Origin of the sequence: Rhizobium sp. ARZ01, from assembly GCF_014851675.1 — a bacterium.
GTDB lineage: Bacteria > Pseudomonadota > Alphaproteobacteria > Rhizobiales > Rhizobiaceae > Mycoplana.
The window spans coordinates 1197579-2117242 of record NZ_JACVAE010000001.1 but is presented as its reverse complement, the minus strand read 5'-3'; the positions used below and the strand labels follow the sequence as shown (position 1 = coordinate 2117242).

855 protein-coding genes, 11 tRNA genes, 2 other RNA genes, 20 pseudogenes and 4 riboswitches (2 of these 892 cut by a window edge) are annotated in these 919664 nt (G+C 61.2%); of the genes and pseudogenes, 490 read left to right on the top strand and 398 right to left on the bottom strand.

The window, feature by feature from the left end:
• Both IB238_RS10205 and IB238_RS10200 read left to right on the top strand, forming a co-directional pair.
• Nucleotides 1-107, top strand: partial view of an alpha/beta hydrolase gene (locus IB238_RS10205; protein WP_192245854.1) — the 3' end only. 838 nt of this gene lie to the left of the window's left edge; only the last 107 of its 945 coding nucleotides appear in the window; its start codon lies beyond the left edge, outside the window; its stop codon occupies nt 105-107.
• Nucleotides 104-517, top strand: coding sequence for an ACT domain-containing protein (locus IB238_RS10200; protein ID WP_192245853.1), 414 nt, complete (start codon nt 104-106; stop codon nt 515-517). The genes IB238_RS10205 and IB238_RS10200 overlap by 4 nt, the downstream gene beginning before the upstream one ends.
• On the opposite strand, the gene IB238_RS10195 is transcribed toward IB238_RS10200, so the two are convergent.
• From IB238_RS10195 to IB238_RS10180, 4 genes are all read right to left on the bottom strand, one after another.
• Nucleotides 508-924, bottom strand: coding sequence for a GFA family protein (locus IB238_RS10195; RefSeq protein WP_192245852.1), 417 nt, complete (start codon nt 922-924; stop codon nt 508-510). The genes IB238_RS10200 and IB238_RS10195 overlap by 10 nt on opposite strands.
• Before the next feature lie 31 nt (nt 925-955).
• Nucleotides 956-1426, bottom strand: coding sequence for an SRPBCC domain-containing protein (locus tag IB238_RS10190; protein WP_246723522.1), 471 nt, complete (start codon nt 1424-1426; stop codon nt 956-958).
• Between the two features lie 361 nt (nt 1427-1787).
• Complete coding sequence (locus IB238_RS10185; RefSeq protein ID WP_192245851.1) at nt 1788-3788, bottom strand: CocE/NonD family hydrolase; 2001 nt, start codon at nt 3786-3788, stop codon at nt 1788-1790.
• 26 nt (nt 3789-3814) lie between these two features.
• A complete protein-coding gene (locus IB238_RS10180) occupies nt 3815-5404 on the bottom strand; it encodes an ABC transporter substrate-binding protein (RefSeq protein WP_192245850.1) in 1590 nt (529 codons plus the stop codon).
• A gap of 122 nt (nt 5405-5526) precedes the next feature.
• Between IB238_RS10180 and IB238_RS10175 the strand changes: the two genes are divergently transcribed.
• The gene (locus IB238_RS10175) at nt 5527-6321 is read left to right on the top strand and encodes a helix-turn-helix transcriptional regulator (RefSeq protein WP_192245849.1); all 795 of its coding nucleotides are present in this window, start codon (nt 5527-5529) and stop codon (nt 6319-6321) included.
• Between the two features lie 13 nt (nt 6322-6334).
• Here the strand turns inward: IB238_RS10175 and IB238_RS10170 are convergent, their stop codons facing one another.
• The 12 genes from IB238_RS10170 to IB238_RS10115 form a co-directional block, all read right to left on the bottom strand.
• Nucleotides 6335-6733, bottom strand: a complete 399-nt coding sequence (locus IB238_RS10170) for a cupin domain-containing protein (RefSeq protein WP_192245848.1) — start codon at nt 6731-6733, stop codon at nt 6335-6337.
• 35 nt (nt 6734-6768) lie between these two features.
• Nucleotides 6769-7155 (bottom strand): lipocalin-like domain-containing protein, encoded by a 387-nt coding sequence (locus tag IB238_RS10165; RefSeq protein WP_246723521.1) that lies wholly within the window; start codon nt 7153-7155, stop codon nt 6769-6771.
• A gap of 120 nt (nt 7156-7275) precedes the next feature.
• Entirely contained in the window at nt 7276-8268 is a 993-nt protein-coding gene (locus tag IB238_RS10160; RefSeq protein ID WP_192245846.1) for a threo-3-hydroxy-L-aspartate ammonia-lyase, read from the bottom strand.
• Nucleotides 8269-8355: 87 nt separating this feature from the next.
• The gene (locus tag IB238_RS10155; protein ID WP_192245845.1) at nt 8356-9987 is read right to left on the bottom strand and encodes an ABC transporter ATP-binding protein; all 1632 of its coding nucleotides are present in this window, start codon (nt 9985-9987) and stop codon (nt 8356-8358) included.
• The gene (locus IB238_RS10150) at nt 9980-10807 is read right to left on the bottom strand and encodes an ABC transporter permease (RefSeq protein WP_192245844.1); all 828 of its coding nucleotides are present in this window, start codon (nt 10805-10807) and stop codon (nt 9980-9982) included. Before IB238_RS10150 ends, IB238_RS10155 begins: the two co-directional genes overlap by 8 nt.
• On the bottom strand, nt 10804-11913 hold the full coding sequence (locus IB238_RS10145) for an ABC transporter permease (protein ID WP_192245843.1): 1110 nt from the start codon (nt 11911-11913) through the stop codon (nt 10804-10806). The genes IB238_RS10150 and IB238_RS10145 overlap by 4 nt, the downstream gene beginning before the upstream one ends.
• On the bottom strand, nt 11913-13502 hold the full coding sequence (locus IB238_RS10140) for an ABC transporter substrate-binding protein (protein ID WP_192245842.1): 1590 nt from the start codon (nt 13500-13502) through the stop codon (nt 11913-11915). The genes IB238_RS10145 and IB238_RS10140 overlap by 1 nt, the downstream gene beginning before the upstream one ends.
• 281 nt (nt 13503-13783) lie before the next feature.
• Nucleotides 13784-14566, bottom strand: a complete 783-nt coding sequence (locus IB238_RS10135; protein WP_192245841.1) for a carnitinyl-CoA dehydratase — start codon at nt 14564-14566, stop codon at nt 13784-13786.
• Between the two features lie 5 nt (nt 14567-14571).
• Nucleotides 14572-16626 carry an acetate--CoA ligase family protein gene (locus IB238_RS10130; protein ID WP_192245840.1) on the bottom strand — a complete coding sequence of 685 codons (2055 nt, stop codon included), beginning with the start codon at nt 16624-16626 and terminating at the stop codon, nt 14572-14574.
• 8 nt (nt 16627-16634) lie between these two features.
• Nucleotides 16635-17795 (bottom strand): acyl-CoA dehydrogenase family protein, encoded by a 1161-nt coding sequence (locus IB238_RS10125; RefSeq protein WP_192245839.1) that lies wholly within the window; start codon nt 17793-17795, stop codon nt 16635-16637.
• Between the two features lie 210 nt (nt 17796-18005).
• The gene (locus IB238_RS10120; protein ID WP_192245838.1) at nt 18006-19496 is read right to left on the bottom strand and encodes a carnitine 3-dehydrogenase; all 1491 of its coding nucleotides are present in this window, start codon (nt 19494-19496) and stop codon (nt 18006-18008) included.
• Nucleotides 19497-19599: 103 nt separating this feature from the next.
• Entirely contained in the window at nt 19600-20502 is a 903-nt protein-coding gene (locus tag IB238_RS10115) for a 3-keto-5-aminohexanoate cleavage protein (protein WP_192245836.1), read from the bottom strand.
• A 112-nt stretch (nt 20503-20614) separates the two neighbouring features.
• On the opposite strand from IB238_RS10115, the gene IB238_RS10110 reads away from it, so the two are divergent.
• Nucleotides 20615-21589 carry a GlxA family transcriptional regulator gene (locus tag IB238_RS10110; protein WP_246723520.1) on the top strand — a complete coding sequence of 325 codons (975 nt, stop codon included), beginning with the start codon at nt 20615-20617 and terminating at the stop codon, nt 21587-21589.
• A 164-nt stretch (nt 21590-21753) separates the two neighbouring features.
• Here IB238_RS10110 and IB238_RS10105 read toward each other — a convergent pair whose 3' ends face one another.
• Nucleotides 21754-22359 (bottom strand): YdeI/OmpD-associated family protein, encoded by a 606-nt coding sequence (locus IB238_RS10105; protein ID WP_192245832.1) that lies wholly within the window; start codon nt 22357-22359, stop codon nt 21754-21756.
• A 206-nt stretch (nt 22360-22565) separates the two neighbouring features.
• Here IB238_RS10105 and IB238_RS10100 point away from each other — a divergent pair, with 206 nt between their 5' ends.
• From IB238_RS10100 to IB238_RS10085, 4 genes are all read left to right on the top strand, one after another.
• Nucleotides 22566-23087: a DUF4142 domain-containing protein gene (locus tag IB238_RS10100; RefSeq protein ID WP_192245830.1), complete on the top strand. Its 522-nt coding sequence runs from the start codon at nt 22566-22568 to the stop codon at nt 23085-23087.
• A gap of 47 nt (nt 23088-23134) precedes the next feature.
• Nucleotides 23135-23422, top strand: a complete 288-nt coding sequence (locus tag IB238_RS10095; protein WP_246723631.1) for a cupredoxin family copper-binding protein — start codon at nt 23135-23137, stop codon at nt 23420-23422.
• Nucleotides 23423-23459: 37 nt separating this feature from the next.
• Nucleotides 23460-24179, top strand: a complete 720-nt coding sequence (locus IB238_RS10090; protein WP_192245826.1) for an RNA polymerase sigma factor — start codon at nt 23460-23462, stop codon at nt 24177-24179.
• Between the two features lie 179 nt (nt 24180-24358).
• Nucleotides 24359-25072 (top strand): LssY C-terminal domain-containing protein, encoded by a 714-nt coding sequence (locus IB238_RS10085; RefSeq protein WP_192245824.1) that lies wholly within the window; start codon nt 24359-24361, stop codon nt 25070-25072.
• Here IB238_RS10085 and IB238_RS10080 read toward each other — a convergent pair.
• From IB238_RS10080 to IB238_RS10055, 6 genes are all read right to left on the bottom strand, one after another.
• Nucleotides 25020-25730 carry a DUF1194 domain-containing protein gene (locus IB238_RS10080; protein ID WP_348648224.1) on the bottom strand — a complete coding sequence of 237 codons (711 nt, stop codon included), beginning with the start codon at nt 25728-25730 and terminating at the stop codon, nt 25020-25022. The two genes, IB238_RS10085 and IB238_RS10080, sit on opposite strands and share 53 nt — an antisense overlap.
• 184 nt (nt 25731-25914) lie before the next feature.
• Nucleotides 25915-26676: an SDR family oxidoreductase gene (locus IB238_RS10075; protein WP_192247612.1), complete on the bottom strand. Its 762-nt coding sequence runs from the start codon at nt 26674-26676 to the stop codon at nt 25915-25917.
• Between the two features lie 5 nt (nt 26677-26681).
• Nucleotides 26682-27506: an ABC transporter permease gene (locus IB238_RS10070; RefSeq protein WP_192245822.1), complete on the bottom strand. Its 825-nt coding sequence runs from the start codon at nt 27504-27506 to the stop codon at nt 26682-26684.
• Nucleotides 27506-28372, bottom strand: coding sequence for an ABC transporter permease (locus tag IB238_RS10065; protein ID WP_192245820.1), 867 nt, complete (start codon nt 28370-28372; stop codon nt 27506-27508). Before IB238_RS10065 ends, IB238_RS10070 begins: the two co-directional genes overlap by 1 nt.
• Nucleotides 28373-28627: 255 nt before the next feature.
• On the bottom strand, nt 28628-29788 hold the full coding sequence (locus IB238_RS10060; RefSeq protein WP_192245818.1) for a spermidine/putrescine ABC transporter substrate-binding protein: 1161 nt from the start codon (nt 29786-29788) through the stop codon (nt 28628-28630).
• 41 nt (nt 29789-29829) lie between these two features.
• Entirely contained in the window at nt 29830-30918 is a 1089-nt protein-coding gene (locus IB238_RS10055) for an ABC transporter ATP-binding protein (RefSeq protein WP_192245816.1), read from the bottom strand.
• Between the two features lie 274 nt (nt 30919-31192).
• Between IB238_RS10055 and IB238_RS10050 the strand changes: the two genes are divergently transcribed.
• The gene (locus IB238_RS10050; RefSeq protein ID WP_246723519.1) at nt 31193-31912 is read left to right on the top strand and encodes a LuxR C-terminal-related transcriptional regulator; all 720 of its coding nucleotides are present in this window, start codon (nt 31193-31195) and stop codon (nt 31910-31912) included.
• 44 nt (nt 31913-31956) lie between these two features.
• Here IB238_RS10050 and IB238_RS10045 read toward each other — a convergent pair whose 3' ends face one another.
• The 5 genes from IB238_RS10045 to IB238_RS10025 all read right to left on the bottom strand — a co-directional run bounded on the left by IB238_RS10045 (nt 31957) and on the right by IB238_RS10025 (nt 36919).
• Nucleotides 31957-33018, bottom strand: coding sequence for an ABC transporter ATP-binding protein (locus tag IB238_RS10045; RefSeq protein ID WP_192245812.1), 1062 nt, complete (start codon nt 33016-33018; stop codon nt 31957-31959).
• Between the two features lie 13 nt (nt 33019-33031).
• Nucleotides 33032-33823 (bottom strand): ABC transporter permease, encoded by a 792-nt coding sequence (locus tag IB238_RS10040; RefSeq protein ID WP_192245810.1) that lies wholly within the window; start codon nt 33821-33823, stop codon nt 33032-33034.
• Complete coding sequence (locus IB238_RS10035) at nt 33820-34695, bottom strand: ABC transporter permease subunit (protein ID WP_192245808.1); 876 nt, start codon at nt 34693-34695, stop codon at nt 33820-33822. Before IB238_RS10035 ends, IB238_RS10040 begins: the two co-directional genes overlap by 4 nt.
• A gap of 118 nt (nt 34696-34813) precedes the next feature.
• Entirely contained in the window at nt 34814-35920 is a 1107-nt protein-coding gene (locus IB238_RS10030) for an ABC transporter substrate-binding protein (protein WP_192245806.1), read from the bottom strand.
• Nucleotides 35921-36046: 126 nt separating this feature from the next.
• On the bottom strand, nt 36047-36919 hold the full coding sequence (locus tag IB238_RS10025) for a MurR/RpiR family transcriptional regulator (RefSeq protein ID WP_246723630.1): 873 nt from the start codon (nt 36917-36919) through the stop codon (nt 36047-36049).
• Between the two features lie 178 nt (nt 36920-37097).
• Between IB238_RS10025 and IB238_RS10020 the strand changes: the two genes are divergently transcribed.
• The 7 genes from IB238_RS10020 (at nt 37098) to IB238_RS09990 (ending at nt 46574) form a co-directional block, all read left to right on the top strand.
• Nucleotides 37098-37865 (top strand): N-formylglutamate amidohydrolase, encoded by a 768-nt coding sequence (locus tag IB238_RS10020; RefSeq protein ID WP_192245804.1) that lies wholly within the window; start codon nt 37098-37100, stop codon nt 37863-37865.
• 115 nt (nt 37866-37980) lie between these two features.
• The gene (locus IB238_RS10015) at nt 37981-39564 is read left to right on the top strand and encodes an amino acid permease (protein WP_192245802.1); all 1584 of its coding nucleotides are present in this window, start codon (nt 37981-37983) and stop codon (nt 39562-39564) included.
• A 93-nt stretch (nt 39565-39657) separates the two neighbouring features.
• Nucleotides 39658-41028 (top strand): glutamine synthetase family protein, encoded by a 1371-nt coding sequence (locus tag IB238_RS10010; protein WP_192245800.1) that lies wholly within the window; start codon nt 39658-39660, stop codon nt 41026-41028.
• A 133-nt stretch (nt 41029-41161) separates the two neighbouring features.
• Nucleotides 41162-42547, top strand: coding sequence for an aldehyde dehydrogenase family protein (locus tag IB238_RS10005; protein ID WP_192245798.1), 1386 nt, complete (start codon nt 41162-41164; stop codon nt 42545-42547).
• On the top strand, nt 42544-43689 hold the full coding sequence (locus tag IB238_RS10000) for an iron-containing alcohol dehydrogenase (RefSeq protein WP_192245796.1): 1146 nt from the start codon (nt 42544-42546) through the stop codon (nt 43687-43689). The genes IB238_RS10005 and IB238_RS10000 overlap by 4 nt, the downstream gene beginning before the upstream one ends.
• 304 nt (nt 43690-43993) lie before the next feature.
• Nucleotides 43994-44707, top strand: a complete 714-nt coding sequence (locus IB238_RS09995; RefSeq protein ID WP_192245794.1) for a ParA family protein — start codon at nt 43994-43996, stop codon at nt 44705-44707.
• Between the two features lie 343 nt (nt 44708-45050).
• Entirely contained in the window at nt 45051-46574 is a 1524-nt protein-coding gene (locus IB238_RS09990) for a globin-coupled sensor protein (protein ID WP_192245792.1), read from the top strand.
• Between the two features lie 140 nt (nt 46575-46714).
• Here the strand turns inward: IB238_RS09990 and IB238_RS09985 are convergent, their stop codons facing one another.
• From IB238_RS09985 to IB238_RS09950, 8 genes are all read right to left on the bottom strand, one after another.
• Nucleotides 46715-48034 carry a L,D-transpeptidase gene (locus IB238_RS09985; protein ID WP_192245790.1) on the bottom strand — a complete coding sequence of 440 codons (1320 nt, stop codon included), beginning with the start codon at nt 48032-48034 and terminating at the stop codon, nt 46715-46717.
• 308 nt (nt 48035-48342) lie between these two features.
• On the bottom strand, nt 48343-49383 hold the full coding sequence (locus IB238_RS09980) for a C45 family peptidase (protein ID WP_192245788.1): 1041 nt from the start codon (nt 49381-49383) through the stop codon (nt 48343-48345).
• A gap of 90 nt (nt 49384-49473) precedes the next feature.
• On the bottom strand, nt 49474-50436 hold the full coding sequence (locus IB238_RS09975; protein ID WP_192245786.1) for an oligopeptide/dipeptide ABC transporter ATP-binding protein: 963 nt from the start codon (nt 50434-50436) through the stop codon (nt 49474-49476).
• Complete coding sequence (locus IB238_RS09970) at nt 50429-51409, bottom strand: ABC transporter ATP-binding protein (protein WP_192245784.1); 981 nt, start codon at nt 51407-51409, stop codon at nt 50429-50431. The genes IB238_RS09975 and IB238_RS09970 overlap by 8 nt, the downstream gene beginning before the upstream one ends.
• Nucleotides 51406-52227 (bottom strand): ABC transporter permease, encoded by an 822-nt coding sequence (locus IB238_RS09965; protein WP_192245782.1) that lies wholly within the window; start codon nt 52225-52227, stop codon nt 51406-51408. Before IB238_RS09965 ends, IB238_RS09970 begins: the two co-directional genes overlap by 4 nt.
• A gap of 4 nt (nt 52228-52231) precedes the next feature.
• Entirely contained in the window at nt 52232-53167 is a 936-nt protein-coding gene (locus IB238_RS09960; protein ID WP_192245780.1) for an ABC transporter permease, read from the bottom strand.
• A gap of 86 nt (nt 53168-53253) precedes the next feature.
• The gene (locus tag IB238_RS09955) at nt 53254-54852 is read right to left on the bottom strand and encodes an ABC transporter substrate-binding protein (RefSeq protein WP_192245778.1); all 1599 of its coding nucleotides are present in this window, start codon (nt 54850-54852) and stop codon (nt 53254-53256) included.
• A gap of 45 nt (nt 54853-54897) precedes the next feature.
• On the bottom strand, nt 54898-56532 hold the full coding sequence (locus IB238_RS09950; RefSeq protein WP_348648223.1) for an amidohydrolase: 1635 nt from the start codon (nt 56530-56532) through the stop codon (nt 54898-54900).
• A gap of 208 nt (nt 56533-56740) precedes the next feature.
• Between IB238_RS09950 and IB238_RS09945 the strand changes: the two genes are divergently transcribed.
• From IB238_RS09945 to IB238_RS09935, 3 genes are all read left to right on the top strand, one after another.
• Nucleotides 56741-57595, top strand: coding sequence for a DUF4432 family protein (locus IB238_RS09945; protein WP_192245776.1), 855 nt, complete (start codon nt 56741-56743; stop codon nt 57593-57595).
• A 92-nt stretch (nt 57596-57687) separates the two neighbouring features.
• Nucleotides 57688-58026 (top strand): TIGR01244 family sulfur transferase, encoded by a 339-nt coding sequence (locus IB238_RS09940; protein WP_192245774.1) that lies wholly within the window; start codon nt 57688-57690, stop codon nt 58024-58026.
• Nucleotides 58027-58126: 100 nt separating this feature from the next.
• The gene (locus IB238_RS09935; RefSeq protein WP_192245772.1) at nt 58127-58336 is read left to right on the top strand and encodes a hypothetical protein; all 210 of its coding nucleotides are present in this window, start codon (nt 58127-58129) and stop codon (nt 58334-58336) included.
• On the opposite strand, the gene IB238_RS09930 is transcribed toward IB238_RS09935, so the two are convergent.
• The 4 genes from IB238_RS09930 to IB238_RS09915 form a co-directional block, all read right to left on the bottom strand.
• Nucleotides 58320-59969, bottom strand: coding sequence for a thiamine pyrophosphate-binding protein (locus IB238_RS09930; RefSeq protein WP_192247603.1), 1650 nt, complete (start codon nt 59967-59969; stop codon nt 58320-58322). The two genes, IB238_RS09935 and IB238_RS09930, sit on opposite strands and share 17 nt — an antisense overlap.
• 32 nt (nt 59970-60001) lie before the next feature.
• Nucleotides 60002-61198 carry a CaiB/BaiF CoA-transferase family protein gene (locus tag IB238_RS09925; RefSeq protein ID WP_192245770.1) on the bottom strand — a complete coding sequence of 399 codons (1197 nt, stop codon included), beginning with the start codon at nt 61196-61198 and terminating at the stop codon, nt 60002-60004.
• Nucleotides 61199-61348: 150 nt separating this feature from the next.
• A complete protein-coding gene (locus tag IB238_RS09920; protein ID WP_192245768.1) occupies nt 61349-62302 on the bottom strand; it encodes a DMT family transporter in 954 nt (317 codons plus the stop codon).
• A gap of 26 nt (nt 62303-62328) precedes the next feature.
• Nucleotides 62329-63258: an alpha/beta hydrolase gene (locus IB238_RS09915; protein ID WP_192245766.1), complete on the bottom strand. Its 930-nt coding sequence runs from the start codon at nt 63256-63258 to the stop codon at nt 62329-62331.
• Nucleotides 63259-63480: 222 nt separating this feature from the next.
• Here IB238_RS09915 and IB238_RS09910 point away from each other — a divergent pair, with 222 nt between their 5' ends.
• From IB238_RS09910 to metF, 4 genes are all read left to right on the top strand, one after another.
• The gene (locus IB238_RS09910) at nt 63481-64203 is read left to right on the top strand and encodes a ribonuclease (RefSeq protein WP_246723518.1); all 723 of its coding nucleotides are present in this window, start codon (nt 63481-63483) and stop codon (nt 64201-64203) included.
• Nucleotides 64204-64397: 194 nt separating this feature from the next.
• Complete coding sequence (ettA, locus tag IB238_RS09905; protein ID WP_192245762.1) at nt 64398-66047, top strand: energy-dependent translational throttle protein EttA; 1650 nt, start codon at nt 64398-64400, stop codon at nt 66045-66047.
• 381 nt (nt 66048-66428) lie between these two features.
• Entirely contained in the window at nt 66429-67442 is a 1014-nt protein-coding gene (locus IB238_RS09900; protein WP_192245760.1) for a metalloregulator ArsR/SmtB family transcription factor, read from the top strand.
• Nucleotide 67443: 1 nt separating this feature from the next.
• Nucleotides 67444-68361: a methylenetetrahydrofolate reductase [NAD(P)H] gene (metF, locus tag IB238_RS09895; protein WP_192245758.1), complete on the top strand. Its 918-nt coding sequence runs from the start codon at nt 67444-67446 to the stop codon at nt 68359-68361.
• A 494-nt stretch (nt 68362-68855) separates the two neighbouring features.
• Here metF and IB238_RS09890 read toward each other — a convergent pair whose 3' ends face one another.
• The 6 genes from IB238_RS09890 to IB238_RS09865 all read right to left on the bottom strand — a co-directional run bounded on the left by IB238_RS09890 (nt 68856) and on the right by IB238_RS09865 (nt 75098).
• The gene (locus IB238_RS09890) at nt 68856-69809 is read right to left on the bottom strand and encodes a DMT family transporter (RefSeq protein WP_246723517.1); all 954 of its coding nucleotides are present in this window, start codon (nt 69807-69809) and stop codon (nt 68856-68858) included.
• Between the two features lie 276 nt (nt 69810-70085).
• Complete coding sequence (locus tag IB238_RS09885; protein WP_192245756.1) at nt 70086-71300, bottom strand: lytic murein transglycosylase; 1215 nt, start codon at nt 71298-71300, stop codon at nt 70086-70088.
• A gap of 135 nt (nt 71301-71435) precedes the next feature.
• Complete coding sequence (locus IB238_RS09880) at nt 71436-72212, bottom strand: GH25 family lysozyme (protein WP_192245755.1); 777 nt, start codon at nt 72210-72212, stop codon at nt 71436-71438.
• A gap of 165 nt (nt 72213-72377) precedes the next feature.
• Nucleotides 72378-73034: an outer membrane protein gene (locus IB238_RS09875; RefSeq protein ID WP_192245753.1), complete on the bottom strand. Its 657-nt coding sequence runs from the start codon at nt 73032-73034 to the stop codon at nt 72378-72380.
• 145 nt (nt 73035-73179) lie between these two features.
• A complete protein-coding gene (locus IB238_RS09870) occupies nt 73180-73851 on the bottom strand; it encodes a class I SAM-dependent methyltransferase (RefSeq protein WP_192245751.1) in 672 nt (223 codons plus the stop codon).
• Entirely contained in the window at nt 73851-75098 is a 1248-nt protein-coding gene (locus tag IB238_RS09865; RefSeq protein WP_192245749.1) for a DUF3419 family protein, read from the bottom strand. The genes IB238_RS09870 and IB238_RS09865 overlap by 1 nt, the downstream gene beginning before the upstream one ends.
• A 154-nt stretch (nt 75099-75252) precedes the next feature.
• Between IB238_RS09865 and IB238_RS09860 the strand changes: the two genes are divergently transcribed.
• A complete protein-coding gene (locus tag IB238_RS09860) occupies nt 75253-76635 on the top strand; it encodes a serine hydrolase (RefSeq protein WP_192245747.1) in 1383 nt (460 codons plus the stop codon).
• A 6-nt stretch (nt 76636-76641) separates the two neighbouring features.
• Here the strand turns inward: IB238_RS09860 and IB238_RS09855 are convergent, their stop codons facing one another.
• The 4 genes from IB238_RS09855 to IB238_RS09840 form a co-directional block, all read right to left on the bottom strand.
• Nucleotides 76642-77553, bottom strand: coding sequence for a lytic transglycosylase domain-containing protein (locus IB238_RS09855; protein ID WP_192245745.1), 912 nt, complete (start codon nt 77551-77553; stop codon nt 76642-76644).
• A 135-nt stretch (nt 77554-77688) separates the two neighbouring features.
• Nucleotides 77689-78324, bottom strand: coding sequence for a LysE family translocator (locus IB238_RS09850; RefSeq protein WP_192245743.1), 636 nt, complete (start codon nt 78322-78324; stop codon nt 77689-77691).
• Nucleotides 78325-78418: 94 nt separating this feature from the next.
• Nucleotides 78419-79633 carry a pyrophosphate--fructose-6-phosphate 1-phosphotransferase gene (locus IB238_RS09845; RefSeq protein ID WP_192245741.1) on the bottom strand — a complete coding sequence of 405 codons (1215 nt, stop codon included), beginning with the start codon at nt 79631-79633 and terminating at the stop codon, nt 78419-78421.
• A 114-nt stretch (nt 79634-79747) separates the two neighbouring features.
• Nucleotides 79748-80659: a DMT family transporter gene (locus IB238_RS09840; RefSeq protein ID WP_348648222.1), complete on the bottom strand. Its 912-nt coding sequence runs from the start codon at nt 80657-80659 to the stop codon at nt 79748-79750.
• 226 nt (nt 80660-80885) lie between these two features.
• Between IB238_RS09840 and IB238_RS09835 the strand changes: the two genes are divergently transcribed.
• The 3 genes from IB238_RS09835 (at nt 80886) to IB238_RS09825 (ending at nt 83204) form a co-directional block, all read left to right on the top strand.
• Complete coding sequence (locus IB238_RS09835) at nt 80886-81599, top strand: DnaJ family molecular chaperone (protein ID WP_348648221.1); 714 nt, start codon at nt 80886-80888, stop codon at nt 81597-81599.
• Complete coding sequence (locus IB238_RS09830) at nt 81596-82369, top strand: N-acetylmuramoyl-L-alanine amidase (RefSeq protein WP_192245739.1); 774 nt, start codon at nt 81596-81598, stop codon at nt 82367-82369. Before IB238_RS09835 ends, IB238_RS09830 begins: the two co-directional genes overlap by 4 nt.
• A 310-nt stretch (nt 82370-82679) precedes the next feature.
• Nucleotides 82680-83204, top strand: a complete 525-nt coding sequence (locus IB238_RS09825; protein WP_192245738.1) for a lytic transglycosylase domain-containing protein — start codon at nt 82680-82682, stop codon at nt 83202-83204.
• A gap of 71 nt (nt 83205-83275) precedes the next feature.
• Here the strand turns inward: IB238_RS09825 and IB238_RS09820 are convergent, their stop codons facing one another.
• Nucleotides 83276-83623, bottom strand: coding sequence for a hypothetical protein (locus IB238_RS09820; RefSeq protein WP_192245736.1), 348 nt, complete (start codon nt 83621-83623; stop codon nt 83276-83278).
• Between the two features lie 37 nt (nt 83624-83660).
• Nucleotides 83661-86123 (bottom strand): arylsulfatase, encoded by a 2463-nt coding sequence (locus tag IB238_RS09815; RefSeq protein ID WP_192245734.1) that lies wholly within the window; start codon nt 86121-86123, stop codon nt 83661-83663.
• A gap of 247 nt (nt 86124-86370) precedes the next feature.
• On the opposite strand from IB238_RS09815, the gene rnpB reads away from it, so the two are divergent.
• The 13 genes from rnpB to murB all read left to right on the top strand — a co-directional run bounded on the left by rnpB (nt 86371) and on the right by murB (nt 101169).
• Nucleotides 86371-86766: RNase P RNA component class A (gene rnpB, locus IB238_RS09810), an RNA gene on the top strand.
• A 426-nt stretch (nt 86767-87192) separates the two neighbouring features.
• Nucleotides 87193-87633 (top strand): division/cell wall cluster transcriptional repressor MraZ, encoded by a 441-nt coding sequence (gene mraZ, locus IB238_RS09805; RefSeq protein WP_192245732.1) that lies wholly within the window; start codon nt 87193-87195, stop codon nt 87631-87633.
• Between the two features lie 14 nt (nt 87634-87647).
• Complete coding sequence (gene rsmH / locus IB238_RS09800; protein WP_192245730.1) at nt 87648-88673, top strand: 16S rRNA (cytosine(1402)-N(4))-methyltransferase RsmH; 1026 nt, start codon at nt 87648-87650, stop codon at nt 88671-88673.
• A gap of 3 nt (nt 88674-88676) precedes the next feature.
• Nucleotides 88677-89072 carry a hypothetical protein gene (locus IB238_RS09795; RefSeq protein ID WP_192245728.1) on the top strand — a complete coding sequence of 132 codons (396 nt, stop codon included), beginning with the start codon at nt 88677-88679 and terminating at the stop codon, nt 89070-89072.
• Nucleotides 89072-90823: a penicillin-binding protein 2 gene (locus IB238_RS09790; protein ID WP_192245726.1), complete on the top strand. Its 1752-nt coding sequence runs from the start codon at nt 89072-89074 to the stop codon at nt 90821-90823. The genes IB238_RS09795 and IB238_RS09790 overlap by 1 nt, the downstream gene beginning before the upstream one ends.
• A 69-nt stretch (nt 90824-90892) precedes the next feature.
• The gene (locus tag IB238_RS09785) at nt 90893-92344 is read left to right on the top strand and encodes a UDP-N-acetylmuramoyl-L-alanyl-D-glutamate--2,6-diaminopimelate ligase (RefSeq protein WP_192245724.1); all 1452 of its coding nucleotides are present in this window, start codon (nt 90893-90895) and stop codon (nt 92342-92344) included.
• Nucleotides 92341-93774 (top strand): UDP-N-acetylmuramoylalanyl-D-glutamyl-2,6-diaminopimelate--D-alanyl-D-alanine ligase, encoded by a 1434-nt coding sequence (locus IB238_RS09780; RefSeq protein ID WP_192245722.1) that lies wholly within the window; start codon nt 92341-92343, stop codon nt 93772-93774. Before IB238_RS09785 ends, IB238_RS09780 begins: the two co-directional genes overlap by 4 nt.
• A 207-nt stretch (nt 93775-93981) precedes the next feature.
• Nucleotides 93982-95082, top strand: a complete 1101-nt coding sequence (mraY, locus tag IB238_RS09775) for a phospho-N-acetylmuramoyl-pentapeptide-transferase (protein WP_192245720.1) — start codon at nt 93982-93984, stop codon at nt 95080-95082.
• Nucleotides 95083-95086: 4 nt separating this feature from the next.
• A complete protein-coding gene (murD, locus tag IB238_RS09770) occupies nt 95087-96490 on the top strand; it encodes a UDP-N-acetylmuramoyl-L-alanine--D-glutamate ligase (protein ID WP_192245719.1) in 1404 nt (467 codons plus the stop codon).
• Nucleotides 96491-96500: 10 nt separating this feature from the next.
• The gene (ftsW, locus tag IB238_RS09765) at nt 96501-97655 is read left to right on the top strand and encodes a putative lipid II flippase FtsW (RefSeq protein ID WP_192245717.1); all 1155 of its coding nucleotides are present in this window, start codon (nt 96501-96503) and stop codon (nt 97653-97655) included.
• A gap of 6 nt (nt 97656-97661) precedes the next feature.
• Nucleotides 97662-98786: an undecaprenyldiphospho-muramoylpentapeptide beta-N-acetylglucosaminyltransferase gene (murG, locus tag IB238_RS09760; RefSeq protein WP_192245715.1), complete on the top strand. Its 1125-nt coding sequence runs from the start codon at nt 97662-97664 to the stop codon at nt 98784-98786.
• Entirely contained in the window at nt 98783-100198 is a 1416-nt protein-coding gene (gene murC / locus IB238_RS09755) for a UDP-N-acetylmuramate--L-alanine ligase (RefSeq protein ID WP_192245713.1), read from the top strand. The genes murG and murC overlap by 4 nt, the downstream gene beginning before the upstream one ends.
• Nucleotides 100195-101169, top strand: a complete 975-nt coding sequence (murB, locus tag IB238_RS09750; RefSeq protein ID WP_192245711.1) for a UDP-N-acetylmuramate dehydrogenase — start codon at nt 100195-100197, stop codon at nt 101167-101169. Before murC ends, murB begins: the two co-directional genes overlap by 4 nt.
• Nucleotides 101170-101362: 193 nt before the next feature.
• Here the strand turns inward: murB and IB238_RS09745 are convergent, their stop codons facing one another.
• On the bottom strand, nt 101363-102172 hold the full coding sequence (locus IB238_RS09745; protein WP_192245709.1) for a hypothetical protein: 810 nt from the start codon (nt 102170-102172) through the stop codon (nt 101363-101365).
• A gap of 202 nt (nt 102173-102374) precedes the next feature.
• Between IB238_RS09745 and IB238_RS09740 the strand changes: the two genes are divergently transcribed.
• The 9 genes from IB238_RS09740 to ligA all read left to right on the top strand — a co-directional run bounded on the left by IB238_RS09740 (nt 102375) and on the right by ligA (nt 114975).
• The gene (locus tag IB238_RS09740) at nt 102375-103235 is read left to right on the top strand and encodes a GGDEF domain-containing protein (protein WP_192245707.1); all 861 of its coding nucleotides are present in this window, start codon (nt 102375-102377) and stop codon (nt 103233-103235) included.
• Between the two features lie 436 nt (nt 103236-103671).
• Nucleotides 103672-104595, top strand: coding sequence for a D-alanine--D-alanine ligase (locus IB238_RS09735; protein ID WP_192245705.1), 924 nt, complete (start codon nt 103672-103674; stop codon nt 104593-104595).
• Complete coding sequence (locus IB238_RS09730) at nt 104583-105515, top strand: cell division protein FtsQ/DivIB (protein ID WP_192245703.1); 933 nt, start codon at nt 104583-104585, stop codon at nt 105513-105515. The genes IB238_RS09735 and IB238_RS09730 overlap by 13 nt, the downstream gene beginning before the upstream one ends.
• The gene (gene ftsA / locus IB238_RS09725) at nt 105512-106843 is read left to right on the top strand and encodes a cell division protein FtsA (RefSeq protein ID WP_192245701.1); all 1332 of its coding nucleotides are present in this window, start codon (nt 105512-105514) and stop codon (nt 106841-106843) included. Before IB238_RS09730 ends, ftsA begins: the two co-directional genes overlap by 4 nt.
• 106 nt (nt 106844-106949) lie before the next feature.
• Nucleotides 106950-108689, top strand: a complete 1740-nt coding sequence (gene ftsZ / locus IB238_RS09720; protein ID WP_192245699.1) for a cell division protein FtsZ — start codon at nt 106950-106952, stop codon at nt 108687-108689.
• 317 nt (nt 108690-109006) lie between these two features.
• The gene (gene lpxC, locus IB238_RS09715) at nt 109007-109960 is read left to right on the top strand and encodes a UDP-3-O-acyl-N-acetylglucosamine deacetylase (protein WP_192245697.1); all 954 of its coding nucleotides are present in this window, start codon (nt 109007-109009) and stop codon (nt 109958-109960) included.
• A gap of 161 nt (nt 109961-110121) precedes the next feature.
• Nucleotides 110122-110985, top strand: coding sequence for an outer membrane protein assembly factor BamD (locus IB238_RS09710; RefSeq protein ID WP_192245696.1), 864 nt, complete (start codon nt 110122-110124; stop codon nt 110983-110985).
• Nucleotides 110986-111005: 20 nt separating this feature from the next.
• The gene (recN, locus tag IB238_RS09705) at nt 111006-112676 is read left to right on the top strand and encodes a DNA repair protein RecN (RefSeq protein ID WP_192245694.1); all 1671 of its coding nucleotides are present in this window, start codon (nt 111006-111008) and stop codon (nt 112674-112676) included.
• Between the two features lie 145 nt (nt 112677-112821).
• A complete protein-coding gene (gene ligA, locus IB238_RS09700; protein ID WP_192245692.1) occupies nt 112822-114975 on the top strand; it encodes an NAD-dependent DNA ligase LigA in 2154 nt (717 codons plus the stop codon).
• 22 nt (nt 114976-114997) lie between these two features.
• On the opposite strand, the gene IB238_RS09695 is transcribed toward ligA, so the two are convergent.
• Together IB238_RS09695 and IB238_RS09690 are read right to left on the bottom strand one after the other, a co-directional pair.
• Nucleotides 114998-115738, bottom strand: coding sequence for a PAS domain-containing protein (locus IB238_RS09695; RefSeq protein ID WP_192245691.1), 741 nt, complete (start codon nt 115736-115738; stop codon nt 114998-115000).
• 221 nt (nt 115739-115959) lie between these two features.
• Nucleotides 115960-117987, bottom strand: a complete 2028-nt coding sequence (locus tag IB238_RS09690; protein WP_192245689.1) for a DEAD/DEAH box helicase — start codon at nt 117985-117987, stop codon at nt 115960-115962.
• A 294-nt stretch (nt 117988-118281) separates the two neighbouring features.
• Between IB238_RS09690 and panC the strand changes: the two genes are divergently transcribed.
• Both panC and panB read left to right on the top strand, forming a co-directional pair.
• The gene (gene panC, locus IB238_RS09685) at nt 118282-119145 is read left to right on the top strand and encodes a pantoate--beta-alanine ligase (protein WP_192245687.1); all 864 of its coding nucleotides are present in this window, start codon (nt 118282-118284) and stop codon (nt 119143-119145) included.
• A 13-nt stretch (nt 119146-119158) separates the two neighbouring features.
• Nucleotides 119159-119989 carry a 3-methyl-2-oxobutanoate hydroxymethyltransferase gene (panB, locus tag IB238_RS09680; RefSeq protein ID WP_192245685.1) on the top strand — a complete coding sequence of 277 codons (831 nt, stop codon included), beginning with the start codon at nt 119159-119161 and terminating at the stop codon, nt 119987-119989.
• A gap of 7 nt (nt 119990-119996) precedes the next feature.
• On the opposite strand, the gene IB238_RS09675 is transcribed toward panB, so the two are convergent.
• Nucleotides 119997-120251, bottom strand: coding sequence for a DUF2164 domain-containing protein (locus IB238_RS09675; RefSeq protein ID WP_192245683.1), 255 nt, complete (start codon nt 120249-120251; stop codon nt 119997-119999).
• Nucleotides 120252-120393: 142 nt separating this feature from the next.
• Here IB238_RS09675 and IB238_RS09670 point away from each other — a divergent pair, with 142 nt between their 5' ends.
• From IB238_RS09670 to IB238_RS09660, 3 genes are all read left to right on the top strand, one after another.
• A complete protein-coding gene (locus IB238_RS09670; RefSeq protein WP_192245681.1) occupies nt 120394-121104 on the top strand; it encodes an AzlC family ABC transporter permease in 711 nt (236 codons plus the stop codon).
• Nucleotide 121105: 1 nt separating this feature from the next.
• Complete coding sequence (locus IB238_RS09665) at nt 121106-121420, top strand: AzlD family protein (protein ID WP_192245679.1); 315 nt, start codon at nt 121106-121108, stop codon at nt 121418-121420.
• Nucleotides 121421-121558: 138 nt separating this feature from the next.
• Nucleotides 121559-121951: a GFA family protein gene (locus IB238_RS09660; protein ID WP_192245677.1), complete on the top strand. Its 393-nt coding sequence runs from the start codon at nt 121559-121561 to the stop codon at nt 121949-121951.
• A gap of 35 nt (nt 121952-121986) precedes the next feature.
• Here IB238_RS09660 and IB238_RS09655 read toward each other — a convergent pair whose 3' ends face one another.
• The 5 genes from IB238_RS09655 to IB238_RS09635 all read right to left on the bottom strand — a co-directional run bounded on the left by IB238_RS09655 (nt 121987) and on the right by IB238_RS09635 (nt 127422).
• Nucleotides 121987-123828 (bottom strand): aminopeptidase P family protein, encoded by a 1842-nt coding sequence (locus IB238_RS09655; RefSeq protein ID WP_192245675.1) that lies wholly within the window; start codon nt 123826-123828, stop codon nt 121987-121989.
• A gap of 588 nt (nt 123829-124416) precedes the next feature.
• Complete coding sequence (locus IB238_RS09650) at nt 124417-125295, bottom strand: 50S ribosomal protein L11 methyltransferase (RefSeq protein ID WP_192245673.1); 879 nt, start codon at nt 125293-125295, stop codon at nt 124417-124419.
• A 98-nt stretch (nt 125296-125393) separates the two neighbouring features.
• Nucleotides 125394-126518, bottom strand: coding sequence for an NAD(P)/FAD-dependent oxidoreductase (locus tag IB238_RS09645; protein WP_192245671.1), 1125 nt, complete (start codon nt 126516-126518; stop codon nt 125394-125396).
• A gap of 12 nt (nt 126519-126530) precedes the next feature.
• Entirely contained in the window at nt 126531-127130 is a 600-nt protein-coding gene (locus IB238_RS09640; RefSeq protein WP_192245669.1) for an SCO family protein, read from the bottom strand.
• A 133-nt stretch (nt 127131-127263) separates the two neighbouring features.
• Nucleotides 127264-127422, bottom strand: a complete 159-nt coding sequence (locus IB238_RS09635; RefSeq protein WP_192245667.1) for a hypothetical protein — start codon at nt 127420-127422, stop codon at nt 127264-127266.
• A 286-nt stretch (nt 127423-127708) separates the two neighbouring features.
• Between IB238_RS09635 and IB238_RS09630 the strand changes: the two genes are divergently transcribed.
• The 3 genes from IB238_RS09630 (at nt 127709) to IB238_RS09620 (ending at nt 129573) form a co-directional block, all read left to right on the top strand.
• The gene (locus IB238_RS09630) at nt 127709-128173 is read left to right on the top strand and encodes a chemotaxis protein CheW (protein ID WP_018326507.1); all 465 of its coding nucleotides are present in this window, start codon (nt 127709-127711) and stop codon (nt 128171-128173) included.
• Between the two features lie 211 nt (nt 128174-128384).
• Nucleotides 128385-129023 carry a bifunctional nicotinamidase/pyrazinamidase gene (pncA, locus tag IB238_RS09625; protein ID WP_192245665.1) on the top strand — a complete coding sequence of 213 codons (639 nt, stop codon included), beginning with the start codon at nt 128385-128387 and terminating at the stop codon, nt 129021-129023.
• 64 nt (nt 129024-129087) lie between these two features.
• Nucleotides 129088-129573, top strand: coding sequence for a hypothetical protein (locus IB238_RS09620; protein ID WP_192245663.1), 486 nt, complete (start codon nt 129088-129090; stop codon nt 129571-129573).
• Between the two features lie 51 nt (nt 129574-129624).
• Here the strand turns inward: IB238_RS09620 and IB238_RS09615 are convergent, their stop codons facing one another.
• Both IB238_RS09615 and IB238_RS09610 read right to left on the bottom strand, forming a co-directional pair.
• Nucleotides 129625-130116: a CreA family protein gene (locus IB238_RS09615; RefSeq protein ID WP_192245661.1), complete on the bottom strand. Its 492-nt coding sequence runs from the start codon at nt 130114-130116 to the stop codon at nt 129625-129627.
• A 65-nt stretch (nt 130117-130181) separates the two neighbouring features.
• Nucleotides 130182-130931, bottom strand: coding sequence for a copper homeostasis protein CutC (locus tag IB238_RS09610; RefSeq protein ID WP_192245659.1), 750 nt, complete (start codon nt 130929-130931; stop codon nt 130182-130184).
• Nucleotides 130932-131098: 167 nt separating this feature from the next.
• Between IB238_RS09610 and IB238_RS09605 the strand changes: the two genes are divergently transcribed.
• The 3 genes from IB238_RS09605 to IB238_RS09595 all read left to right on the top strand — a co-directional run bounded on the left by IB238_RS09605 (nt 131099) and on the right by IB238_RS09595 (nt 134488).
• Entirely contained in the window at nt 131099-132520 is a 1422-nt protein-coding gene (locus IB238_RS09605) for an amidase (RefSeq protein WP_348648220.1), read from the top strand.
• A 140-nt stretch (nt 132521-132660) separates the two neighbouring features.
• Entirely contained in the window at nt 132661-132864 is a 204-nt protein-coding gene (locus IB238_RS09600) for a DUF1059 domain-containing protein (protein WP_192245655.1), read from the top strand.
• Between the two features lie 607 nt (nt 132865-133471).
• Complete coding sequence (locus IB238_RS09595; protein WP_246723516.1) at nt 133472-134488, top strand: DUF2778 domain-containing protein; 1017 nt, start codon at nt 133472-133474, stop codon at nt 134486-134488.
• Between the two features lie 251 nt (nt 134489-134739).
• On the opposite strand, the gene IB238_RS09590 is transcribed toward IB238_RS09595, so the two are convergent.
• The 5 genes from IB238_RS09590 to IB238_RS09570 form a co-directional block, all read right to left on the bottom strand.
• Entirely contained in the window at nt 134740-135174 is a 435-nt protein-coding gene (locus IB238_RS09590; protein ID WP_192245651.1) for a hypothetical protein, read from the bottom strand.
• 195 nt (nt 135175-135369) lie between these two features.
• Nucleotides 135370-137985, bottom strand: a complete 2616-nt coding sequence (locus IB238_RS09585) for a UvrD-helicase domain-containing protein (protein WP_192245649.1) — start codon at nt 137983-137985, stop codon at nt 135370-135372.
• 163 nt (nt 137986-138148) lie between these two features.
• Nucleotides 138149-138847: a L,D-transpeptidase gene (locus IB238_RS09580; protein WP_192245647.1), complete on the bottom strand. Its 699-nt coding sequence runs from the start codon at nt 138845-138847 to the stop codon at nt 138149-138151.
• Nucleotides 138848-139065: 218 nt separating this feature from the next.
• Complete coding sequence (locus IB238_RS09575) at nt 139066-139473, bottom strand: carboxymuconolactone decarboxylase family protein (RefSeq protein ID WP_192245645.1); 408 nt, start codon at nt 139471-139473, stop codon at nt 139066-139068.
• A gap of 61 nt (nt 139474-139534) precedes the next feature.
• Nucleotides 139535-140353, bottom strand: a complete 819-nt coding sequence (locus IB238_RS09570) for a cyclase family protein (protein ID WP_192245643.1) — start codon at nt 140351-140353, stop codon at nt 139535-139537.
• A 265-nt stretch (nt 140354-140618) separates the two neighbouring features.
• Between IB238_RS09570 and IB238_RS09565 the strand changes: the two genes are divergently transcribed.
• Nucleotides 140619-141806: an efflux RND transporter periplasmic adaptor subunit gene (locus IB238_RS09565; protein ID WP_192245641.1), complete on the top strand. Its 1188-nt coding sequence runs from the start codon at nt 140619-140621 to the stop codon at nt 141804-141806.
• A complete protein-coding gene (locus IB238_RS09560; protein ID WP_192245639.1) occupies nt 141806-144988 on the top strand; it encodes an efflux RND transporter permease subunit in 3183 nt (1060 codons plus the stop codon). The genes IB238_RS09565 and IB238_RS09560 overlap by 1 nt, the downstream gene beginning before the upstream one ends.
• A 159-nt stretch (nt 144989-145147) precedes the next feature.
• On the opposite strand, the gene IB238_RS24550 is transcribed toward IB238_RS09560, so the two are convergent.
• Complete coding sequence (locus IB238_RS24550) at nt 145148-145384, bottom strand: hypothetical protein (protein ID WP_246723515.1); 237 nt, start codon at nt 145382-145384, stop codon at nt 145148-145150.
• Between the two features lie 167 nt (nt 145385-145551).
• Here IB238_RS24550 and IB238_RS09550 point away from each other — a divergent pair, with 167 nt between their 5' ends.
• Both IB238_RS09550 and IB238_RS09545 read left to right on the top strand, forming a co-directional pair.
• On the top strand, nt 145552-146964 hold the full coding sequence (locus tag IB238_RS09550) for an FAD-linked oxidase C-terminal domain-containing protein (RefSeq protein ID WP_192245637.1): 1413 nt from the start codon (nt 145552-145554) through the stop codon (nt 146962-146964).
• A 130-nt stretch (nt 146965-147094) separates the two neighbouring features.
• On the top strand, nt 147095-150817 hold the full coding sequence (locus IB238_RS09545) for an AsmA family protein (RefSeq protein ID WP_348648219.1): 3723 nt from the start codon (nt 147095-147097) through the stop codon (nt 150815-150817).
• Nucleotides 150818-150865: 48 nt separating this feature from the next.
• Here IB238_RS09545 and IB238_RS09540 read toward each other — a convergent pair whose 3' ends face one another.
• From IB238_RS09540 to ssrA, 4 genes are all read right to left on the bottom strand, one after another.
• Nucleotides 150866-151099: a ribbon-helix-helix domain-containing protein gene (locus IB238_RS09540; protein WP_192245635.1), complete on the bottom strand. Its 234-nt coding sequence runs from the start codon at nt 151097-151099 to the stop codon at nt 150866-150868.
• Between the two features lie 114 nt (nt 151100-151213).
• Nucleotides 151214-151411: a DUF4169 family protein gene (locus IB238_RS09535; RefSeq protein ID WP_192245633.1), complete on the bottom strand. Its 198-nt coding sequence runs from the start codon at nt 151409-151411 to the stop codon at nt 151214-151216.
• A gap of 15 nt (nt 151412-151426) precedes the next feature.
• Entirely contained in the window at nt 151427-151945 is a 519-nt protein-coding gene (locus IB238_RS09530; protein ID WP_192245631.1) for an SspB family protein, read from the bottom strand.
• A gap of 170 nt (nt 151946-152115) precedes the next feature.
• Nucleotides 152116-152472, bottom strand: a transfer-messenger RNA (tmRNA) gene (gene ssrA, locus IB238_RS09525).
• 146 nt (nt 152473-152618) lie between these two features.
• On the opposite strand from ssrA, the gene IB238_RS09520 reads away from it, so the two are divergent.
• From IB238_RS09520 to IB238_RS09485, 8 genes are all read left to right on the top strand, one after another.
• Nucleotides 152619-152930 carry a DUF2853 family protein gene (locus tag IB238_RS09520; RefSeq protein WP_192245629.1) on the top strand — a complete coding sequence of 104 codons (312 nt, stop codon included), beginning with the start codon at nt 152619-152621 and terminating at the stop codon, nt 152928-152930.
• 97 nt (nt 152931-153027) lie between these two features.
• On the top strand, nt 153028-153822 hold the full coding sequence (locus IB238_RS09515) for a thymidylate synthase (RefSeq protein WP_192245627.1): 795 nt from the start codon (nt 153028-153030) through the stop codon (nt 153820-153822).
• Between the two features lie 29 nt (nt 153823-153851).
• Nucleotides 153852-154448, top strand: coding sequence for a glutathione S-transferase (locus IB238_RS09510; protein ID WP_192245625.1), 597 nt, complete (start codon nt 153852-153854; stop codon nt 154446-154448).
• Entirely contained in the window at nt 154449-154970 is a 522-nt protein-coding gene (locus tag IB238_RS09505) for a dihydrofolate reductase (protein ID WP_192245623.1), read from the top strand.
• A gap of 172 nt (nt 154971-155142) precedes the next feature.
• Complete coding sequence (hflK, locus tag IB238_RS09500; RefSeq protein WP_192245621.1) at nt 155143-156243, top strand: FtsH protease activity modulator HflK; 1101 nt, start codon at nt 155143-155145, stop codon at nt 156241-156243.
• Nucleotides 156243-157157, top strand: a complete 915-nt coding sequence (locus IB238_RS09495) for a protease modulator HflC (protein ID WP_192245619.1) — start codon at nt 156243-156245, stop codon at nt 157155-157157. Before hflK ends, IB238_RS09495 begins: the two co-directional genes overlap by 1 nt.
• 10 nt (nt 157158-157167) lie before the next feature.
• Complete coding sequence (locus tag IB238_RS09490) at nt 157168-157353, top strand: DUF2065 domain-containing protein (protein WP_192245617.1); 186 nt, start codon at nt 157168-157170, stop codon at nt 157351-157353.
• Nucleotides 157354-157650: 297 nt separating this feature from the next.
• Nucleotides 157651-159057, top strand: coding sequence for a DegQ family serine endoprotease (locus tag IB238_RS09485; protein ID WP_246723629.1), 1407 nt, complete (start codon nt 157651-157653; stop codon nt 159055-159057).
• Nucleotides 159058-159128: 71 nt separating this feature from the next.
• Here the strand turns inward: IB238_RS09485 and IB238_RS09480 are convergent, their stop codons facing one another.
• Together IB238_RS09480 and serB are read right to left on the bottom strand one after the other, a co-directional pair.
• Nucleotides 159129-159713: a GNAT family N-acetyltransferase gene (locus tag IB238_RS09480; RefSeq protein ID WP_348648218.1), complete on the bottom strand. Its 585-nt coding sequence runs from the start codon at nt 159711-159713 to the stop codon at nt 159129-159131.
• Nucleotides 159710-160612, bottom strand: a complete 903-nt coding sequence (gene serB / locus IB238_RS09475; RefSeq protein ID WP_192245613.1) for a phosphoserine phosphatase SerB — start codon at nt 160610-160612, stop codon at nt 159710-159712. The genes IB238_RS09480 and serB overlap by 4 nt, the downstream gene beginning before the upstream one ends.
• On the opposite strand from serB, the gene miaA reads away from it, so the two are divergent.
• Nucleotides 160611-161525 carry a tRNA (adenosine(37)-N6)-dimethylallyltransferase MiaA gene (miaA, locus tag IB238_RS09470; protein ID WP_192245612.1) on the top strand — a complete coding sequence of 305 codons (915 nt, stop codon included), beginning with the start codon at nt 160611-160613 and terminating at the stop codon, nt 161523-161525. The two genes, serB and miaA, sit on opposite strands and share 2 nt — an antisense overlap.
• A 70-nt stretch (nt 161526-161595) precedes the next feature.
• On the opposite strand, the gene IB238_RS09465 is transcribed toward miaA, so the two are convergent.
• Entirely contained in the window at nt 161596-163632 is a 2037-nt protein-coding gene (locus IB238_RS09465) for an ATP-binding protein (protein WP_192247582.1), read from the bottom strand.
• A 367-nt stretch (nt 163633-163999) separates the two neighbouring features.
• On the opposite strand from IB238_RS09465, the gene IB238_RS09460 reads away from it, so the two are divergent.
• Nucleotides 164000-165778: an acetolactate synthase 3 large subunit gene (locus tag IB238_RS09460; protein ID WP_192245610.1), complete on the top strand. Its 1779-nt coding sequence runs from the start codon at nt 164000-164002 to the stop codon at nt 165776-165778.
• A gap of 22 nt (nt 165779-165800) precedes the next feature.
• Complete coding sequence (gene ilvN / locus IB238_RS09455; protein ID WP_192245608.1) at nt 165801-166373, top strand: acetolactate synthase small subunit; 573 nt, start codon at nt 165801-165803, stop codon at nt 166371-166373.
• 6 nt (nt 166374-166379) lie between these two features.
• Here the strand turns inward: ilvN and IB238_RS09450 are convergent, their stop codons facing one another.
• From IB238_RS09450 to IB238_RS09440, 3 genes are all read right to left on the bottom strand, one after another.
• Nucleotides 166380-166862: a DUF2269 domain-containing protein gene (locus IB238_RS09450; RefSeq protein ID WP_192247579.1), complete on the bottom strand. Its 483-nt coding sequence runs from the start codon at nt 166860-166862 to the stop codon at nt 166380-166382.
• On the bottom strand, nt 166859-168133 hold the full coding sequence (locus IB238_RS09445; protein WP_192245606.1) for an SDR family oxidoreductase: 1275 nt from the start codon (nt 168131-168133) through the stop codon (nt 166859-166861). Before IB238_RS09445 ends, IB238_RS09450 begins: the two co-directional genes overlap by 4 nt.
• An 80-nt stretch (nt 168134-168213) precedes the next feature.
• Nucleotides 168214-169059: an aldo/keto reductase gene (locus IB238_RS09440; RefSeq protein WP_192245604.1), complete on the bottom strand. Its 846-nt coding sequence runs from the start codon at nt 169057-169059 to the stop codon at nt 168214-168216.
• 129 nt (nt 169060-169188) lie between these two features.
• Here IB238_RS09440 and IB238_RS09435 point away from each other — a divergent pair, with 129 nt between their 5' ends.
• A complete protein-coding gene (locus IB238_RS09435) occupies nt 169189-169782 on the top strand; it encodes a LysE family translocator (protein ID WP_192245602.1) in 594 nt (197 codons plus the stop codon).
• 16 nt (nt 169783-169798) lie between these two features.
• On the opposite strand, the gene IB238_RS09430 is transcribed toward IB238_RS09435, so the two are convergent.
• The 4 genes from IB238_RS09430 to IB238_RS09415 all read right to left on the bottom strand — a co-directional run bounded on the left by IB238_RS09430 (nt 169799) and on the right by IB238_RS09415 (nt 172730).
• On the bottom strand, nt 169799-170581 hold the full coding sequence (locus tag IB238_RS09430) for an anti-sigma factor (RefSeq protein ID WP_192245600.1): 783 nt from the start codon (nt 170579-170581) through the stop codon (nt 169799-169801).
• On the bottom strand, nt 170578-171135 hold the full coding sequence (locus tag IB238_RS09425; protein ID WP_192247575.1) for an RNA polymerase sigma factor: 558 nt from the start codon (nt 171133-171135) through the stop codon (nt 170578-170580). The genes IB238_RS09430 and IB238_RS09425 overlap by 4 nt, the downstream gene beginning before the upstream one ends.
• 7 nt (nt 171136-171142) lie before the next feature.
• A complete protein-coding gene (locus IB238_RS09420; protein WP_192245598.1) occupies nt 171143-171517 on the bottom strand; it encodes a hypothetical protein in 375 nt (124 codons plus the stop codon).
• 127 nt (nt 171518-171644) lie between these two features.
• Nucleotides 171645-172730: an AbrB family transcriptional regulator gene (locus tag IB238_RS09415; RefSeq protein ID WP_192245596.1), complete on the bottom strand. Its 1086-nt coding sequence runs from the start codon at nt 172728-172730 to the stop codon at nt 171645-171647.
• A gap of 197 nt (nt 172731-172927) precedes the next feature.
• On the opposite strand from IB238_RS09415, the gene IB238_RS09410 reads away from it, so the two are divergent.
• A complete protein-coding gene (locus IB238_RS09410) occupies nt 172928-174055 on the top strand; it encodes an ATP-dependent RecD-like DNA helicase (protein WP_192245594.1) in 1128 nt (375 codons plus the stop codon).
• Between the two features lie 77 nt (nt 174056-174132).
• On the opposite strand, the gene IB238_RS09405 is transcribed toward IB238_RS09410, so the two are convergent.
• A complete protein-coding gene (locus IB238_RS09405; protein ID WP_192247572.1) occupies nt 174133-174807 on the bottom strand; it encodes a MerR family transcriptional regulator in 675 nt (224 codons plus the stop codon).
• A gap of 237 nt (nt 174808-175044) precedes the next feature.
• Nucleotides 175045-176145 carry a hypothetical protein gene (locus IB238_RS09400; RefSeq protein ID WP_192245592.1) on the bottom strand — a complete coding sequence of 367 codons (1101 nt, stop codon included), beginning with the start codon at nt 176143-176145 and terminating at the stop codon, nt 175045-175047.
• A gap of 290 nt (nt 176146-176435) precedes the next feature.
• Here IB238_RS09400 and IB238_RS09395 point away from each other — a divergent pair, with 290 nt between their 5' ends.
• The gene (locus tag IB238_RS09395; RefSeq protein WP_192245590.1) at nt 176436-177188 is read left to right on the top strand and encodes a pyridoxine 5'-phosphate synthase; all 753 of its coding nucleotides are present in this window, start codon (nt 176436-176438) and stop codon (nt 177186-177188) included.
• Between the two features lie 135 nt (nt 177189-177323).
• On the opposite strand, the gene IB238_RS09390 is transcribed toward IB238_RS09395, so the two are convergent.
• A complete protein-coding gene (locus IB238_RS09390) occupies nt 177324-178046 on the bottom strand; it encodes an aspartate/glutamate racemase family protein (RefSeq protein WP_192245588.1) in 723 nt (240 codons plus the stop codon).
• A gap of 173 nt (nt 178047-178219) precedes the next feature.
• On the opposite strand from IB238_RS09390, the gene IB238_RS09385 reads away from it, so the two are divergent.
• Nucleotides 178220-178687 carry an Lrp/AsnC family transcriptional regulator gene (locus IB238_RS09385; RefSeq protein ID WP_192245586.1) on the top strand — a complete coding sequence of 156 codons (468 nt, stop codon included), beginning with the start codon at nt 178220-178222 and terminating at the stop codon, nt 178685-178687.
• A gap of 120 nt (nt 178688-178807) precedes the next feature.
• On the opposite strand, the gene IB238_RS09380 is transcribed toward IB238_RS09385, so the two are convergent.
• The 3 genes and pseudogenes from IB238_RS09380 to IB238_RS24545 all read right to left on the bottom strand — a co-directional run.
• Nucleotides 178808-179017, bottom strand: coding sequence for a cold-shock protein (locus IB238_RS09380; RefSeq protein WP_192245584.1), 210 nt, complete (start codon nt 179015-179017; stop codon nt 178808-178810).
• Between the two features lie 290 nt (nt 179018-179307).
• The gene (locus IB238_RS09375) at nt 179308-179691 is read right to left on the bottom strand and encodes a hypothetical protein (protein ID WP_192245582.1); all 384 of its coding nucleotides are present in this window, start codon (nt 179689-179691) and stop codon (nt 179308-179310) included.
• 287 nt (nt 179692-179978) lie between these two features.
• Nucleotides 179979-180099, bottom strand: a pseudogene (locus IB238_RS24545) (protease); the annotation flags it as partial.
• A gap of 233 nt (nt 180100-180332) precedes the next feature.
• On the opposite strand from IB238_RS24545, the gene IB238_RS09365 reads away from it, so the two are divergent.
• The 5 genes from IB238_RS09365 (at nt 180333) to IB238_RS09345 (ending at nt 184442) form a co-directional block, all read left to right on the top strand.
• The gene (locus tag IB238_RS09365) at nt 180333-181019 is read left to right on the top strand and encodes a TetR/AcrR family transcriptional regulator (RefSeq protein WP_192245581.1); all 687 of its coding nucleotides are present in this window, start codon (nt 180333-180335) and stop codon (nt 181017-181019) included.
• Nucleotides 181020-181064: 45 nt separating this feature from the next.
• Nucleotides 181065-182084, top strand: coding sequence for a ketol-acid reductoisomerase (ilvC, locus tag IB238_RS09360; protein WP_192245579.1), 1020 nt, complete (start codon nt 181065-181067; stop codon nt 182082-182084).
• A gap of 357 nt (nt 182085-182441) precedes the next feature.
• A complete protein-coding gene (locus IB238_RS09355; protein WP_348648250.1) occupies nt 182442-183374 on the top strand; it encodes a glycine betaine ABC transporter substrate-binding protein in 933 nt (310 codons plus the stop codon).
• Nucleotides 183375-183430: 56 nt separating this feature from the next.
• Nucleotides 183431-184063 carry a L,D-transpeptidase gene (locus IB238_RS09350; protein WP_246723627.1) on the top strand — a complete coding sequence of 211 codons (633 nt, stop codon included), beginning with the start codon at nt 183431-183433 and terminating at the stop codon, nt 184061-184063.
• Nucleotides 184064-184217: 154 nt separating this feature from the next.
• Nucleotides 184218-184442 carry a hypothetical protein gene (locus IB238_RS09345; RefSeq protein WP_192245575.1) on the top strand — a complete coding sequence of 75 codons (225 nt, stop codon included), beginning with the start codon at nt 184218-184220 and terminating at the stop codon, nt 184440-184442.
• A 312-nt stretch (nt 184443-184754) separates the two neighbouring features.
• On the opposite strand, the gene IB238_RS09340 is transcribed toward IB238_RS09345, so the two are convergent.
• Nucleotides 184755-185546: a DUF2189 domain-containing protein gene (locus IB238_RS09340; RefSeq protein ID WP_192245573.1), complete on the bottom strand. Its 792-nt coding sequence runs from the start codon at nt 185544-185546 to the stop codon at nt 184755-184757.
• 153 nt (nt 185547-185699) lie between these two features.
• On the opposite strand from IB238_RS09340, the gene IB238_RS09335 reads away from it, so the two are divergent.
• The 7 genes from IB238_RS09335 (at nt 185700) to IB238_RS09305 (ending at nt 193690) form a co-directional block, all read left to right on the top strand.
• Nucleotides 185700-186254: an alpha/beta hydrolase gene (locus IB238_RS09335; protein ID WP_192245572.1), complete on the top strand. Its 555-nt coding sequence runs from the start codon at nt 185700-185702 to the stop codon at nt 186252-186254.
• A 106-nt stretch (nt 186255-186360) separates the two neighbouring features.
• Entirely contained in the window at nt 186361-188937 is a 2577-nt protein-coding gene (locus IB238_RS09330; protein ID WP_192245570.1) for an EAL domain-containing protein, read from the top strand.
• A 163-nt stretch (nt 188938-189100) separates the two neighbouring features.
• Complete coding sequence (locus IB238_RS09325; RefSeq protein ID WP_192245568.1) at nt 189101-190321, top strand: PLP-dependent aminotransferase family protein; 1221 nt, start codon at nt 189101-189103, stop codon at nt 190319-190321.
• A 213-nt stretch (nt 190322-190534) separates the two neighbouring features.
• A complete protein-coding gene (locus IB238_RS09320; RefSeq protein WP_192245566.1) occupies nt 190535-191638 on the top strand; it encodes an endonuclease/exonuclease/phosphatase family protein in 1104 nt (367 codons plus the stop codon).
• Entirely contained in the window at nt 191638-192384 is a 747-nt protein-coding gene (locus tag IB238_RS09315; RefSeq protein WP_192245564.1) for an NUDIX hydrolase, read from the top strand. The genes IB238_RS09320 and IB238_RS09315 overlap by 1 nt, the downstream gene beginning before the upstream one ends.
• A gap of 69 nt (nt 192385-192453) precedes the next feature.
• Nucleotides 192454-193371: a PhzF family phenazine biosynthesis protein gene (locus tag IB238_RS09310; RefSeq protein WP_192245562.1), complete on the top strand. Its 918-nt coding sequence runs from the start codon at nt 192454-192456 to the stop codon at nt 193369-193371.
• Nucleotides 193372-193614: 243 nt separating this feature from the next.
• A tRNA-Lys gene (locus IB238_RS09305) sits at nt 193615-193690 on the top strand.
• Between the two features lie 63 nt (nt 193691-193753).
• Here the strand turns inward: IB238_RS09305 and IB238_RS09300 are convergent.
• The 20 genes from IB238_RS09300 to IB238_RS09210 form a co-directional block, all read right to left on the bottom strand.
• Nucleotides 193754-194791 carry an integrase gene (locus IB238_RS09300; RefSeq protein ID WP_192245560.1) on the bottom strand — a complete coding sequence of 346 codons (1038 nt, stop codon included), beginning with the start codon at nt 194789-194791 and terminating at the stop codon, nt 193754-193756.
• Complete coding sequence (locus IB238_RS09295; protein WP_192245558.1) at nt 194763-194969, bottom strand: hypothetical protein; 207 nt, start codon at nt 194967-194969, stop codon at nt 194763-194765. Before IB238_RS09295 ends, IB238_RS09300 begins: the two co-directional genes overlap by 29 nt.
• Entirely contained in the window at nt 194966-195424 is a 459-nt protein-coding gene (locus tag IB238_RS24960) for a DUF5131 family protein (RefSeq protein WP_281414439.1), read from the bottom strand. Before IB238_RS24960 ends, IB238_RS09295 begins: the two co-directional genes overlap by 4 nt.
• Nucleotides 195417-195875, bottom strand: coding sequence for a hypothetical protein (locus IB238_RS09285; RefSeq protein ID WP_192245556.1), 459 nt, complete (start codon nt 195873-195875; stop codon nt 195417-195419). Before IB238_RS09285 ends, IB238_RS24960 begins: the two co-directional genes overlap by 8 nt.
• Nucleotides 195872-196234: a hypothetical protein gene (locus IB238_RS09280; RefSeq protein WP_192245554.1), complete on the bottom strand. Its 363-nt coding sequence runs from the start codon at nt 196232-196234 to the stop codon at nt 195872-195874. The genes IB238_RS09285 and IB238_RS09280 overlap by 4 nt, the downstream gene beginning before the upstream one ends.
• The gene (locus tag IB238_RS09275) at nt 196231-196515 is read right to left on the bottom strand and encodes a hypothetical protein (protein ID WP_192245552.1); all 285 of its coding nucleotides are present in this window, start codon (nt 196513-196515) and stop codon (nt 196231-196233) included. The genes IB238_RS09280 and IB238_RS09275 overlap by 4 nt, the downstream gene beginning before the upstream one ends.
• An 11-nt stretch (nt 196516-196526) precedes the next feature.
• Complete coding sequence (locus tag IB238_RS09270; RefSeq protein ID WP_192245550.1) at nt 196527-196907, bottom strand: HNH endonuclease; 381 nt, start codon at nt 196905-196907, stop codon at nt 196527-196529.
• A gap of 70 nt (nt 196908-196977) precedes the next feature.
• A complete protein-coding gene (locus IB238_RS09265; protein ID WP_192245548.1) occupies nt 196978-197766 on the bottom strand; it encodes a recombination protein NinB in 789 nt (262 codons plus the stop codon).
• Nucleotides 197767-198378, bottom strand: coding sequence for a lambda exonuclease family protein (locus tag IB238_RS09260; RefSeq protein WP_192245546.1), 612 nt, complete (start codon nt 198376-198378; stop codon nt 197767-197769).
• On the bottom strand, nt 198375-199217 hold the full coding sequence (locus IB238_RS09255; RefSeq protein WP_192245544.1) for an ERF family protein: 843 nt from the start codon (nt 199215-199217) through the stop codon (nt 198375-198377). The genes IB238_RS09260 and IB238_RS09255 overlap by 4 nt, the downstream gene beginning before the upstream one ends.
• A gap of 6 nt (nt 199218-199223) precedes the next feature.
• The gene (locus IB238_RS09250) at nt 199224-199541 is read right to left on the bottom strand and encodes a hypothetical protein (protein WP_192245542.1); all 318 of its coding nucleotides are present in this window, start codon (nt 199539-199541) and stop codon (nt 199224-199226) included.
• Nucleotides 199538-199876 carry a hypothetical protein gene (locus IB238_RS09245; protein ID WP_192245540.1) on the bottom strand — a complete coding sequence of 113 codons (339 nt, stop codon included), beginning with the start codon at nt 199874-199876 and terminating at the stop codon, nt 199538-199540. The genes IB238_RS09250 and IB238_RS09245 overlap by 4 nt, the downstream gene beginning before the upstream one ends.
• Nucleotides 199877-199881: 5 nt before the next feature.
• The gene (locus IB238_RS09240) at nt 199882-200097 is read right to left on the bottom strand and encodes a hypothetical protein (RefSeq protein ID WP_192245538.1); all 216 of its coding nucleotides are present in this window, start codon (nt 200095-200097) and stop codon (nt 199882-199884) included.
• Complete coding sequence (locus tag IB238_RS09235; protein WP_192245536.1) at nt 200094-200324, bottom strand: hypothetical protein; 231 nt, start codon at nt 200322-200324, stop codon at nt 200094-200096. The genes IB238_RS09240 and IB238_RS09235 overlap by 4 nt, the downstream gene beginning before the upstream one ends.
• 433 nt (nt 200325-200757) lie before the next feature.
• On the bottom strand, nt 200758-201840 hold the full coding sequence (locus tag IB238_RS09230) for a hypothetical protein (RefSeq protein WP_192245534.1): 1083 nt from the start codon (nt 201838-201840) through the stop codon (nt 200758-200760).
• A 251-nt stretch (nt 201841-202091) separates the two neighbouring features.
• Entirely contained in the window at nt 202092-202961 is an 870-nt protein-coding gene (locus tag IB238_RS09225) for a DUF3800 domain-containing protein (protein ID WP_192245532.1), read from the bottom strand.
• Nucleotides 202958-203215 (bottom strand): hypothetical protein, encoded by a 258-nt coding sequence (locus tag IB238_RS09220; RefSeq protein WP_192247566.1) that lies wholly within the window; start codon nt 203213-203215, stop codon nt 202958-202960. The genes IB238_RS09225 and IB238_RS09220 overlap by 4 nt, the downstream gene beginning before the upstream one ends.
• 53 nt (nt 203216-203268) lie before the next feature.
• Nucleotides 203269-203400, bottom strand: a complete 132-nt coding sequence (locus IB238_RS24955; RefSeq protein WP_281414438.1) for a hypothetical protein — start codon at nt 203398-203400, stop codon at nt 203269-203271.
• 18 nt (nt 203401-203418) lie between these two features.
• Nucleotides 203419-203598: a hypothetical protein gene (locus IB238_RS09215; protein WP_192245530.1), complete on the bottom strand. Its 180-nt coding sequence runs from the start codon at nt 203596-203598 to the stop codon at nt 203419-203421.
• Complete coding sequence (locus tag IB238_RS09210; RefSeq protein WP_192245528.1) at nt 203595-204386, bottom strand: S24 family peptidase; 792 nt, start codon at nt 204384-204386, stop codon at nt 203595-203597. Before IB238_RS09210 ends, IB238_RS09215 begins: the two co-directional genes overlap by 4 nt.
• On the opposite strand from IB238_RS09210, the gene IB238_RS24540 reads away from it, so the two are divergent.
• The 7 genes from IB238_RS24540 (at nt 204366) to IB238_RS24945 (ending at nt 207150) form a co-directional block, all read left to right on the top strand.
• Nucleotides 204366-204656, top strand: a complete 291-nt coding sequence (locus tag IB238_RS24540; RefSeq protein WP_246723514.1) for a hypothetical protein — start codon at nt 204366-204368, stop codon at nt 204654-204656. The genes IB238_RS09210 and IB238_RS24540 overlap by 21 nt on opposite strands.
• Nucleotides 204653-204787, top strand: coding sequence for a hypothetical protein (locus IB238_RS24950; RefSeq protein ID WP_281414437.1), 135 nt, complete (start codon nt 204653-204655; stop codon nt 204785-204787). Before IB238_RS24540 ends, IB238_RS24950 begins: the two co-directional genes overlap by 4 nt.
• 257 nt (nt 204788-205044) lie before the next feature.
• On the top strand, nt 205045-205413 hold the full coding sequence (locus IB238_RS09200) for a hypothetical protein (protein ID WP_192245526.1): 369 nt from the start codon (nt 205045-205047) through the stop codon (nt 205411-205413).
• On the top strand, nt 205410-205943 hold the full coding sequence (locus tag IB238_RS09195; protein WP_192245524.1) for a hypothetical protein: 534 nt from the start codon (nt 205410-205412) through the stop codon (nt 205941-205943). The genes IB238_RS09200 and IB238_RS09195 overlap by 4 nt, the downstream gene beginning before the upstream one ends.
• A gap of 50 nt (nt 205944-205993) precedes the next feature.
• Nucleotides 205994-206383: a helix-turn-helix domain-containing protein gene (locus IB238_RS09190; protein WP_192245523.1), complete on the top strand. Its 390-nt coding sequence runs from the start codon at nt 205994-205996 to the stop codon at nt 206381-206383.
• A complete protein-coding gene (locus IB238_RS09185; RefSeq protein ID WP_192245521.1) occupies nt 206380-207003 on the top strand; it encodes a hypothetical protein in 624 nt (207 codons plus the stop codon). The genes IB238_RS09190 and IB238_RS09185 overlap by 4 nt, the downstream gene beginning before the upstream one ends.
• A 24-nt stretch (nt 207004-207027) precedes the next feature.
• On the top strand, nt 207028-207150 hold the full coding sequence (locus IB238_RS24945; RefSeq protein WP_281414436.1) for a hypothetical protein: 123 nt from the start codon (nt 207028-207030) through the stop codon (nt 207148-207150).
• 8 nt (nt 207151-207158) lie between these two features.
• On the opposite strand, the gene IB238_RS09180 is transcribed toward IB238_RS24945, so the two are convergent.
• Nucleotides 207159-207782, bottom strand: a complete 624-nt coding sequence (locus IB238_RS09180; protein ID WP_192245519.1) for a hypothetical protein — start codon at nt 207780-207782, stop codon at nt 207159-207161.
• Between the two features lie 80 nt (nt 207783-207862).
• On the opposite strand from IB238_RS09180, the gene IB238_RS09175 reads away from it, so the two are divergent.
• On the top strand, nt 207863-209332 hold the full coding sequence (locus IB238_RS09175; RefSeq protein WP_192245517.1) for a DnaB-like helicase C-terminal domain-containing protein: 1470 nt from the start codon (nt 207863-207865) through the stop codon (nt 209330-209332).
• Between the two features lie 32 nt (nt 209333-209364).
• Here the strand turns inward: IB238_RS09175 and IB238_RS09170 are convergent, their stop codons facing one another.
• Entirely contained in the window at nt 209365-210159 is a 795-nt protein-coding gene (locus IB238_RS09170) for an HNH endonuclease (RefSeq protein WP_192245515.1), read from the bottom strand.
• 74 nt (nt 210160-210233) lie between these two features.
• Between IB238_RS09170 and IB238_RS09165 the strand changes: the two genes are divergently transcribed.
• A complete protein-coding gene (locus tag IB238_RS09165) occupies nt 210234-210533 on the top strand; it encodes a hypothetical protein (RefSeq protein ID WP_192245513.1) in 300 nt (99 codons plus the stop codon).
• Nucleotides 210534-210543: 10 nt separating this feature from the next.
• Here the strand turns inward: IB238_RS09165 and IB238_RS09160 are convergent, their stop codons facing one another.
• Nucleotides 210544-211287, bottom strand: a complete 744-nt coding sequence (locus tag IB238_RS09160) for a hypothetical protein (protein ID WP_192245511.1) — start codon at nt 211285-211287, stop codon at nt 210544-210546.
• A 73-nt stretch (nt 211288-211360) separates the two neighbouring features.
• Here IB238_RS09160 and IB238_RS09155 point away from each other — a divergent pair, with 73 nt between their 5' ends.
• From IB238_RS09155 to IB238_RS09145, 3 genes are read left to right on the top strand one after another with little or no spacing between them, the layout of a single operon-like run.
• Nucleotides 211361-211795: a hypothetical protein gene (locus IB238_RS09155; protein WP_192245509.1), complete on the top strand. Its 435-nt coding sequence runs from the start codon at nt 211361-211363 to the stop codon at nt 211793-211795.
• A complete protein-coding gene (locus IB238_RS09150) occupies nt 211792-212097 on the top strand; it encodes a hypothetical protein (RefSeq protein ID WP_192245507.1) in 306 nt (101 codons plus the stop codon). The genes IB238_RS09155 and IB238_RS09150 overlap by 4 nt, the downstream gene beginning before the upstream one ends.
• Entirely contained in the window at nt 212094-212858 is a 765-nt protein-coding gene (locus tag IB238_RS09145; protein ID WP_192245505.1) for a hypothetical protein, read from the top strand. Before IB238_RS09150 ends, IB238_RS09145 begins: the two co-directional genes overlap by 4 nt.
• A gap of 615 nt (nt 212859-213473) precedes the next feature.
• Here the strand turns inward: IB238_RS09145 and IB238_RS09140 are convergent.
• From IB238_RS09140 to IB238_RS09125, 4 genes are all read right to left on the bottom strand, one after another.
• Entirely contained in the window at nt 213474-213779 is a 306-nt protein-coding gene (locus IB238_RS09140; protein ID WP_192245503.1) for a hypothetical protein, read from the bottom strand.
• Nucleotides 213780-214147: 368 nt separating this feature from the next.
• Nucleotides 214148-214471 (bottom strand): hypothetical protein, encoded by a 324-nt coding sequence (locus IB238_RS09135; protein WP_192245501.1) that lies wholly within the window; start codon nt 214469-214471, stop codon nt 214148-214150.
• A 330-nt stretch (nt 214472-214801) separates the two neighbouring features.
• Entirely contained in the window at nt 214802-214984 is a 183-nt protein-coding gene (locus tag IB238_RS09130) for a hypothetical protein (RefSeq protein ID WP_192245500.1), read from the bottom strand.
• Nucleotides 214985-215039: 55 nt separating this feature from the next.
• Entirely contained in the window at nt 215040-215684 is a 645-nt protein-coding gene (locus IB238_RS09125) for a DUF4145 domain-containing protein (protein ID WP_192245498.1), read from the bottom strand.
• A 41-nt stretch (nt 215685-215725) separates the two neighbouring features.
• Here IB238_RS09125 and IB238_RS09120 point away from each other — a divergent pair, with 41 nt between their 5' ends.
• From IB238_RS09120 to IB238_RS09090, 7 genes and pseudogenes are all read left to right on the top strand, one after another.
• Nucleotides 215726-216103 carry a hypothetical protein gene (locus IB238_RS09120; RefSeq protein ID WP_192245496.1) on the top strand — a complete coding sequence of 126 codons (378 nt, stop codon included), beginning with the start codon at nt 215726-215728 and terminating at the stop codon, nt 216101-216103.
• Entirely contained in the window at nt 216063-217541 is a 1479-nt protein-coding gene (gene terL, locus IB238_RS09115; protein ID WP_348648217.1) for a phage terminase large subunit, read from the top strand. Before IB238_RS09120 ends, terL begins: the two co-directional genes overlap by 41 nt.
• Nucleotides 217542-217549: 8 nt before the next feature.
• Nucleotides 217550-218155: pseudogene (locus tag IB238_RS09110) on the top strand (phage portal protein); the annotation flags it as partial.
• A gap of 104 nt (nt 218156-218259) precedes the next feature.
• A pseudogene (locus IB238_RS09105) lies at nt 218260-218598 on the top strand (DUF2213 domain-containing protein); the annotation flags it as partial.
• 20 nt (nt 218599-218618) lie between these two features.
• Nucleotides 218619-219056, top strand: a complete 438-nt coding sequence (locus IB238_RS09100) for a DUF2190 family protein (RefSeq protein ID WP_192245494.1) — start codon at nt 218619-218621, stop codon at nt 219054-219056.
• Between the two features lie 15 nt (nt 219057-219071).
• Nucleotides 219072-220025 carry a major capsid family protein gene (locus tag IB238_RS09095; protein ID WP_192245492.1) on the top strand — a complete coding sequence of 318 codons (954 nt, stop codon included), beginning with the start codon at nt 219072-219074 and terminating at the stop codon, nt 220023-220025.
• Between the two features lie 79 nt (nt 220026-220104).
• Nucleotides 220105-220305 (top strand): annotated as a pseudogene (locus IB238_RS09090) (hypothetical protein); the annotation flags it as partial.
• On the opposite strand, the gene IB238_RS09085 reads toward IB238_RS09090, so the two are convergent.
• Nucleotides 220306-220689, bottom strand: coding sequence for a hypothetical protein (locus IB238_RS09085; RefSeq protein WP_192245488.1), 384 nt, complete (start codon nt 220687-220689; stop codon nt 220306-220308).
• 90 nt (nt 220690-220779) lie between these two features.
• On the opposite strand from IB238_RS09085, the gene IB238_RS09080 reads away from it, so the two are divergent.
• The 7 genes from IB238_RS09080 to IB238_RS09050 all read left to right on the top strand — a co-directional run bounded on the left by IB238_RS09080 (nt 220780) and on the right by IB238_RS09050 (nt 225748).
• The gene (locus IB238_RS09080) at nt 220780-220932 is read left to right on the top strand and encodes a hypothetical protein (protein ID WP_192245487.1); all 153 of its coding nucleotides are present in this window, start codon (nt 220780-220782) and stop codon (nt 220930-220932) included.
• The gene (locus IB238_RS09075; protein WP_192245485.1) at nt 220932-221939 is read left to right on the top strand and encodes a head morphogenesis protein; all 1008 of its coding nucleotides are present in this window, start codon (nt 220932-220934) and stop codon (nt 221937-221939) included. Before IB238_RS09080 ends, IB238_RS09075 begins: the two co-directional genes overlap by 1 nt.
• Before the next feature lie 52 nt (nt 221940-221991).
• Nucleotides 221992-222804 (top strand): right-handed parallel beta-helix repeat-containing protein, encoded by an 813-nt coding sequence (locus tag IB238_RS09070; RefSeq protein ID WP_192245483.1) that lies wholly within the window; start codon nt 221992-221994, stop codon nt 222802-222804.
• 112 nt (nt 222805-222916) lie between these two features.
• Nucleotides 222917-223984, top strand: a complete 1068-nt coding sequence (locus IB238_RS09065; RefSeq protein ID WP_192245481.1) for an SGNH/GDSL hydrolase family protein — start codon at nt 222917-222919, stop codon at nt 223982-223984.
• Nucleotides 223985-224211: 227 nt separating this feature from the next.
• A complete protein-coding gene (locus tag IB238_RS09060) occupies nt 224212-225015 on the top strand; it encodes a hypothetical protein (protein ID WP_192245479.1) in 804 nt (267 codons plus the stop codon).
• Nucleotides 225015-225275: a hypothetical protein gene (locus IB238_RS09055; protein WP_192245477.1), complete on the top strand. Its 261-nt coding sequence runs from the start codon at nt 225015-225017 to the stop codon at nt 225273-225275. The genes IB238_RS09060 and IB238_RS09055 overlap by 1 nt, the downstream gene beginning before the upstream one ends.
• 152 nt (nt 225276-225427) lie before the next feature.
• A complete protein-coding gene (locus IB238_RS09050) occupies nt 225428-225748 on the top strand; it encodes a phage holin family protein (protein ID WP_192245475.1) in 321 nt (106 codons plus the stop codon).
• A gap of 121 nt (nt 225749-225869) precedes the next feature.
• On the opposite strand, the gene IB238_RS09045 is transcribed toward IB238_RS09050, so the two are convergent.
• The 6 genes from IB238_RS09045 to IB238_RS09020 form a co-directional block, all read right to left on the bottom strand.
• Nucleotides 225870-226121, bottom strand: coding sequence for a hypothetical protein (locus tag IB238_RS09045; protein ID WP_192245473.1), 252 nt, complete (start codon nt 226119-226121; stop codon nt 225870-225872).
• A gap of 114 nt (nt 226122-226235) precedes the next feature.
• Nucleotides 226236-226412 (bottom strand): hypothetical protein, encoded by a 177-nt coding sequence (locus tag IB238_RS09040; protein WP_192245471.1) that lies wholly within the window; start codon nt 226410-226412, stop codon nt 226236-226238.
• A 433-nt stretch (nt 226413-226845) separates the two neighbouring features.
• The gene (locus IB238_RS09035; RefSeq protein WP_192245469.1) at nt 226846-227004 is read right to left on the bottom strand and encodes a hypothetical protein; all 159 of its coding nucleotides are present in this window, start codon (nt 227002-227004) and stop codon (nt 226846-226848) included.
• Nucleotides 227001-227345: a hypothetical protein gene (locus tag IB238_RS09030; RefSeq protein WP_192245467.1), complete on the bottom strand. Its 345-nt coding sequence runs from the start codon at nt 227343-227345 to the stop codon at nt 227001-227003. The genes IB238_RS09035 and IB238_RS09030 overlap by 4 nt, the downstream gene beginning before the upstream one ends.
• A 239-nt stretch (nt 227346-227584) precedes the next feature.
• Entirely contained in the window at nt 227585-227779 is a 195-nt protein-coding gene (locus IB238_RS09025) for a hypothetical protein (protein WP_192245465.1), read from the bottom strand.
• A gap of 143 nt (nt 227780-227922) precedes the next feature.
• Nucleotides 227923-228192 (bottom strand): hypothetical protein, encoded by a 270-nt coding sequence (locus tag IB238_RS09020; RefSeq protein WP_192245464.1) that lies wholly within the window; start codon nt 228190-228192, stop codon nt 227923-227925.
• A gap of 843 nt (nt 228193-229035) precedes the next feature.
• Here IB238_RS09020 and IB238_RS09015 point away from each other — a divergent pair.
• From IB238_RS09015 to IB238_RS08985, 7 genes are all read left to right on the top strand, one after another.
• Nucleotides 229036-230205, top strand: coding sequence for a PAS domain-containing protein (locus IB238_RS09015; RefSeq protein ID WP_192245462.1), 1170 nt, complete (start codon nt 229036-229038; stop codon nt 230203-230205).
• On the top strand, nt 230202-231605 hold the full coding sequence (locus IB238_RS09010; RefSeq protein ID WP_192245460.1) for a sigma 54-interacting transcriptional regulator: 1404 nt from the start codon (nt 230202-230204) through the stop codon (nt 231603-231605). The genes IB238_RS09015 and IB238_RS09010 overlap by 4 nt, the downstream gene beginning before the upstream one ends.
• 29 nt (nt 231606-231634) lie before the next feature.
• Nucleotides 231635-232693, top strand: a complete 1059-nt coding sequence (locus tag IB238_RS09005) for an ABC transporter substrate-binding protein (RefSeq protein WP_246723513.1) — start codon at nt 231635-231637, stop codon at nt 232691-232693.
• Nucleotides 232694-232780: 87 nt separating this feature from the next.
• On the top strand, nt 232781-233893 hold the full coding sequence (locus IB238_RS09000) for an ABC transporter ATP-binding protein (protein ID WP_192245458.1): 1113 nt from the start codon (nt 232781-232783) through the stop codon (nt 233891-233893).
• The gene (locus IB238_RS08995; RefSeq protein ID WP_192245456.1) at nt 233890-234762 is read left to right on the top strand and encodes an ABC transporter permease; all 873 of its coding nucleotides are present in this window, start codon (nt 233890-233892) and stop codon (nt 234760-234762) included. The genes IB238_RS09000 and IB238_RS08995 overlap by 4 nt, the downstream gene beginning before the upstream one ends.
• 10 nt (nt 234763-234772) lie before the next feature.
• The gene (locus IB238_RS08990; RefSeq protein ID WP_192245454.1) at nt 234773-235558 is read left to right on the top strand and encodes an ABC transporter permease; all 786 of its coding nucleotides are present in this window, start codon (nt 234773-234775) and stop codon (nt 235556-235558) included.
• Nucleotides 235559-235580: 22 nt separating this feature from the next.
• Nucleotides 235581-237086 carry an aldehyde dehydrogenase gene (locus IB238_RS08985; protein WP_192245452.1) on the top strand — a complete coding sequence of 502 codons (1506 nt, stop codon included), beginning with the start codon at nt 235581-235583 and terminating at the stop codon, nt 237084-237086.
• Between the two features lie 252 nt (nt 237087-237338).
• Here IB238_RS08985 and IB238_RS08980 read toward each other — a convergent pair whose 3' ends face one another.
• On the bottom strand, nt 237339-238289 hold the full coding sequence (locus tag IB238_RS08980; protein WP_246723512.1) for a LysR family transcriptional regulator: 951 nt from the start codon (nt 238287-238289) through the stop codon (nt 237339-237341).
• Between the two features lie 76 nt (nt 238290-238365).
• Between IB238_RS08980 and speB the strand changes: the two genes are divergently transcribed.
• The 7 genes from speB (at nt 238366) to betA (ending at nt 245188) form a co-directional block, all read left to right on the top strand.
• Entirely contained in the window at nt 238366-239337 is a 972-nt protein-coding gene (speB, locus tag IB238_RS08975; RefSeq protein ID WP_192245450.1) for an agmatinase, read from the top strand.
• Nucleotides 239338-239340: 3 nt separating this feature from the next.
• Nucleotides 239341-240123, top strand: a complete 783-nt coding sequence (locus IB238_RS08970) for an SDR family oxidoreductase (protein ID WP_192245448.1) — start codon at nt 239341-239343, stop codon at nt 240121-240123.
• Nucleotides 240120-240857: an SDR family oxidoreductase gene (locus tag IB238_RS08965; RefSeq protein WP_192245446.1), complete on the top strand. Its 738-nt coding sequence runs from the start codon at nt 240120-240122 to the stop codon at nt 240855-240857. The genes IB238_RS08970 and IB238_RS08965 overlap by 4 nt, the downstream gene beginning before the upstream one ends.
• Nucleotides 240854-241744, top strand: a complete 891-nt coding sequence (locus tag IB238_RS08960) for a polysaccharide deacetylase (protein ID WP_192245444.1) — start codon at nt 240854-240856, stop codon at nt 241742-241744. The genes IB238_RS08965 and IB238_RS08960 overlap by 4 nt, the downstream gene beginning before the upstream one ends.
• A 104-nt stretch (nt 241745-241848) precedes the next feature.
• Entirely contained in the window at nt 241849-242019 is a 171-nt protein-coding gene (locus tag IB238_RS08955; RefSeq protein ID WP_192245442.1) for a hypothetical protein, read from the top strand.
• A gap of 1 nt (nt 242020) precedes the next feature.
• On the top strand, nt 242021-243484 hold the full coding sequence (locus IB238_RS08950; RefSeq protein WP_192245440.1) for a cytosine permease: 1464 nt from the start codon (nt 242021-242023) through the stop codon (nt 243482-243484).
• Nucleotides 243485-243502: 18 nt separating this feature from the next.
• Nucleotides 243503-245188 (top strand): choline dehydrogenase, encoded by a 1686-nt coding sequence (gene betA, locus IB238_RS08945; protein WP_192245438.1) that lies wholly within the window; start codon nt 243503-243505, stop codon nt 245186-245188.
• Nucleotides 245189-245359: 171 nt separating this feature from the next.
• On the opposite strand, the gene IB238_RS08940 is transcribed toward betA, so the two are convergent.
• A complete protein-coding gene (locus tag IB238_RS08940) occupies nt 245360-246841 on the bottom strand; it encodes a PLP-dependent aminotransferase family protein (RefSeq protein WP_192245436.1) in 1482 nt (493 codons plus the stop codon).
• Nucleotides 246842-247064: 223 nt separating this feature from the next.
• Here IB238_RS08940 and IB238_RS08935 point away from each other — a divergent pair, with 223 nt between their 5' ends.
• The 6 genes from IB238_RS08935 to IB238_RS08910 all read left to right on the top strand — a co-directional run bounded on the left by IB238_RS08935 (nt 247065) and on the right by IB238_RS08910 (nt 252858).
• Nucleotides 247065-248171 carry an ABC transporter substrate-binding protein gene (locus tag IB238_RS08935; protein ID WP_192245434.1) on the top strand — a complete coding sequence of 369 codons (1107 nt, stop codon included), beginning with the start codon at nt 247065-247067 and terminating at the stop codon, nt 248169-248171.
• Between the two features lie 88 nt (nt 248172-248259).
• Nucleotides 248260-249144 carry an ABC transporter permease subunit gene (locus IB238_RS08930; protein WP_192245432.1) on the top strand — a complete coding sequence of 295 codons (885 nt, stop codon included), beginning with the start codon at nt 248260-248262 and terminating at the stop codon, nt 249142-249144.
• Nucleotides 249141-249929: an ABC transporter permease subunit gene (locus tag IB238_RS08925; protein ID WP_192245430.1), complete on the top strand. Its 789-nt coding sequence runs from the start codon at nt 249141-249143 to the stop codon at nt 249927-249929. Before IB238_RS08930 ends, IB238_RS08925 begins: the two co-directional genes overlap by 4 nt.
• Nucleotides 249930-249932: 3 nt before the next feature.
• On the top strand, nt 249933-250991 hold the full coding sequence (locus IB238_RS08920) for an ABC transporter ATP-binding protein (RefSeq protein WP_192245428.1): 1059 nt from the start codon (nt 249933-249935) through the stop codon (nt 250989-250991).
• 56 nt (nt 250992-251047) lie between these two features.
• Nucleotides 251048-252070 carry a TIM barrel protein gene (locus IB238_RS08915; protein WP_192247554.1) on the top strand — a complete coding sequence of 341 codons (1023 nt, stop codon included), beginning with the start codon at nt 251048-251050 and terminating at the stop codon, nt 252068-252070.
• Nucleotides 252067-252858, top strand: coding sequence for an inositol monophosphatase family protein (locus IB238_RS08910; protein WP_192245426.1), 792 nt, complete (start codon nt 252067-252069; stop codon nt 252856-252858). The genes IB238_RS08915 and IB238_RS08910 overlap by 4 nt, the downstream gene beginning before the upstream one ends.
• Nucleotides 252859-253150: 292 nt before the next feature.
• Here the strand turns inward: IB238_RS08910 and IB238_RS08905 are convergent.
• Nucleotides 253151-253321: pseudogene (locus IB238_RS08905) on the bottom strand (IS3 family transposase); the annotation flags it as partial.
• 554 nt (nt 253322-253875) lie between these two features.
• Between IB238_RS08905 and IB238_RS08900 the strand changes: the two are divergent.
• The 3 genes from IB238_RS08900 to IB238_RS08890 are packed head-to-tail and all read left to right on the top strand — an operon-like array spanning nt 253876 to nt 256104.
• Nucleotides 253876-254595, top strand: coding sequence for an ABC transporter permease subunit (locus IB238_RS08900; protein ID WP_192247552.1), 720 nt, complete (start codon nt 253876-253878; stop codon nt 254593-254595).
• Entirely contained in the window at nt 254595-255320 is a 726-nt protein-coding gene (locus IB238_RS08895) for an ABC transporter permease (RefSeq protein WP_192245424.1), read from the top strand. Before IB238_RS08900 ends, IB238_RS08895 begins: the two co-directional genes overlap by 1 nt.
• Entirely contained in the window at nt 255313-256104 is a 792-nt protein-coding gene (locus IB238_RS08890) for an ATP-binding cassette domain-containing protein (RefSeq protein ID WP_192245422.1), read from the top strand. Before IB238_RS08895 ends, IB238_RS08890 begins: the two co-directional genes overlap by 8 nt.
• A gap of 55 nt (nt 256105-256159) precedes the next feature.
• Here IB238_RS08890 and IB238_RS08885 read toward each other — a convergent pair whose 3' ends face one another.
• Nucleotides 256160-257068, bottom strand: a complete 909-nt coding sequence (locus IB238_RS08885; protein WP_348648216.1) for a MurR/RpiR family transcriptional regulator — start codon at nt 257066-257068, stop codon at nt 256160-256162.
• 146 nt (nt 257069-257214) lie between these two features.
• On the opposite strand from IB238_RS08885, the gene IB238_RS08880 reads away from it, so the two are divergent.
• From IB238_RS08880 to IB238_RS08865, 4 genes are all read left to right on the top strand, one after another.
• Nucleotides 257215-258474: an FAD-dependent oxidoreductase gene (locus IB238_RS08880; protein ID WP_210333471.1), complete on the top strand. Its 1260-nt coding sequence runs from the start codon at nt 257215-257217 to the stop codon at nt 258472-258474.
• 25 nt (nt 258475-258499) lie between these two features.
• Nucleotides 258500-259708 (top strand): amidohydrolase family protein, encoded by a 1209-nt coding sequence (locus tag IB238_RS08875; protein ID WP_192245420.1) that lies wholly within the window; start codon nt 258500-258502, stop codon nt 259706-259708.
• Between the two features lie 35 nt (nt 259709-259743).
• Nucleotides 259744-260583, top strand: a complete 840-nt coding sequence (locus IB238_RS08870; protein ID WP_192245418.1) for a transporter substrate-binding domain-containing protein — start codon at nt 259744-259746, stop codon at nt 260581-260583.
• Between the two features lie 87 nt (nt 260584-260670).
• Nucleotides 260671-262170, top strand: a complete 1500-nt coding sequence (locus tag IB238_RS08865) for an amidohydrolase family protein (protein WP_192245416.1) — start codon at nt 260671-260673, stop codon at nt 262168-262170.
• Between the two features lie 273 nt (nt 262171-262443).
• On the opposite strand, the gene IB238_RS08860 is transcribed toward IB238_RS08865, so the two are convergent.
• From IB238_RS08860 to IB238_RS08830, 7 genes and pseudogenes are all read right to left on the bottom strand, one after another.
• The gene (locus tag IB238_RS08860; RefSeq protein WP_192245414.1) at nt 262444-263673 is read right to left on the bottom strand and encodes a cyanate transporter; all 1230 of its coding nucleotides are present in this window, start codon (nt 263671-263673) and stop codon (nt 262444-262446) included.
• A 67-nt stretch (nt 263674-263740) separates the two neighbouring features.
• Nucleotides 263741-264328 (bottom strand): ankyrin repeat domain-containing protein, encoded by a 588-nt coding sequence (locus tag IB238_RS08855; protein WP_210333550.1) that lies wholly within the window; start codon nt 264326-264328, stop codon nt 263741-263743.
• Nucleotides 264329-264482: 154 nt separating this feature from the next.
• Nucleotides 264483-265739 (bottom strand): annotated as a pseudogene (locus IB238_RS08850) (amidohydrolase family protein); the annotation flags it as partial.
• 175 nt (nt 265740-265914) lie between these two features.
• A pseudogene (locus tag IB238_RS08845) lies at nt 265915-267632 on the bottom strand (ABC transporter ATP-binding protein).
• Between the two features lies 1 nt (nt 267633).
• Nucleotides 267634-268530, bottom strand: a complete 897-nt coding sequence (locus tag IB238_RS08840; RefSeq protein ID WP_192245408.1) for an ABC transporter permease — start codon at nt 268528-268530, stop codon at nt 267634-267636.
• Complete coding sequence (locus IB238_RS08835) at nt 268530-269495, bottom strand: ABC transporter permease (protein WP_192245406.1); 966 nt, start codon at nt 269493-269495, stop codon at nt 268530-268532. The genes IB238_RS08840 and IB238_RS08835 overlap by 1 nt, the downstream gene beginning before the upstream one ends.
• 158 nt (nt 269496-269653) lie before the next feature.
• Nucleotides 269654-271228 (bottom strand): ABC transporter substrate-binding protein, encoded by a 1575-nt coding sequence (locus IB238_RS08830; RefSeq protein WP_192245404.1) that lies wholly within the window; start codon nt 271226-271228, stop codon nt 269654-269656.
• A gap of 161 nt (nt 271229-271389) precedes the next feature.
• Here IB238_RS08830 and IB238_RS08825 point away from each other — a divergent pair, with 161 nt between their 5' ends.
• The 10 genes from IB238_RS08825 to IB238_RS08780 all read left to right on the top strand — a co-directional run bounded on the left by IB238_RS08825 (nt 271390) and on the right by IB238_RS08780 (nt 281764).
• Entirely contained in the window at nt 271390-272757 is a 1368-nt protein-coding gene (locus IB238_RS08825; RefSeq protein WP_192245403.1) for an amidohydrolase family protein, read from the top strand.
• Nucleotides 272758-272796: 39 nt separating this feature from the next.
• Complete coding sequence (locus tag IB238_RS08820) at nt 272797-273993, top strand: amidohydrolase (RefSeq protein ID WP_192247543.1); 1197 nt, start codon at nt 272797-272799, stop codon at nt 273991-273993.
• 196 nt (nt 273994-274189) lie between these two features.
• The gene (locus tag IB238_RS08815; RefSeq protein ID WP_192245402.1) at nt 274190-274906 is read left to right on the top strand and encodes a GntR family transcriptional regulator; all 717 of its coding nucleotides are present in this window, start codon (nt 274190-274192) and stop codon (nt 274904-274906) included.
• 440 nt (nt 274907-275346) lie between these two features.
• The gene (locus IB238_RS08810) at nt 275347-276414 is read left to right on the top strand and encodes an ABC transporter ATP-binding protein (RefSeq protein WP_192245400.1); all 1068 of its coding nucleotides are present in this window, start codon (nt 275347-275349) and stop codon (nt 276412-276414) included.
• A complete protein-coding gene (locus IB238_RS08805; protein WP_192245398.1) occupies nt 276411-277292 on the top strand; it encodes an ABC transporter permease in 882 nt (293 codons plus the stop codon). Before IB238_RS08810 ends, IB238_RS08805 begins: the two co-directional genes overlap by 4 nt.
• A complete protein-coding gene (locus IB238_RS08800; protein WP_192245396.1) occupies nt 277289-278062 on the top strand; it encodes an ABC transporter permease in 774 nt (257 codons plus the stop codon). Before IB238_RS08805 ends, IB238_RS08800 begins: the two co-directional genes overlap by 4 nt.
• 17 nt (nt 278063-278079) lie before the next feature.
• Nucleotides 278080-279129 (top strand): extracellular solute-binding protein, encoded by a 1050-nt coding sequence (locus IB238_RS08795; protein ID WP_192245394.1) that lies wholly within the window; start codon nt 278080-278082, stop codon nt 279127-279129.
• Between the two features lie 64 nt (nt 279130-279193).
• On the top strand, nt 279194-280351 hold the full coding sequence (locus IB238_RS08790; RefSeq protein WP_192245392.1) for an amidohydrolase: 1158 nt from the start codon (nt 279194-279196) through the stop codon (nt 280349-280351).
• Between the two features lie 25 nt (nt 280352-280376).
• Nucleotides 280377-281033, top strand: coding sequence for a flavin reductase family protein (locus IB238_RS08785; protein ID WP_192245390.1), 657 nt, complete (start codon nt 280377-280379; stop codon nt 281031-281033).
• The gene (locus tag IB238_RS08780; protein WP_192247539.1) at nt 281033-281764 is read left to right on the top strand and encodes an aspartate/glutamate racemase family protein; all 732 of its coding nucleotides are present in this window, start codon (nt 281033-281035) and stop codon (nt 281762-281764) included. The genes IB238_RS08785 and IB238_RS08780 overlap by 1 nt, the downstream gene beginning before the upstream one ends.
• Here IB238_RS08780 and IB238_RS08775 read toward each other — a convergent pair.
• The 3 genes from IB238_RS08775 to IB238_RS08765 all read right to left on the bottom strand — a co-directional run bounded on the left by IB238_RS08775 (nt 281747) and on the right by IB238_RS08765 (nt 283095).
• Nucleotides 281747-281893, bottom strand: coding sequence for a hypothetical protein (locus IB238_RS08775; RefSeq protein ID WP_246723510.1), 147 nt, complete (start codon nt 281891-281893; stop codon nt 281747-281749). The genes IB238_RS08780 and IB238_RS08775 overlap by 18 nt on opposite strands.
• Before the next feature lie 44 nt (nt 281894-281937).
• Nucleotides 281938-282013, bottom strand: a tRNA-Ala gene (locus IB238_RS08770).
• A 713-nt stretch (nt 282014-282726) separates the two neighbouring features.
• Nucleotides 282727-283095, bottom strand: coding sequence for an EF-hand domain-containing protein (locus tag IB238_RS08765; RefSeq protein ID WP_192245388.1), 369 nt, complete (start codon nt 283093-283095; stop codon nt 282727-282729).
• Between the two features lie 239 nt (nt 283096-283334).
• Between IB238_RS08765 and IB238_RS08760 the strand changes: the two genes are divergently transcribed.
• Nucleotides 283335-283904 (top strand): BA14K family protein, encoded by a 570-nt coding sequence (locus IB238_RS08760; RefSeq protein WP_348648215.1) that lies wholly within the window; start codon nt 283335-283337, stop codon nt 283902-283904.
• 259 nt (nt 283905-284163) lie between these two features.
• Here IB238_RS08760 and IB238_RS08755 read toward each other — a convergent pair whose 3' ends face one another.
• The 4 genes from IB238_RS08755 to IB238_RS08740 all read right to left on the bottom strand — a co-directional run bounded on the left by IB238_RS08755 (nt 284164) and on the right by IB238_RS08740 (nt 288631).
• A complete protein-coding gene (locus tag IB238_RS08755; RefSeq protein WP_192245386.1) occupies nt 284164-285369 on the bottom strand; it encodes an HPP family protein in 1206 nt (401 codons plus the stop codon).
• Nucleotides 285370-285613: 244 nt separating this feature from the next.
• Complete coding sequence (locus tag IB238_RS08750; protein WP_192245384.1) at nt 285614-286510, bottom strand: NAD(P)-dependent oxidoreductase; 897 nt, start codon at nt 286508-286510, stop codon at nt 285614-285616.
• A 100-nt stretch (nt 286511-286610) separates the two neighbouring features.
• Nucleotides 286611-287603, bottom strand: coding sequence for a substrate-binding domain-containing protein (locus IB238_RS08745; RefSeq protein WP_192245382.1), 993 nt, complete (start codon nt 287601-287603; stop codon nt 286611-286613).
• A 47-nt stretch (nt 287604-287650) separates the two neighbouring features.
• The gene (locus IB238_RS08740) at nt 287651-288631 is read right to left on the bottom strand and encodes an NAD(P)-dependent oxidoreductase (RefSeq protein ID WP_192245381.1); all 981 of its coding nucleotides are present in this window, start codon (nt 288629-288631) and stop codon (nt 287651-287653) included.
• Nucleotides 288632-288865: 234 nt separating this feature from the next.
• Here IB238_RS08740 and IB238_RS08735 point away from each other — a divergent pair, with 234 nt between their 5' ends.
• Nucleotides 288866-289606: an ATP-binding cassette domain-containing protein gene (locus IB238_RS08735; RefSeq protein ID WP_348648214.1), complete on the top strand. Its 741-nt coding sequence runs from the start codon at nt 288866-288868 to the stop codon at nt 289604-289606.
• 39 nt (nt 289607-289645) lie between these two features.
• Nucleotides 289646-290644: an ABC transporter permease gene (locus IB238_RS08730; protein WP_192245377.1), complete on the top strand. Its 999-nt coding sequence runs from the start codon at nt 289646-289648 to the stop codon at nt 290642-290644.
• Nucleotides 290645-290661: 17 nt separating this feature from the next.
• Here the strand turns inward: IB238_RS08730 and IB238_RS08725 are convergent, their stop codons facing one another.
• From IB238_RS08725 to IB238_RS08715, 3 genes are all read right to left on the bottom strand, one after another.
• The gene (locus tag IB238_RS08725; protein ID WP_192245375.1) at nt 290662-291234 is read right to left on the bottom strand and encodes a DedA family protein; all 573 of its coding nucleotides are present in this window, start codon (nt 291232-291234) and stop codon (nt 290662-290664) included.
• A gap of 46 nt (nt 291235-291280) precedes the next feature.
• Entirely contained in the window at nt 291281-292405 is a 1125-nt protein-coding gene (locus IB238_RS08720) for a calcium:proton antiporter (RefSeq protein WP_246723509.1), read from the bottom strand.
• 461 nt (nt 292406-292866) lie between these two features.
• Complete coding sequence (locus tag IB238_RS08715; RefSeq protein ID WP_192247533.1) at nt 292867-293223, bottom strand: YbaN family protein; 357 nt, start codon at nt 293221-293223, stop codon at nt 292867-292869.
• 214 nt (nt 293224-293437) lie between these two features.
• Here IB238_RS08715 and IB238_RS08710 point away from each other — a divergent pair, with 214 nt between their 5' ends.
• Both IB238_RS08710 and IB238_RS08705 read left to right on the top strand, forming a co-directional pair.
• Nucleotides 293438-294538 carry an efflux RND transporter periplasmic adaptor subunit gene (locus tag IB238_RS08710; protein WP_192245371.1) on the top strand — a complete coding sequence of 367 codons (1101 nt, stop codon included), beginning with the start codon at nt 293438-293440 and terminating at the stop codon, nt 294536-294538.
• Nucleotides 294539-294541: 3 nt separating this feature from the next.
• Entirely contained in the window at nt 294542-297733 is a 3192-nt protein-coding gene (locus tag IB238_RS08705) for a multidrug efflux RND transporter permease subunit (RefSeq protein ID WP_192245369.1), read from the top strand.
• An 87-nt stretch (nt 297734-297820) separates the two neighbouring features.
• Here IB238_RS08705 and IB238_RS08700 read toward each other — a convergent pair whose 3' ends face one another.
• Together IB238_RS08700 and alr are read right to left on the bottom strand one after the other, a co-directional pair.
• Complete coding sequence (locus IB238_RS08700) at nt 297821-299071, bottom strand: D-amino acid dehydrogenase (protein ID WP_192245367.1); 1251 nt, start codon at nt 299069-299071, stop codon at nt 297821-297823.
• Between the two features lie 39 nt (nt 299072-299110).
• Nucleotides 299111-300229 (bottom strand): alanine racemase, encoded by a 1119-nt coding sequence (gene alr / locus IB238_RS08695; RefSeq protein ID WP_348648213.1) that lies wholly within the window; start codon nt 300227-300229, stop codon nt 299111-299113.
• A 123-nt stretch (nt 300230-300352) separates the two neighbouring features.
• Between alr and IB238_RS08690 the strand changes: the two genes are divergently transcribed.
• Complete coding sequence (locus IB238_RS08690) at nt 300353-300814, top strand: Lrp/AsnC family transcriptional regulator (RefSeq protein ID WP_192245363.1); 462 nt, start codon at nt 300353-300355, stop codon at nt 300812-300814.
• Nucleotides 300815-300872: 58 nt separating this feature from the next.
• Here IB238_RS08690 and IB238_RS08685 read toward each other — a convergent pair whose 3' ends face one another.
• Complete coding sequence (locus tag IB238_RS08685; RefSeq protein WP_192245360.1) at nt 300873-302672, bottom strand: ABC transporter ATP-binding protein/permease; 1800 nt, start codon at nt 302670-302672, stop codon at nt 300873-300875.
• 298 nt (nt 302673-302970) lie between these two features.
• Here IB238_RS08685 and IB238_RS08680 point away from each other — a divergent pair, with 298 nt between their 5' ends.
• The 4 genes from IB238_RS08680 (at nt 302971) to IB238_RS08665 (ending at nt 307335) form a co-directional block, all read left to right on the top strand.
• The gene (locus IB238_RS08680) at nt 302971-304416 is read left to right on the top strand and encodes an NAD-dependent succinate-semialdehyde dehydrogenase (protein WP_192245358.1); all 1446 of its coding nucleotides are present in this window, start codon (nt 302971-302973) and stop codon (nt 304414-304416) included.
• 258 nt (nt 304417-304674) lie between these two features.
• A complete protein-coding gene (locus IB238_RS08675; protein WP_192245356.1) occupies nt 304675-305523 on the top strand; it encodes a MetQ/NlpA family lipoprotein in 849 nt (282 codons plus the stop codon).
• Nucleotides 305524-305618: 95 nt separating this feature from the next.
• Nucleotides 305619-306698: a methionine ABC transporter ATP-binding protein gene (locus IB238_RS08670; protein ID WP_192245354.1), complete on the top strand. Its 1080-nt coding sequence runs from the start codon at nt 305619-305621 to the stop codon at nt 306696-306698.
• Nucleotides 306679-307335, top strand: coding sequence for a methionine ABC transporter permease (locus tag IB238_RS08665; protein WP_192245352.1), 657 nt, complete (start codon nt 306679-306681; stop codon nt 307333-307335). The genes IB238_RS08670 and IB238_RS08665 overlap by 20 nt, the downstream gene beginning before the upstream one ends.
• Nucleotides 307336-307377: 42 nt before the next feature.
• Here IB238_RS08665 and ccoS (IB238_RS08660) read toward each other — a convergent pair whose 3' ends face one another.
• The 7 genes from ccoS (IB238_RS08660) to ccoN (IB238_RS08630) form a co-directional block, all read right to left on the bottom strand.
• On the bottom strand, nt 307378-307596 hold the full coding sequence (ccoS, locus tag IB238_RS08660) for a cbb3-type cytochrome oxidase assembly protein CcoS (RefSeq protein WP_192245350.1): 219 nt from the start codon (nt 307594-307596) through the stop codon (nt 307378-307380).
• A gap of 77 nt (nt 307597-307673) precedes the next feature.
• On the bottom strand, nt 307674-308462 hold the full coding sequence (locus IB238_RS08655) for a DUF2189 domain-containing protein (protein WP_192245348.1): 789 nt from the start codon (nt 308460-308462) through the stop codon (nt 307674-307676).
• Nucleotides 308463-308502: 40 nt separating this feature from the next.
• Nucleotides 308503-308688: a hypothetical protein gene (locus tag IB238_RS08650; RefSeq protein WP_192245346.1), complete on the bottom strand. Its 186-nt coding sequence runs from the start codon at nt 308686-308688 to the stop codon at nt 308503-308505.
• Nucleotides 308685-309587 carry a cytochrome-c oxidase, cbb3-type subunit III gene (gene ccoP, locus IB238_RS08645; protein ID WP_192245344.1) on the bottom strand — a complete coding sequence of 301 codons (903 nt, stop codon included), beginning with the start codon at nt 309585-309587 and terminating at the stop codon, nt 308685-308687. Before ccoP (IB238_RS08645) ends, IB238_RS08650 begins: the two co-directional genes overlap by 4 nt.
• Nucleotides 309578-309751: a cbb3-type cytochrome c oxidase subunit 3 gene (locus IB238_RS08640; RefSeq protein WP_192245342.1), complete on the bottom strand. Its 174-nt coding sequence runs from the start codon at nt 309749-309751 to the stop codon at nt 309578-309580. Before IB238_RS08640 ends, ccoP (IB238_RS08645) begins: the two co-directional genes overlap by 10 nt.
• 4 nt (nt 309752-309755) lie before the next feature.
• Nucleotides 309756-310487, bottom strand: a complete 732-nt coding sequence (ccoO, locus tag IB238_RS08635; RefSeq protein WP_192245340.1) for a cytochrome-c oxidase, cbb3-type subunit II — start codon at nt 310485-310487, stop codon at nt 309756-309758.
• Nucleotides 310488-310490: 3 nt separating this feature from the next.
• On the bottom strand, nt 310491-312149 hold the full coding sequence (gene ccoN / locus IB238_RS08630; protein ID WP_192245338.1) for a cytochrome-c oxidase, cbb3-type subunit I: 1659 nt from the start codon (nt 312147-312149) through the stop codon (nt 310491-310493).
• Between the two features lie 279 nt (nt 312150-312428).
• Between ccoN (IB238_RS08630) and IB238_RS08625 the strand changes: the two genes are divergently transcribed.
• The gene (locus tag IB238_RS08625) at nt 312429-312956 is read left to right on the top strand and encodes a hypothetical protein (RefSeq protein ID WP_192245336.1); all 528 of its coding nucleotides are present in this window, start codon (nt 312429-312431) and stop codon (nt 312954-312956) included.
• Here the strand turns inward: IB238_RS08625 and IB238_RS08620 are convergent.
• Complete coding sequence (locus IB238_RS08620; RefSeq protein ID WP_192245334.1) at nt 312953-313381, bottom strand: OsmC family protein; 429 nt, start codon at nt 313379-313381, stop codon at nt 312953-312955. The genes IB238_RS08625 and IB238_RS08620 overlap by 4 nt on opposite strands.
• Nucleotides 313382-313623: 242 nt before the next feature.
• Between IB238_RS08620 and IB238_RS08615 the strand changes: the two genes are divergently transcribed.
• Nucleotides 313624-315114, top strand: a complete 1491-nt coding sequence (locus IB238_RS08615; protein ID WP_246723508.1) for a lytic transglycosylase F — start codon at nt 313624-313626, stop codon at nt 315112-315114.
• A gap of 23 nt (nt 315115-315137) precedes the next feature.
• Here the strand turns inward: IB238_RS08615 and IB238_RS08610 are convergent, their stop codons facing one another.
• Entirely contained in the window at nt 315138-315623 is a 486-nt protein-coding gene (locus IB238_RS08610; protein ID WP_192247527.1) for a hypothetical protein, read from the bottom strand.
• A 168-nt stretch (nt 315624-315791) separates the two neighbouring features.
• On the opposite strand from IB238_RS08610, the gene IB238_RS08605 reads away from it, so the two are divergent.
• The 4 genes from IB238_RS08605 (at nt 315792) to IB238_RS08590 (ending at nt 320556) form a co-directional block, all read left to right on the top strand.
• A complete protein-coding gene (locus IB238_RS08605; RefSeq protein WP_192245332.1) occupies nt 315792-316352 on the top strand; it encodes a DUF924 family protein in 561 nt (186 codons plus the stop codon).
• Nucleotides 316353-316511: 159 nt separating this feature from the next.
• Nucleotides 316512-319019: a mechanosensitive ion channel family protein gene (locus IB238_RS08600; RefSeq protein WP_348648212.1), complete on the top strand. Its 2508-nt coding sequence runs from the start codon at nt 316512-316514 to the stop codon at nt 319017-319019.
• A gap of 122 nt (nt 319020-319141) precedes the next feature.
• Nucleotides 319142-319405, top strand: a complete 264-nt coding sequence (locus IB238_RS08595; RefSeq protein ID WP_192245330.1) for a hypothetical protein — start codon at nt 319142-319144, stop codon at nt 319403-319405.
• 323 nt (nt 319406-319728) lie between these two features.
• The gene (locus IB238_RS08590; RefSeq protein WP_192245328.1) at nt 319729-320556 is read left to right on the top strand and encodes a response regulator; all 828 of its coding nucleotides are present in this window, start codon (nt 319729-319731) and stop codon (nt 320554-320556) included.
• Between the two features lie 146 nt (nt 320557-320702).
• Here the strand turns inward: IB238_RS08590 and IB238_RS08585 are convergent, their stop codons facing one another.
• A complete protein-coding gene (locus IB238_RS08585) occupies nt 320703-321716 on the bottom strand; it encodes a GlxA family transcriptional regulator (RefSeq protein ID WP_192245326.1) in 1014 nt (337 codons plus the stop codon).
• A 299-nt stretch (nt 321717-322015) separates the two neighbouring features.
• On the opposite strand from IB238_RS08585, the gene IB238_RS08580 reads away from it, so the two are divergent.
• The gene (locus IB238_RS08580) at nt 322016-322612 is read left to right on the top strand and encodes a GNAT family N-acetyltransferase (protein WP_192245324.1); all 597 of its coding nucleotides are present in this window, start codon (nt 322016-322018) and stop codon (nt 322610-322612) included.
• 135 nt (nt 322613-322747) lie between these two features.
• Here the strand turns inward: IB238_RS08580 and IB238_RS08575 are convergent, their stop codons facing one another.
• Both IB238_RS08575 and IB238_RS08570 read right to left on the bottom strand, forming a co-directional pair.
• Nucleotides 322748-322975, bottom strand: a complete 228-nt coding sequence (locus IB238_RS08575) for a hypothetical protein (RefSeq protein ID WP_246723507.1) — start codon at nt 322973-322975, stop codon at nt 322748-322750.
• 106 nt (nt 322976-323081) lie between these two features.
• A complete protein-coding gene (locus IB238_RS08570) occupies nt 323082-323288 on the bottom strand; it encodes a hypothetical protein (protein ID WP_192245322.1) in 207 nt (68 codons plus the stop codon).
• Nucleotides 323289-323405: 117 nt separating this feature from the next.
• Between IB238_RS08570 and IB238_RS08565 the strand changes: the two genes are divergently transcribed.
• Nucleotides 323406-324323: a LysR family transcriptional regulator gene (locus tag IB238_RS08565; RefSeq protein WP_192245320.1), complete on the top strand. Its 918-nt coding sequence runs from the start codon at nt 323406-323408 to the stop codon at nt 324321-324323.
• A 22-nt stretch (nt 324324-324345) separates the two neighbouring features.
• Here the strand turns inward: IB238_RS08565 and IB238_RS08560 are convergent, their stop codons facing one another.
• The 3 genes from IB238_RS08560 to IB238_RS08550 form a co-directional block, all read right to left on the bottom strand.
• Entirely contained in the window at nt 324346-327081 is a 2736-nt protein-coding gene (locus IB238_RS08560; protein WP_192245318.1) for a cation-transporting P-type ATPase, read from the bottom strand.
• 193 nt (nt 327082-327274) lie between these two features.
• On the bottom strand, nt 327275-329353 hold the full coding sequence (locus tag IB238_RS08555) for an ASKHA domain-containing protein (protein WP_192245316.1): 2079 nt from the start codon (nt 329351-329353) through the stop codon (nt 327275-327277).
• A gap of 163 nt (nt 329354-329516) precedes the next feature.
• The gene (locus tag IB238_RS08550) at nt 329517-329864 is read right to left on the bottom strand and encodes a hypothetical protein (RefSeq protein ID WP_192245314.1); all 348 of its coding nucleotides are present in this window, start codon (nt 329862-329864) and stop codon (nt 329517-329519) included.
• Nucleotides 329865-330157: 293 nt separating this feature from the next.
• Here IB238_RS08550 and IB238_RS08545 point away from each other — a divergent pair, with 293 nt between their 5' ends.
• The gene (locus tag IB238_RS08545; RefSeq protein WP_192245312.1) at nt 330158-331213 is read left to right on the top strand and encodes a hypothetical protein; all 1056 of its coding nucleotides are present in this window, start codon (nt 330158-330160) and stop codon (nt 331211-331213) included.
• An 83-nt stretch (nt 331214-331296) separates the two neighbouring features.
• Here IB238_RS08545 and IB238_RS08540 read toward each other — a convergent pair whose 3' ends face one another.
• The 6 genes from IB238_RS08540 to IB238_RS08515 form a co-directional block, all read right to left on the bottom strand.
• The gene (locus IB238_RS08540) at nt 331297-332262 is read right to left on the bottom strand and encodes a methyltetrahydrofolate cobalamin methyltransferase (protein ID WP_192245310.1); all 966 of its coding nucleotides are present in this window, start codon (nt 332260-332262) and stop codon (nt 331297-331299) included.
• Between the two features lie 78 nt (nt 332263-332340).
• A complete protein-coding gene (locus IB238_RS08535; RefSeq protein ID WP_192245308.1) occupies nt 332341-333435 on the bottom strand; it encodes a methylenetetrahydrofolate reductase in 1095 nt (364 codons plus the stop codon).
• Nucleotides 333436-333438: 3 nt separating this feature from the next.
• Nucleotides 333439-334020: a methylenetetrahydrofolate reductase C-terminal domain-containing protein gene (locus tag IB238_RS08530; RefSeq protein WP_192245306.1), complete on the bottom strand. Its 582-nt coding sequence runs from the start codon at nt 334018-334020 to the stop codon at nt 333439-333441.
• Complete coding sequence (locus tag IB238_RS08525; protein ID WP_192245304.1) at nt 334013-334315, bottom strand: virulence factor; 303 nt, start codon at nt 334313-334315, stop codon at nt 334013-334015. Before IB238_RS08525 ends, IB238_RS08530 begins: the two co-directional genes overlap by 8 nt.
• 110 nt (nt 334316-334425) lie before the next feature.
• Nucleotides 334426-335241, bottom strand: a complete 816-nt coding sequence (locus tag IB238_RS08520; RefSeq protein ID WP_246723506.1) for a formyl transferase — start codon at nt 335239-335241, stop codon at nt 334426-334428.
• A gap of 93 nt (nt 335242-335334) precedes the next feature.
• Nucleotides 335335-335973, bottom strand: a complete 639-nt coding sequence (locus tag IB238_RS08515) for a DUF1638 domain-containing protein (RefSeq protein WP_192245302.1) — start codon at nt 335971-335973, stop codon at nt 335335-335337.
• A 17-nt stretch (nt 335974-335990) separates the two neighbouring features.
• Between IB238_RS08515 and IB238_RS08510 the strand changes: the two genes are divergently transcribed.
• The gene (locus IB238_RS08510) at nt 335991-336149 is read left to right on the top strand and encodes an entericidin (RefSeq protein ID WP_192245300.1); all 159 of its coding nucleotides are present in this window, start codon (nt 335991-335993) and stop codon (nt 336147-336149) included.
• Nucleotides 336150-336198: 49 nt separating this feature from the next.
• Here IB238_RS08510 and IB238_RS08505 read toward each other — a convergent pair whose 3' ends face one another.
• A complete protein-coding gene (locus tag IB238_RS08505) occupies nt 336199-336897 on the bottom strand; it encodes a B12-binding domain-containing protein (RefSeq protein ID WP_192245298.1) in 699 nt (232 codons plus the stop codon).
• 305 nt (nt 336898-337202) lie between these two features.
• On the opposite strand from IB238_RS08505, the gene IB238_RS08500 reads away from it, so the two are divergent.
• The 3 genes from IB238_RS08500 to IB238_RS08490 all read left to right on the top strand — a co-directional run bounded on the left by IB238_RS08500 (nt 337203) and on the right by IB238_RS08490 (nt 340370).
• Entirely contained in the window at nt 337203-338777 is a 1575-nt protein-coding gene (locus tag IB238_RS08500; RefSeq protein ID WP_192245296.1) for a trimethylamine methyltransferase family protein, read from the top strand.
• 107 nt (nt 338778-338884) lie between these two features.
• Nucleotides 338885-339577 (top strand): 4Fe-4S dicluster domain-containing protein, encoded by a 693-nt coding sequence (locus tag IB238_RS08495; RefSeq protein ID WP_192245294.1) that lies wholly within the window; start codon nt 338885-338887, stop codon nt 339575-339577.
• A gap of 49 nt (nt 339578-339626) precedes the next feature.
• Nucleotides 339627-340370, top strand: a complete 744-nt coding sequence (locus tag IB238_RS08490; RefSeq protein ID WP_192245292.1) for a phosphodiester glycosidase family protein — start codon at nt 339627-339629, stop codon at nt 340368-340370.
• Between the two features lie 32 nt (nt 340371-340402).
• Here the strand turns inward: IB238_RS08490 and IB238_RS08485 are convergent, their stop codons facing one another.
• Entirely contained in the window at nt 340403-340750 is a 348-nt protein-coding gene (locus tag IB238_RS08485; protein WP_192245290.1) for a hypothetical protein, read from the bottom strand.
• 164 nt (nt 340751-340914) lie between these two features.
• Between IB238_RS08485 and IB238_RS08480 the strand changes: the two genes are divergently transcribed.
• Together IB238_RS08480 and IB238_RS08475 are read left to right on the top strand one after the other, a co-directional pair.
• Nucleotides 340915-341556, top strand: coding sequence for a PAS domain-containing protein (locus tag IB238_RS08480; RefSeq protein WP_192245288.1), 642 nt, complete (start codon nt 340915-340917; stop codon nt 341554-341556).
• 1 nt (nt 341557) lies between these two features.
• On the top strand, nt 341558-342697 hold the full coding sequence (locus IB238_RS08475; protein ID WP_192245286.1) for a pyridoxal phosphate-dependent aminotransferase: 1140 nt from the start codon (nt 341558-341560) through the stop codon (nt 342695-342697).
• A 127-nt stretch (nt 342698-342824) separates the two neighbouring features.
• Here IB238_RS08475 and bmt read toward each other — a convergent pair whose 3' ends face one another.
• The 5 genes from bmt to IB238_RS08450 all read right to left on the bottom strand — a co-directional run bounded on the left by bmt (nt 342825) and on the right by IB238_RS08450 (nt 347941).
• Nucleotides 342825-343844 (bottom strand): betaine--homocysteine S-methyltransferase, encoded by a 1020-nt coding sequence (gene bmt, locus IB238_RS08470; protein WP_192245284.1) that lies wholly within the window; start codon nt 343842-343844, stop codon nt 342825-342827.
• 172 nt (nt 343845-344016) lie between these two features.
• Entirely contained in the window at nt 344017-345069 is a 1053-nt protein-coding gene (locus tag IB238_RS08465; RefSeq protein ID WP_192245282.1) for a glycine betaine/L-proline ABC transporter ATP-binding protein, read from the bottom strand.
• Complete coding sequence (locus tag IB238_RS08460) at nt 345062-345970, bottom strand: proline/glycine betaine ABC transporter permease (RefSeq protein WP_192245280.1); 909 nt, start codon at nt 345968-345970, stop codon at nt 345062-345064. The genes IB238_RS08465 and IB238_RS08460 overlap by 8 nt, the downstream gene beginning before the upstream one ends.
• Nucleotides 345971-346203: 233 nt before the next feature.
• On the bottom strand, nt 346204-347202 hold the full coding sequence (locus IB238_RS08455; protein WP_192245278.1) for an ABC transporter substrate-binding protein: 999 nt from the start codon (nt 347200-347202) through the stop codon (nt 346204-346206).
• Nucleotides 347203-347797: 595 nt separating this feature from the next.
• Nucleotides 347798-347941: a hypothetical protein gene (locus IB238_RS08450; RefSeq protein ID WP_192245276.1), complete on the bottom strand. Its 144-nt coding sequence runs from the start codon at nt 347939-347941 to the stop codon at nt 347798-347800.
• Between the two features lie 232 nt (nt 347942-348173).
• Here IB238_RS08450 and IB238_RS08445 point away from each other — a divergent pair, with 232 nt between their 5' ends.
• The 9 genes from IB238_RS08445 to cobO all read left to right on the top strand — a co-directional run bounded on the left by IB238_RS08445 (nt 348174) and on the right by cobO (nt 359444).
• Nucleotides 348174-349634, top strand: coding sequence for a cobyric acid synthase (locus IB238_RS08445; RefSeq protein ID WP_192245274.1), 1461 nt, complete (start codon nt 348174-348176; stop codon nt 349632-349634).
• A gap of 174 nt (nt 349635-349808) precedes the next feature.
• On the top strand, nt 349809-351587 hold the full coding sequence (locus IB238_RS08440) for a peptidoglycan-binding protein (RefSeq protein WP_192245272.1): 1779 nt from the start codon (nt 349809-349811) through the stop codon (nt 351585-351587).
• Between the two features lie 86 nt (nt 351588-351673).
• Nucleotides 351674-351983, top strand: a riboswitch (cobalamin riboswitch).
• Nucleotides 351984-352026: 43 nt separating this feature from the next.
• Nucleotides 352027-352200, top strand: a complete 174-nt coding sequence (locus tag IB238_RS08435) for a CbtB-domain containing protein (RefSeq protein ID WP_192245270.1) — start codon at nt 352027-352029, stop codon at nt 352198-352200.
• Between the two features lie 10 nt (nt 352201-352210).
• Complete coding sequence (locus IB238_RS08430; protein WP_192245268.1) at nt 352211-353005, top strand: CbtA family protein; 795 nt, start codon at nt 352211-352213, stop codon at nt 353003-353005.
• A complete protein-coding gene (gene cobU / locus IB238_RS08425; protein ID WP_192245266.1) occupies nt 353005-353532 on the top strand; it encodes a bifunctional adenosylcobinamide kinase/adenosylcobinamide-phosphate guanylyltransferase in 528 nt (175 codons plus the stop codon). Before IB238_RS08430 ends, cobU begins: the two co-directional genes overlap by 1 nt.
• Nucleotides 353533-353536: 4 nt before the next feature.
• Nucleotides 353537-354595, top strand: coding sequence for a cobalamin biosynthesis protein CobW (gene cobW, locus IB238_RS08420; protein ID WP_192245264.1), 1059 nt, complete (start codon nt 353537-353539; stop codon nt 354593-354595).
• A 43-nt stretch (nt 354596-354638) separates the two neighbouring features.
• Nucleotides 354639-358412 (top strand): cobaltochelatase subunit CobN, encoded by a 3774-nt coding sequence (gene cobN / locus IB238_RS08415; RefSeq protein WP_192245262.1) that lies wholly within the window; start codon nt 354639-354641, stop codon nt 358410-358412.
• Nucleotides 358409-358795, top strand: coding sequence for a GFA family protein (locus tag IB238_RS08410; protein WP_192245260.1), 387 nt, complete (start codon nt 358409-358411; stop codon nt 358793-358795). Before cobN ends, IB238_RS08410 begins: the two co-directional genes overlap by 4 nt.
• A 10-nt stretch (nt 358796-358805) precedes the next feature.
• Nucleotides 358806-359444, top strand: coding sequence for a cob(I)yrinic acid a,c-diamide adenosyltransferase (cobO, locus tag IB238_RS08405; protein WP_192245258.1), 639 nt, complete (start codon nt 358806-358808; stop codon nt 359442-359444).
• Nucleotides 359445-359471: 27 nt separating this feature from the next.
• Here cobO and IB238_RS08400 read toward each other — a convergent pair whose 3' ends face one another.
• The 3 genes from IB238_RS08400 to IB238_RS08390 all read right to left on the bottom strand — a co-directional run bounded on the left by IB238_RS08400 (nt 359472) and on the right by IB238_RS08390 (nt 362834).
• Nucleotides 359472-360257 (bottom strand): TSUP family transporter, encoded by a 786-nt coding sequence (locus tag IB238_RS08400; protein WP_192245256.1) that lies wholly within the window; start codon nt 360255-360257, stop codon nt 359472-359474.
• 80 nt (nt 360258-360337) lie between these two features.
• On the bottom strand, nt 360338-361792 hold the full coding sequence (locus tag IB238_RS08395) for a GntP family permease (protein ID WP_192245254.1): 1455 nt from the start codon (nt 361790-361792) through the stop codon (nt 360338-360340).
• A gap of 1 nt (nt 361793) precedes the next feature.
• Nucleotides 361794-362834 (bottom strand): patatin-like phospholipase family protein, encoded by a 1041-nt coding sequence (locus IB238_RS08390; RefSeq protein ID WP_246723504.1) that lies wholly within the window; start codon nt 362832-362834, stop codon nt 361794-361796.
• Between the two features lie 294 nt (nt 362835-363128).
• Here IB238_RS08390 and IB238_RS08385 point away from each other — a divergent pair, with 294 nt between their 5' ends.
• From IB238_RS08385 to cbiB, 5 genes are read left to right on the top strand one after another with little or no spacing between them, the layout of a single operon-like run.
• Nucleotides 363129-363623, top strand: coding sequence for a cobalamin biosynthesis protein (locus IB238_RS08385; protein ID WP_192245252.1), 495 nt, complete (start codon nt 363129-363131; stop codon nt 363621-363623).
• The gene (gene cobA, locus IB238_RS08380) at nt 363623-364465 is read left to right on the top strand and encodes a uroporphyrinogen-III C-methyltransferase (RefSeq protein ID WP_192245250.1); all 843 of its coding nucleotides are present in this window, start codon (nt 363623-363625) and stop codon (nt 364463-364465) included. The genes IB238_RS08385 and cobA overlap by 1 nt, the downstream gene beginning before the upstream one ends.
• Complete coding sequence (locus IB238_RS08375) at nt 364462-365763, top strand: cobyrinate a,c-diamide synthase (protein ID WP_192245248.1); 1302 nt, start codon at nt 364462-364464, stop codon at nt 365761-365763. Before cobA ends, IB238_RS08375 begins: the two co-directional genes overlap by 4 nt.
• Nucleotides 365760-366764, top strand: coding sequence for a threonine-phosphate decarboxylase CobD (gene cobD / locus IB238_RS08370; protein ID WP_192245246.1), 1005 nt, complete (start codon nt 365760-365762; stop codon nt 366762-366764). Before IB238_RS08375 ends, cobD begins: the two co-directional genes overlap by 4 nt.
• A 3-nt stretch (nt 366765-366767) precedes the next feature.
• The gene (cbiB, locus tag IB238_RS08365; protein ID WP_192245244.1) at nt 366768-367739 is read left to right on the top strand and encodes an adenosylcobinamide-phosphate synthase CbiB; all 972 of its coding nucleotides are present in this window, start codon (nt 366768-366770) and stop codon (nt 367737-367739) included.
• Between the two features lie 21 nt (nt 367740-367760).
• On the opposite strand, the gene IB238_RS08360 is transcribed toward cbiB, so the two are convergent.
• Nucleotides 367761-368486, bottom strand: coding sequence for a Crp/Fnr family transcriptional regulator (locus IB238_RS08360; RefSeq protein WP_192245242.1), 726 nt, complete (start codon nt 368484-368486; stop codon nt 367761-367763).
• 383 nt (nt 368487-368869) lie between these two features.
• On the opposite strand from IB238_RS08360, the gene IB238_RS08355 reads away from it, so the two are divergent.
• From IB238_RS08355 to IB238_RS08330, 6 genes are all read left to right on the top strand, one after another.
• The gene (locus tag IB238_RS08355) at nt 368870-369148 is read left to right on the top strand and encodes an acyl carrier protein (protein WP_192245240.1); all 279 of its coding nucleotides are present in this window, start codon (nt 368870-368872) and stop codon (nt 369146-369148) included.
• A gap of 119 nt (nt 369149-369267) precedes the next feature.
• A complete protein-coding gene (locus tag IB238_RS08350) occupies nt 369268-369750 on the top strand; it encodes a 3-hydroxyacyl-ACP dehydratase FabZ family protein (RefSeq protein WP_192245234.1) in 483 nt (160 codons plus the stop codon).
• Nucleotides 369751-369753: 3 nt separating this feature from the next.
• Nucleotides 369754-370953, top strand: coding sequence for a beta-ketoacyl-ACP synthase (locus IB238_RS08345; RefSeq protein WP_192245232.1), 1200 nt, complete (start codon nt 369754-369756; stop codon nt 370951-370953).
• A 10-nt stretch (nt 370954-370963) separates the two neighbouring features.
• On the top strand, nt 370964-372250 hold the full coding sequence (locus IB238_RS08340; RefSeq protein ID WP_192245230.1) for a beta-ketoacyl-ACP synthase: 1287 nt from the start codon (nt 370964-370966) through the stop codon (nt 372248-372250).
• A 241-nt stretch (nt 372251-372491) separates the two neighbouring features.
• A complete protein-coding gene (locus IB238_RS08335) occupies nt 372492-373520 on the top strand; it encodes a zinc-binding dehydrogenase (RefSeq protein WP_192245228.1) in 1029 nt (342 codons plus the stop codon).
• Nucleotides 373521-373524: 4 nt separating this feature from the next.
• Complete coding sequence (locus IB238_RS08330) at nt 373525-374463, top strand: lipid A biosynthesis lauroyl acyltransferase (protein WP_348648211.1); 939 nt, start codon at nt 373525-373527, stop codon at nt 374461-374463.
• Nucleotides 374464-374493: 30 nt separating this feature from the next.
• On the opposite strand, the gene IB238_RS08325 is transcribed toward IB238_RS08330, so the two are convergent.
• Entirely contained in the window at nt 374494-374985 is a 492-nt protein-coding gene (locus IB238_RS08325; protein WP_192245224.1) for a hemerythrin domain-containing protein, read from the bottom strand.
• A gap of 177 nt (nt 374986-375162) precedes the next feature.
• On the opposite strand from IB238_RS08325, the gene ccoN (IB238_RS08320) reads away from it, so the two are divergent.
• The 4 genes from ccoN (IB238_RS08320) to ccoP (IB238_RS08305) are packed head-to-tail and all read left to right on the top strand — an operon-like array spanning nt 375163 to nt 378583.
• Nucleotides 375163-376803 carry a cytochrome-c oxidase, cbb3-type subunit I gene (gene ccoN, locus IB238_RS08320; RefSeq protein WP_192245222.1) on the top strand — a complete coding sequence of 547 codons (1641 nt, stop codon included), beginning with the start codon at nt 375163-375165 and terminating at the stop codon, nt 376801-376803.
• Nucleotides 376804-376817: 14 nt separating this feature from the next.
• Complete coding sequence (gene ccoO, locus IB238_RS08315; RefSeq protein WP_192245220.1) at nt 376818-377549, top strand: cytochrome-c oxidase, cbb3-type subunit II; 732 nt, start codon at nt 376818-376820, stop codon at nt 377547-377549.
• 14 nt (nt 377550-377563) lie between these two features.
• The gene (locus IB238_RS08310) at nt 377564-377716 is read left to right on the top strand and encodes a cbb3-type cytochrome c oxidase subunit 3 (protein WP_192245218.1); all 153 of its coding nucleotides are present in this window, start codon (nt 377564-377566) and stop codon (nt 377714-377716) included.
• A gap of 3 nt (nt 377717-377719) precedes the next feature.
• Nucleotides 377720-378583, top strand: coding sequence for a cytochrome-c oxidase, cbb3-type subunit III (gene ccoP / locus IB238_RS08305; protein ID WP_192245216.1), 864 nt, complete (start codon nt 377720-377722; stop codon nt 378581-378583).
• A gap of 67 nt (nt 378584-378650) precedes the next feature.
• On the opposite strand, the gene IB238_RS08300 is transcribed toward ccoP (IB238_RS08305), so the two are convergent.
• Nucleotides 378651-379007 (bottom strand): VOC family protein, encoded by a 357-nt coding sequence (locus IB238_RS08300; RefSeq protein WP_192245214.1) that lies wholly within the window; start codon nt 379005-379007, stop codon nt 378651-378653.
• The gene (locus tag IB238_RS08295) at nt 379007-379420 is read right to left on the bottom strand and encodes an SRPBCC family protein (protein ID WP_192245212.1); all 414 of its coding nucleotides are present in this window, start codon (nt 379418-379420) and stop codon (nt 379007-379009) included. Before IB238_RS08295 ends, IB238_RS08300 begins: the two co-directional genes overlap by 1 nt.
• Before the next feature lie 435 nt (nt 379421-379855).
• On the opposite strand from IB238_RS08295, the gene ccoG reads away from it, so the two are divergent.
• The 5 genes from ccoG (at nt 379856) to gndA (ending at nt 386023) form a co-directional block, all read left to right on the top strand.
• Nucleotides 379856-381436, top strand: coding sequence for a cytochrome c oxidase accessory protein CcoG (ccoG, locus tag IB238_RS08290; RefSeq protein ID WP_192245210.1), 1581 nt, complete (start codon nt 379856-379858; stop codon nt 381434-381436).
• Entirely contained in the window at nt 381433-381936 is a 504-nt protein-coding gene (locus tag IB238_RS08285) for a FixH family protein (protein ID WP_192245208.1), read from the top strand. The genes ccoG and IB238_RS08285 overlap by 4 nt, the downstream gene beginning before the upstream one ends.
• The gene (locus IB238_RS08280) at nt 381933-384233 is read left to right on the top strand and encodes a cation-translocating P-type ATPase (RefSeq protein WP_192245206.1); all 2301 of its coding nucleotides are present in this window, start codon (nt 381933-381935) and stop codon (nt 384231-384233) included. Before IB238_RS08285 ends, IB238_RS08280 begins: the two co-directional genes overlap by 4 nt.
• Nucleotides 384230-384412: a cbb3-type cytochrome oxidase assembly protein CcoS gene (ccoS, locus tag IB238_RS08275; protein ID WP_192245204.1), complete on the top strand. Its 183-nt coding sequence runs from the start codon at nt 384230-384232 to the stop codon at nt 384410-384412. Before IB238_RS08280 ends, ccoS (IB238_RS08275) begins: the two co-directional genes overlap by 4 nt.
• Nucleotides 384413-384592: 180 nt before the next feature.
• Complete coding sequence (gene gndA, locus IB238_RS08270; RefSeq protein ID WP_192245202.1) at nt 384593-386023, top strand: NADP-dependent phosphogluconate dehydrogenase; 1431 nt, start codon at nt 384593-384595, stop codon at nt 386021-386023.
• Nucleotides 386024-386100: 77 nt separating this feature from the next.
• Here the strand turns inward: gndA and IB238_RS08265 are convergent, their stop codons facing one another.
• Both IB238_RS08265 and IB238_RS08260 read right to left on the bottom strand, forming a co-directional pair.
• A complete protein-coding gene (locus IB238_RS08265) occupies nt 386101-387354 on the bottom strand; it encodes an MFS transporter (protein WP_192245200.1) in 1254 nt (417 codons plus the stop codon).
• Between the two features lie 275 nt (nt 387355-387629).
• Nucleotides 387630-388664 carry a LacI family transcriptional regulator gene (locus IB238_RS08260; RefSeq protein WP_192245198.1) on the bottom strand — a complete coding sequence of 345 codons (1035 nt, stop codon included), beginning with the start codon at nt 388662-388664 and terminating at the stop codon, nt 387630-387632.
• A 380-nt stretch (nt 388665-389044) separates the two neighbouring features.
• Between IB238_RS08260 and IB238_RS08255 the strand changes: the two genes are divergently transcribed.
• From IB238_RS08255 to mgrA, 8 genes and pseudogenes are all read left to right on the top strand, one after another.
• Nucleotides 389045-390280: an ABC transporter substrate-binding protein gene (locus tag IB238_RS08255; RefSeq protein WP_192245197.1), complete on the top strand. Its 1236-nt coding sequence runs from the start codon at nt 389045-389047 to the stop codon at nt 390278-390280.
• 117 nt (nt 390281-390397) lie between these two features.
• Nucleotides 390398-391303 (top strand): sugar ABC transporter permease, encoded by a 906-nt coding sequence (locus IB238_RS08250; RefSeq protein ID WP_192245195.1) that lies wholly within the window; start codon nt 390398-390400, stop codon nt 391301-391303.
• A gap of 19 nt (nt 391304-391322) precedes the next feature.
• Complete coding sequence (locus IB238_RS08245) at nt 391323-392240, top strand: carbohydrate ABC transporter permease (protein WP_192247513.1); 918 nt, start codon at nt 391323-391325, stop codon at nt 392238-392240.
• 4 nt (nt 392241-392244) lie between these two features.
• Nucleotides 392245-393333: an ABC transporter ATP-binding protein gene (locus IB238_RS08240; RefSeq protein ID WP_192245193.1), complete on the top strand. Its 1089-nt coding sequence runs from the start codon at nt 392245-392247 to the stop codon at nt 393331-393333.
• A 201-nt stretch (nt 393334-393534) separates the two neighbouring features.
• Entirely contained in the window at nt 393535-396003 is a 2469-nt protein-coding gene (locus IB238_RS08235; protein ID WP_192245191.1) for a glycoside hydrolase family 2 protein, read from the top strand.
• A 44-nt stretch (nt 396004-396047) separates the two neighbouring features.
• Nucleotides 396048-396809: a sugar phosphate isomerase/epimerase gene (locus IB238_RS08230; RefSeq protein WP_192245189.1), complete on the top strand. Its 762-nt coding sequence runs from the start codon at nt 396048-396050 to the stop codon at nt 396807-396809.
• Between the two features lie 40 nt (nt 396810-396849).
• Nucleotides 396850-397980, top strand: a pseudogene (locus tag IB238_RS08225) (Gfo/Idh/MocA family oxidoreductase); the annotation flags it as partial.
• A 196-nt stretch (nt 397981-398176) separates the two neighbouring features.
• The gene (gene mgrA / locus IB238_RS08220; protein ID WP_192245185.1) at nt 398177-399208 is read left to right on the top strand and encodes an L-glyceraldehyde 3-phosphate reductase; all 1032 of its coding nucleotides are present in this window, start codon (nt 398177-398179) and stop codon (nt 399206-399208) included.
• An 81-nt stretch (nt 399209-399289) separates the two neighbouring features.
• On the opposite strand, the gene IB238_RS08215 is transcribed toward mgrA, so the two are convergent.
• Nucleotides 399290-401197, bottom strand: a complete 1908-nt coding sequence (locus IB238_RS08215) for an LTA synthase family protein (RefSeq protein WP_348648249.1) — start codon at nt 401195-401197, stop codon at nt 399290-399292.
• 281 nt (nt 401198-401478) lie between these two features.
• Between IB238_RS08215 and IB238_RS08210 the strand changes: the two genes are divergently transcribed.
• From IB238_RS08210 to bluB (IB238_RS08195), 4 genes are all read left to right on the top strand, one after another.
• On the top strand, nt 401479-403152 hold the full coding sequence (locus IB238_RS08210) for an NAD+ synthase (protein ID WP_192245183.1): 1674 nt from the start codon (nt 401479-401481) through the stop codon (nt 403150-403152).
• 20 nt (nt 403153-403172) lie between these two features.
• Complete coding sequence (locus IB238_RS08205) at nt 403173-403997, top strand: PD40 domain-containing protein (protein ID WP_192245182.1); 825 nt, start codon at nt 403173-403175, stop codon at nt 403995-403997.
• Nucleotides 403998-404173: 176 nt separating this feature from the next.
• Nucleotides 404174-405676, top strand: coding sequence for a diguanylate cyclase (locus IB238_RS08200; protein WP_192245180.1), 1503 nt, complete (start codon nt 404174-404176; stop codon nt 405674-405676).
• A 72-nt stretch (nt 405677-405748) separates the two neighbouring features.
• A riboswitch (cobalamin riboswitch) is annotated at nt 405749-405982 on the top strand.
• A gap of 44 nt (nt 405983-406026) precedes the next feature.
• Nucleotides 406027-406713, top strand: a complete 687-nt coding sequence (gene bluB, locus IB238_RS08195) for a 5,6-dimethylbenzimidazole synthase (RefSeq protein WP_192245172.1) — start codon at nt 406027-406029, stop codon at nt 406711-406713.
• 21 nt (nt 406714-406734) lie between these two features.
• Here the strand turns inward: bluB (IB238_RS08195) and IB238_RS08190 are convergent, their stop codons facing one another.
• Nucleotides 406735-407787, bottom strand: a complete 1053-nt coding sequence (locus IB238_RS08190; protein ID WP_192245170.1) for a DUF2865 domain-containing protein — start codon at nt 407785-407787, stop codon at nt 406735-406737.
• A 283-nt stretch (nt 407788-408070) separates the two neighbouring features.
• Between IB238_RS08190 and IB238_RS08185 the strand changes: the two genes are divergently transcribed.
• Complete coding sequence (locus IB238_RS08185) at nt 408071-409129, top strand: phytanoyl-CoA dioxygenase family protein (protein ID WP_192245168.1); 1059 nt, start codon at nt 408071-408073, stop codon at nt 409127-409129.
• A 71-nt stretch (nt 409130-409200) separates the two neighbouring features.
• Here IB238_RS08185 and IB238_RS08180 read toward each other — a convergent pair whose 3' ends face one another.
• The 4 genes from IB238_RS08180 to IB238_RS08165 form a co-directional block, all read right to left on the bottom strand.
• The gene (locus tag IB238_RS08180) at nt 409201-410550 is read right to left on the bottom strand and encodes an ATP-binding protein (RefSeq protein ID WP_192245166.1); all 1350 of its coding nucleotides are present in this window, start codon (nt 410548-410550) and stop codon (nt 409201-409203) included.
• Nucleotides 410547-411212 carry a response regulator gene (locus IB238_RS08175; RefSeq protein WP_192245164.1) on the bottom strand — a complete coding sequence of 222 codons (666 nt, stop codon included), beginning with the start codon at nt 411210-411212 and terminating at the stop codon, nt 410547-410549. The genes IB238_RS08180 and IB238_RS08175 overlap by 4 nt, the downstream gene beginning before the upstream one ends.
• 120 nt (nt 411213-411332) lie before the next feature.
• Nucleotides 411333-411806: a hypothetical protein gene (locus IB238_RS08170; RefSeq protein ID WP_192245163.1), complete on the bottom strand. Its 474-nt coding sequence runs from the start codon at nt 411804-411806 to the stop codon at nt 411333-411335.
• A gap of 320 nt (nt 411807-412126) precedes the next feature.
• Nucleotides 412127-414439 (bottom strand): NADP-dependent malic enzyme, encoded by a 2313-nt coding sequence (locus IB238_RS08165; RefSeq protein ID WP_192245161.1) that lies wholly within the window; start codon nt 414437-414439, stop codon nt 412127-412129.
• A 235-nt stretch (nt 414440-414674) separates the two neighbouring features.
• Between IB238_RS08165 and IB238_RS08160 the strand changes: the two genes are divergently transcribed.
• The 3 genes from IB238_RS08160 to IB238_RS08150 all read left to right on the top strand — a co-directional run bounded on the left by IB238_RS08160 (nt 414675) and on the right by IB238_RS08150 (nt 417388).
• A complete protein-coding gene (locus IB238_RS08160) occupies nt 414675-415079 on the top strand; it encodes a nuclear transport factor 2 family protein (RefSeq protein WP_192245159.1) in 405 nt (134 codons plus the stop codon).
• 137 nt (nt 415080-415216) lie between these two features.
• Nucleotides 415217-416059 carry a UDP-2,3-diacylglucosamine diphosphatase gene (locus IB238_RS08155; protein ID WP_192245157.1) on the top strand — a complete coding sequence of 281 codons (843 nt, stop codon included), beginning with the start codon at nt 415217-415219 and terminating at the stop codon, nt 416057-416059.
• Nucleotides 416060-416167: 108 nt separating this feature from the next.
• The gene (locus IB238_RS08150) at nt 416168-417388 is read left to right on the top strand and encodes an MFS transporter (protein ID WP_192245155.1); all 1221 of its coding nucleotides are present in this window, start codon (nt 416168-416170) and stop codon (nt 417386-417388) included.
• Here the strand turns inward: IB238_RS08150 and dgcA are convergent.
• Nucleotides 417340-418323 (bottom strand): N-acetyl-D-Glu racemase DgcA, encoded by a 984-nt coding sequence (gene dgcA / locus IB238_RS08145; protein WP_192245153.1) that lies wholly within the window; start codon nt 418321-418323, stop codon nt 417340-417342. The two genes, IB238_RS08150 and dgcA, sit on opposite strands and share 49 nt — an antisense overlap.
• 86 nt (nt 418324-418409) lie before the next feature.
• Between dgcA and IB238_RS08140 the strand changes: the two genes are divergently transcribed.
• The 5 genes and pseudogenes from IB238_RS08140 to IB238_RS08120 form a co-directional block, all read left to right on the top strand.
• Nucleotides 418410-419621 (top strand): MlaE family lipid ABC transporter permease subunit, encoded by a 1212-nt coding sequence (locus IB238_RS08140; protein ID WP_192245151.1) that lies wholly within the window; start codon nt 418410-418412, stop codon nt 419619-419621.
• A gap of 14 nt (nt 419622-419635) precedes the next feature.
• Nucleotides 419636-420418: an ABC transporter ATP-binding protein gene (locus IB238_RS08135; RefSeq protein WP_348648210.1), complete on the top strand. Its 783-nt coding sequence runs from the start codon at nt 419636-419638 to the stop codon at nt 420416-420418.
• Nucleotides 420419-420537: 119 nt separating this feature from the next.
• Nucleotides 420538-421908 carry an MlaD family protein gene (locus IB238_RS08130; RefSeq protein WP_192245145.1) on the top strand — a complete coding sequence of 457 codons (1371 nt, stop codon included), beginning with the start codon at nt 420538-420540 and terminating at the stop codon, nt 421906-421908.
• Between the two features lie 144 nt (nt 421909-422052).
• Nucleotides 422053-422652, top strand: a complete 600-nt coding sequence (locus IB238_RS08125) for an ABC-type transport auxiliary lipoprotein family protein (RefSeq protein WP_246723502.1) — start codon at nt 422053-422055, stop codon at nt 422650-422652.
• 231 nt (nt 422653-422883) lie between these two features.
• Nucleotides 422884-423474: pseudogene (locus IB238_RS08120) on the top strand (dienelactone hydrolase family protein); the annotation flags it as partial.
• 261 nt (nt 423475-423735) lie between these two features.
• On the opposite strand, the gene IB238_RS08115 reads toward IB238_RS08120, so the two are convergent.
• Nucleotides 423736-429324, bottom strand: coding sequence for a kinesin (locus tag IB238_RS08115; RefSeq protein WP_192245139.1), 5589 nt, complete (start codon nt 429322-429324; stop codon nt 423736-423738).
• Nucleotides 429325-429850: 526 nt separating this feature from the next.
• Between IB238_RS08115 and IB238_RS08110 the strand changes: the two genes are divergently transcribed.
• The 3 genes from IB238_RS08110 to IB238_RS08100 all read left to right on the top strand — a co-directional run bounded on the left by IB238_RS08110 (nt 429851) and on the right by IB238_RS08100 (nt 431525).
• The gene (locus tag IB238_RS08110) at nt 429851-430261 is read left to right on the top strand and encodes an Hpt domain-containing protein (RefSeq protein WP_192245137.1); all 411 of its coding nucleotides are present in this window, start codon (nt 429851-429853) and stop codon (nt 430259-430261) included.
• A gap of 236 nt (nt 430262-430497) precedes the next feature.
• A complete protein-coding gene (locus tag IB238_RS08105; protein ID WP_192245135.1) occupies nt 430498-430818 on the top strand; it encodes a 2Fe-2S iron-sulfur cluster-binding protein in 321 nt (106 codons plus the stop codon).
• 26 nt (nt 430819-430844) lie between these two features.
• On the top strand, nt 430845-431525 hold the full coding sequence (locus IB238_RS08100) for an NAD(P)/FAD-dependent oxidoreductase (protein ID WP_192247507.1): 681 nt from the start codon (nt 430845-430847) through the stop codon (nt 431523-431525).
• A 343-nt stretch (nt 431526-431868) separates the two neighbouring features.
• On the opposite strand, the gene IB238_RS08095 is transcribed toward IB238_RS08100, so the two are convergent.
• Nucleotides 431869-432438 (bottom strand): DUF922 domain-containing protein, encoded by a 570-nt coding sequence (locus IB238_RS08095; protein ID WP_246723616.1) that lies wholly within the window; start codon nt 432436-432438, stop codon nt 431869-431871.
• A gap of 255 nt (nt 432439-432693) precedes the next feature.
• Between IB238_RS08095 and folP the strand changes: the two genes are divergently transcribed.
• Genes folP through folK form a run of 3 tightly spaced genes read left to right on the top strand, consistent with a single transcriptional unit; the run spans nt 432694 to nt 434469 of the window.
• On the top strand, nt 432694-433581 hold the full coding sequence (folP, locus tag IB238_RS08090; RefSeq protein WP_192245131.1) for a dihydropteroate synthase: 888 nt from the start codon (nt 432694-432696) through the stop codon (nt 433579-433581).
• A complete protein-coding gene (gene folB / locus IB238_RS08085; RefSeq protein WP_192245129.1) occupies nt 433578-433946 on the top strand; it encodes a dihydroneopterin aldolase in 369 nt (122 codons plus the stop codon). Before folP ends, folB begins: the two co-directional genes overlap by 4 nt.
• Complete coding sequence (gene folK, locus IB238_RS08080) at nt 433936-434469, top strand: 2-amino-4-hydroxy-6-hydroxymethyldihydropteridine diphosphokinase (RefSeq protein ID WP_192245127.1); 534 nt, start codon at nt 433936-433938, stop codon at nt 434467-434469. Before folB ends, folK begins: the two co-directional genes overlap by 11 nt.
• Here the strand turns inward: folK and IB238_RS08075 are convergent.
• The 4 genes from IB238_RS08075 to IB238_RS08060 all read right to left on the bottom strand — a co-directional run bounded on the left by IB238_RS08075 (nt 434462) and on the right by IB238_RS08060 (nt 438330).
• Nucleotides 434462-435010: a hypothetical protein gene (locus tag IB238_RS08075; RefSeq protein WP_192245125.1), complete on the bottom strand. Its 549-nt coding sequence runs from the start codon at nt 435008-435010 to the stop codon at nt 434462-434464. The two genes, folK and IB238_RS08075, sit on opposite strands and share 8 nt — an antisense overlap.
• A 138-nt stretch (nt 435011-435148) precedes the next feature.
• Nucleotides 435149-436243, bottom strand: a complete 1095-nt coding sequence (locus tag IB238_RS08070) for a TIGR01620 family protein (RefSeq protein WP_192245123.1) — start codon at nt 436241-436243, stop codon at nt 435149-435151.
• Entirely contained in the window at nt 436240-437712 is a 1473-nt protein-coding gene (locus IB238_RS08065) for a YcjX family protein (RefSeq protein ID WP_192245121.1), read from the bottom strand. The genes IB238_RS08070 and IB238_RS08065 overlap by 4 nt, the downstream gene beginning before the upstream one ends.
• Nucleotides 437713-437790: 78 nt before the next feature.
• Nucleotides 437791-438330: a histidine phosphatase family protein gene (locus IB238_RS08060; RefSeq protein ID WP_192245119.1), complete on the bottom strand. Its 540-nt coding sequence runs from the start codon at nt 438328-438330 to the stop codon at nt 437791-437793.
• Nucleotides 438331-438698: 368 nt separating this feature from the next.
• Here IB238_RS08060 and dksA point away from each other — a divergent pair, with 368 nt between their 5' ends.
• Nucleotides 438699-439118: an RNA polymerase-binding protein DksA gene (dksA, locus tag IB238_RS08055; protein WP_097140969.1), complete on the top strand. Its 420-nt coding sequence runs from the start codon at nt 438699-438701 to the stop codon at nt 439116-439118.
• A 188-nt stretch (nt 439119-439306) separates the two neighbouring features.
• Here the strand turns inward: dksA and IB238_RS08050 are convergent, their stop codons facing one another.
• The gene (locus tag IB238_RS08050; RefSeq protein ID WP_192245117.1) at nt 439307-440320 is read right to left on the bottom strand and encodes a flagellar biosynthetic protein FliO; all 1014 of its coding nucleotides are present in this window, start codon (nt 440318-440320) and stop codon (nt 439307-439309) included.
• Between the two features lie 272 nt (nt 440321-440592).
• Between IB238_RS08050 and IB238_RS08045 the strand changes: the two genes are divergently transcribed.
• Entirely contained in the window at nt 440593-443202 is a 2610-nt protein-coding gene (locus tag IB238_RS08045; RefSeq protein WP_192245115.1) for a PAS domain-containing sensor histidine kinase, read from the top strand.
• Nucleotides 443203-443362: 160 nt separating this feature from the next.
• On the opposite strand, the gene IB238_RS08040 is transcribed toward IB238_RS08045, so the two are convergent.
• Nucleotides 443363-444289: a pseudouridine-5'-phosphate glycosidase gene (locus IB238_RS08040; RefSeq protein ID WP_192245113.1), complete on the bottom strand. Its 927-nt coding sequence runs from the start codon at nt 444287-444289 to the stop codon at nt 443363-443365.
• Between the two features lie 61 nt (nt 444290-444350).
• On the bottom strand, nt 444351-445298 hold the full coding sequence (locus tag IB238_RS08035) for a carbohydrate kinase family protein (RefSeq protein ID WP_192245111.1): 948 nt from the start codon (nt 445296-445298) through the stop codon (nt 444351-444353).
• A 231-nt stretch (nt 445299-445529) separates the two neighbouring features.
• On the opposite strand from IB238_RS08035, the gene recA reads away from it, so the two are divergent.
• Entirely contained in the window at nt 445530-446615 is a 1086-nt protein-coding gene (gene recA, locus IB238_RS08030; protein ID WP_192245109.1) for a recombinase RecA, read from the top strand.
• 206 nt (nt 446616-446821) lie between these two features.
• On the opposite strand, the gene IB238_RS08025 is transcribed toward recA, so the two are convergent.
• The gene (locus IB238_RS08025; RefSeq protein WP_192245107.1) at nt 446822-448036 is read right to left on the bottom strand and encodes an NADP-dependent isocitrate dehydrogenase; all 1215 of its coding nucleotides are present in this window, start codon (nt 448034-448036) and stop codon (nt 446822-446824) included.
• A 273-nt stretch (nt 448037-448309) separates the two neighbouring features.
• Here IB238_RS08025 and IB238_RS08020 point away from each other — a divergent pair, with 273 nt between their 5' ends.
• The 7 genes from IB238_RS08020 (at nt 448310) to IB238_RS07990 (ending at nt 455400) form a co-directional block, all read left to right on the top strand.
• Nucleotides 448310-448879, top strand: a complete 570-nt coding sequence (locus tag IB238_RS08020) for a hypothetical protein (protein ID WP_192245105.1) — start codon at nt 448310-448312, stop codon at nt 448877-448879.
• A gap of 114 nt (nt 448880-448993) precedes the next feature.
• A complete protein-coding gene (locus IB238_RS08015) occupies nt 448994-449839 on the top strand; it encodes an RNA methyltransferase (RefSeq protein WP_192245103.1) in 846 nt (281 codons plus the stop codon).
• 16 nt (nt 449840-449855) lie between these two features.
• Nucleotides 449856-450614, top strand: a complete 759-nt coding sequence (gene murI, locus IB238_RS08010) for a glutamate racemase (protein ID WP_192247504.1) — start codon at nt 449856-449858, stop codon at nt 450612-450614.
• Nucleotides 450615-451155: 541 nt separating this feature from the next.
• Nucleotides 451156-452670, top strand: a complete 1515-nt coding sequence (locus IB238_RS08005; protein ID WP_192245101.1) for an ATP-binding protein — start codon at nt 451156-451158, stop codon at nt 452668-452670.
• Between the two features lie 226 nt (nt 452671-452896).
• The gene (gene rpsD, locus IB238_RS08000; RefSeq protein ID WP_192245099.1) at nt 452897-453514 is read left to right on the top strand and encodes a 30S ribosomal protein S4; all 618 of its coding nucleotides are present in this window, start codon (nt 452897-452899) and stop codon (nt 453512-453514) included.
• Nucleotides 453515-453701: 187 nt separating this feature from the next.
• Nucleotides 453702-454592: a tRNA 2-thiocytidine(32) synthetase TtcA gene (ttcA, locus tag IB238_RS07995; RefSeq protein ID WP_192245097.1), complete on the top strand. Its 891-nt coding sequence runs from the start codon at nt 453702-453704 to the stop codon at nt 454590-454592.
• The gene (locus IB238_RS07990; protein WP_192245095.1) at nt 454576-455400 is read left to right on the top strand and encodes an inositol monophosphatase family protein; all 825 of its coding nucleotides are present in this window, start codon (nt 454576-454578) and stop codon (nt 455398-455400) included. Before ttcA ends, IB238_RS07990 begins: the two co-directional genes overlap by 17 nt.
• 65 nt (nt 455401-455465) lie before the next feature.
• Here the strand turns inward: IB238_RS07990 and IB238_RS07985 are convergent, their stop codons facing one another.
• The 11 genes from IB238_RS07985 to purC all read right to left on the bottom strand — a co-directional run bounded on the left by IB238_RS07985 (nt 455466) and on the right by purC (nt 463023).
• Complete coding sequence (locus IB238_RS07985) at nt 455466-456671, bottom strand: multidrug effflux MFS transporter (RefSeq protein WP_192247501.1); 1206 nt, start codon at nt 456669-456671, stop codon at nt 455466-455468.
• Nucleotides 456672-456794: 123 nt separating this feature from the next.
• On the bottom strand, nt 456795-457130 hold the full coding sequence (gene grxD, locus IB238_RS07980; RefSeq protein WP_192245093.1) for a Grx4 family monothiol glutaredoxin: 336 nt from the start codon (nt 457128-457130) through the stop codon (nt 456795-456797).
• A 132-nt stretch (nt 457131-457262) separates the two neighbouring features.
• Nucleotides 457263-457505 (bottom strand): hypothetical protein, encoded by a 243-nt coding sequence (locus IB238_RS07975; RefSeq protein WP_192245091.1) that lies wholly within the window; start codon nt 457503-457505, stop codon nt 457263-457265.
• 10 nt (nt 457506-457515) lie between these two features.
• Complete coding sequence (locus tag IB238_RS07970; protein WP_112599856.1) at nt 457516-457749, bottom strand: BolA family transcriptional regulator; 234 nt, start codon at nt 457747-457749, stop codon at nt 457516-457518.
• A gap of 18 nt (nt 457750-457767) precedes the next feature.
• Nucleotides 457768-460005, bottom strand: coding sequence for a phosphoribosylformylglycinamidine synthase subunit PurL (gene purL / locus IB238_RS07965; protein ID WP_192245089.1), 2238 nt, complete (start codon nt 460003-460005; stop codon nt 457768-457770).
• 104 nt (nt 460006-460109) lie between these two features.
• Nucleotides 460110-460457 (bottom strand): arsenate reductase (glutaredoxin), encoded by a 348-nt coding sequence (gene arsC, locus IB238_RS07960; protein WP_192245087.1) that lies wholly within the window; start codon nt 460455-460457, stop codon nt 460110-460112.
• Nucleotides 460458-460556: 99 nt separating this feature from the next.
• The gene (locus tag IB238_RS07955) at nt 460557-460958 is read right to left on the bottom strand and encodes a hypothetical protein (RefSeq protein ID WP_192245085.1); all 402 of its coding nucleotides are present in this window, start codon (nt 460956-460958) and stop codon (nt 460557-460559) included.
• Nucleotides 460959-461004: 46 nt separating this feature from the next.
• Nucleotides 461005-461679: a phosphoribosylformylglycinamidine synthase subunit PurQ gene (gene purQ / locus IB238_RS07950; protein ID WP_192245083.1), complete on the bottom strand. Its 675-nt coding sequence runs from the start codon at nt 461677-461679 to the stop codon at nt 461005-461007.
• Entirely contained in the window at nt 461676-461933 is a 258-nt protein-coding gene (locus IB238_RS07945; RefSeq protein ID WP_192245081.1) for a hypothetical protein, read from the bottom strand. Before IB238_RS07945 ends, purQ begins: the two co-directional genes overlap by 4 nt.
• 16 nt (nt 461934-461949) lie before the next feature.
• Nucleotides 461950-462192, bottom strand: coding sequence for a phosphoribosylformylglycinamidine synthase subunit PurS (purS, locus tag IB238_RS07940; RefSeq protein WP_192245079.1), 243 nt, complete (start codon nt 462190-462192; stop codon nt 461950-461952).
• 66 nt (nt 462193-462258) lie between these two features.
• Nucleotides 462259-463023 (bottom strand): phosphoribosylaminoimidazolesuccinocarboxamide synthase, encoded by a 765-nt coding sequence (gene purC / locus IB238_RS07935; RefSeq protein ID WP_192245077.1) that lies wholly within the window; start codon nt 463021-463023, stop codon nt 462259-462261.
• 232 nt (nt 463024-463255) lie between these two features.
• On the opposite strand from purC, the gene IB238_RS07930 reads away from it, so the two are divergent.
• Nucleotides 463256-463570, top strand: a complete 315-nt coding sequence (locus tag IB238_RS07930; protein WP_192245075.1) for a DUF1476 domain-containing protein — start codon at nt 463256-463258, stop codon at nt 463568-463570.
• Nucleotides 463571-463655: 85 nt separating this feature from the next.
• Here IB238_RS07930 and purB read toward each other — a convergent pair whose 3' ends face one another.
• The 6 genes from purB to IB238_RS07900 all read right to left on the bottom strand — a co-directional run bounded on the left by purB (nt 463656) and on the right by IB238_RS07900 (nt 469198).
• Nucleotides 463656-464960, bottom strand: a complete 1305-nt coding sequence (gene purB / locus IB238_RS07925) for an adenylosuccinate lyase (RefSeq protein WP_192245073.1) — start codon at nt 464958-464960, stop codon at nt 463656-463658.
• Between the two features lie 61 nt (nt 464961-465021).
• Nucleotides 465022-465366, bottom strand: a complete 345-nt coding sequence (locus IB238_RS07920; RefSeq protein WP_246723501.1) for a hypothetical protein — start codon at nt 465364-465366, stop codon at nt 465022-465024.
• A 185-nt stretch (nt 465367-465551) separates the two neighbouring features.
• Nucleotides 465552-466280 (bottom strand): DUF2259 domain-containing protein, encoded by a 729-nt coding sequence (locus tag IB238_RS07915; protein WP_192245071.1) that lies wholly within the window; start codon nt 466278-466280, stop codon nt 465552-465554.
• On the bottom strand, nt 466277-466954 hold the full coding sequence (gene rpe / locus IB238_RS07910; RefSeq protein ID WP_192245069.1) for a ribulose-phosphate 3-epimerase: 678 nt from the start codon (nt 466952-466954) through the stop codon (nt 466277-466279). Before rpe ends, IB238_RS07915 begins: the two co-directional genes overlap by 4 nt.
• Before the next feature lie 150 nt (nt 466955-467104).
• Nucleotides 467105-468109, bottom strand: coding sequence for a P1 family peptidase (locus tag IB238_RS07905; RefSeq protein ID WP_192245067.1), 1005 nt, complete (start codon nt 468107-468109; stop codon nt 467105-467107).
• A gap of 3 nt (nt 468110-468112) precedes the next feature.
• Nucleotides 468113-469198, bottom strand: coding sequence for a branched-chain amino acid ABC transporter substrate-binding protein (locus tag IB238_RS07900; RefSeq protein ID WP_192245066.1), 1086 nt, complete (start codon nt 469196-469198; stop codon nt 468113-468115).
• A gap of 194 nt (nt 469199-469392) precedes the next feature.
• On the opposite strand from IB238_RS07900, the gene IB238_RS07895 reads away from it, so the two are divergent.
• From IB238_RS07895 to IB238_RS07865, 7 genes are read left to right on the top strand one after another with little or no spacing between them, the layout of a single operon-like run.
• Nucleotides 469393-469887, top strand: coding sequence for a flavin reductase family protein (locus IB238_RS07895; RefSeq protein WP_348648209.1), 495 nt, complete (start codon nt 469393-469395; stop codon nt 469885-469887).
• Between the two features lie 24 nt (nt 469888-469911).
• Nucleotides 469912-470841 (top strand): MoxR family ATPase, encoded by a 930-nt coding sequence (locus IB238_RS07890; RefSeq protein ID WP_192245065.1) that lies wholly within the window; start codon nt 469912-469914, stop codon nt 470839-470841.
• 2 nt (nt 470842-470843) lie between these two features.
• Nucleotides 470844-472094 carry a VWA domain-containing protein gene (locus IB238_RS07885; protein WP_192245063.1) on the top strand — a complete coding sequence of 417 codons (1251 nt, stop codon included), beginning with the start codon at nt 470844-470846 and terminating at the stop codon, nt 472092-472094.
• Nucleotides 472095-472106: 12 nt separating this feature from the next.
• Nucleotides 472107-472436: an XdhC family protein gene (locus IB238_RS07880; RefSeq protein WP_192245061.1), complete on the top strand. Its 330-nt coding sequence runs from the start codon at nt 472107-472109 to the stop codon at nt 472434-472436.
• On the top strand, nt 472436-473137 hold the full coding sequence (locus tag IB238_RS07875; RefSeq protein ID WP_192245059.1) for an XdhC family protein: 702 nt from the start codon (nt 472436-472438) through the stop codon (nt 473135-473137). Before IB238_RS07880 ends, IB238_RS07875 begins: the two co-directional genes overlap by 1 nt.
• On the top strand, nt 473134-474765 hold the full coding sequence (locus tag IB238_RS07870; protein ID WP_192245058.1) for a molybdopterin-binding/glycosyltransferase family 2 protein: 1632 nt from the start codon (nt 473134-473136) through the stop codon (nt 474763-474765). Before IB238_RS07875 ends, IB238_RS07870 begins: the two co-directional genes overlap by 4 nt.
• A 2-nt stretch (nt 474766-474767) precedes the next feature.
• Nucleotides 474768-475100 carry a TfoX/Sxy family protein gene (locus IB238_RS07865; protein ID WP_192245056.1) on the top strand — a complete coding sequence of 111 codons (333 nt, stop codon included), beginning with the start codon at nt 474768-474770 and terminating at the stop codon, nt 475098-475100.
• Here IB238_RS07865 and IB238_RS07860 read toward each other — a convergent pair.
• The 5 genes from IB238_RS07860 to IB238_RS07840 form a co-directional block, all read right to left on the bottom strand.
• Nucleotides 475090-475518 (bottom strand): NUDIX domain-containing protein, encoded by a 429-nt coding sequence (locus tag IB238_RS07860; RefSeq protein ID WP_192245055.1) that lies wholly within the window; start codon nt 475516-475518, stop codon nt 475090-475092. The genes IB238_RS07865 and IB238_RS07860 overlap by 11 nt on opposite strands.
• A gap of 10 nt (nt 475519-475528) precedes the next feature.
• Nucleotides 475529-477001, bottom strand: a complete 1473-nt coding sequence (locus tag IB238_RS07855) for a DEAD/DEAH box helicase (RefSeq protein ID WP_192245053.1) — start codon at nt 476999-477001, stop codon at nt 475529-475531.
• Nucleotides 477002-477178: 177 nt separating this feature from the next.
• Complete coding sequence (locus tag IB238_RS07850) at nt 477179-478483, bottom strand: M23 family metallopeptidase (protein WP_348648208.1); 1305 nt, start codon at nt 478481-478483, stop codon at nt 477179-477181.
• Between the two features lie 89 nt (nt 478484-478572).
• Nucleotides 478573-479418 (bottom strand): ferritin-like domain-containing protein, encoded by an 846-nt coding sequence (locus tag IB238_RS07845; protein WP_192245051.1) that lies wholly within the window; start codon nt 479416-479418, stop codon nt 478573-478575.
• Between the two features lie 4 nt (nt 479419-479422).
• Nucleotides 479423-479890 (bottom strand): peroxiredoxin, encoded by a 468-nt coding sequence (locus IB238_RS07840; RefSeq protein ID WP_192245049.1) that lies wholly within the window; start codon nt 479888-479890, stop codon nt 479423-479425.
• A 154-nt stretch (nt 479891-480044) separates the two neighbouring features.
• Between IB238_RS07840 and IB238_RS07835 the strand changes: the two genes are divergently transcribed.
• The gene (locus IB238_RS07835; protein WP_192245047.1) at nt 480045-483434 is read left to right on the top strand and encodes a DUF3971 domain-containing protein; all 3390 of its coding nucleotides are present in this window, start codon (nt 480045-480047) and stop codon (nt 483432-483434) included.
• 160 nt (nt 483435-483594) lie between these two features.
• Here the strand turns inward: IB238_RS07835 and tyrS are convergent, their stop codons facing one another.
• On the bottom strand, nt 483595-484848 hold the full coding sequence (gene tyrS / locus IB238_RS07830; protein WP_192245045.1) for a tyrosine--tRNA ligase: 1254 nt from the start codon (nt 484846-484848) through the stop codon (nt 483595-483597).
• A 99-nt stretch (nt 484849-484947) separates the two neighbouring features.
• Between tyrS and IB238_RS07825 the strand changes: the two genes are divergently transcribed.
• Nucleotides 484948-486075 (top strand): anhydro-N-acetylmuramic acid kinase, encoded by a 1128-nt coding sequence (locus IB238_RS07825; protein WP_192245043.1) that lies wholly within the window; start codon nt 484948-484950, stop codon nt 486073-486075.
• Nucleotides 486076-486155: 80 nt separating this feature from the next.
• Here the strand turns inward: IB238_RS07825 and IB238_RS07820 are convergent, their stop codons facing one another.
• Complete coding sequence (locus IB238_RS07820) at nt 486156-486833, bottom strand: alpha/beta hydrolase (protein ID WP_192245041.1); 678 nt, start codon at nt 486831-486833, stop codon at nt 486156-486158.
• 216 nt (nt 486834-487049) lie between these two features.
• Here IB238_RS07820 and IB238_RS07815 point away from each other — a divergent pair, with 216 nt between their 5' ends.
• The 8 genes from IB238_RS07815 (at nt 487050) to IB238_RS07780 (ending at nt 496180) form a co-directional block, all read left to right on the top strand.
• Nucleotides 487050-488219 (top strand): cysteine desulfurase family protein, encoded by a 1170-nt coding sequence (locus IB238_RS07815; RefSeq protein WP_192245039.1) that lies wholly within the window; start codon nt 487050-487052, stop codon nt 488217-488219.
• Nucleotides 488220-488355: 136 nt separating this feature from the next.
• Entirely contained in the window at nt 488356-489825 is a 1470-nt protein-coding gene (sufB, locus tag IB238_RS07810) for a Fe-S cluster assembly protein SufB (RefSeq protein ID WP_192245037.1), read from the top strand.
• 70 nt (nt 489826-489895) lie between these two features.
• Complete coding sequence (gene sufC / locus IB238_RS07805) at nt 489896-490651, top strand: Fe-S cluster assembly ATPase SufC (RefSeq protein WP_192245035.1); 756 nt, start codon at nt 489896-489898, stop codon at nt 490649-490651.
• 19 nt (nt 490652-490670) lie between these two features.
• Nucleotides 490671-491945, top strand: coding sequence for a Fe-S cluster assembly protein SufD (gene sufD / locus IB238_RS07800; protein WP_192245033.1), 1275 nt, complete (start codon nt 490671-490673; stop codon nt 491943-491945).
• 22 nt (nt 491946-491967) lie between these two features.
• Nucleotides 491968-493209 carry a cysteine desulfurase gene (locus IB238_RS07795; protein WP_192245032.1) on the top strand — a complete coding sequence of 414 codons (1242 nt, stop codon included), beginning with the start codon at nt 491968-491970 and terminating at the stop codon, nt 493207-493209.
• A gap of 11 nt (nt 493210-493220) precedes the next feature.
• Complete coding sequence (locus tag IB238_RS07790) at nt 493221-493601, top strand: SUF system Fe-S cluster assembly protein (protein ID WP_192245030.1); 381 nt, start codon at nt 493221-493223, stop codon at nt 493599-493601.
• Nucleotides 493602-493723: 122 nt separating this feature from the next.
• Entirely contained in the window at nt 493724-494116 is a 393-nt protein-coding gene (sufA, locus tag IB238_RS07785; protein ID WP_192245028.1) for a Fe-S cluster assembly scaffold SufA, read from the top strand.
• Between the two features lie 225 nt (nt 494117-494341).
• A complete protein-coding gene (locus tag IB238_RS07780) occupies nt 494342-496180 on the top strand; it encodes an ATP-binding protein (protein WP_246723614.1) in 1839 nt (612 codons plus the stop codon).
• A gap of 4 nt (nt 496181-496184) precedes the next feature.
• On the opposite strand, the gene IB238_RS07775 is transcribed toward IB238_RS07780, so the two are convergent.
• From IB238_RS07775 to IB238_RS07755, 5 genes are all read right to left on the bottom strand, one after another.
• Nucleotides 496185-496586, bottom strand: coding sequence for a VOC family protein (locus IB238_RS07775; RefSeq protein WP_192245024.1), 402 nt, complete (start codon nt 496584-496586; stop codon nt 496185-496187).
• A 103-nt stretch (nt 496587-496689) separates the two neighbouring features.
• Nucleotides 496690-499551, bottom strand: a complete 2862-nt coding sequence (gcvP, locus tag IB238_RS07770; RefSeq protein WP_192245022.1) for an aminomethyl-transferring glycine dehydrogenase — start codon at nt 499549-499551, stop codon at nt 496690-496692.
• On the bottom strand, nt 499551-499913 hold the full coding sequence (gene gcvH / locus IB238_RS07765) for a glycine cleavage system protein GcvH (protein WP_192245020.1): 363 nt from the start codon (nt 499911-499913) through the stop codon (nt 499551-499553). Before gcvH ends, gcvP begins: the two co-directional genes overlap by 1 nt.
• Nucleotides 499914-499929: 16 nt before the next feature.
• Nucleotides 499930-501069 carry a glycine cleavage system aminomethyltransferase GcvT gene (gene gcvT, locus IB238_RS07760; protein WP_192247488.1) on the bottom strand — a complete coding sequence of 380 codons (1140 nt, stop codon included), beginning with the start codon at nt 501067-501069 and terminating at the stop codon, nt 499930-499932.
• A gap of 147 nt (nt 501070-501216) precedes the next feature.
• A riboswitch (glycine riboswitch) is annotated at nt 501217-501317 on the bottom strand.
• Nucleotides 501318-501485: 168 nt separating this feature from the next.
• On the bottom strand, nt 501486-501797 hold the full coding sequence (locus IB238_RS07755) for a hypothetical protein (RefSeq protein WP_192245018.1): 312 nt from the start codon (nt 501795-501797) through the stop codon (nt 501486-501488).
• Between the two features lie 250 nt (nt 501798-502047).
• Between IB238_RS07755 and IB238_RS07750 the strand changes: the two genes are divergently transcribed.
• The 6 genes from IB238_RS07750 to IB238_RS07725 all read left to right on the top strand — a co-directional run bounded on the left by IB238_RS07750 (nt 502048) and on the right by IB238_RS07725 (nt 506216).
• Nucleotides 502048-502284 (top strand): Lrp/AsnC ligand binding domain-containing protein, encoded by a 237-nt coding sequence (locus IB238_RS07750; RefSeq protein ID WP_192245016.1) that lies wholly within the window; start codon nt 502048-502050, stop codon nt 502282-502284.
• Between the two features lie 73 nt (nt 502285-502357).
• On the top strand, nt 502358-503350 hold the full coding sequence (locus IB238_RS07745) for an RluA family pseudouridine synthase (RefSeq protein WP_192245014.1): 993 nt from the start codon (nt 502358-502360) through the stop codon (nt 503348-503350).
• Complete coding sequence (locus tag IB238_RS07740) at nt 503350-504015, top strand: HAD-IA family hydrolase (protein WP_192245012.1); 666 nt, start codon at nt 503350-503352, stop codon at nt 504013-504015. Before IB238_RS07745 ends, IB238_RS07740 begins: the two co-directional genes overlap by 1 nt.
• The gene (locus IB238_RS07735; protein ID WP_192245010.1) at nt 504008-504796 is read left to right on the top strand and encodes an ATP12 family chaperone protein; all 789 of its coding nucleotides are present in this window, start codon (nt 504008-504010) and stop codon (nt 504794-504796) included. The genes IB238_RS07740 and IB238_RS07735 overlap by 8 nt, the downstream gene beginning before the upstream one ends.
• Before the next feature lie 202 nt (nt 504797-504998).
• A complete protein-coding gene (locus IB238_RS07730) occupies nt 504999-505667 on the top strand; it encodes a hypothetical protein (protein WP_192245008.1) in 669 nt (222 codons plus the stop codon).
• Nucleotides 505668-505823: 156 nt separating this feature from the next.
• Entirely contained in the window at nt 505824-506216 is a 393-nt protein-coding gene (locus IB238_RS07725) for a DoxX family protein (RefSeq protein ID WP_192245006.1), read from the top strand.
• Between the two features lie 7 nt (nt 506217-506223).
• Here the strand turns inward: IB238_RS07725 and sugE are convergent, their stop codons facing one another.
• The 7 genes from sugE to IB238_RS07690 all read right to left on the bottom strand — a co-directional run bounded on the left by sugE (nt 506224) and on the right by IB238_RS07690 (nt 510826).
• On the bottom strand, nt 506224-506538 hold the full coding sequence (sugE, locus tag IB238_RS07720; protein ID WP_192245004.1) for a quaternary ammonium compound efflux SMR transporter SugE: 315 nt from the start codon (nt 506536-506538) through the stop codon (nt 506224-506226).
• Between the two features lie 181 nt (nt 506539-506719).
• Entirely contained in the window at nt 506720-507553 is an 834-nt protein-coding gene (gene fghA, locus IB238_RS07715; protein ID WP_192245002.1) for an S-formylglutathione hydrolase, read from the bottom strand.
• 27 nt (nt 507554-507580) lie between these two features.
• A complete protein-coding gene (locus IB238_RS07710; protein ID WP_192245001.1) occupies nt 507581-508243 on the bottom strand; it encodes a DUF1345 domain-containing protein in 663 nt (220 codons plus the stop codon).
• Complete coding sequence (locus IB238_RS07705; RefSeq protein WP_192244999.1) at nt 508240-508701, bottom strand: YaiI/YqxD family protein; 462 nt, start codon at nt 508699-508701, stop codon at nt 508240-508242. The genes IB238_RS07710 and IB238_RS07705 overlap by 4 nt, the downstream gene beginning before the upstream one ends.
• Nucleotides 508702-508730: 29 nt before the next feature.
• Nucleotides 508731-509204, bottom strand: a complete 474-nt coding sequence (locus tag IB238_RS07700; protein WP_192244997.1) for a GNAT family N-acetyltransferase — start codon at nt 509202-509204, stop codon at nt 508731-508733.
• The gene (locus tag IB238_RS07695) at nt 509204-510331 is read right to left on the bottom strand and encodes an S-(hydroxymethyl)glutathione dehydrogenase/class III alcohol dehydrogenase (protein ID WP_192244995.1); all 1128 of its coding nucleotides are present in this window, start codon (nt 510329-510331) and stop codon (nt 509204-509206) included. The genes IB238_RS07700 and IB238_RS07695 overlap by 1 nt, the downstream gene beginning before the upstream one ends.
• Before the next feature lie 81 nt (nt 510332-510412).
• Nucleotides 510413-510826: a helix-turn-helix domain-containing protein gene (locus IB238_RS07690; protein WP_192244993.1), complete on the bottom strand. Its 414-nt coding sequence runs from the start codon at nt 510824-510826 to the stop codon at nt 510413-510415.
• 239 nt (nt 510827-511065) lie between these two features.
• Between IB238_RS07690 and IB238_RS07685 the strand changes: the two genes are divergently transcribed.
• Nucleotides 511066-512010: a DMT family transporter gene (locus IB238_RS07685; RefSeq protein ID WP_281414435.1), complete on the top strand. Its 945-nt coding sequence runs from the start codon at nt 511066-511068 to the stop codon at nt 512008-512010.
• A gap of 56 nt (nt 512011-512066) precedes the next feature.
• On the opposite strand, the gene lipB is transcribed toward IB238_RS07685, so the two are convergent.
• Entirely contained in the window at nt 512067-512783 is a 717-nt protein-coding gene (gene lipB / locus IB238_RS07680; protein WP_192244991.1) for a lipoyl(octanoyl) transferase LipB, read from the bottom strand.
• Nucleotides 512784-512976: 193 nt separating this feature from the next.
• Between lipB and IB238_RS07675 the strand changes: the two genes are divergently transcribed.
• Nucleotides 512977-513061: transfer RNA gene (locus IB238_RS07675), tRNA-Leu, on the top strand.
• Nucleotides 513062-513305: 244 nt separating this feature from the next.
• On the opposite strand, the gene IB238_RS07670 is transcribed toward IB238_RS07675, so the two are convergent.
• Nucleotides 513306-513809: a peptide deformylase gene (locus IB238_RS07670; RefSeq protein ID WP_192244990.1), complete on the bottom strand. Its 504-nt coding sequence runs from the start codon at nt 513807-513809 to the stop codon at nt 513306-513308.
• Between the two features lie 355 nt (nt 513810-514164).
• On the opposite strand from IB238_RS07670, the gene mgtE reads away from it, so the two are divergent.
• Nucleotides 514165-515595, top strand: a complete 1431-nt coding sequence (gene mgtE / locus IB238_RS07665; protein WP_192244988.1) for a magnesium transporter — start codon at nt 514165-514167, stop codon at nt 515593-515595.
• Nucleotides 515596-515662: 67 nt separating this feature from the next.
• Nucleotides 515663-516049, top strand: coding sequence for a MerR family DNA-binding transcriptional regulator (locus tag IB238_RS07660; protein WP_192244986.1), 387 nt, complete (start codon nt 515663-515665; stop codon nt 516047-516049).
• Between the two features lie 48 nt (nt 516050-516097).
• Here IB238_RS07660 and IB238_RS07655 read toward each other — a convergent pair whose 3' ends face one another.
• The 3 genes from IB238_RS07655 to IB238_RS07645 form a co-directional block, all read right to left on the bottom strand.
• Complete coding sequence (locus IB238_RS07655; RefSeq protein ID WP_192244984.1) at nt 516098-516571, bottom strand: isoprenylcysteine carboxylmethyltransferase family protein; 474 nt, start codon at nt 516569-516571, stop codon at nt 516098-516100.
• A 4-nt stretch (nt 516572-516575) separates the two neighbouring features.
• Nucleotides 516576-517499: a DUF1624 domain-containing protein gene (locus IB238_RS07650; RefSeq protein WP_246723612.1), complete on the bottom strand. Its 924-nt coding sequence runs from the start codon at nt 517497-517499 to the stop codon at nt 516576-516578.
• A gap of 177 nt (nt 517500-517676) precedes the next feature.
• Nucleotides 517677-518366 carry a DUF599 family protein gene (locus IB238_RS07645; protein ID WP_192244980.1) on the bottom strand — a complete coding sequence of 230 codons (690 nt, stop codon included), beginning with the start codon at nt 518364-518366 and terminating at the stop codon, nt 517677-517679.
• A gap of 637 nt (nt 518367-519003) precedes the next feature.
• On the opposite strand from IB238_RS07645, the gene IB238_RS07640 reads away from it, so the two are divergent.
• Together IB238_RS07640 and IB238_RS07635 are read left to right on the top strand one after the other, a co-directional pair.
• Nucleotides 519004-520404: an L-serine ammonia-lyase gene (locus IB238_RS07640; protein WP_192244978.1), complete on the top strand. Its 1401-nt coding sequence runs from the start codon at nt 519004-519006 to the stop codon at nt 520402-520404.
• Nucleotides 520405-520497: 93 nt separating this feature from the next.
• The gene (locus IB238_RS07635; RefSeq protein WP_192244976.1) at nt 520498-520935 is read left to right on the top strand and encodes a DUF1489 family protein; all 438 of its coding nucleotides are present in this window, start codon (nt 520498-520500) and stop codon (nt 520933-520935) included.
• 83 nt (nt 520936-521018) lie between these two features.
• Here IB238_RS07635 and IB238_RS07630 read toward each other — a convergent pair whose 3' ends face one another.
• Nucleotides 521019-521774 carry an SDR family NAD(P)-dependent oxidoreductase gene (locus tag IB238_RS07630; RefSeq protein WP_192244974.1) on the bottom strand — a complete coding sequence of 252 codons (756 nt, stop codon included), beginning with the start codon at nt 521772-521774 and terminating at the stop codon, nt 521019-521021.
• A 176-nt stretch (nt 521775-521950) separates the two neighbouring features.
• Between IB238_RS07630 and IB238_RS07625 the strand changes: the two genes are divergently transcribed.
• From IB238_RS07625 to IB238_RS07600, 6 genes are all read left to right on the top strand, one after another.
• Nucleotides 521951-522532 carry a L,D-transpeptidase gene (locus tag IB238_RS07625; RefSeq protein WP_192244972.1) on the top strand — a complete coding sequence of 194 codons (582 nt, stop codon included), beginning with the start codon at nt 521951-521953 and terminating at the stop codon, nt 522530-522532.
• Nucleotides 522533-522921: 389 nt separating this feature from the next.
• Complete coding sequence (locus IB238_RS07620; protein WP_192244971.1) at nt 522922-523050, top strand: ABC transporter; 129 nt, start codon at nt 522922-522924, stop codon at nt 523048-523050.
• A gap of 147 nt (nt 523051-523197) precedes the next feature.
• Entirely contained in the window at nt 523198-523782 is a 585-nt protein-coding gene (locus tag IB238_RS07615; protein ID WP_192244969.1) for a hypothetical protein, read from the top strand.
• Nucleotides 523783-523921: 139 nt separating this feature from the next.
• Nucleotides 523922-524515, top strand: coding sequence for a protein-S-isoprenylcysteine O-methyltransferase (locus IB238_RS07610; RefSeq protein WP_192244967.1), 594 nt, complete (start codon nt 523922-523924; stop codon nt 524513-524515).
• Nucleotides 524516-524525: 10 nt separating this feature from the next.
• On the top strand, nt 524526-525305 hold the full coding sequence (locus IB238_RS07605) for a hypothetical protein (protein WP_192244965.1): 780 nt from the start codon (nt 524526-524528) through the stop codon (nt 525303-525305).
• Nucleotides 525302-526180 carry an SDR family oxidoreductase gene (locus IB238_RS07600; protein WP_192244963.1) on the top strand — a complete coding sequence of 293 codons (879 nt, stop codon included), beginning with the start codon at nt 525302-525304 and terminating at the stop codon, nt 526178-526180. Before IB238_RS07605 ends, IB238_RS07600 begins: the two co-directional genes overlap by 4 nt.
• Before the next feature lie 30 nt (nt 526181-526210).
• Here IB238_RS07600 and IB238_RS07595 read toward each other — a convergent pair whose 3' ends face one another.
• The 6 genes from IB238_RS07595 to IB238_RS07570 all read right to left on the bottom strand — a co-directional run bounded on the left by IB238_RS07595 (nt 526211) and on the right by IB238_RS07570 (nt 531674).
• Nucleotides 526211-526477: a hypothetical protein gene (locus IB238_RS07595; protein WP_192244960.1), complete on the bottom strand. Its 267-nt coding sequence runs from the start codon at nt 526475-526477 to the stop codon at nt 526211-526213.
• A gap of 165 nt (nt 526478-526642) precedes the next feature.
• Nucleotides 526643-528079, bottom strand: coding sequence for a serine hydrolase (locus tag IB238_RS07590; protein ID WP_348648248.1), 1437 nt, complete (start codon nt 528077-528079; stop codon nt 526643-526645).
• A gap of 157 nt (nt 528080-528236) precedes the next feature.
• Nucleotides 528237-529001 (bottom strand): hypothetical protein, encoded by a 765-nt coding sequence (locus IB238_RS07585; RefSeq protein WP_192244957.1) that lies wholly within the window; start codon nt 528999-529001, stop codon nt 528237-528239.
• Nucleotides 529002-529271: 270 nt separating this feature from the next.
• Nucleotides 529272-529874 (bottom strand): transglutaminase-like cysteine peptidase, encoded by a 603-nt coding sequence (locus tag IB238_RS07580; RefSeq protein ID WP_192244955.1) that lies wholly within the window; start codon nt 529872-529874, stop codon nt 529272-529274.
• Between the two features lie 458 nt (nt 529875-530332).
• Nucleotides 530333-530944, bottom strand: a complete 612-nt coding sequence (locus IB238_RS07575) for a PilZ domain-containing protein (protein ID WP_192244953.1) — start codon at nt 530942-530944, stop codon at nt 530333-530335.
• 109 nt (nt 530945-531053) lie between these two features.
• A complete protein-coding gene (locus IB238_RS07570; RefSeq protein WP_192244951.1) occupies nt 531054-531674 on the bottom strand; it encodes a PAS domain-containing protein in 621 nt (206 codons plus the stop codon).
• Nucleotides 531675-531968: 294 nt separating this feature from the next.
• Here IB238_RS07570 and IB238_RS07565 point away from each other — a divergent pair, with 294 nt between their 5' ends.
• Entirely contained in the window at nt 531969-532730 is a 762-nt protein-coding gene (locus IB238_RS07565) for a rhomboid family intramembrane serine protease (RefSeq protein WP_192244949.1), read from the top strand.
• Between the two features lie 171 nt (nt 532731-532901).
• Nucleotides 532902-533330, top strand: coding sequence for a CBS domain-containing protein (locus IB238_RS07560; protein ID WP_192244947.1), 429 nt, complete (start codon nt 532902-532904; stop codon nt 533328-533330).
• Between the two features lie 122 nt (nt 533331-533452).
• On the opposite strand, the gene IB238_RS07555 is transcribed toward IB238_RS07560, so the two are convergent.
• The 3 genes from IB238_RS07555 to folE form a co-directional block, all read right to left on the bottom strand.
• Complete coding sequence (locus IB238_RS07555) at nt 533453-534409, bottom strand: patatin-like phospholipase family protein (RefSeq protein ID WP_192244945.1); 957 nt, start codon at nt 534407-534409, stop codon at nt 533453-533455.
• Between the two features lie 423 nt (nt 534410-534832).
• Nucleotides 534833-535285, bottom strand: a complete 453-nt coding sequence (hisI, locus tag IB238_RS07550; RefSeq protein ID WP_192244944.1) for a phosphoribosyl-AMP cyclohydrolase — start codon at nt 535283-535285, stop codon at nt 534833-534835.
• A 29-nt stretch (nt 535286-535314) separates the two neighbouring features.
• Entirely contained in the window at nt 535315-535932 is a 618-nt protein-coding gene (gene folE, locus IB238_RS07545) for a GTP cyclohydrolase I FolE (RefSeq protein WP_192244943.1), read from the bottom strand.
• 338 nt (nt 535933-536270) lie between these two features.
• Here folE and IB238_RS07540 point away from each other — a divergent pair, with 338 nt between their 5' ends.
• From IB238_RS07540 to thrS, 3 genes are all read left to right on the top strand, one after another.
• On the top strand, nt 536271-536720 hold the full coding sequence (locus tag IB238_RS07540) for an iron-sulfur cluster assembly scaffold protein (RefSeq protein WP_192244942.1): 450 nt from the start codon (nt 536271-536273) through the stop codon (nt 536718-536720).
• A gap of 83 nt (nt 536721-536803) precedes the next feature.
• Nucleotides 536804-537172 (top strand): membrane protein insertion efficiency factor YidD, encoded by a 369-nt coding sequence (gene yidD, locus IB238_RS07535; RefSeq protein ID WP_246723499.1) that lies wholly within the window; start codon nt 536804-536806, stop codon nt 537170-537172.
• A gap of 682 nt (nt 537173-537854) precedes the next feature.
• The gene (gene thrS / locus IB238_RS07530) at nt 537855-539834 is read left to right on the top strand and encodes a threonine--tRNA ligase (protein WP_192244940.1); all 1980 of its coding nucleotides are present in this window, start codon (nt 537855-537857) and stop codon (nt 539832-539834) included.
• Nucleotides 539835-540080: 246 nt separating this feature from the next.
• Here the strand turns inward: thrS and IB238_RS07525 are convergent, their stop codons facing one another.
• Complete coding sequence (locus tag IB238_RS07525) at nt 540081-541070, bottom strand: hypothetical protein (protein WP_246723498.1); 990 nt, start codon at nt 541068-541070, stop codon at nt 540081-540083.
• Nucleotides 541071-541171: 101 nt separating this feature from the next.
• Between IB238_RS07525 and IB238_RS07520 the strand changes: the two genes are divergently transcribed.
• Both IB238_RS07520 and IB238_RS07515 read left to right on the top strand, forming a co-directional pair.
• A complete protein-coding gene (locus IB238_RS07520; protein WP_192244939.1) occupies nt 541172-541756 on the top strand; it encodes a nitroreductase in 585 nt (194 codons plus the stop codon).
• A 7-nt stretch (nt 541757-541763) separates the two neighbouring features.
• Nucleotides 541764-542369 carry a flavin reductase family protein gene (locus IB238_RS07515; protein WP_192244938.1) on the top strand — a complete coding sequence of 202 codons (606 nt, stop codon included), beginning with the start codon at nt 541764-541766 and terminating at the stop codon, nt 542367-542369.
• A gap of 27 nt (nt 542370-542396) precedes the next feature.
• Here IB238_RS07515 and IB238_RS07510 read toward each other — a convergent pair whose 3' ends face one another.
• A complete protein-coding gene (locus tag IB238_RS07510) occupies nt 542397-543068 on the bottom strand; it encodes a hypothetical protein (RefSeq protein ID WP_192244937.1) in 672 nt (223 codons plus the stop codon).
• 202 nt (nt 543069-543270) lie between these two features.
• Here IB238_RS07510 and IB238_RS07505 point away from each other — a divergent pair, with 202 nt between their 5' ends.
• Entirely contained in the window at nt 543271-544983 is a 1713-nt protein-coding gene (locus IB238_RS07505) for a diguanylate cyclase (RefSeq protein ID WP_192244936.1), read from the top strand.
• Between the two features lie 177 nt (nt 544984-545160).
• Nucleotides 545161-546285, top strand: a complete 1125-nt coding sequence (locus IB238_RS07500; protein WP_192244935.1) for a DUF2336 domain-containing protein — start codon at nt 545161-545163, stop codon at nt 546283-546285.
• A 55-nt stretch (nt 546286-546340) separates the two neighbouring features.
• Here the strand turns inward: IB238_RS07500 and parE are convergent, their stop codons facing one another.
• A complete protein-coding gene (gene parE, locus IB238_RS07495) occupies nt 546341-548416 on the bottom strand; it encodes a DNA topoisomerase IV subunit B (RefSeq protein ID WP_192244934.1) in 2076 nt (691 codons plus the stop codon).
• A gap of 227 nt (nt 548417-548643) precedes the next feature.
• Here parE and IB238_RS07490 point away from each other — a divergent pair, with 227 nt between their 5' ends.
• The 4 genes from IB238_RS07490 to IB238_RS07475 all read left to right on the top strand — a co-directional run bounded on the left by IB238_RS07490 (nt 548644) and on the right by IB238_RS07475 (nt 552725).
• Nucleotides 548644-549528 (top strand): alpha/beta hydrolase, encoded by an 885-nt coding sequence (locus IB238_RS07490; protein ID WP_192244933.1) that lies wholly within the window; start codon nt 548644-548646, stop codon nt 549526-549528.
• A gap of 115 nt (nt 549529-549643) precedes the next feature.
• A complete protein-coding gene (gene tpiA, locus IB238_RS07485; protein ID WP_192244932.1) occupies nt 549644-550414 on the top strand; it encodes a triose-phosphate isomerase in 771 nt (256 codons plus the stop codon).
• A 95-nt stretch (nt 550415-550509) separates the two neighbouring features.
• Nucleotides 550510-550950: a preprotein translocase subunit SecG gene (gene secG, locus IB238_RS07480; RefSeq protein ID WP_192244931.1), complete on the top strand. Its 441-nt coding sequence runs from the start codon at nt 550510-550512 to the stop codon at nt 550948-550950.
• 146 nt (nt 550951-551096) lie between these two features.
• On the top strand, nt 551097-552725 hold the full coding sequence (locus IB238_RS07475; RefSeq protein WP_192244930.1) for a CTP synthase: 1629 nt from the start codon (nt 551097-551099) through the stop codon (nt 552723-552725).
• A 96-nt stretch (nt 552726-552821) separates the two neighbouring features.
• On the opposite strand, the gene IB238_RS07470 is transcribed toward IB238_RS07475, so the two are convergent.
• From IB238_RS07470 to IB238_RS07435, 8 genes are all read right to left on the bottom strand, one after another.
• On the bottom strand, nt 552822-556448 hold the full coding sequence (locus tag IB238_RS07470) for a FecR domain-containing protein (RefSeq protein ID WP_192244929.1): 3627 nt from the start codon (nt 556446-556448) through the stop codon (nt 552822-552824).
• A 173-nt stretch (nt 556449-556621) separates the two neighbouring features.
• Nucleotides 556622-557260, bottom strand: coding sequence for a CDP-alcohol phosphatidyltransferase family protein (locus IB238_RS07465; protein WP_192244928.1), 639 nt, complete (start codon nt 557258-557260; stop codon nt 556622-556624).
• The gene (locus IB238_RS07460) at nt 557257-557649 is read right to left on the bottom strand and encodes a hypothetical protein (RefSeq protein WP_192244927.1); all 393 of its coding nucleotides are present in this window, start codon (nt 557647-557649) and stop codon (nt 557257-557259) included. The genes IB238_RS07465 and IB238_RS07460 overlap by 4 nt, the downstream gene beginning before the upstream one ends.
• Complete coding sequence (locus IB238_RS07455) at nt 557646-558596, bottom strand: phosphatidate cytidylyltransferase (RefSeq protein ID WP_192244925.1); 951 nt, start codon at nt 558594-558596, stop codon at nt 557646-557648. Before IB238_RS07455 ends, IB238_RS07460 begins: the two co-directional genes overlap by 4 nt.
• Nucleotides 558593-559348 carry a lysophospholipid acyltransferase family protein gene (locus tag IB238_RS07450; RefSeq protein ID WP_192244923.1) on the bottom strand — a complete coding sequence of 252 codons (756 nt, stop codon included), beginning with the start codon at nt 559346-559348 and terminating at the stop codon, nt 558593-558595. The genes IB238_RS07455 and IB238_RS07450 overlap by 4 nt, the downstream gene beginning before the upstream one ends.
• Before the next feature lie 20 nt (nt 559349-559368).
• Nucleotides 559369-560799: a bifunctional serine/threonine-protein kinase/universal stress protein gene (locus tag IB238_RS07445; RefSeq protein WP_348648207.1), complete on the bottom strand. Its 1431-nt coding sequence runs from the start codon at nt 560797-560799 to the stop codon at nt 559369-559371.
• A 37-nt stretch (nt 560800-560836) separates the two neighbouring features.
• Complete coding sequence (locus IB238_RS07440) at nt 560837-561577, bottom strand: metallophosphoesterase family protein (protein ID WP_192247481.1); 741 nt, start codon at nt 561575-561577, stop codon at nt 560837-560839.
• Nucleotides 561578-561722: 145 nt separating this feature from the next.
• Nucleotides 561723-563276, bottom strand: coding sequence for a hypothetical protein (locus IB238_RS07435; protein WP_348648206.1), 1554 nt, complete (start codon nt 563274-563276; stop codon nt 561723-561725).
• A 365-nt stretch (nt 563277-563641) separates the two neighbouring features.
• Here IB238_RS07435 and IB238_RS07430 point away from each other — a divergent pair, with 365 nt between their 5' ends.
• From IB238_RS07430 to IB238_RS07365, 14 genes and pseudogenes are all read left to right on the top strand, one after another.
• Nucleotides 563642-564532, top strand: a complete 891-nt coding sequence (locus tag IB238_RS07430) for a VOC family protein (RefSeq protein WP_192244917.1) — start codon at nt 563642-563644, stop codon at nt 564530-564532.
• Between the two features lies 1 nt (nt 564533).
• On the top strand, nt 564534-565376 hold the full coding sequence (kdsA, locus tag IB238_RS07425; protein ID WP_192244915.1) for a 3-deoxy-8-phosphooctulonate synthase: 843 nt from the start codon (nt 564534-564536) through the stop codon (nt 565374-565376).
• 203 nt (nt 565377-565579) lie between these two features.
• Complete coding sequence (eno, locus tag IB238_RS07420; RefSeq protein WP_192244913.1) at nt 565580-566854, top strand: phosphopyruvate hydratase; 1275 nt, start codon at nt 565580-565582, stop codon at nt 566852-566854.
• A gap of 199 nt (nt 566855-567053) precedes the next feature.
• Entirely contained in the window at nt 567054-567362 is a 309-nt protein-coding gene (locus IB238_RS07415; RefSeq protein WP_192244911.1) for a septum formation initiator family protein, read from the top strand.
• Between the two features lie 149 nt (nt 567363-567511).
• The gene (pdhA, locus tag IB238_RS07410) at nt 567512-568558 is read left to right on the top strand and encodes a pyruvate dehydrogenase (acetyl-transferring) E1 component subunit alpha (protein ID WP_192244909.1); all 1047 of its coding nucleotides are present in this window, start codon (nt 567512-567514) and stop codon (nt 568556-568558) included.
• Nucleotides 568559-568577: 19 nt separating this feature from the next.
• Entirely contained in the window at nt 568578-569969 is a 1392-nt protein-coding gene (locus tag IB238_RS07405) for a pyruvate dehydrogenase complex E1 component subunit beta (protein WP_192244907.1), read from the top strand.
• 15 nt (nt 569970-569984) lie between these two features.
• Entirely contained in the window at nt 569985-571325 is a 1341-nt protein-coding gene (locus tag IB238_RS07400) for a pyruvate dehydrogenase complex dihydrolipoamide acetyltransferase (RefSeq protein ID WP_192244905.1), read from the top strand.
• 212 nt (nt 571326-571537) lie between these two features.
• The gene (locus IB238_RS07395) at nt 571538-572179 is read left to right on the top strand and encodes an SGNH/GDSL hydrolase family protein (RefSeq protein WP_192244903.1); all 642 of its coding nucleotides are present in this window, start codon (nt 571538-571540) and stop codon (nt 572177-572179) included.
• A gap of 80 nt (nt 572180-572259) precedes the next feature.
• A complete protein-coding gene (locus tag IB238_RS07390) occupies nt 572260-572520 on the top strand; it encodes a DUF465 domain-containing protein (RefSeq protein WP_192244901.1) in 261 nt (86 codons plus the stop codon).
• 93 nt (nt 572521-572613) lie between these two features.
• The gene (gene lpdA, locus IB238_RS07385; protein WP_192244899.1) at nt 572614-574059 is read left to right on the top strand and encodes a dihydrolipoyl dehydrogenase; all 1446 of its coding nucleotides are present in this window, start codon (nt 572614-572616) and stop codon (nt 574057-574059) included.
• Between the two features lie 333 nt (nt 574060-574392).
• Entirely contained in the window at nt 574393-574638 is a 246-nt protein-coding gene (locus IB238_RS07380) for a GlsB/YeaQ/YmgE family stress response membrane protein (RefSeq protein WP_192244897.1), read from the top strand.
• A 40-nt stretch (nt 574639-574678) separates the two neighbouring features.
• Nucleotides 574679-575650, top strand: coding sequence for a lipoyl synthase (lipA, locus tag IB238_RS07375; protein ID WP_192244895.1), 972 nt, complete (start codon nt 574679-574681; stop codon nt 575648-575650).
• Nucleotides 575651-575805: 155 nt separating this feature from the next.
• Nucleotides 575806-577205 (top strand): annotated as a pseudogene (locus IB238_RS07370) (aminotransferase class V-fold PLP-dependent enzyme).
• Between the two features lie 70 nt (nt 577206-577275).
• Entirely contained in the window at nt 577276-577725 is a 450-nt protein-coding gene (locus tag IB238_RS07365) for a type II toxin-antitoxin system RatA family toxin (RefSeq protein WP_192244893.1), read from the top strand.
• Between the two features lie 92 nt (nt 577726-577817).
• Here IB238_RS07365 and IB238_RS07360 read toward each other — a convergent pair whose 3' ends face one another.
• Nucleotides 577818-578315: a CinA family protein gene (locus IB238_RS07360; protein ID WP_192247479.1), complete on the bottom strand. Its 498-nt coding sequence runs from the start codon at nt 578313-578315 to the stop codon at nt 577818-577820.
• A gap of 5 nt (nt 578316-578320) precedes the next feature.
• Nucleotides 578321-579532: a bifunctional 2-C-methyl-D-erythritol 4-phosphate cytidylyltransferase/2-C-methyl-D-erythritol 2,4-cyclodiphosphate synthase gene (locus IB238_RS07355; protein WP_192244891.1), complete on the bottom strand. Its 1212-nt coding sequence runs from the start codon at nt 579530-579532 to the stop codon at nt 578321-578323.
• A gap of 153 nt (nt 579533-579685) precedes the next feature.
• Here IB238_RS07355 and dusB point away from each other — a divergent pair, with 153 nt between their 5' ends.
• From dusB to hflX, 9 genes are all read left to right on the top strand, one after another.
• Complete coding sequence (dusB, locus tag IB238_RS07350) at nt 579686-580708, top strand: tRNA dihydrouridine synthase DusB (protein WP_192244889.1); 1023 nt, start codon at nt 579686-579688, stop codon at nt 580706-580708.
• Nucleotides 580705-581835: a nitrogen regulation protein NR(II) gene (locus tag IB238_RS07345; RefSeq protein ID WP_192244887.1), complete on the top strand. Its 1131-nt coding sequence runs from the start codon at nt 580705-580707 to the stop codon at nt 581833-581835. Before dusB ends, IB238_RS07345 begins: the two co-directional genes overlap by 4 nt.
• 14 nt (nt 581836-581849) lie before the next feature.
• Nucleotides 581850-583304 (top strand): nitrogen regulation protein NR(I), encoded by a 1455-nt coding sequence (gene ntrC / locus IB238_RS07340; RefSeq protein WP_192244885.1) that lies wholly within the window; start codon nt 581850-581852, stop codon nt 583302-583304.
• Between the two features lie 181 nt (nt 583305-583485).
• Nucleotides 583486-585759, top strand: coding sequence for a PAS domain-containing sensor histidine kinase (locus IB238_RS07335; RefSeq protein WP_192244883.1), 2274 nt, complete (start codon nt 583486-583488; stop codon nt 585757-585759).
• Nucleotides 585749-587113, top strand: a complete 1365-nt coding sequence (locus IB238_RS07330) for a sigma-54 dependent transcriptional regulator (RefSeq protein ID WP_192244881.1) — start codon at nt 585749-585751, stop codon at nt 587111-587113. Before IB238_RS07335 ends, IB238_RS07330 begins: the two co-directional genes overlap by 11 nt.
• 27 nt (nt 587114-587140) lie before the next feature.
• Nucleotides 587141-588517 carry a Trk system potassium transporter TrkA gene (gene trkA, locus IB238_RS07325; RefSeq protein WP_192244880.1) on the top strand — a complete coding sequence of 459 codons (1377 nt, stop codon included), beginning with the start codon at nt 587141-587143 and terminating at the stop codon, nt 588515-588517.
• Between the two features lie 16 nt (nt 588518-588533).
• On the top strand, nt 588534-589397 hold the full coding sequence (locus IB238_RS07320) for a D-amino-acid transaminase (RefSeq protein ID WP_192244878.1): 864 nt from the start codon (nt 588534-588536) through the stop codon (nt 589395-589397).
• A gap of 105 nt (nt 589398-589502) precedes the next feature.
• Nucleotides 589503-589745, top strand: coding sequence for an RNA chaperone Hfq (gene hfq, locus IB238_RS07315; RefSeq protein WP_192244876.1), 243 nt, complete (start codon nt 589503-589505; stop codon nt 589743-589745).
• A 44-nt stretch (nt 589746-589789) separates the two neighbouring features.
• On the top strand, nt 589790-591145 hold the full coding sequence (gene hflX / locus IB238_RS07310) for a GTPase HflX (protein ID WP_348648247.1): 1356 nt from the start codon (nt 589790-589792) through the stop codon (nt 591143-591145).
• Between the two features lie 20 nt (nt 591146-591165).
• Here hflX and mazG read toward each other — a convergent pair whose 3' ends face one another.
• From mazG to IB238_RS07295, 3 genes are all read right to left on the bottom strand, one after another.
• Nucleotides 591166-591999: a nucleoside triphosphate pyrophosphohydrolase gene (gene mazG / locus IB238_RS07305; protein ID WP_192244874.1), complete on the bottom strand. Its 834-nt coding sequence runs from the start codon at nt 591997-591999 to the stop codon at nt 591166-591168.
• Between the two features lie 21 nt (nt 592000-592020).
• The gene (locus tag IB238_RS07300) at nt 592021-592608 is read right to left on the bottom strand and encodes a nucleoside deaminase (protein ID WP_246723497.1); all 588 of its coding nucleotides are present in this window, start codon (nt 592606-592608) and stop codon (nt 592021-592023) included.
• A 103-nt stretch (nt 592609-592711) separates the two neighbouring features.
• Nucleotides 592712-594076, bottom strand: a complete 1365-nt coding sequence (locus IB238_RS07295; protein ID WP_192244870.1) for a GGDEF domain-containing protein — start codon at nt 594074-594076, stop codon at nt 592712-592714.
• Nucleotides 594077-594322: 246 nt separating this feature from the next.
• Between IB238_RS07295 and cysG the strand changes: the two genes are divergently transcribed.
• The 5 genes from cysG to IB238_RS07270 all read left to right on the top strand — a co-directional run bounded on the left by cysG (nt 594323) and on the right by IB238_RS07270 (nt 599300).
• The gene (gene cysG / locus IB238_RS07290; protein WP_192244868.1) at nt 594323-595759 is read left to right on the top strand and encodes a siroheme synthase CysG; all 1437 of its coding nucleotides are present in this window, start codon (nt 594323-594325) and stop codon (nt 595757-595759) included.
• A gap of 1 nt (nt 595760) precedes the next feature.
• Nucleotides 595761-596078: a DUF2849 domain-containing protein gene (locus IB238_RS07285; RefSeq protein WP_192244866.1), complete on the top strand. Its 318-nt coding sequence runs from the start codon at nt 595761-595763 to the stop codon at nt 596076-596078.
• A gap of 10 nt (nt 596079-596088) precedes the next feature.
• Nucleotides 596089-597759 carry a nitrite/sulfite reductase gene (locus IB238_RS07280; RefSeq protein ID WP_192244864.1) on the top strand — a complete coding sequence of 557 codons (1671 nt, stop codon included), beginning with the start codon at nt 596089-596091 and terminating at the stop codon, nt 597757-597759.
• 11 nt (nt 597760-597770) lie between these two features.
• Nucleotides 597771-598271, top strand: coding sequence for a DUF934 domain-containing protein (locus IB238_RS07275; protein WP_192244862.1), 501 nt, complete (start codon nt 597771-597773; stop codon nt 598269-598271).
• Nucleotides 598272-598487: 216 nt separating this feature from the next.
• Nucleotides 598488-599300, top strand: a complete 813-nt coding sequence (locus IB238_RS07270) for a ferredoxin--NADP reductase (RefSeq protein ID WP_192244860.1) — start codon at nt 598488-598490, stop codon at nt 599298-599300.
• Between the two features lie 623 nt (nt 599301-599923).
• Here the strand turns inward: IB238_RS07270 and IB238_RS07265 are convergent.
• Nucleotides 599924-600000 (bottom strand) — tRNA-Arg (locus IB238_RS07265).
• 13 nt (nt 600001-600013) lie between these two features.
• Nucleotides 600014-600319, bottom strand: a complete 306-nt coding sequence (locus IB238_RS07260) for an ETC complex I subunit (RefSeq protein WP_192244858.1) — start codon at nt 600317-600319, stop codon at nt 600014-600016.
• 340 nt (nt 600320-600659) lie between these two features.
• Between IB238_RS07260 and IB238_RS07255 the strand changes: the two genes are divergently transcribed.
• A complete protein-coding gene (locus tag IB238_RS07255; RefSeq protein WP_192244856.1) occupies nt 600660-600932 on the top strand; it encodes a hypothetical protein in 273 nt (90 codons plus the stop codon).
• 110 nt (nt 600933-601042) lie between these two features.
• Nucleotides 601043-601119, top strand: a tRNA-Pro gene (locus IB238_RS07250).
• Nucleotides 601120-601423: 304 nt separating this feature from the next.
• Here the strand turns inward: IB238_RS07250 and IB238_RS07245 are convergent.
• From IB238_RS07245 to IB238_RS07230, 4 genes are all read right to left on the bottom strand, one after another.
• On the bottom strand, nt 601424-602200 hold the full coding sequence (locus IB238_RS07245; protein ID WP_192244854.1) for an amino acid ABC transporter ATP-binding protein: 777 nt from the start codon (nt 602198-602200) through the stop codon (nt 601424-601426).
• A gap of 15 nt (nt 602201-602215) precedes the next feature.
• Nucleotides 602216-603370, bottom strand: a complete 1155-nt coding sequence (locus IB238_RS07240; RefSeq protein ID WP_192244852.1) for an amino acid ABC transporter permease — start codon at nt 603368-603370, stop codon at nt 602216-602218.
• A 1-nt stretch (nt 603371) separates the two neighbouring features.
• Entirely contained in the window at nt 603372-604580 is a 1209-nt protein-coding gene (locus IB238_RS07235; protein WP_192244850.1) for an amino acid ABC transporter permease, read from the bottom strand.
• A 99-nt stretch (nt 604581-604679) separates the two neighbouring features.
• A complete protein-coding gene (locus IB238_RS07230; protein ID WP_192244848.1) occupies nt 604680-605708 on the bottom strand; it encodes an amino acid ABC transporter substrate-binding protein in 1029 nt (342 codons plus the stop codon).
• Between the two features lie 361 nt (nt 605709-606069).
• On the opposite strand from IB238_RS07230, the gene IB238_RS07225 reads away from it, so the two are divergent.
• On the top strand, nt 606070-607263 hold the full coding sequence (locus tag IB238_RS07225; RefSeq protein ID WP_192244846.1) for a cystathionine beta-lyase: 1194 nt from the start codon (nt 606070-606072) through the stop codon (nt 607261-607263).
• Between the two features lie 64 nt (nt 607264-607327).
• Here IB238_RS07225 and IB238_RS07220 read toward each other — a convergent pair whose 3' ends face one another.
• A complete protein-coding gene (locus IB238_RS07220) occupies nt 607328-608488 on the bottom strand; it encodes an FAD-dependent monooxygenase (RefSeq protein ID WP_192244844.1) in 1161 nt (386 codons plus the stop codon).
• A gap of 26 nt (nt 608489-608514) precedes the next feature.
• A complete protein-coding gene (locus IB238_RS07215; RefSeq protein ID WP_192244842.1) occupies nt 608515-608760 on the bottom strand; it encodes a zinc-finger domain-containing protein in 246 nt (81 codons plus the stop codon).
• A gap of 174 nt (nt 608761-608934) precedes the next feature.
• Between IB238_RS07215 and IB238_RS07210 the strand changes: the two genes are divergently transcribed.
• From IB238_RS07210 to IB238_RS07175, 8 genes are all read left to right on the top strand, one after another.
• The gene (locus tag IB238_RS07210; RefSeq protein WP_192244840.1) at nt 608935-609720 is read left to right on the top strand and encodes an alpha/beta hydrolase; all 786 of its coding nucleotides are present in this window, start codon (nt 608935-608937) and stop codon (nt 609718-609720) included.
• An 80-nt stretch (nt 609721-609800) separates the two neighbouring features.
• Nucleotides 609801-610634, top strand: coding sequence for a serine O-acetyltransferase (cysE, locus tag IB238_RS07205; protein WP_192244838.1), 834 nt, complete (start codon nt 609801-609803; stop codon nt 610632-610634).
• 94 nt (nt 610635-610728) lie between these two features.
• Nucleotides 610729-610932: a DUF3126 family protein gene (locus tag IB238_RS07200; protein WP_192244836.1), complete on the top strand. Its 204-nt coding sequence runs from the start codon at nt 610729-610731 to the stop codon at nt 610930-610932.
• Between the two features lie 187 nt (nt 610933-611119).
• Nucleotides 611120-611473, top strand: coding sequence for a phasin family protein (locus IB238_RS07195; RefSeq protein ID WP_192244834.1), 354 nt, complete (start codon nt 611120-611122; stop codon nt 611471-611473).
• Nucleotides 611474-611720: 247 nt separating this feature from the next.
• A complete protein-coding gene (gene clpS, locus IB238_RS07190) occupies nt 611721-612071 on the top strand; it encodes an ATP-dependent Clp protease adapter ClpS (RefSeq protein WP_192244832.1) in 351 nt (116 codons plus the stop codon).
• Nucleotides 612072-612080: 9 nt separating this feature from the next.
• Nucleotides 612081-614567, top strand: a complete 2487-nt coding sequence (clpA, locus tag IB238_RS07185; RefSeq protein ID WP_192244830.1) for an ATP-dependent Clp protease ATP-binding subunit ClpA — start codon at nt 612081-612083, stop codon at nt 614565-614567.
• A 73-nt stretch (nt 614568-614640) separates the two neighbouring features.
• Complete coding sequence (locus IB238_RS07180; protein ID WP_192244828.1) at nt 614641-615387, top strand: AzlC family ABC transporter permease; 747 nt, start codon at nt 614641-614643, stop codon at nt 615385-615387.
• Nucleotides 615354-615725, top strand: coding sequence for an AzlD domain-containing protein (locus tag IB238_RS07175; RefSeq protein ID WP_192244826.1), 372 nt, complete (start codon nt 615354-615356; stop codon nt 615723-615725). The genes IB238_RS07180 and IB238_RS07175 overlap by 34 nt, the downstream gene beginning before the upstream one ends.
• Nucleotides 615726-615755: 30 nt before the next feature.
• Here IB238_RS07175 and IB238_RS07170 read toward each other — a convergent pair whose 3' ends face one another.
• The 4 genes from IB238_RS07170 to IB238_RS07155 are packed head-to-tail and all read right to left on the bottom strand — an operon-like array spanning nt 615756 to nt 618609.
• The gene (locus IB238_RS07170; RefSeq protein WP_192244824.1) at nt 615756-616181 is read right to left on the bottom strand and encodes an HIT family protein; all 426 of its coding nucleotides are present in this window, start codon (nt 616179-616181) and stop codon (nt 615756-615758) included.
• Between the two features lie 33 nt (nt 616182-616214).
• Complete coding sequence (locus tag IB238_RS07165; RefSeq protein WP_192244821.1) at nt 616215-617411, bottom strand: GNAT family N-acetyltransferase; 1197 nt, start codon at nt 617409-617411, stop codon at nt 616215-616217.
• Nucleotides 617412-617413: 2 nt separating this feature from the next.
• Nucleotides 617414-618145 (bottom strand): glycerophosphodiester phosphodiesterase, encoded by a 732-nt coding sequence (locus IB238_RS07160; RefSeq protein WP_192244819.1) that lies wholly within the window; start codon nt 618143-618145, stop codon nt 617414-617416.
• A complete protein-coding gene (locus IB238_RS07155) occupies nt 618145-618609 on the bottom strand; it encodes a RidA family protein (RefSeq protein ID WP_192244817.1) in 465 nt (154 codons plus the stop codon). The genes IB238_RS07160 and IB238_RS07155 overlap by 1 nt, the downstream gene beginning before the upstream one ends.
• A 211-nt stretch (nt 618610-618820) precedes the next feature.
• Between IB238_RS07155 and IB238_RS07150 the strand changes: the two genes are divergently transcribed.
• The 14 genes from IB238_RS07150 to lpxB all read left to right on the top strand — a co-directional run bounded on the left by IB238_RS07150 (nt 618821) and on the right by lpxB (nt 633163).
• Nucleotides 618821-619648 carry a cell envelope integrity EipB family protein gene (locus IB238_RS07150; protein WP_192244815.1) on the top strand — a complete coding sequence of 276 codons (828 nt, stop codon included), beginning with the start codon at nt 618821-618823 and terminating at the stop codon, nt 619646-619648.
• 193 nt (nt 619649-619841) lie between these two features.
• Nucleotides 619842-620606: a 30S ribosomal protein S2 gene (rpsB, locus tag IB238_RS07145; RefSeq protein WP_192244813.1), complete on the top strand. Its 765-nt coding sequence runs from the start codon at nt 619842-619844 to the stop codon at nt 620604-620606.
• A 304-nt stretch (nt 620607-620910) separates the two neighbouring features.
• A complete protein-coding gene (tsf, locus tag IB238_RS07140) occupies nt 620911-621834 on the top strand; it encodes a translation elongation factor Ts (RefSeq protein WP_192244811.1) in 924 nt (307 codons plus the stop codon).
• A 172-nt stretch (nt 621835-622006) separates the two neighbouring features.
• The gene (gene pyrH / locus IB238_RS07135) at nt 622007-622729 is read left to right on the top strand and encodes a UMP kinase (protein ID WP_192244809.1); all 723 of its coding nucleotides are present in this window, start codon (nt 622007-622009) and stop codon (nt 622727-622729) included.
• 54 nt (nt 622730-622783) lie between these two features.
• Nucleotides 622784-623344 carry a ribosome recycling factor gene (gene frr, locus IB238_RS07130; protein WP_192244807.1) on the top strand — a complete coding sequence of 187 codons (561 nt, stop codon included), beginning with the start codon at nt 622784-622786 and terminating at the stop codon, nt 623342-623344.
• A gap of 49 nt (nt 623345-623393) precedes the next feature.
• On the top strand, nt 623394-624137 hold the full coding sequence (locus IB238_RS07125; RefSeq protein ID WP_192244805.1) for an isoprenyl transferase: 744 nt from the start codon (nt 623394-623396) through the stop codon (nt 624135-624137).
• Complete coding sequence (locus tag IB238_RS07120) at nt 624137-624967, top strand: phosphatidate cytidylyltransferase (RefSeq protein ID WP_192244803.1); 831 nt, start codon at nt 624137-624139, stop codon at nt 624965-624967. Before IB238_RS07125 ends, IB238_RS07120 begins: the two co-directional genes overlap by 1 nt.
• Before the next feature lie 24 nt (nt 624968-624991).
• Nucleotides 624992-626125, top strand: coding sequence for an RIP metalloprotease RseP (gene rseP, locus IB238_RS07115; protein WP_192244801.1), 1134 nt, complete (start codon nt 624992-624994; stop codon nt 626123-626125).
• Nucleotides 626126-626351: 226 nt separating this feature from the next.
• Nucleotides 626352-628712 (top strand): outer membrane protein assembly factor BamA, encoded by a 2361-nt coding sequence (gene bamA / locus IB238_RS07110; protein ID WP_192244800.1) that lies wholly within the window; start codon nt 626352-626354, stop codon nt 628710-628712.
• A gap of 50 nt (nt 628713-628762) precedes the next feature.
• A complete protein-coding gene (gene lpxD, locus IB238_RS07105) occupies nt 628763-629827 on the top strand; it encodes a UDP-3-O-(3-hydroxymyristoyl)glucosamine N-acyltransferase (RefSeq protein ID WP_192244798.1) in 1065 nt (354 codons plus the stop codon).
• Entirely contained in the window at nt 629824-630291 is a 468-nt protein-coding gene (gene fabZ / locus IB238_RS07100; protein ID WP_192244796.1) for a 3-hydroxyacyl-ACP dehydratase FabZ, read from the top strand. The genes lpxD and fabZ overlap by 4 nt, the downstream gene beginning before the upstream one ends.
• Entirely contained in the window at nt 630288-631103 is an 816-nt protein-coding gene (lpxA, locus tag IB238_RS07095; protein ID WP_192247472.1) for an acyl-ACP--UDP-N-acetylglucosamine O-acyltransferase, read from the top strand. Before fabZ ends, lpxA begins: the two co-directional genes overlap by 4 nt.
• A complete protein-coding gene (gene lpxI / locus IB238_RS07090) occupies nt 631103-631975 on the top strand; it encodes a UDP-2,3-diacylglucosamine diphosphatase LpxI (protein ID WP_192247469.1) in 873 nt (290 codons plus the stop codon). The genes lpxA and lpxI overlap by 1 nt, the downstream gene beginning before the upstream one ends.
• Nucleotides 631976-631978: 3 nt before the next feature.
• A complete protein-coding gene (gene lpxB / locus IB238_RS07085) occupies nt 631979-633163 on the top strand; it encodes a lipid-A-disaccharide synthase (RefSeq protein WP_192244794.1) in 1185 nt (394 codons plus the stop codon).
• A 28-nt stretch (nt 633164-633191) separates the two neighbouring features.
• Here the strand turns inward: lpxB and gltA are convergent, their stop codons facing one another.
• On the bottom strand, nt 633192-634481 hold the full coding sequence (gene gltA / locus IB238_RS07080) for a citrate synthase (RefSeq protein ID WP_192244792.1): 1290 nt from the start codon (nt 634479-634481) through the stop codon (nt 633192-633194).
• Between gltA and IB238_RS25035 the strand changes: the two are divergent.
• Together IB238_RS25035 and IB238_RS24935 are read left to right on the top strand one after the other, a co-directional pair.
• Nucleotides 634390-636096, top strand: a pseudogene (locus tag IB238_RS25035) (ComEC/Rec2 family competence protein); the annotation flags it as partial. The gene gltA and the pseudogene IB238_RS25035 overlap by 92 nt on opposite strands.
• 106 nt (nt 636097-636202) lie before the next feature.
• Nucleotides 636203-637351, top strand: a complete 1149-nt coding sequence (locus IB238_RS24935; RefSeq protein WP_348648205.1) for a ComEC/Rec2 family competence protein — start codon at nt 636203-636205, stop codon at nt 637349-637351.
• Here IB238_RS24935 and lexA read toward each other — a convergent pair.
• The 4 genes and pseudogenes from lexA to IB238_RS24925 form a co-directional block, all read right to left on the bottom strand.
• The gene (gene lexA, locus IB238_RS07070) at nt 637332-638048 is read right to left on the bottom strand and encodes a transcriptional repressor LexA (RefSeq protein WP_192244788.1); all 717 of its coding nucleotides are present in this window, start codon (nt 638046-638048) and stop codon (nt 637332-637334) included. The two genes, IB238_RS24935 and lexA, sit on opposite strands and share 20 nt — an antisense overlap.
• A 179-nt stretch (nt 638049-638227) precedes the next feature.
• Entirely contained in the window at nt 638228-638482 is a 255-nt protein-coding gene (locus IB238_RS07065) for a YMGG-like glycine zipper-containing protein (RefSeq protein WP_192247466.1), read from the bottom strand.
• Between the two features lie 252 nt (nt 638483-638734).
• Nucleotides 638735-639031, bottom strand: coding sequence for a proton-conducting transporter membrane subunit (locus tag IB238_RS24930; protein WP_281414455.1), 297 nt, complete (start codon nt 639029-639031; stop codon nt 638735-638737).
• A 73-nt stretch (nt 639032-639104) separates the two neighbouring features.
• Nucleotides 639105-639377, bottom strand: a pseudogene (locus IB238_RS24925) (proton-conducting transporter membrane subunit); the annotation flags it as partial.
• Between the two features lie 705 nt (nt 639378-640082).
• Here IB238_RS24925 and IB238_RS07055 point away from each other — a divergent pair.
• From IB238_RS07055 to IB238_RS07030, 6 genes are all read left to right on the top strand, one after another.
• On the top strand, nt 640083-641513 hold the full coding sequence (locus tag IB238_RS07055) for a basic amino acid/polyamine antiporter (protein ID WP_192244786.1): 1431 nt from the start codon (nt 640083-640085) through the stop codon (nt 641511-641513).
• A gap of 244 nt (nt 641514-641757) precedes the next feature.
• A complete protein-coding gene (locus IB238_RS07050; RefSeq protein ID WP_192244785.1) occupies nt 641758-643194 on the top strand; it encodes a basic amino acid/polyamine antiporter in 1437 nt (478 codons plus the stop codon).
• Nucleotides 643195-643208: 14 nt separating this feature from the next.
• Complete coding sequence (locus IB238_RS07045; protein WP_192244783.1) at nt 643209-644462, top strand: arginine deiminase; 1254 nt, start codon at nt 643209-643211, stop codon at nt 644460-644462.
• Between the two features lie 288 nt (nt 644463-644750).
• Nucleotides 644751-645176, top strand: a complete 426-nt coding sequence (locus tag IB238_RS07040) for a biotin/lipoyl-binding protein (RefSeq protein ID WP_348648204.1) — start codon at nt 644751-644753, stop codon at nt 645174-645176.
• 110 nt (nt 645177-645286) lie between these two features.
• Nucleotides 645287-645448, top strand: coding sequence for an efflux RND transporter permease subunit (locus IB238_RS24530; RefSeq protein ID WP_246723495.1), 162 nt, complete (start codon nt 645287-645289; stop codon nt 645446-645448).
• A gap of 8 nt (nt 645449-645456) precedes the next feature.
• A complete protein-coding gene (locus IB238_RS07030) occupies nt 645457-646119 on the top strand; it encodes a hypothetical protein (protein ID WP_246723494.1) in 663 nt (220 codons plus the stop codon).
• A gap of 65 nt (nt 646120-646184) precedes the next feature.
• On the opposite strand, the gene IB238_RS07025 is transcribed toward IB238_RS07030, so the two are convergent.
• The 5 genes from IB238_RS07025 to IB238_RS07005 form a co-directional block, all read right to left on the bottom strand.
• Nucleotides 646185-647378, bottom strand: a complete 1194-nt coding sequence (locus IB238_RS07025) for a helix-turn-helix domain-containing protein (RefSeq protein ID WP_246723493.1) — start codon at nt 647376-647378, stop codon at nt 646185-646187.
• Entirely contained in the window at nt 647375-647701 is a 327-nt protein-coding gene (locus IB238_RS07020) for a hypothetical protein (RefSeq protein WP_192244781.1), read from the bottom strand. The genes IB238_RS07025 and IB238_RS07020 overlap by 4 nt, the downstream gene beginning before the upstream one ends.
• A 349-nt stretch (nt 647702-648050) precedes the next feature.
• Entirely contained in the window at nt 648051-649652 is a 1602-nt protein-coding gene (locus tag IB238_RS07015; RefSeq protein WP_192244779.1) for an FAD-dependent oxidoreductase, read from the bottom strand.
• 35 nt (nt 649653-649687) lie between these two features.
• Complete coding sequence (locus IB238_RS07010) at nt 649688-651349, bottom strand: acetolactate synthase large subunit (protein WP_192244777.1); 1662 nt, start codon at nt 651347-651349, stop codon at nt 649688-649690.
• Nucleotides 651350-651860: 511 nt separating this feature from the next.
• Complete coding sequence (locus IB238_RS07005; protein ID WP_192244775.1) at nt 651861-652901, bottom strand: AI-2E family transporter; 1041 nt, start codon at nt 652899-652901, stop codon at nt 651861-651863.
• Between the two features lie 427 nt (nt 652902-653328).
• On the opposite strand from IB238_RS07005, the gene IB238_RS07000 reads away from it, so the two are divergent.
• The 3 genes from IB238_RS07000 (at nt 653329) to IB238_RS06990 (ending at nt 657428) form a co-directional block, all read left to right on the top strand.
• Nucleotides 653329-655122: a heme peroxidase family protein gene (locus IB238_RS07000; RefSeq protein WP_192244773.1), complete on the top strand. Its 1794-nt coding sequence runs from the start codon at nt 653329-653331 to the stop codon at nt 655120-655122.
• A gap of 91 nt (nt 655123-655213) precedes the next feature.
• Complete coding sequence (locus IB238_RS06995; RefSeq protein WP_192244771.1) at nt 655214-657211, top strand: C1 family peptidase; 1998 nt, start codon at nt 655214-655216, stop codon at nt 657209-657211.
• Nucleotides 657212-657281: 70 nt separating this feature from the next.
• The gene (locus IB238_RS06990) at nt 657282-657428 is read left to right on the top strand and encodes a hypothetical protein (RefSeq protein WP_192244769.1); all 147 of its coding nucleotides are present in this window, start codon (nt 657282-657284) and stop codon (nt 657426-657428) included.
• A gap of 105 nt (nt 657429-657533) precedes the next feature.
• Here IB238_RS06990 and IB238_RS24920 read toward each other — a convergent pair whose 3' ends face one another.
• The 4 genes from IB238_RS24920 to IB238_RS06970 all read right to left on the bottom strand — a co-directional run bounded on the left by IB238_RS24920 (nt 657534) and on the right by IB238_RS06970 (nt 661989).
• A complete protein-coding gene (locus IB238_RS24920) occupies nt 657534-658058 on the bottom strand; it encodes a serine hydrolase domain-containing protein (protein ID WP_348648246.1) in 525 nt (174 codons plus the stop codon).
• 119 nt (nt 658059-658177) lie between these two features.
• The gene (ilvD, locus tag IB238_RS06980) at nt 658178-659851 is read right to left on the bottom strand and encodes a dihydroxy-acid dehydratase (protein ID WP_192244766.1); all 1674 of its coding nucleotides are present in this window, start codon (nt 659849-659851) and stop codon (nt 658178-658180) included.
• A gap of 249 nt (nt 659852-660100) precedes the next feature.
• Nucleotides 660101-661579 carry a DUF1254 domain-containing protein gene (locus IB238_RS06975; RefSeq protein ID WP_192244764.1) on the bottom strand — a complete coding sequence of 493 codons (1479 nt, stop codon included), beginning with the start codon at nt 661577-661579 and terminating at the stop codon, nt 660101-660103.
• A 167-nt stretch (nt 661580-661746) separates the two neighbouring features.
• Nucleotides 661747-661989 (bottom strand): hypothetical protein, encoded by a 243-nt coding sequence (locus IB238_RS06970; protein ID WP_192244762.1) that lies wholly within the window; start codon nt 661987-661989, stop codon nt 661747-661749.
• A gap of 226 nt (nt 661990-662215) precedes the next feature.
• Between IB238_RS06970 and IB238_RS06965 the strand changes: the two are divergent.
• The 14 genes and pseudogenes from IB238_RS06965 to IB238_RS06900 form a co-directional block, all read left to right on the top strand.
• Nucleotides 662216-662460: pseudogene (locus tag IB238_RS06965) on the top strand (DUF2277 family protein); the annotation flags it as partial.
• A 399-nt stretch (nt 662461-662859) separates the two neighbouring features.
• On the top strand, nt 662860-665868 hold the full coding sequence (locus IB238_RS06960) for a GAF domain-containing protein (RefSeq protein ID WP_192244760.1): 3009 nt from the start codon (nt 662860-662862) through the stop codon (nt 665866-665868).
• Nucleotides 665869-665890: 22 nt separating this feature from the next.
• The gene (locus tag IB238_RS06955; RefSeq protein WP_192244758.1) at nt 665891-666280 is read left to right on the top strand and encodes a response regulator; all 390 of its coding nucleotides are present in this window, start codon (nt 665891-665893) and stop codon (nt 666278-666280) included.
• Nucleotides 666277-667536 (top strand): adenylate/guanylate cyclase domain-containing protein, encoded by a 1260-nt coding sequence (locus IB238_RS06950; protein ID WP_192244756.1) that lies wholly within the window; start codon nt 666277-666279, stop codon nt 667534-667536. Before IB238_RS06955 ends, IB238_RS06950 begins: the two co-directional genes overlap by 4 nt.
• Before the next feature lie 139 nt (nt 667537-667675).
• On the top strand, nt 667676-668116 hold the full coding sequence (locus IB238_RS06945; protein WP_210333465.1) for a DJ-1/PfpI family protein: 441 nt from the start codon (nt 667676-667678) through the stop codon (nt 668114-668116).
• Nucleotides 668117-668641: 525 nt separating this feature from the next.
• Nucleotides 668642-670015 (top strand): FAD-binding oxidoreductase, encoded by a 1374-nt coding sequence (locus tag IB238_RS06940; protein ID WP_192244754.1) that lies wholly within the window; start codon nt 668642-668644, stop codon nt 670013-670015.
• Between the two features lie 275 nt (nt 670016-670290).
• Nucleotides 670291-670995 (top strand): hypothetical protein, encoded by a 705-nt coding sequence (locus IB238_RS06935; RefSeq protein ID WP_192244752.1) that lies wholly within the window; start codon nt 670291-670293, stop codon nt 670993-670995.
• A gap of 344 nt (nt 670996-671339) precedes the next feature.
• Complete coding sequence (locus IB238_RS24525) at nt 671340-671687, top strand: Lrp/AsnC ligand binding domain-containing protein (RefSeq protein ID WP_192244750.1); 348 nt, start codon at nt 671340-671342, stop codon at nt 671685-671687.
• Between the two features lie 156 nt (nt 671688-671843).
• Entirely contained in the window at nt 671844-673037 is a 1194-nt protein-coding gene (locus tag IB238_RS06925) for an acyltransferase (RefSeq protein ID WP_192244748.1), read from the top strand.
• A gap of 16 nt (nt 673038-673053) precedes the next feature.
• Entirely contained in the window at nt 673054-674157 is a 1104-nt protein-coding gene (locus IB238_RS06920) for a glycosyltransferase family 2 protein (protein ID WP_192244746.1), read from the top strand.
• Nucleotide 674158: 1 nt separating this feature from the next.
• A complete protein-coding gene (locus tag IB238_RS06915) occupies nt 674159-675184 on the top strand; it encodes a glycosyltransferase (RefSeq protein WP_192244744.1) in 1026 nt (341 codons plus the stop codon).
• Nucleotides 675185-675192: 8 nt separating this feature from the next.
• Nucleotides 675193-676992 carry an ABC transporter ATP-binding protein gene (locus IB238_RS06910; RefSeq protein WP_192244742.1) on the top strand — a complete coding sequence of 600 codons (1800 nt, stop codon included), beginning with the start codon at nt 675193-675195 and terminating at the stop codon, nt 676990-676992.
• 69 nt (nt 676993-677061) lie between these two features.
• Nucleotides 677062-677391, top strand: a complete 330-nt coding sequence (locus tag IB238_RS06905; RefSeq protein ID WP_192244740.1) for a GYD domain-containing protein — start codon at nt 677062-677064, stop codon at nt 677389-677391.
• A gap of 11 nt (nt 677392-677402) precedes the next feature.
• Nucleotides 677403-677728 (top strand): annotated as a pseudogene (locus IB238_RS06900) (GNAT family N-acetyltransferase); the annotation flags it as partial.
• Nucleotides 677729-678293: 565 nt separating this feature from the next.
• On the opposite strand, the gene IB238_RS06895 reads toward IB238_RS06900, so the two are convergent.
• Nucleotides 678294-678833, bottom strand: coding sequence for a DUF4157 domain-containing protein (locus IB238_RS06895; RefSeq protein WP_192244738.1), 540 nt, complete (start codon nt 678831-678833; stop codon nt 678294-678296).
• 869 nt (nt 678834-679702) lie between these two features.
• Here IB238_RS06895 and IB238_RS06890 point away from each other — a divergent pair.
• The 7 genes from IB238_RS06890 to IB238_RS06860 all read left to right on the top strand — a co-directional run bounded on the left by IB238_RS06890 (nt 679703) and on the right by IB238_RS06860 (nt 685896).
• The gene (locus tag IB238_RS06890; RefSeq protein ID WP_192244736.1) at nt 679703-680227 is read left to right on the top strand and encodes an Lrp/AsnC family transcriptional regulator; all 525 of its coding nucleotides are present in this window, start codon (nt 679703-679705) and stop codon (nt 680225-680227) included.
• A gap of 67 nt (nt 680228-680294) precedes the next feature.
• Nucleotides 680295-681104 (top strand): ABC transporter substrate-binding protein, encoded by an 810-nt coding sequence (locus IB238_RS06885; protein WP_192244734.1) that lies wholly within the window; start codon nt 680295-680297, stop codon nt 681102-681104.
• Between the two features lie 69 nt (nt 681105-681173).
• Nucleotides 681174-681842 carry an amino acid ABC transporter permease gene (locus IB238_RS06880; RefSeq protein WP_192244732.1) on the top strand — a complete coding sequence of 223 codons (669 nt, stop codon included), beginning with the start codon at nt 681174-681176 and terminating at the stop codon, nt 681840-681842.
• Between the two features lie 9 nt (nt 681843-681851).
• Nucleotides 681852-682514 carry an amino acid ABC transporter permease gene (locus tag IB238_RS06875; protein ID WP_192244730.1) on the top strand — a complete coding sequence of 221 codons (663 nt, stop codon included), beginning with the start codon at nt 681852-681854 and terminating at the stop codon, nt 682512-682514.
• A 12-nt stretch (nt 682515-682526) separates the two neighbouring features.
• Complete coding sequence (locus tag IB238_RS06870) at nt 682527-683258, top strand: amino acid ABC transporter ATP-binding protein (RefSeq protein WP_192244728.1); 732 nt, start codon at nt 682527-682529, stop codon at nt 683256-683258.
• Nucleotides 683259-683298: 40 nt separating this feature from the next.
• Nucleotides 683299-684570, top strand: a complete 1272-nt coding sequence (locus tag IB238_RS06865) for an FAD-binding oxidoreductase (RefSeq protein ID WP_192244727.1) — start codon at nt 683299-683301, stop codon at nt 684568-684570.
• Nucleotides 684571-684576: 6 nt separating this feature from the next.
• Nucleotides 684577-685896 carry an FAD-binding oxidoreductase gene (locus tag IB238_RS06860; RefSeq protein WP_192244725.1) on the top strand — a complete coding sequence of 440 codons (1320 nt, stop codon included), beginning with the start codon at nt 684577-684579 and terminating at the stop codon, nt 685894-685896.
• Between the two features lie 575 nt (nt 685897-686471).
• On the opposite strand, the gene IB238_RS06855 is transcribed toward IB238_RS06860, so the two are convergent.
• Entirely contained in the window at nt 686472-687368 is an 897-nt protein-coding gene (locus tag IB238_RS06855; RefSeq protein WP_348648203.1) for an SMP-30/gluconolactonase/LRE family protein, read from the bottom strand.
• 111 nt (nt 687369-687479) lie between these two features.
• Here IB238_RS06855 and IB238_RS06850 point away from each other — a divergent pair, with 111 nt between their 5' ends.
• From IB238_RS06850 to IB238_RS06815, 8 genes are read left to right on the top strand one after another with little or no spacing between them, the layout of a single operon-like run.
• Nucleotides 687480-688187, top strand: coding sequence for a FadR/GntR family transcriptional regulator (locus IB238_RS06850; protein WP_192244723.1), 708 nt, complete (start codon nt 687480-687482; stop codon nt 688185-688187).
• Between the two features lie 11 nt (nt 688188-688198).
• The gene (locus tag IB238_RS06845; protein WP_192244721.1) at nt 688199-689407 is read left to right on the top strand and encodes a mandelate racemase/muconate lactonizing enzyme family protein; all 1209 of its coding nucleotides are present in this window, start codon (nt 688199-688201) and stop codon (nt 689405-689407) included.
• Nucleotides 689408-689448: 41 nt separating this feature from the next.
• Entirely contained in the window at nt 689449-690429 is a 981-nt protein-coding gene (locus IB238_RS06840; protein WP_192244719.1) for a sugar ABC transporter substrate-binding protein, read from the top strand.
• Between the two features lie 55 nt (nt 690430-690484).
• Nucleotides 690485-691462 (top strand): ABC transporter permease, encoded by a 978-nt coding sequence (locus IB238_RS06835; RefSeq protein ID WP_192244717.1) that lies wholly within the window; start codon nt 690485-690487, stop codon nt 691460-691462.
• Nucleotides 691463-691465: 3 nt separating this feature from the next.
• The gene (locus IB238_RS06830) at nt 691466-692197 is read left to right on the top strand and encodes an ATP-binding cassette domain-containing protein (protein WP_192244715.1); all 732 of its coding nucleotides are present in this window, start codon (nt 691466-691468) and stop codon (nt 692195-692197) included.
• A 10-nt stretch (nt 692198-692207) separates the two neighbouring features.
• Nucleotides 692208-692951: an SDR family oxidoreductase gene (locus IB238_RS06825; protein WP_192244713.1), complete on the top strand. Its 744-nt coding sequence runs from the start codon at nt 692208-692210 to the stop codon at nt 692949-692951.
• Nucleotides 692952-693848: an aldose 1-epimerase gene (locus IB238_RS06820; RefSeq protein ID WP_192244711.1), complete on the top strand. Its 897-nt coding sequence runs from the start codon at nt 692952-692954 to the stop codon at nt 693846-693848.
• Nucleotides 693839-694987 (top strand): fumarylacetoacetate hydrolase family protein, encoded by a 1149-nt coding sequence (locus IB238_RS06815; RefSeq protein WP_192244710.1) that lies wholly within the window; start codon nt 693839-693841, stop codon nt 694985-694987. The genes IB238_RS06820 and IB238_RS06815 overlap by 10 nt, the downstream gene beginning before the upstream one ends.
• A 239-nt stretch (nt 694988-695226) precedes the next feature.
• Here the strand turns inward: IB238_RS06815 and IB238_RS06810 are convergent, their stop codons facing one another.
• A complete protein-coding gene (locus IB238_RS06810) occupies nt 695227-695481 on the bottom strand; it encodes a hypothetical protein (protein ID WP_348648245.1) in 255 nt (84 codons plus the stop codon).
• 67 nt (nt 695482-695548) lie between these two features.
• Between IB238_RS06810 and IB238_RS06805 the strand changes: the two are divergent.
• The 13 genes and pseudogenes from IB238_RS06805 to IB238_RS06755 form a co-directional block, all read left to right on the top strand.
• Nucleotides 695549-695959: pseudogene (locus tag IB238_RS06805) on the top strand (ABC transporter permease); the annotation flags it as partial.
• 70 nt (nt 695960-696029) lie between these two features.
• A pseudogene (locus IB238_RS24520) lies at nt 696030-696178 on the top strand (GlxA family transcriptional regulator); the annotation flags it as partial.
• Nucleotides 696179-696288: 110 nt separating this feature from the next.
• A pseudogene (locus IB238_RS24355) lies at nt 696289-696396 on the top strand (alpha/beta hydrolase); the annotation flags it as partial.
• Between the two features lie 165 nt (nt 696397-696561).
• Nucleotides 696562-697590, top strand: a complete 1029-nt coding sequence (locus tag IB238_RS06800; RefSeq protein WP_192244708.1) for a substrate-binding domain-containing protein — start codon at nt 696562-696564, stop codon at nt 697588-697590.
• A 66-nt stretch (nt 697591-697656) separates the two neighbouring features.
• A complete protein-coding gene (locus IB238_RS06795; protein WP_192244706.1) occupies nt 697657-699201 on the top strand; it encodes a sugar ABC transporter ATP-binding protein in 1545 nt (514 codons plus the stop codon).
• 22 nt (nt 699202-699223) lie between these two features.
• Nucleotides 699224-700216 carry an ABC transporter permease gene (locus IB238_RS06790; RefSeq protein WP_192244704.1) on the top strand — a complete coding sequence of 331 codons (993 nt, stop codon included), beginning with the start codon at nt 699224-699226 and terminating at the stop codon, nt 700214-700216.
• Between the two features lies 1 nt (nt 700217).
• Complete coding sequence (locus IB238_RS06785; protein WP_192244702.1) at nt 700218-701222, top strand: sugar-binding transcriptional regulator; 1005 nt, start codon at nt 700218-700220, stop codon at nt 701220-701222.
• A complete protein-coding gene (locus tag IB238_RS06780; RefSeq protein ID WP_192244700.1) occupies nt 701219-702214 on the top strand; it encodes an aldo/keto reductase in 996 nt (331 codons plus the stop codon). Before IB238_RS06785 ends, IB238_RS06780 begins: the two co-directional genes overlap by 4 nt.
• An 11-nt stretch (nt 702215-702225) precedes the next feature.
• On the top strand, nt 702226-703965 hold the full coding sequence (locus IB238_RS06775; protein WP_192244698.1) for a glycerol-3-phosphate dehydrogenase/oxidase: 1740 nt from the start codon (nt 702226-702228) through the stop codon (nt 703963-703965).
• 70 nt (nt 703966-704035) lie between these two features.
• Nucleotides 704036-704878, top strand: coding sequence for a class I fructose-bisphosphate aldolase (locus IB238_RS06770; protein WP_192244696.1), 843 nt, complete (start codon nt 704036-704038; stop codon nt 704876-704878).
• 32 nt (nt 704879-704910) lie between these two features.
• Nucleotides 704911-706440 carry an FGGY-family carbohydrate kinase gene (locus tag IB238_RS06765; protein ID WP_192244694.1) on the top strand — a complete coding sequence of 510 codons (1530 nt, stop codon included), beginning with the start codon at nt 704911-704913 and terminating at the stop codon, nt 706438-706440.
• Complete coding sequence (locus IB238_RS06760) at nt 706437-708062, top strand: GMC family oxidoreductase (RefSeq protein ID WP_192244692.1); 1626 nt, start codon at nt 706437-706439, stop codon at nt 708060-708062. Before IB238_RS06765 ends, IB238_RS06760 begins: the two co-directional genes overlap by 4 nt.
• Nucleotides 708063-708668: 606 nt before the next feature.
• Nucleotides 708669-709537, top strand: a pseudogene (locus IB238_RS06755) (transposase).
• Here IB238_RS06755 and IB238_RS06750 read toward each other — a convergent pair.
• Both IB238_RS06750 and IB238_RS06745 read right to left on the bottom strand, forming a co-directional pair.
• A complete protein-coding gene (locus IB238_RS06750) occupies nt 709494-709658 on the bottom strand; it encodes a hypothetical protein (protein ID WP_192247847.1) in 165 nt (54 codons plus the stop codon). The pseudogene IB238_RS06755 and the gene IB238_RS06750 sit on opposite strands and share 44 nt — an antisense overlap.
• 400 nt (nt 709659-710058) lie before the next feature.
• Nucleotides 710059-710982, bottom strand: a complete 924-nt coding sequence (locus IB238_RS06745) for a LysR substrate-binding domain-containing protein (protein WP_192244690.1) — start codon at nt 710980-710982, stop codon at nt 710059-710061.
• Nucleotides 710983-711129: 147 nt separating this feature from the next.
• Here IB238_RS06745 and lysA point away from each other — a divergent pair, with 147 nt between their 5' ends.
• From lysA to IB238_RS06705, 8 genes and pseudogenes are all read left to right on the top strand, one after another.
• Nucleotides 711130-712422 carry a diaminopimelate decarboxylase gene (lysA, locus tag IB238_RS06740; RefSeq protein WP_192244689.1) on the top strand — a complete coding sequence of 431 codons (1293 nt, stop codon included), beginning with the start codon at nt 711130-711132 and terminating at the stop codon, nt 712420-712422.
• On the top strand, nt 712412-713281 hold the full coding sequence (gene dapF, locus IB238_RS06735; protein ID WP_246723491.1) for a diaminopimelate epimerase: 870 nt from the start codon (nt 712412-712414) through the stop codon (nt 713279-713281). The genes lysA and dapF overlap by 11 nt, the downstream gene beginning before the upstream one ends.
• Before the next feature lie 2 nt (nt 713282-713283).
• Nucleotides 713284-714039, top strand: coding sequence for an amino acid ABC transporter ATP-binding protein (locus IB238_RS06730; protein ID WP_192244687.1), 756 nt, complete (start codon nt 713284-713286; stop codon nt 714037-714039).
• A 38-nt stretch (nt 714040-714077) separates the two neighbouring features.
• A complete protein-coding gene (locus IB238_RS06725; protein WP_192244685.1) occupies nt 714078-714875 on the top strand; it encodes an ABC transporter substrate-binding protein in 798 nt (265 codons plus the stop codon).
• Between the two features lie 136 nt (nt 714876-715011).
• Nucleotides 715012-715710: an amino acid ABC transporter permease gene (locus IB238_RS06720; RefSeq protein WP_192244683.1), complete on the top strand. Its 699-nt coding sequence runs from the start codon at nt 715012-715014 to the stop codon at nt 715708-715710.
• A 2-nt stretch (nt 715711-715712) separates the two neighbouring features.
• Nucleotides 715713-716399: an amino acid ABC transporter permease gene (locus IB238_RS06715; RefSeq protein ID WP_192244681.1), complete on the top strand. Its 687-nt coding sequence runs from the start codon at nt 715713-715715 to the stop codon at nt 716397-716399.
• 385 nt (nt 716400-716784) lie between these two features.
• Nucleotides 716785-717585, top strand: a complete 801-nt coding sequence (locus IB238_RS06710; protein ID WP_192244679.1) for a M55 family metallopeptidase — start codon at nt 716785-716787, stop codon at nt 717583-717585.
• Nucleotides 717586-717676: 91 nt separating this feature from the next.
• Nucleotides 717677-717865 (top strand): annotated as a pseudogene (locus IB238_RS06705) (IS6 family transposase); the annotation flags it as partial.
• A gap of 210 nt (nt 717866-718075) precedes the next feature.
• Here IB238_RS06705 and IB238_RS06700 read toward each other — a convergent pair.
• Nucleotides 718076-718294, bottom strand: a complete 219-nt coding sequence (locus IB238_RS06700) for a hypothetical protein (protein ID WP_192244677.1) — start codon at nt 718292-718294, stop codon at nt 718076-718078.
• A gap of 149 nt (nt 718295-718443) precedes the next feature.
• Here IB238_RS06700 and IB238_RS06695 point away from each other — a divergent pair, with 149 nt between their 5' ends.
• Nucleotides 718444-718797, top strand: a complete 354-nt coding sequence (locus IB238_RS06695) for an AbrB family transcriptional regulator (protein ID WP_192244675.1) — start codon at nt 718444-718446, stop codon at nt 718795-718797.
• A 419-nt stretch (nt 718798-719216) separates the two neighbouring features.
• On the opposite strand, the gene IB238_RS06690 is transcribed toward IB238_RS06695, so the two are convergent.
• The 4 genes from IB238_RS06690 to IB238_RS06675 form a co-directional block, all read right to left on the bottom strand.
• Nucleotides 719217-719660, bottom strand: coding sequence for a hypothetical protein (locus IB238_RS06690; RefSeq protein WP_192244673.1), 444 nt, complete (start codon nt 719658-719660; stop codon nt 719217-719219).
• Nucleotides 719661-720466: 806 nt separating this feature from the next.
• A tRNA-Ser gene (locus IB238_RS06685) sits at nt 720467-720556 on the bottom strand.
• 697 nt (nt 720557-721253) lie between these two features.
• A complete protein-coding gene (locus IB238_RS06680) occupies nt 721254-721493 on the bottom strand; it encodes a DUF982 domain-containing protein (protein WP_246723606.1) in 240 nt (79 codons plus the stop codon).
• Nucleotides 721494-721773: 280 nt separating this feature from the next.
• Entirely contained in the window at nt 721774-722058 is a 285-nt protein-coding gene (locus IB238_RS06675) for a DUF982 domain-containing protein (protein ID WP_192244671.1), read from the bottom strand.
• Between the two features lie 1048 nt (nt 722059-723106).
• Between IB238_RS06675 and IB238_RS06670 the strand changes: the two genes are divergently transcribed.
• The 4 genes from IB238_RS06670 to IB238_RS06655 all read left to right on the top strand — a co-directional run bounded on the left by IB238_RS06670 (nt 723107) and on the right by IB238_RS06655 (nt 727215).
• Nucleotides 723107-724084: a septal ring lytic transglycosylase RlpA family protein gene (locus tag IB238_RS06670; protein ID WP_246723490.1), complete on the top strand. Its 978-nt coding sequence runs from the start codon at nt 723107-723109 to the stop codon at nt 724082-724084.
• Nucleotides 724085-724208: 124 nt separating this feature from the next.
• Nucleotides 724209-725315: a D-alanyl-D-alanine carboxypeptidase family protein gene (locus IB238_RS06665; protein ID WP_246723604.1), complete on the top strand. Its 1107-nt coding sequence runs from the start codon at nt 724209-724211 to the stop codon at nt 725313-725315.
• Between the two features lie 173 nt (nt 725316-725488).
• Complete coding sequence (tmk, locus tag IB238_RS06660) at nt 725489-726181, top strand: dTMP kinase (protein ID WP_192247445.1); 693 nt, start codon at nt 725489-725491, stop codon at nt 726179-726181.
• Nucleotides 726178-727215: a DNA polymerase III subunit delta' gene (locus IB238_RS06655; RefSeq protein ID WP_192244665.1), complete on the top strand. Its 1038-nt coding sequence runs from the start codon at nt 726178-726180 to the stop codon at nt 727213-727215. The genes tmk and IB238_RS06655 overlap by 4 nt, the downstream gene beginning before the upstream one ends.
• 11 nt (nt 727216-727226) lie before the next feature.
• On the opposite strand, the gene IB238_RS06650 is transcribed toward IB238_RS06655, so the two are convergent.
• Nucleotides 727227-728027 (bottom strand): sulfite exporter TauE/SafE family protein, encoded by an 801-nt coding sequence (locus tag IB238_RS06650; protein WP_192244663.1) that lies wholly within the window; start codon nt 728025-728027, stop codon nt 727227-727229.
• 220 nt (nt 728028-728247) lie between these two features.
• Between IB238_RS06650 and metG the strand changes: the two genes are divergently transcribed.
• From metG to IB238_RS06635, 3 genes are read left to right on the top strand one after another with little or no spacing between them, the layout of a single operon-like run.
• The gene (gene metG / locus IB238_RS06645) at nt 728248-729798 is read left to right on the top strand and encodes a methionine--tRNA ligase (RefSeq protein WP_192244661.1); all 1551 of its coding nucleotides are present in this window, start codon (nt 728248-728250) and stop codon (nt 729796-729798) included.
• A gap of 19 nt (nt 729799-729817) precedes the next feature.
• Nucleotides 729818-730597: a TatD family hydrolase gene (locus tag IB238_RS06640; protein ID WP_192244659.1), complete on the top strand. Its 780-nt coding sequence runs from the start codon at nt 729818-729820 to the stop codon at nt 730595-730597.
• Between the two features lie 4 nt (nt 730598-730601).
• Nucleotides 730602-731453, top strand: a complete 852-nt coding sequence (locus tag IB238_RS06635; RefSeq protein ID WP_192244657.1) for an MBL fold metallo-hydrolase — start codon at nt 730602-730604, stop codon at nt 731451-731453.
• Between the two features lie 47 nt (nt 731454-731500).
• Here the strand turns inward: IB238_RS06635 and IB238_RS06630 are convergent, their stop codons facing one another.
• Nucleotides 731501-732448 (bottom strand): phosphoribosylaminoimidazolesuccinocarboxamide synthase, encoded by a 948-nt coding sequence (locus tag IB238_RS06630; RefSeq protein ID WP_192247442.1) that lies wholly within the window; start codon nt 732446-732448, stop codon nt 731501-731503.
• A gap of 242 nt (nt 732449-732690) precedes the next feature.
• A riboswitch (cobalamin riboswitch) is annotated at nt 732691-732881 on the top strand.
• 44 nt (nt 732882-732925) lie between these two features.
• On the opposite strand from IB238_RS06630, the gene bluB (IB238_RS06625) reads away from it, so the two are divergent.
• From bluB (IB238_RS06625) to IB238_RS06590, 8 genes and pseudogenes are all read left to right on the top strand, one after another.
• Nucleotides 732926-733684, top strand: coding sequence for a 5,6-dimethylbenzimidazole synthase (gene bluB, locus IB238_RS06625; protein ID WP_192244655.1), 759 nt, complete (start codon nt 732926-732928; stop codon nt 733682-733684).
• Between the two features lie 542 nt (nt 733685-734226).
• A pseudogene (locus IB238_RS06620) lies at nt 734227-735196 on the top strand (IS30 family transposase).
• Nucleotides 735197-735454: 258 nt separating this feature from the next.
• The gene (locus tag IB238_RS06615; protein WP_192244653.1) at nt 735455-736537 is read left to right on the top strand and encodes an ABC transporter ATP-binding protein; all 1083 of its coding nucleotides are present in this window, start codon (nt 735455-735457) and stop codon (nt 736535-736537) included.
• A 2-nt stretch (nt 736538-736539) separates the two neighbouring features.
• Complete coding sequence (locus tag IB238_RS06610; RefSeq protein ID WP_192244651.1) at nt 736540-737466, top strand: ABC transporter permease; 927 nt, start codon at nt 736540-736542, stop codon at nt 737464-737466.
• Nucleotides 737459-738256 (top strand): ABC transporter permease, encoded by a 798-nt coding sequence (locus IB238_RS06605; protein ID WP_192244649.1) that lies wholly within the window; start codon nt 737459-737461, stop codon nt 738254-738256. The genes IB238_RS06610 and IB238_RS06605 overlap by 8 nt, the downstream gene beginning before the upstream one ends.
• Nucleotides 738257-738285: 29 nt before the next feature.
• Nucleotides 738286-739320 (top strand): extracellular solute-binding protein, encoded by a 1035-nt coding sequence (locus IB238_RS06600; protein WP_246723489.1) that lies wholly within the window; start codon nt 738286-738288, stop codon nt 739318-739320.
• Between the two features lie 99 nt (nt 739321-739419).
• Complete coding sequence (locus IB238_RS06595) at nt 739420-740847, top strand: amidase (RefSeq protein WP_192244647.1); 1428 nt, start codon at nt 739420-739422, stop codon at nt 740845-740847.
• Between the two features lie 105 nt (nt 740848-740952).
• Nucleotides 740953-741657 carry a TetR/AcrR family transcriptional regulator gene (locus IB238_RS06590; RefSeq protein WP_246723488.1) on the top strand — a complete coding sequence of 235 codons (705 nt, stop codon included), beginning with the start codon at nt 740953-740955 and terminating at the stop codon, nt 741655-741657.
• 142 nt (nt 741658-741799) lie between these two features.
• Here IB238_RS06590 and minE read toward each other — a convergent pair whose 3' ends face one another.
• From minE to minC, 3 genes are read right to left on the bottom strand one after another with little or no spacing between them, the layout of a single operon-like run.
• Nucleotides 741800-742063 carry a cell division topological specificity factor MinE gene (gene minE, locus IB238_RS06585; protein ID WP_192244645.1) on the bottom strand — a complete coding sequence of 88 codons (264 nt, stop codon included), beginning with the start codon at nt 742061-742063 and terminating at the stop codon, nt 741800-741802.
• Nucleotides 742060-742875, bottom strand: a complete 816-nt coding sequence (gene minD / locus IB238_RS06580; protein ID WP_192244643.1) for a septum site-determining protein MinD — start codon at nt 742873-742875, stop codon at nt 742060-742062. The genes minE and minD overlap by 4 nt, the downstream gene beginning before the upstream one ends.
• A gap of 31 nt (nt 742876-742906) precedes the next feature.
• Complete coding sequence (gene minC / locus IB238_RS06575; RefSeq protein WP_192247432.1) at nt 742907-743638, bottom strand: septum site-determining protein MinC; 732 nt, start codon at nt 743636-743638, stop codon at nt 742907-742909.
• Nucleotides 743639-743985: 347 nt separating this feature from the next.
• On the opposite strand from minC, the gene IB238_RS06570 reads away from it, so the two are divergent.
• Nucleotides 743986-745938: an elongation factor G gene (locus IB238_RS06570; RefSeq protein ID WP_192244641.1), complete on the top strand. Its 1953-nt coding sequence runs from the start codon at nt 743986-743988 to the stop codon at nt 745936-745938.
• A 247-nt stretch (nt 745939-746185) separates the two neighbouring features.
• Nucleotides 746186-746608, top strand: coding sequence for a DUF4864 domain-containing protein (locus IB238_RS06565; protein ID WP_192244639.1), 423 nt, complete (start codon nt 746186-746188; stop codon nt 746606-746608).
• Nucleotides 746609-746685: 77 nt separating this feature from the next.
• Here the strand turns inward: IB238_RS06565 and tgt are convergent, their stop codons facing one another.
• The 7 genes from tgt to gyrA form a co-directional block, all read right to left on the bottom strand.
• A complete protein-coding gene (tgt, locus tag IB238_RS06560) occupies nt 746686-747825 on the bottom strand; it encodes a tRNA guanosine(34) transglycosylase Tgt (protein WP_192244637.1) in 1140 nt (379 codons plus the stop codon).
• The gene (gene queA, locus IB238_RS06555) at nt 747822-748907 is read right to left on the bottom strand and encodes a tRNA preQ1(34) S-adenosylmethionine ribosyltransferase-isomerase QueA (protein WP_192244635.1); all 1086 of its coding nucleotides are present in this window, start codon (nt 748905-748907) and stop codon (nt 747822-747824) included. The genes tgt and queA overlap by 4 nt, the downstream gene beginning before the upstream one ends.
• Nucleotides 748908-749017: 110 nt before the next feature.
• On the bottom strand, nt 749018-749527 hold the full coding sequence (locus IB238_RS06550; RefSeq protein ID WP_192244633.1) for a peptidylprolyl isomerase: 510 nt from the start codon (nt 749525-749527) through the stop codon (nt 749018-749020).
• Between the two features lie 125 nt (nt 749528-749652).
• Nucleotides 749653-750222, bottom strand: a complete 570-nt coding sequence (locus IB238_RS06545; protein WP_192244631.1) for a peptidylprolyl isomerase — start codon at nt 750220-750222, stop codon at nt 749653-749655.
• A 21-nt stretch (nt 750223-750243) separates the two neighbouring features.
• A complete protein-coding gene (coaD, locus tag IB238_RS06540; RefSeq protein ID WP_192244629.1) occupies nt 750244-750741 on the bottom strand; it encodes a pantetheine-phosphate adenylyltransferase in 498 nt (165 codons plus the stop codon).
• A gap of 4 nt (nt 750742-750745) precedes the next feature.
• Entirely contained in the window at nt 750746-751078 is a 333-nt protein-coding gene (locus tag IB238_RS06535) for a hypothetical protein (RefSeq protein WP_192244628.1), read from the bottom strand.
• A 177-nt stretch (nt 751079-751255) separates the two neighbouring features.
• Nucleotides 751256-754054: a DNA gyrase subunit A gene (gyrA, locus tag IB238_RS06530; protein WP_192244626.1), complete on the bottom strand. Its 2799-nt coding sequence runs from the start codon at nt 754052-754054 to the stop codon at nt 751256-751258.
• A 239-nt stretch (nt 754055-754293) separates the two neighbouring features.
• On the opposite strand from gyrA, the gene IB238_RS06525 reads away from it, so the two are divergent.
• Complete coding sequence (locus tag IB238_RS06525) at nt 754294-754923, top strand: MarC family protein (protein WP_192244624.1); 630 nt, start codon at nt 754294-754296, stop codon at nt 754921-754923.
• Nucleotides 754924-755110: 187 nt separating this feature from the next.
• On the opposite strand, the gene IB238_RS06520 is transcribed toward IB238_RS06525, so the two are convergent.
• Nucleotides 755111-755635 carry a single-stranded DNA-binding protein gene (locus IB238_RS06520; RefSeq protein WP_192244623.1) on the bottom strand — a complete coding sequence of 175 codons (525 nt, stop codon included), beginning with the start codon at nt 755633-755635 and terminating at the stop codon, nt 755111-755113.
• Nucleotides 755636-755929: 294 nt separating this feature from the next.
• Here IB238_RS06520 and uvrA point away from each other — a divergent pair, with 294 nt between their 5' ends.
• The 3 genes from uvrA to IB238_RS06505 are packed head-to-tail and all read left to right on the top strand — an operon-like array spanning nt 755930 to nt 760323.
• On the top strand, nt 755930-758848 hold the full coding sequence (gene uvrA / locus IB238_RS06515; protein ID WP_192244621.1) for an excinuclease ABC subunit UvrA: 2919 nt from the start codon (nt 755930-755932) through the stop codon (nt 758846-758848).
• Nucleotides 758849-758851: 3 nt separating this feature from the next.
• The gene (locus IB238_RS06510) at nt 758852-759475 is read left to right on the top strand and encodes a glutathione S-transferase family protein (protein ID WP_192244619.1); all 624 of its coding nucleotides are present in this window, start codon (nt 758852-758854) and stop codon (nt 759473-759475) included.
• 35 nt (nt 759476-759510) lie between these two features.
• Nucleotides 759511-760323, top strand: a complete 813-nt coding sequence (locus tag IB238_RS06505) for a DUF72 domain-containing protein (protein ID WP_192244617.1) — start codon at nt 759511-759513, stop codon at nt 760321-760323.
• Between the two features lie 53 nt (nt 760324-760376).
• Here IB238_RS06505 and IB238_RS06500 read toward each other — a convergent pair whose 3' ends face one another.
• Nucleotides 760377-761267 (bottom strand): EamA family transporter, encoded by an 891-nt coding sequence (locus tag IB238_RS06500; protein ID WP_192244615.1) that lies wholly within the window; start codon nt 761265-761267, stop codon nt 760377-760379.
• A 62-nt stretch (nt 761268-761329) separates the two neighbouring features.
• A complete protein-coding gene (locus IB238_RS06495) occupies nt 761330-762811 on the bottom strand; it encodes an NAD(P)H-hydrate dehydratase (protein ID WP_192244613.1) in 1482 nt (493 codons plus the stop codon).
• Between the two features lie 353 nt (nt 762812-763164).
• On the opposite strand from IB238_RS06495, the gene IB238_RS06490 reads away from it, so the two are divergent.
• The 3 genes from IB238_RS06490 (at nt 763165) to hspQ (ending at nt 765569) form a co-directional block, all read left to right on the top strand.
• Nucleotides 763165-763503 (top strand): P-II family nitrogen regulator, encoded by a 339-nt coding sequence (locus tag IB238_RS06490; RefSeq protein WP_192244611.1) that lies wholly within the window; start codon nt 763165-763167, stop codon nt 763501-763503.
• Between the two features lie 69 nt (nt 763504-763572).
• Complete coding sequence (glnA, locus tag IB238_RS06485; protein ID WP_192244609.1) at nt 763573-764982, top strand: type I glutamate--ammonia ligase; 1410 nt, start codon at nt 763573-763575, stop codon at nt 764980-764982.
• 251 nt (nt 764983-765233) lie between these two features.
• The gene (gene hspQ, locus IB238_RS06480) at nt 765234-765569 is read left to right on the top strand and encodes a heat shock protein HspQ (protein ID WP_192244607.1); all 336 of its coding nucleotides are present in this window, start codon (nt 765234-765236) and stop codon (nt 765567-765569) included.
• Nucleotides 765570-765761: 192 nt separating this feature from the next.
• On the opposite strand, the gene IB238_RS06475 is transcribed toward hspQ, so the two are convergent.
• On the bottom strand, nt 765762-766385 hold the full coding sequence (locus IB238_RS06475; RefSeq protein WP_192244605.1) for an invasion associated locus B family protein: 624 nt from the start codon (nt 766383-766385) through the stop codon (nt 765762-765764).
• Between the two features lie 281 nt (nt 766386-766666).
• On the opposite strand from IB238_RS06475, the gene IB238_RS06470 reads away from it, so the two are divergent.
• Both IB238_RS06470 and IB238_RS06465 read left to right on the top strand, forming a co-directional pair.
• Nucleotides 766667-768466: an extracellular solute-binding protein gene (locus IB238_RS06470; protein WP_246723599.1), complete on the top strand. Its 1800-nt coding sequence runs from the start codon at nt 766667-766669 to the stop codon at nt 768464-768466.
• Between the two features lie 116 nt (nt 768467-768582).
• Nucleotides 768583-769254 carry a DsbA family oxidoreductase gene (locus tag IB238_RS06465; protein WP_192244603.1) on the top strand — a complete coding sequence of 224 codons (672 nt, stop codon included), beginning with the start codon at nt 768583-768585 and terminating at the stop codon, nt 769252-769254.
• A gap of 73 nt (nt 769255-769327) precedes the next feature.
• On the opposite strand, the gene mfd is transcribed toward IB238_RS06465, so the two are convergent.
• Entirely contained in the window at nt 769328-772834 is a 3507-nt protein-coding gene (gene mfd, locus IB238_RS06460; protein WP_192244601.1) for a transcription-repair coupling factor, read from the bottom strand.
• Entirely contained in the window at nt 772831-773148 is a 318-nt protein-coding gene (locus IB238_RS06455; RefSeq protein WP_192244599.1) for a succinate dehydrogenase assembly factor 2, read from the bottom strand. The genes mfd and IB238_RS06455 overlap by 4 nt, the downstream gene beginning before the upstream one ends.
• Before the next feature lie 171 nt (nt 773149-773319).
• On the opposite strand from IB238_RS06455, the gene recG reads away from it, so the two are divergent.
• Nucleotides 773320-775425, top strand: coding sequence for an ATP-dependent DNA helicase RecG (recG, locus tag IB238_RS06450; protein ID WP_192244597.1), 2106 nt, complete (start codon nt 773320-773322; stop codon nt 775423-775425).
• A gap of 10 nt (nt 775426-775435) precedes the next feature.
• Here the strand turns inward: recG and IB238_RS06445 are convergent, their stop codons facing one another.
• From IB238_RS06445 to IB238_RS06425, 5 genes are all read right to left on the bottom strand, one after another.
• On the bottom strand, nt 775436-776134 hold the full coding sequence (locus IB238_RS06445; RefSeq protein WP_192244595.1) for a DUF502 domain-containing protein: 699 nt from the start codon (nt 776132-776134) through the stop codon (nt 775436-775438).
• A 22-nt stretch (nt 776135-776156) separates the two neighbouring features.
• Complete coding sequence (locus IB238_RS06440; RefSeq protein ID WP_192244593.1) at nt 776157-776651, bottom strand: N-acetyltransferase; 495 nt, start codon at nt 776649-776651, stop codon at nt 776157-776159.
• Entirely contained in the window at nt 776648-778474 is a 1827-nt protein-coding gene (gene glmS, locus IB238_RS06435; RefSeq protein WP_192244591.1) for a glutamine--fructose-6-phosphate transaminase (isomerizing), read from the bottom strand. Before glmS ends, IB238_RS06440 begins: the two co-directional genes overlap by 4 nt.
• Nucleotides 778475-778687: 213 nt before the next feature.
• Entirely contained in the window at nt 778688-780067 is a 1380-nt protein-coding gene (glmU, locus tag IB238_RS06430) for a bifunctional UDP-N-acetylglucosamine diphosphorylase/glucosamine-1-phosphate N-acetyltransferase GlmU (RefSeq protein WP_192244589.1), read from the bottom strand.
• A 74-nt stretch (nt 780068-780141) separates the two neighbouring features.
• Nucleotides 780142-781785 carry a Na/Pi cotransporter family protein gene (locus IB238_RS06425; RefSeq protein ID WP_192244587.1) on the bottom strand — a complete coding sequence of 548 codons (1644 nt, stop codon included), beginning with the start codon at nt 781783-781785 and terminating at the stop codon, nt 780142-780144.
• Between the two features lie 323 nt (nt 781786-782108).
• On the opposite strand from IB238_RS06425, the gene IB238_RS06420 reads away from it, so the two are divergent.
• The 5 genes from IB238_RS06420 to glp are packed head-to-tail and all read left to right on the top strand — an operon-like array spanning nt 782109 to nt 787598.
• Nucleotides 782109-783992: a peptidylprolyl isomerase gene (locus IB238_RS06420; RefSeq protein ID WP_192244585.1), complete on the top strand. Its 1884-nt coding sequence runs from the start codon at nt 782109-782111 to the stop codon at nt 783990-783992.
• A 22-nt stretch (nt 783993-784014) separates the two neighbouring features.
• The gene (gene trpD, locus IB238_RS06415; RefSeq protein WP_192244583.1) at nt 784015-785031 is read left to right on the top strand and encodes an anthranilate phosphoribosyltransferase; all 1017 of its coding nucleotides are present in this window, start codon (nt 784015-784017) and stop codon (nt 785029-785031) included.
• Nucleotides 785032-785047: 16 nt separating this feature from the next.
• Nucleotides 785048-785863, top strand: a complete 816-nt coding sequence (trpC, locus tag IB238_RS06410; RefSeq protein ID WP_192244581.1) for an indole-3-glycerol phosphate synthase TrpC — start codon at nt 785048-785050, stop codon at nt 785861-785863.
• Entirely contained in the window at nt 785860-786360 is a 501-nt protein-coding gene (gene moaC / locus IB238_RS06405) for a cyclic pyranopterin monophosphate synthase MoaC (RefSeq protein WP_192244579.1), read from the top strand. The genes trpC and moaC overlap by 4 nt, the downstream gene beginning before the upstream one ends.
• Nucleotides 786361-786362: 2 nt before the next feature.
• Nucleotides 786363-787598: a gephyrin-like molybdotransferase Glp gene (glp, locus tag IB238_RS06400; RefSeq protein WP_192244577.1), complete on the top strand. Its 1236-nt coding sequence runs from the start codon at nt 786363-786365 to the stop codon at nt 787596-787598.
• 83 nt (nt 787599-787681) lie between these two features.
• On the opposite strand, the gene IB238_RS06395 is transcribed toward glp, so the two are convergent.
• Nucleotides 787682-787846 (bottom strand): hypothetical protein, encoded by a 165-nt coding sequence (locus tag IB238_RS06395; RefSeq protein ID WP_192244575.1) that lies wholly within the window; start codon nt 787844-787846, stop codon nt 787682-787684.
• A gap of 236 nt (nt 787847-788082) precedes the next feature.
• Here IB238_RS06395 and IB238_RS06390 point away from each other — a divergent pair, with 236 nt between their 5' ends.
• Nucleotides 788083-789699: a M10 family metallopeptidase C-terminal domain-containing protein gene (locus IB238_RS06390; protein ID WP_192244573.1), complete on the top strand. Its 1617-nt coding sequence runs from the start codon at nt 788083-788085 to the stop codon at nt 789697-789699.
• 195 nt (nt 789700-789894) lie between these two features.
• The gene (locus tag IB238_RS06385; RefSeq protein ID WP_192247426.1) at nt 789895-790509 is read left to right on the top strand and encodes a GntR family transcriptional regulator; all 615 of its coding nucleotides are present in this window, start codon (nt 789895-789897) and stop codon (nt 790507-790509) included.
• Nucleotides 790510-790910: 401 nt separating this feature from the next.
• On the opposite strand, the gene IB238_RS06380 is transcribed toward IB238_RS06385, so the two are convergent.
• Together IB238_RS06380 and IB238_RS06375 are read right to left on the bottom strand one after the other, a co-directional pair.
• Nucleotides 790911-791411: a DUF192 domain-containing protein gene (locus tag IB238_RS06380; RefSeq protein WP_192244571.1), complete on the bottom strand. Its 501-nt coding sequence runs from the start codon at nt 791409-791411 to the stop codon at nt 790911-790913.
• Nucleotides 791411-791989 carry a cold-shock protein gene (locus IB238_RS06375; RefSeq protein ID WP_192244569.1) on the bottom strand — a complete coding sequence of 193 codons (579 nt, stop codon included), beginning with the start codon at nt 791987-791989 and terminating at the stop codon, nt 791411-791413. The genes IB238_RS06380 and IB238_RS06375 overlap by 1 nt, the downstream gene beginning before the upstream one ends.
• Before the next feature lie 201 nt (nt 791990-792190).
• Here IB238_RS06375 and IB238_RS06370 point away from each other — a divergent pair, with 201 nt between their 5' ends.
• The 7 genes from IB238_RS06370 (at nt 792191) to IB238_RS06340 (ending at nt 797602) form a co-directional block, all read left to right on the top strand.
• Nucleotides 792191-792631, top strand: a complete 441-nt coding sequence (locus IB238_RS06370; RefSeq protein ID WP_192244567.1) for a VOC family protein — start codon at nt 792191-792193, stop codon at nt 792629-792631.
• A 372-nt stretch (nt 792632-793003) separates the two neighbouring features.
• A complete protein-coding gene (locus IB238_RS06365; RefSeq protein WP_192244565.1) occupies nt 793004-794260 on the top strand; it encodes a YcbK family protein in 1257 nt (418 codons plus the stop codon).
• A gap of 227 nt (nt 794261-794487) precedes the next feature.
• A tRNA-Glu gene (locus tag IB238_RS06360) sits at nt 794488-794562 on the top strand.
• Between the two features lie 449 nt (nt 794563-795011).
• Complete coding sequence (locus IB238_RS06355) at nt 795012-796454, top strand: FAD-binding oxidoreductase (protein WP_192244563.1); 1443 nt, start codon at nt 795012-795014, stop codon at nt 796452-796454.
• Between the two features lie 175 nt (nt 796455-796629).
• Nucleotides 796630-796971, top strand: coding sequence for a YciI family protein (locus tag IB238_RS06350; RefSeq protein ID WP_192244561.1), 342 nt, complete (start codon nt 796630-796632; stop codon nt 796969-796971).
• 328 nt (nt 796972-797299) lie between these two features.
• Nucleotides 797300-797374, top strand: a tRNA-Glu gene (locus IB238_RS06345).
• 153 nt (nt 797375-797527) lie between these two features.
• A tRNA-Glu gene (locus IB238_RS06340) sits at nt 797528-797602 on the top strand.
• 187 nt (nt 797603-797789) lie between these two features.
• Here the strand turns inward: IB238_RS06340 and IB238_RS06335 are convergent.
• Complete coding sequence (locus IB238_RS06335; RefSeq protein WP_192244559.1) at nt 797790-798284, bottom strand: L-2-amino-thiazoline-4-carboxylic acid hydrolase; 495 nt, start codon at nt 798282-798284, stop codon at nt 797790-797792.
• A 193-nt stretch (nt 798285-798477) separates the two neighbouring features.
• On the opposite strand from IB238_RS06335, the gene IB238_RS06330 reads away from it, so the two are divergent.
• Nucleotides 798478-798552 (top strand) — tRNA-Glu (locus IB238_RS06330).
• Nucleotides 798553-798559: 7 nt separating this feature from the next.
• Here the strand turns inward: IB238_RS06330 and recJ are convergent.
• From recJ to IB238_RS06310, 4 genes are all read right to left on the bottom strand, one after another.
• On the bottom strand, nt 798560-800359 hold the full coding sequence (recJ, locus tag IB238_RS06325) for a single-stranded-DNA-specific exonuclease RecJ (RefSeq protein ID WP_192244557.1): 1800 nt from the start codon (nt 800357-800359) through the stop codon (nt 798560-798562).
• Nucleotides 800360-800432: 73 nt separating this feature from the next.
• Nucleotides 800433-801755 (bottom strand): homoserine dehydrogenase, encoded by a 1323-nt coding sequence (locus IB238_RS06320; RefSeq protein ID WP_192244555.1) that lies wholly within the window; start codon nt 801753-801755, stop codon nt 800433-800435.
• 60 nt (nt 801756-801815) lie between these two features.
• Nucleotides 801816-803033, bottom strand: a complete 1218-nt coding sequence (locus IB238_RS06315) for an LL-diaminopimelate aminotransferase (protein ID WP_192244553.1) — start codon at nt 803031-803033, stop codon at nt 801816-801818.
• 177 nt (nt 803034-803210) lie between these two features.
• Nucleotides 803211-803546, bottom strand: coding sequence for an SHOCT domain-containing protein (locus IB238_RS06310; RefSeq protein WP_192244551.1), 336 nt, complete (start codon nt 803544-803546; stop codon nt 803211-803213).
• A 165-nt stretch (nt 803547-803711) separates the two neighbouring features.
• Between IB238_RS06310 and phaC the strand changes: the two genes are divergently transcribed.
• From phaC to radC, 4 genes are all read left to right on the top strand, one after another.
• Nucleotides 803712-805556 carry a poly(3-hydroxyalkanoate) polymerase subunit PhaC gene (gene phaC, locus IB238_RS06305; RefSeq protein ID WP_246723487.1) on the top strand — a complete coding sequence of 615 codons (1845 nt, stop codon included), beginning with the start codon at nt 803712-803714 and terminating at the stop codon, nt 805554-805556.
• 119 nt (nt 805557-805675) lie between these two features.
• The gene (sfsA, locus tag IB238_RS06300; protein ID WP_192244549.1) at nt 805676-806392 is read left to right on the top strand and encodes a DNA/RNA nuclease SfsA; all 717 of its coding nucleotides are present in this window, start codon (nt 805676-805678) and stop codon (nt 806390-806392) included.
• A 29-nt stretch (nt 806393-806421) separates the two neighbouring features.
• Complete coding sequence (gene map / locus IB238_RS06295) at nt 806422-807249, top strand: type I methionyl aminopeptidase (RefSeq protein WP_192244547.1); 828 nt, start codon at nt 806422-806424, stop codon at nt 807247-807249.
• Between the two features lie 6 nt (nt 807250-807255).
• Nucleotides 807256-808098 (top strand): DNA repair protein RadC, encoded by an 843-nt coding sequence (gene radC, locus IB238_RS06290; RefSeq protein WP_192244545.1) that lies wholly within the window; start codon nt 807256-807258, stop codon nt 808096-808098.
• A 61-nt stretch (nt 808099-808159) separates the two neighbouring features.
• Here the strand turns inward: radC and IB238_RS06285 are convergent, their stop codons facing one another.
• Entirely contained in the window at nt 808160-809248 is a 1089-nt protein-coding gene (locus IB238_RS06285; RefSeq protein WP_192244543.1) for a magnesium and cobalt transport protein CorA, read from the bottom strand.
• 139 nt (nt 809249-809387) lie between these two features.
• On the opposite strand from IB238_RS06285, the gene sthA reads away from it, so the two are divergent.
• Entirely contained in the window at nt 809388-810794 is a 1407-nt protein-coding gene (gene sthA, locus IB238_RS06280; protein WP_192244542.1) for a Si-specific NAD(P)(+) transhydrogenase, read from the top strand.
• 127 nt (nt 810795-810921) lie between these two features.
• On the opposite strand, the gene IB238_RS06275 is transcribed toward sthA, so the two are convergent.
• The 6 genes from IB238_RS06275 to rpiA form a co-directional block, all read right to left on the bottom strand.
• The gene (locus IB238_RS06275; protein ID WP_192244540.1) at nt 810922-811320 is read right to left on the bottom strand and encodes a GFA family protein; all 399 of its coding nucleotides are present in this window, start codon (nt 811318-811320) and stop codon (nt 810922-810924) included.
• 206 nt (nt 811321-811526) lie between these two features.
• Nucleotides 811527-811940: a GFA family protein gene (locus tag IB238_RS06270; RefSeq protein ID WP_192244538.1), complete on the bottom strand. Its 414-nt coding sequence runs from the start codon at nt 811938-811940 to the stop codon at nt 811527-811529.
• Between the two features lie 199 nt (nt 811941-812139).
• Nucleotides 812140-813513, bottom strand: coding sequence for a 3-deoxy-7-phosphoheptulonate synthase class II (locus IB238_RS06265; protein WP_192244536.1), 1374 nt, complete (start codon nt 813511-813513; stop codon nt 812140-812142).
• 131 nt (nt 813514-813644) lie between these two features.
• A complete protein-coding gene (gene gor / locus IB238_RS06260) occupies nt 813645-815033 on the bottom strand; it encodes a glutathione-disulfide reductase (protein WP_192244534.1) in 1389 nt (462 codons plus the stop codon).
• Nucleotides 815034-815179: 146 nt separating this feature from the next.
• Nucleotides 815180-815716 carry a DUF2059 domain-containing protein gene (locus IB238_RS06255; RefSeq protein ID WP_192244532.1) on the bottom strand — a complete coding sequence of 179 codons (537 nt, stop codon included), beginning with the start codon at nt 815714-815716 and terminating at the stop codon, nt 815180-815182.
• Between the two features lie 17 nt (nt 815717-815733).
• Nucleotides 815734-816432, bottom strand: a complete 699-nt coding sequence (rpiA, locus tag IB238_RS06250; RefSeq protein ID WP_192244530.1) for a ribose-5-phosphate isomerase RpiA — start codon at nt 816430-816432, stop codon at nt 815734-815736.
• Nucleotides 816433-816644: 212 nt separating this feature from the next.
• Between rpiA and IB238_RS06245 the strand changes: the two genes are divergently transcribed.
• Nucleotides 816645-817331 (top strand): HAD family hydrolase, encoded by a 687-nt coding sequence (locus tag IB238_RS06245; RefSeq protein ID WP_192244528.1) that lies wholly within the window; start codon nt 816645-816647, stop codon nt 817329-817331.
• A gap of 107 nt (nt 817332-817438) precedes the next feature.
• Here the strand turns inward: IB238_RS06245 and IB238_RS06240 are convergent, their stop codons facing one another.
• Entirely contained in the window at nt 817439-819331 is a 1893-nt protein-coding gene (locus tag IB238_RS06240) for a murein L,D-transpeptidase (protein ID WP_192244526.1), read from the bottom strand.
• Between the two features lie 484 nt (nt 819332-819815).
• Between IB238_RS06240 and fumC the strand changes: the two genes are divergently transcribed.
• The 4 genes from fumC to IB238_RS06220 all read left to right on the top strand — a co-directional run bounded on the left by fumC (nt 819816) and on the right by IB238_RS06220 (nt 826931).
• Entirely contained in the window at nt 819816-821261 is a 1446-nt protein-coding gene (gene fumC / locus IB238_RS06235; RefSeq protein WP_246723598.1) for a class II fumarate hydratase, read from the top strand.
• Between the two features lie 169 nt (nt 821262-821430).
• Nucleotides 821431-822501 carry a GGDEF domain-containing protein gene (locus IB238_RS06230; protein ID WP_192244522.1) on the top strand — a complete coding sequence of 357 codons (1071 nt, stop codon included), beginning with the start codon at nt 821431-821433 and terminating at the stop codon, nt 822499-822501.
• A gap of 410 nt (nt 822502-822911) precedes the next feature.
• Complete coding sequence (gene alaS / locus IB238_RS06225; protein WP_192244520.1) at nt 822912-825575, top strand: alanine--tRNA ligase; 2664 nt, start codon at nt 822912-822914, stop codon at nt 825573-825575.
• A 117-nt stretch (nt 825576-825692) separates the two neighbouring features.
• A complete protein-coding gene (locus tag IB238_RS06220) occupies nt 825693-826931 on the top strand; it encodes a GGDEF domain-containing protein (RefSeq protein ID WP_192244518.1) in 1239 nt (412 codons plus the stop codon).
• Between the two features lie 21 nt (nt 826932-826952).
• Here the strand turns inward: IB238_RS06220 and IB238_RS06215 are convergent, their stop codons facing one another.
• Nucleotides 826953-827561, bottom strand: a complete 609-nt coding sequence (locus IB238_RS06215; protein ID WP_192244516.1) for a pyridoxamine 5'-phosphate oxidase family protein — start codon at nt 827559-827561, stop codon at nt 826953-826955.
• A gap of 70 nt (nt 827562-827631) precedes the next feature.
• Complete coding sequence (locus IB238_RS06210; RefSeq protein WP_192244514.1) at nt 827632-828540, bottom strand: alpha/beta fold hydrolase; 909 nt, start codon at nt 828538-828540, stop codon at nt 827632-827634.
• Between the two features lie 47 nt (nt 828541-828587).
• On the opposite strand from IB238_RS06210, the gene IB238_RS06205 reads away from it, so the two are divergent.
• Entirely contained in the window at nt 828588-829055 is a 468-nt protein-coding gene (locus IB238_RS06205) for a MarR family transcriptional regulator (protein WP_192244512.1), read from the top strand.
• 5 nt (nt 829056-829060) lie between these two features.
• Here IB238_RS06205 and IB238_RS06200 read toward each other — a convergent pair whose 3' ends face one another.
• Nucleotides 829061-829435 (bottom strand): DUF971 domain-containing protein, encoded by a 375-nt coding sequence (locus tag IB238_RS06200; RefSeq protein ID WP_192244510.1) that lies wholly within the window; start codon nt 829433-829435, stop codon nt 829061-829063.
• 198 nt (nt 829436-829633) lie between these two features.
• Here IB238_RS06200 and moaA point away from each other — a divergent pair, with 198 nt between their 5' ends.
• The gene (gene moaA / locus IB238_RS06195) at nt 829634-830623 is read left to right on the top strand and encodes a GTP 3',8-cyclase MoaA (RefSeq protein WP_246723597.1); all 990 of its coding nucleotides are present in this window, start codon (nt 829634-829636) and stop codon (nt 830621-830623) included.
• Between the two features lie 81 nt (nt 830624-830704).
• On the opposite strand, the gene IB238_RS06190 is transcribed toward moaA, so the two are convergent.
• Complete coding sequence (locus tag IB238_RS06190) at nt 830705-831136, bottom strand: OsmC family protein (protein ID WP_192244506.1); 432 nt, start codon at nt 831134-831136, stop codon at nt 830705-830707.
• A 205-nt stretch (nt 831137-831341) separates the two neighbouring features.
• Here IB238_RS06190 and IB238_RS06185 point away from each other — a divergent pair, with 205 nt between their 5' ends.
• Nucleotides 831342-833114 (top strand): adenylate/guanylate cyclase domain-containing protein, encoded by a 1773-nt coding sequence (locus IB238_RS06185; protein WP_192244504.1) that lies wholly within the window; start codon nt 831342-831344, stop codon nt 833112-833114.
• A gap of 57 nt (nt 833115-833171) precedes the next feature.
• On the opposite strand, the gene IB238_RS06180 is transcribed toward IB238_RS06185, so the two are convergent.
• Entirely contained in the window at nt 833172-835709 is a 2538-nt protein-coding gene (locus IB238_RS06180) for a methyl-accepting chemotaxis protein (RefSeq protein ID WP_192244502.1), read from the bottom strand.
• A gap of 493 nt (nt 835710-836202) precedes the next feature.
• On the opposite strand from IB238_RS06180, the gene mobA reads away from it, so the two are divergent.
• Together mobA and mobB are read left to right on the top strand one after the other, a co-directional pair.
• Entirely contained in the window at nt 836203-836856 is a 654-nt protein-coding gene (mobA, locus tag IB238_RS06175) for a molybdenum cofactor guanylyltransferase MobA (protein WP_192244500.1), read from the top strand.
• Complete coding sequence (gene mobB, locus IB238_RS06170) at nt 836853-837371, top strand: molybdopterin-guanine dinucleotide biosynthesis protein B (protein ID WP_192244498.1); 519 nt, start codon at nt 836853-836855, stop codon at nt 837369-837371. The genes mobA and mobB overlap by 4 nt, the downstream gene beginning before the upstream one ends.
• Before the next feature lie 419 nt (nt 837372-837790).
• On the opposite strand, the gene IB238_RS06165 is transcribed toward mobB, so the two are convergent.
• Entirely contained in the window at nt 837791-839854 is a 2064-nt protein-coding gene (locus tag IB238_RS06165) for an OmpA family protein (RefSeq protein WP_192244496.1), read from the bottom strand.
• Nucleotides 839855-840215: 361 nt separating this feature from the next.
• Between IB238_RS06165 and IB238_RS06160 the strand changes: the two genes are divergently transcribed.
• From IB238_RS06160 to IB238_RS06145, 4 genes are all read left to right on the top strand, one after another.
• The gene (locus IB238_RS06160) at nt 840216-841001 is read left to right on the top strand and encodes an ABC transporter substrate-binding protein (RefSeq protein WP_192244495.1); all 786 of its coding nucleotides are present in this window, start codon (nt 840216-840218) and stop codon (nt 840999-841001) included.
• Between the two features lie 162 nt (nt 841002-841163).
• Nucleotides 841164-841967 carry an ABC transporter permease gene (locus IB238_RS06155; protein WP_192244493.1) on the top strand — a complete coding sequence of 268 codons (804 nt, stop codon included), beginning with the start codon at nt 841164-841166 and terminating at the stop codon, nt 841965-841967.
• Nucleotides 841964-842794 carry an ABC transporter permease gene (locus IB238_RS06150; protein WP_192244491.1) on the top strand — a complete coding sequence of 277 codons (831 nt, stop codon included), beginning with the start codon at nt 841964-841966 and terminating at the stop codon, nt 842792-842794. Before IB238_RS06155 ends, IB238_RS06150 begins: the two co-directional genes overlap by 4 nt.
• 156 nt (nt 842795-842950) lie before the next feature.
• Complete coding sequence (locus IB238_RS06145; RefSeq protein ID WP_192244490.1) at nt 842951-843217, top strand: aspartate-semialdehyde dehydrogenase; 267 nt, start codon at nt 842951-842953, stop codon at nt 843215-843217.
• Between the two features lie 59 nt (nt 843218-843276).
• On the opposite strand, the gene IB238_RS06140 is transcribed toward IB238_RS06145, so the two are convergent.
• Entirely contained in the window at nt 843277-843999 is a 723-nt protein-coding gene (locus IB238_RS06140; protein ID WP_192244488.1) for a DUF2270 domain-containing protein, read from the bottom strand.
• Nucleotides 844000-844130: 131 nt separating this feature from the next.
• Here IB238_RS06140 and IB238_RS06135 point away from each other — a divergent pair, with 131 nt between their 5' ends.
• The gene (locus IB238_RS06135) at nt 844131-844964 is read left to right on the top strand and encodes a methyltransferase (protein WP_192244486.1); all 834 of its coding nucleotides are present in this window, start codon (nt 844131-844133) and stop codon (nt 844962-844964) included.
• Nucleotides 844965-845260: 296 nt separating this feature from the next.
• Complete coding sequence (locus IB238_RS06130) at nt 845261-846133, top strand: NAD(P)-dependent oxidoreductase (RefSeq protein WP_192244484.1); 873 nt, start codon at nt 845261-845263, stop codon at nt 846131-846133.
• Between the two features lie 42 nt (nt 846134-846175).
• Here IB238_RS06130 and IB238_RS06125 read toward each other — a convergent pair whose 3' ends face one another.
• The 4 genes from IB238_RS06125 to IB238_RS06110 all read right to left on the bottom strand — a co-directional run bounded on the left by IB238_RS06125 (nt 846176) and on the right by IB238_RS06110 (nt 848990).
• Nucleotides 846176-847102, bottom strand: coding sequence for a cation transporter (locus IB238_RS06125; RefSeq protein ID WP_192244482.1), 927 nt, complete (start codon nt 847100-847102; stop codon nt 846176-846178).
• An 82-nt stretch (nt 847103-847184) separates the two neighbouring features.
• Nucleotides 847185-847670: an Lrp/AsnC family transcriptional regulator gene (locus IB238_RS06120; RefSeq protein ID WP_192244481.1), complete on the bottom strand. Its 486-nt coding sequence runs from the start codon at nt 847668-847670 to the stop codon at nt 847185-847187.
• A 67-nt stretch (nt 847671-847737) separates the two neighbouring features.
• Nucleotides 847738-848388, bottom strand: coding sequence for a uracil-DNA glycosylase family protein (locus IB238_RS06115; protein WP_192244479.1), 651 nt, complete (start codon nt 848386-848388; stop codon nt 847738-847740).
• 14 nt (nt 848389-848402) lie between these two features.
• Nucleotides 848403-848990, bottom strand: a complete 588-nt coding sequence (locus tag IB238_RS06110; RefSeq protein ID WP_192244477.1) for a thermonuclease family protein — start codon at nt 848988-848990, stop codon at nt 848403-848405.
• Between the two features lie 190 nt (nt 848991-849180).
• Between IB238_RS06110 and IB238_RS06105 the strand changes: the two genes are divergently transcribed.
• Nucleotides 849181-850716: a HAMP domain-containing sensor histidine kinase gene (locus tag IB238_RS06105; RefSeq protein ID WP_192244476.1), complete on the top strand. Its 1536-nt coding sequence runs from the start codon at nt 849181-849183 to the stop codon at nt 850714-850716.
• Between the two features lie 78 nt (nt 850717-850794).
• Here IB238_RS06105 and IB238_RS06100 read toward each other — a convergent pair whose 3' ends face one another.
• The gene (locus IB238_RS06100) at nt 850795-851193 is read right to left on the bottom strand and encodes a diacylglycerol kinase (protein ID WP_192244474.1); all 399 of its coding nucleotides are present in this window, start codon (nt 851191-851193) and stop codon (nt 850795-850797) included.
• Between the two features lie 226 nt (nt 851194-851419).
• A complete protein-coding gene (gene cobT, locus IB238_RS06095; RefSeq protein ID WP_192244472.1) occupies nt 851420-852436 on the bottom strand; it encodes a nicotinate-nucleotide--dimethylbenzimidazole phosphoribosyltransferase in 1017 nt (338 codons plus the stop codon).
• A gap of 182 nt (nt 852437-852618) precedes the next feature.
• Between cobT and IB238_RS06090 the strand changes: the two genes are divergently transcribed.
• From IB238_RS06090 to IB238_RS06080, 3 genes are read left to right on the top strand one after another with little or no spacing between them, the layout of a single operon-like run.
• Entirely contained in the window at nt 852619-853446 is an 828-nt protein-coding gene (locus tag IB238_RS06090) for an adenosylcobinamide-GDP ribazoletransferase (protein ID WP_192247419.1), read from the top strand.
• Nucleotides 853447-853482: 36 nt separating this feature from the next.
• The gene (locus IB238_RS06085) at nt 853483-853704 is read left to right on the top strand and encodes a DUF1289 domain-containing protein (RefSeq protein ID WP_192244470.1); all 222 of its coding nucleotides are present in this window, start codon (nt 853483-853485) and stop codon (nt 853702-853704) included.
• Nucleotides 853701-854399, top strand: a complete 699-nt coding sequence (locus IB238_RS06080) for a TIGR02281 family clan AA aspartic protease (RefSeq protein WP_192244468.1) — start codon at nt 853701-853703, stop codon at nt 854397-854399. Before IB238_RS06085 ends, IB238_RS06080 begins: the two co-directional genes overlap by 4 nt.
• Nucleotides 854400-854426: 27 nt before the next feature.
• On the opposite strand, the gene IB238_RS06075 is transcribed toward IB238_RS06080, so the two are convergent.
• The 6 genes from IB238_RS06075 to IB238_RS06050 form a co-directional block, all read right to left on the bottom strand.
• Nucleotides 854427-856121 (bottom strand): PAS domain-containing methyl-accepting chemotaxis protein, encoded by a 1695-nt coding sequence (locus tag IB238_RS06075; RefSeq protein ID WP_192244466.1) that lies wholly within the window; start codon nt 856119-856121, stop codon nt 854427-854429.
• 147 nt (nt 856122-856268) lie between these two features.
• Nucleotides 856269-857030: an ABC transporter permease gene (locus IB238_RS06070; protein ID WP_192244464.1), complete on the bottom strand. Its 762-nt coding sequence runs from the start codon at nt 857028-857030 to the stop codon at nt 856269-856271.
• The gene (locus IB238_RS06065) at nt 857027-857953 is read right to left on the bottom strand and encodes an ABC transporter ATP-binding protein (protein WP_192244462.1); all 927 of its coding nucleotides are present in this window, start codon (nt 857951-857953) and stop codon (nt 857027-857029) included. Before IB238_RS06065 ends, IB238_RS06070 begins: the two co-directional genes overlap by 4 nt.
• A 94-nt stretch (nt 857954-858047) precedes the next feature.
• Complete coding sequence (locus IB238_RS06060; RefSeq protein WP_192244460.1) at nt 858048-858869, bottom strand: sulfite exporter TauE/SafE family protein; 822 nt, start codon at nt 858867-858869, stop codon at nt 858048-858050.
• A 142-nt stretch (nt 858870-859011) separates the two neighbouring features.
• Nucleotides 859012-860256, bottom strand: a complete 1245-nt coding sequence (locus tag IB238_RS06055) for an extensin family protein (RefSeq protein WP_192244458.1) — start codon at nt 860254-860256, stop codon at nt 859012-859014.
• 239 nt (nt 860257-860495) lie between these two features.
• Nucleotides 860496-862307, bottom strand: coding sequence for a methyl-accepting chemotaxis protein (locus tag IB238_RS06050; protein ID WP_192244456.1), 1812 nt, complete (start codon nt 862305-862307; stop codon nt 860496-860498).
• 550 nt (nt 862308-862857) lie between these two features.
• On the opposite strand from IB238_RS06050, the gene IB238_RS06045 reads away from it, so the two are divergent.
• Nucleotides 862858-863244: an acyl-CoA thioesterase gene (locus IB238_RS06045; protein WP_192244454.1), complete on the top strand. Its 387-nt coding sequence runs from the start codon at nt 862858-862860 to the stop codon at nt 863242-863244.
• A 22-nt stretch (nt 863245-863266) separates the two neighbouring features.
• Here IB238_RS06045 and IB238_RS06040 read toward each other — a convergent pair whose 3' ends face one another.
• The 3 genes from IB238_RS06040 to IB238_RS06030 form a co-directional block, all read right to left on the bottom strand.
• Nucleotides 863267-864436, bottom strand: a complete 1170-nt coding sequence (locus tag IB238_RS06040) for a DUF1501 domain-containing protein (protein WP_192244452.1) — start codon at nt 864434-864436, stop codon at nt 863267-863269.
• Between the two features lie 94 nt (nt 864437-864530).
• Nucleotides 864531-866084 carry a DUF1800 domain-containing protein gene (locus tag IB238_RS06035; protein ID WP_192244450.1) on the bottom strand — a complete coding sequence of 518 codons (1554 nt, stop codon included), beginning with the start codon at nt 866082-866084 and terminating at the stop codon, nt 864531-864533.
• Between the two features lie 62 nt (nt 866085-866146).
• Nucleotides 866147-866500, bottom strand: a complete 354-nt coding sequence (locus IB238_RS06030; RefSeq protein ID WP_192244448.1) for a DMT family protein — start codon at nt 866498-866500, stop codon at nt 866147-866149.
• Between the two features lie 311 nt (nt 866501-866811).
• Here IB238_RS06030 and uvrB point away from each other — a divergent pair, with 311 nt between their 5' ends.
• Both uvrB and IB238_RS06020 read left to right on the top strand, forming a co-directional pair.
• A complete protein-coding gene (gene uvrB / locus IB238_RS06025; protein ID WP_192244446.1) occupies nt 866812-869904 on the top strand; it encodes an excinuclease ABC subunit UvrB in 3093 nt (1030 codons plus the stop codon).
• 256 nt (nt 869905-870160) lie between these two features.
• Nucleotides 870161-870451 carry a GIY-YIG nuclease family protein gene (locus IB238_RS06020; protein ID WP_192244444.1) on the top strand — a complete coding sequence of 97 codons (291 nt, stop codon included), beginning with the start codon at nt 870161-870163 and terminating at the stop codon, nt 870449-870451.
• Nucleotides 870452-871040: 589 nt separating this feature from the next.
• On the opposite strand, the gene IB238_RS06015 is transcribed toward IB238_RS06020, so the two are convergent.
• Complete coding sequence (locus IB238_RS06015; protein ID WP_192244443.1) at nt 871041-872996, bottom strand: ATP-binding protein; 1956 nt, start codon at nt 872994-872996, stop codon at nt 871041-871043.
• A 954-nt stretch (nt 872997-873950) separates the two neighbouring features.
• Between IB238_RS06015 and IB238_RS06010 the strand changes: the two genes are divergently transcribed.
• Nucleotides 873951-874748 carry a hypothetical protein gene (locus IB238_RS06010; protein WP_192244441.1) on the top strand — a complete coding sequence of 266 codons (798 nt, stop codon included), beginning with the start codon at nt 873951-873953 and terminating at the stop codon, nt 874746-874748.
• On the opposite strand, the gene dusA is transcribed toward IB238_RS06010, so the two are convergent.
• A complete protein-coding gene (gene dusA / locus IB238_RS06005; RefSeq protein ID WP_192244439.1) occupies nt 874640-875809 on the bottom strand; it encodes a tRNA dihydrouridine(20/20a) synthase DusA in 1170 nt (389 codons plus the stop codon). The two genes, IB238_RS06010 and dusA, sit on opposite strands and share 109 nt — an antisense overlap.
• 143 nt (nt 875810-875952) lie before the next feature.
• Here dusA and IB238_RS06000 point away from each other — a divergent pair, with 143 nt between their 5' ends.
• Nucleotides 875953-876639, top strand: coding sequence for a fumarylacetoacetate hydrolase family protein (locus IB238_RS06000; protein ID WP_192244437.1), 687 nt, complete (start codon nt 875953-875955; stop codon nt 876637-876639).
• A gap of 11 nt (nt 876640-876650) precedes the next feature.
• A complete protein-coding gene (locus IB238_RS05995) occupies nt 876651-877181 on the top strand; it encodes a gamma carbonic anhydrase family protein (RefSeq protein WP_192244435.1) in 531 nt (176 codons plus the stop codon).
• A gap of 73 nt (nt 877182-877254) precedes the next feature.
• On the opposite strand, the gene IB238_RS05990 is transcribed toward IB238_RS05995, so the two are convergent.
• From IB238_RS05990 to IB238_RS05980, 3 genes are read right to left on the bottom strand one after another with little or no spacing between them, the layout of a single operon-like run.
• The gene (locus tag IB238_RS05990) at nt 877255-877650 is read right to left on the bottom strand and encodes a Fur family transcriptional regulator (RefSeq protein WP_192244433.1); all 396 of its coding nucleotides are present in this window, start codon (nt 877648-877650) and stop codon (nt 877255-877257) included.
• Nucleotides 877647-878480: an iron chelate uptake ABC transporter family permease subunit gene (locus tag IB238_RS05985; RefSeq protein WP_192244431.1), complete on the bottom strand. Its 834-nt coding sequence runs from the start codon at nt 878478-878480 to the stop codon at nt 877647-877649. Before IB238_RS05985 ends, IB238_RS05990 begins: the two co-directional genes overlap by 4 nt.
• Nucleotides 878473-879420 carry a metal ABC transporter ATP-binding protein gene (locus tag IB238_RS05980; protein WP_192244429.1) on the bottom strand — a complete coding sequence of 316 codons (948 nt, stop codon included), beginning with the start codon at nt 879418-879420 and terminating at the stop codon, nt 878473-878475. Before IB238_RS05980 ends, IB238_RS05985 begins: the two co-directional genes overlap by 8 nt.
• A gap of 116 nt (nt 879421-879536) precedes the next feature.
• Here IB238_RS05980 and znuA point away from each other — a divergent pair, with 116 nt between their 5' ends.
• Together znuA and IB238_RS05970 are read left to right on the top strand one after the other, a co-directional pair.
• Nucleotides 879537-880499: a zinc ABC transporter substrate-binding protein ZnuA gene (gene znuA / locus IB238_RS05975; protein WP_192247416.1), complete on the top strand. Its 963-nt coding sequence runs from the start codon at nt 879537-879539 to the stop codon at nt 880497-880499.
• 541 nt (nt 880500-881040) lie between these two features.
• A complete protein-coding gene (locus tag IB238_RS05970) occupies nt 881041-883017 on the top strand; it encodes a M10 family metallopeptidase C-terminal domain-containing protein (RefSeq protein ID WP_192244427.1) in 1977 nt (658 codons plus the stop codon).
• Between the two features lie 109 nt (nt 883018-883126).
• Here the strand turns inward: IB238_RS05970 and tig are convergent, their stop codons facing one another.
• The 4 genes from tig to IB238_RS05950 form a co-directional block, all read right to left on the bottom strand.
• A complete protein-coding gene (gene tig, locus IB238_RS05965) occupies nt 883127-884587 on the bottom strand; it encodes a trigger factor (protein ID WP_192244425.1) in 1461 nt (486 codons plus the stop codon).
• Between the two features lie 270 nt (nt 884588-884857).
• A tRNA-Leu gene (locus tag IB238_RS05960) sits at nt 884858-884942 on the bottom strand.
• 166 nt (nt 884943-885108) lie between these two features.
• The gene (locus IB238_RS05955; RefSeq protein ID WP_192244423.1) at nt 885109-885702 is read right to left on the bottom strand and encodes a GDYXXLXY domain-containing protein; all 594 of its coding nucleotides are present in this window, start codon (nt 885700-885702) and stop codon (nt 885109-885111) included.
• Nucleotides 885699-886802, bottom strand: coding sequence for a DUF2157 domain-containing protein (locus IB238_RS05950; RefSeq protein WP_192244421.1), 1104 nt, complete (start codon nt 886800-886802; stop codon nt 885699-885701). Before IB238_RS05950 ends, IB238_RS05955 begins: the two co-directional genes overlap by 4 nt.
• A 1134-nt stretch (nt 886803-887936) precedes the next feature.
• Between IB238_RS05950 and IB238_RS05945 the strand changes: the two genes are divergently transcribed.
• From IB238_RS05945 to trmFO, 3 genes are all read left to right on the top strand, one after another.
• The gene (locus IB238_RS05945) at nt 887937-888080 is read left to right on the top strand and encodes a DUF1127 domain-containing protein (RefSeq protein ID WP_192247413.1); all 144 of its coding nucleotides are present in this window, start codon (nt 887937-887939) and stop codon (nt 888078-888080) included.
• A 351-nt stretch (nt 888081-888431) separates the two neighbouring features.
• Nucleotides 888432-888575, top strand: a complete 144-nt coding sequence (locus tag IB238_RS25030) for a DUF1127 domain-containing protein (RefSeq protein ID WP_192244419.1) — start codon at nt 888432-888434, stop codon at nt 888573-888575.
• A 127-nt stretch (nt 888576-888702) separates the two neighbouring features.
• Entirely contained in the window at nt 888703-890118 is a 1416-nt protein-coding gene (gene trmFO, locus IB238_RS05935) for a methylenetetrahydrofolate--tRNA-(uracil(54)-C(5))-methyltransferase (FADH(2)-oxidizing) TrmFO (RefSeq protein ID WP_192244417.1), read from the top strand.
• Nucleotides 890119-890172: 54 nt separating this feature from the next.
• On the opposite strand, the gene IB238_RS05930 is transcribed toward trmFO, so the two are convergent.
• The 5 genes from IB238_RS05930 to yajC form a co-directional block, all read right to left on the bottom strand.
• Nucleotides 890173-890622, bottom strand: a complete 450-nt coding sequence (locus tag IB238_RS05930) for a hypothetical protein (protein ID WP_192244415.1) — start codon at nt 890620-890622, stop codon at nt 890173-890175.
• A gap of 173 nt (nt 890623-890795) precedes the next feature.
• A complete protein-coding gene (locus IB238_RS05925; RefSeq protein ID WP_192247411.1) occupies nt 890796-891647 on the bottom strand; it encodes a phytoene/squalene synthase family protein in 852 nt (283 codons plus the stop codon).
• Nucleotides 891648-891711: 64 nt separating this feature from the next.
• Nucleotides 891712-892098: an Mth938-like domain-containing protein gene (locus tag IB238_RS05920; protein ID WP_192247408.1), complete on the bottom strand. Its 387-nt coding sequence runs from the start codon at nt 892096-892098 to the stop codon at nt 891712-891714.
• 2 nt (nt 892099-892100) lie between these two features.
• On the bottom strand, nt 892101-894596 hold the full coding sequence (secD, locus tag IB238_RS05915; RefSeq protein ID WP_192244413.1) for a protein translocase subunit SecD: 2496 nt from the start codon (nt 894594-894596) through the stop codon (nt 892101-892103).
• Nucleotides 894597-894691: 95 nt separating this feature from the next.
• Complete coding sequence (gene yajC / locus IB238_RS05910) at nt 894692-895027, bottom strand: preprotein translocase subunit YajC (protein ID WP_192244412.1); 336 nt, start codon at nt 895025-895027, stop codon at nt 894692-894694.
• A 197-nt stretch (nt 895028-895224) separates the two neighbouring features.
• Here yajC and IB238_RS05905 point away from each other — a divergent pair, with 197 nt between their 5' ends.
• Nucleotides 895225-896094 carry an ATP-binding protein gene (locus IB238_RS05905; RefSeq protein ID WP_348648202.1) on the top strand — a complete coding sequence of 290 codons (870 nt, stop codon included), beginning with the start codon at nt 895225-895227 and terminating at the stop codon, nt 896092-896094.
• Between the two features lie 46 nt (nt 896095-896140).
• Here IB238_RS05905 and IB238_RS05900 read toward each other — a convergent pair whose 3' ends face one another.
• The 15 genes from IB238_RS05900 to IB238_RS05830 all read right to left on the bottom strand — a co-directional run bounded on the left by IB238_RS05900 (nt 896141) and on the right by IB238_RS05830 (nt 913802).
• Nucleotides 896141-897625, bottom strand: a complete 1485-nt coding sequence (locus IB238_RS05900; protein WP_192244409.1) for a peptidoglycan DD-metalloendopeptidase family protein — start codon at nt 897623-897625, stop codon at nt 896141-896143.
• Between the two features lie 162 nt (nt 897626-897787).
• Nucleotides 897788-898414: a biotin biosynthesis protein BioC gene (locus IB238_RS05895; protein WP_192244407.1), complete on the bottom strand. Its 627-nt coding sequence runs from the start codon at nt 898412-898414 to the stop codon at nt 897788-897790.
• 300 nt (nt 898415-898714) lie between these two features.
• Nucleotides 898715-899371: a protein-L-isoaspartate(D-aspartate) O-methyltransferase gene (locus tag IB238_RS05890; protein ID WP_210333460.1), complete on the bottom strand. Its 657-nt coding sequence runs from the start codon at nt 899369-899371 to the stop codon at nt 898715-898717.
• A gap of 14 nt (nt 899372-899385) precedes the next feature.
• Nucleotides 899386-900141 carry a 5'/3'-nucleotidase SurE gene (gene surE / locus IB238_RS05885; RefSeq protein ID WP_192244405.1) on the bottom strand — a complete coding sequence of 252 codons (756 nt, stop codon included), beginning with the start codon at nt 900139-900141 and terminating at the stop codon, nt 899386-899388.
• A gap of 16 nt (nt 900142-900157) precedes the next feature.
• Nucleotides 900158-901441, bottom strand: a complete 1284-nt coding sequence (gene serS, locus IB238_RS05880) for a serine--tRNA ligase (protein ID WP_192244403.1) — start codon at nt 901439-901441, stop codon at nt 900158-900160.
• 68 nt (nt 901442-901509) lie between these two features.
• A complete protein-coding gene (gene tatC / locus IB238_RS05875) occupies nt 901510-902355 on the bottom strand; it encodes a twin-arginine translocase subunit TatC (protein ID WP_192244401.1) in 846 nt (281 codons plus the stop codon).
• Nucleotides 902352-903089 (bottom strand): Sec-independent protein translocase protein TatB, encoded by a 738-nt coding sequence (gene tatB / locus IB238_RS05870; protein ID WP_192244399.1) that lies wholly within the window; start codon nt 903087-903089, stop codon nt 902352-902354. Before tatB ends, tatC begins: the two co-directional genes overlap by 4 nt.
• Before the next feature lie 48 nt (nt 903090-903137).
• Nucleotides 903138-903329, bottom strand: a complete 192-nt coding sequence (locus IB238_RS05865) for a twin-arginine translocase TatA/TatE family subunit (RefSeq protein WP_192244397.1) — start codon at nt 903327-903329, stop codon at nt 903138-903140.
• 40 nt (nt 903330-903369) lie between these two features.
• A complete protein-coding gene (locus IB238_RS05860) occupies nt 903370-904437 on the bottom strand; it encodes an ABC transporter ATP-binding protein (protein ID WP_246723486.1) in 1068 nt (355 codons plus the stop codon).
• Nucleotides 904438-904578: 141 nt separating this feature from the next.
• Nucleotides 904579-905268, bottom strand: a complete 690-nt coding sequence (gene scpB / locus IB238_RS05855) for an SMC-Scp complex subunit ScpB (RefSeq protein ID WP_348648244.1) — start codon at nt 905266-905268, stop codon at nt 904579-904581.
• Between the two features lie 22 nt (nt 905269-905290).
• The gene (locus IB238_RS05850; protein WP_192247401.1) at nt 905291-906097 is read right to left on the bottom strand and encodes a ScpA family protein; all 807 of its coding nucleotides are present in this window, start codon (nt 906095-906097) and stop codon (nt 905291-905293) included.
• A 96-nt stretch (nt 906098-906193) separates the two neighbouring features.
• Complete coding sequence (nagZ, locus tag IB238_RS05845; RefSeq protein WP_192244392.1) at nt 906194-907213, bottom strand: beta-N-acetylhexosaminidase; 1020 nt, start codon at nt 907211-907213, stop codon at nt 906194-906196.
• Nucleotides 907214-907344: 131 nt separating this feature from the next.
• A complete protein-coding gene (locus IB238_RS05840; protein ID WP_192244390.1) occupies nt 907345-910695 on the bottom strand; it encodes an SPOR domain-containing protein in 3351 nt (1116 codons plus the stop codon).
• A 61-nt stretch (nt 910696-910756) separates the two neighbouring features.
• Entirely contained in the window at nt 910757-912517 is a 1761-nt protein-coding gene (gene argS / locus IB238_RS05835; protein ID WP_192244388.1) for an arginine--tRNA ligase, read from the bottom strand.
• A 67-nt stretch (nt 912518-912584) separates the two neighbouring features.
• On the bottom strand, nt 912585-913802 hold the full coding sequence (locus IB238_RS05830) for a deoxyguanosinetriphosphate triphosphohydrolase (RefSeq protein ID WP_192244386.1): 1218 nt from the start codon (nt 913800-913802) through the stop codon (nt 912585-912587).
• Nucleotides 913803-914015: 213 nt separating this feature from the next.
• Here IB238_RS05830 and IB238_RS05825 point away from each other — a divergent pair, with 213 nt between their 5' ends.
• Nucleotides 914016-914348 carry an iron-sulfur cluster assembly accessory protein gene (locus tag IB238_RS05825; protein ID WP_192244385.1) on the top strand — a complete coding sequence of 111 codons (333 nt, stop codon included), beginning with the start codon at nt 914016-914018 and terminating at the stop codon, nt 914346-914348.
• A gap of 99 nt (nt 914349-914447) precedes the next feature.
• Entirely contained in the window at nt 914448-915230 is a 783-nt protein-coding gene (gene xth / locus IB238_RS05820; RefSeq protein ID WP_192247398.1) for an exodeoxyribonuclease III, read from the top strand.
• 91 nt (nt 915231-915321) lie between these two features.
• Here the strand turns inward: xth and exoR are convergent, their stop codons facing one another.
• The 3 genes from exoR to IB238_RS05805 form a co-directional block, all read right to left on the bottom strand.
• Complete coding sequence (gene exoR, locus IB238_RS05815) at nt 915322-916125, bottom strand: exopolysaccharide production regulator ExoR (protein ID WP_192244383.1); 804 nt, start codon at nt 916123-916125, stop codon at nt 915322-915324.
• Between the two features lie 451 nt (nt 916126-916576).
• Nucleotides 916577-917854 (bottom strand): OmpP1/FadL family transporter, encoded by a 1278-nt coding sequence (locus IB238_RS05810; RefSeq protein ID WP_192244381.1) that lies wholly within the window; start codon nt 917852-917854, stop codon nt 916577-916579.
• A 354-nt stretch (nt 917855-918208) separates the two neighbouring features.
• Nucleotides 918209-919664 carry the 3' portion of a valine--tRNA ligase gene (locus IB238_RS05805; RefSeq protein ID WP_192244379.1) on the bottom strand. The gene runs 1385 nt beyond the window's last position, so 1456 of the gene's 2841 nt are visible here — the last part of the coding sequence; its start codon lies off the right edge, out of view; its stop codon occupies nt 918209-918211.

Sequence of the window (919664 nt, the reverse complement as noted above, 5' to 3'; positions counted from 1 at the left end):
TTCGTGCCCGGAACATGAGCGAGGGCGCGCGAGTGGGATTTGCCGCCTTGTGTCAGGCGGTCGCCAACTTCGCGCGGAGGGCAGGCGCCCTGGGGGCAGACAGATGAGTGGCATCACCGAAATCGACCGTCTGCTGGCAGAAATGCAGCCCGAGCTACGGGAGGGAACGTTTGTCTATTGCGTTGTTCCCTTCGCGGAGGCGGAACGCTGCTACTGCCTCCAGCCGCTTGCCACATTTCGTGAGGAGGAAGGGCTGAGCTTGATCCTGCCTCAGAGCGTGGCGGACGCAACCGGCCTCGCCGCCAGTGCGCCGATGCGAATGATCACACTCACCGTGCATTCCTCGCTCGAGGCCGTCGGGCTCACGGCGGCAATTGCCACGGCGCTGACGCGAGAGGGAATCAGCGCCAACGTGGTCGCGGCCTTCCACCACGACCACGTTTTCATTCCTGCTGACGATGCGGAGCGCGCGCTCGCTGCGCTGAAGGCGCTGTCGCGCAACAGGCCTCAAAGATAGCGAGTTTCTGCAGGCGGTTTGAAAAAGTCGTTGTCTCTGCCGTTCTCGTAGATTGCCGGCGCCTTGGCCAGTTCTTCGTCTGTCGCATCCAGGCATGCGGCGTTGACGCAATAGAAGTGGCCCATGAAGTCTTTGAGGTAGCCGCGCGAGAAGGGCCGTATTCCGCAGCGGCCGCAGAAATAGTGATCGACGTCGCCCTCGGGCCAGCTCGAATCGTCGGCCCGGTAGCTGACGAGGCGGTCCTGTCCCTGCAGGATCGTCATTTCTTCACGCGGCGTGAAGGTCTTGAGCATGCGTGTGCGGCGACAGAAGGAGCAGTTGCACCGGCGAATGCCCTGATCGAGATCCAGCCGGCACTCGAACTTCACGTCGCCGCAATGGCAGCGGCCCTGATAGGTCTTATGCATTCGCTTCTCCCTGTTCGGAGGCCGGAGGGCTTCAGCGGTTGTTCCAGTGATATCGAAGCAGATAGGACTCGAGCCGGTCAAGGCATTCGCCCCAGCTTTCCATGTGTGCTTCGATCTCGGCCTGCTGGGTGAAGGGCTCCTGCCGAAATTCCAGCCGGGTGGTGCCCTTGACATCCTCGAACGTCACCGTCACCAGCGTCTCGCGACCGCCGCCCTCCGCGGTGAAGGTAAAGACGATGCATTTGCCTTCGACGATCTCGCGGTAGACGCCAGACATGGCGAAATCCTCGCCCCGCGCCGAGCGGATGACGGCGCGCCATTTTCCGCCTCGGCGAAAGTCCATCTCGATCGAGTGCGCGGCGAAATCGCGTGGTCCCCACCAATGGGCAAGAAGGTCGGGTGACGTCCAGAGCCGGAACACCACCGCGGATGGGGCGTCGAAGCGTCGGTCGATGAGAAGTGCGTCTGGCGCAAGTGGCGCCGTGTGCTGGAGCATCGTCATGACGTTCTCCCAGGGACGATCAGGCCAATTCGAGACATGTTCGGTTTGGGCGGGTCGATTTCAAATCGCGGTCGCAAACGACGAACGCACAAATTGCTTGCCACGCCCGAGGGTGTCCCCGAACGCCGGCCTGCCGTTATCTGCCGTGAACTTGCAATCGACTAGCCGAACTTCGCATCGGAGGCCACCCGATTTGCCGCGCAGGGTGAATCCGAAAAGTGGCGATCCGGCGGCGCCGCGGCGAAGTGTGATCAGCCGGCTGAACACGATTTTGTGGTCGCGGACGCCGTATTTGTGAAGCTGCCGGGGCCGGGATGAAAGCACGCGGCGCATTAATCGCCGCGTGCTGTTGCGGCAAAGCCTACATCAGGTCGCGCGGAATTGACCTCTCGAAGGTCTTCTCGAAGATTTGCGCCTCGCCCTCGAAAGCGCGGATGCTCGCCGAGATCACCCAGTCTGACGCAGTGCAGGTGATCGACGCGGACGAGATCGTGCGGACGAACCAGTCGGGGCGTTGCATGTCGCAGATCCACGTGGCTCTGCCTGTCGCCGAAAGCGGGTCTCCAACAGCGATAGACCATAGTTCGTCGCGGATCTGCCGCGTCGCAAGTCCCGTGCCCGGGTGCTCGTGCAGGCCGGTGTCCTCGTAGATCGAGTACTCCGTCAGGCCGTTCGTCAGGTCGCGCTCGACGCCGCGGGCGGTCTCGGGCGGGGAGAGTTCCGGATAGTTCGGCAGGGGATCGGGATTGGCCGGTTCCGGCAGGGAGACGACCTCGTGTGCGCCGAGTTTCGGCAAGGCGAGGCCGAGCGAGGCGAGATCGATGGTGAGCCCGGGATCGGTCGGCGGTGGCAGCACCATCGGCCAGTAGGATGTCGACAGCGACAGCCGGATGCGATGCCCGGCCGGAAAGCGGTAGCCCATCGCGTCGAGCACGAGGCGCACTTCCGTCTTCTCGCCCTTGCGCATCGGCTTCGGCTCGGCGTTGCCATCGCGATGGGCCAGGTTCAGCACCCCGAAGGTGACGCGGGTCGCCGTGCCGTCGGGATGAATGTCGACGATACGGGCACAAAGGTTGGCGAGATCTGCATCACACGACAGTTCCAGGTCCAGCACCGGCTGGCCGAGGTACTCGCGGGCCTCGGTAAGCGGCGGCGTCTCCAGCACCAGCGAGCCAGCGTCGTCGAGGCGCTGGTCGAGCGCCATCTCCGCATCCGGCTTCAGCGTGAACCATTCGCCGGCCATGGTGCCGGTGTCGAGCGGCGAACGCAGGTAGTGATCATGGTTCTTGGCGCCAGCGATCGGCATGCCCGGCGTCAGTGTGCCGTACTGCTCGACATAGAAGCAATCCATCTCGGGAGCGGTCCACGCGGCCTTCGCCACCCAGGTCCCGGGATCAAATTCGCGCCGCAGCGACGGCTTCGGTCCGTCCTGGATATAGGCGCGCACCTGTGGCCAGTTTTCCGCGCCATTCTGCTCGTCGCGCAGCCAGCGGTTCCACCACTGGATCGCTTCCGCGTGGAAGTCCATGCGCGGCTTGGGCCAGGCGAAATGCGGATATTTGTGAATCCAGGGGCCGATTAGGGCCTTGGCCTTCGGGCCGATGCCTTCCACCGCCTTCAAGGGCGTGTTGCGATACCCGTCCGCCCAGCCGGCGATGACCAGTGCCGGAACCGAAAAGTCATCGAAGTGCTCGCAGATCGAGCCGTGCTTCCAGAAAGCGTCGCGTCGCTGATGCTTGAGCCACTCCTCCATGAAGAACGGCTCGTTCTCAAGTCGCTCCAGCCACATCGCCTTCCAGCGGTCGCCGACGACCTCCGGATCGGGAGAACGCGACTGGTAGGCGAGCATCGTCGCAGCCCAGGACAGTTGTGCAGAAAGGTGCGTGCCGTTCTTGTAGTGGATGTCGTCGTTGAAGCGATCGACGGTGGAGGCTATCGAGATGACAGCCTTCAGCGCCGGCGGCTTGAGGGAGGCGACCTGCAGGCAGTTGAAGCCGCCCCAGGAGATGCCCATCATGCCGACACTACCGTTCGACCACGGCTGCGCCGCGATCCAGGCGATCAGTTCGCAGGCATTGGCGAGTTCGAGCGGCGTGTATTCGCCGTCGATCACGCCGTCGGATTCACCCGAGCCGCGGATGTCGACGCGGACGCCGGCAATGCCGGCAGCCGCAAAGACGGGATACGTGGATTCGTCGCGCGCGCAGGTTCCGTCTCTTTTGCGATAGGGCAGGAACTCGAACACAGCAGGAACGGGATCCTTGTCCGCTCCATCAGGCATCCAGATGCGCGCGGCGAGCCGCGTTCCGTCCGCCAGCGTGATCCATTCGTTCTCGATGACGGTGAAGCTGCGTTCTGACATCATTTTTGTCCGATCCATTCCGTCCATCACGCGTCGAACCACGCGCGGCTGCCAATATAGCCGTTGGACATGTCGTTGCCGATGTCGTCCGTGACGCCCTTCAGCGACGTGGAGGCGGCCATCACATAGTCGTTGAACACCGGCAGGATGAGCCCGCCTTCGTCGCGAACGATCAGTGCCATCGTGCGATAGAGCTCCTTGCGCTTGGTCTCGTCGAGTTCGGAGCGTGCCTGCAGCAGAAGCTTGTCGAAGTCCTCCCGCTTGAAGCGGGTGTCGTTCCACTCCGCAGTCGAAAGATAGGAGGTTGAGTAGCGCGAATCCTGGGTCGGGCGACCGCCCCAGTAGGAGGCGCAGAACGGCTGGACGTTCCAGACGTTGGTCCAGTAGCCATCCTCCGGCTCGCGGCGGATCTCAATCTCGATGCCCGCCTTCTTGGCGCTTTCCTGATAGATGACTGCCGCATCGACGGCGCCGGCGAAGGCGGCGTCGGAGGTGCGCAGCAGGATCGGCCGGTCATGGCCGGACTTCTTGAAGTGGAAGGCGGCCTTGTCCGGGTCATAGGTTCGCTGCTCGATATCCGTCGGCGCCAGCGCGTAGTTGCCGTTGACCGGGAAATCGTTGCCAAGCGTGCCGTAGCCGCCGAGCACACGATCGAGGATCGCCTGGCGGTCGAGCGCATACTTCATCGCCAGCCGCAGATCATTGTTGTCGAAGGGAGCCGTGTCGCAGTGCATCAGGAAGCTGTAGAAGCCCTTGCCGGCGCTGCGCAGGATCTCGACCTTGGGCGCGCGCTTCAAGAGAGGCACGGTCTTCGGGTCGATGTTGTTGATGAAGTGCACCTGTCCGGAAGACAGCGCGGCGATGCGGGCGGTCGCATCGTTCATGACGATGATCTCGACACTGTCGACGAAGCCGCGATCCGAGCGCCAGTCCTCTGCGTTCTTCTCGAAGGTCGCGCGCACGCCCGCCTCGTAGCCGGTCAATTTGTAAGGGCCTGTGCCGATCGCCGCGGCGGGGCTGTCGAGGCCACCGTTTGGCTGGATCACAAGATGGTAGTCGGTCAAAAGCAGCGGCAGGTCGGCATTGCCTTCCGTCAGCGTCAGCACGAGGTCACCAGCCTTGTCCTCGATCGTCTTGATGGATTGCATCAGGCCGAGCGCGCCGGACTTCGAGTCTTCGTCGGAATGGCGCTTCAGGGTGGCGACGACGTCAGCGATCGTCATCTTCTGGCCGTCGTGGAAGGACACGTCGTTGCGGATCTTGAATGTCCAGACCGAAGCGTCGACCGATGGCTCCCAGGACGTCGCGATCGAGGGAAGGGGGGCGCCGGTCTTCGGATCGGTCTCCACCAGCGTGTCTCCCCACAGGCGGCCGATGACGAAGAGGACGGACGCGCTGTAGGTGGCGGGATCGAGAACGTCTGTTGCGGCACCGCCCTTGAGGCCGAGCTTCAGATGGCCGCCGCGCTTGGGTTCCTGCGCGCGTGCTTCGCCTGCAGCAAATGTACTGACCAGACCGGCGGCGAGGCCGAGTGCTGCGGTTCCGGCCAGGAAGCTACGACGATTGATGCCGGCGGGGACGATCAGGCCATCGGGGCGCTTCGTGAATTCGGTCATGTCAAGTTCCCTCTGTTTCATGCTTCGGGGAAAACTTAGCGCCTCGACAATCGTGCACAATTTCGCGACTTGACGCTTCTTTGCGCTAGTTTACGCTATTTTTTGCAATTGCGGAGAAACCCTTGGCAGACGTCGATACCTTCACGCAGAACCTGCGCAACGCTTGCGCGACGCGGCGATCGATTTCGCAGGTCTGTCGCGAGATCGGCATCAACCGGCAGCAGTTCAACCGCTACATCAGCGGTGAGGCGCGACCCTCGGCGCACAACGTCGCGCGCATTGCCGCCTTCTTCGGGCTTTCGCCGCAGGACTTCGAACATCCGCCAAGGCAGTTCGAAGCCCGCATGCGGCGGCCGGATCACCACAGCTCTGAGGCGGGGTTGTTGCTGGAGGGGTTCCCGGGGGACATCGGAGGGCTTCGCCGGCACATCGGCTATTACCAGACCTACCACATCTCGCTGTCCTGGCCGGGGCGTGTGGTCTGCTCCTGTGCCAGAATCTACGAGGAGAGCGGCTCGATCCGGGTCAAGTCAATCGAGCGCATCCGTGATGCCACCAATGAAATCTGGCAGTTCTCCAAATATGTCGGCCTCGTTACCTTCTGGCGCAACCGCATCTTCATCGCCGAACGCAGCGTCGGGCGGCAACCGATGCTGTCGCAGACGATCCTGATACCGTTTGAGGTGCACCAACGGGTCTACTTGCGCGGCACGACGATGGGTGTTTCCTGGCGCAAGGAAAACCTCCCCTATGCCTCGCGGATGATCTGGCGCCATATCGGACAGGAGCCAGAACTGCGCCAGATGCTGGCGCGCTGCGGGCTGCTTTCGTTCGGCTCAAGGCAGTTGCCCGCCACAGTAAGGAACTTTCTTGACACGCCGGAGGCCGAGGTGCTGACAGTGCCGACAGAGTATTGAGGCAATGCCCCGGTCAAACGGGAGATTGCGATGTCGCCAGCCACCGGCGAACCGGGCCATCGGCTCCATCGAAATGCGCCTCGAAATGCGGCGAGGCCAACACTGCTCGGACATGGAGAACCGTTGTCCCGACGTTTCTGAAGCCGTGCCTGACCCGCGCTGGCACGATCAGAGATGCGTCGCTTGAGAGCGCCCTGCGATCCTGCTCCAGCCAGAACTCCGCTTCACCGCTGACGACCGTCAGGACTTCCTCGGCGGGATGAAAATGTGTTGGGGCGCCTGCGCCGGGATCGATCCATTGCTCGAAGATGCAAAGCGTTGTTGCACCGTCGCACGCCGCGAGATGTCTTCGCGTCCGCACGCCTGCGCGCCATTCCTCCAGGGCTTGTTGCGAGTGAATGATCGCTCTCATTCGCGCCACCGGGAATCCGAAAGCACCTGTTCTGTCTAGACCTTCTCGAATTCCAACGTGTAGATCACCTCTTCGCCTGTCGTTGGATCCTTGCCGGGTGCTCCGCTGATGAACAAGCGGTTGCCGTCGACCCGGTAAGGGCGGATCAGCGCGCCCTTCCACGCGGGGTTCCAGGCGCCGTCGACGTGGTGGATGATCCGACCATTCTCCAGAGTGTAGGACGCCGAATAGGCCAGCATGGAGTCGAATAGGACGGCCTTCTCCTCATCCGTGGGCACGGCACCCTTCAGGGGGCGGTCTCCGCCGAACACTACTGCCATCATTCTCCCGTCCGCATGGTAGGCGAGATAGCCCAGCGGGTTCGGGCCCATTGCGTCACTGATCTCTCCGGTCGCCACGGATTGCCGCGTCCAGGAGATCATTTTCCATGTCCCAAGAAGTGCGGCTGCATCCGTCATGTGTCACCCAATGCGCCGTTGCACGTGACGAGGATAGCAAAGGACGGATGGGAAGAACAGTTGTACCGCGGTGGGCGGGGGTGGCTACGCGTCGGCCATCAAGGCGGCAAAGACCTTGAGATCCACATTGCCACCGCTCAGGATGATGCCGACGCGTTTGCCTTCGCAGGGGACCGCGCCCTGCAGCACGGCTGCTGCGGCAAGGCAACCGGTCGGCTCGACGATGATCTTCATTCGCTCGGCGAAGAAACGCATCGTGTCGACCAATTGCGCATCTGAGACCGTGGAGATGCCACCCACCTTGTCCTGCAGGATTGGGAAGTTGTGGTAGCCGACGTGGGTGGACAGCGCGCCGTCGGCGATCGATTTCGGCACGGGAATATGGACGACCTCGCCCTTGCGCAGGGACTGCTGGCCGTCGTTGCCTGCCTCCGGCTCGACGCCGAGGATGGCGCAACCGGGCGAGAGCGCCTTGGCCGCCAGTGCGCACCCAGCCAGGAGTCCTCCACCGCCAAGGGGAACGACTAGCATGTCGATCTCGCCCACCTCCTCGATCAGCTCGAGTGCTGCCGTTCCCTGTCCGGCGATGACATCGGGGTGATCGTAGGGCGGGATTAGGGACGCGCCGCGTTTTGTTGCCAGGCGCCCGGCGATCTCCTCGCGGTTCTCGTTGTAGCGATCATAGAAGACGATCTCGGCGCCATAGCCCTTCGTCGCTGCCACCTTTATCTCCGGCGCGTCATGCGGCATGACGATCGTTGCCGGAACGCCCTGAAGCATGGCGGCATAGGCGATCGCCTGGGCATGGTTACCCGACGAGTAGGCGACAACGCCATTCTTCCGCACACCGGCTTCCAAAGCGGCGATCGCATTGTAGGCGCCACGGAACTTGAAGGCGCCAGCGCGCTGCAGGTTCTCTGCCTTGAAGTAGAGCGTCGCTCCAGAGCGGGTGTTGGCCGTGCGCGAGGTCAAGACGGGCGTTCGGTGCGCCATGCCGGAGAGACGCGCCTGCGCCGCCCGTACGTCATCGAATGTCGGGATACGCAGTGATTGCACGGCACTTGGAGGAAAAGTCATCAGTAACCTCGGCTTTAGCGGACGGCGCAAATATTGCCGGGGCGGCGCTACCCCGGCAAGAGTCATTCGGCAACCAAAATTCGCCGATCAGTTTCCGGCGCTCTCCATCCGACGCGTCGTCAGCACCCGCTCCAGCCAGCCGATCTCCATTTCAGGGACCGATTTCAGCAGAAGGTCGGTGTAGTCGTCGAACGGTGGCGAGAGCACCTTCGACTTCGGACCGAAGCGGACGAGACGGCCGTGGTGCATCACCGCAACGGAATCCGCGATGGCGCGGACGATCGCAATGTCGTGGGTGATGAACATGTAGGAAACCTTTGTTTCCTCCTGCAGCTTCAGCAGCAGCTTCAAGATGCCCTCCGCCACCAGCGGATCGAGCGCCGAGGTCGGCTCGTCGCACAGGATCAGCTCGGGTTTTGCCGCAAGCGCACGTGCGATCGCCACGCGCTGCTTCTGTCCGCCGGAAAGCTCGGCCGGATAGCGGGTTAGGAAGCGCTCGCCCATCTCGATCTGGTCGAGCAGTTCCTTGACCCGCGCCGTCTTCGACTGGCCATGCATGCCGTAGTAGAAGCTGAGCGGGCGGCCGACGATATCGCGCACCGTCTGGCGCGGGTTCATCGCCGTGTCGGCCATCTGGTAGATCATCTGGATGCGGCGCAGTTCGTCGCGGGAACGGCCCTTGAGTGCACGCGGCAACGGCTTTCCGTCGAAGCTGACGGCTCCTTCCTGCGGTGGAAGCAGGCCGGTTATGACGCGGGCGAGCGTCGATTTGCCGGAGCCGCTTTCGCCGACGACGGCTAGTGTCTGCCCCTTCGGGATGTGCAGCGTGACATCCTGCAGCACCTTGAAGCCGTTGGAATAACCGGCGGTGATTTTTTCGACCTTCAACAGGCGATCGGACTGGTCCCGCGCCTCCTCACGGCCGGTTCCGCGGACATTGACGAGTGCCCGGGTGTAGTCCTGCGTCGGCGCCTCGATGATCTGCTTGACCGAGCCGTATTCGACCATCTTGCCGTGCCGGAGCACGAGGATGTCGTCGGTGATCTGGGCGACGACGGCCAGGTCATGGGTGATGTAGATCGCCGCCGTGTGCGTTTCCTCGATCGCATGCTTGATTGCAGCGAGCACGTCGATCTGGGTTGTCACGTCGAGCGCCGTGGTCGGTTCGTCAAAAACGATCAGCTCGGGATTGGGGCAGAGCGCCATTGCGGTCATGGCCCGCTGGAGCTGGCCGCCGGAAACCTGATGCGGATAGCGTTGGCCGAACGTCTCCGGGTTCGGCAGGCCGAGGACCTTGAAAAGATAGAGGGCACGCTTTTCCGCCTCCACCCGGCTCATGATGCCGTGTCTCAGCGTCGCCTCGATGACTTGTTCGCCGAGGCGGTGGGCCGGGTTGAAGGCAGCCGCTGCGGACTGCGCGACGTAACAGACCTTGGAGCCGCGTACTTGCCGGATACCGGTGGGCCGAAGCTGCAGAAGATCCTGGCCATTCAGCTTCACCTCGCCGCCGGTGATCCGCACGCCGCCGCGGCCATAGGCCAGCGCGGTCAGGCCGATGGTGGATTTGCCAGCGCCGGACTCGCCGATCAGACCGAGTACCTTGCCTTTCTGCACGTCGAAGGAGACGCCCTCGACGAGGGTAACGGTCTTGGGAGGCTCGCCCGGCGGATAGCTCGTCGCCTCGATCTTCAGATTGCGGACGGAGAGCAGATCATGCATCGCCGCGTCCTCCCTTCAGGCTCGAGGTCCGTTTCATCAGCCAGTCCACGACCAGGTTGACGCTGATGGTGAGGAAGGCAATCGCAGCACCCGGGACGAGGGCTGCGGAGATGCCGAAGATGATGCCGTCCTTGTTGTCCTTGACCATGCCACCCCAGTCGGCCGCGGGCGGCTGGATGCCGAGGCCGAGGAAGGAGAGGGTGGAGAGGAACAGGATCGAGAAGGCGAAGCGCAGGCCGAACTCGGCCAGAAGCGGCGACAGTGTATTGGGCAGGATTTCGCGAAAAATGATCCAGCCGGTGCCTTCGCCGCGCAGCTTCGCAGCTTCAACGAACTCCATCACCGCCACGTCGAGTGCAACCGCCCGACCGATGCGGAAAACACGGGTGGAATCGAGAACAGCCATGACGAGGATGAGGATCCAGAGCGTCTGGGGCAGCACGGCGAGAACGACGAGCGCGAAAATCAGCGTCGGGATTGCCATCATCAGGTCGTTGAAGCGCGAGAACGTCTGGTCGACCAGACCGCCGGTGACGGCTGCGGTGAAGCTCAGGAGCATGCCGAGCGAGAACGAGAGGACTGTTGCTGCCAGCGCGACGAAGATGGTCGTCCGGGCGCCGAAAATCAATCGCGACAACAGGTCCCGACCAAGATTGTCGGTGCCTAGGAGATATTCGCCGCCCATCGGCTGCCAGACCTCGCCGACGATCTCGCTTTCGCCGTAGGGCGCGATCCAGGGCGCGAAGACGGCACAAAAGAGCGCGACAGCGATGCCGATAAGCCCGATCCATGCACTCAGGGGGATGGATTTCAATCTCATCGCGGGTGCCTCAATCTCGGATTGGCGATGATCGCGATAATGTCGGCCATCATGTTGAGAAAGATGTAGAGGGCGGCGAAGATCAGGCCGCACGCCTGCACCACCGGCATGTCGCGCACCGTCACGGCATCGACCATGTACTGGCCCATGCCCGGATAGACGAACACGACCTCCACCACGACGACGCCGACGACGAGATAGGCGAGGTTGAGCGCGATCACGTTGACCACGGGAGCAATCGCGTTCGGGGCGGCATGCTTGGCGATGATGCGCAAACCGCTCAAACCCTTCAGTTCTGCCGTTTCGACATAGGCCGAAGACATGACGTTGAGGATGGCGGCACGCGTCATGCGCATCATGTGGGCAAGCACCACCAGCACCAGGGTCGCCGTGGGCAGAGCGATTGCCGATAGCCGCTCGCCGATCGTCATGGTGTCGTACACGGTCGCCGGGAACGTTGCGATGCCCGTCTGCACGGCGAAGAACATGATCAGCAGATAGCCGATGAAGAACTCCGGAAGGGAGATTGCGGCCAACGAGACCACGTTGATGAGCCTGTCCGGCAGGCGGTCGCGGAAATGCACGGCCAGCATGCCAAGGCCAACGGCAAGCGGAATGGAGATGATCGCCGCGAAGAAGGCGAGGAAGAGCGAGTTGCCGAGCCGCTTGCCGATCTGCTCGCTGACCGAGTTTTTCGAGGCCCACGAGGTGCCGAAGTCGCCCTGCAGGGCGCCGCCGAGCCATTGGAAGTAGCGGGTCGCGGCCGGCTGATCGAGGCCTAGGTCTTTGCGGATGTTGGCAACCGCCTGCGGGGTCGCCGACTGGCCGAGATAGGTCGTGGCAAAATCGCCGGGCAGGGCCTCGACGCCGCCAAAAATCAGCAGGGACACAGCAAAGAGAAGCGCCACGCTGAGGGCGAACCGCTGAAGGATAAGTGCGACGAGCGGGCTGCTCTTGGTGAATCGAGCCCAGGGTGACAGCGTTCCCTGGCTACCGGCAGAACCGGTAACAGTCGTATTCGATCCGGCGACGCCGGACGACTGCGGGTTTTCACCCGCAGTCGCCGGCAACGTCAGTTCCGGACCCTGTGTCGATCCGCCCGCCATCAGGCGTCGAGCCAGACGCGGGTCGCGACATAGCCGTTCGACATGTCGTTGCCGATGTCGTGGACGTAACCCTTTATCTGCTTTGTCGATGCGTTCACGAAGTCGTTGAACATCGGCAGGATCAAGCCGCCTTCGTCACGCACCATCATGGCCGCAGTGCGGTACATGTCCTTGCGCTTGGCCTCGTCCAGCTCCGCGCGGGCTGCGAGGATCAACTTGTCGAAGTCCTCGCGCAGGAAGCGCGTGTCGTTCCAGTCGGCCTTCGACGTATAGGCCGTGGAGTACATCTGGTCCTGCGTCGGACGGCCGCCCCAGTAGGAGGTGGAGAAGGGCTGTACGTTCCAGACGTTCGACCAGTAGCCGTCGCCGGGCTCGCGCTTGACCTCGATCTCGATGCCGGCCTTCTTGGCGCTTTCCTGGTACAGCACGGCCGCATCGACCGCGCCCGGGAAGGCAACGTCGGAGGTGCGCAGAAGCACCGAGCCGCTGTGGCCGGACTTCTTGTAGTGGAAGGCGGCCTTGTCCGGATCGTAGGCGCGTTGCTCGATCCCTTCCGGGAACAATGCATAGGTCCCGTTGATCGGGAAGTCATTGCCGACCTTGCCGTAGCCGCCGAGGATCTTCTGCACCATCGTCTCGCGGTCCATGGCGTATTTCAACGCCAACCGCAGGTCGTTGTTGTCGAACGGCGCCGTGTTGCAGTGCATGATGAAGACGTAGTGGCCGCGGCCCGACGTGTTCAGGATCTCCACGGTCGGCGCACGCTTCAAAAGATCGACGGTCTTCGGGTCGACGCGGTTGATGAAGTGCACCTGGCCAGAGGAAAGTGCTGCGATCCGTGCGGTCGCGTCGTTCATCGCGATCAGCTCGACCGAATCGACGAAGCCGCGATCCGTGCGCCAGTCATCCTGGTTGCGCTCGAAGGTGGCGCGGACGCCGGGCTCGAAGCTCGTGACCTTGTAGGGGCCGGTGCCGATCATCGCGTCCGGATTATCGAGGCCGCCATTCGGCTGGACGACGAGGTGGTAGTCGGTGAGCAGCAGCGGCAGGTCGGCGTTGCCCTCGGACAGGACCAGCACCAGTTTGTCACCGTCGGCCTTGATTTCCTTGATCGATTTCATCACGCCAAGCGCGCCGGATTCCGCCTTCTCGTCGGTATGGCGCTCCAGTGTCTTGACGATGTCGTCGACGGTCAGTTCCTTGCCGTCATGGAACTTGACGCCCTTACGGATGGTGAATGTCCAGGTCGCCGCGTCGGCGGAGGGTTCCCAGGATTCGGCGAGGGCCGGAACGGCCTTGCCGGTCAACGGATCCGTCTCAACGATCATGTCACCCCAGGTGCGGCTGGTGACGAACATGAACTGGGAGAGGTTCTTGGCGGGATCGCGCGAATCGGTCGCCGACGCGCCTTCGAGGCCGAGCTTCAGGTGGCCGCCGCGCTTAGGCTCCTGTGCCTTTGCCGCGGTGTCGAACATCGTGCCCGCCGCGGCGAGCGTGATGCCGAAAGCGGCGGCGCGGCCCATGAACTCACGACGGTTCATTTTGCCGAGCATGACCTGCTGTGCGAGAAAATCCTTGTACTCCGTCATTCCACTGTTCCCTTTGCTTGGCCTTTTGGCGGCCGATTGTTGTGATTGGCAGAATATCTGGGCTTGCGCCGAAAATTGTCCGCATCGGCTTTGCGGCGGCGCCCTTTCGGCGCTTCGGTTCTTGTCTCCTCCCTGTCAGGCACCGCCCCCGGCGCTCTCCCCGATCTATAAACCTAACGTATGCGCTGTGAATGTAACGTCTCAAACTTCCTGTTTTTTCCATAAGGCAGGCTTATGGCAACATCCGCAGGCTGTGCCGACCGACTTTCGGAACAGGCTGTTCAGCGGCCTTTCCATACTGGGTCGCGCTTCTCGGCGAACGCGCGCGCGCCCTCCAACTGGTCCTCGCTCGAGTAAAGGATATCCACAGTCTTGAACTGGCGGCGAGTGATCTTGTTCATCGTCGTCTGGAAGGTTTCTCCCTCGGCGGCGCGCACCACTTCCTTGATCGCGGCATAGACGAGCGGTGGGCCGCTTTCGAGCAGGCGCGCCAGTTCCCAGGCGCGGTCCAGTAGCTTGTCGGCAGGCAGGATCTCGTTGACGAAGCCCCAACGATGCGCCTCCTGGGCGTCAAGCCAGCGTCCGGTCAGGAGCATATCCATCGCGATGTGATAGGGGATGCGCTTGGGCAGCTTGATCGAGGCGGCGTCGGCAACCGTGCCGGACCGGATTTCGGGCAGGGCGAAGGTCGCGTGCTCAGCGGCAAGGATCATGTCAGTCGACAGCGCGATCTCGAGACCGCCGCCGCAGCAGATGCCATTGACGGCGGCAATGATCGGCTTGTTCAGGTCGCGCAGTTCCTGCATGCCGCCGAAACCGCCGACACCGTAGTCGCCGTCGACTGCGTCGCCCGCGGCAGCCGCCTTCAGGTCCCAGCCGGGGCAGAAGAATTTTTCCCCAGCACCAGTGATGATGGCGACGCGCAGGCGGTCGTCGTCGCGAAAATCGCGGAAGATTTCGCCCATGATGCGGCTTGTCACCAGGTCGATGGCGTTCGCCTTCGGCCTGTCGATGGTGACTTCCAGAATGCCGCCTTCGCGGCGTTGACGGATCGGTCCGGACATGTTGCTCACTTCCTCAGACGGATCAGGGCATCAGCCGCGACGACTCCATCGCCTTGCGGAAGCACCATGATAGGATTGATATCGAGTTCATCGACAATTGAAGCGTTTGAAACGACATAGGATGCCGCTGCTGCGACCGCGCCAACAAGCGCGTCGATATCGCCAGCCGGCGCGCCGCGATAGCCAGCGAGCAGCTTGGCAATCTTCAAGCCGGATATCGCTTCGCGGATTGCCGGCTCGTCGGTCGGGAGTGTCAGGATTGCCGAATCTTCCAGCAGTTCGACAAGAATACCGCCGGCGCCGACCGTCAACACAGGTCCGGCGACGGGATCGCGCATGGCGCCGACGATGAGTTCTGCGACCGGTTTGCCGACCATTTTCTCGACAAGGTAGCCGGAGGCGACACCGGCCATCGATGCCGCCGCCTCCAGCACCGCGCCGCGGGATAGCAGGTTGAGCTTGACCGCACCTGCTTCCGTCTTATGGGCGACGCCGAGCCCCTTGAGCACGACCGGGAAACCGAGCGCCTCGGCAGCCCGTGCCGCCTCTTCGGCGGTTTCCGCAACCCGGCCTTCCGGCACGGGAAGACCATGCGCGGCAAGTGCCCGCTTGGCCTCATGCTCGGTGAGTGTGACTGCTTCTCCCGCTGCGGGCTGGACCTTGACGAGCGGGGCGGGTAGGGGCCGTGCCCAGATCTCGCCGATCATCGCTGCGGTTTCTGCTGCTGCAAGTGCCTCCTCGATCCCCATGAACGGAACGACGCCGTTTTCCATCAGCATCAGGGCCGTGCCTTCCGGCATGTTCTCGCCCATGCTGGCGACAATGCCGGCGACGGCACCCGTTGCCTTCGAGGCGTCGATCACGGCCTCGCAGGTCGTGATCCAGTCGGCGGCGTCGCAGCGGTCCTGCCGAGGAAAATCGAGCACGATCAGGTTCAGCGCATAACCGCCCTTCATCATCGCGGTGAAGGCCGTGGTCTGCTTCTCGTGGTTGCCCCAGACGAAGGTGTGGTAGTCGAGCGGGTTGGAGATCGTCACCATCTGACCGAGCGCTTCGCGCAAGGGCAAGCGCTGCTCCTCGCGGAGTTCGCGATAGACAGTCTTCCGCTTGACGCCGGCGTCGGCCATCAGCGAGGCCTCACCGCCAGAACAGCTCATCGACGAGATGTCGAAGCTCTCCAATGGACCGTGCAGATGCAGGAGTTTCAATGTCTCCAACAGTTCGGGCAATGTTTCGACGCGGCCGATGCCGAGGCGCGCCAGCAGGGCGGACGACACGGCGTCGTTGCCGGCCAGCGAGGCGGTGTGAGAGACGGTTGCAAGCTGCGCCTGTTCGGACTTGCCGACCTTGAGCGTGACAACCGGCTTCTTCAGTTCGCGGGCGAGACGGGCAAGCCGCTCGAGGGATTCGATGCTGTCGAAGCCTTCGATATGCAGGCCGACGGCGGTGACCCGCGGGTCCTCGAGCACCGCGCAGGCGAGGTCGCACAAGCCAGTCTGCGCCTGGTTGCCTGCCGTCAGGATGTAGGCGAGCGGCAGGCCGCGCATCTGCATGGAAATGTTGCAGGCGATGTTGGAGGACTGAGTCAGGACGGCCACGCCCTTGTCGACGCGAACCATGCCGTGCTGATCGGGCCAGAGCAGGGCGCCGTCCAGCATGTTGATGAAGCCGTAGCAGTTGGGGCCGAGGATCGGCATGTCACCGGCAGCTTCCACAAGGGCTTTTTGCAGGTCGTCGCCGTCGGCAAGCTCGGTCACCGCCTCGCGAAAGCCGGAGGCATAGCAGACCGCGCCGCCGGCACGGCGCGCGGACAGGTCGCGGATGATCTCGATGGTGAGCTGGCGGTTGACGCCGACGAAGGAGGCGTCCGGTGCGCCGGGAAGGTCGGCGATGGAGCGGTAGCATTTGCGGCCGCGGATTTCGTCTTTGGTCGGGTGTACCGGCCAGATTTCGCCGGTGAAGCCCATCTTGTCGCATTGTTCGACGACGCGACCCGCCTCCTTGCCGCCGAACACGGCAATGGAACGGGGTCGGATCAGGCGATCGAGGGAACGTGTCATGTCAGCACTTACGCTCCCAGCGGCCGCAGCAGGTCGCGGCTGATGATGTGCCGCTGGATTTCCGAGGTGCCGTCCCAGATTCGTTCGACGCGGGCGTCGCGCCAGAAGCGGGCGAGCGGAAGGTCGTCCATCAGGCCCATGCCGCCATAGATCTGGATCGCCTCGTCGGTGACGCGGGCGAGCATCTCGGTGGCGTAGACCTTTGCCGAGGCGATCTCGCGGTTCGACGGCAGGCCCTGGTCGAGGCGCCAGGCGGCCGAGAGCGTCAGGAGGTCGGCGGCATCGATCTCGGTGATCATGTCGGCAAGCTTGAACGAGACGCCCTGGTTCGCACCGATCGGCTTGCCGAACTGTTTGCGCTCTGCCGCGTAGGAGAGCGCATAGTCGAAGGCGCGGCGAGCACGGCCGACCGAAGTGGCAGCGACGGTCAGGCGCGTTGCGTAGAGCCAGTCATTGGCGATGTCGAAGCCCTTGTGGACCTCGCCAAGAATCTGGGAGGATGACAGACGGCAGTCGTCGAAGTTGAGGATGCAGTTCTTGTAGCCGCGGTGTGAGACCGAATTGTAGCCGTCGCGGATCTCGAAGCCCGGCGTGCCGCGGTCGACGAGGAAGCAGGTGATCAGCTTCTTCTTTCCCCGTGGCGTATCTTCCTCGCCGGTGGCGATGAAGACGATAACGAAATCGGCGATGTTGGCATGGCTGATGAAGTGCTTGGTGCCGTTGACGATCCAGTCATCGCCGTCCTTCCTGGCGAAGCACTTCATGCCGCGCACGTCGGAGCCTGCGTCCGGCTCGGTCATGGCGAGTGCATCGAACTTTTCGCCGCTGACGGCGGGCAGCAGATACCGCTCGCGCTGCTCGTCGTTGCAGGCCATCAGGATGCCGGAGGGACGGCCGAAGAACACGGTCAGCGCCATCGAACCGCGGCCGAGTTCGCGCTCGACCAGGGTAAAAGCGGTGTGATCGAGGCCCGCGCCGCCGACTTCCTCCGGCATGTTGCAGCCGAAGAAGCCGATCTCCTTGCACTTGCGCGCAATCTCCTGGCCGAGCTCCGGCGGCACGAAGCCGGTGCGCTCCACCTCGTTCTCATGCGGATAGATCTCGGTCTCGACGAAGCTGCGGACCGTGTCGACGATCATCTGCTGTTCGTCTGTCAGTGCGAAATTCATGGTGTTCTCCCTCGTTTTCCTTTTGCGCGCCGCTTGCCCCTCACCCTAGCCCTCTCCCCGCAGGCGGGGAGAGGGGATCAGGTCGGCGCTCGCCCGGTTCGTCTTCCTCCAAACGAAGTCCGGGCGGATACGGCTTGTCCCTTCTCCCAGTTTACGGGGAGAAGGTGCCGGCAGGCGGATGAGGGGCAATCGCCCCCCGTTCCGTGGTCGCTATCGTTTCTGCCCGACGTGCCGACCAGCGCCTTCCGGCAGCGGTAGTGTCGAATGGGCCTTGGTCAGCGTGGCCAGCTTGTCGAGCACCTTGCCGGGCGCAGGCACCGCCTTGCCGGCCTTGCTGTCGACATGCAGCATCATCTGTTCGGCCGTGGCAACAGCTTGCTTCGTCTCGGCGTTGTAAATGGTCGAGAAGATGTGCAGGCGCTTTTCGTCCGACGACAGAATCTGGCAGGTCGAGTAGAGCGCATCGCCGAGCTTGGCCTCGCCGAGATTCCGGATGTGGGTCTCGACCGTGTAGTAGCTGTGGCCGTCACGGACATAGTCCAGGTCGACGCCGATCAGGCGCAGCACGCCATCGGAGGTGTCGCCGAAGACCTGCAGGTAGCGGTGCTCGGTCATATGGCCGTTGTAATCGACCCATGCGGCGTTGACCTTGGTGTCGAGGATATGCAGCGGCCTGGCCGCTCCGAGATCGATCTCCGGCTTCTTCGCGTTGGCCCAGAGATGATCCTCGAACTCGGCGAGCAGCTTGCCTGCGCCCCAGCCGCGGCCGTCATCGCCGGCCTTCAGCGCGTGCATGATGCCGACGAGGTTCTGGTCGCGGATGCGCTCCAGCTCGCGGATGCCGCGGGCGCCGGACTGGGCGTCGGACTGGTTGGCGATCTTGTCGACCAGTTCGTCGGTCAGGTCGACGACATCCGTGAGCTTCGTCCAGGGCCAGGACAGGCAGGGGCCGAACTGGGCGATGAAGTGGCGCATGCCGGCCTCGCCGCCGGCGATGCGGTAGGTCTCGAACATGCCCATCTGCGCCCAGCGCATGCCAAACGAGTAGCGGATCACATCGTCGAGCGTTTCGGTGTCGCAGATGTCGTCCTTGATCAGCCAGAGACCTTCACGCCACACCGCTTCGAGAAGACGGTCGCCGACGAAGGCTTCGATCTCCTTCTGGATGATCACGCCCTTCATGCCGATGGTCGCGAGCTTCGCCTTGGCGTCTTCGAGGGTCGCCTTCGCCGTCTTCTGGCCGCCGACGAGTTCGGCGAGCGGCAGGAGGTAGACGGGGTTATAGGGGTGAGCGACGAACATGCGCTCGGGATGCTTCATGTCGCGCTGCAGGTCGGTCGGCATGATGCCCGATGTCGAAGAGCCGATGAGCGCCTTCGGATCGGCAGCAGCGTCGATCTGCGTGATGACGCCGCGTTTCAGATCCACCCGCTCGGGCACGCTTTCCTGAATCCAGTCAGCGCCTTGCACGGCCTCTTCAATGCTCTTGCAGAAGATCACCTTACCCTTCGGTGGCAGCGGCGCCATGGTCAGCATGCCATAGGCGCGTTCGGCATTCGCCATCACTTCGCCGATGATGCGCTCGGCCTCGGGGTGCGGGTCGAAGATGCTGACATCAATGCCTGCCAGCACGAAGCGTGCAGCCCAAGCCCCGCCGATGACGCCGCCGCCGATGCAGGCTGCTTTTTGGATTTTGGTCATGTGGTCGTTCCCTCGAACTTATCGTTGTGTGCGGCTGCGGCGACGGGAACCGAAACAAACTTGGCTGTTTCTGCTGACAAGTCGCCGCGCCGGGTGTCCGTGCCTATCGCTTCGTCAGCTTCAGCTTCTCACGCACCTCGGCCGGGCCGATGACGCGGGCACCCATGTTCTCGATCACGGTAACTGCCTTTTCCACGAGCTGCCCGTTGGTCGCGAGCTGGCCCTTGCCGACATAGAGGTTGTCTTCGAGACCAACGCGGACGTTGCCACCGGCAAGTACGGCGGCCGCCGGGTAGGCAAGCGCGTTGCGGCCGATCGAAAACGCCGAGAAGGTCCAGTTGTCAGGCACGTTGTTGACCATGGCCATGTAGGTATTGAGATCGTCAGGCGCGCCCCACGGAATGCCCATGCAGAGCTGGATCAGTACCGGGTCCTCGATCAGACCTTCCTCGACCAGTTGCTTGGCGAACCAGAGGTGACCGGTGTCGAAGGCCTCGATTTCGGGGCGCACGCCGAGATCGGTCATCTGCTTGGCCATGGCCCGCAGCATCGACGGCGTGTTGGTCATGACGTAGTCGCCGAGCGAGAAGTTCATCGTACCGCAATCGAGCGTGCAGATTTCCGGCAGGCATTCGGCAACGTGCGAGACGCGCTCGGTGGCGCCGACCATGTCGGTGCCTTTTTCCTTGAACGGCAGCGGGCTTTCGACATCACCGAATATGATGTCGCCGCCCATGCCGGCGGTCAGGTTCAGCACGACGTCGACTTCCGCCTGGCGGATACGGTCGGTGACTTCCTTGTAGAGATCGTTGCGGCGGGAGGGCGCGCCGGTTTCCGGATCGCGGACGTGGCAGTGGACGATGGCCGCGCCGGCCTTGGCGGCTTCGACGGCGGCTTCCGCGATTTCCTTGGGCGAGCGCGGAACATGGCGGGATTTGTTGGCAGTGTCGCCCGAGCCGGTGACGGCACAGGTGATGAAGACATCGCGATTCATGGCGAGGGGCATTTCGTATCTCCCAGATTTCCTCGCGCCCATTACGTGCCAAGGAAACTTCTCATGCTTTCCATTATCGGTTCCATCCTTTACACATTCGGCGATGCTAGTGGAGTTTGCACAAATGCTCGATCCATCTTCCGAGACGCTAGAATTGGACATTCTTATCCTACCGGAGACGAATCTGATCCTAGTCGCCTCGCTGATCGAGCCGCTCCGCGCAGCAAACCGCATTTCCGGTCAAGAGCTCTATCGCTGGCGGATTTTTTCGCCTGATGGCGCTGCGATCGAGACGAGGAGCCGGATTCCCGTGCCCGTCGACGGGCCGTTTCGGCCCGAGCAGGAGACGGTGCCGCTGTTCATCCTGTCGAGCTACCAGTGGGAGGAGAGTGCGACGCCCGCCTTGCGTATGCAACTTTCGAGGACAGCGCGGTATCGCACGATGATGGCGGGCATCGAATCAGGCAGCTGGCTCCTGGCGGAGGCGAGCCTGCTCGACGGGCATTCCGTCACGATCCACTGGGAGGACATGGAGGACTTCGCCGCGGCCTATCCGCAGATCACCGTTCTCAGGGAGCGGTACGTCATCGACGGCAAGCGGATCACCACCGGCGGCTCGCTGCCGACGCTGGACCTGATGCTGGAGGTCATTCGCCGCCGGCAAGGCTATTCGCTGGCGCTCGAGGTTTCGCGGCTGTTCATCTACGAGCACGAGCGTACCGGCGGACTGCTGCAGGTGCCGGCGCTTGGCAACATGCGCGTCGCCGATCATCGCGTCAGCCAGGCGGTGCGCCTGATGGAGGAGACGGTTGAGGTACCCATGACCCTTGCCCGTCTTGCGCGCCGCATCGGTATCAGCGCGCGCTACCTGCAGGATCTTTTCCATGAGACGATGGGGGTCGCACCGCACCAGCATTACCTCGCACTTCGCCTTAACGCGGCGCGACGGAAGGTGATCGAGACGAAGAACGAATTCGCCGACATCGCCGCTGTGACCGGGTTCAACTCGTCTTCCGCATTCTCGCGCAGCTATCGCGCGCACTACCACGAAAGCCCCACGGAGACGCGGCGGCGTCTCAGGACGGTGGGGAAGGGGTAATCGGTCAGGCGCTTCAAAGATCGATTCAAGTGGGCCGCAGATGTGGCGGGTTTGAAGCCAATATTCGACATCGGGCGGGTAGTAGGTGACCCTCAATCACCGGTGCGTATGATCAAATGTCAGCGGTTTCGCGCACCGCGGAATCCACGCGGGCGCGACGCGCTCTAGGCCGATTTCTTCCCCTGCGGGTAAATCGTCTCGCCGCGCTTCAGCATATCCACGAAGGCTTCGATCTTCCGCTTTCGTCCAGCCTCGGTCTTCATGTTGTGGACGCGGAACGCCAGCGCGAACCTGTTCTGCTTGCTGAGTTTTTGCAGCATCTCCCTCGCTTTGGGCTCGGCATCGATGGCCGCCTGCAGATCCTCAGGGATGTGCATATCCTTGCCGCTGGCATAGGCGCGATCCCAGCGCCCGTCTGCTTTGGCTTCGTCGACTTCCTTCAGCCCGTGTTCCGTCATCCGCCCCTCGGCGATCAGGCGGGCGACGTTGTCGACGTTGATCGCGCTCCAGGTGCTCTTTTTGCCCCGCGGCGTGTAGCGCTGCAGGAAGCTCTTTTCGTCGAATGCCTTGCGGATACCGTCGATCCAGCCCCAGCAAAGAACGACGTCGATGGCTTCGACGGGAGTGATCGACTTCAGTCCGGAGGCTACCTTGTGCACCTTGATCCAGACTTCGTTCTGGCTGTCATGGTGAGATCCGAGCCAGGTGTAAAATGCGGCTGCGTCCTCGAATTCGTGAACCTTGTCGGGGTCAACCTTGATCGGCGCCATCTAACCTTCTCTTCTTTCAAAAGGCCGCTCGGCAGAGCGAGGCCCTTCGCGCATTCAACCGGAAATATCGGCCTGCACAAGGGCGCTGTTGCAGGCGGATGAAATTTTCCGGGAACCTTTTGGCTGCATCCGCATCCAATACCTGTCTTCGGAAAACCTAGTTCCGAGAGGCAGCTAACGATTGTGAACCCTCAAGGAGAATGACCATGCTGAAACGACTTCTCGCCGCAACCTTCCTGGCCGCGGCTTTCGGCGGTGTTGCCGTTGCGGCAGATGCCAAGCCGAACGATCTGCAGATCGCCCACATCGCCTACACGGCAGGAAACATCGATGTCGAGGCGGCCCAACAGGCGCTGACGAAGAGCAAGAATGCCGAAGTGCTCGAGTTCGCAAAGACGATGGAGCGGGACCACAAGGCCGTCAACGAACAGGCGCTGGCGCTCGTCAAGAAACTGAACGTTACGCCTGAGGACAACGCCATCAGCCAGTCGCTTACGGCCAGCGCTGCGAAGGAGCGCGAAACGCTTGCCTCGCTGGATGGGCCCGCCTTCGACAAGGCCTACATCGCCAACGAGGTGGCCTACCATAGGACGGTCAATGGCGCTTTGGCGGACACACTGATCCCGTCTGCACAGAATGCGGAACTCAAGGCGCTGTTGGAAACCGGGCTGGCGCTCTTCCAGCAGCACCAGGCACATGCCGAGCATCTCGCCTCCACGGTCGACTAGGTGCGCCGATGAAACTCGCCCTTTTTAAGGGAGTGGCAGGCGTGGTCATGGCGCTGCTTCTCCTCCCGGTGTCGTCTGCGGTTGCGACGGAACACCAGATCACGATTGCCGGGATGAAATTCATCCCGGCGTCGATCCAGTTGAAGGCCGGCGATGTGGTCGTTTGGAAGAACGATGATATATTTCGGCATACGGCCACGGCGCGCGCCGGCAGCTTCAACGTCGATCTGCCGCCGAAAGCGGAAAAGCGCGAGACGATCACCGTGGCCGGCGTGACCGACTATTATTGCCGGTTCCATCCTGCGATGAAAGGCAAGCTGGAGGTCGAGCCGTGATGCCGGATACTTGGGCAACAGAAAGCGGGAGACGATCATGAGCGCGGCACCTCGCAGGATCGAAAAGCCGGGTGCGGACATCACGGCGCTCTCCGATATGGCGCTTGTCGAGCTTGCGAGGGCCGACGATGAGGCCGCTATCCGCGTGATCGTCCAGCGCCACAATCGGCGTCTTTTCCGGGCTGCGCGGGCGATCGTCCGCAACGATGCCGAAGCCGAGGATATCGTCCAGGCAACCTATGTTCAGGCGTTCACCCATCTGGAGACTTTCAGACGGGAAGCGCAGTTTTCGACCTGGCTGACGCGGATCGCCGTCAACGAAGCGCTCGGCCGTGTGCGCCGCCGGAAAACAACGACAGGCCTCGAGGAGCTTGAGATGCAACGCGGTGGATCGGATGGAGGTGAGGTGTTGCGCTTCCCGATATCCCCTTGGACAAGTGATCCGGAAACCGAGCTTGCGCGCAGCCAGGCGCGTTTCCTGCTGGAGCGTGCCGTCGACAGCCTGCCTCCGGAATTTCGGGCGGTATTCGTCCTGCGGGACGTGGAAGGGATGAGCACGCATGACACGGCATTGCATCTCGACCTCCGCAGCGAGACGGTCAAGACACGGCTGCACCGGGCGCGCAAGCTGATGCGCGCGGCGATTGAAAGACAACTGGCCGGATCGCTTTCGGCCCTCTTTCCCTTCGATGGCGCACGCTGTGCGTCGATGGCGGACCGGGTGGTTGAGGCGCTGAAAGCCGCAAGGACACCTTGATATGAAGCTTCCGTTAGTCCGCTGATCAACGCGGGAACTACGCCCCGCGCGGGCGGACGGATCTCGACATGGTGCCGCTTTGCAGGCATGTTCGGAGGCTGTACTGCTTGAGCGCCGATTGCAGCGTGCCGTAACACGGTGTTGTTGCTCCAAGTACAAGACGGTAGCCAGGGGGCGAAATGCGTCACCGCACAAAGATCCGCTTCACACTTGTGAGCCTCCTGGCCCTGGCGGCGGTTTATCTGCTCGTCAGCTATTTCCTTGTGCCGGAGATATGGATTTTTCGGGATGCAAAGCGCATCGGAAGCCTGAGCAGCATGGTCACCACCACCGCTGACGACATTCCGGGAGATCCCATCAATGTCGGCCTTGTCGGCTCCAAGGAGGAGGTGATCCGCGCCTTTGCTGCGGCCGGTTGGGATCCAGCAGATAAAATCACCCTGCGGTCATCGATCGATATCGGCCTGAGTGTGGTTCTGGACCGGCCGGACCTCGACGCGCCGGTCAGTCCGCTCTTCTTCGAGGGGCGAAAGCAGGATCTTGCCTTCGAGAAGCCGGTGGGACGAAGCGCCGACGAACGCAACCACGTCCGTTTTTGGCTGACCGAGCGCACCGGCACCGACGGTCGCCCGCTCTGGCTCGGTTCGGCAAGCTTCGATCGCGGGGTAGGCCTCAGCCACGACACAGGCCAGATCACCCACCACATCGGACCCGATGTCGACGCGGAGCGCGATCTCGTCATCGGAGATCTGGGCAAGGCCGGCCAGCTTTCCTCGACATACGAGGTCGCCGGCATCGGCGCGACGGCGAGCGGCCGCAACGGCGGCGGCGATCCCTATTTTACCGACGGAAAGGCGCTTGTCGGGGTGCTGCTTTCCCGACCCAGCCAATAGGTAGAGTGTCGCGGCCCAGTTCGGGGCGATCCACGGCGAAGCTGATTTCGCTGATCAGTTTTCGCCGCAGGGCGAAGGCGTAGTCAGCCATCGTCTCCGGCTCGATGACAAATGCGCCTTCGCCGCCAATCACAAAGTCGCCGAAGTAATCGGTCAGATGGCGGGGCACGCCAAATCTGATTTGCGGAGCAACGATCGCGTTGATCGTAAAGCCGCGGGCAATCGCTCGCGCGCGACTTGCAAAAAGCGGTGCGCCGTCGTTGTTCGTTCCGTTCGCCGAAATATCGATGATCTTCACCAGAGGGACGCCGACGAACCTGTCCAGCAAGGTGCTCGCGGAATCGATAGCGTCCGATATGGAAGTCGCGCAGTAGCTGCGGCATCTGTCTCCGTCGTTTGCAAATTGGCGTATCGCGCGGGCGACCGAAAGGGCGTCTTCCAAACGGCACACCTGACGCCAGGGCAGGACCGATCTCGTCTGGCCCGGGCTTGCCCATTCCATGTAGGTGACGGCGATGCAGCCGCTGGGACCTTGCGAAATCGCCGCAACCACCGCCGGATCGGAAATCGCCATCGCATGGCCATCGCGCTGCATCCTCGCGGTCGCGCGATCGACCGAGGCCGAGGCATCGACGGCAAACACGATCGCGGCGTCCACGTCCGCGGCATGGGCCGGAACAGCAAGTGTCACGAAGAAGAGGAGCGAAAGAAGCAGCGCGGGCACGGCGTCCCCCATCCGCATTCATGGCCTGTCAATATACGCCCTTGGACAAGGCGGGCCAAGCGCGTGCCGGCGCGTTATGCTATTGCGCTGGTGCTGCTTGACAGCGCGTCCAGTTCGGTCACACGACTGTCTCGCCGCCGTCTACCACCAGGATTTGTCCGGTCATGTAGCTCGACCGGTCCGAGACGAGGAACAGGATCGGTTCGGCAATTTCCGAGACATCCGCCCAGCGCCCCATCGGCACCTTGTCGCGAACATAGGCCTCGATCGCGCCACGGCCGCCCATCTGAACGATGAAGGGTGCATTGAAAGGCGTATCGACCCAGCCGGGGCAGAGCGCGTTCACCCGGATGCCGGATCTCGCATAGTCACCGGCCATCTGCTTCGTCATCGCGATGACGGCGTGCTTGGTCGTCGTGTAGGCGATCATCTCGCGGTCGTAGAGCACGCCGGAAGACGAGGAGGTGTTGAGGATCACGCCCTTGCCCTGGCTTTTCATCGCCGGCATCACGAGTCTTGCAGCCATAAAATGGGAGCGGACATTCAGGTTCCAGGAGCGATCAAAGCCCTCGACAGCGACCTGCTCGAGGTCTCCCGCGACCTGGGCGCCGGCGTGATTGTGCAGGATGTCGATGCGGCCGTGACGGGAAAGCACATCTGTGATCGCCGCTTCGAGGGCGATGTCGTCTGTGACGTCAAGCACGAGCTTTTCCGCCCTTCCGCCGGTAGACACGATGCGCTCAGTGGTCTCGGCGGCGCCTGCCGCGTCACGATCGACAATGCAGACGATCGCGCCCTCGCGGGCCATGATTTCCGCCCCCGCCCGGCCGATGCCGGAGCCGGCGCCGGTGACGATGGCGACGCGGTCCTTCAGGATCATCCCGTTCACTCCGCTGTGCTCCTTTTGGCCTTCTTTTCGCGCATCAGCACGCGTGCGATGAGGATGAGAAAGAGCGAGGCGACCAGAACCATCGTCGCGATCGCGTTGATTTCGGGTGTTACGCCGCGACGGATCGAGGCGAAGACGTAGATCGGCAATGTCGTCTTCGGCCCGGCGACGAAGAAGGCGACGATGAAATCGTCGAAGGAGAAAGTGAAGGCCAGCAGGAAGCCGGCGAGCACGGACGGCAGAATCTGCGGCAGCACGATCTGGTGGAACGTGGTCCAGGGCGTCGCGTAAAGATCAGCCGATGCCTCGACAATATCACGCCCGAGACTTGCGATCCGCGCCTTCACGATCATCGCCACCAGCGCCATGGTAAAGAGCCCATGCGCGGCGATGATCGAGCCATAGCCGAGCCCGAACTGTGGTGGCTTATCGCCCGGCCACAGGCCGACGATCGCCGGGTTGATGACGCCGAAGACGGCGACGAGGGCGACGAGGGTGGCGATGCCGATGACGACGCCCGGCACGACAATGGCGGCGGCGAAGAGGGCGTCGAAGACGGCGCGGGTGCGCGGCGAGAGGCGTTCCATGCCCAGCGCTGCCATCGTGCCAAAGACCGCCGCGAGGGTGGCGCTGGTGAAGGCGATGATCAGGCTGTTCTGAAGTGCTGCGACGAGGAAGGTGTTGTTCAGCGCCTTGCCGTACCACTGCGTCGAGAAGCCGGTGAACTCGCTGGCGCTGCGTCCCGCGTTGAACGAGAACAGGACGACGAGCGCGATCGGCGCATAGAGGAAGAGATAAACAGAGGCAATGAGCGCGCGCATCAGACGAGATCCACCTGTCTTGTGCCGGAGATACGCCAGGCGATCCGCATCGCCACCATCAGGATGACGACGACGACGGCGACCAGCGTGACTGCGATCGCTGAGCCGAACGGCCAGTTGCGTGATTGCAGGAACAGATCGACCAGCGCATTGCCGATGAAGAAGACTTTGCCGCCGCCGAGCAACTGCGGAATCAGGTATTCGCCGAGAAGCAGGATTGTGACGAGGGCGACGCCGGTCATGACGCCGGGCAGCGACAGCGGCAGGGTCACCGAAAAGAAGGTCGAGACCGGCTTCGCGCCGAGGTCGGCCGAGGCTTCGAGCAGTCGCCGGTCGAGTTTTTCCAGGCTGACATAGATCGGCATGATCATCAGCGGCAGGTAGCCGTAGACGATGCCGAGCAGGACAGCACCCGGCGTGTTGAGCAGGCGCACGTCCTCGATGCCGATCATCGACAGCAGGTTCGGGATGCCGCGTGAGCCGAGGATGTACATCCAGGCATAAGTGCGCACGAGCAGGCTCGTCCAGAAGGGCACGACGACGAGCGAGACCAGCATGAGCCGGTAGCGCGGGTCGGCCTTGACGGCGAGGTAGTAGGCCGCCGGATAGGCGACAAGAAGGCAGAGGAACGCGCCCACCGGAGCGAGCATCAATGTGTTCCAGTAGGCGGCGGCGCGCGCCGGCAAGTTGGCATATTGCGCCAGGGTGAAAGTCGGGAGGTAGCCGCCCTCCGGCGCCCGCTCGCCGAAGGAAAAGACAACCATGGCGATGAACGGCAGGACTAGGAAGATGAAGAGCCAAACCGCCGAGGGCAGCAATAATGCCGTGGTGACGAGATTTCGCTTCGTGGTGGTCGCAAGCGGCATGGTCGATTTCTTGTAAGGTGTGGTGATTTCGCGGACCCCGACTGGGGAGGCGCGTGCGATTGCTTGATTAGGCTTCCTCATGCTGAAGGATGACGCCGGTCTTTGGAGCCCTGCTGGTACAGCGCCTCCGATGGTGAAGTCGTCATGGATCTGCCAACCATCGCCACCGGAGGGCCGATTGCCGGATGAGCGGGACAGCCTCGTATCTGTTCCGTCATCCAGCTATGGCACTCGCGCCTCTCGGCGACGAAAGTCCTAGGCCGATTTGAAGCGGGCCATCAGTTCCGCACGGGACGGATCGGTGAGCGTTACCGCGGCGCCGAACTCGAGCGGGGTCAGCGAAGCCTCGTCGGGATAGACGATCTTGTTGCCGGTGATTTCGGCCGGCAGCAGCGCCATGACGCGGCTATCGGTTGTCGGCGCGCCGTTCGCAATGTGCTCCTTCACCGCGTTCGCCGGATCCATGAGGAAGTTCAGCAGCGCATAGCCGGCCGCCTTGTTGGCCGCACTCTTCGGGATTGCATAGAAATCCGACCAGATCTCGCCGCCATCGGCGCCGAGCAAGAACTGGATCTCCGGCATGTCGCGGTTCAGCTGCGCGCCGTCATTGGTCCAGCACATGGTCATCCAGGCATCCGTCGCGCGCATCGATGGCTGGTAGTCGCTGTTGATGGCGTAGAGATGCGGCTTGACCTTGATCAGCACTTCCTCGGCCTTCGCGAGCTCGTCCGGCTTGATCGAATTGAAGGAATAGCCAAGGGAGACCAGTGCGTTGCCGATCGTGGTCAACTGATAGTCGTGCACCATGGCGCGGCCGTCCGCCTCGGTCGCAGCGAGCTCGAAGAACTCTTTCCAGCTCGTCACCTTCGACTTCATCTTGCTGGAGTTGAAGGCAATGCCCGTCGTGCCCCAGTTTTTCGGAACGGCGTAGACTGTGCCATCCACCGTGCCCTCGGCCGTGAAGCGGGTATTCTGGGTCTTGGGATCGAAATTCGGGACCTTGGAAAGATCGAGCGGGTCGATCAGACCAAGCTTCGAGTAGGTGGAGATCGTGTAGTTGGTCGGAACGAACAGGTCCCATCCGGTGCCGCCGGCCTGGAGTTTTGCCAGCATTTCCTCGTTCGAGCCGAAGACGTTGACCTCTACAGCAACCCCGGTCTTGGCTGTGAAGTTCTCAAATGTTGCGGGGTCGTGGTAGTTCGGCCAGGTGGCGATCGACATGGTCGAGCCGAGATCTTCGGCGTGGGCCACGGAGTTGAATACACCCGGCTGGCGAGCCATGACGGCGGTGGCAAGACCGAGACCGGTGACGCCAAGAAAATGGCGCCGGCTGACCGAGCCGCGCTTGAGGCGCATCAGCTCGTCCATGAAATCCTTGGCACTGATCGGAGCATTCTCTCTATACCATTTCGTCATCACACGGTTCCCTTCGTTTATCGTGATGGGCCTGTTTCCCCTCAGGCCGGAAAGATATGCGCTTCGCCGGGATTGAAATTCATCGCGACCGTTTCGCCCGGCTCGACGAGGTCGCTGTCGCTTGTTCCACGCCGCTCGGCGGTGACGAGAAGATCGCCCAGTCCCGGAACGGAGATCGAATATTCCGCTGCGGAGCCAAGGAAAATGCGGTGGGTGACGGTGCCCTCCAGCTGCGCGCCATTTTTGTCCGACGGGCGCGTGAGGCGGATGGCTTCCGGCCGCAGGGCCACAGTTGCCTCGCCGGCCTTGAGGGTGCGCGCCTTTGCGGTTTCGAGCCGCTTGCCGTTCGCGAGGGTAACGCTTCCGTCTGCCGGGTCGACCGTCGCGGACAGCCGGTTCGTCTTGCCGACGAAATCAGCGACGAACAGGTCGGTCGGGTTGTCGTAGATCTCCTTCGGCGAGGCGAGCTGACGGATCCGACCGGCGTTCATCACGCAGACGACATCGCTCATCGATAGCGCCTCTTCCTGGTCATGCGTCACGAGTACGAAGGTAATCCCGAGATCGCGCTGCAGGGTCTGCAATTCGATCTGCATGGCAGTACGGAGCTTCTTGTCGAGAGCCGCCAGTGGTTCGTCGAGAAGCAGAACGGATGGCTTGTTGACCAACGCACGGGCAAGCGCGACGCGCTGCTGCTGGCCGCCGGACATCTCGTGGATTCGGCGTTTGGCGAAGCCGCCGAGCCGGACCATTTCCAGAGCCTCGCCGACACGGCGGGAAATCTCGGATGCCGCCAGCCTCGGGCGCAATTGCTTCAGGCCATAGGCGACGTTGGCTTCCACATCGAAGTGCGGGAAAAGGGCGTATTGCTGGAACACCATGTTCACGGGCCGGCGATAGGCGGGAACGCCGTTCATGGAGGCGCCGCCGATGAGCACGCTGCCCTCGGTCGGCTGCTCGAAGCCGCCGATCATGCGCAGGCACGTGGTCTTGCCACAACCGGATGGTCCCAGAAGCGCGACAAACGCTCCCTTCGGGACGGAGAGGTTGATGTCCGATACGGCGGTCACTGCGCCATAGCGCTTGGTCACCGAACGGAACTCGATGTCGTTCGTATCAGCCGATGTCACGTCTGTTCCCAGTCTTTTGGTTGTGCAGGCGGTCTTTGCCGCCTTTTCACTATAGGTGGAATGCTAGTCAGGAAGTGTTGACGAGGTATATACCCCGAGAGGGGTATTTTTTCCGTTTTGCCGCCGTGAAAGGAGTATACCTCGTAAGCGCAGCAGTCTTTTGCGCTTGACACAGGGGGAACCCGAAAGCGTCATGCGGGTCGATTTTGCATCATTTTTCCAGTCACTTGCGGCATGTCTTTCGCCTAATAGCATAGCCGAATCTGAAGGGGGTATGCTCTTCCTCAAGCTGATGCGGTCGCTTGTGCATGTCGATGACGTGGTCATCTTCGCCTATCGCGCCAAGGATCGGCCGATAGACCTTTTCAGCACCTTCAATCCCGAAGACCACGAGATCTTTGTCAGCCTCTACCAGGCCGGGCCCTACCTCCTCGATCCGTTCTATCATGCGGCGCGCGCCGGTAAGTCTGGCGTCTACCGGATGCGGGAACTCGCACCGGACCGCTTCTTCTCCAGCGAGTACTATAGGACCTATTACGTCCAGACCAAGCTTGCGGAGGAGGTGGGCTTCTTCGTTCCGGGCGAAAACGACGTCACGGTCGTCGTGTCCCTCATGCGCCGCGAGTCCAGCGGGTATTTCTCTGCTGCCGAATTTGCGGTGCTTGCCGACGCGGCGCCTTTCGTGGCGGCCTACGTGGCGCAGGCATGGAAGGATCTCCCGCGCCGCTTCGATGCGCTCGCGCGTGGGAGCAAGGGGGCGCACTCGGAGGAAGCCAATGGCGTCGACAAGGTGTGGCGCAAGCTCAATCTGACAGACCGCGAGGCGGCCATCGTTGAATTGGTCCTGCAGGGCTATTCGTCGGAATCGATCGGGCTGACACTGGCAATCTCGACGGGGACGGTGAAAGTCCACCGGCGCAACGTCTATCGCAAGCTTGGCATCTCGTCGCAGATGCAACTGATGTCCGTTTATCTGAAGGGTCTCGAGCAGTAGCGGCAGGAGAGCGGAACGCTCCAAACCTGCCGCCTGAACCTGGATCAGTCCCTGATAACCAGCAGATCGGTGGCGGTGAACCGAAGGGTCACCGTTTCGCCGACCGTCGGTGGAACGAGGCCCGGACTATTGAACATGTCGAAGGAAATTACGCTGTTGCCGACGCGCATGCGGGTGCGCACGACCGAGCCGAGGAAATTGCTGCTGACGACTTCCCCGGTCAGGGCCGTGTCCCCCTTGGCGCCCTCGGCAATCGAGCCGGCTTCCGGGCGCAGTGCCAGTGAGATGGTATCACCGGCTTTCACGGGACCGAGCGGTTCGCGCAGCGTCACACTCTGGTCGCCGATCGAGATACGGTTGGTGGCGGGATCGATAACCTTTGCCTCAATCAGGTTCAAGGTACCGACGAAGGAGGCGACGAAGCGCGTGGTGGGGCGATTGTAGATTTCCGAGGGCGTGCCGATCTGGTCGGCGCAGCCGGCGTTCATCACGACGATGCGGTCGGAGATCGACAGCGCCTCTTCCTGGTCGTGGGTGACGAAGACCGTCGTGATCCCGAGTTGCTGCTGGATCATGCGGATTTCCTCGCGCAGCGACACGCGGATCTTCGCGTCGAGTGCGGAGAGCGGCTCATCGAGAAGCAGCACCTGCGGCTTGGGCGCGAGCGCGCGGGCGAGCGCCACGCGCTGCTGCTGACCGCCGGAAAGCTGGTAGGGGAAGCGGTCGGCAAGGTGTTCCAGCTTGATCAGGCCAAGCATCTCCTTCACGCGCGCGTTGATCTCGTCCTTCGGCCGGCCGGCGACCTTCAGACCAAAGGCGACGTTGTCGAACACGTTCATGTTGGGAAACAGCGCATAGGCCTGGAACACCATGCCGATGTTGCGCTGGTTTGGCTTCAGCCCGGCCTGGTTCTTGCCGGCGACCGTGATGGTTCCGCCGCTCGGTGTCTCGAAGCCCGCGATCATGCGCAGGACGGTCGTCTTGCCGCAGCCCGACGGGCCGAGGAAGGAAACGAACTCGCCCTTTTCGATCTCCATGTTGAAATCGCTGACGACCTGCACCTGCCCGAAGGACTTCTGGATATGGCTGAGAGAAAGAAACGTCATATGGTGTAAGCCCTCAAGCCTTCGCAGGCGCGGATTTCTGGAAACGGGTGACAAGCTGGATCAGTGACAGGCAGCCCCAGGTAATGGCGAACGCAATGACCGAGAGGGCAAAGGGCTCGTAGGGCTTGTTGGCGCCAATGCGCTGCAGATACGGTCCGAACGCTGGCCGGTCGAGTAGGGCGGCCAAGGTGAACTCGCCGATGACGATGGCGAAGGTCAGGAAGGCGCCGGACAGAACGGCCGGGATGACGTTCGGCAGGATGATGCGGCCGAGGATTCTCACCCAGCCCGCGCCGAGGCTCTGTGCCGCTTCGGTCAGGGTGGCGACGTCGATCGTGCGCAAGCCCGTGTCGACAGCGCGATACATGTAGGGCAGGGCGAGAATGGTATAGCCGAAGGCGAGCAGAATATTGGTGCCGAACACTGAACCGGTGAGCGGCAACCAGCTCGACGTGTTGTAGAGGCGGATGTAGCCAAAGACGATAACGATTGCCGGGATGACCAGCGGCATCAGGGTGAGGAACTCGACGTAAGGCCTTGCCCACGGCATCTTCAGCCGCACCCAGAATGCGGTCGGCACGACGATCAATATGCCGATGACGATCGTCACCAGCGCCATGACGACGGAATAGCTAAACGTCGCCTGGAACTGCGGATCGGCTAGCACGCGGGCATAGGCGTCGAAGCTGTAGACCCCGCGCCGCGCCCGCAGCGAGAACTCGAACAGGCCGCCGAGCGGCACGAAGAAATAGAGCAGGCCGAAGATCAGGGCTGCCCAGCCGGCAATGCGTGCCCATACACTCATTTAAGCCACCTTTCGGCGCGCACGCGCAGCCAGATGTAGAGAACATTGGCGATCGCCGTGATGACGATCATGCCGAAGGCCATCGCATAGCCGAGATTCGGGTTGCCGAGCACGTCGCCGCGAATCTGGGCAAAAAGCTGGATCGGTACGATGTTGAGGCTCGAGCCCGTGAGCGCGATGGCGGTTGCGACGGCGCCGAAGGCGTTGGCAAACAAGAGCGCGAAGGTGCCGAGCAGCGAGGGGAAGAGGATCGGTAGCGCCACCATGCGCCAGAACTGCAAGGCGCTTGCGCCAAGGATTTCGGCAGCTTCGCGCCATTCGCGGCGAAGGCCTTCAAGCGCTGGCGCGATGATCAGGATCATCAGCGGGATCTGGAAGAAGAGGTAGGTGACCGTAAGGCCCCAGAAGCTCAGAATGTTGAAGCCGAGGTCACGCTGCAGCACGATGCCGAAGTTCTGGCGCAGCAGGACGGTGACAAGCCCGACGGGCCCGAAGGTCGCAAGAAACGCGAAGGCCAGAGGGACGCCGGCGAAATTGGACGCGACCCCGGAAAATGTCAGGAGCGGGGATTTGATCCAGCGGGGGACCGCACCGAACACGACCGCGGCCGCCATTGCAAAACCGATCAGGCTTCCGAGCGCGGCCGAGGCCACGGAAATCTTGATGGAGATCCAGTAGCTCGAAGGGATGGTCCCGGTGTTCAGGTCAATGATGTTCTGCAGCGTGAAGGAGCCGTCACGCGTCTGGAAGGCGCCGATGACGATATGCATCGTCGGCAGCACAAGGAACATCATGACGAAGATCACGAAGGGCATCAGGCCCAACCATGTAAGCGGAAATCGCTGGCGTAGCGTGTTGAGGGCTCGGGTCATCGTCCTGGATCGTTAGCGAAGCGCTGATTTCAATTTGGACCAAAGTAAGGCAGCGGTTTGGCGAATGGCAAGCCCCGGCCCGGGAGATCGGGCCGGGGCCTCGCATTACAGCCTCACCTTACTGAACGTTTGCGCCGACGACGCCGTCCCAGCTGCCAGTGACGGCAGCCTTGTTGGCGTTCTGCTCTTCCACGGTCGGGAAGACGGCCGCCTCATAGCTTGCTGCCGGCGGCAGGGCATCGAGCAGCGCCTGCGGGATCTTGCCGGCCTTGGCCATGGCGTTGAAGCGAGCCGGGTGGCAGTAGCCCTTCAGCCACAGATTCTGGCCTTCGTCCGAATAAAGGTGCTCCATCCAAAGCTTGGCAGCGTTCGGATGCGGCGCGTAAGCGGAGATGCCCTGGACGTAGACGCCAGCCAACACGCCGGTCTTCGGAACGACGACTTCAACCGGCGGGTTGCCCTTCAGTTCGTCGCGCCAGGCCAGCGCGTTGTAGTCCCAGGCGACGGCGATCGGCGTCGCGCCCTGGGCAATCGTGCCGGCCTTGGCGATGACCGGAACGAAGTTGCCGGCTTTGTTGAGCTCGGCGAAGTATTCCAGGCCAGCCTTGCCGGCCTCCTCGCCGGGCTTGGCGCCCTTCGACAGGCCGGCGGCGAGCACGCCGAGGATGGCCTGGTTCGAGGCGCGCGGGTCGCCGGCAAGGGCGACCTGGCCCGCATATTCCGGCTTGAGGAGGTCTGCCCAATCAGCCGGGTTGTTCGGGACGAGGTCCTTGTTCACGATGAACGACAGAACGCCGTAGTAGTCGCCGTACCAGTAGCCCTCGGGGTCCTTGATGCTATCAGGAATTTCATCCCAGGTGGAAACCTTATAGGGCTGCAGCAGGCCTTCGGCCTTCGTCTGCGGGCCGAAGGAGAGACCGACGTCGATGACGTCAGGGGCCTGCGGACCCTTGTTGTCCTTGTTGGCCTTGATCGCTTCGACTTCGTCGGCCGAGCCGGCATCCGGGTTCAGTTCGTTGACCTGGATTTCCGGATACTTGGCCTTGAAGCTGGAGATCACTTCGCCGTAGTTGCACCAGCTGGCGGGCAGGGCGATGGTGGTCAGCATGCCTTCCTTCTTCGCGGCTTCGATCAGTTCGGCGCTCGGCTCGGCAGCGGCAATGGCCGTGGAGGCCACCAGTATGGCAGTGGAGAGCGAGAGCAGTCGGCGGGTACGTGACATCACGGGTGTTCTCCTTTTTGTGTGTCAGTCAGCTTCGGCGAAGCTGATACTGGTGCGGCATGAAGTATATGTGACAGATTTTAAATGCTTTTCCGGGCTTCCCGGTTATTCATTGACTTTACGGTAGTTTCATCTCGGCTTGCGGAACAATCGGCTCGCCTCGAACAGTTCCTCCAACGATTTTATTCGTTCGCGTGTTTCTCCCCAGTTTGCGCTCTGCGTCGCCTCGATCAGTGCCTCGACCACGAATAGCGTCACCACGGACGAGTCCCACGCGGACGGCGCCTCAATATGGATGCGAAAAACACGCGCTGCCAACTTGGCGATGGGGGACGCCCATTGGTCGGTGAACAGGACGATCTCGACGCCCCGCTGGCGGGCGATGCGGGCGAAGGTCTCCATCTCCTGCTCGTAGCGCCGGATGTCGAAGATGACGATGACGTCGCCGGCCTTCATGTTCAGAACATAGTGTGGCCAGGAACTCGGATTGTTGGCCAACTGGGTGACGTTCGGCCGGATCACCTGCAGGTGCGTAAAAAGATAGTCGGCGAGCGCCTTGGTGATGCGCCCCCCCACGACATACACTTTACGCTTTCGATCGGCGATCAGCGCAGCTGCGCCATCGAACTCCTCGATCTCGACCTGCGACAACGTCTGGCGCAGGTTGTTCATGATCGCGTCGGCGAAGCGGTTGAGGATATGCGTTCCCGGGGCATTGGCAGCCCACCGGTCGTGCTTGGCGATTGGGCTCGAGAGCGTCGCCTCAAGTTCGTGATGCAGGTGCGCCTGGAAGTCGGGGAAGCCACGATAGCCGAGCTTCTGAACCATGCGGGCGACGGTGGGCGTTGAAACGCCGGCATTCTCCGCGACAGTCGTAATGCTGCCGAGGCCGGAGACGGGATAGTTGTCGAGAAGCGATGCCGCCAATTGCTTTTCGGCGCGCGTAAGCGCGTCGAAATGGGCGTTGATCACGTCCGACACCGTCATGGATGCCTGATTCAACGTCAATTCATTCCCCTTGCTGCCGCTCTCTGTCGGCTTTGATGAAATTAAACATCGCTGTCACATTTCGAGTCAAATGATTTTTTGAAGAGAATGTTTCACAACCTGTTGACAGATCGCAGGAGGTGAAGAATTCTCTTCATTAAAGAAAAATTAGCCGATCGAGGGGACCGGCTGCATGGGAATACTGACCGAACGGGAAGGCGATCCTGTCGCCGTCGAGAATGCCGATGGCCGCAGCCGGTTTATACTGGTGTGCGAGCACGCCTCGCGGCTCATGCCGGAACGGCTCGGTACGCTTGGGCTTTCGCAGGATGCGCTTGAAAGTCACATTGCCTGGGATCCAGGTGCGCTGGCCGTGGCGCGCGTCATGGCAAAGAGCCTCGATGCCACGCTGATTCATCAGCGTTTCTCCCGTCTTGCCTATGACTGTAACCGACCGCCTGAGTCGCCGAGTGCCATGCCGGCGACGAGCGAGATCTACCCAGTGCCGGGCAATGCCGCGCTTACCGATGCCGCTCGAATGGAGCGCGCGGAGGCGCTATACTTTCCCTTTCGCGATCGAATTGCGGCCCTGTTGCGCCAACGAATCGTCGAGGGACGGGCGCCGATCCTCGTCACGATTCACAGCTTTACGCCGATCTACTTCGGCGAGCCGCGGCCCGTGGAGGTCGGTATCCTGCACGATACGGATAGCCGACTGGCCGATCTCATGCTGTCGGCCGCTGAGCGCACTAGTCTCTACGACGCCCGTCGCAACGAGCCTTATGGACCGGAAGACGGAGTCACGCATACGTTGAAAATGCACGGGCTGGAAAACGGCTTGTTGAACGTAATGATCGAGGTCCGCAACGACCTCATCAAGGATGAAAACAGCCAAGGGGTCATGGCTGATTATCTGACGGGGCTGCTGCTGGAAAGCGTGCCGCTCACGTCAAAACCATAAGAACAGACCCGGGGAGCGGCATGACCGCGGAGAATGCCCCATGGAGATCATGGGCTTGAGGTACGGGCGGCCATTCGGCAATTCCGCCGAGGGTCGGGCATTACAGGGGAAAAACATGTCAGACTATTCAGATTTAGACAAGAAAGCGGACATGCATGTCCTGCATTCAATGGGATACGCACAGGAGCTCGAGCGGCGGATGAGCCAGTTCTCGAACTTCGCCGTATCCTTCTCGATCATTTGCATCCTTTCGGGCGGGATCAACTCGCTGGCGCAGGCAACGTCGGGCGCGGGGGGCGCTGCGATCGGCATCGGGTGGCCGCTCGGCTGCTTCGTCTCATTGGTCTTCGCCGTCGCGATGGCACAGATCAGTTCGGCCTATCCGACTGCGGGCGGCCTCTATCACTGGGGCTCGATCCTCGGCAACCGCTTCACCGGCTGGGTTACGGCATGGTTCAACCTGCTCGGCCTTGTTACCGTTCTAGGCGCCATCAACGTTGGCACCTACTACTTCTTCATGGGGTCGTTTGGAACGCCCTATTTCGGGCTCGAGGACACAACCACCACCCGTATCGTGTTCCTGGCGATCATCACCGGCGCGCAGGCGCTCGTGAACCACATGGGTATCGGGCTGACGGCAAAACTGACCGACTTCTCCGGATATCTTATCTTCGCCACCGCGATCGCGCTTGCGCTCGCGTGCCTCATTGCTGCTGACAGCTACGAGATCGGCCGCCTGTTCACCTTCACGAACTACTCGGGCGAAGCGGGCGGAAATGTCTGGCCTGAAACGTCCGGCACCTGGGTTTTCCTGCTCGGCCTTCTGCTGCCGATCTACACGATCACCGGCTACGACGCGTCGGCGCACACCTCGGAAGAAACCGTCAAGGCAGCCCACTCGGTTCCGCGCGGCATGGTCTCTTCCGTGCTCTGGTCGGCTCTGTTCGGCTACATCATGCTGTGCTCCTTCGTACTGATGATCCCGACGTCGGTCGCAAACGCCGACGGCACGACCACCGACGGCATGACCGCCGCCGCCGCGCAGGGCTGGAACGTGTTCTTCTGGGCCATGGACACGCAGATCCATCCGGTGATCAAGGACGTTCTTTACCTCGCCATCCTGGTCGCCCAGTGGCTCTGCGGTCTTGCGACCGTAACCTCGGTGTCGCGCATGATCTTCGCGTTCTCGCGTGACGGCGGCCTGCCGTTCTCGCGTGGCCTTTCGAAGGTCAGTCCGGCCTATCGCACACCGGTTGCTGCGATCTGGACCGGCTCAATCCTGGCTGTCCTGTTCGTCTGGGGCTCTTCGCTTGTCTCGATCGGCGAGACGCCGGTCTATACAATCGTGGTGTCGTGCACCGTCATCTTCCTCTTCTTCTCCTTCGTGATTCCGATCACGCTCGGCCTGTTTGCCTGGGGTACATCGAAGTGGGACAACATGGGGCCATGGAATCTCGGCGAGGGCATGTTCAAGCTGTTCGCGATCCTGTCGATCATCGCGATGGTGCTGATTTTCGTCATCGGCATCCAGCCGCCGAATGACTGGGCGCTCTACATCACCGTGGGCTTCCTGGTTCTGACGGCGATCATCTGGTTCGGCCTCGAAAACCGCCGGTTCAAAGGCCCGCCGATCGGCGACGAGGTTGCTCGCCGCCAGGCCGAGATTGCCGCAGCCGAAAAGGCAGTGGGCGAAGTCTGATCGTGCATTCCGCGAAGGCCGCCCGCGTGGCCTTCGCCTTTCCTTTCCGGCCGCCCCGGGCGGCGGCCAATTTTCATTCACGGGACCGAAATCATGAGCGCAAGTTATACGTTCGAAGAGCTGAAGAAGGATGTTGCCGAGGGCCGCATCGATACAGTGCTGGCCTGCCAGGTCGACATGCAGGGCCGCCTGATGGGCAAGCGGTTCCATGCCCAGTACTTCGTTGACGGCGCGTACGAGGAAACGCACAGCTGCAACTATCTGCTGGCAACCGACATGGAGATGGAGACTGTCTCCGGCTATCGCTCGACGAGCTGGGAGGCGGGATACGGCGACTACACGATGAAGCCGGACCTGTCGACGCTGCGGCGTACACCCTGGCTGGAAGGCACTGCCCTCGTACTGTGCGACGTGCTGGACCACCATACCCACAAGGAAGTGCCGCATTCGCCGCGCGCCATCCTGAAGCGGCAGGTCAAGCGGCTCGAGGCGATGGGGCTCAAGGCCTTCATGGCAACGGAACTGGAGTTCTTCCTGTTCGACCAAACCTATGACGATGCGCGCGAGAGCGGTTATCGCGACCTGCGGCCCGTCAGCGGTTACAACGAGGACTACCACATCTTCCAGACCACCAAGGAAGAAGACGTGATGCGGGCAATCCGCAACGGTCTGCAGGGTGCCGGCATTCCGGTCGAAAACTCCAAGGGCGAGGCTTCCGCCGGCCAGGAGGAGATCAACGTGCGCTACGCCGACGCGCTGGCGATGGCCGACCGGCACGCAATCATCAAGAACGCCTGCAAGGAGATCGCCTGGCAGCGCGGCAAGGCCATCACCTTCCTTGCCAAGTATAACTACGGCGCAGCCGGATCCTCGTCGCACGTGCACCAGTCGCTCTGGAGCCTCGACGGCAAGACGCCGAAGTTCTACGACTCCGAAGCCAAGTACGGCATGTCCGAGATGATGCGCTGCTACGTGGCCGGTCTGCTGAACCATGCCAGCGAGATCACCTACTTCCTTGCGCCCTACATCAACTCCTACAAGCGCTTCATGGCCGGCACCTTCGCGCCGACCAAGGCTGTTTGGAGCAAGGACAACCGCACCGCCGGCTACCGGCTTTGCGGCGAGGGGAGCAAAGGGATCCGCATCGAATGCCGGGTCGGCGGTTCCGACCTCAACCCCTATCTGGCCATGGCGGCGCTGATTGCGGCCGGGATTGCCGGGATCGAGGGCAAGCTGGAGCTTGAGGCTCCATTCGTCGGCGATGCATACGGTGGCAAGGGCATTCGCGAGATACCGAAGACGCTGCGCGACGCCACGGACTACATGACAAAATCGAAGATGCTGCGCGAGGCCTTCGGCGAGGACGTGATTGACCACTACACCCGTGCCGCCGAGTGGGAGCAGGAAGAATACGACCGCCGCGTAACCGACTGGGAGGTGGCGCGGGGTTTCGAAAGGGCTTAGGCATTTTGCAATTGCCGTCCGCATTTGCCCTTTCTCCGCAGGCGGAGAGAGGGCATTTGACTGTGGCGGCGTGGACGACGGTGTCGCAGGATGCCGAGAGTGAAAATTTGATGCAACTGACAGGAAGACGATCATGACCATGATCAAATGCATTTCACCCGTCGATGGCTCGGTCTATGCCGAGCGCGAGGCGATGCCGCTCGAGGCGGCGAAGGATGTTGTCGCGCGGGCGCGCAAGGCGCAGAAGGCCTGGGCCAGGCGACCGCTGGAAGACCGGATCCAACTCGTGCTGAAAGGCGTCGCCCGGCTGAACGAGATGGCCGGCGATGTCGTGCCGGAGCTTGCCTGGCAGATGGGGCGCCCGGTGCGCTACGGCGGCGAATTCAAGGGGTTCAATGAGCGCTCCAACTATGTCGCCGAGATTGCAGGATCCTCGCTCGCACCGATCGTGATCGAGGAGAGCGCGCGCTTCGAGCGCCGCATCGAGCGCGAGCCGCATGGCGTCGTCTTCGTCATCGCGCCGTGGAACTATCCCTATATGACCGCGATCAACACGATTGCCCCGGCGCTGATGGCCGGCAACACGGTCATCATCAAGCATGCTGCCCAGACCCTGCTCGTCGGCGAGCGCATGGTGCGCGCCTTCGTCGAAGCGGGCGTACCGGATGACGTGTTCCAGAACGTCTTCCTTGACCACGACACGACATCGGCGTTGATCGCGGCCAAGAGCTTCGACTTCGTCAACTTCACCGGGTCGGTCCAGGGCGGGCGCGCGATCGAGCATGCCGCCGCCGGCACCTTCACCCCGCTCGGTCTCGAGCTGGGCGGCAAGGATCCCGGCTATGTGATGGAGGACGCCGATCTCGACGCTGCGGTCGACACCCTGATGGACGGCGCCACCTACAACTCGGGCCAGTGCTGCTGCGGCATCGAACGCATCTATGTGCACGAGTCTCTCTATGACGCGTTCGTGGAGAAGTCGGTCGCCTGGGTATCGAACTACAAGCTCGGCAATCCGCTCGATCAGGAAACGACACTCGGCCCGATGGCAAACAAGCGCTTTGCCGCGGTCGTGCGCGAGCAAGTGGCCGATGCAGTAGCTCGCGGTGCCAAGGCGCTGGTCGATCCAAAACTGTTCCCGCAGGACGACGGCGGCGCCTACCTTGCCCCGCAGGTACTGGTGAACGTCGACCATTCCATGCCGTTCATGAAGGAAGAGACCTTCGGTCCGGCTGTTGGCATTATGAAGGTCAAGAACGACGCCGAAGCGCTCGAACTGATGAACGATTGCCAGTACGGCCTAACCGTTTCGCTCTGGACCAAGGATGCGGAGCGCGCAGCCCGCCTCGGACGTGACCTAGAAACCGGGACCGTCTTCATGAACCGCGCCGACTATCTCGATCCGGCACTCTGCTGGACCGGCGTGAAGGAAACCGGCCGCGGCGGTTCGCTCTCCGTCATCGGCTTCCACAATCTCACCCGCCCGAAATCCTACCACCTCAGGAAAGCGCTCGCATGACCATCACCGCCAACTGGAGCTACCCCACCGCCATCAAGTTCGGGGCAGGGCGCATCAAGGAACTGGCCGACCACTGCAAGGCGGTCGGCATGAAGAAGCCATTGCTCGTCACCGACCGTGGCCTTGCGCCGATGGCGATCACCCAGAACGCGCTCGACATTCTGGACGCCGCTGGGCTCGGACGGGCGATCTTCGCCGAAGTCGATCCGAACCCGAACGACAAGAACCTCGAAGCCGGCGTGAAGGCCTTCAAGGACGGCGGCCATGACGGCGTCGTCGCTTTTGGCGGCGGCTCGGGCCTCGATCTCGGCAAGGCAATCGCCTTCATGTCGGGCCAGACGCGCCCCGTCTGGGATTTCGAGGATATCGGTGACTGGTGGACGCGCGCCAACCCGGCCGGCATCGCGCCGATCGTCGCCGTGCCGACGACAGCCGGCACCGGCTCGGAAGTCGGACGTGCCTCGGTCATCACCAACTCCGAGACGCACACGAAGAAGGTGATTTTCCACCCGAAGATCCTTCCTTCCGTCACGATCTGCGACCCGGAACTGACGGTCGGCATGCCGAAGGTCATCACCTCAGGTACCGGCATGGACGCTTTCGCCCATTGTCTGGAGGCCTATTGCTCGCCGTTCTATCATCCGATGAGCCAGGGCATCGCGCTCGAAGGCATGCGCCTCGTCAAGGAATTCCTGCCGCGCGCCTACAAGGAGGGGACGGATATCGAGGCGCGTGCCAACATGATGTCGGCCGCCGCCATGGGCGCTGTCGCCTTCCAGAAGGGGCTGGGCGCGATCCACTCGCTGTCGCATCCAGTGGGGGCCATCTACAACACCCACCACGGCATGACGAATGCAGTGGTGATGCCGCCGGTGCTGCGTTTCAATCGGCCGGCTATCGAGGGCAAGATCGCCGCTGCGGCCGCCTATCTTGGAATTGCCGGCGGGTTCAATGGCTTCTACGACTACGTGCTCAACCTGCGCTCCGAGCTCGGCGTGCCGGATAAGCTCTCCTCGCTCGGCGTAGGCACGGATCGGATCGATGAGATGTCGGAAATGGCAATTGTTGACCCGACCGCTGGTGGTAACCCGGTCGAGCTGACCTTGGTGGCTGCCAAAAAGCTCTTTGCAGAGTGCATCTGAGCCGCCTCGTTCCTTGATCATAGAGCCCGGCGCTCATTGTGCCGGGCTCTTTCTGTTTCGAAGTATACTTCGCGAGACAGCTGCAATTCTTCATAAGTGGCCGTCGGACCGACGGACAGGTGCGAACTGGCGGCATTGTGGCACGCCAAAATCATCGTTTCACAAGCGCGCATGGCGAACCGGACGCCGCGTCTTTGCAATTCGTTAACCATCTTCTGTAAGGTTTGGTTAACCGGGCGCCATCCCGCTTCGCGTCCGTGGAAGAGCGATGAGGGGCTCGTGCCGCTGAAATGAGGAATTCGAAATGCCGGTAATCACATTTGCAAACGCCAAGGGTGGAGCGGGTAAAACCACCGCAGCGCTCATCCTTGCCACGGAACTGGCAGCCCAGGGCTACCGCGTCACCATTCTCGACGCCGATCCGCAGCGCTGGATTTCCCGCTGGCATGAATTGTCGGGCGTGCAGCGCAACCTTTCTGTGATTTCCGAAGTGTCCATGGGGTCCTTGCAATCCCATCTCCGCGAGAACCGCGACAATACGGACTATTTCATCGTCGACCTCGCAGGAGCCCGTGACGCGCTCGTCGCGACCGCGATCGGTCTTTCCGACCATGTCATGATCCCAATTCAAGGTTGTGCAATGGACGCGCATGGCGGCGCCCAGATCCTCGAGCTGCTGCAGCAGCTCGACCAGCGAGCCGGCGTGCGCATCGAACATTCTGTCGTCCTGACCCGCATGAGCGCGGTCGTCACGACGCGGGCAATGGTCGCGATCAAACAGCTTCTCGCCGAGCGCGGCGTGACCGTTCTCGATACGGCGATCTCCGAACGCGCCGCCTTCCGCGACATCTTCGATTGTGGCGGCACTCTGCGGACTATGGATCCGCTGCGCGTCTCAAACCTCGACAAGGCGCGTGAAAACGCACGCCTTCTGGCCGAGGAGGTGCTCCGTCTCGTTCCTGCGCGGCGCACGTCGACTTCTCGCGTTCTTTACCAGCGTCTTGCGCGCGCCGCCTGATTGACAGAAGTCAATTCAGTTTAATTTGCTCGCAAAGATTGCGATTTCCGCCGGGGTAAGCCCCGGCGGAGCTTTTTGTAGGTCTGCCCAAAGAAATGACAAAGTGCAATTCTAGGGCGCCTGAATAAGCTTTCCCGTAAAAAAAGATTGAATCTGCGTCATAACCAAGCGTTTACCATCGCTGGCCTACTGGTGGTGACGAAAGCCAATTTCAAGGCGAGGACACTCCCCTCGCACTGTGCCATGAACGGCGCAAACGCCGATCATCGCTCCCGCCAGAGCGGGGACGCAGTTCTCGAAAATAGGCTTCCTCCCGAAACCCCAAAGGGCATGGAAATAGACTATGAGTGCAGTTACTTCCGTTAGCGGCAACAACAATGATCTCGAGCGGCGTCTGGACTATCTCGGCCTCGACGCAACCGCCCGCAAGGAACTGCGCACCCTCAAGCCGTTTCTGGAAAGGGAGTTGGGACCGGCACTCGACATGTTTTACGATGTCGTACGCAAGAGCCCCGAGATCAGCCATCTTTTTACCAGCGATAGCCGCGTGACACATGCGAAGAATGCGCAACTTGGTCATTGGGGCAACATCGCCAACGGCGATTTCAACACGGACTATGCCAACAAGGTCCTCACGATCGGCAAAGTCCATGCCCGTATCGGACTGGAGCCGCGTTGGTACATCGGTGGCTACGCACTGATCGTCGAATACCTGCTGGGCGCAGCGTTGAAAGAGATGTGGCCGAAGACCGGCCTCTTTTCCCGTTCGGAGGTCTCTGCCGAGGAGGCGGCAGCGAAGTTGTCGAGCCTGATCAAGGCCGTCTTCCTCGACATGGATCTGTCGATCTCCGTCTACATGGATGCATCCGACCTGACGAAGCAGAAGGAAGTGCAGGCTCAAGTCGTTGCCGAAGAGCGCAAGATCATTAGCGACAATTTTGGTGCCGCACTGAAACGCATTGCCTCGGGGGATCTCACGGCAAGGATCGAAGGTGTGCTGCCGGACGCCTACGAAACGCTCAGGGACGACTTCAACCACGCTGGCGAGGCGCTCTCCCAGGCAATCGGCAGCATCAATGCGGGTGCCGGCTCGATCCATTTGAGCGTCCAGGAAATCGCCGCTGCATCGGACGATCTTGCCAAGCGCACCGAGCGACAAGCTGCCAACCTTGAAGAGACCGCGGCCGCCGTCGAGGAAGTCACGACAACCGTGCGCCAGACGGCAAAGAGCGCGGATGATGCAAACGCCCTCGTCGCCGCTGCCCGCGGCAATGCCGAGCGCAGCGGCGAGGTGGTCGAGCAGGCCATCACCGCCATGCAGGAGATCCAGCAGTCCTCAGCGAGCATCGCCAATATCATCGAGGTTATCGATGAGATCGCTTTCCAGACAAACCTGTTGGCGCTGAATGCTGGCATCGAGGCAGCACGGGCCGGTGAGGCGGGCCGCGGATTTGCCGTCGTAGCCTCCGAAGTTCGCGCACTGGCGCAGCGTTGCGCTGATGCGGCGAAAGACATCCAGGATCTGATTGCCAAGTCGCACGGCCAGGTCGAAGACGGTGTGCGCTCCGTCAACGAGGTTGCCCAGACGCTCCGTCAGATTGTCACACAGGTGGTCGAGGTCAGTTCGGTGTTCTCCGCGATCCGCGCGAGCACGGCAGAGCAGGCGACCGGCCTACAGGCCGTCAACCAGGCAATCAACGCCATGGACCAGATCACGCAGCAGAATGCCGCAATGGTGGAGCAGGCCAATGCGGCAAGCCAGGCGCTGACACAGGAGGCGGCATCCATCGCATCACAGCTCAGCACGTTCCGCACGAGCGGGCGCGCGGTAGCGACATCGGCTGCGGGGTATGTCAGAGCTGCTTGATGGCTGTCGGTGACATGTTGAAGCCGGAGGGCGGGTCAACCGACCTTCGGCGTCAAAGTGAAAGCCGCCAAGGATTACAGTGCGTGACGAAAAACGCCGGCCCAATTGGAGCCGGCGTTTTCGTTTCTTGCTGCGATCGATCAGTCGACGAATTCGACCGTCACACCCGCCGACGCCATCTTGGCAAGCTCGGCCGCATCCCAGTTGGTCAGACGGATGCAACCGTGGCTCTGGGTCTTGCCGATCTTCGAAGGTTCTGGCGTGCCGTGGATCCCGTAGGTCGGTTTGGATAGCGCGATCCAGATCGTCCCGACGGGGCCGTTTGGACCGGGTTGCAGCGTCAGAACCCTGTCGTTGGCACCCTGCTGGAAGTTGATCTTCGGATTATACGTGTAGTTCGGATTGAAGGCGATGCGTTCGACCGTCACCGTGCCGGAGGGCGAAGGCGTGTCGGACGAACCGATGCTGGCGGGATAGGCCGCGATCAGGCTGCCCATCTCGTCATAGGCAAGCACCTGCTTGCGCGCCTTGTCGGCAAGGATCTTTGCCACCTTGCCCTTCTTCTGCTGCCCCACATTTATCACCTTGACGATGGTGCCGGGAATAGTGAAGTCGACGCCGGGATTCATTTCCTTCAGGTAAGCCTCGTCCATGTGGAAGCGTTCGGCCAGCATCTCCGTCTGGGACGTATACGACAGCGCCGGAAGGGCAGCCTTGTGGGCGTAGTCCTCGGGGATCGACGCGACATAGGGGCCGGCCGCATCGGCTGGGGTGATCTCGTAGGTGGTGAACGGCATGCCGCCATTCAGGTGAAGCCGCTCGAGGATCGAATCGGTATCGTTCGGATCAAGCGTCTCGCCGGTCGCAAGCTGCCAGGCTTCGATCGCCTTGGTGACATTCGAGCCTTTCCTGCCGTCGATGACGCCGGGGGAGAAACCCTCGCGGTCAAGGAAGACCTGAAGGGCGGTCACCTCGGCAGATGTCTTCTTGCCGATCGGCGTGGCGGTCGGGAACCGGGGGCCCGGCACCATCTCAGGGTCCATCGATCCGTCGGGGAGAGACGCCATGTCTTCCGTACCCCAGCCATCTCTCGGCTGTTCGCCATCGGAGTAGGCGTCGCCGGGCAGCGGCTCAGGCAATTCCGAGCGATCGACCGCACCGGGTTCCCGGTCACGGAAATCCGGTACCGAGCCGGTTGTCAGATCGTCGCCATATTCGCTTGGTGCTGGTGGGAAATAGTCGCGTGATGTTTCGGGGTAGCCTTCCACCGGCCGATAGCGGTCCCGGCGATAGTCACGCGCGCCGTAACGGGAGAAATACTGGTCGGCCGGCATCGCCGTGGCGATGATGTTGCCCCACGAATCGACGTAGATCCGCCGACCCTGGCGATCACGTGCGACGCGCACGCTGCCATCGGCAGGGATGTAGTCCAGAATGTCGCCCTCAGGTGTCACAAGCATCGTACGCTCTCGACGCAAGCCGAACACGTCCTGCGCGCTGGCGGGTACGCCCACGAGGAGCGTCGCTAGAGTGATCAGAGAAATGCTTGTTTTAAAAACGGAATTCACGGAATCTACCTGTCGTCAAAGCTGTATCCGGGACGTGGCACCGAATTTCGACGTTAATATGGAAAAGGTGAAACGATGGTTAATCGACTACTAACAATCGTATCACGCTTTTGCGACGCGCCGGGTTCTTGTGCAAGCGGTCGGCTGACGACACCACAACGTCCCCTCGAGTGTGCTGGTTCCCTTGGGCGAACCTGACGTCAGATGGCGCGTTGCTCCTCGATACGATAGAGCGGCGGTGTGTTCGCCTGATCGTGGATACTGCAGATGATCCGGTCGCCTCCGACGGTGAAGACGGCAGTCGCGAGCGTATTCTCGACGTCGGGATCATCCGGCTGCTCGCGATAGATCGGAAGCGCCGGGCGGCCCTGGTCCCAGAGGATCGGCAACGGTGCGATCGGTGACGACGCCATCTCCAGCAGTTCGTCGGCGCGTTCCTGGCGGGCGAGGGAGGAGTCCGTTATGATCTGACGCTCGTCCCTGATACCCTCGTGTATAAGGTGGTTGGCGTGGGCGGTGGGCCGATCGATCCGCCTCACCGACAAACTTCCGTGCGTGAACTCTACGCTCGTGACGGTCGGGTCACCGGCATGCAGGAGCGAGAAATGGAAACCGCCCGCGCGCGGAGATTGCCGCAGCAACTCGGTTGCTTCAGCGATGCTTGTACAGTCCAGCATGGCTCGGCCGAGGACGTTGCGCGGCAGGCCATCGCCCGACGCCTTTGAGCGGATGTTGTTGATGGCGACAGCCAGGCCAGCATCGTTGAGCGCAAAGGTGTGGCAGGGAATTGAGCCGGGATAGACAAAGGCGGTAAAGCCGCACCCGCCTTCCGATCTGATGCGGGCGATCGCACTGCCAGGTCGCAGACCCGGGTCGCCATCCTCGTTGTGTGCGACGGTCGGCATCTCGCCGGGCAGAAGAATGGTCGTGCAACCGTCCGGGCTCATCGCGCGGACGTCGCCCCTGCAGTTCCAGGTAAAGACGTCATCAAAGGGAAGTTCGAGGCCGTCGGCCAGACCGTGTAGCTCCTGCCAGTAGCGGGGGAAGCGCGCCTCGGTCAGCGCGCGAGCTGCGGCTACGCGCGCGCTATCGCGAAAGGCAAGGACGCTGGCCCAGGCATGGGTGCGAAGGAGATAGCCGTGGATGGTCTCGCGGCCATGGCGGCCAAGGGCCACACCGACCTCGTAGGGCGTGCCCTCGATCTCGATCATGGGCAGGCGTGGAGCGGTGGTGTTCACCATGGGAACTCTCAGGTTTGGACTATGGCGTGCCGGAAAAGCCACCCGTACACGTGCAAGTCAAAGACAACGGCACGTAACGAGCAATCATGCTCAAGACATCGCAAGGCGCACTTTGTGCCACTCACCGATCTCGACGAGTTCGGATGGCGCGGGGGCGCTATAGACGTCATGGCCGGTGAACGTCTCCGGATAGAACCGGAAGCCGGGGGGAGGCGAAGGTGCCACGCCCTCTAGCGGTGCCTCGTCGGCCACCTCCATGAAGGGATCGGGAATGGCGCTGAGAAGCCGGCGCGTATAGGGGTGCGTCGGGTTGGTAAAGATCTTGTCCCACGATCCGAGTTCGACGATCTGGCCGAAGAACATCACGCCGACGCGATCGCTCATATGCTCCACCACGCTGAGGTCGTGGCTGATCATGATATAGGAGAGCTCAAGTTTCTCCTTCAGTTCCAACAGCAGGTTGATGATCTGGGCGCGGATGGAGACGTCGAGTGCTGAGACCGGTTCGTCCAGCACGATAATCTTCGGATTGAGCACGAGCGCACGGGCAATGCCGATGCGCTGGCGTTGGCCGCCGGAGAATTCGTGCGGGAAGCGCTTCGCCTGTTCCGGTTTCAGCCCGACATGGCGCAGGATCTCCTCGATACGCGCGTCAAGTTCGCTCCTGTTCGTCACCCCTTGCAGCTTCAGTGGAGCGGCAAGCGAGGTATAGATCGTCTGGCGCGGGTTAAGCGAGGCATAGGGGTCCTGGAACACCATCTGCGCCATACGCGCGCGATCCAGCCGAGACGGCGGATTCTTACCGGTGATTTCCTTGCCTTCGAAATAGATGGCGCCGGTCGTCGGCTTTTGCAGGCCGACGATGGAAAGGGCGAGCGTCGATTTCCCGCATCCGGATTCGCCGACGATCGACAGGCACTCGCCCTTGTTCAGCGTCAGATTGAGGTTGTTCACCGCGTGCAGCAACTGCCTGCCGCCGAAAAGCCCGTTGCTTGTCGGAAAGTGGACGCTGAGATCTTCGATACGCAGAAGCGGTTCGGCGGGACTATTCATGGTGATGGCACCTGACAAAGCCGTGGTGGTCCAAAGGCGTCTCGCCCGGTTGCTGCGCGACGCAGATTTCGCTCGCCCGGCCGCAGCGCGGCTCGAAGCGGCACCCGGCCGGGAAAGCGGTGATCGGCGGCACGACGCCCTCGATCTCCTGCAGGCGCTTGCGCTCATGCAGTTCGCGAGTGCCGAGCCTGGGGAGGGAGTTGAGCAGACCCTTTGTATAGGGGTGGCGGGGTTGGCGGAAGATGTCGGCGACCGGCCGCTCCTCGACGAGGTTGCCGGCATACATGATGCCGACGCGCTGGCACATCTTCGCGATCACGCCGAGATCGTGGCTGATCATCAGCACGGCAGTCCCTCTTGCGGTGCAGAGCTCTTGCACCAGCTTGAGAATCTCTGCCTGCACGGTCACGTCGAGTGCGGTGGTCGGTTCGTCAGCGATCAGGAGGTCCGGATTGCAGGAGAGCGCGATCGCGATCATCACGCGCTGCCGCATGCCGCCGGACAACTGGTGCGGATAGGCTTTGGCGCGCTTCTCCGGCGCCGGCACATGCACGCTCGCCAGCGCGGCGATCGCCTTCTTCTCGGCTTCCGCCCAGGTCGCCCCCTGATGCAGCACGAACATCTCGGCGATCTGCCGGCCAACCGGGGCAAGCGGGTTCAGCGCCGTCATCGGCTCCTGAAAGATCATGGCGATGCGGCTCCCGCGCAGCTTGCGCATGGCGCGTTTTGGAAGGGTGCGCAGGTCCTGGCCGTCGAAACGGATCGCGCCGCTGGAAACGGTGAGCGGCGCTTTCAGAAGGCCGATCATCGACAATGCGGTGATGCTCTTGCCACAGCCGCTTTCGCCGACCAGCCCGAAGGTCTCGCCGCGTCCGATCGAAAAGGAGACGTTTTCCACGACGTTCAGCCGCTGTCTGCCGGACATCATGTCGATGTTGAGGTCACGGACCTCAAGGAGCGGGGCGCTGGTCATGTGCGGCGCGTCCTCATATGGGGGTCGAGATAGTCACGCAGACCGTCGCCGAGAAGGTTGAGGCCGAGGACAGTGGCGAAGATGGCGATGCCGGGGAAGAAGGCGGCCCAGGGCGCGAGAGCAATAAGACCGCGCGCATCCGTCAGCATGCCGCCCCAGCTCGGAAAGGGGGGGACTATCCCGAGGCCGAGATAGGAGAGTGCTGCCTCGGCGAGGATCGCATCTCCCATGCCTAGCGTGGCGATGACCAGGATCGGACCGATCATGTTCGGCACGATCTGCGTCGCCATGATGCGCACGTCGCTGTAGCCGAGCGTCTTGGCTGCCTGCACGTAGCCCTGCTTCTTCAAGGAAAGCGTGGAACTGCGCGCGATGCGGCAGGTCCAGGACCAGTTGGTGAGGCCGAGCGCAATCAGGAGGCTGCCAAGTCCGGGGCCGAGGACGGCCATGACTGCAAGCGCAAAAATCAGCGAGGGGATCGACAGCATCAGATTGGTGAGGCCGGTAATAAAGTCGTCCCACCAGCCGCCGAAATAGCCGGCGGAGACACCGAGCGCGAGACCGATCGTCGTGTTGATCAGCTGCGAGCCGATGCCGACGGTCAGCGAGATGCGGGCGCCGTAAAGGACGCGGCTGAAGATGTCGCGGCCTTGCGCGTCCGTGCCGAACCAGAATTGCGCGTCCGGCGGAAGCTCGGCGTTCATCAGGTCGGCGTCGCCGATTGGATCGTAGTGCGCCAGCCACGGCGCAAAGCATGCAGCCGTGATGATGAGAAGGCAGAGCAGGGCGCCGATGGTCAGATTGAAACGCAGTCGCATGGCTCTACTCGTGGCTTATCCGGGGGTCGATGACGGCATAGAGGATGTCGACGACCGTGTTGATGATCAGGAACCAGAGGACGATCACGAGGATGCAGCCCTGGACGACGGGAATGTCGCGAAGGGCCACGCTATCGATCAACAGCGAGCCCATGCCCGGCCACGAAAACAGCTTCTCGATCACGACGGCCTGGCCCATCATCGAGCCGAACTGCAGCCCGATGGTCGTGATGATCAGCACCAGCGCGTTGCGCATGACATGCCATTTGACGACACGGAAGCTGCTCATGCCCTTGGAGCGGGCGGTACGGACATAATCCGCGTTCATGACTTCGAGGACGGCGGCGCGTGTCGTGCGGGCGAGAAGGGCGAGCGGCGCGACACCGAGCGTGATGGCCGGCAGGATGAGGTTGCGAATGCCGCCGTCGCCATAGCCAAAACTGGGCAGCCAGCCGAGTGTCAGCGCGAAGACGTACATGCAGATCAGGCCGACCCAGAATTGCGGCAGTGACAGGCCGGAGATCGCCCCGATCATCGTTACGCTGTCGAGCAGGCTTCCGGGGCGCAGGGCGGCAATAAAGCCGAGCGGCACGCCGATGACGGCGGCGATCCCCATGGCGGCAAAGGCGAGCTTGAGTGTCGCCCACATGCGGGCGTTGATTTCAGTGGCAACCGGCTGGCGGGTGCGGAAGGACGTGCCGAGGTCGAATTGCGCGAGTTTGGCCATGTAGTTGCCGAAGCGCACATAGACCGGCTGGTCGAGCCCGAATTCCTTGTTGATCTTCTCGACAAGCTTCGGGTCATTGTTCCCCTTGCTGTTGGCGAACATGCTGGAAGCGATGCTGCCGGGCACGACACTGAAGATGAAAAAGATGAGCAGCGAGACTGCCACGACCGTCGGAACGATCTGCAGAACGCGGCGTATGATGAAGCGTAGCACCCTGAAATTTCCTCTTCGCCCGCAGGGCGCTCAACAACGGACGTTCAGCGGGAGGACGCAATGCGCGCCCTCCCACCAGTTAGCAATTAGCGGTCGGATGGAACGGTTTCGTCCACCCACAGCTTCTCGTAGGACTGGATTGCCAGTTCCGCCGAGTTCGGCTGCAGGCCGTGCAGCCAGGGCTGATAGGCCATCACGGCCTTGTTGTAGTTGAAGAACCAGACCGGTGCCTCTTCCTGCAGCAGGTTGTTGGCCTGGCGCAGGAGATCGTTCTTCTCCGCATCGTCCTTGGCGTTCTTCGCAGCTTCAAACAACTTGTCGAAGTCGGCATTGGCGAACTTCTGGTAGTTGCACGAGGACTGGCTCGTCTGCGAATAGAAGCACTGCAAGGCAGTCATCGGATCCGGGCCGCTTTCCGAAGACCACATGAAGGCCTGGAAGGTGCCCGCGGGAACGACTTCAGAGAGAACCGAGCTTTCAACCGGCTTCGCCTTAACCTTGACGCCGACCTTTTCCAGCATCGGAATGATCGCTTCGACGATCGTCAGGCCCCAGCTTTCGTTCTGGGTTGCCGTCAGTTCGAACTCGAATCCATCCGCATAGCCGGCTTCGGCGAGCAGGGCCTTGGCCTTTTCCGGATCGTACGGATAGGGCTTGGCATCCTTGTCGAAGGCCGGCGAAGTCGTCGGCAGCCAGCCGACCGCACGATAGGCCTTGTCCTTGTTAAGGCGCTTGATGATCAGGTCGGAATCGATCGCGTAGTTGATCGCCTGGCGGACGCGCTTGTCCTTGAACGGCTCGAAGTCCGGGTTGAAGCCGACATATCGGGTGTAGACTTCGGCGACCTCGAGCAGACCCTTCGCCAGTTCCGGATCGTTCTGGTAGGCGACGTACTGCGCCGAGCCTAGAACCGAAACGTCGATTTCCTTGTTGCGGAAGGCCACGTCGCGGGCGGCGGAGTCTTCCATGATCATGATGTTGATCTTGTCGGCGAAGGGCTTGCCCTTGTTGTAGTACTTGTCCCACTTCTCGACCGTCAGGCGCGAGCCCGGGACATACTCGGCGAACTTGTACGGGCCGAGGCCGATCGGATGGCTGAGGAACGCGTCGCTGTCGCCTTCGCCGGCCGGATAGATCGCGGTGTTGTTGCGCGAGAACTGGAAGGCCGGGTCGACCGCCGAGGTTAGCGTCATTTCCAGCGTGAAGTCGTCGATCTTTTTCAGGCCGGAGATTTCCTTGGCCTTGCCTTCGGCATACTCGGCAGCGCCCTTGATGTTGCTGACGTAGCGGGCCGGCGGAAACGCCTTGGCCGGGTCCATCATCCGGGTATAGCTCCAGATGATGTCGTCGGCGGTCATCTGCTTGTCGTTGTGGAAGTAGGCGTCCTGGCGCAGCTTGTAGGTGTAGGTCAGCCCGTCGTCGGAAACCGTCACGTCGGTCGCCAGTTCCAGCACCGGCTTGTTCGCATCGCCGTCCCAGTCATAGAGCGTGCGATGGATCGCCTTGGCGTAGAACTCGTCCTGCGTCTGCGGCGAGGACTGGATGTCGAGGTTGGAGAAGCTGGAGCCGTAGGGCGCGACGAAGTTGATCGTGCCGCCCGCGCGCGGTTCCTGTGCCGAGGCGATCGACGCGACGCCTGCGAGCAGGGTGGTGGCAAGCGCTGCCACCAATGCAAATTTCTTCATTCTGGTGTTCCCCCTACGTTGGATAAGAATTTTGTTGAAAGTCGGTTATGCACGTCTTTCGAAAACCACCTCGCCGCCGCGGATGGTCAGCACGCACTCGGTGCCGTCGAGGATCTCTTCGGGCGCAGCCGTCAGCATGTTGCGCGAGAAGACGGCGATATCGGCCACCTGTCCCGGCACCAGCTTGCCCTTCACCTTCTCCATCTTCTGCGAGAAGGCGCCATACTCGGTATAGGCCTGCAGGGCACGCTCGATCGTCACCCGTTCCTTCGCATCCATCACGGTTCCCTTGCCAGTCTTCCGCGTGAGCATGCTGTAGACGTTCGGGAACGGGTTCGGGTGGCAGACAGGTGAATCGCTGCCCGTGGCCGGCTTGAAGCCGAGGTCCATCCAGGTCTTCAGCGGATAGCTCGACAGAGCCCGCTCTTCACCGAGCACGGAGACGTAGGCGTCGCCGAAATCGTAGATGAACACCTGCTGCGGGCAGGGATAGATGCCTGCCTTGGCCATGCGCTTGTGCTGCGCCTCCGACGAGAAGCCGCAATGCTCGATCCGGTGGCGCCGATCGGGATCGGGCATGGCTTCGAGCGCCTTTTCATAGGCCGTGATGAGCTGCTCGATCGCGCCGTCACCGATGGCATGGCAGGCGAGCTGGTAGCCCTTCGAATGCGCATCGAGCACCAGTTCCTGCAGCGCTTCGTCCGTGAGGATCTGGACGCCGTGGTTGTCGTCGTCGCCGAGATAGGGCTTCGTCATCCAGGCGGTGCGTCCGCCAGCAGACCCGTCCAGGAACAGCTTCACGGCGCCCACAGTCAGCATGTCGTCGCCGACGCCGGTGACGAGGCCAGCCTCGTAGCACTGTGGGACGACTGACACGCCCGGGTCGCCGAGCAGGGTCAGCCAGGTGCGCACCGGCAGACGGTTCTTGAGCTTGGCGAGATGGTAGGCACGGATTTCGTTGAAACCGGCAACCTGGCCGACCGCCGCATCCATGACGCTGGTGATACCGTAGGAGAGCAGCAGGTTTCCGCCCGCCTCGATGGCATCCACCATCATGTCTTCGTCGGGATCCGGGATTGCCGCACGCACGAGGCCCTGTGCATTCTCGGCCACCATGCCCGTGAGCACGCCATTCTTCTGTTCGATCAGCCCGCCCTCTGGAACGGGCGTGCTCTCGTCCACGCCGGCCAGGCGGAAGGCCTCCGAATTGAAAATCGAGACGTGGCCGCAGGCGCGAACGACCATCACCGGATGGTTCGGGGCGACCGCGTCGAGTTCCGACTTGTGCGGGTGGCGCCCTACGTCGAGCTTGGTCTGGTCGTAGCCGCGTGCACGGATCCATGTGCCGGCGGGAAGTATGGCGACCTGTTTCTTGATCGCGTCCAGTAGGCTTTCGAGTGTCGGTGCGGACTTCGGCGTTGCGTCGATCCAGTTGAGCGTCAGTCCGAGGGAAATCAGGTGGAGGTGGGAGTCGTTCAGGCCGGGCGTGGCGAACTGACCCTTTAGGTCGATGAGTTTCGTGCGCTCACCCTTAAGCGACAAGATCTCGTCGTTCGAGCCGACGGCGAGAACCTTGTCGCCCCAGATCGCCAACGCATCAGTCGTGCCTTCGTCGAAGCCACGCCAGATGACACCGTTGTACAGAATCGTATCTGCTTGAATATGCGAATTTTCAGCCACGCGCTGAACCCCTCCCGAATGCACGCTTATTCCTTGAGCCTTCCATCAAAGGCGGGGGCAATCAAGTGCTTGGCTATGCAATGTTTTCCGCGCCCTATGCAATAATTTCATAACGCTATCGCGGGTTGTTCAGGCGCGCTTCCAAAACCGATTTCGTCATCGCAAACCATGCGTTAGCATGGCGAAAATGACGATTCCGGGAGACCGCATGACACTCGCCCTGACAGCAGAAAACGGTGCACACAGCTTCGATATCGCACTCGACCCCCAGTCGGCGCTCGATCTGCGTGAAGCCATTTTCAGAGGCATCAATCTGGCACCTGGTTCTGCCATCCCATCGGATGGCGACCCGCGCATCGACCGGGCTCTGCCCGGCTTCATGTTCACCTGCGGCCCGGACCACATTCGCCACCCGGAGGCGGTCGAAGGAGCTGCCGACGGCAGGCGCTACCCCCTGCATGGATCGCTATCCTCGCACCCGGCCAAGGACATTCTGTTCGAGGAGGACGAGGATGAGGTGGTCTGCTCGGCGCGCATTCCGGTCTCTCTTGCCAACGGCGAAACGGCCGAACTGAGGCGTCGGTGGCGCGCGGACCGCAACACCGGTCGGATTACCCTCGATGATATCGTGACGAATTCGGGCAACAGCCCCTGGCCGCCAGTGGCGATGTACCACGTAAATTTCAACACCCGCCTGTTTGACGAGACCACGCGCCTGACCGGCGCGATGCTCGACGGCGGAAGCCTGCCCTGGCGCTTCGGTGAGGGCGACATGCGGATCTTCTGCGTCTCCGCGACCGAAACCGCGGTGGATGGCTGGGCCGACATTGCGCTCGGGCCAATCGCCCCGCTCGGCGGACGTAGCCTGCATGTGCGCTTTCGCGTCGATACGCTGCCCTATCTGCAGGTCTGGCGGAACCAGTCGCCGGGTTGCCATGTCATGGGGCTGGAGCCCGTGTCGCATCGGCTGGCGGGGCGGCAGGAACTCATCGCATCCGGCGAGATGAGCGGCTTCGCGCCGGGTGATGCGGTCGAGTACGGCCTCTCATTCGAACTGCTGTAGCCGGGCCGCAGTGTCCGGTGGTTGTCGGCGATTGACGCTCGGCGTTGGCACGCCTACATCCAACCCAACAATTTTCACGAAGGGCAAGCACCATGGATATCCGCGCGATCAACGACGAATACTCGGTCTCCGGCCAGATTACGGTTGAGGATCTGGAGGAGATCAAGGCATTGGGCTTCAAGTCGATCGTCTGCCATCGGCCGGACCATGAGGCGCCCGACCAGCCGGAATTTTCGGCTATCGCGGCACGGGCGAAGGAACTGGGCATCGACATGACGCATGTTCCGGTCGGCCCGATGGGTGTGACGGCCGATGCCGTGCGCGACATGGTGGACGCGCTGGACGAACTGCCACGCCCGATGCTCGGCTACTGCCGCTCCGGCGCGCGCTCCACGAACATCTACGCCCAGACGCAGCATATTCGCGGCTGAGGTCGGCAAGACGCGAGCTGAAATGCTCGCACGCGTAGTGCAGTGCTCAGTTGGCTAACGCCCACGTCGCCTTGTTCCTCGATCGTTAAGCTAGCCCGTCATGGCGGACTATCAAGGCATGACGGGCGCTCAAACCTTTGACGTGAATGACTGTTTCGCGCTGCAGACGCAGCACGGCTGGACCCCGGATCAAGTCCGGGGTGACGGCATCAATGGGGGCTTTGCGGGAGGACAGAAACTGAGCGCCGCGCGTCCCGGCAGGGCGCGCGGCGTTGTCGTCTTCTATGAGCAACCTATCGGTTATCCCTGATCTGCGAGAGCGTACGCGTGGGCGTTATCGCTTCCGGATCGAGCTTGACCTCGATGATCGACGGCTTGCCGCTCGCACGGGCCCGCAGGAATGCCGGGGCGAACTCCTCGGTCTTGGTGACCGTTTCGCCATGGCCGCCAAATGAAACGGCATAGGCTGCAAAATCCGGATTGGTCAGGTCTGTCGCGCTGACGCGGCCCGGATAATCGCGCTCCTGATGCATGCGGATCGTGCCGTATATGCCGTTGTTCACAACGACAGTGATGATCGGGAGGTTATAGCGAACGGCGGTCGCAAACTCCTGCCCGTGCATGAGGAAGCAGCCGTCGCCGGCAAAGCAGATGACCTCCCGTTCCGGGAAAAGTTGCTTGGCGGCCACCGCGGCGGGCAAACCATAGCCCATCGAGCCTGAAGTCGGAGCCGCTTGCGTCGCAAAGCGGCGGAACCGGTGGAACCGGTGCACCCAGGTCGCATAATTGCCCGCGCCGTTGGCGAAGATCGTATCCTCCGGCACGTTCTCTTCGAGCCAGCTCATGATCGGTCCCATCTGCACGTCGCCGGGACCGGCCGCAGGCGGTGTCGACCAGGCGAGATAGGCTGCATGCATCGCTTTCGTCCGTTCGGCCCAGCGGGGCGGGGAGGCGGGAGCCAGGTCGGCGAGACCGGCAACGAAGTCCGAAGCGCTGGCGCAGATCGCAAGCTCCGGCCGGTAGACGCGGCCGAGCTCTGAGGCGTCGGGATGCACATGCACGAGCGTCTGCTTCGGGTAGGGGCTGTCGAGCAGCGTGTAGCCCGAGGATGGCATCTCCGAGTACCTGCCGCCGAGCAGGACGACGAGGTCCGCCTCGCGGATTTCCTTGCCGAGTGCCGGGTTGATGCCGATGCCGGAATCGCCTGCATAGTTCGGGTGCAGGTGATCGAACAACATCTGCCGGCGGAACGAGCAGGAAACCGGCAACGCCCAGCGTTCGGCAAGGGCCGTGATGCCGGCGACACTTTCCTCGTCCCAGCGGGTCCCGCCGAGAATGACGACGGGTCGTTCGGCCCTGTCCAGCATTCCCTTCAACTGCGCCAGCTGCTTCGGCCCCGGATGGGCCTCGACCGGCGTATAGGGCTGTGCTGCCGTCGCCTCGACCGTCTCGGTCAGGATATCCTCCGGCAGTGCAAGCACGACAGGTCCCGGCCGTCCCGAGGTCGCGACCGCGAAGGCGCGGGTGACGAATTCGGGAATGCGTTTGGGATCATCGATTTCGGCCACCCACTTGGCGACCTCGGTGAAGGCGCGGCGGTACTCGATCTCCTGGAAGGCCTCGCGCTCGCGTGCCTCGCGCTGGACCTGGCCGATGAAGAGGATCATCGGGATCGAATCCTGCTTGGCGATGTGCAGCCCGGCGGACGCGTTGGTGGCGCCAGGACCGCGCGTGACCATGCAGATGCCGGGCTCGCCGGTCAGCCGGCCCCAGCAGTCGGCCATCATCGCCGCGCCGCCTTCCTGGCGGCAGACGAGCACGTCGATGTCGGTGTCATGCAGGGCATCGAGCACCGCGAGGTAGCTTTCGCCGGGCACGCACGAGATGCGTCGGACGCCATTGGCGACGAGGGCATCGACGATCAGTTGTCCACCGGTTCTCATGGTCTTTCCTTGTACGTTCTTCTCGGTGTTGGTCATGCGGATTTCTTTCCCGCTTCAAGCGCGCCGAGTTCGGCGAGGATCTCGTCCGTGTGTTCGCCAAGCCGCGGGCTCGGGCGGTCGTAGGCAAGCGGCGTCTCGGAAAAGACGATCGGCGTGCGCACGCTCGGAATGCGGTTGCCGTCGCGATCCGGGAGGTCCAGCCGCATGCCGCGTGCCTTGACCTGCGGGTCGTCAAACGTCTCTGCGATCGAGTTGATCGGCCCGGCAGGTACGCCGCTCTCCTCGCAGGCTGCAAGCAGGTCGGACTTCTTCCAGTTGCGACTGCGCTCGAGGATCAGCGGGCGAAGTTCTGCGCGATGCTTCACCCGCGACTTGTTGGTGGCGAAACGCTCATCGGCAGGAAGATCGGTCATGCCGAGCAGCGAGCAGAAGCGCTGGAACTGGCCGTCGTTGCCGACCGCAAGGATCATGTAGCCGTCGGCGGTCTCGATGACCTCGTAGGGTGTGATGTTCGGATGCGCGTTGCCCAAGCGGGTGGGGGCTGTGCCGGAAACCAGGTAATTCATGTTCTGGTTTGCCATCACGGCCGACTGCACATCGAGCAGCGCCATGTCGATCTGCTGGCCCTTGCCGGTTTTCATCACGTGGATGAGTGCGGCCTGGATTGCCGTGACCGCGTAGATGCCGGTGAAAATATCGGCGATCGCCACGCCCGCCTTCATCGGCTCGCCATCCGGCGCGCCGGTGACCGACATGAAACCGGACATGCCCTGGACGATGTAGTCATAGCCGGCGCGGGCGGCATAGGGCCCATCCTGGCCGAATCCGGTGATCGAGCAATAGACGAGCTGCGGGTTTTCCCGTGCGAGGCTCTTGTAGTCGAGACCGTATTTCTCAAGTCCGCCAACCTTGAAGTTCTCGATCACGACATCGGCCGTGCGAACCAGCCGATGGACGATTTCCTGGCCCTCCTTGGTCCGGAAATCGACCGTGATCGAGCGCTTGTTGCGGTTGGTGGAATGGTAGTAGGCAGCGGACAGGTTTTCGCCGTCCTTCCCGGTGACGAACGGAGGTCCCCAGGCGCGGGTGTCGTCGCCGCCATCGGGATTTTCCACCTTGATCACGTCTGCGCCGAGGTCGGCGAGCATCTGTCCAGCCCACGGACCGGCAAGCACGCGAGCGAGCTCTATAACCCGGATGCCGGCAAGCGGCAGATTCTTGTCATCCATTGCGTCCTCCATGCCGGTACCAATTGCCCGCGAGGGGCTTTTCTTCGGCAACGTGTTGGATAACAAAAAGGAGCATTCGGAGATAGCATCAACCGGTCATGAGTTGATGAGTGGGTGGACTTAACCCATTCGCTTTTGTCAAATCCATGCTCAAAGGAGTGGCGGCATTGGCGGGACGGTCGCGCGCTTTTTCAGTTGGTGCTCGCGCCATATCACGTAGAGGCCGGAGCCGATGATGATCGAGATGCCGCCCCACTTCAGCGGATCGGGCAGGTCGCCGAACACCCACCAGCCGAGAATGGTGGCGGATACGATCTCCAGATATTGCAAGGGTGCCAGCACCGATGCCGGAGCGCTGCGATAGGCATAGGCCCCGAATATGCCGGAGATGGTGGCGGCAATGCCGGCGCCGATGATGAACAGCGTGGAAACGCCGTGCGGCATGACCGGTGTGAATGCTGTCCACCCGAAACGGCTGCCGACCAGAAGCGCAACCCCGGCGAATGCCGCGCCCCAGAGCCCGGAATGCAGTTGCATCGACCAGGGATCCTCGCTCTGTGCTGCGAGCCGTGTAATCAGAAAGAATACGGCCAGTCCGAACGCCGAAACGACCGGCAACAATGCGACCAATCCGACTTCCTGCATGCTGGGCTGGATCACGAGGAGGGCGCCGAGGAAGCCGACCGCGCAGGCGGTATATCGCCTCCAGCCGATCGTTTCCTTCAGGAAGATCGCCCCGAGGATCGTCAGGATGATCGGCTCGACGAAGAATATCGCCAGCGCATCGGCAAGTTCCATCACCGCAAGTGCCATGACGAAACTGATCATCACGATCGCAGCCATCAGGCCGCGCAGCGCATGCAGGGCCGACTTCTTCCAGTTCAGGTCGAGAAGGGTGCCGCGCCAGAGCACGACAGGCAGAAGCGTCAGTGTCTGGAAGATGAAGCGGCAAAGGGTGATGACGGCGGCCGGAACCTCCGCCACGGCAAGCTTGGAGAAGATGTCGATGACGGGCGCCAAGAGTACCGAAACGACCATCAACCCAAGACCAAGTCCGACCTCGTGACGGAGGGTCGCAGGGGTTGTCGATGCATGTGCGGTCATTTGGCTTTACCGGTTTGGCGATCAGTCTATGCGACCCTTTGGCACCAGTCGGCGAAATTGGCAATCGGCATTTCTCGCAGATCCCGCCGCTCCAGCAGGGTTTCGTGACGCAATCCGCGATGGATGAGGCAGGTTACATCGGCAAGTCCTGCCTTCTCCAACCTGCGTCCGAGCCAGGCCACCGAGCGGCCAAAGTCGGTTGCCGGGTCCTCGTCTCCACCGGCGAGATGGACGGGCAGTGCCTTTGGCAAACGCACGATCGCCCTCGTGTTCGCCGCGGCGTAAGTCATGGCAAAGATGTCGATCCAGAGCGAGACACTGGCGTCGAAGCCGCACAGGGGATCGCCGACATACTTGTCGACTTCCGCGGCATCGTGGGAGAGCCAATCGAAATCCGTGCGACGATCCGCTACGGCCTTGGCCCAGGCGCCGAAAGTGAGCTTCGGCAAAAGACCGCTCGGCACGTCCGATCCCTTCAGCATCCGTTCGGCCAGAAGTATGGCCTGCGCGGCGCGACCGGCGGGGCCAGGATTGAAGTTGGAATTCCAGACGGCAAGCCCGTCGATCTTTCCCGAATGGGCTTGCGCGAACGAAAGCGCAAGGAGCCCGCCCATCGAATGGCCGAACTGGATGACCGGTGAACCCGGATGATTGGCAGTGGCCAGCTCGCACATCGCAAGCATGTCGCGGAGTGCCTGCTGCACCCCATCGCGTTGCGCGAAGCGCCCGATCGGCGCATCCGGTGCCGTTGTCTCGCCGTGACCGCGATGATCGTGCGCGTAGACGTGGAATCCCTCGGACGCCAGACGCTCGGCAAAGGCCCGGTAGCGAAGCGAATGTTCTGCAAGCCCGTGGCTGATCAGGACTATGCCCTTGCCATGACCGCGCGCAGTTTCGTGGTGATAGGCGAGCCTGGCGCCCGTCGGACTTTGCAGATGCAAGGTTGTACAGAACATGTCACTCCAGGGGGAGAGCGAGATTGGATAGCGACCATCAAATGGATTTTGCGGCGAAATGCAATTGCGCTTCGTAACGACGCAGCGGCCAACCGCCCCCATAACTCTCCTAAAATTTGTGGTTGCAATCTTCTCGCGCATATTGCTTAATGTTCGTGCTTTGTTCTTGTTTGGGGATGCACCATGACGATGCTGAGGTCCATACGTCGGATAATGACTGCAATGCTTCTCTTTCTTCTGACGCTGGCGGTACCTGTCTCTGCGGTGACGCTTGCGGATGAACCTGAGGATGGCGATGGCGGAAAGGCCAAGACCCGGCACGTGCTGGCGCTAACCTGGCAACCGGGGTTCTGTCTGAGGAAACCAAAGATGCCGGAATGCGCACAGTGGCCGGAGGGTGCTCATGAGCCCACAGGTCTGGCGTTGCACGGGCTGTGGCAGGTGAAGAAAAGCTACTGCGGTATCGACGCCGAACTGAAAAAGCGGGACCGCTCGAACAAATGGACGGATCTGCCGCAACTGGTGCTTTCCGAGGAGACGGCCACGCGGCTTTCCGTGGCCATGCCCGGCGTCGCATCCGGGCTCGACCGCCACCAGTGGCTGATGAACGGCACCTGCCATGCAGCGACGGCGGAGGACTACTACGTGCGGTCGCTTGAGATGCTGGATGCCGTCAACGCCTCTGCGGTGGGAGCGCTCTTCGATGCGAAGGCGGGCAAGGTGGTGACGAAAGACGAGATTGCGGCCGCTTTTGATGCGGCGTTCGGTCCGGGGGCCGGCGAGCGCGTGCGGTTGCGCTGCCGGAATATCGACGGTGAGAAGATTATCACCGGCCTGACCATTGGGCTGTCGGCGGACGAAGGGGAACTCGCCGGCCTCATTCGTGGCGCTTCGGCCACCAAGTCCAAGTGTGACGGCGGTTTATTGGTGCAGATGGCTGACTGACCTAGTCGGCCAGGCGGAGAGTGTGCTTCACCCGGTCGGGCCTGCTTCATACACTAGATCGGCCAGTTCCTGTGGACCGAACTATCTGACGGTATCAGGGCAAATCCAGTCGACTGCATGTCGCCGCATTGCCGCTGCGGGGGATTTCGCCTACATAGCGGGCAAATCTCTTTTGAATGCGGAGCAGGCGCGTAATGGCACGACAGTTCATCTACCACATGGCAGGGCTAAACAAGGCCTACGGTAACAAGAAGGTTCTGGAGAACATTCACCTCTCCTTCTACCCGGACGCGAAGATCGGCATTCTCGGTCCCAACGGTGCCGGTAAGTCGACCGTCCTCAGGATCATGGCCGGTCTCGACAACGAGTATACCGGCGAGGCATGGGTGGCTGAAGGCGCGACCGTCGGCTACCTGCCGCAGGAGCCGCAACTCGATCCGGCAAAGAACGTGCTGGAGAACGTGATGGAAGGCGTCGCTCCCAAGAAGGCGATCCTCGACCGTTACAACGAACTGATGATGAACTATTCGGACGAAACGGCCGAAGAAGGCGCCAAGCTCCAGGACATCATCGACAGCCAGAACCTTTGGGACCTTGAGAGCCAGGTCGAAATGGCGATGGACGCGCTGCGCTGCCCGCCGGGCGATGCGGATGTCGCCAACCTGTCGGGCGGTGAGAAGCGCCGCGTTGCGCTCTGCAAACTGCTGCTGTCGCAGCCCGACCTGCTGCTGCTCGACGAGCCGACGAACCATCTCGACGCCGAGACGATTGCCTGGCTGGAAAAGCATCTGCGCGAGTATCCGGGTGCTGTCCTGATGATCACCCACGACCGCTACTTCCTCGACAACGTCACCGGCTGGATCCTCGAGCTCGACCGCGGCCGCGGCATTCCCTACGAAGGCAACTATTCGGCCTATCTCCAGGCCAAGGCCAAGCGAATGCAGCAGGAAGGTCGCGAAGAGGCAACGCGCCAGAAGGCGCTCTCCCGTGAACAGGAATGGATCGCCTCCAGTCCGAAGGCCCGGCAGGCGAAGTCGAAGGCCCGTATCCGCGCCTACGACGAACTGGTCAAGGCGGCGGAGGATCGTCGCCCCGGTGACGCCCAGATCGTGATCCCGGTCGGTGAACGTCTCGGCAACGTCGTGATCGAGGCCGAGAACCTGACCAAGTCGTATGGCGACCGCGTGCTGATCGAGAACCTTACCTTCAAGCTTCCGCCCGGCGGTATTGTTGGTGTCATCGGCCCGAACGGCGCCGGCAAGACGACGCTGTTTCGGATGATCACCGGCCAGGAGAAGCCTGATAGCGGCGAAATTCGCGTCGGTGAGACGGTGGACCTCGGCTATGTCGACCAGAGCCGGGACGCGCTCGCCGGCAACAAGACGGTCTGGGAAGAGATTTCCGGCGGCAACGACGTGATCAAGCTCGGCAAGCATGAAGTCAATTCGCGTGCCTATTGCGGCGCGTTCAACTTCAAGGGCGGCGACCAGCAGCAAAAGGTCGGCACGCTCTCGGGCGGCCAGCGCAACCGCGTTCACCTGGCCAAGATGCTGAAGTCCGGCGGCAACGTGATCCTGCTCGACGAGCCGACCAACGACCTCGATACCGAAACGCTGGCAGCGCTCGAGGATGCGCTCGAGAGTTTTGCCGGCTGCGCGGTGATCATCAGCCACGACCGCATGTTCCTCGACCGTCTTGCGACCCATATTCTGGCGTTTGAGGGCGACAGCCATGTGGAATGGTTCGAGGGTAACTTCGAAGACTACGAGCAGGACAAGATCCGCCGCCTCGGCCCGGATTCGGTCAACCCGAAGCGCGTCACCTACAAGCGTCTGACGCGCTGAGGCTTCTAACGCGGTCGCTGTTGCGGCGTAGACCTAATGAGGCCGCCATGCTCGAGCGTGGCGGCTTTGTTATTTTCGGCTGTGAATGGTCGGTGCTAAGAGCGATCGCGTTTGGCCGGTGCGTGTCTCGTTGTTGGCTGGCTCACATTTTGGAAACGTACGGCACGGTTGGCAGGACAAATCGAACTGCAGAGCGTGCTGCGGCAAAGGGGGCGGCCCGTTCTTCGCCGTCGAATCGCAGTCAACCCGCGAGCCGTCTCACGTCGCGCTCTATCGCTACGAGAAGCGCTGACAGAATCCAGCTTTAGCAGATTGCGACTTGCGCTCCGATGAAACGTGACATAAAGATATCTTTATGTCTTGATTGGTTTGAGGTGGGGCGTGGCGAAGCTTGGGCTGGACGACACTGTAGAGGTTTTGAAGACGGCAGGCGAGTCGACCCGCCTGCGGCTTCTGGCGCTGCTATCGCGCGGCGATCTGACGGTGACGGATCTCACCGACATCCTTGGACAATCACAGCCGCGCATCTCCCGGCATCTCAAGCTACTTGCAGAGGCGGCGCTGATCGAGCGCTATCAGGAGGGGGCTTGGGCCTATTTCCGCCTCAGGCATGAGGGGGCTGCCGTTTCGCTGGCCCGCCTGCTGCTCGATCGGATCGACGAGACCGATCCGGTCCTGGACCGGGACGCTGAGCGCCTTGCCGTCTTGAAGAAGGCGCGGGCGGAAAAGGCGCAGGCCTATTTCAGCCGGAATGCCGCTGAATGGGACGAATTGCGGCGCCTTCATGTGAGCGAGGCGGAGGTCGAGGCAGCGCTCCTCGGGCTGATCGGTGAGCAGCCGGTCGACGCATTCCTCGACCTTGGGACCGGCACCGGCCGTATTCTGCAACTGTTCGAGGGGCTCTACCGGCGTGGTGTCGGCGTCGATGCCAGCCGTGACATGCTGGCGGTTGCCCGCGCCAACCTGGATCGCGCCGGCATAACCAAGGCCTCGATCCGCCACGGCGACATCTTCAACCTGCCGCTCGAACGCGACGAGTTCGATGTAGTTACAATCCATCAGGTGCTTCATTTTCTCGACGAACCGGACGCGGCCATCGCCGAGGCGGCGCGCATGCTCCGACCGGGCGGCCGGCTGGTGATCATCGATCTGGCACCGCACGGCATAGAACATTTGCGCGACGAGCACGCTCATCTGCGCCTGGGTTTTTCCCACCAGATCGTCCAGGAGTGGCTGGAACAGGCAGGTCTGTCGCTCGAACAGGCCATCGATCTCAAGCCCGCCGATGGCGGCCCGGAAGCACTGACTGTCACCATTTGGCTGGCGCGCGACCAGAGACCCGCAGAGGGCGCCAATGGCGCCGAACCGCTCATTGCCATCGGCCGGAGGAACTGACATGACGATTGGACACACCGCGCGCCGGCGCCACGCCCTCCGACTCTCCTTCGAGTTCTTCCCTCCCAGAAACGAGGAGGCTGATCGCCAACTCTGGGAGACAATCACCGCGCTTACCCCGTACGCGCCTGACTTCGTTTCGGTGACTTACGGTGCGGGCGGCTCCACGCGGGCTCCGACGCTCGCCGCCGTGGACCGCATCATCAGCGACACGCCGCTTTCCGCCGCTGCCCACCTGACCTGCGTCGGCGCGACGAAGGAAGAAGTGAACGCGGTTGTCGAGGAGTTCCGGGCCGTTGGTGTCCGTCATTTCGTGGCGTTGCGCGGCGATCCTGCCAGCGGACTCGGGGCAGCCTACCAGCCGCATCCGGGCGGCTATGCCAATGCCGCCGAACTGACTGCCGGACTTCGGGCGATCGACGACTTCGAAGTGTCGGTCTCGGCCTATCCGGAAAAACACCCGGAAAGCCTGGATGTTTCCGCTGACATCGACATGCTAAAGCGCAAGGTTGACGCCGGTGCAACGCGGGCGCTCACCCAGTTCTTCTTCGACAATGTGCTCTATGAACGTTACCTTGAGCGCGTCCGTGCTGCCGGGATCGATATCCCAATCGTGCCCGGCATCCTGCCGGTCCACAATTTGGCTCAGGTTCAGAAATTCTCGGGGCTGTGCGGCGCAACGGTCCCGCAATGGCTTGCCGATCGCCTCGAGCCGCTGGATGGCCGGCCTGATGACCGTGCCATGGTCGCTGCCGAACTTGCTGCTCGGCAGGTGGAAGGGCTGATTGGGCTCGGCATCGACGAGTTCCACTTTTATACGATGAACCGGTCGGCGCTCGTATCGTCAGTGCTTGATCAAGTCGGGTTCAAGCGCCAGGAGAACGCAGAGCGGCCCAAGGCCGCAGGCGCTGCGGCTTGATCGGCTGAACAGGGACCGAGGTCGATGCAGCGCTTTGCGGAATCGCCTAGCTCCTGTGAGTGGTACCCGGCGCCACGTAAAAACGCATGACCCCAAGGGCGTCATGCGTTTTCTTGAACAAGTTGAAAATGGTCTTCTCTGCGCTTTTTGTCCTTTTGGACTACGCTGCCGCCGCTCAGATGAAAATCATGGTGGCGACGAAGAGGAACGCTGCACCGATCATCAGAACATTCAAGGAATGTGTGAGTCCCATGGCTTACCTCCTTGCGTTGCGTGGCCATAATAAGGTGGAAAAAATCGGCTTGAAAAGTCTTTTGTGTGTTGCATCGCGGCATCACTGCCTTCGTCACACTTTTTCCACAGGTCTAAATAACTGTTCTTTCTTCCGAATTTCCATTTAGAAAAAATTCACAAAACCTTCACGGCGGTTAAGGTGCGTGAGCGGTCTGATCGTCAGCGGGGCATGCGAATCAAGCATGCAAGATCACCACTCGTCATCCTGAACGGCCCGATGGGGCCAGCCGCTTCAGTGCGCGCCCGTCAAGGACGATCAGCCCCAAGAGCACGAGTATGATCCCCGCGGCGCCCGGCAAAGTCAGCCATTCGCCGAGAAAGAGCATTCCGGCGATGATTGCGCTTGGTGGTACGAGCAGGGTAACGAGCGAGGTGTTGGTCGCCCCGGCTACGGCCATGATCCTGAAGAAGAGAATATAGGCGTAGGCGGTGGAAACGAGGGCCAGTGCCAGCACGGACAACACCACGCCAAGCGGCGGTATCGGCAGGTTCCACGGGTGGTCGACAACGGTGGCCAACGGCAGGAGAACGAGAGTGGAGGCGGTCAACTGGCCAGCCGCAGTGACGGGGGCAGGGACCCCACGGAACCGCTTGCCGTATGTCGCGGCGAAGCCGTAGGAGATCGCAGCCCCAATTGGCAGTAGCAGCGCCCAAAGCGGCGGCCCGTCGCTCTCGCCGGTAAAGGGAGCGAGTGCCCGGGGACCGATCAGGACGGCCGTGCCGAGGAGACCGATCAGGCAGCCGACAATCTTGGGCGGCGTCATCTTCTCGTCCGTGGTCAGCCGGTTGGCGATGAGGATTGTAAAGATCGGCGTTGTCGCGTTCAGGATCGCTGCCAGTCCCGCACCGATCTGGGTCTGCCCTGTGAAGATGAGGATATGTGGGAGAACATTGTTGATCAGTCCCAGCGCGAGGAACTCGCGCCAGCGCCGCTGCAGTGTCGCATACAGGTCGAAGCGTCCAGCAAGGTAGATATGGAGCGCGATCGCCGCGATGCTGGTCCGCAGAAAAACGAGCGTAATTGGCGGAATGTGCTGGACGGCGACGCGGGCAAAAAAGAACGAACCGCCCCAGATCAAGCCGAGCAGGAACAGCATGGACCATGTTTTGGCCGTCATCGCATAGGCCGAGCTGAGGCTGGCGGGCTGATCCATTTCGTCACCTTCTGCTTGCCGTGTGCACCGATGTCGTTTTGTCGGTGCGCGTTACGTCTGGTATGTGAGGTAGCGTTCAAAGCATTGGTCTGCCACCCGATTCCGGCGTGGCGATAGTCGGCGCGATCATGTTTGAAACTGTGGCGCAACGCCAGTCCCCTGCGTTGCATGGCGCGCGTTCGTCAAAAAGAATGCGCCGCGGAAATCCCGCGGCGCTGGATGTGGGGCAATAATCGGGTGGCAGCCAAGCCGGCGGAGCCGGTTTGGCGTGGCTGGTCAGAGTGCTCCGAGCAGGGCAGGCGTCGCCCAGCCGTCTGCCGGCATGCCGAGGCGCAGTTGTTCCTTTTGGATAGCCGCCCGTGTGCCCGAACCGAGAATGCCGTCGATCTTGCCGACGTCATGGCCGAGTTCGGCGAGGCGCGTCTGCAGTGCCTTCATGCCGCCATCATCGAGGCCTTGCTCCGGCAGTCCCTTTTCGTAAGGTGCGGTGCCGCCGAGGCGCGTGGCGAAGTAGGCCGCCGAGGTCGTGTAGATGAACGACTGGTTCCACTCGAGATAGATGTTGAAATTCGGATAGGTGATGAAGGCCGGACCTTTGCGTCCCTGCGGCAGCACCAGCGACGAAGCGAGGTTGCCAAAGCGCGTGTCGCCGTCGCGCGGGGTGACGCCCAGTGCGAACCAGTCGCCGGCGGTCATGCCGGGCTGCAGACCGGTCTTCTCCCAGGGCAGGTTCTCCGGCAGTGATACCTCCTGGATCCAGGGCTGGCCCTTGGTGAAACCCAGGTGCTGGATGAACTTCGCTGCCGTCAGAATCGCGTCCGCAGCGCTCTGCTTGACGTTGACGTGACCGTCACCGTCGCCATCGACGCCGAAGGCGATGATGTCCTCGGGCAGCATCTGCACCTGTCCGATCTCGCCGGCCCATGCGCCGGTCGTGGTTGCCGGGTCGAGATCGCCGTGCTGCACCATCTCGATTGCCGCGATCAGTTGTGGCCGGAACAGCTCGGGCCTGCGACAGTCATGCGCCAGCGTGACGAGAGCATTTCGCGTGTTGAAGTCGCCCTGGACAGCGCCGAAATCCGTTTCCATTGCCCAGAAGGCGGCAATGATCGGGGCCGGAACGCCAAACTCCTGCTCGGCGCGCTGGAAAACGTGCGACAGCTCCTGCAGCTTCTTGCGGCCGATATCGAGGCGCGACTGGCTCACCGTACGCTTGGAAAACTCCAGGAAGGTCTGGCGGAAGACGCCTTGTGCACGATCCCGCGAGAGAACCTTCTCATCAATGCTTGCACCGGCGAGTGCCCGATCGACTACATCGGCGGGAACGCCCTTGCCGACGGCCTCAGCTTTCACCCCCTGCAGGAAGGTGCTGAGGTCGCCGCCACAGGCTGCGGCGGGTGCTGCGGGCGGGTTGTTGTTCTGTTGTGCAAGAGCTGTGCCGGAGAGAAGAAGCGCCAGAAGGGCGCCGATCGGCAGGATTCTCGATTGCATGGCGGGGTCCTTTCATTCAGTTGCCCCCGCTTCTCAAATTAATGTGACGGAAGCAAGAAGGAAAAGGGCGGCGTGTCGTCGCCGCCAGTTCAAATCTTTCGTGAACTCTTCCGTTACCGCTTTCGGTTGCCGCCTCTACTGCGAGACCTCGGCGACCCAACTGTTCCAGTTCTTGCTCGAGCCGGCAAAAACGTTGATGTCGGTGTCCCCCTTGATGCCGGGAACGACGCCGGTGCTGGTGTATTGCCAGAAGGCCCACTTGCGGCCGTAGACATTCTCCGGATGGTCCGCGACCGAGCGCAGCCAGAGGTGATAGTTGTCGAAATAGCCGACCATGTTGTCGCGATGGAAATCGACGGTCGTGTAGATGATCGGGCGCTTGCCATAGTGCCTTTCGATCCGGTCGAGGAAGCGCTGCAGGTCTGCACGCACGACTGCGGGAGGAGGGCGCTTTCTGCAGGTCGGCGAGGCCGGATTCCACTCGGCGTCGAGTACCGGCGGCAGCAGTGCTGCACTCTTGGGAACGTTCCGGATGAACCAGTCCGCCTGGTCGTCCGGCGTCGAGCAGAAGTAGTAGAAGTGGTAGGGCGCGTGTGCGACGCCCGCTGTGTTTGCGCCGCGCCAGTAGCCATCGAAGCGCTGGTCTATCCTGTCTGTTCCCTCGGTCGACTTGATGAAGGCGAAGGAGACACCCGACTTCTTAACGGCTGGCCAGTCGATGTCGCCGTTCCACTTGGAAATGTCGATGCCGTGGACCTCATGGGCGTGCGGCGTGCGCGAGCCAAAATCCTGCGGATCCTTGTCCTCGAATCGAGGCTGCACCGAGGCGGTGGAAACGAAATCGTAGTCGGTCGTGGAACACGAGGCCGCAAGAAAGGCAGTGGGCAGGAGAGCCAGAATGAACCGACGCATGTATGTCCTGAAAATTGAGGTCCGCGGATACTGCCTGACACGCTGGATTCGGTAAAGGGGCCTCGCGCGATCTGCGCGAAGCCCCTCACATCAGATTATGTTGAAATTCGTACTGCTTGGCGCAGTGGCCGGCATTGAGGTCCGCCGACCGGCCACCGCGACTGCTCAGAACTTCCAGCCGACGCCGAGCATGAGCGAGTTGCTGCTCAGGTCGGTGTTGACGCCCATAAGGTTCTTGTCGCCGTAATCGGTGTAACGATATTCGACGCGCCCAATGAGATTATCGGTGAAAGCCTGCTCGACGCCGGCGCCGATGGTCCAGCCATTAAACGTCTTGTCGTCGCTGTCTCCCGTCTCGCGGTCGCGCAGCTCGGCATTGGTGAACGCGTAGCCGCCGGTTCCGTATACCAGTGTGCGATCAAAGGCGTAACCGACGCGCGCGCGCAGCGAGCCGCCCCAATTCGTCTCGAGCTCCATGGGGATGCCGCCAAGGTCGAACTTGTCGCTGTTCCAGTCGTACTTCACGTCGCCTTCAAGGCCCATGACCCACGAACCCATCTGGTAATTGTAGCCGGTGTAGCCGCCCAGCGCCCAGCCATCGAGGCCCGGGCTGGCGGTGACGCCCGCGTCATCCGTATCGGCATCGGTCCAGCCGTAGCCGGTCATCGCACCGACATAGAAACCGTTCCAGTCATAGACACCCGAGACTTCGGTGATCACTGGCGCCACCGGGGCTTCGACCGGAGCGAGGTCGGCCGCCCGGACAGTCGTCGCCGTCGTGGCGAACAGTAGCGCAGCAGCACCGATGTAGAGTGATTTCATGGTTGTCTTCCTTCTGCTTCGAATCATGCAAACGCAGCCCCAAAGCGTCAGCAAACGAGATACACAAACCCCTCTCACGCCGAAGGTGGTCACACAGAAAGAAGCGCAAAATCGGGCAGGGAAGCAGGCTACGGCAGAACGTCGGTCATGCTGGCAATTTTGCAACACCAAGCCAGGCGTAACCGCCATAAGGCGTCGCTGTTTGCAGCGTTACGCCTCTCCGCTCCGCCGCACCGCGCATCACCTCGAACAGGTCGGGGCGTGGCGAAACGTGAAACCGCCGGAGCCAGGCTTGCAACAGCCGGCGAACGAGCGGCGGCAGGCGTTCCTGCTGACCAAAATCGACGACATGCAGCGAACCGCCTGGTTTCAGCGTATCGAGGGCGCATTCGACGGCGCTTTGCCACTCGGGGATCATTGACAGGGCATAGGAAATCACGATGCGATCGAAACCGGTTACGCCGAAGTCGCCAGCGGTAAACTTGGTGGCATCGGCCACAAGCAACCGCGGCCGGTTGTCTGCGATCGGGGCAAAACGCTTGTTTGCCGTCTCCAGCATCTCTTTCGAGATGTCGAGGCCGAAGTAATTCGCCTGCGGGTGCATGCGCATCATAAACTCGATGTTGCGTCCGGTGCCGCACCCCACTTCGAGGACCGAATGACCGTCTCCGGCGGAAATCTCGGTCAGCAGACGGTCGCGTCCGAACAGATAGTACTTGCGCGTCAAGTCGTAGAGGTGGCGTTGATAGCGATACTGCCGGTCCATGCGCTCGGCGTGGACAGAATCAGGCGGCCGCCCTGGAAAATCCGGCGACATCAAGCTTTCTTTCGATAGATGTGAAAGCCACCGTAGATGGCCGAGCGGTCCCGCGCGCCAAGAGCGATGGAGCGCTTGCGCTCGTAGTTCCAGAGGCCAAGAAGGGCGGAGGATAGCTTGCCGTCGAGGACGCTTCTTTCCGCAGCGGTCCGGAAGATGACGATCGCCCCTTCAGAGGCGGTTCTGGATATCTCGCTCCAGAGTTCGTTCAATTGACTTTCACTCATCCAGTCCTGGGCGTCCAGCAATACGAAGCGGTCGACGGATGCTGCCGGCTTGCTGGCCAGAAGTTCGGTGAAGCTTGCGTGGTGGACGCGAACTCGGCCCGTATTGGCACGAATTGCGCCGTAGTGCTCGGCACGCAGATAGTCCGCCAGCATACCTTCCTGCTCTTGCGGATATCTCCGGGCAAACGCCTGCCAGGCGAAATAGTTGTCCTTCAAAGGAAAGTGGCAGGTGAGCTTTTCCAGGCGCCGTTTCAGAACCGGTGCGAGCGATCTGCCGTCGCTGAGGCTCGCCAGTTCGTCAAATTGTTGCGGCGGGATGCCGAGACCGAACAAAGAGGCCTTTCGCGAGGTCATCCAGCGGACCAGCGGACGATCGAAGAGGGGGGCAATGCGGGTCTCGAAGAAGTGACGCTGTTCGCGCAGCGAACGGGCCTCGACAAAGTCGCGCGGATCGACGCCGTGGAGCCTTGCGACGATATGGCCGAGCAGGATGAACCGGCCGAGCAGGCCGGTGCGATAGATGTTGCGGTTGAACACATCGATGCGGCGCCGGCCAAGCGCGCCGCGCCCGTTCCAATAGTCGCGCGTTTGCGCGTCCAGCGTCGGTTCGATGAACAGGTAATAGGCTTCGCGGTTCGTTGCCGTGTGGTTCCCTCCGAGAAAACGGATCACGTCCGAATGCGAAGGCAGTTGTCGGAAAGCTGCGAGCTTTAGCCGGTTCAGGGCGATGTGGTGGGGGTTGAGATCGACCACATCGATCATTTCCGGGGACCGGGAAAGATAGGCGAGCATGTTGCATCCACCCGAACCGATTTTCACCACGCGGTGCTTCGTGGACAGTTCCATCGCTTCGATGTCGATGGCCGGGTCCTCCCAGATCTGTGGGTAGACAAGGCCGGAAAAGAGCAGGCCGAAGAGGCGTTCGGACAATCCTTCCGGTGTAATGGCACGGTGTTGAAGCAGCGCCGACTTCAGTTTCGCATTGCGTCCGTATCCTGCATTTCTGGCCAGTTCGCTCATGCTGCCCTCTCGTCCTTTAGGATTTCGGCAGCAATAGCTTTCACGCGCTACAGTTTGATGACCGACGAGCCATCGCCCACGAAACGTCTGGTTCGGAATAAGCTTTTCTTAACGACCAATTCCTGATTGTCTGGCAGCGAACGAGGGGAGACGAATGGGTCGATATCGGCGGGTCGCTGCAAGAGCGTTGTTTGGCGGAAGCATTTTCCTGGCAATCGCGGGCAGTTGGCTGATCGTTCGCCCACCGGAATTGTTGCGTGTCGGCTCCTCCTATGCGGCCAAGATCGTCTGTTCCAATGTCTTCGTCGCGCATCGAGACCCTGCCGCCGTACTCGATAAGGACGTGCAGGCGCCGGGCCATCCACTGCTGCGGCTGATGCGCCAGTCTGTAGACCTCAACGAAAAGACGGTCACGGCATCCCTCCTGGGCTTGTTCGCACCGGGATACGCGGCGTATCGCGAGGGATTCGGGTGCACGACGGTTCCGGACGGCGATTTTGTCACCGCGCGCGAGGTAGTGGCTGGCGTGGCCCTGCCAAAAACCGCAGAGGCGCGAACTGATCGCCCATGGCCCGAGGGGGATGCGGGCAGTCCTGATTCCAGGCTGGAAAACGTTCTGGATGATCCGGCCTTGCTCGGGCCCAATGCACGCGGGGTGGTGGTGATCCACGACGGCCGCCTCGTTGGCGAGCGTTATGGCGACGGGTTTTCCCCAGACACTCCAATGCTCGGCTGGTCACTGACCAAGACCGTCAATGCGGCTCTCGTGGGGCGGTTGATGATGGATGGGCGATTGTCACCGACACAGGTCAATCTGTTTCCCGAATGGCAAGCCGATGCGCGTGGAAAAATCACCGTTGCCGACCTTCTCGCGATGCAAAGTGGCCTGGTTTTCAACGAGGACTATGGCGATGTCACCGACGTGACGCGGATGCTTTTTCTGGAGCCGAACATGGCCCGCTTTGCAGCCTCGTTTCCGCTTACTGCCAACCCAGGGGAAAGGTTCGAGTATTCCAGCGGTACCGCTATCCTCCTCTCCCACATCTTCATGAACGCGATCGGCGACCGCTGGCGGGCGCTGTCCTATCCGGCCATGGCCCTTTTTGCGCCGCTCGGCATGCGGAGCGCCGTGATGGAGACGGACGAGACAGGCATCTTTGCCGGTTCGTCCTACATGTATGCGACGGCACGTGATTGGGCGCGCTTTGCGCAGCTGTTGCTGAACGATGGACAATGGAATGGGATGCAGTTGCTGCCAGAGGGGTTTGTCACAGCCATGCGAGCGCCGACCTCAGCCTCTGGTGGCGCCTATAGTCACGTGCAGACCTGGATTCATGGGCCGGACGACGTGCCCAATTCGCAATACGGATTGCCGGGGGATACGTTCTGGATGCTTGGCCATGACGGCCAGTCGATCGCGGTGATCCCGTCCAGGAGACTTGCCGTTGTTCGCCTTGGGCTGACACCTGCCAGCTTCGGCTACCGTCCGCAGGAACTTGTGAGGCGAATCGTCGATGTAATCGGGCGCGGTGAGTGAGTTCGCCTATTTCAAACCGGTCTCTTCGAGAAGACCCTTGCGCTTGGCGGTGTAGTAGTAGCCGCTGGCATAGAGGCGAACAGCACCGTCGTGCTGGTTGTCGGCCACCATCCACGCGCCGCGCAGATACTTCGCGCCGTACTTGATGTTCGTCTCGGCGTCGAAAAGGCCGTCCGGCGTGCCGGTGTATCCCATGCCCTTGGCCGTGTTGTAGCGGATCTGCATCAGGCCGTAATTGCCCCTGCTATAGGCTTTGGGATTGTAACGGCTCTCGCGTTTGATCACGCGATGAAGCAGACCCTCAGGAATTTCGTAGAGTGCTGCGTATTTGGTGACCAGGGCATCAATCGGCGTCCCGGATTTTTCGAAGGCTTGTGAAGCCTGAGGGATGCCGGGTTTGGCCTGGGTCGCAGCGAATGCAACCGGCTGGAAGGTAGGCTTTGCCATCGGGATGATCTGGTGCGAGGCGACGAGCTGTTCCAGGCCCTCCGGTTCACCAGTGTCGAAGCCAGGCTCCATCACGGCGGCCTCGAACGATGCCGGCATGAATTTTTGAGAGGAGGGGCTCGCGCTCGTCGGAACGGGTACTGCCGAAGCAACCGGCGTTGTTCCTGCACCCGAGGCGTCGGGTGCGGCCGAAGCAATCGCCAGTTCCGCGTTGCTTGCGCGCGTCACTTCGACGGCCGCCGTCAGCGTCTGTGCGCCGCCATTATCCGCTGCCGGATCGACAATCGGCGCCGGAAGGGCGTAGGCGGTCATTTCCGTGCCGGGCTTTGCGATTGGCATCACTGTCTGCGCCGAAGCCATTTCCTCGACCGGGGTCTCGATCACACTGGCACAGCCGCCCAGCATCAGCAGCGCGGTGGCGCAGCCGGCCGACAGGAAACGTTTCGCAGGGATCGGGAATCTGTCCGCCATAAGTCGCTCTCGTTCTGCCTTGAGGCTCGGAAACGGAGCGTTTCCGGCGTGGATGCAAATCAACGGCGCTTTGACCGTGCTTCGTCAAATAGCCCATCGCGTCGCATCGGGCAACCCGAGGCGCCGCGACAAAAGTCACGCCGCGGCCCGGCGAAGTCCGGCAGTCAGCAGGCCGGCGCCGATCAGGAGCGATCCTCCGACGCGGTTCACCGCTTTCTGGACGGTTGGTTTGCGGATTGTTCCGCGTGCCGCCGAAGCCATGAGGGCATAGGCGGTGGCGTTCGCCGTAGCGAGTACGAGAAAGGTGATTTCGAAGATCACCATCTGCGGCAGGACTGGCCGCGACAGGTCGAGAAACTGCGGCAGGAAGGCGACGAAGAAAACGATGCTCTTGGGATTTAGCGCCGTTACGACATAGGTATGTGCGAAGATGCGGTACGGCTGTTCTTCCGCTGCCGTTCCTTCTTCGGCGCAGTTCGCTCCGGTAATCGGTGCCCGCCAAAGCTTGATGCCGAGCCAGACAAGATAGGCTGCACCAACCCACTTCAGCACCGTGAAGATCGCGGCAGAGGTTGCCAGCAGGGCGCCGAGGCCGAGCATGGAGGCCGTCATTGCGGTAAAATCGCCAAGGGCTACGCCGGCAACTGTCGCGCTGGTTGTCTTTCGTCCATGCCCGAGGGCGTAGGAAATGACGAGCAGGATGGTTGGTCCGGGGATCGCCAGCATGATGGAAGAGGCTGCGGCGAAGGCAAGCCAGTGTTCGAACGACATGAAAAAGCTCCCCTGAACGGCGGTTCAGGGGAGCAAGCCATCTGTGCGAGGTGACGTCAAGATGCAACCTTCAGTCCGTGGGCGCGTGATGCCTTCAACCGGCCGGCGACCACTTCTGACCGATCACGTCCATGACCTCGCCGAACCACTTGACGCTCGTATCGAAATGCTTGCCGCCCTTGATGCGCGGGAATTCGATCGTGCGCAGCTTGCCGTTCTGGGCCTCGTCGTGGCCGGTGACGCCCGAGACCTTGTTGAGGGCGCTCTCGACGGCGAGGTCGACCATGCTCTGGATCAGGCGCAGGTCGTCACGGTTGGCCGGTGCGGAGCGGGCATAGTAGCCGGACTTCTGCACCATCGCGCGCTCGGCGCCGAGAAGGGCGGCAAACTGCTTGGAGAACCAGTTGCCGACATTGATCGTGTCGATCTTGACGTGGCCGAACGCGTCACGCTTGACCGTCTCACCCGCTGCTTCGCGCTCGGCGACGATCGCGTCGAGGCAGGCGCCTTCGGAAACGAACAGCGTCACGTAGCCGTTCTTGTCCATCATCCTCTTCAGGCGTTCGGCTTCCGCCTGCAGGTCGAAGGCCATTTCCGGCAGGTAGAGCCCGTCGATGCTCTTCAACTGCGCGTTCATCATGAAGCCTTCGACATATTCGTTGCCGGCGGTCTTCTGCATGTAGGCGCGTGCAGTCGCGGCAGTCAGCCAGCCGCAATGCCGGCCCATGACTTCGTGTACAACGAGCGTCTTGGGGGCAGCACTCTGTTCATTGGAGACGTTGTCGAAGAAGCCAGCGCCAACTTCTGCTGCCGTCCAGGCGCCCAGCGACTGGCGGATCGGAACGACGTCGTTGTCGACCGTTTTCGGCAGGCCGACCACGGTCAGGTTGTAGCCGTTGGCGCCGAGATAGGCAGCAAGGTCAGCCGCCGTCGTGTTGGTATCGTCGCCGCCGATCGTGTGCAGGATGGTCACGCCGTCACTGGCAAGCCGTTCGGCGGCAACACGCAACGGGTTTTCGCCTTCCTTGACGAGGCCGCGCTTCACGCAATCGGCCGCGTTCGTCAGCTTGACGCGGCTGTTGCCAATTGGCGAACCGCCGTAGCGGTGCAACAGGTGCGCCTTTTCGCGCATCTGGGGCGTGATTTCGATGCGGTCGGCCAGAAGCAGGCCCTGGTATCCCGAGCGATAGGCAACCAGCTCGATTTCAGGTGCGATGTCCGTATAACGCTCGATGAGCCCGCCCACTGCGGACGAGAGACAGGGTGCAAGGCCCCCTGCAGTGAGCATTGCGACTTTTTGTTTGGCCATGATACCTCCTCGCCGAACGATCCGGTCGGTCGGCGGATGTCTACTCCAGATTCCGCAACAGGGGAATCACAGATCAGTACTTATCCGCTTTCGTTGAAGGATTGAAAGGCTCGTTCAGGCTCGTCCGACTTCGGGGGTCGGTGACGACGCAGCACGGGAAATCTTCGCCTTGCGGCCCAGCCACACGACAAAGGCAACCGCGAATGCGAAGCCGACGGTCGATGGCCCGATAGCTTCTCCAAGCAGGAGCGCGGAGATCGCGAGCGTCACAAAGGTTTGAAACAATTGCACCTGCGCCACCCGCGCTATGCCGCCGAGTGCGAGGCCCGCATTCCAGAAAATGAAGCCCGCGAACATTGACATCAGGCCTAGGTAGAGCAAGGCGCCGTATTGCATGGGACCCGGTGCTCGAATGCCTGCCTCCGCAGCGAGCAGTGATCCTGCGAGTGTGAATGGCGCACAAAGGACGAGCGCCCAGCCGATGACCTCCCAACCGGGCAGCACGCGCGCCAGCTTTCCGGAAAGCACGTAGGAGAATGAAGCCGATATCGCGGCGAGAAACAGCCAGAAGTCGCCGGGACCAAGGTGAAAACTGCTTTCGCCCAGCGAAAAGGCGATCACGAGCGCAGAACCGGCGATGCCGCACAACCAGAACAGCGGCCCCGGCCGTTCTCCGTCAACGATCGCGGCGAAGATCGAGGTGAGGAGTGGCAGAATGCCCAGTACGACGCCGCCATGGCTCGCTGGAATCGTCTGCAAGGCGATCGACGAAAAGATGGGAAAACCGAAGACTGCGCCAATGCCGACACCGGCCAGGGCGGGCAGATGCGAGCGCGGAAATGGTCTCTTCAGGATGAGGAGGGCTATCCCGGCGGCGGCGGCAGCGATCACGGCACGTCCAAGCGTGACGAACAGGGGGCTGAATCCCTCGAGCGCCACGCGCGTCATCGGCAGCGTAGCGCCGAAGATTGTCACGCCGATGAGGCCGAGCAGCATACCTGCAGCTTGATTGGACAGGACGCGCACGCTTGTTCCCTCATCCGAAGTTGGTTGCACCGAAAACTGCTCGCATTCACCTGCAAGACCGTCAAGTTCATTGCGCTAATCGGTCGATCAAGAAATGGAATGCATCCACTTGATGAGGGCCTTCAAAATATCGTGAGTCTCATAGTAATGAGAAGGCTGTGGCTTGCTTTCGCCATCAATGTCTGATGAAGATCACTGTATGTTCTCATCCATGGGCAGTGGCTTGATGTCTTCCATCTGGGACCGGCTTGTCGGTATGGTCGCGGAGGCGGCCAGCAATGCGCTTTCGGGCGTTGTCGAGGCGGTGCGCACCTTATTTGAGGGTGACCCCGAGACGCGCAAGCAAGTTGCATTTTCCGTCGCCATGATCGCACTGTCGGCCAAGATGGCGAAGGCCGACGGGGTTGTCACGACCGCCGAGGTCGATGCCTTCAGGGATATCTTCAAGTTCCCCTCCGATCAGGCGGCAAACGTTGCCCGCCTCTACAATCTCGCCCGCCAGGACGTGGCCGGCTTTGAGGCTTATGCTGAAAAGATGGCCACGCTGTGCGTATCCAGCGAGCGCAATTGCCCGATCCTCGAAGATATCATCGACGGTCTGTTTCACATCGCCAAGGCAGACGGGCTGATCCACGAGCGCGAGATGGCGTTTCTGTCGCGCGTTTCCGAAATTTTCGGCATGGCGGTGGAGCGGTTCGAGCAGATTACCGAGCGGCATCTGCATATTGGCGGACGTGACCCCTACAAAGTCCTCGGCGTCTCGCCGCACGACGATTTCCCGACCATTCGCAAGCGCTACCGGGTGCTGGCGTCCGAGCATCATCCCGACAGCTTGATGGCGCGTGGCGTTCCAACGGAGTTCCAGCGGATCGCAAACGATCGGATGGCGGCGCTCAATGCGGCCTATTCGGCGATCGAGAGAGAGCGTCAGGCGGCATGACGGCATTCACGCCCGATTTTCCCGGCGCGACGGTCGTGCCGTCTCAGAATCATGGCGAGCGTGCCGGCGGACGGCGTCCCGACATGATTGTCCTCCATTATACCGGCATGGACAGCGCTGACGGCGCTCTCGCCTGGCTGTGCTCTAAGCAGAGCGAGGTCTCCAGCCACTATTTTGTGCATGAGGACGGGCGCGTCCTGCAGTTGGTTCCAGAAGAGCGGCGAGCATGGCACGCGGGAAAGAGCCAATGGAAGGGTGAGGGCGATATCAATTCAGCTTCGATCGGCATCGAAATCGTCAATCCCGGTCACCCGGGCGGTCTGCCGAGATATCCCGAAGCGCAGATTGCGGCGGTCGCCGAACTGTGTCGGAACTGTGGCGAGAGGTGGGGTATAGCGCCCGAACGGGTACTGGCGCACAGCGATGTTGCCCCCATTCGCAAGGTCGATCCGGGTGAAAATTTCCCATGGGCCAGGCTCCATGCAGCAGGTGTCGGCCACTGGGTCGAGCCTGCGCCGATCACCAGCGGGCGGTTCTTCCAACGTGGCGACCAGGGCCCCCCGGTCGAAGCTTTGCAGGCAATGCTTGCGCTCTACGGCTATGCTACCGAAATCACGGGCATTTTTGATCCCGGCACGGAAGGTGATGTATCGGCCTTCCAGCGGCATTTTCGGCAGGAAAGGGTTGATGGGGTCGCCGATTTTTCGACGATCGATACGCTTCATCGCTTGCTGACAGGCTTGCAGAAACGACGCGACTCATCCGCGTGATTCTCACGAAATATTTCAAATTGTAACACAAGTTTAACATTTCGCCACATCCTGACCGGATTGGGAATGTCTTTTCCCCGTGCCTTCGATCCGGTCGGGCACAGGCTGCTCCCAACAGCCTTCCGACAGGACGGATCGAAGTTCAGGCGTTCGCCGGCGGGAGGTAGGGCCTCTTCCGCGACTGTCCTGGGTCCACGGTTGAAAAACCTTGGACCACTTCATGACGTTTTGATCACAGCGCGGGGTTCCGGTCGATGGGTCGGTTCCTCAAGGCCTAGCCGTGCGCATATGACCGGAGACTTTGCAAGACATGACGAATTCGATTACGGCCGCTGGGGCGGCTTGCCTTATTGCCCTTCTGACGCAGACGGTATCGGCCAAGGCCGACGATCTCCCCGGCGTCATCATTAGCAAGCCCCTGAAGACCGTAACCCGAACCACCGGCTACCCGCTGATGGGCGCGCCTGCCAGTTACTCGACGCTGATCAAGACCTATGCCCGGCAGTATGGCGTTCCGGTCGACCTCGCTCACGCCGTCGTTCGCGTGGAAAGCAATTTCAATCCGAAGGCGCGGGGCGGGGCGGGTGAGATCGGCCTGATGCAGATCAAGCCGGCCACGGCTCGCATGATGGGTTATCAAGGCAGCGCCAAGGGGCTCTACGATCCTGAAACGAACATCAAGTTTGGCATGAAATACCTGGCCGCGGCCCACGATCTCAGCGGCGGGACCACCTGCGGCACCATCTTGAAGTACAATGCCGGCCATGGCGCCAAGCGCATGAACCCCGTATCGAAGCGCTACTGTGGCAAGGTCCAGAGCCTGCTCGATTCTTAACGAGTAATCGGGGGCATCCGGTTGCGGAGTGCCCCCAACTGCGCGCCAGTGGCGCTCGTCCGTTGGATCTATCAATCGATGTCCGTCTTCAGCCAGTCGCGACAGAGAAAGACCGACAAGACGGCATGCGCTGCAACCGCTGGCCATAGAAGCACGCCGGCGAACACTCCCGCTGCAGCGACATAGCCGAGGTAGGCTGTAGCGGCCATGCTGTATGTCAGCATCCCAAGCAGGGGCGCGTTTCTCCAGCAGGCGATCCCCAAGGCAATCAAGGCAAGGCCGGCCACCCGCGCCGTCGGTATGGCCGCGCCTATCAGCATTTCGCCAAGAAGGACCTCGCCGATAAAGGACGGGACGACCAGCAATGCGACGCCGGTGGCGATTTCAGCCAATGCTGCAACGTCAAGGGCCCTTATCATCCATGCGCTCCCTGCGCGGACCTCGGATCAGTAAGGTTCAGGGCGTTGCCGTCGCTTCAGGCTTCAGCAGGAATGTCAGCTTGTCGATCTTGCCGGTGAACTTGAAGGGCGGCTCGTAGCGGTACTCAAGCAACGCCACGCCAGTGCGGGTATCGAGGCCGACGTCAAACGTCTCGTCCTCCGGGAAAGTAACCGGTATGCCGTGTTCAATGGAGTTTTTGGCGACTTCCTTGCCGTCGACCGACAATATGCCGGTTCCGCCTTTGCCGATGCCGGGACCATCCGATTTGAAGTCGAAGACAATCGTGTGCTTACCCGGTTCGAGCTCCGGTCCCTCCCACGTTGTCCGCTTCAAATCGAGGAGATTGTAGAGGAAAACGACTTTTCCCCGACCAACGCCGAAGTCTCCCTTGCTGAGGAAGAGACCGTAGCCGCCAAAACGACCGCCGTGGGTGACGATCATGCCCTCCGCCCCGTCTTCCGGAATTTCGACGTCGGCCGTGATCGTGTAGGACTTGTTCAACGTGCTGGGTGCCGCGCTCGCCGGAACACCGCTTAGTCCGCCCGTGTAGACAAACTCAGTGCGCCCGGCGGTGAGGCTCGGACGCGGCGTGTTCCACCGTGCCAGCGTCGAATTGTCGAGCGGCAACACATTGTATTTCTTCGCTTCCGCGTAGAACAGGTCCTGCATCTCGCGGAGCTTGTCGGGCATCTTTGAGGCGAGATCGTTGAACTGGGTGGGATCTTCGTCAACGTTGTACAGTTCCCAGTTGTAGCCGGTGATCACATCCGGCGGCGTTTTGGTGCTGAGTTCCCAGGGCAGGGTTGCCGGCGTTGTCGCCGCCACCCAGCCGTCGTGATAGACGGCGCGATTGCCGAGCATCTCAAAGTATTGGGTTGTGTGCCTCGTCGGGGCGTCGGCTTTTGCCTTGTCCCACGCATACATCATGCTGACGCCTTCGATTGGTTGCTGCTCTATGCCGTTTATCCCGTCGGGGGACGGGATGCCGGCGGCCTCGAGGATCGTCGGCACGACGTCGATGAAGTGGTGAAACTGCCGGCGGATCCCGCCAGCATCCGTGATGTGTCCCGGCCATGACATGACCATTCCCTGAGCGGTTCCGCCGAAGTGCGAAGGCACCTGCTTCATCCACTTGAACGGGGTATCCATCGCCCACGCCCAGCCGGCTGCGTAGTGCGGAAACGTTCGCTCCGAACCCCAGAAGGGGTACCAGAGAAACTGGTCCTTTACGGGAACGGCAACACCGTTGAACGTGGTGAATTCGTTCGGCGTGCCATTGAGCATGCCCTCGGCACTCGCGCCGTTGTCGCCGCCAATATAGATGATCAACGTGTTGTTGAGTTCACCGACATCTTCCACCGCCTGGATGACGCGGCCGATTTCGTGGTCGGCATAGGCAAGGTAGGCTCCGTAGATGTCGGCCTGTCTTGTGAAGAGCTTCTTCTCCTCAAATCCCAGCGAATCCCATTGCGGCAATCCTTCCGGCCATGGGGTCAGCTTGGCGTTCTCCGGAATGATGCCAAGCCGCTTCTGGTTGGCAAAAATCTTGTCGCGGACCTTGTTCCAGCCGTCATCGAAAAGATGCATGTCGCTGATCTTCTTGATCCACTCCGGCGTCGGATGGTGAGGCGCATGCGTTGCGCCGGGGACATAGTAGACAAGCCAGGGCTTATCAGGAGCAAGCTCCTTGAGCTGTTTGATGTACTGAATTGCCTCGTCGGCCATTGCCGTTTCCAGGTTCCAGCCCGGATTGCCTTCGAACGGATAAATCGGCGTGGTATTGCGGAACAGGTTCGGCTGCCATTGGCTGGCATCACCGCCGACGAAGCCATAGAAGTAATCGAAGCCCATGCCGGTTGGCCACTGGTTGAAGGGGCCTGCCTGGCTCGACTGGTAAGAGGGCGTGTTGTGGTTCTTGCCGAACCACGACGTGGCGTACCCATTCTCCTTGAGGATCGTGCCGATCGTGCCCTTCTCGATCGGAATGATCGAGTCGTACCCCGGGTATCCCGTTGCGATTTCGCCGACCACGCCGAAACCGACGGAGTGGTGGTTGCGACCGGTGATCAGGGCTGCCCGAGACGGCGAGCAAAGCGATGTCGAGTGGAAATTCGTAAAACGCAGGCCATCGTTGGCGATCCGGTCCATCGCAGGGGTGGGGATGACGCCACCGAAGGTGCTTGGCGCGCCGAACCCCTGATCGTCTGTCATGATCAGCAATACGTTGGGTGCGCCCTTCGGCGGGACGATCCGTGGGGCCCACCAGGGGCGGGAATCTGAGGCTTTCTCCCCAATGACGCCGCCAAAATTCAAACTCGGTGGCGGAAGCTGCTCGCCTGTGATCGTTGTCGTCGCTTCCGGAGAGCCGATCGTGCCCGTGGTTTCAATCTCTGCGGCACGCGCAGCACTTGAGCTGGCCAAAGAAAGCAAGGCCACGCCAAGCGCGCAGGCGATGTGCCCGTATAATGTGTGACACATTGTCGATCCCCTTTGAGAAAGACGCCTTCGCAACTGTGGAGAGCATGATGATCTGATGGTAAATCAGGTCAAGCTAATATTCATGGGAACTGCTACAAGGTGACGAGTGCAACTGACCGGCGCTTGGGGTGCGGCGTCCGGAGCTTCGTGCGTTCTACTTGGCTCAGGCAAGGTTTCCCCCGCGTATGCGTGAACTGCCGGTGATTTCTTCTGGTCATCGCGGTGCTCTTTCGCTAAGGAACGCGGGCCAGTTGGCTGGGCAGCCGCGCTCCGCAATGGTCGAAAGGCCGCGGGGGGAGGAAAGTCCGGGCTCCACGGAAACACGGTGCCGGATAACGTCCGGCGGGGGCGACCCCAGGGAAAGTGCCACAGAAAGCAAACCGCCTTCCTAGGAAGGTAAGGGTGAAAGGGTGGGGTAAGAGCCCACCGCGGACATGGCGACATGAACGGCACGGTAAACCCCACCGGGAGCAAGACCGAATAGGGATGACGCGGATGGCGCGAGCCGTCCAGCCCGTTTCCGGGCCGGTCATCCGGGTGGGTTGCAAGAGGCCGGGCGCAAGTCCGGTCCCAGATGAATGGCTGCCACGTTCCGGCGTCAGTCGGAGCCATACAGAACCCGGCTTACAGGCCAACTGGCATTTTTCTCTCCAGGCACGCCGCGCGGCCGCGCTATGTGTTCCAGAAGCCCCGCGCTATTGCTTCTCCTTGAGATCGGCGGATCGCTCTCCCAATCATTGTGTAATTTCACCGGATTTCCAATTGAATCCAACGATTTGATTGATGGGCCGTAACCATTCGTTAAACTTAACGGCCCATAAACATTTGATGGTCTCACGCCGGGAATCCGCCTGTTCCCATTGACGCCCAAATGGTCCCATGGTATCCCATAATCATACCGCACAGGGGCGAATGATCGCCCGTTCATCGCAAAGTACTGAGGCGTCCCGGTTGGGGGCGGTGTGGCGCAACGTTGCTGCGTCGCAGGCGATTCGTGCGGTTGAGTTCTGTGTGGATTTTCCGGTGCCGGCTGGTTCGGTGCCGGTCAGGGAAGCGGCCGTAAAGCGTCATGAACCGGTTCCTGTCGAATGCGACAAACAAGATCGATGCGAAAGGGCGGGTCTCGGTGCCTTCATCCTTTCGGGCGGTGCTTGCGCAGCGCGACATCCGGGAGCTCTATTGCTTCCAGGATTTTGTTTTTCCGGCGATCAGCGTCGGTGGTCCGGATCTGCTCGATCGGTTCGAGCGGCAGATCGCCAGCGAGGATCCGTTTTCGCCGGAGGCGAACCAGATGTCGCTCCTGATACACGGGGGCGGGGTCTTCATGAAGCTCGATTCCGAAGGTCGGCTGATGGTCACGGATTTCATCCGCGACTTCACAGGAATCACTACGGACGTGACCTTCGTCGGTCGGGCGGATCATTTTCAGCTTTGGGCGCCGCAAGCGTTCGAGGCGATGCAGGCGGCAGCCAGGGCAGAGCGCAGATTGCGGGGCCAGGGCTCGAAATAAGGTGGAGAAGCGGGATGGTGGCGGATATTGGCGGAGGGAATTCTGAAGCCGATGGCGGACCCGTCCGTCACATCCCCGTTCTTCTCAACGAGGTGATCGAGGCGCTCCAGCCGCAGCCCGGGCAGGTCATTCTTGATGGCACGTTCGGTGCTGGAGGCTATACATCGGCCATTCTGGCAAGAGGCGCTTCGGTGATCGCGCTCGATCGCGATCCAAGCGCGATCGAGGCGGGGCAGGCGCTGGTCGCTGCATCCGGTGGTCGCCTTTCGCTCATTCACTCGCAGTTCTCCGAGCTTGCCCGGCACGCGCCGGCCGGCGGGCTCGATGGTGTCGTTCTCGACATTGGCGTTTCTTCTATGCAGCTCGACGAGGCCGAGCGCGGATTTTCATTCCAGAAAAGCGGCCCGCTCGACATGCGCATGTCGAGCGCCGGTGTTTCCGCTGCCGACGTTGTCAACCGGGCGAAGGTCTCCGACCTCATCCGCATTTTCGGTTTCCTGGGTGAGGAAAAGCAGGCGGGCCGCATCGCGCGCGCAATCGAAAAGCGCCGGGCCGAGGAGCCGTTCGCAACGACCCGTGACCTTGCCGGGCTTATCGAGATCGTCACCCCACGCAAGGCGAAGGACAAGATCCATCCGGCGACCCGCGTCTTCCAGGCGCTGCGCATCTTCGTCAACGACGAACTTGGCGAGTTGGCGCGGGCGCTGTTTGCCGCCGAGCGTGCGCTCAAGCCGGGCGGACGCTTGGTTGTCGTCAGCTTCCATTCGCTCGAGGACCGGATCGTCAAGAAGTTCTTCCTGGATCGTTCCGGCCGCACGACGGGCTCGCGCCATCTGCCTGAGCTAAACAAGAAAGACGTAATCTTCGCACCAGTTGGCAAGTCCATGATTGTCGCGAGCGAAGAGGAGGCTGCAATCAATCCGCGTGCCCGTTCCGCAAAACTGCGGGCTGGCGAGCGTACCGCAGCTCCGCCCGGCGCGGATGATTTCTCGATTTTCGAACTACCCGAGCTTGCAAGCCTTGAGAAGATTGGAGGCTGATGGATGTTTCGTACCTTTGATGCCGTTCTGGTTGTCGTCATGACCGCTGCCGCCACCGTGACCTACACGATCAAGCACAAGGCCGAGAACAAGCTCGATGAGGTCCGTAAGATCGACGCCGAGATCCGGCTCGAGGAGCACACCATCGACCTCTTGCGCGCCGACTGGGCTCTTCTGACCCAACCGGCCCGGCTCAACCGGTTGGTGAAGACCTATGAACAGGACCTCCAGCTGGTGCCGACGGAATCGACTCAATTGGCGCAGCCCGTCGAGCTGCCGATGCGCACCGCCGAGCTTCCCGCCCTCGAGGAGGAGGCCGAGCCAGGCAAGGATGTCGCCAAGGCGAAGGGCGATGCGAAGGGTACGGACAAGATGGCAACAGGTTCGGTGGCGCGCTGATGTCGTTTCTCTCCCGCATCATGGACGTGAAGAGCAAGGCTCACTTCTCGCATGGCGGCGCCAGCCGCCCGGCACACTTGACCGGTGCCACGGCCTTCCAGGGTCACCGCAAGCGCAGCGGCAAGCAGGCGCGAAGCCGTGTTGCCGTCATCATGGCGTGCTTCGGGCTCGCCTATTGCGTGATCGGCGGTCGGCTCGTGCAATACGGAATGACCCTGCCGGAGTCGGTCTCCAGCATTGGTCCGGCCGACAACCTGCTCGCCTCGCGTCCCGACATCGTCGATCGGAACGGCGAGATTCTGGCAACCGACATCCGCACGGTTTCGCTCTACGCCGAGCCGCACAAGATCGTCGACGCGGATGAGGCGCTCGAAATGATCCAGACGGTGCTGCCCGACCTGGATCCGAAGGCGACCTACAAGAAGCTCACCTCCAATTCGCGCTTCCAGTGGCTGCAGCGCCAGCTGACGCCGAAGCAGCAGAGCCGCATCCTCGCGCTCGGTATTCCCGGCGTCGGCTTCCGTCCGGAAAAGCGCCGCTTCTATCCGAGCGGTGCGGCTTCCGCCCATATTGTCGGCTACGTCAACATCGACAACCGCGGCATTGCCGGCATGGAGCGCTATATCGATAACCAGGGTCTCGCGGACCTGGCTGCGATCGGCATGACCAGCGATGCTAAGATGGAGCCGGTTCGCCTGTCGATTGATCTGCGCGTGCAGTCGATGCTGCATGACGTGATCGTGGAATCGATGGCGAAGTATCAGGCGGAGGCTGCCGGCGCCGTCGTGCTTGACGTCCATACCGGCGAAATCCTGGCCATGGCGTCGGTCCCGGATTATGACCCGAACAACCCCGCCGAGAGCGCCAAGGATGGCTGGCTCAACCGCATGTCGGACGGCACGTTCGAAATGGGCTCGACCTTCAAGACATTCACGACGGCCATGGCGCTTGATTCGGGGAAGGTAACGCTCAAGGACAGCTTCGACGCACGCTACCCGATCCGTATCGGCGGGTTCACGATCAAGGACTTTCACGGCAAGCACCGTGTCCTGACGGTTCCGGAGATCTTCCAGTACTCCTCGAATATCGGCACCGCCAAAATGGCGGATATCGTTGGCATTCCCGCCCACAAGGAGTTTCTTACCCGCCTCGGTCTCCTGTCGAAGATGCAGACCGAGCTTCCCGAGGTGAAGACGCCAAGCCAGCCGCGCGAGTGGAAGAAGATCAACTCGATCACGATCTCCTTCGGTCACGGCGTCTCGACCACCCCGTTGCAGACGGCGGTTGCCGGCGCCACGCTGATGAACGGCGGCAAGTATGTGCCGCCCACCTTCCTCCCCCGCAGCCGCGAAGAAGCCGATGCCATGGCCCAGGCTGTCGTCAAGCAGAGCACGAGCGACGACATGCGCTACCTGATGCGCGTAAATGCGATGGTCGGCTCGGGCAAGCGGGCTTTGGTGCCGGGCTTCAATGTCGGTGGTAAGACGGGGACGGCCGACAAGGTCGTCAACGGCCGCTACGCCAAGAATGGCCTCAATTTCAACGCCTTCCTGTCCGCTTTTCCGATCGATGACCCGCAATACATGGTGCTGAGCTTTATCGACGCGCCGAAGACGGGTGAAGGCGGCGGGCGCACCGCCGGCCTCAATGCAGCACCCATGGTCGGCGAGATCATCCGCCGCAGCGCCCCACTTCTCGGTGTAAAGCCGAAATTCGGGGAGGACGGGTCTGCCTTGCTTGTGTCTTATTGAGCGCAGAATGAACGCAGTGAGCCGATTCGTGGACGAATCGGCGTAACTCGACCAAGAACAGAGCTCCACATGAAGATCACAGACCTTGCCGGCTCCGATGTTCCAGACCTGGGCAATGCATCCGCAATCGAGGTGGGCGGCATTTCGGCCGACAGCCGCAAGGTCAACAAGGGTGATCTGTTCATTGCGGTGAACGGATCCAAGGCAGACGGTGCGGCCTATGTTGCCGATGCCGTCGCCCGCGGTGCCGCCGCCGTCGTCGTTGGGCGTGAGGCATATGTCGACGCGGCCGTGCCGGTGATTGCCGTGGACCAGCCGCGTCGCTTCCTGGCGCTCGCCGCTGCCCGCTTCTTCGCTCGTCAACCGGAAACAATGGTTGCGGTCACCGGAACGGCCGGAAAGACCTCGGTCGCCTCCTTCACGCGCCAGATCTGGGCCCATGCGGGTCACGCCGCAGCCATGATCGGCACGACGGGCGTCACCGCTCCCGGCCGCGAGGACTACGGTTCGCTAACGACGCCTGATCCAGTCTCGCTGCACAAGCTGCTCGCCGAACTCGCCGAAGCGGGCGTTACCCATGCTGCGATGGAAGCGTCCAGCCATGGGCTCGACCAGGCGCGGCTTGACGGCGTTCGCCTGTCCGCTGCCGCCTTTACCAATCTCGGCCGCGATCACATGGACTATCACCCGACGGTCGAGCACTACATGGCCGCGAAGATGCGCCTGTTCGATACGCTTCTGCCGAAAGGCGCACCCGCCATCATCTTCTCCGATGACGAATGGTCGGATGCCGCGATCAAGGCTGCAAAAGATGCTGGCCTCGACGTGCGCACGGTCGGACGCAAGGGTACCTACCTGACGCTGAAGCGGGTAGAGCATTTCCGCCACAAGCAGATGGCAGAAATCCACGTCGGCGACGACATCTACGAGGTGCATATCCCACTCGCCGGTGACTTCCAGGTCGCCAATGCGCTTGTTGCGGCGGGGCTTGCGATGTCGACCGGCGTTTCCGCAAAGGACGCCATGGCCGCACTCGGACACCTGGTCGGTGCCTCCGGCCGGCTCGAACTCGTGGGCCACGCCAAGAACGGCGCGCTCGCCTATGTCGACTACGCCCACAAGCCGGATGCGTTGGAGAATGTGCTGTCTTCGGTTCGTCCCTTCACCTCGGGCCGCGTCATCGTGGTATTCGGATGCGGTGGCGACCGGGACAAGGGCAAGCGGCCGATCATGGGCGAGATCGCAACGAGGCTTGCAGACGTGGTCATCGTTACCGACGACAACCCGCGCACCGAAGTGCCGGAGGTGATCCGCTCCGAGATCATGGTGGCAGCCAAGGGCGCAACCGAAATCGGCGATCGTGCGGCAGCCATCCGCGCCGCTGTCGCGATGCTCTCGGCAGGGGATACGCTCATCGTTGCGGGCAAGGGGCATGAAGAGGGGCAAACGATCGGCAGTGTCACGCTGCCGTTCTCCGACCACGCGGAAGTCCGCAAAGCCCTGGAGGATCTCGACCTTTGACCATGCTCTGGACATTCGAGGATCTTATCGCGGCCACCCATGGCCGTCCTATCGGGACCATGCCGGCGGGGATCACCGGCATTTCCATCGACAGTCGTTCGATCAGCCCGGGCGAGGCCTTCTTCGCCATCAAGGGCGACCGGGTGGACGGACATGACTTCGCTAGCCTGGCATTTGCCAATGGCGCAGCGCTGCTCGTGGTGAGCGAAGGCAAGCTGCCGGCGCTCGGGCGCCTCACGGCTCCGATGCTGGTGGTGCATGACGTGCTGCAGGCGCTTGTCGATCTCGGTTGCGCCGCACGCGACCGCAGTGCCGCCAAGGTCATCGCCGTGACGGGATCGGTCGGCAAGACGACGACGAAGGAGATGCTGCGGCACTCGCTTTCAGCTTGCGGCAGCGTGCACGCCTCGGTGGCCTCGTTCAACAATCATTGGGGCGTTCCGCTGACTCTGGCGCGCATGCCGGAGACCACCGCCTACGGTGTCTTCGAGATCGGCATGAACCACCCGGACGAAATCCGGCCGCTGGTCAAAATGGTTCGCCCGCATGTGGCGCTGGTCACCACGATCGCCGCGGCCCACCTCGGCAATTTCGCGAGTCTCGATGAGATCGCCATGGCAAAGGCCGAGATTTTCGAGGGGGTGGCGCCCGGCGGCCATGCGCTGCTCAACCGCGACAACGAGCAGTACGCCCTGCTGGAGCAGGCTGCCAAACAGGCCGGTGTGGCGCACGTCCACTCGTTCGGCGCCGATCCGAAGGCGGAGTTTCGCCTGGTCGAGTTCATGGCCGGTCCACAGGGCAATGTGTTGTGGGCATCGGTGGACGGGCAGACGCTGGAAATCCCGATGGGAGCCCCTGGTCGTCATATTGCGGAAAATGCGGTGGCCGTCCTTGGCGCGGCGCACCTCGTTGGCGCCGACATCGAGAAGGTCATGAACGCGCTCGCCACGATGCAGCCGGAGAAGGGGCGGGGGCGTCGCCATCGCCTTGCGATCGACGGCGGCAGCTTCACCCTGATCGACGAGAGCTACAACGCCAATCCGGCCTCGATGCGGGCAGCGATCGCTTTGTTGCGCGATACGGTGCCGGGCGAGGGCGGCCGGCGGATTGCCGTGCTCGGCGACATGCTCGAGATGGGCGAGTTTTCGCAGCAGTTGCACGCGGAACTCGCCGCGCCGTTGAGTGAGGCCGGCATCGAGGACGTCTGGATTGGTGGCTCCGACATGGCTGCACTCCGGGACACGCTCGCAGACGCGGCGCGAGTCGAGTACCGCGACGATGCGGACAGTATGCAGGAATTTGTGCTTAAGGCGGTGCGGCCCGGTGACGTCGTCGTGGTGAAATCGTCGAAATCGACGGGATTCAGCCGGATCGTCGCCGGTTTGCTTGACAAGTACGAGGCATTCTCCGACACGGAGCGCGCCGAGTGAGGCACCGCTTGCCGTTGAGGCATCCGGCGCTTTGACGCATTGCATCCAAGCATGACCCTGGATCCGAACAGGTCCGGGGCGCATGCACGACGGCACGCCGGGCAAGATTGCCCGCATGCCTCCATGTTTCGAAATTGGTGGGGTCACGCTTCGATCCGGACATGCTTCCGTCGGACGCCCCGCAAAACCTTTGGGGAAAGGTCCAGAATGCTGCTTTGGCTTGTCGAACTGGCGGATGAGGTCCAGATCTTCAACCTCTTCCGCTACATCACGTTCCGCACCGGTGCAGCGCTGTTTACCTCCGCCGCTATCGTCTTCCTGTTCGGGCCGGCGATCATCGCGTCGTTGCGCGTGCGCCAGGGCAAGGGCCAGCCGATCCGCGCCGACGGGCCGCAGACCCACTTCAAGAAGGCCGGCACGCCGACCATGGGCGGCATCATGATCCTCGCCGGCATCGTCGGCAGTTCGCTGCTATGGGCCGATCTTTCCAACATCTATGTCGTTGCTACGCTCCTCGTGACGCTCGGCTTCGGGGCCATCGGCTTTTACGACGACTATCTGAAGGTGACAAAGCAGACGGACAAGGGCTTCTCCGGAAAGGCACGCCTTGGCCTCGAATTCATTATAGCTGGGATCGCCACCTTCTTCATGATGCGCGCCGCGCTTTCCGCAGGCGCAGCGGGCTCGACGCTCGGTTCCTCGGTCGCCTTTCCTTTCGCCAAGGACTTTGTGCTCAATCTCGGCGTCTTCTTCGTCTTGTTCGGAGGCTTCGTCATCGTTTCGGCCGGCAATGCGGTCAACCTCACCGACGGTCTGGACGGCCTTGCCACGGTTCCCGTCATGATCTCGGCCGCGTCCTTCGGCGTCATCGCCTACCTCGCCGGCAACGCGGTCTTTGCGAACTACCTGCAGATCCACTTCGTTCCCGGTACCGGCGAATTGGCCGTCATTCTCGGAGCCGTCATCGGCGCGGGCCTCGGTTTCCTTTGGTTCAACGCCCCGCCGGCGGCGATCTTCATGGGCGACACCGGCTCGCTGGCGCTGGGCGGTCTGATCGGCACCGTGGCCGTCGCCACCAAGCATGAGATCGTCATGGCGATCGTAGGCGGCCTGTTCGTGATGGAGACGCTATCGGTGATCATCCAGGTCGCCTCGTTCAAGCTCACGGGTAAGCGCGTGTTCCTGATGGCGCCGATCCACCACCACTTCGAAAAGAAGGGCTGGACGGAGAGCCAGGTTGTGATCCGCTTCTGGATCATCGCCGTGATCCTCGCGCTCGTCGGCCTCTCGACCTTGAAGCTGCGGTAATCCCATGATCCCGGTCACGACCCTCAGAAACAAGAACGTTGCGCTCTTCGGGCTCGGGGGGTCGGGGCTTGCCACGGCCCAGGCACTTGCGGCCGGTGGCGCGAAGGTCGTTGCCTGGGACGACAATCCCGACAGTGTCGCCAAGGCGGCGTCAGAAGGTCTTGTGACGGCGGACTTGCGGCAGATCGATTGGAACGGGATCTCCGCGTTCATCTTGTCGCCAGGGGTACCTCTGACGCATCCGAAGCCGCACTGGAGCGTGGACCTGGCGCGTGCAGCCGGCGTCGAGATCATCGGCGATGTCGAGCTTTTTGTGCGTGAGCGTCGCGCCTACGCCCCCGATTGCCCGTTCATCGCCATCACCGGCACCAACGGTAAATCGACAACGACCGCTCTGATCGCCCACATCCTGAAATCGAGCGGCCGCGACACGCAGCTTGGCGGAAATATCGGCACGGCCGTCCTGACGCTGGATCCACCGAAGGCCGGACGGTTCTTCGTGGTTGAGTGCTCGTCCTACCAGATCGATCTCGCACCGACGATCAATCCGAGCGCCGGCATTCTCCTGAACCTCACACCGGATCACCTCGATCGCCACGGCACGATGCAGCACTACGCCGACGTGAAGGAGCGATTGGTCGCGGGCAGCGACACGGCGATCATTGCCGTCGACGACACGTTCACCACGTTGATCGCGGATCGGATTGAGCGTTCTGGAGCCAGGGTTGTGCGTGTCTCGCGTCGTCAGCCGTTGGCGGATGGTCTTTATGCCGAGGGTGCCCGCCTTCTGCTGGCGCAGGGTGGAACGGCGCGCGAGATCGCCGATCTCTCCGATATCCAGACGCTGCGCGGCGGCCACAATGCTCAAAATGCGGCCGCGGCGATTGCAGCCTGCGTGGCGGTCGGTGTCAGCGAGGACGAGATCCGTGCCGGACTCGCCTCCTTCCCGGGACTGAAGCACCGGATGCAGCCGGTTGGCCGCAAGGCAAGCGCCGTCTTCGTCAATGATTCCAAGGCGACGAACGCGGATGCGGCAGCGCCGGCGCTGTCGAGCTATGACCGGATCTATTGGATTGCAGGCGGACTGCCGAAGGAGGGAGGCATCACCAGCCTTAGCGGCTTCTTCCCCAGGATCGCCAAGGCCTATCTGATCGGGGAAGCGGCCGCGGCATTTGCTGCAACCCTGGGCGAGACCGTTCCCTACGAGATTTCCGGCACGCTTGAGCGCGCCGTGCTGCATGCGGCTGCCGATGCGGAAAAGGATGAGGCCGGGCCGGTCGCTGTCCTGCTGTCTCCGGCTTGCGCAAGCTTCGACCAGTACAAGAACTTTGAAGTCAGGGGCGATGCTTTCGTCGGCCATGTCGCGACCCTTCCGGGCGTGACCATGCTGATCGAGGCAAACGGTTAGGGGGATTGCCATGGTTAGTCGTGCCGAGCGTGGTCCGGTTGCCGACTGGTTCTGGACGATAGACAGGTTGTTCTTCGCCGCCTTCATCCTGTTGATGGGGATTGGCTTCATGCTGTCCTTCGCCGCAAGTCCGGCGGTGGCGGAACGCCTCAATCTCGACAGCTTCCACTTCGTCAAGCGACACGCGCTGTTCCTGCTCCCTGCAATCGCGACGATGGTGGCCATTTCGTTCCTTTCGCCACGACAGGTGCGGCGAACCGCGGCAATTCTGCTTGTAGTATCGCTGGCGATGATGGTTCTGGCGCTCTTCTTCGGCGTCGAGGTGAAGGGTGCGCGGCGCTGGGTTTCGATCGGCAGCCTGTCGATCCAGCCGTCGGAATTCATGAAGCCGGCCTTCGTCGTGATTTGCGCCTGGCTTTTCTCGGAGCACGCGCGCCAGCCGGAAATCCCCGGCAACCTTTTTTCCATCCTGCTGTTCGGGATCGTTGCGGCCCTGCTTGTGGCGCAACCGGACCTCGGCCAGACGATCCTGACCACGGCGGTTTGGGGCGGGATGTTCTTTATGGCCGGCATGCCTTGGATCTGGATTATCCTGCTCGGCGGCGTCGCCATCGGCGGTTTCGTGTCGGCCTACTATCTGTTCGACCACGTGGCCGGCCGTATCGACCGATTTCTGACGGGCGAGGGCGATACCTTCCAGGTCGATACCGCGCGCGAGGCGATCATCCGCGGCGACTGGCTCGGCAAGGGACCGGGCGAGGGCATCGTCAAGCGCATCATTCCGGACAGCCACACCGACTTCATCTTTTCGGTTGCGGCGGAGGAATTCGGTATCGTCTTCTGCATGGTCATCGTCGCAGTCTTCGCTTTTGTCGTGCTGCGCGGGCTGAACCACGCCTTCAAGGAGCGTAATGACTTCACACGCTTCGCAGTTGCCGGCCTGGTGCTATTGATCGGCACACAGTCCATGATCAACATCGGCGTGAACCTCGAACTGCTGCCGGCGAAGGGAATGACCCTGCCGCTGATCTCCTACGGCGGCTCTTCGATGATCGCTATCTGCGTCACCGCGGGCTTCATCCTTGCGCTGACGCGTCACCGGCCGGAAAAGCGTGCCACCGAGCGGAGCCTCTTCCGCTCCGGCATGCTTTCTCCCGCGGAGTAGTATTGAATGAGCAAAGGCATCATCCTGCTTGCCGCCGGCGGCACCGGCGGCCATCTCTTTCCCGCCGAGGCGCTGGCGCACGAATTGAAGGCGAACGACTGGTCGGTGCATCTCGTCACCGACAGCCGCGCGGAGCGCTTCGCCGGCAAGTTCCCGGCTGACGAGATCCACGTCGTGCCGTCGGCAACGATCGGTTCGAAGAATCCGGTCAAGGTTATCTCCTCGCTCTGGACGCTCTGGACAGGACTTCGGGCTGCGCGACGCCTGTTGGCCAGGCTCCAGCCGAATGCCGTTGTCGGGTTCGGCGGATATCCGACATTGCCGCCGCTGCTGGCTGCGACCGGCATGCGCATACCCTCGATGATCCACGAGCAGAACGCCGTCATGGGGCGCGCCAACAAGGCTCTTGCCTCTCGCGTGCACGCGATCGCAGGCGGTTTCCTGCCAGAAGGCGAGGGCGCGTATGCGGAAAAGACGGTGACGACCGGAAATCCGGTGCGTCCCGCCGTGCTCGCAGCCGCGGAGGTACCGTATCAGCAGGCAAAGCCGGACGGTGAATTCCGCATCGTGGTTTTTGGCGGCAGCCAGGGCGCGCAATTCTTTTCCACGGCAGTCCCGCAAGCCGTCTGCCGGCTGAGCGATGTGAAGCGGGCGCGCCTGCGCATCACGCAACAGGCACGTCCCGAGGATCGGGAGGGCGTGGAAGCCGTCTACGAGAAGCTCGCAATCCCAGCCGATGTTTCGCCCTTCTTCACCGACATGGCGGATCGCCTGGCCAAGGCGCATCTCGTCATCTGCCGTTCCGGCGCCTCGACCGTTTCGGAAATTTCCGTCATCGGCCGGCCGTCGGTGCTCGTGCCCTATCCCTACGCGCTTGACCATGACCAGGCCGCAAATGCCGCAGCACTTGCCGCCAACGGCGGGGCGCAGGTCATCGCGCAGTCCGCGCTTTCGCCGGAGAAGCTGTCGACGATCATCATCGAGGCGATGAAGAACCCGGATCACATGGCGTTGATGGCGGAGAACGCCCGAAAGACCGGGAAGCCGGACGCTGCGCGCTTGCTCGCCGCCATGGTGGAGGCTATTGCGGGCGGCAAGACGATTGCGGAATTCAAAGGAGAACGCGCATGAAGATGCCGAAGAGCATAGGGCTCGTTCATTTCATCGGAATCGGCGGTATTGGCATGAGCGGTATTGCCGAGGTGCTACACAATCTTGGTCACCGCGTGCAGGGCTCCGACCAGTCCGACAGCGCCAACGTCCAGCGGCTGCGCGACAAGGGCATCAGGATCCACGTCGGCCACAAGGCCGAGAACCTTGGAGATGCCGAGGTGGTGGTCGTCTCGACGGCGATCAAGAAGGACAATCCCGAGCTCGTCGCAGCGCGCGAAAAGCTTTTGCCGGTCGTGCGCCGCGCCGAGATGCTGGCCGAGTTGATGCGCTTCCGCAATGCGATCGCGATCGGCGGCACGCATGGCAAGACGACGACGACGTCCATGGTGGCGGCCTTGCTTGAGGCCGGAGGGCTCGACCCGACCGTCATCAACGGTGGCATCATCAACGCCTATGGCACAAATGCGCGCATGGGCGAGGGCGAATGGATGGTGGTCGAGGCTGACGAGTCCGACGGCACTTTCCTCAAGCTTCCGGCCGACGTTGCGGTGGTGACGAACATCGATCCGGAGCATCTGGATCACTATGGCAATTTCGATGCGGTGCGCGAGGCGTTCCGCCAGTTCGTCGAGAACGTGCCCTTCTACGGCTTCGGCGTCATGTGCCTCGATCATCCGGAAGTGCAGGCGATGGTCAGCCGCATCGACGACCGGAAGGTCATTACCTACGGTGAGAACCCGCAGGCCGATGTGCGCTTCGGCAATGTACGCATGGACGGCGCCACCTCGGTATTCGACGTCGAGATCCGCAGGCGCCGGACCGGCCAGGTGATTGCGCTGAAGGATCTTCGCCTGCCGATGCCGGGGCGCCACAACGTCTCCAATGCGACCGCTGCGGTCGCGGTTGCCCAACGGCTCGGTGTTGCGCCAGAAGACATTGCGCGCGGTCTTGCCTCATTTGGCGGCGTGAAGCGGCGCTTCACGCTGACCGGCACTTGGAACGGCGTCAGCGTCTATGACGACTACGGCCACCATCCGGTCGAGATCAAGGCGGTGCTGAAGGCGGCGCGCGAGGCCTGCCAGGGCAGGGTTGTCGCCGTCCATCAGCCCCATCGCTATACACGTGTTCACAGCCTGTTCGAGGAATTCGCCGGCTGCTTCAACGAAGCCGACACGATCATGATCGCGCCGATCTATGCGGCTGGCGAAGAGCCGATTGAAGGCGTGAGCGCGGAAGCCCTGGTTTCCCGCATAAAAGCGGGCGGCCACAGGGACGCCCGCTATCTGGAGGGTCCGGAGCAACTCGCCTCCACCATCGGCGCCATTGCTAAGCCCGGCGACTTTGTGGTTCTCTTAGGCGCAGGCAGCATCACCTATTGGGCTGCTGCGCTGCCAAAGGAACTCGCAAGCATTTCGGGAATGACGGCATGAAACAGGTGAATGGCGAGAAGCTGCTGGCGTCTCTGGGCGACGGCATCAAGGATGTGCGCGGGCGGTTGACGCCGGATGCGCCGATGGACCGCGTCACCTGGTTCCGCGCCGGCGGACTGGCTGAGCTTATGTTCCATCCGCACGACACCGAGGACCTCGTCACCTTCTTGAAGATGTTGCCGGACGATGTGCCGCTGATGGTGTCCGGCGTCGGGTCGAACCTTCTTGTGCGCGACGGCGGTATTCGCGGCGTCGTGATCCGGCTTTCGGCCAAGGGTTTCGGAGATCTCGAACTCGTCGGCGAGAACCGCATCAAGGCGGGAGCGATCTGCCCGGACAAGAACATCGCCGCGATGGCACTCGACAATGGCATTGCCGGTCTTGAGTTTTATTATGGCATTCCAGGCTCGATTGGTGGTGCGCTTCGCATGAATGCGGGCGCCAACGGCGACGAGACGAAGGACCTCGTCGTCGAAGTGCATGCCGTTGATCGCAAGGGCAACGCTTACGTGCTGTCGAATGCCGACATGGGCTATACGTATCGCCATTCGGCAGCCCCCGAGGGGCTGATCTTCACGCATGCGATCTTCCAGGGCCATGCCGGCGACAAGGCGCATATCCGCGAGAAGATGGACGCCGTGCGCCAGCATCGCGAGACGGTCCAGCCGATTCGCGAGAAGACCGGCGGCTCGACCTTCAAAAACCCCGAAGGGCATTCGGCCTGGAAGCTGATCGACGAGGCCGGCTGCCGCGGTCTGATGATCGGCGGAGCGCAAATGTCGCCGATGCACTGCAACTTCATGATCAACACCGGCCAGGCCACGGGCTACGAACTAGAGTATCTCGGCGAGACCGTTCGCAGCCGCGTGCTCGAGCACTCCGGGATCATGCTGCAGTGGGAAATCAAGCGCGTCGGCAACTTCATGCCGGGCCTTGAGATCAAGGAATTCCTCGGCAAGGCGACTGCCTGAGGCGGGGCAGATTGAGATAGTGCCGCCCGGATGTCCTGGGCGGCACCATCCGAAGAGGGGCCAGCCTTTCAACACTTCTGTCTCGATAAACCCTTTGGCGCCATTGCTCGGATAGTCCTTGGCGACCGCACGGAGCTGCTCGGGAGGCGGAAACCTGCCTCACGTGTTGCAAGCGCTCCGTGCCTACACGGAGCTAATCGCCCCAACTGACGAATTTCAGCGTCGAGTTCCCGTTCATCTTGTGGCCGATGACCTTGCAGCTGTTCTTCGCCCGGACGGGGGCTACGCCCTTAAGGACAAGGGTGTGCCATCCCTGTTGTCGACCAGAGACCTCATACGGAGCCGGGTCGCAGCCCTTTTTGAAGACATAAGCCGTTCCTTTCACGATCGTCTTGTCGTCGTAAGGGTCCCAAGGAGCATCGGCTTTGAAGAGCAGAGCACCTGACTTGACGGTTCCTGCAATCGACTTCTTGGGGTCGCGATAGACGATAGTCCCCCGACTTGGGTCGATGTTCATGGCGGAGCCGTTGTGATCGAAGATGCTGCGGTTATCGATCATCGCCTGCGCATCCTCGTCGCTGACGGTCGAGACTTCGTTCGCCGGAGCACCGAGGACAGGATCGCTGACGAAATACTGGTCCAACGGCTGCGGACCGCAGTTCGGCAACATTGTACCGGATGAATACAGCCGCCTGTCGTCGTGAATGGTCAGATAAAAATAGTAGTTGCCGTAAGGGTCCCGTGCGACAGGACCGCCCCAGTCCTTCTGGTAGACCGAATCGACGGACCAACTGCACGACGCCCCGTTCCCTTCGATGGAGAATGAAATTTCGACAGTTTTCTGCGATTTCGTGTCGTCGATATCCAAATGGCAGGTCATGCCGTTTCCGCAGTCGCGGGACCAACGTCCACGGAAATCCTCGCGGTTGGCGGCGGCAGATACGGTCGAAGCCGACGCTAGGATTGAGACCAGTGTGATAGATGCGACGATGATGTGTTTCATGAACGATGCCCTTGGATGTCGCAGAGACTCTAGGTGCCGGATCCTGAAACTGCGTTGACGGGGAGTGTCCAAGTTTAGGAACCGCATTAACGCATCGGTTGCCGCTCTAGCGTCGAACCGCTTGCCAATTGTTCCTGCACGATGCCGGCGGCAAATTGTTAACACCCTGCCACTAGGATCGCGCGCGCCTTCGGAGCCGCACATGATCGAGCGTGTCAAAGCATGGGTGAATAATCAGCTTGCTCTCGGGGAGTTCTCTTCTCGTAAGCAGGTCCTTCGCCGTGCCGCCCGAATGGCTCTTCGCATCGCCGCACTCGCCTATGCCATCAATGTTGTGGCACATCTGATCTTGTACGCGGCGGACCTGTTGCCCTACGATCTGTTCGACGCGCTTGTCGTCGCGACAATTCTGACGCCGCTTGTGTCGTCAGTCGTCGCTTTTGTCGCCTACTACGTGGTCGGTCTTGCGGTCTATGATCTCGCCATATCGCGCGCGGAGTTCGAGCGGCTGAGCCGAACCGACCCGCTATCCGGGCTTCTGAACCGCCGTGCTTTTCTCGAGGCCTTCGAGGCCGCAAGGTCGCCATCGGCGCTGGCGTTGTTCGATGTCGATCGGTTCAAGTCGATCAATGATACGCTCGGCCATGTTGCGGGCGACCAGGTCATCGTGGCGATCGCGCAGGAATTGGCATGCAGGTTCGGGGGCGAGCACATCGTCGCACGCATTGGCGGGGAGGAATTCGTCGTGCTTCTATGCGGAATTCCGCAGGACGAATCCGCCCGTCGCATCGAAGAGGTGCGCAGCGGGATCGAACGTCTGGCCATCATCTGTGCGCATGGCGAGATTGCCGTGACGATTTCGGCGGGCCTTGCCGACCATGCCCCGGGACGCTCGTTTGACGATATTTTTTCCCATGCCGATCGGGCGCTTTATATGGCCAAGGTCTCCGGCCGGAATCGGGTCGTTCACGAAAGCGATATCGCAAGGCTGGCGCCGTCCACTCGGAACAGTGAAGCCGTCGTTGCGGAAGCGTTCCGCAATGCGATTGGTATCCGCACCTGAGCACCTCAAAATTGAGGCCAATCTTACCCCGACAGCGGATTGGCCTGGTGCTCGATCCCCATGACCAATGCGTCCAGCAACCCGGCGCGACGATCGAAGCCACGGCCTGGCAGGTAGTTGTGAGGGCGACTGAATAAAGCTGACATTGCGAATGTGGTGCCCGGCCTCCGGGGCGGGTGTTTCGTTTTCGCCCGTCCAGCTGCAAGGCTTGCATCAAGGGCAACTCTCTGATTCTAGGGCGATAACTGATGTCGCGTTTTGATTCGCTTTGCGGGAATTAACGTATTCGATCGCTGGCGGTTAACGAAAGTAAACGGTTCATTAACCATAATGCCGTTGTAGTGAGATCGTCTCGCATGTTCGAGTCGGCTCCCCGGAGGGGATCAGGTCCGCGCAAGCGAGTTCAGCCAAGGTGTGAGAGAGTCCGGGGGTAGAGATGAGCAAGCATGTGGCAGTGCTGATGGGTGGTGTGTCCTCCGAAAGGCCCGTAAGCCTTTCGTCCGGAAGCGCCTGCGCCGATGCGCTCGAAGCTGCTGGCTATCGTGTCACCCGTGTCGATGTCGGCTACGACGTTGCGATGGTTCTTTCGGGCCTGAAGCCGGACGTGGCCTTCAATGCCCTGCACGGACCCTTTGGCGAGGATGGCACGATCCAGGGCCTGCTCGAATACCTGCAGATTCCATACACCCACTCCGGCGTTCTGGCGTCGGCACTTGCTATGGACAAGGCACAGGCGAAGATCGTCGCCAAGGCGGCCGGCATTCCTGTGGCTGAGGCGAAGCTGATGGATCGCTTCGACTTCACATCCATGCATCCGATGAAGCCCCCCTACGTGGTCAAGCCGGTGTGCGAGGGTTCCAGCTTTGGCGTCGTCATCGTCAAGGAAGATCAGCCGCATCCGCCGCAGGTAATTACTTCCGACGAATGGCGCTACGGCGATCGGGTCATGGTCGAGCGCTACGTCCACGGGCGCGAACTTACCTGTGGCGTGATGGGTAATGTGGCGCTTGGCGTCACCGAGGTGGTGCCGGAAGGGCACGCCTTCTATGATTACGACGCGAAATACGTGAAAGGGGGCTCCAGGCACGTCCTCCCCGCGCAAATTTCACCAAATATTTACCAAAAAATACAAACACTCGCACTTAAGGCGCATCAAGCGATCGGGTGCCGCGGCGTCAGCAGATCGGACTTCCGATATGACGACCGCTTCTCCGAGAATGGCGAGATTGTATGGCTGGAGATCAACACTCAGCCCGGCATGACTCCGACCTCCCTGGTGCCCGAGATGGCCGTTCATGCTGGCCATTCCTTTGGTGAGTTCTTGAGCTGGATGGTGGAGGACGCGTCTTGTTTGCGTTGATCGGCAGAAAGAGGAGCAGAACGGCTCGGTACGACGCCGCGGGTCTCGCTGAAGCTGACTCCGGCCGCGTGTTGCCGCGCCCGCTGCGCCGGATCGTTCGCTTCGCCATCAGCCTCGCTGTCGGTCGTGTGTCGATCGCGCGTCACACGGGCACGGTTTCGGCCGTGGCCTTCCTTGCGGCAACCGGTTTTTACGGCATGTCGCTCGGTGGTCATACGCAGAATTTCGCCCAGACGACCACCACGGCCGCCGGATTTGCCATCGACGACGTCAAGGTTTCCGGTGCGCGCGAAACCTCCGAAATCGATATTCTCGAGCAGCTCGGGCTCGACGGAACCACCTCGCTCGTGGCTCTCGACGTCGAGGATGCGCGACAGAAGCTGGCGAAGCTCCCCTGGGTTGAGCACGTCTCTGTTCGAAAGGTGTATCCGGGCACGATAGAAGTTGCGTTGAAGGAGCGGGAGGCGTTCGCTATCTGGCAGCACGGCGACGATCTTGCTCTCATCGAGGAAAACGGCAGCGTGATCGCGCCGCTCCGCGACAACAAGTTCTCTGCCTTGCCGCTGTTCGTCGGGCGCGATGCCGAAACCGCTGCGGCCAGCTTCGATAAGCAATTTGACAACTGGCCGGGGATCAAGGCGCGGGTGAAGGCCTATGTCCGTGTTGCCGGCCGCCGATGGGACCTCCGTCTCGACAATGGCATAGTCGTCAAGCTGCCGGAAAACAACGTGCCGCGCGCCATGGAGGCGCTGTCGAGGTTCGAGGCCGAGCACGGGCTCCTGGAGCGCGACATTGCCGCTGTCGACCTTCGGCTCGAGGACCGAACCACAATTCGCCTCACAGAAGGGGCTGCCGCGCGCCGCAAGGTGGTGCTCGACCAGCGGGCCAAGGAACTCAAGAAGGTAACCGATCGCTCATGAGTATCTTCGGCTCCTCCCATTTTGGTCTGCCGCGTTTGAAGCCGCTCAATTCCAAGCGATCGCACGTCGTTTCGGTGCTCGACATCGGCTCGACCAAGGTCGTCTGCATGATCGGCAAGCTGACGCCGCGCCCGGAGAGCGAAATCCTGCCGGGTCGCACCCACAGCATTGAGATCATCGGTCTTGGACATCATCGCTCGCGCGGCGTCAAGAACGGCGTCATCGCCGATCTGGATGCTGCCGAAAGCGTCGTCCGGCTTGCCGTTGACGCGGCCGAGCGCATGGCCGGCCTGACGATCGACAGCCTGATCGTCAACGTTTCCGCCGGCCGGCTGCAGAGCGATATCTACACCGGCACGATCGATCTCGGCGGCCAGGAAGTGGAAGCAGCGGATCTGCGCAAGGTTCTGGCGGCGGCAGGCCAGCGTTCGCTGCGTCAGGACCGTGCCATCCTGCATTCTCTGCCGACCGGCTTCTCGCTCGACGGTGAACGCGGCATCCGCGACCCGCTCTCCATGTATGGTGATGTGCTGGGCGTTGACATGCACGTTCTCACGGCAGAGCGGACCGCGCTGAAGAACCTCGAGCTTTGCGTCAACCGCGCCCACCTTTCGGTCGAGGGCATGGTAGCGACGCCCTATGCGAGTGGCCTGTCGGCGCTTGTTGACGACGAAGTCGAGCTTGGTTGCGCCTGCATCGACATGGGCGGCGGGACGACGACCATCTCCGTCTTCGCCGAAGGCAAGCTCGTCCATGCCGATGCCGTCGCTCTCGGTGGGCATCACGTGACGACGGATATTGCCCGTGGTCTTTCGACCAGAATCGAGGACGCCGAGCGTTTGAAGGTCGTGCATGGTTCGGCGCTGCCGAACGCATCGGACGAACGCGACATCGTGGCCGTGCCTTCGCTCGGCGAGGACGATCGCGATCAGCCGACCCACGTGCCGCGTGCGCTGCTGTCGCGCATCGTGTGTGCCCGGATCGATGAGACGCTCGAACTCATTCGCGATCGCATCCAGCGCTCCGGCTTCTCGCCGATCGTGGGCAAGCGGATCGTGCTGACGGGGGGCGCAAGTCAGCTTACGGGACTGCCGGAGGCCGCGCGGCGGATTCTGGCCCGCAACGTTCGTGTCGGACGCCCGCTCGGGGTTTCCGGCCTGCCGGCTGCGGCAAAGGGAGCGGCATTCTCCACGGCGGTGGGCCTGATGATCTACCCGCAGGTCGCGGAACTGGAGGCGCATTCGACGCAGGGCGGCATGCTTGCGTCGATTGCAGGCGGTAGCAGCCGCATCGCCCGGATGGGGCAGTGGCTGAAGGAGAGTTTCTGACGGGTTTGCCGCGGGTGAGTGCGTAAGCGGGAAAGACGGATTCGGATTTTTGAGAGATTGGCCGTGTGGCGATGCGGGCCAGAACAGACAAGAAGGAACAGGTACAATGACCATCAAGCTGCAGAAGCCGGACATCACTGAGCTGAAGCCCCGCATCACCGTCTTCGGTGTTGGTGGCGGCGGCGGCAATGCGGTCAACAACATGATCACCGCAGGGCTGCAGGGCGTCGATTTCGTCGTCGCCAACACGGACGCCCAGGCATTGACCATGACGAAGGCCGAACGGATCATCCAGATGGGTGCCCAGGTCACCGAGGGTCTCGGCGCCGGTTCGCAGCCTGAAGTCGGCCGTGCGGCCGCAGAGGAGTGCATCGACGAGATCATCGATCACCTGAACGGCACCCACATGTGCTTCGTCACCGCCGGCATGGGCGGCGGCACTGGTACGGGTGCTGCCCCGATCGTCGCGCAGGCCGCCCGGAACAAGGGCATCCTGACCGTTGGTGTCGTCACCAAGCCGTTCCACTTCGAAGGTGGTCGTCGCATGCGGCTTGCCGAACAGGGCATCCAGGAACTGCAGAAGTCGGTCGATACGCTTATCGTCATCCCGAACCAGAACCTGTTCCGCATCGCAAACGACAAGACGACGTTTGCCGATGCCTTCGCGATGGCCGACCAGGTTCTCTATTCGGGTGTCGCCTGCATCACCGACCTGATGGTCAAGGAAGGCCTGATCAACCTCGACTTTGCCGACGTCCGCTCGGTCATGCGCGAAATGGGTCGCGCGATGATGGGCACGGGCGAGGCTTCCGGCGAAGGTCGCGCGATGGCCGCAGCCGAAGCTGCGATCGCCAACCCGCTGCTCGACGAAACCTCGATGAAGGGCGCCCAGGGCCTGCTGATCTCGATCACCGGCGGTCGCGACCTGACCCTCTTTGAAGTGGACGAGGCTGCCACCCGCATCCGCGAAGAAGTCGATCCGGATGCCAACATCATCCTCGGCGCCACCTTCGACGAAGAACTTGAAGGTCTGATCCGCGTCTCCGTCGTTGCCACCGGCATCGATCGTGCAGCCGCGGAGGTTGCTGGTAAAAATGCCGACTTTCGTGGTGCGAGCAAGCCGCTGATCCGCCCGTCTGCCGCCGTTCCGGTCCAGCCGCAGGTCTCGCAGCCGGTTGCTCCGGCGCTGGTGATGAGCCAGCCGGTGGCACCGCAGCCGGTCGCTGCGCAGCCGGTCAGGGCTGCAGACCCGATCTCCGAGACGATCCTGGCGGCAGAACTCGGCCTGGAGCGTGAACTGGCCCTGCCGGAAGCACGGCCGGCTGCAGCCCCGCAGGAGGAGTTTCGCCCGCAGAGCCGCATCTTTGCTGCGGCTCCGGCCGCGGAGGCTCCGGTTGCCGCACGTCCGGCGCCGGTCCAGCAGCCGCAGTTCCACCAGCCGGTCGCCGCAGCGCCGGTTGCCCAGCGTGCGGAGCCGGCTGCGCCGGTCATCCGCCAGGAGCCGGTCGCGACCCGCATGCCGCGGATCGAGGATTTCCCGCCCGCCGTCCAGGCCGAGATGGAGAACCGCAGCCAGCCGGCGCAGGTTCAGGCCGAGGAGCGTGGTCCGATGGGCCTGCTGAGGCGCCTCACCTCGTCGCTCGCTCGTCGCGAGGAGGAAGAGCCGCAGGCCGCCGCAGCCGAGGTGCCTGCGCCGCAGCGCCGCACGCTGTCGCCGGAAGCAAGCCTCTATGCACCGCGTCGTGGCCAGCTCGACGACCACGGCCGCGTCAATCCGCAGCCGCGCGCATTGAGCGAGGACGATCAGCTCGAGATCCCGGCGTTCCTGCGCCGGCAGTCGAACTAAACAAAAATGTAACAGAAGATGACAAAGGACCCGGATCCGTGATCCGGGTCCTTTGACTTTGTTTAGGCTTTTCAATCGGATAGCCGGAGTGTCGGGACCGTAATATATCGAAAGAAACAGTGATTTGTAACGTGATGGGCGCACAACTACATTCCGCCCGAAAACCGGGACATGGCATTGATTCAAGGGCGATTTTAAGCGCCCGTCCACGGACCCGGTAGTGCAGCCCGAATCGCTGATGTCAGTGGTTGCGAGGCGCGCTCTAAAGACAATGACGGCCGGCGCGGCGCCGGTGGCTAGACAAGGCGAATAGTAAAATGTCCATCAGCATGCTGGGTTTTCAGACAACGATCTCAAGCCCGGTCACAATTTCGGGAACCGGCGTCCATTCCGGGGCCGTCGTTTCGATCACCTTCCATCCGGCCGAGGCCGACAGCGGCATCGTTTTCCAGCGCATTCACGACAACGGCAGCGTCAGTGAGTATCGTGCCGTTTCTGCGCAGGTCGGCAACACGGACCTTTGCACCGTTCTCGGTTTCTCGCCCGAAAAGTCGATCGCGACTGTTGAACACGTGATGGCAGCGCTCTACGCGCTTTCTCTGGACAATGTTCTGATCGAGGTCCATGGCGCCGAAATGCCGATCATGGACGGCAGTTCCGAACCGTTCATCGATGCGATCGAACAGGTCGGGTTGCGCCCGCTCGCGGTCAAGCGCCGCTACATCCGCGTCATCAAGCCGGTCCGCGTCGAAGCCGGTGCCTCCTGGGCGGAGTTCTCGCCTCACGACGGTACGCGTTTCGAAGTCGAGATCGATTTCGACTGCCCCTTGATTGGCCGCCAGGCATGGAAGGGCGAACTAACCCCCGCAACATTCCGCAGCGAGCTTTCGCGTGCGCGCACCTTCGGCTTCATGCGCGACGTGGAGCGCCTTTGGGCGGCTGGCTACGCGCTCGGCTCGTCCCTGGAGAACTCGGTCGTCATTTCCGACGACAACATGGTGATCAACGTCGAGGGCCTTCGCTACAAGGATGAGTTCGCCCGCCACAAGACGCTCGATGCCGTCGGCGACCTGGCTCTTGCCGGTGCGCAGTTCATCGGCTGCTATCGCTCCTATCGCGGCGGTCACAAGATGAATGCCCACGCATTGAAGGCACTGCTGAACGATCGCGCGGCCTATGAGGTCGTAGAAGCATCGGCGCCGCGCGCCCGCGCGGGCAAGCGCGAGCTTATCGCCGTTAACGCCCCGGAATTTGCTCCCTGGTCCGCTTGAGGCCGGGGAGGTTTCCTGTATCGCGGTGTTTTCACACATACTTTGCCACAAAAATGCGTCAATGCGCCTGCATGGCGTTGCGGAACGCTCGAATTTGAGGATAGAACGCTGTCTATTGACGGCGCTCGACAAGGGCGCCGCGCTGATTTTGGGATTGTAAGATGAATATTGCAGGGACTGTTGGTGCGAAGCAATGGACGCGGATTGCCTGCGTCGTCTTCCTGTTCGCGACGCCGGTGGCGTTGACAGCTTGCCAGAGCGATCCCGACATCGACATCACCAAGTTGGCCGGCGAGACCGATCCGCCCGAGGTTCTCTACAATCAGGGCCTTGCCAACCTGAACGCGGGCAAGGTGACGGAAGCATCCCGCAAGTTTGAGGCGATCGACCGCCAGCATCCGTTCTCCGAATATGCCCGCAAGGCGCTCGTGATGAACGCCTTCGTCAACTATCGCCAGGGGCGGAATGAGGAAGCGATCTCCGCCGGCAATCGCTACCTGAACCTCTATCCGGAATCGGAAGACGCAGCCTACGCGCAGTACATTGTCGGCCTCGCCTATGCGAAGCAGATCCCGAGTGTTACGCAGGACCAGCGGGCCGCCACGAAGACGATCGAGGCGATGCAGAACGTCGTCACGAAGTATCCGAAATCGGAATACGTGGAAGACGCGCAGACCAAGATTCGCTTCGCGCGCGACCAGCTCGCCGGCAAGGAGATGCAGGTCGGCCGGTACTATCTGGAGCGGAAGGAATATCTCGCCGCCATCACGCGCTTCCGCACCGTCGTTGAGCAGTACGGCAATACGAATCAGATCGAGGAGGCCCTCGCGCGTCTCGTCGAATCCTATTATGCAATGGGTCTTGCCAGTGAGGCGCAGACCGCTGCGGCCGTTCTCGGTCATAACTATCCGGACAGCCAGTGGTACGCGGACTCCTACAAGCTTCTCCAGTCCAAGGGGCTGGAGCCGCGTGAAAATGGTGGTTCCTGGATTTCGCGCGCCGGCAAAAAGCTGATCGGCGCCTGAGCAAAGAGATATGGTCCTGAATGCTGGCACAGCTTTCGATCCGCGATATTGTCCTGATCGAACGGCTTGATCTGGGGTTCGATGCCGGTCTATCCGTGCTGACTGGTGAAACCGGCGCTGGCAAGTCTATTCTCCTCGACAGCCTGTCGCTTGCCCTTGGCGGGCGAGGGGACGGTGCGCTTGTGCGCCACGGTCTCGATAAGGGCCAGGTCACGGCCGTTTTTGACGTGCCGCCCGGTCATTTTGCCCGGGCGCTCCTGCGCGACAACGGCATCGATGACGACGGCGATCTCATCTTCCGCCGCGTGCAGTCGGCGGACGGCCGCACCAAGGCTTATGTCAACGACCAGCCGGTCTCTGTTCAATTGATGCGTCAGGCCGGCCAGCGGCTCGTCGAGATCCACGGCCAGCACGACGACCGGGCGCTGATAGACACCGATGCGCACCGGATCCTGCTCGATGCCTTTGGCGGACTGGGCGAGGCTGTGAGCGAGGTGGCGGTGCTCTATCAACGCTGGAAGGAAGCCGAACGCGCGCTTCGCCGGCATCGCGACAAGGTAGAGGCGGCAGCCCGCGAAGCCGACTATCTCAGGTCCTCGGTGGAGGAACTGGAGAAGCTCTCGCCACAGGACGGCGAAGAGGAGGTTCTCGCCGAGGACCGCACGCGCATGATGAAGGCCGAGCGCATCGCAGGCGATATCAACGAGGCCAGCGATTTCCTCAACGGCAACGCTTCGCCTGTGCCGGTTATCGCCTCGATGGTTCGGAGGCTCGAGCGCAAGAGCCAGGAGGCGCCTGGCCTGCTGGAGGAAACTGTCGAACTGCTCGGCCGTGCGGTCGATCAGCTTTCCGATGCGCAGATGGCGGTGGAAACAGCGCTGCGCAAAACGGAATTCGATCCGAAGCTCCTGGAGCGGACGGAGGAGCGCTTGTTCGCTCTGCGCGCGGCCTCGCGCAAGTACTCCGTTCCCGTTGCGGGATTGCCGGCGCTCGCCGCAAAAATGGTCGCCGATCTCGCCGATCTCGACGCAGGCGAAGAGAAGCTTACCCAATTGGAGCAGAACGTGAAGGAGATGCGCGCGGGCTTTGACGCTGCTGCGCGGTCGCTTTCCGATCGCCGGCACCATACGGCGGATGGGCTTTCCGCTGCCGTGATGGCGGAGCTTCCGGCGCTGAAGCTGGAGCGCGCGCGCTTCATGGTTCACATCACGACCGATCCGGATGGCGGCGGCGAGGACGGTATCGACACCGTCGAGTTTCATGTCCAGACCAATCCTGGCACACGCCCTGGTCCGATCATGAAGGTGGCTTCGGGCGGTGAGCTTTCGCGTTTCCTCCTGGCGTTGAAGGTTGCGCTCGCCGACCGTGGTTCCGCACCGACGCTGGTCTTTGACGAAATCGATACGGGGGTCGGCGGCGCGGTTGCCGACGCGATCGGGCAGCGCCTGAAGCGCCTGTCCTCGACGGTGCAGGTTCTTTCCGTCACGCACGCGCCGCAGGTGGCTGCGCGCGCAGCCACGCATCTCCTGATCTCGAAGGGGCCCGTGGAAGGCAGCGAAGCTGTCGCCACCCGGGTTGCGCGCATGGACGACGGTGCTCGCACCGAGGAGATCGCGCGCATGCTGGCCGGCGCATCGGTGACCGAAGAGGCGAGGGCGGCGGCGGCACGGTTGCTGTCCGGTGGCGTATAGCTATCGAGGACGTCGGGCAGTCACCGCACCCGGACTGGAGACTTGTCCGCAGGCGATGCGCCTGATCTCTTTGGGAACGTCGATAGCTGATCTTTCCTTTCATGCCAGTTGCTCTAAAACAATTCGCGGAATCGCGGAGTGAACCATGGCAATCGAGAAGATCCCAGTCGAGAACCTGACAGAGGAAGAGGCTGCGGCCGATCTGGCCTTCCTTGCGGCCGAGATTGCGCGGCACGACGAGCTCTATCATGGCAAGGATCAGCCAGCGATCTCGGATGCCGACTACGACGCGCTGAAGCATCGGAACGAGGCGATCGAGGCGCGGTTTCCGGCACTTATCCGCGCCGACAGCCCGTCCCGCCGGGTGGGTGCCGCTCCGCTGCCGACCTTCGCGCCGATCGTCCACGCCCGGCCGATGCTGTCGTTGGACAACACCTTCTCTGACGAGGACGTGCGCGATTTCATTGCCTCCGTCTATCGCTTCCTCGGCCGCTTGCCGGACGATTCGATTGCCTTCACCGCCGAACCGAAGATCGACGGGCTCTCCATGTCGATCCGCTACGAAAACGGCCGGCTCGTGAACGCCGCCACGCGTGGCGATGGCACGACTGGGGAGAACGTGACCGCCAACATTCTCACCATCAACGAGATACCGAAGGTTCTGCCTGCCGGTGCCCCCGCGATCGCAGAGGTGCGGGGCGAAGTCTACATGGCCAAGAGCGACTTCCAGGCGCTGAACGCGCAGATGGCGGCGGAGGGAAAGCAGACCTACGTCAACCCGCGGAATACGGCTGCCGGTTCGCTGCGACAGCTCGATGCATCGGTGACGGCGAGCCGCAAGCTCCGCTTCTTCGCCTATGCCTGGGGCGAGATGTCGGACATGCCGGCCGACACACAGTTCGGCATGGTCGAAACGTTCAAATCCTGGGGGGTTCCGGTCAATCCGCTGATGAAGCGGCTTTTCAAAGTCGAGGACATCATCGCGCATTACCGCGAGATCGGTCTTGACCGACCGGATCTCGACTACGACATCGACGGCGTGGTCTACAAGGTCGACCAGCTCGATCTGCAGGCACGCCTCGGCTTCCGCTCCCGCTCGCCGCGCTGGGCGACGGCGCACAAATTCCCGGCCGAACAGGCCGTGACGACGCTGACGGCAATCGACATACAGGTCGGCCGCACCGGGGCGCTCACGCCGGTTGCGCGACTGGAACCGGTCACCGTCGGGGGAGTCGTCGTCACCAATGCGACACTGCACAACGAGGACTATATCCGCGGCCTGGGCAATAGCGGCGAGCCGATCCGCGAGGGGCGCGACATCCGCATCGGCGATGTCGTGATCGTCCAGCGCGCCGGCGACGTGATCCCGCAGATCGTCGACGTGGTGATGGAAAAGCGGCCGTCGGACGCGACGCCGTATGGATTTCCCAAGACCTGCCCGGTCTGCGGCAGTCACGCCGTGCGCGACATCAATGAGAAATCGGGCAAGGTCGATGCGGTGCGGCGCTGCACGGGCGGATTTGTTTGCCGGGCGCAGGCGGTCGAGCACCTGAAGCACTTCGTTTCCCGCAACGCCTACGACATTGAAGGGCTCGGATCCAAGCAGATCGACTTCTTCTTCGAGGCAGAGGATCCGGCGCTCGCAATCCGCACGGCGCCGGACATCTTCACGCTGGAGAAGCGTCAGACCGATTCTCTGACCAAGCTCGAGAACATCGAAGGCTTTGGCCGCGTCAGCGTGCGCAAGCTGTACGAGGCGATCAACGCGCGGCGTACGATTGCGCTCAATCGCTTCATCTATGCACTCGGCATCCGCCATGTCGGAGAGACGACGGCGAAGCTGCTTGCCCGTGCCTACGGCAGCTATGAGGCGTTCGAGCGGGGCATGAAGGACGCGGTTTCCCTCAGCGGCGACGCGTGGAACGAACTGAACAGCATCGACGGCATCGGTGAGGTGGTCGCCCGCGCGATCGTCGAGTTCTACAAGGAGCCACGCAATATCGATGTGATCGAGCGCCTGTTGCTGGAAGTTGCGCCCGAACCGGCGGAAGTGCCGGTCACTAGCGACAGCCCGGTCGCGGGCAAGACCGTCGTCTTTACCGGTTCCTTGGAGAAGATGACGCGCGATGAGGCCAAGGCCATGGCCGAGCGGCTTGGCGCCAAGGTCTCGGGCTCCGTCTCGAAAAAGACCGACCTCGTCGTCGCAGGGCCGGGTGCGGGCTCGAAGCTCGACAAGGCGCGCGAATTCGGCGTCGAGGTGATCGACGAGGACCAGTGGCTCGAGCGGGTCAAGGCCTGATGGTTATCGCGTGATGTGCCGTTCAGGCTGAACGCTGGCGGCGGTCGGGGCCTTCCTGGATGACGACGAGCGCACCGATCAGGGGCTGGTCTTCGGCATAGCAAGGCGTCAGCCTGCGGCGGATCACCACCACCTTGCCGTCCATTTCGCGCGCATTGGTGTGCTCGACCGTTTCTCCGGAAAAGCAACGGTCGAGATTGGTCTTGATCCGGGCGTCGAACCGGGCTGCGCCGACGATGTCGCGGACATGGCGCCCGACGAGTTCGTGTGGTTTGCGGTTCAGTCGCGCTGCGTCGGTGGCATTGGCATAGAGATAGCGGTAGTCGGTCGTGACGACCGACACGCGTTCCGGCAAGGTGTCGAGTTGGCCCACGTCGAGCACGCCGTTGCGGATCGGTGCTGGCAATGCAGGTAGACCGCCGTTGTCTGTCGGGTGGGTGCGTACGGTGATGTAGCGCCGCAGGAGCGCCTCGATCAGATCGGCATTGCTGCGCACGCTGGAGGCATCGTCCGCTTCCTCGCGAAGCAGGCGCAGCAGCGACGTGAATTGGGCTTGCTGTTCCGCCGCATCGCTCGTCTGGTGATCGACAAGCGCGGTCAGGGAAGAGGTCAGTTCACGATCGAGACGATGGACGAGCGGCGTGTTGTCGGCTGAAACAGCGTCCTGAAGGCGGCGATAGTGCTCCCAGAAAGCCTCCGTCAGGCGCTCCATGGTCCTGTGGGCAGGCCCTGTGCGCCCGCTATGAGATTCCGTATCTGCCATTCGCCCCGCCGACCCGATTCGACAACCTTTCCGGTTGTGGCGAGGATAGGCGGGTTCGACCCTTTGGTGAAGCGAAAATCGGTTTCGCACTTCGCCAGTCATCGAAGGCGGCAATCACTCAGGAGTTGCCCAACCAGAGCTGTCCTGTCCTACAGGTGCGGCCTGAACGAGCCTGCCTAAGCCACCGGCGCGCTCATTTGGCGCCCGTGGAATGGCTTCCGTTATCCGTTGGATTTCTTTGCCTTCTTCTTTTTGGCGATCGGAGCGTCGCCCGGCGCGCCCTTCGCACGTGGCCCCTTGCCTTTGAAGCCGCCCTCCTTGAAGCCCCTGTCATCCTTGCCGTGGAACTCCTTGCCCTGGGAGGTCTTCTTCCCGAAGCTTGGCTTGTTCCAGGCGGGGGCCTCGTCAGAATTTCCTGCGGTGCGCGGGCCCTTGGCCGCATCCTTGCGGAACGGCCTGTCGCTGGTTTCTGCCGCAGCGGGGCGCTTTTCGAATTTGTCGAACTTGCGCTTCGGCTTGCCCCCGTCGCGCTCGCCTCCGTAGTCGCGCTCTTTCCGGAAGCGATCCGGCTTATCGAACGCAGGCTTGCCGCGGGGTTTGCCAGTCAGGTCGGGCGTGCCTTCCAGTGGTGTCACGCGTATACCTTGCTCCAACAGACGCTTCGGCCCGACCTTGGCGAGAAATGCCTCGGCGACATCTGCGGAAAGCTCCACGTACGTCTCTTCCTGCTGCATTTTGATCGCGCCGATCTCATTCTTGGTGAGGTTGCCGTTCCGGCAGAGCATCGGAATCAGCCAGCGCGGCTCGGCGTTCTGCTTGCGTCCGACAGAAATGGAGAACCAACGGCTCGGGCCAAACTCTTCGCGCGGGCGTCGCGGCGTTGGCTCTGCTCCGTCTGCATGAGTGCGTTCCCGAGGGGCGCGCCGCTGGTCGAGGTTAACCTCTCTCAAGTCTTCCGGCGCCGAACGGCCGGCGCGATAGAGCCTGGCGAAAGCCGCGGCGATCTGCCGGGGCTCGACGGCGGCAAGCAGCGTATCGACGAAGGCGTTTTCGTCCTCGGCAATCGCTTCGCTCAAGACCGGATCGGCCAGCAGCCGCTCGTCGTCGCGTTGCAGGATCGCGTCGGCTGACGGAGGCGAGGCCCATTCCGCCTTGATCTTGGCGCCGCCAAGCAGGCGCTCGGCCTTGCGAATGGCGGGGAGGGGGACGATCAGCGCGCTGACACCCTTACGGCCTGCGCGGCCGGTGCGGCCACTGCGGTGCAGCAGCGTTTCCGGATTGGTCGGCAGGTCGGCGTGGATGACGAGTTCCAGGTTGGGCAGGTCGATGCCGCGGGCGGCCACGTCCGTGGCGATGCAGACTCGGGCACGACCGTCGCGCATCGCTTGCAGGGCATGGGTGCGCTCATTCTGTGACAGTTCGCCAGACAGGGCCACGACGGAGAAGCCGCGGTTGTTGAAGCGGGCGGTCAGATGGTTGACGGCCGCTCGCGTCGAGCAGAACACGATCGCCGTTTGCGCTTCGTAGTAGCGCAGCACGTTGATGATCGCGTTTTCCCGGTCGGAAGGGGTGACGGCAAGCGCGCGGTACTCGATGTCGACGTGCTGGCCGCGTTCGGCCGCGGTCGATACGCGGATGGCGTCGCGCTGGTAGCTGCGCGCCAGTTCCTCGATCGCGCGTGGCACGGTCGCAGAGAACATCAGCGTGCGCCGTTCTTCGGGGGCTGCTTCCAGGATGAATTCCAGATCTTCTCGGAACCCGAGGTCGAGCATCTCGTCGGCTTCGTCGAGGACGACGGCGCGCAGCTCGGAAAGGTCGAGCGAGCCGCGGTCTATGTGGTCGCGCAGGCGCCCCGGCGTGCCGACGACGATCTGTGCACCGCGGTCGAGCGCCCGGCGTTCGTTGCGTATGTCCATGCCGCCGACGCAGGAGGCGATCACCGCACCGGTCTCGCCGTAGAGCCATTCGAGTTCGCGCTTCACCTGCAGGGCCAGTTCACGCGTCGGGGCGATCGCCAGTGCCAGGGGGCGCGCAGCCGGGCTGAAGCGGTCGTTACCCTCAAGCAGCGTCGGGGCGAGCGCCAGGCCGAAGGCAACGGTCTTGCCCGAGCCGGTCTGGGCCGAGACCAGAACGTCGGACCCGGTCAGTTTCGGATCGGAAACGGCCTTCTGCACGGGGGTCAGGGTGGTGTAGCCGCGTTTTGCCAACGCGCTCGCCATCGCCGGAGCGAGGCCTTCGTATTCGGTCATCTCGGGTCTTTCGGATAGTGTCGTTTCGCGGAACCCTGATGGTAAGAGGGCGCCGGATCGCGCATCGGCCTACATGCGGCCGACCATTTGGACGTGTACCTACTGCGAAGCGGCCGAAAAGTACAGCGACAATATTGCATATGCGAACATCGCCCGAACAAGGGCCTGAAACCACGTTGTCGATTGTCTTTTTGCGCTGCACAAGATAGAAAGCGGCGCTGCCGCAAAAAAGCCAAGATGCAACGGTGGCGGGCGCCCAGGGAGAGGGCGTTGATGGATTGGAGGATCCGACGGATGCAGACCATCACGACGATCGCGGGATTGCGCGCGGCACTCGCGCCCTATCGTGCGGCCGGAAAGTCGATCGGGCTCGTTCCCACCATGGGCTATCTCCACATTGGCCACATGGAGCTGGTGCGTCGTTCACGCATCGAAAATGACATTGTTGTCGCCTCGATCTTTGTCAATCCGCTGCAATTCGGCGCAAACGAGGATCTTGGGCGCTATCCGCGCGATTTGCCGCGCGATCAATTGATGCTCGAACAGGGCGGCGTCGACTTCCTCTTCGCACCTGGCGTGTCAGACATGTATCCGCGCCCGATGGAGACTGTCGTTGACGTGTCCACGCTCGGCTCCAAGCTCGAGGGCGAGGTGAGGCCAGGACATTTTGCGGGCGTCAGCACGGTCGTCACCAAGCTTTTCAATATCGTCGGGCCGACACGCGGCTATTTCGGCGAAAAGGATTTCCAGCAACTGGCGATCATCCGCCGCATGGTCGAAGACCTTGCACAGCCGGTCGAGGTGATCGGCGTGCCGACAGTGCGGGAATCGGACGGGCTCGCCTGTTCCTCCCGCAACGTCTATCTCTCGCCGGAGCAGCGCGCTGCCGCCGTGATCGTGCCACGCGCGCTGGACGAGGCTGAAAGGCTGATCGCAGCCGGAGAGAAGGATGCCGGCAAGGTCGAGGCGGCTGTTAGGGCCTTTGTCTCGACCGAGCCGCTGGCGGAACCGGAGGTTGTCGCGCTGCGGGACCCGGAGACGCTCGCACAAATCGCCGAAATCGGCGAGAAACCTGTTCTATTGTTGCTTTTCATCCGGTTTGGGAGCACGAAGCTGCTCGATAACCGGGTCATCGGCACGAATACGGTCAAGCAGTAAAGGTAGTCTGACGATGAGCGTACACGTATCGAAACGGCGTCTTGCCCCCGCGGACATAGCCGCCCTCAAGGGCCAGCGCCCCATTGTCAGCCTTACGGCCTATACGACGCCGATCGCCAAGCTGATGGATCCGCATGTGGACTTCATGCTGGTCGGCGACTCGCTCGGCATGGTGCTCTATGGCCTCGATTCCACCGTCGGTGTGACACTGGAAATGATGATCGCGCATGGCCAGGCTGTCATGCGGGGCTCCAGCAATGCCTGTGTCGTCGTGGATCTGCCGTTCGGGGCCTATCAGGAATCGAAGGAACAGGCCTTCCGGAGTGCGGCCCGCGTGCTGAAGGAAACCGGCTGCAGCGCCATCAAGCTCGAAGGCGGCGCGGAAATGGCGGAAACGGTGGCGTTCCTGACCCAGCGCGGCATCCCCGTGCTTGGTCATGTCGGCCTCATGCCGCAGCTGATCAATACGACCGGCGGCTACCGCTCGCTCGGCCGCAGCGACAAGGAAGCCGACAAGATCCGCCGCGATGCCAAGGCCATCGACGATGCCGGCGCATTCGCCATCGTAGTGGAGGGAACGGTCGAGCCGCTTGCGCGCGAAATCAGCGGCCAATTGAGGGCGCCCACGATCGGTATCGGCGCATCGCCGGCCTGTGACGGGCAGGTTCTGGTGGTGGACGATGCACTCGGCATCTTCACGGATTTCAAGCCGCGCTTTGTCAAGCACTTCGCCAATCTGGCACCGCTGATGAGCGAGGCCTTTGCGGCTTACGCAGAAGAAGTCAAGGCGCGGACCTTCCCGGGACAGGAGCATACCTTCCAGGTGAAGAGCAAGACAGCCTGAGCGCCGGTCAGCGCCTGATGTCCCTCTGTTCCTCCAGGCGATAGAGGGCGTCGGCAAGTTCCTCCATCTTGCCAAGCAGTGCAGTGTGCGCGTCGCGCAGGCCGCGATTGTAATGATGCGGGCCGATCTGCCCCGAGAGGAAGTCCAGCAAAAGCTCGGCCGGGAGCGTGCCGATGTCCTGTTCGAGCTCCTCGGTGAAATAGACCTGGATGGCGCGGACGATGTCCGCTTTTTCCTGTTTGGGGAGCTCGAGCTTTTTCATAGGTGCCATTCCTCCAGCCAGCGGTAGAGATAGCGGAGCCTACGGATACGGTTCAGCAAAATCAATGAATGCATCAGCCTAATTCAATTGCCCTGAACGCTTGGTGGGAATAGAGGGGGCCGGTCAACGAAAGGCACTCCCCTTGAGCAAGGCTGATTTCATCGAAGGTATGCGCATTGCGACGCCGGTGTGCATTTCTGCCGCCCCGTTCGGCGCCCTGTTTGGCGCGGTTGCGGTCGCAAACGGCCAGACGATTGCCGAGGCGGCTCTGATGAGCCTCACCATGTTCGCCGGTGCGAGCCAGCTCGTTGGCATCGAACTGTTCGGCCAGAAGATCGAGCCCTGGATCATCGTGCTGTCGATTTTTGCGGTGAACTTCCGGCACATTCTCTATTCGGCGGCGATCGTGCCCTATGTGCGGCATTTCACACTGATCGAGAAGTTCTTCGCGTTCTTCCTGCTGACCGATCCGCAGTTTGCCGAGACGGTCAATTGGGGCGAGTCGGGGCGCAGGGTGAGCTTTTGGTGGTACCTCGGCTATGGGGCCATGATCTATGTGCCGTGGCAGGTGTTGACCGTGCTCGGTGGTATCTTCGGTCAGTTGATCGGCGATCCGAAGCTGATCGGCATCGATGTGCTGCTGCCGATCTATTTCATGGCGCTGGTGCTCGGCTTCCGCAAGCGGCCGAATTTCCTGCCGATCGTCGCGATGAGCGGTGCCGCCTCGGTGATCGCCTACCACACCGTCGGCTCGCCCTGGCACGTCAGCATCGGCGCGGTCGCCGGCATGCTGCTAGCGGCAGCGCTTCCGGTGAAGCGCACGGCTAAACACGAAGCGACACGGGAGGCCTGACATGGAGGCGTACTTCCACACAGATATGGTGCTCATCATCCTCGCAGGCGCCGTTGCGACCTTCCTGACGCGCATCGGCGGCTACGTGATGATGACGCAGATGAAGTCGATCCCGCCCCGTCTTGAAGCGGCGCTGAACGCCGTGCCGGCGGCAGTCCTGACGACACTCGTCGCACCGGCCTTCTTCACCGGAGGGCCGGATGTGCAGGTCGCCATGGCCGCCGCCCTGATCGCCAGCCTTCGCCTTTCCATCCTGCCCATGCTTTTCGTTGGCTGGTGCGCGGTCATGCTGATGCGCTACGCGTTCGGCGGGTAGCGGCATTATGTGATATGCCTGCCGATCCTGGGACCGGGAGGTGCGAGTGGCTGAGGCCTCTTGTCCGCGGCGGGTAATTGCGATGAAGATGCTGCACGTTGTACTCATTTCGCCGCTTGATTTCAGGGGAGATGCAGCATGGACCGGTTCAGCGGTGGTTGCCTATGCGGCGACGTTCGAATTGTTGCATCCGGACGTCCATACCGGGTCGGCCTTTGTCATTGCCTCGACTGCCGCAAACATCATGGAGCCCTTTTTCATGCTTCCGCGATATTCCCTCAGGATGCGGTGACGATCGAAGGCGAAACAAGCGACTACGCCGGGCGGTTTTTCTGTCCCCGCTGTGGTTCGCCCGTATTCGCGCGTACCGAAGACGAAATCGAAGTGAACCTGGGATCCCTTGATACCCCTGACCAACTCATGCCGACCTACGAACTCTGGACAGTCCGTCGCGAATCCTGGTTGCCGCCGTTTCCGCTCAAGAATCGATACGACCGCGATCGTGATGCCACGAGCCGCTTTGAGGATTAGTTCATACGAACGGACAGTGCGAAGGTGCCGATACCTCAGACGCCGTGGCTGAACGGCGCGGTCGCGGCAGTCAGCCAATCGCGCACTTTAGCATCCTCGATCAACGGCATCAGCGCCTCGCGCGTCTGCGCATGATACGCGTCGATCCAGTGCAATTCCTCGCGGGTCAGGAGTTCCGTCAGGATCAGCCGCTTGTCGATCGGGCAGAAGGTTAGCGTTTCGAAGCCGAGCATATCGAGATCGCCGCCTTCAACTGGCGTGGCGGGAAGCGTGTAGATCAGGTTCTCGATGCGGATGCCGAAGCTGCCGGGTCGATAGTAGCCTGGCTCGTTCGAGAGGATCATACCCGGCAGCAGTTCCTGGGTTGAGAGCCGGGCGATGCGCTGCGGTCCCTCGTGAACGGAAAGATAGGAGCCGACGCCGTGGCCTGTGCCGTGGGCGAAATCCGCACCGGCCTTCCAAAGCGCGATGCGGGCGAGCGGGTCCAGATCGCAGCCGCGCGTGCCCTTGGGGAAGCGCGCGGTGCTGATGGCGATCATGCCCTTCAGGACGAGCGTGAAGAAACGCTTTTGTTCCTCCGGCACGTTGCCGATTGCGACCGTGCGGGTGATGTCGGTCGTGCCGTTGATGTATTGCGCGCCTGAATCGATCAGGAACAGCGTTCCTTCTTCGAGTTTCGTATCCGTGTCGGTAGTCACGCGGTAGTGCATGATCGCGGCATGGGCGCCGGCGCCGGAAATCGTGTCGAAGGAGATGTCCTTGAGCGGGTTCTGCATGCGCTCGCCGACGGCAGCGCGGCAGGCCTCCAGCTTCTTCGTCACGTCAATCTCGGTCAGCGTTCCGGGGCGGCCGGAGTCGAGCCAGGCGAGGAATTCCACCACCGCCGCGCCATCCTGCAGGTGCGCCTTGGCCGACCCTGCAAGCTCCACCTCGTTCTTGCAGGCGCGAGGGAGGCGCGCGGGGTCTGCTGCTTCGATCACCGTGCCGCCGGCAGAGCGGATTGCTTCGGCGAGTGCAAACGGCGCCTGGTCCGGGTCGATCTGGATCTTCTTACCCGCGCTGGAAAGAGCCGAAATGTGCCCTTCGAACTCGGAGGGCGGCAGGAAGTCGGCAAGCTGGGTGAGGTAGGCTTCTTCCTCGATGCCCGTCCTGCGCTTGTCGATGAAGAGCTCGGCCTTGCCATTCGCATGCAGGATGGCGCGGGCGAGGGGGTGCGGGGTGTGCGGCACGTCGCTGCCACGGACGTTGAACAGCCAGGCGATTGTGGACGGATCCGTGATGGCGAGCGCATCGGCGCCTGCCTCGCCAACCTTCGTCGCCATCTCCGCGATCTTGTCCTTGGCCAGCTTGCCGGCGAACTCCTGGGGCTGGATGCGCACACGCCCGAGCGGCTCGGCGGGACGCTCTGCCCATATCCGATCGAGCGGGTTGTGACCGAGCTGAACCAGCGCGCCGTCGATTTCCTTCAGCGCCTTCTCCAGCTTGCGCACCTCGGCTCCGGTGTGCAGCCAGGGGTCGATCCCGAGGCGAAAGCCCTTGGTCACGTGTGTGGGGAGCCATTTGTGCGGCGGTTCGTTGACGAGATCGCCGCCCTTGAAGACGCTGCCATCCACCTGCTCGGCGAGTTGTGTCACATAGCGGCCGTCGACGTACACGATCGCTTCGCCACGCGTGATCAGTGCAACACCAGCAGAGCCGGTAAAGCCCGTCAGCCAGGACAGCCGTTCGGCGCTCTTCGGTACGTACTCTCCCTGGAACTCGTCGGCGCGGGGCACGAGAAAACCGTCGATGCCAAGCGTGTCGAAGGTGGCGCGTAGTGCGTCGGCACGCTCGCGGCCGAACTGCGGGGTAGAGGTGACGTCGAAACTCTGGAACATGATCTGACTTCCGGGTGTAACTGGACTCGCCACGACTTTAGAGCAACTGCCGACGAAGTGAAATCGCGGGCGGGTGCATTGTTCACCGTGCAAGCCGATATCGCCACGAGGTTGTTGAAAGACGGTAAGCCGCCGCTCTTCCCATGCGCTAAACGCATGGCTCCCATTCCCAAATACTGCTGTCTTTAATTTTTGTTTCGGTTATAAAGCGCTCAACGAAGCGAACGCGATTTGCGTTCGAAACGAAAGTGAAATGAAAGTTTCGCCGAAAGGCGATAGAGCTAGGTGTTCCGACCAGACGCTTGTCCGGTCACTCCTCCTCCCTCCTCCGGGTAGGCGTTCGGAGCACTTAGAGTCCGCTAGAGCCTCCTCCTCCTTAAGCTCGCGGACAGGCCGGCTTGCCGGTCCTAGGCGGTGCCTTTGGCACCGCCTTTCTCTTTCCAGAACCTCCCGGCCGTATTTCTGCACGGCCGGGAGGTTTTTCTTTTTCAAACATGTCTGCCGAAAGTGGAAACCAGTTTCGGCAGACATGCGAAATGGCAGAGGGGCGAATGCGTGCAATCGAATCCGAAAGGTTGCGGACGCCATTCAGGGCCTGTCGAGGTGGATCGTCACCCAACCGTTGCGCCAGATCGTGCGGACATGCCGCAGACCCACGGCGTTGTAGGCCGAAAGGACTTTCCAGCGCTGATTGGCGAGGATGCCGGAAAGGACGACGTGTCCGCCGGGCGCAAGATGCGCCACGAGCTGTGGCGCCATCCGCATCAGGGGCCGGGCGAGGATATTGGCGATGATCAGGTCGAACGGGCCGTGGCGGCGGAAGGCCGTGTGATGGAATCCAGGCGCGGTTTCCAGGGTGATACCGCTGGCGATCCCGTTGATGCGGACGTTTTCGCGGGCCACTTTCGTTGCGATCGGATCGATGTCGGTCGCAAGTACCGGAACGGGGGCGAGTTTACGGGCGGCGATCGCCAACACGCCGCTGCCGGTGCCGAGGTCGAGCGCGGAGCGGATCTTCGTCGAGCGCATGACGGTCTCGATTACTTCCAGGCAACCCGCCGTCGTGCCGTGGTGGCCGGTGCCGAAAGCCTGGCCAGCATCAATTTCTATGGCGATCTCGCCCGCGCGCGGCGTGCCACGATCATGCGAGCCATGGACCACGAACCGACCAGCGCGCACCGGCTGCAACCCTTCCAGTGACTTGGCGATCCAGTCGACGTCGGGGATGTCTTCCCGCTCGATGGTGGCATTGGGGAAATCCTCCTGCACGATGGCTGCGAAGCGCTCGCGCATCTCCTCTTCCTCGTCAGCCATCAGATAGAGGGAGGCCTCCCAGATGTCGGCCTTCTCGTCGATCTCCATGGTGGCGATAGCGTAGCCTTCTTCCTCGAAGGCATCGGACATCAGGGCGAGGATCGCTTCGGCATTCTTCTCGGTCGTACTGATGAAAAGGCGGATTTCACTCACGGTCGGGCAGTCCCTGTAGCGTTGGCCGGACTGGCTATGCCCTGGCCGTTTGATTTCCGGCATGCGCTATCATGACTTGCCCCATGTCGCAAAGCCGATCAGTGCGTGATCCAGGGAGGATGCGGCGTGTCCATGCCAGCGATCCCCTTAACGAGTCCGCGCTCGGCGAAGGGGAGATGGGCCATCAGCGGAAGCAGCCGTTTGCGCAGCATGAGAGCGGCCGGGCGTTCCATTGTGGCAAGCGTCGTCAGCATCCGGGTCTGGCGAAGTACGCCGCGGACGGCCGGCAGGCGCAGATCCGAGTATTCTACTTCGCGCCCTTCGGAAATGAGCCAGGCAAGCCAGCAGGCATCTTCTATGCCGAGATTCATGCCGCGCGCCCCGACCGGCGAATGGATATGAGCCGCATCGCCGGCGAGATAGACGCGGCCGATCGACATCTTTTCGACGTGCCTGAAACTCACATTGAAATCCGATCGCCAGGTCTGCTCGACCGGATCGCGGGGATGGACGATCCGGTCCTCGAAGTCTGGCAAGGTCGAGATGTAGCGCAAGACGTTGGCGCGGACCGGAATGCAGCCAAGCACGCCGGGATTGGTGAAATCCACCCGCGCGTAGCTAACGTCGACCGGCGTGTCATAGGCATAGTCGGCCAAGAAGAATTCATTATCCAGCGCCTCGCCCGGAAAAGTGAAGCCGCAGGATTTGCGCACGATCGAATGGGCGCCGTCGGCACCCATCAGGATTGTGGGTCTCACCGTTTCGCCGCTGTCGTCTTTACGAATGAGCGTGACCTCGGGTGCTTCTGCGCCGCCCTCCACCGTGTTCACAGTCGTGTGCCACTCGGGCTCAACCTCGAACGTGCGCAGTTGTTCGAGCAGCAGGCGTTCCGTGACGCCCTGCGGCAGGATGCTCAGGGCAGCGGCGTTCCCACGGAACTTGTTCGTGTGAATGGTCAGCAGGGGGGTGCCCTGCGACGTCAGGCGAAGGCCCTCGATCGGCAGCGCCTGTTCTCGTATCCGCTCGGCAACGCCCGATGGCCCGAGAAGCATCAGTGTTCGCGCATTGATGCCGAGCGCGCGACTCTCGCTTTCCGAAACAGGGGCATCGGTCTGGGTCACTATACGCGGCTTGATTCCGCGTCTGGCCAATTCAAGTGCAAGTGTGAGACCAACTGGTCCCGCGCCGGCGATGAGGATCGAAATGTCGGCGCGTGAAACCATGACCCAGAATCCCTATCCCTTGATGAGGTTCTCCAGCTTTTGTACGGCAACATCGGGGTTCTCGCCATAGGCGATGGTGCCTCGGAAGCGCCCTTCGCGATCAAGCAGGAAGACCGAAGCGGTGTGGTCCATCGTGTACTCGCCGGTCGGATCCTTTTCATCCACCGGTACCTTGCGGGCGTAAACGCGGAAACCCTTCACCATATCCATGACCTGGTCGACCGGACCGGAAATGCCGGTAATGCGCTTGGAAACATTGGAAACATAGCTTCCCAGGATTTCCGACGTGTCGCGTTCCGGATCGACCGTGACCATATAGGCCTGCATTTTCGAGCCGTCGGGATCAACCTTGGCGAGCCACCCGTCGAGCTCGAACAGGGTCGTCGGGCAAACCTCGGGGCAGTGGGTGAAGCCGAAGAAAAGGGCCGTCGGCTTGCCGGTGAAGGCCTTCTCTGTGATCGGTTGGCCGTCCTGTGCGATAAGGCTGAACGGAACGCCGAAGGGACCTTCAGCAAGCTTTTCGTCAGTCTTCGACATTTCCAGGGTCAACCAGCCGAGGAGGCCGGCAAGGAGGGCTATGGCAATCCAAAGCGCGATACGTACCGTCTTCATGAAACTATCCGCGATATATGACTGTCGCCTCGGTTGTGAGCGACTTCATTGCAGTCATAGTTCGCCAAAGGCGGCCGGGCAAATGCGCGTATCGCCGCAACCGCATGCTCGCAACAATGTGATCGCGGAAAGCTCAGAAGCACCAGGAAAGACCGGTCTCTGCCATTGAAAGCAGGATCGCCGACCCATGGCCGATCCATCCGGCAAAAGCCAGTGAGAAAAGCACGGCGAGGAACGCAAGCGCAAGAGTAAACGCTATGCCGGAGCGGACGGTGAGGCGGTTCGTAACCATGAAGACATCCTAGCGCATGTCGACTCGAACTGGAATGAGGGCAGTTGAGCCTTTTTGGCGTGCGATGAGAAGTGCCGCAACAGAAGGTATTGGCGGTTGAGATTACTGCCAAATGCCTCAAAATCCGCCATTTCCAGCTCCGGCGCTTAGCGATTGTTTAATCTCTCTCTGCAAGGCTCCGGGAGCGTATGGGCCGCGTCCGGCCCCTCGGGCATGAGGTCCGCAGGCCGCAAGGCCTCCCGCGCATTTGCGATCCTGCCGCCGAAAACTGGGAAGAGTCCGATCCATGTCCAACGCCATCAAGCAATCCGGTGCTTATCTCGAAATTGTTTCCTTTCACCTGGGCGACCAGGAATTCTGCATCGATATCATGGCCATCCGGGAAATCCGCGGCTGGGCGCCGGTAACGCCAATGCCGCATACGCCGCCCTACGTGCTCGGCCTGATCAACCTGCGCGGTGCGGTGATCCCGGTCATCGACATGGCCTGCCGCCTCGGCATGAAAATGACCGAGCCGTCCGAGCGCTCCGCCATCATCGTCACCGACATCGCCGGCAAGCTGGTCGGCCTGCTCGTGGAGCAGGTTTCCGACATGATGACCATCAAGAGCGAAGACTTGCAGCCGGCGCCGGAAATTATTCCGGAAGCCCAACGCGCCTTCTGCCGCGGCATCGTCGCGCTGGAGAAGACCATGGTCTGCTTCCTCAACCTCGATACCGTCATCGCCGATGAGCTGGCGCAGGCCGCCTGATCGGACAAATCGCGGATCGCATGTCTAGCACCCCGGCGAGAACACTGCCGGGGTGTTGGTGTTGAGCAGAAGCACAGTCAGATCCTTCGGGGTTAACCGCCGCGAGGGTTGTTGCCGCGCCCCGTGACCATTCAAGTGCTTATTTCCTTGCGCTAGGATGCATATCCTTCCCAGTCGCGCGGGTGTCTTCCCGACAGTCGGAGTGCTGACCATGAAATGCCTGTTGCTTGTTGATCTTCAGAACGGCTTCTGCCCGGGTGGCAATCTTGCCGTTGCCGGCGGCCATGAGGTGATCCCCGTTGCCAACCGGCTGATGGCGGACGGCGGTTACGACCTGATCGTCGCCTCGCAGGATTGGCACCCGGCGGACCACGGCAGCTTCGCCTCCAATCATCCGGGCAGCCAACCCTTCGAGATGGGGGAATTGGCGGGCAAACCACAGATGCTGTGGCCGGATCACTGCGTGCAGGACACGGACGACGCACAGCTTCATCCCGATCTCGACAAGGCGAAGATCGAGCACGTCCAGCGCAAGGGCATGAACCGGCAGGTCGACAGCTACTCGGCGTTTCGCGACAATGACCGTACCGCGCATACCGGACTGGCCGATATCCTTAAGGGACGCGGTATCACCGTACTCGATATCGGTGGGTTAGCGACGGACTACTGCGTCCAGGCATCGGCGATCGATGCGGTGGAGATGCTGCCCGGCGTCCGGGTCCGGTTCGTCGAAGATCTGAGCCGCGGCATCGATCCGGGCACGATCAAAGCGGCGGAAGACGCGATGGCGGCAGCGGGCGTGGAGACCGTGACCTCGGCCGAGATCCTGCGCGAGGCAGGTCGCGGCTGAACAACCGCTTTGGAACATTCAGGACAAGCGGGCATTTCTTCCTTCGAACCGAAGGGAGAAAATCATGAAACCGTTCAGAGCTCTTTCGTCTACGCTTGTCGCTTGCGCCATCTCCGGCCCCGCCTTCGCCTCGGCGATGATCCAGGGCATGCAAGTCCCCGTGCCGACGCCGCGACCGGCAGTTGTCGAACTTGCCCAGACTGACGGTACAAGTACGAGCGAGAAAATCGTCAAGCCACACGCGGGCGAAACTCAGCCGGACACCATGACGACAGGCGCGATTTCGCCTGCCGCTTCCCTAGGCGACTTAAAGGCGGTGGATGTCAGCAAGATATCGGTGATGCGGGTCGATGAGATCTCTGACGCGAACCGTCGAGAAATGTACCGTCTGTCGACAGAAAAGAAGGCAGTCGAAGTACGCAAGCTGCAGGCCGATATACGATCCAACCCGGAGCTTGTTGCAGCGCTCGATGCCAAACAGGTCGACATCGAGAAGATTGTAGCCGTTCATCAGAGCGCGGAGGGTCACGCCATCTTTATCGTCATGTGAGGGACGGAAGCGGAGACTCTGGTGGACCAGTGTCTAAACGCCGAGCTTAAATCACTGTGGCTTGCCGCTCGTCCAGGTAACGTTCTCGCCGAACAGGGGTACGGTGGAAATCGACATCTTCGCCGATCCTTCCGTCAGCTCGCGCGAGTGAGCCAGGTAGATCAGCGTGTCGTTCTTCTGGTCGTAAATCCTGGTTACCACGAGTTTTTTCCAGACCAGCGAAAGACCGGACTTGAAAACCTCCTCGCCACCCTTCGAAAGGCTGATATCGCCGATGGTGATCGGCCCCGTCTGCTGGCAGGAGATCGCGTTGTTCGACGGGTCCTCGAACCAGTTGCCCTTCTGCAGCCGGTCAAGGACGCCCCTGTCGAAGTAGGTAATATGGCAGGTAACGCCGGAGACTTCCGGATCGCTCACTGCGTCGATCATGATGTCGTTGCCCATCCAGTCCACGCCGACCTCGCCGACGGTGTCGGCGGAGGCGCTGGCGGCGAAGAGGGAAAGACTGGCAGCAAGGGCGAGGCGAAGGCGCTGGGCTTTCATCGTGCGGTCTCCATCGTGGCTTTCCCTTTCACGTAGGTGGCGGGAGCGATTTTGCAACGACGAGGTCAAACGCCCTTGGCCGCGGCAATCGTCGCACGCACAGCGTCAGTATCGGTCAGCGTGAGTTCGTACTCGCGGTCCTTTTCAGTGCCGCCCATGCCGACATGCGGGTTGCGGAACTGCATGCCGCTCGGGATGGTCTTGAGCGCCGCGAAATGCATCTCCTTCAAGCCGGCGCCGTCGCGCACGGTCTTGATGTTGCCCACGTCGAGCGCACCGCAGCCCATGATGACGATGCGGTCGCCCGCCTGCTCGTTCACCTTCTTCAGGATATCTAGACCCTCGACTGCGGTGTCGCGCTGACCGGAGGTGAGGACGCGGTCGATACCGCAGCGGATCAATGCTTCCAGCGCTTCGCCGGCGTCGATGGTCATGTCGAAAGCGCGGTGACAAGTGACCGACATCGGGCGCGCTGCCTCCACCAGGGCTTTGGTGCGATCCTCATCGATGCGGCCGTCCGAGGTCAGGCAGCCGATGACGACGCCGGCCACGCCTTCGGCGCGCAGGGCCGAAATGTCGTCGCGCATCGTCTCGAACTCGGTCTGCGAATAGAGGAAGTCGCCGCCGCGGGGCCGGATGATCACATGCACAGGAATGCGCGCTGCCTTCACGGCCGCACGGATGGTTGCAAGGCTCGGCGTCAGGCCGCCTTCCATCAGACTTGCGCAGAGTTCAACACGGTCAGCGCCGGCCTCTTGCGCGGCCAGAAATCCATCGATGCCTTCGACACAGAGTTCGATGAGCGGCGCAGTCATGAAATATCCCCCTGAAATGATTCCGACGGCACGTTAGGGCGGTGAGATTGGATGGGCAATGGGGACAGGGCTCGCAAGGTAAAACCTTGTAGGGGGCGTCGCTGCCATTCCGACTCGGCATAGACTGCGCTATCCCTCTCATCCTGATGTGCAAGGGGGAGCGTATCGTGGAGAACATCGTCAACCTGTCAGCCCTGGATCTGTCGGCGGCCATTCATGCGCGTAGCGTCTCCTGCCTTGCCGTCATGGAGGCCTATCTTGCGCGCATCGAGGTGCTCAACCCGAAAATCAACGCGATCGTCAGCCTGCGCGAGGCGTCTGAGCTGATTGCAGAGGCCGACGCGGCGGATCGCGCGCTCGCGGACGGCCGTTCCCGTGGATGGCTTCACGGCATTCCCTTCGCAATCAAGGACCTTTCCGAAGCAAAGGGTATTCGCTGCACCTACGGCTCGCAAATCTACAAGGATTTCGTCCCGGACTTCGATGACATCCATGTCGAGCGCATCCGTGCGGCCGGCGCCATCATCATCGGCAAGACCAATGCGCCGGAGATGGGACTTGGCTCGCACACCTACAACACCGTCTTCGGGGCCACTCGAAACCCATATGATGTTGCCAGGAGTGCCGGCGGCTCCTCCGGCGGGGCCGCGGCGGCGCTTGCAGCTAGGCTCCTGCCGGTAGCTGATGGCAGTGATATGATGGGATCACTGCGCAATCCGGCCGCGTTCAACAACGTCATCGGCTTCCGGCCGAGCTTTGGCCGCGTGCCGTCGCTCGGCAACGAACTCTATCTCGGCCAGCACGCAGTAAACGGGCCGATGGGGCGCAGCGTTGCCGATGTCGTGACATTGCTGAACACCCAGGCGGGCTACGACGCGCGCGATCCCTTGTCGCTACCAACCGAGATCCTGCTGCCGGACCAGCGTAAGGATTTCTCCGGCGCGCGGGTCGGCTGGCTCGGCGACCATGGTGGGCATCTGGCCTTCGAGCCGGGCGTTCTAGATCTCTGCCGCGACGCGCTCGACGTCTTTCGAGCGCTCGGGACGTCTGTTGCCGATGTGCCGGCGCGCTTCGACATGGACCGGCTCTGGTGGGGCTGGCGGACCTACCGCCATTTTCTCGTAGCCGGAGGGCAAGGGGCGGACTATGCCGATCCCGACAAGCGGTCAAAAATGAAGCCGGAGATGATCTGGGAGATCGAGAATGGGCAGCGGCTCTCCGCAACCGACATTCTCGCCGCTTCGGCGATCCGCAGCGACTGGTATCGCTACGTTCTGGAACTGTTCGATCGTTACGACTTCCTTATCCTGCCCTCGGCGCAGGTCTTTCCGTTCGATGTGACGCTCGACTGGCCGAAAGAGGTCGCGGGCAGGGCGATGGACACCTATCATCGCTGGATGGAAGTAGTGATCGGGCCGACAATGGCGGGGCTGCCGGCCGCCGCTATGCCGGCGGGATTCGGTGGCAACGGGCTGCCGTCTGGCATCCAGATCATCGGACGGCCGCGGGCCGACAAGGCGGTGTTGGAACTGGCCGCGGCCTACGAGGCGCAGGTTGACTGGCTCGGGCGTGCTCCTTCCATCTCCTGACCGGGAGGCGTAGGGCGCGAGCGTTTGTGATTTGTTGTTTCCGGTTGCGAGACGTATCCTCTCTACCATCCGACACGCGGACTTTGCATTGCTGCGTGTCTGATCGGACGTCCGAGGGGCGCTAGCATCGGGAGGTTTCGATGGGCCGGAAGTACATCGACTGCCGGGAATTTCCGAGTGAAATGAAGTGCACGATTGCGATATCGGCCGACAGCGAGGAAGAGTTGGTCGACGCGGCCGTTCTGCATGCCGTCTCGGTCCATGGCGAGCACGACACGCCTGCGTTCCGCGCGGAAATCCGTAAAGCCGTCCACGACGGTATGCCGCCGCTGAAGGTGGCCTGAAGGTCCGGGGTGTGGGGTGGGGCGCGGCTGAACAACGCGTCCATCCATCTAGTCGCTGTAGTGCCGGCGTTCCTGCCTTGGGCGCTGGCGTGGGCGCGACGCTGACGCATTCACATGGTTAACGTGTGCAAAAAAATCCAAACAACGATAGTGCCAAAGCGCAATCGATCGATTGCTGCGAAATCTGAAGCTGTTTGCCAAAGTCGTTGAAATTGCGCGATGATTCGGTAGGTTTTGTCGCGTCTTCACCAACGGGTCACGCGATTTTTCAATCCCCGTAAAGGAATTGCTTACCATAGTTTGACACTATTTCCGTCATTGTTTCGACCAGTGTGCATGGCACGGGGCGCCTCACAAGCAGGCGCGTTGACGCCACCATACCGGTCCCGACGGCAATCCGTTCGATTGGCGCCGGATCGAGTAACCAGTACTTTGGGTAACGAGTATCATGGCGTCTGTGACCGTTGCGTGCAGTGAAATCCATCCCCGTCGCGGGTCCCTCCATTCTCTCAAAAAGCCGCGTGGGTTTCTCATCGGAGCAGTCGCCGCCTGCCTGTGTATCGCTGCTTCCTCATGGGTCATGTGGGCGCTCGCAACAGTGCATGCGATGGCGCCATCAGCTTCGACGGAAAAGCAGAACCGACTGCAGATTTCTCTGAACCTACCTGTCGTGAAGCGCGAGGCCCCAGTCCAGCGCAACATTCGGATACGGAAGTTCGACCGGCTATCGAAGACGCCGCCCGACCAGCTCTGGCCGGCTGGGCTCACCGCCGATCTGATAAAATCGCATCAGCGGAAAAGGAACGCGATCGCGACAATGAGGCTGGCGATGGAAGCGGCGCAGAAGCCGGTCACGTTGTCCGTCGCTGCCGTCTCGCAGGTCCAGAACGGCGTTGCCGCCGAAGCGCGCGCGCAGGTTCAGGGATCGCTTGTGACGGCGCTGGTCGACCCCGGCCAGACGCGGGACGAGACGCTGTCAAAACCCTTCAGCCTCGTACTGTCGGAAGCGGCACATCCACTGCCCGATACGATTCCATTGCCTGAGGCCCGGCCGAAGCTGATTGCGAGGGGCATGGAGAAGCCGAGCAAGCCTGAAACGCCTGTGAGGGAACTCGCCTATGCGAGCCCGGCGCAGGTCGATACGGACGACGAAGTACGTGAAAAGGTCCGGCCGAATTGGTTCGGCTCCCGCAGCCGTTCCCGCGGTCGCACGGCCTATTACGATATTGCTGCGGGGGTCGTGCATCTTCCGAGCGGCGAACGGCTCGAGGCGCACTCCGGCATCGGCCCGATGCGTGACAATCCGAAATACGTGCATATGAAGATGCGCGGCTCGACACCGCCCGGAACGTTCAAGCTCTCGATGCGCGAAAAGCTTTTCCACGGTGTGCAGGCGCTGCGTATGACGCCGGTCGACGGCGTCCATCCGCATGGCCGCACCGGTTTGCTGACCCACTCCTATCTGCTTGGACGGAACGGAAATTCGCACGGTTGCGTGGCGTTCAAGAACTATCCGCGGTTCCTCGCCGCTTACAAGCGCGGCGAAATCGACACGCTCGTCGTCGTGCCCAACATGAATGCCGGCAAGACCCAGTTTGCCTCGTTGTTTGGAAAGAAAGGCTGACGCGAAATTCGCCTGGTTCTGCTTGAGACATTGCCCTGCGGCATTTAAAAGCGCCGCCGGTCTGACTGGACCGGCGGCATTCTTGCTTCAAATCAGCAACGCGCACACGACATCACGCCGTGGTTACACATCCGGCGACGCTGGAGAGATTGCGCCCACAGCCGCAGCGTCGCGCACGAAATCGCTCTCGCGCCTCGTGCCCGCATGCAAACCAGTGTCCGAAGATCATTATCGATCCTCGATCGCGGGCGCTAAGCCATGAACAACCGGCGCAGTGTGGCGAAAAAGCCGGGCGGCTTGGGTGCAAGGACTGCCCGGATCTGTGCCGCTGCCGTTGCCGCGCTCACTGCCGATCCGTAATGGCAATAGCAGATGACCTCGTGAAGCTCGTCGTCCGAGAGCTCGAAGAAGCGCCGTGCTTCGCCATAGGTGTCGTCCGTCAGCCCGGCCGCGCGCAGGACGGGGTCAGCATAGGCGACAGAAATCGGCGAACCGTCTCCGCGCATATTCGCACGAACACTCGGTGACTGATGCTCCGTCTGGCGCAAGGTCGACAGGTGCCAGTGCGGGTTCTGCTCGAGGAGTTCCGCCCAGCGTTCCAGCCGCTCCTTGCGGGTCAGTGTCTGAGCCGGAAAGGTCTCGACTTCTGCAACAAGCCGTAGTTGTTCCACTGTTTGATGCTTCATCTTGGACTCCCATTCAGAGGATGGATGCTCCGCCCCCCAATGCTCAATAAGCCCCACTTAGAAAAGTGACTCCACTGAGAACGGATGTCCAATCACGATAGGATTCCAACGGCTTTTTTAGCCGCCACCAGGCTGGGAAAGGGCTTGCGACAGGCGGTAGCCTGCGATCGGCCGATCCAGATCGGCGCAGGTCGCCTACACCCTTTCCACGAAGCCGTCCAAGACCCGTTTCTGGCCGGCGCGGTCGAAATCGATCGTCAGCTTGTTGCCCTCGATCGCGGCAATGTTGCCATTGCCAAACTTCAGGTGGAAGACCCGGTCGCCAACGGAGAAGCGGGAGGGCTCGCTCGTGGTCGACTTGGCAACGAGCTCGCCTTCGATCGTGCGGGCGCGGGGGCCGCTCTCGCCGTAACCGATGCGCTCTACTGCGTGACCGGAGCGGTTGCCCCAGTTGTCGCGGGTGGCGTCCGTCTTGTTCTGCTGCGCGCGGCGCCAGCCGGGGGTGGAGTAGGAATTCTGGAACGGCTCCTGCTTGTCGAAGCGCGATTGCCCATAACCGCCACCGCCGCGCCCATAGCCACCGTAGTTCTGGTCGGATTCGGCTACCTCGACGTGGGCTTCCGGCAGTTCGTCCAGGAATCGCGAGGGGATCGTTGACTGCCATAGGCCGTGAATGCGGCGGTTGGAGACGAACCAGATATGGCAGTTGCGCTTGGCGCGGGTGATGCCGACATAGGCGAGCCGACGTTCCTCCTCCAGGCCGGAGCGTCCACCTTCGTCAAGCGCGCGCTGGTGCGGAAACAGGCCTTCCTCCCAACCGGGCAGGAAGACGGTCTCGAATTCCAGCCCCTTGGCGGAGTGCAGCGTCATGATCGAGACGGCGTCGAGGTCCTCGTTCTGCTCAGCATCCATGACGAGCGCAACGTGCTCGAGAAAGCCGCGCATGCTTTCGTACGGCTCCATGGAGCGGATCAGTTCCTTCAGGTTCTCAAGCCGCCCCGGCGCTTCCGCCGATTTGTCATTCTGCCACATGGCCGTGTAGCCGCTCTCATCGAGGATCTGCTCGGCAAGTTCGGTGTGCGGCATGGTTTCGAGCAGCGCCTGCCAGCGCTTGAAGTCGGCGACGACGTCGAACAGCGCCTTGCGCGCTTTCGGTTTCAGTTCGTCGGTCTCGATGATGTCGCTTGCTGCGGCGAGCATCGGAATGTCGCGGGCACGGGCATAGTCGTGCAGAGTGCGCACGGTCGTGTCGCCGAGGCCGCGCTTCGGCGTGTTGATGATGCGCTCGAAGGCGAGGTCGTCGGCCGGCTGGCAGACAAGCCGGAAATAGGCCATGGCATCGCGGATCTCGAGCCGCTCATAGAAGCGTGGTCCGCCGATGACGCGGTAATTCAGGCCGAGGGTAACGAATCGGTCTTCGAACTCGCGCATCTGGAACGAGGCGCGTACGAGGATCGCCATGTCGTTGAGATTGTGACGCTTGCCGTTGCGGTCCGGGCGCTGCAGTGTCTCGATCGTCTCGCCGATCGCGCGGGCTTCTTCTTCCGAATCCCAGGCGGCGTGGACGATCACCTTGCCGTCTTCCGGATCGAGCCGGTCGGTGAAAAGCGTCTTGCCGAGCCGGCCCTCGTTGTGGGCGATGAGATGGCCGGCCGCGCCGAGGATGTGGGCGGTGGAGCGATAATTGCGCTCGAGTTTGATCACCTTGGCGCCTGGGAAGTCCTTGTCGAAGCGCAGGATGTTGTCCACCTCGGCACCCCGCCAGCCGTAGATCGACTGATCGTCGTCACCGACGCAGCAGATGTTTATCTGCTGCCGCTTGTTTTCGCTCACGGCCGCATCGCGCCTGTCGGCGCTGGCCTGCGCGGGCGCGGGCGAAACGTCGCCCGGCCAGCTATCGCTGGCTCGCCCTTCGGCCGGAATCGGCGCCCGACCGGAGGACTGTGACCGCTGCGCCAGAAGCCGCAGCCACATGTACTGGGCGGTGTTCGTGTCCTGATACTCGTCAACCAGGATGTAGCGGAACTTCTGGTGATATTCCCTGAGGATATCCGGATTGGTGCGGAAGATGCGGATCGGGTGCAGCAACAGATCGCCGAAGTCGCAGGCGTTCAGCGTCTTCAGGCGGTTCTGGTAGGCGGCGTAGAGCTCGCGGCCCTTTCCGTTGGCAAACGCACGAGCGTCGCCTTCCGGGATCTGTGCCGGGTCGAGCGCCTTGTTCTTCCAGGTATCGATCATGCCGGCGAACTGCTTTGCCGGCCAGCGCTTGTCATCGATTCCCTCGGCCTGGATCAACTGCTTGATCAGGCGCACGACGTCATCGGTGTCGAGGATGGTGAAATCGGACCTCAGTCCGACCATTTCGGCATGACGGCGCAGAAGCTTGACCCCAATCGAGTGGAAGGTGCCGAGCCAGGGCATGCCCTCGACGGCTCCGCCGACGAGCATGCCGACGCGCTCCTTCATCTCGCGTGCGGCCTTGTTGGTGAAGGTCACGGCGAGGATCTGCGAGGGGAAGGCGCGGCCGGTTGCGAGGATATGGGCGATGCGGGTGGTTAGCACGCGCGTCTTGCCGGTGCCGGCACCGGCAAGAACGAGTACCGGGCCGTCCAGCGTCTCGACCGCCTCGCGCTGCTCGGGATTGAGGCCGGCAAGGTAGTCCGGCGCACGGTTGGCATCGCGCGCAGCCATGGCGCGCGCGGCAATGCCGCCGGAAGCCGGATTGCCGGGTTTCTGTCCCGAAGCCGGGACCTTCTTCAGCGCCGGATCTTCGTCGTCGAAGAAGGGAATATCATCGTAACCGCTCATCATGCGGCCCAATGTAGTGATTCGGGGGCGAAAGGCCAGTTTCGCGTTCTTCTTTTATTCCGGTCTTTCGTTCCTGAACGCGTGGCTGTGGAAAGGAATGACGGACGCCGTTTGCGTGGACCGGAGGGGCCGCGCCGAAGCGCTACCCCTGCGATCCGTCAAAGCATCACTGGTAGACGACGATCCGGGCGTGGTATGGCACGCGGTTGTAGAGATCGATGACGTCCTGGTTGATCAGGCGAACGCAGCCGGACGAGACGGCCTTGCCGATCGACTTCCACTCCCGGTTTCCATGTAGCCGATACAGGGTATCCTGGCCGTTCTGGAAGATGTAGAGCGCGCGGGCGCCGAGCGGGTTACTCAGGCCAGGTTCCATACCGCCGTTGGCGATGGAGTATTTTTCGAGCGCGGGCTGGCGTGCGATCATCTCATTCGGTGGCTTCCAGCGCGGCCAATGTTGGCGCCAGTGGATGACGCCTTCGCCCTGCCAGGAAAATCCCTCACGGCCGATACCGACGCCATAGCGCATCGCCGTTCCACCCGGCTCGACGACGTAGAGGAAACGCTTCGGCGTATCGACGACAACCGTTCCCGCTGGCTCGCCAGTCGGATCGACAACGCGTTGCCGGTGGAACTGGGGATCGATCTTTTGATAGGGAACGGCCGGAAGCGAGTAGCCGCCATCCTGGATTGGGCCGTACATGACATCCAGTTCCGAGGCCGTTTGAGGCACGATCGGACGCCTTGGCGCCACCGGAACGGGTGCGTTCCTGCCGCTCGGCGTTGTGGTGGTACAGCTCGCCAGCGCTGCTGCTGCGGCAGTCAGGATGAACGTTCGCCGTGACGTGAGGAATGCGGCCGACATTTCAGGGGGATTTCTTTCATGGAAAGGTTTGTGCTTGGAGGTCGATGCCTACCGAGGTTCTCGACGACATGACAAGGCTGCGGGGCGATCACATCTTCGTCATGGGCGTGATGGGCGGGGGATTGTGTCTGAAAGGTCGCACGTCTGCCGACCAGGCCGGCAGACGTGCGGTCTACAGGTCTTGCGCAACCCTCTTTCAGTTTTGGTGGTTTGGAGAGTTAGCCGCAATCCGCATCGAACACCGGATCGACCGGCACCTGCAGGCCCGTTGCGAGTTGGTTCGTTTTCGATGCGAGCGAGATGATCGACAGCAGTTCAGCGTGCTGCTCGGGGCTCATTCCCTTCGCCTTTGCTGCCGCGGTGTGGGAATGGACGCAGTAGCTGCACCCGTTGGTAACGGAAACGGCGATGTAGAGCATTTCCTTGACGAGCGGATCCAGCGCCGAGGGTGTTGCCATGACCGCCTTGACCTCGCGCCAGGTGCTTTCGAGCAGGGCGGGATCGAAGGCGAGATAGAGCCACATGTTGTTGATGAAGTCGGATTTGCGCGTGGTGCGGATGTCGTCGAATACCGCCTTGACGCGGGGATCTGTTTCGAGTTCGGCGGCGGGCTTGACGGTACTCATGGCATGGCTCCGTTGCGACAGGCACGATCGGCGGCGCGAATACCGCCGATGGTAATAGTTCTTAGACGAGGGCCAGCACGCGCGACGGGCCGCCGGTTCCCCCGCGCACCTTTGGGGCGCCGACGACGAGGGTCGCCCCTTTCACCGGTACCTTGTCGAGGTTGGCGACAGCTTCCAGTCCCCACCGGCCGGCCGGAAGCCAGGTGTTGTGGGTGGCAAAGTCGGGGGAGATGCCATAGTCGAGCGACAGCGAGTCGACGGCGATGCCGGCAGCCTTCGTTTCGAGCAGCGCCTTGACGGTCTCGACGTGGAATCCGGGAAAATGCAGTTTTCCCTCGGCGTCGGCGTTGCGGAACTTGTCGGTGCCGAGATGGGCGGACCAGCCGGAATTCATCGCCACGCAGGCATTGTCCGGGATGTCGCCGTTGGCAGATATCCAGGCCTTGAGGTCATCAGGCGTCAATTGGGCGTTTGGATCAGCGGCTGCTTTCTCGCGGATGTCGATGACGACAAGCGGGACCACGAGGTTTTCAACCGGAATCTCGGCGACCGAAAGACCATCTGCGGAGAAGTGCAGGGGGGCGTCCATATGCGTTCCGGTGTGTTCGCTGTAGCGCAGCTCGAACAGGTTGAAAGTGTGTTCCTTGAAGTTGAACTTCTGCTCGCGGAAAAACTGCTGCGGGCCGAAGAAGGTCGGAAATTCCTCAAAGAGCTCATGGGTCAGGTCGGCGACGGACTCCGGTGCCGCAGCGATCGCCGGGCTGAGGGCGCCGGTACTTGCCATGGCGGCTGTCGCCGCGCCGGCGGCCGCGGCGCGAAACAGGCCGCGCCTGGAGAGCATGTTTTTCTTCACGGATTCAATGACGCAGGCATCACACATTGCATTCCCCTTCCATGAAAATATTATAAGTCGTTGAAAAATAAGCGGACCACTCCGCTGTCAGGAAGGCTAGCAACAAGCCTGCCGTTGGTCCAGCAATGCGCTTTCCTGCAACTGCGGCCGGTGCTGAACGATTTTTCGCGCAATTCTTACAATTACGTAATGATCGCATTCTTTCATTGCCGGTTCATGGGCAAGACACGATACTTGCCCTATACGGCAACCGTGCCGACGCGGAGCGTCGACCCATTGCCCGGAGAGTTCAATGCGCCTTTGGAAACAGATTGTAGTAAGCCTTGCCGTCGTAGGCGCCGGTGTCCTCGTCTGGGGACGGTTGGCGCCGGGGGCAGGCGACACGCTCAAGGCTGCAGGACTACCCGATGGACTGGTCGCCTGGGTGGCGCCGAGCGGCGCAGCGGATGGCGGCAAGGCGGGCAAAGGCGGGCAGGGCAATGGCCAGCGCGGCAGTTTCGGCGGCCCGACACTGGTGGTGACGAAGCCGGTGCAGTTCACCCTCGTCAACGACCGGCTAAGCGCCATCGGCGATGGCGAAGCCATTCGCAGCGTGATCGTCACGCCCTATTCGAGCGGCAACCTCACGGAGGTTCTCGTCAAGTCCGGTGACCGGGTCAAACAGAGCCAGCTGATCGCCCAGTTGGACGACGACGAGCAGAAGATTGCGGCCGATCAGGCTCGCCTGACCCGTGACCGGGCGGCAGACAAGCTGAAGCGCTATGAGAATCTTCACGCCGCGGCAGCCGTCACAGTCGTTGCGATACAGGATGCTCGCGACGAACTGAAGGCGGCGGAACTAGCTTTGCAGAAAGCCGAACTCGATCTAAGCCGCCGCGCCATCAATGCGCCTTATGCCGGCATCGTTGGCATTATCTCGGTCAATCCTGGCGACTATGTCACCACGTCGAGCGAAATTGCGCGGGTCGATGACCGCACCGAGATCCTTGTCGATTTCTGGGTGCCCGAGCGCTTCGTGCCGAAAATTCGCGTCGGCGGGCCGGTGTCTGCGACGGCGATCGCGCGGCCCGGCGAGGTCTTCACGGGTGCCGTGCAGGCCGTCGACAATCGGATCGACCAGGCAAGCCGGACCTTGCGGGTTCGCGCACGCATCGACAATCCGGACGACGTGCTGCGCGCCGGCATGTCCTTTTCCGTGACAATGCATTTCCAAGGCGATCGTTATCCGAGCGTTGATCCGCTGGCATTGCAATGGAGTGCCGATGGCTCCTATGTCTGGCGCATTGTCGATGACAAGGCGGAAAAGGTTCCGGTCAAGCTCATCCAGCGAAATCCGGACAAGGTGCTTGTCGATGCGGAGCTTGCCGAAAACGACGCCGTGGCAACCGAAGGTCTCCAGCGGCTGCGTGACGGCAGTGAAGTCAAGATTTTGAACGCCGGGAAAGAGGCACAGCAGCCTTCCATTGCGGAGGGCACGTGATGGCAAAGCGGGAAGCCGGCACCAGCGCCCATGGCGGTCAGGCGGGATTTACCGCACTTTTCGTGCGCCGCCCCATCTTCGCCCTCGTGGTCAACACGCTGATCGTGGTCGCAGGCCTTGCCGCCTTCAACGGCGTCGAGATTCGCGAACTGCCCTCGGTCGATCAGCCGGTGATCAGCGTCTCGACGGAATTCGAGGGCGCTTCGCCCGAGACGGTCGATCGCGAACTGACCGACGTCGTCGAAGGTGCGGTGTCGCGCGTGCAGGGGATCAAGGACATTTCCTCCACCTCTTCCTTCGGCCGCAGCCGCGTGACCCTCCAGTTCACCGACACGACCGACGTAAGCCAGGCAGCTAACGACGTTCGCGATGCGTTGGGTCGTGTTGCCAACCAGCTTCCGGATGGCGCCGACGAGCCACGCGTAGTCAAGGCCGATGCCGACAGCCAGCCGATCATGCGGCTTGCGCTCACCTCCGATCGCCTGTCGATGGAGGACCTGACGCTGCTCGCTGAGAACGAGATCACCGACCGGCTAGCCGCGGTGGAAGGCGTGGCCGACGTCGATGTATCGGGCGAACAGGAAAAGGTGTTCCGGATCGACATCGACCAGGCGAAGCTGGCAAGCCGCGGGCTGACGATCGCTGATCTCAGCACAGCGCTGAAGACCGCGTCGTTCGACGTGCCCGCCGGTTCGCTGACAAGCATGAACCAGGACATAACGGTTCGCGCCACGGCCGACCTCGCTACGCCGGAGGACTTCGGTAACCTGATGTTACAGAACCGCGTCAGGCTCGGTGACATTGCGGCCATCACGCTCGGGCCGGATGACGGCACCACGGCCCTGCGTTCCAACGGCCGACAGGGCATTGGTCTCGGCATCATCCGCCAGGCGCAGTCGAACACGCTGGACATTTCAGCCGGCATCCGCACGACCGTCGAACAGCTCAAGGGTATATTGCCGGAAGGCACCGAACTGCGCGTCACCAGCGACGACGCGGTCTTCATCGAGGGTGCGCTGCATGAGGTGGAGATCGCACTTGGCGTGGCGGTCCTGATTGTGACGCTCGTGATCTATCTCTTCCTGCGCGATTGGCGGGCGACGCTGATTCCGACGGTCAGTATGCCGATCGCGCTTGTCGGGACGATCGCGGCAATCTACCTTGCCGGATTCTCGATCAACATCCTGACGCTGCTGGCCATCGTGCTCGCCACGGGCCTTGTCGTCGACGATGCGATCGTCGTGCTGGAGAACATCGTGCGCCGACGCGCCGAAGGGCTCGGTCCACGGGCGGCGGCGGTGTTGGGCACACTCGAGGTCTTCTTCGCCGTCATCGCCACCACGGCCACGCTTTGCGCCGTCTTCGTGCCGCTCTCCTTCCTGCCCGGACAGACGGGCCGGCTTTTCCGCGAGTTCGGCTTCGTGCTCGCTTTTGCTCTGCTGCTTTCAGGTTTTGTCGCGCTGACACTCTGCCCGATGCTTGCCTCGCGCATGCTGACGAAGGGGACAACGGAACATGGACATGGCGGCATTCTCGGTCGTTTCGGCGACCTCTGCGCCGCCTTCTATCGGCGCACGCTGAAAGCCTGCCTGAATGCGCCGATGGTGGTCTATGTGGTGGCACTGCTCTTTACCGCCTTCGGCGCCGGCGCGTTCCTGACGCTCAAGTCGGAGCTGACGCCGACGGAGGACCGGTCCCTGGTGATGATGCGCATCAATGCGCCGCAGGGTGTTTCGCTGGAATATACGCAGGAGCAAATGCGGCTGATCGAAGAGAAGCTTCGGCCCATCTATGACAGCGGCGAGATCGTCAATATCTACTCGGTGTCCGGCATGGGCGGCTCGAGCAACAGCGGTTTCATGGTGCTGACGCTTGCGCCCTGGAGCGAACGCGACCGCACGCAGCAGCAGATCGTCGCCGACATCAACGCGGCTGCGGCCGAAGTGCCGTCGGTGCGCGCCTTTGCCATCCAGCCGAACAGCCTCGGCATCCGTGGCGCTGGCAGCGGGCTGCAGGTGGCGCTCGTCGGCAACAACTACGAAAAGCTCGGCAATGCGGCTGCCGAACTGGTGCGCAAGATCGAAGACAGCGGCCGGTTCGAGAACGTTCGATTGAATTACGAGGCCAACCAGGCTCAGCTCTCGGTGACGATCGATCGCGAGCGTGCCTCCGACCTCGGCATTGACATCAACGGGCTTTCCTCGGCGTTGAAGGCCATCATCGACGGTTCGAGCATCGTCGACGTCTATGTCGAAGGGCAGGCCTATCCGGTGATCATCTCGTCGACTACCAACCCCGTCAACGATCCTACAGACCTGGAAAACATCTTCCTCAAGACGGGTGACGGCAAGATCGTGCCCATGTCCTCGATCGCCACACTCAAGGAACAGGCCGTCGCCCCGCAGCTTTCGCGTGAGCAGCAGTTGCGCGCCGTATCGCTGTCGGCTGGCCTCAAGGATGGACTTGCGCTTGGCGACGCGCTGAAGCTGGTCGAGCAGATGGCGGAGCCGCTGCTTCCCGAGGGCTCGCGCCTCATTCCGATGGCCGAGGCGGCGACCCTGGACGAAAATGCGAACGGTCTCTTCATTACCTTCGGCTTTGCCCTCATCATCATTTTCCTGGTGCTGGCTGCACAGTTCGAGAGCTTCGTCAGTGCGCTGATCATCATGACCACGGTACCGCTCGGCCTGGCCTGCGCCGTGTTCGCGATGATCCTGACGGGCACCTCGCTCAACATCTACAGCCAGATCGGGCTTGTCCTTCTCGTCGGCATCATGGCCAAGAACGGTATTCTGATCGTGGAGTTTGCCAATCAGCTTCGTGATCGCGGGCAGGATGTGCGCAGTGCCATCGAGAATGCCTCGAACATCCGTCTGCGTCCGGTGATGATGACGATGATCGCTACCATTGTCGGGGCACTGCCGCTGGTTCTGGCGAGTGGCGCCGGTGCAGAGGCCCGTATCGCGCTCGGCTGGGTGCTCGTCGGCGGCCTCGGCCTGGCGGCGATTGTGACGCTCTACCTGACACCCGTCGCCTATCTCACAATCGCCCGGTTCACCAAGCCGCATGCGGATGAAGAAAAGCGCCTGCAGATGGAAATGGATGCCGCAACCGCCCCGAGACTGCGATCCGTCAAGGTCGAGGAACTGGGCGCCTTGCCGGGGTCGCAGGCAGCTGAGTGACCCGCGAAATGCAAATGTCTTTTCGATCGGTGGAGATGTTAGCAGTACAGCAAAGTGCAGGATGGAAGCCTAGCGAAGCGATTTCAATAGGCATCACGAGAACGAAACCGCGGCGGCATCGTCTGCCGTTGCGTCCTGACTACCGCGGCTCAGATCCGATCAGTTGCTCGTTCCGGTCTGAGAACCCTCCGCCGGCTTCGTTTCCGTCGTCGTTCCGGGCGCGGGTGTAGCTGGTGCCGTCGTGCCAGGGCTCGGGGCCGATCCCGATTGCTCCGTAGTCGCCGGTGCAGTTGTCGTTGCGGTAGTCGTGCGCTCGGTGATCGTCCTGTAGCCAAGGAAGATGACGACCAGGGCGACGATAAGCGCAACGATTGTCCATATGCTGCGCGGGTTCATGGCTGGAACTCCTTTCCATCCCCGCGTGCAATTATCAACCATCGCGATGTATATTACAAATTAATAAGATAGCACCGTCTCGGCTGCTGTCCGAAAGGCGAAACTTGCTATGGACAGCCGTGCCGCAATTCGCACATAACGCGGCAAATGCTTCAGGAGGACAAGCCATGGCGCTTTCGGACATCAGGGCGGGAACCCGCAACGAGCAGGCGATCGCAGCGGCAGTTTCGGCGTGTCAGCAGGCGTTTGGCGCGCGTTTCCACATGGGCGAGGCTATCCGGGCCCAGCATGCGCACACGACCACCTACATCCCGGCCCAACTTCCTGATGGCGTACTTTTTGCCGAGAACGCCGATGACGTGAAGGCAGCGGTCCGCCTGTGTGCCGAGCACAAGGTTCCGGTTGTTCCGTTCGGCACCGGCTCCTCGCTGGAAGGGCAGGTCAATGCACCGAGTGGCGGCATCTCGATCAATTTCAGCAAGATGAACCGCGTTCTGGAAGTGAATGCCGAGGATCTCGACTGCACGGTCGAGCCGGGGATCACGCGCGAGGAATTGAACGCCTATCTACGCGACACGGGCTTGTTTTTCCCGATCGACCCCGGCGCAAATGCCTCGATCGGCGGCATGGCATCGACGCGCGCCTCGGGCACGAACGCCGTGCGCTACGGCACGATGAAGGACAATGTATTGGCCGTGACGGCGGTGACGGCCAGCGGCGAGGAGATCCGCACGGCCCGTCGCGCCCGCAAGTCGTCGGCGGGATATGATCTGACGCGCCTCTATGTGGGGGCCGAGGGAACACTGGGCGTGCTGACCTCGGTCACGCTGCGGCTGCAGGGCATTCCCTCCGTGATCGCTGGCGGCATCTGCGGCTTCCCGACGCTCAAGGATGCCTGCGACGCCGTGATCATGACGATCCAGCTCGGCATACCGGTGGCTCGCATCGAACTCGTCAATGCTTTGCAGATCAAGGCATGCAATGCCTATTCCGGCCTGACGCTGCCCGAGCAGCCGACACTGTTCGTCGAGTTCCACGGCAGCGAGGAGAGTGTCGCGCTGCAATCGCAGCAGTTCGGTGAGGTGGCGTCCGAGTGCGGCGGTGGCGATTTCCAGTGGACATCCGATGCGGAGGAGCGTGCGCGGCTCTGGAAGGCGCGTCACAACGTCTACTGGGCGGCAAAGGCACTAAGCATCGGGGCATCTGTTCTCGCGACGGATGTCTGCGTGCCGATCTCGCGCCTTGCCGATTGCGTCGCGGAGACGGAAGCGGACATTGAGGAGCATGGACTTCTCGCTCCTATCGTCGGCCACGCGGGCGATGGCAATTTTCATGTCAGCGTCGTCTTCGACGATAAGGATCCGGCGGATATCGAGAAGGTCGAGGCTTTTGTCGCGCGGCTGAATGCGCGGGCGCTCTCGATGGATGGCACCTGCACCGGCGAACATGGTATCGGCCAGGGCAAGCAGGCGTTCCTGCCGAGGGAACTTGGCGAAGCGGTCGATGTCATGCGGCAAATCAAGCGGGCGCTTGATCCCGACAATATTTTCAATCCGGGAAAGATTTTTCCCTTGGAGTGAGACAGATGGCCGCCATCCTGCGTATAGTCGGGCAAAGGATGCCGGCAGGAGGTGGCGGATTTGCGTTTGACATGGGCGCGAGCCGAGGCCAGGCGATGAACGTGAATTGGGTGGTCTCGGGATTGGCGGCGTGCTCTCGCGGGTAATGTTGATAGTTGGCGGTCTGGTGGTGGTGGCGCTGTTTACAGCCCTGCTGGCGCCGTTCTTTGTCGACTGGACCGGATTCCGCCAGGGTTTTGAACGCGAAGCCAGCCGGATCGTCGGCCGAAAAGTCGTCGTTCACGGCAGCGTCGATGCCCGGCTCATTCCCTTTCCCTCCGTTACGCTGAACGACGTACGCGTCGGAGAGGAGGACGGTGCCGAACCCTCCGTCACCATTCGGCGTTTCTCGATGGATGCGGAACTGGCGCCGTTCCTTAGTGGCGAGGCGCTGATCTTCGACATGCGAGTCGAAGAGCCGAAGGTTCGCTTGAAACTGCTTTCCGATGGAACGCTCGACTGGGCGCGCGGGCGTAAGTCCGATATCCCTGCCAAGACCGTCATCCTGGAAAATGTCGAGGTAGCCGGGGGCGAGATCGAGTTCATCGACGACCAAGCCGGTCGTACACGCCGGTTCACCGGGCTGGATGCGCAGCTTTCGGCGCGCTCGCTCAGTGGTCCTTGGCGCATCGACGGTCGTGGTGCGCTGGACGGCACGACGGGCGCCTTTCAAATCTCTACGGGCCAGCTGGACGAAAAAGGCGTACTGAAGCTGAAGGCGCGGATCGTTCCGGACAGAATCGCATTTTCCGCCGACCTGGACGGTGATCTCAAAGTCGTCGACTTCAGGCCCCAATACCGGGGCACGTTCTCACTTGCCGAAAAGAAGCTGCCGGACACTCGCGATGCTTCCAGGCCGATCCGGGTTTCGGGGGAATTCGAGCTCTCCAATGAACGCCTACGGGTGCCGCAGTATAACCTTGCGGCTGGCGATCCTGCCGATCCCTATATCGTCACGGGCGAGGCGACGCTCGATACCGGCAAGGAGCCGGAATTCCTGCTGATCGCCGACGGTCAGCAGATCGATGTCAGCCGCATCGGCAATAACGGTGAGAGCGGCAAGACGGGACGCAACCCGCAAGCGTCCGCTCGTCAGCGCCTGCAGGGGCTGCTTGACATCCTCGCCGACATTCCGGTGCCGCAGGTGCCGGGTCGCGCCAGTCTGAAGCTGCCGGCGATTGTCATCGGGGACACGACGGTGCGCGAGGTGCTGCTCGACGTTGAACCGGATGGGGACGGCTGGACCGTGGCGCGAGGCACGGCGCAGTTCCCCGGCCGTACGACCGTGGAGGCCAAAGGGCGGTTGACGCTCAAGGGCAGCCGGCGCTTCGCCGGCGACCTGCTCATCGCCTCCAACCAACCCTCCGGGCTGGCGTCTTGGCTGGCCGGTTCCGTCGATCCGGAAATCCGCAAGCTGAGGAGCGCGGGTTTTGCCGCCAAGGTCGACCTGACGGACGAATTGCAGCGCTTTGAGGATCTCGAACTTGCCGCGGGTGCCGCGACCCTCAAAGGGCGGATCGAACGTCAGTCCCGCCAAGGCGAGGCGCCGGCGCTGTCGATCGAACTCCACGGCAACAGCGTTGAAATCGAGACACTGCAGGCCCTTACCGGGCTGGTGGCCGGCGACGCATCGACGGCCGCCCTGTTACGGCATTCCATCGCACTTGACCTGAAGGCCGCGCGTTTCACCGCTTTTGGTGAGGAGGCACGGGACGCCACCGCAGTGTTGTCTCTGCGGGACGGGGCGCTGAATGTCAGCCGCCTCGATGTCGGATCCGTCGCAGGGGCAACGGTATCGCTCAAGGGACAGCTTGGTGGAACGATGGTGTCCCCCTCGGCGGGTCTCGATGTGACACTGAAGGCACAGCGTATGCGGCCCCTGTTCGAGATGCTCGCGCGGCGTCTGCCCTCACATCCCGTGCTGACGCGTCTGGTCGCAAGCGGGGGATTTTATGACGACGCCGATCTGTCGATGACGCTGGCCTTGCCGGGCGACAAGGATGGTCCGGTTGGCATCATTCTTGGGGGAAGTGTGAACGGCGGCCGGATCGACGCGCAGCTGTCCGCACGCGACTTCAGTGAATTTGTTGCCGGCGGCAATATCGAGGCACAGGCGACGCTGGAAAATCCGAGCACCGTTGCGCTTGCCGGCCAGCTGGGGCTTGAACCGCTGCCATTCGATGCAGAGCCGAACGGAATTGCAGCGATCAAGATCAAGCAGCCGATGTCCGGCCCGGCCGACGTGACTTTCTCTTTCACCACGAGCGGTACATCCATCGCCGCGGACGGAAAGGTCGAATTGGCGGCTGCCCGTTTCCTCGAAGGGGAAATGGATATCGGTATCGATGCCGCTGACATCGAGCCCTATCTGTTGATGAACGGCATCGTGTTGCCGCAAACCGGTGCCGGCTTGCCCGTGGCGCTGAGAACCAAGGCGGCAATAGACGCGACGTCGATACGTCTGGCGGATATCGCTGGAAAGATTGACCGAAACGGGGTTTCCGGGACGCTCATGCTTGATCGAACTGCGCCGATCGCCAAGGGCACCGGCAACCTGGCATTTGACACGATCGATCTCGCCTGGCTGACTGAGGCAGTGCTGGGACCGACCGAAGATGTCGAGGGGCAGGGGTTCAATCGTGATGCCCTCGCAAACCCGACCCGCGATAGCGCCGATTTCAATGTTCAGCTCGCGGCAGGGCAATTCTGGACTGGGCTTTACGGTCCGGTCGACAATTTCAGCGCGGCGCTGAGCTGGACCGGCGGTGACTTGACCCTTTCCGATCTCGCTGGTGACTGGCTGGGCGGATCGCTCGCCGGTCGCCTGAAACTGGCAAATGCCGAAGGCAACGGCTTGCTTGAAAGCCGCCTGACGCTGAGCGGTGCCGATGTCTCGCAGATTGTCTGGTCGGGGGCGGGTGGGCCGGTCTCGACCGGAACGGCGGACATGACCCTGGCGCTCGATGCCTCCGGCGACAGCGTCGCTTCGATGGTGGGAGCCGCAAGCGGCTCGGGTGAAGTTCGAATCGAAGAGTTGACGCTGAAAGGCATTACCAGCGGTGGCTTCGGTGCGATCCTCGCCTCGACTGATGCGATTGAGGGCGACATCACCGAAAAGAAGGTGGATGCTATCGCACTCGACAACGCCCTGCATGGCGAGACCCACCTGGGTGCGGTGAAAATCCCCTTTACGATCGCGTCGGGCAAGCTACGGGCCGACACGATCACAGGCGGCGACGCGGCGGCAGACTTCTCCGGCGGGGCGGAGATTGGTCTGGTTGATCGTTCGCTGTCCGGACAGATCGCCATGCGGTTGCGGGCAGGCGAAGAAGCGATGGCGGGCGGTGAGCCGGAGGTCGTGCTTACCTTTGACGGTTCGATTGCCGAGCCGACAATTCGCGTTGATGCACAGCCGCTCAGCAACTACCTTTCGCTGCGCAAATTTGAACGCGAGCGCCGCCGGGTCGAGATGCTACAGGCGGCCGTGCTGGAGAAGCAGCGGCTGCGTCGCGAGGCAGCACTCTATCGCTCCCGCGTTGCGGCGCGTGCCGCACTGGCAGAGGCCATGCGCCTTCAGGCGCTCGAGGAGGAACGCCGGCGACAGGCCGCGAAGGAGAAGGCCGAACGCGAGCGGTTGGAACGGGAGGCTGCTGAGGCAAGACGCCGGGCGGCGGAGCAGGAGCAGCTGCAGCTGCAGCCGATTGAGCCTGGCAACTATTTTCCCGTCAATCCTAGCGAAGGCGTCACCCGCGAGGATCTACCGCCGATCAGTGGCCAGGGCCTGAATTTTGACACGTTGCCAGGTGTGAACTGATCGACTGGGGACGTGATCCTGCCATCGCGATGCCACTAGGGCCAGAACTTACGTGCCAGCGGCCGCTTCCGCGATTTGGGCTTTCATTGTCTCCAGAACGTGGACGCGCAGGGCAGAGGAGAGGTTGCTCTCGGGGGAGCGCGCGTCGTCGATCTCCGACAGAAGCGCGGCGAGCGGTATGCCACGGTCTGCCGCAATGGCCTTCAGTTCCAGCCAAAACGGTTCTTCCAAGGAAAAGCTGGTGCGGTGTCCGTGCAGTGTGGCGGAGTGCTTGCGGATCACCGCTGTCGGCTCACAGTCTGATTCAGCTTGTTGATCGATTGATTCAATACGTCGTCGCAACGCGTTGAAATGGAATCGAATTCGCGTTGGTGTGTGGATAGGTGCGCCATGGCCTCAGTCGACACGATCGTCCGGCTTCTCGATCCGGCCTTGATCAAGCGTCCTGTCCGCCTGGTCGTTCAGGGCGCGCGTCAAATTTTTTTCTGCCTTGGTGCGGCCGAAGGATATTCGGTTCTGCTCGGCCTGACGCTCTTTTTCGGAGCGGGCCTTCTGTTTCCGGAACTGGCGGAGATTGACTACGTCGCCGCTCATGCCGCCTCCGTCTGATCAGTTTTTCTTGCGGAAGGAATCGAGCGAGACAACGGAGCCGCCCGGCTTCTTACCGTCGTCGTCGCCGCCCGTCTTAGGCGTATCATCGACGGCTTCCTCGGCCTTTTCGACCGGGTAGGCAGTGATTTCGGCCGATGGGCTCTCTTCCTCTTCACCGGAGGCAACGTCGAACTCCAGTTCGAAGCTGACAGAGGGATCGTAGAAGCCGCGGATGGCGTTGAAGGGGATGACAAGCTTTTCGGGCGTGTCGGAGAAGGAAAGCCCAATTTCGAACTGGCTTTCGCTGACCTTGAGTTCCCAGAACTGGTGCTGGACGACGATGGTCATCTGCTCTGGATATTTGGCCTTCAGGTGCTGCGAGATGCGCACGCCGGGGGCACCCGTCAAAAAGGTGATGAAGAAATGATGGTCGCCGGGCAGGTGGCCGGTCGCCGCCACTTCGCTCAAAACTTTGCGGATGACGCTACGTAGAGCGTCCTGAGCCAGTATATCGTAGCGAATGTGGTCTTGCGACATCAGAGCCTGTCTTTCTACGTGTGTCTTTTCTCGCCTTTTGCCGAAAACTGTTCACGGCGTCAAACGGCGATCCGCTCTTTCAGTTAGTTGTCCTAACGGATCGAGCCTCGCCGGGCTGTCGCGAGTCATTTTCAAGCGAAAGCTATAAACCATTTCGGAAGTGGGGAGAAGGTGAAGGCTTCTGTTGCCAGGTGCCTTCGGACCCCGCCTTACGGTGCTACCCGCAAGGGCTTGATTTGAAGTGTCGCACCGCGATTAAGCAGCGAGACGTGCTTCAGCATAGTTGTCGTTTGCAACTACATTTTTGACCCGATAACGGCGGTATCATGCCGAGCAAAAAGTCGATCTTTACGCCCTTGTCGATCCTATTTCGCCCCCATCAAAAGCCGATCGATCTGATCGGTTTTTGGTGGAGGCGCCGGGTACCGCCCCCGGGTCCAATGGGTTTATTACACCGCCCGTTTATTGCCATAGCTGCGCGAGGCAGCACCTGACATATAGGAGGTTCGGGCGGCTAAGAAAAGGTCCCTGTGTCAATTCTCCAAGCGTTCTGCGCGAGAACGCAAAGATCGCGTTCATTTACGCTTGACTTGCCATCTTTGCGTGAAAGACTGCCGCCGTTGGCTCAAGATGCCGTACCGGTCCTTACCGGCAAATCGATAGAGGAGACAGCATGACCGATTATCTCGCAGACGTCCGCAAGTACGACAGCGGAGCCGACGAAGCCGTGGTGAAGAAAATCGTGAGCCATCTGGGGATCGCATTGCGCAACCGCGACTCCTCGCTCGTCTCCTGCTCCGACCCCGAGGAGCTGGAGCGCGTCAAGGAAAAGTGGTGCGCCAAGAAACTCGGTATTACGGGCGATGCCGCGGACAAGGCGGTTGAAAAGGTCTGCGCGGCCATGGCGGACGACCGCTCGAAGTCGCGTGTGACCTTCTACTATCTGACGGCCAAGGAACTGGGCAAGCTCGACGCGCTCGCCTGACGTGTGGCAGTAAAGCCGGGATAAGATCCCGGGTGCCATTGGTCGGCCGTCGTCTTCGTCCTAGATTAGGGGTGAACTTGAACCGGCGGCCGATCCCATGAAGCAATATCTCGATCTTCTCACCCACGTCATGGAAAACGGGACCGATCGTTCTGATCGCACCGGTACCGGTACGCGTTCCGTTTTCGGACACCAGATGCGCTTCGACCTGTCGGAAGGCTTTCCGGTTCTGACGACGAAGAAGCTGCACCTGCGCTCGATCATCCACGAACTGCTCTGGTTCCTGAAGGGCGACACGAACATTGCCTATCTGCGCGAGAACGGTGTCACTATCTGGGACGAGTGGGCGGACGAGAAGGGGGATCTGGGGCCGGTCTACGGCTACCAATGGCGCTCCTGGCCAACCCATGACGGCCGCCATCTCGACCAGATCGCCGCTGTAGCGGAGAGTATACGCAAGAACCCGCATTCGCGCCGCCATATCGTCTCGGCCTGGAACCCGTCGCTGGTGGACGAGATGGCGCTGCCACCTTGCCACTGCCTTTTCCAGTTCTATATCAGCGATGGCAAGCTTTCCTGCCAGCTTTATCAGCGTTCGGCCGACATCTTCCTCGGCGTACCTTTCAACATCGCTTCCTACGCGCTGTTGACGATGATGGTGGCGCAAACGACGGATCTGAAGCTAGGCGATTTCGTGCATACGCTTGGGGATGCGCACATCTACCACAACCATTTCGACCAGGTGGCGCTGCAACTGGGGCGCAAGCCGAAGCCTTTGCCCTTCATGAAGCTGAATCCGGCCGTGAAGGACCTCTTCTCATTCCAGTATGAGGATTTCGAGCTGGTCGGCTATGAAGCCGACTCAGGCATCAAGGCGCCGATCGCCGTCTAGCGGGCGACCGGCCGGCACAGGAGGAAGTCATGCTGACGCTCGTTCATGCGCCACTGTCGCGTTCGTTTCGTATGCTCTGGTTGCTGGAGGAGCTTGGAGCGGATTATGACATCCGCCGTGTTTCCATTCGACGGCAAGACGGGTCGGGTGCGCCCGATCCTAACAATCCGCATCCGCATGGCCAGGTGCCTGCACTAGTCCACGATGGAACGGTGATTACTGAATCGGTCGCCATTGCACTCTATCTGACCGACCTTTTCCCCGGCTGCGAATTGGGGCGGGACCTGGGAACGCGCGCGCGCGGGCCTTACCTGTCCTGGCTTGCCTATTACGGCGGTGTCGTTGAGCCCACGGCAATCACGCACATGAACGGCTGGACCGCTGACAACGCGGAGGCGGCTCGCCTGTACAAAGCGATGTGCGATCATGTGGTCGCCACCCTGGAGAAGCAGCCTTATCTTGTGGATGATCGCCCCTCTTCGGTGGATGTCATCCTGTCAAGTTCGCTGATGTGGAGGCGCTCGCTATTGCCCGACAGTGCCGCAATCGATGCCTATGTGGCGCGCATGGCTGCCCGCCCCGCGCTTGCGAGGGCGCAGGCGAAGGACGGAACGGAAGGAAATTGAATGCATGAACCGAAAATCGTTCTGGTGGTGGCCGCTGCGCTGAACGGCGTCATCGGCCGCGATGGCGACCTGCCGTGGCGACTGCCGTCGGACTTGAAGCGCTTCAAGCAATTGACTGTCGGAAAGCCGGTGGTGATGGGGCGCAGGACCTATCAGTCGATCGGCAAGCCATTGCCGGGGCGGCCGAACATCGTCGTCACCCGCGACACCGCCTTTCGACCGGAAGGGGTGATCGTGGCGCGATCCCTCGATGAGGCGTTGGTCTACGCGCGCCGTGAGGCGCAAGTACTTGGCGTTGATGAAATCTGCATCATCGGCGGCGGCGATATCTATCGCCAGACGATAGCGATCGCGGATCTCGTACATGTGACGCAAGTGCAGGCGGAGGTTGAGGGCGACACGCGGTTTCCGACAATCGAGCCGGTCGTTTTCGAGGTCGCCCATGAGGAGGAAATTCCGCAGGGCGAAAAGGACAGTCATGCAATGCGCTTCGTGACCTACAGGCGTCGATCCGGGATCTAAAAGCGGGCCTAAGGGCCTGTTCACGAACTATTTTGCCCCATTATGCCGGAAGTTTGGGCCGCCTCCGTTGAAAGCGACATGGGGGATACATATAACGGGGGTCACACCATGTGACGCTGCGGAACTTCGCGCGCGCATATGGCACCGGGAGTGACCAGAGAAAGAGGTATTGATGCCCTGGAGCAATCAGAACGGCGGCGGCGGCCCTTGGGGCGGCGGCGGCAACAATCAGGGACCATGGGGGCAGGGACCGAACCGACCCCGCGGTAGCGGCGGCCCGCCGGATCTCGAGGAGATCATTCGACGCGGGCAGGACCAGCTGAAGAACGTGGTTCCGGGTGGCTTCAACGGCGGCATCCTCGTCATCGCGGCGCTGCTCATAGGCGTTTTCTGGCTGATGAACTCGATCTACACGGTGCAGCCGGACGAGCGTGGTGTCGAACTGCGCTTCGGCGAGCCCAAGGAAGAGGTTTCCATGCCGGGCCTGCACTTCCATTTCTGGCCGCTTGAAACAGTGGAACTGGTCACGATCACCGAGCAACAGCAGAACATAGGGCGCAAAGGTGCTTCGGTGAACGCCGACGACAGCGGCTTGATGCTGTCGGGCGACCAGAACATCGTCAATGTTCAATTCTCGGTGCTCTATTCGGTCACCGATCCGCGCGCCTATCTCTTCAATCTCGAAAATCCGTCCGCGACGCTGCAGCAGGTCGCCGAAAGCGCGATGCGCGAAGTCGTCGGCCGCCGGCCGGCACAGGACATCTTCCGAGACAATCGTCAGGCGATCGCCGAGGCTGTAAAGACAACGATCCAGTCGACCATGGATTCCTACGGCGCCGGCATCGCGGTCAACACGATTGCGATCGAGGATGCCGCGCCGCCGCGCGAAGTGGCGGATGCGTTCGACGAGGTTCAACGCGCCGAACAGGACGAGGACCGCTTCGTCGAGGAAGCCAACCAGTATGCGAACCAGAAGCTCGGTCTCGCCCGCGGTCAGGCTGCGCAGATCGGCGAAGAGGCTGCGGCCTACAAGAACCGCGTCGTCAATGAGGCTGAAGGCGAGGCGCAGCGCTTCGTTTCGATCTATGAACAATACAAGCAGGCGCCGGACGTTACCCGCAAGCGCATGTTCCTGGAAACCATGGAGGGTGTCCTGAAGGGCTCCAAGACAGTCGTCATCGATGAAAAGCAGGGCGGACAGGGCGTTGTTCCCTTCCTGCCGCTCAACGAACTCGGCAAGACGACGCAGCAGCAGGCTGGAGGAGCGCAATAATGGGTAACCGTTTGCCAGCGATCCTCGTCGGCCTCGCCGTCCTCCTGTTCCTCGCCTATTCGTCGGTCTTCGTCGTCAACGCGCGCCAGCAGGCGATCGTCGTTCGGTTCGGTGAGATCCAGTCCGTGAAGACTGAGCCCGGCATCTATTTCAAGTTGCCCTTCGCGTTCATGGATGCCGACCGTGTGCAGTACGTGTCCGACCAGGCGCTGCGCTTCGACCTCGACAACATCCGTGTCCAGGTTTCGGGCGGTAAGTTCTATGAGGTCGATGCGTTCGTGGTCTACCACATCAGCGACGCGCGCCGCTTCCGCGAAGCGGTGTCGGCCGACCGGGACGCCGCCGAGGCGCGGCTTCGCACCCGTCTGGATTCGGCACTGCGCCGCGTCTACGGTCTGCGTGGCTTTGAGGCAGCCCTCTCGGACGAGCGTGCCTCGATGATGCGTGAAGTGCGAAACGAACTGACCCCCGATGCCGAAAACCTCGGGCTGACGATCACCGACGTCCGCATTCGTCGCACGGACCTGACTCAGGAAGTCTCACAGCAGACGTTCGAACGCATGAAGGCAGAACGACTGGCCGAGGCGGAACTGATCCGTGCCCGCGGCAACGAGCAGGGGCAACGCCGCAGGGCAATTGCCGACCGGCAGGTTGTCGAGATCCTTGCCGAGGCGCGCCGCGAATCGGAAATCATCCGTGGTCAGGGTGACGCCGAACGCAACCGAGTCTTTGGTGAGGCTTTCTCGAAGGATCCGGATTTCTTTGCCTTCTACCGTTCGATGGAGGCCTATCGCCAGAGCCTTGGTTCCACCGATACAACGCTCGTGCTCAATCCGGATACGGAGTTCTTCCGCTACTTCGGCGATATGACGGGTAAGGCCGCCGCCGGCAGCACTGCTCCGGCAGCAAACTGAGTTCGCTTGAATGGCGGATTTTCTAACGGGAATTGCTTTCTTTCTCGTGATCGAGGGGCTGGTGTACGCACTGGCCCCTTCGTCTTTGAAGCGAATGGCGGCGCTGCTCCCAAGCATTCCTGATGGCCAACTCCGGTTCTTCGGTCTCCTTTCGGTTGCTATTGGCGTCGCCCTGGTCTGGATGATCCGGGGATAGCAGTCCAAAGCAGACGCTTCGGTCGCCTTCAGGCCTTGCAGGTCACCAAGTGAAGAGGCAACAGTCGCAATCACTGACGGCGATGGGCAATCGGGCCCCCGGTATCCCCAATTCCGCCGCATCCATGGCGAAGATGGACTATAAGAAACCAAGAGGACAGCGCAGATGGCATCGAGCATCAGGTCACGACAGTTCGGCACGCGGGCGTTGGCGACGGCGCTTTCGGTGCTCGTCGCGAGCACCGGGCTCGTTCACGCACAAGCACAAACCCAGCCCCAGCCCCAGCCCCTGACCCAAATGCCGCAACAGACACCGGGACCGCAGTCGGTCGCTGATCTGGCAGAAAGGTTGCTGGATGCGGTGGTCAATGTCTCCACCTCGCAGAATGTGAAGGAAGAGGACCAGACCCCGATGCCGCAGGTGCCGGAAGGATCCCCCTTCCAGGATTTTTTCGACGAGTTCTTCAAGGGCGAAGAAGGCGAGGGCGGACCGCGTACCGTCAATTCGCTCGGTTCCGGCTTCGTCATCGATCCGACCGGCTTCATCGTTACGAACAATCACGTGATCGAGGGGGCCGACGATATCGAGGTCAATTTCGCCGACGGCAAAAAGCTGAAGGCGAAGCTGGTGGGCGTCGATACCAAGACCGATCTGGCGCTGCTCAAGGTCGAGCCGACGACGCCGCTCGTGGCCGTGCCCTTCGGCGATTCCCGTAAAATGCGAATCGGCGACTGGGTGATGGCGATCGGCAATCCGTTCGGTCTCGGCGGTTCGGTCACGGTCGGCATCATTTCCGCGCGCGGCCGCAATATCAATGCCGGCCCTTACGACAACTTCATCCAGACGGATGCGGCGATCAACCGAGGCAACTCCGGCGGGCCGCTCTTCAACATGTATGGCGAGGTCATCGGCATCAACACGGCGATCATCTCGCCGTCGGGCGGTTCGATCGGTATCGGCTTCTCGGTTCCGACGGAACTGGCCGAAAATGTCATCCTGCAGCTGAAGGAGTTCGGGGAGACGCGCCGTGGTTGGCTCGGCGTTCGCATCCAGCCGGTGACGGATGACATCGCCGAGAGCCTTGGCATGAAGGAGGCGAAGGGTGCGCTGGTTGCCGGCGTGATCAAGGGTGGCCCGGTCGACAATGGCGTCATCAAGACTGGCGATGTGATCATCCGCTTCGACGGCAAGAACGTCGATGAGATGCGGGACCTTCCGCGGGTGGTGGCCGAGAGCCCGGTAGGCAAGGCCGTTGACGTGGTCGTCATCCGCGACGGCAAGGAGGTCAGTATCAAGGTGACGCTTGGACGTCTCGAAGACGGTGAGAAGATCGCTCAGTCCGGCGTGGAGACGACCGAGCCGAAGGACGAGAAGGCACCGGACCAGCAGGCTGAGAAAAAGGCCGCTCCTGTTGTGCTCGGAATGACACTGAGCGCACTGGACGAGGCAACGCGCAAGACCTACGGCGTCGTTGAGACGGTGAAGGGCGTGGCGATTACCGCCGTCGATCCGAATTCTGCGGCAGCCGAGCGGCGCATCCAGCCGGGTGATGTGATCGTCGAGATCGGACAGGAGGCGGTATCAACGCCTGAGGATGTCACCAAGCGCATCGCTACACTCAAGTCGCAGGATCGTCGAAACGCGCTTTTGATGCTTGCCGACAAGACCGGCGCCCTGCGCTTCGTGACGGTCCGGATCGAATAGGATTATACGTCTGTTTTCAAAGATTTGAAGTTAAAGGCGCTGACTGTGATTCAGCGCCTTCGCATTTTGAATCAGCAGCCCGCAGACTTCTGCGCCTGTTCGCGCCGCTCTTCAGCCGTGATGCCGTAGAGGACGTGGCGAACGAGGTGAGGATGGCTTTCCGGTACACGCGGATGATCGAAGTCGCGTGAAGGGTCGGGCCTCATGCCGATGCGGGCCATCACCGCGGTCGAACGCGCATTGCCGGAGACGGCGAACGAAACGATTTCCCCAAGACCGCATCTGTCGAAGCCATGGTCCAGCAGGGCGGTTGCCGCCTCGGTCACGTAACCCTGGCCCCAGAAGGGACGGGCAAGACGCCAGCCGATCTCGACGGTGCCATCAGGCAGAAAAGGTTCCAGGTCGGTTTTAGCGAGCCCGCAAAAGCCAATCGGCCTGTCATCGTCTCGCAGGGCGATAGCGAGGAAGCCGTACCCGGTCTCGCTGATCGTGCCGCGGTTGCGATCGAACAGTTCGTCCGAATGCGCCCGGTCGCGGCGGAAGGGGAAATAGGCCATGACCTCCGGGTCGGAGTTGATCTCGTGGAAAAGGTCGCGGTCCGTTTCGAGCCAGTTGCGAGCCGTCAGGCGCGCCGTCTGGGTGATCGTGCCGTTCACTTTGCCGCTCCGAGAAGCACGAAATCCGACTTGCGATAGCCTTGTATGTAGAGCAGTGCCGTCAGGTCGCCGTGATCGATGCGCATTTTTGCTTCTGCCGCCACTGCCGGCTTGGCGTGCAGTGCCACACCCGAGCCCGCGAGGTGCAGCATCCCAAGATCATTGGCGCCGTCGCCGACCGCCAACGCTTCGTCTGTTGCAATTCCAAGGCGTTCGGCGATCTCGATGAGTGCATCGACTTTGGCCTGCTTGCCGAGGATTGGTTCTGCGACCTTGCCGGTCAATACGCCGCCGTCTTCGAGCAGCGTATTGGCCCGATTCTCCTGGAAACCGAGAGTTTCGGCGATACGGCTGGTGAAGACGGTAAAGCCGCCGGAGACGAGGGCTGTATAGTGGCCTTTCGCCTTCATCGTGGCGATCAGTTCCGGGCCGCCGGGGGTGAGGGTGATGCGCTTTGTGATGACGTCGTCGACGACCGACAGCGGTAGCCCTTTCAGAAGTGCGACACGCTCGCGCAGCGCCGGCTCAAAAGCGATCTCGCCATTCATAGCGCGTGCAGTGATCTCCGAGACTTGCTCCTTCAGGCCCACTTCGGCGGCAAGTTCATCGATGCACTCCTGTCCGATCATGGTGGAATCCATGTCGGCGATCAAAAGCTTCTTGCGACGGGTTTCCTCATCCTGGATGACCAGATCGATCGGCGCGCCGCCGACAACGGCAAGCAATTTGTCCCGTGCGGCCGCAGCATCCGTGCCGTCGCGCAACGAGATATCGCAGGCAATGCCATCGGCGAGCCAGTAGAGGCCGGAGGCGTGTACCGCATCCGCCGCCCGTTCGCCGATCGACGGGGAAAGGACCGGATTTGACGGATTGGCGATAAGCGTGGCAACGAGAGCCATGATAAGAATTCCTGAAGCTGAAACTGACGCGATCCTGATAACCGGCCCGACCGCGAGCGGCAAGTCCGCGCTTGCCGTGAGGCTCGCTCAAGCGCATGGCGGGGTGGTGGTCAACGCCGACAGCATGCAGGTTTACGACACGCTGAACGTGCTGACGGCGCGGCCACAGCCGGATGAGATGGGGGGCGTGGAGCACCGGCTCTATGGTCATGTCCCCGCCGGGCAGGCCTATTCGAGCGGCGAGTGGCTGCGGCAGGCAGCCGAGGTGGTGGCGGAACTGCGGGGAAGAGGCAAGCGCCCGGTATTCGTTGGCGGCACCGGGCTCTATTTCAAGGCGCTGACTGGCGGTCTTTCGGACATGCCGAGCGTACCAGAGGAGCTTCGGGCGATGTTGCGCGCCAGGCTCGCGGCAGTAGGCCCAGAGGCGTTGCACGCATCGTTGGCGCAACGTGATCCGCAATCGGCCGCCGCAATCCGGCCAGCCGACGGGCAGCGCATCCTGCGTGCGCTGGAGATATTTGAAGTCAGCGGGCGCTCGATCCGCGATTTTCAGGCCGCGGCAGGGTCCGCGATCATCGATCCGGAGCGGGCGACGAAACTGGTGGTCCTGCCGGACCGGGCGCTGTTGCGCCAGCGCATCGACCGCCGTTTCGCCAAGATGTTGAAATCGGGTGCTGTAGAGGAGGTGAAGGCGCTTCTCGCGCTTGGTCTGCCGCCGGAGATGCCGGTGATGAAGGCGATCGGTGTGCCGCAGATTGCGGCCCTATTGGCGGGACAGATGACGGAGCCCGAAGTGATCGAGCGCGGCGCCGCAGCGACGCGTCAGTATGCCAAGCGGCAGATGACCTGGTTCCGCAACCAGCTGGACGAGAGCTGGGTGCGGACGGACGGCATTTCTCTTGTGGCCAGGTGATCACGAATTCGTGGCGTGGCACCGGCTGTGCAAGCCGGTTCCACTGGAAATGCCTTGCCTGCGACGACCGCTACTTGCGGATGAGGCTGCTCAGCGGCTTCTTCAGCAACTGGTCGCGGATCGAGCCCTCGCGGCGGGGCTCGTTACCTGCCTCGCCAAAGGCGGGACGGAGCGACGGGCGTGCAGATCCATCCGCTGGCTGTTCCCGCGATACATCCGTGCCCAGTTCACGGCGCAATGCCTCGAAGCGATCATGGGCCGACAAAGGGGACGGTCCAGTGGGATTGCGGGGCAGCATTTCGGGACGGTACGGTTCGATCTCAGTTGGCTCTTCGGAGGCAGCGTCGGGATGAAGTTCCGTCCAGTCGTCGTCCGTGTGCGGGCTGGGATGGGAGACGCTCGTTTCGGTCCTTTGGCTGGTCGTGCTTTCGGCGGCCAGGTAGGATTCCTGGAAGGCGGAAATGTCCGGACCGGTAACGGAGCGCATCCGTCCGACGATCGAACGCAGGTCGACGGAGTTGGGGTTGTCCTCGCTTGCCTTGACGCTTGCGCCGTTGGCTTTCGGCAGGCGGTTTTCCTGGATACGGGTGAATTTCATCCGCATCGGCACGGCGACCGCCTCACCGAAGGCGATCGCCTCGCCATTGCCGATTGATGAAATGAAGCTGGTGGTGGACGACGAGGAGTTTGGAATGGCGGAGCGGATGATCTCCTGGTCGGCGTCGTTGGCAAGGCGCATGGCGAAGACGGTCGAACACTGCGAGAGGATGGTCGGATCGAGTTCGCCCGGCCGTTGGGTGATGATGCCGAGCGAGACGCCGTATTTCCGGCCTTCCTTGGCGATGCGTGCGATCGCCTGGCGGGTGGGCAGGAAACCGAGCGTCGGATCCGCCGGCACGTAGCGGTGCGCCTCTTCGCAGACGACCAGCATGTGGACGCCGCCATTGCTCCAGAGCCCGATTTCGAAAGCCATGCGGCAGAGCACGGAGGCGACGGAGTTGACGACTTCCGACGGGATGCCGGCAAGCTGGAACGTGGTGATCGGCTTACCTTCGCCGGGAATGCGGAAGATCCGCGCGATCGTGTCGAGAATCGTGTCGGTGATCGTGTTCGAGGAGAACATGAAGTGAAAGCGCGGGTCGTTGATCGCCGACATGATCTTGACCTTCAGCGATCGCAGATGCGGCTTCTCGGTACGTCCCTCCAATCGTCCGATCCGCTCGTCGACCATCGCAAGAAGGTCGGCGATACGGTAGGGAACAGGGGTGTCGACGGTGATCGAGCTCTTTTCCTGGTTGCGGCGCATGAGGCCGGAGTCGCCGCTGCCGCGGAAAGCCTTCTTGGCTTCGGGGATGAGATCGCGGAGCGCGTCGATCTCTTCGGGAACCGGCGGACGGCCACGGAAGATCACCTCGGAGAATTCTTCCAGACGGAACAGCCAGAAGGGCAGGTCGAGCGTGTCGGTCTCGATGACGACGGAGTGGTCCGGGAAGGCGGCCGCGAACTCGTTGTGCGGGTCGAGGATCAGGACACGCAGTTTCGGATCGGCCTGGATTGCCTTGTGCAGGAGCAGCGTGACGGCAGTCGATTTGCCGACGCCCGTCGTCCCGACGATGGCGAAATGCTTCGACAGCATGGATGGAACGTGGATCGTGGCATCGAGCGTCTCGTCCTGCGTCAGCTTGCCGATGACGCAAACGTCGTTTTGCCCGGTGTCGTAGACCTTGGCGAGGTCAGAGGCGCGAATGCGATGCGCGATGGCGCCGAGATAGGGATAGTTGCTGATGCCGCTGGAAAATTCTTCGCGTCCATCTGGACCCGGGTGAACCTCACCCAGAAGCTCGACCTCGATCCGGAACACGGTGTCGCGGTTCTCGGCCCAGTTCTGCTGGTCGGTGGACATCGCATAGACGAGTGCAACCACGCGGTTCTCGCCGACGGAAATCGAAATGAGGCGACCAACGGACCACAGTTCCGTAAGCGCCGTCTGACCTGCCTCGGCGACGGCGCTGATCGTCGCGCGCGATCCGCCACAGGCGACAACCCGCCCAAGAAGGCGATTGCCGGGCGTCTCGTCGTCTCGTCTGTCCTGTTCCCCTGCGACCATCGAGCGGTGAAAATCGGTGTTGCGCAACGCAGGCACTCCTTGCCGTTTAACCGAGAATAATAGCGGCCGCTTAATAATGGGTTTCCGGAGGTGGCGAAGCCGCCGGCCGGCCATCACGGGTTGCCGACGGTTGCTGCAGGGGTGATCGGCAAATGCCGTTGACGGTCTGCGCTTTAGCAGTTATCAATCGCCCCCATGATTTCTAACGTCGCAAAGATTCTTGTGGTGGGACGGCGCATGGGCAAGGTGGTGTAACCACCGGGCGAAAGCACCCATGCGCGGTAAGCAGGCTCCGAAAGGGGCCTTTTTTTATGCCCTCGATTTCGCTAAGCACACTTTCAAAACCGAAACGGACGGAAATATTCGGATGAGTGGAACAGAAAACCAGATGACGGGCGCTGAGATTGTCCTTCAGGCCCTGAAGGATAACGGCGTCAAGCATATCTTCGGCTATCCCGGTGGCGCCGTGCTGCCGATCTACGACGAGATCTTCCAGCAGGACGATATCCAGCACATCCTCGTCCGCCACGAGCAGGGCGCGGGACATGCCGCCGAAGGCTATGCACGCTCGACCGGCAAGGTCGGCGTCATGCTCGTTACCTCAGGGCCCGGTGCGACGAACGCTGTCACGCCGCTGCAGGACGCCTTGATGGACTCTATCCCGCTCGTCTGCATCACCGGCCAGGTTCCGACTTCGCTCATAGGTTCCGACGCGTTCCAGGAATGCGATACCGTCGGTATCACGCGGCCCTGCACCAAGCACAACTGGCTGGTCAAGAACGTCAACGATCTGGCGCGGATCATCCACGAGGCCTTCCGCGTCGCCCAGAGCGGTCGTCCGGGACCGGTCGTCGTCGACGTCCCGAAGGACATCCAGTTCGCCACCGGTACCTATGTGCCGCCGGCAATGGCCTCGACGCTGCACAGCTACCAGCCGAAGGTCCAGGGCGATCTCGCCCGGATCCGCGAAGCCGTTGCGCTGATGCAGGGCGCAAAGCGGCCGGTCATTTACTCCGGCGGCGGTGTTATCAATTCCGGTCCAGAAGCCGCCCATCTGCTGCGCGAGCTGGTGGACCTGACCGGCTTTCCGATCACCTCCACGCTGATGGGGCTCGGTGCCTATCCGGCTTCCGGCAAGAACTGGCTCGGGATGCTCGGCATGCACGGCACCTACGAGGCCAACATGGCGATGCACGACTGCGACGTCATGGTCTGCATCGGCGCCCGCTTCGACGACCGCATCACCGGCCGCCTGAATGCGTTCTCGCCGAACTCGAAGAAGATCCACATCGACATCGACCCGTCCTCGATCAACAAGAACGTGCGCGTCGACATTCCGATCCTCGGCGATGTCGGCCGCGTTCTGGAAGACATGGTCCGGCTTTGGCGTGCCGGGTCGCAAACTGCCGGCAAGGAGCATCTTGCCGACTGGTGGGCTTCGATTGCCAAGTGGCGCGCGCGCAACTCGCTGGCCTACAAGCCGAGCGATGACGTGATCATGCCGCAATATGCGATCCAGCGCCTTTATGAACTGACCAAGGACCGCGACACCTACATCACCACCGAAGTGGGCCAGCACCAGATGTGGGCAGCGCAGTTCTTCGGTTTCGAGCAGCCGAACCGCTGGCTGACGTCGGGTGGCCTTGGCACCATGGGCTACGGCCTGCCGGCTGCATTCGGCGTGCAGATCGCCCATCCTGACGCGCTCGTCATCGACATCGCCGGCGACGCGTCCATCCAGATGTGCATCCAGGAAATGTCGGCAGCGATCCAGTACGAAGCGCCGATCAAGATCTTCATCCTGAACAACCAGTACATGGGCATGGTTCGGCAGTGGCAGCAGCTGTTGCACGGCAACCGCCTGTCGCATTCCTACACCGAAGCGATGCCAGACTTCGTCAAGCTCGCCGAGGCCTATGGCGCCGTTGGCCTGCGCTGCGACAAGCCCGGCGATCTCGACGGTGCGATCGAGGAAATGATCTCGGTGAAGAAGCCGGTGATCTTCGATTGCCGCGTTGCCAACCTCGCCAACTGCTTCCCGATGATCCCCTCGGGCAAGGCGCACAACGAGATGCTGTTGCCGGATGAGGCGACCGACGAAGCGGTGGCGAACGCCATCGACGCCAAAGGCCGCCAGCTGGTTTGATGAAAAGGCAGGAACACCGATTATGAGCGCACATCTTCAGCCGACCGGCTCGGCCTATTTCATCGCCGCCGAAACCCAGGTTTCGGAAAACCACACGCTTTCGGTGCTGGTCGACAACGAGCCGGGCGTTCTCGCCCGCGTCATCGGCCTGTTCTCCGGCCGGGGCTACAACATCGAGAGCCTGACGGTGTCGGAGACCGAGCACCAAGCGCATCTCTCCCGCATCACCATCGTCACACGCGGCACCCCGCATGTTCTGGAACAAATCAAGGCGCAGCTGGAGCGCATTGTTCCCGTACACCGGGTAGTCGACCTGACCGTCCGGGCCAAGGATCTCGGCCATGAGCGTCCGCTCGAGCGCGAACTCGCACTGGTGAAGGTTTCAGGCACCGGCGATCACCGGGTCGAGGCGCTGCGGCTTGCGGATGCCTTCCGCGCGGCCGTCATCGACGCGAACACCGAGCATTTCGTCTTCGAGATCACCGGCAAGGTATCGAAAATCGACCAGTTCATCGCCATCATGAAGCCGCTCGGCCTCATCGAGGTCTGCCGCACCGGCATCGCTGCGATGAACCGCGGTCCGCAGGGAATGTGATCTGCGTCAGAACAGGCTGATAGCTGGCCTTGCCAGCATCAGCCAGATGATGCCCAGTACAGCGAAGAAGGCGGGGAGGCCGCAGGCGAACCAGATGCGGTAGAGCCTGCGCCATTCCGCGGGCAAGGGCACTCCGTCGGCCGCCGCCTTTCGCGCGGTGTCGCGCAACCGGATCTGGATCCAGATCACGGGCAGCCAGAACAGGCCGGTGAAGACATAGAGTATGAGTGACAGGGCGATCCAGCCCTCGCTCAGCGACCAGCCGATTTCCCGCGCAAGAAGGTAGCCGGTCAATGGCTGCATTATCACGGCTGTGGCCGTGAAGATGGTGTCGGCGATCACGACCGTCTCCGCAACATGGGCGATCAGTGCAGGCTTACCGGTGCGACTCACCATCACCATGAAGAAGGCAATGCCGGCGCCCGTTCCAAAGAGGACGGTCGCACCGATCACATGCAGAACACGATAGATGAGTTCGGCGTCCATCAGCGCTCATCCAATATGGTGAGCACGCCCAGGGAGAGAGCGATCGCCGGCAGAACCTTGACGTAAGGGCCAAGCGGATCGAGCCAGAGCGAGGGTTCGAGCAGCGTGCCACCCAAGAGATAGGCGAGGGCGAGCCCGACCTGCCCGATCAGGGACGCGCGCGCAGTGGGGCGCCACAGGACACCGAGCCCGAGTGAAATATCAAGGACCGAGGTTGCGACCGTCAGGCCAATTGCAGGTCCCCAAGGAATGAACGGCAGGAAATGCGCCGCGGCCAGTTCGAGGTTGAGAAATGGGATGAAGCCGGAGGCGACCCAGAACAGCGATAGCGTTGCGATCAGGACCGGCTTGAGAAGATAGAGCCGGGCAAACCACAGGTCCTGCACGCCGGCCGGATGCAGGGTAAGTGTATCGCGAGCCGAAAGGAGCGGCAGGTCGAGCCGGGGTCCTCTGGCCGTGACGCCGCCCGCCATCACGCGCATGGCTGTGCTGCGCAGCGGCGAGCGCCACCCAAGCTTTCCTGCAAGGTCCGCAAGCCATGAGACCGGCGCGGCCACCATGCCGGGTAGCGGGAGGATCCTTGCGGGCGGCAGGCCGAGCCAGGCTCGATGCAGCCCGACGAGAGCGCTGAAATCTGCGGCGTCGCCGGATAGATATGCTTCTGTCCCTGCCGGCAGTTCGCCGTCCACGGCCTTGCGCACGCATTCAGCAACGTCGTCCACCGCGACCGTCTCGACGCGTTGGTCGGCAAAAGTCAGCGGCGTGACTAAGGGGAGGGCGGCCAGCGAACGCAACAGCGCCGAACCACCGTGGGCATTACGGCCGAGGACAAGCGCCGGCCGAAGGATGATGTAGGGGAGGCCCGACTGTTTCAGCGCGTCGTCGGCCTGTGCTTTCGTGGCGAGGAATGGGAGATCCGCACCCGTTTCGGTTTGGGCCGATATCTGGACGACCAGCCTGATGCCGGCTCCGCTAGCGGCATCGTATAGCGCGAGCATGGCATCTCGCTGTGTCGCAGCCAAGTCGTCCCGCGGCCCATCCTGGAGCGCGCCTGCGCAGTTGACCACGACGTCTATGCCGCGGAGCAGCGGCGTCCAGCGGCCGGGGCTGGTCAGCGTGGCGATATCCGCGCGAACCCAGTCGGCAGATGGACAACGGTTCCTGGCGTGCGCGATGTCGCGCCCAAGGCCGGTGACGCTGTGGCCGGCGCGCTGCAGGTGGGCAAGAACTGCTGAGCCGATAAAGCCGTTTGCGCCGAGAATCAGGATGTTCATGGCGCAACTATTGCGTGATGATGCGTGTCTGCACAAGCGCAACCGCAGACGTGCGATGTTTGCGGCCGTGGCCGCCGCGATCAGATCATTTCCAGCGGCCGCTTGCGTGCAGGTGGAGGAAATGCGGCGTCGAGTGCGGCTATGTCTTCAGTGGTCAGTTTGATGTTAGCCGCCTTCCAGTTTTGCTCTACGCGTGCCGCCGACCCGGATTTCGGTATGGCGATAACGTTGTTGCGCGACAGGACGAAGGCGAGGGCGATTTGCGCTGCCGTTGTGCCGTGGCCGTTTGCGATCCTGGCAAGCACCGGATGGCGCGGCAGGCGGCCTTCGTCGAGCGGCGAATAGGCCATGGTCGGTATGCCCCGACGATTGCTCCATGGCAGGAGATCAAATTCGATGCCGCGCCGGGCGAGGTTGTAGAGCACCTGGTTCGTCACGACGTTGCCGCCGTCGGGGACGGAGAGCAGTTCCTCCATGTCGTCGACGTCAAAATTCGAAACGCCCCAGGCGCCGATTTTTCCCGCAGCCTTCAGTTCTTCGAATGCGGTGACCGTGTCGGCGAGCGGATAACGCCCGCGCCAGTGCAACAGGTAAAGATCGATCCGGTCGGTGCCGAGCCGCTTCAGGCTCGCCTCGCAGGCGGTGACGGTGCCTTTGCGGCTGGCATTCGAGGGCAGCACCTTGCTAACGAGGAAGACGGTATCGCGCCGCCCCTTGACTGCTTCGCCGACGACCAGTTCGGCGCTGCCATCGGCGTACATCTCGGCGGTGTCGATGAGCGTCATGCCAAGACCAATACCCGCCTGCAGTGCGCGAACCTCGTCTGTGGCAGAGATCCGGCTTTCTCCCATATGCCAAGTGCCCTGCCCAAGGGCCGGGACGCTTCGGCCGTCCGGAAATGCAGCAACCGGTATGGTGGTGTTCATTCAAAAACGTCCCTGTCGTCTCGGCGATACATCACATTCACGAATGCCAAGTATGACAAGATTTGTCTGGTCGTTCCATGCATTTGACCTACGAATGGCCGATCATTGGTTTGTGCCAGGAGAATACTCTTGCAGGTCGAAGTCTTTCTGGCGCTCGTCGTCTTTGCCTTTACTACATCCATCACACCCGGTCCGAACAATATGATGCTCTTTGCCTCCGGTGTGAACTTTGGATTCGTTCGGACAATCCCCCATATGTGCGGCATTGGCGCAGGATTCCTGACCTTGCTGCTGGCCGTGGGGTTCGGACTCGGTGCGCTCCTCCAGACCGTGCCTATGCTCTACACAGCGCTGAAATTCGTCGGTGGGGCATATCTCGTCTGGATCGCCTGGAAGATTGCGACATCCAACACGCTGAGCGACGGCGCGGCGGGCGCCCGGCCGATGACTTTTCTGGAGGCGGCGGCCTTCCAGTGGGTCAACCCCAAGGCGTGGGTGATGGCGGTCTCGGCCATGGCGACCTACACCGTGCCGGCCAACTACACGATGAGCGTATTACTCGTGGGAGTGGCCTTTGCCGCCGTCAATTTCCCGAGCGTGTCGACCTGGGCCGGTTTCGGCTCGGCTTTGCGCGAATGGTTGTCCGTGCCAGCCAGGCTGAGGGCTTTCAACGTAACGATGGCGCTGCTTCTGGTGGCAAGCCTCTGGCCAATGCTGCGTTGAAAGAGACAGGTCGTTCTCACGCATCTTCCATCTGCCGGTAGCATTCGTCGGCCACCGCGCGAAGTTCGTCAGCCGATATCTCGCCCGTCACGGCATAGCCTATCGGGCCGTCGATCCAGTAGAAGGTGCGCACCGGATCGTCGGTGTCGAGGCGGAAGCTTGTTTCGCGATTATCCTCATTGCGGCCGATCATCATGGTCAGGCGCTGGCCGCCGCCGTTCTGATACATGAGCAGCGCTCCCGGCCTGCCGCCCACCGGCACGAGCCGCCCGCCGACGAGGCTGTAACCGAGCGATGAGAGATCCGGCAGGCGCAGATGATAATCGAGACGTTTTCCGAGCCAGGCGGCGAGATGCTCCTGCTGGTCGGCGCCAACCTCGACCGGATGACGGACCTCGCTCGCGTAGATCAAGAAAGCGGATCGCGCCTCGTTCGCGAGGCCGGCTGTTGCCGCGGTCATTGTCGGGGGAGCGTCTTGCGTCACCAGGCGGCCGGTGCCGTAGCCTGCGGCGAAAACAAGCAAAGCCGCCGCAGCCGCTGCCGCGGAGCGCAGGAGATGCGTCAGGAATCCCGGGCGCCTCGGCTCGATCATCCGCCGGTCCTCACTGCTAGAGGCAAAATCGGCGGAGAAGGCTTCGCGGATGCGCTCATTCTGCATCGACCAGCTTGCCACGCGCTCGGCTTCCTGTGGATGGAGCGCGAGCCAGGCCTCCACCTCGGCCCGGCGACCCTCGTCGAGCAGCCCGTCCACATAGGCGTGCAGGTCGTTCTCGCCCACGATGCCCCTCGTTTCGTTCATTTCGGTCTCCTGAGAGCGACGATGTTGTCTTTCGCAAGCCGCTCGGCAAGCTGATGGCGCGCGCGCGACAGCCGCGACATGACGGTTCCAATCGGGATCGCCGTAATGTCCGCCGCCTCCTGGTAGCTGTAGCCCTCGACGACCACCAGCATCAGGGTCGTGCGGTACTCCGGCGACAGTGTTTCGAGTGCTGCGCGGACGCGCGCACGCTCCAGCGGATCGCCGATCTGGTCGGGCAGGGCCATGTTCTCCGCTTCCTCGATCGCGGCGGTCGGCCGGCGCACCGCGCTGCGATGACGGTTGCGGTACAGGTTCGTCATGATGGTGAAGGCCCATCCGCGTAGATTGATGCCGCGCCATTGCGCGCGCCGGGTCAATACCGTCTCGACGCAATCCTGCAGCAAATCCTCTCCGTCCGCGTCGGAACGCGAAAGGCTGTGCGAATAGCGCCGAAGTCCTGGCACTAGCGCGAGCAGCGCCTGCTCGAAGGAGGCCGGCGCCGCAACGCCGACCTCCGTCAGGCCAGTCTCCGCTTCCGTGCCGGATTTGCGCATGCCGTCGTCAGGGCCTTGCGGCATCCCATTCGCCTTTCACGCCGTCACCAGTGACGTCGCCTTCCTTCTTGTCCTTGATGAAATAGTAAAGCGGCATACCGCCCTTTGCCCACTGTTTCGTGCCGTCCTTGCGATCGATCACCGTGTATGCGCCTTCGGCTTTCGCATTGGCATCCGCCTTGAGCGGCGGCCAGTTGACTGCGCATTTGTCGTAGCAGGTCGATGTGCCCTTGGAATCGTCCTTGTAGGTATAGAGCGTCATGCCGTTCTCACCGGCAAGCACTTCGCCTTTCTCGGTCTTTACGGTCTTCACGGGTGCGGCGGCAAAGGCAGCGGTGGCCGTAACGGCGAATGCGGCGATTGCGAGCGGTAGTGTCTTCATGGGGCTGGTTTCCTGTGTCACGTGGGTCGGTCCGCCAACAGCGGGTGCAGCCATGAGACACCGAAGGATAGCGTTGTATTCCCGCTGCAGTGGAAAGAAGATTTCGACAAAGCTGGGGGTTCTGACGCTAAGCGCGGTCGGCGACGAAGCGGGCAATAACGGGGCCGATCAGCGTGATGATCACAAGCCGTGCCGTCTGCAACGCCATGACAAAGGAAATGTCGACCTCGCTGGAGGCAGCAATGACGGCAATCGAATCGAGCCCGCCCGGGCTCGTCGCCAGGTAGGCCGTCATCGGATCAATGCCGAGCATCGCGACGAGCAGCACCGCCAAGAGACCGGAGAAGGCGAGCAAGGCGACGATGGAGAGGATCGTCGGCACGAGCGCACGGCGGGCGTGGTGCAGGATCTGCCGTGTGAAGCCGAGGCCGATATTCCAGCCGAGCAGGGCAAACGAGATCGCGAGCAGCCATTGTGGCAGCTCGACAGCAAGCGCGCCGGTGAGGCTGAGCGTCGAGCCGACGGCAAATGGCGCGATAAATGCACCGGCAGGAATGCGAAGGTGGCGGCCGACAAGGCCGCAAACAATGCCGATTGCGAGCGTTAGCGCGACGCTCTTCATGGAGAACGGGCTGAAAAACGCAGCCGGCTGATCCATCGCCTGATGACCACCGAAATGTGCGATCAGGGTCGCGAGCGTCGCAACGAAAACGACCCGCATATATTGCATGAAGGCGACGAGCCGGACATCGGCGCCGCAGGCACCTGCCATCAGCAGCATGGTCGAGGCAGCACCCGCCGACGAACCCCAGATCGCGGTTGTTCCCGGCAAAATGCGCATCCGGGTGATGACCCAGCCGCAAAGGGTGCTCATGAAAATGACTGAAAGAACGATTGCGAGGAAAAGCGGCCAGCGAGAAAGGAAGGTACTGACGAGGTTAGGTGAAACCATGCCGGCGACCATCATGGCCAGCACAATCTGGACAACGAAGAAGAAGATGCCTGGCAGACGAATGGTGCCGCCGTTCATGCCAACGATCACGCCGGCCAACAATGGGCCCATCAACAGACCAGCGGGAAGGCCGATGACCTCAAGCACCGCCGTGAGCGGCACGGACAGAACGAACAGCAAGAGCCATTGCGCCGTGGCCGAAAGACGTCCGAAACCGGAGACCTCGGCGGCTTCGGCAGGAGAGGGGATATCGGCGTTCACTGGATGCTTTCCGGAATCCTGATCGGGAGACAGCGGCTCATAAGGTTTAAATATTGCGGAGCGGGATATCGCGCCAGCACTAATTCCCGCTCACGGTGTTGGAGGGAATAGGCTGCCGGCCGCTCGCCGCTAATGCTCTCTTGAGAGTCGCGCTGTTTTCCTTGCATCCGTTGTCCGAATCCTGGCAAGTCCGGACCATGGAATTTGCACCGCAACAGGACGAGGCGCTCAAGGCTGTCTCCCGGTGGCTGAAGGAAGGCCGATCCCCGCTATTCAGGCTGTTCGGCTATGCCGGCACGGGCAAGACGACGCTTGCCCGGCACTTTGCCGAGAACGTGGATGGCGAGGTGCTGTTTGCTGCCTTCACCGGCAAGGCGGCGCAGGTGCTTCGCTCGAAGGGCGCCAGCAACGCCCGGACGATTCACTCGTTGATCTACCGGCCGCGCGGCGAGGAAGAGGTGGAAGACGAGGAAACCGGCAAGACCTCGATCGCGCCGATGTTCTCCATCAACCGCCAGAGCCCGGTCGCAAAAGCGCCACTGATCATCGTCGACGAGTGCTCGATGGTGGACGAGGCCCTTGGCAAGGACCTGATGAGTTTCGGTACACCAATCCTCGTTCTCGGCGATCCCGGGCAGCTGCCGCCAGTCTCCGGCGGCGGCTTCTTCACCAGCCAGGAGCCCGACTATCTGCTGACCGACATCCATCGCCAGGCGCGCGACAACCCGATCATCCAGCTCGCGATGCAGGTGCGCGAGGGCAAGGAGATCACCTATGGCGACTGGGGCGCTGCGAAGGTGATTCCGAAGGGCGAGGTGACGCAGTCGCTGGTGCTCGATGCCGATCAAGTGCTGGTCGGCACCAACAAGACGCGCCGGCGATACAATACGCGCCTGCGGGAACTGAAGGGCTTCACAACGGACTATCCTCAATCGGGCGACAAGCTCGTCTGCCTGCGCAATGATCCCGCCAAGGGCTTGCTCAACGGCTCGCTGTGGCAGGTGATGACGTCGTCAAAGGAAACGGTGAAGCCGGGTATCAACCTGCTGGTCCGTCCCGAGGACGACGACATGGACAGGGGCGCAGCGAAGATCAAGCTGCTGAAGGCGGCTTTCGAGAATGTCGAAGAAGAAATCCCGTGGTCGACGCGCAAGCGCTACGACGAGTTCGACTACGGCTATGCCCTGACCGTCCACAAGGCGCAGGGCTCGCAGTGGAACGACGTCGTACTGTTCGATGAGAGCTGGGCATTTCGCGACACGCGCGAACGGTGGCTCTATACGGCGATCACGCGTGCCGCCGAGACGCTCACGATCGTACGCTGAGTACAATCGTGCGCGTAGCCGGTGTGGCATCGGTTGATGATTCGCAGGACATCGCTGCACGATGTCCCTGGCAGTTTTTAGTTTCCGATGACGCCGAGAAGCACGGCCTTGGCCACGGCCTGGAAACGGTTGTTGCCATCGAACTTGCGGATGATTTCCTTCTCCATCGCCTGTACCTGGCCGGGTTCAACGTCCAACGCGCGGGCGATTCGGGTGGTCGGATATCCCTCCGCCATGAGCGTCAGGCAACGCAGTTCCAGATCGGAAAGCGCTTCCGGCCGGGTATTGTCGTTCATTTCAACTTCATGTCCGGCACGGAATTCGAGTAGTTCGCCGATCTGCTGCATCTGACGGCGGATGGTTGACTGCTGGGCCGTCAGTTCGCGCTTTCGGGCGATCATGGCTCCTCGGAAGATGGCGTCCGCCTCCTCCTGGCTCGCTGCATCGCCAAGCGCCTCAAGTAGCTCCTGGATGGCTGCAACGGGCATGCCGGTTTCGCGGCAGGTGTTGACCACCGCCATTTGCTGGATCTCTTCGGGGCCGTAGACGCGCATTGGGCCGACGCGCGCTGCAGTCAGCAGCCCTTTCTCCTCGTAGAAATGCAACGTGCGGTGGGTGACGCCGAAGGCGTTCGCCATGTCGGCGATAGCGAGCCGGCCTTCCGGCAGGTCATTGGGCAATGGGGCAGCAGGCAGGAAGCGGATAGCACGTCCACTCAATGTCACGGCTTTCCCGGTCTCACGCGTCATCATGAAGACCACCTTGGCAGAATTGCCGGCATCGATAATACCCCCCATCAATCTGCAGGATCGAGGTGCCGCCAGAGCTCGAAGCGTCCGATGTTCCCGATCTTGTCGTCGAAGCTAAAATCCTGTTCGCAACGTCGCGACCTGCGTGCGTGACATTGCTGGAATGCAAAAAGATTAAACCCCACGCGCGAAGTTTCATACCCCTATATCTAGGGATCCAATTGATTTTACATGTGTTCGTCAGAAAAGGACACGGAAGGGAAGGCTGCGCTTGTATGCGCCGTCGAGATGGCTCACGCGGCTCACCTGTTCGATATCGTTGGTCGAGTCCTGATCGCAAGGGGTGGGAGCACCACCGGCGTAGCGCTGTCGATCAGCCTCCTGCAGGCATGTCATCATAGCGCTCGCAGCGCCCAATTGCGCTGCATGCAGATAGAGACGTCCGTTGGCGGAGAGCGTCCGTCCGGTAAAGGCGACTGCTTCGTAGGCAATCCCGATCGCGTCGTCGAGGTCACCGGGACGGAAATGCTGCGCATGTACCGTCTCGCCACTCTGATTATGGACGAGCCGGGCATAGACGTCCTTGTGCCCGCGCCAGGTTTCGACACGGATCGTATATGAAAGCGGACCTGCCTGGTCGTGCTCGGTTTCGGCGCGCAGATGAATCGTCCGGTAGTAGCTTGCCGCTTTCCCGATGGCGTCGGCGAAATCCCGGCACCCGCCAGCTTTCGGGCAGGGCTCAATGCGCAGGTTTGGCAAAGTGCTGACGCGATCAATTTCGGCCGCTGTCAGCGAAATCCTGGCATTTGCAATCGACGTGACAATTGTCTTCGGATAGGTGGCCGGCAGCAGTATGAACAGGGGCAGCAAGGTCAGAATCGCAAGATGCGACGATACCGGAGCCGGTCTCCAGCATCGGCGCCAGCCGTTCCGTTTCCGGCGCCTTCGGCAAAAATCGGCTGCAACCTCCGCTCTACCAAGTTCGCAGACTCTCGGTGCAGTTCTTTCATATTCCGGTACGTAGCTTCCGATCGGAATGCGGATGCGCAGTGGCGTGTCTGCGCCCTCGTTCTCATAATACTCCTTAAGGAGTTTCCTGAGCTTGCCTGCCTGCACACGGACGATCGGGTCGGTGCCCGCATCGAAGCCGATTGGCCGTCCGAAGACGTCGATGCCGATCGTATAGCCTTTCAGTTGGCTGGCTTTGCCCGTCAATTCACGCTCGACCACGTACTCGAGAAAGGCGCGGAGCCGCCCGGAACGAGAAAATGCCCGGCTTGCAAGGATATCCTGCGCGCAAGCTCGAATCATTTGCTCGGTGGGCGCTGCCGCACCTTTCATCGCGATTTTTCCGCTGTGATCATGTTGAAGCTCATTGGCCGGACTTCAGGGCAGAGAGTTTGGGCTCATCTTTTGCGCCGACCCTACCGGTGAATCTTTTGTGCATACAAGCTGTCGTCTGGTCGCAGTCGAACAATTAACAACTCAGTGTTGCTGTCGTGCCGCTGTGAGCGAACGACGGGATGGCGCGCGACAGCCAGCGCCGGATGCCGTCAAGAAGGATAAACGCCGATTGAACGAAAGGAAACAACAGGCTAGACCTCTCGTTCGAAAACAACGAAGGTGCTGCCATGGCTGCAAAACTGTCGGTCAATCTGAATGCGATTGCAATGCTCCGGAACCGGCGCGACCTGCCGTGGCCCAGCGTAACCGGTCTCGGTCGCATCGCCCTTGAGGCTGGCGCCAGCGGCCTGACGGTGCATCCGAGACCGGACCAGCGCCACATCCGTTTCTCCGATCTCGGTCCCATCCAGGAGTTGATCGACGGCTCCTTTCACGGCGCCGAGTTCAATATGGAAGGCTTTCCGGAAGAAGGCTTTCTGCGCCTAGTTGAGGAGCATCGACCGGAGCAGGTGACGCTTGTTCCCGACGATCCGTCACAGGCGACATCCGATCATGGCTGGGACTTTCGCAAACACCGAAAGCTGCTTGAAAGTGTGGTCGGTCGCGTGAAGCAGCTTGGTTTGCGGGTCTCGCTCTTTGCCGACGGCGATCCAGATCGCGATGCTCTGAAGATCGCAAAGGAGGTCGGCGCCGATCGGGTCGAGCTCTACACCGGCCCCTATGGCGGCTGCTATGACGCTCCCGCGCGCGCTCAGACGCTCGTGGAGGCGCTCGGGCAGACGGCGGATATCGCCTTCGACCTCGGCCTCGACGTCAACGCCGGCCACGACCTGACTGTCGCAAACCTGCCGGCACTGGTCGCCCGCATTCCGAAACTCGCCGAGGTGTCAATCGGGCACGGGCTGACGGCGGATGCACTGGAATATGGCATGGCCGAAACCGTCCACCGCTTCCGACGCGCCTGCGGACAGGACGCCTAAGCGTAAAACATGGAGTGGACCGTCAGTTGATCTGAGGCATCCTCGTCGGCGTCGACCACCGGTCAGCCGGCTCTGAGCGGAAAAGCGTGCGAACTGGATCGTGTCGCACGCAATTGCACCGCGCCGGTATTGCCCTCAGGCCGCGATCATTTTCGAGGCACCGACGCTTTCGCCAAGCGCGAAGTCGACGGCGGCTTCGGCATGGATTGCCGTGGAATCGAAGCCGGGGAGAGGGAGTACGGCGGGATCCAGGATCAGGCAGATTTCGGTGCATCCGAGAATGACGCTGTCAGCGCCTGCGAGCTTCGCCTTCTCGACAATTGCCAGAAGTTTGTCACGGGATGAATCGAGAACTTTCCCGGCACAGAGCTCCTGGAAGATCACGTCGTGGACCGTCGTCCGGTCGTCGGCGTCCGGAACTATGATGGTGATGCCCCTATCTGCCATCCGCTCGGCGTAAAAGCCTTGCTCCATCGTGTACCGGGTCGCGAGCAGCAAAGGTCGCTCCTTGCCGGCGGCCTTCAACGCACGCGCAGTCTCGTCGATGATGTTGATGACGGGGACCTCGATGGCAGCCTGGACCGCGTCCGCGACGAGATGCATCGTGTTCGTGCAGATCAGGGCGCATGTGGCGCCAGCGTTTTCCAAACCCTTGGCGACGGCGCCAAGACGCTCGCCGGCGAGATCCCAACGACCGGCTTTCTGCAGGTCGACAATGCCCTGGAAGTCGACCGAATGGAGAACGATTTCGGCGGAATGAAGAGCGCCGCGCCGTTCGCGCACGGCCTCGTTGATCATCCGATAGTAGACTGCCGTGCTTTCGAAGCTCATGCCGCCGATGAGGCCGATCGTCTTCATGTGTACTGCCTTTCACTGCCAGGGGTTGGGTGACGGCAGTATGCATCTGGCGCGACGCCATTTGTTTGCAATGTGCGACTTCGGTCGTGGGGCGAGTGCGCAATATGTGTTGCGTGATTTGAGTTTTGCAGGAATTATTCGCGCATCAATCATCTTGTGCGGGAAATGAGTGCATGAATCTGGATGAGCGTGACACCAAGCTTCTGGCAATGCTGCAGGCGGACGCGGGTGTATCAGTGGCGGAGCTGGCCGAGCGTGTGAACCTGTCGCTATCGGCCTGCGCGCGCCGCATTCAGCGGCTTGAAGAGAATGGCTATATCGCCAGGAAGGTGGCGGTACTCGATCGCGAGAAGATGGGCGTGCCGACGACGGTCTTTGCCCTCATCAAGACGGCACACCACTCCGATGAGTGGATCGAGCTTTTCCGCAAAGCCATAAGCGGCATTGCCGAGATCGTCGAGGCGCACCGTCTGACCGGCAACTACGACTACATCCTGAAGATCGTTCTGCCTCGGGTCGAGCACTACGACGTCATCTACAAGGAGATCGTCCGCAAAGTCGAACTGTTCGACGTGTCAGCCTCGATTTCGATGGAGGTGCTGAAAAGCGGAAACGAGGTTCCGGTCGCCTATGCGAGGTAGTGTGCTGTGCGGCGAACGGATTGCAGGCAACAAAAAAGGCCGGAAAAATCCGGCCTTCCCTTCATTCCTGCCGCGGCCAGTACATCCGTGGTCGGCGGCGGAATTCACCCGAGGGGGTGATTAGGCTGCTTCCAACTGGTCAGCCGACATCTTGCCCGACTTGCGGTCGCGGACGAGTTCGTAGCTTACCTTCTGGCCATCGTTCAGGCCTGCGAGGCCCGCGCGCTGAACGGCAGAGATGTGTACGAATACATCCGGCTCGCCGCTATCGGGAGCGATGAAGCCATAACCCTTGGTGGTGTTGAACCATTTTACAGTACCAGTTGCCATAACGAAAACCTTTTCTTCTCCGGCAAATCATTCACGGATCCCCGGCTCCTTAGCCGAAAATCCTGCTTAGTCGAATTTGAAGGGAAGTTCGTCAATCTGCACCACAAGGGCGCAATAGCAAAAGTCGTCGTTCAAATCTCGATGCGTGCCATATAAATGCTTCGCGGCAAAACGTCAAGGGAACGGCGAAATGTGTTTTCGATATAGGGACTTCCGCAGGTTTCGGCGGGATGCAAATCGCCGCGCCTGACCTAGGCGCGGCGACAATCAATGTGAAGTGTCGACGGATGTCAATGAAGCTGCGGCGAGACGCGAGGTGCGCTTGCGACGAAGAGCGCCTCGTTCACGCCCTCTTGAAGGCGACGTTTGCGGATCAGGATGCCCATGACCCGGGCGGCGGTGGAAAAGGTCATGGCGTCCAGCGGGCCATCGCCATCCCAGGGCTTGGTCAGCCGCAGGGCCACCATTTCCATGACAGTCTTGGGCACGATATCGGTGCACTCGCGCAAGGCATCAAAGACGATGCTAATCGGCACCAGAGTGCCGTCATGCATCACCGACGGTTCAGCCTCGCCGACTTTCCAGTCGTCGAAGGCCTCGATCGCATCGCGAAACAGGTGTTGCAGGGTGATGGGAGCGTGTCCTTCGTGAAGGTCAGGCAGGAAATTCATCATTTTCTGTCTCCTTGGCGTCGGGGGTGGCTGCTTACTCCTGCAGCAGTGCGCCGCGCTGCATCTCAAGGTCACAACCGCGCGGCAAGTGACCTCACCAATTCTATCGAGATGAAATGACTTGGGAAGAGAAAAATGATGCGCAAACCTGAAGCCTACGGTCGATCTGAAGAAATTTTGTTTCAGTTCAAACGGTTGAGGCAAACTGTATATGTATTGATTCAAGCCTTGTGGTTTGCGCTTTATCAGCTGATTTTGCGCGAATCGGCTGGCCGAGATCGGAGGCTCAGCTTGCCGGGGCAGACTACATGCACGGTATGACCGCAGGTCAACAGCGTCTGGAACGGAACCATGGTTTCGTAGTCTTCAGCAAAGTGGCCGGGTGATCATCTGGATTTTCTTGGCCGTCATTCGATCCTCCCTGGAAACTGACAGTCGTGCCTACCAGCGCCCCGAGGGGTACTATCGGCTTACAACGGCTCGAAATTGCTGGTTGATGGGAATGCGCAAGCGCCCGGTTGGTTGTGCATGGCGCGAGCCATGCGGTGCAGAGGTAAGGCGCGCAATATTTGCTGTTGACCGCATCCGCCAAGGTAATTACAAAGGTGCCGAACCGTACCGTACGGTACGCATGGAGTTGCAACGTGCAGAACGCAGCGAAAAGCGCAGGAGCAGGGGAATTGGTCGGTCTGACCGGTCGCCAGAATGCCGTGCTTGAAAGCGCGCTCAACCTGCTCGTCGAAGGCGGCGAAAAGGCCGTGACCACGGCCGGTGTCGCGCGCGCCGCGAACTGCTCCAAGGAAAGCCTCTACAAGTGGTTCGGCGATCGCGACGGGCTGCTTTCAGCGATGATCTCGTATCAGGCTGGCAAGGTTCGCACTGTCGAGGTCGGTGCCGAAGCACTCACGGCCGAAGGTCTGCATCGACATCTCGCGGCATTCGCGCATGACCTGCTCGACGTCCTTTCCGGTGACGTGTCGCTGGCGCTGAACCGACTGGCAATCGGCCAGACGGTGGGCAAGGCAAGCCGGGGCGGCTCCAGCCGTGTCGCGCCGACTCTCGGCCGGCTCCTCGAGGAACGCGGCCGGCGGCAGATCGGCCGACGCGCGGCCATGCTGTTGGAGGCTGGGCGCAAGGCGGGGCTGTTGGCCTTTGACGATACCGACGAAGCCTACGGCACGCTCTACGGGCTTGTTGTCACCGACCGGCATCTGCGGATGCTGCTCGGCGAGGATCCGAAGGCAATGAAAAAGGAATTCGCCGGGCGGGCGGAACGGGCGGTGACGTCCTTCCTTGCTCTCTACGGCGTGCAGGCAATGGCGGACGCATAGGGCGTTCGCTCGAGGAAAACGGACAAGCAAGGGAAGGAAACATCAATGCGCGTCTATTACGATCGTGATGCCGATCTCAACCTCATCAAGGCGAAGAACGTCGCCATCGTCGGCTACGGCTCGCAAGGCCGTGCGCACGCCCTCAACCTCAAGGATTCCGGCGCCAAGAACGTCGTGATCGCGCTCAAGGCCGGTTCGCCGACCGTCAAGAAGGCCGAGGCCGACGGCTTCAAGGTTATGACCGTCGCGGAAGCCGCCAAGTGGGCCGACCTCCTGATGATGGCGACCCCGGACGAACTCCAGGCCGACATCTATAAGGGCGAGATCGCCGGCAACATCCGTGACGGCGCTGCGATCGCCTTCGCCCACGGCCTCAACGTCCACTTCGGCCTCATCGAGCCGAAGGCTACGGTCGACGTTGTCATGATCGCGCCGAAGGGCCCGGGCCACACCGTTCGCGGCGAATACCAGAAGGGCGGCGGCGTTCCCTGCCTCGTTGCCGTTCATCAGAACGCTTCGGGCAACGCCCTTGACCTCGCGCTCTCCTACGCTTGTGGCGTCGGCGGCGGCCGTTCGGGCATCATCGAAACCAACTTCAAGGAAGAGTGCGAAACCGACCTCTTCGGCGAACAGGTCGTTCTCTGCGGCGGTCTCGTCGAGCTGATCCGCGCCGGTTTCGAAACCCTGGTCGAAGCCGGTTACGCACCGGAAATGGCCTATTTCGAGTGCCTGCACGAAGTGAAGCTGATCGTCGACCTGATCTATGAAGGCGGCATCGCCAACATGAACTACTCGATCTCCAACACGGCCGAGTGGGGCGAATACGTCACCGGCCCGCGCATCATCACCGCCGAAACCAAGGCCGAGATGAAGCGCGTTCTGCACGACATCCAGACCGGCAAGTTCACCTCCGAATGGATGCAGGAATGGAAGGCCGGCGGCGCACGTTTCAAGGGTATCCGCCGCAACAACGACTCGCACCAGATCGAAGAAGTCGGCGCCAAGCTGCGTGGCATGATGCCCTGGATCGGCAAGAACAAGCTGGTCGACAAGAGCGTCAACTAAGGGGCGCCGCTCTCGGCCATCTCGCGCTGCGACCGTTGCAGGGCGAGGCTAATGCGGTCGATCACGATAGCGTCTTGTAAATTGTCAGGTCGCGAAGAAGCCGGGATACGACCCGGCTTTTTTGCTTCCCTCGGTGCCGCAATACCTCGATGCCGTGGACATCCGTGCAAAAGCGGCAACGGCAAGTTGACGGATGCAATAATGCTGGTGCATCCTCGCCGCAATTTCATCGGCTCGAAAGCCGCGTTTGTGCACGCCAGCTGATGATTCGCCGCCACAGATGCGGCCAGCCATTCGCATGCAAGCAGTTCTTTCTGGAAATCCTGGGAGTCCACTGTGAAGCGAAGTGCATCAAGTATCCTGAATCTCACTTTTGCCGCCACGTTGTTTGCGGCTTTTCCGTCGCAAGCTGCGGACCTCGTGATATCGGCACCGAACTGGCCGTCGGGACAGGCGACCGCCAACATCCTGAAAGTGGGTATCGAGAAGGCCTTTGGCCTTCAGGCCGATGTGCAGCCGATGGGCACGATGACATCCTTCGCCGGGCTCGAGACCGGAGTCGTCGATGTCCAGCCGGAAGTGTGGCGTCCGAATTTCGACGCTCTGGTGAAGAAATACGTTGATGAAAAAGGCGTGATGGCGCTTGCGGGCAAGAGCGTCTCTGCCTGGCAGGGACTGTGCGCGACGTCCGAGGCGGCCAAGACGATGAAGACGGTGGCCGACCTCAGTGACCCCGAAAAAACCAAAGTGCTCGATACCGACGGAGACGGGCGCGGCGAGATGTGGATTGGTGCGCCGAGCTGGCTTTCGACGGGCATCGAGCGGGTGAGGGCGCACAGCTATGGCTATGCATCGACCCTGGCACTGGTCGAAGCGGAGGAGGACGTCGCGATGGCTGCAGTCGATGCTGCCGTTGCGACCGGCCAGCCGATGGTCTTTTACTGCTATGCGCCCCATCACGTTTTCGGGCTGCACGAACTGATTAGGATCGAGGAGCCGCCGCACGATCCGGCGAAGTGGCAACTGGTGTCCGCGCAGGATCCGCTTTGGATCGAGAAGTCGAGCGCGGCGACCGCGTGGGATACGGCCCATTTTCAGATCGCCTACAGGACGGCTTTCGCAAAGGAGCGGCCCGAGGTTGCACATTTCCTGGACAAGGTCGACCTGTCACCCGAGGAGGTGACGCAGATGAGTTATGCGCTCGGGGTCGAGCGACAGGAACCGCTCGTTTACGCGCAAAAATGGGTCGAGCAGAATGCCGCCCGCGTCGACGGGTGGGCAAAGCCATGAGGTTGCGAGGCTCCCGCAAAAATCTTGCTGCGCAGACGCGCCGCGTCAGTCTCGCGATGGCAGCGGTTGCCGTCTGTCTCGGTCCGCTGGTGGCATTGGCCCAAACACAGATCTACGACGCCAGGACCGGCAAATGGGTCGACTACGACAAGAAGAAGGCCAGGCAGCTCTATGCGCGCAACAAGCAGGTGCCGGAGGCATTCCGCCGTCAGGTCGTACCGTTCAGAACGGCCGAGGTGCCAGGCACGATCATCATCGACGGCAACCAGCACTTCCTCTATCTCGTCCAGCCCGGCGGGCAGGCAATCCGCTATGGCATCGGGGTGGGACGCGAAGGGTTTGGCTGGGCCGGTATCGTGCGTGTCGGGCGAATGGCCGAGAATCCGACATGGACACCGCCGCCGGAGATGGTGGCACGTGATCCGAATGCAGCGAAATGGGCAGCCGGGATGCCGGGCGGTCGGCCCGACAACCCCCTCGGTCCGAGAGCGCTCTACCTTTACGAAGGCAACAGCGACACTATCTACCGCATTCACGGGACAATCGAGCCGTGGACGATCGGGCTGGACGTTTCCTCCGGCTGCATCCGTTTGAACAACGAGGACATCATCGACCTGTACGGACGGGTGCAGGTTGGCGCGAAGGTGATCGTGCTGATGCAGGGGGCGGCCCTCTACAAGGGCGTCTGAGGACTTCAAGAGAATGGAGATATTTCAAACAGATCCGGAGGGTGGAGATTTGTCGACAGTGCATTTGGGGAATGTGCTTGGCAGGGTACTGATTTTGGCGATGGGCACTGTTGCCGTTGCCGGATGCCAATCTTCCGCACCGGAGCCGCAGGACATGGCGCGAACGAGCCTCGGGACGGCACCTGCCGACCTGCAGCTTATCTGCGCCAGCGCCGCAGCAGGGACGAGCGGTGTCGAGGGCAGCAAGATCCTCCCGACAAGTTCTCGTCAGCTCGACGCCACGTCTTACAGCGTTGATCTGGATGCAGCCGGGCGCAAATTCGTTTGCGTCGTCGACAGCAATGGCTCCGTCAGGTCGGTCGGACCCGTGGCGGTCTGACCCCAGGGAGAGTTCAGGGCAGTTCACCCAGGAAATCTGGCCGTTGCAATCATCGCGCGAAAGGATCACACTCCTTCCAATGTCGTTTCACGATCGGGGAGGATAGTGTGATGGCAACGTTTTTCTATCATTTCGCCTGGTTCGATGTGGCGATCCTGAGTGCAATCGTCGTGCTTGTGCTTGCAAGCCTCTATGGAGGGGAAGGCAAAGCCTGAGTTGCCATGAAAATGGACGATGAGCAGAAGCTTCATCGTCCATTCCGCAGGTTTTGAACAAGCACGGGAACCCGTGAGCCAGAAGCTTGCGCCGCGACTACCGCGCCACCAACTTGCGATACAGGTGCCAGGTTGCATGACCGAGGATCGGCATGATGACGGCGAGACCGGCAAAGATCGGGATCGTGCCGATCATCAGGCAAATGGCTACGATCAGTCCCCAGAAAGCGACTGGAACGGGATTTGTCATGGTCGCGCGGAACGAGGTTTCCAGGGCCGAAACCGCTCCGACGTCGCGATCGAGCAGCAGGGGGAAGGCCACGACAGTCGTCGCCAGCACGATTGCTGCAAAACAGAATCCGATCAGATTGCCGACGACGATCAGCGTCCATCCGGCGGAGGTGCCGAAGATTTGCGACAGGAAAGCCGAAAGCGAGCTTGGAGGCTCGGGGCCGAAGAGGCTTACATAGAGATATTGCGCAACGAGAATCCACGTGATGAACAGCGCGAGCAGAAAGGCGCCGACTGCCAGGATGGCGGGAAGCGCCGGGGAATCTCGCACATCCAGCGCGTGTTGCCATGAGGTGTCGAGACCGGCCTCACGCCGGCGGCTGACTTCATAAAGTCCGAGGGCCAGGACCGGGCCAAGCAGCGCAAATCCGGCCATCAACGGAAAGATAATAGGCAGAAGGTTGGCACCGGAACTCCAGGTGATGAGGGCGACGCCGGATATGGGAAATATCAGGCACAGAAATACGTAATGCGAAGGCTGTTCGCGAAAGTCATCAAAGCCCAACCAGAAGGCATCCCAGACTTCGCCAATACTGATCTTGCGGACCTCGGGCTGGGTCCCGTGTTGTGCGCCGGACATCACGTGAAATGTGGCCATGCTCAGTCCTCCTTGCCAGTTGAACCGTCAGGTCGCCGCGGGTGGATTCGCCACCGCACGGTTGTCCATCAGTGATCGCTAAAACATAACATCGATGCGTCGTGTTGTCCTGCCCCTTGACTTCGGGGTATTGCGAACGCACATCGCCTCATCATGAAAGCTTCCGAAGCAGATATCCTGATCATTCCGGGCTACACGAACTCCGGACCCGACCATTGGCAGAGCCGATGGCAGGCCAAGCTATCGACCGCGCGCCGCGTCGAGCAGGCCGAATGGGCGAAGCCCGTGCGGGAGGACTGGGTGCAGCGCGTCATCGAGGAAGTCGAGGCAGCCGAAAGGCCGGTTGTCATCGTCGCCCATTCGCTCGGTGTCGCGACGGCGGTTCATGCCGTGCCGCATGTGGGCCACAAGATCGCCGGTGCCTTTCTGGTCGCACCGCCGGACGTCGCAAACCCGGATGTTCGCCCGAAGCACCTGATGACGTTCGGGCCCTATCCACGCGATCCGCTGCCGTTTCCCTCATTGATGGTGGCAAGCCGCAACGACCCCTTTGGCAGCTACGATCACGCGCACGATATCGCCAATGCGTGGGGATCTCTACTCGTTGACGCGGGCGCGTCGGGCCATATCAACACTGAGTCCGGTCATGGACCCTGGCCGGAAGGCGGCATGGTGTTCGCGCAGTTCTTAAGCCGATTGAAGGCATAGCGTGTACTGCTCCGTGGCGGCTGATGCATGATTGTGATGGCCGCATTAATCGGAATTTCATTCAATTCTCAGAAGCTTGCTGCGTGTTTCTGGCAGCAGGCGGTCTATGGCATTATCGCACAATCCGAACTCGTTACAGCGCGAGAGCGATCGCCTTGAGGCGGTCGTGGAGTTTTCGCCTTTCGGCATAGGAACGGTTGATAGCGATTTCGCCTTCATCTCAGCCAATGCGGCGTTTCTGCGGATTGTCGACGCTGCCGGAGTATCGGAACTACCGTCGCTGAGCCAGCTCGCGTATGGCGATGATGCCGGAGTGCTGGCGTCGGAGCTCGATGCCGTCATTGCCGGCAGCGTAACGGCCGCGCCGTTGGAGCTACAAATCCGTCGCAGTGACGGCACACCGCTCTGGTGTCTCCTGGCGGTCGTGAAGTGCAGCGGAGCAGAAAGTGCTCTGTTTGCTGTTCAACTGATCGACATAGACGGGCACAAACGTCGCGAACTTGACCTTGCCGACCGTGAGAGCCGCTGGAACCACGCGCTGGAAAGCGCCGGGCAGGGCGTCTGGGATCATGATTTTGCAAAGGGCGAGCTCTTCTACTCGAAGCAGTGGAAGGCGATGCGCGGCATGGACCCGGACGAAGAAGTGGACGGCGAGCTGGGGCGCTGGATCCGGAATGTCCATCCGGATGACCGCGAAAGCGTGCTGGCAGAAATCGCCAAGCAGGAAACCGCCGAGGCTGCGTTCAGCGTGTTCTCCTATCGCGAGCGGCATCGCGACGGACACTGGATATGGATCGAAAGCCGAGGCGCTGTTGTCGAGTACGGCGCCGACGGCAAGCCATCGCGGATCGCTGGTACCGATACCGACATCACCGAGCGGAAAAATGCGGAAGAAATGCTTGCGCAGATGTCCCGGCGGCTGGAACTGGCGCTGGATATTTCCGGGATCGGGGTATTCGAAGTCGATTTGGACAGTCGCGCCGTTCAATGGGACGAGCGCATGCTGCAGATGTACGGCATGAACAGTAGCGCGGTTGGCCCCAATGATTGGGAAGACGCAATTCACCCGGACGACAGGGTCAGAGCTTCGGCGGCAGTGGAAACGGGGCTTGCGGCCTGGTCCGAATTCAGTAGTGCCTTCCGGATTGTCCGCTGTGATGGCGAAACCCGCTACATCAGGGCGCGAGCGGCCCCCTTTGTCGACCTGAATGGTGTGCCGAGACTGGTCGGTGCCAATTGGGACGTGACGGAAGATGTCCTGCTGCAGGAAGAACTCCAGCGCGCACGCGATCTGGCCGAGGCGCGCAGCACGGCTCTGGAGGAGGCGAGGGCACGCATCGAATACACCGCCCTGCACGACCATCTCACCGGTCTTCCCAATCGTCGCTACCTCGATACTGCGCTCGACGAGCGCGCATTGCAGGCATCGAAGGACGGCACCCGACTATCGATCCTCCATATCGACCTGGACCGTTTCAAGGAAATCAACGACACGCTCGGCCACACAGCAGGCGACGGCATGCTCAATCATGCTGCCGGGGTACTGAAGGCGCATATGGGGCCTGATGACTTTGTCGCCCGGATCGGCGGCGACGAGTTCGTGTTTCTTGTCTGCGGTTCCGCGAAGCGAAACCTCGGTGAACTGGCGGATCGTATCGTGATCGCCATGCGACAGCCAGTCGTTTTCGACGGGCATGTTTGCCGGTTTGGCGCCAGCATCGGCATCGCCAGCGCTGTCGGCCCTTCGATCGACGGAAAGCAGTTGCTGATCAATGCGGATCTTGCTCTCTACCGCGCGAAGAACAAGGGACGCAGCCGCCATGAGTTCTTCACCAGCGACTTCCAGGCGCAGATCATCGTCAGCAAGAAGACGGCAGACGAGATCATGGCGGGGCTCGAGCAGCTTCGCTTCGTCCCGTATTACCAGCCGCAATTCTGTGCGCGGACACTCGATCTCGTGGGGGTGGAGACGCTTGCGCGATGGGATCACCCTGAGCGAGGAATCCTTTCGCCTGATGCATTCCTTGCGATCGCGGAAGACCTCCACGTCGTAGCTGCGATCGATCGACAAATCCTCGAGCGCGCCCTCGGTGATCTGCGCAACTGGGACGATGCCGGTGTCAGGGTTCCGAAGCTATCGGTGAATGTCTCGTCGCGTCGTTTGCACGATCCGGAGTTGGGGGCATCGCTTGGGGCGCTCGCGATCGAGCCCGGACGTCTTTCGTTCGAACTGCTGGAGTCCATCTTCCTTGACGACTGCGACCGCGCGGTGCTCGACAATCTTGCTGATATCCGCCGGCTGGGGATTGAGATCGAGATTGACGATTTCGGCACCGGCCACGCGTCGATCGTCAGCCTCATGAAGCTGCTTCCACGGCGACTGAAGATCGACCGCCAGTTGGTGAAACCGATTGCGCGCAGTGCCGGGCAGCGCCGTCTGGTCAGCACGATCATCGAAATAGGCCGTTCGCTGGATATCACTGTCACAGCCGAGGGAGTGGAAACGGAAGCGCATGTCCAACTTCTGCGCGACATGGGCTGCGATATCCTGCAGGGGTTTGCCCTGGCCAGGCCGATGCCGGAGGCGGAACTCGTTGAATTCGTGCGTTCCGAGCGCTGGCGAGACGGTTTTGCGAATGCACGCGAGTTGCAGGAGCGGTTGAAGCGGACCATTTCCGGGTAAGGCGAGGCATGGTCCGCCACAATCCGCCGTCGATGTGCTCTTGCCGCCCGATTGCGGCAGTGGTACCGCCTCTCTTGGAGAGTTTGATTATAGGTCAGTAACGTTGACTTAATTCGACCGGTGTGATCCTCTCCCACATTACAAAATTCCGAGGAACCCCCCCATGCTGAATTGGGAAGATATCTTTGCCACGCGTTCATCCCGGATGAAGGCGTCGGAAATCCGTGAACTTCTTAAGCTTCTGGACCGCCCCGACATTATCTCTTTTGCCGGCGGAATTCCCGACCCGGCGCTCTTTCCGGGTCAGGACTTCAAGGCAGCCTATGCGGACATCTTCTCCGGCAGCGCGGTGGACGCAGCACTCCAGTACTCCGTCAGCGAAGGCTACAAGGCGCTGCGCGAGTGGCTTGCAGGCGAGATGAAAAAGCTCGACGTCAGCTGTTCGGCCGACAATGTCTTCATCGTTTCCGGCTCACAGCAGGGACTGGACTATCTCGGCAAACTCTTCCTTTCTCCCGGTGACACCGCGCTCGTCACCTGGCCGACTTACCTTGGTGCGCTGCAGGCCTTCAATGCCTATGAGCCGAACTACGACCAACTGACGCTGAACGGCAACCGCACGCCGGAAGGCTACCGCCAGACGGCCAAGGAGGCCGGCGGCAAGGTAAAGTTCGCCTATCTTTCTGCCGACTTCTCCAATCCCACGGGCGAGACCGTCGATCGTGGTGACCGTGAGAAACTCATCGATCTTGCGGACGAACTCGACATTGCCATCATCGAGGACGCCGCCTACCAGTCGCTGCGCTACGACGGCGAGGCGATCCCGCCGATCCTGGCGCTGGAACTGGCGCGCAAGGGCGGTAACATCAATGCCACCCGCACCATCTATTGCGGCAGCTTCTCCAAGACGCTCGCACCGGGCCTGCGTGTCGGTTACGTCGTTGCCAATGCCGATGTCATCCGCAAGCTCGTGCTGATGAAGCAGGCAGCCGACCTGCATTCCTCCACCATCAACCAGATGGCGATCGCCCATGTTGCCGAGCGCGGCTTCGACGCGCAGGTGAAGAAGATCAAGGCCGCCTACAGCAAGCGCCGCGACGCGATGCTGACGGCACTCGCCAAGTACATGCCGGAGAGTGTCAGCTGGACCAAGCCGGAAGGTGGCATGTTCATCTGGGTGACGCTTCCGAAGGGTATGGATGGTGCCAGCCTGCTCGCCAAGGCGATCGAGAAGAAGAAGGTCGCTTTCGTTCCGGGCAAGGCGTTCCACGCCGACGGCAGCGGTGCAAACACTTTCCGAATCTCCTTCTCCTGCGCGGACGAGAAGACGATTGATCAGGGTATTTCCCGTCTGGGCGCTTTGATCCGCGAGGAACTTGCTTAAGCAGCAAGTTCGCGTGTCGTTACTTGAAAGGGTGCCCGGCGGTTCAGCCGGGCGCAGGGGCTGCCTTTCTCTAAGATCGGTCATCACAGGGTCGTGCCTGCCATCGATCAAACGAAGCCACGGACCGCCATCCAACCAACATGATACGGCATCGGCGCTTCCCATTTGGCCGACTGCGTATAAACTCCGCGTCATTGCAATGGTTGTATTCTGATGTCTCTTCGCCTCGCCACCTTCAACGTAGAAAATCTCATGTCTCGGTTCGAATCGGTCGGTTTTCGCAACCAGACGCGTCAGGATCGGGTGCTTCGGCTCTTCAACATTCGCAGCGAGGCTGAGTACCAGCGTCTGGAGGAGGCGCGCACGATCGCGCTGACAGACGACGCCCGCCAGCAATCCGCGCTTGCGATCGCCGATGCTGATGCCGACATCCTCTGCCTGCAGGAGGTCGACAACATGGAGGCGCTGCAGGCTTTCGAATATGGCTATCTGTTCAAGATGGTCGGCAACGGCTATCGACAGCAATACCTGATCGAGGGGAACGACAAGCGCGGAATCGACGTTGCCGTGCTGATGCGCGAGCAGACGCTCGACGGCCAGAAAATCGAATGTGTCGATGTTCGCAGCCACGCCGGCGCCACGTACCGCGACTTTGACATTTATGTTCCGGAACTCGCGCCGCTCTTGCCGGACGATCGCATTTTCAAGCGAGACTGCCTGGAACTGGACCTGAGGATCGGGGGAAGGCCGCTAACCCTCTTCGTCGTGCACTTCAAGTCGATGGGACCGGGGCGCGACGGACTCGACGGCCGCTCCTCCACCATGCCGGTGCGGGTGGCCGAGGCGAAGGCTGTGCGTCGCATCATCGAGGATCGCTTCGGTACGGGAAATACCGCCAACAAGCATTTCGCCATTTGCGGCGACATGAACGACTATCAGGAGAAGCTCGTCGTAGAGGGTGATCGGCGCAACGGCTATGCGTTTCGGCGGGTCGTAGAGGACAGAAGCGCACTTGACGTCCTCACCAAGGACGGTTTCGTCGAAAACCCCATGCTGCTCCGACCGGACGACGATCGCTGGACGCTCTATCACAATATGGGGCCGGACGATCGGCATCTGTGTCAGTTGGACTATATCCTGCTGTCGCCCGCGCTCGCCCGTCGCAACCACACGAGGGTTCCGGAGGTCATCCGATCCGGGCAGCCCTATCGAACGATCTTTCCGCCAGGGCAGGCGGTGGATCGCTATCCGCGCATTGGCTGGGACCGGCCGAAGGCTTCCGACCATTGCCCGGTCGTCATGACGCTGGACGTCTGATGCGCCCGCCCGGGGAAACCTCAGCGAGAGCCTGGCCCAAGGAGGGGGAAGTCTTCCCCATCGCGCGGGTCGGAATTCGCGTTTCCGGTGAACCACATCCGTTTCATCTTGAGGAGCGCGCGGCAATCGAGGCGAATTGGCAAGCGGAAGTGAGTGCCAATCCGGCCCTCTACAATGACAAGATGCTGTTGCAAAGCGATGTCGAGATCTCGGACGGTGCGATCTCGTCAACGGCTCACTTCGTTCCCTTTTCCGCATTCCTATTGTGGCGGAAGAGACGGCCGCCGGGCGGCGGCTACCATCTCTTCGGTATGCCGCTGGTCGTTTCCAGTGATGGCGCCGTCATCGCAATCCGCATGGGCTCGCATACGGCAAACCCTGGGCGCGTCTATTGTGCAGCCGGTTCCCTCGATGCGTACGATGTCTGCGACGGCCTGTGCGACCTGGATGCCAACATGATGCGCGAAGCCGAAGAAGAAATAGGGTTCGATCTCCGCAAGGCGGCGACGGTCGGGCAGGGCTATCATGCCCTTCACATCGATAAGGTCATTACGGTCTTCAAGATATTCCGGTTCGGGGAGATGGCCGACGCACTGCTCGCGCAGATCGAGCGCAACAGGCGCACGCAGGCCTGCCCGGAAATTGACTGTGCAGTTGCAATCTTCGACAGCGACCCGCAACGCCATTCCTATGCCGCCTTCATGCCTCCGATCTTGCGCTGGTTCTTCGATCGGGGACAGCGGTGATTTGTCCTTGCCGGGAGCAGATACGTCGTGCAGTTTGCCCGACAAGACGTTCGTCTGAGGGAGTACTTCGTGTCGCGCCGATACGCCATCTATGACGTTTTCACCAACCGCCGGCTCGCGGGCAATCCGCTCGCGGTCGTCTTCGATGCCGATGGGTTGGACGATGCGGAAATGCAGGCGATTGCCGGCGAGTTCAACCTGTCCGAGACCGTTTTCGTGCAGCGGGCAAAAAACCCTGCCCATACGGCGCGGGTGCGTATCTTCACGCCGGGCTGCGAGTTGCCTTTTGCTGGTCACCCCACCGTCGGTGCGGCGGTTGCCATCGCGGAGACGCTGAACGGTGGCAACGGAAGGCCGCTTGATCTCGTCAGCGTCCTGGAAGAGAACATCGGGCCCGTCCGTTGTGCGGTGAAACTTCCTGCAGAAGGTGCTTCCTTTGCCGAGTTCGACCTGCCGCGGAAATCCGTCCGGCTGGATGCTGCGCTCGACCGTCAGGCTATCGCGGACGCTTTCGGGTTGAAGCCAAATCAGATCGGCTTCGAGAATCACGTGCCTTCCCTCTGGAGCGCAGGCGTCGCCTTCGTAATGGTGCCAGTTCATGATCTCCTCGCCGCGTCGGCGGCAGAATTCGACGCGACCGCGTGGCAGCGCTGCGTTCCGTTCGCGGAAGGGCGGCTGGCGTCCGCCTATCTCTACTGTCGCGGCGGGGTCAACCATTTGGCCCGCTTCCACGCCCGCATGTTCGCGCCCGAGATGGGAATTTCGGAGGATCCAGCGACCGGGGCCGCCGTGGCGGCACTTTCCGGCGCGATCCATTTCTTCGACCAGTTGGTTGACGGCCATCATCCGATCCTGGTCGAGCAGGGCGTCGAGATGGGGCGCCCGTCGTTTATCCATCTGCATCTCGACATCGCCGCGGGACAAATCGCCGGTGCGCGCATCGGTGGGCAGGCCATTCGTATCGCATCGGGCACGCTGGATCTCTAGGGGCTCGGGAACGGATTCTGCTCCGGTCGAGGGCCCGATCCGCACACGTTTTTCCGCGCCATTCCAATCGCTTGCCCGGTCGCGGGGCGACTCCCCAAGCGCGCTGGGTGGCCAGCGACCACGCCTTTCATCGGCGCACACAAAAAAATCGTGCCAATCGAAACAAAAGTTAGAAGGATGGGTAGACAAGGTCGGCCAAGGCCATTATACGCCCCATCAGACCGCAGCGACGCGGTTCTGGACGGGTGATTAGCTCAGTTGGTAGAGCAGCTGACTCTTAATCAGCGGGTCCACGGTTCGAGCCCGTGATCACCCACCAAAATCAAACACTTAGCGGCATTCTACCAACCCGCATTTTACACCAAAGCCAGCATTTTACAGTTTATGCTTTCTTTGTTCCGCGACCGATTGCGTCGATTACCTCCTGTCCGGCGAGGTAGTGCTTGCGGATGATTGATTCGGCGTCCTCTGCCGAATGGCCGGAAATCTCCGATATCAGCTTGATCTTTTCGTCGTGCGATCTGTCCAGATGAGCATAGGCATAGGTGATTGCCGTTCCGCGCAGATCGTGGAAGGTGACGCCTTTGATATCCAGCCTCGCCATCTCCTTGCGCCATGACGCCCGGAAGCCGCTCGATGTCCAGTTCTGCCCAAATGAGTTCACAAGCACGCGCTGCTGCTCGGCTTCCTTCGCCTTCCTGAGAACTGGCAGAATGTCCGGTGCAGCGACAATGCGGACCCTTGCCCCTGTCTTCCCCTGCTTGATCGAAACTCTCCCCCCGTCGAAAGCCAGTGTTGGCATCTCCAGGATGTCGGCCTGCCTTTGCATAGTCCACAGGGCGATCAGAGCGACGTTGCGAATGTGGGGCGCTGCCTTCTCGATCAGTACCGACAATTGGTCGTCGGACCAGATGATGTCGCGCCGGGTGCCTTCATGGAGCCGCTCGACTTCTTCCAATGGATTCCGAAGGATAAGCTCGTTCCCCTTTGCCCATGAAAAGAGGCGTGCCAGAAGCGCGATGTGCATGTCGGCTGAACGCGGGGCGTCTTTCATCGTATCGCGCCATACGATGAAGATGCGGCGGCTTCCTCGTTCCTCAATGGATTCGATGGGAAAGGTCTCGAACTCTAGGCGGATGGTGGCGAACTGCCGCTCATAGTCCCGCCGGGTCGACGCGGCGAGTTTCTGATAGCCGGCAGTCTTGCGATAGTCGTCTATCAATGAGCCGATAGTGCCAGCGACGACTTTCTTTTGCCGATCGCGAGTTAGCCTGATGTATTCCTGCGTGAAAGCCTTCGTCCCCGGCTTCGAGGAGATGCGTGGCGCACCTTTGCCGCGCCAAGCATAGTAGTAGGTTACGACGGAGCCATCCGCCAATTTGACGTTGACCTTATGCACTCCGACGAGCATCCCTTTCATTGAGCCACCTCTTCAGCGCCTTTGCGCCGCTGCTCTCATCTTCTTGCTTGGCAGCGAAATGGCGCGGCGAGAACTCGATCTCACCGGACGGATGCATGATAACACGGACGCCGTGCATCGCCGCAGCGGCAGCAGCGTCGGCTATCTCGGTCTTGGTGTAAGTACGGGCTCTGCTCATGGGCTGTCGTCCACAGGCTTTCCACAGGGCCGTCCATCCTGCGCGCGGCTGCGGATCAACCCGGCGATGGCGTGGCCGGTCGGATCGTCGTTGATGAAGCCGTGATCGTCCGCAATCCCCGCCGCCTCCTCGAAAGCCGCTGCCCTTGCATCGGTGCAGCACGAGCACCGATAGGGCTTGTACCACTTCCGCGCCTCTGGGCTGAATTTCTGGTAGCGGCTGTCGGTGATGTACTTGATGTAGACCGACGTCGTGCTTTCCCATGCGATCGGCTTGCGCCAGTTCGCTTTGCCGGTGCGCTGACGATCCTCGCCCGCTCCCCACTGAGCGCGGCCATATCGGTTCGCCATGAGGTTTTCCGCGTAGCAGCCGTCACAGGCCGGGGAGACCTTCGTGCATCCGATCCACGGATTGAAGGTGTGATCGGTCCATTCGATTTTCGAGTTTTCAGCCATGGTGGCGGTTCTCCTGAACAGCGCGGAGGAGGGCGAGGCAGAGGGCGAGGGCTCCGTTGGGTGCGCCGCCCAAAGCCACGGTGCTGTAGCTTGTCCGGCATCCCTCACGCAGTTCCGCGTGCCATCCTTTCCGGTCGTCTTGGCCGATTGCTGCGATGGTCCACCCCGGCAAAACCCGCTCTGCCAGCGCAACGGCGGCGTCCTGAGAACTGGTCACGGCAGGGAAGAAACGAACATCCATCAGCCCGCCGCCTTGGAAGCGGATCACGTTTTCGCCCTTGTCATAGGTGAAGGGCGGGATCGGACGCTCTGGCATGAAGCCGGGGGCGTCGAAAAGGTGAGGTTCAAGCTCTGCCGCAATGAGAGCATCCAACTCCCGGCTTGGCCCGTCTGCCCGTTCGAGGAGCGCGATAAGCTCGGCCAGCGCCGGCCCGGTGTCGATCTTGGTCATGCGCCGCACTCCACTTCGATGATGTTCTGGAACATGGAGAGGAAGCCGAAGCGGTAGCCGGCCAGCGTGACACGGCAACGAGCACCTTCCTGGATCTTGGCGTAGACCGTCGAGGAGGTGAAATGGCCGTTCCACAGCGAGTCCTCTACGACGTAGGTCTCGGCGTCGGAGTAGACGAAGTTTCGGTACTTGGACGACGATTTGCCGTCGCTGTCCGTCGAGACACTCAGCAGGCGCTCTTTCGAGACAACGCTGATTTCAGATTGTTCGATGTGCGTCTGGATCATGTAGCTTGCGACCCCAGCGGCTACGCCAAGGACAAGGATGCCGATTACTGCGGCTGAGGATGTCGTGCTCATTCCGCTGCCTCGCTGAACATGATCGCTTCAAGTTCGGACTGGTCGACTTCGATCTCAGGCGGTGCAACCTTCGCCTTCGCCTCGAGCAGCGCTTCGAGGATGCGATCGGTCTCGCGCAGTTCGGCGGCGTCCCGCTCGATGTTGCCTTGCAGGAAGTCAGCTCGCGCGCGCAACCGATCGATGCTGGTGTCGACCAGGCGGCGGGCCTTGTCGTGGTCTGGGATGCGCTCGACCGGCGCGGTTGCTGATGCGTGCTTGCGGGAAAAAATGCTGATGATCATGGTTGAGCCCTTCATCGCTCGATGATTTCGCCGGTTCGTTTGTCGTATACGGTGCCGTCCATGCGCCGGCCGAGATGGCCCCAGCTGGACTGCTTCTTGATGCCAAGCGCCTTTTTTCGGACGCGGGCGATCTTCGATTTGACCTTCATTTCTGCTGCCGTCTTGCGGCGGTGCGGTTCGCGAAGGGCAGGGAAAAGATTGCTTTCCCGATGCTCACCGCCGAGGATGAGCGCGTGCTTATGATCAAGGTCCCACTCGTCTCGCAGCGGGTCGATCTTTTTGCCGGTCAAGTGGCAGATGCCTCCTTCACGGTCGAAGACGCGAGTGCGCACCCGGTCAGGAACCTTGCTGTCATCGGTCTTGCCGATCCATTCTGGGACCGTGCGCGCCATCACACCCCCCACCATCCAGAGAGCAGGGCATCGAGGATCCGGCGCCAGAGCGGTTTGCGGGAGAGGGCGGTCATGCCCGTTCTCCGATCAAATCGTCCTGGTCACAGCCGACGACGCCGGCGACGAGTGCGAGCCCGTCACCGCGCTCGATGGTGCGGCTTGCCACCCGCTGGCAGTAGCCGTAGGCAGAGGCCGCCTTGCCGACGATCTCCTGCGGGCAATCGTTCGGCTTCCGATGAGCCGCGAAAGCGGAGAGCTTCTGGCACTCAAGGAGGCGAAGGTTCTCGTCGATATCGTCGGTTGTGAAAGTTCCGGCCCATAGCATCCGGGCGATGCTCTGCAGCCACTCGAAATGGTTGGAGGACGGCGAGGCTGCGGAGCTCCCGCCGTCCTGTGACGCGGGTCCGCCAGCGGGCGCGTCTTCACCGGCAGAGGCGGAGGGGGATTCCTCGCCGGGATTGGATTGATCTTGTTGCCTATGGTCCTTGAAGAGGACGCCGCGCTCGCCGGCTTCCTTCATGATGAACTCGATGAAGTCGGTCATCTCGTCCTTGGAAAGGTCGGACGACGAAAGCTCGAGCGGCAGAAAGGTTTTCCGGTCCAAGCTCGGCAGGAAACTGACCTCCCGACCGAAAGCATGCAGGAAAATCGCCTTCCACTGTGACGGGTCGTACTTGCTGCCGGCGTGATCCAGCTGCTGCGACACTTCGGTCAGCAGCGCCCAGAGCATATCGTTCTGCGGCAAGGTCCGCTTGGACGCTTTGAACTCGACGCGCGTGCCCAATGGTGCGCGGCCGATCCAATCGACTGCCTTCTGGCGAACTGCCGGCGTGTCGAGGACGAGGAGAGCCCTGCCCATTTATGCCGCCTCCTTCATGCCGTAGTGGCGAATGCGCTCGACCAGATCGGCCAACTCCGCGTTGAACCGGTCGATCTCGCCAGCCATTTCGCGGATGTAGTCCTCGTCGCGGTAGACGCGAACGGTAAGCATGGGCAGGCGAGGCCAGTAGGAAACGAAGTCCCACCATTCCCGCTCGGAGAGCCAAAGGTTGCCTTGCACCTGGGCTTTATGTTCGGGCGGCAGGCGGTCGCGTTCGAGGCGGTCGATCTGAATATGCGGCATGGCCGTCTTGATTTCCAATCCGCCGTTCGTCCCGACAAGGCTATCCGGGCTAGCGCCCTTGTTGCCGTTGCGGATGAACCCGACGCGCTTGATCTCGGCCATCTCGACAAAGGCGTAAGTCTCGCGTGCGTCGTCTTCCATGACCTTGCCGCGCTCCATGTGAGCGTTGGCAAAGGTCTCGGACGGTTCACCGGTCAGGATCTCGCCGGCGAGGCGGCGCATGTACTCGCTGCGCGTCTTGCCTTCGCCCTTGGCCATGACCGTGGCGAACTTGCTGGCGGTCGGGATGCCGAGCCGAGCTTCGAACCACTCGGCCTCGCCCTGTTCGATGTCGAACACCTGCATCATGATGCGGCCCTCTGGCTCATCTTGGCCTTGCGGTCATTCAGGATGCGAACGGCGCTGTCGAATTGGCTCGCGAGCATGTCGGGGAGAGCATCGATCTTGCCCATCTTGCAGAATTGCTCGGTGTCCGACTTGGTCTGGTCGAGCAGGATCTGAATGATCTTCACCTGTTCAGGTGTGATGCGCTCCTGCTCGGTCTGGCCGGCGGCTCGCCCGTCATCGTCCTCGGCTACTGCTAGACCCAGCGCCGCGATCAGCGAATATCGCTGAAGATATGTCAGCGTCGAACCGATCGCCTGGATGGCGTTCTTGTTCCCGCTGGTGTCAGCAGGCGCGGACAGCGACGTTTCCTCTGAGTGGCCGTCCTCGTGGGAAAGGATGCATGTGACGTTGATCTTGTCGGCTTGCGTGGTCTTGAAGCGATACGACAGACCGTTGCGGGACAGGATAGGGTCGACAGCGCGAGCGATTGCAGAGAAGTCGGCATAGCGCTTGCTGTTGTGACCGGTCGCATTCTTGACCACCGGAGTGATGTCGGCCTTGGCGCGGGAAATGGCGGCATCAAACGCCTTGCGGCCCCGGTTCGCCTCTTCCCGGTCGCGCAAATCCATCATCTGCTTGAGGATGTCAGCAGACACGCCCATCTCAAGCGCGCGGCCTACCATCTCCATGGGCGTCATGACCGCCCGCGGTTGCTCTACAGCCAATTGTGACGGCGTATGAACCTGAACTGCATTTTCCATTTTCCGTGCCTCCATGGCCTGTTTTGCTTTCGCGATGACGCCGTTTGATGCGTCTCCCAGCCAGACACCGGGCGGGGGCGGATCGATCACGTTGTTCATGGTCGGTTACTCCGCCGCCTCTGCAGGCGCTTCGCGTTTGGTGATGTCGGGGGAGGCCTTGGCGATGGCCGCTTCGAGGAGGACTTTTGCCGCCTCGACTTTCGCGCTACCGGTCGGATTGATTATCCCAGCGGACAGCACAGCCTTGGCCGCTTCGAGCAACTCGCCGTAGCCGTTGACAGCCTGCTCGATGAGCTTCTGGTTCTCGATCAAGTCAGGGCCGAAAACCTGGGCGACGTAGTATCCGCCGTTCATCTGATCTGATGGCGCGGCGAGATATCCGTCTGGCGTTGCGGTCCAAGGCAACTGAGTGTGCTTGCTCATGCCCGATCCTCCAGCCAGCGTTCTTCGCTGCGCGCTTCTGCGGCCTGCTCAAGAGCGTATTCGCGATCCTCGGCCGCTTCGGACAGAAGCCAGTCCTTGAACTCGTCTCGGCTGGTGATGCGGTCCTCAATCGACCAAGGAAGCTTGATCTCGTCCTCGCCGTCGAAGAACCGGACCTCATCGACTTCGGCCGTCGCCGGTTCTGCAGGTTGGTTGAGCGTCTGAGCGCAACCCTTATGGACCGTGAAGTTCACGATCATCTTGAGCTCGATCTCGGTTCCGCATTCCAAACCGCTGATGTGGATGGCCTGTTCGGCGCGATACTTGTGCGACATGTCGATCACTCCGCAGCTTCTGCGACGGCCGGAGCCTCGCGCTTGACGATTTCGTAGCCGAGGGCGTCGGCGATACTCTGCAGTGAGTTTTCCAAGTCCTCGTGATGGCCGGCGACCGAAACCTCGTGCAGCCTGTGGCCGGCGAAGTAGAGGACGTTGCACTTGCCGATCAGGTCGGAACTGGCGTGCGTGATGGCTGCGAGTTGGGTTGCCGTGATCATGCCGCAACCCTCTCAGCACGGAACTCGCTCTCCATGGCGATCAGGCCGCGGATCAGTTCTTCGTGCGCCGACAGCGACCACGTCGACGGCTTGACCCGAGACTCGACGAACTTGCGGGCAAGGCGCTGCTGGTGCTCGATGTTGTCGAAGACATACCGGGCGCGCTGCGATGCCGGCTTTGCCATGGCTGCTGCGCGGATCCTCTGAACTGCTGCTGCGATATCCATTTCCCATCCTCTTCAGTGCCGACCGGTTTCGCGTGCTTCGCCTTGGTGGCGGGCTCATTCCGGGTGGCTGATGGGGAGATATTCGCGATAATCGCAAAGTCAGTCAAGAACAATAATCGCGATAATCGCAAAATATTTTTGACGGATCGCGAATCATGGGTGTATGTCTATGCCAAGACGACGGGCGACCGGGTGCAACTCCCGAGCTGGTGAAGCCCGAAGCGCGGGAAGCGAAAGCCCTACTGTGCTACCAGAAAATGAGGGCGGGTTAGCTGAAAGGCGCCCTGGCACGTGTCCCATCCCGGCTCCGGCCTTCAGGACAAGTCACTGCTTCCCCCGCCTCTTGGATCTCGGTCCATGGGGTAGGGGGAAGCTTTGGCCGGAACCCTCCCTCACCAGCCTTCAGATAGCAGATAGAAGACTAGTTAGAGGTTTACTGTCTCTTACAGAGGTAAGGATGCGTCCATGTCCATTCTCCTCCTCCGTACGGTCCACCGCGCCCGAGTGCCGCGCGGTCGACGTTCGCGGTTTGGAGTAGAAATCCGGCATTCCCGAAGTTTTCCCAGCCGGCGGGGCAACTGGTAGAGTTGGGGACGATCATATACGAAAGCTCTGCGCGGTTTAGCTGGATCGCCGCAGTGGCGCTCTTGATCGAGTCCGCTTGTACCGCTTGCTTTGCGTCAAGTTCTGCTAACTTTTTTTCAATCCGGATAATGGCACCGCCAAGGACGCTGGAGCCATCCTTTATTTGCTGCCGCAGACTATCTTCCACGGAAAGCACCATAAACGGGCCGGCGTCGCCTTGGCTTGAACTTACCGTCACGGAAATGGTTGCTCTGGGATCTTTCGAGCATGTGAGTAAGCGATCGTCGTACTTCGTTATAGGGTTGTCTTCAGTCGCCTTCTCGTCGCCAGAGCAAGTGAGGGATGCGTCAGCGGGGCTGGCCTTAACACCGGAGAGTTCCCATTTCCCAATACCATTCAACTTGACGGTGAAGCCATCGTTTCCGGTATTGATAGCTACAAGTTGTCCGTAAAATGAAGTGGTTGTGCAGCCTTGTAGTAAGGCGGAGAGAAGCTCCGGGTTCCACTTGTTGTTGAGGCTTGTTGCGCTGGCGGAGAGTGCGAACTCGGAGCCAGTCATGTTGACAAACTTGCTCCAGTTGGTTTCCCAGGAGTTCTCGTCGGAGGTCGTCCCAAGTGTTGCATCGACATATCCGACAACTGTGAGCCCCGCATCGAGTGTGGTGTTTCTCGCTGCTCCGAATGCTTTGTATGATTCACTGCTTATTAAGCTCCTGTAGACCTTCTGCCTGGTCTCCGCTGAGGTCTGGTAGGACAGGTCCGGTGTGAGCTTGCTGGCGAGGACGGAGCACACCGTTTGATCAAGCTGTTGTGCTACCGAATCTGCCGGCAGACTACCGAACGCAAGTACGGAGACGACGGACGTGGCGATTGGGTTTAATCTCATGTCAACTACCCCTTCTTGAGCCTTGTCTAATGTCTGCAGCCGCATCGCATATAAATTAGCTCATGCTAAATTGGATTGCACGGGATGATTGCGGGTGGCCTGAAAGACGCGTCGGTGAAATGCAACGACCCTCGAAGCTTGCGCGATTGTTACAAAGATTTATTTGCTGAGAATCGGGGATATTCCTATTTTGTTCTCGGTAGGAACGCCGATCACTCTCGACGCGTGAGCGTCTTATCCGGGGCATGGCAGCAACGACGCCGCCTAGCAGCGCCGAACGAAACAGGAGCCGGGGCCTACCACCTTTTTGGCTTCGTGAAATCGTAGCCGTAGTGGCGAAAGATAGATTTCTGATCTTCCGAGATGTCCGCTTCCCAGCACGGAGTGGGCTGCAACACCACGCTGTAGTCATGGTGTTCGTCGGAAATGCCGAGTGCCATTCGTTTTTCCAGCGCCATTGCATAGCGTACGTTACACGGGCCGGTGTCCAGGTTGTCTACTGCTTGATAGAAAGCACTCGCCACTACGTCCGCAAACTGTAGCCCGGCCTTTTGATAGTGGGGAAAGTCCTCAACGAGTTTGAAACTCATCACCTCCCATCTGGGCGTCCGTTTCGTTAGAAACGTCCGGCCACCACGGGACTGGTACTTTAATAGCTCGTGGTAAGCCGCCGTCTGGCTGTAGGAATGGCCGCCCGATTGTGAAAAGACAAACTTGACATGTCGTCGATGGAGGCGGTGATGAGTTGCGTATCGAAAGCACCAGTCGGTCACGCGCTCCAAGAGAATGCGAACCATCCAGTTGTAAAACCACTGTTTTGAGTTGACCTTTTCCGCGCGTTCATTGCGGTGCCGGCGCATGTTCTTCTTGTTCGAGGCGACGACAAATAGGCGAACCGGGAGATCGCTTAGTCGGTTGCAGACTTGCAGCTTCTGTTCGCCGTCAAGATCTTTGAAGTGAATAATTTGAGTGTTCGTGTTTCCGATCGCGCGGTTAATGTCCGCTACCCATTGTGTAGTTTCAGGGTCTTTTTCTCTGCGAACGAGAACGGCTGAAAGCGTCATCCACTCGGTGCTTCCCCTCTCGTCGATAGGGCGGACGCGCTTCAAGCCCGGATCCCCAGACTCGTCGATATAGGCGACGAACTCGAAATCCGGTGTGCTCAAGCTGTCCCCTCCGTTTTGCTGTCCTCTGGGTAGACCCGGCCGATTGACTTCAGATAGGCCACAATCTGAAGCAATAGATGATCGCGACGACCGTATTTCGCGGAGATGCGCAAAAGCTCTGGTTCAATCGCTTCGTATACATCGTCTGGTAAATCGACATCAGCTATGACGTACGCGTCGTCGCCGACGGCTCGTATGTCGCAGCCGGTTGCGGCGATCTCGCGAACAAAGTCCGGTATCTGGTCCTCCGTCATTTCCCCCATATCAAGCCGCTCCCGCCGATTGCTGCTTTCGACCGCTCAGCCCATCAGCACCCAAACCCGAACACCACGATGAATACGGCAATCGCCGCAAGCATTCTGGCCATACCTTCGTTGGTGTTCGAATTCTCCCCTACGATCCGGTAGTAGAGCGATCCGCGCTCGCTTCCGCTCTCCATGTGGCGCTTCCTCCCTTTTCAGGCTTCGCCCTTGGTCGGGCTATCCTCGTCCAGGTCGCGAACCGGCAGATACGCATGGCCTTCAAGCCAGTCCCGTAAAATTGCCCGGATCGCACCGTCTCGCGTCAGGCGTAGTTCCTTCCTCGCTCGCTCCAGCGCCCTATCGACGTCTTTGTCGAGGAGGAGGCGATCAGTCATGGCTCTCGGACGATCCAGAGGACTTTGCCAATGATGTTCACCTGAACATCGGCATCGGGCTCATAGAGCACGATGGGATCCTGGTGGGCGGGATCGTTGCTTTCAGGCCAGAGCTCGTATCCATGAGCGGACTGCCGCAATCGCTTTGCCGTCCGTTCGACCATCTGGCCGCCATACTTCTTGCGCTCGACAACCACCAAGTCGCCTGGCTTTGGCTCGAGTTGCGCAGCGATGATGTTGAGGCAAACAAGCTTTTCGCCGTGCTGTGCGATCTTGTTGAGGCAGTTACCTTCAATGATGAGGCCATATTGCCAACTAGGGGGATACCCGCCGACAGACGGAACGGTTTCGACATCGTCATAGTCGAAGTCCATTTCGCTCACGTCCATCCAGGTATTCGCCGCAACCCGGCCGATGACCTTTACCTCACCGATGGGCGTCGTCATCGGCTTTAGATCGGATTTGATAACTGGAGGGACGGTTCCGAAGAACTCGCCCATCTTGACCAGTTCCTCGGCCTTAACTTCTCGGGTCTCTTTGTTTGGGTCGATGTTGAGCATACGGGTGATGCCGTCGGCCCGGATCCCAAGATACGTCGCAAGCTTTCCCTTCGCGCCATGACCTTTGCGGTCAAGCTCGGCCTGCAGCCAGTCGCGGATTTGTTTGCGTTTTGGGTCCATGGTCCTCATTTTCGCGATTGCCGCAAATTTTGCTATCGCGAAGATCGCAAAAATAGCTTGACCGATAATCGCGAATATCGCAAAGTTATGCGTATGAGCGAAAAACACCTGGAACCAGCAAAGTCCATCATCGCCAAGATCGGCATCGAAAAGGTGTCCGAGATTACCGGTAAGCACGTCTCGAGGGTGTATCGCTGGATGTACCCGAAAGACCGCGGCGGAACCGGCGGCATTATTCCGCAAAGCGACGTGCCAGGGCTTCTGGCATACGCACGAGCAAACGAGATCGAAATCACCGCGAATGACTTCCTGCCCATCCTCACGGCAGAGGCGCTGGATGCGATCCTTGAACGCGCTCGCGTGGCGGTGACGGCATGACCGCTCTCGGTTGGACTCTCTCGGTCGTTATCGGCCTGACGGTGGTCTCCATTGCGATCTACCTCGCGGAGAAGAGCCGTCGGCGCGCGACATACGATCACGAAACATCAGAGTTCTGGAGGGACATGTGACCTCCATTTCCGAGACCCCCGAGATGCGGGCGCTGCTGATTGCTTGGCGGCTTCGCAGCGCCGCGCTCGGTCTCTCATTTGCATATCCAGTTCCGTTTCAAGTCTGGCCTTCCGGCCGGGTTTATGCGGGGCGGGCCTAACTCCTTCCGTCACGCCGCCCTTGGTACGGGGACAAATGTACCAGAGGCGGTGTGACAGAGATGGCAAATTTCAGACCAGTTGTAGCAACCAAGAGTTTCAAACCAGAGGCGAAGGCGATGAGTACTGCAGACGCATTCTCCCCAGACATTACAGCCGCGTACGCGCGGAAAATGGTGGAAAGAGAAAGCCGCGGAAACGGCGATCAGATGAATGCACTGGATCGGGTAGGGCGTCGTTGCGGCATGACGGCCCGTTCCCTCCGGCGCCTGATCAACGGCGAGACGAAAGACCCCGGATTGTCGGTCTTCTCTCGGGTTCGCGCGGCTTATCTCGACTACTGCGCTCGGCAGATCGCCGAGCTTCAACACGAAATCGAAGTCGAGAAAGCAAGGATCGGCGTGGATGACACTTTTGCAGATCTTGCTGCTGAAGCTGAGGTTTTGGCGGCGAAAGTCGAACGAGCGAAACGAGGAGTGAAGGGATGACGGCAGCAGGCCACAATACGCAACTGAGTGAGGGCGACCGGCAGAAGCTGTTCGCCTATCACGTCCGAAAGGAAATCGCGGAAGAGACCAGACGCCGCGAGGCTGCGGCAGCAAAGTCGGTGAACCGCAAGATCGCGAAGGCATCCGATCCGACCTTCACCGGCCAGAAGTTCGATCACTACGTCAAAGCTCATTTCGGCGAGGACGATCAGAAGCCAGTCGATCGGCTCAAGTCCGATCGTGAAAACCTCGAATGGCTGGGCCTGATCCCGGAGACATCTGGCGGCGACCTTCTCGCGCAGGCTGATCGTGTCGACAACGAAGGCATGATCCGCGCCAAGGGCTACAAGGCCGGCCTGCTGAACGCGGAGCGCGTGTCCGGCTACGACGCCGGCAGTGTCGACGACAAGCTCTGGCTGGAAGCCTACGACGACGGCCACGACGAGTACGAGGCCGATATTCCCGATATCCTCGCGCGTATCAATGAAGCGGCCGACCAAGAGGCGCCGCCTTCCGATCCAGACGTTTGAGTTCTCCCAGAGCCCGCCGCGCTTTCCGGCGGGCCACCTCAGAGGCGCGAATGCCTCACCTTCTTCTTCCGAGCGGTGAGCCGATGAACGTAGCAGCCAGAATTGAGACCTATTCCTGCCCGTGTTGCGGCGGATCGATCGGAGAAGCGGCGCCGATCCAATCCATCATCGACGCCGAAAAATCGTGGGTGTCGAAAGCCATCCTGGAGACGCTTTCAAAGCCGGTCGGGAAACGGGTTCGCCGCGATGCGCTGATCGAGGCCATTTACCAGTTTGAGGATGAGCCGGACAACGCTGTCATGGTGTTCCGTGTGAAGCTCACGCGCCTCAGGAAGCACCTGGGAGCGTTCGGATGGATGATTCAGCGCGAGGGTAGCAAAGGTCCTCAGGGAGGCCGTGGCGCCGTCTACCGGCTCCTGCCGATCGGAGGCGACCGATGATCATCATGGGCCTCGATCTCGCAACCCGTTCTGGCTGGGCCGTTCGCGACAGCAACAAGCACCGCTCCAGCATCATTTGCGGAACGTTCTCGGTCAAAGATTATCAGTGGGAAGAGAAGTACGCGATTGCAGCGAACCTCTTCTGGCGCCTCGTCAAGGACCACGCACCCGACTTCGTGGCGATCGAGCGCCCGGAGCACGGCGTCCGACAGTTCAAGAAGAAGGGGAAGGTCGACCTCACCGGCAAGGAAGAGATCGTCTCCACCATCAATCCCGCTGCGCTCCAGCTTACCGGCATCGCCGGCGCGGTCATCGCCATCTGCCAAATCCGCGGCATTCCCTACGGCACGATCGCGGCCACCAGCTGGCGCCCGGTCTACTACGGCAAGGGCGTGAAGCCGGGTGAGGGGAAGGACTGGAAAGACCTCGCTATCGAATACGCAGAGCGCGAGAACATCGCCCTGCCGTCGACCAAGGCAGAGCAGAAGGACGCGGCCGAGGCCATCGGTGTCTGCACGTGCTGGCACAACTGCGCCATCCCCGAAATCAAATGGATGCAGCAGCGGTTCGTCGAGCTTCGTACCGGCGCCTATGAGCAGAAGCGGAAGGTGGCCGCATGACCCCGCACCTCCCAGCCATCCCCCATGGTGATCAACGCCAAGCGGACCTTCCTGCCGGATTGCAAGCCGACGGCGGACACGATCGTTCAGCAGATCATCGAGCATTTCCCAGACGAGACGCGCCAGGTGCGCAAGGAGGCGGCGTGATGGACCATCTAAGGGTGCGCCAAGGCACTGAGGGTTTTCAGACTGTGTCTATCATCGAGAAGCTGGATGCTCATTTCGACTCGCGCATGTTGCGGCCATTCGCGAATGATCTTGTTTCCTTCACTGGCAGCGATCTTGAATTGAAGTGTGTGGGGTCCATTGCTGCGGTCCTCCCATCCACGCAGGGGGTATGGCCAGCGCATATCGCCCAAGCCCAACTCCGTGCCGTCGACCTTTATTTCCATAATTCCCATTGCGTTGCCAACGTTCAGGCTAATGGCGCGAACAAAGAGGGTGCGCCGGTTCCAATTCACGAGCCGAACCACCATCTCGGATGGGTCATCGAGGTCAGGCGTGATGTCCATCGTCGGGGGAGCATCTCCGAGAACGAATTCTGTCTGCTTGCGCTGCTCAACAATTTGGTTTCGGAGAAAGATGACGGTTACAGCCGCCGCGACAGTGGCGGCCCACCCACTCAGCGCTCCGAGCCAGCTTTGGACATTGCAGTCCTCGTCAGCGCAAAGATCCCAAGAAGACCAGGACGCCAGTTCAGGCAGAAAGCGCATGACCAAAATAAACATTGCGAGCGCCAGTGCGGTCAGCACCGGCACACAAAATCTCTTGTCGCACATAGCGATACCCCATTCGCCTCGCTGCAACTGACGCACGATTCGGTTCGCGCTTTCAATGCTGCATGGGCAGGAGGCGCCGCATGAACGCCGCTGTCGACATGTCCCTCCACCCCACATACCGCGACCAGCAGCGGGAATTGCCGTCCAGCATTGATGCGGAAAAGGCGCTGCTTGGTGCGATCCTGATCAACGCGGACGCGATAGACGCCATCCGCGCGCCTTTGGAGCCCGCGCACTTCTACGAGCCGCTTCATGGGCAAATCTTCGACGCGATGGTGGACCTTCGCAAGGCCGGTCGATCCATCACCACGATTACGGTCAAGTCCTATGTCCCGGACACGATGATCGATGGGAGGACTCCGGCACAGTATTTGGCGAAACTGGCTGCCGACGCAGTCAACGTCGTCAACGCCCCCGACTATGCCGATGGGATTATGGATCGGGCGGCACGGCGTGCATTGGTTTCCCTCGGCCACAAGATAGAAGACGCGGCCTTCTCGCTCGAACTCGACATCATGGACGAATTCGAGGCGCTTCGCGCTCGTTTCGAGGACGTCGCAAGGGCACTCAACGGTCAGCCTCAGGCCAAGACGCTCGCCGACGCGGCGAAGCGCTCTCTTGCCTCTACGGCGCTGGCCTACCAAGGCAAGGGACTGTCCGGCGTCGACTACGGCATCTCGTTCCTGATGAACATGATTGGGCCGCTTCTCCCCGGCCAGTTGGTCATCATGGGGGGTATGACCAAGCACGGGAAGTCCTCTCTGATGGAACAGATCGTTGCCGGTGCGGCCATGAACGGCCATCCGATCTGGATCAACTCCGGGGAGATGAAGGACGAAGAGCTTGCCCGCCGCGCCTTGGCCCGTATCACCGATATCAAGGCATGGCAGCAGGTGAGGGGAAAGGTCTCCGAAAGGGACTATGAGCGGCTGGAGACCGCCCGTCGCAATGCCGAGACGTGGCAGGAGCGAGTCTTCATCCGCGACGACTCCATGACCCTGCGGCAGATCGAGCGGGAGATTGCCGATTTCGCCAAGTTCCATGAAGGCGGCATGGCTGTCGTCGATCACGTCGGCCTTGTCGAGAAAGATCAGAACCACGCCAGGACGAGTGACGCCGAGTTCGCGTCGATCGTCACTCGCAAGTTGAAGGTCTCCGCCGGGAAGAACAGACTGCCGATCGTCGCGGCGGCGCAGCTCAAGAAGAACATCTTCGAGATCACCGACAGAACCATCACCCGCAAGACGTACATGAAGGTGATCGGCCGCCGGCCGAAAGCTGCTGACCTGTTCGGTTCCTGCGAAAAGGACGCGGATCACGTCATCACCCCGTTCCGCGCCGAAGCGGTGATGGATGAGAACGAGCCGGCCGAAATGGACGATCTCCACAGCGTCTGGGAAGAGGTCCGGGGCAACGTTCGCGACCGGGCCGAAATCGTCCTCGCACTTTCCCGCCACACACGCTGGCCGCAGCGCAAGCAAGTCGGATGGGACGGGCCGCGGACCATGTTTACCGACCCGCAGCAGGGCGACCAGGGGAGGATGTTCTAGTGGCCATAATGAAGCCGACCGGAGATGTTGTTCTAGCCGTCCCGAAGGTCATTTCGCTCTCTTGTTTGGATGATTCCGCGAAGCTCCGCGTTCTTTCGGACCCGCTCAGTCCCAAAATGCAGTTCCTTATGGCAGTTGGGGCACAACGCCGCGACATTCATCGGGTGGTCAGGACCTCCATCCGCCAGTCGATCGATGTGGTGAACTTCGAGATACTTGGTCTCGTCTGGCTTTTCAAAGGGAGCCTCGCATTCACGGTATTCGCATTCGTCCCCCGCCCGATTGAGCGCGTGGGCCACGATGATCGCACTCCTTCTGAATACGGATGTTGCTCTGCCCCGACGAGCTGGGTTTTCGTCTGCAGCTTGGTATGCAAGCTCTCTGAGATCCGGATCATTGCGGAATTCCTCTACCGCTTGATCGAAGATCGCTTGCCCATTCATTTCATGCCGTCGCAAGTAGAAAACCACCTGGCCATTCCGAAGCGCATTTTCCTCATCGAGTACCCATTCACCACGATACACATAAATCTCGCCCTCCTTGATGAACAGCTCCAGGGAGTCGCCACCTTCGATGTGGTTTCTGACCATGTGGTTGTTGTTGGCATTAGGATCACCGTCTCGAGGTGCCTGGCCATAAAATCGGAACCGGCCATCGGCCATGAGCGCATCTCGGTAGCGGTGACGACGAACCTTGGAGGGATCGCTGACCAGGATAATGATGTGGTCTTCTCCGCTTCGGTCGATGCCCCATCGATTATGGCAATCGAAATCCGCGCGAATAGCCATTCGGCTCAGATAGGCCGTTCCAATTTCAATACCCAACATAAGCTGCCCCCAATGCGTTTAGTCGCAATGGTTCTGCAGCTCGTCGGTTGCATTGCCGTAAAGGAGCACGGTTAATGAATGAATTCGCAGGCTACGCGAGAGAGGTCCCTATGGGCTGGTGGGCCATGCTCCGCTTTGCTCGAGATGCGAGGCCGAAACCGTTGATGGGCGAGGGCGATAAGCCGATCGTGTTTCCAGATGAACTGTCGGCGACGAAGGCTGTGCTCCGTCACTTCGTCGCCTACTTCAATGGAAATCTCGTTGCTTCGCGGGAGATTGTTGGCGGGAGTATCAAGGACGCCCGCCGTGCTCGAGCGGAGCGACTGTTCCAGAATGATGCTCAATTCTACGAAATAACCAATGATCGGAGATAGTCATCACGAGCTAATTAAAAGTAGAATCGGGTTTGGGGAACAACATGCGCGCCGGACACACCAATCGAACTTGGTCGTCAATGCGGGGGTGCTCCGGGTGGAAAAACCGGAGCTCAATTTCCACCTCGACCTTTCTTTCAACCTCCAGCACTTCTGGATCAACAACATTGTCGAATTCAAATTGTATGTCGATGTGGTTAGGCGTCCCCTGCCGATTAATGGAGCCGGCGATCCGAACGCGGTCGAAGAGAACGCCATCAACGTCAACTTCAACCGACATATCGTCCCTACTGTCCTCCTCTGGATCAGCGGAAGTGACCACAAAGGTTTTCGGACGGGGTATTTCAGCGGTGGAGTGAAGATGAACCCTATCTATGACAGTGGTTCTTCTATTCCAATTTACCACGCGCAATATACCGGAAGTTTTTCGCCCAGAGGATCGATAAACCTCCATGGTTGGCTTCCCATCACCCAGCATGAAGGCGGTCTGTCGACGTTGCTCTTTAAGTTGCCCGAACACAAACCAGGTGCCGATAGCTGCTGCGGTGAACCCAACCCATCCGGAGAGCGCGGCCATCCATTCACGGAGACAATGCTCTTCGGGTTGAGTCCAAGGCAGCCAAGACGGTCCAGACTCTGTGCAAGCGCTTTCGAACTGGTTGAACCAGACGGCCGAAAAGAAGAGCACACAGGCAAGTCCAAACGCGCAATACCAGCCAAGATAGTAGCCACCGTCTTTGTCTCGATCATCCATAATGGGAGTCCCTAGTGTACAAGTTTCGTTGTCTAGGCGAGTCGGGTCCTTATCTGCAACTGTGGAGGGCGGTGTGATCGACCCGCGCGTCTACAGCATCTGCGAGGAGTATGGCGTGGTTATCGTTGATGGCCGGTCCTATCCTGGCATTCGCGAGACACGCGCTGTTGTAACACTCGATCGCATCCTGTCGGCGAAAGGCGAGGATCATTTCCGCCTCGTCCTCTCCACGGTGGCTGAAACCGAGAACAATCAGGGGTATATCGATAAGCACTTGCTTTGGGCGGTTAGCGACCTTGTGGAGACGTATCGGGTGTTGATTGAGGCTAATCCCTCGGAATGGCTGGTATGCTTCGACAGGGCTCCTGTGGGCGAATTGCAGGTTGTGGCGAAAGGTCTCCGGCATCAACGTTTCGCGTTGGTAGGTATGTTGGCGGAGAGAGTGGTGCGTAGGTTTGGCCCGAACGCTGGACAGGGCGATCTTTTTGACGACCGGAGAGCGGCATGACCGAGAGCATGATTGAGAAGGTGGCGCGAGCGATCTACGACTCCGAGGGGAACCAGACGAAGGAACCTGGCAAAAATTGGCGCCCCTCGAGGCTTGAGGATGACGAGAACAAGGAACTGTATCTCGACTACGCCCGCGCAGCCATCGAGGCAATGCGCGAGCCGTCTTCTCGTATGGTCGGAGCCGCCACAGGGGTTCCCATCCAGAGCAACGTGGTCTCTGAAACATATGTTCTCGATGAGGAAGCAACTGCGATCTGGCAGGGAATGATCACCGCGGCGCTCGAGGAGAACGGCGAATGAACAAAGCTGAAATCGCGAACCTCTTCATCAAGGCGGCATTCATTGATAGCCGCTTGCCGATCGATGCTAGGCCGAAGCGGCTCAAGGCGGCATGGTTCACCGGCGCGGCCCTCACGGAAGAGGACCAGCGGAAGTGGATCATCCGCGAGCAGGGCGACAAGCCGAGTCAACTGCACAAGCTCGACAAGGGACCGATACATGACTGGTGGATGGCATTCTGGGATGGCCGCACGGTCGACACCAGCCGCAACGATTTCCGGCTGTGGGAGCTGGCGAACGAACTGATCAAGATCGTTGCCAACGAGGGCAACCGTCGGGCGCTGTGGGCATGGGCGATGTCCAAGGCTGGGACGCTGCAGGTGCACGAGGACAAGACGCGCAAGACGCAGAAATTCGGCACGCTCAAGCTCCACAAACGGACCAACAGAGACGTGTCCTTCGCCGCCTGGTGCCGGTCGGAAGGCATTCACGAAATGACCGGTTCACGCCGCAAAAATCGGGCGATAGCCGTTATAGAACAGTATCTTGTTCGGGGCGGCTCACCCAATGTCGAAACGGATGATTTTGGGGTGTTGCCTGTTGGTGCTGTTTTCGAGCACATTTCGGATAACATCGCAGCCAACGCGTCGGAGGACAAAGGGCGGACATTCGAACGGGACCGGGACACGGTTTTCGCGAAAGAAGCCACCCTGTCGGTCTGGGAAGAGTACCGCAGCGCTCGCCGCCGCCGCGCCCGCGAGAAGAAGCGGGAGGCGGCGTAAAACGACCGGTTGTGGCCGCGCCCTCAGATGCTAGTCGTCGTCATCGATCGAAATGATCGTTCCACCCTCTATAGCAACCTTGCCAAGGCTGCCGATTATGGCGCGTATCGAGCTATCGATATCTGAGACGACGCCAAGGATCGTGTAACAGGACGGGCAGGCGACGGTGAAGGCGTTGATGACGCGAGGCTCGTCTGTGTATAGCCGCTCGCATCGAGCTTCTTGAACGACGGATCTGCAGTTCGGGCACACATTTCTATGCATAGCAACCCCCGCGACAGTTAATGTGCGCGAGGGTTGCGCAACTACCGGTAAAACGCAATACGGAGGCCTTGCTACGCCCGCGAGCAGAAGAAGCGGTTAGCACTACTGGGGTTGGCCCTGAACAGCCGGTGGTATGAGTGATCCTTCGTCCGGCCGCACTGCCGGTTGATCGCCCTTTAACATCAGGATGCTGAGCACTGCGGCAACCAGGGCGCATATGAGGATCACAAAGATGAGGCGTGACCTGCGCATGTGGGGCCTCGGTTAATAGGCAGTGGAACGCCCGCGTAGACTGCCACCCTTCGGGGCTGACTACGGTGCGTCCTGATCAGTCCCAAGCTCGGCGGCCCGCTACTTGGTCGGCCTGACGAGTGTAATGACTCTCGGCTTGGATGGTGCATCTAGCCATTCGATCCACTTATCTCGCTCTTCGATCGTGTCAAAGAACCGCCAGAGCCGGTACTCCTCTTCGGTGGTCTCCAGCATCTCTCCGATGGATACAAGCTCCAAGGGCAGCGTCACCTCGTTACCGTCGAAGCGAACGAAATACACGCCCTCGGTGGCGAGACGAATAATCTGGCCAGTGCCATAGGTGCCGTCGGGGTCGTCGAGCGTGAAGTACATGCCTGTCAGAGTGTCGAGGGTGTTGTCGTTCATAGGTTTCTTGCCAGTCCGAGATTCGAAACTTGATAGCGGCGTGGCGTAAGCGCGCGCCGAAGGGACGTCGGGCAGATCTATCCGCAAGCCTGTAGGCAGGCAAGTATCCCCAGCCCGTCGCCTAACCGCGGCGGGTTTTCGTTTGTGGAGGCCAGATGCCCCAAGCCAAGCAAGCAGTCAGTGTCGACGCGATGATCTACGGCGGCCGCCAGCGCCCTGGCATCTGCGAAGGTGCGGAATGCACCGTCAACGGCGAGGAGGTGACACAGTTTCGCGAACGGGCCGGCCTAAAGATTGCAAAGTTGGAGTGTGGCCGATGCGGGCGGACGTGGACACGGATAGGAGAGTGAAGGCCGCTTGAGGCCGCATCACTTTCCGAGGAGCTGGTCCCTGCCATTGTAGCAGGCGAGCTCGATACCGTTCGCGAACTCCTCAACGGAGCGCTCCTGCATTTCGCCGGTAGAGTAGGCCGGCTCCGAATAAGCAGCCTTGACCAGATCGACAACGAATTCGCGAACAGAAATGTCGGCACCTTCGGCGACCTTCATCGCGTCTGTTAAGGAGACGCCAAGTTGCCGAACCTCCATCATCCTGCGAGCAATTTTGCCCGCGCCCGGGCAGTCGTCGTAGATTCCTTGAGCGGACGCGCTCGTCGCAAGGAAGGTGGCGAGAATAAATGTGCGTGCAAGCATTTCAGATCCCGTGCTGCATAATCTTAAGCGGCGCTTATCACTCGAGCGACTGGAAAGTAAGCGGCAAAAAGCGGTCTTCCGCGCATTCGCGGTACGCTTCTTCGGGGTAAATCAGCGTTGATAGACTTACCGTGGCAAACAAGCTGAGGACGGCGACTGGATCGCGGCTTCGCTCTACAAGGCAAGGCTGTACGGGCTGGCGCGGAAGAGCGGGATTAAGGTGGTCGAGAGGCACTAGGCCAGTGGCGGCCCGGCTGGATCGGGTCGTTGTGGGGCGGAAAGATTAGAAAATCCATATCGCGAAATGCGAAACGCTCGGCGGTCGTTGCGCTATTCACCGTTTTCGGCTCGAACGAGCGCATACTGCTTGACCAAATACGCGTCGGCCTCTGCTCTGCCTCTGAAATGACGCTCGGCGCGCTCTTTGCCGCCAACGTTTTGAGTGACCACGAGCCACCCGTCTCCGTCCTTTTCAATGCCGGCTGAAGCCAGCGGTTTATCTGGAAACCCCATTCCATCCCTCCAAGGTTGACCCATGCCAGTCCTGAAAAACGCCCGGCATGAGAAACTAAACTTCAGCTGCCTTTGCCGCCGCAATTCCACGATCGATCTTGGCAGTCAGAACGAACAGGAAGTTGCCCAACGCTTCCGCAAACTCAACTGATAGCTTTGCCTCCTCGGAAGTAACGTGCGGTTTCTCTGCATCCGCATGGCGTGGTCTGTTGGAGCCAAGGCGAACTTCATGAGCCCAATCTGCCATACCTTTCGTCAGTAAATTGTCCTTTAGAGCTTTATCGATTCGGGAGTAGAGCGACCCTTCGACGTAATCATGGGTTTTCAGCATCGCATCAACGGCGCTGCCAGCCATGACAGCCGCGGCGTCGGGGGCGTGAAGCGTTTCGAATGCCTGCTGCAAGAACCTGCGCGCTGGTTGCGGGATGTCCTCATGGGCCATATTGGCGCTAGGCCAGAGGTTAAGCGCGTCCAACCTGTCCGGGTGACGCCACGCGAGCCTCGCAGTAACCACAGAGCCACATGTATTGCACCGATAGGAGGCCCATCGCACTTGGCTCATCTCGGTCCAAGTGTCGCTCCAAAGTTTATTGAAGTTGGGGGTTGCGACTGAGCAATGGGGACAGCGACCGATGCCGAGCAGTTTGAAGGAAGCTTCAGTACCGTTTTGAGTGGAAAAAACACCTGTGTAGGCCGTCATGCATTTGTGCCCCGGTTGAAATAATTCAAAGGAAATCAAACTTGGCGCGAGGTGGCAAGAGGACTGGCGCTGGTCGGCCAAAGGGAGCCGCTACGCGCAAGACGAAGGAAATCGCCGATAGGGCATCGGCTGAGGGTATAACCCCGCTAGAGGTCATGCTGAAGGCAATGCGGACCCACGCCGAAAAGGAAGATTGGGACGCAGCCGCATCGATCGCGAAGGATGCCGCGCCCTACATGCACGCCAAGCTCGCCAGCGTTCAGCACTCCGGTCCGAAGGGTGGGCCGATCCAGACTGTAGACCTCACCAACGTATCGGATGACCAGCTTGCAGCACTCGAAGCCATCTTCGGCCCGCTTGCCAGATCCGGCGGTGATGATGAGAGCGATCCGGGCGGAGAAGGCGAGGCGGGCGGCTGAAGCGGAACGCGAGCGCATCGCAAAGGACGCCGAACGCATCCGGGCACGGTGCCAGACGCTCGTGGGGTTTATTCAAGAGTTCTGGGACGTCCTAGAGCCCAAGAAGCCCCTGAAGTTCGGATGGGCTCTACGGGCCATGTGCAAGCATCTGGAGGCGGTGACCGAGGGGCACATCCAGTTCCTCATGATGACCGTGCCGCCCGGCATGATGAAGTCGCTACTCCTGGTGTTTTGGAGCGCGTGGGAGTGGGGACCGATCGGCAGGCCTGATATTCAGGTGCTCGCCACCTCATACAGCCAGCCGAACGTGCTGCGCGACAACATGAAGCTTCGCCGACTGGTGGAGAGCGAGAAGTTCCAGGCGCTGTGGCCCCTCAGGCTACGCGACGATCAGAACGCAAAGGGGAAGTTCGAGAATACTGGCAGCGGGTTCAGTGAGGCCCGCCCGTTCAGTTCCATGACTGGTGGCCGCGGCGATCGGGTGAAGATCGACGACCCACATTCGACGGAGACGGCGGAGAGCGATACGGAGCGGCAGACGGCAGTCCGCATCTTCCGGGAAGGCATCTCCGACCGACTAAACGACGTCACGACCTCGGCGATCGTCATCATCATGCAGCGACTCCATGAGCAGGACGTAGCCGGCGTGGCGCTTCAACTCGACATCGGATTCATCCACCTCAATCTGCCGATGGAGTTTGAACCTGAGAGGGCTTGCCGGACCTATGTCGGCGGCGAGCTGTTCTTTGAGGACCCGCGGACCGAAGAAGGCGAGTTGCTTTTTCCCGAGCGGTTTCCGGCTGAGGAAATCGAACGCCTCAAGAAGGCAAAGGGCTCATATGCCTATAGCGGTCAGTACCAACAGCGGCCGGCGCCTCGCTCTGGCGGTATGTTCCAGCGTGGCGACTTTGAGATCGTCGATGCGGTTCCTGCCGGCGCTATGCGGTGCAGAGCGTGGGACTTTGCAGCAACGCAGCCTAAGCCGGGCAAGCAACCGGACTGGACTGTCGGCCTCCGGATGGCCCACCACGCCGGCATCTTCTACGTCGAGGATGTGAAGCGGGACCGGTGGTCGCCTGCCGATGTAGAGAAGAACCTGAAGAACACGGCCTCGCAAGACGGCCTCGGCATCAGGATCAGGATGCCCCAGGACCCCGGTGCGGCCGGCAAGTCGGACGCCGCGACAAAGGTAAAACTGCTCGCTGGCTACGAGGTCAAGGTGGTGGCCCCCACTGGCGAAAAGTCGGTGAGGGCAAAGCCGGCATCGGCCCAGGCTGAAGCAGGCAACGTAAAGCTCGTGCGCGGGCACTGGAACGACGCCTTCCTTGATGAGGTGTGTTCGTTCCCGAACGCGCAACACGATGACCAGGTGGACGCCTTCGCTGATGCTCTGAACGAGCTAGCGCTTGGCTCGACCTTCACTCTCGACAACATCTGAGGAACCCCATGGGGAATGTATTCGCCTTCGCTCGTGACAGCCTCACGAGCCTGGTGTCCCGTATGGGCACCGATAGGGACAAGGCGGCCACGACTTTCTACGCTCATACCGTGTTGTCGGATGAGCAGTTGATCGCGGCTTACAGCACGGCATGGTTGCCGCGCAAGATCGTCGAAATTCCGGCGCTCGACGCTTGCCGCAAGTGGCGCGACTGGCAGGCGAAAAAGCCCCAGATCGAGGCCATCGAGGGAGAAGAGAAGCGCCTGAACGTCCGCGGCAAGGTGCTGGAGGCACTGAAGAAAGCACGTCTGTTCGGAGGCGCGGCGCTTTACATCGGGACGGGCGATGCTGACCCGTCGCAGCCTCTGGAGGTCGAGCGCATTGGCAAAACTGGCTTGCGCTACCTGAACGTCATAACCCGCCGTCAGTTGTCGCCGGGCGAGATCGACCGGAACCCTGAATCCGAATGGTACGGCAAGCCGATGTCATACATCCTCAAGGGCAACAACGGCGAACAGATCACAATTCACCCGTCGCGCCTGGTGCTTTTCTCGGGCGCCACGCCGGCGGATGATGAGATTTCGACGAACGTCTGGCAGGGTTGGGGCGATAACTGCTTCTTCATTTTCGCCACCAGCCCAAGTGAAGCCAATGCCTGCCTACCATGGCGTGTATTTGGCCGCCAGTCACAGCCACTTCCGCAAACGGAGTGATCCCCATGCAATTCATCGACGCTGCACCGATCGCGGGGACGCGACGGACCGCCGACGGCTACCTTGTGGCCGAGGTCCGCACCGCGCGCACCGGCATTCAAGACTACGCCGGGTGGGAAGTCGGCAAGCCCGACATGCCCGTGGTCAAGGTCTATCGCCCGGCCGATCAGGTTTTCGCCAAGGACAGCCTCGGCAGCTACGCTCACAAGCCAGTGACGAACGATCACCCCGACGAGGCGGTGACGGCCGACAACTGGAAAGACCTGTCCGTCGGCCAGATCGGCGACGAGATTGCCCGCGACGGCGAGTTCGTCCGAATCCCTCTCATCGTCATGGATGCCGCCGCGATCAAGGGAGCCGCCTAATGCCTGCTGTTCAGACCAACTACACGGCCACCCACGCCCGCTGGGTCGAGGGCATGGTCCTCAACATGGAGCCGAACGTCATCGTCACCCGCGTTGCGGAAGACGTCGAGGGCATTGGCTTCGGTAAGGTCGGTGTGCAAGGCACCGCCGACAACCAGGTTGTGGGCTCCGAGGCCACGGTTAAGTTCGTGGGCATCGCTGTCCTCGACACCACCCAGCCGACCGGCAAGTACGAGCAGTACTCCAACGTCGCGCTGATGAAGAAGGGCGTCATCGTGGCTCAGGCCTCGGTCGCCGTCGCCGTGGGCGATCCGGTCTACTACGTCCCGGCAACGGGCGTTCTGACCAACGTCTCGACCAGCAACACCCAGATCGTGGGCGCCCAGTGGGACACCAGCACCTCCGGTGCCGGTCTCGCAGCGCTTCGCCTCGGCTAACAAGGAGCGTCTACAATGAACGCACACATCATGCAGGACGCTCAGCAGGTCGCGATGAGCTTCCTTATCCGTCAGGCCTCGCTCATCGAGCCGACGGTCTACGCGATGCGGTATCAGGAAATCCAGTACGCGAGCCTGATCCCGGTTGATACCTCGGCGCCGGAGTGGATCCAGTCCGTCACCTACTTCTCCATGGACGGCGTCGGCAAGGCCGACTGGTTCCACGGCAACGCGCAGGACATCCCGAAGGTCGAGCTGACCCGCGAGAAGTTCGAGACGTCTGTCAGCATGGCCGCAATCGGATACGGCTACACGCTGGAAGAGCTTGGCACCGCTCAGCTCCTCGGCATGAACTTGACCGCCGACAAGGCCACGCTGGCCCGCCGTGTGGCCGAAGAGAAGATCGACTCCGTCGCCTTCGTCGGTGATACCAGCAAGGGCTTGCAGGGGCTGGTTAACTCCTCGTCCCCGACCGCGACGACGGCTCCGGCCGATGGCACCGGCTCGGCGACCACCTTCGCCAGCAAGACGCCTGATAATGTGCTTCGCGACATCAACGGCCAGCTTACCGGCATGTTCACTGGTACGCTCGGTGCGGAAATCGCGGACACCCTCCTGCTTCCGTACTCGGTGCTGCTGGACATCTCCAACCGTCGCATCGATCAGGTTAACCAGACCACGATCCTCGAATGGGTGAAGAAGAACAACATCTACACCCTGACGACGGGCCAGGAACTGACCATCCGCGGCGTGTTCGGCTACCTCGACACGGCCGGTGCATCCAGCACCAAGCGCATGGTCGCCTATCGTCGCTCGCCCGAGGTGCTGAAAATGCACCTTCCAATGCCGTTCCGCTTCCTGCAGCCGTGGCAGACCGGGCCGATCAAGTTCGATGTCCCCGGCATTTTCCGCGTCGGTGGTGTCGATATCCGTCGGCCCAAGGCGGTCCGCTATCTCGACGGCATCTAAGGAGGGCCGACCATGAAAGTCACGAACGTCTCTCAGGGCCCTCGCGGGCTCAACACCAAGGATGGTCCGGTCCTCGTCGAGCCGGGTCATCGACGGCACGGTGATCAAGACGGGCGATATGCAGATCTACATCTCGTCAATTGGACTGCCGATCGTTCCTGGTCCGGGCGACATCGTCACCGCCAACGGGACCGACTACACCGTCATAGCGTCCGATCCGAACTCCTTCGACGGCGTGACGCCGGTCGTTCATATCTTACAGGGAAGGGTTGCGGCCTAATTAGTCCGGTTGGATCAGAACCTGGCAAAGGATGTCGGATACTCCGTCAGCCCCTGTGAAAGCCATTCCTTTCCCGTCAGGCAGCCTGATCATAATGCGAGTGTTCTTGAGGTTGTCCAGAATAAGCAGACGTGTACCATCTTTGACTTCGACATTGGCAGACCAGGTTTTCACACGAGCCGCTTCCCTAAAAGGAGCGAAGTTTGACGATGACGAGGCCACATCAGCACCGCCAGACCCGTTCAGCGAAAACTCGATCGTCGTCCCGGGAAGAGCGCAGTTTACGACGCCAAATTTTTGGTAAGGCTCCGCGTTCGCAGTTGATGCCAGAGCCGCAAAAGATGCTGCGGTAACAAACAGTCGAGAATAATCCACGTAACCCATCCGCCCCTCCATTTCCCAAGGACTCATAGCGCGAGCCTTGTGAAAGTCGAGATGCAATTTAGGTTGTCTAATCAGAAGTAGGATTGCCCAATGAGCAAGGTAACCGTCGAAGTGGTGCTCCCGCACAAGGGGAAGGCCAAGGGCGAGACCTATGGCGTGACGCTAGTTGAGGCGAAGGCGCTGGAGGCTATCGGTCTGGCGAAGCGCGTTGCTGCCGCGAAGAAGGCTCCGAAGTCCAAGTAATGGGATCCCTCCGCCAACAGATAGACGCGCTCCTTGCCCGTCTTGAGCCGGCCATGGCCTCTGCCTTCCGCGAGGCAGTGGAAGACATCAAATCCAACATCGTGCTTCGTGAGGTAGTGGAGCTCTTGGAGCGCAGGGACATCGAAGGCGCGATCCAAGCGTTGCATATCGAACCGGCCGCTTTCCGCCCGCTGTCCGAAGCGATCCGGCAGGCCTTCAACGAAGGTGGCATCCTCGTTGTCGACCGGCTGCCGCGGCTGTTCGACCCGATGGGCGGCCGGGTGGTAGTCCGGTGGGACGTGCAGAACCAGCGCGCCGAGCAGATCATCCGCGAACTGTCGTCGACGGCGATCACCAACATTACCGAGGACACCAAGCAGCTCGCCCGCGAAAAGACCGCCTCAGGCTTTGCTCAGGGGCAGGGGCCGCGCACGATCGCGCTGGACATAGCCGGTCGCGTCTCTCGTGTCACAGGACGCCGTGAGGGCGGGTTGCTCGGCATGACGTCTCAACTGGCGCGCACGGTCGAGAACGCGCGTTTGGCGCTCGCCGGCGGCGACGTGGAGGGGATGAAGCGATATCTCACCCTGACGAGGCGGGACAAGCGTTTCGACCGGCAGGTGTTGAAGGCGATTTCCGAGGGCAAGGCTCTCCCGCCGGAGGTCGTGCAGAAGGCGATCGGGCGGCTGTCCGATGGATACGTCAAGCTGCGGTCGGAAACGATCGCTCGGACGGAAACAGCCATGTCGGTCAACGTGGCGCAGCACGAAGCCTATCAGCAGGGCTTGGACAAGGCGGGGCGTGACGCCTCGCTGGTGACGCGCACATGGCGCAGTGCCGGCGACCGGCGCGTCCGACACACGCACATGGTCATGAACGCGCAAGAGGTGACAGGGATGGATCTGCCGTTCCAGTCGCCATCCGGCGCGCTCATGCGCTTCCCAAGCGATACCAGCATGGGAGCAGGGGTCGGCGAAGTCATCGGTTGCCGCTGCATCTGCATCTAGCCGCGATGGCAATGACGTTCTGACCGGGGTCGCTCAAGCGAATGGGATTGTCGTGATCGACGGAAACACGTTCATCGACTGCACGACTGGCCCTGTGGTCGGGTTCAGCAACGCCAGCGGCTCGAACGCAACCCAGTGGGTGAAGCACAAGAACGTGTCGATCGCGAACAACACGATTATTGACAACACCCCCCAGTCGGGCCAGCCGCTCTTCCTCCTCACCTGGATCGATAAGCTGACCGTGAGCGGAAATAAGCACATCGGCACGCGCGCCCGCGCGATCGAGCAGCGTTATTGCTCAAACGTCAATATTACCGGGAATGAATTCGCCAGCTACGTGCAAGATGGCATGACGATCAATGAAGGTGGCACCGCTGCCGAATTGCCGTGGGCCGGAACAGGTGTTTCCACCAACATCAAGGTTCAGGGCAATACTATCCAGTCGGCTAACATCGCGGGCATCCGGCTCGCTAACGGTCTAAAACGCGTGGCAGTGACGGGAAACGTGATCGAGAAAGTCGGCGTAGGCGGTGTCGCCTATCCCGGCATCTATATGCTTTCGGGGCCTGCCGGCGCGACGATCGAAGGCAACCTGCTCGACGGAACTACGGGCAACATGTTATTCGGCGTAGACGTTCGCTCGGGATGTACTGGTATCATCATCGGCGACAATCAGGTGACGGGGGGCGCACCGTATAGTCATGCGGGAACAGGTCGGCTTGCAGCAGGCGGCTCAGGAACGCCGCTCTCCGTTATCGTCGCCCCGGTTGGATCGACGTGGGGCCGGACTGACGGCGGTGCGGCAACCTCCTTCTATGTGAAGGAGACCGGTGCGGGCGCGGCGACCGGGTGGGTGGCTAAATGACGTATGTGCCAGCTCTGGCCGGATAGAAGTACATCGACAAGACGAACTCCAATGAATACATCAAGACCGGAACGGGCATTTTAGGTCGCGTACGTTAGGCGGGGAGAGCAGTGTGGCGGCGCAAGACCTGAGGGTTGGGGTTCTAGGAACATCAAATGCCGTAGCCAAAGACGGTTGGGCTGCAGCTCTCGCGGCCCAACCCGGCGTTTCCATCGTGGGGAATGCTTCTCTTGGTTCTAGCCACGCAACTATGCTCCCTTACAGATTGCCATCGTTAGACGCCGTCGATATGGACGTTTTGATTCTAGACATCTGCGTCAATGAACAGCGTGCGGCGAACAAAAATCTATATGACCTTTCCCAAAGTTCGCAGATCCTCGACTACGTTCTTGGTTGGTGCTCATCGAGGAAGGTAATTCCTGTTGTTTTGATCCTGCCCGTCAAGGAAAACCAGATAGGTGCACGCGCAACGACAGTGCGTCAGCACTGGATATCAGTAGCAAAAAAGGCAGGAATTCCTTACTTCGACGGCTATGCATTTGCAACTGATCTCAGTTTCTACGCGCGAAAGTCGATCGCCTCCCTGTTTAAGGACGACCACCACCTATCAGGCGAGGTTCAGCAGATTATGGCAAAAAAGCTGACGGAAAGGTTGAAAGCGTTTCTTTCGATAGCGCGGATGTCGCGGCGCTTCAAATTTGTGCATCCGTTTCGATATGTGTCGACAGGAGGGGATGTTGAACGGCGAACGTCGCTTCTTGCGGAAAGATTTCTGCGGTTGAGCGAGGGCGATGCGTTAGTGGTGAATTGCGGTCGCGGCTCGATCGTGGGTGCCGTCGTCAATATGGCCCAGACCAACGCATCATTGTGCTTCAAGGGCAAAACCCGCCTTCTTAAGCGGTTGGATAGCGCCTACTTCGATCCGGCCCGGCCCATATGGCTGGTAGCTTGGTCGCTGTTGTCGCCCGTAAAAAGCCGGGGCGGAACTGTGCTGGTTAAGCAAACTGCATCCAGCGCATGCAGCATGTTTGAGGACAACGACCACACCCGCAATGGTGCGCTTCCATCTCCGGATTTTCCGCCCATTGTCGAAATAGCAGGCTTCGTAGTTAGAGACCCCAAGCGCCTCATGACTGTGGTTTCTACGAGAGGTTCAGAGATCGACTTGCTCCGCTTATAGGGCAGACCGCTGACCTGAGCCCTTTACTATCCGCGCGCCTACTACCTGCTGTGGGCCTGTCCCAGCAACGTGACCGATCTCATCGGTAACCCGCTGTTCTATGCGGTGTCATGGCCTGGCGCCACTTCTCCTGACCCAAGGACAATCCCATGAACCGACAAGCGTTCTTCGCGAGCGTTCGCGCCCGCGCGTCTGGCTGACAACACCCACGATCGAAGGAAACCTCAATGGACAGGACCGTTCCCCCGGGCGCGGCTCTTCTGCTCGCGTTCGTCTACGAGACCGAAACGAGCATGAAGGCGCCGGAATGCTACGATGTCATCTACGGCCACAACCAGGGCAAGTTGCCGAAGCCACTCACGTCCATGACCTATGGCGAAGTCGTCGACGCCCAGAAGGGCTGGACCAAACGATTTGGCTCCAGTGCAGCCGGTGCGCCGCAGTTCATGCGTGCCACGTTGATCGATCTCGCCAAGGCGAATCTATCGCTCAAGGGGACGGATCTGTTCACGGCCGATCTGCAGGACCGGCTTGCCTACAAACTGCTGGTGCGGCGTGGTTATGACCTTTTCACGGCCGGGAAGATCAGCCGCACCGAGTTCGGCAAGCGCCTCGCACAGGAATGGGCCTCGTTGCCTGTGCTTGCGTCCACGAAGGGTGCTCACCGCGATCTCAAGCGAGGGCAGTCGTTCTATGCCGGTGACGGACTCAACAAGTCGTTGGTCTCGCCCGAGAAGGTGGAAGCGATCCTCGATCGTGTGAAAGCGGCGGGACTGTCCGTCGATGCAGGTGAACCGGTCGAGGAGCGTCAGGCGCCAACAGCACCACGGCCAAAGCCGGTGGCGAAGTCCGGCCGCTTCTGGACATGGTTCTTTTCTGGGACCGGCATGGGGGCGATGATCCTTGAGAAACTGAACATCGTCGCCTTGGACTGGCGCGTTCAGATGCTCATCTTCGGTTCGATCATCGCCTTTGCGGTCTACGCCATTGCGACGATGCCAGCCGTTCGCCACGCGCTCGGGATCAAGTGATGTTCTCCCGCCTCACGTTGGCCGCTGGCGCTGTTCTGGGCGCATCCGCTGCCGCTGCAACCTTCACGGTGCTGAACGTGCTGCTGTGGCTTCCTACCGCCAGAGACGAGGGCAGGGACCTTGAACGGGCCGACGCCCTGAAGCGCTCCATCGAAATCATCCAGCAGAGGAGCCGCACCAATGCGGAAGTCAACGCTCTTGATGCTCGCGGCATTTGCATCGATCTCGGTGGCGAGTGGGTGCAAGACCACTGCGAGTGACGTGACCGGGACGGGATTCGAGACGCTGACGCCATCGGCTGCAACGCGTTCGTACATCGTCGCCAACGATCTTCCGTTCGCTCGCCAGATCGCATCCCATAACCGAACCTGCCAGCAGATGGCCGGTTGCGCGAAATAGTAGAGGCCAATCCATGTCCGACAAATACAACTCGCTCGTCGGCCTGCTCGATGCATGGTTCGGCGGTGCCTTCACCACCCTGATTGGCGCATTTATCGGCCGCATCATGTGGCATGCGCAGGAGGTCAAGAAGGCACGCCGGAAGTTCCTCGGGCGCGAACTGATCTGGGAACTGCCGATCGCCGTCGGTATGGCGCTGATAGGTGAGGGGTTGGCGTCGTGGCTCCAGTTCGGTCAGCCCGTTTCAACGGGGCTTGTCGCGGCACTTGCCTATCTGGGACCGCGCGGCGCAGAGGTTCTGTTTATGAAATGGTTCGGGGCGAAAGTGGGGTAGTTGTTACGACATTCGTTCAAGTTGTCGCCACCGGAGACTAAGCTATGATTTATTTGCGGATGTGTCGTTACCAACGTGCCCCAGGGGTTCGCAGGCCGCTGACTTCCCTTGCGGACTTTGGTCAGTGTTTGAGTATCGGCGACATGTCCGCTTTCCCACCCATTTCTGAGATCGTCGCTTCGTAGCGATCGAGATAAGCATCAATCTCCGTCAGAGTGGCATCATAGTACATGCCAAGGACAACGGCGTCGGTGGCGCAGTGAAGGACCCTGTATCTGACATTTTTGCCCTGTCGGCGGGCAAGCATCTCGAATCCCATTCGATTGGCGCGCGCAATGACAAAATGGGCTTTAACACGGTGCTCGCCGCTCATGGGCCACCCCAGCGCGGGCCGGCGTGGGGCTCTTCGCCGGATCCACCGCACTCGTCATATACGCCTATCGTGCCATCGATGCGATAGTCAATCGCGCACCGTTCGAGCGATTTATTACCACCACCCGACCAACTGCCCGGTATTGATAACCATGGACGCAACCGCGGCAATCGCGCCGCCTATAACGAAGAAATAGAGCACGAAGTCGCGGATCATGCTGAAACCTTTGTGATAGCGCCCGGCAACAACACGAAGCGCTGCCGGGCTACTTGCTGTCTCATACGCAAGCAATTCGCATATCCGCGAACAATGATAATTTAGCCGTGCCTTATTTACACTTTGTTACGCCTAGCTTGGCCCGCTGGTGCAGACGTGCTGTTCATGCGGTGGTTCGGGGCGAAGGTCGGGTAAGGTGCACGCCCAAGAAAAAGCCCAGCGTGTGCGGTACGCTGGGCAAGTACAGTTGGGGTAGTGGCGTAGGGAGGCGCCACAACCAAATAATACGCAATACCCGCAATCAGGGCGATAGCCAGATGTGGCTACCCACTTCTTGGGGTGGGTTGGTGGTCCTGAGGAGCCAAGGGGCGAAAGCCACGTTGTTGAGTGGTGCCGGCAGCGCCTGATCACCACCACCCGACCAGTTGCCCGGTCTTAATCACCATGCCGGCGATCGTCGTGATGCCAACTCCGACGATGAGCGCATAGATCCACCAAGGGTCGTGCTTCATGCCCGCTCTTCCGGCCTGTGCTCAAAGCACCACCAATCCGTCGCACCCTTGCCGCGGTCATAGCCGAACATCCCCCACTTCTTACAGCCCGGGTGCTGGCAATAGTGCTCCTCGTGGATGTTGTCCGTCTTGGTGCTGTGTTTGTCGTCACTCATCCCCGTCTCGCCTTCATGAATCGCTCGTGCTCGTGGATGGCTTCTACGTCCTCCGGCGTCATCCCGAATAGGGTTCCTGCCATCGCGGCATCATAGGCGTCTTCACAAGCCTTAGCAGCAAGGCGTGCGGTATCCTCGGACCCGTACCATGCATTCCCCAGCCGACCGAAATCCCTGACGCCAGCCAGGCAGACAAGGTTCCAGTCCCATTTGCTCGGGTTGTTCGATGGGTTCAGCAGCCGGCCGAATTTGCGCTTGCCAACCCAGCCGGCGAACAGGCGATCTTCGTCACGGTCCTTGATCCATTGGTAGCGGGGGCGGGGGCCTTCGTCGTCGGTCATGGGCATGGTATCCATCCGTAATGTTTCGCGCGCAAGGATACCTTGTCCACAGACGTCGAAAACGGTGGATTTCATTTTACAATTTGATCTTGACGAAACTGAAAACGTTGAGCTTTTTTGAGCCGCATTTTACAGGTGCTTTTGCTGTAAGGGTCTGTTTTCATTGTAGATACGATGGGACTCTTAATCAGCGGGTCCACGGTTCGAGCCCGTGATCACCCACCAAACTTTTCAAAGACTTAGTGTTTACCCCTGTCGATCTTAAAATAGCCAGGCAGCAAATAGGCAGCGACGGTATCGCCAGTGGCCTTGTCGATCTGACGCTGGTGACGGATATCGTGCGCTGCACGACGCACCCCCATGACACTGCCCCCTGCCCACCCATAGTCGCGGCGTTTGAACATCCGGTCGATCGCTGTTTCGCGCGACACCACGCATCTTCGCCGGCTTACATTTCGGCTCTTCCACCGTGGGCAGGTCGATTGTCTCTAGCTTTGATGATCTACGACAGCCTCCGGCTGGTCCTAGAAGGCAATGCCCTCAGCCATCAACTCGCGGCCCGGACCCCAGGCCACCGCTAGTCCGTGCAAGCCGCCTCGAACTCGCCAATAACATCTAAGGAGTTGTCATCGCGGAGAACGGCGTCCGCGCCCACTAGGTCGGGGTCAAGTTCCGCAGCCTCCTTTGTGTACGATGAAATGAAGAAAGCCTTTTTGCCTTCCCAGACCTCGCGACCGTCGATCAACGCATAACACGGCCGCGCCGTTTCGAAATCGGCCTGGAGCTCCTCCACGGTCGGCTGCGCTGTGACCGCTGCGAACGCAGCGGCGAATAGAACCGGCGACATCAACTCATCTCCCTTGTCTGAAGCGAGGACAGCAGATTCGGCGCTTCAGGTCGACATCTCGCGCCGCCTATACACGCCAAGTTCTGGGCTGAGGAGCAGTTCGGTCCTCGAACTAGACGGGCCACGCTGAAGTCGCTCATGCTATTGAGGATCGATTGCCTTCGCGATGCGACTATTGCGTGCAGGCGATTGTTCTGGGCAACCACGACAGATCGGCCCCAGCAGCAGCTGCGAGGTGCAAGTGCAGCTCAGGACGGTCGGTGAAAAACGGCCACGCGAGCAGCCATCGAGTTGTCGACTGGCGTCTCGACGTTTGTAGGCCATGCACTTACGACTGGTGGCACGTGCCGCTCGTCTTCGCTTGCCGGCAAGGCGAGCAAACCCTGACCGCGTTCCGCCGAAAATCAATAACATCGTAGGGATGGCGGGGGGCGATGCGCTCGCCGTTTGGCCGGCCCGAAAGGCTGGCTCAACCGTTGCGGAAAAATTCACAACGGTTCTGAAAGAGGTTGCCGACGAGATGCGGGCAACATTGCTGTCTGCGATGGACAAAAACTAGCTTGGTACATTGCGTTCAGATCCCGCAGAGCGACGAACCCGCATTCCTTCTCTTCGAGCCTTGCAGCTGTGTCAGCAGCTCCTCATCAAAGATATGTGCGCATTTTTGCAGCATTATGATGCGGAAATGCTAATTTTCAGATCGGATTCGGGGTTTTTCGCGTTAATCTGGTTTGCTTGCTTGTCTTTGATGCCGCTTGTGGCTGGATCGCTGCACTTTCGTCAGCAGTCATGCAGGGGAGATGATGGGTTTGAACCAACCACATCGCATGAATGGAACCACGAATGACTGATCCACGGCCAGAATCGACGGCTCCCGGCGGGCTGCTGATCGACTGGATTGACCAGGACGGGCGCGTCGCAGCGATCAACGATCGCGAGGCAAGAGAATTGGGCGTCGATGCCCAACAGATTGTCGGACAGGCACTGGAACGCATCTATGGCAGCAATTCTGCCCAGCTGATCAAGTCTGTGGCGAGGGGCGAGCGACTAGCAGATCCGAGCTTTCCGGTATGGATGAACTCGGCCGCCTATGATGAAGTGCCCATGGTGGCGACGGCCTACCAGGATGGAGCGCGGGGACTCGCCGTGGTGAAACAAGTGCTTTCACCCGCTACCCTCGGTATCGGTCCGGAATTGAACGAACGCGTCGAGATCCTCTCGCAGATGATCGGAGCGGCAACGGAAGCCTGCTGGTGCATCGAGTTTCTCGAGCCGGTAGACATTTCATTGGCGGAAGAAGAGATCGTCGATCGGATCTTCACCAACCAGTCCCGTTGGCGTGCCTGCAACGAGGCGATGGCGCGCCTCTACAACGTGCCGGAAGGGCTCGATTTCAACACCCAGCCGGTTTCGCGCTACTTCCCGGACACCGCGGTAAACCGGGCGATGGTGCGCGACCTCGTGCGCTCCAACTACCGGCTCGATCATGCCGCAGCGGTCGACCAGCGACATGACGGCAGCGAGATGCTGGTCGAGAACGACTTCCGCGCCGCCATCAAGGACGGCTTCCTCATCCGTCTGTGGGGAACAACGCGCGATATCGGCCCGCACAAGCTGCGCGAGCAGCAGCTCTTCGACCGCGCCACTGCGATGCTCGACATCCTGAGCGCCGCCCCGGATCCGATCCTCGTCATCGCCGAGGACGGACTCTTGCTGGCCGCCAATCCGGCCGCCGAGACGGCCTGGGGCCGGGCGGCCGACCAGACACTTGGGAGGCCGATCCAGGATTTTGTCGAGACCCGCAACGCATTGTCAAAGCTACGGCACGCGTCACTAGAGGACGAGGACGGCGAAAGCGAGTGCGACCTGACGATGATCGCCGCAGACAATGGCCGCGACATCTGGCGCTTTCGCGTGGCGGGCATCGAAGGCGAGATGCGGCGCTACGTGCTGACGGCACGGCGCAAATCACGGCGCAGGGTCCGGGCGCTCCTGAGCGAGGTGGCGTCATGAAGTTCTACGGCAACGATATCACCACGCTCGCGCATCGGCGTCTCCGGCCGGGCTTCATCGACGATCCGCAATTCGTCAGCTTCCTCGAAGCGCTGCCCGACGGGGCGGCGCTGCTGGAGACTGACGGCACCATCAAGCTGGTTAACAGCAAGCTCGAATTGCTCCTCAACGTCGCCCGGGGCGATCTCGTCGGCTCGGATCTCGGCAAGCAGGCAAGGACGGCGGGACCGGTCCTGCAGAAGCTTGCGACAGCGCTCCAGCAGTTGAAGCGCACCGAGCTGGCGGGGACGCTCAACTCGCAGCGCAACGTCGTTGGCAGCCTCAGCGTACTCAGAACCGCCGACGGCGGAGCCTATGGCGCGCTTCTGATCATGCGCGAGCCCAGCCGTCATGCCCGCGGCGCGGAGGGATTGGAGAAATTCCGTTTCCAGACGGAAGGCGTCTCGACGACTAACAACGCATTCGCGCAAACGCCGGGCTTGCAGGCCTTGGTCAACCTCGGCTCCATGGCGCTGGAGCGCGGAAGCGCGGTACTTCTCACCGGCGAAAGCGGAACGGGCAAGACCGAATTTGCAAAGCGTGTCAGCAAGGCGGGCGAGCCGGGAGCGCCGCCGTTCGTCCATGTCAATTGCGGCATGCTGACGGATGCCCAGTTCGATGCCGAAATGTTTGGGATCGAGCCCGGTTCGAACCTGGACACCTCCACCCGCGGTAAGCTCGGATATGTCGAGGCGGCCGACGGCGGTATCCTCTTCCTCGACCAGGTGACGGATCTTTCGCCGACCTCGCAAATGAAGCTCGTCGCGTTTCTGGAAGCGCAGACCTTCAGCCGGCTCGGTTCGGCGCAAAGGCGGCAGGTGCGCATCCAGCTGATAACCTCGACCAATCGCATGCTTCAGCACCTCGTGGCGGATGGGCGGTTCCGCGACGATCTCTATTACCGCATCGCTGTCGTGCCCGTGGCACTGCCGCCGCTACGCAGCCAACCCGATCTCATCCGCGCGGTGACCGAGCGACAGCTCCAGAGGATCAATCTGGGGCGCAAGCCGACACTTCACCTTTCGAACGGCTTCTGGCAGCGGCTGCTGGACTACGCCTACCCCGGCAATATCAGGGAACTCCGCAATATTCTTGAGCATGCGGCCGCAAGCGCTGACGATATGGCGCTGCCGGACCACTTCGTCGCGCCCACCGCACCGGTATCGGCGGCGCCCGCCTTTCGGGCTGAAGCCGCCGGTATTGAGGCGTCGTCGCCGGCAAATTTCAGGGAACTGGTCCAGGAATTCGAAACCTGGATCCTGGAAAAATCCATCGCCGAGAATGGAAGCAAACGAAGCGCTGCCAAGGCGCTCGGCATCGATATCGCAACGCTTGTCCGCAAGACCAAACGGAAACGATGAACAATCAAAGCCAAAGGGGAACTACGACAATGCACAAATTGAAGAAATTCGCGATCGGCGCTTTGGCCACTGTTGCCATGCTGCCCCAGACGATGGCGGCCTCGGCCGGCGAGCTCAACATCCTGACCTGGGAAGGCTACGCGGCCGACGGTTTCATTCCGAAATTCGAGCAGGCATCCGGGTGCAAGGTCAGCGCATCCTATGTCGGCTCCAACGACGACTTCGCCGCCAAGCTTGCAGCCGGCGGTGGTGTCTATGACATCATCACGCCGTCGCTCGATACCGTGCCAATGATGCGGCTCGCCGGCTTTGTCGCGCCGATCGACACGGCGAAGGTCGAGGGTTTCGACGGCATCTATCCCGAATTCTCCAAGCATGGCGACGTGGCCGCCGACGGCGAGACCTGGGCGGCGCCGCTGATCTGGGGCTCGGTGTCGTTGATCTATCGTCCTGACAAGTTCGCGACGAAGCCGGATTCCATCGCTGTCCTTTTCGATCCGGCCAACAAGGGCAAAGTCTCGCTCTGGGACGACAAGTCGGCGCTCTTCTGGACCGCCCGCTATCTCGGCTATGACAATGTCTTCGACCTGACGGACGAACAGCTCGAAGCGGTCAAGGCCAAACTGATCGAGCAAAAGCCGCTCATCCGCAAATACTGGGCCTCGGCCGGCGAACTGACCGAACTGATGGCCAATCAGGAGGTCTACGTCTCGAACGCCTGGACCGGCCTCACCAGCAAGGACGTCAACAACCTGAAGAAGGGCTTCGAGGTCGTCGAGTTCACGCCGAAGGAAAAGGCGGAGGGTTGGATGGACTCGATGATGCTGGTCAAGGACACGCCGAACGAGGACTGCGCCTACAAATTCATGTCCTTCATGCAATCGGCGGACGGACAGTGCGGCCTTGCCGAATCCACGGGTTACTTCCCCGTCAATCCGAAGGCTGTCGCCGGCTGCATGAGCGACGAGATGAAGAAGGACCGGCAGGTCGACAACATCGAGTTCGTCAAGAGCCTCGTCATGTGGCAGCAGCCGAAGCGTCTCGACAAGTATCTCGAGACCTGGAACGCGGTCAAGGCTGCGCCCTAATCCTATCTTTCGGAAGCGCCTCGATGGGAGGGGCGCTTCCCCAGGAACACAATGACCACGCAATAACAAAGAATACGTGGGGAACGCATGACATCCAATCCGATTGTGGCGCTTTCGGGCGTCATGAAGAGCTATGGCGCCTTTACGGCGCTGCACGCCACTGACCTCACAATCGGCGAGGGCGAATTCGTCACCCTGCTCGGTCCGTCCGGCTGCGGAAAAACGACGACGTTGCGGCTGATCGGCGGCTTCGAGCACGCGAGTTCTGGCCGTGTCGAGATCGCTGGCAAGGACGTGACCGAGAGCCCACCGTATCGGCGGCCCGTCAACACCGTGTTCCAGGACTATGCGCTCTTTCCCCACATGAGCGTCGCCGAGAACATCGGTTACGGCCTTTCGGTGAAATCCAACAACGTGCCTGCCGGCGAACGCAAGAGGCGCGTGGGCGAGGCGCTGGAAATGGTCGGTCTCGGCGGCATGGCCAACCGCCGGCCCGGCGAGCTTTCCGGGGGGCAGCGCCAGCGCGTCGCGATGGCGCGTGCCATCGTCCGGCGGCCGCGCGTCCTGCTTCTCGACGAACCGCTTTCAGCGCTCGACGTGAAGCTGCGGGAAGGCATGCAGGTGGAACTGAAACGCCTTCACCGGGAGCTGGGCATCACCTTCCTGATGGTGACGCACGACCAGACCGAGGCGCTCGGCCTCTCCGACCGGATCGTCGTCATGAACCAGGGCCGGATCGCGCAGATCGGCACGCCCGCGCAACTCTACGACAACCCCGCCACGCCGTATGTTGCCGACTTCATCGGGGCGACAAACCTGTTCGAGGCCACGGTCGAAGACCGCGAGGGTGAATTCACCATCTTCCGGCTCGCCAATGGCCACCTCATCCGCAGCCGGCGTCCGCTCCCCGATGCCGCCCTTTCCGCCGGGCGGCGCGTCACAGTGGGCATCCGGCCGGAACGCTTCCAGACGGTCGCATTCGACGGGGCGAACAGGCTGGATTGCGCGGTCCTGGAACGCCTCTTCCATGGCGATCGCCTGCGGGTGGAGCTTGCGGCCGACGGGATCGGTAAACCGCTCTTTGCCGAGCTTTCGCGAGTGGCCGTTCCGGGATCTGGCGTCATTGCCTCCGGCGAGCGGCTGGCATTGCATGTCGACCCGATTGATGTCCTTGCCTTTGCCGATGGAGACCGTCGATGATGTTCCTGAGCCGCAGGACATTTGCCGGCTTCGCCGCCCTGTTCTCGATGCCGCTCGTCTGGGTGCTGCTGCTGATGATCGTGCCCTACGCGATCATGGTGTCCGTCAGCTTCTGGACCCGGCAGTTCCCGCTCTTTTACCCGGACTTCCAGTTCGGCAACTATGCCCAGCTGTTCAGCGATCCGCAGTATACGACGGTTATCTTGAGGACACTGAAGATCGCCGCGATGGTAACGGCCGGCGCGCTGCTGCTCGGCTATCCGCTTGCCTATTTCCTCGTCTTCACGGTCAAGTCGCAGAGCCTGCGCAACCTGCTCTACATGTCGGTGATCGTGCCGCTCTGGGTGTCCTATCTGCTGCGCGCCTATACTTGGAAAATCATCCTCGGCACGGACGGGGCGCTGAACTCGCTGCTCGTCTCGACCGGCATCGTCAGCGCGCCGCTCGACTTCTTCCTCTACAACCAGACCGCCATGGTGATCACGCTGGTCTATATCTTCGTCCCCTTCATGGTCATGCCGCTCTTTGCCGTGCTGGACAACATTCCCCGCCGGCTGATCGAGGCCTCCGAAGACCTCGGCGTCGGCCCGTTCATGACGTTCTGGAAGGTGATCTTCCCGCTGTCGCTCGGCGGCGTCATCGCGGGCTCGACCATGACGTTCTGCCTCTCCTTCGGCGACTTCGTCGCACCGGTTCTCGTCGGTGGGCCTGATGGCACAATGGTGGCGAACCTGTTGCAGACGCAGTTCGGCGCGGCGCTGAACTGGCCGCTCGGCTCGGCGCTGGCCACACTGGTGCTCGCGCTGGTGTTGATCCTCCTGCAACTGTCCAGCCGGCTCGACCGCGCCGGCCGCGTCGATCTGAACTGAGGAGAAGGCCATGCAAGCCTTGAGATGGTGGCAGAGAGGGCTGGTCGGTGTCAGCCTTGCCGTGCTTGCCTTTCTTTATATCCCGATCGTCATCCTGGCGGTCTTCTCGTTCAACGACAGCAAGGTGACCTCCTTCCCGCTCGCCGGCTTCACGTTCCGCTGGTACGAGGCCTTCCTTTCCAACGAACAGATGCTCCGGGCGCTTGCCAACAGCCTGATCGTCGCGCTTTTCGCCACTGCGCTCAGCGTCGTCGTCGGGGTGACCGCAGCACTGGCGCTCGATCGCTACGAGTTCCCCGGCAAGCGGCTGTTCCAGAACGTCATCCTGCTGCCGCTCAGCCTGCCAGGCATCGTCACCGGTATCGCGATGCTGAACTTCTATAAGCAGATCGGCATTCCGCAGAGCCTGACGGCGGTGGTCATCGGCCATGCGACAGCGCTGCTCGGCGTCGTCGTTTCGCAGGTTATGGCGCGCCTTGCCAAGCTGAATCGCCGCCAGCTCGAGGCATCGGCCGATCTCGGCGCGACGCCGTTAGAAACCTTCCGCCGCGTTATCCTGCCCGGCATCCGCAGTTCGATCCTGGGCTCGGCACTCCTGTGCTTCACCCTGTCCTTCGACGAGATTCCGGTCACCTATTTCCTGACAGGCCGCGAGGTGACGCTGCCGATCTACATCTACTCGACGCTCCGGCGCGGGATCACGCCGGAGATCAATGCCATCGGCACGGTGATTGTCGCCGTGTCCTTCGTCCTCATCATCCTGTCGGTCACGCTCTTGCGCGACCGCGAGCAATAATCGACCAAAAAGGGAGAACAGCATGGATACCCAGACCTACACGCGCGATTTCTGGCACACCAAGGCCGGGTCGCTGAAGTATCGCGTCAACCACTTCATCGACGGCGCCTATGTGCCATCCGCCGACGGCCGGACCTTCCCGACCATCAACCCGGCCACGGGCCAGACGATCGCCGAAGTCGCCCGCGGAAGCGAGGTCGAAGTCAACCGCGCCGTCGCCGTCGCCCGCAAGACCTTCAAGTCGGGCGCCTGGTCGCGCATGGATCCGCGCGCCCGCATGGCGGTGCTCGAAAAGTTCTCGGCGTTGGTCGAGGCCAACGCGGAAGAGTTCGCCATCCTCGACAGCCTCGACATGGGCAAGCCGGTGATGGACATGATGAACATCGACATCCCGGGCTCCGTCACCTCGCTGAAATTCTTCGCCGAGACGATCGACAAGATCGAGGGCGCCGTCACCAACACGGCCGCCAACGCGCTGCACTACATCCTGCGCCAGCCGCTCGGCGTCGTCGGCATCATCGTGCCGTGGAACTACCCGCTGATGATGGCCGCCTGGAAGCTCGGCCCGGCGCTCGCCACGGGCAACTCTGTCGTCCTGAAGCCCGCCGAACAGTCGCCGCTGTCGGCCGGCCTCCTGGCCGAACTCTTCATCGAGGCCGGCGGACCGGCCGGCGTGCTCAACGCCGTCCATGGCCTCGGTGAAGAAGTCGGCAAGGCGCTAGCGCTCCATAACGACGTCGACAAGATCGGCTTCACTGGCTCGACCGAGGTCGGCAAGCTGCTGATGATCTATGCCGGCCAGTCGAACATGAAGCGGGTGACGACCGAATGCGGCGGCAAGACCCCGCAGATCGTCCTCGGCGACTATGACGACCTCGACACGGCCGTCACCTATGCCGTCAACGGCATCTACGGCAACCAGGGCGAAGTCTGCAACGCCGGCTCGCGCATCCTCGTCGAGAAAAGCATCCACGACGACTTCGTCGAGCGTTTCGCGGCGCGGACGAAGGAGAATTTCACGCTTGGCGATCCGCTCGATCCGTCGACGACTATTGGGCCGCTCGTAACCGCCTCGCACCAGCAGCGCGTGCTGAGCTACATCGACATTGGCCGCAAGGAAGGCGCATCGCTGAAGTTCGGCGGCGGTACGCTCGCCTCCGCGCCGGCCGGCGCCTATGTCGAGCCGACGCTGTTTACCGGCGTCAACAATTCGATGCAGATCGCCCGCGAGGAAATCTTCGGACCAGTCGCGACGATCATCCCGGTCAACGGCGTGGACGATGCGATCGAGATCGCCAACGACTCGATCTATGGCCTCGCCGCCTCCATCTGGACGCGCGACGTCTCGAAGGCGCATCGCTTCGCCCGCGACGTCGAGGCCGGCGTGGTCTGGGTCAACTGCTTCGACCACGGCGACATGACCTCGATCTGGGGCGGCTTCAAGCAGACTGGTAACGGTCGCGACAAGTGCCTCGAAGCTCTGACGCAATACACGCAGACGAAATCTGTTTGGGTGAACCTCGGCTAATTTGACATGGGAACGGCGGTGCCGGGGCTTCCGGCACCGCTGAACACGGCGGGCGTGGTTGATTTGGGTACCTAACGCAGTGGGGAGCAGCCTCGACTCGCCGCGCCAACCAAGGAGTGTCGTCAGTTTCGGTGCGACACCCTTGCTGGAAATCCGCAGACGTCGATGATGTTGGTTGCGCAACCTCATTCCGCAAAACGGTCGTGCGAGCCATCAACAATCTGCGGGTCTTGTCAGCTCGCCAAAGAGACCTCAACCTCGTTGGCGCACGCTGTTGATTATGGCCTGCGCCAGTGTTTCGGCGGCGCGGGAGGGTTTGGTGCGTGGATAGGCGATGTGGAACATGTCCTCGAAGGTCATGCGGTTCGGGGCGAGCAGCCTCAGGCGGCCGTCGCGCACCCATTCATCGGCATAGTGATCGGGCAGGAAGCCGATATAGGCGCCGGAGAGAAGCAGCAGCAGCGTCCCTTCCATATGCGGCGTCGCTGCCGCCCAATTGAACTTCACGCCGCAGATCGTTTCGTTCAGCATATAGGTGCGGCCGGCGAAGGATTGCGCCTCCAGGAGTTCGACGGTTAGGGCCGCGTCGGGCATGTCGAACAGTGTATGCCCCGCAGCGCAATAGAGTTTCTGCACTTCGGAAAAGGCCGGCTGTGTACGGAAATGCGGGGTCGCGCCGCCGACTGACGGCATGAGCACGATCTGGTAGGTACCGTTGAGCAGGCCCTGATGCAGAACCTGCGGCGCGGCGACGTCGATCTCGAGATGTACGCGTGGCGCCTGCCGGTGGAAGACGCTCAGCGCCCCTTGAAGGTCCAGATTCCGATTGGTGATCATGGCATCCACCGTCCCGAAACTGAGGCTGCCGGAAAGCTCGCCTTGTGCCTCGCCGATGCGGCTTTGGAACCGCTCCAGCGAACCAAACAGTTCCAGCGTTGCTTCGTAGACGAGCCGTCCCTCATCCGAAAGCTGGAAGCCGCTGCGCCCTCGGCTGCAGAGGCGCAGACCCAGGCGTTCTTCCAGATGGCGCATATGGGTGGAGATCGTTGCTTGCGTCATGCCCAACGCCGATTGCGCGGCGGAAAAGCCGCCATGCTGCACGACCGAGGCGAAGACGCGCAGGAGCCGCAGCTCAGCATCGCCGAGCGACAGGTTCAATATGCGGTGGCGAACCTTGTTGATCATGCATTGATAAATGCACAACTAAACATCCAATCATAGATACTTTTAAGCGTATTTGCGTTTCGTCACACTCCCCTTCACCTTTGGAGGAGGGTACATGACCAGCAATTCCTATGATTCCGGACGTTTGAACCTGCCGTTCGTCGGCATTTGCACCTTCGGCAAATATCCCTACCAGCCGGACTGGGATGCGATCGACGCCGACGTGGCCATCCTCGGTGCCCCCTTCGACTGCGGCACGCAATGGCGGGCCGGCACCCGCTTCGGGCCGCGCTCGATCCGCGAGGCCTCTACCCTGTTCTCCTTTGGCCACGGCGGCGCCTACGACCACGAGGACGATGTCACCTATCTGCCGAGCGGCGACGTTTCCATCGTCGATATCGGCGATGCCGACATCGTCCATACCGACACGATGAAAAGCCACGCCAATATCGAATTCGGCGTGCGCAAGATCCTCGCGGCAGGCGCGTTGCCGGTGGTGCTGGGCGGCGACCATTCCGTCAACATCCCCTGCGTCAATGCCTTTGCCGACGACTGTGCCAAGAACGGCCCGATCCATATCGTGCAGATCGACGCCCATCTCGATTTCGTCGACGAGCGCCACGGCGTGCGCTACGGCCATGGCAATCCGATGCGCCGCGCCGCCGAAAAACCTTATGTCAGCGGCTTGTCGCAATTCGGCATCCGCAACGTCTCGTCGACCGCCAGGGAAGGCTACGAGGACGCCCGCAGGATGGGCTCCGACATCCTTTCGGTGCGCCAGATCCGGGCGCTCGGCACGGAGGCGGTGGTCGAGCGCGTGCCGGCCGGGGCCCGCTATTACGTCACCATCGACATCGACGGCTTCGACCCGTCGATCGCGCCGGGTACCGGCACGCCGTCGCATGGCGGCTTCATCTACTACGAGGTGCTGGAAATCCTCGCCGCGCTCGTCAAGCGCGGTACGGTGGTTGGCATCGACCTCGTCGAGGTGGCGCCGGACTACGACCACACCGGCGGCACGTCCATCCTTGCCGCACAGGTGCTGATGAACCTCATCGGCCGCGTCATGCACGCCAGGAAGGGCTGAGCCATGGGGCGCATCCGTTACGATTTTTCCGGCCATCATGTACTGGTCACCGGCGCAAGCCGCGGTATCGGCCGGGCGGTTGCGGAAGGATTTGCCGCCGCCGGAGGCGAGGTGACGATCCTTTCCTCCGGCCCAGGCATCCACGCGGCGGCGCGCGAGATGTCGGAGCGCTTTGGGCGGACAGTCGCGGCGCTCGAATGCGACGTCACCGACAGCGCTGCAGTGAAGGCGGCGCTCGCGCCGCTCGGCCGTATCGACGTGCTCGTCAACAACGCAGGGCTGGAGCGCATCACGCCGCTGCTTTCCGAGGACGAGGCGGTCGAGGAAACCTTCCGCCGCATCACCGACATCAACACCAACGGCACCTTCTACGTCACCCGACATGCCGTGCCGCATATGGCCGAGGGCGGGCGCATCGTCGTCACCGCGTCGATCTGGAGCCGGGTCGCGGTGCCGGAATTTGCCGCCTACATAGCCTCCAAGCACGCCAATCTCGGTTTCACCCGCGTGATGGCGAAGGAACTGGGACCGAAGGGCATCCGCGTCAACGCCGTCTGCCCTGGCTGGGTGCGCACTGAGGCGGCGATGCTGTCGCTGAAGAACATGTCGTTGCGCACCGGCCGCAGCGAGGCGGACCTCTTGGCCGAGATCGTCGGCGCGCAGGTGCTGCCCGGCCTCCTGGAGCCGGAGGATCTTGCCGCCCCCTATCTCTTCCTCGCCTCCGACGGAGCGAAGGACATGACGGGCCAGGCGTTGATGCTCGATCGCGGCGAGGTGATGGCATGAGCCGGCGCGTTCTCATCACTGGCGCCTATCGCGGAATCGGCGCCGCCTGCGCTTTGGCTTTTGCGCCGACGGGTGCGCGCATTGCGCTGGCCGACATCCGCAAGCCGGACGAAACGGCCGAGGCGGCCGCAAGGGCAGGGGCGTTGGAAACGCTGGCGCTTGCCTGTGATGTTTCCGACGAAGGTGCCGTCGCCGCCGTCGGCGAGGCGGTGCGCGAAAACTTCGGTGGGCTGGACATCGTCGTGCATTGCGCCGGCGTCATTCACGAGGCGCCGCTGCTCGAAACCCCGGTTGCCGATTTCGATTGGGTCATCGCCATCAACCTGCGCGGCAGTTTCCTCGTCGGCAAGATGGCGCTGGGGCTGATGGAGGGCACGGCGGAGGCGCCGGCGCGGCTGATCCTGATCGCCTCCGACATGGCCTATTACGGCCGCGAGACCTTTTCGCCCTATGTCGCCTCCAAGCACGGCGTGCTGGGGCTGGTGCGCTCCTGGGCGAAGGAATTCGCGCCGCGCGTGCTGGTCAACGCCATCTGCCCCGGTCCGATCGACACCGAGATGCTGGGCGCAGCGAACATGAGCGCCGAGTGGCGGGCAAAGGAACTCGCCATCCCGCTCGGCCGCTTCGGCAGGCCGGAAGAGATCGGCGAACTGGCGCTGTTCCTTGCCAGTCCCGGCGGGCGCTACTTCACCGGCCAGGGTGTCAGCAGCAACGGCGGGAGCGTCATGCCATGATTAAGAACCCCATTCCCTGGCCGAATGGTGCCAAATGCGCCGCCTGCATCACCTTCGACATGGATGCCGACAGTCTGATCCATATCGCCCATCCCGAGGACGGCCACAGCCGCGTCTCGGCGATCTCCATGCTGCAATACGGGCCGAAGGTGGCGATCCCGCGCATCGTCGAGAGCTATCGCCAACTCGGCATCAAGCAGACCTTCTTCGTGCCGGCCTGGTGCATCGAGCGCTATCCGCAGGCGATCGAAGCGATCCTTGAAGGCGGGCACGAGCTTGCCCATCACGGCTTCCTGCATGAACACCCACGTGAACTCTCCGACGAGGACGAGGCCTATTGGCTCGATCGCGGCATCGAGGTGATCGTCAAGGCGAGCGGCAGGAAACCGCGCGGCTGGCGCGCGCCGCTCTACAATTTCTCCCATCGCTCGGCCGATCTCCTCGTCTCGCGTGGCTTTGACTACGACGCCTCGCTGATGGGCGACGACATTCCCTATCTGCTGGAATGCGACGCCGGCAGCCTCGTCGAACTGCCCTCGCACTGGGGCCTCGACGACTGGCCGCAATATGTCCAGTCGATGGACCTCGACTACATGATGCCGATCCGCGCGCCGGAACAGGGTTTTGCCGCCTTCGCGCAGGAGTTCGAGGCCGCCTATCGCCACGGCGCGCTGTGGGTTCCGGTGGTGCATCCCTTCGCCACAGGGCGGCTGGCGCGCTGGGAGGTAGTGCACCGCTTCCTCGAACAGGTTCTGTCGCGCGGCGACGTCTGGTTCGCGCCGATGGAAGAAATCGCCGCCCATGTGCGGCGCGTCACCGACAACGGGGACTGGTCGCCGAGGATCGACCGGCTGCCCTTCTATACCGAGCCCGTGCGGGTTCGGTGACGGCCGGAGGCGGGTGCGCCCGCCTTCGAAGATCGGCGGCTGATGGAGCCGCATTTGCTTCGCGGAAAGACGTCATAAGGCGCGGCGCGAAAAGGGGAGCGACCATGGAAAACAACGATATAGCATGGCAGGACGAACTGACGCGGCGTGCCCGCATCTACGAAGACATTGAAGCCGGTAGTCGTTTCGAAGGCGTGTTGACTGCGCTCGACTACATGGGCATGGCCGTGCTGACGCTTGCCCTCGTCATCACCTTCTGGATCTGGGGGGCCTGAGATGACCGATCATGTCGCCCATGGCGGTCTTCCGGCCGCCGAAATCGAACGCGAAAGTGCCGCCCGTCATCGCGCCGCCGCTGAACGCGGCGATGCGCCGCTCCTGCCCTCCGAGAGGCTTTGGGGTTTCTGGGAATTCACCTATGCCAATTCGGCGCTCGCCATCGCCACGTGGGCCTTCTTGATCGGCGGCGCGGTCGGCCTGTTCGTCGGGCCGAAAGAAGGCATTGCCGCCATCATCATCGGCAACATCATTGGCGTCGTGCTGACGGCGCTCGCCACCACCTGCATGTCGGGGCGCTACGGCATCGAGCAGTTCATCGGGCTGCGCAGCCAGTTCGGCTACAACGGCAGCCGTGTCGTCTATGTGCTGGCAGTCGTTCTCCTCACAATGGGCTGGCTTGCGGTGCTTGCCATGATGTTCGGCCGCTCGATCGACGGGCTGATGGCGCTCAGCGCCGGCGAGGCGGCCAACCCGACCGGCGTCAAGATGATCATCGCGGCTGTCGGCGCCATCCTGCTGACTTGGTTCATCGTCGCCAAGGGGCCGACCTCGATCAAGTTCTTCAACATGGTCGTGTCGCCGGCCCTGGTGATCCTGATGGTGGTGATGCTCTATCTCATCCTCAGCCAGCGGTCCTTCAGCGAGCTTCTGATGCTGCCGGCGCTCGATCCACCTTTCGAGGACAAGACGTTGAACTTCATCGTCGCGGTCGAGGTCAATCTTGCCGCGGGCTTCTCTTGGTGGCCCTATATCGGCAATCTGGCGCGCCTCACGAAAAACGAGCGCACCGCCTTCTGGCCGAACATCCTCGGCATCTTCGGCGCGGCAGCGCTGGGCGAGATCGTCGGACTTCTGGCGGCCGTGGCCCTGGGCGAAAGCGATCCGACCATCTGGATGACCAAGATCGCCGGCCCGATCATCGGCATCGTCGCGCTGCTCTTCGTCGCCTTCGCCAACATGACCTCGATGGCGAACATCCTCTACACCTCCATCGTCGGCCTCCGGCAGGTCGGAACGGAGTCCGTGCGCCGCGTTCCGTGGGGCACGCTGCTCTTCCTGTTCTGCCTCATCCCGCTTGGCCTCGTAGTCTTCTATCCGCAGATGTATGACGGGTTCTTCATCTTCCTCGTCTGGACCTCGGCGCTCAATTCCGCGCTCGCCGGCATCGGCATCGTCGACTACTTCTTCCTGCGCGGCCAGAAGCTCGACATGCGCAGCCTGCACGGACCGCAGGAAAACGGCCCCTACCGCTTCTGGGCCGGCTTCAATCCGATCGGGCTCTTCGCACTTGCCGTTGGCTGCATCGTCTATGTGGTCATCTTCAATCCTCAGACGCTCGCAAGCCTCCCGGCCTTCAAATACCTGACCGCCTCCATCCCCGCATGCCTTGCGGCGGGTGTGGTCCACTACGTCCTGACCCGGTTGTTCGCCCGCGGGCGCGGCTGGGGCCTCTATCCGTAACCAACGGGACATACCGTCATGACCAACACCTACGACTACATCATCATCGGCGCCGGATCGGCCGGCTGCGTGCTCGCCAATCGCCTTTCGGAAGATCCGGCCACGAAGGTCCTGGTGCTGGAATATGGCGGCAGCGACAAGTCGATCTTCATCCAGATGCCGACGGCGCTGTCCATTCCGATGAACGGCACCAAGTACAACTGGAAATACATGACGCTGCCGGAGCCCGGCCTCAACGGCCGGCAGGTCCACTGCCCGCGTGGAAAAGTCATCGGCGGCTCCTCCTCGATCAACGGGCTCGTCTACATGCGCGGCCATGCCCGTGATTTCGACGAGTGGGAGGAACTGGGCGCGCGCGGGTGGCGCTATGCCAATTGCCTGCCCTATTTCCAGCGCGCCGAAAACTGGCAGGACGGAGGCGACGCCTATCGCGGCGCCTCCGGTCCGCTCGCCACCAATGCCGGCAACAAGATGAAGAACCCGCTCTACCGGGCTTTTGTCGATGCCGGGCGCGAGGCGGGCTATATCACCACCGACGACCCGAACGGCCATATGCAGGAAGGCTTCGGTCCGATGCACATGACCGTGAAGGACGGCGTGCGCTGGTCGACGGCGAATGCCTATCTGAAGCCGGCGATGAGCCGGCCGAACCTTACCGTCGTCACCCATGCGATGACGCGGCGCGTGCTGCTGGAGGGCAAGCGCGCCGTCGGCGTCGAATACGAACTGGGCGGCGAGCGCATCGTAGCGAAGGCGAGCCGTGAAGTGCTGATTGCCTCCGGCCCGATCGGCTCGCCGCATCTCCTGCAACGCTCCGGCATCGGTCCGGCGGCGGTGCTGCAGCAAGCGGGCGTCGAGGTGCTGCACGACCTGCCGGGCGTTGGCGAAAATCTGCAGGACCATTCCGAGGTCTATATCCAATATGCCTGCAAGGAGCCGATCACGCTGAACGGCAAGATGGGGCTCTTCAGCCGCGCCCTGATCGGCGCGGAATGGCTGCTGTTCAAGAAAGGGCTGTCGGTCTCCAATCATTTCGAGAGCGGTGGTTTCATCCGCTCGGATTCGTCACTCGAATGGCCTGACATCCAGTTCCACTTCCTGCCCGCCGCCATGCGCTACGACGGCAAGAAGCCGCTCGACGGCCACGGCTTCATGGTACTGACCGGACCAAACAAGCCGAAGAGCCGCGGCTATGTGCGTCTGCGCTCGCCGGAGGCGCACGAGCAGCCGGACATTCTGTTCAACTATCTCGATCGCGAGGAGGACCGCGAAGGTTTCCGCCGCTGCCTGCGGCTGACCCGCGAGATTATCGCTCAGCCGGCCTTCGACCGGTTCCGCGGCGAGGAGATCGCGCCGGGCCGCGATGTGCGCAGCAATGACGAGATCGACGCCTGGGTGCGCGAGACCATGGAAAGCACCTATCATCCCTGCGGCTCCTGCCGCATGGGCGAGGATGCCATGGCCGTGGTCAACAGCGAGTTGAAGGTACGTGGCCTCGAAGGGCTCCGGGTCATCGACAGTTCCGTCTTCCCTGCCGAACCGAATGCCAATCTCAACGCGCCGACGATCATGCTGGCCGAGCGCGCCTCCGACATCGTGCGCGGCAAGCCGCTGCTCGCCGCCTCCAATGCGGAGGTTGGCGTCGCCCCCGGCGTCGGCGTCACACAGCGCAGCGGCACGCCGGTGCGCTCCGTACCGTTCTGAGGGGCGGGGGATGTTGCGGGGCATTGGTTACGTCATTGCGCGCCGGGATCACGACGATCCGGAGGAGCCGTGTGATTGGGCGCTTTTCATCGAGGCCTTTTTTCGCGGGCTGATGGCCCGCTTCGCCAACCGCTCGGGTCCGCCCAGCCCGCCCGCAACTCCGGAACAGCCTTACGACCGGGAAAGTGCTTCGGCAAGACGGCTGAGATAGGTCTTCATACGCTCGGTCGGAACGCCGGCATAGCCGAGGATGAGCGCGCCCGGCCGGGGCGTGGCGATCGTATAGTCGGAGAGCGGATAGCATTGTAGCCCGGCCTCGAGCACGGCGCGATGGGCTGTCCGGTCCTCCCGGCCGCCGTCCAGCCAGGCGAGCGCGTTGAGCCCGCTTTCGGAACAGTCGATGCGGGCAAGGCCGGCCAGCGTCGTCCGTCCGGCCTCCATGAATGCCTCGCGCCGCTCTGCGTAAAGGCCGCGCATGCGGCGCAAATGGCTGGCGAAATGGCCGCCGCCGATGAATTCGGCGAGCGCAAGCTGGGCTTCTACAGGCACGCTGCGATGGATCAGCCCGGAAAGGTTGCGGAAGGCGCTGACAAGTTGCGGCGGCAGCACGAGATAGCCGACGCGGATCCCCGGATAGAGCGCCTTGCTGAAACTGCCCGCATAGATGACCCGATCATGGCTGTCGATGGAACGCATGGAAGGCAGCGGCGCGCCGTCGTAGCGAAACTCGCTGTCGTAGTCGTCCTCGATGATCCAGGCATCGTTTGCCCGCGCCCATTCCAGCAGTGCGAGTCGACGCGGCAGCGACAGCGTCACTCCGAGCGGATGGTGGCGCGACGGCATGACGAAGGCGAGCCGTGCGTCGGGATAGCGGGCCATGGCGCGCGCGACATCCATGCCGTCGTCATCCACGTCGGTCAGGCACAGGCGCAGCCCGAGTGTGCGGAACAGGTTGCTGGTGGTCACGGGGCCGGGATCCTCGAACCAGATCCCGTCGCCGGGATCGGCGAGCGTCAGTGCGGCGAGCGTGAAGGCGGCATGTCCGCCGGGCGTGATGACGATCTGCTCCGGATCGCAAGGATCGCGCCGGTGCAGGGCGAGATATTCGGCAATCCGCTGGCGCAGCACCAGTTCGCCGGAAACGTCGCCATAGCCCATGGCGGCCTTGCCGCCACGCGTCACTGCATTCCAGCACTTTCGCCAGACGGCGAAGGGAAACCGATCGAGCGCCGGCTGGTTGGGCAGGAAGGGTTTTTGCTCCATCTGGCCGATTGCGGCCGATACGTCGCGGGACAGGTCGCCGATCCGCGACAGACGGGGCAAGGCGCTGTCCGGCTCGTCGCCGCGCGCGGGCGTGATGCGCGGTTTCGCCGAGGGTCGTGGCAGGGCTGTCGAAACGAATGTACCGGCGCCCTGCCGAGCCTCCAAGTAACCTTCCGCCTTCAGGTTCTCCAGCACCCGCACCAGGGTCTGGCGCGACAGGCCCAGTTCACCGGCAAGGATGCGGCTCGCCGGCAGGCGCGTGCCGGCGCGCAAGTGTCCGTGCAGGATCGCCATGCGCAACTGGTCCTGCACCTGGCGGAATTTCGGCAGGGCGGCCGCCACGTCGAGGCGAAGAAAGGGCAGGATCGGGCCTTCGAACTGTTTGGCCATCGAAGCACTTTGAAAATTGGTACAGTCGAATGCACAATAATGGACGTTTGATTGTTGTCCACTTGTTACATCCTGTCCCTACACAAAAACGCACCGATGCAGCCCCCGAGGACGCAGATAGGTGCAAGGGGAACCGGGACGAGCGGCCCAGCCGACGACCGGATGCAAGGACCAACGCCGACATTGCCCACGAACCGTCGTTGACGGTCAACAGGAGGACTCCATGAACCGTTTTGTATCCCGTGCATTCGTTTCCACGCTGGCCCTTGCGGCCGCCTTGCCGAGCCTTGCGCGCGCCGAGGCGCCGCAGGAGCTTGTGGACGCCGCTACGAAGGAAGGCGTGCTGACAGTCATCGCCCTGCCGCATGACTGGTGCAACTACGGCGAAGTCATCGAAGGCTTCAAGGCTAAGTATCCCGGTATCACCGTCAACGAGTTGAACCCCGATGCTGGCACTGCCGACGAGCTCGAGGCGATCCGCGCCAACAAGGGCAACACTGGGCCGCAGGCGCCCGACGTCGTCGACCTCGGCCTCGCCTTTGCGCCTACGGCCGCCGAAGAAGGGCTGCTGCAGCCCTACAAGGTGGCGACCTGGGACGAAATCCCGGCCAACATCAAGGACGAGAAGGGCTATTGGTACGGCGACTACTACGGCGTCATGGCCTTTGGCGTGAACAGGGATCTGCTCGATGCCGTTCCGTCCGACTGGGCCGATCTCCTCAAGCCCGAATATTCCGGTGCCGTGTCGCTGACCGGTGATCCGCGCTCCTCGGCACAGGCGATCCTGGCGCTGATGTCGGCGGGTATCTCGCGCGGCGCCAAGCCGGGTGCCGAATCCGGCGCCAAGGGGCTGGAACTCTTCGCGGAACTCAATAAGGCTGGCAATTTCGTGCCGGTGCTCGGCAAGGCCGGTACCATCGCCCAGGGTCAGACGCCGATCGTCGCTGCCTGGGACTACAACCTGCTCGCCTGGCGCGACGGCCTGAATGGCAACCCGCCGATGGACGTGGTTGTGCCGGCAAGCGGCGTTGTCGCCGGCGTCTATGTTCAGGCGATCTCGGCCTATGCGCCGCATCCGAACGCCGCCAAGCTGTGGATGGAATACCTCTATTCCGACGTCGGTCAGACGGCCTGGCTGAAGGGCTACTGCCATCCGGCGCGCTTCAACGCCATGCTGGAGGCCGGCAAGTTCCCGCAGGAGCTACTCGACAAGCTGCCGCCGGCGGAAGCCTATGCAAAAGCGATTTTTCCGACGGTGGACGAACAGGCGGCCAATAAGACTGCCGTCGTTGAAGGCTGGGACAACGTTGTCGGCGCCAATGTGAAGTAAGACTTGCCGTTCGGTTGGGAGGCTTCACCTGCGGCGGAGCCTCCTGCCCGGTCCGTCCCCCTATTGGGACTACTTTAGGACAAATCCGATGACGACAAGCGCCGCATCCCTGCCGGCCGCCCTCAGGCCGCGGCAGGTCTTCAGCTGGCTCGGGGTTGCCCCCTTCTTCCTCTTCGCATTGCTTTTCCTCATTCTGCCGACGCTCAACATCGTGCTCGGCGCGTTCCGCAATGCGGAGGGGCAGGCGACGCTGGAAAATCTCGGCAAGCTCTTCTCACCGTCCATCCGGTCGGCGTTCTGGATCTCCATCGAACTCAGCCTGCTGACTGCGGCGCTCGGTTGCGTCTTCGGCTTTCTTATCGCCGCCGCGATCACGCGCGGCGATCTGCCGCGCTCCATGCGCAACGCCATTCTCACCTTTTCCGGCGTGGCATCGAATTTCGCTGGCGTGCCGCTCGCCTTCGCCTTCATCGCCACGCTTGGCCGCCTCGGCTTCGTGACGATGCTGCTGCGCCACTGGTTTGGCATCAATCTCTACGGTTCCGGATTCAACATCGTCTCGTTCATCGGCCTGGCCCTCACTTACCTCTATTTCCAGATCCCGCTGATGGTGTTGATCATCACGCCAGCGCTGGACGGGTTGCGGCGCGATTGGCGGGAGGCGGCTGAAAGCCTCGGTGCCAGCGGCTTCCAGTACTGGCGCATTGTGGCGCTACCGGTGCTGTGGCCTTCGCTTCTCGGCACGCTGGCGCTGCTCTTCGCCAACGCCTTCGGCGCCGTCGCCACGGCCATCGCGCTCACCGGCTCGTCGCTTTCCATCGCGCCGATCGTGCTCTTTGCGCAGATCCGCGGCGACGTGCTCAACGATCCGCATCTGGGTTACGCCATTGCGTTTGCCATGATCGCGCTAACCGGCATCGCCAACGGCATCTACATCCTCCTGCGCATGCGCGCCGAAAGGTGGGTCAAATGAGGGGAAGACGCTTCTGGTCCTGGCTCGCCGTCGCACTGGGTGGGCTCTATTTCCTGCTTCCGCTGATCGGCATGTTTGATTTCTCGCTGCGCATGCAGCGCGACGGTTACAGCTTCGAGGCCTATCGCATCGTGCTGGCCGACCCGCAATTCCAGCAGACTTTCGGCTACTCGGTGGTTCTGGCCTTGCTCACCATCGTGCTCGGCATTCTGATCGTCGTGCCGACGGCCTATTTCGTGCGGTTGCGCTTTCCCGGCCTGCGCCCGATCGTGGAATTCATCACGCTGCTGCCGCTGGTCATTCCGCCGATCGTCATCGTCTTCGGCTATATCCGCATCTACAACACCTCTTCCATCATGCCGCTGACGGGAAGCTGGTGGGGCACCAATTTCCTGCTTTTGTTCGGCTATGCGACGCTGGCGCTGCCCTACATGTACCGTTCTGTGGATACGGGCCTGCGCGCCATCGACATCGCCAGTCTCACCGAAGCCGCACAGAGCCTCGGGGGAGGGTGGACGCGCATCCTCGCCATCGTCATCCTGCCGAACGTCTTCGTCTCGGTGCTGTCTGGCGCCTTCCTGACGTTTGCTATCGTCATCGGCGAATATGTCTTCGCAGCCCTGCTGAACGTCAATTCCTTCGGTCCCTACATGGTCTGGATGGGCGGCAACCGAGCCTACGAGCCTTCGGCGCTGGCGGTGGTCTCCTTCGCGATCACCTGGGCCTGCATGGGGCTGATCCAGCTTTTCACTCGCTTTTCCAAATTCTCCACCGTGAGGCGCTGAACCATGGCCTTCCTCGACATCCACCATCTGGAAAAATCCTTCGGCACGCAGCGCGTCGTCAAGGACTTCAACCTAGGCATCGAAAAAGGCGAGTTCGTCTCCTTCCTCGGCCCGTCCGGCTGCGGCAAGACGACGGTGCTGCGCATGGTGGGGGGCTTCGAGACGCCGACCTCCGGCGAAATCCGCATCGACGGGCGAAATATCACCGACGTGCCAGCCAACCGACGAAAGATCGGCATGGTGTTCCAGGCCTATGCGCTGTTTCCAAACCTGACCGTCGCGCAGAATATCGGCTTCGGCCTGCGTGTCGCGGGCGAGAGCAAGACCAAGACACGCGCGCGCGTCGGCGAAATGCTGGATCTGATCGGCCTGCAGCAGCTCGGCGAGCGTTATCCCTTCCAGCTGTCAGGTGGCCAGCAGCAGCGCGTGGCGCTGGCCCGCGCGCTTGCGGTCCGGCCGCAGGTGCTTCTTCTCGATGAGCCGCTGTCGGCGCTCGATGCGAAGATCCGCGTCAGCCTGCGCGAGGAAATCCGCCGCATCCAGCGCGAGCTCGGCATCACCACCGTTTTTGTGACGCACGATCAGGAGGAAGCACTCTCCATGTCGGATCGGGTCGTGGTCATGCATCAGGGTATTGCCGACCAGGTCGGCACGCCGTTTGAGATCTACAACCGGCCGACAACGCGCTTCGTGGCGCAGTTCGTCGGCACGCTGAACCTGCTGGACGCCGATTTGCTGGATGCCGCCGCTGGTCGGATCAAGCTGGGTGACGTGCCTGTAGCATTGAACCGGACGCTGCCCGGCCGCGCCGGCGACCGCATCAGTCTGGCGCTCCGGCCGGAGTCGGTGGCACTAGGCCGCAAGGAGGAAGGCAACGTCGTCCTCTCGGGCCACATTGTCGAAGTGCATTTCCTCGGCTCGGTGATCCGCATCCGCGTCGCGTTGGCCGGCCAGATCGTCTCGCTCGACACGTTCAACCAACCCGACCGGCCGCCGCCCTCGGTCGGCACGCCGGTCGAGGTCAGCGTGGCCGATCGCGACCTTCTGGTGCTTGCCGCCTGACGGACAGACCTCGAGCCAATCTGACAACTTGCGAAGGAGCCGGTGTGGTGACCGACATGCCATGGAACGCCCTGCCACGCCTGGATTGGCGGGCGAAGATAGCGGGCCTCAGCGCGGCAAGCCGCGCCCGGCTTGCCGCGCGGGCGCGCAGCGCGCCGCTGTTTGCCCATGCCTATGCCCTTCATCTCAACATGCGTTTCGGCGGGATGACGCCGAAGAAACTTGCCGAGTTCGCCCATGCACAGCGTCTTTCCGGGCTGAAGATCCATGTCGAGGACGGCGAACAGGCAAGCCTCGCGAGGATGTCGGACGATGCGCTACGCGCCTATGGGGAGGTGGTGGAGTCGCTCGGGCTGGAACTGCATGTCGAGACCAGCACGACCGAGGCGGCGGGGCTTTCGGATGCGGTGCGCATCGCGCTTGCCACCGGTGCCACCTCGCTTCGCTGCTATCCACGCTATGAGGGGCACATTTCTCAGATCATCGACTGGACGATCGCGGATCTGCGGCGTCTGAACGAATTCGACCCACAGGGAAGGCTTCGTTTCACGCTCGAACAGCACGAGGATCTGAAATCCGACGAATTGATCCACATCCTCCAGGCAGTCGCCAATCCACGCCTCAGTCTGCTGTTCGATTTCGGCAACATGATCAACGCCTACGAACTGCCGCTGCCGGCGCTGGCCGCCCAGGCGCCTCATATCACCGAGGTGCATGTAAAGGACTGTCTCATCCAGTCGGATCGCGGCGGCTGGGCCCATCTCGCCTGCCTGACAGGAGAGGGGCACCTGCCGATGCAGGCGATGCTCGTGGAACTCCTGCTTCTTGGCGAGGATCGACCACAGGTCCTGGCCTTCGGGCTGGAGGAGGAGGAGGGCTATATCGCGCCCGCCTTGCGCTTTCCGTCGGAGGAGCCTGACCCTTTCATTGCCGCCCGGTCCGCCAGCTTCACCGACATCGGGACCGGCGACCTGGATGCGCGGTTGCGGCAGGAGGGCGCTGCCGCCCACCGGCAGGTCGAAATTGTCAGAAGCATGCTCGGCGATATCGCAACCGAAGCCGAAAGGACCGAAGGATGAATCAAGACCACGCCTGCCCGCCGGAGTTTCTGGCACTGGCCCATGCGATGGCCGATGCGGCCGCCGAAGTGATCCGCCCGCATTTCCGCAACCGTCTTGCAATTGATGCCAAGCCGGACGCCAGCCCCGTCACCATCGCCGACCGTGACGCCGAAGCGGTGATGCGCCGGATGATCGAAGCCCATTTTCCCGAACATGGCATCCGGGGCGAGGAATTCGGGGTTTGCCGAACCGATGCGGAATGGGTCTGGGTGCTTGATCCGATCGACGGAACGAAGTCCTTCATTTCCGGCTCGCTGGCCTTCGGCTCGCAGATCGCGCTGGTGCGTCAGGGCATGCCGGTCCTCGGCATCATCGACCAGCCCATAACCAAAGAGCGCTGGGTTGGCCGTCGCGGATCGCCGACACTCTTCAACGGCGCGGCGGTGCGTACGAGCGACACTGACCGCCTCAATGAGGCGATTGTCTACACTTCCGCCCTGGAACAATTCGATCCCCACACCAGGGAGCGCTTTTCAGAGCTGGCGGCAGGGGCGCGTTTCACGCGCATGTCGCATGACTGCTATGCTGCCGGCTTGCTCGCGCTCGGCACGGTCGACCTCTTGGTCGAGAGCAAGGTGTTCGACTACGACATCCTGCCGCAGATACCGATCATCGAGGGGGCAGGAGGGATCGTCTCGGATTGGGATGGGCGTCCACTGGACGATGCGAGCCAATACGAAACCGTCCTGATGGCCGCAAACGAGGCGCTACACGCGACAGCGCTCGAGCGGCTGCGGCGCCAGTGACGTCCACAGGAGTGCCGGCAGGCCTCTAGCAGATACAGCGCTCGCGGTGAGCGCGTCGTGGCCAAAAAGCAGGTTCAGCAATTGTTGGCACAGCGGGACCGGGGTATCTCGGGGGAGCTTTTTTGTCTATTTCGGCAAGCGCGGTGACCATTGTGCAAGCTGAAGCTCCAGAATCTATGCTGTGGCCCCGGAGATCGCAATGGGCGATAGCGCATCGTTTCCGTTGTGCGGAGTGAACCGCGCCGGGTTTGCCGGAGGCCGTTTGGTTTAAGTTATGCGGCCATGGCTGTCCAGCATGGTCGTAGCTGTCGCCGACGCATCCGACGGAAGGGCCGATGCCTGCTTCGGCCAAGCGTTTGAAATACCTGATCAACACGTATTGAACGCCGCGATCCTTGTGGTGCACAAGGTCGCCGCTATGAACGGGATGCCGATCAGGAAGTGCCCGCTCTGAGGCATCGAGACGAACCACGCATGCGATCCGGCTCACCCGCCAGCCGGCCATCACGGGTGATTTTGAGGTCTGTGTGATCCCGGCAATTGAGGAGGCCGATCGACATTCCAGGCCTCATCGACATCAATTGGTGCCGCGTGCAACTGTATCGGCTGCGAGCTTCCGTCCGGCTTACTAGGGCTAGGCGGAGTGTCTAGGCATCTGAAGAATCTCAGATCGGATTGTATTCCAAAAATGCCGATGGAAGAATACCATATAGGAATACATGATTGTAGCGGCTTCTGGCCTTCGTCAATGGCGACGTCAACGCAGTCTGAGCGGCTAACGGATGGTTTTTGGTGGTGTGCAGGGGTTTCGCGCGATTCAACCATTCTTTCCAAAAATCTACCGCAACGAAGTTAGTTAATTGACATAAAAATAGTATACGATATAGAGCTGACATTGCCTACTAAGTGGCGGGCCAGCGAGGAGTGCGGACCCGAGGAGGAGCAAGCAATGGAAGGTGAAAGGTGGCCGAGCGCCTCCGACGGCGGCAGCGTACCCGTGCGCTGGGGAAGGGCCTGATGCAGGGGCCGTCCTTTTTTGACTTGGTCGGCTTTGGGCCCGAAGGCTGGGGGGCGGCGCTCCTTATGGCGACTGGCATGACGCTGGCCGTTGCGAGCGGCGGCTTTGCGGCCGGCTCGGTCATTGGCGCAGGCATCGCCAGTGCAAAACTGTCCCGCAACGGGGCGCTGCGCGTCTTCGGCGACGGCTACACGACCGTCTTGCGCGGCATACCCGATCTGCTGGTCATCTACCTGTTCTATTTCGGCGGCAGCGCCGCGCTCGGCGTGGTGGGGCAGCTCTTCGGCGCGGATGGATTCATCGGCATGCCGGCCTTACTGACCGGCGTGCTCGCCATTGGCGTCGTTTCCGGCGCCTATCAGGCGGAGGTGTTTCGCGGTGCCTTCAACACGATCAGCCGCGGCGAACTGGAAGCGGCGCGCTCGGTCGGCATGGGCACGGGGCTGCGGCTGCGCCGCATCATCGTGCCGCAGGTGCTGCGCTATGCCATTCCCGGCCTCGGCAATACCTGGCAGCTCGTGCTGAAGGAATCGGCGCTTATCTCTGTCACCGGTCTCGTCGAATTGCTCCGCCAGTCGCAGATCGCCGCCGGCTCCACTCGTCGGCCCTTCGATTTCTACATCACGGCCGCCGTGCTCTATCTCGTGATCACTGCTGTCTCCTCCTATCTCTTCCGTCATGCGGAGGCCCGCGCGCTCCGCGGCGTCAGGAGGGCGTGATGGATTTCAGCTTCCTCTCGGAAACGTTTCTAAATCTTCTCTCGGGTGTGCCGCTAACGCTCAATTTGGCGCTCGTCTCCACGGCCTTCGGTGCGGTGCTTGCGGTTCTCCTGACGCTGATGCGGCTGTCATCGTTGCGTCCGGTCGGCTGGGTCGCGCAGTTCTATGTCTTCGTCTTCCGCGGCACGCCGCTGCTCGTGCAGATGTTCGTTATCTACTACGGTCTCGGCCAGTTCCGCCCCACCCTGCAGGCCTGGGGGCTATGGGTGTTCTTCCGTGAGCCGTATTGGTGCGCCATCTTTGCGCTCAGTCTCAACACGGCGGCCTATGGTTCGGAAATACTGCGCGGCGGCCTGCAGGCCGTGCCGCACCAGCAGGTCGAGGCGGCGCGGGCGAGTGGCATGTGGGGCTTCCTGCTCTATCGCCGCATCATCTTCCCGATCGCCATTCGCCAGGCGCTGCCGGCCTATGGCAGCGAGATCATCCTGATGGTCAAAGCGACCTCGCTCGCCTCAGTCATAACCATGCTGGAAGTGACGGGCCTTGCTGCAAAGCTTATTTCCCAGTCCTACCGGGCCGTAGAGGTCTTCGTCGTCGCAGGTCTCATCTATCTCATGCTGAACTTCGCCATCACCCGCTTCGTCGCGCTCATCGAATGGTGGCTGTCGCCCCACCGGCGCCCCGCCCCAACCGTATCCTCCGGAGCTGCGTTGCACCATGCTTGAACCTGCGCCTCTTACCGTCGCCACCACGCCGGCCGTTTCCGTCCGCAATCTGCGCAAGAGTTTTGGCGCACTCGAAGTGCTGAAGGGCATTTCCTTCGACGCGCGGGAAGGCGAGGTCATTTCTGTGCTTGGCTCGTCCGGTTCCGGCAAGTCGACCATGCTCCGCTGCATCAACATGCTGGAGGTGCCGAGCGAGGGCGAGATCCGCATCGAGGGTGAAGCGATCCGGCTGAAGGACGGCCGCCATGGCCGCCAGCCCGCTGATCCAAAACAGCTGAGCCGCCTGTGCACGAATGTCGCCATGGTGTTCCAAAGCTTCAATCTCTGGTCCCACATGACGATCCTCGAAAACGTCATGGAAGCACCGGTCTATGTGCAGAAGCGGCCGAAGGCGGAATGCCGCGAGGAGGCGCTGGAGCTGCTCGCCAAGGTCGGCATCGCGGACAAGCGCGACTATTACCCGACCCATCTTTCCGGCGGCCAGCAGCAGCGCGCGGCGATTGCCCGAGCGCTCGCAATGAAGCCGAAGGTGATGCTGTTCGACGAGCCCACCTCGGCGCTCGATCCGGAACTGGTCGGCGAGGTGCTGCGCGTCATGCGGGCGCTGGCGGACGAGGGGCGCACCATGCTCGTCGTCACCCACGAGATGGCCTTCGCCCGCGACGTCTCGAACCGCGTCATCTTCCTGCACCAGGGGCTGGTGGAGGAGGACGGCGATCCGGTGGACGTCTTCACCGCGCCGCGCTCCGATCGTTTCCGCAAGTTCATTTCGTCCCATGGCTAAGGCAATTCCTGTGCACAGCGAAAATGCGCCAAAACGAAGAGATAGAGCGTTTCGGCTATTTCGGGCCCCGGCTGTAGCCGACAAAGCTCTCGTAGAGGTTGGCGACGCTGTTCAGCCGTTCCTCAACCGCGGGGCCCCGGTGGGCGAAGACGCTGTTGAGCAGCAACTGCATCAGCGTCCACATGCCGGAGGTCGCGTCCCAGAAGAGATTGAGGTCCGTAGGCACGGCAAAGACCTCGTTGCCGTAGCTTGCCGCCCAGTCGCAGTAGAGGTCGGTGACGACGGTGATCGGGATGCCGCGCTCGGCCGCCTTGGCGGCCAGCAATTGCGACTGGCGGGAATAACGCCGCGCATCGATCAGCACCAGCGTGCAGGCCGCGGGGGTCGTCAACAGCACCTCGGCGAAATTGCCGCCGGCGATATCGACCATATGCACCCCGTCGCGCAGGTAGCGCAGCATGTGCACGAAGGCCTCGGCAAGGCCGCGCTCGGTCTGAAAGCCGGCGACGAACACACGATCAGCCGCCGCGATACGCTTGGCCGCCCGGTTCCAGGCCTCCGTATGGGCATACTCGTAGACGCGCACGACCGAGGCGACGGCAAGCTCCAGGCTGCGGGCGAGCGCAACATCGGTGGTGCTCTTCTGCTGCAGGTCGCGCAGCCGGTCGCCGAGCAGCCAGGGGCTGTCGCTGATGTCGTCCTTCAGCCGCTCCTTGAGCTCCTTGAACCCCTCGTAGCCGATCGATCGGCAGAAACGGCCGACAGTCAACTCGCTGACGCCCACTTTGTCGGCAATGGTGCGCGAGGTCTCGAAAGGCAGGTCACTGATATTGGCCAGCATGAAGTTTGCCAGCGCCTTGCCGGAGGCCGACGCCTCCGTGAGCGCTTTGGTGAGCCGTTGCCGCACGGAGCTGTTGTCCATCCAGTTGTCGTTTCGCATGTCGCGCCCGTTGCCCTTCGTCACGGCTCGTTCACCGAAGAGCACAGCGCGCGATGTTCAGCGCAGGCGCCCTTCGGAGGAGGTCAGGTTCAGGAGTGTTATATAATTGACTTTTACTGAAATAAAGTCAGAAAACTAACGTCTCCCCCCTTCAGAACGGATTACCGCCCATGACCCCGATAGATCGCCCAGATAAAGATGTGCTCGTTCTGGGTGCTGGCATCATTGGTGTGTCCGTGGCGCTTCATCTGCAAAGGTGCGGAAAGTCCGTGCTGCTTGTCGACCGCCGGGCGCCCGGCGAGGAGACGAGCTATGGCAATGCCGGCCTCATAGAGCGGGCAAGCGTGATCCCTTACGGCTTCCCGCGCGAGATCCCGACGTTGCTGAAATATGCGACGAACCGTTCTGCCGATGTGCGCTTCCGCTGGACCTTCCTGCCAAAGCTGTTGCCCTGGATCGCTCGATTCTGGTTCGCCTCTTCTCGCGATCGCCTGCGCCGGGCGGCCATGGACATGCTGCCGCTGATCGAGCGCTCCGTCGTCGAGCACACGGACCTGATGGCGGAGGCGGGCGTCCTGCACCGCGCCCGCCGCACGGGCTGGATGGAGGCTTACCGCACGGAAAATGCCTTCGCCGCCGCCAAGAGCGCCGCCCGCGCGCTCGATGAATTTGGAATTCGCTATGATTTTCTCGGACCGAAGGAACTGCAGGCCCGCGAGCCGCACCTTGCCGGACATTTCGTCGGCGCCGTGCATTGGCTCGATCCTGTTACGGTTGCTGATCCCGGCGGGCTGGTGAAGGACTATGCCGACCTCTTCGTGCGTAAGGGCGGCGAGATACTTCAGGCCGATGCGAGCACCCTGGCCGAGGGTGAAGGCGGCTGGAGCATCCGCACGAACGGTTGTCAGCTGCGTGCTCGCGAGGCCGTGGTGGCGCTCGGCCCCTGGTCGGATACAGTCTATCGCCGGTTCGGCTATCGCGTCCCGCTCGCCGTCAAGCGTGGCTATCACGTGCATATCGAGCCGGCGGGCGATGCCGTGCTCAACCATCCCGTCGTCGATGTCGAGCGCGGGTATCTGCTGGCGCCTATGGCGCGGGGCATCCGGCTGACTACCGGTATCGAATTCGCCGATCGGGACGAGGCGCCGACGCCCGTCCAGGTCGACCAGACCGAGCCGCATGCCCGGGCGATATTTCCGCTCGGCCGGCGCGTCGAACAGGCGCCGTGGATGGGCGCGCGACCCTGTTTGCCCGACATGCGCCCGATCATCGGCCCGGCACCGCGTCACAAGGGTCTGTGGTTCGCCTTCGGCCACAACCACCACGGCCTGACGCTCGGCCCGGCCACCGGGCGGCTCCTGGCGGAAATGATGACGGGCGAAAAACCCTTCGCCGACCCGGCACCCTACTCGATGAGCCGGTTCGGCTGAATTTTTGCAAGTTTTGGAGACAGCAATGCGGGAAGACTTTGTTCTCATCAATGTGCGGCCGAATGGCGAGGCGGCGAAGGATATCGTCATCAGGGACGGGTGCTTCGCCGAGATTGTTGCGCATGGCGCCCGCTCATTCGAGGAAATGCGCGAGGTGGACGGCGAGGGGCTGCTGATGCTGCCCGGTCTCGTCGACGCCCATACCCATCTCGACAAGACCCTGCTTGGCATGCCCTGGTATCGCAACGATGTCGGCCTCGAACTGATCGACCTCATCGAGAACGAGCGCCGGATGAAGCGCGAACTCGGCATCGATCCCGAGCGTCAGTCCGCCGCCCAGATCGAGCGCTCCGTCGCCCACGGCACGACCCATATCCGCACCCATGTCGATATCGACACGGAATATGGCCTCGCCGGCCTCGAAGGCGTGCTGGCCTCGCGTGAGCGTTACCGCGATCTCGTCGATATCCAGATCGTCGCCTTTCCGCAGAGCGGCATGCTGATCCGCCCCGGCACGGTGGAACTGATGGATCGGGCGATGCGCGACGGCGCGGACGTGGTCGGCGGGCTCGACCCGTCCGGCGTCGACCGCGACCCGAAGGGCCATCTCGACACGGTCTTCGCCCTTGCAGAACGCTACGGCAAGCCCGTCGACATCCACCTGCACGAGCCGGATTCGCTTGGCGTCTTCGCGATCGAACTCATCGTGGAGCGCACGAAGGCGCTCGGTATGGCAAACCGGGTGACGGTCAGCCACGGCTTCTGCCTTGGCATGCTCGCCGACAAGCCGCTGGCAAGGCTCGGCGGCATGATGGCAGAAGCCGGCGTGCACCTGATGACCAAGGGCGGCGCGGCAAGCCCGCGCCCGCCGGTGCTCGATCTCACCGAGATGGGCGTCAACATCTGCTCGGGCTGCGATGGCGTGCGCGATACGTGGCAGCCCTTCGGCAATGCCGACATGCTTGACCGCGCGGCAATCGTCTCGCAGCGCAACGATTTCATCAACGACGCCCACATTGAACTTGCGCTGCGGCTCTGCACCTACGGCGGCGCGAAGATGATGGACATCGACGGCTATGGTCTTTCGGCCGGCTGCGAGGCGAGCTTCGTGCTCGTGCGCGCCGAGACGCCGGCCGATGCCGTGGCATCCCGCCCGGTTCGCCGGGCGGTCTACCGGAAAGGCATTCCGGTTGCCCGGGACGGCGCGCTTGTCGCCGCCGGAGGCAAACGGTGAAGGTTTTCGAACATAGGCTAGGAGGAGCTGCCATTATGTTGAAGTCGCTTGGTAAAACAGTCATCGCCCTCGGGGTCGTCCTCGGAGCATCCGCGGCACAGGCCGAGGAGCGCACGATCACGATCGCGACGGAAGGCGCCTATGCGCCGTGGAACTTCACGGAGGCCGGTGGCAAGCTGGCGGGCTACGAAATTGACATGCTGGAGGACCTTTGCCCGCGCATGAAGGTCAAGTGCGAGATCATCGTGCAGGACTGGGACGGCCTGATCCCGGCACTGAACGCCGGCAAGTTCGACGCCATCGTCGCCGGCATGCTGCAGACCGAAGAACGCGAAAAGGCCATCACTTTCTCGCGCAACTACGGCACGGGCTCGGCCGCCTTCCTCGTGCGCAAGGATTCGCCGCTCGCCAACATGCCGGTCGGCAAGCAGGTTGACATGGGCAAGGACAAGGAGGCGGCCAAGGCCGCTGCCGCGGAAATGCTGCCCTTCATGGAAGGTACGGTAATCGGCGGACAGGGCTCGACGACGGCTGCACAAATCATGACTGAACTGTTTCCCGGTATCGAACTCCGCGAGTACAAGTCGACCGAGCAACATGACCTCGATCTCGAAGCCGGCCGCATCGATGCCGTTATGGCCTCGCCTGTCGCACTCGACCGTGCGCTGGAAAAGATCGGCGCCGACCAGGTGGTGTTTGCCGGCACCGAGTTCACCGGTGGTCCGCTCGGTGGCGGCCAGTCAGTCGGCCTGCGCAAGGCGGATACCGAGCTGAAGTCGATGTTCGACGAGGCGATCAATGCGGCGATCGCCGACGGCACGCTGTCGCGCCTTGCGATCAAGTGGTTCAAGCGGGACATTTCGCCGAAGAAATAAGCCGGTTCGACCGGGGGAAGCCTTCAGAATATCGGGGCCGCGCGTAAGCGCGGCTTCGGCATGATTGATTGAAAGATGGGATGCACCATGACGACACTTCCTGCCTCCGGCCGCATCGACGGCCCGGTCCTTCTCACCGCCCGCTGGGTCGTCGGCCATCGCGATGACCGCCATGTGATTTATGACGACGGCGTCGTCGTATTCGAGGGCGACAAGGTCGTCTTTGTCGGGCACGACTATCCGGGCGAGGTCGCCGAGCGCATCGACTATGGCAATGCCATCCTCTCGCCCGGCTTCGTCGATCTCGACGCGCTTTCCGACCTCGACACGACTGTGCTTGCCTTCGACAATCAGCCCTCCTGGAAGAAGGGACGCGTCTGGCCGAAGAGCTACATGGACCGCGCCTACGAAATGTACACGCAGGAAGAACTCGCCTTCCAGAAGCACTATGCCTTCGCGCAGCTCATCCGCAATGGCGTCACCACCGCACTGCCGATCGCCTCGCTGTTTTACCGCGAATGGGGCGAGACCGACGCGGAATTCTCCGCCGCCGCCGATGCCGCGCACGAGCTTGGCCTGCGTGTCTATCTTGGCCCGGCCTATCGCACCGGCAACAGCTATGTCGACGACAACGGCAAGATCGCCTTCCACTATGACGAGGAGCGAGGCTTCAAGAGCTTCGCAGCATCGCTCGCCTTCGCTGAGCGCATCGAGGGGCTTGCCTCGCCGCTGGTGCGTGCCATGCTGGCGCCCGACCGCCTTGAAACCAACACACCCGAAATGATGCGCCGCACGGCGGATGCTGGCCGCGACCTTGACATTCCGATCCGCCAGCATAGCTGCCAGTCGGAACTCGAATTCAACCGTATCACGGGCGCTTATGACATGACGCCGCTGGAATGGATGGATTCCCTCGGTGTGCTGAACGAGCGGATGCTGCTGCCCCATGGCGAATACGTCGCGGGCACGCGCAATGTCGATCGGCCCGGCCGCGACCTCGACATCCTGAAGAATGCCGGCGCGACGCTGGTGCATTGCCCTGTTGTCTCCGGCCGCCACGGCGGCTTCATGGACAGTTTTTCGAAGTTCCGCGACATGGGCGTGCGCATCGGCCTCGGTACCGACACCTGGCCTTGTGATTTCATCCAGAACATGCAGGTCGGCGTCATGATCTCGCGCGTGATGGACGGTTCGATCGACAGCGTGCGGTCGGAGCACTACTTCGATGCCGCTACCCTCGGCGGTGCGGATGCCCTGAGGCGGCCCGATCTCGGCCGCCTGCAGGCTGGTGCAAAGGCCGATATCATCGTCATCGATATGGGCCACGACCGCATCGGCCATGTGATCGATCCGATCCAGACACTGATGATGAGCAGTTCCGGCCGCGACGTCACGGATGTCATCATCGACGGTCGCTTTGTCATGGTCGACGGCAAGATCCCGGGGTTCGACGCGAAGGCGGAGCAGGAGAGGGCGCAGCGCCAGTTCGACGGCGTCGTTGCTCGCTATCCGGAGCGGACCTATGGTCATCCGCCGGTCGAGGAGATCTTCTCCTCCAGCTACCCGCGCTATCGCCGCGGGGTGTAAGGCAGGGCTCGTTCCTGTAGAGGAGGTATCGCCTGAGCCTGTGTCGTATCCGTGCCGTTCCGGCCGCGGGAAAAACACTGGATCCGGCGTTCCTCCGCATAGGGCCGCTGGCCCTGACATTGTCCACTGGGGGCGATCAGTCTGTTGCGTTGGCGCGAGACGTCACGCGTTCTTCGCCGGAACAGTTTTCAGTGGGCGCCTTGATCCGCCTTCTGCTGCCGGTGCCTGCGTTTCCGGCGCGCAATCGCCCTAAGGCGCGATGCTAATCCGACATCAAATTCCCTGTCTCACCGACGACGGTGGCGGTTCGATCTGCACCTGCATCGCTTGCGCGTAATGCGCGGGATTAAAGCGCAGATAGAGGAACAAGACGCTGGCAATGCAGACGAGATGCATCATCCAGCCCGCGGCGAAGCTGCCACTGATGTCATGGAGGAAAGCGGTCGCGAAGGGACCCAGTGAGGCGAGCAGGAAGCCGCCGCCCTGCATCAGTGCCACCAGTACCCCAGCTTCCTCTGGCCGCGGCAGATGATCGAGGGCGGTAACGATTGCCAGTGCGAAGCTGCTGCCGAGGCCGGCGCCGCACAAGCCGACCCAGACAATCGGCGCCACTTGCGGCAGAAAGGCCAGACCGGCAAAGCCGACCGCCTGCATCAACAACGTCAGGGATAGAAAGGAACGGCGATCGATGCTGCGGCGGGCCAAAATCGGCAGGCCGAGGGCGGCGACCGCCTGGCAGATAGCCATCAGCGCCACCAGGCTGCCGCTGTCGCCGTTGCTCCAGCCGAGCGTCTGATAGTAAGGGGCGAGCCAGGCCACGACAGAGGAATAGCCGGCATTGACCAGACCGAAAGCGAGGATCAGCGTCCAGGTGCGCGGGCGACGCAGCAGCCGGCCGGTCAGGGTCTTGTCCGGGCGACGGCTGCGTGAATCCGACAGGATGAAGAAGGCTGCGCCGAACGCAATGAGTGCCGGAGCGGCGAGCAAGGCGAGCGCCGATCGCCAGCCAAAGCCATGATTGACGAGCAGCGGCGTCAGCCGTGCTCCCAGGGCCCCGCCACCCATGAGCATGGCGGAATAGAGCCCCGTAACTACCGGAATGTTCCTCGGAAACTCGGCCTTGATGATGCCGGGGAAGGCTGCCTGGATAAAGGCGACACCAGCGCCACAAAGGGCGGCTGTCAATATCAGCGAGGTTCCGTCTGGCGCGACGAGCCGCAGCAGGGAGCCTGCCGCCAGCACCAGCAGGGCAATGAGAATGCCGCGGCGCGTGCCAATGATGGCCTGTAGGACCGGTGAGATGAAAGCGCCGACGCCCATCAGCATCATCGGCAGCAGTGTGAGCAGTGCGAGACTGCTGTAACCCATGCCGGTATCGACGACGATCTCGGTCAGCACCGGCCCCGGTGCGGTCAGAAACGGACGCAGATTGAGCGCGATCAGCACGACGAGAGCGAGCAATATCCATCGCCGGCCCGCTGCGGGCTGGGTCTTTTGCGGCATGATCGGTGTTTCCTTTACGTGGTGGTCTTCTTGTCGTTGGTTGGCGAGGGCTTCGGCCAGGCAGAAGCTACCCACCGGCCTCCTGCAACAGTTCTGCCATGGCGCCATAGCCACGCTGACGGGCGTACTGGAGCGGTGTTACGCCGTCGCCGTCCGCAAGCCGGGGATTGGCACCGGCTGCTAGCAGTTGCTTGACGATTTCGACATGGCGCGGACCACCGTCGGCAAGGATGATCGCCTCCAGCAGCGCGGTCCAACCGAGCTTGTTGACGTGGTCGACATCCACCCCTGCCGCGATCAGCAGTTCCACGACTTCGACATGCCCGCGCTCTGCGGCGGGAATAAGCGCCGTTCCACCGTAGCGGTTGGTGCTCTTCAGATCGGCGCCGTGCGTGAGCGTCAGCTTCAGGATCTCGGTGAACCCCCTGGCGCCGGCATAGAGATAGGGGCTGTCGTCAATGGCGTCCTTGGCATTGACGTCGGCGCCCGCCTCGATCAGCGCCGCTGCGGCATCGATCCGGCTTGCGTGGGTGGCGACGAGCAGCGCCGTCCGGCCGCGGCCGTCGCGTGCCTCCAGATCCGCCCCTTGCGAGAGAAGCGTACGGATGGCCGCAGTGTCATTGGCGCCGGCGGCGCGGTGAAGCTTTTCAGTCATGGCCTGGGCAAACCCGCTCACAGGGCTGAACATCAGGATCAGGGCCAGAAATGTCATCATTCTCAGGATGCAAGAAATTGTCGTCTCCGTTTTCTTGTTTACTTGAGCACCGCCGGCGAGGAACTGCCGGCTGGTCGCGTCCGAGTGCGGTCGCTCATTCGATCAGGTCGAGATCGCGGCTATGGCCCCAGAACATGCGCGGCGTTTCGAGCGCCTCCCGCAGGCCGAGGCGGTCGATCATCAGATCGGCCTCGCGCTGCGCCGCGTCGAGCACAGCATCCTGATCGACCAGCGGATTGCGGTCGCGTAGCAGCACCTTGCCGCCGACGAGGACGGTGTGGACGTCGTTGCCGTTGGCGAAATAGGTGACGCGGAACTCCGGCATATGGGCCGGGTAGAGATGCGGCCGGCGCAGGTCGACGAGAACGATGTCGGCCTTCTTGCCGGGCTCCAGCGAGCCGATCTCGCGCTCCAGACCGAGTGCGCGGGCGGCGTCGATCGTGCACATTTCCAGCGCCTTGCCCGGCGGCAGCCAGCTAGGATCGTGGAAATGGGTGCGGTGATAGTGCATGCACTGCTGCATGTGGCGGAACATGTCGGCCGAACGATCCGGCGCGGTCGCGTCCGAGCCGATGGCGACGGTCACGCCGGCATCGAGCAGCTCGGTCACCGGGCAGCGGGCCAGGATGGCAGCGACCGCGCTCGGATTGTGGACGATGCAGGTGCCGGTCTCGGCGCAGATCGCGATTTCGTCCTCGTCGAGGCCGGTGGCATGGGAGAGCAGCGTGCGCGGTCCGAGGATGCCGATGTCATGCGCGACGCGGACGCTGCCTCTGGTGTGACCGTCCTGGGTGAAGACGAGACCGTGCTCCTCCGCCAGCCGTTTCACGATGCGCGACTGGGCGATTGCCTCTTCAGCCCCGGCTGCGTCGAGATGAGCCTGGTGCAGCGTCGGCGTCAGAAGCGCGACATGCAGGCGCTCGCCGTTGCTGCGGTGCCAGCGGTCGATCAAGGTTCTGCAGGTCGAAAACTGGCCCTCAAAGGTGACGGGATAATCGGTGCGGGTGGAGCCGTCCCAGCTTGCATAGGTCAGCGGATGCGGCGGCCGCGTCGTGCCGACGGCAACGACGGAACGGGTGCCGATGCCGAGCACGCCCTCCATGTGCGCATCGCCGTATTCCGGGCGGTCGGTGCGCATGACTGAATCGCCGCCGCCGAGCAGCGAGACGCCTGTCGTGACGCCGAAGCGTAGTCGCTCCAGTGCTGCGAGCTGTGCCTCGGCATACCAGAAGTCCGGCGTCGAGCCGACCGTATAGGCGCCCTGGCAGGCGCGATACCACAGGTCGCTCTTTCCCCCACCCAGGGTCTTGATCAACCCGTGACCGGCATGGGCATGCGCATCGACGAAGCCGGGCATGATCACCATGCCGCGCGCGTCGATCGTCTCGCGGGCCGGATGGTCGCGGGCAACCTCTTCCGATGGGCCGACGGCGACGATGCAGTCGCCCTCGATCGCCACCGCCCCGTCGGCGACGATCCGCCGCTCGGGGTCGAGGGCGATGACGGTTCCGTTGGTGATCAGGATGTCAGCCATGGGATTGGAGACCTTTCTGCGCGTCCTCGCGGTCGAGGATACGATCGAGCGACGGCGCAAGGCGCAGAAGCTCGCGCGTGTATTCGTGCTTCGGCTCGGTAAACAGGGTTTCGGTATCGGCGAGCTCGACGCGGCGACGCGGTCGCACATCTGGCGGATCACCGCCAGGTCATGGCTGATGAACAGCATGGACAGGCCGGCAAGGTCGCGCAGGTCCTTGAGGAGATTGAGAAGCTGGGCCTGCACCGAAACGTCGAGCGCGGAGGTCGGCTCGTCGCAGATCAGCATGGATGGGCGCGGTCCGAGCGCCCGCGCGATGGCGATGCGCTGGCGCTGGCCACCGGAAAAGGCGTGCGCGAAGCGCAGACCCGCGTCGCCTGGCAGTCCGACGGCTTCCAGCAGCGTGCGTGCATCATGTCGCGCTTCGGCGGCATTGGAGGCGAGCTTGTAGAACAGGATCGGCTCGGCGATGGCAGCGTTGATGCGCAGCCGCGGATTGAGCGCCGAATAGGGATCCTGAAACACCATCTGCAGCGACTGGCGCACTGAGCGCTGGCGCTTGCCCCCCAGCGCATGTCCCTGAAACGCGATCTCGCCCGAACTGTGGGCGACGAGGCCGGCAATGGTGTTGGCGACCGTGGTCTTGCCGCAGCCGGATTCGCCGACGAGGCCGAAAATCTCGCCGCGGCGGACGTCGAAGGACACACTCTTGACCGCCTTGAACACGGAGGCCTTGCGGCCAGGGATCAGCGAGTGCCCGCCATATTCGACACAGAGGTCGCTGACGGCGAGCACCACGTCGTCGCGGCCTCCCGTCTCGCTCTTCGTGCTGTTGCGGCGAACGGCCGCGCGCGCCTCCAGCGTCGTCTTCGTTTCCTCGCTCGGTACCGGGAGACGGTCGAGCCGCGTGTCGATCGGCGGAACAGCGGCAATCAGGGTGCGAGCATAGGGCGCTTTCGGCGCGGTCAGCACCTCGCGCGACGGCCCGCTCTCCACAACTGCCCCGTTCTGCATAATCGTCACGCGGTCGGCGATTTCGGCGACGACACCCATATTGTGGGTGACGAGAAGCACACCGACGCCGCGCTGGTCAGCGAGGTCGCGGATCAGTTTGAGGATCTGCGCCTGCACCGAAACATCAAGTGCCGTCGTCGGCTCGTCAGCGACGATCAGTTGGGGATTGCAGGCCAGCGCTGTAGCAATGACCACGCGCTGGCGCTGGCCGCCCGACAATTGGTGCGGATAGCTACCGAGCCGACGTTCCGGTTCGGGGATGCCGACCGCCTTCATCAGGTCCAGTGCCCGCGCCTTCGCCTCCCTGGATGAAAGCTTCAGGTGCGTGAGCATGCCTTCGCACAACTGGCTTTCGACGGTGAAGAGCGGATTGAGGCTTGTCATCGGATCCTGGAAAATTGCTCCGACATCGCGGCCGGGGACGATCCCTTCCGTGCGGCCGGTGCGCAGGTCGATGGGCTTGCCGGCGATTTCGATCGAGCCGGCAACGATCTTGCCGGGCGCTTGCAAGAGGCCCATCAGCGCACTGCCGACAGTGGTCTTGCCGGCGCCAGATTCGCCGACAAGCGCATGGATTTCGCCGGGCTGGATGGTCAGGTCGATGTCCTTGACCGCTGTTAGTACATCGCCATTGGCAAGTGGATATTCGACCCGCAGGTTCCTGATTTCGAGGACGGGAGGCTTCGCAATTGGCATCTCAACGCTCCGCCAGCTTGGGGTTGAAGCGATCGCGCAGGTAGTCGCCGATGACGTTGACGGCCAGCACGAGGATAACCAGAACGGTCGCCGGCATCACGGCAATCCACCAGAGCCCGGAAAACAGGAACTGGTTGCCGATGCGGATCAAGGTGCCGAGCGAGGGATAGGTGGGCGGCATGCCAGCACCGAGAAAGGAGAGGGTAGCCTCCGTCAGGATCGCGCCGGCGAGATTGATCGTGGCAATCACCATCACCGAACTCATAACGTTTGGCAGGATATGCCGGCCCATGATGCGGCCGGAGGGCAGGCCGATCACCTTGGCGGCACGCACATAGTCGCGCGCCACCTCCACCATCGTCGAGGCGCGCACCGTGCGGGCATATTGCACCCACTCATTGACCGCGATGGAGAAGATCAGCACGAGCGGCGCCCAGGTGAGCATCGTATCGGCGCTGAGCTGCGCGCGGGCGATGCCGCTGATGAGCAAAGCGACGAGAATGGTCGGGAAACTGACGAGCACGTCAGCGATGCGCATCACGATGCTGTCGACGATGCCGCCAAAGAATCCGGCGATCAGGCCGAGCAAGACCCCGACCATCGCCGCGAACAGGACCGCGCCGATGCCGATCAGCACCGAGATGCGCAGGCCGAACAGGATGACCGAGACGAGATCGCGTCCCTGGTTGTCGGTGCCGAGCAGAAAGCGGGGGTCGCCGCCCACCATGAAGGCCGGCGGTATTTCCATGTCCATCAGCGAATAGGAGGACACGTCGCGCGGATCCATCGGTGCAATCAGCGGGGCGAAGATCACCAGAACCAGCATGATTGCCAGGACGATGCCTGCGATCATCACGGAAACCGGGGGAAGCCGATAGAGCAGGGATTGCCGGGTCATCAATTCGTCCTCAGCCGGGGGTCGATGAAGGTGTAGAGAATGTCGACGATCATGTTGATGAACACGAACAGGAAGCCGACGAACAGCAGGTAGGCCGAGAGAACCGGGATATCCGGATAGCCGACCGCATTGGTGAAAAGCAGCCCCATGCCAGGCCACTGGAACACTGTTTCGGTGACGATGGCGAAAGCGACAAGCTGGCCGATCTGAAGACCGGTGACGGTGACGACCGGCATAAGCGCATTGCGCAGCGCCAGCTTGCCATAGATGTAGGATTTCGGCAGGCCGCGCGCGAATGCAAAGCGGATGTAGTCGGAGGAGAGCACGTCGATCATCTCCGAACGCACCAACCGCATGATCAGCGTCAGTTGGAACAGCGCCAGCGTGATCGACGGCAGGATCAGCGATTTCAGACCGGAGATCGATAGGAAACCAGTTTGCCACAGCCCGAGGTCGACGAGATCACCGCGACCGGAGGAGGGGAGCCAGCGCAGGTTGACGGCGAACACCAGGATCAACAGCAGGCCGGTGACGAAGGTGGGCATGGAAATGCCGACCAGCGTTGCCGACTGGGTGAGCCGGGAGAGGAAGGACCTCGGCTTTAGTGCGGTGAGCACGCCGAGCGGGATGCCGATCGCAAGCGCCAGGACGGTTGCGACGACGACAAGCTCCAGCGTGGCGGGAAGCCGGTTGAAGAGCAGGCTCACCACGGGCTGCTGGTATCGGAAGCTCGTGCCGAGGTCGCCAGCCAGCACTCTGCCGACGAAATCGAAAAACTGCACCACGAGCGGCTTGTCGAGGCCGAGCGTCGCGCGCAACGCATCCTTTTCCGCCTGGGTCGCGCCCTCACGCACCATGGCGGCGACCGGATCACCAACGAAGCGGAACATGACGAAGGCAATGGCCGTGACGGCGAGCATCACGAGGATGGCCTGGAGCAACCTGACCGAGAGAAGTCTGATCATCGGATAGTCCTTGCGGGGGCGAAGCGGCCCAAAGAGCGGAAAACCGGACCATTTCGGTCTGAGTCCTCCGCGCCGTCGACCGCTTACTAGGGATCGTGCCGGATCTGCCTAGCGGTCCCGGCCAGCCTACGCCGGCCGGGACCGCTGCTCGGGAGAGTTTACCTCTTGACCTGTGCGAACCACGGGCGAACGTATTCATCCGGGAACTGCGGCATGTCGACCTTGTCGCTCATCGCCCAGGCGACCGGCTGCTGGTGCAGCGGCAGGTAGTGAACCTGATCACGGTTGATGCGGAACGCCTGCTTCAGCATGTCGACGCGCTTGGCCTCATCGAGTTCCACAGCAGCCGCATGAGCCAGCTTGTCGATGTCAGGGTTGGAGAGCCCGTCGGTATTGCTGCCACCAAAGGTCCCGTCATTGGTGGCGAGCAAAGCCTGCAGCACGCTGAAACCGTCCATTGGCGGCAGGGAGGCCCATCCGAGAAGGTAGCTGTCGAACTCGCCCTTGTCCGTACGCGGGAAATAGGTCGTCTTGCTCTCGACGCTCAGACCGGCTTCGACGCCGATCTTGGCCCACATCGATGCCACCGCCAGGCAGATCTGTTCGTCGGCGATGTAGCGGTCGTTAGGGCAAGCGAGCCCAGTCTTGAAACCATCGGGGTAGCCAGCTTCCGCCAGCAGCGCCTTGGCTTTCTCGACGTCATAGGGCAGCGGCACGTCGATCGTTTCGTCGTAGCCGGTCACCGCCGGAGCGACGAGCATACCGGTGACGCGCGACTTGCCGCGCATCAAGCGCTTCTGGATCGTATTGACGTCGATGGCGTGCCACAGGGCCTGACGTACCCTGACGTCGCGCAGCGGATTGGGCTTGCCCGGGGTCGCATGAAGTTCTGGCCGCTGGCTCAGGACGAGAAAGATCGTACGCAGTGACGGGTTTTCGACGACCTTCAGCCCCTCGGTGGCAGCGATGCGATCAATATCCTGCAGCGGCACCGGGGCGATCATGTCGACTTCGCCTGACAGTAGCGCTGCGACCCGGGTGGCGTCGGAAGCGATCGGACGGAACTCGACCTCGTCCAGATTATGTTGCGGCTTGTCCCACCACTCCTTGTTCGCCTCGAAGACCGAGCGGGAATCCGGCTCGTAGCTCTTCAATTTGAAGGCACCGGTGCCATTGGCGTGGTTGCTCGCGTAGGTAACGACGCCGGTCGATGCATTGCCCGGCTTCAGCGCGTCATGCTCCTCCATCCACGGCTTGCTCATCATGTAGATGGCGGCGAGATCGTTGAGAAGCAGCGGATAGGGGCCGCGCAGGATGAGGTCGACAGTGTACTCGTCTACCTTCTCGACACCGGTGACGGTAGAGAGGTTTTCCTTGTTGCGTGCACCGGGATCGATCTGGCGCTGGATTGTCGCCACCACGTCGTCGGCGTTGAACGGTTGTCCCTCGTGAAATTTCACGCCCTGACGCAGATTGAAGCGCCAGCGGGTCGGTTCGATGATTTCCCAGGAAGTGGCGAGCGCCGGCTCCAGCACCAGATCCTTGTTGCGGCGAACCAGCGGGTCGAAAACCATGTGCTGGACGCTCTGGGTGAAGCTGTCGACCTGCGCGTTCGGGTCGTAGGAGATGACATCCCCAGACGAAGCCCAGCGCAGCGTCTCGGCAGCGCCCGGTGTAGCGAGAGGAATGAGGATGGCAATCCCTGCCAAAAGGGTCCTGATGGTGGCGTTCACAGCATGCTCCCGTTTTGTGTATACGTATCTTTGATATTTTTGGATACTAATGTTCCCGAAAATGACTGTACATATGATGTGCACAATATCAAGATAGCATAAGTGGTATTTGATGATGCGCGGTATGGCGCCACGCTTCGCGCATTTGGAAGGAGATTTCGATGACAACGTCCTTGCTGATTGAAAACGGCGTGGTCCTGACCATGGACGGAAACCGGCGCATTCTCGACGGTGGCTATGTGCTGGTTGAGGACGGACGCATCGCCGCGATCGGGGCCGGGGACTACCCCCAAGAGAGTCGGGCGGAAAGAATCGACGCTTCCGGCATGGTTGTCATGCCGGGCCTCATCGATACGCATGCGCATGCGGGCCATATGCTGACGAAGGGACTGGGCACCGAATCCGAGGACTGGATGAGCGTCACCGGCCGCATCTACGCCCAGGCGACCGACCCGGAATTCTGGGCAGCGGAGGCGGCCCTGTCGGCAGCCGAGCGCATTAAATGCGGCACAACTACGGCTGCGCTACTGTTCGGAGGTGGGCCGGACATCATGCGCACCGAGGCGCCGGACGCTGCCGAAGCGCATCTCGCCGCCATCGCTGCCATGGGTGTGCGCGAGGTTCTTGCGGTCGGCGCGAATAGGCCGGGGCACAGCCATGTGTATCGGCAGTACACGCAGGCTTCGTACGGGGAAGTTGCCGTCTCTCCCGACCGCCAACTCGACGTTGCTGCACAACTGGTCGACGACTGGGTGGGGCGTGACGATCGACTGCGCGTGGTCTTCTCCTTGCCGGTATTCGATGCAGCCGAGCTTCAAAACGAAACAGCATACACAATTGCGCGCAGGACGCGCGATCTTGCGCGGGAAAGCGGTGTTCTCCTTGTGCAGGACGGTCACCGCGACGGATCGATTGCCGCCAATGATGCGCGGCTCGCCCTGTTTGACGAGCGGTCGCTGCTTGCCCATTGTATCGACCTGACGGACGCCGACCGGGCGGTCCTAAAGCGCACCGGCGCCAAGGTGGCGCATAATCCGAGCGCCCTGATGTCGGTTTATGGCCGCTGCCCGGCGCCCGAACTGATGGAGGACGGCGTCACGGTCTCGCTCGGCACCGATGCCGCCGCGCCCGACCGCTCCTTCGACATGTTCCGCAACATGTTCCAGGCGCATCGCTATCACGCTCGCCACTTCGGCGACGATGCTGTGCTGCCGCCTGCCCAACTTCTGGAGATGGCAACGATCGAGGGCGCACGCGCGCTGTCGATGGAGGGGGAGATCGGCTCACTCGAAGAAGGTAAGCGCGCTGATATCCTACTCGTCAATATGCGGCAGCCGCATCTCTGGCCTCCGGTCGATCCGGTGCAGCGATTGGCGCGCTTTGCCAATGGTGCGGATGTGGACACGACCATCGTCGGCGGACGGGTGCTGATGCGTGGGCGACGGCTTGTCGGGCAGGACGAAGGTGCGATCCTCGACCGCGCGGAGCGTGCTTTCCGGCTGGCAATGCAGCGTGCGGGACTCGTTTGACCTCCGCGCGCAACAGGTGGAAATGCGAGAGGATCCATGATGGCCGCAGACCTGTTCATCCGCAATGCCCGCCCGTTCGGCGGACCTCCGGTTGACCTCTTCATCCGCGATGGCCGGTTCGTCGCGGCAAATGAGGTCCGTTCGGCAATCGAGATCGACGCGACCGGGCATATCGCCTTGCCGGGTCTTGTCGAAGCACACACCCACCTCGACAAGACGCTTGTCGGCATGGACTGGTTCGAGAACCGCGTCGGCCCGACCCGCAACGACCGCATCTTGGCCGACCGCAAAGCCAAGCGTGAACTTGGCATCGACGCGCGCCGGCAATCAGCCCGCCAGATCATGCAGACGCTTCCCCACGGCGTTCTGCACATTCGCAGCCATGTCGATGTCGACACCGAAATCGGCATCGCCAACATCGAGGGTGTGATCAAAACCCGGGAGGCGTTGCGCGGTCTGGTCGACGTGCAGATCGTCGCCTTTCCGCAGAGCGGCATGCTGCAGCGAGAGGGTACGCTCGAACTGATGGATGCGGCCTTGAGGGCGGGTGCGGACATTGTCGGTGGCATCGACCCTGCCACCATCGAGCGCGATCCGGTGCGCCATCTCGATGCTATCTTTGAGCTTGCGGATCGCCATGCAAAACCGGTCGACATCCATCTGCACGAACCAGGCGATCTGGGCGCCTTCTGTCTCGAACTCATCCTCGAGCGCACCCGTGCCTTGTCGCTGCAAGGGCGGGTGATGGTCAGCCACGCCTATTGTCTCGGCGTGCTTGATTCCGCGCGTCAACAGGCGTTGATCGAGGTGCTTGCAGCGGAGCGCGTCGCGGTGATGACCGTCGGCAGCCCCTCGGCGCCGGCCCTGCCGCTGCGCCTGATGCGGCAAAGCGGCGTCGTGGTCGCCTCCGGCTCCGACGGCATTCAGGGCACCTGGGAGCCATGGGGCAATGGCGACATGCTGGAGCGAGCGAAGTATCTGGCGCAGCGCAACGGCATGACGAATGATTCCGATCTGGAGGAAACCGCGCGGGTCTGCACGTACGGCGGCGCAGAAGGCCTCGGCCTCGACCACTACGGCTTTTCCGAGGGCTGCTTCGGCGATCTGGTGCTCGTGCCGGCCCGAACCATGGCGGAAGTTGTGGCCCTCACACCGCAGAAGCGAACTGTCATCCGCCGCGGCTGTGTCCTGGTGCGCGGCGGCGAACCGGCCGGTGACCTGCCGGCGATTGAATAAACTTACTCATTGGGGCGGGCCGGCGATTGTCCCGGCAAAACGTTCGCCCCGCACGGGAACAGGAAATGCCGTAACAACCATTCCTTTGCCATCGGCCGACGCCTTTACGGCTCGGGCCATGCAGTGATAGTTGTTACAAATCCTCGGCTTTGCAAGCGTTTCGGGCCGGAGGCTTCGCTACTCTTTCAGGACACCCATGACCCCCAAACCTCGTGATGGAAATCAGAAATCGGCGGTATCCAAATCTGATGCCGTCTACCGCACCTTGAAGCGCGCCATCCTCGATCAGGCGCTTGCTGCAGGGACGAAGCTTCCCGAGGATTCGATCGGCGAACGACTCGGCGTCAGCCGCACGATCGTGCGGCAGGCGCTCGCGCGGCTCAATGGCGAGGGCTTGATCGAACTGCGCCCGCACAAGGGAGCTTGTGTCAGCCAGCCGAGCCTGGAGGACGGTCGAAACATCTTCGCGGTGCGTCGGGCGTTGGAGACGCTGGTGGTCGATAGCCTGATCGGCAAGCTGACGGCCCAGCAGATCAAGCAACTCGAGGCGCATGTGGAGGCCGAAGACAAGGCGCGACTCGATAATCCGTCGATCTCGATCCAACTCGCCGGCGAGTTTCACGTCCTGCTCGCGGAACTGACGGAGAACGGGATCTTGTCGCGATACGTCACCGAACTCGTTTCGCGATCGTCCATGGTTCTGTCGCTCTACGGACGCCCGCATTCTTCAGACTGCGCAGTGTCGGAGCATCGTGAACTGATTGCCGCCCTTGCCCGCAACGATCGGGAAAAGGCGTCCGAATTGATGGATCACCACATCGAGGCGATAACGACCCGCGCGCTGCTGAAGACCAATTCGGAAAAGGATTTTCCGGATCTCCTTGCGGCCTACGCCAAGGAAGAGGGTCTGTAGGCACTCCCGTCTTGCCGCGGACAGAGGTGGGGTCATCTTTTCTTTCCGCCGCCACCTGACCCATGGGATCGACCTCATTTCCCGTCGCGCCGCGCAAGCGCCTAGCCGTATACAATATGTATCGGATACATGGTGCAGGACCCACGAAGGCGATGCACGCAGCGGGCTACCGCGTAACCTGCTTGTTTTCCTTCTGTCAGCGGTGGCGGTTCTCGGCATTGTTCCTGAATCAAGTTGATCCGGGAAAAGGTCCCGTTTTTAGATAGATATGGGCTCGCCATTGCCCTTCGCCTGGGTGGCAGTTTTGGTGGCGCTGGCGCCGCCAGTTCATTTGTCTAAGGATTTTTAGTATGAATAGAACACCTAAATTGGATGCAATGTTGACATAAAAGTGGATGCGATACAGGATGCGCCTGGTCAATCGCACCAAGAGGGTCAGCATGACAGACGCATCCGTTCCCCCTGCGGTTTCCGTCCGAAAGGTCGGCAAGAGCTTTGGCAAGGGCATCTATGCTGTCCCAGTGCTCGACAACGTGTCCGTGGACATCGGTCGGCGCGAGTTCTTCACGCTTCTCGGTCCCTCGGGCTGCGGCAAGACAACGCTGCTGCGGCTGATTGCAGGCTTCGAGACCGCGGACAGCGGTTCGATCGCCATCGAAGGGCAGGACGTGACCGCGATCCCGCCCTTCCGTCGCCCGGTCAACACCGTGTTCCAGAGCTATGCGCTTTTCCCGCACCTGACGGTGGCGCAGAACGTCGCCTTTGCGCTGGAGGAACAGCGGCTTGCGCGCGATGCCATCAAGAATCGCGTCGGCGAGGTGCTGGAAATGGTGCGGATGGGGGGCTTCGCCCACCGCCGTCCGGCCGAACTTTCGGGCGGCCAGCAGCAGCGGGTGGCGCTCGCTCGCGCGCTTGCACCGCGCCCAAGGGTGCTGCTTCTCGATGAACCCCTGTCGGCACTCGATCTCAAGCTCCGCAAGGAGATGCAGATCGAACTGAAGCAGTTGCAGGCCGAGGCCGGCATCACGTTTCTCTTCGTCACCCACGATCAGGAAGAGGCGCTAACCCTTTCTGACCGCGTCGCCGTTATGCAATCCGGCAAGATCCTGCAAATGGGCCCGCCGCGCGAGATATACGAGGCGCCGACCCATCGTTTCGTGGCCGACTTCATCGGCGACATCAATCTGTTGGAAGGCGAGGCCTTGCCGGGCAGGGGGGTGCGCCTCGACTCGGGTATCGTCCTGCCACTGCCCCACGAGGTGTCGGGGCGTGTGACGGTCGCGGTCCGGCCGGAGCGCGCGCGGCTCGTGCCGACCGGGGAGGGCGCGCTTGAAGCCACGGTCATCCATTCCGCCTATCTCGGCACCGCCATGCTGCACAAGCTCGGCCTGCCGGACGGCAGCACCTTCCTGCTGCGGCAAACCGAATCGTCCGAATCGCCGCCGGAGACGGGCAGCGCGGTCGGCCTGGCGCTGCCGGTTGAAGCCCTGCGGGTGCTCGCACAATGACGCATCAGTCCACCTTGCGTCGATCCCTGCTTCTCGCGCCGTCCCTGGCCGTCATCCTGGTCCTGATCGGCCTGCCGCTTTGCCTGATGGGCTGGATCTCCTTTCTTCAGAAGGGCGGCAGCGCCGGGGTGGACTGGAATTCCGCCCCGTCCGCCGCGAACTACGTTCGCCTCGTCTGGGAAGAGGACTTCGACGGCACGATGATCCTCAACACCAGCTATCTGGTGATCTTCCTGCGATCCGTCGCGCAGGCCGCGGTGACGATGCTGCTCAGCCTGCTGCTCGGCCTGCCGGTCGCGCTCTGGATCGCCAGCCTTTCGCGCACCGGGCGCGACATCATGCTGCTGCTCATCACGATCCCGTTCTGGACCAACCTTCTGGTCCGCAACTACGCCTGGCTCATCATCCTGCGCGAGGATGGTTGGGTGGCCCAGGCTGTGAACGCCCTTTCTCCCTTCGGGCCGGTGCAACTGCTCTACAATGATGTCGCCGTCGCCATTGGCCTGACCTATTCCTTCCTGCCGTTCATGATCCTGCCGCTCTATACGGTCTTCGAGAAATTCCACTGGCGGCTGCTGGACGCCGCCCATGATCTCGGCGCGACACGCGCACGCGCGCTTCGCCGAGTGGTGTTGCCCATTGCGACGCCCGGCATCGTGGCGGGATGTCTGCTCGTCTTCATTCCGTGCCTCGGCGCCTTCGTCACGCCAGCGCTTCTCGGCGGCGGAAAGACGCTGATGCTCGGTAACATCATCCAGATGCAGTTCGGCGCCTCGCGTAACTGGCCCTTCGGGGCTGCGCTCTCGGTGGTGCTGCTCGCGGTCATGCTGATCGTGATGACCGGCATGGCGCTGTGGCGGAACAGGAGGACTGCATGAGCCCCAAGCGTTTTCCCTTCACACGTGAAATCTCGCTTGCCGTGCTGGCCTATCTCTACGTGCCCGTCATCGTGCTGATCGCCTACAGCTTCAATGCAAACCGGACGGCGACGGTCTGGACCCATGCCTCGCTCGACTGGTACGGCCGCATTCTGATCAACCCGTCGATCCGGGCGGCCGCCTGGAACTCGCTGGTGCTGGCGGTTTGTGCGGCGACGGCTGCGACGATCCTTGCCCTGATGGCAGCGCTTGCGATGCGACGCGCCTTTCTCGGCCGGGGCGCGTCGGAAACGGTCCTAAACGCGCCGCTGATTCTGCCCGAGATCGTGGTCGCGGTGGCGACGCTGCTGCTCTTCGTCTCGGTGGGCGTGCAACTCGGTCTCGGCGCGATGATCGCCGCCCATACCGCTTTCTGCATCCCCTTCGCCTATCTGCCGATCCGGGCCCGTCTGGAGGGGATCAGCGCAAGCTACGAAGAGGCCGCTTTCGATCTCTACGCCAATCGCTTTCGCACCTTCCGCAGGGTGACGATGCCGCTCTTGTGGCCGGGCGTCATGGCGGGCTTTACGCTCGCCTTCGTCACCAGCCTCGACGACTTCCTGACCTCGTTCTTCCTGGCCGGTCCCGGCACGACGACCCTGCCGGTCTACATCTTCTCGGCCATCCGGGCGGGCATCACGCCGGAGATCAACGCGATCTCGGCGGTCATGCTGATCGTCTCGGTGCTGCTCGTTTCGCTGTCGTTTTTTCTCGGCCGTTTGCGCCGTTAACCTGGAGGAGTACCGCAATGCCCTTGAAAGCCTGCTTTGGTGCAGCCCTTGTCGCCGCAACCCTCTTTGCGCTGCCCGCTGCGGCGCAGGATGCGGAGAAGACGCTCTTCTTCTACAACTGGACGGACTACTACCCGGTCGAGCTTCTGACGAAGTTCGAGAAGGAAACCGGCATCAAGGTGATCCTCGACGGGTTCGACAGCAACGACACGCTGCTGGCGAAGCTCCAGTCAGGTGGCGCATCCTACGACGTGATCGTGCCGAGCGACTACGTCATTCCGGGCCTGATCAAGGACGGGTTGTTGATGAAAATTGACACCAACCAGATGTCGAACTACGCCCACATGAAGGACGCGTTCAGGAATCCCGATTTCGACCCGAAGCACGAGTATTCGGCGCCCTACCTCTGGGGCGTGACCGGTCTTGCCTATGACAGCGCGCAGGTCGAAGGCGGCACGCTGGAAGCCAGCTGGAAGGAGTATTTCGAGCCGCGTCCGGGCCTCGAAGGCAAGATCGCCGCGCTCGACACCGCCAGCGACGAGATCCTCGCCGCCTCGCTCTACCTCGGCATTCCGCAATGCACAGAAAGCAACGAGGACGCCGCCCGCATCCTCGAATTGCTCCAGGCACAGAAGGAGAAGCTGAAGCTCTACAGCTCCGACAGCACGGTCGACCGCATGGCCTCCGGCGAAGTCGCGATGCATCATGTGTGGAACGGTGCCACGGCCCGTGCGACCGCGCAGCGCGACACGATCCGCTTCCTCTATCCGAAGGAAGGCACACCGATGTTCCGCGACAACTTCGCGGTTCCGGCCAACGCCCCGCATCCGGAAAACGCGAAGATCTTCATCAACTGGATGATGGCGCCCGAGAATGCGGCCGCGGTGTCGAACGCGATTGCCTATGCCAACGCCATCAAGTCCGACGAGTTCCTCAAGGATCAGTGGAAGAAGATGGAGGCGATCAACATGCCCGAGGAATACGCCCCGAGGCTGGTGCCGACGCAGGATTGCGGCCCGAAGGCCCGAGAGCTGCGTGACCGGATCTGGACCCGCCTGAAGGGCTGACACCGATCGGACAGATGACTGATGCGCGGTCTTGTGGCCGCGCATCGAAACCAGAGAGGCGAGCATGACCACCACCTATACCAATCTGCGCGACATGGATGGACAGTCGATCGGCATCCGCTGCTCCAGCGGCGTGATCGAGGCGATCGGCGCCGGCATCACGGCCCCCGATGCGGTCGATTGTGAAGGGCGGCTGGTCCTGCCCGCCTTCGTCGAGCCGCACGTGCATCTCGACAAGACGCTGTGGGGGGAGGGTTGGCAGCCCGGTCAGCGCGCCGCGCGGCTGCGCGACTATATCGACAATGAGCGTCGCGTTCTCACGGCAAATCCAACCCCGCCGGAAGAGCGCGCCTCCCGCCTGCTCTCCGAAATGCTACGTTACGGCACCACGGCGGTTCGCTCGCACATCGACGTGGCGCCCGACATGGGCCTTTCGCATGTCGAGGCCATGTTGCGGCTGCGCGAGAGCTGGCGCGACAAGGTGGACCTGCAATTCGTGGCCTTTCCACAGCAGGGGCTTCTGTGCCGTCCGGGCACCACGGAACTCATCCGGCAGGCGATCGACATGGGCGTGGAAACCGTCGGCGGCCTCGATCCGGCCGGCATCGATGGCGACCCCGACGGACAGCTCCGTTTCGTCTTCGACCTCGCCGTCGAGAAGGGGGCAGGCGTCGACATCCACCTCCATGACAAGGGCGAACTCGGTGCGTGGCAGATCGAGCGCATCGCCGACTATACCGAGGCGTCCGGGCTGGCCGGCAAGGTCATGGTCTCGCATGCCTATTGTCTCGGCATGATTGCGCCGGCGAAGCTTGAGAGGATTGGCCGACGGCTCGCTGACCTGCGCATCTCGTTGATGACTTCGGCGCCAGCCGATGTGGCCGTGCCGCCTGTCGAGCAGTTGACCGAACTCGGCGTCACGCTCTGCTGCGGATCGGACGGCATTCGCGACGCCTGGTCGCCGCTCGGCAATGGCGACATGCTGGAGCGCGCCTTCCTGACCGCCTACCGCTTCGATTGGAACACTGACGCCGATTTCCGCCGCGCGCTCGGTTGCGCCACGGACGGTGCCGCAAAGGCAATCGGCCTCGCCGACTACGGACTGCGGGCCGGTGCGCGTGCCGATTTCGTAATGATCGAGGCATTGAACGTTGGTGACGCGCTCTGCCGCCGGCCGGCTGGTCGCCGCGTCGTGCGCCGGGGCGCGGTGGTTTGCGGATGAGGCCAGCCATGCGGGACAACGGGACATGAACATTGATTTCACGACGCTTCCCGGCTGCGACCGCTACCGTCTGCTGACCAATTTCATCGGCCCGCGTCCGATTGCCCTTGTTGGAACCCGCTCTCCGGCCGGGCACAACAATGCCGCGCCGATGAGCTTTTTCAACGTGTTCGCACACGAACCGCCGCTGGTGGTGCTCGGCATCCAGACCCGCGGCAATGGCGACGAGAAGGACACGGTTGCCAATATCCGCCGCACCGGCGAATTCGTCGTCAACATGGTCGACATGGCGCTCGCCGAGGCGATGATCGTCTGCAGCGTCAACTTTGCCTCCGAGGTGGACGAGCTGGATTTCGCCGGCCTGACGCCGGTGCCATCCAAGCAGATAGATGTCGCCCGCATTGCCGAAAGCCCGTGCAGCTTCGAATGCAAGGTCGAGCGCATTCTCGATTATCACAAGCGTGTCCTTGTCATCGGCGAAGTCGTGCATATGCACATCGATGACCAGTGCCTTGATGCCGACGGACGGTATGTAAACCCAATGACCTACCAGCCGATCGCCCGGCTGCACAACGACAACTACATCACCTCTCACCATCAATTCGAGCTGAAGAAGCCGGACGAACTATTGCATTACGAGGTCGCCCAGGTGATCCCGAGGCCGGAAAGGGCCGTTCCATGATCCGCATCCACGTCATCAATCCGAATTCCACCGCCTCCATGACCGATCAGATCGCACGCGCCGCCGAGGCGGCCCGGTCGGCAGGGTCGGTGATCGATGCGGAGACCGCCACGGGCTCTCCCGCGTCGATCGAGGGCTATTCTGACGAAGCCATGGCCGTGCCGGCGATGCTGGCCGCCATTCGTGCCGCCGACATGCGGGGCGCATCGGCGCATGTGATTGCCTGCTTCGACGATCCCGGCCTTGCCGCTGCCCGCGAAGTGGCCTCCGGCCCTGTCATCGGCATCTGCCAGGCAGCGGTGCAGGTGGCGGTCACCGTGGCGACACGCTTCTCCGTCATCACTACGCTGCCGCGGTCGGTGCCTGTAATCGAGGACCTCGTGGCGCATTATGGCGCCGCTGCCCGCTGCCGCCGTGTGCGCGCGGTCGACCTGCCAGTCCTGGCGCTCGAGGCCGACCCGGACACCGCACGCGCGAAGCTTCTGGCCGAGGCCCGAGTAGCAATTCGCGAGGATGGCGTCGACGCCATTGTTCTCGGCTGCGCCGGCATGGCGGACCTGTGCGCCTGGCTTTCGCGCGAAACGGGCGTGCCGGTGATCGACGGGGTGACGGCCGCCGTCAAGCTCGCCGAGGCGCTGGCGAGCGGCGGCTTTCGCACCTCGAAGACCGGTGCCTATGCCTATCCACGCGACAAGTCCGGCGACCTGGTGGTCTCACGCTCCGCCTGCTAACATCAATTCGGCGTCCTCTGCCGAATGGCGGGAAATCTCCGAAATCAGCTTGATCTCTTCGTCGTGCGATTTGTCGAGGTGCCCATAGGCGTAGGTGATCGCCATCCCGCGTAGATCGTGGAAGGTCACACCTTTGATCTCCAGTCTGATGGCAGCGGGAGAGCAACTTGTCTTGGTGGAGTCGAGCGGGCTCGAACCGCCGACCTCCGCAGTGCGATTGCGGCGCTCTCCCATCTGAGCTACGACCCCATGAGGCTCAGTACAGCATCAGAAGATCCATCTGGCAATGCGACGAAATAGCATACCATTCCGTCTTGTACCGGAAAACGGCCGGTGCGATCTCGCTCCAGCGCGCTTCCATGAGCTTCATCGCGGTTCTTGTTCGTAATTGCCGCCAGTTTTAGGCAGCCGAGTGTCTGTCATGGACGCACCTGCGCCAGGGTGGAGGCGGGGCCGAGGCCCCGCTGCTTTGCGAGTTTAACCGTTGGGCCCCGGTTTCGGTTCCGGATCCGGTTCAGGCTGCGGTTTCGGTTCCGGTTTCGGATCCGCCGGACTAACAACCCTTGGACTGCGGTCAGATGACCTGCTTTCGTAAAACGGTTTCCAGCTATCCTTGTTGGAACTGCATCCTGCGAGTGCCGCACCTCCCGCAAGCATCGCGGCTAACGCCAGTCGTGAGGCACTCTTGAAATTGAGATCTACAAGTTTCTTCATTATTCCTTGCTCATTGCTACTTTGAGTATCCAGACGCTCTAGCGTGTGGTCGCGAGCAAGTAAATATAAATCAACCTAAGGGAGATATGCCGGATGGCTGGTGCGTGCTGCCTCTTCCGTGGTGCGGAGCGTGCTTAGCTTCTGGCCATCGCGACATCTGAGGAGTGCTCACAAGCTTTGGCGGAAAGTCTGAATGATCGCGGGCACAGGCGTTGCACCAGACGCGCGCCTGTGTCGCGCGGCTGAGGTCAAGGCCCCTGCATGAACGCCTGCATTTCTTCCAATGTTACTTTGCCATCCTTGTTCGCATCCACGCTGTCAAAGATGCGCTTGTGGACGGCCATGACTTCTTCGAATGACAGGGCGCCGTCTCCATCGGTGTCGGCCACTGCGAACATGATCTTCATCATATGACCGCGCATGGGTCCCATGGGCATTCTGCCCATCATGCCGTGCTGCCCGCCACCCATTGCACCAGGCACCATTTGTGTCTGGTCCGGTTGCTCATCCTGGCCTTGGGCGGTGCTGTCGGACGATTGTGCGAAGGCTGGGGAGGTTGGGCTGATCGATAATATCATGGCAATCGTCGCCACACATGCGAGCTTTGCCGAGGCCATCCTGCAGTCTCCTATCGGTTCAAGACTGCCGGGGCGAGAGCAGTGGAAGATCGACGCTCCGCACACGCAGCCATTTTCGAGATGACACCGAAGAATAGCACATATCGGTGGTGGCTCTTTTTCATTCTGTCGCCGCGCAGTTCGGCGTTCGGCCTGCCGAGGTTCACATTGCTGTTACTGAATGACTGATGCTGCACAAAAGGCCATTTGATGCGTTATCATGCCAAAAGGCGATGGTGATGCAAATGAAGATGTTTGCTGTTATCGGCCTTTCGTTGGCAACGGCGTTGTCGAGCGCCGCCCCGGTGGAGGCTTTTCCTTATCTCTTGAGCCAGCGGCTGCAGGTGTCGGATGTTCAGCAGGTGAAGGAGCACCGCCGCTCGCGCGGATGGAGCCGCAACTACAGTGGTCGAAATTGGCGGCGATACGCGGGCAATCGTCGCTACAACAATGGGTACCGCTACAATCGCTACCGTTATGGACACAATCGCCGCTACTACAACAATTATAACGACTACGACGATTTCGGCCTGGTGATCGGTGGGCTGGCTGCAGGCGCAATCATCGGTGGGCTGCTTACCCAGCCATATTATGGCGGCTACTACGGGCCCAGTTATTACGGACCGAGTTACTATGGGCGAAGTTACTACGGGCAAGGCTACTACGCGCCACGGTATTACGGTGGCTACTACGGCGCGACTGGTCATTCCTCCTGGTGTTACGCGCGCTATCGCTCGTATAGGGCATACGATAACACGTTCCAGCCATACTACGGGCCGCGCCGGCAGTGCATTTCGCCCTACAGGTAAGAAAACATTGCACGAAACGACTTGAGCACTAGGGGACTTGTTTTGAACACATTGCACCCCTACATACCGGTCATCAGCCTCGCTGGTTGAGCGTGACGCAGAATCTGCGAATGCTCGCGAGGCTAAGTCACTCCCGATCCTTGACCACGGATGTACTGGCAGGGAGAGGCGACGTGACATAAGAAGGTCGGTGCGATTTCGCCCCGGCCTTTTTCATTTTTGGCGCCATTGTCTCGGCTGCTGCGGGAGCCACGCGAAATCAAGCGACGTTAGCCTGGCGCTGCTCATCCGCGGAAGCCGATGATCTGTCGAGGCCGCGCTGGAAAAGTGCAGCAATGAGGTCAGACTGCGTAATGATGCCGACGACGTGATTGCTTTCATCGACCACCGGCATGTGGTGGAGACCCATATCGGTCATCGGCGGGACGAGCTTGGCAATCAGCGTCTCGGGCAGCGCAGATTGCACCCGCCTGGTCATGATATCGGCGACAACATGCGGCTTCGCCGGGCGGCCGCCAAGCACGAGGCGAACCTTGTCCCCGAAGCCGAAGCGCAAGCTGCCATTGCTGCCGAGAACAGAGTGCTGCATGAAGTCGGTCTGTGTGATGATCCCGACCAGGCCGTCGGCGTCGGTCACCACCGGCAGCGCCTTGATCCGATGTGCTAGCAGTAGCGCCCAAGCGTCCCGCAGAGAATCCTGGGGCGATACGGTTGCGACGTCGCGCGACATGACCTGCGAACAGGTGATCTCGCCCGAGCGGCGGTTGTAGGCCCTGATCTGCGCCTGGTGAAGAAACTCGTCCAGCACATCGGGGCTCACGTCCAGCACCTCGTCGTATTGCGCAAGCACCGCTTGCAGGTCGTCCGGCACGACGCCGATACGCTGCGTGGGAACGGGATCGGCGGTGCGATGCGGATTTGCCGGGGCCGCGGGCGCCAGATGCGGATAGCGGCGGCCGGTCGCGTTGTTGAAGAGGAGCGCCACGGCCAGGAGCAGGGCGGAGTTGATGCCGACGGGCGTCAGCACGAACCAGTAGCCGGCTTCGTGGACAGCGGGGCCGCCGAGGACGGCGGTCAGCGCCACTGCGCCGCTAGGCGGGTGCAGGCAGCCAAGCAGCATCATGGTGGCGATGGCCAGTGCCACAGCGAGGGCCGCGGCGATGATCGGGTCGCCGATGAAAAGTGCGCAGGTCACACCGATAACGGCGGCGACGGTGTTTCCTCCGAGGATCGACCAGGGCTGGGCGAGGGGACTTGCGGGCGCGGCAAAGAGCAGGACCGCAGAGGCGCCCATTGGTGCGATCAGCAACGGCAGGCTGATGCTGGAGCCGAGGGTCATCGTGCTGACGAAGCCAGTCAGTAGAATGCCGATCAGTGCGCCCACGGAGGAACGAAACCGCTCGATCGGGCTGACGGGAGCAATGGCGGGGACCAATCGCTTCAGGAAGGTGACGGCCTTGAACATGAAAACCCGTGCGAATGCACATTTGCCAGGAAATTGGTGCGCCTCGATAGCATGTTGCCCGCAAGACAGGCACGCAAAACTGACCTAAAAAAAGCGCTTAGGCTGAAAAATATACATATGGCAAATCTGGTCGGGCGTTGGATCGCGCCAGATTACGGTCGACGAGCGTCAACTGCCGATCGTTGTCGAGATCAATCGCTTCAGTTCTCCGCCAGACTAAAGGGGCGCGACCGGCGGGGCAGCGTCAACTTTGTTTGACGTACTGCCGCCAGCTGTGCTTCGGCTGGAAGCCGAGCACGGCCCTGGCCTTATGGTTGGAGAGTAGTGTCTCGAATTCGCCGAGATCGTGTTTCAGCGGCACGCCTGGATAGAAGCGTTCGATCAGTTCCCGGGTCGACAGGTCCGACGAAGTGTCGTCGTTGGCAGCATTGAAGACCTGGAAGCCGAGGCCGCTCTTTTCGATCGCAAGTGCGGTGATCTGCCCGAGGTCGCGGGCGTCGATGTAGCTCCAGGTGATCCGCTTCCGGAAGCCCGGATCGGCGAACCATTTCGGGAACAGTTCATACTCGTGCGGCTCAATAACATTGCCGATGCGCAGTGCGTAGATGTCAAAGCCGCTTCGTAGCGCAAAGGCTCGGGCGGTCTTCTCGTTGATGACCTTGGAGAGCGCGTAGCTGTCCATCGGATCGACGTCATAGTCTTCGTCCAGCGGGAAATAGGCGGGGCTGCGCGGTTCATTGGCGAAGACCAGCCCATAGGTGGTTTCGCTGGAGGCGATCACGATCTTGCGGATGCCGAGCTTCACCGCCGCCTCAATGACGTTGTAGGTGCCGAGCGCATTGATGCGGAACAGCTCGTTGTCGGGCGTGATCATGATGCGCGGGATGGCAGCAAAATGGACGACAGCGTCCACCGGCTGGGGCCGGAGCGACGGATCGAACTCGTGCAGGCCCATATAGCTGGAAAGAGCGTTGAAGACCTGGCCGCTGTCGGTAATGTCGGTGATCAGGGTGCGAACCTTGGGATTGTCGAGCGGTTTGGTATCGAGGTTGAGGACCTGATAGCCTTGCTCGACGAGATACTGCACGACGTGTCGTCCCGCCTTGCCGCTGCCGCCCGTGAACATGACGCGCTTCATCATCGCATGACCTCCCAGTTCTAGCGATCACAGGAAACCAATATCGCCGTTGGAGCAACCGCCAAAAACGGGGCGCCGCAGGAGCAGCGCCCCGTGTCGTCTGTCACTTCTGGATGCAGGTATCGACCGTGTCCTTGGTGCATTCGTCGAGCCCGGTAAAGACCGGATCGTCGACCGGTTTGCCCGCGATCAGGTCGAGCATCACCGTCGGCGCTTTGTAGCCCATCTCGAACGGCCGCTGGCCGACGAGAGCGGTAACGAGGCCTTCCTTGGCGATCGCCACTTCATCGCCGATCGTATCGGCCGCGCCGATGACGAACTCGTTCTTGGCGATCTTGTCGGCCATCGGCTTGAACAGGTCGCGGTAGGGCTGCGGGGCGCCGAACAGCGGCCAGCCACCCATGATGCCGAAGGCGTCGAGATCCGGGTTGGCGGCGAGGATGTCGGTCATCGCCTGTACCCCCTGGGCGCCGTTGTCATTGGTGAAGACGGGGCAGCCGGCCACTTCCGTCCAGCCGCCTTCGCCCTTCAGTTCGGCCAGTCCCTTCTGCCCGGTCAGCGTGTCGCGCATGCCCTGCGCGCGGCGCAGGATGTTGTCGGCGCCCGGGTTGCCCTCGATTGTGCAGATCTTGCCGCCATCGGGCTTGGCCTTCTTGATGTAGTCGCCGATCCGGGCCCCCATCAGATAGTTGTCGGTGCCGAGATAGGTCTTGCGCAGCGCCGAGTCCTCGGTGGCGAGATCGGCATCGAGCGTCATGACGGGAACAGACGGGTTGGCGGTTTTGAGCGTCTGGGCGATCAGCTTGGCATTGGACGGCGAGATCGCGATCGCCGCTGTGCTGGCCTTGCCCAGCATGTCCTGGACGATCTGCGCCTCGCCGGCTTCGTCGGAGGTCGATGCCGGTCCCGTATAGAAGCATTCGTATTCGGAGCCGGCATTCTCCTTGTTCCATTTCTGGCAGCCCTGGTTGATCGCCTCGAAGAACGGATTGTCGAGCCCCTTCACGACGATCACGAGTTGCTTCTTTTCCTGGGCTGCGGCCTGGCTGGCGACAACTGCCAGCGCCGCGACTGCAAGCAATAATGCCTTCCTCATAGGTTCCTCCCATTGAAACAGGCGGGCAATGCGTGCCCGCCACACGATCAACCCGGATACCAGACGATGCGAGGGTCATCTTGCGAACGCTCGTATTGCCAGGCCGAGTCAATGAGCATTTCGAGATTGTAGCGCGGACTCCAGTTCAGGAGATATTTCGCCTTGCTGTTGTCCATCCAGTTGGAGTGGTAGCGGCTTGGTATGTCGACATGGCCGAGGCCGCGGGTGCGGGCCAGATGGGCCGCCACCTCACCATAGTCGACTGGTCGGTCCATGCAGATGTTGAAAAGCTGGCCATGTGCCAGCGGATTGTCGATCGACGCCTTCATGGCGGCAACAAGATCGTCGACATGAACGAAATTGCGTTTCAGCGGCCGTCCATCGGCATCGCGCAGAAGCGGTGCGGTTCCATCGCGGGCGTAGCGTTCCGCATCCGCCCGAGGAACGAGCGTCTTCCAGTCAGGGCCGCCGAACACATCATCCCCGAACGAGAGCGAAAACTTGAAGTCATCCTTTTCCATGATCCATGGTGCGCGCAGGCAGCAGCCGTTGATGCCGTACTGGATGACATACTGCTCCAGCATCACCTCCTCGAGCACTTTCGAGAGTGCATAGCAGCCCGGATAGGCCCTATGCGGCGTCTGTTCGGTGATTGGCCCATTGTGGTGATGGAAGAAATGCCCGACTGAAGCGTCGCCGCCGATCAGAATGAACTGTCGCGCTGTCGGGCTGGACCGGAACGCTTCGAGGAGCCAGAACAGCCCCTTGACGGTGACATCCATCACGTCGTCAGGCGTTTCCTTGCAGGTGGCGAGATGGACGACATGGGTGACGCCGGCAAGCGCTCTGGCGACGGTTTCGCGATCGGAGATGGAGCCGCGCACAACGCTGATGCGCCCGGTTTCTTCGAGCAAACGGTTGTGACACAGCGCGCGGATGCGCGCTTCGGGAAACCGCGGCTCGTCGAGCAGGCTCGCGATGAAGTGCTGCCCGACCTTGCCCGTTGCTCCGGTCACAAGGATCAGCATGCTTGCCCTCCACCTACAGCTAATATCCACTCGCTTCGGGCGTCAACTTCTATTTGTCATACTATATTAATATTAAATGCTGTGGTCTGCTTCCTCGGTTGTATGATTGACGCCTTTAAAAGCGTTTGCCTAAATACTCCTTATCGCTTCCGGGAGGAAATCAGAAGCGAGATCGCAGGACTTGCCGATCCGGGGCAGGCGGCGAACCGAGGATTTCCGGGAGGCTGGACACGGGTGGCCGTACTCGAGCTCAACAGCATCTCCAAACATTTCGGCGCCATCCAGGCGGTCAGCGATGTTTCGCTGTCACTTGAGGCGGGGCAGGTGGTTGGCCTGATGGGCGACAACGGTGCAGGAAAGTCGACGCTGGTGAAAATGATCGCCGGCAACTTCCGGCCAAGCGGCGGCACCATGCGGCTTGATGGCCGGGAGATCGTCCTTCATCGCCCATTGGATGCGCGCCGCCACGGGATCGAGATCGTGCACCAGGACCTGGCCCTGTGCGACAACCTGACGGCGGCGGCGAACGTCTTCCTCGGTCGCGAACTGCGCCGCGGCCTAGGCCCGCTCAGCGTTCTCGACTACCGGACGATGTATCGGCGGGCGGGTGCGCTATTCAAGGATCTGAAATCCGAAACCCGCCCGCGCGATGTGGTCCGAAAAATGTCTGGTGGGCAGCGACAGGCGGTAGCGATCGCCCGCACCATGCTGTCGGAGGCGAAGATCGTGTTGATGGACGAGCCGACGGCTGCCATTTCCGTGCGGCAGGTGGCGGAAGTCCTGAACCATATCGGGCATCTGCGCGACCGCGGCATTGCTGTCGTGCTAATCAGCCATCGCATGCCTGATGTCTTTGCCGTCGCCGATCGCGTGGTCGTCATGCGGCGTGGTCGGAAGGTGGCGGACAAGCCGATCACATTCAGTTCGCCGGAGGAGGTCACCGGGCTCATCACCGGTGCGATAGAAATGGTATGATTGGACTGCTCTCGGCAGGTAAAAGGAACGAGGTCGAGAATGGCGATTACCCTTGACCAGACATTGGAGCAGAAGCAGAAGTCGGTGGTGGCCTCCATACTGGGCCATCAGACCTTCTGGGTGCTGGTAGCCGTCATCCTGGCCTCCATCTTTCTCTCCTTCGCCACGGATGCGTTCGCGACGTCGACGAACCTCTACAACATCACCCGCAACGTAACCTTCGTCGCCATCATCGCGCTCGGCATGACGTTGGTCATCATCACCGGCGGCATCGACCTGTCCGTGGGGTCGGTCTTGTGTCTTTGCAGCATGATCCTGGCCGTCGTCATGCATGCCGGTTACGGGATTGGGGTTGGAATTGCCGCATCGCTTGCCACCGCTCTGGCGATCGGGGCGTTCAACGGCGTGCTGATCGCCTATCTCAATTTTCCGCCATTCGTCGTGACGCTCGGCATGCTGTCGATCGCGCGCAGCCTGGCGATGGTGGCATCCAACAACACTGTCGTTTTCCAATTCGGTCCCGATCACGACAAGCTGCTGGCGCTCGGTGGCGGTGCCTGGTTCCTCGGTATCGCCAATCCCGTGCTCTTCATGATCGCCCTGGCGCTGCTCACCGGTTTCGTGCTGCGCTGGACGCGCTTCGGCCGCTATCTCTTCGCGATCGGCGGCAACGAGCATGCTGCCACGCTAACCGGCGTGCCGGTCCGCAAGATCAAGGTCGCCGTCTACATGATCTCGGCACTCTCGGCCGGGATCGCCGGCATCATCCAGACCGGCTGGCTCGGCGCTGTGACAACCAATATCGGCGCCGGAATGGAACTGCAGGTTATCGCCGCAGCCGTCATCGGCGGTGCCAATCTCGCCGGCGGCACCGGCACAGCGTTCGGTGCGCTCGTCGGCGCGGCTCTGATCGAGGTGATCCGCAACAGCCTCGGACTGCTCGGCATCAATGCCTTCTGGCAGGGCACCTTCATCGGCGGCGCGACGATCCTAGCTGTGCTGTTCGACCGGATCCGCAACTTCCGCCAGAGCGAGTAATTCTCAGAAATAGTCGCTCAGATTCTTGCGGCCAGCTTCATCAACTGCTTTCGAAACACAACGGCAAGAGCGATCACGCAGACAAATGCTGCGACTGCTACAAAGAGGTGGTGTGGTAGTGGAAGCCGACCGAGCAGTTGCTCGAATCCTTGCCCAGCAAAGTATCCAAGGGCCGTGAAGAGGGGACCCCAGAGCAACGCTGCCACCGCATTCAGGAGCACAAACTTCGCAGCCGGTATCTGCGACGCGCCGATCGCAACGGGACTGACGGTTCGCATCCCATAGATGAAGCGGAAGGCAAAGACGAAGCCGGTCGGATGGCGCTCCAAAAGATGACTTACTGATGAGATCGTCGGCCTTGCAAGCACACGCCGGACCGCCGGATAAGAACGCGCATGGCGTCCGGCAAGGAAAAACAACTGGTCTGCGGCGAACGATCCGAGTGTGGCAGCAAGCGCTGTGGGCCAGAATGGCAACAACTGACGGTGTGAAAGAATGCCGCCGAGGAAGACGACGGTTTCCCCCTCGATACCAGCACCGAGGAAGATGGCCAGAAGTCCGTATTTCTCGATCAGGAGTTCGATGGACACCGCCATGGCTCCGTTACAATTGGGATCAATTCCTCGGGAAGCTTCTCTACCCCTCCACGATGAGTATCAGATAGGTGATGAACAACATCAGATGCACCGCACCCTGCATGAGATTCGTTCTGCCGCTGGCGAAGGTGATCATGCTGACCGCCAGCGTCAGAACAAGCATGATGGTCTCCGTTCGTCCCAGGCCAAGGACGATGCCGTGGCCGCTCAGATGGCTGATCGCCAGCATCGCAGGGACGGTCAGGCCGATTGTTGACAGCACGGAACCCAGGAAGATGTTGACAGCGCGCTGGAGTTGGTTGGCGAGGGCGGCGCGGACCGCGCTGATCGCCTCCGGTGTTGCCACCAGAACGGCCATGACGACGCCACCAAGTGCCGCAGGTGCGCGCAGGGTTTCAACGACATAGTCGACCGGCCTGGCGAAGTGTTCCACCAGATAGACGACCGGTACTATGTAGGCGACGAGCAGGGCGATATGGAGCGCCAGCGGCTCATCGGAAGGTGCGTGCGAAGGCGTTTCGTCAGGGGCGCCCCGCTGCTTGAAGTAGATCCTGTGACGGCCGGTCTGGAGCAGCAGGAAGGTGCCGTACAGTCCCACCGATGTAAGGATGAGAACGCGCTGGTGCGTCAACGTAAGCCCCGGACCTAACGAGTCAGCCGTGAATTCGGGCAGGATCAGGCTCAGGGTTGCGAGCGGCACGATAAGGCCGAGATAGGCGTTGGCCCCTTGAAGATTGTATCGCTGCTCCGGACGCCGCCATGCGCCGAGCAAAAGCGACAAGCCGACCATCCCGTTGAGAATGATCATGACGACGGCAAACAACGTGTCCCGCACGAGCGTCGGATTGTTCTCGCCGTGGAACATGACGGCCGAGATCGCGACGACTTCGATCGTGGTGATCGTTAAGGTCAGGATCAGCGTTCCGTACGGCTCCCCCAGCCGCTCGGCGAGTTCCTCCGCGTGCCGGGCAACGCACAGCGCGGATCCGAGGATGATCAAGAACAACCAGAAGAACAGGAGGCCGAGCCCCACTGGATGGACCAGCAAAGATGAAAGCCGGTCGCCATAGGCGAAAAACAGCAGCGCTGTGACGACGCTAAACGGGAGGAGCCGCTCCTGTCGGGCAAGGCGCACGAGGTTGCGCGGTCTCGATTGCGCTTCCATGGTCATGGTCCCACCGTCTCATGGTTGCCAGCGGAGTGAGCACCTTACCCTAAAATTCGCTCCAGGATCATGTCTGCGATGGAATTGCCGAAGTCGCGGCGGGTGAGGGGGCGTTGCAGACGTGCGGCGTGCGGCCGGTGCCGGTATCGGTGGCGGCGGAGCTCCGGTTGCGCAGGATGGTTCGCCACAAACCTGGAAAGAAGGAATAGTCGAGCACATCCCGCAGTGCCACAGACCGACGGGGATAACCTTCGCGGGCAAAGCCGATGACAGCGTTGGAGCGGACCGTCACGCTGCGTCGATCATGCTGTCAGGTGGATGCCGAGGAAGGGCAGATCTGGGTCTGGGATGGGATAGGCCAGGTGGTTTACGAACCAGTTCTTGCTGTCCGGAAGCTGGTAGTACTGGCCACGAAACGGAACGCTGTATCGAGCAGCCCGTAGTTTCTGCGGGTTGAAAGCTCAACCGCCCGGGCGGCTGAGAATGAACAGCACGGGAAAGATCATGACGGTCGCGACGATTGCAGCCAGCATCGCCGAGGGTGAACCGAAGAGCACGAACAAGGCATAGCTTGCGACGATCAGTGCAACTGACGTGGATTTTGCTCGTGTAGAGATCGCTCCATTCTCACGCCAGCGCCGCAACGTGTCGCCGAAGAGAGGGTGGTTGAGGAGCCAATGCTCGAAGCGAGGCGACGAGCGGGCAAACAGACCTGCCGCCAGCAGCAGGAAAGGCGTCGTCGGCAGGAGGGGCAAAAACACGCCGGCAATCGCAAGCGCGACCATCAGCCAGCCTAGGCAAAGACAGAGGATCCGCAGCGGCAGATTCATTTGCAATACCCGTTTCATATTGAGTGTCACTTATCATGCTTGTGTGATCACCGACAGTTGCGCGACCCCGAATTGTCGAAAAGTCCTCCATTTCCGACGCAAGGCGAACCACGTTAAGCCCGCCTTGCAATTCAGTTTTTCCCGACTACTGTGTTTCTTGGTATAACAAAATAACCGAGCCGTATCGTCAGGAGGATGTCGCATGCGGGTTACGGGAATTCTGGTCGTACTATCCGTGTTGCTTACCATTTCAGCCAATGATCCTGCCCAGGCCCAGCAAGCTCCGGCGGTCGTTGTCGTGCCGGCCAAGATTATGGATATTCGCGAGAGCGTCGATCTTACAGGGCGGCTCGTTGCGATCCAGAAAGTCGACATCCGCGCCCGCGTCTCAGGCTTTCTCCAAGGCATCAACTTCACAGAAGGTCAGAAGGTAACGGCTGGGACCGTTCTCTATCAGGTTGAGGACGGCACTTATGTCGCAGCGGTGCAGGAAATCGAAGGTTCTATCCAGGCGGCACAAGCCCAGCTCGATCTGGCCGTGATCGAACGGGATCGCTCAGTCCGGCTGCTTGCGAGCAAGACGGCTCCTCAGTCGCAGGTCGATATCGCCAAAGCCCAGGTGCTGAAGGCCGAGGCAGATCTCGTGCGGCTGAACGGAACCAAGGCACAGGCCGAGTTGAACCTGTCCTATACGAAAATTACGGCTCCCTTCGATGGAATTGTCGGACTGTCGTCGGTGGACGTCGGAGCTTTGGTCGGACCGGACTCGGGTGCGCTGACGACGGTGACGCGCCTAGATCCTATGTATGCCGAGTTCTCGGTCGCGACAGCGTTGTACCTGACCTATCGCGAGCAGGTTCGACAGGGCAAGGTTTCACCTGGTGCCAATGTGCAGATCATTCTCCCGAATGGAACCGTGTACCCATCGAAGGGGACGATCAATTTCGTTTCAAGTGATGTGTCCCAAGGGACCGACACGGTTACGGTCCGGGCCGAGTTTCCCAATCCCGACGGACTGTTGCTCGACGGTACGTTGGTGCGCGTCATGCTGCAGCAAACCGAAAAACAGGAGGTGCTGGCAGTGCCGGAGGAGGCGGTTCAGCGTGATCAGCAAGGTGCTTATGTGATGGTCGTTGGCCCGGATTCCAAGGTCGAGCTTCGGCGGGTCGATATCTCGCGGTCCGCGCGAGGCGAGTCGGTCGTCGCATCGGGATTGAAAGCGGGGGAAAACGTCATCACCGACGGCGTGGGTAAGGTGCGTCCGGGCATGGTGGTGGATGCGGCGCCTGTGACGGGTGGTTGAGTAATGATTTCTGAGATCTTCATCGACCGACCGCGATTTGCCGGCGTCATCTCCATCGTCCTCACTCTCGCTGGTCTTATCGCGCTGACACAGCTTCCGGTCGCGCAGTTCCCCGACATCGTTCCGCCACAGGTGAGCGTCACGGCGAGCTATCCCGGTGCCGGTGCTGATGTGGTCGAAACGACGGTCGCCCAGCTGATCGAGAGCAAGGTCGTCGGCGTCGACGACATGCTCTACATGAAATCGACCAGCGGTGCCGATGGGTCCTACAATCTTGCCGTCACCTTTGCGGTCGGCACCGATCCCGACATCGCGACCGTCAACGTGCAGAATCGTGTTTCGCTCGCAGAAGCCGGGCTTCCGGCGGAAGTGAAGCAGTCAGGTGTCAGCGTCCGAAAGAAGTCGTCCGCCCTGATGCAGGTGATCGCGATCTACGGCAAGGACAGTCAATTCGACAATCTGTTTCTGTCTAACTATGCCACCATCAATGTGCTCGACACCATCAAGCGGGTCCCGGGCGTCGGCGACGCTTCGCTGTTCGGCGCGCAGGATTATTCGATGCGGCTCATCCTTGACGTGGACCGGATGACCAGCCTGAAGCTGACGCCGACGGATGTGGCCAATGCCTTGCGGGCACAGAACGTTCAGGCGGCGATCGGTCGCATCGGTGCCCAGCCGATGACCGATGATCCGTTGTTCCAGCTCAACATTCAGACCCAGGGGCGCCTCACCGACCCGTCGCAGTTCCAGAATATCGTGCTGCGCGCGGAACCGGACGGTTCGTTTGTGCGTCTTCGCGATGTCGCGAAGGTCGAACTGGGAGCGGCGAGTTCGGATTCCCTGGCCCGGTTCAACGGCAAGCCGGTCGCGATGATCGGCACCTACCAGGCCCCGGGCGTCAATGCACTTGCTGCCGCCCGCGGCGTCAACGAGGCGATGGAACGGCTCTCCAGGAACTTTCCCGCGGGGCTGACGTATGAAGTCTCCTACGATACCGCGCAGTTTGTCCAAGCAAGCGTGGAGAATGTCGAACACACGCTGATCGAGGCCTTCGTCCTCGTCATCATCGTCGTGTTCCTGTTCCTCGGAAACTGGCGAGCAGCGCTGATCCCGCTGCTAGCCGTTCCCGTTGCGCTCATAGGCACTTTCGCGGTCATTCTTGCCTTGGGTTTCTCGCTCAATACGGTGTCGCTCCTCGCTCTGGTTCTCGCGATCGGTATCGTTGTCGATGACGCGATCGTGGTGGTGGAGAACGTCGAGCGGGTGATGGAGGAAAATCCCGGCATGCAGGCGGCTGAAGCCGCGCGGCTTGCCATGGGGGAAATTACGGGCGCAATCGTCGCCATCACACTCGTCCTGCTCTCGGTGTTCGTGCCCGTTGCCTTCATCCCGGGGCTCAGCGGACAGTTGTTTCAGCAATTCGCCGTTGCGGTTTCCGTTTCGATGGTGCTGTCGGCCATCAACGCGCTGACGCTGAGCCCAGCGCTTTGCGCTATCCTGCTGAAGCCGCATCATGGTCCGAAGCGTGGCATCCTTGGCTGGATCTCGCGCGGCATCGACGGTGGGCGGGATGGCTATGTGTATGTCGCAGGGCATATCGCCAGAAGGGCGATCCTAGGCCTTCTGCTGCTCGCAGTGGCGGCTGGTGCTGCCGGATGGCTGTTCCGCATCGTTCCGACGGGTTTCCTGCCTAGCGAAGATCAGGGCATGTATTTCGTCGAAATCCGTTTGCCCGATGGTGCCTCTTTCAACCGCACCGATGCGGTCGTCAAGCGTGTGGAACCAGTGCTGCGGGAGATTGAAGGCGTCGCCAACGTCATCAGCGTGACCGGTTACAGCTTTCTCGATGGCCTTTCTAAATCGAGCAGCGGCTTTGCTGTGGTAACGATGAAGCCTTTCGCAGAACGCACAAGTGCTACGGCATCCGTCGATGCGGCAGTTGCCACGACGATGGCCAAGGGAGCGGCGATCCGCGAGGCGCAGATTTTCGCCTTTAACCTGCCGCCGATCATGGGCCTGGGGACCGGTTCCGGTTTCGAATACCAATTGCTCGACCTGCAGGGGCGATCTCCGGCCGATCTGGCGGCCACGGCGCGAGGGCTGATCATTGCCGCCAACCAGAACCCGTTACTCGGGCCGACCTTCACGACTTACTCGGCGAGTTCGCCGCAGCTTTATCTTGACCTCGATCGCGACAGGTTGCAGGCGCTGGGGGTATCGGTGAGCGAGCTCTTTGCCACGCTGCAGGGCACGCTCGGTTCCTACTACATCAATGATTTCAACATGTTTGGTCGGAGTTGGCGCGTCACGATGCAGGCTGCGCAGGCCGACCGGCGCTCGGTTGCCGACATATCGAGGCTGCATGTGCGAAACGCGTCTGGTCAGATGGTTCCGGTCGCGTCGGTCGCGCGCGTGAGCTACATCGTCGGTCCGCAATCGATCGTACGCTACAACAACTACCGGTCGATCACGCTGAACGGTCAGCCGGCACCGGGCGTCTCCTCAGGGGCGGCGCTTGTGGCCATGGAGGCCGTCTCGGCGGCAACGCTGCCCCCCGGTTATAGCTATGAATGGACCGGAACCGCCCTGCAGGAACTTGAAGCGGCGGGCAAGACCTCTGTCATTCTCGCCCTTGCTGTGCTGTTCGCCTATCTGTTCCTGGTTGCGCTCTACGAGAGCTGGACAATCCCGATACCTGTCCTGCTTTCAGTGATCGTTGGCGTTGTCGGTGCCCTGGTTTCCATTCTTATCGCCGGCCTGTCGTTCGACATCTACGCGCAGATCGGGCTGGTCGTGCTGATTGCGCTCGCCTCGAAGAATGCGATCCTGATTGTCGAGTTTGCCCAGTTCCGACGGGAGAGGGGGGAAAGCATCATCGATGCGGCGATCGACGGGGCTCGTACCCGCTTCCGCGCGGTGATGATGACGAGCTTCGCCTTCATTGTGGGACTGATACCGCTGGTAACAGCGCAGGGGGCGGGTATGCTCAGCCGCCGGGCGGTGGGCACGGGGGTCGCCGGCGGGATGCTCGCCGCGTCACTGGTGGGAATATTCCTGATCCCCGCACTCTACGTCGTCTTCCAGTGGCTTCGCGAGAGAGCGCACAGGCTGGCCGGAATAGGGCATGCTTCCGCCGTTGATAGCGGGCACCCGGAAGCGACCGCGAGCGCAAGCCGGGACGAGGCTGCGCAATAGCGCCTCGCGTCGAGAGCCCGGCAACACGCGTTTCGTGAGGCGACCGAAGACAGGGCGGTGGGCAATGCCCGCCGCCGACTTGTCGTCTTAGTAGCGGCTCAGCGCGAGGTCCGACGTTTCGATGTCCGGACGGCGGCCGCTGATGATGTCGGCGAGCACACGGCCGGAGCCGCAGGCCATGGTCCAGCCGAGCGTGCCGTGACCGGAGTTGATGAAGAGGTTCTTGAACCGCGTACCGCCGATGACCGGCGTACCGTCCGGCGTCATCGGCCGCAGACCCGACCAGAAGGTAGCCTGCGACTGGTCGCCCGCGCCGCCGAAGAGGTCTTCCACCGAATGCTCCAGTGTTGCGCGGCGCGCCGCCGGCAGATCGTGGCTGAAGCCTGCGATTTCAGCCATGCCGCCGACACGGATCCGGTCGCCGAGACGGGTGATGGCAATCTTGTAGGTCTCGTCCATGATCGTCGAGACGGGCGCGCGGCTCTCGTCCACAATTGGCACGGTGATCGAATAGCCCTTCACCGGGTAAATCGGCGCGTTGAGGCCGAGCGGCTTGATGAGGGCCGGCGTGTAGCTGCCGAGTGCGGTGACGAAAAGGTCGGATTCGACGAGGCCATCGCCGGTTTCGACTGCAACGATGCGATCACCCAGATGCTTCAGCCTGCGAATGTCGACGCCGAACCGGAAGGTGACGCCAAGCGCTTCGGCATGGTTCTGCAGGATGTTGGTGAACTTGAAGCAGTCGCCGGTCTCGTCGTTCGGCAGGCGCAGGCCGCCGACGAACTTCTCCTTGACGCGCGCCAGCCCCGGTTCGGCAACGATGCAGCCGGCCGGATCGAGTACCTCGAACGGCACGCCGTCAGCGCGCAGCACTTCCACGTCCTTGCCGATGCCGTCCAACTGCTTCTGTGTGCGGAACAGTTGAAGCGTTCCCTGCGTACGGTGGTCGTAAGTGATGCCGATGTCCTCGCGAAGCGCAATCAGGCAATCGCGGCTGTATTCGGCAAGGCGGACCATGCGTCCCTTGTTCGTGGCGTAGCGGGCGCTCGTGCAGTTCGCCAGCATGGACATCATCCAGCGCCAGGTGGCGGCATCGGCCATCGGCCGGATGATCAGCGGCGCGTGTTTCATGAACAGCCACTTCACGGCCTTTTGCGGTATCCCCGGCGCCGCCCATGGAGAGGCGTAGCCCGGCGAGATCTCACCGGCGTTGGCGAAGCTCGTCTCCAGCGCGGAGCCGGGCTGGCGGTCGAGTACGGTTACCTCATGACCGGCTTTCGCGAGATAGTAGGCGGTGGTCACGCCGATGACGCCGGCGCCCAGTACTGTGATTTTCATGATTGCCCCATTTATTTCTGTATGCGCGCTCGTGAAGGGTCAGCGATATTCGCGGTGGTAGCGGTCGCCGAGACCCGTCAGAATTTCGTAGGAAATGGTGCCCGCATCTGCCGCGATGGCTTCCAGCGTCTGGTGCGGGCCGATCAGTTCGACCAGGCTGCCGAGCTTCAGCGTGCTCGGCGACAGGGCGCTGACATCGATCGTGATACTGTCCATCGATACCCGCCCGACGATCGGCAGTCGGGTTCCGTTATAGTAGGCGGCCCCCTTGTGGCTGAGGCTGCGCGGAAGCCCGTCCGCATAGCCGGCCGCAATGGTCGCAAGCCGCGTCTCCGTCGTGGTGACGTGTGCGCCGCCATAACCGACGCGGGTACCAGCAGGAACGGTGCGCGTCTGAATCACCCGCACGTCGAGACGCACGACCGGCCGCATGGGGTTGGCGATCGCGTCGGTTGGAGCACCGCCACAGAGGGCAATGCCGGAACGCACCATCGCGCCGTGAAAATTCTCGCCAAGGAAGATGCCGCCGGAATTGGCAAAGCAGAGCGGGAGCGAGGGGAAATGAGCCGAGGCCGCGCGCATTGCCGCGAGCTGATCGGCGTTCTGAATGCAGTCCGACTCGTCGCCGCTTGCGAGATGGCTCATGATGTAGAGGAGATCGATGCTGCCAAGCAGGCCCGGATTGTTCGCAAGCGTTTCGACTTCTTCCGGCGGCAATCCGAGCCGCGACATGCCGCTGTCGATCTGGAGAACAGCGGGAAGGCGAGCGCGGCGCCCGCTTGCTGTCTGCGACCAGTTTTCGACCTGCTCGAGCGAGTTGAGGACCGGGATGATGCCTTCGTCGGCACATGTCCCCTCGGCGCCCGGCTGCAGCCCGTTCAAGACAAAGATCCGGGCGTTGCCGTCGAGGAACGGTTTGACGCGAAGCGCCTCGCCAATGTGCGCGACGAAGAAATCGCGACAGCCGGCTTCGCGCAATGCCGGCGCGACGCGGTTTGCGTCGAGGCCGTAGGCGTTCGCCTTGACCACAGCAGCAACTGGCACCGGTGCTGCACGCTCGACCAATTGACGATAGTTCTGCTGGAGGGCCTTCAGGTCGATCGCAAGGTATCCCGAGGCACCGTCCCGGCTGATGATTTCGCGTGGTTGTGTATTCACTGCCAACTCCCGATATCAGAATAGGCTAGTGAAATGATCGAGCGCTTTCCTTCGAATTATTGCTCTGTTATTGCGTATAGCTAAGACAATTAGAAGTTTGTGCGAAGAGATGAAAGATTCTGCATGAGGGGCCTGGACTCGATCGATCGCAACATCATTCGCCTGCTGCGGCTGAATGCGCGCATCACCAACGCAAAGCTGTCGGAAGAGGTCGGATTGTCACCATCGGCCTGCCTGCGGCGGATCAGCCTGCTTGAGCAATCCGGCATCATTCGCGGCTATACGGCGCTTGTGGGTAACTCCGAAGGCGAGAACCCGATCGCCGTTATCATCAATATCACGCTCGAACGCCAGACCGAGGAACATCTGAACCGTTTCGAGTCTGCCGTGCGGCGGCATCCGGAAATCCAGGAGTGCTACTTGATGACTGGGGGATCGGACTATCTGTTGAGGGTCGAGGTGGAAAACGCCGGCGACTTCGAACGCATCCACAAGGAAATCCTGGCGAAACTGCCGGGGGTCCTGCGCATCCATTCGAGTTTTTCGATCCGCAACATCCTGGCAACGCGGGTCCAACCGCGCTGACGGGGCCAGTTTGATGCGGCGGGGCGGCGTTGCCATCGTGACGTCGCGAGTGGATGCGCTATGCCTTGGTCTCCTCCAGCTTCCTATCTGCCCGGGCAGGGTGGCGTTTCGGTGGGCTGGCGAGCCGGACCAGTTGGAGTCCTCGGGTGAAGAGGCTGTGATCCGGGAGCGGCCGCCCGATGCTGACGATGGTTGAACCCTGCAGGTCCTTCTGAAGGATCGACAAGGCCCGCCTCTGCGCGGGCGGCTCCATGGACTCCAGAACCTCATCAATGAATACCCAGCGAGGCTTGTGCAGCAACAGGCGCGCAAAGGCGAGCAGGCGCTCGTCCTCGTCGCTCAGTTGACGGTCCCAACGCGCTTCGGTGTCGAGTTGGGGGGCAAGCCGCTGGAGGCCGACTCTCGACAAAGCTTCGGTCAGCTGGTTGTCGTTGAAAATGTCGGGTTGGGGGTAGGAGAGAACGTCACGAAGCTTGCCAGGCGGCAGATATGGGGTACGCGGCAGAAACGTGACCGGCTCGTCTTTCGGCAGGCCCACGCGTCCGCTCCCCCACGGCCAGAGGCCGGCCAGTGCGCGGAAGAGGAGGGTCTTTCCGGTCCCCGGATCGCCGGACACGACGATCCGTTCGCCGGGCATGATTTCGACATGGGAGTCGGCCAGTCGGGTGTTGCCGCTCGGCGAGACAACCTCGAGTTCGTCTATCGTCATGCGGTTGCTGTCGTTCAGCGCAAACTCTATGCGCCCCTCGGCATCGTTCAGGGCGTCGGTGCCGACCAGAGCGCTGCGGAAGGAGGTGATCCGGTGGAGGGTCGCGCGCCAATCGGTGATGGCGCCGATGTTGGCGATGAACCAGCGCAGGGAGGTGTGCACCTGGTTGAAGGCGCCGACCGCCATCATCAGTCCGCCGAAGGTGATATGCCCGGCGAAATAGACAGGCGCCGCCACCAGAATTGGGGCGACGACCGTTACCCAGCCGTAGCCGTCGACGACCCAGGCGAGATTGATTTGCGCCCGGAAAATATTCCGCATTGCTGTCAATACGGATCCTAGGTCGTTCTCCAGTCTCTGCCTCTCGCTTCCCTCTCCCCCCGCGAGCGTTATGGAATCGATATGTTCGTTGACGCGCATCATGGTGAAGCGCAGCGCCGCCTCGCGATTGTAGCGCTCGCTATTGAGGCTGATCAGCGGGCGTCCGACGAGCCAACTGAGCCAGGACGCGGAGCCGGCATAGATGATCGCCGCCCAGACCATGTAGCCGGGGATGTCGAAGCTCCGTCCGCCGAGGTGGAAGACGAAGCCGTCCGAGAGCGACCACAGAACGCCGACGAAGGAAAACAGCAGGATCGTCGACTGCAGCAGGCCGAAGGCGAGGTCGGTCGTCAGGTCGGCCAGGTGTCCCGCATCCTCCTGCATGCGCTGGTCCGGATTGACGCCGATCGCACCGGCATTGGCCAGCCTGAAAGCCCGTCGCGGGCGCATCCACTCCGTAATGAGGTCCCTGGTCAGAGCTTCACGCAGCTTGAGGCGAAACATCTGGTTCAGCCATTGTTGCGAGACATTGAACAGGAGAAGAACGCCGGCAATTCCGGCAAAAATGGTCAACTGGTGAAAGAAGGCGTCGGTATCGCGCCGTTCGATTGCGTCGTAGAACGGCTTGTACCATTGGTTCAGCACGATTTGGCCGAGCGCGGTGGCAACGACGACGAGGAAACTGCCGATCGCGATGGCGAGGAGTGTTTTGAACACGGGCGACGCAAGATAGATCCGCCGCATCGTCATCAGCTGTGTCCAGAGGCCCTCGTCTTGCGTTCCAGCTTGCAGTGATGCGGAGCCGTTTTCTGCTGTGACGTTGGCCATTTTCCACATTCCTTTTCCACAAAGAACGTCGCACCTGACGTTTCTCAGGAAAGGCGTCCAATGGCACTGGAACACCCGAAGTCGACGACGGCAAGGCCAGGGGCCGCGCTTCACAGTGGATTGTCGTCTTCGTGAATGCAGATGTTGGTGGTGGAAGTTGAGCTTGCGGTCGGCCTGAAATCCATGCGGGTGAAATGACATTGTTGTGGAGGTTGCGTCCGCCGCGCAATTGATTACATGTGCCGCGAATTCTTCCAGGCGCTGCGCGCTTTCAATCTCAAAAATCTGGAGACTTTCCATGACGACTACCAATCAGGCCTATGGTGACACCACGCTCCTGATCAACGGCGAATGGCGTGGCTCTTCGGACGGCGCTACGATTCCGGTGCTCGATCCGGCCACCGGCGAGGAAATTGGTAAGGTCTCCAAGGCGACGCGCGCCGATCTGGACGCGGTGGTCGCAGCGGCGGACACCGGCTTCAAGGTCTGGAGCGCGGTTTCTGCCTATGAGCGCTCGAAGATCATGCGCCGCGCGGCCGACATCCTGCGCGAGCGCAGGGAACGCATTGCCGTATTGATGACCCGCGAGCAGGGCAAGCCGCTGGCCGAGGCCATGGGCGAGATCGCGGCCGCCAGCGACCTGATCGAATGGTTTGCCGAAGAGGGGCGGCGCACCTACGGCCAGGTGATTCCCGGCCGCAGCCCTAGCGTTTCCCAGACGGCAATCAAGCTGCCCGTCGGTCCGGCGGTCGCCTTCACGCCCTGGAACTTCCCGATCAATCAGATTGTCCGCAAGCTGTCCGGGGCCCTTGCCGCAGGCTGCTCGATCATCGTCAAGGCGCCGGAGGAAACGCCGGCTTCGCCCGCCGAACTGATCCGCGCCTTCGTCGATGCCGGCGTGCCGGCGGGTGTCATTGGGCTCGTCTTCGGTGTCCCGGCCGAGATCTCCGAATACCTGATCGCACATCCCGTCATCCGCAAGATCTCGTTCACTGGCTCGACCCCGATCGGCAAGCAGTTGGCGGCGCTCGCCGGCCTGCACATGAAGCGGGCGACGATGGAGCTCGGTGGTCATGCGCCTGCGATCGTGCTGGAGGATGCCGATGTCGAAAAGGCGGTGAAGGTTCTCGCCTTCTCGAAGTTCCGCAATGCCGGCCAGGTCTGCGTCTCGCCGACGCGCTTCCTCGTCCAGGAGAAGGTGTTCGATCGCTTCCTCGACGGCTTCGTCGAAGCGGCGCGCGCGGTCAAGATCGGCAACGGCTTGGAGGACGGCGTGACGATGGGGCCGCTGGCAAACGAGCGCCGCGTCCCAGCTCTCGAGGCGCTGGTCAACGAGGCGGTTGAGCGCGGCGGCCGCCTGATGACCGGTGGCCGGCGCATCGGCAACAAGGGCAATTTCTTCGAGGCGACGGTTCTCGCCAATGTGCCGACCGACGCGCGCGTAATGAACGAAGAGCCGTTCGGCCCGCTTGCCATCATCAACCCAGTCGCAGACCTTGATGCGGCGATTGAGGAAGCGAACCGCCTGCCGTTTGGTCTTGCCTCCTATGCCTTCACCTCTTCGATCGAAAGCGCACACGCGCTGGCCACGCGCGTCGAGGCGGGCATGACCACGATCAACCACAACGGCCTTGCGCTCCCCGAAGTGCCTTTCGGTGGCATCAAGGATTCCGGCTACGGCAACGAGGGCGGCTCAGAAGCTATCGAAGCCTATCTCGTGACGAAGTTCGTCTCGGTCGCCTGACCGTTCGACACCGCCTGCGGCCGAACAAGAGACAGGCGGCTCAAATAGGCGTTTCGGCGCGTCATGCGCCGGGGCGGCCAGAAATCTATAGACTTGGTGGAAATTTCCACCGTAGGCGGTTTCCCGGAACGGATTTTTCGCGGGCGTCACGCCCAACAAATGACCATTCTTTGCCTCAATGATGGGCATTTGCGATCTTCCGGCCGTGACAACCAATGGTCCTCCCAAGGCCCGCACATAATGAAAGCAGGTACATCCATGCCCAAGACCGTTCTCCAACTTCTCGACAGCGTCCGCCTCACCCGCCGGGCAGGGCTTGCCGCTATGCTGGCCGCAACCGTCGCGACCTTCGCCTCGACGATGCCGGCTCCGGCCCAGGCCGAGGACAAGACGACGGTCAAGGTTGGCATCATGAGCGGTGAGGACGAGGACGTTTGGCGCGTCGTTGTCACCGAGGCTGCCAAGCAGGGGCTGACGGTCGAGCCGGTCATCTTCAACGACTACACCCAGCCGAACGAGGCACTGGAGCGCGGCGAGATCGATGCCAACGCCTTCCAGCACGGTCCGTATCTCGAGAACCAGATCCAGGCACACGGCTACAAGATCGTGATTGCCGGTTACACCGCCGTCTGGCCGATCGGCATCTATTCCAAGAAACACAAGGGCGTCGCCGAGTTGCCCGAGGGGGCCGTGATTGGCGTACCAAACGATCCGTCCAACGAAGGCCGCGCGCTGCTGGTGCTACAGGAACAGGGCGTCATCAAGCTGAAGGAAGGCACGGGCATCCTCGCGACCGTCGCCGATGTCGCCGAGAACCCGAAGAACGTCGAGATCAAGGAACTGGACGCCGGAATCGTCGGGCGCACGGTCGACGACCTTGATGCCGCCGTCGTCAACACCAACTGGGCCCTGCAGAGTGGACTGGCGATCGAGGACCGGATTGCGCAGGAAACGATCGAGAACAATCCCTATCGCAACTTCATCGCCGTGCGCGAGGCCGACAAGGATCAGCCCTGGGTCAAGACGCTCGTCTCCTCCTACCAGAACGACGCCGTGAAGACCGAATTCGATCGCGTCTACAAGGGCACGGGCACTGTCGCCTATTGACCTGACCCGCCTTCGGACCTGAACATCAGGCGGCTCGCGGCCCATTGGGCGTCGCGAGCCGCCTCGCCATTGCGAGATGGCGGAAAGGAACACCCATGACTTCCCATCATTCATTCGTCGGTCAGCCGGCGGATGCCGGAACCGGGCGCGAGGCCGTCGTTCGGCTTTCCGGCGTCCATCGCCATTTCGGCCAGACACCGGCGATCGACGGCGTGTCGCTGACGGTGCGCAAGGGCGAGATTCTTGGCCTGATCGGCCGCAGCGGCGCCGGCAAGTCCACCCTTATCCGATGCCTCAATGGCTTGGAGCGGCCCGACAGTGGTTCCATCCAGATCGAAGGGCGCGAGATCACTGGTCTCACCGAGGAAGAACTGCAGCCCGTTCGCCGCCGGATCGGCATGATCTTCCAGCATTTCAACCTGCTTTCGGCCAAGACGGTCGAAGAAAATGTCGCGCTGCCGCTGAAGATCGAGGGTTGGACGAAAGAAAAGCGTCTTGCGCGGGCAGCCGAACTGCTCGATCTCGTGGGTCTTTCCGGTAAGGCGAAAAGCTATCCCAAGGCGCTGTCAGGCGGCCAAAAGCAGCGCGTCGGCATTGCCCGCGCACTTGCCGCGAACCCGGCGCTCCTGCTTTCGGACGAGGCCACCTCGGCGCTGGATCCGGAAACGACCGCGGCCATTCTCGACCTGTTGAAGGATATCAACGCCAAGCTCGGGCTGACGATCCTGCTGATCACCCATGAGATGGAAGTCATCCGCACGATTGCCGATCGGGTTGCTGTAATCGACGCGGGCCGCATCGTCGAAGAAGGGTCTGTCTGGTCCGTCTTCGCCAATCCGCATACCGAGACGACACGCAATATGCTTGCTGGCATCCGGCCGAAGCTGCCGGAACATGTATCGGCGCGGCTGGTCGGTGAAGAAAAGGGGGAAACCGTCCTAGGTATCGATCTCTCCGGTCCTGACGCAGGCTATCTGCTGGCGGGCCTCTCGGGTGAATTACCGGATGGTTTCCGCCTGATCCATGGCGGCATCGATCACATCCAGCAGCAGTCGGTCGCCCGCTTCTTCATCGGCATTCCGCCGTCGGCCGAAGGCGCAGCGCGGGCGATCGCATATCTTGAGCGTCACGGCGCCAAAGTGGAGGTTCTGGGCCATGTCCCCGGTCATGCTTGAGCTCTTCATCCGCTCGTTCTGGGAGACTGTCGTCATGACGGCGGCATCCGGGCTGATTTCGCTCGTGGCGGGCTTGCCGCTCGGGCTCGTGCTGGTGGCAACCGCCAAGGGCGGGATTGCGGAAAACCTCTGGATCAACCGTTTCCTCGGCGCAATCGTCAATGGGTTTCGCTCGGTTCCGTTCATCATTCTGCTTGTCGCACTGATCCCGGTGACGCGCTTCATCGTCGGCACGTCGATCGGCATGTGGGCGGCGATCGTTCCGCTCTCCATCGCCGCCACGCCTTACTACGCCCGCATGGCGGAGGTGTCGCTGCGCGAAGTTGATCGCGGATTGATCGAGGCCGTTCGCGCCATGGGTGGCAATCGCTGGACGATCGTGCGCGAAGTGCTTGTGCCCGAGGCGTTGCCGAGCCTCGTTGCCGGCTTCACGGTGACGCTGATCACGTTGATCGGCGCCTCGGCGATGGCGGGCGCGATCGGTGCCGGTGGTCTCGGCGACCTCGCCATTCGCTACGGCTACCAGCGCTTCGAGACGAGCGTGATGGTTGCGGTGGTTGCCGTCCTGATCCTGCTTGTCTGCGCGATCCAGTGGGCGGGCGATCGCCTGGTCGTGCGGCTGGACCACAAGGCCTGATGACCGGGCCGATAGAGGGGCGCAGATCTGTGCGCCCTGTTTCTATTTCAGCAGTGCCCCTGCGTGACGGGCATTCTTGCTCGCATCGTCCGCTGGTATTTCCTTCGCCGGAGGCGCGGGAACGTCCTCGTCATAGAGGATGCGTTCGGCTGCTCCGTCGAGGTCGTCGTACTGGCCGCTTCGAAGCGACCAGAGGAACATCAGCAAAGCGGCTGTTCCGAGAAACAGTGAAACAGGGATGAGGTAGTAGATCGCGCTCATGTTTCTGCCTTGCGTCGGCGTCCTGTGGAACAATCGATATTAGCGATACAAGGTTCCCGCCGCCGTCCGGCGTTTTTTTAATCCCGATCCTTGATTGCCTGATAGGCGTGCCAGGTGGCATGGCCGAGAAGCGGGAATGTAATGATGAATCCGAGCATCCCGGTCAGAAGGCTCAAGACCGTCAGAATCATGACGATGAAACCCCATGCAAGCATGACCGGCAGATTGTTCCAGGCCAGCGAAATGCTGGTGCCCATGGCGGTGAAGGCATCGACATCCTTATCTACGACCATAGGCACGCCGAACACGCTGATGGCAAAGGCGAAGGCAGCGAAGAGAGCGCCCACCACCGTGCCGACGAGAAGCAGCGCCCACCCCATCGGGGTGCCGAACAACATGGGAATGATATGGTCGAGACCCTGGAAGGGTTGCCAGCCGGCAAACAGCGCATAGAGGATGACGGCCGCGCGCATCCAGAGCAGCATCAGCCCGCAGAGAACTGCACCGACGAACATCACGTGCTGACCCGTGCCGGGTTTTGGGCGGATCATGGTGGCAAGCGAGACGGGCAGGCCGACTTCGAGGCGCCGGCTCTTTTCGTAGAGGCCCGCTGCAAGCGCCGGACCGACGACGAAAAATCCGGCCAGCGCCGGGAAGAGCGCGTAATCGTAGCCGATGGAATAGAGGCCACCGACGATGATAATCGATACGACCGCGACGCCTAGGCCATAAAGCAGACTTGGCAGCGGCACGGTCCATAAATCGCGCCAACCATCGGCCAACCACGTAAGTGCCTGTCCGGCGGGTAGATGCCGGTTGCGATCGACCGCTTTCGGTAGCGGGGGGACGGTTTCAGGCATCTTCATGTGAAGTTTCTCCCGTAACCTGTTGGTGAACGGCATGTTTTCAACATGCGGACCCGGCTGCGCGATAGGTGCCCGGCTCGCTCGATGCCGCCTTCTGATGTGCGACGCAGTCGGGCTGAGACATGATGGCGACATAGACCAAATGGGTGTTGGCAAGTGCGAGGAGGCCTAGGCCCACGCCGACCAGAAGCGCCAGCGTACGCGGCCGCATCACCAGCCCGCTCATGTTCCATCTCCCACAGCCGCATGTTGTCGCTCCCTGAGATCGCTGAGGTAGAGCGCGAGAATCTTGATGTCGAGCGGCGACAGGCGCAGCCCCCAGCTCGGCATGTGGCCCTGACGGCCGTAGAAGACCGAGTGATAGATCGCATCGCGGCTTGAGCCGTTGATCCAGAAGTGATCAGTCAGGTCCGGGGCGCCCATGTCCGTCTTTCCCTTGGCGTCCTCGCCATGGCAGCTGACGCAGTTGGCGGCGAAGATCTCGCGCCCTGCATCGATCGCCGCTGCGTTCGCTTCCGTCGGCTCCTCCAGCCCCGACAAAGAGCGGACATAAGTCACGACCTGAAGTATGGCCGGGCGGTCGAGGATCTGGTTTTTGCCGAATGCCAGCATTTCCGATACACGCGTATCCGGATCTGCGCCGTTGATGCCGACGGTGATCGTCTCGAAAATGGTTTCCGGCGCGTCACCCCAGAGCATCGGTGCGGATGCAATGTTGGGGTATCCCAGGTTGCCGGCTCCGCTTGTGCCGTGGCAGGCGGCGCAGTTGTCGCCGAACAGGGAATGGCCCGTCTCGCGCACGACGCCCATCAGGTCGGCATCGGCCCTGATTGCGGCGAAATCCTCCTTTTCGATGCGCGCGGTCCAGGCGGCGCGATCGGCCTTGCCTTCTTCCAGTTGCTTGGCCACGGTCTGCTTCTGGTCTATCCCGAGCCATCCCTTGAAATAGCCGGTGCCATAGGGCCAGCTCGGCATGAAGAGTGTCCAGATGACGCCGAAGAGGGTGAAGACGATCAGGAAGAACCAGACGGGCTTCGGCACCGGCGTGTGCAGCTCCTTGATGCCGTTCCATTCGTGGCCGGTCGTCATGTGCCCGGTGATGGGGTCGCGCTCTCCTACTGCCATGGCCGGTCCTCATCGTCCGATACGATCGAGTTGGCTGCGTGATCGAACCGCTTCCTGTTCTTCGGCCAGTAGGCGTAGATCACCACGCAGATCGACATTGCGATCAGGTAGAAGAGCCCGAAGGACTTGGCGAAGCCGACGACTGTGTCGTGGTCGAAGCTCATGGCGCTACTCCACATTGGCCTGCTCGGACTGCTTGGCCGCATCCGTGAGTTTCCCAAGGATTTGCAGGTAGGCGACGACTGCATCCATCTCGGTCAGCGTTTCGGCTTTGCCATCGAAAAGACTGAGATTGGTCTTGTCGCCGTAGCGTTCCGTCACGCCGCTCGCCTGGCCGCTGTCCGGGTTTGCCTGGCCATAGGCGTCGGCGGTGGCGTTGGCGATCATCTCGTCGGTATAGGGCACGCCGACCGCTCGTAGGGCTGCCAGATGCTCGCCCAGATCGTCGATCTTGAGCGAGTTGCGCATCAGCCAGCGATAGGCAGGCATCTTCGATTCCGGCACCAGGTCGCGCGGATTGTAGAGATGGGCGACATGCCATTCGTTGGAGTATTTCCCGCCGAGGCGGGCAATGTCGGGGCCGGTGCGCTTGGAGCCCCAGAGCATCGGGTGATCGTATTTTGATTCGACGGCCAGCGAATAGGGGCCGTAGCGCTCCACTTCGTCGCGGAGCGTGCGGATCATCTGCGAATGGCAGGCATAGCAGCCCTCGCGGATGTAGATGTTGCGGCCCGCGACTTCCAGCGGGGTATAGACGCGCATGTCGGGCGCATCCTCCACGGTCTCGTCGATCGTGAAGAGCGGGGCGATCTCGATCAGGCCGCCAATGCTGGCTGCAACGATGATCCCGATCGTGAGCCCGATGGCGTTGCGTTCGAGCCGATAGTGGAAGTTGAACATCGGCTACTCCCCGGCTTGGGCCCAGGCCTTCGGTGCGGGCGGTTCCAGCGGCAGGTCGACCGCAGCTCCCTCATCCACCGGCAATGGCCGTCTGATCGTCATCCAGATGTTGTAGGTGGCAACAACCGCGCCGATCAAAAACAGCAGACCGCCGAAGGTGCGGGCAATGTAGTAGGGATGCATCGCAACAAGCGAATCGACGAAGGAGTAGGCAAGCGTCCCGTTCACGTCGTAGGTGCGCCACATCAACCCTTGCGTGATGCCCGAGTTCCACATCGCGAAGACGTATATGACGGTGCCAATGAGCGCGAGCCAGAAGTGTACCTCCACGAGCCGTGCCGAATAGAGGGCCGGGCGCTTCCACATCCACGGGACAAGGGCGTAGAGCGAGCCGAAGGTGATCATGGCGACCCAGCCGAGCGCGCCGGCATGGACATGGCCAACGGTCCAGTCGGTGTAGTGCGAGAGTGAATTCACGGCACGGATCGCCATGAACGAGCCTTCGAAGGTCGAAATCCCGTAGAAGATCGCAGCCAGCATCATGAAGCGCAGCACGGCGTCGTCGCGCACCTTGTGCCAGGCGCCGTTCAAGGTCAAAAGCGCATTGCCGGCGGATGCCCAGGAGGGCACGAGCAGCACCAGCGAGAAGACCATGCCGAGTGTCTGCACCCAGTGGGGCAGGGCGGTGTAGTGCAGGTGATGGGCGCCGGCCCACATGTAGATGAAGGTGATGCCCCAGAAGCTGATGATCGACATGCGATAGGAATAGATCGGCCGGCCGGCGCGCTTTGGGAGATAGTAGTAAAGCATGCCGAGAAAGCCGGCGGTCAGGAAGAAGGCGACCGCGTTGTGGCCATACCACCACTGCGTCATCGCGTCCTGAACGCCGGAGAAGAGCGAATAGCTCTTGGCGTGGCTCATCGAGACCGGCACTGCCAGGTTGTTGATGATGTGCAGCATGGCGACCACGAGGATGAAGGCCATGTAGTACCAGTTGGCAACGTAGATATGCGGCTCTCGCCGACGCGCCAAGGTGCGCAAATAAATCGCGAAGTAGACGACCCAGACGATCACCAGCCAAAGGTCTGCATACCATTCAGGTTCCGCATATTCCTTCGACTGGGTCAGTCCCATGAAATAGCCGGTAGCGGCGAGCACGCAGAAGAGGTTGTAGCCCAGCAGCACGAACCACGGGCTCAACTGGTCGGGCAGGCGGGCCCGCGTTGTTCGTTGCAGCACGTGGAAGGAGGTTGCAATCAGCGCATTGCCGCCGAAGCCGAAGATGACGCCGCTGGTATGGACCGGACGAAGCCGCCCGAAGCTCGCCCAGGCGGCATCGAAGGTCAGGTCCGGCCAGGCCAGGAGGGCTGCAGCCCATACGCCGACGAACATACCGATGACGCCCCAGACGAGTGCCAGTATGATGCCGACCTTGGTCGGATCGTCGTAATATTCGCGAAAACGCTCCTCAAACGGGTCGGCTGCGTCGATACCGCGAAGCAGGAGCGCCATCACGACCATCGCGTAGACGGCGACGGTCCAGCCATGCACCGCCAGAAGATCTCCCCGCCCCACGACGGCCATCGCCACGCCGACGCAAATGATCACCACCAGCAAGATTGCGGCGTAAGTGCGCTCCAAGGCGGTCAGCTGTGCAACCATGCCCGACATCCCCCGAAAAGGCATACGACTCGATCGCCGTGCTTCTCGCGTGTTCCCGCATCTGGCGGGCGCGCCAACGCGCTGATCGTTGCACGTTTTCCATCAGGCGGCAATGGGGTTTTGCGCTTTGGTAAGCCTCTGATTGCCTGCGCAAAAAGCAGAAAAATCATGCTCAACTTTCGGCGGGGATTGCGCGCAGGTTCAAAATGCGACTACCTCGCTGCATGTCCAACCGAGTTTGCGGCACCGCCGCCTTCGACATCCAACCGGATAGCCAAGATGAGCCACATACCCCATATCGACTACGCTTCTGCCGGCGATGCCGTTCGTGCCGAGCACGACCGGGAGCTCGCCCTGCGTGGCAGAATGACCAACATGAAGCGGACGATGCTGCATTCGCCCGCGGCACATCGGATCTATGCGGAGTGGTTCACGCTCCGGGCAGAACTCGATCCGGCCATCAGCGACCGCGAGATCTGGATCTTTTCGCACGCGATATCGAAGGCGGCGAAGTCAAAGATTGCCATCACCTTCTTCCGTCGCGCGCTTATCAATGCAGGCTTCGATCCCGATGCGCTGGAACTTTCGGAATGCGAGGCGCTGCTTGACCGCTTCGGCAAGGCGATCGTTGCCGATTCCAATGCGGTTCCGCCAGAGATCTGGGAAGAACTGAAGCCGCGTTACGACAACAAGACGCTGGTCGATCTCGTCGCGTTCGCCGGCATCATGCTGGCCACGGCCGTTTTCAACAATGTGGTCGAGGTCAAATTCGATCCGGAACTCGTGCCATTTGCCGAGAAGGCCTAGCCGTAAATCGTCGTGGCGAAGTCCGGGTTGCCGCGGATCGTATTGCTGACCGTGCAGATCTCATCTTCGGCCGCGCGGGCGATGGCCTCGCGGGTTTGTGCGTCGATGTCGCCGCGGATCGTGAAGGCGATGTTGAACGTCTGCACGCGGGACAAGCCGTCGGCGGCTTTCTCCCCGGTGACGACCGCTGTTAACTCCGTCAACTTCTCCAGGACGCCCATCTGGCTCGCGGAGATGCGTGCGCTCATGGTGAGGCAGGCGGACAGGGAGGCGTAGAGCAGGTCGAGCGGGTTGAACCCCGGCTGGGTGGCGCCTGTTACGATATCGAGCGTTCCGCCCGTTGCGGAGACGACATGCGGAAATCCGGTGCGACCGAGCGTCGCCGTGGCACCCATTTGTCTGGTCTTGATCTTTACTTCACTCATGGAATTGGCCGTCCGATCGCTGTTTCGTTTCTTGATAAGCGCATGCAGCCGCACGAGGCAAGCTGCAGCTGTGAGATGACGGCCGCTTGATTGTGAAGAACGTGGAATGCTTTGTCGATCAGGCCGCTGGGACAGCGCACAAATACATCACGCCATACCGAGATCTGTCGTATCATCCGTGTCGGGAACGGGCGCCAGCCGCTGGCGTCGTCTGAGGGGATTCGGGCAGAGGGCAGGGTGTCATGAATTTTGAATTGGTTCGCGCCATGCGAGCGGCGCTCGTCGTTCTGGCCGCAATGATTCTACAATACGCGACCGCAAGTGCCGAGGAGGCGGCGCTTCCGGTCGCCGCCGAGAAGCATGTCATCGATTTCGATCAGATGAAGGAACGACGGGTTTTCCGGGTTCTCGTGCCGTTCAGCAAGACGATCTACTTCCTCGACACCGGAAAGGAGATCGGCACCGCGGTGGAGTTTGGCCGGGCACTTGAGAAAACTATCAACGCCGGCACGAAGAAAGAACTGGATCGCGTCCGGGTGGTCTTCATGCCAACGTCGAGAGACAAGCTGATCGACTCACTGGTGCAGGGCTACGGCGATATTGTCATGGCCAACCTGACGATCACTGACGAGCGCCTGAAGCTCGTTGATTTTACCGATCCTCTCTACAGCGATGCGAAGGAAGTACTCGTGACCGGTCCGGACGCGCTTGCGATCGGATCGATCGATGATCTGGGCGGGCAGAGGATCGATGTGCGCAAGGCGAGCAGCTACCGAGAGCACCTTGAGGCGCTGAATGTGCGCCGCAAGGCCGAAGGCAAGCCGGAAATCGAGATCGGCGGAGCCGATGAAAACCTCGAGGATGAGGATCTGATGGAGATGGTCAATGCAGGCCTCCTGCCGTGGACCATCGTCGATCAGCACAAGGCGGCGATCTGGTCCAAGGTTTTCACCGACCTCACCGTCCGGGACGACATCGTTTTCGCCGACCAAGGGCGCATCGCCTGGGCGATGCGCAAGGACAGCCCGCAGCTCAAGGCGGTGCTGAACGCGTTCGTTGCGGAGCACAAGGTCGGGACGACTTTCGGCAACATCCTGAAAAACACCTACTACAGGAGCGACAAGATTGTCCGGCGCGCCTATGCGCCACAGGAGGTGGAGAAATATCAGCGCTTGGTGGAGATCTTCCGAAAGCACGGGGACGCCTATTTATTCGACTACCTCATGCTTGCCGCCCAAGGCTATCAGGAGTCGCAGCTTGATCAGAGCCGTCGCAGTCCGCGCGGAGCCGTCGGTATCATGCAGTTGCTGCCCGCGACCGCAAAGGACAAGGCGATCGGCATCAGCGGCATCGACAAGGATGAGAGCCGGAATGTTGAGGCGGGCGCCAAGTATCTGCGCCATCTGATCGACACCTACATCGACGATAGCGGCCTGACGCCGAAGGACAGGCAGCTCTTCGCCTTTGCCGCCTACAATGCAGGCCCCGGCAACCTCAAAAAGTTCCGGAAGAAAGCCGAGGAACTTGGCCTTGATCCCAATGTCTGGTTCGGCAACGTCGAGAACGCCGCCTCCTCGATCGTCGGGCGAGAAACGGTCCAGTACGTCGCCAACATCTACAAGTACTACGTCGCCTACTCGATGCTCACCGACCGTGCGGAGGATCGCGTCGAGGCGAAGCAGGGTAGCGAGTCTGGCGATAGTGGAACGGCGTCATCAGAAGCCGCCCAATAGTAGCTGCTTCCAATAGCGGGGCCTTAGCCAACAGCCGGGCGAAACCTCCTGAGGGAAAGATAGCCGGCGGTCGCAAACGCCAGGAGAACGATACCCTGAGTGATGGCGAATGGAGGCTCGGTTCCGTTCGGTGCCAATGCGTTGAGCGCGTCGATTTTCTGGAACATCTGAACGACGAGGACGAAGACGTTGAAGTAGAGTGAAATGGTGGAAGCGATGAGGAAGATCGCGCACCATTTTCCGGAGAGTCGGAACACATAGAGGGCCATTATGGCCGCCAACAGGAAGGCTGTTGTGATGATGCCGACCCAGATCGCCGGCGTGAAGGCGGTTATGGGAAAGAGGAAGCCGGTGATCGTCGTGGCGAGCGTCGTAATCAGGAAGATCGCGGTCCAGCCGGGGCGGAGTTCGGAGAACAGCCAGCCGCGCAATGCCACAAGCCCTGAGCCGATGCCGATGACACTCAGAACGACGTGGAACAGGGTAAAGGGTGCCATGCCTAGAATCATGTTCGTATTCCCCATGTGGATGTTCTGAACGATGCATTAGAAGTGCAAATTTGACATTTGTAAATTTATGGTGTTGGGCAGCTCCGGCTGCACGCAGAGGTGATCTGTCAGGTAGCCGGATGGTTATGCAGGTTCAGTAGTCTACCTCGAACCCAAGGGAGTGCAGCGATGCGCGCGGACGACAATGTGGCGGAGCCCATGGAGGTTGTTGAGTTCTGGTGCGAGCTTCTCGCCCCGGAGCACTGGTTCACGCCGCCCCCCCAGCTCGATGCACATATCCGCACCCGCTATGCGGCGACGCACCTCGCGCTTGCCCGACATGTCCCGGATGCCTGGCGCGAGACGCCGGATGCGCGGCTTGCCGCGGTGATCGTCCTCGACCAGTTCCCCCGCAATATGTACCGCAATACGCCGATGGCCTTTGCGACGGACTGGATTGCACTGCGGGAGGCGGAGTTGGCCCTGGAGGCGGGCGCCGACGTCAAGGTCTCCTACGAGCGCAGGCATTTTTTCTACCTGCCTTTCGAGCATTCCGAGGATATCGCCGATCAGGATCGGTCGGTTGCCCTGTTCAAGGCGCTGGGCGAGAAGAATTACCTCGACTACGCACACCGTCATCACGCCGTCATCCGCGATTTTGGTCGTTTTCCTCACCGCAACGCGCTGCTCGGGCGTCGGTCGACGCCGGCGGAGCTGGACTATCTGGCCATCCCCGGATCAGGCTTCTGACATCGACGCGCCTTCACATTGCCCGGGTCGCGCAATAGTTTGCGCGCGAGTCGTGGCGCCCGCCGGCTATCTGCCGGCGAAGACGTCCGCCGCACATTGATTTTGCACACGTTTTTTCCGATCATCGGGGCGTGCGCCAAAATGTTATAGGAATCGTCCGTGCCGACTTTCAAACGCGCCTTTCTCGTCCTGCTGGCTCTCTTGCCGCTTCTCGTGCCGGCAATGGTTGTAGCCCAGGAGCCAGCGCCGCAGGTGCAGGCCCAACCTGCTCAGATCGCAAACCCGATCGCCGATGCGAACGACAAGCTGGACAAGGCCCGCAAGCACCTGGCCGATCTGCGCAAGCAGATTGATGCTGCGCGCGAGGATGAGCCGAAACTGGCCGAACTCAAGCTCAAGGTGGAGCAGCTTGGCCGCTCGGCGCTCGATGCGTCAGTTTCCACGCGCCAGCGTTTCAACGACATCAAGGCAAGACTGGACGAGCTGGGACCTCCTCCCGCTGAGGGGCAGCCGGCTGAATCCGAATTGATCAAGCAGGAGCGGGCCAATCTCGCCGAAGAAAGGGCAGCGATCAACACCGTAACCGGCAACGCCGAGGCCCTGTCGATAGAAGCGACGCAGCTTGCCAATCAGGTCACCGAAATGCGCCGCACGTTGTTTACCGAGACGTTGCTGGAGCGCACGAGTGTTACGCCGACCGTGCTGGAGGAGGCGCTAGCAGCCGGCGAGCGGGAGGGTGCAGACCTGAAGCGAACGGTGGGCGGCTGGCTGCGCTTTGTCTGGTCGTTCAAGCGGGAATCGCTGCTTGCCGCCGTTTCGCTCTCCCTTGTGATCGGCCTTGTGCTTTACTCCGGGGGGCACCGGCTGGCGGGTCCGCTGATCCAGCGAAACAAGACCATCGACAAGCCGCACTACATCACCCGACTGATGATCGCCTTCTGGTCCATCACGATTCCGACGTTCGCGGTCGGGGCCTTTGCCTTTGTCTGCTATTCGCTGCTCTACAGCTTCAATGTCCTGCGGCCGGACATCGCGCCGATGGTGTCGTCGCTGTTTGCCGTTTGCGTCGGTCTTTATTTCGTTTCTGCGCTGAGCCGGGCTGTCCTGGCACCCAAGCGTCCTGAGTGGCGCCTGGTCAGCGTTTCGAACGAGGGCGCAAGAAAGCTGGAGCGGTCGATCTTCGCAATGGCATTTGCCAATGCGCTCGACTACTTCCTGGGCGGCGTCAGCGTGGCACTCGGTTCCGCCGTCGTACTGACGGTGGCCAAGAGCATGATTGCCTCGATCGTGATCGGCCTCATCCTCATCTGGATATCGTTCATCCGTCCGATGTTGAGAGAGGGGGAGGATCCGAGCAGCGCGGGGCGTCCCTGGCCGCGGGCGCTGTCGATGCTTCTTATGCTGACCGGATTCGGCCTGATCGGCATGGCGACCATCGGCTATGTGGGGCTCGCCCGCTTCGTGGCGACCCAGATCGTCGTGACCGGCGCGATCCTGGTGACCATGTATATCGGGATTCTCTCCGGCCGGGCGATCGGTGTGCAGGGCGCATTTGCCAGGACCTACCTTGGGCAGAGACTGGCGGAACGCTACCACCTCAATGACATCGCAATGGACCAGGCGGGACTGGCTGCCAGCCTTGGCATTTACATGATCGTGCTCTTTCTCGGGGTGCCGGGTATCCTGCTGCAGTGGGGTTTCCAGATCGGCGACATCGAAAGCTGGGCCTACCAGCTCTTCACCGAGATCAACATCGGCAGCATCTCCATCTCGATCGTGGGCATACTTGCGGGGCTCGTGCTGTTCGCGCTTGGCCTAGTGGTGACGCGTTGGTTCCAGCGCTGGCTCGACGGCACGGTCATGGTGCGCAGTCATGTCGATCCTGGCGTGCGCAACTCGGTGCGCACGGCGATCGGCTATGCCGGCGTAGGGCTTGCGGGCCTGATCGGTATCTCGGCCGCCGGGATTGATCTCTCCAGCCTCGCGCTCGTCGCCGGTGCTCTCTCGCTCGGTATCGGTTTCGGCCTTCAGAACATCGTGTCGAACTTCGTCTCCGGCCTGATCCTTCTGGCCGAGCGTCCGTTCAAGGTCGGCGACTGGGTGGTGGCCGGTACGACGGAAGGCTATGTAAAACGCATTTCCGTTCGTGCCACAGAAATCGAGACCTTCCAGCGTCAGACGATCATCGTGCCGAACTCGGTGCTGATCAACGGCACGGTCGGCAACTGGACGCATCGCAACAAGCTGGGGCGCATCGAGGTTCCGGTCAGCGTCTATTCCGGCAACGACCCTCGCAAGGTTGCGGATCTGTTGCTCGAAGTCGCTGCCAGCCAGCCGGTATTGCGCAATCCAGAGCCATCGGTGGTGTTCGTCAATTTCAGCAGTTCCACGCTCGACTTCGAACTGCGCGCGTTCGTCGCCGACGTTTCGAACGCCGGCTCCGTCAAGACGGAACTGCGGACCGCGCTGCTCGAGCGGCTGCGCGCCGAGGAAATACCGCTCTCGGGGCCGGCGGCCGCAACCGTGCCGGTCACGATCGATGCGCAAAGTGCGGAACTCGTTGCCGCCCTGATCGACACTGCCAAGACAAGCCTTCCCGTCGCAGCCCCGCCTGTGCAGCGGCTGAAGCCTAAGAATGTCGAGGAGGGGGCTGACGAAACCGGCTGAAAATGAATGCCGTATTCATGCCATATTCAGCGCTGGCGTCATAAAACACATGCAAAACCTTCAAAGTGAGGCTAGGGTCTCACGGGGTTTGAAACAGGGGCGGCGCTCTGCGCCGGGCAGAAATGACGCGAATGCTTGCAATGCTGCTTGTCTCGGGCGCGATGACTGCGCCGGCTCTTGCGGCATCGATCACCAACAAGGACGGCGACGCGGTGGTTCTGACGATTGTCGAAAACGGCAGTCGCACGGAATTGGCCCTAGCTTCGGGCGAGACTGAATCCGTCTGCCCTTCCGGCTGTTTCGTCACGCTTCCCAATGGCGACCGTGTGGGGCTCAACGGCGATGAGAACGTCGAGATCAGCGGCGGTTCGGCCGTTATCAAGTAAGATCTTCATTGTGGTTGCGGTGGTGGCGTAGGGAGCAACTTGCGCCACTGCCCTTCTCCCGGCCGGACGTGGGCGGCCATGCCGGGGTGCCCTCACGACAGCATAGCTGCTTAACGTGGACGACCTAACAGCGGACTGCCGCGACAGCTTTTCGTGGCGTTGCGTTTTAACGCTTTTGCAAAGGGTTAGCCTTACCTCTGTGCTTATTGCCCGAAGAGTGGATGATCTCTTCGGATCGGACCATGCATGGGTCCGGTGCAGTGTGTCGCCGATTGGCTGTATCGGCTCGCAGCACGTTAACCTCCCAAGTCTGAAGGCAAGAAATGTCATTCATCGGTATCTCCGGTATGCAATATTCCGGTGCGTCGCTAGCTCATCACCGCATCCTGCTGGCCGAAGATTCCAATGTTTTCACTTCGATGATCGGTACCCGTCTGAAAGAATTGTTCGGGCTCGAGGTTGAGGTCTGCAGAAGCTTCCAGGAGCTGGAAGAAGCCTATGACAGGACTTCCGATCCTGTCACGCTCGCCATATCCAATATCAATCTTCCCGGTGCAGAGAACGGAGAGGCGTTGAACTACCTGGTCGATCTCAGCGTCCCGACGATCGTATTTACCGGTACGTTCCATCAGCAGACACGCGATCATCTGCTCTCAAAGGAGATCGTTGACTATATCATCAAGGACAGCGTCTTTGCCGTCGACATGCTCGCCGAATCCGTCTGCAGGTTCCTGACGAACCATCGGCATCACGTGCTTATCGTCGACGACAGCCCGACCGCGCGCGCACTACTTACCACGCGCCTGAAGCGCTACAATTTCCGGGTCAGCACTGCCGAGAGTGGGGCGGTGGCGCTTGCCACCCTCAAGGCCAATCCGGATATCGGCTTGATGGTCACCGACTACAATATGCCCGATATTGATGGCTTCGAGTTGACCCGGCGGATCCGTGCCACCGTCGGTTCGCATCAACTGCGCATCATCGGCGTTTCCTCGTCCACGGATCGCTTGTTGTCAGCCCGCTTCCTGAAGGCGGGTGGCAACGACTTCATGCTGCGTCCTTTCATCGACGAGGAATTTTATTGCCGGGTCAACCAGAACCTGGACACGCTGACGCAGATCAAGATGGCTCAGGCTCGCCAGGTGGCGTGACTTGCCGGCGTCGATGGAACGAGCCGCGTAGAACCTTCTGATGCAGTGAGTGCCTTGGCCGCATGTTGCAGCCGAAGGCGTTTGCCAGACAGAAAAAGGCCAGCGCATTCGTGCTGGCCTTTCGCATTTTTGCTCTGTCCGGGTGCTCAGCGAGCGGCCGCTGCGGTCGCCAGCGTCAGCTTCCGGTCTGCGCGCTCCTGCTGCGGGGAGCGATTGTAAAGTTCGCGATAGCACTTGGAGAAGTGCGAAGCGGAGACGAAGCCGCAGGCCACCGCCACTTCGACGACCGGCATGGATGACTGGACCAGCAGGTGACGGGCGCGGTCGAGCCTGATCTCGAGATAGTAGCGGGCCGGGGAGCGACCCATCTCCTGGCGAAAGAGCCGCTCGATCTGGCGGCGCGAGAGATCGGCACTTTCAGCGATCTCCAGCAGCGACAGTGGCTCGGAGAGGTTGTTTTCCATCAGTTCGATGATCGAGAGCACCTTGGCGTTCTGGACGCCGAGGCGGGCGCGCAACGGCAGGCGCTGGCGGTCGTGCGGACCGCGCACGCGGTCGGTGAGCGCCTGTTCGCAGACACGGTTTACCAGGGTCTCGCCAAAATCCTGGTCGATCAGGTTCAGCATCATGTCCAGCGAGGCGGTGCCGCCGGCGCAGGTGTAGATGTTGCTGTCGATCTCATAGAGGTCGGCATAGACTTCGGCCTGTGGATAGGCTTCCGCGAATCCCGGCAGGTTTTCCCAATGAATGGCGCAGCGCTTGCCGGTCAGGAGGCCCGCCTGAGCAAGGACATGCGCGCCGGTACAGAGCGAACCGACCGAGACGCCACGGTTATAGGCTTCACGTAGCCAGGCATTTACGGACTTGTTGTGGAAGTCCTCAACATCGATACCCGAACAGACGAGGACCATGGAAGGACGGTTTTCGCCGCCGAGATATTTTCGTTCATCGGCGAGCGAGGAATTGACCTCGATGCCGATGCCGCTCGACGACAGCACCTGCTGCCCATCGGCGGAGGAAAGCCGCCAGTTGTAAGCCTCATAGCCCAGCATCCGATTGGCGATGCGCAGTGTCTCGATGGCCGCCGAAAGAGGCAGCAGCGTGAAGTTCGGCACGAGGAAAAACACAAGCGAACGCTTCTTCGCAGCTGTCTTGGTCATTGGGTGTTCCACTCTTGTATTATTTTGCCGAGCGTCTCTTGAAGGAGGCGCATCTGGCTTGTCTGTTTGCGACATTTGCATGGAATGGTGCGACTGTGAAGGTCCGGATTTCGCTTTGTTGCATCTGCCGTTGCGGGAACGATGCGCTTTGGAACTCCGCCTGTGGCTGCAATGGTATTTGCGACACATCCTCCGCTTGTTCTACACTTGTATAAAGGCAAAAATGCATGCGCAGTAATGTTTGCAAGTGCGAGTGGCTGGCCTATGAAAAAGCGCAACGCTGACGATGGGGAAAGACGATGCTGGCCGACGGCTATTCGAAAGTTCCGGCAGGTAAGCTGGTTGCAGCAGTTACCTGCCTCGAGATGCTGGCCCCGGTCACGGCTGCGCAAGATTCCCGGCCGGAAGCGTTGATGCTCGCACTTTGCGAAAATCCTGAAGTCGGCTGGTATCGAGACCTCTACCGTCGCGTGGGAGCTGAGTGGCTGTGGGGATCCCGTCTCGGGCTGAGCGACGAGGAACTGGCGGCCATCATCCAAGATTCACGCGTAGAGGTGCGTGCCGTCATGGCGAATGGGCGCGCAGAGGGGCTGCTGGAACTGGATTTTCGCGAGGAAGGGCAATGCGAGTTGGCCTTTTTCGGCCTGACGAAGGCGGTGATGGGGCAGGGCGCCGGGCGATGGCTGATGAATCGGGCGATCGAATGCGCCTGGTCAAAGCCGATATCGCGTCTCTGGGTCCACACCTGCAGTCTCGATAGTCCGCAGGCACTGGGTTTCTATATTCGCTCCGGGTTCGTGCCCTACGAACGGATGGTGGAAGTCTTTGACGATCCGCGTCTGACCGGACTTCTGCCGGAGGATGCTGCGCCTCAGGTGCCGATTCTGAAGGCTTGAAACAGCTGGCGTTCGATGTTGCTTGCTTCAGGTCGCAATTGAGGCCCGAAGCAAATCGCCAGGCCGGACCGCTGGGATCTCAGGCCTGGCGACTGGACGCCGTCGTCTTGGGAGTTTGTCGCGGGCGGCGTGCCCTCATCGTGTCTTCTTGCTGGCGTTTGACGTCAGTTCCGCGTCCTCGTCGGTGGAGGGAAAGCCGATATCCTTGCGAACATCGAAGGGCAGGCTTTCCAGTTCCATTTCATCGCGGTGGTGGCGCCATGCCCTGGCGACGCGATCGGCAAGACCACGCAGCGATGACGAATATCCGCCGGTTGGAAGCAGATGTCCCGATCCGCCATGGAAGTGTGTGAGGCTGCTCATTTTAAGGTTCCTTTCGAACTTGGGAGCTTCGAGAGGTCGCGACCTTTGACAATCATAGTGCCGCGATCTCATCCATCAATCAATCGCATATAATTGAAGTGATGCATCAGTTTCTGTCATGCGAATGCCGCTCGGGCCAGCCAACGTCCCTCTGCAGTTCAGGCGGCAGATTGGCGAGTTCGTACTCGGTTTGACGCTGGCGGCGACGGACGGCGCGGGCGTCGAGATATTGCCGGATTGTCAGCGCAAAACCGTTTCCGACAGCGCGTAGCGCGAACGGAACGGCGTTTCCATGTGATTTTCCTGCGGTCATGGTTCATATCCTTTACCCAACAGGCTTCGATGGATTGACTATCGCGCCGTCTGGGTGTTCAATCAAACGAAATGAACTTAGGCATTGGATCAGATAATCTGATCGTGGAGGAACCCCATGAACCTGATGCTGCGCCCGACGCTCCCATTGCTGGAGCTCGACATTCTCAGGACCTTCGTGGCGATCGCCGAAACTGGGAATTTTACGACCGCGGCCGAGACCGTGCATCGAACGCCGTCGGCGGTATCCATGCAGATCAAAAAGCTGGAGGAGATGCTGGGCTGCATGCTTTTCCGGCGCGACGCCCGTTCGGTCGTGCTCACCCATCACGGCGAGGTACTGCTTTCCTACGCGCGCCGGCTGCTCGCGCTCAGCAACGAGGCGGTGTCGCGCTTCATGATGCCGGAGATGAATGGCGTCGTGCGCCTCGGCGCCCCGGATGACGTCGGCGAATTGATCCTGCCCGAGGTGCTTCGCCGCTTCGCCGAAACTTATCCTTCGATCGCGGTCAACGTCTCGATCGAATCGAGCGGCAATCTGCGCCGTGCGGTGGCGGATCGCCGACTGGATCTGGCGATTTTCAATTCATCTGAAAGTGCTGCGCCCGTCCCTGGCGAGATCCTGTTGAAGGAGCAACTCGTCTGGGCCGGCAAGAAGTGCGGCACAGCCCATCTCAAAAATCCGCTTCCCGTTTCCGTATGGGAGGAGGGGTGCATCTGGCGTGCGCGTGCTCTCGAAGAGCTCAGCAAATCGGGTCGGGAATTCCGCGTGGCCTATTTCTGCGCCCATCACATGGGCCAGCGCGCCGCGATCCGTGCCGACCTTGCGGTTGCCCCTCTGGCGCGCTTCCTCGTGCAGGAAGACATGGTGGCGCTTGGGGTGAAGGACGGGTTGCCGGAGCTCGGCTACTACCACATCGGCATGGTGGTCGGGGACGAGGCGGAGGCACCGGCGCTCGCAGTGGCGGACTACATCCGTTCAGCCTTCGCGCGCTACGAGCGCAGCCCTAAGGAGATCCTGCCGGTGGCCTGCTGATCCGCCGGCGGGCATAGGCTCCCTAGATTTCCACTGGCCGGAGCGCTCCCAGCCGCCGCATTGCAGCTTTCTCCGCTTCAAGTACCGCCATCATGACGATGCCGATGGCAATGATGATCATCCCGTCGCCGATTCTAACAGGCGCGCTGTCAAACAGCGGGTGCATGAAGGGGGCGTAGGTAAAGGTGAACTGGGCGATGACGACGGCGGCAATCGCTGTCAGGACGGCTGGTGTGCCCAGGACGCCGCGAAGATTGAACGATGTCATGTGCAGGTAGCGCACGTTGAACAGATAGAAGATCTCCATCACGACCATCGTATTGACGACCATAGTCCGCGCGGTGTCCTCGCCAAGACTGTTGCGCATCGCGTATTCGAAGATTCCGAAGACGCCTATGGTGAAGAGGATCGAGACGAAAACGATCCTCCAAGCCAGAAAGCGGGTCACAAGCGGCGCATTGCGTCCGCGCGGGGGACGCTGCATCACGTTCGGTTCCGGCGGCTCGAAGGCCAGTACGAGGCCGAGCGTGACAGTGGTGATCATGTTGATCCAGAGAATTTGCGCCGGCGTCATCGGCAGGGTCAGTCCGAAGACGATGGCGAGCACGACGCTGAGGACCTCGCCGCCGTTCGTCGGCATGGTCCAGGCAATGACCTTGCGGATATTGTCGAAGACGGTTCGGCCTTCGTTCACGGCCGCGACGATCGAGGCGAAGTTGTCGTCGACCAGCACCATCTGGGCCGCTTCCTTCGCCGCTTCCGTGCCCTTGCGACCCATGGCGATGCCGACATCGGCCTGCTTCAGCGAGGGTGCGTCGTTGACGCCATCACCGGTCATCGCAACGACATGACCGTTCGATTGCAGAGCGCGGACGATCCTGAGTTTGTGCTCCGGGCTCGTTCGGGCGAACACGCTCGTTTCTTCTACGACGGCGCCGAGTTCCCTGTCCGGAACTTCATCGATCTGCGCACCGGTCATCGTTCGCGGATCGTCGGCGATGGCAAGCTGGCGGGAGATCGCCGCGGCCGTGTCGGCATGGTCGCCGGTTATCATTTTCACCGCAATGCCAGCCGAGCGGCAGTCGGCGACCGCGGCAATCGCCTCGTCGCGCGGCGGATCGATGAAGCCGACGATGCCGAGGAAGACAAGGCCGGTTTCGACTTCTTCGAAGGCAAGCCGCTCCATCGCGGCCGGCGCCGTTGCCGCTGCAAAACCCAGTACACGCTCGCCATTGGCCGCAGCGGCGGCAATTCGCGCCTGCCAATACGCGGCGTCGATGGCGGTCGCCTCGCCGCCGGCCTGCCTTGCGCACATCGAAAGCACGCGCTCGGGTGCACCCTTGACGAAGATACGGCTGCCGCCGGCCGGATCGCGGTTGAGCGTGGCCATGAAGCGGTGCTGGGCATCGAAGGGGATTTCGTCGATCCGGCTCCAGGTGCCTCGCTCTGTCTCCGGGTGGAGGCCGGCTTTCAGGGCCAACGTCACAAGGGCCCCTTCCATGGGGTCGCCCAGCACGCTCCAGCGGCCGTCTTTCTCGACGAGTTGGGCGTCGCTGCATAGGAGTGCGGCCCTGATGACTTCGCGTTCGGTTGGGGTGAGGACGGTTGTTCCATCACCGATCCGGCCCGCCGGTGCATAGCCCGAACTAGAAACGGTGCTTTCCCGGTCCGCGGTCGCGACGCGGCGGGCGGTCATCTCGTTCTTGGTCAGCGTGCCGGTCTTGTCAGAGCAAATGACGGAGACGGCGCCGAGCGTCTCGACGGCGGGCAGGCGTCTGACAACCGCGTTTCGCCGGGCCATGCGCTGGACCCCGATTGCCAGCGTGATGGTGATCACCGCCGGCAGGCCTTCCGGGACAGCTCCGACGGCGAGCGCCACGACCACCATCAGCGCGTCGACCCATGGATATTGATGCACCAGCATGGCAAAGGCCATGATCGCCGCAGCCATCGCCATCGCGACGACGGTGAAAATCCGACCGAACCTGTTGATCTGCTCCAGGAGCGGCGTGACGAGCGTCTGCACTTCGCCGATCATCGCCGAGATCCGGCCGATCTCCGTCTTGTCACCCGTCGCCACGGCGACGCCGGTGGCCTGGCCGGTGGAGACGATCGTTCCGGAATAGAGCATGGAGAAGCGATCACCGAGTGCTACGTTATCGGCAACAGGCTCCTCGTGCTTCTCCGCCGGCACGGATTCGCCCGTCAGGATCGCCTCGTTGACGAGGAGGTTGCGGGCACGCATCAGCCTGATGTCGGCCGGAACCATGTCGCCTGCTTCCAGCAGGACGACATCGCCTGGGACGATGTTGCGCGTATCGATATCGTGCTGTTGGCCGCCGCGCAGCACGCGCGCATGCGGGGCGATCATGTCACGGATGGCATTCAGCGCGCTTTCGGCTTTCCCTTCCTGCAAAAAGCCCACGATGGCGTTCACGAGCACGACACCGACGATGACGGAGGCGTCGACGGTGTGACCGAGGATCGCCGCCATGACCGCCGCCGCAAGCAGGAAATAGATCAGCGTATTGTTGAACTGGGACAGGAACCGCAACAGGGGGTGGCGAGGCGGCGGGGCGGGCGGTTCGTTCAGGCCATAGGCTTCAAGCCGTCGTTTCGCCTCGGCAGGATCAAGCCCCTGATCGCTTGTGCCGAGATCCGCCATGATTTCGGCCGCCGGCAATGCGTGCCAGGGCGCTTTCGGCAGGACCCCGTTTACCGTCTGGTTTCCGTTCGGAACGTCCGTGAGAACATTCATTCCGGGCCTCCGTGCTGCGGTACATGACTTTGCGCGTCCGCCGGCAGTGCCTTCGGACCTCAAGTAACTAGCAAGGGGATAGTGGCACGGGGATGATCGAGATCAAACATTAGTGAGCTCTAAAAAGGGCGACCAGGATCGAACTGACGGCCCTTTTTCTCGGCTGGAGCGGACGAGTCCCGGCGAGTCTCCGCTATTCGCGGTTACGCCGCCGCCGCCTGCCGCCGCCTTCGCCACCTTCTGAGTCCGCCAGCACCTTGCGCTCCGGCAGCGTGACCACGGTGGAAAGGCTGGGGAAGGCGTCGACCTTGTTCGGCAGCGCCATGGCGTTGACGAAGAGCTGTTGGAAATTGCCTTCGAGCGCTGTCTCGATCTTCTCGATCCGGTTGACCTGCTGTTCGATCTCGCGGCGATGGTCGCGGTTGAGCAGTGCCATCAAGGCGCCGGTCCCGGCGGCATTGCCGACGGCCTTCACCTCGGCGAGGTCGCAGTCTGGAATCAGGCCGAGAACCATCGCGTACTTCGGATCGATGAAGGTACCGAAGGCGCCTGCGAAGCGGATCGTGTCGACGTGATCGATGCCCAGCTTCTCCATCAAGAGCTTGATGCCGGCATAAAGAGCGGCCTTGGCAAGCTGGATGGCGCGGATGTCGTTCTGCGTCACTGTGATGCGCGGTTCGCCATCGTGCAGCAGATAGGAGAAGGTGCGGCCGTTGGGAATGATGCGCGGGCTTCGCTCCGCCATCGAGCCGTCCACGACGCCGTCCTCCGAGATGATGCCGGAAAGGTACATTTCGGCGACCACCTCGATGATAGCAGAGCCGCAGATGCCGGTTACGCCGACGGAGGCGGCGGCTTCGGCGAAACCTTCCTCGTCCGACCACTTGTCGACGCCGATGACGCGGAAGCGCGGCTCGAGCGTAACGGGATCAATGCGCACACGCTCGATTGCGCCTGGTGCAGCGCGCTGGCCGGAGGATATCTCCGCGCCCTCGAAGGCGGGGCCGGTGGGTGACGAAGCGGCGACGACGCGGTCCTTGTTGCCGAGCACGATCTCGGCATTGGTACCGACATCGACGAGCAGCATCATCTTGTCCTGCTTGTAGGGGGCTTCGGCGAGCGTGGCGCCCGCAGCATCCGCGCCGACATGGCCGGCGATGCACGGCAGCATATAGACACGTCCGCCTCGGTTGACGTCGATCTCGATGTCATGGGCCCAGTACTGCAGCGCACCGGAGACGGCGAGCGCGAACGGTGCCTGGCCGAGTTCGGTCGGATCGATGCCGAGGAACAGGTGGTGCATGATCGGGTTGGCAACGAAAACGGCGTCGAGAATGTCGTGGCGGTCGACCTTTCCCTCGTCGCAGACCTTGCCGATCAGGCTGTTGACGGCCTCGCGCACCGCCTTCGTCATGGCTTCCCGGCCATCCGGGTTCATCATGACGTAGGAGACCCGGCTCATCAGGTCTTCGCCGAAGCGGATCTGCGGGTTCGAGGTGCCCGAGGATGCGGCGATGCGGCCGGACAGCAGCGAGACGAGGTGCATCGCGATCGTGGTCGAGCCGATGTCGCAGGCAATGCCATAGGCTTCGTTTTTCAGGCCGGGCCAGAGGCCGACGATGAAGGGACGCGACGAATCCATGTCGCGGTGGATCGCGGCGGTGACGCCCCAGTTGCCCTTGCGCAGGATGGACTGCAGCTGCGGGATGAGATGGGGGGCAATCAGAAGATCCTTCCAGCCCCAGTCCTTCTCCAGCATCGCCTTCAACCGGTCGAGGTCGCCCAGCGGCTTGTGCATGTCGGGCTCGTCCACCTCGACATAGCAGAGCTGGACGGCGGCGTTGCGCTCGATGATGCGGTCGGTCGCGGCCTTGCGGACGACCTGCGCGTTGATGACCGTGTCCTGCGGCACGTCGACGACGAGATCGCCGAGGATCAGGGCGGAACAGGAGAGACGTCGGCCGTCGGGAAGGCCGCGGATCTTCTCGTAGCGTTCTTCCTTCGGGCCCTTTTCCGAAATGTGCTCCAGCGAGGAGACGATCTTGTGCTTGGCGAAATTGCCTTCCTGCACCTCGACCTGACAGCGCCCGCAGGTGGCGCGGCCGCCGCAGACGCTTTCGACGTAGACGCCGAGCTTGCGCGCCGCATCGAGCACCGGGGTGCCCACGGGGAAGCGCCCGCGTTTGCCCGAAGGCATGAACAGCACGAGGGGTTCCTTCTGCGCGGCTTCGGTCATGTTGGTCTCGTTTTCGGATGTGCCATCGATGCGCATGCTGCTTCCGTCTCTTCTCGGGGCTGCTTCCGTCCGGGGACCGAAGCATGGCTAAACGGTACCAGACTGCACCGGAACGTCGCCTGATAGTTGTCAAATCCCGACATGGAAAGATCTGCCAGCATCATTTCTGCAGGCGGGGGCGCCGCAAGGCGGCAAAGGTTCAGGTGGGCTTGCGCGAAAGGCGCCGGGCGTTGCTACGCACACGCTTGCCGTATGGCCTGAGAGCGGCTGAGGCGATCGCCGTGCCGCCAGGTGAGAGCGGGGCCTTGCCGCCGGTCATCAGCCGCAAGGCGTTGCCGAAGGCGTTGCGCCATAGAGCCATGTTCACGGCGATCACGCTCTCGGCGGAGGCCGCGACCTTCTCGGAGATCATGCGATGAATTTCCGCCGCATCCTGTGTCTTGCCAGTGAGTGCGGTCATCTGCATTTGCTGGATCCGCAGCGCCATCACGAAGGGCGCTTCGAACCATAGCGTGGCGGTATCCCGGCGGAGGCGGCGCGGCGTCATGGTGTTGCTCCGGGTTAGAGAACGATCCGGGAGACGCGACGTCGCCCAAGGTTCGAACTTAGCTCAGCTTCGGCTGCAATCATCGCGCAACTCCCGCGCCTGCGCGTAGTGAACACACTTATCCACCCGGTCGCAAGGTCGAAGACGCTGAATACACCGCGTTTACCGTCTCCAAAGTGGCCATTTGATTTGGCAGGGAGAATGCGTGAGGTTGTCGTCATGTGGCTTTGACAACCTGCGGTGCTTGAAATGATTTGGACGGGCAGCGCAAAAGATGCCCGGAAGTGAAGCTGATGGAATCCCTGGCACCCGCCGACAAGATCCGCGCCGTCATCAACAGCGTCCCCGTGACGGCAATGCTTCCCGATCCGGATAATGCTCGCAGTTCTCATTCCTGGGGAGGCCGTTGGTTCACGCCCGGCAAAGAGGCGTACCTCTCCCTCGGCATCACAAACCCCCTCCAGCTTCGGGATGCGCCGGCCTGCGATCCAAGGTCGAAGCCCTGGATCCAGTGGGGCCGCCTCCGACTTGGGGGAGTTTACGTCAACTTTTGCATTTCGCGCTGGATCGAAGAAGTGCCGCGCGAGAAGGGCTGGTTCGGTCTCTATAGCGGGGCAGAGGAAGCGGCATTGCGGCTGAACCTCGTCATCGAGCAAGTCAATTTCTCCGATGCCTGGTACCCAGCAATGGCCGGGCTGAGCGACGGCGAGATCGAGAAGGTGGCCGACTTCATCCGCCATCCGCTCAGGCTATACCTCAAACAATGGGTCGCCAACGAGCGCAACAGTCCCGGCCAGTATTCCGTTCCCATCACCGGAAAGCTTCAGGAGAATTGGAGGCGGCCGCGTCCGTTGCTAGTGGAGTTCCACGACCATCTTGCAAAGTTCGCGCGCGACTTTTCGATGGAGAGGATAACCGACCCCATTCTGGAGCGGTATCATATTGGCAAGGAAGACGGGGATCCTGTCGCCTATGTCGACGGCGAGCCGGACGTTCTGGTAGTCATGCCTTACCCCGATCGCGAAGAACTATGGTTTTGTCCGGGATGCGTGTACATCGGGAATACGATAATTCGGATAGGCGTCGAAAGTTTGGCGTCCTTTCGGTTGCCTGTGCCCATTGTAACGGAAACGGGCAGCCTTATCGAATACGTCAGCTTGGAGATGATAACACACCCCTTCAGCCTGCGTGCCGAGCCGCGGAGACTGCCGCCGGCTGGACTGGATATGGCCACGGCGACGCGCGCGGTCGAGCACATGAGAAACGCTAGGCTGCGATATCTCAACGCCAGCCTGCGAGAATCGGAATGCCGGTTCCGACCCGAACGGGCCGACGTGGTAATCATCTGATTGAGCGGCGCCCTTCCGGCACCGCTCAACATCGCTCTGTGAATTCAGATCGGTCACGCGCATCAGAAGGCGGTGCCGCCGACCTATTCCCTCGCTGCGCCACCACCTGCGCGGGCTGCGCGACCGCCACGACGTCCCCCTGCCGGAGCCGGAGCGGCAGCAGCAGCTGCCGTCGCGCCCTCAGCGGCCGGCTTGTGGTCGCGGTAGGTCATGATCCAGTTGGTGCAGTTGGCGTCCGTGCCGTTCAGCACGTTTGCGGCGCGCACGGCTTCCATTTCCTGCGGACGGCAGGGGTTCATGATAGCGGACGTCATGCCGGCGCCGATCACCATCGGGATGAAGCCGGCATTGATGCCGTGACGGTGGGGCAGGCCGAAGGAGATGTTGGAGAGGCCGCAGGTCGTGTTGACCTTCAGCTCCTCGCGCAGCCGGCGCAGAAGCGCGAACACCTGTCGGCCTGCATCGCCCAGCGCGCCGATCGGCATGACGAGCGGGTCAACGACGACGTCTTCCGGCTTGATGCCGTGGTCCATGGCGCGCTCGACGATCTTCTTGGCGACGGCGAAGCGGACGTCCGGATCCATCGAGATGCCGGTCTCGTCGTTGGAGATGGCGACAACCGGGACGTCATACTTCTTGACCAGCGGCAGGATGGCCTCGAGTTTTTCTTCCTCGCCGGTAACGGAGTTGACCAGTGGGCGGCCCTTGGCGACCTTGAGGCCGGCCTCGATCGCGGCGGTGACGGAGCTGTCGATCGCGAGCGGGATATCAACCAGGCCCTGAACGATCTCGAGCGTCTTTACCAGAAGGCCCGGCTCGGTCTCGTTCGGGTTGACGGAGGTGACGCCTGCGTTGATGTCGAGCATCGTGGCGCCGGCGGCGACTTGTTCCAGCGCGTCCTTGATCACGGTGTCGAAGTTGCCCTCAATCATCTCCGCTGCGAGTTTCTTGCGGCCGGTCGGGTTGATGCGCTCGCCGATCACGCAAAACGGCTGGTCGAAGCCGATGACGATCTCGCGGGTGGCGGAGGCGACGATGGTACGGGTCATGAAAGGTCCTCTAGTCGGGCGACAGGCTATCGCGCGGGATGTGGGGTTACAAGGCGGCGCGTGCTGGTTGCGCCTGTGTCAATGCGTGTGGTGGGCGGCGATCTCCGCCATTTGCTGCTGGTTCTGCTCCTTGCCCTCGCGCACCTGCTCGATGCGCTCGGCAACCATCTGGTCGACGGGGTTCGGCTCGCGCTTCCAGGGCTTGCGCCCCTTCAGCACGCCGGATTCGTGAACGATCTCGGCGACATATTCTTCCTGGCGGTAGGCCATGACGTGAACGCCGGAGACGCCCTCGATCTCCTTGACTTCATTGATGATGTCGATGCAGAGCTGCTTGCCTTCCTTCTTCTGGTCCTGCGCGCCTTCAAGGCGAGCAATCACGGAGTCCGGAATGTGGATGCCTGGCACGTTGGAGCGGATCCAGCGCGCGGTCTTCCCCGAAGCCATAGGGCCGACCCCGACAAGGATGAAGCACTTTTCGTGCAGGCCGAGGTCGCGCACCTTCTTCATGTATTCCCTGAACATCGGAACATCGAAACAATACTGGCTCTGGACGAATTGCGCGCCGGCCTCGATTTTTTTGGCAAGCCGGTAGGGGCGGAAGTCGTAGGGCGGAGCAAAGGGATTGATCGCCGCGCCCAAAAACACCTTGGGCGGCGAGGTGAGCTTGCGCCCGGACAGGAACTTCGAATTGTCGCGCATGATGCGCACGGTTTCCAGCAGCGACATGCAGTCGAGATCGAAGACCGGCTTGGCGCCGGGCTGGTCGCCGGCCTGTACGCCATCGCCGGTCAGGCACATGATATTGGCAACACCCATGGCAGCGGCCCCCAGCACGTCGCCCTGGATGGCGATGCGGTTCTTGTCGCGGCAGGCGATCTGCATGATCGGCGCGTAACCCATGCGGGTGAGGAGCGCGCAGATGCCGACGGACGACATGTGGCAGTTGGCGCCGGAGGCGTCGACCGCGTTGATGCCATCAACCCAGCCGTCGAAAATCGCGGCGCGCTCGTAGACGTCCTCCGGATTGGCGCTGTCCGGCGGGTTCAGTTCAGCGGTGACGGCAAATTCGCCGCGCCGCAGCACGCGCTCAAGACGCCCAAGCGAGGAGTGACCCGGCAGGGGATCGAGCGGGAGGTGGGCGCCAAGCGGGTTTTCATCGATATGGGCCATGGCTCAGGCGTCCTTTCCGGTTGCGGCTTCTCGGGCCGCGGCGGCTTCAGCCGTTACGCGGAGCCAGGAAGAGGTTTCGCGCAGCGACTGGTTCACCGGCTTCTGGACGTCCATGATGGCATTTCCCTTGACCATATTCTGTGAGCCCTTCCACGCCTGTACCCAGACGCAGGGCATGTCCGGCTCGACCTCGCAATTGCCGTTCGCCCGCACGCCGCCGCACGGGCCGTTGCGCAACTGCTTGGGACAGTTCATCGGACACGACATGCCCGTCGACGACAGCGCGCACTGCCCACACATGCGACAGTCGAAAAGGAGGCCCTTGACGTGTCGCTCGACGAATGTGATCGGGCGCTCAACGCGCTCGTAGCCAAAGAGCTTCCACACCGGGTGCAGCATCAGGAAGGCTGCGGCGAAACGGTTGTAGAACCATTCGAAGAAGCGCGAATGGCGGACCGACCACAGGCGTACGGTGTATTTGCTCCTGGCACGGCGACTCGGTGACACGCCGGCAGGTGTGAAGGCGCCAGTCTTGGCCTTGGACGCCGCGGCGGCATTTCCCGGCTTCTGGCGTTCTTCAGCCATTTTCGCGTCCTCCCGCTTTCACGAGGGCGACGAGGCGTTCGCGATCGTAAGCGGCCTCAAGATCGGCAGCTGCACTATCGGCCTCGGCCTCGAGATCATCCGAAACGGGTACCGGATCGGCCTTCCGCCATTCGGCGAGGTAGTCGTCTGTCTCGGCAGCGCCGGAGCGCATGGCGCACATGTCGATCGCTTCGGTAAAGCGCAAGGACAACTCGCGCTTGGCCGTTTTGCGACCTTGTTTGATGATGACTTGGGCGGGAATGTCGCGCCAGTAGACGATAATTCGGTCAGCCATTTGGATGTTCTCCTCGGTCTCGACAATGCTTCCAGACCGGGCATACGGGCTGCACTCGCCACGACCGGGCCTCGCTCAAAAGCGACGTCGAAAATGACCGGCAGGGAAATCTACCAGATGCCGTGGGAAATCCCGTTCCACACCCAGGTCCAGATGGTGGGGTGGTACCATTGGCGGGACTTCATGCTCGTCATCTCTTGCGGGTAGACCTCGCCCGAGAGCGCTGCACCAACGGCACGCACGGCGATGCCGGTACCGGCCGCGGTCAACAGCAGCGGATAGGTGTGCATCGTATCCCTCTTGGATGGCGTGACGCGCACCTGATAGAGGACATCGCCGGTATCGACGCCTGCATCGACCAGATGGACGGTGGCGCCGAAATTCTCCTCGTCCCGCATTACCCGCGACCAGTAGCCGCCCTGTTGTCCCCGGTAGGCGGGATTGATGCCGGCGTGGAAATTCAGCACTGGGCAGGGGATCGCCTCGAGCGTCGACCGCTTCAGAAGGCGGCAACTGACGAGAAACACCACAGCGGGTTTCAATTCAGCGATGTGACGCTCGAATTCCGGTCCGTTCGCGTTGTCGATCTTGAAGCGCCTGAGCGACGGATCCGGCCGTGTGTTTACACGAAACTCTTCGATGATGGCTTGCGCCCGCTTGCGCACGAAGGGTTTGCCGAACTTCGACACGGCCATCGTCGCGATCTGGCCGACCGCCACCGACCAGCCGAGTCGGCGTGCCTTTTGCCGCAGCATCTGTCCCTTCGATTCCGGCAGCTCCTCGATCACTATCAGATCCGAAAAGTGGTGCCTCAGGGCGTTGACGAGAATTTCCGGATTGGGTCCGCCCTGGGTCACGACGACGACACGCGTATTCGTCGCGCCCGCCGAAGCCGGCTGCTGCTTGTCGACCGTCATTTCCGTCATGTGCCCCGGCTCCGCGCCTGTTTGTCCGCACGAAGTGGCGAGACTCCTTACGCGAAGGAAGGCGCAAAAAGGTTACGATTTCCTGATGGTGTCTTAGAGTTGGGTCAACGCGGACGTGAGATCGCCATAGCCGGTGAAGCGATACTCGTATTCGAGGCCGAGATAATCGGCGGCTTCCTTTGCTTTCTGCTGCAGGCCCTCATCCTCCAGTTGGGAGAGGTAGACGAGCTTGCGATAATTGCCGAAGTACATCGGCTTGAGCTGGGGGTGCCGATCCAGGCCGAGCGGCTCGATCACGAAGGCTTCGAACTGGCGGGCAAGGAAATCTGTCAGGAAGAACGACGTCACGTCGTCGTCATCCTTCACAAAGGCCTCGTTGCCGGAAAAGAAGGAGTAGCAGTGGGGACCCGCGATCCGTTCCACCCCTTCGCGCTCGCACAAGGCGTCGAGCAGGCCACCGGTGCCGCAATCGGCATAGCCGACGAATATGCGTCCAACCCCCTCGGCGCGCGCCTCAGCGATCGCGTTTTCGACTCCGGGCGCAATCTTCCCGGGATAGGCGTGCCAGATAGCGGGGAGACACTGAAGGTCGATGTGGTCGAGGTGGTTGGCCTTGCAGACCGCGATGATCTCTCGCGCGATGGCTCCGCAGGCAATGACGCGAACTTTTTTTTCGTTCGCGCGTTGATGCGTGGAACTATCGCTCCATACTTCAGTATCAGCGGCACTCATCGAAAGGGACTCCGACCATGACTGCGAAAACCATGACCAAGATCAGCTTCGTCCTCGCCGCGCTTCTTGCGCTGAGCGCCTGTGGCAATACCATCCGCGGCATGGGCCAGGATACAGCCAATACCGTCAACGCCACACAGGCTGCCGGCCAGAAGGTCGCCAAGTCCGTCCAGTAGCATGTGATGCGCGGACGGCGCCACCGCAAGGGGGCGCCGTCCATTCATCTCAGGCGCCAGCCAGCATGTTGTGCTTGCGCTTCATGAAGTCCTTTGCCGTCTCGACGGCGACGGCAGCGTCGCGGCAATAGGCGTCGGCGCCAACCGCCTTGCCGAACTCCTCGTTCAGCGGTGCACCGCCGACGAGCACGACGTAGTCATCGCGCAGGCCCTTTTCCTTCAATGTGTCGATGACGACCTTCATGTAGGGCATCGTCGTGGTCAGAAGGGCGGACATGCCGAGGATGTCAGGCTGCTCGCGCTCGATCGCTTCCAGGTAGTTCTCGACCGGGTTGTTGATGCCGAGGTCGATCACGTCGAAGCCGGCGCCTTCCATCATCATGCCGACAAGGTTCTTGCCGATGTCGTGGATGTCGCCCTTGACGGTGCCGATGACCATCTTGCCCTGCTTCGGCGCGCCGGTGGCGGCAAGAAGCGGGCGCAGGATCGACATGCCGGCCTTCATGGCGTTGGCCGACAGCAGCACTTCCGGAACGAACAGGATGCCGTCGCGGAAATCGATGCCGACGATGCGCATACCCTCGACGAGCGCCTGGGTCAGGACGTCGTAGGGTGCCCAGCCGCGCTCGAGCAGGATGTTGGTCCCTTCCTCGATCTCTTCCTTGAGGCCGTCGTAAAGGTCGTCGTGCATCTGCTGCACGAGTTCTTCGTCGGAGAGTTCCGAGAGAATGATTTCGTCGTCAGCCATTTCGTGTTTCCTCGTCTCCATTGGCGCGGCGGGCTTCGGCCGGTCGTCCGTCAGTGTTAGCCATGTTGCCTGCGGAACCCGATTTTGAAAGCGACGTCGCGCAGAGCAAAAAGCGACCAAGGCAACATTGCATCCATACCGGTAATTCAGTGGGATTGACAGGCCGGAATAAAGCGGCAACTGGGCGGGTGGCGGGTGTCCCGCGTGCGCCACTCGTTGGCGCATTGAGACCCGTCCCGAGTCGATCGCTTGGTAGCATAAGAGCGACAGGCGCTGCGGCGCCACGCACAGCTGAGGAACACGATATGAGTTTGACGACAGAGCAGCCGGAAGGCGAGGGTGGCGGTCGCCGCGCACGCGGCGAGGGACGGGGTGCCGCCGCACGCCGTGCTTCACGTTCCGGCGGCGGCCCCGGCCCGTCACTGCCCTATATCACGCGCAAGATCCGCGAGTATGAGGTGCTGGACGAGGAGGGTCTGCAGCTCATCGAGCGCAATGCCGACATCGTGCTTGAGGAAATCGGCATCGAGTTCCGTGACGACGCGGAAGCGCTGGCGCTGTGGAAAGACGCCGGCTGCGAGATCAAGGGCGAGCGGGTGCACTTTCCGAAGGGTCTCTGCCGCGAGTTGCTCAAGACCGCGCCGAAGACCTTCACCTGGCACGCCCGCAACCCGGCCCGTAGCGTCGAGATCGGCGGCAAGGCAACCGTTTTTGCGCCGGTTTACGGCCCGCCCTTCGTGCGCGACCTCGAGGGCAACCGCCGATATGCGACCATCGAGGACTTCCGCAACTTCGTGAAACTCGCCTACATGGCGCCGTCGATGCATTCGTCCGGCGGCACGGTCTGCGAGCCGGTCGACATCCCGGTGAACAAGCGTCACTTGGACATGATCTACAGCCACATCAAGTATTCCGACAAGCCGTTCATGGGCTCGGTGACCGCGCCTGAGCGCGCCGAGGACACGATCGCCATGGCGAAGATGGTGTTCGGTGACGACTTCGTCGAAAACAATTGCGTGACGCTGAACCTGATCAACGCCAACTCGCCGATGGTGTTCGACGAGACCATGGTCGGCGCGCTCAAAGTCTATGCCCGCCACAACCAGGCATCGGTCGTCTCACCGTTCATCCTGTCCGGCGCGATGAGCCCGGTCACTGTCGCCGGCACGCTGACGCAGATCCTTGCCGAAGTGCTGGCCGGCGCTGCCTTCACCCAGTTGATCCGGCCCGGTTCGCCGGTGCTGTTCGGCACGTTTGCCGCCTCGATCTCGATGCAGTCGGGCGCCCCGACCTTTGGTACACCGGAGCCGTCGCTCGTCTCTTATGGTGCAGCCCAGCTCGCCCGCCGTCTTGGCTTGCCGTTCCGTACGGGCGGTTCGCTTTGCGGCTCGAAGGTGCCGGACGCGCAGGCCGCCCATGAATCGGCCAATACGCTGAACATGACTCTCCTGGCAGGCACGAACTTCGTGCTGCACGCCGCCGGCTGGCTCGAAGGCGGGCTGATATCGTCCTACGAGAAGTTCATGATCGACCAGGACCAGCTTGGCATGATGCAGAAGATGGCCGAGGGCGTCGATCTTTCGGAGAACGCCCAGGCGCTCGATGCGATCCGCGAAGTCGGCCCCGGCAGCCACTATCTGGGCTGCGCGCATACGCAGGCAAACTTCCAGACGGCGTTCTACCGCTCCCCGCTCGCCGACAACAACTCGTTCGAGCAGTGGGAAATCGAGGGCCAGAAGCGCATCGAGGACCGTGCCAATGCACTTTGTCGCACCTGGCTGGAGCACTACGAGGCGCCCTACCTAGATCCGGCGATCGACGAGGCGCTTCTGGAGTTCATCGCTAGGCGCAAGGAATCGATGCCCGACGCCTTTACTTGAAAGGCTCCCGAACGCGCCAGGGAGCAAGGCGGAGCAGCAAACGTGGCCGACATGATCCAGAAGGAAGTCTGGCGGCCACATTACGAACTGCAGGGGCCGAAGCCGAAATGACGGTTTCGTCCCCGACGACCGATGCGATCCGTGCGGCTTTCGAGCCGCACGGACTTTTTTTGCGCGGGGTCGTCAATTTCGATGATGATGAGGCGGCGCCCACGCTTCGAAACGGAGATCGGGCGGCGAGCGTGGTTCTGATCGGCAATGTCGGCGGTTCGATCTGGCCGGCGTTTCGCGCCTGGCAGGCGATGCAGACCGATCGCGGTGGAAGCGACCCGTTGGACGCCTGGTCCAAAACCGTCATGGGTCCCGTCGCGGAAGTGATCGGGGCGACGCCCTGGTTTCCTTCGGATGCGCCGTGGCAGCCCTTTCAGCAATGGGCGATGCGGGCGGAAGGGCTGCGCCCGTCGCCACTCGGCATCCTGATCCATCCGCAATACGGCCTCTGGCACGGCTATCGGGGCGCCCTCGGCTTTGCCCAGCGGCTGGATCAGCCCATTTCGTCAGACGGCGTCCACCCCTGCGACAACTGTCGGGGCAAGCCTTGCCTGAGCGTCTGTCCTGTCGCTGCGGTCGCCGCCGACGGTTTCGATGTTCCGGGCTGCCGCGATCATTTGCGAACGGATGCGGGCAGGCGAGGCTGCATGGCGTCCGGCTGTCTGGCCCGCAGCGCGTGTCCGGTGGGGGCAGAGTATGGCTATAGCGAAGATCAACTCCGCTTCCACATGGCAGCGCTCTCTCTTTGAGATTGCCAGCAGCCGTACTATCTCTGCGTAGTAACCGGCCCGGGAGACCATGACGCGCACCGTAATTCTCGTCCTGTTTTGGCTATTGGGAGCCGGCGCGGCGCCCGCGGGTGATCATTGCCGAGACGTCGAATATCTGTCCGCGAGCTACATCGTCTGCGCGTTCAACCCCGTCAAAGACACGATCCGCATCTATGGGACGCCTGACGGTTCCAAGGATGGGGCGAGCTATTGGTCGGTCCGCGACATCCTGCGGGAAAACCGGGAGTTCATGATCTTTGGCATGAATGCCGGCATGTATCACCCCGACTACGCACCGGTCGGTCTGCTGGTCGAAAACGGCATCGTGCGCAGACCGCTGAACCTTGACGATGGCCACGGCAATTTCTTCCTTAAACCGAACGGCGTCTTCTATGTCGGGCGCGGTACAGCTGGAGTAATGGGCGCGGAAGCCTACGCCCGGGCGAGGCCTGAGGTGGCCTATGCGACGCAATCCGGCCCGATGCTGGTCATCGACGGCCGTATCCATCCGCGCTTTCTGCCACAAAGCGACAGTCTGAACATCCGAAATGGCGTCGGCATGATGCCCGACGGGCGTGTGGCATTCGCGATCTCGCGGGCGCCTGTACGTTTCCACGACTTTGCGACATTCTTTCGTGACAGCCTGCGCTGTCACGATGCACTCTATCTCGATGGCAGTATTTCCAGTCTCTACGCGCCAGAGATCCAGCGCAATGACCGGTTTGCAAGGATGGGGCCGATGGTTGCTGTGGTCGGTGGGCTGCCCTACTGAAGCCGCTCAAAATCGGTTTCGGCGCTGTGCCGTCACGCCTTCGGGTAGGCCTTCTCCAGTCCGCCGGAACGGGCTAGACCGGCGCGAAAAGCCTGATAGGCGGCGTGTTGGCTGGAGCGTGCTGCCTCCATGAGGCGCGCCTGCAGGCGTACCGGGGCCGCAGTTCCAAGCCACTCGCCGAGCTTTTCCAGTTTCAGCGAATTCAGAAAGCGCGCTTCCGATGCCTTGTTGAGGCAGAACTCCAGCCCCGACATCAGATTTTCATCCTGCTGGGTGTTCTCCATCAGCAGGCGCAGAACTGACTGGTCGGCCTCATTCAGCACAGACAGTTTTTCTGCGATCGTCTCCCTGTCCGGAAAGGCGGCAAGTCCTGCATTCATTGGCCGATCTCCTCGCGAATCTGTTCTTATCCGGGGATAGGATAGGGGGCAGGGTCGCGCAAGGCGCCAGTTCTGGTGATCGCGAGGGATGGTGAACATCGATCACTTGGTTATACAAAATATACAAGATTGACAATTTATCTAATTCGGCAGATATGCGACTGATGTTCGAAGACCCATCCCAAGCGAATTTGGCAACACTTCACGGTTCTGTAGCCGTCGCGATCAGCACGCTGCTCCATCCCCATGCCGAGGTCGTGCTCCATGACCTTGCGACGCGAAGGATCGCAGGAATCTGGAATGCCTTTTCCGGCCGTCGGGTGGGCATGGGTTCACTCATCGAAGAAGATTTCGTGGGCGACCCTGAGACGGTGTTGTTCGGACCTTACGAGAAGACCGGTACGGATGGCCGCCGGCTGAAATCGGTGACAGCGGTGCTGCCCGACGGCGAGGGCAGGGCAATCGGACTGCTTTGCATCAACATGGATGTGTCGCGCATCGACGAGGCTGTGCGGTTGCTTTCGGCCTTCGCCGGGACGCCACAGCCGCAGCCGGCGTCACTCTTCGCCGGCGACTGGCGGGAGGCGATGAATGCAGCCCTGAACGAGTGGCTTCGAGACCGAGGGCTATCTTTGTCCGCGCTGAAGCGCACTGATCGGGTCGAACTGGTCGCCGCGCTCGACGCACGCGGCCTGTTCAAGACGCGCAATGCGGCCGAGCATCTTGCCAGCCTCACCGGCACCTCCCGCGCCTCCATATATAACTATCTCGCTGATGCACGGCGCGATTCTTCGAAGGAAATATGACTTGACTACGCTTCCCGATTTTCGCCTCGAAACCCACTTTTCGCGCTGGGAATTCACCGCCCGCTTCAATATGGCCGCTAGCGACTGCGAGACGATGGCGCTCAGCGATCTGCTGAAACTGGCCGACGATGCGGATCGCGAAGCGTGGGAACAGACGACGCTTGGCTACACGCCGACCTGGGGGGCTCCGGACTTGCGCGACATCATCGCTTCGACCTATGGCGGGCTCTCCGGCGCCAATATCCTCACCTTCGCCGGGGCGGAAGAGGGGCTTTATTGCGCGATGCTCGCGCTTCTGGAGCCGGGCGATCACGCCATCGTCACCGTGCCGAACTACCAGTCAATGGAAACACTGCCGGTGACGATCGCCGGTTCTGTCGCCGGCGTGCCGCTGCGGCCGGAAAACGGCTGGCAACTCGATCTCGATGATGTGCGAAAAGCGCTTCGCCCGCAAACGAAGCTGATCGCCGTCAACTTCCCCAACAACCCGACCGGCGTTGTCGCGGACACGGATGTGTTTCTTGGCCTGGTCGAGCTTTGCAGGGAACGTGGCATTCATCTCTTCAGCGACGAGGTCTATCACGGGCTCGAGCGTGACGCATCGCGCCGGCTGCCTCAGGCGGCTGACGCCTATGAGAAGGGCGTTTCGCTGAATGTCATGTCGAAGGCCTATGGACTGTCGGGGTTGCGCATCGGCTGGATTGCGTGTCGCGACCACGCTCTTTTGCAGCGCATGGAGCGGATGAAGCATTATCTCTCGATCTGCAATGCGCGGCCGTCCGAGGTGCTGGCAGGCATCGCGCTGAAGGCACGCGAAACCATTCTTGCACGCACGCGCGGCATCAGCGCCGCCAATGCCGAGACGCTGACAGCCTTCTTCAGCGTCAATGCCGATCTCTACGAATGGAGCGCACCGGACGCCTGCGTCGCGTTCGTCCGCTATCTCGGCCGCGACGGTGTCGAGGAACATTGCCGGCGACTGGTGGAGGAAGCTGGCGTTCTGCTCCTGCCGTCCAGCCTCTTCGTCTCCGATCTGTTGCCGGTGCCGGAGGACCGATTCCGTGTCGGTTTCGGGCGACAGGATATGCAGGCGGGACTGGATGCTTGGGGTGGATTCCTGGCGGTTGCTTACGGGCGGTGAGGTCCCCCTTCATCCGCCTCCGGCACCTCTCCCGCAAGCAGGGAGAAGGAGGAAAGCCGCGGCGTCGCCATTCCCTCTCCCCGGGTAGGGTAAGGGCAAACTGGCGTCAGCTTGCAGCCAAAAGTAATCATCCCCGGGCGCGGCGACCGCGTTCGCGGGCGGGTGCGGCGGCGCCCTCGTTGGCCGACTTGTTGCGAAGCGGGCCAATGACTTCGATGATGGCCTCCAGCGTGGGGCGTTCGCGCGGTTCGTGCGCGTCGAGCGCCTGACGCATCGCGGCAAGGTGCTCGCAGGAGGTGCCGCAGCAACCGCCGATGATGCGCGCGCCGGCATCGCGCGCGAGACGCGCGTACTCGGCCATCAGGGGCGGTGTGCCGGAGTAGTAGATTTCGGCGCCACGATATTCCGGAATGCCGCAATTGCCCTTGACGACAATTGTCGCCGACGGGTCGGCACCCGTCATGTCGAGCAGGGAGGAGAGGATGTCCGAGGCGCCGACGCCGCAGTTGGCGCCGACCGCAAGCGGGCCACCGCCGATATCGCCGGCAACGCCATGGATGTCCTTTGGATGCAGGCCCATCATCGTCTTGCCGGCGGTATCGAACGAGCCGGTATACACGAAGGGCAGGCCGACCTTGACGGCTGCCTCGGCGGCGGCGCGGATTTCCTCCGGCGAGGACATCGTCTCGATCCAGGCGACATCCGCTCCGCCGGCCTTGAGGCCTTTGATCTGCTCGGCAAAGGCTGTAACCGCGTCCTCGTAGGTAAGCGCGCCGAGTGGGATGAGCAACTCACCCGTCGGTCCGACCGAACCCGCGACAATGACCTTGCGTGACGCCTTGTCGGCGACCGCGCGAGCGATCTCCGCCGCTCTCTTGTTCAGTTCGAAGACCCGGTCCTGTGCCTTGTGTAGCTTCAGCCGGTGACGCGTTCCGCCGAAGGTATTGGTCAGGATGATGTCGGCGCCTGCATCGACGAAATCCTGGTGCAGCTTGGTGATGTTTTCCGGCTTGGCCTCGTTCCAAAGTTCCGGCGCCTCGCCAGCTTCGAGCCCCATGGCGAAAAGAGAGGTGCCTGTCGCGCCATCGGCAAGGAGAAACGGCTTTTCCGCGAGCAGAGCCGCCAGCGCATTGGATTCGGTCGTCATCAGAATATTTCCTTGTCGTGCCGGCAGACACCATTCGGCAGGCCGGATCCCTGTATCTCAAAGTGAGTTAAGGATATAAAGATTTCTTTATGTCTGCGCAAGCGCCGAAGCGCAGAGCGCGAACTAGCAGGAGCGCCTACTGGGGCGTCCTGCTGTTTTCCATGCATAGAGTTTATGCGGCCGCCTGGGGGCGCTCCTCGTGACTGGTCGGTGTGACCATGGCGGCGATAATCGCGCTGAGCGTGACGGCCCCGACCGGCCGATTCGCTTCGTCAACCACATGGGCCACAGCGTGATTGGCGGCGGTCATGGCGCGGGCTGCGGCCTCGAGCACGGTGCCCCTGGCAATTGGCATACCTTCCGGATTCCCCGAAAGTGGTATCATGATCGTTTCGAGATTGATGACACGACCACGGTTCACTTCCTTGACGAAGGCGGTGATGTAGTCGTCGGCAGGCTTCAGCACGATGTCCTGGCCGGTGCCCTGTTGCACAACCTTACCGTCGCGCAGGATGGCGATCTTGTCGCCCAATCGAAGCGCCTCGTCCAGGTCGTGCGTAATGAAGACGACCGTCTTCTTCAGCTCCTTCTGCAGGTCCAGAAGGACAGTCTGCATGTCAACACGGATCAGCGGATCGAGCGCGGAATAGGCCTCGTCCATCAGCAGGATTTCGGCATCGTTGGTGAGGGCGCGGGCTAGCCCGACGCGCTGCTGCATGCCGCCAGAGAGTTGGTTGGGATAGTGCTTTTCAAAACCGGACAGGCCAACACGATCAATCCAGTAGCGGGCGCGCTTTTCGCTTTCAGCGGCCGGAACGCCCTGAATCTCAAGGCCGTAAACGGTGTTTTCGAGCACTGTCCGGTGCGGCAACAGCGCGAATTTCTGGAAGACCATCGCGGTCTTGTGGCGGCGAAAGGCGCGAAGATCGCTTTCGTTCATCCGGCAGATATCGACGCCGTCATAGAGCACCTCGCCAGCGGTCGGCTCGATCAGGCGATTGATGTGGCGGATGAGCGTCGACTTGCCGGAGCCGGACAGACCCATCACGACCATGACACCGCCCGCTGGCATGGCGATGTTGATGTCCTGCAGCCCGAGAACGTGGCCATACTTCTCGTTCAGTTCGGCCTTGCCGAGCCCGTTCTTCACCATCTCGATATAGTCCGAGCCTCGGGGGCCGAAGATCTTGTAGAGATTTTTCACTTCGATTGCATGACTAGCCATGGACGACCTCCGAATGCTTCTGCAGCCGCTTGCCGTAGGCTTGGCTGGTTCGATCGAAAATGATGGCGATCGCGACGAGCGCGAAGCCGTTGAGAAAACCGACGGTGAAGAACTGGTTGTTGATGGCGCCCAGTACGTTCTTGCCCAGACCGCCAACGCCCACCATCGACGCGACGACGACCATAGCCAGCGACATCATGATCGTCTGGTTTATGCCTGCCATGATGGTTGGAAGCGCTAGCGGGAACTGCACGTTCCTCAGCTTCTGCCAGCTTGAAGAGCCGAATGCGTCTGCCGCCTCCAGCACCTCCTTGTCGACGAGCCGGATGCCGAGATTGGTCAGCCGGATCATCGGTGGGATGGCGTAGATCACGACGGCGATCATGCCGGGCACCTTGCCGATGCCGAAGATCATCACCACCGGGATGAGATAGACGAAGCTCGGCATCGTCTGCATCACGTCGAGGATGGGATTGACGAACGACTGAACCCGATCGAAGCGCGACATGAGTATTCCGATCGGCATGCCGAGCAGAACGGCGAAGATCGTGCACACGGTGGTCATCGCCAGCGTCACCATCGCATCGTTCCAGAGACCGAACAGGCCGATGAAAAACATGGCGAACGCGGTGCCGATGGTGACCTTCAGGTCGCGGCTGCCGAAGTAGACGATCGTGAGCATCAGCGCCAGCGTGATCGGCCACGGTGAGCCCACGAAAAGGCGCTCCAGAAAGTTCAGGAAGGTCTGCAACGGCTGGACAGCCGCATCGATGATGGAGGCATAGGAGCGCACGAGCCCCTTGAAGCCGTCGTCAATTGCCTTGCGCCCCACGCGGATCGTCGAATCGCTCAGCGCGGGAAACCTGCAAAGCAATGCTGGCATGTAGTCGCACAATGCCATCTCGATCCCCTTGTCCTGCCGGGCACCGCCGTCGCGTCTGCCCCACCGCAGGCCGGGGCGCGTCTTGGACGCTGCATTTACTATTGTTCGGTCCGGCTTGCCGCCATGTTGTCACATGAAGTGGATGCTTTCATGTGCCTGTTTGCGACCTTGCTTTTCTCTTCCCCATTTCTTTGTGAACTGTCCGGTCCGTCTCGCAGGCGGCCCGGAGTTCTATTGCCTGTTCCGCCGCGTTAGAGCGCGGCTTTGACCTTTTCTGCCACCTCCGGGGACACCCAGGTTGTCCACAGGTCCGGATAGGATTGCAGGAAGTACTTCGCTGCGTCCTCGTTCGTGCCCTGGTTCTCGCTCATCCAGGCCAGCACCTTGCTGACCGTCTGGTTGTCCCACTTGCGTGTCTTGACGTAGTCCATGGCGACGCCCGCCTTTTCGGTGAACGCCTTGGTCGCGATCGTATAGACGCCGGCGACCGGGTAACCGTTCAGTTTCGGGTTCGGGCAGTCCGGAATGGCGGTACAGGCATCCCATTCCTTCTTGTCGTGTTCGACGCCGAAGGGGAGCTTGATCATGTCGTACTTGCCGAGAATCGCGGTCGGCGCCCAGTAGTAGCCGAGCCAGCCGATCTTCTTTTCGAAGGCGTTGGCAATCGATCCATCCAGGCCCGCGGCCGAGCCCGTGTCGACCAGATCGAATCCCAGCTTGTCGGCTCCCAGTGCCTTGTAAAGATTGGCCGTGGAAATCTGGCAGTTCCAGCCCGGAGGGCAGTTGTAGACTGCGGCACGCTTGGGGTCTTCTGGCGCCGGGAACAGATCCGGATGCTTCAGGGCGTCTTGAACAGTCTTGATGTCGGGGTGGGCGTCGGCAAGGAATTTGGGGATCCACCAGCCTTGCACGCCGCCCTCGGAAAGGAGCGGTGCAGCCTGGATAAGGCGGCCCTCTGCGATTGCGGCATCGAGCGCGGTGCGCACCGAATCCACCCAGAATTCCGGCGCCAGGTCCGGTTCGGCCTTTTCGTTCATAGAGGCAAAGGTCGGCATCGTGTCGCCGGTCACGAGGTTGACCGTGCAGCCATAACCATTCTCGAGGATGAATTTGTCGACCTGCGCGGCAACACCGGCCGATGCCCAATTCATCTCTGCGATCGAAACGCTACCGCAATCGGCAGCCTGTGCGGACCCGGAACCGGCGTAGAGGCCAGCGGCCAGGATGGTTGCAGCGAGAAGTTTTTCCATGGTCTCAAGACCTCCCAGTCTCAATGCAGCAAACCATCTGGGGCAGGACGAGGCTCTGCATTTCCTGTTCTGCCCGGTCGTCACAAGCGGCAGGCTGGGGGCCGATAAGCGCGTCAGGCAAGTCGATACCCTGCTTGCGGCGACATCCATCTTCTGCTGTCTCGGAAGGATCGAACCCTGTCACCGACCGTACGTGTTTTGTCGCAGCAGTCAGGGTAAGGATTCCGACAAAGAAATCAACCTTGCAGCGAATGAGTGGGCTTCAGCGGAGCCCAGAGCCCTAAACGGCGGTAGCGCGAAAAAAGTGGTTCTATCTGCAATAAATACGCGCAATTCACTTTTGGTTAAGGTCTCAATAACGATCCGGTAACGATGTGCGGCTAATTGTGTCGTCACGGCAGCCAAGTTACTGCCGGTCCCCGGATCAGGTAGTGCGTACCGGGGTCGAATATCGCCGGTGCGTATTCCGGCCTTGTCCGTGTTTCGGACCAGCCGCGGGGCTTAAGTGCGCTGCGGCTTTTTCTTTTGCAGAGATCAAAAGAAAATGCCTCCGCCGACGGCTGGAGGCATTGGTGCTGCGGCGATGTCGACGTTCTTAGCCGACATTTCCTGTGCGAATGACACGAAGTGGTCCAAGCGGTGCGTCGGCAACGACATTGCGAATGCGCGACTGGTTTTGTGGCGCCAGTCCGTTCCATGCGATCTGAATGAAATTCGGTTTGCTGAAGATGTACAGCATGGTCTTGGTCCTCATTGCGGGCGCCGCGTGTGTCCGTCGCATCCAGACTTGTGTATACGCTTGCGTAATGTTGGAATCGCAATCGTTCTCGGCATTGAGTGTCGCAAATAGATGTTTTGCGCAAGGGCGCTCCGGCGTGGTGTGAGAATGTGGCGGGGCGACGCCGGATCGCGGCGGCAACGCGCCGTTTTCAGGACTTTGCCGCCAGCGGGCGCGATGCTAGTGAAGGCACATGACGAAAAAAATCATGCTGCAGGGAACAGGCTCCGATGTCGGGAAAACGGTACTGGTTGCGGGCCTGTGCCGGATAGCTTCGAATCGGGGCCTCAAGATCAGGCCGTTCAAACCGCAAAACATGTCGAACAACGCTGCTGTTTCGGCCGACGGCGGCGAGATCGGTCGGGCGCAGTGGCTTCAGGCGTTGGCCGCGCGTGTGCCGTCTTCGGTGCATATGAACCCGGTACTTCTCAAGCCGCAGTCCGACACCGGTAGTCAGATCGTAGTCCAGGGCAAGGTTTTCGGCCAGGCAAAGGGGCGGGACTACCAGGCTTTGAAGCCGAAATTGCTGAGTGCAGTGCTGGATAGTTTCGAAGCGGTCAGCGAAGGCGCCGACCTTGTCGTGGTCGAAGGAGCCGGCTCGCCGGCGGAGATCAACCTCAGGGCCGGCGATATCGCCAATATGGGGTTTGCGACGCGGGCCGGCGTGCCCGTCGTGCTGGTGGGCGATATCGATCGCGGCGGCGTCATCGCCTCCCTCGTCGGAACCCATGCGATCCTTCCCGAGGAAGACCGGTCGATGGTGACCGGCTACCTCATCAACAAGTTCCGTGGCGACGTTTCGCTTTTCGACGACGGCATCAGGGCGGTCGGGGCGCACACCGGCTGGCCCTGCTTCGGCGTCGTGCCGTGGCTGAAACATGCCCGGCGGCTGCCGGCTGAGGATTCCGTGGTGCTGGAGCGGCTGACGACAGGGCAGGCTCGGGCGCTGCGGGTGGCGGTGCCGGTGTTGTCCCGTATTGCCAATTTTGACGATTTCGATCCGCTGCGCCAGGAACCGGACGTCGATCTCGTTTTCGTCCGCCGCGGCGAGCGCATCCCCGCGGATGCCGGTCTCGTCATCCTTCCCGGTTCGAAATCCACCATCGCCGACCTCAGCGATTTTCGGGCCCAAGGTTGGGACCGTGATCTGGAACAGCATCATCGCCGCGGCGGACATATCATCGGGATCTGCGGCGGCTACCAGATGCTCGGCCGGCGTGTGACCGATCCTCTCGGCATCGAGGGGAGCGATCGCGAGGTCGAAGGGCTCGGTCTGCTTGAGGTGGAGACCGAAATGGCGCCGGAAAAAACAGTGCGCAACAGTGTTGCGCGTTCGCTTCGCTATGACGTTCCGCTTGAAGGATATGAGATTCATCTCGGCCGGACCACCGGCCCCGATTGTGCCAGGCCGGCTGTGGCGATCGACGGCCGCGCCGACGGGGCGACGTCTGCGGACGGGCGTGTCTTCGGCACCTATCTGCACGGCCTGCTGTCCAGTGCCCCCTTTCGGGCCGGCCTGCTGGCCGAGTTCGGAATTGCAGGTGGCGGCTTCGACTATGGCAAGGCGGTCGATGAAGCCCTAGATGGCGTGGCAGCCGAGCTCGAGGTTGTCCTTGACCCACAATGGCTGGCTTCGTTCATGCGATGTGATTGAGTTTTCCCGATTAATTGACCGTCCAGAAACGTCGAATATTGCAGATGCCCGCGCAAATTCGGTTATGATCGACAATCACCAAAGTTGCGCCGGAATCCGGTACCATGGCCTTGAAGGCGTCCAATAGCGGCTAGCCTGCGAAGGCGTCTCTGCAGCGATCGAAAGGGAACTTGCATGACCAGCGCGCGTTTTGCGAAACTCGGACTGGCCAGCCTGCTGGGACTTGCCCTTGCGGGCGGACCTGCGGTGCAGGCGGCGGAAACGAAGCCGGCTGTGAGCGCGAGCAAGCGATGGGAATCCGAATTTTCCCTTTGGCAAAAGGTTTCGTCCAGCAGTGATCCGGCGGGGTTCGAAGATTACCTCAAGCAGTATCCGAACGGCACGTTCGCCTCGATCGCCCGGCTTCGCCTTGCCGAGTTGAACGCGGCCGGCGTGGCCAAGCCTGCGACCGATGCGAAAGAGACGACGCAAGAGGCGGGCGGCGTTGCAGCTTCCGAGAAGGAAAAGGCGCAAGCCGAGCAGAAGGCCGCCGAGGCCGCGCGTCTGAAGGCCGAGGAAGAGGCCAAGGTCAAGGCCGAGAAGGCGAAGGTCGAAGAGGAAAGGCTTGCCGCCGAAGCCGAACGTAAACGGCTTGAGGAAGCCGAACGTCTGCGGAAGGAAGAGCAGGCACGCGCGGAAGCAGAAGCAAAACGCGTCGCGGAAGAAAAAGCCGCAGCAGAGCGCAAACGTGCAGAAGAAGCGGCGGAAGCTGCGCGATTGAAGGCGGAGCAACAGGCGAAGGCCGAGGCAGAGCGCCTGAAGGCGGAACAAGAAGCCAAGGCAGCGGCAGAAGCAAAGGCAAAGGCTGATGCCGAGCAGGCGGCTGCACAGGCGGAGCGTAAGCGCGTCGAAGAGGCCGCTGAGGCTGCTCGGATCAGGGCCGAACAGGATGCCTGGGTTGCAGCTGAGGCTGCGGCCAAGGCAGACGCGGCAGCGGCAGAAGCAAAGGCAAAGGCAGAGGCTGCGCAAGCAGCGGCTGAAGCCGAACGCGCCAAGGCCGAAGAGGCCGCAGAGGCAGCGCGGCTGAAGGCCGAGCAGGCTGCGAAGGCCAGCTCCGAACCGACCGCGCCGGTGCAAACTCCAAATGCCGCAGATGCATTGGATGCTGAAGCCCTGCCCACCGAGCTGGATGGCTCGACTGCAGCGGGTACGGCGACCAAGGCTGAGAGCGACGAGGCCGAGCGTCTCGCTCGGCGCGAGGACAATAGCTGGAGCCGCGCTGTTCTCAACGGCCGGGCCGAGGCCTTCGAAAAATATCTCAGCGAGTATCCGAATGGCCGGTTTTCCAAGCAGGCGCGCCGGCGCCTGGCCGACCTCGAGAAAAACACCAACATCGGTACGACGGCACAGGATGACGGTACGACGGTAGAGGACAATGCGAGCGCAAGCGGTGTCGTTACCGAACAGCCTGCTGCCAGGCAAAAACTGCAGTCACAGACGACGGTGTACCAAACGCCGCCGGACGTCCGCGAAGCCTATCTTGATGCCGGCACGCGTGCCCAATCGCAGCGTTGGCTGAATGCGCTCGGCTACAGCACGGGCGGCGCCGATGGCGTATTTGGTCCGCGAACCCGGTCGGCAATTGCGGCATGGCAGCGTTCGCTCGGCTATAGCGCCGATGGCTACCTCACCCGCAAGCAGTATCGCCAACTGCGCGAATCGGGCCAGTTCGCCGCGAATCGCAATCGCGAGCGTGTGGCGCGGCAGCGCTATCAAGATAACCGTTACGCCAATGATGATTATCGGATCTACGAGGGGCCGGTCGACGGCTATGGCGTATACGAAGGGCCGGTCGACGGTTACCTGGAGGGTCCCGTCGGCGGTTACGGCGGCTACTACGAGGGGCCGGTCGAGAGATACTACGACGGTCCGGTCTATCAGGGCGGCATGCGGCGGAGCGGCCCCGGTTATTGATCGGGCCGGTGTCGTGACGCCGGTTTCCGGAATATGGATGACGCTGACGGTCGATTGACTTCCTCGCTCGCCGGGCATAATCATCGCCTATTGGATGGCGCGCCGGTCCGGAAACGAACGGGCGCGTAAATGGGAATGTGACGGGGTGGACCCAATCAGGGCGCTCCAATCACGGCCGACCCCGCGACTGTAGAGTGGCGAGGCCTATCCAGCCGGTCTTGAAGCGATCGGCAAAGCCACTGGGTGGCGGCATGATGAACCGGGGTCTGGACGCCTCTATCTCTACGAATCGTCCGCCTTTCATGCTGCTTTCATCCGGGAAGGCGAGGATGGACCGTTGGTGCAATGCACCTGACGCCACGAGCCAGGAGACCTGCCTCCAATGAAGGGCATAGTGCCCGCCTAGGGGATGTTCCCCATTGCCAGCACGGAGGTTGTCATGGCTGCTAACGTTTCTTCTGTTTCCCTTTCCCTCAACGATCGTCTCTATGCCGGTCTCGTAGCGCTTCTGCTCGGCGGATTCCTGGTGTTCGGCGCAGGCCTCGCCAATTCGTCGGTCCTGCACGATACCGCGCACGACACTCGCCACTCCTACGGCTTCCCCTGCCACTAAGGGGGATGACATGATCGTCAAATATCTCCTGGCCGCCTTGGTGGCCGGGCTGTTCTCTGGCGCCCTGATGACGGTCGCCCAGGAGGCGCGCGTGATTCCGCTCATCCTTCATGCCGAGGAGTATGAAGGCGGCGGAGCCGAGACGGCACCGGCTGGAACGGGCACCGAGACCCATCTTCAGACAACGCAAGAGCATTCTGCCCTTGATTTGGGTGCCGCCCTATCAAAGGTCGGTTCCTATCTCTCGCCGGTGTCCGTCGCCTACGCTCATGGCGGCGCTGCGCATGACGAAGAGGAAGGCGGCATCATGTTCGGCATGAGCCGGTTTTCCGGCACGCTGCTTGCCAATCTGGTGGCGGGTGCGGGCTTTGGCCTGCTCCTCGCAGGCGTCAGCCTCGTGACGGGCAACCCGATCACGGTCGCTAACGGCGCTCTCTGGGGGGCTGCCGGCTGGCTTGCCGTGCACCTGCTGCCGGCCATCGGTCTGCCGCCGGAGCTTCCCGGCTTTCCGGCAGCCGACCTTGCCGAGCGGCAGGTCTGGTGGCTGGGGACGGTCGCCCTTTCGGCGGGCGGGCTCTACCTCCTGATTTTGAAGGACGGTTTGGGTGCCAAAGTCGCCGGCATGGCCCTGATTGCGGCGCCGCACGTCTATGGCGCGCCGCAGCCGACGGACCTCGCCAGCGACGTGCCTGCTGTCCTCGGCGCGGAGTTCGCCGTGGCGGCGCTCGCCACGACGTTGTTCTTCTGGATCGTGCTTGGCCTCTCGCTCGGCTTCGCCAACGAGAAGATCGCAAAGGCAGCCTGATGAAAACCGTATCGCCCGGAGCCGTCCTGGTTCTGGGCGGTGCGCGTTCCGGAAAATCCGCATTTGCAGAGAGGCTGGTCGCAGAGACGGGCCTTTCGAAGCACTACATCGCGACGGGCAGGGCCTGGGACGATGAGATGCGCGAGCGTATCGAGCAGCACAAGGCGCAGCGCGGCAGCCATGGGTGGGTCACCCACGAGGAACCGTTGGCACTGCCGGAATGTATCAACGACACCGCGCGCGACGACCGTGCCCTTCTTGTCGACTGCCTGACGCTGTGGGTGACGAACCTGATGCTCGAAGGGCATGACATGAACGCTGCATTCGACGATCTAGCCGCTGCGATCGTGACTGCGCCGGGCAAGCTTTTCTTCGTCTCGAACGAAGTCGGCCTCGGCATCGTGCCGGACAACAAGATGGCGCGCGAATTTCGCGACCACGCCGGGCGATTGCACCAACAGGTGGCGTCGGTCGCCACCGAAGTCTATTTTGTCGCGGCAGGCCTGCCGCTGAAAATGAAGGGTTGAGCCTATGCTCCAGCAAAAGATCCCCGCCACCGTCATCACCGGTTTCCTCGGCGCGGGCAAGACGACGATGATTCGCAACCTGCTGCAGAACGCCAATGGCAAGCGGATCGCGCTGATCATCAACGAGTTCGGTGATCTCGGCGTCGATGGCGACGTGCTGAAGGGGTGTGGTGCGGAGGCCTGCAGCGAGGATGACATCATCGAGCTGACCAACGGCTGCATCTGCTGCACGGTCGCCGACGATTTTATTCCGACCATGTCGAAGCTGCTCGAGCGCGAGAACCGCCCCGACCACATCGTCATCGAAACCTCGGGCCTGGCGCTGCCGCAGCCGCTCGTCGCCGCCTTCAACTGGCCGGAAATCAAGACTCAGGTGACGGTCGATGGCGTCGTCACCGTGGTGGACAGCGCCGCGGTTGCCGCCGGTCGCTTTGCCGATGACCATGACAAGGTCGATGCCTTGCGGATTGAAGACGAGAACCTCGATCACGAAAGCCCGCTGGAGGAGCTGTTCGAGGACCAGCTGACGGCCGCCGACCTGATCGTGCTCAACAAGACCGACCTGATCGACGCCGCAGGACTGAAGATGGTCCGCGAGGAAGTCGCCTCCCGCATTGCCCGCAAGCCGGCGATGATCGAAGCGAAGAACGGCGATGTCGCCGCTGCCGTCCTGCTCGGCCTTGGCATCGGCACGGAGGAGGACATTGCCAATCGCAAGTCGCACCATGAGTTGGAGCACGAGAACGGCGAGGAGCATGATCACGACCACGACGAGTTCGACAGCTTCGTCGTCGAGCTCGGCCCCGTCGCTGATCCGGCCGTCTTCATCGAGCGGCTGAAAGGGGTGATTACAGAGCACGACGTTCTGCGTCTGAAGGGCTTCGCCGATGTCCCCGGCAAGCCGATGCGCCTCTTGATCCAGGCTGTCGGAAGCCGCATTGACCAGTATTTCGAACGCGCCTGGCAGTCGGGCGAGACGCGCGGGACGCGCCTTGTCGTGATCGGTCTGCACGACATGGACGAGACTGCCGTTCGCGCGGCGATCGCCGCCGCGGCAGCCTGAAGGGCAGGGCGGTGCCGAGGCATTCGGCAAAAGGGAGGCCGGTTTGCATCTCCTTCTAGCACAAAAGGGCACGATCGCCGACGGCAAGGAGGCGATCGATCTCGGCCAGTCGCCGGGCGATATCCTGTTCCTCTCGGCGGCGGACACTGAACTCGCGTCGATTGCGGCGGCGCACCGTGGCCGCGATTCCTCGACGCGGTTGCGGCTTGCCAGCCTGGCATCGCTCACCCATCCCATGTCGGTCGATACTTATGTCGAGCGGACGGCTCGGCATGCGAAACTGATCGTCATCCGTGCGCTCGGCGGGGCGAGCTATTTCCGTTACGTGCTCGAAGCATTGCACGCGACCGCGGTGGCGAACGGCATCTCCGTGGTGGCGTTGCCCGGTGACGATCGGCCCGACGATGGGTTGGTGCCGTTCAACCGCATCGCCGAGGAGGACCGGCTGCGGCTGTGGGAATACCTGACGGAAGGCGGAGCCGAAAACGCCGCCCGCTTCCTATCCTATGCGGACGCGTTGGTGTTCGGTGGCGAAAAGCCGGCGCCCTCCGTGCCGCTGGAGAAGGCGGGTATCTGCTGGCCGGGCAGGGGAGTCATCGACGTTGACCAATGGCAAAAGCTTTCTGTCAACGGTGTCACCGAGGGAGGCGAAGCGCCGACCGTCGCCATCAGTTTCTACCGCGCCTACGTCCAGAGCGGTGAAACGCGGCCGATTGAGATGCTGATAGAAGCGCTTGCGGCCGAAGGCGTGCGGGCACTACCGATCTTCGTCTCCAGCCTGAAAGATCCAGCCTCGACCGAGACCGTGCGCGCCACCTTTGCGGCGGTTGCGCCTGATGTCGTGTTGAATGCCACCAGCTTCGCCGTTTCGGCGCCGGGCGCCAATCGCAAGCCGACCGTGCTGGACGAGACGGGCGCGCAGGTGCTGCAGGTGATCTTTTCCGGCTCGTCGCGCGATGCCTGGCAGGCCTCCGCCCAGGGGCTGATGGCGCGCGATCTCGGCATGAATGTCTCCCTGCCGGAGGTGGATGGCCGGGTGCTGGCGCGAGCCGTGTCCTTCAAGGCCGCCGCCCGCTGGGATGCCGATGTCGAAACGAACATCGTCAGCCTGGAGCCGGTCGAGGATCGCATCCGCTTCTCGGCACGGCTTGCCGCCAACTGGGCACGCCTGCGCCGGGCAAATACGGATGAGCGCCGCGTTGCGCTCATCATGGCAAACTACCCGAACCGCGACGGCCGGCTGGGCAATGGCGTCGGCCTCGACACGCCGGCCGGTACGCTGGAAATTCTGCGCGTCATGAAGGCGGACGGCTATGCCGTCGGTAGCCTGCCGGCCGATGGCGACGCACTGATGGCCCATCTGATGGCCGGACCGACCAATGCAGCAAGCGATGGTCGCGAAATCCGCGAGACGATTTCGCTGAATCAATACAGGTGCTTCTTCGAAAGTCTTCCGAGATCGATTCAGGAAGAGGTCGGCAGCCGCTGGGGTGCGCCGGAGGCCGATCCATTCGTCAAGGGCGATGTTTTTGCCCTGCCGCTTGCCCGTTTCGGCGAGACGCTCGTCGGCATCCAGCCAGCGCGCGGTTACAACATCGATCCCAAGGACACCTATCACTCGCCGGATCTCGTGCCACCGCACGGCTACTTCGCTTTCTATGCCTATCTACGCGAAGTTTTTGGCGCGCATGCCATCGTCCATGTGGGCAAGCATGGTAACCTCGAATGGCTGCCGGGCAAGGCGCTGGCGCTGTCGGAGACCTGCTATCCGGAGGCTGTCTTCGGGCCGGTGCCGCATCTCTATCCCTTCATCGTCAATGATCCGGGCGAGGGTACGCAGGCCAAGCGCCGCTCTGCTGCCGTCATCATCGATCACCTGACGCCTCCGCTCACGCGCGCCGAAACCTACGGGCCGTTGAAGGACCTGGAGGCGCTGGTCGACGAGTATTACGACGCCTCGGGCGGCGATCCCCGTCGCATCAAGCTTCTGAGCAAGCAGATCCTCGATCTCGTCCGTGACATCGGTCTCGACCAGGATGCGGGTATTGCGAAATCGGATGGAGAAGAGACGGCACTGCAGAAGCTCGACGCCTATCTCTGCGACCTGAAGGAAATGCAGATTCGCGACGGGTTGCATATCTTCGGCGTCTCGCCGTCGGGGCGGCTTCTGACCGACCTGACACTGGCGCTGGCGCGGGTGCCGCGGGGCTTAGGCGAGTGCGGTGACGCTAGTCTGCAGCGAGCGATTGCAGGAGACCTGCTTGAGTTTGGAGAAGGGCGTGCCACGTTCGACCCGCTGGACTGCGACCCCTCTGCCCCTTGGGGCTGTCCGAAACCTGATATCCTCGCGGCGCAATCCGAGACGCCGTGGCGGACGGCCGGCGACGCGGTCGAACGCATCGAGATGCTGGCGGCGAAGCTCGTCTCGGGAGACTTACCATGCCCGGCTGGCTGGACGGCCACCCGCGCTGTACTGGACCAGGTGAACGCATCAATCAAGCCGTCGATCGAGGCTTGCGGCAAGGCCGAAATGGCAGCACTGATGCGTGGGCTTTCCGGCCGTTTCGTGGAGCCTGGTCCGTCCGGTGCCCCGACGCGTGGACGGCCGGACGTGCTGCCGACAGGTCGGAATTTCTATTCGGTCGACAGCCGTGCCGTGCCGACGCCCGCCGCCTGGGAACTCGGCAAGAAATCGGCTGAACTGCTGGTGACGCGCTATGCCCAGGACCACGGCGAGTGGCCGACGTCCTTCGGCATCACCGCCTGGGGTACGTCCAACATGCGCACTGGCGGCGACGATATCGCCCAGGCGCTGGCGCTGATCGGTGCGAAACCGGTGTGGGACACGGTTTCCCGCCGCGTCACCGGCTACGAGATCATCCCGCCCGCCATGCTGCGCCGTCCACGTGTCGACGTTACGCTGCGGATCTCCGGCTTCTTCCGCGATGCGTTCCCCGAGCAGATCGCACTGTTCGACCGCGCGGTTCGCGCGATCGGAGCGCTCGACGAAGACGCAGAGGACAATCCGATCGCCGCCCGGATGCGTGCCGAGGCGGCGAGCCTGGCCGCCGACGGCATCGGTGAAGGAGAGGCGCTGGCGCAGGCCGGCTACCGCGTTTTCGGTGCCAGGCCGGGGAGCTACGGCGCCGGTCTGCAGACGATGATGGACGAGGGCCTGTGGAAGGATCGCGGCGATCTCGCCGAGGCCTGGCTTGCCTGGGGCGCGCATGCCTATGCGGGCGAAGGCGAGGACGTTTCCAGCCGCGACCGGCTGGAGGCGCGCATGAAGAGCCTTCAGGCGATCGTCCAGAACCAGGACAACCGCGAGCACGATCTGCTCGATAGCGACGAATACTACCAGTTCGAGGGCGGCATGGCCGCGGCGGTGGCGCATCTGACCGGCGCGCAGCCGACCGTCTATCACAACGACCATTCGCGTCCGGAAAAGCCGGTTGTGCGAACGCTGGAAGACGAGATTGGTCGGGTGGTGCGCGCCCGCGTCGTCAACCCCAAATGGATCGATGGGGTCATGCGGCACGGCTACAAAGGCGCGTTCGAGCTGGCGGTGACGGTCGATTTCATGTTCGCCTTCGCAGCGACCACCGGAGCGGTGAAGGATCACCATTTCGAGGCCGTCTATCAGGCCTACGTTTTGGACGAGCGCGTGCGCGACTTCATGCTCGACAAGAATCCGGCAGCGTTGAAGGAGATGTCCGACCGCCTGATCGAGGCCATTGACCGTCACCTCTGGTCGCCGCGCTCCAACTCTGCGAGATTTGAGCTCGAAACGATCGCGGACAGGAGGAGGGCATCATGAGCGAGCTTTCCGGACGTTGCCTGTGCAAATCGGTGCGCTTTCGCGTCTCCGGGCCGATTATCCGCGCCGGACATTGCCATTGCGAGTGCTGCCGGCGGGCGACATCTTCGCCGGTGACGAGCTTCTTCTGCGTTGCCCGGGAGAACGTTGTTTTTGAAGGCGAGACCCTGCGCCACTACGCCTCCTCGCCAGGGGTATCGCGCGGGTTCTGCGGCGCTTGCGGCTCGCCGATGAGTTACGAGACCGATGACCGGCCCGACGATATCGACCTGTATATTGGCTCGCTGGACGGCGCGTCGGGCGTAAAAATTGCCCACCATTGGTTCTGGAGCGAGCGGGTTCCGTGGCTCTCTTGTGACGACGACCTGCCAAAGCATGATTGAGGAGCATTCTATGAGCGAGACGGAAACCGAAACCGGCATGAGCGAGGCCGAACTCGCCCGCCACTCCGAGAAGATGGCGAAGAAGAAGCAGGCGCGTGAGAAGATCATGGCGACGAAGACGGACGAGAAGGGCCTGATCATCGTCCACACCGGCAAAGGCAAGGGCAAGTCGACGGCCGGCTTCGGCATGATCTTCCGCCATATCGCCCATGGAAAACCCTGCGCCGTCGTGCAGTTCATCAAGGGCGCGATGGTGACGGGCGAGCGCGAACTGATCGAGAAGCATTTCTCCGATCTCTGCCAGTTCCATACGCTCGGCGAAGGTTTTACCTGGGAGACGCAGGACCGGGCCCGCGACATCGCCACGGCGAAATCGGCCTGGGAGAAGGCGAAGGACCTGATCCGCGACGAGCGCAACTCGATGGTGTTGCTCGACGAGATCAACATCGCCCTGCGCTACGACTATATCGACCTGAACGAGGTCATCGAGTTTCTCACGACCGAGAAGCCGCATATGACCCATGTCGTCCTGACCGGACGAAACGCCAAGGACGAATTGATCGAGATCGCCGATCTCGTCACAGAGATGGAACTGATCAAGCACCCGTTCCGCTCGGGCATCAAGGCCCAAATCGGCGTCGAGTTCTGATGCCGCCCGGCTCTGGCTCGGTTGGCGTCACCAGCCGAGCCAGATTCGAAGCGGGTTCGTCGGGTCGGCCATCAGGCGCACTGCCAGGCCGAGACTGGTGACGATTAGTAGCGGCTTGATGATCTTCGCGCCGTTCTTCATGGCGAAGCGTGAGCCGGCCTGCGCGCCGAGCAACTGGCCAATACCCATGACGATGCCGACCTTCCACAGCACGACCCCATAGGCGAGGAAGAAGGCGAATGCGCCGACATTGGAGCCGAAGTTGAGCAGCTTGGTGTGGGCTGTCGCCTTCAATACGCCGAAGCCGGCGAGGGAAACGAAGGCGAGCATGAAGAAGGAGCCGGTGCCTGGACCGAACACACCGTCATAGAAGCCGATCATTGGGATAATGGTGAACGCGAACGCGGCTTCCGACAGGCGGCGATGCTTGTCGACGTCGCCGATATTCGGCTTGAGCGCGAAATAGAGGGCGATGCCGACCAGCAGGATCGGCAGGACCGCGCGCATCGTGTCAGCGGGGATGATTGTCGCAAGCGCCGCGCCGAAGGCGGCGCCAATCGCCGAAAGGCAGGCCAGCGGAAGTTGCCGCTTCAATTCGACATGGCCCGCACCCGCATAGGCGACAGTCGCCGAGCCGGAGCCGAAGAGTGCCTGCAGCTTGTTGGTTCCCAGCGTTTCCAGCGGCGGGATGCCGGCAATCAGCATCGCGGGAATGGTGATCATGCCGCCGCCACCAGCAATCGAATCGATGAAACCGGCAATGAAGGCGGCAAAGAACAGGAAAAGCAGAACGTGGAGTGCGAGATCGATCACGGGGCAATCCGGCGGTCAAGGTAATGTCCACCACCTTTGTCAGATGCCGTCGGCAATTGCAAAGGTGCAGTTTGTCTGGATCAGAAGGAGCCGAACAACGAGCCCAGCAGCAGGATCGCGACGAGCGCCAGGAGCGCACCACAGATGCTGACGATCGCGATGTCCCGATAGCTCTCCCGGTGGCCCGTGCCACACACGGCAAGGAGCGTGATGACCGCGCCGTTGTGCGGGAGCGTATCAAGGGTGCCCGACGAGATGACGGCGACGCGATGGAGGAGGGAGAGGTCGACACCGGCCTCGGCGGCACGCACGATGAAAGTCGAGCCGAGCGCATCGAGCGCAATTGTCAGCCCGCCCGATGCCGATCCGGTCAGCGCCGAAAGGATGTTGGTGGCGACGGCAAGCGAAACCGCGGGGCCGCCGCCGATGCCGAGCACCCATTCCCGCACCAGCGCGAAGGCCGGCATCGCCGCCATGACTGCGCCGAAGCCGACGAGGCTGGAGACGCTGATCGCCGGCAGTACGGAGGCGTTGACCCCGGCATCGATCGTGTCGCGCAGCCGCGGCAGTCTTCGAAGGTTGAGGGCAAGCGCCAGCACAATGCCGGCGGCAAGGGCGGTGATGACCGCCCATACGCCGGCCACGGCCGAAATTGACGTTGCGCCCCACCGATCCTCCCCAAGAAAGTCGGCATCGATTTTGGGCAGGATGACCAGCGAAAGGAGCATGTTACCTGCAATCACGGCAGCTAGTGGCGCGGCGGCAGCCAGGAATGACGGTTCTGACCCCGCGCCCTTGCCGCGATTGATCTCGGCCGGATCGAACTCCCGTGCTGCACTTGCGTGCTCGCGCAGCGTCGGGTCGTCAACGATACCCGCTGCAGACGGGGACCGCTTTTCGCCGAAGCCCTCGCTCCGGCTGCGCGCCGCTCCCTCCTGGCGGGCAAGCCACCAGAGGCCGAAACCGACCATAATCAGCGAGGCGATGATGCCAAGGCCGGGGGCAGCAAAAGGCGTGGTGCCGAAAACGGGCATCGGGATCGCGTTCTGGATCGACGGGGTGCCCGGCATGGCCGACATCGTGAATGTCGAGGTGCCAAGCACGATCGCCGCCGGCATCAGGCGACGCGGGATGCCGGCTTGCCTAAACAGGTCCTCGGCCATCGGGGCGATGACGAAGAAGGCGACGAAGAGGCTGACTCCACCATAGGTAACGAGCGCCCCGGCCAGCACGACGGCGGCAATCGCGTGCTGCTTGCCGAGCTTTTCCATCAGGACCCGCGAAATGACGCTGATCGAACCTGTCTCCTCCATCAGCTTGCCGAATAATGCGCCAAGTAGGAAGAGCGGGAAGTACTGGGCGAAGAAGCCCGCAGCATTCGGCATGAAGACCTGCGTCCAGCTTGCAAGCAGCGGTTGTCGTGAGAAGCCGGCGGCAACGAGCGCGGCAAGCGGGGCGAGCAGCAGGATGCTCCAGCCCCGGTAGGCAAGTGCGATCAGGAGCGCCAGGCCGACGACGATGCCGAGAAGTCCCACATCAGTTCCCCTCTATCAATTCGTCGAGGTCAAAGGAGGGGCGCTCGCCGATGTCGTCGGCATGCGCGTCGAGAAAGGTCTGCGCCGCCTCGCGGCCCTTGTCCCGCAACATGAGGAGGAACGGCCATTCGGCATTCATCTTGGAGGAGGCGCCGAGCTCCAGCATCACGTCGCTGGCGATGCGGTGCAGGCGCATTGACGCCCAGCGCGCGCCATCCGCATTGCCGGGATCGGCCACCTTGCGCATGATTGCCGCCATGCGCAGTTCCTTCAGGAGCACGGCGTTGAAGGACACCTCGTTGATGCGGCTCTGGATATCCCGCGCGGTCTTTGGCGTGCCGGGACGCTCGATTGGGTTGATCTGTACGAGAATCGTGTCTTCCGCCGCGCAATCCTCGATCAGCGGCGTCAGGGTGGGGTTACCGGAATAACCGCCGTCCCAGTAAGGTTCCCCGTCGATTTCTACGGCGTGGTAGAGCGTCGGCAGACACGCCGAGGCGAGCAGGACCTGCGGTGTGAGCTCGGCGTTGCTGAAGACCCGCCCCCTTCCGGTGTGGACATTTGTGGCCGTGACGAACAGGCGGACGGGCGAGGCGAAGAGGCGGTCGAAATCGACGCATTTCTCCAGGATCTCGGTGAGAGGGTTCTTGCCGGCGGGGTTCATCGCGTAGGGCGAGACCACACGGGCCATCATCTCCATGACAACGTAGGCCGGAGACAAGTCGAGTGTCCACCGACCAAGCAGGATGTCGAGCAGTGTGCGCTGGAACGGGCTGTAGCGCGCCGCATCGGAGACGAGCCGCCAGAAGCGCTCGAGGGATTCGCGCGCGCCCTCCGGTCCGTCATGCTCATAGCCGTCCGCAAGGACTGCGGCATTCATGGCGCCGGCAGACGTGCCGGATATCGCTTCCAGCTTCAGCCAGTCTTCTTCCAGGAGCCGATCGAGAACACCCCAGGTGAATGCACCGTGGGCGCCGCCGCCTTGCAGCGCAAGATCTATGGACCGGGCATTGCGCTGTATAGGCTTCGGCAACTTGCTCAAGGCAAACTCCGTACGAACCGGTGTCTACTGCACTGCAACAAAGCTCTCGCAACATGCATAGCCGATCCGGAGCCTCTCGTCATCCCCGATGAAAATGACGCCATTGCTCCATCCGACGCCGCAATCCGGTTTGACCGTGAAATGGCGCTCCGGTAAACAGGTCGGACATGCGACGGTGTCCCTGACGGGACCGGAGAGGTGCCCGATGCGGCCGACCCAGGAAGGGGCCACAGTCGGGGCTGTCGAGAGGGGAATGCCCGCACTCTCGCATGTCCAGGATGTGAGGACAGGCAGATGAGGCATTCGGCGCAAGCCACTAAGGGCGGAGAACCATCGTTCGTGCTCGGCTTGGGTTGCGAGCGGGGGGCACCGACGGCCGAGGTTCTCGCGCTTGCCGAGACGGCTCTCGCCTCCGCCGGCCTAAATCCAGCTTCGCTCGTCATGGTCGCCTCGCTCGATACGCGAGCAGACGAGCCGGGGATGAGGGCCGTTGCGCGTCATTTCGCCGTTCCTTTTCGTGTATTTTCTCCGGCAACGCTGGAAGCGGAAACGTGGCGGCTGGCCAATCCGTCCGAGGTCGTCTTTCGCCATACCGGCTGCCATGGCGTTGCCGAAGCAGCGGCGCTTGCAGCGGTCGGATCCACTGGGAAGCTCGTGGTTGCCAAAATGAAATCGGCCCATGCGACGGCCGCGATTGCAGAATCCTTTCAGCCGGTTGCGGTTATTTCTTCACACGTTGAGTCGGTCGCTTCAGGCGTTGAATCATCCACCACAGCAAGGGCCGTGTGATGGACGCTTTGTTTTCGTCCCTTCCAGAGTTGGAACCAGGCAATGTTTGGCTTGTTGGCGCCGGACCGGGAGACCCCGGGCTCTTGACGCTGCTTGCCGTGCAGGCGCTTCGGCAGGCTGACGTCATCGTCCACGACGCGCTCGTCAACGGCGAGTGCCTGAAGCTGGCGAAAGCAGGTGCCGCGCTGGAGTTTGCCGGCAAGCGAGGCGGCAAGCCGTCGTCGAAGCAGCGCGATATTTCGCTGCGGCTCGTGGAACTTGCCCGCGCCGGCAAGCGCGTCTTGCGGCTGAAGGGGGGCGATCCATTCGTCTTCGGTCGCGGCGGCGAGGAGGCCCTCACGCTGATCGAGCACAAAATTCCCTTTCGTGTCGTGCCGGGAATCACTGCCGGTATCGGCGGGCTCGCCTATGCCGGCATTCCCGTTACCCATCGCGAGGTCAATCACGCCGTTACCTTCCTGACGGGACACGATTCGTCGGGGGTGGTTCCCGATCGGATCAACTGGAAGGGGATTGCGAGCGGCTCTCCGGTCATCGTCATGTACATGGCGATGAAGCACATCGGCCAGATTGCCGCAAACCTGATCGCCGCCGGACGATCGCCGGACGAGCCGGTTGCTTTCGTTTGCAATGCGGCGACAGAGGAGCAGGCGGTGCTGGAAACCACGTTGTCGCGTGCGGAGGCGGATGCGACCGGGGCCGGTCTGGAACCGCCGGCAATCGTCGTCGTCGGCGATGTCGTGCGTCTTCGCGGATCGCTCGACTGGCTCGGGGCGCTGCGTGAGGGCAAGTCGCTGGCTCCCGACCCGTTCGGGACGCGTAGCCTGAAGGATCCTGCATGAGCGGGCTCATGATCGCGGCTCCGGCCTCTGGATCCGGCAAGACGACTGTGACCCTCGGCTTGCTACGCGCGCTGGCCGATCAGGGCATGGCAATCGCACCGGGAAAGGCCGGTCCAGACTATATCGATCCGGCTTTCCATGCCGCCGCCAGCCGCACGGATTGCCTCAACTACGATCCCTGGGCGATGCGTCCGGAGTTGCTCGCCAGCAATGCGGCCATGCAAAGGGGTGGCGACAGACTGCTTCTCATCGAAGCCATGATGGGGCTTTTCGACGGCGCGGCGGACGGCAGCGGCACGCCTGCAGACCTTGCGGTCATGCTCGGCCTTCCAGTCGTTCTGGTCGCCGATTGCAGCAAGCTGTCCCATTCAATCGCCGCGCTGGTGCGCGGCTATGTCGACTTCCGCCCCGACCTGACTGTCTGCGGTGTCATCCTCAACAAGGTCGGGAGCGCCCGCCACGAGGCAATGCTGCGCGATGCGTTGGAGCGAGCCGACGTTCCGGTGTTCGGGGCGATCGCCAGGGACCCGGCGCTTTCTCTTCCCGAGCGACATCTGGGGCTGGTGCAGGCGGGCGAGCATGTTGCACTGGAGGACTTCATCGGCCGTGCGGCGGACGTCGTGCTCCGGTGCGTTGCGCTCGACCGGCTCACAGGCCTCGACACCGGACGAAGGGCGCCGCCGTCGACGAACGTCCCGCGGTTGCCGCCGTTTGGGCAGCATATGGCGATTGCCCGCGACAATGCCTTTGCCTTCATCTATCCGCATCTTCTCGCGGGCTGGAGAGAGCAGGGGGCCCAGCTCTCATTCTTTTCACCGCTCGGCGACGAGGCGCCGGCCGAGGATTGCGATGCAGTGTTCCTTCCGGGCGGTTATCCGGAGCTTTACGGCGGCACTCTTGCCAATGCGACGAAGTTCCGGGAAGGCATGCGTGCCGCCGCCCGCCGCGGTGCCCGAATCTATGGCGAATGCGGGGGCTACATGACCTTGGGCGAGGGACTGGTTTCGGCGGATGGAGAGCAGCATGCGATGCTCGGCCTCCTGCCTCTTGTGACGAGTTTTGCCGAACGGCGGAGACAACTCGGATATCGGCGTGTAGAACCGCTCGTTGGCTCAGGTTTTTCACAGCCGATGACCGTGCACGAATTTCACTACTCGACCGTCGCCCATGAAGGTGAAGCCGACAGGCTGTTTTCCGTCACCGATGCAACAGGCCAAGATCTCGGCATGGCCGGCCTCCGGCGCGGTAATGTTTCGGGCTCGTACATGCATGTTATCGACATTGCGGGGACGCCATGAGCGAAGCGCCAATCCAGCATGGGGGCGGCATTTCGGCCGCCGCAGCGCGCCATGGCGGTCGCCCGGAGGACTGGCTGGACCTCTCGACCGGCATCAATCCGTGCCCGGTCGATTTGCCGCCGGTCGATGCTGCGGCATGGCACCGACTTCCGGACCAGAACCGGCTTCGCGACGCACGCCTGGCCGCTGCCGCCCATTACGGCAGCGACAATTGCCTGCCGCTGCCGGTGCCGGGTACGCAGTCCGTGATCCAGTTGCTGCCTCGGCTTGTGCCGCCGGGGCGCCGCGCGGCGGTGGTTTCTCCGACATATGGCGAGTATGGTCGCGTGCTACGAACAGCGGGACTTTTGGTCGATACGATCAGCGGTCTGGAAGAGGTCCGCGACGAACATGGGCTGGTCGTTGTCGTCAATCCCAACAATCCCGACGGCCGCCAATATCGACGGGAAGACCTCCTGCAACTGTGGCGGAAGGTATCTGAGACTGGCGGGACGCTGGTCGTGGATGAAGCCTTCGCAGACATGGACCCGTCGGCCACGCTTGTGCCGTACGCCGGCACGAGTAAGGGGCTAGTCGTATTCCGCTCCTTCGGAAAATTCTTCGGCCTTGCCGGCCTGCGTCTGGGCTTCATGTTGGGGCAGGAAACCCTTCAGGCGAATTTTGCAGAATGCCTCGGACCGTGGGCCGTATCCGGACCGGCTTTGACGATCGCGACTGGTCTGATGGCTGGCGATTGCGAACCGATTCGCCAGACGATTCTCGAGCGCAAGACCGGGCTCGACGTTGTGCTGGAAGGCGCAGGGCTTCGGATCGCCGGTGGAACCGCACTGTTCTCCCTCGTCGACCATCCGCGTGCGGCGGAACTGCATGAATGGCTCTGTATCCAGCATGTCCTGGTGCGTGCTTTCGACTATGATCGACGTTGGCTGCGCTTTGGTCTTGCGCCGGACGCTGCTGCCGATTTACGCCTCGCAGCGGCCCTTGCCAGTTTTTGCTCCTGAACCATGACCGTCACGCTTCTCGTCCTTGCTGTCGCCCTCGTTCTGGATCGCATTGTCGGTGATCCACCGAAGCTCTGGAGTCGCGTGCCGCATCCGGTTGTCGTGTTCGGGTGGGCCATTTCTGCGCTCGATCATTTTCTTAACCACAAGCGCATGCAGGCCGAGACGCGGAAATTTAACGGCGCCGTCGTGATCGGCGTGTTGCTCGCTGCCTGTCTGTTCGTAGGCTACGTTGTTCACGATCTGCTGATGACGCTCGGCTGGATTGGGTTGATTGCGGAGGCTGTCATTGTTGCGTTCTTTCTCGCCCAGAAGAGCCTTGCCGATCATGTCGGTGCGGTTGCAACCGGTTTGAGGCGCGGCGGCCTCGAAGGGGGACGCCAGGCGGTTTCCATGATCGTCGGCCGCGACCCGGCGACGCTGGACGAGCCTGCGGTATGCCGTGCTGCGATCGAGAGCCTTGCGGAAAACTTCTCCGATGGCGTGGTAGCGCCGGCCCTCTGGTATGCGCTGCTCGGGCTGCCGGGTCTGCTTGCCTACAAGATGCTCAACACGGCGGATTCGATGATCGGCCACAAGAACGCAAAGTACCTGGAGTTCGGCTGGGCATCGGCCCGGCTGGACGACGTCGCCAACTGGCCGGCTGCACGCCTTTCCATCTTCCTGTTGGCGGCCAGCGCGTGGGTCGTCCAGGGTGCGCGTTCTGCGCGTGCTACGATCGACGTCGCTCTGTGCGACAGCGGCCTGCATCGTTCGCCCAATTCCGGGTGGCCGGAAGCGGCAATGGCGGGTGCGCTGGGTATCGGTCTGGCCGGGCCTCGAATCTATGATGGCGTACGAGTCGAGGAGCCGATGATCAACGCCGCCGGCCGCGCGGTCGCGACGACTGCCGATGTTGATCAGGCCTTGAAAATATTCAATCGTGCCTGCGACACGCTGGTTCTGGCGGCCGTCGTCGGTGCGATTGCCCTATAGCAGCCGAGGCTACCGGCCGGTTCAATCGATGCCGGCGAACTGCTGCAGGCGCTCGATGTCGGGTACGGTCACGTGTCGGTTGTTCTCGATGCGGATGACCCCTTCCTTGCGCAGCTTGGTGAACTGGCGGCTGACGGTCTCGATCGTCAAGCCAAGGAAGTCGGCAATGTCAGCCCGCGAGAGCGGCAGGTCGAAGGCAGTGCCTTCGACGGTTTCCGGATCGTAGTGCGTCGCGATCAGATGGAGGAAGCTTGCCACCTTTTCCTGCGCATTCTTGCGGCCGAGCGTCAACATCCAGTCGCGTGCGTCGTCAAGTTCCTTCAGCGTCTGCTGATGCAACTTGTGCTCCAAATCCGGCGAACGGCTGACGAGCCGTTCCAGCATCTGGCGCGGGAAGGTGCAGATTTCCGTCTCCGTTGCCGTTTCGGCGCTGTGCGGGCTTTCGGCCGCGTAGGGACGGCCGAGAAAGTCGGGCGCGAACTGCAAGCCGACGATCTGCTGGCGACCATCCGGCATCATGCGCGTCAGTTTAATAACGCCGCGCATGATGTTGGCGCAGCTGCAAATCTCTTCGCCTTGCCCGACCACTTCAGTACCGGCATCGAGGCGCTTGCGTGTCGCGTGTTTGCTCAGTTCGCTAAGCTGCTCGGCAGACAGCGCCCCACAGACTCCGCCGTGACGTGCTTCGCAGGAACGGCACACGACCGGGGTATCTGAGTTGTGTATATCACTGCGCTGCATGTCCATTGGTGCCGCCTCTCTTCGATTTGACGCCTGTCACCTCTGAACGAGATTGGAGGCACTTACAATGCGACATGGTTGCCGCATGTCATTTAGCGGCAATTTATCGCGACTGCCGGTTGATGAATCTGTTGGGAAACTAGAGAATTTAACTTGGTAAATGTCAAATCCCGATATTGTGGGTCGGTGCATTTCAACGCGAGATTGTCGATGTGAGAGGTTTTGCTCTGGAGGGATGCAGGTGGTGCTGCTAGATACTTGTAATTATAGAATATGACGCTTTCGCAACACCGTGTTGCCAAAATGCAGCAGCTTTGGATCTGCCCATTGGCATTTCCGCCGCATTTACTTATAGGATCGCCCGACCATAGATTTCATGAGGTACTGGCGTGACAGCTACATTTGACAAGGTTGCCGACATCATCGCGGAAACCAGCGAGATCGATCGTGAAACGATCAAGCCCGAGAGCCACACGATTGACGATCTCGGCATCGACAGCCTCGACTTCCTCGACATCGTTTTTGCGATCGACAAGGAATTCGGCATCAAGATTCCGCTGGAGCAGTGGACGCAGGACGTCAACGAAGGCAAGGTCGCGACAGAGGAGTACTTCGTTTTGAAGAACCTCTGCTCGAAGATCGATGACTTGCGCGCCGCCAAGGCCTAAAATCCGAGACGCGCTGTCAGCAGTGTCTTGCGCGCTGCTCTATTTGGTAATCGGACTTTTGGCCTGCCTATTCTGGCGGGCCTTTCTATTCCGGGGGTGCCCGGAGGCATGGGTTCTCGATGCTGCTTGAATACTTCCAGATGATCGATCGCGTCGAATCGGTGGACGCCGACCGAAAGACGCTCAGGGCGCGATCCGTGGTGCCTTCGAAAAGCCCTGTCTTCGAAGGGCATTTCCCCGGCATGCCGCTTGTTCCGGGCGTCCTGCTGATCGAAACGATGGCGCAGGCCTCGGGATTTCTCGTGCTGGCCGCGACCAATTTCGCAGCCATGCCCTTTCTCATGTCGGTCGACGGCGCAAAGATGCGCACCTTTATCGCTCCCGATGCCATCCTGGATATCGAGGCTGTTCTAGAACATGATGGTTCCGGTTTTGCCGTAACGAAGGCGAGGATCACATCGGAGGGCAAGAAGGTTTGCGACGCGCAGCTGAAGCTGCGCACCATGCCGTTCAACGAAGTGCCGCTGGCTGATATCGTGCGCAAGCGGGCTGAGGAGCTCGGGCTGTTCAATGCTCTTGCCGCCAGCGGCGAAAGGAACTGATGCATGACGAAGGCTCCATACGACGTCGTCATTACCGGCATCGGCATCGTCACCTGCCAGGGTGTCGGCGTTGAGCCGCATATCGCCCACCTCAAGGCGGCGAGCGCTCCGGACCTTAAGATCGATGCGGAGCGCTTTTCTCCCTATCCGGTGCACCCCATGCCGGAGATCGACTGGTCGCAGCAGATCGCCAAGCGTGGCGACCAGCGGCAGATGGAGAACTGGCAGCGTCTGGGCGTATTTTCTGCAGGTCTTGCGCTCGATGATGCCGGCCTGAAGGACAATGTCGAGGCTTGCGGCACGATGGACATGATCGTGTCCTGCGGAGGCGGCGAGCGCGACATCAATGTCGATTCGCTGATCGTAGACGAGGGCTTGAAGCGCAACGATCGCGAGCAACTCCTGAACGAGAAGCTGACCACCGAACTGCGCCCCACGTTGTTCCTCGCCCAGCTCTCCAACCTCATGGCCGGCAATATCTCGATCGTCCACAAGGTCACGGGATCGTCTCGGACCTTCATGGGCGAGGAGGCGGCCGGCATCAGCGCAATAGAAACTGCCTTCGCCCGCATCCAGGCCGGGCAGTCGACACATACGCTGGTCGGCGGTGCATTCGTCGCCGAGCGTGCGGATGTCATCCTGCTCTATGAAGCGATTGGCGCTCACGCCACCGGTGCCTGGACGCCGCTCTGGTCGCGCGACGTGAATGCCGGCGGTGGGATCGTTATCGGTTCGGTGGGGGCGTTTCTGGTGCTGGAATCGCGTGCGCATGCCGAGGCACGGGGCGCACGCATCTATGCGACGATCAAGACGATCGGCGGCGATCGCGGACGACGCGAAGACGGGCGACTTGAGCGCCGGCTGGAAATGCTTGTAGCCGGCCTCGAGCCAAGTGCAGGGTCGACAGTCATCTTTTCCGGAGCTTCGGGCCTGCATGGGGTAACAGACCGCGAGAAGGCCTGGCTCGAATCGCGATTCGCAAACGTCCCGGTGCGGGGGTATAGCGGCGTGACCGGCCACGCACTGGAAACGCAGTTTCCGCTAGGACTGGCACTTGCCGCGCTTGCGCTTTCGAGCGAGGCCAACGTTCCGGCGTTCGACCCGACGGAAAAGCAGATGAGCGGACCTGCCGAGACAGCGATCGTCACGACGATCGGCCATGGGCGCGGCGAGGGCGTGGCCATCCTGAAGGCAGAGAAGTGAGGACGGGCGCATGAGTAAAGCAGCCTACAGGGATCATCTTGGACGTCCGATCGTCGCCGTTACCGGCATGGGCGTCATCACATCGCTCGGCCAGGGACTGAAGGACAACTGGGCAGCCCTTTCAGGCGGTGTATCCGGTATCCACGGCATCACGCGCTTTCCGGTCGATGGCCTGAATACGCGAATCGCTGGCACCGTCGATTTCGTTGAGTTGCCGGCGGAAAACCCGGTGGAGCGATCCTATTTCTATGCCCGCGAGACGACCGAGGAAGCCTTGGCGCAGGCCGGCCTCTCCGGTGATTTCGGCGGGCCGCTGTTCCTGGCTGCCCCGCCGATCGAGCCGGAATGGAGCCAGCGCTTTGCGCTGGCAGAACGCGCCCCGCCGACGCAACAGCCGGGCGATGCCTACGACCGGTTCATGGCGGTCCTGCGTGAAAAACCCGATCCGGCGCTGTACGAGACCTGGCTCTTCGGTGCGATCTCCGAACGGCTTGCAGATCGCTTCGGCACGCGCGGCTTGCCCGTGACGCTCTCGACGGCCTGTGCTTCGGGTGCCACAGCAATCCAACTCGGCGTAGAGGCTATTCGGCAGGGGCGCACCGAACGCGCATTGACGGTCGGTACGGATGGGTCGGTGACTGCCGAGGCGCTCATTCGTTTTGCTTTGCTTTCCGCACTTTCCACCCAGAACGATCCGCCGCAGAAGGCATCGAAGCCCTTCACCAAGGATCGTGACGGTTTCGTGATCGCTGAGGGGGCTGCCACACTAGTGCTCGAGTCACTGGAATCGGCGATCGCTCGTGGTGCCCGCGTTCTCGGCATCATGAAGGGTTGTGGCGAGAAGGCCGACCACTTCCACCGCACGCGCTCGTCACCGGATGGCGGCCCGGCGATCGCGACGATCCGGGCGGCTCTCGAAGACGCGGGCGTCGCCGAAGACGGGATCGGCTACATCAACGCGCACGGTACCTCGACGCCGGAAAACGACAAGATGGAATATCTGTCCATGTCGACGGTGTTCGGGGAGGGTCTGTCGAAGATTCCGGTGTCATCCAACAAGTCGATGATCGGCCACACCCTGACGGCAGCTGGCGCGATCGAAGCGGTGTTCTCGATCCAGACCATGCTGTCAGGTACGTTGCCGCCGACGATCAACTACCAGAACCCCGATCCGGGCATCGTGCTCGACGTCGTGCCGAATGTGAAGCGCGACAAGCAGGTTACGGCCGTGCTTTCAAACTCCTTCGGCTTCGGCGGACAAAATGCCAGCCTGGTGATGACGGCCGAGCCGACCTAACGGTACCGGTGGAGTGTCGCACGCGTGCTAAGAGTGCGGTTCCTCTTTTGGGAGGAGCCGCCGAATTCTCGGGTCTCCACGAGCGAAAAAGATATTCCGATTTTGCGGACCATGCGTTAGAGCATCGGACCAAATGCAGCGCATCGTCGAAAATGGACGATGCGCTGGTTCAGCTTTTTCGAGGCAAGGGCTCTTTGCCGCCTCAAGAACACATGCCGCCGCTGCGGCAAAGGACAAGAATATGCGCGCACTCCAGCTTCTCGACGATCGCAAGCTCGAACTGACGGACATCCCAGAGCCGCCGGCACCGGGGCCGGGGGAGGTGACGCTTCGCGTCAAGGCGGTCGCTCTCAACCATATCGACGTTTGGGGCTGGCGCGGCATGGCGTTCGCCAAGCGCAAGATGCCGCTGGTCATCGGAGCGGAAGCTGCCGGCGTCGTCGACCAGATTGGTCCGGGCGTCGCCAACGTTCTGCCGGGACAGCTCGTATCGGTCTACGGCGCGCGCACCTGCGGTCTGTGCAAGCCCTGCCGCGAGGGGCGCGACAATCTCTGCGAACACGTCGGCGGCGTCCATGGCTTCCACCTGGACGGCTTCGCCCAGGAGAAGATCAACATTCCTGCCCGTCAGCTGGTGCCCGCTCCTCCGGGCGTGGATGCCGTGGGCGCAGCGCTCGCGCCCGTCACCTTCGGGACCGTCGAGCATATGCTGTTCGACAACGCCAAGCTCGAATCGGGCGAAACGATCCTCGTCCACGCCGGCGGCTCCGGCATCGGTACGGCAGCGATCCAGCTTGCGAAGAAGATCGGCTGCACCGTGATCACCACCGTCGGCTCGAACGACAAGATCGAGAAGGCGAAGGCGCTGGGTGCCGATCATGTCATCAACTACCGCGAGGACCGCTTCGAGGGCGTCGTGCGCAAGCTGACGAAGAAGAAGGGTGTCGACGTCGTTTTCGAACATGTCGGCAAGGACACCTGGGCGGGTTCGATGCTGTGCCTGAAGCGTGGTGGGCGTCTCGTCACCTGCGGTTCGACCTCGGGCGTATCTACAGACATGAACCTGATGATGCTGTTCCAGCAGCAGCTGAAGCTGCTCGGTTCATTCGGCTGCCGGATGGAGAACATGGCAAACGCGATGCAGAAGATGGCCCGCGGTATCGTTCATCCGGTCATCGACACCGAAGTCACGTTCGATGGGATTGAGACGGCGCTGGAGCGCATGGAATCGCGCCAGATCTTCGGCAAGATCGTGCTGCGTCTGGACTGAGCCCGTGCGCAAGGTCATTACCCGCATCGTGCTGGCGCTGCGCAATTTCGAGCAGTGGCTCGTCGCCCAAGTCGTCTTCGGCCTCCTGAGCCTCATGAAGCTGTTTCCGGCTGATGGCGCGATGAATTTTGCCGATCGCGTTGTACGCTGGATCGGGCCGAAGACACGCCGCCACGTGCTTATGATGACGAACCTGCGCAATGCGTTTCCGGAGAAGTCCGAAGCCGAGCTCAATGAAATCGCGCTGGATAGCTGGGGGAACATGGGCCGTATGGCCGCCGAGTACGTTTTCCTCGACCGGCTCTTCGATTTCGACCCCTACAATCTGGAGGTCGGTCGCGTCGAGGTGTCGGGCATCCCGCTCTTCGTGGACCTGCGCTACAACCCTCGCCCCTTCATCGTCTTTACCGGCCATACCGGCAATTTCGAAATGCTGCCGGTCGCAAGCGCTGCCTTTGGGCTGGACGTAACGGTTCTGTTCCGGCCACCAAACAATCCCTACGTCGCCGACAAGGTGTTCGAGTTCCGGCGCGCGCGCATGGGCAACCTCGTCCCGTCGCATGCGGGCTCTTCCTTCACGCTGGCACGCAAACTCGACAGCGGCGATCCGGTGGGGGTACTCGTCGACCAGAAATACAAGAAGGGGGTGCCGACGACCTTCTTCGGTCGCCCGGCGCATACAAATCCGCTACTTCCGAAACTCGTACGCCAGTTCAATTGCGAAGTTTATCCCGCCCGCTGCATCCGCATGCCGGGGAACCGCTTCCGCCTGGAACTGGAGCCGGCCATGGAAATCCCACGGCGCCCGGATGGTGCGGTCGATGTTGAGGCTACTGCGCAGAAGCTCAATGACAAGGTGGAAGAGTGGGTGCGCGAGTATCCAGGCCAGTGGCTGTGGTATCACGACCGCTGGGAGATCAAGGGCGAACTGAAGTACAAGTAGGTGTAACGGGGGATTTTCCCCCGTTGACGATCAAACGTGGCGCAGCCGGCCGAGCAGGTGTTCGCGTTCGAAGGCGATGTGCCGACGGATCGTTTCGAAAAATCCGCGCAGCATATAGCCGGCAGCCTCGGCATTGACGTCAGGCGCGCCGCTGCCGAGTTTCAAGAGCGTGTCCACCAGTTCTTCGGCGAAGCACTCGTCCTCGCAATGTTCGAACTTCAACCGGTTCAATGTAGCGTCAAGTGTGGCGCCGCGCCCAAGCTGGGCTGCGAGATGCGGAAAGATCACCTGCTCCTCATAGCGGTGCAGGTTGTGAATCAGTGGTCCCAGAACCTTTGCCGCGTAGATGCATTTCTGCCGGTTCACGCTCGCCGGCAGGCTGTCGGCGATTTCCTCGAGCGCATCGCACAGGAGCAGTTGTTCCCGGTGCGCGCCTGCCAGCCAGTCGAGCGAAACGGTGTTGCGCGGCATGGCGGAGAGAAGGCTGTTTACCCTGTCATGTTCCTGTTGTGCCAGCGTCATGGCGTCCGATCCCCTCCAAAAAGTAACCGGATTGATTTTTGCCCGTGAAAACCCTACCCGGCCTTGATCTGTATCAAGGCTGCCTCCTCAGGTATCTGCCAGCAGTGCCATGATGCCGTGGAAGGATTCGGGTGAAGCCTCCGCGGGCGCAACGACGTTGAGTTGGGGATGCCAACGATGAAATATGGTTTAGAGACCGGGCTTCTGGCCGTGGGCGCGTTTCTTGCGCTCCTCGGCGCGGCCTTTGCACATGACAATTTGTTCCAGGCCCATATGTGGGTGCTGTTCGTGGTACTGCTGGGTGGCACGATCATCATGGTGCGGCGCATTTCCTTCGCGCCTTACCATGTGACGGGCGGTCAGTATGGTTCGGGGAAGGGCGAGGCCAATCCCTACTTCGACGAAGTGGTCAAGTACGGCGTCATCGCCACCGTCTTCTGGGGCGTCGTCGGCTTCCTGGTCGGCGTCCTCATTGCCGCACAGCTTGCTTTCCCGGATCTTAACCTGGAGCCCTGGCTCAATTTTGGTCGCCTGCGTCCGCTGCACACTTCGGCGGTCATCTTTGCATTCGGCGGCAACGCCCTGATCGCGACGTCGTTCTACGTCGTCCAGCGCACGTCTCGCGCACGCCTGTTCGGCGGCAATCTCGGCTGGTTCGTGTTCTGGGGCTACCAGCTCTTCATCGTCATGGCCGCGACCGGCTATCTCCTGGGGATCACCCAGAGCCGCGAATATGCCGAGCCGGAGTGGTATGTCGATCTCTGGCTGACCATCGTCTGGGTCGCCTATCTGATCGTCTTCCTCGGCACGGTCATCAAGCGCAAGGAGCCGCATATCTATGTGGCGAACTGGTTCTATCTCTCCTTCATCATCACCGTCGCGATGTTGCACATCATCAACAATCTGGCGATACCGGTGTCGTTCCTCGGCGTGAAGAGCTATTCCGCCTTCGCAGGCGTGCAGGACGCGGTAACGCAGTGGTGGTATGGCCACAATGCCGTCGCCTTCTTCCTGACGATCCCCTTCCTGGCGATGATGTACTATTTCGTGCCGAAGCAGGCAGAGCGTCCGGTCTATTCCTATCGGCTGTCCATCGTGCACTTCTGGTCGATCATCTTCCTCTACATCTGGGCCGGCCCGCACCACCTGCACTACACTGCCGTACCCGACTGGGCGCAGACGCTCGGCATGGTGTTCTCGATCATTCTGTGGATGCCCTCCTGGGGCGGCATGATCAACGGCCTGATGACGCTTTCGGGCGCATGGGACAAGGTGCGCACGGATCCGATCATCCGCATGATGGTCGCCGCCATCGCTTTCTATGGTATGGCGACGTTCGAGGGCCCGATGCTCTCGATCAAGGCCGTCAACTCGCTGTCGCACTATACGGATTGGACCATCGGCCACGTCCATGCAGGCGCACTCGGCTGGAACGGCATGATCTCGTTCGCGGCTGTCTATTATCTTGCGCCGAAGCTGTGGAACCGCGAGCGGCTCTACTCGGTCAACATGGTCAGCTGGCACTTCTGGCTCGCCACGCTCGGCATCGTGCTTTACGCCGCCGCCATGTGGGTCGCCGGTATCCAGCAAGGCCTGATGTGGCGCGAATATAACGACCAGGGCTTCCTCGTCTATTCGTTCGCGGAAACCGTGCTCGCAATGTTCCCCTACTACGTCATCCGTACTCTTGGCGGCGTGCTCTACCTCGCCGGTGGCTTGGTGATGGCATGGAACGTCTACCAGACCATTCGCGGGCGTCTGCGCAACGAAGCCCCCATGGGCATCCGGCCGGCTGCGGCCTTGCAACCTGCCGAATAAGGAGCGCGTGATCTATGTCCATACTAAACCACCACTCCAAACTGGAGAGAAACGCAACGCTGCTGCTGGTCGCATCGCTCGCCGTGGTCACGGTCGGCGGCATCGTTGAAATCGCACCGCTCTTCTATCTCGACAACACCATCGAGAAAGTTGAGGGCATGCGCCCCTACTCGCCGCTGGAACTCGCTGGCCGTGACATCTATGTCCGCGAGGGCTGCTACGTCTGCCACAGCCAGATGATCCGGCCTTTCCGCGACGAGGTCGAGCGCTACGGGCACTACTCGCTCGCAGCGGAAAGCATGTACGACCATTCCTTCCAGTGGGGGTCGAAGCGCACCGGGCCGGACCTGGCACGCGTCGGCGATCGTTACTCTAACGAATGGCATGTGCAGCACCTGGTTGAGCCGCGTTCGGTCGTGCCGGAATCCGTCATGCCGAGCTACGCCTTCCTCAAGGCGGCGCCGCTGAAGGTCACCGACGTCAGCATGAACCTGAAGGCGAATCGCGCAGTCGGCGTTCCCTATGACGATGCGATGCTCGAGAACGCGGCCGCCGATCTCAAGGCGCAGGCGGATCCGAACGCGGATACGTCCGGTCTCCTGGAGCGCTATCCCAAGGCCAAGATCGGCAACTTCGACGGCGATCCGCAGAAGCTGACGGAGATGGACGCTCTCGTTGCCTATCTGCAAATGCTCGGCACGCTGGTGGACTTCTCCACCTATGACGATGCCAGCGGCTACCGGTAAAGGAGGCGCGGATCATGGAAACCTACACCGCCATGCGGCATTTTGCCGACGTTTGGGGTCTGCTCGCCATGACGATTTTCTTCGCCGGCGTCGTCCTCTTCACCTTCCGGCCTGGTGGACGCAAAGCCGCCGAGAATGCCGCCCAAATCCCTCTCAAGGAGGACTGATACATGGCTGAAAAGCATATTGACGACTTCTCGGGCGTCGAAACCACCGGCCATGAATGGGACGGCATCCGCGAACTGAATAACCCGATGCCGCGCTGGTGGGTCTGGACCTTCTACGCGACCATCCTGTGGGGGATCGGCTACGTGATTGCATATCCGGCCTGGCCGATGCTGACGGATGCGACGCGTGGCGTGCTCGGCTATTCCAGTCGCGCCGAAGTGGCAAAGGAGCTCGAGGCAGCCAAGGTCGCGCAAACGGTTTACGTTGAGCGTATCGCGTCGACCCCGCTTGCCGACATCATCGCCGATCCGGAACTTTCCCAGTTCGCGATTGCCGGCGGTGCTGCGGCGTTCAAGGTCAATTGCGTGCAGTGCCATGGCTCGGGTGCTGCCGGTTCGGTTGGTTTCCCGAACCTGAACGACAACGACTGGGTCTGGGGCGGCAGTGCCGACGAGATCTACAAGACCATCGCCCACGGCATCCGTTTCGAAGGGGACGCCGATACGCATGTCTCCGAAATGCCTGCCTTCAGCGACATGTTGCAGCCGGAAGAGATCAAGCAAGTAGCGGCCTATGTGGTCAGCCTGACCGGGACGCCTGCCGACACCGGCATGGTTGAACCTGGCAAGCAGCTCTTTGCCGACAACTGCGCTTCCTGCCATGGCGAGGATGCAAAGGGCATGCGCGAGATGGGCGCGCCCAATCTCGCGGACGCCATCTGGCTGAAGAGTGAGGGCGAGGAGGCGATCGCCAGCCAGATCCGCTCTCCCAAGCACGGCGTGATGCCGGCCTGGTTGCCGCGTCTGGGCGAGCCGACCGTCAAGCAATTGGCCGTCTATGTCCACTCGCTGGGTGGCGGCGAGTAACCTGTCAACCACATCTGCGCTCTACGTGCGCCCCTCTGCCGCTGCCGGGAGAGGGGCGTTTTTGCCTCTACCGGTCCGACCACACCGCCAGTTCGTATCCATCGGGGTCGGCGAAGTGAAAACGCCTTCCGCCGGGAAACGTGAAGATCGGCTTGACGATCCGGCCGCCGGCTTTTTCCACGCGGGCGACGGCATCTTCGAGATCGTCGGCAAAGAGAATCACCAGTGGGCCACCTTGGGCGTTCACTGGCGCAAGCGTCGTGAAACCGCCGGTCAGACGGCCGTCCTGGAATTCGCAGTACTCCGGGCCGTACTCGGTGAAGGTCCAGCCGAAAGCACTGCCGTAGAAGGCCTTTGAACGGGCGATATCGGCGACGTTGAATTCGATATAGTCGATCTTGCGGTCCTTGCCGGTCGCGTCCATCAGCTATCTCCTTGTGTTTCCATCAATTTCTTCAGTGTTTCGAGGTCGTGTGCCACATGGGCGGCGTCGGCCTCGAAGGCTGTATCGTCCATACCAGGCAGGCGGAGCAGGGTGAACATCACCTCCGCGCCATCGCCGTTTGGCACAATGCGCAGCGCATTGTGGACGACAAGCCCGTCCGGCATCGTTACGCTGTGGTCGATCACGCCGTAGTCATTCATCGGCGCGAAGCGGACACGGACTTTTCCGATCGGTCCCCCGTCGGCAATCCAGTCTGCGCCGTCCGGTGTCAGCCCCGAAGCCAGACCAGAGGCCCAGAGCGGCATGTTCTCTGGCTTGGCCGCAAAAGCATAGACCTTGCGCCAGTCGCAGGTGATCGACCGGTGTACGATCCGAGAAGGCAGGGTTTTCATTATCGCTCCTTGCTGCGTCGCACGTCCCGCACGGCGCTTGGTTGCCGCAACACAGTGAATTCTCAAACAGAATAGGGCAGGCGACGTGGCATTGCTTTAAGAAAACGAAGGCAGCTGTTTGATCTGGACCAACGACGAAGAGCCGGGCCTCCACCAATATGGCATCTGAAAAGCCGTCCGGTACAACCGACATGCGTCCACAAACATGGTCGCTTAGGTGGTGGAACCACACGTGACCGAAATGGTCGGCAAGGGAGCTTGGGCGATAGATTCCCGCACTCTCGGTGAGGATGGCGGTTGGCGCGGTAGCACCCTTCGGGGCGCCCGGCCGATTTGTCGCATCTGTTTGAGGCCCATCCGGCCTGCATTGTTGATTTAAGTCAAGGAGGGCATGGTAACCCGGGCGCACAACGCTACCGAAGGACGGTGCCGCCGATGAATATATACAATGCCCTAGAACCCCAAAAGGAAACCACCATCGAGCGGCTCGATGCCGAGGCGGTCAATTCCGCCAAGGTGCGCAAGCCGCTTTACGAGAAGCGGCGGAAGATCTTTCCGAAGCGGGCCGAGGGCCAATTCCGCCAGTTCAAGTGGATCGTGATGCTGGTGACGCTCGGCATCTACTATCTGACGCCCTGGATCCGTTGGGATCGCGGCGCGCATGCGCCGGACCAGGCCGTGTTGGTCGATCTGGCGAGTCGCCGCTTTTATTTCTTCTTCATCGAGATTTGGCCGCAGGAGTTCTTCTTCGTCGCGGGCCTTCTCGTGATGGCGGGTTTCGGGCTCTTCCTGGTGACGTCCGCTGTCGGGCGCGCCTGGTGCGGCTATGCCTGTCCGCAAACCGTCTGGGTCGACCTCTTCCTCGTCGTCGAGCGGGCGATCGAGGGGGATCGCAATGCGCGAATGAAGCTCGATGCAGGACCCTGGACCCTTGAAAAGCTGCGCAAGCGCTTTGCCAAGCACATCGTCTGGCTTGCGATTGCTGTTGCCACCGGCGGTGCCTGGATCTTCTACTTCGCCGATGCCCCCACGCTGCTCAAGAACTTCGTCACGGTTAATGCCCCGCCGGTCGCCTACATAACCGTCGCCGTGCTGACCGCAACGACCTATGTTTTCGGCGGGCTGATGCGCGAACAGGTCTGCACTTACATGTGCCCGTGGCCCCGTATCCAGGCCGCGATGGTGGACGAGAGTTCTCTGGTCGTGACCTACAACGACTGGCGCGGCGAGCCGCGCTCGCGGCACGCGAAAAAGGCGATTGCCGCCGGCGAAAGCGTGGGCGATTGCGTCGACTGCAATGCCTGTGTCGCGGTCTGTCCGATGGGCATCGACATCCGCGACGGCCAGCAGCTGGAATGCATCACTTGCGCGCTTTGCATCGATGCATGCGACAGTGTCATGGACAAGATCGGCAAGGAGCGTGGGTTGATCGCTTATGCCACGCTTTCGGACTATGCCGCCAATATGGCGATCGCGACCGACAGTGAAGGGACGATTGACCCTGCGCGCGTTCGCAAGGCGGACGGCAACTTCTCCGACAAGGTCCAGCATTTCAACTGGCGCGTAGTCTTCCGCCCGCGCACGATGTTCTACCTTGCGATCTGGACGCTTGCGGGCATTGGGCTCATCTTCGCCCTCGTCTCGCGCGACCGGCTCGGGCTCAATGTGATCCACGATCGCAATCCGCAATACGTGATCGAATCGGACGGTTCGGTGCGTAACGGCTACGAGGTCAAGCTTCTGAACATGATCCCGGAGCCTCGCATCATCACGCTTTCGATCGAGGGGATGCCAAATGCGACGATGCGCATTGCCGGGCACGAGAGCGCCGACGGCCGTCACTTCAACATCCCGGTGTCGCCGGACAAGGTGACTGCGATGAAAGTCTTCGTGACGCTGCCGAAAGAATTTGGTGCCGAAGCGGTTGACGGTTTCCGGCTTGTGGCCGAAGACCGGCCGGGCAACGAGCACAGCGGATATGAAGCCAACTTCAATGTTCCAGGAGGCACGCGATGAACCGGACCGCCAAGACCCCAAAGGCGCCGTTTGTCTTCACCGGATGGCACATGCTGGGCATCATGCTGCTGTTTTTCGGCACGATCATCGCCGTAAACGTCGTCATGGCCTGGAATGCGGTTAGCAGCTGGAGCGGTTTGGTCGTGCAGAACACCTACGTTGCCAGCCAGCAGTTCAACGGCAAAGTCGAGCAGGCGAAGGCTTTCGCGGCAAGCGGACTGGAGGGCGCGCTTGCCATCGCCGATGGTCGTGTCAGCTACAGTCTACATGATCGCGAGGGCGCGCCGGTCACGGCAGACAGCGTGACGATCACCTTCAAGCGCCCCGTCGAGGAGCGGGAGGATTTCGAGCTCGTACTTGTCGCGGAAAGTGGAGGCAACTACTCTGCCATGAGGGAAATGACCGCGGGCCAGTGGATCGCGGACATCAGCACCGTCCGAGGCGGTGAAAAGATCTTTCACCAGACGATCCGGTTGGTCGTCACAGGAGAGTCAAAATGAGTTGTTGCGCACCCGGTACGGAAGGCGCGCTCGAGGGGGCGGGCGCCATGCCGTCGGCGGAAGAGCTTCTGCTCGCCAGCCGCGATCTCGGCGATGGATTGCGCCAGACGGACCTGAGCGTACCGGGAGTGCATTGCGGCGCCTGCATTGCGACGATCGAGGATGCGCTGACGGCCTTGCGGGGCATCGAAAGCGCGCGCGTCAACCTCACGGCGAAACGGGTTTCAGTGCGCTGGCATGAGGGGCAGGACTTCGATCCGAAAACGATCGTGACAGCGATCGCTTCGAGAGGGTACGCGGCGCACCTATTTACCGCGCCGCTCGCGGGTGACGACGAGTTGCGCAACCAACTCATCCGCGCCGTAGCCGTATCCGGCTTCGCCGCCATGAATATCATGCTGCTGTCCGTGTCTGTCTGGTCCGGGGCGGAAGCTTCGACCCGCGACCTGTTCCACTGGATCTCCGCGTTGATCGCCGGTCCCGTGCTGCTCTATGCCGGCCGCTTTTTCTTCAAGTCTGCCTGGAGCGCCCTGAAACACGGGCACACCAACATGGACGTGCCAATATCCCTCGCGGTCACCTTGTCCTACTGCGTTTCGTTGTGGGAGACGATCCATCACGGCGAGCACGCGTGGTTCGATGCAACGGTGACGCTGCTGTTCTTCCTTCTGATCGGCCGGACGCTGGATCACGTCATGCGTGACCGCGCACGCTCCGCCATCACCGGTCTGGCCCGGCTGTCGCCACGCGGCGCCATGGCGATTTCCGCCGACGGGGCACGTGAGTATCGGCCGGTTGAGGAGATTGCGGTGGGTGATCGGCTCTCGGTGGCTGCCGGCGAGCGGCTGGCCGTCGATGCTCGCGTCGTCTCCGGAACCAGTGATGTGGACCGCTCGCTCGTCAGCGGCGAAAGCGTGCCGGTTACCGCCCGACCCGGAACACAGCTGGAGGCAGGGGTGATAAACCTTACGGGCGCGCTTGTCGTCGAGGCGACCGCCGTGGCGCGCGAGTCGTTCCTCGCCGAGGTCATCGGCCTGATGGAGGCGGCGGAAGGTGGGCGTGCCCGCTACCGCCGCATTGCCGATCGGGCCGCGGCCTACTATTCGCCGGCCGTGCACCTGCTCGCCCTGATTTCCTTTTTCGGCTGGGGTTTCTACGATGGCGACTGGAAGCACGCGATGCTCGTTGCCGTTGCGGTGCTGATCATTACCTGCCCATGCGCGCTCGGCCTTGCCGTGCCGGTCGTGCAGGTGGTTGCCGCCGGCCGATTGTTCAGCAACGGTATCATGGTCAAGGATGGCTCGGCCATGGAGCGGCTGGCCGAGATCGACACGGCATTGTTCGACAAGACGGGCACGCTCACCATGGGAGCGCCGAGATTGGTGGGACGGGTGGGTTCTGTCGCGACTGCAGGGGAGCACCGACCGACCAACCAATCGTTCGCGATCGCCGCGGCGATCGCAGGACACTCGCGGCATCCGCTGTCCGGCGCACTCGCTGCCGCCTACTCCGGCCCGTTGCCGCAAATCGATGCGGTCACGGAGATACCCGGCTGCGGTCTCGAAGCGGTGACGCCGGAGGGAACCTATCGCCTCGGAAATCGCGGATTTGCCTGCGGTGGTGCTGACAGTAGGGAAGATGGTTCTGCGATGTCGGAGGTGGTTCTCACGCTCGACCATCGGCCGCTTGAAACCTACACCTTCGAGGACAGGCTTCGGCCTGGCGCGCGAAACGCGATGGATAGCCTGCGCAAGCAACATGTCGAGATCGGCATCCTTTCCGGTGACCGGACGGCTGCGGTTGAGCGGGTCGCTTCAATGCTGGGCGCAGAGCGCTGGCGGGCAGGCCTTGCGCCACGCGACAAGACTGAAGCCGTTGCAGCATGCGCTTCATCAGGCCACAAAGTGCTGATGGTCGGCGATGGTATCAACGATGCACCGGCGCTTTCGGCGGCGCACGTCTCGATGGCACCGGCGACCGCCGCCGATATCGGCCGGCAGGCCGCAGATCTCGTCTTCCTGCACGACGGGCTCGATGCGGTTACCTTTGCACTGGATACATCGCGCAAGGCCGGCCGCCTGATCCAGCAGAACTTCGCTCTGGCGATCGGCTACAACGTGATTGCGGTTCCCGTTGCGATCCTTGGTCACGCGACGCCGTTGATTGCGGCCATAGCAATGTCGACGTCATCGATCATCGTGGTGGCCAATTCGCTCCGGTTGAGGGGTAGATCGCCTGAAACGGCAGACAATGCCGCCCGGCAAACACCATCGGTCGGAATGGTAAGGCCCGCATGAACACGCTGATCTATCTGATTCCGATTGCGCTCTTACTTGGCGGCCTCGGCCTTGCGGCCTTTCTCTGGTCGATGAAGAGCGGGCAATACGAGGATCTCGACGGGGCCGCCTGGCGTGTGCTGGACGACGGTGATGGCACGGCAAAGCCCGGACATCGCACCGAGGATCGTCAGCCATGACCTGTCGTCCGGGCAGAACTGCAAGCTGGTCCTTGTCGTAAATCGATTTGAATGCCAAAACCACTGCTGGCGGAGTTGCGGGAAGTTCTTTCCCCCTGAACTTCGATAAGACTGGCATGCGCATTGTCCGACGAGTGCTTCGGCGCCCGATGATGCGCTATTTCCCTATGGAGGTGCGACGTGGCACAGGCGGAAATCGGTTTGATCGGTCTCGGCGTGATGGGATCGAATCTGGCGCTCAATATCGCCGAGAAGGGCAACAAGATTGCGGTCTTCAACCGGACTGTCGCCCGCACTCACGAGTTTTACCAGGAGGCTGGCGCCCTCAAGGACAACATCGTGCCCTGCGACACGATCGAGGATTTCGTTGCCGCCATCCGTCCGCCGCGGCCGATCATCATCATGATCAAGGCCGGCGAGGCAGTCGATCAGCAGATGGAGCAGTTGCGCCCGCATCTTGCAAAGAACGACATCATGATCGACGCCGGAAACGCCAACTTCCGCGACACGATGCGCCGCTTCGATACCCTGAAGGACAGCGGTCTGACCTTCATCGGCATGGGTGTCTCGGGCGGCGAGGAGGGCGCGCGTCACGGTCCCTCTATTATGGTCGGCGGCACGGAAGACAGCTGGAAGCGCGTCGAGAAAGTGCTGACTTCGATCGCCGCGAAGTACAATGGCGAACCCTGCGTCGCCTGGCTCGGCGAGAACGGCGCCGGTCATTTCGTCAAGACGATCCATAACGGCATCGAATACGCCGACATGCAGATGATCGCCGAAATCTACGGGATTTTGCGTGACGGATTGAAGATGAGCTCTCGCGAGATCGGCGAGGTATTTTCGGCCTGGAACAAGGGGCGCCTGAATTCCTACCTGATCGAAATCACCGCCAAGGTGTTGGAAGCCGCCGATCCGATCACTGGAAAGCCAATCGTCGACATGATTCTCGACAAGGCCGGACAAAAGGGCACCGGCAAATGGTCGGTCATCGAGGCGCAGAATATGGGTGTTCCGGCCACCGCGATTGAGGCGGCCGTTGCCGCGCGCAGCATTTCATCGATGAAGGGCGAGCGCGAAGCAGCGGAAAAGGTGCTTGGCCTTCCGCCGGTGGCTCCGCTTTCGGTCTCCGATAGGCCGGCCTTCATCAAGGACCTCGAAAGTGCGCTTCTGGCGGCCAAGATCGGCGCCTATGCGCAGGGTTTCGCCGTGATGGCGGCCGCCTCGAAGGAGTTCGGCTGGAAACTGCCGATGCCGACGATCGCAAGGATCTGGCGCGCCGGCTGCATCATTCGCTCGCAGTTCCTTGACGAGATCACCACTGCCTTCACCAAAAATCCCGATGCAGCTAACCTGATCGTTACGCCGGCGTTTTCTGCCATGGTCAAGGAAACCGACGGGGCGCTGCGCCGGGTCGTTTCCACTGCGGTCCTCGGCGGACTGCCCGTGCCGGCACTCGCGTCTGCGCTCGGATACTTCGACAGCTATCGCCGCGGCCGCGGCACGGCCAACCTCATCCAGGCCCAGCGCGACTTCTTCGGTGCCCACGGCTTCGACCGCATCGACGGCGCGGACAGCCATCATGGTCCCTGGGGCAGTGGGCTCAACACCTGAGATTTGGCGACGCTTGAAGTCAAAAGGCCCGGTCGCAAGACCGGGCATTTTTCTTTAAGTGGCGTTTTGCGACGGCATCAGGCGTAGAGGCCTCGAAGATGAGGGCCTGTTGCGCTTTCCGATCCGGCTGCCGGGCTAGGTTCGATCGAAGCTCTGGGTGGCGGCATTCTCGTGCCAATGGCAAACAGTGCAGCACTGATCACTGCGAATCCCGCAAAGAGAAGGAACATTCCGGGGCCGCCAAAAGCAGCCAGCATTAGCCCACCCAGCGTCGGGCCAACGAAGTTGCCGATGGTCGAAAATGAATGGGCTCCGAAGTAGCTGCCCCTGTTGCGATCGTTCGAGATGCCATCAACCAGCATGTATTCCGACGGGACGACCAGAATTTCTCCAATCGTAAAAATGACCATCGAAATCGCCAAGCCCCACAAGCCGGCAGAAGCAAGAAAACCAAGCTCGCCGAAGAGGAAAAGCACGCAGCCGATCACGAGCGCATTCAGTGCGCCTGCGCGCTCGATAAAGCGACGGGCAAACGGATTTCCAAGCAGCACGACAGCTCCGTTGACGGAGACAAGATAGGCGAAGATTTCCACGCCGCCGGCTATGTTGCCGGAAAGATACGGAGCCAGTGTAGCCGACCATTGGCCGTATACGGCAATCAGCAAGGTGCCGCCACCGACAAAGAAGGCCAAGCGGGGATCGCGGATCGCGGTCCTGATGCTCTGAAGAACCGATACCCTTGGCGCGGTGGCTTGCTCGGCATCGCTCCGATGCAAGGGAACTTTCAACAGGTGCAAGGCAAGCGCAAACATTGCATAGACAACGCCTGCAATGACGAAAAGCGTTGTGGACGCGGCACCTGCGGCGATTCCGATCAGCGGACCTACGGCGAAACCAAAGTTTATCGCTGTGTAGCGCCACGAGAAATACTTCAGCCGCATCTGTTCAGGGCATACGTCGCTCATCAGGGCGCGTGAAATCGGTTCATTTATCGCGACGGCGACGGCAGCGACGATTTGGGCAAGGCAGAATGCGAGAACCGTTTCGGCGACCCCCATCCCGGCCATAGCGAGAGCCATGGAGAGGAGGGTCAGTGTCAATACGGTTTTGCGCCCCACCTTGTCCGACAGGGAGCCAGCGAACGGGGCCGCAACGGCACCCACCAAGGGGCCGATACCCAGGAGCACGCCGATCATGGCCGGTCCGAGACCGAATGATTGCTGCAGCTTGATGGCAAGGAACGACAGCGTCATTGCCCTTGCGACATTCACAAGACCCGCCCCGGCAATGAGGAACAGCACATAATTCAGTCTTTGCTTTTCATACCCCATCGTCGTCCCTCAGTCGTCGCTATTGGCTTGTCTCGAAGTTTCCGATGCAAGCGACAGTTTTTGCGATGCCGCAAAAACGGACGTCTTGCAACAGGTACAACTAGCCATATTGCTATGTTTGCGGAGATCGCCCCTCATCCCCCCGCCGGGACCTTGTCTCCGCAGGCGGGAAAAGCAGGAAAACGGTGATCCCATCCACCCTCGACCCGCATTGCGGGGAGTGGATGCCGGCAGGCAGGTGAGCGCATGTCATGGCGCAATCGGTCGCGGTGTGCTCAAACCTCTCCCGTCGGGATCGGAGCGCTGAGTGTCTGCAGTTCGCTCGCCGGCCGGCCGTCGATCCGGGCGATGACGGCCTTGGCGAGTTCGCGTCCGGCGAGCCGGATGTCCTCGCGCACCGTCATGACTTCCGGCCGCAGCCATTGCAGGAAGGTGCTCGGTTCCTTGGAGGCAATGTCGATATCACGGCCGAGCACACGACCAGAGGCTTCTACCGCGGCGATCAGCGCAACGGCGCCCGATCCGCTGCCCGAGACGATTCCATCCGGGGCGGCGGGCGATTGCATGACCTTTTCGCAGGCGGCGCGGATCTGCGGCAGGCTGGAATCGAGATTAACCTCGCTGAATGGGAATATAGAGGCGCCGAAATCGTGCACCGCGCGCTCGAATCCGGTGCGCATGTGGATGTTGAATGTCAGGTTCGGCGGCGGCTCGAGCAGCATCAGATGCCTGCGCCCCCGCTCCACCAGTCTGCGCACGGCCTCGTAGGCGAAACGCTCGTTGTCGAAATCGTGGAAGGCGTGCTCGAGGCCCATGACGGTGCGGCCGTGAGTGACGAAGGGGAAGTGGCGCTCCATCAGGAGCGCTACGCGCGGGTCCTTGGGTTCGGTGCGGGAAATGATCACGCCATCGGCAGCACCGGTATCCAGAATGTATCGGATCGGGTCCAGCGGATTTGCGGCGGTCCGGTAGGGGGTCACGACCAAATGATACTGGGTCGAGGCGAGAACCTCCGAGATGCCGACTACGAGGGGACTCGTGAGACCCATGATCTCTTCCTCGAGGCTGAGGACGAGGCTGATCACATTTGTCTTGCCGGTACGCAGCCTGACGCCTGCGCGATTGGGCTGGTAGCCGATCTGCCGGGCGACCAGTCGGACGCGCTCCTTCGTGTCGTGGCCGATGTCCGGAGCATCCTTCAGCGCCCGCGACACGGTGGTGACGCCGAGGCCGGTCATGAAGGCAATCGTCTTCAGGGTCGGTCGTTCCGTGCCGGCCGCGTCGCCCTGCTCCTCGTTGGACTTGTTCATGCCTGAGCGCACCTTCTCCACGTTGCCGGCCGGTTACCATGCTTCGGCTTTATGCGCTACCGCAACAGCATGCTTCCACTGTAACTGTAACGATGCAGAATATGCGACGGAGCCCCATTTTTCAAGGGGTGGATGTGGGCGAGAAGTGTCTTGCGGTGATGCGCTGCATGTTTGGATGATGGATGTCATTTTTTGTATGGTGTTGAAAAATCACGATAAAATTAGTATTTCAATGTCTTTAAGTGCAGTGCTGCGATCTTTTATGCAGCGGAAATCACGGTGCTCGATGATTGTCGCTGAATCTGAGGATCGCCGGCTTGCGTGATCGAAACGTTTGCTCTACGTTTTTAACTGTAACGTTTCAGTGAGGGAGGAGACTCATGAAATTTCGTTCCGCGGTCGCCGGCTTGGCGGCTACCGTTGCGTTGCCGGTTGTTGCCGTGCATGCGACGGACCTGGAGGTGACGCATTGGTGGACATCCGGCGGCGAGGCTGCGGCGGTGGCCGAACTGGCCAAGGCCTTCGATGCCACCGGCAATCATTGGGTGGACGGCGCGATTGCCGGTTCCGGCGGAACCGCGCGCCCGATCATGATCAGCCGCATCACGGGCGGCGATCCGATGGCCGCCACGCAGTTCAATCACGGTCGCCAGGCGGAGGAACTGGTCCAGGAAGGCCTGATGCGCGACCTCACGGACGTTGCGACCAAGGGGAACTGGAAGGAGATCATCAAGCCGTCGAGCCTGCTCGATTCCTGCACCATCGACGGCAAGATCTATTGCGCGCCGGTGAACATCCATTCCTGGCAATGGCTTTGGCTTTCGAACGCGGCCTTCAAGCAGGCCGGCGTCGAGGTGCCGAAAAACTGGGATGAATTCGTTGCGGCCGCGCCGGCGCTGGAAAAGGCCGGCATCGTGCCGCTTGCCCTGGGTGGTCAGCCCTGGCAGTCGAATGGCGCCTTTGACGTGATGATCCTGGCGCTCGCCGGCAAGGACACTTTCCTGAGCGTCTTCCGCGATAAGGATGCACAGGTGGCAGCCGGGCCGGAGATCGCCAAGGTCTTCAAGGCTGCGGAAGATGCCCGCCGCATGTCCAAGGGCACCAACGTGCAGGACTGGAATCTCGCGACCAACATGGTCATCACCGGCAAGGCCGGCGGGCAGATCATGGGCGACTGGGCGCAGGGCGAATTCCAACTCGCAGGGCTGAAGGCCGGGGAGGACTACACCTGCCTTCCCGGTCTCGGCGTCAACCAGGTTATCGCCACGGGCGGTGACGCCTTCTATTTCCCGCTGCTCGAGGACGAAGAAAAGTCCAAGGCGCAGGGAGTTCTGGCCGAAACGCTTCTCGACCCGAAGACCCAGGTTGCCTTCAACCTGAAGAAGGGTTCGCTGCCGGTGCGTGGTGACGTCGATCTGGCTGCCGCCAACGACTGCATGAAAAAGGGGTTGGACATCCTCGCCAAGGGCGATGTGATCCCGTGGACCGACCAACTGCTTTCGGCCGACAGCCAGAAGCAGAAGGAAGACCTCGCCTCCGAGTTCTTCGCCAATCCTTCGATCACGGCCGAAGAGGCGCAGAAGCGCTTCGCGGAGATCATCGCTGCGGCCGATTGATCTGTGTCTTCTTCCGCTGTCGGCTCTCCCTACGGAGCCGACAGTGTGGTTGACGGCTGGCCGATGACGGCATCGGCCCAATGGCAATGAACGGGACAGGATGGGGAGGACGGACCCATGACAGGCCACGTGCGCGACGGGCGGCCAAACCGATTGCTGCGCAATCTGAATGCGAAGATTGCTTCGATACCGATGATATTGACCGCCGTCGTCATCTTCCTGGGCGGTACGGTGTGGACCGTGATCTACTCGTTCACGAGCTCCAAGCTGCTGCCGCGGCTCAAGTTCGTCGGGCTCGACCAGTACGAGCGGCTTTGGGCGGCGCCGCGCTGGATCGTCTCGATCGAAAACCTCGCCATCTTTGGCTTCTTTTCGCTGTTCTTCAGCTTTGTCATCGGCTTCGTGCTTGCGGCGCTGATGGACCAGAAGATCCGCTTCGAAAACACGTTCCGCACGATCTTTCTCTATCCCTTCGCGCTGTCCTTCATCGTCACCGGTCTCGTCTGGCAGTGGCTACTCAATCCCGAGCACGGCATCCAGTCGGTGGTGCGGGCCATGGGCTGGGCGGGCTTCAGCTTCGATCCGCTCTACACGCCCAGCATCGTCATCTACGGCATCCTGATCGCGGCGCTCTGGCAGGGCACGGGCCTTGTCATGTGCCTCATGCTGGCAGGGTTGCGCGGCATCGACGAGGACATCTGGAAGGCCGCGCGGGTCGACGGCATCCCGATGTGGAAGACCTATCTCTTCATCGTCATCCCGATGATGCGGCCGGTGTTCGTCACGACGCTCGTGATCATCGCAAGCGGCATCGTGCGCGTCTACGACCTCGTCGTGGCGCAGACCAGCGGTGGGCCGGGGATCTCTTCGGAAGTGCCGGCCAAGTACGTTTACGACTACATGTTCCACGCCCAGAATCTGGGGCAGGGGTTTGCAGCCTCCACCATGATGCTCCTCACCGTGGCGATCATCATCGTTCCCTGGGCCTATCTGGAATTCGGCGGAGGGCGCAAGCGTGTCTGACCGGGCGCATCTGAAGAAAATGATCACGGACACTGCGGCTCATTCTGCGAGTGGGACCGCAGGGCCGAAGGGAACGAGGCCGCGCCGCACGCTCTCGTCGCGCAACATCATGGTCTACGGAACATTGCTCGTTGCCGCGGCCTATTACCTTCTGCCGCTCTACGTGATGATCGTGACCTCGCTGAAGGGAATGCCGGAGATCCGTCTCGGCAACATCTTCTCACCACCCGTGGAGATCACCTTCGAGTCGTGGGTCAAGGCTTGGTCGAGCGCCTGCACCGGCCTGAACTGCGACGGCCTCTCGCGCGGGTTCTGGAACTCGGTGCTCATCACCGTTCCCTCGACGGTCATCTCGATCGCGATTGCCTCGGTCAACGGCTATGCCCTTGCGAACTGGCGCTTCAAAGGGGCCGACGTCTTCTTCACGATCCTGATCGTCGGCGCCTTCATACCCTATCAGGTAATGCTCTACCCGATCGTCATCGTCCTGCGCGAGATCGGTCTCTACGGATCGCTGTCGGGCCTGGTCATCGTGCACACGATCTTCGGCATGCCGATCCTGACGCTGCTCTTCCGGAACTATTTTGCCGCGCTGCCGGAGGAACTCTTCAAGGCTGCCCGCGTCGATGGCGCCGGGTTCTGGGGGATCTATTTTCAGATCATGCTGCCGATGTCGCTGCCGATCTTCGTCGTGGCGATGATCCTGCAGGTCACCGGCATCTGGAACGACTTCCTGTTCGGCGTCGTGTTCACCAGGCCGGAATACTACCCGATGACCGTGCAGCTCAACAACATCGTCAACTCCGTCCAGGGCGTGAAGGAATACAACGTCAATATGGCCGCCACCATCCTGACCGGCGCCGTTCCCCTGATCGTCTACTTCGTTTCCGGCCGCTTGTTCGTCCGCGGCATCGCCGCCGGTGCAGTGAAAGGCTAAGTGCATGACCAGCGTTTCCGTCAAAGACCTGAAGCTCAGCTTCGGCCAGGTAACCGTTCTGGACAAGCTGAACCTGGACATCGCCGAAGGCGAGTTCCTCGTGTTGCTCGGCTCTTCCGGCTGCGGCAAGTCCACGTTGCTCAACTGCATTGCGGGGCTGCTCGACATCACGGATGGCCAGATCTTCATCAACGGGCGCAACGTCACCTGGGACGAGCCGAAGGACCGCGGCATCGGCATGGTGTTCCAGTCCTATGCCCTCTACCCGCAGATGACGGTGGAGAAGAACCTGTCGTTTGGGCTGCGGGTGGCGAAAGTCCCGCCGGCTGAAATCGACAAGCGGGTGGCGCGGGCCGCCGAGATCCTGCAGATCGGCCCGCTTCTGAAGCGCAAGCCATCAGAGCTTTCCGGCGGCCAGCGCCAGCGCGTCGCCATCGGTCGGGCGCTCGTGCGCGACGTCGACGTCTTCCTCTTCGATGAACCGCTGTCCAACCTCGACGCCAAGCTCCGTTCTGAACTGCGCGTCGAGATCAAGCGCCTGCACCAGTCGCTGAAGAACACGATGATTTACGTCACCCATGACCAGATCGAGGCGCTGACGCTTGCCGACCGCATCGCCATCATGAAAGGCGGCGTGATCCAGCAACTCGCCGACCCTGATACGATCTACAATGCGCCGAGGAACCTCTTCGTCGCCGGTTTCATTGGCTCGCCCTCGATGAATTTTTTGAGCGGTGAGATCGCAAGGGGAACGGACGGAAGGCCGGTCTTTGTTTCAAACGGCGTTTCCTTCTCACTCGATGCCTATCGTTCCGGCGAGACGCTCATGCCCGGACGCAAGGTCGTTCTTGGAATGCGTCCCGAACATGTGAAGGTCGACGAGCCGAACGCGTCCGGTGAGGTCCATGAGGCGATTGTCGATATCGAGGAGCCGATGGGCGCCGATAACCTCTTGTGGCTGAAGCACGCTGGTCACACGATGTCGGTTCGTACATCAGGTGCACGGCGGTTTGGTCCGGGTACCAAGGTCAGGCTCTCCTTCGATCCATCGCTTGCTTCGGTGTTCGACGCGGAGACCGAGGAGCGGATCTGACGGAGAGGAGGGGGCGGCGTTCCGCTGAACCGATCGACCCCGTTCAGCGTTTTTGCCCCTCATCCGCGGCCGACGCCTTCCCCCGCAAGCGGGGAGAGGCAGAAGCCGCAAAGTGTTCCATTCCCTCTCCCCGTTTTCGGGGAGAGGGCCAGGGTGAGGGGCATTTGCCTACCTCCAGACCAAAGTTTCGAGATCAAGCCGATGAATGCAGGACCCGACATCGCAGCCATAGACCTCCGTGGCACCTGGCAGCTCTCCATGCTGGAGGGCAGTCATGCAGCATCGATGCTGGTTCCCGGCGACGTGCACAGCGCATTGCTGGCCGCCGGCATCATTCCGGACCCCTATGTCAGACGGAGCGAGCGAGACGTGCAATGGGTGGCTTTGGCCGACTGGGCGCTGCAGCGCACCTTCCTCGTCACGCCGGAGATGCTCGAGGCGCGCTGGTATCTCGACATCGGCAGCATCGACACCATCGCCTCCGTCTATGTGAACGGTGTGCTGGTACAGGACGCGGACAATTGCTTCCGCCGCTACCGGCCGGATGTGACCGAGGCGTTGAAGGCGGGCGAAAACGTGATCCGCGTTGTCATACACTCGGCCAGCGCTGCGGGGGCGGCCCGGCAGGCGGAACAACCCTTCTTCGTTCCCTGGCATGAGGAGAATTCGCCGATCCCCAACGGCAACATGCTGCGCAAGCCGCAATGCCACTTCGGTTGGGACTGGAATCTTGCTGTCGCCCCGCTTGGGATCTACGAGCCCATCGTTCTGCGCAGGCTGGAGATCGCCCGCATCGAGCACGTGACGACGCGGCAATTTCATCACGCGGATGGCTCGGTCGACCTCTACGTTACGGCGACCTTCTTCGCCAAGGAACCCGGCATTCTGCCGGTGCACTTCTCGCTCGACGGCGAGCGCGTGCGGCTCGACATCGGCGTCAATGCCGGCGAGACAGTGCTGACGCACTTGTTCCATGTGGACGAGCCGAAGCTCTGGTGGCCGGTCGGAAGCGGCGAACAGGTGCTGTCGCGGGTGATGGTCGAGACACCGACCGAGACGGTGACACGCACGCTCGGGTTCCGCCGCGTCGAACTTTTGACCGACAAGGACGAGGCCGGCAGCCGCTTCGCCTTCCGCATCAACGGACGGGAAATTTTCTGCCGCGGTGCAAACTGGATCCCTGCGGATGCGCTTTTCTCGCGTGTCACACAGGAAGGCGTGCGCGACCTGCTGCAATCGGCCGTCGATGCCAACATGAACATGATCCGTGTCTGGGGCGGAGGCTTCTATGAGCCGGACTGGTTTTATGACCTCTGCGACGAGATGGGGCTGATGGTCTGGCAGGACTTCATGTTCGCCTGCAACCTCTATCCTTCGACTCCGGATTTCCTCGACAACGTCACAGCCGAAGTGGACTACCAGGTGCGTCGGCTCTCGTCACACCCCGCCATCGTGCTCTGGTGCGGCGACAACGAGCTCGTCGGTGCGCTCACCTGGTTCGACGTGTCGCGGAAGGATCGTGACCGCTACCTTGTCTCCTACGACCGCCTGAACCGCACCATCGAGCTGGCGCTGAAGAAGGCGGCACCCGGCGCCATCTGGTGGCCGTCGAGCCCCGCATCCGGCTATCTCGATTTCGGCGACGCATGGCATGCAGACGGTTCCGGCGACATGCACTACTGGTCCGTCTGGCATGAGAACAAGCCGTTCGAGAACTATCGCACCGTTCGCCCGCGCTTCTGCTCCGAGTTCGGTTTCCAGTCCTACACGTCGATACCGGTGATCCGGCAGTTTGCCGAGGAGAAGGACCTGAACATCGCCTCTCCGGTGATGGAATGGCACCAGAAGAATGCCGGCGGAAACGAGCGGATCGCGGCGACCATGTTCCGCTATTTCCGCTTCCCGAAGGATTTCCCGAGCTTCGTCTATCTCAGCCAGATCCAGCAGGGGCTCGCGATCCGCACTGCCGTCGAATACTGGCGCTCGCTGAAGCCGCATTGCATGGGAACGCTCTACTGGCAGCTCAACGACAGCTGGCCGGTTGCGTCCTGGTCGAGTCTCGACCACGGCGGCAGCTGGAAAGCCATGCACTACATGGCGCGCCGCTTCTACCAGCCCGTCGCCGTGGCGGCGATCCCGTCGCAGGATGGAGCGCGCGTCGACATTTCGGTTGTGAATGACACGGCTGCACCGGTTGAAATTGCCCTCGAGACTTTTCTCGCCACCCTTGCCGGCGAGAAGCGATCTTTCCACGACGCGATTGGGATGTGCGGGCCGGATCGCGCGGAAACGCTGCTTTCCATCGATGCCTCGGCTTTGCCTGAAGACACGCTGCTTTTCTGGAGTTTTGCGGTTTCGAACGGCATGCGCGGTGAGGGGCATTACGCGCCCGTGGCCTACAAGGCGCTCGATCTATTACCGACCGGCTTGAAGCTCGTGGCGCGCCGGCGGGACGACGGCGCCTACGACGTCATCGCATCGGCTGATACGTTGGCTCTTTATGTTTTAGTCGAGGCAAATGTACCAGGGCGCTGGTCGGACAATGCTTTTGACCTTCTGCCAAGTGAGCCGCGCACACTCGTCTTCACCCCGAGCCAACCGCTTGGGCCTGATCAGCCGGCAATCTTCCACGCCATCGATCTTCATTCCTGCCAATCCCCTAGCGGCTAGGCCGCTACATCCCAGTCAAACCCATACATATCGAGGAGACAACCTTGCAGAACATAAGTTTCCAACTCTACAGCGCCCGCAACTTCCAGCCGTTTGCCGACGTGTTCCGCCTGGTTTCGAGTGCCGGCTACAAGCAGGTCGAGGGTTATGGCGCGCTCTACGCCTCGCTCGACAACAAGGCGGTCGCGGCCACAAGGGCCGATCTCGACCGGAACGGTCTCGCCATGCCGACCGCCCATTTTGGCATCGACATGTTGGAGAATGAAGTCGACCGCGTGTTGGAGATCGCGCGCACGCTCGGCATCAAGGCAATCTACTGCCCCTATCTGCTGCCCGATCAGCGCCCTACGGATGCGGCTGGATGGCGCGCGTTTGGCGAGCGTCTGCAGAAGGCTTCCGTTCCCTATCGCGAGGCTGGGCTCGATTTCGGCTGGCATAACCACGACTTCGAGTTCTTTGCGCTGCCTGACGGAGCGTTCCCGCAGGACCATATCTTCGACGGCGGGCCTGATCTCTCCTGGGAGGCGGACATTGCCTGGATCGTACGGGGCGGCGCCGATCCCTTCGCCTGGATCAAGAAATATGCCGATCGCATCACCGCCGTGCACGTGAAAGACATCGCCCCGGTGGGGGAGAACAAGGACGAGGATGGCTGGGCGGATGTGGGGCACGGCACGGTGCCGTGGGGCGAACTTCTGAAGGCGCTGGCCGCCACAAAGGCGAAGTATTTCATCGTCGAACACGACAATCCCAAGGACCTGAAGCGGCTGACCGAGCGCTCGATCGCCTCGATCCAATCCTATTGACCAGTCGCCACGCTCAGCGATCAAACGAAAGATGAAGGACATGACCAAGGAACTCGGTGTCGGCATCATCGGATGCGGCAACATCTCCACCACCTATTTCTCGCTGGCGCCGCTCTTCAGGGGCATCAAGGTTGTCGCCTGCGCGGACATCAACATGGCGGCGGCCGAGGCCCGGGCCGCCGAATTCAAGGTCGAGGCACAGACGATCGAGGCGTTGCTCGCCAATCCGGCGGTCGACATCGTCGTCAACCTGACGATCCCTGACGCCCATTATTCCGTCTCCCGGGCGATCCTCGAAGCGGGCAAGCATGTCTACTCGGAAAAGCCGCTGGTGCTGTCGCTGGAGCAGGGCGAGGAACTGCGGCGGATCGCCAGGGAAAAGGGGCTTTCAGTCGGGTGCGCGCCGGATACCTTCCTCGGCGGCGCGCATCAGCTTGCCCGCGCCCATGTGGACGCCGGCAAGATCGGGCGGATCACGTCGGGTACCTGCCATGTGATGAGCCCGGGCATGGAGATGTGGCATCCGAACCCGGACTTCTTCTTCCTGCCGGGCGGTGGCCCGGTGCTCGATCTCGGGCCCTACTACATCGCGGATCTGGTCAATCTCATCGGTCCGGTGAAGCGCGTGGCGGCACTGAGTTCCATGGCATCGGATACCCGTACGATTACCAGCCAGCCGCGCGCGGGCGAGGTGATCCCGGTCAAGACGCCAACGACAATCCATGCGCTTCTGGAGTTCCATAGCGGCGCCACGATCACGCTCGGCGCGAGCTGGGATGTCTGGTCGCATCGCCATGCGCCGATCGAGCTCTACGGCACGGAAGGATCGATCTTCGTGCCCGATCCGAACTTCTTCGGCGGTGTGGTCGAAGCAAGCGGTCGGAACAAGGAAATCGCACCGCTCAAGATGTGGGATCATCCCTTCGCCGTCGACAACCAGATCCACCCCGGTGGCCCGAGAGCGAACTATCGCACAGCCGGTCTGGCCGATATGGCGAATGCGATCCTGGAGGGGCGGGACGCCCGCTGCTCGCTGGAGCGTGCATTGCACGGCGTTGACGTCATGGTGTCCATCCTGAGGTCCGGGGAGGAGGGGCGTTTCATCGAGCTTAACACTACATGTACCCAGCCAGCCGCTTTCGGCATCGAGGAGGCGCGCGCATTGCTGCGCAATGCTGGTTCTAAGCCGAAGAAGAAGGCGACGACGCCTCCCAAGGCGAAAGCGGTGCCGCAGAAATCACGTGCACGGGCAGAAGCTTAAGGACCGGTAGAGGGTGCCGCGCCACAAACGTTGCAGTTGCCCCTTGTGAGAGGTGCCCGGGCGGGAGTATCCATTCCCGCCCGTATGATAGCAGAGGAAGATCATCATGGCCTGGCAGCCTGCGGAAAACCGCTACGACACCATGAAATACAACCGCGTCGGACGCTCCGGCTTGAAACTGCCGGCCGTCTCTCTCGGCCTGTGGCACAATTTCGGCGGTGATACGCCGCACGAGCGGAAGGTCGAGATGTGCCGCACCGCCTTCGACCTCGGCGTCACCCATTTCGACCTCGCCAACAATTACGGCCCGCCCCCCGGCTCGGCCGAGACGGCCTTCGGCGAGATCCTGCGCACCGATTTCCCCGGTCTGCGGGATGAACTGATCATCTCATCCAAGGCCGGCTATGACATGTGGCCCGGTCCCTACGGCGAGTGGGGCAGCCGCAAATACCTGATCGCCTCCTGTGATCAGAGCCTGAAGCGGATGGGTCTCGACTATGTCGACATCTTCTATTCGCACCGCTTCGACCCCGACACGCCGCTCGAAGAGACCTGCGCGGCACTCGATCATATCGTGCGTTCGGGCCGTGCCCTATACGTCGGCATCTCGTCCTACAATTCGCAGCGTACGCGCGAGGCGGCGGCGATCCTGAAGGATCTCGGCACGCCCTGCCTGATCCACCAGCCGAGCTATTCGATGCTGAACCGCTGGATCGAGCAGGACGGACTTGTCGATACACTCGAGGAACTCGGCATCGGATCGATCGTGTTCTCGCCGCTCGCGCAGGGAATGCTGACTGCGAAGTATCTCGGCGGCATTCCGGGCGACAGCCGCGCGGCCCAAAACCATTTCCTCAAGAAGGATTTCATCCGTCCGGAGATCATCGACAATATCCGCAAACTCAGCGAGATCGCCGAGAGACGGGGCCAGACGCTGGCGCAGATGGCGATCGCTTGGGTTCTTCGCGGTGGACGGATCACCTCGGCCCTGATTGGCGCCAGCCGTTCTTCGCAGATTGTCGATTGCGTCAATGCGCTCAAGAAGCCAGATTTTACTGCCGAGGAACTTGCGGAAATCGACCGTTATGCGCGTGAGGCAGACATCAACCTCTGGGCCCGGTCGGCCGAACTCGAATAGTCGAAGGTCCCTGGCGTGTAGAAAAACCCTCGCTGTCCTGCGGAGAGCGAGGGTTTTTTATGCCGTTGCTGGACACGCTTGTCAGGATGCTGCGCCGACGACACCCGCATGGGCCGGGAAGAAGCGCTCCAACCCGCGGCGCTTCCCGAACAGGATGTCGTGCTGCAGGAAGCGATAGTCGCGAATGAGCGGGTCGATGTTCTTCTTGCGCGACCAGTCAGCTGTTGCCTTCCCGTCATTGCCGATCAGCTGGTAGCGGTCGACGATGTCGTAGCGCTGCTGAACGCGGCCGAGAAAGCCCGTGTAGTAGGGATGCTCGAAGCCCGCCTGGGTGAGGATGTGGTAGGGCAGCAGCGCCGGGCTGATCGTGCCGATATCTTCCTTAACGCCGGTCTTGTTGGACCAGACGATGAGCGGTGTCTCGTGCTCGCGCTTCATCTGCTCGACAGAGGCCCGGCGGGCAGCCGTGACATCGTTCATGTAGCCGGCGGAGGTGTAGACGGTGTTCAGCGGCGGCAGGTGATCGCCGAAGACGACGATGATGGTCTCGCGGTCGCGGTTGCTGGCCCAGTCCATCAGCGTCTTCAGGCTGTCATCCGCTTCCTTCACGCCTTGGGCGTAGGTGGAAAGCGCCTGCTGATCGGCCAAGGGCAGATTGCCTTCAACCTTGATGGTGTTCTTCGCGTAACGGTTCGGCTCATAGGGGCCGTGGCCCTGCAGCGTTACCGTGAAGAAGAAGAACGGGTCCTGCTGCGCGTCGGCCTGGCGGATGATCTCCTTCGTCAACGCCTCGTCGGAGGTGAAGATGCCCCGCTTGCTCATGACCGGCATCGTCTCTTCCGTGCGGAAGGTCTCGAAGCCGAACGATTGGTAGACGGATGTGCGGTTCCAGAACCAGCCGGCGAACGGATGGATGGCGCGCGCCGTATAGCCTTCGCCGCGGAAGAAGGTCGCAAGCGAAGGGATCGGATCACGCACGTACTGCTGGTAGGGAATGCTGCCCGTCGGCAGGAAGGCATTGGAGAAGCCGGTCAGAGCCTCGAACTCCACATTCGCCGTCAGGCCACCGAATTCCGGCGAGAAGACAGCACCGGTGGTATTCTGTCGGACTACGGGCATCGGGTCCGGGGTGAGCTTCACGTTCTTCAAACGCGTCGGGTCCCAAAGCGACTCGCTCATGACGACGATCACGTCAGGCTTGCTGCGATGGCTGGTGCCGGCCGGAAGGGGCTCCTGATAGATGTGGTCGATCGCATCGGCCGAATAGCCGGCGGGCGCCTTGACGTTCGCCATCGGCAAGTTGATCGCAAAGGCGAGCATGAAGCCGTTGTGCCGGTAGTTTTCCGTCTGGTCCCACATGATCGGGAAGACGTTGAGGCGGTCACGAACCCAGGAGAACTGGTTGTAGTCCATGATCGAGGCGAAGCCGGTGAGCAGCGGTACGGCGATTGCCAGTCGGAGGGCACGCTCTTTCAAGGTCAGCGGACGGAAGCGCTTCCAGGCGAGGACCCAGACCGAAACAAGCGCAGCTATCGCAGACACGGACCCGATCGCCACGAACGCAGCTGTCCATGGCCGGTCACGAACCAGCGCCGGCATCAGTTCCATGATCTGACGGCCAAATAGAAGGTCGGTAGGGTACAGCGGATCGGTCAGGAAGATCTGCTTCTGCTCAGAGACGAAGGCAAGCAGGACCGCGATTGGCGCAAGCACCAGCACCGCCTTGTGCTGGCGGCCGATTAACGCGTCAAAGCCGAGGAATGCAAGAAGAAACAGGGCGCAGGTGGTCCAGCCGGGCTGTGCATAGGTCGTCAGAAAGGTAACCGTGTCACCGGTTGATTTGCGCGTGATCAGTTCGACAACGGCGACGGTCACGACGGCGAGGAGGAACGTGAGGCCGACGGAACCAACCATCGTCATTGTCTTGGCGAGACGGGCGGGGCGGCCTGACTCGGCGGCAAATCCCTTCTCGACGGCGGTCGTCGCCACGGCAGAACTTACAAGGGTCACGCACTACTCCAGGCTTCATAAAAGTTTTATTCACTTGTCATATCCCTGTCATCTTGAACAGGGGATGAATGGTTACCGTGGCGGCGACTCCAGTCGCGATCTATCCCGCTTGATGGCCAGGCAAATGGCCGATTTCAGGCACTTGACCGCGGGACCTCACAGAAACCAAATACCCTTCATTTTCAAACCGTCCGTCATGCTCTAAAGAGCATCCTGAGGCCCGATCTAACGTTGGGGGCGAGGGCTGATCGAGGACGGAAATGACCGATAACAACAGGACGACACTCCGCATTGCGGTTGCGCAGCTCAATCCGACGGTGGGGGACGTTGCCGGCAATCTGGCCAAGGCACGTGAAGCGCGCGCCGATGCCGCGCGCCAAGGGGCGGACCTGCTGCTTTTGACGGAGCTCTTCATTTCCGGCTATCCGCCGGAAGATCTCGTGTTGAAGCCTGCGTTCCTGAAGGCGTGCCATGCGGCAATCGACGCGCTGGCCGCCGATACCGCCGATGGCGGGCCCGGGGTCGTTGTCGGTTTTCCCCGGCAGGGTGTGACCGGACGACACAATTCGGTCGCCGTCCTCGATGGGGGCAGGATTCTCGTTTTCCGCGATAAGCTCGACTTGCCGAACTACGGAGAATTCGACGAGAAGCGCGTCTTCGTCGAAGGCGCCATGCCTGGACCGGTCAACTTTCGTGGCGTCCGGCTCGGAATTCCGATCTGCGAGGAGATCTGGAACGAGATGGGCGTTTGCGAGACGCTGGCGGAAAGCGGAGCGGAAATCCTGCTCGTGCCGAACGGTTCGCCCTACTATCGCGGCAAGGTCGACGTGCGCTATCAGGTGGCGTTGCGGCAGGTGATCGAGACCGGCTTGCCGATGGTCTTTGCCAATCAGCTTGGCGGACAGGATGAACTGGTGTTCGACGGAGCGAGCTTCGGCCTGAACGCCGACAAGTCGCTGGCCTTCCAGATGAGCCAGTTCGAAGAGACGATCGCACTCGTCACCTGGAAGAAGGAGAACGGCATCTGGCGCTGCGATGGCGGGCCGATGTCCAAGCTGCCCGAGCAGGAAGAGGCCGACTACCGCGCGTGCGTTCTGGGCTTCCGCGACTATGTCAACAAGAACGGTTTCAAGAACGTGATCCTCGGCCTTTCCGGCGGTATCGATTCGGCGATTTGCGCGGCGATCGCGGTCGACGCGCTTGGAGAGGAGCGCGTGCGCTGCGTGATGCTGCCCTATCGCTACACTTCGAAAGAGTCGCTGAGCGATGCCGCGGCCTGCGCGAAAGCGCTTGGATGCCGCTATGACATCGTGCCGATAGAAGCGCCGGTCACCGGCTTCATGGATGCCCTATCAGATCTGTTCGAAGGCACCGAGTCCGGCATCACCGAGGAGAATCTGCAGAGCCGCGCTCGTGGCACCATCCTGATGGCGATCTCGAACAAATTTGGCTCGATGGTGGTGACGACCGGAAACAAGTCCGAGATGTCGGTTGGCTACGCGACGCTCTATGGTGACATGAACGGCGGCTTCAATCCGATCAAGGACCTCTACAAGATGCAGGTCTACGCCTTGTCACGCTGGCGAAACACGACCGTGCCGCCTGGTGTGCTCGGCCCATCCGGCGAGGTGATCCCGAAGAACATCATCGATAAGGCGCCTTCCGCCGAATTGCGCCCGAACCAGACCGACCAGGATTCGCTGCCGCCGTACCCGATCCTGGACGATATACTGGAGTGCCTCGTTGAAAACGAGATGGGTACCGAAGAGATCGTCGCGCGGGGTCATGACGAAGCGACCGTCCATCGGATCGAGCATCTGCTCTACATAGCTGAATACAAGCGCCGGCAATCGGCACCCGGCGTGAAGATCACGAAGAAGAATTTTGGTCGCGACAGGCGCTATCCGATCACCAACCGCTTCCGTGATCGCTGACAAAAAGGGGGCAAACGACGATGCGCAGTTCGGTTGAGATCCACAATATCAAGACAGGACTGACGCGCGTCGTCTGGCAGACCGACCAGTTGGTGGAGGCGCCGAACTTCGCACGGGACGGCAAATCACTGGCCATCAATGGTGACGGGCGGCTCCACCGGTTGCCGCTCGACGGCCGCCCGCCGGTCCCGATCGATACGGGATTTGCGGTCCGCTGCAACAACGACCACGGCCTGTCGCCGGACGGTCGATGGCTTGCGATTTGCGACAAGACGGAGTTCGGCAAATCGGCCATCTACATTTTGCCGGCCGAAGGCGGAATGCCGAGACTCGTTACGCCGAATCTGCCGTCCTATTGGCACGGCTGGTCACCGGACGGAAAGAGCGTCTGCTACTGTGGCATCCGCGGCGATCTCTTTGATATCTATACAATTCCGATCGAGGGCGGCGAGGAGAGACGGCTGACCTTCGGCGAGGGGAAGAATGACGGGCCGGACTGGTCCGCAGACGGGCGAATCTATTTCAACTCGAGCCGGTCCGGCCGCATGCAGATCTGGAGCGTTCGGCCGGATGGTGGTGTAGCCGCGCGCGTCACCGACAGCCCGTGGGAGGATTGGTTCCCTCATCCGTCACCGAGCGGGCGGTATTTGCTGGTGCTTTCCTTTGACGCCGGTGTCTTCGACCATCCCCGGGACCAGCATGTCCGATTACGGTTGATGGATGCTGATGGCCGAAATGATCGCGTGCTGTTCGACCTGTTCGGCGGACAGGGCACGATGAATGTGCCGAATTGGTCACCTGACGGCGATGAATTTGCCTTCGTGCGCTATGAGTCCGCAGGCTGATGCAATCGGCCATCGTGTTTGCCGAGCCTGCTCGTGGTATTGATTCCCCAATCCTCACGTCCATTAAGCTTTCGGAAACCAGTCCGCTTAAGTGAATATTCCCGCTTTCGCATTAGCATCCCCGAAAAATAACATATAGGGCGGCATGGGCCGCGGGCATGTCGGTGGGGAAAGACATGGCGAATGCTGGGGCTGAAAGTCCGGTTGGGAACCGGGGCAGCGTCAAGATCATGATTGGTCTTGCGGCGGCGGCTATCGTCGTCCTCTTCGCTTGTGCCAATTTCATGGTGCTGGACTACGCGAGCCGGCAGGCGAATGATTTCGTTGCAAGCACGGAAAAGACGCTCGTCAAGAACGAGTTCCGCCACCAGATCGAACAGGTGGTGCTCTATCAAAGCGGCATGTCCGTCTGGGACAAGAGCTTCGATGAACTGGGCGACGGCTCGTTCAGTGACGACTTCATCCGCAGGGAGTTGCGCGATTGGCTCTGGAGTGATTTCGGCTTCTCATGGATGGTGTTCACCAAGCCTGGCCAGGAGACGATCCTTGCAGTCCACGACGGCGATGTCGTCAATGCGAAGGAAGCCGACAACCTTCTTTACTGGGTCAGCGATCTCACCAAACGGGCCGAGGGTGCCTACTACGCGGCGTTGCGTCGTACGCGTGACGGCTGGCTCCTTGCGAAGCCGCCGGAAAGTGGCGATGAGCTATCGCCCGCATTGGCGCACATCAATGTCACCGGCATGCGGATGATCGATGGGACGATGAGCATCATCGTGGTGCAATCAGTCGTCCCCAAGCGGCTCTTCATTCCGGACGCGCGCAAGACGCCGGTGCTGCTGGTAACCGTCAAGCCGATTTCGGCAAAGATGCTCGCGAACTCCGAGCGGCGGCTGGGGCTGAAAAACCTTGGATTTTCTGCGATTACGACCGAGGACAAGGATCTCTTGCTGACCGGCGTCGGCGGCGATGCTTTCAATCCGATGGCGGCGTCGTGGCGCCCAAACCGTCCCGGCTCTTTTGTCTGGTCGATGGCAATGCCTCAAATCACGGCCCTGGTTGCGATGTTCGTCGTGGTCATGGGTTTCGTCACATTCAAGTTCTCATCGCTGGTGCGCGCCCTGCAGCGAAGCGAGTCGCGCAACGCCTTTCTCGCCCGGCATGACGCGCTTACGGGACTGCTCAACCGCTCCGGCTTCGATGATACGTTGAAGGATATGCTGGAAAAGGGAGGCGGCGAGCCGTTCGCGGTCTTCGCGATCGACCTTGATCAGTTCAAGGCAGTGAACGACCGACATGGTCACGCGGCCGGCGATGCTGTGCTGAATACGGTCGCATCCAGGTTCTTGGGCAGGGTCGGCAGCAAGGGCATCGTGGCGCGCCTTGGTGGCGACGAGTTCGCCGTATTTCTTCCCGGAGCGGTGGACCGGCAGGATCTCCTCGATCTTGCCAATGGGCTGGTGCGCGACGCGCAAGTTCCGATCCCGTTCGCAGGGCAGATACTGAGCGTCGGCAGCAGCGCAGGTATTGCCGCGTACCCCGATCACGGAAATACTGTGCACGACATCATGGTAGTGGCAGACGCAGCCCTTTACGCCGCCAAGAACAGCGGTCGCAACCGCGCGGTGTTTGCGATGTCTGGTGACGGCGAGGCGAAAGGCGACATCGAAGCGGCCTGACCGTCGCGTCTCTCACGCTCCAACTGCGACACGTCACCGTCGGTGCCGGTCTTGCATCGCCGGCTCCAACATGCGCAGGTATCACCGTCAGGTGCCCTTGTGAAAGCAAGGGAGAATCGGGAATTCGGTGGGGCCGCCATCCGGACTGGTGTCAGGTCTCGAAGCCGAAACGTGCCCAACGCTGTGACGGGGACGGCCAAGCCTGGAAGATGCAAGCTTCCAATTGCCACTGGTATTGCAGCCGGGAAGGTAGGGGCGGTCGAGGGAACCGGAGTCAGAAGACCGGCCTGGCGAGATAGACCAACCCGCGCGGACGGCGGAAGGTATTCAGCATTGTTGGGGAGATGACGATGCGACCTCTGCCGACGGATGATCTCATCCGTGCACAAGCCTTTTCGCCCGATGAACGCGCGGCCGTGTACTATGCGATTGAAACGCGACGTGATGTGCGCGACCAGTTCCTGCCGGAACCGCTTCCGGCTGATCTGGTCGAGCGACTATTGAATGCGGCGCATCGGGCGCCCTCCGTGGGTTTTATGCAGCCCTGGAACTTCATTGTCATCCGCGATCGGGAGGTGCTTACAGCCGCGCACAAGGCATTCCAGCGGGCAAACGAAGAGGCGGCGGCGATGTTCGCCAGCGAACGGCAAGAACTTTATCGCTCGCTGAAACTCGAGGGGATTCTGAAGGCGCCGCTCAGCATCTGCGTGACCTGTGATCCCGACCGCGGCGGCGCCGTGGTTCTCGGGCGCACGCACAATCCGCGCATGGATGTGTACTCGACTGTGTGCGCCGTCCAGAACCTTTGGCTCGCAGCGCGGGCAGAAGGGGTCGGCGTCGGGTGGGTCAGTATTTTCCACGATGCGGATATCCGTTCGCTACTCGGCATTCCCGAGCGGATCGAGATCGTCGCCTGGCTCTGCGTCGGGTTCGTCGATCAACTCTATCGTGAGCCGGAGCTTGCGCTGAATGGCTGGCGGCAACGGCTGCCGCTGGAGGAGCTAGTCTATTCCGACCGATGGGGAAACAGGCGCTAAACGCGCCAGACCGGAAAAGGTCTACTTCGGGCCTGCGGGATTGCGCAGATCGATCGCTCCCTCCGGGTCTGGCAAGAACACGGGGCCGACGTTGCGAACCTTGTCTTTCACCGGGTCATAGGGTCGTTCGATGACAACCTTGTCGGCTGTTTTCGCCTGCCCAACGGGTCGCATACGGATTGTCGTCACGGAGCCGACGTTCTCCTTGATCGCGCCCTGTGCGCTATCGCCGGCGCCAGTCCTAGTCGAGTTGTTGCGCATGCTCCGATGATAGGCGGACAGGTCACACCCGCAGTCTCTCGGTTTCGAGAAATCAGGCGTACGATAGGCGAAGGCCGTCGGCAGTTGCGCGTAGAGCCGGCCGGTGACGGTGGAAACCATCTCGCCGCTGTCGAGGGAATTGAGTGACTGGTAATAGAGCTCGGTTTCCGTCTGCGGGCACATCCTGGCGCACGCCCGCTGGTCTCGACGAAAGTCGAGCGGGGAGGCGCCCTGTGTCATCGGGAAAAAGCCGCCGTCGCAGGTTCGCACGCAGACCGTGCGTAATCGGCCTCCCGGCGTACCGCTGCCGCCGTAACGGGTCGCCAAGCCATCGTCGGGTAATCCATCTGCCGTCGCCCGATCATAGGCCTCGTCGGGATCCGAGCTGCCGACACCGCGACAGCCGTTCAACTCGATCTCGGCAAGAATTTGAACGCGGGCTTCCTGATAGCTTCCAAGGGAAGCAAGTTCGCCTTGTCTTGCGAAGAGACCCTTGATGTTGCGTTCCATTCGTTCGATGGCGGATGCAATCTCGCTGCATTCGCGCGCACTTGATGTCCTGAAGACCGTAACGCTGCCGGTGCTGCACCCAAGTTGTCGGAGATCGGCTCTGGCTTGTTCCAGTTGGGCGCTCAGTTGCGCGACGGGGGACGAATGACTTCCGGCATCGTTGATGGGGATATCCACCTGGGGCAGGCTCGCCAGGCGTGACTGGAGATCATCGCAGACATCTGACGCCCGCGCGGGAACAACGAGGGTGCAGGCGAGGGCGGCGGTTGCCAGAACCATCAATCGGCGCAAGCGCAGGGGCACTGTGGTGGCTCCGAACAGGTAGAATAGCTGGCACAGGACGCCACCCATCATACGTTGCTGGGGTGGCGGCGCAACGTGCTCATGTAAATGTGATTAACTGCCTTGACGATCATCAACGATAGCTGATTTTTGAAATCATGTTGGTATCGGCGGATGGAATTGATATCGCCTTGCCCATGGTGTAGCAAAGTGAAACCGGCGGGCTGGTGATGCTGGTAGTGCTCTAGATTGCGATACCATTCCGGCCAACCTATCCGATTGCGTCCACACCCACAGGTTTTGCATGCGCCTCACTTCTGTCCTGCTGAGTCCATTCTATGCCCTCCAGCTTGCATCGGGTGCCAAATCCTTTGCGGATAATCCGATCATCGGCAGCAAGACGCTGAACAAGATGGGTCTGCACGCGAAGCGTGTTTCCGTAGCGATGGACATGGCTGACTGGCGGCGCAAGTCGCTTGCCAATCTCGTTACGCCGGAGCAGCGACGCGAGTACGAGGAAAATGGCTTCGTCAAGATCGAGAATTTTCTCCCGCCCGAGGTCTTCGCGAAAGTTACAGCGGAGCTGGAAAACAGCGATTTCGACCGCTACGACATGCTGCAGGGGACGACAGTTACTCGCCGCGCGCTGATCGACGACAGCGACCTTGAGCGTTTGCCTGGCTTCAAGGCAGCACGCAACGACCCGCGCATGACGAACCTCCTGCGCTATGTCTCCTCGCACGACGGCCAGCCTTTGCTCGTCGTGCAGGTCGTGATGGCGCTGCCTTCGACGCCGTCGAAGGAGGCTGCTGCCGACCCGCAAACGGCGCTGCACAGCGACACTTTTCAGCCAACCGCCAAAGGCTGGTTGTTCCTAAAGGATGTGGGCGAGGAAGATGGGCCGTTCTCATACGTTCCGGGCTCGCACAAGATCACGCCACAGCGCCTGGCCTGGGAAAAGCGCATCAGCGAGAACTCCGACACGATCGAGAACAAGTATTCCGCGCGCGGCTCTCTGCGGATCATGCCGGAAGAGCTGGCGGCGCTTGGCTATGGCCAGCCGATGAAGATGGTCGTCAAGGCGAACACGCTGATCGTCGCTGATACGCACGGCTTCCACGCACGTTGCCCGAGCTACAAGGCAACGACGCGCGTCGAGATCTACGGCTCGCTCCGCCGAAATCCGTACCTGCCTGTCACCGGCCTGCACATCGCCTCGCTTTCCTTCATCAGGGCGCGTGTCAACCGACTGATCATCGGCGCCATGGGACTTCGCGGCAAGCTCGGCCTAAAGGGCTCGCCCTGGGTGCCGGCCGGCTACGGCAAAGCGCTCGAGTGGTCCAAGCGGTTGAAACAAAAGTAGGTCGACCGTGCTATCGAGGCCGGTGGGGTACGTCGGCAGCCTTTGTGGCCCGGGTTGCTGTCGTAGCTTATTCAATTCTTCGAGGCGTGTTCAACCGCTGGAAGCGTGACTTCGACGCAAAGTCCCTTGCCTCCCGGGCCATCTTTCAGCACGAGCGTCCCCCCGTGCAGTTCCACGATCTGCGCGACAATGGACAGACCCAGGCCGCTTCCCGGCGTACTTGTTTTGCCACCCCTGAAGAACCGGTCGAGTGCCCGGTTGCGCAATGTCGAAGGTATGCCCGGACCGCTATCCTCGACGCGCAGGACAACGGACTTATCTTGCGCCTCGACGCTGATATTGACTTCGGTCCCCGGAGGTGTGTGGTGAAGGGCGTTGTCGAGGAGATTGCGCACGAGAACCTGCAGCAGTTCGACGTTGCCGATGACACTGGCCTCCTGCATCGACCCCGCCAGTCCGAGGTTCATCGTCCGGCTCCCGCCCTCCTCAACGAGCCGAACGACAACGTCACGCGCCACCGACATGAGATCGACGGATCCGAGCATCGTGGTTGCCTGATCCAATCGTGCCAGAGCCAAAAGCTGCTCAACCACGCGCGCACCACGTTCGGCACCTTCCAGAACGTTGTCGATCGCCCGTCGGCTGTCTTGCATTTCAGTAGCTCGCTTAGCCACCTGCGCATGGGCCTTGATCGCGGCGAGCGGGGTGCGAAGCTCATGTGCGGCGTCGGCGGCAAAGCGGCGATCACGTTCGCTTGACGCGGAAATTCTGTCAAACAGCGCGTTGAGTGCCGAGATCAGCGGCAGAATTTCGGTCGGAACGGTCTTTGGTGGAAGTGGCTCAAGATCAGACGCTGTGCGTCGGGCAACATTTGCCGCAACAGCCTCGAGCGGCGACAGCCCCCAGCGGACCGCTCCCCAGACGAGCACAGTGAGCAGGGGGATTGCGATCCACATCGGGTGAAGGATGTGCGCGGCAACGCGCGCCGCGAAACTGCCACCAAGTTCCTGCCGAACCGCAACTTCGACGTAGCCGTCCTTGCCGTCGGTCGCCCCGAATACCCGCCAGGTTTGCCCATTGCTGACGACGTCGGCATAGCCTTCTTTCCAGTCCGTGACGGGGAACCGATCCCCGATGGCGGAGGGAAGGAGCCTGTCTGGGCCGGAGGTGCGAATGCGATATGAAAGCGGATGCTCCTTGTCGGTCTCGACAAACGTGGTGTTCGAGGACGCCAGATCACCCTTGGAGTGGCGGTCCCGTATCTGCAGGAGCAGCTTCGCCGTCTGCTCCAGATGTGAATCGACCTCCTCGGAGATGAGGTGTTGCGTATCGAGATAGGTGAAATAGGCTGTCGCCAGCCACGCTGCAATCATGCTGCCGCAAAGACCCAAAACCAAACGGCGGCGCAAGGAGTGGTTCATGCGTCCGATTCCGGAATGATATAGCCGACGCCGCGTATGGTCCTGATGGCATCGGGATAGAGCTTGCGGCGGAGATTGTGGATATGAACCTCGATGGCGTTGCTGTCGATTTCCTCGCCCCAGCCGTAGAGCCTGTCTTCAAGCTGACCACGACTTAGTACCCGTCCCGCATTCATCAGAAGGTCTTGCAGGACCGCGAATTCGCGCTGTGACAACACGACGGGTTTTCCATCCAGCGTAACTGCGTGGCCGGCCGGATCGAGCTGAAGTCGGCCATGGTTCAAAATCGGCGTCGTTTTGCCTTTCGACCGTCGCAGCAATGCCCGCAGGCGAGCCAGCAACTCGTCCAGATCGAAAGGCTTCACCAGATAATCGTCGGCGCCAGCATCGAGCCCACCGATCCGGTCCGCGACCGTGTCGCGCGCGGTGAGAAGCAGGATCGGCCTGCTGTCGCGTTCCCTGCGTCGCTTTTGCAGCAGCGTTATCCCGTCCATGCGTGGGAGCCCGATGTCGAGGACGACGGCATCATAGTCCGCAGTCTCCAGCGCCACCTCGGCATCCTCGCCGCTTTTCGCCCAATCCACCGCAAAACCCGACTGAGTGAGGCCGGCAAGAACACCCTTGCCAAGAAGTTCGTCATCCTCGACGAGCAACAGTCGCATGCTACCGAACCCTAATCTCGACCGACCAATGGGAGAAGCCCATTGGTCGGTATTCTTACCGGCGCCGCTTGCCGAAGCACTGTGACAAATCGGAACAGGCGGATCGCCGGCGTTGCGCACTTATTCCAGTGCCTGCCAGTGCGGGTGCTCGAAATGATCGCCGTAGACTTTCAGTGTCTCGACGATCTGAATGGCGCCATTGCGGGCCTCTGCGCCGGAATGGAGTTTGGCGATCCCGTCGAGGAGTTGCGCCAGCACCATATGGAATTGTTCATCGACTTCTGGCGTCAACTTGCAGTTCGCCACCATGAAGTCGATCTGGGTCTCGATATCCTTGGCCATTGTCGCGGACACGTCAGACGACAAGGTATTGTCGTGGATTGCCGTCATTTGCGACGCCATCACATCACGAATGGCGTTCATGCCCTTGATCATGTTGTCGTCGCCCTGCCACTTGGCGCCGTTGTTCAAGGTCAGTTCGACCGCCGTTGCTCCGTGTCCGTCGTGTGTCGTCTGTGAAATTGCCGTACTGGGCAAACCAAAGCCAACCGCCAGCGCGAGAGTTGCGGCGGACAGGTATTTGCGAAATTGCATTGTAGTCTCCTGCATTTTTGCCTGGCCCCTTGATTGGGCGCCATGGAGACCTGCTATCCGCGGTTTCTTATGGCCCACTTAAGGCTACGGAAGCGCGCGTCAAGACGAGATCGCGGGTTGTCATGGGAATGAAAGCAGCGCACGGGGCTGATGCTGGTCTGCGGTTGAGCGGCTTTCCGTGCGGGCAGGGGGCCGGCCGCCAGATGAAGTCTGGGAATGGGACACTATCGCGTTGGCACTCTGTTGGACGTGCCAGGTCCAAAGCGCCCGCGACCCAAATGGGAAATGAGCCGCGGACGTTATCATTCGCACGCAGGCGATCACTCGGGATAGGATGCCTCGACGACGGCAAGTGCCGCCATGTTGACCACGCCGCGCGACGTCACCGACGGCGAGAGAATGTGAGCCGGCAACGCGGCACCCAGCAGAATGGGGCCGACATGAAGGCCGTCCGACATGGTCTTCAACACACCGAGTGTGATGTTGGCCGCATCGAGATTTGGGAACACCAGGAGGTTCGCCTCGCCGGTCAGCGTGCTGCTCGGCATGACGCGCTGGCGCAGCATCTCGGAGATCGCGGAGTCACCGTGCATCTCGCCATCGGCCTCAAGTTCGGGTGCCATTTCGCGCACCAGCGCAATTGCCTTGCGCATCTTGAAGGCGCTCACGGAGTCACGCGAGCCGAAGTTGGAATGCGAGACCAATGCCGCGCGCGGCGTGATGCCGAACCGCCGGATTTCCCTGGCTGCCATCACCGTCATCTGGGCGACTTCCTCGGCCGTGGGCTCGAAGGTGACGTAGGTGTCGGTGAAGAACGTCGCGCCGCGCTGCGATATCAGCAGGCTGAGGGCGGAAAAGTCGGTTACACCCTCGCGCAGACCGATGATTTGCCGAACGTCGCGCAGATGCTTGGCATAGCGCCCTTCGACACCGCAAATCAGGGCATGCGCCTCGCCGCGCCGGACGGCCAATGCTCCGATGACGGTTTGGTTCGTACGGACGATCGTGCGGGCCGCTTCGGGAATCACGCCCAGCCGGCCGACCAGCTTGAAATAGTCGTCGACATAGTCGCGATAGCGCGGATCGTCTTCCGGGTTGACCACTTCGAAGTCTACGGAAGGACGGATGCGCAGTCCGTAACGCTTCAGGCGGGCCTCGATGATCTGCGGTCGTCCGATCAGGATCGGCTGTGCGATGTTTTCTTCCAGAAGCACCTGCGCGGCGCGCAGCACGCGCTCGTCTTCACCGTCCGAGAAGATCACGCGCTTCTTCTCTGCCTTCTTTGCCGCGGCGAAGATCGGTTTCATGATGAAACCGGAGCGCCAGACGAAGCGGTTGAGCTGATCGAGATAGGCGTCGAAATCGGCGATCGGCCGGGTGGCGACGCCGCTTTCGGCTGCGGCGCGGGCAACGGCCGGTGCAATGCGCAGGATCAGGCGTTGATCGAAGGGCGAGGGGATCAGGTAGTTCGGGCCGAAGACGGGTGTGTCGCCGGAATAGGCGCGTGCGGCCACGTCGGAGACTTCCTCGCGGGCGAGTGCGGCGATGGCTCGCACCGCCGCCATCTTCATCTCCTCGTTGATCGTACGGGCGCCGCAGTCAAGCGCGCCGCGGAAGATGTAGGGGAAGCAGAGGACGTTGTTGACCTGGTTGGGGAAATCCGAACGGCCGGTGCAGATCATCGCATCGGGGCGCGCGGCACGGGCTTCTTCCGGCATGATCTCCGGCGTCGGGTTGGCCAGTGCCAGGATCAGCGGCTTGTCGGCCATGCGTGTCAGCAACTCCGGCTTCAGGACGCCAGCAGCCGAAAGGCCGAGGAACACGTCGGCGCCGTCGATCGTCTGGGCCAGTTCGCGCTTGTCGGTCTCCTGGGCGTAGACGGACTTCCACTGGTCCATAAGTGCCTCGCGTCCCTTGTAGACGAGGCCTTCGATGTCGTGGACCCATATGTTTTCGCGCTTGGCACCGAGGGTGACGAGGAGATTGAGGCAGGCGAGTGCCGCCGCACCCGCGCCCGACGCGATGATTTTCGCCTTGGCGATGTCTTTGCCCGCGAGTTCGAGGCCGTTCAGGATCGCAGCCGCGACGATGATTGCCGTGCCGTGCTGGTCGTCGTGGAAGACGGGGATGTCCATCTTCTCGCGCAACTGGCGCTCGACCTCGAAGCACTCCGGCGCCTTGATGTCCTCGAGATTGATGCCGCCGAAGGTCGGCTCTAGCGCGGAGATGACGTTGACCATCTCGTCGACGCTTGCCGCGTCGATCTCGATGTCGAACACGTCGACGCCGGCGAATTTCTTGAACAGGACCGCCTTGCCCTCCATCACGGGCTTGGAGGCCAGGGGCCCGATATTGCCGAGGCCGAGCACGGCGGTGCCGTTCGAGATGACCGCAACGAGGTTGGAGCGGGCGGTGTAGTCCGCAGCGGTTTCCGGATTGTCACGGATCGCAAGGCAGGGGGCTGCAACGCCCGGCGAATATGCAAGCGCCAGGTCGCGCTGGTTGCCGAGCGGCTTGGTCGGCTGGATCTCGAGCTTGCCGGGCCGGGGGTGACGATGGAAGAAGAGGGCCTGTTGGTCGATGTCACCGCTCGTAGGCGTGGGTTTCCCTTTCGGCTTGTCAGCAGTGGTCATGTTCTTCCTGTCCGATTCCATACGTTCTTCCGACCTTCCTTCTGGCACGGATGGGGCGTGCAGTGAAGGTTGGCCTATGCCATAAAGCCCCAATTGCCATGACTTGCAACCACCAACCCAGCCTTTGTGTGACGGCCAGCAACGTGCCTTCAATAGACCTGCGGGCGAAAGTGACCAGCGGTTGTGGTGGATCACTGCTGGTCGTATGAAAAAGTAACCAGCGAGGGAGAGTCGGGTGAACGCAGAAGCAAACAAATCCATCGTCCAGGACTATGTCGCCGCGTTCAACGCATTCGATATGGAAAGGCTTGCGGAACTTTTTGCCCCCGATGCAAAAATCTACGGCGTGCTGGGCTTCGGGGCGCTTGCAGAGGTTGCGCCGATCTGGCGTGAGTTGCACGAGGGTATGAACATGCGGCTCGAAGCGCTTGATATCGCGGTCGACGGCAGCAATGTCGTGGGGCGCTTTCGCGAAACCGGCCGCTTCACCGGCACCTTCCGGGGGCTCGCCGGTCATGAACCGACCGGGCGACCCTACGAGATCATGGCGATGGAATGGTTCGTCGTGGAGAATGGCCGCATATCCTGCCGCTGGGGCGCGCGGGACAGCGCCGCCATCTCCCGACAGTGCATAGGGTAGCAGAACCTTCCGATTGCGCATCCCTTGGCGGGGTGGCGGTCGTCGCCGGAAACGCTGTCATCCTGTTGAAACAAGAGTCTGGTTTCAACTTGCCGGAAGGCGTTCGTTCGCCGCGGAACAGAGCCGGAGTGCACAGGATGACAGCCAGCGATTCAGCACCGAATGTTCGTCGCGTTCGCACCCTGTTTCTGTCAGACGTGCATCTGGGATCCAGGGCCGCGAAAGCGGATTTCTTGCTCGATTTTCTTCGATGCCACGAAGCGGAAACGATCATACTCGTCGGGGATATTGTCGACGGCTGGCGGCTGAAACGCAGCTGGTACTGGCCGCAGAGCTGCAACGACGTTGTCCAGAAGCTTCTACGCAAGGCGCGTAAAGGGACCCGGATCGTTTACATTCCCGGCAATCACGACGAATTCCTGCGCGACTTCCCCGGAATACATTTCGGTGGCATCGAAGTTGCCACGCAGATGATCCACGAGGCTGCCGATGGGAAGCGCTACCTGGTGCTGCATGGTGACGAATTCGACGTGGTCGTTCGCAACGCCCGCCTGCTCGCCTATCTCGGTGATTGGGCCTATGACGCGGCAATCGGCATCAACATCGTACTTGCCGCCGCGCGCCGGCGTCTTGGCATGCCCTACTGGTCCTTTTCGGCTTGGGCGAAGCTGAGGGTCAAGCACGCCGTCAACTTCATCGGCGCTTTCCAGCGGGTCGTCACCGAGGAGGCGCGCCGGAACCACGCGGACGGTGTGATCTGCGGTCATATCCACCACGCGGTGGTCGAGGATCTGGACGGGATACGCTATATCAATACCGGCGATTGGGTGGAGAGCTGCACCGCCGTCGTCGAACATTTCGACGGCAGCATGGAACTGGTTGCATGGCAGCCGCGGGAGATCCGGCCGGCCACAGCTTCGCCGGTCTCCGAAGGATTTAGGACATCTGTCGGGCAGGAACCAGTATCAGAGGCGGCCTAGCGGCCCACTGTTCTTGGCAGACAAGATCAGCGTGCTAGCAGAAATCACGGATTGGCGTACGTGCCTCACCGTGATAGTCCTGCGTAACCTCAATTCTGGTTTCCAAACATGCATGCGCCTCACGGCTTGGTTGCGACCGCTGGTCCACCACGCCACTTTGTCCTGCGAATCGCGATCGTTTTTTGTGCGCCAATGCTGGTGAACGGCATAGCGCTGCCGTTCTTTCCGGTCTGGCTTAGTACGCTGTCGATGACAGATTGGGAGATCGGCCTGGTGCTGGCCGTGCCGATGGTTATACGTGTCTTCACTGCGCCGATCGCCGGTGTGATCGCCGATCGAATCGGCGATCGGGCAAGCGTGCTGGTGTGGTCGGGGACAATGTCGCTCGCAACAGCGGTGGCCCTTCTCTTTACGGAAAGCTTCTGGCCGGTTCTGGTCCTCTATACGCTCCAGGGGATCGTCTATGCGCCCTATCTGCCGATCACCGATGCGATCGCGCTCAGCGGCGTGCGGCGATGGAACTTCGACTACAGCCGCATGCGTTTTTGGGGCTCGCTCGCCTTCATCGTGTCGACCATGATCGGCGGCTGGCTTTCCGGCATCTTCGGTGGCGCGATGGTGTTGCCGGCCATGACGGTCGGTTTCGTCACGACGGTCTTCACTGCATTCATCGCGCCGCGCATCGGCAAGCCACGACGGCCGTCGCCGATTTCGGCGCTGGTCGTCGCCCCGACCGGTTCGTCCGGCCAGATGGACGTACAGCTGATGATGATCGGCGCCGCATTGGTGAATGGCAGCCACGGCATGTTCTATGCCTTTATCGCGATCCTATGGGGCGCAGCCGGCTACTCTGGTACGGAGATCGGCCTGTTGTTCAGTGTCGGCGTTGCGGCCGAGATTGTCTTCTTCATCCTGTCTGCGCGCCTCAACCGCACCTTCAGCCTCTGGACAATGATCGTCTTCGGCAGCGCGGTCGCCATATTCCGATGGGTCGCCTTCCCGCATGATCTGGGATTTGCAGGTTACTTCGCCCTGCAATGCCTGCACGCCTTCACTTTTGCCAGCATCCATGTCGGCGTGCAGGGGAGGATCATCGAGCGTGTGGCCGAGGAAAAGGAGGCCTCCACGCAGGGGCTGTACTTCTTCTACAACGGCATCTTCATGGCCCTGACCACGTTTCTGTCCGGCTATCTTTTCGCCTGGTACGGCATCGACGGATTCTATGCGATGTCCGTCGTTGCCGCCCTCGGACTGGCGCTCGTGCTGCTGGCGCGCAGCCGTCAGCCCCAGAGATTGGCCTCTGGTGGAAACACCAGAGAGTCTTCGTAACGAAGTCCTGGCGCGCGATCACGCGCCAGAAGCAGCGGGCCGTCGAGGTCGACGAAGTCCGCACCTTGTGCCAGGAGTACGGCCGGGGCCATCGCCAGTGACGAGCCGACCATGCAGCCCACCATGACCTTCAAGCCGAGGCGGTCCGCCTGCGAGCGAAGGTCTAGCGCTTCCGTCATGCCGCCCGCCTTGTCCAGCTTGATGTTGATGGCGTCATAGCGATCGGTCAGTGCCGCGAGATCAGCCGCCAGATGTACGCTCTCGTCTGCGCAGACGGGCACGATGCGCTCCAAATGCGCCAGTGCCTGATCCCGTCCCGCCGGAAGCGGTTGCTCGATCAGCGAGACACCGGCTTCGGCACAGATGGCGAGGTGATAAGCCAGCGTCTCGCCGCTCCACCCCTCGTTCGCGTCGAGAATGATGCGGGACTCTGGCGCTGCGGCGCGCACGGCACGAATGCGCGTTGCATCGTCCGCGGTTCCGACCTTTACCTTCAACAGTGCCCGATCCGAATGGCGAGCGGTCTGTGCGGCCATCGCCTCCGGTTCGCCGAGCGAGATCGTGTAGGCGGTCGTAAGTGGGGCCGACGGTACTGCGTTGATCGTGGACCATACCGGCGTGCCGGAGGCTTTGGCTTCGAGATCCCACAGCGCGCAATCGACTGCGTTGCGAGCAGCACCGGCCCGCATGATTTGGCGAAGGTCTTCGCGCGAGGCTCCCGCTTCGATTGCCGAAGTTGCATCCGATATTTCAGCCAGCACGCTTTCGATCGATTCGCCGTAACGCGCGTAGGGAACACATTCGCCCCAGCCCGAGTATTCGCCTGCGGTGATTCGGCAAGTCACGACGACCGCTTCGGTCTTGGTGCCACGCGAAATCGTGAAACCGCCGGCGATCGGAAAGGTCTCGGTGGATGAGGCAAGGTGTCGGCGCATATCTTCTTCGGCTCCGTTCGATGTTTTCAGGCACAGCGATGCCCTCAGCACGGCTTCTTTCGGTGACAGATCAAGGCGGAGCCGATATGAGTCGCAATCAACGGTTCCTATCACTTTTCACCTGCATCGTCCGGGAAGAAGAAAGAGCATTGAATTCGTCGTCCATTCCATCTCCCGAAATCGAGATCGCCGGCCGCCCGGACGGGCATGGTGAAATCTGGCGCCTTTCCGGAGCATGGCGTGCGCAAACTGCCGTGGCCGCCAAGCGCAAGCTGGATGATCTGAACGGTCACAAGGAGCCGCTTCAGATCGATCTCCGCGCGATTGAGGGGATGGATACCGCCGGCGCGTGGCTGATCCGTCAGGCAATGACAGAGCGGCAACAGGCGGGGGCAGAGGTCAGCGTTGTTGATCCCAATGGCCGTTTTCTGGACCTGATCCAGGCCTTACCCGCGCAATTGCGCGAGCCTGCGATTGAAGACGATCGGCCGACGAGCCCGTTCGTACGTTTCTTGACGCCGATCGGCAGGCACGTTGTCGAGATTTGGGGCGACGTGGTCGCGGCGATGTACATCCTCGGCTCGGCGGTTCGTGGGGCGCAGCTCAAGCTCGGCCGTCACAGTGGCGTTTCGCCAGCGGCAATCGTCAACCAGATCGATCATATGGGCGTGAAGGCCGTTCCGATCATCACGCTGATGTCCTTCCTTATCGGTGCAATCATCGCCCAGCAGGGGGCATTCCAACTGCGCTATTTCGGAGCGGAAGTGTTCGTGGTCGATCTCGTGGGAATCCTGCAGTTGCGCGAGATCGGCGTACTTCTGACGGCGATCATGATCGCCGGCCGCTCGGGTAGTGCGATCACGGCCGAAATCGGCTCCATGAAGATGCGCGAGGAGATCGATGCGCTGAAGGTCATGGGCCTTTCGCCGATCGGTGTCCTCGTTTTTCCGCGGCTGGTGGCGCTGACGGTCGCATTGCCGCTTCTGACGATCATCGCCAATTTCGCCGCGCTGTTCGGGGCGGCGGTCGTGGCCAACACCTATTCCGGCATAACCTACGACACGTTCCTGTCACGCCTGAGGGAAGCCGTCGATTTGTCGACGGTCGTTTCGGGCATGATCAAGGCCCCCTTCATGGCGCTCGTGATCGGCATCGTTGCCTCAGTCGAGGGGCTGAAGGTGGGTGGGAGTGCCGAGTCGCTCGGATTGCGCGTCACGACATCCGTGGTGAAATCGATCTTCGTCGTGATTCTCATGGATGGGCTCTTCGCCATGTTCTATGCGGCGATCGACTTCTGATGGACGGGGTTCGCGTGAGCGCTCGAGTTGGAAACGAAAAAGAGGTGGTACTCTCGGTCAAGGATTTGACCGTGGGGTTCGGCGACCGTGTCGTTCTCGATAAATTGAACCTGGACATCTACCGCGGTGAAATCCTCGGCTTCGTCGGCGCATCGGGGTCGGGAAAATCGGTGCTCATGCGCACGGTTCTGCGCCTACTTCCGCGCCGAGCCGGCACTATTCGCATCCTCGGCGCCGATTTCGACCGGACGAGCGAGGCGGAGCGCATGGCGCTCGATATGCGTCTCGGCGTGCTTTTCCAGCATGGCGCGCTCTTCTCCTCGCTGACGGTGCGTGAGAACATTCAGGTGCCGATGCGGGAATATCTCGACCTGCCGCAAGCCATGATGGACGAGTTGGCTCTGCTGAAGGTCGAGCTGGTCGGACTTGCGCCGGAGGCGGCGGACAAGTTCCCCTCGGAGCTGTCCGGCGGCATGATCAAGCGTGCGGCGTTGGCGCGCGCGCTCGCGCTCGATCCGGACCTGGTGTTCCTTGACGAGCCGACGTCCGGTCTTGATCCGATCGGCGCGGCCGAATTCGACGAACTGATTGCCAAGTTGCGGGACACGCTGGGACTGACGGTCTATATGGTGACGCACGACCTAGACAGTCTCTTTTCCGTCTGCGACCGGATTGCGGTTCTCGGGCAGAAGAGGGTTCTGGTCGAAGGCACGATCGACGACATGCTTGCCTGCGACGACGCCTGGGTGCAGGCCTATTTCCAGGGAAAGCGAGCGCGATCGATCGTCAGAACCTGAGCGCATCTGGTGCCGCTGGACGCAGCGTGTCGGGTGGAGTTGAATTGAAGTGGGCGTGAGGCGATTCCCGAACAATTGAAGGCGCCGATGGCGCAATTTGTGGGTAGACTGAGAAAGACATGGAAACAAAGGCCAACTACGCGATCGTCGGCTTCTTCACCTTGCTGGTGATCGCGGCCGCCTTCGGTTTCGTCTACTGGATGTCGCAGTACGGTCGCAGCGGCGAGATGGCTCCGCTCGCCATCCGCATCCCGGGCTCGGCGAACGGTCTCAGTGTCGGCTCGCCGGTACGCTTCAACGGCATCCCGGTCGGAACCGTGCGCAACCTCGCGATCGATTCTGACGATCCGCGCTACTCCATTGCCTTGACAGAGGTTTCCACCGAAGCGCCCGTGAAGCAGTCGACCTCGGCCGTGCTCGAAGTGCAGGGTCTCACGGGCGCTGCCTACATCGAGCTCTCCGGCGGCAGGGCGGAGGACAAGAATATCCTTAAGCTTGCGCTCGAAACCGACGGAACGGCCGTGCTCGTTGCCGAGCAATCGAGTGTCACCAACCTGCTCGCGACCGCCGACAAGATCCTCAAACGTGCGGATGATGCCATCTCCGACATCCAGGGCTTCGTTGCCGATGCGCGCGGGCCGCTCACTTCGACCATTCGCAATGCCGAAAAGTTCTCTGACGCCTTGACGCGAAACTCGGATAACATCGACAAGTTCCTGCAAAGCGTCGGCGGGCTTTCCGACACGTTCAGTGGTCTTTCCGGCCGTCTCGATTCGACGATGGCCGCTCTCGACGGTCTGATCAAGGCGGTTGACGCCAAGAAGATCGACCATGTGGTTTCGAACGTGGACAAGGTGACGTCGGACCTGGCTGCTGCGTCCGGTGACGTGAAAGGCACGATCGAGAGCTTCAAGCGGACGGCGGAAACCTTTGACAGCGTCGGCAAGAATGCGACCGCGACGCTCGACAAGGTCGACAAGCTCATTGCAGCCGTCGATAGCGAGAAGGTCAAACTCACGATCAACGATATCAATGCGGCGAGCTCCGATGCGCGTGAGGCGATCGCCTCCATCAAAGGCGTTGCCGACAAGCTTGGCGCGCGCAAGGACGATATCGACCAGACCATCACCGATGTCCGGCAGATGGCGAGCAAGCTAAACGCTGCCTCAAGCCGTGTCGATGGCGTACTCGCGAAACTCGACGGATTCCTCGGCGAGGGGGATTCTGAATCGCTGTTTGCCGACGCAAAGGCGACGCTGCAATCCTTCAAGCAGGCGGCCGATTCGCTCAACGCCCGCATTGGTCCAATCGCTGACAACCTGCAGCGCTTCTCCGGCGGTGGGCTGAGGGATGTCGAGGCGCTCGTCGGCGAGACGCGGCAGGCGGTCCAGAGCCTTCAGAGCACCATTTCCAGCTTCGACAAGAATCCGAGCCGGCTTTTGTTCGGCGGGGAGACGGTGAAGACGTACGACGGTCGGGCTCGCCGCTAGCGCCTACACTGTGGCCGCAATTCCACAATCCTCGAAGCGAATGGCTTTCCTTCGCCTTCTGCTTTCCGCCGGCGGTGACAGTGCGTCGGGCCGCTGCTACAGATTGCATGTAAGAGAGATTCGCACAGCATGACGGTGTCGGGGATGACGCAGGGAAAAGGATGGGGGTTGAGGGCTGCGGTTCTGGCAGTCTCTGCAGCCATTCTTGCTTCGTGCGGCGGCGCCAAGGCTGTCAATGACACGTTCAACCTGACCTCCGTACCAGCCGTCGAAGGACCATCCGCACGCAACCGGCAGATTCTCGTGACGGAACCGTCCGCCCTGAAAGCGCTGGGTAGCGATCAGGTTGTGGTCCGGCCGACGACGTCGGAAGTCCAGTATCTCGCCAAGGCGCAGTGGAGCGACAGTCTTCCGAAACTCGTGCAGGCCAAGCTGATCCAGGCTTTTGAAACGAGCGGCGCGCTTGGCGGCGTCGGAAAGCCGGGCGAGGGGCTCGCGATCGACTATCAGGTCGTGACCACGCTGCGCACCTTTGAGGTTCGCACAAGTGGCCCGGCAACCGCGGTGGTGGAGATCTTTGCCAAGATCGTCAATGACCGCAACGGTACAGTGAGGGCGCAGCACCTCTTCCGCGCAACCGCGCCGGTATCTGGCTCCGGCGGCCCGGCCTTTGTGGCCGGGCTCGATGCGGCGTTCGCCAGGGTCACGGCGGACATCGTCGGCTGGACGCTGAAATCGATCTGAGGTCGCCGCCGTTCCAGTCACGGTTGTTCCTGCTTCTTCGTTTCGGTGGCTCTGTCGGGATGCAATGTCGCACTGTTCCGCAGCCGGTTCGGTAGAGGAACGAGCACCGCTTGAGCCGAATCTTGATAACCGTCGCCGGGTCGCCGACGGTGCTTTCGCAAAGTGCCCGCACCATTCCCGGCGAGGCGTTGACGCTGTAGAGTTGCCGAACCTGCCCGACCATCAACCCGGAGGCTCCGTATGGCCGAGGTCCTGCTGTTCCATCATGCCCAGGGGCTGACCCCGGGAGTGCGCGCCTTCGCCGACGACTTGCGGGCCGCCGGTCACATCGTGCACACGCCGGACCTGTTCGACGGCCGCACGTTCCAGAGCATCGACGAGGGGCTCGCCTACATCGGTGAGATCGGTTTCGATGTCATGCGGGACGGTGGTGTCCGCATCGCCGACGAACTGCCTCCCGAGTTAGTCTATGCCGGGTTCTCGTTCGGCGTACTGCCGGCGCAGAAGCTGGCACAGACACGGCCCGGAGCCCGCGCAGCGTTGCTTTTCCACTCTTGCCTGCCGATCAGCGGCGAGTGGGCCTTCGGACCCTGGCCGGACGGCGTCGCGGTCCAGATACACGGAATGGACAACGATCCGATCTTCGTCGGCGAGGGCGACATCGAAGCCGCCCGCGAGATCGTGGAGAAGGTCGAGAACGCCGAGTTGTTCCTCTACCCCGGCGATCGGCACTACTTCGCCGACCGATCGCTCCCGTCCTATGATGCGGTTGCCGCCGCGCTCCTCACCAGCCGCGTGATTGCGTTCCTGGATCGCGTTTAATCCGTGCCGGCGTATTGCGCATGGCCCAGCTCGAAGGTGGTCTGGCTACCGCGCCCCGGTCCACGCGATCTGCTTTAAGCGTTTCTTCCGAATCCGCGCGAGGTCGAAAGCGCCGCAGCATCACTTCCATTCGGCTAATCCCGTAACGCCTCGAAAGTCGGCAGGCCGGTGGTGCGGCCGCGATTACGGGTGATGCCGGTCGGCCGCAAATCGAAACGGCCGCTTACGCGGCCGTCTTGCATTCTCGTTTTCCTAAACGCTTCAGTTGAAGCGGCCGGCCGCGTGGGCAAGCATGGTATAGACCTTACCGGTGTCGGACGTCAGGTAGGACTGGGTCAGCACCTTGTCGCGGTCGTTGCGCGCGACGTCGGCGAGCAGCTTCTCGAAGTCGCCGATATAGCGGTCAACGGCGGTGCGGAACTCCTGTTCGCGATCGTACTTGCGCTTGATCTCGTCGAAGGTCTGCTGGCCCTTCAGCGTGTAGAGACGACGGGTGAAGACGTCGCGCTCGCCGCGCTGGTAGCGGCGCCACAAATCGACAGAAGCATCGTGATCGATCGCACGGGCGATATCCACTGACAGCGAGTTCAGCGACTCGACCACGTGGTGCGGGTTGCGGGCTTCGGCAGTGCGTTGCGGCTGGTTCTCCGTCCGCTGCGGCTGGCCGAACTGCTGCTCCTCACGGGAAGCGCCCCGCAGCAGATCGCGCATCCAGCCACCACCTTCGGCCTGGCGGCTCGGTTCTGCGACCTGGGTCGCCTGGATAGCCTGCGGAACCTCGCGGTTCGCCGGCGTCGCCGCACGCTCGATGCCGAGGCTGCCGCGCAGGGCCGGGGTCGTCTCTTCCTGGCGCGGCGGGGCAGGCTGGGAGACCTGCTGGATAGCCTGTGCGACCGTCTGGGCGGCGGTTGGACGGTAGTCGACCGGTCGCGAGACTTCGAGGCTGTGGGCAGACTTGCCGATGATGTCGGACAGGTCCTGCAGGGCCTTGATCTGCTCGGAAACGGCGCGGCGCATGCTGGCCGCACTTTCCTTGGCTTCTTCCGGCAGGTCGAACGCACCGCGCTTCAGTTCCGTCCGGGTCTGGTCGAGTTCGCGGCGGATCTCGGAGGCGGCACGACGGATTTCGTCGGTCGCGCCCGAGAACTTGCCAAGCGCATCCTCGACAACTTGGCGCAGCGTTTCGCCCATCTGCTGGGTAGCAGCATCGGATTTCTGGCCGGTTTCGGCGACGAGGCGATCGACGTCGGAAAGTGTAGCGCCGACGCTGCCGCGCAGCCGGTTGGCGACGTCGCGGGCGCGCTCCTCGGCATTGGCGAATGCGCCTTCGACAGCACGGCCGGCATCTTCGCTGGCCTTGGCGAGTGCGTCACGCAGGGAGGCCGAAGCGGCCTGTGCACGCTCCTCGGTCTCGCCCAACAACTGACCGACATCGGCGAAGGATGACTGGATGCCGCTGCGAAGGTTCGCTGCAACCTGGCCGGAGCGCTGTTCAGCGCGGGTGAAGGCACCTTCGACCATGCCCTCGAGCGAGCGCATGGTATTCTCGATATCCTCCGAACGCTGCACCAGGCCGACGGCGAGCGAACGCAGGGCGTCCTGGCGTTCCTCGAGCGTACTGACCAGGTTGGACTGCGCCGCGCCCAGAAGGTCGGAAGCCTGCGAAAGCAGCTTCGAGTGATCCTCGAACCGGCCGACGATGCCACCGATCTGGGACAGCGTACCACTCGAGATATCCGAAAGCCGGTCGATCTTGCCTTCGAGCAGACGGGACGTCGTGGAGACCATGTCGGCAGAGGCCGAGAAGCGTTCGCTCGAGGTGGCCAGTTGCTCGTCCACCTTCGAAAGGTTCGTGGTCGCCTCGTTGACGAGTTCCGCAATCGCGCTGTTGCTGCCCGAGAGGCGGTCGATCAGGCTGAGGACGCTGCTCTGGAGATTGCTCTCGACCTGGTTGAGCGCCTGTGCTGCTTCCTGCGTCCGGCTGGCGATGGCGCCGAGCGTGTCGTTGGTGCGTGCAGAGATCGCCTCCAGCAGGGCAGAGTTCTCGGAACGCAGGCGTTCGGCGTTTTCCTGGGCCGCGGCGGTGATGCGGTCCGCAGCTTCGCGCCCGGTTGCGGCATACTGTTCGATGATCGGCTTCGCCTGCTCGTCGATCAGTCGCGACAATTCTGCTGAGCGCCCTGCGAGCATGGAATTCAGTTCACGCGTGCGTTCATCGAGCGTCGAACGGATCGAGGAACCCCGTGCCTCCAGTGCCTTGTCGATGTCTGAAAGGCCTGTTTGGATCGACTGGCTGTGCCCCTCGAGACGGCCCTCGACCTCGGCAAAGCGATTGGCCGCGGCGCTTGTTGTCTCCTCGACAGAACGGGTAAATTCTTCGCCGGTCTTGGCGATCGCCTCGGCGGCGCGCTGGGCTTCGGCGCCCATGTCCTGAGCGGCGCGGGACACTGCTCCCCGCAGGCTGCTGCTGAGGTTTGCAAAATCCTCGCCGGTCTTGGCAAGCGACTGGGCCGAGCGAACGGCTTCCGCGTCCATCTCCTGCGCCGCCTGCGAGACCGCGCCGCGGAGCGTTTGTGCCAGGCCTGCGGCCTTGCCGTCAATCGTTCGGTTGACGTTTTCCAGGCCGATCGTGAGCGCCTTGTCCATGGTGGCGAGGCGTTCTTCGATCCGCCCGGTCCGCTCGTCTATCGTGCCGGCAATGCGGTTCGCCGCCTCGTCGGTGACACGGTCGATTTCGGAAGCACGACCGGCCAGCGTGTTGGAAATGCGCTGAGCAACATTTTCGCTCGCATCCTCGAGGGTGCCCATGCTGGTGGTGACAGCCAAGCCGATCGCATCCGACGAAGCGCTGGCAGCGCGTTCGAGGTGATCGATGCTGCTGGAGACTGCAATGTTGATGTTTTCAGATGCATCCGCGGCAACGCGTTCGAGGTCGCCGAGACGGTCCGAAAGTGCTTCTGCGATGCGGTTTCCTGTGGAGTCGACAAGGCTTGAGAGTTGCTCGACGCCGTGCTGGATACGGTTTTCGAGAGCGCCCAGGTTGCCTTCGATCCGGCTGCCGGTGCCATCGAGGCGCGTCGCAACATTGCCGAGGGTGACGTCCATGCGGTTGCCGAACGTCTCGGCGGCCTGGGCGATCTCGTCGGAACTGGTGCTGAGGCGATCGGCCACCGCGCCGGCGCTGTCGCGCAGCCGCTTGTCGAGGGTCGCAGCACTGCCATCGATGGCCTGGCGCAAGCTCTCCTCGTGCTGTTCGAGGGTCATCTCCAGCATGCTGGCGCTGGTGGCGATGGACGTCCCGATTGACGTGGCCTGGTCGGAAAGGGTTTCCGACAATTGTTGCTGACCTTCGGTGATGGCAACATTGATCGCGTTGATACGGTCGTCCAACGTCGAGCGAATCTGGTCGTGGGTCGAGACCAGAGAGCTTGCCAGTGCGGTCGCGCGCTCAGACAGCGTTCCGGCGATCTCGGCAGCGCGACCAGAGAAGGCGTCGGCGAACTCGGCCACCTGCCCGGAGAGAACTCCGCCGATCTGTTCTGTGCCTTCGGAGAGCACCGTCTCGACGCGATTTGCAGCCTGATGGATCGCAGCCTTCATGGCGTCCGTGTTGTTGCCGAGGGTCGTGGTAAGTGCGTCGGTACGCTTCGAGATGACGCCGTCGATCTCCTGTGCAGCGCCGGAAAGTGCGGTCTCGATCCGGTTTGCGGCAGAACCCACCGTCGCTTCCAGTGCGCCGCCAGTTTCGTTCAGCATCGAAGACAGGGACGCTGTGCGCTCGGAAAGCGCATTGTCGATGCGATTGTGGCTTGCTGCGATCGAGGAGGTTATCTCGTCAGCGCTGCTGGCAAGGGTTTCTTCCAGGCGCGTCTGCGCCATGTCGAGAACGGTGACGAAGCCGAGGGTGCGGGACTCCATGGCATTGGTCAGGCGCTCTTCGCTGGCCGACATGGCACCGACAAGGTGCTCTGCATGGACCCCGACGCCGCGCTCCAGTCGCTCCTGGGCCTGGGAAAGGCCGCCGAGCAGGGTTTCGGAGCGCTCGTTGAGAGCGGATTGCATCCTGTCGTGCGTCTCGCCGAGGGTCGACTGCATCTTGTCGTGCGCAACCTTCATCACGCTGCGCATCTTGTCATGGGCGCCGTCCACAGAGGCCCGGATCGCTTCAGCGTGGCCGCTGACGGCGCTTTCGAAGACTTCCTGGCCGGTGCCAATTGCGGTGGTGAGCGCAAAGGACTGGTCGGTCAGCGTCGTGGCAATCCGATCGATGCTGCTGCTCAGGACGCCCTCGATCGCGTCGTTGCCGCCGCTCAGGGTCTCGTTGAGGCGGCCAAGGCTTTCCATCAGCTTCGTGTCGAGCGAGCCGGCCCGCTGGTCGAAGGCATCGGCAAAGTCTGCGAGGCGCTGGTCGAACGCGCCGGCGACGTGGCCGATGGTCGCCTGCATCTTTTCGTCGAAGAAGCCGGAGCGCAGATCGAGATCCATGATCGTATCGTCAGCAGCGTTCTTCAGGCTCTGGCGGAACTGGGCACCCTTTTCGTCCAGCGTCGCGTTCATCGTCTGGATCACGTCGTCGAGACCGGTGGCGACGGCCTGCTGGCCAATCGTCAGGCTCTCATTGATCTCGCGGGTGCGGGCGATCAGCGTTTCGTTGAGCTGGCGCGCGCGCTCGTTCAATGCGGCATTCAGCTTCTCGGTATTCGCATCAAGCGAGGAGGCGCGAGTCTCAAACTGCTTTAGCAGCGCGTGGCCCTGCCGTTCCATGGCAGCGGAAAGACCCTCCAGCCGGCTGTCGAATTCGTTGGCGAGCGCAAAACCCGAAGAGTTCAGCGTCGAGAGCAGGGAGTCCGTGCGTGCGGCGAGCATCGATCCGATCGTCTGCGTCGCGCTGTCGGATTTTTCCATCAGCATCGCGGCGCGCGTGTCGATCATCGAGGCGAAGGCTTCTCCTGATGTGGCCATGCGGGTTGCGATGTTGTCACTCACAGACTCCAGATCTTGACGCAATTGTTCGTTGGCGCTGGAAATCGTGGTGCGGATGCGCTCGGAGTGATTGACGATCGCTTCGCGCTCCGAGCCGAGTTCCTGGACCAGCGTGCGCACGCGGATTTCGTTGTCGGCATAGCTGCGCTCAAGGGCGTTCACCTCGGAGTGGACAAGCGTTTCCAGTTCGGTGGCGCGCGCGATGGTGCGCTCGATGCCCTCGTTCATCGCGGAGACTTCGCGCCGCACGGCCTGGCCGACCGACATGATGCGCTCGGCGGCGACTGTTTCAGGCTCTGAAAGGCGAAGGGCGACTTCCGCCATCGATCGGGCGGCGTTGCGCAGTTCCTGGGCACGCGAGAGCATCGTCGCAAAGGCGAAGAACAGCATGATCGGCATGACGATGGCGACGAGCATGCCGATGGCGCCGGGGAGGGCGATGAGATCGGCTACAGAGCGGATCTCCCAGATCTTCGGCGCATAGAGCAAATTGGCGATGCCGAGGCCGCCGATGACCCACAACGCGGAAATGACAGCCGCCATGCGGACCGCGGAACGGCTGGAGCGCATGTCGATCGACCGCAGGATCGCGGCAGGGGTCTTGCGTGAGGCGTCATTTGCCGGCGTGAAAGCCGGGCTCTTCGGCGCCGGTTCCGCAGGCGCGCTCCTGCGTTCGTATCTCTCCGCCTTTTCCGGCTGCGTTCCGGCGCGCGGGGCGGCCTTGGCTTCGGACTCGTTGGCGAGGGCGTCCTTCGTCGCATTTGCTGGAGTCGCCGGTGCGAGATCGTCGAAGTCGATCTTCAGCGCTTCTTCCAGAGCCTGGAAAGCGGTGTCGTCGATCGACTCGTTGGTTTTCTTCGTCGCCATGCGAATACGCCTCGTTACATTGTACGGAAGCGATCCCGGTTCCTGCCGCCTGCACAGTATCCGTATCGTCTTTCCGATCGTGGCGGGTGCGAACGCAGACCTTGTTTCATCGTCTGCGAAAGCGGCTCGCCACTTCCTACTCCAAACGCGCTGGATAGTTCGAAATCCGCAAGGCAGATACCTTCGGAATCCGGTTATCCACCGGGACTGTCCCGCCATTTTGGCGTAAACCCGACCCTAATCGTATCGTAGTGACACATTAACGTGTTTCACACAATTGACGGGCACGCCGGCTGGCAAGGTTCCTAACAGAAAGTTAATGGCAAAATCGGGCGTATCATAGCGGAAAGGCAGGCAATTCGCACTTTTTCGACCCGTTAACCATAGTTGGTAAATCTGGGTCCGAGTTGGGGCGCAGTTTACTCGAAATGGCGCGGCGTGGGCCCAGTGTGGATTCTCGAGCAGGGGACAGCCGGGAGTTTCCAAACAGGCAGTCGCCCAAGCGTTGCTCGTCCGGCCCGCGACGATGGGCACGGCCCGGCGGGCGGCGTCCGAAGAGGATATTGTAATGGCTGTTCCTTTTCCCACGTTCGCACTGTCCGATAAATCCGGCGGCGGTTGCCCGACGAAGAGACACGCAATCAATATGGAGCACCTCTCCCGACAGACGATGGGTGACAAGTCGGTTGAGCGAGAAGTCTTAGCGATCTTCATTGAACAAGCACGTGGCTGCATCGAAGAACTTGCGCGGGTGAACGGGCTTGCCTGCAAGGCGATCGCTCATCGCATGCTAGGGGCCTCCCGCGGCATCGGCGCCTTCGCCGTTGCCGAGGCGGCGCAGGCGCTGGAAGAGGATCCGTCGAGCACCGCACGTATCGCGGCGGTTCGGGTTGCTGTTGATGAGGCAGAGAGCTTTATTCGGGAGTACTGCCTCTGAGGGAGGCTGTCTGCGCCAGGACCGGTCGCGATCGCAATATGGAGCGTGCGGCTGCCGCAATCGGAAAAGCAGATGCGCCGCGTCGCGGGTGGTGCGGCGGCATTCGGGCGGGCGATGTTGACTGGGGTCCGGATTTGTTGGAAGTAACCGGCAACGCGTGGCGTCCCTCTTCGGGAGTTGCAGGCGCTTCACCCTGCGTTCAACGCCAGACTGAACAATCGATCCGGAATTTCATGATGACCAAGCTTACAATCGTTGCATTCGATGGCACGTCCCACGAGTTGGAGGTCGCCAATGGTTCGACCGTGATGGAAAATGCCGTGCGCAACTCCATCCCGGGGATAGAAGCCGAATGCGGCGGTGCCTGCGCTTGCGCCACCTGTCATGTCTATGTCGACGATGCCTGGACCGCGGCCGTCGGTGCGCCGGAGGCGATGGAAGAGGACATGCTCGACTTTGCCTATGATGTTCGCCCAACGTCGCGGCTAAGCTGTCAGATCAAGATTTCCGATGCGCTCGATGGCCTTGTCGTGCACGTGCCGGAGCGGCAGGGCTAAGGATTACGCGGGATATGGGTGAGAATATGCCAGACAGCCAGGATAGCGATGTTCTGATTGTCGGGGCAGGGCCGGCCGCTCTTTTTGCGATCTTCCAGCTCGGACTGTACGGCCTGCGCTGCCATGTGATCGATGGTCTCGATCGCGCTGGCGGCCAGTGCGTCGTGCTCTATCCGGACAAGCCCATCTACGACGTTCCCGGGTTTCCCGAGATTAACGGCAGCGAACTCATAGAGCGACTGTTGCGCCAGGCCGCGCCCTTCGAGCCACTTTTCACATTTGGATGTGCTGTCGTTGATCTGACATCCGATGCTGGTGGCGAATGGCTGGCGAGATTGGACGACGGTTCACAGGCGCGAGGGGACTATGTCGTACTTGCAAGTGGGCTTGGGCTTTTCAACCTGCCGCCGGACGGAAGTGCCGCTGATGCCGACCTCGGGGCTGGACCGATTTCGGACTGGCCGTTAGAGCGAAGTCGCGGTGCCATCGTCGTCGATCCGGGAACTTTCGAGACGTCCAGGCCCGGGCTGTTCGCGATCGGTGATGCGTGCGACTATCCCGGCAAGGTGAAGCTCATTCTATCTGCCTTTCACGAGGCCGCGCTCGCCACGCAGGAAATCCGGCGCCGGGCCGCAGGGGGCAAGAAATCGCCGGTCGAGTACACGACCGCCTCAAGGCGTATTCGCGAAAGTCTCGGGCGAACCTGATTCAAGACGCTGGCCGAGTTCGTCTGAAGACCTCATGCGCCGAAAAAAATGCCTCGCCGGTCTAGTGGACGAGCGAGGCCAGGAGGGCGCATCGGAAGCAGGAGAGGGAGGTAACACCTGCCCACAAAAATGACGCGCCAGGAGAACCTGTCACAATTCTTAATATTTGAGTGCTCGAACTTCCTGTTCGATAGTGAATTCAAGATAGGGTGATTCTCGGACTTGCGCTATCGCTAGAATTCACCAGTCATTTGCTGGTGCTACAGGAGGGATCACTTTCTAGTGAACGGCTCTATTACTAAGGTGTGGCGGAAATACTTGGTTGTGCCGGCGGCGTGTGCAACTACCTTGCGCGCTCTAGCCGGTGTGTGAGCAGACGCAGCATCCGTTCGTTGAAGTTGTAAGACTCGACACGATCGAACCGGGCCTGGTCCTTGTCGTGTTCTTCGACCTCGGCTGCCGTCGTGCGGTCCACCAATGCCTGCAGTTTCTCGCAGTCCCGGTCGGGGCGCAACGCCTTCAGCTTGCGTTCCAGGTCGCGTGCGTGGTTTCGGGCGATCTCGGCGTGTCGCTCCTCATGTCGCTTGATGTCGCTCGAGAGCGTGTCCCAGATCAGGCCAAGTGACTTGGAGGCGCTGCGGCGATATTTCCAGCGTGGCAGGATGATGTTGGTCGAGACGGTCACCTTCGCATTGCCGACGTAGCATTTCTCGCCGCGCCGGACATACGTGACCGATCCGCCAAAGCGGATCTTCGTCGCGCCGGGGTGACGGGAGCCTGTGTTCTTCATCTGCGGGCCGCGCTTGCTCAGTTCCTCGTCCAGCTCGGCGGCAGTGCGCCCGCCGACCGAAAAGTAGGTGAAGGTCTTGTTCGCGATTGTCTCGCCGGAGGAGGGCGTTGCCACGGCTGTCATTGACAGGAGCAGAAACAACGGTCGAAACGTCTTGGCGATGGCCGGCATAAATTTCCTCGAGATCCGGAAAGGAGCAGGGGCAAACCGCAGCATAGATCTATACCTGCTGCATGTTCAATGAGTTGAAGGTCGGTCTAGAGTTCAGTTTCGGTCGCCACTCTGCCAACCCGGTTGAACTCCATCCGACCTTGGGGCATAGCCTTTGCGGGTGCAACGGCTTTCCATGCTGTCGGCCCCTCTTCGATGGAAGTTCCCATGTTTTCTGCCTTTGCCCCGTTTCAATGGTCACTCGCCCATGGCCGCAGTCTGCTACTTGGGCCTCAAGGCCTGATCATGGCAATCGTCAATGTGACGCCGGATTCTTTTTCCGATGGTGGACTGCATGACACGACCGAGAAGGCGATCGAGTATGCGCGTCTCTGTCAGCAGCAAGGAGCGCACATTGTCGATGTGGGCGGCGAGTCGACCCGGCCTGGTGCTGCTGCTGTCACAGCACTTGAAGAGCAGGAAAGGGTGCTGCCGGTGATAGAGGCGCTCGCGCGTGACGGCGAGGTGGTGATCTCTGTCGACACCTATCGCGAGGAGACGGCGCGGCTGGCAGTGGCGGCAGGAGCGCATATCGTCAACGACGTTCATGGCCTGCAGCGTGAGCCCGCGATCGCGCAGGTAGCGGCGCAGACCGGCGCCGGCCTGTGCATCATGCATACGGGCCGCGACCGGCAGAAGCTGCCAGATGTAGTTGAAGACCAGTTCGCCTTCCTCGAGCGTTCCCTGGAAATCGCCCGGGAGGCCGGCGTTGCGGACGAGGCGATCATCCTCGACCCAGGTTTCGGGTTTGCCAAGGATACAGACGAGAACCTGGAATTGATGGCTCGATTCGGGGAGTTGTTGCGCTTCGAACGCCCGATACTCGCTGGCACGTCGCGCAAGCGTTTCGTCGGCGCGGTCACCGGTCGCGACGCCCCTGATCGCGACGCTGGAACGGCAGCGACGACCGCGCTTCTGCGTCTGGCGGGGGCGGCGGTATTCCGGGTGCACGATGTCGCAATCAACAGGGACGCGCTAGTGATGGCGGATGCTATGGTGGAAGCGCGGCTTAAATACAGCGCACGTATCGCGGCGGAAGGACAGAACTCAAGATGACCACGACCTACACCATCACTCTCAAGAACTGCGCCTTTTTCGCCCGGCACGGCCTACACGACGCCGAGGAGTTTCTGGGCCAGCGCTTCTTCGTTGATGCTGAACTGGAGGTGACGCCCTCCAAGCCGCTCGCCGACGACCTGATCGAATCGACTGTCGATTACGGTGTTGCGTTCAAGGAAATCGAGGCGATCGTCACGGGGCGCCGCCGTTTTCTCATCGAGGCACTGGCGCAGGAAATCGCCACAGCGCTCTGTGCGAGGTTCCCGCAGATCAGTCGCGCGAAGATTGCCGTTCGCAAGCCGAACGCGCCGGTTGCGGGCGTTCTCGACTATGTGCAGGTGACGGTGGATCATGTCGTCTGAGCGGCTCGACCATCGGGCGACGCTCGGGTTGGGCGGGAACATTGGCGATCCGGTGGAGGCGATGCGCAAGGCGTTGCTTGCGTTGGACCGGCGGGTAGATTGCCGGGTGGCCGGCGTGTCGCGCCTCTACCGAACCCCGCCATGGGGCAAGACCGACCAGGCATGGTTTTTCAACGCTTGCGCGCTGATCGAGACGGCACTCGCGCCAGAAGCGCTGCTCGACGTTTGCCTTTCGGTGGAGCGGGAGATGAAGCGCGAGCGCATTGAGCGCTGGGGGCCTCGCACCATCGATATCGACGTCTTGACCTACGACGAGCTTTCGCAATCCGGTGGACGATTGGAAATCCCGCATCCGCGCATGACAGAGCGCGGCTTCGTGCTGATGCCGCTGGCCGACATTGCCGCAGACATGGTTGTCAGGGGCAGGGAAGTTTCCGGATGGCTCGCCGATGCGGATGTGGCGGGGATCGAGCGTTTCGGTGACAGCGCCGACTGGTGGCGGGCTCCAACCAATCCTACTTGATCGAGCCGACCGCCATCGTGTCGACCTTGCGGTTGAGCGACATGCCGATGACGGGGATCATCTTGTCTTCGACCTTCACCGAGATCGTGATGTTCATCGTGTTGTCGTCCTGCAGGCGTGCGATCAACGCGCCGTTCAATTTCTGACGGTTGATTGCAACGACGACCTTATCACCCGAGACATTGCCCGATAGAATGTCGAGACCCTTGCCGGCCGCGCCATCCAGGAACTTGCCCTTGTAGGTGCCGCCCGCACGGGTGATCAGCGCCGACATTGGTTGTTTGAATACGCCAACACGGCAATGGCCATCGAGCTGGATTCCCAGACCGTCGACCGGAACAGTGTCGCCGCTCAGATTGCAGGTGAACTTGGTGCCCTTGTACTTGCCAGCAACGATTTCGCCGGGACCCTGCCACGTGCCGGTGACCTGGTCGAAGAAGGCCTTATCACCAGACGCAGCCTGGACCGGGCTTGCGACGGAAGAGACGGCGAGGAGTGCCGCTGCGATGCCGCGGGCGATCAAAGAGGTGCGCGAATACATGAACGATCCTTGACGGGCTGGTCGATTTGTTGGGTTCAGCCTTGCGCGAAAATGGTTAATGGAGCGTTTCGCTTCGCGGCCAGACGCGCCGTTTTGATATACATCAGGCCACTGCCCACGGGGAGTGTAGCGGCGCAGTCACCCGGCATCCTTGCCTCGGCCTGTAAGCGCTCCGGGAGCCAGATCGGTGAGAAAGTCACCGATGCCGGGGCGCTTGATTGCTCTAAACGGCATCGGGCGGCAGAGATCCATTGCCGCAATTCCGATGCGTGCCGTCATCAGCCCGTTGATGACGCCTTCGCCAAGGCGCGCCGAGAGCTTTGATGCCAGGCCATGGCCGAGCACCTGCTGCACCAAGCTGTCGCCAACTGCAATCGAGCCGGTGACGGCCAGATGGGCGATCACGTCGCGCATGAGGCGCAGCAGGCCAAGGCTGCCGGGACGGCCCCCGTAGAGTTCCGCCATCGACCGTATCAGCCGGCTGCTCTCGAATAGCACATAGCCGAGGTCGACGAGCGCCCGCGGCGAAACGGCGGTGACGATGGAGACGCGCTTGGCTGCGGCGAGAATCAGCGCGCGGGCCTCGCGATCGAGTGGTGCCAGCAACTCGCGCTCGGCCAGATCGAGCAGATGCGGACCATCGATGATGTCGCCTTCTGTCTCCTGAAGTCGGACGCGACCGCGTGCTGTCTGTGGTCGGGCTGCGAGGAGATGCACCAAGCGGCCAACCACTTTTCGGGCAGGTGTGGGGTTTGGTGCCGCTGCGGCGTCGATCGCCTGTTCTTTCATGTCTTGCACGACGGCCAATCGGCGCAGGCCTGCAAGTTCCCGCAGAACGACCGCAAGCAGCGCCAGCACGCCGATCGCTGCAGCTCCCGCTGCAAGATATCCGAGCCAGTCGCTGCGGGAGAAGAGATCGCGGATGAGGCTGTCGATCCAGAGGCCGACTGCCAGCGACAGCAGGATGCCAAAGGCCGTCGTGGCGATGCCGCCCAGCGTGATCCGCCGGCGGCGCGGTTGAGCCTCTTCGGGGGGCGGGAGCCTGGAAAGATCGATCGTCGTCTCGGCGAAGGGGTCATCGGCGTCCGGTGTAAGCACAACGCCTTCCCGGTGCTGCGACGGGGGGCGCGCCGCCGATGGTTCCGGACGGATTGCCTTTGGCGAGGCGTCAGGCACTGCGAAAGCGGCAGGACGCCGCCCGGTGGAGCGGCCAGGTGAGCTTTTGTCGGTCATGCCAGCCGGTCTCCGATCAAATATTGCAGCGCGCGGTCGAGCCGGATGTGGGGAATGGACAGCCTCAACTCGCCGCCGGGGGCGTCCATCTCCGGCGGGCGGAAGCGGACAAAGTTCAGGGTCGGGGCGAGCCGCTCTTCCGAATTCGATTCAATGCCTTGGAAAAGTGAATCCGGATTCTCCGGTAAGTCACCAGGAAATATGGCTGTTTTCCGGTTCCCATCAAAGGTCTCGCCGTTGATCGTCTCGCCCGCCATTGGGGTGCCGACAATAACCGGCAGCGTCGTTCCGTCCTGATTGACCGTTGCTTCCCGCGTGGCGCGCACGGAGGCGAGCGCCATGACCTCGACGCCGGCGCCGCTCAGGCCGATTCGCTTGATGGCGCGTTCGACAAGGCGACGGGTCAGGGCTTCGAGATGCGGATGGCTTTCGTGATGGAGATGGTCCGCCTTGGTGGCGGCGACGACGACACGGTCGATGCGCCGGGTCAGCATGGAACTGAGGAGGCCGCTGCTGCCGGGGCGGAAGCAAGCCATGACATCGCCGAGCGCGCGTTCGAGGTCGTGCACGGCCTCAGTGCCCCGGTTGACTGCCTGCAGAGCGTCGATAAGGACGATCTGCCGATCCAGCCGCGCGAAGTGCTCGCGGAAGAACGGCTTGACCACATGTGATTTGTAGGCCTCGTAGCGCCGCTCCATCATCGCCCAGAGCGAGCCCTTCGGCGCCCTTCCGTCCGGCAGGTTCGGCAGCGGAGCAAAGGTCAGGGCCGGCGAGCCTTCGAGGTCGCCGGGCATCAGGAACCGTCCCGGCGGGAGGGTCGACAGCGAGCGCTCGTCCGACTTGCACGCCCTCAGATAGAGCGTGAACGTCTCAGCGAGGCGGCGCGTTGCGGCTTCGTCGGCCGGCGCGCGCGGGTCGAGCAGTGCGGTGGCGCCAAGCCAGTCGGCAGAAAGGAGATGCCGGACGCCGTTGCGGGCCAGCGCGATCGTGTTGTCGCTGAAGGTGCGAAAATCCTGGCCGAGCAGCGGCAGGTCGAGCAGCCATTCGCCGGGATAGTCGACGATGTCGACCGAAAGGCGGCCGGGCGACCAGAACCGGCCCCAACCGCTCGCACTTTCATAGTCGAGGGTGATGCGCAGTTGCGAGATCGCGCGGGTCGACTCCGGCCACAGGCGCTCGCTGACGAGCGCGCGGATATGCTCTTCGTATTGGAAGCGCGGCACGGCATCGTCCGGCTGCGGTTCGAGGCGTACCCGGGAGATGCGGCCAGAACGGGCGGGCTCGAACAGCGGCAGACGGCCGCCGTTCAACAAGTTGTGGACAAGCGAGGAGATGAACACCGTCTTTCCTGCGCGAGACAATCCGGTGACACCGAGGCGGATAGTGGGATTGACGAGGCTTGCGGCGCGGTCAGTCAGATTGTCGAGGGCGATCAGCGCATCGTCTGCAAGGTTTGTGAGTATCGCCAATCGCTTTCCCCGGGGTCGTCAGGTCCTTCTGCGATATAGGTAAGGGTGCGCGCCGGAAAAAGGCAATGTGATCAATATTCACAAGCCCGAGATTTGCAGGCCAGAGTGTGGCGTAATGAAACAGGACAAGCGGCCGCCGCCGAAATCCTTGTCGGTCGGCCTGCGGTCGAAGTCGATGGTTGCAAGGGCGGCGGTAGGAAAACCGTGCGGGGCTGCCGTATCTGCGACCGGTAATCCGACAACGAGACGAAAAAACTCCTCCATCATCGGATTGTGACCAACGATCATCACTGCCGTTTCCGTCCTGTCGGCAAACGCGACCTCGGCGTAGGTGTTGATAGTGCCCCCATAGAGCGTGTCCACATATTCGATCGGAAGCTCTTCGCCCAGCGTCCGTTTCAGCGGCTCGGCGGTCTCCCTGCAGCGTATGGCTGTCGATGAGATCACGACCTGCGGCCTATATCCCTGGTCGGCCATCTCCTCCGCCAGAATTTCGGCTTCTGCATATCCCTGATCGTCGAGCGTCCGGTCGAAATCCGACTTTCCCGGCTCCGCCCAGCCTGCGCGGGCATGCCGAAGCAGATAGAGCCGAAAGACCCCAGAAGTTGTCGTTGCCAAACCGCGGACCTTTCGTCTCAACGCCTATCGCATGAACTGCTTTTCCAGCCCCGAGCAACAAAGATCAACTGCTTTTGCTCGGCTGGCAAGCGGCGGAACCACGCAGCCGTGCCGGCGTTTCTTATGCAGAAGGCATTGTGAAAGGTAGGGCGGCCTGCCGGCGGGAGCGCATCGGAGATGATGATCCTGTTGAAATGCGGTGCTTCAAGGCTCGTCCTGTCAAACGATTGTTACCTTGTTCAATAAATAGGCAAATAGTCTCTGAACTGAGCAGATTCAAATTTCGGTGCGCAAGATCAGGCAGGCTTGAATCGGTTCAAACACAGGGATATACAGCGCCCCTTGAGATGTTCTTCAGGAGAATCGCGTTGAGTGAGAAGATCGATCTTAGTACCTTTGTCCTCAATGAAGACGAAGAATTCATGAATGCCAACCAGCGGGCTTACTTTCGCGCGAAGCTGAACGCTTGGAAAAACGACATTCTGCGTGAAGCGCGCGAAACCCTCGATCACCTGGCCGAAGAAAGCGCCAACCATCCGGACCTTGCAGACCGGGCATCTTCCGAGACCGACCGCGCCATCGAACTTCGAGCCCGCGATCGTCAGCGCAAGCTGATTTCGAAGATCGATGCTGCCCTGCAGCGTCTCGATGAGGGAACATACGGCTATTGCGAGGAGACCGGCGAGCCAATCGGGCTGAAACGCCTTGACGCCCGTCCGATCGCGACGCTGTCGATTGAAGCGCAGGAACGCCACGAACGCCGCGAAAAGGTCTATCGCGACGAGTGAGCGTGCCAGTACGGTAGCAGCAAGGGGGCTGTGCCGTGCCGGTAGTCGATTGGGTGCAACAAAATCGGCCCGCCGAGTGATCTCGGCGGGCCTCTTTCGTTTCTATGCAGGGGCTTTGATCGCCTGGATGGAGATAGGCTCGAATCCGTTCCGTTGCGGAGACATTCCTTTCCTGATCAGTCGCCTGATCAGGACTTGCGGTTTGCCGAGAGTTCGCCGAGCAGTCTCGCCATTTCCGCCTCCGTTTCCTCTCGGCTCGCTGGCTGCTCAAGCTGCGATTCGATCGTTGAGGGTTCGGTACGCCGACCATCGGCTAGGGAGTTGTTTGCAGAACGCGTGGGAGACGCAATCTCGGCCTCAAGTATCTTCTCAAATTCGCTGACGAGCGCTGCATTGTCGGGTGTGGTCCGCGCCGGTGCGGGCGAAGGTTCGCGCTGGATCGGTAGATCGCGTTGTTCGCTGACCCGTTCGCTGCCCGTGCCGACGGGATTGGTCAACACCCGATCACGCGCACGGTCGAGAGCATCGATTGCGTTGCGCTCGGAAATGGAAGGCTGAGGCGCAACGGGCGGACGAGTGGTTATTCCGATCGCAGCGGTGCTCGTCGCAGGACGAATATCCAGTGGCGATGGGTTGAAAGGCGGCGTCGGAACCGACGCTGGTTCATCGTCGCCATACAGGACCTGCCCCATTGCCGATACTCCACTTGGAGGCACGCCTCGTGCCGGCAAATCGAAGCGTTCCTCTTTCAAGGCTGTTCCAACCGAGGCTACCGGGGGTGGTGCAACCGCAGTCGCGGGGCGTGCGGGCACTGGGACGGCTGCATAAGGTTCAGCGGTTGGTGGGCTAGCTGCTGCAACCGGCGCGACGGCTATGGGTGCTGGCTGCGGCTGTTCCGCCAAGTCCCCCGGGGACGCGGTGATGATCCGGCTTTCTATGACGATGTCGGTCGGGCCGCCGATCATCAAGAGATGTTCCACGTCGTCGCGACGAACCAGGACCAGCCGGCGGCGTGTATCGACGGCTGCGGCATCGAGAACTGAAAGCCGAGGCTGGCGGTTGCGCCCACCGCGGATGAAGGGCGACGAGGGGCGGCGGCGCACGACCCAGAGCGCAAGCGCCAGGCAAGCCAGGCCGGCCAGAACGGCAACCGCGGCAATCAGGAATTTCGTGCCGTACTGGGCGATTATGTCCTCGAACATGAAGGGCTACTCCTTGGCGGCACGTTGCGTCCATTTGACGGCTTTTTTCAGGCCCGCACAAGAATGGCGGGTCGCTTGTCCTCTAAAGGCTGCACACAGTATTCGCAATCTTCCGTGGAGAGGTGCGCGCGGGCGGGCGGTATTCCCTGTGAATTGGGGCTTGCCGCTTTCATTCCTTTGCTTTTTGAGCTTCCCTCAAATAGCTAAAGGTGATTCTGAAAATGGCTCCCGCGCCGTGCGGCCTTCAGGAGTTCAGGCCAAGAGAGTGAGCGATGTCTAAGATCCGGCAGGAGGTTGAATATCACGCGCCGCTCATCGAGCGCAGCAGTCGCCCGGGCGTGGTATTGCGGATCGTGCTGCTGGCGATCGTGCTGACTGCGTCGGCCGGTGCCTTCATCGTCTTCAAGAACCAGCTCGACAACGAGATCGTGCTCGGGATCCTCGGCGTGCTGGCCATGGTCGGCATATTCTTTTTCGTCTCCGCCATGATCGGCTTTATCGAGATCATGCCGCAGTCGCGTCCCGATGAACTCGCGCAAACCTTCGTCGATACCCAGTCGGACGGAACGCTGGTTACGGATCGGAAGGGCCGGATCGTGTACGCCAACGCCGCCTATGGGGCGTTGACGGGTGCCGCTCGTGAAAGCGACGCCCAGACGCTCGAAACTCTTTTTTCGCGGGACCGCGAGGCAAGCGAATCGGTCTATCGGCTGACGAACGGCCTGCACGAGGGGCAGGAGGGGGCGGAGGAATTTCGCCTGCTGAAAGCGCTGAACCCCGGCACAGGCGGTGGGTCCGGCGCGCGCTGGTACCGGCTGAAGGCGCGTGTGCTTCCGAACCGCGAAAAGGGCGGTCCGCCGCTCTACGTCTGGCAGATTGCCGATATCACCTCGGAGCGCGACGACCAGGAGCGTTTCTTCAAAGAGCTGCAAAACGCGATCGACTACCTCGATCACGCACCGGCCGGATTTTTCTCTGCAGGCCGCAGGGGTGAGATCGTCTATCTGAACGCGACGCTGGCCGACTGGCTCGGCATCGACCTGACAAAATTCCATCCCGGATCGTTCTCGATCGGCGATCTCGTCGCGGGCGAGGGGCTGGCGCTGGTGGAGTCGGTGCAGGCAGAGCCGGGAACAATGCGGACGAAAATTCTCGACCTCGACCTGCGCAAGTCGAATGGCCAAAGCTTGCCGGTTCGCCTCGTTCACCGTGTCAGTGCGATGCGCGACGGGGCACCGGGCGAAAGCCGAACCATCGTCCTGGCCCGCGATGTCGCTAACGACGGTGATGCCTTCGCGTCGAATGCCGCGATGCGCTTTACGCGATTCTTCAACAACACCCCGATGGCGATTGCTTCCGTCGATGGCGCCGGCCGTATCCTTCGTACCAACGCTCCATTCCTGAAGCTGTTTTCGGGCGTCGTTTCCCGCGACGACATCGACCGCGGCGCACGGCTGGAAACGATTGTGCACGAGAGCGACCGTCCACGGCTCGAGGCCGCACTTGAGGCGGCGCGGGATCGTCAGGGCGACATTCCGCCGATCGATTCGCTGCATCCGGGCGACGACGGGCGGCACTTCCGTTTCTACGTAAATGCCGTCATCGATCAGAGCGACCAGGCGCCGGAAGAGGCCGCGATCGTCTACGCCGTCGAGATCACCGAGCAGAAGGCGCTCGAGACGCAAATGGCGCAGACGCAGAAGATGAACGCGGTCGGCACGCTTGCGGGCGGCATCGCGCACGACTTTAATAACGTACTCACCGCGATCCTGCTCTCCTCCGACCATCTGCTTCTGTCGGCTCGTCCGTCGGATGCAAGTTTCGCCGATCTCATGGAGATCAAGCGAAACGCCAACCGTGCCGCCGTGCTCGTGCGCCAGTTGCTCGCCTTCTCGCGCAAGCAGACGATGCGGCCGACGGTGCTACAGATGACCGATGTCATCGGCGACCTGCGCATGCTCGTCGATCGCATGACCGGTACCAAGGTCAAGATCGAGGTGGATTATGGCCGTGACCTCTGGCCGGTGAAGTCCGATCTCGGCCAGTTCGAGCAGGTGCTGATCAACCTTGCGGTCAATGCGCGCGATGCGATGCCCGATGGCGGCACCATAACCTTCCGCACGCGCAATGTTTTTGCATCCGAGGTGGCAGCATACAACTATCGCGAACTGCCACCGGCGGATTATGTCGAGATTGATGTCGTCGACCAAGGCACCGGCATTCCGCCGGAAATCCGCGACAAGATCTTCGAGCCGTTCTTCACGACGAAGGATGTGGGCAAGGGAACCGGACTCGGGCTCTCCATGGTCTACGGCATCATCAAGCAGACGGGCGGCTATATCTTCGTCGATTCCGAATTGGGCAAGGGCACGACGTTCCGTATCTTCATGCCGCGCTACATCGAGGAAATCCCGGCGGTCGTTCCTCAGGTCGAGGCCACTATCGACAATGTGCCGCAGCTTGCCACCCCGGCATCGCCTGCCGCTGCAAAGGAACCGCGCGACCTGACCGGAGGCTCGGCTGTCGTGCTTCTCGTCGAGGACGAGGAGGCCGTGCGTCGCGGCGGCAAGCGTATGTTGGAAACGCGAGGATACACCGTTCACGAGGCCGGATCGGGGGTTGAGGCGCTCGACATCATGGAGGAGCTGGACGGTGCCGTGGATATCGTCGTTTCGGACGTGGTGATGCCGGAGATGGACGGGCCGTCACTTCTGCGTGAGCTGCGCAAGCGCTACCCGGACCTGAAGTTTATTTTTGTTTCCGGCTACGCCGAAGACGCTTTCGCCCGCAACCTGCCCGCCGATGCCAAGTTTGGCTTCTTGCCGAAGCCCTTCTCGCTGAAGCAATTGGCCGAGGCGGTTCGCGAGATGCTGGACGGCTAACCGTAATAGCGACAGAGCCCATCCGCATGGTGGGCATCTTTCTCAGTGAACCCAGAGCTTTTCTCCGGCCCATTGCGCAATGCCTGTGGCGCAGTCGGATGGCAGGTCGGAGCGCCGGTACTGTGAACGCTTGCTCCAATGTATCCGAGCGCGCTGGTGATCAGACAGCCAGCGCTACTGCAATTTCAGCTGCGAGCCGCGCGTTGTTCTCGACAAGGGCTATGTTGGTCGCAAGGCTGCGACCGTCGGTCAGGCGGAAGATGGTGTCGAGCAGGTAGGGTGTCACGGCCTTGCCGCTCACTTCGTCGCGCTCGGCATTGTCCAGTGCGCGCTCGATATAGATCTCCATCTCGCGGCGCGGGATTTCGTTTCCTGCCGGAACCGGGTTTGCGACGAGCATACCGCCGTCAATGCCGAGCTGTTCGCGAACAGCTTGGAAATTGGCAATCGCCGCCGGGCTGTTCAGCATCAGCGGGCTCGGCAGGCCGGAATCCCGAGACCAGAAGGCGGGGAAGTTCGGGCTGTCATAGGTGATGACCGGCACGCCACGGGTCTCGAGCACTTCGAGCGTCTTGGGAATATCCAGGATTGCCTTGGCGCCGGCACAGACGACGATGACGTCGGTACGCGCCAGTTCGTCGAGGTCCGCCGAAATGTCGAATGTCTCTTCCGCTTTGCGATGAACTCCGCCGATGCCGCCGGTGGCGAAGACGCGGATGCCAGCGCGTGCCGCGGCGATCATCGTCGCCGCTACCGTGGTGGCACCTGTGCGCCGCTCAGCAATGGCGAAGGCGAGGTCGGCGCGCGAGAGCTTCATTGCACCGCTGGTTTGCGCCAGCGCCTCCAGTGCGGAGTCGTCCAGACCGATGTGCAAGACGCCATCGATCACGGCGATGGTGGCCGGAACGGCGCCTTCCTCGCGGATGATCCGTTCAACGCTGCGTGCCATCTCCAAATTGCCGGGATAGGGCATGCCGTGCGTGATAATGGTGGATTCGAGGGCCACGAGTGGCGCACCGCGCTCTTTTGCGGCCGTGACTTCGGCGGAATAGGCGATCGGCAGGAGCGGGGGCGCGGATCTCGTCATCACATGGTCCTCGGGGCTCGAAGGTTTTTGGGCCGTGACAGCTTTTTTGGTTCCTGCCGTCTCATGACAGCATTTCCGCTTCGGACACAAGGCTTATGACGCGGGTGAGCAGTTCGGGTTCCAGTTCATCGGCCACGGCCAGCGGGGAGCGAACGGCGATCAGCGCTGCGGCAACGCCGTGACGAAGGGCAGTCGCGAGCGGTTCTCCGATCAGACGGGCCGAAATATAGCCGGATGCCAACGCATCGCCGGCTCCGGTCACGTCGCCGAGCGCTTCGAGGAGCGGGGGGGCAAGAGTGACGGCGCCGGTCGCATCGAAGGCAATTGCTGCTTCGCGTCCCCGGGTGACGACGCCTTCGACCAAGCCCGCATTGCGCAGCAGCTCCGGCCATCGTCGCGGATCGTCTGGCTGCGTCCCGGTCAGCGCGCGGGCCTCGGCCTCATTCATGAACAGGCAGGAGAGTGCGGAAAGTGCATCCTGGAAGCGGACGACCTTGGCAGGCGAAATGGCGATACCGAAGACAGGCTTGCCGTTGGAACGCGCGGTGCCGGCGATCGCGGCTACCGTTTCTGCCGGCAGGTTGGCATCTGTGACGATCGCCTTCGCCTCATTGAACGCCTCACGGACGGCGCGCTGCTGCAGGCGCCGCGGCGAGAAAAGGCGGTAGAGCTCCATGTCGGCGAGCGCGATCACCAGATTACCGTCGCGTTCGATGATCGCCGTGTAGCTCGGCGTCGCCCGATCGAGGAACGTGAACGGCGTATCCTCGACGCCTGCGGCGAGCGCAGCCGCAGCCACGATCTCCCCGTCATTGTCGCCGCCGCGGGGTGCTATGAGGCGCACGGCGTGACCGAGCCTTGAAAGATTGCGCGCCGCGTTGAAGGCGCCGCCGCCGGCCTCGACGAACCAACTGCCGGGGTTGCTTGCGCCGGACGCGGTTTCTCCGTGGATGCGCCCGCGGCGGTCGACATGCGCGCCGCCCAGGACGAGGATGGTTCCATCAGTCATTTTCCATCCTCTCGCCGGTTACGATTCGTTGCCACATGCCTCTCGCGCCACCTGACCACGCAGTGGTAGAATAACTGAAATGGCGGCGGAAACGAAAATAGAACACGCTGCGGAATATCTATATTAATCAAGAGCATGGTGTGCTGTTGCCAAGAGAGAACAAAAAGTGTACAAAACTTCCATCGGCGGCTTCATTGCCTGTCTGGCGTCAATAACCTAAAGGTGGAGCAAATGGCACAAAACACTTTGCGGCTCGTAGAGGACAAATCGGTGGACAAAAGCAAGGCACTCGAAGCGGCACTTTCTCAGATCGAGAGGTCGTTCGGCAAGGGCTCGATCATGAAGCTCGGCTCGAAAGATAGCGTCGTCGAGATCGAAACGATCCCGACCGGCTCGCTCGGTCTCGATATCGCGCTCGGGATCGGCGGACTGCCTAAGGGACGAATCATCGAGATCTACGGTCCGGAAAGCTCGGGCAAGACCACGATGGCGCTTCAGACGATCGCCGAAGCGCAGAAGAAGGGCGGCATTTGCGGCTTCGTCGATGCCGAGCACGCGCTCGATCCGGTCTATGCCCGCAAGCTCGGCGTCGATCTGGAAAATCTCCTGATCTCGCAGCCCGACAACGGTGAGCAGGCGCTTGAGATCACCGACGCGCTTGTGCGGTCCGGCGCCATCGATGTGCTCGTGATCGACTCCGTTGCCGCGTTGACGCCGCGCGCTGAAATCGAGGGCGAGATGGGCGACAGCCTGCCGGGTCTGCAGGCCCGCCTAATGAGCCAGGCGCTGCGCAAGCTGACGGCCTCTATCTCGCGCTCGAACACCATGGTCATCTTCATCAACCAGATCCGCATGAAGATCGGTGTCATGTTCGGCTCGCCGGAAACGACGACGGGCGGCAATGCGTTGAAGTTCTATGCCTCGGTTCGACTCGACATCCGCCGCATCGGCGCGGTCAAGGAGCGCGACGAGGTGATCGGCAACCAGACGAAGATCAAGGTCGTCAAGAACAAGATGGCCCCGCCCTTCAAGGAGGTCGAATTCGACATCATGTATGGTGAGGGCGTGTCCAAGACGGGCGAACTGATCGACCTCGGCGTCAAGGCCGGCATCGTCGAGAAGTCTGGTTCCTGGTTCTCCTATAACAGCCAGCGCCTGGGCCAGGGGCGCGAGAACGCGAAGCAGTTCCTGCGTGACAATCCGGACGCGGCGCGCGAGATCGAAATGGCACTCCGGCAGAATGCCGGTCTGATCGCCGACAAGTTGCTCGACAGCGGACCTGAGAAGGACGATGGAGACAGCCTAGCCGAGATGTGATCGGCGTCAAGGCCGCGGAATGGCGTAAGTGGATATCGGCTGGAATGCATGTTCCAGCCGATGCTGACTGGGACCAAGGTTAGCGAACGTCTCTGCCTCAGGGCAATGAGTAATGCATAACGAAAACCCGTCACGTGATCTCTCGCGTGACGGGCTTTTTGTTGACCCGGCACAGGGCCGGGTCTTTCTGTCATGTCGTCCTGGCCTCAGGCGGCCATGGCCTTCTGCAGGTTCTCATCGATCTTGTCGAGGAAGCCGGTTGTGGACAGCCACGGCTGATCAGGACCGATCAGGAGTGCCAGGTCCTTGGTCATGAAGCCGCTTTCGACGGTCTCGACGCAGACTTTTTCCAGCGTGCCGGCGAACTTGGCGAGTTCGACGTTGCCGTCGAGCTTGGCGCGGTGGGCGAGGCCACGTGTCCAGGCGAAGATCGAGGCGATCGAGTTGGTCGAGGTTTCCTCGCCCTTCTGGTGCTGGCGGTAGTGACGGGTCACGGTACCGTGCGCAGCTTCGGCTTCGACCGTTTGGCCATCCGGCGTCATCAGCACCGAGGTCATCAGGCCGAGCGAGCCAAAGCCCTGCGCGACGATGTCGGACTGCACGTCGCCGTCATAGTTCTTGCAGGCCCAGACATAACCGCCGGACCACTTCAGCGCTGAGGCGACCATGTCGTCAATCAGGCGGTGCTCGTACCAGATCTTCGCTTCCTTGAACTTTTCGGCGAATTCCTCGTCGAACACCTTCTGGAAGATGTCCTTGAAGCGGCCGTCATAGACCTTGAGGATTGTGTTCTTGGTCGAGAGGTAGACCGGCACCTTGCGCTGCAGGCCGTAGTTGAAGGAGGCGCGGGCGAATTCGGTGATCGAATCGTCGAGGTTGTACATACCCATGGCGACACCGGCGGACGGGGCATCGAAGACGTCGTATTCGATTTCCTTGCCGTCTTCACCGACGAACTTCATCGTCAGCTTGCCCTTGCCGGGGAACTTGAAGTCGGTGGCGCGATACTGGTCGCCGAAGGCGTGACGGCCGACGATGATCGGCTTGGTCCAGCCGGGGACGAGGCGCGGAACGTTCTTGCAGATGATCGGCTCGCGGAAGATGACGCCGCCGAGAATGTTGCGGATCGTGCCGTTCGGCGACTTCCACATCTTCTTCAGCTTGAACTCCTCGACGCGGGCCTCGTCCGGGGTGATCGTCGCGCACTTGACGCCGACGCCGTATTTCTTGATCGCGTTTGCAGCGTCGATCGTCACCTGGTCGTCGGTGGCGTCGCGGTTCTCCATGCCGAGATCAAAGTACTTCAGGTCGATGTCCAGATACGGATGGATCAGCTTGTCCTTGATGAACTGCCAAATGATGCGGGTCATCTCGTCGCCGTCGAGTTCGACGACCGGATTGGCGACCTTGATCTTTTTCATGGATTGCCTCGTAGCCTAGTGGGGCCGGATGCCCCGTTTCGTGAAGAAGGGATCGCGTGGGCCTATATCACTTAGGGCAGGGAAGGCAAAGCCGACCAAGGACTGAGGCGCTTTATTTTCGTTCGACAAGGAATATGCTCTGCGACTCAAGTATCGGGTCGCCTGCCGGCGCGAGCCGTATGCCGGAAAATGCCACAAATGGCGGGCAGATCGACAACGCCATATCACCTGGGGCATCAGTTCGCACAATCCGGTTTTCAGGAGACGTCTTTAATGCGCTATTTTTTTGCTGCCGCACTCCTCTTGGTGCCAACTGTTGGTTTTGCGGCCGACGCTACAGCGCCGGTGCGCGAAATCATGACCACGGCAACGAGTAATTGGGTCGATGTTGCCGACGATAACGACGACCCGCCGGACTACGTCGACTATTTCAACGACGAGTTCCTGCAGCGTCTCTACAGCAAGGATTTCATTGCCAAGTACCGCGAGGCAGCCAAGTATCCGGCGTACGAGGATGGTGGTTCGCCCTTCGACTATGACGTGATCGCTATGGGGCAGGACGGTTGCTCGATCAAGGACCTCAAGATTGAGGCAACGCAAGCTTTGGATGGCGTGACGACCGTAAAGACGACCTTCGACAACACGCATTGCTTCGGCGAGCGGGCGGCAGACTGGAAACCTGCCGAGGTGGATTTCAAGGTTGTCGAGGAGGGGGGCCGATCCGTCATCGACGACATCCTGCGGCCGCAGGATGGCGATCCGGGGTCCGTGAAAGCAGAAATGCTGGAAATTGCGAAACAGGGTGCCAATCCCCAGCCTGAGGAAGATATCGCGCCCGAATAGTCCGGCTTTCTTCCCTTTTTCTGCGGGATATGGCAGGGGACGCCACTTGGTACCGAGACGCCCGGTTTTAAAAAAAACGGGTCGCAATGAACGGATTGTACGGCGGTTGAACGAATGGCGGGCACAAACAGCGAGCGGCAACTGATTGCGGAGGGGCCGGCGATCATCCTGGTCCATCCTCAGCTTGGCGAGAACATCGGCATGGTCGCGCGCGCCATGGCCAATTTCGGCTTGGCCGAATTGCGGCTCGTCAATCCGCGTGATGGTTGGCCGAGCGAAAAGGCGATCTCGGCTGCGAGCAAGGCAGACCATGTAATTGCCGCGACCAAGGTCTTCTCGTCGCTGGAGGAGGCAGTCGCCGACCTCAACTTCGTCTATGCCACGACAGCACGCGACCGCTACGGCTACAAGGAGGTGCGCTCGCCGGTCGTTGCAGCCGAGACGCTGCGCCAGCGCTTCCGGGAAGGAGAGGCGACGGGCATCTTGTTCGGGCGCGAGCGTACCGGGCTCACGAACGAGGAGATTGCGCTCGCCGACGAGCTGGTGACATTTCCGGTCAACCCCGCCTTTGCTTCGCTCAACCTTGCCCAAGCCGTGCTTCTGATGAGCTACGAATGGATGAAGACGGGCATGTCTTCACCAGCGGAGACGGCCTTTGGCGCTTTGCCGCAGCGGCCGGCGAAGAAGGACGAATTGCAGGGTCTGTTCGACCATATGGAAGAGGCGCTCGACGCGCGTGGCTATTTCCGTCCCGCCGCCAAAAAGCCGAAATTGATCGAAAACCTGCGCTCCGCACTCACCCGTCCCTCCTTTACCGGCTCGGAGATCCAGGTCTTGCGCGGTATCGTTTCCTGTCTCGACCGATTCACGCGCGAGGCGCCACGCGGCGCCGGTGCACCAGCGTCAACGCCAAATCGCACAAGAAACAGAAGGCCGAAGGCCGCCCGTGGCGACGAATAATCCCAAACCCATCCTCATGTTCGACAGCGGCATCGGCGGATTGACGGTGCTGCGCGAGGCACGGGTGCTGATGCCGGAGCGGCATTTTATCTATGTCGCCGACGATGCGGGCTTTCCCTATGGTGGTTGGGAAGAGGACGCGCTGAAGAAACATATCATCGCGCTCTTTGACAGACTGTTGGCGCAGCACGATCCCGAGATTTGCGTCATCGCCTGCAACACGGCCTTCACGCTCGTTGGCGCCGATCTGCGCGCCACCTTTCCGAAAATGCGCTTCGTCGGCACCGTTCCGGCGATCAAGCCGGCCGCGGAGCGCACGCGTTCAGGTCTCGTATCCGTCTTGGCGACGCCGGGGACGGTCAAGCGCGCTTACACGCGCGACCTGATCCAATCGTTTGCCACGCAATGCCATGTGCGACTGGTCGGATCGGAAAACCTGGCCCGGATGGCGGAAGCCTATATCCGTGGCGAGACCTTGTCGGACGAAGCGGTAGAGGCGGAGATCGACCAGTGCTTTATCGAAAAGGACGGACGCAAGACCGACATCGTCGTGCTGGCCTGCACGCACTACCCCTTCATGGCCAATGTCTTCCGGCGGCTGGCGCCCTGGCCGGTCGACTGGCTCGATCCGGCGGAAGCGATTGCCCGCCAGACGCGCCGGCTGGTGCCCCCGCTCGAAATCCTGGCGCCGGGCGAGGACATCGCCGTCTTCACATCCAGCCAGCCCGATTTTGCCACGCGGCGTCTTATGCAGGGCTTTGGCTTGACCGTCTGATCCGGCGCGCTACCTAACCTTCCAGCAAAATCGGGTTGGGGAGGCGCCGATGCTTCGTGGCCGTTGTCATTGCGGCGATACCGTCTTCGAAATCGATAGCGAACTACCGCAGGCGCTGACGCGCTGCACCTGCACGTTCTGTTCGAAACGCGGCCACCTGTACGCCTACTACGAGCCGAACCAATTTCGCCTTGTCAGCGCGCCGAAACGCGACGTGATCTACCGATGGAATACGGGGCTAGTTGCGCACCATTTCTGCGACGGCTGCGGGTGCGGGCTTTATAGCGATAGCCCGGACTTTCAGATGGATGGAAGCTGGGACTGTGTGACGCGCCGGATCGGATCAATGCGAGGTTGCTGGACGACTTTGACGCGGCGGAGGCCCCGGTCACAGTCATCGACGGCAGGAATTTGTGGTAGCCACCTTCCTGTGGGTTTTTTCATTTACTTTCCCCGCGTCCGATTCTTTTCGTGCTAGGTCTCTGGCGTTTTCCCGGTCCGCGAGACCGGACGAATCGGTTTGGGTGGGCACGAGGCTAGTATGAAGGTCGGCATCGACATGGGAACGGCGCAGGGTGGCGCGCCGGCCGCGCTCGATATCGAGGAATTGCTCGCGACCCGTCTGCTCGTGCAGGGCAACTCCGGTTCCGGCAAATCGCACCTGCTGCGGCGCCTGCTTGAACAGTCAGCCCCCTGGGTGCAGCAGTGCATCATCGATCCGGAAGGCGATTTCGTCACGCTTGCCGACAAATTCGGCCATGTGGTCATCGAGGGCGAGCGCACCGACGCAGAACTGATTGGCATCGCGACCCGCATCCGCCAGCATCGTGTTTCCTGCGTCCTGTCCCTTGAAGGCCTCGAGGTCGAGCAGCAGATGCGCGCGGCCGGCATTTTCCTCAATGCCATGTTCGATGCGGATCGCGACTATTGGTATCCGGTCCTCGTGGTGGTCGATGAGGCGCAGATGTTCGCGCCGTCGGTCGCAGGCGACGTCGGCGAGGAGGCGCGCAAGGTCTCGCTCGGCGCAATGACCAATTTGATGTGCCGCGGACGTAAGCGGGGGCTCGCGGGCGTGATCGCTACGCAGCGCCTGGCGAAGCTTGCCAAGAACGTCGCCGCCGAGGCGTCGAACTTCCTGATGGGCCGCACCTTCCTCGACATCGACATGGCGCGCGCGGCAGATCTGCTCGGAATGGACCGCCGGCAGGCGGAAATGTTCCGCGATCTGAAGCGCGGCTCGTTTGTGGCGCTCGGACCGGCGCTGTCGCGCCGTCCGCTGCCGGTGACGATCGGCCCGGTCGAGACGTCCGCCCGCTCGACCAGCCCCAAGCTGATGCCGCTGCCCGAGGCGCCGCAGGACGTAGAGGACCTGATTTTTACGCCCGATCCGGAGGAGTTTACCCGACCCATCGTCCGCCGTGTCGCCCCACAGCCGCGACCAACCACCGATATTCTCGCCGAACTCTCCCGTGCCCGGCCCGAACCGGTCGCCGTCGAGCCGGCACGCCCGGCTGCTCCGGAGATGCCCGCCGAGGAACGTGAGGCACTGCTCGATCAGGTGCTTGCCGAAATCCTCGACAATCCCGGCGCCGCCTTCCGTGCCGATGCCGAGCTGTTCCAGGATTTTCTCGTGCGCTGCCGCATCCGCCGCGTTCCCGGCGCGCCGCTGTCGCTGCCGGCCTTTCGTCGCAAGATGGCAGTCGCGCGCTCCGGTGTTGACGCCGAGACCGCGACCACCGAGATCTGGGCGACGGCGCTGGAGCTGTCGCGCGCCGTGACCGAGGACCTGCAGGGCGTCTTCCTGCTCGTCGCGCAAGCTGCCGTCCGCGGTCTGCCGTGTCCGTCGGATGCGATGATCGCCCGCGCCTATGGCACCCATTCCGCCCGCCGCGCCCGCCGCCTGCTTGGTTATTTCGAAGAGCAGGGTTTAATTGTCGTTCACAGCGATCTCGCCGGCCTGAGAATCGTTGCCTTCCCTGATCTGGCCTGTGAGACCCAGCCGGGCGACGCCAATGGGCCGGACCTGACCGACACCCTGCGTTCTGCGGCGGAATAAGCGCGATTTTCTCGTGCTTTTGCATTGACTTTGCCGGCCTTTCCACATATTCACCGCCCCAACGCCGGGCAGAGATGTCCGGTGTTTCATTTGACATGTCCCGTGGCTTCTCCGGTCCGCGTATCGTGAGAAACCTGTCAGAAGGCCAGCATGGCATTCAGAGGAGGGCGTGTTTCCTTGATCCGGTTTGGAAACAAACCGGTGTAACTGATTGAAAGGAAATGCGATGAGCAAGCGCGCTTCATCCAAGTACAAAATTGACCGCCGTATGGGCGAAAACATCTGGGGCCGTCCGAAGTCCCCGGTAAACCGCCGTGAATACGGCCCGGGCCAGCACGGCCAGCGCCGCAAGTCCAAGCTCTCCGACTTCGGCGTGCAGCTGCGCGCCAAGCAGAAGCTGAAGGGCTACTACGGCGATATCCGTGAGAAGCAGTTCCGCGCGATCTACGACGAAGCCAACCGCCGCAAGGGCGATGCCTCGGAGAACCTGATCGGTCTTCTCGAATCGCGTCTCGACGCGATCGTCTACCGCGCCAAGTTCGTTCCGACAGTCTTTGCTGCCCGTCAGTTCGTCAACCACGGCCACGTCAAGGTCAACGGCGTTCGCGTCAACATCGGCTCGTACCGTTGCAAGGCGGGCGACGTGATCGAAGTCAAGGAAAAGTCCAAGCAGCTCGTTTCGGTTCTGGAATCGGTTCAGCTCGCAGAACGTGACGTTCCGGACTACATCGAAGTCGACCATAACAAGATGGTTGCGACCTACGCTCGCGTTCCGGGCCTGTCCGACGTACCGTACCCGGTCGTCATGGAACCGAACCTGGTCGTCGAATTCTATTCGCGTTAATCCTGGTCTCGACCAATGGACTTGGAAGCCGCCCCCACCGGGCGGCTTTCTTCGTTCTGGACTTGGCAATTGCCAGGGCTGCAAGGCGGGTGCGCAGAAACTGCTTGATCTTGGCGCACTCGACAGGCAATTCCTCCTGCAGCACAAAGGATCACGTTCGGTCACGCAACCGGACAGGAGCGGGATGATGAACGTCGCAGCCAGCACCAACAGCAGCGAATTCGCAGAGGTCGAGGCGGCGGACGTTGCCATCGATCATCCGCTTTTTTCGCAAATGCCATCGTCGGTTTCGTTCAACAAGCTGCGCAAGCGATTGCTGCGGCAGGTCCGCCAGGCGATGGACGATTTTTCGATGCTCAAGGGGCAGAAGCGCTGGCTCATCGGGCTTTCCGGCGGCAAGGACAGCTACGGCCTGCTGGCGCTGCTCCTGGACCTGCAATGGCGTGGCTTGTTGCCGGTGGAACTGATCGCCTGCAACCTCGACCAGGGGCAGCCGAACTTTCCCAAGCACATTTTGCCGGACTATCTTGCCTCGACCGGCGTAAAGCATCGGATCGAGTACCGCGATACCTATTCGGTGGTGAAGGAAAAGGTGCCCGAAGGGGCGACCTACTGCTCGCTCTGCTCGCGGCTGCGGCGCGGCAACCTCTACCGGATCGCACGGGAAGAGGGATGCGACGCATTGGTCCTCGGCCATCATCGGGAAGACATTCTCGAAACCTTCTTCATGAATTTCTTCCACGGTGGGCGGCTGGCCTCCATGCCGGCAAAGCTTCTCAATGACGACGGCGACCTGATGGTGCTGCGGCCGCTTGCCTACGCTGCCGAGGACGATCTCGCCAAGTTCGCGACGGCAATGCAGTTTCCCATCATTCCCTGCGACCTCTGCGGTTCACAGGACGGCCTGCAGCGCAATGCGATGAAGGCGATGCTCGCCGACATCGAGACACGCATGCCCGGCCGCAAGGATGCAATGTTGCGCGCCTTGGGCCATGTAAACCCGTCCCACCTTCTCGACCCGGCACTGTTCGATTTCTCCTCCCTTGCAGCGGTACAATCGCATGACGATACAGTTTGACATCAACGCTCTCGCTTTTCTTCTCAGCGAAGCGGCGGAGGCCGAAATCCGCCCGCGCTTTCGCGCGCTCGCGGAAGGCGACGTTCGGACGAAGACAAGCGCGATCGATCTGGTGACAGAGGCCGATGAGGCGGCCGAGCGGTATATCAAGGCCGGCATGGAAGCCGTACTTCCGGGTGCGCTGTTCATAGGCGAGGAGAGCGTGGCGGCTGATCCGGCGCTACTGCCGAAACTTGCGGATGCGGATCTGGCGGTGATCGTCGATCCAATCGACGGAACGTTCAATTTCGCAGCCGGCGTGCCGCTGTTCGGCGTCATGGCGGCGGTCGTCGCCGGCGGGGAAACGATTGCCGGCGTGATCTACGATCCGATGGGAGACGATTTCGTTCTGGCCGAGCGTGGAGCTGGCGCGTGGCAGACCGGCGGGAATCGCCCTGCGGCTCGGTTGAAGGCGACTGGTGCCGTGCCACTCGCAGAGATGACTGGGATGGCCTCGACCGGCTTTCTGCCGGCCGAAAAGCGGGCGCGGGTCATGGCTAATCTCGCCAAGGTCGCGTTTGCCTCGAACTACCGCTGCGCCGCCCATGAGTACCGCACATTTGCGGCCGGGCACCTGCACTATCTGATGTACAACAAGCTCATGCCCTGGGATCACCTTGCCGGCACACTGATCAGCCAGGAGGCCGGCGCGTATGCAGCGCGCTTCGACGGCTCCGCCTACGAGCCGCGGCATGTCGAGGGCGGTCTCCTGATCGCGCCCGACAAGGAAAGTTGGGAAATGATGCGTCGCGACGTTTTCGTCGACTGAAGATAATTTGGGGAAAGTGAAGGGCCTGGATGTTTCGTCCGGGCCCTTTCGTTGCTGCAGATAGATCAGGCCGGCTTGCTGTGGGCCTGGAATAGCTTACCCCGTTCCGCAATCAGAACGAACGCGAGCCCAACGAAACCGACCGAAAAGAATCCTAGCACAAGCGGCAACGCCGTACCGTTGAAGGCCTGGCCTATGGCGCCACCGATGACGGCGCCACCGGCCGTGCCCATGAAGCCGAGCACAGAGGAAGCCGTGCCGGCGACGTGGCCCAGCGGCTCCATTGCCAGCGAATTGAAATTCGAACCGATCCAGCCGAACTGGAACATCGCCAGTGCAAACAGGGTGATGAAGATCGGGAACGGCACATGTCCCGGCCAGGCCAGCGTGAATGCCAGCCAGATCGCGTTCACCGTCAAAAAGCCGACCAGCGCCCCATGCGAAAGGCGCCGCATGCCGAAGCTTCCGACCAACCTCGCATTGACGAAAGACGAAAGTGCCATGAAGGCGGCAACGGCGGCAAACGCGACCGGAAACCAGACACCGAGCCCGTAAATGCCGACATAGATCTGCTGGGCGGAATTGATGAAGCCGAACAATGCACCGAAGATGAAGGTGCTTGCCAGCGTGTAGCAGAGCGCCACGCGGTTCGTCAGGACAATCCGAAATCCCTCCAGGACGGAGGCCGGCGTAAAGGGGCGAACATCTTCTGGCGCCAGCGTCTCCGGCAGGCGGAAGTACATCCAGGCGGTCACGAGCGCCGCCATGACGCCCATGAAGATGAAGATCAGGTGCCAGTCGCCGAACAGCATGACGACCTGGCCGGCGCCTGGCGCTAGAACGGGAATGATCATGAACACCATCATGATCAGCGACATGACCTCCGCCATCGCCCGGCCGCCAAAGATGTCGCGCACGATCGAGACGGTGATGACGCGCATGGCCGAGGAGCCGATGCCCTGCACGAAGCGCAGCACCAGCAGTGCCGCAAAGCTCGGAACGAGGACGGCAACAAACGACGAAACGATGTAGATGCCGAGCCCGACAAACATCGGGATTCGGCGCCCGAACCGGTCGGAGATAGGCCCGTAGAGCAACTGGGCAAATGCGAAGCCGATCAGGTACGCGGAAATCACGTACTGCCGGTGGTTTTCATTCTCCACGCCAAGGCTCGCGCCGATCTGCTGGAGGCCGGGCAGCATGATGTCGATGGCAAGCGCGTTCAGCGCCATCAGCATCGCCATCAGTGCAATAAACTCTGTTTTGCCCATGCCGTTGAGGCGCCGGGCAGATTCTTCCGAAAGTGCCGTCATAACAAAATTCCATAAAATGAGAGAAGGCGCCGTTGGGAGCGGCGCCTCGATCAATTCAAGTCTGCAGACGGCGAGGGAGCCTTATGCGGCGCCCTTGACTGCAATCCCTTGTCCTTCGAGGTGGGACTTCAGTTCGCCGGACTGGAACATTTCGCGGACGATGTCACAGCCGCCGACAAACTCACCCTTGATATAGAGCTGCGGAATCGTCGGCCAGTTGGAATAGTCCTTGATGCCCTGGCGGAGGTCGGCATCTTCGAGCACGTTGATGCCCTTGTAGTCGACGCCGACATAGTCGAGAATCTGCACGACCTGACCGGAGAAGCCGCACTGCGGAAACTGCGGGGTGCCCTTCATGAAGAGCACGACGTCGTTGTTCTTGACCTCGTTGTCGATGAAACCGTGAATGCCGCTCATTTCGAATCCCTTTATCTATCCGGGTTCAAGGCCCGGACTGCTACGTTGCCCCTAAATAGCATGCGCGGGGTGATTTTCCATCACCCCGCGTCGATATGTTCCATCAAATCTCATGATGGGAGAGCCTTGCCCTTAGGGGCGACGACGCTGCTTGCTGCGCGCGGCAGCCGTCCGACGCCGGCTCACCTGCTTGCGGGCCGGCTTTGGCTTCAAGGCGGCCTCGACGATATCCGCGAGGATGCCGCCAGACTTTGACTTGCTGGTACGACGGCGGGTTCGTCGCGTTTTCGCCTTTCGCACGCCGGACTTGTTCAGCACCTCCTTCAAGGCACTGCTGACGACCCCGGAAACGAACTCTTCAATGACCCCCGCCATCGCCGCGATTCTACTCCGGCGCCGATGTCTGAAGTGCGAGCGCGTGGAGAATGCCGCCCATGTTGCCCTTCAGCGCGTTGTAGACCATCTGGTGCTGCTGCACGCGGGTCTTGCCACGAAATGCTTCCGCGACAACTTCGGCGGCGTAGTGATCCCCATCGCCCGCGAGATCCCGGATCGTGACCTTGGCCCCTGGAATGCCGGCCTTGATCATGTCTTCGATTTCACCTGGTGCCATGGGCATGTGATGCACTCCCTTTCGTTATTCGGCGGCAGCCGCTGCGTTCGAGCTACCATCCATGAAGTCAGGGAACCACGAATCATGGGCGTCGCGCAATCGCTCAATCGACACCGCCAACAGGTCGTCGACAACGAGGCTGGTGCCTTCGACCGTGCCGAGGCGACGGAAGGGCACGCCGGCGCCTTCTGCGTTAGCGCACAGGAAGTTGGCAAGGTCTGCTGGTATCGTAACGACGTAGCGCGCCTGGTCTTCGCCGAAGAGCAGGGCATGCGCCGGGCCGTTTGTTTCCGAAAGGCTGATCTTCATGCCCTTGCCGGAGGCCATGACCATTTCGGCGAGCGCGACGGCAAGGCCGCCAGACGAAATGTCGTGGCAGGCGCTGACCTGTCCGTTGCGGATCGCCGAGCGGACGAAATCGCCGTTGCGCCGCTCATCGGCGAGGTCGACCGCTGGTGCTGGGCCATCGACGATGCCGAGCACGTCACGCAGGTAGACCGACTGGCCGAGATGGCTGCCGTCGACCCCGATCATGATGACATGATCGCCTTCGTTCGCGCTGCCGACCTTGGCCATGGCCGCCCAGTCAGGCAGCAGGCCCACGCCCGCGATAGTCGGGGTCGGCAGGATCGCAATGCCATTCGTCTCGTTGTAGAGCGAGACGTTGCCCGAAACGATCGGGAAGTCGAGCGCGCGGCAGGCCTCGCCAATACCTTGGATGGCCTTGACGAACTGGCCCATGATGTCGGGCTTTTCCGGATTGCCGAAGTTCAGGTTGTCGGTGGCCGCCAGCGGTTCGGCGCCGGTGGCGGTGATGTTGCGCCAGCATTCGGCGACTGCCTGCTTTCCGCCCTCGAACGGATCGGCCTCGACATACCGTGGGGTAACGTCGGAGGAGAAGGCAAGCGCCTTGGTAGGATGCCCCTCGACGCGCACGACCCCAGCATCGCCACCCGGGATCTGCAGCGAATTGCCCTGGATCAGTGTGTCGTACTGTTCGTAGACCCACCGGCGGCTTGACTGGTTCGGCGAGCCGACGAGCTTCAGGAGTGCCAGGCCGTAGTCGTTCGGCTCGGCGACGAGCGAAGCGGGAAGGGGAGCGGCCTTGCCCGGCTCGCGCCAGGGCCGGTCGTATTCCGGTGCTTCGTCGCCCAGTTCCTTGATCGGCAGGTTCGCCACTTCCTCGCCCTGGTGCAGGATGCGGAAGCGCAGGTCGTCGGTCGTGTGGCCGACGATCGCGAAATCAAGACCCCATTTGTGGAAGATGGCTTCCGCTTCCTGCTCCTTTTCAGGGCGAAGGACCATCAGCATCCGCTCCTGGCTTTCCGACAGCATCATCTCATAGGCAGTCATGCGCTCCTCGCGCACCGGCACGAGGTCGAGGTTCAGCTCGATGCCGAGATCGCCCTTGGCACCCATTTCGACGGCCGAGCAGGTCAGGCCCGCCGCTCCCATGTCCTGGATGGCGATGACCGCGCCCGTCTGCATCAGTTCGAGGCAGGCCTCCAGCAGGCATTTTTCGGTGAAGGGGTCGCCGACCTGCACGGTCGGGCGCTTTTCTTCGATCGACTCGTCAAATTCGGCCGATGCCATCGTCGCCCCGCCGACGCCGTCACGGCCCGTCTTGGCGCCGAGATAGACGACGGGCAGGCCGACGCCCTCGGCCTTCGAGTAGAAGATGCCATCCGTCTTGGCGAGGCCTGCGGCGAAGGCGTTGACGAGGATGTTGCCGTTGTAGCGCGGGTCGAACTCGACCTCGCCACCGACGGTCGGAACGCCGAAGGAGTTACCGTAGCCGCCGACACCGGCGACAACACCTGAAACCAGGTGACGCGTCTTCGGATGATCGGGTGCGCCAAAACGCAGTGCATTCATCGCAGCGACGGGGCGAGCGCCCATGGTGAAGACGTCGCGCAGGATGCCGCCGACGCCGGTGGCAGCGCCTTGGTAGGGTTCGATATAGGAGGGGTGGTTGTGGCTCTCCATCTTGAAGACGACGCAGTCGCCGTCATCGATGTCGACCACGCCAGCGTTCTCGCCCGGACCCTGGATGACGCGCGGCCCCTTGGTGGGCAGCGTCCGCAACCAGCGCTTGGAGGACTTGTAGGAGCAGTGCTCGTTCCACATCGCCGAGAAGATGCCGAGCTCGGTGAAGGTCGGCTCGCGACCGATCAGCGACAGGATGCGCTCATATTCATCCGGCTTCAGGCCATGGGCGGCGATAAGCTCCTGGGTGATCGGGCGGCTGTTGGAGATGGTCATCGTCTCTCGTCTTGTCCGTGGGAGTGGGCTTTGCGGTCTCTTTAGCGCATGCGGAAGACCGGCGCGACAGGAAAATGGCTACCTCAACAAGAGGTGGGCCGGGTTCAGAGGACTTCGCTCAGCCGCTCGGCAGGCCGGCAGAGGCGGGCGCCTTTCCTCGTGATCACGATGGGCCGTTCAATGAGGATCGGGTTCTCCAGCATGGCATCCACCAACTCGCGATCGGAACGCGCAGGATCGAGAAGCCCGAGCTCCTTGGTCAGCGGCTCCTTGGTGCGCAGGATGTCACGCGGAGAGGCGTCCATGGCCATCAGGATACTGACGAGCTCCTCGCGCGTCGGCGGGTGCTTCAGGTACTCGATGATTTCAGGCTCAAGTCCAGCCTCGCGGATCATCGCGAGAACGTTCCGGGAGGTCGAGCAGCGGGGATTGTGGAGGATCTGGATGGTCATGACGCCCTAGAAAAAAAGCGAGGCCGGAGGGGAAGATGAGTTCCCGTCCGGTGGGTGGACGATGAAGTGTTCATGCAGTCAGTAACTGCTTGAGTCTACCTAGCGGCAGCCGGCGCCGCCGGCGGCCCACCGCTTGACGTCCGTCGCAATGCGGCTGGATACGGGCTCATCCATCAGCGGCCCGAAGGCGCTGAGCTTGGCCGGTTGACCCTCTGCCTGAACCACCAGCAGCGGCCGGGCTTCGGGCGAGCGGCGCGGCACGACGAGGATACGGGGTTTTCCGGAGAAGGAATTCAGTTCCGGCGCAAGGCGGTAGGCCTTGAAGGCGGCGTCGCCGGACTTGAACCAGCACGCATTGGCGCCGAGCGCAATCCGTTCCATCGTCGGTAGGGCGGCAGTGCTTGCCTTTGGTGCCGGCGGGGCCGACTGGCATGCGGACACGAGGCCAGCGACCGCAAGAACAAACGGAATGAAGGCCTTGGAGGAGGCAATGGGGCGCATGACGAGCCTTTCAGACGGGACAGGCGCCCCTGATACGGGCGTAAGGTTAAGCGGCGATTACATCGAGTGCCGAGGCGAAGAGGCCGCGGCCGTCGGATCCGCCGTGGGCGGCTTCGATCAGGTTCTCCGGATGCGGCATCATGCCGAGAATATTGCCCTTCTCGTTCATCACACCTGCGATATCATTCAGCGAACCGTTCGGGTTGGTACCCTCGGCATAGCGGAAGACGACTTGACCGTTGCCCTCGATCCGAGCGAGCGTGTCCGCATCGGCAAAGAAGTTGCCGTCGTGATGGGCGACCGGGCAACGCAGGATCTGCCCCTTGCTGTATGCACGGGTGAAATCCGTCTCAGCGTTTGCCACCTCTAGCCTGATCTCCTTGCAGACGAACTTCAGCGAGGCATTGCGCATCAATGCGCCGGGCAGCAGCCCCGCCTCGAGCAGGATCTGGAAGCCGTTGCAGACGCCGAGAACCTTCACCCCGGCCTCGGCCTTCGCCTTGATCGCCTGCATCACCGGCATCCGTGCGGCGATTGCGCCGCAACGCAGGTAGTCGCCATAAGAGAAACCGCCGGGAATGACGATCAGGTCGACGCCGTCCGGAATCTCGGTTTCGGTCTGCCAGACGGTGACGGGCACCTTGCCGCCGATCTTGGTGAGGGCCGCGATCATGTCGCGGTCGCGGTTGAGGCCTGGGAGCTGGACGACGGCTGATTTCATGGGTGGGGCTCAAACTTTGCCTGGGCCTCTGCGAGTTCACGCAATTCGAGGCGGTTTTCGATACGGTCGAGGCGCTGGTCTACGCGATCAAGTCGCGTGTAGATCTGGTGAACATCCATCTGCATGGAGGCAACGACACCACGCAGATTTCTCAATTCGGTCTTCATGCTGGCGGTATCGAATTTCAGGGAAGAAACGTCTCCCTGGATTTTCTTCAGCATGTCGTAGATCAGATCGCCATCGACAGTCGCCATCATTGATCCTCAACTTCTAGGCGAGTGAGATGGTGTAGTTCTCGATCACCGTGTTCGCCAGAAGTTTCTCGCACATGTCCTTCAGTTCCGCTTCCGCCTTGGCCTTGTCGGCGGTCTGCAGTTCGAGGTCGAAGACCTTGCCCTGGCGGACATGGCCGACGCCATCAAAACCGAGCGCGCCGAGCGCGCCTTCGATCGCCTTGCCCTGGGGGTCGAGAACGCCGTTCTTCAGCGTGACCGTTACGCGTGCCTTGATCATGTGTTCCTCTTCAGACGCTTTTTTCATTTGGCCGTGCGGCCTGGGCGGGAAGAGACCCGCCCGCGATTACTTGACCAGAACGGGACCCGTGCCGCGGATCGGCTCGTTCTCGTTGATGATTCCGAGCCGGCGGGCGACTTCCTGGTAGGCTTCCAGCAATCCACCCATGTCGCGGCGAAAACGGTCCTTGTCCATTTTCTCCTGGGTGTTGACGTCCCAGAGACGGCAGCTATCCGGTGAAATCTCGTCGGCGATGATGATGCGCATCATGTCGCCTTCGTAGAGGCGGCCGCATTCGATCTTGAAGTCGACGAGCTGGATGCCAACGCCGAGGAAAAGGCCGGAGAGGAAATCGTTGACACGGATGGCGAGCGCCATGATGTCGTCGAGTTCCTGCGGGCTCGCCCAGCCGAACGCGGTGATGTGTTCCTCGGAGACGAGCGGGTCGTCCAGGTTGTCGGCCTTGAAGTAGAACTCGATGATCGAACGCGGCAGCACTGTGCCTTCCTCGATGCCGAGGCGCTTTGAAAGCGAGCCGGCGGCGACGTTGCGCACAACCACTTCAAGCGGGATGATCTCGACTTCCTTGATCAACTGCTCGCGCATGTTCAGGCGGCGGATGAAGTGGGTCGGGATGCCCATCTTGTTGAGATGGGTGAAGAGGTACTCGGAAATCCGGTTGTTGAGCACGCCCTTGCCGTCGATGACGTCATGCTTCTTCTTGTTGAAGGCGGTGGCGTCGTCTTTGAAAAACTGGATCAGCGTGCCCGGCTCAGGACCCTCATAGAGAATCTTGGCCTTGCCCTCGTAAATACGGCGGCGACGGTTCATTGATTTTGTCTCTGCAGTTGGCGTCCTTGGGTGACGCAGATATCATTTCTTTCCCGGGTCCTTAAACGAATTGGGCCGCTTTAACAATCGGCCTGTGTCCCGATCCCCTTAATTCCGGGCTTTCGGGTCACTGCTTGACGAAAGGCATTTGCACTTTCGACACGCTTTTGATTTATGGGATCCGGAAGCCCAATGGGATTGCGTTGAATACACATATTAGGGGAGTCGGTACATGACCGCCATGCAGGATCGCGAAAAGGCTTTTGAAGCAAAGTTCGCTCTGGACGAAGAGCTTCGGTTTAAGGCTGAAGTTCGGCGCAACAAGCTCATCGGCCTTTGGGCGGCCGACCTGCTCGGCAAGAGCGATCGCGAGGCTTATGCCAAGGAAGTGATCGCTGCCGATTTCGAGGAAGTCGGACACGAGGACGTCGTGCGCAAGATCAAGGCCGATTTCGATGCTGCCGGCATTGTCAAGAGCGAGGACGACATTCGCGTGCAGATGCTCGAACTTCTCGGTGTGGCGGTCGAGCAGGTCCAGAACACCTGAGTTTACAGGCTACAGCCGCTCGGGTGGGCTGACAGGCCAGCAGGAGAATTAGAAAGGGCGCGGCTTTGACCGCGCCTTTTCTGTGTCAGGCGCCGAAGACGCGCTTGAAGATCGTATCGACGTGCTTGGTGTGGTAGCCGAGGTCGAATTTCTCGCGGATATCCTCTTCCGACAGCGCGGCACGCACTTCCTGGTCGGCCAGCAGTTCCTCAAGAAAGTCCTTGCCTTCTTCCCAGACCCGCATGGCGTTGCGCTGGACGAGACGATAGCTGTCTTCCCGTGAAACTCCAGCCTGGGTGAGCGCAAGGAGAACACGTTGCGAGTGAACAAGTCCGCGGAACTTGTTGAGGTTCTTCATCATGTTCTCAGGATAGACGAGCAGCTTGTCGATGACGCCGGCCAGGCGGTGCAGGGCAAAGTCGAGCGTGACTGTCGTGTCGGGGCCGATCGCGCGCTCGACGCTCGAATGGCTGATGTCGCGCTCGTGCCACAGGGCGACGTTCTCCATCGCCGGCACGACCGACATGCGTACGAGGCGAGCCAGGCCCGTCAGGTTCTCGGTAAGCACCGGGTTCCGCTTATGCGGCATGGCCGACGATCCCTTCTGGCCGGGCGAGAAGAATTCCTCTGCCTCCAGCACCTCGGTGCGCTGCATATGACGAATCTCAATCGCGATGTTCTCGATCGAGGACGCAATGACGCCGAGCGTGGCGAAGAACATCGCGTGGCGATCGCGCGGGATCACCTGCGTGGAGACGGGTTCCGGGACGAGGCCGAGGGCGGCGCAGACGTGTTCTTCGACGCGTGGGTCAATATTTGCAAAGGTGCCGACGGCCCCTGAGATCGCGCCGGTCGCGATTTCTGCGCGTGCAGCGACAAGGCGCGCGCGATTGCGGTCCATCTCGGCGTAGAAGCGGGCAAGGGTCAGGCCCATCGTCGTTGGTTCGGCATGGATGCCGTGGCTGCGGCCGATGCGGACGGTGTCCTTGTGCTCGAAGGCGCGCGCCTTCAGTGCGGCAAGCACGCGGTCGAGGCCGGCCAGCAGGATGTCGGAGGCGCGGACGAGCTGTATGTTGAGGGTCGTGTCGAGCACATCCGAAGACGTCATGCCCTGGTGAACGAAGCGGGCGTCGGGACCGACGATCTCAGCCAGATGCGTCAGAAACGCAATGACGTCATGCTTCGTGACGGCTTCGATCTCGTCGATGCGGGCGACGTCGAAGACGGCCTTGCCGCCCTTATCCCAGATGGTCTTTGCCGCTTCCTTGGGGATGACGCCGAGTTCCGCGAGGGCATCACAGGCGTGCGCCTCGATCTCGAACCAGATGCGGAATTTCGTTTCGGGCGACCAGATGGCGACCATGTCCGGGCGGGAATAACGGGGGATCATCGGCTTTCAGCTTTCTCTGGGAGGAGTGTTGGCGCCCCTCTACCAAGAAAGACGTCCAAGCTCAACGCATGGCTTTAGCTAGCCAGAGGCTCACGCCCGCAAGAACGGGCAGCCCGGCCGGAAGATACAGCCCCAGCCCCATGACGGCAAACTGATAGACCCCGGAAGCGGATGTGCCGATGAACTGGCGGAAACCCATCCATGTCAGAATTGGGTGGTGCCACTGGGCGTAGAAGGACCGGTATTCCATTGCGAAGAGAAAAGCGGTCATCGCAATCGTGCCGAGTGCGAGCAGCACAAAGCAGGCGGCAAAGCGCGTCTCGATGCGGCCGTGCCGGCTCAGAAGGCGGGCCGCCGGCACGATGAACGGCCAGGCAAACAGACCGCCGGCGAAAAAAAGGATCATCAATTCCGTGAAGTGGAATGTCTCGAGGCGATTTCGAAGGTAAAGGGATACGATCGCCGAGAGGGACATTAGCATGCCCCAACCAATTGCACCCAAGAGAAGTTTCGACAGTGGTGGGAAAAGCGGAACGGTGCTGACCTCCGACGCTTGTCTGGACCTCGAACCTCCGGATGCCGCATCCGTGCTCATGGCTTCAGCGGCACGGCAAGCCACCGCCCGTCGAGGCCCTCGAAGCCGAAGCGGAGCAGCATGACAAGGGCAACGTGGATTGGCTGGGCCCCACCCTGATAGGTGACCATGCCTGAGATCCGGTACCCGGTCGGGCAGCCGCGGCTCTGTGGGAGACGGTCATCACGATAGACCGTTTCGTTCACCACCTCGCCGGCCTTTTCCGTGAAAGCCAGTTGGAACCCTACGCTGCGTTCGATGAGACCTTTGCAGGTATCCGGCACTGGAGCTTCGGTTTCGGTCAGTTTTAACGTGTAGGGCTGGCCGAACCTCGGCTCGGAGGCAAACTCGTAATAGCGAATGGTATCAGGCGCGGGGCCGACTTCGCTGTAGGGGTTGAGGGCGACGATCTGACCCGGATTGTCGTTCAGGCTGTAGCGCGCCACGAGAGGATTGGCCTTTGCCGCGGCTTCAGCCCGCACGCGCCGCAGGCTGGAGTCGTTTTCCGGCGCCTGGACGCGGATCGGGGTGCCTGAAAGATACGAGTCCTTCGCGGTGTCGATGAAATAGATGTTCGAGTAGGCCGATCCCGATCCATCCTGAATGCCGAATTCCTCGTAGGCGAAGATGGCGCCGTCGGTGGAAAACCCGATCGGCCGGACTTGCGCAAAATCACCGGCCAATGCCCAGGCCGGCGCTAGCAGGGCGCCGGCGGCCAAGGCGATGATCTTGCCGGATAGTCTCAAGCGCGTGCCCCTTCCGCATTCGCGCGCAGAGTTTCAATCGTTTTGCGATAGGCGTCAACATGGCCGCCACCGAAGACGGCCGAGCCGGCGACGAAGACGTTTGCGCCAGCAGCAGCCGGTCGGGCGATCGTATCGACGGTAATGCCGCCATCGACCTGAAGTTCGATCGGACGGTCCGCGATCATTTTGCGGATGCGCGCAATCTTCTCTTCCATGGCCGGGATGAACCTCTGGCCGCCGAAGCCGGGATTCACTGTCATCACCAGAATGAGGTCGAGCTTGTCGAGAAGATATTCGACGACGGACTCGGGCGTCGCGGGATTGATCGAGACGCCGGCCTTCTTGCCGAGTGCCTTGATTGCCTGAATGGACCGATCGAGATGCGGGCCGGCTTCTGCATGCACCGTGATGCCGTCGCAGCCGGCCTTGGCGAACGCTTCCAGATAGGGGTCTGCCGGAGCGATCATCAGGTGGCAGTCGAAGAAGGCATCGGTATGCGGCCGAAGCGACTTGATCACATCGGGGCCGTACGAGATGTTCGGCACGAAATGTCCGTCCATGATGTCGAGATGGATCCAATCGGCGCCGGCGGCGACGACGTCGCGCACCTCCTGGCCAAGCTTGGCATAGTCGGCGGCGAGGATGGACGGGGCGATCCGGATGGGGCTGGGCATGGCTTGGGCTCCGAGGGCGACGTGATGTTGCGTGCCCATACCACCGCTTACGGTGCCGGACAACGTTGGATCACCGCGCGAACTTGTTCGTCGAAGCGGCCTGCCTTGTCGTCAAAGCGCCTCGGGGCAGCGAGCCTCGGCGGCGGCACTTCATCGACCGCCGCCCCAGGCCGGTAGGAGGTCACCTGGCATGGGCGTCGCATCATGCACGCCACGTGCAATTGCACGGGCCATCGTCGATGCGGCGGCGGCGCAAAGGGGGATGAATTCCTCGAGCGTGACCGTCTTGCCGCTCGTGCCGGTCGCGACTGCAAAGACAAGGTCGCCGTCGAGCGGCGTGTGGGCGGGCCAGAGCGCGCGGGCGAAGCCGTCATGGGCGGAAATGGCCAGTCGCTTGGCTTCGGCTTTGGTCAGGATGGCGTCCGTCGCAATGACGGCGATGGTCGTATTGGCCGGTCCCTCGACAGGTACGCCGAGCTTCGTGCGCGGCTGGCGCGCCTCGCTTGGAATGGTTGCGGGTAGTCCAAGCCCGCCAAATTCGCTGCCCTCTTCGAGATGACCTGCCCAGAAATGGTGGCTGGAACCGATTGAGGCGGAGCCCAGTGCGTTGACGGCGACGAGCGCTCCAACCGTTACTCCGCTCGAAAGCACCGTGGAGGCGGAGCCGAGCCCGCCCTTGAAGGTCGCGGTCGTCGCCCCAGTGCCGGCGCCGGCGGTGCCGGTAGCGAATTCGGTTCCGGCGGCCTGTGTCGCCGCGTAGCCAAGTTCGCGATAGGGCGGATAGCGCCCCCAATCCTTGTCGCCGCCATTGGCAAGGTCGAACAGGATCGCGCAGGGCACGATCGGCACGCGAATTGGTCCTACCGCGAAGCCGCGCCCCTGTTCGCGCAACGCCGCCTGCACGCCGGATGCCGCGTCGAGGCCGAAGGCGGAGCCGCCGGACAGGCAGACGGCATCAATCGTCTGGACCGTGTTGTGTACCTCCAGCAGGTCGGTCTCGCGTGTGCCTGGAGCGCCGCCGAGCACCTGCACGGCGGCAACGGACGGCTTTTCGCAGACGATGACGGTGACGCCGGATTTGAGCCGGTCGTCGGAGGCGTTGCCGACGCGAATGCCCTCGACGTCCGTGATCAGGTTGCGCGCTCCCGGCTTCATGTCTCAGTCGCCTTCTATCGGAGGCAGGACGGGTGTGAAGCGATCGTGCTTCCATTCCATCAGGAGATAGGGATTGTCGCGCAATTCATGATCCGCACCAAAGCCGATCGTGCCCAGGACGGTGGGGAAGGTGTCCGCCGCGAGGATATCGGGCAGCGTCTTACCAGCGGAAGCGGCGGTTGCAGCCCCTTTGCCGACGAGTGTAGTCGCGGCATATGCGGGAAAGACATAGCCTTCGGCCACGAATCCGGCTTCCTTCATCGTCATGGCGAGGGCGGCACTTTCGGGTGTTGCGCTATCGATGGGTAGGACAATCGCCTGCGTGCCATCTGGCAAAGCCACTGTCGCGTCTGCCGCCATCATCGCTTCACCGCCCATGAACGAAAGCGGAAGCCGCTCTGCACGCGCGTCGCGGACGATCACGGCCATGTCCCCGCGATCTCCGCCGACGAAAACGCGGGTTGCGCCCGCCTTCGCAAGTCGGCGCACCAGCCCGATCTGCTGTTCCTGGGCGGGGCGGAATGTGTCGACAAAGACCGGCTTCATGCCCTTCTCCTCGAGCTTCAGACGGATCGCCTCCACCAGCTCGCGGGCGTGGATGGTACCGTCGTCGATCAGCGCGAAGGGTTCGGCCGCCCAGGTGGACGCGATGACGTCGGAGACTTTCTGCGCCTCCATGCCGGGGCCTGGTGCCAGCCGGAAGAGCGGCCAGTCCCGTTTCAGCGCGTCTTCCATCAAGACGCCGGACCGCACCGAGAGCGTGATGGCAGGAACGCCAGCATCCGCAAGCGCCGGAAGCGCTGCCTGCAAATCCTCGGTGCAGAGGAAACCGATTGCCGCTGTCGCGCCGGCTGAAAGGATGCTTTGTGCGATTGTCTTGTCACCGACTTCATCGCAAGCTTCGCCGATTTCGACCACGTCGAAGGCGTCCGTCGCGGCGGCAAAACGGGCACCTTCACGGATCTGGTCGCCGAGAATGGCGAAAGGTCCGGTGACGGGCGCGACGACCGCGATCGTCGGTCCGGCTGCGCTCGCGTGCGGGGCGAGGGCTATGGTTGACAGGAGGCTGATGGTCAGACGGCGGAACATGAGATAATCCGGGGTGGTGGCCTGTATCCTTGTACGAGCGGAATGCCTCCGGTCAAAGCAAAATGACGGTCGTGGCAGCCGTCGCTGGTCCCCAGGCCGTCCCGCGTGATTGGAAAACCCTGGGAAATGACGTTTTTGGGCTTACAATTTTCTTCATTCTCTCCATGTATCCCTGAACGACAAGGGAGAATGCCGTGTTGGACAAACTGATGCTGGATCCGCCGCTCTATCGCGACGCCATGAGCCGATATGCCGGACATGTCCAGATTGTGACCACGGCATACGAGGGCGAGCGCCGTGGCGTAACCATCACGGCGGCCTGTTCTGTTTCCGACAATCCAGCGATTGTGCTGGCCTGCCTCAACGTGTCCAATCCGCGCAACGAGATATTCCGCAAGAGCGGGCACTTTGCGCTCAATTCGCTCGCCGCGGACCAGATCGAACTCGCTAACGCCTTTTCCGGTCGCGACCCGTCCATTCCGGGCGACCGCTTTTCGCAGGGCAAGTGGACAGAGCTCGTCACTGGTTCGCCGGTTCTCGCCGATGCGCTGGCAACGTTCGATTGCCGTCTGCTCGAGGTCAAGGTCATGGCCACGCACATGATCCTCTTCGGCGAGGTGCTCGGGTTGACGTACGGTCCGGAAAAACCGGCGCTCATCTATATGGACCGGGACTACCGCACGCTATAAGTTCTCCTCCAAAGCGGAGGAAGCATGGTAGCCTACCAGAAGGGGAAGGTTCCCCAGACGATCGACGAAACGCTCGACATGCTTGCGGCCGGCAACTACCTGGCCGGGCGGTCGCTTGCGACTGTGCTGTTCCTCGCGCTGAAGATGAAGCGGCCGCTGTTTCTGGAAGGCGAGGCTGGTGTCGGCAAGACGGAGATTGCCAAGGTGCTCGCCAGCGCGCTCGAGCGTCCGCTGATCCGGCTCCAGTGCTACGAAGGCCTCGACATCGCCTCTGCGGTGTATGAGTGGAACTACCCCGCCCAGATGCTGGAAATCCGTCTCGCCGAAGCCGCCGGGACGACCGATCGCGAGCGGATCGAGTCCGACATCTTTTCCGATCGCTATCTCATCCGCCGTCCCGTGTTGCAGGCGCTTTCGTCTCCTGACGGCCGTGCGCCAGTGTTCCTGATTGATGAACTCGACCGGACGGACGAGGCGTTTGAAGCATTCCTGCTGGAGGTGCTCTCCGATTTCCAGGTGACGGTGCCGGAGCTTGGTACGATCCGCGCTGCCGAGCCGCCGATCGTCATCATTACCACCAACCGGACGCGCGAGGTGCACGACGCCTTGAAAAGGCGCTGCCTCTACCACTGGGTCGATTATCCGAAGGCCGAGCAGGAACTGGAGATCATCCGTCGCAAGGTGCCCGGCTGCAATGAGACGTTGTCCAAACAGATCGTCGCCTATGTTCAGAAGCTGCGTACGTTTGATCTTTTCAAGAATCCGGGCGTGGCCGAAACGATCGATTGGGCCACAGCGCTCACTGAGCTTGATCGCATGGCGCTCGATCCGGAAACAGTCTCCGACACACTCGGCACGCTTCTGAAGTATCAGGATGACATCGCCCGTATTGAGGGCGGGGAGGGGCGAAAACTTCTGGACGAGGTCAAGTCCGAGCTTCGCGCGGCGGGCTGACCATGGTCGAGGCGGCGACAGACGGACTAATCCTGCCGTCGATCCCAGCCGGTGATGGCCGCTTCGCCGACAATATCGTTCATTTCGCGCGGGCCTTGCGCAAGGCAGGCCTGCGAATTGGGCCGGCTGCGGTGGCAGACGCAATCGAAGCCGTCGAGGCGATCGGCATCGGCGATCGCGACGAATTCTATACCGCCCTTTACTGCACGCTGCTCACGCGCCACGAGGATCAGCCAATCTTCGACGAGGCCTTCCGGCTGTTCTGGCGCTCGCGCGACCTCGTGCAAAAAATGATCGCGATGATGTCGCCCGTCGTCCGGAAAGACTCGGAGAAGGATAGGAAGAAGGCGGGCGAAACGCGTGTGTCGGATGCGCTCTTTGCCGGGCGGCAGGATGCGACACGTCCGCGGGAAGATCCTGTGATCGAGGTCGATGCCCGCTTTACGACCTCCGTCAGCGAGTTGTTGCGCAAAACTGACTTCGCCCAGATGACGTCATCGGAACTGCGCGAGGCAAAGCGCGCAATTGCAAGCCTCACGTTACCGATGGATGAGATCAGGACGCGTCGTTTCCGCCGCAGCACGCAAAAGGCAATGGTGGATGCGCGGGCGACGATGCGACAGGCGTTGCGCACAGGCGGCGCGCTGATCCTGCCGCGCCATCGGGAACCGAAAATGGTGCATCCGCCGCTGGTGGTTCTTGCCGACATTTCCGGCTCGATGAGCCAGTACACCCGGATCTTCCTGCATTTCCTGCACGCCTTGACCGACCGGCGCCGGCGCGTCCACACTTTTCTGTTCGGCACGCGGCTGACCAACGTGACCCGCCAGATGCGCCACCGCGATCCCGATGAAGCCGTGGAAGAGTGCACGCGCGCGGTCGAGGACTGGTCGGGTGGCACGCGCATCGGCGAAACGCTGAAGGAGTTCAACCGGCTCTGGTCGCGGCGGGTGCTGGGGCAGGGCGCGATGGTGCTGCTGATCACCGATGGCCTGGAGCGCGAAGGCATCGAGACGCTTGAGACCGAAATGGATCGGCTGCACCGCTCCTGCCGGCGGTTGATCTGGCTGAACCCACTGCTGCGCTTCGAAGGGTTCGAGGCGCGGGCGCGGGGCGTGCGCGCCATGCTTCCGCATGTTGACGAATTGCGGGCCGTGCACAATCTTGAAGCCATATCGGATCTGGTCGCCGCATTGTCCGGCAATGGCGGGGTCGGTGCCGATCCGCGGCGGTTTCTCGCCGCAATGACGTAAAGGAGGGCCGGCATGGAAGAGATGATCGATACGCTCGATCCGCTGGCGGTGGCGGAAAAATGGATGGACGATGGGCGCGAGGTGGCGATCGCGACGGTTGTCGAAACCTGGGGCTCGGCGCCGCGTCCGACCGGCAGCCACCTTGTCATCGACGGCGCCGGCAATTTCCATGGATCGGTCTCGGGCGGCTGCGTAGAAGGCGCAGTCATCAGCGAGGCCCTCGACGTGATTGCAAGCGGTGAGCCGAAAATCTTGGAGTTCGGCGTCGCCGACGAGACCGCCTGGCGGGTCGGGCTCTCCTGCGGCGGGCGGATTCGCGTCTATGTGGAGCGGCTTGGCTGATGGATCCCGTGATTTTGCGTAAGCTGAATGCCGAGCGGCGCGCTCGTCGCGCCGTGGTGCACGTGACAGACCTTGGTGACGGGCGCGATCGTATCGTGCGCGAGGGCGACCCTGTCGTCGGTCCGCTCGGCGAGGCGATTGCGGCGGCGTTCCGATCGGGAAAATCGGGAGCCGTCGATATGGATGGGCGCAGCTATTTTCTTAATGCCTATCTTCCTCCGGCTCGTATCGTCGTGATCGGTGCGGTGCATATCAGCCAGGCGCTTGCGGCAATCGCAAAGGTTTCCGGTTTTGATCTGACGATCATCGATCCCCGCACGGCGTTCGCAACCGAAGAACGCTTCGCAGATGCCGATCTCGTCGCCGACTGGCCGGAGGACGTTCTGAAGGCGCGTCCGCTCGATGCCTATTGCGCGCTTGTGGCGGTCACGCATGATCCGAAAATCGACGATTATCCGATCCGAGCAGCCCTCGATGCGGGCTGCTTCTATGTCGGAGCGCTGGGCAGCCGGAAGACACACGCCAAACGGATCGAGCGGCTCACATCGGCAGGCGTGGAGCAGGAAGCGCTCGCGCGCATCTCGGCCCCGATCGGCCTCGATATAGGAGCGGCAAGTCCGGCCGAAATCGCTGTTGCGATCATGGCCGAGGTCATCCAGGCCTTCCGGCGCCGAAACCTGCGGACGGAGGTTGCGACATGATCTTCGGTGACGTCGCCGCACGCGAAGCTGCTGGAACAATCCTGGCACATGGCGTGCGCGCCGAAGGAGTTTCCCTTTCCAAGGGCCACCTGCTTTCGGAGGAGGATTGTCAGCGGTTGCTGGCGGCGGGCGTCGAAAGTGTCATCGCCGTGCGAATGCAGCCCGGGGATGTCGGCGAGGATACCGCCGCCGCGCGCATCGCCGAGGCGATCGCGCCCGACCACCTGACCTTCACCAAGGCTGCCACGGGGCGTATCAACCTGCATTCTGCCGTCGATGGTCTGTTTCGCGTTGATCGCACCACGATCGATCACTTCAACCGAGTCGATCCGGCGATCACCATTGCCACGCTGCCGGACCGCGCGACCGTACGGCCGGGCGACATGGTGGCGACGGTCAAGATCATCCCATTGGCCGTGCCGGGCAAGGTCGTCGAGGATGCGGCTGTCGTTCTCGCGGGTGCCGACGCCCTTTTTGTGCGGCCGTTCACCGCGCGCCGCGTGGCGATGATTGCGACCGTCTTACCCTCCCTGAAGCCCTCGGTGATGGACAAGACGCGCTTGATGCTGGAGCACCGGCTGGAGCCGTCTGGGAGTGAACTCACCGGTGAGATGCGGGTGGCTCATGACACGGCGGTGCTGGCGGATGCCCTGGGGCCGGCGGCGCGCGAGAGCGAGCTTGTCATCATCTTTGGTGCTTCCGCCGTTTCCGATTCGGAGGATGTCATCCCGGCGGCGATCCGAAAGGCGGGCGGGCACGTCGAACAGGTCGGCATGCCTGTAGATCCGGGAAATCTCCTCGTTCTCGGCCGTATGGGTGACACTCCAGTGATCGGCGCGCCGGGTTGTGCCCGGAGCCCCAAGGAAAACGGTTTTGACTGGGTTCTGGCCCGTATCCTGGCCGGTGAAGCGCCTGGTGCAGTCGATATCACGGGGATGGGCGTTGGCGGTCTGCTGGCCGAAATTCCGACCAGGCCGCGGCCGCGGGACTTGAAAGGCGAGCGCAGGGCAACTGGCGTGGGGCCCAAGGACATCGTCGGCATCGTGCTTGCCGCGGGGCAGGCGCGCCGCATGGGCAATGCCGGCCGTCATAAGCTTCTCGCCGAGTTCGAAGGTGTGCCGTTGATCTGCAAGTCTGTATCGACCGTGCTTGCGGTCGCTCCCGGCAAGGCCGTTGTCGTGACTGGACATCGGGCAGCGGAGATCGAAGCGGCATTGTCCGGGCTGCCGGTGGAGATTGTTCGAAATCCGCTCTACCAGGATGGCATGTCGACCTCGCTCAACGCTGGCCTCGATGTGGTCGGTGCGGACTGTGCCGGCGTGCTGGTCCATCTGGCCGACATGCCGAAGGTATCGCCGGAAGACCTACGCAAATTGATGTCGGCCTTTGCGGCGGCTGGCGGGAATGCAGTCGTACGGGCTGTCTCTGATGGCAAGCGTGGCAATCCCGTCATCCTGCCGCGTGCGACCTTCGCCGCAATCCGGCAGCTCGAGGGTGATGTCGGTGCGCGCCAGATCATCGAGACCTCGGGCTTGGAGATCATCGACGTCGAGATTGGGCCGGCAGCGCATCTGGATGTCGATACGCCCGAGGCGGTGAAGGATGCGGGTGGAATATTGAAGGGCTAGCGATGGACAACGACACGATCGAGGAGATGTTCGAGTCGTTAGGCTCGGTGACGATCAAGCGCATGTTCGGCGGCAAGGGTATCTATGTCGGTGAATTGATCGTCGCGCTCGAAGTGGATGGCGAGATTCTGCTGAAAGCCGACGAAGTGACGATCCCCGAGTTCGAGATGTCCGGTTGCCGGCAATGGACCTATGAGGGGCGCAAGACGGGCGCGCCGCTGAAAATGCCATACTGGAGCATTCCCGAGGATGCCTTCGACGATCCGGACCTGATGGCGGAATGGGTGCGGCTTGCCTTGGATGCCGCGCTGCGCACCAATCCGGTCAAGCGGTAATAAGCGCTTTTGCCCGAAGTGCAGCCACCGCATCTGTTGTGAAGCGGGACAGTGGTTGCGGCAAGGCGTCTAGCGGGAACCAGCCAAATTCCGGCAATTTCTCCGGCTCCATCACGCGCGGTTCACCGGAGAAGTCCCAGGTCACGTATATGACGGAGACCCAGTGCTGGTTATCGGCCGCGATGACCTGTTCGGAAAGGCAGAGGAAGTCGATCCGACCGAAAGCGAGCCCGGCTTCCTCCTCAGCTTCCCGCCGGGCGGCATCGAGCGAACGTTCCATGTGGTCGACTTTGCCGCCGACGATGTTCCAGTGGCCAGCTTCCGGTGCGCGGGCGCGGCGATAGAGCAGGATCTTGTCGTCCCGCAGAATCGCAAGCCCACAGCCAACGCCGGGAATCTCGACGCCTGGAATCGGCATGGAAGAAGGATCAGGCCTTGCCGGCGATCAGCATGAAGGCCGGGATGTCGTCGCCGAAGCCGATCGGCGTCGGGCCGTCGTCCTCGTCGCGGCGATAGCGGTTGCGGCGGTCACGATTGTCATCGTTGGCTGGACGCTGGTTGCGCACCGGCTGGTTGGGCCTGGTCTCGTTGTGGCGTTCGGCTTTCACGCTGTCGTTTCCTCTTTCCGCTGCATTCGTTTCGCGCGTATTATCGTCCTTGCGGTTGTCACCTTTGTGACTGTTTCCACGGTCACGGTCACGGTCACGGCCGCGTTCGCGACCCTTGCGAGGCTTTTCACGCTCGTCGCTCTCGACGGCGGGGGGAAGGGCGGAAAGGTCGCCGTTCAGCCATTCGACCGATTGGCCGATGAGCTTTTCGATGGCATCGGAGAACTTCGTGTCACGCTTCGTTACCAGTGTGAACGCGGCGCCGGAGCGGCCGGCGCGGCCTGTGCGGCCGATGCGGTGGACATAGTCCTCCGCGTGGATCGGCACGTCGAAATTGAAGACATGACTCACATCCGGAATGTCGAGGCCGCGGGCGGCGACGTCGGAGGCTACCAGAAGCTTGATGTTGCCGTCCTTGAAGTTTGCCAGCATCGTCATGCGCGAGCGCTGGTCCATGTCGCCGTGCAGCGCACCGACGGAAAAGCCGTGGCGGTCGAGCGAGCGAAAGAGATCGGCAACGTCCTTCTTGCGGTTGCAGAAGATGATCGCGTTCTTAAGCTCTTCCTGGGCGCGGATCAGGTCGCGCAATGCGGCGCGCTTCTCGTAGTCTTTCGAATGCGTCGCGACGAAGCGCTGCGTGACCGTCTTGGCGGTCGAGGAGGGCGGGGCGACTTCGATACGCTCCGGATTCTGCAGGAATCGATCCGCAAGCTTTTGGATTTCCGGCGGCATGGTTGCCGAGAAGAACAGGGTCTGGCGGGTAAAGGGGATGAGTTTGGCGATACGCTCGATATCCGGAATGAATCCCATGTCGAGCATGCGGTCGGCTTCGTCGATGACGAGAATGTCGACGCCGGTCATCAGCAGCTTGCCGCGCTCGCAATGGTCGAGCAGGCGGCCGGGCGTGGCGATCAACACGTCGGCGCCGCGCTCGAGCTTGCGGTCCTGCTCGTCGAAGGACACGCCGCCGATCAGAAGCGCGATATTGAGCTTGTGGTTCTTGCCGTACTTCTCGAAATTCTCGGCGACCTGCGCGGCGAGTTCGCGCGTCGGCTCGAGGATGAGCGTGCGCGGCATGCGTGCGCGTGCGCGGCCCTTTTCCAGCAGCGTCAGCATCGGAAGAACGAAGGAAGCCGTCTTGCCCGTGCCGGTCTGAGCGATTCCCAGGATGTCGCGGCGTTGCAGGGCAGGCGGGATCGCCCCAGCCTGGATCGGCGTGGGAATGGTGTAGCCCGCGTCCGTGACAGCGGAGAGTACTTTTTGGCTCAAGCCAAGGTCAGAAAAAGTGGTCAAAGGGAAATCTGTTTCCGTTCCGGTTCTCGCGAACGCCTGGGTTTCAGCTTTGGTGATGAAAGCTGGATGCAGCGCACTTATGCTGAAAGCGCCGGAAAGTCAAGGAAACGGGCAGTTCTTGATGATTCGCACGTGAAGCGAACGGGATATGCGGTTAACGCGGGACGAATTGACCCGTCAATTCATATAGGATGAAAGCTTCGCGCCGGCGGCGAGAAAGCGCGCGGGGTCGCTCGCGCGCCCGTTGCGGCGCACTTCGTAGTGCAGGTGCGGACCGGTCGAGCGACCGGTGGAGCCCGACAGTCCGACGATGTCACCGCTGTCGACCGTATCGCCAACCTTTGCCAGTATGCGCGAAAGATGTGCGTAGCGCGTGGTCAGTCCATCGCCGTGATCGATCTCTACCAGATTCCCATAGCCGCCGTTACGGCTGGCCGTGACGACTGTGCCCGAGCCTGTGGCCCGGACTTCGCTGCCGACGGGTAGCCGGAAGTCGATGCCGGCGTGCAAGGCGAGGCGCCCAAGAAAGGGATCGGTGCGATTGCCGAATCGGCTTGTGACGTCACTGCCGGGAGAGGGGTTGGCAAACGGCAGCTTGCGTGCGGTGCTGCGCATCGAATCCAGCCGGTTCAACGCGGTGTCGAGTTCACCGAGCGAATACTCAAAGATGTTGCTTGACAGGGGTTCTACGAAGGGACCACCGATCGCGCTGGCGTCGTCTACCACGGGTGGTACCTCGATCTCGATCCCGGTGTGAGCCAGGATCGATTCGATCGCATCCGCCATCTCTGAAGCGCCGTTCGTGAGTGACTGGATGCGGGACACCTGTTGGCGTTCTACGTTCTTCAACGACAGCGTTACGTTTGAGAACATCCGATCCGCCCGGTCGGCGACGGATTCGCCCGGGGCCGCGTAGGCGAGCGGGGCGATGGATGCCTGTCGGGTGGCCGCGCCCGCTGTCTCGCGTCCGAGAACCCTGTCGATGGCTTTCAGCCCTGCTGCGGCATCCGCCCGCCGCCCGTAGGCAAGCGGCTCAACTTCTTCGACCGGCTCTTCGAGTACGGGGTCGGCTATCCCGGCACTGCCGGCTCGGTTGAGCAGGGTGTCGAGCTTGCCGTTGCGTTCCGTTAGCGCCATCTGCTGTTCCAGCAGTTTCTCCACCTTTTCCTCGACAACCTGCTGGTCGAGAAGCTGGCGGCTCGTGACGCGATCGACCTGCGCGCGCAGGGCGGAGATGCGATCTTCGTAGTCGTGCTGCATGCGCGCCTGGCGCGCCATGGTGGCGCCGATCAGGCCGTCGCGGAGGACGAGATAGGAGGTGGCGGCGAGGTAGCCGACAGTGAACATGCCGGCAAAGCAGAAGGCCACGGCCGTCATCCAGGGGCGGACGGTCATGTGGCGAACCTTGTCGCCGCTGGCGAGAATGATGATGTGTTGTTGCTCGCGCTTGCCGAAAACGCGACTTTCAGGATGTGCCGCCACCCTCAACTCCTGACAATTCAAGGATCCCTGCCCCAGGGCTGTCGGGAATTACACCCTGTTAAGGTTAACAAAGGCTTGAGGCGGCGATCTCAGCTTTGGCTAACGGAGACGAGGCTGCGATAGAAGGATGGCGTCAGGCCGGCCTCGGCACGTGCCACGTCATTGAAAGGCGCCTTGAGCGGGCCGCGGAAGTTGACCCGGACCAATTCTTTGAAGGTCGCCGACGGATCCTTCTTCGCGCGTGCACAGAGAAAGCGGAACCATTTTGCCCCGACGGCGACATGTCCTTTTTCATCATTGTAGATCACCTCCAGCACATCGGCACTTTCGATGTCGCCGGTCTCGCGCATCTTTGCCTGAAGCATCGGGGTCACGTCGAGGCCGCGCGCCTCGAGGATAAGCGGCACGACCGCGAGGCGGGCGGTGAGATCGTTTCGCGTGCTATGGGCTGCCTGCCAAAGTCCATCGTGGGCCGGCAGATCCCCGTAGTCGGCGCCGAGTTCGCGCAAGCGGTCGCGCACCATGCGGAAATGCTTGGCCTCCTCGAAGGCAACCTGCATCCAGCCGTCGAAGAAGGAATGGGGAACGCCTTCAGTCGTAAAGCGGGCGACGATATCAAGTGCGAGATCGACGGCGTTGAGCTCAATATGGGCGAGCGCGTGCAGCAGGGCTATTCGGCCCTTAAGGGTATGCAGCGACCGCTTCTTCATGTTTTTCGGCGGGACGAGTTCAGGCTTATGCGGCCGGCCCGGCCGGTCGGGGAGCGGCGGATCCAGCGGCGATCGCAGCGAAAGGGTGCGCGCAAACCAGCGACGAGCCGTTTCCTGGGCAAGGTCGGCCTTCACATCCAGATCGACTGCGAGGATGGCTTCCGTGGCGCCACCACGCAAACTCTTGATCGCATAAGTGCGAGAAGCTGCAATTCCTTGTGTCATTTATTTAAAGTTCTTTCGCACGCGCCAGCACAGCCTCGGCGTGACCGGCTACCTTTACCTTCGGCCAGATTTCCGCAATTCGTCCGTCAGCATCGATAAGGAAGGTTGTGCGCTCGACGCCCATGTAGCGGCGGCCGTACATGCTTTTCTCTTTCCAAACGTCGTAGGCTTCGAGGACCCCATGGTCTTCGTCGGATAGCAGGCGCACCTTCAGATCGTGCTTCGACCTGAAGCGGTCGTGCTTTTTTACCGAGTCGGGTGAAAGGCCGAGGACCACGACGCCGGCCTTTTCGAACTCTCCAAGCAGCGCCGAAAATGCGATGTTCTCCTTGGTGCAGCCCTCGGTATCGTCCTTGGGGTAGCAGAACAGTACGACGGGTTTGCCGCGCAGGTCGCTCAAGGTTATCCGGCCATCGCCGTCGCTCGGGAGCGAAAAATCGGGAGCGATGGCTCCGAGCGACAATTCTGCCATGGGATTTCCTTTCTTTGGACAGGTTTTTCGGTCATGCGGGCGCGATCCCCGGTATATAATCTTAAGAGGAATCGTCCAGTCGCAATCGGTCGATCCATGTGGCCGGCTGAAATCGACCGGCATGCCGGGCATGAGGGAACGGAACAACCGCGACATGAGCGATATCCGTGGCGAGAAGGTTAAGTTCGGCAGAGGCGACATCGTGCGCCTGCACGATCTGCCGTCGGCACAGGCGCACGAGCCGATCGTGTTGCACTGCACTGACCGTCCAGCGCATTTTTCAGTTTTACTCCGTCTGATCGGCGGGCTTGGCGCCGTTGTAGCGCTGCTTCTGGTTCTGGTCGTGGCAACCGTCGAAAGCGGGCTGGTCGATTCACCGCTAAATGCTCGCGCCCTTGCAGCTCTGGATCAGGCCGTGGGCCCGCACTACAGCGCGTCCGTGGATAAGACCGTCCTTCGGTTCTCCAGCTTCGGCGGGCTGGCGTTGAAGGCCGAGAATGTCACCCTTACGGAAAAATCAAGCGGCGAGAACGTCTTAAATGCCGGATCGGTGGCGATCGTGCTCGACCCGATTGCGCTTGTTTCGGGCCGGGTCTCGCCTTCGAGCCTGGATATCGATCAGGCGATGTTCAATCCGGCTCTCCTGCCCAAGGGACCGCCGATCGACTTCGATAACGTTCGCCTCGATGCGATTCCGGATTATCAGGAACTTGCTTTCGATCGCTTGGAGAAGATCGAGGACGTCATCGCGGGCAATGGACTGTCGCGCGTCCGGATCACCAATCTCGACCTGCCGATCACCGGTAATGGAGGACGGTCGCTTACGCTCAACGTGGAGAACCTGACCTTTGCGCGGTCCAAGGCGGGGGAGATGTCGATTGACGGGCGCTACGCGCTGGACGGCCAATCCGGAGACATTGCTCTTGTCACGCGGGGCACAAACGATGCGAGCGAGCTCAGTGGCAAGATTTCCGGCATTCCGCTTAGCGCCATCGGGTTGCGGCGGGGCCCGGAGGGTGAGGCCGGAACGGGCATAGATGCACAGGCCGACATCACCCTGTCAGCGGCGCGCGACGCCGACGGTGCCGAGCCGCGTCTTGAACTCGTCGCCGACACACAGGGCGGGTTCCTTTATTTCGGCGGCGTTGGTGCGCAGCTCAAACCCACTCGAATTGCCACGCATTACGACTATGCGCGTCGCTCGCTCGAGATTTCCCCCTCCGAAGTCCATGTAGGAGCATCGTCCTTCCCATTCACTGGCGGCCTGATCGATCTCGACCGGCTCGCTGATCAGCGAGACAAGGGGTTTGCGATTGACCTTGTCTTCCGCAACGCCGTGAGCGCGCCGGAGGACACGGGCGAAGCTCCGGTTCGTTTTGACGCCAAAGTCACTGGGCGGCTTATCCCGAAGACGAAGCAGCTGCTGTTCGATCAGCTCGGCGTATCGACCCCGCACGGATCGCTGGCAGGTTCGCTTGGGCTGGCTTTGGGTGGGAAATCGCCGGAGGTCAACTTTGCCATGATCAGCGATCGGCTTCAGGCGGTGGCTGTGAAGCAACTGTGGCCGTACTGGTTGGCAAAGAAGGCGCGCCAGTGGGTGGTCGGCAACATCTTCGGCGGAACGGTCACGAACGGCCGGATCGAAGTGTCGATGGCGGCGGACCGAGAACCCAGTCCGGATGGACGTCTTTTGCTTGGCGAGGACGAACTGACGATTACTTTCGATGTCGCCGACACGCGGATCAATATCGCCGGCGCCATACCCCCATTGCGTGACGCATCAGGTCATTTCGAACTCCATGGTGAGCGCATCGATATCAACATCAACCGCGGCGCGGCATACATGCCGTCAGGGCGGTCGGTGACGGTAAGCGGCGGCACGTTTCGGATGCCAAATACTTATGATCGTCCATTGATGGCGGAGATGGACATCAATCTGGCAGGCGCCTCGGATGCTGTCGCGGAACTGATCACCTACAAGCCAATCGACGTTTTGAAGCGAACGCAGTTCACGCCGGAGGATTTTGCCGGCCCGATCGAAGCGAACGTCAAGGCGCGGTTTGGCCTTGTGCGTGATCAGAACCCGCCGCCGCCGGAATGGGCGGCCGATATCGACCTTCTTGGTGTGGATCTTAAGAAGCCGATCACGGGCCGAAACATATCGCAGGTCGAAGGCGAACTCGTGGTCAACCCGAGCCGCGCGGGACTGAAGGCAAAGGCTCACGTCGATCAGGTGCCCCTCGATATCGTCCTTGTCGAACCTATCGATCGCACGGCTGATCTAAAGCGGGAATTGAAGATTTCCGGAACCATAGGCGACAAGGATCGGGCCCGCCTTTTCCCGGGCCTGAATGATCTGCTTTCCGGTCCGTTAGGCCTCTCGGTGACGACGGAACCGAATGGACTGCAGCGGGTTGAGACGGATCTTGGGCGTACAGTGGTATCGTTGCCCTGGATCGGCTGGACAAAGGGGGCGGGTGTGCCGGCGAAGGCGACATTTGTCCTGGATAAGCAGGATGGCCAGGACAGCGGGACGCGTCTTTCTGATTTCAACTTCTCCGGCGACGGTTTTGCGGTCTCAGGAGATGTGATTCTCAAGGGTGCATCGCTGAATTCTGCGCGGTTTGACAAAGTGCGACTGTCGGCGCAGGACCGCTACGCAGTCACAATCGACCGCGCCAAGGCGGGCTATTTGGTGAAGGTTCAGGGCGACGTGGCCGATGTGCGTCCTGTGCTCGGGCGGCTGAAAGCCAATCCGACCGGTGCCGGTGGGGCGAAGGATGGAACTCCCATTTCGTTACGCGCCACTCTCGGGCAGGTTGTCGGATTTAATGGCGAAACGCTCGGCAATGTCAGCCTCGCCTATGCAACGAACGGCAGCCGGCTATCGGCGCTTGACCTTTCTGCGGTCACCGGCAGTGGCCAGGCACTGGTCGCCAAGTTGGGCAAGGGTGAGGGCACGCTAGAACTGACCACAGGTGACGCAGGTGCGCTTGCTCGCCTCGCCAACATCTATCGGCACATGGACGGGGGGCTGTTGAACATGCGCCTGAAGAGCGGTGCCGATGGAAGCTGGCGGGGGCCGGTCGACATCCGCAAATTCAAGCTGACCGGTGAGGAGAAGCTGCGTTCGATGGTGTCGACACCAGCCGGCGGCCGCAGCCTGAACGAAGCCGTCCGCAGCGAAATCGATACGAGCTCGATGCACTTTCAGCGCGGCTTTGCGTTCGTCGTCGCAAAGGGTGGAACCCTGCGGGTCGAAAACGGTGTCGTGCGCGGCGAAGCGGTCGGCGCGACCTTCCAAGGCACTGTCCGGGACGGAAATAACCGGATGGAACTTACCGGCACCTTCATGCCTGCCTACGGTCTGAACCGCCTGTTCGCGGAGCTGCCGTTGATAGGCTTTATACTCGGCAATGGCAGCGACAGAGGCCTCATCGGCATCACGTTCAAGCTCACCGGTCCGTTCGATCGGCCGAACCTGATGGTCAATCCGCTCTCGATCATCGCTCCGGGCGTATTCCGCAACATCTTCGAGTTTTGACCACGCGAGACTGGCGGACAACAGGAATATTGGCGGCAGCTGTTGCTGTGTCGGTTTCTTGTTTCAGGCAGCAAAAAACCCGCGATCTGGATCGCGGGTTGATCATTTTGACAGTGATCCTGCGTGCGGACGCGGGATCGTGTTTCCTCCGCTGCCCGGATCAAGCCGGGCGAACGAGGATGTGCTTCTTCTTGCCGAGGGAGAGCTTGATCACGCCGTCGGCGGTGACCTCGCCGCCGCCGATCGTCATGCGCTCGTCAGTCACGGCGTTGTCGTTTATGCGCACGGCACCGCCCTGAATGTGACGGCGTGCCTCGCCGTTGGAGCCGGCCAGACCAGCGCGGACGATCAGCGAGAGAACGCCTATCCCGCTTTCGAGTTCGCCTGCCGGAATCTCGATTGAGGGGAGGTTCTCGGCCAGTGCGCCTTCTTCGAAGGTCTTGCGCGCCGTCTCCGCTGCCTGTTCCGCGTTTTCGCGGCCGTGCAGCATGGCGGTGACTTCGGTGGCGAGGATCTTCTTGACCTCGTTGATCTCCGAGCCGCCGAGGGCTGCGAGGCGCGCGATCTCGTCCATCGGCAGCGTCGTGTAGAGCTTCAGGAAGCGCGTGACGTCCGCGTCCTCGGTGTTGCGCCAGTACTGCCAGAAGTCATAGGCCGACAGCATGTCCGGGTTCAGCCAGACTGCGCCTGAAAGCGACTTGCCCATCTTCGCGCCCGACGCGGTCGTCAGGAGCGGCGAGGTGAGCGCGTAAAGCTGCGGCGTGCCCATGCGGTGGCCGAGGTCTAGGCCGTTGATGATGTTGCCCCACTGGTCGGAGCCGCCCATCTGCAGGCGCGTGCCGTAGCGCTTGTTCAGTTCCACGAAGTCGTAGGCTTGCAGGATCATGTAGTTGAATTCGAGGAACGACAGCGACTGCTCGCGGTCGAGGCGCATCTTGACGCTGTCGAAGGACAGCATACGGTTGACCGAGAAGTGACGGCCGACGTCGCGCAGGAATTCGAGGTAGTTGATGCCGAGCAGCCAGTCGGCATTGTTGATCATCAGCGCGTCCTTCGGACCGTCGCCGTAGCTCAGGTAGTTCGAAAACACCTTCTTGATCGAGGCGATGTTGGAGGCGATCGTGTCCGGCGTCATAAGCTGGCGTGCCTCGTCCTTGAACGAGGGGTCGCCGACCATGCCGGTGCCGCCGCCCATCAGCGAGATCGGCTGGTGGCCGGTCTTCTGGAACCAGTGCAGCATCATGATCTGGATCAGGCCGCCGGCGTGCAGGCTCGGTGCGGTCGGATCGAAGCCGATATAGGCGGTCACGGTTTCCTTGGCGAGCAGGTCGTCGAGGCCGGTTTCATCCGAGATCTGATGGATGAAGCCGCGCTCGCTGAGCGTGCGAAGGAAATCTGACTTAAAACCTGACATTGGTCTTCTCTCTTGTAGGGGAGGTTTTGGAACGAACGGCCGGGCGTTTAGCACTGTTTTTGCGCATAATCACTTCAAAAGTGATTCTGGATTTCTTCAATGGGACAAATGAGAACCGCAATCGGCCTGATGAGCGGCACCAGCATGGACGGTATCGATGTCGCGCTGCTGAAGACGGACGGTGAGGCGCGCGTCGAACGCGGGCCGGCCATGGGCGTTGACTATGACCCAGCCTTCCGCCGCCGCCTTCAGGGGGCGCTGGAGGCAGCGAAGGCGATCAAAAAGCGGGAGGAACGTCCAGCGGATCTTGCTGACGTCGAACGCGAACTGACCCTTCGCCACGTGGGCGCCGTCAACGCGTTTCTGCACGAAAACAACATGAATCCGGCCGATATCGATGTCGTCGGCTTCCATGGGCAAACGGTGCTGCACAGGCCCGATCAGGCGTTGACGGTTCAGCTTGGCGATGGCGGGCTGCTGGCAGGCGAGATCGACATCCCGGTCGTATTCGACATGCGCGCGAACGACATGGTGCATGGCGGGCAGGGGGCGCCGCTGATCCCGGTCTACCACGCGGCGCTTGCGCGCAATCTTCCGGCGCACTCCGCTTGGCCGGTGGTTTTCGTCAATATCGGCGGGATTTCGAATCTCACCTATGTGGGGCCGGACGGGCAGATCGCTGCCTTCGACAGCGGTCCGGGCAACACGTTGATCGACCAGTGGGTCGAAGCACATGCGGGGATCCCCTTCGACCAGGGTGGTATGATCGCAAGTGAGGGCCGGGTGCTTCCCGATCTCATGGCGCGCTATCTTGCAAATCCGTTCTTTACCGCAAGAAAGCGACGATCGCTCGACCGCAACGACTTCACGCCACCGGCCGGATCGGATGCGACCCTCGAGGATGGGGCGCGAACGCTCGCCCATGTCACAGCGGCGGCCATCCTCAAATCGGCCGGCCATCTTCCGCAAAAGCCGAAAACCTACGTTGTGTGCGGCGGCGGGCGACTGAACCGGGTCATCATGAACGACCTGGCCGATCTTGCGGCCGCCGCTGGCGCGACGGTCATGGTCGCTGAAGAGGCGGGCCTGAACGGCGACAGCATGGAGGCGGAGGCCTGGGCGTATCTCGCGGTGCGTTCGCTCGAAGGGCTGCCGTTGACGTATCCGGGCACGACCGGAGTCCGGGAGCCAGTGACCGGCGGGGTACTGACGACGCCTCATCGCTGACAACAAGCCGAGACAAGGCTGAAAAAGCAATCCGCCGGATTTCTCCGGCGGATCGAAATGATTCTGGCCGTAAGCGTTGGTTACCGGATCCGCTTGGCTGCCGGTTCCGGCGTCAGTTCGCCGGCAAGGCGCCGATCCAGATAGTCCTCGCACTCGGCCATCAGCGTATCGATCTGGCCGTTGAAGAAGTGATTGGCGCCGGGCACCGTCTTGTGCGTGATCAGGATGCCCTTCTGCGCCTTGAGCTTCTCTACAAGGCCGTTGACGTCCTTTTCCGGTGCCACCTTGTCGGCGTCGCCGTTGATGATCAGGCCGGACGACGGGCAGGGGGCCAGGAACGAAAAGTCGTAGATGTTCGGCTGCGGTGCGATCGACATGAAACCTTCGATCTCTGGACGACGCATCAGAAGCTGCATGCCGATCCAGGCGCCGAAGGAATAGCCAGCGACCCAGCAGCTCTTTGAATCTGGGTGGAGGCTCTGCACCCAGTCGAGTGCCGACGCCGCATCGGAAAGCTCACCGGCGCCATGGTCGAACTCGCCCTGGCTACGGCCGATGCCGCGGAAATTGAAGCGGAGCGTGGTGAAGTCCCGCTTCTGGAACATGTAGAACAGCTGGTAGACGATCTGGTTGTTCATCGTGCCGCCGAACTGCGGATGCGGGTGCAGGATGATGGCGATCGGAGCGTTCTTCTGCTTGGAGGGCTGGTAGCGGCCTTCGAGGCGACCGGCGGGTCCGTTGAAGATGATTTCTGGCATTCGTTCTCCGGCGTGTTTTCTGGATCAAAAACCGTTTCGACAGCCCTGGATGTCTTGACGAAACCAGTCAGCTTTTCTAGAACCAGTTTAGAACCGTTCGAAACTTAAACTGCGCTAAGCGCGTGTCGAGGTTCGTCTCATACGGCAAGCCCGGCGGAAATTTCAAGGAAAATGCACGCTGCCTTGCCAGGTGCAGATTCGGAGCCACTCGTAATCATGCCAGGACGGCTGAGAACATATCTGGATTGGAACGCCACAGCGCCGCTTTTAGCAGCGGCGCGTGAGGCGATGGTCACTGCGCTCGACCTTTCCGGCAATCCGTCGTCCGTCCACGGCGAGGGCAGGGCCGCGCGTGCCGTGATCGACGGCGCTCGCCGCGATGTGGCAGCCCTTGTAGAAGCGGATGCCGCGCATGTGACTTTCGCCAGCGGCGCGACCGAAGCTGCCAACATGGTACTTACGCCTGAATTCCGTATGGGCCGCACGCCTCTCAAAGTCGGAAAGCTCTACGTCTCGGGTATCGAGCACCCGGCGGTTCGCGAGGGCGGGCGGTTCGAAAAAGAGCAGGTCGTCGAAATCCCGGTGACGCATGCCGGTATGGTCGATCTTGCAGCGCTCGAGGCTCTACTGGAGGCGCACGATGCGGCGAGCGGTCTGCCGATGGTCGCCGTCATGCTCGCCAACAACGAGACCGGAATAATACAGCCCGTGCGCGCTGTGGCGGAGATCGTGCGCAAGCGCGGCGGTCTGTTCGTCGTCGATGCTGTGCAGGCGGCCGGTCGGCTTCCGCTCTCGATTGGTGAATTCGATGCCGACTTCATGATCCTGTCGGCACATAAGCTCGGAGGTCCGAAGGGTGGCGGTGCGCTGGTATCGCGCGGCGAGGTCTTGATGCCGAAGCCGCTCATCCGGGGCGGCGGGCAGGAGAAGGGTCACCGTTCGGGCACGGAGAATGTTGCAGCACTTGCCGGATTTGCGGCAGCCGCGCGGGCGGCGCAGGATGAACTGGCCGCGCGCAATGAGCGTATCGCGACCTTGCGCGATCGGATGGAAGAGCGGATGGCGGCACTTGCCCCTGACCTGATCATTCATGGACGGGGCATGGCGCGGCTTTCCAATACGACGTTCTTCAGTCTGCCGGGCCTGAAGTCGGAGACGGGGCAGATTGCTTTCGATCTGGAAGGCATCGCACTTTCAGCCGGGTCTGCCTGCTCGTCGGGCAAGGTCGGCGCGAGCCATGTGCTGACAGCGATGGGCTTTGATGCCGCACTCGGGGGATTGCGGGTGTCGCTCGGGCCGACGACGGCGGAGGGCGACGTGGAGCAGTTTCTCGAGGCGTTCGCGCGCATTGCGGCGCGGCGGCGACAGGGGGTGGCGGCGGCCTGACGGAAAGTTGCGGAAACGCAAGATTTTGCTTGCCAAAAGGTGTGAAAAGCCCCTTCTGGCGCTTACATAACCGGCGGATACCCGCCAGACGTTGACAAGCTGCCGGACCTTGGATCCGGCGAGATTGGAGAACGACATGCCTGCCGTGCAGGAAACGATCGATCAGGTCCGTCAGATTGACGTTGACCAGTACAAGTACGGCTTCGAGACGACCATCGAGATGGAAAAGGCGCCGAAGGGCCTTTCCGAGGACATCATCCGTTTCATCTCGGCCAAGAAGAACGAGCCCGACTGGATGCTCGAATGGCGGCTCGGCGCCTATCGCCGCTGGCTGACGCTCGATGAGCCGACCTGGGCGCGCGTCAACTATCCGAAGATCGACTACAACGATCTCTACTACTACGCTGCTCCGAAGAACCAGTCCGGTCCGAAGTCGATCGATGAGGTCGACCCAGAGATCCTCAAGACCTACGAGAAGCTTGGTATTCCCCTGCGTGAGCAGGAAATCCTGGCGGGCGTACAGACGTCGAAGATCGCCGTCGACGCGGTGTTCGACTCCGTCTCGGTCGTCACCACCTTCAAGGAAGAGCTGAAGAAGGCCGGCGTGATCTTCATGTCGATCTCGGAAGCGATCCGCGAACATCCGGAATTGGTCCGCAAGTATCTCGGGACCGTCGTGCCGACGACCGACAACTACTTCGCGACCCTGAACTCGGCGGTCTTCACCGATGGCTCGTTCGTGTTTGTACCGAAGGGCGTGCGTTGCCCGATGGAGCTTTCGACCTATTTCCGCATCAACGAGAAGAACACCGGCCAGTTCGAGCGCACGCTGATCATCGCCGAGGAAGGGGCCTATGTCTCCTACCTCGAGGGCTGCACCGCGCCGCAGCGCGACGAGAACCAGCTGCACGCGGCCGTGGTCGAACTGGTTGCGCTCGATGACGCCGAGATCAAGTATTCCACCGTCCAGAACTGGTATCCGGGCGACAAGGACGGCAAGGGCGGCATCTACAACTTCGTCACCAAGCGTGGCGATTGCCGCGGCAAGAACTCCAAGATCTCCTGGACGCAGGTGGAAACCGGCTCGGCGATCACCTGGAAGTACCCGTCCTGCATCCTGCGCGGCGACAATTCGCGCGGCGAGTTCTACTCGATCGCCGTCTCGAACGGCCACCAGCAGATCGACTCGGGCACGAAGATGATCCACCTCGGCAAGAACACGTCGAGCCGCATCATCTCCAAGGGTATCGCAGCCGGCGTGTCGCAGAACACCTATCGCGGCCAGGTCTCGACCCACCGCAAGGCGGAAAACGCGCGCAACTTTACCCAGTGCGACTCGCTGCTGATCGGCGACAAGTGCGGCGCGCATACCGTGCCGTATATCGAGGCGAAGAATTCTTCCGCCCAGTTCGAGCACGAGGCGACCACCTCGAAGATCTCCGAGGACCAGCTGTTCTACTGCCTGCAGCGCGGCATTCCGGAAGAGGCGGCGATCGCGCTGATCGTCAACGGCTTCGTCAAGGAAGTGATCCAGGAACTGCCGATGGAATTCGCCGTCGAAGCGCAGAAGCTGATCAGCATCTCGCTGGAAGGCTCGGTCGGCTAGCCGTCCAACAAAAGAATTGGGCGCGCTTTTCGCGCGCCGTGTCCCATTCGATCCCGTAGAGGATACATTCATGCTTGAAATCAAGAACCTGCACGCCCGCATTGCCGAAGACGGCACCGAAATCATCCGTGGCCTGAACCTGACCGTCAAGGACGGCGAGGTCGCCGCCATCATGGGGCCGAACGGCTCGGGCAAGTCGACGCTGTCCTACATCCTCGCCGGCCGCGAGGAGTATGAAGTCACCGAGGGCGACATCCTCTACAACGGCGAGAGCATTCTCGAGCTCGACCCCGCCGAGCGCGCCGCCAAGGGCATCTTCCTGGCCTTCCAGTATCCGGTCGAAATTCCGGGCGTTGCGACCATGCAGTTCCTGAAGGTTGCCATGAACGAGCAGCGCAAGGCGCGCGGCGAAGACGAGCTGACGACGCCGGACTTCATGCGCCGCGTCAAGGAAGCCGCCGGCGAGTTGCAGATCTCGCCGGAAATGCTGCGTCGTCCGCTCAACGTCGGCTTTTCCGGCGGCGAAAAGAAGCGCGCAGAAATCCTGCAGATGGCGCTTCTGGAGCCAAAGCTTTGCGTGCTCGACGAGACCGACTCCGGCCTCGACATCGATGCGCTCAAGATTGTCGCCGACGGTGTCAACGCGCTGCGTTCGCCGGACCGCTCGGTGATCGTCATCACCCACTACCAGCGCCTGCTCGACTACATCGTGCCGGATACGGTCCACGTGCTCTACAAGGGGCAGGTGATCAAGTCGGGCGACAAGACGCTGGCGCATGAACTCGAAGCCAACGGTTATGCCGACATCATCGAGGCGGCTGCCTGAGCCGGGAAGGACGCGATCCATGAACATCCAAGCAGGGATCAAGTTGACCGCGGCGGAAGCCGCCCTGGTTGACGCCTACAATGATCAACTGGGCGATCTGCCCGGCGATGGCGCCACGCTTGCCGCGCGCGATGCGCTGCTCAGCGAGTTTAAGGCTGCGGGCCTGCCGACCCGTCGGGTCGAGGCTTGGCACTATACCGACCTGAAATCGCTTCTGCGCGCGGTTCCGGCTTTCGAACATGCTGCAAGCGCAGGCCGGGTCGATCCGATCGTGCCTGGCGCGACCGTGTTGTCCGTCACGAATGGCCAGGCACATGTGCGCAGTCTTCAGGATGGTATTGCATTGCGCAGCTATTCCGAGGCGTTGCTCGATGGTTCGGCCGCTGAACGGCTCGTTGAACGTGACCGGGACGACACCATCGCGCAGATCAATGGCTCCTTCGTTCGCGACGGTTTTGTCATCGATTTCGCCGACGGCCTCGAACTGGATGCGCCGGTCGAGATCCAATCGGTGCAGAACTGCGGCCAGGTCAATACGCGCTTTCCCGTTCGCTTCGGCAAGGGCGTCAAGGCAACCGTGATCGAACGGCATCTGGCCGTCGGCAAGGAAACCGCCTTCGTTACCTCCGTCAGCGACATCAAGCTCGAAGATGACGCCGAGATCACCTGGATCATCTTCCAGTCCCAGGGTGAAACCGACACCCATCTCGGCCAGTTCAAGGCTGCACTCGGTGCTAACGCCAAGCTGCGCCTCTACGTCATCAATGCCGGCGGTAAACTGGTGCGGCAGGAGATCCATGTGACCGTGGCGGGCGAGGGGTCCGACCTCACGCTGCGCGGCATCAACCTGCTCGGCGGCGAAAGCCATACGGATGTGACCTTTACCGTCGGCCACAACGTACCGCACACGACGTCGAGCGAGGTCATCCGCAACGTCGTTTTCGACCGTGCCAAGGGCGTTTTCCAGGGGCAGATCCGCGTTGCGCCGGATGCCCAGAAGACCGATGCGAAGATGTCGTGCAACACGCTTCTTCTGTCTGATGATGCGGAGTTTTCGGCCAAGCCTGAGCTCGAGATATTCGCCGACGACGTGCAGTGCGGCCACGGCGCCACCGTCATCGACATCAACCACACGCAGCTGTTCTACCTGATGGCGCGCGGGATCCCGGAAAACAAGGCGCGTGCCATGCTCGTCAACGCCTTCGTCGCCGAGATCGTCGAGGAACTGGAAGACGAGCCGCTGGTCGAGGCGCTGGAAGGCGTCATCTCCGAGTGGCTGGAAAAGCACGCCTGATTGGCTGGAGTGGATTGTCGAGATGAACCAGATCAAGCCTGTTACGACCTATGATGTCGAAGCGATCCGCCGGGATTTTCCGATCCTGTCGCGGCAGGTCTATGGCAAGCCGCTGGTCTATCTCGACAACGGCGCCTCGGCGCAGAAGCCGAAGGTGGTGATCGACGCGATCGCCGAGGCCTATTCCAATGAATACGCCAACGTCCATCGTGGCCTGCATTTCCTTTCGAATGCGGCAACGGAGGCCTATGAAGGGGCACGCGAAAAGGTGCGCCGCTTCCTGAACGCCCCTTCGGTTGACAACATCATCTTCACGAAGTCCTCCACAGAAGCGATCAACACGGTTGCCTACGGCTACGGCATGCCGAAGCTTGGCGAGGGCGACGAGATCGTGCTGTCGATCATGGAGCACCACTCCAACATCGTGCCCTGGCATTTTATCCGCGAGCAGAAAGGCGCCAAGCTTGTTTGGGCGCCGGTCGATGACCAGGGCGCCTTTCATGTCGAAGACTTCGTCAAGTGCCTGACGGATCGCACAAGGCTGATCGCGATCACGCATATGTCGAACGCGCTCGGCACGGTCGTGCCGATCAAGGAGATCTGCAAGATCGCCCGCGAACGTGGTATCCCCGTGCTAGTCGATGGATCACAAGGCGCCGTGCATCTGCCGGTCGACGTGCAGGACATCGATTGCGACTGGTACGTGATGACCGGTCACAAGCTCTACGGCCCCTCCGGCATCGGCGTTCTCTACGGCAAGACCGATCGGCTGAAGCAGATGCGGCCGTTCCAGGGCGGCGGCGAGATGATCGTCGAAGTGACCGAGGACATCGTCACCTACAACGACCCGCCGCACCGTTTCGAGGCCGGCACGCCGCCGATTGTGCAGGCGATCGGGCTGGGTTACGCGCTCGACTACATTGAGAAGGTCGGTCGGGCCGCGATCGCGGCGCATGAGGCCGATCTTGCCGCCTATGCGCACGAGCGCCTGTCCGCGATCAACTCGCTGAAAATTTTCGGTACTGCGCCCGATAAGGGGTCGATCTTCGCGTTCGAGCTTGAAGGCATCCATTCCCACGACGTCTCGATGGTCATCGATCGGGCAGGGGTCGCAGTACGCGCCGGCACTCATTGCGCCCAACCGCTCTTGAAACGCTTCGGCGTTACGTCCACCTGCCGTGCATCGTTCGGCATGTACAACACACGCGCCGAGGTGGACGTGCTGGCCGATGCGCTGGACTACGCCCGCAAGTTCTTCGCCTGAGGAGTTTGGAAATGTCTCTCGAAGCCACCCAAGAAAAGGACGACGCCCGCGAAGGTATCGTCAACTCTGAAATCCCGGCGGACGAGTTGGCCCGCCTCAGCGACGACATCATCGCTGCGCTCAAGACGGTCTACGACCCTGAAATTCCCGCCGACATCTTCGAACTCGGCCTGATCTACAAGATCGATATCGAAGACGATCGGATGGTGAAGATCGACATGACGCTGACCGCCCCCGGTTGCCCAGTCGCCGGCGAGATGCCGGGATGGGTTGAAAATGCCGTCGGCGCGGTCGAGGGTGTTTCCGGTGTCGAGGTGAAGATGACCTTCGATCCGCCGTGGACGCCGGACCGTATGTCGGAAGAAGCGCAGGTCGCCGTCGGCTGGTACTAGCGAACCGGCAAACGTGCAGTAGTGCGCTAGCTGCACCAGAGTATTGATCCGTTTACCCGGTCCCACTACATTCTTACTCAGACCCATCGGGCCTTGAACCCGGCTGGCGAAGGAGATGGCCCATGGCCTTTGAAATTATGACCCTCACCGATGCGGCAGCCGATCGCGTCCGAGCGATCGTGGACAACGCTGGTGGCGATGCCAAGGGCATCCGAGTAGGCGTCAAGAAGGGCGGCTGTGCGGGGATGGAGTACTCCATCGATCTCGTGATCGAGCCGAACCCCAAAGACGACCTCATTGTGCACGCTGGCGCCAGTGTATGGGTTGCGCCGGAAGCTGTGCTGTACATTCTCGGCACGCAAATGGATTTCGAAGTCACGACGCTGCGCTCTGGCTTCACCTTCAACAACCCGAATCAGACGTCAGCGTGTGGTTGCGGGGAATCCGTCGAACTGAAGCCCGCCGATCTCGCCTCCCTCGCCGCCGCCGGCAACCCTACTGTCCGGCTCGGTTGACGTTCCTCTCGTAACGTAATCTATTTCAGTCCGCTCGCTTGACCAGGCTCAAGGGGCGGGCTTTCTTAGGCGTGTATTCAGCCATTGTGATGGGCGCTGGGTAATTGGCGCGTCTGGCTCCTCTTCCAGCCGACGCCGACCGCTCCACGCCTTGTGCTCCATGTTGAAAGGCCCGGTAACCGTGTACTATGCAGGCCGTTCTTCCGGGAGGTGGCATTGACAGGAATGCAGTCACCGCAGGGCTTTGCAGGTTCGCTCTACGAGTTGATGCCGTTTCCCGTCATCGTTACCGATTTGACGGCGACGCGATGTACGCTGAACGAGGCTGGCCGGCGTGCTTTTGGAAGCGCGCAAGCTGAGGCCGCTTCCCAGTCGCTCTCAGCGCTTCTCGACGAACCTGACCCCTTTCTGCTTCTGCATCGTCTTTCATTGTCACAACGGAACTACACCCATGCGTTGCGCTTTCGGCGTTTGGATGGCTCGATGTTCGAGGCTGCGGCGCATGTATTTGCGCTAACGGCGGATGATGGCGCGACCGGTTATGCTCTGCTGCTACGGACCATCAACGACGGGGGGAGCCATGGCGAACAGGTCCTCCTGGGCAGCCGGGTCTATTCCGCACTCGACGCGGTTCCCGAAGGCCTCGCCATATTCGATCGCGAGGAACGGCTGCTGGTGTTCAACAGGGCCTTCCGTGATCGTTGTCACCCCGCAAGAGATTCGGTGAAGGTAGGCGCCACATTGGAGAGCATTGTTCGGGCCAATCTTCGCGGCGACCTTTATCAGGGCGTTGTGGAGGGAACGCCGGAGGCGGAAGCCTGGGTCCAGTCGCGGCTCCGCCATCATCGCGAGTGTGGTACGCCGCAGGTCATTCCATACAATGATGGAAGATGGATTCGCTCGGAGAGCCACGTCGCCCAAAGCGGCGAGGTGGTCGCCATCCGCATCGATGTGACCGATCTCAAGCGGATTGAACAGGCTCTTCGCGAAAAGCACAGGCAGCAGATCAGCTTCCTGCAGATCTTTCCCGACATGCTCGTGCGCACCGATGGCGACATGGTGATTCAGTTCGCCAACGATCAATATGCGGCGTTTCTGGGTTCGACCCCGGCGAAGCTGGTGGGGATGAGCTTTTGGGAGGCCGCCGGGACGGACGATCGGCGGGAAACCTTTGGGAGCCCGAGCGACTACACCCCCGCGACGCCACTCCGCACGCGCGAAATCTGCTACACCGGTGCCGATGGCCAGCCGCTCTGGCTACTTTGGACCGCCATCGCAAGCTTCGAAGACGGCACAGCAGTCGACTATCTGGCTGTGGGGCGAAACATCACCGATTCGAAGCTGCAACACGAGCGGCTTGCCAGGCAAACGCTGGAATTGCAGCGCAAGAACGAGGCGCTGAATCAGTTCACGGCAACAGTTTCACACGATCTGAAAGCGCCGATCCGACACATTGCCTCTTTTGCCGAAATCATTGCGGATGAGGTTGACGAAGGACGCCTGGACGAGCTGGTGGCTCACGCGAGCTACATGCAGCAGGCCGCATCACGCATGCAGAAACTGGTGGAACGGCTCCTGGAGTACTCGCAGATCGCCTATCAAATACGACTCTTCGAGACGGTTTCCCTCACTGCCGTCGTCACGGACGCCCTTTCCATGTTGGAGGGGCATGTTCGAGAAGCCGAGGCTGAAGTTGACATAGGGCCGCTTCCCGCCATCAGGGGTGATCCGGAACTTCTGCGCAGGCTGATGCAGAACCTCATCGGAAATGCGATCAAATACCGGATGGGTGATGCGGCACCGAAGGTGCGCGTCTACAGCGATGGCTCGCAGGACAAAATCAGGATAGTCGTCGAGGATAAGGGGATCGGGATTGACCCCAAGCATGCGGACAGAATTTTCGAATTGTTCCAGCGTTTGCATCGGGATGAAAGCCAATACGCCGGCACAGGCATCGGACTGGCGCTCGCCAAGCGGATCGTCGAGAGCCATGGGGGTACGATTGAACTTGATGGGGACTACCGCGACGGCGCCCGGTTCGTCGTGACGCTTCCGAGGGGGTGAAGCCTCATTCCGCGGGAGTGCGCGCCGTATCAGGCGGGGATATGCGCCAGGGCGGATTGATCCGGTTGGCTCCTGCAAAATAGAGCACAATTCGATTGCCGCCCGGGTCGAACAGTTCGGCTTCGCGCCACAACCAGCTTTTCTCCTCAAGCGGTGTCGCAAAACTGATCCCCAACCCGGTCAGTCTGCGCACCGTCTCGTCGATATCATCGCATTCGAAGTATACGGTGGTGCCGCCGCCGCCGTTGTCCCCCTGATGCAGGGAGAAAGTGCTGTCGCCATCCGGGCAAACGAATCGCGCATAACGCGGTCGGGAATCGACAATCGGCACGAGACCGAGGGCACTGTAGAATGACCAGCCGGCATCCAGATCTGGCATCGTCACCGTAACCTGATTTAAGCGCATTTCAGCCTCTGCACGGTGTTCGCTGTTACGGCAAGGGTCGTTGACCTATGCCCTCGGCATGAAAAACCCCGGCCTTTCGGGCCGGGGCTCTTTGTCTTCAGCCTTACTCGGCAGCCTCTGCGTAGTCCTCCAGCGGAGGGCAGGAGCAGACGAGGTTGCGGTCACCATAGACGTTGTCAACGCGGTTGACGGGCGACCAGTACTTGTCGACCCGGAACGCGCCCGGCGGGTAGCAGGCCTGCTCGCGCGTGTAGGGCCGGTCCCATTCGCCGACGAGATCTTCGACGGTATGCGGGGCGTTCTTCAGCGGGTTGTTGACCTTGTCCATCCGCCCTTCCTCAATGGCGCGGGCTTCCTCGCGGATCGCCAGCATCGCATCGCAGAAGCGGTCGAGCTCGGCCTTCGTCTCCGATTCGGTCGGCTCGATCATCAGCGTTCCCGCCACCGGCCAGCTCATGGTCGGGGCGTGGAAGCCGCTGTCGATCAGGCGCTTGGCAACATCGTCCACCGTAACGCCGGCGCTGTCGACCAGCGGGCGCGTGTCGACGATGCACTCGTGCGCGACGCGTCCCTTGGCCGACTTGTAGAGCACGTCATAGGCGCCCTTCAGCCGTGCGGCGATATAGTTGGCGTTGAGGATCGCCACCTTCGTTGCCTGGGTCAGCCCTTCGCCGCCCATCATCAGGCAGTAGCTCCAGGAGATCGGCAGGATCGAGGCCGAGCCGAAGGGGGCGGCCGAAACGGCGCCGGCTTCGCCGGTGCGCGGGTCCTTCGGCAGGAAGGGCGCCAGATGCGCCTTCACGCCGATCGGCCCCATGCCCGGGCCGCCGCCGCCATGCGGGATGCAGAAGGTCTTGTGCAGGTTCAAGTGGCTGACGTCGGAGCCGATGTCGCCCGGGCGGGCAAGCCCGACCATGGCGTTCATGTTGGCGCCGTCGAGATAGACCTGGCCGCCGTGCTTATGGACCAGTTCGCAGACCTCGCGCACGTTCTCCTCGAACACGCCGTGCGTCGAGGGGTAGGTGATCATGCAGCACGAGAGATTTTCTCCGTACTGCTCTGCTTTCGCACGGAAATCATCCATGTCGATGTCGCCGTTATCGCTCACCTTGACGACGACGACCCTCATGCCGGCCATCTGCGCGGAGGCTGGATTGGTGCCGTGCGCCGAGGTCGGGATCAGGCAGACGTCGCGATGCGTATTGCCGTTCGCGATGTGGTAGTCGCGGATCGTCAGCAGGCCGGCATACTCGCCCTGTGCACCCGAGTTCGGCTGCATGGAAATCGCATCGTAGCCGGTCACCGCGCAGAGCTTGGCCGACAGGTCGTCGATCAGTTCGCGATAGCCTTCCGCCTGGTCGGCCGGCACGAAGGGGTGGATCTCCGAGAATTCCGGCCAGGTGATCGGCAGCATCTCGGCGGTAGCGTTCAGCTTCATCGTGCAGGAGCCGAGTGGGATCATCGAACGGTCGAGCGCCAAGTCGCGGTCCGACAGCCGGCGGATGTAGCGGGTCATCTCGCTTTCCGCGCGGTTCATGTGGAAGATCGGGTGGGTCAGGTAGGCGCTGGTGCGCAAGAGGTTCGACGGCAGGCGGTAACCAGGCTCGAAGTCCGAAACCTTGAAATCACCGCCGAACGCACGCCAGACAGCTTCCAGCGTCACCGGCCGCGACCGCTCGTCGAGGCTGATGCCGATGCGGTCGTCGCCGATCTTGCGCAGGTTCACCTCTTCCGCGACGGCCGTCTTCAGGATGATGCCCTGCAACTTGCCGACATGCACGGTGATCGTGTCGAAGAACACTTCCGGCTCGACGGTGTAGCCGAGCTTTTCGAGGCCCATGGCGAGGCGCACGGTCTTCTGGTGCACGCTCTGCGAAATCGCCTTGATGCCTTGTGGTCCATGGAAGACCGCGTACATGGAGGCCATGACGGCGAGCAGAACCTGCGCGGTGCAGATGTTCGACGTCGCCTTTTCGCGGCGGATATGCTGTTCGCGCGTTTGCAGCGACAGGCGGTAGGCGCGGTTGCCGCGGGCGTCGACGGAAACGCCGACAAGACGGCCCGGCATGTTGCGTTTGTAGGCGTCCTTGACGGCCATATACGCCGCATGCGGCCCGCCGTAGCCAACCGGCACGCCAAAGCGCTGGGTCGAGCCGATGGCGATGTCCGCATCCATGTCGCCGGGCGATTTCAAGAGGGCAAGCGCCAGCGGATCGGCCGCCATCACGGCAATGGCGCCAGTCTGGTGCAGCCGCGCGATCAGGCCGCTGAAATCGCGGACGTGCCCATAGGTGCCCGGATATTGGAAGATCGCTCCGAACACATCGACGGGATCAAGATCGGTGAAGGGGTCGCCGACGATGATGTTCCAGCCGAGCGGCTCGGATCGGGTCTTCAGCAGCGCGATCGTCTGCGGGTGGCAGTTCTCGTCGACGAAGAAGGCGTTCGCCTTGGACTTCGCCACGCGCTGCGCCATGGCCATTGCCTCGGCTGCAGCAGTCGCTTCGTCGAGCAGAGAAGCGTTCGCGACGTCGAGGCCGGTCAGGTCGCAGACCATCGTCTGGTAGTTGAGGAGCGCTTCGAGGCGCCCCTGGCTGATCTCCGGCTGGTAGGGCGTGTAGGCGGTGTACCAGGCGGGGTTTTCCAGGATGTTGCGCTGAATGACCGGCGGCGTGATGGTGCCGTAGTAGCCCTGTCCGATGAGGGAAACGAGCTTCTGGTTCTTGTTCGCCGTCTCGCGCAGCTTGTCGAGCGCCTCGCGCTCGGTCATCGGTGCGCCCCAGTCCAGCGCCTTGGTCTGGCGAATGGACGCAGGCACAGTGTCGTCGATCAATGCGTCCAGGCTGGGGTATCCCACGGCCTTCAGCATTTCCTCCATCTCCTTCGGCGAGGGGCCGATGTGTCGACGGTTGGCGAAGTCGTAGGGCTGGTAATCGGTGAAGGTGAAATCCTTGGGGAGATTCATCAGCCGACAAGCTCCTTGTAGGCGGCTTCGTCGAGAAGCCCGTCAGCGTCGGCCTTGTTGGCGAGCTTCAGCTTGAAGAACCAACCGGCGCCCTGAGGATCGCTGTTGACGAGCGACGGATCGTCGACAATCGCCTGATTGACTTCCACGATCTCGCCGTCGAGCGGACAGTAGACGTCGGAGGCTGCCTTGACGGATTCGACGGTTGCGGCATCGCCGCCTTTCGCAAAAGAGCCACCGACCTCGGGAAGTTCGACGAAGACGAGGTCGCCGAGCTGCTCGGCGGCATGGGTCGTGATGCCGACGGTCGCGACGTCGCCGTCGATCTTCAGCCACTCGTGCTCTGCGGTAAATTTCAACATATGCGGGCCTTTCTGGTCAGCGTTTGAAGGTGTTTGTAACAAAGGGCAGGGCGCTTACCGTCACCGGCAGAAATTTGCCGCGCACGTCTGCGAACAATTGCGTGCCGGGGGCGGCAAGCGCGGGCGGCACATAACCCATGGCGATAGGGTTCTCGATGCTGGGGCCGAAGCCGCCGGAGGTGACCTGGCCGACTTCCGTCTTGCCTTCTGCGTCGGAGTAGAGCTTTGCAGGGGGGCGCACCGGTGCTTTGCCGTCGATTTTGAGACCGACGCGGCGGCGCGCGGTCCCATTTTCGAACTGGGCGAGGATGACATCGGCACCCGGAAAGCCGCCAGCGCGGTCGCCGCCGGCGCGACGCGCCTTCTGGATTGCCCAGCCAAGGCCGGCCTCGACCGGCGTGGTCGTCGTATCGATATCGTTGCCGTATAGGCAGAGACCAGCTTCGAGGCGGAGCGAGTCGCGTGCACCGAGGCCGATCGGCAGGACGTCAGGGTGATCGAGCAGGCGGCGGCAGACCGTTTCCGCCTGCGCGGCCGGAATGGAGATCTCGAAACCATCTTCACCCGTGTAGCCAGAGCGGGAGACAATGCACTCGGAGTCGTGCAGGTCGCAACTGCGCACGTCCATGAAGCGCATCTCGGTAATGTCGGCCCAGAATTCGGCCAGCACGGTTTCAGCACGCGGACCCTGTAGCGCGATCAAGGCCCGGTCGGTGAGCATCGTGACTTCACAGGTATCGCCGAGGTGCTTTTGCAAATGCGCGAAGTCCGCGTCCTTGCAGCCGGCATTGACGACGAGGAACAGATGATCGCCGCGATTGGTGATCATCAGGTCGTCGAGAATACCGCCGTCGTCATTGGTGAAGAGGGCATAGCGCTGCCGACCTTCGGCAATGCCGAGCACATCGACCGGTACGAGTGCCTCGAGCGCGCGGGCTGCGTCGGCATTGTCGCCGGAGCGTGCGCGAACGATCACCTGTCCCATGTGGGAGACGTCGAAAAGCCCGGCGGCAGCGCGCGTGTGAAGGTGCTCCTTCATGACGCCGGCGGGATATTGCACAGGCATCTCGTAACCCGCAAACGGCACCATCCGGGCGCCGAGCGAAACATTGAGATCGTGCAACGGGGTTTTCTTAAGCTCAGACGTATCGTCCAAAAGGCGCCCTCCAGTCTCGTGGCGCGCTTCGCACGCCGGCTCATCTTCCGGCGCTCGCACGCCGCTCATCTGAGCCCCCTCTGTCCCTTCGCCTGAGATTGTTATCCCTTCGGCGGGCGCGTGAACGCCTCTCTCCAGAGTCCTGTTGGCACCTTGCTGGTCCTTTTGCCTGAGAGTTTCCGGGGCGGTTGCTCCTTCGGCACCGGCCTTTCCCGTTTCGGGCGGCCGGCTTCTCCCAGCGAGGTCATCGCCACATAACGGCGTCGGCGCGATTTTGGCAAGAGCGTTGCGTCGCGGCCAAACAAATATTTGTCGCGCAAGTTTGCGCAGAAAATTTCAGTTACCCAAACGCAAAACGGCTCCCGGGTAGGAGCCGTAGCAAAGAGAATATTGTACCGGCGAAATAGTTTAAGCGATCAGCGCTCCGCCCGTCTGATCGCGTTCGGCTCTACGATCCCCTGCGCATCGCCGGCATTTTCGGCGTAGCGACGTTCGGCGACTTCTGCACTCACATCCGGCTGACGCTTCATCGTCAAAAGCGCAAGTGCCAACGCGGGCGGCTTGATCAGAGTAAGGTAGGCCTTCACCCGGGCATCGCCGTCGATTTTGGCTGCTTCGCTCCAGGCTTCGATCTTCTGTTCGAAAAGGGTACTGGCGCGCGTGGTGGCCTTGTAGCCTTGCGATGCATAGGCAGCGGTAGTGGGCGATACGGTCACGATCTGCGTCATGGAAATCTGCTAACTTCTCTGGTGCAATAACGCCTCATTAACAGTTGCGAGTTTCGCTGAGCTTAATATCAAAGGTTGCAGTTTAGTGAAATTTTAACGGATACGCGGCGCTGCGGATGCGCGGTCACTGCAAATCCGGGCAGCGCTCTTGCGTCCGACGGGTGAACTCCGCCATAAAGCCCGACATGTGACCGCCCAATGGACGGGCGAGACGAGGAAGGGCCGCGTTTTTGGGCGGCGGAGTGGTCCAATGAAACCGATTTTCGTGCAATTGCAGTGTGCTCCGGGCAAGACCTATGAAGTGGCCGATGCGCTTTATGCGACCGAGCTGATCTCCGAACTCTATTCCACCAGCGGCGACTACGACCTGCTTTTGAAGGTCTATGTCGAAAGCGAGGAAGACATCGGCAAGTTCATCAACGACAATATCGCGGTGATCCCCGGGATCGTCCGTTCACTGACCACGCTGACTTTCCGGGCTTTTTGATTACCTTTCCTGCAACTTCCCCTTTGCCGGAACATGCGCTAAAGCACGGCGCTTGAGTTAAGAGAAGGCGAAGATGGCAGGTATCGAACACAGGCAGGTGGACCAGGACGAAGCGGGCATGCGGCTCGACCGCTGGTTCAAGGTCCATTATCCGGGGCTCGGCTTCGGCCAATTGCAGAAGCTATTGCGTTCCGGGCAGGTGCGTGTCGATGGCGGCCGCGCCAAGACTGACACTCGCGTCCAGCCGGGCCAGACGGTGCGCATCCCGCCCATTGGCGTCGACTCCAAGGCGACAAAGTCCGGGCCGATCGCCAGTCGTGACCTGAAGCATTCGCCCGACGGCGAACTGCTGTCGCGCATGCTTCTCCATGAAGACGACAAGGTGTTCGTGCTGAACAAGCCGGCCGGCATCGCCGTGCAGGGTGGTTCGGGCGTGACGCGGCACATCGACAAGATGCTGGAGGCCTGGACGAGCCAGAAGGGTGAAAAGCCGCGCCTGGTCCACCGCCTCGACCGCGATACCTCCGGCGTGCTGGTCGTCGCTCGCACGCGCGGCGCTGCGCAGAAGCTCACAGCTGCCTTCCGGGAGCGCGACACGAAAAAGACCTACTGGGCGATCGTGAAGGGTGTGCCGCGCAAGCGCGAGGACAAGATTTCAACCTGGCTTGTGAAAGAACAGACGCCGGACGGTGACCGCATGCGTATCGCCAAGCACGGTGAGGATGGCGCTGACCATGCAGTTTCGTTCTACCGCGTCGTTGAGCAGGCCGGCCAGAATTTCGCATGGCTTGAGATGGAACCCTACACAGGCCGCACCCATCAATTGCGCGTCCACGCCGCCCATATCGGTCATCCGATTCTGGGTGACCCGAAGTATTTCGATGCAGACATCAACTGGGACTTCCCCGGCGGCGTGCAGAACCGGCTGCACCTGCATGCCCGTCACATCGACATTCCGCATCCGTCCGGCGGGCGTCTGCGGGTGACCGCGCCGCTGCCGCCGCACATGGTCCAGACCTGGAACCTCTTCGGCTTCGACCAGAACGCGATGGATGAGGACGATTGATGCGCCTGGTTCTTTTCGATTGCGACGGCACGCTGGTCGACAGCGCCAGCCTGATCCACGAGGTCATGGCGCGGACCTTCGAGGATTTCGGTCATCAGCGGATCGAACTTCCGGCCACCAAGAGCATCATCGGCTTGACGCTCGATATCGCCATCGCCCGTCTTCAGGGCAAGGCGCATGTCGACGACGAAGCGCAGGCGATGACGGCGCACTACAAGAAGATCTTTATGGGCGTTCGGGCCGAGCCCGGATTCCAGGAGCCGCTGTTTCCGGGAGTTGACGCCCTGATCCGCCGGCTGGAACAACAGGACGACATGCTGCTCGGGGCCGTGACCGGCAAGTCGCGGCGCGGCCTTGACGCCATCCGTCTCGCGCATGGATTCGACAGGACCTTCTTTGTTTCGCGCACGGCGGATGACTGTCCCTCCAAGCCGCACCCGGCGATGGTCGCCGAATGTTGCGCCGAAACGGGGATCGATGCGGCCCGGACGGTTGTTATTGGCGATGCGATTTACGATATGCAAATGGCCAAGGCGGCCGGCGCGCAGGCGGTCGGTGTCGCCTGGGGTTATGCGAGCGTTCCCGAGCTCTTGGAGGCGGGAGCGGACCACATTTTAAGGGAGCCGGCCGAACTACTAGAGTGGCTGGAGATATCCGATGCGTGACATTCTCTCCGATCTTTCCGATGCCATGAGCGATCCGGATCCGGTTCGCCGAGCGCAGATCCAGATGAAGCGGCCGCTGCCGAAGCGTTTCTACAAGGACGTTTCGATCGGCCAGACCAGTGACGGCTACGGCGTTCTGCTTGACGGGCGAGCGGTGCGGACCCCGGCCAAACGGCCGCTTGCAGTGGCGTCACCTGCGCTTGCGGAACGGCTGAAGGCGGAGTGGGATGCGCAGGCCGAGGAAATCGACCCAGCAAAAATGCCGGTGACTCGGCTCGTCAACACCGCGCTCGACGGGGTGGCTGACAACCAGCAGGCCGTTTTCGACGAGATTGTCCGCTTCGCTGGCACCGACATGATCTGCTATCGCGCCGATAGCCCGGAGCGGCTTGTCGAGCGCCAGCGTGAGGGCTGGGATCCGGTGCTGGACTGGGCCGCTGCGACGCTCGGTGCGCGCTTCATTCTTGCGGAAGGCGTGATGCACCAGGAGCAGCCGCCGCCGGCGATCGCGGCCTTTGCCGCAGCGTTGGAGAAATTCGATTCACCGCTTGCGCTCGCCTGTATTCACACAGTCACGACGCTGACGGGGTCTGCAATCCTCGCGCTCGCCTTCGCGCATGGCAGGCTGGATGCCGAGACGGTGTGGAAGCTCGCGCATATCGACGAAGACTGGCAGATCGAGCACTGGGGCACCGACGAGGAGGCGTTTCGCCGCCGCGAGCTTCGCTGCCATGAACTCGAAGTCGCAGCCGAGGTCTTTTCGATGCTGGGGCCTCGCTGAATCCGTCGCTGCCAGTGTGTGTCGCTGAGAACGGCGCTGGGCTTTGCGACACGGCATTCACAAGAACAAAGACTTACAAGCTTCGAAATTTACCATCGTAGAAGGATGGGATTGATTCGGCCCGCATCGCCGTGCAATGCGGTTCCGATCAGGGGGCTGATTCGCCTTGATGGCGATTGCACAGAATACGGGTTCAAATTTCATGCTGATGTCTTTCCTTCGTGTGCCGCTCGCTGCGCTCGCGGTACTTGCGATGTCTGTTGCGGCCGGAGCCGAAACGCTAAAGGATGTCCGTAAGGTATCGGTCGGTGGCGACGGTTCCGTTTCACCGGCGGTGGTCAAGATGGTCGGGCAGCAGTTGAAGCAGGCGGTCCGTTCAACCCGACGGCCAGTGTCGTTGCCGAAGGTCACGATGGATGTCCGGCTGTCGAATGCCGTTCGTGGGCTCGGTACGCAGGCGGGGCGAAACTCCGCCCAGGTCGCGGTGGTGCTGAGAGATCGGGCCGGTATCCCCGTTTCAAGTGAAGAGTTCACGGTCAACAGCTTCATGGTGGGGGCGAAGGCTGGGGATAAGGCATTGGCCAAGGCGATCTCACAGCGCGTGGCACACGCTTATCGGCTGGCGCCAGTCAAGGCGGCGACAGCCGATGGGCGGCCCGGCAAGCGGCAAACGCCGCGTTCGACTTCACACAGCAACAAACCTTCAGCGGGCGCATCCGTGGCAAGCCGCGTGGAGGAGCCTGTCATCATCCCGAGCGAAGCCGCCTTGACCGTTCGCCCGCGTGTGCGCAAGCCGAAAGTCGAAGCGAATGCCAGCGCGGAGACCAAACCGGCTCCCTGCGTCGTGACCGCGACGACGAACTGCAACTGAATTCCTCAACACCACTCCAGGCTCTGATCCCGGGCGTCCAGAAGACAAGGTCTTTTGGAGGTTGCCTCGGCTGTGGCTTGATCCTTCCGCGGGAAAGCCGGATATTGCGCAAGGTAGGGTTCCATCATCGGCTGATCGCCGAATGGAGGGGTGACCATGACGCTATCCAGCCGACTGTCTGACTGTCAGCCCTATGCGCTTGCAGCGCTCCGGATCATGACCGCGCTGCAGTTCATCGAGCACGGGACGCAGAAATTTTTCGACTTTCCGCCGGCCGCGCAGCCGTTCGGCGATCTGGTGAACCTGATCGGGGTGGCGGGTTTGCTTGAGACGATCGGCGGCGGGCTGATCCTGCTCGGTCTTTTCACGCGACCGACGGCCTTCGTCCTGTGCGGCTTCATGGCGGTTGCCTATTTCATGGCGCACATGCCGGTCGACTTCTGGCCGGTGAACAATCGCGGCGACGCCGCGATCTCGTTCTGCTTCATCTTCCTCTATCTCGTCTTCGCCGGGCCAGGCGCGTTTGCGCTCGACAACCGGCGAAGCTGAAGGAGAATCAGGCGGCGAACTTCAAGCCCATGATGCCGGTGACGATCAGCGCGATGCAGCCAAGGCGCATCGCCGTTACCGGTTCGGCAAAGAGGAAAATGCCGAGGATGACTGTGCCGACAGTACCGATCCCGGTCCAGACCGCATAGGCCGTACCCATCGGCAGGCTTCGTACGGCCAGGCCAAGCAGTACGATGCTGATGAGCATGGCGGTTGCGGTGAGGGCAGTTGGGATGGGCTTGGTGAAGCCGTCCGTGTATTTGAGGCCGATTGCCCAGCCGATTTCGAAGAGGCCTGCGAGTGCAAGTAAGATCCAGGACATTTCCTGCTCCGTTTCAAAGGAGCGGGGCCGTCCCCGCGTTCGTCTCCGCGGAGTCGTTGGACCCGCGGTGCAGCCGTCTGCTAGCGGCCTATATCGCTATGAATGCAGCGGAAGGCAAGAGAAACCCGCGCAAATCAGTCATGCGCGGGCGCCATGGCTCAGTGTGAAGTCCAGCTTGCGGTCAGCCGAGCCGTTCGGCGTGCCACCTCAGATGATCATCCATGAAGGTGGAGATGAAGTAGTAGGAGTGATCGTAGCGCTCGTGCATGCGCAGTGTAAGTTCAATGCCCGTCGCTTTCACCGCTTCCTCAAGCAGCCAGGGGCGGAGACCGTTTTCCAGGAAGCCGTCTGCCTGGCCCTGGTCGATCAGAAACTCCGGGAATCGGGCGCCGTCTTCGACCAGTGCGCAGGCGTCATACTGACGCCAAGCGGCTTGATTCGAGCCGAGATACTTTTCGAATGCCGGGGCTGACCAATCCGCGGTCGAAGGCTGCACGATCGGAGCAAAAGCGGAGCAGCTCTTGAAGCGATCCGGGTTCTTCAGCGCGATCGTCATGGCACCGTGGCCGCCCATGGAATGACCGAAGATGCCTTGGCGTGTCATGTCGACGCGGAAGTGCTGGCTGATGAACGCTGGCAGTTCCTCCGTGATGTAGGTGTACATCTGGAAATGCTCGGCCCAGGGCTTTTCCGTGGCGTCGAGATAGAATCCGGCGCCCTTGCCCATCTGCCAGTTCGTCAACTCGTCCGGCACGTCGTTGCCGCGCGGACTGGTGTCCGGACAGACGATGATCAGCCCGAGCTCTGCCGCCATCCGGCGATATTCGCCCTTTTCCATCACATTGGCATGGGTGCAGGTCAGGCCCGAAAGGTACCAGAGGACGGGGCAGGGCTCTTTGATTGCCTTGGGCGGAACGAAAACGGCAAACGTCATCTCGCAATTGCAGGAAAGCGAGTCGTGGGTGAACACCCCCTGCATGCCACCGAAGGCCTGGTTCTGGGAAAGGACTTTCATGAGGACTCCATTGGAAAAAGGCTGCGATCAGGAGGCAAGCGCCACCGCAGCGTTGACGGCGGCCGCGACAAGCACCGTATTGAAGAAAAACGAGACGATCGCGTGCAGCAGGTTCATCTTGCGCATCTCCGTCGTCGTGATGGCGGTATCGGAGGTCTGCGCAGTCATGCCGACGATGAAGGCGAAGTAGAGAAAATCGTAGATGCCCGGCGCGTCCGTCTCAGGGAAGTCCAATCCGCGCTCGGCCGGCTCCATGGTCCTGCCGCCATGCGGACGCCAATACATGTGCGCATAGTGTACCGCCGCCATTGTGTGGATGGTGAACCAGCCAAGGACCACCGATGCGAAGGAAAGCGTCAGGTCTAGCGGCTGAATGCTGTCACCCTCATGAAGGACGATGAAAAGCGAAGCGAGCGAGACGACAAAGACACCTGCGGTTACAAGCAGGATGATCGGCGCCGGTGCATCGGTGTCGATCGCATGTTTCCGGAGATAGCTTGCGTTGAGCACCGGTAGGCGCCGGGCAATCATCAGCAGATAGAGCAGGAAGAATGCAATCCCGGAGAGCTGAGGCGCGATTGTCGCTTTCAGCGGGAGAGTCACAGGCAGAATCAGCAAGGCGACGATAGCGGCGACGTAGAATGGGCGATGACGGCTGTGGGGCGGGTCGGTTTTGCCGGAGGCGGTCACGACAGACTGTCCCCGTTCAGCGATTTGGAGCGGCGGCAGAGGCGATCGAGCGTCTCGAGAAAGGCTGAACGATCGCGCGCCGAAAAAGCGGCATTGTAGCCCTTGCTTTCGCCTGTCTCGCGCAAGTGCTGGCCGAGATCACGCATGGCCGTGGCCATGCCGATATTGCCCTTGTCAAAAAGGCGTCCGGTAGGACCTGTCACAAGTGCATCCTTGGCAACGCAGCGACCGGCAAGCGGCACGTCAGCCGTAATCACGATGTCGCCGGGGCAGACATGTTCGACGATCCAGTCGTCCGCCGCATCGAAGCTGCCCGAGACAATGACATTCTTCACCAACGGATCACGCGACGGGCGCAGGCCGGAATTGGCGACGAAGGTGACGCCCATCCCGTGGCGCTCGGCCACTTTCAGGATTTCCGGTTTCACCGGGCAGGCATCGGCATCGACGTAGATCATGGTATTTTGCGCTCCCTCTGGTCCGGTGCTCAGGCGCAGCCGGTCGAAGTTGGCCGCACCATATCGATATGGGGAATGCCGTCCTCCAGATATTCCTCCGATACCGGGGAAAAGCCAAAGGATTCATAAAAGCGCTTCAGGTGGCTTTGGGCGGAGAGAGCGATCGGCGATTGGGGGAACAGGCGTTCGCAAGCGGCGATCGCTTCCTGCATTACGGCTTCGCCCAGCCGTTTGCCGCGATGCGCGGGAGCAACCACGACCCTTCCGATCCGGGCAGGAGCATTGGACTCGGCCGGCGGTAGAATGCGTGCGGCAGCGAGAAGGTCGTCGCCGGCAAGCAGCCGCAGATGCAAGACGTCCGTATCCCTGCCGTCCAGCTCTGGGTAGGGACACTTCTGCTCGACAACGAAGACGTCGACGCGCAATCGCATCAGCGCATAGAGTTCGACGGCGGAGAATTCGTCCATTCTCCGCACGTCGGCCGTGTAGGCGCCAGTGGCCATCAATAGACCACGACGCCGCGGATGCTCTCCCCCGAATGCATCAGCTCGAAGCCCTTGTTGATGTCCTCGAGCGGCATGGTGTGGGTGATCATCGGGTCGATCTGGATCTTGCCCTCCATGTACCAGTCGACGATCTTCGGCACGTCAGTGCGGCCGCGGGCGCCGCCGAAGGCCGTGCCCATCCACTGCCGGCCGGTGACCAGCTGGAACGGACGGGTCGAGATCTCCTGGCCTGCACCGGCGACGCCGATGATCACCGACTTGCCCCAGCCGCGATGGGCGCTCTCGAGCGCCTGGCGCATCACCTTGGTATTGCCGGTGCAGTCGAAGGTGTAGTCGGCGCCGCCGATCAGGTCGCCATTGCGCTTGGTCATGTTGGCGAGATGGGGGACGATGTCGTCGCCCACATCCTTCGGGTTGACGAAGTGGGTCATGCCGAATTTCTCGCCCCAGGCCTTGCGGTCCGGATTGATGTCGACGCCGATGATCATGTCAGCGCCGGCGAGCCGGAGGCCCTGCAGCACGTTGAGGCCAATGCCGCCGAGGCCGAAGACGATCGCGGTCGAACCCATCTCGACCTTTGCCGTGTTGATCACCGCGCCGATGCCGGTGGTGACGCCGCAGCCGATGTAGCAGATCTTGTCGAAGGGAGCGTCCGGGTTGACCTTGGCGACGGCGATTTCCGGCAGCACCGTGTAGTTGGCGAAGGTCGAGCAGCCCATATAGTGGTGGATCTTGTCCTTGCCGATCGAGAAGCGTGAGGTGCCATCAGGCATCAGGCCCTGGCCCTGTGTAGAGCGGATCGCCGTGCAGAGGTTGGTCTTGCGGCTGAGGCAGGAATAGCACTCGCGGCATTCCGGGGTGTAGAGCGGGATGACGTGGTCGCCCTTCTTCACCGAGGTGACGCCGGGGCCGACGTCGACGACGATGCCGGCGCCCTCATGGCCGAGGATCGCCGGGAACAGGCCTTCCGGGTCGGCGCCCGACAGGGTGAAGTCGTCGGTGTGGCAGATGCCGGTGGCCTTGACTTCGATGAGAACCTCACCGGCCCTCGGCCCTTCGAGCTGTACGGTCATGACTTCCAGCGGCTTTCCGGCCTGAACGGCGACGGCTGCGCGTACGTCCATGATTTTTCTCCTCAACTTCAATGGATTCTGTCTGGCGCGGACCATTGCAGAGCAGCCACTGCCACTCAAGCCCGGATTGCCTCATTCGTCTTTTCCGCGATCGCGGGCGGCGAGCCGGCCGATCTCCGCTTCCAGGGCGGCAATCGCAAGCCCGGTCTGCTCATGCAGTTGGCGAAGCTGGCGCAACTGCTCCATCAATGGATTTGTGGGGGGCTCTAAATCGCCGTCCGGCGGAGCCTCACCGACACCGGCGATCAGCCAGGATGGCGAAACGCCAAGAACGCCAGCGAGCGTGAACAGCGCCTGCGTCCGGGGTTCCGTATGGTCGCGCTCCCAGTCGGCGACCGTTTCCTCCGGCAGCCCCATCCGGGTGGCGATCTCTCCAAGCGACATGTCCATCGCATCACGCGCGCGCCAGATGCGACCACCGAGCGTATCCCCGTCTGCGCGGCTGGAGCGAAAGGGGATGGTGTTGTTCTCACCGGAATCTGCCATCGTCATCTCCGTTGTCGTGCATTCTAGCTTAAGGAGCTGCCTACGACATGGCTGCTCCAGTTGCGCCGCGCACAGACGCATGCCCGGAGGGGCGGCAAGTGCAGGGGAACAGAGGACCTAGTATACCGGGTTGACCTTGCAGCCTGAAATACTGTTGAAGCGCATTCGATCCTCCGCACATTTTCGATTCATCGCGGTGCCGGCCTAGTAGGTGTCTGCCCGCGATCAAGGTACCCCCAATGCAGTCATCGGCGACAGAACACTTCAGGCAGCACACGATGCAGGGCATGGCGCTCATGGCGTTCGCCATGACGATTCTGCCTGGAATGGACGCGATCGCGAAGTACATGGCGACCTACGAAGGCATGTCGCCGGGGCAGGTGACGTTCTATCGCTTTTTCTTCCAGCTCGTCTGCACGCTGCCGTTGCTTTTGACCGTTGGCGGCAAGGATGCGTTTCGCGCCAAGCGACCGTGGATGAATCTGTTGCGAGGGATTTTGCACGGGGCCGCGAGCCTGCTCTTCTTCGTCGCGGTCAAATACATGCCGCTTGCTGACGTCTTTGCGATCTATTTCGTCGAGCCCTTCATGCTGACGGCGATGTCGGCGGTGTTCCTTGGTGAGCGTGTCGGCTGGCGGCGCTGGATGGCGATCGCAGTGGGTTTCGGTGGCGCGCTGATCGTGATCCAGCCGAGCTTTGCCATTTTCGGATGGACGGCTCTTCTACCTGTCGGCTGCGCCTTCCTTTACACGCTCTATCTCTTTCTCAACCGGGCGGTTGGGGAGGGCGATTCGCCGCTCACGATGCAGACGCTCTCGGGATTCGGCGGCATGCTGTTCATGGGAGCCGCGCTGATGGCCGGCAACGCTGCGGGCGCAGAGAATTTCGAACTGTCGCTGCCACAATCGACGCTCGCCTTGTGTCTGCTTCTGATTCTCGGTTCGCTGTCCGGCTACGCCCATCTGCTGGTGGTGCGCGCCTTCCGGATGGCGCCGCTGTCGCTGTTGGCGCCGTTCCAGTATTTCGAGATCATCTCCGCCACGATTTTGGGCTACGCTGTCTTCGGCGATTTTCCCAATGCCTGGAAATGGGTGGGGATTGGCATCATCGTCGGCTCTGGCCTGTTCATCCTGTGGCGGGAACGGGTGAACGCCACCAAGCGAGCCGAATCTTCTGCCACGTGATTCGTGGGCGGCGTCCGAAGGGACGCAGCCTGTTCTCGATTAGGCGAAGTGGCCCTCTATCGATCGTTCGATACGGGGCCGAAGACCTTTTCGAACGCTTCCTTCAGGCGCACGTCGACATCGCTCATCATCACCGGCAGTCCGAGATCAACGAGGCTGGTAACACCGTAGCTGCGGATCCCGCACGGGACGATGCCGTTGAAATGGTCGAGATCAGGGTCGACGTTCAGAGACAAGCCGTGAAAGCTGACCCAGCGCCGAAGGCGGATGCCGATCGCGGCTACCTTGTCCTCAGCGGGTGAGCCGTCGGGGAGCGGCGGCCGTTCCGGCCGCTGGACCCAGACGCCGACGCGATCCTCACGGCGCTCGCCCCTGACGTTCATCTGTGCAAGCGTATCGATGATCACGTCTTCGAGGGCCCCCACGAAGGCACGCACGTCCTGGCGGCGGCGCTTCAGATCCAGCATGACGTAGACCACGCGCTGACCGGGCCCATGATAGGTGTATTCGCCGCCGCGCCCAGTCTGGAAAACGGGAAACCGGCCCGGGTCTACGAGATCGGCGCTGTCGGCGCTTGTCCCGGCAGTATAGAGCGGGGGGTGCTCGACCAGCCAGACGAGTTCGTCGGCCTCGCCCGCAGCGATCGCTGCGGCTTCGCGTTCCATCGTTTCGATCGCGAGGTCGTAGGGCGTCAGGCCCGATTCTATCCGCCAGCGCGCCGGCGGCGAGCCGGGAGCGGCGAACATCGACTTGTCTAGTTCAGCGCGTTGCATGATGCGTCCCTTTTGGCACTTCTCTGCCAATATAGGCCGGCCGGTGCAAGGATTTGAGGGCGGAAAACGGCTGTTCACAGGGCCTGTTGAAATTGTTGTTTTTCTCGTCAGATTTCTGTCTCAATGGCCTTGTGCACGCAAAATGCTTTTGCTACATGCACCCCCGTCGGCGCAAGTCGGCACCTACCACGATGCGGTCGTGGCGGAATTGGTAGACGCGCAGCGTTGAGGTCGCTGTGGGGCAACCCGTGGAAGTTCGAGTCTTCTCGACCGCACCAAAAGAACCCGGCTTCGGCCGGGTTTTTTGTTGCCTTCTCAACAGTTTGAGCGTTGGGCTCTCCCACATCCGCACCGTGCGCACGGGTACTCCAAGTCGAAAGCGAGCTTCTCCGTAATCCGTGTAGTGGGTGGGGCAGGGGCCACGCGTGAACGGGCTCACCCGAATAGCGGAATATCGAGAGGCGGTGCGCGGCTGGGTGATGGCAGCTTTTGCTATCTAGACGGCAGTGCGAAGGCGAGAGTTCAGCCTCGTTCCATCTGGAGTTTTCGGAACTTCTTTACGATCCGTTCGCGCTTCAGCCGCGAGAGCCGGTCGATCCAGAAGATTCCGCCGAGCTGGTCAATCTCGTGTTGAAGGCATACGGCGAGCAGCCCGTCCGCCTCAACTATCTGCGCCGTGCCCGCGAGGTCGAAGTAGCTCACCCGTACGCGTGAAGGGCGCGTGACCTCCTCGGTTACCCCGGGCATCGAGACACTGCCCTCCATATGCATCCCAGTTTCATCCGAAGACCACTCGATTGCAGGATTCACATAGATTTGCGTCGATGCCCGTCCGTCGAGTTCGATCACGACGAGGCGAAGCAATTGGCCGATATGGGCAGCGGTGATGCCGATGCCGGGGGCGGCCCGCATCGTTTCGGCAAGATCGCCGGCGAGCGCCGCAAGGGTGTCGTCGAATTGAGTCACCGACTGGCATGGCGTCCGCAGGCGCTCATCGGGAAAGCGCACTATGGGGCGTACTGTCATCTGCTGGTTCCTCGTAAATGAGAGCGTCATTGAGGTACAGGCTTGCCTGTCGATTGAAAAGGTTCATCGGTCCTGGTGTCGCGAATTGGAGCCCCGACGCTCCCGTCGCGGCCACTTGTTGCGACGATCGAAGCGCTCCGAAATCCGCAACAGTGTGAAGAATTTGCAGTGTCGGGGCTTGGTTTTACCGCGCTAGGCTGTGGACCAGAGCGATGCTTTGAGCTAGCACGGGTCCGGGCAGTCAAGTGGAGAATCTGCGGCTGGCCAGAAGCGGCATTGCAATCCCAATCTATCGCCCTCGCTGGCGCATCACGTGGATGCGGCGCCGAGGAGTGCTTTTCGAGGAGCGGCTCGGATGACGGACAGCGGCGAAGACAATCGCGAGCATGCTCCGCCCGTCGAGGCGACTGCGTTCGAAGGCGGCGACATCTATGCCCCGGATGGCTCGGTTCGCTCCGACTTCCTCATGCATGTCGGTGCGGCGATCGCCGATCGCGACCTCCTGTTCCTTCGCCGCCACGTTGCGAATCTGCACGAATCAGAAATGGGCGATCTGCTCGAGGCGATCCAGCCAGAGCAGCGGCGTGCGCTCGTTTCACTTTTGGGCACCGAGTTTGACCTGGCCGCGCTCACCGAAGTGGACGAGGCGATCCGCCTCGACATTGTCGAACACCTGCCGAACGAGCAGATCGCTGCGGCGATCGGCGAGATGGATTCGGACGATGCCGTCTACATTCTTGAGGACCTCGACCAGGAAGACCAGGACGAGATTCTCTCCAAGTTGCCGTTCACTGAGCGGATCCGGCTTCGTCGGTCGCTCGATTATCCGGAAAGCACCGCCGGACGCCGTATGCGCTCCGAATTCGTTGCGGTGCCGCCGTTCTGGACGATCGGCCAGACGATCGACTACATGCGCGAGGACGAAGACCTTCCGGACAGCTTTACCGAGATTTTCGTCATCGACCCGACTTTCCGGCTGCTGGGCGTTGTCGATCTCGACCGGGTCCTGAGGTCGAAGCGCGACATCAAGGTCGAGGCTGTGATGCGCCAGACCAGTCATCCGATACCGGCGCTGATGGACCAGGAAGAGGCGGCGCAGCTCTTCGAGCAGTACGACTTGCTTTCTGCCGCTGTCGTCGATGAAAACGGTCGACTGGTCGGCGTGCTGACGATCGACGACGTGGTCGACGTCATCCAGGAAGAGGCCGAGGAAGACTTGATGCGCCTCGGCGGCGTCGGCGATGAAGAGCTTTCCGATACGGTGCTCGAGACATCCCGTTCGCGCGTGCCTTGGCTTCTCGTGAACCTGTTCACGGCCTCGATCGCGGCATCGGTCATCTCGATCTTCGAGGCGACGATCGAGCAGATCGTGGCGCTTGCCATCCTGATGCCGATCGTGGCGGGTATGGGCGGCAATGCCGGCTCACAGACGATGACGGTGACCGTGCGCGCATTGGCCACGCGCAACCTCGATATCCACAATGCCTGGCGCGTCGTGCGCCGCGAGGCCGGAGTCGGCCTGCTCAACGGAATGCTGATCGGCACGCTGATCGGCTGCGTCGCCGGACTGTGGTTCCACGATGCCAACATCGGCGGAATCATCGCTACGGCGATGCTGATCAACATGATGGCGGCGGCGCTCGCCGGGTTCATGATACCCATGGTGCTGGACAGGATGGGCGCGGACCCGGCCGTGTCGTCGGCCGTCTTTGTCACCGCGATCACCGATACGACGGGATTCTTCTCGTTTCTCGGACTCGCGACCTGGTGGTTTTCGATCCACTGACTGGCGAAAATTGACTTTCACGTAAATGTCAATAAAATCGCGCCATCCTCAAATGTTCGGAGCCGGCGTGAATAAGTACTATACCATAACGGAACTGACGCGCGAATTCGGCGTTTCCACGCGCACTTTGCGGTTCTATGAGGACGAGGGGCTCATCCATCCGGAGCGGCGCGGCCGCACGCGTCTGTTCCGCCCGGCAGATCGGCACCTCATCAAGGAAATCCTGCGCGGCCGCCGGATCGGTTTCACGATCTCCGAAATTCGGGAAATCATTCAGGTCTACAAGGACCCGCCGGGCGAGATGGGCCAGTTGCAGATGCTGATGCAAAAGGTGGTCGAGAAGCGTGAGGAGTTGCGGCAAAAGCGACGCGACATCGACGAAACGCTTTCTGAACTCGACAACGTCGAGGAAGCCTGCCTGACGCGCCTTGCGGAGATTGGTGTCGGCACCTGACGGCCGCAGTCACTCAACCCTATTCATTCTCGATGTGACTGCCGTCGCTCAGATCCAGCGCGCGGTCGAGCGGCAGTAGCGCTCAAAATCGAAGCCGAAGCGCGAAAGCAGGTGCAACTCCTCCCGGCGCACCGCGACGAGCGTCGTCATGATGACGGCTGCTATTGCCGCCGCCAGGAACCACGGATTCTGGAGCAGAATACCGATGCCGGCCATCGCCAGCGTGTGAGCAAGGTAGATCGGATTGCGGGTGTACCGATAGGGACCATTGGTCACCAGATGGCTCGCGCAACGGTGTGGCAGCGCGGTCGTCTGCCCGTCCTTCAAGGTGCGCAGCGCCCAGACGCCGAGGACGGCGGCGAGCAGGAAAAGAAGCGCGCCGATGACATTCGACAGCCAAGCGTTGGGCGTCGGAAATTCTGACGGATATCGCAGTTGAAGGGCGAGTGCGATGATTGCGGCAAACACATAGATGATCGGAGGCCAGGGGAAGGTGAATGGCTTGCTCCGATAGGCATTCATGCGGCTATTCCTTCAACTCGATACCTGAATAGGCGTCTGCGGTGCACTGCTGCGAGATGTCGGCGATCCGCGCATCAGTCCTAGCATTGATCGTGCCGTCGTTGAGGCCGTTGAACAATTCACCCTGCAGTAGCCGATCGAGCGTGCAGTCGCAAAACGTACGGCAGAAGGTGGCGTCCCTATCGACGCCACAGGCCGCCACACAACTCTGCTTGTAGCTCTCCACCGGATCCGGCTTTGCGGGCGGCATGACAAAGGTGAAGAGATAGACCAGCGCGATCAGCGCCGGCTGGTGGAGAAGATAGATGGCGAGACTGTGGCGTCCTGCGGTGGCGAGGAGGGATATCCACCGGCCGTCCACAGCCTGGCGGGGACCGGTAGAAACAGGCGACCTTCGCGTCAGGAAAATTCTGCTTGCTGCCATCCCAAGCAGGAAGGCGCCGAACCACGGCAGCAAGGGTACGTAGTCGTTGGATCGGGGCGCTGTCTGCGATAGCCCGACCCACCACAGGGCCGGTTGGTCGAAGAAAGCAGAGCGTAGAAAATGCGGCGCTGCGAACGCAGCGGCCGAGCACACGAGCATCACCAAAACCGGCAAACGCAGGAAGAGGAGGCCGAGCAGGCTGGCAGCGGCGATCGAATGCAGGATGCCGAAGAAGATGAAACTGCCCGGGAAAATGAAGTAGGTGGCAATCGTGATCAGCAGGGCTGCAGCAACTATCCGGCTGAAGCGGATCCAGAAGGATCGCCAGCGGATTTCGGTGCGGTGGCCGAGGACAAGGCTGAAACCCGCCAGGAATATGAAGCTGCCGGCGATGAGGCGCGCGAAGACCTTCCACCCGCCCGTGGCTGCGGTTCCCGGCGCAATGTAGCCGAAATAATCGAGGTCCCAGGTGAAGTGGTAGATGGCCATGGCAACGAGCGCCATGCCCCGGGCCGCATCCAGCCACGTGAGGCGTTTCGTCGGGATCGTTGCGCCGCCTTGGAGGCCGGCCGAATCTATCGTCTCTGTTGTCATGGTGCGGTCTATCGCGATTCGCCGTGGCTATGCTCGAGCGCGGACCTTGTGCCGGGCAGATGGCGGAAAGGTGGCGGGCCGTGTCCCCTAGTCGTTCGTTTCCAGCACCGTCCGGCGCGCCTCCGAGTAGAACTGGCGGCGGATCAGCACGAAGATGATGAAGGCCGTCGATACCATGAACAGATAGGGACTGACGAACCAGCCGAGATAACCGATCGAGAGGAAGATCGCGCGCAGGCCCGCATTGAAATGGCTGGCTGCCAGGATGTTCATCTGGATGACCTTGTCGGCCGCGAGGTCCGCAGCTGCCGGGTCCTTGTGAATATCGCCCGCCATCGGCACCGCACCCAGCAGGATGGTGCAGTAATTGAACAGTCGATAGGACCAGCCGAATTTGAAGAACGCATAGCCAAAGATGCAAGCGAGGCCGCCGACCTTCAATTCGAAGCCGGCGCGACCGGCCTGGAAGACGAGTGGCAGGTCTCCGAGCACCATGAAAACCTTCTCCGTGGCTCCGAGCAGGGCGAAACAGCCGCCAAGCGCGAGGATCGAGGTCGAGGCGAAGAACGCCGTGCCATTCTGCAGGCCGGACATGATCTGCGTGTCGATCATGCGAAGATCGCGGTGCATGGCGTTGCGGATCCAGGCGGCGCGTTGAGCGTTCATTGCGCGTGTCAGGCTTACACGGTTGCGAAAGCGCCTGTTGTCGGTGGTCCAGGCATAACCAAGCCACAGGATAATGAAGACGGCAAAAGCAATGGGATCGGCGACTGACATGGATCGAGGTTTGCCACGGTTTTGACCATTTTGAAACGGGCCCCGTTGGGCCGACCACCAAAAGGGCGAGATCGGTGTTGATAGCTTTGGCCAAAGCATGGCGTGGCCATCGGCGATGGCCTCTCTTCAACGATCTGATTTTCCAGCATTTCTACCATTTCTGCTTTGGAGTGTGGCAGCTTCTGCCTCTTTTTTGCCATTTTTCGAGATTGCGCTTTCATAAACTATTCACTAATAGGGACCACGGCTGGCCGCTCGATCGGACAGCGCAGGTGTTCTTCATTTGGGGAAATCATGGAAAGTACCGCTCAGAAGTCCTGCTGGGGCCTCACCCTTCGGATGGTTATCGCTTTTGCGGGTTTTCTTGCACTCGTCTATCTCTTCGGGGGCAATTGAAACAATCCGTAGCAATTGAAAACAGCGCGCCGCTCCCAGGCGCGCTGTTTTCGTTTTGAAGACCTTTCTGAGCGAATGTCGCGCGCACAAAACCTTATGTCGGGCCGTCGCCTGATGCGGCTTGCGCGATGACGTAGCTTTGATCACATATTGCTGTGTCCGCTTCTCATGGTCAAATAAGAAGCGGTGCCGCGAAACAGGCTCCGGCCAGGCGCGGCCGAACGATTGGCAGGTTCACAGAATGTTTCTCTCGGTATTCGACGTCTTCAAGATTGGTATCGGCCCATCCAGCTCCCACACAATGGGGCCGATGTCGGCGGCAAACCGCTTCCTTGAGCTGATCCTTTCGGACGACTGGCCGCGCCCGGTCGGCGCCACGGTTGCAGCGATCAGGATGAGCCTGCACGGCTCGCTGGCCTACACCGGCGTCGGTCACGGCTCGGATCGCGCCGTGATCCTCGGGCTGATGGGGGAGCGCCCCGACCTCGTCGATCCGGACCGGATGGACGAGATTGTTGCCGAGGTGGAGCGGACAGGCCGCATTACGCCGCCGGGTCATCCGCCTTATACATTTCAGCCCAAGCACGACTTGGTCTTCGACAAGAAGACACCATTGCCGGGCCACGCGAACGGCATGACTTTCTCCGCCTATGATCGTGATGGGCGCCAATTGCTCAAACGCATCTATTATTCAGTCGGCGGTGGGTTCGTGGTGACCGATACCGAGCTGGAAGCGATGCGGGCGACGAAAGCGCGAGCCAGCGAGCGCAAGATTCCGTTTCCCTTCGCCACGGCCAAGGAGATGCTCGAAATGGCTGCCCGCTCCGGGCTGACGATCGCCCAGATGAAACGGGCGAACGAAGAAACCGCCATGTCGAGGGAAGAGCTCGACGCTGGCCTCGACCGGATCTGGGGCGCGATGAAGAGCTGCATCGATCGCGGCCTCCAGGGCGAAGGCATCATGCCGGGCGGACTGAAGGTGAAGCGGCGCGCCCGCATGATCCATGACAAGCTGCAGGACGAGTGGCGCTCGAACAAAGCCAACCCACTTCTGGCGAATGATTGGCTGAGCGTCTATGCCATGGCGGTGAACGAGGAGAATGCGGCCGGCGGCCGGGTTGTGACTTCGCCGACCAACGGCGCGGCGGGCGTCGTCCCCGCGACGATCCGTTATTATCTGCACTTCCATGAGGACGCCGATGCCGATGGCATTCGTGATTACCTGCTGACGGCCGCAGCCATCGGCGGCATCATCAAGCACAATGCCTCCATTTCCGGCGCCGAAGTCGGCTGTCAGGGGGAGGTGGGATCCGCCTCGGCCATGGCGGCGGCCGGTCTTGCCGCCGTGATGGGGGGAACGCCGGAGCAGATCGAGAACGCTGCCGAAATCGCGCTCGAACACCACCTGGGCATGACCTGTGACCCTGTCGCCGGGCTGGTGCAGGTCCCCTGCATCGAGCGCAACGCCCTGGGCGCCGTAAAGGCGGTGACAGCGGCATCGCTGGCGATCAAGGGGGATGGCACGCATTTCGTCCCGCTCGATGCCTGTATTGAGACGATGCGCCAGACTGGCGTCGACATGAACGAGAAGTACAAGGAGACTTCGACGGGCGGACTGGCGGTGAACGTCGTCGAGTGTTGACGTCGTGGCCGGCAGACAATTGACGGCGGGTGTGGCTTTATGGACCTTCCGCGCCCATCTTGACTGCTTAATGAGAAAGGCGTTGAAGGGGCCATGGCCCTGCATCTCATCAAACTTTGCGTCGGTGCGGAATCGATCGAGGACCTGCGCGAGTGGGTGTCCAAGCGCGCGCTGCTCGCGATTGCAGCCGGCATTGAACCTTGTTCGACGCACACGACCCGGATGATTCCCAAGCGGGTCGAGGACTTGCTCGACGGCGGCTCTCTCTATTGGGTCATCAAGGGGCAGGTCCAGGCCCGCCAGCGCCTGCTCGACCTTCGCACATTCAAGGATGCAGACGGAATCACGCGCTGCGACCTGGTTCTGGGGCCGGAGGTGATCGAGACCGAATTCCAGCCTAAACGTGCATTCCAGGGGTGGCGCTACCTAAAGGGCGAGGACGCCCCGCGCGATCTGAAGAGCCTGGACGCTGGTAATGCAGAAATGCCGCTTGAGTTGCGGCGTGAACTGGCGGAACTCGGGCTTCTCTGAGGGACATTGCGAGCGGGCAGCGTCTTGCGAAAATGTGTCAGTAAAACAATGGTTAGGTCGATTTTGCGGGGCTGTGACGCGATCTAGTGCGCGCTATAAGCGCCGTCGACCAGATGATAGCTGCCCGTGATGAAGCTCGCCTCGTCCGACAGCAGGAAGCAGACAAGTGCCGCAACCTCCTCCGGACGTCCCCGCCGGCCCATCGGCTGCAGGGACTCCATGCGCCGGCTGCTTGCCAGTTGCGGATGCTCCGTCAGGAGCGGGGTCTCGATCCAGCCGGGGCCAACGGAATTGATGCGGATACCGAATCTCGCGTACTCGATCGCCGCGACCTTGGTCAGTCCAATGACACCGTGTTTCGCGGCAGTATAGGCCGCGGTAAACGGCAGCCCTACCGAACCGAGCACGGAAGATACATTGACGATCGCGCCGCCGCCTGAGGCCGTCATGGCGGAAATCTCATACTTCATACCGTAGAAAACGCCGTTCAGATTGACGTTCATGAGCTGGTGCCAATTTTCGAGTGGGTAGTCGGCACTCGGCAATCGTGGCCCGTGTGCGCCGGCGTTGTTGACCGCCAGATGCAGGCCCCCACACCTTGCGACCGTCGATTCCACGAGCTTTCTGACGGCTTCTGCGTCTGTGACGTCGACCACGCACTCATGGGCTTTGCCTCCGTCCGCACGAATCTCAGTGGCCACACCAAGGGCTGCGTCATGGTCGATGTCGGCAATCACGACTTCGGCACCCTCGGCCGCCAGGCGCCTTGAGATCGCGGCGCCGATACCGGAGCCGCCGCCCGTGACGATCGCAACTTTCCCCCCGAAATCAAACGTCATCGCGTCCATCCCTGCTGATTGTCGCGTTCAGTCCAACAGAGGCGGCTGGCATACGCAAGAGGTTTATTGGAGCGTCCAACCTTCATTAGCTCAATCAAAAGGGGAGACTTGGCCAGACGCCGGAGCGATGGTATGCCTAAGAGTCGAGGGGTTCGTCTGATCGCTAGCAGGTGCAAATGGACAGGAACTTCATGACCCGCCGGGGGTTTGCTTTGCTCGGTTTGAGCTTGCTGACAACCGGATGCAGTACGAGTTGGTCGGCAGGATATCCGTCCATGTCGAGTTACCGCGTGGCCTCACAGTACCGCCGGCGCCAGGTTGCCTACGATGGAAACGAGGCGCCCGGAACAATCATCGTCAATACGTCCGAACGTTATCTCTATCTCGTTGAGGGGCCCGGCCAGGCAATGCGCTATGGCGTCGCCGTCGGCGAGGAGGGGCTGACGTTCAAGGGCGAGGCGACGGTTGGTCGCAAGGCCGAATGGCCTTCCTGGACGCCGACGGCCGATATGATTCGGCGTAAGCCGCGGCTTGCGCAATATGCCGGCGGCGTCGAAGGCGGACCGCACAACCCGCTCGGAGCTGCAGCGCTCTATCTCTATCGCGGCAATCAGGACACCATGTACCGGCTCCATGGGACAAATGAGCCGTGGTCGATCGGGCGTGCCGTCTCGAACGGTTGCGTGCGTTTGACGAACGAAGATATCGTCGACCTCTACAGCCGAGCGCCTGTGGGGACGAGAGTTAAGGTTATCTGACAATAGTTCCTGGCGATTTTCCTGGCCTGAGCCAAAAGACGGAGCTTTTCGCACAGTTCTGTCGGAGGGTTATCCCATTGGACGCGTCAAGAAGGTTGCTTTCAGAGCCCGTTTGATTGACGATGAAATCGGTACAATGCTCGCTGGACATCCAGAAGCGACGACACCTCGCCAAGAGTCGCCGCCAAAAGTGGTATCGTACCCTACAAGACGGTGCAGACGAATCGCTGATCACGAGTTGAAACATTTGGTCAATAAATCTGATCTTTTCTGGTCTTTGTAGTCATTAACTTTGTGTCGTTTACGCACTATGCCTTTGTAGCGTTTGCGGTTATTAGTAATAGCGTTGCCTTCGAAAACCTATTCCGTTCCAAGGAAAGGACATGTTGATGAGCAGACTTCTAATCGTAGCAGTAGCAGTACTTGCCGCCGTCAGCCTAAGTGCCTGCGGCACAGTCGGCAAAGGCAAGGGTAAGGCCCCGCCGCCAGTCGAGCAGCCGGCGCCAGTCTATAAGTAGCGACTGACTTTGGTTCGGGGAGGCGCCTGACGGCGCTTCCCCCTACCAGCCTCCTCTCATCTACGGCGATGCTGTTTTTCATGGTGAGAGTGCTTTCCAGATAAATTTGGGTTACCCTGACCGTGGCACCGGTAATGGAGCGCGTTCATGACGCTGGGAAAAGGCCGTGTATCGCTAGTAGTCTCTCTCGCGCTTGTTCTTGCGTCGTGCCAATCGGAAGACAAGCCGCCACAACCGCGCTTCGTGTCCGATTATCGCGGCTATCCCGAATCCGGGCCAACGCAACGCGCCGAAAAGCGCTACTTCATCGAATTCCGCTCCCGCTATGCCCTGAGCTACGGGCACACCTATGTGATCTTCGGGCGCACGGACAAATCCGGCAGGATGATCAACCCCGAGGTCGCGGGCTTAGCGCCGGCATCGACCGACGCGGCGCCGTATGTTCTCGGCCATTTCGTGCCTGTTCCGGCCGAAACCGGAGCAAGCGACGGCGATCTCGAGGAGGAATACCGGTCTGCAAGTTGGCGCGTGATGTTGACTGAGGCCGAATACCAGAAAACTGTTGCCTTCATTCGCCAATTGAAGGCCAAGTCCAAGTACTGGCAAGCGACGGTCAACAACTGCAATGCCTGGACCGGGGAGATTGCAAAGTCCATGGGCTACAAGACCCCCCCAATCTGGCTCAGGCCGCAACAGTTCATCACGCAACTTCGAGAGATGAACGGGGGATAAATATCGCGCTTGACTGTGGAAATTCGTTCTCAGCTGCCTTCAGGAGCGCCGGTGTTTTGGGAGGGTCGACACATTCCTTCTTGTCAGAAACAACACGTGCTGCGCAGTATATGCGCAAATCAACAGATTCTGAGCCTCAATGAACATGTCCCTTGCCGCTATCGGCGAAACCATATGGGTGCTGGGCGTCGTCGCCTGGTACGTCGTCCGCTATCCGTTCGAGCGCCGCGCGAAGCGGGTACGTGTCGTTACGAATCGTCGTTCGTTTCTTGACATGTTCGGCCTGGTCGCGGCTTCACTGGGCATGGCTGTCGTGCCGGGCTTCTACGTCGCCACCGGGATTCCACAGGCTGCGGACTATGCCGCCCGCGCTTGGGCCATTGCGATTGGGGCGATCCTGTTTTTCACGGCCGTATGGCTCTTCCGCCGAACCCACAAGGAACTCGGCAAGAACTGGTCGATCACCCTGGAAATTCGCGACAAGCACCACCTGGTCAGCGGTGGCCCCTACGCGCTTGTCCGCCACCCCATGTACACCTCGTTCCTGCTCATGGCGCTCGGCCAGGCGCTGCTACTGTCGAATTGGGTCGTCGCACTGGCCGGCCTTATCGGATTCGCGCTGCTCTTTTTCCTCAGGGTCGACAAGGAGGAGCGGATGATGCTGGATACCTTCGGCACCAGTTACCGCGAGTACATGGACAGAACCAAGAGACTCATCCCCTACATCTACTAGAGGTGACATGATGCGCGGCCGCGCTTTGAAGATATCGGCACCGCGACGACTTGTCGGAGACCTCATGCGGTTCTCGATTGGAATTCCGCGTGTCACGGTGCAACGGCAAATGAACCTCGGCTCCCTTCTAAGGGCGAGGGCTGCACAACCGGAGCGGCCGTCCTGGACAGTGCTGTTTCTGAAGGGATACGGGCTGCTTTCGCAGGAAACGCCCGAACTGCGCCGCGCCTACGTCAAATTCCCCCGTCCGCATTTCTACGAGTATCCGCTGAGCGTTGCTTCAGTTGCCCATGAGCGCGAACATGAAGGGGAGCGAGTCGTCCTCCTGGGGACCATCAAAGGGCCCGAGCGCCGTTCCATACCCGACCTTCAGGCCATGATCGGTGCGGCACGCTCGCGTCCGGTTCTCGAGATAAAGGAGTTCAGGCGCGCTCTGAAGTTCGCGCGTCTTCCGGGTCCGGTGCGGTGGCTGCTGATGTGGTTGGGGCTCAATATCGCCCGGCAGCGGGGCCGCCACTTCGGCACGTTCCAGTTCTCCGTCTATTCGGGTCTCGGAGCCGAATCCTTCAATCCGCTGACACCTCTGACGACCCTGCTCAACTACGGACCGATCGACGATGATGGCAAGGTCGACGTTCGCATCATTTACGACCACAGGGTCATGGATGGGGCGAATGTTGCGCGGGCATTGGTTCGATTCGAAGAGATAATGAACGGTGAGATCGCGATGGAAGTTAATGGCCTTGGGCTCGCCGGAGCCGTCCCTGAGGCTGTGAGGACGGCCGGATGAGCGTGAGTTTTGAAGCCAGGCCGGCCGTCGTCGTCGTCGGTGCATCGCGCGGCATCGGAAGGGCGATCGCCATTGTCGCTGCGCGTCAGGGTGGTCCCGTCGTGCTCGTTGCGCGCGATCGTGACACTCTTACGGCGGCGGCAACCGAAGTGCAGGAAGCTGGCGGCGAGGCGTTTACGCTAGCACTCGATCTGGTCTCGCCCGATGCATCGTTGCGCCTGCAAGAATTTCTCGAAGAGAGCGGATTGGTGTGCGACGTCCTCGTCAATAGTGCGGGCTATGGCTTGCGCGGCGCGGCGACGACCCTTCCGATGGACGAGCAACTTGGCATCATCGATCTCAACATACGTGTTCTGAGCGACCTGACGCTTCGCTTCCTGCCGGGCATGGTCGCGCGCAGGCGCGGCGGGGTCCTCAACCTCGGCTCCATTGCCGGATTTACCCCCGGCCCGAATATGGCGCTGTACTACGCCAGCAAGAGCTTCGTACGTTCATTTTCCGCTGCGTTGCATGAGGAGTTGCGTCATACGGGCGTAACCGTAACCTGCGTGGCGCCAGGGCCGGTGGAAACAGAGTTTCTCGACCGGTCCGGGGCAGGGCGCGCAATGCTGTTCAAGGTCCTGCCGAGGGCCAATGCACTCGATGTGGCGGAACGTGCATGGCAGGGGTTTAGGGCTGGCCGACGACTGGTCGTGCCGGGTGTCTCCGCGAAGTTGACGGCGCTCGTAACAACGCTTCTTCCGACAGCCGTTTTGCTGCCGCTGATTGGCAGATTGCAGCGTCGGAGCAATGACCCGTGCCCATGTGGTTCGGGCCAAAAATACAACAAGTGCTGTGGCCGAAGCTGGTTCTGGCAGCGCCGCCGGCCTGCGTAGGGTGTTATCGGCCGTAGACTAGGTCCTGCCCTAGCGCAAGCGCATCCGGACCGGCTGGCAACCACCCGTGCGACCCACATGGAGGTGGATTCCGGCTTGCGGCTGCCCCGTGCGCCAGGCACGCGCGCCATGCGCCAGAAGCATGCCGACGAGATCCTTGGTCTTGTTGCGGGAACGCGCAAGGCCGAGATCGGCGATCCGAAGCGCTGCCTCGTGCAGGGGGTGAAGACCATTCCTCACACTGCGTTTTCCGCCAGATCTGGGCGGGGCGCCGATTACATTCTCGTTCATCGCCATAACGTGCCTCGTACGCAATACTCTATCGAGGACGGCGGACACCGAACTTCGGCGTCCCCGGCCTTGCCGTCGTCACCGGAAAAACAATACCGGTAGCTACTACGGCCAGGCTAATTTCGTCGCTGCGCTGGTGCATATCTGATCATCCCGCGTAGCAAATGATTGTCACTGCTGGCTCGCCCAGCAGGCGATACCTTTCTTCTTGAGTGCCTTGCAGGCGTTCACCGCGTTGTCCTGGCCGGAGAAACCGCCGAACCGGGCGCGATAGAGCTGCTCGCTGCCATTGCCGACGGCGACGGTGAAGGGCTGGGCTCCGCGCAGTGCTTTGCCACCACGATCCTGGGCCCGATCCAGAAGCGCCAGTGCCTGAACGCGATCCGGCGTCGCGCCGATCTGGATGACCCAACCCGAAGGAGCAGAAGCTGCCGTCGAGGAGGTCGTCAAGGCGTCAACGGCCGGTTCGGCGTCATCCTGTTCTACAGCAATTTCGGGAGCCGCAGCAGGAACGGCGACATTGCGCTGGATCCTCAAGGTGGCCGCAAGCGCATCCTTGCCGACAACGCGCGTCGAGCTTTCGCTTGTGGTGGCGGCATAGGCTGTTTCGATACGGGATTCCTCGTAGCGATAGGTCGGAATGGGACCGTTCTCCGGCAAGTCGAGGCTGCGAGCTGTCTCGACGCTAGCAACGTTTGCGGAAACGGTGTTTGCCGCCGCACTTGCAGTCAGGGTCGGTGCATCTGCGGTTTCAGCAATCAGGTTTCCGCCCCCGCGGCGGGAGGCAGCCGGCATATAGCGGGCAATAAGTTGCTTCATCTGTTGGTCGCGGGCGCCGCCGCTGCGGCCGCCGAGCACGACGCCGACGACGCTGCGACCATCGGCCTGCGCCGAAGTGACAAGGTTGAAGCCGGACGCACGGGTGTAACCGGTCTTGATGCCGTCGACGCCGCGAACGACCCCGAGCAGCCTGTTGTGGTTCCCAATCGTCTGCTTGCCATAACGGAAGCTGCGCGTATTGAAGTACGCATAGTACTGCGGAAAGTGCTGGCGCAGCGCCAGGCCGAGACGGGCCTGATCACGGGCCGTCGTCACCTGCGCCGTATTCGGAAGGCCGTGGGCGTTGCGATAGACAGTACGCGTCATGCCGAGCGCCCGGGCCTTCTGCGTCATCATGCGGGCGAATCTGTCCTCGGAACCGCCGAGAAATTCGCCGAGCGCAGTTGCTACGTCGTTGGCCGAACGTGTGACCAGAGCCTGAATTGCCTGCTCGACCGTGAGCTTGCTGCCGGGACGCACCCCGAGCTTGGAGGGAGGTTCCGCTGCGGCGTTCTTCGAGACGGGAACGAGCGTATCCTTGCGGATCTTGCCCGCCTCCAGTGCTTCGAAGGTCAGGTAGACGGTCATCATCTTGGTAAGCGAAGCGGGATAACGCAGGTCGTCCGGCGCCTCGCTGTAGAGCACCTTGCCAGTTTTCGCGTCGATCACGATTCCGGCATATTTCGGATTGGCGTGCGCAGCGCCCGCCGAAACCGCGAGAGCAAGTCCGCCGGCGACGAACAGGCTCCTTGATGTTGCTGCTGCGAACCCGGCCGCGCGCGAAAAAATGACGGAGAAAAGGGAACGGAACACGCTGTTACTCTTCAAGTCTCGGATTGCTGTGTCGGCCGGACGCGAGTCCCGGGCGATGATTGGAGTGAGACTATCGGGGCAGGGTTACCAATCGGTTTATGATGAATCATTGGTTGCGGAGATCTGGAGTTTTTTATCGTCTGCTTTTGCCGGATAGGTGGTCCCTGTTTTCCGCGACTGCGGTTTGCGCAAAGTCCCAGATTGCCTCCTCGATCGCCTGCCACTGCGGCAGAAGTCTGTTGGAAAACCGATAGAGCAGCGACAGGTCGTCGCCGATGTGGATATCCCGCTGACAATCGGCGCTGGTCGACATTTGTCCGGGTGCGGGAAGGATGCAGCGCACGGCGTACGCCCTGCCGTCCGGCATGGTGCCCAGCAGGAGGGCTTCGTTTTCGTAGCCGGCACTTTGCCTTAAGCGGCGCAGGGAAAGTCCGGCGGGGCCTGCTTCCAGCTCTCCCTCGAACAGATGTGAAAAGATCGGCTCTATCCGGCCCGACATGTCGCGGGACATGGTGCTCTGTGACAACTGAAGGAATAGGAGGCTCTCCGGTCGTTCGACATCGTTGAACCGTAGTCGGGTGGCATTCGAGTAGCCCTCCATCTCCGGCCAGGTCAGGTAGACGTCGACTCGATCGGCTGGCCCGCTGCGGCGTTGTTCCTCGAAGCGGATGGCATTGGCGGGCAAGCGCACATGATCCTGGCCGATCAGGATTTCGTACCTCTCGCGGCTCTCGGTGTGGCCGGCCAGGGCGATGTATTCCCCGAGTGTCCGACCGCCAAGGCTGATGGTGATGACCAGGCTGGCGAGCGCCGCGATGACGATCGTCAGGCGCCTGAGGAAGCGGGCGGAAAAGAGTGCGCTGTCGTCGATCTGCTGGGTGTGAGGCTTGGCGTGCATGGCTATCCCGTTTCGGCCCGGAAAGGAAACCGGCGTCACGCTACGCAATGGATCCGGCGCGGAGCTTGCTCGCGCCTGGGAGCTTGCTCGATCGTGGTTAACAATCGGTAAACTGGGCTGGGTTGGCTTGTAGCAAATGAAAGGCGGCCGGCTCTGGGACATGCGAGCCGGCCGCAAGGGCCTTGGTCGGGACGGGGATTGGGGACTGACCGGGCCCTAAACTTCGGAGTTGGTCCGTTTGAGGGCGCGCCGACAGCGGCGCGCCGATGACTACTGGCGCACGCTGCCCACGGCAGTCTCGCGCCCGTCCTGCAGCTTGACCCACTTGCCGGCATTGCGCTCCGACTGGCGCTTGAGGAAGCGATATTCGGTGGCGGACCAGAGCAGAACTTTGTCGCGCATGTTGTCGAGTACGAAGTCGCCGCGATCGGTGCGGACGGTAAGGATGGCGTGGCCTTCGCCGTTCGGCTGAAGGACGACAGTGATGAGCAGGTCGGATGGAGAGATGCCGGCCTCGATCAGCATCTTGCGCTTCAAGAGAACGTAGTCTTCACAGTCGCCGGCAGTGCCCGGGTAGGACCAGCGCTCTTCGACACCATAGATCTCGTTGTCGGTGAGGGGCTCGACCGAGCTGTTGACCGTATAGTTGATCTCGATGATCTGCTTCCAATTCGTTTCATTGAGCGCCAGTGGTTCGCCCGCATCGTTAGTGCTGCACTCGTCGGCATTCTGCTTGCAGAATTCATAGTGGCCGATCGGCTGGTTGGTCGGGCCGGCTATGGTCATGCTCGCTGGAAGCGCTTGGGCTGCCGAGCCGAATGCGAGCGAAGCGAGAAGTGCAAATGTCCCTGTCCAGATTGATTTTCTTGTCATTGTCCTGTCCCCGTGATGATTGGACAATGACAGGTATTTTTTTATCCCACGCGAAGCTACGCAGTATAATTAAGTGCAAAGTTTCGTCGTTTGAGAATAAAACAAGAATAAAATTTGATGTGCTTTTAGTTCTTACTTGATGGAAATTTGAATAAAATTGTCGCGATCGTGCATCCTGCTTTCTGTAGAAGGTGCTTCGTTGCAATTCGCTATGTTATTGAATATATTGCATCTTATGTTAGAGGCCTTGCCTGTGAAGCAGGCTGTAGGTTCCGCGGCCAGTCGTCGGGCGAGCCTGAGCGGACTGTGCGTTTTCCGTGGAAATTTTCTCTAGCGGTGAGGCGACCTGCTAGTTCGTCGGCAGTCGGTGTTTTCTGTCGCAAAAATATATTTTTGAGTTGTCGCGAGGGACAGCGAAAAAAGAGGGTTGAGGCTTACGGTCGCCGGCGCTTGTGCGCCTATAGGAATTCGGTGAGGGCCTCTTTCGGCTGCACGCTCGAGAACTCGATCGCGACGCCTTCCTGAAAATGGCGGACGACGCGGCCACGCATGTTGCCAAGTTGTACGGGTGTTCCGACGGCCGGTCGAACCTCGATGTCGATGGCAGCCCCGGAAAGCGACAAGTCGATGATGCGGCACGGGTAGTGGCGGCCGTCATCGAGGGCCAGTTCAGTTCGCGTGTTGCGCGGTGTCAGCCGATCATGCTGCCGGTCCTCGGGCAGGCCAAGTTCGTGCTTGTTGGCGATCCAGGTCAGTTGTGCCGCGAGTTTTTCGCGTTTGCGTTCCGTTGCGTTGACGAGGATGACAAAGCCATCATCGGTATTCTTGCTGACGGATCCCTCGATACGCCCCAGATGATCTACGTATGCAATAATCCGCTCGCCTGCCCGGGGGCGGGCGTGGCAGGCAAAAAAAACCTCGCCGGGCGACATGTGCAGCACGGTGCAGTCGTATTCGTCATGATTGGGCAGCATGAGGCGGCCGGGCAGGTTAACCGACACACCCTGAAAACCTCGCTGTTCAGAGTGGGGACTGCGGGCTGTCGGCGACGTTTGCTGAAACGAATACATGGACAGACTTGGGCTGATGGAAATCTCTTTCCAACTTCTAACCTTTCGAGGTTAATACTTCGTTCCGTTCCACCTAGCAGTTTATTCGGCGCGCTATGCGCCGGCTGGGCTATCTTCCGCCGTCGAATACCCGCAGGTGCAGGACGCGTCGCACCACCTGGCCGAAGTCGTGCCTTCTGACGGCCATGACCGATGTGGGTAGGGAGACGGGCGGGCGGGCCTGCAGGAAGGCGTTTTCCTGTGCGTGATCGATGTTGCTAACAGTATCCACCGTCATGTAACGGAATGGCATTTCGAGTGGCTGGACGGGGTTAACCGGACATAGGGCGCCGAAGATACGATCCGCATGTGGCGAATGCGAGGTCATCGGCAACAGCAGGATTTCGATCGCGGTGGGTTGAGCCGTGCGGCCATAGGCACTCACCTGCAACGCCGCCGGTGTGCGCTGGGCCATGATGTTGGTGCAGATGCGCGAAATTCTCGCGCGAACGTCCGGTGCAAACAGCCTCTGAAGGCCCGCAGCGCGAAGTTCTCGCCCGAACAGAGTGCACAAGCGGGTTCCCGCGAGCCGGAAAGTCGTACCGGAATCGGGCGTCTGTTCGAGGATAAAAAGATCCGGCAGAAATTGCCTCAGGTCGGCCGGCTCGATGTCGCGCCGGTTCGGGACGTCCCGGCCCCCACGAACCCGCGACCAATAGGCATAGACCGCCTTAGCTGTTGTGGTCTGCATGGCATTCCATTCATTGGTGTATCGAATCGACACGTCATGTGTCGCCGACCATCTTGTCTCAGGACGCGATGCGAAATGCGTGCCAGTCGCACCATTAAGGTTAACCATTGGTTGCGATTGCGTGCGGCGCGCCGTCATGGCACACCGTCACCATCACTTCACGAAGGGAAACCTTCAGCACACTTTTATGGGCCGGGGTTTGGGGGCTCGGGGCCGTATGGCGAAAGCTGTACGGCCCATCTTTTATCTGTATAAGCGCTGCGATGCTCACATTCCGGGAAGCGGCGGATTTCGATGGATCATTCTGACAGCAAAGATGCCGGTGATATTACGTTGCCGGGCGGGGCACGAGGGCGGGAGCCTGCGTTCAATCTGCCCAGCAGTCTCGTCGCAGCCCTGGCGCTCCTCACGCTTGTCCATGTTGTGCGTATCTATCTGCTGTCGGCCGAGGCGGATGAGTGGGTTCTTCTGAAGTTCGCTTTCATCTCCGCCCGCTACGAGCCGCAGTTTCTGGCTGCGGATTGGGCGTGGACATGGACGCCGGTGACCTATTCGTTCCTTCATGGCAGTTGGGAGCATCTTCTGTTCAACGGGTTCTGGATGGTGGCATTCGGCGCACCCGTTGTTCGCCGCATCGGGACGCCGCGCTTCCTTTTCTTCTGGTGCCTCTCCGCGGCCGCCTCCGTTGCGCTCCACTGCGCCTTGAACTGGGGCGAGTTAGTGGTCGTGATCGGCGCTTCAGGTGTCGTCTCCGGGCTGATGGGTGCTGCCGCACGTTTCGTCTTCTCGCGCAGTGGCCGTATCAGCCGTCAATTCGCCCACCTGAACCGCCTGCTCACGGTGCGCGAAGCCTTGTCGAATCGCTCGGTTCTGGTTTTTTCGGCCATCTGGTTCCTGACAAACTTCGCGATCGGCTTCGGACAACTCTTCGGCGGAACGGATGGTGCATCCATAGCCTGGGAGGCGCATATCGGTGGGTTCCTGTTCGGTTTCTTCTGCTTTCCGATGTTCGACAACCTTCGGAGCGGAGGAGAGGCGGAGCCGCGGCCGAGCTAACGCCGTCTATTGGGCGGACTTGCATTCGTCGGTTTCGTAGCGCAGCATGGAAAAGTTCCGGTTCGCACATGCACGCCGGGACTGAAGGAGCGGCCGTCCAGCCTCTCCTGCTGGCAGGGTGCTCCTGTCGGGACCCTGCCTTCTGCGTCATGTTGCACACAGGAGGAATGCATGTATGTAAAGTCGATTCTTGACGAAAAAGGCCGCAACGTCATAACCGCCGGTCCGCAACTCACCGTTCGTCAAGCCGCGGTTTATCTGCGTGACAATCACATCGGAGCCATTGTCATCGTTGATCGGAATGACCGGATCTCGGGGATACTGGCGGAGCGTGACATCGTCGCGGCCATCGCCAAGACCGGGGCGGATTGTCTGGATAGGCCGATTTCCTCCATAATGTGGGGCAACGTTCACAAATGCAGCGAAAACGCGACTGTGGAAGAGATCATGGAGATGATGAGCACGCTGCGCGCCCGGCATCTTCCGGTCGAGAAGGACGGCCGGCTCGTGGGCATCATCTCGATTGGTGATATCGTGAAGGCGCACATACGCTCGATCGAACGCGAGGCCGCCGACATAAAAGCGTACATTACCAGCTAATGCACTGCCCCAACATTAGCGCGAGATCGTCCACGGCTGTCGATTGGCGTGGGGCGCCAGGGTAGCGTAGCACTCCCCCCAGTCAGATAAGCTGAAGTGTTCGGGGAATGCTGCGTGCGGCGCTACCGCACCAGGACTTCCTGCATGCGCTTGATCTCGGCGATTTTCGCTTTGGTCTCGACATAGCCTCTGTCGATCGCTTCGCCGGCACGGTGGAACTCGGACAGTCCGATGTCGCTAAGGCGTGGATGCAGGGCGAGATCCGGCGGATCGCCGGCAAGACGTGCGCGTGCAATGCGGTCCTGGATTATGTTGAACGACTGCACCATCACACTGGTCAACCCCAGTCGCGCTTCGCCATTTTCCTGGCGCGAAGCATTGTCGATCGGCTGGACGCTTGCGGTATGCTTGATGACGGCCGAGCGGCCGTAGAGGTCGTAGTTCAGGTTGATCGCAACGACGAGCGGTTCCTCGTAGGCGCGGCAGACGGAGACGGGAACCGGGTTGACAAGCGCACCATCAACGAGAGTGCGGCCATTGCACTTGATCGGCTCGAAAATGCCGGGCAGGGCGTAGGATGCGCGAATTGCTGTGATGAGCGAGCCGCCGCCGATCCAGACCTCATGTCCGCTGTTGATCTCCGTTGCCACCGCCACGAATGGGCGGCCCAGGGCTTCGATCGAGAGGTTTTCCAAGTGCTCCTGCATGCGGCGCGTCAGACGCATGCCACCGAATAGGCCGCTGCCACGGATCGTAAAGTCGAGCAAGCTGGCCAGCCGGCGCATGGTGAGCGACCGCGCGAAGGTCTCGAGCTCATCGAGCTTGCCGGCGAGGTAGCATCCCCCGACCAGCGCTCCGATCGAGGTTCCGGCGATCATGCTGACTTCGATGTTTTCTTCATCGAGTGCGCGCAGGACACCGATGTGAGCCCAGCCGCGCGCCGCGCCGCCGCCGAGTGCCAGGGCGATCCGTGCGCGGGTGTCTATGGCGGGTGCAGGGGGAGGCGGCAGGTTATTCACGGAGGGATCACCCGGATCAGACGCATCCGCCGTGCTTCGGCTGAAACTCCAGTTCAACATGACGGGCCTCCGATGGGGAGATAACTGGGCACTCGCGCCTTCAGTTCCGCAGCCGTATCACCTCTTCCCGAACAATAAAGCAAAGAAGACGTTGTGACACTGGCCTCGGGATGAACGCAATCTGCACTGTTGAGCCAATACGTTTTGCTTTGGCTCATCAATAAGGAGTAGTGAGGGCAATCAGGCTGCGATGCGCGGGCAAATGCCGAAAACAAGTCCGGAAATGTCCCTGTGGCATGATGGACGTCGGTTGTCATCGCTGTCTTCCGCCCCAGCGCACCGCCCCGAAATTCACAAACGACTTTCGCGCAATGCGCAGGTTGTAAATGCTACCGCGCTCCTTGCGCGGCCGAGACATTACGCACCCATATCCGTTGCGAATTGATGAATCTGTCCCAATGCGGAACGGATTCGGAGATGGTGCTATTTCTTGCCGTAGATGTCGGCCGGGTCGAACTGGATCCGGCCGTCCGCCACGGCGAGCTGCGCCGCGCCGCCGCTGTTGGTGACGGTGCGATAGAAGCAGGAGCGACGGCCTGTGTGACAGGTGGCGTCGTGGCCGGCAACGGAGACCTTCAACCAGACCGCATCCTGGTCGCAGTCGGTGCGAAGCTCCACGACCGTCTGAAGGTTGCCGGATGTCTCGCCCTTCTTCCATAGCGCCTTACGCGAGCGGCTCCAATAGTGGGCGATACCGGTCTCGATCGTAAGCGCGAGCGCCTGGGCATTCATATGGGCGACCATCAGGAGTTCGCCGTCACGTGCGTCGGTGACGACGGCCGTGACCAGGCCGTGCTCGTCGAAGCGAGGCGTGAAGGCCTTGCCGGTTTCCAGTTCGATCTTGTCGGTGGAGGGGGGCAGAAATTCCATCGCCATCGTCGGCTCCGTACGGCGGAGCCGGCGGCTTAGCCGCGACCCCTGATCATGGTCATGAAACGAACCTGTTCGGCAGGCTCGGACTTGAAGGCACCGGTAAAGGTCGTCGTCAGTGTTGTCGAGCCCTGTTTCTGGATGCCGCGCATCGCCATGCACATGTGTTCGGCTTCGATCATCACGGCAACACCGCGCGGACGGAGCGTTTCGTCGATTGCATTGGCGATCTGCGCCGTCATCGTTTCCTGGGTCTGCAACCGGCGGCCAAAGATCTCGACCACGCGGGCGATCTTGGAAAGGCCAAGAACGCGGCCGTTCGGCAGATAGGCGACATGGGCGCGGCCGATGATCGGCACCATATGGTGTTCGCAATGCGAATAGAACGGGATGTCCTTGACGAGCACGATGTCGTCGTACCCCGCGACTTCCTCGAACGTGCGGCCCAGAACCTCTTCGGGATCGAGGTCGTAGCCGGAGAAAAGCTCACGGTAGGCCTTTGCCACACGGGCGGGCGTGTCGAGCAGGCCTTCACGTTCCGGATCGTCGCCGGCCCAGCGCAAAAGGACGCGCACGGCGTCCTCGGCTTCCTTCTGCGAAGGGCGAGCCGACTTGTCGTCGCCGACCGGAAAATTCTTTATAACGGCGTCCATGAATCCATGGCCTTTCTGCAGGTTGACTCGCGTCAATGTCGGACTCGCCACTGGCCATTCGCCTAACCCTGCAGGCTTGGGTTCCGTTGGCGGGCTCCGGGGCTTTCCGATCTCGGCTTCTCAGTGCGCTCGATCGTCCGGCACGGTTTCCCAAACAACAGGCGACCCCTTCGGCATTGCAAAACGGTCGCCCCAATACGACATAGCATATAGTATCGCTGGATAGGTGTGGAAGAGGCCACGGGCGAGACCGGGTGCTTTTTTCGCGGCCGCGCTGGAAAATTGTGCCTGGATCGCGCAATATCCTAAAATATCTACGAAAAGTCAGAAGAAGCCCGATGGACGACATCTACAACAGCCGCATCCTTGAGTTCGCCGGCAACATTCCGCGCATAGGGCTGCTTGAAGACGCCGACGCCGAGGCGACGGCCCATTCGAAGCTCTGCGGCTCGCGGGTGCGGATCTGGCTGAAGATGGATGGCGACCACGTCAGCGATTTTGCCCATGACGTGAAAGCGTGCGCGCTCGGCCAGGCATCGTCATCGATCATGGCGCGCAACGTAGTCGGCGCTTCCGCTACCGAAGTGCGCCAGGCGCGCGAGGATATGCTGTCGATGCTGAAGGCGGACGGCGAGGGGCCCGTGGGGCGCTTCGAGGATATGCGCTTCCTTCTCCCGGTGCGCGATTACAAGGCCCGCCACGCCTCCACCATGCTGACCTTCGACGCGGTTGTCGACGCGATCGGCCAGATTGAGGCAAAGCGCGCGGCGACAGCCGAAGTTGTCTAGCAATGTGTGTCTTCTGTTCGATCCGGGATGAAAGGGTTGGCGAGGCGGAAACGGCCGCGCTGCAGCCGGATCCCAGGACGGGTATGCCGGCGTCGGATTCGCGCACAACACCCGGTTCCGGCAGTTCCCGCTCGCGCAACTGGTCCGGGCCCTTCGCCAAAACGCCGGGACGCCTGTTCGGGATGGGGTTTGTCCGGCTTTACCAATTGACGCTGTCCGGCTTCATCGGCAATTCGTGCCGGCACCTGCCGACCTGCTCGGAATACGGTTATGAGGCGATAGCCCGGCACGGCCTTTGGTTCGGCGGCTGGATGTCGCTGTTTCGGGTGGTCCGCTGCGGCCCGGGCGGAACGTCGGGCTTCGATCCCGTTCCCGAGCGCCTTGCAAGCCGCTTTGCTTGGTGGGCACCTTGGCGGCTGTGGAGAATATCGGCGGAAAGTAGGTGGCGGTAGGCGGGCTACCCTCAGTTGGTGGACCGGTTGAACATTAGAGCCCAAACTATCAACCAAGCCGACGCCGGAGGCATAAGTATTATCATCAAGTTTATGGGTATTCGGAAGTATAGAGGGAGTGACTTTGCTCGGTTCGTGAAAACGTCCGCTATGCGTTCCGTGAGCGCGCCAATTCGAACTATCAGCAGAAAGCCGAATAACCCGGCAACGGCGAACACAGGTGTTGTTATGACGTAAGCGGTAGTGTTGAAATTCTTCGCTTTAAACATTGATGTTGCAACAAATATAAGCAAAGTCCACCAGGCAATTGCGGTAAGAAACATTCGAGCATACTCGAATGCCGGCTTTTCGGCATCTATCAGTTTCTGAATTTCATTATTGTTCACAATGTGCTCCATTCATTCGTGAGCGGCTTAAGCATGTGTCATGCGAGATACTTCTCCAAGGGTATGGGGATTGTTTTAATCTCTTTTCCACAACTCCCGGGCTACCGAACAACTGCGGTTTCAGACAAATTCTCCGGGGATTGAAAATAGTTCGGTAGTGTTTCTCGCGTTATGAACTGGTCTCGCCCCTTCCAAATGTCTTGCTTTGCCTCTATACCGCGCGACGCATGCGCTGGCTTTGCTGGCTTTCCCGCATACCACCCGCATTCGTTGGCGGGACTGGATAGGAGTTCATGATGTCGAATACCGTTTCCCTTACATTTCCTGATGGATCCGTCCGCGAATATGCCGCTGGCGCGACCGGTCGCGATGTTGCCGAATCGATCTCCAAGTCGCTGGCCAAGAAGGCGGTCGCCATTGCGCTCGACGGCGAGCTGCGCGACCTGTCCGATCCGGTCGCAAATGGGCGCCTAGAGATCGTTACCCGCGACGACGCGCGCTCGCTGGAACTGATCCGCCACGACGCCGCCCACGTGATGGCCGAGGCCGTGCAGGAGCTGTGGCCGGGAACGCAGGTGACCATCGGTCCGGTGATCGAAAACGGTTTCTATTACGACTTCGCCAAGGACGAGCCTTTCACGCCCGACGATCTGCCGAAGATCGAAAAGCGGATGAAGGAGATCATCGCCCGCAACAAGCCCTTCACCAAGGAGATCTGGTCGCGCGAGAAAGCGAAGGAAGTCTTTGCCGCCAAGGGCGAGGCCTACAAGGTCGAGCTCGTCGACGCCATCCCGGAAGGTCAGGATCTGAAGATCTACTATCAGGGCGACTGGTTCGACCTCTGCCGCGGCCCGCACATGGCCTCGACCGGCCAGATCGGCACCGCCTTCAAGCTGATGAAGGTGGCCGGCGCCTATTGGCGCGGCGACAGCAACAATCCGATGCTGACCCGCATCTACGGGACCGCCTGGCATACGCAGGAGGAACTCGACAACTACCTCCACATCCTCGCTGAGGCCGAGAAGCGCGACCACCGCCGCCTGGGCCGCGAGATGGACCTGTTCCATTTTCAGGAAGAAGGTCCGGGCGTCGTGTTCTGGCACGGCAAAGGATGGCGCATCTTCCAGACGCTGGTCGCCTACATGCGCCGCCGGCTCGCCAACACCTATCAGGAAGTCAACGCGCCGCAGGTGCTGGACAAGTCGCTCTGGGAAACCTCCGGCCACTGGGGCTGGTACCGCGACAACATGTTCAAGGTGACGGTCGCCGGTGACGACACCGACGACGACCGCGTCTTCGCGCTGAAGCCGATGAACTGCCCGGGACACGTGCAGATCTTCAAGCATGGCTTGAAATCATACCGTGAACTGCCCGTACGGCTTGCGGAATTCGGCAACGTACATCGCTACGAACCATCAGGCGCGCTGCACGGTCTGATGCGCGTGCGTGGCTTCACCCAGGACGATGCGCACGTCTTCTGCACGGACGAGCAGATGGCGGCGGAATGCCTGCGCATCAACGATCTCATTCTGTCGGTCTATGAGGATTTCGGCTTCACCGAAGTGGTCGTGAAGCTCTCGACCCGCCCGGAGAAGCGTGTCGGCTCCGACGAGCTCTGGGATCGTGCGGAAAGCGTCATGACGGACGTTCTCAAGCAAATCGAGGCGCAGTCCGGCGGCCGCATCAAGACCGGCATCCTGCCGGGCGAGGGCGCCTTCTACGGCCCGAAATTCGAGTACACGCTGAAGGACGCGATCGGCCGCGAATGGCAGTGCGGCACGACCCAGGTCGATTTCAACCTACCGGAGCGTTTCGGTGCCTTCTACATCGACCAGGCGTCCGAAAAGCGTCAGCCGGTGATGATACATCGCGCCGTGTGCGGCTCGATGGAGCGCTTCCTCGGGATCCTGATCGAGAACTTCGCCGGCCACATGCCGCTGTGGATTTCGCCGCAGCAGGTCGTGGTTGCGACGATCACCTCGGAGGCCGACGATTATGCCCGCGAAGTGGCCGAGAAGCTGCGTGACGCCGGCATGACCGTGGAAACCGATCTTCGCAACGAGAAGATCAACTACAAGGTTCGCGAACACTCCGTGACGAAGGTGCCGGTCATCATCGTTTGCGGGAAGCGCGAGGCGGAGGAGCGTACGGTCAACATCCGCCGGCTTGGTTCGCAGAACCAGACGTCGATGACGCTCGATGAGGCGATCGCGACGCTGATCGATGAAGCAACAGCGCCCGATCTGAAGCGCAAGGCAGCCCGCGCGGCCGCCTGAGCAAAGGCCAGTGTCATCCACCTTCGTCGTTTCGAATACGAAGGTGGATGACACTCAGTACTGGTCTCGATGAGAGAGCTGATCGTTTCGATTTCACAGGCGGATAGGCTTCGTGTGCCGATCCCGCTTTTCATCGTTCGCGATGGATGGACCTAACTGTATCTCAGGCGCGGTGCAAGAAAGGCAGTTTAGTCGGCTGAAGGTTGCTTCCTTGATTAGGCGGTTCGATCTGGCAGGGCGCCGGTCTCAATCCGTCTCGGTTACAGCCTGGGCTTGCTGCTCGGGATTCTCTGGCAGGATGACTTCCACGTCGGTGTTTTGCCCGGCCGTCACCGTAAAGTCGCGCTGGTAGATCTTGTTCTTGTTCCGCGCGACGGCCGTGTACTGCCCCTCTGCCAGAACGAGGGTCGGAAAGGCGCCGACGCTTTCGCTGACCACGTCGCCCGAGGAGGTGAGGATGGACCACGCCGTGTCCGCGATGGCCTCGCCGCCTTCTTCGGAGACAAGCTTGAGGGTGAGCTTGGCCGCCCGGTGCTGGATGGTGGCCTGTATCAGCTTTCCGGCCTCTACCTGGATGTCGGCGCGGATGACCGCGTTTACCGTGCCGTAGTCGGAGACGACGTGGTATGTGCCGGCATTGAGGCGGACCACCGTGTTGGGCTTTACGTCGGGAACGACGAGACCACGTTCGCCGTCCGTTGCTGCTTCCGACGAGTAGATCGAAAAAGTGAGCTCATTCGGTGGAATGCGCACATCCGACCCTGAAACCGCGTTCAACATCATACCGCCCGCATCCAGCACCATGACCTGCTTTTCGACAGCGCCTGACTCCGGCACCAGCAGCTTCTTGGTGGCAGCAGCGCGCCCGAAGGCGACGTTGACGAAATACTCGCCCGGCACCAACTGGAACGCGGCCGAGCCGCCTTCGGATGTGGCCAAAAGTGAAAGCTTGCCGTCGGAACCCGGAATGGGTGAAAAAATGCGCCAGCTGAGGCCGTGCTGCATCGGCGCGCCGTCCTTGGTCAGAAGCGCCTCGCAACTGATTTCGCGCAGGTTCTTCGGTTCGGATTCGCCAGTGACAAGGGGATTGAAGGATGTCAGCTTGCCACTCTTCTTCGGTGTCGTGATTTGCGAAAAGCTCTCCAGCGTGTCCTGCGCAAGGGCGGGACACGCCGCGCCGATCGCGGCGCAAAGGGAGAGTATCCCGGCAAAAGCGGAAATGCGTTGGGTGGGCATGGCGAAGGTTGACTTCCTGACTCGTTGGCTCCACTTGAATGCCCGGCAAATGGCATTTTGATGGCCGCCCGACGGCCATACGTTAGTGGAACTCCCGCCTGATGAAAACCGATATCAGACTTATCGACTATCTTTCCAACCGCCGCTCCATTCCGGCCTTCCAGATGGGAGCGCCCGGACCGGGCCAGGCGGAAATCGAATCGATCCTGCGCCTTGCTTCTCGGGTGCCTGACCACGGCAAGCTCGCCCCGTGGCGGTTCATCGTCTATCGCGGTGCGGAGCGGGAGCGCATCAGCGCCGAACTCGCCAAGATCGCGCTGGCTGACAAGCCGGACCTTTCTGCGGACATGATCACGGTCGAGAACACTCGGCTTTCGCGCGCGCCGGTCGTGGTGGCCGTCGTCAGCACGGCGGCACCGCACGTGAAGATTCCCGAGTGGGAGCAACTGATGTCGGCGGGTGCTGTGTGCCTCAACATGCTGATGGCGGCAAACGCGCATGGGTACGCATCGAACTGGTTGACGGAATGGTATGCCTTCGACGAGCGCGCCTATCCTTTGCTCGGTGTGAAGCCGGGTGAAAAGGTCGCGGGTTTCATTCACATCGGGACTGCGATGGTTCCGCCGACGGAACGGCCGCGACCTGATTTGAAGGAGATCGTGTCCTGGGTCGGGGAGGCAGGCTGAGGGACGGATGTTCTACGACACGGCCACGAACGCGCATGGATTGAGCCACGATCCCTTCAAGGCGATCGTGTCGCCGCGCCCGATCGGCTGGATCGGCACGAAGGGGACGGACGGTAGTCACAACCTTGCGCCCTATTCGTTCTTCAACGCCGTGAGCGACAGGCCGAAGCTCGTGATGTTCTCTTCGAGCGGACACAAGGACAGTGTTCGCAACATCGAGGAGACCGGTGCTTTCACCTGCAATTTTGTCAGCCGCAGCCTGGCCGACAAGATGAACATGACGTCGATTGCGGCAGCCTATGGCGAGAGCGAATTCGACATCGCCGGACTGACGCCAGAGCAGGCGCGCCTTGTCGACGCGCCGCTTGTCGCCGAAGCATTTGCAGCGCTCGAATGCCAGATGACAGAGGTGATGCGGCCGCACGACGTGGACGGTTTGCCTTCGGAGAGCTGGGTCGTGTTCGGCCAGGTGGTCGGCATACACATCAAGGACGAAACCGTACGCGACGGCCGTTTCGACATGTCGGTCGCACGGCCAATCGGACGGATGGGCTACATGGACTACTGTGATGCCGGTGATGTGTTTGAGATGATGCGCCCGCAGCGTCGATAGTCGGGCCTATTTCGGCGGTCCCTGACGTCAAGCCGGAGCCTTGAACGTCGCATTGATTGTCTCAATTTGCCTCGTATCGGTGGTCGCGCGGCCATCGAAGCCGTCCGCGCACGCCGCGCGACACTCGACCTCGAAATCTATGCCAGCACGGGACGGGACCACTTCGTAAGCGGCGATTCCGGCCGCCTTCGCGGCCATCAATGTCGCGGCGCGAGCTAGGGTGAACGCTTCTGTCCAGCGGCCGTCTGCCTGTTGGTAGCGCGCCGCACCCAGCATTTGTGCTAGCGTCCGCCAATCCCAGATCAATCCGACTAGCCGCTGTGATTTCCGAGCGAACCCGTTGTGAGACAGTGGTGGCGGTAGAAGGCCATCGGTATAAGCCAGGATGCGTGTTGTTCCTGGCACTAGGTTCTCTTCCGCTTCGGCAACCGACAGCAGCATGTCCAGTCTCTGGACATCGGCGCCTGCATGACAATTCGTTAAGACGACACCTGTCGGCTGGAGCCCGATCAGGGAACGAAGCGTCGCCTCGCTATCATCTGGTATGGTGAGAAAGATGCCGTCCGTGGGCTGCAAGCGGGTCGAAAACGATGCGCTGCACAGAATGGCATCCGCATCGGCGCTGCCTACTGTCGAGGCGTCGTCATCGAGAAGCAACAATGAATGAAGTGGTCGCGGCATGTCTCCTTGTAGGCCCATCGACTATTTCCCGCAACGCCTGGATGGGGAAGGGGAAGTTGCCGCCCGCCGGTACAAAGTAGGCCCTGGCTGCGCGGAGACTTGTAAAAATTCGATGGTCTTATCGGGTGTGAACCTCCGACCTGCATATCTGAGCGGCAACGTTGGTCCTTACACCTCCCCCTGTAACCGCATCTCAATGTTTGGCGTCTAGCGTCAACCAATGCTCTGGAATGACCTCCGAAAATTGCTTGTGACGGCTGTGCTGAGTTTCGTGATACTTGCATCACTGGGCGCCACACCCCTTGGCGCAGCTGAAACTATCGACATTCGCAGCTCTTGCTGGACGTCCAGCAGTTTGTCGGACGGCTTGGCCACTGTCGTCCGCTCGCCCGGGCGCTGGACCTGCGGAGATCGGAACTATTCGCTCGAAGGCGAGCGGACGCTGCTGCGTTTTGAAATCGGTCCAAACGATGTCCTTCCCCAATATCTCTTTGCAAGGCGAAGCGCGCTCGCGGCTGTGCATTTGTTGGCGATCGATCGAGACGGTGCAATGCGCCAGACCTCCTTGTCTGCGGGTGAACTGCCTAGCGCTCTGTCTGGCGGGTATTTCAAGGCCTCTCTGCCGGGCGTAACCCGCGACACGCGGCAGGTCGTTGTCGCGTTCGATTTGCCGAGCCACCGGATGACGCTGGAGAGAGCCTATCTGTCACCGTCTGACCTTGCTCTGGGCCCGGACTTTGTACGGTCCCTACTTCTCTTGGCTACCCTTGCCGGAATGCTGTCCATGCCGCTCATTTTCAACGCGGCCTTCTACCGGATCCTGCGCGAGCCATTCGTGCTGTGGCATTCCATGCTCACAATCTTTTTGCTGCTGACCATCCTGGTCTCTTCGGGACTTGCAGTCGTTCTCTTCGATCCGCCGGCCATGACGTTGAGTTGGATGACGACGGTGATCTTTGGCCTTACCGTCGCGTCCGGGGCGATGTTTACCCACAGCTTCATCGAGCCGGGCCGCATGCATCCGCGCCTGCGGCGGGCGCTGCTCTATTGCGCCGTATGGGCGATGTTTCTGAGCACGTCTCACGCGGCATTTCCATTTGTGGGACGCCCGATTCAGTCGACCGTGTACACGGCGGCTTTTGCTCCGGTGGTGGTCATTTTCATATTGTCCGTCGCCGATGCACTGCGGCGCGGAAGTCGGGCGGCCAAGTTCCAGGCGGTCGGCTATATTCCTATAATTTTGGCCGGATTGGTCCGCTTGGTCACGGGCGTGGTTCCCTCGTTGCAGAGCAACGATGCGATGCTCCTATTTTATGTGGGTTGCGTATGCGAAGTCTTGTTCACCACACTCGGCGTGGCAGACCGCTTCATGACGATCAAGCGCCAGCGAGATCACGCACGCTACGAAGCTGACATGCTTGAGCGCCTGTCCGAACGAGACGCACTGACGGGGTTGCTCAACCGACGGGCCATCGAGCAGAATTTCGAAAAATTCCGCGCCGAGGGCTACCGCACACTCGCCGTTCTCGACCTGGACCACTTCAAGGCGATCAATGATGTTCACGGCCACGTGGTTGGCGACGCCGTGCTGAAAGCCGTGGCCCAAGCGCTCCAGGCGGACCAGCAGGTTCATGCATTCCGCCTCGGCGGCGAAGAATTCGTGCTGCTTGTGCGCGGCGAAGATGCCCAGGCCCGGGCCGAGCGTCGGCGGCAGGCTATCCCCGCCGTTGTCGCCAATGCAGTGCCAGGTCTTGGGCGCCCCGTAACTGCCAGCATGGGTATGACGGATGCGTCACCAAATGCTGATGCAGAGTTCGCAGAACTCTACGAGCGCGCCGACAAGCTACTTTACAACGCCAAACTTGCGGGTCGCAATCGAACCCAAATTGCATTGGTGCAAGGATGTGAAGCTAGTCTGCGATACTGTGGCTAAGCACTCGCCTTCTTGCACTGGAAGGATTTTGCTGTTCGTATGCCAGCTGGCGATGGAGGCGACACAGCCGACAGTGGTTGCTGGAGCCGGTTAAGAATTATGGTGAACCAATCGTAAACCATTTGCCGCTAGCGTTTCCCTACGCACAACAGATTCCCAAACGCCGGGGCGCGCCACGTGATCATCCACGCCTTTCTCAGATGGGCCGAAACTGCCAAAGCGAGCGACCGGGCGCGGGCGGCAAGCGCGCTTGCCCGCGCATACGCCAATGCTTCCATTGGTCACGATGAGCGCAATGCGGCCGAAATGGCGATGATATTCCTGCTGGATGATCCGGCGCCGAAGGTACGGCTGGCACTGGCCGAGGCGCTTGCCGACTGCGCGGAGGCGCCGCGTGCGGTCATCCTGCCGTTGTCGGAAGACCAGCCCGAAATCGCAGCGCAGGTGATCCTGCGTTCGCGCGTACTGACGGATGTCGATCTGGTCGATCTCGCTGCCAGGGGCAGTGACGTCACGCGGTCGCTGATTGCACACCGCCCGACCCTGTCGCGGGCAGTCTGCGCGGCGCTGGTCGAGGTCGGCAGCGTGTTTGACGTCCTGACGCTGCTGGCGAATGAAGGAGCCCCGGTGTCCCGGAAAAACTTGAAGAGGATCTGCGAACTGCATGGCGACGACGTGGAGGTTCGCGCACATCTCCTTGATCGGGATGACCTGCCGAGTGATGCGCGGCAGGCGCTTGTCGAGAAAGTTGGAACTGCGCTTGCTGGCGATTCACTGGTGTTGGCTGCCATCGGAGCGGCGCGGGTCGATCGGATCACCCGCGAAGCTTGCGACGTGGCTACTATCGGGCTGGCAGCCGGTGTTGACGCTGCGGAAGCAGACCGACTGGTGGAGCACCTTCGGACATGCGGACGCCTGACGCCGCTGTTCCTCATGCAGGCCCTTTGCGCGGGCCGGATCGAGTTCTTCGCCTCCGCCATTGTCAATCTTTCCGGTCGAGGCGAACGGCGTGTTCGCTCGATCCTTGCCGATGGGCGGCAGGCCTCCGTCCGGGCATTGTTCGAGGCCGCCGGTCTCGGGTGTGACGTCAGTGCTCTGTTTGCCGATGCAGTCCTGCTTTGGCGCAAGGATGCAAGGCGCGGTGCAGCAGCGGTTTCAGTCTCCTCGCGGCTTGCGGCGCGCGCCCGCGAAGCCGCAAACGGGACGTCGCAGGAGTTGCTGGACATGATCGAAGGGCTGTCACTTGCCGAACAGCGCCAATCGGCCCGAAGCTTCGCCTTGTTGGCACACGACGCCGCATAACAACACGCCGGCGACAACATTAGCTCGAGCCAACGCATCGGGATGTGGCGTATCGCTAGATGTCGAGATTCTCGGCAAACACCGCGCGTTCCTGGATGAAACGGAAGCGGGCGTCTGCCTTTGTTCCCATCAAGTTGTCGACAGCCTCACGCGTGCCTTCGAAATCGACGTCATCGACTTCAACCTTCAGCAGCGTGCGTTTTTTCGGATCCATGGTGGTTTCCTTAAGCTGCGCCGGCAGCATCTCGCCAAGGCCCTTGAAGCGCCCGATCTCGACTTTGCCGCGGCCGGAAAACTCCGTGCGCATCAATTCCTCGCGATGGGCGTCGTCACGGGCGTAGCCGACTTTCGCGCCCTGGCTGATGCGATAAAGCGGCGGCACGGCAAGGTAGAGATGTCCGCCGCGGATGAGTTCCGGCATCTCCTGATAGAAGAAGGTTATCAGGAGGGTGGCGATGTGGGCCCCGTCAACGTCGGCGTCGGTCATGATGATGACGCGCTCGTAGCGCAGGTCCTCTTCGCGATACTTCGACCGTGTCCCGCAACCCAGCGCCTGGACGAGGTCGGCAATCTGCTGGTTAGCGCCTAGCTTTTCGCGGCCGGCGCTTGCGACGTTCAGGATTTTTCCGCGCAGCGGAAGGATCGCCTGGTTGGAGCGATTTCGCGCCTGCTTGGCCGAGCCGCCGGCCGAATCACCTTCGACGATGAAGAGCTCGGCGCCCTCGGCCGAATTCTGCGAGCAGTCGGCAAGCTTGCCCGGTAGGCGCAGCTTCCGCACAGCTGTCTTGCGGTTGACTTCCTTTTCCTTGCGGCGGCGAAGGCGCTCCTCGGCGCGCTCGATAACCCATTCGAGCAATTTTGCCGCTTCGGCCGGGTTGTCGGCGAGATAGTGGTCGAAAGGATCGCGCAGCGCATTTTCAACGATGCGCTGAGCCTCGACGGTTGCAAGCTTGTCCTTCGTCTGGCCGACGAATTCCGGCTCACGGATGAAGACCGACAGCATGCCGACGGCCGAAATCATCACGTCGTCGGTGGTGATGATCGCGGCACGCTTGTTCTGTGTCAGGTCGGCGTAGTTCTTCAACCCCTTTGTCAGCGCGATGCGGAGGCCCGCTTCGTGCGTGCCGCCGTCGGCGGTCGGGATGGTGTTGCAATAGGAATGTATCTGCGAGTCGCCGCCATACCATGTGACAGCCCATTCCAGCGCGCCGTGGCCGCCGGACTTTTCCGTCTTGCCCGCGAAGATCTCGCGCGTAACCGTGTATTCCTTGCCGAGCGTTGCCTGCAGATAATCCTTCAGGCCGCCGGGGAAGTGGAAGACGGCCTTTTCCGGCGTCTCGGAGCCTTCCTGCAGCAGGGATGGATCACAGCTCCAGCGAATCTCGACGCCGCCGAAGAGATAGGCTTTCGAACGTGCCATGCGGAAGACGCGCGCGGGATCGAAATGAGCGTGGGGACCGAAGATTTGCGGATCAGGATGGAAGCGCACTTTCGTGCCGCGACGGTTCTGCACATCGCCGACTTCTTCCAGCGGTCCCTGCGGAACACCGCGCGAAAAGCGTTGGCGATAGAGCTTGCGGTTTCGGGCGACTTCAACCTCGAGATGGTCTGACAGCGCGTTGACGACGGAGACCCCGACGCCGTGCAGGCCGCCAGAGGTTTCATAGGCCTTGCCGTCGAACTTTCCGCCGGCGTGGAGAACGGTCAGGATGACCTCGAGCGTGGACTTGCCCGGCATCTGCGGATGGTTTTCCACCGGGATGCCGCGACCGTTGTCAGTGACGGTCAGATAGCCCTCGGCGTCGAGGCTGACCTCGATGAAGTTTGCGTGGCCGGCGACCGCCTCGTCCATCGAATTGTCGATGACCTCGGCGAACAGATGGTGCAGCGCCTTCTCGTCCGTTCCGCCGATATACATCCCCGGGCGCATGCGCACCGGCTCGAGCCCTTCGAGGACACGGATCGCCGACGCGTCGTAATTGCCGCCTTCGGCTGCCGCGGTCGCCGGTGGGGCAGGCCGGGACGCCGGTGGGGCAGGCGGTGCTTCGCGCGCCGGCTGCGGTTCAGCGGCGGCTGGGCTGGGCTTGGGCGCACTTGCGATATTGGCGAAGAGATCGTTGTTGTCGTCCATCGGGCTTTCAGACTTCGTTCCGGCAGGCCATTCGGATAGGCCGAGACGTCGGGCAATTTCAAGGCTTCGCGACATTTCGGCGAATCACCGCGAGTTTGCCAGAAATTGCACAGTTTCGCGATTCGTTCTCATCAGCGGCCGCGCGGGCGGTGCTGACGTCATTGGGGGAGGATTGCGTCTCCACGCCTGGAATGGCAAGACTTGCCGCCCGAAGGGAGCCAGACTTCATGCCTCAGTCCACAATTCATTGCCGCGCACGGCTTCTTCTGGCCACAATTCTACTTGCGGCGCTGCCGGTCACGGCCGGCGCGGCGGCGCTGCAGCCCTGGAAGGACGATCTGTTCTCCTATCCCGCCGTGATCGAGAGCTCGGATGGCGGGGCGCTCCGCGTGATCGACTACCAGGAAATGCGTGACATCAACGGTCGCGACCAGGTGCCGGAGCGGCGCGCCAAGGCGGCCTATGTTTCAACCTCCGTCAAGCGGGAGCAGGAAAACCTGACGATTGAGACGTCCGGCGGCCCGGTCGATGTGGCGGTCACCGGGCGTCAGAGGGGAGCCGCTTTTACCGTGATCTTCATCCATGGAAGGGGCGGCGACCGACGGCTCGGCAACAACGACTGGAGTTTTGGCGGCAACTTCAATCGCCTGAAAAACCTCGCGGTGCGCAACGGCGGCGTCTACTACTCCGCGAGCGTCAGAAGCTTCGATGAACGTGGCGCGGCGCCCATCGCCGGTCTCATCGATGCGGCGCGGCAAAATTCGCCCGGTACGCCCGTCGTGCTCTCCTGCGCATCGATGGGCAGCTTCATCTGCTGGCAGATCGCGCGCGATGCCAATGCAGTGAAGAACCTGGCGGGAATGGTCATCATGGGTGGAGCTGCGGATCCGAACTACCCCGACAGTGCCGGCTACAAGACGAAGCTACCGATCTATTTCACCCATGGCGATCGCGACAAGGTCTATGCGTCAGAGGACCAGATTACGCTGTTCCGCAGGCTTCTGAAGGCCGGCATCCCGACTCGGTTCGTGCTGTTTCACACCGGCTCGCACGGGACGCCGGTGCGGATGACAGACTGGCGTGAGACGCTGAATTGGATCTTCGCACAATGAGGTTGCGGGAAACCGCAGGTAGGGGATTGCACGTTGCCGATGCGCTTTGCCCTTACAAAGACCGCTTCGATTTGCTAGGTCGCTCGAAACTCTACGATTACCCTTGGGAGGCAGCATGACCCCGGACGTAACCCCGCTCGTGGCTGGAAACTGGAAGATGAACGGCACGCGGGCCTCGCTCGACCAGATCAAGGCGATGGCCGAAGGTGTGAAGGGGCCGCTGTCTGAGAAGGTGGAGACGCTGATCTGCCCGCCGGCGACGCTCCTCTATGTGGCAACAGCGCTCTGCGACGACAGCCCACTGATGATTGGCGCTCAGGACTGCCACCAGAATACGTCCGGTGCCCACACCGGCGACGTGTCGGCCGAAATGATCGCCGATTGCTTCGGGACCCATGTGATTGTCGGCCATTCCGAGCGCCGCACCGATCATTGCGAGGGCGACGCCCTGATCCGTGCGAAGGCAGAGGCCGCGCATGCCGTCGATCTGGTCGCGATCGTTTGCATTGGTGAGACGGGCGACGAGCGCAAGGAGGGAAAAACCCTCGACGTGCTGAAGACCCAGCTCACCGGTTCGGTGCCGGAGGGCGCTACGGCGGAGAATACGGTGATCGCCTATGAGCCCGTCTGGGCGATCGGCACTGGCCTGACGCCGACCGCCGCTGACGTCGCCGAGGCTCATGCCTTCATGCGCGGTGAGCTCAAGGCGCGGTTTGGCGGGGAGGGCGCGAAGATGCGCATCCTCTACGGCGGATCGGTTAAGCCGGGCAATGCGAAGGAATTAATGGGCGTCGCGAATGTCGACGGCGCGTTGATCGGTGGAGCAAGCTTGAAATCGGAAGATTTCCTCGCCATCTACCGCGCATACGAAGAATTGACGGCCTGACACCGGCTTTTGCCGGCGAGGGCTTGGAATGACCGGCGGCTTGGTATATTGAGCCGCCAATCTCCTTTCTTGTGCCTTCGGGCAGGGTTTTCAAAATGCAGACCGTTTTGCTTGTCATCTATCTCATGGTCGTCGTTGCGCTGATCGGCATCGTGCTGATCCAGCGGTCCGAAGGCGGCGGTCTCGGCATAGGCGGAGGCTCTGGCTTCATGTCGGCGCGTGGCGCTGCGAACGCCCTGACGCGGACGACGGCGATCCTCGCTACGCTGTTCTTTGTACTGGCGCTCGCCATGGGGATCCTGTCCCGCTACGAGTCGAAGCCGACGGACATTCTCGACCGTATCCCCGGCACGTCGGGCAACGGCGCGGGTGTTCTGGACTCGCTCGGCGGCGAAAGCCCGGCGCCGGCTGCGCCCGCCGCACCGGCGAACAACAACGCTGTTCCGACCGACAGTGGCGCGGCTTCCGGCACCAACGCGGCACCGGCGGCGCCTGCAGCGCCCGGTCCGAATACGGCCGTTCCGACCGGTCAATAACAGAACGATACGATGTGACCCGGCCGGCAGGCGCTTCGCCCGCCGGCCTTCTTCTTGTGTAAAACCGAAGCGTTCCCCGACGAAAAGTTCCCCGCGGCAATTTTTCGGTGGCGGAATCATTAGTGAAAAGGTATCCGGTGACTCCCATGGCGCGATATGTATTCATCACAGGCGGCGTGGTTTCTTCCCTCGGAAAAGGAATTGCGGCTGCCGCTCTCGGAGCGTTGCTTCAGGCCCGTGGCTACCGGGTCAGGCTGCGTAAACTGGACCCCTACCTCAACGTTGATCCGGGCACCATGAGCCCGACTCAGCACGGCGAAGTGTTCGTCACCGACGACGGTGCCGAAACCGACCTCGATCTTGGCCACTACGAGCGCTTTACCGGGCGCTCGGCGACCAAGTCGGACAACATCACCACCGGCCGCATCTACAAGAACATCATCGACAAGGAACGCCGCGGCGACTATCTCGGCGCAACCGTTCAGGTCATCCCGCACGTCACAAACGAGATCAAGGATTTCGTTACCGACGGTAACGAAGACTATGACTTCGTCATCTGCGAGATCGGCGGCACCGTCGGCGATATCGAGGCGATGCCCTTCATGGAGGCGATCCGCCAGCTCGGCAACGACCTGCCGCGCGGCACCGCCGTCTATGTCCACCTGACATTGATGCCCTATATCCCGGCCGCGGGCGAACTGAAGACCAAGCCGACGCAGCATTCGGTCAAGGAGCTTCAGGCGCTCGGCATCCACCCCGACATTCTGCTGGTGCGCGCCGATCGCGAGATCCCGGAAGCTGAGCGCAAGAAGCTGTCGCTGTTCTGCAACGTGCGTCCTTCCGCCGTTATCCAGGCACTCGACGTATCCTCGATCTACGACGTTCCGCTCGCCTACCACAAGGAAGGCCTGGACGACGAGGTGCTGGCCGCATTCGGTATAGAGCCGGCGCCGAAGCCGCGCCTCGAAGCCTGGCAGAAGGTCTCCGATCGGATCAAGACACCGGAAGGCGAAGTGACGATTGCGATCGTCGGCAAGTACACGGGCCTGAAGGATGCTTACAAGTCGCTGATTGAGGCGCTTTATCACGGCGGTATCGCCAACCAGGTGAAGGTCAAGCTCGACTGGATCGAGTCGGAGGTGTTCGAGAAGGAAGATCCGGCGCCTTATCTTGAAAAGGTGCACGGCATTCTCGTTCCCGGCGGCTTCGGCGAGCGCGGCTCGGAAGGCAAGATCCAGGCGGCAAAGTTCGCCCGTGAGCGCAAGGTTCCCTATTTCGGCATCTGCTTCGGCATGCAGATGGCCGTGGTCGAAGCGGCGCGCAATCTGGCCGGCATCGACAAGGCCTCATCGACCGAGTTCGGCAAAACCGCAGAGCCGGTCGTCGGCCTAATGACCGAGTGGGTCAAGGGCAACGAATTGCAGAAGCGCACGGCTTCCGGCGACCTCGGCGGCACCATGCGCCTCGGCGCCTATCGTGCGACGCTGAAGGCGGGCACGAAGATTGCCGACATCTACGGCTCGACCGACATTTCCGAGCGCCACCGCCACCGCTACGAGGTGAACGTCGACTACAAGGACCGCCTCGAAGGCTGTGGCCTCGTCTTCTCCGGCATGTCGCCGGACGGCGTGCTGCCGGAGACGGTCGAGTATCCCGACCACCCGTGGTTCATCGGCGTGCAGTATCACCCCGAGCTGAAGAGCCGCCCGCTCGATCCGCATCCGCTGTTTGCCAGCTTTATCGAGGCGGCGCTGGAACAGTCGCGGCTGGTTTGAGTTTTCAGACAGATGTGCGAAATGCGGCCTGGTGGAGACGCCGGGCCGTGTTCGTTTGATAAGCCGCCCCTCGGCGGATCTTCAGAACGGGAGCGCTCAGAACCGAGCCGTCATGGTTGCGAGAAACGTGCGCCCCGCCGCGGGAAGGCCGTCGGCCATGTCGATCTCCTGGTCGAAGATGTTCTGCGCAAGAAAGCCGAGCTCCAATTGCCCGCTCTCCGATTTCCATCCGATGGCCGCATCCGTGGTCGTATAGGCGTCGAGCACCGGCGCGACGGGTTCACCAAGATCGTCGTAGTATTGCGATCCGACTCGTTCACCAACAAAGGTCTGCGCGACGGTTCCCGTGATTCGGGCGGGATGAACGTAGGTGAAACCGACACGACCGACATAGTCGGGCACCAGCGGCACGCGCAGATCCGGATTCCAATAGTCGGTCGTGTCCTTGCTTTCGTTCCAGCTGAATGACCCGAACAGGCCAATTCCGCCCCCGAGCCAGTAGTTGGCGCTCAGTCGGATACGGTCGATCTCGCCTTCCCAGGTGTTGAATGTTGTCAGTAAGTCTTCCGGCGCCAATGTCAGGCCGGTGAACGTCTGGCGCTGGTACTCAACGGCCGTGAAGAAGTTTTCCGACCACTCTGCGTCCCAGCGTACGGCGGCTGTGCGCGACTGGCCACTCCAATAGAGCGGCAAGTCATCGGGCGTCAGGCCGACGGTGGATATGGGTGAAAGCGTGTAGTTCGTCACGAACTGCGTGTCCTGCCGGTAGTAGGCGCGCAGCCACTGACCATCCAGCGGCGACCATGCAACCCCAATCCTCGGATCGACCGGTCCCCATTCGCCAGCTTCGCCGTCGAAGCGCGTGACATATATGCCACCCTGGAATTGAAGGTTGCGGGACACCTCGAGCGTCGTATCGGCGTACACACGTGTTGCCGTTCCGTCGTCGGAATAGGCCCCGAGGTACTCTTCCGAACCCGTATCAAGATCAGTGATGGTCTGGGATAGCCAGGAGTCGTGCCGCGCCGCTTCTGCGCCGTACCGAAGCGTAAGCGGTCCGATACCGACGAGGTGACTAATGCCGTATGTAACGTTGTCGTCCTCGGTTTCCTCGTTGACGCGATAAGTCACCGGCAGTCCGGTTACGGGATCCCATCCGCGCGAGCGAAACTGGTTATCACCGTTGGTATCGTTCGTGGCAATGAAGGCCTGGATCATGTTTCGATCTGAGATCGTATGACTCCAAGCTGCGCCGAACTCGGTCTCGCGGCTTTCCGTGCGGTTGAAGGGCGCGGGATTCCAGATCTGTCCCGGAAAACCGGTCTCCTGCTTGCCCACGTGGCCAAAGAGAAAGACACTGTTGGTCAGGGTCGGCCGCAGCCCGAATTGAAAAAGCGCGCCGTCAAAATTGTTGTCGTCGTTGTCACGTTCGCTTTGTGGACGGGCGGTTTCTCCGCGCAGGTAGTAGCTGACCGGAAAGCCCGCATAGTTGGTGCCCTGCACCTCGATGTCGCCGGTCCAGCCGCTGTCGTGGTCGCCTGCAATCCCGCCCAGGCCAAGCGCGGTCTCGACGAAGCTGCGTCGCTCGATCGAGTTGCGACGCTGCTCCGATGCCAGGGCCAGAGGATCGAGCAACAGGCCCTGGATCTGCGCGGAAAAATCCGTCCCGCCTGGACGGACATGCTGGATGCCGTTGATCGGCTGCCCGATGAAAGGACTCAACCGGCCGCTGGCCGCCTCGTCGAAATAGGTCGAAGCCATGAACGGATCGGCGCCGCGGTCCGCGTAGTAGCGGCCCCAGTCGTCGAGGCCGAGATTTTCCAGCGTGATGCCCAGGAACGAGGAGGTCTGGCGGTTGGGGTCATAGCCGGAATAGTAACCGCCGCGTGCCATGCGGCGGCGCAACGCTTCGCGCGCCTCGATGATGGCCTCGTCGGCGCGGTACTGATCCAGCGCGATGCCGGAGCGAATCAGCGGGATCGACGGGTTCTCCGGATCGAAGCGGTCGGCATTGTCGAGCGCTTGGGCGGCTTCGACCTCGGAGCCGAGCTGGTAGGAGGCAATCGCCTGGCCGATCAGCGCGTCGCCATAGGTCGGATTGACGGCAGAGGCCTGCAACAGCACCTGCTCGCCCTCGGCGGTCTTGCCCATTCGCAGGAGATAGCGGCCCTTGGCGGCCAAGACGGCGTAGGACGTCGGATCCAGTCTCTCGGCAATGTCGATCTGTTGCTTTGCCGCCTTGACCTGATCGTTGTCCATCAGGAAACGGGCGTAGTTGGCATAGAGGACCGCGTTTTCGGGGTTGAGTGCAATCGCCTCGCGATAGGCCCGGTTCGCTTCGACCGGTGCATTGCGGTCGTGGTAGACGATGCCGAGCTCGTTCCACGCCGCATCGGCCCCCGGTGCAATCTCGACTGCTCGACGGAGATCGGCGAGCGCGCCGTCGAGATCGCTCGAAACGGTGGCGCGGGAGCGTGCGCTGATCAGGAGCAACGTCGGGTCGTCCGGATCGAGCCTGCGCGCGCGGTCGAGCGCTTCGCGCACCTCATCCCTGCGATCGAGTTCATAGGCGAGTCCCGCGCGCATTGCGGGCAGCCGCGCGTCATCCGGAAACCGCTTTTCTGCCTGCCGGAGAAGATCGATCGCAGCAGCCGTTCCGCCCACATGGGCAAGGGCGGTCGCGCGTGCGATCACGGCCGCCGGGTCGGAAGCAAAGGCGCCCTCAGGCGGCGGGCTCGTCTCCCTGTTGGGATCGGCGAGCGCTGCTGCAAACCAGCGGCCATAGGCAGCCGTTGCCTTGCGACTCGCCGGCAGGTCGGGCAGGGCCTCAGTAAATAGCCGCTCTGCCTCTTGGTAGCGCAATTCCTGTCCGGCAATCATCGCCTCGACAAGTTTCGCCCGCGATTCGAGCGCGCCGGGAAGCGGGCGCTTGAGATGCGCCAGCGCATTTACGGCGGCGGCGCGGCCGTCGAGTGAAAGTGTTGCCTCGGCCAGCGCCAGCCAGTCGGCTTGCGTGCGCGCGGCCTCTGGAACGGCCAGGATGCGGGCGCGTTCGGCGCGCGTGCGTGGGCCGTCCATGCCGCTTGCCGGCAATGTGGCGAAAGCGCCGCGCAGTTCGCCGTAGAGCAGGATCTGCTCGCGTTCCTCCAGGTTGACGAGGGTATATTTGCGTGGCGCCTGTCCGATCGCGGCCACAGCGCCTTCGCCCTGGTTCACGGTCACCGACCCTTGCGGATTGGCGAGTTCGACGGTGCCCTCAAGGACAGTGAGCGTTGTCTGGTCACCATCGACGCGGAGTGTCCAGTCCGTGCCACGGATGGCGGCGGCAGCGGCGGGGGTCTCGACGATCAGACCGCTGCCGCCGCGTTTGGCACGTGCCCAGATCACGCCGGAGGACAACTCGACCTCGCTGTTCGATTGGCCGTCTATCTTTTTCACGATCAGCGTGGTGTTGCGCCCCATACGCATCTGGGTGCTGTCGGAAAAGAGGATGGCCAGGCTGCCATTGGCGTTGGTGCGCAATGTATCACCGGCGAGCAGATCCTGGTTGATTTCGACGCCCCGCCAGTCGGGCACATCGATAAAGCGGACTTCCTCGCCAGACCGACGCGAAATCACCGAGCCATCCGCCGTGGACACACGCGGAAACGGCTCTGCTGATGCCGGTGCAATACCGCAGAACACCGCAGCTGCAGCCATCAGACCTGCCTTAAGCTTCCGCATCGATGATCCCTAACTCCCGCCATGGTTGACGATATGCAAAGAGAGATACAAGGCTGTCAACGCGCGTTGGCATTTCCCGGCTATTCGAACCTGGCAGTGATTTGCGGGGTGTTACCGTAGAAACACGCCCGCTTTCTTGCTGATACGTGCCAACGGTGCCTCAGATAGATCTCTCATCGCTTGAGATGACGAACCAGGTTTCGTCCCCGCCGCAGAGACGTGGCTGCGGCGCCGACAGCAACAATCCAGAGCGCAATTTCGATGATATGCGAGCGGCTGTCCCATCCCGTTGCAAGCGCGGAAATCACCGCGGCAGCCGTCATCACAGCCATCCGGTGCTGCTTTGCCATCGGTCCAGAGAAGTCGCTGGGGGCACCATTGGCGCGGCCGAGTTCGCGAACATAGGCGGTCAGGACCGCACAGGCCGCCGCAGCCCAGCCCAGGGCAGGGGCGCCGACGCCATAGCCGGCGCCCGCCAGGATGAAAATGTCCGCGACACGATCTGGAAACTCGTTCCAGAAAGGGCCATCCGCTTCGGCCTTGCCGCCTTCGACAGCCACCATTCCGTCGAACAGGTTGCACAGGAGCCGCAACTGGCAGAACAACGCCGCGCCGAGCAGAAGCACAACATGCGGAACGCCGTCGCTTACGCCGCCGACCCAGAAACAGGCGCCGGCCAGTGCCGCGGAGACCATGCTCGCCTGCGAAATCCGGTTCGGTGTGATCGATCGCTTGGCGAGCCAACGGGCAATGCTCTGCGCCCAGTGCGTGTCGCGGCTGGAAAGGGGGCGGCGGTCTCCGCTCTCGGTCATGGTGTGCGGTGCTCCCGGAGATAAAGCGTATAGTTATAGGCGGCGGCATAGGTCGAGGACACTAGCAACGGCAAGGCGACCGTGCGGGCGATCTCCGGCGTCCCGGCGAGAAGATGGATCAACACGAGCAGCGTCGACGATGCGGCAATTGCGATCAGGGGCGGTGCCCAGAGACTGGCTGTCCCATCGAAAAGGGCCGCCAGGCGTTCGATGACCGACTTGAGAAACAGCGTAATCAGGGCTGAAAGCGCGCCTTGCACGACGCCGGCGATGAGCGGCCGCGGCATTGCGTGGTCGCGGTTGGCAAAGACGGCCCAGCCGCCCATGGCCAGGAACGCCACCACCATGTGCGTTGCACTACTGCTGGACAATCGCCGCAGGAGGCTCATGTCAGGGACCACCAGTAGCGCACGATATGGAAGAAGATCGGGGCCGAGAACACGACCGAATCCAGCCGGTCAATCAGCCCGCCGTGTCCTTCGACGATATGCCCCCAATCCTTCACGCCGCGATCGCGCTTGATCGCAGACATGACAAGCCCGCCGAAGAAGCCCATCAACGTTATGACGAGCGCCATCAGTCCTGCCTGCAGGGGCGTGAACGGCGTGATCCACCACAGTGCCGCACCGATCAGCGTGGCACTCGCCACGCCGCCGACGAAACCTTCGACCGTCTTTGACGGCGACAGCTTTGGTGCGATCTTGTGCCGGCCGAAAAGCTTGCCCCAGACATACTGCAGCACGTCGCTCATCTGCACGACGATGACCAGAAATGCGATCAGGAGGACGTTGCGACCTTCGTAACCGGGGATCTGCAGTGTCAGAAGGGCCGGGACATGCGAGACGCAGAAGACGCAGATCATCAGGGCCCACTGGACTTCGGCGACCCGGTCGAGAAACCGTTCCGTGTCGCCCCGCAGCACGGCAATGATCGGTGTGAGCAGGAATGCATAGACCGGGATGAAGATCGCGTAGAGACCATACCAGTCGGTTGCGACCAGATAGTACTGTACCGGCAGAACAACGAAGAAGGCGGCGGCGAGAGCCCAGTGGTCGGCGCGCCGGGTGCTGGTGAGCGTCACGAATTCACGCAAGGCGGCAAAGGAACAGAAGGCGAAGAGGATGATAACGCCGGCGCGGCCTGCGAGAAAGGCGATGCCCAGCAGCGCCACCATCACCCACCAGGCGTGGATGCGCGCGTTGAGGTTCTCAATGGCCGTGTTCGACCGATCCGGCGACAGGCGTCGCTGCAGGATCTGCCCGATCAGGGAGGCGACCGTGAGGAAGAGGCCAATGCCGAGGACAAGGGCAAGGAGATCGGAGCGCGTCTCAGTCATGCCGCAGTGTCCGAGTGCGGTGACAGTGCAAGCAGTGCGGTGCGGGCGCGGTCGAGAAACGCATCCTTTGTTTCCCCTTGATGAATGTGAAGTGGGCTGCCAAAGGTCACGGTGCAGATGAGGGGAATGGGTATGATCTCGCCTTTCGGCATGACCCGGTTGAGATTGCTGATCCACACGGGAACGAGATCGACTTCGGGGCGAGCGGATGCCAGGTGGAAAAGGCCGCTCTTGAAGGGAAGCAGCGTGTCGGCAGTCTCGTTGCGGGTGCCTTCGGGAAAGAGGATCAGCGAAGCGCCCTCATCAAGGGTCTGTGCCATCCTGCCGACCGGATCCTCGCTGCGCGCCTCCCTGTTTCGCTCTATCAGAACGGCGTTGAACACATCGCGGCCGATGAAACGGTTCAGCTTCGACTTCAGCCAATACTCGGCAGCGGCCACCGGCCGCGTCTGCCGACGCAGGCGCGGTGGCAGGACGGTCCAGATCAGGATGAAATCGCCATGACTGCTGTGATTGGCGAAGTAGACGCATTGCCGCGATGGCGGACCGTCCTCAGACCAGATGGCACGCACGGCCGTGATTGCCCGGGCAAAGAGGAGGATGAGGGTTGCAACCGGGCCGGCGGCAATCGAGCGGCCGGCGTTTTGCGCCCTGTCAGGTATGTCGAAGGATGTCCGGGTGGTTGCCACGATTTGAAAGTCTGCCAGTTCTGGTTTCTTGCCCGATCCACCGAGGCCGGCGGATACTGTCATTTACGTTTCGAGAATGTGGTTTATTCCGCCTCACGCGATGCGACTGGCCCTTCAGGCAACTCACCGTCAGCCGGCTCCATCTCCTCGCCCTCGAAACGCTCCCGAACCACCGTGACCGTGCAGGGGGCGTGGGCAGCGACGGCCCCCGAGACGCTGCCAAGCATGGAGCGCATTCGTGATTCACTGCGAGCTCCCATGACGATGTGGTCGACACGGTTCTGCCGGGCAAATTCGAGGATCGCATCGGCCGGCGAAACGGCCTCTAGCACGTGAAATGTAATCGGGCCGCCGCGCGCCTTCAGCGGTGCCGCCCAGGCGTTCAATTCGGTAAGCCGCATGACACGCTTGTTGCGGCCGGATTCGTCGAGCGACGTGTCGATTGCGACGCGATTGATCCGCAGCACGCTCAGGCAGGCGATGCGAGCGCCAGGCATTGCCTCCACGATGTCGCCGACGGTGCGTCGAAGTAGCCCCGCCGTGGCTTCGGTCGATCCGCCAAGATCAAGTGCAACGACAACCATCCGCGGTTCGGCCTGCCGTTTGGCATCCGCTTGTGGGGTCAAGGTTTCGATCGGAATGGGATTGAAGCGGCGCCGGATCACTTCAAGACAAGGGTCCCGCTTCATTTTCATCGACCGGGTCGTCAATTTGACGCGCGACAGGTCCTGGAGATCGGTCGCGAGTTCAGCCGCGGTCAGATATCGCCAGGCTGGATTGACCTCAAGACAGCGCAAGATGACCTCCTGCAATGCCTCCGGCATGGCATTGTTGCGGGTGCGTGGTGGCCAGGGGTCGCGCCACAGCCGCCGCTTCAGCCCCTTGAGGCGCTGAGGATCACCGAACGGATGCTCGCCGGTGGCGAAGAAATACATCAATGCGCCTAGGGCGAAGATATCGCTACGGTAATCATGGCGCTTGCCGAGGACCTGTTCCGGCGCCATGTAGGGCGCTGTACCGTAAGGTAGGCGAAACTCTTCCTGCATCAGATCCGGTAAAAGGTTGTGCCGAGCAAGGCCATAGTCGATCAGCACTGCTTCGCCGGTTTCGCGCATCAACACGTTGCCGGGCTTCACATCGAGATGGACAACGTGCTGGCGATGAAGCGCATCCAAGGCCATCGCGATACTCGCGCCGATGTCTGCCACTTCGCCGGACGGCAGAGGCAGGCGCTCTGCCAGCGGGGCGAGGGAAGCACCCGAGACACGCTCCATGACGATATAGGGCAATGTGGAGAAATCGCCGTTGGCAACAAAACGCGGCACGTGCGGTCCCGCAAGCCGCGGAAGGATCATCTGTTCCATCTCGAAGCTGACGATGGCTGCCGGGTCATCGCCTTCACCGAGCATCGGGATCTTCATGAGGAGCGGAAAATCAATGTCGGGACGGGTCACGCTCCAGAGACGGGCCATGCCTCCGGTGTGGGCAAGTTCGCCGATTGTGAAGCCGTCCACGATGTCTCCGGTACGGACGCGGCCGTTTGACATGGTTTCAGCGCCCTTCCAGAAGCCGATCCGCAAGCGAGCGGGGCAAGCCGGCCGCACGGATCTTCTCGGAGGCCAGCTCAACATCGTACGGCACGCGCATGAAACGAAGCTCGTTGCTTCCTGTATCTAGCAGACAGAAAGCTGCTGCCGGGTTGCCGTCGCGCGGTTGTCCCACCGATCCGACAACGGCCAGCCACTTGCGTTGCGGCAGGAGCGGTATCGGCGTGGCATCCTGCGGTTCGAACAGAGTTACCCTGTTCGTGGGGCCGGTGCAGTAAAGTGCTGGGACATGCACATGGCCGCAGAAGCTGACACGTTCGGCACAGGCTGCGAAGTGAGCATCGGCGTCCGCAGTGCCCAGAACATAGTTCCAGCGGTCCGGCGCACTCGCCTCTGCATGAACATAGCGGCGGTCCGCGTCACACACTTCCATAGGCAGGTTTGCCAGAAAGGTGCGCGCCTTCTCGCCGAGTTGGCGTCGCGTCCAGTCCAATGCCACCGCAGCCGTTGCGTTCATTCTTGTCGACGTATCCGAGACCGCCTGATCATGATTGCCGCACAAGATGATTGCGCCTCTTTCCGCCAGTTCCATAGCCTGGTCCGTGCACCATGCAGGATCGGCGCCGTAGCCGACAAGATCGCCGAGGATCACAAGCCGAGCAGTGCCCGCGGACTTGGACGCAGCCAGCACCGCCTCGAAGGCCTCGCGGTTGGCATGGATGTCTGAAAGAACGGCGATCAGCATGGTTCGACCATCGGCAAACACGAGGTAGAGCGCAACCATAGCGATTCGTTTCGCAAGCGACCATTCGTCGAAGGGACGATACCGCACCGCGATCAATTCCATAGTCGCCGGCGGAAAACATCATGTCCCCCGCCGGCGATCCGGCTTATTCGGCCGGCGGCAACTCGCTGACATCCATCGTCTGCAGTCTGTCACCGATTGCTGTCGCGCTGCCCGAATTGATACGGGAGCGCAGAGCTTTTTCCGATATGTCGATGACCGGTTGGGTGGCTGCATTCCGGGCAGCCTGAAGCGACTGCTCCATTTCGTCATCCTGGCGGTAGGAGGGGGGCGTGCTCAAGCGTTCACCGCGGGCGGCTTCGAGCTGGCCCGTCAGGATCGCCCGTTCGGTGCGAAGCTGGCGAATTTCCGACTTGGCGATCTCGAGGCTCGTCCGCAACTGTCCGATTTCGTGCCGATCCGACTCGGAGCGCGTCTCCATGTCGCGACGCGACTCGTCCCAGTCCCGTTCACGTTGGTTGCGCAGCCCTTCCAGTTCGCGCAATTTCAGCGCCATTTCATTATTCTGTGCGGCTAGATCTCGGCGCGCATTCTCGCTTTCTCCGCCGGACGCGCGCGTGCGCGACAACTCCTCGGCCAGCCGCTCGGAACGAGCAGTGGTGGATTGCAGGTCCGACTTCAACCGCTTCAGCTCCGCGCGTGTTGTCCGCAGCTCCTCGTCCGTCATGCGGTTGCGACCGTTCGCGGTCGCAAGCAACTTCTCGGCCAATTCTGCTTTTGAACCAAGCGCTTCCTGGCGTGTGTTCATGTGAGAGATCTGGAGTGCGGTAGAGTTCTGGATCCCCTCAAGCTCTTCTTCCAGATGCCGGTTCTTTTCCTCCAGAACCGAAATCTCCTGACGGAGTCCGGCCGTACCCGCATGCAGGCTGCGAACGAGGGTCTCTTGCTGAGACAGCGTGTGCTTGATCTGGTTTTTCTCTTCGTTAAGGCGGGTGAGTTCGCGCGCCTGGGCGCTGCTTTCGCGGCGTGACGTTTCGATCAGCAGTTGGTGCGCGGTCGACTCGACATCGAGTTTCTCGCGCATGGCCGCGAGTTCGCGGCTTCGTGCTTCGATTTCATGCTGAGTCCGCTTCATCAGGGCGGTTGCCTCATCGAACTGGCCGCTTCTGTCGGACAGTTCGCGCTCCGCGTCGGCCAGACGCGCCTCGATGATAGAGAGCTCCTCGCAGGTCACGCCATGGAGGGCCTGGAGCTTGACGAATTCCTGCCGGACCGCCTCGATCTCGACCCGAAGCTGGGCGTTGTCGGTCCGAACATCCCTGTTCTCGTTCGTCAGGCGTCCGTTTTCCTGATCGAGTTTGCGCCGCGTGGTGCTCTCATATTCAAGCAGCGAACCGAGACGTGTGCATTCGGAGCGAAGTGTCCCGACCTCGTTCAGCGAACGGGAATGTGCGCCAAGCAATGTCGAGACCCGATCCTGCACGAAGGCGAGGCTGGCGACGAGCTCTTCGGATGATTGCTTGTTCTCTTCCAGCGCCAGACCGAATGCTTCGTAGTCAATTGGTTCCGGAAGTGCCGCGGGAGCGCTGTCCTGGGCCGGCGACGAAGAAACGGGACGTCCGCTTGCCCTCGATTGCTCGGCGCCATATTTGGTGGCCGCAAATTTGCCGTTGTCTTCACTGCGACGAAAAAAACTCATGACCATCCCTTGAGCCCCGGGTCCAAAAGTCAAAATTCCTGCAGCCTTCGACTACACTTCCCAGCGGCTTCAAATTGCTTAAATATTTCGGTATTTCAGCATCTTCAGAACGGGCGGCGATGTCATTGACTTCAACCGGCAGGTAAGACGCTCCGGGCAATCTTGTCAAAATGGTGGCGGCCGTCAGCGGTGCCTGTTAAGAGTAATTAACAACTTTTTTCACACTAAGGCTGTTCCATTGCGCCCTCACGTTACGGCAGGATTGCGCCCACGGGCCGTCCTCCCGCGGCCGCGCCGGCGGTCGCTCTTGCAATGCCGCGCCAAAAAGGGCAAAGCACCGCCGGATAGAAAGCCCGGATCCAGCCATGAACGCGAAGCCAACGACGCCACGACCGATCGATCACCTGGTTCTGCCCGTTGGCGATCTGTCCGTCGCACGCAAGCGGCTGACGCAGCTTGGGTTTACCGTCGCCGCCGATGCGCGCCATCCTTTCGGAACGGAAAATTGTTGCGTGTTTCTGAAGGACGGGACCTACCTCGAGCCGCTCGGAATCGCAAACCGGGAGGAATGTGAGGCTGCGGCGCGTGCCGGAAACGTTTTCGTTGCGCGGGATCAGGCGTTTCGCTTTCGGCGTAGCGTGGATGGCTTTTCCGCCGTCGCCATGGCGACCGACGATGCGTGGGGCGATGACGAACGCTACGCGGCGGCAGGCTTCTCGGCGGGCGAAGTACTGGAATTTTCGCGTGACATGCTCCTTCCGGACGGTCAGAGCGGCACCGGCAGTTTCCGCCTGGCGTTTGCAGTAGACATGCGTGCTCCGGATTTCTTTTTCTTTGCCTCGCAGCGGGTTATCTCTTTGCCTTCCGACCGTAAGGCGCTGGAGGAACACCCAAATGGCGTCGTAGCACTTTCCGAGATCGTGCTTTCGGAGCAAAATCCGACGGACTTCCAGTATCTCATCCAGCTTGCAACTGACGGGCGCGAAGTCGAGGCGCATTCGTTCGGCATGAGCGTGCAAACGCCCCGTGGGCGGATCACGGTACTGAACGGCGCCGGTATGCTCGGTTTCTACGGCGTCGAGACCGCTGTGATGGATCGCGGCCTGAAAGGCGAGGCGGTCGTCCTACGCGTCAATGACCTGGCGCATTGCCGGCGCCATTTTAAGAGTAACGGCATTGAATTCACCGAACGCGGCGATCGCCTGTTTGTCGCGCCCGCTCCAGGGCAGGGTGCCCTTTTCGTCTTTGGAGAATGACATGGAAACGAACGCAATCGTCACCGCCGGAGAAGGCTCGGGCAAGGTCGTCTTCTCGCAGAAGGACCGGTTCACCCTGATCGCTGGCCCCTGCCAGATGGAAAGCCGCGACCACGCCTTTACTGTGGCCGGACAGCTCGTGGAGATGTGCCGCGTGCTCGGGCTCGGTCTGGTCTACAAGTCTTCCTTCGACAAGGCGAACCGGACCTCGCTTTCGGCCGAACGCGGCATCGGCCTTGAGAAGGCGATGGAGGTCTTTGCAGACCTCAAGAAGGAATATGGCTTTCCCGTGGTGACGGATGTGCATTCGGAAGAGCAGTGTGGCCTCGTCGCGCCAACCGTCGACGTCCTGCAGATTCCCGCCTTCCTGTCGCGCCAGACCGACCTGCTCGTTGCCGCCGCCAAGACCGGCCGTGTCATCAACGTCAAAAAGGGGCAGTTCCTGGCGCCCTGGGACATGAAGAACGTGCTGGCGAAGCTCACCGAGAGCGGCAATCCGAACGTGCTCCTGTGCGAGCGCGGCGCCTCCTTCGGCTACAACACACTCGTCTCCGACATGCGCTCGTTGCCGATCATGGCCTCGCTTGGCGCGCCTGTTGTCTTCGACGCGACCCATTCGGTGCAGCAGCCCGGCGGGCAGGGTGGCTCCTCCGGCGGTCAGCGCGAGTTTGTGGAAACACTGGCACGTGCGGCCGTAGCCGTTGGCATTGCAGGCCTCTTCGTTGAGACCCACGAGGACCCGGACAATGCGCCTTGCGATGGCCCGAATATGGTTTATCTGAAAGACATGCCGCGGCTTTTGGAAAAGCTGCTTGCCATGGACGCTATCGCCAAGGCGGCCTGATAGCGTTGCGCAGCTACCCGGGCCGGGCCGATCGGCGGCGTCATCGATGCCGCCGGCCATGCAGCCAGGAACCTGACTTGCATGAATTTTCATGTCGATCGCGCAGTTGGCGGTCGCCGTCGGGCGGCGCCATTGTAATTTCCGACCTTTGCAGTAAACAGGCCCAAGCTTCCTTTCACACCTAGAAAGCAGGAACCCCTCCCATGACCGCAATCATCGACATTATCGGCCGCGAGATCCTCGACAGCCGCGGCAACCCGACCGTCGAAGTGGACGTTCACCTCGAAGACGGCAGCTTCGGGCGCGCCGCCGTTCCGTCCGGCGCATCCACCGGCGCGCACGAGGCCGTCGAACTGCGTGACGGCGGCACACGCTACCTCGGCAAGGGCGTCGAGCGCGCCGTCGAGGCAGTGAACGGCGAGATCTTCGAAGCTGTCGGCGGCCTTGACGCCGAAAACCAGATCCTGATCGACCAGACGATGATCGAGCTCGACGGAACGCCGAACAAGGCGCGCCTCGGCGCCAACGCCATTCTCGGCGTCTCGTTGGCCGTCGCCAAGGCTGCCGCCGAAGCTGCCAACCTGCCGCTCTACCGCTATGTCGGCGGCCCGAACGCCCGCGTCCTTCCCGTTCCGATGATGAACATAATCAACGGCGGTGCGCATGCCGACAACCCGATCGACTTCCAGGAGTTCATGATCGTGCCGGTCGGTGCCGAAACAATCCGCGACGCCGTCCGCATGGGCTCGGAAGTGTTCCACACGCTGAAGAAGCAGCTCGCTGCCGGCGGATTCAACACGAATGTTGGCGATGAGGGCGGCTTTGCGCCGAACCTCGCATCCGCACCCGCCGCCCTCGACTTCATCATGAAGTCGATCGAGAAGGCCGGCTACAAGCCGGGTGAGGACATTCACATCGCGCTCGACTGCGCCTCGACCGAGTTCTTTAAGGACGGCAAGTACGTGCTCGAAGGCGAGGGCCGCACGCTGGAGCCGGGTGCCATGGCCGATTATCTCGCCGAACTCTGCGCCAAGTATCCGATCTTCTCGATCGAGGACGGCATGGCCGAGGACGATTGGGACGGCTGGAAGCTCTTGACCGACAAGATCGGCGGTAAGGTTCAACTCGTTGGCGACGACCTGTTTGTCACCAACTCCGCCCGTCTGCGCGACGGCATCAAGATGGGCGTCGGCAACTCGATCCTCGTCAAGGTCAACCAGATCGGTTCGCTGTCGGAGACGCTCGACGCCGTCGAGACGGCGCACAAGGCGCGCTACACCGCTGTCATGTCGCACCGCTCGGGCGAGACCGAGGATTCGACGATCGCCGACCTCGCAGTTGCCACCAACTGCGGCCAGATCAAGACCGGCTCGCTTGCCCGTTCCGACCGTACCGCCAAGTACAACCAACTGATCCGGATTGAGGAACAGCTTGGCCCGCAGGCAAAGTACGCCGGTCGCTCGATCCTGCGCGGATAAGTCCATCGCTTGAATTCAAGCGGATATCAGGCCCTCTCCTCGCATACGAGGGGAGGGTATTTTTTTGGCCGAACGGCCCCAAGGGGCAGTCGAGCGTTCGCAGCGGTCCCAGGTACACTCTCGACATCTCCATCATGGTCAACGCTCGGTTAACTGATCGACGCTAAAGTACACGAGTACTGCGTATCGAGGCTCCTCCATGTGGACCAAACATCACAAGCAACGCCGGCTCGGCCGGTTCGTCGTCCCGGCGATCACAATCGCCTTTCTTTCCTATTTCAGCTATCATTCGATCCATGGCGGCTTCGGGCTTCGCGCGATGGAGCAATTCGAGCGCAATCGGATTACCCGCCAGGCAAGGCTCGATGTTCTCGTCGAGGAGCGGAAGCGATTGGAGCGAGAGGTCGCGCTAATGAGCGACGGCTCGCTCGAAAGGGACATTCTGGATGAGAAAGCGCGCTTCGCCCTCAATATGTCGCGAAGTGACGAGATCGTTATTTTCCATTGAAATCGGCGATTAACCTGAAACAGGTTAACTGAAAATATCGAAGCAATTTCAGTCGGTTGTTTGGAATGTGAGCCATGCATTTATGGCATTGCTGACGGCTCGTTCTTCCCCTATGTTTTGCGGCAAAGGCAAAACCCGGGGAGGACTGTATGGCTCCGCGTAAAACCGCGACCACATCCAGCCGCAAGAGTGCGGCAAAGCCTGTCAAGAAAGACTTCAACGGCGGCATCATCGCCGACTTTTCCAAGGAAGACGACCTCAAGGCCTACCGCGAAATGCTGCTGATCCGGCGTTTCGAGGAGAAGGCCGGCCAGCTCTACGGTATGGGCTTCATTGGCGGGTTCTGTCACCTCTACATCGGCCAGGAGGCCGTTGTCGTCGGCATGCAGGCGGCGCTGAAGGAAGGCGACCAGGTGATCACGGGTTATCGCGACCACGGCCACATGCTGGCTTGCGGCATGAGCGCGCGCGGCGTGATGGCGGAGCTGACCGGGCGCCGCGGCGGCCTTTCCAAGGGCAAGGGCGGCTCCATGCACATGTTCTCCAAGGAGAAGAATTTCTACGGCGGCCACGGCATCGTCGGCGGCCAGGTGTCGCTCGGCACCGGCCTTGCCTTTGCCAACAAGTATCGTGGCAACGACAATGTCTCGCTCGCCTATTTCGGCGACGGCGCGGCCAACCAGGGCCAGGTCTACGAGAGCTTCAACATGGCAGCCCTCTGGAAGCTGCCGGTGATCTACATCATCGAGAACAACCGCTACGCCATGGGCACCGCCGTCTCGCGCGCTTCCGCGCAGACCGACTTCTCGCAGCGCGGCGCCTCCTTCAACATTCCCGGTTACCAGGTGGACGGCATGGACGTTCGCGCGGTGAAGGCTGCCGCTGACGAGGCCGTCGCGCACTGCCGCTCGGGCAAGGGGCCGATCATCCTCGAGATGCTCACCTATCGCTATCGCGGTCACTCCATGTCCGACCCGGCCAAATACCGTTCGAAGGACGAAGTGCAGAAGATGCGCTCCGAGCACGACCCGATCGAACAGGTGCGCGCGCGCCTGCTGGAGAAGGGTTGGGCCACCGAGGACGAATTGAAGCAGATCGACAAGGAAGTGCGCGACATCGTCGCCGATAGCGCCGACTTCGCCCAGGCCGATCCGGAGCCGGATGTATCCGAGCTCTACACCGACATTCTGATCTGACCCGGGCGGAGGAAGAACCATGCCAATCGATATTCTGATGCCCGCTCTGTCGCCGACGATGGAAGAGGGCACGCTTTCCAAGTGGCTCAAGAACGAAGGCGATGCGGTCAAGGCCGGCGACGTGATCGCCGAAATCGAAACCGACAAGGCGACCATGGAAGTGGAAGCCGTCGATGAGGGCACGATCGCCAAGATCGTCATTCCGGCCGGCACTGAAAATGTGAAGGTCAATGCGCTGATCGCCGTGCTTGCGGCGGAAGGCGAGGACGTCGACCAGCTCGACAAGGGCATCGGCGAGGATGAGGTGACGCCGGCGAAGGCTGGCGAAGCGCCGGCCGCCAAGGGAGAGCCGGCCCCGGCTGCAGCTGCCGTTCCGGCTCAGCCGATCGCACAGGTTGCCGCCGATCCGGATATCCCGGCTGGCACCGAAATGGTCTCGACCACCGTGCGTGAAGCGCTGCGCGATGCCATGGCTGAGGAAATGCGCCGCGACGGCGACGTCTTCGTCATGGGCGAGGAAGTGGCCGAGTACCAGGGCGCCTACAAGATCACGCAAGGTCTGTTGCAGGAATTCGGTGCCAACCGCGTCATCGATACCCCGATCACCGAGCACGGCTTTGCCGGCGTCGGCGTCGGTGCAGCGATGACCGGCCTGAAGCCGATCGTCGAGTTCATGACCTTCAACTTCGCCATGCAGGCGATCGACCATCTCATCAACTCCGCCGCCAAGACGCTCTACATGTCCGGCGGCCAGATGGGCGCGCCGATCGTATTCCGTGGCCCGAACGGCGCTGCCGCTCGCGTCGCCGCGCAGCACTCGCAGTGCTATGCCGCCTGGTACAGCCATATTCCGGGCCTCAAGGTTGTCATGCCCTATACGGCAGCCGATGCGAAGGGCCTCTTGAAGGCTGCGATCCGCGATCCGAACCCGGTCATCTTCCTTGAAAACGAAATCCTCTACGGCCAGCACTTCGACGTGCCAAAGCTCGATGATTTCGTTCTGCCGATCGGTAAGGCGCGCATCCATCGTCCGGGCAAGGACGTAACCGTCGTCTCCTTCGGCATCGGCATGACCTATGCCACGAAGGCAGTTGCGGAGCTCGAGAAAGAAGGCATTGACGTCGAGCTGATCGACCTGCGCACGATCCGCCCGATGGACCTGCCGACCGTCGTCGAATCCGTCAAGAAGACCGGCCGTCTCGTCACCGTCGAGGAAGGTTTCCCGCAGAACTCGGTCGGCACCGAGATCGCCACCCGGGTCATGCAGCAGGCGTTCGACTATCTCGATGCGCCGATCCTGACGATCGCCGGCAAGGACGTGCCGATGCCGTATGCGGCCAACCTCGAGAAGCTCGCGCTTCCGAACGTCGGCGAAGTGATCGAGGCGGTCAAAGCCGTCTGCTACAAGTAAGGGGAGGGTGGAGACATGCCGATCAACATCACCATGCCCGCCCTTTCGCCGACCATGGAGGAGGGCAATCTCTCAAAATGGCTCGTCAAGGAAGGCGACAAGATCAAGTCCGGCGATGTGATCGCCGAGATTGAGACCGACAAGGCGACGATGGAAGTCGAGGCCGTCGATGAGGGCACGATCGCCAAGATCGTTGTTCCAGCCGGAACGGAAGGGGTCAAGGTCAACTCGTTGATTGCGGTGCTCGCCGCCGATGGTGAGGACGTGAAGGCGGCTGCGAGTGCTGCCGCTGGCGGTGCGGCTCCCGCAGCAAAGGCAGAAGCTGCTGCTCCGGCCGCGGCTCCGGCACCTGCCGCAGCGAGCGCACCTGCCGCAGCGCCCGCGTCTCCAGCGCCTGCTGCTGCCCCGGCCAAGGCCGACGGCAACCGCACCTTCTCCTCGCCGCTCGCCCGTCGCCTCGCCAGGGAAGCAGGCATCGACATTTCGGTGGTCGCTGGCTCCGGCCCGCGCGGCCGTGTCGTCAAGGCTGACGTCGAAGCTGCCGCTGCTGGTGGTGCGCAGAAGGTTGCTGCGGCTCCGGCCGCTGCTGCCGCTGCACCTGCCGCGCTCGCCAAGGGGCCGTCGGATGAGGCCGTGCTCAAGCTGTTCGAGGAAGGCTCCTACGAGCTCGTGCCGCATGACGGCATGCGCAAGACGATCGCCCGCCGCCTCGTCGAATCCAAGCAGACCGTGCCGCACTTCTACGTCTCGGTCGATTGCGAGCTCGACGCGCTGATGGCGCTGCGCGCCCAGTTGAACGCGGCTGCGCCCGAGCGGGACGGCAAGCCTGCCTACAAGCTCTCGGTCAACGACATGGTGATCAAGGCCATGGCGCTGGCGCTGCGCGACGTGCCTGATGCGAACGTCTCCTGGACGGATTCGGCCATGGTCAAGCACAAGCACTCGGACGTCGGCGTCGCCGTGTCGATCCCGGGCGGGCTGATCACCCCCATCATCCGCCACGCGGAAACGAAGAGCCTGTCGGCCATCTCCAACGAGATGAAGGACCTTGGCAAGCGCGCCAAGGAACGCAAGCTGAAGCCGGAAGAGTACCAGGGCGGCACGACCTCGGTCTCCAACATGGGCATGATGGGCGTCAAGAACTTCGCCGCCGTCATCAACCCGCCGCACGCGACTATCCTCGCGGTCGGCGCGGGTGAGGAGCGTGTGGTTGTGAAGAACGGCCAGATGGTGATCGTCCAGGCGATGACCGTCACGCTTTCGACCGACCACCGCTGCGTCGACGGCGCGCTCGGGGCCGAGCTCCTGCAGGCCTTCAAACGCTACGTCGAGAACCCTATGGGGATGCTGGTGTAATGCCGAAGGTCGGGGATAAAAATCCTCGCGGGCAAATTGTGATGGGCGACACTGCTCGCCCATCGACCACTCATGGAAATCAACGTATTTGGCGGATGCAGTGCTCACATTGTGGGACCGAGTATGGAGCGAACGGTTGTGATTGCCATATTCGGAAGTGCCCTAATTGCCAGGACGGGCGACCGTCAGAGCCGCTTAGATAGGTGTGTCCCATGAAAACCGTTCTCTGCTATGGCGACAGCCTCACCTGGGGGTACGATGCGGAGACGCTCGGGCGCCATGCGCTGGAGAACCGTTGGCCGAGCGTGCTGCAAAAGGCGCTCGGTCCCGGGGTACAGGTGATCGCCGAGGGGTTGAACGGCCGTACGACGGCCTATGACGACCATGTCGCCGATTGCGACCGCAACGGCGCGCGCATCCTGCCGACAATCCTGCACAGCCATGACCCGATCGATCTCGTCATCATCCTGCTCGGGGCCAACGATATGAAGCCCGCGGTCTGCGGGACTGCCTTTGGCGCCATGCGAGGCTTGGAGCGGCTGATCGACCTGGTGCGACACCACGCGTGGTCGTTCGGCAGCGAAGAGCAGCCGGAAATTCTGATCGTCTCGCCGCCACCGCTTTGTGAGACGGCGGACGCGGCCTTTGCGGCGATGTTTGCCGGCGGTGTCGAGCAATCGGCGATGCTTGCGACCCTCTATGCCGACCTTGCGGACGATAAGGGCTGCGGCTTCTTCGATGCCGGTTCGGTGGCACAGACGACGCCGCTCGATGGGGTGCATCTGGATGCGGACAATACGCGTGCCATCGGCCGTGGTCTAGAGCCCGTCGTGCGCATGATGCTCGGACTTTGAGGCGACGTTTGACGGGGATCAAGGAGTGACGTTTCTGGGGGGCTAGGCTGGGTCCATCGACTTCAAAAGGAGATGCGACCATGTCGAACACACCGCACCAGCTGGCAGAGGAATTCCCGGAATATGTCGGCAAGATCCGGCACTTGCGGGAGGCCGACGGACACTTTCGCCGCATCGCCGACGAGTACGATGTGATGAACTGGGCCATCCATCGCGCCGAGACGGATATCGAGCCCACAGACGACCTGCGCATGACGGACATGCGCAAGGAGCGGATGCGGCTCAAGGATGAAATCTACGGGATTCTGACGCGGCCTGAGGTTGTCGAAGAGCTTCCCTGAGGAACCGGAGGCAGGCTTCCGCTCCTCGATAACAACAGCGCGGCGCACCGCATGGTCGACCGCACGAGAGATAAAAGAGGAGTGGAAGCGCTCATGTCGAATGCCTACGACGTCATCGTTATCGGTTCGGGTCCTGGCGGCTACATCGCCGCGATCCGGGCTGCCCAGCTCGGGCTGAAGACCGCCATCGTCGAGCGGGAACATCTGGCCGGCATCTGCTCCAACTGGGGCTGCATCCCGACCAAGGCGCTGTTGCGTTCGGCCGAAATCTTCCATTACGCCCAGCATCCGGGCGATTACGGCATCAAGATCGACGGCAAGGTCACGCCGGACCTGAAGGCGATCGTCGCCCGCTCGCGCGGCATTGCGAGCCGCATGAACGGTGGCGTCGGCTTCCTGATGAAGAAGAACAAGGTCGACATCATCTGGGGCGAGGCGAAGCTGACGAAGCCCGGCGAGATCGTCGTCTCCAAGACCACCAAGAAGCCGGTCGAGCCGCAGGCGCCGCTGCCGAAGAACGTGCTGCCGGAAGGCACCTACACGGCCAAGCACATCATCATCGCCACCGGCGCCCGTCCGCGCGCGCTGCCCGGCATCGAGCCGGACGGCAAGCTGATCTGGACCTATTTCGAGGCGATGAAGCCGGAGGAAATGCCGAAGTCGCTGCTGGTCATGGGCTCTGGGGCAATCGGCATCGAGTTCGCCTCCTTCTACCGCACGCTCGGCGTCGACGTGACCGTCGTCGAAGTGATGCCGACGGTGATGCCGGTCGAGGATGCCGAGATTTCGGCACTCGCGAAGAAGCAGTTCGAAAAACAGGGCATGAAGATCCATCTGGACGCCAAGGTCACCAAGGTGGAGAAGGGCGCCAATTCGATCACCGCGCATGTCGAGATGAAGGACGGTAAGGTCGAGAAGATCACCGCCGACCGGATGATCTCGGCCGTCGGCGTGCAGGCGAACATCGAAAACATCGGCCTTGAAGCGCTCGGTGTGAAGACCGATCGCGGCTTCATCGCCATCGACGGCTACGGCAAAACCAACGTGCCGGGCATCTACGCCATCGGCGACGTCGCCGGCCCGCCGATGCTGGCGCACAAGGCCGAACACGAGGCCGTTATCTGCGTCGAGAAGATCGCCGGCCTGCCGAACGTGCATCCGATGGACAAGTTGAAGATCCCCGGCTGCACCTATTGCCACCCGCAGGTCGCTTCGGTTGGGCTGACCGAAGCCAAGGCCAAGGAACTCGGCCGCGACATCCGCGTCGGCCGCTTCCCCTTCGTCGCCAACGGCAAGGCGATCGCGCTCGGCGAGGACCAGGGCATGGTCAAGACGATCTTCGACAGGAAGACCGGCGAACTGCTCGGCGCCCATCTCGTCGGCGCGGAAGTAACCGAATTGATCCAGGGCTTCGTCGTTGCGATGAACCTGGAGACGACCGAGGAAGAGCTGATGCACACGATCTTCCCGCATCCGACGATCTCGGAAACGCTGAAGGAAAGCGTACTCGACGCCTATGGGCGTGCGTTGAACGCCTGACGCGCGAGGCATCTCGGGCTCGGCCGCTCTCGTTCGCGCTGAGGGGAGCGGTCGCCACAATGAAATGACGGGTACCGAATCCACTCCTGTCATCCCGGCCTTGAGCCGGGATCTAGCCGGGCCGCGTCTGCGGCGCGAAAGATGCACTTCTCCGCGCAAGGACTTGCGCGGGCTGGATGCCGGATCAAGCCCGGCATGACGAGACTGAGGGGTACGGCGCTCGGGGTGAAGTCTCCGGGAACGGAACAGAAGGGCAGGCGGTGGCAAGCGTCTGCTCATTTGCGGGCGGCCGTCCCGCCGCCCACATGGCGGGCAAATGGGAAGGGTTGTTGGATGGATGTGGGCTGGTTTGCGGGGATCATTATCGGCGGTGTGGCGGGTTGGCTCGCCGGCAAGCTGATGGACATCCGTTTCGGCGTCGTGATGAACGTCGTCATCGGCATGGTCGGCGCCGTATTGGCGAACGCTGTCTTTGATCGCGCCGGCATCCATGTGGCCAGCGGTTGGCTGGGTTACCTCGTGCAGGGTTTCGTCGGCTCCTGCATTCTGTTATTCGTCGCAAAAATCGTCAGGCGTTGACGACTTTTCCGCAGTAGAGGCGGTTGAAGGCAGGTTTTTTATGGTCACCATTCTCGATACGACCAATCCCGAGGAAAAGCGCGTACGGCACCCCGAGAAAGCGCATCGCCCTGACACGGAAGTGCTGCGCAAGCCGGAGTGGATCCGCGTCAAGGCGCCGGTCTCCAAGACCTACCAGGAGACGCGCTCGATCGTGAAGGACAACAAGTTGGTGACCGTCTGCGAGGAAGCTGGCTGTCCCAATATCGGCGAATGCTGGGACAAAAAGCACGCCACCTTCATGATCATGGGCGAGATTTGTACCCGCGCCTGCGCCTTCTGCAACGTTGCCACCGGCAAGCCGAATGCGCTCGATCAGGACGAGCCGGAGAACGTTGCCAAGGCTGTCGTGAAGATGGGCCTGTCGCACGTGGTGATCACCTCGGTCGACCGTGACGACCTCGATGACGGCGGCGCAGAGCATTTCGAGAAGGTGATCTGGGCGATCCGCGCGGCATCGCCTTCGACCACGATCGAGATCCTGACGCCCGACTTCCTGAAGAAGCCCGGAGCGTTGGAGCGTGTCGTCGCAGCCAAGCCGGACGTTTTCAACCACAATCTGGAAACCGTGCCGGGCAACTACCTGACCGTCCGTCCGGGTGCGCGCTACTTCCACTCCGTCCGCCTGTTGCAGCGCGTGAAGGAACTCGATCCGACGATGTTCACCAAGTCGGGCATCATGGTCGGCCTCGGCGAGGAGCGCAACGAAGTGCTGCAACTGATGGACGACCTGCGCACCGCCGACGTCGACTTTCTGACGATGGGCCAATACCTGCAACCGACCCGCAAGCACCACAAGGTGGAGAAGTTCGTTACGCCGGAGGAGTTCAAGTCCTACGAGACGGTCGCCTACACCAAGGGCTTTCTCATGGTCTCCGCCAGCCCGCTGACGCGTTCCTCGCATCACGCCGGTGACGACTTCGCCCGGCTCAGGGCGGCACGGGAGAAGAAGCTGCTCGCCGCGGCGGAGTAGTTTTCGATCTGCAAATTCGGGCGGGCCGTGGTTGTGAACTGCGGCCCGCATCCTTTTGGTGGACCCGGATTGTCGGTCAGCGTCTGCGGGCGTAGGCTGCCGGTGTCGCCTCTCGCTGGCGGCCATCGACAGTTTATCCGCGGGGGAGGTTGCGGATGGATATCGAGTCCCTATTCCGGCAGGCGGCAGACGAGGCCGCCCGGTATCGCAATTCCATTTCCGATCGGCCGCATCGACCCCAACCAGGACTATGCAGCGGCGTCGGCGGCATTCGAGGAGGCCTTGCCCGAGGTCACGACCGAGCCGCGTGCCGTCATCGACGAACTGGTGGCGCGGGCGGAGCCCGGCCTGCACCTGATGACCGGTCCCCGTTTCTTCGGCTGGGTGATCGGTGGCTCCCATCCGGTCGGCGTCGCAGCCGACATGCTCACGTCCGCCTGGGGGCAGAATGCCGGCAACCATGCCGCAACGCCGGCCGCCTCTGCGGCTGAGGCGATAGCTGCGCGCTGGCTGGTCGAACTGCTCGACCTGCCGCGGGAGAGTTCGGTCGGCTTCGTCACGGGAGCAACAGTTGCAAATTTCACCTGTCTTGCGGCGGCCCGCGGCGAGGTGCTCCGCAGGGAGGGCTGGGACGTCGATGCGCAAGGCCTTTTCGGTGCGCCGCCGATTACCGTGCTGATCGGCGACGACGCCCACACCACCGTTTTCTCGGCCTTGCAGTTTCTCGGCCTCGGACATGACCGGGTGGTCAGGGTGGCAACCGACGAGCAGGGGCGCATTCGACCGGATGCGTTCGATGCGGCGCTGGCCGCCATCGACGGGCCGGCGATCGCCATTCTTCAGGCCGGCCAGATCAACACCGGCGCCTTCGACAGTTTCGCTGAACTGATCCCTGCCGCAAAGGCAAAGGGCGCCTGGGTGCATGTCGACGGCGCCTTCGGTCTCTGGGCACGTGCCTGTCCTGCCAAACGGCCGCTTGCGGTGGGAGTCGAACTGGCCGACAGCTGGGCGACTGACGGGCATAAGTGGCTGCAGACGCCCTACGATTGCGGCTATGCCATTGTGCGGGACGAACTTGCGCACCGGCGTGCAATGACGATTTCTGCAAGCTATCTGCCCTCGGCGGAGGCGGGCGAACCACTTCGTGCCGGAACTGTCGCGTCGCGCCCGCGGCTTTGCGACCTGGGCGATGATCAAGCATCTCGGTCGCAGCCGGATTGCCGAGCTTGTGGAGCAAAACTGCAATGCCGCAGCCGAGATTGCCCGCATGCTCGCAGCGCGCAACGGCATCGGTGTGTTGAACGCGGTGCAACTCAATCAGGTCATCGTGCGGTTCGGGGAGGGGCTTGCTCCGGAGGTGGCTGATCGCATGACGAAGGATGTGGTCACGCTCCTACAGAAGAAGGGGCAGATATTCGTCGGCGGGGCACAGTGGCGGGGCCGCCAAGTGATGCGGATATCCGTGTCGAACTACCAGACCGATGCGGATCAGGCCGAAATGGCTGCGGAAGCGATCCTAGCGGCCTATGCAAGGGTGTCGTCCGGGATGGCGTGAGCGTTTTGGGAATTGCGCTCGGCTGCCGGACCATCTTGTTTCTTGGCGTGTGTTTGAATATCTGGTCAGCATGCCCAAATTCGAAACGCACCGCCCCGTTCCGCATACACCCGAGCAGATGTATGCCCTTGTCGCCGACGTGGAACGCTATCCCGAGTTCCTCCCGCTTTGCGAGGGCCTCGTCGTACGGTCGCGCAAGGAGCGAGACGGCAAGGAACTTCTGCTCGCCGACATGACCGTTGGTTACAAGGCGATTCGCGAAACCTTCACGACGCAGGTATTGCTGAACCATGGGGATCTCGCGATCGACGTGAAGTACATCGACGGCCCGTTCCGTTATCTCGACAACCGCTGGCGTTTCGAGCCGCGCGGTGAGGGCGGGTGCAGCGTGCACTTCTTCATCGACTACGAATTCAAGAGCCGGATCCTTGGGGCGCTGATGGGATCGATGTTCGATCGGGCATTCCACATGTTTTCCGAGGCCTTCGAGAAGCGCGCCGAGACGATCTACAACGTCTGAACAACGCGTCAGCGGTCACAGGATTGGGCGGCGTATTGGGGCGGAGCTTTGGCGCAGGGCGATCTCTTCGCGTATCCCCGAAGGTGGTCGGGTCAGGCGCCGCGAGCGATATCCGCCAGCATCTCCAGTGCGGTGCGGATGGTCGAAAGTCGAACGCCGTCGCGGCCGATATCGCCGTAGCGCATTTCCCGGTACATCACGCTCCCGGTCCGCGAGGCGACGGCCAGATGAACAAGGCCGACAGGCTTGGCCACGGTTCCACCACCAGGCCCGGCAACGCCCGTCACCGCGATGGCGAGCTCCGCACGCGAGCGAGCAAGCGCGCCGCGGGCCATCTCCAGCGCAGTCTCCCGCGACACGGCGCCATGGGCTGCAAGCGTTTCCGCCTGCACGTCGATCAGTTCCATTTTCGCTTCGTTGGAATAGGTGACGAAGCCTCGGTCGACGACGGCGGAAGAACCCGAGATTTCTGTGAGTGCGCCGGCAATCAGCCCGCCGGTGCAGGATTCGGCCGTGGCGACCATTAGTCCGCGCGTGGAAAAATCGACGATGAGGTGCCGTGCAGCGTCCTCGATGTCGGCAGGCCACATGGTCACTATTCAGGACTCCGGTAGACGACGGTTGCCGTGGCGATGGCGGCAATCCCCTCGCGGCGTCCGATGAAGCCGACCTTTTCATTGGTCGTCGCCTTTACCGAACAGCGATCCAGCGAGATCCCGAGCATGTCGGCGAGATTTTTCCGCATCTCCTCGCGGCAGGGTCCGATCTTTGGCGCTTCCGCGATCAGCGAAACGTCGGCATTCATGATCACGCCGCCCTTGTCGCGCACGATTTGTGCTGCATGTTCGAGGAAGATGCGCGAGGCGGCACCTTTCCACTGCGGATCCGACGGCGGGAAATGATCGCCGATGTCGCCGGCGCCACAGGTGGCAAGAAGCGCGTCGGTCAGGGCATGTAACGCGACGTCCGCGTCTGAATGACCTGAAAGCATCTGGTCGTGCGGCAGGAAGATGCCGCAGAGTGTCACGCCATCGCCCGGCACCAGTTGGTGGACGTCGTATCCATTGCCCGTCCGCACGTCGGGCAGGGCTGTTCCTGAAAGGCGCTCGTCCGCCATGGCGATATCCTTCCGTAGTGTCAGCTTGACGTTGTCGACGGCACCCTCGATCAGGCGAACCGGTATCCCGGCCCATTCTGCAATGGCCGAATCGTCGCTGAAGTCATTGCGTCCATCGGCGGCAGCGCGACGATGAGCGTCAAGGATCGATGTGAAATAAAAGGCCTGCGGTGTCTGCGCGCCGAACAAGCCAGCCCGTGGAACAGTGCCTGCGATGTTGCCATCCGAATCCGCCCGCTTCAGCGTGTCTGTCACGGCAATGGCGGGAAGCACAGCGTGATTGCCTGCAGCAAGTGCAGCTTCGATCCGCGCGAGGAGCGTCGCGTCGACGAAGGGGCGGACGGCATCCTGAATGAGAACGTGAGTAATCCCTGATGCTGCAAGCGCCTCGAGCCCGGCAAGGACAGACTGTTGCCGCGTCGAGCCGCCCATGACGGTGCGAATCCGTGCTTTTCCGTCTGATGCCTGGACGAGCGCATTGGCAAACAGTTCATTGTCGTCGGGATGGATGACGACGACGATGTCCTGCGCCGGGCTCCACTTGAGGAAGGCGTCGAGCGTGTGCGTGATCACCGGCTTGCCGCCGATGCTGCGATACTGTTTCGGGCCGTCCGGGTGAGAGCCCGCCCGTTCTCCGCGTCCCGCGGCGACAACGATCACGCCGCACGAGAGCTTGCTGTTCTCGCCCATGCCCAGCCATTTCCTCCAGCTTCAGGTGTTTTGACCGGTTTAGACCGTTCGCCGCCACAAGGCCAGCGATATGCGGAAAATTGCAGGCGGCCGTCAAAACGACTTGGCAAGCGGTTGCGGGCTGTCTAAAAATAATGCACGACAATCCACTGCATGAAAGATGGGCATTTGGTTCGGGCGGACCTATCAACACCCTTGGCAATCGGAAATCAGACCCTGCGCAATCGCGTCGTCCTGGCGCCGATGTCCGGCGTTACCGATCTGCCGTTCCGTGAACTCGCCTGGCGCTTTGGCGCTGGCCTCGTGGTGACGGAGATGGTGGCAAGTCGTGAGCTTGCCAGTAACGCGGCGGAGTCCTGGGCGCGAATCCGCAATCGCGGCATCGATCCGCATATGGTCCAGCTCGCCGGGCGCGACGCGCACTGGATGGCGGAAGCTGCGCGCCTGGCCGAGGCGAACGGCGCCGACATCATCGACATCAACATGGGCTGCCCCGCCAAGAAGGTGATCGGCGGCTATTCCGGCTCGGCGTTGATGCGTGAGCCGGATCATGCGCTCCGTCTGATCGAGGCAACCGTCAATGCCGTCAAGGTGCCGGTCACGGTCAAGATGCGGCTCGGCTGGGACCACGACAGCCTGAATGCGCCCGATATCGCCGTGCGGGCGGAGAACGCCGGGGTGCAGTTGATCACCGTGCATGGCCGCACGCGCATGCAGTTCTATGAGGGCAAAGCGGACTGGGATGCCATCCGTGCGGTTCGAGAGCGAATTGCCGTGCCGCTGATCGCCAATGGCGACGTCGACACTGTGGAAGACGCGGTAGAAATACTCAGGCGTTCTGGCGCTGATGCGGTCATGGTTGGCCGGTCTGCGCAGGGACGGCCATGGCACCCTGCCGTGCTTGGCGGAGCGTGCGAAGAACCGCGTGGCGCGGAGCGTGCGCACATCGCCGTTGAACATTACCGCATGATGCTGGATTTCCACGGCCCCGTGGCCGGGCTTCGCCATGCGCGCAAGCATGTCGGTTGGTACGTTGAACGCTATGCCCCGTCGCTGGAGCGCGCAGAGAAGGCGGCGCTAATGACGTCGACCGACAGTGATTTCGTCGCGGGCCGTTTGGCGGAAATCCTGAACGTGGCCGATGCGCCGGTAGAGCGAGAAGAGAAGGCGGCATGAGCGGGGCGGGCCAGGAAGAACAGTTCGATGGCAATGGGCTTGCCCTGGCGGTCCTGAATGCAATTCAGCATTCGGTCATCCTGGTCAACGATGCCGGCCATATCGCCTTCGCGAACTGGGAGGCAGAATCCTTCTTTGGGGCGAGTGCCAATCATTTGGCCAGGCATAATGTCAGTAATTTCATTCCTTTCGGCAGTCCTCTTCTCACATTGATTGAACAAGTTCGGGAACGTCGCGCGCCGGTCAATGAGTATAGGGTGGATCTGAGTTCGCCACGTCTGGGCGCGGACAAGCTCGTCGACCTCTACGTCGCTCCGGTCACCAATGAGCCGGGCTCGGTCGTCGTCGTTCTGCAGGAGCGATCGATGGCCGACAAGATTGATCGCCAACTGACGCATCGCGCTGCAGCCCGCTCGGTCACCGGCCTCGCCTCGATGCTCGCCCACGAGATCAAGAACCCGCTTTCGGGTATTCGGGGTGCGGCGCAACTGCTGGAGACCTCCGTGGAGGATGAGGATCGGGCGCTGACGCGGCTGATCTGCGATGAGACTGATCGCATCGTTTCGCTTGTTGATCGCATGGAGGTTTTCTCTGATGAGCGACCTGTCGATCGTGTCGCACTCAACATTCACTCCGTCCTCGATCACGTGAAGGCCGTGTCGCGCGCCGGCTTTGCGCGCAACATCAAGATTACCGAGAACTACGATCCGTCGCTGCCCCCGGTTTTTGCCAACCGCGATCAACTTGTTCAGGTGTTTCTCAACCTGATCAAGAATGCCGCGGAAGCGGTCGGCAACAGGCCGGACGGCGAGATCATCCTGACCACGGCGTATCGGCCGGGCATCCGGTTGTCGGTGGTGGGAACGCGGGAAAAGGTGTCGCTGCCGCTTGAGTTCTGCGTGCACGACAACGGGCCGGGCGTTCCGTCCGACCTGCTGCCGCACCTTTTCGATCCCTTCATCACAACCAAGACCAACGGGTCGGGCCTCGGCCTGGCGCTTGTTGCCAAGATCATCGGCGGCCATGGCGGCATCATCGAATGCGACAGTCAGGGCCATCGCACCACCTTCCGCGTGCTCATGCCTGCGTCAAAGGGTTTGAGCGAGGATGACGATACCTCCCGATAACAGAGGAAATAGCAATGACAGGCGCCACAGTCCTTGTTGCCGACGACGATGCGGCGATCAGAACCGTCCTTAACCAGGCGCTGAGCCGCGCAGGCTACGATGTCCGGATCACCTCGAATGCAGCGACGCTCTGGCGCTGGATCGCCGCCGGCGAGGGTGACATCGTCGTGACCGATGTCGTCATGCCGGACGAGAATGCCTTCGATCTGTTGCCGCGCATCAAGAAGGCCCGCCCCGATCTTCCGGTTCTCGTGATGAGCGCCCAGAACACGTTCATGACCGCGATCAAGGCCTCCGAGCGCGGCGCTTACGACTACCTGCCGAAGCCCTTCGATCTAACCGAACTGATTGCGATTGTCGGCCGGGCGCTGGCCGAGCCGAAGAAGAAGCCGGCGAGGCTGGACGACGACATGCAGGACGGCATGCCGCTGGTCGGCCGCTCGGCGGCGATGCAGGAAATCTACCGTGTCCTGGCGCGACTGATGCAGACAGACCTGACGCTGATGATCACCGGCGAGTCCGGTACCGGCAAGGAACTCGTGGCGCGCGCCCTGCACGACTATGGCAAGCGCCGCAACGGCCCCTTCGTTGCAATCAACATGGCGGCGATCCCGCGCGATCTGATCGAGTCGGAACTCTTTGGCCACGAGAAGGGCGCCTTCACCGGCGCGCAGCAGCGTTCGACCGGCCGCTTTGAGCAGGCCGAGGGCGGCACGCTGTTCCTCGACGAGATTGGCGACATGCCGATGGACGCGCAGACACGGCTGCTGCGCGTGCTCCAGCAGGGCGAATACACCACCGTCGGCGGGCGCACGCCCATTCGCACCGACGTGCGGATCGTCGCTGCGACAAACAAGGACCTCAAGCAGTCGATCAATCAGGGGCTGTTTCGTGAGGATTTGTACTACCGCCTGAACGTGGTTCCGCTACGCCTCCCGCCGCTGCGCGATCGGGCGGAGGACATTCCCGACCTTGTCCGCCATTTCGTCCAGCAGGCAGAAAAGGAGGGACTCGACGCCAAGCGATTCGATCAGGAGGCGTTGGAATTGATGAAGGCACATCCCTGGCCGGGTAATGTTCGGGAGTTGGAGAACGTTGTCCGGCGCCTGACAGCGCTTTATCCACAGGATGTGATCACCAGGGAGATCATCGAGGCTGAGCTTCGTGCGGACGTTCCTGACAGCCCGATCGAGAAGTCCGCGCAGCGCAATGGCGCGCTTTCGATATCGCAGGCGGTCGAAGAGAACATGCGCCGGTACTTTGCGAGTTTTGGCGACAACCTGCCGCCACCCGGGCTCTACGAGCGGGTTTTGGCCGAAATGGAGTACCCGCTGATCCTTGCTGCGCTGACAGCAACACGCGGGAACCAGATCAAGGCTGCTGATCTTCTAGGTCTCAACCGGAACACGCTTCGCAAGAAGATTCGAGAGTTGGGGGTTTCGGTTTATCGCAGCTCCCGCCTCGCTTGACTTCGCTCCAACCTGCGTTGCATTTTCGCCACAATGTGTTGCATGGTGGTAACAGATGCGGCGGCGGCGAATAGCTTGAGTCTCTCCGCCGTTACCCATGTGCGGCGGGAGCGATCTCTGCTCCCAGCACATCAGAATGGACGCGCCGGTCGGTCCCGACTGGTTGGAGAGAGTGCAGCGAATGGATGAGAATGCGACCCCGGTCGGGGGCGGGCAAGAGAGCGCGGGCAATGCGCACGACCGCAGGGCATCGTTCGCACTCCCTGGCCTACTGCTCGCAGGCGGCGCTCTCGTAGCGGCAACATTATCGCTCTTTATCCTGCTCGGCCTTACGCCAATCAAGCCGGTGGCGAATGTCATCATCGCTTCGGTTGCGGTGAATGCGCTTTTCGTCCTGGGCCTGATTATCCTGATTGGCCGTGAAATCGCCCGGCTGTTGAAAGCCCGGTCTCGGGGGCGTGCGGCTGCCCGGCTGCACGTGCGCATCGTCGCGCTGTTCTCGATCGTAGCGATCACGCCGGCGATCCTGGTGGCGATGTTCGCTTCGATCACACTCGACGTCGGCCTCGATCGGTGGTTTTCCATCAGAACGCAGTCGATCGTCAGCTCCTCATTGAACGTGGCGCAGGCCTATGTGCTGGAAAACGCCAGCTATCTGCAGGGTCAGACCGTCTCGATGTCGAACGATCTGGAACGCAACCGTCAGCTCTACAGCCTCGATCGCACCGGTTTTACGGATCTGATGACGCGCCAGGCGCGGGGGCGCGGCATGCTCGGCGCTTTCCTGGTGCGCAGCGACGGCTCACAGGTCCTTCGAGCCAACATCCCGACTGAAAAGCCGCTGCCAACAGTGCCTGCGGAGGCGCTAAAGGCGGCAGCGGCCGGTCAACCGACGTTGATCCCGCCGGGCACCACCAACCTTGTGGGCGCGGTGATCAAGATCGACAACATACCGGACACCTATCTCTACACGATTCGCACGGTCGATCCCGAGGTCATGCGCTCGATGCGAATGATGGAAGACAATACGGCGGAGTATCGCGCGCTAGAGGCCGGCAGAACCTCGCTGCAGATTGCCTTCGGCGTACTCTATCTCGGCTTTGCTCTTATCGTTTTGCTGGCAGCTATCTGGACTGCAATCGCGGTGGCCGATCGTATCGTGCGCCCGATCCGCCTGCTGATCGGGGCTGCAGACGCTGTTGCCTCCGGCAACCTGAGTGTCGAGGTTCCGGTCAAGGCGGCCGACGGCGATGTCGGCAACCTGTCGCGTACCTTCAACAAGATGATTGCCGAGATCCGCGCGCAGCAGGGCCAGATCCTGGATGCGAAGGATGAAATGGACCATCGGCGCCGCTTCATCGAGGCCGTTCTGTCCGGCGTCACGGCTGCCGTGATCGGCGTCGAGGAGGGCGGGCGGCTGACCATCGCCAATTCCTCTGCGGAACATCTGTTCGGTAGGAGTGCTAGTTCGCTTCTTGGTGCGCGATTGGCAGACTTTGCACCTGAGGTGGATGCGGTACTGCAGGAGGCCTCCCATAGATACCGCAACGACCACCGTCGGCAGATCAATATCATGCGTGGCGGCACGGAACGGACGCTGAACGTTCAGGTGACCCGTGAAGAGGCAAAGGACGCAATCGAGTCCTACGTCATTACCATCGACGACATTACCGATCTCGTCATTGCGCAGCGATCGACTGCATGGGCCGATGTCGCCCGTAGGATTGCCCACGAAATCAAGAATCCGCTGACGCCCATCCAACTCTCGGCGGAGCGGATCAAGCGGCGCTATGGCAAGCAGATCGACCAAGAGGATCGCGCGGTTTTCGACCAGTGCACCGATACAATCGTACGCCAGGTCGAGGACATCGGTCGGATGGTGGACGAGTTCTCGTCCTTTGCCCGGATGCCGAAGCCCACCAAGGACAAGTCCGATCTGAGGGCAATTCTCAAGGACGCCGTGTTTTTGCGCGAAATGGGCAACAACCACGTCACTTTCCTGAAGGACTTCGAGGATCAGCCGCTCGTCGGCCATTTCGATTCCCGCATGCTCGGGCAAGCCTTCGGCAACATCATCAAGAATGCCGTGGAGGCGATCGAAGCGCTGCCGGCCGATGTGCAGCGTGGGGAGCGCAAGGTTCTCGTTCGGGCGCGTCGCGAAGAGCCGCACAGGCACTTCGTCGTCGATGTCATCGATAACGGCAAGGGTCTGCCGACCGAGAACCGGCACCGGATTCTGGAGCCCTACATGACGATGCGAGAGAAGGGCACGGGTCTCGGCCTGGCCATCGTGAAGAAGATTATCGAAGACCACGGCGGGCAACTCGAGTTGCACGATGCCCCCCCGGACTTCGACAACGGGCATGGGGCAATGATCCGCGTGATCCTGCCTGTCGAGGAAAACATGGTCGTCGATGCGGACGAAAACGACAAGGAACTGACTCATGGCCTCTGACATTCTGGTGGTGGACGACGAAGAGGATATCCGTGAAATCGTGTCCGGCATCCTCTCCGACGAAGGGCACGAGACGCGTACGGCTTTCGACAGCGACAGCGCGCTCCAGGCGATCAGCGATCGCCTGCCGCGGCTCGTCTTCCTCGATATCTGGATGCAGGGAAGCAAGCTGGATGGCCTGGCGCTTCTCGACGAGATCAAGAGCCGGCATCCGGATCTTCCCGTGGTGATGATTTCCGGCCATGGCAACATCGAGACTGCCGTTTCTGCGATCCGTCGTGGCGCTTATGATTTCATCGAGAAGCCATTCAAGGCGGATCGCCTGATCCTGATTGCCGAGCGCGCGCTGGAGAACTCCAAGCTGAAACGCGAGGTGACGGACCTGAAACGCCGTTCCGGAGACGCGGTAGAGCTGATCGGCACGTCCGTCGCGGTATCCCAGCTGCGCCAGACGATCGACAAGGTGTCGCCGACCAATAGCCGTATCATGATCCTCGGTCCCTCCGGCGCCGGCAAGGAACTGGTCGCGCGGATGATCCACCGGAAGTCGACGCGTGCCAACGGGCCGTTTGTTGCTCTCAATGCGGCTGCGATTACGCCGGAGCGGATGGAGATCGCACTGTTCGGCACCGAGGGCGGCGGTGGTCAGCAACGCAAGACGGGTGTGCTCGAGGAAGCCCACGGCGGTATCCTCTATCTCGATGAGATCGGGGAAATGCCACGCGAGACCCAGAACAAGATTCTGCGGGTGCTCGTTGATCAGCAGTTCGAACGCGTCGGTGGCTCAAAGCGGGTCAAGGTCGACGTGCGGATCATCTCGTCCACCGCCTACAACCTGGAGAGCCTGATTGCAGATGGCGCTTTCCGGGAGGACCTCTACCATCGCCTGGCCGTGGTCCCCGTGCGTGTGCCGGCGCTCGCGGAACGCCGCGAGGATATTCCCTTTCTCGTCGATATGTTCATGCGGCAGATCAGCGAGCAGGCCGGCATTCGGGGGCGGAAAATCGGTGATGACGCACTGGCGGTGCTGCAGGCGCACGACTGGCCCGGCAACATCCGGCAATTGCGCAACAACATCGAGCGGCTGATGATTCTTGCCCGGAGCGATGGCCCTGACAGTCCGATTACGGCCGACATGCTGCCAACGGATGTCGGTGACATGCTGCCGAAGATGTCGACGCAGGGCGAACATCACATCATGACGCTTCCGCTACGGGAAGCGCGTGAAATGTTCGAGCGCGACTATCTGATTGCCCAGATCAACCGTTTCGGCGGCAATATTTCGCGTACGGCGGAATTCGTCGGCATGGAACGCTCCGCGCTGCATCGCAAGCTGAAGTCACTTGGCGTCTAGTATCGCGAGCGCGGCAAGGGGCATGCAATGAAGGTTATTATCTGTGGTGCGGGACGGGTCGGTTACGGGATCGCCGAGCGGCTGTCCCAAGAGGACAACGACGTTTCGGTGATCGACACATCGGCGTCGCTCATCGCCGCCATCACCGAGACACTGGATGTCAGCGGCGTGGTTGGTCATGGTGCCCATCCGGACGTGCTCGCAAAGGCGGGTGCCGACGAGGCGGAAATGATCATCGCCGTCACACTTCATGACGAAATCAACATGGTCGCCTGCCAGGTGGCGCATTCGCTCTTCAAGGTGCCGACCAAGATTGCTCGTATCCGCGCACAGAGCTACCTGGCGCCGGAATTTTCAGACCTGTTTTCCCGTGACGACGTGCCGATCGACGTGGCGATCTCGCCGGAAATCGAAGTCGGCAAGATGGTGCTGCGGCGCATTTCCTATCCGGGCGCGACCGATGTCGTCCGCTTCGCCGATGATCAGATTGTCATGGTGGCGATCGAGTGCATGGAGGACTGCCCGGTCGTCAACACGCAACTGCATCAGTTGACCGAGCTCTTTCCCGATCTGAACGCCACTGTCACCGGCGTCTACCGCAACGAAAGACTGTTTGTGCCCCGTTCGGCGGACGAGCTGCAGACGGGCGATCTCGCATATGTCGTGTGCGACAAGGCTCACGTCCGCAGGACGCTCTCGCTGTTCGGCCACGAAGAACAGGAAGCGGCGCGCATCGTCATTGCCGGCGGCGGCAACATCGGCTTCTTCGTGGCAAAGACGATCGAGGAGTATCAGCCGAGGACGCGCATCAAGATCATCGAAAGCGACCGTGAGCGTGCGGTGTACATCGCTGACCAATTAAGAAACGCGGTTGTCCTCCATGGCTCGGCATTGGACCAGAAGCTGCTCCAGCAAGCCGACATCCAGGATGCAGACCTCGTCGTCGCCCTGACCAACAACGACCAGGTCAACATCCTGGGCAGCGTGATGGCAAAGAAGCTCGGCTGCAAGCAGAACCTAGTTCTGTTGAACGAGCCGTCATTTCAAGACTTTGCGAAGAGCCTTGGGATCGATGCCCACATCAATCCGCGCGCCGTGACGATATCCGGCATCCTTCAGCACGTCCGTAAAGGGCGCATTCGCGCAGTCTATGCCGTACAGCGCGGGTCCGCGGAGGTGATCGAGGCTGAAGCGCTCGAAACTTCGCCACTCGTCGGCGCACCATTCCGCGAGCTTGAACTGCCTGATGGCATTCGCATCGGAGCGATCTATCGCGACGGAGCCGTTCTGCGTCCCGACGGCGACATGAAGATCAGGGCCAAGGACCGGGTCGTTTTGTTCGCCACCGGAGACGCCGTGCGGCACGTCCAGCAGCTTTTCCGCGTAAGTATCCAATATTTCTAATTTTCAGGCGGTAACCATGCCCCGTTTTGCCTATGTTAATGGAAGCTATGTCCGTCACGCTGATGCCGCCGTCCATGTGGAGGATCGGGGGTATCAGTTCGCTGACGGCGTCTATGAAGTCTGCGAGGTCCGGCACGGCATGATTGTCGACCTGACCCGGCATCTGGACCGCCTCGACCGGTCTTTGCGGGAAATCCGGATCGCCTGGCCGATGAAGCGGGCAGCGCTGACATCCGTGATACGGGAGGTGCTGAGGCGCAACAAGGTCCGCAACGGGCTGTTCTACCTACAGGTGACGCGCGGCGTGGCGCGTCGGGACCATGTGTTTCCGGCCGAGGGTACGCCGTCCTCGATCGTCGTTACTGCGAAATCGACCGACCCGAGCCTCATCGCTGCGAAGAACGCCAAGGGAATAAAGGCAATTACCGTTCCGGAAAATCGGTGGGATCGAGTTGATGTTAAGACCATCGGACTGTTGCCGAATGTGCTTGCTCGCCAACAAGCGAAGGAATTGGGGGCGAACGAGGCGATCTTCGTCGACGCCGATGGCTATGTGAAGGAAGGGGCTGCCACGAACGTGTGGATCGTCGATGGCAACGGCAGGCTTGCCACTCGACCGGCCGAGTATGGCATCCTGCGGGGAATCACGCGAACGACGCTCATGGATGTTGCCGGAAGTCTCGGCATCGAAATCGAGGAGCGTCCCTTCACTGTCGCAGAAATGCTGACCGCGCGAGAGGTGTTCGTCTCAGCGGCCACCAGCATCTGCTTTCCTGTTATCGAGATCGACGGCAAACCGATCGCAAACGGCCATCCGGGCAGCACCGCCCAGAAACTACGCGAAGCTTTTTTCGACGTTGCGGAGAAGACTGCGATTTGATACCAAATCCGACGGAGCGACGAACAATGCTTCGATGGCTCCCGGGGATATTCGTTTATCAGTCAACCGATCAACAGGATCGGCAATCAAGAAAGAAGCGGCGCAATGGCGGAACGTTCTCAGAATTTGCAGGATCTTTTCCTTAATACCGTTCGAAAGCAAAAGATTTCCCTGACGATCTTCCTTATCAACGGCGTTAAGCTGACCGGCGTGGTAACGTCGTTCGATAATTTCTGTGTACTGCTGCGCCGCGATGGCCATTCGCAGCTGGTATACAAGCACGCAATCTCCACCATCATGCCCGGTCAGCCGCTGCAGATGTTCGAGACCGAAGAAAACGCCTCCTGACAAGGTCAAGGCTCATTAGCAAGCGCGATACTAGCCAGGATTCCATCATTCCGGAGCTCGATAAGCGCCGCGACGATTCGCGCGCGGTGGTGATTGCGCCGGTTGTAAAGAAGGGCCGGGCGGCCGAAGCAAACGGCCCGATTGCTCGCTCTGACGAGGCACGGCTCGCCGAGGCGATCGGGCTCGCTCGGGCAATCGACCTTGACGTCGTGCATTCGACGATCGTTACTGTCACGCAGCCGAAGCCGGGCACACTGCTCGGCACCGGCAAGATCGAGGAGATCAAGGCCGCGCTGTACGAAGGCGATGCGGGACTGGTGATCGTTGATCACCCGCTGACGCCGGTCCAGCAGCGCAACCTCGAGAAGGAGTGGAACGCCAAGGTCATCGACCGGACGGGCTTGATCCTCGAGATTTTCGGCCGGCGTGCTTCGACCAAGGAAGGAACGCTGCAGGTCGAGCTTGCGCATCTCAACTATCAGAAGGGCCGGTTGGTGCGAAGCTGGACCCACCTCGAACGGCAGCGCGGTGGCGCGGGCTTCATGGGTGGTCCGGGTGAAACCCAGATCGAAGCGGACCGCCGGCTCCTGCAGGAGCGGATCGTGCGGCTGGAGCGGGAACTTGAGCAGGTTCGCCGCACGCGACAATTGCACCGCGCCAAGCGCAAGAAGGTTCCGCATCCGATTGTGGCCCTAGTCGGCTACACGAACGCTGGCAAGTCGACCCTATTCAACCGGATAACCGGGGCAGGGGTGTTGGCCGAGGACATGCTGTTTGCAACGCTCGATCCGACGCTCCGGAGAATGAAGCTGCCGCAAGGTCGCACCGTCATCCTGTCCGATACCGTTGGGTTTATTTCCGATCTTCCGACGCATCTGGTCGCTGCTTTCCGTGCGACGCTGGAAGAGGTGCTGGAAGCAGACCTCATCCTGCACGTGCGCGACATGTCGGACCCGGACAATGGAGCGCAGGCCGGCGACGTGCTGCGCATCCTGGCGGATCTCGGTATTGACGAGAAGGACGGCGCCGAGCGCATCCTGGAAGTCTGGAACAAGATCGACGACCTGCCGGCGGAAGCCCGCGAGGCTTTGGTGCAGAAGGCGGCAGCGACGCCGAACACGATCGCCGCCTCGGCACTGACCGGTGAGGGCGTGGACCGGCTGATGGACGAGGTTAACCGAAGGCTCTCCGGCGTGCTCGTTGATCGGGATGTCGTACTTCCGGTCGACAAGCTGCAGCTCTTGCCCTGGCTCTACGATCATTCGGTTGTCGATGAGCGCGAAGATCTTGAAGACGGCGGTGTTCGCATCTCCGCCCGGTTGACCGAAACCGAGGCCGCCGAGCTCGACCGCAGGCTCGGTCATGGGGCAAAGCGCCCGCTCGAAGACTGGGAAAAATGATTTGGCAGGCAGAGACGGCGTTATGCCAACTGCCGCTCTATCGCCTTGGCCGCCTGCCAGAGTTCTTCCATCCGTTCCAACGTCGCCGCTTCGAGTGATTCGCCTGCAGCCTGAAGTTCCATCTCGATATGGGCGAAGCGGCGGCGGAACTTGGCATTTGTGCCGCGCAACGCCATTTCCGGGTCCGCTTCCGTGTGGCGGCCGATGTTGACCACGGCGAAGATCAGGTCGCCGAGTTCATCGGCCACTTTCTTGCGATCGCCGTGACGGAGTGCCTCGCGCAACTCGCTCACCTCTTCCTCGATCTTGTCGAGAATGGGTTCCGGTTCGGACCAATCGAAACCGACCTTGGCAGCGCGTTCCTGCAGCTTGAGCGCTTCGACGAGCGCGGGAAATGAGCGTTGCACGGAACCGAGGTGTCCCTTTTCGGTCTCCGGTGGCAGGCCGCGTTTGCTGCGTCGTACGCTTCGCTCGTGCTTTTCCTGCTGCTTGATGGCATCCCACTGCCGCTTGACGGCTTCCGGCGTATCAGCATCCGAGCGGTCGAAAACGTGCGGGTGGCGGCGGATCATCTTGCGCGTCACGGCCTCGACCACGTCGCCGAAGGCAAACTCACCGGCTTCCTCGGCGATGCGCGCATGGAAGACCACCTGCAGCAAAAGATCGCCCAACTCGTCGCAAAGGTCGTGCATGTCGCCCCGCTCGATCGCGTCGGCCACCTCGTAGGCCTCCTCGATCGTGTAGGGCTTGATCGTCTCGAAGGTCTGTACGATATCCCAGGGGCAGCCGGTTTCGGGCTGTCTCAGGGCCTTCATGATAGCGAGCAAACCCTGGATGTCGCGGGACGGCTGCATGCTGTTCTCTCCGACTGGCGCTCAGTTGAGCGGGATGCTGTTTTCGTCCTTGCCCGACTGATAGACGTTGGAAAGTCGGTCGTAGGCAGACTTGATCCGTGCTGTCTGGGCCTTCAGTGAACCCTTCAGCGGCTCGTCCTGCGCCTCGACAAGGTCCGCAATGAAATACGAGTGCCAGAAGGCATTGTTGCGGCGATAACCGCCCGGCTCCAGGCCGAACACCTCCTTGAGGATCTTCAGGTCATGCGGGATCGCAAAGGCGTCGCGGGAATCTTCGTGGCTGAAGAATGAGTAGAAATTGTCGAATCCCGCCCACGTGATCGCGGACATGCACATCGTGCACGGTTCGTGAGTCGAGAGAAAAATCAAATCCTTGGTGGGAATATCTTTAGCAGTTTCGTAAAAACGCTTCAGGGTGTGGACTTCGCCATGCCAAAGCGGATTTTCGAGTTCGTTGTTCGTCTCCGCGATGACCAGCGAGAGGTCGGACTTCCTCAAGATCGCGGCGCCGAACACCTTGTTACCGGCGGTGACGCCGCGCTCGGTGAGCGGCAGGATGTCATGTTCGATAACGTCGAGAAGTCGTTGGGGCAGTGTCGCTGTGGTCAAAGCAGGAAATCCTCTGTGAAGACCGAGGAATGTAAGCTCGCCAGCAGGTAAGGGAAAGCGCGAAACGCTTTCCCTTTCAGTCGTCAACGCCTTTCGCAGATGCTTACGCCGCTGCGACCCGATTGCGCCCTTCATTTTTCGCGCGATAGAGCGCCTGGTCTGCCGCCTTGATCAAGTGCTGGTAGTCGGGATGCCCGAGGTGGGTGGCGACGCCGATCGATACTGTGGCGCGGATCGGGGCGCCGTCGACGACGGTGATTTCGGTGTTATCAACTGCGGCCCGGACCTTTTCGGCGACTTCCAGTGCGCCGTCCAGTTCGGTTTCCACTAGGGCAACGAGAAATTCTTCGCCACCATACCTGAACACGATATCCGCGGAACGGGTGTTGTCGGCAATGATTTCGGCAATCTGGCGCAGGACAGTGTCTCCTGCCGCATGGCCCCACGTGTCATTGACCTTCTTGAAGTGGTCGGCGTCAACCATCATCACGGCAAGCGGCGTCCCGTGTTGCTGGCACATCGCGATCTCGCGACCAAGGATCGATGGCAGGAACTTGCGGCTGAGCGTACTCGTCAGCGGATCGCGGCCGCCTGCAGATGCCGAAAGGCTCTGGAACAGGTCCGACAACAGGAATTTGATTTCCTCCACGCGTGCCTGCAGGCTCGCGATGAGCGGCGGTCCTTCCGGGCCATGCAGTGCGTCGAGGCCGCCAATGGTCGGAAGCAGTTCTTCGTCGATGTTCTTCATGGCCGTATCGATGCTGTTGAGCATCAGGGAGCCCTGGAACATGATGCTGGCCCTATGACGGAACCAGAGGCCGAATTCCGACGTCGCGATCGGTTTTGGCGCCGCGCTGCCTGCGCTTCCGAGCAGGCCGAATATGGTGGATTGGCTCCATTCCATGAGCGCTGCGCGCTGGCTCTCGCGTTCGACATTCACGTCCTGTCCAAGGGTAAAGAGGCGGTACGCCTCCTCGATCTTGGCGCGTTGCGTGACGCCCGTGACGTAGGCCTGGCTCATCAGGAGCATAGCATAATCAACGATTTCGTTCAGAAGAACGAACGCCATTGCGCCTTCGCTGTTGCCGTGGTTGCTCAACAGGATCACGGCGATATCGCTCTTGATAAGACTGGCCCCCTCGAGAACGAGATAGACGGGTATCTTCATGCGCGCGTGGGCCTCGCCCATCTTCACCTGGCGCTCCTTGAACGTCTCCAGATCCTGTGTCGGATCAAAGTTGGCGAGCGACAGGAGCCAGCGATGCAGCGCGGGGCTCAGGCGTTCGACTACCAGCGAGTGATCGAGGAATGGCGAGGCTGCCTCGTGGCGGAGGAATACTTCGTAGAAACGTTCAATGAGTCGGTCGGCATGCTCCGCGATAACGGCGGAAAGCGTCTCCCTGGCGCGATCCAGCCGGACCGGTTCGCAGGAGTACCACATATTCAGGCATTGCGGAGGGGCATTCATGGGGAGGAATCCGGATGGCACTAGGGCAATCTCTAGGAACCGGGGGTTTCAATTTGATTAAAGTTAAGCGTTTCGCGGGCGATTGCGTCCTGCGCTCCGCGTTGGGCGTGTTCTGGGCCGGTTTTCTTTTGCGGAACGAATAGATGGAACAGAAATGCACGCGGGCGATCACACTCGATATTCCGTTTCTTCAATCCACTGGACCGATTTGCGATAACGGCGGTGTGTCGAACAAAGGGTTCATTCGTGAGAGAGCAACCTCGCCTTTCTGTCTTTCCCGCCTTTTTCCGTGTGACCGGAAAAAGGGTCGTGGTGTTTGGCGGCGGTGATGAGGCCTTCGCCAAGGTGCGTTTGCTGCGCAACACCAATGCGACGATTGTGGTGGTGGCTGACGAAGTAGCGCCCGAGTTTGCGAACTATCTCGCTCAGGAAGCGATCGCCATTATTGCGACGAACAATTCGGCGACTGGGCTTTCAGAATCCGTACTCGTTTTCGCCGCAACAGGCGATGCCGCGGAAGATCGGGTGATCACGGAGATTGCGCGCGCAAGGAAAATCCCGGTCAATGCGGTCGATCAGCCCGATCTGTGCGATTTCTTCACGCCGGCGCTGGTCAATCGCGCCCCGGTCGCGGTCGCCATCGGTACGGAAGGGGCAGGGCCTGTCCTCGCGCAGATGATACGCGGCCAGATCGACCAACTGCTATCGCCGTCGCTCGGGCGCCTTGCTTTGCTCGCAGCCTCCTATCGTCAGGCTGTTGAAGCCATCGTGCCGCGCGGTGTCACCCGCCGCCTCTTCTGGCGCCGTTTTTTTCAGGGGCAGGTGGCGGACGCAATCGGTGCGGGTGATGAGGGGCTCGCACGGAGAAAGGTTACTCAACTTCTCGCGAACGCCGACAGGGGCCAGGGACACGTGTGGCTCGTCGGCGCCGGCCCAGGCGCAGAGGACCTACTGACCTTGCGTGCTCAGCGCGTGATGATGGAAGCCGACGTGATCGTCTTCGACGCGTTGGTGCCGCAGGCGATCGTCGACATGGCGCGCCGCGATGCAGAGCGGATTTCCGTCGGCAAACGCAAGGGTTGCCATTCAAAGTCGCAGGGAGAGATCAACGATCTTCTGGTCGAACTCGGGCGGGAGGGCAAGCGCGTCGTGCGGCTGAAATCCGGTGATCCGCTTATTTTCGGCCGCGCCGCCGAGGAAATGGCAGCGCTGCGCGGGGCCGGTATTACCTATGAGATCGTGCCTGGCATCACCTCTGCCTTTGCCGCTGCCGCCGACTTTGAGCTGCCGCTGACGCTGCGCGGTGTCGCCTCGTCGCTCGTGTTCACGACTGGCCATGATCTCACGGGCGCCGTTCTCCCGGACTGGGCGCGGCTTGCCGTCTCCGGCGCGACGATTGCCGTCTATATGGGGCGGACGGTCGCAGCCTCTGTTGCCGAGCGGCTGATGCAGGCAGGCCTGCCTTCGGAGACAACGGTCGCGGTGATCGAGAACGCCAGCCGCGCCAACAAACGCCTTTTGCACGGCACGCTGAAGGACCTGCCGGATCTGCAGCATCGCGACGAACTGACCGGTCCGGTCATGGTCATCATCGGCGATGCTGTCGCCGGCGCCAATTTCGAACATTCCGTCCCGCTCGTCCGCAGCCGCGAGATGGCGGACGCCGTATTTCAGGGAGCATGACATGGCAGAAAAGGTTCTGACCGCAAACCGGTTGGCGGATGGCATATCCGTCTGGCTCGACGCCTCGGGAAACTGGAATGAATCGCTGCAGGACGCTTTCGTTGCCCGGCACAAGGAGGCCGTCGAGGCGCTGGAGGCGACCGGCAGGCAGGCGTTTGCCGACAACAAGGTGGTGGACGCGAACGTCGTCGACGTTGTGGAAGTCGATGGCCTCCTACGGCCCCTGCGCATGCGCGAACGTATCCGGGCCGAGGGTCCGTCCATCATCTATGCGATCGGCTATGCCGGGCTAAAGACGACTCGCACTGCTGCGGCCTGAAGGAATAGACATGTATCGCTACGATGAATTCGACCACGCCTTTGTTGCCGGGCGCGTCGCCCAGTTCCGCGACCAGGTCGCACGCCGCCTTTCCGGTGAACTGGCCGAGGATGCCTTCAAGCCGTTGCGCCTGATGAACGGCGTCTACCTGCAGCTCCACGCCTACATGCTGCGCGTTGCGATCCCCTATGGGACGCTGGACAGCCGCCAGATGCGGATGCTTGCGCATATCGCCCGCAAGTATGACCGTGGCTATGGCCACTTCACCACGCGCCAGAACATTCAGTACAACTGGCCGAAGCTCGCCGACATGCCGGATGCGCTGGCTGACCTTGCCAGCGTAGAGATGCATGCGATCCAGACCTCCGGCAACTGCATCCGAAACGTCACTGCCGATCACTTTGCCGGTGCTGCCGCCGACGAGGTGGCCGATCCGCGGCCCTATGCCGAGATCCTGCGCCAGTGGTCTTCGGTCCACCCGGAATTCTCGTTCCTGCCGCGCAAATTCAAGATCGCCGTGACGGGCGCTGAGCGCGACCGCGCAGCAATCCAGGTTCACGACATCGGGCTGCACCTGAAGAAGGATGACGAGGGCAAGATCGGTTTCGCCGTCTACGTCGGCGGCGGGCAGGGGCGTACGCCGCTGATCGCCAAGAAGATCCGCGACTTCCTGCCGGAAGCGGATCTGCTCTCCTACATCACCGCGATCATGCGTGTGTATAACCTCTACGGCCGGCGCGACAACAAGTACAAGGCGCGCATCAAGATCCTCGTCCACGAGACCGGCGCCGAAGAACTGGCGCGCCAGGTCGAGGTCGAGTTCGCCGAACTGAGGAACAGTGAGTTGAAACTACCCGCTGCCGACATCCAGGCAATCACCGCCTACTTCGCTCCACCGGTACTGGAGCCACGCGCCGAGGGATGGGCGAGCCTTGCACAGTGGAAGAAGGCGGATCCTGATTTCGCCCGCTGGGTGCAGCAGAACGTGCAGCCGCACAAGCACCCTGACTATGGCATGGTGACGATCTCGTTGAAGCCGATCGGCGGCATTCCGGGCGACGCGTCGGATGTGCAGATGGAGGCTGTCGCCGACATCGCACAGGAATACGCTTTGGACGAGATACGCGTCAGCCATGAGCAGAACCTGATCCTGCCGCACGTTGCGCTCGCCGATCTCGAGCCGGTGTATCGCGCCCTTGTCGCCGCCGGGCTCGCCACGGCCAATGCCGGATTGATCACCGATATCATCGCCTGCCCAGGGCTCGACTATTGCGCGCTTGCGAACGCCCGTTCGATTCCGGTCGCGCAGGAGATCTCCAACCGCTTCGCTTCGCCGGAGCGTCAGACTGAGATCGGCGAACTGAAGATCAAGATATCCGGCTGCATCAACGCCTGCGGTCACCACCACGTGGGCCATATCGGCCTGCTCGGCGTGGAGAAGAAGGGGGAGGAACTCTATCAGATCACGCTCGGCGGCTCCGGCGACGAGAACACCTCGATTGGCGAAATCATCGGCCGCGGCTTCGAGCCCGAGAAAGTGACGGATGCCGTTGAGGTTGTAGTCGATACCTATCTGGGCTTGCGCCTCGATCCGACCGAAACATTTCTCGCAGCCTATCGGCGCGTCGGGCCGCAGCCTTTCAAGGATGCGCTCTACGGCAAGACGGCGGAAGCGGCCTGAGGGGAGCAAGCATGACGAAAATCTGGAAGGAAACCGGCTTCGTGACGGATGACCCGTGGGTCATCGAGACCGATGAGACCAAGGCAGGGTCGAACGAGAAGGCGATCATCGCGATCGAAGATTTTCTCGCCCGCGTCGCTGGATGCAGTGAAGACAGCCTCGGTGTGCTGATCAAGCCGGCCGACGACGTGCGCCGGCTCATCCAGTATCTGGGCCGCATTGCACTCGTCGCAGTGGCGTTTCCGGCGTTCAACGATGGCCGGGCATTTAGCCATGCATCGCTTTTGCGATCGCGGCTGGGTTTCAAAGGCGAGGTGAGGGCGGTCGGGGACGTGCTTATCGACCAGATCCCGCTGATGCTTCGCTGCGGCATCGACAGCTTCGCCGTTTCCAACGCTACCGCGCTGAAGCGGCTTGGGGAAAGCCGGTTGCCCGGCATTGCCAACCACTATCAGCCGACGGCCAGGCCATCGGCTGATACGAAATCTTATAGCTGGCGCCGTGTGAGCTGACGACATTTTGTCGCAAAAAGGGCCTGTTTCCGGTCAGTACCGGCAACGGGCCTTTTTTCTTGCTGCAATGCAAACTAAGGTTCTCAGCGTGATGTGACGGGATGGAATGCAATTTGCGCAGGCCTGATACCTTTGGAACGCAGTGCCTTCCTTCGCCAGGTGCAGTATAATATCTGCCTATATCGAACTCGTACGGGATGCAGGAACTAATCACGCATGAACGCGCCAGCCAAGACTGAAGAATTCGCCGCCACCGTTCCCGCGGGCGTCTATGCTGAGACGGTAACGGACGTGCAGCATTATACGGATCGGCTCTTCCGCTTCCGTATGACGCGTCCCGACGGTTTTCGCTTCCGCTCGGGCGAGTTCGCCATGATCGGCCTGATGGTGGACGGCAAGCCGATCTACCGTGCCTATTCAATCGCAAGCCCTTCTTGGGACGAGGAACTGGAGTTCTTCTCGATCAAGGTGCCGGATGGTCCGCTGACCTCGCACCTGCAGAAGATCAAGCAGGGCGACCAGGTGTTGATGCGCAAGAAGCCGACCGGCACGCTGGTTCTCGATGCGCTCACGCCGGGCAAGCGCCTCTACATGTTTTCGACCGGCACCGGTATTGCCCCGTTTGCAAGCTTGATCCGCGACCCCGAGACCTATGAAAAGTTCGAAGAGGTGATCCTCACCCACACCTGCCGCGAGGTGTCTGAGCTGAAGTACGGATTCGATCTGGTCGAAGAAATTGCTAAGGACGAGCTCCTCTCAGAACTTGTCGGTGGCAGGCTGCGCCATTACGCGACCGTCACCCGCGAACCCTTCGCCTATCAAGGCCGCATCACCGACCTCATCAGCAACGGCAAGATGTTCGCCGATCTGGGCGTTCCCGCCTTCGACCCGGCCGTCGATCGCGCGATGATCTGCGGTTCTGCGGCGATGCTGAAGGACACCAAGGCCTTGCTTGAGAAGGCCGGCCTCACGGAAGGCGCCAACAGCAAACCGGGCGAGTTCGTCATCGAGCGCGCTTTCGTCGACTGAGGCGGATAGCCATTGTTCGACTCTGATCGGTGGCAACCGAAGGGCGGCACGTGTTTCGGTCGTCAGCGTAAGGCGTGCACATATCGGCACCTGCCGCTATGCAGCTTGTCAGCATGCCGCCAAATCGGTGGTGGGCAGGTACCAGCGCTCCTAGTAGGTCGCTGATTTCCCGCTTCCCAACTCGCCTCGGTGAAACGCTCGTGCTTGAGGGTGACTTCTGTATCAGCTGGTTTTGCTGCTCGCTGCGTCTGGGTGCTTGGCCGCTACGTAGGTTGCCTTCTTGGTCCCTGTGCCATCCGTTGAGCCTGCCGAATCAACAGGCCATCCAGGCGCGACGGGCTGCACTTCAACTGAGGCTGTCGGAGTGGTACGTGCTCGCGGGCGGCCACTGAAATGCAATCATCAAGGATGGTCGATCGTCGAGACCTGCAATGGCGCTTTCCGCCAGTTGCTACATCAACACGCTGTCGCGACGCCTGCGATTGTGGCAATCGCCGGGATAACCAATTCGTGCTCGGAAAGCTGACGCGTTAGGGTGGCAATTCCATCCGATTTTTCTGCGGTCGGAAAAGTCGGAAAAAAGTCGGCGGACGGAAAACTAAGGCAGGAAAATCAACAGTTTGTGGCGACCCCTGCAGGATTCGAACCTGCGACCTACTGCTTAGAAGGCAGTTGCTCTATCCAGCTGAGCTAAGGGGCCGATTAGGATGCTGTTAGTGCGTCCAAGGCTGCATGCGATTGAAACGGAAATTGTCGGGGTAGGCGACCTTCTTGCGGGTCGCATCGTGGGGTTCGATGACCCGATAGGCAAGGCCGTTGCGTTCGGCATAGGCCACTGCGAGTTCACGCGATTCGAATGTCAGCCGAACCTGCTGGCGCATGTCGCCGGAGCTAGTGTATCCCATGATCGGATCGATCGTGCGGGGGCGTTCCTGATCGAACTCAAGGACCCAAAGATTCGTTTTCGCCTTGCCTGACTGCATGGCGGTCTTCGCGGGACGATAGATCTTCGCGCTCATGGATGCTGTGGCTCCGATATTTTCACGTTCATGCAGTTCTGTGGCATCGCATTCCCATAACGCAAACTCTCTCGATGGAAAATGCGCTGGATCACATATTCGTCCAGTCTTTCCGGTGCCTTGTCGCCTGCAGCACGCTTGACCGATCGCGCGTCGGTCCTTAGCACTGAGGCCGGTACATTTCAACGGCTCTGCCCTTGCTTTGCGGTTTGATCGACGGATGGGCTTGCTCTATCGAGGCGTTCATTCTTGCGCTATTCTTGAATAAGCACCTTCGTCATACGGGGACGTCCGTCGCATTCCCCAGAAAAAGCAGTAAGATCACGGACAGTGGGCGACAATGAGAACGATGCTTCCGCTTTGCTTTGCGGCATTGGTCCTTGCCGACTGCTCGGGGACTGGGAGCGGCAACTATCCCGAGCCTATCCCCGGCAGTATCACGTATGGCGGCCAGCCGCGTTCGAAGCTGACCAAGGCACCGGTCGGCAGTTGGTTTCGCCACCGGTTTATTGATCAGTTCGGCCGAGACGTAATCGAAACTTATGTCATCCAGCCGGACCGTTCGCTGCTTTTGACCAGTCGTATAGTCGAGCCTATTCGTTTCCGCGACTGAAGGTAGCTGGTCGCCTGCGGCCAGCGAATCATTGTGGTTGATTTCATCGCCATTGATATTTGCTGTTGCGGCGTATGGCGGATGCGTGTATCTCGCCCCTTACGGACCGTCGGAGTGTAGCGCAGCCTGGTAGCGCATCTGGTTTGGGACCAGAGGGTCGGGAGTTCGAATCTCTCCACTCCGACCACCGTATGCTTTTGAAAACAATGGATATATCGATTTGCCAATGGCTGTTGCTAGCCAGCTGGCGTATTAGCGAGACAGGGGATCATGTCTCTCACACTGTTGTGGGCACTCTGAAGACACTGCCTACCGACGCAATTGATCCGCTATACTTCCTACAGATTTGGACTGGCCCATAACCTGCCTCCGCTCGAGCAATTTATCGGTGCCAGGTGGTGACAAATTTCGCGGGAATTTCGTGAATTTGGTAAACGCGAACGGGCGGCCATGGCCGCCCGTCGATTCAATTTGCTGTCGTTCGATAGCGCTCAGTGCAGGATCTGGCTGAGGAACAGCTTCGTCCGTTCATGCTGCGGATTGTCGAAGAAGTTGTGTGGGTCGTTCTGCTCGACGATCTGGCCCTGGTCCATGAAGATGACGCGGTTTGCGACTTGGCGCGCGAAGCCCATTTCATGGGTGACGCAGAGCATCGTCATACCTTCCTCTGCGAGCGAAACCATGGTGTCGAGCACTTCCTTGACCATTTCCGGGTCGAGGGCCGAGGTCGGTTCGTCGAACAGCATGATCTTCGGCTTCATGCAGAGCGAACGTGCAATCGCCACGCGTTGCTGTTGGCCGCCGGAAAGCTGGCCCGGATACTTGTGGGCCTGCTCGGGGATTTTTACCCGCTCGAGGTAGTGCATGGCCACCTTCTCGGCTTCCTTTTTTGGCATCTTGCGGACCCAGATCGGCGCCAGCGTGCAGTTTTCCAAGATCGTCAGATGCGGGAAGAGGTTGAAGTGCTGGAAAACCATGCCGACTTCACGGCGGACTTCGTCGATCTTCTTCAGGTCGTTCGTCAGCTCGATGCCGTCGACGATGATCTGCCCCTTCTGGTGTTCCTCCAGGCGGTTGATGCAGCGGATCATTGTGGACTTGCCGGAACCGGACGGGCCTGCAATGACGATCCGCTCGCCGCGCATCACCTTCAGATTGATGTCGCGGAGCACGTGGAAGTCGCCGTACCACTTGTTCATGTTGACGATTTCAACCGCCACGTCGGTGGCGGAAACCGTCATTTTTTTGAGTTGGGCTTGAGATGCCATTGTTGTTTCCCTCTATTATCTCTTGTGGCTCGTATCGAGCCGGCGCTCCACGAATGCTGAATAGCGCGACATGCCGAAACAGAAAAGCCAGAAGACGAAACCGGCGAAAATCAATCCGGTCAACGGCGTGACGGGGGTGATCCAGCCGGAGTCGCCGAAACTCGCCTTTACGATTCCAAGCAGATCGTACATCGAGATGATCGTGACGAGCGAGGTATCCTTGAACATGCCGATGAAGGTGTTGACGATGCCCGGGATGACAAGCTTGATGGCCTGGGGCAGGACGATAAAAGTCATCTTGTGGAAGTAGTTGAGGCCGAGCGCATCGGCGGCCTCATACTGTCCCTTGGGGATCGCTTGAAGGCCACCGCGGATCACTTCCGCCATGTAGGCCGAGGCGAAGATCGATACACCGATCAGCGCACGCAGGAACTTGTCGATATTGTTACCAGGTTCCAGGAACAGCGGCAGCAGCACGCTCGCCATGAACAGCACCGTGATCAGCGGCACGCCTCGGATCAGCTCGATGAAACTAATGCACGCCGTCCTTACGATCGGCATCCGGGAGCGGCGACCGAGCGCCAGCAGAACACCGGCCGGCAGCGAAATGATGATACCGACGAAGGACAGAATCAGCGTGACCATCAGCCCTCCCCAGAGCGAGGTCTCGACGTGGCTGAGGCCGAACCGGCCACCAAGGAGAAGCACATAGGCGAGGATCGGAAGCGCGACGAGCAGCAGAAGCGCGTTCAGCCCCTTGCGCGGTGCCCTTGGCATCAGCAGGGGGATGAGCAAGGCGACGAACAGACCGGCAACCAGCAGCGGGCGCCAGAGTTGGTCGCGCGGGTACGAGCCGAACATGAACTGCACGAAGCGGTCGCCGACATAGGCCCAGCAGGCACCGCTCCAGCCGCTCGGAAGCGCCCCGCCCTGATCGGCAGTCAGGCAGGCGGTCCGGTCAACGCCCGTCCAAACGGCGGAGATGAACAGCCAATCGATCGCCCCCGGCAGAAAGTAGACCAGCGCCAGGACGGCGATGATCGTCATGGCAGTGTCCGACCAGGACGAAAACAGGTTCTTGCGGATCCAGCCGATCGCAGTGGTGTCTGATACCGGAGGTTGTTCAGCGGCAATGAAGTGATCGCGGACGTAGGAAATGTTCTGGTCCATCTCAGCGCTCCACCAGTGCCATCTTGGCATTGAACCAGTTCATGAACAGCGACGTCAGCAGGCTGATCGAGAGATAGATCGCCATCCAGATCGCGATGATCTCGACAGAACGGCCGGTCTGGTTGAGGATCGTGCCGCCGACGGCAACCAGATCCGCGTAGCCGACGGCAACGGCCAGCGACGAGTTCTTGATGAGGTTGAGATATTGCGAGGTGAGTGGCGGGATGATGATCCTGAGGGCCTGAGGCAGAACCACGAGACGCGTTGTCGGCCCCGGTCGGAGCCCCAACGCGTAGGAGGCTTCCGTCTGTCCGTGTGGAACGCCCCTGATGCCGGCGCGTACGATCTCTGCAATGAAGGAGGCCGTGTAGAGCGAAAGCGCCAGGTAGAGTGCTAGGAACTCGGGGCCGATCACCATGCCACCCTTCATGTTGAAGGAGCCTGGAACCGGGTAGTCGAACGAAAGCGGCATCCCCAACAGAAGGTAGACAGCGAAGGGCAGCAGGATAATTAGTGCGAGATTCACTGTCAGCACGGGGGGGCGATTGCCGGTCGCACGCTGGCGCGAATTTGCCCATAACGTGAACAAGATTGCCGCGATGACGCCAATGACGAAGGCGGCAACGACGAAGGCGAAACCTTCGCCAAAGATCGGTGCGGGCATATAGACGCCGCGGTTCGAAATGAAAAAGCTCGCGCCCGGATTGTCTTTCACGTGCTGAAAGATGCTGCGGATCGAGGGCAACAGCGCCAAAACGCCCAGATACCAGAAGAAGATGACGAGAAGGGGCGGAATGTTGCGGAAGACTTCGACATAGACCGTACACAGCCGTGCAATGAGCCAGTTGTGCGACAGACGGCCGATGCCGATCAGGAGTCCGACGATAGTGGCTGTCACGATGCCGCAGGCGGCCACAACGAGCGTGTTCAAAAGCCCGACCTGGAGCGCCCGGAAATAAGTCGAATCGCTCGTATAGGAAATCAGGCTCTGTGCAAGGTCAAAGCCGGCGCGGCTATTGAGAAAGCCGAATCCTGACGTCATGTTCGCCCGGGCCAGATTCTGCGTCGCGTTGTCCCAGGCGTACCAAATGACCCAGATGATCAAGGCGAGCGTTGCCGCCTGGTAGACATAGCTTCGGAGAGCCGGATTGTAGAGAAGCGATACCTTCGGAGGGTCGCCGGACCCTGTTCGGGCGTCCGCAAGTGCCATTGAGTACCCCTATAGTTTCTTTCGCCCTTTTTTCCGGGCGTTTATTTTAAAGGGGAGGGCGGCACGTTCCGCCCTCCCGGCTGCATTTCCAGCGACCGATCAGCGGATCGGCGGAGCGTATTGCAGGCCGCCCTTGTTCCACAGAGCGTTCAGGCCGCGCTCGATCTTCAGAGGTGAGCCCTGGCCGATGTTGCGCTCGAACGACTCGCCGTAGTTACCTACGGCCTTGATGATCTGGACGGCCCAATCCTTCGGCAGGCCGAGGTCCGTGCCGAGGGTAGAATCGGCCTCTTCGCCGAGGAAGCGCTTGATGTCGGGATTTGCCGATTTCTTCATCTCCTCCACATTGGCCTGCGTGATGCCGAACTCTTCGGCTGCAACCAGCGCGTACTGCGACCAGCTGACGACATCGAGCCACTTGGAGTCGTTCTGGCGGACCGCTGCGCCGAGTGGTTCCTTCGAGATGATTTCCGGCAGCACGATATGGTCGTCCGGATTGGTCATTTTCAGGCGGATGGAATAGAGACCGGAGGCATCGGTCGTGTATGCATCGCAACGGCCCGCATTGTAGGCGGCGTCGGCCTCGTCCTGTGCCTCGAACACGACCGGCTTGAAGTCCATGTTGTTCGAGCGGAAGTAGTCAGCGAGGTTCAATTCAGTCGTCGTGCCAGACTGCACGCAGACGGAGGCGCCGCTCAGTTCGAGCGCGGATTTGACGCCGAGTTCCTTCTTCACCATGAAGCCCTGGCCGTCATAGTAGGTAACGGCGCGGAAGTCGAAGCCGAGTTGCGAATCACGGCTGGTACTCCAGGTCGTGTTGCGGGCCAGCATGTCGATCTCGCCCGATTGCAGGGCGGGGAAACGATCCTTTGCGGAGAGCGGCGTGTACTTCACCTTGGTGGCATCGCCGAAGATCGCGGCCGCAACGGCCTTGCAGAGATCAACGTCCAATCCCGCCCAGTTGCCGGCCGAATCCTGTGCGCCGAAACCGGCGAGGTTCGAACCGTTGACACCGCACTGCACGAAGCCTTTAGCTTTTACATCCGAAAGCGTATCGGCCTGAGCGGCCTGGGCGCCAATCCCCATGACGGCAGCACCGATTACGGCTGCCACGATCTTTTTTGCCATCTTTAACAACCTTTGTTTTCTGGTCTTTCGATGACCGCGTGGCGCCTGCGTGATGCGGGAGCGCCGCGGCACTCGCCACCCTCCCGGCGCGAGTTGACCTATCTCATGCTCAAAATGACGCAGGGTCAAGAGAGGCAGCCCATTTTCCAATCAGGGTGTTGGTTCCGCGGTGTTCTGGTGGAAAAATAAGCAAAACTGGTCGGAAAAACGTGGTTTACGCGCAAATTGGCAGCAACCTGCGCGCCACATCGCGGCGACATGTCCGTGCGTGATGGATTCTTCAGGATAATTGTCTTGACCAAAGGGACGCACGGCGGAAGAGTCCGGATTCTTCCAACGCAATCAACTCTCCGGACATACGATGAAAGACAAAGCTGACGTGCTCGCTGGTGCGGGCGACAATACTCGCCTTGCCCATATCGGCAATGATCCCATGGACTTCCACGGCTTCGTCAACCCTCCGGTGGTCCACGCCTCGACCGTCCTGTTTCCCAATGCAGCGACGATGGAGAATCGGGCGCAGAAGTACAGTTACGGTACGCGCGGCACGCCGACCACCGATGCCCTTTGCGACGCCATCAACGAACTGGAAGGATCTGCAGGAACCATTCTCGTCCCCTCGGGGCTGGCGGCGGTGACGGTGCCATTCCTGGCCTTCCTGTCGGCGGGCGACCATGCCCTGATCGTCGATTCGGTCTACAGCCCGACTCGCCATTTCTGCGACACGATGCTGAAGCGGCTCGGTGTAACAGTCGAATACTACGACCCGTCGGTCGGGGCGGGTATTGCCAAACTGCTGAAGCCCAACACGAAGCTCGTTCATACCGAGGCTCCGGGGTCGAACACCTTCGAGATGCAGGATATCCGTGCGACCGCGGACGCCGCCCACAAGGGGGGGGGCGCCGTCGTCACCATGGACAACACCTGGGCGACGCCGCTCTATTTCAAGCCGCTCGACAACGGTGTCGATATCTCGATTCATGCGGCGACGAAGTATCCGGCCGGGCATTCCGACATCCTGATGGGAACGGTATCCGCCAATGCCGAGCATTGGCCGCAATTGTGGGAAGGGAATTTCGCGCTTGGCATCTGTGGTTCGCCGGATGACACCTACCAGCTCCTGCGCGGCTTGCGCACCATGGGCGTTCGGTTGGAGCGTCACCAGGAAAGCGCGCTGCGCCTCGCCGAGTGGCTGGAGGGGCGCGATGAGGTCTCGCGCGTTCTACATCCGGCACTGCCGAGTTTTCCGGGGCATGGACTGTGGAAGCGCGACTTCAAGGGTGCGAGCGGCATCTTCTCCATCGTACTTGATGGGGGGAGTCCGGATCGGTTCAAGACGAAGGCCCACGCCTTTCTCGACGCGCTGCGCATCTTCGGTCTCGGGTATTCGTGGGGCGGTTACGAGAGCCTCGCCGTGCACGTCAACCTTAGTGACCGCCGTATTTGCACAGCGCCCAAGGAGGGGCCGGTTCTACGCCTCCAGATCGGGCTTGAGGACGTCGCGGATATCCGTGCCGACATCGATCGGGGGCTCTCAGCGGCGCGTGCCGTCTGAGCAGGAGCGTTTCGTGGCGGGCCGCTTTGCGGCCCGTTGGCCATAGGGCGGCAGCCGCAGCCCTTCAAAACTTGGGCTGGTAACCGTATAGCCAGTCGAAATCCGCCGCCACGCTCTCGGGGCTGCGGATTGCCAGAATGACATCCCGCGCAAAAGCGATCGGTCCCCGGGCGTGATAGGCGAAGCGGTTAAAGTCGGCGCGTGCGCGAACACGCTTCAAGCGCTCGCGCCGTCGCTTCTCGAAGGACGATAGAGCGTCAGGAAGATCAACATTGCCGGAGACCGCAGCGGCCAGTTCGGCGGCGTCCTCGATGGCCATCGCAGCACCTTGGGCCGCAAACGGCGTAGACGCATGTGCAGCGTCGCCGATCAGGATCAGGTCGCTGTTGTTGTACCAGCGCCCGTCTGCACACTCGTAGAGAGGCCAGGTGAGGGGATCATTCGCCGCTTGTAGAAGAGCCCTGATGCCTGCGTCCCAACCGGAGAAGGCATCCATGCGAATACCGTCATCGCCAGATTGCCCCGACCAAATCTGCCGGCCGGCTGTTCCCTGATGGATCGCGACGATGTTGAACGATTGCGCTTCGGCGAGCGGGTAGGCGACGAGATGTGCCGATGGCCCGATCCAGGCGACGACTGAGCGTGGATCGAAGAGCGGGGGTGCACGGTCGAAAGGCACCATGAAGCGCCAGGCGACGCTTCCGCTGAAGCAGGCTGGCGGAGCGGCAGGCACGGCGGTTCGCAGTTTCGACCAGACCCCGTCAGCGCCGACAATGAGATCGACAGCCTCCCCGGTCTGTGTGGCGATTGCCGTTGGATTGTACCGGTCGACTTTTGCGCCGAGGTGAAGATGGGCGAGCGGCTCGGCCTGCACAGCGGCGATCAGGACGCGTTGGAGCGTGGTGCGATGGAGAACGCCATATGGATAGCTCCAGCGTCGACGGGCTTGGGTGCCGACAGGGACGGCCGTGAGCGGCCGGAGAGTCCGGCCGGACGCCAAAACGATCCGTTCCGGTTCTAGCCACTGCGACTCGAGGGTTGGCAGGAGCCCGAGCTTTGCCAGGACGCCCGAGGCGTTCGGCGAAATCTGCAAGCCGGCGCCGACTTCTTCAAGGCGATCGGCCTGTTCGAGAATGTGGCTCGCAATTCCTTTGCGGGCGAGGCACAGCGCCGCGGTCAGTCCGGCGATGCCAGCGCCGACGATTGCAACCGTTCGCACGGTCATCGGCGCGGGCCCTCGAACAGCATGGTTCAGGCGGCCTGGTTGGCGAAGGTGCAGCCGACCGGGTTCGTCTGGGTCGCCTTGAGGGAGGGATTGTAGCGGTAGAGCGTCGAGCAGTAGCCGCAGACCTTTTCGTTCTCGTCGCCCATGTCGATGAAGATGTGCGGATGGTCGAAGGGCACCGAAGCGCCGACGCACATGAATTCCTTGACGCCGATCTCGATTACGGAGTGTCCGCCATCGTTCTGGAAGTGGGGAATGGTGTGGCCGGCCATGGGATGCTCCGCTGTCGAAAGGTCCAAATTTGCGCCGGACCATATAGCTGTCGCGTCAAAAAGTGTAGCGGCAAAACCGACGCATCCTTTGAGAAAAATTCAAAGTCTGGCGTTTCCACGCCCGAAAAACCGGCTTATGAGCGGTCGGCAAGAATGCAGTGGCAGAGGCACGCGATGAATCTCAATCTCCCTTCCTTCTCCCGGTTTCATCATGAAGGGCTCGAACTGGCCTTTTTTGACGAGGGAAACCCTGCAGGCGAGCCCGTGCTGCTGATCCATGGATTTGCTTCGAGCGCCAGCGTGAACTGGGTCAACCCCGGTTGGCTGAAGACACTCGGAGAGGCGGGCTATCGCGTGATTGCCATAGACAATCGTGGCCATGGCAGAAGCGACAAGCCGCACGATCCCGCCCTCTATCATCCGCCCTCAATGGCAGGCGATGCTGCTGCCTTGCTCGATCATCTCGGTATCGCACAAGCCCATGTCATGGGTTACTCGATGGGGGCGCGCATCACCGCCTTCATGGCCCTATCGCATCCACATCGAGTCCGCTCGGTCGTCTTCGGCGGACTTGGCATCGGGATGGTGGACGGGGTAGGGGACTGGGACCCGATTGCCGACGCCCTGCTCGCGCCCTCGCTTGATGACGTGGCGCATGAGCGTGGGCGGATGTTCCGGGCGTTCGCCGACCAGACAAAATCGGATCGCCGGGCACTTGCCGCCTGCATCATGACCTCACGCGACCTGCTTTCGCCGGCCGACATGGCGCGGATCGATGTGCCGGCGCTCGTTGCGGTCGGAACGATGGACGACATCGCCGGCTCTGCGGAGGCGCTTGCCGCGCTGATGCCGGATGCGCGTGCTATCGACATTCCCGGCCGCGATCACATGCTGTCAGTGGGCGATCGCGTGTTCAAGAAGGCGGTGCTGGAGTTCTACTCCGAAATCGACGGCCGCTAGATCGTCGCACGCTCCGGGGCATTTCGCCGAGGCACCGTTTGCACTATATAATGGGTCAGGATGCAAGAAGGAGTACGGCGATGGTCGCCATGAACGAGAAGCGCGCGGACGAGCGGCTGAAGGCGATGGACCCGATCTGGGACAGCCTGCAACAGGAAGCGCGCGCCGCAGCCCTTGCGGATCCGCTGCTTGCGGCCTTTCTCTACTCCACTGTCATCAATCAAACCTCTCTTGAAGCGACCGTCATCCATCGCGTTTGCGAGCGCCTGGACCATCCCGACCTGCAGGCAAATCTCCTCAGGCAGACGTTCGAGGAAATGCAGACATCCTGGCCGGAATGGGGCGCGATTCTCCGGGTCGATATCCAGGCTGTCTACGATCGCGATCCGGCCTGCATCCGGTTCATCGAGCCGGTGCTTTATTTCAAAGGCTTCCACGCGATTCAAACCCACCGCCTGGCCCACTGGCTCTATATGAACGGACGCCGGGATTTTGCTCTCTACCTCCAGAGTCGCTCCTCCAGCGTGTTCCAGACCGACATCAATCCGGCCGCTCGCATCGGCAAGGGTATCTTCCTTGATCACGCGACCGGCCTTGTGGTTGGCGAGACGGCAGTCATCGGCGACAACGTCTCGATTCTCCACAACGTGACCCTCGGCGGCACCGGCAAGGAGAGCGGCGACCGCCACCCCAAGATCGACAACGGCGTCCTCATCGGCGCTGGTGCCAAGATCCTCGGTAATATCCATATCGGCCATTGCTCGCGCATTGCTGCCGGTTCCGTAGTTCTGAAGGACATGCCGCCGAAATCGACCGTTGCAGGCGTTCCCGCCAAGGTTGTTGGTGAGGCGGGGTGCTCGGAACCGTCGCGCGCAATGGATCAGATCCTGCACGGTGCAGGGTTCGACATCTGAGCGGAAAACCGCTGAAAGACACTTTTTCGAGGGTTTACAGCTTCCGGCTCAGGTGCGAGAAGCGGCCAAACCGAACTGATACGGAGACGTAATCGTGAATCCCGAAGAGATCAGGAAGCTTGAGGCCTACTTCAAGCGCAATTTCAACAAGGACATGGTCGTCAAGGCCCGCCCGAAGAAGGACGAGTCGGCTGAGGTTTACCTCGTCGACGAATTTCTCGGCGTCGTGTTCCGTGACGACGAGGATGGCGAGCTGTCCTACAATTTCTCCATGGCGATCCTGGACATCGACCTCTGAACAGCTCTCTGCTGAGCTTGTTTTTTGAAACCCGGCGCTCACCAAGCCCGGGTTTTTTGTTGCGTCCGTGATCCTGCTTTTCAAGCTATTGCAAATGCATTGAAATATTGCGTTGCGGCATTTCATTGACTTTATTGTGCGCTGCATATAATTTGCCCATATCCGGATGGAGCAAGAGGAGCATTCCATGTTCAATTTCGAAGAGGCCAACAGCAAGGGTAAGGAAACGATGGACGCAGTCCTGAAAAGTTATTCCTCGCTGGCCAAGAGCATGCAGGCTATTGCAACCGAGGCAGCCGACTACTCCAAGAAGTCGTTTGAAGAGGGCATCGCGCATTTCGAGAAGTTGTCGGGAGCCAAGAGCTTCGAGGCAGCCGCCGAGCTCCAGACTGCCTACCTGAAAAAGACTTACGAATCTTACGTCGCAGAAGCGACGAAAATCGGTGAGATGTATTCCGATCTCGCCAAGGATGCCTACAAGCCCTATGAAGCCCCGGTGGCCAAGGCGACGGCGGCGGCGAAGGCTGCTGTGGCGGCCTGATCGTTCTACAATTGACCTGATTTACGAGCCGGCGTCGCGCGAGTGCCGCCGGCTTTTTCGTGCGCGGCGACCAGGGCGGAGACAAATTTCCCTATTTCATTCGGGCTTGGCGCGATTATCCTTGCAGGACTTGGTGGGGGCCTTAAAATTGCGGGAGAAACCACTAGATTACGTAGTCTATGACGGCACCAATCGCCGCCGCGGCCACCTCCCCAGGTCAAACCGCGCTCACAAGGAATGAACAGGCATGAATGCGACACCGGTCCGGTTGCAGGGCAATGAGGGAAGCGGCGACAATCCGGGCCGCGGCACATCCGTCATTACCCGCACGAAGACGAAGATCAAGAAGCCGAGCCTTTACCGGGTCCTGCTGCTGAATGACGACTACACACCGATGGAATTCGTAATCCACATCCTGGAGCGGTTCTTCCAGAAGGACCGTGAAGCCGCGACGCGGATCATGTTGCATGTGCACAACCACGGGGTGGGCGAGTGTGGTGTTTTTACCTACGAGGTTGCCGAAACTAAAGTGACACAGGTGATGGATTTCTCCCGCCAGCACCAACATCCGCTGCAGTGTGTCATGGAAAAGAAATGAGGAAAGAACGTGCCAACTTTTTCGACCAGTCTTGAGAAAGCGCTTCATCAGGCACTGACTTACGCCAATGAGCGCCACCATGAATACGCCACGCTGGAGCACCTGCTTCTGGCCTTGATCGATGACGCCGACGCTGCCGCTGTCATGGGGGCCTGCAACGTCAATCTCGAGACGCTGCGCAAGACCGTTACCAATTACGTGGACAACGACCTCGCCAATCTCGTGACGGGATACGAGGAGGATTCCAAGCCGACATCCGGCTTCCAGCGCGTGATCCAGCGCGCGGTTATCCATGTGCAATCCTCGGGCCGCGAGGAAGTGACCGGTGCGAACGTGCTCGTTGCCATCTTCGCCGAACGCGAGAGTCATGCTGCATACTTCCTGCAGGAGCAGGAGATGACGCGCTACGATGCCGTCAACTTCATTTCACACGGGATCGGCAAGCGACCCGGCTCCTCCGAGGCACGCGCAGTTCGCGGATCCGACGATCAGGAAAACGAACAAAAGCAGACGCGATCGCAGGGCGAGCAGGAGGATGGTGCCAAGAAGCAGGACGCACTCAGCGCCTACTGCATCAACCTCAATGAAAAGGCAAAGAACGGAAAGATCGATCCGCTGATCGGTCGCCACGCCGAAGTTAATCGCACGATCCAGGTGCTTTGCCGCCGCTCGAAGAACAATCCGCTTTATGTCGGCGACCCCGGCGTCGGCAAGACCGCGATCGCCGAAGGGCTTGCGAAGAGGATTGTCGAAAAGAAAGTACCTGAAGCTCTGCAGGACGCGACGATCTTCTCGCTCGACATGGGAACGCTTCTGGCCGGCACGCGTTACCGCGGCGACTTCGAGGAGCGGCTCAAGCAGGTGGTCAAGGAGCTGGAGGACTATCCCGGCGCCGTGCTCTTCATCGACGAGATCCATACGGTCATCGGTGCAGGTGCCACCTCGGGCGGCGCTATGGACGCGTCCAACCTGCTGAAGCCTGCGCTTTCCAACGGGGCGATCCGCTGCATCGGCTCGACCACCTATAAGGAATACCGTCAGTTCTTCGAGAAAGACCGGGCGCTCGTTCGCCGGTTCCAGAAGATCGACGTCAACGAACCGACCATCGATGACACGATCGAGATCATGAAGGGGCTGAAGCCCTATTTCGAGGAGTATCACAAGCTGAAGTACTCGAATGAGGCAATCAAGTCGGCCGTCGAGCTCTCGGCCCGCTACATCAGTGACCGCAAGTTGCCGGACAAGGCGATCGACGTGATCGACGAGACGGGTGCGGCTCAGATGCTGCTACCCGTCGGCAAACGCCGCAAGCTGATCACCGAGAAGGAGATCGAGGCGACGATTGCGACAATGGCGCGCATTCCGGCGAAAACCGTGTCCAAGGACGATGAGACCGTTCTCGCCAACCTGGACAAGGAATTGCGCTCTGTCGTCTATGGCCAGGATCTGGCGATCGATGCGTTGGCCTCGGCCATCAAGCTCGCCCGTGCGGGCCTGCGCGAACCGAACAAGCCGATCGGCTGCTACCTGTTCTCCGGTCCGACCGGCGTCGGCAAGACCGAGGTCGCAAAGCAGCTTGCCTCCTCGCTCGGAGTAGAACTGCTGCGCTTCGACATGTCCGAATACATGGAGCGGCACACGGTATCGCGCCTGATCGGTGCGCCTCCGGGGTATGTCGGCTTCGACCAGGGCGGACTTCTCACCGATGGCGTGGACCAGCATCCACATTGCGTGCTCCTGCTGGACGAGATCGAGAAGGCGCATCCGGACCTCTTCAACATCCTGTTGCAGGTCATGGACCATGGGTCGCTGACGGACCACAACGGCAAGAAGATCGATTTCCGCAACGTCATCCTGATCATGACGACGAATGCGGGTGCCTCCGACATGGCCAAGGCCGCAATCGGCTTCGGCTCATCGAAGCGCGAAGGCGACGACATGGAAGCGATCAACCGTCTCTTCACACCGGAGTTCCGCAACCGTCTCGATGCGATCATTCCGTTCTCGTCGCTGCCGACGCCGGTCATCCATCAGGTCGTGCAGAAGTTCGTCATGCAGCTGGAGACACAGCTTGCCGAGCGCAACGTCACCTTCGAACTGCAGCCTGAGGCGATCGCCTGGCTGGCTGAGAAGGGTTACGACGAGAGAATGGGCGCACGGCCACTCGCCCGCGTGATCCAGGAGCACATCAAGAAGAAGCTCGCCGACGAGATCCTCTTCGGTAGGCTCAAGAAGGGCGGCGTTGTCCGCGTTTCGGTCGGCGTGAAGGAGGACGGCGGCAAGGGTATCGTTCTCGATGCCGTGCCGGAAACCGCCCCGATCAAGCCGAAGGCGGAGATCGCTGCGCCGGCGCGCAAGGTCACCAAGCCGAAGAAGGCCACGGAAACGGTGGCGGCGGAAGCTGCACCGCGCAGCAAGGCCCCAAAGGCATCGGAAAAGCCGGCAGCTCCGACCCGCAAGGGTAGCGCCGTGCCGAAGGTGCCGCGGAAGAAGTGACCGAGATCCAAGACAACCGGTGCCGGGCAGGCGACTGCCCGGCATTTTCATGCCGCAAGACTGGAATGCAGAAATGAGTGCCGAGGCTGAACTGAGTGAAAAGCCGAACCGTTACTGGTTCATTCAGGGAATGCGCGGCCTCTTCAGCGTTCCCGCGATCATCCTGATGCTTTCTTTCGTTGGTTTCGCCGCCTTTACGGCGGAAGCAGGCGTCCCCGTCGGGCAGGTCATGTTCATGACCGGTATCGTCTGGGCGTTGCCGGCCAAGGTGATCCTTGTCGGCAGTATGCTTTCGGGCGCCAATCTCGCGGCCGCCTTCATCGCAGTGACGCTTTCCTCGGTGCGGATGATGCCGATGGTGGCCTCTCTCATCCCCGAGTTACGCTCGCGCAAGACGCCGACCTGGGTTCTGCTCGTGCTGTCGCATTTCGTCGCGATCACCGCCTGGGTCTTTGCCATGGAGCGCATCTCCGCAGTGCCACGTGACAGGCGGGTCGCCTTCTTTGCCGGCTTCGGCACGACACTGACGACGGTGAACATCCTGCTCGTTGGCGTCGCCTACGGGCTGGTGACAAAGTTTCCACCGATTGTTTCCGGCTGCCTGTTTTTTCTTACTCCGGTCTACTTCCTTACCTCAATCTGTGTTTCCGCCCGCCACCGCGTCATCTATTGGGCGCTGGGAACCGGCCTGGTGCTCGGCGTCGTCTTTCGCGAGATCGCGCCGGAATTCGACATTCTGCTGGCCGGGCTGGTCGGCGGAACGATCGCCTGGGCGGGCGAGCGGCAATGGCGCCTGAAGCGGACAAGGAGCGCCGCATGAGTTTCGACGGCGTTTGGCCCTATATCTTCATCGCCGTCGCCGGCTGGCTTGCGACCGACATCTGGCGTTGGCTTGGCGTTCTGGCGGGCAACAGGCTCGATGAAAAATCGGAGATCCTGACTTGGGTCAAGGCTGTTGCCACAGCCCTTGTCGCGGCAGTTATTGCCAAGTTGATCGTCTATCCGACTGGCGAGTTGGAAGCGTCGCCATTGTGGTTGAGGCTGGCGGCCATCGGCGTTGGCGCGTTGGCGTTCTTTGCGAGCGGCCGGAAACAGATCCTCGGCATCGTCGCAGCGATGGTTTTCCTCGCTGGAGGATTGTACGTTCTCGGCAGGTGAGCGCCGAGAACGTAACGCCTATCCCTGAGCCTACGTCGCCAAAGCGTCGCGCATTTTTTGCGCATTGGCCGAAAGGACGCCCTGATCCTCCATCGAGCCCGAATGCGGCCTGAGCGGCACGCCCTCGAAGCGCGGAATCACGTGGAAATGCAGGTGGTAGATCGTCTGGCCGGAAGCCGGCTCGTTGAACTGAATCACCGTGACACCATCGGCCTCGAAGGCGTCTTTTGCCGCAACCGCGATCTTCTGCACGACCGGTATGAGCTTAGCGAGCGTCGCCGGATCGGCATCGAGAATGTTGCGGGAAGGCGTCTTCGGGATCACCAGGGTATGGCCGGTCCCCTGCGGCATGACATCCATGAAAGCGAACGTGTCTTCGTCTTCATAGATCTTGTGTGAGGGTATTTCGCCGCGGAGGATCTTGGCGAAGATGTTCCCGGGATCGTAGGCGGTCATGGTGGTCTCCTTATGTTCGGCACGCTGGCCGCGTCATTGGTTGTTGCTGGAATTATTGTCAACCTTGCGAAAGGGGCCATGTTCGGAGAGCCATTCGCCGGTTTCGGCGACGTCCCGGCGCTCGCGATCGAGATAGTCTGCCACGGCGCGACGCAGCCCCGGATGGGCTATGTAGTGCGCCGAGTGTGTTGTGATCGGCATGTAGCCGCGTGCGAGCTTGTGTTCGCCCTGGGCGCCTGCCTCGACGCGTTTCAGCCTATTGGCGATCGCGAAGTCGATGGCTTGGTGGTAGCAGACTTCGAAATGCAGGAAGGGATGATCCTCGATGCAACCCCAGTGACGACCGAAGAGTGTTTCTCCGCCGATGAAGTTGATGGCGCCGGCGATGTAGCGGCCATTTCGTTTCGCCATGACCAACAGGATGTCATCGGCCATGCGCTGGCCGATCAGCGAATAGAAGCGGCGTGTCAGATAGGGGCGACCCCATTTGCGCCCGCCCGTATCCATGTAGAAGGCAAAGAACTGGTCCCAGATGCTTTCCGTCAGATCGCTTCCCGTCAGCCAGTCAATTGCGATACCGTTCTCCAGCGCGGTGCGCCGTTCCCTCTTTAGCGCCTTGCGCTTGCGGGACGCGAGCGTTTGCAGGAAAGCGTCGTGCGAAGCATAGCCGGTGTTGAGAAAATGGAACTGTTGATCGGTGCGGTGGAGAAATCCCGCATCCTCGAGCGCGGGAAGTTCGTCTTCCGGCAAGAAAGTAATGTGTGCGGACGATATGTCGTGGCGGCGCGTCAGTTCCTTGATGCCGGCGGCGAGCGCCTGCCGGACAGGCGCAGGGTCGTCTCCGTGGCGATGCAGCAGCCGCGGACCCGTTGCGGGCGTGAAAGGAATGGAAGCCTGTAGCTTCGGATAGTAGCGCCCGCCGGCCCTCGCAAACGCTTCTGCCCAGCCATGGTCGAATACATATTCGCCTTGGCTGTGGTTCTTGAGGTAGGCCGGCATTGCTCCGAGAAGCGTGCCATTCCCCTGTTCTAGCAGCAGGTGTTGACCGAGCCATCCCGTGTCCGCCGTAGCCGATCCGGACTCTTCCAGCGCGGAAAGGAACGCATGGCTGACGAAGGGATTGTAGACCGTGCTCGGTTGGCTACGAGATGCGCCGGCAAGGCGCGACCAGTGTTCCGCCGGAATGTCGGCAAAACGCTGGACGACGCGTATCCGGTAACTCTCAGCCATCGTCAGGCGACCAAAGTTTCCCGCGGATCAAAGCCCTCGAAAGTCATTTGGTCAGCCTCGGCGCGGGTCTTGTCGATCCCTTCCTGGTTACTAACGGTCCAGGTAATCACCGTAACGCCTGCCTTGCGCTCGTTTGTGATGAAGGGATTGGGGAGGTGGCCGTAATGGTACGAGATGAAGTCCAGTCCGAGTTGCATGGCCTCCTCGTGTACGAAGAAGGTTTCCGGGTCGGCCCCCTCCGCAGTCAGTCCTATGGGACGGGGAACGTCGAGCGCCTTCAGGTCCTTCAGAAGCCAGTGATCGAAACTCATCAGCGCGATCGGGCCATTGTAGTCCTCGATCGCCTCAAGCACGCTATCGACAAAGCCCTCATCGTCATCTTTGCGGCCCTTCAATTCGATGACGAGGGGAACGCGTCCGTTGGCGAGCTTGAGAAGCTGCGTGAGCGTTGGCACCTTGTCGGTGGTGCCTCCCACCGAAAGCATGCCGAGCTCCACCGATGTCTTCGCGCGGACATCGCCGGGGATCGAGCAAACACGCTGCAAGTCGTCGTCATGAAAGACAACAGGAACGCCGTCCGCGGCATATTGCAGATCGCACTCGATCGCAAAACCCGCATCAATGGCCCGGGCAAAGGCCGAAAGCGTATTTTCCCAAATGGCGTGGTTCATGTCGTGGAAGCCGCGATGCGCAATCGGTTGCGCAGTCAGCCAGGAAAGATCCTTGGACGGCATCAGGCTATTTCCATGATCGCGTCGATCTCGACGGCGGCATTCAACGGCAGGGCGGCCATGCCGACAGCGGCGCGTGCATGCTTGCCCGGCTCCCCGAGCGCGCCGACCAGCAGGTTGGAGGCGCCGTTGATGACCAGATGCTGCTCAACGAAAGTGGGAACGGATGCCACGAAGCCATTGATCTTTATAATACGCTTGATGCGTGAAAGGTCGCCGAGTGCGGCTTTGGCCTGGGCAAGGAGATTGACGGCGCAAAGTTCGGCTGCCTTCTGGCCGGTCGCGACGTCGACCTCCTTGCCAAGGTGGCCGGTGACGGCAATCTTACCGTCGGCAATCGGCAGTTGGCCGGAGATATGCAGAATTGATCCGCTGATGACATAGGGAACATAGTTGGCGGCCGGCGCGGCCGCGGTCGGAATTGTGTAGCCCAGTTCCTTGACCCGATTTTCGATTTCAGCGGACATGCTTCTCTCCCCATTCTGCAATTACTGTGACCACATCGAAAAGTGTCGACAGCTGAAAGATGTTCCTGAAGTGGCGTGTGCCGGAGCAGTGTACGGGGTCGCCGCCTCGATTGCGTTTTCTGTTACAATGCGGCATGCAGATGCTCATATGCCTCGCTCTTGCCGAAACTGTTCTTATAACATCGCGGCAGAGTTCAACAGGAGGAAACGGATGTTTCGCTCAAGCTTTGTATCGGTAGCGTCCGTGGCGACCTGTCTCGTGGTACTGCCGCTTGGTTCTATCTCGGCGGCCGCGCCAATCGGACTTGCGCCGCATCGCGCCGTCTACGACTTGCAGCTCAAGGATGCGTCTGAGCGATCTGGCATCGCCGGGATGTATGGTCGCATGGTGTATGAATTCAATGGCAATGCCTGTGAGGGCTATACCGTCAGCTTCCGCTTCGTCACCCAGGTCAATACCGGCGAGGAAACCAGGCTTACAGACCAGCAGACGACGACCTACGAAGACCTGAAGAATCGCAGTTTCCGCTTCCTGACGCGCTCCTTCACGGACGAAAAGCTGGACAAGGAAGTGCGGGGTAACGCCCACGACGACAAGAGTGGCGTCAATGTCGAACTGACGTCGCCGGATACGCGTGCGGTTGATCTTGCAGACAGCGTGTTCCCCACAGAGCACATGCTCGCGGTGATCGATCGGGCAAGGAAGGGCGAGAAGTTCTTCGAGGCTCGGATCTTCGATGGTTCGGATTCTGGCGACAAAACGTTGATGACGACCACAATTCTCGGCAAGAAGGAGATGCCCGAAGCCGGCGATCCCGATGCCGCCAAGGCTGGATCCTTTGCTAAGCAGGAATACTGGCCGGTCACGATCGCCTACTACAACGATGACAATACTGGCGACGCGCTGCCGGTCTACCGGATGTCGTTCAAGCTCTACGAGAACGGCATCACCCGGGACCTGACCATGGACTATGGCGACTTCGTCCTCACCGGGAAGCTGGCAAATCTGGAAGTTTTCAAGGCGCCGGAGTGCAAGTAGGTCCGCTGCACTGCAAGCAGCTTTTTCGTCCCGCCGCACTTGATTTCGCGGCGAACTGCGGCTAAGGGCAGCGCATTCCACACGTGAGGCATGGGATAGTTCGGGAGAAATCCGAACCGTTCCGCCCGGTGGCAGAGCCGATGGGCTTTGCTGTTCGCCTTGCGGAGGTTCAACCGGAAAAGGAGAAAAAGGCATGGCATTGCCCGATTTCAGCATGCGCCAGCTTCTGGAAGCTGGTGTTCACTTCGGCCACCAGACCCACCGCTGGAACCCGAAGATGAAGCCGTACATCTTCGGCGATCGCAGCAACGTTCACATCATCGACCTCGCGCAGACCGTTCCGCTTCTGCATCGCGCGCTGCAGGTTGTCAGCGACACGGTTGCTGGCGGCGGCCGGGTTCTCTTCGTCGGCACGAAGCGCCAGGCATCGGAAATCATCGCTGACGCCGCCAAGCGTTCGGCTCAGTACTACGTCAATGCCCGCTGGCTCGGCGGCATGCTGACGAACTGGAAGACGATCTCCAACTCGATTCAGCGCCTGCGTAAGCTCGACGAAATCCTCGCTTCGGAAGCCTCGGGCTTCACGAAGAAGGAGCGCCTGAACCTCGAGCGCGAGCGTGAGAAGCTGGACAAGGCACTCGGTGGCATCAAGGACATGGGCGGCACGCCAGACCTGATGTTCATCATCGACACGAACAAGGAATCGATCGCGATCCAGGAAGCCAAGCGTCTTGGTATCCCGGTTGTCGCCATCATCGACTCGAACTGCGATCCGGACCCGATCGACTATCCGATCCCGGGCAACGACGACGCTTCGCGCGCCATCGCTCTCTACTGCGACCTGATCGCCCGTGCTGCTATCGACGGCATCGCGCGTCAGCAGAGCTCTTCGGGTCGTGACCTGGGCGCCTCGGCCGAGGTTCCGGTCGAGCCGGCTCTGGACGACGCCGAAGCCTGATAGGGCAGGGCGCGGAAGCTTTCCGCATCGTCCTATGCATTGAATCAGGACAAGGCCGTTTTCCGCCGGAAGGTTGAACGGCCTTGTCGCATTTGCCGGCCCCGTTTTGCGACGGGGCGGTTGTAGCCGGGACGAGGATGCTGACCCGTCATCATCCTGTAACGCGCAAGGTGGATTGGCTGCCGCCACGGACTGCGTCCTTGAGACGCGGAAGGCGCCGAACATATTGTAATAGCGCATGGCGCCTGTACGGATCCGCAAGGTCCCGGGGGCGTCGCGCAGAACCCGCAAAAGAGGCGAGACGATGGAAATCACTGCAGCAATGGTGAAGGAACTGCGCGAGAAGTCCGGCGCAGGCATGATGGATTGCAAGAAGGCACTTGCAGAAACGAACGGCGACATGGAAGCAGCGATCGACTGGCTGCGCGCCAAGGGCATTGCCAAGGCTGACAAGAAATCGGGCCGCACCGCAGCTGAGGGCCTGATCGGCATCGTCAGTGGCGGCGTCAAGGCCGTTGCCGTCGAGGTCAACTCCGAGACCGACTTTGTTGCTCGTAACGAAGCCTTCCAGGAACTGGTACGCGGCATTGCCAACGTTGCGCTCACCACCGACGGCAGCGTCGAAGCCATTGCCAAGGCGACCTACCCGGCCACCGGCAAGTCTGTCGATGAGTCGATCAAGGACGCGATCGCCACGATCGGCGAGAACATGACGCTGCGTCGTTCGGCGTTGCTCAAGGTCGAAGATGGCGTAGTTGCCACCTACATCCACAATGCTGCCGGCGACGGCATCGGCAAGCTGGGCGTTCTTGTCGCGCTGAAGTCGGTTGGTGACAAGGAAGTGCTTACGTCGATCGGCCGCCAGGTTGCCATGCATATCGCCGCGACGAATCCGCTCGCGATCCGCGCCGAGGAAGTCGATCCTGCCGTCGCCGAACGCGAACGCAACGTCTTCATCGAGCAGTCCCGCGCTTCCGGCAAGCCGGACAACATCATCGAGAAGATGGTCGATGGCCGCATGCGCAAGTTTTTCGAAGAAGTTGCCTTGCTCTCGCAGGCCTTCGTCATCAACCCGGAAATCACCGTTGGTCAGGCGATCAAGGATGCGGAAAAGCTCGCCGGCGCGCCGATCGAGGTAACCGGCATGGCCCGGCTCCTGCTCGGCGAAGGCGTCGAGAAGGAAGAATCGGACTTCGCAGCGGAAGTGGCAGCTGCCGCCAAGGGCTGATATTTCCATCCAACTTTGGAAAAGCCGAGGGCATCGCGTGACAACGCGGTGCCCTTCGTGTATCGGGCTGACGGCGAAAACTGCAGGCCTGAAAAAATGCCCGCGTCACGAATACGCGCTGGTTTGCCTCATCCGCTTCGCCCTACGTCCAGACCAACCGCCAGGAGCGCCAATGTCCGCCAATCCCATCTACAAGCGCGTTTTGCTGAAAGCATCCGGTGAGGCGTTGATGGGCTCGCAAGGGTTCGGCATCGACGTCGCGGTCGCCGATCGTATCGCCTCAGATATCGCCGAAGCGCGTGCGCTTGGCGTCGAGGTGGGCGTTGTGGTCGGTGGTGGCAATATCTTTCGTGGTGTCGCTGTTGCTTCCAAGGGGGGCGATCGCGTCACGGGCGATCACATGGGCATGCTCGCCACCGTCATCAACGCGCTTGCGCTTGCGACCTCGCTGCGCAAACTCGACATCGATACGGTCGTTCTCTCAGCCATCGCGATGCCGGAAATCTGCGAGAGCTTTTCCCAGCGTGCCACGCTGTCTCATCTGGCGCAGGGCCGGGTTGTGATTTTCGCAGGCGGTACCGGCAATCCATTCTTTACGACGGACTCGGCCGCAGCGCTGCGCGCTGCCGAAATTGGCGCCGAAGCGATCTTCAAGGGCACTCAGGTGGACGGGATCTATTCGGCCGATCCAAAGAAGTTCCCCGATGCCACGCGCTACGACAGCCTGACGCACAACGAAGTGCTCGTGAAGGGGCTTGCGGTAATGGACATTGCGGCAGTCGCGCTCGCTCGCGAGAATTCGATCCCGATCGTCGTCTTCTCGATCCACGAGAAGGGGGGATTTGCGCAAATATTGACCGGCGGCGGCCGTGGGACCATCGTATCCGACAACTGATTCCAAAACGGTGCCCGCAAGGGTATCGTTTCATAGAAAACGGGAGTTTCAACTATGAGTGAAGGTGTTGACCTGAAGGAATTGAAGCGCCGCATGGATGGCGCCATTTCCGCATTCAAGCACGATATCGCTTCGCTGCGCACGGGCCGCGCCTCGGCCAATGTTCTTGATCCGGTGACAGTAGAAGCCTACGGTTCGCGCATGCCGCTCAACCAGGTTGCAAACGTCACGGTTCCCGAGCCGCGCATGCTCGCTGTATCGGTTTGGGACAAGTCGATGGTGAATGCTGTCGACCGCGCCATCCGGGAGGCTAACCTGGGCCTCAATCCGATCATCGACGGCCAGAATCTGCGCATCCCGCTGCCGGAACTGAACGAGGAGCGTCGTCGTTCGCTCGTCAAGCTCGCACACGACTATTCGGAAAAGGGCAAGGTTGCGATTCGTCACGTGCGCCGCGACGGTATGGACGACCTGAAAAAAGCCGAGAAGGATGGCGATATCGGTCAGGACATCAGCCGCAGCCAATCCGAAAAGGTCCAAAAAATGACGGATGAGATGATTTCCGAGGTCGACCGCTTGCTTGCTGAGAAGGAAAAGGAAATCATGCAGGTCTAGCAGCGGTTGCAGGCTAGGCAGATTTCCCGCCATCTTCCACGGATTGTCGATGACCAAGCATGCTTTGAAGAACATTCCCAACCACGTTGCCATTATCATGGATGGCAACGGGCGCTGGGCCAATGTTCGCGGCCTGCCGCGCAGTATGGGCCATCGCAAGGGTGTCGAAGCCGTCCGCGAGGCCGTCCGCACGGCGGCCGACGCCGGCATCAGCTACTTGACGCTTTTCGCTTTCTCCTCTGAAAACTGGAGCCGGCCGGAGAGTGAAGTCAGCGATCTCATGGGGCTGTTGAAGGCCTTCATACGTCGCGATCTCGAGACGCTTCACAAAGAGAATGTGCGCATTCGCGTCATCGGTGATCGCGCGAACTTGCGCAGCGATATTCTTCCGCTGCTTCTGGAGGCGGAAGAGCGCACGCGTTGCAATACGGCGATTACGCTCGTGATCGCGTTCAACTACGGCTCACGCGACGAGATTGCGCGTGCCGTACGCTCGATTGCCGGCGACGTGGCAGCGGGGCTGCTGCATCCGGCGGATGTAACGCCGGAACGGATCAGCGCGCGCCTGGACACGGCTGACATCCCTGACCCCGATCTCATCATCCGAACAAGCGGCGAAGAGCGACTGTCGAATTTCCTGCTCTGGCAGGCAGCCTATGCGGAGCTCATGTTCATTCCTGATTTTTGGCCCGATTTCTCCCGTACCACCTTCCTCGATGCCCTGGAGAACTATGCAGGGCGCGAACGTCGGTTCGGTGGGGTGCCGGCGCCGACGCTGGCGGTAGGCTCCTGATGAGCGCGGAACTTCGTCTTCGCATCATGTCAGGCGTTGTGCTGGCCGCGGTCGTGCTTGCAGCGACCTGGGCGGGCGGTATGCCCTTCCGTCTGTTGTCTGCCGCGATCACCTTGCTCGTCTATTACGAGTGGTCGACCATCACCCGGCTGCCTGAAGTCGATTTTCGCGGCAATGCCTTCGGTTGGGCAGCAACGGCAGCGGCTTGCGTGATGACGGTCTTCGGCGAAGCCGAGATGGCGTTTGTCACAGTCAGCCTCGCCGTCATCGTTGCGCTTGTCCATGCCCTGACATTCAAGCGTAGTCTCTGGCTGCTCGGCGGCGTTGCCTATGCGGGACTAACAGTCCTTTCCCTTGCCGCGATCCGCGCTGACGACGCTACGGGTTTGATTGCCATGCTGTTCGTCTTCGCCGTTGTCTGGTCGACGGACATTCTGGCATATTTCGTCGGCAGGGCGATTGGGGGGCCCAAGCTGGCGCCGTCGATTTCGCCTGGCAAGACCTGGTCCGGGGCGCTCGGCGGTACGGTCTCCGCGGTTATCGCTGGCAGCGCGCTCTATCTTTTCTTCTTCCCGGCGACCGATCTCTGGGTGCCATTGATCGCTCTCGTCTTGTCGGTATGCAGCCAGGTCGGCGACCTGTTCGAATCCTTCATCAAGCGTCGTTTCGGCGTCAAGGACTCCAGTAACCTCATACCGGGGCACGGGGGTGTGATGGATCGGGTTGACGGTCTTGTTTTTGCCTGTTTCGCAGCGTTCCTGCTCGGATTGGCCGCCGTTGCGGGCGGACAGCCGGTCGCTTCGACGGGCGCATTTCTTCTCGGCCTTTGATGCCTGTACACTAAGGAGGCCAACATGGAACTGTTGCTGCACGTTGTCGGCTTTTTGACGGGCACCATTGTACCATTCCTGGTCGTGTTAACGCTGATCGTCTTCGTCCATGAAATGGGGCACTATCTTGCGGGCCGATGGTCCGGTATCGGCATCACTGCGTTTTCGATCGGCTTCGGCCCGGAAATCGCCGGCTTCACCGATCGTCACGGTACGCGCTGGAAACTCTCGGCAATACCGCTTGGTGGGTATGTCAAGTTTTACGGCGATGAGGATGCGGCGTCGACGCCGGATTATGCCAAGCTCCAGGCGCTTCCCGAAGACGAGAAGGCGCGCACCTTTCTCGGCGCGGCATTGTGGAAGCGGGCAGTTACAGTTGCTGCTGGCCCAATCGCAAACTTCATCCTGGCCATAGCCATCTTCAGCGTGACATTTGCAATTTATGGCCGGCAGGTTGCCGATCCCATCGTGGCGGAGGTGCGCGAGCCAAGCGCTGCCGCCACGGCGGGCGTGCTGCCCGGCGATCTGCTCGTCGCCATCGATGGCGTAGCGGTTCAAACGTTCGATGACGTCCGGCGCTACGTCAGCGTGCGGCCGGAAGTGCCGATCGTCGTCACGATCCGGCGCAATGGCGCCGAGCAGGACCTGCGCATGGTGCCGGACCGGACGGAACTGACCGATCAGTTCGGCAATAAGATGGAAGTGGGGGTAATCGGAATCGTTACAACTGAGGCTGCGGGCAATTTTCGCGTCGTCAGCTACGGCCCGCTGGAGGCGGTCGGGCAGGGAATCTTGCAGAGCTGGCAGATCGTCACCGGAACCTTCGACTATCTGTCGAACGTCGTGACGGGCCGCATGAAGGCCGACCAAATCGGCGGGCCGATCCGCGTCGCGGAGGCCTCCGGCCAGATGGCGACGCTCGGTGTTGCCGCGCTGCTGCAGTTGGCCGCCGTTCTGTCTGTTTCCATTGGACTATTGAACCTTATGCCAGTTCCGGTACTTGATGGTGGGCATTTGATGTTTTATGCGGTTGAAGCCATACGGGGAAGGCCGGTCGGTCCTAAGGCTCAGGAGATCGCCTTCCGCATCGGTATGGCATTGATTCTGATGCTGACTGTGTTCGCCACCTGGAACGACACCTTCGGCAGACTTGGATAGAGCAGGCGGTGTGTTGCAGGTTGGGAAGTGCAGGAAGGGATTGCCCGCTAAGATACTGTTTACCGTAAGTGAAAGCATTTAGTGGCCAACGGGTCACGGTTTGAATTGAAGTAAACAGAAATTAACGGCCGACCTTGCTTGTATGGCAAAAGCGGTTAAAACGGCAGCGTGACCGGAGTCGGGTTCGAGTTCGCCGCGAGACATTGAAACAAAGGTAAGTTGTGAAATGAAAGCTGGTTCAAGATTTTTGAACGCGGTGTCTGCCGTTGCCCTTTCTACGAGCATGGTGGTGGCTGGTGGAGCAGCCGTCTCGCTCGTTGCTGTGAGTGCAGCAGAGGCTGCCGTTATCCAGCGCGTGGATGTTCGTGGTGCAGATCGTGTCAGCCCCGAAACCGTGCGGGCGAACCTTACGATCCAGCCGGGCAAGAGCTTCAGCAATGCCGATATCGATGCTTCCGTGCGTCGGCTGTTTGCGACCGGATATTTTTCCGATGTGCGCATTAGTGTTTCCGGCAGCACGCTGGTTGTCGTCGTGGATGAAAACCGGCTGATCAACCAGGTGGTCTTTAACGGCAACCGTAAGATCAAGGACGACAAGCTCGCAGGTATCGTGCGTTCCCAGTCGTTGGGGCCGTTCAGTGAAACGACCATCGAAGGCGATATTCAGGCGATCAAGGATGCCTACGCTGCAATCGGTCGAAGCGATGCAACGGTGACGACGCAGACGTTCGACGTCGGAAATGGTCGCGTGAACCTTGCGTTCGTCATCAATGAGGGTGATCGGACGAAGATCTCGCAGATCAATTTCGTCGGAAATAATGCCTACAGCGACGGTCGCCTGCGCTCGGTCATCAACACCAAGAAGTCCGGCCCCCTCTCGTTCCTGACCCGCAAGGACGTCTACGACGAGATGAAGATGCGTGCCGACGAAGAGACGCTTCGGCAGTTCTATTTCAATCGTGGTTATGCGGACTTCCAGATTGTATCGTCTGAGGCTGTTCTCGATGAGAGCACCAACGAGTACGTTTTGACGTTTACGGTCGAGGAGGGCGAGCGCTACAAGTTTGGCGACGTAACTGTGGAGTCGACGGTTGAAGGCGTAGATGCAGAGGAGCTCAAAGGTTTGCTCCAGTCGCGTGCCGGCGATGTCTATCGTGCGAACGACGTGCAGGATTCGATGTCGGAAATTTCGAAGCGCGTAGCGGCGAAGGGTTATCCCTTTGCCCGCGTGACGCCGCGCGGAAATCGTGACTTCGCCAATCATACGATCGCCGTGGACTACCTGGTCGATCAGGGTGAGCGAGCCTATGTCGAGCGGATTGAGATTCGCGGCAACACGCGCACGCGCGACTTCGTGATCCGTCGCGAATTTGACATCAGTGAAGGTGATGCGTTCAACCAGGAAGTGGTGACAAGCGCCAAGCGTCGCCTTGAAGCGCTCGGCTTCTTCTCCACCGTCAACATTTCGACAGCACCGGGCAGCGCGCCTGACCGCGTCGTGCTGGTCGTGGACGTTCAGGACCAGTCCACGGGTACGTTCGGCCTCGGCGTCGGCTACACGACCGGCAGCGATGGCGGCTTCAAGCTGGAAGCATCCATCGAAGAGAGGAACTTCCTCGGTCGCGGCCAGTATATCCGTATCGCTGCTGGTGGTGGCTCGGATTCGCGGAACTACAGCCTGAATTTCACCGAGCCTTACTTCCTCGGCTATCGTCTGGCGGCCGGCTTCGACATCTTCCGCAATGAGGATGATTCCGAAGACTTCTACGACATTGATAGCCAGGGTGTGACCCTGCGCGTGACGGCTCCGATCACCGAAGACCTGTCGACGACGCTGCGTTACAACTACGCGAAGTACGACTACAGCACGAACGTCAACCAGACTGAAGACCAGGCGAAGCCTGCGGAAGATCAGGATATCTCGGACCCGTACTGGGATGCTATCGACGGCAGCCCCTGGGTTCGCTCTTCGGTTTCGCAGTCGTTGACCTTTGACTCGCTTGATGATCGCAAGCTGCCGCGCGAGGGTATCTACGCAACCTTTACACAGGAATTTGCCGGTCTTGGCGGCGACTCCGACTTCTACAAGATCTACGGCAAGGCGCGCTATTTCCAGACGCTGATGGAGGACGCCGATATCATCGGCAGCCTCTCTGCAGGTGCCGGCTATATGGTCCCGACCAGTGGCGATCTGATGGTCTTCGACCAGTTCCAGCTGAACGCCAACGATCTGCGTGGTTTCGAGAGCGGTGGTATCGGCCCTCGTATGACCAACGGCGACGAGATCGGTGGCACAACCTATTTCACTGTTTCGGCCGAAACCACGTTCCCGCTACCGTTCATCGCACGTGACGCCGGGTTCCGCGGCGCGCTGTTTGCCGATGCCGGCACGCTGTATGGCAACAAGGTCGATATCGGAAACGACGACGTCGAAGGGACGAGCATGTCCTGGCGCGCGTCTGTCGGCGCCAGCCTGCTCTGGTCTTCGCCGTTCGGTCCGTTGCGCGTTGACTATGCGATCCCGGTTGTGAAGGAAGACTTCGACAAGGAGCAGCGGTTCAAGTTCGGCATCTCGTCGAGCTTCTGATCGCGGCAGTCCAGAACTGCGAAGAACAAACCGTTCTGGAGTCCATGCTGATGGAACAAAATTGGTTCTTTCCGCCGCATGACGGTATTCGCCTGGGAGACTTGGCGACCCGTCTTGGGGCGGAGCTCTTGGATCAGTCGACCGCATCGAAGATCGTTCGCAACGTTTCGCCCGTCTACAGAGCGAAAGAGGGCGACATCTGTTATATGCTGTCTCGGAAGAGCAAGGCGGAACTTGAGACCTGTCAGGCGACGGCTATCCTGTGCGACCGCGCTTTGGCTTCTATCGTGCCGGCGCACATTGCTGTGCTGTTGACCTCGCGGGCCCATATGGCCTTCGCCCTTGCCGGCGAGGTGCTGCAGCCGGCGGCGATGCGACCCGCCGCGACGACGTCCGAGTCCGCTGGCATCTCTCCCATGGCTTATGTCGATCCAACGGCCCGGCTTGAACCCGGCGTAGTTGTCGAGCCTATGGCGGTAATCGGCGCCAATGTGGAAATCGGCGAAGGCACGCGCATCGGTCCGGGCGTTGTTCTGGGGCCCGGGGTGAAGATCGGCCGAGACTGTACGATCTCTGCCGGCGCCAAGATCCAGTGTGCGCTTGTCGGTAATCGGGTGATCGTGCATCCAGGTGCCTGCATCGGCCAGGACGGTTTCGGCTACGGGCCGGGGCCGAAGGGCGGAATGATCAAGATCGTTCAGGTTGGCCGTGTCATCATTCAGGACGACGTCGAGATCGGTGCAAACACGACGATAGACCGCGGCACGATGGACGACACCGTCATCGGCGAGGGCACCAAGATCGATAATCAGGTGCAGATTGGTCACAACGTTCGCGTAGGCCGCCATTGCGGTATCGTGAGCAAGGTCGGGATCGCCGGCAGCACGCGCATTGGCGACGGCGTCATGATTGGCGGCGCGTCGGGGATCAACGGCCATATCACGATCGGCGACCGCGTGCAGATTGCAGCGATGAGTGGCGTTGTTGCCGACGTTCCTGCAGGCGAGCGGTATGGGGGCATCCCGGCACGGCCGATGCGTGATTTTCTACGTGACGTCGCGGAAATGACGATGCGCGCGGCCAACAGAAGCAAGAAGACGGGTGAAAAGGAATGAGCGTGGAGACGAAGGAAGCCTTGGGCGTCGCGGAATTGAAGGAAATCCTGACGCTTCTGCCGCACCGTTATCCATTCCTGCTGGTAGACAAGATCGTTGATATCGACGGCGACAATTCGGCGATCGGCATCAAAAACGTCACCGTAAATGAGCCGCAGTTCACCGGGCATTTCCCGGATCACCCGATCATGCCCGGCGTCCTTCTGATCGAGGGCATGGCACAGACAGCAGGTGCCATCTGCGCCCGTAAGACGCGTTCTGGTACCAACCTCGTTTATTTCATGACCATCGACAACGCCCGCTTCCGCAAGCCAGTGGTGCCGGGCGATCGCGTGGAGTACCACGTCGTGAAGCAGAAGCAGCGCGGCAATATCTGGAAGTTTCACTGTGATGCAAAAGTTGATGGGCAACTTGTCGCCGAAGCTGATATCGGCGCGATGATCGTGAACAAGGAAGACGCCTGAATATGATTGCAGCCAGTGCCAGGATCCATCCGCTGTCCGTCGTTGAAGACGGGGCGGTGATCGGGGAGAACGTCGTTGTCGGCCCCTTCTGCCATGTGGGGCCGAAAGTCGTTCTGGGGGACGATGTTGAACTTCTCACCCATGTCGTCGTCGCCGGGCGCACCTCGATCGGTCGCGGCACACGCATTTTTCCGTCAGCGGTCATTGGCGGCGATCCGCAGAGCATTCACCACGGCGGTGAAGAGACGACGCTGACGATCGGCGAGCGCAATACCATCCGCGAAGGCGTGACGATGAACACGGGCACGACCGACGGCGGTGGAAAGACGGTTGTCGGCGATGGCAACCTGTTCCTCGCCTATTCGCACGTCGCCCACGACTGCATCCTTGGCAATCAAATCATCCTGTCAAATAACGTCATGTTGGCCGGGCATGTAACCGTCGAGGATCGCGCCATTCTCGGCGGCGGTTCGGCCGTCCATCAGTTCACCCGAATTGGCCGTCAGGCATTCATCGGTGGTCTTTCGGCCGTTGCTTACGATGTCATCCCGTATGGCATGCTGAACGGCAATCCGGGCATTCTCGGCGGCCTGAATGTCGTCGGCATGTCGCGCGCAGGGATCGAAAAGGCGACGATCCACCGGGTTCGTCGGGCCTTCAAGCAGATCTTTGACGGCGAGGGTTCGGTCCGTACGAATGCCGCCGCCATCCGCGAGGAGTACCTGGACTGCGTTCCGGCGATGGAGATCCTTGATTTCATCGCGGCGGATAGCGACCGCGCGCTTTCTTCGCCGAACCGCAACAAGGCGTGATCCGAATGGCGAGCGGCCGGCCGGACAGCAAAAAGCGGCTGGCCATCATCGCCGGCGGCGGGCGTCTTCCTGTCCACCTTGCCGAGGCTGCCCGCCTGCATGGCGAAAACCCCTATATTCTCGCTTTGACAAACGAGACTGATCAGGACTGGTCGCTGTTCGATCATATGAGTGTGGGGGTCGGGGATTACGCGGCCCTCAGCCGCGCCTTTGCCCTTGAGGGAATTGACCGCGCCGTGCTTTCTGGTGCCGTGCAGCGCCGCCCGGAATGGCGCGATATCCATCCGACCTTTCGAACGCTTGTGCAGGTGCCGGCGATCGTGCGTACCCTTCTCAAAGGCGGCGACGATGCGGTTCTGAAGATGGTCATCCGGCTGATTGAGGCCAATGGCGTGCGTGTCGTGGGGGCACATGAGATCGCACCGGAACTTCTTGCGACGGAGGGGGCAATCGGCAAGCTTTCTCCAGACGCAGACGATCTGCGCGACATCGCGGCCGCCTCTGCTGCGGCAATCGCGCTTGGTTCCCTTGATGTGGGGCAGGGCGCCGTCGCTGTAGGGGGACGGGTCGTTGCTTTGGAAGGGGCCGAGGGAACAGACCAGATGCTGGAGCGCGTGGTTGCCCTGCGCAAGGAGGGGCGGGTCTCTCAGCGCCGCAAGGGTGTTCTGGTCAAGCTGTGTAAGCCGCGGCAGGATACGCGTGCCGATCTTCCCTCGATCGGGGTCGACACGGTGCATTGGGCTGCTGCTGCAGGCCTCGCAGGCATCGCAACCGAAGCCGGGCGTTCTCTGGTACTGGACCGCGCCCGGCTCATTGAAGAGGCGGACCGCGCCGGCCTTTTCGTGTCAGGCATTTTGCCGCGCAAGGAGTGACCGATGGCCCGACCTCTCAAGCTTGCAGTGATTGCCGGAGAAGTTTCGGGTGACCTGCTGGGGGGAGATCTCATTGTGGCCCTGCGGCGCCAGATACCTGATGGAATCGCACTTGTCGGGGTAGGGGGCGAAGCGCTGCAGGCACAGGGACTGGTCTCGCTGTTCGACTATTCAGAGCTGTCGATCATGGGGTTTTCCCAGGTGCTGGCGAAACTGCCGAAACTCCTGCGGCGCATCCGCCAGACTGCCGACGCGATCGTCAAGGCGGAACCCGATCTCCTCGTTATCATAGACAGCCCCGATTTCACCCACCGCGTCGCGCGCATCGTTCGCCAGCAGATGCCTCACCTCCCGATCGTGAATTATGTCTGCCCGAGCGTCTGGGCCTGGAAGGAAGAGCGCGCGCCTCGGATGCGGAGCTATGTGGATCACGTACTCGCTGTGCTTCCCTTCGAGCCAGAGGTGATGACGCGCTTGCAGGGGCCTTCTACGACATTCGTTGGGCATCGGCTGGCAAGTGATCCGCACGTACGGGAAGTACGTCGTGCGCAGCTTGAAAAAGCTGTACCGCCGCTCGGTGCGGAAGCGCCGAGAACGTGCCTCCTGTTGCCGGGGTCGCGCGCCGGTGAAATTACCCGGCTCCTGCCTGTCTTCGGGGCTGTGGTAAACGAACTGGCCGCGAGCAACACCCCGTTCACATTTCGATTGCCGACCGTGCCCCGACAAGAGGTGCTGGTTCGCCAGCTAGTTGCGCAGTGGCCTGTGAAGCCCGAGGTAACGGTTGCTGCCCAGGACAAATGGCAGGCATTCCAGGCCGCGGATGTGGCGATCGCTGCCTCGGGTACGGTACTGCTGGAACTCGCGCTGGCGCGCGTGCCGGTCGTCTCTTGCTACAAGCTGGATTGGATCGCGCGACTGATGACGCGCAAGATCAAGACGTGGACCGCGGCACTTCCGAACCTCATCGCCGACTACGCTGTCATACCGGAATATCTCAACGAGGTGGTGCGCCCGGGCAGCCTCGCGCGCTGGGCCATACGGCTGACGCACGATACGATCCAGCGTCGAGCTATGCTGGAGGGGTTCGATCTCGTCCATGAACGCATGCAGGACGCGCGATCGCCCGGCGACAAGGCGGCCGACGTGATTGTCGAACTGATCAGACAAAAAAAGCCCGGTCTACTCTGACCGGGCTTTTTTGTTGTGTTTGGCGATATCAGCGCTTGGAAACGGGAACGTAGTCGCGCTTCGGTGCGCCGATATAGAGCTGGCGCGGGCGGCCGATGCGCTGTTCCGGATCCTCGATCATCTCGTTCCACTGGGCGATCCAGCCGACGGTACGGGCCAGTGCAAACAGTACGGTGAACATCGTGGTGGGGAAGCCGAGTGCCTTTAGCGTGATGCCGGAGTAGAAGTCGATGTTCGGATAGAGCTTCTTCTCGATAAAGTATTCATCGGTGAGCGCGATGCGCTCGAGCTCCATTGCGACTTCCAGCATCGGGTCGTCCTTGACGCCGAGCTCGCCCAGAACCTCATGCGTGGTCTTCTGCATGATGCGCGCGCGCGGGTCATAGTTCTTGTAGACGCGGTGGCCAAAGCCCATCAGGCGGAATGGGTCGTTCTTGTCCTTCGCACGGGCGACGAATTCAGGGATGCGGTCCGCTGTGCCGATCTCGGCGAGCATGTTGAGAGCTGCCTCGTTTGCGCCGCCGTGGGCCGGGCCCCAGAGGCAGGCAATGCCGGCTGCGATGCAGGCAAACGGGTTTGCGCCCGACGAGCCAGCAAGGCGGACGGTCGAGGTCGACGCGTTCTGCTCGTGGTCGGCATGGAGGATAAAGATGCGATCCATGGCGCGCGACAGGACCGGATTGACGACATATTCCTCGCAGGGCACTGCGAAGCACATGCGCAGGAAGTTCGATGCGTAGTCGAGGTCGTTCTTCGGATACACGAAGGGCTGCCCGATATGGTACTTGTAGGCCATGGCCGCGATCGTCGGCATCTTGGCGATCATGCGCAGCGATGCAACCATGCGCTGGTGCGGATCGGTGATGTCGGTGGAGTCGTGGTAGAAGGCCGACAGCGCGCCAACGCAACCACACATCACAGCCATCGGATGCGCATCGCGGCGGAAGCCGGTGAAGAACCGCGACATCTGCTCATGGACCATCGTGTGGTGCGTGACGCGATAGTCGAAGTCGTCCTTCTGAGCCTTCGTCGGCAGTTCGCCGTAAAGCAGAAGGTAGCACACTTCAAGAAAATCGCCGTGCTCAGCCAGCTGCTCGATCGGATACCCGCGGTGCAGCAGAACCCCTTCGTCGCCGTCAATATAGGTGATCTTGGACTCGCACGAAGCGGTCGACGTGAAGCCCGGGTCATAAGTGAAAGTGCTGGTTTGCTTGTAGAGCGTGCCGATGTCGATCACAGACGGACCAATCGATCCCGATCGCAATGGCAACTCGACCTTTTTGTCACCGACAGTGACTTCCGCGCTCTTTCCCGTCATGAGGACCTCCATTTTCTGCCTGGTGGCACCGGGTCGTGCCGTATCTTGGCCGTGCCGCTTTGCTAGCCCATCTGCGTCGTCATGCCAAGCAAGACGAAAGCCATATTTGTGCAACGCAAAACTGACATTCCGGCATTGCAATATCTACTCTTCTCCGTCAGTTGCAAGCAACTTATGGGCGAGAATGGAGAATTATGGAGGGGGCATTCTTTCTCGGAGAACAAGGATGTTTGCTCCGGATCGGCGATTGCATTTCAAAATCCTAAGTTGCATTATGTCGTGGTCAACGGCTGGGGCAAAAGCCATGTGGGAGGGCACCGCTACGAAAGTCGAAGACCCGGCCGCCATTGCGAACCGGAGGCTGCCGAACTCGCAAGCGGAAGATCGGCTTGTCTTGCGCCCACCCTTTCAGGCAGACCGGTTCTCTCGTTTCCCCCGAATTGCCGTTCGATCCCTGGGATACAAAGTTGCTGCCATTCCGGCTGCCTTAGCCGCTGCGTGGGAACAGGAGCGGGACTACGGCACCGCTTTTCTGTTCGTTCCCGTTTTGATCGGTGCAGGAGCGTGGTCGTGGTTCGCACTTGCAGACGATCCGCCCTTGATGGCAATTCTTTCGGTACTACTCGTCAGCGGCGCGGCCACCGTGCGTCTGCGGCACCGCCACGACCACCTATCCTTGGCAGCATGGGCGGCATTCCTGCTGTTTCTCGGGATGATGCTATCCGCAGTCGAAAGCTGGAGACTTTCGACCGTTCTGCTTGATCAGTCGGTGACCACCACGATCAGTGGCAAGGTACTTTCCCGCGAGTCCGACGACCGGGGCCGTATGCGTTATCGAGTAGCGCTGTCTTCCACTACTGATCCTACTTTGCGCCGACCACCCAGCATAGTGAGCCTGCTTGCGCGCAGCCCACATGAAGCGCTGCCGATCGGAGGTGGTATCACCGGGCGCACGCGGCTGAACCCACCTTCAGGACCCGCATTGCCGGGCCTCAACGACTTCGCCTTCGACGCCTACGTCGCAGGAACGGGCGCGATCGGCTATTTCTACGGCAAGCCGGCGGGTTCGGCACTGAGCCAGCCCGTCGGCTCAGAGCACACATTCGATGCGGCAAGCCGATGGATAGCCGAATGGCGGAATGCCATCACGGAGCATATCCGTGGCCGCATCAGTGGCGATGCTGGCGCGATCGCTGCGGCGCTGATCACAGCCGAACAGCGCGGCATCAGTCCGGATACGGTCGAGGCGCTCCGGAAGGCAGGCCTCGCGCATGTCCTCGCGATTTCCGGATTGAATATGGTGCTTGCTGCAGGCACCTTCCTCTTCGGGGCCCGCCTGCTCTTGGCACTTGCCCCCGGTGTTGCCGAACACTGTCCGGTGAAGAAGATCGCGGCGGTTGGCGGACTGGTGACGGTGACCCTCTACATACTGGTCTCTGGCGGCGCGGTCTCAGCGATCCGTTCCTGGCTAATGATCGTCGTTTTGCTTTTCGCGGTCATCTTCGACCGCACTGCGATCAGCATGCGCAACATCGCTCTATCGGCAGTCATCATACTCATGATCACACCGTCGGCTGTCACAGGACCCGGGTTCCAAATGTCGTATGCGGCTACCCTCGGCCTTGTCGCAGGCTACGCAGCTTGGCGCGAACGCCCCCTACCGAGCGCAGTATGGACAGGCAAACGCTGGCGGCTACTTTCACTCACTTCCGCGTTTGTAGGTGGAATCCTGTTATCGGTCGTTGATCGGCGGCGTCGCCACGTTTGTCTATTCCGTTGGTCACTTCCATCGGTTTCCCGCATATGGCCTGGCTGGAAATCTGCTGGCAATGCCGATCATTTCGACAATCGTCATGCCGATGGCGCTCGTTTCAATGATGCTCATGCCATTCGGCCTGGACGGTTTCCCGCTTTGGATCATGGGCCGAGGCATCGATTGGATCATCGTGTTGGCCAAGTGGGTATCCGGCTGGGGTGGAGAAGTCGTGACCGGTAGACTGCCGCCGCTCGCATTTGCATTGATTGCGATAGCAGGTGGCCTTGTCTGTATGTTTCGGACGCGTCTGGCAATTGTCGTCCTTGTGCCACTCGTGATCGGAGTAGCTCTCGCGTTCGCCCATCGGCCAGACGCACAGCCTCAATTGCTCATATCGGAAGATGGTCGCCTCGTTGCGCTCATTTGGGAAGGGGAAGCAGCGACGAACCGTTCGAACCCACCTGACTTCCTCTACGATCAATGGCGCCGGGCCATCCGTCTAGAAGGACATCGAGCACCAAAGTTTCAAAGCAGCAGTGAAAGTAAACAACGGCAGCCTTCGAGCGGGAGAGGCTCCTCTGCTGATCGCCGGGAAGCCATATTCGGTGGTCAGCCAGATACGCAGCAATTGACGGCGACGCGCAACACGCGGACAGCAAAATCGAGAGCCGTCTTGAGCCGGGCTGCAATGGCGCGTGTGAACGATGACATGCGCACTGCACTCGCAACGGCAGTCCACGAAAAACGCTTCGTTTGTCGCCGCAAGGAGTGGTGCGTCGGCGTTGCACCCGCGGGTTGGCGCGTGGTGACTCTCGAAGACCCTGCCTTTCTAGGAGCGGCCTGCGACAATGCTGATTTCGTCGTCGCTCCGCTGCACCTCAAGGCCGAGCCTTGCCGTTCGGGAGCGCAACTCATCACCATGCGCACCCTGCGCCAGAGCGGAGCGCTTGAGATCATGTCGCGACTTGCCGAACCAACTGCCCGAGACGACTACACCATCCGCCAAGCCATCACCTCGCTCCACCGTCCGTGGAGCCGGCATCGCCTCTATGATTGGCGCACCGAGAAATTCCTGGAACCACAAATCGCAGCCGCTACTGATAGCGGCGAATGAGACCGACGAGTTTGCCCTGGATCTTTACTCGATCAGGGCCAAAGATGCGGGTCTCGTAGGCGGGATTGGCGGCTTCCAGCGCAATGGAGGCCCCCTTGCGCCGGAAGCGTTTCAGTGTTGCCTCCTCATCGTCGACGAGCGCCACGACGATCTCGCCCGGGTTGGCCGAACTGGCATTGCGGATGATGACGGTGTCGCCGTCAAGGATACCGGCCTCGATCATGGAGTCACCCTTGACCTCAAGCGCGTAGTGCTCGCCGGAACCGAGCATCTCGGGTGGTACGGCGATGTCGTGGGTGTTGTTCTGGATCGCCGAGATCGGGACACCGGCAGCGATCCGCCCCATCACCGGAACCGAAACCGAACCTTCTGCACTACCGGTGGCTGAACGGGGTGGGGCAGGGGGCGTGGGCGATTTGCCGAGGCTGCCTTCGATGACGGATGGCGAAAAGCCGCGACGCGCCTTGAGGCTAGGCGAGTAGGCCTCGGGGAGCTTGATGACCTCCAGCGCACGAGCCCGGTTGGGCAGCCGCCGGATGAACCCGCGCTCCTCAAGCGCCGTAATCAGGCGGTGGATCCCCGATTTAGACGCGAGATCGAGCGCGTCCTTCATCTCGTCGAAAGAAGGCGGAATACCCGTTTCCTTCATCCGCTCATGGATGAACAGCAGCAATTCCTGTTGTTTGCGGGTCAGCATGGCTCGCCATCCAGAATCGTGAAACAAATCCAGAACAGACACTATCTGTTCCACATGTGTTCCGCAAGGGGGTAATTATAGGCAGACGGGGGAGCGGTCACGCACTGGGTGGCCGGCGAAAAAGCTCCACATTCTGACAAGGGAGCTCTTTCGCTGTTATGCCGCTTGCTGCGGACGAGTTACGGGCAGGCAGCGACATAGCGGCGACCGTAGCGATCGCGGTAGTAGCATCGGCCGGGCTGACCTGCGACATTGCCGATGACGGCACCGGAAACACCACCGATGGCAGCCCCGACGGCAGCACCCCGAACATCGTTCGTAATGGCGCCGCCGATTACCGCGCCCGTGGCGGCCCCGATTCCGGCGCCCCTCTCGGTTGGGGTGCAGCCTGCCAGTGCAAGGCCGACCATAACGAGGAAAAGGGAGTTCTTGATCATGTCCAATCCTTCCTGTCTCGTTGATAATTTCTGGCTACTTAAATCTTGTCCATCCAGACGAAGCCTTCAAGTGTAATCTCGTTCTTGCAACGCTTACAACGGCGCGTGGCGTGCTGCAGCCCCTTCCGCCTCTCGCCCTACAAGGAAACAAACGCGGTCAGCGTGTAGAGTACGACGACATAGTAGAGGCTTCACCGAGTACGCCGACGGCACGAGAGACGCTATCCCAAAAACGCTCGGCATAGGGCCTCAGCATCGGCGCCAGCGCTGCCCGGTAGAAGCGGTAGGGTGGCAGTCCCGACATCGAGACGAGGCGATAGCCAAAGTGGCAAAGGTCAGCGGCATGTTTCGTGCGAGGCCCCCGCAGGCCTCCAGGCGCCTCAAACCCGTGCGTCGAATGATGCCCGCGACCGTCAGAAAGAGGACTCCTTTGACCATCAGATGGTTCGCCACCAGATAGAGGGCCGTCACCCAACCGAGATGGCTCATCAGCGCAACGGCGGTGACGATGTAACCGGTCTGGATGAGGCTGGAATAGGCAAGCATACGCTTCATGTGCAGCCTGCTGCAGCGCCAGGAGCGCGCCGACGACCGTCGTCAGCATGCCGATCCAGCCTATGGCGCGCGCGAGGTCAAGGCCAAGTTCGGAACGGACAGCGAGGTAGGCCGTTATGAACAGGGCGAATATCGCCACCTTGCCGACGACGGCCGACAGCATGGCCGACAGATCGTCATCGGCTTGCGCGTAGGCGCCCGGTAGCCACACGTGGACGCCGATCGTGCCGATCTTGATCAGGAAGCCGGCTGCAAGCAGCAGGACGGCGGGGATCAGTTCCGGACCCGAGGAATAGAAGGCAGTCAGGCCGGTTGTGCCGTTTTTCGCTGCGGCCATGGCGAGCCCGCCGAGCTGCTTGCGGCCGTCGATTTGCCTGAAGGAGAGCCCGCAAAGTGTCGAACCGGATCAGGCGTGTGGCCGTTCGTCTCGACTGCGCCGGGACTGTGGTTTCCCGGGATCCCGATATAGAATTCCGCAAAATTCAGCGTCTGTGAACGTTGGGCGGAGTCTGGCCTAGAGAGATCGTCAGCCCGGCGTCTGTTGGTTGCAAGGAGAATCGGAACGACGGTGTTCGCCTTTGCGCCGGGCTGCGCGCCGGCAAGGCCGGTGACCGCACGCGGACCACCGCACCCCGGCAGAGCGGCCAAGACAATCAGGAGTGCGAGCAGTCGCTTTGTCGGCATCATCTGGCTCGGTTGGTATCGAGAGTCGACGAAGTTAGAGCATCTGATCGGCCGTTCCACAACCTTAGCCTGCGTGACAGCGATCGAGAGGGTGCGGCTGTGCCTACGTTGCAACGTGTGGAAGAGATATCACGAGCGATGTCGGATCGCATGCATGCTTCTTCCGCGTCGTTCGCAGCCGCCAGCACCGCGCGTCCCTTCCGGAGGGACGATCGGTGGATTTTGCAAAATGCGGGACCCACCGCCAAGTCCTGGGATTTGAAGCCAATCACAGAGCACCAGCAATATTGCAAGATTGCCCGGCGTTCTACGATCTCAAGGTATTCTATTCCATTCCCGTCCGCCCGGATCGACCGATATGGCTTCATCCTCCGAACAGAAATTCTCCCTCTGGACACTGATGGCGATGGTGGTCGGCTCGATGGTCGGTGCCGGCATTTTCTCGCTGCCTCAGGCTTTCGGCCGCGCGACCGGTCCCTTCGGCGCTTTGATAGCCTGGACGATTGCCGGTGTTGGGATGTTGATGCTCGCCTTCGTGTTCCAGACACTGTCGCAACGAAAGCCGAATCTTGACGCGGGTATCTATGCCTATGCCAAGGCCGGGTTCGGCGACTATCTCGGCTTCCTGTCCGCGCTCGGTTACTGGTCGGCTGCGGTCCTCGGTAACGTCTCTTACTTCATCCTTATCAACTCGACGCTTGGCCTGTTTTTCCCTGCCTTCGGTGATGGCAATACTGTCCTGGCCGTTGTTATCTCCTCAGTTCTCTTGTGGATCATGCACGCGTTGATCCTGCGCGGCATTCGGGAGGCGGCTGCCCTCAACAATGTGGTCACCTTTGCCAAGATCATTCCCATCGTGCTGTTCATTGTCTTCGTCGGATTGGGATTCGATCTCTACACCTTCGCCGAGAGCTTCTGGGGTGGCGAGGAAGTAACGTTTGCCAGCGTCGCCGGACAGGTGCGTGCGACAATGCTGGTCACGGTTTTCGTCTTTGTCGGCATCGAGGGGGCAAGCGTCTATTCGCGTTACGCCCGCAACCGCGCCGATGTCGGCATTGCAACGGTAGTCGGTTTTCTCGGCGTCCTCGCGCTCATGGTGATGGTGACGCTTCTCTCGTACGGCGTTTTAACGCGGCCGGAACTTGCGGCCCTGCGCAACCCGTCCATGGCGGGCGTCCTTCAGGCCGTTGTCGGCCATTGGGGGGCGGTGTTCGTAAGTGTGGGACTGCTCATCTCTGTGGCCGGTGCGTATATTTCCTGGGTGTTGCTTGCGGCTGAAATTCTCTATTCTGCTGCTAAGTATGAAACGATGCCGCGGTTCCTCGCCCATGAAAATGCAAGGGGTGTACCGGCAAACGCGCTGTGGCTGACCAATATCGTCGTCCAGGTCTTCCTGATCCTGACCTTGTTTACGCAATATGCGTTCCGCCTCGCGCTGGAACTGACGAGTTCGATGATCCTCATTCCGTATTTCCTCGTCGCCGCGTATGGCCTGAAACTATGCTGGAGCGGAGATACCTACGATCAGGACTCCGCCAACCATAGGACCGACTTCCTCTGGGCGGGCATCGCAACCGTCTACACTGCAGGGTTGATCTATGCGGCGGACTTCACACACCTGCTCCTGACGACCGTCATATATGGGCCGGGAACGATCCTCTATCTCATGGCGCGGCGCGAGCAGGGAAAAGCTGCATTCATGCGCACGGAACTCGCGCTTTTCGTGCTTGCGGCAATCGGCGCGTGCGTCGGCATCTATCTAATCGCGACGGGCGCCATCTCGTTCTAATCTGCCGGGTCAATGTACCACTGCAAGGTGTCGAAACGTTCAGATGATCATGTCGTCGCGCGTAAACAAGCGGCGTCAGCGATGATACTTTTGATGCACCGCTGTCACAAAATCTGAACGCAGCGCATATTTTTGGGATTCTGTGCCGATCACAGCAATTGTTGTTCGGCATTATAGTTCCAATCGTAGCCAGCCATTTCAATTGAGGAAAGAATTGCCAGCTTAACAACTTATCGGGGGAAAGATGTCTTCGGAAACGACGCAGAAGTTCTCACTCTTCGCATTGACAGCCATGGTCGTGGGCTCCATGGTCGGTGCGGGTATTTTCTCCCTGCCGCGAACGTTTGGTAATGCAACCGGACCGTTTGGCGCAATCATCGCCTGGTGTATCGCTGGTGGCGGTATGTATATGCTCGCACGCGTCTTCCAGTCGCTGGCAGAACGCAAGCCCGATCTTGATGCCGGTGTCTATGCATACGCCAAGGAAGGCTTCGGCGACTATCCCGGTTTCCTTTCCGCCTTCGGCTACTGGATCGGCAGTTGCATCGGCAACGTGTCATACTGGGTGCTGATCAAATCCACGTTGGGGAAATTTTTCCCAGTCTTTGGCGACGGCAACACGCTCATCGCCATCGTCGTGGCCTCGGTCGGCATCTGGCTGTTCCACTTCATGATCCTGAAGGGGGTCCAGCAGGCGGCCTTCATCAACACTGTGGTCACGGTTGCGAAGATCGTTCCGATCATCGCCTTCATCATCATCCTCTTCTTCGCCTTCAAGCTCGACCTGTTTCGCGCCAATTTTTGGGGCGGGGAGGGCATGCCGGAGGCAAGCCTCCTGCAGCAAATACGGGCGACGATGCTGGCGACCGTCTTCGTCTTCATCGGTATCGAGGGTGCGAGCAACTATTCTCGCTATGCGCAGACACGCGCCGATGTCGGCAAGGCGACGATTATGGGCTTTGTCGGAGTCAGTGCTCTGATGGTCCTTGTCACGCTTCTGCCCTACGCAGCCCTCCAGCGGCCTGAAATCGCCGCTATGGCCCAACCGTCGATGGCGGGTGTCCTGGCAGCCGTTGTCGGTCCATGGGGAGCAGTCTTCATCAGCATCGGCGTGATCGTGTCGGTGCTGGGCGCCTATCTGGCATGGTCGCTGGTCTGCGCCGAAGTGCTCTACGTCGCCGCTCGCACGGAAGACATGCCGCGCCTGTTCGGCACCGAGAACCAAAACAGGGTGCCCGCTGCTGCGCTGTGGCTGACCAACATCATCGTCCAGCTCTTCGTCATCAGCACGTACTGGTCACAGGACGCTTTCGCCCTGATGTTGAACCTGACAAGTGCGATGGCCCTGATACCTTACCTGTTCGTGGCCGCTTACGGCTATCTTGTGGCGCGGCGCGGCGAGACCTACGAACAGCTCAGGCCGCAGGAACGCAGGCGTGACCTGACCATTGCCAGCATCGCCGCGATCTACACGATGTTTATGATCGTCGCCGGCGGTATGAAGTTCGTCCTCTTGTCCGCGCTTCTCTACGCCCCCGGCACCCTCCTTTACTTCTGGGCCCGGCGCGAACAGGGCAAGCAGATCTTCAACACCACCGTGGACTGGGTGGTCTTCGTTGCCGCCGTTATAGGCTGCATTGCTGCGATCATCGGACTGGCCACCGGCTACCTGACAATCTGAAAAGGAGGAAACGCATGTCTTCTGCAAGTTCCACCCAGGCGCTGGGCGTTCATTCTGAAGTCGGTCAACTGCGCAAGGTCATGGTGTGTGCACCCGGCCGCGCCCACCAGCGCCTTACTCCAAGCAATTGTGACGACCTCCTCTTCGACGATGTGCTCTGGGTCGAAAACGCCAAGCGCGACCATTTCGACTTCATGACCAAGATGCGCGACCGCGGCATCGAAGTTTTAGAAATGCACAACCTGCTCTCTGAAACGGTGGCCATTCCCGAAGCCAAGAAATGGATCCTCGACAATCAGGTCGTGCCCAACCAGATCGGACTCGGTCTGCTCGATGAAGTTCGCTCCTATTTGGAAGGCCTGTCCAACCGCGAACTCGCCGAAACGCTGATCGGCGGCCTTTCGACGTTCGAATTCCCTGAAAATATCGGTGGCGAGCAACTGGCGCTTATCCGCGATGCGGCGGGCGTCAACGAATACCTGCTGCCGCCGCTGCCGAACACCCTCTACACGCGCGACACGACCTGCTGGATCTACGGCGGTGTTACCCTCAATGCACTTTACTGGCCGGCGCGGCACGAGGAAACCATCCTCACCAGCTCGATCTACAAATTCCACCCGGATTTCGCCGGCAAGGTCAACATCTGGTGGGGAGACCCAACCAAGGACTGGGGCCTTGCGACGTTCGAAGGTGGCGACGTCATGCCGATTGGCAAGGGCAATGTGCTGATCGGCATGAGCGAGCGCACCTCGCGCCAGGCCATCAGCCAGGTCGCAGCAGCGCTGTTCGAGAAGGGTGCTGCCGAGCGCGTGATCGTTGCGGCCATGCCGAAGCTGCGCGCCGCCATGCATCTCGACACGGTCTTCACCTTTGCCGATCGTGATTGCGTGCTGCTTTATCCAGATATCGTCAACGGGATCGGTGCCTTCTCCTATCGTCCGGACGGCAAGGGCGGCGTAGAGCTGCACAAGGACAAGGGCACCTTTGTCGAGACGGTGCGCGACGCGCTGGGCCTGAAGAAGATGCGTGTCGTCGAGACCGGCGGCAACGATTACATGCGCGAGCGCACCCAATGGGACAGCGGCGCCAACCTCGTCTGCGCCTCGCCGGGCGTCGTCTACGCCTACGACCGTAACACCTACACCAATACTCTGCTGCGCAAGGAAGGCATCGAGGTCATCACGATCACCGGGGCCGAACTGGGTCGTGGCCGCGGCGGCGGTCACTGCATGACATGCCCGATCGTCCGCGATCCGGTCGACTACTGAGCTGGCACAGCCCGACTCCCATCGCGCGGCTGCCGCTGCGCGATGGCTAGCCGTCACCATGGCGCCACGTTCGTCTTTCGCGAGCCCGTTCTTCCGCAACAGTAATCCCGCAGTTTTCGCACTTATCCTGTTGAGCGGATGCCAAAAGGAAGAGGAATCCACGGAGCTACCGCCGCGTCCAGTCAAAACCGTCGCCGTTTCTTTCAATCCCGACGACACGTTCGGCTCGCTCGTCGGGGAGGTCCAGCCGCGCTTCGAAACGAATTCAGCTTTCGCCAGGGCGGCGAGGTGCGCGAGCGCAACGTCGAGGTTGGTAATCTTGTGGAGCCGGGAACGGTGCTGGCCATGCTGGATTCCGAGGACCAGCAGGATGCGGTTCGCAAGGCCGAGGCAAACCTTTTCGCGGCAAGGGCGAACCTCGACAATGCAATCGCCAACCGCGACCGGACGCAAAGCCTCTACCCGCGCACTGCCACGCGGCAAGCATTGGACGCCGCGATCGCCCAAGCCAACACGGCAGAGGCCAGCGTCAACGCGGCCGAAGCTGCCCTTCGCGTCTATGCTGCTTGGGGCGATTGCCGGCGTTTTCTCCTTCTGGAACCTCGGCAGGAGCGAGGCCCCCGATTTCACCGTCAAGACGATGCTCGTACCGCTCGGCCAATCGACCAGATCGACAAGTCAATCGCGGAAAGGGCAAGTCGAGGCAGAGCGTGATCGATGCGACGACCAATCGGGTCCGCCCGATCTTCCTGACCGCCGGCTCGACGATCCTCGGCATGCTGCCGATCGTTCGCGATCCTTTCTGGTAGCCGCTTGCCTTCACCGTGATCGGTGGCCTGATCGTTGCCGCAGTCCTCACGCTGATCTTCCTGCCGGCGCTCTATGTCCTTTGCTTCTGCGTCCCGCCGGAAGCGAAGGGGAGACGAGAGCAGGTCGGCGAAAAAGAGGCGAGCCTTGAGGATGAGGCGGCCGTTACTACCGGGTGAGGCCTGGCATGAAGGTACACACGCTGCCAAAAACCAAAAATTGCCGCAAGAATGTAGGGGTGCTAAGCCCCGCCCGACTGCTTCGGGAGGTTTTGATGGGCGGCGGGTGCAATAACAGAATCGAGATCAATCTCGACAATGTCTCCCAATTGTTCGAGACGCTCGACCCATATCCGTTCCGCGAGCGGGATCTGTCAAAGGATGCCGAAGAGTACATCGTCGACAGCGCGCGCGAATTGCCGCGCGACGTGGCGCTGGAGATGGTGATCTACTTGCCGAAAGGCAGCGTGGACGAAGACGCGGCCCATAGTCTTGGTGCATCGGTATCGACATATTTCGCCCATCGGACCCAGGCGGTTGGCCGGCAAATGCGCGAGCTCTTTCGTGTGGGGCGGCGCGCCATTCTTGTCGGACTGTCAATTCTCGGACTCTGCCTTGTGGCTGTTCAAGCCTTCACTGTGTTGCTGCCGTCGACGGGGATTGTCCGCTTCGTGGAGGAGGGGCTTGTCATCGTCGGCTGGGTTGCGCTGTGGCGTCCACTGGAGATCTTCCTCTATGACTGGTGGCCACTCGCCCGGGAGCGCCAACTGTACAGGCGCTTATCGCAGGCGACGGTCGGTATTCGTTACCATAAAGCCCCTGCGGATTTGCCGCCGCAAGCGGACGAATAGTGTTGCGACGCCAGCGGCGTTCCCGCGATGGCGCAATGTCGATTTTCGACGCTGGCTCCGATCCCCTATGAAACAGCCCGGTCACGCGCTTCCAACTTTTCCCCAGTCTGAAGGCGCCAGAGCAGGGAACCAAGCCGTTCCTTGGGGGCGAGGCTGGCAAGATCAGCACCGGTGTAACTTGGCATACTTGCCCTTTCCCCTTTGCGAACATCGCTTGGGCTGTAGCCGAACTCGCGCCTGAAGGCGCGGCTGAACTCCGCGCCATCAAAGCCGCGTTGCTCGGCGATCTCAAGAATTTTCCGATTCTCATTGGGATCGGCCAGCACGGAATGTGCGTCGAGTAGACGGCGATGCTGGATGTATCGATTGACGCCACCTGCGGGTTCAAAAAGCCGATAGAGCCGCGTTCGGGAGATGGCCAACTCGCGCATCAGCATCTCTGCACCAAGCTTTTGACTGTATAGATTGTTTTGAATGAACTGCCGCGCACGTTCCAGCAGAAGTGCGAAGATTGCTCGCTGCGCATCCTCAGTATAGGCCCGGTTCGGAGCAACGCAGGCCAGGATCATTTCGCGGGTGGCGGCCAACAACTGGGGCAGTTCGTCCTGACGGAGGCACGCGGCCTGGTTGCCCAAGCCGATCATGAATGCGGCGAACATGCGTCCCATCGCGGTGTCCAGTATCGAAAACTCCGCCGAGTCCAGTACGCGCGCAATATCACGGCAGAAATCGCGGGGTATCCACAGCATGAGCATCTCGCTGTCCGAAGCCTTGCCGTGGAAAGTACGCCCCAGCGGGTGAACCTGAACAATACCAGGCCTGCAATCGAACGAATGCGTTGGCGTCGTTGTCGTTGTGTGTCCGCTCAGCAAGAGCGTCATGACCCAATGGTCGAGCGGGCGGCTTTGAAGATGTGCGGGCCGGCTGGAAAAACTTACTGCGCCGGTCATTATCCTTGAGAATCCTATCCCGCCGAGGTCCCAGAGTATCTGACTGCCATGAAAATCAGCCATCGCTTCTTTGGTCCCGCTCAGGTCCACCATCGGTGCGAAACTGCAGCGCCAATTGTTGAACCTGTCTGCGATTGGAAGGTCGTCGGTCGAAAAGGCATAACTGCGGACGAGCGAGTGGGACATGTGCCGTGAGGTGGATGGCGCTGCGGGCACCTCGATCAGCATGTCGGCGGTGCCACCTGTTGCGACGTGAAGCGTCATGGAGTTTGCCGTGGCCCGGCCGAACATACCACCCTCCGTCTTCATGGCAGCACCTCCGGACAGGCGACGCCGCCATCGAAACATGCGCTCGCCAGACCTTTCGCTGGGCCAGTGTGCAGCATCGTTGCAGAATGAACCATGCTCATCGCCGAACGCCCCACCGAAAGGGTCATGCCTCTGAAACGATCGCCGCTGCGGCATACCACCCGTGCTGCCAATTCCTTGGCCACGGGTCGCCTGCCGCTTTTCATTTTAAAAGATCGGTGACCTTCGATTGCCAAATCACCAGCACTTATCAGCACCTGACGTGTCGCGTGTTCTGCGATCGGAAGAGACAGGATAGCTGCTATGCTGCGTGTGGACAACATCGGCATCCCTCATGGCGATCAAATCGCCTGGAGGGCGATCTCATGCATGCGTGCAGCCGATGGCTTGGGGGTGAACAACATCCCTCTGACATCTCGATTGGAGACTAACGGACAGGATGTTTGATTTCAATCACTAGCTGTAGTATTGATGGAGAGGTGAATGGCTTTTGTCGTACATTGCTTCCGACAAGCCACCGGGTCCCGACTTAGGGGATGATCCGATCAGGATGCTTTGCGAACAGAAAGGGCGTTCCGCACAACGGGTCGGAGATATGGCAACATCCGCCTCGCGAGATCACACGGCGCCCTTCCAGAACGGGCGACTTGCCGCATCAATATCGCCCTATTTTCACATTGACCGTGCCGCGGCGCGCGCGGTCATGATGCAACCGGGCAGGAACGTGCCCTCCAGCGACCGCTTGCCGCTGGCGCCGCCGCCGCCGAACCCTGCAGCCTCACCGACGCAGTAGAAGCCTGGAACTGGCTTACCCGCGGCGTCAAGTACGCGGCTTTCCAGGTCAGTCTGCAGGCCGCCCAGGCTTTTTCGGGTGATGAGCTGCATCCGGATGGCGATGTAGGGACCTGTCCCCGGCTTCCGTAGTGGTGCCGGCCGGCAGGTGCGAAGCCGGTCCGGATTCCACTGGCGGGCGTGGAGGATGTGTCTGATCTGATCGTCGTTGCTGAGCCGGCGGCCATAGGCGAAGTTGGCATCGAAAGCGTCCACCGTTGCCTCAAGGACGTCCGCCTTTACATCGTCGGTGCCGGTGAGCGCGTTCATCTTGGCGGCCAACCCCGCCAGCGTGTCGTCCACCAGGACGTCACGGCTCTCGTGCACCATCTGGTCGACCAGCCGACGATTGCCGAAGAGGACTTCACGAAGGAATGCGAAGATGCGTCTGTCCCGGATGCTTGGGTTGTGTTCAGCGCCCGAGATGGCAAATTCCTTCTCGGCGATGCGGCGATTGAGCAGATGCCAGGTGTAGGGCCTTTCCAACGCGGCGACCCGCTGGCAGAGGTCGTGGGTGTCGAACCCGGTGACCAGCGGCTTGGGCCCGATGCGTAACCCCCGGTGATCGAGCCACAGGGCTGATTTACAGGGAATCGTGGAAAGCCCGTGGCCCTCGAAGTGTGGAAACGGATGGGGAATCCCCGCAGCATAGTTCCACATTTCCCCGGCGTTGACTATTTGTGCGCCTACGCTGTAGGCCGCCCAGTGGTGCAAACGACCGTCTGCGAATGGGTGGGCACCGTTCAGCATCGTCCGGGGCAGGGGACGCCCCTCGACCCAATTGGTGCGGGTCTGCTCATGCGTCCCGTTGATACCACCCATGGCCAGGACGATCACCGGTGCGGCTAAACGGACTTCAGCGCCCGTATCCTCGTTCACGCCCACCACGCCTGATATCATACCTGCCTCCCTTTCGAGACGCGTGATGCGATGCCGGTGGAGCACTGTGAGCCGGCCACCGGAGTCTGCGGCATGCATCGCGGCGACGAGGGTGAGCGTGAGGTGGCGGGCCGTGCCCCACACCACGTGATAGCGAGGAAGAGAGTTGCCGTTCCCCAGTAGCCCCCGCTCGACCCAGTTCACCGCGGGCATGAACTTCAGGCCGTGAGAGATCAACCAGTCGTAAACTTCGGCCCGCGACCGTTCGACGTAATAGCGTGCCCATTGCAGTGGCCAGTGGTCGGCTTCAGTGAGTTCTCCGAAGCGTTGCCAGTCGCGCAGCGCGATCTCCGGTGTGTCGGGAATCTTCATGCGTGCCTGCAAGGGGGTGCCCACCAGGGCCATGCCGCCGAAGGCCCATAGGGCGAGACCACCGAACCGTTCCGGTGTGTCGCGGTCCACAAGGGTCACGGAGCGACCCGCTCGCAAGGACTCCAGTGCTGTGACGATTCCGGCGAGACCGCCCCCCACAACCAGCACATCCGATCGGTTCACCTTAGTCATCTTCGATCCCTCAAACCCCGCTCAGCCACAGCGTTTCAGGGTGCGATCTTGCGCTTGAGTATGCGGGCTATCGGTCGGGGCAGGCCGTCCAGCGAGCCCAAAACGTGTGGCAGCAGCTTGAGTTTGAGTCCCGACAGCGTGGGAGGCACCATCGCCTCGATCAAGCTCGGTCCACGCTTTGCCAGAGCCGATTCCAGCGCCTGCAGAAAGTCTTCCGTGGTCGAGACACGGGTCGCCGGAACACCCATGCCCTCGGCAATCCTGGCGAAGTTGAGGATCGGCCCGTTCAGGTCCAACTGCGAGCGGGCTTTGGGACCGGCTTCCTCCGCTCCCACCCGTTCCAGCTCTATGTTGAGAACCGAGTAGGAAGCGTTATTGAAGATGATGCAGGTGACGTCGAGTGACTCACGCGCCAGCGTCCACAATGATTGGATCGTGTACATCGCGGTGCCGTCGCCGATCAGGGCCAGCACAGGGCGGTCGGGGCAGGCGATGGCCGCACCGATCGCGTTCGGCAGGCCCTGACCGATGGCCCCGCCGGTCAGTGTGATCAGGTCGTGGCGCGGGGCACCTGCAGTGAACCTCGGCAGCATCAATCCCGAGCTTATGGCTTCATCGATCAGGATGGCATTGTCCGGCAGCAGATGACCGACGGCCTTGCAAACCTTCTCCGCGGTAAGCTTCTTCCCGCGCGGGCGACCCGGCCGGGCCTGGGGGGCTAGCTTTGGCGTGGCCTGATCGGCGCCGAGAGCGCGGGCGAGCTTCTCCAGACTGCCAGCCGCGTCCTGTTCGGGAGTGGACAGCGTGTGCAGCTTGCATCCGTCGGGGACCAGAAGGCTCTTCTTACCGGGGTAGGCGAAGAAGGAGACGGGCGCCTTTGCGTCCACCAGGATCAATTCCTCGATGTCGGCGACCTGTACCGAAGCCAGTTCAGCGAGATAGGCGATCCGTTCCACAGGGGGCAGACCTGCGCCGCGCTCCATGCGCGTGGGGAAGGTTTCGGCAAAGACCTTGATCCCGTTGGCTGCAGCGACGCGGGCTGCGGCGAGGAGAGCGTCTTCGCCAAGCGCGCCGCCTCCGAGGAGCAGCGCAGCGCTGCGACCCGACCCGATCACCGAGGCGATAGCGTTCACAGTCGCATCATCGGCCGGCTCGGGCGGAGGAATCTGCGGTGGGGGTTCGGGAACTCCACCTTCTCCCCACGACACGTCGGCGGGCAGGATCAAAGTCGCCACCTTGCCGGGTAGGCCGCGGGCGGCCTTCACCGCATCGACGGCGTCACGGCACAGCTCGGCAGTGGAGCGGGAGGTGCGCACGAAAGTAGGAGAAACGTTTCGGGCAACCGTCTCGATGTCGGACTGCAATTGTGCGTCGAAGGGTACGTGATGGGTCGCGTGGTCGCCAACGATGTTGACGATCGGCACTTTTCCCTTGCGGGCATTGTGCAGATTGGCGAGGCCGTTACCAAGGCCGCAGCCGAGATGGAGGAGCGTCGCCGCTGGTTTGCCTGTCATGCGCGCGTAGCCGTCGGCGGCGCCGGTGGCAACGCCCTCGAACAGACACAGCACCGCCCGCATTCCCGGGGCTGAATCCAGTGCCGCCACGAAGTGCATCTCGGAGGTGCCCGGATTGGTGAAACAGACTTCGACCCCGGCATTGACCAGGGTGCTCATCAGGGCTCGTGCACCATTGGGCATGGAGAATTCCTTGGCTCTAGCGGTGAAGTGTTCTGGCGAATGTACTGCGTTCATCCATGTCGAACTGGGAGTGGTCGCGTTGTGCGCCCAGGTTTCTACACCGACGCGCTGGTTGAAACGCTTCGGCCGCTGCCAGGCTGCGCTTCGTGTTCAGTCTTTTCACCGACTTAAAGCGCATCAAAGGTGGCCCACTGAACAATTCCATTGAAATGATCGGTCTATGAAGGCTGGGATGGGCCGCTCAGAGCAAGAACTCGCGATAAAGTATTTGATATCTGAGAAAGCGCTGTGACGTTCGAGACAACCGCTTCGCGTGATCTCTGCTAAGTTCAATATCCATACCGCGTGCCCTCCCGGTACGTTACAATTTGTCACGCCCTATTGGAGGTGCTTTGACTCAGATCAATCGTGATCAGTTGTAAACTTAAGATGTTGCCTTCGGTATTTCTTCAGAGTACTTCAACGGAAGAGGATAGGGCGGTGACTGATCATTTCTGGTCGCGTCGTGACCTCAATTGCCTCCGTCCCCACTCCCCTCGTTGCCTGACAAGAGCGTTGCTATCCACCTCGTCGCCGGCACCTGTGCTCCATACTCGATGAGGCAGATCAGGATAGGGACGCCGATGAAAGCTCCGGGCAGCCCCCACATGAAGCTCCAGAAGAATACGGCGAAGATCACGGCGAAGGGAGAGATCGCCAGGGAGGCGCCCGTCAGCCTTGGCTCGAAGTAACTGCCGATGACAAACTGGATCAGGTTGAGACCGACGAAGACAAAAACCGCGGATTGCCAGCTTTCGAACTGGGCGATTGCGAACAGGGTCGGAAAGGCTGTCGCGATAAATGGCCCGAGGAAGGGAATGTAGTTGAGCGCGAACGCGATCGCCCCCCAGGCCGCGGCCAGCTCAAGGCCAACGAATCGAGCGAAAATCCAAACGACCAATCCGGTCAAGACGCTGGCAAAGGTGCGCACGGCCATGAACCGTCGGAGCTTCGCGCCGATCCTAAAGTTTGCTTCCAGAATCATCGCGCCCTGCGGCTGGACGCTCCGCAACAGCAGCCTCCGCTTGAAGTCCTCGACTTCAAGAAGGCCCAACATGACAGATATGAAGACCACCAACATCAGCCCGGCGACGCTATTCATGCGACCGGCGGCACCCTGCAGCAAGCCGACGAGCCAACCGACGTTGAACTGTTCCGAGAGCGGGCCGGCGATGGCCACCCCGTGTTCTTCCAGCCACTGCGTCCAGTCGATATAGACTGTTTGAAACCGCCCGGCGTTCAGGAAGAGCCAATGCCCGAGTACGCTCAGCCCCCAGGCGATTGAGGAACCCACGGCAACCACGGCGATGATCGTCACCAGCAGCGTTATGAGCAGCGCAACCAGGCGCGGCATTACGCGCTGCAGTGCCGCCTGGAGTGGCCATACTAACGCAATGACCAGGACGGCAAACGCGAGCGGAACGAAGACTGATTGGGCGACATTCAGCAAGGCGAGAACGAGCACAGCAGCCGTCACCAATCCGGTCACCTGACCTCGTCCAGCGCCAACCATGAGAAGCCCCCGTTCCCGCCAACAGGAAACTTACGCAGGCTTTGACACGGTTCGCAAGTAGGAATGGATGGAGTGATTACCGCTCTGACCACGCGGCAATTCTTGCTCAAGACTTGTCGGGCCAAGCGAGGCGACGCACTTCAACCAGGTCTGGACGAGGAGTAAACACTGTCTCATTCCAGGCGTTCGTCGCGCGAAATGTTGTAAAGCCTATAGTTGCATCAAACTGATGATACACCTACCGCTATTTCGTGTAGTGAATCCGCACTCAACATAGAGACAATCTCTGGTCGTCATTGCTGAGAGGCGATGTACTTCATTCTTAACGGACGCAGATAGCTCGCGGACGATGCTCGCACTGCGTTCAGTTTGATCTCGACATGGTGGGGCCGGGGATCCCAACTGAAACCATCTCAAGGAGAGAGCCATGACTATTGTGTTTCAATCACACGGCGGGAAGGAAAAGCAGCCTGAAGGGTCACAAGCAGACGAATCACCGAAATTCGGCGCGGGCAAACCTGTGGGAACTGATATAGCGGTCGATGAGGAAGCGGACTTCGGGTATTTGATGCCCCCGCTTGATGCCCCTGAAAAGTACTTGCCTGTCGCACAGCAGACTGTCGATGATCTCGATGCTCTGGGTGAGAAGATGATTGACGCCGCCGTTGCAGAAGGCACGGCGGGTAATTCCGACATGCCGCCAGTTCTGACCTGTTGGGGCCAGTTCCTGGACCATGAGCTGACAGCTCGCACTGATCGCGAGAGCGATGTTACGAACATATCCCAAGCGCATCCGCCTCAGGCATCCTCTGTCGTTGAAGCGAAGATGCGAAATGCGAGATCGCCTCGGTTCGATCTCGACAGCGTGTACGGTGGATCTCCATTGGGTCCTGGAATTACAGCTGATGTAATGACCGTTATATCAGGGATGAGGCACCCGACGTTCATCAACAAGATGAGAGTTGGTACGGCTCACGATGCTGATCCTCGTCCAGATAACCTCGATCTTCATCGGGATCTTCCGCGATATGGGCAAGTTCAGCCTTCTGTAAGGGGTGCGGCTCTTCGGCTTGCTCAGGCGTCAATGGATGCAACCGCTTTCCAGAAATTCAAGGAAACGCTGCCTGAGCGGGCGCTCATTGGCGACACGCGCAACGATGAGAACCTGGTCGTTGCGCAATTCCATTTGAGCTTCCTGCGCTTCCACAACAGGGTCATCGATTTCTTGGACAGCCACCCGACCGGTTGGTTGGCTGATTTTAATTCAGCGCAAATCCTGACACGGCTTCATTATCAATGGCTCATCGTTGAGGGGTACTTGAAAGGGGTCTGTCGCAGCGATGTGGTGGCAAAGGTCATTGAAGACCGCGCGTCACACTTCTTCAAATTCAGAGCCGAATTCGATTCCAGAAGGCAAAATTCCAGGCTTGGTAACGCTCTGCCTCTCGAATTCTCCGTTGCGGCCTATCGCTTTGGGCATTCGATGGTCCGTGCGAAGTATGACTACAACAGAGCTTTCGGACGACCTGATCCCAACGTAACTGGCATATTGGCTGAAGCCTCCCTTGAACTCTTGTTCAAGTTCACGGGTGGTGGTGGCGCAATTTCCAATCAAAAGACATTGCCAGAGAACTGGATTATCGACTGGGCAAGGTTCACTGGGCCCAGCCCGAATGACGGAGCCGATGGGAAACCCGCTCGCTTGGCACGGAAGATTGACACCGAACTTGCTCCATCCCTTGGCGACATGGTCAAGGAGGGCGAGGACCAGCCGACTGCGGAACTTAAGAAGCTCTTCAAAAACCTCGCTCGCCGAAATCTGCGGCGAGGCTACAATCTGAGGCTCCCGACAGGGCAGGCGCTACACGCCTATCTGAAGCAAATCGGCGCTGTCTCGTCCGCTCCGATTGCTGATATCTCCACGCTTTTTAATCACAAAGCAGACCTTCGAGATTTCTTGAAAGGCACGCTTTCAAAGCTTCATCAACGCACACCACTCTGGTTCTACCTTCTGGCTGAAGCAGAGGCCGCTGGAGGAAATCGTCTCGGTGAGGTTGGTAGCTACCTCGTCGCCTCTACCTTCGTTGGCGTCCTTCTCTCCGATCCGGACTCCGCTTTGTCTCGCGGCTTTACTCCAACACACAGTCCGCTGCGGATGCCGGACGGAAGTGAAATCGACTCGCTGATTAAATGGATGCGCTTCGCAAAGGTTCTGAAATAGCGACCAAGGGGCTACCGTGCCGCGGTCGACACCGTAGCCCCTTTTTGAAGTCTTTGAACATTCAAATCGGTAGGAAAAGGCAGGCGCAAAAATGGTGAAAAGAACAAAAATCAAGGCTGACCGGGGTTCTACCTCTGATGGCCTCAATCGCACATTCGACGCTCTTCCTGATACACTCGATTTCCGAGATCGCATGTACGTCGCGAATCTCGTGGAGGTAAGATCCGCGTCCAATCTTGATGCTTACAGAGCGTTGCATATCCCGGTGCTTGATCAAGGCAAGGAGGGAGCTTGCACAGGCTATGGCCTGGCAACCGTCGTGAACTACCTGCTTCGAATTAACAACGGTGAGCAAGCGGTCCAGGATCCAGATGCGGCTCAAGCCAGCGCACGCATGCTTTATGTCATGGCAAAAAGATACGATGAGTGGCCAGGTGAGGAATATGACGGTTCAAGTGCGCGGGGTGCTGTGAAAGGGTGGCACAAACACGGCGTCTGCTCGAAGGCCATTTGGAAGGATAACCGAAAAGAAGTCGACATCGACGAAATTATAGCTTCGGATGCTCTGGAGCGTCCACTCGGGGCCTATTTCCGCGTCAATCCCAAAGATCTTGTTGGTATGCATTCTGCCATCACAGAAGCAGGCATTCTTTTTGCTACCTGCCGTGTTCATGAAGGGTGGTCACAGGTCAACGAAGGTGACACCGAGATCCCCTATTCCGAAGTGAAGTTAGGGGGGCATGCTTTTGCGATCGTGGGGTATGACCGAACTGGCTTCTGGATTCAGAATTCATGGGGTGAGAAGTGGGGCAGTAAAGGGCTTGCGCGCGTTCATTACTCCGACTGGCTCGAGAACGGATGCGACGTGTGGGTCGCACGTTTAGGCGCTCCAATAACATTCACCAGTCCTGTAGGCACCGCTCGAATGAGCGCAAGCGCACCCAGGAGTTATGAGAGCTTTGTATATGCGTCGCTACGGCCGCATATTATTACGGCGGAGAACGACGGGGCGCTTTGCTCTACTGGGGTCTACGGGCTTACACCAACAGGCTTGCGGGACATCCTCACAAAGCAGCTTCCCGACAAGATCAAAGATTGGAACAAAAAACGTGTGATGATCTACGCACATGGCGGCCTGGTCTCGGCTGATTCTGCCTATCAGTACGTCGCGAACTACCGTGAAGACACCCTAGAGGAAGAAATCTACCCGCTTGCGATTATCTGGCGGTCGGATGCCTGGACGACGCTGAAGAACATACTTGCTGAAGCGGTACTGCGAAGGAAGTCGGAAGGCTTCCTGGATGAAGCAAAGGATTTCATGCTCGATCGACTGGATGACACGATCGAGCCAATCACGAGGCTCCTTGGTGGAAAAACCCTTTGGGATGAGATGAAGGAGAATGCCTCGCTCGCCTCCAAAGAGGCCAAAGGCGCTGCAAGGATGGTGGCAAAGCATCTCATCGAACTGCAGAAGGAAGGAAAGATCGACGAGATTCACATGATTGGTCATAGTGCCGGATCGATCCTGCTGGCACCCCTTGCTCAGTATTTTGCAAAAGAAGGCGTCAAGATCTCCACGCTGTCCTTGTGGGCTCCCGCATGCACGATGCAACTCTTCAAGGATGAATACGAACCATTGATCAATGATGGGAAGATTGAGGCCTTTGAACTCTATACACTGGATGATGCCACCGAACGGGATGACGACTGCGCAGGTATCTACCACAAATCCCTGCTGTACCTCGTGAGCCATGCCTTTGAGAAATTACCCCGAATTCCCATCCGAAACCCAAAGGGGACGCCACTGCTGGGGCTTGAGCGCGATGTGAGGGATCACATTCCCAGTTCCTTCTGGAAGGGGAACAACAAGTGGTACAAGGCTCCTGGCTCAAACAAATCCAATGCTCGGCATCATGGTGATTTCAACGACGATCTAGAGACCCTCTTCGCTACAATGGAAACCATTACGGGAAGGTCGAAAGTAACAGCGAAAAAACCGGATCCGCTAAAACCGCCCAAAGCGAAGGTCATACAGTTCCGTCAGAACCTCGACATCGCGCTCATTAAGCGGACGGCCGAGAGGGGCTGAGGCAGCGATACCCCTCGGATAAACGGATGCGCGGCAGCTTTCCTTGGTCCCTAGCCACGGCGCCAGGGGCATGGGCGCTGGCGCAGACATTGACTGGATTAGCGATGCAAAAACAGCGGCATACGAGAGATTATTGCCGGAAGAGGTGCCCGCCATTATTCAACACAGGCTTGTGCAAGGGAATTTTGTTCCGCAGATCATCATGCTGTTTTTATGATATAAAGTTCACATTCTTTCCAAGCTTCTCCAGGCCGGCGAGAATGTAGTTGGTATTGGAGTAATGATACCCCTGCGTTACCGGCAGGTTGTTGCTGCTACTGGGCTAGACCGCATCGATCAGCTCTTCCGCGGCAAGATCGCGTTTCGGCTGCACCACCCAAGTGCGCGAGATGAACTCGGTCTCCGAATAGTTCGGGATTCCACTGGTCATATCGAGAAGGCGACGGATGCTGACATTGCCCCAGGCGGGATATTGCGGCAGCCACTTACCGACCGTGTCATCGATGGAGAGGAGCCCTTGGGCTTCCAGTTTCAAGAGGACTGCGGCAGCGAAGGACTTCGAAGTGCTGCCCATGGCGAACAGGGTATTCTGGTCGACGGGCGGATCGTTAGGGGCGCGTCCCGTTTGCCTGCAAAGGCTTCGATGTTCGGTCCTGAGACGCCGAGGCTGACATAAGCAGCGATGCCGGTGACGCCTTCGACCGGCGAGCGCTCCGCGAGCCAAGCGTCCAGCGCGTTCTGCACGCGTTGAGTTTGCGATGGCGGCGTTTCGTCTGCAAGGGCAGCACCGGCAATCAAAAGCACGATCGCAGCAGCAAATCTTCAGCCAATTCCATGATCGGGCCACCCCTCCTGGAAAGTCGTCATTCCTTGAAATGAACCTGACAGTTTGTGAGTAAAATGCTGGCTGGACTAAGCCCCGACGAGCAAACGATTCTGCCAAAACAGAGGCGCAATCAACTGAAACTACCCTGTAATCGCTCCTTCGTTGGCTGGTCTGGCGAGTGCTGCAAATTTTGCGAGCACTCCTGTAGTGTACCTGGGGTTGGGTTGTTTCCAAAGAGCACGCCGCCGCGCGATTTCGTCCTCTCCCACCTCAAGCTGAAGCAACTTGCGATGCGCGTCGATGGTGATCATATCGCCCTCTTGAACCAGCGCGATTGTCCCTCCGACAAATGCCTCGGGGGTAACGTGGCCAACGACCATTCCCCACGTCCCACCGGAGAACCGGCCGTCAGTGATAAGTCCCACGCTGTCGCCAAGTCCACGGCCGATGATCGCAGATGTCGGAGCCAGCATCTCAGGCATGCCAGGGCCGCCCTTCGGGCCAAGATAGCGCAAGACCAGTATGTCGCCCGGCTTAATCTTGTCAGTCAAAATGGCATCCATGGCCGATTGCTCGTCTTCGAAAACACGAGCCGGACCGGTAATTGCAAGCTTCTTCAAGCCGCTGATCTTTGCGACCGCCCCATCCTCCGCCAGATTGCCTTTGAGGATTGCAAGATGGCCCTCACTGTAGAGCGGTGAATTCAGGGTTCGAATGACACGCTGGTCCGCACGTGGTTGATCTGCCAGTCCCGTGAGTTCTTCAGCAATTGTACGCCCGGTGACGGTGAGACAATCCCCGTGCAACAGACCTGCATTGAGCAGCAGCTTCAGCACCTGAGGAATGCCTCCGGCCTGATGGAGATCAACCGCCATGTATTTTCCGGACGGTTTGAGATCGCAAATGACCGGCACTTTCCTGCGGATCCGCTCGAAATCGTCGAGCGACCATTCGACTTCTGCTGCGTGCGCGATGGCGAGATAGTGGAGGACGGCATTGGTGGAGCCGCCGGTAGCCATGATCAGGGCGACGGCATTTTCGATAGCATTGCGCGTCACGATATCGCGAGGTTTGATGCCTTTTTTGACGGCGTCGACCAGCACGCTCGCGGATAAAGAAGCGCTATCAATCTTCTCCTGGTCCGTGTTGGCCATGTCAGAAGAATAAAGTAGCGACATGCCCAACGCCTCGAACGACGAGCTCATGGTGTTCGCGGTGTACATTCCACCGCAAGACCCCGTCGATGGGCAGGCGTTGCGTTCGATCCCGACAAAATCCTCCTCGCTCATGTTTCCCGCCATGAACGCACCAACGGCCTCGAAGGCGGAAACAATGGATAGCTCTCGCCCCTTCCATCTGCCTGGTTTGATCGTCCCGCCGTAGACATAGATCGCAGGAACGTTTGCCCGAAGGATGCCGATCATCCCACCTGGCATGTTCTTGTCGCAGCCGCCGATGACGAGCACCCCGTCCATCCATTGCCCCTGGATCGCGGTCTCGATGCAATCTGCGATCACCTCGCGGGAAACGAGTGAGTATTTCATGCCCTCAGTGCCCATGGACATGCCATCGGATATCGTCGGCGTGCCGAAGACTTGAGGGTTCGCACCTGCCGCCTTGATCGATGCGATCGCCGCATCTGCCAGCGGCTGCAGTCCTGCATTGCAGGGGGTGATCGTGGAGTGCCCATTTGCAATGCCGATCATTGGCTTGTCGAAATCGGCTTTCTCATATCCGAGCGCGTAGTACATGGCGCGATTAGGTGAGCGCGCCACCCCCTCGGTAATATGCTTTGACCTATCATTAAAGGGCATCGCACGCCTCCGGCTTCGGGCTAACGAGGGGACTGGGAGGAGTCATAGCATAGATCGCGAGAGCCCGTTTTTCTTTCGGCGGTTCGCAGGACTGAAATGGGCCTGCAGCGGCCGAAACTTCACGGCCACTTTGCGCCTTCATAATGGCCATCGAGCCACCGGTCGCTGTTGCTCCAAAGCGGACATGACGCAGTGACAACGCGGGTCACCGTTGCGCCAACCCCCGAACCGCCAGAGTCTCCGGCTGAGCTATTTCATCTTTTCGATGTCTGGAAGAGACCAGGACTTGTCGAAGAACGGTTCAGTAGGTCCATAGAAGCGGAAGTAGGCGAACCATCCCTTGTCGGGATTGGTCTGTACCCAGTTTGCCTCGTGGCCCTTGGGAGCAATGGGGCCAAAGTAGACGTCGATGGACCCGTCCTCGTTCTTGACGATGTCCTCCTTGCGCGAGGAGATGTCCGGCCGTCCCTGCTCGGTTACGGGCATCTGGCGTGTCGCTTCGTCATAAGCGGTGACGGACCAGAAGCCCTTAGCCGGAGGGTCTGCCGGAACGTGCAGCTTGTAGGTGTTCTCTCCCGAAAGCCAATTGCTGTCCTTGTCCTTGTAGGACGCAATGTAGCGCTGGCCCACGCCGGGTGTCTCGGTCAGCATGGCCTTTGAAATGACCACGGCTTCATAGAACCAAGCGGCACGCTCATCGAGCTGATCGTAGGTGTTGGCCTTCTGATCGACAGAGACGACCAGCGCATGCTTCCAGTTCGTCCCTTCCCAGAATGGCGGCTCGACGCGTTTGTCGGTGGTGTTGGCCTTGGCGATCGCCTCTCCGACAAGAACGCCTTCCTCGAGCAGTTTCGTCTGGCGTTCGTCAGGCTTGAAGGGCTGGCCTCTTTCGATACCGAGGAACTTTAGCTGTGCGAGAATTAGCCGATCGCGCTCATCGATGGGATTGCGCTGTAGGACTTCATTGAGGCTGTCCCAATAAGCCAGGCCGCGCGGCGGCATCTGGCTCCACTTCTTGTCGCCTGCAGCCCGCGCGGGCATCGGCACGCCGGCACCTTCAACCGTCCATGAATAGGTCCTGATCTTGGGAACGATCTCGGCAATGGCCGCCTCCTTGTCGTCCCCAAGCAGCCGGAACCCGGCAAGTACGTCACGGCTCGTTGCCTGCACGACGAAGTAACCGGGAGCCTCGACCGGGCCGTAGCCGGGCGGCATGATGAGGTACTTGCCTCCTTTCCCCTTGTCTGGACCGACTACACCGAGATCGGCAAGTACCCGCTGCCAATTGTCGAGGATCATGCCAGCGATCAGCCCTGGCGGCACTTCGACGACGAAGGGGCCTGTCTCCTTCAGGTCGACGAAGGTGGCGATGTATGGCGTGGTGTAATTGGGCGTCAGGATGCCCAGCTTCTCGGCGAAGTCGAGATAGGTCAGCATTTCGCCGCTCTTACCGCCGAACACACTATAGTGCGCTCGTCGCCATTCATTCAGGCCGACCGCAGGGATGCCCCACAAGTAAGCTTGCGACGCCCGCTGGAAGTCCATCTCGTCATAGAGCTTCGTCACCGTCTCAGCGGATGGGTATCCGCTCTGGAAGGTCAGGTCGCCGATACGCGTCTTGACGGTCCTGTTCCCCTCGAACGGGTTGGCTTCCTGCGATAGGGCAGGCGCTGAAGTGACGAGGAGAGTGAAGGAAATTGATGCTGCAAGCTTCTTGCTGATGCACATGCTATTAGCTCCAATTGCAAGATGAAGTGGACTAGCAACTTTTCGCTGTCCTCAAAGCCTAGTTGTAGGGCGCGTTTGGCAGATTCAAAGTGGAGCGGACAGGACAAATTACATACTAATTAATGGCCGCAATGGGCCAAGAACGGTCATCTGCCCAGGTTGCAGGCTTAGTGCAGGGCGACCGGCGGTTCGCTCTCAGGGGGATCCGCGCGCAATAACGTCTCAAGGGTATCCGTGTCGTGCACACCTTGACTATAGTGAACCAGAATCGAACGAGCGAGATTGCTGGCTCCGTCACTGCCTCGCGCCAAACCGCGCTCTTCGCAGAGTTTTTTAAAAATTCGCTGAATTTCCTCCAAAATCTCGGGAGGAAATATACTCATCTCTTCGGGGCTGAGTACGTTCTTCATCGCCAAAGCCGCCCGATCGAAGCATCGACATCCGAAGGTTGGCACGAAAAGCACGAAAGTGTAACACCAAGCAAGACACTTGCCGCACGTGTAGCGCGAGCCGATAGTGTACGCCTCGCCCTGACATCGAACGATAGCTCATTCTATCTATCACTTGAGGATGCCGGTCCTGGCAAGGAAGCGCTACCGGCAGCAGTGAGCGCATCGTAAGGTCGCTGTCTGAAACATAAGAACCTTGTTCAATTTCGATCCTCCGGCGACGGACGAGGAAGTTCACGATGCTGCATTGCAGTTCGTGCGCAAACTGAGCGGAACGACCAGACCATCAAAGCGGAACGAAGCGGCATTCGATCGGGCGGTGAGTTCAATCGCGGAATGCGCCCGCGAACTGCTCGCATGGAGACATCGCAACGGCCACGCAACCGTGAGGAAGAAGCCGCAAAGGCGCGCGAGAAGCGCAGTCAGATTCGCTTGATCTACTGGCGGGGCTCACGGAGAGACGCTGGCCAATTTCGAGGCAAAAACGCCGTGGCGCTGTCGCGCCAGCATTTTTCCTTCGTCCGCTTTTGCGCCAGAAACGGAAAGATGGCCTAGTGCAGGTCTACCGATCCAAGTTCCGGTCGGCATGAGCGGTTTAGGGTTGCCAGTAGCAGTCACTATGTATCCTTGTCGCTATCGCGTTCGTGCTTCATTGCCCACATCTGGGTGCGGGCAGGAAGGCATCTCATGTTTTAGCGAAAATCGCTGTCTCGTCACCGCTGGTCAGATAGGCTATTCTTTCGTTCTGCCGAAGTTGATTGGTGATCACTTCCGATGGTGGATCGTTGGGGTCCTCGCTGAGCTCGTCGCTGGAGAGCCGAGGGGGCGGAAATGGAGGTCTCTGACCTCAGCATCAGACGTCAAGTAAATCTGCTGAAGCACGAGCTTGCCGAGGCGCTCGAACGGCAGGCGGCGACGAGTGAAATTCTGCGCGCAATCTCGACCTCACCGGACGATGTGCAGCCGGTGTTCGACGCGATAGCGGAGAGCGCAGCAAGGCTATGCGCGGCGGAATTCTGTTTTGTATTTCGGCTCGACGGTGAGCTCCTACACCCCGTCGCCTATCACGGCATATCGCGCGAAGGTATTGAAGCGGTACAGGCCAATTTCCCGAGGAAACCCTATCGGGGCAACGTTACGGGGCGAGCCGTCCTCAGCGGTACGATAGAGCAGATTCCTGACGTGTTTGCCGATCCCGAATACCAGGCGCTCCCGCTTGCGAAAATCGTGTCCTATCGCAGTGCCATCGGCGTACCGCTGATACTGGCAGGGCGTCCGATCGGAGCGATCGGCGTCAGTCGTCGCGATGTCGGATACTTTCCAGAACGGCAGATCAATCTCCTGCGAACATTCGCCGATCAGGCCGTTATCGCCATCGAGAACGTCCGTCTTTTCGAGGAAGCGCATGCGCGCAACCTGGAGATTGCCGAGGCGCTCGAACAGCAGACGGCAACAAGCGAGATACTTCGCGTCATCTCGGCTTCGCCCACCGATGTACAACCGGTGTTCGACACGATCGCGCAGCGTGCCGCCCGACTTTGCGGCGGTCAATATTGCCACGTGTTTCGCTATGACGGCGAATTGTTGCATTTCGTGGCGCATAACGGGCTGGAACCCGAAGGCGCAGTGCCTCCAGCCCCGCCGCATCGAGGCAGTGCCGCCGGGCGTTCGATCCTCAGCCGATCGGTGGAGCAGATAGAGGACTGGCGCGTCGATGCCGAATACACGGCCCATACCGTCATGGGTGCTCGATCCTCGAACTACAGAAGCTTGGTAGCTGTACCGATTATCCGCGAGGGTGTTCCGATCGGAACCATTGTCGTCGCACGATCCGATCCGGGATTGTTCCCCGATCGCCAGGTCGCACTTCTCAGGACCTTCGCCGACCAGGCAGGGATCGCCATCGAGAATGCCCGGCTGTTTACCGATCTGGAGGAACGGAACCTCGAGCTGAAGGAATCGCTGCAACAGCAAACGGCAACGGCCGATGTTCTCAAGGTCATCAGCCGGTCGGCCTTCGACCTCCAGACCGTCCTCGACACGCTTGTCGAGTCCGCCGGGCGATTGTGCGAGGCTTACGACGCGGCGATATTCCTGAAACATGGAGACATGCTCCACCTGCGAGCACACCATGGCCCAATTCCAATCGATTTCCCTGGCTGGCCTGTGTCACGGAACTGGGTGACCGGGCGCGCCGTGGTTGAACGAAGGCCCGTCCATGTGCCTGATATGATCGCCGTGCCCGACGACTTTCCGGACGGATACAAGATGGCGGTCCGCATGGGCCACCGGACAACTCTGGCAACTCCTTTGCTGCGGCAGGGCGAAGCAATTGGCGGCCTCGTCATTCGTCGGACCGAGGTCAGGGCGTTTACCGAAAAGCAGATTGAGCTCCTCCAGACCTTTGCAGACCAGGCCGTCATTGCGATCGAGAACGTACGGCTGTTCGACGAAGTGAAGGCAAGAACGGCAGAGCTGTCCGAGGCGCTGCAGCAGCAGACTGCGACCGCTGACGTCCTGAAGATCATCAGCCGCTCCGCATTCGATCTGCAGGCCGTGCTCGACACATTGGTGGCCTCCGCTGCACGGCTTTGCGAGGCGGACATGGCAACGATGACCCGACCGATGGGAGACGCCCACTACCCTGTCGCAGGTTTTGGATTCTCCCAGGAATTCGACCACTATTTTCGCGCTCTCCCGCTGGAGCCGGGGCGCGGAAGCATCGTCGGGCGAACCCTTCAGGAGATGCGCCCGGTCCAGGTTGCCGATGTCCTCGATGATCCGGAATACGCGATGCCCGAGGCACAAAGGCTTGGCGGGTTTCGCACCGTGCTTGGGGTACCGCTGTTGCGGGAACGAAACCCGATTGGCGTGCTCGCATTGACCCGCTCGACCGTGCGCCCTTTCACCGACAAGCAGATCGAGTTGGCGTCGACCTTCGCCGATCAGGCGGTTATCGCCATCGAAAACGTGCGTCTCTTCAAGGAAGTGCAGGCGAGAACCGAGGAACTGTCGCGCTCGCTCGAGGAACTCAAAACCGCGCAGGACAGGTTGATCCAGACGGAAAAGCTCGCCTCGCTCGGACAGCTCACGGCCGGCATCGCACACGAGATCAAGAACCCGCTGAACTTCGTCAACAATTTTTCGGCGCTGTCGGTCGAATTGATCGACGAGCTTCAGCAGGTGTTCGACAGCACGATAGCCGGCGACGCGACGCGCGCTGAGATCGACGAGCGCACAGCGATGCTCAAAGGCAACCTTGAAAAGATCATCCAGCACGGCAAGCGGGCGGATTCGATCGTCAAGAACATGCTCCTGCACTCACGTCAGGGCCCAAGCGAACACCGGCCAGCCGATATCAACGCCATTGTCGAGGAGAGCCTCGGTCTCGCCTATCACGGGGCCCGGGCCGAAAAGCAGGGTTTCAACATCACACTGGAGAAATCGCTCGATCCCACAGCCGGGGAGGTCGACCTTTATCCGCAGGAGATTACGCGCGCGCTTCTCAACCTGATCTCCAACGGCTTCTATGCGACGAGCAAACGCGCCGCTTCAGAATGTGGCGACAGCTACGAGCCGACGCTTGCCGCGATGACCAGAAACCTCGGCGACAGCGTTGAGATCATTATTCGCGACAATGGCCTGGGCATTCCGCCGGAGCTGCGCGAGCGGATATTCAATCCCTTCTTCACGACCAAGCCTGCTGGCGAGGGGACGGGCCTCGGCCTTTCGCTCAGCCACGATATCATCGTCAAGCAGCATGCCGGTTCGATCGAGATGGAGACGCAGCCTGGTCAATACACAGAGTTTCGCATCCGGTTGCCGCGATTGCGGCAGTGATTGCAATGCCGGAGGGCAAATCATGAGCCTTCTTATCCTGGTGGTGGATGACGAACCTGACATCGAGTTGCTCTTCAAGCAGCAATTCCGCCATGACCTGCGCGCAGGTCGCTTTTTGATGGAGTTTGCCCAATCGGCGGCATTAGCACTCGAGCGGATCGCCAACGCGGCCGACGTGACGCTCATTCTCATATTGTCCGATGTCAACATGCCAGGGATGAGCGGGCTCGAATTACTGCCCAAGGCGCGGAGCTTGCGGCCTGACGTGCCGGTCATCATGATTACCGCCTATGGCGATCCGGAGACAAAGCGAAGGGCCATCGAAAACGGTGCAGAAGCGCTGCTGACCAAACCGATCGACTTTGTCGCATTGCGAGAAGAAATCGACATGCGAATTGGGCGCGCCGCATGAGCACAAGCATACTCGTTGTGGATGACGAGCCGGACCTGGAGATGCTTCTCGTCCAGAAGTTCCGGAAGGAAATTCGCGGCGGCACGCTGCGTTTTTTGTTTGCCCGCGACGGCATTGACGCGTTGGCCGTGCTTGCGGCCAACAATGACGTGGATATCGTGCTAAGCGACATCAACATGCCGCGTATGGATGGTCTGTCGCTGCTGGCGAAGCTTCAGCAGAGGGACGAGGATTTGTCCACGATAATCGTCTCTGCCTACAGCGATATGGCCAATATCCGGATCGCGATGAACCGCGGCGCATATGACTTCGTAACGAAGCCGATCGATTTTCCTGACTTGGAGGCGACGATCGTCAAGACGATCCACCACATGGAGGCACTGCGCGAGGCGCAGCGCAGGCAGTCGGCGGCCGAGCAGGCGCGTGCATCGCTTTCCCGTTACTTTTCGCCGAATCTCGCCGAACGCCTGGCCTGCAGCGCCGATGCTCTTGATCTTGGTGGAAAGCGCCGGGATGTTGCGTCGCTCTTTACCGATCTAACCGGGTTCACCACGCTGGTGGAAACGATCGAGCCGCACGTGCTCGGGCAACTCCTCAATGATTACATCGTTGGCATGACCGACATAGTGTTCGCCCATGACGGTACTGTCGCCAAGATCATTGGCGACGCAATTCATGTGCTGTTCGGCGCACCGGTCGAACAACCGGACCATGCCAGTCGCGCGATCTCCTGTTCATTCGCCCTTGACGCCTTCGCACGGTCTTTCCGTGAACACTGGTGCCGGAAGGGAATAACCCTTGGCCACACTCGGATTGGCGCGCATGCCGGCACGGCCGTGGTCGGCAATTTCGGTGGAGGGCGGTTCTTCGACTACAGCGCCTACGGTGACACCATCAACGTTGCCGCACGCCTGGAGGCGGCCAACAAGTCGCTTGGCACACGTATCTGCGTGAGTGCCATCCTCGCAGCGAACATGCAGGGGTTCTGCGGCCGCCCTGTTGGCGACCTCCTGCTCAGAGGCAGGGTAGAGCCGATCCGCGCTTTCGAGCCGCTTGAGGCCGAAAGTTATGCCCACGGCGCAACGCAGGCGTACATGGCTGCCTTCGAAGAGCTGGAGACCGGCAATCCTCGTGCCGTAGCTTCATTCGCTGCCCTGGTTGCTCGCAACCCCGAGGACCCGCTTGCTGCCTTTCACCTGAAGCGACTGATGAACGGCGAATTCAGCACGACCATCAACCTCAAAAATGTACACTAAAGCCAAGCGACCGACACCGCCTTCTCATTGCCTTCGATGGGAGCTTTGAGCCAGAGCCGGTGCTTACGATCTGTCTGAGGAACCATCTCCCGTGTTATATTTCCCCTCCGTATTGCACAGCCGAGGCAGGGAGAGCGAAATGACACGACGTGTCGCCGTCCTGTTGTTCGACAACGTAGAAGTCATGGACTTCGCGGGGCCTTTCGAGGTGTTTGGAGTAACAGGGCAGCGGGAAGGTAAGCGCCTCTTCGACGTCTACACCGTCGCCCGAGAAAGCAAGCCTGTCTTGGCCAGGAACAACCTCGGCATCAATCCGGACTATAGCTTCCGCGACTGCCCCACCATGGACATTCTTGTCGTTCCAGGAGGCTTCGGAACGCGCCGGGAGAAGCATAATCCCACAGTTCTGGATTTCATTCGCCAGCATGCTGACCAGGCTGAGCGGGTTCTGTCCGTATGCTCTGGCGCTCTGCTGCTTGCCAAGGCTGGGCTGCTGGCGGGCTGCAGGCAACCACGCATGGCGGAACCCTTGCAGAACTCCAGGCGGATGCTCCGACTGCGAGTGTTCTTCAGGATGTGAGGGTTGTCGACAACGTAAAGGTTGTTCTCTCGGCTGGCATTTCCGCCGGGATCGACGCCGCACTGTACTTCGTCGCTGAGTTGCATGGACTGGAACAGGCAGCTGAGACAGCAACGTACATGGAGTATGATTGGCGATATCAACCGAATGCAGCCAACTCGGCCATTCGCCTGGTGAAGGCATCATCGGAGACGACGCCACACCGTCAATGATTTCTCCCGGCTTGAAGGTCACGCCTCGATAAGCTCAGGCAGAAGGACTGCAATGCGCCATTAGCGGTCATCGACGTTCGTCTGCAGGGTACAAGAGCAACGGCAGCGCCTTGGAGAGTCGGCTCTACCTAGCTCCGAGTGCCATTTAATAGCCAACCTCATCCAGGCGGACGCGGGCTGATCCTTTCAATTCGGTCCCCACGCAGTTAATCTCTTCATGCAATGCCTCAGAAAACGCCAGATTTCGGCATTCGTGACTTTAGCACTGCCTACGATGTCGAAATAGCTTTCTGTCGGATGATGGAGGTTCGACATGTCGGCTGAACAGTTGCGCAAAGAATTTCGGGGAGATGTTCTGGAGCCAGGCAGCCCCGGTTATGACGAGGCAAGGATTGTCTGGAACGGTATGATAGACAGACGCCCGATATTGATCGCGCGTTGCCGGAATGCCGCCGATGTCGTGCTGGCCGTCAACCATGCCCGGGAAAAAGAGCTCGTTATCGCGGTCCGGAGTGGCGGTCACAACGTTGCCGGCTATGCTGTCTGTGAGGGCGGCATGATGGTCGACATGTCCCTGATGACCGGTGTGCGCATTGTCCCGGAACTGGATCGAGCGTTCGTCGAAGGTGGTGCGACCTGGGGCGATGTCGACGCCGCCACCACACCTTTCGGTCGGGCCACCCCCGGCGGCCTGATCTCCAACACTGGCGTTGCAGGTCTCACGCTCTCCGGCGGTATCGGCTGGCTGCGCGGAAAGCATGGTCTCAGTTGCGACAACCTTGTCTCAGCCGAACTGGTGACCGCCGATGGAACGCTGGCCCGGGCGAGCGCCTCTGAAAACCCTGATCTGTTCTGGGCGCTTCGTGGCGGAGGCGGGAATTTCGGTATCGTAGTGAATTTCGAATTCAGGCTTCATCCGATCCCGCCGGAGATCATGTTCTGCGCACCAGTCTATCCGGAGGAACGGGCTGCCGAGATTCTTCCGCTATGGCGTGATTTCATGGCGGGGGCTCCTGACGAAGTATCGGGATTGGCAGAGTTCTCCACCATTCCAGACGATCCAGCCTATCCCCACGATGTTTGGGGCAGGCGAGTGTTGGCACTCGCGACGGTTTATAACGGTCCGGCCGAAACTGGTGAGGGGGTGACGATGCCACTCCGTCAGTTCGGCGAGCCTCTCTTGGACTTCAGCGACCGCTTGCCATATCGAATGCTCCAGACGCTTTACGATGGTCTGTTTCCCAAGGGGCAAGACCGGTGCTACTGGAAGTCGACTTACCTTTCCTCCTTGGAGGGCGAGGCAATCAAAACGATCGTGAACGGGCTCGCGAAGCGACCGTCCGAGATGACATTCGCCTCCATCTGGAAGTTCGGCGGGCAGATGCAACGGATCGAAGCCAGTGCCACGGCCTTCGGTGACAGATCGATGCCCTTCATGCTGAGCCTCGATGCGATCTGGTCCCGACCGCCCGACGATGCTGCAAACATAGAATGGGTCAGGTTGCTGTGGGCGGCTATGCAACGCCATTCGACGGGGCGAAGCTATTTGAATTTCCCGGGGCTTGGAGAGGGCGAAAACCTGGTCCGTGATGCAGTCGGCGCTGAGGCGTTTGAGAGGCTGCTGAGTATCAAGCGGCAGTACGATCCCGAAAACCTGTTTCGGATGAATCAAAACATTCATTCGTAGCGAGGCGCGGGAAATATTCGGCATTAGGTAGCAAAAACCACCAATAGCGGCCTACGTGTTTGAATTAAAATAGCAATCCTGAACAGGGACATTGAACACTTTGGCCTATGGGTCGTCTGCTTCATCTTGAACGTGCCGAAAGCGCCAGTCCGCTACGCAGCTGCGACGAGGGGGCGTTGCTCGCAAAGATATTAACTGCGCCTTCTGTTCCCGCATGACGAGCCGTTCCTATCGAGCTACATTGAGGCATGTTATGTGAAGACGGATCGGTTTACGTGAAAGTTCGCGCTGCTCTTGGACTGTTGTTCATCCTCTCCGTCCTCGCCGGATGCGAGTTTCTTGGTTTCGGCTACTGGTCTTGGCATCAGAAACTTACTGTCGTGGTCCAGACGCCAACTGGGGAGGTCACAGGCAGTTCGGTGGGGGCCGTGAAAATATCACGCAACCCCGAATGGCTTAAACTGGGCGGCGAGGGAGGTCCATCATACTCCTTCAGGGGTGAAGCTATCGTAGTTGAGGTCGCGCCAGGAAGATATCTTTTTGCAACGCTGGAAGGCTATGGCTGGGAGACAGCCTGGAAGATATTTATGCCCGCCCATCGGCCGAAGAGCCGCGAAGAAGCAGGCGAATACTATTCAACGCTTCAGAACACGCGGCGCACGCGGATTCTGAAGGACGCCGATTATCCTCTGCTTGTCACGTTCGATGACATCGGTGATCCAGCGAGCCTGAAGCGCGTTAATCCAAACGACTTGGTTGCAAGCTTTGGTGAAGGCTATCAGCTCAAGTCTATCGAACTAACAATCACCGACGAACCAGTCACCAAGGGTTCCATTGAAAAAATACTGCTTTGGCTAGCAGAAGTCGGGCGGGAGCGCGGTTCTCTTATTCCAAATCTTCCTCGACGTCGCAGTGCGGCGTCCGACCCATCCATACAATACCTGGGACCCCTAGAGTTTTCAACGGAGCTATACCGATGACGCCAGCGCGGACGCTATTTTAGGTCTAGTGGTTTTTGCTACCTAATTCCGGAAATATTGCGACGCGAATTGTTGCTAGCTTTGCTAGCTAGGGCATTTGTTCTGTCCGGTTTGCGCTTCCAAATCGGTCGTTCAGGCTCTTCGGCGCAGTGCCCGGGAGCTGCCATTCGAGACCGCAGGTAGAGACGGCTGAGAAGGCGGCACGCGGATCCCCGCTGCTGCGGGCTTAAACAGCCGCAGAACACGCATCTCTCTTCATGTTAAGAGCGCATTACTTAGGCGAATAACATCACTGAGAGCTACCGCCGCGCCTTGAACTCAGCCCCCCCACGGTTAGGGCGAGAGTGAAGTCGCTCATCGAGCGCAAGCTTCTCCGGATAGCCGGGGTTGTGAATGTCTCGGAGCGCCCCGAGTTGATCGTCGCTATCCTTGGCATTCACGCCAATGGCCACGGTCGACTGAACGAGATTGCGAAAAAGATGTCCGAACTGCCGTTCGTGACGTCGGTCAGTATCGTCACCGGACGCTATGACCTTCTGTGCGAGGTCATGTTTGAAGGTGACATGGAGGAGCTTTACCGGGTGACGAGCGAACTGCTCGGGCAAGAGCTCAGATGTTCGTTTTCGTGTTGGGTGTCCTGGCAGCGGACAGTCGGCCATCTTCCGTGGCGCAATCATCGGATCAAGCTGTAGCTGTCAAAGTTTGGCCGAATTCACACTTACAGTCCAGGCTCCGCCTCAACGCTTCACCGTTCCGCATGTTGATGCGGCAGGCGGCGAGAACGGCATTGGGGAGCTGACACCATCAAGGAGAGTGGCAGACAAAGGGCTGATCGCCGAGCGGTGTCTATGTCAAATGCACGCGATCGGCAGTTGGATGGGCTGCGAGCCATTGCCGTCACGATGGTGCTGTACGCACATTTTTTCGCCACTGACGGATCCCATTGGGGTCACCTTGGCGTGCGTTTGTTCTTCGTGCTCAGCGGATTTCTGATAACGCGGCTCCTTCTGGATGCGCGTTGTGCCGACCGGTACCAACCATCCACTGCATTGAAATCATTCTATATACGTCGCGCACTGCGCATATTTCCTCCCTATTTCGCCATGTTGGGCTTCATTTGGATTGTCAATCTCGAAGGCGCCCGAGGCAACCTGACGTGGCACGCACTTTATCTTTCGAACTTCTGGTATGCTCTGCAGGATGACTGGACCCCTTGGGTTCTGTGTCACACATGGAGCCTGAGCATCGAGGAACAGTTCTATATCGTCTGGCCGCTGGTAATCCTGCTGGCGCCGCGCCATTTGATTGAGCGGATCTGCATCGCCGTCATCGCATGTTCGTTGGCATACCGTTTCTGCTGGCCGGTGACCGGGACGCCTTCTCTCATGCGTGATCTGCTCCCTTCAGCGTCGATGGACGCGCTCGCAGCAGGGGCGCTGCTGGCCGCTTATCGAGCCAGAAGCCCGTCCTGGCCGCAATGGATGAAGCTGAGCTGGACGCCGTTTGCCGCTGCCTTTGTTATCCTGCTGTGGTTGAAATCGACACCGATGACGCCAACGCTTGAGTGGGCAACCTGGATTGGCATGGAGGTTCTGCCCCTCGTACCACTTATAATGCTTGTGGGATGTTGTTCGGCGGGTGTGAGCGGATATCTCGGCCGGCTGGCAGAACTCCCCCCGCTGACTGCACTGGGGCGCATCAGTTACGGCGTCTACCTTCTCCACCCAATCGTGCTCTCCCTGGTGGTCAAGGCGCAACCTTGGATTCCCGTCAATGTTTCGCAGCAGGGTCCCGGACGGTTTGTGGTCGCGGGCGCAGCCACATTGATGCTTGCCTCGATTTCCTGGTCGGTCTTCGAAAAGCGGCTCAACCGGCTCAAGCGCCACTTCCCTTACGTCACTCCGAGAGACCGGAGCCCTGCTGCATCGTTCGCGCATGCTGGAAACCCAGTCGAGTGGGTTCACGGCAGAAGGGAACATCCGTCCGTGGTTCATACACGCGCCAATCGCTGCGACGCTTTCCAAACCTCCGATCTTCAATAAACACGCGAGCTGAACCATGCCCGTTCCACTGGTCTCCGTCCTGCTGCCTGTCTACAATGGCGAACCCTATCTCGCCGCGGCGCTCGAGAGCATCCTACGCCAGGATCATGATCGCCTGGAGGTCGTTGCAATCGACGACGGCTCGACGGACCGCTCACTGGAGATCCTGCAGCGGTATCGAAAGGCCGACGATCGTATCTCCATTGTCTCTCGGGAGAACCGCGGCCTCATTGCGACCTTGAACGAGGGCTTGGCCATCGCGAAGGGCGACCTTATCGCCCGGATGGACGCCGACGACATTGCTTATCCCTCGCGTTTTCCCCGCCAGGTTTCATTGTTTATGCAGCAGCCTCAGCTTGCGATCAGCGGCACGGGCATCGATCGCCTTCTTGGCAATCGAATGGTGCGCGGCACGCCCAATCCGATGTATCAGTCGGGAAATTGGCGCATATTGTCGATGTTCTTCACCATCTTCATGCACTCGACCGTGATGTACAACCGGCGGGTCATACCGGAGGACATGCTAGTCTACGACGCGAGCTATGTGCATGCGGAAGACTTCGATCTGTTCAGGCGGATTACCGGCCGCTTTCCTGCGACGATGATCGACGAGAGCCTGGTTGCCTATCGCATCCACGACGGCAGCGTCACAAACAAGCATAAGCGGTTGATGCGTCAAACGCATCTGAAGATTGTTACCGAGAACCTCGAGCGTGAATCTCTTGTCGACGATCCCGATGCCCTGCGCGGCATCGGTGTCGCAGTAACGTCCGATACCGTACGACGGGCGGCCAGTTTCATTCTCTCGCTCGAAGCGAAAATCGCGGATCGCCGCGCGGCGGCGCAGTCAAGCTATGAGGACGGCGCCCTGTGTTTCTTCTATTTCCTCTATCAGCTCATCAACGACGCTGAGCAGCCTCAGTTGACGCATGAGTTTCTGACTAGGACAGGAAAATGGGGGCTCATTCGACGCCGGGAGCGATACGGCCTGCGCGCGGGTGCCTACGCGCCGTGGTGCAGTCGTCTTTCAATTGCGGCAACTAAGCGGCTCGATGCGCTCTCGCGGTATCTTGAGTCCGTGCCTGCCGCCACCGTGTTGCCGCAACATGGGATTTGTTAGCATGGCTCCGGAACGTCCCGAAATCGTGCAAGAGAGCGCCTGGGCCATTGCCGCCGCTCCGTCGTCTGCCGAGCGGCGCGAACCTCTGGCGAGCTTCATCGTCTGTACGCGGAACCGCGCCGAGGCTCTGGAGACCTGCATCAGATCGATTGAGATTGCCTGCCTGTCTCACGCCACGGTCACGAGCGAGCTCGTAGTGGTCGACAACGGTTCAACGGACGACACGGCCGAACGGTTGATCCGTATCGCCGCGACGTCAAGTCTTGCGATTACGCTTATCACGGAGCCGCGCCCGGGCCTGGCCGCCGCCCGCAATGCAGGATTGGAGCGGTCGCGCGGCCGGATACTGGTTTTCGTCGATGACGATTGCGCAGTCGACTGTCGCTACCTGCAGGATTTGGAGCGGCATTACACGACCGGCGAGCGGTATATCATCCGCGGCGGTCGCGTCGAACTCGGCAGCCCGCTCGATTTCCCCTTTACAATTAAGCGGTCAAAGAGGCGCGAGCGCTTTACCCCCGATGTCCATCCTGGTGGCTTCATATTGGGCTGCAACATGACGATGCATCGTGAGATTGCACTCCAAATCGGCCATTTCGACGAGCGGCTTGGCGCGGGCAGCCCTTTGAAGTCGGCCGAGGATACCGACTATCTTGTGCGCGCTTTTCAACTCGGCATCCCGATCGAATATGTGCCCGACATGACTGTCCTCCACTATCACGGTCGAAATACGCGCGAGGCAATCGAAGCACTTCACCGGGATTACAGTCTTGGGAATGGAGCGCTGTGCCTGAAACACGTCCTCAAGGCTCCCTGGCTGATTCGCCATTTTTGCTGGTCCATCAGGTCTGCGGGGCGGGAACTTTTCGGCGGCCCCCGATTCGATCCTGAAGTTTCTCTGTCCCACTGGCCAATCGTGTTCATGAATTTGCTCGGAGCGGCCAAGTTTGCGCGACTTGCCATAACCAGACGGGCGCAGCCCCCGGAAATAACCCAGATCAAACAGGCGGCGCGTTCGCTGAGGTAGTATCGATCATGTTGAAGTTCCTCCTCCCGGGCTTTCAGATACTGCGCAGCACGCTGGGTCGACAGTGGCGCCCGCTTGCGGCAGTCGTTGTTCTGGGGCTGGGCAGCGCCGTGCTTGAAGGCACAGGCATTGGCCTCATCATTCCAATGCTCAGTATCATTGCCGGTCAAAAGGACGACGCGGGCGCAGGCGGACTATCTGCCGTCTTCGAACAGGTGGGGTCGGGCTTCGATGATGGCGAACGCTTGATGGTGATCTCCGTTGCCGTCCTCGCATTGATCACCCTGAAGAACATACTGGCATTTGCGAATACTGTCCTTACCAACTTCATCTACGGCAAAGCCAGCCATGCCATACGAAGCGCGCTCGCCGATCAGCTCTTGAGGGTTGGGTACCCATTTTTCCTGCAACAAAGCCCGGGGCGCTTGCTGAACATTATTTCCAACGAGTCCTGGCGCGCGTCGGATGCGATGCAGACTGTCCTTGGCGCAATCGTGAACAGCTCGGCCGCCGTCATTCTGCTCATCTTCCTGCTGCTCCTGTCCTGGCAGATGACGTTGTGTGTCGCGCTTGGACTCGTGCTCGTCCAGCTCGCACACGCGGTTCTGTCGGCCAGCCTCAAAAATCCGAGCCGCAATGTCACATCACTCAACAGCGAACTTGCCGCAAGGATGCTCCACCTCATTCACGCCGGGCGGCTCATCCGCGTGTTTGGACAGGAACCGCGGGAAAAGTCCGTCTTCGACACTGCATCGGACGCCGTTCGAAAGGCCGGCTTCGTCCTCCAAACCCGGCAGGGCGCTCTGCCGCCACTGACCGAAGTGCTGCACTCGGCTCTCTTTCTGGCCGCGGTCGTGAGCGCATGGGCTTTGGGAGTGACCTTTCCCGTCATTGTGGCGTTCGTCGTCCTGCTCTACCGGTTGCAGCCGCATATCCGCTCACTGCAGTTGGCGTGGAGTCAAATACAGGGCTGGAGTGGCTCTCTGGAAGAGGTGCGATGGCTGTTGGACTCGTCGGACAAGCCGCCGCCGCCGACCGGCGACGAACCGGCCCGGGCCTTGCGCCAGCAGATCAAATTTGACCGCGTGACGTTCAAGTATCCCGGCTCGGACGCACGCCCTGGCGTGCTGCGCGCCGCAACATTTGAAGTCCGGAGCGGCTGTTCAACTGCCATCATTGGTCGATCGGGCGCAGGAAAGACGACGATCGTCAATCTCCTGTGCCGGTTTGTTGAGCCCGATCAGGGCCATATTCTGATCGACGGGATGCCTCTGGACAGAATCGACCCCGCCCAATGGCGAAGCAAGATTGCCCTTGCCAGTCAGGATCTTGAACTGGTGGATGGAACTATTCTAGAGAACATCACCTATGGTCGGATCGCTTCGATCGCCGACGCAGAGCATGCCGCCCGGCTTGCCGAGGCGCACGAATTTATCGAGAAACTACCCCAAGGCTACGCAACGATCGTCGGCTATCGCGGCGCAAGTCTGTCGGCCGGGCAGCGCCAGCGGATAGCACTGGCAAGAGCTTTGTTGCGGGATCCCGAGGTCCTTATTCTCGACGAAGCCACAAACGCCATGGACGGACTGTCGGAAGCAGCAATCGTCGAGACCTTGAGGTCGAGGGCGGGTCGCCGCACGACCATTGTCATCAGCCACCACCGCAGCACGATTTCGTTCTGCGATGAAGTCATCATTCTCGGCGACGGCCGCGTGACGAACCAGGCTCCGTTTGCCGAAGTCGCCTCGTTGAGTATGGACGAGCTCTACGAGCACGAAATGGACGAAACGCGTCTGGCCTCGCGCTAGGGCTACGATGGTCCGGTATGCTATGGTTAGATGCCTCGACTGATGAGGTCTGTCTGGAGGGAGGTCAGTATGCCAAGGCTGATTACACGCGGACGGCTGACACAAGACTACGCAAAAAGGCTGGTAGCAACGCCGGAGGATCGCGAACCTGCGGTGCGGAAGCTGGTGGAAGCTTCCGGCGGTAAACTGATCAGCTTTTATTTTACGACGGGCGATTCCGACTTCATGCTCATCACCGAGGGGGAGTCAGAATCTACCCTTGCGGCGTTGTTGGCGACGGCTGCATCGGGGATGGTGTCCGACGTGACCACGGTGCGAGCTTGGACAGGCCCCGAGTTCAAAGCCGTGGCCGACAAGGCTTCTAAGCTAGTTGGCGAATATCGGCCACCCGGGAAATAGGCGCCCTACAAGTCGCGGAAGAGAACGGCTTGATCGTCGGAACGTACTACATACGAGCGAACCAGGCGGGCGGCGGAACACATGTTTGCAACTGCGGCTACATGACAGACGCAGCCGCAAGTGGCCGCGGTATTGCCCGGCGATGCACGAGCACTCACTCGCTCATGCTCGCGCGAAGGGCTTTCGGGCCATGCAGTTCAACTTCGTCATCAGCAGCAACGAACGCGCGGTGCGGCTGTGGCAGTCGCTCGGATTTGAGATCGTCGGTCGGCTTCCGGAAGTGTTTCTTCACCCCTCGCTCGGCTACGTCGACGCTCTTGTGATGTTTCGCAAGCTTACCGGCCACAGGCCATCTATGGGGTTCCGCCGCCCTTGCGCCATCAACTACCGTCCGGAGGCGCAAAGAAGCAGTTAATGCGGTACCTCCCAGCCTGTCCCATTCCCGCAGCTTCAGAAGGGTCATCTGTTGGCTGAAGGCAGATGTGATAGTCATAGTCGTGAGATGGAATCTCCTTTCCGTAAGGGATTAACAATAGCTGATTTCTGGTCACAAGATGATGGTCTCCCGGATGAAGGTGAATTGAGAATCCGAACGGCCCTTTCGTGACGTCCGAACTCGGAATCGCTTGGCAGTCACCATCGACATCGACCCAACCGCCAGCCGCCATGTGGGCATCGCTCCGTGCGAACAGACCCATCAGTAAAACCGCAAAAGGCACCATAAGTGCTGTTGCTGGTGTGAAATCCATGGACTGCCCCCAGCGTAATCCTTCGGCTTCGTGAGCCAGCTTGGATCCTGCGCCGTACACATGGGGCGTTGGAAGCAAATAGACTCACCCGCCACCAATCGCAGCGATTCATACGGCGGCGAGGATGAACGCCGCCGACAAGGACGTTGTTGACTATTGGCGACCGGCCCACGCGCGATACCGTGTTTCTTCGTTGTAGGCCTCCTGTTCGACTGAGCCATGGCTGCGAATGTATCTGATGGAAAAGCCCTGCACTCCCCAGTCTTGATACTGCCGGACATGCGTAAGTTCATGAACCCAGCCGACTACGTTATGGAGCGCATCTGCTTCATGGGCGAAGACGATAACGTAATCGAGGGTGATGGCATCTGCCGCCCCGTAGCGAAAGGCATTCACTTGCAGACTTAGCTCGCCACCGCCGCCAACACGGTAGCGAGTAACGTCCAGGATTCCACTGTCTACAAACCCCTGCAGCTTTTGCCGAATTGCTGGCGGTATTGGTTGAACGCCCGCCGATAGGGCGTCATCTCTTGAGCTGACGATCGCTTTCTGGAGCGTTGGAGCAGTCGCCTGAACGATGCCGTCGATCACGTCACCTAGAAGGTCTTCGGCGCGTACGTTGCCAACACCGCAAAACAACCCGACCAACGCGAGTGCCGTCAAAGCGCTGCAGATGATTCCACTGCGAGACATTGGCCGCTTCCGATGCTGCCATAGCTAGTCCGGTGAAAGATAGGTAGTTTCGACGGCATTTGAAGAAGTCGGCCACGGGCCATCCATAGGGGTTCTGCCGCACGAAATTCCGGCAAAAGGAAGCCCGCCGGAGTGGGCTAGTTACCTTGGGAGGAAGCGCGAACGCATTACTCGTCGCGCTTTCATCCACGGTGCTTCTGAAGCGTATACATCCGGTAAAGGGGAAGCCCTCCCTCAGGCCACGACATTATGAGGGGGTGCCGGCGCCCGACGCCGGAGGGTATTGAGCGTCGGGCGACCCTGTGTGGGGTCGGGCATGGGAGCCGGGGAAACCTACCCAAACCGCAAACAGCGAAAATCGTCAGTAAAAGGGTGGGATTTTTATGGTGTTTTTGGTGAGCGCGCAGGGATTCGAAGCCTGGACCTACCGATCGAAAGTCAGTCGCTTGATTGACGGCGGGACGTCCACTTTCTCTAACGCGCAACCGAAAGCAGTCAGTCCGCTGACGGCCCCGAGACCGACGGGCCGGTTCCAGCTTGAGCAGCCTGTCAGCAACGCGCCTTCATGTCAGCCGTTGGAGCAAGCTTTGTCGTTGCCCGAAAGCAGACATCGTCGGTGAACACGCTTTAGTTGGTGCAGACGCACCAGAGAACCTGATCTCAGCCGAGATCGCTCCGGGCAGAAGTTCCCACATGATGTGCGCCAATCGGGTCCCGGTTCAATAGAGCCTTCGGGCGCGGAGTTCTCCGGCCTCGGTCCGAAAATAAAAATTCCGACTGCAAACTTTTTCAATTTGAAAAATTGCATTGACTAAATATTCCAAAACGAAATAAGACCTTCGCCAGAGACAGGTGAACGGGGGATTCACATGCGCGCGCTGCTCGATAAGATTGACCGAAAGCTCGTCAAGCTCTTGTCGGAAGACGCGCGCGACGGCGCAAATCAGATCGCGGATCGCCTTGAACTTAGCCCCCCAACTGTTCGAGCAAGACTAAAAGCGCTTGTCGAGCGCAAGCTTCTCCGGATAGCCGGGGTCGTGAACGTTTCGGAGCGCCCCGAATTGATTGTCGCCATCCTTGGCATTCACGCCAATGGCCACGGTCGATTGAACGAGATCGCGAAAAAGATGTCCGAATTGCCGTTCGTGACGTCGGTCAGCATCGTCACCGGACGCTATGACCTTCTGTGCGAGGTCATGTTTGAAGGTGACATGGAGGAGCTTTACCGGGTGACGAGCGAACTGCTCCCCGGGCTGGCCGATCCTGGTGTGATTCAGGGCAGCGAGACGTTCGTTGTCATGAAGTCCCACAACAAGTGGCTAAGTCTGCCGCGCGGCGTGTGGGAGGAAGAGTTCGGCGAGAAAAACGACAGAATTGATCCGGAAAAGACCTGACCGGTCGGATCACCTGCGTCGCGCGAACGCGAATTGACCTTTTCCTGAGGGAGGATTGAGACCGGAAATGATCAGCAAGTTTAGTGCGTTTATTGCATCAGCATTGTTTGCAACGGCGGCGGGCGCCACCATTGGAGCACGTGGCGCCGAGGCTGGAACCTTGGACGACATCCTGGCACGCGGTGAACTTCGCGTTGCTGTGCAAACACAAGGTCCTCCCTATTCGTTCATGGACAAGAACGGCGAGCGGACGGGCAGCGCGATTCAGATGACCGAGCTGATGGCCAAGGAGATGGGCGTCAAGGTAACGTACCTCGATTTCGATTGGGATGGCCTGATCCCTGCGCTTCTTTCCGGCAAGGCTGATGTTCTGGCGGCCGATATGACTGCCACCATGGCCCGCGCGACCAAGGTGGCCTTCACCCAGCCTTGGATCCATGTCGGCTCGGTGGCCTTCACCGCGGCTGGCGGCGACTTCAAGACCCTTGAGGATTGCAAGAAGCCGGGCACCACGATTGGCGTCATTCTGGGTTCCACGGCCGAGAAAAACATGCCGAAATTCTTTCCGGAAGCGGAAGTGAAGGCGTTCAAGGGCGGCGGAACGGTCGTGCTTGACGCGGTTGCATCGGGCCAGGCGCAGTGCGGCGTGAACGACAACACCGCTGTTGCCGCCCAAGTGCTAAACTATCCGGAAGGTACGTTCACCGTGTTCCCGGAAATGCTGAGCTCCGAGCCGTTGGCTTATGCCGTTCGCTACGATTCGCAGGACCTGCTGATCTGGACGAACCTGTTCATCGACAACATCACGCTTGATGGCCGCCTGAAGGAAAACCTGGATTACTGGGTCAATTCCAACAAGTGGCAGGCTGATCACTGAGAGCAAATTCGAGGCGCGGGTGGGTCAAGCCCGCGCCTCGAACGGAAAAAGAGATGCTGTTGGTGATACATGCTTGGTAATCTGAACATCCGGGTCATCTCAGAATACCTTCCTGACCTATGGCAAGGCTTTCTGAACACATTGATGCTGTCAGCGGCAGGTTTTGCCGGAGCGCTGATCATTGGTGTCGTGGCTTGTGCGCTCAGCATCCAGCCGATCAGATGGCTGCGCGCTTTGGGCGTCGGTTATATCGATCTCATTCGCGCTACGCCCTTGCTTGCGCAGCTCTATTTTCTCTATTTCGGCCTGCCGCGCCTCGGAGTAGTGCTGCCTGAGATCTTGATCGGCATCATAGCCTTGTCATTGAACTCGGGCGCATACGTCGCCGAAATCATCCGCTCCGGTATTCTGGCCATTCCACGTGGGCAGTTCGAAGCCGCGCTGAGCTCCGGTTTTTCCTACTTCCAGCGTATGCGTCTGATCGTCTTGCCACAGGCAATTCGGCCGACCGTCTCCCCAATGATCGGGCAGGCGATCGTGCTGGTGAAGGACTCCTCGCTGCTCTCATTGATTTCGGTTGTCGAGTTGACGCGGGTTGGTCAGCAGATTGCGCTTGATCGTTTCATGCCGGTTGAAGGGCTGGCGGCGACGGCCGCGGGCTTCCTGATCATCTATTACCTGCTGAAGGCGCTTGCCGGCTTCTGGTCTCACATCTACCGCGTGCCCGAAAGATCATAGGGAGGGCATATGTTCTGGTTTCAAGTCGAGCGCTTGTTGAATTATTGGCCCGTTTTGCTCAAGGGTCTCGGCATGACAGTCGCCCTGTCATTGCTGTCTCTAATCGTTGGCGTGGCTGTCGGCCTGCTGTTCGGAATCCTGCGGACAAGCGGCAACCGCTGGCTTTCTGCAGCAACGGGGCTGTATATCGATCTGTTTCGTGGAACACCTTTCCTGGTGCAGGTATTCATTTGCTTCTTCATCCTGCCGACCGTCGGGATTGAATTGTCGGCATTTGCGGCCGGTGTCATCGCGCTTTCCAACCTCTCGGCCTGCTTCATCGGCGAAATCGTCGCCTCGGGGATCAAGGCGGTGCCGCGCGGCCAGCGCGAAGCGGCCATTTCCTCGGGTTTCACCTATTCTCAGCAATTGCGCCTGATCATTCTGCCCCAGGCGCTGCGCATCGTCCGTCCGTCGCTGGTGGGTCAGTTCATCCTGCTGGTGAAAGACTCATCGGTCGTATCGGCCATCGGCATCATGGACCTGACGCGGTCAGGCTGGATGATCGTGCAAAACATTCCCAACGGCCTGTTGGTTTTCGGTGTGGTTGGTCTTGGCTACTTCATCGTTTGCTATCCGATGATCTATCTCTCGCGCCGCATCGAGCGCGGCACACAATCACCCATTCTGTGATCGGACATAACCATGATCGAATTTCAAGGTCTGAACAAATGGTTCGGCAAAGCGCTTCATGTGCTGAAAGACATCGACCTGCGCGTCGACAAAGGTGAAGTGGTTGTCGTTTGCGGTCCGTCAGGTTCGGGCAAAAGTACGCTGATCCGCTGCGTCAACGGGTTGGAGGCCTTTCAGGAAGGCAAGCTTATCGTCGATGGCATGGATCTCAGCGCGAAAGCGCCGGCATGGCGCGAGCTGCGCATGGAAGTCGGCTTCGTGTTCCAGCAATTCAATCTCTATCCGCACAAGACGGCGCTCGAGAACATGACGCTGGCGCCGATCCATGTGCGCGGACTGACGAAAGCCGAGGCGGAAAAACGCGGGAAAGAACTGCTGGAGAAGGTCGGCCTTGCCGACCGCATGAACAACTATCCGAGCCAACTGTCCGGCGGCCAGCAACAGCGTGTCGCGATCGCCCGCTCGCTTTGCATGCAGCCGCGGATCATGCTTTTCGATGAACCGACCTCTGCCCTTGATCCGGAGATGATCAACGAAGTGCTAGACGTCATGGTCAGCCTCGCCAAGGAAGGCATGACCATGATGGTCGTGACGCACGAAATGGGATTTGCCCGCAGCGTCGCGGACCGTGTGATCTTCATGGATCGTGGGTCGATCATCGAAAGCGGCGACCCCGAGAGTTTCTTCAATAACCCGAAAAGCGACCGGACGCGCGATTTCTTGAGCAAAGTCCTGCACCACTGACGGGCCCTCTTTAACCCATATTCAAAATTGATTGGCACCCATGCAACATCGTCCCCAAAGCGGTGAACGGCTCTCCGTAGCCGTCATCGGAGCTGGAATTGTCGGCTGCAGCACCGCGCTCGCCCTCACCATGGAGGGGCACAAGGTCACCTTGTTCGACCGCGAAGAGCCCGGATCCGGCACGTCCTACGGCAATGCCGGGGCGATCGTCACCGGCTCGATCACCCCGACCGCGACACCCGCCGTCATCAAGTCGCTGCCGGCCTATTTGCTCGACCGCCAATCACCGGCGGTGCTTCGGCTCCATCATGCCCTGAAGGCTTTGCCGTGGATGCTGCGGTTCATTGCGGCGGGAACCCCTGCCGCGGTCGATAGCATCGCCGCGGCTATGCACCCGTTGGTCTCGCGCGCCTTGCTTGCGCATCAGGATTTCGCGGCCACTGCCGCAGTCCTCGATCTGTTGACACAGGAAGGCTGGCTGAAGATCTACGCGTCGGCCAAGGATTTTGAGGGATCAGCGCTTGAGCGGCGCCTGATGGCCCGGCATGGCGTCGCGCATCAGATATTGGAGCAGGGGTCTATTCTGGATCTTCAGCCTGGTCTCGATCCCGCTTCTTGCTATCGCGGCGTCTATCAGCCCAATGCCGGGAACGTTCGCTTTCCCAGAGGCTTGGCCGAGGCCTATCTGCAGGCCGCCGTCAACCAGGGCGCCAGCGTGATCCGCGAGAACGTCAACGCGATCGAAGCGCGGCACGGCGGCGGCGTGACTGTGCGCAGTGAAGGCGCCCAACATGGTTTTGATCGCCTCGTTGTAGCGGCCGGAGCGTGGTCAGCCAAGTTCGCCAAGCAACTCGGCGACCGCGTCAGTCTGGACGCCGAGCGCGGCTATCACATCAGCTTCGGCGCCGGATCCGAACGTCTTTTGCGCGGCCCTGTGGTTGTGCCGGGGCGGGGTTTCGTCTTGTCGCCGATGCATGACGGACTGCGCCTTGTCAGCGGAGACGAACTGGCGGGGTTGAGCGCGCCGCCTAACTACAAGCGCATTGAGGCGCTGTTGCCCGATGCCGTCCGCATCCTGCCCGCGCTGGCGGATTGGCGCCCGGCTTCCCGGTGGATGGGCCATCGTCCGTCGACGCCGGATACCCTGCCCGTGATTGGCCCGGCGCGCAAAAGCCCCGACGTCATCTATGCCTTCGGCCACGGCCATTTGGGCGTCACCCTTTCCGCGGTCACCGCGCGGCTCGTCGCCGATCTCATCGCCAGACGGCCGACGGAGATTGATCTTGCTCCTTATCGCGCCACGAGATTTTGATTTTCCATGTCCAATTTTCCTATTTCTCTGAAAAATCGACCACAGTTCGCAGGGCCACTCCCACAAGCGGTCGATGTCACCGTCATTGGCGGTGGCATCATTGGCGTCATGACCGCATGGGAGCTTCAAAAGCGCGGTCTTTCGGTCCTGTTGTGCGAAAAGGGACGCGTCGCGGGCGAACAATCCAGCCGTAACTGGGGCTGGATCCGCCAACAAGGCCGCGACTACGCCGAACTGCCGATCATGGTGGATACAATCAGGATCTGGAAGGAGCTCGATGAAAAGCTGCGCGCGGACATCGGCTTTCGACAGGCCGGGATCACCTATCTCGCCCGCAATGAAAAAAAGCTGGCGGAATTCGAGGATTGGCTGGACGGCGCGCGCGCCTATGGCGTTGACACCCGCCTCATGACCCGCGGCGAGGCGGAAAAGATATTGCCGAATGCCGCCGGCTGGGTTGGGGGGATGACAACCGCGTCCGACGCGATGGCCGAGCCATTTGTCGCCGTTCCGGTATTGGCGCGCGCGGCGGCGGAAGCCGGCGTCACGATCCGCGAGGATTGCGCCGTCCGCGCGCTCGACATCGCCAGCGGCCATGTCCGGGGCGTGGTTACCGAAAGTGGAACCGTCGCATGTGAGCGGGTGGTCGTCGCGGCTGGGGCCTGGAGCGCCCTGTTCCTCGCCGCTCACGGAATACGGATTCCGCAGCTTTCGGTCGTTTCTCCGGTGATGCGCACCGAGCCGATGAAGGAGTTTTTCCCCGCGGCGGCGTGCGATGACCGGTTCGCGATCCGCCGCCGCGCCGATGGCGGTTACACCCTGACTCCATGGTCGACCCATGACTTTTTCATCGGTCCGGACGCCTTCCGGAATTTCGTCGCCTATCTTCCGCAAATGCGCGAGGACTTCACCAGCACCCGCTTCCGCCTTGCCGCGCCGAAGAATTATCCCGATGCGTGGGGAACCAGGCGCCAATGGCGCTCCGAGGAGGAAACGCCCTTCGAGCGCTGCCGCATACTGGACCCCGCTCCAAATCCGAAGGAGCTGGACCGCGTCAAAAGTATTTTCGCCAAGGCCTTTCCGCAAATCGGCAGACCGCGCATCACGGCTTCGTGGGCCGGCATGATCGACACGATGCCCGACGTCTTGCCTGTCGTCGATAAAGCGTCGATCGGCGGCGTGACGATCGCGACTGGCATGAGCGGTCACGGCTTCGGTATCGGCCCCGGCATGGGGCTGGTCATCGCCGATCTGGTGCAGGACCGAGGCCCGAGACATGACCTTGGCAAATTTTCGATCACAAGATTCAGGGAGCGCGTTACATGAGATGAGCAGCAAGGGCCCGTCGCAATTTTGACGGGGCAACAGCTCAGATGTCCGTTTTCGTGTTGGGTGTCCTGGCAGCGGACAGTCGGCCATCGGCCCAAACCGGTCACCACTCAAGCCAAGGTTAGCGTCCGTTGATGGCGCAAATCCGTGTTCTCTCGCATGGATGTTCTGGTTTTGGTCTTCGAAAGTCGCATAATGGATCGAAGGGAGCTGCCGGTGCCGGCGAGCAGCGAAGTTTACAATGCCTTTTCACCTATTCCGTAGGGCGTGTGGTTTCCGGTTCGAAATAGGCCGAGAAACGCCGAGAAAGCTCGCCGAGGTCCAACATGACGCGCGCCGCAAAGCTACCAGCAAGGCGCGATAAGCCAACGCACGCCCTGATTTTAATGCTTTGTTAACCTTTTGAAGTCCGAAGAGGCGTGCAGGTGATGTCAGGTTACCTTTTCCGACGGGCGGCTTCGATGTAGCGCCCGGCTCACGCGGGAGCCCGACATCACCCTTGAAAGAGGTCCAAACTTCCTCCAGTTCCCGAGGACCTTCGGAGGATCTGCCATCGAGCGCGGGGGGCGAGTCTACCCGAAACGATATGATTTTCGTCCGCGTTTTCCTGTGTCGATGGCCAACAGGGCACCCTCGAGCGGATTTCGTTTCAATTCTTCCTCGCTCATCGAAAAGCGGGCGGAGGTGATGAAAAGCGTGGAAAGGTCATCTCCACCAAATGTGCAGCTTGTTGGCTGCGCGCACGGCAATTCGACCACCCGGTCGATCCGTCCCTTTGGATCGAAGCGGACGATGCAGCCGCCGCGGTCGACGCGGCAATTCCAGATGAAACCCTCTTCATCGAGGCAGGAGCCATCCGGCAATCCTCGGTCGAAGCCAGCAAATACCGGAACGCGGTTGCGGAGCGAGGAGCCGGCGGCATCTATTTCATAGGAATAGATCGTATTGCGAAGCGTGTCCGCTGTCAGCACCGTGCCGTCGCCGGGCCAGATCAGCGTGTTGGTGATGCCGAAGACATCCTCCGTCAGCGGCAGCACCTTGTCATCGGGCGTGTAGCGGTAAAGCCGGCCCTTCTCGCCGCTCATCGCCAGGGGCGTTCCGTCGGAGGCGATGTTGTTCTGCATCGTGCCGATCCAGAACGCGCCGTCCGGGCCGACGACGCCTTCGTTCAATCGGTTGCCCATCGTCCCGGGCTCCACGGTGGCAACCGTTCGGAATGCGCCGTCGTAGTCCCAGAGAGCAATCGTGTTGACGAGGCCGACAATCGCCCCGCCGTCTTGCCGCAGCCCGATCGAGGTTGCCATGTCGGGTGTCGACCAACTCTGATGTTCGCCCGTAGCCGGCACCAAGGCGTGTATGGCCTTGGCAACGATATCGACCCACAGGACACGCCCTTTTCGGTCGTCCCATACGGCACTTTCCCCCACGATATTGGCTGCCGCAAAAGCCACTTCAATATTTATTCCCACAGAACTCTCCGATTTGAAAATCACCCGTTGACAGACAGGCTACCTATAAAATACGCATAAATCAATGAAGGCTGTCATACAGGTTTGGCAATTTCGAACGGAGTTAAGTACATGGCTCTTCCGGAGGCTGGAAACTCAGGACTGGTCAGCAATGCGATTGGGGCAATAACGGCTCATATCCGCATGAACGAACTGGGGCCGGGCGATCGCCTGCCGAGCGAGGCGGCTTTGTCCAAGGAGCTTAGCGTTTCGCGGACGGTAGTGCGCGAGGCTTTCCGGTCGCTTGCGGCAATGCGTCTTATTGATCTGAGCGCCGGCAAGCGCGCGACCGTTGCGCAGCTGGATTCTGGTGCGATGTCGCTGATGATTGAGCATGGCGTCGACACGGAACAGATCAATGTCCAGCAGATCTACGACGTCCGCCGGACTATCGAGGTGCGCACGGCCACGCTTGCGGCGCTGCGCCGCTCGAACGACGAGGCCCGCACGATCCTTGCGCATGCCGAGGCTATGCGCGCGAATTTTGCCGTATCGGAACGGGTCATGGAGAGCGACCTCGCATTTCATCTGGAAATTGCGCGGGCCTCGAAAAATCCGATCTTCGTCATGATTGTCGGAGCGTTTCAGGGCGTGTCGCGACAGACATGGCCAATTGGATGGCGCAGCCGGGCCTCCGACGACGAGCGGCACGCCATGAACGACCTGCATGTCGCGATTGCAGAAGCGATCGTTGCAGGTGACCCCCAAGCCTCAAGCCAGTTGATGGCTCAACACTTCGACGAGAGCGTGAAAGCCTTGCTTGCAGCCGGCGTCGCATAGGGAAGCATTTGATGAAAATCACGAAACTTGAAACCGTGCGTGTCGCGGAACGCCAGAACCTGCTCTGGGTACTGGTACACACGGATGAGGGGATCACCGGCCTCGGCGAGACCTTCTTCGGTGCGGAGACCGTCGAGACCTACATCCATGAATACGTGGCACCGCGCGTTATCGGACGTGACCCGCTACAGATCGATCTTCTTGCGGCCGATCTCGTCGGTTATCTCGGCTTCCGCTCGTCCGGGGCCGAGGTGCGGGGCAATTCGGCGTTCGACATCGCCCTGTGGGATATTTTCGGCAAGGCGACAGGGCAACCGATCGCACAGTTGCTGGGCGGATTCAGCCGCCGCGAAATCCGCACCTACAACACCTGCGCCGGAACGGAATACATCAAGAAGGCGACTGGCCAGACGACGGCGAACTACGATCTGTCGACATCGGCTGTCAGGGCCTACGACGATTTGAACGGCTTCCTGCTTCATGCGGACGACCTTGCCCATTCTCTGCTCGAGGAAGGCATAACGGCGATGAAGATATGGCCGTTCGATATCGCGGCGGAAAAGACGCGCGGGCAATACATCTCCATGCCGGACCTGAAGCGCGCGCTGGAGCCGTTCGAAAAGATCCGCTCGGCCGTCGGCGACAAGATGGACATTATGGTCGAGTTCCATTCGATGTGGCAGCTGTTGCCGGCCATGCAGATCGCCAAGGCGCTGACGCCCTACCAGACGTTCTGGCACGAAGATCCGATCAAGATGGACAGTCTTTCCAGCCTCGGGCGCTACGCCGCCGTGTCGCCCGCGCCGATTTCCGCCTCGGAAACGCTCGGCTCGCGCTGGGCCTTCCGCGACCTGTTGGAGACGGGAGCCGCCGGTGTCGTGATGCTCGACATCAGCTGGTGCGGCGGGCTTTCGGAAGCAAGAAAGATCGCTGCAATGGCGGAAGCCTGGCACTTGCCGGTCGCGCCGCATGATTGCACCGGTCCCGTCGTGCTCTGCGCCTCGACGCACCTGTCGCTCAACGCGCCCAATGCGCTGGTTCAGGAGAGCGTACGGGCCTTCTACAAGACCTGGTACCGCGATCTGGTCACCGCATTGCCGGAGGTGAAGAACGGCATGATCACCGTCCCGCCGGGTGCGGGACTGGGCATGGAGCTGCATCCGGACCTCGATCGGGCCTTCACCGTGTCCCGCCGCGTGTCGGACGTCGCAAGCATCTGATTTCTGGACTGAAACAACACGTAAACCCGGGAGGAGAAAGCATGAGAAAGATCATTATCCGTGGCGCATTGGGGCTGGCCCTTATGGCCACCACCGCAGGCATCGCGCAGGCGGAACCGTTGAACATCGTTTTCACCCATCATTCGTCGGCGTCGAATACCTTCTGGCAGGCGGTCAAGAAGGGCTTCGACGATGCTTGCGAGAAGATCGGAGCGAATTGCCAGATGGTGTTCACCCAGACGGAAGGCGCGGTCGAGCAGCAGCTGTCTAACATCGAGGCGGCTCTGGCCCGGAAGCCCGACGCGCTGCTGACCTCCATCGTTGACGACAAGGCGCTTGACGACGCGATCGACCTGGCTGTCAAGGCCGGCGTCGTGGTTATCGGCGTCAATGTCGACGACAGCGAGGGAGCAGACGGTAACAGCCGGACGGCGTTCGTCGGGCAGGGCTTCCGGCCCGCCGGCCGTGCCCTTGGCAAGGCGATGGCGGAGAGTTTTCCAAAGGATGGGCCGATCAGGGTTCTCGTCGGCATCTCGGCGCCGGGACAGAACTGGTCAGAGGCCCGTGGACAGGGCGTCATGGATTTTCTTGAGGAATACAAGGCCGCCAATCCCACACGGGATATTTCATGGGAGCGCATCGACAGCGGAACCGACCTGGCTGTGACGGCGGACCGCGTCGGCGCCTACCTGAATGCGCATCCCGATACCACCGCCTATTTCGACACCGGCTTCTGGCATGCAGCGGTCGCCCGCGTCCTGAAGGATCGCGGTGTCGAGCCCGGCAAGGTTCTGCTCGGCGGCTTCGACCTCGTTCCCGAGGTGGTTCAGCAGATGCAGGCCGGCTATGTGCAGGTCGAAGTCGACCAGCAGCCTTACATGCAGGGCTTCATGCCGGTGATGGAAGTTTATCTCGCCAAGACGCTGGGTCTTGCGCCGTCGAATATCGATACGGGGCAGGGCATCGTTCGCCCGGCGGATGCCGACATGATCATGGATCTGTCTGCGAAGGGCCTGCGCTGACGCACGGCTGGAAGGGGATCGCTCACGGTCCCCCTTCCACTCTGGAGATTGCTGAATGAAAAGACTTCTAAAGATTTACATGGAGAAGCCGGAACTTGCCGCACTTCTTCTGCTGGTGGCTCTGGTCTTCCTGTTCCAGAGCCAATCCGGAGGGGTTTTCCTGACCGGGGGCAACCTGCGCGGTGTGTTCGGGATCCTGCCTGAGATGGCGCTGGTCGCCATCGGCGTGACCGTTCTGATGATATGCGGCGAGTTCGACCTTTCCGTCGGCGCGGTATTCGCCCTGATGCCGATGACGATCGCGGTGCTGATGACGCATGAGGTTTCCTTTCCCGTCGCCCTGGCGGCGGGGTTGCTGGTCTGCGTCGCCATAGGCTTCCTGAACGGCTTTCTCACGATCCAGTTCGCCATCCCGAGCTTTATAACCACGCTCGGCATGATGTTCGTAGCGCGCTCGTTGACGGTGGTTGTCTCGGGCGGCTTCCCGCCGCTACTGTCGACGGATCTGCCGACCTGGCTCTTCACCAGTTTCGTCGGGCCGGGCGAGCTTTTCCGCATGTCCTTCATCTGGTTCATCGTTGTCGCGGTCCTTGTTTCGCTCCTTTTGAGCCGCACGAATTTCGGCAACTGGGTGCGCGCGACGGGCGGCTTTCTTCCCGCGGCAAATGCAATGGGCATTCCCACGGCCCGCGTCAAAATAGCCTGCTTCATCCTGTGCTCGGTACTGAGCGGCTTTGCCGGATTGATCCAGGTTCTGCGGCTCGGCTCGCCGCTGCCGTCGATCGGCGAAGGCATGGAGCTTCAGGCCGTCGCGGCTGCCGTCATCGGCGGTACTGCGCTCACCGGCGGCATCGGGGCAGTCTTCGGAGGCATCATCGGCGTCGCGCTCATTCGCGTCATCGATAACGGTCTCATCCTGAGCCAGGTCGACGCCAACTGGTTCAAGTTCGCTATCGGATCGCTGACGATCTTCGCGGTTATTGCAAACTCCTGGCTGCGCAAACGCGCCAAGGCGATCAAGGTGGAGACCTGAGCCATGAACGAACCCATCGTTTCGGTTAGAAACCTGCACAAATGGTATTCCGGTGTTCATGCGGTCAAAGGTGTTTCGATCGATTTCGCCAGAAACGAGGCCGTTGGGCTCATCGGTGACAACGGTGCGGGAAAGTCGACCCTCATCAACATCCTGTCCGGCGTCCAGAAACAGGATGAAGGCGAGATCTTCGTCGAGGGGCGCAAGGTCGCCATTTCGGGCCCGCGCGATTCCATGCGGCTCGGTATCGAGACCATCTACCAATACAATTCCATGGTGCCGACCATGTCGATCGCCCGCAATCTTTTCATCGGCCGCGAACCGATGCGCATTTCGATCGGCGGCGTCGGTATCATGGATATGCGCAGGATGCGTGAGGAAAGCGTCAAGGCGATCAGTGATGTCGATCTACATCTCAGGTCGCCGGACGCGCTGGTCGGCGAATTATCGGGAGGACAGCGGCAGGGTGTCGCCATCGCGCGCGCCATGCATTTCAAATCCAAGGTGATGATCCTCGACGAACCGACCAATCACCTCTCCGTCAAAGAAACCAACAAGGTCATCGGTTTCGTTCGTTCCTTGAAGGACCAGAACGTCACCGGCATCTTCATCAGTCACAACATGCACCATGTCTTCGAATGCTGCGACCGGGTCGTCGCCATGGCCCGCGGCCAGGTCGTGCTCGACAAGCGGATCGGCGATACGTCGATCGAAGAAGTCCAGTCGGTGCTCTGAGGAAACGTCAATGGCAACGCTAGAAGGAAAAACGGCCCTGATCACCGGCGGCCTCGGTACCTTGGGAAGGGCTCAGGCGCTGCGGCTACATGCCGAGGGCGCCGCAGTGATCGTTCTTGACCGGCCGGACATGGAAGACGGCGCGCGCAAGGCGGGCGAGCTTGGTGCCGGCGTCCGGTTCCTCGGCTGCGATCTCAACGACCTGCAGCGCACGGAGAAGGTGATTGGCGAGGAAGCGGAAAGGTCCGGCGGTATCGACATTCTCGTCAACAATGCAGCCCTGATCATCAACAAGCCTTTCGAAGCCTTCAGCCTGGCGGAGTACGAGGACCAGATCCGGGTCAATTCTTCCGCCGCCTTCGCGGCGGTGCGGGCCATCGCGCCATCCATGAAAGAACGCCGAAGCGGAAAGATCGTCAATTTCACCTCGATCACCCTGAACGGGCAATGGGACGGCTATGTGCCCTACGTGGCCTCGAAGGGCGCGATGCTCGGCCTCACCAAGGGCCTTGCCCGCGAGCTTGGCCCCTACGGCATCAACGTCAATGCCGTCTCGCCGGGCGCGGTGGTTTCCGAAGCCGAGGAGCGGGTGTTCGCCGACCGGCTGCAGCAATACAACGACTGGATTCTGGATCGCCAATGCCTGAAGAAGAGGATCGAGCCGGACCACGTCGCAAGCCTCGTCCTCTTCCTGGTATCGGCCGCGTCCGACATGATCTCGGGCCAGAACTTCGCCATTGACGGAGGCTGGTAGTTGCAGGCGCAGGAGATCGTTATCGAGAATGCGCGCGCGCGCGTCGCCGTCGTGCCCTGCATGGGCGGCGGCATTGCGCAGCTCGACGTGCGTGGCGCCGATGGAAGGTTTCGGCCGCTCCTGCGTCCATGGAGCGGCCGGACCGGCGATGGTCCCTTTGCGCTGGCCTCCAATGTGCTGGTTCCCTTCTCCAACCGCATATCGGGGGGAGGCTTCGCGTTCGGCGGCCAATTCCACGGGGTGGACCCCAATCTGGCTGGGGAGGAGTTTCCAATTCACGGAGACGGCTTCACGCGGGAATGGGGCGTTTCCGAACGCGATGAAACGACGGTCATTCTGCATTGCCCTGACGGCGGCATTGGCCCGTTCCGCTACGACGCCAGGCAGACGCTGGTTCTGTCGCAAACCCGGCTTGAGGTGTGTCTGGAGGTAACATCGACGTCAGCAACGGCTTTGCCGTTCGGAATCGGTTTCCATCCCTGGTTTCCGAGAAGCCGGCAAACGAAGATTCGGTTTCCAGCGAACAAGGTCTGGCTGGAAGATGAAAGACATCTTCCGATGGCGGCGATCGATATTGATGCGAAAAGCCGCTGGGATTTTTCCGCCCTGACGGCATTGCCCGACGGTTGGATCAACAATGCCTTCACCGGCTGGCCCGGTGTCTGCGATGTCGAGCAGGGCGCTGATGCACTGTCCTTCCGCTTGAGCGCATCGGACAATCTCGACGTCGCTCTTGTCTTTTCTCCCGGCCCGGATGCAGATTTCTTCTGCTTCGAGCCTGTGTCCCACCCCGTCGATGCGCACAATCTCCCCGGTCTTCCGGGACTTGCGATCCTCGCTCCCCACGAAACCCTCGCGGGCACGATGACTTTGGACTGGAGTTCTTCATGGCACTGAATTCATTTGACCGCGGCACCTTCGTCGGCCGGATCTTCCGCACCGGGCATCGCGGTCCGTCTGTCGTCGTGCTGCGCGACGGCATGATCGTCGACATCACCGGCACTGCGGCGCCGACGATGCGCGATCTTCTGGAGAAAGACGATCCGGTCTCGTTCGTGCGCGAACAGCGCGGGGAAATCGTCGCGCCGCTGGAGGCGGTCATGAATCTCGAGCTTGCCGCGGATGCACCGTATTCCATGCTTGCGCCCTGCGACCTGCAGGCCGTGAAGGCCTGCGGCGTTACCTTCGCGCGCTCGATGGTCGAGCGGGTCATCGAGGAGAAAGCTGCGGGAAACCCTGAGATGGCGCGGGTGATACGCGAGCGAATGACGGGCATCATCGGGGAAAGCCTGAGTAACCTGCGGGCGGGATCGCAGGAAGCTGCAAAGGTTAAGGAGGCATTGATCGAGGTCGGTGTGTGGTCGCAGTATCTGGAGGTCGGCATCGGACCCGATGCCGAGGTCTTTACCAAGGCGCCTGTTCTGTCGTCCGTCGGCTGGGGCGCCTCGGTCGGGCTTCATCCTATGTCGAACTGGAACAATCCCGAACCGGAGATCGTGCTTGCCGTCGATAGCCAGGGGCGCGTGAAGGGTGCGACGCTGGGCAACGATGTCAACCTGCGCGATGTCGAGGGGCGCTCGGCGTTGCTGCTCGGCAAGGCAAAGGACAACAATGCCTCATCGGCCATTGGGCCGTTCATCCGCTTGTTCGATGAGACTTACTCGATCGCCGATGTGCGCAATGCCGAACTGGAGTTGCGGATCGAGGGCAGGGACGGCTTTATCCTCAACGGCAGCAGTTCGATGAAGGAGATCAGTCGCGATCCGCTCGAACTTGTCGCCCAGACGATCGGCCGCCACCATCAATATCCCGATGGACTCATGCTGTTCATGGGAACGCTTTTTGCACCCGTCGAGGATCGGGATACACCTGGCCAAGGCTTCACGCACAAGATCGGCGACCGGGTGACGATTTCCAATACCGAATTGGGAAGCCTGACCAACACGGTAGCCCTATCGACAGAATGCCCGCCCTGGACCTTCGGAATCGCTGCCCTGATGCGCAACCTCGCCGTGCGTGGTCTGATCGGGAATTAGGAAATGATACGGGCACGTTCCGCTGGATGTAAGGAGCAGATGGCAGCAGCCGACCCGAAGATCATTCGGAGTTTCGGGGTCATGTCGATCCTACTAGGAGCGAGCCTCCACCATCTGCCGCATATCCTGACGCTTGCGGCTTGAGCCGCCAGATCCTAGATGAGGGGAGCGGCCGGGGAGCTCTGCCCCCTTTGCCCCTTCAAGCGGCCCGCCCAGCTTTCCGAACCAACCGGCGAAACCTATGCGCGGAGATCGCTGGCCAGTCGAAATTCCTTGCGGGCTAGATAGTCCGCGGCCAGTGCGGACGCGGCGACCGTGCGACGACTGGTGGTGACGTTACCGTCGATCAGGGCCAGTGGTACGCCGATTCTATCACCGTAGAGGATATAGGTCGAAAAAAGGCCTGGCAGCGCTATCTGCGTGTTATAAGGAAAGACGTTGACAAGCTTGACGCCGAGATAGCGTTCCGCGCCTCCTTCATGGCGGCGGTCGATTCCGCGGATGCCACTAATTCAACCAAGGCGACCGAAGCAATCGACATTTCAGCAGTTGTCGCCGACGGCTTCGCTGATGCTTGGCGATCTCGCCGATCCGGCAAGCCTGGCGGATTTGCGCGCCCGACACGGGCTCGACCGTCCGATGCCGGTACAGTTCGCGATCTGGTTCTCGAACGTGCTGACAGGCGACCTTGGCACCTCGATCAGCACCGGCCAGCCGGTGCTGTCGCTGATCATGCAACGCTTCTGGACGAGCGCCGAGATCGTGCTCGCAGCCGTCTTCTTTGCCAGCTTCGTCGCTGTGCCGGCCGGCATGATCGCAGCCTGGCGGCAGAACAGCGTTTTCGATGTCCTGCTGGTCGGCTCGGCCACTTTCCTTCTGTCGATCCCAACCTTCTTGCTTGGTCTGCTGTTTCTGCTGTTCTTCGGTCTGAAGCTGGGCTGGCTTCCAGTGGTTGGCTATGTCTCTGTGTCGCATCATGGTTGATCATTGCAGGTGGTAGGGGTTGTGTGCCAGCCGATCCAACGTCGAGAAGACTATTGTCGGGATGACGACGGGCATCGACCTTGCGCTTGCGATGATCGAACTGGGCCAGGACGTCACCCGCTCCGTCGCCCGCAAGCTCGAAGTCTATCACCCCCGCGCGAGGGCCTGTCACGGTTCTCGGCACTGCTTGAGCTCGAGCCGAATGCGCGCGAGAGCGCATAGGCGGCAGAATGCGGCCGGGGGAGACCGCTTGGCTGCTTCGATCGACGAGGGAGAATGTCGACGCAGCGCCATGAATTTGTATCTTAGTGTGCCGGCCTGTGGTGATCCGTCTGCATGGTTGGCCTGCTGACATTTACACCTATGTCGATGTGGCGCCGTTGCTGGCCGCGGCCGGCTACCGGGTGATGGCTCCTCATCTTCGTGATGAAATAAATTTCATCAACTGAAATCGATTGACACGTGCTTCGCCATGAGTTTACCTCCTTACACCGGACTTCGAGGAGGAAGTTCGGATCTCACAGGTTCATCGGACGCCTTGAAGCGGCGCCACCGACATTTGGGAGGGGCTTCGGCCTCGAGGAGGACTCTTGCGCAATTTTCTAAGCACGACCGCCCTGGCGGTCCTTACAACAACGTTCCTTGCCGTTGCCGCAAGCGCTGAGACGGAAAACCCGTTCAAGTGCAAGCCGGGCGAGAAATATGTCATGAACGTCATGGTTTCGGGCGTCGAATACTGGTTCCCGGTCTACGAAATGTTCAAGCAGGCGGGCCAGCAGTTCGGCTGCGAGACGGAATATACCGGTACGCCGGAATATGACGTCAACAAGCAGATCGCCACCTTCGACCAGGCCTTGGCGCAGAACCCGGCAGGTATTCTCGTACATCCGATGAACTCCGATCCGTTCATCGAGCCGATCAACCGCGCGATCGATCAGGGCACGGCGGTCGTCACCTTTGCGGCGGACTCACCACTTTCCAAGCGCGTGTCCTTCATCACCTCCGATAACACCCGCGAAGGCATCTATGCGGCTGACGCGATCGCAGAGAAGATGGGCGGCAAGGGCGAGTATGCGGTTCTGGAAAATCCGGGCCAGGACAATCACGACAAGCGCATTGCCGCCTTTGTCGGTCGCATGGAGGAGAAGTGGCCGGACATGAAGCTCGTCGGCCGCGCTGCCTCCAACCAGGATCCCACCAAGGCCTACCAAGGCCTCAACAGCATCATCCAGGCCAATCCGAACCTCGGCGCGGTCTTTATGCCGGAGGCGAACTCGGCGATCGGTGCGGCGCAGGCAAGCAAGGAAAGCGGCGGCAAGGTGCTCGTCATGTGCGCCGACGTCAATGCCAACATCCTCGACATGATCAAGGCCGGCGAAGTCTTCGGCTCGATCAACCCGAACCAGGGCATGCAGGGCTACATGGGCTTCATGTTGCTCTGGCTCGCCAAGCATCCGGAACTGATAGACCCGATGAACGACGCCAAGCGCTCGGGCTTCAACCCGATGAGCATCCCCGTCGTCGACAACGGGTTGTCGATTGTGACCGCCGAGAACGCTGACGACTTTTACTGGGACAAGTACCTGAAGCGTCGCGGTACCAAGGGTATCGAGGAGTAAGGCCCTAAGGCGGCTGCCCGGATGGGAGCTCCGGGCAGCCGCCGGTACGGACGAGGAGAGGGCGCGATGACGTCAGGACCAGTGCTGGAAATCAGGAACGTCACCAAGCATTTCGGGGCCGTGAAGGCGCTGACGGAGGTGAGTTTCAGCCTTGCGCGCGGCGAAGTGCATGCGCTCTGCGGCGAGAACGGCGCGGGCAAGTCGACGCTGATGAACATCATCGCCGGCGTGTTGCAGCCGAACGAGGGCGAGATCCTGATCGACGGCCGGCCGGTGAAGATCGCCTCGCCCTCTATCGCCCAGTCGCTGGGCATCGGCCTGGTGCACCAGGAAATCGCTCTCTGCCCGGATGCGACGGTCGCCGAGAACATGTTCATGGCGGCGACGAACCGCCGGCGTTCGCTCCTGATGAGTTACGGAAAGCTCGCCCGCGATGCGCAAACGGTGATGAACCGTCTGGCACCGATCGACGTGCGCACCAAAGTTGGCGACCTGCCGATCTCGAGCCAGCAACTCGTCGAAATCGCCAAGGCCCTGACGCTCGACTGCCGTGTGCTGATCTTTGACGAGCCGACCGCGGCCCTGACGGAAGCGGAGGCGCAGGTGCTGTTCGGCATCATCCGCGACCTGAAGGCGCAGGGTATCTCGATCATCTATATCAGCCATCGCATGGCGGAGGTCTTCAGCCTCTGTGACCGCGTCACCGTGTTTCGCGATGGCCGCTATGTCTCGACCGAGGCAATCGCCGGCCTGACACCGGATGATATCGTGCGCAGCATGGTCGGGCGCGAGATCACCCAGCTCTATCCGGAAAAGCAGCACGAGGCGGATCGTTCGGACGAGGCGATTCTTTCCGTCCGCAATCTCGGCGACGGCGCGCGTTTCCACGATGTCAGCTTCGAACTGTGCAAGGGCGAGATCCTCGGCGTCGGCGGACTGATCGGTTCGGGTAGAACCGAGATCGCCGAGGGCATCTGCGCCTTGCGGCCCGCAACGACGGGGGAGGTGCGGCTTCGCGGCCAGCCGCTCGCGGCGCGCAGCTATGCAGACGCGGTCAAAGCGGGGCTCGTCTATCTTTCAGAGGACCGGAAGGGGTCGGGCGTGTTCCTGGATCTCTCGATCGCGCAGAACATCGCCGTCCTCGACCTGAAGGCGCTGACGGGGCGCTTGGGCCTCTTGAATGCCCGCAGGGAGCAGGCGCTCGCCGAGGACCTCGTGCGCCGGCTCGGCGTGCGCATGGGCGGCATCGACATGCCGGTCTCCTCGCTTTCCGGCGGCAACCAGCAGAAGGTGGCGATCGCCAAGCAGCTCGCCGTGCAGCCGAAGGTGATCCTGATGGACGAGCCGACGCGTGGCATCGACGTCGGCGCCAAGGCCGAAATTCACCGGCTGCTCCGGGAACTTGCCCAAGCCGGCATCGGCATCCTCGTCATCTCCTCCGAATTGCCGGAACTGCTCGGCCTCTGCGACCGGGTGCTGGTGGTTCGTGAGGGAACGATCGCCGGCGAGGTTTCGGGCGAAGCCATGACCGAAGAAGCAATCATGCGGCTTGCCTCCGGCATCGGCGGGGTGGACCACCAAGACGTGAAGGCATCCGAGCATGCCGCCTAAGGAACGAGCGGGAGGGAAGACGATGGCAGTCGATACACTGGCGGCGCTGCGCGAGACGCGTGTGCCGGCCTGGAAGCGGATAGGCACGATGCGCGAGGCGGGACTGATCGCGATCATCCTGGCGCTCTGCGTCATCATGACATTCGCCTCCCCGCACTTCCTGACGCTCGGCAACTTCCGGGCCATGCTGATGTCATTCTCCATCGAGGGCATCGTCGTCGTCGGTATGACGATCCTGCTCATCGTCGGCGGTATTGACCTGTCGGTCGGCTCGGTTGTCTGCTTCTCGATGGTGCTGTCCGGTTCGCTGTTCCTGATGGGCGTCGATCCCTGGACGGCCTCGCTGGTCGGCATCCTTGCCAGTGCCGCAATCGGCTGCATCATGGGCTTTTTCGTCACCGTCGTAGGCCTCAACCACTTCATCACCTCGCTCGCCGCCATGGTGATCGTGCGCGGTATCTGCCTCGTCATCACCAAGGGAACGCCGCTGTCGCTCTTCACGCTGCCGCCCTCGTTCAAGGCGGTGGGGCAGGGCACGTTCCATGGCGTTCCCTGGGTGATCCTGATCTTCGTTGCCGTGGTGATCGTGTTCGACTTCCTGCTCCGCCGGGCGACCGCCTTCCGCAAGGTCTTCTACACCGGCAGCAACGAGAAGGCGGCACTCTACTCGGGCATCAAGACGAAGCAGGTGAAATTCTGGGTGACGGTGCTCTGCGCCACGCTGTCGGGTGTCGCCGGCGCCATCTACATGTCGCGTTTCGGCGCGGCGACCCCGACCTTCGGCGTCGGCATGGAGCTGAACATCATTGCCGCAGCAGTGATCGGCGGGGCGTCTCTGAACGGCGGATCGGGCACGATCCTTGGCGCCATCCTCGGCATTGCGCTGCTCTCCGTCGTCACGAGCTCGCTCATCCTGCTCGACGTCTCGGTGTACTGGCAGGATATGATCAAGGGCTGCATACTGCTGGCCGCCGTTTCGATCGACCATCTCCTGCACAAGCGGAAGGCAGCCTGACATGCCGATTGCCAAACCGAAGACCACGACAGCTCCGCGCGAAGAGATCGTCATCGCCAGGCAGATGCATCAGGCGCTGGTCCTGCACTTCCTCGAGGGGTTGACGCAGGCGCAGATCGCCGATCAGCTCGGGCTGTCACATGCGACCGTCAACCGGCTGATCAAGCGCGGCCGCCAGCTCGGCCTCGTCGAGATCAAGATCAAGTCGCCGGTTGAGCCGCTGGTCGATATGGAAGAACAGCTTCTGGCGCTCGGCGGCATCGGCCGCGTGGTCGTGGTGCCGACGGTGTCGGACAATCCGCAGACGGCCCTTGTGTCGGTCGGCGAAGCGGCGGCGCGACTTCTCCTTGAGGAGATCGACGACGGCGATACGATTTGCATCACCGGCGGCAAGGGTGTCAGCGCCGTCGTCGCCGGGCTCAAGCCGCAACGCCACTACGACGTAGAGGTGATCCCGGCAACCGGCTGTGTGCAGGGCAAGCACTATACGGACGTCAACCACGTCTCGACGCTGATGGCAGAGCGGCTGGGCGGGCGCTCGTTCCAGATCCACGCACCGCTGTTTGCCGATAGCGAGGCTGAGCGAGCCATGTTGATCAACATGCGCTCAGTCGCCGACGTGTTCAAACGGGCGCGAGGGGCGAAGTTAGCCGTCGTCGGCATCGGCTCGATCCTCTCGGACGACTCGAGCTACTACGATCTGCACCCGTCCTCGAGCACGGACCGGCAGGCGATCGAGCGCTCCGGCGCCTCCTGCGAACTACTGGCGCACTTGCTCGATAACCACGGCCGGGTCTGCGACTACAGCCTGAACCGCACGCTCGTGTCGCTGACGCTGCCCGAGTTCGCCTCGATCCCCACCAAGATCGGTGTTGCGAGCGGACCGAACAAGGCGGCGCCGATCCTGAGCGTCATGCGGGGCAATCATCTGGATACGCTGGTGACGGACGAGGCGACGGGTGCGCGTATCCTGGAGCTGGCCAAGGAAGAGGGAAAGCGGACATGAGCGGACAGCAACTGACACGGGAGATCGGCCGCTCCGGCGTCGCCGCTTCAGCGGTGGGGCTTGGAACCTGGGCGATCGGCGGCTGGATGTGGGGCGGGACGGACGAACGGGAATCGATCGCTGCGATCCAGGCCTCGCTCGATGCCGGCGTGACGCTGATCGACACGGCGCCCGCCTATGGGCTCGGGCGTTCCGAGGAGATCGTCGGCAAGGCGCTCGCCGGACGCCGTGACAAGGCGGTGATCGCGACGAAGTGCGGGCTCGTCTGGCACACGCAGAAGGGCAACCACTTCTTCGACCAGGACGGCAAGCCGGTGCATCGCTACCTTGGCCGCGACGCGATCTTCCACGAAGTCGAGCAGAGCCTGAAGCGGCTCGGAACCGACTACATAGACCTCTACATTACCCATTGGCAGGACCCGACGACGCCGATCGAGGAAACGGTCGCGGCGCTAGAAGAGTTGAAAAGGGCCGGCAAGATCCGCGCGATCGGCGCGAGCAACGTCAACAGGGCCGAACTCGAAGCCTATGTGGCTACCGGTGGACTGGATGCGATCCAGGAGCGGTTCAGCATGATCGACCGAGAGATCGAGGCCGACCTGCTGCAGGTCACGACCGTCAACCGCGTCTCGACGCTCAGCTACTCCTCGCTGGCGCTTGGCCTGCTCTCCGGCACGATCGGACGGGACCGCATCTTTTCCGGCGACGACCAGCGCAAGGACAATCCACGCTTCTCGGTGGAGAACCGACGGAAGGTTGCCGCCTTTGCCGAGGCGATCCGGCCGGTTGCCGACAGTCACCGCGCCACGATCGCCCAGACGGTGATCGCCTGGACGCTGGCGCAGCCGGGCATCACCTTTACCCTTTGTGGCGCCCGCAATCCGGCGCAGGCGCTCGACAATGCCAGGGCCGGGACAATCCTGCTCGACGCGAATGAGCTTGCCGTGATTGACGCGGCCATAGCGACGAAACTGGCGAACATGGAAAGCTAACGGACCACATCATGAAACGGGAAGAGACCTTGGACGGGCTCCGCCAGAGCCCGAAAGTGGACGTGTGCATCGTCGGCGGCGGCATCAACGGGGCGAGCGTCTTTCGCGAGCTGGCCCTGCAGGGGTTGAGCGTGCTGCTGGTCGAGAAACACGACTATTGCTCGGGCGCGAGTGCGGCACTCTCCCGCATGGTCCACGGGGGGTTGCGTTATCTCGAAAACGGCGAGTTCAGCCTCGTGAAGGAATCGCTCGTCGAGCGCGACCGGCTGTTGCGCAACGCCCCGCATTATGTCGCGCCGCTGCCGACCACGGTCCCGGTCTTCGACGTATTTTCCGGGCTTGCCAATGGAATCGTTCGTTTCCTCGGCCTGAGCCGTCGGCCGAGCCGGCGCGGCGCGGTCGTCATCAAGGCGGGGCTTTCGATCTATGATTTTCTGACGCGCAAGCGCGCGCTGATGCCCACTCACCAGTTTCGCGGCCGGCGTGCCACGCTTGCCAAATGGCCGGCGCTCAACCCGGACATCCGCAGCTCGGCCACCTACTTCGACGCCTGGGTCAGCCACCCCGAACGGATCGGCATCGAGCTCCTGCAGGACGCACGCGCTCAGCCCACAGGCGCAGTAGCGCTGAACTACGCAGAACTGCGGCGGGACGAGGCGGGCGGCCATGTCGTCGTTGACCATATCGGTGGCACGAGCGTGCCGGTCGCGCCGAAGCTGATCGTCAATGCGACGGGCGGGTGGATCGACATCACCAATGGCGGCCTGCTCGCGTCCGATCGTCCCCTTCAGCCGCTGATGGGTGGCACCAAGGGCTCGCACCTCATCATCGACAATGCCGAACTGCGCGATGCGCTCGGCGGCCACATGATCTACTACGAGAACGAGGATGGACGCATCTGCATCCTGTTTCCCTATCTCGGCAAGGTGCTCGTCGGCTCGACCGACATCCGCGTCGACGATCCCGAGCCCGTGCGCTGCGAGGCGGACGAGCGCGACTATATCCTGCAATCGCTGGCCTTCGTCCTGCCCTGCATCAGTATCCGGCCCGAAGAAATCGTCTTCCAGTTCTCCGGCGTCCGGCCGCTGCCGGCAAGCAGCGACAGCTTCACAGGCCGCATCCCGCGCGACCACTTTTGCAACCTGGTCGAGGACGAGGCTGGTGGCGCGCCGGTGCTGTGCATGATCGGCGGCAAGTGGACGACGTTCCGCTCCTTCGGCGAGCTTGCCGCCGACATGGCGCTGGACCGGCTCGGGCGCGCCCGCCGGGTCTCGACCGCCGATCGCGCGATCGGCGGCGGTCGCGCCTTTCCGGAAAACCCTGACAAGTGGATCGCCGATCTTGCCGGACGGACACGGACCGCCCCCGCTCGCGTGGCCGCACTGTTCGAACGCTATGGCACCGAGGCTGAGCGAGTGGCGGACTTCATCGCGGCTGGTCATGACCCGGCCTTGCCCGACACCCGCTACACTGCACGCGAGATCCTGTTCCTGATCCGCAACGAGGCCGTCGAACATCTCGACGATCTGCTGCTGCGACGCACGACGCTTGCCGTGGCCGGCGAACTCTCGCTCGATATGGCCGATGCCGTCCTCGACATCCTCGCCGAGGAAAAGGGGTGGACGCCGACGAAGCGCGCTGCCGAACGCATGCGTTTCCTTGCGCTGATGCGCGACCGCCACGGCGTCGACGAGGCGGTGCTGGCGGCGCGGTCGCAAGGATCACCCACCGAGGCGAAGGCAGCCGTCTGAAGGATGAAATCCCATGCGTCGATGGTCCGGATCGGATCGGGCGCGAAATCTCGAAATGTAGGAGAATGACATGAGACACAATCGCAAGGTCCGGATGAACCGGCTGTTCGGCAACGGGCGCTGCCTGGACGTCGCCATCGACCACGGCGTCTGCAACGAGCCGTCCTTCCTCGATGGGCTGGAGAACATGGAGGCGGTGGTGCAGGCGCTCGCCGCCGCTGGGCCGGACGCGATCCAGATGAACTACGGCCAGGCCGATCTTCTGCAGGCGCTTCCCGGTAAGGACAAGCCGGCGCTTGTCATGCGCATCGACATGGGCAACCCCTACAATCGCATCCGTCACCGCGACATGTGGGCGGTGCTGCAGAACGAGTCCGAGCCGCTGGTCGGTGCGATCGAGATGGATGCGGCCTGCGTGGTGGTCAACCTGTTCATGCTGCCGGACGAGCCCGACCTGTTCCGCCAGTGCGTGCAGAACATTTCCCGCGTGCGTGCCGACTGCGAAAAATACGGCATGCCGCTGATGATCGAGCCGCTCGTGATGCAGCCAGTGACCGAGCATGGCGGCTACATGGTCGACGGCGATGCCGACAAGATCGTCACCCTGACCAGGCTCGCCCGCGAGATGGGCGCCGACATCGTCAAGGCCGATCCGACGACCAATCCGGAACATTTCCACAGGGTGGTGGAAGCGGCACGTTGCCCGGTTCTCGTGCGTGGCGGCGGCAAGGAAGACCTGCGCGCTGTGTTCGACAAGTCGGCGGCCTTGATGAAGCAGGGCGCGATGGGCATGGTCTACGGGCGCAACATCTATCAGCACGCCAATCCAAGCGCCGTCGTGCGCGGGCTGATGGCGATCGTGCACGACAATGCGAGCGGCAAGGAGGCCTTCGCGCTGTACCGGCAAGGCTGATTGTTGCGACCGAGCCTTGGGAGGGGTTCTGCATGGGAGAGTATCTTTTGGGGCTCGACGCCGGAAACACCGTCATCAAGGCGGTGATCTTCGACCGGACGGGCAGGGAGTTGGCGTATGCGGGCGAGGAGGGGCATAGCCGCATGCCGTGCCCTGGCCATGTCGAGCGCGATCTGGGTGAACTCTGGGCCAACGCCAAACGCGTCATCCGCACCTGCATCGACAGGGCCGGCATCGCTGCGACGGATGTTGCCGCGATCGGCTGCGCCGGACACGGCAACGGGCTCTATGCGCTCGACCTGGACGGCGAGCCGCTCCTCGGCATCCAGTCGCTCGACACGCGAGCGGCCGGTCTCGTCGAGGAGTGGGCCGCGGACGGTGTCGGCGAGCGGACCTATCCGATCGCCCGCCAACGCCCCTGGCCGTCGCAGACGCCGACGCTGCTGGCCTGGCTGAAGCGTCATCGGCCGGAGCTTTTCAAGCGGATCGGTACAGTGTTCTTCTCCAAGGACTTCGTCGTCAACCGCTTGACGGGTGTGCGTGTCAGCGAGGTTTCGGACATGTCGGGCGCCGGCCTGCTCGATCTTGCCGCGCGCCGCTATGACGCTGCGCTCATGGAAGCCTATGGTCTTGCCGACTGCATGGACCTCCTGCCGCCCCTCATCGAAAGCGCTGACATGGCCGGTAGGGTGACCGAGGCGGTCGCGGCGGAAACGGGCCTTGCTACCGGCACGCCGGTGATTGGCGGCCTGTTCGACGTCGTCGCCTCGGCGCTCGGATCGGGCGTGTCGCGTACCGGCAGCGCCTCGATCATAGCCGGCACCTGGAGCATCAACCAGGTCGTCATCGACGGCCCGGATCTCGATGGCCCGGTCTTCATGTCGTCGACCTTCGACCGCACCCGCTACATGGCGATGGAGAACAGCGCCACCTCGGCGGCGAACCTGGAATGGCTGGTGCGGGAATTTTTCGGTGGCGGGCAGGAAGAGGGCGTTTCGCCCTTTGATGCCTGCTGCGCGCTGGCCGCAGCCGTCGAACCAGCCTCGGACGATCCGCTGTACCACCCCTATCTCTATGGCGCCCAGCAGGATGGCCACGCCCGTGCCGGCTTTTACGGTATCGCCGGCTGGCACACCAAGGGACATCTGATCCATGCGCTTCTGGAAGGGGTCGCCTTCGGCCACCGCCAGCATGTCGAGACGATCCGCAAGGCCGGCGCAACGTTCGAGGAGGCCATGCTTTCCGGAGGCGGGTCGCGCAGCCGGCTGTGGCCGCAGATCTTCGCCGACGTGCTCGGCCTGCCCGTCACCGTGGCTGTCTCGCGGGAAACCGGCGCGCTGGGGGCGGCGATTGCGGCGGGCACGGGCGTCGGCCTCTTTGCCGATTTCACCGAGGGTGCGAAAGCGATGGTGCGGGTCGACCGCCACTATAGGCCGAACGGCGCGCTTGCCGCACACTATGGCCGGCGCTACGCCATCTATCGCGACATTTCCGACGCGATGGCGCCGCTTTGGCGGAGATTGGCGGCGACACATCCGATCGACGCGGGAGTAGCAGCGTGAGCATGCATGTGAATGAGGCCGTGACGGATGCCGGCGCCTACGATTTCATCGTTGTCGGCGCGGGCTCGGCCGGGTGCGTTCTGGCGAACCGGCTTTCGGCAGATCCGAAGAACCGCGTGCTGCTTCTGGAAGCCGGCGGCAGTGACCGCTATCACTGGGTCCATGTGCCCATCGGTTATCTCTACTGCATGGGCAATCCGCGCACGGACTGGATGATGAAGACGGCGGCGGAGCCTGGGCTCAACGGACGCGCCCTGAACTATCCGCGCGGAAAAGTGCTCGGCGGCTGTTCGTCCATTAACGGCATGATCTACATGCGCGGCCAGGCCGCCGACTATGACGGCTGGCGGCAGGCGGGCAATGCCGGCTGGGGCTGGGACGATGTGCTGCCATACTTTATCAAGTCCGAGGACAACTATCGCGGCAAGTCTTCTATGCACGGCGCCGGCGGCGAATGGCGGGTCGAGCGCCAGCGCCTCTCCTGGCCGATCCTCGACGCATTCCGCGATGCGGCCGAAGAGCTCGGCATTCCCAAGCGTGACGACTTCAACGACGGAGACAACGAGGGATCCGGTTACTTCGAGGTCAATCAGCGCGGCGGTTTGCGGTGGAACACGACCAAGGCGTTCCTGCGCCCGGCGATGAAGCGCTCCAACCTGCGGGTGCTGACCGGCGCGGAGACTGAAAGACTGGAATTCGACGGCAAACGCGTCCGGGGCGTGCGGTTCCGCCTCAATGGCCGGGCGCATGCCGCGCGCGCCGATCGGGAGGTGATCCTGTCTGCAGGTGCGATCAACTCGCCGAAGATCCTCGAGCTCTCCGGCGTAGGTCGCCCGGAGGTGCTGTCGGCGGCGGGGATCGACGTGCTGCATGCACTGCCGGGGGTAGGGGAAAACCTGCAGGACCACCTGCAGATCCGTAGCGTCTTCCGCGTTGAAGGCGCGAAGACGCTGAACCAGCTTTACCACAACCTGTTCACGCGCGCCGGCATGGGGCTCGAATACATCCTGCGACGCTCCGGCCCCCTGTCCATGGCCCCGAGCCAGCTCGGCATTTTTGCGAAGAGCGACCCCGCCGTCGCTACCGCCGATCTCGAATACCATGTGCAGCCGCTCAGCACCGACCGGCTCGGCGAGCCGTTGCACCGCTTTCCCGCTGTTACTGTTTCGGTCTGCAACCTTCGACCGGAGAGCCGCGGCACGGTGCACGTGGCCGACAAGGATGTCGGCAAGGCGCCCGATATCCGGCCGAACTATCTTTCGACCGCCGGCGACCGCCTGCTGGCGGCAAAGTCCATCCGCCACGCGCGCAGCATCATGGCGGCGAAGGCGATTGCGAGGTATCGACCGCAGGAAATGCTGCCGGGCGCGGAGTACCAGAGCGACGAGGACCTGATCCGGCGCGCAGGCGATATCGCGACGACGATCTTCCATCCGGTCGGCACCTGCAAGATGGGTCGGGACGATATGGCTGTAGTCGACCCATCGCTACGGGTTCATGGTTTGGCGGGACTAAGAGTTGTCGATGCGTCGGTGATGCCCACAATCGTCTCCGGCAATACGAACTCGCCGGTGATCATGATCGCCGAGAAGGCAGCTGACGCCATTCTGCATCACGTTTGAAAGGGGGGCGGAAATTAAGGGTGGCGCTGTCCCTTGCCTCCGAATGAAGGGAGGGATGGATGAGCGCCGGGGCAATGCGGTATGCATGGTGAACCTTGTAATAATGCCACTGAAAGGCAACGTGTAAGGATCATGCAGCGCTAGATGGGCCAATAGTTCGATTCCTATCAATGCGAGGGATAGGAGACATCCGGGTTGCCGACTTTATGGTCGTCTCAAACGGGTGGAGAGTTAGCAATACCCCCTGATCCGAACACCAGGAAGCTTCAGGAGCGGATACTTGGCCCTTGTGACCCAAGCGTCTTGAATGGGGCCGATGGCCGACCGTCCGCTGCCAGGAGACCCAACACGAAAGGCGGACACCAGAGCACTTGCCGCCGAGGTCTGGAATGGGGCCCGAAGCTGCCGTCTGGTGATCATGGCGCGAATGACCGCTTTGCGCCCCCATTTCCGTCATTCGGGAAGCGCCGGCGAATTTCCAAAAGCTGCCGTTACTCTCGATGCCCGTCCATGTCCGCGGCGCGCCGATAGTGTTGAAAACCCTTTGTTGCCGACGCTTGAGACCCGTGATTCACTCCTCAGAGTGATTCGCAGGGGATCAGGCGAATGATGGGAATCCAGGCGGCTCCGGCGCAGCTCTTCTACGAGTTCAGCCTTGTTGAGCATGTGCCGGTAGTCTACCTGCTTCGCAGGATCGACCGCCATCTGGACCTTGATGGCATCCGTATGCAGTTGAAGCCGTACTACAGCAGCACGGGCCGCCCCTCGATCGATCCCGAACTGATGATGCGGATGCTGATCATCGGCTACAGCATGGCGATCCGGTCGGAACGGCGGCTGTGCGAGGAAGTGCATCTCAATCTCGCCTACCGATGGTTCTGTCGCCTGGGACTGGACGGCAAGGTGCCCGACCATTCGAGTTTTTCCAAGAACCGCCATGGCCGTTTCCGGCAGAGCGATATCCTGCGGCACCTGTTCGAGACGGTGGTGGAGCGCTGCCTGGCGCAGGGCTTGGTCGGCGCGGAAGGCTTTGCCGTCGACCCCAGCCTGATTGCCGCCTTCGCCAACAAGCAGCGCTCGGTGCCCAGCGCGGGAATGGAACATCGACGCGGCGAAGGACGATGCCAGCCGCTCCGTGCAGGAATATCTGGCGGTCCTCGATGATGCGGCTTTCGGTGCGGCCTCGCCGGTGACGCCGAAGTTCATTTTCCCGTCCGATCCGGCGGCGAAATTGACCGAGCGCATAAGGGCCACTTGCCGGCACACCGGACTATGAGCGCTCGCGGCATCGGCGCAAGAAGGTGGAGATGCTGTTTGCTCACCTCAAACGCATCCTTCGGACGGCGCGGCTGCGGCTGCGCGGTCCATGCGGGGCACGCGACGAATTCCTCCTCGCCGCAACTGCCCAAAACCTCAGAAGGCTGGCAAAGCTCAGGCCGCCGTGCCGCCCAGCAGCCGCACGACCAGCCCTGTGAAGGGCTCATCGGCCGCCCGCACGTCGCATCGGGCTATGGCCAGCCCGGCGAAATGCAAAGACACCTCGGCCTTATCGCAGTGAGCGATTATGTTGGCGAGTTTTTCAACGATATCCGCCACCAGCGGTCATGGCTTGAATGCGCCGATACTGTCATGACTCAATGCGCTACAACGAGTAACAACGCGGCTCATCTCAGCGGCAGACGGATCAACCTAGCTGCGCAGATTGTGGGACCGGAGAAGGCGGGTCGTGAACCCAGCCAACTAGAAAATTGCACCTGCTGCAACTCCTGATACAACTTTGAGGAATCGAGGCTATGGTCGCGTCATGAGCGAAAACAATGAATACTTGCTGGTCTACCCGCCTTCGCGTTGAGGCCACTCTTCCCAAGCTTGCAAGTTCTCACCCGTCCGACTTCCTGCGTGACGACGAGCCCCGCCGCTCGAGACCTCGACGTGTTCACGCCGGTCAGCGAGGGAATAGCTATGCGCCCCATAGCGGACGTTCGCGCTATCATGTCTATCTGCACAGCCCGCCAGCGGAGAGCGTTGTCACCGCTGCTGCGACGGCGATCTCGATGGCCTCGACGAAATGAGAGCCAAAAACGCCGCGCTTTGAGGGTTCGGGTTGCCAAATGTTGACATGGTAGGGGATGGGTTGGGCCAAAGGGCGCACGGCAATCCCGTCCCCCCGAAAAGCGAGAGCGGTGAGCGGGTTGACGATAGAAAGACCGATCCCGGCGCGCGCAAGCGAGCCAATTGAGGTGGCGGTGGTGGTTTCGACCAAGAGCTTGCGTTTGACGTTCGCCGTTTCAAAAAATGAATCCACCTGCCGACGATAAGAATCTTCATCCGAATAGTATATGAAGTTATGTCCCTCGAAATGTTCGGTTTTCAGAACCTCGTATTGGGCGAGCGGATGCGATGCCGGCATGATGCACAACAGATCGCCCGCATAAAGCTCCAAGGTGGTGGAAGGGGTACGATCGAATCTCCCTTCGACGATTCCGATGTCGAAAAACTTGCTCACCAAATCTCGGGTCAGCGCCGTCTCCTCCAGAGAATGGATCTTGAGTGACGTGTTTGGAAATTCGGCAAGGAAGCGCTCTACCACCTGCGGGATCAAGGCATGGGCAAAAGCAGGCAGGCACGCGACGGACACGCGCTGAAAGCTGTCTTCGCGTATTGCTCTGGCGGTTCGCGCAATCTCTTCAATACTGACGAACGAGCGCTGGACGATGACGTTGAGCGCGATGGCCTGCTGGCTTGGTTCAAGGCGTCGGTTCTGTCGGTGAAAGAGGGGGAAACCGAGCAGGGCCTCAAGCTCCTTCAATTCTCGGCTGATCGTCGGTTGTGACGAATATAATAGGCTCGCTGTTTCGGTGACGTTTAGCGTCTGCATAAGCGACTGGAAGATTTCGAGCTGTCGGTGTGCGAGGCGCATGGTGTTTCCTTTGTCTGGGTCTTGCCGGAAAACATATCAAAAATGAATAAACCACAGTAAATTATGAATTTGACGGCATGTTGGATTTTGGTAGCGTCCCCTCCGTGCGAAAAGGCAGAGAAACTGCTGCGCCAACTGGGGAACAAAATGACAGCGGAATTCGTGCGCCCGCATGTGGCGCAGATTGGTTATCGTTCCGGGGAACTCTTTATCGAACAGGTTCCCGTAAGGACGATCGCTGAGAAATTCGGAACGCCTTTCTATGCCTATTCGGCATCTGCCGTCTGCCAACGCATTGAGATGCTGCGTGACGCATTGCACCCCGCCGAGGTACAGATCTGCTACGCCATGAAGGCTAACAATAATCTGTCCCTCTTGCGGATACTCTCCGGTCTTGGTTGCGGCATGGATATCGTTTCGGGCGGAGAGCTCGAACGGACGCTTGCGGCCGGGGTGCCGGCGCAAAAGATCGTCTTTTCCGGTGTTGGCAAAAGCGAGCAGGAAATCAAGGCGGCCGTCGCGGCAGGCGTGGGCCAACTCAACGTCGAGTCGACGGAAGAACTGGAGTTGATTGCGAAGGTGGCGCGAAATGTCGGGCGGAAAGTGCCGGTTGTCCTTCGTGTAAATCCGGATGTCGATGCGGCCACGCACCCCAAAATCACGACTGGAACGCGACACAACAAATTTGGCATACCCTATGAAGCTGCTCTGACTGTCTATGCCAGGGCCTCGACCCTTCCCGGGATCGACTGCCTGGGGCTTGCCGTCCATATCGGCTCGCAGATCACCGATATCCTGCCATTCCGCAAGACCTTCGAAAGGGTGGCGGAACTGGTGGGGCGGATCCGCGCGCAAGGCAACACGATCACGCGGCTCGATCTGGGTGGCGGCCTCGGCGTTTCGTATGACGGACGTTCGGGCATCGATATTGTGACCTATGGGGCCATTCTTCGTGAAACGCTCGCTGATTGCGGATGCGAACTTACGATCGAGCCTGGTCGCTTCGTCGTTGCGGAAGCGGGAATTCTGGTCAGTGAAGTACTGTACAACAAGGTCCAGGGCAGCGAAAAATTCACGATCGTCGATGCGGGGATGAACGACCTAATGCGCCCCGCGCTCTATGATGCGCGCCATCCGATCTGGCCGATTGCCGAACCCGCGGCTGAAACCCTGGCGGAGCCGTGTCATATCGTTGGCCCGGTTTGTGAAAGTTCGGATACGTTCGGAAAATATGAGGCGCTGCCGCCGCTTGTCAGCGGCGATCTTCTCGCCCTCGGGGTGGCCGGTGCCTACTGCGCCGTGATGTCATCCAGTTACAACGCCCGACCGCTGGTGCAGGAAATTCTGGTGGAAGGCAACAGGTATTGCCTGGCTCGCCATCGGCAGACCGTTGCCGCAATGCTGAAACTCGAACAAGCGGGTGAATGGATTGCTGCTTGATATTGATTACCGCGAAGCTTTTTCCTCCCCCGAGCGCTCCTTCATTAAAACGCACGGCCTTGGCAACGATTTCGTGGTGATGGACGGACGACATCACACGTTCGTGCCATCAGAACAAGCAATCCGCTGGATTTGCGACCGGCATCGGGGTGTCGGCGGCGATCAGCTTCTGGTCTTCGAGCAGCCGCAACGCCCCGATGCGAATGTCAGATTGCGCATCTACAACATCGATGGCGTCGAAGCGCAGACCTGCTTGAATGCAACGCGCTGCGCTGCATGGCTTTTGATGGAAGAGAGCGGCGCCGGCGAGGTCGTCATCGAGACGATAGGGGGACCGATCCGCGCAAGGCGCGAAGGGGACCATCGCGTCAGTCTGCATATTGTCAGCGGCGAATGGGACTGGCGCAAAATTCCTCTGGCAGGCCCTCTCGAAGAGGCGCGCGGCCGCCTCGACAACGGTCCGCTCAAAGATCCGGTGGCCGTCAACATGGGCAATCCGCATCTCGTCTATTTTGTCGCGGACCGCGATTCATTGGATGTGGCGGCGCTGGCCGACCCCATTCAGAAAAATCGCTACCTTCCGGAACAGGCCAACATCGGGGTGGCGGAACTTGTAGGCGGTGGCCGCATCCGCTTAGTCGTCTATGAGCGACCGGGGATCCTCACCCAGGCTTGCGGCAGCGGCGCCTGCGCGGCGGTGCTGGCGGCGCTCAGGAAAGGCCTCATTGAGCACCCGCACGCCATCGTCGATATGCCCGGGGGAAGCCTCGACGTCCGCGTCCTCCAAGACGAAACGATCATTCTCACTGGAGACGTCGCTGTATCCTTCTACGGTTTTACTGCACAGGAACTGGTTTGATCATGTCGAGCAATATCTTCATTTCCGTCGAGGATGTTTCCAAGACTTATGCTGCCACGCAAAATGGAAAGGCACATCGTGCATTGAACAAGGTCTCCTTCTCCGTTGAGAAAGGGCAAGTCCTTGTCATCATCGGCCCGTCAGGATCCGGCAAGAGCACGCTGTTGCGGACCCTGAATGCCTTGGAAAGCATCGATTCAGGCACGATTGTCGTCAACGATATGCGAATTTCCGACGGTCGAACCGACCTCAATCACGCGCGGTCAGAAATCGGAATGGTGTTTCAGCACTTCAATCTGTTTCTACACAAGACTGCTCTGGAAAATGTCGTTCTGCCGCAAGTCGTGGTGCTGAAACGGAGCCTGGAGGATGCCACCGAACGCGCCCGAGAAATGCTCCGTAAAGTGGGTATGGCGGAGCGTGAAGGCCATTATCCGAGCCAGCTTTCCGGAGGTCAGCAGCAGCGCGTGGCAATCGCCCGCGCGTTGGCGATGAATCCCAAGGTCATGCTTTTCGACGAAGCCACATCTGCCCTCGACCCGGAGATGGTCGGCGGCGTTCTCGAACTGATGCGAAACCTGGCCCACGAGGGCATGACGATGGTGGTAGTTACCCACGAAATGGGTTTCGCGCGGGAAGTTGCGGACCAGGTGATCTTTATGGACGAGGGGCAGATCGTCGAAGTGGGAAATCCTGCCACGCTTTTTTCAGAACCAAAACAGCCGCGTACCCGGACCTTTTTGGAGCAGGTTTTATAAAAGTACCAACTAAAAATACCAACGAGAGGAGAACTGAAATGGGAATACTGAACAAACTTGTAGCTGCAGCCGCGATGGTCATCGGCATTACCAGCGTCGCGTCTGTGGCGCAGGCTGACGAAATGGACGACATCTTGAAACGTGGAGAGTTGATCGTTGCCGTCCAAACCCAGGGAGCGCCGGTCAGCTTCATTGATAAGAACGGTAAGCAGACAGGGTTGGCGGTTGAGCTTGCGCGCATGATGGCAGAAGACCTTGGCGTGAAGGTTACGTTCCAGGATTATGACTGGAAGGGCCTCATTCCCGCTCTGCTTTCGGGCAAGGTCGACATGATTGCCGCAGACATGACCCCGACGCCCCAACGCGCTTCACAGCTTCTTTTCTCGCGGCCGATGTTCTACGAAGAAACAGTCGGCGTGGCTTTGAAGGATTCTCCCTACACGAAGTGGGAAGACCTGAACAAGAGCGGGCTTAGCCTTGGCTCTACACAGGCAAGCTCCTACAGCGAAGCGATCAAGAAGTATCTGCCTGAAGCCACTCTGAAAGAATTTAGCGGTGGCACTGCCGCGGTCGCGCAGGCGCTTTCCGCTGGACGGCTCGACGGGCTTGTGTCCGATCTGGGCAACGTTTCCAACTTTCTCAATGATTTCGATAACCTGAAGCTGCTCGACGGCATCGTCGTCAAGAACCCGCTTTCATTCGCCGTTCGCCCTGATGCCTTCCATCTGAAAATGTGGCTCGACAACTATGTCGAACTGACAACCTCGGACAAGCGTCTGGAGAAGATGGTGAATTACTGGTGGAACACGACCGAGTGGGAAAAGGATCACAAGTAACAGCATTCGTTGAAAGGCCTCGCGCAAGCGGCACGGGGCCTTTCAGATAGCTTCTAAGGTGAGAGGCGCCAAAGGGGGGCGATCGCATCCTGGCGACGCGATACTGCCTGCGTTGCCTGACTGCAAGGTCTTTCCAATGTCATCCCTGATACTCGAATACTACAACTACCGTATCGTGGCTCAATATTTCGATGCCTTTGTTCAAGGGCTGGGCAATACCCTGTGGGCGGCGGGAGTCAGCTTCATTCTCTCATTCATTCTCGGAACGGTCATGGCTTTGATTATGTTCACGAAAATGAGATGGCTAATAAATCTCATCCGGGCCTACATTACGTTTATTCGTGCCACGCCGCTGTTGGTGCAGATCTATCTGGTCTATTACGGCCTCCCGGCGGTGCTGCCATTCACCGCCAGATGGCCAGAAATGAGCCTTGGCATAGCGGCTCTGGTGCTCAACTGCGCCCCGTATATGTGCGAGATCATCCGCACGGGTATCGAATCCGTCCCCTCCGGCCAATTCGAGGCGTCGAAAGCCGTTGGCATGAATTACAGGCAGCGCCTGCGCCATATCGTGTTGCCGCAGGCCTTTGCGAATGTTGTGCCACCGGTGATCGGCCAAACAGCGGTTCTCATCAAAGACACGTCGTTGCTTTCGCTCATCACCGTGTTCGAATTCGCCAGCGCGGGGATTCTTTTGAACAGTGAGCGCGTTCGACCGAACGAGAGTTTTATCACCATCGCGTTTGGTTATCTCATGATCTATTGCCTGGTATTACTGCTGTCGGCGTTCGTCAAGAACCGGCTGGCCGGGCCGGCCTGGAATGCAAAGGGCTGACAATGATTGATTACTATCTGAAGCTCACCGTCGCGATCCTGCCGTTTCTCTGGCAGGGGTTCAAAGAGACGTTCATCGTTTCGTTGGTCGCCATATTCGCTGGTTCGCTGCTCGGGCTGATCATCGGCGTTATCCGCAGCTACAATATCGTGCTGCTCGCCAAACTGCTTGGTCTCTATGTCCACAGCCTGCGTGGCACGCCGTTTTTGGTGCAGCTCTATCTTTTCTATTTCGTCCTGCCGAACACGGGCGTGGCGTGGTTGAGCTGGGATTCCCAGACGGCGGCCTTTGTCGCCTTGTCACTTTATACGTCGAGTTATGTCGCGGAAATTGTTCGCGGCTCTATCGCGGCCGTGCCAAAGGGGCAGTGGGAAGCGGCTACAGCGGTCGGGATGAATCAGATGCAGTGTCTCTGGCACATCATTTTGCCACAGGCATTGAAACTGACCATCGCACCGATGAGCAGCGTTTATGTCATCATCATTAAGAGCACAGCTATTCTTTCGGTTGTCGGAATTGCTGAGTTGACCCGGCAGGGCGAAGTCACGATCTTGCGTTATCCGCGAGATATTCTTTTTATATACAGCCTGATCGCGGCGGTGTACTTCATATATTGCTATCCGATCCTCTGGTTCTCCAGGTGGACGGAAGGGCGGATCACCAATACTCCGCGTCTATCATTGGATTGAGCCTGAAGGGGTCACATTCTCGGCTGGAGGGCCGACACCGGAGGCTTGAAAATGAAGCCCGTTAATCCCGAGCGAGGCTCTGCCAGACCTATCACTCGTCGACCGGCAATCGCAGCGTGTCGCCCAGTTCGAAGCTTTCTAGAGCATGACAGCGGCGATATGGTGCTCTGTTTCACGACGGCCGACCCTGTCGAGCATGATCCGTCGTCGTCGATCACCAGCCAGCAGCGCTTTTCCGGCAACCATACGACCTTGCCTTCCGCGCCGCGGCCGAGACCACGCAGGAGGCGGTGTTGAACGCACTCCGCATGGCGCCTGCGACGCAGGTCCGGAACGGTTGTATGTATCCCACTCTTGTTAAATGGCTAAAGGAGCATCCAAGCCCATGAAAGTTTTCATTTCCGCTGATATCGAAGGCACCGCAGGCATCACCCATTGGGACGAAGCTGACCGTAACCACACGGATTGGAGCGAGTTCCGTACCTTGATGACTGCCGAAGTGGTCGCCGCCTGTGAGGGCGCGCGCGCCGCCGGGGCGACGGAGGTCGTGATCAAGGATGCGCATAGCAGTGGCCGCAATTTGATCCTCGACCGGCTCCCCGACTACGCGCGAATCGTGCGCGGCTGGTCTGGCCATCCGGACGAAATGATGTTCGGCATCGACGCCAGCTTCGTGGCCGCAATCTATACCGGCTACCATTCCAAGGCAGGCACGGAGGTCAATCCGCTCGCCCACACCTCCAATCTGCGCATCTCGCGGCTGTTGCTCAACGGCGAGGTGGCGTCCGAGTTCACCTTCAATGCGCTTTGTGCGGCCGGCTACGGCGTGCCTTCGGTCTTCGTCGCTGGCGACGAAGGAATCTGTGCGGAGGCGCGGGCCATGGTGCGGGGCCTTTCGGCGGTGGAGACGCTGGACGGAAAGGGGCTTGCGTCGACGTCCATCTCGCCCGCCTGGTCCCGGCGTCTCATCCGCGAGGGGGTTACTGCGGCGCTATCCGGGGATTTCGCGCAGGCGCTTCCCGCCAAGGCCGATCATTATGAAGTGGTCATCGAGTTCAACACGCCAAGCGAAGCCTATCGCGCAAGTTGGTACCCGGGCGCCCGGTCGCATGCTCCTCGCGCTATCGCTTTTGAGCACAAGGATTTTTCCGAAATCCTGCGCGCGCTGCTTTTCCTGAAGGTTTGATCAGGGGCGGCCTTGTCGCAAATTTTTGTGGCTAACGGTTTGTTGACCATCGGCGGGACATTCCCACTCCAGATGGTGCGGTGCCGAAAAGCTGAAGCGCCAGTCGAAGGACGATTTCAAAGGCAGCCATTTTCGAAGCATGGCTGATCGTGCCGGCAGTTGCCTGGTATCTGCACTATCCGCTCAGATACCGAGATCTGGAAGATATGTGCCGGGAGCACGGCTTCCAGATCGATCACAGCCCAATTAGACAAATCGGTGGGTGTTGACTCACGCGCCGTGGGCTGCTCGACGGGCGTCGGCATCTCGGCCGGCACGAACGTTTTTCGCTCTTGCTTGAGTTCCTGGATTTTCCTGTTCAGACGCTGTGCGGTCGGCTCGAAAATCGACCGCATCCAGGCCGCCATTTCTTCGGCGCGTCGGAGGAGGTCATCGAGGTCCAGCTTTCCAAGCCGGCATAGGAACAACTGCTCTCGTCGAAGACGTCGCGCTATCGGCGCGATAGACGATCGAGCCGTTCGCCGACGATCTTGAGCGCCTGCGCCTGCTGATTCTGGGCGTCCAGAATGAGCCTCAGCAGGTCGATGAGCTGCGCGATACGATCCGAGCCGTGCGGCGTGTCCAGGAGGGACAGGAGAGGCAGTAGCACCTCGGTGTTGCGCTCGACCGACGTCAGGGTTCGCATCGATGCGGAAACTATTTCCGTCATGGCTGTGGTTCTCCATGAATTTTGAGAAGTCACCGCGGCGGATGCCTACGGCGCGATTGGCTGCTGCCACGAACGTTCCCGACGAAGTGACAAGGATCGGCCCCTTGTCGCCGTTCGCGATCTGCAGGCCTTGTCGGGCAAGCTCGCGGGTGAAGGCTTCACCGCTTGTCGAAAATGCTCGCTTCAGTTTCGGCATGCCGAGTGGCCTCCTGATCGGCGCGACACTGGCGGGCCTCCTGTTCTGCCGCTTCTACAAGCGTGCACAGGTTGTTCCCTTCAGTCTGCAATTCATGCAGATCGTCCTCGGTATCTCGCTCGGCGTCATTGTCGGTCCCGGTGATATTCTCGTGGCGTCGGACTGGCTCTCCGCCGCTGGACTGACATTATCCTGCCTAACTCTACAGGTCGGCACGAGCTATCTCTGGCTCCGTCGAGTTTCGCGCTGGCCAACAGCCGATGCGGCACTGGCTTCCTATCCAGGTGCCATGGCAGCCGTGCCATGATCTGTCGCAAAAGTCCGGATTAAAGCGGCAGTTTCGCGATTGAATTTTGCAACGTCGAGAACGGCAAAATGACCGAACCGAACGCGGTTGGCAAATTCCGATCATGCGACGTGTAGCGAGATACCCGAAATCGTGGTTTCCAAGCCCGCCAGATGGGGTTGCCTGTCGAAAATGATGTCTGCCCCATCCCAAGCCGTTGATACGTCTGGCGGGGCAGAATCCTGCCTCTTCCCGCGTGTTGGGCTTAGCGGGTGTCATGGTGGGTAAGAACGAGCCGTATCCGACTATCCTGCAGAGTGATTTCCGAGGCATGGACAGAGGGTATCCAGACGGGCAGAGAAAGAAAGCCCCAAGGGGCGGCCCCCTTCGGGGCCGTTTGTAGTCTATTCCGTAGTTATCTGTCTGTTTTCAAATCGCTTTCAGGTCGTTTTAACAACCTTGACGAAAGCGGTTTGCATCACCTCCGAAAGCGTGTCCTCGTACTCGCTGGCGACGATAAAGGAATCGTGGATGGGGAGCGTAACGATGCCCTTCCGATGCATTTCCACGAGCACCTGACGGCAGATTTCGGAATCGATACCTTGAAGCTTTAGACCGATGCCGCTGTGGAAATAGGTATCGATGTCCGGGTGCCGTGTCCTGATATCGGCAATCAGGGCTTCGGCGGTATCGCGGTCACCGTCCAGGTTTTCGGCGATCGCGCCTCGTGCCGCTCGGAAACCGTCTGCATTCAGGAGGGCGTTGAATGCTTGCTTGACGACGGCGCGGTTCCATCCGGGCAAGGTGTAGGCATCCCCCTCCAGATGACGGGTGGCCAGGCCGTAGAGAAGACGGGGATGGATTTGCTGATAGTCCAGTTCCACCGTTGGGTGCCCGTCGATGGTGAGGTGCTGCCGATGCGCCTTTCGGCACGATTGCCACCAGCCTCCATAGAAGCGCCCACCGCGATCCCAAGCCGTTGTAGACACGGTAGAGCGAAGTCATTCCGGGGAAGACCGAGTAGCCGTCAAGGCGGATCGCGTTGCCGTCTCGAAAGGCTGCCGGAACATCGAGGCCGATTTCGGCCTGCGAAAGGCTGCGGTTGATTTTCGCCAACATGGCACGGTCCCGCCGCGTCCTGTCATTGTCCCGGTAATCGATCAAACGCCCCTCGGGGTCTTTCAATCGGATGACTTCGCCGACCTCGTGACGCAATTCAGGCAATGCGACCTCGGTGAGCCATGCGGCTGGCCGATAGCTCGACTGAATGCCTGTGGAACGGCCTGCGGGTTGGCGATCGTGGTCCACGAGAAGCCCCGCATCCAACAGGGCATCGATCGCCGGCACAACGTTGTAGTAGGTGAGATCGGGATCGCGGTAACGCCGCGTCTCGTGCCACCAGCCGTTGCGGCGGGGATACGAAATCCGAAGTTCCGATCCGTCGCGGGCCGTACGAATGGCATCGGCGGTAACGGCAACCCGGATTCGTGCCCGTGATGACGATCTTCCGATGGTCAGCGCCATCGCCGCATGGGTCAAGCGCCGATTCCAGCCTGCAACCGCGACTCGAGCGTTATGCAACACGTCTGCAGTTGCAGCATTGTTGCAGAATATGTTGACAATGTTGCGGATCGCCTCAGAATCGAGAAAAATCAGTCAACCAATTTTGATAAGCTATTTCAAAGGGTTGTGGCGGAAGAGGTGGGATTCGAACCCACGGTACGGTTTCCCGCACGCCGGTTTTCAAGACCGGTTCCTTAAACCACTCGGACACTCTTCCATCTATTTGATATTAAAGACGTTTCCCGTTCAATATCTTTGACCAAAACAGCCGTTTGCTGCGTACGTTGCAACTATTTTGATTCCGACTAGCGCTTATAGCGGCTTGCAACGCCGCGTCAACTTGTTCAGCAACATCAGCCCGCATTCCGGGCATCATATGCGAATACAAATCGAGGGGGCCCAATCGTCGAATTACCCCAGGCGCTCGCTGGCGCGTGCGTGTGCTTAAGGTCATGAGAGCGAATCTGGGGCAGCAAGGCCTTTGCAAGCAACCTTGTCCACTCCTGGGCGCGAAACCGACTCTAGCGGCCGGCCGTCTGCTTGTACAACCTCGAACGCCACACTTGGTACCGGCGCTTCTGGCTCTCGGCCGTATTGCGTGGAACAGATCACCCGATTCCCTCTCCGTCCCCTTAGCGTCGGACGCACGGCTTTCTCTGTCGTCTTGCTGGCGATTTTCACCCGTTCGATGGAGGATGTACGAGCACGCCAATGCGCTGCCCAGGGACACCGGATCAAGGTCAGTGCTGCAAAAGGCGCCCAACTGGGTCCGCCGCCGCGGCCAAGTTCGACACCGCAGGCAATCGCGCTTATCGGGATAACAAGCTGGACTTCGGAGCTGCCTCCGAGGTCTAGCGTATCGAGCCAGCTGAGTACCTTGCGGCAAAGGCGCGGGGGCGAATATTGCCCCTGCCTCACCGCTTTCGAATGTAGATCCCGGCCTCGTCAGCAGCGCGAATGAACGCCTCCCTGGCAACTCCTCTCGGCGCTCCGTTCATTAGGACCGCACGACAGACTCGCTTCGCTTCCGCAAAGGCGTCGCCCTGTTTGTTGGGCCACAGTCTCAGGCATTCGACGGCTTCGAGCGTGCTGCGCACCTTCTGAACCCGGCCGGGTCCAGACAGATCCAGCTCGACGCTTCTCGTCCAGTACATCGGATCCATTGTTCGTTACCTCCAGTCCTTCCAGTGGTGGAGCAACGGACTGGAGGCGGAGGTGTTCCAGTCGGTGGAGCTTCAGGGGCAGGGGTTCTTCTGGGTTCTCATCTGGATTGGATAACGGCGCTTCGGTTGTGGCAGCTTCACGGGAGGTGGATCGGTAAACGGCGGCACTGGCGGGTCTGCATATCTTGCTGGCACAGGGATAGTCATGGCAGAGACTCCTTCTGGCGGAGGCAACTCGACGCGTAGCGGCATTGTTCCCCCATGCGCTCGACTAGCACATGCCTTCGAGGTCGTATCGCACCAGCAGATCCGCCTCGCGGCACGCTTTCAGAAACTGCTCTCTGGCGAGAGAGGCAGGCTCGCGACAGCAGAGTGCGTCGATACAGGCCTGACGCGCCCTTCGACCGCTTTCATCCATATTGCTGGGCCAAAATTTCACCAGCAGGTCAAATGCGTGTTTCGGACCACGCACCAGGTAGAACTCGCGCTGCGTGACGGCGACGCAAACGGGCAAAGCCCATTCAAGGCAAAAGTCGATAGAGATTACATCGCACACCTAGGCGATTCCAGGTCTATTGGGTCTAGGGGTGGATGCTATCAACCAGTTACGGTTTACGCCACGCCGCTATAGGAGTGCGCCCATACCTCAGCGGGTGCGGCCCTACGTCGGAAGAAGAAGTACCTTGCGGCTATCGCAGGGCGTAGCCGGCCGCGCTATTTCACTCGATCCAGGCAACTCCGCAAAAAATGCGGCTACTCCCGACACACGGCAAGGCGCGCTTCGCGGCATTCGTCTGTGGTTCGGCTGCCGCACGGCGATACATATCCGTCCGAGCGGCATTGAAAGGGGCGCCATCGGCCGACGGTCAGACTGTTGAGAGAGTAGCGCGCTTCGTCCGGAGACTGTAAGTGCAGCGCCAAGCTGCCGGGCGCTTTAATACAGATCGGCACATTCCAAGAATTCCCGGATTTGGGATTATCTCGTTCATGAGACTGGTACCTTTATCGGCCTATGCACGAGGATGTTCGCGTTTCGGCACGCTCTCGTGAAGGTGTACCGAGCCATGGTTTTTGTCTGGAAAGTGCGTCGGCGCACACTAGCGTGTTTGGTTGACGTGCTCATCGTCCGCTCGGGGCCACACGCGGTGACGTACTGCCAGAGCCTTTTCCGGACCTCGTATGACCTTAATCTTCCGGGGTGGTGATGCGGACTGGTAATTTCGTCGTCCCCCAGTGTCGTCACGAGGCACGGCGAGCCAATATCCGGAACCATTAATTCTGGGAAGCACCCAAGTGATGGAATAAAGCCTTTGGAAGTCCAGGCCTTGATGGCTGGCCCGTTGCTAACGGCGCTGTCCGCCGGATCGGGCTGTCGTCGTTAACGCCCTGTAAACCATGTCCAGCATTACTTCGCCGAAAGCGCGGATTGAGAGCCTGTTGTTACGCATTTTAGCCATTTTACCGTCATGATTAACATACTGTTGTGAGCCGACGGGTATGAGGCGATGGATCGCTGGCGATGCGGTCTAGGCAAAATGAGGCGGGGAACCACCGGCGTGGGACGAATAAAGATTGGCAATTTTTCGGCCGGAGCGTGCAAGGCGATGCGCGTTGCTGCGATACCGGTGATCTGCGCCGGCCTCGCTGCTTGCAAGACAACGAACGAGGCCGGAAAGCCGACCCGTAGCAAGGAATACTTCGCTGAGTCTGAGTACGGCGTGAAGGCGAGCCCGCGCGTTGTGCGGGAAGGACAGCCGGTGCCGAAGGGGGGAGGTCGCTACCAGGTTGGCCAACCCTATCAGGTGCGGGGCAAGTGGTACCAGCCGAAGGAAGAGCCAGGCTACAACAAGATGGGCCTTGCATCCTGGTACGGCTCCGCGTTCCATGGCCGCTATACGGCCAACGGCGAGGTCTATGACAAGTATCACCTGTCCGCGGCGCATCCGACGTTCCCCCTGCCGAGCTACGCCCGCGTCACCAATCTCGAGAACGGCTCGTCGGTTATTGTTCGCGTGAACGATCGCGGGCCTTATTCGGAGGGGCGGATCATCGACGTTTCCTCCAAGGCGGCCGAAATGCTCGACGTCAAGGGAAAGGGGACGGCGAAGGTCCGGGTCCAATATGTCGGCAAGGCGCCCTTGGACGGTCACGACATGCCATACCTGATGGCGTCTTATGTGCCGAAGGGCTCGCGCGGTCCGGTCGTCGATCCGGGTGGGCAGATCGCAACCGGCGTCATGGTTGCCTCAGCAGCACCCGTAGCTGATGCCTTGCCGGCCGTCGTCCCGACATTCGCCGAACGCACCGGCGGTACCGGTGAGGGCACAACGCTCACCGCACTTGCAGCGCCGGCGCCTGCAAATGCGGCTGTGTCCACCATGGGGCAGTTCGTCATGCTGCCAGAGATCGGACCGTTGCCCGTCGAGCGCCCCGATTACATGCCGTTGCCCGGTGACAGTCCGAACTACGCCGCAGCGTATGCCGAGTCCGCGTCGAAGCAGAAGTCAGTCGAGGCCTTCGATGCGATTCTCCACCTCGATGGATCGCTAACCGCGCTGTCCGATCTGGCCGACGCTGGGTGAAGTTTGTCGTTGTGGCTTGCCGAATGCATCCGGGTATAAGACTGTAAGGCCGTCTGCCGGAGTCTTCATGCCCATCCGTTCTATTGTCGCTCTTGTCCTTTGCCTGCTGTTGCCGCTCTCTGCCATGGCGCAGGCGATCGGTGGTCCGTCTGCCTTCGATACAAAGGCAAGGCAGGTCCATCTGATCGATGGCGGGACTGGCACCATCCTCTTTTCTCGCAAGGAAGACGAACCGGTCACCGCCGCTTCGCTTGCCAAAGTCATGACGCTGGCGGTGGTGTTCAGGGCGCTGAAGGAAGGGGAGATAACGCCCGACGCGAGCTATCCGGTTTCCGAGAACGCCTGGCGAACCGGAGGAGCGCCATCGCGGACTGCGACCATGTTCGCGGCGCTGAAATCGCAAATCCGCGTCGAGGATCTCGTTCGCGGCGTTGCGGTTCAAGCGGCCAACGATGCCTGCATCATTCTTGCCGAGGGCATGTCCGGCTCCGAAGCAGCGTTCGCTGCGCGGATGAACAAGGAGGCGAGGGCGCTAGAGCTGACGCAGTCGAATTTTGCGAATTCGACCGGGTTGCCTGCACCGGGCAATCGGGTCAGCATGCGCGATCTTGTGACCTTGGCGCAGCATTTGCAGCAGACCTATCCGGATTTTTACCGCTACTATGCGGAGCCGGAATTCGAATGGAACAAGATCAAGCAGCGCAACCGAAATCCACTTGTAGGCCTGAACATCGGGGCTGACGGTCTCGTCATGGGCTTTGCCGAGGATGCCGGTTACGGGCTGGCGGCATCGGTGGAGCGAAACGGGCGTCGCCTGTTTCTAGCGATGAGCGGGCTTTCGAGCGACAAGGAGCGATTGGACGAGGCACGTCGGGTGATCGATTGGGGCATGTCGTCCTTCGCGTCGAAAACGCTCTTCAAGGCAGGCGAGACAGTCGCCGAGGCCAGCGTCTACGGCGGTCTGCCAGGTCATGTTGCCCTGGTGACGCCGAAAGACGTGGACGTGCTTCTGCCGATCGACAATGCGGAACGCCTGTCGGCACGTGTTGTCTATTCCTGGCCGTTGCGGGCACCGGTCGCGACGGGCCAGAAGGTTGGGGTGCTGCGCATCTGGAACGGCGATCGCTTCCTGCGTGAAGTGCCGCTGGAAACGGCTGCCCCCGTGGAAGTCGGGACGCTATCAAGTCGGGCGCTTGATGCACTGAAGGAACTTCTGTTCTTCTGGCTTTGAAGGCCATCCCACGGGGTGGGGTGCTTCGTTCGCGCTGCGGCGGTCGTTTTGGATGATTGACCCGCAGCAAATGGATTTTCCGTTTTTCAGGGTTATGCGCTAGAAGTGAGCGGAATCGCCCGATTGGCGTGGCGCAAGAGAGTACCGGTGTGCCGGGAAAGTGAAAGTTGGATTTGACTGGGTTGACCGGATTGTTTGTAACGTTCGAAGGCGGCGAGGGCGCCGGGAAGTCGACCCAGATCCGGATGCTGGCTGTATCGTTGCGAGGGCTTGGACAACACGTTGTCGTGACCCGGGAGCCCGGTGGTTCGCCGGGAGCCGAGGCCGTTCGTCACGTCATCCTTTCGGGCGCAGCGGAGCGCTATGGCACGCGCATGGAAGCGCTGTTGTTCGCGGCTGCGCGCAATGATCACGTGGAGGAGGTCATTCGCCCGGCGCTGCAGGCTGGCAAGGTTGTACTGTGCGACCGCTTTCTCGATTCATCGCGGGTCTATCAGGGGACCACCGGCAATCTGGAGCCGGCGTTTATCGAGCGCCTCCAGAACGTGGCCGTGAATGGCGTAATGCCGGACTGCACGCTGATTTTGGATCTGCCTGCCGCGATCGGCCTCGAGCGGGCCCGCCAGCGTGCCGTTGGCCCATCCTCAAGCAACGGGCCGGATCGTTTCGAGAAAGAGGAACTTGATACCCACGAGAAGCGACGCGAGGCGTTTCTCGAACTTGCCGAACGCGACCCATTGCGCTGCCGGGTCATCGACGCCACGCAGTCGCGGGAGAAGATCGCCCGTCAGGTGTTAGCCGTCGTCGCACCTCTGTTGCCGCTCCAGAGACGCGACCGCTTCGCATTTCCGGAGGATGCCACGTGAGCACCGAGCAAACGGGCGTGCTCGATGGCGCGATTGCGCCGAGCGAACAGACGCGGCTGTTCGGCCATGACGCTGCGCAGGCCTTCCTCGCCCAGTCCTACTGCTCGGGGAAGGGGCACCACGCGATCCTGATCGAGGGGCAGGAAGGGATCGGCAAGGCGACGCTCGCCTTTCGCTTCGCCCATCATGTCCTGTCCCATCCCGACCCACAGACAGCGCCGGAGACGTTGGCCGACCCGGACCCAGGCTCCGCCCTCGGTCGGCACATTGCTTCAGGTGCTTCACACAATCTTTTGCACCTCAGTCGCCCGGTCGACCAGAAGTCAGGAAAAGTGCGGGCCGCGATCACCGTGGACGAGGTGAGGCGTGCCGGCAAATTCTTCGCACAAACCTCGGGAACGGGGAATTGGCGCATTGTCATCATCGATCCGGCCGACGACCTGAACCGCAATGCGGCCAACGCCATCCTGAAGATTCTCGAGGAACCGCCGAAGAACGCCCTCTTTCTGGTGCTGACGCATGCGCCGGGCAAGCTTTTGCCGACGATACGGTCACGCTGTTTGCCGCTAAGTCTTGCGCCGCTGTCCCAAGATGACCTGGGGCTGGCACTGAACAATCTCGGCGTGACGTTGCCGGGCGGGCAGGCCGATCGCGTTCTCGCTGCGGCCGGCGGTAGCGTGTCGACGGCGCTAAAACTCATCAACTATGGCGGCTTCGACATTTTGGAGGCCTTCCGTGCGATCGTCGTCGAGGCGGGCAGGGCGTCGCGCAAGGACGTGCACAGGCTTGCCGACGTTCTGGCGGCCAAGGACGGCGACACCCTTTATGACTTTTTCTGCGGCCAGGCGATCGACTACGTGACCGCACAGGCCAGGGCGGCCGCCCTCGGGAACGATATTGTCGCGGCGGAGCGGATGGCGCGGTTGTCGTCGTCTCTCTCGGAGAAGATCGGCATTGCCGCAGCGTACAACCTCGATCGAAAGCAGACCGTGATCGAGATTCTTGATGAGATCGCCACGCAAGCCGGCCAATAAATCCGATGCGGTCAGGAGAATACGAGCTTGGTGCCGACCAGGGCAAGCGTGATGGCTAGCAGCGTGCTGATGAGTCGTTCCGGCAGGCGGGGGGAGAGGTGGCTGCCGATGATGATGCCCGGGATGGAGCCAACCAGGAGCATTGCGAGCATCGCCCATTCGACTTCGCCGATCGCCCAGTAGCCCATTCCAGCCAGGAGCGTTAGCGGCACGGCATGGACGATGTCCGACCCGACGATATCACGCACATGAAGCCTTGGGTAAAGTGCCAGCAGGACCGTGACCCCGAGCGCGCCTGCGCCGACGGAAGTCAGGGTCACAAGCACACCAATCGTAAGCCCGAGCACCATCGTCAACAGCGCCACTGTTGCAGGTGAAACCGGGCGGCGATTGCGCATCTTGTGGCGGATCCACTCGATGACCCGTCGCCGGAAGATGAGTAGGAGTGCGGTGAGCATGAGCGTGTAGCCGAGCGTGATCGTGATCGTGGCGACGGCCGTGATGCTGTTACGATCTATGCCCGAAACGAGCCAGAGGGTTACGGTTGCCGCGGGCAGGCTCCCGGCGGCGAGCCTGCCGACGATGCGCCAATCGATCGTTTTGTTGCGGCCGTGGACGGCGGTTCCGGCGGTCTTGGTGATCGCGGCATAGAGGAGATCCGTACCGACCGCCGTCACCGGATGGATTCCGAACAGCAGAACGAGGAGAGGGGTCATCAGCGATCCTCCCCCAACACCCGTTACACCAACAAGCATGCCGACGAAGAAGCCGGAAACGGAAAACAGCGGATTGAACGAACTCCAGAAATCCAAACAGCGTTTCCTTCCGGTTTCGAGCGGCGAACCATGATCGAAGGTTCAAACCCTGCGAAACTGGTCGATATCGGCGAATGGTTAGTGGTGCCTCCAAAGTGTGTCAAGCAAGCGCGTCCGGCGCCAAGGGCATGGCAGAAGCGCAAACTTGCTGTTTCCCTCACCGGCGGCATGGGTTAATAGCTGCGACCATAACAGGAAAAGACAGGCCGAGCTCGACATGACAGACACGTCGCCCTTCTACATCACGACGGCAATCGCCTATCCGAACGGCAAGCCGCACATCGGCCACGCTTACGAGCTGATCGCGACGGACGCGGTGGCACGTTATCAGCGGCTCGACGGACGCGATGTGTTCTTCCTGACGGGCACTGACGAGCATGGCCAGAAGATGCAGCAGACCGCGCGTAAGGAAGGGCTGACCGCGCAGGAACTCGCCGACCGCAACACGGCCGAGTTCCAGAAGATGGCCGTGCTTTTGAATGCGTCCAACGACGACTTCATTCGAACGACCGAGCCGCGCCACCACGAGGCGAGCCAGATCATCTGGCAGCGCATGGCCGATGCCGGCGACATCTACAAGGACAGCTATTCCGGCTGGTACTCGGTTCGCGACGAAGCCTATTATCAGGAAAACGAGACGGAACTGCGCGACGATGGTGTGCGCTACGGGCCGCAGGGCACGCCGGTCGAGTGGGTGGAGGAGGAAAGCTATTTCTTCCGCCTGTCGAACTACCAGGACAAACTGCTGCAGCTCTACGAAACGCAGCCGGATTTCGTCGGCCCGGCCGAGCGGCGCAATGAAGTCATGTCCTTCGTCAAGTCGGGTCTCAAGGACTTGTCGGTATCGCGCACGACCTTCGACTGGGGCATTAAGGTCCCGAACGATCCAGCGCACGTCATGTATGTCTGGGTCGACGCGCTGACCAACTACATCACCGCCACCGGCTATCTCACGGATCCGAACGGTCCGCGGGCGAAATATTGGCCGGCGGACATTCACATGATCGGCAAGGACATCATCCGCTTCCACGCCGTCTATTGGCCGGCCTTCCTGATGTCGGCAGGTCTGCCGCTGCCCAAGCGCGTCTTCGCCCACGGCTTCCTGCTCAATAAGGGCGAGAAGATGTCGAAGTCGCTCGGCAACGTCGTCGATCCGGTCAATCTCGTGGATCATTTCGGCCTCGACCAGATGCGCTACTTCCTGCTGCGCGAAGTCTCCTTCGGCCAGGATGGAAGCTATAGCGAGGAGGGGATCGCAACCCGCATCAACTCCGACCTTGCCAACGGCATCGGCAACCTCGCCAGCCGCTCGCTGTCGATGATCGTCAAGAATTGCGACGGGAAGATTCCAGTCTGCGGACCGCTGACGGAGGCCGACAAGACCATGCTGGCGTCTGCGGATGCGCTGCATGCGATCACGCGCGACGAGATGGGCAAGCTGATGATCCATCGGGCGTTGACCGCGATCATCGCCGTCGTGTCCGAGGCCGACCGCTATTTCGCCGGCGAGGCACCCTGGGCGCTGAAAAAGACCGATCCGGAGCGGATGGGCACGGTGCTCTACGTAACCGCAGAGGTGGTGCGCCAGATTGCAATCCTGCTCCAGCCTTTCATGCCGGCTTCGGCGGGCAAGCTTTTGGACCTCGTCGCCGCGCCTGCCGACAAGCGGGACTTTGCCGCTCTTGGTGAAGCGGGCAGGCTCGTCAGCGGCACGCCGCTGGAAGCGCCGACGCCGGTGTTCCCGCGCTATGTCGCGCCAGAGGCTTGAATGGTCTGAGGAAAGGCCGATGCTGATCGACACCCACTGCCATCTGGACTTCGCCGACTTCGAGGCCGAGCGCGACGACATCGTGGCGCGCGCCCATGCCGCCGGTGTCGGCCAGATGATCACAATCTCGACGCGGGTGCGGAAGTTTCCGGAGATCCTGGCGATCGCCGAAAAATATCCGACCGTGTTCTGCTCGGTCGGCACGCATCCGCACAACGCCGATGAGGAGCTCGACGTCACGGTGGACGAGCTTGTCCGGCTGTCCGAACACCCGCGCGTCGTTGCGATCGGGGAGGCGGGGCTCGACTATTTCTACGACAACGCGCCGCGCGAGGCGCAGGCCGAGGGCCTGCGCAACCACATCGCCGCAGCGCGTTTGACCGGCCTGCCGCTGGTCATTCACAGCCGGTCGGCCGACGAGGACATGGCGGCGATCCTGACCGAGGAGACGGGGAAGGGCGCCTTTCCATTCCTGCTACACTGTTTCTCTTCAGGAGAGGAGCTTGCCCGCGTCGGCGTTGAACTCGGCGGCTACGTTTCGTTTTCCGGCATTTTGACTTTTCCGAAGTCGGAAGAACTGCGCCAGATCGCAAAGACGGTTCCGACAGAGCGAATGCTGGTCGAAACCGACGCGCCCTATCTCGCGCCGAAACCGTTCCGGGGCAAGCGCAACGAACCGGCCTATGTGGCGCATACCGCTTCGGTGCTGGCCGAGACGCTGGGGCTGAGCGACGCGGAGATCGCATCGATAACGACGGATAACGCGTTCCGTCTCTTCTCCAAGATGCCGAGGGTCTGACATCGTGTCATACCGCCGGCGCTTCACCATTCTCGGCTGCGGTTCTTCTCCAGGGGTCCCGCGGATTACCGGCGACTGGGGCGACTGCGATCCGAACAACCCGAAAAACCGCCGCACCCGGACCGCGTTGCTGGTCGAGCAGATCGGGCCGGATGGCCGAACGACGGTGGCAATTGACACCGGGCCGGATTTTCGCGAGCAGATGATCGCCGCGCAGGTCAAGAGCATCGACGCGGTGCTGTATACGCATGCCCATGCCGATCACATTCACGGCATCGACGATATCCGTGGCTTCGTCCAGTACAGCAAAAAGCAGGTGCCGATCTGGGCTGACTTAGAGACGATGGCGCGCATTCGCGAGGGTTTTCCGTATTGCATCGAGACGCCTCCCGGCAGTTTCTACCCGCCGATCGTCACTGCGAACCTGATTGATCCTATCGACATGCCGGTGGTTATCCGCGGAGCAGGGGGCGCCATCCGGTTCGACCCGCTGCTGCAGGTTCACGGGTCAATCCATTCTCTCGGCTTTCGCGTCGGCAACGTCGCCTATTGCACCGATGTCAGCGCCTTTCCGGAAGCGACGGCCAATCGATTGGCCGGCCTCGACCTGCTGATTATCGACGCCCTGCAGTACCGAACACACGCGAGCCACTTTTCGCTCGGCGAGGCGCTGGAGTGGATCGAGCGGCTGGCACCGGCCCGTGCGGTTCTAACCCACATGCATACGCCGCTGGACTATGACAAGGTGATGAGCGAGACGCCCGATCACGTCGAACCCGCCTACGACCAGATGGTCATCGAGTTCGACGTTACCGATGAGGCGATTTCCCTCGATACCACGACGTACGCGGATTAGTACAGGCTCTCGGAAAAGTCCCATAACCTACTGAGCTTATTCAGTTATCACTCATTGAAGTATGGCCGCAAATTGGTGCGAATGCGTTCCAGGACTGTGCCACCTGTGAGATCGGGACCGAATTTTTGCCCGGTGATGGTCTCGTAGGCCTGGATGTAGACCTTTGAGGTCTGCTCGATCAGGTCGGCCGGAATCTCCGGGATCGGATCCTTGTAGGGATCGCAACGCTCTGTGACCCAGGCGCGCACGAAATCCTTGTCGAAGCTCTGCGGACGTTTGCCCGCTGCAAAAGCCTCATCGTAGCCGTCGGCGATCCAATAGCGGCTGCTGTCGGGCGTATGGATCTCGTCAGCGAGGACGATCCGGCCGTCCTTGTCGGTGCCGAACTCATACTTCGTATCGACGAGGATCAAGCCGCGCTCGGCGGCCCGTTCCTGGCCGCGGGCAAAGAGCGCCAGCGCATAACGCGAAACGGTTTCCCATTGCTCGGCCGTCAGCAGGCCCTGGGCCAGGATTTCGTCTCCAGACAGCGGTTCGTCATGGCCGCCGTCGAAGGCCTTGCTCGTCGGCGTGATGATCGGTTGCGGCAACTTCTCGTTGTCGCGCAGCCCATCCGGCAGGCGGATGCCGTACATCTCGCGCTCGCCATGCTTGTATTTGGTCAGGATCGACGTGCCTGTCGTTCCGGCGAGATAGCCGCGCACGACGACCTCGACGGGCAAAATGTCGAGTCGCGTGCCGATGACCACGTTCGGATCCGGATAGGCCAGAACGTGATTCGGGCAGATGTCGGCCGTTTGCTCGAACCAGTAACGCGCAGTCTGCGTCAGCACCTGGCCCTTGAACGGTATCGACGTCAGGATCACGTCGAAGGCGCTGAGACGGTCCGTGGCAATGATGATCCGGCTGCCATCGGGCAGATCGTAGTTCTCGCGAACCTTGCCCTTGTAGCGGCCCGGCAGTTCGGGAATGAAGGCATCTGAAAGTACGCGCAGTTCGCTCATCGGCCGGGCCTCGCATGGAACAGAATTGACAGGGCTAAAGCAGGCACAACAGGCCAGGTCAAGGCGACGACCGCAGCAAACGCAATAAAGTCCACGTCTCCCAGTGTCATACCACATGCTGTAGACGTACAAATGGTGGTTAGTTTGCGCCAGCACAAATATTGAGTGACATTTTGGCGCCTCCAAGCCTCAGATGGCGTAGGTGGCTATTGGACCTGCGACGCCTGAATGATAGTACGCGTCATTGCACAGGTGCCCGGGCAGGTTCGTGCCTAAAGGGGAGAATCGGGAACGCGGTGGAAATCCGCGACGTGCCCAACGCTGTGAGGGGGACTGGAAGGGCCAATGCCACTGGCGGTGCTGGGAAGGCGCTCTTGCAGGATGAACCTGAGTCAGAAGACCGGCCTGTGAAAGATGGACCCGTCCGTACGGACGACGAGACGGGTCTGCGTCCACAAGGGGAATACGATGGACTATTCAGGTCTTTTGCCGGCTCAGCCGCTGCCACCCACCGAGCGTGCGGGTGTATATCGGGCCATTTTCACAAGGAGAGACACGAGAGGTGAGTTCCTACCGGATTCGATTCCGGACGAACTACTAAGTCGTATCCTCCTCGCAGCGCATCACGCGCCCTCGGTCGGCTTCATGCAACCTTGGAGTTTCATCATAATTCGGGATACGGGGACGCGCCGGCAAGTCCATGACGCGTTCCTGAAAGCGCATGCCGAGGCGGAACTCTTGTTTCCCGAACCGCTTCGCAACACGTATCGGGGCCTGAAGCTCGAAGGGATCATGGAGGCACCTGTTAATATCTGCGTTGTCTGTGATCGCGACCGAGCCGGACCTGCCGTGATCGGACGCACACACATTCGGGCGATGGATCTCTATAGCACCGCCTGCGCGGTCCAGAACCTGTGGCTTGCCGCGCGCGCCGAAGGGCTTGGCGTTGGCTGGGTGAGCATCTTCGACAATGGAACAGTGCAACGTATTCTGAATATACCGAAGCGAATTGTTCCGATTGCCTATCTATGTGTCGGGCAGGTGAAAGGCTATCATGATCGCCCCGAGTTGGAAAAAGCAGGCTGGCGCGATCGCCTTTCGATTGGATCCCTTGTGCATTTCGAAGAATGGGGTCGCCAGGACGCCCACGCGGACATAATCACCCAGCTCGTACGTGATGAACGAGATGCTCGCGAACATCGATGGGCGGCGAACTGCCCGTCGTAGTCAAGTTCGGCTTGGCGGTTGCGTGACTGGATGATCACGCCATGTGATCGAAGCGGCAGGGGCCAAGACGCGGCTCCTGCCGCTTCAACCCCATCGAAATGAGGCTTTCTCTAGAGGTTTCCGCAGATGCCATGGATACTAAAAGGGCATTTGTCGCAGCCTTCATGCCAGTATCTCGCCGGTTTTGTCGTTCCCGCAATTCCGCGCGAGATCGCAAACACGCTAACATTTCTATGATAGGCGATTGAGGCTTTGGCACCAGATCGGCCATATCTCATCCTGGAAACGCGGAACCACTCTCTGGCGGTGCTCCGAAGGTTAGCCCGCTCAATGTGTGAGCTAAAGGTCGTGCGCCGCGGGTCGGCGATGTCCTGTGGCGAGTCACCGTGGTCAAAATGTGGAACAGCAGGTCGATAACCCCTAATTTCTCTTCGAAAGTTCCATAATCTATCTTATGCAATCTCCGTATGTGGCCGGGTACATTCTATTTCCAAGTGCGACATGCCAATAAAAACAATGGTTTCGCATTGGAGATATTTCGCATGTCGCTTTGCTATTCGCAGCTTTCCCTGCCCGATCGTCGACGACTTCATCATCTGAAAGGACGCAAGGTCCCTGTTGGCGAGATCGCGCGCCTGCTTGGCCGTCACCGCTCGACGATCTATCGCGAACTGAGACGCAATACGTTTCAAGATGCCGAGTTCCCGAATACAGCGGTTACTACTGCACCGTTGCTGACGACATAGCCAAGGAACGGCGGCGGCGCTTGCGCAAGCTCAGGCGGCATCCCGATCTGCGCGTGTTCGTGATCGATCGACTGAAGGCGCATTGGTCGCCGGAGCAGATCGCCGGTCGCCTGGTTGCCGATGGCGTGAGTCCCGTCCGCATTTGCCCGGAAACGATCTATGGGGCTCTACCGCCACCTTCCCGAGGCTCGGCGCAAACGGCGACGGCGCGGAACCCGCCAGCCACGCGGTTCGCGCATCCCGATCGATTGCAGAATCGGTCAACGTCCTGAATTTATTGACGATCGCTCGGACTTTGGCCATTGGGAAGGCGATCTTCGGATCTTTCGGCGCGCGCTCGGCGAAGCCAACGTCACCACCCTCGTCGAGCGCAAGAGCCGCTACACGGTCATGATCAAGAACAGGAGCCGGCACTCACAGCCGATCATGGACAAGATCATCCATGCGTTCTCGCCCCTGCCGTCGCATGCCCGCCGCAGCTTCACCTTCGACCGCGGTACGGAGTTCATGGGCTATCGGGCTCTGGAAGATAGCATCGGTGCGAGAAGCTGGTTCTGCGATCCCAATTCGCCGTGGCAGAAAGGTGCCGTCGAGAACGCCAACAAGCGCATCCGCCGCTTCATGCCTGGCGACACGGATCTGGCCACGGTGGGGTCAGTCCCAACTCGTCGCCCTCGCCCATCACCTCAATTCACTGCCACGCAAGTGCCTCGGCTTCAGAACACCTGCCGAGATGTTCATGGCGCATTCGCGCGAAGGCGGGTGATCCCCCTATCCTGCACACGCCCATATTGCACTTGGAGTCGATTCTCCAGACAGTCGAGCAGTGGCGGCATCTGCCCTCCTCCCAAGTAGCGTTTGGCAACGAGAACGGCCATACCGACCTTGTTGCCAACACGACAACAAATCGGGTCTCGCCGTAAAAACTTATTGACTAAGTGTTCAGTCTTTTTTCTACTGGCACCCAACAGGACATTGCAGCCGGTCATACGGCGGATGTGGCTTAGCAGGGGGGAGACACGCTTTGCCAGATGAGAAGTCCGCAATTGAAATCCGTGACGTCACGAAACTGTTCGGGGCTTTCAAGGCGCTGGAAGGCGTGTCCGTCTCGATCCGTGAAAACGAGTTCTTCACCCTTCTCGGCCCGTCGGGCTGCGGAAAGACGACGCTTCTGCGGCTGATCGCTGGATTCGAATATCCGACCGACGGCGCAATTCTTCTGCACGGCAAGGATATTGCTGCGCTGCCGCCCTATCAGCGGCCGATCAACACGGTATTCCAGAATTACGCCCTGTTTCCGCACATGACCGTCAGTGAAAATATCGGGTTCGGTCTGGAAATGTTGGGCAAGCCAAAGGCGGTGATCGCTGCGCGCGTGGAGGAGATGCTGCGTCTCGTGCGGATGGAGAGCCTAAGGCACCGCAGGACAACCGAGCTTTCCGGCGGCCAGCAGCAGCGTGTGGCTCTGGCACGTGCACTGGCGCCTGCCCCGAAGGTGCTTCTCCTGGATGAGCCGCTGAGCGCGCTCGACTACAAGCTGCGCAAGGAGATGCAGATCGAACTGAAGCGTCTTCAGCTCGAAACCGGTATCACCTTCATCTTTGTCACCCACGACCAGGAAGAAGCGCTGACCATGTCGGACCGCATTGCGGTTCTTTCCAGCGGCCAAATCCTGCAAGTGGGCAACCCGCGCGAGATCTATGACAGTCCCGGCGACCGGTTCGTCGCCGATTTTATCGGTGAAGCGAATTTCCTGAATGGCGAGATCGTTGGCGTCGAAGAGGGTCGGGCGCGGGTTCGGCTTGCGTCCGGCGCCGAGATCGTTGCCCGGCTTCCGGCCTCAGCACCGCAGGAGGGCAAGGTGACGGTCATTGTCCGTCCCGAGCATGCCCAAATCCACACCGATCAAAGGCCCTCCTCTCTGAGCGGGACGCTGGAGAGCATCGTGTATTTCGGCACCGACACCCACCTGCATGTCCGGCTTGCCGATGGAGACCAGTTCGTAGTGCGCCGCCAGAACAGCCCGTCGCAGGACGCGGCTCTGATGGCCGGAGCCACGGTCGGCGTGGTATTCGACCCGGCCGCCGCTCAAGTTCTGAGAGGCTGACCATGACGAATGCTGCGCAATTCGCCCTGGCCGCTGCGCGCGAGGACGTGCGAAACCGCTGGTGGCTCGCCTCCCCGGCCCTGCTGATCGTTTTTCTGGCGGCGATCGGGCCGCTTGCGGTGGTCGTGCTCTATTCAGTCATGGTCAAGGGCGAATATGGCGACGTCAAATACTGGCAGTTCTCGCTCGACGGCTGGTTCAGCGTTTTCTTCGAGCGCGACCTGTTCGATGACACCGTAACACTCGCGGACGCACATCTGACCATCCTGTGGCGTTCCGTGAAGCTGTCTCTTATCACAACGCTCGTAACGCTGCTCCTGGGCTTTCCCACAGCTTATTTCATCGCCACCCGTGGCCGGCAGTGGCGGGACTTGTGGTTGTTTCTGATAACCCTGCCCTTCTGGACTAACCTGCTGATCCGCACGTTCGCCATTCAGGAGGTGTTCCGCAACGAAGGCGTGTTGAACAACGCGCTCCTCTGGATCGGCGTAGTTGAGCGGCCGTTACAGGTTATGTTTACCGAGCTCGGCATCCTTCTGGGTATGGCCTATGTCTATTTGCCGCTGATGGTCCTTCCGCTCTATGCGAGCCTCGAGCGGTTCGATTTCCGCTATGCCGAGGCGGCATCTGATCTTTACGCCAACAACTTCAAGATTTTGCGTCGGATCATCATTCCGATGGTGCGGCCGGGCATCGTCGCCGGATCGATTCTGGTCTTCATACCATCGCTCGGAGCTTATGTTACGCCCCGGCTTATGGGGGGGGGAAAGAGCCTGATGCTCGGCAACCTGATTGAGCTCCAGTTCGGTCAGGGACGCAATTGGCCGCTGGGGGCGGCTCTCTCCATCACGCTCACCGGCATCGTCATGCTGGCCCTCCTCGTCTATGTGCGCACCGCGTCGAAATCCGGGAGCGATCATCATGGCTAGGCATTCGGTGAGGCGCCAGCGCGGGTTTACCCCCATCGCCCTTCTTTGCTTCGTTCTTCTCTACTTGCCGATCGCGACGATGGTGGTTTTCGCCTTTAACGCCGGAACCACGGTCGGTACGCTCGACGGTCTGTCGATGCGGTGGTTCTCGACGGCCTGGAACAATGAACGCATCATAGATGCGACGATCAGGTCGCTCACCGTCGCCCTGATTGCCGCGCCTGTCGCGACCATCGCCGCAACGATGGCTGCACTCGCCACTACACGCACCGCGGCCTACCGCGGGCTGACGTTCAAGGTCGCCTTCATCAATCAGCCGCTCATGATTCCCGAAATCGTCACCGCGGTGGCGCTTCTCGTGGTCTTTTCGCGGATAAAGGTCTGGACTGGCTACACCGGGATTGGCTACCTGATCATCGCGCACATCGCCTTCTGCATTCCCTTCGCTTTCCTGCCGATCCGCGCGCGCCTCCAGACGATGGATCTGTCCCTCGATCGAGCGGCGGCAGACCTCTATGCACGCCCCTGGATGGTGTTCCGACGGGTTACCTTCCCGCTCCTGTGGCCAGCCATCCTCGCCGGTTTCATGCTCGCCTTCGTCGTCTCGCTCGACGACGTCGTGATTACGGAATTCATCAAATCGGCAGGACAGGAAACACTGCCCACCTACATGCTGGGCCAGTTGCGGCGCGCCGTGACCCCAGAGATGAACGCCATCTCGACGATGTTTCTGGCGCTCTCGATCGTCATCGTCACCATCTTCTTCCTCCTCAGCCGCAAGAAGGACTGACCCTTCCGTCAACCAACCAGGAGTTTTCCATGCGATCGCTTGTTATGACTGCTGCATCAATCTTCGCACTCTTGCCCATCGGAAGCGCCCAAGCGGAAGGCGTCTTGAACATCTTCACCTGGGGGGAATACACCAATCCCGATCTGATCAAGAAGTTCGAAGAGAAGTACGACGTCAAGGTGACGATTACCGACTTCGACTCCAACGACACGGCGCTGGCCAAGGCGCGTCAGGGCGGCAATGATTTCGACATCGTCGTGCCGACCTCCACTTTTGTGAAGATCTGGATCGACGAAGGGCTTCTGCTGGAAACCCGCCCCGACCAGATGGAAAACTTCAAGAATGTCGATCCGCGCTGGGTCGACGTGGATTTTGACCCGGGTCGCCGCTACACGGTGCCGTGGCAATGGGGAACCACCGGCGTAACGGTGGACACTTCGGTCTACTCCGGAGATCCGAACACCTCGGCGATCTTTCTCGATCCGCCTGCCGAGTTGAAGGGCAAAGTCAGCGTCCTGCCCGAGATGGGCGATATTATGACCCTCGCGATCTACTACGAAGGCGGCCAGGAAGCCTGTACCGACGACAAGGAACTGCTGCGCAAGGTCCGGGACCGGTTGGTCGCGGCGCGGCCGTCGTGGGTGGCGCTGGATTACCCCAGCATCGAAAAATACACCTCCGGCGACTACTCCGCGGGCGTCATCTGGGGCGGAGGCTCTCTGCGGGTGCGGCTCATCAATCCGAACTTCGTCTACGGCTACCCGAAAGAAGGCTATTCGATCTGGATGGACAATGTGGCTGTGCTGAAGTCGGCTCCAAACGTCGAGAACGCCAAGCTGTTCCAGAATTTCATCATGGATCCGGAGAACGCCGCCCTGATCTCGGCCTATGCGCGCTATGCCAACGGCATTGCAGGGTCGGAGAAGTTCATGCCGGAAGACATGAAGAACGCGCCGGAGATCGTGGTGCCGGCCGAGTTTGTCGATAAGGGCAAATTCACCCCGGCCTGTTCGCCGGAGATCAATGAAATGTACACGAAAATTTGGACCGAAGTCCTGAAGTGAGCCCAAGACGCCCGCTCGCCGAAACCGGCCCCGGCGTCTGTGCCGTGGCTGGATGGTGGTGGTCATGCCGAATGCATTTCTAATTAATCGGAGCAGTCAATGAGTGATCTTGAACTTTGTTACATGCCCGCACACGAGGCACTCCGCCGTTTCAAAACGCGGGACCTTTCACCTGTCGAACTGATGGAAGCGACGATCCGCCGGGCAGAGGCGATGAAGAGCCCGGTCAACGCACTGACCTACACCCATTTCGACGAAGCGATGGATCGGGCGCGCCGGGCCGAAGCAAAATATGCCAAGGGTGCACGAACCGGAGCGCTTGAGGGCCTTCCTGTCGGCATCAAGGACGAAAGCGAGATCAAGGGCAAGCCAACCTCGCTGGGTTCGCTTATTCACAAGGACCATGTGGCCGACCGGACTTCGACGATGAATGCCCGGATCATGGCGGCCGGCGGCATCGTTCATGCCCGCACCTCCACCCCGGAGTTTTGCTGCTCGGGGGTCACCTGGTCGCGTCTCTGGGGTGTCACGCGCAACCCATGGAACCCCGATTTCACTTGTGGCGGCTCCTCGGGCGGGGCGGCGGCCTCGCTCGGATCGGGAACCTCGACGCTCGCCACCGGCTCCGATATCGGCGGGTCGATCCGCATTCCGGCGTCCCTCTGCGGCGTGGTCGGCTACAAGCCTCCCTATGGCCGCAATCCCGACGATCCGCCTTTCAATCTGGACTTCTTCTGCCATACGGGTCCGATGGCGCGGACGGTCCGGGACACGATCCTTCTTCAGAACGTGATGGCCGGCCCAAGCCCGCATGACATCACCACGTTGCGACCCAAGTTGCGCCTGCCGCTCGACTACAAGCCGATCAAGGGATGGAAGATCGCCTTTTCCATGGATCTTGGGGGCTTCCAGGTCGATCCGGAGGTCCAGAAGAACACGCTTGCGGCGCTCGACGTCTTCCGCTCGCTGGGCGCCACGGTGGAGGAAATCGACCTGGGCTGGAAGCCGAATGTCCTTGATGCCGGTCTTGACTATCTGCAACACATTTTCGGCGGCTACCTCTCGCGGCTCCTGAAGGAGCATGGCGACAAGATGACCACCTATGCGCGGCACTTCGCAGAGCAAGGACGGAAGTCTAAAGCGGCAGATTATGTCGGGACCCTCGAGGTTATCGGTGACATGTACATGACCCTCGGACCGATACTGGAGCGCTACAACGTCCTTATCTGCCCGACCACCGCCCTGCCCGCCGTACCCGCAGACTTCGACCAATCCACCGGCACGGTCGAGATCAACGGCAAGCAGGTCAATCCCATGCTTGGTTGGGCGATGACGACGCCGTTCAACATGATGAGCCGCTGCCCCGTCCTTTCGGTACCCTCGGGGCGTGCCAGCAACGGTGTGCCGACCGGAATCCAGATCGTTGGGCGCACTTATTGCGATGCGGACGTGTTCCGCGCAGGCATGGCCTTCGAGAGTGTGCAAGGTCCCTGGTATGGCAATGCCGCCAGCCGCCCAAGCCTTTAGTCGATGCGGTCAACGGCGGATCCGCCGTTGACCGAAGCGGCTCGTCGGTCAATAAGGACGCATGGCGACGAGCCGCATTCACACGGTCATCAGGGAAGCACTCCGTTGAAGACGACGAAACCCTCGATCATGGAAACGGCGGAGGAAAAGCCTGTCGCTACCTCTGCGCCGATGACCAAGGCGGGAAAAAAGGATCGCCGTCACCTGCGTGGCCTGGCGAGCGCACAACGGATTATCGACACCACCATCCGGCTGATCGCCGAGGATGGGATCGCGGGCGTGACCATGCAGCGGATAGCCGAACAGATCGGGTCCTCAAACGCCCTTGTCGTGTTCCACTTCGGCACGAAGGAAAAACTGTATCGCGCCGTGCTGGAATACCTCAACGACCAGTTTGCGCGCCTTTGGCAGGAGACGGTGCTCCTGCCCGAGCACTCAGCGGCGGAGCGCATTGTCGCCGCCATCGACTGTGCGCGGGATTTCAGGCGCCAGCATCCTGACTGGGTTACTGTCTGGGTGGTCTTCAGTAGCGACCGCCAGACCGGGCAACTCGACCGCATGATCAGCCTGCCCAGCGATCACGCATATCTGGCCCAGACGCGCGAATTTCTCGCCGAGGTGGCGCGGGACGGCGGCTACGAGGGCGTGGATGTGGACACGCTGTCCGAGGGGCTCAACTATCTGGTGCAGGGCGCCTGGTACTGGGACACGTTCAATCCCGACAGGATCTGGTCCGATGCGTTGCACAAAAACGCCATGACCCTGTTGCGTCAGGCATTTCCGCGCAGTTTTCCCGCGGCCGACGATTGAGCTGCAGCCCAGCCCACCGGAAGTGGTAACATCGGCCGCGGGTACTCGCTGCCTGATGGCGCACGATCACTTTGATGCCGCGGTGCGTCTGTTCCGCCCGTGACATTGACGTAATCCGACCGAACCGACCGGATTACCGAATTCAAGCTGCGCGGATGTTCACCGTGACCGGAATCTCGATGTCGACTTCCAGCGTGGTGACGTGCTCGCCGCGATCCATCTTCACGCTCACGCGCTCGTCATCGATCTCGACATGCTTCGCAATGACGGCGAGAATTTCTTCCCGAAGGATTGCGACCAGATCCGATTGACCGACTGATGCCCGTTCGTGTGCCAAAAGGACCTGCAAACGCTCTCGCGCCGTCGGCGCAGAGCTTTGCTTTTGGAAGAAACGGAAAATGCTCATGCCGCCCTCCGCCCGAATATTTTGCCAAGGATACCGCGCTTTTCACCCGGAATGCTCATCGGCACGGTCTCGCCGGCAAGCCTCCGGGCTGCATCGAGATAGGCGATAGCCGGGGCGCTACGGCTATCGGCCAGTGTGACTGGCGCGCCGATGTTCGACGCCTTCAGCACATCCGAGCTTTCCGGAATGATGCCGAGCAAAGGAATCGACAGGATTTCCAGCACATCGTCGACCTTCAGCATGTCGCCGCGATCGGCGCGCGTCGCGTCGTAGCGCGTCAGCAGCAGATGCTTCTCCATCCGCTCGCCGCGTTCGGCTTTTTCAGTCTTGGCGTCGAGGAGCCCGATGATGCGATCGGAGTCGCGTACCGACGAAACTTCCGGGTTGGTCACGACGACTGCAACGTCGGCATGGCGCATGGCCAGCGTCGCGCCGCGCTCGATGCCGGCTGGGCTATCGCAGATGATCCAGTCGAAGTGCCGTTTCAAGTCGTTTATCACTCGCTCGACGCCCTCTGGCGTCAGGCTGTCCTTGTCGCGGGTCTGCGAGGCGGCAAGCAGGAAGAGCGTGTCGAGACGTTTGTCGCGGATCAGGGCCTGCGGCAGTTTTGCATCGCCCTGGACCACATTCACGAGGTCGTAAACGACCCGTCGTTCGGCGCCCATGACGAGATCCAGGTTGCGCAAGCCGACATCGAAATCGACAACGACGGTCTTCTCGTTACGCTGCGCAAGCGCGGCGCCGAGAGCGGCACTTGAAGTCGTCTTGCCGACGCCCCCCTTGCCGGATGTAACCACAATTACTTTCGCCATCTTCCGCTCCTGTTGCTGGCCGGCAGCCGGCTCAGTTTAGTCTCTCTGCCATAATCGAATCGTCTTCGAGCCAGAACTGCACCGCCTGTCCCCGAAGGTCTGGCGCCATGTCGTCCGCGGTCTTGTACACGCCGTCGATCGCCAGCAATTCCGCTTCCAGCCTGCGGCAGAAGATGCGCGCTCCCGCATTTCCGACCGAACCCGCCAGCGCCCGTCCCCTGAGGGTGCCATAGATATGCACCGACCCACCCGCGATGATCTCCGCACCCGAGGCGACCGATCCGATGACCGTGACATCCCCCTCCGGGAAGATCACGGACTGTCCGGAACGCACCGGCTCCCTGATGATCATCGACGCCGGTGTCCTTGCGATCTGCGTCTCCTGGGGAGCCGTCGGTTCCTTGTTCGCGTCGGCGACCTGTTCGACGACGGGAACCTCGATTTCGGGAGCAGGACGCCCTCCCCTCATTGCCGGCGGCATGCCGGGCTCGAACAGCGACGGTCGTCCACCTTCGATCCCCATGACCCGCACATTGCGGCTTGCAAGCTCCGCCAGCAGTTCCTTGAGCTGCGGCCGATCGATGTCGAGCTCGGCAACATCCAGCACGATCGGCCGCTCGAGGAAGAAGCCCGCCGACCGAGAGGCCAGATCGTCAAGACGAACAAGCCATTCATCGAGCGGGAGTTCCGGCGAAAGCATGAGGGCCAGGAATGACCTACCCTTGATTCTGATCGAGCGAGCTTCTGTTAACACCTTGGAAATCTTCGTTAATATTCCGTTGCCAATAGGTATGCGATTCACGGTTAACAAAAGGTTAATTACAAGCTCTGTCCGGTCATAGATGCGCCTGGTTGATGCCTCCTTTCGATGCTCGTGAAGGACGCAGCCCAAAGTGACGGCATGGAGTAAATCAGACCCGCGGATCACGCCGGAATTCATACCGACTGACTATATTGCAGCGGCTTCCGGCTGCCGGCTTGCAAAATTCACACGCTCGCCTGGGTCGGCAAACAATCAAGAAATATCAACAACTCTCTGGCGCTTCGTCCTGCTTCGCGTCATCCTGTGCCGTGGAGAGTGTTGCGATCCAGGCAATGGGAGGAATGCGGATGCGTTGCTTTGCCGTAGTGGGACCATCGCAGACGGGGAAATCCACACTTGTTGATAAGCTGGGATCTTTGGAGGGGACGCCGCAAAAAGCCTCCTCGCCTTACGGACTGAACCTTTCCCAGTTCGAATTCGGTGGCGAAGCGTGGTGCGCGCTGGATACCCCGGGGTCAATTGAGTCGATTGCACACGCGCAGAATGCGCTTCTGGCCAGCGACATCTGCATTCTCTGCGTCTCTCCGGTTCCGGAAGAAGCCGTGCTGGCGGCACCCTATCTCCGCGTCATAGAAGCCTCCGGAACCCCGTGCATCCTCTTCATCAATCACATGGATGAGCCACGCGGCCGGGTCCGCGACGTCATAGCCGCCCTGCAGGACTATGCCCGCCATACGCTGGTGCTACGACAGATCCCCATTCGCGAAGGTGAAAAGATCGTCGGTGCGATCGATCTCATTTCCGAGCGTGCCTGGCGCTATCGTGAGGGTCAGACGTCATCGCTGATCGCGATTCCGGGCGATCTCGCTGAGCGCGAACATGAAGCCCATGCGGAATTTCTGGAGCAGTTGTCCGAATTCGATGACTGGCTGCTTGAAGAACTGATTGAAGACCGCGAACCGGACAGCGCCGTCATCTACTCGATCGCTTCGCGTATCCTGAGGCAGAACGACATTACCCCGGTCTTTATCGGTGCTGCCAGTCACAGCAACGGGGTCATGCGCCTCATGAAGGCGCTCCGTCACGAAGCCCCGCCGGTCGAGGCGCTTCGCAGCCGGCTTGCAGTCTCAGTTGGTGTTGAGGAGAGTTCCCTTGCCGCTGTTACCTTCCATGCTTTCCATCGGCAGAACATCGGCAAGACTGTGATTGTACGCGCCCTGAACGAAATGAAGCAGGTCTCGCCGCAAGGAGAGTTCGCGCTCGGCAGTTTGCAGGATCCGATTTCAGGTCGGCCGGCGGCCAACGGCATGCCGGCGTCGAGCGAAGTGTTCGCGACGGTCAAGTCGGACCGCCTGCCGGTCCCGGCCCTCCTCACTGGAAGCTCAGCACTGGCTGCGCCCGCCTGGACTTCACCGCCCTCCCCCATGCTGGATCGGATCCTTGTACCGGAAAGCGAGCGGGACGAAACCAAGCTCTCGGGCACTCTGGCAAAACTTGCAGAGGCAGATCGCGGGCTTTTGGTAACGCAGGAGGATAGCACGGGTGCCTATCTGGTCAGCGTGCAAGGCCCGCTGCACCTGCGCGAGGTCGGCAAGGCGTTGAACGAAGTCTTCCATATCCCCGTGACCGATCAGGCACCGCGCCCTGTCTACCGGGAAACCGTGTCCAAGGCGTCGGATGTGCACTATCGCCACCGTAAGCAGACCGGTGGTGCCGGTCAGTTTGCCGACGTGAAGCTGAGCATTCACCCGAACGAGCGCGGGAGCGGCTTTTCATTCGACGAGGTGGTCAAAGGCGGCGCGGTCCCGCGGAACTTCATTCCCGCGGTTGAGACCGGCGCACGCGAAGCAATGGACAAGGGCCCCCTCGGCTTCGGCGTCATTGACGTCGGCGTGACGCTCACCGACGGACAGCACCACACGGTCGATAGTTCCGAGTATGCCTTCCGAACCGCCGGCAAGATGGGTGTGCGCCAGGCACTGTCACAGGCATCTCCGGTTCTGATGCAGCCGATCGTCCGCGTCGAGATCCATATCCCGTCGATTTACACCGGCGGCCTCGTCCAGATCGTTTCGGCCCTAAAGGGACAGGTACTGGGCTTCGATAGGGACGAATCCGCCAAGGGCTGGGATACTTTCCGCGCATTGGTCCCCGGCAGCGCCTTGGACGAACTGTCGCGGTCGCTGCGCTCGGCGACGCAAGGCATCGGCTATTTCTCCAAGGAGTTTGATCACTTTGAGGAGATGTATGGCAAGGAGGCCGATGCGATTGTCACCGCTCATGGCACTCATGCGCCATGAACGTTGGGCCATGAAGGTATGGCGCCCTCGTCAGACATTCCTGCACCCAGTGGCCCATGGAAGGAGAACGGAAGGAAACGTCACAAACTGTTGACAGCTCGCGTCGGAGACAAGCGCAAGCATCTAGTTGTTTTTATTTAGAATGAGATGGGCTTCGCTTCGAGTTCAACGCACTGTGTCAGCGGCAGCAATCTTTCAACTGCCGGCAATTGGTTTAACCTTATGGAACTGCAATGGAGCGTTTGCCATGAGGGTCGTTACCGCAACTTTGGCCATATGTCTGTTGGCCTTGTCCGCTTCGCCCGCCGCGCTGGCCGAGGAACCCGTCGACGCGGTTCAGAATGTGATCGAACGCCAGATCGATGCGTTTCTGCACAACGACGCCAAGTCAGCCTACTCATTCGCCTCGCCAACGATCCGCGAAAAGTTTCCGGATGAGACGTCTTTCTTCGAGATGGTCAAGCGTGGCTATGGGCCGGTGTACCGCCCGGGAAACTTCGCCTTCGGCCGCAGCAAAGTGTCGGGCGACACGGTGCTGCAGGAGGTGCTGATCACCGGCAGCGACGGCAAGGACTGGACGGTGATCTATCAGGTCATCCGCCAGCCTGACGGCAGCTTCAAGATAAACGGGGTCCACATGCAACCGTCCACCGCGGGCTCCGACATTTAATGGATGATCGCTGGCTGGCCTCACTTGCGCAACAGTAAACGCAGACAGCCGCCGCAGCCGCTATCAGAATCTACCCGTCACGCCGCCTGCTTGGCTTCAGCCTCGCCACGCGCCCAGGCCTCTTGTGTTTCCGCCATGAAGTCGGCGTAGCGGCCCTGCTCGATCGCTGCGCGAATGCCGGCCATCAGTTCCTGATAGTAGGCCAGATTGCTCCAGGTCAGCAGCATGCCGCCAAGCGACTCGTTTGCGCGCACCAGATGATGCAGGTAAGCGCGCGAGTAGTCATGCGAAGCCGGGCAGTTCGATTGCTCGTCCAGCGGTCGCAAGTCCTCGGCGTGGCGGGCATTGCGGATGTTGATGCGGCCATTGCGGGTAAAGGCAAGGCCATGGCGCCCCGATCGGGTCGGCATCACGCAGTCGAACATGTCAATGCCGTGCGCGACTGATTTCAGGATGTCGTCCGGTGTGCCGACCCCCATCAGGTAGCGTGGCTTCTGGATCGGCAGATGCGGGCAGGTCGTGTCGATCATCTCGAGCATGACCGCCTGCGGCTCTCCCACCGCCAGGCCGCCGATCGCATATCCCTTGAGATCGAGGCCGGTCAGTGCCTGTGCCGAGCGCACACGCAATTCGGGAATGTCACCACCCTGGACAATGCCGAACATGGCCTTGCCGGGCTGGTCTCCGAAGGTGACCTTGCAGCGCTCGGCCCAGCGATAGGACATCTCCATCGCCCGCTCGATCTCTTTCGGCTCGGCCGGCAGGCGAACGCACTCGTCGAGCTGCATCTGGATGTCGCTGTCGAGCAGTCCCTGGATCTCGATCGAGCGCTCGGGTGACATGTGATGCAGCGAACCGTCGACGTGGCTTTTGAATGTTACGCCCTTCTCGTCGAGCTTGCGCAGCCCCGAGAGCGACATGACCTGGAACCCCCCGGAATCCGTCAAGATCGGGTAAGGCCAGCGGATGAGGTTATGAAGGCCACCGAGCCGAGCAACGCGCTCCGCGCCGGGTCGCAGCATCAGGTGATAGGTGTTGCCGAGTATGATGTCGGCACCGAGTTCGCGCACCTGATCGAGGTACATGGCCTTGACCGTACCGACCGTACCGACCGGCATGAAGGCAGGCGTGCGGATCGTGCCGCGCGGCATGGTGACCTCGCCGCGCCGTGCCTTGCCATCGGTCGCAAGCAACTTGAATTCAAAGCATTCGGTCATTGGTCTTTCCGGAAAAGCAGGCTGGCATCGCCATAGGAATAGAAGCGGTACCCGGTCTCGATCGCGTGCCCGTAGGCCGCACGCATCGTGTCGAGGCCGGAAAAGGCCGAGACGAGCATGAAGAGCGTCGACTTCGGCAGGTGGAAATTCGTCATCAGAACGTCGGCTGTGCGGAAACGATAGCCGGGCGTGATGAATATGCCGGTGGCGCCGGACCACGGCTCGATCATCCCATCGTCACGCGCAGCACTTTCGAGCAGCCGCAGCGATGTCGTGCCGACGCAGACGATGCGCCCGCCCCTTGCGCGCACTGCGTTCAGCGCATCGGCGGTTCGCTTGGAGACGTAGCCAAGCTCCTGATGCATGATGTGGTCGTCGGTATCGTCCGCCTTGACAGGCAGGAACGTCCCGGCCCCGACATGCAGCGTGACGAAGTGGCGCTCGACGCCCTTGCGGTCCAGCTTCTCGAACAGCGCTTCGGTGAAGTGCAGGCCGGCGGTGGGTGCTGCGACCGCACCCTCCTCGCGGGCATAGATGGTCTGGTAGTCGCGCCGGTCCGCTTCATCGTCCTCGCGCTTGGAGGCGATGTAAGGTGGCAGGGGGATATGCCCGACGGTCGCGATCGCTTCATCCAGCGTGGGGCCGAAGAAATCGAAGCGCAGTGTCACCTCGCCGCCCTCGCTCTTCTCCTCGACAGTAGCGTCGAGCGTGCCGAGCAGGCACACTCTGCCGCTGTGGCCGAAAGAGATGCGGTCACCGACCTTGATCCGCTTGCCGGGCTTGGCGAACGCCTTCCAGCGGTCGGCGGCTATGCGCATGTGCAAGGTCGCCGATACCTGCTGGCCACCCGCCCCTTCCCGGTGGCGAATGCCCTCGAGCTGGGCCGGGATCACGCGGGTATCGTTGAACACCAGGGCGTCACCTGGCTGCAGGAAATCTGGCAGGTCGCCGACGCGGTGATCGGAAAGCGGGTTGTCCGCCTCCGGCCTGACGACCAATAGCCGCGCATCCTCACGCGGGGACACCGGGCGAAGGGCGATACGCTCTTCCGGGAGCTCGAAATCGAACAGATCTATGCGCATGGGGCCGTCGTCAATTCAGGTTCGCCCTGCCGATAAACCATTTCGGCAAAAAAGGGAAACCCGCCCCAACGCTGCAGGCGCCGGAGCGGGCTTCATGGACCGGCTGACAATCAGGCGTCGGCTGCGACCTTCATCGACACAATCGTGTCAGGGTCACGCACAGGCTCGCCGCGCTTGATCTTGTCGATGTTGTCCATGCCTTCGATCACCTGACCCCAGACCGAGTACTGCTTGTTCAGCCATGGAGAGTCAGTGAAGCAGATGAAGAACTGCGAGTTTGCCGAGTTCGGCATCTGGCTGCGGGCCATCGAGCAGGTTCCACGCACGTGGCTCATGTTCGAGAACTCGGCCTTCAGGTCCGGCTTGTCGGAGCCGCCCATGCCAGCGCGGGCCGGATTGAAGTCTTTGCCGCCAGTTTTGCCGTACTGCACGTCGCCTGTCTGCGCCATGAAGTCTTCGATGACGCGATGGAAGACGACGCCGTCATAGGCTCCCTCGCGCGTCAGTTCCTTGATGCGGGCGACATGGCCGGGCGCGAGATCCGGAAGAAGCTGGATCACGACCTTGCCCTTCGAGGTCTCCATAATGATGGTGTTTTCCGGATCCTTGATCTCGGCCATGGTCTTTCTCCTTGCTCTAGAGCAATTCCGGCAAAAGTGCCCAGCGGCTTTGCGTCCGGAATTACGTGAAAACAAATGGTTAGAGTAGTTCCTCAGTTCGAAGAAGTGCGAAACTCCTCCAAAGCTTACTTGCCGACGGTGACCTTGATCATCCGGTCGGGATCGGTGACGGAGCCGTTATTGGCCTCGTCGCCGCGCTTGATCTTGTCGACATTCTCCATGCCTTCGACAACCTGGCCCACGACCGTGTACTGGCCATTGAGGAAGTCGCCAGGTGCGAACATGATGAAGAACTGCGAATTGGCGGAGTTCGGATCCTGGGATCGCGCCATGCCAACCGTTCCGCGCTGGAATGGCACGTCGGAGAACTCGGACGGCAGGTCGGGCTGAGAGGAGCCGCCGGTGCCGGCAGCACCCGGATTGAAGCCGCTTTCCATGTCGCCGTACTGCACGTCGCCGGTCTGTGCCATGAAGCCATCGATCACACGATGGAACGCGACGTTGTCATACTCGCCGGCTGCGGCAAGCGCCTTCATGCGCTCGACATGCTTCGGCGCGACGTCGGGGCGCAGTTCGATGACGACCGGGCCATCCTTCAGCTGGATCGTCAGGTATTCCTTCGCCTGAGCCCAGGCGCTGCCGGTGGCAGTCGCAAGAAGCAGGGCACCGGCAAACGCGATCTTCAAGAGTTTCATGGTCACTCCGTTTCGTTATGGCTATGAGGGCCGCTTGCGCGCTTTCAGTGCCGCATTGACGACCTTGGGTACAAAGGCGCTGACGTCTCCGCCCATGCCGGCGATCTGGCGAACCAAAGTGGCAGTTATGGGCCGCGACGCAGTGCCAGCAGGCAGGAACACAGTCTGAACGTCCGGGGCCATCTGTTGGTTCATGCCGGCCATCTGCATTTCGTAGTCGAGGTCGGTGCCGTCGCGCAGGCCGCGGATCAGCAAATGTGCCTTGTGCTCGCGCGCAGCATCGACCACCAGTTTGTCAAAAGCTACGACCGAGACATCGCCGGCGCGTGAAGGAAGCACTTCCGCGATCGCCTCGCGGATCAGGTCGGCCCGCTCCTCGAATGAGAAAAGCGGCACCTTGCCGGGGTGAATGCCGATCGCGACGATCACCTGGGGCGCGATATTCAGCGCCTGAACCAGCACGTCGATATGACCGTTGGTGATCGGGTCGAAGGAACCCGGATAGAAGGCGACAGCCATGGCGTTATCCCGTTTGCCGCGTTGTGTCACGCGACGGCCCTAGAAGCAATAGGGGGTTGAACCCGGCGCTGTCGCTGTCCCCGGCGAAGCTTGACTGACCAACACTCTCCCCCGCCGCGGTCCGGCGGGTGCGTTTGTTTCGCAAATAGGCGTCGAGGAACAGATGGCACTTGCTCTGCTCAGCATGACGATGTTCGTTCTCCTGACCACCGCCGCCACGTGCGCAACGGCAAGAGACCCGGCAAAGCTCTGGCGCCAGCACCTCCCACAAGTGGAACTGACCGATTGCCGCCTTTCTGACGATCGCCGCAGCCATGATCAGGGCAATCCTCACCATCGACCTCTCCCGCACGATCATCGAGCTTCGGAAGCAAGTAGAAACGAAGAAGATGACGCACGAATTCTACGCCTAACACTCCTTGCCGCTGATCCCCGCGCGAGGGAAAGCTGTTCCAATAGAAAAAGGCCGGCTGCGATGCGCCGGCCTTTTTGATGGTAGAACTATACGCGAGGCCTACCCTTCGGTGGTCGACGGATCGCCAACACTCAGGTCGGCAGCGGTCTCCCCATTGGGTGCGCTTTCCGCCTCGCGATTTTCCTCATCTTCGCCATCTGGCTCGTTGATGCGTTCGACGGAGACGACCTTCTCATCCTTCGCGGTAGAGAAGATGGTGACGCCCTTGGTAGCGCGGCTTGCGACGCGGATGCCACCGATGGGTACGCGGATCAACTGGCCACCATCGGAAACGAGCATGATCTGGTCGCCGTCGCCAACCGGGAAGGCAGCGACGAGTTCGCCGATCTCTGCGGTCTTCGACGTGTCGGTGGCGCGAATGCCCTTGCCGCCACGGCCTGAGGTGCGGAAGTCGTAGGAGGACGACCGCTTGCCGAAACCCTTCTCGGAGACCGTCAACACGAACTGTTCGCGTGCCTTCAGTTCCTCGTAGCGCTCGTCGGAAAGCTGACCTTCTTCGGTGACCTCTTCGCCAACCAAGGCGATCTCTTCAACATCGCCGCCCGCAGCACGGCGCTCGCTGGCAGAGCGTTTCAAGTAGGCGGCGCGCTCCCAAGGCTCGGCGTCGACATGGCTGACGATCGTCATCGAGATGATGCGGTCGCCCTGCCCCAGCGAAATGCCGCGTACGCCAACCGAATTGCGGCCGGCGAAGACGCGCACATCATCCACCGGGAAGCGGATGCATTGGCCGAGCGCGGTCGTCAGCAGAACGTCATCCTGATCCGTGCAGGTTTCGACGGAGAGGATTTCGTCGCCCTCCTCCTCGAGCTTCATCGCGATCTTGCCGTTGCGGTTGACCTGTACGAAGTCCGACAACTTGTTGCGGCGAACGGTGCCGCGCGTTGTCGAGAACATGACGTCCAGGTTCTCCCAGGTGCTTTCGTCCTCGGGCAACGGCATGATTGTGGTGATGCGCTCGCCGGGCTCGATCGGCAGCATGTTGATCAGCGCCTTGCCCTTGGACTGTGGCGTTCCGATCGGCAAGCGCCAGACCTTCTCCTTGTAGACGATGCCGCGCGAAGAGAAGAACAGAACCGGCGTATGCGTGTTGGCAACGAAGAGGCGGGTGACAAAATCCTCGTCGCGCGTCGCCATGCCGGAGCGACCCTTGCCGCCGCGGCGCTGCGCCCGATATGTCGTCAACGGCACGCGCTTCACGTAGCCGAGATGCGAAACGGTCACGACCATGTCTTCCTGGGCGATGAGGTCCTCATCGTCCATGTCCGGACCGAAATCGGCGATCTCGGTGCGGCGGGGCGTGCCGAATTCGTCGCGGATCGCGATCATTTCTTCCTTGACGATAGCCTGGATGCGCAGGCGCGAACCCAGGATGTCGAGATAGTCGCGGATTTCCTCGCCGATCTTGTTCAATTCGTCGGCGATTTCGTCGCGACCGAGAGCGGTCAGGCGCGCCAGGCGCAATTCGAGGATCGCACGCGCCTGCTCTTCGGAGAGGTTATAGGTGAGGTCGGCATTGATACGGTGGCGCGGGTCATCGATCAGGCGGATCAGCGCCTCGACATCCAGTGCCGGCCAGCGCCGTTCCATTAACTGCTCGCGCGCCGTCTGCGGATCGGGAGCGTGCCGGATCAAGGCGATGACTTCGTCGATATTGGCAACGGCGATGGCAAGGCCGACCAAAACATGCGCGCGATCGCGTGCCTTGCGCAACAGGTACTTGGTGCGCCGGCTGACGACTTCCTCACGGAACGAAACGAAGGCGCGCAGCATGTCGAGCAGCGTCATCTGCTCCGGCTTGCCGCCGTTCAGCGCCACCATGTTGCAGCCGAAGGAGGTCTGCAGCGGTGTATAACGATAGAGCTGGTTGAGGACGACGTCGGCATTGGCGTCGCGCTTCAATTCGACGACGACGCGATAGCCCTCACGGTCGGACTCGTCGCGAAGATCCGAGATCCCCTCGATGCGCTTTTCGCGCACGAGGTCGGCCATCTTCTCGATCATCGTCGCCTTGTTCACCTGATAGGGGATCTCGGTGATGATGATCTGCTCGCGGTCGCCGCGCATCGGCTCGATGCGGGCCACGCCGCGCATGATGACCGAGCCGCGGCCAGTCTCGTAGGCCTGCCGAATACCCGCGCGGCCGAGAATCATGGCGCCGGTCGGGAAGTCCGGTCCCGGGATGATCTGCATCAGTTCCGGCAACTCGATCGCCGGATTGTCGATCAGCGCGACGCAGCCGCTGATGACCTCGGAGAGGTTGTGCGGGGGGATATTCGTGGCCATGCCGACGGCGATGCCGCCCGCACCGTTGACGAGAAGGTTCGGAAACTTCGCCGGCAGTACCGATGGTTCCTGTATGGTACCGTCATAGTTGTCGCGAAAGTTGACGGTTTCCTTGTCGAGGTCGTCGAGCAGGCTATGGGCAGCCTTCTCCAGACGGCATTCGGTATAGCGTTGTGCGGCCGGCGGATCGCCGTCGACGGAACCAAAATTGCCCTGGCCATCGATCAGCGGCAGGCGGAGCGACCAGTCCTGCGCCAGACGTGCGAGCGCGTCATAGATCGCGGCATCCCCATGCGGATGGTATTTACCCATCACGTCACCGGTGACGCGGGCGCACTTCACATATTTCTTGTTCCAGTCGATCCCCATCTCGCCCATGCTGAAGAGGATGCGCCGATGCACTGGCTTCAGGCCGTCTCGGACATCGGGCAGCGCGCGGCTCACGATGACGCTCATGGCGTAGTCGAGATAGGACCGCTGCATTTCCGCGGTAATGGAAATGGGCTCAATGCCGGGAGGGGTCTTGCCGCCGGGGGTCGTTTGCTCTGTCAATTTCGATCACGATCTTTGTTCAGAATCAGTCGGGATTTTATAGCCTAACGGCTTGAACTGCGCCAATTTTGCGGGAGGTTTTGAACAGCCTTTTGCCAGAAATCCGCCAATTGCCGCAATTTGATGGCGATGTTCCTGGCTGTCTCTCCCTCCCCCTTCACTTGGCTCCGCCTCTCCCCTATCAATGGCGTCATGAGCGCGTCAAAAGAATGCGACGGATCGGCGAGGGGGATGGCCGGATGTACGATTTCGAATTGGTCGTCAATGCGCTCACAACCATGCTTGTGACGCTCGATCCGCCGGGGCTTGCGCCGATCTTCCTGGGCCTGACGGTTGGAATGAACCGCGCTGAACGCAAGCAGGTGGCTTTGCGCGGTTCCATCATCGCCTTCGTAATCCTCGCCACTTTCGCCGTCTTTGGCGCCGGGATACTCGGCTTGCTCGGCATATCCATTGCCGCTTTCCGCATCGCCGGCGGCCTTCTCCTCTTCACCATTGCCTTCGAAATGGTGTTCGAGCGCCGACAGGAGCGGAAGGAGAAGACCTCGGAAGTGGCAATCACCAAGGATCACATCCGCAACATCGCGGTGTTTCCCCTCGCCTTGCCGCTGATCGCCGGGCCAGGTGCCATTTCCGCTACGATCCTGCTGTCGGGGTCGCTCTCCTCGCCCATGGGCCGCGCGGCGCTGATCGCCGTTATCGCGCTTTGCGTCGCCGTCGTCTACGTGACGCTCTACGTCGCAGAACGGGTCGACCGGTACCTTGGCGTAACCGGCCGCGCGATCCTGACGCGCCTGCTGGGGGTAATTCTCGCGGCGCTGGCGGTGCAGTTCGTCGTCGATGGCGCTCGGGCGGCTTTCGTGATCTGAGGCTCTCAGCCTACCAACCTACCTGCCGCGTTCTCTTCGCAATCCTGCTGCCCGCGCTTCCACGGCGCATGTTGCGCACGCGGCGAGCATGCAGAACGCAAAACGCCGGCGAAACAGCCGGCGTTGCGAGAATGTCAGGAATGCCTCTCCCTCTATCGAGGGGGCCACTCCGGAGAAGCGGTTTTCGTCAGAACGGAATATCGTCGTCCATGTCGCGCGAAAAATTCGACGACGCGCCGCCGCGGCTTCCTCCGCCGGAAGACGGCTGCGAGCCGTAGTCATCGTAGCTCGGCGCACCGCCGCCATAATTCGCGCTGCCGCCGAAGTCAGAGCCGCCACGGCGGTCACCGCCGCCCTCGCCGCGCCCGTCGAGCATGGTGAGGGTGGAGTTGAAGCCCTGCAGCACCACTTCGGTCGAGTAGCGGTCGTTGCCGTTCTGATCCTGCCACTTGCGTGTCTGAAGCTGACCTTCGATGTAGAGTTTGGCGCCCTTCTTGACGTATTGCTCAACAACCTTGCACAGGCCTTCATTGAAAACGACGACGGTGTGCCACTCCGTCTTCTCCTTGCGCTCGCCGGAATTGCGGTCGCGCCAGGTTTCGGAGGTCGCAATGCGCAGGTTGGCGATCGGGCGGCCGTCCTGGGTACGGCGGATCTCGGGATCCGCGCCGACGTTCCCGATCAGGATTACCTTGTTGACGCTGCCTGCCATCCGTTCAGTCCTTGTTGTCGTGCCGGGCATGCTGCCGGCCTTGAAATCCGATCTGCTATCTTAACGCCCGCTTGCTCCGCGCGCCGCCCCGTGCGCCGGATAATCCACAGATCAAATTCACGTGCATTTCGTTCTTTTTTTGTTCTAGTAAATCCGTAACATCTTGTCAACCGAATCGGAAAGAGGCAGGGTTTCGTCGCAACGCGCATGGACAGCAAGGTTCCAGTCCCTACATAGATGCGCGACCGAAGAGCCACACTTCATCCGAGATCTGACATCTGGCGCTGGAACATCATGAGCGAACTCAAGACCATTTCCATTCGCGGCGCACGCGAGCACAATCTCAAGGGCATCGACCTCGACCTGCCGCGCAACAAGCTGATCGTCATGACCGGCCTTTCGGGGTCGGGCAAGTCCTCGCTGGCCTTCGATACGATTTATGCGGAGGGCCAGCGCCGCTACGTCGAAAGCCTTTCGGCCTATGCCCGCCAGTTTCTGGAGATGATGCAGAAGCCGGACGTCGACCAGATCGACGGTCTGTCGCCGGCGATCTCGATCGAGCAGAAAACGACGTCCAAGAACCCGCGCTCGACCGTCGGAACAGTCACCGAGATCTACGACTACATGCGCCTGCTGTTTGCTCGCGTCGGCGTGCCCTACTCTCCCGCAACCGGGCTGCCGATCGAGAGCCAGACGGTCAGCCAGATGGTCGATCGCGTCATCGACTTCGGAGAGGGAACCCGTCTTTATATTCTGGCGCCGATCGTTCGCGGCCGCAAGGGCGAGTACAAGAAGGAACTCGCCGAGCTGATGAAGAAGGGCTTTCAGCGCGTCAAGGTGGATGGCCAGTTCTACGAGATCGCCGACGTGCCGGCGCTCGACAAGAAGTACAAGCACGACATTGACGTGGTGGTCGATCGCGTCGTGGTGCGCCCGGATCTCGCCGCCCGCCTCGCTGACAGCCTCGAGACCTGCCTCAAGCTGGCCGATGGGCTGGCGATCGCCGAATTCGCCGACAAGCCGCTTCCTCCGGAAGAAACTGCGGCAGGCGGCGCGGCCAACAAGTCGCTGAACGAGACGCACGAGCGGGTGCTGTTCTCGGAAAAGTTCGCCTGCCCGGTTTCCGGCTTTACGATCCCGGAAATCGAGCCGCGGCTGTTTTCATTCAACAATCCATTCGGCGCCTGCCCGACCTGTGATGGCCTCGGCAGCCAGCAGAAGATCGATCCCGACCTCATCGTGCCGGAACCGCAGCGGACGTTGCGCGACGGCGCGATCGCCCCCTGGGCCAAGTCTTCCTCTCCCTACTACAACCAGACGCTGGAAGCGCTGGGTGCGGCCTATGGCTTCAAGCTCTCCAACCGCTGGTCCGATCTATCCGCCGAGGGGCAGAAAGCCATCCTCTACGGAACCGACGAGAAGATCGAATTCCACTACCAGGACGGCGCGCGCTCCTACAAGACATCCAAGACCTTCGAAGGAATCGTGCCGAACCTAGAGCGGCGCTGGAAGGAGACGGATTCGGCCTGGGCCCGCGAGGAGATCGAGCGCTACATGTCCGCCGCCCCCTGCCCGGCCTGCAACGGCTTCCGCCTGAAGCCGGAGGCGCTAGCGGTGAAGATCGACAAGTTGCACATCGGCCACGTCACCGACATGTCGATCCGCGTTGCCCGAGACTGGTTCGATACCCTACCCGGTCACATGAATGCCAAGCAAAACGAAATTGCGGTGCGCATTCTCAAGGAAATCCGCGAGCGCTTGCGCTTCCTGAACGATGTCGGTCTCGAATACCTCAGCCTTTCGCGCAATTCCGGCACGCTTTCGGGCGGCGAAAGCCAGCGCATCCGGCTCGCCTCGCAGATCGGTTCGGGCCTGACGGGCGTGCTCTATGTTCTCGACGAACCCTCAATCGGCCTGCACCAGCGCGACAATGCCCGCCTGCTCGACACGCTGCGCCACCTGCGCGACATCGGCAACACGGTGATCGTCGTTGAACACGACGAGGATGCGATCCTGACGGCCGATTATGTCGTCGACATCGGTCCCGCCGCCGGCATCCACGGTGGTGAGGTGATCGCCCAGGGAGCGCCGTCTGACATCATGGCCAACTCTAGGTCGCTGACCGGCAAATATCTTTCCGGCGAACTTGCCGTTGCCGTCCCGGCCGAGCGGCGCAAGCCGAAAAAGAAGAAGGAAATCACCGTTGTCGGCGCACGTGCCAACAATCTGAAGAATGTCACGGCTTCCATCCCGCTTGGCGTGTTCACGGCCGTCACAGGCGTCTCGGGCGGCGGCAAGTCGACGTTCCTGATCGAAACACTCTACAAGTCCGCAGCCCGGCGCGTAATGGGCGCTCGGGAAATCCCGGCGGAACACGACCGTATCGACGGTTTCGAGTACATCGACAAGGTGATCGACATCGACCAGTCGCCGATCGGCCGCACGCCGCGCTCGAACCCGGCGACCTATACCGGTGCCTTCACGCCGATCCGCGACTGGTTTGCCGGCCTGCCGGAAGCAAAGGCCCGCGGCTATCAGCCGGGCCGCTTCTCCTTCAATGTCAAGGGCGGCCGCTGCGAGGCCTGCCAGGGCGACGGCGTCATCAAGATCGAGATGCACTTCCTGCCTGACGTCTACGTGACCTGCGACGTCTGCCACGGCAAGCGCTACAACCGCGAGACGCTCGACGTGCACTTCAAGGGCAAGTCGATCGCCGACGTGCTGGACATGACGGTCGAGGAAGGCGTCGAGTTCTTCGCCGCCGTTCCGGCCGTGCGCGACAAGCTGGTGACGTTGAATCAGGTCGGGCTCGGCTACATCAAGGTTGGGCAACAGGCAAACACGCTTTCGGGCGGCGAAGCGCAGCGCGTCAAGCTCGCGAAGGAGCTATCCAAGCGCTCGACCGGTCGCACGCTCTACATTCTTGACGAACCGACAACCGGCTTGCATTTTCATGACGTAGCGAAGTTGCTTGAAGTGCTGCATGAGCTTGTCAACCAGGGCAACTCAGTTGTCGTGATCGAGCACAACCTGGAAGTGATCAAGACTGCTGACTGGATCATAGACTTCGGTCCCGAAGGCGGCGATGGCGGCGGCGAGGTGATCGCGCAGGGAACGCCGGAGGACGTGGTAAAAGTTGAGCGCTCCTATACCGGGCATTTCCTGAAGGAACTGCTGGAGCGGCGACCGATGCGGAAGGCGGCGGCGGAGTAGCGAATGATCCTGATCGGCCAGTATGACTCGTCCTATGTGCGTCGCGTTGCGATCGCCATGCGCCTCTATGACCTGCCTTTCGAACACCGGCCCTGGTCGGTGTTCAGCCAGCGCGAGAAGGTGCAGGCGATCAATCCGCTGATGCGGGTCCCGACCCTGGTGCTCGATGACGGCGACATCGTTGCCGACAGCAATTCCATCCTGGACTATGTCGACGGGCTGGTACCGGCAGAGCAGCGTCTGACGCCGCAGGCCGAGCCGGAACGACGGCAGGCGTTGAAGGTGCTGACGTTCGCCACCGGCTTTGCCGACAAGGGCGTCAGCCTGTTCTACGAGTTGCACCTGCATGAGACCCCGTCGACCTATTTCGTCGAGCGCTGCCGCTCACAGATTTCGACAGTGCTCGGGGCTCTCGAGGCCGAGCGTGTCGTGCGGCCTCATCAATTCTGGTTTGGGCGGATCACCCATGCGGACATCGCTGTCGCATGCGCCTGGCGCCACGTAAGCGAGGCGCATCCGGGTCTCATCATCCCGGCTGCCTATCCCGCGCTTGCCGCACATTGCGCTAGCATGGAGGCCATGCCGGTATTCCAGGAAATTTCGCAGCCCTTCTTTGTGTCGACTTAGCACGTGAGCCATCCTGTCTGTCGAGGGCGCAAGACATGAGCAAATCCGGAACCATACGAACCGGCATCGGTGGCTGGACCTTCGAGCCCTGGGAGGGCACGTTCTATCCCGAAAAGCTGTCGAAAAAGCGCCAACTCGAATTCGCCAGCCGTGAACTGACGGCGGTTGAGGTGAACGGGACCTATTACAGTTCCCAGAAGCCGGAGACCTTCGCAAAGTGGGCCTCGGAGGTTCCTGAAGGTTTCGTCTTTTCGCTCAAGGCAAGTCGATACTCGACGAACCGCAAGGTGTTGGGGGACGCCGGCGAATCCATCGAGCGCTTCCTGACGCAAGGCCTGACAGAATTGGGGCCGCATCTTGGCCCGATCCTCTGGCAATTCGCGCCGACCAAAAAGTTCGAGCCTGACGATTTCGAGGCATTCCTCAAGCTTCTACCGGAAAAGCTGGACGGGTTGCCCTTGCGCCACGCGCTGGAAGCGCGCCACCCCTCCTTCATGGTGCCGGAGTTTGCGGCGCTCGCGCGCAAGTACAAGGCTGCGATCGTCTACGCCCATCACGACGAGTACCCGGAGATGGCCGACGTCACGGCGGATTTTGTGTATGCCCGGCTGCAGCGGGGCTCGGACGACATGCCGACCTGTTATCCGCCAAAAGCGCTCGACGAATGGGCCAACCGGATGAAAATCTGGGCGGATGGAGGCCAGCCGGACGATTTGCCGTTGGTCGACCCGCAGCACGAGGCGCCCAAGCAACCGCGTGACGTCTTCGCCTTCTTCATCACGTCGGGCAAGGTCAATGCGCCAAATGGCGCAAGGGAATTGCAAAAGCGCGCCCAACCGCGGGAGTAAGCATATCGGCGAGCGGACGGCGCTCGCGCCAGATCAGACACGCGCGATGTGTGTTAGGCAGCGGAAATCGGACGGCGGGTTCGGTCGATGAGGCGCGGTCCGAGCGCCGTGAGGACGAGCCCGCAGACGACGCAGACCGCGCTAGCGAGCCGGATCGGGCCGAAGCTCTCGCCGAGTACCAGCGCTGATGAGCTCATACCGAAGACTGGGACAAGCAGTGAGAACGGCGCCACTGTCGAGACACCGTGTTTTCGGATCATGTAACCCCAGACCCCAAAGCCGAAGATCGTCGCGACGTAGGCGATATAGGCAACCGCCCCCAGCCCTTGCCACGAGAGGGCTTGTAGCGCCGCGAGGTCTCGGTCCAAACCCTCAGTCGCAAGCGAGATGATCGCAAGGGGAATTGGCGGAACCAGGCTTACCCACACCATCAGCGAGAGCATGTCGACGCTGCCGACCTTCTTCATCAGCAGATTTGCGCAGGCCCAGGCAAGGCCTGCGGCAAGCACGAGGGCAAGGCCCGCAAAGGTGAAGCCGCCATCGACGGTGGTCGCGATCACGGCCATGCCGGCAAAGGCGACCAGGATGCCGGACACCTGGACCGGCCGTGGCCGGTCTCTGTAGATCAGTGCTGCCAGGATGACGGTGAAGAAGGCCTGCGATTGCAGCAGCAGCGAGGCAAGGCCGGCCGAAAGACCGACATCCATGCCGATGAACAGGAAACTGAATTTCACCACGCCCAGTACGAGGCCGATACCCAGAATGAGCCGCCAGGATACCGCCGGTCGCGGCAGGAAAAAGACGAGCGGCAGGGCGGCGAAGAGGAAGCGCAGCGCCGAAAAGAGGATCGGCGGGAAATTGGCGATGCCGATCTTGATGACGACGAAATTGAAGCCCCAGACAGCGGCCACGAGCACGAGGAGAGCGATATCGATCAGGCCCATGAAACCGGTTTCCCAAATGCTTTGATTCGCAAAGTTTTATCGAAGGCCGATCCGCATCCAAGTCATTTGATTTGATCGAAGCCATTCAGGAAATTGATGAGGTTTTCCGCCGTCGACCCGTTGCCGGCGCGCCGGCCCGCCTCGCCGTGGCGCCAGACACCGGCAGCTGCAGCTTCGAAGGCCGGCATGCCCTGCGCCAGATGGGCACCGATGATGCCAGAGAGCACATCGCCGGAGCCAGCCGTTGCCAGCGAGGGTGGCGCATTGACGTTGATAAGGGCACGGCCATCCGGTGCTGCGATGACGGTGTCGGCACCTTTAAGGACAATCACGGCGTGGCTGCGTCTGGCGGCCTGTCTCGCCCGTTCCACCTTCGACAACGCGGTGTCGGCGGCAACATCCGGAAAAATGCGCGCGAACTCGCCGTCGTGTGGCGTAAGCACGAGATGGGTCGCCCCACCTGCGAAAGCATCGAAAAGCTCCTGCGGCCTGTCACGAAAGGCCGTAATACCGTCCGCATCCAGCAGCAGCGGACGTTCGCGAAGTGCCATTACGTAGTCGCGCGCCCGGGCCAAGTCGCCAAAGCCGGGACCAAGAATGAAGGCCGAAAGCCGCGGATCGGCGAGCAGCGTCTTCAACGCCTCCACATTGTCGATCTGCCGAAGCATGACTGCAGTCAAATGGGTCGCATTCTCTCCAGCGGCCTCGGCTGGTGAAAGCAACGTCACCAACCCTGCCCCGACTTTCAAGCCGGCGACGGCAGACAAACGCGCCGCGCCCGTTGCGAGCCTCCCGCCGGAGAATACCGCGAGATGGCCGTGGTCATATTTATGGGCACCCGCCCCGGCATGCGGCAGGCTCATTCGCCAGAGAGCTGGCCCGTTGACGCGCAGGTGGTGGGACGCCATCGATACGATCCGGGCGGGAATGCCGATATCAAAAGCTTCGGTGGCCCCGCACAGCGCTCGCCCTGGCATCAGCAGGTGTCCAGGCTTCCGGCACATGAACGTGATCGTGCGGGTAGCCTGCAGTGCCGCGCCTCGTACCTCCCCCGTGCGACCATCCACGCCGGAAGGAAGATCAATGGCCACGACCGGGATCGCGAGTCCATTGACCTGCTCGATAATCGCGCAGACTTCACCGTCGAGGTTACGCGATAGCCCTGCGCCGAAAAGAGCATCGACGACGACGTCACCCACCCGTGGCATGAAGTCCGATAGCGGCCGAACGGCCCCCAGGTAGCGCTTCCTCGCCTTGCCGGCCTCTCCCTGGGCCGATGGAGATCCGAAAGCAAACAATTCGACAACGCATCCGGACGCGGCGAGCGCGCGCGCGGCCACATAACCGTCGCCACCGTTGTTGCCCGGCCCGGCAAGAACCACAAAGCGCAATGCGGCGGGATAGTGCCGCAAGGCCGCCGCAGCCACGGCCTGGCCGGCCCGCTCCATCAACGCGAAGCTGTCAATGCCGCTGTCCGCAGCCGCCTGGTCGATGCCGTCCATTTCGGCGGGCGTGACAACGAGTGTCTCAAGGTCAATGTGCATGCACTGACAATGCCCGCAAATCGCAAACCGTGCCACAGCATTTTCAATGCGCAATCAATAGGCATCTGCACAGCTCGTGTGCTCATTATAGCGGCAGCGGAAGATGCCGATGACGTCTAGCGACCCAGTCGACCCGAATTCAGCGCCAGTACGACGCAAATTTAGGCAGGTGACGTATCTGGAGACCTAGGATTTGCGCGCATTTTGGTGAGGGTGCGCCGCAGGGTACTGCGACAAAATCGTCCATTCAGCGAAATTTGGCATGGGACTCCCAAACTGGCACGCGACATGCATTAAGAATGGCAGCGGGCACACGGCCTTGCGAAACGGGAGAAGCGGAGAGACATTCTTTCATGAAAAAGATCGAGGCGATCATAAAGCCCTTCAAGCTGGACGAAGTGAAGGAAGCTCTTCAGGAAGTCGGCCTGCAAGGCATCACCGTCACCGAAGCAAAGGGCTTCGGGCGCCAGAAGGGGCACACGGAGCTCTATCGCGGCGCCGAGTACGTGGTCGATTTTCTGCCGAAGGTTAAGGTCGAAGTCGTCTTGGCAGACGAGAACGTCGAGGCTGTCATCGAGGCGATCCGCAATGCCGCCCAGACCGGGCGTATCGGCGACGGCAAGATCTTTGTTTCCAACGTTGAAGAAGTCATCCGCATCCGTACCGGCGAAACCGGTATCGACGCCATCTAACCCCATCCCATCCACCTGGCCGTTCGGCCAAGGTTTCACCTCGTCATCTCACACAGGAACTTTCAAAATATGACGACTGCCAATGATATTCTGAAGCAAATCAAGGAAAACGACGTTAAGTTCGTCGACCTGCGCTTTACCGACGTGAAGGGCAAGCTGCAGCACGTGACGATGGACGTTGGCTGCGTCGACGAGGACATGTTCGCCGACGGCGTGATGTTCGACGGTTCATCGATCGGCGGCTGGAAGGCCATCAACGAGTCGGACATGGTGCTGATGCCGGATCCGGCAACCGTCCACATGGACCCCTTCTTCGCCCAGTCCACGATGGTCATCTTCTGTGACATCCTGGATCCCGTCTCGGGTGAATCCTACAACCGCGATCCGCGCGGCATCGCCAAGAAGGCCGAAGCCTACCTGAAGGCCTCCGGCATCGGCGACACCATCTTCGTCGGCCCCGAACCGGAGTTCTTCGTTTTCGACGACGTCAAGTACAAGGCTGACCCCTACAACACCGGCTTCAAGCTCGATTCCACGGAACTGCCGTCAAACGACGACACCGACTATGAGACCGGCAACCTCGGCCACCGTCCGCGCGTCAAAGGCGGCTACTTCCCGGTCCCGCCGATCGACAGCTGCCAGGACATGCGCTCCGAAATGCTGACCGTCATGGCTGAAATGGGCGTCGTCGTCGAGAAGCAGCACCATGAAGTGGCTGCCGCGCAGCACGAACTTGGCGTCAAGTTCGACACGCTGGTGCGCAACGCCGACAAAATGCAGATCTACAAGTACGTCGTCCATCAGGTCGCCAACGCCTATGGCAAGACGGCAACATTCATGCCGAAGCCGATTTTCGGCGACAACGGCTCGGGCATGCACGTGCACCAGTCGATCTGGAAGGACGGTAAGCCGACGTTCGCTGGCGACGAGTATGCTGGTCTCTCTGAGTCCTGCCTCTACTACATCGGTGGCATCATCAAGCACGCCAAGGCGATCAACGCCTTCACCAACCCGACGACGAACTCCTACAAGCGTCTCGTCCCGGGCTATGAGGCTCCGGTCCTGCTTGCCTACTCCGCACGCAACCGCTCGGCATCGTGCCGCATTCCGTTCGGCACCGGCCCGAAGTCCAAGCGCGTCGAGGTCCGCTTCCCCGACCCGCTCGGCAACCCGTACCTCGGCTTCGCCGCCATGCTGATGGCAGGCCTCGACGGCATCAAGAACAAGATCCATCCCGGCAAGGCCATGGACAAGGATCTTTACGACCTGCCGCCGAAGGAACTCAAGAAGATCCCGACCGTCTGCGGCAGCTTGCGCGAAGCACTGGAAAGCCTCGACAAGGATCGCAAGTTCCTGACGGCCGGCGGTGTCTTCGACGACGACCAGATCGACGCCTACATCGAACTGAAGATGGCAGAGGTCATGCGCTACGAGATGACCCCGCACCCGGTCGAATTCGACATGTACTACTCGGCCTGAGGCACTGCCCTCGCCAAACGACGGAACCCGGCAGCGATGCCGGGTTTTTCTTTGGGTCTCGTCTGCCGCAGTCACATTAGGAAGGCGTGATATTGGGCTAAAGGCCAATATCAATTGGTCGTGTTCTATGCTCTAATTTGTGCAGTGCAAAATCAATCACCGGATCTTGTGTCCGGCTTAGTATACGAAAGGCAAAGGCCTTGCGTTTTGCACGCCCCTTTCCAAATTTCAGTTCGAAAGGAAGGCCAAATATGAAAATGAAGAATGCCAAATTCGGGATTGGTGACGTGGTTCGCCATCGGGTCTATCCGTTCCGCGGTGTGATCTTCGACGTCGACCCGGAATTTGCCAATACCGATGAATGGTGGAATTCAATTCCCGCGGAAATCCGCCCGTCAAAAGACCAGCCGTTCTATCATCTCTTCGCCGAGAACGCCGAGACCGAGTATGTCGCTTACGTCTCCGAGCAGAATCTGCTGCCGGATGACAGCGGCACTCCGCTGCGCCACCCGCAGGTGCGAGCGCTCATGGTTCCGGATGACGCGGGCACCTACCACTGGAAGGTGGACGCCGGCATTGTCCACTAAGCATGCCCTCCCCACAGAGGCGGCAGCTTTACTGAACTGATTTGCGCAAAATCTGAAAAGCCAGGGCTACGAACAGATCCCCTTGGGTCGCGATGTGCGTTAAAGCATCGCCTCCTAGGTTCCAATCCGAACCTCCGGGAACAAAAAACCCGGCGCTATGGCCGGGTTTATGATGTTTGACGCCTCGAAGCGTTACTGGCTCTTTGCTGCTTTCTGGGCGTCTTCGAGCTTCTTTCGAGCTTCGTCCGCCTTCTTCTGCATCTCTTCCTGCAAGAGACGCTGACGCTCCTCGAGCTTCGACTGCTCGATCGGCTCGCCGTCGAAAGCGCCGGTGAAGCCGGACAGCGACATCTTGATCGGGTTCGGCGTACGCTGGAAGTTAACGGACGTGAAGACGACTTCGCCACCCTTCTTCAGGCTCGCCAGCATCTGGTCGGTGAGCGCCGCCTCTGCCACGCACTTGTCGGGCATGCAGATGGCGTAGTCAATCTTCTGCGGCTTGCCGCCATCGATCTGCATGGCGACCCCGGTGGGAATCAGCCGTGCGCTCGGGACGGAAACCTGGATGATCTTCCTGTTGACCTTGCCCTCGACCGTGATCAGGCCAACAGCCGTCAACAGCTGGCCGCCGCCGGCGGTCAGCAGGTTCTGAACGATGCAGACATCATTTTCTTCCTGCTTCGTGCAGACCTTGAACCAGCCCTGCGGCGCTGCGGCTTGCTGCGCCTGGGCAGCGGCAGGCAAACCGGCAGCAGCAAGTGAAACTGCGAATGCCGAAAGCACAGTCTTTTTTGTAAAGATCGATTTGAAGATCATAACGAGTTCCGTCTCCTGAAAACCGGTGCCGAGCGCTGTTCGCCCCTGGAATGTTCTGGTCAGCTGTGCGCTCTCCTGTCGGCGAATTGAGGCATTTGCATGACCCGTCTTTTCGGGTTCCCCTGTTACAATGCGTCGCGACGGATATCCAGCCTCTCGTTCACGTTTTTGCCCAGACTCCCTGAAAAATAGGCGGCAAGAATGTTCGTTCACGGCGCAACCATATAAGTTCTCGCCGAATCGTCCTTCAGCCTTGAGAGGAATTCATTTTGCGGGTTCTACTGACAGCGCTTTTCATCGGACTTGCGATACAGCCTGTTTGCATCGCAAATGCTGCGCCGTTGCACGGGATCGCGATGCATGGCGAGCCTGCTTTGCTGCCGGGCTACAAGCATTTTCCATATGTGAATCCGAATGTGAAGAAGGGCGGCAAGATCACCTACGGTGTCGTCGGCACCTTCGACAATCTCAACCCCTTCATTCTCAAAAGCATGCGCACGACAGCTCGCGGCATGTGGGACCCCGAATTCGGCAATCTCGTCATCGAATCATTGATGCAGCGTTCGCGGGACGAGCCGTTCTCCATGTACGGCCTCCTGGCCGAAACGGTCGAGTGGGACGACGAGCGCAGCTTCATCCAGTTCAATCTCAACCCAAAGGCGCACTGGGCGGACGGACAGCCGGTGACCGCCGAGGACGTCATTTTTTCCTTCGAACTCCTGCGCGACAAGGGGCGCTCCCCCTTCAGCCGCCGGCTCGATGTTGTAGAGAAGATGGAAAAGGTTGGCGAAAACAGCGTCCGCTTCACCTTCAACGACAAGGCCGACCGCGAATCGCCGCTGCTGCTTGCCCTTTCTCCGGTATTGCCGAAGCACGCGACCGAGATTGACGGGTTTGATCGCACGACCCTGAGTTTCCCTCTCGGATCTGGCCCCTATCGCATCAAGGAGGTGAAGCCCGGGGAGAAGATCGTCTTCGAGCGCAATCCCGACTACTGGGGCAAGGACATTCCCTCGAAGATCGGCTTCGACAATTACGATCAGATAACAGTTGAGTACTTCCTGCAGGAAAACTCCCTGTTCGAGGCTTTCAAGAAGGGCGACGTCGACGTCTTCCAGGAGGGCAATCCGACGAAATGGGCGCGGGGATACAACTTTCCGGCGGTGGCATCCGGAGCCATTCTCAAGGACACGTTCAAGCCACAAGTTCCCTCCGGCATGCTCGGCTTCGTCTTCAATACCCGCCGCCCCATGTTCTCCGACGTCCGGCTGCGCCATGGACTGTCGCTCGTTTTCGACTTTGAGTGGGTGAACAAGAACCTGTTCGAAGGAGCCTATAAACGGACGGAGAGCTTCTGGCAGAATTCCGAACTCTCCTCCCTCGGTGTTGCCGCGGATAACAGCGAGCGGCAACTTTTGGGACCAGCGCTCGCCCGTATCGAGCCCGCCATTTTGGACGGAAGCTATCGTTGGCCCGTCACCGATGCCTCCGGCCGCGACCGCAAGGTTCTGAAGCAGGCAGTGATGCTGATGAAAGAGGCGGGATACACGATCAAGGACGGCGTGATGAGCGATGCCTCGGGCAGGCCGCTGGCCTTCGAAATCATGACCCAGAATGCCGACCAGGAGAAACTCGCCCTCGCCTACCAGCGATTTTTGACTGCGCTCGGCATTCGTGCGTCCGTCCGCACGGTCGATGATTCGCAGTATCAGAGCCGCTCGCAGAGCTTTGACTATGACGTCATCATCCGAGCTTATGCGTCGTCGCTGTCACCGGGGATCGAACAGGCGACGCGCTGGCGCTCCGATTTCCGCGACCGCGACGGCAGCGAAGCCTTTGCCGGGGCCAACGATCCGGACGTCGACCGGCTAGTGGATGCGATCCTGAACGCGCGCAGTACCGAGGATTTCCGTTCCGCGGTGCGCGCCCATGACCGCATACTGCTTTCCAACCACTATGTCCTGCCGCTCTACCATCTCGGTCAACAGTGGGTGGCGCGGCACGACTACATCTCCCATCCGGACACGATGCCGCTCTATGGGTACCAGTTTCCTGTGTGGTGGGACGCGCGCGCTCAATAGAAGCGGTCGATGTCATCGCCAATTCTGGCGATAGCTGGCAGGTATCCATTGAAGATCAGCCTCGCCGCAACTATTTCGGGGCTGTGACAGGTGTAGTGCAAGAGGACAGACGGGAAATGGAAACCGTAACGATCGATGTCGTCTCCGATGTTGTATGTCCGTGGTGCTACCTGGGCAAAAAGAGGCTGGAGCAGGCTATCGAGGCTGTTTCCAGCGAGGTGAGCGTAGCGGTCACCTTCCGTCCCTACCAGCTCAATCCTGACATGCCGGCGCAGGGCGTCGATCACAAGAAACACCTCGCCGATAAGCTTGGCGGCGAAGCGGCAGTCGAACGCTCGCATCAGATGCTGACCGGGCTCGGCCACGAGGACGGTATTGATTTTCACTTTGATCGGATCGGCCTGAGCCCGAACACGCTTGACGCGCATCGCCTGATGCGCTGGGCGATGATCGAAGGACCGCAGGTGCAGAACAGTGTCGCACTCGCCCTGTTCAAGGCCTACTTCGAGGACGGTAGGAACATTGGCGACCGCACCGTTCTGCTGGATATCGCCGAAAGGTCCGGCATGGATCGCGCTGTCGTCTGCGCGCTCTTTTCGGCTGGCGCCGATATCGATTCCGTCAAGGAAGAAATCGGCATGGCACGCGAAATGGGTGTCACGGGCGTGCCCTGTTTCATCATCGACAACAAATATGCGGTGATGGGAGCACAGGCGAGCGATGTGCTTGCCGGTGCATTGCGCGAGGTGGTGGCGCTGAAGAGGGTCGAGGCATCGTCTCAGTCCTAGTGCCGCTGTCATAGGGGCAGGCGAGGATCATGCCGCCCGCCTTCATCACCGAATCTCACAAGCCAAGACGCGATCAGGCCTGTTTCGCCAGCGCCGCGAGTTGAGTCATCAGTTGCGCAGACCCCGTCAGCCGCTTCTCCGGCGTCGGAAAATCGCGCGACAGGAACAGGCTTTGATCTGATCGGATCTTCGCCAGCGTGCCTTGCTTGGCAATATAGCCCACGAGCGCCGCAGGATTCGGGAACTCCTTGTGGCGGAACTGGATGACGACACCCTTCGGGCCCGCGTCCAGCTTCTCGACGTTGGCCGTGCGACAGAGCGACTTGATGTAGACGATCTTCAGAAGATGCTGAACCTCGATGGGCAGCGGCCCAAATCGGTCGATCAATTCAGCGCCGAAGGCATCGATCTCCGACAGATCGTTGATCTCGCCAAGCCGGCGATAGAGACCAAGGCGCAGATGCAGGTCGGGCACGTAGTCGTCCGGAATCATGACCGGCGTGCCGACCGAAATCTGCGGCGACCAGCCGGTATCGACGATCTCCTCGTCGCCCTTAATCTCCGCCACTGCCTCTTCCAGCATCTGCTGGTAGAGTTCGAAGCCGACTTCCTTGATGTGACCGGACTGTTCCTCGCCGAGCAGGTTGCCGGCGCCACGGATATCAAGGTCGTGGCTTGCGAGCTGGAAGCCGGCCCCAAGCGTATCAAGCGACTGCAGCACCTTCAGCCGCCGCTCGGCTGGGGCCGTCAGCTTCTTGTTCACCGGCAGCGTCAAAAGCGCGAATGCCCGCACCTTCGAGCGCCCGACCCGGCCGCGGAGCTGGTAGAGCTGCGCCAGCCCGAACATGTCTGCGCGATGGACAATCAGCGTGTTCGCCGTCGGCACATCGAGGCCCGACTCGACGATAGTCGTCGACAACAGCACGTCGTAGCGCCCGTCGTAGAAGGCATTCATGATGTCTTCGAGCTCGGTTGCCGGCATCTGCCCGTGCGCGACCGCCACTTTGAGCTCCGGCACATCCTGCTGAAGGAAGTCTTGAATTTCTGCAAGATCGCTGAGGCGCGGACAAACGTAAAAGCTCTGTCCGCCGCGATAATGCTCACGCATCAGTGTTTCACGGATCACCAGTGGATCGAATGGCGAGATGAAGGTGCGAACCGCCATGCGATCGACCGGCGGCGTGGTGATCAGCGACAGCTCGCGCACGCCGGTCATGGCAAGCTGCAGGGTGCGCGGGATCGGCGTCGCCGACAGTGTCAGGACGTGAACATCGCTCTTCAGCTCCTTCAGCCGCTCCTTGTGCTTGACACCGAAATGCTGCTCCTCGTCGATCACCAGGAGCCCGAGATTGGCAAAATTGATCGAGCTTCCAAGCAGGGCATGCGTTCCGACGACGATGTCGGTCTTGCCGTCCGCCACCTCCTTCTTCGTCAACGCCAGTTCCTTGGAGCCAACAAGCCGGGATGCCTGCTGCAGGCGGATCGGCAACCCGCGGAAGCGATCCGAAAAGGTCTTGAAGTGCTGGCGGGCGAGAAGTGTCGTCGGGACGACAACGGCGACCTGAACGCCGTTCATCGCGGCGATGAAGGCCGCTCGCAGCGCCACCTCGGTCTTGCCAAAGCCGACATCACCGCAGACAAGCCGGTCCATCGGCCGGCCGGCGGCGAGATCCTCGCGAACGGCATCGATCGCATTCGCCTGGTCATCGGTCTCGTCATAGGGGAAGCGGGCGGCAAATTCGTCGTATGTACCGTCCTGCGCGGTCAGCACCGGCGCGTGGCGCACAAGTCGGGCGGCCGCGATCTGGATCAGGCCGTTCGCCATCTCCAGCAGCCGCTTCTTCAGCTTTGCCTTGCGTGCCTGCCAGGCGACCCCGCCAAGCTTGTCGAGGATCGCATCGGTCCCCTCGCCGCCATAGCGCGACAACAGGTCGATGTTTTCGACCGGGAGGAACAGCTTGGCATCGTCGGCGTAAAGCAGTTCCAGGCAGGCATGCGGCGCACCGGCAGCCTCGATCGTCCGCAATCCGACAAAGCGGCCGATGCCGTGTTCCGCATGGACGACAACACTGCCTTCATCCAGGCCTGCGACTTCGGCGATGAAATCGGCGCCGCGTTTGCGGCGGCGCGAACGGCGAACCATGCGGTCCCCGAGAATGTCCTGTTCACCGATGAAGACGAGATCGCCCGCCTCGAACCCGTTTTCAAGGCTGAGTACGGCCGAACCCGCCTCGCCCGGCTTCAGCTTGCGCAGCGAAGCCAGATCCGGGACTTCCACAACGTTGCCCAGGCCGTGTTCGGCGAGCACCTGCATCAGGCGATCAAGCGACCCCTCGCTCCAACCGGTGATCAGCACCTTTTTCCCGGAGGAACGCAGGTTCGCGATGTATTTCACCACCTGGTCGAAGACATTGACCCGATCGTAGTCGGTCTCGCCCTCCTTCGCGGCCTTCGCCCAGCGCGCACCGGCGCGCGCCTCGAGCGGAAACACGCGCCGGGCTTCGCCTTCGTGTTCGTTGAAGGGAGAGATACGGATTGCATCATGCTCATTAAGGAGCGCTGAAAACCGCTCGTCATCGACATAGATCTGTTCGGGTGGAACCGGCTTGTAAGGCGTCGCCTGCGCCAATTGCCCCTTCGCCGAGGCCGAGTTCAGTCGCGCTTCGTAATAGTCACGGACGAGCTTGGAGCGCTCGGCTGCTGCTTCGCGGGCGGTGTGATCGGTTACGATCCGGAACCCTTCAAGATAGTCGAACGCCGTTTCCAGATTGTCGTAGAACAGCGGCAGCCAGTGTTCCATGCCGGCATAACGCCGGCCTTCCGAGACGGCCTGGTACAGGACGTCGTCGCGGGTGGCGGCACCGAAAAGCGACAGATATTGCGTGCGGAAATGGCTGATCGTCTCCGGCGTCAGCGTCACCTCGCTCATGGGGTTGAGGTCGAGGCTCTTCGCCTGGCCGGTAGAACGCTGGCTGGCCGGGTCAAATGCACGAATGCTTTCAAGCGTGTCACCGAAGAAGTCGAGCCGGACCGGGTCGGCACTGCCGGGCACGAAGACGTCGAGAATGCCGCCACGGACGGCATACTCGCCGACCTCGCGCACGGTCGCCACCCGCTCAAAACCATTCTGCTCGAGACGCGCGGCCAGATCGTCCATCCGCACCTGGTTGCCGGGTCGGGCCGAGAACCCCAGCTTCCCGATGATCTTGCGCGGCGCCATCTTCTGCAGCATGGCATTGACGGTGACGAGCACGATCGCCGGATGCGGCTTCTCCTTGTGCGCAATCAACGCGGACAGTGCGGAAAGCCGCCTCGCGGATGTGTCAGCGCTCGGCGAAACACGGTCATATGGCAGGCAGTCCCAGCCGGGCAGCGTCAACACCGGAATGTCGGGCGCATGGAAGCCCAGCATCTGTTCCATGTCGGCAATGCGCTGGCCGTCCGACATCACAAAAGCAATAGGGCCGACCTTACGTGCAAGCTCCACGAGCACCAGCGGTTCGCCGCCGCTCGGCACCGCGCCGATCGTGGCAGGTTGGCCAATTGTCGCAAGTGCTGCGGTATCCAGCCCCGGTATCATCGCTGTGTCCCGATTGTCTCCACCGTCACCGGGGAGAAATCCGGGGTGAACGCACGGATACGGGGGAAGAGCCCTTTGAGAAACCGTTCCGGAACCGGTCGTTCGCCCGTCACCCACTTGACGAGATCGGCGTCGTCCTCGGCCATGATCTCTTCCAGTTCGTCGAGCTCTGCGTCGGAAAGGGTCGCGATTTCAGCGTCTGCGAACGCGCCGAGTACTAGGTCCATCTCGCGGATGCCGCGATGCCAGCAACGGAAGAGAATGCGCTTGCGGCGCGGTTCGATGTCTGCGCTGGAGCGTGTGCTTCCGGTCATGCCTGCTGTCTTTCCCGCATTCGGAGACTTGGCACGCATCCGATGGGCGCGCGCCATGTTGGCGAAGGGCGCCGTCCGGAAGTCCGGCGGCTGCCGTTCGCGTCTCTATAGACGCTCGAAAGCGGATTGTCAGCCTTGCCAAGTTGCAATTGTCTAGCGCATTTTGTCCGTATGCGTCCTGCCCTGCTCGATCCCCTTTTCGCCTCCCTCTCTTCCCTGCCCGGCATCGGGCCGAAGATGGGCGATCTGTTTGCCAAGCTGCTGGGCCAGGAGAGCATCGAAGACTGCCGGGTCATCGATCTCGTCTTTCACACCCCGCACGGCCTGATCGATCGGCGCCACCAACCGGGAATCACGCATGCGCCGCAGGGCGTGATCGTCACGATATCCGGTCGCGTCGACCGGCATCAGCCGCCGCCGCGCGGCAAATCGAACGTGCCTTACCGTGTCTTCCTGCACGACGATACCGGGGAGTTGGCACTGACCTTCTTTCGCGCTAAGGGGGACTGGCTGGCGAAGGCACTACCAGTGGACGAGCAGGTCATCGTCAGCGGCAAGGTGGACTGGTTCAACGGTCGGGCCTCCATGGTCCATCCAGACTACATGGTGAAGGCTTCCGAGGCGGAAGCCATGCCGCTGGTCGAGCCCGTCTACGGACTGACTGCGGGGCTTTCCCCTCGCACCCTGCGCAAGGCAATCGAAGCCGCTGTTTCCCGGATTCCGCAACTGCCGGAGTGGATCGATGACGCGATGCTCTCGCGACAGGGCTTTCCGTACGCGAGCGAGGCCTTCATAGCGCTGCACCATCCACGTGACGCGCTCGACCTCGACCTGCAAGCGCCCGCACGGCGACGGCTTGCTTATGACGAATTCCTCGCAGGTCAGATCTCGCTAGCGCTCGTGCGGCAGAACCTGCGCCGCGTCGCCGGCCGGCCGGTGGTCGCCACCGGGAAACTCAGCCAGCCGGTCCAGGCTTCACTTCCCTTCGCGCTGACAAACAGCCAGTCCACCGCAATTGCCGAAATCCTGAAGGACATGGCGACCGACCAGCGCATGCTGCGCCTGCTGCAGGGCGACGTCGGCTCTGGAAAGACGGCAGTGGCCCTGATGGCGATGCTGGCAGCCGTCGAGGCGGGCGGACAAGCCGTGCTGATGGCGCCGACCGAAATTCTTGCCCGTCAACACCATGCCACACTGTCTCGGATGGCCGAACCGGCAGGCATGAGCATCGACGTCCTGACCGGGCGCACAAAGGGTCGAGAGCGCGACCAGATCCTTGAGCGGATTGCCTCGGGCGAAACAAACATCGTCATCGGTACGCACGCGCTCTTCCAGGACACTGTGATCTACCGCGATCTCGCACTTGCCGTCGTAGACGAACAACATCGCTTCGGCGTGCATCAGCGCCTGCGTCTAACGGCGAAGGGCATTTCGCCGCACATGCTGGTGATGACGGCAACGCCGATCCCGCGCACGCTCGTGCTGGCCGCCTTTGGCGACATGGACGTATCAAAGCTCACCGAGAAACCCGCCGGCCGCAAGCCGATCCAGACCGTCATCGTACCGCAGGAGCGAACCGGCGAGATCGTCGAACGTTTGCGCACCGCCATTGCCGAGGGCAAGAAAGCCTATTGGATCTGCCCTTTGGTCGAGGAGACCGAAGAATCGGACCTGATGTCGGTCGAAGAACGTCATGCGACGCTCGAGCGCGTGTTTGGAGACAAAACCGGCCTCGTCCACGGGCGTATGAACGGGCCGCAGAAGGACGAAGCCATGCTCGCCTTCAAGAATGGCGAGACCCGTCTGCTCGTTGCCACGACCGTTGTGGAGGTCGGCGTCGACGTACCCGATGCGACGATCATCGTCATCGAGCACGCCGAGCGCTTCGGATTGGCCCAGTTGCATCAGTTGCGCGGCCGAGTGGGGCGCGGCGATGGCGCTTCTACCTGCATCCTGCTCTATAAAGGTCCGCTCAGTGAAAACGGGCGAGCACGGCTCGGCATCCTGCGCGAGACCGAGGATGGGTTTCGGATTGCCGAAGAAGACCTCAAGCTGCGCGGCGAGGGTGAACTGCTCGGTACCCGGCAGTCGGGCACACCCGGTTTTCTTGTCGCCAGTCTCGAAGCGCATGGGGATCTGTTGGAGATTGCCCGAAAGGACGCTGCCTACTCGTTGGAAAAGGATCCGGAACTGACCACTGAACGCGGCAGCGCATTGCGCACGCTGCTCTACATCTATCGACGCGACGAAGCGATCCGCTTCCTGCGTGCAGGTTGATTGCTTCCAGCTACTTCTTAAATTTTTGCTTTAGCTTGGTCGAAAGTGGCGTTGGTGGTGCGAGGAGTTGGTCCGGCGGCGTGACGAGACCGACCGAAATGATCAGCTTCGCCGCATCCTCGGCACTCATGTCGAGCAGCACGATCTTTTCGCGCGGGACGAAAACGAGGTAGCCGGCCGTGGGAAAAGGGGTCGGCGGTAGGAAGCAGGCGACCATGTCGCGCCCCATCGCGTCGAACTTCGATTTCATCTCGCCCTTGGCATCGGTGGCGATGAAGACGATCGACCATAGCCCGGCGCTCGGATACTCAATCAGTCCTGCCTTGTTGAAGGACGTGCCCTTCTCCTTCAGAACCGACTCGAAGATCTGTTTCAGGCTCTTGTAAACCGTGCGAACCAGCGGAGTTCCGTTGAGAATCGATTCGCCGAAATTGAAGATCGAGCGGCCGATAAGGTTCTTGCCGAGAAAGCCGACAAGCGTGATCACGACCAGCGCGATCAGAAGACCAAATCCGGGGATGGCGAACTGGAGATAGCTTTCCGGGTTGTAGCGATTGGGAATGTAGGGTTTTACCCAACTGTCAGCCCAGTCGATGAAAGCCCATGTCAGCCAGATCGTGATAGCGATCGGCGCGCAGATGACGAGCCCGGTCAGAAAATTGTTGCGCAGCCGCATGGCCACGGAAAGTCTGGGAATGATCTCGGTCATCGCGATCCAGCCGCAGCGCGTCTCAGCCGTAGAAAGCTGGATGATAGGTAACCGTCCCGCCCGCGTAAACCGGTGAAAACGCCAGACGCATGAAATACTCCTGCGGTATCCCCGGGCATGTGAATCCAGGATCGATCGCAAAGCCGAAGCGTGAGTAGTAGTCGGGATTGCCGGCGAGTACGCATCCCTTGGCATCAAGCCGTCGAAGGCGTGAAAGCCCTTCATTCACCAATGCGCTGCCGATGCCGCCGCGCTGGAGGGGCGGAAGCACGGAGATCGGCCCGAGCCCGTACCAGCCCGCGTCTTCGACGGAGATCGTCACAGGCGAGAAAGCAACGTGGCCGATGACGGTGCCTCCGTCTTCAGCCACCAGAGACAGTGTTAGGGCGTTCGCGGCCCGCAATCGATCGATGATTGCGGGTTCGGAACCGTCGCTATAGGGCATGTCCGCAAACGCGTCGGCCGTCAGCGTCCGAATGGCCTCGATGTCGGCGGCTGTCTCGTCGCGAATGATCACTCCACCGTCACCGATTTCGCCAGGTTGCGAGGCTGATCGACGTCCGTGCCCATGAAGACGGCCGTGTGATAGGCGATCAACTGGATTGGCAGGGAGAAGATCATCGGCGCGATGATCTCGTCCACCGATGGCAGGACGATCGTCGCCATGGTCTCAAGCTTCGTTGCCGCCGCACCTCGCTCGTCGGTGATGAAGATGATGCGTCCGCCTCGCGCGGCCACTTCCTGCATGTTCGAGACGGTCTTTTCGAAGAAGCGATCGAACGGCGCGATGACAATGACCGGCATGTTCTCGTCGATCAGGGCGATCGGCCCATGCTTCAGTTCGCCGGCCGCGTAGCCTTCGGCGTGGATGTAGGAAATCTCCTTGAGCTTCAACGCGCCTTCCATGGCCAGCGGATAGCTCGTGCCACGCCCGAGATACAACACGTCCTTGCACTTGGAGAGCTCCCTCGCCAAATGTTCGATCGACGGCTGGATCGTGTTGAGCACATTCGCCATAAGGCGCGGTGTCTCCGACAAGCTGCGGACGAAAGCGGTCTCATCCGCTTCGCTCAGTGTCCCCCTGGCGCGGCCGGCCTGGATCGCCAGCGACGCAAGAACGGCGAGCTGGCAGGTGAAGGCCTTGGTCGAGGCGACACCGATTTCCGGCCCGGCCAGCGTCGGGAAAACGACATCGGATTCGCGCGCGATCGTCGATTCGGGTGCGTTCACGATGGCGCCGATCTTAAGGCTCACCTCTCGGCAATAGCGCAGCGACGCCAGCGTGTCGGCCGTCTCACCGGATTGCGAAATGAACAGCGCCGCAGATTGCGGGTTGAGCGGAATTTCGCGGTAACGGAATTCGGAGGCGACGTCGATTTCCACCGGCAGGCGCGCCAGGCGTTCGAACCAGTACTTGCCGACGAGACCGGCGAGATAGGCCGTGCCGCAAGCCGAAAGTGCGAGACCAGTTACAGACGAGAAATCAATCCCTTCCGCCGGCTTCTTCACTCTCCCTTCGATGAAGTCGATATAATGGCTCAGCGTGTGCGACACGACTTCCGACTGTTCATGGATCTCCTTCTCCATGAAATGGCGGTGGTTACCCTTGTCAATCATGTAGGCGGAAGCGTTCGAGACCTGGCGCCGGCGCTCCACTGGATTGCCATCAAGGTCAAAGATATGCACGCCGTTTTTGCCAACCACAGCCCAATCGCCATCGACAAGATAGGTGATCTCGGAGGTAAAGGGGGCGAGCGCGATCGCGTCCGAGCCGAGATACATCTCGCCCTGTCCGTGGCCGATGGCAAGCGGCGGTCCATTTCGCGCAACCATGATCGTTGACGGATCATCCTCGAACATCACGGCCAGCGCGTATGCGCCCGTCACACGCTGGAGCATCGTCAGCATGGCGTCGCGGCGGCCATGGCCTTGGCGCCGCAGGCTGGCCAGCAGCTGGGCGACCACTTCGGTGTCGGTCTGCGTTACAAATTGCGCGCCACCTTCGATCAACTCATCCTTGATCTCGGAAAAGTTCTCGATGATGCCGTTGTGCACGACGGCGACCCCGTCGGTGAAATGCGGATGCGCGTTGCCTTCGGTCGGCGCACCGTGTGTCGCCCAGCGTGTATGGGCGATACCGATCGTGCCGGGAAGCGGCTCCTCGGAAAGTCGCGCCTCGAGATTGACGAGCTTGCCCTCGGCCCGGCGGCGCTCGAGCCGTCCATCCCGAATGGTTGCAACACCTGCAGAATCGTAGCCTCGGTATTCGAGCCGCTTGAGCGCCTCCACGAGACGCCCCGCGACAGGCTCGCTACCGACGATGCCGACAATACCGCACATGAAATCACTCCGTCTTGGGACTGCGCCTCTCTCGATCCCCAGATGAACAAGGGACAGTCGACGCTTTTTTATCGGCGCATACTCCGAGGCGGAAATCGATTCCGTCTTTCGGAGAGTTGCGGTGAATAGATCCGCCTTCAGGTAGCGATTTTTGCAATAAGCGCAACGGGTTCGCGCTCACTTTCGGTTTCAGTCGTTAACGCCGCTGGCCAGCTATTCCGCGGCTTTCTTCTTTGCGGCCTTGATCGCGGCATTGCGTTCACGGATCACCTTCGCGCGGTCGAGTTTGTTTTCCTGCCGGGCGCGGCCGAAGGCAACGGCGTCGTGGGGAACGTCCTGGGTGATAACGCTGCCGGAAGCGACATAGGCGCCGTCGCCGATCGTGACAGGTGCCACCAGTGCGGAATTCGAACCGATGAAGGCGTTTGCCCCAATGTGGGTCTCATGCTTGTTGATGCCGTCATAGTTGCACGTTATCGTGCCGGCGCCGATATTGCTGCCTGCGCCGATGAACGCGTCCCCGATATAGGTCAGATGATTGACCTTGGCCCCTGCCCCTATCTCCGCCTTCTTCACCTCGCAGAAATTGCCGACCTTGGCCTCGGCACCGAGATTGGCACCCGGTCGCAGCCGTGCGAACGGGCCGATGGCCGCCCCTGCTCCGACGTGAGCGCCTTCCAGATGCGAGAACGCGTGAATCACTGCACCATTTTCCACCGTCACGCCGGGACCAAACACGACGTTCGGCTCAATGGTCACGTCGCGATCGATCTTCGTATCGTACGACAGGAATACAGTTTCAGGGGCGATCATGGATACGCCGGAAAGCATCATCTCCGTGCGCCTGCGCTGCTGCCAAAGCCGCTCGATGAATGCGAGTTCAGCACGAGTGTTGCAGCCCGTCAGTTCCTCCTCGGGTGCTTCGACAGCCGTGGCACGTCCACCGGAAGCGCGGACGACCTCGACGATGTCGGTGAGGTAGAACTCACCCTTGGCGTTGGAATTTCCAATCCTGTCGATCAGCGCCAGCGCCTTGCGGCCATCGATCGCCATCAGGCCACCGTTGCAATAGGCGATTTTGCGTTCTGTCGGTGTGGCGTCCTTCTCCTCGCGAATCGCGACCAGTTCGCCGTTCTCAACGATCAGTCGGCCGTAGCCGTGGGGATCGGCGGCCATGAAGCCGACGACGACGACGTGGCTGCCCGTGGCCAGGCCGGCTCGCGCCGCCTGAAGCGGTGCCGCCGTCAGAAGCGGTGTGTCGCCGAACACGACGAGGATGTCGTCATACCCGCGTTCTATAGCGTTGCGCGCCGCGAGCACCGCGTGCGCCGTACCGAGCCGCTCGGTCTGGATGTAGGTCTCAGAGCGCACGGATTGATTGCGGGCGGCAGCTTCCACCTTCTCTGCGTCGCGGCCGAGCACAAGCGCCACGTCCGCAATCCCGGCCCCGGCCAGTGCGTCCACGACATGCGCGATCATCGGACGGTTGCCGATCGAATGCAGCACCTTCGATTGGGACGATTTCATCCGGGTGCTCTCGCCTGCCGCCAGAATGACGGCCAGGCAACTGCGTTTCGTCTCGTCCTTCTGCATTGCTATCCTCGTTTCGAGCGTATGGTGCCGTTTCATAGCAAGGGCACATCATCTAACACAAAGGGAAATGAAGCCTATTCCGTGCCGCGCAACCTGCTTTCAACGAGAAGTCCGCTTTCGTCGAGGATGGGATAGGCAACTGACACCAGATGCGCGTTGATCCGTTTCAGGTCCCGAAGCATGTCGAGATGGAGCGAACTCGTCTGCAGGCTGTCGAGGCGACCATCGCGCAGGCGTGCAAGGTGGCGCTCGGACGACTCCTTCTCCATGCGCCGCACCGCAACCTTCACCTCGACCAGTTGCCGCGCCAGGGCAAAATCGCGGGTGACGAGGATCGTCTGGGCAATACGGAGATTCTCGACGGTCAGATTGAAGAGCCCGGTCAGTTCTGCATAACCATCGGTAGAAAAGCGCAATCCGTTGACGATTTTCTTACGCACCTGCTCCTGCAGGCCTTTCTCGATGATGTCACCGATATGCTCGAGGTTGATCGCATAGTCGATGATGACGATCGACCTGGCGGAATTCTCTTCATTCAGCCCCTGGTGGCCGAGGCGGGAGAGATAAATCTTGATCGCCTGCTGCAACTCATCGACCTGCTTCTCGTAGGAGCCGATTTTCTCCAGTTCCGAAAGACTGTTCTCCTCGAAGGCCTTCATCGTATGGATCAGCATCGTCTCGATGAGATCACCGACGCGCAGGACTTCCCGGGTTGCCCCCGAAAGCGCCACGACCGGAGTCGCAAGCGCTGTCTCCTCTAGGTATTGCGGTCCGGTTTCCCCCTTCGGTTCGTCCGGCACGAGGCGCTCCATCAGACGCGCGAGCACAGGCGAGAGCGGCCAGAAGATCATTGCCACGACGATGTTGAAGGCTAGGTGGGCATCGACCGGCAGTTTCGTGGCCGGCAACGGCAATTGGGCGAGCGCGTCGGCAGCCATCCCGGCGAACGGAAGCGCGATCACACAGCCGACCGCCCGCACAAGCAGATTTGCGATCGTGACGCGGCGCGCGGGGGCCGGCGACTTGAGCGTTGCGATCACGGGCGGAATCGCGCCACCGAGATTGGCACCGAGCACCAGCACGATCGTCAATGCAGGCGACAGGATGCCCATCGTCGTCAGCGACAGGATCAGCACGACAACGGCAAGGCTCGATGAAGAAATGAAGGCGAGCACGGTGGAGAAAGCCAATGCCACAGGCCAGGCGCCGTCAAGCAGGGTCAGGAATGCAGCCAGCGCCGGCGACTGGCGCATCGGCTCGGTCGCAAGGCTCAAGAGATGGAGCGACAGCAGCATCAAACCCACGCCAACCATCGCGGCGCCCGCCCCCTGCCGTACAGTCGATCTTGATCTGTAGAGGACAACACCTATCAGGATGACCAGCGGCGAGACCCACTCGATCCCGGTCGCGACAATCCAGGCGGTCACAGCCGTCCCGACATTGGCGCCCAGTAACACGATCTGCGCCATACGCGAACGAATGAGGTTTTTCTCGACGAAAGACGCCGTCATCAGCGCGGTTGCGGTTGAGCTTTGCAGGGCAATCGTCGACAGGAAGCCAGCCACGAAGGCGCGGAACGGCCCGCCCGTGCCGAGCGCAAGCCCTTTGCGGAGGCGACCGCCGAAGGCGCGCGTAACGCCGTCCTTCACCTGCGCCAGACCGAACAGCAGCAGGGCAACCGCACCGAAGAGGTTGATCATCACGATGGTCGATTCCATGCAAATGCCTTTCCGGGTCTGCCCAGCATTCTGATGATAACGTCCGGGCACATCGCCGACGCGAACCTCGCAGAATGCACTTATTCTGCAATTCATCAATTATTTCAGAATAAAATCTTTTGCCGGCGAACGAAATCGTCGAGAACTCGCCGATTTGCGGCAGCAGGACGATTTCGTGTCGGTAATCGCGGCGGAGGACCTCCGCCACTGACAACGCATCCACCTCCATTTCGGTCACCCGATCATACTTCTAATCTGCGGAACTTTCCGTTAAGAGACGAACTCCGCTCGGCAAGCCGCCGACCCCGCGAGGAATGCGAAGTATGCTCGAATCATTGAGAAAAGGCGCCCAGACCTGGGTCGCGAAAGCCCTGTTGCTCATCCTGGTTGCCTCTTTCGGCGTCTGGGGAATTTCGAGTTCGCTTGTTACCGGCACATCGAACGCGGTCGTGACGGTGGGCGACGTCAAGGTTTCGCCGACCGATTTCCGCCTGGCCTACGAGCGTCAACTCTCCGCCTTGTCGCAGCGTTTCGGCACCCGGCTGACGAGTGAACAGGCTCGTGCGCTCGGCGTCGAAAACCAGGTCTTTGCCGAACTCGTCGCAGGTGCCGCACTGGATCAACTGTCCCAGGACATGAGCCTTGGCCTCAGCGAGGACCGTCTGGCGCAGCTGATAGCCGACGATCCGGCCTTCAAGGGGCCGAACGGCAAATTTGATCGCGTTGCGTTCTCCTCCATTCTTCGCAATGCCGGCCTTCGTGAAGACGACTATATCAACAACCGCAGTCAGGTGGCAGTCCGAAGCCAGGTCGTAGAGGCCGTTTCCGATGGCTACAAGGCGCCGGAAACGCTGACGAACGCCATCAAGCAGTACCAGAACGAGGCCCGCAGCCTGGACTATCTGCTTCTCTCCAACGCCAATATTGATCCGGTCAAGACGCCGGCTGACGATGTGATCTCCGCATGGTTCGAAAAGAACAAGGACAAGTACCGCGCGCCGGAGTACCGCAAGATCGTCTATGTGGCGCTTTCTCCGAAGGACATCGCCGACCCGTCTGGCATCGATGATATTGCGCTGCGCGAGGATTACGAGAAGAACAAGGACAAATACCGCACAGCTGAAATGCGCACCGTCGAGCAATTGACGTTCCCCGACCGCATGACTGCGGACGAAGCGGCCACGAAACTCGCTTCCGGCACGACGTTCGATGCGCTGGTTGCCGAGCAGGGCAAAATGGCAACCGATGTGTTGCTCGGCGATTTCAGCAAGGCGACGATGCCGGACCAGACGCTGGCCGAGGCTGCCTTTGCGATTGCCGCAGAAGGTGGCACGTCTCCGGTCGTGGACGGCATGTTCGGCCCCCTCATCCTGCGCGCAACGAACATCCGCCCCGAATCGACCAAAACCTTCGAAGAGGTAAAGGAAGAACTGCGCAACGAGATGGCACTCGCGCAGGCAAGCCAGGATCTGATGGCAGTCCATGACCGCTTCGAGGACGCTCAGGCAAACGGCGCGAAGATCGAGGAAGCAGCCAACCAGACGAAGCTAAAGGCTGTTACGATCGAGGCCGTCGACAGCACCGGCAAGGGTAAGGATAACGAGGATATCAGCCTGCCGGAAGAGAGCGCCCTGCTCGCCGAAGTCTTCAAGACCGATGTCGGGCTCGAAAGTGCGCCGGTGAACTATGGCCGAGACGGCTATGTCTGGTACGAGGTTCTCGATGTTTTCCCCGAACGCGATCGCACCTTGGACGAAGTGCGCGAGACGGTGGTGGCGGATTGGACTGCGGAACAGCAGCGCGAGGCGCTGGCCAAGAAGGCCGCCGAAGTTGCTGAGCGGGTCCGCAAGGGCGAAAAGATCGCCGACATCGCATCCGATATGGGCATCGCGGTCGAAACGAAGGCCGGTCTACGGCGGGGTGTGGAAGACGTTGTTCTCAGCCCGGCAGCGGTCGCCGCCGCCTTTGCCGGACCGCTTGGTCACGTCGCCAACACAGCGGGCGTCGGCGGCGAAGGCCAGATCGTATTGCAGGTCACCGACGTGAACAGCGATGCTGCGGGTGATGCGCTCACCAACGTAGACCAGCAGATCGAGGCGGTTGCACGTGCCAGCGGCGACGACATTCTCGATCAGATGGTCAGCAGTCTTCAGACGGCCTACGGTGTCTCGATCAACCGCTCGCTCGCAGAACGCAGCATGCAATAAAAACAGCCCCACGGAAGCGGACATGTCTGACCTGAAACCATTCATCGCCAAGGTTGCCACAGGACAGCCGCTTGATCGTGAGGAGGCGCGTGCCGCCTTCGAGATCATCATGTCCGGTTCGGCGACCCCCTCGCAGATCGGCGGCTTCCTCATGGCGCTTAGGGTGCGCGGGGAAACAGTCGACGAGATGTATGGGGCCGTGAGTTCGATGCGGGCCCGGATGCTGCCGGTTACCGTCCCCGCCGATGCGATCGATATCGTCGGCACGGGCGGCGACGGTGCGGGCACCTATAACATCTCGACGCTTGCCTCGATCATCGTCGCCGGCGCCGGCGTGCCGGTGGCCAAGCACGGCAATCGGGCGCTCAGTTCCAAATCCGGAACGGCGGACGCCCTCTCCTGCCTGGGCGTCAAGCTCGACATCGGGCCGGAGGCGATCGCTCGGTGCGTGAAAGAGGCCGGTCTCGGCTTCATGTTCGCACAACTGCATCACCCGGCGATGAAGCACGTCGGCCCGTCGCGCGTCGAACTCGGCACGCGCACGATCTTTAATCTGCTTGGCCCGCTGTCAAACCCGGGCAGCGTGAAATTCCAGCTGGTCGGCGTCTACGCCGCACAATGGCTGGTGCCGGTCACCGAAGTTCTGCGCGACCTTGGTTCCGAGCGCGTGTGGGTCGTGTATGGCTCCGGCCTCGACGAGATCACGACGACGGGGACGACGCAGGTCGCCGCTCTTGAGGACGGCAAGATCCGGACCTTCGCGCTGTCGCCGTCCGACTTCGGCCTGCAACAGGTGACGTTAGACGACATCCGTGGTGGCGACGGCGCCCACAACGCCGAGGCGCTCCTTGCTGTCCTCTCCGGCGCTGAGACGCCCTATCGCGACATATCGCTTGCCAATGCGGCCGCCGCGCTGATCGTCGCCGGAAAGGCGAGCTCGATCGCGCAAGGCATGGACATCGCCCGGCAGTCACTCGAAGGCGGCGGTGCCCGAGCAGCCCTCACCCGGCTTATCGCGGTTTCCAACGCCGGCGATTAAGGATAGGCTTTTTTCCATGACCGACATTCTCAAGAAGATCGAGGCCTACAAGCGCGAAGAAATCGAGGCCGCCAAAGCGCGTCTTCCGCTCGCCGATCTGCGCGCCATTAGCCGCGATCAGGAGCCGCCGCGCGGTTTTTTCGCAAACCTCCTTACAAAGAAAGCCAACGGCGCGTTTGGGCTGATCGCGGAAATCAAGAAGGCAAGCCCATCCAAGGGCCTGATCCGGTCGGACTTTGATCCGCCGGCACTCGCCAGGGCCTATCAGGCGGGCGGAGCCGCCTGCCTCTCCGTCCTGACGGATCAGCCGAGCTTCCAGGGTGCACCGAAGTTCCTGACCGAGGCGCGTGCGGCATGCGATCTGCCGGCGCTGCGCAAGGACTTCATGTTCGATATCTATCAGGTCCAGGAAGCACGGGCCTGGGGCGCCGACTGCATCCTGCTGATCATGGCCTCGCTTTCCGACGATGAAGCACAACGGCTTCAGGACCACGCCTTCTCCCTCGGAATGGATGTTCTCGTGGAAGTGCATGACGAGCCGGAGATGGAGCGGGCCCTGAAACTGAAATCGAAGCTTCTCGGCATCAACAATCGGAACCTCAGGACGTTCGAGGTCGATCTGGCCGTCTCCGAACGCCTGGCCAAGATGGTTCCCGACGACCGTCTGTTGGTGGGCGAGAGCGGCATTTTCACCCACGCCGACTGCGAGCGGCTGAAGGCCGCCGGGATTTCCACCTTCCTCGTCGGCGAAAGCCTGATGCGCCAGGATGACGTGGCCGCCGCCACGCGCGCCTTGCTCACCGGCACTTCCTCCATGATGGCGGCCGAATGATGAAGCCCGCCGGCGGTGCCTTGACCCACATCAGCCCCTCTGGTGAAGCCAACATGGTCGATGTCGGCGAAAAAGCCGAAACTGTCCGGGTTGCCGTTGCAGAAGGGACTGTACGGATGCGCCCGGAGACGCTGGCGCTGATCCGGGAAGGCAACGCAAAGAAAGGCGATGTGATCGGCACCGCCCGCCTTGCCGGTATCATGGCTGCGAAACAGACAGCGAGCCTGATTCCCCTCTGTCATCCGCTGATGCTGACGAAGGTCACAGTAGACATTACCGAGGATCCCGCCCTGCCCGGCCTTCGGGTCGAAGCGACAACCAAGTTGACCGGACGTACCGGCGTTGAGATGGAGGCGCTGACTGCCGTCAGCGTCGCTTGCCTGACGATCTACGACATGGCAAAGGCAGTCGACCGGGAAATGGAAATCAGCGGTATTCGGTTGCTGGCAAAATCTGGCGGAAAATCCGGCGACTATCTTCGCGGGGAGGACAGCTGACGATGGCGCTACTACCGGTCGAGGATGCACTCGAGCGCTTGCTGAAGGCGGCAAGACCACCTGAGCGAACCGAGAGCGTGCCCTTGCACGAAGCCTGCGATCGGGTTCTGGCGAGCAATGTCGTCGCACGGCTGACGCAGCCGCCTTTCGACAATTCCGCGATGGACGGTTATGCGCTGCGACACGCCGACATCCTTCAGGTCGGTACGGTGCTGCGGGTCATCGGGCGATCGGCAGCCGGGCATGCCTTCACGGGCTCTGTCGGCCCGGGCGAGACAGTTCGGATATTCACCGGGGCGCCACTGCCCGCTGGCGCCGACACCGTCCTTCTGCAGGAGGACGCCGAAAATCTCGATGACAACCGGATCCGTACGGCTTTCGTGCCGCCAAAGGGCCGACACATCCGCCCGCGCGGCCAGGACTTTGTCGAAGGTGAAGCTGTTCTGGAGCATGGCGACCTGCTCGATGCGGGAAGGCTGACCGTGGCGGCAGCAATGAACCATCCAGTGCTCAATGTCTATGCGCGGCCGAAGGTGGCGCTGCTTGCGACGGGGGATGAACTCGTTCCGCCGGGATCGGCCCTTGGGCCAAGCCAGATCGTGGCGTCGAACAGCTATGGTGTCGCCGCACTGGCGCGCGAGGCCGGCGCGGAGGTGATCGATCTCGGCATCGCTGCCGATGATCCAAACGCAATCCTCGACGCGGTTGACTGGGCGAAAGCTTGTGGCGCAGACGTGCTGGTGACGCTTGGGGGCGCCTCCGTCGGCGACCTCGATCTCGTGCAGCCGGTGCTGCTCTCGGCCGGCATGGAGCTCGATTTCTGGAAAATCGCGATGCGCCCCGGAAAACCCCTGATGGTGGGCAAGCTCGGCGGCATGCAGATCCTCGGCCTTCCCGGTAACCCGGTTTCCAGCATGGTCTGTGCATTGCTTTTCCTGGAGCCGCTGGTCCGACAGCTTGCGCGAATGCCGCAGCCGGATCGCCGCACATTCGCCGTCGCAGGTGCACCCCTTCCGGCCAACGACCAGCGCCAGGACTATGTGCGTGCAAAAGTTGAGCTGCGGAGCGATGGCGTACTGGAGGCAACCCCCTTTCAGGCACAGGATTCTTCGATGATGAAGCTCTTTGCCGCGGCCGACTGCCTAATCGTCCGGCCACCACGTGCGGAAAGAGCCGAAATCGGCGACCCCTGCGAGATCCTCTTGCTTCGGCCGCGGCCCACCGGCAGCGTCTGTTGATAGCAGTAAGTTTGCTGCTGCACGGGTGGCCTAGCAGAGCATCTCGATCTTATGGGCAACTGAAGTACATAGCCTTCCCGCGCTCAGTTCTTGTCGTATAGCCGCTCTATCTCTTCCCTTGCCTTTTCGGCCAGAGGATCGCCTGGATGACGTTCGATGAAGAGCTCGAGCGCCTCGCGCGTGCCCTTTGCCTTGAGACGGGCATATTCTCTCGTTATCGCCTCACGCGCGTTCGGACCTTTTTGCATAGCCTCTCCCGTCAAGGGTTTACTGGTTGTCGCGGATACCGACGCAGTACACAGGGTAAACGCCACGACAACGGACAGTGCAGTGGTTGGCAACATGATGGTATTTCCCAAGCGTTTCAGCACCTTGCGTTAGTGGTCAATTCTAGCACGGTTCATTGAGAATTGGACGGCATGAACGGTACCGGAATTGCAAACGCAGCCAATTGCTACGCCTGCACATGAACAAGGACTTGTGAATGACCGGAATTGGAAAGAAGACCAAGTCGATCTCCGCAACTGGTTCGGACTTCATTGACTCGATCCTCAGCGACACGGCCTGGAGCGGAAGCGTCACCTACGCCTTCCCGACGAAAAGCAGTCAGTATTCCTACTCAGGCGAACCGAAACAAGGCTTCGGGGCGGCCTCCAGCAACCTCAAGAACGCTGCGTTGTTTGCGATCGAGAGGTCCTATGGATCAGCCGCGAATGACGGCTTTTCGGTTGAGGGCTTCACCAACCTTGGCTTCTCTCAGGGCAGCGACAGCACCGCCACGCTTCGTTTCGCGGAATCAACTTATGACAATCCGACGGCGAAAGCCTATTTCCCCGGCCAGTACGATGAAGCAGGTGATCTGTGGTTTGGAACGGCTGATGCGGGAGAGGCAGGATTGGACTTGCGCTACCCGAAGGCTGGTAACTACGCGTGGCACACGTTGATCCACGAACTCGGGCACGCACTAGGCTTGGAGCACGCCCACACCGGCGAAGGCTTGGCCACGATGCCCAACGAGTACGATTCGCTCGAATACACCGTTATGACCTATCATACCTTTGTCGGCGACACGGGCAATAGCTACAAGTATGGAGACTACGACGCGCCGCAAACCTTCATGATGGCCGACATCTATGCGCTCCAACATATGTATGGCGCCGACTATTCGACGAACTCGGGCGGCACCACCTACAAATGGGACCCCGGCAGCGGCAAGACCTATGTGAATGGCGAGGTCGCCATTTCACCGGGCGCCAACCGGGTCTTCGCGACGATCTGGGACGGCGGCGGCAACGACACTTACGACTTGTCGTCCTATACCAACCGCGTCGAGCTCGATCTTCGGGCCGGTTCGTACTCGATGTTCAGCAAGGCGCAACTCGCCGATCTCGGCGGCGGCCCTCGCGATGGCTATGCGCGGGGCAACATCTTCAACGCGCTGCTCTTCAAGGGCGACACACGGTCGCTGATCGAGAATGCCAAAGGCGGCTCCGGCAGTGACGAGATCATCGGCAACGAGGCCAGCAACAAGCTGTACGGAAACGGCGGCAACGACAAGCTGTACGGCCAGGAAGGCTCTGATTACCTGTATGGTGGGAGCAGCGCCGACAAGCTGTATGGCGGAATCGGTACGGATACAGCGATGTATTCAACAGCCACTAAGGGCGTTACGGCCAATCTGTCCAATCCATCGTCGAACACGAACGACGCCAAGGGCGACACATATTCGTCTATAGAGAACCTCTACGGCACGAAATACGCCGACAAATTGATCGGCAATAGCGCAGCCAACCGCCTAACGGGCGGCGCCGGAAACGACAAGCTCCACGGCGGCGCCGGCAACGACACGCTTGTCGGCGGATCGGGCTATGACGATTTCGTCTTCAAGAAAGGCTACGGCAAGGACATCGTTCTCGACTTCACCGACGGTGTCGACCAGATCGATCTGCGTAGCTATGGCTTCAGCAGCGTTTCATCGGTCCTCAACAAGACGACACAGGTCGGCGCAGACGTGCAGTTCAAATTCGCATCGACAGACATTCTAGTGCTGAAGCACATTGATGTTACCGATCTGAACAAGGGTGATTTCCTGCTGGCTTGAGCTGGAAGGCGTGAGGGCCGGAACCTTGCCCGGCCCTCGTCGCGTCAGCGCTGCCATATGGCCTCTGAAGGGAACAACGTTCCGCCGGGCTTTTCGTGCTTGGCATCGCCTGCCGACCGTATGATATATCAGTGGAGCCCGTCGCAGCCGCGGCGCGCGACATGATGTATCGCGGAAGCCTCGTAAATGACGAGAATAGACGGGTCGCAGGCCCACCTCGCCTACCTGACCATCGAAGGCCTGATCGTAACGCTGCGGCTGAAACCGGGCGCGCTGGTTACGGAAAGGCAGATGATCGATGTCGCAGGCCACGGCAGGACGCCGGTGCGCGAGGCAATCCAAAAACTGGCCTGGCAGGGCCTGATCGCGGTGAGGCCACGTGTCGGCCTCCAGATCACTCCCATTGGACCGGACGACCATCGGCATGTACTTGCTGCACGGCAGCGGCTCGAACCACTGGCCGCAGAACTCGTCGCCACGCACGCGTCCCGGGAAGACCGCGCACTACTGGTAGAGACCGCAGAAGCGATGTCGGCGAGCGCGCTTCGGTCCGACATGGCGGGCTTTCTCGCCGCGGACAAGGCCTTCGACGAGATCATGGAAGCCGTCTGCCCGAACAAGTTTCTAACGGCCGCGCTTGCTCCGCTACAGCCCCACGCCAGACGCCTCTGGTTTGCGAACGCAGACGATCGGCGCATGAAGCACTCCGTCGATTTACATGTTCAGGTCATCAGTGCGATCGTCGACGGCCAAGCGTCCAGCGCCTCTGACGCCATGTCAACATTGATGGCCTACCTCGGCAAATTTTGAAGGCTCCTGCGGCCCCAGGCCGCGATGGCGAAGTCCTCGGTTGCTGATTTCTGGACCGGGACGTCAGGCAGGCTCACCGCCTGGCGGATAGTAGGTCTTCTGTTTGAAAGCGAAGACGCTGCCACAGCGGCAGCGAATCATGTGCTTTGCCGGGTCTGCGGAGGCGCGCCCGGTGGAAAACCCGACAGGCATCTCATCGATCCGAAAGCCCGGATTGGTGCGGCGCGGATCGTCATCTTCCGAGACCTCGGCAAAACCGGATCGGCCGCATTTTGAGCATTCGAGCTTTCTCGAGTATCGGTCACGCGCAGCCATATCGCTTCCACATTTGGATCCGGGGATGCTCCCCTAGCAGAGATTCGCCTCATCTCCAAAGCCGTCAGGGCTTTCAAGGGTGCAAATCAGGGCTGGATATCGCCACGCTGGATCAGTGGGCTTTCGACTGTGTCGCCGGGCTTTATCGATTTTGCCCGAACCGTGCCGGCGTTAAGCTCGAGCACGAAGGCCACAGGCACGTTCGAACTGATGATCGCTTCGGAGAGCGGCTCGGCATTTTCCTTGATCGTCCTGATTTTGCCGGACGTGTCGATGAACAGCATGTCCAATGGCAGATAGGTATCCTTCATCCACATCATGACCAGGCGCGTCTCACCGAAAGAGAACAGCATGCCGTGATCGGGCGCCATCGTATGGCGGTTCATCAATCCTTGCGCCCGCTGCGACGGCGTCAGCGCAAGTTCAACCGAGAACTCGTGCCGCTTGCCGTCGGCGGTGACGACCGCCAGCCGTCCTTCCTCGAATTTCTCGTCTGCCAGACCCGGAGCGGAGCTCAGCCCCAACAAAAAAAGCGCCGCAAGGGCGCTGCAAAGGGAACCGGCAAAGAGGCGTCGCAGGATCGCCATCAGTGTGCCCGGTTCCCCGGTGCGGGATTGTCGGGGTGGATTTCCGCGGCCATGAGGCCCTTCTCGCCATCGCCGAAGCGCACGAGCACGACCTGTCCGGGACGCAATTCGGTCAAGCCGAAGCGGCGCAAGGTTTCCATGTGGATGAAGATGTCCTCCGTCCCTTCGCCACGCGTCAGGAAACCGAAGCCTTTGGTCCGGTTGAACCATTTGACGAGCGCCCGTTCGAGTCCGCTCGTCGGCGTAACCTGCACATGGGTCCGGACCGGCGGCATCTGCGACGGGTGAATGGCGGTGGACTGGTCCATCGAGAGAATTCGAAAGGCTTGGTAGCCACGATCACGACGCTGGATCAGCGCGACGACGCGCGTGCCTTCGAGGATTGTCTGATATCCGTCACGGCGCAGGCAGGTAACGTGCACGAGGACGTCCTGCATGCCGTTGTCCGGTACAATAAAGCCGAAACCCTTGGCGACATCGAACCATTTTATGACGCCGGTGATCTCGATCAGGTCGACCGCATCGCCACCCTGGTCATCACGCTGCGTGATTTCCTTTACTGACATCCTGTCCGCCATGATCTGCCCCGCCCCTCGATTACGCGTCACATGAAATACGGTTAACTGATTCTTGCTGATCAGAATAACATCGTCCGCTTGCGATTGGACAAGTCTTCGCAAAAAGTTTTGCCCGGTTCTGGGTACAGCACGAGGCTTGCCTCAGGCTGACAAGCACCTATGTTCCCGCACATTGGTTGATTTGAATTCGAGGACTTCCCGATGCGCTACCTCCACACCATGGTTCGGGTGAACAATGTCGAGCAGTCGCTCCGCTTCTACCGCGATCTGTTCGGCCTCGTCGAAATTCGCCGTCACGAGAACGAAAAGGGACGCTTTACGCTGATCTTCCTCGCAGCGCCCGGTGATGTCGCGTCGGCCAAGCAGAACGCCGCTCCCTGTCTGGAGCTTACATACAACTGGGATCCCGAGACCTATGCGGGCGGACGCAACTTCGGCCACCTCGCCTACGAGGTGGACGACATCTACGCTCTTTGTGAGAAGTTGGCGGCTAACGGCGTCATCATCAACCGTCCGCCGCGGGACGGCCGAATGGCCTTCGTGCGCTCGCCGGACGGAATCTCGATTGAGATCCTGCAGAAGGGCGAAAGCCTGCCGCCGGCGGAACCCTGGGCATCGATGCCGAATGCTGGCGCCTGGTAAGCCTGGCGCAATTCTCATCCCCTAGCACAAACGTCTGACCGCACGCAGTCTGGAAACGCCAAGAATCTTCCGGGCTGCTGCGATCATCCGAACCCTTGCCGTTGCAACGCACGCGCGAGGGCTCATCATGCTTTCGCCGTCTTTTGCCCGGACCATGCCGCGGCTGTCGGCGACGGGATGATTCTCGAGGGAAGTGAGCCCCCGGCCCCACCCCGACAGCATCGTTCCGATGCATCGTGTTTAGTCGCTTGCGCATGAGACGCAGGCTATGGGGAAACGCACGCTTTGCAATTGCGGGCAGCGTTACCTCGATGCGGACATGCTTCTAACGGTCCATATCCGGCTGGAAGCGGAAGAAGGCGGGGATGTGACTTGCTGTTCACCACACGCAAATCAGGCGAAAAGCCGAAAGCGCTCCGAAATGGTTTCTTGATAGCCTTCTCGGCGCTGACGCTTTCCGGCTGCATGTCCGCCACGGGCGACATGCGATCTGAGGACAATGCAGTTCCAGTCGAGGCGGCCGCGACTCCCGAGCAATCGCAGCAAACCGACGACGAGGACGTCGCCGGTTATCGAGATCCGATGGTATCGGCCGGTGGCAAGGCTGGGAGTATCCCAACGCAGGCCGCCGAAACAGGCACGACGCCGCAATCGGCAAACCTCGCCGAGGTCATCATGCAGCCGGCACAGGTAAATGCCTATCAGGCCAGCATCTACTCGTCCGGGGCTGCCGCGGCACCGGAAGGTGCTGTGCCGGGGAATGGCGCCGCTGCGCCTGCCATTACCAATCTGTACAGCGTCGGCAACGAGGCCATGCCAGCTGAAGGCAAGGCTGAAACAACGGGGTCAATACCGTCGGGTGGCCGGGCGTCGGACGAAGAGGCGTCGCTCGTTCCGGATCGCGTGCCTTTGCCTAAAAGCGCTCGAATGGCGCTCGTCGCCGAACCGACCGATAGCGCTGCCGAATCGGCGTTCTCGACAGCTGGCGGGACCACGGGACAGTCACCGAACAACGACCTCGACAAGACACTGACGCTGGCGGCTCTTTTTGCCGCAAAGCGCAAGACGCCCAATCGGATCGAGAACAACCCCTCGAATGGGGATCAGAAGCGGGTTCTCAATCGCAACACGGCCGGGGCATATCAGGCGGCATCGCTCGGAAGCGCGATCCCCGGTGCAGCAACAGAGTCGCTCTACGCGCCGCCCGATCACTCCGAAGCGGAGGAAGAGCAACCTGATAACGGCGTGACAGAGGTCGCCTCGCTGGCGGGGCTTGCCCGTCTCTCACCAAACGGCTTGTGGCTGCAGACGGAGAAGGTCAACACAGGCTGCTTCAAGCCGCAATTGCTCACCGTCCTGAAGTCGATCGAGCAGCACTATGGAAAACCCGTGATCGTGACATCGGGCGTCCGGCCGGTGAAACAGAATCGCTCCAAGCAATCGCTCCATACCAGTTGCGAAGCGGCCGACATCCAGATCGCCGGCGTCAGCCGCTGGGAACTGGCAGAATACCTTCGCTCGCGGCCCGGACGTGGTGGCGTCGGCACCTACTGCCACACCGAATCCGTCCACATCGACATCGGCCCCGAGCGCGACTGGAACTGGCAATGCCGCAGCAAGCAAAATTAGGCATTATCTCGAAGTCACTGCATCGGCAGTGAACCGGCTACGCTCTCCCACGCGGACCAGGAATAAAACTGCGGTCAACTGATACCCGTGGCGGTGGATGCAAGACTTTGTAAATGCACACGTTTCGGCCATTCGATACAGGTTCTGAGGATAAACGTACTTTTTTCTCGCTCGCGCCAATTGGCGCTTGCGGAAGTGAAAATGCCCCACTATAAGACGCCCCGCACGCGCCCTTCGTCTATCGGTTAGGACGTCAGATTTTCATTCTGAAAAGAGGGGTTCGACTCCCCTAGGGCGTGCCATTCCTTCAATTGAATCAATATCAAGACAGACTGGTGAGATAGTTCATCTATTTTGCTCGACTTCTGTCGCTGCCGCCCATTCCAGACGTTGGGCTGGCTTAGCCAGCTGCTGTGGCGCCGCCAAAATCCGACACAGCTAGGGGTCAGGATAGCCGGTGGCGAAAGACAGCCATGGCTAGTACACTTTCGATACTGGACGCTCCGAAAATTGGATCGCATATTTCAGCCTTAGAAAATCGATGGCAAGCGACGGCTACAGGCATTGCCCGGAGGAAATGTCTTGCGCGGTGCTGTGCCGCGTTGGACCCCCGCTGTTTCGACGAAATGTGGTCTGGACCGACTCCTTTCAACGAAGTGCGCCGCGGCGTCCTCGTGTCATCATCACGTGCGTAAAGACGGCTCCGGAAGGACAACCCGCCGCACCCATCCGACCATGACGGAGGTGCATTATGAGTGACGTCCAGTTTATCAAACGAGAGGGCGGATCTGGCGCTCTTTCCAACGACGCATTGATGGCGTTTCAAACCCAGCTTCGCGGGCGTTTCTGTCTGCCGAACGAACCCGGCTACGACGAAGCGCGTACAATCTGGAACGCCATGATCGACCGGCGACCGGGTGCTGTCGTGCGTTGCCATGGCGCAAGCGATGTCATGCTGGCTGTAAGCTTCGCCCGCGACAACGGTTTACTGCTATCGGTCCGCGGTGGCGGTCACAACATTGCCGGTAACGCTGTCTGCGAGGGCGGCCTCCTGATCGACCTGTCACCGATGCGTTCGGTCCATGTCGACCCGAAGAAGCGGACTGCGCGTGTGGAACCCGGCGCGACACTGGGCGAGTTCGACAAGGAGGCGCAAGCCTTCGGCCTCGCGACGCCACTCGGAATCAACTCGACCACCGGCGTGGCCGGCCTTGCGCTCGGCGGAGGCTTCGGCTGGCTCAGCCGCAAATTCGGCTTCACCGTCGATAACCTGATCTCGGCCGACGTTGTCACTGCGGACGGCAAGCTCGTTCAAGCGAGCGCCACGGAGAACCCGGACCTGTTTTGGGCGATCCGCGGCGGAGGAGGAAATTTCGGCGTGGTCACCTCGTTCGAGTTCAAACTGCATCCGATCGGGCCCGATGTAATCGCCGGGTTGATCGTCCATCCTTTTGCCAATGCTCGCGAACTGCTTTCCGGCTATCGCGAGGTAGCAGCGACCGCATCCGACGATCTGACCATGTGGGTGGTGTTGCGTCGGGCACCGCCATTGCCGTTCCTGCCAGAGGAGGTGCATGGCAAGGAGATCCTGGTCTTTGCTGTCTGCTATGTCGGTGAGCCGAGCAAGGCTGACGAGGCGCTTGCGCCGCTTCGCGTGCTCGGAGAGCCGATCGCCGATGTGATAGGTGTGCAACCCTATGCTGCCTGGCAGACGGCATTCGATCCTCTGCTCACGCCGGGCGCGTTCAACTACTGGAAGTCGCATAATTTCACTGCCCTGAGCGACGGGCTATTCGACACCCTGATCGACTGTGTCGGCACGTTGCCGACTGCGGAATGCGAAATCTTTATCGGCCAGCTCGGCGGCGCCAGCGGTCGTGTCGCCGCCGACGAAACCGCATTTCCGCATCGCGATGCAAAGTTCGTGATGAACGTTCACACGCGGTGGCGCGACCCCGCCGACGAGCGAGCCTCTATCGAATGGGCGCGTGGGCTTTTTGCTGCGACCGCCCCGCACGCCACCGGCGGTGTCTACGTCAATTTCATGCCGGAGGATGAGACAGATCGAGTGGCGCAAGCCTACGGCAACAACTATGCGCGACTGGCAATGCTCAAGGCGAAATACGACCCGGCCAACCTCTTCCGACTGAACCAGAACGTCCGGCCGAGCAGCGCGGCGCGGCAAGGCAGCTGACGTCGTTGAAGTACGGAAGGCCTTTGCAGAGATAATTTGGACATTGGGTCACGGCTAATGCCGTGCCCCGCAGCCGCCGCGTGGCTCGGGACAAATTGTCGGATCCCCATCCGGTCGTACGTCAACGTTGTGAAGGTAGGGAAACAGTCACCCAACGACTCGCAGAGGAGAAGTCATGACGCAGTACTTGGTCGCTATTCACCACCCCGACGACTACGATCCGTCCATCGCGGAAGACGAAGCGATGTCCCGCGAAGTCGACGCGCTCAATGATGAGATGAAGGCTGCTGGTGTCAGGATTTTCGTAGGCGGCCTTCACCCGGCCAGCAGCGCGATGTCACTGCGCGCGCAGCCCGATGGTCAGTTCCTTGTCACCCCCGGCCCATACTTGGAGAGCAAAGAGCACGTGGGTGGTTTTTGGGTGCTGGAAGCCGCGGACCGTGACGAGGCGCTGCTATGGGGGCGCAAGGCCGCAATCGCTTGTCGGGCACCGGTCGAGGTGCGGCCGTTTCACTAGGTCCCAACAGCAACTGGTGGCCTGGATCGGGGCCGTGACGCGTCGACCACAGTGTGTCGTTGGATGAAGCTAACGGTCCACAACCCGGTTCTAGGCTAAACAGTCCGCCCGCTGTTGGCGCCAATGCGGACAGTCTCCCGCTTCAGCACCAACGGAAACGTAGATCTCGACTAGGTCCGCCTTCCGGGAACGCTAAGTTTGCGCGTATCACCATCTCACGCTGACCGCCCCGGCGATCATCGTCGTGGCAATGCACAAAAAAACCGACAGTTCATCATTTTCGCCCTTGCGCGTTGCAAGGTGTCTGAGTAGAAGACGCCCACCGCACGCGCCCTTCGTCTATCGGTTAGGACGTCAGATTTTCATTCTGAAAAGAGGGGTTCGACTCCCCTAGGGCGTGCCACTTCCCTTCAAATGTTTTTCGTTTCGCGCTCCAGGCGCCAGCCTTTCGGCACGGCAGGGTGTCTTCTTTCCCGAGGCACAAAAAAAATCCACCAAATCATTATTTTAGGTCTTGCGCATTGCATAGTGTCTGCGTAGAAGACGCCCACCGCACGCGCCCTTCGTCTATCGGTTAGGACGTCAGATTTTCATTCTGAAAAGAGGGGTTCGACTCCCCTAGGGCGTGCCACTTTCTTCACTCTCTTTGATACGACCGTGGCTTCCGCATCGATCGCGGAGCGACGGCGAATGTCGCTCGCCCCGCGTCAGCACGGGGAGCAGCGCCTGTAACGCCCTCCCCGTCAGATCAGCGAACGCTCTCTATCAGGCCGCAGCGCAGCAATCCCGATGCCGAGCATGTTCTTGTCAGTCAGGTGTTACGCCTGGACCTCGTCCGACTCATAGCGATAGCGGAAAGTGCAGCATGGAGCGCCCGCCATGATCGTCTGCTCCCGCGTAAGCTTGATGTTAGGATCATAGCCCTGACAAAAGGTTCCATCGCGATTGCAGGACATCAGTTGGCCGATACCGCCCAGCCCCATCTCCTTGTAGGTCTCGGCGTACCGACAGCGCGTGACGTTGAAGTTGTAGACCTCGTCCGTAGCCTCCAGCACCTCTACCTCCAGTGCGCTGTCCGCCGTCCAAAGCTCGTACAGCTTGATGAAGCTCGCCATCGAAGTCACGCCACCCGGCTCGTTTCCGGCAAAGGCCCTGCCCTCGGCGATCGCAGCCTTGCGCACGGCACTGTCGAGAATGGCATCAGCCTTTTCCTTCCCGAGTACCTCGACCATTTCGGCGTGGATCGGTCCGATCACCTGCGCCTGCAGCCGGCGTTTCAGCAGAACCGGAATTTCGAGCGTGCTCTCGTTCATGCGATGTACCTCAAGTCTTCAATGTGAGCTCGCGCGCATCCGCGCCGACCGCCCCTGTCCCATCATCGCGGGCCCAGGAAATTTCGCAATCCAAAATCGCACGGCATACAGAGCACGAGGGGCACATTCCGCTGACCCCAATATGTCGATCTTGTCGGGCAAATCGGAAGCCCCTATATTGCGAGAAGCAGACGCGCCCATCGTCTAGCGGTTAGGACATCGCCCTCTCACGGCGGCAACACGGGTTCGAGTCCCGTTGGGCGTACCAATTCCAGCTAGAGTGCCTCTGCCGCATCGCTGACGCGAAACTGCACGCGGCGGTTTCCCTGCCACTGATCGGCCGAAACAGAGCCCGCCACGTGCAGCAGCTGGCCACGACGCTTGAGGCAAAACTCACCGAGCGGCGCATCGGCGGCGCGAAATGCCATGCCGTCGATCCGGCTGCGGTCCGGTCCCTCCAGCGTCAGCTTGAGATGGTTGACACCGACCTGCCGGACGTCGACCAGGCGGTGCGCGGCAAGCGCGAAGATTGGTTGGGGATGTCCCGATCCATAGGGACCGGCCTGCTCCAGCCGATCGGCAAGCGCCACCGTCGCGCCGGAGGCCGATAGCGCGCCGTCGATCTTCATGGTGCGCGTCGCCGTCAGCTCCCGCACCGACTTTTCCGCACGCTCCTCGAAGAAGCTGCGCAGCCGGCCGAGATTGGCGCGTTCCACGGTGAGGCCGGCCGCCATGCCGTGCCCGCCACCCTTGGCGAGAATGCCCTCTTCCACCGCCGCGCGCACCATCCGGCCGAGGTCGAAGCCGTTGATGGAGCGTCCCGAGCCTGTTCCCTTGCCCGAGGGATCGAAAGCGATGGCGAAGGCCGGGCGATGGAAGCGGTCCTTCAGCCGCGAGGCGAGCAGGCCGACGACGCCCGGATGCCAGCCCTCACGCGCCGTGACGATCACCGCGGCGCTTTCGCCGGTTCCGTACTCGGCGACCGCCTCGGCTTCCGCCTCCGCCAGCATCGCCACTTCGATCGCCTGCCGCTCCCGGTTCAATCCGTCCAGCTGCGCTGCGATCTCCTCAGCCTGAGAGGGATCCTCAAGCGTCAGCAGGCGACTGCCGAGCGCGGCATCGCCGATACGCCCGCCCGCGTTGATGCGCGGGCCGACAAGAAATCCGAGGTGGTAGGGTGTGACCGGCCCGCCGATCCCAGCTTGCCTCAGCAGCGCGGCCAGCCCCGGATTGCCAAGGTGGCGGGCCGCCACCAGTCCCTTGACCACATAGGCGCGGTTCAGCCCCTTCAGCGGAACCACGTCGCATACCGTTGCAAGCGCCACGAGATCGAGCATGGAGAGCAGGTCGATCGTTTCGGCGCGAGGATCGCGCCCGCGTAGCAGCCGCTGCAGCGCCACGAGCACGAGAAAGACGACACCGGCAGCGCAAAGGTGCCCCTGCCCCGACAGATCGTCCTCCCGGTTCGGGTTGACCAGCGCTGTGCAAGGCGGCAGGTCCTGACCGACCTGGTGGTGATCCAGCACGACCACATCGATGCCGCGCTCTCTGGCATGTACCAGCGAATCGAAGCTGGTCGAGCCGCAGTCGACCGTGACGATCAGCTTCGCCCCGCGCTCGATGAGCGCACCGATCGCCTGCGGGTTGGGGCCATAGCCTTCGAAGATGCGATCGGGAATGTAGATTTCCGCCTCGACACCGAAGTGGGACAGAAAACGGTAAAGGATGGCCGAGGCACAGGCGCCGTCCACGTCGTAATCGCCGAAGATCGCGACCTGTTCGCGCCGCGCGATGGCCGCAGCAATGCGCTCGGCGGCCGTCTGGCAATCCGTGAGCTTATAGGGATCGGGCATCAGGCGCCGCAACGTCGGATCGAGGAACTCCAGCGCCTCGTCGTAGCCGACCCCCCGCCCCGCCAGAACACGGGCGATCAGGTCCGGAATGCCATGCGTCTGGCTCATCGCCAGCGCCCGGTTCTCGCCTGCCTGGTCGAACCGCGCGACCCAGCGCTGCCCGGTGGCCGATTGCTCGACCCCGAGAAAGGCGCGGTGAACGGGATCGACCTCCTGGTTCATCGGGTTCCTTGCGGGTGGCTCTCATTCCCTGAAGGATGACAGCGAGAGGGAAGCAGAAAGCCTCCCGGTGGGCTCAGGCAGACTTCGGCCGTTCGATTCGGATCACCTGCGGCTCGCCGGCAAGGTATCCCTCCTTGCTGATCGAAGCCACCGCGTGACGGACGCTGTCCTCCATGGTGGCATGGGTGACGAGAATGATCGTCTTCGGTTCGGCGGCTTCCGTAAAGTGCTTCGAATGCTGGACGATCGATTCGAGCGAGATGCCGTTTTCGGCCATGTGGCCCGCAATGTTGGCAAAGACCCCTGCCCGATCCTCGACCGTCATGCGGATGAAATAGCCGCCGTGATGTTTGCGAAGCTGCGCCCGCTTGTAGGGTTGCAACGAGGCGGCCGGACGGCCGAATGCGGGAACCTTCTGCGCACCGGGGCGGCTCTTGGCGATATCCGCGATGTCACCGAGAACGGCCGACGCCGTCGCATTGCCCCCGGCCCCGGGACCAACCATCAGCAGTTCGCCGAGGATGTCGGATTCGATCGCAACCGCGTTGGTGACGCCGTCCACCTGCGCGATCTCGGATTCGATCGGCACCATGGTCGGATGAACCCGCTGCTCGATACCGGTATCGGTCTTCTGCGCAACGCCAAGCAGCTTGATGCGGTAGCCGAGATCGGCGGCGGCGCGAATGTCCTCGATCGAGATATTGCTGATGCCTTCAAGGTAGATGTCGTCGGCAGCGATCCTGTTGCCGAATGCCAGCGTCGTCAGGATGGAGAGCTTGTGGGCCGTGTCATTGCCTTCGATGTCGAAAGCCGGATCGGCTTCGGCATAACCGAGGCGCTGTGCCTCCTTCAGGCAGTCGGCAAAGCTCAGGCCCTCCTTCTCCATCTTGGTCAGGATGTAGTTGCACGTGCCGTTCATGATGCCATAGACGCGCGAAACGGTGTTGCCGGTCAAAGATTCCCGCAGCGCCTTGATCACCGGAATGCCGCCGGCGACCGCCGCTTCGTAGTTGAGCAGGCAGCCTCGCTCCTCGGCGATCGTCGCAAGCTCGACGCCGTGTGCCGCCAGCAGCGCCTTGTTGGCGGTCACGACATGAACACCGCGCGACAGGGCAGTCTTGACGGCCGCATAGGCCGGATCGCCCGCGCCGCCCATCAGTTCCACGAAGACGTCGATCTGCGAATTGTCCGCCAGCGCTATCGGATCGTCGAACCAGGTGACATGCGAAAGGTCGACGCCGCGGTCGCGTCCCTTGTCGCGGGCGCAAACGGCGACGATTTCGATCGGCCGCCCGCAGGTCGTCGTCAGCATTTCCCGGCGCTCGAGGAGAATGCGCGCGAGCGAGGCCCCTACGGTCCCCAGGCCCGCTATGCCGATCTTAAGGGCATCAGCCATGATGAAAGTCCTGTCGATTAGTGATTGTGCCTACCGGCGGATGCCGGCGGGCGAAACGGATTAGCGGCGGGCGTTGAGCGAGATGACGTTGTGCATCGTCTCGTCGGCAGAGGATAGGAAGCGCTTGATGTTGCGCGCAGCCTGGCGAATGCGGTGCTCGTTCTCGACCAGCGCGAGACGAACGTATTCGTCGCCCTGCTCGCCGAATCCGACGCCGGGAGCGACGGCCACGTCCGCCTTCTCAACCAGAAGCTTGGAGAACTCCAGCGAGCCGAGATGACGGAACTTTTCCGGGATCTTCGCCCAGGCGAACATGGTTGCCGCCGGCGGCGGCACTTCGAAGCCGGCCTTGCCGAAGGTGTCCACCATCACGTCGCGGCGACGCTTGTAGACGTTGCGCACTTCCGCAATGTCCGAGCCGTCGCCGTTCAGTGCGTGGGTCGCAGCAACCTGGATCGGCGTGAAGGCACCGTAGTCCAGATAGGATTTAACCCGCGTCAGCGCCGCGATCAGCCGCTCGTTGCCGACCGCAAAGCCCATGCGCCAACCGGGCATGGAGAACGTCTTCGACATCGAGGTGAATTCGACGGTGATGTCGATCGCGCCCGGCACTTCCAGAACGGACGGCGGCGGCACGTCGTCAAAATAGATTTCCGAGTAGGCAAGGTCGGAGAGCACGATGATGTCGTGCTTCTTCGCAAAGGCAACGACGTCCTTGTAGAAGTCGAGCGTGGCGACCTGCGCCGTCGGGTTCGACGGATAGTTGAGGATCAGTGCCAGCGGCTTCGGAATGGAGTGACGCACGGCGCGCTCGAGCGGTGGAAAAAAGCTCTCGTCCGGCTCGACGGAGATCGAGCGGATCACGCCTCCCGCCATCAGGAAGCCGAAAGCGTGAATCGGATAGGTCGGATTCGGGCAGAGCACGACGTCGCCGGGTGCCGTGATCGCCTGCGCCATGTTGGCGAAGCCTTCCTTCGAACCCAGCGTAGCGACAACCTGGGTTTCAGGGTTCAGCTTCACCCCGAAACGGCGCGCATAGTAGGCAGCCTGGGCGCGGCGAAGGCCGGGAATGCCCTTTGAGGACGAGTAACGGTGCGTGCGCGGGTCCTGGACCACTTCACACAGCTTGTCGACGATTGCCTGGGGTGTCGGAAGGTCCGGGTTGCCCATGCCGAGGTCGATGATGTCGGCCCCGCCCGCTCGCGCGCTTGCTTTCAAACGGTTGACCTGTTCGAAAACATATGGCGGCAGGCGCCGGACCTTGTGAAACTCTTCCATCTTCGACCCCGTTGGGCGCGGCACCGGATGCGTCCTCAACTTCGGGCGCCTCGGCTTCCGCGCAAATCAAGAATTCCGGTTATCGGCGAATATGTCCGATTTGATGACAATTCGCGGGCCGGAGCGGTCTTTCGAACCGCTCATGGCTTTGCGGCCATTCGCTGGCAAAGGCAAGCGCTAATTCTCGATTTCCTTGAGCGTGTCGGCGCCATGGCTTTCGGCCAGCGTCTGCAGTTCGAGCATCTGCTTGCGATACTCCGCTTCCGAGATCGCGCCGGCACGGCGTTGCGAGGCAAGACCGTTCATGCGCGCGCTGATCGATGCCGCCTCTTCGTTGCTCATCTGGGTCGTCGCCGCGTAAACCCGTGCCGTGATGTCGGGATAGGTGGCGGAGCGATCCGCGCCGGCGTTCACTACGCTTGCCTGCTGTGACGAGGTCGCCGCGCATCCACCGAGAACGACCATCCCGCCGAGCACGACCGCCGCGCCAACCTGCCTGAAATCCAACGCCATTCCTGTCCCTGCCCCGCGGAGTCCGATGTGCTCTCTTCAGCCCGGCTGAATTGCCGGTCCGACGCCCGCCACCCTATGTGGCATAGGCAAAAGCTGTATGGCCCTTGTAAACTTTTTCCGGCAGGATGTAAAAACGGAAGTACAAGAAAATCCGGAGGAAACGGGTTGAGCCAGGACCGAAACGGCGACACGCGCGAGGCCACCGGTTTTGCCGGTTTCGACCCCAAATCGATCGAGCCTTACGTCGTGAAGAATCCCGAGGCGCTTGCGGTCAACCTAGCCCGCACGCTCGAGCAACTCGGCAAGGCCGCGTCCGCCTGGCTTGCGCCGCGCGAACGGGGGGAAAAGGTCGACACGGTCGCCGAGCCGGTTGTCGATATGGTGAAGACCCTCTCCAAGGTTTCAGAGTACTGGCTCTCCGATCCACGGCGCACGCTGGAAGCGCAGACCCACCTGCTCGGCAGCTATTTCGGCATCTGGTCGAAAACCCTGCAAAAGCTCGGCGGCGAACCGTTCGAGGAAGGTGAGGACAAGCACGGCAAGGACAAGCGATTCGCCGACGAGGACTGGGTAAGGAACCCCTTCTTCGACTTTCTTCGGCAGGCTTATTTCGTCACGTCTGACTGGGCCGAAAAAATGGTCGCGGAAGCCGAGGGACTTGACGAACACACCCGCCACAAGGCGGCCTTCTACGTCAAGCAGATCACCAGCGCGATTTCGCCCACGAATTTCGTCACCACCAACCCACAACTCTACCGCGAGACCGTCGCCAGCAGCGGTGAAAACCTCGTGCGCGGCATGCGGATGCTGGCGGAGGATATCGCCGCCGGAAAGGGCGACCTGAAGCTCAGGCAGACCGATACGAGCAAGTTTGCCGTCGGAGAAAACCTTGCCGTCACCCCAGGCAAAGTGATCGCGCAGAGCGATGTCTGCCAGATCATCCAGTATGACGCGACGACCAGCGAGGTATTGAAGCGCCCTCTCCTGATCTGCCCGCCCTGGATCAACAAGTTTTACGTTCTCGATCTCAACCCGCAGAAATCTTTCATCAAATGGGCTGTCGACCAGGGACATACTGTCTTCGTCATCTCCTGGGTCAATCCCGATGAACGCCATGCGCGCAAGGACTGGGAGTCTTATGCCCGGGAAGGTATCGGCTTCGCGCTCGACACGATCAAGCAGGCCTGCGGCGAAGAGGAAGTCAACGCGATCGGCTATTGCGTGGGCGGCACGCTGCTGGCCGCCACCCTCGCCCTGCACGGCCAGGAAGGCGACAAGCGCATCCGTTCCGCCACGTTCTTTACCACCCAGGTGGATTTCACCCACGCCGGCGACTTGAAGGTGTTTGCCGACGAGGATCAGATCGCTTCCCTCGAGGTAGGCATGCAGACGGTGGGTTATCTCGAGGGCTCGAAGATGGCCACGGCCTTCAATATGCTGCGCGCCTCGGAGCTCATCTGGCCGTATTTCGTCAACAATTACCTGAAGGGCCAGGACCCGATGCCCTTCGATCTTCTGTACTGGAATTCAGATTCTACTCGAATGCCAGCCGCCAACCATTCGTATTACCTGCGCAATTGCTATCTGAAAAACAATCTCAGCCGTGGCGAGATGGTGCTGGCCGGCAAGAAGATCTCGCTTAGGGACGTCAAGATACCGATCTACAACCTCGCCACGCGGGAAGATCACATCGCGCCAGCCAAGTCGGTGTTCATCGGTAGCGGTGCCTTCGGTGGCAAGGTCACCTACGTGCTGTCTGGCTCCGGCCATATCGCCGGCGTCGTCAACCCGCCGGATAAAGCCAAGTACCAGTTCTGGACCGGTGGTGCGCCACGGGGCGAATACGAGGACTGGGTCAGCAAAGCGAAAGAGCATCCCGGCTCCTGGTGGCCGCACTGGCATGCCTGGATCGAGGGACAGGACGGCCGCAAGGTTCCGGCCCGCAAGACCGGCGGACCATTGAACTCGATCGAGGAGGCCCCCGGTTCCTATGTACGGGTACGGGCCTGAAGTGTCCCGAAGTTTCGCGACGGAAGGACGCCAGCCCGCGCTTCTGAGCGCCGCTTGAAGCATCAAGCTTTGCCCGCCAATCCCCCCATTACAAGTAAGATCGGCCTATATATCTGCCCATGCTGTTCAACCCGCCCCTGGTACCCGCCACACTCATTCAGCGCTACAAGCGCTTCCTTTTTGACGCGATGCTCGCCGACGGAACTGCAATCACCGGCTCGTGCCCGAACACTGGCTCCATGCGCGGGCTGACCACTCCCGGCTCGCGGATCTGGCTATCCGAGCATGACGGCCCGCGCAAATATCGCCACCGCTTCGAACTGATCGAGGCCGATGGCACGATCGTCGGTATCAATACCGGGCTGCCGAACCGTCTGGCAGAGGAAGCGATCCGTGCGGGCATGATCAGCGACCTCGCGGACTACCCGACGGTCGAGCGGGAGCGCAAATACGGTCGCAATTCGCGCATAGATCTGTTGTTATTCGGCCCCGGTCGGCCTACCGCCTATGTCGAGGTGAAGAACGTGCATTTCTGCCGGCAACCCGGCCTTGCTGAGTTTCCTGATACAGCAACGGCGCGCGGTGCAAATCATCTGGAGGAGCTCGGCACTGTCGCGGAAGCGGGCCATCGCGCGATCATGCTCTACCTCGTGCAGCGCGCTGACTGCGACCGGTTCCGCATGTGCTGTGACCTGGACCCGGTCTATGCGGCCGCCTTCGAGCGTGCCCGGAAAAGGGGGGTGGAAGCTTATGCGGTGAAATGCACGGTCTCGGCGCGTGAAATTCGACCCGACGCATTGATCACAATGGACGAAACCGCCATAGCTGCTCTATGAAATTTTGACCGAAGATCGAAAGTCCGACGATGGTAACCTATATCGAAGCCTCTTCCGCACCGATGAAGAACACGGGCGTGATACGGCTTTATGGCAGCGATGCGTTCGAAGGCATGCGCAAGGCCAGTCAGCTCACGGCGCGCGCGCTTGACGAAATTTATCCTCTCGTAAAACCGGGCGTGGCGACCGACGTGCTCGATCGTTTCGTGTTCGAGTTCGGCATGGACCACGGCGCCATACCGGCGACGCTGAACTACCGCGGCTACACCAAGTCCTGCTGCACCTCGATCAACCACGTCGTCTGCCACGGCATCCCAAATGACAAGCCGCTGCGCGAGGGCGACATCGTCAACATTGACGTCACCTACATTCTCGACGGCTGGCACGGCGATTCCAGCCGTATGTATCCGGTTGGCCAGATCAAGCGCGCAGCTGAGCGACTGCTCGAAGTGACGCACGAGTGCCTCATGCTGGGTGTCGCGGCGGTCAAGCCCGGCGCGCGGACCGGCGCTATCGGTGAGGCGATCCAGAAATATGCGGAAGCCGAGCGCTGCTCGGTCGTGCGCGACTTCTGCGGCCACGGCCTCGGTCGTCTTTTCCACGACGCACCGAACATCCTCCACTACGGCAACGCCAACGAAGGCCCGGAACTGAAGGAAGGCATGATCTTCACGATCGAGCCGATGATCAATCTCGGCCGGCCGCATGTGAAGGTGCTCTCGGACGGCTGGACGGCGGTGACACGAGACCGATCGCTATCGGCGCAATATGAGCACGCCGTCGGCGTCACGGCTGATGGCTGCGAAATCTTCACGCTTTCTCCCGGCGGCCTCGATCGCCCTGGCCTTCCCGGATAGGACCAAATGGCCAAACGCCCTGCACCGACTGGCGAAGCAACGGCCGCCGATGAGGCGAACCGAAGGTTGGCGGGGTATGACGGAACGCTCTTTGGCGAGGATGACGAACGCGGCCACTTCGCCGAACGCGTGACAGCAACGGCGATCAACCAAGCGATCGCGCCCAAGGATGGCGACGAAGCTCACTACCTGGGTCATCGCGAGCGGCTGCGCAGCCGGTTCCGCGACCATGGCGAGGCGGCGCTCGCCGACTACGAGATCCTCGAGTTGCTGCTTTTTCGCCTCATCCCGCGCCGCGACACCAAGCCGATCGCCAAGGCGCTTCTGGACCGTTTCGGCACGCTGGCCGGCGTGTTCGGAGCGCCGCCCGCCCTCCTACAAGAGGTCAAGGGTATTGGCGAAGCGGTGGCACTGGACCTGAAGCTGATTGCGACCGTTTCCCAGCGCATGCTCAAAAGCGAATTGCGCAACAAGCAGGTGCTCGGCTCCTGGTCATCGGTCATCAACTATTGCCACGCGGCCATGGCACACGAGAGCCGCGAACAGTTCCGCCTGCTCTTTCTCGACAAGCGCAACGTGCTAATCGCCGACGAGGTGCAAGGTCGTGGCACGGTCGACCATACGCCCGTTTATCCGCGTGAAGTGGTCAAGCGGGCGCTCGAACTGTCCGCGACCGCCATCATCCTCGTGCACAATCACCCTTCCGGCGACCCGACGCCATCGCGCGCCGACATCGAGATGACGAAGACCATCATCGATACCGCCAAGCCGCTCGGCATTACCGTCCACGACCACATCATCATTGGACGCGATGGCCATGCCAGCCTAAAGGGCCTACGATTGATTTAGAATATTCGAATTCTTCCAATTCGTTCTGCTGCTTTCCTGAACCACTGCGCCAACAAAAGCTTCAAAGCCACTTCGCCCGCCGAAAGAGCCGGTAGAGGGTGGTGCAAATCATCAGGATCGCTCCAAGCACCACGAAATAGCCGTACCGGAACGACAGTTCCGGCATATCGTGGAAGTTCATGCCGTAGATGCCGGCGATTGCGGTCGGCACGGCCAGAATCGCCGCCCAGGAGGCAAGCTTGCGCGCGATGATCGTCTGCTCCGACTGCCCGATCATCAGGCTCGCCTCGAATGTAAACGCCAGAACCTCGCGCAGAGTATCGATCTCCTCCTGAACGCGCCGCACATGGTCGGTTACGTCGCGAAAAAGGTTGTGCAGTGCATCGTCCATGCCGGGAAGATCGAGATGCTCATGCCGCCGGCATACATCGACCAGCGGGACGACGGCATTGCGCAGCCGCAGTAGGTTACGCCGCAACAGATACAGGCGCTCAATGTCCTTTTTCGCCAGTTGATCGCGCAGCACGCGCTCCTCCAACACCTCGATCTCGGCGTGGATCGACTCGATCACCGGCATGTAGTTGTCGACGATAAAATCCAGGATCGAATAGAGGATATAGTTTTCCCCATGCGCCAGCGCGGCCGGTGAAGCCTCGCATCGTTGCCGAACGAGATTGTAGGAGGATGAGGCACCGTGGCGCACGGAAACGACGTACCCCCTGCCGACGAAGAGATGCGTTTCGCCAAAGACGATCTCGCCGTTCATCATGTGTGCCGTCCGGGCCACGACGAACATCGCATCGCCGTAGATTTCTAGCTTCGGCCGCTGATGCGCGTGCCGGGCATCCTCGATCGCAAGCTCATGCAGATCGAACTCAGCCTGCACCCGCCTTAGCAGTTCGTCGTCCGGCTCGTGGAGGCCGATCCAGATGACTGCGCCTTCCTGTTTGCGCCAGGCGGCCGCCTCTTCGATCGCGATGTCGGTGACCCGAAGCCCATCCTTGTAGACGGCGGCCGCAACCACGCCGCGCCGCGGTTCGGCGATCGACCTCGGCCTGTCGGCAACCTGATCGGTGCCTGCCGAAGCTTCGGTAACACCTTTGAGGTCCTGCACGGCCACCGCAAAACCCTCCGCTTCGTCGAAATGCATTATAGCATGACGCAATCCCGCAAAATAATGATGCGGAGAAACGCGCTCGCGAAGGCTTTATTAAGCGATGGCTATGACGTTATAGCTCGGGCGCGGAATCTACCGCGCTGCAAAAATCAGTCTTTTCCGGAAGTGCACCATGCAACAGTTTGATCTCGTCGTCGTCGGCAGCGGACCTGCGGGGCGCCGCGGTGCGATCCAGGCGGCGAAACTCGGCCACAAGGTTCTTGTCATCGAACAGGGAAAGCGCGTCGGCGGCGTCTCGGTGCATACCGGCACCATCCCGTCGAAGACCCTGCGCGAGACCGCACTGAACCTGACCGGCTGGCGCGAACGCGGCTTCTACGGCCGATCATACCGGGTCAAGGAGGAGATCAGCGCCGATGACCTTCGCCGCCGCCTGATCATCACGCTCGATCATGAAGTCGACGTGCTGGAGCACCAGTTCGCCCGTAACCGCGTTCAGCATGTGCGCGGCAAGGCGAGCTTTCTGTCACCGGATACACTGCAGGTGATCAAGGACGACGGAGAGATCCTTCATGTCAGCGGCAAGAGCATCCTCCTCGCCGTCGGCACCAAGCCCTATCGCCCGACCAACATTCCGTTCGACGGCAAGACGATCCTAGACAGCGACGAACTGCTCGACATTGAGGAGCTGCCGCGCTCGCTCGCGGTGATCGGTGCCGGCGTCATCGGCATCGAATACGCCACGATCTTCAGCGCGCTCGACGCTAAGGTCACCGTGATCGATCCGAAGCCGACAATCCTTGATTTTATCGACCGCGAGATCGTCGACGACTTCACCTATCAGTTGCGCGACCGCGGCATGAGCCTTGTGCTTGGAACGAAGGCCGAGGAGGTCGAAAAGCTGAAAAATGGCAAGTGTTCGATCACGCTCGACAATGGTCGTGTGGTCGTCTGCGACATGGTGCTGTATGCCGCCGGACGCATGGGTGCAACGGACACGCTGAACCTCCCTGCTGCCGGTCTTGAGGCCGATGACCGCGGCCGTATGCGGGTCAATCCGGAGACGTTCCAGACGACCGTGCCGCATATCTATGCCGCGGGCGACGTCGTCGGCTTCCCGAGCCTCGCCTCGACCTCGATGGAACAGGGCCGCATCGCCGCCCGCGTCGCCGTGGGCGCCATCGCCAAGGAACCGCAGAAGTACTTCCCCTATGGCATCTATGCCGTTCCGGAAATCTCGACCTGCGGCCTGACCGAGGAAGAGGTCAAGGAACGCGGCATCCCCTATGAGTGCGGCGTCGCCCGTTTCCGCGAAACGTCGCGCGGCCACATCATGGGCCTCGACTCGGGCCTATTGAAGATGATCTTCTCGATGAAGACACGCCGTCTCCTCGGCGTCCACATAGTCGGCGAAGGCGCGACTGAGCTCGTGCACATCGGCCAGGCGGTGCTGAACCTGAAGGGAACCGTGGAATACTTCGTCGAAAACACCTTCAACTACCCCACCCTTGCCGAGGCCTACAAGATCGCCGGCCTCGACGCCTGGAACCGCATGGGCGAAACCAAGCAGGCGAAGTAGCTTTGATATTGCGGAAGTGAAGTGTGTTCACCACGGAAGACGGTCAGAATGTGCTCGACGACAACGGACCCCGGCTTGTCTGACGTGCCTTCGGCCCTAAGCGGGAACGGACAGGCTGCCGCAACGGCTACCGGTAGTTCTGCTCGTACTGCGGCGCGCCGTCGTTGATCTCGTAGTAGTCACCTTTGTCGGCGCAATAGATGTGGCAGGCGATCTTGAAGCCGGTTGGCCCGTCGAAGGCGCCGGCCAAGATCGAGGTGTAGCCGTACCCGTCCCCTTTCCAGAACAGGGCCGAGCCGCACGTCTTGCAGAAGCCGCGGCTGGCTGCATCGCTCGCCCGATACCAGCCGACATTATCAGCGCCTTCAAGCTCGAGGTCCTCGTTCTTCACATTGGTTGCCGCGTAGAAATGACCGGTCTGCCGGCGGCATTGATTGCAGTGGCAGGCGATCACTTCGCGCAGTTTTCCGGTTGTGCGGAAGCGTACCGTTCCGCAAAGACAATGACCCATATGGATGTCGTTCATGTCTGCCCCTTTGCGGCTTTGCCGTGCATTCACCGGGGAGAATGCAACGAGCGGTCCATGCACAATGTCCTGAATCCGCCCTTCGTACGCGGCAGTCCGGCAACAAGAAACCGGCCCAGCTTCGCCAGCCGGCCCGGTTGTGTACCAAAGAGGATGGCAAGAGGATCCTTGATGAAACATGACGCCGCCCCCTTCTAGGGCGGGATCTACCAGGAAACCCCGTCACGATAGCTCTGTGCGTATCGCGGCGTGCCATCGTTGATTTCGTAGTAGTCGCCCTTGTCAGCGCAATAGATGTGGCGGGCGATCTTGAAGCCGGTTGGCTTGTCGAACGCTCCGGCCATGATGGACGTATAGCCGGCCCCGTCGCCTTTCCAGAACAGGGCGGAACCGCAGGTCCGACAGAAGCCTCGGCCTGCAGTATCGCTCGCCCGATACCAGCCGACATTGTCTGCGCCTTCCAGTTCGAGATTTTCGTCCTTCACGTCAGTCGCCGCGTAGAAGTGCCCCGTCTGCCGGCGGCACTGGCTGCAATGGCAGGCAATCACATCGCCTAATTGCCCGGTCGTGCGAAAGCGGACCGCGCCGCAAAGGCAGTGCCCGGTATGTATATCGCTCATGCCTTCCCCCTATGTGTTTGTAGACCGTGACGGGATTAGGCATTGGCACCCACATGTCCTGGAACCGCCCTTGCACCACCCAGCGCGCAACGAAAACCGGGCCAGCTTTGCCAGCCGGCCCGGTTGTGTCAAATTCAGAAAATTCACCTGTGTTTTCAACGCCATTGATGCATAGCGCCAAAACGTGAACGAAAGGCGATCAGCCGTTCACAACCATGCGTTTTTCGTCGCGGCCGGTCTTCAGGCGCTCGGCGAGAAGGAAGGCCAGTTCGAGTGCCTGGTCGGCGTTGAGGCGCGGATCGCAGTGGGTGTGATAGCGATCGGCCAGGTCGTCGCCGGAAAGCGCACGGGCGCCCCCGGTGCACTCGGTGACGTCCTTGCCGGTCATCTCGACATGGATACCGCCCGGATGCGTGCCTTCGGAGCGATGGATCTGGAAGAAGCTCTCCACCTCTGACAGGACGCGCTCAAAGGGCCGCGTCTTGTAGTTGTTCAGCGTGATCGTGTTGCCGTGCATCGGATCGCAGGACCAGACGACCTTCTTGCCCTCGCGCTCGACTGCGCGGATGAGCCGCGGCAGGTTTTCGGCCACCTTGTCGTGACCGAAGCGGCAGATCAGCGTCAGGCGTCCGGCTTCGTTTGCCGGATTCAGGATGTCGATCAGTTCCAGCAGGCCGTCGGCCGAAAGCGACGGACCGCACTTCAATCCGATCGGATTCTTGATGCCACGGCAATACTCGATATGGGCATGGTCCGGCTGGCGCGTGCGGTCGCCGATCCAGATCATGTGGCCGGATGTGGCGTACCAGTCGCCCGAGGTCGAGTCGACGCGCGTCAGAGCCTGCTCGTAGCCGAGCAGCAGCGCCTCGTGGCTGGTGAAGAAGTCAGTCTCGCGCAGGCTCGGATGATTGTCGGCCGTGATCCCGATCGCCTTCATGAAATCCATGGTCTCGGAGATCCGATGGGCTAGCTTGCGGTAGCGCTCGGCCTGCGGGCTGTCCTTCACAAAGCCCAGCATCCACTGGTGCACGTTCTCCAGATTGGCATAGCCGCCCATGGCGAAAGCGCGCAGCAGGTTCAGCGTCGCCGCCGACTGCCGGTAGGCCATGATCTGACGCTCGGGGCTCGGCACCCGTGCTTCCTCGGTGAATTCGATCCCGTTGATGATGTCGCCACGGTAGGACGGCAGCGTCACGTCACCCTGCTTTTCGATGTTCGACGAGCGCGGCTTGGCGAACTGCCCAGCAATACGACCGACCTTGACCACCGGCTGCTGGGAGCCAAAGGTCAGAACGACAGCCATCTGCAAGAAGGCTCGGAAGAAATCGCGAATGGTGTCGGCGCCGTGTTCGGCGAAACTCTCAGCACAGTCGCCGCCCTGCAGCAGGAACCCCTTGCCTTCGGCGACATTCGCCAGCGCGCTCTTCAGCCGCCGGGCTTCGCCGGCAAAGACGAGCGGCGGAAACGATGCAAGCTGCTCCTCGGTCGCAGCCAAAGCCGCGGCGTCCGGATAGTCCGGCACCTGCTGAACAGGCTTCTGCCGCCAGCTGTTCGGGGTCCAATTCTGTGCCATCTAACTCACCTGTTTCACGACACCAGCCAAGCGGCCGGATGCCCGTCTTCCTTTGGGATGCGGGCTTATAAACCGGAAAGGCTCGCTTGCCTAGCCGGCAAGGCGCCCCGCTGCCGGAGCCCCTATCGAAACTAGATCCGCTTTCCGTCGCGCAACCGGTAGCTCGGCTGATACATCGTCACCAGCTCTTCGGCCGCCGTCGGGTGCACCGCCATCGTGCGGTCGAAGTCATCCTTCGTGCAACCGGCCTTCAGCGAAATGCCGAGCAGCTGCACCATTTCGCCTGCGTCATGACCCAGAATGTGCACGCCAAGCACCTTGCGGTCGGCTGCGTTGACGATGATCTTCATGATCGTGCGTTCCTGCCGACCGGAGAGCGTCGCCTTCATCGGCCGGAACTCGGCGCGATACACCTCGATCTCGGGGAATTCCTTTGCGGCCGCCTCCTCGCTCATGCCGACCGTGCCTATCTCCGGCTGCGAGAAAACCGCGGTCGGTATCAGATCGTGATCGGGAGAGATCGGCAGGCCACGGAACTCCGTATCGATGAAACACATGGCCTCATGGATCGCCACAGGCGTCAGTTGCACCCGGTCGGTGACGTCGCCGATCGCGAATATTCCCGGCACGTTCGTGCGCGAATACGCGTCCACGACGATCGCGCCCCTGGCATCCGTCTTCACACCGGCGACCTCAAGTCCAAGATCGGTCGTGTTCGGGACACGGCCGAGCGCCAGCATAACCTGGTCGACCAGAAGCTCCTCACCCTTCAGTGTCCTGATCCGCCGGCGTCCGCCTGCCGCTTCGATCACTTTCTCGATGATATCTTCGCAAACGATGCGGATGCCCTTGTCCACCATCGCCTTGTGCAGGCCCTGGCGCAGGTCATGATCAAAACGCGAGAGGATCTCCTTGCCGCGATAGATCAGCGTCGTCTCCACGCCGAGACCGTGGAAGATGTTGGCAAACTCGACGGCGATGTATCCTCCGCCGGCAATCACGATGGACTTGGGCAGATTCGGCAGGTCGAATGCTTCATTGGAGGTGATGCAAAGTTCACGCCCCGGCAGATCCTTGTGCGGCGAAGGATGCCCCCCGGTCGCAATCAGGATTCGCTCGGCGGTCACCAGTTTGTCGGTCGCAGTCAACCGGATCGTGTTCGGTCCAACCAGCACGGCTCGGGTGTTCAGGATCTCGGCTCCAGCAGTATCGAGTCCCTTGCGATAGAGCCCTTCGAGCCGGGTGATTTCCTGCTCCTTGGCCGAGACCAGCGTGCTCCAGTCGAACGTCGTCTCGCCAACCGTCCAGCCGAATCCGGCCGCATCCTCGAAATGCTCGTGGAACTGCGAGGCATACACATAGAGCTTCTTTGGCACGCAGCCGCGAATGACGCAGGTGCCGCCGTACCGAAATTCCTCGGCGATCGCCACCTTCTTGCCCATGGCCGCTGCAAGCCTCGCACTGCGCACGCCGCCGGAGCCGCCGCCGATCACAAAGAGGTCATAGTCGAAGGCAGGCATCGGTCACTCCGTATTGCAGTTCAAGGACTATCCGAAAAGAAGCGGCAGGAAAGCCGGTGCGGATACTGTGATATAGGTTCTGCCGCCACAAAATGAAAAGCCCGGATCGCTCCGGGCTTCACGAACAGTATTTCTCAGGCGGCCGATCAGTTCTTCGGCGCTTCGCCTTCTGTCTTTTTCTGGGCGCTGATCTCGGCTTCAAGCTTCTTGTCGCTGTTGACTGCGAGGTCACGGGAGATGCCTGCCGCCCAGATGTCGGCTGCCTTCATCACTTCGCGCGCCGCAAGCGGACCGGACTGGAGCAACTTCTTGCCGGCGGGCGAACCGTAGAAGTCCGCGATGGCCTTCAGTTCTTCCAGAGAGAAGGTCTTTGCGTAGATGTTGGCGACCTCGCGCTCCAGATCCGCGCGGCGCGACGCCAGCGCCAGAGCCTCTTCGTCGACGGTCTTGTTGATCATTTCGCCGAAGTTGGGCGAGGACTGGATCAGCGTGCCTTTCAGCTTCTCGGCGATCTGCGGCAGGATACCGTCGAACTGCGCGGTTGCGTTCAGCGAGTCCATCGCCGCACGCGCTGCCTTGATCTGTTCTTCGGATGCGTCCTGTGCCATCGCGGAACCCGCGAATACAGCGGAGGCGATGAGCGTTGCGGCAAGGGTACGGCCGAGGCCGGCAATGATTGTCATGTGGTCATAGCTCCTGTCTAACTGTCCGCTGTCAGCGTCCGCGCACCTGCCGGCCCGGCAATGATGGCAATCGACGCCATGTTGATGAACAACCCGTGCTCGACGACGCCGGGAATCGAATTCAATGCGATTGCCAGCGCCTCTGCATCAGGAATACGGCCAAAAGATGCATCGAGGATGTAATGCCCGCCGTCGGTCTTGAAGGTGCCGTCACCCGAACGACGAACATTGATTTCGCCGGATAGATCAAGGCGCGACGCCGTGCGTTCGATTGCGATTTGCGTCGCGACCATGCCGAACGGATTGACTTCGATCGGCAGCTTGAAAGCACCAAGCGTTTCGACGACCTTCGTCTCGTCGGCGATGACGATCATCCGACTGGAAGCGGCAGCGACAATCTTCTCGCGCAGCAACGCGCCGCCGCCACCTTTGATAAGCCGCAAGCGCCCATCCACCTCGTCGGCGCCGTCGATCGTGAGGTCGAGCTCCGGAAGCTCGTCGAGTGACATGAGCGGGACGCCCAACTCGACGCAAAGCCGAGCGGTTCGTTCCGACGTCGGCACTCCTACAACCGATAGACCACCCGCCACCCGTTCAGCCAGCAATCGCACGAATTCCTCGGCGGTCGACCCTGTCCCGATCCCGAGGCGCATTCCGTCCTCAACATAGGACAACGCGGCTGCGGCCGCCTTGATCTTCATTTCGCGGGCGTCCATGCGCCTGTCGCTCCCTCAAATCCTTTTGGCCGGCATCCGGCTGATATTCGGTGTGACACTTACACGCCATCAGGTGCAAACGAAAGCCAAATTCCGACGGTTCTCCTGTTTTGCCGGCTATCTCGGCGCGCCGCAGGCCACCGATCGCAATTGCAATCGACCAAACTATCGCTTACCTCCAGACGCAGCAGCCCCCAACTGAGAGATTGAACGTGACCGCACCTCTTGTCGTCTTTGATCTAGACGGAACCCTCGTCGACACAGCGCCGGATCTCGTTTCCAGCCTCAACCATACGATCGCTACCGCCGGTCTGGAGCCGGTCACCTTTGCCGACCTGACCTATCTCGTCGGTCACGGGGGCCAGGTGATGATCCAACGCGCCTTTGCGCTAAGAGGCCAGGAACTCGCGCAGGATGATCTGTCTGGAATGCTGAAGATCTTCGTCGAGCATTATGCAGAGGGTATGCCCGGCAACTCCAACCCCTATCCCGGCCTTGTCTCCGCACTGGATCGACTGGAAGCCGCAGGCTTCCGCTTCGCCGTCTGCACCAACAAGATGGAAGGCCTGGCAAGACGCCTGATCGATGGCCTCGGGTTGACGTCGCGCTTTGCCGCCATCACCGGCGGCGACACATTCGAGGTTCGCAAGCCCAATGCCGGGCATCTGCTCGAAACCATCCGCCTTGCCGGTGGGGTTCCCACCCGCACCGTCATGGTCGGCGACAGCATCAACGACATTCTTGTTGCACGCAACGCAGGCGTACCGTCGATCGGCGTACCTTTCGGTTATTCTGACGTGGCCATCAACACGCTGGAGCCCACACACGTGATCGACAACTTTGATGAGCTCCATCCCGATCTTGTGGATTCACTGATTGCCCGGATGGCGGCCGCCTGAGCTCCGCTTCGCACTTTCTGAAATAAATACGGCCCGCTCCGAAATCGGAGCGGGCCGTCGCGTAACCGGTTCCAAACCTGCTTCAGGCTCGAAAGCCGTCGGGGGTGTCAGCTCTGTGCCTGCCGCGCCGTACGCGTGGCTTCCATCGCCTTGCGCATGTAGGCGTCTCGTCCGTAGACGTCGTCGAAAAACTCGACCTTGCCGTCCTTGTTCGGCCAGGCGGTGAAATAGGAGACGTAAACCGGTATCTTCTGCGGAACGCTGACCGCCTTGTTTCGTCCCTTGCCGATCTGGGACGCGACGTCGTCGACGCTCGTCCCGAGCACGGCCGCCGCCATCAGGCGGGGATCGGCCAGCCGCACGCAGCCATGGCTGAGCGCACGCATGTCCTTCTTGAAGTAGCCCTTCGATGGCGTGTCGTGCATGTAGATCGCATGCGCATTCGGGAACAGGATCTTCAGATCGCCGAGCGCATTGTCGTCGCCCGGCGGCTGGCGCACGGCAACGCCCTTCGTCGAATTCCAGTCGATCTGGGTGGAAGAGACGGCGCGACCGTTGACTTCCACTTCGTAACCGAGACGATCCAGATAGGACGGGTCCGAGCGCAGCTTGGGCAGCATCTCGTTGATGATGATCGACTGCGGCACGCCCCAGTACGGATTGAACTCGACGGTCTGGATCTCGTCCCGGAAAAAGTAGGTCTGGTTTGCCTTGGAGCCGACCACGACGCGCATGGAGAACTGCTCATCGTTGTTGTCGTGGTAGTACGCCATATAGGCGGGCTGATTGATGAAGACGTACCGCTCGCCGAGTTCTGCCGGCAGCCAGCGGGCCTGTTCCATCGCCACCTGGACCTTGAAGATCTTGTCGGCGACACTATCCCCGCCCGTCAGATGCCGGATCGTCGCCTGACCGACCACCCCGTCCGGCTTCAGGCCCCTCTCCTTTTGGAAGGACTCCACGAGTGCAACGAGCTCCGGAGCATAGTCCGGCGTTGCCTGATAAGCCGCAATCGTCGCAGCATGCTCGGTCCTCAGAGCATCGGACCCATGCTGCACCACGCCTTTGACGATGCTGGCGAGTTCGGGATTGCTTTCGCCCGGCTTGAGCAGCGTGCCGGCGGCAATCACCACCGGATCGGTGGCGTCGTTATCTGCCTGCAGCGCCTTCAACTCTGCAACCAGAGCCTTGAAATGGCTGCCGGATGGCGCACGGCTTGTCAGATAGGCCGCAACATCAGGACTCCGCGAAACGTTCTTCAGTGCGGCAACGAGATTGACCTCCTTGCGAACGAAGTCGTGATAGCCGGAAATCCGGTTCGGATTGATGCGCCCGCGAACGGTGTCGAGAATATAGGTGGCGACGGCTGCGGAAAGATCGACCTCGAACTCAGCAAGTTCCTGGTAGCGCGCCTGCATGTTGCCGCTGTCGAATACAACGGACGGCACATCCACTGCATAGTCCTGGGAATTAAGCCCGACCGTCTCCGCGTCAGCGAGCACCGACAGCGCTGCCCGGGCCCGCTCGCTGATCTGACTGCCGGACACCCAGATGAGAGCTGTATTGTGGCTATAGTAATTTTCCACCGCCTTACCGCTTTCCGGCGGCGCCATTGCGCTGACCGAAGCGAACTCGCGCCGAATCTCTCCCTCTGGCGAGCGTTGTATCGGCGGCAGGCCGTGATCGTCGATCGATCCGGTCACGACGGGATCGGCGAGACTGGACATCGCGATCGGCTTCAGCGGCTCGGCCTTATAGGTGTAATAGGTCGGCCCGGTGACACGCGGCAGAGGGGCGGGCTTTGCCTCGTTCCTGATCATCGGCATCGCCTGCATGGCGGAGCCTACCCCAGGCATCGCGACCGGCTCCTGCCGCTTGCGCTTGCCGAAAAGCAACTGCAGCAGGTTCGGCGCTTCGGCGCGCGCGGGTGCCACGTCGACCGTTACAAAAGCGCAGGTTACCAGGAGCGCAGTGAGCGCCGCGGACTTTCTGAACGTCATATCTGCTTCATTCCCGATGTACCACCGATTGCGGCGGCGAACTGGTCTCTACCCGAACATGCGAGCCCGGAAACTATAGGACGGGATGGTGAATGAAAAGGAAACGCGCACTCCATCCCCGCAGTTCCTTCTCCTGCTCCGCCACTGCAGCCAATACGTGCAAGTCTTGGCAAAAATTTGAAACGAAAGAGAAAATTTACGAGCGCCAAGCGACGTCAAGATCAATCGACTGTGCATCGGTCGTTGGCCAACGCTCGAATTTGACCGCCTGTCACCGGACGGCCACAGCTTCGTACCAAGGGCCTTGCTGCCGACTCGGAGCGCCCAATCATCGCCGGACACCGACCTAATCGATTTTAGCCTAAAGTCTGTCGACCGGCACCCACCCGCCCCTTTACAAGCGTTGACCTTATGGGTCAGTAAGACGCCGGATTTCCAGCACGGCGCCGGCTTCCTGCCCGCACCGTCCGGCCGCGCCGCCTCCATGCGGCGGCCCGCGGTCGCATTGAGAACGCATGGCCACAAAGCGGGAAGCGATATGACATCTACGCGCACGGAAACCGATACCTTCGGCCCAATCGAAGTTGACAACAGCCGCTACTGGGGCGCGCAGGCGCAACGCTCGCTCGGCAACTTCAAGATCGGCTGGGAAAAGCAGCCGCTTTCGATTGTGCGCGCGCTCGGCATCGTCAAGCAGGCTGCCGCCCGCGCCAATATGGCGCTTAGCGGGCTGGATCCCAAAGTCGGCAACGCCATTGTCGATGCGGCGCAGGAAGTGATTGACGGAAAGCTCAACGACCACTTCCCGCTCGTCGTCTGGCAGACGGGCTCGGGTACACAGTCGAACATGAACGCCAACGAAGTGATCTCCAACCGCGCAATCGAAATGCTCGGCGGCGTCATGGGCTCGAAGAAGCCGGTCCACCCGAACGACCACGTCAACATGAGCCAGTCGTCGAACGACACCTACCCGACGGCCATGCACATTGCCTGCGCCGAGCGCATCGTCCACGATCTGCTGCCCGCGCTCAAGCACCTGCACGCTGCTCTCGATGCCAAGGTCAAGGCCTTCGACCACATCATCAAGATCGGCCGTACCCACACGCAGGACGCAACGCCGCTGACGCTCGGCCAGGAATTCTCCGGCTACGCCGCCCAGATCGCCTCCTCGATCAAGCGCATCGAGATGACGCTTCCGGGGCTTTGCGAACTCGCCCAGGGCGGCACGGCGGTCGGCACCGGCCTCAACGCCCCGGTCGGCTTCGCGGAGAAGGTAGCCGAAGAGATCGCCAAAATCACCGGCATCGACTTCAAAACGGCGCCGAACAAGTTCGAAGCGCTCGCCGCTCATGATTCGATGGTGTTCTCGCACGGCGCGATCAACGCAACCGCCGCCGCCCTCTTCAAGATCGCCAACGACATCCGCCTTCTCGGCTCCGGCCCGCGATCGGGTCTTGGCGAACTGTCGCTGCCGGAAAACGAGCCCGGCTCCTCGATCATGCCGGGCAAGGTCAATCCGACCCAATGCGAGGCGCTGACGCAGGTCTGCGTCCAGGTCTTTGGCAACCACACATCGCTGACGTTCGCAGGAAGCCAGGGCCATTTCGAGCTCAACGTCTACAATCCGCTGATGGCCTACAACTTCCTGCAGTCGGTCCAGCTTCTCGCCGACGCGGCCGTCTCATTCACCGACAACTGCGTCGTCGGCATCGAGGCGCGCGAGGACAACATCAAGGCGGCGCTGGAACGTTCGCTGATGCTCGTCACCGCACTTGCACCCAAGATCGGCTACGACAACGCTGCGAAGATCGCCAAGACCGCGCACAAGAACGGCACGACGCTGCGCGAGGAGGCCGTCGGTGGCGGTTACGTCACGAACGAAGAGTTCGATGAATTCGTGCGCCCCGAAAAGATGATCATGCCGGGCTGAACCATCAGCACCCCAAAGGAAGTCAGAGCTTTACGGCCCCGCGGGTTCTGCCCGCGGGGCCCTTTTTCTTGGCAAAACGCATTGGCACGCACAGGATCGTTAATCATTCCCAAATCTTTCATCCTTAATTTGACCCATCCGAACGCAGGAACCATGACAGGAGCCGCCGATGAACACGCCGCTAGCGCAGAAGGTACAGGTGCCGGACATCGCGGCCCAGGTGACCTATGCGATGCGCATCATGGGGGTGGCGCCGATCCCGCGGAACTACGAACTCTTCTATGAGGCCTACATTGGCTCCAGCCCGCAGCTGACACGCGAGATCGCCGCGCTCGGTAACAAGGCGACGCAGGAGGAGCTCGACGCGATCGGGACCAAGCATTTTGGCCACCATCATCGCGCCGAGGCCATCAACGGCGCGCACGACAAGATGGTTTCCCAGCTCGAAAGCCTGCTGCACCTCCTCAAGCAGGAGCAGAGCTCGCTCGAGAACTACAACCGCCTGCTCGATGAGACCTACACCCGCATCAACAACAAGAACGTTTCCAGCTCCGAGATCATCAAGAGCGCGATCGCCGTCCTTTCCGAGGCGACGGGAGTGACGATCTCCGAGGGCAAGGAGCGGGTGGAAGATGTCGTGCAGAAGTCGCGCGAGATGGACGTGGTCCGTCGCGAGTTGGACGAATACAAGCGGATCGCCAACACCGATTCCCTGACGCAGCTTTCGAACCGGCGCGCATTCGACGACAAGGTTGCGGCTGTCTACAACAATACGATGATGCACAACGTCACAGCACTTGTGCTGGCCGACATCGACCACTTCAAGAAGATCAACGACACCTACGGCCACCCGGTTGGCGACAAGATCCTCGCCTCCGTGGGAAGCGTGATTCGGGCGAGCGTTCGCAAGGATATTTTCATCGCCCGCACCGGCGGCGAGGAGTTCGCCATGATCATCGAGGGCAATAATCAAGATGAGGTGATGCTGATCGTCGAGCGCGTTCGCCTCGCGCTCGAACACACCCCTTTCAGAAACTCCAAGACCGGCGTCAACTACGGCCCCATCACAATCTCGCTGGGAGTCTGCATGGCAAACGAGGCCGAGGGGCCGGCCGAGCTCTACAGCAAGGCCGACACCGCGCTCTATTGCGCGAAGAACGGCGGACGCAATCGCGCCATGGCCTTCGAAGACGGTATGAAGAAGGAATTCGCCAAGAGCTGGCTCATCTACCGAAAGTAGTATGCCAAACCTCGTTTCATTGCATCGTAGTTGTGATGCGCCGAAACCGGCTCCGGTCCTGTCCAAATCAACATCACGGGAAGTCAGCCGGCCCTCGCTAAGCGAAGGCCGGCTTTCCCGTCTGGACAGGGAAGAAGCCGAACGCTAAAAGCCTTCAGTTTTCCAAGGTCCGGGAAGAGAACGGTGCATTCGCGCCGCAGGTTGGCCAAGGCCGAAGAGCCTGATCCGGCGGTCCACTCGCCCTCGAACCCGTGACGGAAGCGGCATCGCTTGCGCGACCAGACGCGACCGGAACCTTTGCCCATATTTCGGCGGCAAGCGGTGAAACGGTATGGATCGGCGGCGAGCTATCGAATGTGTGATCAAAGTCAGGGCTGCGCCCGGACGTCTGAGGGAATGAAGGACGCAAAATGAGCGGCGTGAATGAGATCCGGTCGGCCTTTCTCGACTATTTCCGCAAGAACGGACACGAGACGGTGCCGTCCAGCCCGTTGGTGCCGCGCAACGACCCGACGCTGATGTTCACGAACGCCGGCATGGTTCAGTTCAAGAACGTCTTCACCGGCCTTGAGCAGCGCCCCTACTCCACTGCAGCGACGGCACAGAAGTGCGTGCGCGCCGGCGGCAAGCACAACGACCTCGACAATGTCGGCTATACTGCCCGCCACCACACCTTCTTCGAGATGCTCGGCAACTTCTCCTTCGGCGACTATTTCAAGGAGCGGGCGATCGAGCTTGCCTGGAACCTGATCACCAAGGAATTCGGCATCGACAAGAATCGCCTGCTCGCCACCGTCTACCATACAGACGACCAGGCCTTCGATCTCTGGAAGAAGATTGCCGGCCTGCCCGACAACCGTATCATCCGCATCCCGACCAGCGACAATTTCTGGGCGATGGGCGATACCGGCCCCTGCGGCCCGTGCTCGGAGATCTTCTACGACCACGGCGACCATATCTGGGGCGGCCCGCCCGGCTCGCCGGAAGAAGACGGCGACCGCTTCATCGAAATCTGGAACCTCGTCTTCATGCAGTTCGAGCAGGTGACGAAGGAAGAGCGCATTGACCTGCCGCGTCCGTCGATCGACACCGGCATGGGGCTGGAGCGCATCGCGGCCCTCCTGCAGGGCAAGCACGACAACTACGACATCGACCTCTTCCGTGCGCTGATCGAGGCTTCCGTCGAGGCGACGGGCGTTGCCGCCGACAACCCGGAACACCGCGCCAGCCACCGCGTCATCGCCGACCACCTGCGTTCCTCGGCCTTCCTGATCGCCGACGGCGTGCTGCCGTCGAACGAAGGCCGAGGCTATGTGCTGCGCCGCATCATGCGCCGCGCCATGCGCCATGCCCAGTTGCTCGGCGCTCGCGAGCCATTGATCTGGAAGCTCCTGCCGGCACTGGTACAGCAGATGGGCCGCGCCTATCCCGAACTCGTGCGGGCCGAAGCGCTCATCTCCGAAACGCTGAAGCTTGAGGAAACACGCTTCCGCAAGACGTTGGAACGCGGCCTGTCGCTGCTGTCGGATGCGTCAGCCGATCTCGGCAAGGGCGATATCCTGGATGGCGAGACCGCCTTCAAGCTTTACGACACCTACGGCTTCCCGCTCGACCTGACGCAGGACGCGCTGCGCAACCGCGGCATCGGCGTCGACCTGTCCAGCTTCAGCGATGCAATGGAGCGCCAGAAGGCCGAGGCCCGCAAGAGCTGGGCCGGCTCCGGCGATACCGCAGCCGAGACGATCTGGTTCGAGCTGCGCGAAAAGCACGGCGCGACCGACTTCCTCGGCTACGACACTGAATCCGCCGAGGGTGTGGTGCAGGCAATCGTACGCGACGGAGCCGCCGTCGAGGCTGCATCGGCTGGCGACAAGGTGCAGGTCGTCCTGAACCAGACGCCGTTCTACGGTGAGTCCGGCGGCCAGATGGGTGATACGGGTGTCATCAGCACCGACCACGCCCGCCTGTCGGTCACCGACACTCAGAAGAAGGCCGACGGCCTTTTCGTCCATATTGCAGTGGTCGAACAGGGCTCGCTCAAGGTCGGCGACGCTGTCGCCCTGGACGTCGACCACGCACGCCGCGCGCGCCTGCGCTCGAACCATTCCGCCACGCACCTTCTCCATGAGGCGCTGCGCGAGGTGCTCGGCACCCACGTCACGCAGAAGGGCTCGCTGGTTGCCCCTGAGCGGTTGCGCTTCGACGTGTCCCATCCGAAGCCGATGACGGCCGACGAACTGAAGGTCGTCGAGGAGATGGCAAACGAGATCATCGTGCAAAACACGCCGGTGACGACGCGACTGATGAGCGTGGACGACGCCATTGCCGAGGGCGCGATGGCGCTCTTCGGTGAAAAGTACGGTGATGAGGTCCGCGTCGTATCGATGGGAACCGGCATTCGCGGCGGCAAGGCCGGCAAGGCCTACTCCGTCGAGCTTTGCGGCGGCACGCATGTGGGCGCCACCGGCGAGATCGGTCTCGTCCGCATCGTCGGTGAGAGTGCGGTTGCGGCCGGCGTGCGCCGTCTCGAGGCGCTGACCGGCGAAGCTGCACGCGCCTATCTCGCCGAGCAGGACGAGCGCGTGAAGTCGCTTGCCGCCAGCCTCAAGGTTCAGCCCGCCGAGGTCCAGTCGCGCGTCGAGGCGCTGCTCGATGAGCGCCGCAAGCTCGAGCGCGAACTGACGGAAGCAAAGAAGAAGCTCGCATTGGCCGGCGATGGCGGCAACGGTGCGGAGGCCGTTCGCGAGATCGCTGGCGTCAAGTTCCTCGGCAAGGTCGTCACCGGCGTCGAGCCGAAGGACCTGAAGGGGCTGGCGGATGAAGGCAAGAAGGGCCTGGGCTCCGGCGTCGTCGCCTTCGTCGGCGTTTCGGCCGACGACAAGGCAAGTGCCGTGGTCGCTGTCACGGATGATCTCACCGCGCGCTTCAGCGCCGTCGATCTCGTCCGCATCGCTTCGGCCGCACTCGGCGGCAAGGGCGGCGGAGGTCGTCCGGACATGGCTCAGGCGGGCGGACCAGATGGGCAGCGCGCCGGCGAAGCGATCGAATCCGTCGCTGCGGCGATCGCCGGCTAGTGCATACCCAAAAAAAGCAGCGAATGAGACTGAAGCGGCGGGTCTATCCCGCCGTTTTCATTTGCGAAACGTTCAACCTTCGGTGCTAGTGTCGCCCCACCGAAGGAGAGTGATTCCTTGCTCGAAGTTCTCATCAGCGTTCCGACCTTGATGGTCTGCACCTTTCTGTCGACGCTTGTCGTTGCCATCTTCCTTACGCAGCATTGGCTCGCGGGACGCGGCGCAGTCGCTGCAGGTTACTGGTGCGTTTCAATGTGGGTCGGATCAGCCGCCAGCTTTCTGCTGGCGCTGCGGGGGGTGGTAGCACCAGAAATTTCGATCGGGATGGGCAATGGCCTTGCTGCTTTGGGCTATGCCTTGTCCTGGGCCGGATTCCGCGCCTTCGACGATCAGCGCGTATCCCACCTAACAGTCGCTGCGGGCGTGGCAACCTGGACAGCTGCCTATTCTTTGTCAGACACATTTGCAGCCGACATGAACATGCGCATCATGCTCATGTCGTTGATCGTTTCGGCCTATTCTCTGGCAATGGCGAGCCAGCTTTTGCGTGGCAGACGGCGGGATGCCTTGCCCTCGCGCTGGATTGTCGCCTTCCTGCTCACAACCCATGCCGCGATCTACGCGCTACGCATTCCCTTTGCCATACTCGCGCCGGTTCCGGAGCCCGTTACCCCCTCCGTTTCGCCCTGGCTTGCCGCTTTCGCGCTCGAGATTTTCCTTCATACGTTGATCGTCTCGATGGGAATTCTGGTGTTGATAAAGGAACGCAGCGAATTCGTGTTCCGCCACGCCGCTCGTTCGGATGCCTTGACCGGGATCCTCAATCGCGGCGCCTTGATGGACGAGGTTGCCGAACAACTTCGACGCCGACCGGAAGAAGGCGTGCTGATGCTGTTCGACCTCGACCATTTCAAGTCGATTAACGACACGCATGGCCACATGGCAGGCGACCAGGTATTGCGACGGTTCACCTCCGCTGTGAACGCGAAGCTTGGCGAACAGATGGTGTTCGGCCGGTTCGGCGGAGAGGAATTCGCCTTGTTTGCACCCGAACTGGATCTGGACGAGGCGCTCGCTTTCGCCGACACGATCCGTGCGGACGTGGCAGCGCTTTCCATCGGCCACTACGACTCAATGATCTCCGTTACCGTCAGCGTGGGGCTCGCCTCGGCAGTGCAGAACGGTGGTAATATCGACAACCTCGTTGCGGATGCCGACAGCGCGTTGTACCGGGCAAAGCAGGACGGCCGCAATTGCGTCAGCGTCGCCGGCCCCGCAGACAGCCTGAAGCAGGTGGCCGGTCGGATGCGCGACTTTGCGCCCGAAGTTACCGCGCCGCTTTCGGCAGTTCGTTAGCGCACCCCTAGCCTTGCGAAGCTACCACATCGTCTTGGCAGCACGGGACGGCCATTCGCGGTCGTAAGTGTCGCCATCGAAACCCTTCTTGGCAGACGCCAGCATCTGCCCAACCGTCGGCAGGCAACTGGGGTCGCGAAATGTCTCGGGATTCCAGAGGTCGGCGCGCAACACCGCGCGGGCGCATTGCGAATAGACTTCTTCGATTGTGATCACCACCACCGAGCGAGGATGGCGCCCGTCCATCTCGAAGCGTCGGGTAAGTGCCTCGTCGATCCGCAGTACCGCGCGCCCATTGACGCGCATTGTCGTGTTCGAGCCCGGGATGAGGAACAACAGCGCCACACGCGGATCCCGCACGATATTGGACAGCGAATCGACCCGGTTGTTGCCCCGCCAGTCCGGCAGCATCAGCGTGCGTTCATCCTCGATGTGGATCACACAGCCGGCATCGCCGCGCGGCGAGCAGTCCAGACCTTCCGGCCCGACCGTCGCCAGTGCCATGAATGGCGAAGCCTCGATCATCGACCGATACTCCGGCAACAGGAAGTCTGTCACCTTGACCAGTGACGCCTCGCCCGGCTCGCCATAAAGGGCGCTCAGTTGTTCCACGGATGTCACGATCGTCATGGCGAACTCCGACTCAAGCTGCTCGACAGCCGATCGCATCCTTGCATGACAACCGCATGACGCAAAGCGGTCAGGCCACAGCCGCTTGTCGGTCCTCTGCGAAAAACGCCGTGATCCGATCGATCACCGGCTCCGCCGAGACGATGCGGCGATGCCCATAGCCGTTTGCCCAGTGCACCGTGACGTTCGGCCCCGCCTCCCCATAGCGCCGCGCATGACTGGCGGGAACCTCCTTGTCGTCTTCGGCATGAATGACGAGCATCGGCACCTGCAGCGAGCGCGCCGAGCGCGCGGCATCGAATGTCGAGAGCGGTACGCCGGCGATCGCTTCGATCCGTTCTTCGAAGGCCTGCTGGGCGAGCGCTCCAAGGGCGAGCATCTTGCCGAGCCCTTTGAACAGCCACGTCATTTCGCTCGGCGAGCCGATCGACACCAGCCGGCGCGGCATATGGGCGGGCACCGAGGGAATAAGACCCATGGCCGCACAGCCGAGTGCGGCGCCGCCGAAGGAATGGCCGCAGAAGTAGTCGAAACCGCCAACGCGCAGCCAGGCAGCATCGATTGCCTGTACAGCCATTGGCAGGGTCAGCGTCCTACCGGGTGACGCACCGTGCCCCGGAAGATCAAGCGCGACCACTTCATGCCCCGCAGCAACAAGCCCGGACGTCAACGCCGAGAGATAATCCGTGCGAGAACCCCACCCATGGACGACCAGTACCCGCCCCTTGAATGATTCGCAGGCCCTGGCGCGAAAGCAATGCGCCATCGCCCGCCCGCCGGCGAAAGTGAGAGGCACCCGTTCCGCCTGCCGCATCCACCCCTGCGACTGCGCCAGAAGGACCCGCTCCTTTTCGTGTGCCGGACGACGGGAGGGGGTTGTCGTGAAAATCCGGAAGGCTATGCGGCCCGCGGCCTCGGGAGAGACGGCAGCCGTCGCGCCGAGTGCTCGGCGGATGACCTTCAGGGCGAAAGATGCCATAGTGCGTGTCCCTTAAACTGTTCAATGATGAACAATAAAGGTCAAGGATGAACAAAAAGCAAGCCCTTCCATGGGACCATCCGCGCTTCCGAAGCTGGATCGGCGTCGCCCGCGCCTGCCAGTTGATGCAGCAGACGCTCGGTCGCGCACTGTCTCACCTGGATATCAAGACGCCGCATCTCGATATCCTGATCAATCTCTATCGCTTTCCGGGAATCTCGCAGCAGGAGCTGGCCCGCAAGCTTCTGGTCGGGCGCTCCAATATGAGCATGCTTCTGCCGCAGCTCGAAAAGCGCGGGCTGATCCTGCGCTCGCCGGATCAGAAGGACCGGCGGGTCCTGCGCCTATCACTGACGGATACAGGATCCGCGGTCACGGAAGAAGCCATGACGATCCAGACGGCTCTGATCGAACGCACCCTGTCGCAGACGCCGGTCGAGCAATGCATGGCGATGGCGGATGCCATGGAAGGCATCATCGCGCTGCTGCTGAAGGAAGAGCGCGACGAAAACTGACTGCCTCAGCGGGGCTTTTCGGACCGGTCGCGCGTCATACCCTTCTCGGCAAGCTCCTGCTCATAAGCGGCAAAGAGTTCCTCGCCCTTTTCCCCGAGCTCGCGCAAATAGCTCCAGGTGTAGATTCCGGTGTCGTGGAGGTCGTCGAAGCCGATTCGCACTGCATAGTTGCCTGTCGGCGCAACCGAGATGATGGCGACGTTGCGCTTGCCCGGCACGGTGACGCGCTGCCCGGGTCCGTGCCCCTGCACTTCCGCAGACGGGGAAAGCACCCGCAGCATCTCCGCCGACAGCTCGAAGCGCTGCCCGTCGTCGAAAGCGACCATCAGCCGCTGCCGGTCCTTGGATACCCGCAATTCCGTCGGCCATTGCTCGCTCATCTTCGTCCTCCACGCGCTTTCAGGCAGCACTATGCCGCACACGTCGCATAGGCAAGATACAATTTCATGCGATAATGTCGCCGTGATCTTGACGGTCGGATCGGCACATCCGACATTCCGGTCAGGACGGAGGAAGACGTGAATAGCTTTGCAGGAACAACAGACAGGGCCACGGCGCTGGCTCCCTCAACGGCTCCGATGATCGACCCGTTCGGTCGCGCCGTCACCTACCTGCGGGTCTCCGTCACTGATCGCTGCGACTTTCGCTGCACCTACTGCATGGCCGAGAACATGACGTTCCTGCCAAAGAAGGATCTTTTGACGCTGGAGGAACTGAACCGGCTCTGCACCACCTTCATCGACAAGGGTGTGCGCAAGATCAGGCTGACCGGCGGTGAGCCGCTCGTGCGCAAGAACATCATGCATCTCGTGCGTGAACTCGGCCAGCAGGTCGAGGCCGGCCGGCTCGATGAACTGACGCTGACCACGAACGGTTCGCAACTGTCGAAGCACGCGGCGGAACTTGCCGACTGCGGTGTCCGCCGCATCAACGTCTCGCTCGACACGCTTGATCCCGACAAGTTCCGCGCGATTACGCGCTGGGGCGACATCACGAAGGTAATGGAAGGCATCGACGCGGCGCAGGCCGCCGGTCTGAAGATCAAGCTGAACGCCGTGGCATTGAAGGATTTCAACGATCGGGAAATCCCCGACATGCTGCGCTGGGCGCATGGCCGCGGCATGGACCTGACCCTGATCGAGACCATGCCGATGGGCGAGATCGAGGAAGATCGCACCGAGCACTACCTGCCGCTTTCGGAAATGCGCCAACGCCTCGCCGAGCAATTCACCCTTACCGACATCGACTACCGCACCGGCGGACCGGCGCGCTATGTCACCGTCGAGGAAACGGGCGGCAAACTCGGCTTCATTACGCCGATGACGCACAATTTCTGCGAAAGCTGCAATCGCGTACGCCTCACCTGCACCGGCACGCTCTACATGTGCCTCGGTCAGAACGATGCCGCAGACCTGCGTCTGCCGCTGCGCGCCTCCGAGGATGACGCGCTCCTGTCGCAGGCGATCGACGAGGCAATCGGCCGCAAGCCCAAGGGCCACGACTTCATCATCGACCGAGAACACCGGCGCCCCGCCGTCGCTCGCCATATGAGCGTAACGGGCGGCTGAACAAATCACACAGTTGGCGCGTGCGGAACAACATCGCGCCAACTGCAGTCTCAGGCGAGTTGCAGTCGACCCGCGGGCCGCTTAGGCCGGTTCGACACTGGTGTCGACGACGGCAAAGTCGTGGGTGATTGTCGCGCTCTTGGCAATCATCGCCGATGCCGAACAGTACTTTTCGAGCGACAGGGCTATGGCGCGTTCGACCTTGTTTGCCGCTAGGCTGCGGCCCTTGACGGTGAAGTGCATGTGGACGCGGGTAAAGACCCTCGGTTCCTGCTCGGCGCGGTCGGCATCGATCTCGATGACGCAGTCCTCGACCTTTTCGCGACCTTTCTCAAGGATATGGACGACATCGTAGGCGGTGCAGCCCCCTGTCCCGATCAGAATCAGTTCCATCGGGCTTGGCCCGGGTGTCCGCCCCTCTTCCCCGAAAGCCGTTCCCAAAACGACCGTGTGCCCGCTTCCGGACTGGCCGATGAAGGTCCGATCCTCGACCCATTTAACACGCGCCTTCATGCAAATTCTCCTGTCATGACGATAGTCATCATATAGTGCCATCGCAGTCGATGTACTCCAAAAATCGGTCCGTGGCGGCCCCGGCTTGTTTTGGGGTTTCAGGCACCGGAACGCTCGCCTGTCGGCGATAGCCAGATCGGTCGATCGGGGCTACAGTTTCTCTGTGGCGACGCGTTCGCCATGAAAGCCAGCAAGAGGCTTCGTCATGACCGGTGAGCGGGTTCAGCGCAGGCTTGCTGCCATCCTTGCGGCCGACGTCGTCGGCTATTCGCGCCTGATGGAGGCTGACGAGGCCGGGACGCTGGCGCGCCTCAAGGCGCTGCGCTTCGGCGTGATCGACCCTGCCATCGCGCGCCATTCCGGCCGCATGGTCAAGCTGATGGGCGACGGGGCGCTGCTGGAGTTCGCAAGCGCCGTCGAGGCGGTGACCTGCGCGATGGAAATCCAGAAGCTGGTGGCCGAGCACGATCGCGACGCTCCTGCCGACGCGCGCATCCGCTTCCGGATCGGCATCAATGTCGGCGACGTCATCGTCGACGGCGACGACATCTACGGCGACGGCGTCAATGTCGCGGCAAGGCTCGAAGCACTCGCGCAGCCTGGCGGCATCTATATTTCCCGCTCCGCCGCCGATCAGGTTCGTGACAAGGTTCCCGTCGGAATCGAAAGCCGCGGATCACAATCGGTAAAGAACATCGCCCGCCCGATCGAGGTTTTCTGCCTAGTCGCTGGCAATGTGCCCCACACCGCTGCCCTCGACCTGGCCGCGGCCCGCCCTTGGCCGGCGACGTTGGAAAAGACCTCGATTGCAGTCCTCGCCTTCAACAACATGAGCGGAGATGCGGACCAGGAGTATTTCTCCGACGGCATCAGCGAGGACATCATCACGGATCTGGCCAAACTGTCAGAATTGCACGTCATCGCCCGGAATTCCTCCTTCGCCTACAAGAACAGCCCGGTTTCGGTGCGGGAGGTCGCTGCGGCACTGGGCGTCCGCTATATCCTCGAAGGGAGTGTGCGCAAAGCAGGAAGCAAGGTACGGGTCACCGCGCAGCTGATCGACGCGGCAACGGGCGGGCACGCCTGGGCCGAGCGGTTCGACCGCGAACTGACCGACGTCTTTGCCGTGCAGGACGAAATGACCCAGCACATCGTGGCCGCGCTCAAGGTGCGGTTGACGACGTCGGAACGGGACCGCATCGCCGACAAGCCCGTTGCTGACGTCACCGCGCACGAGTGCTTCCTGCGAGGACGTGAGCAGGTCTGGCTCCATACGCGGGCCGGCAACACCAATGCACGCGCCTTGATGGTTGAGGTACTTAAGATCGATCCGAACTGCGCGGCGGCCTACGCTTTTACCGCGATGGCGCATGTAAACGACTATATCAACGGCTGGACCGCCGAGCCCGACACAATTCTTTCGACCGGCCTCGACCTGGCACGCCGTGCCATCGCCCTCGATGAGCGAATGCCGGAAGGCCATTTTGTCCTCGGGATCGCCCTTTTGTGGAGCAAGCAACCGGACGAGGCGCTCGAATCGGTCTCACGCTGCATCGCGCTTGCCCCGAGTTCGGCAGAAGGCCATATGCTGAAGGCGCACATCGAGATGTTCAACGGGCTTCCGGCCCAGTCGATCGAGACGCTCGACACCTACATGAAGCTCGATCCGCTCTACCCTGAAATTGCTCTGCAATTTCTCGCAGAGGCGCAGTTTCTGCTCGGAAGGTTCGATCTCGCGGCTGACACACTGACGAAGCGGCTCGCGCGCAATCCTCAGGCAACGACGGCCTACGCGCTGCTCGCGTCATGCCAGGGCCATCTCGGGCGCATAGAGAATGGGCAAGAGGCATGGGCGCAGGTCATGCGGCTCGAACCGGATTTTTCCGTCGAACGTCGGCGGAAGCTACTGCCGTTCAAGAATCCCGCCGATTTCGAACGGCGCGTCGAGGGGCTACGGCAACTGGGGATTGCCGTATAACGGGAGCCCCGCAACGGCGCGACCGTTGCGGGGCCCTTTCGTTAAAGCGACCGGAATTCAAGCCGCGTAGTGGTCCCCGTAACCGTCGCGGCGGTCGAGGTCGCGTGTCTTGAAGTGATCAATCTTCCGGTTCAGCACCTCGACACGGCTGCGCAACCCATGGATCTCGGCTGTGTTCTCTTCCACCATCGCCGCGTTCTGCTGGGTTATCAGCTCGACCTGGTGAACCGCTTGGTTCACTTCGCTCAGGCCCTCGTACTGCGCCGCAGCCGCCTGCTCGATGTTGCCGACGAGTTGATGGATCGAGGAGATGTGCTCGTTGATGACCTTCAATGCCTTGCCGGTTTCCTCAACCAAAGACACGCCGTTGCGAACCTGGGCGGAACTGTCGGAGATCAACCCCTTGATCTCGCGTGCAGCTCCGGCGCAGCGCTGCGCAAGTTCGCGCACTTCCTGGGCAACGACCGCAAAGCCCCTGCCCGCCTCGCCTGCGCGCGCAGCTTCAACGCCGGCGTTGAGTGCGAGCAGGTTCGTCTGGAAGGCAATCTCGTCGATAACGCCGATGATCGTGCTGATCTTTTCCGAGGACCGGTTGATCTCGGCCATTGCGTCGACCGCCTTGGCCACGACCTCACCGGAGCGGATCGCGTAGGTGTGGGTCTCGTCGACGGAAACTGCAGTCCGCTGGGCGCTTTCGGCTGTCGAGCGAACGATGTCGGTCAGTTGGCGAAGCGCGCGTGTGCTCTCCTCCAGTGCGGCCGCCTGCTGCTCGGTGCGGCGGGCAAGATCGTCGGCCGAGGATGCGAGGTTGCCGGCGCCGCCACTGATTTCGACCGTCGTCGCGCGAACATCCGAAAGGGTGGCCCGCAACGCCTCGACGGCGTTGTTGTAGGTCCGGGCCATGGCGACATACTCGGCGGCCAGCGCCTCCGTCATGCTCTCCTCGAGGTCACCTGCGGCAAGCTTCCCGAGCACGTCGGCCAGCGCGCTCAATGCTTCCATCTGCTCCGCCTCGATGCGGGCCTGCTCGGCGGCGCGGCGGGCCTGCTCCTCGGCTGTCTGCGCACGTTGTGCCTCCGCCTCCTGCTCGAGGCGAACGTTCTCGAGGGCCGCGTCACGGAATACCGCGACCGAACGGACCATGTCGCCGATCTCGTCGCCGCGATTGCGGCCGTCAATCGGAACGTCGAGTTCGCCACTGGCCAGTCGCGACATGACCTCGGTGACGCGCTTCAGCGGGCCACGCAGCGTCTCGACCAGCATCAGGCCGCCGACGATGGCAAGCAGCGTGCCTGCGACCATGGCGATGATCGAGACGTTTGCCGAGCGCTGGCTGTCCTTTTTGCCTGCTTCCTGTGCGCTGCTGACGAAGGTCTCCAGCGTCTGGCTCGCATCGGAAACGAGCGCGCGCGCGTCGGTGCGAGCTTGCCGCCAGCGATCGCCGATGGCGATCAGATCCTCTGAACCCTTGTCGATCGACTCAAGCGGCGGCGCCAGCTTGTCGGCAAGGTCGCGCAGGGTGGCGTTCTTGCCGCCGAGATCGGACAGTTGGACCGCACGCGCGGCAACACCCGCGGTGTCGGCGAGCACAAGGTCGCGGCTCTCGTGATCAAGCTTGCGATGGAGCTCGCTGATGTGCAGGCGCGTGGTCTCAACCCACTTGAATGTCTCGCCCATGAGCGAGATCAGCGTTTTCAGAAGCGTGATCTCGCTGTCCATGCCGACGAAGCGCTGGGCGGCCGTATCCGAATTCTCCTGGGCTGCCTTGAGGAAATCGGCATCAAATTTGGCGAGCTTCGACAGGATCGGCGTGAACGCCAGCTTCTTGGTTTCCGGATCGTCGCTGCTCGTCAGGATCCGCTGGATTTCCTTTATCTCCTTCTTGAGCAGGGCGAACTGCTCCCGCGCCTTCGGTGAAGCGATCTTCTCTGATTCTCCGACCTGCCTGACAAGTTGCGGCAGGTAGGAGCCCGCGGCCTTGATCTTGTCCTCCGGCTTCATCGCCAGCGCCACGGGCTTGCGGAACTTGCCGAGGCGAACAGCCAGGCTCTGGTAAGCGGCGGCGTCAAACAGCAGCGTCTTGGCGAACTTTTCCTTCCCATCCGATTCACTGCGGATGACGGCAATCTGCTTCTGTGCGAATTCGCCCTGTGCCGTCATGTCGCCAAGGGCCGCCTCGAGCGCTGCGGTGATCGCTTCCTGCTCGGTACGGATCGACCACAGGAGATCCGCCTGGGCGCGCATCTTGCCGGCCAACTCCACCACCGACGCGATTTTCGCCTTCTCACCCGGGTCGGGCAGCAGGCCGTCCAGCGTGCGGATACCCGCCTCCTGATCGTCGATGCGCTCGGCCAGTGCGCTGCGGCTCTCTTCGGTCGGATGATCGACGAAGTCCTGCAACGCCGTCCTGAGCTTCTGGAAGTCCGACAGGCTGTTGATGGTTTCGCGCGTCACGGTCATGTGGCCGTTCAGTGTTCTCGCGGTAAAGAAACCGACCAGACCGATCCCGGCGATCAGGACGACCAGTGGGACAACGAAAAGCAGCACCTTTGTGACGATACGACGTCGCTGCAACAGGCGATCGATGAAGGACATGGGTTCCCCGGCTTTATTATTATTCCGACCTCATACCCGTCCGGTGGCGGACGTCCCGCCTCTGTGAAGAGCCGATGCAGCATACGCCGTCACCAGCAAGGGGCCCGACGACTTTGCCGCGCGCCCGCCATCCGTCGCGTCATGCGATGGTCTTGTGGGTGACGCGACGATAGTCGCTGAAACTTAATGAAATGCGAAATCAACCGGAGGTATTGAAAAGCGTTTCTGCTTCACGCGATTTCACGGCTGGAACGTCCGTACTTCCGTCCTAATTTCTTGCTGTGGCGGCCAGGGGTGATCGCGACTATGAGGAGACAACCTGTCCGAGGAATCGCAGCATGAGCCTGTCAGCCAATCACAAGGGCGCTCTCTTCATGGCCGTCGCCATGGAGCGGACATCTTCAAAATACGCCCCGCGTCGCGAAAAGTCGCACGCGCCGCTATACTTCAAGGTGTCAGGCGCTAGGGTCAGGACCGTTACCGAGCGAGGTTCATGAAACACAACGTACCCCCATTGCGCAGCAGCGAGATCCCCGGCGTCATACTCGCCGGCGGACTATCCACCCGCATGGGTGTGGACAAGGCGCATGTCCGTCTCGGCGGCGTATCGTTGATCGTCCGCGCCGTCCAGCGCCTTGGCCTGCAGGTGTCGTCTGTCGCGATCAGCGCCAACGGGCCGCTTGCGGTCGAATGTACGCTCGGCGCACCTGTTTTCGCCGATCTCGGCGGTGAACGCTCCGGTCCACTCGGCGGTATTCTGTCTGCACTCGCACATGTGCGCGAACACCACCCCCTCGCAACGCACGTTGCCACCGTACCGACGGACAGCCCATTCTTCCCGATTGATCTCGTGGCGCGTCTTGGCGCCGCCATCGACCACCCCGAACGCATCGCGGTCGCCTCCTCCTCCGGCGGCCTGCACTCCGTCTTCGGCCTCTGGCCCGTCGCACTTGCCGACGACCTCGCCGATTGGCTCCGGGACGGCCAATCGCTGCGACTGAGGACCTGGCTCGACAGGCATGGCGCCAGCCAGGTACACTTTCCGGATCGGGAAACGCCGCGCGGACCTTTCGATCCCTTCTTCAACATCAATACGCCGGAAGAACTCGCCCTGGCTGAAAGCTGGCTTGGAACGCTCGAACCATGACCGACGAAAAACCCCGCGTCTTCGGCATTGCCGGTTGGAAGAACTCCGGCAAGACAGGGCTGACGACGCGCCTCGTTGAAACACTCGTTGCGCGCGGCTATCGCATCTCGACCATCAAGCACGCCCATCACGACTTCGATATCGACAAGGCCGGCACAGATAGTTACCGCCACAGAGAGGCCGGCGCGCAGGAAGTGACGATCGTCTCCGGCACCCGCTATGCCATCATGCATGAGCTGCGCGGTGATCCCGAGCCGGGCTTCGAAGAGGTACTGGCACGTCTCGCCCCTTGCGATCTCGTGCTGGTCGAGGGCTACAAGCGCGAACCGATCCCGAAGATCGAGGCGCGGCGTCTCGAATCGGCAAACCGCACACCGCTGGATGCGCAGGATCCGCACGTCGTCGCCATCGCCGCCGACCATTCGGTGACGGACACCGCCCTGCCCGTCTTCGACCTCGACGACACCGAGGCGATCGCTGATTTCATTCTTGTGACCGTCGGACTGCCCACGTGAGGAGCACCTGAAATCGAAGCGTCAGGATGCAGCGCTACGACCCGCACACCTGATTGCACATTGTCCTATCGCCTACTTGCCTGGCTTGGACGCCGCAACCAGATGCCACCTGGGCCGTTTCCAAAGAGCGTGAGCCGGCTACAGCAACGGCAATGCACGCGGCCCCGACAAGAGGCCGCTGACAAACGGGTTGGGCGCCCGGCGCTTCCCCTCCTTCCGCCACCTCGGACGTGATCCGGGGTCCAGCCGCGCCGCGGACGCGGCGCGAAAGGGTCTTGTGCGCTCAAGGACTTGGGCGCGCTGGATGCCGGGTCGAGCCCGGCATGACGGTCAAAGCTGGCGCAGCGGGGCTTTGTCAGCAAGCAAGAGGCCGCCGGATCGCTCCGGCGGCCTCTATGAAATCACGCTGACGTCGCCTCTTACTCGGCAGATGCGACCGGCTTGACCAGCGGAGTGACGCGGCGGATCGTGACGCGGCGGTTGAGTTGTTCCGGGCCCTCGGTCAGGACCTTCAGGTAGCGCTCGCCATAGCCCTGCGTCGACAGGTTCTCCGGCGGAATGTCGTAGACATCAGTCAGGATGTTGGCGACCGATTCGGCGCGTTCGTCGGACAGGATCAGGTTCGAATCGTCCGAACCGACGGCGTCCGTGTGCCCCTCGATCAGGAAGGTTTCACCGGGGTTCTCGTCTAGGAGTTCGTTGATCGCATCGGCAACGCGCCTCAGTGTCGAAGCCTGCTCCATCGAGATCTCGGCGCTGCCGGTGGCAAACGTGACGGTATCGAGATCGATACGACGCACCTTGTCGCGGATTCGGGCCGAGTACTTCACTTCGTCGAGCGTGTAGACCCGTTCGACCGCCTCGACCGGCGGCGCCTCCAGGAAGGCGCGGTAGTCGCGGTCATAGTCGCTCGAGGTGTCGATGATGTAGTCTTCGACCGGAACCGTCAGGCGCATCGGCGGCAGGTACAGGCCCGGGTCGCGGAAGGGAATGCGTTCTTCTACGTAGTCGACCTCGGGAACGTAGTAGAGCACATATTCCCGATCGCCGACAAAACGCGAGCGCTGGATGACTTCACCATAGCTGTCACGAATGGTCACGACGCGGATGCCGCCATCCCGCTCGATCGTCTCGCGCACGCGCCCGCCGCTGAGGTTCTCGTAATAGGTATCCTCCGCACGGCGCGACAGTCTATCGCCGTCGTAGTTGCGTACGAACGTGCGGTTGTCGATATTGTAGATCACACGATTATCTTCACGCCGGTCGATGCGGACGTGATCCAGATCCCTGTAACCGGGGCGCCGATCGAAACGCTCGCCGCGCTCGCGCTCGATAGATTCGTATCGCACCGGCCGGCGGCGATTGCCATCCCGGTCGATCTGCGCATCGGCGTCCGACGACGGCACGAAGTGCCGTGCATTTCGACGCTCTTCTTCCCGGCGCTCTTCCGCGCGGCGCTTCCGGCGCTCTTCCCGCGTACCGGCCCCGCGATTGTCCGCGTCCTTGTCACTGTCGAGCACGGCGGCGCCGCCAACGACCGGCAGTTCAATGGTGTCCACGGACTTCGACGGATCACGGGCGATCCGTTCGCGCTCCGGATCACGCTCGCGCCGAGGCCTCTGGCGATTTTCCTCGTCGGCCCTCCTTTCGCGCTCGGCTTCTGCCTTCTTGCGGCGCTCATCGCGGGCCCTCTGCCGGTCGGACTGCTGCTGCTCCTCGGCGGCGCGGTTCTGCTCTTCGGCCTGCTGCTCCTGCTGCTTCTTGCGGCGCTCCTCGCGGGCCTTCTGCCGGTCGGACTGCTGCTGCTCCTCGGCGGCGCGGTTCTGCTCTTCGGCCTGCTGCTCCTGCTGCTTCTTGCGGCGCTCCTCGCGGGCCTTCTGCCGGTCGGACTGCTGCTGCTCCTCGGCGGCGCGGTTTTGCTCTTCGGCCTGCTGCTCCTGCTGCTTCTTGCGGCGCTCCTCGCGGGCCTTCTGCCGGTCGGACTGCTGCTGCTCCTCGGCGGCGCGGTTCTCCTCTTCGGCCTGCTGCTCCTGCTGCTTCTTGCGGCGCTCCTCGCGGGCCTTCTGCCGGTCGGACTGCTGCTGCTCCTCGGCGGCGCGGTTCTGCTCCTCGGCCTGCTGCTCCTGCTGCTTCTTGCGGCGCTCCTCGCGGGCCTTCTGCCGGTCGGACTGCTGCTGCTCCTCGGCGGCGCGGTTCTGATCCTCGGCCTGCTGCTCCTGCTGCTTCTTGCGCCGCTCCTCGCGGGCCTTTTGGCGGTCGGATTGCTGCTCCTGCTCGCCCTGCTGCGCCTCCTGGCGCTGCTTGCGACGAAGCTTGCGAAGTTCTTCCTCGGAAAGCTGTCCTTCATCGGATTGAACCAGGATCACGCCCTGCGTCGCCGCGGCCGGCTGCATCGCATGGAACGGTGCTGCATCGGCCGACTGCCAGATGATAGATGCGATCGGCAGCGCTACCGTAGCGAGCAATTTGGTTCGATTACCCATTATGTCTTCCTTGTATTCCCGTGTTTCCTTCGTCGCGAAGGGTGATCAGCCGGCCCGCACCATCTTTGTTCGATCGGCACTCGGATTCCACCTGCCTGCGTAATTGTTACCGACTGCGGCCTGAACTCGTGATGAACAGGTCGTTGCTCGATGTTCAGGCAACGCATCGACCCGTAGCGTCGTTCCGCTACGGTCTAACAATTCACCTCACAACCCTGGCTTGCTTTAAGAGGAACACCAAATGCCTGTTGCTTTTTGGGGCAAAAGCAGTCGATTATCGCCGCCACGCGGACCTACTGCATCCGCCCGGGAACCGCCGATAACATCAAGAAGCCGGCGGCCGTAAACAGAGAGGATCAAAATGCGCATTTCCAAACATCTCACCATGGCCGCGTCCGCTGCCGCCTTCACGCTTCTTGCCGGTGCTGCGATGGCCGATGGTGAAAAGATTGTCATCGGCACCGAAGGCGCCTACCCGCCCTTCAACAACCTCGAAGCCGATGGCACGCTGACGGGCTTCGACGTCGATATCGCCAAGGCGCTGTGCGAAGAGATGAAGGCCGAATGCACCTTCGTCACCCAGGATTGGGACGGCATCATTCCGGCACTCGAAGCCAAGAAGTTCGACGCCATCATCGCTTCCATGTCGATCACGGAAGAGCGCAAGCAGAAGGTCGACTTTTCGGCCAAGTACTACAACACGCCGCCGGCGATCGTCGTACCGAAGGATTCCGAGATTACCGCTGCGACAGCCGAAGCGCTCGCCGGCAAATCGCTCGGCGCACAGGGGTCGACGACGCATTCGAACTATGCCGAAGCGCATATGAAGGACGCAGAGCTGAAGTTTTATCCGACCGCCGACGAGTACAAGCTCGACATCGCCAATGGCCGAGTCGACGCCGTCATTGATGACGTCGTGGTTCTGTCGGAGTGGCTGAAGACCGAAGACGGCGCTTGCTGCAAGCTGCTTGGCACGCTGCCGGTCGATCCGGTCATCAACGGCGCCGGCGCCGGCATCGCAGTCCGCAAGGGCGAAACCGATCTGGCCGACAAGTTCAGCAAGGCGATCCAGGGTATCCGCACGAGCGGCAAGTACCAGGAAATCAACGCCAAGTACTTCCCCTTCGACGTCTACGGCGAAGATTAATCAGCGCTCCCGCTTATGCGGGGATTTTATGACCTGATGCGGGTTTGTATGGACGGGAGGGCTTGCCCTCCCGTCTTTTTTGTTTGAGAACTGCCTTAAACAGAAGGCGTAGTGAAGCGCCGCAGCGATGAGCGCACAAAATGCGCCGGGGGTACACTTGGTATGAGCGGGTTCTTTTCCGCCATCGCGGAGGCGATCTCCGCGTTTCTCAGATTGATCGACCCATTGTGCGGTCCGGCCGGCGTATTCCGCTGGTTCGCCAGTGATACGCTGCTGGCCTGCGGCGATAGCGGCTGGGGCGACGAGATCGCGATCGGCTTTCTCGTTACCGCGAGTCTCGCCTTGGCGACGCTGCCCATCGGGTTGTTGCTCGGCCTGTTCATCGCGCTTGCCAAGCAGTCCGAAGAGCGCTCGCTGCGCCTTGCCGCCGACATCTACACCACCATCTTCCGCGGCCTGCCGGAACTGCTGACGCTCTTCATCGTCTATTACGGGCTGCAGATCGTCGTGCAGAATCTGCTTTCCGCACTCGGATATGAACAAGCCATCGAGATCAATGCCTTCTTCGCCGGCATGATCGCGCTCGGCGTCGTCTTTTCAGCCTATTGCTCCGAAGTTCTGCTGTCAGCATTCAAGGCGATTCCCCGCGGACAGTACGAGGCCGGCTACGCGCTTGGCCTGCATGAAGGCCGCACCATGCGGTTGATTGTGCTGCCGCAACTCGTCCGCATCGCTCTGCCCGGCCTCGGAAACCTCTGGATGGCTCTCTTGAAGGACACCGCGCTGGTCTCCGTCGTCGGCCTGTCCGATATCCTGCGCCAGACGGGTATTGCCGCGCGCGTCACGAAGGAAGCCTTCCTGTTCTATAGCATCGCGTGTGTTCTCTTTCTCGTCCTCGCGTTCCTCTCGTCGATCGCGTTCGCGGGAATCGAAAGGCGCGTCAAACGTTCGGAGGTCGGACGATGAGCGTTGCTGCCACTCTCATTCCGCCGCAGGCTCCGCCACCCGCCCCGCCGCAACCCTATACGCTGTCGCGGTTTGTCGGCAGCGTTGCGCTTGGCGTCTGGCTGGCGCTCACCGTCGGCATATTCCTGACCGTGGTCAATGGCTGGGACCCGGCCAAGTTCGCCAAGTACGGCCCGAGCTACCTCTCTGGCCTTGGCGTGACGCTGCTGCTTGTCGCAATTTCGATCTCGCTCGGGGCGCTGGTCTCGCTGCCGCTCGCCTTCGCCCGGATGTCGAAAAACAAGCTGCTCTCCTGGCCCGCCTTCGCCTATGTCTATTTCTTCCGCGGCACTCCGCTGCTGACGCAACTCTTCCTCGTCTATTACGGGCTTGGCAGTTTCTCGGCGGAACTCAAGGCGCTTGGCCTATGGGGTTTCTTCCGTGATGCCTGGAACTGCGCGCTGCTCACCTTCACCCTCAATACCGCCGCCTACCAGGCCGAAATCCTGCGCGGCGCCATCGAGAGCGTGCCGCGCGGGCAGCACGAAGGGGCAGCCTCACTCGGACTGCCGAAGCGGATCACGTTCTTCAAGATCATCCTGCCGCAGGCACTGATCGTGGCGCTTCGACCCTACGGCAACGAGATCATCCTGATGATCAAGGGCTCGGCCATCGTCGCGATCGTCACCGTCTTCGACCTCATGGGCGAAACGCGGCGCGCCTTCTCGCGCACCTTCGACTACCAGACCTATCTCTGGGCAGCGCTGCTCTACCTGATGATCGTCGAGATCATGCGCAACCTCTGGGCATGGCTGGAAGCGCGGCTGACCCGTCACCTCAAGCGCTGAGAAGCTGAGGCTTTTCTTGGCAGCACTCGGCTGAAACTGCTGCCAAGGTTCTGATTTTGCACGTTTAATTTTCACACCATGTAAAAATCAACGATTGATTTACTACCCCCGTGGCTCAATCATAGGGACCATCATTCCGACTAATTGAGGTCCCTGATGACACAGGACTTGGAACTGCAGCTGAAAGGCTACGGCCTGACGACGGCCCAGATCCTTTACCACTTGCCGGACCATCCGCTGTTGCTGCAAACCTATGTCTGGCAGCATTACGACCTTGCTCCGGAGTTTCCCGAAATGCGCCAGTTCCTGAAGTTCTGGCAAGAACAGCTCGATGGACCGCTTCATTCGGTGCGCTATGTGCACAGAAAGCTGATCTCCGCGACCGAATGGAGGACGCTGAAGGGAGAGTTCATCCTGCACTGACACCAGTTCGACCACTGTCACCGTCGCGCCAGGCAGTGCGTCGGATCATGGCGGTTGCGCTAGACATGCGCCTCGCCGCGCACGCGTTCCCCCTCGGAGGGTTCCTCGTGCAGAACGGCTGCGACAACGAGAAAATAGAACGCGGCGACGATGACGAGCACGGCACCGCCGGGGATGGGGCCGAGGGCTGCGTTCTTCAGCACCTGATGGACGGACAGCGCGACGTCGAAGGGCCCGGCCTCCGTCATCGTCGAGGACGAGATCTTCAGCGCCCAGGCGAGAAGCAGGATCAGGTACATCCAGGAATAGTTCCGTCGCAGCCGGCGGCAGGCGGCCTCCCGATAGCCGATGAGAAACTCCGGTTTGCGCAGGCTCTTGGCGATCGCCGCGGCCCAGTCGGTAGACAGATCGCCGCGCGGCTCGAGGAATTCCGCAAAGTACTTCTTCTCGATCTGCCGCACCCGCGCCCGATAAACGTCGAAGAAGCGGTAGCGCCGCGCCTCGATCAGAAGCAGGAGCGAAATTAGCAGCATGGCGAAAAGCAGTACACCGTGATGCGAACTCGGCGTCGAAAGCGAAATAGAGAGCATGGCGGCGACCACCGTGATCGCCCAGTTCGTCGTACGATCGATCCGGTCACGCCAGCCCGCCATGCGCCCCAGTTCACCACGATAGTAGTGAACCATCAGATTGATCGCCTCGGTCGACGATGCCGGAAGATGTGGCGACGGAATCTGTCCCTCGTCCGGTTGCGTGGAAAGCGCGGTCACCTCGCCCGCCATCGGCCTTCCTCCTAATTCCTCTTTTGCTTGAACGAGATAATGCTCTTCTTTGATCCGCTTGTGAAATGTCAATTTCGACACCAGCCGGATGGAGGCGCTGGTCATCATTGCCAAACGGGTTCACCGGCCCTATGAGACCCTCCATGAAAAAAATCGACGAAGAAGCGCTTGCGGAAGCCTACAACCGCGCCCTCGCCCTCGAGAAGTCCGGCGATTTCGACGCAGCGGCGAAAGCCTATGCGGAAGTCCTGGCACTCGACCCGGAGGATCACGGCGGCGCCGCCGTACGCCTGGCCTCGATGGGCCGTGGCGAGACCCCGGAAAAGGCGCCGGACGCCTATGTCACCACGCTCTTCGATCAGCATGCCGAAGTGTTCGAGGACGTGCTCGTGGAGCAACTCGGCTATGCGGTGCCAGTCCTCGTGCGCCAGCGCCTGCAGGCGCTCGGCCTTGGTCCCTTCAAGCGGATGCTCGATCTCGGTTGCGGCACGGGACTCACCGGCGGCACCCTACGCGACATGGCTGACGATATCACCGGCATTGACCTGTCGGAAAACATGGTCGAGGCCGCCCATGAAAAGGATCTCTACGAGACACTCTATGTCGCCGAGGCCGTCGATTTCCTGGACGACAACGACGACGAAGCGTTCGACCTGATTACCGCCACCGACGTCCTGCCCTATCTGGGTGCGCTTGAGCCGCTGTTCTTCGGCGCCGCCGACAATCTCCTGCCCGACGGCCTCTTCATCTTCTCCTCCGAGACGCTGCCAGCCGATGTCCTTGCCGGCCGCAGTTTCATAGTCGGTCCGCACCAGCGCTTCGCCCATGCCGAGGAATATGTTCGCCAGCGGCTGGCGGCGACCGGGTTCGAGGTTGTCGAGCTGACCGACATCACCGTGCGGATGGAAGAAGGCCAGCCGATTGCCGGGCATCTTGTCGTGGCGAAGTACAATGGCGAAAGCTGATTGCGCAACTCTGCGTTACCATCCGGTTCGTAGACACTTTTCGTGGAGAACCATACGCTCGCGCAGACATCTTCGTATAGGACCACCGCGCGATGGAAGCTGCAACCGATACGTTGAGTCCGGCAAGGCGCGCGCACGGCTGTCCCAATTGAACACCGGCGCCTGATCCCACGACCGGACGATCCTCTCTCCTCCCGGCACTCGCTTTTCACGGCTCCCTCCCCGCGCCTGCACGCGTACTTTCGCCGATGATCGGTTTCCGATACATCACGGATAGCTACAGAGGAGAATCCAGCATGGCAAATGTCGCGTTCATCGGCCTCGGCGTTATGGGCTACCCCATGGCGGGCCATCTCAAGGTCAAGGGCGGCCACGACGTCACCGTCTACAATCGCACCTTCGCCAAGGCCGAGAAGTGGGCGGCGCAGTTCGGCGGCAAGGCAGCACCCACACCTGCGGCGGCGGCCGAAGGCGCTGATTTCGTCTTCGTCTGTGTCGGCAACGACGACGACCTGCGCTCCGTTACCATAGGTAAGGACGGCGCACTCGCCGGCATGAAGTCCGGTGCGATCCTGGTCGACAACACGACCGCTTCGGCAGAGGTCGCCCGCGAGCTTCACGAGGCAGCCAAGGCTCGCGGCTGCGGCTTTGTCGACGCACCTGTCTCCGGCGGCCAGGCGGGAGCAGAGAACGGCGTGCTGACCGTCATGTGCGGCGGCGACCAGGCGACCTTCGATAAGGCAAGGCCGGTCATCGACGCCTATGCCCGCATGGTCGGCCTGATGGGTCCCGCCGGCGCCGGCCAGCTCACCAAGATGATCAACCAGATCTGCATTGCCGGCCTCGTGCAGGGGCTCGCCGAGGGTATCCATTTCGGCAAGCGGGCCGGCCTTGACATCGAGAAGGTGGTCGAGGTGATCTCCAAGGGCGCCGCCGGCTCCTGGCAGATGGAAAACCGCCACAAGACGATGAATGAAGGCAAGTACGACTTCGGCTTCGCCGTCGACTGGATGCGCAAGGACCTCGGCATCGTGCTCGCCGAGGCTCGGCGCAACGGCGCCAAGCTGCCGGTCACCGCCATCGTCGACCAGTTCTACGGCGACGTACAGGACATGGGCGGCAGCCGCTGGGATACCTCCTCTTTGCTCGCCCGGCTCGAGCGCAAGTGACAGACAGCTTGTGACTTTCGACCCACCCCAGGGTCGGAACGATCACCCCGCCCACTCGGGATCGGCGGTGAATGCAATCGTCAGCCAGCGATTGTCGACGTCGCCGCCGATCGCGTCCCCGATCGCGTCGCGGATGCGATCCCACTCCTCGATCGTCCTGGCCGGCTGGTTCGGCGGCACGATGAAGTAAAGCTCAATCTCCCGCGACCGCCCGACCCTTGCGACATAGGCACGGTAGGACAGGAAGCCTAGCCGTTTCACTGTCTCTGCGGCCACGCGGTCAACATGCTTCTGTAGATCCGGCGGCGCCATCAGGAGGATGTCGGCCAGCGCCTGCTGTACGGTACTGATCGGCAACGGAATGATCACCAGACAGATGAGGGCCAGGACAGCCGGGTCGATATAGGGAGCGATCCAGCCATATTGCGTGCCCTCGATGGCATATCCGATGACGAAGGCGATCAGTAATGCCGCCGTAATCCCACCAGACATCAGCCATGCTTTGACGTCGAGGGACACGAAATCCGAACGCAAGGTCCGGTTGGCGCGCCATCCGATGAGCGCCATGGCGGCGCAGGCGGCAAGCGTTACGACCGCATAGGCGATCGCAAAGCCGAACTCCAGGTCCCGCCCACCGGCAAGGATGCTGAAAATCGCATTGATGAAGGCATAGATCGAAACGGTGATCAGCAGCGCGCCGTTCACCCCGAGCACCATCGGCTCGAGATGCCAGAACCCCATTGTGAAGCGCCTTGCAAACCGGCCTGTGGGCGCCACCCCTTGCGACGACTTCAAGATCAGGCTGGAAACCCAGAGCGCCAGCACCGTCATGCCTGCATCCGCCAGTGCGTAGACCCCGTCGAACGCGATCGAGAACGATCCTGACAGCAACCCGAACCCGATCCCGAAGGCGGCCACGACGACCGTGACCGCGATCGATGTGCGCAAAACGCCTTGCTCGGTACGCATCGCCATCCTCCCCGTTGCCGCTCGGTGATGGATTTTCGGCCCCGCTTGGGATCACTCCCGCTCGCGCCCCTGGACAACTCGATCAGTCGTCGGCCGATTTGCTGTCCACCATCATGTAGTCGAGCGGAAGTTCGGTCGTGTACTTGATCTGCTCCATCGCGAAGCTCGAGGAAACGTCGCGGATCTCGATGCGGGCGATCAGCCTCTTGTAGAACGCGTCGTAGGCGGCGATGTCGGGAACCACGACACGCAGCAGATAGTCCACATCGCCGCTCATGCGGTAGAACTCCACCACTTCGGGGAAATCGACCACCACTTCCGAGAAGCGCTTCAGCCATTCCGTCGAGTGAACGCTCGTGCGGATCGAAACAAAAACTGTGACCTTGGTATTGACCTTGACGGGATCGAGGAGCGCCACACGACGGCGGATGACGCCGTCCTCTTCCATCTTCTGGATACGGCGCCAGCAAGGCGTCGTGGACAGGCCGACCTTCTTCGCAAGATCCGCCACGGCAAGTGTCGAATCTTCCTGCAGCAGGCGCAGTATCTTGCGGTCGAGGCGATCCATGGATGCTTCCCTTTTGAAACGAATTTTCTATTAAGACGACTCTCGTGGCGAAAGAAAGAACCATTTTTTAAACGATTAAGGTTTTCACCCGCTTTCGGAGTTCCGGAAGCAATTCCTCCGCAAACCATGGATTGCGCTTCAACCAGCCGGTGTTGCGCCAGCTCGGATGGGGGAGCGGCAGCACCGGTGGCCCCTCGTTGCGGGCCAGAAAGCGTCGCCACGCCATCACGGTCTCGGTCATCGACTTACCTCGCAATGCCCCCAGGTGCCATCTTTGCGCATACTGGCCGACCGCCAGCACAAGCTCGATCTGCGGCATCGCCGCCAGCACCTTCGTCCGCCATTGCGGCGCACATTCCCGCCTCGGCGGCAGGTCGCTGCCCTTGTCGTCGTAACCGGGAAAGCAGAACCCCATGGGCACGATCGCAAAGAGGCTTCGGTCGTAGAACTGGTCGCGGTCCACTTGCAACCAGTCGCGCAGGCGGTCGCCGGAAGCATCGTTGAATGGCAGGCCGGTCTCGTGCACGCGCAAGCCCGGTGCCTGCCCGGCAATCAGGATCCTCGCGGTCTCGGAGAGGACGGCCACGGGCCTTGGTTCGTGCGGAAGACGGAACTGTGAACCACCCAGCGGCTGGTCACGGCAAATGCGGCAGGCTGCAATCGACGCTCTCAATGCCTCGATTTCCGCCAGATGTTCCTCCGTAACTGGCCCCGCCATAGCAAAGGCTCCTGTCAATCCAGACCGATCAGCCGCAGCACCATCGTCAAGTATCCTCCGTCTGCCTCGTGGGGCTCCTCTTGCGGCCGGCCGTGCTGGCGGCGCCATTCCTGCGGCCGCTCGAATGTTCCGCTCCAGAGCCCCTTGCGCTCCGCCCGCGCGAGGGCCTCCGCACCCTCGTAGTCGCCGTAGGAAACCGCAAGACCATCGCGCACCATGCGCTCGCCCAAATCATCCTCGCCGGCCCGGCAACGCGCCAGCGTCCGATTGTATCGATCTGTTCCTTTGAAGTTGCAGGTGATAGCGCCGCGGCGAATCAACTCGGCCAGGTGCGAGCGCGCAGCAGCGCCGCAATACCACTCCGTGTCATCCCTTCGGCAGGGCTGCGCGAGTTCCGGCGCATCCATCCCCGAAAGTCTGATGCGGCGTCCGCTCATCGTCAGCGTATCACCGTCGGCCGCGCGTGCTGTTCCGCTGAACAGGTCGGTGCCTGCGGGATCATCCAGCCGTGCAGCCACCAGAACCATCAATGCCAGAATGGCGGCCGCGACAACAAGGTCGCGCCACTTCATGCCCTTTAGCACCAGAACCGCCCTCAACATCGTATATACCCGAGGCGTGCCCGGGCCGGCCTACATGCCGCATTTTGCCATACCGCCACGGCCTCAGGCCAATTCCGGCGCATCATTCGCCGATACCTGCGAAATGGTTCGCAAATTGCTAATGCCCGGCAGCATCTTCTTAAGAATTCCGCCCTATTCTTCGGTCGTGATCACAACTTTCGCGTAGCTCATGGGTCCCGGCGTCAGCACCACGACCGACAAGATCATTGTCGACAAATCGCGCAGCCATCGAAACAAGGCTGTCTCGCGGGCCGTCCGCGCAACACGCGAACGGCTGCAGACGAGCAATGGCACCTCGCCTGCATTCGAGCGCGAAATGCTGCTGCTCTATATCGACACCGTGCTGCACGGTGCACTCATGATGCCGCTCTTGATCTTCGTGATCGTCGGCCTCGGCCTCCATCTGACCCGCAACCCCGAATACATTGCCTGGGGCATTCTGGCGCTCAGCCTGCATGCCATCGGCGTTCTGCTCGCCAAACATGTGCGACGGAAGGGCCTCGTTCCGGAGGAAGTCCGGCGCTGGCAACGGTACTTTCTTTTGGCGCAGATCCTGATGGGCATCGCCTGGGCCGGATTCGCCTTGCAGGACTGCGACGCCTGCACCGGCAATGCCTTCGATTTCTATAAGGGCACTGCCCTGCTCATCGCACTGTGCGTCACGACGATGAGCGCATTGATGCTTCGCAACGCCATCCTCTACGCTTTTATGCCGACGGTCGTGGTGCTCGTCGTCTCTGCCGCTCGCGAACCCGACCCGATTGTCGTCGGGATGGTGACCATTGTCTCGGTCGCACTCATCTTCCTCACCTTCATCACGCAGCGGCTGCGCCAGACCAGCACACAGCTGCTGTCGTTCCAGTCCGAGAAGGACGACCTGATTGCCGAACTGGAGGTGGCGAAATCCATGTCGGACGAGGCCCGCCGCCGCGCGGAGGAAGCAAATCTCGCAAAATCGCGTTTCCTGGCCTCGATGTCCCATGAACTGCGCACGCCGCTGAACGCCATTCTCGGCTTTTCCGAGGTCATGTCCACCGAGGTGCTCGGACCGCTGAACAATCCGATCTACAAGGAATACACCGCCGACATCCACAACTCGGGCAAGCATCTGCTCAACCTGATCAACGAGATCCTCGATCTCTCCCGTATCGAGGCGGGCAAATACGATCTGACGGAAGAGGCGATCCAACTCGTGGAAATCTGCGAAGACTGCATCGGCATGGTGCAACTGCGCGCCCGCACCAAGAATATCACCATCACCGACCAGTTCGAAAGCGACATGCCCGACGTCTGGGCGGACGAAAAGGCGATGCGGCAGGTCGTGTTGAACCTTCTGTCCAATGCCGTGAAATTCACCTCGCAGGGCGGCGAGATCAGCGTGAAGGTCGGCTGGACCGCTGGCGGCGGCCAGTACATCGCCATCCGCGACAACGGTCCGGGCATTGCCGAAGAGGAGATTCCGGTCGTGCTTTCGGCCTTCGGACAGGGGGCAATCGCCATCAAGAGCGCCGAGCAGGGTACCGGACTTGGCCTGCCGATCGTTCAGGCCATCCTTGCCAAGCACAACGGCGAGTTCATCCTGAAGTCAAAGCTGCGCGAAGGCACCGAGGCCATCGCCATCCTCCCCGCCAAGCGCGTCCTGCAGAGCCTGCCGCCCGTCGCGGAAATCACGGCCGTCGCCCCGCGCCGCAGGAGCTTCGCCTGAACGGGCGAACGCGCAAATCCGCAGACCGTTACCCCGACTGATCGGATCACAAATACGTTCCGTCGATTGCGCAGGTATTCAGAAAACGTTGGAAAAGACGACATAGGCCGCATAGACGGCATTCGCCACGATCAGGCAGAAGACGGCGAACGAGCCGAGATCCTTCGCATGCTTGCCCATCTGGGAGATTTCCGGCGACACCCGGTCGACGATCTCCTCGATTGCCGTGTTGATCGCCTCGAAGGCCATCATCAGCAGAAAAAGGATCGCCATCGCCACATACTGGAAGACGGTCGCGCCAACGAGAAAGAACACGCCCATCATGACGGCAAAGGCGATCAGCTCGTGCCGGAAGGCCGCTTCGCCGAGCAGGCGCCGCGCACCGCCGAGCGAGTAGGTGGCCGCGGCAAAGAGGTGCCTCAGTCCCTTCTCCTTTTTCACCGGGCTCGGGTCGATCCTGCCTTCAGCCATGCTCATCGTTCTTCTCTCGTCGCGCGATTGCGGCCGCGCACGCCCACGTGGTGACATCATGCCAGCAAAGCGCAAAGAAAGCATTGCGGACGGAATGGATTGGCCCTTATTGAGCCCCGATGGCGGAAACGTGGCCGCAAAGACAGATCAACAGGCCCGCATCCCGTGCTGCGAACCTGTTGATCGATGTCTGCGAACCACTACTGCCGGGAACCCCTCGAGTACCCGGCGTCTATTCCTTGTTGCTGACACCAGCCTGAACGAAGGTCGCCATGCCCGAGTGGCAGGCGGCTGCGGCCTTGACGATGCCCGCTGCCAATGCCGCGCCGGTGCCCTCACCAAGCCGCATGCCGAGCGCCAGCAGCGGGGTCTTGCCGAGCTTCTCGATCGCACGCATGTGGCCCGGCTCGGCCGAAACGTGGCCGATCAGGCAGTGGTCGAGTGCGGAGGGATTGGCGGCCTTCAGGATGGCGCCGGCGCAGGTCGAGACATAACCGTCAAGGATCACCGGGATCTTCTGCATGCGCGCGGCGAGGATCGCGCCTGTCATTGCAGCGATTTCGCGGCCACCGAGACGGCGGAGCACTTCCAGCGGGTCGGACAGGTGATCTTTGTGCAGCGCGACCGCTTTTTCGACTGCAGCGATCTTGCGCTGCAGCACCTCGCCCTCCGAGCCGGTCCCCGGCCCTACCCAGTCGGCGGCGGTGCCGCCATAGAGCGCCAGGTTGATCGCCGCTGCAATCGTCGTATTGCCGATGCCCATTTCGCCGATGCAGAGCAGGTCCGTACCACCGGCCACCGCCTCCATGCCGAAGGCCATGGTCGCAGCACAGTCGCGTTCGGAGAGTGCCGCCTCCTCGGTGATGTCGCCCGTCGGATAGTCGAGCGCGAGGTCGAACACCTTCAGCCCGAGGTCATGGGCGATGCAGATCTGGTTGATCGCTGCCCCGCCGGCAGCGAAGTTCTCCACCATCTGCGCGGTCACGGACGGTGGGTATGGCGTAATGCCGTGCTTCGTCACCCCGTGATTGCCGGCAAAGACCGCGACGAGCGGTCGCGTGACGGCCGGAGGCCGACCGGTCCAGGCGGCAAGCCAGAAGGCGATCTCCTCCAGCCGGCCGAGTGCACCTGGGGGCTTTGTCAGCTGGGAGTCGCGTTCGCGCGCCGCCACCAGCGTCGCCGAATCCGGCCCAGGCAGATTGCGCAGCAATTCACGGAAATCATCGAACGGCAGTCCGCTGGCACTCATCTTGAAGAATTCCTTTTCAGCATCCAAGGGATGGTCAGACGCCTCTATTAGAGATCGCAAACGAGTCCGACAACCGCATTTGCGGCGGTTCATGTCGTCGCAGGCTCGTTAAGGCTGGCAAGTTGCGCAGTAGTATTGCACAACTGTGCATGGCCGCCCGTTGCGGCGGCCTCGACGCGGAGATGTTCTGCGTTCACCCCGTACACTCGCGCACTAGAGGCAAGCAGGTGGATATCCGCGAATACATCGACGACGTGGCCCGCTCCGTGGCCTTCCTGTCCCGCATCCGCGTACCGCAGCGCCACTTCGACGGTCACGACGGCCGCCTGAACCGCACGGTCCGGGCGTTTCCCGTCGCCGGCCTCCTCATCGTTCTGCCTGCAGCCGCACTGCTTTCGATCCTCGAGGCCCTGGGTGCCGCCTCCCTCTTCGCCGCCTTTCTGGTCCTTGCAGTACAGACACTCCTGACCGGCGCGCTGCACGAGGACGGACTTTCGGATGCCGCCGACGGTCTCGGCGGTGGGCGCGACCGCGACAGCGCTCTTACCATCATGAAGGACAGCCGGGTCGGCTCCTACGGCGTCGTCGCGCTCATCCTCTCCTTCGGGCTCCGGACGTCCGCACTGGCCGGCATCATCCCCCTGCTGTCGCCGATCGGTGCGGCCATGGTGCTGCTCGCCGTCGCGGCCGCAAGCCGGGCCGCCATGGTCTGGCACTGGTCGACGCTCCCCCCGGCGCGCAAGGATGGGGTCGCCGCATCGGCCGGCCAGCCTGATCCGAGCGCCGTGCAGGCGGCCCTCCTCTCCGGTGCTGCCATTGCGGTGCTGTTCCTCCTGCCGAACGCCCCCCTGCTGACGATCGCGTCCGTGGCGCTGGCGATCTTTGCCGCCGTGTTCGCCTTCACCGACGTCGTGCGTGACAAGATCGGCGGCAACACCGGCGATACGATCGGGGCAACGGAACAGGTTGCGGAAATCGCCGCACTCTGCGCCCTTGCGCTGGCCCTTTGATCTGCCGATATAGAAAAGCATACGTTTGGAGACCCGATGGAATCGCCTTGCATCCTCGTCTGTTCGATCGATGACGTAACCGGCTACTGCTTCGGCTGCGGCCGCACCCGCGACGAGATCGGCGCCTGGACTCTCTATAGCTCCGACGAGCGTCGCGTGATCATGGCAGCCCTGCCCGCCAGACTCGCCACCGTCGAACGAAAGCCCCGCCGGGAAACCCGGCGTTCGCGCATGGCGCGGGAGCGCGGTGAGGCATGAGATTCTGGATCCTTCTCGCCATTCTGGGCTTCGGCCTGGTGATGCTTCTCTGGAACCATCAGACCGGCCGCACCTTCGGTCTCCCCAATGACGATTTCGGCCAGCTCGTTCAGCTCGGCGCGATCGGCGCGCTGATTGCGACCGGGTTTCTCGCCAGCCGCGGGCGTCTTAGCCAGAACCTGCGCAACGCGGCGCTGTGGCTGTTGATCGCACTGCTCTTCGTTGCCGGATACGTCTACCGGGATGACCTGCAATCGATCGCGGGACGGATGACCGCCGGTCTTATTCCCGGACGTGCGGTGGTTACGACCGATTCCTCCGGCGAACAGTTCCTCGTGTTGCACAAGATGGGCAACGGCCACTTTCAGGTCCAGGCCGAGATAGACGGCCGCAGCATCGGCATGCTCGTGGATACCGGCGCCAGTTCGGTCGTCCTCTCCTACGCCGATGCCGAACAACTGGGTCTCCAGCCGGAAACGCTCGACTTCAATCTGATGGTCTCGACCGCGAACGGCACGAGCGTCGCGGCTCCCGTCCGCCTCGAAAGTCTAGCAATCGGTCCGATCGAGCGGCGGAACGTCCGCGCCATGGTCGCAGGCCCCGGCAAGCTCGACCAGAGCCTGCTTGGCATGACGTTCCTCGGCACGCTCGGCTCCGTTGAAATCCGCGGCGACGAGTTGCGTCTGCGGGACTGACACAAGCCCGCGGGCGCGCTAGCCTTCCTAGGCGACCAGTCGCGAAGAGCGGATCGATGCGGCAGTCGATTGACGCCCCCCAGTCTTGAACTGACCCACGAGTCCAAACAGCGATTCGGCCTCGTCCGCCAGCCCGCTGCTGGCGACTGCCGACTCTTCCACCATGGCGACGTTTCGCTGCGTGCCCTGGTCGATCGAGCCGACAGCTTCATTAATCTGCTGCAGGCTCAGCGACTGCTCCCGTGTCGCCTCGACGATCGCTCCGACATTCTCGTGCACGCGCAGGACCTGGGCGGCGATCTTTTCCAGTGCTTCGCCGGTCTGGCCGACCAAAGAAACTCCATCGCGCACCTGCCGCCCGGATTCACTGATCAGCACCTTGATCTCTTTCGCCGCGACGGCCGCGCGCTGTGCAAGCTCCCTCACCTCCTGCGCAACCACGGCGAAGCCCTTGCCCGCTTCACCTGCCCGGGCCGCTTCCACGCCGGCGTTAAGCGCCAACAGGTTCGTCTGGAAGGCGATCACGTCTATCACGCCGATGAAGCCGGCGATCTGCGACGACGAGGCCTCGATCTTCGAGATTGCCTCCACCGTGCGCCGGACGACGTCTGCCGATGCGTCGGCGCTGCGCTTTGCGTTCCCCACCAGTGCACCCGCCTCGGCCGCCAGCGCAGCCGACTCGTTGACTGTGACGGTGATTTCGTTGACGGCCGAAGCCGTCTCCTCGACGGCCGCCGCCTGATGTTCAAGTTGACGCGCCAATCCTTCGGACGTGACCTTGATTTCATTGGAACCGGAGGCCATGACCGCCGCATTCTCGGCAATCGTCTGCATTGCCGCACTCAACCGTCCCAGCGACGTATTGAAATCCGTCCTCAGCTTGTCGAGTGCCGGAGTGAAGGGAGTGTCGAGCGTTTGCTCAAGATTTCCTTCGGCCAGCCGGTGCAGGCCGCTGCCAAGTTCCTGGACTGCGCGAACGCGCTCACTGACATCAGTCGCGAACTTCACGACCTTGAAGACATTGCCGTTCATGTCGAATATCGGATTGTAGGACGCCTGAATGTGGACCTTCCGGCCGCCCTTGCCGACACGGGTGAACTCACTAGCCACGAATTCGCCGGCCGCCAGGTTCCGCCAAAATTGCGCATATTCCGGGGTCGCAACGAATGTCGGGTCGCAGAACATCGAATGGTGGCGTCCTTCGATCTCCGAGAGGCCATAACCGAGTGCGGCGAGAAAGTTCGCGTTGGCGGTCAGAATATGGCCGTCCGGCGTGAATTCGATTGTCGCCTGCACACGTGAGATCGCGTCGAGCTTTCCAGCATCCTCGGCGCTTTTTAGCTTCGTTGCTGTGATATCCGTCGCGAACTTCACTACCTTGTAGGGTGTCGTGCCCCGAAACACCGGATTGTACGATGCTTCGATCCATACCTCGCGTCCGCCCTTGCCAATCCGCTTGTATTGCTGCCTGTCGAACTCACCCCGGGCGAGGCGCTGCCAGAAGGCAGCATACTCTGCGCTGCCCGCTTCCTGCGGCGGCACGAACATCCGGTGATGTTGCCCGACGATTTCGGAAAGCTGATAGCCGAGCGCATCGCAGAAGTTCTTGTTGGCCGCGAGAATTTTGCCGGTCAGGTCGAATTCGATGATCGCCTGCGAACGGTTCATCGCATGAAGGATCGCCTTCGCGTCCGACCCGAGGCCGAAGGATAGCAACGACATGAAAATTGCTCCAAATGTCCATTAATTAGTGGCGCCGGACGACAGGCCCATGGCTGCCGACCGGCGTTTTTTTGACAATTGCCAATTAATCTGGAGCAAAGTTGTATAAATTCGATTAAATACGCAACCCGGCGCAATCATTCAAAGCTAGTTCTTCAGTTTGTATCCCGTCCGGAAGATCCAGGCCGTGATCGCGAGGCAGGTTGCGAGGAAGCCCAGCACGATGGCAAGGCTCAGCACCGGATTGACATCGGCGATCTCGAAGAAGCTCCAGCGGAATCCCGACACGAGATAGAGTACCGGGTTGAAATGGCTGACCGCCTGCCAGAACGGCGGCAACATGTCGATCGAGTAGAAGCTGCCGCCAAGGAAAACGAGCGGTGGGATCACCAGCATCGGGATCAGGTTCAGCTGTTCGAAATCCTTCGCCCAGATGCCGATCATGAAGCCGAACAAACTGAAGCTGACCGCCGTCAGCACGAAAAACAACACCATCATGAACGGGTGAGCAATTGTGATGTCGACAAACAGCGACGCCGTGGCAAGGATGATCGTGCCGACGATCAGCCCCTTGGTGGCCGCTGCACCGACATAACCGATGACGATTTCGACCATCGAGATCGGCGCGGAGAGGATTTCGTAGATCGTGCCGGTGAATTTTGGGAAATAGATGCCGAAGGAGCCGTTGCCGATACACTGGCTGAGAAGCGTCAGCATGATCAGGCCGGGCGCGATGAAAGCGCCGTAGGGCACGCCGCCGACCTCCTGCACGCGCGAACCGATCGCCGCCCCGAAAACGATGAAGTAGAGTGAGGTAGACACAACGGGTGAGACAATGCTTTGCAGCAGCGTGCGGCGGGTTCGCGCCATCTCGAACCGGTAGATCGACTTGATCGCCTCGAAATTCATTTCGCCTCTCCCACCAGTTCGACGAAGATGTCTTCGAGCGAACTCTGCTCGGTCACCACGTCCTTCAGCCGCAAGCCCTCGGCCGCAAGCGCCGCCAGCAGCCCGGTGATGCCCGTCCGCTCGCCCGCCGAGTCGTAGTCATAGACCAGCGTATGCCCGTCGCCGCCAAGCGCGAGATTGTAGTGCGACAGCGCCTCGGGCACTGCCGCCACCGGCTCGGCGAGTTCCACCGTCAGCTTCTTGCGCCCGAGCTTCTGCATCAGCGCCGCCTTGTCCTCGACCAGCAGAATCTCGCCCTTGTTGATCACGCCGATCCGGTCAGCGATCTCCTCGGCCTCCTCGATATAGTGCGTGGTCAGGATAATGGTGACGCCGGTGGCGCGCAGCCGTTCCACGAGCTGCCACATGTCCTTGCGCAGGCTGACGTCGACACCTGCCGTCGGCTCGTCAAGGAAGAGAATTTTCGGCTCGTAGGACAGCGCCTTGGCGATCAGCACGCGCCGTCGCATGCCGCCGGAGAGCTGGCGCAGCATGCTGTCCTTCTTGTCCCACAGCGAGAGATCGCGGAGGATGCGCTCGATCAGCGCCGGGTCCGGCTTCTTGCCATGCAGGCCGCGCGAAAAGGCGACCGTGTTGAACACCGTCTCGAAGGCGTCGAGCGTCAATTCCTGCGGCACGAGCCCGATGATCTCGCGCGTCATGCGAAACTCGCGGATCACGTCGTGGCCGGCGACCGTCACGCGGCCGCTCGTCGGCGTGACGATGCCGCAGACGATCGAAATCATCGTCGTCTTGCCCGCGCCGTTCGGCCCCAGCAGCGCCAGGATCTCACCCTCCGCGATGTCGAGGCTGACACCTTTCAGCGCTTGGAAGCCGGATGCGTAGCTCTTGGTGAGATTTTCGATGCGAACAATGGGCGCCATGAATCGGTCCGTTGGACAGGTGGTTCGATGGAGGGACCCGCAATATGGTCCTCCCGGCCGGCACTTTCATCCCTTTCCAGCGGAAAAGGCAATCTCAGGCGTAGATGCTGTAGAGAAAGCGGGCGCCGACGAAGAGCAGGAAGATACCGAATCCCATCTCCAGATGCCGTTTGCTCATCGCGTGCGCCATCTTCACGCCATAGGGCGTGACAACAAGTGCGATCGGGATGATCAGGGCCACGGCAATCCAGTTGATGAATCCGGTCGAAAGCGGCGGCAGACCGGGGTCGCCCCACCCGGCCCAGATGTAGCCGAAGATGCCAGGGATCGAGATCAGCACGCCGACGCCGGAGGATGTCGCCACCGCCTGATGAATCGGCCGGCCGTACATCGTCATGAAGGTGTTGTTCAGCACACCGCCGCCGATGCCCATCAGGCCGGACAGCGTGCCGATGATGACGCCGGCAATCCATTTCCACGGATTGGGCGGCAGATCCTTTCCAAGCCGCCAGTGCGGCTGGTCGAACAGCATGCGTGCGGCAACCCCAAGCGAAATAACGACGAAGATCAGCCGCAGCCCGACACTTGAGATCATCGCCGCAATCACCGAGGCGAGAATCGCGCCCAGCGGCAGCGCGACGATCCAGCCCTTGAGCAGGTCCATGTCGACCGCACCGCGCTTGCGGTGGGCGGTGAACGAACGCAGCGACGTCGGCACGATGATGGCGATCGAGGTGCCGACCGACAGGTGCATCCGCACTGCTTCAGGCACATCGAGATAACCGAACACCTGGTAGAAAACCGGAACGAGGATCGCCCCGCCGCCAATGCCGAAGATGCCCGCCAGCAGGCCGGAAACAACGCCCGCGGCTGCAAGTGCCAGGGCGAAGACGACGAGATCAGTGACGGGCGGCATGACGGCTCCTGATGTCTGAAATTCGACCCCGAAGGTCGAGTCGCAAGGACGCCGTAACTCTCATTAATCGGTGACGGATATCAATTGCCGGATTTCCCTACCCGTCACCCGCGCATCTCCCGTCACGCGCCGGCTCGTCACCTCACAGGCTGCAATGCCGGTATCCCGACTTGCGCATGCGCAAGTCGAAATGAAAGTGATCCTTGTGGAAGCGGTCGCTGCCGGGGCCGAGCACTGTCGTGAAGTACTTGCAGCTGTCGGTGCGCACCGCTTTCAGCAGTCCCTTTTCGCGGAAGGCGAAGAACCCCTTCTTGCGGATCAGGATCTCCTTGCCGTTGTTGAGAACGATCTTGCCGACGTCGATCGCATTACCCTTGGCATGCTCCGACATGGCCGCACCCTTCTGCGAATTCATCGTCCGGCACGAATAGGAGGACATCTGGTGGATGGATCGGACACCGGAGAGGTAGCGCATGCGGGCCGACGGCGCGAGCTCGTTCTTCACCCACTTGGCGAAGGCCTCGGTGATCTGGCAGTTGACCTGCGCAGCCGGCCTGATCTGAATGCCGCCGGAGAGGCTCTGCAGTTCGATCGGATAGGGAATGCCGCAGGACCGCCCCTTGGAAATCGTCGGTATCTCGCGAAATTTCACCCCGAGCCGCTGCAGCCGCTGGCGGCAGGCCTTTTCCGAAGCCGGCATTCCTCCATGGGATTCGGGAACGGCCATCGGGTCGTTGAAGCGTGGGATGAAGGCAACCTGTTGCTCTTCATCGACCGGGGCACCTTTCGCCGGCGCGGACCGTCCGACCTCATCAGCCGCTTCCGTCATCGGCACCGACCCCGGCATGGGCATCGGCTGCCCGACCTGTTGCGGCGCTTCCGTTCCGATGCCGTCGACGACGACCTGGGTGGCGTTCCCCTCGGCGATCTCTTCCGCCTGCGCTTCAGCCAGTCCCTGCACCGGCTGCACGCCGAGGCCGGCGTCCATATTCACGCCATCCTCCGGAACCCGCAACACGCCACCTGCAGCCGACGCCTGCACAACTCCATCCGCGCCAAGCGCTTCGTCGCTGTCGATCATCGGCAATTGCCGTGCAGCCTGAGACGCCACCGGGGGCTCTCCGACACCGGAAGTTTGGACACCACCAAAACTCTCCGTGTTTCCGCTGGTGGTCGTCAGCGGCATGTCGGCCGCGGGATAGGCGGCAACCGAGTTGGGATCGGCACGCATACCGCTTCCGACATTCCGGCTCGGCTTGATCGCATTGACCGTGCTGTCACCGTCGATGCCGACGGACGGGCCTAGGTCACCGGAACATCCGGCGAGGGAAATCGCGATCAGAAGGACGATCGGTTTCCGGGAGAAGAAGGCAGACGCAATACTCATCACCGTTCCCGTTTGACTGTCCCGGCATGGTGCGATGCCCTTGTGTCCGCTTTCGGGAGAAATTCTGTGAACGAACACCGGCAGAGCTATGCCTCTGCAACACAAGCAAAGTTTAGGTCGGCAAGGTAAATGAAGGGTTTCGTCTCGCCCCGCCGGATCTGTAGCCGAGGCGTCCATGAATGCAAAAAGCCCCGGCGCGAACGCCGGGGCAAACCCTCTCCGATCGTCTTTTTATTGTGTCAGGCAGCCCGCGCCCGGCGCGCTGCCGGCTCGGCGGAAAGCTGGAAGCTCTGCAGCAACGCCTTCAGCTGGTTGCTTTCCTGCGTCAGCGTCTGGCCGGCAGCGTTGGTTTCCTCCACCATCGCCGCGTTCTGCTGCGTCATCTGGTCCATCTGGTTGACGGCGGTGTTGACCTCGGCAAGCCCGACGGCCTGCTCGCGTGCGGCCGTCGCGATGGACTGCACCTCGTCGTTCACCTGATTGACCAGCAGTTCGATCTCGCTGAGGGCCTCACCGGTTGAGCGCACGAGCGCCACGCCGTTGCCGACCTCCATCGCGGAATTGCTGATCAGCCCCTTGATCTCCTTCGCCGCATTGGCGGAGCGTTGCGCAAGCTCGCGCACCTCCTGCGCGACGACCGCAAAGCCCCTGCCCGCCTCGCCGGCCCGAGCCGCTTCCACACCCGCGTTCAGCGCCAGAAGGTTTGTCTGGAAAGCGATCTCGTCGATCACCCCGATGATCTGGCCGATCCGGTTCGAGGCCTCCTCGATCCGGCCCATGGCCGAGACGGCATCGCGGACGATCGCGCCCGAGCGGTCGGCGCTCTCCCTTGTCTGGGCGACCATCCGGCTGGCCTCCCCGGCGCGCTCGGACGCGCTGCGGACGGCGGCGGTGATCTCATCGAGTGCGGCTGCCGTCTCCTCGAGCGAGGCAGCCTGCTGCTCCGTGCGGAGGGAGAGATTGTTGGCGGCTTCCGCAATCCCGCCCGCACTGCCATGCACGACGTCTGTGGAATGGGCGATCGCGCCGATCACGCCATCGAGCGCCTGCGCCGCCTGATTGAAGTCGTCCCGGAGCTTCGCATATTCCGGTGAGATAGTATCGATCGTGGCGGAAAGGTCGCCGCGGGCAAGGCGCTCCAGTGCCGCGCCAACCGTTCCCATCGCATCGGCCTGTGTCTGACTGACCGCTCTTTGACGACGCTCGCCTTCGCTGCGTTCCGCGTCCAGGTGCCGTTGCTGCTCGCCTTCCCGCACGCGCAGTTCGGCCCGTTCGCGAACGGAATCGCGCAGGACGGAAACCACCTTCGCCATGTCGCCGATCTCGTCGCGACGCTCCGTTTCCGGGACTTCGCCGGAGACATCTTCCTCCGCAATCGCTTCCATCGAGGTCTTCAGGCGCGCGATCGGGCGGACCACGCTGCGGACGATGGCGAAAGCGACGAGCACGATCGCCACGGCGCCGAGCGCGAGCATGCCCGCCATCGAGACCGCATTGCTGCGGAACATGGCTGCAAGGTCATCCGCATAGACGCCCGTACCGACCACCCAGCCCCAGGGGGCGAAGCCCGCAACATGCGAGTACTTCAGAACCGGCTCCTCGGCGCCTGGCTTCGGCCAGTAGTAGTCGACGAAGCCTTCCCCCTGCGTCTTCGCAACTTGGGCAAATTCGCGGAAGATGAACTTGCCGGTCGGGTCCTTCATTCCGGACTGATCGGTGTTATCGAGTTCCGGCTTGATCGGATGCATCACGATGCCGGCATTGAGATCGTTGATCCAGAAGTAGCCGTTGCCCTCGTAGCGCAACGCCCGTACCGCATCCTTGGCCCGCGCCTGCGCCTCGTCCTTGGTCAAGGCACCGGACACTTCAAGGCCGTGATAGTACTCGAACAGTTTTACGAGGTTTTCATCCATGGCGCGCAGCTTCGACTTGCGCTCGGTCACCATGGAATCCTGATAATGAAAAAGGCTGTAGATCGAAACGGCTGAGAACACGGCTAGCGCCAGTCCTACAAGCAGGTACAATCTCGCGGATATTCTCAATCTATTCACAATTGCCCCTCACCTTTTTTTGGCGTCTGCCAGCTTGGGGAAATTTCCGTCGGAATTCGTTAAATTAGGATAAACTAACAATTGTCAGGTGCGGCATCGGTCGCGGCTCTTTCCGTCCTCCTACTCCAAGCCTTTTGTCCAGCTTTCACCCGGCGCGTCACCGCCTGGACAAACTGAAAGCCGTTTCAGGTCGCGCAGCTGAACAAGGCCGCCACCCAGGGAGAAGAGGAGAAAACATTGTAAAATCAGTATGTTTTTTGCTGCTTAGTATCATCGTCGTCCCTGTGGGAAGGGCGACACGCGAATGCGGTTTGCCGGCCGGAGGCGCCGGGCCCACCGCCACCGATCAACATGAAGTTCTTGTTCAGGCGCAAAGTCACGAAGTGGATGCGACCTGAAGACTGCGACTAAAGTTCTATAATTTCACGGTCGCCGCGCCGGCAGCACGCGGCTTCTCGGATAAAAAATCGGAAACTGGCGAGCAAACCGATTCCGATAGCCCGACTTGTGCGCTAAAGGGTTGAGTCTGAAAAGGGAGAGATAGTCAGCAATGACCGATACCGTGTCGCCGCAGGGCCAATTGACACTCCGTACTCTCGCCATGCCTGGCGATGCAAACGCCGCCGGCGACATCTTCGGCGGGTGGGTCATGTCGCAGATGGACCTGGCCGCAGGCATTCGCGCCGCCGAACGGGCGCACGGCCGCGTCGTCACCCGAGCCGTGAAGGAAATGGCGTTCAACCTGCCGGTGAAGATCGGCGACACGATCAATGTCTTCACGGAGATCACCGCCGTCGGCAAGACGTCGATCACGCTCCTCGTCGAAGCCTGGGCGCGGCGCTACCTGACCGGTGAACTGCACAAGGTGACAGCCGCCACCTTCATCATGGTCGCGCTTGACCACGGGGGGCATCCGACCCCGGTGCCGGCCGAATAAGCCATCCAGCCGCTTTCTGGCACTAGCCGCGCAGATAGCTTGCGGACGTATCGAGCGACAGTCCGGGAAAGATCCCGCTACTGATGGCTTTGGCCGATATGCCGAACTGCTGATAAAGCATTGCCGCCGCCAACTGGCGCAGGTCCGTCGTCGGCGCCAGGTCGCGATCGTCCAGCAGGCTGCCCTCCCTCAGCGTCGGCCAGGCGCCGTGCACCTTGCCGCCGGAAACGGCACCGCCGGCGAGGATTGCCAGTCCGCCCGTCCCATGGTCGGTTCCACCGGAACCGTTTTCTCGCGCCGTACGGCCGAATTCGGTAATTGCGATGATGGCCGTCTTTCGCCAGATGTCAGGCGTCAAGTTTGCCTTGAGCGTCAGGATCGCGGTGCACAGCTCCGTTACCGGCCCTTTGAAAGTCTTGTCCTGCCCAACATGCGTGTCCCATCCGTTGATGGAAAAGCTTGCAATTCGATGCTCTCCCGAGAGCATGCCGGCCGCTAGTTTCGCCACATCGGCAATGCCCGCCCCCCGCTTCGCACCCGCATAGATACCATCGGAGAACATGTCGGTCGCAACCGCTTCGCTCATGGCGGCGGCGAAAACGGGATCGTTGCGGTAGAGCCGCTCGAAGAAGGCCTGCTCATCGAGTCCGAGGTTCAGATCGGCGCGCGGCGACCAAACATCGACCGGGTTGGGGCCGGTCAGAATGAGTTCGGACGTTGTATTGACGTCGATCGCCCTGCGCTCCGAGCGACGCGGAATGCTGGCGATGGCTCGGTTCAGCCAGCCGGTCCGCTCCTCCTGCACGACGGTACCACCGCTCTCAAGCATGTCCTGCCCGTCGAAATGGCTGCGGCCGGCGCGGTATGGCGTCGAGATGGCGTGAACGAAGCCGATTTCACGCGACCGCCAGAGCGGCATCAGCGCTTCAGCGAAAGGGTGCAACCCGAAATGACCGTCGAGGTCGACCAGACCCTGCTCCGGTGTAAGCGAGAGCTGCGGGCGCAGGACGCGAAGCGCGGGGTCGCCATACGGCTGAACCAGCGCCAACCCGTCCATCGCGCCGCGCAGCACGATCGTCACCAACCTGTTGTCGCCGGGCACCGCAGCAAAGCTCACGGGCGTCACCAGCGGCGAAGCGGCGAGGCAACAGGCGCCCCCAAGGAAGGCACGGCGGCTCAGTTCGGTCGTCATCGTCTCTTCTCCGTCCGCGCGCGTTCAGAAATGAAATTATTACAGCATTTTCAACAACATAATATGACAGCTCAGGTGCTCGAGCTTACGGTTCCTAGCGCCTATTGAACTCAGGCGAAGCCAGCACGAGAGCCAAACCCGACTCCTTGCTCGGCGCGCCGGCTACGAGCTGAATGGTGTCATCGCGGGCCGCATCGGCCAGCACGTTCGTCAGCAGTACACGCGGGTCTCGCGACCCGCCGAACTGCGCCACGAGTCGCCGGATCCATGCGATTCTCTGTGTCAACTGGCTGGCTGTCACCCAAACGGAAAAGCTTTCGTCCCACCCTGCGGGACTTGGGGGCCGCCAGAGCGGCTGTCCGAGGTTCCCCAGTGCGCCGACGGTCAACGGATTGGCGCGGATCGGAACTTTGCCATCCTCGGTCGGGGCGGCGACCATGCCGATTTCACCCGCTGCAGTCATGGTGGGAGGGCTCATCATGTCAACAGCCCCTTCGGTAAGGACTACCTCGCCCGCATTCCGCACCGGCTGCATTGCCCCGTCCGCGGATGGCGCATTGCCGACCTTGGCCGGAAGCGGCGCCAATGCCTCCATAGGAACATCGAACGCACGTAGTCCGGCGACGACGAAATCGAAGGGTTGGCGCGCCTTCTGCCCGTCCTGTTCCCAACTGCGCGGATGCTCCAGCAGCGCCCGATACACATCCACGAGATTTCCGTCGCTGCTTTCCCACGCCACCTCCATGGCTTGCACGATCTTTTCGGGCGGATCGTCGGCGACAAAATGGGCGACCAGCTTGCGGCATATGTGTGTGCGCGTTTCCGCCCTTCCTGCCAGATCGGCAAGCAGCGCGTTCACGTCATCGATGCTGCGGACTTCACCGCCGTAGTCGCGCCCGAGCACGTGGTGGATGCCTGGCTCTGCCCGATCCTGGCGATATCTTGTTTCGAATGTCCAGGATTTGTAGTTGAGACCCGTCAACACGTAGGCAGCCGCACGCACGTCGTCCTGCGTATAGCCACTACCAGCACCCATGGTATGCAGTTCGATCAGTTCGCGGGCGAGATTTTCGTTGAGCCCCCTGCCCTTCTCCTTTCCAAACGGCGAGTTTGGTCCAACCGACTTGGACTGGTCGAGGTAGGCGAGCATCGCGGGATGCAATGCTGCGGCGCGAAGCAGTTGTTCGAACGGCCCGGCCAGGTTGGGTCGCACCGCTTCGGCCTCGTAAAGCCCCACGAGTATGCGCATGCTGCTCGCCTTGGCGGCGCTGATGGCGAAGTGGTCGCACCAGAAGGAGGCGAGCCGTTCGAAGAAGCCGTTCGGCGATGCAACGGCGTGCTGGACTTTCAGGTGCTGGTCGCGCAACAGCGCTGCCGTCAGGCCTATTCGGAAGGGATCCACCGACCGGTCACCCACTTTTCGGACTGTGCCGTTCTTGCGTGCCTCCCGTTGAGCCTCGGCGAGCCCGCGAAATTGCTCGAAGCTGGCGCGCCGGCCAGCAATGCCGTCATAGGGAAACGGGCAGACCTCCCCGACCCCTCGCACGACCTGTTGGATCAGGTCGTCTACATCGCGGGATGGGGTCTCTCCCGGCTTCAGACCGTAGCCAAACCGGCGCGCCGCCATTGTGCCAAAGGAAATGCTCATCGGCCCTCACCAGTCGCCAGTCTTTCTATTCCGGAAATGCGATCTTTTTGCAGCCGCCGTCCTCAGGCCTTGAACACGAAGGCCGCGCCGGCAGCGATCAGCGTAAAGCCGATCAGGTGGTTCCAAGTCAGGCTTTCCTTGAGCCAGAACACCGAGAAGCCGGCAAAGATGACGAGCGTGATCACCTCCTGGATCGTCTTCAGCTGCGCGGCCGAATAGACCTGATGCCCGATCCGGTTCGCGGGCACGGCCAGGCAATACTCGAAGAAGGCGATCCCCCAGCTTATGAGCACGACGAGATAAAGCGGCGAGGACTTGACCTTCAAATGCCCATACCAGGCGAAGGTCATGAAGACGTTGGACAGGCAGAGGAGCACAATCGGCCAGACGGCCGCGGGATTCAAAGCAAAGGGCATCGGCAATTCCTTGTTTGGCACAGAGCCCTTCCTTAAAACGCCGAACCACCCCGTCAAGCCGTTTACGGCTCGCCGGGCGGCCGTGCTGGTTCCGCCGCCTGCGACCTGTCCCGGCCCAGACCAAACCACCGGAGAAGCCCCACCTCTCCAGCAGGAAGTACATCACGGCACCAGAACAACTCCCGCAACCGTACCGAGCAAGGTCTGAACGGGGAGTGAACCGATGCCCGGCTACTTGCGCGGCGGAATTCGTTTCCCTTTTGTACTCCTTCCCCCTTCCCTTTCAGCCTGACTCTCTCCATATTCGCCGCATGGCCAAATCGACGAAGAAATCCCCCGCCCCTGATGGCTTCGAGGAAGCCCCGCAATCGTCCTTCGAAGGCGCGCCGCTCTCCGGCTCCGTCTCCGACTGGGTGAAGCAACTAGAAGCCGACGCCGAGGCCTCGACGATGGAAAGCCAGCGCGAGATCGCCTCGAAGGCCGGCAAGCACCGCAAGAAGGTGGAGAACGCCGCCCGCCAGCATTCGGAAAAGGTGGCGCTGGAGAAATCCACCGGTGGCAGCAAGCAGACCGCCGACGGCGTGACCGCCCAGAAAACCTCCCGCGGAGTCTCGATCGGCGCCTCGTCCGATCCAAAAACCCGTGCCGCCGCCGGCCTAAACCCGGTCGCCGGGCTCGACGTCTCTCTAGAGGACGCCTCCTCGCTCAACGCCGGCTCCGCCGTCACCGCCACCGTCGAGGCGCTCTCCAAGCTGATCGAATCCGGCAACCCGCTGCACAAGAACGGCGAGATCTGGACGCCGCACCGGCCGGCCCGGCCGGAAAAGTCGGAGGGCGGCATCGAGATCCGCATGGTCTCCGACTACCAGCCCGCCGGCGACCAGCCGACCGCGATCAACGACCTCGTCGAGGGCCTGAACAGCGGCGAGCGCAGCCAGGTGCTGCTCGGCGTCACCGGCTCGGGAAAAACCTTCACCATGGCCAAGGTGATCGAGGCGACGCAGCGCCCGGCGCTGATCCTCGCGCCGAACAAGACACTCGCCGCGCAGCTCTATTCCGAGTTCAAGAACTTTTTTCCGGACAACGCGGTCGAGTACTTCGTCTCCTACTACGACTACTACCAGCCCGAGGCCTATGTGCCGCGCTCGGACACCTATATCGAGAAGGATTCCTCGATCAACGAGCAGATCGACCGGATGCGCCACGCCGCCACCCGCGCCATCCTCGAGCGCGACGACTGCATCATCGTCGCCTCGGTCTCCTGCATCTACGGTATCGGCTCGGTCGAGACCTATACCGCCATGACCTTCCAGATGAGCGTCGGCGACCGGCTCGACCAGCGCCAGCTGCTCGCCGACCTCGTCGCCCAGCAGTACAAGCGCCAGGACATCAATTTCGTCCGCGGCTCTTTTCGCGTCCGCGGCGACACCATCGAGATTTTCCCGGCCCACCTTGAGGACGCCGCCTGGCGCATCAGCATGTTCGGCGACGAGATCGACGCGATCACCGAGTTCGACCCGCTGACCGGCCAGAAGACCGGCGACCTGAAGTCGGTAAAAATCTACGCCAACTCGCACTACGTCACGCCGCGCCCGACGCTGAACGCCGCCATCAAGTCGATCAAGGAGGAGCTAAAATTCCGCCTGGAGGAGCTGGAGAAGGCCGGCCGCCTGCTCGAAGCCCAGCGGCTCGAGCAGCGCACCCGCTACGACCTGGAGATGCTGGAGGCGACCGGCTCCTGCGCCGGCATCGAGAACTATTCGCGCTACCTCACCGGCCGCAAGCCGGGCGAACCGCCGCCGACGATGTTCGAATACATCCCCGACAACGCGCTGGTCTTCATCGACGAGAGCCACGTCACCATCCCGCAGATCGGCGCCATGTACCGCGGCGACTTCCGCCGCAAGGCGACGCTGGCCGAATACGGCTTCCGCCTGCCCTCCTGCATGGACAACCGCCCGCTGCGCTTCGAGGAATGGGACGCGATGCGCCCGGACACGATTTCCGTCTCCGCCACCCCCGGCGGCTGGGAGATGGAAGAGGCCGGCGGCGTCTTCGCCGAACAGGTGATCCGCCCGACCGGCCTGATCGACCCGCCGGTGGAAGTCCGCTCGGCAAAAACCCAGGTCGACGACGTCCTGGGCGAGATCCGCGAGACCGCGCAGGCCGGCTACCGCACCCTCGTCACCGTGCTGACCAAGCGCATGGCCGAGGACCTCACCGAATACCTGCACGAGCAGGGCGTGCGCGTGCGCTACATGCACAGTGACATCGACACGCTGGAGCGCATCGAGATCATCCGCGACCTGCGGCTCGGCGCCTTCGACGTCCTCGTCGGCATCAACCTGTTGCGCGAGGGCCTCGACATTCCCGAATGCGGCTTCGTCGCCATCCTCGACGCCGACAAGGAAGGGTTTTTGCGCTCGGAAACCTCGCTGATCCAGACGATCGGCCGCGCGGCGCGAAACGTCGACGGCAAGGTGATCCTCTATGCCGACCAGATCACCGGCTCGATGCAGCGGGCGATGGAGGAGACCACCCGCCGCCGCGAAAAGCAGATGGCCTACAATGCCGAAAACGGCATCACGCCGGAATCGGTGAAGGCAAAAATCTCCGACATCCTCGACTCCGTCTACGAGCGCGACCACGTCCGCGCCGACATTTCCGGCGTCGGCGGCAAAGGCTTTGCCGAGGAAGGCCACCTCGTCGGCAACAACCTGCAGGCCCATCTCGACGCGCTGGAAAAGGCGATGCGCGACGCCGCCGCCGACCTCGATTTCGAAAAGGCCGCCCGCATCCGCGACGAGATCAAACGCCTCAAGGCCGCCGAACTGGCGGTGATGGACGACCCGATGGCACGGGAAGAGGCGCGGAGCCAGGAAGGCGGCAAGAGGAAATCCGGCGTCAACCGCGAGTCGATCTCCCCCCCTGTGGGGGAGATGGCCGGCAGGCCAGAGGGGGGTACTTTCCCCTCGGGCGCCGAAGCTTCACCCCCCTCTGCCCCTCTCGGGGCATCTCCCCCACAAGGGGGGAGATCGGATAGCTACTTCGCCAAGCCCTCACTCGACGCCATGGGCCCGGGCACCGATACGGAAGTCCCGACCGGCCAGTCCCTCTTCCGCAAGAACACCCTCGACGAAATGACCGTCGGCCGCACCGAAAAGCCAGTGACCGGCACGATCCCGGAAAAACCTGACGCAGCGAAGGGCACGAAGCGCTCCGGGGTCCCCGCCAGCGACGACGTAAGGAGGAGCTTACGGGCGGGGCAGACCGAGAGCGTCCCCGCCAGCGACGACGTCAGACCCGTCGTCCGCGGCAAGGTCGGCGTCGGCTCCTACGAGGACCCGGCCGAGCAATCGCGCAAGGCAAGGACGAAGGGCAAAACGGGGCGACCGGGGCGGTAGCCCCCCGACAGGCGGCGGACCGGGACGAGAGATCCCGCACGCCGCCCCCTTTTCTTCCGTCATGCCGGACTTGATCCGGCATCCAGCGCGCGATGTCCATCGCGCGAAAGACTCTTCCATCTGAGAACCGGAGAATTCATTCACGGTGCAGACGCGCCGTGGCTGGATGCCGGATCAAGTCCGGCATGACGGAGATGTATAGCCGCCGTCACAACCCCACCTTGCCGTAAAGTGAAACTACCGCCATCATCGCCGCATGAAGGGCTACGTCTACATCCTGGCTTCGCGCCGCAACGGCACGCTCTACACCGGCGTGACCACCGACCTGCCGCGCCGCCTCTACGAGCACCAGAACAACCTGACGCCCGGCTTCACCACCCGCTACGGCGTCAAGACACTGATCTGGTTCGATGAACACGACCTCGTCACCGACGCCATCGCCCGCGAAAAAGCCATCAAGGACTGGCCACGCCGATGGAAACTCGACCTGATCGAGGCAGCCAACCCCGACTGGACCGACATCGCCCACCATTTGCACGGACTGTGATGCAACCAGCGGCGCCTTTTCCCTATATCCCGCCTCCCTCTCTCCCGTCATGCCGGACTTGATCCGGCATCCAGCCGCCGCGCGTCCGCGCGGTGAATGACTCCCAAACTCAAATCCTACGTAATTTCGGCCACTTCTTCCGCGCGATGGACATCGCGCGCTGGATGCCGGATCAAGTCTGGCATGACGGAAAAGTTGGTGTCACGTTCGCGCCAAGGTCGGCGTCGGCTCCTACGAGGACCCGGCCGAGCAATCGCGCAAGGCAAGGACGAAGGGCAAGACGGGCCGTCCGGGGCAGTAGCCCCCCCGACAGGCGGCGGACCGGGGCGACAGATCCCATTTTCTTCCGCCATGCCTTTAATCCGGCATCCAGCGCGCGATGTCCATCGCGCGGAAGACTCGTTCAGTTCGTGCAACGGCCAGGGTTTTTCACGGCGCTCACGCGCCGCTGGATGCCGGATCAAGTCCGGCATGACAGAAAATAATTGCCATCGTCCGCAACAATGTAAGCGTCTGCTCCTACGAGGAACCGGCCTAACAATCGCACAAGGCGCGGCCTAAGGGCAGACGGGGCGGCCGGGCAACTCCATCAGTCAGCATTCGGTACAAATTGTGGATAGATTTCGTTCAGATAACTGACTGACTCTTCGTCAGTGATAGCCAAATCCAGACGTTCCCTTACAAACTCTAATCTTGAGATGCATTCGTGCAGCAACTGACCCCACGTTTTGACCCAAATCCGGCCATTACCCTCTTTGAAAATGTGAGCGCATCCAGGAGGTCGATCCTGCGCAGAAACGATGCTTTCCAATTGAGACGACATCTCGACGCCGACTAGCCAAAAGCTCCAACGCACATTGGTCTTTTTATATCTACTGTCTTTCATAATTGCTTCAGCATAATTCAGTATCTGCGTATAATCCTCCATGCCGAGTATCTTCTTCGCTCGCTTCAACTCGATAACCAAATGGTGATCGTCGTTGCGACCCGTTACACGCGAAGCTTGACACAGCATCAAATCCAGTCGTGCGTTCGCTTTTCCAGCAACTAAAACGGGCAGCAGTACGTTTTCGTTGATCTTCAGGCGCTTCAAATGCTCTTTTAATGCATTCTTTAGTGAGGATTCAGAGACCCCTAAGGTGAATTCATCACCAAACAACCATGAGTTTCGCTCAACGATCTGATGTATGTGCTGCCTCTCCTTAACAGTCTTCTTTGTCTCCTCACTACACACTAGCGACCTGAGACCCCTCGCAATGCTAATTCTATGACGAACAAGAGAAACAGTATCTATGATGTCGGATAATTTTGTATTATCGAGAAGCCTAGCAAATTGCTTCGCCTTCTCATGAGAGAGGTTCAATACTTCAGTTAAAATTCTTGATACTTCGCTTGGCCGCTCTTCTATCGCCTCGCGCAAAAGACGAAAAGATAGAGCTTTTGTAATTCGGTTTTGATCAGAAAAACCTTTCGCCTGCGAGTTAATGGTCACAGCACAGACGTTAAAAATGCGCTTTGATTGCTTGATAACTTCACTGGTTTCATCTTCACGATACGGATAAACGTTCTCAGACTTCCATTGAGCGATCAAACCCTCGACCTTGAGCCGCTCGAGTCGCTTAAAATAGGCGGTAAGCATATCCCGCCCCTCTCCAACTAACTTCGAGATGCCCTCCTCCATCTCCAAATCGATTAGCGCGCCATTGCTCGCGTCTGAAAAATGTTTGCTTTTCAAATACGCAGAAAAATTGTACCCCGGCGCCCGGATCTCAGGCGCTCTCTCGGCCAAAGTGAAACCACTTTCATCACATAGATACAGACACCTTTCGGTGTCATGCGACCACTCGATCACTTCTAGGTCAGCCTTAATCGTGAGACCTGAACTGAGAGTGATGGGTCCTACATCCATTTGATTGGAGCGAACGATGAGCTTAGCTATATCCAATGGACAATCGTTTATCTTTAGGGATACGTCCCGATACTTGTTTATATATGACGCAAATTTATGCGCTACACCATCAACGCTTAGGCTGGAAAAATAGCTTGCAGCAGAGGGAAAAAGATTTGTGATTTCAACAGTGGTGCCGCTTTTCCGTTTTCTAGACGGCTTCAAATCGGAAATGTAAAACCTTCCGATGGAATTATTATTTGCAGTAATCGAATATTCGAAAAAATTCCCACCACTCTCAAAAACTGTTCTCCATTCAACATACTCGCCAAGCGACAGAGCTCGAAACCGTCCCTCACCATTTCGACCTTGGAGTATACGTTTCTTGGTCTGTGATCGCCCAGCACGGGACTTCCATGAATTGCCGAGATCCGAGAATGGGTGGACATCATCTGAATAGTGAATTCCTTCACCATTGTCGGAAAAAAATAGTGAAACAGGCTCCCCTAACGGATTCCTCTTCACTGAGAGAGTTATTTCATCGGCATCTGCGTCAAATGAGTTAGATATAATTTCGGCCATCGCCCGCGAAGGGTGACTTCCAACAAATCGCTTCCAGAAATCTTGTTGTGCCTTCACTTCGATAGTATGGGCCATAGTTACCTCAATATCCCCCACCCGAGTGTTGGCATTCATAGCTGCGGTGGATACAAATGCAACCTGGACGGCTAAATCACCCCATCATTTGAATGATGCCCTCCAAGCAGCAAAGACGGGGGGATTAAAATGAGGACAAGCCACGCCTCAATCCAAAGCAACTCCAATTGCTTGGCCAAAATTCCACGCCATTTCCTCCCCACGCCTCGCCCCCGTGCCATACTCCCCCTCGCCCCAGCACGGATACACCGCGAGGCGTTGCGGCGAGGTGGGGACGGCGCTTGGGGCGGAGGAAGGACGCGTGTCTTCGCATCAAGGGTTCGCAAGACAGGTCCCCTCTGGTGACGGCGGGCATTTCGCCCGAGTGGCGCACCGGACGTGCCCATGCGGTGGCACACAGAGCGTCCGCCGAAAGGCGGGCGAGGCAGAGGACCGCGTTTGCGGGCAGAAACCGCCGAACGGGGCGCTGAAAGGTGCCACACAGACACTTTTCGATGAGGCAGCTTCCAGCGCCCCGTCCGAAACAGCGGTTTTCAACCACGACGGCACGCCGGGCGTGGGTTTGGGCGCAGGCGCGATGGCAGCGCGCCGGCTAGAGCATGTCTCCCGAAAGTGGGAACCGGTTTCGGGATAAAGACATGCGCAAAAACAAAGAGCTAGAGCATGTCGCGCAAAAGTGTGCAGCGGTTTTGCGGCAACGACATGCGATAAAACAAAGACTTAAAGCGTGGAAAGCGAATCCGAAGGATCGCGACACGCTTTAGGTGCCGCGACGGGCAAGGCCGCCGCATCCGGCGGTCGGCCGGCCAGGGCATGTCTCCCGAAAGGGGAAACCGGTTTCGGGGCAAAGACAGGCGCAACAACAATGGCGCGGAAAGCGAAAAGCGTTCGCGCCGCGCCTCAGGCACCGCGCCCCGGACACGAGGGCGACACCCCAGGCAAAGGAGCGAGCGCATGCCGAAAACCTTTTCCGCTTCCCCCACCCGCGAGCCGGCCGACCGCCTCGACGACGCCGAACGGCAGCTCGTCACCCGCAGCGTCAGCACGCTGCTCCTCGTTCCCGAACACGTCTGTCGCCGCCGGCCGTGCCGCCGCGCACGCGGCTGCGTCATGGTTGGGCGCGACGGCCGGCCGGACTGTCTCCGCACTGCGCCGCCCGACGTTCTCGCCCTGCACCGGGCGCTGCAGGCGGAAACGATCCGGCTGCTCGAAATGATCGCCTTCGCCCCGTCGACCCCGGTCGAGCCGCCGAGCCGCGACCCGGACGATCGCGAACTGCAGGACGCGGCGGTGGAGATTTTACAGGCGCTGCTGCCGCGGCAGGGAATTCTGCGCGAGCGGTTCCGCGCCTGGCGCCGCAAGCGCGACGCCGCCGCCCGCCCGCCCTATGCCGGCCAGGATCTGGCGGAATACCGGGATTTTCGGCGCTACATCCGCGCCGGACGAATTTCGCCCGAGCTGAGGGGCGCTTCGCCCGCGTGCCTGCCCCGCCCTCCCGGACGGCGTAACGGTGATGTCCAGAAATTTGCCGGCGCCAATTGCCCGTTGACCCGAGCATTGTCCTACGCGGCCGCCTACCCTGCGCGCCAAGCGGCGCACTTTTGGGTTGCCCACACAGGATTCCCTCCGGCGCGGGCCGGGCCCTACTCGGCCGCAGCCTTGTCCGCCGCCGCCTCCAACACAGCCGCAAACGCGGCCGCGATCACCTCCGGCCCCGCCCCCGGCCTGGTGGCGTCGGCCGAAAGAATCTGACGGTAGCGCCGCGCGCCGGGAAAACCCTGGAAAAGGCCGACCATGTGGCGGGTGACATGGTTCAGCCGCCCGCCGCCGGCGATCACGCGGCCCGCATAGTCCAACATCGCGTCGCGCACGCCCTCCCAGAAGGCGGTGTCGGGGGCAGCGGCGGGGCTGGCGGCGTTGGGGGCGGCGCGGACAACATCCGGCGTCTCGACATCCTTCCGGGCCGCGACGCAATCCTCGGTGGCCGCGGCGGGGGCCGATCTCCCCCCATGTGGGGGAGATGCCCCGAAGGGGCAGAGGGGGGCAATACCGCCCGGCAGCGCAAACACCGCGTCCACGCCGACCAGCATGCCGCTGTCCTGGTAGGCAGCCCGGCCGAGCATCGCCCCGTCGAGCACGCCAATCTCAGCGACCGCCTGATCCAGCGTATGAAGACCGCCATTCAACCCGATGAAAAGATCAGAATTTTCCGCCTTCAGCCGCCGCACCAGATCGTAGTCCAGCGGCGGGATGTCGCGGTTCTCCTTCGGGCTCAGCCCCTGCAGCCAGGCCTTGCGCGCATGAACCCAGACGGCGTCGACGCCGGCGGCCTTGACCCGGGAAACGAGGTCGCGCAGCGCCATCTCCGGGTTCTGGTCGTCGACGCCGATGCGGCACTTCACGGTCACCGGGATGTTCACCGCCGCCTTCATCGCCGCGACGCAGTCGGCCACCAGCTGCGGCTCGCGCATCAGGCAGGCCCCAAAAGTGCCGGACTGCACCCGGTCGGAGGGGCAGCCGACGTTCATGTTGATCTCGTCATAGCCAAAATCTTCGCCGATCCGCGCCGCTTCCGCGAGTTTTTGCGGATCGCTGCCGCCGAGCTGCAGCGCCAGCGGATGCTCGACCGGATCATAGCCGAGCAGCTTGTGGCGATTGCCGCGGAGAATTGCGTCGGCGACGATCATTTCGGTGTAGAGCACGGCGTTCTTCGTCAGTTGCCGGGCGAAATGGCGATAGTGCCGGTCCGACCAGTCGATCATCGGCGCCGTGGCGAAGATTTTTTGCCCCGTCTTGAGTGCCTGCTGATACATAGTCCGTTCGCGTCCGTTGCCGTTCAATTTGCGCAGCTCATAGCGCAAGAGGGGCGAAAAAACCACCCTCGCCGCGTCCGCCGCTTGTCCCCGCCTTCGCCAGTGGTGCTAGAGTGCGCCGACAGAATCGAATTGAGTATGCCATGTCGCTTGCCTTTCCCGCCGCCGAACCCGTTCTTTTGCCGATCGAGGGCACGGTGGAAAAATTCCCGGTTCGTCGCGTCTATTGCGTCGGGCGCAACTATGCCGACCACGTCGTCGAGATGGGTGGCGATCCGGACCGCGAGGCGCCGTTCTTCTTCCAGAAGAACCCGGACAACCTCGTCTCCGCCGGCGACGGCTTTCCCTACCCGCCGCAATCGGACGACGTACACCACGAGGTCGAACTGGTGATCTTCCTGAAATCCGGCGGCAGCGCCATTCCCGCTTCCGAAGCATTCGATTGCGTCTTCGGCTACGGCGTCGGCATCGATTTCACCCGTCGGGACCTACAGGCGGCGGCCAAGAAGGCCGGCAAGCCGTGGACAGCCGCCAAGGCCTTCGAGCATTCCGCCCCGGTCTCGGCGGTGACGCTGGCGTCGCGTACCGGGCATCCCGCTGCCGGCCGCATCTGGCTGTCGGTCAACGACACCGTGCGCCAGGACGGCGACCTCGGCCAGATGAGCTGGAAGGTGCCCGAGATCATCGCCGAGTTGTCGCAGCTGTTCACCCTCGCCCCCGGCGATGTGATCTTCACCGGCACGCCGGCCGGCGTCGGCCCGGTCCGGCGCGGCGACCGCATTGCTTGCGGCGTCGACGGGGTCGCGACGCTTTCCCTTTCCGTGATCTGAGGAGTTTTGCGATGCCGCTCTATGCGCTCGGCGACCACGTGCCAACCCTTCCCGAGGACGACCGCTACTGGGTGGCCCCCGATGCGCAGGTGATCGGCAAGGTGGTGATTGGCGAGGACGTCGGCATCTGGTTCGGTGCGGTTTTGCGCGGCGACAACGAGCCGATCACGCTCGGCGCCCGCACCAACATCCAGGAGGGCACCGTCATCCACACCGACCCCGGCAAGCCGGTGACGATCGGCGAAGGCTGCACCATTGGTCACAGCGCCATCATCCATGGCTGCACGATCGGCGATAATTCGCTGATCGGCATGGGGGCCACGGTGCTGAACGGGGCAGTGATCGGCAACAACTGCCTCGTCGGCGCCAATGCGCTGGTGACAGAAGGCAAGGTCTTTCCCGACAATTCCCTCATCGTCGGCTCGCCAGCGAAGGCTGTGCGCACACTCGACGAGGCGGCCATCGAGGGCCTGAAGAAATCAGCGGACAGTTACGTACGCAACAGGAAACGCTTCAAGACCGAACTGCGACGGATCGACTGAGTCTGTAGCCCGCTTAGTCGATTTCGTGGATGTCTTTGTCTCGAGCCGCTCTTCCACCCTCGGGAGACCTTGCCTAGGCGCAACCGGCGCAGTGCCCGCGAACCTCGATGGTGGCCTTGCCGGACCTGAAATTGTGATCTCGGGCAAAGGCGGCAAGCCGCTCTTCGATCACGTGGTCGTGGAATTCCGTCACCTTGCCGCAGGATTCGCAGATGGTGAAGGCGGTCAGCCCGTGCGCACAGCAGCCCTGGTGCGGGTGGGCACAGGCGACGAAGGCGTTGATGCTCTCCAGCCGGTGGACGAGGCCGAACTCCTGAAGCTTGTCGAGCGCGCGATAGACCTGCAACGGCGCGCGAAACCCGTCGTCGCGCAGCTTGTCGAGAATGGTGTAGGCGCTGAGCGGCGCCTCGGCCTGCGACAGCGCCTCGAGCACCAGGGCCTGATTGCGGGTCAGCTGCGGGGCCGTCATCGGCTGCTCCCTCCGGATTGTGTCTTCGCCGTCGCGTCGAGTTCGCCGCCCCGCCACGGCAGAAGACTGACGAGGAAGATTGCGAGCGCCGCCACGACGATCGACGGCCCGGATGGCGTGTCGAACTTCAGCGAACCGAACAGCCCGCCGGCAACCGCGACCGCGCCGAGCAGTGACGCAAGAACGGCCATGATCTCGGGGCTGGTGGAGAACCGCCGCGCGGTCGCCGCGGGGATGATGAGCAGCGAGGTGATCAGAAGAATGCCAACGATCTTCATGGCGATTGCGATCACCAGCGCCATCAGAAGCATGAAGGCCAGCCGGGCCCGCTCCGGCTCCAGTCCTTCGGCGGCTGCGAGTTCCGGGTTGACCGTCGAGGCGATCAGCGGTCGCCAGAGATAGATGATGGCAAACAAGACGAGAATGCCGCCACCCCAGACGAGACTGACATCGGCCTGGGTCACAGCCAGGATGTCGCCGAACAGGAAGCCGACGAGATCGAACCGCACCCAGGTTATGAAGGAGACGATGACGAGGCCGGTCGCGAGCGTGGCATGTGAAAGAATGCCGAGCAGCGCATCGGTGGAAAGCGTACCGCGCTTTTGCAACAGCAGAAGTGCCAGCGACACCACCGCGGCGACGGCGAAAACGCTGATCGTCAGGTTCAATTCGAACAGCAGCGACAGCGCTACGCCAAGCAGCGCCGAATGCGCCATGGTGTCACCGAAGTAGGCCATGCGCCGCCAGATGACGAAACAGCCGAGCGGCCCGGTTGTCAGCGCCAGACCGATGCCTGCGAGGAGCGCGCGGATGAAGAAGTCGTCAAGCATCGCGCTGCTCCGTCAATTTGTCCCCGGTCTTTGCGGCGGGGTTAGAATGGTCGTGTCCGCAACCACAATCCGGCCCGTGCTCATGGACAATCCGCATCGGTCCGGCACGGCTGGCGGTCGCGGCGGCGTCCTCGTTATGGTGGCCGTCATCGGGGTGGCAATGATCAGTGACGGAACCGTCTGCATGGAGCACGCGGCCATCAGGCAGATGGGTGTGGTCGTGGTGATGGCTATAGAACGCAAGTGTCTGACTAGCGCGAGCCCCGAAGAGGCGGAGATATTCAGGGCTCTCGCGGACCACCTCCGGCGTGCCGCGGCAGCAGACATGACCGTTGAGGCAGATAACGGTATCGGTCTCGGCCATCACCACGTGCAGATCGTGCGAGATGAGCAGAATGCCGCATCCGGTCGTGTTCCGGATCGTCTTGATCAGGTCGTAAAGCGCGATCTCGCCGGAAAAATCCACCCCCTGCACCGGCTCGTCGAGCACCAGCAGGTCGGGCTTGCGGGCAATGGCGCGGGCCAGCAACGCACGCTGGAATTCCCCCCCCGACAGGTGCTGCACTTCGGCGCGGGCGAGATGTCGGATGCCTGTCGCCTCGAGTGCGGCATCTATCTCACCGCCACGCAGCGGCGACGTCAGCGTCATAAATCGCTCAACCGTCAGCGGCATGGTCCAGTCGATCGACAGTTTCTGCGGGACATAGCCGACGCGAAGGTTGGGAAGGCGCGAGACATGGCCCTCGTCGGGCCGGGTGACACCGATCGCGAGTTTGGCTGTCGTCGATTTCCCCGAGCCGTTGGGCCCAATCAGGGTAACGATCTCGCCGCGGGAGATGGAGAAGTCGACGCCACGCACCAGCCACCGGCCCTGCCGGCGCACGCCGGCGCCGGAAAGCAAAACCAGCGATGGCAGGCTCTGAACATGGGATTGCAGCATGGAACTCGTCCGTAAGTTCGATTGCTGCTTGCTATGCCACACGTTATACCATAACGCAATGTATGTAATAACATTACATTTATCGAGCCGGAGACTTGACCGTGAAACCGACCATCCTGTCCCTTTCCGCCGCCTTTCTATTTGCCACCGCCGGAATCGCGCAGGCAGCCTCCCCGAACGTAGTGGTCTCGATCAAGCCGATCCACTCCCTCGTCGCCTCTGTCATGAAGGGCGTCGGCGAGCCGACCCTGATCGTTGAAGGCGCAGCCTCCCCCCATACCTATTCCCTGAAACCGTCCAACGCCGCCGCCCTGCAAGACGCCGATATCGTGTTTTGGGTGGGACATGGCCTCGAGGCATTCCTTGCAAAGCCCCTTGAGGCCCTTGGAAACGAAGCAATTGTCGTTGAGCTGGAAGACGCACCTGGCCTGGAGAAACTGAGTTTTCGGGCAGGCGGTCCTTTCGAGCAGCATTCGGACGAACAACATGAAGATACAGACAGGCATGACATCGCCGATGCACATGGCAGCGAAGACGCACACGAGCATGCCCACGAAGGCGCCGACACTCATATCTGGCTAAATCCCGTCAATGCCAAGGCTTTGGCAGCGGCAATCGAAAGCACGCTCTCTGCAGCGGACCCGTCGAACGCGCCCACCTATGAAGCAAACTTGGCAGCGCTCAATCAGAGCATTGATGCCCTCGATCGGGAGATCGCTGAGACGCTCACGCCCGTGAAGGACAAACCCTTCATCGTCTTCCACGACGCCTATCAGTATTTCGAACACCGCTACGGCATGCGAGTCGCCGGCTCCATCACCGTGAGCCCCGAGACGACGCCGGGCGCGGAGCGGATTTCACAGATCCGGCAGAAGGTCACCGAATTGGGTGCGGCCTGCGTCTTCGCCGAACCGCAATTCGAGCCAAAGCTGGTCAACGTAGTGCTGGAGGGAACTACTGCCAAATCCGGCGTCCTCGATCCGGAGGGAGCGACGCTTGCCGAGGGGCCAAACCTTTACACGGAGTTGATGCGTGCGATGGCAGCCTCAATGAGGCAGTGCCTTGGCTCCGGCGGTTGAACCAGGACGAACGCCGCCCGGACAACCAGTTCGGTCGGATGTGACAGCACCCTTCGTGCAGGGTCCTTCATACAGGACGCCGGTAGTTAGCGGCACCCACGCCACGCCGCAGGAGTTGTGACCTGCCACATCCAGCCGCAAAAGTTTATTGTAGCATCCCCTTAATTATCGTAGCCTCACCCTCCGCTTGATCGAAACCGACTTCCATCGAACGGCGGAAGACCACATCGCAGGGCGAAATTTCCGGCGTATAGCGGTTGAGGAGGAGGACAAACACCTGAAACCAAGACGCACCAAATCTACTGCATCACGGTCCACCATCTATCGCGCGGCGGTAGTGGGGTATTGAGATAGTCGGCCAGGCCGCGTTCTATCTCAGGGAGAATTTCCAGCGCAATTCTGAAGCTTAATTACGGCGCCTGCGTTGCACGGTTTCGCTGCCGCGTGGTGCGTCGAAGGAGGAACTATGACCGCAAGAGCGCGAATGCACTCACCATTTCTCGATCTGACGTGGTTGGGCAGCAATCCCGCGGCTTTGTTCATGGAAAGCAAGGGAATTTCGTTCCTGACCACCATGACATTCCACGACCTTGTGGAAACGCCCGCTTCAGCAACGCTCTGGCAGAGCTTTGTCTACCCCTCGATGGAAACACACGACCCGGGCGAACGGCTGTTTGCTCAATCAAGTCGCCTGTCAGGACCAGACAACGTGCAAGGGCCGAATGCCAACACCCCCGCCCCAACCGCCAGCGGAAACGCCTCCCGGACGATATCAGTCGGCCCGACTGGCAACGCGATCGTGGATGGGCTTCTCATCGGGGTGCGCTGGAATGAACCGACAATTACCTACAGTGACACAGACGCACCGTCCGACTATACCTCCGGCTACCAATCTGACGGCGATGGCGACGGGGTCAGCGCCCAGTTCCAGGATTTTTCCCAGCTCACCGACGCGCAAAGGCTAGCCTTTCACGCGATGCTGGATACGACCGTCTACGGGCAGCCTGCCGGGGCGGTGGGCTTCTCCGTCGAAGGGTTTACCAAGCTCAACATCAGCTACGCCGGGTCTGGCGCCAGCGATGCGACCATCAGGGCGGCAAACTCCGGCGATGCCGCGACAGCCTATGCGTACTATCCCGAGGAGCGCCCGCACGGCGGAGATGCGTTTTATGGCAACACCTATGATGGCACCATCAATAGCCTCAAGGACCCGATCGCAGGCAACTATGCCTGGCATGTGGTGCTTCATGAAATGGGGCATGCGCTCGGGCTGAAACATGGTCATGAGGCCAGCGGCCCGGGCGCCACCGCCCTGCCTGCGGCTTACAATTCGCTCGAATTCAGCGTCATGACCGGCCCGAGCTACATCGGCGACACGACAAGCGGCTATGACTACGAGCCCTTCGGCGCACCGCAAACATTCATGATGGCCGATATTCTCGCCTTGCAGACCCTGTACGGCGCCGATTTCACCGCCAATGGCGGCAACACTGTCTACACATGGAACCCAACGAGCGGCGACTTCTGTGTCAACGGTGTGCTGGCGATTGCCCCAGGGGCAAACCGGATCTTCTCAACGATCTGGGACGGGAACGGAATCGACACCTACGATCTGTCCAACTACACGACAGCCCTGCGGATCAATCTCAACCCGGGGGAAAGTTCAACCTTCTCGGCCGTTCAGCTCGCCTTTCTGGGCGGCGGACCGAACGACGGTTTCGCCCGCGGCAATGTCTTCAATGCCTTTCAGTTTGAAGGTGATCCGCGTTCGCTGATCGAAAATGCCAACGGCGGCTCGGCCGGCGATACCATCACTGGGAATGCCACTGCCAACGCATTGCGCGGCAACGGCGGCAATGACAAACTCTGGGGTCTTGCAGCCAACGACCGACTCTTTGGGGGGAATGGCAATGACCTGCTGATCGGCGGCACAGGCGGCGATACTCTCGACGGTAGCGCGGGTTGCGACACTGCGTCCTACGCTCAGGCCTCAAAGGGTTTAACGGCCAGTCTGGCAAACGCCGCAATCAACACCGGGGAAGCACACGGCGATACTTACCGGGCAGTAGAGGACCTGTTAGGATCGTCGTTCAGCGACCGTCTCTACGGCAATGCGAGCGGCAACCAAATCAACGGCGGAAGTGGCAACGACCTAATCTCAGGCGCGGTCGGAAACGACATTCTGACCGGGGGAACTGGAGCGGATGGGTTCCTCTTCAACACGGCTCCCAGAACTGACAATGTGGACCGGATTACCGATTTCTCGGTTCCGAGCGACACGATACATCTGGAGAATTCCATTTTCACCGCGCTCGGTGCCGCCGGCGCGCTGGTAGCGGCCGCGTTTCGGGCGAACACCAGCGGACTGGCTGCGGATGGCTCGGACCGCATCATCTACGAAACCGATGCGGGCCGGCTGTTCTACGATTCCAACGGCAATGAAAGTGGCGGACGTACGCAGATCGCCTCGCTCTCCTCCGGCCTGAACATGAACCACTTGGACTTCATGGTGGTTTGACGCGGCCACCGCCTGCGTGCCGCCATTCTCTCTGGAGCAGGACCCAATCCCACAACGAGAAAGGCCGCCCTGCGGGCGGCCTTTCCAATTCCAGCACAAACGTCCGATATTATTCGGCGCTGTCGTCCGCAGCCTTTTTCTTGGCCGGGGCCTTCTTCTTCGGCGCTTCTTCGCCTTCAGCAGCGGCAGCCTTCTTCTTCGGTGCCTTCTTGCCTTCCGACTTGCCTTCCTCGGCTTCGTCGTCAGCCATCAGCTCTTCCTTGGAGACGGTCTTGTCCGTTACGGCGACCTGGCCCAGCAGGTGATCGACGACCTTCTCTTCGAACAGCGGGGCGCGCAGCGATGCGGAAGCGCCCGGCGTCTTGCGGAAGTAGTCGAGGATCTGCTTTTCCTGGCCGGGGAACTGGCGCAGCTGCTCGAACAGCGAACGCTGCATTTCCTCGTCGGAGACCTCTACGCCGGCCTTCTCGCCGATTTCCGAGAGAACGAGGCCGAGGCGGACGCGGCGCTCGGCGAGCTTGCGATACTCCTCGCGGGCTTCCTCTTCGGTCGTGTCCTCGTCAGCGAAGGTCTTGCCGGCCTGCTGCAGGTCGGTGTTGATCTGGCGCCAGATGTTCTCGAACTCGGCGTCAACTAGGCGCTGCGGCGTGTCGAACTTGTACATCTCGTCCAGTTGGTCGAGGATCTGACGCTTAACCTTCTGGCGGGTGACCGAGCCGAACTGGCTTTCGATCTGGCCGCGAACGACTTCGCGCAGGCGATCGACCGATTCGAGGCCGAGCTTCTCGGCGAGTTCGTCGTCGATCTTGAGGTCGGCCGGAGCCGCAACGTCCTTGACCTTGATGTCGAAGGTGGCTTCCTTGCCGGCAAGGTGGGCAGCCGGATACTCAGCCGGGAAGGTGACGGTGATGACCTTCTCATCGCCGGCCTTGAGGCCAACGAGCTGGTCTTCGAAGCCCGGGATGAAGCGGTTGGAGCCGATGACCAGCTCAGCGTCCTCGTCCTTGCCGCCGTCGAAGGCAACGCCATCGACCTTGCCGAGGTAGTCCATGGTGACGCGGTCGCCTTCAGCGGCCTTGCCCTTCTTGGTCTCGTAGGTGCGGGCGCTCTCGGCGATCTTCAGGATCTGGTCGTCGACTTCCTTGTCGGCGATCTCGACGACTTCGCGGGTGACCTTGATGCCGGAGGCGTCCTTCAGCTCGATGGCCGGGATGATTTCGTAGGACAGGGTGAACTGGAAATCCGCCTCAGCTGCCAGGATCTTTTCGGCCTCGGCCTGATCCTCGGTCATGGCGATTTCCGGCTGCGTTGCCGACTTTTCGCCGCGCTCGGAGAGAATCGCGGTCGGCTTCTCGCGGATGATCTCGTTGACGAGGTCAGCCATGATCGACTTGCCGTAGACCTTCTTGAGGTGGGCGACCGGAACCTTGCCCGGACGGAAACCGTTGATGCGAACGCGATCCTTGGCATCCGCCAGGCGCTCATTCATCTGAGCTTCCATATCCTTGGCCGGAATGACGACCTTGAGTTCGCGCTTCAGCCCTTCAGCGAGCGTTTCGATTACCTGCATGTTCAAACCTTCGTTTCGATATGGCGGTGCCCCCGCCGGAACCGGTCCTTTGGCGGGCACCCCTCCGGGTCCATTTGCCGGGAGTGGCTTTACTGTTATCGGTGGCCTTTTGGCAAGCAAAATGGCGCTCCGGCGCATGATCCGTCCCGTTGAAAGCGCTTCAATGGGGCCTCATACGCCAATTCCGGGTCCATGCCGCGCTTCCCTCGGGAGCTTTCGGCCGGACTCTGCCCATCGGACGAGGCGCAAATTGCCAGGCCAGAGAGCTTCTGGTGCGGGTAGAGAGACTTGAACTCCCACGCCTTACGGCACCAGAACCTAAATCTGGCGTGTCTACCAATTTCACCATACCCGCGTTCAGAAAGCCGCATCAGCGGCCTCGCCGTCCGGCGCCCAGATGGGCGCGCCTCCCGAGCGCGGCGTCTCTATAACACCCGTTTCGCAGGTATCAAAGCAAAAATGTGACGGACCGGAACACGACACATCCTGATGACGCGAAAGACGCCGATAACACGGCAAAATCAATACAGTGGCTCGTCATAGGCCGGCTCGCCGTCAAGCAGGATTTGCCGGATCTGCATCCTGCCTGCCGTCGAAACGCGCGCTGCGACCTCGAGCGCCTGAGCATTTCTTGCCTCCTCGAGCACCCTACCCTCACCCTCCGGGACATAGTAGCGCTCGATGCCGTAGGCGACAGAGATCGTATCCGGCACCTGGCCGTCCAATCCCGGATAGTATTCGAACGGCGATGTCCGCGCGACGACGCTTCCCTCTTGTTGCGTCAAGGGTGCGAAGGAGGCCTGGCTTGCGGTCCACAGCCCATCGGCGCCTGGCACGAGCCGAACCCACAGGGTTTGCAGACCAGAGACCACCGGCGCCTCGCCGGTTATGATCGATTTATCGATTGTCGATATCTGATAGCCGAGCGTTACATAGTCGCCCCGGAGCAGATCGCGCGGATCGACCGGTGCGGTTTTGAGCCGCACTTCGGTACCGATTCGAAGTATCGAAGCCCGGGTTTCGACCATGTAACCAAGGACGGCTGTCTGAACCAGCGCGGCGAGGACGGCTGCCAGCATGGGCGGCATCCGAAAGAGCGAGTTCGGTTTGTTCATTGTCCCGCCTCCATGTTTCTGACAGCGAAACGCCGCTCCAGTCGAATGACGATCCAGGCGATGGCCCCCACGACCAGGCCGGAGATGAGAAAGAACCCGGAGGTACCGAGAATGGAGCCGAGCGTTTCGGACGCCAGGTAGAGCGATTCCGCCGCAAATGCAGCATAGGCGAGATAGCGCACGGCGCCATTGTCCCGCCCCGAAATGGCGATGCCCCCAATCGCAACGACTAGCGTGACGCTCCCGAGCAGCAGCCGCTCGCCGATGCCATTCGTCTCGATGTGAAGAATCAGTAGCCCAATCAGAAGGAGCAGGAATGCGTAAAAGGCCGGTGCCGCTCCGGCATTTGCGGCAAGATGTCGAAGTGGTGAAGCCTGCAACGTGGCAAGCAGAAAGCAGGTGCCACCAACGCCGGCGATCGCAAGCGCCGTCGCGGGCGTGTCGTATTCTCCATAAAGAAGCAGAACCCAGGCGACCATCAGGAGATAGGCGAGATGACGCGACCGGGTCGCATCGGTGAAGCGTACCAGGGCAATCACAACCGCCGCCATGACGGGTAGGAGCCAAAGCAGCAGTCGATCGTTGATCCCGAAGTTGTCGGACCATTCTGTGCCTGCCACGACAAACGCCAGCACGCCGCAGACGGCGGTAGCGGTGGCGGAACGGAACAGAAAGGCGGTGATCGCGCCGCCCGCGAACCAGACAAGCGAAGCCTGGGTCGCATCACCGGACAGGTGATACATCTGGCCGACCAGTGCGATCGCGCCACCGAAGAAGAGAATGCCCGCAACGAGTACCGCTTCCGACAGGCGCAGGGCTCCTCGATTACGCAGAAGCGCCGCCGCGACGTAGGCGAACCAGATGAGCGTCACGATCCCCACCAGTCTCGCAACCCGCGGGATGGCTTCCCAGTTGGCCGCGATCAGCAACAGCACCGCGCCACTCAGAAGCAGCGCCGCAATCACCATAAGCACCCGTCCGAGACTGAAAGAGCTTTCGCGCTGGTCGTACTCCACCAGGAGCCTGCCTGCGGTCGAACCGTCGATCAGACCTTTTTCAGTCCAGACCCGCAGGTCCCGTTCCAATCGCCCCCGATACATTCGCCTGTGGTCTCCCGTATTCGCGAAGCCTATTGCGCGCGCCGATTCGCGCTCCTGTCAAGCCAATCCAGTACCCAAACTAGCGCGCAGGTAGCAGACGACACAACAGGGGAGAATTAGGCGAAAAGCACGCCATATTCCGCATTTTCCCGAAATGCATAGCCGTTTCCGCTTGAATGCCGGAAACAGCGCATCGATTTGGCGAAAAATGGAGCAATTCGCCCCCGCCTGAACGATGGCCGATCCGACATGCGCCTTGCGCATATCATCCATGTCGATATTGCACTGCACAAATTCAACGCGTCGGACTATATTCAAATCATCGGATCGGGGATGATCCGAAGCCGCAGAAAACCAGGCGCCGAAGTACAGAGTGGCGACGGGATCGAAGCGTCGAAATGGCAATGACCAGCCATCTGATCCAACGTCAGAAAGGTCCGGCAGCCGAAATGCGGCCGACAGAATTCGGAGCGGCGCACTCCTCCTCCCAGTGCCGTTCCGATACGATTGGCAACACTCCTCCTCCCAGTTGCCAATCACCCTAAATGACGCCCGCCGGACCTCCTCCCCCGGCGGGCGTTATTGTTTTTGCGTGCCGCACCTTTGCTTCTTGTACATGGCAACTCCCACTTCCTGAACATTTCTCGGCGAAATCGCCCAAGTCACTCGTGCGCCTGCCTAATTTCTAAACGCAGGCGTGGCAGAGCTGCGACAATATTGCATGGGTGCCATTCGCCAACGCCCCTTTAACCGGCAGCACTTCATCCCTATATCCGCTTTATCAATCGGGCAGCGCACTCCTCCTCCCAGCAAAGCCCGATGCGGTTGGCAACACTCCTCCTCCCAGTTGCTAATCAAGATAACGACGCTCGCCGGACCTCCTCCCTCGGCGGGCGTCGTTCTTTTTTGCTCTGCAGCAAGCAAGTTTCGCATAACTACCCAAATGTATGCGGCATATGCGCGCTATTTGACCAGAATTTTGCCAATCTTTCTGCTTGACATGCAGTGCACGCATGACTGCCATTCGGCTTTGTCTCTGTCATTCGCAAGCGGCACAACCTATATTCGAAGCATCAGATCAGGGCGGCGCCGATATTGGCTGGCAGCCCAAAAACCCAGGAAAGGGGTATGACCATGAACCTCGCACGCTCGTTCAACAATTGGCGCAAGTATCGTCAGACCGTTTCGGAACTCGGCCGCATGAGTGACCGCGAACTGAGCGACCTCGGCATCGGCCGTTCGGACATCCCGTTCGTCGCCCGCCAGGCTATCAAGTAAAGTCTGACACACGATCTTCGCGATCTGTGTCGAACGCCTCTCGGAGCAATCCGGGAGGCGTTTTCTTTTGGTTCATGTTGCACTGCACCATCATTTTCACCGCGAAACGCACCCCACTGGTGTCGCCACAAAAAAGCCACACTAAAACAAAGGCATCCCGCCCAATCGATGCGCAATGAGACCGGCCACTCCCGGCCCAATTTCCCCCTTGCACATTAATCTCTCACTGCAATGCACAAATGCATGGCAGCTGCACTTTCTTTGCACTGCACACTCCCCATGAAAGGGAGTACATAGATACCAACAACCGAGGACAAAGCGTCCCGGTCAACCGCTTCGAGGAGAAGAACCATGAACCCGATCCGCATTGCAAAGAACTGGATTAGTTACCGCCGTACCCTGAACGAACTCGGTAACCTGTCCAACCACACGCTGTCCGATATCGGCCTGACCCGCCACGACATCCGCAGCATCGCAGCCCGTTCCTTCCGCTAATCAGCCGATATTCCGACGCTGCGGCCGGATACGGCGACGCGCGAGGAACGTATCAAACGGCACCATTCGGTGCCGTTTTTGATTCGGGCGATTGGAAGTGCACCGCCCCCGTGATATGCACCCGCCCATGATGAACGCGACTTCCCCTTCCCCCATCCATATCATCGGCGGCGGCCTCGCCGGCAGCGAAGCGGCCTGGCAGATCGCCGAAAGCGGCATCCCGGTTATCCTGCATGAAATGCGCGGCGTGCGCGGCACCGACGCGCATAAGACCGATGGGCTGGCAGAACTCGTCTGCTCGAACTCCTTCCGTTCGGACGACGCGACGAGTAATGCCGTGGGCGTGCTTCACGCCGAAATGCGACTAGCGAACTCGCTGATCATGCGCGCCGCGGATGCCAATCAGGTCCCGGCCGGGGGAGCGCTGGCCGTCGACCGGGAGGGCTTTTCCGCGGCTGTCACCGCCGCGCTCGAAGGTCATCCGCTGATCACGATCGTGCGCGAGGAGATCAAGGGGCTGCCTCCGGAAGAATGGGACCAGGTGATCATCGCCACCGGCCCGCTGACGGCTCCGGATCTTGCTGCCGCCATCCAGGAGCGCACAGGCGCGGATTCGCTTGCGTTCTTCGACGCCATTGCGCCGATCGTGCATACGCACTCGATCGATATGGACATCTGCTGGTATCAGTCGCGCTACGACAAGGTCGGCCCCGGCGGTACGGGCAAGGACTACATCAACTGCCCGATGGACGAGACGCAGTACAACGCCTTCATCGATGCCCTGATCGCCGCCGACACGACGGGCTTCAAGGAGTGGGAAGGAACGCCCTACTTCGACGGTTGCCTGCCGATCGAGGTGATGGCGGAGCGCGGCCGGGAAACGCTGCGTCACGGCCCCATGAAGCCGATGGGCCTGACGAATGCGCACAACCCGACCGTCAAACCCTATGCGGTCGTGCAGCTTCGCCAGGACAACGCGCTCGGCACGCTCTACAACATGGTCGGTTTCCAAACGAAGCTGAAATACGGCGCCCAAGGCGAGATCTTCCGAATGATTCCCGGGCTCGAAAACGCCGAATTCGCCCGGCTTGGCGGCCTGCACCGCAACACCTACCTGCAGTCCCCAATCCTGCTTGATCGCTCGCTGACGCTGAAGGGCCGGCCGGGACTGCGTTTTGCCGGACAGATCACCGGCTGTGAAGGCTATGTCGAAAGTGCAAGCATCGGCCTTTTGGCCGGCCGGTTCGCGGCCGCCGAGCGCCGCGGCGAGCAGCCCTCGCTACCGCCAGAGACAACGGCCTTCGGAGCGCTTCTGAACCATATCACCGGCGGGCACATCATATCAGACGACGAGCCGGGCAAGCGCTCGTTCCAGCCGATGAACATCAATTTCGGCCTGTTCCCCGAACTCGAGCCCGGAACGATCGTCAAGCCGGACGGCGTGAAGCGTTTTCGAGGCAAGGACAAAGCAGTCGCCAAGAAGCAGGCGACTTCAGCGCGTGCACTGGAAGCATGCCGCCAGTGGCTGCAGACCAACGCCTGAACCTGCAAAACAATCTGACTGCGGCTGGTGTCGCCCCGGAAGGGCGCGCCTCGATCAGGAACTGATTGCAGCCGGCGATTCATCGATTCCGGCTGCCGGCACGAGACTGCCGAGCAGCCAGAGTGAAACTTCTGCCGCATCCGCGCTGGTCCTGAACTCGAACCTGCCGTTTTCGTAGGCGTTGTCTGTGAAATCGAGGGCCAGCCCATTACCGCTCGCGGTGTTGCGAACCCGTACGCTTCCGGGCTCGATCACATGGCTCGTGAAGTGCTTTCCATGCGCCCGCATGCAGCCGACCTTACCGTCGTGGAGCCGAAGAAAGACGCTGTCGCCGTTCACCGTACTGATGACTTCGCGGATCGCTTCATTCGGATAGGCTTGGCCGAATTCGAGGATCGCCAATCCGGTATCGTTTTCGGCCTGCTTGTGCTCTTCGCGCCGCTGCATGCGCATGAAAATGTAGCCTGCGAGGAAAAGGCAGGCGATTACGACAGTCCAGATCATCTTGCATCCTCCCGGCGGCCGCGGTCCATCAGGCCCCGTCTACAGCACGAGGCTTGCGCCAATTGTGCGCTTCATCGGATCCTCAATGCAAAACTGAAGAAAAACGACACTGCCAGTCCACCGCTGGATCGTGGGCCGGCAAAAGCACTGGCGGCACAAGTTTTTGTTATGAGCTAGAATCGACCCGTGCGAAGCGCACGCCACATCCACCATTGGCGGCGCCACTGTGCCGGCAGAAGGTTCCGCTCCAACACGTCGGCACCTGCCCTTTCCGCCAGATTGAAGATCTGCGGAGTAATCGCCACCGGCAGGAACGCCGCGCGATTGGCGGGCGCGATCTCACCGGCTGTCCGCGCTTTGCGAAGATGTTCCCGTCCGAGGCCGACAAAGGCCTCCACCGACCGGGCGACACGCTCTCGGTCGGTTCCGGCGAGCAGACCTTCGGCCCCCAACCCGGTTGCGGCGAGCAGATCGCCCGGTAGATAGACCTGGCCACGACGGCGATGGATCGGCAGCAACAGCAAGATCCCCGCGATCGCCTGGGCCACGCCGGCGTGGCCGGCGACCGTTGCCGAACTTTCGGCGCCGACCGGATCGAGGATAAGGCTCGCAAGCTGGATCAGCGCCGAAGCGGTCTCACCCGCATATCCCTCGAGCGCTCCACGATCCGGCATGGGGTCGTCATAAAGGTCGAAGATGCGGGCCTCGATCATGTCCGTGAGCACGGGGACGGGAAGCCGATGCTCGGAAATGCAATGCAGCAGTGCAGCCGCCAGAGGATTGGCGTTTGCATCTCCCTCTCCGCGGCCCTCCAGCGTATCGCGCCACCACTGCAGACGGATTTCTCCCGGCAGCGGCTCGTGGACTATATCGCGCACGCGGGCAATCTCGGCATTGAATGCGTAGAGTGCCGCAAGGGCTCCGCGCCGATCCTCCGGCGCAAGCAGGCAGGCAAGATAACGGTCGCGGTCCGTGTCGCGCAGGACCGACAGGCAATGGGCATAGTTCGCCTCGACTGCGGCCATCGCGTCGCGCCCTTCCAGTGGATGTTGTTGCTGCATTGAATCGTCCGGATGTGCTGCGCGCTGGCTAGACCGCGATCAATGCAGCCGCGACGGCGCGCGATTCGGCGAGCATGACGTTGAAGGTGCGCACGGCAGCGCCGGTCGACATCGGATCAGAGCTGATCCGGTGTGCCCGAAGGACGGCGCGCAACTCTTTCGAAAGCGGCTTGATCTCCATTCCGGTGCCGACCAGCAGGACTTCGATCTGGTCCGCTTCAGCAATCACGCGCTCAAGATCCTCCGCCGTCAGGGTGTGCGCATCCTGCTTGTCCCAGCCATAGATTCCCGAGGGAAGGAAGAGCATGGAACCGCGATGCGACATGTCGGCAAAGCGGAAGCCGCCATTCCCATAGGCGTCGATCGGGGCGCGACCAGGGAAATGCGCTTCCTTGACTTCAATACCTTTTGTCATGCTCATGCCTTTTCTGCCGGGCTTCCGGCGCCGAGCCGATAGCGGTCGGGGCGCAATCCGAACAGGATCAGTACGGGGCCGGCAATATAGATAGACGAGAAGGTGCCGACTGCAATGCCGAAGAACATCGCTACCGCAAATGCGCGGAGGATTTCGCCACCGAAAATCGCAAGTGCCGCAAGCGCAATCAGCGTTGTCGCTGCCGTCAGGACCGTTCGCGACAGCGTCTGGCTGATCGCCGCATCGATCAACAGCGGAAGCGGCATATGCCGGAACTGGCGAAGATTCTCGCGGATGCGGTCATAGACGACAATCGTATCGTTCAGCGAGTAGCCGACAATTGTCAGAAGTGCCGCCACGCTGCCGATATTGAATTCCATGCCGGTCAGGGCGAAGAGCCCGGTCGTCAGCAGCAGGTCATGTGCGGTGGCAACGACGGCGCCGATGGCGAACTGCCAGCCGAACCGGGCCCAAATGTATCCGATGAGGGCCAGGAGCGCGATCGACATGCCAATCGTCGCAGCCGCGATCAGATCGCCGGACACGGACGGGCCGACGACTTCCACCCGTCGAACGTCGTAGTCGGCCTCCAGTTCGCCGCGCGCCACAAGTGCTGAGGTTTGTTCGGCGTTCTCACCGCCGCCCTGTGGCGATATGCGAACCGTTGCCATTGCCGGGTCCAACCCGACACGCACCGCCACGTCGCCCAGGTTGGCCTCTTCCAGCCACGCGGCGATCTGCGCCGCATCCGCGTCTCCCTGCCGCGCCTTGACCTGCAGGAGCGAGCCACCGGTAAAATCGATACCGAGATTCAGTCCGCTCATTGAAACGAGGACCGCGACTGCGACGGACACCAATGCGGCCGCCGAGAAGACGTAGTTGCGGATCGCCATGAAGCGCAAATGCAACCCGCTGAATATTCCTGTGCGGACGCTCTTCGGCAGGTGCGCGATTCGCCGCGTCGCCACCCAGCGCCATGCAAGCCAGTGCGTCAGCGTGAAAGTGATGAAAATCGTGGTCACGATGCCGATACCGACGATGACGGCGAAGCCGCGCATCGGACCTGACCCGAGATAGAAAAGGGCGAGGACCGCGATCATGGTCGTCACGCCAGCATCCGCCACCGTCGAAAAGGCACGCGAGAAGCCGGAAGCAAGCGCTTCCGGCAAGGGGCGCCCATTGGCAGCCTCCTCGCGCATCCGCTCGTAGATCAGCACGTTGGTGTCGACCGCCATGCCGATCGTCAGCACCATGCCGGCAATGCCCGGTAGCGTCATGACGGTGCCGGTGACGGCAACAATTGCCAGGATGAGGAGAAGATTGAAAATCAGCGCAATCGCGGCAATTGCGCCGAATGCGCCGTACCAGCCAACCATGAACATGATCACCGCAACACCGGCGACCGCGACAGCGAGAAGCGCCGAACGCTTCGATGCCGATCCGAGTGCTGTATCGATCGAGCGTTCCTCCACCACGGTCACGGCTGCCGGCAAAGCGCCGCTGCGAAGCACGGCCGCAAGGTTCGCCGCCCCCTGCTCGTCGAATTCGCCGGATATCTCACCGCGCCCATCAGTGATGGGGCCATCGATGTTGAAGGCGGTCAATACCTGATCGTCGAGCAAAAGCGCCATTGTGCGCCCGGCGTTGTCGCGCGTCGCTTCCGCCAGCCGCCTGGTTCCCTCCGGACCAAGCTGGTAGGCGATCGAGGCGGCAGCCCCCTCTCCACCTGAAACGACCTCGGCGTCGGCAAGATCGCGTGAGGTGAAAATCCTGGCCCTTTTCACGACATAGCCGACCGGCGGCTCACCCATCGTGTAGACGATTTCCGCCCCGGCCGGCGGGCCGTTTTCAAGCGCCTGCTGGAGCGAAGCGCTGGTATCGACAAGACGCGCCGAGAACTCTCCGCGCTCGGCCAGGACGTCCTTGAGCCGTTGCGGGTCGGAAAAGCCTGGGACCTGCAAGGCAACGCGGTCGGTGCCTTCCCGGCGAATGTTCGCGCCGGCACCGCCGATCTCGCTGACCCGTTTCTGGATCACGTCCACGCTTGCGGCCGCCGCTTCATTCAGCGCGCTGTCAATGGAATCGCGCGTCAGGACGAGCCGGATCAGCCCATCGGCTTCAGCAACTGCAGTCGTTCCGGAGATGGCGGAGAGTGTTGTCCGCGCTTCCTCCGTCCGAGCAGCATCGGCTATGCGCACCGACACGCTGTGACCGGATCCGGAAAGGCCGGCATACGGTATTTTCGCGTTCCGCAGCGCCTTCCCGGCAGCATCTACGACAGCCACCAGTCGATCGGTCTCGATACCCGTCCGCTCAAGCTGGAGCACCAGCCCAGCCCCACCGCTCAAGTCGAGACCTGGCGTCAGCCGGCCGATCGAGGCCCAATCGGGAAGCGTCTTCCGCTGGTCGTCGTTCAGGAGGTTGGACGTGAATACGACAAGGCTCGCCGCGACGGCGAGCCAGGCGATGGTGGTTTTCCAGCGGGCAGGTTGCAGCATCACACTCTCAAATGCCCGGCAAATCGTGCCGGCAGGAAACCCGACAATGACGTCCGGACGGGAGCAGTGCGCCCCGTCCGGCGGCAAGGATCAACTTATTCCTTTACCGGCTCGCCCTTGACGCGAACTTCGGAAATGCCGCCGCGAACGACGCGGATCTTGATGCCTTCGGCAATCTCGACTTCGAGCTCCTTGTCGTCAATGACCTTCGTCACCTTGCCGACAATACCGCCACCGGTCACGACCTGATCGCCGCGGCGGATGTTCTTCAAAAGCTCATCCCGGCGCTTTGCGGCAGCACGCTGCGGACGAATGATGAGAAAGTACATCACGACGAAAATCAGAAGGAACGGCAGGACGGACATCAGAAGATCCGTACTTCCCGGTGCGGCAGCCGGCGCCGTCTGGGCGAAAGCCTCGGTAATAAACATTCAAAACTCCTCGAAACTGGTAGCGCCGGGCGAAAATCCACCTGGAGCGGTCGGCGCGAATATAGGCAAGACCGGCCTGAATGCAACACGACAGGCCCAATCCTGCCGGAAATTCAGGGATTTCTCTCTTTTCGCCCCGCCTTCGGCATGCTACCGCGCCCAAAGGAAATGTTGCGGCAAGGCAGGGAGTGCAAAACGTGCAGGACGAACAGACGCAAGCGATCTTGAAAGAAATCGCAGGCCTGCGGGCGGCACTGGAGCGACTTGCCGGCCCGCCGCCGGCGATCAACGATTGGGATGCTGCCGGGTGCTTCGTATGGGTGCCGTCACGGCAGTACCTGCAACCGGTGCCCCGCCCGAATCGTGTAGACTTGGGTCTTATCCGCGGCGTGGACCATGTCCGGGACATTCTTGCCGATAATACGCTGCGCTTTGCAAAGGGGCTGCCGGCCAACAACGTGCTGCTCTGGGGCGCGCGGGGCATGGGCAAGTCGTCGCTGGTAAAGGCCGTCCATGCTTCGACGGCGCAGGAAACAGGAGCTCCGCTGAAGCTGGTCGAGGTGCACCGCGAGGATATCGCAACCCTGCCCGCGCTGATGGAGATCCTCAAGGCGGCTCCGATGCCGGTGATCGTTTTTTGCGACGACCTCTCTTTCGACCACGACGACACCTCCTACAAGTCGCTGAAGGCGGCGCTCGACGGCGGCGTCGAGGGGCGTCCCGACAATGTGATCCTTTACGCGACCTCGAACCGGCGACATCTCCTCCCCCGCGACATGATGGAGAATGAGCAGTCGACTGCGATCAACCCGTCCGAGGCGGTCGAAGAGAAGGTGTCGCTGTCGGACAGGTTCGGCCTGTGGCTTGGGTTCTACAAGTGCAGCCAGAACGATTACCTGGGAATGATCGACAGCTACGCCGACTACTTCGATCTTGAGGGAGACCGGGCGCAGATCCACGCCGAAGCGCTCGAGTGGGCCACGACACGCGGTTCGCGTTCGGGTCGCGTCGCCTGGCAATTCATCCAGGATCTGGCCGGACGCCTCGGTAAGCCGCTGGCCAAATAACAAAGAAGCCCGGTCTCCCGGGCTTTTTTTGATTTCGATTGCCGCGCTATTCGAGGAATGTCATCGGATTGACCGGCGACGCATTCTTGCGGACTTCGAAGTGCAGCTTCGGACGCGCCGCGTTGCCGCTCATGCCGGAGGCTGCCAGCGTCTGTCCGCGCTGGACCTTCTGACCGCGCTGGACGTTCAGGCTCGATGCGTGGCCGTAGACGGTTACGGTGCCGTCGTCATGGCGAACGAGAACCGCGTTGCCGAGTTCCTTCAGGCTGCTGCCCGAGTAGATGACAACGCCGTTTTCGGCGGCCTTGACCGGCGTTCCTTCCGGAACGGAGATATCGATACCTTCATTGCGGCTACCCTCGACGTTCGCGCCGTAGCCAGCGATGACCGCCCCGCGGACTGGCCAGCGATACTTGCCGATACCGGTCGATTCCGGCGCGTCATCAGTCATGTCGGCTTTCGTCTCGACCTCGGCGACCGTCTGTGTCTTCACCGGCGCATAGGCCTCGGCCTTTTTCTCCACCGGCTCGATTGCCTTCTTTGCATCGGGCACCGAGGCAGTCATGGTCTTGTCGGTCGCCGGCGCGGAGGCGGCAGGTATCGTCAGTTTCTGGCCAACCCGGATCGAGGCAGCAGTCAGTCCGTTCGCTTTCTTCAGCGCATCGACCGAAACACCGTTCCTGGCCGCGATCCTGGCAAGAGAATCGCCTGGCTGCACCTCGTAGCCGCCCGTAGCCTTGCCTTCGCCCGCCGCAAGCTTGGATTTGTCTGCGTCACCAGATGCCTTGTCGCGGCTCTTTGCCGAATTCGGGAGGATTGCCACCTCCTCATTCGAGTTCTTCTCAGGTACCGGCTGCCTATTGTTGGTGTTGAGCGCGGTGTCGATGGAAGCCTTGGCGGCACTGCCGAACACCGGGATCGTGATCTTCTGACCCGGCTCGGCGTCCGACGCACTCCGCATTCCGTTGGCCTTGAGAATCTCTTTCTCCGGCACGCCATAGCGCGTCGAAAGCGTCTTCACGCTTTCGCCGGGCCGCATCATCACGACCGGAGCATTCGCCGTTGACCAGCCATTGCCGCTCTTGCCTGTAGCACCCTTTGCTGCCGGCTCTGTACTCGCCGTGGCCTTGGGAGCAGTCGGCATCGGCTGCGCCATCGCGACTTCCCTCGACCTGGAATTCGCAGCGGGGTCGGCAAGCGCCGTACGCTGAACGCTCATTGGTGTCGTCGCCATCCGGGCACTGGAGCCGCCGTCGGCCGATGCACTCATGGCTCCGGCATCCTGACCCGGATAGGGCTGACCCATCGCAACGCTCTGGCCGCCGCTATTCACATCACCGCGAGGAACGGCATTGCCACCGAATATCGTGCGGCGGGGAGTCGAGTTGGTCGTAATGTCGTCAGTGGAGGAAAACAATCCGCCGAAGCGGGTGGCATCGGAACTGCAGCCAGTGGCCGCACCGGCCAGCAATACCGCCACGAGAATCCGTGGCGCGATCTTACCAAAACTCGGTGATACACTCTTACGCATGTCTGACTACCCAATCGAAACACAACAACTGCCGTGTAATGATTAAAGCGCGTTAGAGTTACTGCCCGGTTAAGGGCGGGCTACCCACTTCAAATTCTTGAGGAGTTGATAACCATGATCCGGCCTGGCTGGCAGGCCGGACCGACTGGAATGGCGGCAATGTCAGAAGCTGCCGAGGTACATCGACGTCGCGCGCGAAACACCCAGGCCTTGGCGGGCCATGCTGTCCACTCCATGGAATGCAGCATTCGCCGACGCCATTTGCGGGACATCGCGACGAATCGTGGTTCCGCTTGCAAGAATCGTATCCAGCACTGCCGGAGCCTCGGCTCCGACCTCGTCGTCCATCGCCTTTTCCGTATAGGCAAGTGAGCGTAGCGCCGAAACGGCAACCTGGCGACTGCCGACATAGCGCGGGCTGGACTGGTCCTGCGGCTGGAGACTATCGAAATACTCGATGTAGGCCCGGTAGTAGCTCTTCATGTCGCCATCGTCGCGGAAGCGGCGGAACGCCGAGTACTCGCGCTCTTCCAGCGCTGCCGAAACCACGTTGTTGCGCTCGTCTTCGGTTAACGCCGGGAGCGCTTGATTGCCGCGCGACGCGCTGAGCACGAACAATGCTTCGACGGAGAGGGAAACCTGATCCGACGGGTCATAGGTACCGGCAGTGAATGCACTCTGCCGAGCACCGTCCACAACCTCTTCGCCGCCCCTGCCCGCGGCTCTGGCGGCGAGATTTGCAAGACTGTCACCCGTCGCCGTACCGGCGATCCTGTTCGAGATTTGCATGTCCAACTCCATCGGTAGCAGTCTCGACCTACTTGGGGGCCGCCGCCAGTTCGACGCGAGAAACGTCGCTGGTTATCAGGCTTATGGCGCGAAGCTTGCGCGAAGCTTGCGCTGGTTAATAAAACATTAACGCCGTGCCATCGAACGTCACCAGGGCGCATTCTGCCCGACGAATCGACCCCACTCCGCCAGCGGTCTGGCGAAGAGCGGACTGTGAACCGCACGTGACGTCGTCGTCGCCGTACGCAACGGATCTACTCACATGGGCCGTATAGTAGGACTTCGTTCAGGAACGGGTGGTCAGAGCGCCTGCGCCTGATGGGGCACGATCGGCAAATAGGGAACCTCGAACAGGTCCTCGCGATCGAAACGGCTTCCGGTCTTGACCAGTTTCACCATCCTGCATTCGTCGTCGTTCACCATGACAGGTGCGAGCAGCATGCCGCCCGAGACGAGCTGCTCCACGAATTGGCGCGGCATAGCCGGGAAGGCTGCGGTAACAAGAATCCGGTCGAACGTCCCCTCGCCCGGCATACCGTTGCTGCCGTCCGCCTGACGGACGATCACGTTGCGGATACCAACTTTTTCGATGCTTTGCTGCGCACTGGTTGCCAGTGTCTTGTAGCGATCGACGGTCAGCACCCGTTCCGTCAGACGCCCCATCACCGCTGCGGTGAAGCCGCTGCCAGTCCCGATTTCGAGAACGCGCTGGCCGGCTTTCAGATTGAGCAGGTTCAGCAGCCGGACGGCCAGGTCGATTCCCTCGACAAACGAGCCGCAATCAATAGGCAGGAGGCGGCTCGAATAAGCTTCACCGGCAAACTGCGGCGGCACGAACAGGGTTCGTGGCGTCTGCTCCACGGCGGTCAGGAGATCGATGTTGTTGATGCCCTCGCCGCGAAGCCGCAGGGCAAGAGCCGCAAAGCCTTCCTTCTCAACCACCCGTGCCGTGTTCAATCGCCACCTCCGTTTCAGCCAAGCGCGCGTTGCACGCGATCAAGAACCGCATAGTCCGTCATGTCCAGCTTGAGCGGCGTGACGGATATCGCGTTGTCGCGGAGAGCAAAGATGTCGGTCCCGGCGCGGAAATCGCCATGCCGGTCGCCGAACCGCAACCAGAAATACGGGAAGCCGCGACCGTCCTTGCGCTCCTCGATCGAAATGCCGAAATCAAGCTTTCCCTGAGACGTTACTTCGATACCGGCGACGTCATCGACGGCGCAGTTGGGGAAGTTCAGGTTGAAGAATGTGCCGTCGGGAAGTTCGACGTCCAACAGACGGCGAATCAGATCCGGCGCATGGCGCTCGACGACGGCCCAGGGAACCAGATGCCCATCGGCGTGGCGGTAAGCCTGGCTCAGCGCCATCGAGCGGATCCCCTGCAGGGTGCCTTCGATCGCGCCAGCGATCGTGCCGGAATAGGTGACGTCATCGGCCATGTTCGCACCGGCATTGACGCCGGAGAGAATGAGATCGGGCTTGCCGGGCAGAACCTCGCGCACCGCCATGATCACACAGTCTGTCGGCGTACCGCGTAGAGCGAACCGCTTGTCCGCCACCTTGCGCAGCCGCAGCGGCTCCGACAGCGTCAACGAATGCGCAAGCCCGCTCTGGTCGGTTTCCGGTGCGACGATCCAGACGTCGTCGGACAGCGTGCGGGCAATCCGTTCCAGGACTGCGAGGCCCTCGGCGTGGACGCCGTCGTCATTGGTCAGCAGGATGCGCATGCGGTTTCCAATCCCCTCAGTTCGCCTTCTCGATCTTCTTCAACCCGCCCATGTAGGGCAGCAGCACGTCCGGTATCGCAATCGAGCCGTCCTCGTTGAGATAGTTCTCGATCACGGCGATCAATGCCCGGCCGACGGCGACACCCGAACCGTTCAGGGTGTGAACGAACTTCGTGTTCTTGTCGTCCTTGCCGCGATAACGCGCGTTCATGCGCCGTGCCTGGAAATCGCCGCAGACCGAGCAGGAGGAAATCTCGCGATAGGTGTCCTGCCCCGGCAGCCAGACCTCGATGTCGTAGGTCTTCTGGGCCCCGAAGCCCATGTCGCCGGTGCAGAGCGTCACGACGCGGTAGTGCAGACCGAGCCGCTTGAGAATTTCCTGAGCGCAAGCCGTCATCCGCTCATGCTCGTCGACCGAGCTCTCCGCATCGGTGATCGAGACGAGTTCGCACTTCATGAACTGGTGCTGGCGCAGCATGCCGCGCGTATCGCGGCCGGCCGACCCCGCTTCGGAACGGAAGCACGGCGTCAACGCGGTGTAGCGCAACGGCAGCTTTTCCTGCGACAGGATCTCATCGCTTACGAGATTCGTCAGCGGCACCTCGGCCGTCGGGATCATCCAGCGACCGTCGGTCGTCTTGAACAGATCCTCGGAAAATTTCGGCAACTGCCCCGTGCCATACATGGCGTCGTCCCGCACCAGAAGCGGCGGCTGCACCTCGATATAGCCATGCTCCTGTGTGTGCGTATCGAGCATGAACTGACCGAGCGCGCGCTCCAGCCGGGCGAGTTGCCCCTTCAGGATCGTGAAGCGCGATCCGGCGATCTTCGCCGCACCCTCGAAATCCATCCAGCCGAGCGCCTCGCCTATCTCGAAATGCTCCAGGGGCTTGTGGTTCCAGCCAGGCTTCGAACCCCACTTCAGCTTCTCGACGTTATCCTTTTCATCGGCGCCAACAGGGACGTCTTCTAGCGGCACGTTCGGCAGGCGGGACAACGCGTCGTTCAACTCGGCGGTGATCTGGCGCTCTTCCTCCTCGGCGGCAGGAAGCATCGTCTTGATCTCAGCAACCTCGGCCTTCAGGTTTTCCGCCAGGGCCGCATCCTTCTGCGCCATGGCGGCGCCGATCTCCTTGGAGGCGGCATTGCGGCGCGACTGCATGTCCTGCGCCTTCTGGATGACGGTACGGCGGGTCTCGTCGAGTGCAATCAGGCTCGCCGATGCAGGCTCGGCACCGCGCTTTGCCAGCGCGGCGTCGAAAGCCTCGGCGTTTTCACGGATCCATTTGATATCAAGCATTATCGCTCCAGGCGTAACAGGGTTGCGCCCTCTCCGCCCGGCAGCGTCCGCTTGCGCCTGCTATCGTGTCAAGCCTTGTCGGCTTCCTGCGATGTCGGCACGTCCGCCGCTTCCTCTTCGGAGTCTGATGATTCCTGGGCGGCGCTCGCCCGCTGCCGTTCGATGAGTCGGGCCGTATAGATGCCAATCTCGTAGAGAAGGATGGTCGGCAGCGCAAGGCCGATCTGGGAGATCGGATCTGGCGGCGTGAGCACGGCGGCCGCAACGAAAGCAATCACAATCGCATACTTGCGCTTCTCCACCAGCGACTGCGAGGTGATGAACCCGGCGCGCACCAGAAGCGATGAGACCACCGGCAGCTGAAACACCAGACCGAAGGCAAAGATCAACGTCATGATCAGGCCGAGATACTCGGAGACCTTCGGCAGAAGCTGGATCGAAACTTCCCCCTCGCCGCCACCCTGCTCCATCGCCAGGAAGAACCACATCACCATCGGCGTGAAGAAGAAGTAGACGAGAGCCGCACCGATCAGAAACAGGATCGGAGAAGCGATCAGGAACGGCAGAAACGCCGCGCGCTCGTTCTTGTAGAGGCCGGGAGCGACGAACTTGTAGATCTGCTGGGCAATCACGGGAAACGCGATCACCAGAGCACCGAACATCGCCACCTTGATCTGGGTGAAGAAGAATTCCTGCGGCGCGGTGTAGATCAATTCGACGTTGCGGTGTGACAGCCCCGCCCAGTGGACCGCCCACTTGAACGGCAGGACGAGCAGATTGAACAGACCCTTGGCAAAAAAGAAGCAGACGAGGAACGCCACGAAGAACGCGCCGACGGCCCACATCAGCCTGCGGCGCAGCTCTATCAGGTGTTCGATCAGCGGCTGGGGCTTGTCCTCGTAGTCGCCGCTCATGCCTCGTCCTTCTTGGGCTTGCGTGTCGTGGTCTTCTTGGCCGCTTCGCCGGCGGCCTTGGTCGTCGGCTTGGCAACCTTGTCCGCCGTCTTGGCGGCGCCAGCGGTTTTCATGGGCGCTTTCGCCTTTGCGGTCGAGGGCTTTCGCGCCACCGGTTTCGGTTCAGGTTCCTTGACCGTAGTCGCCGGTTTCTTTGCCTTTGCGGCTTGGTCGATCGCTCTTGCGGTTGCTTCGACGGGGTTGGTCGCCTGCGCGATCGGAGCGGACTGCACCGGCTGAACCGGGGCAGCCGTCACCGGCGAGGCGACAGCAGCCGAGGCTGCGGCGCCGACGGCGGACGCTGATGGAACGCCTTCGGTGCTGGTCGACAAAGCTTCTGCAGACGGCTCGCTCGATACAGAAGAGGCAGCGGTTGCCTCCACCTGACTGATGCTCGTCGCCTTCTTCAGATCCGACTTGATATCGTCACCCATCTGGCGAAGCGGATTAACCGCGTCGCGGATGGCGTTCATAGGATTGAGACTCTGCGCGTCGCTAATGGTTTTCCGGACGTCATCCAGATCCGCTTCGCGCAGGGCCTCATCGAACTGCTGGCGAAATTCGCCGGCCATGCCGCGCAATTTCGTGACCATGCGGCCAAAAGTCCTGAGCATCTGTGGCAGGTCCTTGGGACCCACCACGATGATCAGGACGATTGCGATGACAAGAATTTCGGTCCAGCCGACTTCAAGCATATGAGAATGTCCTCAGAGGTCGCGGCCAAACGCCACGACCTCGACCGTTCACTTGGTTTCGTCGGCCTTGTGCTCGACAGTCTTGGCCTTGTCGGCGGCTTCATCGTCCGACATGCCCTTTTTGAAATTCTTGATGCCCTTGGCGACGTCGCCCATCAGTTCCGGGATCTTGCCGCGGCCGAACAACAGCAGCACAACTGCCAACACGATCAGCCAATGCCAGATGCTGAAAGAACCCATTCCCGTACTCCTCTTAAATTCGATGTTCGATGTAAGACGTTCAGCCGTCCTTTTCAAACACCAGTATATCGCGCTCGTTAGCGGAAAGCTTGACCTCGCGCAATCCAAATGGAAGTTGGCCGGCCCTGATGCGGGCACGAACAGGCTGATCTGTGCCGGGAACAGCGAGTTCCAACAGCTCGACGACCCCGAGGAAACGGCGCGATAGCACGCGCGCCGGAATGGCTCCGTCCGATTGCGAGACTGCGACCCCTGAGAGACGCACCGCAATGCGCACCTGCGCGCCGTCCGCTAGCCGGCCAGCCGTTACGTTTCCAAGCGGAGTTTCGACTTTCCCCGCTCTGACACGTCCGGGAAAAATGTTGATCTCGGAAAAGAAACCGGCAGCAAAGATGTCGGCCGGCTTCAAATAGAGTTCCTCGGCCGTCCCCAACTGCACAAGGCGCCCGTCACGCAGAAGCGCGATGCGGTCAGCCATGCGCATCGCCTCCTCGGCATCGTGGGTGACGACGATCGCCGTGGCCCGGGAATGCCGCAAAATCGCAAGCGTATCGGCGCGAATGGAATCCTTCAGCCGGGAATCGAGACCGGAGAACGGCTCGTCCATCAGCAGCACTGCGGGGCGCGGGGCAAGCGCGCGAGCGAGAGCGACACGCTGCTGCTCACCGCCCGAAAGCGCGTGCGGGAATTTTTCCGCATAATGCGCGAGCCCTACCCGCTCGAGCGCAAGCCGCGCCTCGGCCACGGCCTCGTTCTTCGGCAGTGCCGTCAATCCGAAGCGGACATTGTCCAGCACCGACATATGCGGAAAGAGCGCAAAATCCTGGAACATCAGGCCGACGCCACGGCGCTCGGGCGGCAGAAACACTTTTGGTCCGGCAATCTCCCGGTCGTTCAGCAGCACCCGCCCGGCTCGCTGCACCTCGATGCCGGCGGCGATCCGCAACAGCGTCGTCTTGCCGGAACCGGAGGGGCCAAGCAGGCAAAGGACCTCACCCGGCTGTGCCGACATGGAGATGCCGCGGATCGTTTCCTTGCCGTGATAGCTGTGATGGATATCTTCGAAGGAGAGCTTTGCTGCGAAGGTAACCGCAGATGCGGTACGCATTTCGCTCCCGTTCAAATCCGCCGAACCCGAAGCCATGCCGTGCCAATCCCTGCCTTCACGCTTGAGCCCAGGAATTGCACCTGCCGCCCCTGCCGTTCCGTCCGAAAAGCGAAGGCAATTCAGGACGACGATAAGCTTCCGCTATTCGTCTTCTTTTCCGCCCGGTGTCAAGAGGCCAAGCTCCTCAAGATCCAGTGATGTGATCGGATCCTCGTCTTCGGCGAGTTCATCCTCCCCGAGCGGCAACGGTATCTGGAAGTTGGACGGGATGCGGCCGGACAACAGACCCGCTCCTTTCAGTTCCTCAAGACCCGGCAGATCGCGTAGCTCCTCCAACCCGAAATGATCCAGAAAGTCCTTGGTCGTTCCGAAGGTTACCGGCCGACCAGGCGTGCGCCGGCGACCGCGGAAGCGGACCCAGCCGGCCTCGAGCAGCACATCCAGCGTTCCCTTGGACGTCTGAACGCCACGGATATCCTCGATTTCGGCGCGCGTCACCGGCTGGTGGTAAGCGATGACGGAGAGCACTTCGAGGGCTGCCCGCGACAGTTTTCGAACCTCGCCCTCTTCGCTGCGCACGACGAACGAGAGATCCGGCGCGGTACGAAAGGCCCAATGGTCGCCAACCTGCACGAGATTGACGCCGCGCCCCGCATAGAGCGCCTTCAACTGGCGCATCACATGTCCAACATCGATGCCGGCCGGAAGACGATCAGCGATATAGCCTTCCGCCACCGGTCCGGCGGAGGCAAAGACCAACGCCTCCGCGATGCGTGCGGCTTCATGCAGGCGGCGCGGATCAACGACCGTCGCGCTGTCGGACACAGCCACCTTGCTCTCGCTGTCACTCGCCTCAGACACGATCGTCTTCCTCGGCGCTACGCGCTCTCGGTTGCGCTCCCCGGCGCAGGTAGATCGGCTGGAAAGCACCTTCCTGGCGGATTTCCAGATGTCCCTCGCGCACCATTTCTAGCGAGGCGGCAAAGGCGCTCGCAATCGCCGTCTTGCGCTCGCCGGGAGCGGCCAAATAGCGCAGAAGGAAATGGTCGAGAGCGGTCCAATCCTCGATTTCGCCGATCAGGCGATGCAGCACCTCGCGCGCATCGGCAAGCGACCAGACGTTGCGCTTTTCAATCGTGACCTGGGTGATCGCATGACGCTGGCGCATCGATGCATAGGCGCTAAGCAGGTCGTAGAGCGAGGCATCGAAGGCAGACTTTCGCTGCGTTGGAATGTGCTCCGGTGCACCACGGACGAAGAAATCACGGCCGAGCCGGTTGCGATTGATCAGTCGAGTCGCCGCGTCCCGCATCGCTTCCAGCCGCTTCAAGCGGAAGGCCAGCGTCGCCGCCATCTCTTCGCCGGACGGACCGCCGTCCTTCGGCGCTTGCGGAATGAGGAGCCGCGACTTGAGGTAGGCAAGCCACGCCGCCATGACCAGATAGTCGGCGGCGAGCTCGATCCTGATGCGCTGGGCGCGATCGATAAAGTGGAGATACTGTTCTACCAGCGCCAGGATGGAGATTCGAGCCAGGTCGACCTTCTGGGTCCGGGCGAGATGCAGCAGGAGGTCGAGTGGTCCCTCGAAACCGGCGATGTCGACGACGAGCCCCTCTTCGTGGAGGCCGCGGCCGTCGTTGTCCTGCCACAGTTCTTCCATCGGCGCGCTGTCCGATGCTTGAACCTTCTGCGGCTTGAACCTCGACCCGTACACCTATGCTCCTAGCGCGGAACGCCCATTATGCTCGCGAAACCCTCAGGCAACAGCGATCAGGGAGTTAAACTCCTCCCGCAGCGCCTGCTCGTCCGCGTCATCTGCCTGCGGGAAACCGGCCGTCACGGCATCCGCGCGCCGGCGACTTTCTCCTACCAGCGGCGGCGCATTCTCTGCAACTGCAATCATTTCTTCCATGATGCCATGGCAATGCAACACCAAATCGAGACCCGCCTCGACGATACCGCGCGCACGGGCGGCAATGTCGCCGCGAAGCGCGTTCATCGAAACGTCGTCGGACATCAGCAGCCCATCAAAACCAATGTGGCCGCGAATGACGTCCCGGACGATCTTGGGCGATGTCGTCGCCGGATTGTCCCTGTCGATCTCGGTGAAGACGATGTGCGCCGACATGGCCATCAATTCGTCCTTCATGCGTTGGAACGGCACGAAATCGACCGCCTCCAGCTCGTTCATCGGCGCGGTCACGACCGGCAGATTGTGATGAGAATCGACCATCGTGCGTCCGTGGCCGGGCATGTGCTTCATCACCGGCAGCAGCCCGCCCGCCTTCAGGCCGTCGGACGCCGCCTTGCCCATGGCGGAGACGATCTCCGGTTCCTGGCCATAGGCGCGGTTGCCGATAACGTCGTGCACCCCTGGTACGGCCACGTCGAGGACCGGGAGACAATCAACGTTGACGCCAAGGCGGGAGAGGTCGAAGGCAAAGAGGCGTGACATCAGCCAGGCAGCCCGAAGCCCTTTCTCCTCGTCCTGTCGATAGATGGCGCCGAGGGCTGCGGCATTCGGATACTGCGGCACGTAAGGAGGCTTCACGCGTTGGACGCGACCACCTTCCTGATCGATCAGCACGGGAATGCACGGATCGCCGCCGATGGTATCACGCAGTGCGGCCGTGAGATCAGCGACCTGCGACGGCTCGCCGATGTTGCGGCCAAACAGGATGAAGCCCCAGGGACGTTCATCCCTGAAGAAGGCCTTTTCGTCATCGGTGAGGGACAGGCCCTTGCAACCGGAAATGAAGGATTTCGATTCGCTCATGGGTCCGAATCATACGGCGCCTGACGCGAAAGGCGAGAGCAGTCCAAAAACATTCACAAAAAAGCACCCCGTAGAGACAGAAATGGCGCGGTATGACCGCGCCATTCGTTGAGATGCTCTCGGCCGCTCGGCTATTTGGTGACCAGACAGCTGCCACCGGCGCTCTTGTACTTGGCGCAGAGCGCATTGGCCTCTTCCTTGGAACCGGCCGGAATGCGGACGCGATAGTAGGTTCCCTTGTTCGGGATGTCGGCACGCTTGATGTCCACGCCGCGACCGCCGATCATGCCCGAGAACTTCGCAGACAGGCTCTTATAGGACTTGTTCGCCTCCTCTTCGGAAGGCAGCGAGGCGATCTGGATGACATAGCCGCCCGGATTGGCCGTTGCCGCCGGTGCCTGCTCGGCTGCAGCCTGCTGGGTTTGATCGGCTGCGAGGGCGGCCGTTTCCGTCGGTTTGGCGTCTGCAACGCGGCCGCGTTCCGTTACCGTTCCGACGACGTCGACCGGCTGCTCGGCTGGCCGCGTCACGGGAACCGGAGCGCCGTTGGGCGCCGTCCCGCTGGCTTGGTCTGCAGCGACTTGGGCGGTTGCATCCGCCGGGCTGCCGACCGTCGTCGTCCTAACCACACGAACCGGCGCCGAATCCGCGACGGAGGCATTGGCGGCGTCCTGTATCGCACGCGCATTCTCATCCGCGGCCACGGCCGCTCCAGCTGTCTGCTCGGCGCGCAGCCCTGCATCAGCGCTGGCCGATGCGGAAGCGTCCACAGTTGCGTTCCCGGTCGTCGGCGCCTCGACGTTGCTCTCGGCAGACGCAAGGGCGCTTTCCGGCTCGACCGCAGGCTCTTCGCGCGCAACAAGCGTGCCATCAGGCTTGACAATCATGGTACGGACCTTGCGCGGCGATACCACCGGCGCCCGGCCCTGTTGGCTGGCCTCTGCTGCTGCCTCGTCATCGACACCTGGAAGCAGACGATCGTCGTTGGCGGAAGCATTTCCATTGTCCATGGCTGGCGCTTCGTCTTCCGGGCCATCGAAGGGCAACGACTCGGGCGCCAGGGTGCGCTGTACCACGTCCACCGGCTCTTCGGTCGAGGTGACGAGCTGTTCCTGCGTCGTTGCCGTATTGGTAGCGCCGGCAACACGGTCATAGACGGCCTTGTCCTGGTTCGGCACCGTCTTGCCGCCCTTTTCCTCGGGCACGATCTTCACGGGGTCCTTGTCAGCAAGGATGACGCGCGGCTCGCTGGCATCTGTGCCAACGGCACCCGTGCTTGCGAGGTATGCGTAGACGCCCGCACCGCCGAGAACGACAGCGACGGCTGCCGCGGCTGCAATCATCATCCCCCTGCCGCGACGGGCCGGCTCGTTATAGCCATCGCCGACGAACTCGTCATCGATCTGCGCGTCGAGCGGAATGGCGTGGCGCTCCGGCTGCGAAAGCGATCGGCGCAGATCCTCTTCCAGAGCCTTGTCAAATTCGTCGGCTGCGCCCGCCCCCGCCTTGGCCGCAGCCGCCACCGACGCGACAGTGCCGCTCCGGTCAGTGCCGCGCGCATAGCCCGCAACAGCTGCAGGGTCCGTGAAGAGCTGCGCCATCTCGGCATCGATGTCGATGTCGTATTCCGGCTGGTGAACCGCCGGCTTTTCCTTCTCCGGGATCGGAAGGTGCGGCACATTCAGTTCCGCGACCGGCGCGACACTGGTGTCGGTTTCTGCGATCAGCGACGGGTCGAACGGCAGGACGACGTCGAGGTCTTCCGGCACCGGGGCTCGTGCCGCTGCGACGGGCTCGGCAGGAACAAAGGCAGGTTCCGCTCTAGTCTGCTGAATGGGAGACAGGATCGGCAGCGGCTGCGGGGCAGAAAATTCCGCCACTGCTGGCCCGGAGACGACATGCGGTGCAACAGCCGCCGGCTGCGGAGCGATCGGGGCGACAACGGGCCTCGGCTCATCCTCCAGCATCAGGTCGGATGCATCCAGATCGAGCTCTATGTCGGAAAGATCGAGCTCGAAATTCGCGAATGCGTCCTCACCTTCGGCAGCAGCGCTTTCGATTGCCGGCTCCGCAGTCTGCGGTGCAACAGTCCAGCTTGCTTCCGACACCATTTCGACAGCCAGGGCAGCCGGGACAGTCGCTGGCTCGAATTGAGCCGCTGGTGCCGGCGTTGCAGCAAGCGAAGGCGTCGTGACAGTTCCCTGCTGCCGATTGAAAGCAACAGGGGTAGCACGGCCGAACTTGACGCTGGAGAACCCGTCCAACGTACCGGGCCGCGTGCGCGGAGTCTCGGGCGGTGCAGCCAGCGGCGAACGGGTCTCCGGTACCGGGAAGCGTTCGACCTCGGCCAGGAGTTCATCGAGATGGTAGCCATCCGCGACGCGAGCAGCGGGAGCCTGCTCATAAGAAGGCTCTGGCTCGAAAGTTGAGGTCGCTTCTGCCACGGACGCAGCCAGCGCATCCTCAACGGCTGCCATGGGCACATCAGTCTGCGGCTCGGCCATCCACGCCGGCACGAAATCGACCGAGGCAATCTCGACCGGCAACTCGGCGGCTTCGAAATGCGCCCCTTCGCCGAATTCCGTATTTACCGGCAGCGGTTCCGAATAAACAGGTGGCGACGCCAGGCTAACTTCTTCGCGATAAACGATGGAGGGGACCGGCTCGACAATCGATTCCTGCAGCACGCCGGTATGCGCGTCGCCGGTGGCCGCGATTGGCAAACCAGCTGCTGCGGCATCGTAGGATGTGTCCGCGTTCGGAACATATTGTGTCTCGACCTGGTGCGCAGGCGCCTCGACATGCCTTGCCTCCGGCATATCGGCGAAAGCATCACCAAGCGAAAGCTCAAGCTCGCGATCAAGATCAAGATCAAGATCAAGCGCAACCGGCTCGAGAGACGGCGCGACTTCAGCCGGCTGCAAGCCAAGGAAGACGGGCTCACTCAGGGGAGGGATGTCGACCGCAGCAACCGGCGCCGACTCGGCGACCACAGGCTGCTCGACCTCGGCAGACTGCGTTACCTCGGGGAATACCTGCGCCGCGGCCCATTCGCCCGCAGACGTAGCGACGCTCGCGTCAGATGGTGAATAGCCGCCGTGCCGTTCCGAATCACTGACCGGCGGTGACAGTTGCGTAAAGTCGTGCGTTTGCTCGGTAGACTCTGCGGCGCCTTCGACAGGCTCCGCCACCCCCCCTGCATGCGCATTGCCTGCGGCGTCACCAAATGTGACATGCCGATCCGCTTCGACATCCGCTACAGGATCAAGTGACGGAGCGTCGTAGCGCGCGAATTCGCGCAGCAACTCGCCTTCCAGATCGAAAGCGGGCTCCTGGAGGGGTTCCGGCGGCACTGGACGCGCCGCCGTCGGGACATTGCGAGGCTCGTAGCCGACAATGCGTGCGAGTTCTGCCAAAGGATCGTCGTCCGACAGGAGATCGATATCGGCGGATCCGCTTCGCGCGAGATTCTTGTCTGCCATGCTGCTCCACTCACAAGCTACAAAAACGCGTCTGCCAGCTTATTGTGGGCAAATGGTGACACTACCGCATCTCGTTCGGGGCGGCTGTGCCTGTAATGGCAAGCCCCGACTTTAGAACAGATGCGACGGCATACACCAGCCCGAGTCTGGCTATACTCAATTCTCGGTTTTTATCATTAACAAAACGTAAGTCGGGCTGATCCTTGCCCTTATTCCAGTGCGCGTGGAAAGCACTTGCCAGGTCATAAAGGTAAAATGCGATGCGGTGGGGCTCGTGGGCCTGTGCCGCAGCCTCGATGGCGCGGGGATACTCTGCAAGCTTGGCAAGCAACTGCAGTTCACTGGCGTCGGAGATATTGCCGGCTACTGCGGAGGCTAAATCGATGCCATCGAGGTCGAGATCTGGGAAGGCTTCTGCGGCCTGCCGGAAGACCGACATGCAGCGCGCGTGCGCATATTGCACGTAGAAGACCGGGTTATCCTTCGATTGCTCCGTGACCTTGGCGAAGTCAAAATCGAGCGGCTCGGAACTCTTGCGATAGAGCATCATGAAGCGCACCGAATCGGAGCCGACCTCCTCTACGACCTCACGCAGAGTGACGAAGTCGCCCGAGCGCTTCGACATTTTCACCGGCTCGCCGTTTCGATACAGCTTGACGAGCTGGCAAAGCAGCACCGTCAGCTTCGCCTTACCCTCGGAAATCGCCCGGCAGACAGCCTCCAGCCGCTTGACATATCCACCGTGGTCGGCGCCGAGAATGTAGATCATCTCATCGAAGCCGCGATCAAACTTGTCCTTGAAGTAGGCAACGTCGGCGGCGAAATAGGTATAGCTGCCGTCGGACTTGATCAGCGGCCGGTCGATGTCGTCACCAACCTCCGTCGAGCGGAACAGCGTCTGCTCGCGATCTTCCCAGTCTTCCGGCAACTGCCCCTTAGGCGGCGGCAGCACGCCCTTGTAGACATGCCCCTTGAACGTCAGGTCATTGATTGCCGTGCGGATCGGCGCGCCGCCATTGGCATGCAGCGTACGCTCCGAGTAAAAGACCTCATGGGTGACGTTGAGCGCCTTCAGGTCGTCGCGGATCATGGCCATCATCGCATCGATGGTGCGGTCCTTAACGATCGGCAGCCACTTTTCCTCCGGCATCAGGCGCAGGCTGGAGCCGAATTCAGCAGCGAGTGCCTCGCCGACCGGCACCAGATAGTCCCCCGGATAGAGCCCAGCCGGTATCTCGCCGATCTTCTCGCCCAGCGCCTCGCGATAGCGCAGAAAGGCGGAGCGGGCGAGCACGTCGACCTGCGAACCGGCGTCGTTGATGTAGTATTCCTTGGTCACGCCGTAGCCGGCGAAGCCGAGCAGATTGGCGAGCGCATCACCAACGACGGCGCCGCGGCAATGGCCGACATGCATGGGACCCGTCGGGTTGGCCGAGACATATTCCACGTTGATCTTCCGCCCGGAACCCATCTGGCTGCGGCCGAACTCCGTGCCCTGACGGATAATGTCGGCGAGCACCTTCTGCCAGTAGCCGACGGACAGGCGGACGTTGATGAAGCCTGGGCCTGCCACCGACACCTCGGCGACTTCCGGATCCTGGCGCAGTTTCTCCACGATCAGTTCGGCGAGTGCGCGCGGATTGGTGCCGAGCGGCTTTGCCAGCACCATCGCAGCATTCGTCGCCACATCGCCGTGGCTGGCATCGCGCGGCGGTTCGACGCCGATGCGGGAAAAATCGACTTCGGCGCGCTTTTCACGCACGACATCAAGTTCTTCCAATACGCTTTTGATTCGGGTCTCGAAATCGACAAAGAGGTTCATGTCTTCCATCCGTGCGCAGGTTGCGCCAAGCGCCTCAAAGCGCTGAATTTCCAGTCGGCCCGGGTGACTATCGCAATTCCGGCGTATGGTCAAACAGCCGCCTGTGGGTATCGACTGCGTAGTTATCCGTCATGCCGGCAAGGTAGTCGCCGACGTGGCGAGCCCTCGCCGCCTCGGGCATTTCGCGGATATGGTCCACCCAATAGTGTCCTTGCATCTGTTGCGGATCGTCCATAAAGGCCTGGAACAGGTCGGTGACGATAGACGCGGCATTGGCGCGCACGCGCATCACTTCCGGGTGGCGGTAGATGCGCGAGAAGAGCATCTTCTTGATCGCCTTGTCAGTCGCGGCAAACGGCTCGGAAAAAGTCGCCATCACGCGACCGGCCTGACGCACGTCGTCCACGCATTCCGGTCGAACGTCGCTCAGCGCGGCTTGCGCATAACCGATGACGTCCTCGACCATGGCGGTGATCTGCCGGCGCATGATCTCGTGGGTAAAGCGCGATGGCTCCAGTGCCGGATAAAGACGCCGCACCTCCGCCATCAACTCGGCCAGGAAGGGAACCTCTTCCAACATATCGAAGGAGAGATAGCCGGCGCGCAGGCCGTCGTCGATGTCATGGGTGTTGTAGGCGATGTCATCCGCAATCGCGGCAACCTGCGCCTCAAGACTGGCATAGCTGGCAAGTTCGAGATCGTGGAGCGCGCAGTAGTCGAGGATCGGCTGCGGAACGGGTCCGCGTGTCCCCTCACCCTTCGGCGTCAACAGCGGGCCGTTGTGCTTGACCAGCCCCTCCAGGCTTTCCCAGGTCAGATTAAGCCCGTCGAACTCGGCATAGCGCCGTTCCAGCTTGGTGACGATGCGAAGCGACTGGGCATTGTGGTCGAAACCGCCGTAAGGGGCGAGTGCCTCGTGAAGGGCATCCTCCCCGGTGTGGCCGAACGGGGTGTGACCGAAGTCGTGTACCAGCGCGACTCCCTCGGCGAGGTCTTCGTCCAGCTTGAGCGCGCGCGCCAGCGCCCGCGCAATCTGCGCCACCTCGATCGTATGGGTCAGTCGGGTGCGGTAATGATCGCCGTCTGCCGCGATAAAGACCTGGGTCTTGTGCTTCAGCCGGCGGAAGGCGGTCGTATGGACGATCCGGTCACGGTCGCGCTGGAAATCCGAGCGCGTCGGGCTCTGCCCTTCTTCGAAAAGCCTACCGCGGTTCAACCAGGGATCGGCCGCATAGATCGCCCTTTGGCCCGCGCCGAAGCCGAGGGCATGTCTGTCCAGTGTCATGGCTCACCTGCATTCGGGCCGCCCATTGACGCAGCCCCGATGCCTTCATACCTATAGTGTGCACAGCGTAAAGCCGCACTGCAAGCATCATGCCTATTGAATAATGATATCAATCATTTGCTGTGCACGATACGATATGAAACAGCCGCCGATCGGCAAGTATCGGCAAAAGAATCGAATCTCGGCGGACCTTGACCCCGCCCGGAGGCCCTCATGAGCGACAAGAACGTCACCCTTTCAGACGCTGCAGCCAAGCGCATTGCTGTCATCCTCGGCGCTGACCCCGCCAAGAATGCCATGCGCGTTTCGGTCGAAGGTGGCGGCTGTTCCGGCTTCTCCTACAAGTTCGATCTGGTCGATGCCACCGGCGCCGACGATCTTGTCCTGGAGAAGGGCGAGGCCCGCGTGCTGATCGACCAACTCTCGCTCGTCTACATGGATGGCGCGGAAATCGACTTCGTCGACAATCTCATGGGGCAGTCGTTCCAGATCAAGAATCCCAATGCGGTCGCAAGTTGCGGCTGCGGCACCAGCTTTTCCATCTGACGGCGAAGACGCGCGAGGCGAGCGCTGCCGCGCCGGACGTGCATCAAGATCTCCCGCCGAACGATCCACCAATCAGATCCACCAGAAAGACGAATGCCGATGAAGATCGCCACCTGGAACATCAATGGCGTGCGCGCCCGCATCGACAACCTGCTCGCCTGGCTCCGGGAATCCCGTCCCGACATTGTCGCGCTGCAGGAAATCAAATGCCAGGACGATGCCTTTCCCCGCCTCGAGGTCGAGTCGCTCGGCTACCACGTCGAGACTCATGGCCAGAAAGGCTTCAACGGCGTGGCGCTTCTGTCGAAGATCCGCCCCGACGAAATCAATCGGGGACTGCCCGGCGATGACGGCGACGAGCAGTCGCGCTTCATCGAAGGCGTTTTTTCGATCGATGGCGGGGTCATCCGCGTTTGCTCCATCTACCTGCCAAACGGAAATCCACCGCAGGATCCGGTAAAGTACCCCTATAAACTCGCCTGGATGGACCGCCTGCTGGCGTTCGCGCAGGACCGGCTCGCGCTCGAGGAACCGTTGGTACTGGCCGGAGACTACAACGTCATTCCCGAGCCCCACGACTGCTGGGACGTCAAGGTCTGGCAGGGCGATGCGCTTTACCTTCCGCCAACGCGCCAGGCGTTCCGGCGGCTCGAAAATCTCGGCTTCACCGACGCCGTGCGCGCTTCGACCGATGAGACGCCACTCTACACGTTCTGGGACTACCAGGCAGGCTGCTGGCCCAAGAACAACGGCATCCGCATCGATCACCTGATGCTGTCGCCGGAGGCGTCCGATCGCCTTGTCTGCACAGGGGTGGAGAAGCACGTTCGCAACTGGGAAAAGCCTTCGGATCACGTGCCTGTGGTCGCGCATTTCGCCTAAAGCGAAACCGGTTTCCTCTTTCGGAAAAATTTACGGCTACGCCCCGCGCCGGGGCGCCGTCCAGATCTCGCTGCCGAGCGCAAAAGGCGTCTTAGTTGACGCCCTGCTTCATCTGCTGGGTCATCGTCACGGCTGCGCGACGGTCCTTTTCGCTGGCGAGGGAGAAGGCCTGTTCCTGCATCTCCTCCAGCCAGCCTCGATCGCTGGGGGCACAATTGTCGAGCGCTGTGGTCATCATCGCCAATCCGCGGGCCGTCTGCCCTTCCTGGAAGATGACGTTGCCCAACAAGCCCATGGCACCGGCATGGCCGTTCTTCTGCGCACGGTTCAACCATTTCTTCGCCTGGTGGACGTTGGCCGCGCCGCCTTCTCCGGTAAGGATCATGCGAGCCAGTTCGAACTGCGCGTCAGGCACGCCGAACGTCGATGCGGCCTGGAAATAAAGCTGACGCGCCTGCGCCAGATCGATCTTCACCGGGCTGTCGGGAATGCCGCGGCGATAATAACCTGCCAGCGCGATCAGAGCATTGGCGAAGAAGCCGGTGTCGTCCGACCCCGGCTCCACCCCCTGATTGGCGATGGCGCTATAGATCTTGAACGCTTCCAGGTCGTTCTCGGCGACGCCGTCGCCATCCGCATACATATTGGCGAGCGCCCAACGCGATCCGGTATGGCCCTTTTCGGCCGCGTAGCGATAGGCTTCGACCGCGTCTTCCTTGCGGCCTTCCTTGTAGGAGAAGAAGCCAAACTTGAAGAGATCGAAGGGGCCGCTTTCCTTGCTTACGCCCGACGCCGGATCGAACGCATAAGCCTTCGTCGCCGACAGCCCGTTACCCAAAGAAAGACAGAGGCCAAGGGCCAGACATTTTATCGAGAGTGACTCAGACTTGTACATGGCTACAGCTATCTTCCGCAGTGCCCCATTCCGGGCTCGATGCGGTTTTCCGTAAGAGGAACAGTGACTTGAAGAAGGTCATCCATGTACCGACCGATCGCCATGCGGCATTCAACGGCCATTGCCGGCGCTACACGCATTCGGCGTTCCTCCGGCAATATCGTCACCAATGGCATCACTCGGTTCATCGTTTCCTTAGGCGCTCTCTGAAGCGCGCTCTCGGCCTATCGCTGCTCCCTGTTTGTGGCGGGAAATGGACAAGACGGCTCGCCACTCTTGTCTAGCAAACTATCGCAAAGAATGTGTTGCCAAATCGGCACAGACACCGAAAGGAGAACAGTGCCTGTCAACCATCTCCCGTTGCCACCGGATCATCCGGCATTGAGCGCAGCATCGGATAAAAAAAAGGCCCGGGTATGGCCCGGACCTCACTTTTTAAATCGGAAGTCGATCAGAACTTGATTTTCAACTCACCGGACAGGGCCGAGACGAAGTCGGTGCCGTATTCGTAGCTGGTTGTGGTCAGGTGGACCGGATTGGATTCGCCGCTCGTCAGGATGCCAAGGGCGCCGCCAAGACGCAGTTCTACATTTTCGGTAGGCGTATAGGCCGTACCGAGACCGACGGTCCAGCTGTCGGACTGCGAGCCGGTCACGGTGCTCGTTCCGCGATCCCAGGTCAGGCTCACACCGCCGCTCCATTGATCGTTGAACTTGTGGCCGACACCGCTGCTCACGGTCCAGCCGTCACGATAGTAGAGATCGAGCGAGGTGACTTCGACCGGCGAACCGGAGAAGCAGCCCGCAATCCCCTTTGTGGCCTTCGGGCAGAAGGAAATGTTCTGCATTCGGCTCCAGTTTGTCCACTTGATCGAACCGAAGGCCAACCAATCGGGTGCAATGCCGCTCTGCACCTTGAGCTCAAGAACCTCAGGCATCGTCGCCGTGCCATAGACTGGCGTATTGATTCCGCTCAGAGGATCGAGCCCGACCGGAAGGTCGGTCAGGTCAAGCACACCATTGATTTCGCCAAGGTCAACCTTGCTGGTGTAAACCAAGCTTGCGCGCATGGCGTATTCGGGGATCTCATAGCCGATACCCGCGCGCCAGCCGCCGCCATTGCCTTCCATGTCCTCCAGGCGACCGAGCCCCGAAGAAACAATGCCCATCATCTCCAAGAGTTCCGGCGCCAGGACCAAGGCTTCCTTTTCGCCGCCAACTTCCTGATAGAACCCGCCAGCGATGAAACGCAATTTGCCCGGGCCAGCATCGAACTTGTAAGAGCAGGCGCCGCCGTAATTCCGGCTGAACACCTTGATTTCGGTCATGTCATAGGCGCCGGCCCAGCCCTGGCCAGGATTGGAGTGCGCTCCCCACGGCTCGGAGTAGTCGACCACGCAGTCAACCGCATCGCCGATGCTTGCCTTGGCGCCCAGATAGGGATCCGCATAGTTTTCATATTCGTCGGCCGTCGAGCTGTACCCGAGGTCGTTCAATGTCGGAAGCGGCAACCCTGTCGCCGGATTGAGGTGCACGCTGTGGTCGACAGCATTCTTCATCTCGCGGTTCGGCATGACGTAGGTCACCGTGCCGTCAAAGACGTACGGCGATTTCTCGAACAACAGGTCCACGTCGTAACCGTGACGCTCAAGGCCGCCGGCCAGCGCCGAAGTCGAAACGGCGAACGCAGCAAGCCCCAGTACGCTCGACGCCAGTGTTTTTCTTTGCATGAAAGTCCCCCTCGCAATCTCCACGCCAGTCCAGTCCCCCCGGAACCGTCGCAGTCGCCGGGAGTATCAGAAAGTGCAGGCCGCTTGGCAAATGAGTGACGTGAAACGTAGCGACCCGATGAGGTTCGCTCATTTACGTAAGCTTCCCCTCTACGCGCCCTACACGCGGAACAAATAGAATATTTTCGCGCACCTTAAGCAAAGCTGCCGAAATTTAGGTATCTCTTTCCACATCGCAGGCGGCGTGTCACATTTCAACCACATTGGCCGAATTGGTCCCATCCACAATGTAAAACCGCGCCACCGTCGCGGCGCGGTTGCATTTTACGCGGACAAATCGCAGCTAGTACCGACTCAACCGGCCTCGGCCACCCGAGCAAGGGCAATGCCGAGACTCGACAGTTGCTGATCCAGTTCCGCCAGCCTTTCGCGCTCGGCCTCGACGACTTCCGGCTTGGCATTGGCGACGAACTTTTCGTTGGCCAGTTTGCTGCGAATGCGATCGGCTTCAGCGCCGGCCTTGGCGATCGCCTTTTCCAGGCGCGCGGCTTCCGCAGCGAGATCGATCAAGCTGCCGAGCGGCAGGCAAGCCGTCGCCTCGCCGACCACGATCTGCGCAGATCCCTTGGGAGCCTCGTCGGCGAGCGTGATCGCGTCCACGCGGGCCAGCCGGCGGATCGCCGCTTCGTGGCGCTCCAGCCGGGTCCGCGTCACGGCGTTGGCGTCGACGATGACAAGCGGTGCCATGGCGCTCGGGGGAACGTTCATCTCCGCGCGCACGGAGCGGATCCCCGTGACGAGATCGACCAGCCAGTTGATCTCGTCGGCGGCCGCGTCGTCGGCATAGGCAGGGGACGGCCACTCGGCGTGGCAGATCAGACCAACGCGCTCGTTGCCCTCGCCCGCCGTATGCGCCCAAAGTTCTTCCGTCATGAACGGCATGAACGGATGCAGAAGCTTGTAGGTCTCTTCCAGAACATAGGCTGCGCAGGCCTGTGATTCCGCCTTCGCACCCTCGTCCTCACCGTTGAAGATCGGCTTCAGCAGCTCCAGATACCAGTCGCAGAACTGGTTCCAAATAAAGCGATAGAGGGAGCCAGCCGCATCGTTGAAGCGGTAGTTCTCGATCGCTTCGGTGACGTCGCGCGCAGTCCGAGCGAGTTCAGTCAGAATCCAGCGGTTGATCGTCAGCGATGCGGCTTCCGGCACGAACTGCGGGTCGATCTTGACACCGTTCATCTCGGCGAACCGCGTGGCATTCCAGAGCTTGGTGCCGAAATTGCGATAGCCGGCGATGCGCGCCGGATCGAGCTTCACGTCGCGGCCCTGGGCGGCCATGATCGCGAGCGTGAAGCGCAGCGCGTCTGCGCCGTACTCGTCGATCAGGTCGAGCGGATCGATGACGTTGCCCTTCGACTTCGACATCTTCTGCCCGTTCTTGTCGCGCACCAGCGCGTGAACGTAGACGGTGTGGAACGGTTCGATCGGGTTTCCCTGATCGTCCTTCATGAAATGCAGCCCCATCATCATCATCCGGGCGACCCAGAAGAAGATGATGTCGAAGCCGGTTACCAATACGTCGGTCTGGTAGTACCGATCCAGCTCCGGCGTCTCTTTCGGCCAGCCGAGCGTGGAGAACGGCCAGAGCGCCGAGGAGAACCAGGTGTCGAGCACGTCCTCGTCGCGCGTCAGGATCTCGCCGGGCTTAAAGTTCTCCAGCTTGTCCTCGACCCAGGCTTTCCACGGCCCTTCGTGCGAAATGTAGTGCTGGATGGCGGCGTGCAACGCCTCCTCCTCGGTCTTCTCGACG

Bases quoted from the DNA above. Each gene is read 5' to 3' on its own strand.
- IB238_RS10200 (WP_192245853.1), top strand. From the start codon at position 104: ATGAGTGGCATCACCGAAATCGACCGTCTGCTGGCAGAAATGCAGCCC.
- IB238_RS10195 (WP_192245852.1), bottom strand. From the start codon at position 924: ATGCATAAGACCTATCAGGGCCGCTGCCATTGCGGCGACGTGAAGTTC.
- IB238_RS10190 (WP_246723522.1), bottom strand. From the start codon at position 1,426: ATGACGATGCTCCAGCACACGGCGCCACTTGCGCCAGACGCACTTCTC.
- IB238_RS10185 (WP_192245851.1), bottom strand. From the start codon at position 3,788: ATGTCAGAACGCAGCTTCACCGTCATCGAGAACGAATGGATCACGCTG.
- IB238_RS10180 (WP_192245850.1), bottom strand. From the start codon at position 5,404: ATGACCGAATTCACGAAGCGCCCCGATGGCCTGATCGTCCCCGCCGGC.
- IB238_RS10170 (WP_192245848.1), bottom strand. From the start codon at position 6,733: ATGAGAGCGATCATTCACTCGCAACAAGCCCTGGAGGAATGGCGCGCA.
- IB238_RS10165 (WP_246723521.1), bottom strand. From the start codon at position 7,155: ATGATCTCCTGGACGCGGCAATCCGTGGCGACCGGAGAGATCAGTGAC.
- IB238_RS10160 (WP_192245846.1), bottom strand. From the start codon at position 8,268: ATGACTTTTCCTCCAAGTGCCGTGCAATCACTGCGTATCCCGACATTC.
- IB238_RS10155 (WP_192245845.1), bottom strand. From the start codon at position 9,987: ATGCATGATCTGCTCTCCGTCCGCAATCTGAAGATCGAGGCGACGAGC.
- IB238_RS10150 (WP_192245844.1), bottom strand. From the start codon at position 10,807: ATGAGATTGAAATCCATCCCCCTGAGTGCATGGATCGGGCTTATCGGC.
- IB238_RS10145 (WP_192245843.1), bottom strand. From the start codon at position 11,913: ATGGCGGGCGGATCGACACAGGGTCCGGAACTGACGTTGCCGGCGACT.
- IB238_RS10140 (WP_192245842.1), bottom strand. From the start codon at position 13,502: ATGACGGAGTACAAGGATTTTCTCGCACAGCAGGTCATGCTCGGCAAA.
- IB238_RS10135 (WP_192245841.1), bottom strand. From the start codon at position 14,566: ATGTCCGGACCGATCCGTCAACGCCGCGAAGGCGGCATTCTGGAAGTC.
- IB238_RS10130 (WP_192245840.1), bottom strand. From the start codon at position 16,626: ATGACACGTTCCCTCGATCGCCTGATCCGACCCCGTTCCATTGCCGTG.
- IB238_RS10125 (WP_192245839.1), bottom strand. From the start codon at position 17,795: ATGAATTTCGCACTGACAGACGAACAGCAGATGATCGTCGACACGGTC.
- IB238_RS10120 (WP_192245838.1), bottom strand. From the start codon at position 19,496: ATGACCAAAATCCAAAAAGCAGCCTGCATCGGCGGCGGCGTCATCGGC.
- IB238_RS10115 (WP_192245836.1), bottom strand. From the start codon at position 20,502: ATGCCCCTCGCCATGAATCGCGATGTCTTCATCACCTGTGCCGTCACC.
- IB238_RS10110 (WP_246723520.1), top strand. From the start codon at position 20,615: ATGCTCGATCCATCTTCCGAGACGCTAGAATTGGACATTCTTATCCTA.
- IB238_RS10105 (WP_192245832.1), bottom strand. From the start codon at position 22,359: ATGGCGCCGATCAAGGTTGACCCCGACAAGGTTCACGAATTCGAGGAC.
- IB238_RS10100 (WP_192245830.1), top strand. From the start codon at position 22,566: ATGCTGAAACGACTTCTCGCCGCAACCTTCCTGGCCGCGGCTTTCGGC.
- IB238_RS10095 (WP_246723631.1), top strand. From the start codon at position 23,135: ATGGCGCTGCTTCTCCTCCCGGTGTCGTCTGCGGTTGCGACGGAACAC.
- IB238_RS10090 (WP_192245826.1), top strand. From the start codon at position 23,460: ATGAGCGCGGCACCTCGCAGGATCGAAAAGCCGGGTGCGGACATCACG.
- IB238_RS10085 (WP_192245824.1), top strand. From the start codon at position 24,359: ATGCGTCACCGCACAAAGATCCGCTTCACACTTGTGAGCCTCCTGGCC.
- IB238_RS10075 (WP_192247612.1), bottom strand. From the start codon at position 26,676: ATGATCCTGAAGGACCGCGTCGCCATCGTCACCGGCGCCGGCTCCGGC.
- IB238_RS10070 (WP_192245822.1), bottom strand. From the start codon at position 27,506: ATGCGCGCGCTCATTGCCTCTGTTTATCTCTTCCTCTATGCGCCGATC.
- IB238_RS10065 (WP_192245820.1), bottom strand. From the start codon at position 28,372: ATGCCGCTTGCGACCACCACGAAGCGAAATCTCGTCACCACGGCATTA.
- IB238_RS10060 (WP_192245818.1), bottom strand. From the start codon at position 29,788: ATGACGAAATGGTATAGAGAGAATGCTCCGATCAGTGCCAAGGATTTC.
- IB238_RS10050 (WP_246723519.1), top strand. From the start codon at position 31,193: ATGCTCTTCCTCAAGCTGATGCGGTCGCTTGTGCATGTCGATGACGTG.
- IB238_RS10045 (WP_192245812.1), bottom strand. From the start codon at position 33,018: ATGACGTTTCTTTCTCTCAGCCATATCCAGAAGTCCTTCGGGCAGGTG.
- IB238_RS10040 (WP_192245810.1), bottom strand. From the start codon at position 33,823: ATGAGTGTATGGGCACGCATTGCCGGCTGGGCAGCCCTGATCTTCGGC.
- IB238_RS10035 (WP_192245808.1), bottom strand. From the start codon at position 34,695: ATGACCCGAGCCCTCAACACGCTACGCCAGCGATTTCCGCTTACATGG.
- IB238_RS10020 (WP_192245804.1), top strand. From the start codon at position 37,098: ATGGGAATACTGACCGAACGGGAAGGCGATCCTGTCGCCGTCGAGAAT.
- IB238_RS10015 (WP_192245802.1), top strand. From the start codon at position 37,981: ATGTCAGACTATTCAGATTTAGACAAGAAAGCGGACATGCATGTCCTG.
- IB238_RS10010 (WP_192245800.1), top strand. From the start codon at position 39,658: ATGAGCGCAAGTTATACGTTCGAAGAGCTGAAGAAGGATGTTGCCGAG.
- IB238_RS10005 (WP_192245798.1), top strand. From the start codon at position 41,162: ATGACCATGATCAAATGCATTTCACCCGTCGATGGCTCGGTCTATGCC.
- IB238_RS10000 (WP_192245796.1), top strand. From the start codon at position 42,544: ATGACCATCACCGCCAACTGGAGCTACCCCACCGCCATCAAGTTCGGG.
- IB238_RS09995 (WP_192245794.1), top strand. From the start codon at position 43,994: ATGCCGGTAATCACATTTGCAAACGCCAAGGGTGGAGCGGGTAAAACC.
- IB238_RS09990 (WP_192245792.1), top strand. From the start codon at position 45,051: ATGAGTGCAGTTACTTCCGTTAGCGGCAACAACAATGATCTCGAGCGG.
- IB238_RS09985 (WP_192245790.1), bottom strand. From the start codon at position 48,034: ATGCTTGTGACACCTGAGGGCGACATTCTGGACTACATCCCTGCCGAT.
- IB238_RS09980 (WP_192245788.1), bottom strand. From the start codon at position 49,383: ATGGTGAACACCACCGCTCCACGCCTGCCCATGATCGAGATCGAGGGC.
- IB238_RS09975 (WP_192245786.1), bottom strand. From the start codon at position 50,436: ATGAATAGTCCCGCCGAACCGCTTCTGCGTATCGAAGATCTCAGCGTC.
- IB238_RS09970 (WP_192245784.1), bottom strand. From the start codon at position 51,409: ATGACCAGCGCCCCGCTCCTTGAGGTCCGTGACCTCAACATCGACATG.
- IB238_RS09965 (WP_192245782.1), bottom strand. From the start codon at position 52,227: ATGCGACTGCGTTTCAATCTGACCATCGGCGCCCTGCTCTGCCTTCTC.
- IB238_RS09955 (WP_192245778.1), bottom strand. From the start codon at position 54,852: ATGAAGAAATTTGCATTGGTGGCAGCGCTTGCCACCACCCTGCTCGCA.
- IB238_RS09945 (WP_192245776.1), top strand. From the start codon at position 56,741: ATGACACTCGCCCTGACAGCAGAAAACGGTGCACACAGCTTCGATATC.
- IB238_RS09940 (WP_192245774.1), top strand. From the start codon at position 57,688: ATGGATATCCGCGCGATCAACGACGAATACTCGGTCTCCGGCCAGATT.
- IB238_RS09935 (WP_192245772.1), top strand. From the start codon at position 58,127: ATGGCGGACTATCAAGGCATGACGGGCGCTCAAACCTTTGACGTGAAT.
- IB238_RS09930 (WP_192247603.1), bottom strand. From the start codon at position 59,969: ATGAGAACCGGTGGACAACTGATCGTCGATGCCCTCGTCGCCAATGGC.
- IB238_RS09925 (WP_192245770.1), bottom strand. From the start codon at position 61,198: ATGGATGACAAGAATCTGCCGCTTGCCGGCATCCGGGTTATAGAGCTC.
- IB238_RS09920 (WP_192245768.1), bottom strand. From the start codon at position 62,302: ATGACCGCACATGCATCGACAACCCCTGCGACCCTCCGTCACGAGGTC.
- IB238_RS09915 (WP_192245766.1), bottom strand. From the start codon at position 63,258: ATGTTCTGTACAACCTTGCATCTGCAAAGTCCGACGGGCGCCAGGCTC.
- IB238_RS09910 (WP_246723518.1), top strand. From the start codon at position 63,481: ATGCTTCTCTTTCTTCTGACGCTGGCGGTACCTGTCTCTGCGGTGACG.
- ettA (WP_192245762.1), top strand. From the start codon at position 64,398: ATGGCACGACAGTTCATCTACCACATGGCAGGGCTAAACAAGGCCTAC.
- metF (WP_192245758.1), top strand. From the start codon at position 67,444: ATGACGATTGGACACACCGCGCGCCGGCGCCACGCCCTCCGACTCTCC.
- IB238_RS09890 (WP_246723517.1), bottom strand. From the start codon at position 69,809: ATGGATCAGCCCGCCAGCCTCAGCTCGGCCTATGCGATGACGGCCAAA.
- IB238_RS09885 (WP_192245756.1), bottom strand. From the start codon at position 71,300: ATGCAATCGAGAATCCTGCCGATCGGCGCCCTTCTGGCGCTTCTTCTC.
- IB238_RS09880 (WP_192245755.1), bottom strand. From the start codon at position 72,212: ATGCGTCGGTTCATTCTGGCTCTCCTGCCCACTGCCTTTCTTGCGGCC.
- IB238_RS09875 (WP_192245753.1), bottom strand. From the start codon at position 73,034: ATGAAATCACTCTACATCGGTGCTGCTGCGCTACTGTTCGCCACGACG.
- IB238_RS09870 (WP_192245751.1), bottom strand. From the start codon at position 73,851: ATGTCGCCGGATTTTCCAGGGCGGCCGCCTGATTCTGTCCACGCCGAG.
- IB238_RS09865 (WP_192245749.1), bottom strand. From the start codon at position 75,098: ATGAGCGAACTGGCCAGAAATGCAGGATACGGACGCAATGCGAAACTG.
- IB238_RS09860 (WP_192245747.1), top strand. From the start codon at position 75,253: ATGGGTCGATATCGGCGGGTCGCTGCAAGAGCGTTGTTTGGCGGAAGC.
- IB238_RS09855 (WP_192245745.1), bottom strand. From the start codon at position 77,553: ATGGCGGACAGATTCCCGATCCCTGCGAAACGTTTCCTGTCGGCCGGC.
- IB238_RS09850 (WP_192245743.1), bottom strand. From the start codon at position 78,324: ATGTCGTTCGAACACTGGCTTGCCTTCGCCGCAGCCTCTTCCATCATG.
- IB238_RS09845 (WP_192245741.1), bottom strand. From the start codon at position 79,633: ATGGCCAAACAAAAAGTCGCAATGCTCACTGCAGGGGGCCTTGCACCC.
- IB238_RS09835 (WP_348648221.1), top strand. From the start codon at position 80,886: ATGTCTTCCATCTGGGACCGGCTTGTCGGTATGGTCGCGGAGGCGGCC.
- IB238_RS09830 (WP_192245739.1), top strand. From the start codon at position 81,596: ATGACGGCATTCACGCCCGATTTTCCCGGCGCGACGGTCGTGCCGTCT.
- IB238_RS09825 (WP_192245738.1), top strand. From the start codon at position 82,680: ATGACGAATTCGATTACGGCCGCTGGGGCGGCTTGCCTTATTGCCCTT.
- IB238_RS09820 (WP_192245736.1), bottom strand. From the start codon at position 83,623: ATGATAAGGGCCCTTGACGTTGCAGCATTGGCTGAAATCGCCACCGGC.
- IB238_RS09815 (WP_192245734.1), bottom strand. From the start codon at position 86,123: ATGTGTCACACATTATACGGGCACATCGCCTGCGCGCTTGGCGTGGCC.
- mraZ (WP_192245732.1), top strand. From the start codon at position 87,193: ATGAACCGGTTCCTGTCGAATGCGACAAACAAGATCGATGCGAAAGGG.
- rsmH (WP_192245730.1), top strand. From the start codon at position 87,648: ATGGTGGCGGATATTGGCGGAGGGAATTCTGAAGCCGATGGCGGACCC.
- IB238_RS09795 (WP_192245728.1), top strand. From the start codon at position 88,677: ATGTTTCGTACCTTTGATGCCGTTCTGGTTGTCGTCATGACCGCTGCC.
- IB238_RS09790 (WP_192245726.1), top strand. From the start codon at position 89,072: ATGTCGTTTCTCTCCCGCATCATGGACGTGAAGAGCAAGGCTCACTTC.
- IB238_RS09785 (WP_192245724.1), top strand. From the start codon at position 90,893: ATGAAGATCACAGACCTTGCCGGCTCCGATGTTCCAGACCTGGGCAAT.
- mraY (WP_192245720.1), top strand. From the start codon at position 93,982: ATGCTGCTTTGGCTTGTCGAACTGGCGGATGAGGTCCAGATCTTCAAC.
- murD (WP_192245719.1), top strand. From the start codon at position 95,087: ATGATCCCGGTCACGACCCTCAGAAACAAGAACGTTGCGCTCTTCGGG.
- ftsW (WP_192245717.1), top strand. From the start codon at position 96,501: ATGGTTAGTCGTGCCGAGCGTGGTCCGGTTGCCGACTGGTTCTGGACG.
- murG (WP_192245715.1), top strand. From the start codon at position 97,662: ATGAGCAAAGGCATCATCCTGCTTGCCGCCGGCGGCACCGGCGGCCAT.
- murC (WP_192245713.1), top strand. From the start codon at position 98,783: ATGAAGATGCCGAAGAGCATAGGGCTCGTTCATTTCATCGGAATCGGC.
- murB (WP_192245711.1), top strand. From the start codon at position 100,195: ATGAAACAGGTGAATGGCGAGAAGCTGCTGGCGTCTCTGGGCGACGGC.
- IB238_RS09745 (WP_192245709.1), bottom strand. From the start codon at position 102,172: ATGAAACACATCATCGTCGCATCTATCACACTGGTCTCAATCCTAGCG.
- IB238_RS09740 (WP_192245707.1), top strand. From the start codon at position 102,375: ATGATCGAGCGTGTCAAAGCATGGGTGAATAATCAGCTTGCTCTCGGG.
- IB238_RS09735 (WP_192245705.1), top strand. From the start codon at position 103,672: ATGAGCAAGCATGTGGCAGTGCTGATGGGTGGTGTGTCCTCCGAAAGG.
- ftsA (WP_192245701.1), top strand. From the start codon at position 105,512: ATGAGTATCTTCGGCTCCTCCCATTTTGGTCTGCCGCGTTTGAAGCCG.
- ftsZ (WP_192245699.1), top strand. From the start codon at position 106,950: ATGACCATCAAGCTGCAGAAGCCGGACATCACTGAGCTGAAGCCCCGC.
- lpxC (WP_192245697.1), top strand. From the start codon at position 109,007: ATGTCCATCAGCATGCTGGGTTTTCAGACAACGATCTCAAGCCCGGTC.
- IB238_RS09710 (WP_192245696.1), top strand. From the start codon at position 110,122: ATGAATATTGCAGGGACTGTTGGTGCGAAGCAATGGACGCGGATTGCC.
- recN (WP_192245694.1), top strand. From the start codon at position 111,006: ATGCTGGCACAGCTTTCGATCCGCGATATTGTCCTGATCGAACGGCTT.
- ligA (WP_192245692.1), top strand. From the start codon at position 112,822: ATGGCAATCGAGAAGATCCCAGTCGAGAACCTGACAGAGGAAGAGGCT.
- IB238_RS09695 (WP_192245691.1), bottom strand. From the start codon at position 115,738: ATGGCAGATACGGAATCTCATAGCGGGCGCACAGGGCCTGCCCACAGG.
- IB238_RS09690 (WP_192245689.1), bottom strand. From the start codon at position 117,987: ATGACCGAATACGAAGGCCTCGCTCCGGCGATGGCGAGCGCGTTGGCA.
- panC (WP_192245687.1), top strand. From the start codon at position 118,282: ATGCAGACCATCACGACGATCGCGGGATTGCGCGCGGCACTCGCGCCC.
- panB (WP_192245685.1), top strand. From the start codon at position 119,159: ATGAGCGTACACGTATCGAAACGGCGTCTTGCCCCCGCGGACATAGCC.
- IB238_RS09675 (WP_192245683.1), bottom strand. From the start codon at position 120,251: ATGAAAAAGCTCGAGCTCCCCAAACAGGAAAAAGCGGACATCGTCCGC.
- IB238_RS09665 (WP_192245679.1), top strand. From the start codon at position 121,106: ATGGAGGCGTACTTCCACACAGATATGGTGCTCATCATCCTCGCAGGC.
- IB238_RS09660 (WP_192245677.1), top strand. From the start codon at position 121,559: ATGGACCGGTTCAGCGGTGGTTGCCTATGCGGCGACGTTCGAATTGTT.
- IB238_RS09655 (WP_192245675.1), bottom strand. From the start codon at position 123,828: ATGTTCCAGAGTTTCGACGTCACCTCTACCCCGCAGTTCGGCCGCGAG.
- IB238_RS09645 (WP_192245671.1), bottom strand. From the start codon at position 126,518: ATGGTTTCACGCGCCGACATTTCGATCCTCATCGCCGGCGCGGGACCA.
- IB238_RS09640 (WP_192245669.1), bottom strand. From the start codon at position 127,130: ATGAAGACGGTACGTATCGCGCTTTGGATTGCCATAGCCCTCCTTGCC.
- IB238_RS09635 (WP_192245667.1), bottom strand. From the start codon at position 127,422: ATGGTTACGAACCGCCTCACCGTCCGCTCCGGCATAGCGTTTACTCTT.
- IB238_RS09630 (WP_018326507.1), top strand. From the start codon at position 127,709: ATGTCCAACGCCATCAAGCAATCCGGTGCTTATCTCGAAATTGTTTCC.
- pncA (WP_192245665.1), top strand. From the start codon at position 128,385: ATGAAATGCCTGTTGCTTGTTGATCTTCAGAACGGCTTCTGCCCGGGT.
- IB238_RS09620 (WP_192245663.1), top strand. From the start codon at position 129,088: ATGAAACCGTTCAGAGCTCTTTCGTCTACGCTTGTCGCTTGCGCCATC.
- IB238_RS09615 (WP_192245661.1), bottom strand. From the start codon at position 130,116: ATGAAAGCCCAGCGCCTTCGCCTCGCCCTTGCTGCCAGTCTTTCCCTC.
- IB238_RS09610 (WP_192245659.1), bottom strand. From the start codon at position 130,931: ATGACTGCGCCGCTCATCGAACTCTGTGTCGAAGGCATCGATGGATTT.
- IB238_RS09600 (WP_192245655.1), top strand. From the start codon at position 132,661: ATGGGCCGGAAGTACATCGACTGCCGGGAATTTCCGAGTGAAATGAAG.
- IB238_RS09595 (WP_246723516.1), top strand. From the start codon at position 133,472: ATGGCGCCATCAGCTTCGACGGAAAAGCAGAACCGACTGCAGATTTCT.
- IB238_RS09590 (WP_192245651.1), bottom strand. From the start codon at position 135,174: ATGAAGCATCAAACAGTGGAACAACTACGGCTTGTTGCAGAAGTCGAG.
- IB238_RS09585 (WP_192245649.1), bottom strand. From the start codon at position 137,985: ATGATGAGCGGTTACGATGATATTCCCTTCTTCGACGACGAAGATCCG.
- IB238_RS09580 (WP_192245647.1), bottom strand. From the start codon at position 138,847: ATGTCGGCCGCATTCCTCACGTCACGGCGAACGTTCATCCTGACTGCC.
- IB238_RS09575 (WP_192245645.1), bottom strand. From the start codon at position 139,473: ATGAGTACCGTCAAGCCCGCCGCCGAACTCGAAACAGATCCCCGCGTC.
- IB238_RS09570 (WP_192245643.1), bottom strand. From the start codon at position 140,353: ATGTGTGATGCCTGCGTCATTGAATCCGTGAAGAAAAACATGCTCTCC.
- IB238_RS09565 (WP_192245641.1), top strand. From the start codon at position 140,619: ATGCGCCTTTGGAAACAGATTGTAGTAAGCCTTGCCGTCGTAGGCGCC.
- IB238_RS09560 (WP_192245639.1), top strand. From the start codon at position 141,806: ATGGCAAAGCGGGAAGCCGGCACCAGCGCCCATGGCGGTCAGGCGGGA.
- IB238_RS24550 (WP_246723515.1), bottom strand. From the start codon at position 145,384: ATGAACCCGCGCAGCATATGGACAATCGTTGCGCTTATCGTCGCCCTG.
- IB238_RS09550 (WP_192245637.1), top strand. From the start codon at position 145,552: ATGGCGCTTTCGGACATCAGGGCGGGAACCCGCAACGAGCAGGCGATC.
- IB238_RS09535 (WP_192245633.1), bottom strand. From the start codon at position 151,411: ATGAGCGGCGACGTAGTCAATCTCCGCCAGTTCCGGAAACAGAAGGCC.
- IB238_RS09530 (WP_192245631.1), bottom strand. From the start codon at position 151,945: ATGTCGCAAGACCACATTCGCTACGATATACTGGCTCAGGACGCTCTA.
- IB238_RS09520 (WP_192245629.1), top strand. From the start codon at position 152,619: ATGACCGATTATCTCGCAGACGTCCGCAAGTACGACAGCGGAGCCGAC.
- IB238_RS09515 (WP_192245627.1), top strand. From the start codon at position 153,028: ATGAAGCAATATCTCGATCTTCTCACCCACGTCATGGAAAACGGGACC.
- IB238_RS09510 (WP_192245625.1), top strand. From the start codon at position 153,852: ATGCTGACGCTCGTTCATGCGCCACTGTCGCGTTCGTTTCGTATGCTC.
- IB238_RS09505 (WP_192245623.1), top strand. From the start codon at position 154,449: ATGCATGAACCGAAAATCGTTCTGGTGGTGGCCGCTGCGCTGAACGGC.
- hflK (WP_192245621.1), top strand. From the start codon at position 155,143: ATGCCCTGGAGCAATCAGAACGGCGGCGGCGGCCCTTGGGGCGGCGGC.
- IB238_RS09495 (WP_192245619.1), top strand. From the start codon at position 156,243: ATGGGTAACCGTTTGCCAGCGATCCTCGTCGGCCTCGCCGTCCTCCTG.
- IB238_RS09490 (WP_192245617.1), top strand. From the start codon at position 157,168: ATGGCGGATTTTCTAACGGGAATTGCTTTCTTTCTCGTGATCGAGGGG.
- IB238_RS09485 (WP_246723629.1), top strand. From the start codon at position 157,651: ATGCCGCAACAGACACCGGGACCGCAGTCGGTCGCTGATCTGGCAGAA.
- miaA (WP_192245612.1), top strand. From the start codon at position 160,611: ATGATAAGAATTCCTGAAGCTGAAACTGACGCGATCCTGATAACCGGC.
- serB (WP_192245613.1), bottom strand. From the start codon at position 160,612: ATGGCTCTCGTTGCCACGCTTATCGCCAATCCGTCAAATCCGGTCCTT.
- IB238_RS09465 (WP_192247582.1), bottom strand. From the start codon at position 163,632: ATGGTCGCAGGGGAACAGGACAGACGAGACGACGAGACGCCCGGCAAT.
- IB238_RS09460 (WP_192245610.1), top strand. From the start codon at position 164,000: ATGAGTGGAACAGAAAACCAGATGACGGGCGCTGAGATTGTCCTTCAG.
- ilvN (WP_192245608.1), top strand. From the start codon at position 165,801: ATGAGCGCACATCTTCAGCCGACCGGCTCGGCCTATTTCATCGCCGCC.
- IB238_RS09445 (WP_192245606.1), bottom strand. From the start codon at position 168,133: ATGAACATCCTGATTCTCGGCGCAAACGGCTTTATCGGCTCAGCAGTT.
- IB238_RS09440 (WP_192245604.1), bottom strand. From the start codon at position 169,059: ATGAACACCACCATACCGGTTGCTGCATTTCCGGACGGCCGAAGCGTC.
- IB238_RS09430 (WP_192245600.1), bottom strand. From the start codon at position 170,581: ATGAACGAAACGAGGGGCATCGTGGGCGAGAACGACCTGCACGCCTAT.
- IB238_RS09425 (WP_192247575.1), bottom strand. From the start codon at position 171,135: ATGCGCAAATCCGGCACGGAAGCGGAGACTGGCCTGACGGAGGTCGGC.
- IB238_RS09420 (WP_192245598.1), bottom strand. From the start codon at position 171,517: ATGAAGACACTACCGCTCGCAATCGCCGCATTCGCCGTTACGGCCACC.
- IB238_RS09410 (WP_192245594.1), top strand. From the start codon at position 172,928: ATGGAATTTGCACCGCAACAGGACGAGGCGCTCAAGGCTGTCTCCCGG.
- IB238_RS09405 (WP_192247572.1), bottom strand. From the start codon at position 174,807: ATGATGACGCGTGAGACCGGGAAAGCCGTGACATTGAGTGGACGTGCT.
- IB238_RS09400 (WP_192245592.1), bottom strand. From the start codon at position 176,145: ATGAAAGGTGCGGCAGCGCCCACCGAGCAAATGATTCGAGCTTGCGCG.
- IB238_RS09395 (WP_192245590.1), top strand. From the start codon at position 176,436: ATGGCTGCAAAACTGTCGGTCAATCTGAATGCGATTGCAATGCTCCGG.
- IB238_RS09390 (WP_192245588.1), bottom strand. From the start codon at position 178,046: ATGAAGACGATCGGCCTCATCGGCGGCATGAGCTTCGAAAGCACGGCA.
- IB238_RS09385 (WP_192245586.1), top strand. From the start codon at position 178,220: ATGAATCTGGATGAGCGTGACACCAAGCTTCTGGCAATGCTGCAGGCG.
- IB238_RS09380 (WP_192245584.1), bottom strand. From the start codon at position 179,017: ATGGCAACTGGTACTGTAAAATGGTTCAACACCACCAAGGGTTATGGC.
- IB238_RS09375 (WP_192245582.1), bottom strand. From the start codon at position 179,691: ATGATGAATTTCCTGCCTGACCTTCACGAAGGACACGCTCCCATCACC.
- ilvC (WP_192245579.1), top strand. From the start codon at position 181,065: ATGCGCGTCTATTACGATCGTGATGCCGATCTCAACCTCATCAAGGCG.
- IB238_RS09350 (WP_246723627.1), top strand. From the start codon at position 183,431: ATGGCAGCGGTTGCCGTCTGTCTCGGTCCGCTGGTGGCATTGGCCCAA.
- IB238_RS09345 (WP_192245575.1), top strand. From the start codon at position 184,218: ATGGCGCGAACGAGCCTCGGGACGGCACCTGCCGACCTGCAGCTTATC.
- IB238_RS09340 (WP_192245573.1), bottom strand. From the start codon at position 185,546: ATGGCCACATTTCACGTGATGTCCGGCGCACAACACGGGACCCAGCCC.
- IB238_RS09335 (WP_192245572.1), top strand. From the start codon at position 185,700: ATGAAAGCTTCCGAAGCAGATATCCTGATCATTCCGGGCTACACGAAC.
- IB238_RS09330 (WP_192245570.1), top strand. From the start codon at position 186,361: ATGGCATTATCGCACAATCCGAACTCGTTACAGCGCGAGAGCGATCGC.
- IB238_RS09325 (WP_192245568.1), top strand. From the start codon at position 189,101: ATGCTGAATTGGGAAGATATCTTTGCCACGCGTTCATCCCGGATGAAG.
- IB238_RS09320 (WP_192245566.1), top strand. From the start codon at position 190,535: ATGTCTCTTCGCCTCGCCACCTTCAACGTAGAAAATCTCATGTCTCGG.
- IB238_RS09315 (WP_192245564.1), top strand. From the start codon at position 191,638: ATGCGCCCGCCCGGGGAAACCTCAGCGAGAGCCTGGCCCAAGGAGGGG.
- IB238_RS09300 (WP_192245560.1), bottom strand. From the start codon at position 194,791: ATGAAAGGGATGCTCGTCGGAGTGCATAAGGTCAACGTCAAATTGGCG.
- IB238_RS09295 (WP_192245558.1), bottom strand. From the start codon at position 194,969: ATGAGCAGAGCCCGTACTTACACCAAGACCGAGATAGCCGACGCTGCT.
- IB238_RS24960 (WP_281414439.1), bottom strand. From the start codon at position 195,424: ATGGCTGAAAACTCGAAAATCGAATGGACCGATCACACCTTCAATCCG.
- IB238_RS09285 (WP_192245556.1), bottom strand. From the start codon at position 195,875: ATGACCAAGATCGACACCGGGCCGGCGCTGGCCGAGCTTATCGCGCTC.
- IB238_RS09280 (WP_192245554.1), bottom strand. From the start codon at position 196,234: ATGAGCACGACATCCTCAGCCGCAGTAATCGGCATCCTTGTCCTTGGC.
- IB238_RS09275 (WP_192245552.1), bottom strand. From the start codon at position 196,515: ATGATCATCAGCATTTTTTCCCGCAAGCACGCATCAGCAACCGCGCCG.
- IB238_RS09270 (WP_192245550.1), bottom strand. From the start codon at position 196,907: ATGGCGCGCACGGTCCCAGAATGGATCGGCAAGACCGATGACAGCAAG.
- IB238_RS09265 (WP_192245548.1), bottom strand. From the start codon at position 197,766: ATGGGCAGGGCTCTCCTCGTCCTCGACACGCCGGCAGTTCGCCAGAAG.
- IB238_RS09260 (WP_192245546.1), bottom strand. From the start codon at position 198,378: ATGATGCAGGTGTTCGACATCGAACAGGGCGAGGCCGAGTGGTTCGAA.
- IB238_RS09255 (WP_192245544.1), bottom strand. From the start codon at position 199,217: ATGAACAACGTGATCGATCCGCCCCCGCCCGGTGTCTGGCTGGGAGAC.
- IB238_RS09250 (WP_192245542.1), bottom strand. From the start codon at position 199,541: ATGAGCAAGCACACTCAGTTGCCTTGGACCGCAACGCCAGACGGATAT.
- IB238_RS09245 (WP_192245540.1), bottom strand. From the start codon at position 199,876: ATGTCGCACAAGTATCGCGCCGAACAGGCCATCCACATCAGCGGTTTG.
- IB238_RS09240 (WP_192245538.1), bottom strand. From the start codon at position 200,097: ATGATCACGGCAACCCAACTCGCAGCCATCACGCACGCCAGTTCCGAC.
- IB238_RS09235 (WP_192245536.1), bottom strand. From the start codon at position 200,324: ATGGATATCGCAGCAGCAGTTCAGAGGATCCGCGCAGCAGCCATGGCA.
- IB238_RS09230 (WP_192245534.1), bottom strand. From the start codon at position 201,840: ATGCGGCTGCAGACATTAGACAAGGCTCAAGAAGGGGTAGTTGACATG.
- IB238_RS09220 (WP_192247566.1), bottom strand. From the start codon at position 203,215: ATGACGGAGGACCAGATACCGGACTTTGTTCGCGAGATCGCCGCAACC.
- IB238_RS24955 (WP_281414438.1), bottom strand. From the start codon at position 203,400: ATGGAGAGCGGAAGCGAGCGCGGATCGCTCTACTACCGGATCGTAGGG.
- IB238_RS09215 (WP_192245530.1), bottom strand. From the start codon at position 203,598: ATGACTGATCGCCTCCTCCTCGACAAAGACGTCGATAGGGCGCTGGAG.
- IB238_RS24540 (WP_246723514.1), top strand. From the start codon at position 204,366: ATGCGTATGAGCGAAAAACACCTGGAACCAGCAAAGTCCATCATCGCC.
- IB238_RS24950 (WP_281414437.1), top strand. From the start codon at position 204,653: ATGACCGCTCTCGGTTGGACTCTCTCGGTCGTTATCGGCCTGACGGTG.
- IB238_RS09200 (WP_192245526.1), top strand. From the start codon at position 205,045: ATGAGTACTGCAGACGCATTCTCCCCAGACATTACAGCCGCGTACGCG.
- IB238_RS09195 (WP_192245524.1), top strand. From the start codon at position 205,410: ATGACGGCAGCAGGCCACAATACGCAACTGAGTGAGGGCGACCGGCAG.
- IB238_RS09190 (WP_192245523.1), top strand. From the start codon at position 205,994: ATGCCTCACCTTCTTCTTCCGAGCGGTGAGCCGATGAACGTAGCAGCC.
- IB238_RS09185 (WP_192245521.1), top strand. From the start codon at position 206,380: ATGATCATCATGGGCCTCGATCTCGCAACCCGTTCTGGCTGGGCCGTT.
- IB238_RS24945 (WP_281414436.1), top strand. From the start codon at position 207,028: ATGGTGATCAACGCCAAGCGGACCTTCCTGCCGGATTGCAAGCCGACG.
- IB238_RS09180 (WP_192245519.1), bottom strand. From the start codon at position 207,782: ATGTGCGACAAGAGATTTTGTGTGCCGGTGCTGACCGCACTGGCGCTC.
- IB238_RS09175 (WP_192245517.1), top strand. From the start codon at position 207,863: ATGAACGCCGCTGTCGACATGTCCCTCCACCCCACATACCGCGACCAG.
- IB238_RS09170 (WP_192245515.1), bottom strand. From the start codon at position 210,159: ATGTTGGGTATTGAAATTGGAACGGCCTATCTGAGCCGAATGGCTATT.
- IB238_RS09165 (WP_192245513.1), top strand. From the start codon at position 210,234: ATGAATGAATTCGCAGGCTACGCGAGAGAGGTCCCTATGGGCTGGTGG.
- IB238_RS09160 (WP_192245511.1), bottom strand. From the start codon at position 211,287: ATGGATGATCGAGACAAAGACGGTGGCTACTATCTTGGCTGGTATTGC.
- IB238_RS09150 (WP_192245507.1), top strand. From the start codon at position 211,792: ATGACCGAGAGCATGATTGAGAAGGTGGCGCGAGCGATCTACGACTCC.
- IB238_RS09145 (WP_192245505.1), top strand. From the start codon at position 212,094: ATGAACAAAGCTGAAATCGCGAACCTCTTCATCAAGGCGGCATTCATT.
- IB238_RS09140 (WP_192245503.1), bottom strand. From the start codon at position 213,779: ATGAACGACAACACCCTCGACACTCTGACAGGCATGTACTTCACGCTC.
- IB238_RS09135 (WP_192245501.1), bottom strand. From the start codon at position 214,471: ATGCTTGCACGCACATTTATTCTCGCCACCTTCCTTGCGACGAGCGCG.
- IB238_RS09130 (WP_192245500.1), bottom strand. From the start codon at position 214,984: ATGGGGTTTCCAGATAAACCGCTGGCTTCAGCCGGCATTGAAAAGGAC.
- IB238_RS09125 (WP_192245498.1), bottom strand. From the start codon at position 215,684: ATGACGGCCTACACAGGTGTTTTTTCCACTCAAAACGGTACTGAAGCT.
- terL (WP_348648217.1), top strand. From the start codon at position 216,063: ATGAGAGCGATCCGGGCGGAGAAGGCGAGGCGGGCGGCTGAAGCGGAA.
- IB238_RS09100 (WP_192245494.1), top strand. From the start codon at position 218,619: ATGCCTGCTGTTCAGACCAACTACACGGCCACCCACGCCCGCTGGGTC.
- IB238_RS09095 (WP_192245492.1), top strand. From the start codon at position 219,072: ATGAACGCACACATCATGCAGGACGCTCAGCAGGTCGCGATGAGCTTC.
- IB238_RS09085 (WP_192245488.1), bottom strand. From the start codon at position 220,689: ATGGGTTACGTGGATTATTCTCGACTGTTTGTTACCGCAGCATCTTTT.
- IB238_RS09080 (WP_192245487.1), top strand. From the start codon at position 220,780: ATGAGCAAGGTAACCGTCGAAGTGGTGCTCCCGCACAAGGGGAAGGCC.
- IB238_RS09075 (WP_192245485.1), top strand. From the start codon at position 220,932: ATGGGATCCCTCCGCCAACAGATAGACGCGCTCCTTGCCCGTCTTGAG.
- IB238_RS09060 (WP_192245479.1), top strand. From the start codon at position 224,212: ATGGACAGGACCGTTCCCCCGGGCGCGGCTCTTCTGCTCGCGTTCGTC.
- IB238_RS09055 (WP_192245477.1), top strand. From the start codon at position 225,015: ATGTTCTCCCGCCTCACGTTGGCCGCTGGCGCTGTTCTGGGCGCATCC.
- IB238_RS09050 (WP_192245475.1), top strand. From the start codon at position 225,428: ATGTCCGACAAATACAACTCGCTCGTCGGCCTGCTCGATGCATGGTTC.
- IB238_RS09045 (WP_192245473.1), bottom strand. From the start codon at position 226,121: ATGAGCGGCGAGCACCGTGTTAAAGCCCATTTTGTCATTGCGCGCGCC.
- IB238_RS09035 (WP_192245469.1), bottom strand. From the start codon at position 227,004: ATGAGTGACGACAAACACAGCACCAAGACGGACAACATCCACGAGGAG.
- IB238_RS09030 (WP_192245467.1), bottom strand. From the start codon at position 227,345: ATGACCGACGACGAAGGCCCCCGCCCCCGCTACCAATGGATCAAGGAC.
- IB238_RS09020 (WP_192245464.1), bottom strand. From the start codon at position 228,192: ATGTCGCCGGTTCTATTCGCCGCTGCGTTCGCAGCGGTCACAGCGCAG.
- IB238_RS09015 (WP_192245462.1), top strand. From the start codon at position 229,036: ATGACTGATCCACGGCCAGAATCGACGGCTCCCGGCGGGCTGCTGATC.
- IB238_RS09010 (WP_192245460.1), top strand. From the start codon at position 230,202: ATGAAGTTCTACGGCAACGATATCACCACGCTCGCGCATCGGCGTCTC.
- IB238_RS09005 (WP_246723513.1), top strand. From the start codon at position 231,635: ATGCACAAATTGAAGAAATTCGCGATCGGCGCTTTGGCCACTGTTGCC.
- IB238_RS09000 (WP_192245458.1), top strand. From the start codon at position 232,781: ATGACATCCAATCCGATTGTGGCGCTTTCGGGCGTCATGAAGAGCTAT.
- IB238_RS08995 (WP_192245456.1), top strand. From the start codon at position 233,890: ATGATGTTCCTGAGCCGCAGGACATTTGCCGGCTTCGCCGCCCTGTTC.
- IB238_RS08990 (WP_192245454.1), top strand. From the start codon at position 234,773: ATGCAAGCCTTGAGATGGTGGCAGAGAGGGCTGGTCGGTGTCAGCCTT.
- IB238_RS08985 (WP_192245452.1), top strand. From the start codon at position 235,581: ATGGATACCCAGACCTACACGCGCGATTTCTGGCACACCAAGGCCGGG.
- speB (WP_192245450.1), top strand. From the start codon at position 238,366: ATGACCAGCAATTCCTATGATTCCGGACGTTTGAACCTGCCGTTCGTC.
- IB238_RS08970 (WP_192245448.1), top strand. From the start codon at position 239,341: ATGGGGCGCATCCGTTACGATTTTTCCGGCCATCATGTACTGGTCACC.
- IB238_RS08965 (WP_192245446.1), top strand. From the start codon at position 240,120: ATGAGCCGGCGCGTTCTCATCACTGGCGCCTATCGCGGAATCGGCGCC.
- IB238_RS08960 (WP_192245444.1), top strand. From the start codon at position 240,854: ATGATTAAGAACCCCATTCCCTGGCCGAATGGTGCCAAATGCGCCGCC.
- IB238_RS08955 (WP_192245442.1), top strand. From the start codon at position 241,849: ATGGAAAACAACGATATAGCATGGCAGGACGAACTGACGCGGCGTGCC.
- IB238_RS08950 (WP_192245440.1), top strand. From the start codon at position 242,021: ATGACCGATCATGTCGCCCATGGCGGTCTTCCGGCCGCCGAAATCGAA.
- betA (WP_192245438.1), top strand. From the start codon at position 243,503: ATGACCAACACCTACGACTACATCATCATCGGCGCCGGATCGGCCGGC.
- IB238_RS08940 (WP_192245436.1), bottom strand. From the start codon at position 246,841: ATGGCCAAACAGTTCGAAGGCCCGATCCTGCCCTTTCTTCGCCTCGAC.
- IB238_RS08935 (WP_192245434.1), top strand. From the start codon at position 247,065: ATGAACCGTTTTGTATCCCGTGCATTCGTTTCCACGCTGGCCCTTGCG.
- IB238_RS08930 (WP_192245432.1), top strand. From the start codon at position 248,260: ATGACGACAAGCGCCGCATCCCTGCCGGCCGCCCTCAGGCCGCGGCAG.
- IB238_RS08925 (WP_192245430.1), top strand. From the start codon at position 249,141: ATGAGGGGAAGACGCTTCTGGTCCTGGCTCGCCGTCGCACTGGGTGGG.
- IB238_RS08920 (WP_192245428.1), top strand. From the start codon at position 249,933: ATGGCCTTCCTCGACATCCACCATCTGGAAAAATCCTTCGGCACGCAG.
- IB238_RS08915 (WP_192247554.1), top strand. From the start codon at position 251,048: ATGCCATGGAACGCCCTGCCACGCCTGGATTGGCGGGCGAAGATAGCG.
- IB238_RS08910 (WP_192245426.1), top strand. From the start codon at position 252,067: ATGAATCAAGACCACGCCTGCCCGCCGGAGTTTCTGGCACTGGCCCAT.
- IB238_RS08900 (WP_192247552.1), top strand. From the start codon at position 253,876: ATGCAGGGGCCGTCCTTTTTTGACTTGGTCGGCTTTGGGCCCGAAGGC.
- IB238_RS08895 (WP_192245424.1), top strand. From the start codon at position 254,595: ATGGATTTCAGCTTCCTCTCGGAAACGTTTCTAAATCTTCTCTCGGGT.
- IB238_RS08890 (WP_192245422.1), top strand. From the start codon at position 255,313: ATGCTTGAACCTGCGCCTCTTACCGTCGCCACCACGCCGGCCGTTTCC.
- IB238_RS08880 (WP_210333471.1), top strand. From the start codon at position 257,215: ATGACCCCGATAGATCGCCCAGATAAAGATGTGCTCGTTCTGGGTGCT.
- IB238_RS08875 (WP_192245420.1), top strand. From the start codon at position 258,500: ATGCGGGAAGACTTTGTTCTCATCAATGTGCGGCCGAATGGCGAGGCG.
- IB238_RS08870 (WP_192245418.1), top strand. From the start codon at position 259,744: ATGTTGAAGTCGCTTGGTAAAACAGTCATCGCCCTCGGGGTCGTCCTC.
- IB238_RS08865 (WP_192245416.1), top strand. From the start codon at position 260,671: ATGACGACACTTCCTGCCTCCGGCCGCATCGACGGCCCGGTCCTTCTC.
- IB238_RS08860 (WP_192245414.1), bottom strand. From the start codon at position 263,673: ATGCCGCAAAAGACCCAGCCCGCAGCGGGCCGGCGATGGATATTGCTC.
- IB238_RS08855 (WP_210333550.1), bottom strand. From the start codon at position 264,328: ATGACTGAAAAGCTTCACCGCGCCGCCGGCGCCAATGACACTGCGGCC.
- IB238_RS08840 (WP_192245408.1), bottom strand. From the start codon at position 268,530: ATGACCCGGCAATCCCTGCTCTATCGGCTTCCCCCGGTTTCCGTGATG.
- IB238_RS08835 (WP_192245406.1), bottom strand. From the start codon at position 269,495: ATGATCAGACTTCTCTCGGTCAGGTTGCTCCAGGCCATCCTCGTGATG.
- IB238_RS08825 (WP_192245403.1), top strand. From the start codon at position 271,390: ATGACAACGTCCTTGCTGATTGAAAACGGCGTGGTCCTGACCATGGAC.
- IB238_RS08820 (WP_192247543.1), top strand. From the start codon at position 272,797: ATGGCCGCAGACCTGTTCATCCGCAATGCCCGCCCGTTCGGCGGACCT.
- IB238_RS08815 (WP_192245402.1), top strand. From the start codon at position 274,190: ATGACCCCCAAACCTCGTGATGGAAATCAGAAATCGGCGGTATCCAAA.
- IB238_RS08810 (WP_192245400.1), top strand. From the start codon at position 275,347: ATGACAGACGCATCCGTTCCCCCTGCGGTTTCCGTCCGAAAGGTCGGC.
- IB238_RS08805 (WP_192245398.1), top strand. From the start codon at position 276,411: ATGACGCATCAGTCCACCTTGCGTCGATCCCTGCTTCTCGCGCCGTCC.
- IB238_RS08800 (WP_192245396.1), top strand. From the start codon at position 277,289: ATGAGCCCCAAGCGTTTTCCCTTCACACGTGAAATCTCGCTTGCCGTG.
- IB238_RS08795 (WP_192245394.1), top strand. From the start codon at position 278,080: ATGCCCTTGAAAGCCTGCTTTGGTGCAGCCCTTGTCGCCGCAACCCTC.
- IB238_RS08790 (WP_192245392.1), top strand. From the start codon at position 279,194: ATGACCACCACCTATACCAATCTGCGCGACATGGATGGACAGTCGATC.
- IB238_RS08785 (WP_192245390.1), top strand. From the start codon at position 280,377: ATGAACATTGATTTCACGACGCTTCCCGGCTGCGACCGCTACCGTCTG.
- IB238_RS08765 (WP_192245388.1), bottom strand. From the start codon at position 283,095: ATGGCCTCGGCAAAGCTCGCATGTGTGGCGACGATTGCCATGATATTA.
- IB238_RS08760 (WP_348648215.1), top strand. From the start codon at position 283,335: ATGCAAATGAAGATGTTTGCTGTTATCGGCCTTTCGTTGGCAACGGCG.
- IB238_RS08755 (WP_192245386.1), bottom strand. From the start codon at position 285,369: ATGTTCAAGGCCGTCACCTTCCTGAAGCGATTGGTCCCCGCCATTGCT.
- IB238_RS08750 (WP_192245384.1), bottom strand. From the start codon at position 286,510: ATGATGAAGCGCGTCATGTTCACGGGCGGCAGCGGCAAGGCGGGACGA.
- IB238_RS08745 (WP_192245382.1), bottom strand. From the start codon at position 287,603: ATGAGGAAGGCATTATTGCTTGCAGTCGCGGCGCTGGCAGTTGTCGCC.
- IB238_RS08740 (WP_192245381.1), bottom strand. From the start codon at position 288,631: ATGCTGATCCTTGTGACCGGAGCAACGGGCAAGGTCGGGCAGCACTTC.
- IB238_RS08730 (WP_192245377.1), top strand. From the start codon at position 289,646: ATGGCGATTACCCTTGACCAGACATTGGAGCAGAAGCAGAAGTCGGTG.
- IB238_RS08720 (WP_246723509.1), bottom strand. From the start codon at position 292,405: ATGGAAGCGCAATCGAGACCGCGCAACCTCGTGCGCCTTGCCCGACAG.
- IB238_RS08710 (WP_192245371.1), top strand. From the start codon at position 293,438: ATGCGGGTTACGGGAATTCTGGTCGTACTATCCGTGTTGCTTACCATT.
- IB238_RS08705 (WP_192245369.1), top strand. From the start codon at position 294,542: ATGATTTCTGAGATCTTCATCGACCGACCGCGATTTGCCGGCGTCATC.
- IB238_RS08700 (WP_192245367.1), bottom strand. From the start codon at position 299,071: ATGAAAATCACAGTACTGGGCGCCGGCGTCATCGGCGTGACCACCGCC.
- IB238_RS08690 (WP_192245363.1), top strand. From the start codon at position 300,353: ATGAGGGGCCTGGACTCGATCGATCGCAACATCATTCGCCTGCTGCGG.
- IB238_RS08685 (WP_192245360.1), bottom strand. From the start codon at position 302,672: ATGGCCAACGTCACAGCAGAAAACGGCTCCGCATCACTGCAAGCTGGA.
- IB238_RS08680 (WP_192245358.1), top strand. From the start codon at position 302,971: ATGACGACTACCAATCAGGCCTATGGTGACACCACGCTCCTGATCAAC.
- IB238_RS08675 (WP_192245356.1), top strand. From the start codon at position 304,675: ATGCCCAAGACCGTTCTCCAACTTCTCGACAGCGTCCGCCTCACCCGC.
- IB238_RS08670 (WP_192245354.1), top strand. From the start codon at position 305,619: ATGACTTCCCATCATTCATTCGTCGGTCAGCCGGCGGATGCCGGAACC.
- IB238_RS08665 (WP_192245352.1), top strand. From the start codon at position 306,679: ATGTCCCCGGTCATGCTTGAGCTCTTCATCCGCTCGTTCTGGGAGACT.
- ccoS (WP_192245350.1), bottom strand. From the start codon at position 307,596: ATGAGCGCGATCTACTACCTCATCCCTGTTTCACTGTTTCTCGGAACA.
- IB238_RS08655 (WP_192245348.1), bottom strand. From the start codon at position 308,462: ATGAAGATGCCTGAAACCGTCCCCCCGCTACCGAAAGCGGTCGATCGC.
- IB238_RS08650 (WP_192245346.1), bottom strand. From the start codon at position 308,688: ATGAGCGGGCTGGTGATGCGGCCGCGTACGCTGGCGCTTCTGGTCGGC.
- ccoP (WP_192245344.1), bottom strand. From the start codon at position 309,587: ATGGCAGTAGGAGAGCGCGACCCCATCACCGGGCACATGACGACCGGC.
- IB238_RS08640 (WP_192245342.1), bottom strand. From the start codon at position 309,751: ATGAGCTTCGACCACGACACAGTCGTCGGCTTCGCCAAGTCCTTCGGG.
- ccoO (WP_192245340.1), bottom strand. From the start codon at position 310,487: ATGTTCAACTTCCACTATCGGCTCGAACGCAACGCCATCGGGCTCACG.
- ccoN (WP_192245338.1), bottom strand. From the start codon at position 312,149: ATGGTTGCACAGCTGACCGCCTTGGAGCGCACTTACGCCGCAATCTTG.
- IB238_RS08625 (WP_192245336.1), top strand. From the start codon at position 312,429: ATGAGCCACATACCCCATATCGACTACGCTTCTGCCGGCGATGCCGTT.
- IB238_RS08620 (WP_192245334.1), bottom strand. From the start codon at position 313,381: ATGAGTGAAGTAAAGATCAAGACCAGACAAATGGGTGCCACGGCGACG.
- IB238_RS08615 (WP_246723508.1), top strand. From the start codon at position 313,624: ATGAATTTTGAATTGGTTCGCGCCATGCGAGCGGCGCTCGTCGTTCTG.
- IB238_RS08610 (WP_192247527.1), bottom strand. From the start codon at position 315,623: ATGATTCTAGGCATGGCACCCTTTACCCTGTTCCACGTCGTTCTGAGT.
- IB238_RS08605 (WP_192245332.1), top strand. From the start codon at position 315,792: ATGCGCGCGGACGACAATGTGGCGGAGCCCATGGAGGTTGTTGAGTTC.
- IB238_RS08595 (WP_192245330.1), top strand. From the start codon at position 319,142: ATGACGCGAATGCTTGCAATGCTGCTTGTCTCGGGCGCGATGACTGCG.
- IB238_RS08590 (WP_192245328.1), top strand. From the start codon at position 319,729: ATGTCATTCATCGGTATCTCCGGTATGCAATATTCCGGTGCGTCGCTA.
- IB238_RS08585 (WP_192245326.1), bottom strand. From the start codon at position 321,716: ATGACCAAGACAGCTGCGAAGAAGCGTTCGCTTGTGTTTTTCCTCGTG.
- IB238_RS08580 (WP_192245324.1), top strand. From the start codon at position 322,016: ATGCTGGCCGACGGCTATTCGAAAGTTCCGGCAGGTAAGCTGGTTGCA.
- IB238_RS08575 (WP_246723507.1), bottom strand. From the start codon at position 322,975: ATGAGCAGCCTCACACACTTCCATGGCGGATCGGGACATCTGCTTCCA.
- IB238_RS08570 (WP_192245322.1), bottom strand. From the start codon at position 323,288: ATGACCGCAGGAAAATCACATGGAAACGCCGTTCCGTTCGCGCTACGC.
- IB238_RS08565 (WP_192245320.1), top strand. From the start codon at position 323,406: ATGAACCTGATGCTGCGCCCGACGCTCCCATTGCTGGAGCTCGACATT.
- IB238_RS08560 (WP_192245318.1), bottom strand. From the start codon at position 327,081: ATGAATGTTCTCACGGACGTTCCGAACGGAAACCAGACGGTAAACGGG.
- IB238_RS08555 (WP_192245316.1), bottom strand. From the start codon at position 329,353: ATGCGCATCGATGGCACATCCGAAAACGAGACCAACATGACCGAAGCC.
- IB238_RS08550 (WP_192245314.1), bottom strand. From the start codon at position 329,864: ATGACGCCGCGCCGCCTCCGCCGGGATACCGCCACGCTATGGTTCGAA.
- IB238_RS08545 (WP_192245312.1), top strand. From the start codon at position 330,158: ATGGAATCCCTGGCACCCGCCGACAAGATCCGCGCCGTCATCAACAGC.
- IB238_RS08540 (WP_192245310.1), bottom strand. From the start codon at position 332,262: ATGACCCGTACCATCGTCGCCTCCGCCACCCGCGAGATCGTCATCGGC.
- IB238_RS08535 (WP_192245308.1), bottom strand. From the start codon at position 333,435: ATGGCCCATATCGATGAAAACCCGCTTGGCGCCCACCTCCCGCTCGAT.
- IB238_RS08530 (WP_192245306.1), bottom strand. From the start codon at position 334,020: ATGGCTGAAGAACGCCAGAAGCCGGGAAATGCCGCCGCGGCGTCCAAG.
- IB238_RS08525 (WP_192245304.1), bottom strand. From the start codon at position 334,315: ATGGCTGACCGAATTATCGTCTACTGGCGCGACATTCCCGCCCAAGTC.
- IB238_RS08520 (WP_246723506.1), bottom strand. From the start codon at position 335,241: ATGACGGAAATGACGGTCGACAAGCAGCAGCCGGCTTCGGCGGGCGCG.
- IB238_RS08515 (WP_192245302.1), bottom strand. From the start codon at position 335,973: ATGAGTGCCGCTGATACTGAAGTATGGAGCGATAGTTCCACGCATCAA.
- IB238_RS08510 (WP_192245300.1), top strand. From the start codon at position 335,991: ATGACTGCGAAAACCATGACCAAGATCAGCTTCGTCCTCGCCGCGCTT.
- IB238_RS08505 (WP_192245298.1), bottom strand. From the start codon at position 336,897: ATGGCTGACGACGAAATCATTCTCTCGGAACTCTCCGACGAAGAACTC.
- IB238_RS08500 (WP_192245296.1), top strand. From the start codon at position 337,203: ATGAGTTTGACGACAGAGCAGCCGGAAGGCGAGGGTGGCGGTCGCCGC.
- IB238_RS08495 (WP_192245294.1), top strand. From the start codon at position 338,885: ATGACGGTTTCGTCCCCGACGACCGATGCGATCCGTGCGGCTTTCGAG.
- IB238_RS08490 (WP_192245292.1), top strand. From the start codon at position 339,627: ATGACGCGCACCGTAATTCTCGTCCTGTTTTGGCTATTGGGAGCCGGC.
- IB238_RS08485 (WP_192245290.1), bottom strand. From the start codon at position 340,750: ATGAATGCAGGACTTGCCGCCTTTCCGGACAGGGAGACGATCGCAGAA.
- IB238_RS08480 (WP_192245288.1), top strand. From the start codon at position 340,915: ATGTTCGAAGACCCATCCCAAGCGAATTTGGCAACACTTCACGGTTCT.
- bmt (WP_192245284.1), bottom strand. From the start codon at position 343,844: ATGACGACCGAATCCAATGCGCTGGCGGCTCTGCTCGCGGAAAAGCCG.
- IB238_RS08465 (WP_192245282.1), bottom strand. From the start codon at position 345,069: ATGGCTAGTCATGCAATCGAAGTGAAAAATCTCTACAAGATCTTCGGC.
- IB238_RS08460 (WP_192245280.1), bottom strand. From the start codon at position 345,970: ATGGCATTGTGCGACTACATGCCAGCATTGCTTTGCAGGTTTCCCGCG.
- IB238_RS08455 (WP_192245278.1), bottom strand. From the start codon at position 347,202: ATGGAAAAACTTCTCGCTGCAACCATCCTGGCCGCTGGCCTCTACGCC.
- IB238_RS08450 (WP_192245276.1), bottom strand. From the start codon at position 347,941: ATGCTGTACATCTTCAGCAAACCGAATTTCATTCAGATCGCATGGAAC.
- IB238_RS08445 (WP_192245274.1), top strand. From the start codon at position 348,174: ATGACGAAAAAAATCATGCTGCAGGGAACAGGCTCCGATGTCGGGAAA.
- IB238_RS08440 (WP_192245272.1), top strand. From the start codon at position 349,809: ATGACCAGCGCGCGTTTTGCGAAACTCGGACTGGCCAGCCTGCTGGGA.
- IB238_RS08435 (WP_192245270.1), top strand. From the start codon at position 352,027: ATGGCTGCTAACGTTTCTTCTGTTTCCCTTTCCCTCAACGATCGTCTC.
- IB238_RS08430 (WP_192245268.1), top strand. From the start codon at position 352,211: ATGATCGTCAAATATCTCCTGGCCGCCTTGGTGGCCGGGCTGTTCTCT.
- cobU (WP_192245266.1), top strand. From the start codon at position 353,005: ATGAAAACCGTATCGCCCGGAGCCGTCCTGGTTCTGGGCGGTGCGCGT.
- cobW (WP_192245264.1), top strand. From the start codon at position 353,537: ATGCTCCAGCAAAAGATCCCCGCCACCGTCATCACCGGTTTCCTCGGC.
- IB238_RS08410 (WP_192245260.1), top strand. From the start codon at position 358,409: ATGAGCGAGCTTTCCGGACGTTGCCTGTGCAAATCGGTGCGCTTTCGC.
- cobO (WP_192245258.1), top strand. From the start codon at position 358,806: ATGAGCGAGACGGAAACCGAAACCGGCATGAGCGAGGCCGAACTCGCC.
- IB238_RS08385 (WP_192245252.1), top strand. From the start codon at position 363,129: ATGAGGCATTCGGCGCAAGCCACTAAGGGCGGAGAACCATCGTTCGTG.
- cobA (WP_192245250.1), top strand. From the start codon at position 363,623: ATGGACGCTTTGTTTTCGTCCCTTCCAGAGTTGGAACCAGGCAATGTT.
- IB238_RS08375 (WP_192245248.1), top strand. From the start codon at position 364,462: ATGAGCGGGCTCATGATCGCGGCTCCGGCCTCTGGATCCGGCAAGACG.
- cobD (WP_192245246.1), top strand. From the start codon at position 365,760: ATGAGCGAAGCGCCAATCCAGCATGGGGGCGGCATTTCGGCCGCCGCA.
- cbiB (WP_192245244.1), top strand. From the start codon at position 366,768: ATGACCGTCACGCTTCTCGTCCTTGCTGTCGCCCTCGTTCTGGATCGC.
- IB238_RS08360 (WP_192245242.1), bottom strand. From the start codon at position 368,486: ATGGACATGCAGCGCAGTGATATACACAACTCAGATACCCCGGTCGTG.
- IB238_RS08350 (WP_192245234.1), top strand. From the start codon at position 369,268: ATGCTGCTTGAATACTTCCAGATGATCGATCGCGTCGAATCGGTGGAC.
- IB238_RS08345 (WP_192245232.1), top strand. From the start codon at position 369,754: ATGACGAAGGCTCCATACGACGTCGTCATTACCGGCATCGGCATCGTC.
- IB238_RS08340 (WP_192245230.1), top strand. From the start codon at position 370,964: ATGAGTAAAGCAGCCTACAGGGATCATCTTGGACGTCCGATCGTCGCC.
- IB238_RS08335 (WP_192245228.1), top strand. From the start codon at position 372,492: ATGCGCGCACTCCAGCTTCTCGACGATCGCAAGCTCGAACTGACGGAC.
- IB238_RS08325 (WP_192245224.1), bottom strand. From the start codon at position 374,985: ATGACGCTGGCACAACAGGAACATGACAGGGTAAACAGCCTTCTCTCC.
- ccoN (WP_192245222.1), top strand. From the start codon at position 375,163: ATGAAATATGGTTTAGAGACCGGGCTTCTGGCCGTGGGCGCGTTTCTT.
- ccoO (WP_192245220.1), top strand. From the start codon at position 376,818: ATGTCCATACTAAACCACCACTCCAAACTGGAGAGAAACGCAACGCTG.
- IB238_RS08310 (WP_192245218.1), top strand. From the start codon at position 377,564: ATGGAAACCTACACCGCCATGCGGCATTTTGCCGACGTTTGGGGTCTG.
- ccoP (WP_192245216.1), top strand. From the start codon at position 377,720: ATGGCTGAAAAGCATATTGACGACTTCTCGGGCGTCGAAACCACCGGC.
- IB238_RS08300 (WP_192245214.1), bottom strand. From the start codon at position 379,007: ATGGACGCGACCGGCAAGGACCGCAAGATCGACTATATCGAATTCAAC.
- IB238_RS08295 (WP_192245212.1), bottom strand. From the start codon at position 379,420: ATGAAAACCCTGCCTTCTCGGATCGTACACCGGTCGATCACCTGCGAC.
- ccoG (WP_192245210.1), top strand. From the start codon at position 379,856: ATGAATATATACAATGCCCTAGAACCCCAAAAGGAAACCACCATCGAG.
- IB238_RS08285 (WP_192245208.1), top strand. From the start codon at position 381,433: ATGAACCGGACCGCCAAGACCCCAAAGGCGCCGTTTGTCTTCACCGGA.
- IB238_RS08280 (WP_192245206.1), top strand. From the start codon at position 381,933: ATGAGTTGTTGCGCACCCGGTACGGAAGGCGCGCTCGAGGGGGCGGGC.
- ccoS (WP_192245204.1), top strand. From the start codon at position 384,230: ATGAACACGCTGATCTATCTGATTCCGATTGCGCTCTTACTTGGCGGC.
- IB238_RS08265 (WP_192245200.1), bottom strand. From the start codon at position 387,354: ATGGGGTATGAAAAGCAAAGACTGAATTATGTGCTGTTCCTCATTGCC.
- IB238_RS08260 (WP_192245198.1), bottom strand. From the start codon at position 388,664: ATGAACAAGTCCAACGAGGAGCAGGGCGACGCGGCCGGCACGGAACGA.
- IB238_RS08255 (WP_192245197.1), top strand. From the start codon at position 389,045: ATGAAATTTCGTTCCGCGGTCGCCGGCTTGGCGGCTACCGTTGCGTTG.
- IB238_RS08250 (WP_192245195.1), top strand. From the start codon at position 390,398: ATGACAGGCCACGTGCGCGACGGGCGGCCAAACCGATTGCTGCGCAAT.
- IB238_RS08245 (WP_192247513.1), top strand. From the start codon at position 391,323: ATGATCACGGACACTGCGGCTCATTCTGCGAGTGGGACCGCAGGGCCG.
- IB238_RS08240 (WP_192245193.1), top strand. From the start codon at position 392,245: ATGACCAGCGTTTCCGTCAAAGACCTGAAGCTCAGCTTCGGCCAGGTA.
- IB238_RS08235 (WP_192245191.1), top strand. From the start codon at position 393,535: ATGAATGCAGGACCCGACATCGCAGCCATAGACCTCCGTGGCACCTGG.
- mgrA (WP_192245185.1), top strand. From the start codon at position 398,177: ATGGCCTGGCAGCCTGCGGAAAACCGCTACGACACCATGAAATACAAC.
- IB238_RS08210 (WP_192245183.1), top strand. From the start codon at position 401,479: ATGACCGATAACAACAGGACGACACTCCGCATTGCGGTTGCGCAGCTC.
- IB238_RS08205 (WP_192245182.1), top strand. From the start codon at position 403,173: ATGCGCAGTTCGGTTGAGATCCACAATATCAAGACAGGACTGACGCGC.
- IB238_RS08200 (WP_192245180.1), top strand. From the start codon at position 404,174: ATGGCGAATGCTGGGGCTGAAAGTCCGGTTGGGAACCGGGGCAGCGTC.
- bluB (WP_192245172.1), top strand. From the start codon at position 406,027: ATGCGACCTCTGCCGACGGATGATCTCATCCGTGCACAAGCCTTTTCG.
- IB238_RS08185 (WP_192245168.1), top strand. From the start codon at position 408,071: ATGCGCCTCACTTCTGTCCTGCTGAGTCCATTCTATGCCCTCCAGCTT.
- IB238_RS08180 (WP_192245166.1), bottom strand. From the start codon at position 410,550: ATGAACCACTCCTTGCGCCGCCGTTTGGTTTTGGGTCTTTGCGGCAGC.
- IB238_RS08175 (WP_192245164.1), bottom strand. From the start codon at position 411,212: ATGCGACTGTTGCTCGTCGAGGATGACGAACTTCTTGGCAAGGGTGTT.
- IB238_RS08170 (WP_192245163.1), bottom strand. From the start codon at position 411,806: ATGCAATTTCGCAAATACCTGTCCGCCGCAACTCTCGCGCTGGCGGTT.
- IB238_RS08165 (WP_192245161.1), bottom strand. From the start codon at position 414,439: ATGACCACTGCTGACAAGCCGAAAGGGAAACCCACGCCTACGAGCGGT.
- IB238_RS08155 (WP_192245157.1), top strand. From the start codon at position 415,217: ATGACAGCCAGCGATTCAGCACCGAATGTTCGTCGCGTTCGCACCCTG.
- IB238_RS08150 (WP_192245155.1), top strand. From the start codon at position 416,168: ATGCATGCGCCTCACGGCTTGGTTGCGACCGCTGGTCCACCACGCCAC.
- dgcA (WP_192245153.1), bottom strand. From the start codon at position 418,323: ATGCGCCGACACCTTGCCTCATCCACCGAGACCTTTCCGATCGCCGGC.
- IB238_RS08140 (WP_192245151.1), top strand. From the start codon at position 418,410: ATGAGTCGCAATCAACGGTTCCTATCACTTTTCACCTGCATCGTCCGG.
- IB238_RS08130 (WP_192245145.1), top strand. From the start codon at position 420,538: ATGGAAACAAAGGCCAACTACGCGATCGTCGGCTTCTTCACCTTGCTG.
- IB238_RS08125 (WP_246723502.1), top strand. From the start codon at position 422,053: ATGACGCAGGGAAAAGGATGGGGGTTGAGGGCTGCGGTTCTGGCAGTC.
- IB238_RS08115 (WP_192245139.1), bottom strand. From the start codon at position 429,324: ATGGCGACGAAGAAAACCAACGAGTCGATCGACGACACCGCTTTCCAG.
- IB238_RS08110 (WP_192245137.1), top strand. From the start codon at position 429,851: ATGGGCACGGCCCGGCGGGCGGCGTCCGAAGAGGATATTGTAATGGCT.
- IB238_RS08105 (WP_192245135.1), top strand. From the start codon at position 430,498: ATGACCAAGCTTACAATCGTTGCATTCGATGGCACGTCCCACGAGTTG.
- IB238_RS08100 (WP_192247507.1), top strand. From the start codon at position 430,845: ATGCCAGACAGCCAGGATAGCGATGTTCTGATTGTCGGGGCAGGGCCG.
- IB238_RS08095 (WP_246723616.1), bottom strand. From the start codon at position 432,438: ATGACAGCCGTGGCAACGCCCTCCTCCGGCGAGACAATCGCGAACAAG.
- folP (WP_192245131.1), top strand. From the start codon at position 432,694: ATGTTTTCTGCCTTTGCCCCGTTTCAATGGTCACTCGCCCATGGCCGC.
- folB (WP_192245129.1), top strand. From the start codon at position 433,578: ATGACCACGACCTACACCATCACTCTCAAGAACTGCGCCTTTTTCGCC.
- folK (WP_192245127.1), top strand. From the start codon at position 433,936: ATGTCGTCTGAGCGGCTCGACCATCGGGCGACGCTCGGGTTGGGCGGG.
- IB238_RS08075 (WP_192245125.1), bottom strand. From the start codon at position 435,010: ATGTATTCGCGCACCTCTTTGATCGCCCGCGGCATCGCAGCGGCACTC.
- IB238_RS08070 (WP_192245123.1), bottom strand. From the start codon at position 436,243: ATGACCGACAAAAGCTCACCTGGCCGCTCCACCGGGCGGCGTCCTGCC.
- IB238_RS08050 (WP_192245117.1), bottom strand. From the start codon at position 440,320: ATGTTCGAGGACATAATCGCCCAGTACGGCACGAAATTCCTGATTGCC.
- IB238_RS08045 (WP_192245115.1), top strand. From the start codon at position 440,593: ATGTCTAAGATCCGGCAGGAGGTTGAATATCACGCGCCGCTCATCGAG.
- IB238_RS08040 (WP_192245113.1), bottom strand. From the start codon at position 444,289: ATGACGAGATCCGCGCCCCCGCTCCTGCCGATCGCCTATTCCGCCGAA.
- IB238_RS08035 (WP_192245111.1), bottom strand. From the start codon at position 445,298: ATGACTGATGGAACCATCCTCGTCCTGGGCGGCGCGCATGTCGACCGC.
- recA (WP_192245109.1), top strand. From the start codon at position 445,530: ATGGCACAAAACACTTTGCGGCTCGTAGAGGACAAATCGGTGGACAAA.
- IB238_RS08025 (WP_192245107.1), bottom strand. From the start codon at position 448,036: ATGAAAAAGATCAAGGTCGCCAATCCGGTCGTCGAACTCGACGGCGAC.
- IB238_RS08020 (WP_192245105.1), top strand. From the start codon at position 448,310: ATGCGCTATTTTTTTGCTGCCGCACTCCTCTTGGTGCCAACTGTTGGT.
- IB238_RS08015 (WP_192245103.1), top strand. From the start codon at position 448,994: ATGGCGGGCACAAACAGCGAGCGGCAACTGATTGCGGAGGGGCCGGCG.
- murI (WP_192247504.1), top strand. From the start codon at position 449,856: ATGTTCGACAGCGGCATCGGCGGATTGACGGTGCTGCGCGAGGCACGG.
- IB238_RS08005 (WP_192245101.1), top strand. From the start codon at position 451,156: ATGAAGGTCGGCATCGACATGGGAACGGCGCAGGGTGGCGCGCCGGCC.
- rpsD (WP_192245099.1), top strand. From the start codon at position 452,897: ATGAGCAAGCGCGCTTCATCCAAGTACAAAATTGACCGCCGTATGGGC.
- ttcA (WP_192245097.1), top strand. From the start codon at position 453,702: ATGAACGTCGCAGCCAGCACCAACAGCAGCGAATTCGCAGAGGTCGAG.
- IB238_RS07990 (WP_192245095.1), top strand. From the start codon at position 454,576: ATGACGATACAGTTTGACATCAACGCTCTCGCTTTTCTTCTCAGCGAA.
- IB238_RS07985 (WP_192247501.1), bottom strand. From the start codon at position 456,671: ATGGGCAAAACAGAGTTTATTGCACTGATGGCGATGCTGATGGCGCTG.
- grxD (WP_192245093.1), bottom strand. From the start codon at position 457,130: ATGAGCGGCATTCACGGTTTCATCGACAACGAGGTCAAGAACAACGAC.
- IB238_RS07975 (WP_192245091.1), bottom strand. From the start codon at position 457,505: ATGGCGGGGGTCATTGAAGAGTTCGTTTCCGGGGTCGTCAGCAGTGCC.
- IB238_RS07970 (WP_112599856.1), bottom strand. From the start codon at position 457,749: ATGCCCATGGCACCAGGTGAAATCGAAGACATGATCAAGGCCGGCATT.
- purL (WP_192245089.1), bottom strand. From the start codon at position 460,005: ATGACCATCTCCAACAGCCGCCCGATCACCCAGGAGCTTATCGCCGCC.
- arsC (WP_192245087.1), bottom strand. From the start codon at position 460,457: ATGACCATCCAGATCCTCCACAATCCCCGCTGCTCGACCTCCCGGAAC.
- IB238_RS07955 (WP_192245085.1), bottom strand. From the start codon at position 460,958: ATGCGCCCCATTGCCTCCTCCAAGGCCTTCATTCCGTTTGTTCTTGCG.
- purQ (WP_192245083.1), bottom strand. From the start codon at position 461,679: ATGAAATCAGCCGTCGTCCAGCTCCCAGGCCTCAACCGCGACCGCGAC.
- IB238_RS07945 (WP_192245081.1), bottom strand. From the start codon at position 461,933: ATGGCGACTGTCGATGGCGATCTGATCTACGACATGCTGAAGAAAATC.
- purS (WP_192245079.1), bottom strand. From the start codon at position 462,192: ATGATCAAGGCACGCGTAACGGTCACGCTGAAGAACGGCGTTCTCGAC.
- purC (WP_192245077.1), bottom strand. From the start codon at position 463,023: ATGAACCGTCGCCGCCGTATTTACGAGGGCAAGGCCAAGATTCTCTAT.
- IB238_RS07930 (WP_192245075.1), top strand. From the start codon at position 463,256: ATGACCGCCATGCAGGATCGCGAAAAGGCTTTTGAAGCAAAGTTCGCT.
- purB (WP_192245073.1), bottom strand. From the start codon at position 464,960: ATGATCCCCCGTTATTCCCGCCCGGACATGGTCGCCATCTGGTCGCCC.
- IB238_RS07920 (WP_246723501.1), bottom strand. From the start codon at position 465,366: ATGATCCTTTTTTTCGCCGGCGGTCTGTTTGCCTGGCCGTTCATCGTG.
- rpe (WP_192245069.1), bottom strand. From the start codon at position 466,954: ATGCCCAGCCCCATCCGGATCGCCCCGTCCATCCTCGCCGCCGACTAT.
- IB238_RS07905 (WP_192245067.1), bottom strand. From the start codon at position 468,109: ATGAAGCCGGGAGCGCGCAACCTGATCACGGACGTCGAGGGCATTCGC.
- IB238_RS07900 (WP_192245066.1), bottom strand. From the start codon at position 469,198: ATGTTCCGCCGTCTGACCATCAGCCTCCTGTCAACCATAGCCCTCGCC.
- IB238_RS07890 (WP_192245065.1), top strand. From the start codon at position 469,912: ATGGTAGCCTACCAGAAGGGGAAGGTTCCCCAGACGATCGACGAAACG.
- IB238_RS07885 (WP_192245063.1), top strand. From the start codon at position 470,844: ATGGTCGAGGCGGCGACAGACGGACTAATCCTGCCGTCGATCCCAGCC.
- IB238_RS07880 (WP_192245061.1), top strand. From the start codon at position 472,107: ATGGAAGAGATGATCGATACGCTCGATCCGCTGGCGGTGGCGGAAAAA.
- IB238_RS07875 (WP_192245059.1), top strand. From the start codon at position 472,436: ATGGATCCCGTGATTTTGCGTAAGCTGAATGCCGAGCGGCGCGCTCGT.
- IB238_RS07870 (WP_192245058.1), top strand. From the start codon at position 473,134: ATGATCTTCGGTGACGTCGCCGCACGCGAAGCTGCTGGAACAATCCTG.
- IB238_RS07865 (WP_192245056.1), top strand. From the start codon at position 474,768: ATGGACAACGACACGATCGAGGAGATGTTCGAGTCGTTAGGCTCGGTG.
- IB238_RS07860 (WP_192245055.1), bottom strand. From the start codon at position 475,518: ATGCCGATTCCAGGCGTCGAGATTCCCGGCGTTGGCTGTGGGCTTGCG.
- IB238_RS07845 (WP_192245051.1), bottom strand. From the start codon at position 479,418: ATGACACAAGGAATTGCAGCTTCTCGCACTTATGCGATCAAGAGTTTG.
- IB238_RS07840 (WP_192245049.1), bottom strand. From the start codon at position 479,890: ATGGCAGAATTGTCGCTCGGAGCCATCGCTCCCGATTTTTCGCTCCCG.
- IB238_RS07835 (WP_192245047.1), top strand. From the start codon at position 480,045: ATGAGCGATATCCGTGGCGAGAAGGTTAAGTTCGGCAGAGGCGACATC.
- tyrS (WP_192245045.1), bottom strand. From the start codon at position 484,848: ATGTCAGGTTTTAAGTCAGATTTCCTTCGCACGCTCAGCGAGCGCGGC.
- IB238_RS07825 (WP_192245043.1), top strand. From the start codon at position 484,948: ATGGGACAAATGAGAACCGCAATCGGCCTGATGAGCGGCACCAGCATG.
- IB238_RS07820 (WP_192245041.1), bottom strand. From the start codon at position 486,833: ATGCCAGAAATCATCTTCAACGGACCCGCCGGTCGCCTCGAAGGCCGC.
- IB238_RS07815 (WP_192245039.1), top strand. From the start codon at position 487,050: ATGCCAGGACGGCTGAGAACATATCTGGATTGGAACGCCACAGCGCCG.
- sufB (WP_192245037.1), top strand. From the start codon at position 488,356: ATGCCTGCCGTGCAGGAAACGATCGATCAGGTCCGTCAGATTGACGTT.
- sufC (WP_192245035.1), top strand. From the start codon at position 489,896: ATGCTTGAAATCAAGAACCTGCACGCCCGCATTGCCGAAGACGGCACC.
- sufD (WP_192245033.1), top strand. From the start codon at position 490,671: ATGAACATCCAAGCAGGGATCAAGTTGACCGCGGCGGAAGCCGCCCTG.
- IB238_RS07795 (WP_192245032.1), top strand. From the start codon at position 491,968: ATGAACCAGATCAAGCCTGTTACGACCTATGATGTCGAAGCGATCCGC.
- IB238_RS07790 (WP_192245030.1), top strand. From the start codon at position 493,221: ATGTCTCTCGAAGCCACCCAAGAAAAGGACGACGCCCGCGAAGGTATC.
- sufA (WP_192245028.1), top strand. From the start codon at position 493,724: ATGGCCTTTGAAATTATGACCCTCACCGATGCGGCAGCCGATCGCGTC.
- IB238_RS07780 (WP_246723614.1), top strand. From the start codon at position 494,342: ATGCAGTCACCGCAGGGCTTTGCAGGTTCGCTCTACGAGTTGATGCCG.
- IB238_RS07775 (WP_192245024.1), bottom strand. From the start codon at position 496,586: ATGCGCTTAAATCAGGTTACGGTGACGATGCCAGATCTGGATGCCGGC.
- gcvP (WP_192245022.1), bottom strand. From the start codon at position 499,551: ATGAATCTCCCCAAGGATTTCACCTTCACCGATTACCAGCCCTACGAC.
- gcvH (WP_192245020.1), bottom strand. From the start codon at position 499,913: ATGTTGAAATTTACCGCAGAGCACGAGTGGCTGAAGATCGACGGCGAC.
- IB238_RS07755 (WP_192245018.1), bottom strand. From the start codon at position 501,797: ATGACGCAGATCGTGACCGTATCGCCCACTACCGCTGCCTATGCATCG.
- IB238_RS07750 (WP_192245016.1), top strand. From the start codon at position 502,048: ATGAAACCGATTTTCGTGCAATTGCAGTGTGCTCCGGGCAAGACCTAT.
- IB238_RS07745 (WP_192245014.1), top strand. From the start codon at position 502,358: ATGGCAGGTATCGAACACAGGCAGGTGGACCAGGACGAAGCGGGCATG.
- IB238_RS07740 (WP_192245012.1), top strand. From the start codon at position 503,350: ATGCGCCTGGTTCTTTTCGATTGCGACGGCACGCTGGTCGACAGCGCC.
- IB238_RS07735 (WP_192245010.1), top strand. From the start codon at position 504,008: ATGCGTGACATTCTCTCCGATCTTTCCGATGCCATGAGCGATCCGGAT.
- IB238_RS07730 (WP_192245008.1), top strand. From the start codon at position 504,999: ATGCTGATGTCTTTCCTTCGTGTGCCGCTCGCTGCGCTCGCGGTACTT.
- IB238_RS07725 (WP_192245006.1), top strand. From the start codon at position 505,824: ATGACGCTATCCAGCCGACTGTCTGACTGTCAGCCCTATGCGCTTGCA.
- sugE (WP_192245004.1), bottom strand. From the start codon at position 506,538: ATGTCCTGGATCTTACTTGCACTCGCAGGCCTCTTCGAAATCGGCTGG.
- fghA (WP_192245002.1), bottom strand. From the start codon at position 507,553: ATGAAAGTCCTTTCCCAGAACCAGGCCTTCGGTGGCATGCAGGGGGTG.
- IB238_RS07705 (WP_192244999.1), bottom strand. From the start codon at position 508,701: ATGATCTACGTCGATGCCGATGCCTGCCCGGTGAAACCGGAAATCCTG.
- IB238_RS07700 (WP_192244997.1), bottom strand. From the start codon at position 509,204: ATGGCCACTGGCGCCTACACGGCCGACGTGCGGAGAATGGACGAATTC.
- IB238_RS07695 (WP_192244995.1), bottom strand. From the start codon at position 510,331: ATGGACGTACGCGCAGCCGTCGCCGTTCAGGCCGGAAAGCCGCTGGAA.
- IB238_RS07690 (WP_192244993.1), bottom strand. From the start codon at position 510,826: ATGGCAGATTCCGGTGAGAACAACACCATCCCCTTTCGCTCCAGCCGC.
- IB238_RS07685 (WP_281414435.1), top strand. From the start codon at position 511,066: ATGCAGTCATCGGCGACAGAACACTTCAGGCAGCACACGATGCAGGGC.
- lipB (WP_192244991.1), bottom strand. From the start codon at position 512,783: ATGCAACGCGCTGAACTAGACAAGTCGATGTTCGCCGCTCCCGGCTCG.
- IB238_RS07670 (WP_192244990.1), bottom strand. From the start codon at position 513,809: ATGACAGTACGCCCCATAGTGCGCTTTCCCGATGAGCGCCTGCGGACG.
- mgtE (WP_192244988.1), top strand. From the start codon at position 514,165: ATGACGGACAGCGGCGAAGACAATCGCGAGCATGCTCCGCCCGTCGAG.
- IB238_RS07655 (WP_192244984.1), bottom strand. From the start codon at position 516,571: ATGAATGCCTATCGGAGCAAGCCATTCACCTTCCCCTGGCCTCCGATC.
- IB238_RS07650 (WP_246723612.1), bottom strand. From the start codon at position 517,499: ATGGCGCTCGTTGCCATGGCCATCTACCACTTCACCTGGGACCTCGAT.
- IB238_RS07645 (WP_192244980.1), bottom strand. From the start codon at position 518,366: ATGTCAGTCGCCGATCCCATTGCTTTTGCCGTCTTCATTATCCTGTGG.
- IB238_RS07640 (WP_192244978.1), top strand. From the start codon at position 519,004: ATGTTTCTCTCGGTATTCGACGTCTTCAAGATTGGTATCGGCCCATCC.
- IB238_RS07635 (WP_192244976.1), top strand. From the start codon at position 520,498: ATGGCCCTGCATCTCATCAAACTTTGCGTCGGTGCGGAATCGATCGAG.
- IB238_RS07630 (WP_192244974.1), bottom strand. From the start codon at position 521,774: ATGACGTTTGATTTCGGGGGGAAAGTTGCGATCGTCACGGGCGGCGGC.
- IB238_RS07625 (WP_192244972.1), top strand. From the start codon at position 521,951: ATGGACAGGAACTTCATGACCCGCCGGGGGTTTGCTTTGCTCGGTTTG.
- IB238_RS07620 (WP_192244971.1), top strand. From the start codon at position 522,922: ATGAGCAGACTTCTAATCGTAGCAGTAGCAGTACTTGCCGCCGTCAGC.
- IB238_RS07615 (WP_192244969.1), top strand. From the start codon at position 523,198: ATGACGCTGGGAAAAGGCCGTGTATCGCTAGTAGTCTCTCTCGCGCTT.
- IB238_RS07610 (WP_192244967.1), top strand. From the start codon at position 523,922: ATGAACATGTCCCTTGCCGCTATCGGCGAAACCATATGGGTGCTGGGC.
- IB238_RS07605 (WP_192244965.1), top strand. From the start codon at position 524,526: ATGCGCGGCCGCGCTTTGAAGATATCGGCACCGCGACGACTTGTCGGA.
- IB238_RS07600 (WP_192244963.1), top strand. From the start codon at position 525,302: ATGAGCGTGAGTTTTGAAGCCAGGCCGGCCGTCGTCGTCGTCGGTGCA.
- IB238_RS07595 (WP_192244960.1), bottom strand. From the start codon at position 526,477: ATGGCGATGAACGAGAATGTAATCGGCGCCCCGCCCAGATCTGGCGGA.
- IB238_RS07585 (WP_192244957.1), bottom strand. From the start codon at position 529,001: ATGCACGCCAAGCCTCACACCCAGCAGATCGACGACAGCGCACTCTTT.
- IB238_RS07580 (WP_192244955.1), bottom strand. From the start codon at position 529,874: ATGACAAGAAAATCAATCTGGACAGGGACATTTGCACTTCTCGCTTCG.
- IB238_RS07575 (WP_192244953.1), bottom strand. From the start codon at position 530,944: ATGTATTCGTTTCAGCAAACGTCGCCGACAGCCCGCAGTCCCCACTCT.
- IB238_RS07570 (WP_192244951.1), bottom strand. From the start codon at position 531,674: ATGCAGACCACAACAGCTAAGGCGGTCTATGCCTATTGGTCGCGGGTT.
- IB238_RS07565 (WP_192244949.1), top strand. From the start codon at position 531,969: ATGGATCATTCTGACAGCAAAGATGCCGGTGATATTACGTTGCCGGGC.
- IB238_RS07560 (WP_192244947.1), top strand. From the start codon at position 532,902: ATGTATGTAAAGTCGATTCTTGACGAAAAAGGCCGCAACGTCATAACC.
- IB238_RS07555 (WP_192244945.1), bottom strand. From the start codon at position 534,409: ATGTTGAACTGGAGTTTCAGCCGAAGCACGGCGGATGCGTCTGATCCG.
- hisI (WP_192244944.1), bottom strand. From the start codon at position 535,285: ATGGCGATGGAATTTCTGCCCCCCTCCACCGACAAGATCGAACTGGAA.
- folE (WP_192244943.1), bottom strand. From the start codon at position 535,932: ATGGACGCCGTTATAAAGAATTTTCCGGTCGGCGACGACAAGTCGGCT.
- IB238_RS07540 (WP_192244942.1), top strand. From the start codon at position 536,271: ATGGACGACATCTACAACAGCCGCATCCTTGAGTTCGCCGGCAACATT.
- yidD (WP_246723499.1), top strand. From the start codon at position 536,804: ATGCCGGCGTCGGATTCGCGCACAACACCCGGTTCCGGCAGTTCCCGC.
- thrS (WP_192244940.1), top strand. From the start codon at position 537,855: ATGTCGAATACCGTTTCCCTTACATTTCCTGATGGATCCGTCCGCGAA.
- IB238_RS07525 (WP_246723498.1), bottom strand. From the start codon at position 541,070: ATGCCCACCCAACGCATTTCCGCTTTTGCCGGGATACTCTCCCTTTGC.
- IB238_RS07520 (WP_192244939.1), top strand. From the start codon at position 541,172: ATGAAAACCGATATCAGACTTATCGACTATCTTTCCAACCGCCGCTCC.
- IB238_RS07515 (WP_192244938.1), top strand. From the start codon at position 541,764: ATGTTCTACGACACGGCCACGAACGCGCATGGATTGAGCCACGATCCC.
- IB238_RS07510 (WP_192244937.1), bottom strand. From the start codon at position 543,068: ATGGGCCTACAAGGAGACATGCCGCGACCACTTCATTCATTGTTGCTT.
- IB238_RS07505 (WP_192244936.1), top strand. From the start codon at position 543,271: ATGCTCTGGAATGACCTCCGAAAATTGCTTGTGACGGCTGTGCTGAGT.
- parE (WP_192244934.1), bottom strand. From the start codon at position 548,416: ATGGACGACAACAACGATCTCTTCGCCAATATCGCAAGTGCGCCCAAG.
- IB238_RS07490 (WP_192244933.1), top strand. From the start codon at position 548,644: ATGCCTCAGTCCACAATTCATTGCCGCGCACGGCTTCTTCTGGCCACA.
- tpiA (WP_192244932.1), top strand. From the start codon at position 549,644: ATGACCCCGGACGTAACCCCGCTCGTGGCTGGAAACTGGAAGATGAAC.
- secG (WP_192244931.1), top strand. From the start codon at position 550,510: ATGCAGACCGTTTTGCTTGTCATCTATCTCATGGTCGTCGTTGCGCTG.
- IB238_RS07475 (WP_192244930.1), top strand. From the start codon at position 551,097: ATGGCGCGATATGTATTCATCACAGGCGGCGTGGTTTCTTCCCTCGGA.
- IB238_RS07470 (WP_192244929.1), bottom strand. From the start codon at position 556,448: ATGCGGAAGCTTAAGGCAGGTCTGATGGCTGCAGCTGCGGTGTTCTGC.
- IB238_RS07465 (WP_192244928.1), bottom strand. From the start codon at position 557,260: ATGACCGAGAGCGGAGACCGCCGCCCCCTTTCCAGCCGCGACACGCAC.
- IB238_RS07460 (WP_192244927.1), bottom strand. From the start codon at position 557,649: ATGAGCCTCCTGCGGCGATTGTCCAGCAGTAGTGCAACGCACATGGTG.
- IB238_RS07455 (WP_192244925.1), bottom strand. From the start codon at position 558,596: ATGACTGAGACGCGCTCCGATCTCCTTGCCCTTGTCCTCGGCATTGGC.
- IB238_RS07450 (WP_192244923.1), bottom strand. From the start codon at position 559,348: ATGACAGTATCCGCCGGCCTCGGTGGATCGGGCAAGAAACCAGAACTG.
- IB238_RS07440 (WP_192247481.1), bottom strand. From the start codon at position 561,577: ATGCTGATCGCCGTTCTTTCAGACATCCATGCCAACCGCGAGGCCTTC.
- IB238_RS07435 (WP_348648206.1), bottom strand. From the start codon at position 563,276: ATGAGTTTTTTTCGTCGCAGTGAAGACAACGGCAAATTTGCGGCCACC.
- IB238_RS07430 (WP_192244917.1), top strand. From the start codon at position 563,642: ATGAACGCGAAGCCAACGACGCCACGACCGATCGATCACCTGGTTCTG.
- kdsA (WP_192244915.1), top strand. From the start codon at position 564,534: ATGGAAACGAACGCAATCGTCACCGCCGGAGAAGGCTCGGGCAAGGTC.
- eno (WP_192244913.1), top strand. From the start codon at position 565,580: ATGACCGCAATCATCGACATTATCGGCCGCGAGATCCTCGACAGCCGC.
- IB238_RS07415 (WP_192244911.1), top strand. From the start codon at position 567,054: ATGTGGACCAAACATCACAAGCAACGCCGGCTCGGCCGGTTCGTCGTC.
- pdhA (WP_192244909.1), top strand. From the start codon at position 567,512: ATGGCTCCGCGTAAAACCGCGACCACATCCAGCCGCAAGAGTGCGGCA.
- IB238_RS07405 (WP_192244907.1), top strand. From the start codon at position 568,578: ATGCCAATCGATATTCTGATGCCCGCTCTGTCGCCGACGATGGAAGAG.
- IB238_RS07400 (WP_192244905.1), top strand. From the start codon at position 569,985: ATGCCGATCAACATCACCATGCCCGCCCTTTCGCCGACCATGGAGGAG.
- IB238_RS07395 (WP_192244903.1), top strand. From the start codon at position 571,538: ATGAAAACCGTTCTCTGCTATGGCGACAGCCTCACCTGGGGGTACGAT.
- IB238_RS07390 (WP_192244901.1), top strand. From the start codon at position 572,260: ATGTCGAACACACCGCACCAGCTGGCAGAGGAATTCCCGGAATATGTC.
- lpdA (WP_192244899.1), top strand. From the start codon at position 572,614: ATGTCGAATGCCTACGACGTCATCGTTATCGGTTCGGGTCCTGGCGGC.
- IB238_RS07380 (WP_192244897.1), top strand. From the start codon at position 574,393: ATGGATGTGGGCTGGTTTGCGGGGATCATTATCGGCGGTGTGGCGGGT.
- lipA (WP_192244895.1), top strand. From the start codon at position 574,679: ATGGTCACCATTCTCGATACGACCAATCCCGAGGAAAAGCGCGTACGG.
- IB238_RS07365 (WP_192244893.1), top strand. From the start codon at position 577,276: ATGCCCAAATTCGAAACGCACCGCCCCGTTCCGCATACACCCGAGCAG.
- IB238_RS07360 (WP_192247479.1), bottom strand. From the start codon at position 578,315: ATGTGGCCTGCCGACATCGAGGACGCTGCACGGCACCTCATCGTCGAT.
- IB238_RS07355 (WP_192244891.1), bottom strand. From the start codon at position 579,532: ATGGGCGAGAACAGCAAGCTCTCGTGCGGCGTGATCGTTGTCGCCGCG.
- dusB (WP_192244889.1), top strand. From the start codon at position 579,686: ATGAAAGATGGGCATTTGGTTCGGGCGGACCTATCAACACCCTTGGCA.
- IB238_RS07345 (WP_192244887.1), top strand. From the start codon at position 580,705: ATGAGCGGGGCGGGCCAGGAAGAACAGTTCGATGGCAATGGGCTTGCC.
- ntrC (WP_192244885.1), top strand. From the start codon at position 581,850: ATGACAGGCGCCACAGTCCTTGTTGCCGACGACGATGCGGCGATCAGA.
- IB238_RS07335 (WP_192244883.1), top strand. From the start codon at position 583,486: ATGGATGAGAATGCGACCCCGGTCGGGGGCGGGCAAGAGAGCGCGGGC.
- IB238_RS07330 (WP_192244881.1), top strand. From the start codon at position 585,749: ATGGCCTCTGACATTCTGGTGGTGGACGACGAAGAGGATATCCGTGAA.
- trkA (WP_192244880.1), top strand. From the start codon at position 587,141: ATGAAGGTTATTATCTGTGGTGCGGGACGGGTCGGTTACGGGATCGCC.
- IB238_RS07320 (WP_192244878.1), top strand. From the start codon at position 588,534: ATGCCCCGTTTTGCCTATGTTAATGGAAGCTATGTCCGTCACGCTGAT.
- hfq (WP_192244876.1), top strand. From the start codon at position 589,503: ATGGCGGAACGTTCTCAGAATTTGCAGGATCTTTTCCTTAATACCGTT.
- mazG (WP_192244874.1), bottom strand. From the start codon at position 591,999: ATGCAGCCGTCCCGCGACATCCAGGGTTTGCTCGCTATCATGAAGGCC.
- IB238_RS07295 (WP_192244870.1), bottom strand. From the start codon at position 594,076: ATGAATGCCCCTCCGCAATGCCTGAATATGTGGTACTCCTGCGAACCG.
- IB238_RS07285 (WP_192244866.1), top strand. From the start codon at position 595,761: ATGGCAGAAAAGGTTCTGACCGCAAACCGGTTGGCGGATGGCATATCC.
- IB238_RS07280 (WP_192244864.1), top strand. From the start codon at position 596,089: ATGTATCGCTACGATGAATTCGACCACGCCTTTGTTGCCGGGCGCGTC.
- IB238_RS07275 (WP_192244862.1), top strand. From the start codon at position 597,771: ATGACGAAAATCTGGAAGGAAACCGGCTTCGTGACGGATGACCCGTGG.
- IB238_RS07270 (WP_192244860.1), top strand. From the start codon at position 598,488: ATGAACGCGCCAGCCAAGACTGAAGAATTCGCCGCCACCGTTCCCGCG.
- IB238_RS07260 (WP_192244858.1), bottom strand. From the start codon at position 600,319: ATGAGCGCGAAGATCTATCGTCCCGCGAAGACCGCCATGCAGTCAGGC.
- IB238_RS07255 (WP_192244856.1), top strand. From the start codon at position 600,660: ATGAGAACGATGCTTCCGCTTTGCTTTGCGGCATTGGTCCTTGCCGAC.
- IB238_RS07245 (WP_192244854.1), bottom strand. From the start codon at position 602,200: ATGGCATCTCAAGCCCAACTCAAAAAAATGACGGTTTCCGCCACCGAC.
- IB238_RS07240 (WP_192244852.1), bottom strand. From the start codon at position 603,370: ATGGACCAGAACATTTCCTACGTCCGCGATCACTTCATTGCCGCTGAA.
- IB238_RS07235 (WP_192244850.1), bottom strand. From the start codon at position 604,580: ATGGCACTTGCGGACGCCCGAACAGGGTCCGGCGACCCTCCGAAGGTA.
- IB238_RS07230 (WP_192244848.1), bottom strand. From the start codon at position 605,708: ATGGCAAAAAAGATCGTGGCAGCCGTAATCGGTGCTGCCGTCATGGGG.
- IB238_RS07225 (WP_192244846.1), top strand. From the start codon at position 606,070: ATGAAAGACAAAGCTGACGTGCTCGCTGGTGCGGGCGACAATACTCGC.
- IB238_RS07220 (WP_192244844.1), bottom strand. From the start codon at position 608,488: ATGACCGTGCGAACGGTTGCAATCGTCGGCGCTGGCATCGCCGGACTG.
- IB238_RS07215 (WP_192244842.1), bottom strand. From the start codon at position 608,760: ATGGCCGGCCACACCATTCCCCACTTCCAGAACGATGGCGGACACTCC.
- IB238_RS07210 (WP_192244840.1), top strand. From the start codon at position 608,935: ATGAATCTCAATCTCCCTTCCTTCTCCCGGTTTCATCATGAAGGGCTC.
- cysE (WP_192244838.1), top strand. From the start codon at position 609,801: ATGGTCGCCATGAACGAGAAGCGCGCGGACGAGCGGCTGAAGGCGATG.
- IB238_RS07195 (WP_192244834.1), top strand. From the start codon at position 611,120: ATGTTCAATTTCGAAGAGGCCAACAGCAAGGGTAAGGAAACGATGGAC.
- clpS (WP_192244832.1), top strand. From the start codon at position 611,721: ATGAATGCGACACCGGTCCGGTTGCAGGGCAATGAGGGAAGCGGCGAC.
- IB238_RS07180 (WP_192244828.1), top strand. From the start codon at position 614,641: ATGAGTGCCGAGGCTGAACTGAGTGAAAAGCCGAACCGTTACTGGTTC.
- IB238_RS07175 (WP_192244826.1), top strand. From the start codon at position 615,354: ATGGCGCCTGAAGCGGACAAGGAGCGCCGCATGAGTTTCGACGGCGTT.
- IB238_RS07170 (WP_192244824.1), bottom strand. From the start codon at position 616,181: ATGACCGCCTACGATCCCGGGAACATCTTCGCCAAGATCCTCCGCGGC.
- IB238_RS07165 (WP_192244821.1), bottom strand. From the start codon at position 617,411: ATGGCTGAGAGTTACCGGATACGCGTCGTCCAGCGTTTTGCCGACATT.
- IB238_RS07160 (WP_192244819.1), bottom strand. From the start codon at position 618,145: ATGCCGTCCAAGGATCTTTCCTGGCTGACTGCGCAACCGATTGCGCAT.
- IB238_RS07155 (WP_192244817.1), bottom strand. From the start codon at position 618,609: ATGTCCGCTGAAATCGAAAATCGGGTCAAGGAACTGGGCTACACAATT.
- IB238_RS07150 (WP_192244815.1), top strand. From the start codon at position 618,821: ATGTTTCGCTCAAGCTTTGTATCGGTAGCGTCCGTGGCGACCTGTCTC.
- rpsB (WP_192244813.1), top strand. From the start codon at position 619,842: ATGGCATTGCCCGATTTCAGCATGCGCCAGCTTCTGGAAGCTGGTGTT.
- tsf (WP_192244811.1), top strand. From the start codon at position 620,911: ATGGAAATCACTGCAGCAATGGTGAAGGAACTGCGCGAGAAGTCCGGC.
- pyrH (WP_192244809.1), top strand. From the start codon at position 622,007: ATGTCCGCCAATCCCATCTACAAGCGCGTTTTGCTGAAAGCATCCGGT.
- frr (WP_192244807.1), top strand. From the start codon at position 622,784: ATGAGTGAAGGTGTTGACCTGAAGGAATTGAAGCGCCGCATGGATGGC.
- IB238_RS07125 (WP_192244805.1), top strand. From the start codon at position 623,394: ATGACCAAGCATGCTTTGAAGAACATTCCCAACCACGTTGCCATTATC.
- IB238_RS07120 (WP_192244803.1), top strand. From the start codon at position 624,137: ATGAGCGCGGAACTTCGTCTTCGCATCATGTCAGGCGTTGTGCTGGCC.
- rseP (WP_192244801.1), top strand. From the start codon at position 624,992: ATGGAACTGTTGCTGCACGTTGTCGGCTTTTTGACGGGCACCATTGTA.
- bamA (WP_192244800.1), top strand. From the start codon at position 626,352: ATGAAAGCTGGTTCAAGATTTTTGAACGCGGTGTCTGCCGTTGCCCTT.
- lpxD (WP_192244798.1), top strand. From the start codon at position 628,763: ATGGAACAAAATTGGTTCTTTCCGCCGCATGACGGTATTCGCCTGGGA.
- fabZ (WP_192244796.1), top strand. From the start codon at position 629,824: ATGAGCGTGGAGACGAAGGAAGCCTTGGGCGTCGCGGAATTGAAGGAA.
- lpxB (WP_192244794.1), top strand. From the start codon at position 631,979: ATGGCCCGACCTCTCAAGCTTGCAGTGATTGCCGGAGAAGTTTCGGGT.
- gltA (WP_192244792.1), bottom strand. From the start codon at position 634,481: ATGACGGGAAAGAGCGCGGAAGTCACTGTCGGTGACAAAAAGGTCGAG.
- lexA (WP_192244788.1), bottom strand. From the start codon at position 638,048: ATGCTGACCCGCAAACAACAGGAATTGCTGCTGTTCATCCATGAGCGG.
- IB238_RS24930 (WP_281414455.1), bottom strand. From the start codon at position 639,031: ATGCTTGCCTATTCCAGCCTCATCCAGACCGGTTACATCGTCACCGCC.
- IB238_RS07055 (WP_192244786.1), top strand. From the start codon at position 640,083: ATGGCTTCATCCTCCGAACAGAAATTCTCCCTCTGGACACTGATGGCG.
- IB238_RS07050 (WP_192244785.1), top strand. From the start codon at position 641,758: ATGTCTTCGGAAACGACGCAGAAGTTCTCACTCTTCGCATTGACAGCC.
- IB238_RS07045 (WP_192244783.1), top strand. From the start codon at position 643,209: ATGTCTTCTGCAAGTTCCACCCAGGCGCTGGGCGTTCATTCTGAAGTC.
- IB238_RS07030 (WP_246723494.1), top strand. From the start codon at position 645,457: ATGAAGGTACACACGCTGCCAAAAACCAAAAATTGCCGCAAGAATGTA.
- IB238_RS07025 (WP_246723493.1), bottom strand. From the start codon at position 647,378: ATGAAGACGGAGGGTGGTATGTTCGGCCGGGCCACGGCAAACTCCATG.
- IB238_RS07020 (WP_192244781.1), bottom strand. From the start codon at position 647,701: ATGTTGTCCACACGCAGCATAGCAGCTATCCTGTCTCTTCCGATCGCA.
- IB238_RS07015 (WP_192244779.1), bottom strand. From the start codon at position 649,652: ATGACTAAGGTGAACCGATCGGATGTGCTGGTTGTGGGGGGCGGTCTC.
- IB238_RS07010 (WP_192244777.1), bottom strand. From the start codon at position 651,349: ATGCCCAATGGTGCACGAGCCCTGATGAGCACCCTGGTCAATGCCGGG.
- IB238_RS07005 (WP_192244775.1), bottom strand. From the start codon at position 652,901: ATGGTTGGCGCTGGACGAGGTCAGGTGACCGGATTGGTGACGGCTGCT.
- IB238_RS07000 (WP_192244773.1), top strand. From the start codon at position 653,329: ATGACTATTGTGTTTCAATCACACGGCGGGAAGGAAAAGCAGCCTGAA.
- IB238_RS06995 (WP_192244771.1), top strand. From the start codon at position 655,214: ATGGTGAAAAGAACAAAAATCAAGGCTGACCGGGGTTCTACCTCTGAT.
- IB238_RS06990 (WP_192244769.1), top strand. From the start codon at position 657,282: ATGGGCGCTGGCGCAGACATTGACTGGATTAGCGATGCAAAAACAGCG.
- ilvD (WP_192244766.1), bottom strand. From the start codon at position 659,851: ATGCCCTTTAATGATAGGTCAAAGCATATTACCGAGGGGGTGGCGCGC.
- IB238_RS06975 (WP_192244764.1), bottom strand. From the start codon at position 661,579: ATGTGCATCAGCAAGAAGCTTGCAGCATCAATTTCCTTCACTCTCCTC.
- IB238_RS06970 (WP_192244762.1), bottom strand. From the start codon at position 661,989: ATGAAGAACGTACTCAGCCCCGAAGAGATGAGTATATTTCCTCCCGAG.
- IB238_RS06960 (WP_192244760.1), top strand. From the start codon at position 662,860: ATGGAGGTCTCTGACCTCAGCATCAGACGTCAAGTAAATCTGCTGAAG.
- IB238_RS06955 (WP_192244758.1), top strand. From the start codon at position 665,891: ATGAGCCTTCTTATCCTGGTGGTGGATGACGAACCTGACATCGAGTTG.
- IB238_RS06950 (WP_192244756.1), top strand. From the start codon at position 666,277: ATGAGCACAAGCATACTCGTTGTGGATGACGAGCCGGACCTGGAGATG.
- IB238_RS06945 (WP_210333465.1), top strand. From the start codon at position 667,676: ATGACACGACGTGTCGCCGTCCTGTTGTTCGACAACGTAGAAGTCATG.
- IB238_RS06940 (WP_192244754.1), top strand. From the start codon at position 668,642: ATGTCGGCTGAACAGTTGCGCAAAGAATTTCGGGGAGATGTTCTGGAG.
- IB238_RS06925 (WP_192244748.1), top strand. From the start codon at position 671,844: ATGTCAAATGCACGCGATCGGCAGTTGGATGGGCTGCGAGCCATTGCC.
- IB238_RS06920 (WP_192244746.1), top strand. From the start codon at position 673,054: ATGCCCGTTCCACTGGTCTCCGTCCTGCTGCCTGTCTACAATGGCGAA.
- IB238_RS06915 (WP_192244744.1), top strand. From the start codon at position 674,159: ATGGCTCCGGAACGTCCCGAAATCGTGCAAGAGAGCGCCTGGGCCATT.
- IB238_RS06910 (WP_192244742.1), top strand. From the start codon at position 675,193: ATGTTGAAGTTCCTCCTCCCGGGCTTTCAGATACTGCGCAGCACGCTG.
- IB238_RS06905 (WP_192244740.1), top strand. From the start codon at position 677,062: ATGCCAAGGCTGATTACACGCGGACGGCTGACACAAGACTACGCAAAA.
- IB238_RS06895 (WP_192244738.1), bottom strand. From the start codon at position 678,833: ATGTCTCGCAGTGGAATCATCTGCAGCGCTTTGACGGCACTCGCGTTG.
- IB238_RS06890 (WP_192244736.1), top strand. From the start codon at position 679,703: ATGCGCGCGCTGCTCGATAAGATTGACCGAAAGCTCGTCAAGCTCTTG.
- IB238_RS06885 (WP_192244734.1), top strand. From the start codon at position 680,295: ATGATCAGCAAGTTTAGTGCGTTTATTGCATCAGCATTGTTTGCAACG.
- IB238_RS06880 (WP_192244732.1), top strand. From the start codon at position 681,174: ATGCTTGGTAATCTGAACATCCGGGTCATCTCAGAATACCTTCCTGAC.
- IB238_RS06875 (WP_192244730.1), top strand. From the start codon at position 681,852: ATGTTCTGGTTTCAAGTCGAGCGCTTGTTGAATTATTGGCCCGTTTTG.
- IB238_RS06870 (WP_192244728.1), top strand. From the start codon at position 682,527: ATGATCGAATTTCAAGGTCTGAACAAATGGTTCGGCAAAGCGCTTCAT.
- IB238_RS06865 (WP_192244727.1), top strand. From the start codon at position 683,299: ATGCAACATCGTCCCCAAAGCGGTGAACGGCTCTCCGTAGCCGTCATC.
- IB238_RS06860 (WP_192244725.1), top strand. From the start codon at position 684,577: ATGTCCAATTTTCCTATTTCTCTGAAAAATCGACCACAGTTCGCAGGG.
- IB238_RS06850 (WP_192244723.1), top strand. From the start codon at position 687,480: ATGGCTCTTCCGGAGGCTGGAAACTCAGGACTGGTCAGCAATGCGATT.
- IB238_RS06845 (WP_192244721.1), top strand. From the start codon at position 688,199: ATGAAAATCACGAAACTTGAAACCGTGCGTGTCGCGGAACGCCAGAAC.
- IB238_RS06840 (WP_192244719.1), top strand. From the start codon at position 689,449: ATGAGAAAGATCATTATCCGTGGCGCATTGGGGCTGGCCCTTATGGCC.
- IB238_RS06835 (WP_192244717.1), top strand. From the start codon at position 690,485: ATGAAAAGACTTCTAAAGATTTACATGGAGAAGCCGGAACTTGCCGCA.
- IB238_RS06830 (WP_192244715.1), top strand. From the start codon at position 691,466: ATGAACGAACCCATCGTTTCGGTTAGAAACCTGCACAAATGGTATTCC.
- IB238_RS06825 (WP_192244713.1), top strand. From the start codon at position 692,208: ATGGCAACGCTAGAAGGAAAAACGGCCCTGATCACCGGCGGCCTCGGT.
- IB238_RS06815 (WP_192244710.1), top strand. From the start codon at position 693,839: ATGGCACTGAATTCATTTGACCGCGGCACCTTCGTCGGCCGGATCTTC.
- IB238_RS06795 (WP_192244706.1), top strand. From the start codon at position 697,657: ATGACGTCAGGACCAGTGCTGGAAATCAGGAACGTCACCAAGCATTTC.
- IB238_RS06790 (WP_192244704.1), top strand. From the start codon at position 699,224: ATGGCAGTCGATACACTGGCGGCGCTGCGCGAGACGCGTGTGCCGGCC.
- IB238_RS06785 (WP_192244702.1), top strand. From the start codon at position 700,218: ATGCCGATTGCCAAACCGAAGACCACGACAGCTCCGCGCGAAGAGATC.
- IB238_RS06780 (WP_192244700.1), top strand. From the start codon at position 701,219: ATGAGCGGACAGCAACTGACACGGGAGATCGGCCGCTCCGGCGTCGCC.
- IB238_RS06775 (WP_192244698.1), top strand. From the start codon at position 702,226: ATGAAACGGGAAGAGACCTTGGACGGGCTCCGCCAGAGCCCGAAAGTG.
- IB238_RS06770 (WP_192244696.1), top strand. From the start codon at position 704,036: ATGAGACACAATCGCAAGGTCCGGATGAACCGGCTGTTCGGCAACGGG.
- IB238_RS06765 (WP_192244694.1), top strand. From the start codon at position 704,911: ATGGGAGAGTATCTTTTGGGGCTCGACGCCGGAAACACCGTCATCAAG.
- IB238_RS06745 (WP_192244690.1), bottom strand. From the start codon at position 710,982: ATGCGCCTCGCACACCGACAGCTCGAAATCTTCCAGTCGCTTATGCAG.
- lysA (WP_192244689.1), top strand. From the start codon at position 711,130: ATGACAGCGGAATTCGTGCGCCCGCATGTGGCGCAGATTGGTTATCGT.
- IB238_RS06730 (WP_192244687.1), top strand. From the start codon at position 713,284: ATGTCGAGCAATATCTTCATTTCCGTCGAGGATGTTTCCAAGACTTAT.
- IB238_RS06725 (WP_192244685.1), top strand. From the start codon at position 714,078: ATGGGAATACTGAACAAACTTGTAGCTGCAGCCGCGATGGTCATCGGC.
- IB238_RS06720 (WP_192244683.1), top strand. From the start codon at position 715,012: ATGTCATCCCTGATACTCGAATACTACAACTACCGTATCGTGGCTCAA.
- IB238_RS06715 (WP_192244681.1), top strand. From the start codon at position 715,713: ATGATTGATTACTATCTGAAGCTCACCGTCGCGATCCTGCCGTTTCTC.
- IB238_RS06710 (WP_192244679.1), top strand. From the start codon at position 716,785: ATGAAAGTTTTCATTTCCGCTGATATCGAAGGCACCGCAGGCATCACC.
- IB238_RS06700 (WP_192244677.1), bottom strand. From the start codon at position 718,294: ATGACGGAAATAGTTTCCGCATCGATGCGAACCCTGACGTCGGTCGAG.
- IB238_RS06680 (WP_246723606.1), bottom strand. From the start codon at position 721,493: ATGTACTGGACGAGAAGCGTCGAGCTGGATCTGTCTGGACCCGGCCGG.
- IB238_RS06670 (WP_246723490.1), top strand. From the start codon at position 723,107: ATGCGCGTTGCTGCGATACCGGTGATCTGCGCCGGCCTCGCTGCTTGC.
- IB238_RS06665 (WP_246723604.1), top strand. From the start codon at position 724,209: ATGGCGCAGGCGATCGGTGGTCCGTCTGCCTTCGATACAAAGGCAAGG.
- metG (WP_192244661.1), top strand. From the start codon at position 728,248: ATGACAGACACGTCGCCCTTCTACATCACGACGGCAATCGCCTATCCG.
- IB238_RS06640 (WP_192244659.1), top strand. From the start codon at position 729,818: ATGCTGATCGACACCCACTGCCATCTGGACTTCGCCGACTTCGAGGCC.
- bluB (WP_192244655.1), top strand. From the start codon at position 732,926: ATGGACTATTCAGGTCTTTTGCCGGCTCAGCCGCTGCCACCCACCGAG.
- IB238_RS06610 (WP_192244651.1), top strand. From the start codon at position 736,540: ATGACGAATGCTGCGCAATTCGCCCTGGCCGCTGCGCGCGAGGACGTG.
- IB238_RS06605 (WP_192244649.1), top strand. From the start codon at position 737,459: ATGGCTAGGCATTCGGTGAGGCGCCAGCGCGGGTTTACCCCCATCGCC.
- IB238_RS06600 (WP_246723489.1), top strand. From the start codon at position 738,286: ATGCGATCGCTTGTTATGACTGCTGCATCAATCTTCGCACTCTTGCCC.
- IB238_RS06595 (WP_192244647.1), top strand. From the start codon at position 739,420: ATGAGTGATCTTGAACTTTGTTACATGCCCGCACACGAGGCACTCCGC.
- minE (WP_192244645.1), bottom strand. From the start codon at position 742,063: ATGAGCATTTTCCGTTTCTTCCAAAAGCAAAGCTCTGCGCCGACGGCG.
- minD (WP_192244643.1), bottom strand. From the start codon at position 742,875: ATGGCGAAAGTAATTGTGGTTACATCCGGCAAGGGGGGCGTCGGCAAG.
- IB238_RS06570 (WP_192244641.1), top strand. From the start codon at position 743,986: ATGCGTTGCTTTGCCGTAGTGGGACCATCGCAGACGGGGAAATCCACA.
- IB238_RS06565 (WP_192244639.1), top strand. From the start codon at position 746,186: ATGAGGGTCGTTACCGCAACTTTGGCCATATGTCTGTTGGCCTTGTCC.
- tgt (WP_192244637.1), bottom strand. From the start codon at position 747,825: ATGACCGAATGCTTTGAATTCAAGTTGCTTGCGACCGATGGCAAGGCA.
- queA (WP_192244635.1), bottom strand. From the start codon at position 748,907: ATGCGCATAGATCTGTTCGATTTCGAGCTCCCGGAAGAGCGTATCGCC.
- IB238_RS06550 (WP_192244633.1), bottom strand. From the start codon at position 749,527: ATGGCCGAGATCAAGGATCCGGAAAACACCATCATTATGGAGACCTCG.
- IB238_RS06545 (WP_192244631.1), bottom strand. From the start codon at position 750,222: ATGAAACTCTTGAAGATCGCGTTTGCCGGTGCCCTGCTTCTTGCGACT.
- coaD (WP_192244629.1), bottom strand. From the start codon at position 750,741: ATGGCTGTCGCCTTCTATCCGGGTTCCTTCGACCCGATCACCAACGGT.
- IB238_RS06535 (WP_192244628.1), bottom strand. From the start codon at position 751,078: ATGGTGAGGATTGCCCTGATCATGGCTGCGGCGATCGTCAGAAAGGCG.
- IB238_RS06525 (WP_192244624.1), top strand. From the start codon at position 754,294: ATGTACGATTTCGAATTGGTCGTCAATGCGCTCACAACCATGCTTGTG.
- IB238_RS06520 (WP_192244623.1), bottom strand. From the start codon at position 755,635: ATGGCAGGCAGCGTCAACAAGGTAATCCTGATCGGGAACGTCGGCGCG.
- uvrA (WP_192244621.1), top strand. From the start codon at position 755,930: ATGAGCGAACTCAAGACCATTTCCATTCGCGGCGCACGCGAGCACAAT.
- IB238_RS06510 (WP_192244619.1), top strand. From the start codon at position 758,852: ATGATCCTGATCGGCCAGTATGACTCGTCCTATGTGCGTCGCGTTGCG.
- IB238_RS06505 (WP_192244617.1), top strand. From the start codon at position 759,511: ATGAGCAAATCCGGAACCATACGAACCGGCATCGGTGGCTGGACCTTC.
- IB238_RS06500 (WP_192244615.1), bottom strand. From the start codon at position 761,267: ATGGGCCTGATCGATATCGCTCTCCTCGTGCTCGTGGCCGCTGTCTGG.
- IB238_RS06495 (WP_192244613.1), bottom strand. From the start codon at position 762,811: ATGCACATTGACCTTGAGACACTCGTTGTCACGCCCGCCGAAATGGAC.
- IB238_RS06490 (WP_192244611.1), top strand. From the start codon at position 763,165: ATGAAAAAGATCGAGGCGATCATAAAGCCCTTCAAGCTGGACGAAGTG.
- glnA (WP_192244609.1), top strand. From the start codon at position 763,573: ATGACGACTGCCAATGATATTCTGAAGCAAATCAAGGAAAACGACGTT.
- hspQ (WP_192244607.1), top strand. From the start codon at position 765,234: ATGAAAATGAAGAATGCCAAATTCGGGATTGGTGACGTGGTTCGCCAT.
- IB238_RS06475 (WP_192244605.1), bottom strand. From the start codon at position 766,385: ATGATCTTCAAATCGATCTTTACAAAAAAGACTGTGCTTTCGGCATTC.
- IB238_RS06465 (WP_192244603.1), top strand. From the start codon at position 768,583: ATGGAAACCGTAACGATCGATGTCGTCTCCGATGTTGTATGTCCGTGG.
- mfd (WP_192244601.1), bottom strand. From the start codon at position 772,834: ATGATACCGGGGCTGGATACCGCAGCACTTGCGACAATTGGCCAACCT.
- IB238_RS06455 (WP_192244599.1), bottom strand. From the start codon at position 773,148: ATGACCGGAAGCACACGCTCCAGCGCAGACATCGAACCGCGCCGCAAG.
- recG (WP_192244597.1), top strand. From the start codon at position 773,320: ATGCGTCCTGCCCTGCTCGATCCCCTTTTCGCCTCCCTCTCTTCCCTG.
- IB238_RS06445 (WP_192244595.1), bottom strand. From the start codon at position 776,134: ATGACCGAGATCATTCCCAGACTTTCCGTGGCCATGCGGCTGCGCAAC.
- glmS (WP_192244591.1), bottom strand. From the start codon at position 778,474: ATGTGCGGTATTGTCGGCATCGTCGGTAGCGAGCCTGTCGCGGGGCGT.
- glmU (WP_192244589.1), bottom strand. From the start codon at position 780,067: ATGCAGAAGGACGAGACGAAACGCAGTTGCCTGGCCGTCATTCTGGCG.
- IB238_RS06425 (WP_192244587.1), bottom strand. From the start codon at position 781,785: ATGGAATCGACCATCGTGATGATCAACCTCTTCGGTGCGGTTGCCCTG.
- IB238_RS06420 (WP_192244585.1), top strand. From the start codon at position 782,109: ATGCTCGAATCATTGAGAAAAGGCGCCCAGACCTGGGTCGCGAAAGCC.
- trpD (WP_192244583.1), top strand. From the start codon at position 784,015: ATGTCTGACCTGAAACCATTCATCGCCAAGGTTGCCACAGGACAGCCG.
- trpC (WP_192244581.1), top strand. From the start codon at position 785,048: ATGACCGACATTCTCAAGAAGATCGAGGCCTACAAGCGCGAAGAAATC.
- moaC (WP_192244579.1), top strand. From the start codon at position 785,860: ATGATGAAGCCCGCCGGCGGTGCCTTGACCCACATCAGCCCCTCTGGT.
- glp (WP_192244577.1), top strand. From the start codon at position 786,363: ATGGCGCTACTACCGGTCGAGGATGCACTCGAGCGCTTGCTGAAGGCG.
- IB238_RS06395 (WP_192244575.1), bottom strand. From the start codon at position 787,846: ATGCAAAAAGGTCCGAACGCGCGTGAGGCGATAACGAGAGAATATGCC.
- IB238_RS06390 (WP_192244573.1), top strand. From the start codon at position 788,083: ATGACCGGAATTGGAAAGAAGACCAAGTCGATCTCCGCAACTGGTTCG.
- IB238_RS06380 (WP_192244571.1), bottom strand. From the start codon at position 791,411: ATGGCGATCCTGCGACGCCTCTTTGCCGGTTCCCTTTGCAGCGCCCTT.
- IB238_RS06375 (WP_192244569.1), bottom strand. From the start codon at position 791,989: ATGGCGGACAGGATGTCAGTAAAGGAAATCACGCAGCGTGATGACCAG.
- IB238_RS06370 (WP_192244567.1), top strand. From the start codon at position 792,191: ATGCGCTACCTCCACACCATGGTTCGGGTGAACAATGTCGAGCAGTCG.
- IB238_RS06355 (WP_192244563.1), top strand. From the start codon at position 795,012: ATGAGTGACGTCCAGTTTATCAAACGAGAGGGCGGATCTGGCGCTCTT.
- IB238_RS06350 (WP_192244561.1), top strand. From the start codon at position 796,630: ATGACGCAGTACTTGGTCGCTATTCACCACCCCGACGACTACGATCCG.
- IB238_RS06335 (WP_192244559.1), bottom strand. From the start codon at position 798,284: ATGAACGAGAGCACGCTCGAAATTCCGGTTCTGCTGAAACGCCGGCTG.
- recJ (WP_192244557.1), bottom strand. From the start codon at position 800,359: ATGAACCAGGAGGTCGATCCCGTTCACCGCGCCTTTCTCGGGGTCGAG.
- IB238_RS06320 (WP_192244555.1), bottom strand. From the start codon at position 801,755: ATGGCTGATGCCCTTAAGATCGGCATAGCGGGCCTGGGGACCGTAGGG.
- IB238_RS06315 (WP_192244553.1), bottom strand. From the start codon at position 803,033: ATGGAAGAGTTTCACAAGGTCCGGCGCCTGCCGCCATATGTTTTCGAA.
- IB238_RS06310 (WP_192244551.1), bottom strand. From the start codon at position 803,546: ATGGCGTTGGATTTCAGGCAGGTTGGCGCGGCGGTCGTGCTCGGCGGG.
- sfsA (WP_192244549.1), top strand. From the start codon at position 805,676: ATGCTGTTCAACCCGCCCCTGGTACCCGCCACACTCATTCAGCGCTAC.
- map (WP_192244547.1), top strand. From the start codon at position 806,422: ATGGTAACCTATATCGAAGCCTCTTCCGCACCGATGAAGAACACGGGC.
- radC (WP_192244545.1), top strand. From the start codon at position 807,256: ATGGCCAAACGCCCTGCACCGACTGGCGAAGCAACGGCCGCCGATGAG.
- IB238_RS06285 (WP_192244543.1), bottom strand. From the start codon at position 809,248: ATGCATTTCGACGAAGCGGAGGGTTTTGCGGTGGCCGTGCAGGACCTC.
- sthA (WP_192244542.1), top strand. From the start codon at position 809,388: ATGCAACAGTTTGATCTCGTCGTCGTCGGCAGCGGACCTGCGGGGCGC.
- IB238_RS06275 (WP_192244540.1), bottom strand. From the start codon at position 811,320: ATGAACGACATCCATATGGGTCATTGTCTTTGCGGAACGGTACGCTTC.
- IB238_RS06270 (WP_192244538.1), bottom strand. From the start codon at position 811,940: ATGAGCGATATACATACCGGGCACTGCCTTTGCGGCGCGGTCCGCTTT.
- IB238_RS06265 (WP_192244536.1), bottom strand. From the start codon at position 813,513: ATGGCACAGAATTGGACCCCGAACAGCTGGCGGCAGAAGCCTGTTCAG.
- gor (WP_192244534.1), bottom strand. From the start codon at position 815,033: ATGCCTGCCTTCGACTATGACCTCTTTGTGATCGGCGGCGGCTCCGGC.
- IB238_RS06255 (WP_192244532.1), bottom strand. From the start codon at position 815,716: ATGACAATCATTGCCGGCCTCGGCCGTACCCTTGCCGCAACGCTCATC.
- rpiA (WP_192244530.1), bottom strand. From the start codon at position 816,432: ATGGACGCCCGCGAAATGAAGATCAAGGCGGCCGCAGCCGCGTTGTCC.
- IB238_RS06240 (WP_192244526.1), bottom strand. From the start codon at position 819,331: ATGACGTTCAGAAAGTCCGCGGCGCTCACTGCGCTCCTGGTAACCTGC.
- fumC (WP_246723598.1), top strand. From the start codon at position 819,816: ATGCGGCGGCCCGCGGTCGCATTGAGAACGCATGGCCACAAAGCGGGA.
- IB238_RS06230 (WP_192244522.1), top strand. From the start codon at position 821,431: ATGAACACGCCGCTAGCGCAGAAGGTACAGGTGCCGGACATCGCGGCC.
- alaS (WP_192244520.1), top strand. From the start codon at position 822,912: ATGAGCGGCGTGAATGAGATCCGGTCGGCCTTTCTCGACTATTTCCGC.
- IB238_RS06215 (WP_192244516.1), bottom strand. From the start codon at position 827,561: ATGACGATCGTGACATCCGTGGAACAACTGAGCGCCCTTTATGGCGAG.
- IB238_RS06210 (WP_192244514.1), bottom strand. From the start codon at position 828,540: ATGGCATCTTTCGCCCTGAAGGTCATCCGCCGAGCACTCGGCGCGACG.
- IB238_RS06205 (WP_192244512.1), top strand. From the start codon at position 828,588: ATGAACAAAAAGCAAGCCCTTCCATGGGACCATCCGCGCTTCCGAAGC.
- IB238_RS06200 (WP_192244510.1), bottom strand. From the start codon at position 829,435: ATGAGCGAGCAATGGCCGACGGAATTGCGGGTATCCAAGGACCGGCAG.
- moaA (WP_246723597.1), top strand. From the start codon at position 829,634: ATGATCGACCCGTTCGGTCGCGCCGTCACCTACCTGCGGGTCTCCGTC.
- IB238_RS06190 (WP_192244506.1), bottom strand. From the start codon at position 831,136: ATGAAGGCGCGTGTTAAATGGGTCGAGGATCGGACCTTCATCGGCCAG.
- IB238_RS06185 (WP_192244504.1), top strand. From the start codon at position 831,342: ATGACCGGTGAGCGGGTTCAGCGCAGGCTTGCTGCCATCCTTGCGGCC.
- IB238_RS06180 (WP_192244502.1), bottom strand. From the start codon at position 835,709: ATGTCCTTCATCGATCGCCTGTTGCAGCGACGTCGTATCGTCACAAAG.
- mobA (WP_192244500.1), top strand. From the start codon at position 836,203: ATGAAACACAACGTACCCCCATTGCGCAGCAGCGAGATCCCCGGCGTC.
- mobB (WP_192244498.1), top strand. From the start codon at position 836,853: ATGACCGACGAAAAACCCCGCGTCTTCGGCATTGCCGGTTGGAAGAAC.
- IB238_RS06165 (WP_192244496.1), bottom strand. From the start codon at position 839,854: ATGGGTAATCGAACCAAATTGCTCGCTACGGTAGCGCTGCCGATCGCA.
- IB238_RS06160 (WP_192244495.1), top strand. From the start codon at position 840,216: ATGCGCATTTCCAAACATCTCACCATGGCCGCGTCCGCTGCCGCCTTC.
- IB238_RS06155 (WP_192244493.1), top strand. From the start codon at position 841,164: ATGAGCGGGTTCTTTTCCGCCATCGCGGAGGCGATCTCCGCGTTTCTC.
- IB238_RS06150 (WP_192244491.1), top strand. From the start codon at position 841,964: ATGAGCGTTGCTGCCACTCTCATTCCGCCGCAGGCTCCGCCACCCGCC.
- IB238_RS06145 (WP_192244490.1), top strand. From the start codon at position 842,951: ATGACACAGGACTTGGAACTGCAGCTGAAAGGCTACGGCCTGACGACG.
- IB238_RS06140 (WP_192244488.1), bottom strand. From the start codon at position 843,999: ATGGCGGGCGAGGTGACCGCGCTTTCCACGCAACCGGACGAGGGACAG.
- IB238_RS06135 (WP_192244486.1), top strand. From the start codon at position 844,131: ATGAGACCCTCCATGAAAAAAATCGACGAAGAAGCGCTTGCGGAAGCC.
- IB238_RS06130 (WP_192244484.1), top strand. From the start codon at position 845,261: ATGGCAAATGTCGCGTTCATCGGCCTCGGCGTTATGGGCTACCCCATG.
- IB238_RS06125 (WP_192244482.1), bottom strand. From the start codon at position 847,102: ATGCGTACCGAGCAAGGCGTTTTGCGCACATCGATCGCGGTCACGGTC.
- IB238_RS06120 (WP_192244481.1), bottom strand. From the start codon at position 847,670: ATGGATCGCCTCGACCGCAAGATACTGCGCCTGCTGCAGGAAGATTCG.
- IB238_RS06115 (WP_192244479.1), bottom strand. From the start codon at position 848,388: ATGGCGGGGCCAGTTACGGAGGAACATCTGGCGGAAATCGAGGCATTG.
- IB238_RS06110 (WP_192244477.1), bottom strand. From the start codon at position 848,990: ATGTTGAGGGCGGTTCTGGTGCTAAAGGGCATGAAGTGGCGCGACCTT.
- IB238_RS06105 (WP_192244476.1), top strand. From the start codon at position 849,181: ATGGGTCCCGGCGTCAGCACCACGACCGACAAGATCATTGTCGACAAA.
- IB238_RS06100 (WP_192244474.1), bottom strand. From the start codon at position 851,193: ATGAGCATGGCTGAAGGCAGGATCGACCCGAGCCCGGTGAAAAAGGAG.
- cobT (WP_192244472.1), bottom strand. From the start codon at position 852,436: ATGAGTGCCAGCGGACTGCCGTTCGATGATTTCCGTGAATTGCTGCGC.
- IB238_RS06090 (WP_192247419.1), top strand. From the start codon at position 852,619: ATGTTCTGCGTTCACCCCGTACACTCGCGCACTAGAGGCAAGCAGGTG.
- IB238_RS06085 (WP_192244470.1), top strand. From the start codon at position 853,483: ATGGAATCGCCTTGCATCCTCGTCTGTTCGATCGATGACGTAACCGGC.
- IB238_RS06080 (WP_192244468.1), top strand. From the start codon at position 853,701: ATGAGATTCTGGATCCTTCTCGCCATTCTGGGCTTCGGCCTGGTGATG.
- IB238_RS06075 (WP_192244466.1), bottom strand. From the start codon at position 856,121: ATGTCGTTGCTATCCTTCGGCCTCGGGTCGGACGCGAAGGCGATCCTT.
- IB238_RS06070 (WP_192244464.1), bottom strand. From the start codon at position 857,030: ATGAATTTCGAGGCGATCAAGTCGATCTACCGGTTCGAGATGGCGCGA.
- IB238_RS06065 (WP_192244462.1), bottom strand. From the start codon at position 857,953: ATGGCGCCCATTGTTCGCATCGAAAATCTCACCAAGAGCTACGCATCC.
- IB238_RS06060 (WP_192244460.1), bottom strand. From the start codon at position 858,869: ATGCCGCCCGTCACTGATCTCGTCGTCTTCGCCCTGGCACTTGCAGCC.
- IB238_RS06055 (WP_192244458.1), bottom strand. From the start codon at position 860,256: ATGAGTATTGCGTCTGCCTTCTTCTCCCGGAAACCGATCGTCCTTCTG.
- IB238_RS06045 (WP_192244454.1), top strand. From the start codon at position 862,858: ATGACCGATACCGTGTCGCCGCAGGGCCAATTGACACTCCGTACTCTC.
- IB238_RS06040 (WP_192244452.1), bottom strand. From the start codon at position 864,436: ATGACGACCGAACTGAGCCGCCGTGCCTTCCTTGGGGGCGCCTGTTGC.
- IB238_RS06035 (WP_192244450.1), bottom strand. From the start codon at position 866,084: ATGAGCATTTCCTTTGGCACAATGGCGGCGCGCCGGTTTGGCTACGGT.
- IB238_RS06030 (WP_192244448.1), bottom strand. From the start codon at position 866,500: ATGCCCTTTGCTTTGAATCCCGCGGCCGTCTGGCCGATTGTGCTCCTC.
- uvrB (WP_192244446.1), top strand. From the start codon at position 866,812: ATGGCCAAATCGACGAAGAAATCCCCCGCCCCTGATGGCTTCGAGGAA.
- IB238_RS06020 (WP_192244444.1), top strand. From the start codon at position 870,161: ATGAAGGGCTACGTCTACATCCTGGCTTCGCGCCGCAACGGCACGCTC.
- IB238_RS06015 (WP_192244443.1), bottom strand. From the start codon at position 872,996: ATGGCCCATACTATCGAAGTGAAGGCACAACAAGATTTCTGGAAGCGA.
- IB238_RS06010 (WP_192244441.1), top strand. From the start codon at position 873,951: ATGCCGAAAACCTTTTCCGCTTCCCCCACCCGCGAGCCGGCCGACCGC.
- dusA (WP_192244439.1), bottom strand. From the start codon at position 875,809: ATGTATCAGCAGGCACTCAAGACGGGGCAAAAAATCTTCGCCACGGCG.
- IB238_RS06000 (WP_192244437.1), top strand. From the start codon at position 875,953: ATGTCGCTTGCCTTTCCCGCCGCCGAACCCGTTCTTTTGCCGATCGAG.
- IB238_RS05995 (WP_192244435.1), top strand. From the start codon at position 876,651: ATGCCGCTCTATGCGCTCGGCGACCACGTGCCAACCCTTCCCGAGGAC.
- IB238_RS05990 (WP_192244433.1), bottom strand. From the start codon at position 877,650: ATGACGGCCCCGCAGCTGACCCGCAATCAGGCCCTGGTGCTCGAGGCG.
- IB238_RS05985 (WP_192244431.1), bottom strand. From the start codon at position 878,480: ATGCTTGACGACTTCTTCATCCGCGCGCTCCTCGCAGGCATCGGTCTG.
- IB238_RS05980 (WP_192244429.1), bottom strand. From the start codon at position 879,420: ATGCTGCAATCCCATGTTCAGAGCCTGCCATCGCTGGTTTTGCTTTCC.
- IB238_RS05970 (WP_192244427.1), top strand. From the start codon at position 881,041: ATGGAAAGCAAGGGAATTTCGTTCCTGACCACCATGACATTCCACGAC.
- tig (WP_192244425.1), bottom strand. From the start codon at position 884,587: ATGCAGGTAATCGAAACGCTCGCTGAAGGGCTGAAGCGCGAACTCAAG.
- IB238_RS05955 (WP_192244423.1), bottom strand. From the start codon at position 885,702: ATGAACAAACCGAACTCGCTCTTTCGGATGCCGCCCATGCTGGCAGCC.
- IB238_RS05950 (WP_192244421.1), bottom strand. From the start codon at position 886,802: ATGTATCGGGGGCGATTGGAACGGGACCTGCGGGTCTGGACTGAAAAA.
- IB238_RS05945 (WP_192247413.1), top strand. From the start codon at position 887,937: ATGAACCTCGCACGCTCGTTCAACAATTGGCGCAAGTATCGTCAGACC.
- IB238_RS25030 (WP_192244419.1), top strand. From the start codon at position 888,432: ATGAACCCGATCCGCATTGCAAAGAACTGGATTAGTTACCGCCGTACC.
- trmFO (WP_192244417.1), top strand. From the start codon at position 888,703: ATGATGAACGCGACTTCCCCTTCCCCCATCCATATCATCGGCGGCGGC.
- IB238_RS05930 (WP_192244415.1), bottom strand. From the start codon at position 890,622: ATGATCTGGACTGTCGTAATCGCCTGCCTTTTCCTCGCAGGCTACATT.
- IB238_RS05925 (WP_192247411.1), bottom strand. From the start codon at position 891,647: ATGGCCGCAGTCGAGGCGAACTATGCCCATTGCCTGTCGGTCCTGCGC.
- IB238_RS05920 (WP_192247408.1), bottom strand. From the start codon at position 892,098: ATGACAAAAGGTATTGAAGTCAAGGAAGCGCATTTCCCTGGTCGCGCC.
- secD (WP_192244413.1), bottom strand. From the start codon at position 894,596: ATGCTGCAACCTGCCCGCTGGAAAACCACCATCGCCTGGCTCGCCGTC.
- yajC (WP_192244412.1), bottom strand. From the start codon at position 895,027: ATGTTTATTACCGAGGCTTTCGCCCAGACGGCGCCGGCTGCCGCACCG.
- IB238_RS05900 (WP_192244409.1), bottom strand. From the start codon at position 897,625: ATGCGTAAGAGTGTATCACCGAGTTTTGGTAAGATCGCGCCACGGATT.
- IB238_RS05895 (WP_192244407.1), bottom strand. From the start codon at position 898,414: ATGCAAATCTCGAACAGGATCGCCGGTACGGCGACGGGTGACAGTCTT.
- surE (WP_192244405.1), bottom strand. From the start codon at position 900,141: ATGCGCATCCTGCTGACCAATGACGACGGCGTCCACGCCGAGGGCCTC.
- serS (WP_192244403.1), bottom strand. From the start codon at position 901,441: ATGCTTGATATCAAATGGATCCGTGAAAACGCCGAGGCTTTCGACGCC.
- tatC (WP_192244401.1), bottom strand. From the start codon at position 902,355: ATGAGCGGCGACTACGAGGACAAGCCCCAGCCGCTGATCGAACACCTG.
- tatB (WP_192244399.1), bottom strand. From the start codon at position 903,089: ATGCTTGAAGTCGGCTGGACCGAAATTCTTGTCATCGCAATCGTCCTG.
- IB238_RS05865 (WP_192244397.1), bottom strand. From the start codon at position 903,329: ATGGGTTCTTTCAGCATCTGGCATTGGCTGATCGTGTTGGCAGTTGTG.
- IB238_RS05860 (WP_246723486.1), bottom strand. From the start codon at position 904,437: ATGCGTACCGCATCTGCGGTTACCTTCGCAGCAAAGCTCTCCTTCGAA.
- IB238_RS05850 (WP_192247401.1), bottom strand. From the start codon at position 906,097: ATGGAAGAACTGTGGCAGGACAACGACGGCCGCGGCCTCCACGAAGAG.
- nagZ (WP_192244392.1), bottom strand. From the start codon at position 907,213: ATGAGCGAATCGAAATCCTTCATTTCCGGTTGCAAGGGCCTGTCCCTC.
- IB238_RS05840 (WP_192244390.1), bottom strand. From the start codon at position 910,695: ATGGCAGACAAGAATCTCGCGCGAAGCGGATCCGCCGATATCGATCTC.
- argS (WP_192244388.1), bottom strand. From the start codon at position 912,517: ATGAACCTCTTTGTCGATTTCGAGACCCGAATCAAAAGCGTATTGGAA.
- IB238_RS05830 (WP_192244386.1), bottom strand. From the start codon at position 913,802: ATGACACTGGACAGACATGCCCTCGGCTTCGGCGCGGGCCAAAGGGCG.
- IB238_RS05825 (WP_192244385.1), top strand. From the start codon at position 914,016: ATGAGCGACAAGAACGTCACCCTTTCAGACGCTGCAGCCAAGCGCATT.
- xth (WP_192247398.1), top strand. From the start codon at position 914,448: ATGAAGATCGCCACCTGGAACATCAATGGCGTGCGCGCCCGCATCGAC.
- exoR (WP_192244383.1), bottom strand. From the start codon at position 916,125: ATGTACAAGTCTGAGTCACTCTCGATAAAATGTCTGGCCCTTGGCCTC.
- IB238_RS05810 (WP_192244381.1), bottom strand. From the start codon at position 917,854: ATGCAAAGAAAAACACTGGCGTCGAGCGTACTGGGGCTTGCTGCGTTC.